Genomic DNA, 901,442 nt, shown 5'->3' on the forward strand with positions numbered 1-901,442 from the left:
GCAGGTGCGGTCCCCCCACCCGTACAACGGTCCCGTCGACGGTCGCGGTGACGCCGACTGCGGGAGAGGAGGTGAAGTCCGAGCTGCGGGGCACGTCGAGGTGACGGTCGGCGGCGGCGCGGACGATGGCCTTGGCGAGCGGGTGTTCACTGTCGGCCTCCGCGGCGGCGGCCAGGGCGAGCACCCGGTCGGTGTCGTTGCCTTCGACGACTGAGACCTCGGAGACGGTCGGTTCGCCCTTGGTGAGGGTGCCTGTCTTGTCGAACAGCACGGTGTCGACGGTGCGCATGCTCTCCAGCGCGAGCCTGTCCTTCACGAGTACGCCACCGCGTGCGGCGCGTTCGGTGGCGATGGAGACGACCAAGGGGATTGCGAGACCGAGTGCGTGGGGGCAAGCGATGACGAGCACCGTGATGGTGCGGATGACGGCATCATCGGGAAGCCCAACGAGCGTCCACACGATCGCCGTGATCACGCCAGCGCCGAGAGCGAACCAGAACAGCCAGCCTGCCGCCGTGTCGGCAAGGCGCTGCGCGCGCGAGGACGAGCTCTGTGCTTCGGTGACCAGGCGTTGGATGCCGGCGAGAGTGGTGTCGTCACCGGTGGCGGTAATCTCCACGCGCAGCCCGGAGTCGGTCGCCACAGTTCCGGCCGTGACCTGGTCATCGATACCGCGCGTCACGGTGCGGGACTCGCCGGTGACCATTGACTCGTCCATCGACGCGCGACCGTCGACGATGCGACCGTCGGCGGGGACGCTGCCCCCGGGGCGAACGATGACGACATCACCGACGACGAGTTCGGCAGGCGAGACCGTCACGACCTGGTCACCTTCGACGCGTTCTGCTTCGTCGGGCAGGAGCGCGGCCAGGGAGTCGAGAGCGGACGTGGTCTGCGCGAGGGACCGCATCTCGATCCAGTGCCCGAGCAGCATGATCACGATGAGGAGCGCGAGCTCCCACCAGAAGTCGAGCTCGTGGTGCAGCAGGCCGAGGCTCGCACCCCAAGAGGCGATGAACGCAACGGTGATGGCGAGTCCGATGAGGAGCATCATCCCGGGCTTGCGGTCGCGGATTTCGCTGACAGCACCGACGAGGAACGGCTTTCCACCCCAGATGTACATCACTGTTCCCAGTACCGGGGACACCCAGGCCAGGCCGGGAATGTCGGGGAGGGTGTAGCCGAGGATCATCGCGAACATGCCCGACAGCGCGACGGTGGGGACGGCGAGGATCAGCATGATCCAGAACAGGCGACGGAACTGTCCGACGTGGTCGCCATGCCCCGCATGACCCCCGTGTCCACCGTGAGCGTCGTGTCCACCATGTGCGTCATGGCCGGCATGCTCGCCGTGACCCTGGTGGCCCATCGGCGCGCCGCTTCCGTGCGGTGCAGTATCGGGACCGTCGTGGTGCACGGCGGTGTCGTGGTGAGGGGTGTGGACGGGGGGGTCTTCTGTGGCCGCGGCGGGGACCGATGGGGTGTGCCCGTGCGCTGCGTGTTCGTGGGTGTGATCAGCGTCGTCGCTGTGTGGCTGGCTCATGAGGCTATCCTCCTCGGAAACGATGAAGCTGTGCGGGGCGATCCGTGTGCCGCCCCGCACAGGTGAAGCGATGTCAGGCTGCGGTCACGTACTTGGCGGGGTCAGCGTCGAACAGGGGGCCGCAGGCGGCGCAGCAGAAGTAATAGCGGGTGCCCTCGTAGTCGCGGTAGAGGCCAGCGGCTTCAGCGTCCGCTTTCACGACGGTGCTGCCGACCATCACGGGGCATTCGGCGAGCTGTTCGGCGGACGGCGCGAGGAGGTCCTTGCGTCCGTCGGCTGGGACAGAGCCGTGGCTGTTGTGGCTGCAGCAGGATCCGGAATCAGACATGTGTGTTCCTCTTTCGTGATTTCAGTGGGTTCCGACGGTTGCGTTCCGCGTCGCATGATCACGCGGTGCGGGCGCGGCGGTCGGGGATGGGTCCGCCGCCTGGCTGCGGAACGTGCGCAGGCGGAGGCTGTTGCCGACGACGAAGACGCTGGAGAACGCCATCGCGGCGCCGGCGAGCATGGGATTGAGCAGACCGAGGGCTGCCAGCGGGATGGCGGCGACGTTGTAGGCGAAGGCCCAGAACAGGTTGCCCTTGATCGTGCCGAGCGTCTTCCGAGACAGACGGATCGCGTCGGCCGCGCTGCGCAGATCGCCGCGGACGAGCGTGATGTCGCTGGCCTCGATCGCCACATCGGTGCCCGTGCCCATGGCCAACCCCAGGTCTGCCTGGGCGAGCGCGGCCGCATCGTTGACGCCGTCTCCGACCATCGCCACGACCTTGCCCTCGCGCTGCAGCCTGGTGACCACGTCGACCTTGTCTTTCGGGAGCACTTCGGCGATGACCTCATCGATGCCGACCTCAGACGCGATCTGCTCGGCCACGGCACGGTTATCTCCGGTGAGGAGCACCGGTGTCAGTCCCAGCGCCTTCAGCTGCCTGATGGCTTCGGTGCTGGTCGGCTTGATGGTGTCCGCGACGATGAGCACACCGCGTGCTTCCCCGTCCCACCCCACGGCGACCGCGGTCTTGCCCTGACGCTCTGCTTCGCTCTTCGCGGCGGCGAGATTCTCGGGAAGGCGCTGGGACCAGTCCTCGAGAAGCGACTCGCGGCCGACAAGGACGGCGTGCCCGTCGACGATGCCCTGCACTCCCTTGCCCTCGATGTTCGCGAAACCCTCGGGTGTCGGAAGCGTGCCGACCTCTTGGACTGCGGCTTTGGCGATGGCCTGCGCGATGGGATGCTCGGAGGCGTCCTCCACCGCACCCGCCAGGCGCAGCAGCTCGCCGCGGTCGACGCCGTCAGCGGTGAACACGCCGGTGAGCGTCATCCGCCCTGTGGTCACCGTCCCGGTCTTATCCAGAACGACGGTGTCCACCCGTCGCGTCGACTCGAGAACTTCCGGACCCTTGATGAGGATGCCCATCTGCGCGCCGCGGCCCGTGCCCACCAGCAGTGCGGTGGGCGTGGCAAGGCCCAGGGCGCACGGGCAGGCGATGATCAGCACCGCGACCGCGGCGGTGAACGCCGCCGCGGCAGGGAATCCCGCGCCGAGCCAAGCGCCCAGCGTGGCGATGGCGATCGCGATGACAATGGGCACGAAGATACCCGACACCCGGTCGGCGAGGCGCTGCACCTCGGCCTTGCCCGATTGGGCGTCCTCGACGAGCTTCGCCATCTGCGCCAACTGGGTGTCCGACCCGACCCTCGTCGCCCGGATGACGAGCCGGCCACCGGCATTGACCGTCGCCCCCGTGACGGAGTCTCCTTCGCCGACCTCGACCGGCACGGATTCACCGGTGAGCATGGACGCGTCGACCGCGGAGGTGCCGGAGACGATCACACCATCGGTGGCGATCTTCTCGCCGGGCCGTACGACGAACTCGTCGCCCTCTCGCAGGTCCGCGATGGGAATGCGGGTCTCGGCGCCGGCGCGAAGCACAGCAACATCCTTCGCTCCCAGCTCCAACAGCGCGCGCAGGGCGGCGCCCGCCTGCCGTTTCGCCTTCTTCTCGAAGTAGCGTCCGGCGAGGATGAACATCGTCACCGCGGCACCCACTTCGAGGTAGATGTTCGCCGCCCCGTCCGACGGTGCCACGGTGAGCTCGAACGGGTGGGTCATCCCGGGGACGCCGGCCGTGCCGAAGAACAGCGCGTAGAGCGACCACAGTAAGGCGGCTATCGTCCCCATCGAGATGAGCGTGTCCATGGTCGCCGCACCGTGCCGGAGATTCGTCCACGCTGCCTTGTGGAAAGGCCAGGCCGCCCAAACGATGACGGGGCCGGCCAGGGCGAGTGAGAGCCACTGCCAGTAAGTGAACTGCAATGCGGGGATCATCGACATCGCAATCACAGGAAGGGTCAGCACGATGGAAGCGATCAAACGGTTCCGCAGGCTCACCAGCTCCCTATCCGGAGCGTCCTCACCGTCGACTACCGCGGACGGCTCCGGTGAGGGAAGGGCGGCCGTGTAGCCGGTCTTCTCCACCTCGGCGATCAGCAGCGCCGGGTCGAACCCGTTCGGTGCGGTGACCTTCGCCTTCTCCGTCGCATAGTTCACGGTGGCGGTGACACCGTCCAGCTTGTTGAGCTTCTTCTCGATGCGCATCGCGCACGACGCGCAGGTCATCCCGCCGATCTCCAGCTCCACGCTGGACGCGGCTGCTGACTGCGTATCCGTCATGATGTCTCCTCGATCCTTCTTGCAACTCGATGCGCACTGAGCGGGTCAGTGCCCGTCGTGCTCGGCGTCGTCTTCGGTGTCCGCCTGGTCGCCGGTGGCGGGGGTCGCCTCGAGTACGAACTGTGCGGTGTGGACCTGTCCGTCGACCTGGAAGTCCAGGTACAGCAGGTAGCGGCCGGTGGTGGGTGTCTCGGCGGTGAATTCCACCTCGGGGCCGGCCAGATCGCCCGGCTGTGGTTCCTCGCCGCGCGCGTGCACATGCAGATACGCCAGGTCGCCATCGCGCAGGGCAACGAGGTGGCCGAACGCACCGAGGTACGGCTCCAGCACCGTGACGGGTTCCCCGTCCCGAGAGACCTTGACAGTCAGTTCGCTTCCAGTTCCGGCGACCAGGTCGCCGCTGACGGTCACGTCGAAGCCGTCGACCGTGTCGCTTGTCTTGACGGCGACCTCGGGCTCCGGTGTCAGCTGCCCCGCCACATCGACGGTGCGGGAGAGCGTGGCGCTCACCCCCTCAGAGGTGAAGTCCGCATACAGCCGGTACGTTCCCGCGGTATCCCAGGACCATGGCAGCGACCAGACCCCGGTCCTCGGGTCGAGTTCGGGGTGCACGTGACGGTATTCACGCCCGTCGTTGCGGACCACGATCAGGTGCAACTGCTTATCGTGGGCCTCGTCGAAATCGGTGATCGGGACACCTGAGGGATCGCGGATGTCGAAGGAGAGTTCACCGTCCGTCTCGACGTTCGCCGGCGCCTGTACGGGGCTCATTGTGAATCCCGATGCCGCGCTCATCACTCCACTCACCCCCATCTCCTGATCGTCTTTCGTGCCAGCAGCATCCTCGGGCGCTTGCGCGTCATGCGAGGAATGCCCGGCGTCCGCCCATGCGGTCACCGTGCTGTCGGGCACGAGTGCGCCCGCGGCGGCGAAGGCGGCGCCGAAGACAACGACAAGGCCCGCGCCGTAGAGGCCGAGGCGGCCCGGGGCGTTCATGAGAGTCGGACCGCCTCGTACCCGGCCTCATCGACGGCCGCGAGCACGGCCGCGTCATCCACTGCGGAACTCGTCGTGACGAGAAGCCGGCCGGTCTGCGCACTCACTTCGATGTTCTCGACGCCGGGGACCTGGCTGACCTCGCCGCGAACAGCGACCTCGCAGTGGCCGCAGCTCATCCCGCTCACCTGGTACTCGCTCGTGCTCATGATGGCTTCCTTCCCTCGATTCGGAATACCCCGGTAGGGTACTGGTATGCCTAACCATATACCCACCCAGGGTATTCCGGTCAAGGGGGTGAAGGGAGCTTCTCATGGATAAGACCAGCTCGGATGTGCTCATCGTCGGCGCGGGCGCCGCGGGTCATTCTGCGGCGGTCACGTTGCGGCGCAGCGGTTTCGACGGGTCGATCCGGATCGTGCATGCGGAGCCGTTCGCCCCGTACAACCGCACGCTGGTGACCAAGGGCATCCTTCGTGGCCTGCTCACCCCGGAGCAATCCGCGCTGCCTGCCTTGGACTCGATCGATGTCGAGACGATCCCCGGCAGCGCTGTCGGGATGGAAGAGCGGGGCATCTTGCTGCACGATGGCAGACGGCTGATATTCGCAACGGCTGTCGTGGCGACCGGCGCCGCCCCGCGTCCCCTGCAGGCGACAGGCGTCAGCGAGGGGGTCTTCACGCTGCACAGCGCGTCCGACGCGCTACGCATCCGAGGGCATGCGGGTCCGACGTTCGAAAGGCGGGTTGTCACTGTCCTCGGTGCCGGGCTGGTCGGAGCAGAAGCAGCAAGCTACCTTGTGAGCGCTGGTGCCAGAGTGCATCTCGTCGCGCGCTCCGAAATCCCCTTGGCGCACAGCCTCGGGTTGCCGATCGCCACCCGGCTCCGCGATCTGCACGCTGCGCACACGGAGTTCCATCCAGGCCGGACAGTGCGCTCCATCTCGGCTTCCGGAAGCGGGGGTGACGTACTCCTCGATGATGGGACATCTGTATCGTCAGACGTGATCGTCCTCGCCCACGGAACAGTTCCGGCTGTCTCATGGATCCGCTCAGACGGTGCCGCGATCGAGGTCGATGACCGGCTCCGTGCCAGGACGATCCCGGCAGTGTATGCGGCCGGTGGGGTCGCCGCTCATGTCGGTCCCGACGGTTCGCTCTATCGTATGGATCATTGGGATGATGCGGTGGCACAAGGGGCTCACGCCGCCCGAGCGCTGCTTCATGATCTGCACGGCGGGGACGATCCTGGCCCGTACCGGCACGTTTCCGGGTTCACGGTGAATGTGCACGGCGTCACGCTGAGTGGAGCGGGCGTCGTCTTGCCGCAGGCGACCGCGGAAACGACGTCATCGGCCGGCGGCGGCCTCGTCTCGACCTTCAGGACCGCCGACGGCAAGAGGGCGGGTGCTGTCGGGTGGTCAGCGGCAAGGGAAATCCTGGCGGTCAAGCACGACCTGGCAGGCGGCTTCTGAGTGTGCACAGGATCGATGTCGGGCACACAGGCGGCGGTGCTAGCGTCGTGAGGAACAGGAAGGATCGAGGATGCAGGTGACGGTTCGCGCCACAAGCCCGCAGTTGTCGCTGCGCACCCTGCTGATGCTCGGCACCGCGGCCGTCCTGATCATCGTCGGCCTCCTGGGCATGCACACCTTCACCGCGGAACCTGCCGGGCACGGCTCCTCGGGCGTCGCCCATTCCGCATCGACAGTCGCTCACGTTCCGGACGCCACGGCGAGCCTCGACGACGGTGGTGCCGCTGCCTGCGACGGGCCGTGCCACGTGACCACCGGACAAGGGCAGGGTCACGACGACATGGTCACCGCCTGCGTACTCGCGTTGCTGGCCGGCCTTCTGCTCCTCGTCCCACCGACGTTTGCCCGACGCTCCGGCATCTCCCTTCGCGAGGTGACCAGCTGGTTGCGGTGGGAAGCGACCGATGCCCTCCCTCGTGGCCCCTCGTTGACGGTTCTTTCGATCAGTCGAACTTGAGTATTCGCACGCCGACCCAACTGTGGGCGGCCCTGCGGCGCCCGTTGGCGCCGCCGCTTCAGCGAACTCTCATACGACTTACGAAGGAACGACCATGAACAAGAAGATCCCCCTCGCACTCAGCACCGGCGCTCTCACCCTCGCCCTGGTACTGACCGGCTGCGCCGACACCGGCACCGCGCCGTCCGGTACCAGCAGCTCACCGTCCGCGTCGACGTCCTCGTCGGCCTCAACCGAGGCTGACGAGATGTTCGTCACGATGATGATCCCTCATCATGAGCAGGCCATCGAGATGTCGGACATTCTGCTGGCCAAGGACGGCGCGGACCCGCGGGTGGTCGAGCTCGCCGAACAGATCAAGGCGGCGCAGGGCCCGGAGATCGACAAGATGCTCGGGTGGCTCGAGGACTGGGGTGTGGAGTACGACCCCGATTCGATGGGCGGCATGGACCACGGCTCCATGGGCGGCGACGACAGCATGATGTCCGAAGAGGACATGACCATGTTGGAAGACGCCGACGCGACCGAGGCCAGCCGTTTGTTCCTCGAGCAGATGATCGTGCACCACGAAGGCGCCGTCGACATGGCACAGACGGCGCTTGACGACGCGCAGAACCCGGACGTCCTCGAGCTCGCGCAACAGGTGATCGATGACCAGACGGCGGAGATCGCCACGATGAAGGACCTCCTCGGAGAACTGTAGAACCACGCGGGGCGGGCCGATTCCCGAACGACCCGCCCTGCGTTTCCCGCGCGATCGCCCCGCGCGAAGACCGACCCCGCGGCGCGCTCCCTGCTGCCCGCGTCACAAGCCTGGCCACCCTCCTGGCCGCTACCCGGAAACCATCATGAAACGATCATTTCTTCTCGCCGCCGCAACCATCCCCGTGCTGACGCTCGTCATTACGGGCTGTACTGCCGCGCAGTCCGACGAGCCCGATGCGACACCCCGCATCGACCACATCCACGGCATCGCCGAAGACCCCCGCGGTGACGATCTGCTCGTCGCCACGCACAACGGCATCTTCACCGTCACACCGGACGGGAACGTCTCCGGACCCGTCGGCGGCCATGACTTCGATGCCATGGGATTCACTGTCACCGGCGACACCCTGTTCGCCTCCGGACACCCCGGAGAGCAAACCCCGGCCGAGCTGGGATCCCCGAACCTCGGCATCATCCGTAGCGATGACTATGGCCTCAACTGGTCGCCCATCGCCCTGAACGGAACAACCGACTTCCACGTCCTCACCGCCAGCCCCGACGGAACCCTGTACGGCATCGCTTCCAGCCAAATCGACCTGCTCTCCAGCACCGACAACGGAACGAACTGGACCACCCATGCCCCTCTAGCGGCAGCCGACCTCGCCGCCACAGAGTCCGGGCTCTATGCCGCCACCGAAGAAGGACTGCTCGTCAGCACCGACGGTGGCGACACCTTCACCCCCGTCCCCGAATCACCCCTGCTCTACGCCCTCGTAGCACGCACAGACGGCACACTCGTCGGCGCCGGCACCGACGGGGTCCTCTGGGCCCAAGATCAGAACGGGACGTGGCAGCAGCTGGGGCCACTCGACGGAGCCGTTCAAGCCCTCAGCACCATCGATGACCGCATCATCCTCGTCGATGACCGAGGCATCGTTGGTGTCACTGTCGACGGCTTCACCGTCCTCAGCCCGGCCCGGTAACCGCAGCCCACTCACGAATCCACCATGAACGAACACAAGAATCCGTTCCGGAACTTCGTCTTCTTCATCACCGCGGCAACGATCGCCGTCGTCCTCCTCGCCTTCGCCACCTACCTCGCGATTGGAGCGATCCTCTGATGTCGCCGGACGCACGATTCGATCCGCTCCGCCTGTCCGCGCTCAGCCATCGTTCCGCACCGAGCAGGCCGCCACCTCGCCCGTCGCGTGCGTACCGACTGCACCGCCGACTTGTGCGGTTAGGGATTGTGCTCCTGGCAGCCGGACCCGCGCTCGTCCTGATCCATCTGAGCACCGATACACAATACGGAAGCCACAATGGCACTTGGTGGACGTACACGGTGGCGAGCTACGACGTCGCCATCATCACCACGATCATCGGGGTAGCACTGGTCTGGCGATCGCCGCCGGCCTCCGATGAACGGCGTGAATGACTGGCCGAATCGCGGCGTCAAGAGACAGGGACATCCCAACGTCTCATGACCTTGTCGATCTCGACGAGGCCGGCGAAGCGGGCAACGTCGCGTCCACCCATGACGCGGTTCCGAGCGAGCTTCGCCGGGAACTGCTTCAGGGGAGGGATCTCGGTCTCGTGTTGCGGCGAGGGTCTGGCGTTGAGCCTGGACGGTCGCCGCTAGCGCACGCCGGAACGGAGCCACTGATCGTGTAGCAGTTGGCTCATCGCCACGCGTGGTGTCAGGTCACCGTGTCGAGCTCCACGCCGTAGTCATCGGCGTTCTGCGTTATCGGCACGAATATCGAATCATCCCCGGCGTACTCAGCGAGCTCCGGCGGGCAATCGAGATCGCCGATCGAGAGCGCACGTTCAGGTGGCAAGAGATGGGCTTGTTCGAAGCCCTTGCCCGAGGGTCGACGATTCGGTAGCCGTCAGCGAGACTGGCGGAGATCGAGGCCGAGGGCAGACTCGGACCGCAGATCATCGGCCCCTCGATTGCGGGGCATCCAGCTCAAGAAGGGCGGTATCCATGACCGACGCATCCACTCCCCCAAGCGACACCGTCAACGATCTGACCAACCCACCCGTGCCGCCGGGAGCCTTGTTGCTGGAGCTCGTGCCGGTTCCGGTCACCGACATCGAACGAGCAAAGACCTTCTACCGAGACCAGCTCGGCTTTCGGCTCGACGTCGACATCAACCCAGAGCCCGGCGTCCGCATCGTCCAGCTCACGCCACCGGGTTCGGCATGCTCGATCACCCTGGCCGAGGGCCTGCCCACGCTCGACATGCCTCCGGGGACCCTGCGAGGGCTGCACCTGGTGGTCGCCGACATCGAGGCATCTCGTGCCGAACTGGTCGAGCGCGGCGTCGAGATCAGCGAGGTCGAGGACCTCGGCGGAGTGTTCTACGCCTTCTTCGCCGACCCCGACGGCAACACCTGGTGCCTGCAGCACATGCCCTGGCGATAGCTACGACGCCGGCGAGGGCGCCGGGGTCGGTTTGATGCGGCGGGTCGGCACACGCAGGAGGACGAGCGCGACAAGGTAGATGCCGCCGACGACGATCGCGATGTCGGCGACGTTGCCGATGAACAGATCGAAGTAGCCGATGAAGTCGATGACGCCACCGCGTGCCAGGCGGTCAGCGGCATGACTGATCGCACCGCCGAGGACCAGGCCCAGCCCGATTGCCCACCAGAGCGATCCCACCCGCCACAGGTAGACCGTGATGGCGACCGCGGCGGCAGCGGCGAGGAGTCCGAGCAGCCAGGTGAAGTCGGTGCCGAGGGAGAACGCGGCGCCACGGTTGACGGTGAGTTGGAACTCGAGAACCGGTGGCAGGACGTCCTTCGATTCTCCGCCCGAGAGCGCAGAGGCGGCCCAGATCTTGGTCCATTGGTCGACGGCGACGACGACCGCTGCGATGGCCAGCCCGGCGAGGAAGGACCAGCGCACTCCCGAGCGTCGGTTCGTGGTCGGTGACGTCACTGTGCAGTTCCCTCTTCGTGCGATAGCTCGTGCCGGGCCGGTTTTCGGTTACCGGCTTCACCAGACTATTCGCTGGGCTATGGCCGAGAGGTCAGGGCTTCGACGCCAGTCACACTTTCACGGGGAACGTCGCCAAGATGACCACACCGATGACAGCGAGAGTCAGGCCCAGAATGAAGAAGGTGCGCCGGCGCCATTCGGCGCGCTGGTTCTGGGACAGCGCCGCGAAGAACAGCACGAGCGCGAAGAGCACGGTGAGCAGAGCGTAGTTGTCTCCGCGCTGGTTGTTCACGAGTGCTTCGTCGAACTTGGCGTCCGCGCGCGCGTGCAGGTCTTCCGCTTCCTCGGTCCCCGGCGGAATGTACTCCTCCCTGGCGAGGGGCCCCTGGGATACGCGCCCCTCCGCCGTCCAGGCGTCGAACGCGATCCGGAACTCGTCCGTGAAGCGTTCCTCGATGAAGGTGACGAGTTCCTGGTCGTCGTCTGCGGTGGCGAGCACCCATTCGGTGTAGATGGTCAGATCGTATTGGCGCGCCGCTTGGGCCCTGCTTTCGGCGGAGGCGGCCTGGACACGTGCGCTGGACGCTTGGCTGAAGGCGATAGACATCTCACCGCCCCATTTCGACGCCTCGAATCCGCACCATGCGGTGATGACCGCGGTTATGGACAGCAGCACCACCGTGGCCACCTCCAACCACCGGCCGGGATGAGTGACTTTCTCGGTGGCGTCCATGCGCGCCGTCTTTTAGGGCAGCACGATCTCGAATGCCGGGTCTCCGGGGGTCAGTACGCCGAGCAACTGCTTCAGGACGCCGAGGTCGCCGCGCACGTCCAGGCCCTCGGCGTCGAGGTCTCCGCCGGCGAGGCGGATGAGCCGCTCCTTGGTGAGGGTGAGATGCAGTGCGGCATCTGTGGCGGGTTCGCGCTCGACGTAGACGAGCACGCCGTTGCGGAGCGTGACGTGGAACGAGCGGTCGAGATCACTGAGTGTGATGTCGAATCCGAGGTCGAGGTCCCAGGCGCGCGGGCCGTCGACGGTGATCGCGACGGCATCGAACAGCTGTTCCGGGGTGAGCTGCGCTCGGATGGCTGGGGCGTTGGTCACGGTCGGGGTACCGAAGTTTCCCTCGCGCAGTTCGGTCGCCCCGGAGAGGAAGAAGTTGCGCCAGGTGCCGTTCTCAGCGCCGTAGCCGAGCTGCTCGAGGGTGTCGGCGTAGAGCGCCTTCGCTTCCGCATTGTTCTCCTCGGTGAAGACCGCGTGGTCGAGCAGTGTGGCCGCCCAGCGGAAGTCTCCCGAGTCGAAGGCGGCGCGGGCGAGCTCGAGGACCCGGTCGATGCCTCCGATCGCGTCGACGTAGCGCTTCGCCTGCTCCTTCGGCGCGTGCGGCCAGAGCCGAGCCGGGTTCCCGTCGAACCAGCCCATGTACCGCTGGTAGATGGCCTTTACGTTGTGGCTGACCGAGCCGTAGTAGCCGCGGGCGTGCCAGGCGTTCTCGAGCGCGGGCGGCAGCTGGATCGCCTCGGCGATCTCGGCGCCCTGCATGCCCTGGTTCAGCATCCGCAGCGTCTGGTCGTGCAGGTACCCGTACAGGTCCCGCTGCAGACCGAGGAACTCACGGATCTCCGCGTTGCCCCAGGTCGGCCAGTGGTGCGAGGTGAACACGACTTCGGCGTCGTCGCCGTAACGCTCGATGGCCTCGGTGAGGTACTGCGACCACACGTGCGGATCCCGCACGACCGCGCCCCGCAGGGTGAGCAGGTTGTGCAGCGTGTGCGTGGCGTTCTCCGCCATGCACAGCGCCCGGTACTTCGGGAAGTAGAAGTGCATCTCGCTGGGCGCCTCGGTGCCCGGCGCCATCTGGAATTCGATCTCCAGCCCGTCGACGGTGTGGGTCTGCCCCGTCTCGGTGATCTCCAGCGTCGGCGCGAGCAGGGTCGCCTCCCCGGTCGACGTCGTCTGTCCGAGACCGGCGCCGACTGCCCCCTGCGGGCCGCGTGCGAGTGCCGCGCCGTACATGTACCCGGCGCGCCGGCCCATCGCGGTGCCCGCGTAGACGTTCTCTGCCACCGCGTGCTCGACCATGCCCGCGGGGACGATGATCTCGACCCCCGCGTCGACGTCGGCCTGTGAGACGATGCCCTGCACGCCGCCGAAGTGGTCGATGTGAGAGTGGGTGTGGATGACAGCGGTGATCTTGCGGTCACCGCGGTGACGCCGGTAGAGCGCCATCGCCGCGGCTGCGGTCTCCTTCGAGATCAGCGGGTCGATCACGATCACGCCGGTGTCGCCCTCGACGAATGACATCACCGACAGGTCGAGCCCGCGGATCTGGTACAGGCCGGGCACGACCTCGAACAGGCCGTGCTTGGCGACCAGCGTGCTCTGGCGCCACAGGCTCGGGTTCACCGTCTCCGGAGCATCACCCTGCAAGAAGTCATAGGTGGACGCGTCCCAGATGATATCGCCGGCGGCGTTGCGGATCGCAGGCTCGTCTAGCGTGCCGATGAATCCTCGCTCGGCCGCCGCGAGATCCCGCTCATCGTCGAACGGGAGCCGTGCCTGCAGCTCTGCCTGCTGTTGCCGGATGGTCTCTGATGCGTCGCGCTGACCCATGATGGTGCTCCCGTCTCCGAAGAACAGTTCACGACGAGTCTTGCGGTCACGAAAGACGGTGACAACCACCTTTCGTCTGAACCTTGTGCCGGCCGCTGTCACGCGGCATCCTGAGGTATCGGATCACCGCGGGCCCCCGCGGGTGTCCGGTTCTGGGGACGAGGCTGGGGAGGCCTCACGCGGGATGCCTCATGGGTGGCGACTCCCTCGGTCGCACGTGCGGCATCCCGCACACCCGGACGGACGCTGGCTGATACCGTCGGCGCATGCCCCGACGTATGGCGGACCCTGAGTTTCGACAGCAGCAGTGGGACGATCGCTATGCGCTGCACATCGCGCCGGTCAACGAGTACGTCGACGAACTGCGTGAGGTCGGCCGCGGGTGGGCGCCGTACGTCGCGCCCCTTCATGGTGGAGTCGAAGCGCGGGTGCTGAGCATTCTTCGCGATCCAGGGCCCGCGACGCAGGACGGCAAGGGTTCGGGCTTCATCTGCGTCGAGAACAACGACGGCAGCGCCGAGCTTCAGGCGGTCCTGCTCGAGCAAGCAGCGCTATCTCCGTACGAGCTGCTGCCGTGGAATGCGTACCCCTGGTACATCAACCGCGCCCCGAAGGCGGCTGAGCTGGATGCCGGCGTCCAGACGATCCTGCACCTGCTGGAACTCGCGCCGAGGCTGAAGGTCGTGCTACTCCAGGGTGGTGATGCGGATCACGCCTGGCGCCGGTTGCTTAGGCAGTCCCCTGAGATCGAGCGTGAGCGGGGTCTCACCGTCGTTCGGACGTTTCACCCTTCGCCGCAGGCTCTCTTCGTGCGGGATCTCGAGGAGAGAGCTGCACGCGTAAAGCGACGAGCCGACGCGTTCGTCGAGGTGGCAGGTCTGCTCGAGCCCGTGCGATCGACGCCATGACGGGCACGGGGAGCTCGCCACGCGAGCGCTGATGACCGTCCGGTAACGATGGTCATCAGCGCCTTTCGCGTCTCGCACTGAGAACCGAAGGTGTCAGTAGGCGCTGATACGGTCAGCGTCGACATCAACCTGCTCGGAGAGGCATCCCTTGAACATCACAGCACCCAAGCTCGGCGCGACCATCGCACTTCTGGCACTCCTCGGCATCAGCGCCGTGGGGTGCGCATCTCCCGAACCGTCCAGCTCGTCGTCTGGCGGCGAGTCCTCCTCGTCCGAGACCGAGCAGGTCCAGGAGGAGGAAGCTCCGGAGCCGGTGAGTCTGGAGGGCTCCTGGAAGCAGAACAACTCCAACTCCGAGGACGCGTGGCAGGAGGCCACGATCACCGGTGACACGATCGAGGTCCACTGGGTCGCCGACGGCGGTGACACGAAGTCGCTGTACTGGGCCGGCACCGTCGAGGTCCCGGCAGAGGGCGACTCGTTCACCTTCGATTCGGCGAACGACACGTCCAAGACCGAGTCCTCGATCATGGCATCGAGCGACGCGACCAAGACGTTCACGTACGAGAACGACGAGCTCAGCTACGAGGTCACCGCGATGGGCACCACGATGACCGTGCGCCTCAGCCGCGAGTAAGCACTTCGCTCACTAGTCGGCACAGCCCCCACGCTCTCGGAGCGAATGGGGGCTGTTCTGTTGCAGTTGGTGGCTCGTTCCAGGCGAGTCCCGACGGACACATGGTGTCGCGAATCTTCAAGCACGCTGGTTCTCGCGCCCCGTAACGTCGAAGCCATGACAGGAAGAGGACACCGTTGAGCGCGTTGATGGGCGAAGAGATCAGGACCGCGGAGGTCAGTGGCGACATGAGGACGGCAAGAGGAACGTTCGAGGTGTCGCTCGAGCCCGCGGAGCACGATCAGGCGGGCATCCGCCGAATGGTCATCACCAAGACATGGCGGGGTGACCTTGCCGGGCAGGGGGCCGGGACGATGCTCGCAGCTGGCGATCCGGCAACCGGAAAGGCGGGCTATGTCGCCGTGGAAACCGTTGACGGCGAGCTCGACGGGTTGCGCGGAGGCTTCGCGTTCCAGCAGTTCGGAACGATGACGGCACCCGACCAACAGCTGCGCTACGAGATCGTGCCCGGCTCGGGAACCGCGGACCTGGCAGGAATCACCGGAACGCTCGACCTCGAGATCATCGACGGGAACACCGCTACCTGTTGACCTACGCGCTGAGCTGACAGCACGGGTGAAGCGCAAGCGGCTCGCCTGTTGAAGGTGTCTCAGGCCTGACTGAGATTGCTCGCGGCTTCAGTCTGCTGGTCAGGCGCGGCGGCGTCGAAGACGCGCGTTCTGATGACCTGGTCGACGCCGACGAGGCCGGCGAGCTTCACTACATCGCGGCCGCCCATGATGCGGTTCAACATGAACTGCGGCGGGAAGAGGTCCAGCAGCGGGTTCTCACCGTCGAACGACCGCGAGGTCCTGGCGGCGAAGATGCGCGTGGTGTCGAGAGCTCTGAAGCTGTCGATCGAGAGGATGGACGTTCGGGGATCGGGCCAGATCAACCGGTCCAGAGGCTTCGCACCGGTCCAGTGCTGCTTGATGCGCTTCATCACTCCGACCGAGGCGTTCGTCGCGCCGACATACGCCTGGCGGTACTCGTCGAGCACCATGACGTAGAGGCCGGGCACCCCATCCCACTTCGTGAGATCGGTGACCTCGGTCATGCCCGGTTGGCTGGTGATTGCCGCCTGCAGCGCGGCATCGAACTCGGCAGTGTCGAGGGAGGCGAAGTGCGCCATGTTGAGGTCGTAGTTCGCCAGTGCCAGCTCCTGGAGGAACGAGCACCATGCGTCTGTGTAGATGCGGTGGTCGGGGTCCTCGTATCTGTCGTCGATCGCGTCCCAGAGATACGGGTCCTCCTCGCGGTACCAGCGTTGCAGGGAGGAGCGCTTGTTGATCCGGGCGTAGGTCTCGCGCGACATGCGGAGGCCGAGCTCGCGGCTGCCGCGGACCTTGAGTCCGAAGTGCACGGCGCTTTCGACCGGACTGGTGCCTGCTCGGCGACCACGCTGCGACGAGACGGCGACCCCCCAGATCTTCCGGGCTGGTCGCGGATGCCACCGGTGCCAGAAGAGCACGTGACCGGAGTCGACGAGCATCTGCAGGGACGCGTTCGCGTCGGCGCCGATGTCGACGTTAAAGATCCGCGCAGGGTCGAACTCGAGATGCTCGCCCTCGGGGATGATGCTCTGCTGGTTCAGCTCCCACGGATCAGCATCGAGCACTAGGTAGCCGGAGTCAGTCAGCTCTCGTCGCAGCTGTGCAGCGTGCTCGGTCGACGGCGCCCAGACGAGTGTCTCGCGCGGAGTAGCGGTGATCTCGAGTTCCACGATGGCGTTCAGCCCTCGGGGCGCCACGCGGCGGCCTCGGCGGCCATCGCGGCTCGAGCAGCCGAGAGCCGGGGGAGCCTGCCGGGGTTCTTGTCCAAGTTGATCGGTGGTGTGAGGCGCACGATGACGCTGGTCTCGACGTCGCCGAGCGGGACCCGCATGTCCGCTGGCGCCGGCCAGACAGAGAGCTGGAGGCGCGCGTGCATCCACTCGTTGAGGCGTGCGTCGCCGCCGTCGGCAAGGGCGTAGTTCGCGAAGCGCTCCGGCTTCGCGAGGTTGCGCGGGACCGCATGCAGATCGAGGAAGTCGCGCAGGAGGGCGGCGAACGACCGCCGGACCGTGGACCCGCCGGTGCGGGGCTTGGACTTCGGGTTCGTGGCGAAGTGACCGTTCAGGTCGCGCGAGACCAGGCTCTCCTCGGCCTTGCCGACGTACAGGGGATGATCCGGAGCCGGCTCAAGCTGGAGATCCCGCCAGGCCTGCTCGTCGCCGTAGATGGCGTACAGTCCGGGACGGGCGGGGACGAGTTGCGCGGCCTCCATGATCGCCCAGCGCTCTCCGGTGAGCGCGGCGACGGCAGGATTGGTGAGGTCGTGCAGGGAGTCAGCGCTCACGCCGAGGTCCTGCCGAAGTGCGCACGAACCTCGTCGGCCTGCTCGGGGGTCAGCTCCCAGCGCTGGTTCTTCAAGTGGTCGGGGTAGCGCTCGCGCAGATAGCGGCGCACAGTGATGCCGGGCCGATCACCGTCGTTGTGACCGAGTTCGCGGCCGAGCTCGGCGGGGGTGATGACGTCGTGCGATGCGCTCATGAGGTCATCATGCACGATGCCCTCGTTGACCGCATTCCCACGGATTGTCCTCGAAGGTCGGCAGTGTCCCGGGTTGTTCTCAGTGCTGCAGGCCATCTTCTCGCTGAGGTGCGGAGGAGCCAGCAAGACCATACCGATCGAGGTGCACACCGCGAAGCTCGGGGAAGGCATCGGAGACGCGCTTCGGTGGCGCGGGAGTCCGCGGCACCTTCGGGGCGGGGGTGTGCTGAGCCGCACTCTGCAAGCTGGACCGAACCATGTGCGAGGTGAACTGTCGCGGCCGCATCATCAGCCGGCCGTTCCATGCGGGACCGAGATCGATGAGGTGATGGTCGGAGGAGACGATCACGTCCGCGTCGACGGCGGGGTCCTTCGCGAGGGCGAGGATGTTATTGTCCTCGTGATTCCCGATGGCATAGTCGCGGACGACCGGGTCCACGATCGCGCCTCCGGAGTCGTCGCAGGCCTCGGCGACGAACTCGATGTACTTGGCCGTGGTTCGTTCAGACTGCCCGGAGGCGATCATCAGGCGGTGGACGTTCCGCAGGATGTGCGGCGAGGTGAACAAACGCACCTGCTGATCGAACGCGAGCGAGAGAGCGTCGGATGCCGCCGAAGGGGAGGGGAGCTTGTCGGGGAGCAGCATTCCGGTGCCGCTACGGATGTGGTCGAGGTAGACGTTGATGTCGTAGACGACCGCGATCCGAGGGCGCTCCCGCTGGCTGTTCATGAGGTTCCCAAGTCCTCGATGAGCTTGAGCGTTTCCTCGGTCGTGTAGACCTTGCCGCCGCGCTCTTCGAGCATCTCGGCGTGCAGATCGTTCATCTGCTGGACGCGGAGCTTCTTCTTGAACTCCTTCATGGCGACGCGCAGGAATTCGCTGCGGTTGCCGCCGCCGAACGCATCGGCGAGCTCCTGGAGCAAAGGGACGTCCGTCTCTTCGACGGCGAAACTGATCGGTCGTGCAGCCATTCGAGGCCTCCAAGCGTGTTAGTAATGCATTAGTAATGGTACGTCGAGAGGTCGACATCGACAAGAGTGGTCTCGAATCCCGCACGCAGTTCGCGGGATATCGGCCACCATTGCGATTCGGCTTAGATGCTGGCTGATATGTTCGGCGGCATGGCCCGCAAAATCGTGCATCAGCTCGTCGACGACATCGACGGAGAAGTCCTGGAAGTCGGATCCGGCGAGGCGGTGACCTTCTCCCTGAACGGCACCGCGTACGAGATCGATCTGTCCGAGAAGAACGCAGCAGCGTTGCGAGAGGCCTTTGAGCCGTGGATCGCGGCAGCCCGCCGGGTGTCCGCCGGCGGTACTCGCGGAGGCCGTGGGCGCCGGAACTCGCAGGGCGCCGCCAAGCGCGACCTCTCGGCAATCCGCGCGTGGGCGAAGGAGAACGGTCACCAGGTCTCCGACCGCGGCCGCGTCCCCGACGCGGTGCAGCAGGCGTACGACGCCGCGCACTGAGGCCGCCGTGGGAGAGGCGCGCGGGTTCGAGCAGGGGACGAACTGGAAGGCGAAGAACGCCGCGAGTATCCGTCTGCGCGTCGGCGACGGAAAGAAGCACCCGGTTCGTTCCTCTGATGGCGCCCCGCGGCTTACGTCTGAGGAGCAGCGGCGAGCGGACGTCCTGCGTGAGCAGGAGCGTGAACGCATCGCGAAAGAGCGCCAGGCGCGCGCGGGGCGCGCACGTGGGCAACGGCGTGAGGCCGGGCTCGACGCACGCCATGCTGAGCGCGATCACACACCAAAGGGGTGGGTGCCGGCGAACCGGCGAGGGTACGTCGATCCGCTCTCGCAGGCAGCTGATCCACGGCCGACGGCGCCGCTCAAGAAGAAGAAGTTCCGTCGCGGCCGCCGCGAGCTACAGTAGCTGAATCTCAGCGGTACTGACGAGCCTGCGCCGCGAGAATCGCTTCGCGCATCACGTCGCCGAGTTCGGCGACGATGATCTCGATGCCGGCGTCGCGGATGGAAGCCGTCAGCCACGCGCCCGGGCGATGCAGGTAGCTGGCCGCCGCCTCGTCAGCCACGGCGAGGATGAGCCGGGTCGCACCGAGCTTCTGACCGGCCCAGGCGAGTTTGAACGCGTCGGTGGCGAGCTTGCGGGGCTGCGCACCCTTGAGTGCGCCGATACGGGCGTAGGCCTCCACGAGGACCATGCGGTCTGGGGTCGCCCGTCGATCTCCATGTGGGCGTCATCGATCGCGATCCGAGCGGGAGTGAGCGCGACGCCCAGCTGCTCGGCGACGGCCGCGACGATCGCGCGCTCCGCCATGCGCTGCTCCGCCATGCGCTGCTCGGCCGAGTCGGAGGCGTGCGGGGTGGCGGATGACGGACTCATTCCGCGGCCACCAGGTCCGCGCACCCGATGGCGAACTTCGACGTATAGTCGACATGGCCACAGGCACTGCTTTCTGCAGCCTGGAGCTGGTCGCTCGAGACGGGCGCTTTGCCTGCAGCGGCGTGGAGAGCGTTCACTGCTGCGAGCATCTGCTCGCGTTCATAGAGAACCCATCCGAGCTCCGTGTTGCCGTCCTCGAGCTGGACAAATTCCTGGCGCCGATAGCGCGTCTGCTGAGCACGCGTGAGCGTAGTGCGAAGGTATTCGAGGTCTTGAGACCAGGTACGGGCGGTCATGACACCCTCCTTTCGGGTCTCTACGCCAAGCCGAGGCCTAGGGTCTTCGCGAACGACTCGAGCGTCACGGTGAGTCCAGGCGAGCTGAGTTCGATGTCCGCGGTCGGGCTCACCGGCAGGGCGTCTTCGGCGCGCTCCCACAGCGCCGCGGCGCGAGCCTCGGGGAGCTGCGGACGCTGCGCGATGGTGCGGGGGCGGTAGAAGACGCCGTCGACGTCGGGATATGCCTGGTGGATGGCGCGGGCCCACGGCCGGGACAGCGACCGATCGCCAGTGTTGATCTGATCGTTCCCGCCGACGTCCGTGACCCAGGTGCTGTCGATAAGGTCGAGGAGTGTGATCTCGCGGGTGGTCGCGAACAGCACGAACCGAGGCTGCGTGCCCCCGGTCCCTCCCGCTCCGACGCCACCGCGTTCGATGACGCCTCGGTCGCTGAAGCACTCTGATAGGCAAACGAGCAGGAGGCTCTGAACTGCCGTCTCCGGTGGAACCGTGATCTGGGGCGTGACGTAGGTCACGGCGTGGTTCGGATGGTGACCCACGGGATCGGGGTGGTGATCGAATCGGCTCCCCGTGGGCCCGAAGTGGCGGAGCTCGTGCCACCGGGCAGGGTGAGCGCCGCCGGCGTCGTAGATGCGTCCGAAGATCGTGCCGGCCGGCAGCGTACGGACAGCGCTCGGGGGGAGAGGATGCGGGAACTTCGATGCGTCGGGGGCAGGAAGCGCGCTCATCGGATCGAGAACGCCTGCTCGGCCAGCGCCGCGACAGGTTCTGCGGGCTTGCCGGCTGCGAGCCACTGGGCAGGAGTCAGCTCGCCGTCTCCCAGGTCGGGGTGAGCGTGAGTGAGGAAGTACTCCACGGCCACGGGGTTCGCCCCTTCGGGCAGCGCTCGGCTCACCGTTCCCCAGCCCGGGAGCTCACCGTGGTCGGTGAACTGGAACGTCGGGAACCGCAGGCCGCGGCCGGGGCCCGGGATCGCGAAGAGAGTCCCCTCGCCGTGGCGCTGGCGCACTCGGCCTTCGGTCACGTCGAGCAGTTCTGCGACGCGCTTAGTCGGCAGCGCCTCAGCGAGGATGTCCTGCTGGCGGAGGGCCGTGAGCACGCTGGGGCGCTCTTCGACAGGCAGCGCGTTCTCCGGCTCAACGAGCGAGCCGGCTGCGCGCAGTGCGTCCAGCTCAGCCTCCGTCAGCGACGAGTGCCCAGGCTCTTCCTCGAGCCGGAGCGCCTTGTTCACGCCCTGCAGGATGCTGATGAGGTGAGCGCGCCGACCGCTGGAGCCCAGCACGTTCAGCTCGTGCGCGAGCTCCTCGGCCTCGTGGTCCGTGAATTCCACAGGACCGACGATCTTGATGGTGATCTCGCGACCTTCGTCCGACCGAGTCGCCGTGAGGTATGCGCGTCGATCGCTGCGGAGGGGGTGTGCGGTTGCGTTCGACATCATCGGATCCTAACGGTCATTAGCGAGTATAGCTTGCGTAAGCGGCGGGGGGTCACTGTTGATGCAGAACCTCAGCGATCAGGTCGACATCGTCGTAGTCGGCGCGGCCGGGGCAGGCGCCCGTGACCTAGCTATCGACGTCCCGCGTCGATGTGTTCAGAGCGACGTGACCACGTAGCTGCGTGGGCCGGCGTGCGCGCAACGTGAGCTGCCCCGCGAAATAAACAAAGTAAATACGATTCGGCTCATCGAGTTCAGCATCGAGCCGGGTTCATCATCATCCAGGCCGCTGGCGGTCCAATGACACACTTAGCTCCATCGGCGTCCGCTGAGGTCTCATTCCCGTGATTAGAAGGGCAGAGAGGTCAGATTTGTGCCACGCCCGGAGACGAGTTCTGGGCGGATGAGCACAGGGCTCAGCGGAATGCTCCTACGGAGCTGGGGCGCTCGCTAAGCCCCCAGCAACCGGTTCGGGGCAGCGCGATCTGCGCCTCGAAGTGGAGAGCGCATGAGGCCAGTCGCTTCCGGGCTGCTCGCATCATCCCGCGGAGGGTGACGATCCGCCGGTCCATCAGCTGCGAACGACGGCGCCATCGCCTTGATCAGCGCGGTGCTTGTACCGTCGTCTTCCGCCGCGGATCTCGTTGAGTGGAAGTGGGCTGAACGCGAGGCCCGCGAGGTCGAGCACTCCTGCGTTGCAGGCAAACGTGTCCCGATCGAGACTGACCACGGTCCTGCCGTCCTCGCGCTCAAACTTACCGTAAACGTGCATATGGCCGTGCATGTGCAAGCGGGGGAGCGCAGCATCAGATACACGTTGCACACGCTCTCTCTGTGCAGCAGATACGGCCAACGCCTCGGGAGGAAAATCATGCGGATTGTTCGTGAGCAGCCGCTGCACCTCCGGTACCGCGATCGCTGGAGACTCGTGCGTGAGCATAAGGTCGGCCGGGCCGCCGGCAATCGCGGCGGCTTCCATCGGTTCCGTGATGAGTTCATCCTCGAACCAGTCCTTGCCCGCAGTTCGAAACGCCTTGTCGACGCTGGACGCGCCGCCGAGCGATAGCACCTCGCGTCCCGCGATCTGAAAACGGAACGGCCGGGGGATGAGCCACACGACGTCACTGACCCTGATCGCCATACCGGAGGCGCTTTCCTGCGCCGGGGTGATGTGGTTCCACTCTTCGTGGTTGCCAGGCGTGACCAGCACGCGCTCGATGCCTGTGCGCTTCGCCCAATAATCGACCGGGCCAGTCCCGGGCTGAGCATGCTCGAAACCGTAATCTCCGAGTTGAAGGATGGTGCGCAGCGATGGGTCATGCCGACGCATCGCGGGCAGCAGCGTTTGAATCCATCCAGCATTGCCGTGGAGGTCGCCCACGACCCACACGCGCTCATCCGGCAGGTCGAAGCTGTCGGCTGTCTCATGGATCTGCATCCATCCATCATGCCCGTGAGTGCCGACTCGGACATGGCGTCGACAACTCAACGTGGAGAATGCGAAACGGCCGAGATCAGTGGGCGCCGAGCGACCATATTGTGGTCATGTTCTGGCCACCCCTGCTGCCCAGCGAAATGCCGGTGTCCCGTTAGTGACCACGAACCGGCCTGTAAAGGACCAGCTGAAGCCCGTTTTTCGGACTGCCACTAGCGACTATGTAGTGTGGGCACCGTCGGACCACTATATGGACACGAGGCGGTCACCGGCCACCCACTGCACAGTGCTAGTCGCCGATGCTCCGTTCTTGGTGATCGGGCGCGGAAAGCTCCGCCTCTTCGAAGAGTGCGGGGAACCGCAGTCGCAGCGGGCGAGGCTTGGGGGAGGTCTCCTGATTCTCACCGGTGTTAGCCTGCGGCCGCGCCGATCGCGGTTGCTCGACGTCGTGCGGACGGTAGTCGGGAACCGTGACCTCCGTTTCTGGTTCCTCTGGGTCCGCGATCCGTGGCTGAGTTTCTCGGAGTTCCGACAGTCCCATTGTGCCCGGGACTGCGGGTAGCTCGGTGGGAGCGTGCGCACCGGAATTCTCGTGTTCGCTTGTCATCGCGTCGGCGTTTGACAGGGCTGTAGCCACCAGGCGTTGCGCGGCGCGATTTGCCTCCTGTGTCGCCTCGTCCAGAGCGATCATCATGCGTTTCTTGGGCGACAGTCGGCGTTCAACAGTCGTGTGTTGTGGCACGGACAATGTCACCGCGCTGTTGCGAGCGAAAGCGGTCTCAACAGCGTCCCTCTCGAAGGCCGTGCCGAGTGTGGTGCAGCGGCGTCGATCACTCGGCGTTGGATCGGCTGGGGTTCGGTCCGGATTCTCGCGAAGCATGCCGTACGAAATGCCACGGCCCTTCTTGCCGCGCTGTTCGATCTGAACGCCTCGGGTTCTACCGACTTCGACGAAGCTGTCCCAGTCGACAACGGCTGGATCGGCGAGCGTGTTCTCGATGCTCGCCCTCAGCACGGTGAGACTAAAAGGTTGCTTGTTGCGGGGCGCACCGAACTCATCCGCGAGGTCGCATTCTGTTTCCCAGATGATGTGCCGCTGCCATTCGCGAAGCTCACTGTCCGCGGTCGACCCGGCGCGGCGAAGACCGCTCGGCTCGCCCCGCTCGAAGCGCTCGTTCGCGTCGCTGAAGGCCTGCTTGAGGTCCGCTCGCTGCTCGAAGCCGCGCTGTTCAAGAACACGCTCATGTGCCTCGACAAGGCGTGCGTGCGTGACGACTGAACTGTTGAGACTGCGGCCGGTTTTGGTCTCGATGGAGTTCGCGACGAGGTGGTTGTGCACACAGCCTGTTCGCCCGTCTCGTTGTGTTACAACGAGCACCTGTCGGCCGGGGAACCTCTCTTCTGCGAGTGCTGTCCCGAGCTTCTGAGCCGTCAGCCAGTCGTCTGGCTCTTCGGGGTCCAACTCGTCCTTCGCGAAAGACTGGATGACGTGATACGCCTGGACGAACGCGCCAGGCTTGTCCTTACCCCACTTCTTGCGGACGTCGCGCATCTGCTGCTTCGCGACCGATACCAGCATGCCGCCCACGCCGGACGCCATGACGTACCGCTCGCCATCTTGCTCGGGCTTGTCATCGAGCGCATAGTTGATCAGCGCATCGGCCGACCGCGTCGAGCTCGCCACCACAACAGGCATAACTACACCGTCCCGCGCGGCGGCAGGCCATGGTCCACGAGGCGTGCGATGCGCTTCTCGATATCGTCGGGAACATCGCGTAGCTCAGCCACCGTAAGGAGAGCCTCCGAGACCTCCCCAGCGGTCACCGGGTCGCCGATATTCAGCCGCTTCGCGATCTGATTGAGGTTGCCGCCGATATGCGCGATGTGATTGCGAATCGGACCGAGCTCGTACCCGAGCCGATCGGAGATGTCGGCCAGGCCCCAGTCGGTCACGTTCGGGCCCTGGCGCTCGATAGCCAGCGCCCTCGCTTCCACCTCGGCGGCACCCTCACGGTCAGTAATGAGCAGGCGCAGAGCTTCGGAGAAGGAGACCTCTTCGAGGTCGCGTCCGGAGGACTTGGCCAAAGCTCGCCGCACGTCGTCGACGGCTCGTTCCTCGTCGTCGCTGAACCTCAGTGTGCGGCGCTTCGCAAAGTTGACGACCCTCTTCCTCGGACGACGCGGCGTCGCTTCGCTCGCCTTGCCGGTCCTCGTCATCAGGTCGTCCCCTTCGCTCGGTTCTTTGTGCAGTCTGGGCCTTTGCTTCCCCGCTCCGCGAGGGTGGTCCCAGACTACACAAATAACGGCAAGCAGTTTATCCGTCAGACATATCGCTGCGCTCCTGTCCTTGGATACTCCTTGGTCAGGCCTCCGGCCCGACACCCGGATGAAGGCTCCCGCCTCCACGCACAGGTCGTGGCGCCACCTTCCGAAACGGAGAAACCCCATCAGCGCCTCTTCGAGGGCAGATGGGGTTTCTCTACTCGCCGCGACCGCACGGGGCCGCGGGCGACGCAACGCTCAGGCGGCTGGCTGCTTGACCGCCGTCGGCGTGCTTGAAGTCGTCGCGACCAGGGCCGGAGAAGCCGCCTGCGGCGGTCTCTCAGCTGCCTGAGCAGGAACCTGACGATCACTGCCGACTGGTTGCGTCGTAGGCTGCTCCTCAATTGATAGCAGGACGGTGACAGCCTCGATGAGGCGAGCAGCGCGCTTGGCCTCGTCCTTATCGGACGTGACCTCGTAGCGGCCGTGCTTGCCATCACGAATGATGGGTGGTTCAGGCTGGACGTCGAGAAGCTCGTACAGCTGCTCGACGGCGTCACAGCGTGCGAACGCCGCGACCTTGATCGCGTCGTTCACGTTCTTGTCGTAGGCGTCCTGCTCGGCCTGCAGCGCGGCGATCTGCGCAGCTCGGAGCTGACTACGGGTCCTTCGCATGGTGTTCTCCTAACGGTGCGGTGTAGTGGTCAGCCCCGATCAACGGGGCTCGGTCTTAGGTGGGGCTACGGTCTCCTCGCCCCTACCCGGAGGTGCAAAGGGATCGCTGCCGACGTACTGGTCCAGGTCAGCAACGCTGATACCGAGAGCCGTGAGTTCGTCCGCGAGTCGTGAGGTCAGCGCTCGGGACCGCTGCAACGGCGTGTCCCACTCGGAGCGCCAGCCGGCAGTGCAGCCGGGCGTCCGGCAAGTGATAGGGAAGCCCGAGCTCGCAGCGGATCCGTGGTCGGTGGCGCATGAGGCGGTGGCCCCGTTCGCCATGAACCTAGCGATCCACGCTCGAACGTCTTCAGCGACGAACTCGCGGGTCAGTTTCACGCTCGCAAGATCCGCATCGGAGATGGCGGAATCCGGAGGCACCAGAACCCAAGTCTTGGAACGCTTGGTGGTCGGGTCCGGCTTGATCTCGTCGATCTGCCACCCTGCCTTTCGAAGATCCGGAGCCACTCGCCGGAGCTTGCCACTCATGCCACGAGGCTCGGGCCAATAGCGATCGTCCGAGGGTCTGCGCAAGAGCTCGTGAAGGGCCTTGCCGGTACCCGTCCAGCGACGTTTGATCGTCTCGGTGATCGCCACCAGGAACTGGTCGGTGCTCACGATGTCCTCGGCGACAGAATCTTGCGCCCGCCGGTAACGGCTCAGAGTGTCTGACCCCGTTGCATGATCAAGAGCGGCCAAGATCTCGGCGAAGTCCGCCATCCGAGGCTTGTTGCCGAGTTTCACGACGGGCAGCTGCTGCAAGGTCAGAACAACAAGGTCCAACAATGCACCCACCATCGAGGCGTAGCTCGCGTTCCAAGCGGAGTTCAACTCGCGTTCTGAGCGACGCCTGTCTGCGGGGATCACCTCAAGATCTCCCCAGACGCATCGCTCGGCGAGGTCGCCGTTGAGAACGCCGATATCGATACTGGTGAATCCCAGGACGCCCTGCACCTGCATGATGCGCACGTCGTCGTCGGTGTACAGCGCGCGGTCGACATCAGCTTCACCGGTCACGAATCGGCACAAGCCGTCCGACAACCAACGCGGCATCGACGACATATTGTCGAAGACCACGCCGCGCGAGTGAGCCCCGGCGTGAAGCAGCCGGTCCGCATCGTTCGGTGGGCGCCTCACCGGCGCGGTGGTCGGATCGAACAGGGAGAAGAGCCGTCGTGCACTACTGGTCTTGGCGGTTCCCTGTTCACCGAGCAGAGCCAAGGCCGGGCACGGAAGACCGACAAGGATCGTCGCAGCGACGAGCCAGCCGATGATCAAGCCGCGGTCCGAGGCCGGCAGATTGACGAACTCCCACAATGCGTCGAGGTTTCCGCCGCGCGCAGGGACGGGCAAAGGGGCGGTCACGGCGGTGCGGCGAAACAGCACGGGAAGGTCATCGTCGCCGTCGAGGATCTCCCAGCCGGCTGCCGTCACGCGGATGACCTGCTCACTGCGATCGCCGATGTCGATGAAGATCTCGTCGTCGCTGGGGCGCGCCGTGCGCAGGTGCAGCTTGATGGGCTCGAAACTCTCCTCCGCCTCGTACTCAAGCGCGCTCATCGCCTCAGTCAACGCGTTCTGCGAGGCTGTGCGAGCGGTCCGACGCCGGTACATGCCGCCGAGTTCCTTGCGGACGGAGCGTCTGCTGCCGAGGAGAGGAATCGCTACGTGACCGCCCTTGCGAACACCGAAAGGCTTGCCATCGGTATCGACGTGAAGGTCGTAGTGATCGAGGGCCAACTCAACGAGCTGCTGCGCGGTGGACCGCTTCCCGAGCGCCTCGGGGATATCGCGGTCTTCAGGTACGCTGGTGGTAGTCAAATGCAGGATCTCCTTTCAGATCCGCCATGGGGTCGCCGAGTTGCAGCTCGGTGGCCCTTTTTGTTTCTTCCGTATGGGTAGTGCTCGCTCAGGGTTCGAGCGTGATGTCGATCTTGTGGTTGCGGTCCCTTCGTATCCGCGCCTGCACCCTGCCGTGCGCGTGTTGAGCACCAGCAGGCCGCTTCGGGGGCGAGGCAAGAGCAGGCACGCTCCCGGGAGCCGAGGAAGATCGGTAGTGCGGAAGTCACCCCCGCACTTCTCCTGCGCGGACTGCACCTATTTCGCCTCCGAGGTGCCAATAGAGAAGTGATGGGGTTCCGTCCGCATCTCCGCTCCCGTGCGCGGGTTATCTAGGCGACGGCGGGGCGCGCCACGTGCGGAACACCACGCGGAACGTGTCGGTCCCGACAGTTGCCTCGAAGTTCCGCACGGTTTCCGCGCGCAATGGGTCCGGCGAGGACGCATCACATCGCCGGCTCGAGCTGCTCCTCGATCCAACGGTCGACATCGGCCTGACGCCAGCGAACAGCGGCGCCGATCTTCACGGCCCGGGGGAGCGGCTCACCGAGCGACCGCTTGCGGTAGATAGTCGACACAGACATGCCGGTCTGGGCGGAGAGATCGTGAACGTCGAGGAGGGTGTTCGTCGTCTGTGTCATGCGGAGTCCTTTGATAGCGAGTACCAGAAATTTGTAACTTGTGAGGTACCGTAACACAAGCTACATGATTCTGGTAACTTGTAAGCATGGAATCAATGGCATACGCGGAAGCGGTGGGCGGATTTCTTGCCGCCTACCGGCGGCGGCACGGGATTACCCTTGAGGCGATCGCGACCGTTGGACGCGATTACGGAGCAACGTGGAGCCTGTCTAGCGTCCAGGCGATTGAGCGGGGCAAGGCTGCGCCGACGGTTCCGACGCTTCTCACGCTCGCACTCGCACTTGGAAAGCTCTCTGGTGAGCCGCTTCGACTCGCCGACCTTCTTGGGGCTGCGGAGTTGCTGGAACGGCCGTACGAGCTCCGTGAGGATCAGCCCGTGCGGCGGGAGTGGGTCAACCGCGTACTGTCGGGCGCACCGATCGCGCTCGAGGATGGCGACTATGCGCACGTGGGCGCCGCGCCGATAGGTGGGGATCACGAGTGGGACGAGGAACTCGAGATGGCGGCCCTTGAGCATATGAGGGTGCACGGCAGGAAGTCCGAGTCGTATGACCAGGTGGATGCACAGTGGGGGGCCATGACGGAGGTGCCCGACCGTGACACGCGTCAGAGCGCTCGTCGGCCTAGTGTGAGCCTTGCAGAGTCTCGGGCGGCAAAGAAGCTTGGGATACGCCCACCTCTGCTTCAGCAGTACGCGGCGCGACTCTGGGGCCATTCCCTTGAAGTCGAGGCCCTGCTCCGTGCCGGCGAGGACAGCACGCCGCAGGCGCGTGGGCGCGTCACGCGTGTGCTCATTGACGAACTCCGCGCATCCACCGACGGTGAAGTCTGATGGCCAGACCTCGAATGGCGATCGGAACCTACGGCACCATCCACGTGGCCGAGGTTCAGCCGGGGAAGTGGCGTGCCCGCACGCGGTATCGTTTCGCGGACGGCAAATCCCGCCAGATCGAGAAGCACGCGCCGAGCAAGGCCAAGGCGACGGCCGCGCTGAGGCATGCGCTGACCACGATCGAGGCCGACCGCGGTGGCGAGCTGAAACCGGCAACGCACCTCCGCGCCCTCGGCCAGAGGTTCTTGGAGTCCCGGCGTGAGTTGGGGCGCTCAGAAGGCACGCTGGAGACCTACGGCTATGCAGTCACCGCTCATATCGCGCCCCGGATCGGCGACCTCTCAGTCGCCGAGGCCACACCTGAACGGCTGCAGAAGTTCCTTAACGCCGTTGAGAAGGAAGCCGGCCCGGGGGCAGCAAAGAACTGCCGATCGGCGCTGAGTGGCATGCTCGGCCTAGCGGTGCGGAACGGGGCTTTGTCGCACAACCCCGTGCGTGAGCTCGAGCGCGTCACCCAAAGGAAGAAGAAGGGCAGCACCGCAATCCCGTTGGACGAACTGCCGATGTTTCTCCAGCGCGTCCGTGAGGACGAGAAGCTCAACGAGTGGGACACGGTGGATCTGATCACGTTCATGCTCGCGTCAGGGTGGCGAGTGGCCGAGGTGTGCGCGCTCGAAGCGAGCGCTATCGACTTCGCCGCCGGCACAGCTTCCGTTGTCGCGCAGAATGTGCGTGTGAAGGGGCGGGGAATTGTGCGGCAGGAGTTCGCGAAGACCGACAAGTCCGCGCGTACCACCCACTTGCCGGAAGCGACCATGCTCCTCCTTCACAAGCGGCACGAGAGGCTGCGCGCCGATACCAACCTCATCTTCCCGACTCCGCTGATGCGCCCTCGCGATCCCTCGAACACGCAGCGGGAGCTTCGAGACCGTCGCGACGGCCTGGGGTACCCGGGATTGTCAACGCACGCGTTCCGAAAGTCGGTAGCCACGATTCTTGACAAGGCTGGACTGTCCGCGACAGAGATCGCCGACTACCTCGGACACGAGAACCCGAGCATGACCCAGGACGTGTACATGAACACCATCAAGGGCTCCACCAAAGCTGCAGGCATCATGGGCCAGAAGCTGGACGGGCTGATCTAATCCGGTGCGAGAAGCAGCCCGGGGCGGAGTGAGGAGAGGGCTTCCGCTCTACCCGATCGTAGTGTCCGTGGCTGCGGATACGATCCATCGATGACTGATGAGCAGCCGCCGGCGCCTGATCCTGCGAGCGGGCTGAATCTTGCGGACGAGCTGAACCGTGACTTCTATTCGCATTCACCATCGCAGTACCTGCGAACTCGAATCGCGTTGCTCGTCGCCCTCGGCGACGCCGATGCCGCCTTGCATCCCGCGCTCGTTGGAGGTGTCCGTGCGTGGGGTATGGGCGTCGAGCTAGAGGTGCCACTAGACGACGAAGAGATCGACGGATTCGCTGTGGTCGAGTCGATCTCGATCATGTACCTCGCGGCGGAGGCACTCCTGCGGTTGTACTTCGCGCACGTGGAACCGGAGCCTTGTCCGCCGCTGAAGCTCTCGTCGTTGACGAGCTTCGCGAAGTTCAAGCAGATGGCGGGCGACTTGTTGACCAGCCCTCCGCGCAATGAGCTATTGCGCGAGGTATTCCGCGGCAGGCTCGATGCGCCTGCTGAGGTATCCGCGGAGGCATGGACAGAGGACGCTGACGTCCTTCGATTTCTCTTGACTCGGGCAGCCGCGCTGCTCGCCCGCGAGGCTAACGTGTACAACTCGACGAAGCACGGGCTTGCAGTGCAACCTCGGAAATCCGGGCTGCGCCTCGGTAGCGAGGAGGACCCGAATGGCGTGATCATCGACCACCACGGACCGTCCATCCGGTTCCTCAGCAAGGGTCCTAGCGCCGAAGAGGGGGTGCAACAGTGGCGAGAGACGATCCAGTTCGCGTTCCCTTCCATCAACCTCGCAGTTGCATCCGCTTTCGCCGACGAGATCGACGCGATCCACGCGGTGGCGAAGGCGCGCTTGACTGGTGAACAGGGCTCAGTGACGATTCGTCAGCGAGCGTTGATTGACCACCTTCGTGCCGTGCCCTTCGCTAGCAACTACACGGGGCTTCTATCTCTGGGGATGCATCGAGACTTTGGGGTCAGGATTGGGCGCTAGTTGCGTTCGGGCGACGCTGCTGCCTGAGCCTGATAGTGCGGAGTTTGTGCGGAGTCCACGACTGAAAACCCCAGAGCCTGCCCGGAGGGAGGCAGTCGCTGACGCGGAAAAACCCTGATAAGCGCATAAAAGAACCCCCGCGATGTAGAAGCTACGCGAGGGTTCCAGTGGCTCCGACCGGCATCGATCCGGTGACCTTTCGATTTTCAGTCGAACGCTCTACCAACTGAGCTACAGAGCCGCGCGGCGATGATGCTGCCGCGTCCTAGACGAAGAGCCCTCTCCGAAGAAAGAGCTCGTCGCACGGAGCGACCCTGACGGGACTTGAACCCGCGACCTCCGCCGTGACAGGGCGGCACGCTAACCAACTGCGCTACAGGGCCATACTGGTGTTTTCAATTGTATCGGATGGAGTGACCCCAACGGGATTCGAACCCGTGCTACCGCCGTGAAAGGGCGGCGTCCTAGGCCGCTAAACGATGGGGCCGAGTCAGTCCCGGGGGACTTCCTTGCCGACGCTCAAGCATAAGGGATCATCCGGGCAAATCGCGAATCGAGCCCGGAACCCGCTTCCCCCGGGCGTGTTCGAGCGGGACCATGGAGGGGCCGGGGATGCTGTTCACGCCGCTCCAGGAGTCTGGTGCTGGTGTGAAAGTTGTTGTTACTGTGGCATCTGTGAAACCGGCGGAAGGGGCCGTGTGAACGAGAAGACCACGCAGGATGCGGCACTCGCGGCATCCGCGGACTGCGGGTGTGCGCCCACCCCGACGGAGCGCCGTGCCCTCTTCGGTGACGGCATCAGCCGCCGCGGCGCTCTCGGACTCGGCGCGCTCAGCGTCGTCGCCCTCAGCGCGTTCGGCATCTCGTCTGGAGTCACGGCCGCCCACGCCGCGTCGTACCCGAGCTGGGACGACGTGCAGAAGGCCAAGCAGAACGAGGCCTCCAAAGCCGCAGAGGTGAAGCGCATCGAGGGACTGATCCAGTCACTCACGCAGAAGGTCTCCGAGACGCAGGCCGCCGCCGAGGTCGCCTCGACCGAGTTCTACAACGCGCAGCAGGCCTACTTCGCCGCGATCGCGGAGGCCGACTCGCTGCAGGAGAAGGCGGACGCGCAGGCCGCCGTCGCCGACGAGTCCGCCCGCAAGGCCGGTCAGGTCGCCGCGCAGCTCTACCGCAACGGCGGTGACGACACCTCGCTGGAGCTGTTCTTCGCGGGCTCCGCAGCCAACGCCGACGAGCTCCTCGCCCGCCTCGGCTCGATGGACAAGCTCCTCGAGTACAACCAGACCGTCTACAACGACGCGGTCGCCGCGCGGAACTCTGCCCAGTCGCTCAGCGATCAGGCGGTCGTCGCCCGGGACGAGCGCGACCGGCTCCAGAAGATCGCCGAGGAGAAGATGGTCGCGGCGCAGCAGGCCGCCGACGCCGCCCAGGCCGCTCTCGACGAGCAGTCGGCGAACCTCGCCACGATGCAGGCGCAGCTCGCCGCGCTGAAGGACACCACCGCGACCACCGTCGCCGGCTACCAGAAGGGCGTCGAGGAGCGCGAGAAGGAGCGTAAGCGCCGCGAGGCCGCCGAAGCCGCCGCGAATGCCGGCGGCAACAGCGGCGGCGGCGGGACCCCGGGAAGCGGCGGCTGGGTGCGTCCGCATGGCGGTTACCGCAGCTCCGGCTACGGCCCGCGCTCCCAGCAGTGCAACGCCAACGGCTGCTCGTCGAGCTGGCACTACGGCGTCGACCTCGCGAACGGCTGCGGCGCGGCGATCTACGCGGCGCACTCGGGCACTGTCGATGCCGCGTTCTACAACGGCGGGTACGGCAACTACGTCCGGATCCAGCACGGCGGCGGCATCGCGACCGGCTACGCGCACATCAAGCCCGGCGGCTTCGCGGTCCGGAACGGCCAGTGGGTGCGCGCCGGCCAGGTCATCGCGTATGCGGGCAACACCGGCGGCTCCTTCGGCTGCCACCTGCACTTCGAGGTCTACATCAACGGCCGCTACACGAACCCCATCGACTTCATGGCGAGCAAGGGCATCTCCGTCTGACGGACGGCTGGATAGCGGAAGACCCCCGGACGCATGGCGTCCGGGGGTCTTCGCTTCGACAGGCTCAGCGAACCAGAGAAGGTCGGCGACCGAGAGAGGTCGGCGACCCAGAGAAGGTCGGCGACCGAGATAGGTCAGCGCCCCAGAGAGGTCGGCGACCCAGATGGGTCCGGTCAGTGGCCCTGCTCGCCGAAGCGGACGATGGCCTCGTCGAGAATGCGCTGCGCCTCGGCGGCGTTGCCCCACTCGTCGACCTTGACCCACTTGTTGGGCTCGAGGTCCTTGTAGTGCTCGAAGAAGTGCGCGATCTCCTTCTTCGTGTACTCCGGCACGTCGTCGATGTCCTGGATGTGGGCCCAGCGCGGGTCCTTGGAGAGCACGGCGACGAGCTTGTCGTCTCCGCCGGCCTCGTCGCTCATCTTCAGTACGGCGACCGGGCGGACCTCGACGACGACGCCGGGGTAGATCTGGTGGTCGAGGAGCACCAGCACGTCGAGCGGGTCGCCGTCCTCGCCGAGCGTGTTGTCGAAGTAGCCGTAGTCGGCCGGGTAGCCGAAGGTCGTGTAGAGCACGCGGTCGAGGTGCACTCGCCCGGTCTCGTGGTCGACCTCGTACTTCACGCGGCTGCCGCGCGGGATCTCGATGACGGCGTCGTGTGCGCCCATGCGTGTGCTCCTCAGGAAGATCGGTTGGATGCCGCGGACCAGCCTACTCGGGGGCCGCGGATCCGACCGTGACGGAGGAGGCGGTGCCCTAGCGTGGAGGGATGCCTTCCCTCGACCCCGCCGTCGCCGAGATCCGCCTCGCCGTGCGCACCGCGCTCGCCGACCTGCCCGAGGGCTCGACCGTCGTCGTCGCGGTGTCCGGCGGTGCCGACTCGCTCGCACTGGCGGCGGCCACCGCGTTCGAGGCCGCGAAAGTCGGGGTGCGTGCGACCGCGGTGACGGTCGACCACGGTCTGCAGCAGGGGTCCGCCGAGGTCGCCGCCGAGACGGGACGCATCGCCGGACGGCTCGGATTGGAGGCGCTCGTCCTCCGCGTCGAGGTCGACGGCGACGGGGGTCCGGAGGCGGCCGCGCGGGATGCGCGCTACCGCGTGCTCCGGGACGCGGCGGGCGAGATCGGCGCGCGGGCGGTCCTGCTCGGACACACCCTCGACGACCAGGCCGAGACGGTCCTGCTCGGACTCGCCCGCGGCTCCGGGGCGACGAGCCTGCAGGGCATGGCGCCGGACCGGGAGGACGACGACGGCCTCCGGTGGCTGCGTCCGCTGCTCCGCGTGCGCCGCGAGACCACCCGTGCGTTCTGCGGCGCGGCGGAGCTGCAGCCGTGGGAAGACCCGCACAACACCGACGACCGCTACACGCGGGTGCGGGTGCGTCGCCACGTGCTCCCGGTGCTGGAGACGCAGCTCGGCCCGGGTATCGCCGAGGCGTTGGCGCGCACCGCCGAGCAGCTCCGGGAGGACGCGGAGGCGTTCGACGAGATGATCCACGAGACGATCGAGGACATCGTCGAGCACGCCGAGGCCGGGATCTCCGTGAGCGTCGCCGCGCTCGCCGCCAACCCGGCCGCGCTGCGCAACCGCATCATCCGGCTCGTGGTCGACAGCGAGTTCGGGGCGAGCCTGAGCCGCGCGCAGACGATCGAGGTCGCCCGCCTCGTGACCGACTGGTCGGGTCAGGGCCCGATCGATCTGCCGGGGTGCGCCGCCGTGCGTCAGGGCGGCCGGATCGTGTTCACCGCCGCGACCCGCTGAATCGCAGGCCGCGGCGGCGTCGCGTTCTACTTCTTGCCGCCGAAGAGGCCGCCGAGGATGCCTCCGAGGTCGATGCCGCCGCCGGAGCCGCTCTTACCGCCGCCGAGGAGGCCACCCAGCACGTCACCCAACCCGCCGCCGGAGCCCGAGTCGCCGCCGCCGAGGATGCCGCCGATGACGTCGCCGATCCCGCCGGAGCCCTCCGCGCCCGCGTCCGCCTTCGCCGTCTTGTCCTTGGTCGCGTTGGCGATGAGACCCATCACGATCGGCGCGAGGATGGGGAGGAGCTTCCCGAAGTCGATGCCCGGGGTCGCCTTCGACTCCGTCAGCTCCTTCGTGACCTCCTTCTCCTTCCCGCCGAGGATGTGGGAGACGATCTTCTCGCCGTCTTCCTGGTCGATGTCGTCGACCGTCGCCGGGCTCGACGCACCGCGGTGCTTGCCGAGGGCCTTCTCGATGGCCGCCGATCCCTCGGAACTCTCCGCGTTCTTGGCCAGCCCGCCGAGCAGCACGGCGCCGCCCTGCTCGACCGCGACCTTGGCCTCGTCGCGCGACACTCCGAGCTTCTGCGCGATGTCGTCGAGGGGGACCTGGCTGAGGATGTCGTGAGTCGCCATGGGGATCTCCTTCCGTCGGGGCGTGCGCCCGCGTCACCGTCAGAGTAGTGCGGCGTCGTCCTGCGGGGGAGGGTACGCGCCCGCGACCGGAGCACACGGTCACGTCACCTAAAATCGATCCATGCGCGCCGCGGAGATCCAGGACGACCTTGCACAGATCCTCGTCACCGAGGAGGAGATCCACGCCAAGCTCGACGAGCTCGCGGCGCAGGTCGCGAAGGATTACGAGGGCAAGGACCTCATCCTCGTCGGCGTGCTGAAGGGCGCGGTCATGGTCATGGCGGACTTCGCGCGAGCGCTGCCGTTCCACGCGCCGATGGACTGGATGGCGGTGTCGAGCTACGGCGCCAGCACGAAGTCGAGCGGTGTCGTGCAGATCCGGAAGGACCTCGACACCGACCTGCACGGCAAGCACGTGCTCATCGTCGAGGACATCATCGACTCCGGCCTCACCCTGAGCTGGCTGCTGGAGAACTTCGAGTCCCGCGGTGCGGAGTCGATCGAGGTCCTGGCGCTGCTGCGCAAGCCGGAGGCCGCGAAGGTCGAGATCGACTGCAAGTACGTCGGCTTCGACATCCCCGTGGAATTCGTCGTCGGCTACGGACTCGACTACGCGGAGCGCTACCGCAACCTCCGCGACGTCGCCGTGCTGGCACCGCACGTCTACAGCTGACGCTTCGACAGGCTCAGCGACCCAGGCGGGCTCAGAAGCCGGGCGGGGTCAGCGACCCGGGTGGGCTCAGCCACCGAGGCGGCAGCGCCGACAGCGTTGCGCCGTGGGTGAACGCACAGCGGCCCCCTAGCACGGAGGCGATACGCTGATCCGACCATGGATGTGAAGAAGCTCACCCGCAATCCGCTGATCTACGTCGCTCTGATCGGCGTGCTGCTCTTCGGCGGATTCCTGCTGATCTCGAACCTCGGTGCGCCGAAGCAGATCACGACGCAGGAGGGGCTCGAGCTGCTCTCCGGCAAGACCGTGACCGAGGTCGTCACCACCGACGGCGATCAGCGCGTAGACATGACGCTGTCGAAGCCGTTCGAGGGCTCCGAGAACGTCCAGTTCTACTACGTCGAGGCCCGCGCCGACGAGGTGGTCTCCGCGATCGATGCGGCCGCGCCGAAGGACGGCTTCAACGACGCCGTGCCGCGCGCGACCTGGTTCGACGGCTTCCTCTCCCTGCTGCTTCCCCTCGTGCTGCTCGGCCTGCTGTTCTGGTGGCTCCTGTCGTCCATGCAGGGCGGCGGCGGCAAGGTCATGCAGTTCGGCAAGTCCAAGGCCAAGCTCGTCAACAAGGAGACCCCGACGGTCACCTTCGCCGACGTCGCCGGTGCCGACGAGGCCATCGAGGAGCTCCACGAGATCAAGGAGTTCCTGCAGGACCCGGCGAAGTTCCAGGCCATCGGCGCCCGCATCCCGAAGGGCGTGCTGCTGTACGGCCCTCCCGGAACCGGAAAGACCCTCCTCGCCCGTGCCGTCGCCGGCGAGGCCGGTGCCCCGTTCTACTCCATCTCCGGATCCGACTTCGTCGAGATGTTCGTCGGCGTCGGTGCCTCCCGCGTGCGCGACCTGTTCAGCCAGGCCAAGGAGAACGCCCCGGCGATCATCTTCATCGACGAGATCGACGCCGTCGGCCGTCACCGCGGCGCCGGCATGGGCGGCGGCAACGACGAGCGCGAGCAGACGCTGAACCAGATGCTCGTCGAGATGGACGGCTTCGACCCGAACGCGAACGTCATCGTGATCGCGGCCACCAACCGTCCCGACATCCTCGACCCCGCGCTGCTGCGCCCCGGCCGCTTCGACCGTCAGATCGGTGTCGACGCCCCCGACCTCAAGGGCCGCCAGAAGATCCTCGAGGTGCACAGCAAGGGCAAGCCGCTGTCGAAAAACGTCGACCTCGAGGTCGTCGCCCGCAAGACCCCCGGCTTCACCGGTGCCGATTTGGCGAACGTGCTCAACGAGGCCGCGCTGCTCACGGCCCGCTCGAACGCGCAGCTCATCGACAACCGTGCCCTCGACGAGGCCATCGACCGCGTGATCGCCGGTCCGCAGCGTCGCACTCGCGTGATGAAGGACAAGGAGAAGCTCATCACGGCGTATCACGAGGGCGGACACGCGCTCGCGGCGGCGGCGATGAACTACACCGACCCCGTGACGAAGATCACGATCCTGCCCCGCGGCAAGGCGCTCGGCTACACGATGGTGCTGCCGCTGGACGACAAGTACTCGGTGACCCGCAACGAGCTGCAGGACCAGCTCACCTACGCCATGGGCGGTCGCGTCGCCGAGGAGCTCGTCTTCCACGACCCCACCACCGGTGCGTCCAACGACATCGAGAAGGCGACCTCGATCGCCCGAAAGATGGTCATCGAGTACGGCATGACGACGCAGGTCGGTCCGGTCAAGCTCGGCACCGAGGGCGGCGACATGTTCGTCGCGCGCGACATGGGCCGTGGCCGCGAGTACTCCGAGAAGGTCGCGGAGCGTGTCGATGCCGAGGTGCGGGCGCTCATCGAGCAGGCGCACAACGAGGCGTACGCGGTGCTCAGCGAGAACCGGGACATCCTCGACCGTCTCGCCCTCGCGCTCCTCGAGGAGGAGACCCTCGACCATAACCGCATCGCGGAGATCTTCACCGAGGTGAAGAAGCTCCCCGAGCGTCCGCTGTGGCTGTCCAGCGAGGACCGCCCGGTCTCGGAGCGGCCGCCGATCGAGGTCCCGAAGAAGGACGTCTCGCTCGCCGCCTCCGTCGAGGCGCCGACGGCCCCGCCGCGTCCGCAGCAGGGCTCCGCCGGAGCGGGCAACCCTCGTCCCGCGACGGCGTGACGTGACCGTCGACAAGGGGCGCGTCGAACGGCTCACCAGGGAACTCCTGGAGGCGATCGGCGAGGACCCCGATCGTCCGGGGATCAAGCAGACGCCCTCCCGGATGGCCGAGCTCTACGCGGAGTTCTTCGCGGGGGTGGGCGAGGATCCCGCCGAACCGCTCGCCCACACGATCAGCGTCACCCGCGGGCCGGCGCCGGACACCCTGCCGTCCGGTGCCGTGCTGCTGCGCGACATCCGCTTCCGCTCGGTGTGCGAGCACCACCTCCTGCCCTTCGCGGGACACGCGCACATCGCCTACCTTCCGGGCGAGCAGGTCGTCGGTCTCGGTGCGCTCGTGCGCGTCGTGGAGATCCTCGCCGCGCGGCCGCAGGTGCAGGAGCGGCTGGGGGAGCAGATCGCCGACACGATCGCCGAGAACCTCGACGCGCGCGGCGTGCTCGTCGTTCTCGATGCCAGCCACGGCTGCGTGACGATGCGGGGCGGACGGCAGACCGAAGCCTCGACCCTGACCATCGCAGCGCGCGGGGTCTACACGGATCCCGTGGCACGCGCGGAGTTGGTGACCCTGATCGGCATGACCGTGCCGGGGGCCGGGACGTCGCGCGCATGACCGGCATCTGGGGCATCGTCAACGTCACCCCCGACTCGTTCAGCGACGGCGGGCGGTACCTCGACGCGGACCGCGCGGTCGCCCACGGCCTCCGTCTGCGCGCGGAAGGAGCGTCCGTCCTCGACGTCGGGGGCGAGTCGACCCGGCCGGGCGCGGAGCGCGTCGGGGTGGACGAGGAGCAGCGCCGCGTCCTCCCGGTCGTCGAACAGCTCGCCGCGGCCGGTGCCGTCGTCAGCATCGACACCCTCAACGCGTCGACCGCCGTGGCGGCCGTCCGCGCAGGGGCGCGCATCGTCAACGACGTCTCCGGCGGACTCGCCGACCCCGACATGCGCGCCGCGGTGGCGGAGTCGGGTGCCGACTTCGCGATCGGGCACTGGCGGGGCTTCTCCGCCGACATGTATGCGAACGCCGACTACCGGCGCGTCGCCCGAGAGGTGGCCGGCGAGCTGCGCGAGCGCATCGGGGAGGCGGCCGCCGCCGGGATCGCGCCCTCCCGCCTGATCGTCGACCCCGGTATCGGGTTCGCCAAGGCCGGTGCCCAGAACTGGGACGTGCTGAGGGGCCTCGACGAGATCGTGGGCCTCGGTTTCCGCGTGCTGGTCGGGACGTCGCGCAAGCGCTTCCTCGCCGACGTGCTGCAGGAGGCGGCCCCGGGCGGTGACGGCGTCTCCGAGGAGCGCCGGGACCTGGCGACCGCGGTGACGAGTGCGCTCGCGATGCGCGCCGGCGCCTGGGCGGTGCGCGTGCACGACGTCGCGGCCACCCGCGACGCCCTCGCGATCACCCGCGCCTGGGAAGGCTGAGTGCGAGGTCGGAGCGTCGCCGTACCCTAGAGGCATGGACTTCCTCGACGAGATCGTGCTGACAGGGCTGACCGTGTTCGGCCACCACGGCGTCTACCCGCACGAGCGGGAGAACGGGCAGGAGTTCACGGTCGACCTCCGGTTGCGGCTCTCCCTCGAACAGGCCGCCGCGTCCGACGAAGTGGCCGACACCGTGCACTATGGCGAGCTCGCGGAGCGGGTGGCCGCCGTCGTCGCGGGGGAGCCGGTGAACCTCATCGAGACCCTGGCCGAGCGGATCGCGGACGTCGCCCTCGGCGACCGCCGCGTGCAGCAGGTGACCGTGACGGTGCACAAGCCGCAGGCACCGATCGCCCTGACCTTCGACGACGTGGCCGTGACGGTGCATCGGACGCGGGCTCCGGAGTCGCTGGAGGACATCACCACATGAGCCGCAACCTCACCCGCCCGCCGGAGGTGCCGGGCCCCCGAGCTCCGCGCCCCGAGACGGTGGCGGTCGTCGCGCTCGGCGCCAACCTCGGAGACCGCGAGGACACGATCCGCGCCGCGGCCGCGCGCATCGGGCGGCTCCCGCTCGTCTCGGACGTGCGCCTGTCGCGCCTGTTCGAGACGGTGGCGCTGCGCGTGGACGGCCCCGATCCGGACGCCCCCGGGTATGTGAACGCGGTGGCTCTGGTGACCACCCGGCTCGCTCCCGAGATCCTGCTCGGCATGCTGCACGCCATCGAGGACGAGAACGGCCGCGTGCGCGGCGAGCGGTGGGGCGACCGCACCCTCGACCTCGACCTCATCGCCTACGGCGACGTCGTCTCGGACGACCCCCGGATCCAGCTGCCCCATCCGCGGGCGGCGGAGCGGCTGTTCGTCCTGGAGCCGTGGCTCGACATCGACCCCGACGCCGAGCTCGTGGGGCGCGGCCGGGTCGCCGATCTGGCGGCGGACCTTCGCGCGCGAGGCGAGGGATGAAGCGCACCTCCGCCGGACTTCTCGCCGTCCTCGCGCTCGTCGGCGCCGGGGCCGGCTTCATCCTCGACCAGATGCTCACGGCGACGGGGCGGGCCACGTTCACGCCGTCCCTCTTCCTCCCGGTGCTGCTCGTCCTCATCGCGGGCGCATCGCTCGGGGTGGCCTGGCCGGTGCGGCGCAGCGTCCGCTCCGGGGTGCGCATCGACCCGTTCCGTGCCCTCCGGGCCGCGACCCTCGCGCGGGCGTCCAGTCTGCTGGGGGCGATCCTGGCGGGCTTCGGGGCAGGACTGCTGGCCTTCCTCCTCACGCGCCCCATCGATCCCCCGATAGGGTCGACTGTGGCCATGGTGGCGCTGATCGCGAGTGCGGTCGTGCTCGTCATCGCCGCTCTCGTAGCCGAACAGTTCTGCACCCTGCCGAAGGATCCTGATGACTCAGAACCCAGAGACCGCGCCCCTGAACCCGGCGGAGGGCACTGACCTCGGCGCCCTCGACCAGGGCACCTACACGGGCCTGCGCACGGCGCGCAACGAGGCCCGCCTCGAGCTCGACGGCACCTGGCACCAGATCTCGCCGCGCTACGTGGTGTCGCAGATCGTGCAGAACGTCATCTTCCTGGCGATCGTCGTGGCGGCGGCCGTCGTGCTGAACATCGTGCTCGAACAGGACTGGGTGTGGATCCCGGCCGGGGTCATCATCCTCATCACGCTCGTGACGCTGGTCATCCTCCCGCGGCAGGCGCGAGCGATCGGCTACATGCTGCGGGCGGACGACATCGTGTTCCGCAAGGGCATCCTGTGGCAGCGCATGATCGCGGTGCCGTATGGCCGCATGCAGCTCGTCGACATCACCCAGGGGCCGCTCGACCGGGCGTTCGGCATCTCCCAGCTCAAGATGGTCACCGCCGCGGCGACCACCGGTGTGCAGATCCCCGGCCTCACCCAGGCGGCGGCCGAGGCGCTGCGCGACACGCTCATCCAGGTCGCCGAGACCCGCCGGACCGGCCTGTGAGCGAGTCGCAGCTCCCCACCGCCGCGCCGGGGCAGACCTCCGCGGGCACACCGTCGACGCACCTCGCGGACGGTGAATGGCACCGGATGCATCCGCTCACGCCGCTCTTCAAGGGCGGCCTGGCGCTCATCATCGTGGGTGGCATCGTGATCGCGAACATGCGCGACCGGGTCATCGCCTGGCTCGTCGGGCAGTTCGCGCCCGAGGAAGCGCACTACGACGACTACACCGGCGGCGACCCGGTGGACTGGGTGCTCGCGAACAACTTCGCGCTCATCGCGCTGCTGGGTGTCCTGGCGCTCGTCGTGGTGCTCGTGGCGATCTTCTGGTTCGTCTGGCGCTTCCAGCAGTTCCGCATCACCGGCGACCATGTCGAGGTGCGCAAGGGCATCATCTTCCGTTCCCATCGCCGTGCTCCCCTCGACCGCGTGCAGGGTGTGAACCTCACGCGGCCGTTCCCGGCACGCATCATCGGGCTCGCGAAGCTCGAGGTCGTCGGCGCGGGCACCGACGCGAACGTCGCGCTCGAGTACCTGGCGACGCCGCGCGCCGAAGGCGTGCGCGCCGAGATCCTGCGCCTGGCCTCCGGGGCTCGTGCCGCGCGGCACGCGGCGTCGGATCCGCAGGGCGCAGCGACGCCGGGCGGGACCGCTCCGGCTTCCACCCGGGCGCAGCTCGTCGGCTCGATGAACGAGGGCGTCAACGGCCTGCTCGCCGGTGTGGACCTGCAGGACGTCGTCCCCGAGAGCGTCGTCAAGATCCCGGCCGGCCGGCTGATCGGCTCGCAGCTCATCTCCGGGCTGCTGTGGCTGGTCTTCTTCGGCGTGATCTTCGCGATCGCGATCGGGAGCACCCTCATCGGCATCCTCGTCGACGGCGATCCCGACGGCGGGATCGTCCTCCTCGGCATCGGTCTCGGCATGGGCGTCCCCATGGTCATCGCCGTGGTCGGTATCACGTGGGCGCAGATCTCCAAGTCGCTGCGCTACTCCATCGCGCCCACCCCCGACGGCGTGCGCATCACCTACGGGCTGCTCACCACCGTCACCGAGACCCTGCCGCCCGGCCGCATCTTCGCGGTCGAGGTGTCGCAGTCCCTGCTCTGGCGGCCGTTCGGCTGGTGGACCATCAAGATCAACCGGATGAGCGGCAAGAGTGCCGCGCAGCAGTCGTCGAGCAGCGGTCAGCAGTTCAACGTCGTGCTTCCGGTCGGCAAGCGCGCGGACGTGGAGCGGGTGCTGTCGCTCGTGCTGCCCGACGTGCCGGCTGAGAGCATCCCCGCGCTGTGGGACCAGGGCGTCGTCGGTCCGACTGACGCCGACCCCTACCGGACGATGCCGCGCCGGGCCTGGTGGCGGCGACCGTTCTCCTGGAAGCGCCACGGCTATACGGTGACGACGGACGGCCTGCTCCTGCGCCGCGGCGTCGTGTGGCGCAAGCTCGCGGTCTTCCCGCTCGCGCGTCTCCAGGGCGTGTCGCTGAGCCAGGGGCCTATCGACCGGGCCCAGGGGGTCTCCGGTGCACAGGTGCATACCGTGCCCGGGCCGATCACCGGCCTCCTCTCGGGGCTCGAGCGCGCCGACGCCCTTGCGCTGCTCAACGAGGTCAGCGTCGCCGCGGCCGAGGCGGCGTCCCGCGACCACACCCACCGCTGGAGCGAGCACGCCGCGGCCGGAACTCCGGTCGCACCGCCCGCTCCGCCGGTGTTCGGCGGTCCTGCGACGCCGACGTCTCCCGCGTTCGGAGGGGCGGCATCCGCTCCGTCCGCTCCGCCGGCTCCGCCCGCTCCGCCCGCGGGCGTTCCGGGGCCGGCGACGCCGCCGCCTCCGGTCCCGCCCGTCCGGACGCCTCCGGTGACGCCGCCGCCGGCGCCTCCGGTCACGGCGCCTCCGGTCGCTCCGCCCTCCGTTCCACCGGTGGCGCCGCCACCGCCGCAGACGGCGGCCCCGTCCGCCCCGCCGGCGTCGCCCGGCTCGGTCGTGCCTCCGACGCCACCGATCCCGCCGGCGCGACCGGACGCGCCGCGCGAGGAGTGAGCGTGGTGCGTGACGGCCGTCTCGGCGTCGGCATCGTCGGCGCGGGGCGTGTGGGCCCTGTTGTCGGCGCCGCGTTGGCCGGAGCCGGACATGCGATCGTCGGGATCACGAGCGGATCGGACGACGAACGTGCGTCCGCGGTTCTCCCGGGCGTCCCGGTGCTGGACACCCAGGAGGTCGTGCGGCGCGCCGAACTGGTGGTCCTCGCGGTCCCCTCCGCCGAGCTTCCGGCCCTCGTCTCGGGCATCGCGGAGCTGGGCGGGTGGCAGATCGGCCAGCTCGTCCTGCACACCGATCCGGCGCAGGGCATCGAGGTCCTGCGCCCGGCGGCGGAGCGCGGTGCCATCCCGTTGGCGGTGCATCCGGCGATCACGTTCACCGGGACCTCGATCGATCTCCGACAGCTGCAGGCGGGATTCGCGGCGGTCACCGCTCCCGCCGCCGTGCTCCCGATCGCCCAGGCGCTGGCTGTGGAGATGGGGTGCGAACCGGTCGTCATCGCCGAGGCCGACCGTCCCGCCTATGCCGATGCGATCGCCACGGCCACGGAGTTCTCCCGCTCGATCATCGGCCAGTCGACCTCGCGGCTCCGTGAGATCGGCGTCGAGAATCCGGGCGGGTTCCTCTCCGCGCTGGTGCAGTCGACCGTCGAGCGGGCGCTGCGCGACGCCTCGGAACCGCCGCCACTCGTCTGATCGGGTGCGGGCGTGTGATCGTGCGCGCAGCGCCGCCAGCCGACCGCTTCCCGGCTCAGCGTCCTCCGGAGAAGCCGCCGCCGCCACCGCCACCGGAGAATCCGCCGCCGAACGAACCGCCGCTGCTGGATGATGTGCCGGTGGACGGTGCGGAGTACGTCGCCGCCGCCGTGGAGGAACTCATGAACGCCACGAGCGAGGTGCGAAGCGCGACGGATGCGGGGTCGCCGATCCAGGATGGGCCGTGCGTCTCCCGGCTGTATGCCGTCTCGAGCACGCGGCCCCACTCATCCTCCATGCCGAACAGCATCGCGTAGGGGAGGAGGCGCTCGTAGATGTGGATGACGTCCACGCCCTCGTCGGTACGTCGTTCCGCCCCGGTGTAGGACTGCAGCATCCGCAGCCGGTCCTCCTCGGCGACGCGGATGAACTCGCGCACCCCCTGCAGGTGTTCGTACGCCTGTGCTCCCTCCGGAGTCAGGACCGTGTGCCGCGAGAAGGTGAAGAAGCTGGAGGCCGCGACGAGGAGGGCTCCGACGGAGATGGCCAGAAGCGCGGGGCCGGCGGACAACCGTCCGGATGCGACGGCGACGACGGCGACGACGAGACCGGCGACGGCGAGGGCGATCGCCACGGACTGCAGGATGACGGCCGCGCGGCTGCGCACCCTGGTCGTCAGGCCCCGGCGGGCGGCCTCTTCGCGTCCGTTCGTCGTCAGCGCCGTCATCCGCGTTGCGAATGCCTCACTCTCGGCCGGCAGGTCCACGACGCCGTCCGCACCCGCGTGGAGGAAGAGCGCGTCGAGCGCAGCCTGATCGAGGGGACTCGGCGCGCTGCCGTGGGGCCGTCGTCGAAGCCGTGGTGCTCCGGTCGACGTCCCGTCCTCGATGCGCAGCGCGCCGCGGACGGCGAGGTGCACGATCTCGGCAGGGATCACGTTCTCGGCTCCGGGCAGGATCGCGGCGGCGAGGAGGGGCGGCTGGTCGTCGGGGACGTCGTACTGCGCCACGATGATCCCGGTGGCGCGACGCCGACGTCGTGCAGCGCCCACGGCGACTGCCCATCCGACCGCGGACAGACCCACGGCGCCGGCGGCAGCGACGGCAGGCCCGAGATCGGCGACCGCGTCGGGCATGCGGGCAGCGGGCTGAGTCACTGAGCCGGGATCGAAGCCGACGGCCACCGTCACACCGTCCGCGGCGGGCAGAGGCCCGGCTTCGACGTGGAAGGAAGCGGCTTCTCCGTCCGCTATCGGTCCCTCCAGGTCGCAGGGCTCGGTGGATCCGGAGGGGCCGATGTAGCACTTCGTCGCGCCGGTGAGATGGGCGGTCAGCACGGCGTCGAACCGGATGTCGGCCTGGAACGCCTCGATCGGTTGCGTGCTGTCGAGCGGGAGGAGATCCCAGTAGAACTCGTCTGCGGCGTGGGTGCCGGACGGGTCGGGTGCGCTCCCGACGATGATGTCGCGCATCTCGTACTCGATGACGTAGGTGGTGAGGCCGTGGACGAAGTCGTCGTCGCCGGTGAGGATGAAGAGCGTCCCGTCATCCTCGTCGGTCTCATACGGGACGGCGGCTCCGTCCTCATCGGTGACCGCGAGCACCCGGGTGTCGATGTCAGCGTTCTTGTATGCCGTCGCCAGGCCGCGCACGATGCCGCGGTTCTGGTCGGCGTCGGGGAATCGCGCGACGAGCGTCTCCCTCACCTGCATGTGGGCCCGGCCGTCATCGTCGAGCCCGACGTCGTACACCGCGTCCCACGAGGCGTAGGAGAGCTCGTCCACATCGGCGGCGGAGACGACGGTGGTCGCGGTCGCCGGGGTCGCCGCGACGGCGACTTCCGGCGCGAGGACAGGGACGGTGGCGAGAGCGACGACGGCGCTCGCACGGAGGATCCGAGTGGGGGCCATGCTTCGAGGCTACCCAGCACGCCGCGGGGCGAGGACGTCCCGCGCCATCTCGGTAAACTGGGGAGGACTTGCAAGGAGCCCCGCACATGACTGATGCGCCCGCCGCGCCCGAAACGGCTTCGGCCGCCCCTTCCACCGAAGAGGACATCCACGAGCAGAAGGCCGTCCGCCTCGCCAAGCGCGAGCGTCTGATCGAGAAGCGCTCGGACGCCGGCGGCGGCGCCTTCCCTGTCGCGGTGCCGGTGACGCACAGCATCCCCGCGCTGCGTGCGGAGTACGGCGACCTCGAGCCCGGCGCCGAGACCGGCGTGGTCGTCGGCGTCGCGGGGCGCGTGGTGTTCAGCCGCAACACCGGCAAGCTCTGCTTCGCCACGCTCCAGGCCGGCGACGGCACCCGCATCCAGGCGATGATCTCCCTTGCCAATGTCGGCGAGGAGTCGCTCGCCGACTGGAAGGAGTACGTCGACCTCGGTGACCATGTCTTCGTGCACGGCGAGGTCATCTCCAGCCGCCGCGGTGAGCTGTCGATCATGGCGGACGACTGGACCATCGCGTCGAAGGCGATCCTGCCGCTTCCCAACGCCTACGCCGAGCTCAGCGAAGAGGGGCGTGTGCGCAGCCGCTACCTCGACCTGATCGTGCGGGAGCAGGCGCGGACGACCGTGCGTGCGCGCGCGGCGGTGAACGCGAGCCTGCGGGCGACCTTCGCCGCCCACGGGTACCTCGAAGTGGAGACGCCGATGCTGCAGGTGCAGCACGGCGGTGCATCCGCCCGCCCCTTCGTCACCCACTCCAATGCGTTCGACACCGAGCTCTACCTCCGCATCGCGCCGGAGCTGTACCTGAAGCGCGCGGTCGTGGGCGGGATCGAGCGGGTGTTCGAGATCAACCGGAACTTCCGCAACGAGGGCGCCGACTCGACGCACAGCCCGGAGTTCGCGATGCTCGAGGCCTACCAGGCCTACGGCGACTACAACCAGATGGCGGCCCTCACGCAGGAACTCGTCCAGCAGGCCGCGGTCGCCGTCGCCGGGTCGACCACGGTCACCTGGGTGGACGGCACCGAGTACGACCTGGGCGGCGAGTGGGACCGCATCTCGATGTACGAGTCCCTTTCCGCCGCCTCCGGACGGACGGTCACGCCCGCGGACTCCGTCGACGACCTGATCGCCTTCGCTGAGGCGAACGGGGTCGACGTGCCGCCTCAGGCCACGCACGGGAAGCTCGTCGAGGAGCTCTGGGAGCACTTCGTGAAGGGTGACCTCGTGCGGCCGACCTTCGTCATGGACTTCCCCGTCGACACGTCTCCCCTCGTGCGCGAACACCGGTCCGTCGAGGGCGTCGTGGAGAAGTGGGACCTCTACATCCGGGGCTTCGAGCTGGCGACCGGCTACTCCGAGCTCGTGGACCCCGTCATCCAGCGCGAACGCTTCGTCGAGCAGGCGAAGCTCGCCGCGCGAGGCGATGTCGAGGCCATGCCGATCGACGAGGAGTTCCTGCGGGCTCTCGAGCACGGCATGCCGCCGTCCGGGGGCATGGGGATGGGCATCGATCGACTCCTGATGGCGATCACCGGCCTCGGGATCCGCGAGACCATCCTCTTCCCGCTGGTCAAGTAGAAGCGAGGCGCTCACGCTCCACGCCGCCCGTGGAACGCCCACTCCGGCAGAACGGCGCCGCACATCATGGTGTCCAGCAGCAGCGCGAGGCTGTACCCGGGATCGATCTCCCTCGCCATGTCGAGGTAGCGCCCTGCGTGCGTGGCCCGGCCGAGCGCCCAGGAGAGCCAGGCCGCGACCGTGAGCGGGCCGGGGCGTGCTGCCCGCGGTGCCAGGGCGGTGGCGTGTCGGACGGCGTGCAGCGCCGCGCGGAGGCGCTCCCCGTCCGGCGCCGGGCCGCGGCCGAGGAACACTCGTCCGATGTCGTCGGGCACCGGCGCGCCGGAGGCGGCGAAAGCCAGCTGCGCCTCCATGGTGCGAATGCCCCGACGGTGATCGGTGGCCCACTGGGCGATCGCCACATCGCGCACCGGCGGACGTCCGAGACACCACACGAGCGCTGCGGTGTCGAACGGCCGCAGACTGTCGTGGTGATGGACCACTGACTCGAGGAAGGCGGGGATGTCGTCGAGGAGCGCGCACGCCGAGATCACCTCCGGCTCTGCGGAACGAGAGGGGTCGGCCTGCCCTGGCGCGAGGGCGGCGTCGAGCCCGCGCAGGATGCGCGCCATCTGGTCCTCCTCCGCGGCGGAGACCGGCGGGAGCCCCGCGCCGGAGAACTGATCGCCGGAGACGTCGCCGAGGGAGGAGGCATCCGGCGGCGGAACGATGTCCGACAAGGGATGCAGCGTCGGATCCTCGTCGTCATACCGGGCCCATCCCTCGGGCGTCACACACAGGGCCTCGACGGTACGCAGCCCCGCTTCCTCGGCACATCCGAGAAGGGTGTCCACCGTCACAGCCTGAGGGAGGACGAGGCCATCGGGCGTCGTCTGGGGTGGTTCATCGGTGTACACGACGACGGCCAGCGCATCCGTACCGGGGACGCGGCCGAGCAACTCGACGGCCGCGGCGGCGTACTGCAGGGGAGGAACGGCGGCGTCGGGCAGATCGAGGCGCATCGCCCCGTCGCTGCGGCTGCCGTGGAACGGGAGGAGGGCGATGCTCTCGTGCGGCGTGAACCCTGCGAGGGCGGGCACGATGCCGAGGAACTGGGCGGAGTCGGAGGCGCGGAGCACGGTTGTCATGAGGAGAGGTTCGCGTGCCCCCGTCTCCGTCGGAGCGGGTCCGGCGCGATGTGGACGAGATTCCTGTGAAGCGGCGCCTGTGCACGAGTAGTCGCTCGCGTACGATGGAGGCATGGACAACTTCTGGCTCGCCGCGGCATGGTCGCTCCTGCCGACGGTCGGCGTCAGCATCGTCTTCTTCGTCGTTCTCCGCGGCATCCTCCGGTTCGACCGCACGGAGCGGAAGGTCCACGCGCAGATCGAGGCCGAGGAACGCGCCGCGCGCGGACTGCCTCCGCGGGCCTGAGTCCGCCCCATCCGCTACTGTGAAGCGAGCGCGCCGGGTCCGGCGCGACCCGGGGTGACGACGATCCCCGGTGTGGGTGAGGGGGCGTGATGACCGCGGAGTCCTGGGGCTGGTGGGTCGCCGCCTTCGTGCTGGTGCTCGACATCATCATCCGCGTCACCGCGATCATCGTCATCCCGCGCAACCGCCGGCCCACCGCGGCGATGGCCTGGCTCCTCGCCGTGTTCTTCATCCCGGTGGTCGGCGTCTTCCTGTTCCTGCTGATCGGCAACCCCCGCCTGCCGCGTGCGCGGCGCCGCAAGCAGGAGCAGATCAACGAGTACATCGCGGAGACCAGCGAGCACCTCCACTTCGGGACGCTCCGGCCGAACGCCCCCGCCTGGTTCGGGCCGATCGTGCAGATGAATCAGCGCCTCGGCGCTCTGCCGCTCTCCGGCGACAACGGCGCGCACCTCATCTCCGACTACCAGGAATCACTGGACGAGATGGCGGAGGCGATCCGCACGGCGCAGGACTACGTGCACGTCGAGTTCTACATCCTGCAGTCCGACGACTCGACGGACAACTTCTTCCGCGCCCTCGAAGAGGTGGCTGCTCGGGGTGTGGCCGTGCGCGTGCTCCTCGACCACTGGGCGAACCGCGGCAAGCCGCGCTACCGCCAGACCATCGCCCGTCTCAACGAGATGGGCGCCGAGTGGCATCTGATGCTCCCGGTGCAGCCACTCAAGGGCAAGATGCAGCGCCCTGATCTGCGCAATCACCGCAAGCTGCTCGTCGTGGACGGCAACATCGCCTTCCTGGGATCGCAGAACATCACCGACTCCACCTACAACCTGCCGAAGAACATCCGACGCGGTCTGCACTGGGTCGATCTGATGGTGAGGCTCGACGGACCGGTGGTCTTGAGCGTCAACGCGATCTTCCTCAGCGACTGGTACAGCGAGACCGATGTCGTGCTGGAGGAGATCGACATCTCTCACGCCAACATCGGATCGGGGGACCTGGACTGCCAGGTGGTGCCGTCCGGTCCCGGCTTCGAGGTCGAGAACAACCTGCGCCTGTTCCTCGCGCTCCTCTACGCGGCGAAGAAGCAGATCATGATCGTCAGCCCGTACTTCGTCCCGGACGAGGCTCTGCTGCTGGCGGTCACCGCGGCCGTGGACCGCGGTGTCGAGGTGCAGCTGTTCGTCTCTGAGGAGGGCGACCAGGCGATGGTCTACCACGCCCAGCGGAGCTACTACGAAGCGCTGCTGCGCGCGGGGGTGCGGATCTGGATGTACCGGAAGCCCTACATCCTCCACACGAAGAGCCTCACGATCGACGATGAGGTGGCCGTCATCGGGTCGAGCAACATGGACATGCGCTCGTTCGGCCTGAACCTCGAGGTCTCGATGCTCGTCCGCGGCCAGGAGTTCGTCGCCGAGATGCGCGAGGTCGAGGACAAGTACCGGTCGTTGAGCCGGGAGCTGACCCTCGAGGAATGGATGCAGCAGCCCCTGCGCTCCACCGTGCTCGACAACCTGGCACGGCTGACCTCCGCGCTGCAGTGACCGCGCATTTCGTCAAGCCCCATTTCGGGCGGGGGAACCCGCCGCTAGCCTGAGGGCATGACTCCCCGCAGGCTTGTGATCGCCGTGTCCTCCGCGCTCGCCGCCGCTCTCGTCCTCGCCGGCTGCACGGTCGGTCCCGGCGGAGCGGCACCGCACTCGACGTCCGACCCGTCCAGCGGTCCCGGGAGTGCGGGGAGCAGCGACGACCAGGACGACATGGACGCGACGCTCCTCGACGACGGACGGATGTTCGCCATCGTGAGCTGGGGATCCTCGACGTGCCTGCCCCAGGTCGACGACATCACCGCCGAGGGACAGCGGGTCTCGGTCACCCTCGTCGAGCCGGACGCCGATGGTGCGACGGAACAGGCCTGCACGGCCGACCTCGCACCGCGCGCGAGCCTGGGCGCGCTGCCCGAGGGGGTCGACCCGACGAAGGACATCACTCTCGTCGTGACGTACGGGGACCTGCTCGACGAGATCGACGTCGATGCCGATCCCGACGCCACGGCGACACCGGGATCGTCGACCGAGTATCAGCCTTCGGCCGGCTGGTTCGACGACGGTGGGCTCGTCCTCCTGACCTGGGGATCCTCCAGCTGTGCTCCGGTCGTCGAGTCCGTCGAGGCCGACGGGTCCACGGGGACCGTCACGTTCGTCACCGACGAGAACCAGGTGTGCACCATGGACATGGCGCCGCGGGGCACGGTGATCGAGTTCGCCGAGGACGAGGTCGATGATGATGGTCCGTTCCAGCTGACCTTGGTCGGCGGCGGTCTGGAGGGCACTGTCGACGTGCGCTGAGGAGGCGACTCCTCAGAGGATGTGCACCGGGTGCCCGGTGGGCAGAGCCAGCAGGAGTGCGCCGGGGTCGGCACGGCAGGTGACGCGCACGGCCTCGCCGAACTCGTCGCCGTCGAGCTCGATGGGCGTGGGGGCGGGCGCCGCAGCTTCGGCGCGGGCGCCCCGGAAGTAATGGACGGACGCGTCCGTGCCACGGCGCTCGAGCACGAGCCGTCCGGCACGGAACCGGCGCAGCACGGAGTTGTCCCACCAGATCTTGCGCCAGACGCCGAGCCAGCCGAGGACGCCGGTCGGCTGGATGACCGCGACGTCGAGGGTCGCGTCGGTGATCGACGCGTCGGGGATCAGGGAGATGCCGGCCGGAAGGGTGCCGCAGTTCGCGAACAGGATGCTGTGCACCTTCGTGGAGTGCAGGCGCCCTGTGCCGATCTGGTAGACCGCGCGGAAGGGCTTCGCGCGGGGGAGTGACCGGGCGGCGCCGTCGACGTAGGCGATCCAGCCGACGGACTTCTTCAGATCGGCACGGGTGTTCGCGATCATGTCGGCGTCCAGGCCGATGCCGGCGAGCACGACGAACGCATGCTCCTCCTCGCCGCCGTCCTCCCTGGTCATCCGGGCCCAGCCGATGTCGATGGGGTGGTGGAAGTCGCCGAGGGCGGCACGGATCATCTCCGCGGGGTCGGCCAGCGGGAGACCGAGGTTGCGCGCGAGAAGGTTCCCGGTGCCGCTCGGGAGGATCGCGAGTGGCACGCCCGTATTGGCGATGGCTTCGGCGACCGCCCGCACCGTGCCGTCGCCGCCGGCCACGAGCACGACGTCCACCCCGCGCGCGAGCGCTTCCGCCGTCGCTCCCTGCCCCGCGTCCTCCACGGTCGTGGGGTAGAAGGCGGGGTGGTCCCATCCGGCCTCGCGGGACAGGTCGCGGACCTGGGCGCGCAGACGCTTCCCGTCGATCTTCACCGGGTTGTACACGAGCGCCGCCTGCTTCCGAACGGGAGGACTCGTGGTCATGGCGCTACTCTAGACCGGCATCGTCCGAGGAGAGCAGCACGGGTGGAGGGATACCCGGCAGCCCGGTCCCCGGGCGCACACCTCGTAGACTTGCGGCATGATCGACCTCGCACTCCTCCGCGACAACCCGGAGATCGTCCGCCGTTCGCAGGCTGCCCGTGGCAATGACCAGAGCACCGTCGACGTCGCACTCGAGGCCGACCGATCGCGCCGCGCCGCGCTCGCCGCGTTCGAGGAGCTGCGCGCCGAGCAGAACGCGTTCGGCAAGCAGGTGGCGAAGGCGCCCAAGGAGGAGAAGGCGGCCCTCGTCGCGCAGGCCAAAGACCTCGCGGACCGCGTCAAGCAGGCCCAGCACGCGGCGAACGAAGCGGCCGAGGCCGCTGCCACGGCACTCGCGCGGATCGAGAACGTCGTGATCGACGGCGTCCCGGCCGGCGGCGAGGAGGACTTCGTCGAGCTCCGTCGCGTGGGCGAGGTCCCGGCGTTCGACTTCGAGCCGCGCGACCACCTCGAGCTCGGTGAGCTTCTCGGCGCCATCGACATGGAGCGGGGGGCCAAGGTCTCCGGTGCGCGCTTCTACTTCCTGCGCGGGATCGGTGCCCGACTCGAGATCGCGCTCATGAACCTCGCTCTCGACAAGGCGTTGCAGAACGGCTTCGTCCCCCTCATCACGCCCACCCTCGTGCGCCCTGAGATCATGCAGGGCACGGGGTTCCTGGGGGAGCACGCCGATGAGGTGTACCACCTCGACAAGGACGACGACCTCTACCTCGTCGGCACCAGCGAGGTCGCTCTCGCCGGGTATCACAAGGACGAGATCGTGGACCTCGCAAGCGGGGCCCTCCGTTATGCCGGATGGTCCACGTGCTACCGCCGGGAAGCCGGCTCGCACGGCAAGGACACCCGGGGCATCATCCGCGTGCATCAGTTCAACAAGCTGGAGATGTTCGTCTACACCACGGCTGAGGACGCCGAGGCCGAGCACCTGCGCCTCGTCGCGCTGCAGGAGGAGATGCTGACCTCGCTCGGCCTCGCGTACCGGGTGATCGACGTCGCCGCGGGAGACCTCGGGTCGAGCGCGGCGCGGAAGTACGACATCGAGGCCTGGGTGCCCACACAGGGCGCGTTCCGCGAGCTGACCTCCACCTCGAACTGCACGACCTTCCAGGCGCGTCGTCTGGACGTGCGCTACCGCCCTGCCGTGGAGGAGGGCGGTACGGCGCCGAAGACCCAGCACGTCGCGACCCTCAACGGCACGCTCGCGACGACGCGCTGGATCGTCGCCCTGCTCGAGACGCACCAGCAGGCGGACGGCTCGGTGCGGGTTCCGGAGGTCCTGCGCCCCTACCTCGGCGGACTCGAGGTGATCCGCCCGCTCGCCGACGAGCAGAGCACCCGGTGACGGCGCCCTGGCTGGTCGGCCTCGACGTCGACGGGACCATCCTCCTGCAGGACGAGACGATGAGCCCCGGTGTTCCTGAGGCCGTCGCCCGCGTCCGCGACGCGGGACACGTGGTGACCATCGCGACCGGTCGCAGCTGGATGGCGACCCGTCGCTACGTGGAGGAGCTCGGCCTCACCGCCGAGTACGTGGTGTGCTCCAACGGCGCCGTCACGATGCGCCGCGACGGGGACGACTGGGAGCGCTGGCACGTCGAGACCTTCGACCCGACACCCGTGCTGGCGCTGTTGCGGGACCGGCTCCCGGACGCGCGGTACATGGTGGAGCTCGGCTCGGGGCAGCGGCTGTTCACCGAGCAGCTCGACGACTGGACGCTCGACGGCGGCCGTCAGGTCGACTTCGAGGAGCTCGGGGCCCTCCCCGTCTCCCGGATCGTCGTCGTTTCACCCGGGCACGACGAGGACGACTTCCACCGGCTCGTCGCCGATGCCGGGCTCAACGAGGTCTCGTACGCGATCGGCTGGACGGCCTGGCTGGACATCGCTCCGCAGGGCGTCGACAAGGGCACGGCCCTGGAACGCGTGCGCGACGAGCTCGGTCTCGACGCCGCGCGCGTGCTCGTCGCCGGAGACGGACGCAACGACATCGGCATGTTCGGCTGGGCGCGCAGCGGCGGCGGGCGCGCGGTGGCCATGGGACAGGCGCCGGTCGAGGTGAAGGACGCCGCGGGGGAGATCACCGCCGACGTCGAGCAGGGAGGGCTCGCCAGCGCCCTGGACACGCTTCCAGCGCCCGCCCAGGTCGACGCCGGAGAATAGAACTCGGCTAGACTCGCGCCTGGTCGACAGATGCTTCTGTCGGGAGGGTTGTCCGAGCGGCCGATGGAGCTGGTCTTGAAAACCAGTGGGCAGAGATGTCTCGTGGGTTCGAATCCCACACCCTCCGCTTCCTGAGCGCGGTACCCCCGCCGCGCTGAATCCGAAAGGGCCCGAGTGAGCGACAACACCCGCCGCCGCCGCACCGTCGCGCGACATGGTCAGCTGCGTTCGCCCGGCGCCGTCAGCCAGCTCCTCCGGCTTCTCGCGATCAGCATGGCGGTGGTCCTCGTCAGCGGTATCGGCGTCGCGGCCTACTTCTACCTCGATTTCTCCAGCACCGTCTCGGCGAACGCCGTCGACCTCGACGGGCAGGAAGACGTGCCGCCGGACATCGGAGAGTACAAGGGCGGCTTCAACCTCGTCCTCACCGGCGTCGACACGTGCGAGGACGACTACAAGCAGTACTTCGGCGATCGGTGCACCGGCGGGGATGCCGAGGGCACCCTCAACGACGTGAATCTGCTCGTGCACGTCTCGGAGGAGCCGCGGCGGATCACGGTCGTCAGCTTCCCGCGCGACCTGATGATCCCCATCCCGTCCTGTGAGGACGAGGACGGCAACGCCACCGCCGCGATGAGCAAGCAGCCCCTGAACGTCGCCTACACCGACGGCGGACTGAACTGCGTCGTCCGCACGATATCGGCCCTCACGGACCAGGAGGTGCAGTTCGCCGCCTCCGTGACGTTCGGCGGCGTCATCGAGATCACCAACGCGATCGGCGGCGTCGACGTCTGCCTCGCCAACCCGATCCGCGACCGCTACACGGGTCTCGACATGGCAGCCGGCACGCACACCGTCCAGGGGCTCGAGGCTCTGCAGTTCCTCCGCACCCGTCACGGCGTCGGCGACGGCAGCGACCTGGGCCGCATCGGCAACCAGCAGCAGTACATGTCGAGCCTCGCCCGCAAGCTCATCAGCGGCGAGGTGCTGGGCAACGTGCCGGTGATGCTGAAGCTCGCCAACACGGGCATCCAGAACCTGGAGACGAGCACGTCGCTCGCCGATCCGATGACGATGGTGAAGATCGCTCTCGCCGTGAAGTCGGTGCCGTTCGAGGACATCGTGTTCGTGCAGTACCCGACCCTGGAGGACTGGGACGACCCGAACAAGGTCGTGCCGAACGACGAGGCCGCCGCGGCGCTCTGGGACGCGATCGAGGCCAACGCCCAGCTGCAGATCACGCACGAGAACACCAGCAACGACGGTGTCGTCGTGCAGGAGCCGACGACACCCACCGAGCCCGCCGAGCCCACCACCCCGACGCAGGAGGCGACGCCGACCCCGACGACCGCTCCGGACGTCGTGGCGCTGCCCGATTCGATCAAGGGCAACTCCGCCGCGCAGCAGACGTGCTCGAACGGCAACGTGCGCTGATCAGCGCTCAGGCGCTCCGCGGGCGGTAGACCGTCGGCGGGTGCGTCGTCGCCACGAGGGCGCGAAGCTCCGAGAGCTCGGCAGGCGCCGCGCCGAGCGCCCGCGCCTGCACGAGGACGTTGCCGAGGGCCGTCGCCTCGACGGGGCCGGCCAGGACGGGAACCCCGGTGCGGTCCGCCGTCGCCTGGCACAGGAGCCGGTTGAGGGACCCGCCCCCGACGAGGTGGATGACGTCGACGGAGTGCCCGGCGAGACCGCCCGCCGTCCGGACGGCGTCGGCGAACGCGGTGGCGATGCTCTCCACGACGAGCCGGACGAACGCGGGACGCGAGGCGGGGACGGTGGTGCCGCGGGAACGCAGGAGATCGCTGATACGCGCAGGCATATCGCCAGGGGCCGAGAGCGCGGGGTCGTTCGCATCGAACACCCCCGACGGCGGCGCCGCGGCAGCAGCTTCGGCGAGCAGCCCCGACAGGTCGATGGGCGCTCCGTCCTCGTCTTCCCAGGCTCGCACGGTCTCGCTGAGGAGCCAGAGTCCGGTCACGTTGTGGAGGACGCGGAAGCGGTCGTCCACGCCGCGTTCGTTGGTGAAGTTGGCGTCCCTCGCCGCCGCCGTGAGGATCGGCTCGACCCGCTCGACCCCGACCAGCCCCCAGGTGCCGCAGGAGATGTACGCGGCACGGGGTGAGGTCATCGGGACGGCGACCACCGCCGAGGCGGTGTCGTGCGAACCCACGGCGATCACCGGCAGATCCGCGCCGATGCGCTCCGCGACCTCGGGGCGCAGCCGACCGATGACCGTGCCGGGGTCGACGAGGTCCGGTAGGAGGGAGGCGTCGATGCCGAGGCGGGTCGCGAGCGCCCGGTCCCAGGTGCCGGACTCCACATCCAGCAGCCCCGTCGTCGAGGCGTTGGTCCGTTCGGCGACGCGGGCGCCGGTGAGGAGGAAGGCGAGGAGGTCCGGGATGAGGAGCGCGGTGTCGGCGTCGTGCCTGAGTTCGTCCGCCCGGAGCTGGTAGAGCGTGTTGAACGGGAGGAACTGCAGGCCGTTGCGCGCGTGGAGGTCGTCGAACGGGACGAGGGCGTGCACCTCGGCCACTCCTCGAGCGGTGCGATCGTCACGGTAGTGGAACGGCTCCGCGAGCAGCTCTCCGGCGCGGAGGAGGCCGTAGTCGACGGCCCACGAGTCGATCCCGATCGACTCGATCCCCGGTTCCCGGCTGACCGCTTCGGCCAGGCCGTCGAGCACATGGGCGACGAGCGCGTCGAAGTCCCAGTGCAGACCGTCGGCGCGGGCGACCGGGCCGTTCGGGAAGCGGGAGACCGGCTCGAGCTCCAGGACGCCCGGCCCCACCCGGCCGATCATCACGCGGCCGCTCGTGGCGCCGAGATCCACCGCCGCGACCGCACGAACGTGTCGTGCGGCCGCGGGCGAGTGGTCGTCGGTCATCGCAGGAACGCCGCGGCGACGCCGGAATCGACGGGGATGTGCAGACCGGTGGTCCGGCTCAGCTCGGGACCGGTCAACACGAAGACGGCGTCCGCGACGTTCTCGGGGACGACCTCGCGCTTGAGGATGGTGCGGTTGGCGTAGAACTGGCCCAGGTCTTCTTCCTTGACGCCGTAGGTGGCCGCCCGGTTCGCTCCCCACCCGGAGGCGAAGATGCCGGAACCGCGGACCACGCCGTCGGGGTTGATCCCGTTGACCCGGATGCCGTGCTCGCCGAGTTCCACCGCGAGCAGTCGCACCTGGTGCGCCTGGTCGGCCTTCGTCGCCGAGTACGCGATGTTGTTCGGACCGGCGAAGACGGAGTTCTTGGAGGAGATGTAGATGATGTCGCCGCCGAGTCCCTGATCGATGAGCACCCGGGCTGCCGCCTTCGAGACGAGGAACGAGCCCTTCGCCATCACGTCGTGCTGGAGATCCCAGTCCTTCTCGGTCGTCTCCAACAGCGGCTTCGACAGCGAGAGACCCGCGTTGTTCACGACGAGGTCGAGGCCGCCGAACGCGAGCACCGCCTCGTCGATCGCCGCCTGCACCGCGTCGGCGTCGGCGACATCGGCGGCCACGCCGATGGCGACGTCCTCGTTCCCGAGCTCGGCGGCCGCGGCTCTGGCCTTGTCCAGGTCGAGGTCGGCGATGACGACGCAGGCGCCCTCCGCGGCGAGGCGCGTCGCGATGGCCTTGCCGATCCCGCTCGCGGCACCGGTGACGAGGGCGATGCGGCCCTGGTGGGACTTCGGCTTCGGCATCCGCTGCAGCTTCGCCTCCTCCAGCGCCCAGTACTCGATGCGGAACTTCTCCGCGTCGGAGATGGGGGTGTAGGCCGACAAGGCCTCGGCACCGCGCATGACGTTGATCGCGTTGATGTAGAACTCTCCGGCGACCCGTGCGGTCTGCTTGTTCGCTCCGTACGAGAACATCCCGACGCCGGGCACGAGGACGATGAGTGGATCCGCACCTCGGATCGCGGGGGATTCGGCGGTCGCGTAGGCGTCGTAGTAGGCCTGGTAGTCGGCGCGGTAGGCGGCGTGGAGCTCCCGCAGGCGTTCCGTCTGCTCCTCCAGGGTCGCGGTGGTGGGCAGGTCGAGGAGGAGCGGCTTGACCTTGGTGCGCAGGAAGTGGTCGGGGCAGCTCGTGCCGAGAGCGGCGAGGGCCGGAGCCTTCTCGGAGGCCAGGAAGTCGAGGACCACGTCGCTGTCCGTGAAGTGGCCGACCATCGGCTTGTCCGTCGACGCGAGCCCGCGGATGGTGCCGGCGAGGGCGGCCGCGCGTGCGCGGCGCTTCGGCCCCGGCAGGGCCTCGAAGCCCGATCGCGTGCCGCCGAACGGTGTGGGGGAGCCGTGCTCCGCGATGTGGGCGGCGGCGGTGTCGATCATCCACCGGGAGTTCGCCTCCGCCTCCTCCGAGGTGTCGCCCCACGCCGTGATGCCGTGGCCGCCGAGGATCGTGCCGATGGCCTGCGGGTTCTCCGCCTTGATCTGCGCGATGTCCAGTCCGAGCTGGAAGCCGGGGCGGCGCCACGGCACCCAGACGACCCGATCGCCGAAGATCGTCGTCGTGAGCTCCTCGCCGTCGGCCGCGGTGGCGATCGCGATGCCCGAGTCGGGGTGGAGGTGATCCACGTGCGGGGCGTCGACCAGGCCGTGCATCGCGGTGTCGATCGAGGGGGCGGCGCCGCCCTTGCCGTGCAAGCAGTAGTCGAACGCGGCGACCATCTCGTCCTCCCGCTCGACCCCCGGATAGACGTCGACGAGCGCGCGCATACGGTCGAGGCGGAGGACCGCGAGGCCGGCCTCGGTCAGGGTGCCGAGGTCACCGCCGGAGCCCTTCACCCAGAGGAGCTCGACCGGCTGCCCCGTCACCGGGTCGATCTCGGTGCCCTTGGCGGAGGTGTTGCCGCCCGCGTAGTTCGTGTTCTTCGGGTCGGCGCCCAGGCGGTTGCTCCGCGCGATCAGTTCGGCGGCGGTGGGGTTCGTCATGTGAGTCCTCGGTTCGTGAGTGAAGATGCCCGGTCGACGCCGGAGAGTCAGGGGAGTTGCAGGATCCGAGCCGCGAACCGATCGATCGTCGCGGCGAAGGCGGATTCCTCGGGGCGATTGAGGTGGCCGTGGGTGGTGCCCGGCTCGACGACTACTTCGACCTCGACGCCGGCAGCGGCGAGGGAGCGGGCGAACGCCTCGCCGGATACTCGGAGCTCGTCGGTCTCGTCGTTGACCATGATGGTGGGCGGGAAGGAGGAGAGTGCTGCGGGCTCTGCGGTGCCGGGGACGGCATAGACGTCCGCCGTGTCGGGGTCGCTCCCGAGGTAGTTCTCGTACATGCCGCGCACGAAATCGGGGGTGAACACGTCCGCGGAGGGATCTCCGTCGAGCAGGGCACGCAGCTCCGGGTCGGGAGCGGCCTGCACCGCTTGCAGGGTCGGGTACGCGAGGACGGCGAGTGCGGGCACGGCGCCGCCCTCGTGCGCGAGGCGGAGCGCCGCGCCGGTGGCGAGATTGCCGCCTGCGCTGGCTCCGCCGATCGCCCAACCTCGCGACGCGACGTCCGACATGGCGGCCCAGCGGAACGCGGAGACCATCTCCTCGTGCGCGACGGGGTAGTGCACGCCGCCGCGCCTCTCCGCGCCGAGGCGTGCGCTCCACTCGGCTGTCATCGGGGCGAGGGCGTAGTCCACGCTCATGACCGCGATTCCGCGATCTGCGAACGCCCGTGCGACGGCGTCGGCCTCCGGCATGTCGATGTCCCCGCCCGCGAATCCGCCGCCGTGAGCCCACACCAAGCCGTGGCCGCTCGGCGACTCCGGGGAGTAGACGCGCACGCGCAGCGGCCCGTGCGGCCCGTCGAAGACGTGATCGTGGATGTCGTGCGCGCTCATACGCTCAGGCTCCCCAGCCCGCCTGCACGCCACCCACGCGCTCCTCCGCGATCTGCTGCCCGTACCCGGAGGCCGCGTACGCCGCCATCGGGTCCGCGGGCAGCCCGCGCTCCTCTCGCCACGCGGCCAGGGCCGGGCGGACGTCGGTGGAGAAGGCGTCCATGAAGACGGCGTTCGCCGCGAGCACGTCGCCGCTGCGCTGGGCGGTCGCCAGCGCTTCGCGGTCGACGAGCAGGGCGCGCGCGGTCATCTCCTGCACATTCAGGACGGAGCGGATCTGCCCGGGGATCTTGTCCTCGATGTTGTGGCACTGGTCCAGCATGAAGGCCACGTCGGGGTTGTTCAGCCCGCCGCCCCGGATCACCTCGAACAGGATCCGGAACAGCTGGAACGGGTCGGCGGCACCCACGATGAGGTCGTCGTCCGCATAGAAGCGGGAGTTGAAGTCGAACGAGCCGAGCTTGCCGAGGCGCAGGAGCTGCATCACGATGAACTCGATGTTGGTGCCCGGCGCATGGTGGCCGGTGTCGAGGCAGACCATCGCCTTGTCGCCGAGGGCGGTCACCTGCACGTAGGACGTCCCCCAGTCCGGGACGTCGGTGTGGTAGAACGCCGGCTCGAAGAATTTGTACTCGAGCACGAGGCGCTGGTGGTCGCCGAGACGCGCGTAGATCTGCTGCAACGAGTCGTGAAGGCGATCCTGGCGTCCACGCAGGTCGGCCTGACCCGGGTAGTTAGACCCCTCGGCCAGCCAGATCTTCAGGTCGCGGCTGCCGGTGGCGTCCATGACGTCGATGCAGGCCAGGTGGTGGTCGATGGCCTTGCGCCGCACGGCCGCATCCTCGTGGGTGAGGGCGCCGAACTTGTAGTCGTCGTCTTGGAAGGTGTTGGAGTTCACGGTGCCGAGGGCGACGCCGTGGTCCTCGGCATGCCGGCGCAGATCGTCGAACGAGTCGACCAGATCCCACGGGATATGCAGCGCCACGGTGGGGGCGAGCCCGGTGTGGGCGTGGACCTGCGCGGCGTCGGCGATCTTCTCGTACGGGTCACGGGGCGTGCCGGGAGTGCTGAACACCTTGAACCGGGTCCCGGAGTTGCCGAACGCCCAGCTGGGCAGCTCGATGCTCTGCTTCTCGAGCGCGGCGAGGATGTCGGGGGTGAGGATGCTCACGATGCACGGCCTTCGTTGTCGGTGGCGGGTGTGGCGCTCTCGCCGGCGGCGGCGAGCTGGTCTTCGAGGTGGAACACCTCGGTGAGAGGGGTGGCGGCCTGATCGGGACGGCCGTCGAGGCCGAGGAAGAAGGGGGCCATCTCGGCCTCCCAGCGTGCGGCGACGGGGGAGGCGGCGAGGTACGCCTGCGCAGCCGCGTCGTCATCGGTCTCGTAGTAGCCGAAGAGCACGCCGCCGCTTCCGAGGAAGAGGCTGTAGTCGCGTCGTCCGGCGGCCGCGATCTCGCGGAGCATCTCCGGGCGTACCGGTGTGTGACGGGCGAGGTACTCGGGCAGCAGCTCGGGCTTCACCTGGAGCTGGAAGGCGACGCGGGTCATGCGATTCCTCTCGGGGTCCGGCCGGCGCCCGCAGGGAGCGCCGGCCGGAGGGCGACTCAGAAGTCGAAGTCGCCGATGTTGTCGGCGTCGAACACGAACGGGTCGCCCAGCAGGACGACGCCGTCGGCGCCGACGGTGTACTCGCCGAGGTCGCCGGCCTCGAAGGTGTCGCCCTCTTCGCCGGTGATGTCGCCGGCGATCAGGGCCTGGGCGGCGTAAGCGGCCAGGTAGCCGAGGTCGGCCGGGTTCCACAGCGCGAAGGCGGTGACGGTGCCGTCCTCCACGTACTCGCGCATCTGGTTGGGGGTGCCGAGTCCGGTCAGCGCGACCTGGCCCTTGAAGTCGGACGTCGACAGGTAGCGCGCCGCAGCGGCGATGCCGACCGTGGTGGGCGAGACGATGCCCTTGAGGTCCGGGTGGGTCTGCAGCAGCGCGGCCGTCTTGTCGAACGACGTCTGGTCGTCGTCGTCGCCGTAGACCGTCTCGACGATCGTGATGTCGGGGTACTCGCTGGCGACGTACTCCTCCATCAGCTCGATCCAGGCGTTCTGGTTCGTGGCGTTGGCCGACGCGGAGAGGATGGCGATCTCCCCGGCGCCGCCGATCTGCTCGGCGATGAGGTCGATCTGCACCTTCGCGATGCCCTCGGAGTCGGCCTGGTTGATGAACAGGTCGCGGCAGTCGGTGTTGGTGTCGGAGTCGAAGGTGACGACCTTGACGCCGGCGTCCCTGGCCTCGTTCAGCGCGTCGCAGATGGCCTGCGGGTCGTTGGCCGAGACGACGAGGGCGCCGACACCCTGCTGCGTGGCCGTGTTGATGTAGCTGACCTGGGCGTCGGGCGTGGCCTCGGCAGGGCCGACCTCGGAGAACGTGCCGCCGAACTCCTCGACGGCTTTCTTACCGCCCTCGCTGGACGTGTCGAAGTACGGGTTGCCGAGGTTCTTGGGCAAGAAGGTGATCGAGGCGTCCGCCCCGTCGCCGCCGCCGTCTCCTCCGCCGTCGGTGGAGCCGGCGCAGCCGGTCAGTGCGACCGCCGCCGCCACCGCGAGGGCGGCGAAGGCGGTGACACGCTTGCGTGCAAACGTCATTGTTCGTTCCTTTCGTCGGGAGATGCCGCGGGCGCGGCGTCCATCGGTGCCTTCGTCGCTGTGGCGGCACCGGCGGGGGGTCTGCCCGGTCGGCGGCGTGCCTTCTGCAGCCAGGCCAGGAAGCTTGCGGCCACCACCGAGATCACGAGGAGCGTGCCGGTGATGATGTTGATGACGTCGGAGGTGACGTTCACCAGGCGGAGTGCACTCGCGAGCGCCCCGATGAGGAAGGCGGCGGCGATGACGCCGTAGATCTTGCCGCGACCGCCGAACACCGACACCCCGCCGAGCACGACGGCCGCGATGACCTGGAGCTCGAGGCCGGTGGCGTTGTCGCCGCGGGCGCTGCCGTAGCGGAGCGTATAGAAGATGCCGGCGAACGCGGCGACCGCTCCGGACAGCACGAACAGGATGAGCTTCGTGCGCTCGACGTGCACACCGGAGAAGTGCGCCGCGTCCTTCGACAGACCGATCGCGTACACCCCGCGGCCGAACGGCGTGAAGTGCAGCAGGACCGAGAAGACCGCGACGAGCAGGAGGAACGGGATCGTGATGACGGGGATCGGGGTGCCCGCGATCTTCGCCTTGGCGAGAGCCGTCCAGAACTCCGGGAAGTCGGTGACGGCGGCCGTGCCCAGCAGCCCGACGGCGAGGCCGCGGAAGAGGGCGAGCGTGCCGATCGTGACGGCGAGCGAGGGTAGTCCGACGACGGTCACGAGGAAGCCGTTGAACGCTCCGCCGACCACGCCCACGACGAGGGCGGCGAGCGCGGCGAGCTCGAACGGGAGCCCCGCCTGCACCAGCGCGCCGGTGACGACGCTGGACAGCCCGACCATGCTGCCCACCGAGAGGTCGATCTCGCCGGTGATCATGATGAGGGTCATCGGCAGGGCGATCAGGAGGATCGGCGCGATGTCGAGCAGCAGGTACGTCAGCGTGATGGGCTGTCCGAACCCGCGGATACTGGAGGCCGAGACGACCGCGACGAGCAGGAGCAGGCCGACGATCGCGGCTTCGCGCGTGAGCAGGAGCCGGCGCCACAGGGGCTTGTCGTAGTCGCGGATGACGCGGGTGGTCGCGGTGGCGGTCGCGGTGGTCATGATTCGTCCCTCGCCTCGATGAGCCGCCGTCTCTGCCGCACCGCGAGCACGCGGTCGAGCACGATGGCGCCGATGATGAGCAGGCCGACGACGGCACGCTGCCAGAAGTCGGGGATGCCGAGGATCGGCAGTGCGCGGTTGATGGTCAGCAGCAGCACGGCGCCGATCGCGGCGCCCCACACCGAGCCGATGCCGCCGGTGATCGCGACGCCGCCGATGACGGCCGCGCCCACCGCGTCCAGCTCCCATCCCGCTCCCGCCTGGGAGTTGATGGTGCCGTACCGGGCCGCGTAGAAGACGCCGGCGAGTCCGGCGAGAGCTCCCGACAGGACGAACGCGGTGAGCACGCGGCGGGTGACGCGCAGGCCGTAGAGCTCGGCCGCCGCGGGGTCGGAGCCGATCGCGTAGAACTCCCGGCCGCCGCGGGTGTTCTTCATGTACCAGGCGGCGATGGCGAGTACGAGGACCGCGACGATCGCGAGGATCGGGATGCCGAGGAGCTGCCCTGTGCCGAGGGCGAGGAAGTCGCGCGGCATGTCGGAGGCGTTCACGCGGTCGCTGCCGGTCCACAGCACGTTGATGCCGCGGTAGGCGTAGAGGGTGCCGAGGGTGATCACCATCGCCGGCACCTTGGCGTACGCGACGAGCGCGCCGTTGACGAGGCCGAGGAGGGCGCCGAGCACCACGGCGGCGACCACGACCAGGACGATCGGGATGCCGGGGATGTCGATGAAGAGCCGACCGGTCAGGTACGCGGTCAGACCCATCACGGAACCCACGGACAGGTCGACGTTGCGCGTGATGAGGACGATGGCCTGTCCTACCGCGACGAGCACGAGGATCGACGGCGTCAGCAGCAGGTCACGCCAGCCGTCGGCGCTGAACAGGAACTTCGGGTTGTTGAGGGTCGCGGCGGTGACCACGAGCACGAGGGCGAGGAGGATGCCGAACTCGCGGGCCCTGCCGAGACCGGAGATGCGCTTGGTGAGCGCGGAGACGGGGATGGCGGTGGTCACGAGCTGAGCTCCGATGCGTGCGTCGCGGCGAACATGACGTTCTCGGAGGTGGCCTCCGAGCGGGGGATCTCGGCCGTGATGCGACCCTCGCGCATCACGAGCACCCGGTCGGCCATGCCGAGTACCTCGGGCAGCTCGGACGAGATCATGAGGATGCCCATGCCCTGACCGGCGAGCTGGGACAGCAGGCGGTGCACCTCGGACTTGGTGCCGACGTCGATGCCGCGGGTGGGCTCGTCGATGAGCAGCACCTGCGGCTGCGTGGCGAGCCACTTCGCGAGGACGACCTTCTGCTGGTTGCCGCCGGAGAGCGTCGCGGCGACGGTGTCCAGGGCGTGCGTCTTCACCTCGAGCCGCGAGGCCCACTCCCGAGCGGCGCGGTTCTCCATCGCGGTGGTGAGCAGGCCGAGGAGGGCGAGACGCCGGCGGATCGCGAGGGTGATGTTCCCGCCGACGCCGGCTTCGATGACGAGGCCCTGCTTCCGGCGGTCCTCGGGGACGAGGGCGAGACCGGCGCGCATCGCGTCCACCGGACGGCGGGCGCGGATGCGGCGGCCCTTCATGCGCACGCTGCCCTCGCGGTACCCGTCCACGCCGAAGACCGCGCGGGCGACCTCGCTGCGCCCGGCGCCGACGAGGCCGGCGAGCCCGACGATCTCGCCCGCACGGACGGAGAACGAGATGTCGTGGAAGAGGCCGGGGCTCGTGAGCCCCTCGACCTCGAGCAGCGGCTCGCCGATCGTCGCCTCCTGCTTCGGGAACAGCTCGGACACCTCGCGGCCGACCATCTGGTGCACGAGTTCGTCGACCGTAGTGTCGGCGATGGCGGAGGTCGCGATGTACGCGCCGTCCCGCATGACCGTCACGGTGTCGCAGAGCGCGAACACCTCGTCGAACCGGTGTGAGATGAAGATGAGGCCGCGTCCCTCATCGCGCAGGCTCCGGGCGATCGCGAACAGCCGCTCCACCTCCACGCCGGAGAGCGCCGCGGTGGGCTCGTCCATGATGAGCAGCGTGGCGTCGAGGGAGACCGCCTTGGCGATCTCGATGACCTGCTGATCGGCGATCGACAGGCCCTCGGCGGGGCGGTCGGGGTCGATGGTGACGCCGAGGCGGGTGAAGAGGCGCTCGACCTCGTGGCGCATGGCCTTGCGGTCGATCCGCCCGAACCGCCCGGTCGGCTGGCGCCCCATGAAGATGTTCTCGGTGACGGAGAGATCGGGGAAGAGCGTCGGCTCCTGGTAGATGACCGCGACGCCGGCGGCCTTCGACTGCGCGGTCGAGGTGAAGTCGACCTCCTCGCCGCGGAGGCGGAAGACCCCGCCGTCGCGCTGATAGAGGCCGGCGACGATCTTCACGAGCGTGGACTTGCCGGCCCCGTTCTCGCCGACGAGCGCGTGGATGGAGCCGGGGTGGACGGCGATGGTGCCGGAGCGCAGGGCGATCACCGACCCGAACGCCTTCTGGACGTCGGCGAGCTCGAGCACGGGCGCCGTCGTGGGTGAGGACATCATTTCTCTCTCCATTGAGGGAATGAATCGTTTCAAACCCTGATGCAGATGAGACTAGGGGCTGTGTTGACGCGTGTCAATACGACATGAGAGTCTGAGGCGATCCCCGCGGATGAGTCGTTTCAGCGGCGGGAACCGGAGGGAGGGCGCGATGGCCGTCAGCGTGCGGGAGGTCGCCGAGGACGCGGGTGTCTCCGTCGGGACCGTATCGAACGTGCTCAACCGGCCGGAGAAGGTGGCCGCGGAGACCGTCGCGCGTGTGCAGGCATCCATCGACCGTCTCGGGTTCGTGCGCAACGATGCGGCGCGGCAGCTCCGTGCGGGGCGCAGCCGGACGATCGGCCTCGTCGTGCTCGACATCCGCAACCCGTTCTTCGCCGAGGTCATCCGCGGAGCCGAGGAGCGCGCCGACCAGCACGGACTCTCCGTCCTCGTCGCCAACAGCGACGAGAAGCAGGAGCGGGAGGCGATGCACCTCGATCTCTTCGAGGAGCAGCGGGTGACCGGCGTGCTCGTCACTCCCGTGGCGGAGTCCCTGCCGCGGTTGGTGCGGATGCACGAGCGCGGGACGCACGCGGTGCTCGTCGACCGGGAATCGCAGGATGAGCGGTTCGCCTCGGTCGCCGTCGACGACGTCGAGGGCGGACGCATCGCGACCGAGCACTTGCTGGCGGTCGGCCGTCGCCGGATCGCCTTCGTCGGCGGCCCGGTCGCGCTGCGCCAGGTCTCCGACCGCCTGAGCGGCGCGCAGGCCGCGGCGGCCGCGGCGGGGATCGGGCTGGAGTTCATCCCGACCTCCGCGCTCACCGTCGAGGAGGGGCGCCGGGCCGGCGCCCAGATCCTCGACCGTGCCCCGGGGGATCGGCCGGACGCGGTCTTCGCGGCGAACGACCTCCTGGCCCTGGGCCTCCTGCAGAGCCTGGTGATGACCGGTGACGCCCGGGTCCCCGAGGACATCGCACTCGTGGGCTACGACGACATCGACTTCGCCGCGGCCGCCGTGATCCCGCTCAGCTCGGTGCGGCAGCCGGCCGCCCTCATCGGCTCGACCGCCGTCGACCTGCTGCTGCGGGGACAGGACGAGGTGGCACCGGCGCCGGAGCACGTGCTGTTCCGGCCGGAGCTCGTCGCCCGCCGCTCGACGACCGGGGAGTGACCGCGATCAGGCCGGCGTCGGGGTGATGCGTTGCGCGCTCGCACCCCGCATGATGCGGGCGACGGCGGTGATGAGGAAGAGCTGCCCGGTGATCCCCTCGGCGATGGCCACCGCCTGCACGCCCGGTCCGACGGGGACGAGGTTCCCGTAGCCCGTCGTGGTCAGTGCCGTGAACGAGAAGAAGAGCTGATTGCCGAGCGAGTCGTTCGCCGCATCCCCGAACAGCGGGGTCGGCAGCAGCAGCGACAGCAGGTTGTAGACGAAGGCGAAGAACATGCCGACGAGGATGTACGCGGTCACCGCGGCCAGGAGCGCCTCGACGTCGAGGCCTCGGCGGGTGACCTGGTGCGCGATGATGGCCCACGGCGCGACCAGCAGCGCGATCATGGAGGCGGCGGAGAGGGCGACGGCGAGGGCGGGGCTGTCCGTGGCGAAGAACGCCGCGAGAAGGGCGGCCAGGCCCGCGGCCGAGAGCACGACCCACGACACCCGCTGCACGAGGGCGTGCGCCCTGGTCACGCGGAACACGATCGCGACCGTGACCAGCATCGCCAGGAACGCCCAGGGGCTGGGGACCGTGCCGGGCTGGGCCGCACACAGCCCGTACGACACGATGAGGAGGGCGAGCACCGCGGCATAGCCCAGGGCGCCGCGCCTCGGGTCGGCCGGGGCGGCGAACCCCGCGCGGACGTGCGCTCCCGATGGCTCGGACATGGCGACTCCTCTCGCGTCCGCGGGGCCGGACCCTCGCAACGTGCGGCCAGTATCGCAGGGCGATCGGGCCGCTCCGGGGATCATCCGACACCGGCGGTTCGTGACCACGCGCCGGACCCGTTATGATGGTGGGGTGCATCCGTGCTCTCGAGCCGGATGCCTGGAGACGTCGCATAGTCCGGCCTAGTGCACCACCCTGCTAAGGTGGAGTCCCCTTACGGGGACCAGGGGTTCAAATCCCCTCGTCTCCGCACAGAGAAGCCCCGACGAGTCCGCTCGCCGGGGCTTTCGTGTTCTCGCGTGCGGGCGGGCCCTCCTCACGCCTTCGCCCCCGGCGCCCAGGTCGGGTCGGGGGAGAGCGCGGCTGAGATCTTCCGGCTGGCTGCGCCGAGCTGCCGGGCCTGCGCCGGGGTCAGGGTGTCGAAGACGACGCGGCGGATGAGGGCCTGGTGTGCGGGGGTCGACTCCTCGACCTTCCGGTGGCCCGCGCCGGTGAGGATGCCGAGGGTGAAGCGCCCGTCCTCCGCATCGACCTCGCGCCGGATCCAGCCTTTCGCCTCCAGGCGGGTGACCGCACGGGAGAGCCGGGACAGTGTGCTGTTCGCGTAGCCGGCGAGGACACTGAGGCGGAGCGTGCGCTCCGGTGCAGCGTCGAGGGCGTACAGGATGCCGTGCTCGAAGTGGGTCAGTCCGCTGTCGTGCTGCAGCTGCGCGTCGAGGGCCGCGGGGAGCCGTTCGAGGAGCGTCGCGAGCGCCGACCAGACGTCCATCTCGTCGGCGTTCAAGGGGGCGCGGGAGGATGGCGACATTCCTCCACCGTAGCGGTCGATCCGTGCTCTTTGCTTGCTTGGGAAAGTAAGTGGAGACTAGGATGACTTGCTCAGGCAAGTGAAGCGGGTGGTCCGCGGAAGTGAGAGGGAGACGGATGGAACTGGGGCTGCGCGGCAAGAGGGCGTTCATCAGCGGATCGAGCCAGGGGATCGGATACGCGGTCGCGTCCACTCTCGCCGCCGAGGGGGTCGATGTCGTGATCAACGGTCGTGACGAGGGACGGGTCGACGCGGCGGTGCGCGTGCTGGCCCTCGCGCACCCGGAGGTGACCGTGTCCGGGATCGCCGCGGACTTCACCGACCCGTCGCAGGTGGCGCGGCTGACGGAGCAGCTCGGCGACGTCGACATCCTCGTCAACAACGTCGGTCTTTTCGGACTCGCCGACTTCGCCGACATCACCGACGAGGACTGGGCGCGCTACTTCGAGGTGAACGTGATGAGCGGCGTGCGTCTCTCACGCTCTCTCCTGCCGGGGATGCGGGAACGGGGCTGGGGGCGCATCGTCTTCGTCAGCAGCGAGTCCGGCGTCAACGTCCCGGCCGACATGGTGCACTACGGCGTGACGAAGGCGGCGATGATCGCCCTGGGCAACGGGTTGGCCAAGCTCACCCGCGGCACCGGCGTGACGGTCAACACCGTCCTGGGTGGCCCGACCTACTCGGAGGGCGTCGCGGCGAGCGTCGCCGCCGTCGCAGCAGCCCAGTCCGTCTCCGTGGACGTGATGAAAGAGGCGATCATCGGACAGAACACGACCACACTCCTGGAGCGCTTCCTCGATCCGACCGAGGTCGCGGACCTCGTCGTCTACCTCTCCAGCGTCCGGGCCTCCGCGACGAACGGCGCCGCGCTGCGGGCGGATGGGGGCGTGCTGACGGCGATGCTCTGACCCGAGCGCGTCACTCGCCGGGGCCCATGGCTTCCGGTATGCTCGCGGGCATGCCTAGACCCACCCAGACGCCGCAGCGCGAGGCCTTCGGCTCGCGGAACGTGTTCATCCTCTCGGCGATCGGCTCGGCCGTGGGTCTCGGGAACATCTGGCGCTTCCCCTACGTCGCCTACGAGGGCGGCGGCGGTGCGTTCCTCATTCCGTACCTGTGCGCGCTGCTGACCGCCGGTATCCCGCTGCTGTTCCTCGACTACGCGATCGGCCACCGGTTCCGGGGCTCCGCGCCCCTCGCGTTCCGGCGTCTGCACCGGGCCGCCGAACCGCTCGGCTGGTGGCAGGTGCTGATCTGCGTCGTCATCGCGGTGTACTACGCGGTGATCGTCGCGTGGGCGGGCATGTACACGTGGTTCTCCGCGCAGTTGACCTGGGGCGCGGGCAACGAGAACGACTTCTTCTTCGTCGACTTCCTGCAGTCCGCCGACGTCGCGGAGGTCGGCCTGTCCGGCGAGTTCGTGCCGCAGGTGGGCCTACCGCTGATCGCGGTGTGGCTGATCGTCATCATCATCATGGCGCTCGGCGTCAAGCGCGGCATCGGTCGCGCCAACATGATCCTGATGCCGCTGCTCACCCTCATGTTCGCGGTGCTCGTCGTGCAGGCCCTCTTCCTCCCTGGCGCCTTGGACGGCCTCAACGCGTTCTTCACGCCGAACTGGGAAGCTCTCGCCGACCCGGCCGTGTGGGCCTCCGCCTACGGGCACATCTTCTTCTCGCTGTCCGTCGCGTTCGGGATCATGGTGACGTACGCGTCCTACCTCAAGCGCAAGACCGACCTCACCGGGTCCGGTCTCGTGGTCGCGTTCGCCAACTCCGGCTTCGAGATCCTCGCCGGCATCGGCGTGTTCGCCGCCCTCGGGTTCATGGCTCAGGCGCAGAGCACGGATGTCTCCGGTGTCGCCACCTCGGGTATCGGTCTCGCGTTCGTCGCGTTCCCCACGATCGTGTCGCAGGCGACCGGCGGCTCGATCATCGGCGTGCTGTTCTTCGGCGCCCTCGTCTTCGCCGGGATCACCTCGATGATCTCGATTTTGGAGGTGATCGTCGCGGCGCTGCAGGACAAGCTCGGCTGGGCGCGGGTGCGCACCACCCTCGTCGTCTCGATCCCGCTGGCCATCATCTCCGCCGCCCTGTTCTCCACCACCACCGCGCTGTCGGTCCTCGACACGACCGACGCCTTCGTCAACGCCTTCGGCATCATGGCGGTCGCTCTCGTCGCGGTGATCGTCGTGGCCTGGGTGCTGCACAAGCTGCCGCAGCTGCAGGACCACCTGAACCGCCGTTCGAGCTTCCGCGTCGGCCTGCTCTGGCGCCTGCTCGTGGGTGTCCTCGCACCGCTCGTGCTCGGGTACCTGCTGATCACGGAACTCCTGACGAAGATCGCCGAGCCGTACAGCGGCTACCCCGGCTGGTTCCTCGGCGTGTTCGGCTGGGGCATGGTCATCGCGCTGGTGATCGGGGGAGTGTTGCTGTCGCTGGTGCCGTGGAGCAGGCGCTCCCGTGCCAAGGACGACGTCGGGTACGACGACTTCCTGGACCAGGAGGAGTACGCCGCCGACCCCGAGACGACGAGCATCGCCGTCCCGGCGGCGCAGACGAAGGGAGCGGGCGCATGACCACCACCGCGATCGTCATGATGATCATCGCCATGGTCACGGTGTGGGGCGGTCTCATCGCCGCCGTGGTGAACCTCGCCCGTCACCCCGAGGTGGAGGACACGGAGCCCGCAGTCCCGACCGAGCTCTGAGCACCGACCCGATCGCATCGGGTCGGAACGGTCGGGTGCGCGGATGGACAGCGGCCAGACGATGAGGGGGAAAGGAGGGCCCCCGTGATCGGCACGCTCAACGCCCTGGTCGACCTCGTCGAGGCGGACCACGGCCAGGAGATCGACGTCGCTGCGTTCGCCCGTGCGCATGGCACCACCGAGTACCACCTGCGCCGGATGTTCTCGGCGCTCGCCGGGATGCCGTTGACCGAGTACGTGCGGCGTCGTCGGATGACGCTCGCCGGCGCGGAGCTCGCCGCCGGCGCGCCGAGTCTGCTCGATGTCGCCGTTCGGCACGGCTACGGCTCGACCGAGGCGTTCGCCCGGGCGTTCCGCGCCGTGCACGGCATCGGGCCGGCGGACGCGCGTCGGCACGGGGGTCCTCTCCGCACACAACCCACGCTCCGGTTCCGCCTGAGCGTCGAAGGGAGCACCCCGATGGATGTCACCATCACCCACCGTCCCGCATTCGTCCTCGCCGGGCATGCCGCGGAGGTCCCGCTGATCCACGTCGGCGTCAATCCGCACATCCAGGCGCACATCGCCGCGATCCCGCCCGAGGAGCACGCCCGCCTCAAGGCGCTCGGGAACGAGGAGCCCGCGGGCATCCTCGCCGTGACCGCCGACATCGACCCGGACGCCCCGGAGGGGACGCCGTTGACCTACCTGCACGGGGTGGCCGTGCGCGACGACACCGCAGTCCCCGACGACCTCGACGCTCTGCGCGTGGCGGAGGGTGCCTGGGCCGTGTTCGGCGCGAGCGGCCCGTTCCCGGAGACCCTGCAGAATCTGTGGGCGGCGACGGCGACCGAGTGGTTCCCGTCGAACCCGTGGCGGCTGCGACCCGGGCCCTCGATCGTCCGCTATCGCGAGTTCACCGGCGACACGGCCTCCTGCGAGCTCTGGCTCCCCGTCGAGCAGAGCTGACCGTGCATCGGGTCGGGCCCGAGCGGCTCGACCCGATGTCGGTGCCCGGTGGCACACTGACCGCACGACGTACCGAGAGGCGGGCCATGGCGGCGATCGATCCCAAGAAGACCCTCGACGCGTATCAGGCGAAGCGGGGCGCCTTCCGTGTCCTCGAGGTGCCGCCGCTGACCTATCTGATGGTCGACGGCGCCGGAGATCCGAACACCGCTCCGGCCTTCTTCGACGCGGTCGCGGCGCTCTACCCGCTGGCGTACACCCTCAAGTTCGCCAGTCGCGCCGAGCTCGGCATCGATCAGGTCGTGATGCCCCTGGAAGGCCTGTGGCATGCGCCGGACATGGCGTCGTTCACCACCCGGCGCGACAAGTCGACCTGGCTCTGGACGCTCATGATCATGGTGGGCGACCACGTCACTCCTGCCCTGTTCGACCGCGCGGTCGAGACGGTCGCGGCGAAGAGCGCGAAGAAGGGGGAAGAGCTCCCGGCACTGGCTGCCGTCCGGCGGGAGGTGCTGGACGAGGGCCTCTGCGTGCAGACGTTGCACATCGGGCCGTTCGACGATGAAGGCCCGGTGCTCGAGGAGCTGCACGAGCGCTTCGTTCCGGAGAACGGTTTGCGGATGCGCGGGCGGCACCACGAGATCTACCTCAGCGACCGTCGTCGCGCAGCCCCGGAGAAGCTGCGCACCATCCTGCGGCAGCCGGTGGAGCGGATCACCTGAGCGCTTTCGCACCGGGCGTCCGGAAAGCAACCCCCTGATTCCGGCGGTCCGCGGCGGATACTCTTCGAGGATGAGCACCGTCAAGCATGCGGCACGCGTGGCGAAGGACTCCACCGCGTTCCGGCGGACCGCCCGCGCAGGATTCGTGGTCCTCGGCATCATCCACATCATCATCGGCGCGATCGCCATCACGATCGCGGCCGGCGGGTCGGGGGACGCCGACCAGGACGGCGCGATGGAGCAGGTGCGCAACAACCCGATCGGCGGACTGCTGCTCCTCGCGATCGCCGTCGGCCTTCTCGCGCTCGCCGTGTGGCAGGTGGCGAGCGGGTTCCTCGCCGCCGACCCCGCGGAGACGAAGAAGTGGGGCAAGCGCCTCAAGCTCTTCGGCATCTCCGGGACGTACCTCGTGATCGCCGGCCTCGCGCTCATCTACGCCGTGGGGGGGCGCGCGGAGTCCTCCGACGCCTCGAAGACCCTGAGCCAGGTGGTCTTGTCCGCGCCCGGCGGGGTGGCGCTGCTCGTGGTGATCGGTCTCAGCGTCATCGGCGTCGGCGTCGGCTTCATCATCGGCGGGATCATGCGCTCCTTCCGCAAGCTCATCGACGTGCCGACCGGAGCCGCCCGCGCCGGGGTGATGGCCCTCGGCATCGTGGGCTACATCGGCAAGGGCATCGCGGTGGGGGTCACCGGGGTGCTTTTCGTGGTGGCCGCCGTGACGCAGGACCCGGAACGCGCCGCTGGTCTGGACGCCGCTCTGCACAGCCTCCTCAGCCTGCCGTTCGGGCGGCTCATCCTCGGTGCCGTCGGCGTCGGCTTCGCCCTGTACGGGGCCTTCTGCATCGCCCGTGCCCGTCTCGCCCGCATGTCCTAGTCCTTCCGCGCTTCCGCCGGGCACGACGTCGGAGATCGTTGCCGACACGCCGCTCGATGGTCGGGCAGCCCGGCGTGTCACGCCCCGTCTCCGAAGCTGTGCCCGTCCGGAGCCGGGCCCCGGTCAGCCGGAAGATGGGAGACTGGAACGATGAGCGCTTCTCCCGGAGTCGACGTGATCGCCCCGCTGACCGAGACCGAGGTGGAGCGGATCCGCGAGGACTTCCCGATCCTGCACACGCGCGTCCACGGCCACCCGCTGGCGTACCTCGACTCGGGGGCGACGTCGCAGCGTCCGGAGTCCGTGCTCGACGCCGAACGCCGCTTCGCCACCACCATGAACGCGGCCGTCCACCGCGGCGCCCACACGCTGGCCGCCGAGGCGACCGAGCTCTTCGAAGACGCCCGCAGCACCCTCGCCCGGTTCGTGGGCGCCGATGACGACGAGATCGTCTGGACCTCGAACGCCACCGAAGCGGTCAACCTCGTCGCCTACTCGCTCTCCAACGCCTCCCTCGGCCGGGGTGGTGCTGCGGCCGAGCCTCTCCGGCTCCGCGAAGGGGACGAGATCGTCACTACCGAGATGGAGCACCACGCCAACCTCATCCCCTGGCAGGAGCTCGCCGCGCGCACCGGGGCAACGCTCCGGGTCATCCCGCTCGACGACGACGGGGCCCTCCGTATGGATGCGGCCGCGGAGATCATCTCGGAGCGCACGAAGCTCGTGGCCTTCACCCACGTGTCGAACGTGCTGGGCGTGATCAATCCGATCGAGACCCTCGTCGCGCTGGCCAGGGAGGTCGGCGCCCTCACCCTGCTCGACGCCTGCCAGTCGGCTCCGCACCTCCCGCTGGACCTGCACGCGCTCGGCGTCGACTTCGCGGTCCTCTCCGGCCACAAGATGCTCGGCCCCACCGGCATCGGCGCGCTCTACGGTCGTCGCGAGGTCCTCACCGCGATGCCACCGTTCCTCACGGGCGGCTCCATGATCACGACGGTGACCACGACCGCGGCCGAGTACCTGCCGCCGCCGCAGCGCTTCGAAGCGGGCACGCAGCGGGTGTCCCAGGCGATCGCGCTCGCCGCCGCGGTCGACTACCTCTCCGCGGTCGGGATGGATCGCATCGCCGCGCACGAGGCCGCGTTCGGGCAGCGTCTCGTCGAAGGGCTCGGCGCGATCGACGGCGTGCGCGTCCTGGGCGCGGGCATCGAGTTGCCGCGGGTCGGTCTCGCGAGCTTCGACGTGGCCGGCATCCACTCGCACGACGTCGGGCAGTTCCTCGACGACCAGGGCATCGCGGTGCGCGTCGGTCACCACTGCGCCCAGCCGTTGCACCGTCGGCTCGGCGTGACCTCATCGACGAGGGCGAGCACCTATCTGTACACCACCGCGTCCGAGGTGGACGCTGTCATCGAGGCGGTCGCCGGGGCGATCGCGTTCTTCGGGAGGGGCGCATGAGCGACCTGCAGAGCCTGTACCAGGAGCTGATCCTCGACCACTCGCGCACGCCGCACGGCTTCGGCCTCCGCGAGGAGATCCCCGCGCAATCGCATCAGCTCAACCCGACCTGCGGCGACGAGATCACGCTGCAGGTGCATCGAGGCGCCGACGGCGGCGTGGAGGCGATCGCGTGGGAGGGACACGGGTGCGCCATCTCCCAGGCCTCCGCGTCCCTGCTCGCCGAGCTCGCCGAGGGCCTCACCGTGGACGAGCTCGAGGTGCGCATCGCTGCCTTCCGCGAGGCGATGCGCTCCCGCGGCACGATCGAGCCGGACGAGGAACTGCTCGGCGATGCCGCGGCGCTCGGGGGAGTCTCGCGGTACGTGGCGCGCGTGAAGTGCGCCATGCTCGCCTGGGTGGCGGCGGAGGACGCGCTCACGCGCCTCTGACCGCGTTCGCCTCCCTCCTCGCCGGGAATAGCATCCGGCGGCAGGCGTTGGCCCGAGCATGACAACTCTCGGAATCATCGGAGCAGGCAACATCGGCAGCCAGGTCGCGCGTGTGGCGGTGGCCAACGGCTATGACGTCGTGATCGCGAACTCGAGAGGGCCGGAGACCCTGGCCGATCTCGTCGCAGAGCTCGGGCCGCGCGCGAAGGCGGCGACGGCGGAGGAGGCGGCCGCCGCGGCGGACGTGGCCGTGGTGACGGTGCCGCTGCACGCGATCGATCAGCTTCCCGCCGCGCAGCTCGCCGGGAAGATCGTGCTCGACACGAACAACTACTACTTCGAGCGCGACGGGCACATCGAGGCCCTCGACAAGGGCGAGACCACCACGTCCGAGCTCGTGCAGGCGCAGCTCCCGGACTCGAAGATCGCCAAGGCGTTCAACCACATCTACGCCGCGGAGATCACCACCGACGGGACCCCGGCCGGTACGCCGAACCGTCGCGCGCTGGCCACGGCCGGGGACGACGCGGAGGCCGTGGCCTTCGTCACCCGCTTCTACGACGAGGCCGGTTTCGACACGGTCAACGTCGGCCCGCTCAGCGAGTCGTGGCGGGTCGAGCGCGACCGCCCGGCATACGTCATCCGGCAGAACGCGGAAGAGCTGACGGCCAACGTCGCGCGGGCGAACCGTCTGCCCTGACCCTGGCGCGCGCCCCGGTCTGGGATACCAAACTTGGCCAATCCCGGGCCGGGGTGCGACAATGCCCGGATGGCGGGGGCTGTGGGGGTAGGCGGGGAACTCGAGTCGGTCAGGGTCACGAGGATCCTCCGAGACGACATCGTGCTGGGGCGGCGCGCGCCCGGTTCCCGGCTGGTGGAGCGGGATATCGCCGCCGAGCTGAACGTGTCCCGACTCCCGGTGCGGGAAGCCATCCGCACGCTGGTCGCGGAGGGCGTGGTCGTCGCACGGCCCCGGACGTGGGCCGTGGTGCGGGAGTTCACCCATGACGACATCCGCAACTTCGCGGAGGTGCGCGAGGCGATCGAGACCCTCATCTTCGTGTTCGCGGCCGAGCGTCACGATGCGCAAGGGCTCGCCCGGCTGAGCGAGGTGTACGAGCGCGAAGTCGCCGCGGCCCGGGCCGGCGACGCGGAGACCGCCCGGACGGCGGCCGCGGCGTTCCATGAGGTCGCCGTCGACCTGGCGGGGAACGAGATGCTCGGCGAGCTCATCGCCGTGTTCCTGACGCGCTTGCGCTGGCTGTTCGGACAGCACGACGATCTGGAGGCGATGGCGGAGGAGCACCGCGTCATCCTCGAGGCCGTCCGTGCGCGCGATGTCGAGGCGCTGCGGCGGATCGTCCCCGCGCACCTGGCGAGCGGGCACTCCGCGGCCGAACGGCGGCTGGCGCAGACGGCGACCACCTGAGGCATCCGTCGGGAGAACGACCCCCGGACGCGCCGCGAGCGGTTGTATCCTTGTCCGGTCGGAGTCGGTCCGGTCTGTTCGCGCTGTCCTGGGGAGCGAGATGCGAAGTCTTGCTGTCGTCGTCGGGGGGATCCTCCTGCTCGGAGGTGCTGCACTCCTGGTGGTGGCCGATCAGGAGCGCGCCGCCGGTGTCGCCGCCGTGAAGGCGGAGATCGCGCGGATCGAGCAGGTGCTCGCGGAGTCGCAGGCCGAGAACCTCGAACTGGCGGAGCGTCTCACCGCCCTGAGGTCGCGCATCGCGGAGCAGGACGCCGAGCTGAACGACACGACGGGCTTCCTCCCGTGAGGCGCCGGGTGCTCGCGGTGACGGTGTCGGCGGCCGTGCTCGTCGCGGCGGCCGCCGTCGCGCGCTCCGACGCGCTGGACCAGGAGCGCGCCGAGGCGGTGGCCGAGCTCTCCGTACTGGCCGACCGGTCATACGACGCCGCACAGCGCACCGACCACCTGTCCGGCGCCGTGGCCCGGGCCGAGCAGGACGCTGAGGATCGGGCCTCCGTCCTGGCGGTGCGGCCGGCATTCCTGGAGGAGCTCTCGACGCTGGCCGCCGTCCTCCAGGGCGCGGACGGCAAGGTCGACACGGCGGCGCATCTCGCGTCCGCCCGGTCCGCGCAGGAGACCGTGCGCGCCGAGCGCCATGACCCGGACACCGTGGTCGCGGCGACCGCGACGGTGGAGGCGCTCACGCAGAAGGTCGGCACCGAGGTCGCCGGGTGGCAGGCGTCGCAGAGTGCCGGTCCCGGCGGGCCCGCATGGACGTCGAGCGGGCCGGACGGCTACGCGCGGGTGCGGGCCGCCCTCGACAGGGTCGGCGGCGGGGGCGTCGGCTTGTACGAGTCGTCGTCCTGTGCGGGCGGCACAGCCCCGGCCTGCGCCAACAGCAACGGGTACATCAAGTACCGCGCCGACATCACCGGCTGGAGTGACGGACGCCTGAACTGGGCGATGGCGCATGAGCTGGCTCACATCTACCAGTTCCGGGTCTGGGGCACCCTCACCTCCTCGGGCGCGTACGGGGCGATGTTCGGCGGCGATCCGGAGTTCCTCGCCAACTGCATGGCTGTCGTCCGCGGCTTCCCCGGGGCGGTGGGTTGCTCCGGGGAGCAGCAGGCCTGGGCCTCCGGAATCTGGGTCGGCGTCGTCGGCTGAGCCTCGGCCCGATGCCGCCTGCCGATGTCGGACGTCTGCGGCAAGCTGATCCGGAGCGATTCCGGCCGAGACTGCGCGGCATCCATACCGGTACGCTCGAGAGAAGGAGGTGCCGGTGGGACGGACTGCGGATGCCATCGCCGAAGGCGTCGCGATCGCGACGGCCGCTGCGCGCCTCGCCGTGAAGAATCACATCCTCATCGGCACCATCGCCGAGGACGGCATCTTCGACCTCGACAAGTACGTCGAGGATGCGAGGGCTGCTCTCGAGGCGATGGCCGAGGAGTCGGAGGAGGCCGCCGCCACGGTCACGGCCTTGCGCAAGCGCGCCCGCGGTCGACATTCCGACCCGGTCGGCACGCACGACTACCGCGACCGCGATGTGCGCAATCTCCGGCGGCGGGCGAAGCAGTCGCTCGGCGTCGCGCAGCGTCTGCGCGAGATGATGGACGACCGGCCGCAACTCGAGAGCATCGTCGAGGAGGCGCGCGCGGCGGCCTGGGCCGACGTGCGGCACAACCTCGACCGCCGGCTGCGCGTCGAGGGCATGCGACCGGACCAGGATCCCGACTACGCGCGCATGCGCGAGGCGCGGATGCAGGCGCTGCGACTGGTCGATCTCCAGGCACTCTCCTCGGAGCAGCGCGCCAAGGAGAAGCGGCGGAAGAAGCAGGAGAAGGCGGCCGCGAAGGCGGACTGAGGCCTCGTTTCGCTTTCCGGTCTCGTCTGTTGTAGGCTGGTCGTCGGCCCGCTGAGCGGTAAAGCACCGCGGGTCCTGCGCCTCTAGCTCAATGGATAGAGCATCTGACTACGGATCAGAAGGTTGGGGGTTCGAGTCCCTCGAGGCGCACACTGTGTTGAGACAGTACGGAACCCCCGTCGCGGAAGCGGCGGGGGTTTTCGCTGTTCCGGGGTGAGTGCTCCGGTCAGAGCAGGCTGGTGATCGCCGGGTCGCGCTCGGCGAGGTCGGCCGCCGTGGCCATGATGGCGGTGCGCATCGCGGCCACCGCGACCGCGGGGGTGACGTCGGAGCGGTGGGCGAGGCTGATCGTCCGGGACATCGCCGGGTGGGCGAGGCGCGCCGACCGCAGGGCGGGGCGTTCGTACAGCACCATCGCCGGGACCACCGCGACCCCGACGCCTCGTTCCACGAAGCGGAGCACCGCATCCATCTCCGCACCCTCCAGCGCGAGGGTCGGGGTGAGGTCGGCGGCGCGGAAGGCGGCGTCCATCGCGGCGCGCAGCTCGTAGCTCTCATCGAACTGGATGAGCGGGAGGGTCGCGAGGTGCGCGAGGCTCACGGATGGGCCGTGGGTGACCGGAGGTGCGGCCGCCGACGAGATCACCACGAGCTCCTCCGCGAGCAGCGGGATGTGCGTGAGACTGACTCCTGCGGGCACGGGCCCCTCGGACTGGGTGACGAGGGCGATGTCGACGGCACCGACGGCGAGCTGCTCGACGAGCAGCCGGGAGCCTCCTTCGGTGAGGTGCAGGTCGATGCCGGGGTGGGCGGCATGGAACGAGCTGAGGGCTTCCGCGACGAGGCTGATGCAGAGGGTGGGTGGGGCGCCGAGGCGCACGCGGCCGCGACGGAGTCCGGCGAGCTCGGCCACCTCGTCGCGGATGGCGTCGGCTTCGGCGAGCATGCGCTGCGCGCGGGGGAGGACCGTCTCACCGGCGGCGGTCAGGGCGATGTGGCCGCGGGCGCGATGGAACAGCTCGGCGCCCAGCTCCCGCTCGAGGGTCGAGATCTGACGGCTCAGCGAGGGCTGCGCGAGGTGGAGGTGCTCGGACGCGCGGGTGAAATGGCCGAGGCGGGCGACTTCGACGAACCCGCGGAGCTGCTCGAGGTTCATATCCATAGCGTACCCGCATGGTTTCCAGACGAACTATGCATTGGAGTTATTAGGATCGCCTAACTAGCGTCGAGAGCATGAATGCACCCGAACGACAGATCTCCACCACGGTCCTCGTGATCGGCACCGGAGGCTCCGGGCTCCGCGCCGCGATCGAGGTCGCCGAGCACGGCGTCGACGTGCTCGCCGTCGGCAAGCGCCCGCGGCAGGACGCCCACACGTCGCTCGCGGCCGGTGGCATCAACGCGGCGCTCGGCACGATGGACGCCGAGGACAGCTGGCAGCAACACGCGGCGGACACGATCAAGGAGAGCTACCTCCTCGCCAACCCCCACACGGTCCAGATCGTCACCCAGGGCGCCGAGCGCGGTATCCGCGACCTCGAGCGCTGGGGCATGGACTTCGCCCGTGAAGGCGACGGCCGCATCTCGCAGCGCTTCTTCGGCGCGCACACCTACCGCCGCACCGCCTTCGCCGGCGACTACACGGGCCTCGAGATCCAGCGGACGCTGGTCGCCCGCGCCGAGCAGCTCGACGTGCCCATCCTCGACAACGTCTACATCACCCGCCTCCTCGTGCGCGACAACGTCGTCTTCGGCGCCTACGGCTTCGATCAGGCCGACGGCACGCGCTACCTCATCCATGCGGACGCCGTGATCCTCGCCGCCGGCGGACACAACCGCATCTGGCGCCGCACGTCGTCGCGCCGCGACGAGAACACCGGAGACTCCTTCCGGCTCGCCGTCGAGGCGGGGGCGCGACTTCGCGACCCCGAGCTGGTGCAGTTCCATCCGTCCGGCATCATCGAGCCCGAGAACGCCGCCGGCACGCTCATCTCCGAGGCCGCGCGCGGGGAGGGCGGCATCCTCCGCAACGCACTCGGCGAGCGGTTCATGGCGAAGTACGACCCCGAGCGGATGGAGCTGTCGACGCGGGATCGGGTCGCGCTCGCTGCCTACACCGAGATCCAGGAAGGACGCGGCACCGCGAACGGCGGCGTCTGGCTCGACGTGTCGCACCTGCCCCGCGAGACCATCATGACCCGGCTTCCGCGCGTCTATCAGACGATGATGGAGCTGCAGATGCTCGACATCACGGCGGACCCGATCGAGATCGCGCCGACCGCGCACTACTCGATGGGCGGCGTGTGGGTGCGGCCGGACGACCACCAGACCGACGTCGAGGGGCTGTACGCGATCGGGGAGGCATCGAGCGGACTCCACGGCGCGAACCGTCTGGGCGGGAACTCCCTCATCGAGCTGCTCGTCTACGGCCGGATCGTCGGTCAGGCCGCCATGGCCCACGCCGCGGGGCTCGACGCCCAGCGCCGGTCGGCCGATGCGGTCGCCGCCGCTCGTGCCGAGATCGACGACCTCCTGGCCGCGGAGGGGCGCGAGAACGTGCGGGCGCTGCAGCGCGCCATCCGCAACCTCATGACGGAGTACGCGGGCGTCGTGCGGTCGGAGGAAGGGTTGAAGGCGGGCCTCGCCGACCTCGACATGATCGAGGGGCGGATGGAGGACATCGGCATCCACCCGGACATCGCCGGATTCCAGGACCTCGCGCACGCCTTCGATCTCAAGGCCTCCGCGCTCGCCGCCCGGGCCACGCTGGAGGCGGCGCGGGAGCGTCGGGAGACGCGGGGATGCCACAACCGCAGCGACTTCCCGGACACCGATCCCACGCTGCAGGTGAACCTCGTGTGGTCGCCGACCGCCGGCGTGACCCGCGAGGAGATCCCCGCCGTCCCCGACGAGATCGCCGAGCTCATGCGCGACGTCGACACGACGGGCAAGCTCGTCGAGTAGATCCCCGAGACCCCGCTTTCGCGTCGAGACCCCGCCCTGCAGATGTCTGCAGGGCGGGGTCTCGGCGGTAGTGCGGGGTCTCGGGGAGGGGGTCAGTCGACGCCGAGGCCGACGGCCTCGTGATCCGGCTCCGGGTCGTCGCGCTTCGGGGCCTTCGGCTCCTCGCCGGGGGCCTTCTCGGTGCTGGGCTCCTCCAGCTCCTCGGTGCTCGGGACCTCGGCCGGGTCCGCGTCTTCGGGGGAGTCCGCCTGCTCCGGCGTCGTCGCCTCACCCTCCGTGGTGTCGGAGGCCGGGGTCGGGGTCGGGGTCTGCGCCTCGGGCGAGAGGTCGTCGTTCGCGGTCGGTTCGGGAGTGCTGTCGGTCATGATCGTCCCTTTCTGCGATGTCGTGCTCTCAGCCTGCCTCCGCCTCTCCGGGAGATGAAGGGCCTTGACGCGGACCCGCCGGCCGCGCGGTTAATCGCGGTGAACCGGAATCCCGAACTCGGCGTAGCCTGGAGGGGTGACTGCGTACGTCTCGGCCTTCGACCTCTTCTCCATCGGCGTCGGCCCGTCCAGCTCGCACACCGTCGGACCCATGCGCGCCGCGCTCGACTTCGCGCGACAGCTCTCCGCCTCCGGCGAGCTCGACCGTGTCGGTCGCGTCGAGTGCACGCTGTACGGCTCGCTCGGCGCCACCGGGATCGGCCACGGCACCCCGGATGCGGTCGTCGCGGGGCTCCGCGGTCTCGCTCCCGAGACGTGCGATCCGGCGGCCGTCCGTGCGGCGTGGTCGGCGTATCCGGAGGGGGAGCCGCTGCGGATCGACGGCGCCCATGCGGTGCCGTTCCAGAAGGACGACATCGTGTTCGCGCCGCGGACCCGTCTCCCCGGGCATCCGAACGCCATGACGCTCATCGCCCGTGAGACCGACGGGACCACACTGTTCGAGCAGACGTACTACTCGATCGGCGGAGGCTTTATCCGGCGCGAGGGGGAGGAGGCGCACCTCTCGACCGGTGCCTTCCTGCATCCCTATACCGATGCCGCCTCGCTGCTCGCGGTGTGCGATGACCTCGGCCTGTCCATCGCGGAGGTCGCTCGCCGCAATGAGACGGCGCTGCGGAGCGAGGAGGAGGTCGCCGCCGGCCTCGATGCGATCTGGGACGCGATGGCGGGCTGCGTGGACGCCGGACTCCACGCCGAGGGCGTCCTTCCGGGCATGCTGCAGGTGAAGCGCCGTGCGGGCACGATCCGCGCGCAGCTCGAGGCGGTCGAAGCCGACGGGCACCGGGAGCTCCCCGGCGAGTGGCTCGGGGCTTTCGCGCTCGCGGTGAACGAGGAGAACGCGGCTGGTGGCCGCGTCGTGACGGCACCCACCAATGGCGCGGCCGGAATCCTCCCCGCGGTGGCGATGTACTGGTGGCGCTTCCTCGCGGACTCGGGCCTCGGTGCCGGGAACGCGGTGACGCCGTACGGCGAGCTCGTCGGCAGTGCGCTGCTCGGGTTCGACGGCGCCCCGCCGTCCCCTCCGGCGCTCGACGGGGCGGATGAGGAGATCGCGGAGGCGAACCGCCGCCGGGGAATACGCAGGTTCCTGCTGACGGCTACCGCCCTCGGGTCGCTGTTCAAGGCCAACGCCTCGATCTCCGGCGCCGAAGGCGGGTGTCAGGCCGAGGTCGGTTCCGCCTGCGCGATGGCCGCAGGCGGGCTCACCGCGGTGATGGGCGGCACGAACCGGCAGATCGAGAACGCCGCGGAGATCGCGATGGAGCACCACCTCGGCCTCACGTGCGACCCGATCGGCGGGCTCGTGCAGATCCCGTGCATCGAGCGCAACGCCATCGCCGCCTCGACGGCCGTCACCGCCGCCCGCCTGGCGCTCCGCGGTGACGGGAGCCACTACGTCTCGCTGGATGCCGTCGTCGAGACGATGCGGCAGACGGGCCTCGACATGTCGACGAAGTACAAGGAGACGAGCGAGGGCGGTCTGGCGGTGAACGTCATCGAGTGCTGACCTCGCCGACCCACCCCCTTTCGCGCGCCCCGGCCCGTTGCGTGCGCACGGAGGGGGGTGGCAGGCACACAGAGGGGTGGCTCGACGGTGGAGGGGAGGTCGGGGAGTGGGGGCTCCGCCCGGCCGCCTGGGAGACCTCGAGATCGTGAACCACTGGCGCTCGTTCCTCGGGCAGCCGCAGCGGTATCTCCGGCATCTGCTCGGCGAGTGAGGATCCGCGGAGCCGTAGGCTGACGGGCATGACCGAGCAGAAGGCGCCGAGACGACGCGGGCGCCCGCGTGGCGGCACCGACTCCCGCGAGCGCATCGTGTCCGCGGCCGTCGACGAGTTCGGCGCGCAGGGGTACGACGGCGCCACGGTGCGGTCGATCGCCGCCCGCGCCGGGGTCGACTCCGCGCTCGTCCACCACTACTTCGGCACCAAGGCCGACCTCTTCGCCGAGGCCGCCGGAATACCGCTGCGCCCCGACCTCGACGTCCCCGAGATCCTTGCGGGGCCGAAGGACGAAGCGGGGACGCGGCTCGTCCGCTATGTGCTCGACGCGTTCGAGAAGCCCGACGTGCGCCGCCGCGGTGTGCTGCTCCTGCGGACGGCGATCGGGAGCAGACTGACGACGCCCCTGCTCGCCGGCTTCCTCTCCCGCGAACTGCTCTCCCGTGTGGCGCGCCGCCTCGATGTGCCCGATGCCGACCTCCGCGCCGCCCTCGTGGCGTCGCAGATCGCCGGCATGCTCATCGGCCGCTACGTCCTGCAGCTCCCCGCGCTCGCCGGCGCCTCCGTCGACGAGCTCGTGGGCCGCGTCGGCCCCACCGTCCAGCGCTACCTCTTCGACTGACCCTCACCGCGGCGGGCACACATTCGGAGATCTCGGCCGCCGCGCCGGACGGCGCGGGCCGGCGACGGCGTGTCGATCCGGAGCTCCGGAGCTGTGCCCACCCGAGAGCCGTTGACGCCCGACGAGGCGAGGCGCATAATTCATCGCATGATGAATAATGCGGCCGTCGAGATCACGCAGCTGCGCGTGCGGCGTGGGGCCGTGTCCGTGTTCGACGGCATCGATCTCGCCGTGCCGCGTGGCCAGATCACGGGTCTCCTCGGCGCCTCGGGGTGCGGCAAGACCACGCTCATGCGGTCGATCGTCGGTGTGCAGCGGATCGCCTCCGGTGATGTGACTGTCCTCGGCGAGCCGGGCGGGTCCCGCCCGCTCCGGCACCGCGTCGCATACGGCACGCAGGGCGCCTCGGTCTACGGCGATCTCAGCGTGCGGCAGAATCTCGCCTACTTCGCGTCACTCCTGAAAGCGCCGAAGGGCGATGTCGACCGGGTCATCCAGGAGGTGGGCCTCGGCGCGCAGGCGGGGCAACTCGTCGATGCGCTGAGCGGCGGCCAGGCGACGCGGGTGTCTCTCGCGGTGGCACTGATCGGCTCCCCGGAACTGATCGTGCTGGACGAGCCGACGGTCGGTCTCGACCCCGTGTTGCGGGCGGAACTCTGGACCCTGTTCCGCCGCCTGGCCGATCGGGGCGTCACGCTCATCGTGTCCAGTCACGTGATGGACGAGGCGGTGCGCTGCGACCGACTGCTGCTGATGCGGGAGGGGAGGATCATCGCCGACACGACGCCGTCCGTACTGCTCGCCGACACCGGAACGACCGACGCCGAGGCCGCGTTCCTTGCGCTGATCGAACGCGACAGGGCCGCCGGCACCGCGACCACCAGGCGCGCACGCCGAGAAGCGCACGAGCGCCAGGAGGAGGACGGGACATGAGCGGCCGACGGCTGTTCGCGACCGCCGGCCGTGTGCTCACGCAGCTCCGACACGACCCGCGGTCGATCGCCCTGATGCTCATCGCCCCGAGCCTGCTCGTCGGTCTCTTCGCCTGGCTGTTCAGCGAGCAGGACGGTGTGTTCGATCAATTCGGAGGTGCCATCCTGGCGCTGTTCCCGTTCATCGTGATGTTCCTCATCACGTCGATCACCACCTTGCGCGAACGCCGTTCCGGCACGCTCGAACGGCTGATGACCACGCCGCTCGAGAAGGCCGACTTCATCCTCGGGTATGCGCTCGCGTTCGGGCTGATGGCCGTGCTGCAGGCGGTGATCACGGTGTCGTTCGCGGTCGGGGTGTGCGGGCTCGACGTGGACGGGCCGCTGTGGCAGCTGGGTCTCGTCGCGGTGGTCGACGCACTGCTCGGCACAGCCCTCGGCCTCCTGGCGAGCGCGTTCGCCCAGACCGAATTCCAGGCCGTGCAGTTCATGCCGTTGCTGGTGTTCCCGCAGATCATCCTCGGCGGGTTGTTCATGCCGCGCGACCAGATGCCCGACGTGCTGTACGCCATCTCCGACTGGCTGCCGCTCAGCTACGCGATCGACACGATCAACGCCGTCACGGCGGGGGACGAAGAGTGGGACGTGTTCGGTCCGCTGCTCATCGTCGTGGCCTTCGCGGTCGGCGCTCTGGTGCTCGCCGCCCTCACGCTGCGGCGGCGTACACGCTGAGCCGGAGTCCTGGCCCAGGTCAGCGCGCGGCGCGGTTCTTGGTGTGCTTCGTCGGCACGGCGGCCCAGGGGTCCTCGGGCCAGGGGTGCCGGGGGTAGCGGCCGCGCATCTCGGCGCGCACCTGCGCATAGGGGCCCGACCAGAACGAGGCGAGGTCGTCCGTGACCGCGAGCGGCCGCCCCGCCGGGGACAGCAGATGGAAGAGGACGGGGACGCGGCCGTCCACCAGTCGGGGAGTCTCCGCCCACCCGAAGCACTCCTGCAGCTTCACCGCCACGACGGGCCGTGCGGTCGCGTCGCCGTCGGGCTCCGGGTAGGTGATGCGTACCCGGGAGCCGCTGGGCACGTCGAGCCGCTCCGGGGCGAGCGTCTCGAGGTGCACGGCCTCGGGCCAGGGCAGCAGACGACGCAGCGCCGATGACAGATCCAGCCGACTCGCGGGCGTGCCGGAGGCGAGAGCGTCGAGCTCCGGTGCCAGCCACACATCGAGCGATTCGAGCAGACCCGCGTCCGACACATCGGGCCAGGGGTCTCCGAGTTCACGTCGCAGCAGTGCGAGTCGGCGCCGCAGGGCCTCCGCGCCGTCGGACCACGTGAACATGCCGAGGCCATCGCGTCGGAGTGCTCGGCCCACGGCATCCCGGCCTTCCGAGGCCGACGGGCGCACCGGCACCGATGAGCGCACGATCGCCCCGATCCGGCGTTCGCGGCGGGCCTGTACACGGCCTCCGACGTACTCGGCCTCGACGCGGTCGCTCATCAGGGGGCCTGCCGCGCGCTCCACCTGCTCCTCGGTGAGGGCCGCTGCGGCGCGGATGACCGCACCGGAGCCGGCTGCCGTCCGGGACGAGGTTCGGGCGACGTCGGCCACGGCGAGCCATTCCGACGCGGCCGGAGCGCCGCTGACACCGGCCCGGCTGCCGGACGCCAGCAGGAAGGTCGCTCCCGATCCCGAGTGCTCGACGCGGCGGGCGACACGCTCGGGGAAGGCCAGCGCGATCACGAGCCCGACGCCGTCGAGACCCGCGCGCGTGTCGGGCGTCATGTCGACGAGGCGTTCCAGACGACGCGCGTCCTCTCGCCAGCGCCGGGCCTCGGCAGTGCCCCCTCCGCGCAACGTGACGAGAGCGCGGGCGACGTCGGCGTCCGGGGTGCGCTGATCGCCACCCAGGAGCGCCACGACCTCGGCGGCGAGCCGGCTCCCCACCGCGGGGCTGCCGTCACGCAGCGCTCTGGCCAACCGCGGATCGGTGGGGATTCGTGCCAGGGCACGGCCCTCTGCCGTGGCGCGCCCGTCGTCGTCGATCGCTCCGACACCGCGGAGCACCGTGACAGCATCGGCCAGGCTGTCGGCTCGCAGCGGTTCGATCATGCGCAGGTCGGCACCGCCCGGGGCGCCCCAGCAGGCGAGCAGGAGGGCGGCGTCGGTGAGGTCGGCCGTGGCGATCTCCGGGGATGGCCGCGCGGGAGCGGCAGCATAGGTGCGCTCGTCCACACAGCGGATCACGGTGCCGGGGCCCTGCCGGGTGGCGCGTCCGGCACGCTGCACACAGGAGGAACGGGAGGCGGCGGTGGTGACCAGGCCCGTCATTCCGCGCGCGGCGTCGCGCTGCGGCTGCCGTGCCAGACAGCTGTCCACGACCAGCCGCACACCCGGCACTGTGAGAGAAGACTCGGCGAGCGAGGTGGCGACGATGATGCGGGGCGGGGCCTCCGGCGCACGACCACGGATCACGGCGTCCTGCTCCGCTGACGGGATCCGGCCGTGCAGCTCTCGCACATCGAAGGTGCTGTTCCGGTCCCGGACGCGTCGAGCGATCTCCGACACCTCGCGCGCGCCGGGGGCGAATACGAGCACATCCGCTTCGGGATCATCCCGGACGAGCTCGGCGGTGGCGGTGGCGGTGACACTCGCGACGTGGTCGAGGAAGCCACGGGTGACTCCGCGTTCGTCGAGGCGGGGCGCGGAACTCGGTGCCCAGCGCTCGGTGAGGGGGAAGGCCGGGACGTCGTGGTCGATGATCGGCGCGGGAGCCTCCTCGGTGCCGATGACCGCAGCGATCCGGTCGGCGTCGAGGGTGGCGGACATGGCGATGACGACGAGGTCATCTCGCAGCTCGCGAACCTCGGAGAGCAGGCCGATGAGGAGATCGGTCTCGAGGGCCCGTTCGTGCACTTCGTCGATGATGACCGCGCTCACGCCGTCAAGTCCGGGGTCGTCCAGCATCCGTCGCAGGAGCACGCCGGCGGTGACGAACTCGACCCTCGTGTCCGGCCCGACAGTGCGCTCGCCGCGGACGGTGAAGCCCACCCGGGATCCGAGCGGGGAGCCATCGAGGTGTGCGAGTCGGCGGGCGGCGGCACGCGCGGCGACCCGGCGGGGTTGGGTGACGATCACGCGGCCGGTGCGGCGTGAGGCGAGCAGCGGCGGGACGAGGGTGGTCTTGCCCGTGCCCGGCGGCGCGGTCACGACCACGGATCCGCTCGTGTCGAGGGCGGCGGAGAGCTCGTCGAGGGCGCCCGCGAAAGACAGACCGCCGCCGATGGCGGTGAGGTCGAAGGCAGCGCGGGTCACCCGTCCAGTCTGCCCGGTCGATCGACGCCCGGAGCCGTTCACAACTCAGGAGATGCGGGGGGATTCGGAGCGCAGAGAGGGATCGCCGCGTCCGTGCCCGCCGATCTCCTGAGTTGTGAACCGGCGGAGGTGGTGCCCGACGACAGTACAGCGGATGCCGCGACCGAGTCGGTCGCGGCATCCGCTGTTATGTGCTGCTACTCCGCGTCGGGAGCCGGGGGAGCGGGCGGCGGCGGGGTGGTCGGTGCGGGTGTGCGCGGCGCGGGGGCCGGTGCGGACGCTTCGGCGACTCCCGCCCCGAAGCCGCGGCCGACGGCCTGTCCCTGGATGATGCCGGCGAGATCGAGGCCGGTCGCGGAGTGCACGCTGTCGAAGACCGAACGCAGGGCTTTCGCGCTGTCGGCACCGACGACGTTGGACGCGCCGTCCTCGCCGGATCCGCCGACGATCGAGACGCTGCCGATGGCGGCGTAGCCCTTCGCGAACTCCGACATGATCGACGGCAGCACCTCCAGCACGCGCTGCGAGAGGAAGGCATCCTGGTTGGAGGCGATGGCCTTGGCCTCGGCCTCGACAGCGGCGGCACGGGCTTCACCCTCGGCGCGGATCGCCTCGGCCTCGGCGTTGGCGCGCAGCCGACGAGCCTCGGCCTCCGCCTCCGCCTGGGCGCGCAGCGCGTCGGCGTCACCGGTGGCCTTCGCGATCGCGGCCGCCGCCTCACCGTCGGCGCGCGCCTTGTCGGCCTGTGCCTGCTGCTCGGCGATGCGGGTGCGCGCCTCGGCCTGCTTGACCTGCTCGATCGCCGCCGCCTCGGCCGCCCGCTCACGCGTGTACAGCTCGGCCTGCGCGCGGGTCTCCGCCTCGTACCGCTGCGCGTCCGCGACGCGCTTGACGTCGGCGTCGAGCTGCGCCTGCTTGTTCTCGGCCTGCTGCTGGAGCACGGCCTGCTCGGCCTGGGCGCGGGCGAGCTGCTCGGCCTGCTCCGCTTCGGCGCGTGCGCGGCCGATGCCCGCGTTGGCGTTGGCGGTGTTGGTGTCGAGGGCGGTCTGCTCGACGAGGTTCGCCTCCTGGTTGGCGATGTTCTTCTGGTTGATCGCGCGGTCGGCGTTGGTCTGCGAGATCTCCGCGGCCTGGCGCTTCGCCTGGATCTCCGGGGCACCGAGGGACTGGATGTAGCCGACCTTGTCGGTGATGCCCTTGATCTGGAAGGAGTCGAGGATGAGGCCCTGTTCGGCGAGCTCCTGGGAGACGTCGGCGGCGATCTGGTCGGAGAACTTCTTGCGCTCCCGCATGAGCTCCACGACGGAGAGCGTCGCGACGATGCCGCGCAGGGCGCCCTCGAGCTGCTCGGTGGTGAACTGCTCGATGGCCTTGTCCTGGGAGGCGAAGCGCTCGGCGGCCCGGCGCACCAGCAGCGGGTCGGAGCCGATCTTGACGATGGCGACGCCGTCGACGTTGAGCGTCACGTTGTCGAGCGACTGGGCCTCGGCGTTGAGCGACACCTGCCGTGAGCGGAGGGAGATGATCTCGTGGCGCTGGGTGATCGGGTTGACGAGCGACTTCCCATTCACGATGACTGTGACGGGCGATTCCGACATCTCCGAGCTGCTCGTGCCGTCGGCGCCGATCACGGCACGCTGCACCTTCTGCTTGCGTCCGGAGATGACGAGCGCTTCGTCGGCGCGAGCCACCTTAATCCAGCTGCGGGCGAACAGCAGCAGGATCAGCAGGACGACGATCGCGGCGACGACCGCGATCCCGATGACGATGAGGATGCCGACGATTCCGGCGATCTCCATGGATGACCTCCCTGGTTCCCCCCGAGGGGGCGGTCCGATATGCCCACGGTCGATGTGGGCGTGCGCAACCCACCCTGCCAGAAAAGAGACGCCCGCCACCGCGTCGGGCGCCATCATGCCGGTATCGGTGGGCGTTCCTCCCGTCGCCCTGCCTGTGGAGGAGGGGAGCGGTCAGCGGGTGCGGAGCTTCTCCGCGAGGTCGCGCAGCAGACGCAGCTCCTCGTCGTCGAGGCGTGACATCCGGTCGGCGATCGACCGGCCGTGCACGGTCGCGAGCGCACGGAAGGCCCGGGCGCCCTCGTCCGTCGCGCGGATCAGGGCGCCGCGGCCGTCGTCCGGGTCGGCGCACTTCGCGACCAGTCCCCGCGTCACCATCCGGTCGACGAGGCGGGAGACGCTCGGCTGACTGATGAGCATGTTGGCGGTGATGTCGCGCAGGCGGGCGGTCATCTCCGGCGAGCGCGTGACGGTGAGCAGCACGTCGTACTCGGCCTGCGTGATGTCGCTGGTGTCGAAGTCGGCCGCCATCTCGGTGAACAGTTCGTGCTGCGCGCGGAAGAGGCTTTCCCAGGCCTCCAGCGCGAGCTTCCGATCGGTCATCCTCACAGAGTACCGGGCGCAGTAAAGGGCCGGTCGGAGAGGCTCCCGACCGGCCCTTGTCCCTTGCACCAAGAGTGTCCTGCAATCACATGCGGTGGATGCCACAGCAAACATTCACCGTGTGATCACTGTATAACGGCGAGGTAACGAATGCAACGGTTTGATCACGATGATTCGGGCGGATACTGGAAGGGACGGTATCGAGAGCCCCCGCCTCCGCACCGCGCGGCAGACCTCTCGACGCCAGGAAGAAGATGCTCATGAAAGCTCTCCGCTACGTCGAGATCGGCAAGCCCCCGGTGGTCGTCGACATCCCGATTCCGAAGCCCGGTCCCGGACAGGTCCTCCTCAAGGTCACCGCGGGCGGTGTCTGCCATTCCGACGACTACGTCATGGGGCTTCCCGAGAAGGACTACCACGAGCAGGGTTACCCGCTGCCGCTGACGCTCGGCCACGAAGGCGCCGGCATCGTGCACGAGATCGGCGAGGGCGTCGACTCGACGCTCAAGGTCGGGGATGCCGTGGCCGTCTATGGTCCGTGGGGTTGTGGTCGCTGCCACAACTGCTCGATGGGCAAGGAGAACTACTGCACGAATGCCGCCGCCGAGGGCATCCGTCCTCCGGGGCTGGGCAGCCAGGGCTCGATGGCCGAGTACATGATCGTCGACGACGCACGTCACCTCGTGCCGCTCGGTGACCTCGACCCCGTGCAGAACGTCTCGCTGACCGACGCGGGCCTCACCCCCTACCACGCGATCAAGAACTCGCTTCCGAAGCTCGGCGCCGGCACGGTCGCCGTCGTGATCGGTACTGGTGGTCTCGGCCACGTCGGCATCCAGATCCTCAAGGCCATCTCGGGTGCCACGGTCATCGCCCTCGACGTGAACGACGAGAAGCTGAAGCTCGCCACCGAGGTCGGCGCGGATCACGTGCTGATCAGCGACGCGTCGGCGGCCGAGAAGATCCGCGAGCTCACCGGCGGTCTCGGCGCGAACGCCGTGTTCGACTTCGTCGGCGCGAACCCGACGATCGCCCTGGCGCAGAGCGTTGCCGCACTCGAGGCCGACATCACGATCGTGGGTATCGGCGGGGGCAGCATGACGCTCGGCTTCGGCTCGATCGCCTATGACGCGGCCGTGCGCATCCCCTACTGGGGCTCCCGCGCCGAGCTGATCGAGGTGCTGGACCTCGCCCGCGCCGGCAAGATCCACGTCCAGACCGAGAGCTACACGCTCGACGACGGTCCGAAGGCGTACGAGGACCTCGCGTCGAACAGCATCCGCGGACGCGCCGTCATCGTCCCCTGACATCGGCCTCGAACGCCCGGGAGGGATCGCCCTCCCGGGCGTTCGTCGTTTCGGTGCGGCTTCAGCTGCAGCGTCGCCGGTCGGCGAGGAGGGCGAGCGCCGCATCGATCGCGCTCGCCGCCGCGTCGGGGGCCACGCGCACGAGGGCGAAGGCGGAGACCACCAGGCCCGTGCAGGCGTCCGCCAGGGTGTCGACCTCCGTTCCCGCGAGCTCGGGGAGAGCGGCCCCGACGCCGCGGGCGAACGCCTCTCGGAGCTCCCCGCGATAGGACGCCACGACCCGGGCGACCGCGTCGTCAGTGCCGATGGGGGCGGCGGCGGTGTTGACCAGCAGGCAGCCGCTCGTCGCCGGGAGGCTCCCCGCGGTCAGCAGCGCCGCACGCAGTCCGCCGAGATAGGTCTCCAGCGCCTCCGGCGCCACGGTCTCGCCCGTCAACGGGGCGAGGCGCGGACGGATGACCTCGTCCAGGTAGCTCTCGACGGCGGCGTCGAAGAGTCCTCGTTTGGAACCGAAGGCGTGATAGATGCTGGAGCGGCTGAGGCCGGTCGCGCGCTCGAGCTCCGGCAGCGGCGCGCTCTCGAAGCCGCGCTCCCAGAACACGCCGCGTGCCGCGCGGACCGCTTCCGCGGTGTCGAAGGTCTGTGTGCGCCCCATCCACCCTGCTCCTGCTCTTTTGTGAATCGCTTGATCCAGTATATATTGGAACGACCGATACAGAATGCGCGGCCCCGCCGCGTCGAAGGGGGACTGCCATGGTCATCGCCGGACTCGTGCTCGCAGGCATCGCCGCGCTCGTGCACGTCTACATCTTCTGGCTGGAGTCGTTCGCCTGGACCAGTGCGCGCGCTCGCCGCACGTTCGGCACCGGCACGGCGGAGGAGGCCGCGCGACAGAAGGAGCTCGCCTTCAACCAGGGCTTCTACAACCTGTTCCTCGCGATCGCCGTCCTCCTCGGCATCGTCCTCTTCGCCACGGGAGCGACGGCCGTCGGCGCGACCCTGGTCTTCACCGGCGCCGGATCGATGGTCGCCGCGAGCCTCGTGCTGCTGCTGTCGAGCCCCGACAAGGCGTCCGCCGCCCTGAAGCAGGGCGCCATCCCGGCGCTCGGCGTCATCGCGCTCGCCATCGGCCTCCTCGTCTGAGTCCGGCCGCAGCACCCCCCCCAGATCCTCACGAAGGAGAGAAATGTCCCACGCCATCAGCACCCAGATCCAGCTCGCCCGCCGCCCCGAGGGGTGGCCGACCCACGACGACTTCCGCACCGTCGAGGTCGAGCTGAGCGATCCGGCGCCGGGGGAGGTGCGCGTGGCGAACGAGTTCGTCTCCGTCGACCCCTATATGCGCGGGCGGATGAACGACGTCCGCAGCTACGTCGCTCCCTACGCCCTCGACGAGGTCATCGCGGGTGGCGCCATCGGCCGGGTCGTCGCCTCTGCGGCGGACGACCTCCCCGTCGGCACCGTCGTGCTGCATCAGCACGGCTGGAGCGATGTCGTGCAGGCGGACGCGTCGACCTTCCGGGCCGTGCCCGAGGTGCCCGGCATGCCGCTGTCGCTGCGCCTGCACATCCTCGGCATGACCGGCCTCACCGCGTACGTCGGGCTCACCGCGATCGCCGGACTCGCCCCGGGCGACACCGTCTTCGTCTCCGGCGCCGCCGGTGCCGTCGGCACGGCTGTCGGTCAGATCGCCAAGCTCCTCGGCGCGGGCCGCGTGATCGGCTCGGCGGGCTCGCGCGAGAAGGTCGCCCTGCTGACCGAGAAGTACGGCTACGACGCGGCGTTCAACTACAAGGACGGCCCGGTGCGCGAGCAGCTCGCCGCCCTCGCGCCCGAGGGCGTGGACGTGTTCTTCGACAACGTCGGCGGCGACCACCTCGAAGCCGCGCTCGACGTGATGAACGACGGCGGCCGGATCGCCCTGTGCGGCGCCATCACGAGCTACAACACGACCGAGCGCGTGCCCGGGCCCGACAACATGGCGAACATCATCACGCGCGGTCTCCGTCTCCAGGGCTTCACCCTGGCGAACTACCTGCACCTGTCGCCGGAGTTCAGCGAGAAGATGACCCGCTGGTTCGCAGAAGGGCGGATCGCCTACGACGAGACCATCGTCGACGGCATCGAGAACACGGTCGACGCGTTCCTCGACATGATGCGCGGAGCCAACACGGGGAAGATGCTCGTGCGCGTCACGCCCTCCGCCTGACGTCCGGAGCGGGCCGCCCGCGCATTTGAGATATATTGCTTGAGACGTAGAACTTCACTCTCCATGACCCCCACTGGAGGCAGTGTGACACTCTCTGGCGGCCCCCTCGAACGCCGGTCGATGAGCGACGAGGCTTTCGTGCGCCTGCAGGATGCGATCATCAGCGGCGAACTCCAGCCCGGCGAGCGCCTGCGCGACTACGAGCTCGCCGAACGCCTCGGCACCTCGAAGACGCCGATCCGCCATGCCCTCGACCGCCTGGCCGACAACGGCCTCGTCGAGATGCAGCGCAACCGATACACCCGCGTGGCCCCGATCGATCTGGAACGGGTGCGCAACGCCGTCGACCTGTTCGGCGACATCTGGATCGGCTCGGTTCGTCACGTCATGCCGGTGATCCAGGACGACGATGTGGCCTATCTCGTGGAGCTCGCCGACGACATGGCGGCGTCGGTGCAGGCGCGGGACATCATCGCGTTCGGCGCGGCGCTCCGCAGCGCGGCGACGGGTTTCGCCCGGATCGAGGGCAACGCCACGCGCGCCAACTCCATCGAGCGCCTCGGCCCGCAGATCCGCCGGTTCACCCAGCACGCGAAGGACGCCGTGGACTGGTCCGCCGTCGAGGAGTTCGTCGGCGCGATCCGCGAGGCGACGTCGGAGCGCGACGCGGTCAAGACCCGTGCGGTGCTGGTGACCTTCTTCGACGAGACGCTCCCGGCGATCATCGATCGGGCCGAGCAGTCGGGACTGGCCGAGATCTCGGAGTGATCCTGCGCTGACGAACGAGGGCGACCGCACACCGCGGTCGCCCTCGTCGCGTCCCGGGGCTACGGCGTAAGGCGATGGACGTCGCGCGGGAACAGCGTCACCTCGCGGACGTTGGCCGCCTCGACCAGTCGGCCCACCCAGCGCTCCAGTCCGATCGCGAAGCCGCCGTGCGGAGGCATCCCGTGCGCGAACGCCTCCAGGTAGCCGGCGTACCTCGAGGGCGATTCGCCCCGCGCCTCGATCGCGGCGACGACCTCGCTGTGTCGATGCAGCCGCTGTCCGCCGGTCACGAGCTCCAGACCCCGGAACAGGAGGTCGAAGCTGTTGCTCCACTCCGTGTCGTCGGGCTGCGGGTGCGTGTAGAACGGACGCTTGCGCATCGGATACCCCTCGACGGCCAGCATGTCGCTGCCGAACTCCTCCTTCGCCCACGCCCCGAGCGCCCGCTCGTGCGCCGGGGAGAGGTCGGGCTCGTCGGCCGGAGCCCCGACCCGGCGCAGCGCGTCGCGGAAGTGCACGACGGGGATGTCCTCGGGGATGACGGGGAGCGTCGCGTCGAGCAGCGCGAGCTCTTCCGCTGCGTCGGCGCGGATGCCGTCGAGCATGCCTCGCAGCACGTGGCCGAGGAGTCGCAGGACGTCGCGGTGGTCGCGGATGAACCCGAGCTCGACGTCCAGCGACACGTACTCCGACAGATGCCGCACGGTGTCGTGGGGCTCGGCCCGGAAGACCGGCCCCACCTCGTAGACGCGTTCGAACACGCCGACGAGCTGCTGCTTGTAGAACTGCGGGCTCTGCGCGAGGTACCCGGTCCTGCCGAAGTAGTCCACGGGGAACACGTTCGCCCCCGACTCGGTCACGGTGTCGACGATCTTCGGGGTCTGCACCTCGGTGAAGTCCGCAGCGTCGAGCACCCGGCGGAACGCCCGCACGCTCGCCGCGGCGATCTGCCAGGTCGCGCGGCGTGCGGGGTGGCGCCAGGTCACCGCCGCGTGGTCGAGCAGAGTCGGAAGGCTCGTCTCGAGCGTCGGGCGCCACAGCTCAACGACCGGCGGTGCAGCCGGCTCCGACAGGCTCTCGATCTGCGGGTCGACGATCTCGACGCCGCCGGGGGCCTGCGGGTTCGCGGCGACGGTCCCCGTCACGCGGACCACCGTCTCCTCCGGAGGGAGGCCGTCCGTCGGAAGCTCGGCGGCACGGACGACGACCTGGGCGAGGCCCGAACGGTCGCGGATGATCAGGAACGCGACGGTGGCGAGTTCCCTCCGTCGATGGACGTGACCGAGCAGCATGACACGGCGGCCGGGGGTGGCCTCGGCGAGCTCCGCGGCGAGAGTGCGGGCGGGGTCGGGTGATCTCATTTCTCCTCCAGGTTGTGGGAGCCCTGGAGGTGTGGGCGGGGGCCAGATCGCGGTGCCACCACACCTTCGCCGGTGAGAAGCCGGCCTCTCGTCGGTACGCCGGACGCGCGGGGACCGCCTGCACGGAGGCCGGGGGTCGTCACGCCCCGGCGGTCGCCGCGTCCAGTCTAGGGGCGTTCTCGGCAGATCCACAGAATCGCTCGGGCACCGTCTCGTACCCTGGATTATCCAAGGGGAGTACTCCGACACGGTCGGGTCGTCATTACGGATGCGTCTGCATCCCGGCCCACCGGTCCCGCTCGGCGGGATGGGGAAGACTTTGGCGCTGTTCCGTCACGCCCGAGTCTGGAGTACCCGTTGGAAATCACCCCTTTGATCTGGGTCATCACGATCGCGGTCACCATCGCGTTCTTCGTGTACGAGTTCTTCGCGCACGTCCGCAAGCCGCACGAGCCGAGCATCGGCGAATCCGCGCGCTGGTCGATCTTCTACATCAGCCTCGCGCTGCTCTTCGGCGTGGGCATCGGCATGGTGTCCGGCTGGACCTACGGCGGCGAGTACTTCGCCGGCTACCTCACCGAGAAGGCGCTGTCGATCGACAACCTCTTCGTGTTCCTCATCGTGATGACGGGCTTCGCGGTGCCGAAGATCTATCAGCAGAAGGTGCTGATGATCGGCATCGTGATCGCGCTGATCCTCCGCGGCGTCTTCATCGCCGTCGGTGCGACCCTCATCGAGAACTTCTCCTGGATCTTCTACGTCTTCGGCGCGCTGCTGCTCTTCCTCGCGTACCGCCAGGCCTTCAGCAGCCACGAGAGCAACCCCGCGAACGGCCGCTTCATGACGTTCGTCCGTCGCCACCTCCCCGTCAGCGAGGAGTACAACGGCGACAAGCTCACGGTCGTCCAGAAGGGCAAGCGCTACGTCACGCCGATGCTGCTGACGATCATCGCGATCGGCTTCATCGACCTCGTCTTCGCCGTCGACTCCATCCCCGCCATCTACGGCCTCACCGACCAGGCGTACATCGTCTTCACCGCGAACGCGTTCGCCCTGATGGGTCTGCGCCAGCTGTACTTCCTCATCGGCGGGCTGCTGGAGCGCCTGGTGTACCTGGCTCAGGGCCTCGCCGTCATCCTCGCGTTCATCGGCGTGAAGCTCGTGCTGCACGCCCTGCACGTCAACGAGGTGCCGTTCATCAACGGCGGTGAGCCGATGCTGTGGGCGCCCGAGATCCCGATCTGGTTCTCGCTGCTCTTCATCGCCGCGACCATCGCGGTCGCCACCGTCGCGAGCCTGATGAAGACGCGCCGGCACCGCAACGCCGTCTCGTCCTCGACCGATTCCACCCCCACCATCGACAAGGAGCACTCTTGAGCGCGCAGCGCTGTTCTGACTCTTCGGACTCTGACAGTACGAGCACCCGGTTCATCCCGGGTGCTCACCCCGCCACCGAGGAGGTCGCCCGCTGATGGGCGATCTGCTCTGGAACATCGCCCTCGTCCTGCTCTTCGTGCTGATCGGCGGTGTCTTCGCTGCGACGGAGATGGCCCTGGTCACGCTGCGTGAGAGCCAGCTCAACGCGATCGCCGCTCGCGGCCGTCGGGGAGCGAAGGTCGCCGCCCTGGCCCGCAATCCCAACACTTTCCTCTCGGCGGTGCAGATCGGCGTGACCGTGGCGGGCTTCGCGTCCGCCGCCTACGGAGCGACCTCGATCGCGCCGTCCGTCGCGCCGTTGCTGGAGGACTGGGGCGTCGCGCCTCCGCTCGCGATGACGCTGGCCACGATCGTGCTGACGCTGATCATCGCGTACCTGTCGCTCGTGCTCGGCGAGCTCGTGCCGAAGAGGCTGGCGATCCAGCGCAACGCGCAGTTCGCGTACGCGGTCGCGCCGGCCCTGAACGGCTTCGCGACCGTCATGCGCCCGGTGATCTGGCTGCTGTCGGTCTCGACGAACGCGCTCGTCCGCGTGCTCGGCGGCGACCCGCACAAGACGAGCGACGAGCTCACCGACGAGGAGGTGCGCGACATCGTGGCGACCCACCAGGGCCTGCCCGACGACGAGCGCCGCATCCTCGACGACGTGCTCTCGCTGCGGGGACGCCAGGTGAGCGAGGTCATGCGCCCGCGACCGGAGGTCGTGGCGCTCGACGAGGCTGCCACGGTCGGGTCGGCGATGGAGCAGGTCCGCGAGCTGCCCTTCTCCCGGTACCCCGTGTCCCAGACGTCGATCGACGACATCACCGGCTTCGTGCACGTGCGTGACCTCTTCGAGGCTGCCGCGGATGACCCGGAGCGCCCGCTGCAGGGGCTCGTCCGCGACATCCCGTACATCCCGTCCACGGCGGGGGTGTTGCCCACCCTCACCCGGATGCGGGCCGAGGGACACCACATCGCCGTCGTCGTGGACGAGTACGGGGGCACCGACGGTCTCGTGACTCTGGAGGACCTCGTGGAGGAGGTCGTCGGCGAGATCTTCGACGAGTACGACGCCGAGGTCTTCCTCTCCGCCGACGACGGACTGGACGGGCGCCTCAACCTGCAGGACTTCGAGGAGGCGACGGGGCTCGCGATGCCCCGGGGGTCTTCGGACACGATCGCCGGATTCGTCACCGAGCAGCTCGGCCGTCTCGCCGTGGTCGGCGACACCGTCGAGGTGCCGGGCGCGACCATCCAGGTGGTGGAGATCGATCGCCGCCGCATCGCACGCGTGCGCGTCTCGATGCTCACCGATCCGGGTGCCGAGCGGGGCGTCGAAGACTGACGGACCGCCGGGTGGCGGGGCGCGTCAGTCGCGCGCTCCGCTGCCCAGCTCGCGAAGCCCATCGCTGAGGACCTCGGTCAGGAGCTGGGCGTAGCGGCCGTCCGGATCGAGGTCCGGGTCGAACACGGTGATGCTCGCCCCGATCGCCTGCGGGGCGAGGGCGCGCAGGAGTGCGGTGAGCTCCGCGGCACCGAGGCCGCCCGGGTCCGGGCTGTCGACGGCGGGCATCACCGAGGGGTCGAGCACGTCGACGTCGAGCTGCAGCCAGTAGCGACCGTCGGCGGCCGCGGCGGTCTCGGCGGCGACCGCGTCGGCTCCTCGTGCCAGGACGTCGGCCGCCGGCGTGACGCGCGCGAGGAGGCCGCGGACCTCCGCCTGCTCCTCGTCGTCGGCGCGATGCCCGATGTGGGCCGTGCGGGCGGGGGAGAAGTACGGCGCGAGTCCGTCGATGTCGGCGATCGCCGGCCAATGCACGCCGACGGCGCCCGCCAGCGCTTCGCCGGCCACGCTCGCGCACTCGTCGCTGTTGCCCGGGTGGCGGAAATCGGTGTGCCCGTCGATGTGCACGAGCCCCGCGCCTCCACGGCGCTTCACGGCGATCCCGGCGCCGATGAGGATGCCGCAGTCGCCGCCGATCACGAGCGGGGCGCGGCCCTCGTCGAGGACCTCCCCGATGCGCGCCGCCAGGCGGAGGGAGTGGTCGACGAAAGCGGCCTCGTTGCGTACTCGCCCCGCGGGCCGCGTGGCGTCGTCGTCCACGTAGCGGCCGGCGAGCACGATGCCGCCGTCGCTCGCGCCCTGACCGGTGAAACGCCGGAACAGCCCCGCCTCCCGGAACGCGTCCGGTGCCTTCGCGGAGCCGGGCACGCTGCCGGGCTCCGGTGGGCGCAGACCGAGGTTGCTGGGGGCCGACAGCAGAGTGATCATGCGCTCATCCTGCCCCCGGCGTCCGACATCGCCTCGGCTCAGCGGATGGCGTAGACGGCGCTCCCCACGATCACCGCGATGACGGTCGTCCAGCCGATGATCGCGACGGCCTGCCACACGAGGATGCGCCCCTTGCCGATGCCGGACGCGGCGAGCATGGTAGCGGTGAAGTGCGTCGGCAGCAGCAGCGGTCCCAGCAGGCTCACCCCGGGGACGCCGTAGCGCTCGAACGCGCGCTGGAACTTCTCGCGGCGCGCGGAGCCGCGTCCGGTCTCCACCGGGACGCCGTCGGCCTCCAGGCTCGTGCCGCCGCCCACCGTCACCGGCCGCTTCGCCCGCGAGCGGTCCACGATGGCCCGACGGGCGCCCGCGCTGGCGAGCACCAGGATCGCGACGCAGAGGAAGTTGCCGACCATCGCGGCGACGGCCGCGACCACGGGCGGGATGCCGCCGAGGATGCCGATGCTCGCGGCGCCCTCGCCTTCGACGAACGGCACCGCTCCGGCGAGGGCGACGATGAGGGGCTGGACGAGGTCGGGGACCTGGGCGACGAGGTTCTGGAAGGTCTCGATGAGGTTCATGGGGGAAGCTCCGGGTGTCGGTGCAGACGGTCTCTCCGTCGCGATGACCCCAGTCCAGTCGATGGCGCCCCGCGGTGGCAGTGCCGCCGCGTCACCGCTCTCCGTGCGGTTCGCCCCCGGATCCCGTGACATGTGTCACGCCTCTATCGTGGGGAGCGTGAGCAGTCCTTCCCCCGCTTTCCCCGATCCCGGTCCCGGTGCCCGCCAGCTCGCGCGGGGCATCACCGCCACCTGGTGGTACACGGTCGGCGGGGTGATCTTCATCGAGCTCATGCTGGTGGCCGCCTGGCTGGGCATCGCCGTGGCACTGGATCGCTCGGGCGTCGCGCTGCTCGTCGTGGGGGTCGGCGGGGTGCTCTGGGCGGCGTCGACCGTCCTGCTGCTGGTCGACTACCGTCATCGCGTCGACGCGGGCCCGGCGGTGGGCTGGGTGCGGTTGGCCGTGCCGACCGTCGTCGCCCTGATCTACGGCGGCGCGGCGGGGGCTCTGGTCGGCAGCTGGCAGCTCGCCGCGATGCCCGTGGTACAGGTCTTCGTGCTGGTGAGCTGGCCCCGCGGGATCCGGGTGCGTGTGGCCGTGGCGGCGACGGTCGCGCTCGTCGCTCTCGCGCTGCTCGACTCGACCACCCCCCTCGGTTCCGGGGTCCCGGTGTGGGTGCCGGTGCTCTACGGAGTCATGCTCCCCGGGATGACCGTGAGCTCGCTGTGGTGGTGGGACGTGCTCGTGGCCCTGGACCGGGCGCGCGCCTCGGAGGCGCGATTGGCGGCGACGCAGGAGCGCCTGCGCGTGGCGACCGACGTGCACGACCTCCAGGGGCATCATCTCCAGGTGATCGCTTTGCAGCTCGAACTGGCGGAGCGCTTGCTGCCCACCGATCCGCAGGCGGGGATGGAGCAGCTCCGCGCCGCCAGGGCGAGCGTCGACGACGCGCGGCAGGGCACCAGAGACCTCGCCACGCGATTCCGCTCGGTGCCCCTCGGCGACGAACTGGCGAACGCCCGGGATCTGCTCACGGCCGCAGGGCTCATCGTGGAGGCGCGGATCCACCCGGATGCGGACGCGGCACCCGCGGCCGACCTCGGTCCGGTGATCCGGGAGACGACCACGAACGTCCTGCGACACGGACGCGGTGGTCACGCGCGCCTGATCCTCGACCGGACGGCGGACGCCTGGCGGTACGAGGTCGCCAACGACGCGGCACCCACGGCCGAGGACGGGGCGGTCGGCTCCGGGCTCGAGGGTATCCGCCGGCGGATCGGCGAGGCGGGCGGCACGTTCGAGCAGCGGCGCGATGCCGACGAGTTCGTCGTGACGGTCACCGTGCCCGCGGGGGCGGAGATCGTCCGATGATCCGGGTGCTGCTCGCCGACGACGAGGGCATGATCCGCTCCGCGCTCGCCGCCCTGCTGCGTCTCGAGGCAGACATCGACGTCGTCGCGGAGTGCGCGGACGGCGAGGAGGCCGTCGCCGCCGCCGTCCGGCTCGAACCCGACGTGTGCCTGCTCGATCTGGAGATGCCCGGACTCGACGGCGTGCAGGTCGCGGAGAGGCTCAACCGCACGATCGCGACCCGCTGCATCGTCGTCACCCGGCACGCGCGTCCAGGGGTGCTCCGGCGGGCGCTCGCCTCCGGCGTCTCCGGGTTCGTGCCCAAGTCGCGAGGTGCGGACGAGCTCGCCGCGATCATCCGCCGCGTCGCGGCCGGCGCCCGGTACGTCGATCCGGAGATCGCGGCGGATGCGCTGAGCGACGAGCGGTCGCCGCTCACCGATCGGGAGCTGGACGTGCTCCGCGCCGGGCGTCGAGGGGAGACCACAGGACAGATCGCGCGGGCGCTCGCGCTGGCGCCGGGGACGGTGCGCAACCACATCTCCGTCATCCTCGGGAAGCTCTCGGTGAGCACCCGTCAGCAGGCCGTGCTCGTCGCTGAGGAGCGCGGCTGGATCTGACCGTCGTCACGCGTCCGTTCCGAGGGTCGCGGCCTGCGAGAATGGAGGCGCCGAGTCCCGAGCCGAGGAGCACACGTGCCGTTCATCTCCACCCGCGGCGGTATGCAGCCGCAGTCGTTCAGCGAGACGCTGCTGGAGGGCCTGGCGCCCGACGGCGGCCTGGCCGTCCCCGACGTCATGCCCGAGGTCGACGGCGAGACGCTCGAGCGCTGGCGTGCCCTGACCTATCCGCAGCTCGCGACCGAGGTGCTCGGCCTCTTCGCGACCGACATCCCGCGGGAGGACCTCGCCCGGATGACGGCGGCGGCGTACGCGGACTTCCCGGACGGCGTCGTCCCGCTGCGTCGCGTGGACGACGACCTCACGCTGGTCGGCCTCTCCGAGGGCCCGACGCTGGCGTTCAAGGACATGGCCATGCAGTTCCTCGGGCAGGTGCTGGAGTACACGCTCGAGCGCCAGGGCTCGGTCCTCAACATCCTCGGCGCGACCTCGGGTGACACCGGCTCGGCCGCGGAGCACGCCCTGCGCGGCAAGGAGCGTGTCGCGGTGTTCATGCTCTCGCCGCAGGGCCGGATGAGCGCGTTCCAGCGGGCGCAGATGTTCTCGCTCGACGACGCGAACGTGCACAACATCGCGGTGGAGGGCGTCTTCGACGACTGCCAGAACCTCGTGAAGAAGCTCGCCGGCGACCTCGACTTCAAGCGCGCTCAGCACCTGGGGGCCGTGAACTCGATCAACCTCGCCCGCATCACCGCGCAGACCGTCTACTACTTCTGGGCATGGCTGCGCGCGACCGACGCCGGCGGGTGGACCGAGGTGTCGTTCACCGTCCCCTCGGGGAACTTCGGCAACATCCTCTCCGGGTTCTTCGCGAAGCAGATGGGACTGCCGATCCGGCGCCTCGTCCTGGCCGCGAACGAGAACAACGTGCTCGACGAGTTCTTCCGCACGGGGGTGTACCGCCCGCGTAGCGCTGCGCAGACGCTGGCGACCTCGAGCCCGTCGATGGACATCTCGAAGGCGTCGAACCTCGAGCGCTTCATCTTCGAGCTCGTCGACCGCGACCCGGCGCGAGTGGTCGGCGCGTGGGACGACCTGGAGGCGCAGGGATTCTTCGACTTCTCGGCCGAGCAGCCGCGCTTCACCGAGGAGTTCGGCATCGTGAGCGGCACCTCGACGCACGAGGACCGGCTCGCGACCATCCGCGACGTGTACGAGGCCTCCGGCGAGGTGATCGACCCGCACACCGCCGACGGCGTGAAGGTCGCGCGGGAGTATGTCGAGCCCGGAGTGCCGATGCTGGTGCTGGAGACGGCCAAGCCGGAGAAGTTCGCCGAGACGATCCACGAGGCCATCGGGGTCGAGCTGGCGTACGCCCCCGAGCTCCGCGCCATGCTCGACGCCCCCCAGCGCGTGACCGAGATGCCCGACGACGAGCACGCTCTCCGTGCCTTCATCGAGGAGAACGCCCTTCACTGACCCGCGAGACCCCGCTTTCGCGCCGAAACCCCCTGTCCCGGACGCCGGAGACAGGGGGTTTCGACGTGAACCCGAGGTCTCGGCGACAAGAGAGGGAAATGCGGGGGTGGGCAGTGTGCACAGAGGGAGGGCGGATTGAGGCGGAGTGCACATGTCGGGGAGGAGAGGGGGTGAGTACCGTGGCGGGCAACCCGTATCCTCCTCCCGAAGGACTCCCCATGGCACGCACGGCGCACGCAGACGACTTCGCGCTCTCCCGAGTGACTCCAGAGGCCCGCAAGCCCTGGTTCGGAATCGCCGTCCAGCGATTCGGACAGGTCTCCGCCCTCTCGCAGTTCCTCCTCGGCGCGACCCTCGGTTACAGCATGACCTTCGGCGAGGCCGTCCTCGCCTTCCTGTTCGGCTCGCTCATCCTCGAGGTGATCATGTGCGTGGTCGGCTTCATCGGCCAGCGCGAGGGCCTGAACACCGCGCTCCTCGCCCGCTGGACGGGCTTCGGCGAGATCGGCGCGTCGCTCGTCGGCCTCGCGATCGGCATCAGCCTCATCGGCTGGTTCGGCATCCAGTCCGCCATCTCGGCGCAGTCGCTCGACGCCCTCATGCCCGGTGCCCTGCCGGTCTGGGCGTGGAGCCTCATCTTCGGCCTCGCCGTCACCGCGATCGTCGCCTTCGGCTTCGTCGGGATGCAGTGGCTCGCGAACATCACCGTGCCGCTGTTCCTGATCCTCGTCGGCTGGTCCGTCATCTCCGAGCTCACCCGCCACGACATCGGCGAGCTGCTCACCGGCCCGGCGCCCGGCCCGACCATGAGCGTCTGGGCGGGCACCGGCATCGTCGCCGGCGGTCTCATCGTCGGCGCGATCATCACGGGCGACATGACCCGCTTCAACCGCTCGCGGGCCGACGTCGTCAAGCAGACCGTGCTCGGCGTCTCCCTCGGCGAGTTCGTGATCGGCCTCGCCGGCGTGCTTCTCGCCCACGCGGCGGCGACCGGCGACATCGTCGCGATCGTCACCTCGTCCGTCGGGTTCGTCGGCCTGTTCATCGTGCTGACCGGCACGCTGAAGATCAACGACTGGAACCTGTACTCCTCCACGCTCGGCCTGGTGAACTTCATCTCCACGGCCTTCGGCAAGAACCTGCACCGCGTCACCACCACGATCGTCCTCGGCGTCGTCGGATCGGTGCTGGCGGCCGTCGGCATCCTCGGACAGTTCACCGAGTTCCTCGTCGTGCTCAGCGTCGCGTTCCCGCCGATCGCCGGGATCATGGTCGCCGAGTACTACGTGGTGCGCCGCTGGCGTCCTGAGCTCGACGCGACCCGCGAGACCGGAACCCTGCCCGGCACCGCGCCCCGCATCGTCCCGGCCACGATCGTCGTCTGGCTGGTCTCCTCGCTGGTCGGCTACTTCGTGACCTGGGGCATCCCCTCGCTGCTCAGCCTCTTCCTGTCGATGGTGCTCTACATCGTCGCCGGCAAGCTCGGCTGGGTGCGCGGCGTCGGCGTCGCGACCACCCGACAGGCGAACCCCGTCGACAGCGCCCCCGCCGCGGTCTGAGCAGACCCGCCGGACACGAACCACCTCCACGAAAGCGAGCATCATGCACATCGGCATCGACGTCGGCGGCACCAACACCGACGCCGTCCTCATGGACGGCACCCGCACCCTGGCCGGGGTCAAGCATTCCACGACCCCGGACGTGACGAGCGGGATCGTCCAGGCCATCGAAGACCTCCGTGCGGGGCACTCCTTCGAGGGTGGCGACATCGACGCGGTGATGATCGGCACGACGCACTTCATCAACGCGCTCGTGCAGGCGAGCCGGCTGGCTCCGGTCGCGGCGCTCCGGCTGGGTCTGCCCGCGACGCGCGCGCTGCCGCCGCTGATCGACTGGCCGGAGGTTCTCGTCGCGGCCACCCAGGCGCGCAGCTACCTCGCGCACGGCGGCTACGAGTTCGACGGCCGCCCGATCTCGCCGCTCGACCCGGACGAGATCCGCGCGCACGCCGAGGACATGAAGGCGCACGGCATCCGCTCGGTCGCCATCTCGTCGGTGTTCAGCCCGGTCAACCACGACCTTGAAGTGCGGGCGGCCGAGATCGTCGCCTCGGTGCTGGGGGAGGACGCCGCCATCTCGCTGTCGCACGAGATCGGCCGCATCGGACTGCTGGAGCGCGAGAACGCGACGATCATCAACGCCGCCCTCCGTGAGCTCGCGTCGGAGATCGTCGACGGGCTCACCTCGGCGGTCCGCGCGCAGGGCATCGAGGCGCCGATCTTCCTCAGCCAGAACGACGGCACGCTCATGGACGAGGACTACGTGCGCCGGTACCCGGTCGCGACCTTCGCCTCCGGCCCCACCAACTCGATGCGCGGGGCGGCGGCCACCAGCGGCCTCGTCGACTGCGCCGTCATCGACGTGGGCGGCACCACGGCCGACATCGGCCTGCTCATCAACGGCTTCCCCCGGGAGACGGCGAACGAGGTGAAGGTCGCCGGCATCCGCACGAACTTCCGCATGCCGGACGTGCTCTCCCTCGGCATCGGCGGTGGCAGCATCGTCGACGAGGAGACGGCCGAGGTGGGCCCGGCCTCGGTCGGCTACCGGCTGACGACGGAGGCGCTGGTATTCGGGGGCTCGACCCTCACGGCCACCGACATCGCGGTCGCCGCCGGTCGTGCGCAGGTGGGGGACCCCGCCAAGGTCGCGCACCTCGACCCCGCGTTCGTGGAGCGCGTGCTCGCCCGCATCGCGGAGCGCGTCGCGGAGGCGGTGGACCGGATGCGCACGTCGCCCGAGCCCATCGCGGTCGTGGCCGTGGGCGGCGGGTCCATCCTGCTGCCCGACGAGCTGCCCCTGTTCGGCACCGTGCATCGGCCGGAGAACTACGCGGTCGCCAACGCCATCGGCGCCTCGATCGCGCAGGTCGGTGGCGAGATCGACAAGGTCTACGCGATCGAGCCCGGCCGTCGCGATGAGACGATCGCCGAGGTGCGCGCGGAGGCCGTCGACAAGGCCATCGCGGCCGGTGCCAAGCCCGCGACCGTGTCGATCATCGACTTCGACGAGGTCCCCATCCCGTATCTTCCCGGCAACGCCACGCGCATCCGCGTGAAGGCCGTCGGCGACCTCGACATGGGGGCCTGACATGAGCACGACGATCACCGCCGCCGACATCGACGGTCTCGCCCGCGGTGCGGCCGTGCTCGGCACCGGCGGGGGCGGCGACCCGTACATCGGCGCCCTCCTCGCCCGCCAGGCCCTCGCCTCGGGAGACGTCACGGTCGTGGCGCTCGACGAGGTGCCGGACGACGCCCTCGTGCTGTTCGTCGCGATGATGGGCGCGCCCACCGTCATGGTGGAGAAGCTGCCGAGCCTCGCGGAGGTCATCGAGCCGGTCAAGGCGCTCGGCATCCATCTCGGCCGCCCGGTCACGCACATCGCCTGCGCCGAGGTCGGCGGCGTGAACTCGACGATCCCGATCGCCGCCGCCGCAGCGCTCGGGCTGCCCCTCGTCGACGCGGACGGCATGGGACGCGCATTCCCCGAACTGCAGATGGTGCTCCCGACGCTGTACGGCGTGACGGCCTCGCCGCTCGCCTTCAGCGACGAGAAGGGGAACACGGGCGTGCTGCAGACCGCCGACAACTCCTGGACCGAGCGCATCGCGCGCGTCGCGTGCGTCGAGATGGGCTGCTCCGTCATGATCTCCGGCTTCTCGATGTCGGGTGCCGCCGCACGCCAGTCGCTGGTGGCCGGGTCGCTGTCCCGGTGCATCGACATCGGTCAGCGGATCGCGGAGGCCCGCGAGGCGAAGACCGACCCGGTCGCCGCCGTCGTGGAGCTCCTCGGCGGTCGCGAGCTGTTCGGTGGCAAGGTCGCCGACGTGAACCGGGCCACGACGACCGGCTTCGCCCGTGGCCGGGCACGGATCGACGGAGACGGGGGCACCTCGCTCACGTTGCAGTTCCAGAACGAGCACCTCGTCGCGGAGGCGGACAGGCAGGTGCTGGCGACCACCCCCGACCTCATCATGGTCCTCGACGGCGAGTCGGGGGAGCCCGTCACGACCGAGGGGCTGCGCTACGGCCAGCGCGTCCGCGTGATCGCCGCTCCCGCTGACGAGCGTTGGCACTCGGACGCGGCTCTCGCGATGGTCGGCCCCGGGTACTTCGGCTACGACATCCCGGCGCACCGGTTCGACGGCACGGTCTCCGCCGGAGACGCCGCGGCAGGGGCCGCCGCATGAGCTGGGAGCTGACCGCGGCGGACCTGCCCGACCTCGCTCGCGGCGCGACGCTGCTCGGCACCGGCGGCGGGGGCGACCCCTACATCGGCAAGATGCTGGTCGAGCGGGTGCTCGGCGCCGGAGCGATCACGATCCTCGATCCGGACGACCTCGCCGACGACCTCTTCGTCATCCCGACCGCGCAGATGGGGGCGCCGACCGTGATGGTCGAGAAGATCCCCGCCGGCACCGAGCCCACGCTCGCGCTGCGCACCCTGGAGGATCACCTGGGACGCCGGGCCGATGCCACCATGCCGATCGAGTGCGGGGGGATCAACTCGATGATCCCGCTCATCGTCGCCGCGGAGACCGGTCTTCCGGTCGTCGACGCGGACGGCATGGGCCGGGCCTTCCCCGAGCTGTCGATGGAGACCTTCGCGGTCTACGGCGTGCACGGCTCGCCGCTCGCCCTCGCCGGAGAGCGCGGGGAGCGCGTCGTCATCGACACCGGGGACGACGATCGTCAGATGGAGTGGCTCGCCCGCGGTATAACGATCCGGCTGGGTGGCGTCGGTCACATCGCCGAGTACGCCATGAGCGGGGCCGACGTGCGGCGCACGGCGGTGCCGCGCACCATCTCGATGGCCCTCGCCCTGGGCCGGGCGATCCGCCTCGCCAGGGAGGAGCACCGCTCGCCGTTCGAGGCGATCGCCGCGACGCTCGCGACCACGCTCTACCCGCATGTGCGCGAGCTCTGCGTCGGGAAGGTGGTGGATGTCGAACGACGGACCACCGAGGGTTTCGCGAAGGGGCGGGCGGTCATCGCTCCGCTCGGCGCCGCGGAGGACGACACGTTCGAGATCGCGTTCCAGAACGAGAACCTCACCGCGCGGCGGGGTGGACGGCTCGTCGCGATCGTTCCCGATCTCATCTGCGTCGTCGATCACGAGACCGCCGAACCCATCACCACGGAGGGACTCCGCTACGGTCAGCGCGTCCGGGTGCTCGGCATCTCGACGCCGGCGATGATGCGCACCCCCGAGGCTCTGGCCGCCTTCGGGCCCTCCGCCTTCGGCCTGACCGAGGAGTTCGCTCCCGTCGAGGGGATGGCCGCGTCCTAGGCTGGATCCCATGAGGCTGGAGCGGGACGACCTGGAGGCGCTCGCCCGCGGGTACGCCCTGCTCGGCTCCGGCGGCGGCGGGTCCACGACGATGCTCGAACTCATCCTCGGCACCACCGCGCCCTGGCCCCTCGACATCGCGCCGGTGGACGCGCTGGACCCCGCCACGCCCTGTCTCGGCGTGGCCTTCGTCGGGTCGACGATGCTGCTCGGCGAGCGGATGCCCGGTGCCGCGCCCTTCGCCCCGCTGCTGCGGGCGGTGGAGAGATGGCTCGGGCATCCCGTCCCGGCGGTGTGCTCGCTCGAGGGCGGAGGGATGAACGGCCTCGCGCCGCTCACCCTGGCCGGATCGCACACCGTGGTGGACGCCGACTGCACGGGGCGTGCGGTGCCGGGACTCGATCAGATGTCGCTGTTCGTCGACCGTGTCCCGGGACTGGTCTTCGCGTGCGAGACCGGGGCTGACGGGGTGGCGCTCGTGGAGGCGACGAGGGCGATCGATGCCGAGCGCGTGGTGCGTTCGGCCATCATCCAGGCCGGAGGCGTCGGCTGCGCCGTTCTCGCCGGCTTCACCGTCGGCGACCTGCGCGAGCACGCCATCGCCGACCACCTCGCCCGCGCGCTCGCCCTCGGCCGCAGCTTCCTGGCGCACCGGGCGGCACCGCTGCCGGTCCTCGCCGAGGTGCTCGGCGGGACGCTGCTCGCCGAGGGTCGCATCGTGGCCGGTGCGTCCTCCGGCACCGATCCGCACGTGAACGCGGTCGAGATCGCCGGACTCGGCGGAGCGGTGCACCGGATCGTCACCCGTTCCGAGACGTTGGCGGTGCTCACCGACGGCCTGCTGGTGGCCGCGGCGCCCGAGATCATCGTCCTCCTGGACGCCGTGTCGCGCGAGATCCTCGAGGTCACCGAACTCGCACCGGGGCGCACCGTGGCGGCCCTGGTCCTTCCCGCCCCCGAGTGGTGGAACGCCCGCCCCGAGCGCCGGGCGCGGGTGGTGCCCTCCGCCTACGGCCTCGTCGATCTGGACGCGGCGTGAGCGGGGCGCTGGCGCTGCCGGCACTGCTGGCCCAGGAGGAGAACGGTGCTCTCCGCCACGTCGCAGGCCCTCGGGATGTGGCGTGGGATGCGGTGGTGGTGGAAGCCGGCGAGTCCGACCTGCCCGACGAGGGCACCGGCCGGCTCGCGATCCTCGCCGCCGGGGCGCCGATCGCCACCTGGCAGCAGGACGCGATGCTGCGCCGGGTCCGCGACCGCGGGTTCACCGGACTCGCGCTCCCCGGCGCCGCCGGCGTCGACCCCGGGGCGCTCCGCCTCGCGGACCGGATCGGTCTCGCTCTCCTCGACGTCGAGAGGCCGGTCCAGCTCGCCCGCGCCTGCTGGATGCTCATCGAGGCCAGGGACGCCCTCACGCTCACGCGGGTGCGCAAGGTCGCGCAGTCCTTCGAGTACGCCGCCGACGACCTCGGTGACCTGCTCGGACACCTCGCGGCGAACCTCGGTCTCGGCGTCGCCCTCGTCGACGCCGCGGGAGTGCTCCGGGAGGCCGGCGGACACCTGGATGCCGCGCTGCATGCGGCGATCCGCTTCGATGCGTGGAGCGACAGTGCCAGGGCGGGGGAGGGCGCGGCCGCCTCGGTGCGGGTGGACAGCCCCGGCCGGTCCGGTCTGCGTCTCGTCCTGTTCGGCCACGGCTTCGGAGAGGCGCAGCTGCGGTCGCTCCTGGTCGCCGCGGAGGTCGCCATGCCCGCGGTGGCCGCCCGCATCCTCATCGACGAGATCGCGGCCGTCAACGACGTCGCCGCGTCGTCGGGGCTGCTGCGGGACTTCGTCGAGCTCCGTGGAGCCGCCGACGCCGACGTGGAACGGCGCATGGCGGAGCGGGGGTGGCGCACCGGCGGGCATCACCTCGGCTTCCGTATGGTGGCGCGCAGCCGGGTGGAGCCGCTCGCACTCCTCCGTGCGATCAGGCCCGGGCTCAGCGCGATCGACGCTGAGGCGCACGCGACGACGGCGGGTCGGGGCCTCAGCGGCTGGCTCTCGTTCGCCGAGGCCCCGGGGCCCGACCGCATCGAGCGGGCCGTGACGGCACTGCGCGACCTTCACCTCGCGGCACTGCGCGACTTCGCGGTGGCGACCGGGGTGGGCTCGGCGCAGACCGGGCCGGAAGGACTGGCGGCGACGCTGGACGAAGCCGGCGACGCCGCACGGATCGCTGCGGCCCGGTCGGCGACCGGATGGTTCGTCCGCGTCGACAGCCTCGGGCTCGAGCAACTCCTGCTCGCCTGGACCGGCAACGACACCTTCGTCCCGGCCGCGCAGTCGCTGCTCGCCCCTCTGGCCGAGGGGAGCGGCGAGCTGCTCAGGACTCTGTCGGCGTACCTCGACCACGAGTCCGGCATCGCGGCCACCGCGGCCGCACTCGGGCTGCACCGCAACACGGTCGCCGTGCGGATCCGACGGGTCCAGGAGCTCCTCGGGATCGACATGAGCGACCCCGAGGCGCGGCTGGCACTGCATCTCGCGTGCCGCGCGGTGCTGCCGCGCTGAGTCCGGCGCTCACGGCCCGGTGATCACTCCGGGTCGCCGTGCAGCATCCAAGCGATCCCGAAGCGGTCGACGAGCATGCCGAACGTCCCGCCCCACGGCGGCACATCGAGCGGCATCGTGATCGTGGCGCCCTCGGAGAGCCGGTCCCACACCTGTCGGGTGGCCTCCTCGGTGTTGCCGCTCAGCGACACGGAGACGCCCTGCGGCTTCTCGTAGGTCATGCCCGCCGGGGTGTCGGAGGCCATGAGCACCAGCCCGTCGGGGGTCGTGAGCTGCGCATGCATCACGAGATCCTTCTGGCTCGGATCCTGCACCATGTCGGGGAAGTCGCCGAAGACCGTGATGTCGAGGTCTCCGCCGAGGACTCCCCGGTAGAACTCCATGGCCTCGCGGGCCTCGGTGCGGAAGGACAGGTACGGATTGAGGTTCGCCATGCGTGCTCCTGGTCGCTCGACTGCTGGAAGACCCCCGCCCCTCCTCAGTCTGCGCGCGCCGGCACCGCCTCGGCAAGCCATTCTGCGAACGTCTGCGTCCCGCGTACCGCGTCTGGTCCCGGCAGCGCCTTCCCCGCGCGCATCCCCGCCATCTGCGGACCGGGCACGTTCAGCGCCGGGATCCACCCGCGGTACCCGATGCGTCGCGCGTACGCCCGCACCATGTCGGCGAGCTGCTCTTCGCGCGGGCCGGCGAGATCAGGCACGCGACCCCGCGCGTCCCCGGTCGCGAGCGTGACGAGCTGTTCCGCGACCTCGCGGGCCGCCACCGGCTGCGTGCGCGCACGCGGGGCGAGATGCAGCGGCCCCGCCTTCGCGCGCGCGAACATCTGCGCGGCGAACTCGTGGAACTGGGTGGCGCGGAGGATCGTCGAGGGGACGGCGGACGCGGAGACCAGCTTCTCCTGGGCCACTTTGCCCGCGTAGTAGTCGTAGGGGATCCGGTCGATGCCGACGATGGAGAGTAGGACGACGTGTCCCACCCCGGCGTCCGCGGCGGCGGTGAGGAGGTTCCCGGTGGCGGCCGTGAAGAACTCGATCGCCGTGCTCGCCTTCAGGGTCTCGACGCTCACGACATCGATCACGGTATCGGCTCCGGTCAGCGCCGCCTCCAGCCCGCGCCCGCTGACCAGGTCGACGCCGTGCGAACGACTGAGCACGACGGCCTCATGACCGGCGCTCCGGACGGCCTCCACGGTGGGCGTGCCGACGACGCCGGTCCCTCCTGCGACGACGATCCTCATGCGTCGATCCTCACTCCCGATCCAGCCCGAACGTGCGCTTCACGAGCGCCTGCACATCACGGTCGAGACCGTCGATGCGGGCGTTGACGCCGTCGATGCGCGTGCCGACCGCGTCGAACCGGGTGTTGACCGCGTCGAAGCGCGCGGTCATCTCGTTGCGCAGGCCGCCGAGCTGACCGGTCATCTCGTTGCGCAGGCCGCCGATCTCGCTGCGCAGGACGCGGATGAACAGCGTCGAGAAGACCGTCAGCATGCCCATCATCAGCGCCGTGAACGCGCCGATCATGGTCCAGACCTGTGCACCGTCCATGGTTTCCATCCCCTCATCGTGGCACCGGATCCTTCAGCCTGCCAGCATCCTGGCGGACGCCACGCCCGGCGACTCGCGCTCTGTGGAGACACCGGGAATCGCGGGGATCGGGGAGGAAGGGCCGGGAGAGGATCCCTCCTCACCCGGCCCTCGGTCAGTCGCCCTTCACGTTGACGAGCTGGCGCAGCGTGTGCCGGATCCGCACCAGGCTCGCCGCATCCTCCATCACACGATCGATGGGCTTGTAGGCCTGGGGGATCTCATCGATGAAGGCGTCGGTGTCCCGGAACTCGATTCCGGCCATCGCCTCCCGCAGCTGCGCGTGCGTGAACGTCTTCCGCGCCGCGGACCGCGAGTACTCCCGCCCGGCTCCGTGCGGCGAGGAGTTCAGCGACAGGGGATCGCCGAGTCCCTCCACCACGTACGATGCCGTGCCCATCGACCCGGGGATGAGTCCGGGCCGACCCGCGTCCGCCTGGATCGCGCCCTTGCGGGACACCCAGACGCGCTTTCCGAAGTGCATCTCCGACTCCGTGAAGTTGTGATGGCAGTTGATCCGCTCCTCCTCCTCGACCGGGGCGCCGAGGAACTCGGAGAGCTGCCGGATGACGCGGTCCATCATCTCCTCACGGTTCAGCAGCGCGAAGTGCTGTGCCCACCGGAGCTCGCGGATGTAGCGCGTGAACTCCGGCGTGCCCTCGACGAGGTAGGCCAGATCGGGGTCGGGCAGGTCGATCCACCATTGCTTCGCCAGCCGCTGCGCGACCGCGATGTGGTGCCCGGCGATCCTGTTGCCCACGCCACGGGACCCGGAATGCAGGAACAGCCAGACCCGGTCGAGCTCGTCCACCGACACCTCGATGAAATGGTTCCCCGAGCCGAGCGTGCCGAGCTGGAGCCGCCAGTTCTTCGCGTAGCCCTCGGGGTCGAACTCGGCCGCACGTGCTCGCTCCTCCAGCTCGGCGATGCGCGGTGCGGCCGTCGCCACGACCTTGTTGTTGTAGCGCCCGGCGGACAGCGGGATCGCGCGCTCGATCTGCTCCCGGAGCCCGACGAGGTCGCGCCCGTCGAGGTCGTCCTTCGTGAACGGCGTGCGGACGGCGATCATGCCGCAGCCGATGTCGACGCCGACGGCCGCGGGGATGATCGCGCCGAGCGTCGGGATGACAGACCCAACGGTCGCGCCCTTGCCGAGGTGCGCATCCGGCATCAGCGCCAGGTGCGGGTGGATGAACGGCATGCGTGAGGTGGTGCGGGCCTGATCGAGGGTCTTCTCATCGATCAGGGACGCCCACGACAGCAGCCGCGCGGAGAGCCTCTCCATGATTCCTTTCCTTGTGGTGGTGTCCGGCCACAGGTCAGGGAGTCTTCCGACGGAAAACGCCCCGGACCTGACGGTGCGGGGCGTTGCGAGAGCGGATGCTGTCACACGGCGCGCGCCGGAGGGTACGACTCGTCGCGGTCATTGCACTTCGGCTGAAGCGGCAATGCCACGTTCTGGGGAAGATTCCGCGGGGCGGTCATCCGTCGTCTCCTCGGCTGGTGTGCGGCGCCGGTCGGCACAGCCTTGCCACCCTAGGCGGCGACACGCCCGGGCGTCAAGCGTCCTTCGGCGGGTTGTACATGAACTCGAGCCGGATGCCGTCGGCATCCTCGACGAAGGAGGCGTAGTACCGCTCGCTGTACCGCGGATACTCCTTCGGCTCGCGCACCGCGGTCCAGCCGGCGTCGAGAGCGAGGTCGTGGAGTCGGTCGACCTCGGCGCGCGACGGCACCGCGAAGGCCATGTGCTGCCAGCCGACGCGGCCGTGGCGGTGAGGGGTGGAGTCGTCGTCCCACGTGTAGAGGATGATCTCGGTCTCGTCGCCGGTGTGCCAGGAGATCGAGTGATCGTCCTCCCCACCGAGCTCGTAGCCGAGCGCGGTGAGCACGGGATGGAACTGCGCGCGTCCGCGCTCGAGGTCGGCGACGGTGATGCCCAGGTGATCGAGGAGAGCCATGCGCCCAGTCTGTCAGCGCAGCGGTCGCCTGTCAGTGCGGAGCGTGGTATTCGGCTTCGCCGCGCTTCCAGTAGCCCTTCACGACGGCGTTCGCGCTGTCCACGCCCCAGCGTGCGAGCAGGGCACGGCCGGGCTTCACGATGGACTGCTCGGCGGCGATGAAGACGAACGGGTCGTCTCCCACGACATCTTCCGCGGTCAGCGCGTCGAGGAAGGCGATCAGCGCGGAGCCGGCCGGCGCCTCGCCGCGGTGCAGCCACTCGACCGGCACCGGAGCGTCGATCTCGACCTCGCGACCTGCCGACACCGTCTCGATGACGATGCGTGCGGGGGCGCCCTCGGGGATGAGGGCGGCGAAGCGGCGGATCGCGGGGATGGCGGTCTCGTCGCCGACGAGGAGCCAGGATCCCGGCTCGCCGGTGAGGACGGCGGCGCCGCGTGGCCCGCCGACGCCGATGGTCGACCCGAGCGGGGCGTTCGCGGCCCACGGGGCGGCCACGCCCTGATCGCCGTGCACGGCGAACTCCACGTCGAGCCAGTCGTCACCCCAGGCGAGGGGCGTGTACTCGCGGCTCGGGGAGGCCCGCAGCTCCTCCACCGAGTCCACCGGGCCGCTCGGGAAGAAGAGCCGCATGTGGTCGTCGGAGCCAGGGGAGTCGAAGCCGACGAGGTCGGGCCCGGACAGGCGGACGCGCACGAAATCGGGAGCGAGCCATTCGCGGGCGCTCAGCGTGACGTTGCGGAAGCGCAGCTCGAGGCCGCGACGCTCGATCGAGAAACCGGATTTCGTATCGCTCATAAAGTAAGGCTAACCTAAAAACCGACGTGGTCGGCTCGCCCGCCCGTCGGACCGGCGCCCCACGAGGGCGCGCACATCCCCGCAGAACAGGAGTCTCTCCATGTCCGTGCCCAGAACCCTCACCGCCACGAGCGTCGCTCTCGTCGGCCTGCTCGCCCTCTCCGGCTGCGCGTCCGGCGGCGAAGCCGAACCCGAAGAGACGACGGCGGGATCGGGGACCGTGACCATCGAGGACAACACCGGCACGCACGAGATCACCACGCCGCCGGCCTCGGTCGTCGCTCTGGACAACCGGACCTTCCAGACCCTCTCCGACTGGGGCATCGAGCTCTCCGCCGGTGCGGTCTCGCTCATGCCGGAGACCGTCTCCTACGTGAAGGACGAGGACGTCGTCGACATCGGCCTGCACACGGAACCCGATCTCGAGGCCATCGTGGCGGCCGACCCCGACCTCATCATCAGCGGGCAGCGGTTCACGCAGCACAACGAGGCCATCGCGGAGCTCGTCCCTGACGCCACGATCATCGACCTGGAGCCGCGGGACGGCGAGCCGTTCGACGAGGAGCTCAAGCGGCAGACCACCGCCCTGGGCGAGATCTTCGGCAAGCAGGACGAGGCCCAGAAGCTCGTCGAGGAGTTCGACGCTGCTGTGGACCGCGCGAAGGCGGCCTACGACGACGCCGACACCGTCATGGCGGTGAACACCTCGGGCGGACAGATCGGCTACCTCGCTCCGACCGTCGGACGCTCGCTGGGACCGATCTACGACATGCTCGGCCTCACGCCGGCACTGCAGGTCGACGACGCGACCGACGACCACCAGGGCGACGAGATCTCGGTCGAGGCGATCGCCGCCTCGAACCCCGACTGGATCCTCGTGCTCGACCGCGATGCCGTGTTCGCCGCGGAGACGCCGGACTACGTGCAGGCAGCGGAGATCATCGAGAGCTCCGAGGCGCTCGCCGGCGTGACCGCCGTGAAGGACGACCAGATCGTCTACATGCCCACGGACACCTACCTCAACGAGAGCATCCAGACGTACACGACGTTCCTCAACGACCTCGCCGACGCGCTCGAGAAGAGCGCCGACAAGTAAGGGCTGTGCGGCGGCGTCCCGGCCGGGGCGCCGCCGCCGGCATCCCCCATGACCTCTCCTCTCCTCACATCGACACCGCGATCGTCCGCACGGCTGTTCGATCCGAAGCTGCTCGTCGGCATCCTCGTCGTGGCGGTGCTTCTGGCGATCTCGCTCTTCACGGGTGTGTACGACATCGCCGGCGCGGACGACGGCGCGCAGATGTTCCAGATCACCCGCGTCCCCCGGACCATCGCGCTCGTGCTCGCCGGCGCGGCCATGGCGATGGCCGGCCTCGTGATGCAGCTCCTCACGCAGAACCGCTTCGTCGAGCCGACCACCACCGGGACGACGGAATGGGCAGGGCTCGGGCTCCTCATCGTGATGGTGCTCGTACCGCAGCCCTCCCTTCCGCTGCGCATGGCCGGGGCCGTGCTCGCCGCGTTCGTCGGCACGATGGTGTTCTTCGCGTTCCTCCGCCGGGTCGCGTTGAAGTCGTCGCTGATCGTGCCCATCGTCGGCATCATGCTGGGTGCGGTGGTCGGCGCGATCACGACCTACTTCGCCCTCGTCACGAACTCGCTGCAGATCATCGGCGTCTGGTTCGCGGGCAGTTTCACGTCGGTCATGCGCGGCCAGTATGAGATGCTGTGGATCGTCGCGATCATCGGCGTCATCGTCTTCCTCGTGGCCGACCGGCTGACCATCGCCGGGCTGGGGGAGGAGATCGCCACCAACGTCGGGGTGAACTACAACCGGATGATCCTGCTCGGCACCGCGCTGATCGCGGTGACGACCGGCGTGGTGACCGTCGTCGTCGGCAACCTCCCCTTCCTGGGGCTCATCGTCCCCAATATCGTCTCGATGGTCCGCGGTGACGACCTGCGCAGCAACCTGCCGTGGGTGTGCCTGCTCGGCATCGCCATCGTCACGGTCTGCGACATCATCGGGAGGACGATCATCATGCCGTTCGAGGTGCCGGTGTCGCTGATCCTCGGTGTCGTCGGCGCGGTCGTGTTCGTGCTCCTCCTCCTTCGGCAGCGTCGTCGTGGCTGAAGCGACGATGACGGCGACCGAGGCCACGGGGACGACGCGGTCGGCCGGGGCGTTCACGACCCCACGGGCGCGCCGCCGCTACATCGTCGTGCTGGTGGTGCTCGGCGTGATCGCCCTCGGTTCCGCCTTCGGTCTCCTCGCCTGGGACAACCCGCTCCCCGTCGGCACCCCCGGCTTCTGGCGCATCGCGCAGCACCGCGCGACCGCCGTGGTCGTGATGGCGCTCGTCGCCGTCGCCCAGGCCGTCGCCACGGTGAGCTTCCAGACGGTCACGAACAACCGGATCATCACTCCCTCGATCATGGGCTTCGAGTCGTTGTACCGCGTCGTCCAGACCACGACCGTGTACCTCTTCGGGGTCGCGGGGCTGGTGGCGATCCAGGGCGTCGGCCAGTTCGCCCTCCAGGTGCTCATCATGGTCGGGCTCGCCGTCGTCCTCTACGGGTGGCTGCTGTCCGGGCGATACGGCAACCTCCAGATCATGCTGCTCGTGGGCATCGTGATCGGGGGAGGCCTCGGGGCGATCGCCACCTTCATGCAGCGGCTGCTCACCCCCAGCGAGTTCGATGTGCTCGCCGCCCGGCTGTTCGGCAACGTCTCCAACGCCGACCCCTCGTACCTCCCGCTCGCGGTCCCGCTCGTGATCGCGGCGTCCGCCCTGCTGTGGCTGCGGTCCCGGCGGTTGAACGTGCTCGCGCTCGGTCCCGATACCGCGCGATCGCTGGGGCTCGACCACCGCAGGGAGCAGTTCCTGGTCCTGACGCTCGTCGCGGTGCTGATGGCCACCTCCACCGCCCTGGTCGGACCGATGACCTTCCTGGGCTTCCTCGTGGCGACGCTCGCCTACCAGTTCGCCGACACGCACGACCATCGGCTGATCTTCCCGGTCGCCGTCCTCACCGCGTTCTCGATCCTGGCGGGGGCGTACTTCGTCATGAAGAACGTCTTCTACGCGCAGGGCATGGTGTCGATCCTCATCGAGATCGTGGGTGGCACCGTGTTCCTCATCGTCATCCTCCGAAAGGGCAGACTGTGATCGCACTCGACGGCGTCCGCCGTGACTACAGCAGCGAGGTGGCGATCGGCCCCGTCGACCTCCGTATCCCGACCGGCGGCATCACCGCCCTCATCGGGCCGAACGGTGCGGGCAAGTCGACGCTCCTGACCATGATCGGCCGGCTGAACGGGATGGACGCCGGAGCCATCGAGATCGCCGGGCTCGACGTCGCCTCCACGAAGTCGAAGGATCTGGCCAAGGTGGTCTCGATCCTCCGTCAGGAGAACCACTTCGTGACCAGGCTCACCGTGCGCCAGCTCGTGGGCTTCGGCCGCTTCCCGCACTCCCAGGGGCGGTTGACGAGGGCCGACGAGGAGGTCATCAGCCAGGCCATCGACTTCCTCGATCTGGGGACGCTCGAGGGGCGCTACCTCGACGAGCTCTCCGGAGGACAGCGGCAGCGGGCCTACGTGGCCATGGTCCTCGCGCAGGACACGGAGTTCGTGCTGCTGGACGAGCCCCTCAACAACCTCGACATGCGGCACGCCGTGCAGATGATGAAGCACCTGCGGCGGGCGGCGGAGGAGCTCGGGCGCACGATCGTCATCGTGCTGCACGACATCAACTTCGCCGGGCACTACGCCGACCACATCTGCGCCATGAAGGACGGCCGGGTGGTGGAGTTCGGCCCGCCGGCGGAGATCATGACGGACGACGTGCTGAGCCGCGTGTTCGACACCCCGGTACAGGTCGTGGACGGGCCCTCGGGCCCCCTCGCCGTCTACTACTGACGGACGTCAGAGCTCGACGCCGTGGTCCTCGTCGTTCACGCCCGCGTTGTGACCGCGGCGGGACTCGTAGCCGAGGAACCAGCCGAACCACACGATCGCGGCGAGCAGCACGCCCAGCCAGACGTTCTGGAAGATGAGGCCGAGGACGACACCGGCGATCAGCAGGCCGACCGTGACGAAGATGCGCAGGGCGGTACGGGACATGCGCTCAGCATACGTCGGTCGCTGCGATCACAGACCGATCAGCGTCGGCGGTGGTCCTCCGGGGCGAGCCGGGGCCCGCGCCGTGCCTCGGCGACGCCGCTCGCGAAGATGAGCCGGATGACGCGCTGCCGGTGGCCGGCCCAGGGAGCGAGCAGTTCGATCATGCCGGCATCGTCCGTGCGGTGCCCGGTCAGGGCATGCCCGACCTCGTGCGCCAGATGGTAGTCGCCGACACTGACGGCATCGGGGTCGCCCAGCGCGCGGATCCGGGTCTCCGCGGCGGTCCAGACCCCGACTCCGGGCAGGCTCGTGAGCACGCGGTCACGGTCAGCGCCGGTCGTGGCCGCTCGGACGGCAGCGGCGATGCGGTCGCCGCGCTCCGCCGCCCGCACGATGGTCTTCGACTGGGGCGGCTCCACTCCGGCGCGGTGCCACGCCCACGAGGGGATGCGTCGCCACTGCGCCGCCGTGGGGGCGACGGCCATCGGTCGCGGCGTCGGCCCCGGTGCCGGGTCGCCGTAACGCGACACGAGGTACCTCCACGCGCCGAAGGCCTGCATGGAGGTGACCTTCTGCTCGAGGATGCCGCAGGCGAGGGCATCGAAGACCTCGTCCGTCCGTGCGAGCCGGATGCCGGGGTGTCGCCGGGCCGCCTCGGCGATGAGGGGGTGCAGGGAGGGATCGAAGCCGGTCGGGTCGTCGCCGGCGCCGCACAACGCCGGCACGAGGGCGAGAGCGTGCTCCGCGCCCGGACCCCAGGCGGTCGCCTTGACCTCGTTCCCCGACATCCGCAGGGCCAACGTCGACGGACCCTGCGGCGTGCGGACCGCGCGCCAGATGGCGGGGCCGTCGAAGACCGTCGTCGGATCGGTGCCGCCGCGGCGCAGCATACCGACGGTGCGCCGGAGATCGAGCGGGTGCGGCGGGCGGTACGTCGTCTCCCGCGGGGCATCCGCGTGGACGGCGCCCGCCGTCGCGGGGGCGGCGGCGAGGGTCATGCGCCCACCCTACGCGCGGCTCCTGACACCGGCCTCCGGGCTGAGCAGGGGCGGGTCAGAAGCGGTCCGGCGACGGGGTTCCGTGGCCGTAGCGGATGACGACGTCGGCGTGACGGTCGAAGCGGTAGCCGATGCCGCGCACGGTACGGACGATGTCCTCGTAGCGGCCGAGCTTCGCCCGCAGCCGGCGCACGTGCACGTCGATCGTGCGCTCGCCCGGGGTCTCGTCGTCCTGAGCCTGCCAGAGGGCGGCGACGAGCTCGCTGCGCTCGATCGTGCGGCCCTCGCGGAGGACGAGGTACTGCAGCAGCTCGAACTCCTTGTAGGTGAAGGCGGCGGACTCGCCGTCGATGAGCACGCGCTTGCGGGAGATGTCGACGGTGACGCCGGACTCCTCGGGCGTGGTCTCCTCCTCGGCGGCGGCCTTGGTGCGGGCGATCGCGCCGGGCTCCTGCAGGGCGAGACGCACGACGTCGAGGTCTCGGCCGCCGGAGCCGTGCGGTGCGAGGGCGACGGTGGCGTGGGTCTCGGCGCCGGGCGCGAGCTCGGCCAGCGTGCGGCGGAGCGCGTCGACGAGCAGCGGAAGGCTCACACCGGCTTCGGCGGCCTTGATCTCGTCCAGGCCGACGTAGAGGGCGAAGCCGCGGGGCGAGCGGACGGCGGGGAGGTCGGCGCCGGCCGGGGCCAGGGGAGCCGACGACTCGGCGGGTCGGACGGTGCGGTTCGGGGCGGTGACGGCGGGACGCTCGAGAAGGGCGGAGTTCGACATGATGATGGGTCCTCAGGACGTGAGCCCGACGGGAGAGGGCTCGGATGCGTTGCACGAATGACCGGCGGAGCCGGGGAAGCGAGCACGGGTGTGTGCTCGGGACACTGCCCTCGCAGATGGCGAGGAGTCAGGTCAGGCGGGGTGGCTGTTCGTTCAGCGACACATTCGGCAACACATGTCAACGCGACCGGGCATCATCATCCCGGCAGTCCCGTTCGCCTCCTGGGCGGACAAAGGGCGTGCGTTGATGGTCATGGGGGGATTATGTCCGATCGTGACGGGACATGTCAAAACGCCCGGGCGCGTCGCAAGAGGCGTAACGTGACACGGATGACGATCTCGCACACCGTCGGCGGCTTCATCCTGACCGACGAGAAGGACGCATCGCGGTACACCCTCACGCGCGACGGGAAGCTCGTCAGCGTGCTCGACTACCGGGACGACGGCCACACGGTCGCCCTCACCCGGGCCTACACGGTCCCGGCATTCCGCGGGAACGGGTACGCCGGGAAGGTGGTCGAGGGGGCCGTGGCCGACATCGCGGAGCGCGGCGACCGCAAGGTGGACGCCGTCTGCTGGTACGTGGCGGAGTGGTTCGCCGCGCACCCCGAGCAGTCGGGTCTTCTCCGCACGCGCTGACCTTGCGCCTGTATGACGAACTGTTACGGCCGCCGCCTGCGAGGATGAGGGCATGAGACTCGCCGAAGCCCTCGCCGCCCGCGCCGACCTGCAGCGCCGCATCGAGCAGCTGCGGGCGCGCATCGTCGCGAACGCCCGGTACCAGGAGGGCGAGGAGCCCGCCGAGGACGCGACGGCGTTGATCGAGGAGGCGGAGGTCGCGTTGACGCGGCTGCAGAGCCTCATCCGCCGCATCAACGCGACGAACGCCCGGCTCGACCTCGGCCCGGGCGGGACGATGACCGATGCGCTGGCCGCGCGGGACGTGCTGCGCCTGCGCCACGCCGTGCTCACGGACGCGGCGGCCGCGGCTTCGGGCGCGAACGAGCAGTACCTGCGCCAGATGCGCTCCGAGCTGCGGCAGGTGTCGGCGCTGCCCGTCGCCGCGCTGCGTGCGCGGGCGGATGCGGTCGCCCAGGAGCTCCGAGAGCTCGACAACCGGATCCAGCAGGCGAACTGGTCGCACGACCTCGAGGAGGAGAGCGGAAGTCGGTAGTCGCGACGGAGCGGGCACAACCCTCAGCCGGCGGGGCAAGCCGGCCCCTGTGGGCGGAGGGCAGCCCTGATCTCGCATCGCGCAGCCCCGCACGCCGCACAGGTGAAGGTGCACAGCGCATCTCGCATCACCGCGTGCCGGTCGTCGCGACGAGGGTGGGTCAGGGGACCTTCCGCTTCCTCCTCGTGCCTCGGGAGACGGCGCTCCCGGCACGCCTCGGAGGGAATGTCCGAGGGTCTTCGTACCGTGGGGGTATGCGGATCCTGCACACCTCGGACTGGCACATCGGCCGGACGTTCCATGGCAACTCCACCATGGATGCGCTCGCCGAGGTGCTCGCCGCCCTGACCACGCAGGTCAGGGAGCACGAGGTCGACGTCGTGATCGTCGCGGGCGACGTGTTCGACTCCGCCACGCCCTCGGCCGCTGCCTACACGCTGCTGAGCGATGCCCTCGTCGCTCTGCACGAGACGGGCGCACGCGTGGTCGTCACCAGCGGGAATCACGATTCCGCCGCCCGCCTGGGATTCCAGGCTCGGCTCCTGCGCGACGGCATCCACGTGCTCACCGATCCCCTCGCGGTCGGCACCCCCGTCACGATCGACGACGCCCACGGTCCCGTGCACTTCTTCGGGGTCCCGTATCTGGAGCCTGCGATCGTCCGCCAGCACTGGCCGGAGGGCGACGCCGAGGGACGGCAGCTGCGCACGCAGGCGCAGACCATGACGCACGCGATGACCCTCGTCCGCGCGGGCATGCAGAAGCACGCGGGTCGTTCGGTCGTGATCGCCCACTGCTTCGCCGCGGGCGTGGAGCCGACGGAGGGCCTGGAGCGCGAGGTGCGACAGGGCGGCCTCGACGTCGTCCCCCTCCGTGCTTTCGACGGACCCGACTACGTCGCACTGGGTCATATCCACGGTCGTCAGCAGGTCAGCGAGCGGGTGCGATACGCCGGCGCTCCGTTGCACTACAGCTTCGGCGAACAGCACAAGCCGCGCGGCTCCTGGCTCGTCGACCTGGATGCCGACGGCCTTGCGGGCGTCGAGTGGCTGGAGCTGCCGGTTCCGCGGCGACTGGTCACGCTGACCGGCACCTTCGAGGAGATCCTCTCCGCAGAGAGCGTGGCCGCGCACGCCGACGCCTGGGTGTGCGCCGTCTACACCGACGCCGTGCCGCAGACCGAGCCCATGCGACGGCTCCGCGAGGCGTACCCGCACTGTGCCATGGTGCTCCATCAGCCCGCGGTGGTCACGGGCGTGCAGGAGCGCTCGTACGGTGAGCGGCTGCGCTCAGCGGTGACCGATGCCGACCGGATCGAGGCGTTCCTCGAGCATGTCCGGGCCGGCCACGGAGCCACCGAGGTCGAACGCGAGCTGATCCGTGAGGTGCTCGACGACCGGGTCCGCGCGGAAGCCCTCGTCTAGTGCGGCTGCATCGACTGGAGGTCGAGGGGTTCGGGCCCTTCCGGGCGCGGCAGACCGTTGATTTCGACGCCTTCGCTGACGACGGGATCTTCCTCATCGCCGGCCGTACCGGAGCGGGGAAGTCGAGCATCCTCGATGCGGTCTGCTTCGGGCTGTACGGCGGGGTGCCGCGGTACGACGGCGGGGAGAAGAGGCTTCGCAGCGACCACAGTGAACCGGACGACCCCTCCGAGGTGGTCGTCGAGTTCAGCACGCCGTCTGGCCGCTACCGGGTCACGCGTTCGCCGGAGTACCTCCGGCCGGCCCGGCGGGGAGGCGGCCTGACGAAGCAGGCGGCGGCGGTCTCCCTGGAGGAGCTCACGGACGACGGCTGGGTCGGTCGCGCGGCGCGGGCCGTCGACGTGGCGCACGAGCTCGACGACATCCTTCAGCTCAGCCGCGAGCAGTTCCTGCAGGTGATCCTGCTGGCCCAGAACCGGTTCTCGGAGTTCCTGCTCGCGGGCAGCAGGGACCGGCAGGCGCTGCTGCGCCGGCTCTTCGGCACTGAGCGTTTCGAAGACGTGCAGGCGCGGTTCGACGAGCGGCGGCGCCACGCCGAGCAGCGCCTCGGGGCGCGTCTCGCCACGGTGTCCGCCCGGCTGGACGAGGCCGAGCGCCTCGTGGCGGATGCCGACCTCGGGCGCGACGCCGGCGACGCCGACGGCGAGGTCGGACCGGAGGTGCAGGGGGAGGCCGTCACGACGGCCGATCGCCTGGCGGAGCTGGAACGGGCGCAGGCTCGCGCCGCGTACCGGGCCGAACGGCGCGCTGCCGAGCGTCAGGAGGCGGAGAAGCGGTTCGAGGCCGCCGATGCCGTTCTGGCCGCCGCGCGGGAGGATCAGCGTGCCCAGAGCGAGCGCGACCGTGCCCGTGCGGCGATGGCGCGTCTGGACGCCGAGGAGGGAGCCATCGCCGAGGCGAAGGCGGAACTCGCCAGGGCGCGGGCGGCCGAGGTGCTGCGGTCCGCGATCACCGCGGCGGACCGTGCCGTGACGGCGGCTGATGACGCGGTGGCTGCGGAGAAGCGCGCACGCGCGGACTGGGATCAGCTCGGTGTGGAGACCGACGACCTCGATGCGTGGATCGCCGACCGGACACGGGCGTCCGGGGTCTGGGAGCGCGCCGTCGCGCTGGAGGCCGAGGCACCGCGCCGCGCCGCCGAGCGCGTCTCCGCAGCGGAGTCCGTCGCCACCGCCGAGCGCCGGTGCGCCGACGGCGAGGCGGAGCGCGGGGCGCTGCCCGGGAGGATCGCCGCAGTCACCGCCGAGCGGGACGACGCCCGTCGGCTCGGCGACCGGCTCCCCGCCATGGAGAGCGCGCGCGTCGCGGCCGAGCTCCGCCGGGAGGCGGCGGAAGAGGCGGCACGTCTGCAGCAGGAGTGCGCCGCGGCCGACCGGGTCCTCGCCGAGGCGACGTCCGCGCAGGCCGCCGCGCAGTCGGCTCTGGCCGATCTGCGCCAGCGCCGGATCGACGGCATGGCCGGGGAGCTGGCGTCCGCTCTCATCGAGGATCACCCTTGCCCGGTGTGCGGGGCGCGGGAGCATCCGGCGCCGGCAGACCACAGCGCCGCGGTCTCCGTGGAGGACATCGCGGCTGCGGAGACTCGGAGGGACGAGGCGGCGAGCCGCGAGCAGCAGGCGGCGGCGACCTGCACGTCGCTGCAGGTCGAGCTCGCTGCGGCTCTGGCGCGTGCGGACGGACGAGACGTCGAGACGGCGAAGGCCGAGCTCGATGCCGCCGTGGCTGCCGAGAAGGAGGCCCGCGCCGCGGCCGACACCGCGCGGCTGCGCGACGGCGAGCTCGTCGAGCTCGGTGCCCAGCAGAGCGCGCTCGAGGAGCGGCGCGTCCAGGACGAGGCGGCCCTCGCCGAAGCCCGCGAGCAGCTCGCCCTGGTCGTCCAGCGCGACGAGGCCGCCCGTACCGCGATCGACGAGGCGCGAGGGAGCTACGCGTCGGTGGCTGAGCGCATGACGGAGGCCACCGCCCACCTCGCCGTCGCACGCCGCCTCCTCGACGCCGAAGCCGAACGGACGCGGAGGCAGCAGGCGGCGACGGAGGCGGCTGCCGAGAGGGATGCCGCCCTCGACGCCTCCGAATTCTCCGACGTCGAGGCCGCCACCGCGGCGCTGCGTCCGCCGGCGGTGCAGATGGAGCTGGACGAGCGGGTGAGGATGCACGCGGTGCAGCGGGAGAAGGAGCGCGCCCTCCTGTTCGACCTCGAGCTGCGGACGCTGCCCGAGGAGCCCATCGACCTCGCACCGGTCGAGCAGGTTGCACGCGAGGCCAGGTCAGCATGGTCCGCCGCCGTCGACGGAGCCACCAGGGCGGCGGGCGACGCGGTGCGGCTGGCCGGCCTCATCGACGCCGCGAAGGACGAGTACGCCCGCACGGCGGAGGATGCAGCGGCGTTCGAGGTGCTCCAGGCCCTCGCCGACACGATCGCCGGACGAGGGGCGAACACCCGCAAGATGACGTTGGAGACCTTCGTGCTGGCGGCGGAGCTCGAGGAGATCGTCGACGCCGCGAACCGCCGGCTCCACGACATGTCGGAAGGACGCTACCGGCTGCAGCACTCCGATGCGCTGGCTGCGCGCGGTGCGGCGTCCGGGCTGGGCATCGTGGTCGCCGACGCCTTCACCGGGCAGACCCGTCCGCCACAGTCGCTCTCGGGCGGCGAGACCTTCCTCACCTCCCTCGCGCTCGCCCTCGGGCTGGCCGAGGTCGTGACGGCTCGCGCCGGAGGCATCCGCCTGGACACGCTCTTCATCGACGAGGGGTTCGGTTCCCTCGACGGCGACACGCTCGACGTCGCGATGCGCACGCTCGACGAGCTGCGGCAGGGTGGGCGCACGGTCGGTGTCATCAGCCACGTCGAGGCCATGCAGGAGCAGATCCCCGCGCAGCTCACGGTCCGTGCGCTGCCGAACGGACCAAGCGTCATCGAGACGCGCTGAGGTCAGACCCCGTACTCGGCGCGGATCACCTCACGCAGCTCGATGCTGCACCGGGCGATGGCCTCGCGGAAGTCGGCCAGAGCGCCGTCCTCCGCCTGATCGGAGACGGCGCGGAACGCGCGGATCGGCACGCCGAACTGCCCCGCCACCCAGATGTAGGCGTAGGTCTCCATGTCCACCAGCGCCGCACCCATCGGCCGGATCACGGCGGTGACCTCGGCGTCGTTCACGAAGTGGTCACCCGTGGCGATCACGACGCCCTCGCGGCCTGTGGTCACCTGCGGCGGAAGCGAGACGTGCCGTCCGACGACGCCGTCCAGGTCGATCACGTCGTGCTGAACCGCGGTCGCGATCTCGTGCACCGCGTACGCACGCCCCTTCTCGATGGAGCCCGCGGTGCCTACGACGACGACCTCGTCGTAGGTCTTCGCGTCGAGGGCGCGGGTCAGGGCGTACGTCGCCGGCAGCTTTCCGGGGCCGGTGACCAGCCGGTCGAAGCCGGCGAGCTCCTCGGGGAAGGCGGACAGTTCGGACTCGAGGGCGGCGACGAGGAGCTTCACCGCTTCAGTCTCTCAGGTCGCGGCCGGATACCGAGTCCCGGCGCAGTGGCGTGACCCGCACGAAACACGGAAGGGGGATACTGGAGCCGAACCGATGAGCGGAGGACAACGTGTCGTTGCAGAAGCAGATCGCGGAAGACCTGGGCGCCCGGCCCGACATCGATCCCGAAGCGGAGGTGGAGCGTCGCGTCGGCTTCCTCGCGGACTACCTGCGCACGACCGGCGCGAAGGGCTTCGTCCTCGGCATCTCCGGCGGACAGGACTCGACGCTCGCGGGGCGCCTCGCCCAGCTCGCGGTGGAGCGCGTACGTGCGGAGGGCGGGGAGGCGACCTTCCTCGCGGTGCGCCTGCCCTACCGCGTCCAGCACGACGCCGACGATGCGCAGGCGGCCCTGGACTTCATCGCGCCGGACTCGTCGATCGAGGTCAACATCCAGAACGGTGTCGAGGGCGTCGAGAAGGACATCGAGTCCGCCGTTTCCAGCGACATCTCCGACTTCAACCGCGGCAACATCAAGGCCCGCCTCCGCATGGTCACCCAGTATGCGCTCGCCGGGCACGAGGGACTGATCGTCATCGGCACCGACCACGCCGCCGAGGCCGTCACGGGGTTCTACACGAAGTTCGGCGACGGGGCCGCTGACGTTCTCCCGCTGGCCGGTCTCACGAAGCGACAGGGGCGGGCCCTGCTCCAGTTCCTGGACGCTCCGGAGCGCCTGGCCTTCAAGGTCCCCACCGCCGACCTCCTCGACGACCAGCCGGGGCGGACGGACGAGGACGAGCTGGGGCTGACGTACGAGCAGATCGACGATTTCCTCGAGGGCCGGGAGGTCGACCCCGAGGTCGCCGGCCGCATTGAGGCGCGGTACCTCGCGACCCAGCACAAGCGTCATCTCCCGGTGACCCCCGACGACACCTGGTGGCGCTGACCGGAGCCGCGCACGCGGGACCGCCCGCTTTTCGCCGTGTCGGACGCCGCGGATAGTGTCGAAGCAGCCGACAGAACGGGAGAATCGTGCGGATCGACACAGAGGCGCGGCGGGTCATCTGGAGCGCGAGCGACCTCAAGGCGGCCGCCGAGTGCGAGTTCGCGTGGTCCCGCGCGATCGACGCGAAGCTGGGGCGGGTCCCCGCCGTCGAGGAGCCGGAGGATGCGACGCTCCTCCGCGCCGCCCAGCTGGGAGACGTGCACGAGCAGAACGTGCTCGACCGCTACATCCGGGAGCTCGGCGACGAACGGGTGCATCGGATCGCCAAGGTCTCCTCGAGCGATCCTGAGGCCCTCGCGGCCGCCGTCGACGAGACGCTGAGCGCTCTGCGGTCCGACGCGCTGGTCGTCTTCCAGGCGGCCTTCGCCACCGACGAGTTCGTCGGGTTCGCCGACTTCCTCCGCCGCGATGAGGACGGGCGCTGGCGTGTGCAGGACTCGAAGCTCGCGCGCAAGGCCAGGGTGACCGCCCTCATGCAGCTCGCGGCATATGTCGACCAGCTCGACCGGCTCGGCATCCCTCGAGCCGACGAGGTCGACCTCATCCACGGCGACAACAGCGTCAGCACGCACGCGGTCGACGACCTCCTTCCGCTGTTCCGGGTGCGTCGGTCGCGGCTGCGCGCTCTCATCGCGGACCGCGCCGTGGCCGAGGGCGTCGCCGGGGCGCCCCTCGCGTGGGGTGACGACCGCGGCGACCTGCGCGTGGTCGCCTGCGGGCGCTGCGCCACGTGCGAGGAGCAGGTGCTGGCACACCGGGACCTCCTCATGGTCGCCCGCATGCGTCCGGTACAGCGGGCCCGTCTCCGCGCCGCCGGGATCCTCACGATCGACGACCTGGCTGCGGCGACGCAGGCCCCCGAGGGCATGAACGTCGACACGTTCGAGAACCTCCGTGCCCAGGCCCGCGTGCAGCTGCGGGCGGATGCCGAGGGCGCGGCGACGTACGACGTGCACTACGCCGCGGCGATCCACACCCTCCCGGTGCCCAGCCACGGCGACATCTTCTTCGACTTCGAGGGCGATCCGCTGTACACCGAGCCCGCCCCCGACGGCGAGGCGGAGTGGGGCATCGACTACCTGTTCGGCTGGGTCGACAACGCCGACCAGTACACCGCGCTCTGGGCGCACTCGTTCGCGGAGGAACGGCGGGCGCTGGAGACCTTCCTCGACTTCGTGAAGGTGCGTCGAGCCGCCCACCCCGGCATGCACATCTACCACTACGCCCCCTACGAGACCTCGCATCTCGTCGCGATGGCCGCCCGCCACGGTGTGCGCGAGGGCGAGGTGGACCGCCTCCTCCGGGAAGGCGTGTTCGTCGACCTGTACCCGCTGGTGCTGCGCACCGTGCGGGTCGGTTCGCGGTCCTACTCCATCAAGAAGCTCGAGCCCCTCTACATGGGGGAGGACGTGCGCACGAGCGACGTCCAGAAGGGCGACGACTCCATCGTGCAGTACGTCGCCGCGCGGGAGCTCGCGGCGGCGGGGGCGCAGTCCGAGGCCGATGCCGTGTTCGCCGACCTCGCCGACTACAACCGCTACGACTGCGTCTCGACCCGCCGGCTGCGCAACTGGCTCATCGACATCGCCCGCGCGGAGGGCGTCACGCCGGCCCCGCCGGACGATGCGGACGAGGTCATCTACGAGCCGTCTCCGCGCTCGCTCGCTCTGCTCGGCGACGCAGAGCGTGCGGTGGAGGCCGGTGACGACGGGCTCGTGCACCGGATCGCGGCGGCCGCCATCGACTACTTCCCCCGCGAGGCGAAGAGCTTCTGGGTCGCGCACTTCCAGCGGCTGCGGGAGCCGGTCACCATGTGGGACGGCACGCGCGATGTGGTGAAGGTCGATGCCACCCGATCGCGGGTGCGCCGCGACTGGAGCATCGGCGAAGGGCGCCGAGTGCTGTCGCGGGAGCTCGAGATCCGCGGGGAGGTGTCCCCGGGCACGACGCTCGGCCCCGGCGCGCAGCCGTTCGCGCTCTACGACGTCCCGGCCCCGTTCGACACCGACGTCCCGTCGCGGGCCGTGCACGTACCGCACGGGGTCACGGTCGTCGAGGTGCTGGACGACGGGTACCTCGTGATCGAGTCCGCCGTGCAGGGACAGACCTGGGACGACCTCCCCGTCGCGCTGACCCCTGCGGCGCCGCCTCGCGTGGTGTCGCTGCAGCAGGCGATCGACGAGTGGGCGGACGCGGTGCACGCGGCCGCCCCGGACTTCCCTGAGGACGCGGCCACCGACATCCTCCGCCGCCTGCCTCCGCGCACGGTGTCGGGGAACGCGCTTCCGGCCGCAGGCGACGATCCGATCGACGCGATCGTCCGCGGAGTCCTCGACCTCGACCACAGCTACCTTGCGGTGCAGGGGCCTCCGGGCACGGGGAAGACCTACACGGGCTCCCAGGTGATCGCCCGGCTCGTCAACGAGCACGGCTTCCGCATCGGCGTCGTCGCGCAGTCCCACGCGATCATCGAGACGCTCCTGGAGCGCGTGGTCGCCGACGGCGTCGCCCCGGCTCGGGTGGCGAAGTGCCCCAAGGATGCCGATGCCGATCCCGGCTACACGGTGATCCCGAAGACCGGGATGGCCGCCTTCCTCGCCGAGCATGAGAACGAGGGTGCCGTCGTGGGCGGCACCGCGTGGGACTTCAGCAACACGCAGCGGGTCGCGAGGGGAGAGCTCGACCTGCTCGTGATCGACGAGGCCGGACAGTTCTCGCTCGCCTCGACCATCGCGGTGGCCGCCGGTGCGCAGCGGCTCCTGCTCCTCGGCGACCCTCAGCAGCTGCCCCAGGTCAGCCAGGGCGCCCACCCGGAGCCGGTGGACACCTCTGCGCTCGGCTGGGTGATGGACGGCGATCCCGTCGTTCGTCCGGAGTACGGCTACTTCCTCGCCCGTTCCTGGCGGATGCACCCGTATGTCGCTGCTCCGGTGTCGAAGCTCGCCTATGCCGGGAAGCTCGCCTCCGCTCCCGGAACGGAGCGACGCGCAGTGGAGGGCATCGACCCGGGGCTGCACGTGGTGCCCCTGCGGCACCGCGGCAACGCGACTCAGTCGCCGGAGGAAGCCGCAGAGGTGGTGCGTATCGTCGGCGATCTCGTCGGCCGCACCTTCCACGACAACGACGCCGAGGGCACCGTCCGCCCGCTGACGCCGGAGGACATCATCGTGGTGGCGCCGTACAACGCGCAGCGGCAGCTCGTGCACGATGCGCTCGCGGCGGCGGGATTCGGCGGAGTCCCGGTGGGCACCGTCGACAACTTCCAGGGCAAGGAGGCGGTCGTCTCCATCACGACGCTCGCCGCGTCGAGCGGTCGGGATGCCCCGCGCGGCCCGGAGTTCCTGCTGCTGCAGAACCGGCTCAACGTGGCGATCTCCCGCGCGCAGGTCGTGGCCTACCTCATCCACTCGCCGGCGCTGCTCGACGACCTGCCGTATACGCCCGAAGGGGTCGCGAGGCTCAGCGCCTTCGCCCGCCTGGTGGGTGCGGCCGAAGAGGAGGGATCATGATGTCGTACGTCCCCTTGTCCGCTTCCGTCGAGACGCCGACGGTCGATGAGATCCTGCGCGCCGCCGCCGCATGGGCGTGGTTCCCTCGCGGCAGCGAGGACGTCCGCGACGACCTGCTGCTCGTGCGCTACCCGGAGCGGTTCGGGGGCGGCGTCCGCGGCTCCCAGGTGACGTCGACGCGGCCCGCCGCTGAGGTGCTGGACGGGGCACTGGAACGCACCAGAGCCTGGGGCGAGAACGTCTTCACATTCTGGACCAACCCCGCGGACGACCCGGACCTCGAGGACGAGCTCCAGCGCCGCGGTGCGGTGCACGTCGACACTGTCACGGTGTTCGCGCGTCCGACCATCGGAGCCGCGGTCGACGTGCCGCCCGGGGTCACCGCCGAGGTCGTGCGCACGAGGGACCAGCTCCGCGAGGTCGACGCGATCAACGTCCCCGTCTGGGAGCAGCAGCCGCTGGACGAGGACGGTCTGGACGCCGAGTTCGCCGAACTCACCGCTGGCCTATCCACGGGGGAGGGCTTCCGGGTGCTCGGCCGCATCGACGGCCGCGCGGTGAGCACCGGCGGCTGCACGATCGTCGACGGGTTCACCCGCCTGTGGGGAGCCGCGACACTCGAAACCGACCGCGGGCGCGGCGTGTATCGGGCGGTCCTCGCGGAGCGCCTGCGAGAGAGCGCCGCGCGCGGGGCCGCAACGGCGCTCGTCAAGGGCCGCGTCTCGACCTCGGCGCCGATCCTCGCGAGGGCCGGCTTCACGCGTTACGGCGAGGAGCGCGGCTATCGCCTGACCCTCTGAGTCGAGAGCGCGAGCGAGGTCAGACGGTGCCGTAGAGGCGGTCGCCCGCATCGCCGAGGCCGGGCACGATGTAGCCCTTCTCGTCGAGGCGCTCGTCGAGAGCTCCGAGGACGAGGGTCACATCGCGGTCGCCGGCCATCGCCTCGATCGCGGCCACGCCCTCCGGGGTGCCCAGCAGACAGATCGCGGTGACGTCCTTCGCGCCGCGGTCGAACAGGAACTGGATGGCCGCGGCGAGAGAGCCGCCGGTCGCGAGCATCGGGTCGATCGCGAAGCACTGGCGGTCGGAGAGATCGTCCGGAAGCCGCTCTGCGTAGGTGGTGGGCTCGAAGGTCTCCTCGTCGCGGACCATGCCGAGGAACCCGACCTCCGCGGTGGGGAGGAGCTTGACGAGGCCTTCGAGCATGCCGAGACCGGCGCGCAGGATGGGGACGACGATGGGTCGCGGCTCGGAGATCTTCACACCCGTGGTCGTGGTGACCGGCGTCGTGATCTCGATGGGCGTGACCTTCACATTCCGCGTCGCCTCGTACGCGAGGAGCGTCACGAGTTCTTCGGTCAGCTGGCGGAAGACCGGCGACGGGGTGCGCGCGTCGCGCAGCACCGAGAGCTTGTGGGTGATGAGAGGGTGGTCGGCGACGTGAACACGCATGGATACAGGCTAATGCGCGCCGCGTCCGCGCACGACATCGGGTGCCGTAGCGGCCGCCCCGCGCTGCCGTAGGCTCGGGGCATGACCGCCGCCGACCGCCTCGCGATGCAGCGTGCGCTCGAGCTCGCCGCCGAGGCCGCCGCCGCCGCGGAGATCCCCGTCGGTGCCGTCGTGCTCGACGCGGACGGCCTTGTCGTGGCCGAAGGGCGCAACACCCGCGAGGCCACGCACGACCCGACCGGGCACGCCGAGATCGAGGCGATCCGCGCCGCGGCATCGGTCCGCGGGTCGTGGAACCTCGACGGCTGCACACTCGTCGTCACCCTCGAGCCCTGCGTGATGTGCGCCGGCGCGATCCTCCAGGCACGCATCGGCCGCGTGGTCTTCGGCGCGTGGGACGACAAGGCGGGAGCGGCCGGCTCGATGTACGACGTGCTGCGTGACCGCCGCCTGCCGTATCGCGCGGAGGTGATCGGCGGCGTGGACGAGCACGCGTCCATCGCTCTGTTGCGTGCCTTCTTCGAGGACCGTCGCTGAACGCTCAGTCCGAGGACTTGAGGACGAACACGTCCGTCGAGGGCTCCGGATCGATCGCGGGACGGTAGACGTCCGGCTCGATGTAGACGACCCGGGCGACCGGCACGGCGGCGCGGATGCGGGCCTCGATCTCGTCGATGTCGTCGGCGACCTCGCGCAGCGGCTTGTCGGCGTTGAGCGCGATCTTCGCGGCGACCATCAGCTCGTCCGGCCCGAGGTAGAGGGTCTTCATGTGGATGATCTTCTCGATCTCCGGACCGTCGTTGATCGCGTCCACGATGCGGTCGTAATCGGCGGGGGTCGCGCCCTCGCCGACGAGCAGGCTCTTGGTCTCCACGCCCAGCACGATCGCGATGAGCACGAGCAGGACGCCGATCATCACTGTGCCGAGGGCGTCGAACACAGGGTTGCCGGTGAGGAGCGTGAGGCCGACGCCGAGCAGGGCGAAGGTGAGGCCGGTGAGGGCCCCGACGTCTTCCAGGAGGACCACGGGGAGCTCCGGCGCCTTGGACCGCCGGACGAAGGAGAACCAGGACTGGCCTTTCTCGCGGACGACGTTGCTCTCGCGCACGGCGGTCCGCAGCGAGAACGACTCCAGGCCGATCGCGATGAACAGCACGACGAGCGGGAGCCACCACCAGGTCTGGTCGATCTCATGCGGGTGGGTGAGCTTCTCCACGCCCTCGTAGATCGCGAAGAGCCCGCCGACGGAGAAGAGGATGATCGACACGACGAACGCGTAGACGTAGCGTTCGCGGCCGTAGCCGAACGGGTGCGAGCGGTCCGCGTGGCGCTTCGCCTTCCGGCCGCCGAGCATCAGCAGCAGCTGGTTCCCCGAGTCGGCGACGGAGTGGATCGCCTCGGCGAGCATCGAGGCCGAGCCCGAGAGGGCCCACGCGAGGAACTTCGCGAGAGCGATGCCCAGGTTCGCCAGGAACGCCGCGACGATGGCCTTGCTGCCTCCGGATGCACTCATGCGACGAGTCTAGGACGGGAGCCCGAGCGGCACAGGAGCGCCCGCCGTAGGATGACGACATGGCTGATGCGCTCCCGTCTCTCGCGTTCCTCGGTGCCGGATCCATGGGAGGAGCGATCCTCCGCGGTGTGCTCGCCTCGGGGGTCCCTGTGGACGGAGGGATCACGGCCACGAACCGCACGCCGGAGAAGGCGGAGGCGTTCGCGGGCCTGGACGGCGTCACCAGCATCGCGCTGTCCGAGCGGCCGGAGGGCAATGCCGACGCCGTGGCCGGCGCACGAGTGGTCCTGGTCGGGGTGAAGCCGGCGATGGTCCCGGACCTGCTCCGCGAGATCGCGCCGCACCTCAGCCCCGAGACCGTCGTGGTGAGCCTCGCCGCGGGAGTCACGCTGCAGACCTTCGCCGACGTCCTCGGGACGGAGGCCCGCGTCATCCGCTCGATGCCGAACACCCCGTCGACGATCCGCAAGGGGGTCACGGGTCTCGCGGCCGGCGCCGCGGCGACCCCCGACGACGTCGCGCTCGTGCGTCGTCTGTTCGAGACGGTGGGGGCGGTGGTGGAGGTCCCGGAGGCGCAGATCGATGCGCTCTCGACGATCTCGGGCTCCGGTCCCGCCTATGTCTTCCTCCTCATCGAGCAGTTCACCGCAGCCGCGCGGGAGATGGGTTTCGCCGACGCGGACGCCCGGCTGCTGGCCGAGCAGACCTTCATCGGCGCGACCGCGCTGCTGGACTCGACGGGGGAGGACCCCGCCGAGCTGCGCCGCCGGGTGACGAGCCCGAAGGGGACGACGGAGCGCGCGGTCGCCGTGCTCCAGGACGCGCACCTGTCCGACACCTTCGCCGCCGCTGCTGCCGCCGCTCTCGCCCGCGCGAAGGAGCTCGCCGCCGGCGCCTGATCCCCAGCTCGTTCTCGCGCGCCTCCACCCCGCGAGAACAGGCGATCACGCGAGTTCAGGCAGCCACTGCTCTTGGAGCCTGAACGCGCTCGAGTGCCTGTTGCGGCGAGAGGTCGCGGGAGCAGGCATCCACGCGAGAACAGGTGATCACGCGAGTTCAGGCAGCCAGTGCTCCTGGAGCCTGAACGCGCGCGAGTGCCTGTTGCGGCGAGGTGCGGCTAGGCCTCGCTGGCGACCTCGGCGAGCACCTCGGGCCAGCGCCGCTGCAGGGTGCGCCCGCCGAGCACCGTGCCGCCCCAGAGCGCGACCCCACCGAGCACGACGGCGGCCGTGAGGCTCGCCCAGCCCAGCGGCGGGATCCAGATCGACGCGATCGCGAAGCCGAGGGCGGGGCCGCCGAGCAGCAGCGTGATCGGCGACATGATGAGCATCGCGAGGAAGGACTGCGCGCCGCCGGAGGAGCCGCGTCCGAACGGGTTGGCCTCGGGAGCCGGAGCTCGCCCGGGCAGGAACGCGCCCACCCAGGAGCCCGCGCCCGCCGACACCGCCATGAGTCCGAGAGCAGCGCCCAGGCTGCCCGGAAGCAGATCCGGACGTCCGGCCAGCAGACAGGTCACGACGCACAGGAGGATCGTGATCGGCACTGCGACCAGCGCGAACCCGAGCAGGCGTCCGAGGCGGTCGGCGGTCCCGCTCACCCCGGTGAGGATGTGCAGCGCGACGGCGTCGTTGTCGTAGGCGATCGCCATCTGCACGATGCTCCCGGCGAGCAGGGCGTTGATCGCGGGGATGAGGGTGATCGCGGGTGCGAAGCCGGCACTGTCCTGCTGCAGTCCATTCATGAGCGCGAGCCCGAGGAAGATCGCGGGGAGCAGCAGGAGCATCACGATGTTGACGACCTGACGCGGGTCGCGGCGGAAGTAGCGGAGCGTCCGTCCCGCGATGGCACCGACGGGGCCCGCGGGCAGCAGACGGTCGAGCACGCCTCCCGAGCGCACGCGTCCGCCCCCGCTCGACTGCAGCGGCGCGACCAGGCGCGCAGCGAGCATCCGGCGCGCGGCGACCCAGAAGACCGCAAGGGTGGCGGCGGCGACGAGCAGCCGCAGGAGGGCAGTGATGACGTCGCCTTGTGCCACCGCGGCCGGGACGCCGAACACGGCGGCGACCGGCGTCCACGCGGCGATCTCGGCGACCGCGGTGAAGGCGCCGCCGACGTCGCGCACGGTCGACAGTGCCTGCAGCCCGATGTTCAGGAGGAGGCCGGACGAGGCCAGCAGCACCACGCCGAGGGTGAGGACGAGGTCACGCGTCCGCCGACGGGCGAGCCATCCCGCGAGCAGACCGCTCACGACGCGGGCGCCGAGGACGCAGGTCGCGAGGGCCACGGGGACCATGAGCACCGCGACCAGGAGGGCCGGAGCGCTGACCGACCATCCCACGAGCATCAGCAGCAGGGCCAGAGCGGTGCCGATGCCGCCGATCGTCGTCATCCCCGCCACGACGAGACCGGGGAGGAGGGTGCGGGCGGTCACCGGGAGCAGGGCGAAGCGCTCGGGCGCCAGCGAGTCGTCCGCACTGACCAGGATCGACCCGATCCACCACCCGAGCACGATGACGGCGCCGGTGAGCACCATCGCGGTCACGGCGGCGTCCGGAGCGCCCACCCGCAGCGCGATCAGCCCCACGGTCAGCAGTCCCAGCATGCTCAGCGCGATGAGACCCACGATCACGAGGGTCACGATCATCCAGGGGTTGCGGGAGAGCTGATGCCCGAGCTGTCGCAGCCGCAGGCCTACGAGGAGCGCAACCACGCGAGCGTCTCCGTTCCGAGGTCGTGCGCGCCCACGAGGGTGAGGAAGCGCTCCTGCAGCGTGAGCCCGGCGCGCACCTCGTCGAGGGCGCCGTGGGCGAGCAGACGCCCCTCGGCGACGATGGCGACGCGGTCGCACAGCGACTCGACGAGCTCCATGACGTGGCTGGAGAGGACGACCGTGCCGCCGCCGTCCACGAAGGAGCGGAGGATCTGCCGGATCGTCTGCCCGGAGACCGGGTCGACGGCCTCGAGGGGTTCGTCGAGGATCAGCAGCCGGGGCGCGTGGATGAGCGCGCAGGCCAGGCCGATCTTCTTCTTCATGCCGGCCGAGTAGTCGACGACGAGCGTGTCGCGGGCCTCCGTCAGGCCGAGCGCGTCCAGCAGCTCACCGGAGCGGGAGACGACCTCCGCCTCCGGCATCCCGCGCAGCAGGCCGGTGTACCGCAGCAGCTCGGCGCCGCTGAGCCGGTCGAGCATCCGGATGCCGTCGGGAAGCACGCCCATCCGCGCCTTCGCGGCGGCCGGATCCTGCCAGACGTCGGCGCCGAGCACCCAGGCCGTCCCGGCGTCCGGGCGCAGGAGCCCCGTGGTCATGGCGAGCGTCGTCGTCTTGCCCGCACCGTTCGGGCCGAGCAGCCCCAGCATCGAGCCCGCGGGGACGTCCAGCGACAGCGCGTCGACGGCGACCTTCTGCCCGAACTGCTTGCGGAGCCCGCGGAGGGCGAGGACGGGCGGTGCGGGGGCGTGATCGCTCATGCCCCCCATCCCACCACGCCTGCCGCGACCGGCGCATCCGCCGCGGGGAGGACCCGGCTCAGCGGTCGAGGGCGGCGAAGCGCTCGATGTCGCTGTTCGTCCCGGAGACGATGATGAGGTCGTGGTTGGTCACGATCGTGTTGGCCTCCGCGTAGCGGAACGGCTTGCCAGGGCTCTTCACGCCGACGACCGTGACCTTGTACTTCGAGCGCACACCGGATTCGTTCAGGCCGACGCCGCGGATGAACTTCGGCGGGTACATCTTGGCCAGGACGAAGTCGTCGTCGAAGCGGATGAAGTCGAGCATGCGCCCGCTCACGAGGTGCGCGACGCGCTCGCCGGCCTCACGCTCGGGGTAGATGACGTGGTTGGCGCCCACGCGGGCCAGGATCTTGCCGTGCGACTGCGAGACCGCCTTCGCCCAGATCTGCGGCACCTTGAGGTCGACGAGGTTCGCCGTGATGAGCACGGACGCCTCGATCGAGGATCCGACGGCGACGACCGCGACCTGGAAGTCCTGGGCGCCGATCTGGCGGAGGGCGTCGATGTTGCGGGCGTCGGCCTGCACGGTGTGCGTGACGCGGTCCGACCACTTCTGCACGAGCTCGAGGTTGTCGTCGATCGCGAGGACCTCGCGGTCGAGGCGGTCGAGCTCGCCGGCGCAGGCGGCACCGAACCGGCCGAGACCGATGACGAGGACGGGAGCGTCCCCCCGAAGGACTTCAACCAACGATCGGCCTTTCCACGGGCAGTGAGTAGTACTGCGTGCGCGATGTCGCGGCGACTGCCGCAGCGAGAGTCACTGTACCAACGCGGCCCATGAAGATCGTCGCGGCCATGACGTACGAAGCGGAATCCGGAAGCTCCCCGGTGAGGCCCGTCGAGAGCCCGACCGTGCCGAACGCGGAGATGACGTCGAAGAGCACATGGCTGATGTCCGCCTTGGTGATCTGCGCGATCACGATGGTCGACAGGGCCACGATGGTCGCGCCCCAGGCGACGACGCTGAGCGCGACGCGCTGCACGTCGCTGGGGATGCGGCGGCCGAACGCCTCGACGGACTGGCGGCCCTTCGCCTCGGACCAGACGGCGATCGCGAGGACCGCGAGTGTGGTCACCTTGATGCCGCCCGCCGTCGACGCCGACCCGCCGCCGACGAACATGAGCATGCTGGCGGCGAGCAGCGACGAGCCGTTGAGGTCGTCCATCTCGATGACGTTGAAGCCGCCGGAGCGGGTCATCGCGGAGAGGAAGAACGCCTGGAAGGTCGTGTCCGCGGCGTCCATCGACCCGAAGGTCTTGGGGTTGTCGTACTCGAGGATGAGGAAGGCGGCCGCGCCGAGGATGAAGAGCAGCACCGTGGTGACGATGGTCAGCTTCGAGTGCAGCGACCACCGCTTGACGTGCCAGACGTGCTTCGCGAGCGTGTAGATCACCGGGAAGCCGATGCTCCCGAGGAACACGCCGACCATGAGCAGCGACAGCACGAGGTAGTCGTCGGCGAAGACGGCCACTCCGCCGTCGTTCGGGGCGAAGCCGGTGTTGGTGAACGCCATCGCCGAGAAGTACGGGGCTTCCCAGAGCGCGGCGATCGGGTCGACCCCCGCCATCACCAGCGCCGGATACAGGAGGGCCGCGAGGGCCGCTTCGATGAAGAGGGCGGAGAGGGCGACCGTGGTGAGCAGCTGGCCCACCTCGCCGAGGCGCACGGTCTGGCTCTCGTTGACCACGCCGCCGTGCGCCCGGAGCGGGTTCGTGTCGCCCGCCGCCATGAGCTTCGCGCGCAGCCCGAGGCGCTTCGAGATGAGCATCCCCATGAGGGAGGCGAGGGTCAGCACGCCGAGGGCGCCGATGTTGACGCCGATGAACACGACGACGTGCCCGAACGGCGACCAGTGGTTGGCCATGTCGACGGTCGCGAGGCCCGTCACGCAGATCGTGGAGACGGCGGTGAAGAGCGCGTCGCTGAGCGGTGTCACCGTGCCGCTGGCGGACGCGATCGGCAGCGAGAACAGCACCGTGAACACGAGGATCAGCAGCGCGAAGACCGCGATGGCGAACCGGGACGGCGACGAGGTGATGAGGTGCTTGACCCGGCCGGCGGCTCCGGGGAGACCGGTGCGGGGAGACGACGCCGAAACGATGCCCGACATCGCTGCCCCCTTCTTCTGCGCCGTCCGTTCCCCGGCGGCCGCGCGGCGCCTCTCGCCGAGCCTTCGTCATGGTACTCCGTGCCGGGGCGCACTACCCTGATCACATGACGGACATCTTCGACGTGATCGCAGACGGTACGAGGCGCGACATCCTCCAGCTCCTGCTCCGACGCACGTCCGAAGGCGAGTCCGGCACGAGCGTGAGCCAGATCGTGGCCGACCTCGGCATCAGCCAGCCCACGGTCTCCAAGCACCTCAAGGTGCTCCGCGACGCCGAGCTCGTCACCGTCCGCGAAGACGGGCAGCGTCGCTTCTACAGCCTGTCCGTTGCGCCGCTGGAGGCCGTCGACGACTGGCTGGTCCCCTTCCTCGTCGACGCGTTCGGCGATGCCGCCCCGGACATCGCGTACCCCGGCGCCCCGATCCCCGACAGCGCTGCGCACGCGGCCGAGGTCGTCGGGCGTGCGGCCGCGTCCGCCAAGCACGTGGTCACGAACGCGCTGAAGCGCCTCGGCGCCTGATCCCGCGCGCCCCTGCACGGACGGGAACCGCCCCCGACGGCAGGGGGGATGCCGTCGGGGGCGGTGTGCGGACCCCAGATCCGCGCGGACTCGGCAGGTGCCGGCACGGGTCCCGCACCGACAGTGGCAGGGCTGTCTGAGCGATCGGGCAATGCGGGCTATGCGCGGGCTGGACGTCGGTGTGCTGGTTCGAGCAGGGCGGGCGCGCACATCACGGTGTCGGCTGTCTCCGGCAGGATGGGCCCATGACGGACGAGTACCGCGCGCATTTCGACTTCGCGATCACCTTCGCCAACGGCGGCGGATTGCAGGGGCAGGGGTTCCGACTCGATCTGCCGACGAGAGACATGACGGTCGAGGAGATCTCCGGGCTGCTCGTGTCGCACCTCGGTCTGGCACTCGTGGGCGAGGTCGAGCTCCGCGACCTGCAGATCGTCGCCGAGCCGCACCGCGGCAGCCGTGGCGTCGCGGCTCCGGCTCGTGGAGACCGCACCGAACGGGTCGTGGACCTGAGCCACCCGATCGCGGAGGGCATGGTCACCTATCCCGGGCTGCCGGCGCCGACCATCACCCCGCACCTCACCCGCGCGGCCTCGCGCGAGCGCTACGCGCCGGGGACGGAGTTCGCGATGGACGTGATCACGATGATCGGCAACACGGGCACCTATCTCGACGCGCCGTTCCACCGCTATGCGGACGGGGCCGACCTGGCGTCGCTCGACCTCGACACCCTCGTGGACCTGCCCGCCGAGGTCTTCCACCTCCGCGACGCGTGGACGCCCGATCGGCGCGGCATCAAGGCGGCGACGCTCGCGGATCGTGAGCTCCGCGACAGCGCGGTGCTCCTGGACACCGGCTGGAGCCGGCTGTTCGGCACGCCCGCATACGGCACCGGCTCGCCCTTCCTCACCGAGGACGCGGCGCGCTTCCTCGTGGACGCGGGGGTGCGCCTGGTCGGCATCGACGCGCTCAACATCGACGACACGGAGAGCGGCGGGGAGCGGCCGGCGCACAGCATCCTCCTCGCGGCGGGCGTGCATGTCGTCGAGCACCTCACCGCTCTGGATCGCCTCCCCGCGCGCGGGGCGCGGTTCACCGCGGCGCCTCCGGCGATCCACGGGTTCGGGACGTTCCCGGTCCGGGCGTTCGCGACCGTGCCGACATCCCACTGATCACAACAGCCACGCGGGTTTACACGCGTCCCAGCGACCCCATAGAGTGTGCTCATCGAGAAAGGGGTACGTGGGATGCCCGAGGTTCCAGACGTCCGATTCCTGACGGTGGCCGAAGTCGCCGAGCTCATGCGCGTGTCCAAGATGACCGTGTACCGGCTCGTGCACGCCGGTGACCTCCCCGCCATCCGATTCGGACGGAGCTACCGCGTGCCGGAGTCCGCCGTCGCGGAGGCTCTGCAGCGGCCCATCGCCGACGCCGGCTGACGGAGGGCGCGGGGCACCCTTCTGAGTTTGCTAGGATGATCCGAGGCATTTTTCGTGCTCGTACCCGGGTGTCCGATTCCGGCGACACCCAGCCCCTGACTTAGTGAGGTTTCCGTGGGTTCTGTCATCAAGAAGCGCCGCAAGCGCATGGCGAAGAAGAAGCACCGCAAGCTGCTTCGCAAGACTCGCCACCAGCGCCGCAACAAGAAGTAAGCGGCCAGACACCGAGCGCCTGTCTTCGGACGGGCGCTTTGTGTCTCTGCGCGCCGTTCCGCACCGCCGAGAGGATGTCATGAAGTCGATCACCGTCGCCGAACTCGCCGAGCGCTCCGGCACGCCCCTCATCGATGTCCGGGAGGTGAACGAGTTCCAGGCGGGCCATGTTCCCGGCGCCGTGAACATCCCGATGTCGGAGATCGGCAACCGCCTGGACGAGCTCCCCGCCGAGTCGTTCGACGTGATCTGCCAGGCCGGCGGCCGCTCGGCCCGCGTGGTCGAGGCGCTCGAGTCCCGCGGTTACGACGCCACCAACGTCGAGGGCGGTACCGGCGAGTGGATCGCGCAGGGACGCGAGGTCGAGGTCCCGTCGTCGTGACGACGCTGACCCTCATCGGCAAGCCCGACTGCCATCTGTGCGCCGTGGCCTCCGAGGTCGTCGACGCGGTCGTCGCCGAACTGCCGGACGCCGCCGCGGAGCGCATCCAGATCGTCGAGGCGTCGATCCAGGACGACCCCGCCCTGTACGAGCAGTGGTGGGAGAAGATCCCCGTCGTCCTCATCGACGGGCGAATGCATGCGCACTGGCGGGTGTCCCCCGACCGACTGCGCGAGGCGCTGGAAGAAGCCGTCGACGCGGAGGCCCGCGCCGACCAGAAGGAGCTGCGATGACCATCCGCCATGTCGTGACCTGGAAGCTCGCCGCGGAGGACGCGGGGGAGCGACAGGCCCAGGCGGCCGAGGTCGCCCGTCGGCTCAACGCCCTCGACGGCGTCGTGCCGCAGCTGCGCAGCATCTGGGCCGGTGCGAACGACGTCTACCCGGACGCGAACTGGGACGTGACGCTGGTCGCGGACTTCGACTCCGTCGCCGACCTCGAGCAGTACCAGGTGCACCCTGCGCACGAGGAGGTCGCCGGGTACATCCGCTCGGTCGTCTCCGGCCGTGTGGCGGTCGACGCCGAGCTCTGAGCGTCGAGCGTCGTCCCCGCGGCACCGAAACACAAACGTAATGCGGCGCGAGGGGATGTCATTGGTCACGCGACGAGCCGCATGTTTAGATGAACTCCTACCCGTCCGTGGGCTCACCCGCCCCCCGACTCCCAGGAGCCGACATGTCCCGTCGTAACCTCTTCGCCGGCCTCGCGATCGCGGCCACCGCCACCCTCGCACTCGCCGGATGCGCCACCGGCTCCTCCGACGCGGGCAGCGGCGGCGAGTCCGCTGCCGGTGACGACTACGGACTCATCGAGGCGGGCAAGCTGACCGTCTGCTCCGACATCCCCTACCCGCCGTTCGAGTTCGAGGGTGACAACGGTGAGTACACCGGCTTCGACATCGACCTCCTCGGTGCGATCGCCGAGCAGCTCGACCTCGAGCTCTCCGTGCAGGATGTGGGCTTCGATGCGCTGCAGTCCGGCACGACTCTCGCCGCCGGCCAGTGCGACATCGGTGCCTCGGCCATGACGATCACCGACGAGCGCAAGGCCAACATCGACTTCTCGGACCCGTACTACGACTCGCTGCAGTCGCTCCTCGTGCGCACCGACTCGGGGATCAAGTCCATCGACGACCTCGACGGCAAGAACGTCGGCGTTCAGCAGGGCACGACCGGCGAGGCCTACGCCACGGAGAACGCGAAGGGCGCGCAGCTCGTGCAGTACCCGTCCGACGGCGAACTGTGGCCCGCGATGCAGGCCGGGCAGATCGACGCCATCCTGCAGGATCAGCCCGTCAACCTCGAGCACGAGAAGGCCGACTCCGCCTACAAGATCGTCGAGACGTACGAGACCGACGAGTCCTACGGCTTCGCCTTCGCCAAGGGGGAGAAGGACGAACTCCGCGAGGCCGTGAACGAGGCTCTGCAGGAGCTCCGGGACAACGGCGAGTACGACACCATCTACAACGAGTACTTCACGGCCAACTGAGTCGAGAGCTGAGTCGGTCGGGAGGACCTTGACAATGGCGTTGAGGCGCACCACGAAACAGAAGCTGTACCGGTACTCGATCTACGCGGTGCTGCTCGCGATCGTCGTCTGGGCGATCGTCAGCACCGACTGGGCGCGGATCGCGCAGCTCTACTTCAACCCCGAGGTCGCGGCGAAGATGCTCCCGGGCATCATCACCACGGCGCTCGTCAACACCCTGTGGTTCACGGCGGTGGCGTTCGCAGGCGGCTTGCTGCTCGGCATCCTGCTGGCGCTGATGAAGCTCTCGGTGATCGCGCCGTTCCGGTGGATCGCGACGGCGTGGATCGAGCTGTTCCGCGGTCTGCCCGCGATCCTCACGATCTTCGCGATCGCGTTCATCCTGCCGATCGGTCTCGGTGTGCCGGCGACCCGCCTCGGCGGGCCGGTGGTCCTGGGCCTGATCGGTCTGATCCTCGTGGCCTCCGCCTACATGGCAGAGACGATCCGGGCCGGAATCCAGGCAGTCCCGAAGGGACAGACCGAGGCGGCGCGTTCGCTCGGCATGTCGCCCATGAAGACGACCTTCTGGATCGTGGTCCCGCAGGGCTTCCGGATCATCATCCCGCCGCTGACGAACGAGTTCGTGCTGCTGCTGAAGGACACGTCGCTGCTGTTCGTCGCGGGCTCCTTCATCTGGTCGAAGGAGCTCACGAACTTCGCTCGTGACGCAGCGACGCAGAACGCCAACGGAACGCCGCTGATCATGGCGGCGATCCTCTACCTGATCGTGACGATCCCGCTCACGCGTCTCAGCGCGTGGCTCGAGCGTCGGATGGCGAGGACACGATGAGCACCGACCTGATCGACGTGCAGGCCCCGGCGATCGCGATCCAGGACCTGCACAAGAGCTTCGGCGACAACGAGGTGCTCAAGGGCATCGACCTGACGGTGCTCGCCGGCGAGGTCGTCTGCGTGATCGGCCCGTCCGGATCCGGGAAGTCGACGCTGCTCCGCTCGGTGAACCTGTTGGAGGAGCCCACGGGCGGCAAGGTGCTCATCGAGGGCATCGACATCACCGATCCCGACATCGACATCGACCGCGTGCGCACCCGTATCGGGATGGTGTTCCAGAGCTTCAACCTCTTTCCGCACCTCAGCGTGCTCGGCAACCTCACGATCGCGCAGCAGCGGGTGAAGAAGCGCTCGAAGGCGGAAGCCGAGAAGGTGGCCCGCGCCATGCTCGAGCGCGTCGGTCTCGCGGAGAAGGCCGACGCGTACCCCGGGCACCTCTCGGGCGGGCAGCAGCAGCGCGTGGCCATCGCCCGGGCGCTGTGCATGAACCCCGACATGATGCTGTTCGACGAGCCGACGTCGGCCCTCGACCCGGAGCTCGTCGGCGAGGTGCTGCAGGTCATGCGGTCGCTGGCCGACGAGGGCATGACGATGCTCGTCGTCACGCATGAGATGGGCTTCGCGCGCGAGGTCGGTTCGCGGCTGATCTTCATGGACGGCGGACACATCGTCGAGGAGGGCGACCCCCGCGAGGTGCTGGCGAATCCGCAGCACCAGCGCACGAAGGACTTCCTCTCCCGCGTCCTGTAGTTCTCCCCCCGGTGCCGCCGAGACCCCGGGCATTCGCCGAGACCCCCGGCTGCAGACGTCTGCTGCCGGGGGTCTCGACGTGAACCCGGGGTCTCGATCAGCCGCGGGGACGCGCGACCACCGGGACAGGGGTCACCGCGATGCGGACGCGGTCGCCGAACGACGGGTGCACGGCGGGATCGTGCTGCACGCGGACGAGCTCACCCGACTCCGTGCGCACGAGGGTCCGCCGCATGCTGCCGAGGAACGTGCTCTCCTCCACGAGCGCATCGGTGGCGGCGTCCTCCGCGGAGGTGAAGCGGACGTTCTCCGGACGGAGGTATACGTCGACGGGGCCGTCGGCGGGGGTCTGCAAGGGAAGACGCTGCCCCCACACGACGACGTGATCGCCCTCGGCGACCCCGGACACGACGCTGGAGAGGCCCACGAACGCGGCGACCTCGGCGGTCGCAGGGGTCGTGTACAGCTCTTCCGGGGAGCCGATCTGCTCGATGCGACCCGCGTTCATGACCGCGATCCTGTCGGACACCGCGAGGGCCTCCTCCTGATCGTGCGTGACGAACACGGTCGTGATGCCGAGCCGCAGCTGAATGCGCCGGATCTCGTCACGGAGCTGCACGCGCACCTTCGCGTCGAGTGCCGACAGCGGCTCGTCGAGCAGCAGCACCCGAGGCTCCGTGACGAGGGCGCGAGCCAGGGCCACCCGCTGCTGCTGCCCGCCGGAGAGCTGATGCGGGAACCGGTCGGCCAGGTCGGCCAGACCCACGAGGGCGAGCGCGTCGAGGGCCCGTCGCGCCGCCTCGGTCTTGCCGACACCCCGACGACGGAGCCCGAAGGCCGTGTTGTCGACGACGCGGAGGTGCGGGAACAGCGAGTACGACTGGAACACCATCCCGATGTCGCGCCGGTTGGTCGGCACCCGCGAGACATCTCCGCCGCCGAGGAGGACAGTCCCCTCGTCGGCGCCCTCGAGTCCGGCGAGCACGCGGAGCAGGGTGGTCTTCCCGCAGCCGGACGGGCCGAGCAGCGAGACGAACTCCCCGGGAGCGATGTCGAGGTCGACGCCGTGCAGCACCCTCGTGCCGCCGTAGCTCTTCACGATGCCGTGCAGCTCGACCCGCGTGCCCTCGCCGGCCTGGGCGAGCAGCAGGTTGTCCTTGGTGCGCGGGAGCGCGTGATCGAGGGTCATGAGCGGGCCTTTCGCGGACCGCGGGCGACGCGGCCGATGAGCAGGAGCAGGAGGAAGACGAACAGCAGGGCGAGCAGCGTGAAGATCGCGGGCGCGAACGGGTCCTGCTTCTGCACCACGACCATCGCCGTCTGGAAGACCTGCCGGTTGAGGAGGGACGCGATCGTGAACTCCCCGAGCACCACCGCGATGGAGATCAGCGCGGCGGCGAGCAGGCCCTGTCGGAGGTTCGGCGCGAGGACACGGAGCACGACCGTCGTCCACCCCGCCCCGAGCGAGCGTGCTGCCTCGGACAGCGTGCGCAGATCGGCGGCATCGATGGATGCCTGGATCGAGCGGAACGCGAAGGGGAGGACGGTGACGCCGTAGGCGAAGGCGAGGGTCCAGGTGCCGGTGCCGACGGTGCGACCGATCTGCAGGTAGATCGGCGCGAGGCCCACCACGAGGACGATCGCGGGGATCGAGATCGGGAGGAGCGCGACGAACTCGAAGGCCGCCTTCAGTCTGGGCAAGCGCAGGTTCACGAGAATCATCGTGGGGGCCAGGAGGAACAGCACGATCGCCACGGTCACCACTGCGAGGATCAGCGAGTTGCCGAGCCCCGTCCAGATGGGCTTGAGGCTCGCCGACGCCGCGGGGTCGAAGAGGGCGGCCCAGTGCGCGAAGGAGAGGCCGTCCGTGCCGCGCAGCGTGAAGAGGAACGTCGACACGAGAGGCACAGCGAAGAACGCGCCGACCACGATGCCGATCACCGCACGGGTCGCGCGGGACGGGGCGAGGCCATTCATGCCTGCCACCGCGCGGCGCGTCGCTGGATGACCGAGTACAGCGCCATCACGACGCCGACCACGACGATCATGCCGAGGGCGAGAGCGCCCGCGAGATTCTCCCGGCCGAGCAGGGTCTCGCTCGTGAGCGCCGTGCGGATCTGCAGCGGGACGATCTGCGAGCCCTGACTCGCGAGCGCCGCGGCCGTGGCGTAGGAGGAGAACGCGTTCGCGAAGAGCAGCAGCAGGCTCGCGAGGAACGACGGCGCCAGCACCGGGAGGCCGATCCGCAGCCAGAAGCTCGTCCTGCTGCCCCCGAGGGCGAGGTTCGCCTCGACCCACTGCGGCTTCAGGGCGGCGAGGGCGGGGAGGAAGGTGATGACCATGAGCGGCACCTGGAAGTAGATGTACGGGAGGATGAGGCCGGGCAGCTCGTACAGCCACGTGCCCTCGGCGAAGATGTCGATGCCGAACGTGTCGCGGAGGAAGACCGTGACCACGCCCTGGATGCCGATCGTGGCGATGAAGGCGAAGGCGAGCATGACGCCGCCGAACTGCGCGAGGACCCCGGCGGCCGCGTCCACGGAGCGGCGCACGACGCCGTCCGGGTTCATGCCGAGCAGAGCGTAGGAGACGAGGGCGCCCACGACCGCACCGACCGCCGCGGTGAGCAGCGACAGCCCCGCCGAGTTCGCGAAGGTCGTGAGCACCACCGGGTCGCCGAGGGCGGCGACGTTCGTCCAGGTGAAGGCGCCGTCGCCGTCGAAGAACCCGGAGCCGATCGCGAGCACGGTCGGCACGGCGAGGAAGAGCAGCACGTAGGCGGCGAACGGTACGAGCCCCAGCCACGCCACGGACGGCGCCGACCGCCGGGCCCGCGTGTGCGACGCGGGTCCGGCGGTGGTGCCGGGGGCGGACGCCGCGGCGTCCACCCCCGGTGCGACGACGGTGGTCACTGGACCGCCGCTGCCCACTTCTCGCCGAGCAGCGTGCCGGCGTTCTCGGACTGCTCCTCGGTCGGCACGACGGTCTCCTCCGGGGCCTCGGGGAGAGCGGCCGCGAGCTTCTCGTCGATCGTGCCGGCCTCGGTCATCGCCTCCATGCGCACCGGACGGGCGCCGCCCTTCAGCCACAGGTTCTGCACCTCGTCGCTGTAGAGGAACTCCTGCCACAGACGCGCGGCGGCCGGGTTCGGGGCGTCGACGTTGATGGCCTGGTTGTAGTAGCCCGCGTAGCCGGTGCCGTCGAAGACCACGACCTTCCAGTCCGGGTTGTCGGCCGTGTGGGCCGCGTTCAGGTAGTCCCAGTCGAAGACCACGGGGGTCTCGCCGCTGGCGACGGTCGCGGTCGTGACGTCGACCTTGAGGAGGTTCCCTGCCTTCTGCAGGTCGGAGAAGAAGTCGATGCCCGGCTGGAAGTCGTCGAGCGTGCCGTCCGACTGCACCGTCGCCAGGCCCACGGCGGCGAAGGCGGCGCCGGCCTGCGTCGGGTCGCCGTTGATGGCGACGGCACCCTTGTAGTCGGCGGAGAGCAGGTCGGACAGCTCAGCCGGCGCCTCGAACTTCGAGGAGTCGTAGCCGATCGACATGTACCCGCCGTAATCGCCGACGAAGAGGCCGGAGGGCTCCTTCAGCTCCTCGGGGATGTCGTCCCAGGTCTGGACCTTGTACGGAGCGAACGCATCGGTGTTCTGCAGGGCGACGGTGAGGCCGAGGTCGAAGACGTCGGGGGCGGTGTCGAGGCCCTTGTTCGTCTCGGCGGCCTGGATCTCCTCGGCGCTGGAGACGTCGGGCGAGGCCTCGTTGATGGTGATCTCGGGGTACTTCTCCGCGAACAGGTCGAGGATCTCGCCGTAGTTCGCCCAGTCGCGGGGGAGGGCGATGACGTTGAGCTGACCCTCCTCCTTCGCGGCCGCCTCCAGGTCGGCGAAGGAGCCGAAGTCCGCGACGGAGGTCGCGCTCGCCGCGTCCACGGCGTCGTCACCGGCGGCCGGGGCGTCGGTCGCGGAGGCGCAGGAGGTCAGAGCGATGACGGCCGTGGTGGCCAGGGCGATGCCGGCGCCGATGCGTGCGCGGCGGATGGAGCGTGCCATGAGTGTCCTCTCGGTGTCCGGCGCTGTGAGCCGGTGTCGGGTTGCGAGAGGACACTACGAGTCCGAGGTGGCCACGCGGAGCGGCTCCGGTGAACGGTCGGTGTCGGGTGGGTGGCGCGGGAGTGCGCTGCGCATTCAGCGCTGCGGGACGGTGTACTTGAAGCCGCGGTGCGACCCCACGTAGCCGAGCCGCTCGTAGAACCGGTGGGCGTCGGTGCGGGCGGCGTCGGAGGTGAGCTGCACCATGGCCGCACCGAGCGCGGGCGCCGCCGCGTCGCCGACCCAGCGCATGACCGCGGAGCCGATGCCGGACGAGCGCAGGTCGCTGCGCACCCGGACCGCTTCGACGAGCAGCCGCCGGGCGCCGCGGCGTGCCATGCCCGGGATCGACGTGAGCTGAAGGGTGCCGACCACCGCGCCGTCGACCTCGACCACGAGGAGGTCGTTGGAGGGATCGGCCAGGATCTCGCGGAGGCCGCGCTCGTACGCCGGACGGTCCTCGTCGGACGCCACGTCGCCGCGGGCGGCGCTGATCGGATCGTCGGCGAGCAGCGCGATGACGGCGTCGGCATCGGCCTCGGTCGCCCGCCGGAGCACGGCGTCCCCGCTCCTCGACGCGAACGGATGCGGAAGCGGGAGAGCGGCGAGCATGAGCCCAGTCTGCCAGCGGAGGATGCGGGACGGCGCCCGCGGGTCTGGAATCATGGCGGAGTGGATATCGGCAGCCTCCTCGGACTCGAGCAGCTCACCTGGGGGATGCTGATCCTCATCATCGTGGCGGCGTTCAGCGCCGGGTGGATCGACGCGGTCGTCGGCGGCGGAGGGCTGCTGCAGCTCCCGGCGCTCCTCCTCATCCCCGGCATCGCCCCGGTCCAGGCGCTCGCGACGAACAAGCTCGCCTCCGTGTTCGGGACCGCGACCAGCAGCATCACCTACTACCGCCGGGCCAAGCCCGACCTCCGTACGGCCCTGCCGATGGCGGTGATCGCGTTGATCGGCTCGTTCGGGGGCGCGGCGGTCGCCACGGTGCTGCCCCCGGCCGCCTTCAAGCCCATCATCGTGATCGCCCTGCTGGCGGTGGCCCTGTTCACGGCGCTCCGGCCGCAGCTCGGGGCGGCGACGCAGCTGCGCTTCCACGGGCACAAGCACCACATCATGGCCGGGCTCGCCGGGCTTGGTATCGGGTTCTACGACGGGATGATCGGTCCGGGGACGGGCACCTTCCTCGTGATCACCCTCGTCGCGCTGCTGGGCTACGACTTCCTGCAGGCGAGCGCGAAGGCCAAGATCGTGAATCTCGCGACGAACGCGGGGGCGCTGCTCCTCTTCATCCCGCACGGCTCGGTGCTGTGGCTGCTCGGGGGCATCCTCGCGGTCGCGAACGTCGGGGGCAGCTACCTGGGCTCGCGGATGGCCATCTCCCGCGGCACGACGTTCATCCGCGTGGTGTTCCTCGTCGTCGTGGTGGCTCTCATCGCGAAGCTCGGCGTCGACGTGTGGAACGAGAACCTCGCCCCCCTCTTCGCCTGATTTCTCCTTTCTCTCTTCGCCGAGACCCCGGGTACGCGACGAGACCCCGGGCTGCCAGCGGCAGTGTCCCGGGGTCTCGGCGGCAAGACGGGGTCTCGGCGGGTCAGGCCTCGTCCTCGGGGGTGAAGTCCACACCGGCCTCGGCGCGCTGCTCGGGGGTGATCGGCGCGGGAGCGGAGGTGAGGGGATCGAAACCGTTCCCGGACTTCGGGAAGGCGATGACGTCGCGGATCGACTCGGTCTTCGTCAGGTGCTGGAGCACGCGGTCCATGCCGAGCGCGATGCCGCCGTGCGGGGGAGCGCCGAACTTGAACGCGTCGAGGAGGAAGCCGAACTGCTCCTGCGCCACCTCGTCGCTGATGCCCATGACCTCGAAGACCCGCTTCTGGATGTCCTCGCGGTGGATGCGGATGGACCCGCCGCCGAGCTCCGAGCCGTTGCACACGATGTCGTACGCGTAGGCGAGGGCCGAGCCGGGGTCGGTGTCGAACGTGTCCTCGAACTCGGGCTTCGGCCCCGTGAACGCGTGGTGCACGGCCGTCCAGGCACCCGCGCCGACCGCGACGTCTCCGGAGGCGACCGCGTCGGCGGCCGGCTCGAACATGGGGGCGTCGACGACCCAGGTGAAGGCGAACTCGTCCGGGTTCAGGTACCCGAGGCGACGGCCGATCTCGACCCGCGCGGCGCCGAGCAGCGCCCGGCTCTCCTTGGTGGCACCGGCGGCGAAGAACACGCAGTCGCCCGGCTCGGCGCCGACGAACTCCGCCAGGCCCGCCTGCTCGGCCTCGGACAGGTTCTTCGCGGCGGGGCCGCCCAGGGTGCCGTCCTCGTTGAACAGGACGTAGGCGAGACCGCGCGCGCCGCGCTGCTTGGCCCAGTCCTGCCACGCGTCGAGCTGCTTGCGCGGCTGGCTCGCACCGCCGGGCATGCGCACCGCGCCGACGTACTCTGCCTGGAACACGCGGAACGGGGTGTCCTTGAAGTAGTCCGTCGCCTCGACGAGCTCGAGCCCGAAGCGGAGGTCGGGCTTGTCGGAGCCGTACTTCGCCATGGCGTCGGCGTACGTCATCCGCGGCAGCGGGGTCTGCACCTCGACGCCGATCGTCTTCCACATCGCCACGATGAGCGACTCCATGAGGGCGATCACGTCCTCCTGGTCGACGAAGCTCATCTCGATGTCGAGCTGCGTGAACTCGGGCTGACGGTCGGCGCGGAAGTCCTCGTCGCGGTAGCAGCGGGCGATCTGGAAGTACTTCTCCACACCGCCGACCATGAGCAGCTGCTTGAAGAGCTGCGGGGACTGGGGGAGGGCGTACCAGCTGCCCGGGTGTAGACGGGCGGGGACGACGAAGTCGCGGGCGCCCTCCGGCGTGGAACGGGTGAGGGTCGGGGTCTCGACCTCGGTGAAGTCCTCGGCGTGCAACACGTCCCGGATCGCCTTGTAGACGTCGGACCGCAGGCGCAGCGCGGAGGCGGCGGCCGGGCGGCGGAGATCGAGGTAGCGATACTTCAGGCGCGCCTCCTCGCCGACGGTCTCGGTGTCGGCCAGTGCGGTCGAGACCTGGAACGGCAGCGGGGCCGACTCGTTCAGCACCTCGACGTCGGCCGCGATGACCTCGATCTCGCCGGAGGGGAGGTTCGGGTTCGCGTTGCCCTCGGGGCGCCGCGACACCTCGCCGGTGACCTTGAGGACGAACTCGTTGCGCAGCGGGTGGGCGATCTCCTCGTCGCGGATGACGACCTGGGCGATGCCCGACGCGTCCCGCAGATCGATGAAAGCGACGCCTCCGTGGTCACGACGACGATCGACCCACCCGGTGAGGGTGACGGTCTGACCGATGTTCTCGGCGCGCAGGGAGCCTGCGGAGTGGGTGCGCAGCACGGAGGATTCCTCCTGATCCGGGGAAAGATGAACCCGCCCAGTCTACGCGGGCGTCCCGGCCCTTCCCGGCCGGGTCGCCAGCGCGGAGCAGCGGCACCTCAGTAGGATCGCCACGACGAAAGGCGGACCCCCATGCACCTCTCCATCTCGGACGGCAACGGCCTTCCCGACCTGTTCGGCGCGATCTTCTCCGGCACGACGGGACTCATCGCCCTCATCTTCTACATCCTCGTCGTGGTCGGCCTGTGGAAGGTCTTCACGAAGGCGGGATACCCCGGCATCCTCGCGATCATCCCGATCGTCAACGTCGTGTTCCTCGTGAAGATCGCCGGGATGTCGGGCTGGTTCGCCCTGCTCTACCTCGTGCCGATCGCGAACTTCATCCTCGGGGTCATCGTCGCGTTCAAGCTCGGCGCGCGCTTCGGCAAGGGCGGGGTGTTCTCGTTCTTCCTGCTGTTCCTGTTCCCCTACATCGGCTATCTGATCCTCGGGTTCGGCGACTCCCGCTACCGCGAGGTCTGACGTGGCGGCATCACTTCTGCACCTCGTTCGCCACGGTGAGGTGCACAACCCGTCCCGTGTGCTCTACGGACGGTTGCCCGACTATCACCTCAGCACTGCGGGGGAGGAGATGGCCCAGGCGGCGGCGGAGCACGTGGCGGGGCTCGGCGATCCGGTGACCGCGCTGTTCGCGTCGCCGCTCGAGCGTGCGCAGGAGTCGGCCGCCCCGTTCGCGGAGGTGTTCGACCTCGAGCCCGAGACGGACATCCGCCTGATCGAGCCGACGAACGTGTTCGAGGGCACCCGGATGCGGCGGTCGCTCATGAACCCGATGAACTGGTGGCACCTGCGTCAGCCGTCGCTGCCGAGCTGGGGGGAGCCGTACGCCTCGATCGCGGAGCGCATGCTCGGCGTGATGGACGAGGCGTGGACGGCCGCGGCCGAGATCCCGACCGCGGGGGACATCGTGATGGTGTCGCATCAGGCGCCGATCTGGATCACGCACCTCCGCGTCGCCGGCCTCCCGCTGCAGCACGATCCGCGGACCCGCCGTTGCGCCCTGTCGAGTGTGACCTCGTTCGCACGCGTGGGCGACGTCTGGCGCGAGGTCTCGTACGCCGAGCCCGCCGCGACCGCCGGTGCTGTCGACGTCGGGGCCGTCTGATCCCCGTTCGAATCGCCTGAATGGCCCCATCCGGCCCGGAGATGGGACCAATCGGGCGATTCGAAGTCAGAGGGACTGGAGCACCCCCACCGCGGCGAGCTGTCCCGCGGCGGCGGCGAGGAGGACCGAGGCCATCGGGCCGGGGAGGGTCGCGCGATGGGCGAGGTCGCCCGCGGCGAAGACCCCCGGAAGCGACGTCCGTCCGAACTCGTCGATCTCGATGGACCCCGACTCCAGGAGCCGGAGCCCGAGGTCCGCGGCGAAGGGCGCCCGGTGCCGCATCGTGCCGGAGGCCACGAACACCCCCGCGACGTCGAGGTCGCCCTCTGCGCTGCGCACCCGCACCCCGTCTCCGTCTGCGGCGACGGCCTCTACCGGTGCGGAGGCCACCCGCACCCCGAGCTCCTCCAGCGCGGTACGGTCCTCCGCAGCGAACGGCTCTCCCACCGGGACCACCGTGATCTCGCCGACGATACGGCCGAGCAACCCGATCAGATGGGCCGCCCGGGGAGCCGCCCCGAGGATCGCGATCGGCTTCCCGGCGTGCTCGTGTCCGTCGCAGAACGGGCAGCTGAAGACCCGGACGCCCCAGAGCTCGGCGAGACCAGGCACCGGCGGGAGGTCGTCCGCGACGCCGGTCGCCAGGATCACCCGTCGGGCGTCGGCCGCCGATCCGTCGGCGAAGCTCACCGTGAAGCCCGTCTCCGCGTCGCCCGAGATCCGCTGCGCCGCGGCGTCGCGCACCTCGACGTCCGCATAGGCCGCGAGCTCCGTGCGGGCCTGGGCGCGAAGGTCCGCCGGGGCCTTCCCATCGGCGCCGATCATGTTGTGCATGTGCCGCACGGTGCCGTTGCGGTACTCGCCGGAGTCCAGCAGGAGCACGGGCCGGTGCATCCGTCCGAGGGTGAGCGCCGCCTGGAGTCCGGCGGGGCCGGCACCGATCACGATCGCGTCGTACATGGGGGTTCCCTTCTCGCGTCTTGCGTTCGGCACCAGTCTGTGACTTCATGTCAACATGAAGTCAAGCGCCCCGCACCCGTGGTCCGTCGGCGAGGTCGCCGCGCGGTTCGACCTTCCGACGAACGTCCTGCGGCACTGGGAGACGGTCGGACTGCTGCGGCCGCCCCGCGACCCGGCGGGCCGGCGACGGTACGGCGAGGACGAAGTCGTACGCATCGCCGTCATCCAGCGCAGCAAGGCCGCCGGGATGAGCCTCGACCAGATCGCGGTGCTCCTCGACGACGGCAGCGCCGGGCGGCATCAGGTGCTACAGCAGCATCTCGACGACCTCGACCGGCGGATGGAGGAGATGCGGCGATCGCGGGAGATGACAGAGCACGCCATGGGGTGCCGGGCGCACGACATCGCGACCTGTCCGCGATTCCGCGCCGGGGTGGACGACGTGCTCGCGCGCTTCTGACTCCCCCCGGGGGTACCCGGCCGATGCATAGGAAGCTCTGCGTAAACTCGGAGACGTGTCCCGCGCTTCCAGGATTCACCCGATCCGCAACGGCCGCCCCTCCCGTCTTCGGCCCCTCGGCCGCCTGGGCGGAGCCGCGCTCGCTGCGGTGCTCGCCGTCGGTCTGAGCGCCTGCGCTCCCGACGCCGTGAGCGAGTCGTTCCTGAACGGCGAGAACACCGGCTATGTCGCGGCCGACGGCGCGATCGTCGAGATCCCCGTCGCCGAACGCGGCGAGCCGGTCGAGTTCGCCGGGGTCACCGAGCACGGCGAGGACTTCGACAGCGCCGACATCGCCGGGAAGGTCGCGGTCGTGAACTTCTGGTACGCCGGCTGCGCCCCGTGCCGCGTCGAGGCCCCCGACCTGGAGGCCGTCTGGCAGGAGCACCAGGACGCGGACTTGCAGTTCATCGGCATCAACACGCGCGACCAGGCGGACACGGCTGTCGCGTTCGCCGACGAGTTCGGGATCACCTACCCGAGCCTCATCGACGTGGACACCGCCCAGGCCAAGCTCGCCTTCGCGAAGGTCGTGCCGATCTCGGCCACCCCCACCACGCTCGTGCTCGACAAGCAGGGCCGCGTCGCCGCGAAGATCATCGGTCCGATCGACGGCACCTCCGTGCTCTCCACGCTCGTCAAGGACGCGCTGGCGGAGGACTCCTGATGTCCGCGAGGTCGTCGTGAACCCCGACGCGATCATCGGATCCGGAGCCCTCTGGATCGCGGTCCCGGTGGCGATGCTCGCTGGACTCGTCTCGTTCCTCTCGCCGTGTGTGCTCCCGCTCGTTCCGGGGTACCTCGGCTTCCTCGGGGGAGCCGTCACGCCGCGGAGCACCTCGACGACCGGCGGCGGTACCACGCAGACGGCGACGCGCAGCCGCCTCGTCCTCGGCGTGCTGCTGTTCATCCTCGGCTTCACCGTGGTCTTCATCCTCTACACGGTGCTCGGCGGCACCGCCGGCGTGTTCCTGCTCCAGTGGGGCGACCTCATCACCCGCATCCTCGGCGTCGTCATCATCGCGATGGGCCTGGTCTTCCTCGGGCTCTTCGGGTTCGCGCAGAAGGAGCTCCGCTTCCACGTCGACTCGAAGGCCGGCATGGTCGGTGCCCCGCTCCTCGGCGTCGCGCTCGGCATCGGCTGGGCGCCCTGCATGGGTCCCACGCTCGCCGCCATCCTGGCGCTCTCCTTCAACGCCGGCGACCCCGTCCGTGCGGGCTTCCTGGGCCTCGCGTACTCCCTCGGCCTCGGCATCCCGTTCCTGCTCGTGGCCCTCGGCTTCGGCTGGGCGACCAAGGCCATCGGGTTCCTGCGCCGCCACATCCGGGTCGTGAACATCCTCGGCGGCGTGCTGCTGATCCTCCTCGGTGTCCTGATGGTCACCGGCCTGTGGACCGACATCATGTCGCGGCTGACGGCGGTGATCGGCAGTGTCATCCTCCCGCTCTGACCGCTCCGAGACGACCATGACGAAGAACAAGAGTGCCGTGACCAACGACTCCAGCGATCCGCTCCGCCCGTCCGACCACGTCGACGGCGACGACACCATCACCCAGCCGCGGCTCGGCTTCGTCGGCTGGCTGCGGTGGGGGTGGCGTCAGCTCACCTCGATGCGCACGGCGCTCGTCCTGCTGCTCGTCCTGGCGATCGCGGCGATCCCCGGATCGATCTTCCCGCAGCGGATGGCCGACCCGAACGGCGTGACGCAGTGGGAGCGCGACAACCCCGATCTGTTCCCGGTGCTCGACGGGCTCAAGCTCTTCGACGTGTACCTGTCGCCCTGGTTCTCGGCGATCTACCTGCTGCTGTTCACCTCGCTCGTCGGCTGCGTGATCCCGCGCATCAAGCACCACGCCAAGGCGTTGCAGGCCCGCCCGCCGCGCACACCCGCGCGGCTGCGACGTCTGGAGGACTACCGCGCCGTCACCCGCGACACCGTCGCCGACTCCGGCACGCGCACGGGGGACGCCGCCGCGGAGGCCGCCGCCTCGATCGACGTCGCCACGAAGCAGCTCAAGGCACTCGGCTACCGCGTGGAGCGCTACGACCGCGGGCACACGTACTCGGTGTCGGCCGAGCGCGGCTACTGGCGGGAGACGGGCAACCTGCTCTTCCACCTCGCCCTCGTCGGTGTGCTCGTGACGATCGGCGTCGGCGGCGGCTTCGCGTACACGGGCCAGCGCGTGCTCGTCGAGGGGGAGACCTTCGCCAACACGCTGCTCGACTACGACTCCATGAACCGCGGGCGCTTCGTGGCCGACGACTCCTTCGCGCCGTACTCGATGCGGCTGGACTCCTTCGACGTCACGTATCAGCCGTTCGGTGAGCCCGGCTCCGGCCAGGCCGGGAACTTCTCCGCGAACATGACCATCCAGGAGAACGGCGAGGAGCGCGAGGGCGCCGTCAAGGTCAACGAGCCGCTGGGCGTGGCCGACGACGACGTGTTCCTGCTCGGCAACGGGTACGCCCCGACGGTCACCGTGCGCGACCCCGAGGGCAACGTGGTGTTCCACAACAGCACGCCGTTCCTCCCGCAGGACAACAACATGACCTCGCTCGGCGTGCTCAAGGTGCCGGACGGCCTGGCCGAGCAGGTGGGCCTCGTCGGCTTCTTCTACCCGACCACCGGCGTGCTCGACACGGGCGCCTTCTTCTCCGCCTACCCCGACCTCACCAACCCGACGCTCACGCTCGACGTGTACACGGGCGACCTCGGGATCAACGACGGCGTGCCGCGCTCGGTGTACGTGCTCGACACCTCCGACATGACCAAGCTCACCGGACGCAGCACCGACGTCGAGTCGATCGAGCTGTCACCGGGTGAGACCGCGCAGCTGCCGAACGGCCTGGGCTCGGTCACCTTCGACGACGAGTCGCCGGAGGGCGCCACCGACTCCTCGGAGTCCGTCAAGCGCTTCGCCTCCCTGCAGATCCACCGCGACGAGTCCGGGGTGTTCGTGCTCGGGTTCGCACTGCTGGCGCTCGGCGGCCTCATGCTCGCCCTGTTCGTGCCGCGTCGGCGCGTGTGGGTGAAGGCCACCGCGGCGGACGGCGCGGTCGACCTCGAGTACGCGGCCCTGGCCCGAGGGGAAGACCCCACGCTCGCCCGCGCCGTGGATGACCTCCGCGCCGGTCACGCCCGGCTGCTCGACGCCGCGGGCGGCACGACCGCCCGCACCCCTGAAGACGCCGACGAGGACGCCGCGGACGCCGCCGCGGACCCCGCGGCCCCGGCACCCGGAAAGTAGACTGACACCATGCTCGAGCTCAACGTGATCTCGCCGGTCCTGCTCTGGACGGCGATCGCGATCTACGCGGCGGCCTTCGTGGCCTATGCCTTCGATCTCGCGCGTCGCTCGCAGGCGACCGCCGACGCCCACACCGTCCGTGAGGGCGAGCTCGTGGCCGCCGGTCGTTCCGGTGGTGCCGTCTCCGCTCCGCTCGATGCGACCGGAGCCCCGACGGCGGCGCCGCAGCGGTTCGTCATGGCCCGCATCGGCACCTCGCTCACGGTGCTCGGCTTCGTGTTCCACCTCGCGGCGACCCTCACCCGCGGTATCGCCGCGGGACGGGTGCCCTGGGCGAACCTGTACGAGTTCGCTATGGTGGGGACGCTGCTCATCATCGCCGTCTACCTCGTGGTGCTGACCCGCCTCGACCTGCGCTTCCTCGGCACCTTCATCACGGGCCTCGTGGTCGTCCTCCTGGGCCTCGGCGCGACGAACTTCTACGTCGAGGTCTCGCCGCTGATGGACCCGCTGAAGAGCGTGTGGCTCATCATCCACGTGTTCGTCGCCTCGCTCGCGACCGCGTTCTTCGCCCTCGCCTTCGCGCTCTCGGTGATCCAGCTCATGCAGGCGCGACGCGAGCGGCTGCTCGGCGAGGGGGCGGCGAAGACCGGCCCCGGCTTCCTGCGCACCTTCCCGCCGGCGGAGCGGCTGGAGAGCCTGGCGTACCTGTTCACGATCATCGGCTTCATCCTCTGGACCTTCACGCTCATCGCCGGGTCCATCTGGGCGTACTACGCGTGGAGCCGCTTCTGGGGCTTCGACGTGAAGGAGACCTGGACCTTCGTGATCTGGGTGCTCTACGCCGGGTACATCCACGCCAGGGCGACGCGCGGCTGGCGCGGCAACCCCTCGGCCTGGCTCTCGATCGTCGGCTTCACCGCCGTGATCTTCAACTTCACCATCGTCAACGTCTTCTTCAAGGGCCTGCACGCCTACTCCGGCCTGAGCTGAGGCCGCCGAGCACAGCTTCGGAGGTCGCGAGGGACACGCCGCCGGGCGGGGCTGGTCACGGCGTGTCGTCCGCCATCTCCGACGTCGTGCCTGCCGGAGCAGGGCTCAGCCGCCGAGCGGGATGACCTCGGCGTGCTCGACGCCGCCCTCGTACCAGACGAACTCGGCCTCTGTGACGACCTCCGTCGGGACGGGTGTGAGCGGACGGACCTCGGTGGCGGCGAGCTGCTGCCATGTCTCGGGATCCAGCGTCTTGCCGTAGAGCACCGAGAGATGGAAGGTCCAGTCCTCGACGGAGAGCTCGTCGAGGCGGCGGAAGTCCGTCGGCCGGAGCTCCTCCGTCAGCGAGGCGTATGCGTGCACGAGGGCGGGCGTGCGGGCGAGGCGCATGATCATGATCTGCCACGGCGCGGGGAAGACGTCCACGGCGTCGGCGGTGAGCTCGAGAGGACTCTGTTCCGTGGCCCAGGCGCGGATCACGGCTCGCAGCTCCTCCCGACGCTCCGGCTCGAAGAAGCCTCGAAGCGTCACGTGCTCCGTGTGCGGATGCCGCAGCGGCGTGTCCAGACGACCGAGCGCAGCCTCCTGGATCGCCCGGTATTCCACGGCGACGGCACCCGTCGGCCGGAGGACGAGATACTGCTGCCCGTCGAGGCCCGCGAGCTGGTCCGGAGTGTCCATGAACGGTCGGCGCATGGCACGAGGGTACGGGGTATCGCCGTCGTGTCCGGGCACAGTCTCGGAGATCGGACCCGACACGCCGCCGGAGCGGGCTGTCCGGCGGCGTGTCGTGCGTGATCTCCGAAGTTGTGCCCGGGGTCAGGCGGTGACGACGGCGCGCGCCGTGGTCGTGCGGCGGACCGCGACGACCACCGTCGTGGCGACGAGCGAGAGCACGCCCCAGACGACGAGGGCGGCGACGGCGGCCCCGCTCGCCTCCACGAGACCCGCGAAGGCCGGTGCGGTCGGGAGGGCGGCCCCGATGCTCGCGAGCCAGTCGGGCACGGTCGAGATGAGTCCCGTCGCCACGGCGATGACCCCGATCAGTGCGGCGATCCAGCGTCCGACGCCGCCGAACACCGCGACGAGGGCCTGGTTCACCGCGGCGAACACCACCCCGGCGAGGACGGCGGTCCCCGCGAACGCCCACCACTCCGCGAGGTCGTAGTCGGCCACGATCTGCACGATGAGCGAGACGAGCAGACCCTGTGCCGCGCCGATCGCTGCGGCCGGCCAGAACGCGCGGAGGGTGAGGGAGGCGGAGGAGCGTCGTGAGGTGAGGGTGCGCGCCGTGTGGGCACGGAGCACGAGGAAGGACGCGAGACCGCCGAACCACAGCACCACCGCGGTGAGCAGCGGGATCGCGGTGGGGCCGAAGAGCGAGCCCATCGAGGAGTCGGTCGCCACGGGATCGGCGATCACCGACGCCAGCGACGTCGACTCCTCGTCGCTGAAGGACGGGAGGGAGTCGGCCGCGGTGCGCAGTCCGCCCGCGAGATCGCCGGTGCCGGTCGCGAGGGTGTCGAGACCGGTGGCGAGCTCCGTGCTGCCGTCGGCGAGCTGGGTCGCGCCGTCGGCGAGCTGCGTCGCGCCCGACGACAGCGCCCGCGCTCCCGCGGCCGACTGATCCACGCCCTCTGTCGCGAGGCGGTTGAGCCCGCCGGCGAGCTCGGTCGCCCCGGCGCCCGCCTCGCCGAGCTGGGTGGCGAGCGTGGAGAAGGACCCCGGAAGCGCGGCGATTCCGCTCGCGACCTGGGGGCTGTTGAGGATGCCGGAGGCGGTCCCCGCCGACTTCGCCGCTGCCGCCGCCTTCGCGGCGAGGTCGGAGAGCTGCCCGCACTCCGCCGAGTCCGGGTCGGCGGCGCACGCCGTGGCCGCCATCGTCCCGAGACCCTGTGCGACCGTGGCCGAGTCCGTCGCGGCCGACTTCGCCGACGCGCCCGCCGACTGGATGCTACCGGTGAGCTTCTGGACGCCGGCGACCCGGCCCTGCAGCTCAGTCGCCGCGGAGGTGAGTCCCGCGCCGATCGTCCCTGCGCCGGTCGCCGCCTGCCGCGTCTGCCCCGCGATCGTGTCGAGGCCGGACGCGAGCGTCGAGGCCCCGCTGCCCAGCTCTCCGGCACCCGCGGCGAGCTGCGTCGCGCCCTCCGGGAGGGCCGCGGCGCCGGTCGCCGCGTCACGGGCACCCTGCGCCAGCTTCAGGGCCCCGTCCGCCGCATCGCCGATCTGGTCGCCGATGGTGGTGAAGCCGACGAGGATGTTCTCGGTCGTGGCCTCGGACAGGGTGGTGCCGAGCGTCGAGGCCGCCACGTCGGCGATCTGCCCGGTGATGAGGTCGTCCGCCACGAGGCCGTCGTCGGGCGTCGTCACCTGGATCGTCGCCTGCTCCGCGTCCCCGCCGCCGTCCGCGACCGCCTGACCCGCGGAGGTCGCCGCGGCCGAGAAGTCCTCGGGGATCGTGATGACGGCCTGGTAGGTGCCGTCGGCGAGCCCGTCGGCGGCGTCCTCCTCGTTGGAGATGACCCACGTGAGGTTCGAGTCGAGATCGTCCGACCCCTCGACGAGGCCGGACGCGAGCTGTCGCCCGAGGGGAGCGGTCTGGCCGTCGATCTCGACGGGTTCGTCGAGGTTCACGATCGCCGCGGTCATGGAGTCGAGGCGCTCGGTCGGGTTGTAGAGCGCCGCCATGAGGATGCCGCCGATCGCGGCGGGCAGCAGCAGGACGCCGAGGACGGTGAGCCAGGTGATGGGCTTGCGTGAGCGGGCACGCTCGAGGGGGAGGGTCATGCGGGCACCTCGGTCGTTTCTGCGGCGCTCGGGCGGGGCGCGCGCGTGTCGAGTACGTCGGCGGACGGCCATCCGGCGTCCGCGAGGAGGGAGCGGGCCGCGTCGGGGTCGGCGGCCGTGGCGAAGACGGCGAGCTCTCGGCGCGACCTCGCGTCGCGCAGCATCGCGGCGACCTGGTCGCGCTCGCCGCCGCGGAGCCGGTCCGCGCCGTCGATCACCACGAGCTCGGAACGGCCGCGGAGGGCTTCGCGGAGGTCGGCGAGCACCGGGGCGTCGTCACCCGGGAGCACGCAGCCCACGTGGGAACGGACCCAGGCCGCCCGACCGGGGAGCAGGTGCCCGGCGACGCGGAGGCGTCCGTCGGCCGGAGCGATGCGGGCGCCGACCGTGAGCGCGAGGGCCCGCAGCGTCCCGGCGTCCGCGCCGCTCGCGACCAGGGCCGCGCCGGGTGCGAGCCGCAGCGACAGTCCCTCCGTCGCCGCGGGGCCCGCGCCGAGCTCCAGGTCATCGGCTGCGACGAGCGACCCGTCGCCCGGCCACGCCTCGAGGTGCCGTTCGCGTTCCACCGCCTCGCCCTCGATGTCCACCCGGGGGAGGATCCGCTCGAGCCACGACGGGATCTCCCACGCGCGCTCCCCGAGGATCGCCATGAGCGCCGGGATCAGCGTCATGCGCACGAGGAAGGCGTCGAAGGCGATGCCGGCGGCGAGTCCGAGGGCGATGGGCTTGAGGGAGGAGTCGCCCTCCGGCACGAAGGCGACGAACACCGCGAACATGATGAGGCCGGCCGCCGTGACGACCTTCGCCGAACCGGTGAACCCGCTCCGTACCGCGCGCAGAGCTGCGGCCCGTCGGGTGGCGCGGTTCACCGATCCCGCACCCTCGCGGAGGTCGGGATCGTGCACGAAGTCCTCGCGCATCCGCGACACGAGGAACACCTGGTAGTCCATCGCCAGGCCGAAGAGCACGCCCATGAGGATGATCGGCATGAAGCTGATGATCGGGCCGACCTTCGCGACGTGCAGGAGGTCGGCGAACCAGCCCCACTCGAAGACCGCCCCGACGACGCCGAAGGCGGCGACGATCGACAGCAGGTAGCCCGCCGCGGCGGTGATCGGCACCCAGAGGGAGCGGAACACGATGGTGAGGAGGATCAGCGAGAGACCGATCACGAAGATCCCGAACGGCAGCAGAGCCGCCCCGAGCTGATCCGAGATGTCGATGCCGACGGCGGTGAAACCGGTGACCTTGAGGTCGATGCCGAACTCGTCCAGCCACTCGTCGTGGTGGCTGCGGAGCTCGCGCACGAGATCGGCCGTCGCGGGGTCGTCGGGAGCCGTCTCCGGGATGATCTGGACGATGCCGGTGTCGGCGGTCTCGTTCGGCGTCGCGAGGGCGACCTCCTTCACGCCGGGAACCTCGGCCACTGCGTCTCCGAGGTCCTCCATGAGACCGAGCGGATCGGTGGAGGTGACGATGGTGCCGGTGAGGATGAGGGGGCCGTTGAACCCGGGGCCGAACTGCTCGCCGACGAGGTCGTAGTTCTGTCGCGCCTCGGAGTCCTTCGGCAGGACGCCGGCGTTCGGCAGGGCGAGGTCGAGGCTGAGAGCGGGGACGGCGACGATGCCGAGGCCGAGGACGACCGCGAGGGAGACGAGGACGGGGTGCTTCGTCACGCCCTCCACCCACCGACGGCTGCCGCGGGGCTTCGTGACGGCGTCCTTCGCGGGCGCCTTCTTCGGGGCCTTCGCGCGCTTCGGTCGTCCGGCCACGCGGCCCTTGAGGAATCCGAGCAGGGCCGGGGTCAGTGTCACCGCGATCGCCACGGCGACCGCGACGGCCACGGACGCCGCGACGCCCATGGTGGTGAGGAACGGGATGCCCGCGAAGCCCAGGCCGATCAGCGCGATGAGCACGGTGACGCCGGCGAAGACGACCGCCGACCCGGCCGTGCCCACGGCCCGTGCGGCCGACTCCTCGGGTTCCACGCCGTCCCTGACCTGGTCCTGGTGGCGCGCGACGATGAAGAGCGCGTAGTCGATCCCCACCGCGAGTCCGAGCATCAGGGCGAGCAGCGGCGTGGTGGAGGAGACGGTCGCGAAGGCGGTCGCCGTGAAGATCCCGGCCATGGAGATGCCGACACCGAGGATCGCGGTGAGCAGGGGGAGTCCGGCGACCACGAACGACCGGAACGTGACGATGAGCACGAGGAGCGCGATGAGCAGGCCCACCGCCTCGGTGAGGGTGACGCCGGGGATCGAGATCGCGAAGAGGTCGCCGCCGAGAGAGGCCTGCGCACCGTCGGGGAGCTCTGCCGCGAGCTCGCCGACGGTGGAGCGCAGGGCGTCCTTGGTCTCCTCGGAGACGTCGGTGGACTCACCGTCGAACTGCAGGCGCACGATGGCCGCCGTGCCGTCGTCGTTGATCATGCCGTTGACCATCTCGTCGTACGGCGAGGTGGCGGCGAGGACCTCGTCGAGGTCGCCGAGCTCCGACACGGCATCCTCGATCGGCTCGCGGTACTCGTCATCGGTGATCTCGTCGCCGTCGGCGGCCACGACGATGAACTGCGCATTCGTGCCGCTCACCTGCGGGAAGGAGCGGGAGAGCTGCTCGAGGCCGGCCTGGGACTCGGTCCCGGGGATGGAGAACGTGTTGTCGGTGCCGGCGCCGAGGACCACGGCTCCGGCTCCGGCGATGCCGAGGGCGAGGAGCCAGGAGACGAGGACGCGCCACGGGTGACGGAAGGACCAGCGTCCGAGGGACGAGAGGAGTGTGGACACGCGAATCTCCGTGGGGTGCCGGGTGGATACACAGGTGTATCCGATACATAGATGTATCGTAAGGTCATCCGCCATCCGGAGTCTGTGCACCGGGTGTGAATCGTCGAGAGGGAAGGCCAGGAGGTTCCGATGTCGTCACCCGCCACCCGCAGCCGGGAGAACACGAAAGCGCGTCTGCTGGAGGCCGCCGCGCAGGTGTTCGCCGAGGTCGGCCTGGACGGGGCCTCGGTCGAGGCGGTCTGCGAGCGCGCCGGCTTCACGCGCGGGGCGTTCTACTCGAACTTCGACTCGAAGGACGAGCTGTTCCTGACCCTCGCGGCCGGGGTTGCCGACGCGAGGGTGGCAGCCGTGCGGACTCGCGTGGAGCAGATGCGGGCGGACGGCGAGCTCGCCGACGACTGCGACCCGAAGGATCTCGTCCAGCAGATCATGGAGCTCGGCAGCGACGACCGCCTGGGCGTGATGCTCATGAGCGAGATCCGCATCCGCGCCCTCCGCGACCCGCAGTTCGGCGAGGCCTACCTCGCCCAGGAGCGCGAGATGGTGGCGAGCATCGCGCGCATCGTGGAGGACATCGTGGAGGCGGCGGGCACGCTGCGTCTTCGGCTACCCGCGACCGATGCGGCGCGCATGCTCATGATCCTCTGGGAGGGCATGACCGTCCGCGGTGCGATGGCCGGTCGTGACGACGCGGCCCTGCGGCACTCCGGCGGCGAGGAGCTGGGGCGGCTCGTGGAACTCCTCGTCGAGTCCTAGGCGCTGCGGGCTGCAAGCAGCTCGTGGTGGCAGCGGGCCAGTCGGGCCAGCCACCATTCCCGACGCTCGTCCGCGGCGGCGAGCCGGGTGAGCGCTGCCGGGTCGGGGGACAGGCGTCCCACCGGGATCGCGCCGTCCACGGGGCGGAGGTCGGCGACGTCGTCCTGGAACAGGGAGGCCGTGCCCAGACCGCAGTCGTAGTCGAGGGTGGGGAGCGCGGCGGCCAGCGCGGCCCCCTGCGACAGGCCGATCGCGGTGTCCAGGGCGCTGGAGACGACCGCGGGAAGGCCGGCCGCGGTGACGATCTGCAGGGCATGGGTCAGGCCGCCCAGGGGCTGCGCCTTGATGACGACGATGTCCGCCGCGCCCGCGCGGGCGACGGCGAGGGGGTCGCCGGACTTCCGGATGCTCTCGTCCGCGGCGACCGGGATCCCCATGTAGGCGATGCGCCGGCGCAGCTCGACGAGCTCGGGCACGGAGGCGCAGGGCTGCTCGATGTACTCCAGGTCGAAGACGGCGAGGGCGTGCACGGCGTGCTCGGCCTCATCGACGTTCCAGAGGCCGTTCGCGTCGATCCGGATGCGGCCCTCCGGCCCGAGCGTCTCCCGGACAGCGCGGACCCGGGCGACGTCGTCCGCCAGTACCTGTCCCGGCTCGGCGACCTTGACCTTCGCGGTCCGGCATCCGGCGAAACGCCCGAGGACCTCGGGCACGCGGGTGGCGTCGACGGCGGGCACGGTGGCGTTCACGCCGACGCGGTCGCGCAGCGGTGCGGGTTGGGGGGCGTACGCGTAGTCGATCGCGGCCGCCAGCCAGGTCGCGGCCTCGGCGTCGTCGTACTCGACGAACGGGGAGAACTCGGCCCAGCCCTCCGGCCCTTCGAACAGCAGGGCCTCGCGGGTGTCGACGCCGCGGAAGCGGGTCTGCATCGGCAGGGCGACGACGCGGGCGGAATCGAGGAGCTCCGTGACGGCGGGGATCATGACCCCATTGTGCGCCACGACCCTCGACAGGATGTCGCGCGTATATGTGCCGTTGACAATGGTGTGTGACGCACACTACTGTGATCGACATGAACGAGACGCTCGACACGCATCTGCAGGAACTGCGCCGCGGCACCGTGGTGCTCGCCTGCCTGCAGCTGCTGCGCACGTCGGAGTACGGGTATGCGCTGCTCGAGCAGCTCGAGAGTCGGGGCTTCGCCACCGATGCGAACACGCTCTACCCGCTGCTCCGTCGTCTGGAGAAGCAGGAGTACCTCACGAGCGAGTGGAACACCGACGAGGCCCGGCCTCGCAAGTTCTACCGCACCTCGGAAGCCGGGGCCCGGCTCGCCGACACCCTCACCGACGAGTGGCGCGCGCTGACCGCCGCGATCGCCTCTCTCACCCCCGAGGAGAACTGACATGACCCCCACGAGCACGCTCACCGAGCGCTACATCAGCGCCACGATCCGCAGCCTCGCGCCGGAGGCGCAGGGCGAGGTCCGCGCCGAACTCGAAGCGGCCATCGCCGACGCCGTCGACGCGCGGCGGGAACAGGGCGAGAGCCCGGAGGAGGCGGAGCGCGCCGTCCTCACCGACCTCGGCGACCCGGGCATCCTCGCCGCCGGATACGCCGACCGACCGCTCCACCTCATCGGTCCTCGGTACTACCTCACCTGGTGGCGGCTGCTGAAGCTGCTCCTGTTCATCGTGCCGCCGTTCGCCGCGGTGGGCGTCGCGATCGGGCAGCTGATCAACGGCGGCGGACCCGGAGAGGTGATCGGCGCGGTCGTCTCGGTCACGCTGTCGGTGATCGTGCACCTGTGCTTCTGGGTCACGCTCGTCTTCGTCGTGCTGGAGCGCACCGGCGCCGACACCGGCGTGCGCTGGAACGTGGACCAGCTTCCCGAGCCGACGGAGCACGGGGCCGCCCGCGCCGACGTGATCGCCTCGCTCGTGTTCCTCCTCGCCGGCATCGGCGCGATCGTGTGGGACGCGACGCTCGGATTCTTCCCGACCGGCGGCGACCCCATCCCGATCCTGGCGCCCGCGCTCTGGCCGGTGGGCATCGGCATCCTCCTCGCGCTCATGATCGCGGAGGCCGTCCTGGCCGTCGCCGTGTACGCGCGTCGGCGGTGGACCGTCGCCGCGGCCGTCGTGAACACCGTCCTCGCCGTCGCCTTCGCCGTGTGGGCCCTCACCCTGCTCCTGCAGGGCGAGCTCCTCAACCCGGCCTTCCTGGAGTTCGTGTTCACGGACGACGGGGTGGATGCCGACACCATGCGCGTGCTCACGGTGATCACCGGGGTCTGCCTCGTGGCCTTCCCGGCCTGGGACATCGTCGACGGGTGGATGAAGACGGCGCGTGCCCGGGGAATAGGCTGAAGATCGTGACCGATGCCTTCGTCTCCGACCTGTTCGATCCCGCCGAGTGGGAGCTGGCGCCCGGCGCCGAGCACTACACCGACATCACGGCGCACGTGAGCCGCGACGGCGGGGTCGCCCGCATCGCCTTCCACCGGCCGGAGGTGCGCAACGCCTTCCGCCCGCACACGGTCGACGAGCTCTACCGGGCGCTCGACATCGCGCGACAGGACGCGCGTATCGGCGCGGTGCTGCTGACCGGCAACGGACCGAGCCCGAAGGACGGCGGGTGGGCGTTCTGCTCCGGCGGTGATCAGCGCATCCGCGGGCGCGACGGGTACAAGTATGCTTCGACAGGCTCAGCAACCCAGGGGGATGGCACAGCAACCCAGGGGGAAGGAGCCGCCCCCGCTGTCGGGCGGCTGCACATCCTCGAGGTGCAGCGGCTCATTCGGTTCATGCCGAAGGTCGTCATCGCCGTGGTCCCCGGGTGGGCGGCCGGCGGCGGGCACTCGCTGCACGTGGTGTGCGACCTGACCATCGCGTCGGCCGAGCACGCGCGCTTCAAGCAGACGGACGCCGACGTCGGCAGCTTCGATGCCGGGTACGGCTCCGCCTACATGGCCCGGCAGACGGGGCAGAAGTTCGCGCGGGAGGTGTTCTTCCTCGCCGAGGAGTACTCGGCGCAGAGGGCCTACGAGGCGGGCGCCGTGAACCGCGTCGTGCCGCACGCCGAGCTCGAGCGCGAGGCGCTGAAGATGGCGCGCACCGTGCTGACGAAGTCGCCGACCGCGATCCGGATGCTGAAGTTCGCCTTCAACGCCGTCGATGACGGGCTCGTAGGGCAGCAGGTGTTCGCCGGCGAGGCCACGCGTCTCGCCTACGGCACCGACGAGGCGGTGGAGGGGCGGGATTCGTTCCTCGAGAAGCGCGCCCCCGACTGGTCCTCGTTCCCCTGGCACTACTGAGCCGGAGGGACGATCGTGACCGCCCTCATCCCGACCGACGCCGAAGACACCGGGCTCCTGCGGGAGGCGCTGCTCCGGGCTCTCGACGAGGGGCCGGCTCTCGGCTTCGGCATGCTCGCCGATGCTCCGGCGGAGGTGGACGACGGCATCGCCGCGGTCATCGCGACCTCCGGATCCAGCGGCGTCCCGAAGCGGGTGGCGCTGAGCGGCGAGGCCCTGCGGGCGAGTGCGGAGGCCACCGCCGCCCGGATCGGCAGCGGTCGCTGGCTGCTCGCTCTCCCGGCCGGCTACGTCGCGGGGCTGCAGGTGATGGTGCGGTCGATCCTCGCCGGCACCGAGCCGACCCGGATCGAGGGGCGGTTCACCCCGCGGGCGTTCGCCGAGGCCACGCGGAGCATGCGGCACGTCACGACCGCGGGCGTCTTCCCCGCCCTCTACACCTCCCTCGTCCCGGCGCAGATCGCGACGCTGCTCGACGCGAGTACCGAGCCGGGGGTGCTCGCGGCGCTGCAAGCTTACGAAGCCATCCTCGTCGGGGGCCAGGCGCTGCCAGAGCCGCTGCGGGAGCGGGCGGCCGACCTCGGAGTGCGTCTCGTGCGGACCTACGGCTCGACGGAGACCAGCGGCGGCTGCGTGTACGACGGCGTCCCGCTCGACACCGTGAACGTCCGGGCGGTCGACGGCGAGCTGCGGATCGCCGGCCCCATGCTCGCGGAGGGCTATCTGGGCGACCCGGCACTGACCGCGCGCACGTTCGTCAGGGACGAGCACGGCATCCGCTGGTACCGCACCGGCGACCTCGGGCTCCTCGAGGACGGGGTCGTGCGCGTGCACGGTCGCGCGGACAACGTGATCGTGTCGGGCGGCATCAACATCTCGCTCGACCGGGTGGAGCGCATCGTGCGCGCCGTGCCCGGGCTGCATCAGGCCGTGGTCGTGGCGGTGTCGGATGACCGCTGGGGGGAGGCCTCGGTCATCGTCGCGGCGCGCGGGGAGGCCCTGCGGCGCAGCGAGTCCGAGCAGCTCGCCCAGGCCAGGGAGGCGGTGGCCGGCGAGATCGGCGCCCACGCCCGTCCGTCCCGCCTGATCCTCGTGGACGAGCTCGACGTCCTCTCCTCCGGCAAACCCGACCGCGAGGCGATCCGCCGCATGGTCGCCTCCCTCTAGCCCGTCGACCCACCCCTTTCGCGCCGACCCGGCCCCTTCCGGACGGCCGCAAGGGGCCGGGACACACGGAAAGGGGTGGGTCGGCGGGAGTGCCAGACTGAGGGCATGGCCTCGTACACGCATGGACACCACGAATCCGTCCTCCGCTCGCACAGTGTGCGGGACATCGCGAACTCGGCGGCCTACCTTCGACCGCACCTCACGGCAGAAACCCGGCTCCTCGACGTGGGAGCGGGACCCGGGTCGATCACGGTGGACTTCGCGGGTGTGGTCGCGCACGTCACGGCGACCGAGATCGACGATGCTGCGCTGTCCCTCTCCCGCGACCTCGCCGCCGCGCGAGGCGTCACGAACATCGCCTTCTCCGTCGAGGACGTGCACGCGCTGAGCTTCGCCGACGACTCCTTCGACGTCGTGCACGCGCACCAGGTGCTGCAGCACGTCGCCGATCCGGTGCAGGCGCTGCGGGAGATGCGCCGGGTCGCGAAGCCCGGGGGGCTCATCGCCGCCCGCGACGCCGACTACGCGGGCTTCCTGTGGTTCCCGGTGCTCCCGGAAATCGACCGCTGGCTCGCGCTGTACCGCGCCGCCGCCCGGGCGAACGGCGGAGAACCGGATGCCGGCCGCCGCCTCCTGGCCTGGGCGCGGGCGGCGGGCTTCGAGGACGTTTCGGCGACCGCGTCGACCTGGTGCTACGCGACGCCGTCCGAGCGCGCCTGGTGGGGCGGGATGTGGGCCGACCGCATCCTGGAGTCGGCGCTCGCGCGGCAGCTCGTGGACCAGGAGATGGCCTCCGCCGCCGACCTGCAGGAGATCAGCGACGCCTGGAAGCGCTGGTCCGACGACGGCGACGGCTGGTTCCTCGTGCCGCACGGGGAGATCCTCGCCCGCGCCTGACGGATACATCCCGCGACGGATGCCAGTCCCCGCGCGCTCGCGTAGCGTGGGGGAGTGATCCGTCCGCTGTCCCGTACCGGCCTCGTCCTCGACATCGTCGGGGCGGTGCTGCTGTTCGCGCTTCTGACGCCGCTCGGGGTCGTGTTCTATGCGCCCCAACCGGACCTGGCCGGGTCCTCCGCGGTCAACGTCATCGGTCTGATCTCGTCGTCGGTGTTCCTGTTCGGCGGTGTCGCGATCGGACGCCTGGCCCCCGGTCTTGCGCTCGCCGCGGCCTGGGCCGGCGCCATCGTGCAGATGCTCGCCGGGTTCGGGCCGCTGCCGACCGACTTCGCGATCCTCCTCGTGCTGTACGCGACCTCCGCGTGGGGCACCCGCCGCGTGCTCTGGTGGGGGTTCGGATCGGTGATCGTCGGCGGCATCGTCGCCGCGCTGTACATGGTCGTCGTCGGGGGCGTCATGTTCGGCTCCGGCAGCGGATGGGAGCTCGTGACCGGCGGCACCCTGCTCGTCGCGGCCTCCATCATGGCGCTGGGGTTCGCGTGGGTGTGCGGTCTCCTCTGGCGGGTCGTGCTGCGCAACCGGCGCACGCGTTCGGCGCAGCTGCAGGCCGAGGCCCTGGCCGCCGAGGAGCAGGAACGGGTCCGCATTGCGCGGGACATGCATGATGTCGTGGCCCACTCGCTCGCGGTCGTCATCGCCCAGGCTGACGGTGCCCGCTATGCCGCGGCGGTGAAGCCGGAGATCGCGACGGAGGCCCTCGGCACGATCGCGCAGACCGCCCGCGGAGCCCTGAGCGACGTGCGGATGCTCCTCACCCAGCTCCGTCATCGGCAGGGGGACGGTCCGCAGCCGACCCTCGCCGATCTCGAGACGCTGTTCGCCCAGGTGCGCCAGGCCGGCATCGAGCCGCGGGTCACCGTCGACCCCATGCCCCCGGGGGAGCCGCCGGGGGCCATCCAGCTCGCGGTCTACCGGATCCTCCAGGAGGCGCTGACCAACGCGATCCGCCACGGCGACGGCGCGGTGGACGTGCATCTCGCATGGCTCCCCGATCGCGTCGACATCGAGGTCCGCAACACCGTCTCGCCGGAGTCGACGCCGGGGACCCCCGGAGGACACGGCCTCATCGGCATGCGCGAGCGGGCGCAGCTCGTGGGCGGTAGTCTGCAAGCCGAGCGCCGTGGTGCGCAGTTCGTCGTCCAGAGCAGCCTTCCGATCGGAGCCCCGCAGTGATCAGAGTCGTGCTGGTGGACGACCAGGCGCTGTTCCGGGCCGGGATCCGCATGCTCGTGGCCTCCCAGCCGGACCTCGAGGTCGTGGGGGAGGCGGGGAACGGGCAGGAGGCGCTCGCCGTGGTCGCCGCGACCCGGCCCGACGTGGTCCTCATGGACATCCGGATGCCGGTCATGGACGGGCTGACCGCGACCGCCGAGATCCTGTCCCGTCCGGAGCCCCCGCGCATCGTCATGCTCACCACGTTCGACCTCGACGAGGCGGCGGCCCGGGCGATCCGGCAGGGGGCGAGCGGCTTCCTCCTCAAGGACGCCGATCCGGAGTTCCTGCTCGCCGCGATCCGCACCGTGCACGCGGGATCGAGTGTGATCGCGGCCTCGGCGACCCGGGAACTGTTCGAGCACTTCGCGGAGGCTCCGAAGCCCGTGCCGCCGCAGTACGCCGAGCTGACGGAGCGCGAGCGGGAGATCTTCGCGCTCGCCGCCCGGGGACTCTCGAACGCCGAGATCGCCGCGCGGGAGTTCCTCAGCGAGGCCACGGTGAAGACCCACATCAGCCGCATCCTCACGAAGCTCGCGCTCCGCGACCGCGTGCAACTCGTCGTGTTCGCGTTCGAGCACGGCCTCGCCTGACGCCGACCCACCCCCTTCCGTTCGACCCGGCCCCTTGCGGCGGTCCGTAGAGGGGTGGGAGGCACGCAAGGGGGTGGGTCGGGAGGACGCGGGATCATCCTCCCGATGTAGCGGGATGCTCCCGGCGGGCGACGCGGGGGCCGGGGGCGCGGAAATAGCGTCGTGGACATGGAGATCACGACCACCGACCTCGGGCTCGCCGCCCGCGTCCAGCACCTGAAGAAGACCTACGGTTCGGGCGAGGGCACCGTCCGCGCGCTCGACGATGTGAGCGTCGGCATCCGCCGCGGACAGTTCACCGCCATCATGGGTCCGTCCGGATCCGGCAAATCCACCCTCATGCACATCATGGCCGGCCTCGACAGTCCGACGGAGGGGCGGGCGTGGATCGGCGACACCGAGATCACGGGTCTCGGCGACCTCGACCTCACCATCCTGCGCCGCCGCCGCGTCGGGTTCATCTTCCAGGCGTTCAACCTCGTCCCCACGCTCGACGCCCTCGGCAACATCCTGCTGCCGTTCGAGCTCGACGGCCGCCGCCCCAGCGCCATCGAGCGGGCACGGATCGACGGCCTCATCGAGACGCTCGGCCTCGGCAAGCGCCTCGGCCACCGGCCGCACCAGCTCTCGGGCGGACAGCAGCAGCGCGTCGCCATCGCCAGAGCCCTCGCCACCGCCCCCGACCTCGTGTTCGCGGACGAACCCACGGGCAACCTCGACTCCCAGACCGGACGGGAGGTGCTGCGCCTGCTCGCGGCCGCCAGCCGGGAGCACGGCCAGTCCATCGCGATGGTCACGCACGACGTGATCGCGGCCAGCCACGCCGACCGGGTGCTCTACCTCGGCGACGGCCGGATCGTCGCGGACCACCCGCGGCAGACCGCGGAGCAGATCTCGGCCTACATGCTCGCCGCGGAGGTGTCGGCATGACCGCGCTCGCCACGGTCGTCCCGGAGACGCGGACGACCGGACCCCGGCTGGCCTGGCTCCGCGACCGCGGCATGGGCGCGAGCGTCCTCGTCGCGGCGCTGTCCTCGGCGTTCGGCGTCTTCCTCGTCGAGATCACGGCCTACATCGGCGCCGTCCTCCAGGCCGATCCGTTCATCGGCGACAGCGGCACGCTCGCGGTCGTCGTCGCGATCCTGTCGGTGCTGCTCACCGCCGTCGCGATGTACGTGGCCGCGATCGTCACGGCGAACACGTTCTCGACGATCATCGCGGGACGCACCCGGCAGATCGCGCTCATGCGTCTCATCGGGGCGACGGCGCGTGCGCAGCGGGCGGAGGTCGGCCGGCAGGGCCTCGTCGTCGGGCTCCTCGGCGCAGGGCTCGGCCTTCTCGCCGGATTGCTCCTCTCTGCGGCGGCCGTCCAGCTCGGCGGACAGCTCGTCGCCACCTCACCGTCGTCCTTCTCGCTCGCCCAGCCCGCTCTCGCCCTCCCGGCGGTCGGTGTCGCGCTCACCACCTGGGCGGCCGCCTGGGTGGGTTCGCGTCGCGTGCTCGCGGTGACGCCGCTGCAGGCTCTGGGCGGCGCCGTCGAGCGCACCCGTGACGAGGTCTCCGGGCGGAAGGGCCGCCATGTCGGGGCCTGGGTGCTGCTGATCTCCGGCGCGGCTCTGCTCGCCGGCGGCGTCGTCCTCGGACTCGTCACACCGCTCGGTGTCGTGGTCGCGTTCTTCGGCGGCATCCTCTCCTTCACCGGGCTGGCCCTGGGGTCCGTGCTGTTCATGCCGCCGGTGCTCCGGCTCGTGGGGCGCCTCTTCGGCTCGAGCGCGACCGCACGTCTCGCGGCCGAGAACGCCCTGCGGTACCCGGAGCGGTCGTCGCGGATGGCCATCGGCGTCGTCATGGGCGTGACCCTGGTGACCATGTTCGCGGTGGCGCTGGAGTCGTCGAAGCGCCTGATGACCAGCCAGACCACGGAGGAGATCCCGGCCGAGTTTTTCGCGCCGTACGACGCCTTCGCGGCCATCATGATGGTGCTCGTCGCGGTGTCGGCCGTGATCGCGGCCGTCGGCCTCGTCAACCTCCTGACCATCGGCGTCGTGCAGCGGCGCCGCGAGCTCGGACTGCTGCGCTCGATCGGTCTGTCCAACCGCCAGGTGCGCCGCATGGTGCTGCTGGAGGCGACGCACATCACGGTGGCGGCGACCCTCACCGGTCTCGTGCTCGGGGTGCTGTACGGGTGGATCGCGGCGCAGTCGCTGCTCGGCTCCGTGCCCGTCCTTCCGGAGTTCACGCCCGCCGGGTTGATCGCCCCGCAGGTGCCGTGGCTCCCCGTGGTGATCATCGTCGCCGCGACCGCGCTGCTCACGCTCGTGGCCGCCGCGACGCCGACCCGACTGGCGACCAGGGTGGCTCCCGTCGAGGCGCTCGCGGCCGACTGACGGCTCTAGGCTGGACGGATGCCGTCGCCGTTCGATCAGTCCCCGTATCAGGTCCGACTCGACTGGGGGGTGTCCGGGCTCGCCCGTCTCGCCCCGGCCGATGTCGTCGTGGTGATCGACGTCCTCCGGTTCTCCTCGACGGTCGCCGATGCGGTGGCCGCGGGAGCGGAGGTCGAGCTGGCCGGAGCGCTCGACTGGTCGCGGAACGGGGCGGCGGTGGCGGCCGCCGCCCCGACCGGCGCCACGGTGCTGTTGGGAGCGATCCGCAACGCCGGTGCCGTGGCCAGGGCCGTGCAGGTGGAGCAGGAACGCCGCCAGGGTCGCACCTCGGTGGCGCTGATCCCGGCCGGCGAGCTCGATGCCGCGGGCGACCTGCGCGTCGCCGTGGAGGACCAGCTCGGGGCCGGAGCGATCGCCGCGGCGCTCACCGATCTCGGCATCGACCACACGGCCCCGGACGCCGCGGTGGCCGCAGAGGGCTTCCGCTCCCTGCGGCGTGCGCTGAAGCACCTGATCGGGGCGACGGGCTCCGGACGCGAGCTGCAGGCCGGTGTCCCGGCGACGGACCGGATCCGGGCTGCCGGACTGGTGCCGACGAGCACCGCCGACGCGGCCGTCCTGGATGCCGTGGACGCGGTCCCCGTTCTGCGCGACGGGCGGTTCACGCGCTTCGAGTGAGCACGCGATCCGCGTAGGGTCGAGGAATGAGGTTCCTCCCCGCTCTCCTCGTCGATGCCGTCCTCGTCCTCGTCTTCGCCGCCATCGGGCGCGCTTCCCACCAGGAGGACCCGGCAGGGTTCCTCCTCACGGCCTGGCCCTTCCTCGTGGCCCTGCTGCTGGGACACGCCGCCGCGCTGCTGCTCCCCGGACGGCCGCGTCGGCCGTGGTCGCTGCCGTGGGGCGCGGTGGTCTGGGCGGTGACGGTCGTCGCCGGGATGCTGCTGCGGCTGGTCAGCGGCGACACCGCGGAGCTGCCCTTCGTCATCGTGGCGACGCTCGTGCTCGGCGCGTTCCTGCTCGGCTGGCGTGGTCTCGCCGCGCTCGTCCGTCGACGCCGCAGCCCTCGCGAGACCGAGACCGAGAGCGGAACAGGACTTCCCGCGTCTGTCGACTCCGCGGCGGACCCGGACGCAGCCGCGGAGCCTGCTCCGACGGACGCTGACGCGGACGCGGAGGACGCCACGCCTGCCGAGGGGGACACCTCCGCTTCCGAGGAAAGGCCGCATTCCGGCGGCTCCTCCGACTGAAGCGGGAGCGGCGGCCCCGCTCCCTCGGCCCTCAGCGCGGAGCCTGCGCGGCGAGGCGGGCGTCGGTCGTGATCTCGCGACGCGTCCAGGCGAACAGGTGCTGGGCATCGAACGTGCGGGAGCAGCGGGCGCAGGACGTGGCCCGGCTCGGGCGGCGGTGTCGATACGTGACATGACCGGCCGGGCAGCGGCCCACCCACGGAGCGAGCTCGACGGCGGTCTCCCCGCGGTGCGTCGTGCCGCCGACATAGCCCAGGTCGCGGGCCACGCGCTTCCAGGTGGGGCCGTGGGCGGCCTGGTGCCCGGCGAGGGCGTGGGCCACCTCGTGCAGGAGCACCTGATGGATCTCGTCGTCCTCGAAGCGGGCGGCGAGATACCGCGATACGGTGATGCGCTTGCGTGTGTAGTCGCACTGGCCGGCGCGACGCTTGGCATGGTCGAAGTCGAACGACCAGCTGTCGTCGAGATGCAACCGGATCAGTGCCTCGCCCCAGACGCGCACGCGGTCAAGTTCCGCCATGCGCTCAGGCTAAGGCATGCCGCGGACACTCGGGCGCATCGGCGTCAGCCGGCGACGAGCTGTGCCGGACGACGGCGCTCCACGGCCTCGATGGCGAGGAGCACGGTCTCCAGCTCCCGGTCCTCCGCGCCGGACTCGCGCCGCAGGAACAGCGACTGCTTGAAGCTCTCCCGCGCGGTCTCGTAGTCCTCGGCGTCGTAGGCGTTCTTGCCGTGGTGCTGATAGGCGAAAGCGGCGATCGACAGCCAGCGCTGCCCCTCCGCCTCCGCGGCGCAGGTCGCCAGCTCCTGCTCGGCCGCGGCGTATGCGCCCCGGTACTGCAGGATCGTCGCGTGCAGCACACGGGCGCGGAGCACGTCCTTGCGGGTGCCGGCCATCCGGGCCTGCCGCACGGCTTCGTCGGCGAGCGCGAGGGCGTCGTCGAGGCGTCCCAGCACCTTCAGCAGCCAGACCCGCTCCAGCAGGGCGGGAAGGCTGCGCTGCTCCTCGATCTCGGCCAGGCGTGCCGCGCACTCGTCGAGATCGACCTGTTCGCGGAGGCTCTCCTGGTCGTATCCCCGGATCAAACTCATTGCTCTCCTTCCGCGCGTCCCCGCACCTGTCCCCGTCCAGTCTGCCTGCCGCTTCCGCGCTCCTCGGGGCGGCGCGCCACGTCAGCGGAGGAACAGCGAGGCATCGGGTCGCGGGGACGCGACGGCGTCGGCGTCCGTGACGATCCGGGCGCCCTGGAGGAAGGCGCGGGCCTCGTCCCCCTGGGCGATCTTCGCGGGATGCGGACCCGCGGCGAGCATCCGCGGCAGCCACTCCGTCGGGAGAGGGGCGGCGGAGGCCGCCACCACGAGGTTGCCGAAGCGGCGGCCCTTGAGCACCTGGGTGTCGGCGAGGATCCCGATCTCGGGAAGGACCTCGGCGATGGTTGCGGCCTGTCGGCGGGCGAACGCGAGACCGGGACCGTCGGCGACGTTGACGAGCAGGACGCCGCCCGGCGCGAGCAGCGCGGCGAGCTCCCGGTAGAACTCCACGCTCGTGAGGTGAGCGGGCGTCTGCGCGCCCGAGTACACATCCGAGACGACGAGGTCGCAGGCGCTGTGCAGGGCCGCCGGAAGCTTACGGACCCCCTCCCTCGCATCGCCGATGCGCAGCCGGATGGCCGCCCCCTTGGGCAGCGGGAGGTGCTCGCGGACGAGCTGCACCAGCGGGGCCTCCAGCTCGATGACCTGCTGGCGTGACCCGGGGCGGGTCGCGTCGATGTACCGAGGGATGGTGAGGGCCCCGGCGCCGAGGTGCACCGCGGTGAGCGGACCGGGGCGGAGCTGGTCGATCACCGCCCCCATCCGCACGATGTACTCGAAGTGCAGGTGCGTGGGATCGTCGAGGTCGACGTGCGACTGCGGGGTGTCGTCCACGACGAGCTCGAAGCCGCTCGTGAACTCCGAGGGGACGATGCGGGCGAGACCACCGTGGTCGAGGCGGGCCTGCGGGTGCTCGGCGTCCCGTGATCGCGTCCGTCCCATGCTGTCGAGCCTACGCCGCGGGCGCGGTGGTCAGCGCTGGTTGCCCACCGCGCAGGTCTCCTGCTCGAGGGTCTGACCCGACACCTCCGGCGGGAGCGTCGCGCGCGCGTCCGGCGTGGCGCTCGCCTCGGGAGTGGATTCCGTCTCCGGCGTCTCCTGCGTCTCCGGCGCCGTGGGTGCGGGGGTGACCAATTCCACGCCGCGATGGGTCGTCACGTCGCCGGTGAGCTGCAGGGGGCGGCCGGCGCGCACCGCGTCCCACAGCGCGGCCGCGGCCTCCTCGTCCGGCACGACCTTGTCGTCGTCGAACGGGTCGACGACGTTCGGGTACTGCACGAACACGAAGTCGCTGAAGTTCACATCCTTGAGGGCGAGTGCGAGCTGGGCAAGGCGCAGCGGGTCGGCGAGCTCGTCGCTGGGATCGATGTTGTCGGCGATGGCGTTCGTCAGTCGAAGCACCTTGGGGATGTCGGTCAGAGTGTCCTCGCTGAGCACCTTCTTGGCCAGCCGCGACATGTACTGCTGCTGGTTGGAGATGCGCGCGAGGTCGCTCTCGTCCCCCACGCCGTGCCGGGTGCGGATGAACTGGAGGGCCTCCACGCCCGAGACCGTCCGCAGGCCCGCCGGCCAGTCGATGCCGGTGTGACGATCGCGGATGCCGTCGCCGGCGATGCAGACCTCGACGCCGCCGATCGCGTCGGTGACGGCCATGACACCGTCGAAGCTGATCTTGGCGGCGAACTCCACGGGGATGTCACCCAGTTCGCTCACGGTCTTCGCGATGCAGGAGAGGCCGGCGTGCTCGAACAGCGAGTTCATCGATGCCTTCTCCATCGCGGATGCGACGGAGCCGTCCTCACGGGTGCACTCCGGTACGGGGACGCCGAGGTCGCGGGGGAGCGAGACGACGGTCACGTTCCGGGGTGCGGCGGAGACGTGCACGAGGAGGTTCACGTCGTTCCGGCTGAGTCCGTCCGCCTCGGCGCAGCGCTCGTCGAAGAGTGCGGTGGCCTTCGGGCCGCACTCGTCCGTCCCCACGATGAGGAGGCTGAAGGCTTTGTCGTCGGGATACGCGCCGAGGGTGGGCGGGTCGACCTGCGGGGCGCCCTCCAGGGTGACGGCCCCGTCGCCCACGCGGTTGAACACGTCCCAGACGAGGAATCCCGCGACCGCCGCGGTGGAGACGAGGGCGACGGCGAGCCCGATCGCGAGGCCCCGCAGGACCCGAGAGGTCCGGCCGCGCGTCGACGGCGGTGCGTGCCGGGGGAGCGGAGGGCGGTCGGCGTCTGATCCACGGCGGGGCATGCGGGGAGCCTACCCCGGAGGCGTGATGTTACGGGGGTATGACGATTCTGGGAGGAACTTGCAGGGAATTAGTTAGTCGTGAATACTTTTTCCTATCCCCGGTACGCACCCGATGCACACCTGGACTTTCAAAGAGGAGATCCCCCCATGCACAAGCGCATTCTTCCGGCGGTGGCGCTCGGCGCCGCTGCCACGATCGCTCTGGCCGGCTGCGCCGGCGGCAGCGGCGACAACGGCTCGACCAATGGCGAGGGCCAGGAGCTGACGGTCTGGATCATGAAGGGGACCAACCCCGACGCGACCGCCTTCTACGACAAGGTCTCGGACGCCTTCGAGGAGGAGACCGGAGCGAAGGTCACCATCGAGGAGATCCAGTGGGCCGACGCCCACGACCGCTTCGTCACCTCGATCGCCGGTGGCACCACCCCGGACATCGCCGAGACCGGCACCACCTGGACTGCGGAGTTCGCCGACGCCGGCGCGCTCGAGCCGCTCGACGAGTACGTCGACGCCGAGGACGGCCTGCGCGACGACCTCGTCGAGGGCCTCGCCGTCGCCGGTACCTACGAGGACGAGCTGTACGGCATGCCGTGGTACGCGGGTGTCCGCTCCATCGTCTACCGCACCGACGTCTTCGAGGAGCTCGGTCTCGAGGCCCCGAAGACCTGGGACGACATCGTCGCCGCGGGTGAGGCCATCAAGGCCGCCAAGCCCGACATGCTGCCCTTCCCCGTCGCGGGTGACGCCGAGTTCCAGGTCTACCCCTGGGTCTGGGGCGCCGGCGGCGAGATCGCCACGAAGGACGGCGACACCTGGACCAGCGAGCTCGACAGCGCCGAGTCGCAGGCCGGCATCGAGTTCTACACGGGCCTGGCCACCGAGCACGGCTTCTCGTCGGCCGGTGCGACCACGTGGAAGGAGACCGACCTCCGGGACGCCTTCACGCAGGGCAACGTCGCGATGATGCTCTCCGGCTCCTGGACGCCGAACGCCCTCATCGAGGCCAACCCCGAGCTCGAGGGCAAGATCGGCGCCGCCGTGATCCCCGGCCAGGACGGCGGCATCGCTCCGTCCGTGCTCGGCGGCTCGCACCTGTCGGTGTTCAACACCACGAAGAACGCCGACCTCGCGTGGGAGTTCGTCAAGCTCATGACCACCGGTGAGTTCGCCGAGCAGTGGTCCGACGAGACCGGCTACTTCCCGGGCGTCCAGTCCGCGATGGAGGAGGCCCTTGCCTCGACCGACCCGCTCGTCGCTCCGTTCGCCGAGCAGATGGTCGACGGCGGCGCGTCCGTCCCGGTCACGCCGAACTTCGGCGCCGTGCAGGCGAAGAAGACCACCAACGCCATGATCCAGGCCATCCTCAGCGGGCAGAAGGACGTCGCGACCGCGACGAAGGACGCCGCCGCCGAGATGACCGAACTGCTCAACCAGTAAGGAACCATTCCTTCCATGTCGATGGTGCAAGCGCCACTGCCGGCCACGGAGGCGGAGCCCTCCTCCGCCTCCGTGGCCGGCGGCCGGAAGCGTCGCGGTCTCTCGATCGTCACGGCCCGCCCCTGGCTCCTCCTCGCCCCCGGGCTGATCATCCTCGCGGGGCTCATGCTCTGGCCGCTCGTGCAGGTGTTCCTCTACTCGCTGCAGGACTACGGTCTGCGCGAGATCAACACCGGTGAGAGCAACTGGATCGGGCTGGCCAACTACGCCGAGGCGCTCACCAATCCGACCCTGTGGACGGTGGTGCTCCCCAACACGGTCGGCTTCGCGGCCGTCGCGGTGTTCACCACCGTCGCACTCGGAACCCTCGTCGCGCTGCTGCTGGCGCGCCTGGGTACCGTGTGGCGCACCATCGTCTCCAGCTGCATCATGGTCGCGTGGGCGATGCCCGCCGTGACCGGCACGTACGTCTGGACCTTCATCTTCGATGCCGACCGCGGCATCTTCAACAGCGTCCTGCAGGACCTCGGCCTCATCGATGGCCAGGTCAACTGGTTCACCAACCAGTGGTCGTTCTACGCGATCGTGCTGCTGAACGTCGTCCACCACGGCTTCCCGTTCGTGGCCATCACCGTGCTCGCCGGGCTCCTGGGCGTCTCGAAGGAGATGCTCGAGGCGGCGGCGCTCGATGGGGCCGGCGCATGGCGCCGCTTCTGGAAGATCATCTTCCCGACGCTCAAGCCCGTCTTCTCCGTCGTCATCATCCTGTCGACGATCTGGGACTTCAAGGTCTTCGCGCAGGTCTACCTCATGCCCGGCGGCAGCGGCGGCAACCGCCAGGTGCTCAACCTCGGCGTGTGGTCGTACGTGGAGTCGTTCGGTCAGAACCGCTACGGATTCGGCGCCGCGCTGGCCGTGCTGCTGACCCTCGTGCTGATCGGCATCACGATCGTCTACATCCGCTCCCTCATGAAGGAGGACGAGCTGTGAACCCCCGCCCCAGGCTCCGGTCGCGCATCGGACTCGGCATCGGCGTCGCCGCCGTCCTCGTCTTCACCCTGTTCCCCGTCTACTGGATGGTCTCCAGCGCGTTCGACGCCAAGGCATCCAGCGGCGGGCAGTCGCTCCTCCCGCAGGAGTTCACGTGGGACAACTTCGCCTTCGTGCTCACCGAGGGCGGCTTCGGCACGTACCTGCGCAACTCGGCGATCGTCGCCCTCGTCACGGTGCTCGTCAGCGCCATCGTCTGCCTGCTCGCGGCGGTCGCCGTCGCGCGCTTCCGCTTCAAGTTCCGCACCACGGTGCTGATGATGATCCTCGTGGTGCAGATGGTGCCGCTCGAGGCACTCGTCATCCCGCTGTTCCTCCAGGTGAAGAGCCTCGGTCTGCTCAACAGCATCATCGGCCTCATGGTCGTCTACGTGGCGCTGTCGCTCGCGTTCGGCATCTGGATGCTGCGCGGCTTCGTCGCGGCCGTCCCGGTCGAGCTCGAGGAGGCCGCCTACATCGACGGCGCGAGCTGGTGGCGGATGTTCCGCTCGATCCTGCTGCCGCTCGTGATGCCCGGTCTCGTCGCGACGAGCATCTTCAGCTTCATCACGGCGTGGAACGAGTTCATCTTCGCCATGACGATCCTCGGCGCGCAGACCGACCAGTACACGGTCTCGATCGGCCTCAAGTCGTTCTTCGGCCTGTACTCCAACGACTGGGGCAGCATCATGGCCGCCTCGACGATCATCACCGTGCCCGTCATGATCTTCTTCGTCATCGTGCAGCGCCGGCTCTCCGCCGGCATGGTCGCGGGGGCGGTGAAGGGATGACCGACGAGCTCGAGCGCCTCGCGAACGGCGTGCTCTGGCCCGGATTCCTCGGCACCACGGCCCCCGCCTGGCTCGTGGAGGAGCTGCGCGAGGGCCTGGCCGGCGTCGTGTACTTCGGCCAGAACGTCGGCGAGGGACTGCCCGCGCTGAGCGCGCAGATCCTCGACGCCAACCCGGATGCCCTGATCGGTGTGGATGAGGAGGGCGGCAGCGTCACGCGCCTGGAGTCCGGGAGCGGCTCCACCCTCCCCGGTGCCGCGCAGCTCGGCGCCCTCGACGACGTCGTCGCATCGGAGCGGACCGGGTCGGAACTCGCCCGCCGCGTGCGCGCCGTCGGGGCGAACGTCGTGCTCGGTCCGGTCGCCGACGTCAACACCGACCCGCGCAACCCCGTGATCGGCGTGCGCTCGTTCGGGTCCGAGGAGGCGCTGGTGACGCGACACGTCGTCGCCACGGTCGACGGCATCCAGGACGGCGGGGTGGCTGCGTGCGTCAAGCACTTCCCCGGCCATGGCGACACCCACCTCGACTCCCACCACGCACTGCCCGAGATCGCGCTCGACGTCGCCGAGTACGAGCGCGTGCACCTCGAGCCGTTCCGCGCCGCCGTGGAGGCGGGGGTGGACGCGATCATGACCGCGCACATCGTCGTCCCCGCGTGGGGCGCGCAGCCGGCCACCCTCAACCCGCGCGTGCTCGGCATGCTTCGGGAGTGGGGCTTCCGGGGCGTCATCATCACCGACGCGCTGGACATGGCCGCGATCCGCGAGACCGTCGGACTCGGCGGGGGCGCCGCCCTCGCTCTGGCCGCCGGCGCCGACCTGCTGTGCATCGGCAACCCGACCAACCCCGGCGAGGCCGCTCTTCCCGACCAGGACCGGCGCGACTTCCTCGCCGCCCGTGACGGGATCGTCGCCGCGCTGCGGGACGGCTCGCTCTCCCGGGAGCGCGTCGAGGAGGCCGCCGCGCGGGTGTCGGCCCTCGCCACCCGGTTGCGCGCGAGCGCGACCTCGGACGAGGAGGCCGCCGCGTTCGACGCCGCCGAGATCGTCCGTCGGTCCGTGTCGCTCGCCGGCGCCGTCCCCGAGGCCGCGGAGGCCCTGGCGGTGATCGATGCCCGACGTCGCTCGACGCTCGCGGTGGACAGCGCCGCCTCGTACGTCGCGGAGGCGCTCGCGGGCGACGGCATCCGGGTGCGGCTCGACGTGGCCGCACGCCCCGTGGCCGAGCAGGACGCCGTGATCGACGAGGTCGCCGCGGCGACCGGCACGACGGTCGTCCTCGTGGATCGACCGGATGCCGAGCCGGCGCAGCGGGCGCTGATCGAGCGGACCGCGCTCCGAGACCCGGGTGCGGTCGTCGTGAACGTCGGCCTGCCCGTGCAGGAGCCGCTGCCGCTGCCGACCGTCGAGGTCGGCGCCGCCAGCCGGCTCGGCGCCCAGACCGCGCGGGACGCGATCCTCGGCCGGTTCCGGCCACGACAGAGGACGACCGCCACCGGTTGAGACGGGATCAGCGCATGGACGACGACGTTCTGGCCGTGGTGCGGCGCTCCCTCCCCAAGCTCAGCGCGGCGGAGGGACGCGTCGCCGAGAGGATCCTCGGAGACCCCACCCTCGTGGTGGACCTCGCGATCAACGATCTCGCGCAGCTCTGCCAGACCTCGCTGTCGACCGTCGCCCGCTTCGCGCAGTCGCTCGGCTACAGCGGCTACCGGGAGCTGAGGGTCGCCGTGGCGCGGGCGGTCACCCTGGCCCAGGCGCAGCAGGCCCGATTCGGACTCGACTCCACGGCGATCGACCGCGACGACGGCCCGGCCGCGATCGCCGCGAAGCTCGCTGCGCAGGAGATCGACGCGATCGAGAAGACGGCCAGGGCCCTGGATGCGGACGCCCTCGACCGGGTGGCGCGGGCGGTGGTCGTCGCCCGGCACATCGACCTGTTCGGGCAGGCGGCCTCGTCGCTGACGGCGCAGGATCTCCAGCTCAAGCTCTCCCGGATCGGCTGCTCCGTGACCCACTCGGCCGATCCGCATCTCGCGGTCACCGCGGCTGCATTGCGGTCCTCCGCGGATGTGGCGATCGCCTTCTCGCACGGCGGCGAGACGGCCGAGACGGTCCGCGCCCTGGAGGTCGCCCGGGCCGCGGGCGCCCTTGCCGTGGCCGTGACGAGCGCGGCCGACTCCCCGCTCGCGGCCCTCGCCGACGTCGTGCTCCTCAGCCAAGCCCAGGAGTCGCCGTTCCGGATGGCCGCCATGTCGAGCCGGATCGCGCAGCTCGCGCTCATCGACGTGCTCTTCGTGCGCATCGTGCAGCACCGGGGCGAGCACGTCGCGGTGTCCTTGCAGCGCACGCACGATGCGGTCCCGCCACGGCGCGGGCACCCCGCGGACTGAGCCGCCGCCTGCTCAGTCGACGTGGTCGCGCGTGCTGGCGATCGCGCGCGTCGCGATGCGGTGGGCGCGAGCCAGGCTTCCGTGCAGCGTCAGGCCGGTGAGGACGCCGGCGAGGAAGCCGGCGGCGAACGCGTCGCCCGCCCCGATCGTCTCCACGACCGGCGTATCGAGGGCATCGCTCGCGGCACGGTCGGCGCCGTCGAACGCCACGGCGCCGGAGGGGTCGGTCACGACCAGGTACCGCGGCTCGGGGAACAGCGTGCGCAGGTCGTCCGGCGCGCTCGTCCCGAACACGGCCTCGGCGTCGGGGCGGGTGCAGAACAGCACGTCGGCGCGGTGGGCGAGATCGGTGAGGACGGCACGTCCCTCGTCCTCCCGGCCCCGCCACAGCGCGGGGCGCCAGTTCAGATCGAAGCTGACGAGACGACCTGGTCGCGGGGCTGCGACCAGGGCCTCCTGGGCGGCGCGTGCGGAGGGCGAGAGTGCGGGCGTGATGCCGGAGGTGTGCACGAGGGCCGCCGCGGCGAGCAGGTCCACCGCCACGGACGACTCCAGCGACGCCGGCGACAGCGCCGCCGCGGCCGATCCGGCGCGGTAGTAGTGCATTGTCCCCTCCACGGCGCCGTCCGCCCGGGGTGAGAGCTCCTTGACGTAGATCCCCGTCGGTGCGACGGGGTCGACCTCCACGGCCCGATCGTCCACGCCGTGCGCACGGAGCTCGGCGGTGAGGAAGCGTCCGAAGCCGTCGTCGCCGACGCGGGACACGACCGCGGTGCGGATGCCCGCGGAGGCCAGCGCGATGGCGGTGTTCCACTCGGCCCCGGCGAGGGAGCGGTGGAACGTGCGGCAGGTCTCGAGCGGTCCGGCGGTGGCGGCGACGAGGGCGACCAGGCCCTCGCCCAGGCACACGACGCGGGGAGTGGTGTCCGGCACGTTCTGGACATTACCGGATCAGGAGCGGCCCCGCGTCGATACCGGATCGCAACCTCGGACTCTTGGCATCCGCCGGACCGCTGGGTACCTTCGAGGAATCACCGTCTCCGCGGCGACGATGCCCGGAGACGCGCAAGGAAGCGCCCGACAGGGAAGGTCATACACACATGCACCAGTCAGCCATGCCTCGGCGAGGACTCGCCGCCGTCACCGGAGCGACCATCGCCGCTCTCGCACTCGCCGGATGCGTCGCCAGCGAGCGCGGGGACAACGGGTCGGAAGGATCGGGTGACGTCGACGGCACCTTCGTCTTCGCCGCCTCGTCGGATCCCGCGAGCCTCGACCCGGCGTTCGCGCAGGACGGCGAGACCTTCCGCGTCTCCCGCCAGATCTTCGAGGGTCTGGTGGGCACGGAGCCCGGCACGGCCGACCCGGCGCCGCTGCTGGCGGAGTCGTGGGAGTCGTCCGAGGACGGCATGTCCCACACCTTCGCGCTGAAGGAGGGCGTGACCTTCCAGGACGGCACGCCGTTCAACGCCGAGGCCGTCTGCGCCAACTTCGACCGCTGGTACAACTGGACCGGTCTCGCCGCCTCCGAGGCCTTCGGCTACTACTACAACAAGCTCTTCAAGGGCTACGCCTCCAACCCGGAGGACGCGGTCTACAAGTCCTGCACGCCCGACGGCGAGAACTCCGTCACGATCGAGCTGAACAAGCCGTTCGCCGGCTTCATCGCCTCGCTGTCGCTCCCGGCCTTCGGCATGCAGAGCCCCTCGGCCATGCAGGAGTTCGGCGCGGACGAGGTCGGCGGCACCGCCGAGGCCCCGCAGCTGTCCGAGTACGCCATGGGCCACCCGGTCGGCACAGGCCCCTACCAGTTCGAGGAGTGGGCGCCGGGCGAGCAGGTCAAGCTCAAGGCCTACGGCGACTACTGGGGCGAGGCCGGACAGATCGACGAGATCATCTTCCGCACCATCGACGACCCGACGGCGCGTCGCCAGGCGCTCGAGTCGGGCTCCATCGACGGCTACGACCTCGTGGGCCCCGCCGACACGAAGGCCCTGGAGGAGGACGACTTCACCATGGTGTCGCGTCCCCCGTTCACGATCCTCTACCTCGCCTTCAACCAGGCCATCCCGGAGCTGCAGGACCCGAAGGTGCGTGAGGCGCTGTCCTACGCGATCGACAAGGACGCCCTGATCAGCCAGGTCCTCCCCGAGGGCACCGAGAAGGCGACGCAGTTCGTCCCGCCGGTGGTCAACGGCTACAACGACGAGGTCACGACCTACGACTACGACCCGGAGAAGGCCAAGGAGTTGCTCGCGGAGGCCGGCTACGACGAGGCCAACCCGCTGGCGCTGGACTTCAACTACCCGGTCAACGTCTCGCGGCCGTACATGCCGGACCCCGAGCAGATCTACACCGTCCTGTCGTCGCAGCTCTCCGAGGTCGGCGTGGAGACCACCCCGGTCTCCGAGGAGTGGGTCGAGTACCTCGACCGCACCACCGGCACTTCCGACCACGGCATCCACCTGCTGGGCTGGACCGGCGACTACAACGACACCGACAACTTCGTCGGCGTGTTCTTCGGCCAGAAGAGCTCCGAGTGGGGCTTCGACAACCCGGAGCTGTTCCAGGCGCTGACCGAGGCGCGCGGGGTCTCCAACCTCGACGACCAGACGGCGCTCTACGAGGACATCAACGAGATGGTCGCGGAGTTCATCCCCGGTGTCCCGCTCGCGCACCCCGCGCCGACGCTCGCCTTCGACCCGCGCGTCGAGAGCTACCCCGCCAGCCCGGTGAACGACGAGGTCTTCACGGACATCGTCCTCACGAAGTAGGCCTGACCATTTGATATGCCGAGCCCCGGTTCCGCTCTCGCGGGACCGGGGCACGGCGTACCTTCTGATCGACGGAGAACTCTGTGCTGCGCACCATCGGCAGGCGACTGCTGTTCCTCATCCCCACCCTGTTCGGGCTCAGCATCCTGCTGTTCGCCTGGGTCAGGGCCCTCCCCGGCGGCCCCGCTGTCGCCCTCCTCGGCGAGAAGGCCACCCCGGAGGCCATCGCCAGGGTCAACGAGCTCTACGGCTTCAACAAGCCCCTCATCGAGCAGTACTTCATCTGGGTCACCCGGCTGCTGCAGGGCGACTTCGGCACGTCCATCCAGACCAACCGGCCGGTCACGGAGGAGTTCCTCCGCCGCTTCCCCGCGACGATCGAGCTGAGCGTCGCGGCGCTCATCTTCGCGATCGGCGTCGGCATCCCGCTCGGATACTGGGCTGCCCGTCGCCACGGCAAGTTCACCGATCACGCGTCGGTCGTGCTGAGCCTCATCGGCATCACGATCCCGGTCTTCTTCCTGGCCTTCATCCTCAAGTACGTCTTCGCCGTGCAGCTGGGGTGGCTGCCCTCGGACGGTCGGCAGGATCCCCGGATCGATGCCACCCATCCCACGGGGTTCTACGTCTGGGACGGCATCATCACGGGGGAGTTCGACGCCGCGTGGGATGCGATCCTCCATCTGATCCTCCCGGCGCTCGCCCTCGGCACCATCCCGCTCGCGATCATCGTCCGCATCACCAGGGCGAGCGTGCTGGAGGTGCAGAACGCCGACTACGTGCGCACGGGACGGGCGAAGGGCGTGGGCTCGGCGACGCTGCGCAGCCGGTTCATCCTCCGGAACGCCATGCTCCCCGTCATCACGACGATCGGCCTGCAGACCGGACTGCTCATCTCCGGGGCGGTGCTCACCGAGACGGTCTTCGCCTTCCCCGGCATCGGGTCGTTCCTGGCGCGGGCCATCTTCACGCGCGACTTCCCGGTGCTGCAGGGGTTCATCATCTTCATCGCGATCGCCTACGCCCTCATCAACCTGGCCGTGGACGTGTCGTACAGCTTCATCGATCCGAGAGTGAGAGTGCAGTGATGTCCTCCTCCCTCATCCGAAAGGAGGCGCTCGCATGAGCATCGCCCTCCCTCCCGCACAGGGGCCGTCCGCCGAGAGCGGCGGGAGCATCGACACCGTCGCCATCGCCCAGGCCGACCTCAAGGAGAGCGGCGGCGGGTTCTGGCGGGACGTGTTCCGCCGGCTCCGCCGCAATCCGACGGCGTGGATCGGCGCCGTCATCGTGCTCCTCTTCCTCCTCGTCGCGGTGCTCGCGCCGGTCCTCGCCCCGTACCCGGAGACCGCGCTCCCCGGGGCGAAGGAGATCACGCCGACGCACATCCCCGGCCCGGGGGAGCTGCCGCAGTTCCCCCTCGGTCTGGATCGGTTCGGCGGCGACGTGCTGTCCAAGCTCATCTGGGGCGCCCAGGCGTCGCTGCTGATCGGCGTGGTCTCCACCGCGATGGGTCTCGTCGGCGGCATGATCCTCGGGCTCCTCGCCGGCACGTTCGGCGGCTGGGTCGACACCGTCATCATGCGCGTCGTCGACATCATCCTCTCGGTGCCGAACCTCCTGCTGGCGGTGTCGATCGCCGCGATCCTCGGACAGACGCCGTACGCCGTGATGATCGCCATCGGGGCCTCCCAGGTGCCGATCTTCGCGCGCCTGCTGCGGGCGTCCATGCTCCAGCAGCGCTCCAGCGACTACGTGCTCTCGGCGCAGACGCTCGGTCTCGGCCGCGGCCGGATCACGATGTCGCACGTCCTCCCGAACGCGATCGGGCCCGTGATCGTGCAGGGCACCCTGACCCTCGCGACCGCCGTGATCGATGCGGCGGCGCTGTCGTTCCTCGGTCTCGGCGGCGGCGGCCCCGCGACGGCCGAGTGGGGCCGCATGCTCACGTACGCGCAGGCGGAGCTGGCGATCGCCCCGTGGCTGGCGTTCCTCCCCGGCATCTGCATCGCCGTCACCGCGCTCGGCTTCACCCTGCTCGGTGAGGCGCTGCGTGAGGCCATGGACCCGAGGACGAGGGCACGATGAACATCCGCGACGAGGGCGCCGTGCGCGCCGCGAAGGAGAACGGCATGGCGGACGAGCCCCTGCTGTCGGTCGAGGGCCTGGCGGTGGACTTCGCCACCATGGACGGCGTCGTGCACGCCGTCGAGGGCGTCGACCTCGAGATCCGCCCGGGGGAGACCGTGGCGATCGTCGGCGAGTCCGGTTCCGGCAAGTCGACCACCGCGATGGCGATCATCGGGCTGCTCGCGGGCGGGGGGAAGGTGGCCGCCGGCAGCATCAAGCTCGACGGGCGCGACATCTCCCGTGCCTCCGAGAACGAGCTGCGATCGATCCGAGGACGGGACATCGGCCTGGTGCCGCAGGACCCCATGTCGAACCTCAACCCGGTCGCGAAGATCGGCACCCAGGTCGCCGAGACGCTTCTCGCCCACGGCCTCGCCACCCGGCAGAACGTGCAGGCCAAGGTCGTCGAGGCGCTGACCGCCGCCGGTCTTCCTGATCCGGAGCGTCGGGCCAAGCAGTACCCGCACGAGTTCTCCGGCGGCATGCGCCAGCGGGCGCTCATCGCCATCGGGCTGGCGTGCAAGCCGCGGCTGCTCATCGCCGACGAGCCCACCAGCGCCCTGGACGTGACGGTGCAGCAGACCATCCTCGACCAGATCGGCGAGATGACGAGGGAGCTGGGGACGGCCGTGCTCCTCATCACGCACGACCTCGGGCTCGCCGCCGAGCGGGCCGAGCGGGTGATCGTGATGCACCGCGGCAAGGTCGTGGAGCAGGGCCCCGCGCGGCGGATCCTCGAGGACCCGCAGCACCCGTACACCCAGTCGCTGGTGAAGGCGGCGCCGTCGGTGGCGGTGGCGCGGCTGCGCCCCGAGGCCTTCGTCCGCGACGCGTCGACAGGCCCAGCGGGCGCTTCGACAGGCTCAGCGACCCACGAGGGGCCTGGGTCCCTGAGCTCGTCGAAGGGCAACATCGTCGAGATCGAGAACCTCACGAAGGTGTACCCCGTGCGTGGCAAGCACGAGGACTTCGTCGCCGTCGACGACGTCTCGCTCGCGATCCCGCGCGGGGAGACCGTCGCGATCGTGGGGGAGTCCGGATCGGGCAAGACCACGACCGCGCGCATGCTGCTCAAGGTGATCGAGCCCACGAGCGGCCTCATCCGCTACGAGGGCAAGGACATCTCGACGCTGAGCCGTGCGGAGACGAAGGACTTCCGGCAGCGGGTGCAGCCGATCTTCCAGGATCCGTACTCCAGCCTGAACCCCATGTTCACGATCGAGCGCCTGATCGCGGAGCCGCTGGAGTTCTACAAGCGGGGGAGCGGGGCGGACCGGCGCAAGCGCGTGCGACAGCTCCTGGACGACGTCGCGCTGCCGCAGTCGATGCTGCGGCGCTACCCGTCCGAGCTGTCCGGCGGGCAGCGTCAGCGGGTGGCGATCGCGCGGGCCCTGGCCCTCTCGCCGGATCTCATCGTGTGCGACGAGCCCGTGTCGGCACTCGACGTGCTCGTGCAGGACCAGATCCTGCGGCTGCTCGGCGACCTCCAGCGCGAGTACGGGCTGAGCTACCTGTTCATCTCGCACGACCTCGCGGTGGTGCGGCTCATCAGCGACTACGTGTGCGTGATGAAGGACGGGAAGCTCGTGGAGGCCGCGTCGTCGGAGGAGATCTTCACGAACCCCCGTGACCCCTACACGCGCCGCCTCCTCGCCTCGATCCCCGGCAACGAGCTCAACATCGCCTCCTGACCGTCGCCGAGCCGACCTGACCCGAGACCCCGGTTTCGCGTCGAAACCCCGCCCTGCCTTCGCGGCGAGGGCGGGGTTTCGGCGCGCAGGCGGGGTCTCGGCGGTCCCATTACCGCAGCATCGAAGATTGGTCAAGGATTGCGCTTGCCATGTCGCGAGATCGCGTCTATAGTTGGTAGTTGCGCTCGCTTCTCCCTGCCCTCATATGGTGGTCGGCATCTCGTGAGCTTCTGAGCGCACTCCACCTGACGACAAAGGAATCGAGAAGCCCTGCGGGGCTCACGGAGGTTATTCCCTTGGCTGCTGCTCCCAACGCATCCACATCCACCACCACCAAGAACGGACGCGGAGCTTCCCGTCTCTCGTTCGCCAAGATCTCCGACACGCTGACGGTCCCGGACCTTCTCGCCCTGCAGACCGAGTCCTTCGGTTGGCTGGTCGGCAACGACGCCTGGAAGGCGCGCGTGGCCGAGGCCAAGGCCGCCGGTCGCACCGACGTGAACGAGAACAGCGGTCTGGGCGAGATCTTCGAGGAGATCTCCCCGATCGAGGACCTCGGCGAGACGATGCAGCTGTCGTTCACGAACCCGTACCTCGAGCCCGAGAAGTACTCCATCGAGGAGTGCAAGGAGCGTGGCAAGACCTACGCGGCCCCGCTCTACGTCGAGGCCGAGTTCATGAACCACCTCACGGGTGAGATCAAGACCCAGACGGTCTTCATGGGCGACTTCCCGCTGCAGACCGACAAGGGCACGTTCATCATCAACGGCTCCGAGCGCGTCGTCGTCTCGCAGCTCGTGCGCTCGCCGGGTGTCTACTTCGACAAGACCCCCGACAAGACGAGTGACAAGGACATCGTCTCGGCGCGCGTCATCCCGAGCCGCGGTGCCTGGCTCGAGTTCGAGATCGACAAGCGCGACCAGGTCGGCGTCCGCGTCGACCGCAAGCGCAAGCAGTCCGTGACGGTCTTCCTCAAGGCGCTGGGCATGACCAGCGAGGAGATCCTCGCGGAGTTCGCCGGCTACACCTCCATCGAGGAGACGCTCGCGAAGGACACGATCGTCACCAAGGAAGACGCGCTGCGCGACATCTACCGCAAGCTGCGTCCGGGCGAGCAGGTGGCCGCCGAGGCCGCCCGCGCGCTGCTCGACAACTTCTACTTCAACCCGAAGCGCTACGACCTCGCCAAGGTCGGCCGGTACAAGATCAACCACAAGCTGGGTCTCGACACCCCGCTGACGGAGTCGGTGCTGACGGTGCAGGACATCGTCGCCACGATCAAGTACCTCGTGCGTCTGCACGCGGGCACCGAGGAGACGTTCGAGGGCATCCGCGGCGGCAAGAAGACCGAGATCCGCCTCGCGACCGACGACATCGACAACTTCGGCAACCGTCGCATCCGCGCGGTCGGCGAGCTGATCCAGAACCAGGTCCGCACGGGTCTGTCCCGCATGGAGCGCGTCGTCCGCGAGCGCATGACCACGCAGGACATCGAGGCCATCACGCCGCAGACCCTGATCAACGTGCGCCCGGTCGTCGCCGCGATCAAGGAGTTCTTCGGAACCTCGCAGCTGTCGCAGTTCATGGACCAGAACAACCCGCTCGCGGGTCTGACCAACAAGCGCCGTCTGTCGGCTCTGGGCCCCGGTGGTCTGAGCCGCGACCGCGCCGGCGTCGAGGTCCGTGACGTCCACCCCTCGCACTACGGCCGCATGTGCCCGATCGAGACGCCGGAAGGCCCGAACATCGGTCTGATCGGTGCGCTCGCGACCTTCGCGCGCATCAACTCGTTCGGCTTCATCGAGACCCCGTACCGCAAGGTCGTCGACGGTGTCGTGACCGACCAGATCGACTACCTGACCGCCTCCGAGGAGGTCGACTTCAACATCGCGCAGGCCAACGCGCCGCTCGATGCGAAGGGTCGCTTCCGCGAGAGCCACGTGCTCGCGCGCCCCAAGGGCGGCAGCGGTGAGGTGGACCTGTTCCTCCCGGAGGAGATCGGCTACATCGACGTCTCGCCGCGCCAGATGGTCTCGGTCGCGACCTCGCTCGTGCCCTTCCTCGAGCACGACGACGCGCAGCGCGCGCTCATGGGCGCCAACATGCAGCGTCAGGCCGTGCCGCTGCTCCGCAGCGACTCGCCGCTCGTCGGAACCGGTATGGAGGGCTACACGGCCATCGACGCCGGTGACGTGATCACCGCCGAGAAGGCCGGTGTCGTCTCCGAGGTCTCCGCGGACCGCGTCGTCGTCATGCTCGACGAGGGCGGCACGCAGGAGTACCACCTGCGCAAGTTCGACCGTTCGAACCAGGGCACCTCCTACAACCAGAAGGTCGTCGTCTCGGCCGGTGAGCGCGTCGAGGTCGGAGAGGTCATCGCCGATGGCCCCGCCACCGAGAACGGCGAGCTGGCCCTCGGGAAGAACCTCCTCGTCGCGTTCATGACGTGGGAGGGCTACAACTTCGAGGACGCCATCATCCTGAGCCAGGACCTGGTGAAGGACGACACCCTCTCGTCGATCCACATCGAGGAGTACGAGGTCGACGCCCGCGACACGAAGCTCGGCAAGGAGGAGATCACCCGTGATCTCCCCAACGTCAGCCCGGAGCTCCTGAAGGACCTCGACGAGCGCGGCATCATCCGCATCGGCGCCGAGGTCCGCCCCGGCGACATCCTCGTCGGCAAGGTCACGCCGAAGGGTGAGACCGAGCTGTCGGCCGAGGAGCGTCTGCTCCGCGCGATCTTCAACGAGAAGAGCCGCGAGGTCCGCGACACGTCGCTGAAGGTGCCCCACGGTGAGCAGGGCACGATCATCGCGGTCAAGGAGTTCAACGCCGAGGACGGCGACGACGAGCTCGGCTCCGGCGTGAACCGCCGCGTCGTGGTCTACATCGCCCAGAAGCGCAAGATCACCGAGGGCGACAAGCTCGCCGGCCGCCACGGCAACAAGGGTGTCATCGCGAAGATCCTGCCCGTCGAGGACATGCCGTTCCTCGCGGACGGCACCCCGGTGGACATCGTCCTCAACCCGCTCGGCATCCCGGGTCGAATGAACTTCGGCCAGGTCCTCGAGACCCACCTCGGGTGGATCGCGAAGCAGGGCTGGAAGGTCGAGGGCACCCCGGAGTGGGCCGCCAAGCTGCCCCAGCAGGCGTTCGAGGCCGCGCCCGGCACCAAGGTCGCCACCCCGGTGTTCGACGGTGCCAGCGAGGAGGAGATCTCCGGTCTGCTCGACTCGACGCTCCCGACCCGTGACGGCCTCCGCCTGATCGACTCGAGCGGCAAGACGCAGCTGTTCGACGGCCGCTCCGGCGAGCCGTTCCCGGCGCCGATCTCCGTGGGCTACATGTACATCCTGAAGCTCCACCACCTGGTGGACGACAAGATCCACGCCCGCTCCACCGGTCCGTACTCGATGATCACCCAGCAGCCGCTCGGTGGTAAGGCGCAGTTCGGTGGACAGCGCTTCGGTGAGATGGAGGTGTGGGCCCTCGAGGCCTACGGTGCGGCGTACGCCCTCCAGGAGCTCCTCACGATCAAGTCCGACGACATCCTCGGTCGCGTCAAGGTGTACGAGGCCATCGTCAAGGGCGAGAACATCCAGGAGCCCGGCATCCCCGAGTCGTTCAAGGTGCTCATGAAGGAGATGCAGTCGCTCTGCCTGAACGTCGAGGTCCTCTCGGCCGACGGCACACTGGTCAACCTCCGCGACACCGACGACGAGGCGTTCCGCGCCGCAGAGGAACTCGGTATCAACATCTCCAGCCGCTTCGAGGCCGCCTCGATCGACGAGATCTAATCCTTCGACGGGCTCAGCCGTCCCCGCGACGGCTGAGCCGGTCGAAGCCCAGACTTCTCAAAAAGAATTTCCGACACAGGAGAACTAGTGCTCGAGTCCACAACCTTCGATGAGCTTCGCATCGGCCTGGCGACCGCAGACCACATCCGCGCGTGGTCCTACGGCGAGGTCAAGAAGCCCGAAACCATCAACTACCGCACCCTCAAGCCGGAGAAGGACGGTCTCTTCGGAGAGCAGATCTTCGGCCCGTCCCGTGACTGGGAGTGCGCCTGCGGCAAGTACAAGCGCGTCCGCTTCAAGGGCATCGTCTGCGAGCGCTGCGGCGTGGAGGTCACCAAGAGCTCCGTCCGTCGTGAGCGCATGGGTCACATCGAGCTCGCCGCTCCCGTCACCCACATCTGGTACTTCAAGGGCGTGCCCTCGCGCCTCGGCTACCTGCTGGACATGGCGCCGAAGGACCTCGAGAAGGTCATCTACTTCGCCGCGTACATGGTCATCTCGGTCGACGAGGATGCCCGTCACCGCGACCTGGGCACCCAGGAGAACAACATCCGTCTCGAGCTGAAGACGCTCGGCGACCGCCGCGACGCGAAGATCGCGGAGCGCCTGGCGAAGCTGGAGGAGGAGCTCGCGGCCCTCGAGGCCGAGGGTGCCAAGGCCGACGCCAAGAAGAAGGTCAAGGACGCCGCCGAGAAGGAGATGTCGCTCATCCGCAAGGGTGCCGACGAGGCGATCCTGAAGCTGGAGCGCGTGTGGGAGGACTTCCGCACGCTCGAGGTCGGCGCCCTGCGTCCGGAGGACGACGTCTTCCACGAGCTGCAGGACCGCTTCGGCCAGTACTTCGAGGCCTACATGGGTGCCGAGGCGATCCAGCGTCGCCTGGCCGCGTTCGACCTGGCCGCCGAGGCCGAGAGCCTGCACCTGCAGATCTCGGAGGGCAAGGGTCAGCGCAAGATCCGTGCGATCAAGCGCCTCAAGGTCGTGAACTCGTTCCTCGAGACCGGCATGAGCCCGGCCGCGATGGTGCTCGACGTCGTCCCGGTGATCCCGCCGGAGCTGCGTCCGATGGTCCAGCTCGACGGTGGCCGCTTCGCGACCTCCGACCTGAACGACCTGTACCGCCGCGTGATCAACCGCAACAACCGTCTCCGTCGCCTCATCGACCTCGGTGCCCCCGAGATCATCGTCAACAACGAGAAGCGGATGCTGCAGGAGGCCGTCGACGCGCTGTTCGACAACGGCCGCCGCGGTCGCCCCGTCACCGGTACCGGCAACCGCGCCCTGAAGTCCCTGAGCGACATGCTCAAGGGAAAGCAGGGTCGCTTCCGCCAGAACCTGCTCGGCAAGCGCGTCGACTACTCGGGCCGTTCGGTCATCGTCGTCGGCCCGCAGCTCAAGCTGCACCAGTGCGGTCTGCCCAAGCAGATGGCGCTCGAGCTGTTCAAGCCGTTCGTCATCAAGCGCCTGATCGACCTCGGTCACTCGCAGAACATCAAGGCCGCCAAGCGTGCCGTCGAGCGCACCCGTCCCGAGGTCTGGGACGTGCTCGAGGAGATCATCCGCGAGCGTCCGGTGCTGCTGAACCGTGCACCCACCCTGCACCGTCTCGGCATCCAGGCGTTCGAGCCGCAGCTCGTCGAGGGCAAGGCCATCCAGCTGCACCCGCTCGTCTGCGCGGCGTTCAACGCCGACTTCGACGGTGACCAGATGGCTGTCCACCTGCCGCTGTCGGTCGAGGCTCAGGCCGAGGCCCGCGTGCTCATGCTCGCGTCGAACAACATCCTGAAGCCGTCGGACGGCCGTCCGGTGACCCTGCCCTCGCAGGACATGATCATCGGTCTGCACCACCTGACCACGGTCAAGGCCGGTGCCAAGGGCGAGGGCCGTGCGTTCGGCTCCGTCGGCGAGGCGCAGCTCGCGTACGACGAGGGCACGCTCGACCTGCAGGCGAAGGTCCGCATCCGCATCCCGGGTCTGGCCTTCCTCGAGGGCGAGGCTCCCGAGGGCTACGAGAAGCACGGCCTGGTCGACGCTTCGCTGGGGCAGGCGATCTTCAACGACGCGCTCCCGAAGGGCTACCCGTTCGTCCGCGAGCAGGCCGACAAGGGCAAGCTGTCGCAGATCGTCAACAAGCTGGCCGAGGAGTACCCCAAGGTCGAGACGGCCGCCACGCTGGACCGCATCAAGGATGCCGGTTTCTACTGGGCGACCCGTTCGGGTGTGACCGTCGCGCTGAGCGACATCCTCACCCCGCCGAACAAGGCGGAGATCGTCGCGGGCTACGAGAAGCAGGCCGCGAAGGTCCAGTCCCAGTACGAGAAGGGCCTCACGACCGACGCCGAGCGTCGTCAGGAGCTCATCAAGATCTGGACCGAGGCGACCGACGAGGTGCAGGCCGCGATGAAGGCGCACTTCCCGGAGGACAACACCATCAACCGCATGGTGTCCTCCGGCGCCCGTGGTAACTGGCTGCAGATCCGGAACATCGCCGGTATGCGTGGTCTGGTGAACAACCCCAAGGGTGAGATCATCCCGCGTCCGATCATCTCCTCGTACCGCGAGGGTCTGTCGGTGGCGGAGTACTTCATCGCGACGCACGGTACCCGTAAGGGTCTGGCCGACACCGCTCTGCGTACCGCCGACTCGGGTTACCTGACCCGTCGTCTGGTGGACGTCTCGCAGGACGTCATCATCCGCGAAGAGGACTGCGGCACGTCGAAGGGCCTCGAGCTCCCGATCGCCGCTCCGAACTCGCAGGGTGAGCTGGTGCGCGACGCGAACGTCGAGAACTCGGTGTTCGCCCGCACGCTGGCCTCCGACGTGGTGAACGCGTCGGGCGAGGTCCTGGCCGCGGCCGGCGACGACGTGGGCGACGTGCTCATCGACAAGCTGGTCGCCGCGGGCGTCGAGACCATCAAGGTCCGCTCGGTCCTGACCTGCGACTCCGCTGTCGGCGTGTGCGCGCAGTGCTACGGCCGTTCGCTCGCGACCGGCAAGACCGTCGACATCGGCGAGGCCGTCGGCATCATCGCGGCCCAGTCGATCGGTGAGCCCGGTACCCAGCTGACGATGCGTACCTTCCACACCGGTGGTTCGGCGTCGGCGGATGACATCACGCAGGGTCTGCCCCGTGTGCAGGAGCTGTTCGAGGCGCGTACCCCCAAGGGTGCATCGCCGATCGCGGAGGCCGACGGCCGCATCACGATCGACGAGACCGAGAAGGCCAAGAAGGTCATCCTCACGCCCGACAACGGCGACGAGCCCGTCGTCTACCCGGTGCTGAAGCGTGCGACCCTCCTCGTCGAGGACGGCCAGCACGTCTCGGTCGGTCAGCCCCTGCAGGTCGGCACGCTCGACCCCAAGGAGGTCATGCGCGTCATGGGTGCCCGCGAGGTGCAGAAGTACCTCGTCGGCGGCGTCCAGGGCGTCTACCGCTCGCAGGGCGTGCCGATCCACGACAAGCACATCGAGGTCATCGTCCGCCAGATGCTCCGCAAGGTCACCGTCGTCGACCACGCCGACACGACCCTGCTGCCGGGTGAGATGGTCGACCTGAAGCGCTACCAGCAGATCAACCGCGAGGCCGTGGCCGAGGGCAAGCGCCCCGCGTCCGGTCGCCCGGAGCTGATGGGTATCACGAAGGCGTCGCTCGCGACCGAGTCGTGGCTGTCCGCTGCGTCCTTCCAGGAGACGACCCGCGTGCTCACGCAGGCCGCCATGGAGGGCAAGCGCGACCCGCTGGTCGGTCTCAAGGAGAACGTCATCATCGGAAAGCTCATCCCCGCCGGAACCGGTCTCTCGAAGTACCGCGACGTCACGGTCGAGGCCACCGAGGAAGCCAAGAGCGAGCGCTACCCGAACCGGATCTTCGCATCCGACGGCGCGTACGCGGACGGCGACTTCGGCTACGTCGACTTCGACGCGTTCTCGACGGACGACATCACCCCCGGTACCTACAACTGAGGTGTGAGTGAGTGAACGAAGGCCCCGGGGTTCTCCCCGGGGCCTTCGTCGTCCCTCGGCCCGTTCGGGTGTCCACAACTCAGGAGATCCGGGACGGCGGGCCGCCGTGGGCTGCTCGTGACGGCATGGAGGCCCAGGTCTCCTGAGTTATGCACACGGTTCGGCGCTGCTTCGGGGCGCGGGCGGCACGGTAGGGTCGGCGAGTGAGCACTGAGACTTCCCCCGGCGGCGCGGCCGTCGTCATCGGAGACGCCCTGATCGACGAGATCCGGGATGAGGCCGGAGTCCGCGAGTTCGTCGGCGGGGCCGCCCTGAACGTGGCGGTGGGGCTGCGCCGGCTCGGAATCCCTACGACGCTCATCGCGATGGTGGGGGAGGACATCGCCGGCGCGCACATCCGCGAGTATCTGGCCGATCACGGCGTGCGGCTGATCGCGAGCGCGGCGCCGCACGGATCATCGCGGGCGGTCGTGACCCGGGCGGGGAACGGCGAGCCGAGCTACGCCTTCAACCGCGCGGCCCAGGAGCGGACCGTCCGGTACTCGGACGAGGCGAGGGCTGCCATCGCCGGCGCGGACATCGTCGCGGTGAGCTGCTTCCCCTTCGACGTCCCGGCCGAGGTCGAGGCCCTCGCCGCCGCGGTGGAGGGCGCGCGGCTGGCGATCGACCCGAACCCGCGCACCGGCATGCTGTCCGACCGCGAGGAGTTCGTCCGCGGCTTCGAGCGGCTGGCGGCGCGGGCGGATCTGGTGAAGGTCGGCGCCGACGATGCCGCCGTGCTCTACGACGGCGACCTCGACGCCCTGCGCGCGCGGCTCCGGAGCCTCGGCGTCACGGCGGTGCTGGCGACGGCCGGAGCGGACGGCGCCGTGCTCGAGTCGGACGCCGGGTCGGTCTCGGCGCCCATCTCGGCGCTGCCGGGTCGCGTGGTCGACACCGTGGGCGCGGGGGACGCGACGCTGGCCGCCGTCGCCGCCGGACTGGTGGACGGGGCCCCCGAGGCGGCCGACGAGTGGACGGCCCTGCTCACGCGCGCGATGGATGTGGCCGCTGCGACCTGCCGCGCCGAGGGCGGGCTGCTGCGCACACCGGAGTCGCTGGCCGCCGCCGACCGCGGCGTGTACGGAAGCTGACGCCTCGATTTCTCGCGCCCGCATCCGACAGGTATGATTGTTCTTCGTGCCCCCGGTTGGCTGTTCAAGTCGGACGGGTGCGCTCTGGCGAGTTACCCAAGTGGCCAAAGGGATCTGACTGTAAATCAGCCGTCTTCGACTTCGGGGGTTCGAATCCCTCACTCGCCACCACTACGAAACACTCCGCGTGATGACGGCGGAGATAAGGGCCTGCGCGAATCGTCGTGCAGGCCTTTTTCGTTCTCGATGGGTGTCCCTCTAGATCGCCAGCCGCGACAATGCAAGGAAGGATGTCCCGACGACTCCAACTCGGCGTGCTGCTACCAGGCGGGGTTCGGCGACCAACGTGAGCCGATCGTTACGATGATCCGTCCACGCTTGTCGACCTTCCCGCTAGCATTCGATCAATCGGCTGACATCTGGGGCCGTAACACGGCCGAAGGGGAGTCATGACAGATCCGATGCCCGCGCCCGGATGGTATCCGGCGCCGCACGCGAACAATGAGCAGAGATATTGGGATGGCGCCCAGTGGCTCGAGCCGCAGCAGGCTACAGCCACCACGGTTCTCCCACACGCAGAGCATGGTGCGCCGACTGGCTCATCGGAACAGGCGAGCAAGTCCACCGCCCCCTGGGGCATCATCGCGCTCGTCGCGGGCATCGTCGCGTTCTTCACCGGAATTGTTCCCGTAGTCGGAGCCCTGCTCGGTGCCGGCGCGATCACTGTCGCCATCATCGCGCTGCAGAAAAAGCAGTCGAAGGGCCTCGCCATAGCCGGCATCGTGCTCGGGGCGCTCGCGGCGGTCGCCTCCATCGGCGTCGCGGCGGGAATCTCTACGATCTCGCCCGCGTCTGACGATAAGCCCGCGGCTGTGGAGACTGAAGCGCCCGTCGATGGCGCCGCGGATGAAGAGGAAGAAGACCCTGAACCCGCCGCGGAAGTCACGGTGCCGGACGTGGTCGGACTTCCGGTGTCGCAGGCCATAACAGTTCTCGAGGATGCGGGACTCGATGCGCCGCAGCTTTCTTCCTTCGAAGACCCGGAGGCCCTGGTGCTGTCCACGAGTCGTGCTGCAGGGTCTCTTGCGACCGAGAGAGCAGCGATAACCATTACGGTGCAGGAGAAGCCGAAGCTATCCCTATCGCAGCAGAATGCCGTCGACAAAGCTCAGGGCTACCTGCGTCTCGCAGGGTTCTCTCGCACGGGCCTCATCGAGCAACTGGAGTTCGAGGGTTTCAGTACGGAGGACGCCACGTTCGGCGTCGACAATGCCGGCGCCGACTGGAACGCCGAGTGCGCTGAGAAGGCGCAGTCGTACCTCGATCTGACCTCGTTCTCGCGTCAGGGCCTCTACGACCAGCTGGCGTTCGAAGGGTTCCAAGCTGCGGAGATTGAGTTCGCACTCGGTCAAGTGGGTTATTGACACGACACGGAGTGAAGTCTGAGCGACCTCGGCTCCATGCAACGCATACGAAGTCGCAGGGCAGACAAGTGAACGTTGAAGCTCGCAGCGAGAAGCCAACAGCAAGAATCCAACAGCGAGAAGCCCCCGCTCGCGGGGGCTTCTCCCGTTCCCGGCCTCACCTCCGCGCCGAGTTCCTAGACTGGAGCGATGCGACCTCTCACCGAAGCCGACGTCCGGGCCTCGTTCGTGAACGCGGACGCCGATGAGCTGCGCGTCATGGAGATGCCGCACGACTTCCTCCTCGTGGACTGGGACTACCTCGACTTCTTCGCCTGGCGTGACCCGAGTGCCGGCAAGCGCGGCTACGTCCTCATCCCGCACGAGGGGCGCGTGGTCGGCGTGGTGCTGCGGGCATCGGAACCCGGGCGTGGGCGCTCCGGCATGTGCAACATCTGCCACACGATGCAGCCGGGCAACCAGGTGGCGCTGTTCGCGGCGCGACGCACGGGAGAGGCGGGGGAGCGCGGCGACTCGGTCGGCACGTACATCTGCGCCGATCTGTCCTGCCACGAGAACGTGCGCCTGGCGCATCCGCTGGCACCCAACGAGATCCGGGCGGCGGGACAGGTCGACTTCCGGCTCGACGGCACCCGGCGGCGCATGGAGCGGTTCGTCGCTCGCGTCTGGGACGGCTCCTGAGCGCGACTAGCCTGGAGGCATCCGCCTGTGCTCGAAGGAGAAGCCATGAGTGATGCCATCCTGTTCGCCGTCGACGAGGGGATGGCGCGGCTGACGCTGAACCGTCCGACCCGCCTCAACGCCTTCAACGCCGATCTGGCGTACGCCTGGAGGGACGCGACCGTCGAGGCGACGTCGCGGGACGACGTGCAGGCCATCCTCATCGATGCGGCGGGACCGGCGTTCTGCGCGGGCGGTGACGTGATCGACATGGCGACGACCATGGGGTCGTCCGGGGCGGAGATCACCGCGCTGGCGGAAGTGATCAACACCGGGATCCGCGCGCTCACGGAGTCGAGCGTGCCGGTGGTCGCCGCGGCGCACGGGACGACGGCCGGCGGCGGACTCGGCATCCTGCTCGCCACGGACTACGCGGTGGTGGGCTCGCGGTCGCAGCTCGGGAGCCTGTACGCGAACATCGGCCTCACCCCCGACCTCTCCGTGTCTGCGCAGCTCGCGCGGGCCGTGGGTCAGCGCCGTGCCCTCCAGCTCGTGCTGCAGGACCGGCTGCTCACCGCCGCGGAGGCCCTCGACTGGGGCCTGGTGGCCGAGGTCGTGGAGGGCGAGGACGGCAGGACGGAAGCCGACCGGGTCCGTGCGCGAGCCGAGGAGATCGCGCGGTTCTGGCTCGCCGGGGCGGCGGACGCGTACGGGCAGGCCAAGCGGCTGGTGCGGTCGCAGCCGGAGCGCACGTTCGCCGAGCAGCTGAGCGAGGAGGCGCGGTCGATCGGTGCCGCCCTGGAGACCCCGGACGCGCAGGCGCGGGTCGCGGCGTTCGCGGCGGCCTCCGCGAAGAAGGCCGGCTGACCCTTCCTCCCCAGGGCGCGGGCGGTCCCTGATCTCCTTCGCACTCGAGGGAAGCCGGAACAAGCGGGCCCGCGCGTGGCAGGATGAAGGCATCGCCGCTCGACGAGAGGATCCCCATGTCCCATCCGGACACCGCCCGGCTGCAGCCGCAGGGCGACAAGAAGAACATGTCGCTGCTCATCAGGGGCTCGCTGTGGGTCGCGATCGGCGCCCTCATCGCCGCGGCTCTGGTCTGCGTCGTGTGGGTCCTGGTCGGTGATCAGAACGGCCTCATCGGTCGCGCCTTCCTCACGATCCTCCTGCTCGCCGCCTTCGCCGGGATCGCCATCCTCGAGGCGGGCCTCGCGCCGAACCGGCCGGACTGGCTCCAGCTCGCGAGCATGGTCACCTGGGTCGTCGCGCTCCTCGTCGGCCTCGTGAAGATCTGGCTCCCGGAAGACGGGTTCTACTTCGGCGCGGAGCGCTTCTTCCAACTGCTGTTCGTGATCGGGATCCTGCAGCTCGCACTGCTCCATGTGCGGCTCTTCACCCGTGCCGCGCAGCGCCATGTCACGACTTTCACGAAGGTGATCCACATCGTGACGATCGTCTTCCTCGGCGCCCTCGTCGCACTGCTGGTGTTCTTCCTCGCGTTCCCCAACACCTTCGACTACACCGAGCTGTACTGGCGCATCGTCGTCGCCCTCACGATCCTCGTCGCCGTCGGCACGACGCTCATCCCGCTGCTGAACGCCCTGTTTGCGCCGAAGAAGGCTCCTGCCGCCCGGCCCATCGCCTCCGCGCCGTCCTGGCCGACCTACGCCGATGGCATCACGCCCCTCCCGGTCCTTCCGGACGGGAGCCCGGACTGGAATGCGTTCTACACGGGCTACCCCTCGGCGGCTCCCCAGGCCCTGGGTCAGGCGCCCACCGCGGCGTTCCCCGTGGCGACGCCGCCCCTGGCGCCCACGGCTCCGGCCCTTCCCGACTTCGCGGCGCCTCCCGCTCCTGGCCCTGTGCCTCCCGCGCCCGACCTGCCGGCGCCGCCGCAGCCGGCGTCGCCCTCGGCGGCACCTGCGCAGCCGGCGCCGCCGCAGCCCGCTCCGCCCACCCAGAGTGAGCCCCCGGCCTTCCCGCCGCCGCCGCCCGCACCCTCGCACCCGGCGCCGTGATCGACGCTCTCGAGCTCAGCGCGCTGGCGACCGAGATCGCCGAGGAGGCGGGTGCGCTCGCCCGTACCCGACGTCGGGAGGGCGTCCGGCTCGCGGCGACCAAGTCGACGCTCGCCGACATTGTGACCGAGGCGGACCGCGAGGTGGAGGCGCTCATCCGCGAGCGACTGCGCGCGGCCCGGCCGGCGGACGGTTTCCTCGGTGAGGAGTCGGGTGCGGCCGCCGGCGACAGCGGCATCACGTGGGTGGTCGACCCCATCGACGGCACGGTGAACTACGCCTACGGCATCCCGGCGTACAACGTGAGCATCGCGGCCGTCAGCGGTCCTCCGGAGCCGGACGCCTGGGAGGCGCTGGCCGCCGCCGTGCACGCGCCCGCTGTAGGGGAGACCTTCTCGGCCGCTCGCGGGCACGGTGCCTGGTCGGACGGCGTCCGGCTCGCGGTGACCGCGGTGACCGACGCCGGGGCACTCCTGGCGACCGGGTTCGGCTACGACCCGGCGACGCACGACGGCGACCTCGCGACGGTCCGCCGGGTGATGCCCATCGCCCGGGATCTCCGCCGTATGGGATCGGCGGCCCTGGACCTGGCCTACGTGGCGGCGGGCCGACTGGACGGATACTTCGAGCGCGGCCTCAAACCGTGGGATCATGCGGCGGGCGCCCTGCTCGTCCAGGAAGCGGGCGGCCGGGTGAGCCGGATCGACCGGGAATCGCCGCGGCCCTTCCTGATCGCGGGTGGCGTGACCGTGCACGACCGACTCCGGGATATCCTCGATGAGGAGAAACCCTGACCGATCCATGGCTTTCACAGGAGGATCGGGGTAGTGTTTACCCGATCGTTACTTTCACCACCCGAAGGTGAGAGTTGTCATTGCGCCCCCGAGCATCACGAACGACCGAGAGATTAGCTTTGCCCTTCGAGAACCCCCAGGCTGCCGCTGCGCCCACGCGCCGGTCCAGCCGCCCTCGCACTGCGGCCTCCGAGGCCTCGGCGAGCGGGTCGACGGCACCCCTCGCTGACGCGGAGACCGTGATCGCCCTCGCTGCTGTCATCCCGCTCTCCCGTCGCGCCGCACGTCAGCGCCAGGCCGAGGTGCCCCCGGTGCCGGTCGCACCTGAGGAGCCCTTCATCGCAGCGGCTGCGCCCGTCATCGCCGATGTCCCCGCGGTGCCCGTCGTCGCCGAGATCGTCGAGAAGTCAGAGGACACGGTCCCGGTCGAGGACATTGCCCCGGCGTCCGAGCCCTTCGTCGCCGAGGCTGACGCCGAGGGTGACGCGTTCGAGCGCGCCTCCCGCGCCTTCCGCGAGACCGGCTCCATCCCGACGTCGTCGGCATCCCGCCGTTCGGCTTTCGCCGCGAACGCCGCATCGCAGGCTGCGCCGAAGATCGACACCGCCGGCCTCGCCGCCGTCGGTCCTCGCCGCACCCGCCGCATCCGCAAGACCCTCGCCGCCGGTGCCACCGTCGGCGCGATGGGGCTCGCCGGACTCCTGGCCGTGTCCATGACCCTGCCGGCGGAGGCCGTCGCGGCCGCCCAGGGCGGATCGCTCGCCTCGACGTCCCTCGTCACCGCGGCCGCCGCTGACGCGGCAGGCTCGGCGGACGACGAGATCCAGGCCTTCGTCGCGCCGTCCGGCGTGCAGAACGAGCCGCTCTCTCGTGCCGACAACTTCAGCACCGTGTCGCTCGTCGAGGTCGCCGCCGAGCAGGGCATCAACTACTCGGGCGAGATCTTCACCAACGACCCGGATGCCGCCATCCAGTGGCCGTTCCTCGTCGGTGTGGGCATGAGCTACGGCTACGGCATGCGCAGCGGCCGCCTCCACGAGGGCATCGACTTCGTCCCGGGTAACGGTGCGCCCATCCAGGCCATCGCCGACGGCACCGTCCGCATCGCGACCGAGCAGGGTGCCGCCTACGGTGTCACGGTCTACATCGACCACGTCATCGACGGCTCGGTCATCACGAGCCACTACTCGCACATGCAGTACGGCTCGCTGCAGGTCAAGGCGGGCGACAAGGTCAAGGTCGGCGACATCGTCGGCAAGACCGGTAACACCGGCCGCTCCTACGGGGCGCACCTGCACTTCGAGCTCATCGTGAACGGGACGACCATCGACCCGATGCCGTGGCTCAAGAAGAACGCCGGACGCACGTCGCTCACCTCGGAGGAGTGACCGTCTCGATTTCATGAGGACGCCACAGTGATGGTATTCTCGTGTGGTTGCCCCGCGAGGGGCAGCACGCCCCGATAGCTCAGTGGCAGAGCACTTCCATGGTAAGGAAGGGGTCGTCAGTTCAATCCTGACTCGGGGCTCGGAGTTCGCATCTGCGATGCGGATGCCGTGCGGCAGGGTAGCTCAGTTGGTGAGAGCGCACGACTCATAATCGTGAGGTCGCGGGTTCAAGCCCCGCTCCTGCTACAGAATGAAACCCCCGGAACCTTCCGGGGGTTTTGTCGTCTCCGACCTCCGTGCCGGGATACCGTCCTCACCCCGCGCGGAGCGTCCTAGAGTGTGTGACGCGTCGGCCCCACAGTCGGCACCGAGATGGCGGGCATCGAGGGACGAGGTCTGCCGTGTCTGCACCCGATCGCCGTGCGAGCACCGTGTTCCGGGACGCCCGGCGAGCCCTGGAGGACGCCGTCGCGGACGGGCGCGGTCATTGCCTCGGGCTCGAAACGCTCGCGCCGCAGGAGTCCTGGGACGTGCTGGTCGCCGAAGGCTACGGGCGCGCCCTACTGACCGGTGCCCTCGCCGGGGCGCTCGGCGGGCTGCTGCGGCACGGCGTGACCGTCGCCGACGTGCTGAGCTGTCCTGAGGTCCCTCTCGGGGTCGAGCTCGGGCCGCGATCCCTCCGGCTCGTCATGGGGTGGCTCGCGGACGGCGTGGCCGAGATGGACGACGCCGTCGTGTCGCGGACGATGGTGGCGGGCGTCGCCGACGACCTCATCGGCGCCTCCGACGCGGCCCTGTCCGCCGGCGACGCGCACCGGGTGGCTGTGCTGGTCTTCGCGATGGCGGCGGTCGGCACCCACGCCGTCTGGCGTGCGGCGTGACGCGCGCTGTCAGCGCCGAGGGGCGAAGGCGCGGGGTACGGAGGTTTCGACCCGCCCGCGGATGAAGACCATCAGCACGAGGCCCACGACGACCACGACGATGTTCCCCAGAGCCGCGAGCGCCGTCAGCCCACCCTCGGCGGGGTGCAGCGTCTGAAGGAAGATGCTCGGGTCGGTGCTGGCGTGGAGGAGGATCGGGGCCACGATGGTCCGGGTGACGCGGAGGGCGAGATACATGCAGATGCCGAACGCGAAGGTGTAGACGAGCTGGAAGAGGGTCGGGAGCAGATCCTGGCCGGTCAGGAGGTTGCCCGCGTGCAGCCCGGCGAAGATCGCCGCGGAGATCACCGCGACGACGAGCTCGCGCGCTCCCGCGTCCCGCATCATCTTCACGACGAGGCCGCGCGTGAGGACCTCCTCCGCGAAGCCGATGGCGAGGCCGGCGAGCAACCAGGTCGCCACGACATCCACCCCGACGCTGCCGTCCTCGATCGTGAGGAAGCGGAGGACGTTGAACAGCAGGACGGCGACGATCGCGATCCACATCCATCCCGCTCCCCGGATCGGCTGGCGCCCGAACACGGGGCGCCACCACCCGACCGAGGCGATGAACCCGACGAGCAGGAGACCCCCGACGAGGATCGGCAGGACGTCGTAGACGAGGACGCCGGCCGCACTCGCCGGGTCGTCCACCTGCGCGGCCAGCGGGAGGAAGGCCAGCGAGAGCAGCTGATAGAGCCCGTAGTACACGGCGGCGAGTAGGAGGGCGCGCCACCAGCCTCCGCGATCCCAGAAGCGCTGCCAGGCGGAACGGTGCGGTGCGGCGTCGGTCATGGGTGCTCCTCGGTGGGGGGAAGGGGCGGACGGCTCAAGTCTGGTGGTTCCGAGCCGGACCCGACGAAAGCGCCGGACGACACGCCGTGTCAACCCCCTCGGCCCCGGGAGGCCGCCCGCCCAGACTGGCCGTCCGGATCCCCAACGTCAGGAGGCGCCATGTCCGACACGTCGAACAGCCAGGACAACCAGGAGGAGATCGAGGCCATCGGCGTCGACCCCGACTTCGTCACCACCGACCACGACCCCGAGCCCGACGAGCTTCCGGCGACGGGCGGCGGGGAGGACGACGACGACGTCGACGTCGCCGACCTCCCCTAGCGCGGGCTACTTGCCTGTGGGCGCCGAGCCGGTCTCTCCCGGCTCGGCGTCCGCGCGTGCGGCGTCGACCCGCCCTCCGGTGCGGAGCTCCGCCTCCAGACGCTCGGCCTCCTCGCCGCTGATCGCCTCACCGCGGGCCACGAGCCCGGCCTGATCCGACAGCGGGATCTGCTTGAGGAACAGCGACAGGATGAGCGCGAGTGCGATGAAGGGCACGAGGTACCAGAACACCGGGGCGAGCGCGTCCGCGTACGCCGTGACGATGCCGTCGCGCACCTCGTCCGGGAGGCTGTTCAGCGCGGCGGGGTCGATCGTGGACGCGGCCTCGGATGCGGCCTCGGGCGACGCTCCGGCGCCGGCGAACACGCCGAGGAGGTTCTCGGTCAGCCGCGTGGTGAAGATCGTGCCGAACACCGCGGTCCCCAGCGAGGCGCCCACCTCGCGGAAGTAGTTGTTCGTGCTGGTGGCGGTGCCGATCTCGCCCGCCGGGACGGCGTTCTGCACGACGAGCACGACGACCTGCATGATGAGGCCGAGCCCGGCGCCGAAGACGAACAGGAACGCGCAGATCAGCCAGATCGGCGTCTCCGCCGACAGGGTGGTCATGGCGACCATCGCGATGCCGGTGATGATCGTGCCGAGGATCGGGTAGATCTTGTACTTCCCGGTCTTCGAGATCGCGATGCCGGAGAAGATCGAGGTCCCCATGAGGCCCACCATCATCGGGATCATCAGCAGACCCGATGCGGCGGCGGATGTGCCGGAGGACATCTGCAGGAACGTCGGGACGAAGCCGATCGCGGCGAACATGCCGATGCCGAGGACGAGGCCGATGGCGGTGGCGTTCACGAAGATCGGATTGCGGAAGAGGCTGAGCGGGATGATCGGGTCCTGCACCCGGGACTCGGTGATGACGAACGCCGTCGCCGACACCACGAGCCCGGCGCCCCAGGCCCAGGTCGCCAGGGAATCCCAGCCGAACGCCGCGTCGCCGCCGAAGTCGGTGAAGAAGATGAGGCAGGTCGTGGCGGCGGACAGGAAGAGCACGCCGAGGATGTCGATCGGCTTCTCCGCCTTCTTGCTGGGGAGCTTCAGGGCCACGAGGGCGATGAGGAACGCGGCGATGCCGACTGGGATATTGATGTAGAACGCCCACTGCCAGGTCATGTGATCGACGAAGAAGCCGCCGAGGAGCGGTCCGGCGACGGCGGAGAGGCCGAACACCGCACCGAGCGGACCCATGTACTTACCGCGCTCGTTGGCGGGCACGATGTCGGCGATGATCGCCTGCGAGAGGATCATGAGGCCGCCGCCGCCGAGACCCTGGAGGGCGCGGAACACCACGAACATCCAGAAGTCCGACGCGAACGCGCAGCCGACCGAGGCGAGCGTGAACAGCGCGATGGCGACGAGGAACAACGACCGCCGGCCCAGCACGTCGCCGAATTTGCCGTAGATGGGCATGACGATGGTGGTGGCGAGCAGGTAGGCCGTGGTGATCCAGACCTGATGGTCGACGCCGCCGAGCTGGCCGACGATGGTCGGCATCGCGGTCGACACGATGGTCTGGTCGAGGCTCGCGAGCAGCATGCCCGCGATCAGGGCGCTGAAGATGATCCAGATGCGGCGCTTCGTGAGGAGGAAGGGCGCATCCGCGGTGGCGGTGGCGGACATCAGTGGTCTTTCTGTGCAGGGGTGTAGAGGTCGCGCGCGAGGCGCAGCCGGCGGGTGATGAGGTTGGCGAACGGCTCGGTGGAGTGATGGTGCAGCAGCTGCTCCATGCACAACCGCACGAGCGCGCCGACGGAGTGGACGAGCACCTCGGCGCGCAGCTCCGCGTCCGGCTCCGTGTCGAGGCGGCGGGCGACGAGGGCGATGTCGCGGCGCTCGTGCTTCTCCTGCTGCTCGAAGGCGGCCCGCAGCAGCCGCGGCTCCTGCTCGATGACGGCGAACAGCTCCGCGGCGTGCTCGATCGGGTCGAAGAGGGCGAAGCGCTCGACGGTGAGCTGCACGAAGTCGTCCAGGAGATCGCCCTCGCGGTCGAGGAAGGCCGCTTCGAGCTCCTCCTGGCGGGAGTCGATGACGGCGAAGCCGAAGACGGCGTTCTCCTTGCTCTCGAAGTAGTTGAAGAACGTGCGCCGGGAGACCCCGGCGTCGGCGCACAGCTCCTCGACGGTGAAGCCGGCGAAGCCTCGCTCGGTGGTCAAGCGGCGCGCGGCCTCGGTGAGCGCGCGCGTGGTCCGACGCTTGCGCTGCTCCCGCGTGGATTCTGCACTGTTCTCCATAAAGTGCAACTTTGCACTCTGAACCTTGGAGTGCACTGAGAGTCGCCGCCGAGAGGCGAGACGAAATTCATTCGGAGAAGTTTGTGACATTCTGTGCTCCCCGACCGTCTTAGTGGTGTCGTGAGAACACGGCCCGCGCGGGAACCGCGTGGTCACACGGATGAAGGAGCTCGAGATGGCGAACGTGACTGGGGGCACCCAGCCCAAGGCTCAGGTCGTTCCGGCCTCGCAGGGGGCGGCGGGGAAGACCACGATCGAGGATGCGGTGGTCGCGAAGATCGCCGGCATCGCGGCGCGAGAGGTGGACGGGGTCTACGCACTCGGCGGCGGCGCCGCACGCATGATGGGCGCGATCCGCGACGCCCTCAACACGACCGACCTCGCGCAGGGGATCAGCGTCGAGGTGGGCGAGACGCAGGTGGCCGTCGACGTGACGATCGTGGCGGAGTACCCCGTGTCCCTGCAGAAGGTGGCCGACCAGGTGCGGGCCGCGATCCACCGGGCCATGGTGGAGCTGGTGGGCATGGAGGTCGCCGAGGTGAACGTGACCGTCAACGACGTGCACATCCCGTCCGAGGATGACGACGAGGCTCCGGAGGCGCGAGTCCAGTGAACGCCTCGGTGATCGGCGGAGCTGCAGCGACGGTGCTCGCGCTGACCTGGATCGTCTGGGGGTTCTGGGCGTTCCTGCTCGTCACCCTCGCGATGCTCGTCGGCGCGGTCGTCGGCCGCATCGTCGACGGTCGCCTGGACGTGCGGGCGCTCGCCGACGTGGTGCGCGGGCGGCGATCGTCCTCATGAGCGTCGCAGTGACGGACGGGCCGACGACCGTGGCGGGGGCCACGGTCGTCGAGGCCCGGGCGCTGCACCGCCTCGCGGTCGGAATCGTCCGGGACGTCGTGCGGGTCGGTGCCGGAGACGTGAGCGTGCAGCTCGCGGACCGCCGCGGCGACCTGCGCGTGTCCGTGGAGGTTCCGGTCGTGCGCGGGCCCCGCGGCGCCGACACCGTGGGCGCACGGGCGGACGCCGTCCGCGACGCCGTGGTGGGCGGTATGCGGGATCTCGCGGCGCGCCGCGTGGGAGCGGTGGACGTGCGTTTCACCGGAGTTCGACGTGAGGACGGGAGGAAAGTGGCATGACGGCGAACACGACGACGTCGCGGCGACTGCTTCGTCGAGAGGCGAGGGCGACCCGCCGGGGTCCGGCGATCGCGCTCGCGGTCGTCCTCGCGGTGCTCCTCGTCGCTCTGCTGGGCGCGGTGGTCGCCGGGACTCTCGACGCGGGGTTCCGCGCGCAGATCACCGGATGGCTCACGCCCGTCACGGCTTCCGCCGCGGCGCCTGCGGTGATGATCGCCGCCGGGACCGTGCTCGTGGTGGTGGCGCTGCTCCTCCTCGGACTCGCCGTGCTTCCCGGCCGTCGCGCCCGTCGCACGCGGCTCGCCGCGCGGGCGGCGCTCGTGATCGACGACGGGGTGCTCGCCGACGCCATCGCCGACGGCACCGCGCGCCGGATCGGCGTGCCACGCGGCCAGGTGCGCGTGTCCGTGGGACGACGCACGGTGCTGATCCGGGTCACGCCCACGAGCGGGGTCTCGGTGGATGCGGCCGCCGCGCGAGACGCGGCCCTGCGCGTGCTGGACGAGACCGGATTCCGGCTCTCGCCGCGGGTGCAGGTGGCGCGGGATGGAGTGATCGCATGACGTCGGCAGGGACCGTCGCGAACCGGATCATCCTCCTCGGAGGAGCCGCGATGCTTCTGGGCGGGGGCGTCGTCCTCCTCGCTGCGGGACTGCGGAGCGCGGGGACGCTTCCGGCCCCTGCCGAGGATGTACTCGTCCAGGCCGACGGCCTCGTGGCGTGGTCGGGGGCATGGGGTCTCGACATCCCCGGCGCGGGCTTCGTGCCGCTGTGGGCGCTCGTCGGGATCGCCGCCGCGGTGCTGCTCGTCGTCCTCTTCCTCGCGTTCCTTGTCACCCGCAGGCCGCGGCCGGAGCGCACCCTTCTCCGGCTCGTCGGCGATCGCGGCACCACCGCCGTCGACCGGAATGTGGCGGAGCAGCTGCTGGCAACCCCGCTCGCCGACCGAGCGGACGTGCTGGCCGCCCGGGTGATGAGCCGGAAGGTCGGCCGCGAGATCGCTCTCGGCCTCGTGGTGACTCCGCGCCCCGGCGCGGCCCTGGGCCACGTGCTCGCCGCCGCCGACGCCGTCGTGCAGGAGTGGGACGCCGTCACCGGGACGCGGATGCCGGTCGTCGTACACATCGCCGACCGCGGCTGGCGGGAGCTCTTCCGCTCCCGGCAGCGGATGCGCCGTTCGCTCGCGGACACACAGACGACGGCACCGCACGAGCGGAACGCCACACGGACATCGACCCCGACCGTCGGGGTCGTGTGAGGAAAGGAGGCGCCATGAGCGCGGAGGACAAGATCAAGGCCGCAGCCGAGAAGGTCGCAGGCAAGGCCAAGGAGGTCGTCGGCGAGGTCACGAACAACGACAAGCTCGTCGCCGAGGGCAAGGCCGAGCAGGCGAAGGGCGACGTCAGGAACGCGGCCGAGGATGTCAAGGACACGTTCACCAAGTGACGGAAGGGGAGGAGACGCCCGGAGGGGCGTCTCCTCCGCCCGCGCGCGTCGGGTCGCCTCGATCCGATCCGGCGCGGGCTCCGAACGCCTGGGGAACCGTGAACGAGGGGTGGGGGAATGGCAGCCGATCGCTGGGGCGAGGCGCTGGAGCACGCCGGGGACCGTATCGTCGCCGGTCGTGCGATGGACGGCGACGTCGCCGCGTTCGCGGTGCTCGTGCGCAGGTACACGCCGATAATGAGGGCCTACACACAGCGGATGCTCAACGCGTCGGCGGAGGTCGACGACATCGTGCAGGACGCGTTCGTGACGGCATGGCAGCGGTTCGGTGAGCTGGAGGACCCCGCGAAGGTCAAGAGCTGGCTCATGCGGATCGTGAGTCGCAAGGCGGTGGATCGGCTGCGCCTGACGCGGCCCGCCCTCGATGTGGACGAGCTCGATCGTCCGGCACCGCCGCAGACCAGGCCGGACGCGGTCGTCGAGGCGAGAGCGGGCGTGGCGGCCCTCGGCGCGGCTCTGCGCGAACTCCCGGAGGCCCAGCGCGAGTGCTGGGTGCTGCGGGAGCTGGGCGGCTACAGCTACGAGGAGATCGCCGAGGAGCTCGGCATCCCCGTCAGCACGGTGCGCGGACTGCTGTCCCGCGCGCGACGGTTCCTGATCACACGGATGGAGGCGTGGCGATGACCGATCACCACGAGGACGACCCGCTGCGCCGCCTCGGCCTGGAGCCCGCCGATCTGGACGGGCACACCATCGAGGAGCTCGGTGACTACCTGGACGCGGGACGAACTCCGAGGATCCCTGCGATCGAGGAGTCTCCGGGGTGCCAGCTCGCCCTCGACGCCCTGGAGAGACTGCGGGGTCTCGGCACCGCGCTGATGGACGAGGAGGCCGCGTCCGCACCGCCCGTGGACGAGAGGTGGGTGGCCCGGATCCTCAGCGGCATCGCCATGGACGCTCAGGCGGGACGCCGCATCCCCTTCGCCTCCGACGATCCGGACGTGGACCTGGCCATCACGGAAGGCGCCGTGCGCGGACTGGTCCGTGCCGCGGAGGAGGCCGTGCCCGGCGTGCTGGTCGGCCGGTGCCGGCTGGACGGCGACGTCACCGAGCCCGGAGCGCCCGTGCGCGTGGCGATCGATGTGAGCGTGCGCCTCGGCGACCCGCTCCGCCGCGTCGCCGACCGCCTGCGCGCGGAGGTGGAGGACCGGCTGCGTCGTCATACCGACCTGCGGGTCGCGGCGATCGATGTCGCGATCACCGACGTCAGGGAGGGAGCATGATGACCGGCACCGAGCTGTCGAAGGAGGAGCGCGCGGGTCTCGCGCTCCGGATCGAGGCGGCGCTGCGCGCCTGCTCCGGGGTGCGCGGCGTGTACCGATCGGGCTCCCTCGTCTCCAACCTCCTGCGTGCGGGCGCGTCGGCGTGGGGGAACGAGCGCGGAGCCGAACCGATCGTGTCCGTCGCCGCCGGAGCGGAGGGCGTGGCGGTGGAGGCGGCGATCGGCGTCGACGGGCGGGTTCGCAGTGTCGCGACACTGCGGCACGCTCGTGACGCCGTGGACGCGGTGCTGCGTGCGGAGGGCCTGCGCCGTGGCAGCATCACGCTGACCGTCGCCTACGTGCAGAGCGCCGTGGAGCCGGCGCCGGGGGAGCGCCGCCGCCCGTGACGGGGGCCGGCGGCGCTCCTCGCGTCACACCAGCGCGCGGAGGCCCTCGACGAGCGGCGTCGTCGGGCGGCCGATGAGGCGGCGGAGGGTGCCGTCGGTGTCCGCGAGGGCGCCATCGCGGATGCCGGCGTCGAGGGCGACGACGAACCCGGCGGTGCCCTCATCGAGACCGGCCGCTCGGAGCGCCGCGAGCTGCTCGTCCGCCGACAGCGGGACGAACACGACCTCGCGGCCCGTCACCTCGGTCATCGCGGCGGCGAGGTCGGCGTAGGTCCATGCGACGTCCCCGCCGAGCTCGTAGACCGCACCGAGGTGTCCGTCCTCGATGGCGACGGCGGCGGCGGCCTCGGCGTAGTCCTTCCGGCTGGCGGAGGCGACGCGGCCCTCTCCGGTGCCGGCGCTGAGGGTGCCGGTCTCCGCTGCACGAGCGAGGTCGGCGGCATAGTTCTCGGTGTACCAGTTGTTGCGGAGGATCACCGCGGGAAGGCCTGCGGCCGCGATGAGCTCCTCGGTGGCCTTGTGCTCGGGGGCCAGGACGAGGGAGCTCGTGGTGGCCTTCGGGGCGCTCGTGTAGACGAACTTCGACACCCCGGCATCCTTTGCGGCGTCGATGACCGCCCGATGGTGCGCGACGCGCTGGCCCACCTCCGAGCCCGACACGAGCACGACCGTGTCCACGCCGTAGAGCGCCGCCGCGACCGACGCCGGATCGGTGTAGTCGAGACGGACGACGGGCACGCCGAGGTCGGCCCCCTTGGCGAGGTCGCGCGCACCGGCGCGGATCGTCTGCGGGTCGACGCCGCGCGCGAGCAGGGCGGCGACGATGAGGCGGCCGAGGTGACCGGTCGAACCGGTGACGAGGATGGTCATGGGAGTCCTTTCGTAGCTGACTCCCCGGACAACCCTCGCGCCCGTGCCGCGCATTCCTTCCGGTGGGTACCCACTTTTCGGTAAGGTACCCACATGACGGTGAGTTTTGCGCAGATCCGCGATTCGCAGCCTGCTCTCTTCGACCAGGGATGCGGCACGCGCGTCATTCTCGACCACATCATGAGCAAGTGGGGTGTGCTCGTGCTCTCCTGCCTCTCCGACGGCACGCGGCGCTGGGGTGAGCTGCGTCGGGAGGTGGACGGCATCAGCGAGAAGATGCTCGCCTCGACCCTGCGGACCCTCACCGACGACGGCCTGGTGCACCGGGAGTCGCTGCCGACCGTGCCCCCGCACGTCGAGTACAGCCTCACGCCGCTCGGGCGTGACCTCATGGAGCGGATGCTTCCTCTGATGGAGTGGGTCGCGGCGCACGCCGACGGGATGCTCGGTCGCGACTGACCCACGGAATCCTTCGCGTATCTGAACGCGGCGCATGGATTCCGTTGCAGAAACAAAAGGATTGACGGGATACCGCGGCGCGCCGTACTGTTCAGGACATGGCAACGACGCCCATCCACCTCGAACGTCCCGACGGCAAGGGCCTGGCCGCAGGCACCCTCGGCCTGTGGGGCTCCACTGTCATCGGGCTCGCCTCCACGGCCCCCGTCTACTCGCTCGTCGCGACGCTCGGCTTCGTCGTGCTCGCCGTCGGCGCGCAGGCGCCGATCGCCTTCATCATCGCCTTCGTGCCGATGCTCCTGATCGCCTTCGCCTATCGCGAGCTCAACAACGCCGTCCCCGACTGCGGCACCACGTTCACCTGGGGCACCAAGGCCTTCGGGCCGTGGGTGGGCTGGATGGGCGGCTGGGGCGTCGCGGTCGCCGGTATGGTCGTGCTCGCGAACCTCGCCCAGATCGCCTCCGTGTACTTCTGGTCGCTGATCGGGCAGGACCTCGAGAACAACGACTGGCGCGTCGTCGTCGTGGCGGTGCTCTTCATCGCGGCCATGACCTGGGTGAGCTGGCGCGGGGTCGAGATCGGTGAGCGCATCCAGAACGTGCTCCTCGCGATCCAGTACCTCGCGCTGGCGATCTTCATCGTGGCCGCCCTCTGGCAGTTCTTCACGGGCGACGCCCCCGACGCCACCCCGTTCTCGTGGGAGTGGCTGAACCCGTTCGGCTTCACCGACTGGTCGGGCTTCACGGAGGCGATCCTCCTCGCGCTCTTCATCTACTGGGGATGGGACACCTGCCTCGCCCTCAACGAGGAGACGAAGGATCCGAAGCGCATCCCCGGCCGGGCCGCGGTGCTCACCTGCGTCATCCTGCTGGTGACGTACGTCGCGGTGACGATCGCCGCGATGATGTACGCCGGACTCGGCGAGGACGGCACGGGCCTCGGCAACGAGGCCAACGCCGACGACTTCTTCCTGGCCATCAAGGATGGGCTGCTCGGTCCGTTCGGCTGGGTGCTCGTGGTCGCGGTCATCATCTCGGCGATCTCGTCCACCCAGACGACCATCCTCCCGACCGCCCGCGGCACGCTCGCGATGGGCGTGTACCGGGCGCTCCCGGCGAAGTTCAAGGACGTGCACCCGGTCTACAAGACGCCGTCGTTCTCGACCATCGTCATGGGCGTGGTGGCTTCCCTCTACTACGTCGGCATGACCCTGATCAGCGACAACATCCTGCAGGACTCGATCCTCTCGCTGGGCCTCGCGATCGCGTTCTACTACGCCATCACCGGGTTCGCCTGCGTCTGGTACTTCCGCGCCGACCTGCGCCGCTCGACCCGCGACCTGTTCTTCAAGGGCATCTTCCCGCTGCTCGGAGCGCTGCTGCTGACCGGCGCGTTCGTGCAGTCGGCGATCGACATGTGGGACGTCGACTACGGCTACACCGTGCTCTTCGGCATCGGCGGCACGTTCGTGATCGGCATCGGGTCGCTCGCGATCGGCCTCGTCCTGATGTTCCTCTGGTACCTGTTCCCGCGGTCGAAGCGGTTCTTCCGGGGCGAGAGCCTGAACCGGGAGACCGAGGTGATGGTGCCGGAGGAGCCGGGCGCGATGATCCGCTCGGTCGACGGCGGCATCTGAGGCGCAGGGTGCGCGCGCGGCTGTCCTAGGCTGGCCTCGTGCGCATCCGGCTCGACATCGCCTACGACGGCACCCATTTCCGCGGGTGGGCCACGCAGCCCACACTCCGCACGGTCCAGGGGACGCTGGAGGCGGCGCTCGCCCGGATCGTCGGCTCCGACGTGCGGTTCGTCGTCGCCGGGCGGACGGACGCCGGCGTGCACGCGAGCGGACAGGTCGCGCACGTGGATCTCGACGAGGCGCAGTGGGCGCGGATCCAGGCGCGTCACGGCCGTGCAGCGCAGGACCCGGCGGGCAGCATCGCCGCGCGGATGCGTGGTGTGCTCGGCGCCTACCCCGACGTGACGGTCGTGCGCTCCTCCCTCGCTCCCGAGGGCTTCGACGCGCGCTTCTCCGCGGTCTGGCGACGCTATCGCTACCGGCTCGCCGACGACCTGGCCGGATACGACCCGCTGCGACGGCTCGACACCACCACCATCCGGGGCCGGTTGGACGCGGAGGCCATGGACGCCGCCTCCCGGACCCTCATCGGCCTGCACGACTTCGCGGCCTACTGCAAGCCGCGGGAGGAGGCCACCACCATCCGGACGCTGCTCGACTACCGGTGGCAGCGGGATGCGGAGGGCGTGCTCGTGGCCGAGGTGAAGGCGGACGCGTTCTGCCACAGCATGGTGCGGGCCCTCGTCGGCGCCTGCGCGGCGGTGGGGGAGGGGCGCCTCGACGTCGGCGACCTCGTCGTGCTCCGCGATGCCCTCGCGCGGACCAGCGAGTTCAAGGTGCTCGCCGCCCGCGGTCTCACGCTCACCGAGGTCGGGTATCCGGCCGACGAGCTGCTGGCGGCCAGGGCCGCGCAGACCAGGGCCCGACGCGACCGCGAGAGCGACTGATCGCCGGGATCGGGAGCCGGGGCACAGATGGGGCGGGTAGCGTGGGGACGATCATGAAGGTCATCTCCTACAACCTGCGCAAGCACCGCGCCGCCGGCGAGCTCGCGGCGCTCGTCGATGAGCATGATCCCGACATCCTCTGCCTCCAGGAGTGCGACGTCCCGGAGCTTCCGGATCGGATCGGCGGCCTCGTCCTGGCGGATGCGACGCAGGGCAACCGCCTCGGCCTCGCCCTCTTCTACCGGGAGAGCACCTATCGGCTGCAGGGCATCCGCACCCTCGGCCTGAAGAAGTCGCTGCACGACCGGATCGCGAAACCGGCGCACGAGCGCGTCCTCGGCGCCCGCCTGCGTGACATCGACGACGGCGGAGAATTCATCGTGGCGTCCTTCCACGCCGCGCCCCTGACGGCGTTGAACTCACTCCGCCGGCACCAGATCCGCGCCGCGCTCGCCGAGCTCGCGACGCTGGGCGAGGGGCTGCCGCAGCTCATGGTGGGGGACTACAACTACCCCGTGTTCAAGGAGAACCTCGGGCAGGCGGTCCGCGACCAGGGCTACGCCCTGTCCCTCAGCGATGACCACACGTACACCCGCTACCGGGTCTTCCGTGGGCACTACGACTTCGCGACCTCGTCCGGCTTCGAGATCGAACGCATCACCACGCTCCCGCAGCGTTCCAGCGATCACCGCCCGATCCTCGTGACCGTCCGCCCGAACTGACGCCGCCGGTCCGAGCCGGTTTGGGAATGCCGTTCCGGTGGCGTATGCTGACTCTTTGGTGCCCTTCCCTGCCTGCGGGGAAGATGCACATCCGAACGTGAGCCCTCCACTGGCGTGTTCCTCCCCGTCGGGAAGAACCACCCCGGAGTGGGATTCACGAACACCTCCGTTCGACAAGAAAGCAGCACTATCGTGACGCGCACTTACACCCCCAAGGCTGGCGAAGTCCAGCGCGACTGGGTCGTCATCGACGCCACCGACGTCGTTCTCGGCCGTCTCGCTTCGCACGCGGCGACGCTCCTGCGTGGCAAGCACAAGCCGACCTTCGCCAACCACATCGACTCGGGTGACTTCGTCATCATCGTGAACGCCGACAAGGTCGCGCTCACCGGTCAGAAGCTCCAGAAGAAGATGGCGTACCGCCACTCCGGCTACCCGGGTGGCCTCAAGGCCGTCAGCTACGCCGAGCTCCTCGAGAAGAACCCGGTCCGCGCCGTGGAGAAGGCCATCCGTGGCATGCTCCCGAAGAACAGCCTGGGCCGCCAGCAGCTGTCGAAGCTGAAGGTGTACGCCGGTGCCGAGCACCCGCACGCCGCGCAGCAGCCCCAGCCGTACACCCTCGACCAGGTCGCCCAGTAAGCGCCGTACAGACTAAGGACATACTCGTGGCTGACATCCAGGACTCCACCGAAAACCTCCAGAACTTCTCGACGTCGACCCCGGAGACCGACGCGGTCGAGGCGGCTCCCCGCCCCGTGCTGAGCGTCCCCGGCGCCGCTGTCGGCCGTCGCAAGCAGGCCATCGCCCGCGTGCGTCTGGTTCCCGGCTCGGGCACCATCACGGTCAACGGCCGTACGCTCGAGGACTACTTCCCGAACAAGCTGCACCAGCAGCTCATCAACGACCCGTTCACCGCGCTGAACCTCGCCGGTGCCTACGACGTGATCGCCCGCATCTCGGGTGGTGGCGACTCCGGCCAGGCCGGCGCCCTGCGTCTCGGCATCGCGCGTGCCCTCAACGGCATCGACGCGGAGAACAACCGTCCGACCCTGAAGAAGGCCGGCTTCCTCTCGCGCGACGCCCGCGTCAAGGAGCGCAAGAAGGCCGGACTCAAGAAGGCCCGTAAGGCGCCTCAGTACTCGAAGCGTTAAGGTCCACTGCTCCGATGCCGATCTTTGGCACGGACGGCGTGCGAGGACTCGCCAATGGCATCCTCACCGCCGACCTGGCGCTCACCCTGGCCCAGGCGACTGCTGTCGTCCTGGGCCAGGGCCGTACGGCGGAGGCTCGCAAGGCCGAAGGCAAGCGACTCACCGCCGTCGTCGCCCGTGACCCGCGGGTCTCCGGGCACTTCCTGACCGCTGCCGTCGCCGCGGGCCTTGCCTCCTCGGGCGTCGATGTCCTCGAGGCAGGGGTCATCCCCACGCCCGCTCTGGCATTCCTCGTCGCGGATCGCGATGCGGACTTCGGCGTGATGATCTCGGCATCGCACAACGCGGCGCCCGACAACGGGATCAAGATCTTCGCCCGCGGCGGACGCAAGCTCCCCGACGTGGTAGAGCAGCGCATCGAAGAGGCCATGCACGGCGAGATGCTGCGCCCGACCGGCGCCGGCGTCGGTCGCATCGACCGCTTCTCCGACGCGGAGGACCGCTACGTCGTCCATCTGCTCGGCTCGCTGCCGCACCGTCTCGAGGGCGTCCACGTCGTGCTCGACTGCGCCCATGGTGCCGCCTCCGGAGTCTCTCCCGAGACGTTCCGCGACGCCGGCGCGGAGGTCACCGTGATCGGTGCCGACCCCGACGGGTGGAACATCAACGACGGCGTCGGCTCCACGCACCTCGACAACCTCGCCGAAGCCGTCGTCCGGCTCGGCGCCGATGTGGGCATCGCGCACGACGGCGACGCTGATCGCTGTCTCGCGGTCGACGCGCAGGGCAACGTCGTGGACGGCGATCAGATCATGGCGATCCTGGCCCTGTCGATGAAGGAGCGCGGACGCCTCACCGACGACACGCTCGTCGCGACGGTCATGAGCAACCTCGGTCTGCACGTCGCGATGCGCGAGCACGGCATCACGGTGCGCCAGACCGCCGTCGGCGACCGTTACGTGCTCGAGGACATGAACGAGGGCGGGTACGCGCTCGGCGGCGAGCAGTCCGGCCACGTCATCATGAGCGAGTACGCGACCACGGGCGACGGCCTGCTCACCGGACTCCACCTCGTGGCCGAGATGGCGCGGCAGGGCAAGTCCCTCGCCGAGCTCGCCTCGGTCATGACGGTCTACCCACAGCTGCTGATCAACGTCCGCGACGTCGACAAGGATCGCGTCGCCGACGACGAGGTCGTGCAGCAGGCCGTCCGCGACGTGGAGGCCGAACTGGGCGACACCGGGCGCGTGCTGCTGCGCAAGTCCGGGACCGAGCCGCTCGTGCGCGTCATGGTCGAAGCCGCCGACTCCGAGTCGGCCCGCACCTACGCCGAACGTCTCGCGGCGGTCGTGCAGGAGCGCCTCGCGCTCTGAGCCCGTCGTCTCCGAACCGGTCGGTCGCCTCGGCGGCCGGCCGGTTCGTCGTCTCCGGGCCGGGGCGGTCAGCCGCCGAGCTGTTCGATGTACCGCAGCAGCACGCCTTCACGCAGCGCCCACGGCGACACCTCCAGCTCCTCCACATCCAGCGCGCTCATGGCGGCATGCAGCGACACCGCCGCCGCCACGATCTGGAAGGTCCGGTCGGGCGTGATCCCCGGGAGCTCCTGCCGTGCCGAGGCGGGGAGGCGCGCGAGACGCGGGATCCACGACCCGAGGGCGTCGCGGGGGAGCAGCATCCGCTCGATGCCCGACCAGCCGGGGACGGGGTAGCCGACGAGCCGGGCCAGTGAGCGGATCGCCTTGGAGGAGCCCACGACGTGGTCCGGACGGGGGAGGCTGCGGAACCGCGAGGTGACCCCGTCGAGCGTCGTCAGGGCGTGCGCCCGGAGGCGCTCCACGTCGTCCTCACCCGGAGGGTCCTGCGGAAGGAACTGCACGGTCATGCGCCCGGCTCCGAGGGGGACGGACGCGGCGACGTCCGGCACCTCCTCGGCACCGGCGGCGATCTCCAGGGAGCCGCCGCCGATGTCGAGGAGCAGCAGCTGGCCGGCAGACCACCCGAACCAGCGCCGCACGGCGAGAAACGTGAGCGCGGCCTCGGTCTCCCCGTCGAGCACCTGGAGCGGCTGGCCGAGGGCGGCCTCGATGCGGGCGATCACCTCGGCCCCGTTGCGGGCATCGCGGACGGCGCTCGTGGCCGTGGCGAGGAGCGCGTCCACGCGTTCCTCCTCCGCCACCCGGCGCGCCTGCGCGACGGCCGCTTCCAGGGCTTGCACGCCCTGCTCCGCGATCGCCCCGTCCGGTGTGAGGTAGCGCATGAGGCGCAGCACGGTCCGGTCGCTCGTGGTGGCGAGTGGTCGTCCGCCCGGCCGCACATCGGCGGCGAGCATGTGGACGGTGTTGGATCCGATGTCGAGGACTCCCAGGCGCACGGGATGAGGATACTCGCGCGCGGTTACGATGGACGACGTGACCACCGCCGACCCCACGCTGCCGCTGTCGCCGTACCGGGAGATCGGGCGCGCGGAATGGGCGCGTCTCGCCGCCGGACTCGACCAGCCCCTGACCGAGACCGAGGTCGTGGAGCTACGAGGTATCGGCGACCGCCTCGACCTCACCGAGGTCCGCGAGGTCTACCTCCCGCTGAGCCGATTGCTGAGCCTATACGCGAGCGCGACGAAGCAGCTCGGCGCGGCCACCTCGTCGTTCCTCCAGGAGGACGACACGACCACGCCGTTCGTCGTCGGTGTCGCCGGCTCCGTGGCCGTGGGCAAGTCGACCATCGCCCGGCTCCTCCGCGAGCTGATGAGCCGATGGCCGGGGACGCCGCGGGTGGAGCTGGTGACGACGGACGGCTTCCTCTACCCGAATGCCGAGCTCGAGCGTCGCGGTCTCATGGATCGCAAGGGCTTCCCGGAGTCGTACGACCGCCGGGCGCTGATCGAGTTCCTCACGGAGGTCAAGAGCGGAGCCCCTGAGGTGCGGGCGCCGTTCTACTCCCACATGCGCTACGACATCGTCCCCGACGCGCACGTCGTGGTGCGCCGCCCCGATGTCGTCATCGTCGAAGGGCTCAACGTCCTGCAGCCCCCGCCGGCCCCGAACGACGTCGCGGTCAGCGACCTCTTCGACTTCTCGATCTTCGTGGACGCCGACACCACGCACATCGAGAAGTGGTACGTCGACCGGTTCCTCGCTTTGCGGCAGGGAGCCTTCAGCAACCCGTCGTCCTACTTCAACGTGTTCGCGCACCTCACCGACGAGGAGGCGATCACGACCGCACTGGGATATTGGAACGAGATCAACATGCCGAACCTCGTCGAGAACGTGATGCCCACCCGGCACCGCGCGCGGCTGGTCCTGCGGAAGGGCGCGGATCACGACGTGGAGAGCGTGCTCCTGCGCAAGCTCTGAGCCCCTCCTGCAGCCCTCTATTGTTCGGACGACTCGCAAAAAATCCCGCTTACCCTTATCCCCATGTGTGGAATCGTCGGATACGTGGGCCCGCGGCCCAGCCAGGACATCCTTCTCGCCGGCCTCGCCCGGCTCGAGTACCGCGGCTATGACTCCGCGGGCATCGCCGTGATCGATGGCGAGGGAACGCTGGGCATGCGCAAGAAGGCGGGCAAGCTCGCCATGCTGCGCGACTCGCTCGGTGATGCGCCCCTCGCCGACGGCACGACCGGCATCGGGCACACGCGGTGGGCGACGCACGGCGGCCCGACCGACGTCAACGCGCACCCCCACCTCGCCGACGACGACAAGCTCGCGGTGATCCACAACGGCATCATCGAGAACTTCGCGGCTCTGCGCGACGAGCTCCTCGCCGACGGTGTCTCCTTCCGCAGCGAGACCGACACCGAGGTGGCTGCGGCGCTCCTCGGCCGCGAGTACGCCGGCAACGGGGGCGACCTCGCCCTCGCGTTCCGTGCTGTCGTCAACCGCCTCGAGGGCGCCTTCACCCTCCTCGCGATGCACCAGGACCACCCCGGACTCGTCGTCGGCGCTCGCCGCAACTCGCCGCTCGTGATCGGTCTGGGGGAGGGCGAGAACTTCCTCGGTTCCGACGTCGCCGCCTTCGTCGAGCACACCCGCAAGGCCCTTGCGATCGGTCAGGATCAGATCGTGTCGATCACCCCCGACGCGGTGACCGTGACCGACTTCGCTGGCACCCCCGTCACCGCCGAGCCGTTCGACGTGTCGTGGGACGCCGCCGCCGCCGAGAAGGGCGGATGGTCGAGCTTCATGGCCAAGGAGGTCGCCGAGCAGCCGGAGGCCGTCGCCAACACGATCCGCGGCCGCATCCGCGACGGCCAGGTCGTGATCCCGGAGCTCGACGGTCTCGACGACCTGTTCGTCGGCATCAACCGCGTCATCATCACCGCGTGCGGCACGGCCTCGTATGCCGCGCTCGTCGGCAAGTACGCGATCGAGCAGTGGGCCCGGGTGGCGGTCGACGTCGAGCTCGCCCATGAGTTCCGCTACCGCGACCCGGTCATCGGCGCCGACACCCTCGTGGTCTCCATCAGCCAGTCCGGCGAGACCATGGACACCCTGATGGCCGTGAAGTACGCCCGCGAGCGCGGCGCCCGCACGCTGTCGGTCTGCAACACGCAGGGCGCGACGATCCCGCGGGAGTCGGACGCCGTCGTCTACACGCACGCCGGGCCCGAGGTCGCCGTCGCCTCGACCAAGGCGTTCTCCGCCCAGATCACGGCCCTGCTGCTGCTCGGCCTGCACATGGGACGGGTCCGCGGTGTGGTGGCCGACGCCTCGACCGATGTCGAGGAGCTCGCCGCGCTGCCGGAGAAGGTCGCCAAGGTGCTGGAGAGCGAGCACGAGCACGTCACCCAGCTCGCCGGCTGGATGGCCGACACCCGTTCGGTGCTGTTCCTCGGCCGTCACGTGGGCTACCCGATCGCTCTCGAGGGCGCGCTGAAGCTCAAGGAGATCTCCTACATCCACGCCGAGGGCTTCGCCGCGGGCGAGCTCAAGCATGGTCCGATCGCGCTGATCGAGCCGGGGCAGCCGGTGTTCGTGCTCGTGCCGTCGCCGCGGCACTCCGCGCTCGTGCACTCCAAGGTCGTCTCCAACATCCAGGAGATCCGCGCCCGCGGTGCCCGCGTGATCGTGGTGGCCGAGGAAGGTGACGCCGCCGTGCTGCCCTTCGCGGACGAGGTCATCCACATCCCGCTCGCCGGCCCCATGTTCGAGCCGCTGCTGGCCGTCGTCCCGCTGCAGATCTTCGCGATGGCGCTGGCGACCGCGAAGGGCCTCGACGTGGACCAGCCGCGGAACCTCGCGAAGTCCGTCACGGTGGAGTGACCGCCGACCCACCCCCTTCTGTTCGCCCCACCCCTCTGAGTACGCACGCAGAGGGGTGGGGCGTTCGTAGCGGGGTGGGTGGGGAAGCCCGAGTAGGCTGAACGCGTGATCATCGGCACCGGCATCGACCTCGTGGACATCCCGAGGTTCGAGCGCACGATGACCCGGACGCCTCGACTGCGGGAGCGGCTGTTCGCCCCGTCGGAACGTGAACTCCGGCTGCCCTCTCTAGCCGCGCGATATGCTGCGAAGGAAGCGCTGATCAAGGCGCTCGGCGGCTCCGACGGGGTGCACTGGACCGAGATCGAGATCGCCTCCGAGCCCTCAGGGAGACCGCATTTCGTCCTGTCCGGATCCACGGCCGCGGTGGTCGAGGCACGGGGGATCCTGACGCTGCACCTCACCCTCACCCACGATGCCGGCCTCGCCGCCGCGTTCGTCGTCGCCGAAGGAGCCCCGCTGTGACCGTCCCGTTCCGCGAGGCCACGATCGATCTCGATGCGATCGCCGACAACGTCCGGCACTTCCGTCGCCTCACCGGCGTGGAGGTGCTGGCCGTGGTGAAGGCGAACGCGTACGGGCACGGAGCCGCCGCGACCGCCGTGGCCGCGCTCTCCGGCGGTGCGACCCGCCTCGGGGTGGCCGAGATCCCGGAGGCGCTGGAGCTGAGGCGCCAAGGGGTGCACGCGCCGGTGGTGGCGTGGCTGCACGCGCCGGGGGAGCGGTTCCTGGAGGCGGCAGCGGAGGGCGTCGAGATCGGTATCTCGTCGTATGACCAGCTGCAGGCCGTGGCTGCCGCCGCATCCGCGAACCGCCCGGTCGCGGTGCACCTGAAGCTCGAGACGGGGCTGTCACGCAACGGCATCGCTCCGGACGACTGGGCGACGGTGCTCGCCGAGGCCGCCCGCCTGGAGCGGATCGGAAGGGTCAGGGTCGTGGGGCTCTTCAGTCACCTCTCCAACGCCTCGCCGGCCGACGACCGCGCCGCGCTCGCCCGGTTCGAGGAGGGCGTGGCGCAGGCCGCGGCGCTCGGCGTGCGTCCGGAGATCCGCCACATCGCCGCCACCGCCGCCGCCATCGATCTGCCCGAGACACGACTCGACGCCGTGCGTATCGGCATCGGCACCTACGGCCTCTCGCCCTTCGACGACCGCTCCTCCGCGGAGCTGGGCCTGCGCCCGGCCATGACCCTGCGCGGGGCCGTGGCGGCCGTCCGGCGTGTTCCCGCCGGTACCGGGGTCTCCTACGACTACGTGCATCGCACGGACCGCGCGACCACCCTGGCGCTCGTGCCGCTGGGATATGCCGACGGAGTGCCCCGCAGCGCCTCCGGGAGACTGCCCGTGTCGATCGGCGGGCGCCGCTACACCAACGTGGGCCGGATCGCGATGGATCAGTTCGTCGTGGACGTCGGAGACGCCCCGGTCGCGGTAGGCGACGAGGTCACGCTCTTCGGGGATCCGACTCTCGGCGTGCCATCGGCCGCGGACTGGGCGGAGGCCGCCGGCACCATCGGGTACGAGATCGTCACCCGCATCGGTCACCGGGTGCCGCGGAGGACGACGTGAGCCTGGACCCGGCGTTCCTCGGACGACGCCGGATCGCCACGTCCGAAGAGATGGAGCAGCTCGGGCTGCGCATCGGCGAGCAGCTCGAGCCGGGAGACCTGCTCATCCTCACCGGTCCGCTGGGGGCCGGCAAGACCACTTTCACGCGCGGCCTGGCCGAGGGCCTCGGGGTCCGAGGACCCGTGCAGAGCCCGACGTTCGTGATCGCCCGCACCCATCCATCGCTCGTCGGACGCGCCCCCCTCGTGCACGTGGACGCGTATCGCCTCGGCTCCGCGGCCGAGCTCGACGACCTCGACCTGGACCTGGAGCGGTCGGTCGTGGTCGTGGAGTGGGGTCGCGGCATGGCGGAGGAGCTCGCCGACGCCTGGTGGGACATCGAGATCGAACGACCCGTCGGAGCCGGTGAGGACGATGACGACCTCGATCCTTCGGAGCTGGATGCCGATGCGCCGCGCTTCGTCACGATCGCCCGCGAGGAGCGCGCATGACGGCGGGGGAGCCGCTGGTCGCGGTCATCATCGAAGACGACCCCGGTGTCCGTTCGCTCCTGGATGAGGTGTTCCTCGCCGCGGGCTTCCGAACCGTGCAGGCGGGGTCAGGCCCGGACGGTCTCGCAGCCGTGGCGGCGCACCATCCGATCATCACCACGCTGGACATCAACCTCCCGGGCATCGACGGCTTCGAGGTCGCGCGGCGCATCCGTCAGGTCAGCGACACGTTCATCATCATGTTGTCCGCCCTGGCCGACGAGTCGGATGTGGTGCTCGGCCTCACCTCCGGCGCCGACGAGTACCTGGTGAAGCCCTTCCGGCCACGCGAGCTGCGGGCGCGGATCGAGGCGCTCCTCCGCCGCAACCGCTCGTCGGCGGTACCCACGGGGACGCCGGAGGTCGCAAGCGCCCCGTCGCCGCAGTCCGCCGCCCCCGCACCCTCCGTCGCGTCGATCCCCGCTCTTCCGATGGTGGCCGCCGGGGATGCCACCGTGGCCACGTGGCGAGGGCTCGTGCACCGGGACCTCAGTCTCGACCTCGACACGCGCCTCGTGCTCGTCGCCCAGCGCCCCGTCGAGCTCACCCCCACCGAGTTCGACCTGCTCGCGGCGCTCCTCGAGGCCGGCCGCCGGGTCTGCAGCAAAGCCGACCTCGCGCTCGGACTGCGCGGAGCCTCCGGCGACGCCTTCGACCGGGTGAGCGAACCCGACAAGCGGGCGATAGAGACGCACATGGCCAATCTGCGTCGGAAGCTCGGCGACAGCCCCACCGCCCCCCGCTATATCGAGACAGTGCGCGGTGTCGGGTACCGCCTCACGTCCGACGACCGCCCCGCCTGAAAAGAAGGGGTCGAGGCCGCGGCTCCCCCACCGCGGCCCCGGATGCCTGCGAATCCCCACTCGCGCGGCCCCAGCTTCTGCGAATTCCCCAGTCGCAGCGTCGGCTCCCACTCAGAATCGTAGGACGGGAAGGCCTCCTGAAGAGCGAGAAGTGACGATCTTTGAGTAATCTTGCGTGAATGCTGAGGATCGACCGGGAGGCGGACCTTGATGATCCGCACGGTCTCGATCTGGCGGTGGCAGCTGGTGTTCACCGCGAGCATCGTGGCCATCGTGGTGATGGTCGCGGGCTTCAAGCCGCAGACCCTCGCGATCCCGCTGTTCATCGGCGGAATCGGGCTCATCGTCGTCACCACCCTGGTGGCGCTCATGGTCCCGTGGCGACGACTGCCGCGCTCGGCCGTGACGGTCCTCCCGCTGCTCGACGTGCTCGGGGTCGGACTGACGACGAACGTGCCGGATCTCCGGCTCGGCTTCCTCTGGGTCTTTCCGGTGGTCTGGTTGGCGACCTACTTCTCGATGCCCTGGGTGTTCGTCGGCATCGCGCTCAGCGGTGGCTGTCTAGTGTTCTTCGCGGACCGCTCGGGCCCGCCGGAGGACGTGCTGCTGCGGGTGCTCACCGTCGTCATCACCCTGAGCTTCCTGGGTGTGACAGTCCGCATCGGCGCCCAGCGGTCCGGCGCGGCGCGCCGGCTCCTGCAGCGCCGCTCGGAGCAGGTGAACCGGGCGGCGGAGCGGGCCGAGACGAATCAGGAGCGCGTCACGCAGGTGATCGACGCGCTGCGCATCGCGCTCGTGGTGGTCACCTCCGCGGGCCGCATCCTGCAGATGAACGACGCGTACCGCACCCTCTACGGCCGTGACCGCTTCGGGACGGCGCTCCCGTCGGCGTCCGTCGAGTACGACGCCCGGCGTGGGACGGCTCTGACCCCGGAGCGCACGACGCTGGCGCGCGCGGCCGCGGGGGAGTCGATGCGGGAGGAGCGGGTGTGGCTCTACGACGGGGCAGGGCAGTGGCACGCCCTGGCCGTGACCACGCAGCCCATCGCCGGAGCGCGGGAGGGGGAGCGCATCACCCTCGTCGTCATCGACGACGTCACCGCACTCCTGGAGGCCGCCGAGGAGCGGCGGGCGCTGACCGCCGTGATCTCCCACGAGCTGCGCAACCCACTCACCGCGATCATCGGGCACGTCGAGCTCCTCCGCGAGCGCGACGACCTCCCCGGCCGGGTGCCCGCGCAGATCGAGGTCATCGCGGACGCCGGGGAGCGGTTGCAGGATCTCGTCACGAGCATGCAGGCCCAGACAGGACGGGTCTCGCACGATCCGTTCGAGCCGGTGGACCTGCGCGTCGTCGTGGAGGAGTCCGCCGCGTCCTTCGCACCGTTGATGGGAGCCGCGCGGCAGGAGCTCGTGCTCGACGGTGCCGCTCGGATGGTGATCACGGGCGACGCCTTCCGGCTCCGTCAGGTGCTCGACAACCTGCTCGGCAACGCCGTCAAGTACACGCCGGCCCGTGGCCGCATCACGGTGCGGCTGACGGAGTCGGACGGACATGCCGAGGTCACCGTGGCGGACACCGGGATCGGCATCGCCGAGGAGGAGCTGCCGCGGCTGTTCGAGCCCTACTTCCGCGCCGACAGCGCCGTGCGCGGCGGCATCGCCGGCACCGGTCTCGGCATGGGCATCGCGCGGGACATCGTGGTCGCGCACGGCGGCGCCATCCTCGTGGCGAGCGAGGTGGACGTCGGCACCACCGTCACCGTCCGTTTCCCCCGACGAATGAGAGAGGACCCTGTATGACGCCGCTCGTGCCCGTCAGTGTCGACGTCACCACGAGCATGGTGGCCGTGGTGACCGTGCTCACCGCGATCGTCGTCGGTCTCGCCACCCTGGCGCGGCCGAGCAGGGCGACCATCGTCTGGGGCGTCGCCTTCGGCATCGGGATGCTCGGCGCCTACCTCTGGTTGGCCGGCCACCACACCGGCAGCCCCGTGCTCCGTGCGGCCGCCTCCGCGATCGTCGTCTCCTTCGTGCCGCTCGTGTGGATCGGGGTGCGGATGCACTTCGGACGGTCAGCGCCCTGGCTGCCGGTCGTCCTCGCGCTCGTCGGCGTGCCCGCGGCACTGATCCTCACCGCGGGCACCCGCTGGTATCTCCCGGTCTTCCACGTCGTCTTCCTGGCGATGGCGGTATTCGCCGGCCTGCTCGCCTGGGAGCTGCTCCGAGGACAGCCGGCGTCGCGGGACATCGTGCTGCCTCTGGCGCTCGCCGCGTGCGGCTTCGTCGTGGTCGCCGTCGTCAGCGCCGGCTCCGCCCTCGTATCGGGAGGAGTGAGCACGGAGGAACAGCTCAGCGCGCTGCGCGGGATGAACGCGGTGGGGACGATCGTCGTGAGCACGTGCGCGGCCTTCACCCTCGTGCTCCTCGTGCGGGTGGAGAGCGCGACCCCCGGGACGGACGGCGCGGCGGAGCGCGCCAGGGAGCGGCTTCGCAAGGCGGCAGCGCAGAAAGACCCGGCGTGGTCGATCCTCGACATCCGTCTGGATGATCCCACCGACCTCCGCGAGGCGTCGAGCAGTGCCGGCTTCCGCCGCATCGCCGATCGGTTCCACGCGGACATCTGCGAAGCGCTGCCGGCGACGGCCGACGCGGAGCGGGTCGCTGACGACCGCGCGATCGTCATCATCCACGGAAGCGACGAGGCGGTGCGGTTCCACCTGCGGGCGATCCTGGCATCCGTGTCGATCATCGATCTGGAGGCGCCTGCGAGCGGGATCCGCTCCTCCGCCAGCATCGGCTGGGCGACGGCAGCCGTCGCGGGATACGACTACGGCACACTCGTCGCGGCGGCGGCATCCGCGGCGGAACGGGCGCGCGACGCCGGCGGGGATCAGTGGAAGCGGGCGCAGGAGTCGGATCTGACCGCCGTCTGAGCTCGCGTTCCGCGTCAGCCGAACAGCCTCTTCACCGTATCGAGGTGCTCGCGGGTCAGGGCGCCGGCTGTCCGGGGGTCGCGCGCGGCGATCGCATCGCCGATACGTCCGTGCGCGTCCTGGTCGGCGGCGTCGCCGTGATGGCCGCGGATGCGCAGCATGTCGATCATGGCCTGCAGCGAGCGCGGGGCGAAGCCGTCGAACAGCTCTCGCAGCACGGGATTGCCGGAGGCGACGACGACGGCCCGGTGGAAGGCCATGTCCGCCTCGACGTGCGCGCGGATGTCCGTGCGTCGACGGTCGCGTTCGGCGAGCGTGCGCCTCAGCTCGTCCAGGTCGGCCGCGGTCCGGCGCTCCGCAGCGAGCGCCGCGGCCTCGACTTCGATCGCGGTGCGGGCCTCGAGGACCGCGATGATGTCGGCGCGGTCGAGGACGGCATCCCAGGTCGGGGCGGGCTCGACGGCCGTGACGAAGACGCCCGCGCCCTGGCGGGTGGCGAGCACACCGCGCCCGGCCAGGATGCGGATCGCCTCCCTGGTCGTCGACCTTCCGACCCCCAGTTGCGGAGCGAGCGTGGTCTCGCCGGGCAGCTTCCCGCCGACCTCCCATTCGCCGGCTCCGATCCGGGCGAGGAGCAGCTCGGCGGCCTGTTCGGCGAGGGATTCGCGGCGCACGGTCGTCATGGGTCCATTCTCGCAGGTGACTCGACTGCTCTGCTTGTCTGAGGAGTTGTGCTAGGTTCTCCCTATGCGCACATCCGGGTTCCTCCTCCTTCGTCGCCACGACGGGGTCTAGTCAGACCGGCTCCCCGTCGTGGGGGCGCAGGACGCGCCGGTCGCCTTCTCCGCGATCCGAACAGGAACCAGATCATGACCCCTCTCCGCGCCTTCCCGACCCTCGCCACCCCGTCCGGCGCCCTCCCCGACGGCGCTCCGCACTGGAACAGGCAGCGGCCCTCGCAGATGCCCTCGCATCGCTATCGAGACGTGTACTCCCGTGTCGCCGTGCCGCTGCAGACGCGGACCTGGCCGAGCGCGCGACTGACCCAGGCCCCCCTCTGGGTCCCCGTGGATCTCCGGGACGGGAACCAGGCGCTGGCCGAGCCGATGGACCCGGCCCGCAAGCGGCGCTTCTTCGAGCTCATGGTCGCGATGGGCTACAAGGAGATCGAGGTCGGATACCCCTCGGCCTCCCGGACGGACTACGACTTCGTCCGGCTCCTCGCCGAGACCGACCTCGCTCCTGCCGACGTGACGATCGTGGTGTTCACGCCCGCGCGGCGCGACCTGATCGAGCGCACCGTCGAGTCCGTGCGCGGCATCCGGAACCCCGTCGTCATCCACATGTACACCGCCACGGCGCCGACGTGGCGCGATGTCGTCCTCGGCCAGGACAGGGAGGGGCTGAGGGCGCTGATCCTCGCGGGCGGGCAGGACGTGCTCCGCTTGGCGGGAGACCTCGACAACGTCCGCTTCGAGTTCTCTCCCGAGGTGTTCACCCTCACCGAGCCGGACTTCGTCCTCGACGTGTGCGGGGTGATGACGACCCTGTGGGACGCGACCCCCGAGCGTCCCGTGATCCTGAACCTGCCGGCGACCGTCGAGGTCGCGACCCCGAACGTCTACGCGGACCAGATCGAGTACATGCACCGCAACCTCGGGCGTCGCGACGGGGTCATCCTCTCCGTGCATCCGCACAACGACCGCGGCACCGGTATCGCCTGCGCGGAGCTCGCCGTCCTCGCCGGCGCGCAGCGGGTCGAGGGATGCCTCTTCGGCAACGGGGAGCGCACCGGCAACGTCGACCTCGTGACCCTCGCCCTCAACCTCCACGCGCAGGGCGTCGATCCGATGATCGACTTCTCCGACATCGACGAGATCCGCCGGACCGTCGCGCACTGCAACGGCATCGACATCCATGCGCGGCACCCGTATGCCGGCGACCTCGTGCACACCGCCTTCTCGGGCACCCATCAGGACGCCATCCGGAAGGGGTTCGCGGAGCATCGCGCCCGTGCCGCGGAGGAGGGCCGCACCGAGGGTGACATCGAATGGCGCGTGCCGTATCTGCCCATCGACCCGGCGGACCTCGGCCGCAGCTACGACGCCGTGATCCGCGTCAACTCGCAGTCCGGGAAGGGCGGCATCGCGTACCTGCTGGAAGACGCCTATGGGACCGAGCTGCCGCGGCGCCTGCAGATCGACCTCGCTCGTCACGTCCAGCGGCGCACCGAGCAGACGGGACACGAGGTCACGGCCGCGGAGGTGTGGGACATCTTCGACGCCGCCTACCTCGCGAGCGCGGACACGAGACCGCCGAGGCTGCGGGCGGATGCCGACGTCGCGGGAGGGTGCACGACGATCACGCTCCGTGTCGACGGCGTCGAGACGCGGACCCGCCACGACGGCGTCGGTCCGGTGGAGGCGCTGGGTACGGCGCTCGCGCAGATCGGTCTGCCCGTCGAGATCCTGAGTCTGCACCAGACGAGCATCGGAACGGGCCCGGACAGCGACGCGCTCACTCTGATCGAGTACCGCGACGGCGCGCGCTCGGGATGGGCGGCCGGCCGCGACCGCTCCGTGCTGGCGGCGACCCTGCACGCCGTGCGGAACGCGGCGGAGCGCCGCGCCGCGACGACGCCGTCCCGCGAGGTCTAGGGGGTCTGCTTCTCGCGCCCCCGCGCGAGTGCCGCGGAGATCGCATCCGCGGCGCTCGCGTCGGTGTCGGCGGCGGCGGACACGTTCTCGGCCACGACGGCCTCGATGATCTCGGTGCGCTGGATGCGGGTCTCGCGCGGGGCCTTGACGCCGATGCGCACGCTGTCGCCCTTGATGTCGAGCAGCGTGACCTCGATCTCGCCGTCGATGCGCACGCTCTCACCGATCCGCCTCGTCAACACCAGCATTCGTTCAGCCTACTGGTGCGGAGGGGGCGGCCCCCAGCGACGCGGTGGCGGAGTCGCGGACCACGCCGATCGTCTCGATCGTCAGCGATGCGGCCGTCGCCTCGGTGTAGGAGAGGACCGGGAGGCCGTCGGTCTGCGCCGACACGAGCCGCCGCACAGCCGGGCGCAGCGAGGGCGCGCACACGAGCACCGGTTCACCGCCGTCCGTCGGCGTCGCCACGGCCTGCTTGACCGACGCGATCACCGCTTCCATCCGCGGCGGGTCGAAGACGATCTGCGAGCCCTCGTCGCCGGGACGCAGGCTCTCCAGCATGGCCTGTTCCAGCAGCGGCGCGATCATGACGACGCGGAGCGTGCCGTCCTCCGCGAAGCGGGAGGCGATGGCCGGCCCCAGCGCGGCACGGGCGGCCTCGATCAGTCCCTCCGGGTCTGTCGAGACCTTGGCACGCAGCGCGAGCGCCTCGTAGATGCGGCTGAGGTCGTTGATCGGCACACGTTCGGCGAGCAGCCCCTGCAGCACGCGCTGCACCTCCGCGAGCGACAACAGCGCGGGCGTGAGCTCCTCGACCGCCGACGGCGAGACCTGCTTGAGCGCGTCGGTGAGCTGCCGCACGTCCTCGCGGGTGAGCAGCCGGGCGGCGTGCGTCTGGATCACGCTCGACAGGTGCGTGATGATGACGCTCGCCCTGTCGATCACCGTGGCTCCGGCGAACTCCGCGCTGTGCCGCATCTCCATCGGGATCCATTTGCCCTCGAGGCCGAACACCGGGTCCAGGGCAGCGGTCCCCGGCAGGCTGTCCAGGCCCTGCCCGAGAGCCAGCACCGATCCGGTCGGCGCGGTGCCCCGCCCGGTCTCGACGCCGGCGATGCGGATGACGTAGGTCGCCTGGGGGAGTTCGATGCTGTCCCTGGTGCGCACGGGCGGGGTGACCAGACCGAGGTCGAGCGCGATGCGCCGCCGCAGAGCTTTGACCCTCGCGAGGAGATCGTCGGGGCCGCCGGTCACCAGGTCCACGATGTCCGGGGCGAGGAGGATCTCGAGGGGGTGCACCCGCATACGCTCGATGAGCTCCTCGGGCTGGTCCGCGGGCACCGGCGCGGGGGCCTGTGCGGCCTCCGCCTCTTCGCGCTTGCGGGTCGCGGTGATGCGCTGCGCGATGAGGAGCAGCAGGGCGCCGATCACCAGGAAGGGGAGCATCGGCATGTGCGGGATGAGTGACATGACGATGGCCGCGCATCCCGCGATGATGAGGGCGTTGCGCGACTGGCCGAGTTGCGTCGACGCGGCCGATCCCATCTCGGCCTCGGCGGTCGAGCGGGTGACGATCATGCCGGTCGAGACCGCCATGAGCAGGGCGGGGATCTGCGTGACGAGGCCGTCGCCGATCGTGAGCAGGCTGTACGTGCTGACGGCCTGGTCGATCGACATGCCGTGCTGGACGAGGCCGATCGCGATACCGCCGACGAGGTTGATGATGATGATGACGAGTCCGGCGATCGCGTCGCCCTTGACGAACTTCGAGGCGCCGTCCATCGCGCCGTAGAAGTCGGACTCGGCGGCCACCTCCGCCCGGCGCTCCCTGGCCTCGGTGTCGCTGATGAGGCCGGCGTTGAGATCGGCGTCGATGGCCATCTGCTTGCCCGGCATCGCGTCGAGCGTGAACCGGGCGCCCACCTCGGCCACGCGCTCGGCACCCTTGGTCACCACGACGAACTGGATGACGACGAGGATGAGGAAGACCACGGCGCCGATGATGAGCGAGCCGCCCACCGCGATCGCCCCGAACGCCTCGATCACCTGTCCCGCGTACGCCTCACCGAGGACGAGGCGGGTGGAGGCGACGTTCAGCCCCAGCCGGAACAGCGTCGCCACGAGCAGCAGCGACGGGAACACCGAGAAGTCGAGCGGCTTCTTCACGAACATCGACGTCAGCAGGATGACCAGCGCGAACATGATGTTGAGGATGATCAGCACGTCGAGCAGGAACGGCGGCACGGGGACGACGAGCAGCATGATGATGCCGACGACGCCGATCGGCACTCCGAGCGTGATGAGGAGCTTCTTCATACGGTCCTCCGGTAGGGGAGCGAGTGGATGCCGCGGGCGGCGCCTCGGCGCCGCAGCGCGTCGACGAACACGAGGACCCGTGCCACGGCGTTGTAGAGGTCTTCGGGGATCTCCTGACCCAGCTCGCACGCGGCGTGCAGAGCGCGGGCGAGGGTGATGTCGCGGACGAGGGGGACGCCGGACTCGAGCGCCTTCTCACGGATCCGCTCGGCGATGACGCCGCTGCCCTTCGCGACGACCCGCGGGGCGGACGTGCCGGGGTCGTATTCGAGCGCGATGGCGATGTGCGTGGGGTTGACGACCACCACGTCGGAGCCGGCGACCGCGGCGATCATGCGGTTGCGGCTCACCGCGAGCTGACGCGACCGGCGCTGCTGCCGGATGAGCGGGTCGCCCTCGGAGTTCTTGTTCTCGTCGCGCACCTCGCGCTTGGTCATGCGCGTGTGCTTGCGGTTGCGGCGCATCACGACGAACAGGTCGATCGCGGCGAGCACCAGACCCACGGCGATGGCGGTCTGCAGCAGTGCCGCGGTGCCGTCCGCCGCGGTGCCGAGCAGCCGGGAGACCGAATGGGCGCCGCTCGCCGTGAGCACGGGCATGAGCCCGGAGATGACGACCCACAGGGCGAGGGCGATGGCGGCCGTCTTCAGCAGCGCCTTCGCCCCCTCCCACAGCGCCTGCAGGCCGAACACCCGCCGCACTCCGGAGACGAGGTTGAACTGCTCGTAGCGCCCTGACAGCTTCCGCAGGTGCACACCGCCCTGCACCACCGCGCCGAACAGCGTCACGATCGCGACCGCGGCCAGCAGCGCGCCCAGCGTGGGCAGCACCGAGGCGAGTGCCCGCCCCAGGGCGGCGAGGGCGGCTTCCGGAGAGGGCGCCTGCATGAGCCCGGCGAGGGTCACGAGCTGCTCGGTGCCGGCGGCGGTCCCCGCGGCGATGGCGGCGGGCATCATGACGGCGGCGGCGCCGATGCCGAGCCACGCCGTGAGGTCCTGGCTTCGGGAGATCCGGCCCTTCTGCCTGGCCTCCCTGAGGTGCTTCTCGGTGGCCTTCTCGCTGCGTTCGCCGCTGTCCGAGCCGCTCACGGCGTCACCCCCTGCATCATGCGGAAGGCCTGGGTGGCGAGGGCGTCGACGATGCCGGGGAACGCGACGTACACGGCGCCCGCGAGCAGGAGGGTGAGGAGGATCTTGACGGGGAAGCCCATCGCGAAGGCGTTGAGCGCCGGCGCCACGCGCGTGATGAGCCCGAGCCCGACGTCGGCGAGGAAGAGCACGAGGACCAGCGGGCCCGCGATCTGCACGGCGGCCAGCACCATCTGGGACACCCCGTCGACGAGCAGCTCGGTCGGTCCCGCCACACGGAAGATGCCGTCGACCGGAACCGCGTCGAAGCTGCGGGCGAGCCCGGCGAGGATGAGCTGGTAGCCGCCGGAGGCGAAGAGCAGCGTCAGCGCGGTGAGGTGGAAGAGCCGGGTGAACTGCGCGCCGTTGACCATCGCCGCCGGATCGAAGGCCTGGGCGAGCTGGAATCCGCCGAACACGTCGATCAGGCTGCCCGCGGCCTGAACCGCGGAGAAGCACAGCAGCACGAGGAACCCGAGCAGGGCGCCGGTGAGGAGCTGGATCACGAGTGCACCGAGGAACGCGCCCGTGTCGAGGCTCTCGTACCCCGGCGCGACGGCGGCGCCCACCGCGAGCGACAGTCCGATCGAGAGCATCGCCTTCACGCGCACCGGGATCGCGCCGTACGAGAACGGCGGCGCGATCATGATGAACGCCGTGATGCGCACGGCGGCGAGCAGGGTGGCCTCCAGCCACGCGAAGTCGATCGGGATGAACACGGGCTCATCCGCTCAGCAGCGACGGGATGCGGGCGAACATCTCGTTCGTGAAGGCGATGATCTCGGCGATCATCCAGTTCCCCGCGATGAGCAGGGCGATGCCCACCGCGACGATCTTCGGCACGAACGACAGCGTCACCTCCTGCACCTGGGTGATCGACTGCAGCAGCGAGATCGCGAAGCCCACCACGAGCGCGGTGATGAGCATCGGGGCGGCGAGCTTGGCGGCGATCAGCAGGCCCTGGGCGCCGATGTCGAGGACGGCTTCGGGACTCATCCCACACCTCCGTAGCTCTCCAGGAGCGCTTTGATGATGAGCCCCCACCCGTCGACGAGGATGAACAGCAGGATCTTGAACGGCAGCGAGATCATGACCGGCGGGAGCATCATCATGCCCATCGACATCAGCGCCGCCGCCACGACGAGGTCGATCACGAGGAACGGCACGAAGATCACGAAGCCGATGATGAAGGCCGCCCGCAGCTCCGAGATCATGAACGCGGGGATGAGCGTGTACATCGGCACGCTCGCGGCGTCCTCCGGGTTGTCCTGCCCGGCCATCCGGGTCATCAGCGCGAGGTCCTCCTCGCGCGTGTAGTGCAGCATCCACTCGCGCAGCGGAGCCTGCCCGACGTCGACGGCCTGCGTGAACGTGAGCGCGCCGTCGATGTACGGCTGCACGGCGAGCGTGTTGATCTCGGTCAGCACGGGCCACATGATGAACAGCGAGAGGAACAGCGACAGGCCCGCGAGCACCTGGTTCGGCGGGATCGTCGGGAGCGACAGCGCGTTCCTCGTCATGGCGAGCACGACGAAGATCTTCGTGAACGACGTCATCATCAGCAGCAGCGCGGGGGCCACCGACAGCAGCGTGATCCCCAGGAGGGTGAGGATCGAGCCGGACGGGCCGCCGTCGATGCCGTTGATGTCGATCGTCACGCCCTCGCCGTCGTCTGGGGTGACCTCCGCGTGGGCGGCGGTTCCGGTGAGGGCGACGAGGACGACGGCGAGGAGGATCGCGACCGCGACGAGGACGAGCAGCCGCGAGGCGCGACCGCGATCGACGGCACGGGTCGCGGTCATCGTGCGCGCCGGAGGGCCTCGGCGGTCTGCCGCCAGGTGTCGGGGGAGAGGATGGAACCGCGGAGCGGGTCGTTGCGGTGCCGCACGCGGCGACGGAGCTCCGGTGCCGGGCTGACCGCCGGGGGCGTGCTCGTGAGTGCGGCGGCAGCGAGGATGCGGTCGAACTCGGCGTCGTCGGCCGTGCGGGTGGCCGGCGGGCGCCCCTCCTCGGACTCCGCGGGCTCCGGCCGCAGGGGCAGCCGGTCGACCACGCTCACACCGTGCTCGGTGACCCCGAGCACGTAGCGGGCGTCATCGGTCTGCACGACCACGAGCTGCGCCTTGGGGCCGATGCCCTGCCGCCCGAGCACCGTGATCGCCTCGGCGTCGCGGCGCCGCGCCTGGGTCTTCGAGACCCGGCGCTGCAGGAACCAGAGCAGCCCGAGGACGGCGGCGAGCGACAGCCCGACCCGCAGCGCGAGCAGGAGGTCGTCCAGGGTCAGGCCTCGACGTTCTCGAGGATGCGGGTGATCCGCACCGCGTAGTCCTGGTCGACGACGACGACCTCACCGTGCGCGATCGTGCGGCCGTTGAGCTTGACGTCGGCGGGGGCACCCGCGGAGCGATCGAGCTCCACGATGCGACCGGGCTCGAGGTCGAGCACGTCACGGACCGCCATGCGGGTGCGCCCGATCTCGACCGTGAGCTCCATCTCGACACCCGCGATGCGATGCAGGCGGCCGTCGGCTCCGGTCGGACGCGCCGGTCGATGCGTGATGCGGACCGCGAGCCGGCCGATGGTGCGTTCGGTGTGGTCGACGAGGTCGAAGAGCTGGGTCTGCGGGTCGGCGAACACGGCCGAGGCGTCGCCGACCGCGGCCTCGCCGAGCAGCCCGGGCCCGAGGGCGGTCGCGGCGGCCTCGAGCGCATCCAGCAGCCGGTCGGTGAGGGGACGGTCCCCGAGGCCGTCGACGAGGACGTCGGCATCGAGGAGCTGTACGGCGAGTTGAGCGCTCGCCTCGCCCACGAACTGTGCCACGACCGCCTCGCCGGTGTCGCCGGACACCTGGGAGGCGCGGGCGGTGACCGGTGCGGCGGTGGGCAGTCGCGCCGCGAACGCGGCGGCAACGGCGGACTCGTAGGCGGTGGTGCTGATCACGCGGACTCCTGAGCGGGGGCGGTTTCGGGGACGGTGGCGGTCACGACGCAGGCGAGGCGGGCACCGGCGCTCCCGACGGCCGCCGTCGCGACCGTCTGGTCACCGACGGTGAGGAGCATCGGGCGGTCGGCGGCGTGCGGCAGGGGCAGCAGGTCGCCGACCGCGAGGTCGAGCACCTCGCGGGGGAGCACGCTCCGCGGCGCCAGCCGGAGGGCGATCTCGACCGGAGTCGACTCCACCTGGCGGCGCACGAGGCCAGGGGTCTCGGATCGGTCGGCGTCGGAGGCCCGCACCGCGAACCCGGCGAGCACCGAGGCGGGGAGCATGATGCTCGCCGGCACCGTCCGACCGCCGTGGCGCATCGACAGCCGGGCCACGATCACCGGCTCCCCGGCGGCGGCCACCTGCGCGAACTGGGAGCTGTACTGGATGCCGGCGACGGCGACGCCGGCGGGCAGCAGACCGTCGAGGCTGCCGGTGAGGTGATCGATCGCGTCGCCGATCAACGACCGGATCAGGGCCTGCTCGATCGGCGTGAACGTGCGGTCCTCGGCGGTGGTGGTGACCCTGCCGCCGACCATCTGCACGATCCACGACGTCGCGGTCGGGATCGGAACCTGCACGATCAGACGCTCGTCGGAGTCCGGCAGCGCGCACACGATCATGGTCGTCGTCGTGGGCAGCGACTGCGCGTACTCGCCGTACGTGAGCATGCCGACGTGCTCGACGGCGATGGTCGCGCGCACGTGGATCTTGCCGCTGAGCTGGGCCGACCACTGACGGGCGAACGTCTCGAACGCGAGCTCGAGGGTGCGGGCGTGCTCGCGCGACAGCGTCGCCGCGCGTCCGAAGTCGTAGACCTCGACGTCGGCGGTCGCCGTCTCCGCGCGCACTCGCGAGCGCACGCCGTCATCCATCACCACGAACCCGACTATCGGGCGGTGATCGGCGTGCGTTAGGGGCGGGTCAGGGGGAGGTCTGCGCCGCACCCGCAGCCGGGATCAGCGCTCGCACCTCCTCGCTGGCGTCGGAGAGGATGACGATGTCCACGCGGCGGTTCTCCGCGAGTTGCTCGGGGGTGCTTCCGGCGGCCACCGGACGGGTGTCGCCGAAGCCGACGGACTTGAGGTGGGCCGGCGGCAGCCCGGCCGCTTCCACGAGGTAGCGCAGCACCTGGGTGGAGCGTCCGGCGGAGAGCTCCCAGTTGGTGGGGAACGGTGCGACCGATCCGCGGGCGTCGGCGTGCCCCTCCACGGAGATCTCGTTCGGGGCGGAGACGAGGACGGACCCCAGGGCGTCGAGCACCTGCGTCGCGGCCGGGCTGAGATCGGTGCTGTTGGTGGTGAAGAACGTCTCCGCGCTCACGAGCCCGATCGTCAGCCCGCGCTCGTCGATGGTGAACGTGACGTCGGTCTCCAGTCCGCGCTCGGCGAGGACCTGGCGCAACCGCTCGCGCAGCGCGGACAGCTCGTCGAACTCGCGCTCCGCCGCCTCCAGACCCGTGTCCGCGAAGTCCTCGCCCTCATCGTCGATGAGTTCCGGAGGTACGACCACGCCGCTGGTCACGTCGACGTCGTCCGACGGCTCCTGCCCGAAACCCGTCGCGAGCGAGGCGCTGAGGGCCTCGAACTTCTCCTGGTCCACGGTCGACATCGCGAACAGCACGATGAACATGCACATGAGCACCGTCACCATGTCGAGGTAAGACGCCATCCAGCGCTCGTCCGGTCCGCTGTGCTCCGACTCCTGGACACGGCGTCGGGTGCGCACGCTCATGAGAAGAGGTCCTCGTGCGCCTCCGTCTCCGCGGGCTGCTCGCGCCGGCGGGAGCGGCCAGGGGAGCGGTCGGAGACGAGCGCGCTCAGACGTTCGCGGACGTGGGCGGGGGCGGCGCCGGCCTGGACGGCGAGCATGCCCTCCATCAGCACCGTCATGCGCTCCAGCTCCAGCTCACCGAGGCGCTGCAGCCGGCCGCCGATCGGCAGCCAGATGAAGTTCGCCGACAGCAGGCCCCACAGCGTCGCGACGAAGGCCGCGGCGATCATGGGTCCGAGGGTGTCCGGCTTGTCGAGCTTCTCCAGCACATGGGTGAGGCTGACCACGGTGCCGATGATGCCGACGGTGGGGGCGAATCCGCCGAGGGTCATGTAGAAGCGTGAGGCGGTGCGGTTACGGGCGGCGGTCGAGGTGAGCTCGTCCTCGAGGAGCACCCGCAGATCCTCCGCGTCGGTGCCGTCGGCGATGCTCTGCAGGGCCTGCCGCAGGAACGGATCCTTCTCCTCGTCCAGACCCTGCTCCAGCGCGAGCAGGCCCTCGGAGCGCGCCTTCTCCGCATAGCCGACCACGGTGTCGATCGTGCTCTGGGCGGTGCGTCGCTCGCCGCGGAAAGCGCGCGGGAGGGACTTCACGGCGTGCAGGGCGTCGCGCAGCGTGCCGCTGGCGAGGCCGACCGCGATCGTGGCGCCGAAGACGAGCACCATCGGCGCGGGTAGCAGGAGCGACCCGACCGTCGCGCCCTCCAGGTTGATCATGGCGATCAGGGCGCCGAACGCGAGGACGAGCCCGAGGATGAGGGACGGATCCATCAGGAATCCCCCCCCTGCGACGGGAGTGGCGGGTCGGGTGTCCTCGATGCCGGCGGCGACCAGCGCGGCCGCGGTCGCGAGGACGCCGGCGCGGAAGCGGGTGATGCGGGCGATCACGTCGTCCATCGTCTCGATGACGACGAAGGTCGCGCCGTCGACCATCATGATCGTCGTGTCGGGCGTGGCCTGGACACGTTCGATCAGGTCGGGGTTCACCGCGAACCGGGAACGGTTCAGGCGCGTGAGGACGATCATGGGCTCCATCCTGGAAAAAGCTCGCCCCGCCCGAGAGCGGGGAACCGACGGCCCGTCCTGGGCTGTCGGAGAGGACTGTCGGCCGGGCGCTGCGCCGCGTTAGCGCGGGGTCGGGACCAGGTGGGATCTTTCTCACGGCGGGCGCGTCGTCGCCGATAGAGACCAGGGGCGGGGGACGATGAGCAGCGGGCGAAGGGAGCCTTGTGCGGGATCGGAACGTGGAAAAGGCCGCGGCGACGGCGGCCGAGGAGTGCGGCTGCGCGCCGACCGCTGCCGAGCGCGGCGCACTGTGGAACCAGCCGGTGAGCCGGCGCCATGCCTTCGGGATCGGCGCGCTGGGAGTGGTCGCGCTCGCTGCCTTCGGCGTCGGTTCGGGCGTCACCGCCGCGCACGCCGCGTCCTACCCGAGCTGGGACGACGTCCAGCGGGCGAAGAGCAACGAGGCGGCCAAGGCCGGCGAAGTCACCCGTATCCAGGGGCTGATCCAGTCGCTCGAGCGCAAGGTCGCCGAGACGCAGGCGGCCGCGCAGGTCGCGTCGGATGAGTTCTATGAGGCGCAGCAGGCGTACTTCGCGGCGATCACGGAGGCGGAGACGCTGCAGGCTCAGGCCGATGAGCAGGCGGCGCTCGCCGACGAGACCGCGAAGAAGGCCGGTCAGATCGCCGCCCAGCTCTATCGCAGCGGCGGGGACGACACCGCCCTGGAGCTGTTCTTCGCGGGGTCGGGTGCCAACGCCGACGAGCTGCTGTCGCGCCTCGGCACGATGAACAAATTCCTCGAGTACAACCAGACGACCTACGACAACGCCGTCTCGGCGCGCGACACCGCCCAGGCGCTGACGGCTCAGGCCGACGTCGCCCGGGACGAGCGTGACCGCCTGCAGCAGGTCGCCGAGCAGAAGATGGTCGCGGCGCAGCAGGCGGCGGACGCCGCGCAGGCGGCGCTCGACGAGCAGGCGGCGAACCTCGAGACCCTCAAGGCCCAGCTGGCCGCGCTCAAGGACACCACGACGAAGACGGTCGCGGGGTATCAGGCGGGCGTCGAGAAGCGCCGACGGGAAGAGGAAGCCCGCCGCAAGCGCGAGGCCGCTGCGGCGGCCGCGGCTGCCGCAGCGGCCGGCCGCGGGACGAGCGGCGGCGGCGGTGGTGGCGGTGGCGGTGGCTCAGCGGGCAGCGGCGGATGGGTACGTCCGCACGGCGGCGCACGCAGCTCGAGCTACGGCCCGCGCACCCCCATCTGCGGTCCTCAGGGATGTTCGTCGAGCTTCCATTACGGTGCGGATCTCGCCAACGGCTGTGGTGCCGCGATCTACGCCGCCAACTCCGGCACGGTCGACTACGCGGGACCGAACGGGAACTACGGCAACTACATCCGCATCCAGCACGGCGGCGGCATCAGCACCGGGTACGCCCACATCAAGCCGGGCGGCATCAACGTGCGCAGCGGCCAGTGGGTGCGGGCGGGTCAGGTCATCGCGTATGCCGGCGATACCGGCCGTTCGTTCGGCTGCCACCTGCATTTCGAGGTCTACATCAACGGCGGGTACACGAACCCCGTGCGCTTCATGGAGCAGCGCGGCATCTACGTCTGACCCTGCCGAAACCCCGGTTACGCGCCGAGGCCCCGCCGTATCCACGTGAATACGGCGGGGCCTCGACGCGAAGACGGGGTCTCGCGGGGAGGGCTCAGCGCTTCAGGTTCGTGAGCTCCTGCAGCACCTCGTCGCTCGTGGTGATGATGCGGGCGTTCGCCTGGAAGCCGCGCTGAGCGACGATGAGGTTGGTGAACTCCTGCGAGAGGTCGACGTTCGACATCTCGAGTGCGCCACTGATGATGCCCCCGAGACCGCCGGTGCCGGGCTGTCCGAGCTCGGCCTGACCGGAGTTGCCGCTCGGACGGAACTGCGAGGAGCCGACCTTCTCCAGGCCCCCGGGGTTCACGAACCCGGCCAGCGCGATGCGGGCCAGCACCTGGGTGTCGCCGTTGCTGAACGTGCCGACGAGGCTGCCGTCGTTGGTCAGCGCGTAGGAGCTCAGCGTGCCGGCCGGCTTGCCGTTCTGCTCCTTGATCGCGATGTCGCTGACGTCGGCGAAGCCGGTCACACCGGACAGGTCGACGGTGACGCCGCCCGACACGATGCTGCCGGCGCCGTTCTGCACGCCGTCGGTGAAGGTCAGTGCGGTGCTCGCACCCGCCCCGTCGGTGACGTCCCACCCGGTCGCGCTGCGAGTGAACGTCAGGCGCAGGGTGGACGCGGAGCCGTCGGCGCCGTACGTCTTGATGTCGCGCACGAGCGTCTCGCCGACCGCGGCGCCGGAGGGCAGGTTGCCGGTGGCCCGTGCCGTGGTGGTGGCGGCGGCCGGGCTGAGGGCGCCCACGGGGAGGGTGATGTCGCCGATGCCCTGACCGGGGACGATGGCCCCGTTGCGGGCGGTCCAGCCCTGGACGAGGGCCCCGCCGGCGCCGACGAGACGACCGCTCGCATCGAAGGTGAAGCCGCCGTTGCGGGTGTAGAGGGTCTCGCCGCCGGAGCGGACGACGAAGAAGCCGTCGCCCGAGATCATCAGGTCGGTGGGCACGCCGGTCGGCTGCGGGGCGCCTCCGGCGAAGTTGGTGCTGATGCCGGCGACCTGCACACCGAGCCCGACCTGGGCGGGGTTCTGTCCGCCGGTCGCCTGCTGCGGCAGCATCGAGTTGCGCAGGAGCTGCGAGAGGGAGTCCTGGAACTGCACGGAGGACGCCTTGAAGCCGGTCGTGTTGACGTTGGCGATGTTGTTGCCCGTGACGTCGAGCATGGTCTGGTGCGAGCGGAGTCCGGAGATTCCGGAGAACAGCGAACGGAGCATGGTGGTGCCTTTCTGGGGAGCGGGGTCAGGCAGCGGTGCCGGGGACGAGGGAGACGCCGGAGACGGCGTCGAGGGGGATCGACTTCTCGCCGATGGTCACGGTGGGGATGGCACCCGCATACGAGACCGCGGTGACGATGCCCTTCTGGGTGATGCCGTCGGCGTCGACGTACTGGGCCTCCTGCCCGAGGAGGGCGGCGGCGGTCTGCCGCATGCTGAGGGCGAAGCTCTCCGTGCTCGTCGAGGCGAGCGCCGTCAGCTGCTCCATGGATGCCAGCTGCGTGGTCTGCGAGATCATCTCGTTGGTGTTCATCGGCGAGCTCGGATCCTGGTTGGTGAGCTGGGTCACGAGCAGCTTGAGGAACACCTCGGAGTCGAGGGTCTTCTTGCGCTCGGTCGCCGGCGTCGTGCTGCCGGTCTGCACACCGGACGTCGGCGTGGCACCCGGGGGCAGGGTGCCGGTGATGGAGTCGACCGTGGTCATGGAGTCCTCTCTGGTCAGGCGTAGACGTCGATGCCGCCGGTGGGCGCGGCGGGCGGTGCGGGCGGGGGCGGGGATGCGGCCGGCGCCGAGGTCGGGGGACGCGGGACGGGCTGCGGGCGCGGGGTGTCCTGGTCACCGTTCCCGGTCTGGCCGTGCGTCGTCGCGCCGTGCTGAGGCGAGGAGGACGAGCCGTCCCCGGTGCTGAGGCTGAGGGTGGCGTGCGGCGCGGCGACCGCGAGGTCCCGGCGGAGATCGACGAGGAGAGCGCGGAGGGCGTCCCTGCCGATCTCGCTCGGGGCCTGCAGCTCGATGCGGAGGGTGGAGCCGGCGATGTGGGCCCGTACGGTGACGGGACCGAGGTTCTCCGGCGAGACGGTGAGCGTGATCCGGTGGTCGCCGTCGGGGGCTTGGGCCAAGGACAGCACCGGGGCCGCCACCTGGGGGAGCAGGGCCGGGCGGACCGGCGCGGGGACGGTGCTCGGCGGCGCGACGGGGGCGGTGGCCGTGGCGGCGACCGGGCTCGGCGTGGTGGCGGACCCGGCCGCGATCGGGTCGATGCTCGTCGGGCCGGCCGGCGCGGCGGTGACCGGCGCCGGGGGCGAGGGTGTCGGGGGCTGGGAGGAGGTCTCGGGGACGGTCGTGGCCTCGGTCGGGGGCTCGAGCGTGGCCGTCGCTCCGTCCGGCGCCTGGCCGGCGAGGCGGGACATCCGGCCGTCCGACCCCGTGCTCGTCCCGCCGTCGGCGCCGGCGCGCGCACCCGCCGCTGCGTCGACGGACGAGGCGGGCGGGGACGGCACGACCGCTTCGATCGTCGGAGGCGCCGTCGTCGGAGCCGACGACGGGAGAGCGGCTGCCGACCGGACCGCTCCGGCCTCGATCGGCGCGGCGTCCGGCGCCCTGCCGGCCGCCGCGGGCACCGCATCCGCACGAGGAGACGTCGCCGCAGGGGCGGCCGCGTCGATGGCGGGCAGGGTGGGCGCGTCGCTGGCGGACAGGGCGAGCGCGTCGATGCCGGGGCCGGCCGGACCCGCGGGAGACGGAGGAGCCGGGGCGTCCTCTCCGTGCGGCGGCGTCGGGACCGCGGTCGAGTCCGCGTCCGACGGAGCGACAGGCAGCACCGCTGGCGGAGCGATCGCGGACCCGGAGGACGACGGGGCGGGGAGCGGAGGCGGCGTGGTGACGGCACCGCCGGCGGGAACGGCTGCCGTGGTGCCGTCGCTGCCGGTGGCGGCGTCGGCCGCGGTCCCCTCGGGCGACTCGGGGCCGGCCGGCTCCGTCTCCCGCGCGGCATCACGCACGGCATCGGCGAACGTGGCGGCTCCGGGGGCGCCGCGGGGCACCGGGGCTGTGGGGCGCACGGGGCGCACGTCCACAGCCGCGAGGAGGTCGAGGGCGGTCATGCCGGGTTCTCCGTCCGCGATCGGGAGGCGATCTCGTCCAGTTCCGCCTGCTCTGCGCGCAGGTCTGCCGTCCGCACTGCTTCCGCGTGGTCGTCGGCGAGCCGTTCGAGTCCGCGGAGAGTGCGCCGGGCGTCGGCGTGCGCGGACCGCGCCTCGGCGACCGTCTCCTGTTGGAGGTCGGCGAGCGCCGTGAGATCGGCGAGCAGGGCGCGACCGGAGACGCGGGCTGCGGCGAGCGCGGCGAGCGCACGCACGTCCACGGCCTCCGTATCGGTGCCGGCCAGATGTGCGCGCAGGACCCGGTCCCTGGCTTCGGTGTGCTGCGCGTCGATGACCGCGCGCGACAGGCGCTGCGCCGCCGCGCGTTCCTGGATCTCCCGCACCCGCAGGAGACCGGCGAGCGAGAACCCTCTGCTCATGAGACCCCCTCGAAGGCGGAGACCAGGCTTTCCAGCCGCATCCAGGACTCCTCGATCGGACTCGTCTCGTCGAGCGGCTGGGTGAGGAACGCCGAGATGACGCGCTCGTGCGCGATCGCCGCGTCGATGCGGGCGTCGGCACCGGCGTGGTAGGCGCCGATGTCGATGAGATCGTTCGCCCGGCGTCGCGCCGCGAGCACCGCACGGAGGGTGGCGGCGTGGTCGCGGCGCTCCCGGCTCGTGACCTTGCCGGCCACGCGGGAGACGGATCCGAGGACGTCGATCGCGGGGTGATGACCGGCGAGCGCGAGGGCGCGATCCAGCACGACGTGGCCGTCGAGGATCGAGCGGACCGTGTCGGCGATGGGCTCGTTGTGGTCGTCGCCGTCGACGAGCACGGTGTAGATGCCGGTGATGGAGCCGGTGCGGTCGGTGCCGGCGCGCTCCAGCAGCCCGGCGAGGAGGGAGAAGGTGGAGGGCGGGTAGCCGCGGGTGGCCGGCGGCTCGCCCGCGGAGAGCCCGATCTCGCGCTGGGCCATGGCGACCCTGGTCAGCGAGTCCATCATGAGGATGGCGTGTGCGCCCTCGTCACGGAAGGCCTCCGCGATGCGGGTGGCGGTGAAGGCGGCGCGGATGCGGGCCATCGCCGGTTGATCCGAGGTGGAGACGACGACGACGGAGCGCGCGAGTCCCTCCGGGCCCAGGTCGTCCTCGATGAACTCGCGCACCTCGCGGCCGCGCTCGCCGACGAGGGCGATGACGGTGACCTCGGCTTCGGTGCCGCGGGCGATCATCGACAGCAGCGACGACTTCCCGACCCCGGATCCCGCGAACAGGCCGACGCGCTGTCCCCGGCCGACGCTGACCAGCGTGTCGAGCGCACGCACGCCGAGGGGGAGCGGGGTGTCGATGCGGTCGCGCTCCATGATCGAGGGCGTGTCGTGGTCCAGGCTCACGTGCGGCGCTGCGAGGGGGCCCTTGCCGTCGATGGGGCGTCCGAGACCGTCCAGGACCCGGCCGAGCAACGCGGATCCGGTGGGAACCCGAACCGGGCCGCCACGCCCTCGAACCGGGGCGCCGACGGTGAGCCCGGCGACCGGGGCGAGGGGCATGCACCGCAGGCCGTCCTCGCCCGTGGCCACGACCTCGGCGTCGATGCCGTCGAGTGTCAGCACGTCCCCGACGGCGCCGTCGAGGCCCCGGACCTGCACGCTGAGACCGCGCACCTGCGAGACCTCGCCGATCCGTTCCGGACGCGCCGCCTCGAGCACGGCGGCCCAGGAGCTCACGGCGCGCCTTCCAGGACAGCGCGGCGCGCGCGGGCGAGGGCCGTCCCGACCCTGGCGTCGATCAGGCCGTGCTCCAGCTCGGCCACGGCGTCGCCGCGGGCGAGGGTGTCGTCGGCCACCAGTGCCATCTCGGAGATGCCCTCTCCTGCCTCCTCGGCGAGGATGCGGAGGTCTTCCGGGTGCATGCGGAGACGCCGTACGGCGGCTGCATCGGTCGCGCTCAGGGCGCGGCGAGCCGCGGCGGACGCAGACGATCCTGCGTCGCCCAGTTCGGCCGCGAGGATGAGCTCCGCGAGGTCGATCGCGTGCGAGAGCACCTGCGCGGTCGCGGCGGACTCCAGCGCGGTCTCTCGGGCGGTCAGGGACCGGGCCGCGGCGTGCAGCGCGGCGACGGCGGCCGAGACGTCCTCGGCCCGGAGGCGCTCCCGCTCCGCCTGCGCGGCCTCGGCCTCTCGTCGAGCAGCTTCGGCATCGGCCACCCCCGCCCGGAAGCCGGCGGCGTGCCCCTCCGCGTACCCGCGGCGGCGCGCACGCTCCTGCTCGGCCCGGTGGTCGGATCCGCCGAGTCGCGGGAACGCGGCGGGCGCGAACGCGTCAGTAGACATATTCGTCCTCGTCGGCCCGCTGCACGGTGATGTCTCCCGCGGCCTCCAGCGCACGGATCGTCCGGACGATCTCGGCGCGCGCCTCCTCGACCTGGGAGACGCGCACAGGACCCAGCGTCCTGGCCTCCTCGTCGAGGTTCTCGCGGTTGCGCTCGGACACGTTGCGGCGGATGAGGTCGACGATGGGCTGCTGTGCGCCCTTGAGAGCCAGGGCCAGCGAGCGGATGTCCATGCCCCGCAGCACGCGCTGGGTGTCGCGGTCGTCGAGCTTGACGATGTCGGCGAAGGTGAACATGCGCGACCGGATGTCCTCCGCGAGGGCACTGTCGCGGTCCTCGATGCTGGCGAGCAGCGCCTTCTCGATCGTCGCGCCGGAGCGCCCGATGATCTCCACGAGCGGCTCGACTCCGCCGAGCACCTCGGGGCTGTCCCGCGAGGCGAGGCTGCCGGTGCGGGCCTTGAGGGCATCGGCGACGATCGTGATGGCCTCCTGCGAGGCGGTGCCCATGGTGGCGATGGCCTGGGCCACGTCGGTCCTGGCCGGATCGGGCAGCGCGGCGAGGACCGCGGCGGCCTGATCGGCGGGGAGATGGGCGAGCACGAGGGCGACGGTCTGCGGCAGCTCGCCGTCGAGGAGCGTGGCGAGATGGGCGGCATCGGCGGAGGCGAGGAAGTCGAAGGACGCGCTCATCGAGGTCGAGCCGACCCGGCCGAGCACGGCCGCCGCCCGCTCGGAGCCGAACGACGCCTCCAACAGGCCCGCGGCGATGTCGCGTCCGCCGCGCGCCGGCGGGAGGTGCCCGGCGGCGATGCGATGGAACTGCCCGAGTGCCTGCACCGTCGTCTCCGCGTCGAGATCCTGCAGTCCGATGATCTCGGCGGCGACGGCCTCGGCCTCCGCTTCGGAGAGGTGCTTCATGACCTCGACGGCCTGTGCGCGGTCGAGGTTCATCAGGACGATCGCGGCCGTCTGCCGATCGGTCAGTCCGCTCATACCCGCGACCTGTCGTCGATGAGGGTGCGCAGCAGCTCCGCGGTGCGCTGCGGATCCTGGCGGGTGAGGGCGGCGATCTCGGCGCGGCGGCGCTCCAGGCTGATCTGCGCGGGTTCGGGGTCCGGCTCGGGGTCGAGGTCGGGGACCGGCTCGAGGAAGGCGAGCGGTGTGGTCGGCGCCTCCAGCACGGCCGTCGGCGCGTCGGCCGAGAGCGCGGACAACTCGGCGGGGCGGTCGCCGAAGAGCTGATCGAACTCCTCCACACCGCGTGCCTTCCGCCGCGAACGGACGATGAGGGCGGCGATCGCGGCGATGAGGGGGATGGCGATGGCGGCGGCGATGATGACGGTGTTCAGGAGCGCGGCCTGACGGGCGCCCTCTTCGGCCTCCTTCGCCGCCTGCAGCGCGGCCTGGGCGGCCTCGGCATCCGTCTGGCTGAAGGCGACGAGTTCGACGGCGAGCTCGTCGCCGCGGGTGCGGTCGATGCCGGCCGCGGTGGCGACGAGATCGCTGAGCTGGGCGGAGCTGAGGTCTCCGCCCGCGCCGGCGTCCACGGCGACCGACACCGACTGCCGCAGCAGGTTTCCGGCGGGGGTGGAGGTGCTCTCGGTGGCCTTGTTGACGGCGTTGGTGCGCGTCTCCTCCGTGTTCGTGTAGGTGCCGTCGCCGTTCCCGTTCGGAACCGCGATGTTGTCCGGACCGAGCACGCCTGCCTCCGAGGTGGAGCCGTTGCTGTTCTGCTCGCGGACCTCTTCGGTGAGCGGGGGTGTGCCCTCGGCCGGGGTGTAGGTCTCCTCGACGCGTTCGTTCACGGAGCGGTCGATCTCGGCGACCACGGTCACGGTCGCGTTCCCCGGGCCGACCACGGTGTCCAGCATCTGCTGCACGCTCGCGGCCACACGGGCCTCGTAGTCGCTCGCCTGCTGGTCGAGGCCGCCGGTGGCTCCGCCACCCACGGTCGACAGCGTGCGCCCGGTCTGGTCGACGACGGCCACGTTCTCCGGCTTCATGCCGCTGACCGCAGCCGAGGTGAGGTGCACGATCGCCTCGACCTGCTTCTGGTCGAGCGTCGTGCGTCCGGCGGTCTCCACGAACACGGAGGCGGTCGCGTCGACCGTCTCCGACACGAAGACGCTCTCCTCGGGGATCGCGAGCTGCACGGACGCCGCGGAGACGCCGTCGATGGCCGAGATCGTGGCGGCCAGCTCGCCCTCGATCGCGCGCTTGTAGGTGACCGACTGCTGGAACTCGCTCGTGGTGACGCCCATGTCGTCGAGCAGCGAGTATCCGGCGGATCCGGCGCTCGGCAGCCCGGCGGAGGCGGCGGCGAGCCGCTGGTCGTAGACGTCCTTCTCGGGGACGAGCACGGTGGCGCCGCCGTCGGCGAGCTCGTAGGGAACGGAGGCGGAGCGCAGCTGCTCCACGACGGCGTTCGCGTCGGAGGCGTTCAGGCCGGAGAACAGCGGCGTGTAGGTCGGGCGGCTGAGCCAGCTGGACAGGGCGATGATGCCGAGCGCGAGCACGGCGATGCCGATGATGGCGATGGTCCGCTGCGCGAGCGAGAATCCGGCGATCATCCGCCGCATCCGCTGGAACGCCCCGGTCACTGCCGGGGGCATCAGGCCTGCATCCGCATGATCTCGTTGAACGCGTCGACGCCCTTGTTGCGGACGGCGGCGACGAGCTCGAGGGTGACGGCAGCGCGCGAGGAGGCGATCATCGCGGCGTGGATGTCGTCGAGGTCGCCGGTCACGGCGGCGACCTTCAGGGCGTCGGACTCGGACTGCAGCGAGCGCAGCTCGTCGATCGCCCCGGTGACACTGTTCGCGAATGCCGCGTCGTCGCCGGTCTTGGCGCCCGTCACGGGCGAGGTGGTCATGCCGAGGGACGAGGCGACGGCCTCGATGCCGGCCACGGCGCTCACGAGTTCCGTCCGATCTGCAGCGCCGCCTCGTAGGAGTTGCGGGCACGGTCCACGATCGCCGCGCTCGCCTGGTATCCGCGCTGCGCGAGGATCAGCTGGCTCATCTGGTCTCCCAGGTCGATGTCGGGGTAGCGCACGTAGCCGTCGGCGTCGGCGAGCGGATGGTCGGGCTGGTGCACGAGCCGGCCCTCCGCGTCGCCCTGGACGGTGCCGGCGACGTAGACCCCGGGGGACTGGTCGCTGGTCTGCGCCAGGATGTAGCGCGCTCGGAACGCCGCGCCGTCGGTCGGTGTCGCGGTGTTGATGTTGGCGATGTTGTCGCTGATGGCGTCGAGCCACTTCCGGTGCACGGTCAGTCCCGTGCCGGCGATCCCGATGGCGTCGAAGGTCATGACGTCCTCATCGCGGTGCGCATCGAGGAGAACGACCCGTTCACGGCCTGCGTCGCGAACTGGTAGCGCAGCATGGTGTCGATGCTGGAGAGCGTCTCGGTGTCGAGGTTCACGTTGTTGCCGTTCAGCCGTGTCGGCTCGAGCGATGTCCCGACCGTGGCGGACACCTCCCCGTCGCCGGCGGCGATCGAGTCGGCGAGCGCGGCCTCGAACTGCACGCGCTTGGCGTGGTAGTCGGGGGTGTTGATGTTGGCGATGTTGTCGGCGATGGCTCGCTGGCGCAGCGAGAGGCCGTTCAGCGCACTCGTCAGTGCGGTGATGGTCACAGAGTCGAACACGAACCGGCTCCCCGTGTGTGGGCGAAGTGGCCGTTCCCTGGCCGAGTCTTGCGAGCGATCCGTGCTCTCGGGAGACTGTCGGCCGTCCGTGCGGATTCGTTAGGAGGGTCGCTCACCCGTCCACGTCGAGGTACGCGGGGGCATCAGGAGAGCGGGGCGCCGGCACCCGCCGGACGGCACCGAGGTGCTGCCGCAGCCCCTCGAGCTCCGAGCGGGCGCGCTCCATGGCGGCGTGCTGCCGGTCGATCACCGCGCGGGCGCGATCGCCCAGGTGCGGGGGGAGCGGGGAGGACGGCGGCGCCCAGGGGATGATGTCGTGCACCTCGGCGGCTCCCGCCGGCGCGGCGAGGATCCGGTCGGCGTCCGCTTCGAGCCGGTCGAGCAGCGCGGCCCAGTCCTCGTCCGTCATGCGCGGCCCTCCACGACGGCCAGGGCGGCGGCGTGCCAGGCGTCGCGCAGCGGTACGACGAGTTCGCGGCAGGCGTGCGTGCGCTCCGGATCGCGGCCGATGTTGGCGCCGATCAGCGTCTGCGAGAGGAAGACGTACAGCGAGCGCAGCCCGGCGCTGCCGCTCCAGTCGTCGGTGAGGGACGACGACAGCTCGGCGACGATCGCCTGCGCGTGCTGGAGCTGGGTGTTGGCCTCGGTCCAGTCGGCAGCCCGCTGTGCCGTCTCGGCGCGTTCGATGTCGAGCAGGAGCCGGTCGTAGAGCATCGTGACCAGGCGCTCCGGCGAGGCGGACAGGATGGCGTCCTCGCGGTACCGCTGCTGGGCACGCAGAGCGGCGTTCATGCTCACGAGTCCGACCCGGAGCGGCTGCTCGGCAGCGCGTTGATCTGGGAGGCGAGGTACGACGACTGCGACTGCATCTGCGACAGCATGACCTCGAGGCGCGCGTACGTGCGCTCCAGCGACGCCTTGCGCTGCGCGAGGCGCACGTCCCAGCGCTCCATCTGCTCGCCGAGGCTCTTGACCTCGCTCTCCTGACCCGTGATCCGCGAGGTGAGCAGGCCGTCGTACTTGTCCGAGTAGGACGTCGCCGTCTGCTCCACGCGTGCCGCGACCGCGGAGAAGAGCGCGCCGACGGCCGCGGGGTCCTTCGCCAGTGCCTCGGAGAACTTCTCCTCGTCGAACGTGAGCTTGCCGTACATGTCGGTCGAGATGCCGATCGTGGAGGGCGAGACGCCGTCCACGGGGTGCTGCACGGCATCGGCGAGTGCCGTCCGCAGACCGCGGATGGTGCTGTCGCCGGTGAAGACGCCGAGGGTGGTCTTCTCGCCCTGTCCCGCGGCGACCGTCGCCTTCGAGCCGTTGTCGATGCGCGTGAAGATGTCGGTGAGGAGGGCGATGAACTCGCCGGAGGCCTTGGTCCTGGCCTCGCCGTCGACGGCGACGGTGACCGTGACGGGGGTCGTCGAGACGGTGGAGACCGTGACGTCGACGCCCTCGAAGAGATCGGTGAACGTGTTGCCGGACGAGGTGATGACCTGTTCGGCCGCGGTGCCGGCCCAGAGGCGCAGCTGCGCATCCGTGCCCGTGGCGATGACGGCGGCGCCGGGCTCCGCGGACACGTCCGTGGCGGTGCCGGCGGCCACGGCGGCGAGGTCGCCCGCGTAGACGCGGAACCGCCCGGCCTCTCCGGACTCCTCGGCCCGGAGCTGCAGGCGGTAGACGGGGGTGCCGTCGGCATCCTTGCCGGCGGGGACGGCCGTGGCGAGGACACCGGTGTCGGCGTCGTTGATGGCCTGGGCGATGTCCTGCATCGACGTCGAGTCGGCCTGCACCTGGACGCGCTTCCCCGTGGAGTCCTCGAGTGTCAGGACGGGCGGGTCCGCGGGCCAGCGGGTCGCGGATGCGGAGACCACCGTGTGCGCCTGGGCGAGACGGTCGACGACGATGTCGGTCGACACGGGCGCCGCGCCGGTGCGCAGGGCGACCTTCACCGATTCCGACGACGCGCTGCCGGTGAAGCGGTCGAGACCACCGGGTGCTGCGGCCTTCTCGGCGGCGGCGGCGAGGTTCTGCACGGCCGTGTTGAGGGTGCGCAGCTGCGTCATGACGACGTTCTTGTCGTCGATCTTGGCCTTGAGCAGCGTGCGGGGGATGGCGTGCACGTCCATCAGGGCCTTGATGACCTCGGTGGTCTTGAGCCCCGACACGAGGCCGTCGAGCGAGAGCGACATGCGGCTTCCCTTCTGTGTGCGGCGGGGCCCGGGCGACGGCCGAAGCCGTCACCCGGACCCCCGGAGTGATTCCGTGCGGCGGCGCGGATCAGCGCAGCAGCTGGAGCACGCCCTGGTTGGCCTGGTTGGCCTGGGCCAGCATGGCCGTTCCCGCCTGCGACAGGATGTTCGCCGACGTGAACTTGACCATCTCGGACGCCATGTCGGTGTCGCGGATACGGCTCTCGGCGGCGGCGAGGTTCTCGGCCGACACGTTGAGGCTGTTGATGGTCGACTCGAAGCGGTTCTGCAGCGCACCGTAGCCGGCACGTGCGGTCGAGACCGCCTGGATCTGCGTGTCGATGCCCGCCAGAGCCGCACCGTACGATGCCGCGTCGGTCATCGTGGCCGCGAGCGTCTTGATGTCGGCGCCGAGGGTGTCGAAATCGGTCAGGGCGACCGAGATCTGGTCATCGGCGGCGACCGAGCCCGCACCGACCTGGAACGTCAGCGTCGTGCCGCCCGAGAGCAGCTTGATGCCGTTGAAGTTCGTGCTGTCGGCGACCCGGGTGAGCTCGTCACCGAGGGTGTTGATCTCCTTCTGGATCGCCTCGCGCGACTTCGCGTTGTTCGAGTCGTTCGCGCCCTGAGCGGTCAGGTCGCGGACGCGCTGCAGGATGGAGTGCACCTCGGTCAGGGCGCCTTCTGCGGTCTGGATGACCGAGATGCCGTCCTGGGCGTTGCGAGCCGCGACGTTCAGGCCGTTGACCTGCGAACGCAGGCCCTCGGAGATCGCGAGGCCGGCGGCGTCGTCCGCGGCGCGGTTGATGCGCAGACCGCTTGAGAGCTTCTCGAGCGACTTCGACAGGTCGTTCTGCGTGTTGGACAGGTTGCGGTAGGCGTTGAGCGCGCCCACGTTGGTGTTGATCTGCATACCCATGAGGGTTTCCTCCGTGATGTGTTGTGCAGGAGACCATCCGTGGTCTCCTGCCCTCACCTATCGGCGGAGGATGCGGACGCGTTAGGCGGGGGCGGCGGCGCGGAAGACGTCGCCGATCCGGACGCCGGCGGCCTCGGCGATGCGGCCGAAGTACGCATCCCGCGCGGCGGGCGACACCCGGGTGGTGGTCGTGGTCTCCGTGCCGCCCTCGGCGAAGTAGCGGTCGAGGGCGTCGCGGAGCAGGCGCACCGCCTCCGCCCGCTGCTGCGAGACGGCGGAGTGGGTGACGCCGAGTTCCTCGGCGATCTCCTTGACGGGGCGCTCCTCGACGTAGACGGCCACGACGATGCGCCGCATGCGCTCGGGGAGAGCGGTGATGGCGTGTTCGAGCACCTCTCGTCGCTCGCCGACCAGCGCGGACTCCTCGGGGAGAGGGATGTCGGCGACGAGGTCCCGGGTGGCGGGGTCGTCGAGCGGGGCGACCGTGCGAGCAGCGTCGGCGAGGGCCTCCACGACCGCCTCCTTGGGGGAGCCCATGGCGGTGGCGATCTCGGTGGCGGTCGCCGTGCGACCGAGGGCGGCGGTGAGGGTGTCGCGGACGGCGACGGTCTCCTTGATGCGCTTGCGGATGCCGCGGGACGCCCAGTCCATGGCGCGCATCTCGTCGGCGAAGGCGCCGAGGATGCGCCGGCGGGCGTACGCGCCGAACGGGACGCCGAGCGCGGGGTCGTAGGCGTCGGCGGCGGTCACGAGGGCGAGCGCGCCGACGGCGGCGAGCTCTTCGCGGGGGATATGGGTAGCCCGAGCATGGGTGTCTGCAGCGAGGTAGCCGACCAGGGGGAGGTTGGCCTCGACGAGGCGGTTGCGCTCAGCGCGCGACGACATGGGGGATGATCCACCTCTCTGGATGCACTCCGGAAGCTCCATGGCGAGGGGTAGATGGTCATATCACAAGGTCCGGGATATGTCCATGGGGAGCACTAACCGCCGCCAGTCCACATAGTAACCTTAGGGGCGCGGCGGCCGATAGAGATTTATGAACCGTTAACAAGCGGGCCGATCGCACCTGCGTGGGGCGGGGGATCGCTGGGGACAAGGGGATCATGGGAGCCAACGAACTATCGATGCAGCTCTGGCGCGAGCGCGAGCTGCTCGAGATGCTGCTTTTCAAGCTCGACGAGCAACAGCTGCTGCTCGCCGCCGGCCGGTCGCACTGGATCCAGTTCGCGGCCAGGGAGATCGATCAGGTGCTCGACCGCCTGCGCGCCGCGAGCCTGGCCAGGGCCGTCGAGGTCGCCGGTGTCGCTGAGGAGTGGGGGGCTCCTCAGGACGCGACGATCGGCCAGCTCATCGAGCACGCTCCGGACGGGGCCTGGGGTGACGTCTTCACCGACCACATGCGCGCGCTGGTGAAGCTGACGGCGGAGGTCGAGCAGATGCGCGACGCCGCCGCGGAACAGCTCACCGGGGTGCTTCGCGCCACCCAGGAGACGATCGCCGCTCTCGGCCAGGAGAGCGGCGAATACACCACCCGCGGCGACCGCGCCCGCGAGGACGCCGCCCGCATCATCGACACCGAGATGTGACCGAGAGGGATTCATGTCGACCTTCAGTGGACTGACCACCGCCGCCAGCGGCCTCGCCGCCGCGCGGCGGGGCATGGATGTGGTGGGGCAGAACATCGCCAACCAGAAGACCGAGGGGTACACGCGGCAGCGCGTCGAGACCTCCTCCATCGCCGCCGTCGCGCAGACGGGGCGCTTCAGCATGGGCGCGCTCCCCGGACACGGCGTCTCCATCGACGGGGTGTCCCGCCTCGGCGACGCCCTGCTGGACGCCCGGGTCCGCGACACCCTCGGCGCCTCCGGCTACTGGGCCACGCGCGCGCTCGCCGCGACGACCGCCGAGTCGGCGCTCGCGGAGCCGACGGACAAGGGGCTCGCCAACCGGCTGACGAACTTCTGGGCCGGCTGGCAGGACCTCGCCAACACCCCGGACTCCGGTGCCGCGGCCGCGAGCATCCTGGAGTCGGCGAAGGAGCTCGCCGCCCACATCTCCGGTGGCTATCGCACGGTCGCCGCGCAGTGGACGGCCGCCCGGGGGACCGCCGAGCGCACCGTCAGCCAGGTCAACGCCGCGGCCGACCAGATCGCGGTGCTGAACGGCGAGATCCGCGAGGCTCTGGCCTCGGGGCGTTCGGCCAACGAGCTCACCGACCGCCGCAACCTGCTCGCGGAGGACGTGGCCCGGCTCGCCGGCGCGACGGCGACGCTGGAGACGGACGGCACGCTCACGGTGCGCCTCGGCGGCAACGCCCTGGTCGCCGGCGGCGACGCCCGTCACCTCGCGCTGACCGGCTCGGCGACGATCGACGGTGCTCCGCGCGTCGGGGTCGCCTGGGAGTCGGTGCCGGATCTGCCCCTCGTCGTCGACGGCGGAGAGCTCGGCGGCTCGCTCGCGGTGCTCGCCCCCGCGGCGGACGGCGGGATGCTGGCACAGCTCGCCGCCACCTACGACCGGGTGGCGACGGCGCTCGCGGAGTCGCTCAACGCGCAGCACCGCGCCGGTGTGACGGCATCCGGACAGCCGGGTGGCGACTTCTTCACCCTCCCGGCGACCGGCTCCGCCGCGCTCGGGCTGGAGGCGGCCGTCACCACGGCGGCCGAGCTCGCTCTCGCCGCGCCCGGAGCCGGCTCCAAGGACGCGACCAACGCCGACCTCATCTCTCAGATCGGGCAACGCGCGACCTCTCCGGATGCGCTGTGGACCGACCAGGTGACCCGCTTCGGCGTGGCCACCGCGGCCGACGTGCAGCGCGCGAAGGTCTCGGATGCGGCGGCGGTCGGCGCCGTCGGCGCGCAGCAGTCCGTCGCGGCCGTGGACGGCGACGAGGAGACGATCAGCCTCCTCACCTACCAGACCGCCTATCAGGCAGCGGCCCGCGTGCTCACCGCCGTCGATGAGGCCCTCGACGTCCTCATCAACCGCACGGGCGTCGTCGGACGCTGATCGGAGAAGCTCCATGATCTCTCGCGTGACCCAGACCACCATGACGCAGACGGCGATGCGCCAGCTGCAGTCCAACCTCTCCGAGCTCGCCCGGCTGCAGGAGCAGGCGACGTCGCAGAAGGCGTTCGCCGCCCCCTCGGACGACCCGGCCGCGGCCGCCGCCGCCCTCGCCCTGCACGCCGAGCAGCGGCGCACCGAGCAGTACGCGCGCAACATCGACGACGGCCTGGCGTGGGTGACCGCGGCCGACACGGCGATCACCTCCAGCACCTCGCTGCTCTCGCGGGTGCGGGACCTCACCGCGCAGGGGGCCAACGACGGCGCGCTGGACGCCGCGGCGAAGGAGGCCCTCGCCGTCGAGCTGGAGGGCATCCGCGACGAGCTGCTCTCGCAGGCGAACACCCGGCTGCTCGGGCGGTCCGTGTTCGCCGGTACCTCGGACACGGCGGCCTTCGCCGCCGACTACTCGTACAGCGGTGTCGCCGGCTCCGAGGTCACGCGCCGCGTGTCCGATGCGGCGGCCGTCCGCGTCGACACCGACGGGGCGGCGGTGTTCGGCACGGGCGACGACTCGGTGTTCGCCCTCGTCGACCGCATCGTCGCCGACCTCCGCTCCGGCACCAACGTCGGGCCACGGCTCGCGGAGATCGACGACCGCCGCACGGCGATGCTGGGCGTGCAGGGCGCGGTCGGCACCAGACAGGCCCAGATCGAACGCGCCAAGGAGGCGGCAGTGCAGAATTCCGTGTCCCTCGAGTCCCGCCGCGCCGCGGTCGAGGACGTCGACTCGGTCGAGGTGCTCATCCGCCTGCAGGCGCAGGAGCTCGTGTACCGCTCAGCGCTCGCGGTGAACGCGCGCGTGCTGCAGCCGTCGCTGATGGACTTCCTGCGATGACCGCCGCGCTCACCTTCACGGCTCCGCCGCCCGGGCTGGCTCCGCACGTGGACTTCGCCCTCGTGCCCGTCGAGGGCGCGGACGGGCTCTTCGCGATGCGGGCGGTCGAGGACGAGGCCCTGCGGCTCTACCTGATCGACCCGAACACCGTCCTCACGGAGTACGCGCCGACCCTCACGGACGCGCAGGTCGCCGACCTCGCGCTCTCCTCGGCGGACGACGCCTTCGTGCTCGTGGTCGCCCACCCCGCCGCCGAGGGTGTCAGCGTCAACCTGCTGGCGCCGGTCGTCGTGAACCGGGCGACGGGAGCGGCGACGCAGGTCATCCTCGAAGGCCAGGACTACCCCGTGCGGGCGCCGCTGGGCTGACCCGTGCGGGGCCGGGGCGCCGGCCGTGACGGGCGGGGTGACGACTACCCTGGAGAGGTGATCCTCGCCGTCGACACCTCCCTTGGCACCGCCGTCGCCCTCATCGACCCGGATGGGACGCGTCGTGCCGAGGCCGGTACCGCCGATCCGCTGGGCCACGCCGAGGTGATCGGCGACCTCGTGCGCGACGTGCTCCGCGAGGGCGGGTCCGACGGCATCACGCACGTCGTGGCCGGCATGGGGCCCGGCCCGTTCACCGGCTTGCGCATCGGCATCGCGACTGCGCGGGCGTTCGCCCTCGGCCGCGGCGTCCCCGTCGTGCCGGTCCCGAGCCACACGGCGGCCGCTCTCACGATCCAGGCCACCGTGACCGGACCGTTCGCCGTCGTCACCGACGCCCGCCGCCGCGAGGTCGCCGTCACCGTGTTCGACGGGCAGGACGAGGACGGGATCCCGCGCACGATCGCCGACACCGTGCTCGTGCGGGCCGCCGACGCCTACGAGCACCTCGCGGGCCTCCGCCGGGTGGACGTGACGACGCTGTCCGCGGTCGATCTCGCCCGGGTGGGGGCACGGGCGCTCGCCGCCGGCAGGGTCCTCGCCGGCGAGGAGCCGCTCTACCTGCGGCACCCGGACGTCACCCTGCCCGGTGCCCCGAAGAAGGTGGGCGCATGACCCTCCGGGACGCCAGGTCGGCCGACCTCGACGCGATCATGGCCATCGAGGAGCGCTCGTTCCCGACCGACGCGTGGAGCCGGGAGACCATGGCGAGCGAGCTGGCGAGCCCGCACGGCCGCTACCTCGTCGACGAGCAGGGCGGGGCCATCGTCGGCTACGGCGGGGTCAGGGCCCTGCAGGGCGGCGCGGACGCCGACATCCAGACCATCGCCCTCCTCGCCGAGGTCCGGGGACAGGGACGCGGGCGGGCGCTGCTGCGTGCCCTGCTGCGGACGGCCGCGGCCCGGGGCGCGCACGAGGTGTTCCTCGAGGTGCGCGCCGACAACCCGCCGGCCGAGGGGCTGTACCGCGCGGAGGGCTTCGAGGAGATCGGCAGGCGCCCCCGCTACTATCAGCCGGACGACGTCGACGCGATCGTGATGCGTCTGGACCTGCGCCGCCATCCGGCGCCCGCCGATACGCCGGAGGAGGCGACCGCATGAGTGAGCCCCTGGTGCTCGGCATCGAGACGAGCTGCGACGAGACCGGCATCGGTATCGTGCGGGGCCGCACGCTGCTGTCCAACACGATCGCCTCCAGCATGGACGAGCACGCCCGGTACGGCGGCGTCGTGCCGGAGGTCGCCGCCCGCGCACACCTCGAAGCGCTGCAGCCGGCCATCGACGCCGCCCTCGCCGAGGCCGACGTCCGCCTCGCCGACCTCGATGCGGTGGCGGTGACGAGCGGCCCTGGCCTCGCGGGAGCGCTCATGGTCGGCGTGGGGGCGGCGAAGGGACTCGCGGTCGCCCTGGACAAGCCCCTGTACGCGGTCAACCACCTCGTCGGCCACATCGCCGCCGACATCCTCACCCCGGATGCGGCGCCGCTGGAGTACCCGACGATCGCGCTGCTGGTCTCCGGCGGCCACACCTCCCTGCTCCACGTGCGCGACCTCACGACCGATGTCGAGCTGCTCGGCGAGACCGTGGACGACGCCGCGGGCGAGGCCTTCGACAAGGTCGCCCGGCTGCTGTCCCTGCCGTATCCCGGCGGCCCCGAGATCGACCGGGCCGCCGTCGGCGGAGACCCGGGTGCGATCCGCTTCCCGCGCGGGCTCTCCCGTGCCTCCGACCTCGCGAAGCATCGCTACGACTTCTCGTTCTCCGGGCTGAAGACCGCCGTCGCCCGCTGGATCGAGCGCTTCGAGGCCGAGAACGCCGCCGCGGGCACCGACGCGCGCGAGCTGCCGATCGCCGACATCGCCGCGAGCTTCCGGGAGGCCGTCGTCGACGTCCTCGTCACCAAGGCGCTCAACGCGTGCGCCGACCTCGGGGTGCCGCGGCTGCTCCTGGGCGGCGGTGTGATCGCGAACCGTCGGCTCCGCGAGGTGGCGCTGGCCAGGGCCGCCGAGGCCGGGGTCACCGTGCGCATCCCGCCGCTCTCCCTCTGCACGGACAACGGCGCCATGATCGCCGCGCTGGCCGCTGAGCTCATCGCGTCGGGGCGCCCCGCCTCGACGCTCGGCTTCGGCGCCGACTCGACGCTGCCGGTCACCGAGATCCAGGTCGCGGAGGCGGTGCCGGCGTGAGCGGGCTCGCGCGCGGACCGGAGCCGGACGGGGCCACGCCCCGTGCGCGGGTCGAGCGCGCGAGCGGGCAGGTCGAACGTCCGGCGGGGACGGCGCGCCTTCCCGGAGCCCCGCGGGAGGGGTACACGAAGCTCCCCACGGGTCCGGTGGGCATCGAACCGGTGGTCGTCAGCGGACCCGACCTCGACCACGGGGAGGACGAGGGGTGGGAGCCTGCGGTCGAGCCGGCCGTCGTCGACGACACCCGCCTGGCCCCGTGGGCGCTGCTCGCGGCGATCGTCGCTCTCGGCGCATCGTTCTTCGTGGGGTGGGGGATCCCGGTCGCGGTCGTCGCCGTGATCGCCGCGATCATGTCGCTGCGCCGCCCCGTCGAGAACCGCGCGATCGCGCGCTGGGCGCTCGTGCTGGGTCTGTGCGCGACCGTGTACAGCCTGGGATGGCTGGTCTGGGCGGGCATGCAGTTCGAGAGACTCGGCTAGGCGGGGTGGCCATGACGGACGACGACGACGTCGAGGAGCGCAGGGCCCTGCAGCGCAAGGCGTACGGGCCCGGCGGGGCGCTGACCGCCGCGGAGGCCGCCCGGCTGCGCGCGCTCGAGGATTCCCATCGGACACGCTCGGCGGGGCCGCCCGCGTCCGCGTCGATGACCGATCCCGTCCAGGAGACCCGGCCCCCCGGCCCTCCGCCGTCCTCCGGGGCCTCGTCCGGTCCGCACGACGACGAACCTCCGGCCCCCGGCGGCGATTCCGCGATGCCGGAGGAGGAATCCGAGGAGGTCGCGACCGCCCGGACCGACTCCCCGACTCTCCGGGCGGGGCAGGGCCGTCTCCTCGGGACGCGCGTGCTCGCCGCGGTGGTGGTGCTGCTGCTCGGTGTCGGCATCGGCTGGTTGGCCTTCGGCCGGACCGGCGGAGCAGCCGTCGCCCTGAGCTCCACGCAGCAGCAGTGGCAGTCCGAGCTCGTCGCGTCCGGACGGTACGACGCCGGCTCGGTGCGTGCGCTCGCCACGGAGGACGACGCGGTCGTCTGGACGGCGACGCAGAACGGCGGCGCGAGCATCTGCCTGGTCCTCCGGTCGGCGGAGAGCACGACGCCGAGCTGCAATCGGCGCGAGACCGTGCAGGAGGAAGGCCTGTGGGGCGAGGTGACGACGCAGCGCGACGACGACTACACGCGCCAGATCATGGCTCAGCTGATCCTCACGCCTGACGGCGAACCGGCGGTGAGCGTCGACGTCTCGGAGTACGGTATCGGTGACGGCGGCGGCATCACCTATGCGAACGAGGCGGAGACCCGCGCGGCCGCGCGTCTGGTCGAGGAAGGGTTCGACCCGAACTCCATCTGGGTCGTCGGGTACGACGACGATGTCCCCATCTGGACGGCCTCCGCGCAGGATTCGGGGCGGCATTGTCTCGTCTACGACGGATCGACGGCCGACGCTCCGATGGCCTGCGAGGAGACCGAGACGCTGGCGGAGCACGACGGGCGGCTGCGGTTGCAGGTGACGGACGCGACGACCGGGCAGGTGACGACGTACGAGCTGCCGACCAGCGCGGGAGTGCCGTCCTTCACGATCATCCGCGAGGGGAGCGACGCCGGTGCGGGCGGAGACTGACGGAGAGGACGCCGCGGCAGCGGAGCGCCGGGCGCTGGAGCGCGCGGCGTACGGCCGCGACGGCGGGCTCGACGCCGCAGCGGCCCGTCGGCTTCAGGAGCTTCAGGAGGAACATCGTCGCCGGACCCCTTTCGCGCAGGACGAGCCGATGGAATCGCCATCCGTGAGCGATGACGCGCCGGAGTCCGTGACCGCTCGCCCGGCGCCGGAGGACGTGCCGGCCGCAGAGGACACCCCTCCGGCCACCCCGGACGACGTCTCCCGGACGGAGGCGTCGGCCGCGAACCGCCGCGGTCTCGTGCCGGTGCTCGTGGCGTCGGCGGCTCTCCTCGCGGTCGGCGTGGGGGCCGGGTGGGCGCTGTTCGCCCCGCGGTCGGACGCGTTTCGCCTGACGGAGGCGCAGGAGGACCGGCGGATCGCACTCGCCGGTGAGGGCTACGACCCCGGCTCCGTGCGTCCGGTGGCGGAGGCGGAGGGCGCGCTCGCCTGGTTCGCCACGCAGGACGACGGGGCCAGCCGGTGTCTGATCCTCGACGTCGGCACGGACTCCCAGTCGACCTGTCTGGCGGGGGAGGAGGCGGGACCGGGCCTGTACGCCTCGCTCCCCGTCCCGTCCTCCGCAGCGGACGCCGAGGACTCCTTCTCCTTCGACAGCGTGACGGCGGTCATGCTCTTCTCCACCACGGACGAGCCGATGGTGAGCATCCAGCGCTGGGGAGGCAGCTCCACGCTCGTCGCCCAGTTCGGCGAGGCGGAGCGCGCGAGGGCGGAGGAGCTCGTCGGGGACGGCTACGACCTCAACCTCTCCGTCCTCGGGTCCTTCCGCGAGCAGCCGGTCTGGCTCGGCGACCGCAGCACGGAGAGCGGGCCCTCCCAGCGCTGCCTGATCGTCGACGCCGACGGCTCACGCCAGTGCGCCACGATCGACGAAGCGGTGCAGTCCGGGCTCCGCGTACAGCTGCTCGACGTCGACCAGGAGACCGGGGAGCTGCTGTCGGCATCCGTCATCGAGGTGGACTTCACTCGCTGGCAGACGCCCTACCTCACCGTGACCTCGGGCCCGGCCGTGGTCGACGAAGCGACGGGCGAGTCGTACCTGGTGACCACCGGGCCGCCCGGGGATCCGATCCGCGTCGACATCCCGGGCCGGGAGTCGGAGGACTGACCGTCCTCAGTCCGCGGCGGGCACCCGGTCGGCGAGGATCGCGCGGCGCTGATCGCCGAATCGGGCGAGGATCAGGGTCGCCTCGGCATCGCCGCGGAGGGTCAGCTTGCGCCGGAAGGCCGCGGGATCGACGTCCACCCCGCGCTTCTTGATCTCGATGCGGCCGATGCCGTGGGTCTTCAGGGCGGCATTGATCGTCTTCGGCGTGATCGGCAGCGTCTCCCGGACGCGGAAGGACTGCACGAACGGGCTCGTCAGGGCCGCATCGGAGGTGAGGTAGGCGATGCGCGCGTCGAGCATCCCTGCGTCCAGGCTGCGGGCGACGTCGCCGATGAGACGCGCCCGGATGACGGCGCCGTCCGGCTCGTGCAGGAAGGCCCCGAGTGCACGGACGGGAGCGTCCTCGGCGTCTGCGGCGCCGGTGAGCTCGTGCGAGCGCTCGCCGCGGATGACGAGTGCGGAGCGCCGGACTCCTTCCCTCGCCAGCTCGCGCGACCACACCACGAGCTCGACGACGCTCCCGTCTGCGCTGACCCACTGCGTCTCCGCGTCCGTGGGCAGGGCGTCGCGGTCGTGGGCAGGGCCGAGCTTGATCCCGGTGGGGCGCTGCGCGGCGACGGCGAACGCCCAGTCGAGGGACGGCGAGTAGTCGTCGGCGGAGACGCGCCGGGTCTCGCTGTGTCCGGAGGTGCGGCGGGCGGGATCCATCCAGATCGCCTGGCCGGGGACCGGCTCTCCGAGCGCGTCCTCCGCCGTGGCGTGCCGGACCGTGGCGTCGTCGCCGAACGGGGCGAGGTTGTAGGCGGCGAGGGCCGCGGTCACCTCGTCGGCGTCCACCGCATGCACCGCCAGTCCCGCGCCGGCGAACGCGAGGGCGTCGCCGCCGATCCCGCAGCCGAGGTCCGCGACGCTCGTGAGGCCGGCTCGGCGGATCCGCTGGGCGTGGCGGGCGGCCACGCCGAGGCGGGTGGCCTGCTCGAGGCCGGCGCGGGTGAAGAGCATGCGGGCGGCGAAGGGGCCGAACTTCGCCGTGGCCCTGGCGCGCAGGTGCGCCTGCCCGACGACGGCGGAGACGAGGTCGGGGGAGTGTCCCGCAGCCCGCAGCCGGGAGGCGGCGGCTGCGGCCTCCGCGGTGGAGGTGACCGGCCCGAGCGCATCGAGCAGCTCCAGGCCGGCGGGGGTCAGCAGGGCGCGCAGCTCGGACATCTCCACCCTCCCAGCCTACGACGCGCTCGCCGCCCCGACCCGGGTTGGCACTCGCATTGCATGAGTGCCAGCCGACCGCCTACACTGGCATTAGCACTCTCGGGTTGAGAGTGCGAACGAGTCTTTCGTGTCAGCGTCAAGAAAGAAGAGGTAGACCGTGTCGGTTTCCATCAAGCCGCTCGAGGACCGCATCGTCATCAAGCAGGTCGAGGCCGAGCAGACCACCGCGAGTGGCCTGGTCATCCCCGACACCGCCAAGGAGAAGCCCCAGGAGGGCGAGGTCGTGGCGGTCGGCCCCGGCCGTATCGACGACAACGGCAACCGCGTTCCGCTCGACGTCGCCGTCGGCGACCGCGTGCTCTACAGCAAGTACGGCGGCACCGAGGTGAAGTTCGGTGCAGACGAGTTCCTCGTCCTGTCGGCTCGCGACGTCCTGGCGGTCGTCGTCCGCTGATCGCACACCCGGTTCCCTCCGCTCGCCGGACGTGAACCCGGTCCGCAGAGGGCCCGGATGCTTCGGCATCCGGGCCCTCTTCTGCGTCCCGAACGGCGCGTCGCCCGGCGGCGCGGGCATAGGGTTGTGCGGTGACCCCCGAGACGAGCCGCGCCACCCGGACGGCGGGCGTCGCGTACGCCGGGAGCGCCTACCTGCTGTGGGGCGTCCTGCCGCTCTACTTCCTCCTGCTGCAGCCCACCGGTCCGTGGGAGGTCGTGGCCTGGCGGGTGCTGCTCTCCTTCGTCTTCTGTCTCCTGCTGCTCACGGTCACCCGAGGATGGGCCGCCTTCCTCGCGATCGTCCGGAGTCCGCGACTGCTGGGGTGGACGGCCCTGGCCGGCCTCCTCATCTACGTCAACTGGCAGGTGTTCGTCCTCGGCACGCTGAGCGGGAAAGTCGTGGAGACGGCGCTCGGCTACTTCATCAACCCGATCACGACCGTGCTGCTCGGCGTCTTCGTGCTCAAGGAGCGCCTCCGACGGCTGCAGTGGGTGGCCGTCGGCATCGCGGCCGCCGCGGTGGTCGTCATCGTCGTGGCGTACGGCGACGTCCCCTGGATCGCCTTGACGCTGACGGCCTCCTTCGGCCTGTACGGGCTCATCAAGAAGAAGATCGGCCCCGCCGTCGACGCGGTCAGCGGGCTGACGCTCGAGTCGTTCTGGCTGATCCCCATCGCGGTGGTGCAGCTCGTGATCGTGGCGACGACGCCCGTCGGACTCACGATGGGGACGGCGGGCTGGTCGCACGCCGTGCTGCTGGCGTTCGCGGGGGTGGCCACAGCCGTCCCCCTGCTGCTGTTCGCGGCCGGGACACGTCGGGTCGACCTCGCCGTGATCGGCATGCTGCAGTTCCTCACCCCGATCCTGCAGTTCGTGATCGGGGTCGCCGTGCTCCAGGAGCCGATGCCACCGGAGCGCTGGATCGGGTTCGTCCTGGTGTGGATCGCGATCGCGGTCTTCGTCGTCGATCTGCTCCTCGCCGCGCGGCGCGGCCGCCGGGACACCCCCGCCGCGGGGTTCTGATCCCGCCCGCTCGCAGGCGGAAACAGCGGTCCTGGATCGTTAACGCACCGAGATACTTGCCCCTCCTGCGCGCGGGGCGCACGCCCTAGTGTTAGAGCACCCGACTGTGGTCACCATCCACGTTCGTTTACGCAAGGGAGCATCATGAACGCACTGAAGGGCTCGCGCAGCGCGAGGATCTTCGCCGGGATCGCGCTGGTCAGCGCTTCCGCCCTCATCATCGCGGGCTGCAGCAGCACGCCGAACGCGGAGCCGTCGGACGGGGGTGGCGACAAGCCGGCCGCCGACCTGACGCTCAAGCTCGGTTCGCTGCTGCCGGCCACCGGCACGCTCGCGTTCCTGGGCGCGCCGATGGAGGCCGGTGTCCAGCTCGCCGTCAACCAGATCAACGAGGCCGACGCCGGCATCACGATCGACGTCAGCACGGCCGACGAGGGCGACCTCGACAACAAGGCCTACGAGACCTCCATCAACAACCTGCGCAACGACGACATCACCGCCATGATCGGCGCGGCGTCCTCCAGCGTCACCAAGCTGATCCTCGACGGCAACGCGGGCGCGGACATCCTCACCGTGTCCCCGTCGAACACCTCGCCGGACTTCACGGGCATCAATCCGCTGTACTTCCGGACCGCGCCGAGCGACAACCTCCAGGGCGAGGTCCTCGGCAACGAGATCGCCGAGGACGGCCACAAGACGCTGGGCATCATCTACCAGAACGACCCGTACGGCACGGGGCTGTTCGAGGCGATCAAGGCCACCTTCGAGAGCACCGGCGGCGAGGTCGTCGCCGACGCGTCGTACAACCAGGGTGACGGTCAGTTCAACGCGCAGGTCTCGGAGATCGCCGCGGCGAACCCGGACGCGGTCGCGGTCGTCTCCTACGACCAGTTCGCCACCATCGCGCCGCTGCTCGGCAACGCCGGGGTCGACACCGGGTCCCTTTACCTCGTCGACGGCAACCTCAAGGACTGGGGCTCGGATGTCTCGGTCAGCCTCGAGGGCTCGAAGGGCACCCGTGCCGGTGCTGAGCTGCCGCAGGACTTCCTCGACCAGCTGAACGAGGTCTGGACGGCCGAGGGCAACGACCCGATCGACGCCGTGACCTACTCGGCCGAGGCGTACGACGCTGTGGTGCTGATCGCCCTGGCGGCGCTGAAGGCCGGCTCGGTCGAGGGCCCGGACATCGCGGCCGAGATGATCACCGTCTCCGGCGGTGACGGCGACGGCGAGAAGTGCGACAACTTCGCCGATTGCGCCGCGATCATCAACGACGGCGGCACGCCGGACTACGACGGTCTCTCCGGCGAGATCACGTTCGACGAGAACAACGACCCGAAGGGTGCCGCGATCGGCGTCTACGAGTTCGACGCCGAGAACGTCACCTCGCGCATCAAGTAACGCAGCGACGACGAAGGCCCCGGATGCTTCGGCATCCGGGGCCTTCGTCGTACCAGGAACCGGCCTCAGGCGGCGTCGGTGCCGAGGGTGCCCAGGTAGAGGCCGATGACCTTCGGGTCGTTCAACAGCTCCCGGCCGGTGCCCTCGTAGGCATCCTTGCCCTGGTCGAGCACGTATCCGCGGTCGCAGATCTGCAGGCACCGACGGGCGTTCTGCTCGACCATGATCGTCGTGACGCCCGCCTTGTTGATGTCGGAGACGCGGATGAAGGCGTCGTCCTGCCGCACGGGGGAGAGGCCGGCGGACGGCTCGTCGAGCAGCAGCACCGACGGGTCCATCATGAGAGCCCGCGACATGGCGACCATCTGCCGCTCGCCGCCGGAGAGCGAGCCGGCACGCTGCTTCAGACGCTTGCCGATTTCCGCGAAGATGCTGCTGACGAACTCGAGCCGCTCCGCGAAGATCTTCGGGTTCTGGTAGAGACCCATCTCCAGGTTCTCCTGGATGGTGAGCGACGGGAACACGTTGTTCGTCTGCGGCACGAAGGCCACACCGCGGCGCACGAGCTTGTCGGCCTTGAGACCGACGATGCTCTCGCCTTTGACCGTGATGTCGCCTTCGCGGACGTTGACCATGCCGAAGATCGCCTTGAGGAGCGTCGACTTCCCGGCGCCGTTCGGGCCGATGATGCCGATGAGCTCGCCCTGGCGGGCGACGAGGTTCGCGCCGTTGAGGATGTTTACTCCCGGCAGGTAGCCGGCGTGCACGTCCTTCAGCTCGACGACCACGTCGTCGGCCGGGGCGGCGCTTTCGGCGGGGGTTGCGGTGCTCATGCCTTGTCCTCCTCGGCGACGTCCTCGGCCTCGACCTCGGCCTCGACCTCGGTCTCGATCTGCTCGCGGATGCGCTCCGCGTCGGCGTCGGAGATCACCGGGAGACGGCCGGTGACAGCACCGAGGTCCACGTCCTGGTGGGCACCGAGGTAGGCGTCCACCACCGCGGGGTCCTCCATGACGGTCTCCGGCGGTCCCTCGGCCACCACGCGCCCCTCGGCCATCACGACCACCCAGTCGGCGATGTGACGGACCATGTGCATGTCGTGCTCCACGAAGAGCACCGTCATGCCGAGGTCCTTGAGGTCGAGGATGTGATCGAGGAGCGACTGGGTGAGGGCGGGGTTGACCCCGGCCATCGGCTCGTCGAGCATCACCAGGCTCGGGTCGCTCATGAGGGCCCTGGCCATCTCCAGCAGCTTGCGCTGGCCACCGGAGAGCGACGCCGCGAAGTCCTGCTCCTTGGCGTCGAGCTTGAAGCGCACGAGGAGCTCGTGCGCGCGCTGCTCGATCTCCTGCTCCTGCTTGCGCCAGAGGAAGGGGAACAGGCCTGCCCAGAAGCCCTCGCCGCGCTGATCCTTCGCGCCGAGCTTCATGTTCTCCAGCACGGTCAGCAGCGACAGCGACTTCGTGAGCTGGAAGGTGCGCACCTGTCCCATCCGGGCGACCTTGAACGACGGGATGCCGGACAGGTTCTTGCCGTCGTAGGACCACGTGCCGCTGTTGGGCTTGTCGAAGCCGCACAGGAGGTTGAACAGCGTGGTCTTGCCGGCGCCGTTGGGGCCGATGAGCGCCGTGATGGCGCCGCGCGGGATCTCGAGGTGATCGACGTCGACCGCGGTGAGGCCGCCGAAGCGCCGCTGCACGGCGTCCACGACGAGGATCGGGTCGACCTTCTTGACTCCGGGGGCGGCGGGACCCGCGGCGAGGCCGGTGGTCTTCGCGCGGGGAGTGCTCTTCGCGGGCGTGACGGCCGCGTCGTTCTCATTTGACAAAGGTCATCTCCCTCTTGTTCCCCAGGATGCCCTGCGGGCGGAACACGACGATGAGCATCAGCACGATGCCGATGAGGATGTAGCGCACCACGTCGGCCTGAGCGCTCGTCATGGGCAGGTAGCCGGCCGTGGCCATCGCGGGGAGGAGCGCGCCGAGGAAGGCGAACACCACCCAGAACAGCACGGCGCCGAGCGTCGGGCCGAACACCGTGGCCGCGCCGCCGAGGAGCAGGATCGTCCACAGGAAGAAGGTCAGCGACGTCGAGTAGCTGCCGGGGATGACCGCCGAGGGCAGGACGAAGACGATTCCGCCCAGTGCACCGATCACGCCACCCACCACGAGTGCCTGCATCTTGTAGGCGAAGACGTTCTTGCCGAGCGAGCGCACGGCGTCCTCATCCTCGCGGATGCCCTTGAGCACGCGACCCCAGGGGCTGCGCATGAGCGCCCAGACCACGAGGATCGTGAGAGCGAGGGTGAGCAGTCCGAACACCCGCACCCAGAGGTCGTTGGCGTTGTACGTCCACGGGCCGAAGCCGTAGGTCCCCGGGGGGAAGGGGTTCGCGTCGCGGAAGCTCTGGTGGTAGCCGGAGAGACCGCCGGCGGAGTTCGTCCAGTCCTTGAAGAGCTCGGTGACGAACATCAGGCGCACGACCTCCGCGGCCGCGATGGTCGCGATGGCCAGGTAGTCGGCGCGCAGCCGCAGCGTCGGGATGCCCAGCAGCAGGGCGAAGAGCGCGCCGCCGGTGATGCCGACGAGCACGCCCAGCCACCACGGGAATCCGAAGGTGAGGATCGAGATCGCGTAGCCGTAGCCGCCGATCGCCATGAACGCCGCCATGCCGAAGTTGAGCAGACCCGTGTACCCGAAGTGCACCGCGAGGCCCGTGGCCGCGAGCGCGTAGGCGATCGTGGTCGGGCTGAACAGGTAGGAGGCGGTGTTGCCGAAGATGCTTCCGAAGTCCATGCGTCAGCCCAACCTTTCCTTGCGTCCGAGGATGCCCTGCGGTCGCACGAGCAGGATGATGATCAGCGCGACGAGGGCGCTGGCGTACTTGAGGTCGGTCGGCACCCCGAGGAGCGTCGAGACCTCGACCGCGAGGCCGACGATGATCGAGCCGATCAGAGCGCCGATCGCGGAGCCGAGACCGCCGAGCGTGATGGCGCAGAACATCAGCAGCAGCATCTGCATGCCCATGTCCCACTTCACGCCGGGGCGGAAGTACGCCCAGAGGATGCCGGAGATCGCGGCCAGGGTGCCGGCGAGGATCCAGACGACGCGGATGACCTTGTCCACGTCGATGCCGGAGGCGGCGGCGAGCTGCGGGTTGTCCGAGATCGCCCTCGTCGCCTTCCCGATGCGGGTGCGGGTGAGGAAGAACGCGACGCCGAGGATCACGATGATGCTCGTGGCCATGCCGATCATGTCGATGTACGACAGGGAGATCGGACCGAGGCGGATCGGCTCCGGGCTCGCGCCGGGCAGCTGATAGGTGCTGCCGCCGATGATGTACTGCAGGCCGTAGCGCAGGGCCAGCGAGAGGCCGATGCTGACGATCATGAGCTGGACGACGCCCAGTCCGCGCCGACGCAGCGGCTTCCAGATGCCGGCGTCGAGCGCCCAGCCGAGCGCCGCGCCGCCGATGACTGCGGCGATGATGCCGGCCCACAGCGGGAGCTGCCAGAAGGAGGTGACGACGAGGGTGATCACCGCGCCCCACGTCACCATCTCGCCGTGCGCGAAGTTCGACAGCCGGGTCGTGCCGTAGATGAGCGCGGCGCCCATCGAGGCGAGCCCCAGCAGGAGCCCGAAGTTCAGGCCGCCCACCAGGCGCGACAGGAGCTGATCGAGGAAGGAGACGGTCACCCGCTCTCCCTCGCCGAGGAAGAGGTTCACGATCTTCGTCCCGGTGAGCCCGAACTCCAGCTCGAACGAGGCGGTCGTGCCCGAGACGGGCTGGATCCCCTCGGGGAGCTGCGTCGCGTCGACGATCACGCCGTCCGGAAGCGTGGACTCGTCCACCGTGAGGGTGTACGTCTCCTTTTCCGGCACGTACAGGCGCCACTTGCCCTCGGCGTCGGTCTCGGTCTCGGCGTCGAAGCCGTTGCCCTCGATCGTCATCACGACGCCCTCGACGGGCTCGTCGCCGTCGGTGACGACCCCGGCGAAGTAGAAGTCGGTGACCTCCTGCCCGTCGTCCGTGGTCTCGGCGGAGGCCGCTGAGGGAGGGAGCAGGAGCGATGCCGCGAGCGCCATCAGGATTCCGAAGAAGGCGAAGGCCCAAGGGCGCTTTCGCGGTCCGGCGAGTGCTGTGGGTCCCACGCAACCTCCACTGTGAGTGCTGTCTCCGCGGGCTCGGGTCGAACCGCGGGGATGGACGACGCACTTGAGCGTAATGGGCGATCGGCGAATCACCTATCGTCCGGGCCAACGGTCCGGTAACGACAGGGCCCTGGGAATGTTCTCGGGCGTGTCTCGCTTAGAATCTCCATACGGGTCACGCCCGCGCACCGGCCGACGTCGACCCCCCATTCGCACCCGGATCCGCGCCACTCGCGCAGGAGGAGATTCCATGGACCAGCACGATCCCTTCGGCTTCGTCGGACTGACCTACGATGACGTGCTGCTGCTCCCCGGGCACACCGACGTCATCCCCAGTGAGGCCGACACGTCGTCCCGGATCACCCGACGGATCTCCGTCGCGACGCCGCTGCTCTCCAGCGCGATGGACACGGTGACCGAATCCCGCATGGCGATCGCCATGGCCCGGGAGGGCGGCATCGGCATCCTGCACCGCAACCTCTCGATCGCCGACCAGGCCGCGCACGTCGACCGCGTGAAGCGCAGCGAGTCCGGCATGATCACCGACCCCATCACCACGACGCAGGACGCGACGGTGGAGGAGGTCGACGCCCTGTGCGCCAAGTACCGGATCTCCGGCCTCCCGGTCGTGGACGACGAGGGTCGCCTGGTGGGCATCATCACGAACCGCGACATGCGCTTCGTCTCCGGCTTCGAGCGTCAGAGCACGTTCGTCAAGGACGTCATGACGAGGGAGAACCTCGTCACCGCCCCCGTCGGCGTCGCGGCGGGCGAGGTCATCGCGCTGTTCGCGAAGCACCGCGTCGAGAAGCTGCCCCTCATCGACGAGGACGGCAAGCTCGCCGGCCTCATCACCATCAAGGACTTCGACAAGAGCGAGAAGTATCCGCTCGCCACCAAGGACGACCAGGGCCGCCTGCGGGTGGGCGCGGCGATCGGCTTCTTCGGCGACGCGTGGGAGCGCGCCGAGGCCCTCCGCGACGCCGGAGTGGACGTGCTCGTCGTCGACACCGCCAACGGGCAGTCGCAGGGCGTGATCGACCTCGTCAAGCGCCTCAAGGCCGACGAGTCGTTCGCGCACATCGACGTCATCGGCGGCAACGTCGCCACCCGCGAGGGCGCGCAGGCGCTGCTGGACGCGGGCGTGGACGCGGTCAAGGTGGGCGTGGGTCCCGGCTCGATCTGCACGACCCGCGTGGTCGCCGGTGTCGGCGTGCCGCAGGTCACGGCCGTCTACGAGGCATCGCTCGCGGCGCGCCCCGCCGGCGTCCCGGTGATCGCCGACGGCGGCCTGCAGTACTCGGGCGACATCGCGAAGGCGCTCGTCGCCGGTGCTGACGCCGTTATGCTCGGCTCGCTGCTCGCCGGCACCGACGAGTCGCCGGGCGAGATCGTCTTCCAGTCGGGCAAGCAGTTCAAGCAGTACCGCGGGATGGGCTCGCTCGGCGCCATGCAGACGCGCGGCAAGCAGACGTCCTACTCGAAGGACCGCTACTTCCAGGCCGACGTGCCCAGCGACGACAAGCTGATCCCGGAGGGCATCGAGGGCCAGGTGCCCTACCGCGGCCCGCTCTCGGCCGTCGCCTACCAGCTCGTCGGCGGCCTGCGGCAGTCGATGTTCTACGTCGGGGCCCGCACCATCGAGGAGCTCAAGCAGCGCGGCAAGTTCGTGCGCATCACCTCGGCCGGGCTCAAGGAGTCGCACCCGCACGACGTGCAGATCGTCGTCGAGGCGCCGAACTACAAGAAGTGACCGCGACCCCCGCAGGGGGACGCACGAGGGGCCGGATGCGCTGCATCCGGCCCCTCGTCGTTCGCGGTGCGGTCAGCCGCAGCGGTAGGTGACGCCGCCGACGTCCCAGACCCCGGGGCCGAGCTCGGCGCACGTCCCGATCACGCCGGCCAGCACGGTGGCCAGCAGGATGATGCCGATGATCGCGAAGATCGTCAGGACGGCACCGACGATGATGCCGGCGATCGCGATGCCCTTGGGAGCCTTCGCCTTGCCGAGCTGCACGGCGGCGATGATGCTGAGGATGAGGCCGACCGGCGGCAGCAGGAACGCCAGCACGAGGCCGATGATCGACAGCACCCGTCCCGGGGGCGACGTCGGCACGTCCTGCGCGTAGGGGGTGCCGGGCGGGGGAGCGGAGGCGGCGGGATACGGCGAGGGCGTGCCGCCGGGAGGTGGCGGGTTGTACGGCGGCGGGGCGTCGGGCGGCGGTGTATCGGTCATGATCTCTCCTCGGTTCCGGTCGTAGCCCAGAGCGTAGCGACGGCGGGCCGGGCATGCCATCCCCCTTTCGCGGCCCGCGGGCCGCGCGTACGGTGCTGGTATGTGCCGGAACATCGTGCCTCTGAACAACCTCGAGCCCGCGGCCACCGACGAGGAGTGCCGCGAGGCTGCGCTCCAGTTCGTCCGCAAGATCTCCGGGACGACGGCGCCGTCGCGGGCGAACCGTGAGGTCTTCGATCGCGCGGTGGCCGAGATCGCCGTGGCCACGCGGCGGCTGCTCGATGACCTCGTGACCGCGGCGCCGCCCAAGAACCGCGAGGAGCAGGCGGCGAAGAGGCGGGCGCGATCGGCGGAGCGGTACGAGGCGATCCGGCTCTACCAGGAGGAGAAGCGGGCGGCGCGCGCGGGCTGAAGCGCTGCGGGCCGGGGGTGGAGCCCTGTGCCAGAATCGACGTACCCCGCTCGACTTTCCCTGCGGCCCGGTGATGAAGGCACCGCGGTCGCACCGCCGAATCCCCTCGGCAGGGAATCTCCCCAAGGAGAGCTGTACATGGCTGAGGTCCCCCCTCGCATCCTCGTCGTCGACGACGACCACGACGTCGCCCTGCTTGTGAAGACCGTCCTGGAACGGCGCGCGGGCTGCGTCGTCGATCTCGCGGACGACGGCCGGTCGGCGCTCGAGAAGGCCGCGGCGGTGAAACCCGACGTGGTCGTCACCGACATCGAGATGCCGGGACTCGGTGGTCTGGAGCTGCTCGCGGAGCTGCGCCGCGTCATGCCCACCGTGCCGGTCATCGTCATGACGGCGCACGTCTCGGTCGAGTACGCGGTGTCCGCGCTCCGGGCGCAGGCCGACGAGTTCCTCACCAAGCCGCTCGACAACGCCCGGCTCGTGGAGTCGGTCACCCGGCTCGTCGAGGAGTCCCGGCGCCGGAAGGCGGAGGCGAAGACCGGTGAGGTCGTCCTCGCGATCGGAGCGCACCCGGACGACGTCGAGATCGGTGTCGGCGGCATCCTTGCAGCCCATGCCGCCGCCGGCGATCGCATCACCATCCTCACGCTCTCCCGCGGAGCGCGCGGCGGTGATGCCGACAGCCGCCAGCACGAGTCCCTCGCCGCCGCCGAGCAACTGGGTGCCCGGCTGTTCGTGAAAGACCTCGTCGACACCGAGATCTCCGGCGGCGGGTCGACCGTCCGCCTCATCGAGGAGGTCGTGCAGGAGATCCAGCCGACCATCGTCTACACGCACTCGCACCACGACCGTCACCAGGATCACCGCGCGGTGAACGAGGCGACGATCGTCGCGACGCGCCGCGTCGGCACGGTCGCGTGCTACCAGAGCCCCTCCGCGACCATCGACTACCGGCCCACGCGCTTCGTCCGCATCGATCGCTTCCTCGACGACAAGCTGCGGCTGCTGGAGTGCTTCCAGTCCCAGGCCGCCGCGAACCGGGAGTACCTCGCGCCGGAGTTCGTCACGGCCACCGCCCGCTACTGGTCGCGGTTCGGCGGCGGCGTGGCCGTCGAGCCGCTGGAGGTCGTGCGCGAGACCGCCGAGTTCATCGGCGCCCATGAACTGACCCGACGGGAGAGCTGATGACGAAGCGCGTACTGGTCACCGGAGCCGGGGGCCCCGCCGGAGTCGCGGTGATCCGCTCCCTGCTGCGACGGTCCGATCTGACGGTCTTCGCGGCCGACATGGACGGCTGGGCGAGCGGCCTCTACCTCGTTCCGCCGGCGCAGCGTCGTCTGGTTCCCCCGGGGCGGGACGCGGACTTCGTGCCGGCGATCGCGCGGATGGTCGCCGAGGACGGTCTCGACCTCGTGATCTCCACCGTCGACGTGGAGCTGATCGCGCTCGCGGACCGCAGGGACGAGCTGGCCCCGGCCGTCCTCGCCGCGCCGCCCGCCGACACGCTGCACACCGCCCTCGACAAGCTCGCCCTCGCGGAGCGCTGCGCGCCGACCGGTCGTGTGCCGCGCACCGTGCTCGCCGGCCCGGACGCCGCGGAGGTCGCGTGGGAGTTCCCCGTGTTCGCCAAGCCCCGGCAGGGCGCGGGCAGCCGCGGCGTGCGCCTCGTCCCCGACGCGGAGGCGCTCGCCGCCCTCCCCACGGATGAGGGGCTGATCGTGCAGGACTTCCTCCCGGGCGAGGAGTACTCGGTCGATGTGATCGCCGACGCCTCCGGCGGCGTGGTCGCCGCGGTGCCGCGCACCCGTGCCCGCGTGGACTCCGGGGTCGCGATCGCCGGCCGCACGCTCCGCGACCCCGAGCTCGAGGAGACCGCTGCCGCCATCGCGCGGGCGATCGGCCTGGTCGGCGTCGCCAACGTGCAGCTCCGCCGCGATCGCGACGGGCGCGCCGTGCTGCTCGAGGTCAACCCGCGCTTCCCCGGCGCGCTCCCGCTGACGATCGCCGCCGGAGTCGACATCCCCTCGCTCGTCGCCGACCTCTTCCTCGGCCGGGAGATCCCGGTGCAGGTGCCCTTCCGGGAGGTCGCCTCCGTGCGCTTCCTGGAGGACGTGATCGTCGAGGTCGACGACGTGCTCGTGTCGGCGCACGCCGGTCACCAGGAGGAGCTGTGAGTCATCCCGCCATGCGCGGAGACCACCACGTCCACTCCACGTTCTCCGACGACGCGGTCTCCACGCTGGAGGAGAACGTCGGCGCGGCTGCGGCCGTCGGTCTCGACACCGTCCGTCTCGTCGACCACGTGCGGCAGACCACGACCTGGGTGCCGGAGTACCTCGCCGCCGTCCGCCGGCTGGACGTCCCGGACGGATTGACGGTGCTCACCGGCGTCGAGGCGAAGATCCTCGACGCCTCAGGCGCGCTCGACATCCCGGCGCTTCCGGCGGGCATCGACCGGATCCTCATCGCCGATCATCAGTTCCCCGGTGTGGACGGGCCGCTCGGACCCACCGCGGTCCGCGAGCGCATCGCCGCGGGCTGGGCGCCGGCCGACGTCCTCGACCAGTTCGTGGACGCCGTCGTCGCGACCATGCGCCGCCATCCGGGCAACCAGCTCGCGCACTGCTTCTCGATCCTGCCGAAGATCGGTCTCGCGGAGGAGGAGCTCGGGGTCGAGCGCCTCGACGCGTGGGCGCGAGCCGCCGCGGAGACGGACACGCTCGTCGAGGTCAACGAGAAGTGGGTGTGCCCCGGCGCGGAGGCGCTGAACGCCCTGGAGCGCGCGGGCGCCGGCATCGTGGCCTCCACCGACAGCCACGTGGCCGCAGACGTCGGCCGGTACTCCCGCATCGTCCCGCTGCTCACAGGGACGGAAGGACGCTGATGCCCGAACTGACCTGGATCGAGACGGTCGTCGTCGTCATCCTCCTGCTGTGCGTGCTGATCGGCACGCTGCCGGTCGTCAACACCGGTCTGCAGTTCCTCATGCTGCCGCTGCACGCCTTCCGCAATCACTACGGCAAGGCCGCCCCGTACCACCCGAACGTGGCTGTGGTCATCCCGGCGTGGAACGAGGGCCTGGTGATCGGCCCCGCGATCGAGCGGCTGCTCCAGCTCGAGTACCCCGCCGAACGCCTCCGGGTGTTCGTCGTCGACGATGCATCCACGGACGACACCCCGGCGATCGTGCAGCAGAAGGCGGCGACCCACCCGGGGCGGGTCGTCCACCTGCGGCGCGAGAAGGGCGGGGAAGGCAAGGCACACACGCTGAACCACGGCCTCGACGTCGTGCTCGCCGACCCGTGGACCGAAGCGGTGCTCATCATGGACGCCGACGTGATCTTCGCGCGGGACTCCCTGCGCAAGCTCACCCGGCACCTCGCCGACGAGGAGGTCGGAGCCGTCACGGCCTACATCGCGGAGGGCAGCAGGGACCGCAACTACCTCACCCGGTTCATCGCGATCGAGTACGTCATCGGCCAGCTCTCGGCACGGCGCACGCAGAACGTCGGGGGAGCGATCGCCTGCCTCGCCGGGGGCGCCCAGCTGCATTCCCGCGCGAACCTCGAGGCGATCGGCGGACGCATCCCGACGGGCACGCTCGCCGAGGACACCATGACGACCTTCGAGAGTCAGCTCCACGGACGCCGGATGGTGTTCGAGCCGCACGCCGTGGTGCTCGCCGAGGAGCCGCGGACGATCGACAGTCTCTGGAAGCAGCGGCTGCGCTGGGCGCGCGGCAACGTGCAGCTCACCTCGATCTACAAGAGGCTCTGGTTCCGTCCGAGTCGCGACCACAACCTGGGCAGCATCCCCTTCGGGCTGGCCTGGTTCACGATCCTGCTGATGCCGGCGCTCCTGCTCCTCGCCGCCACCGCGATGATCGTCCTCCTGCTCCTGCACAGCGACGTCGCGGAGTTCGTGTTCCGGTTCATGTGGATCGCCGCGGCGGCCATCTACATCTTCTCGATGCTCTACTCCGTCCAGCTCGATCCGCGCATCGGGCGGCAGTCGTGGCGCGAGGCGATCATGTTCCCGGGACTCGGGGCGCTGATCCTCATGGCCCTGGCGCTGTTCCCCTGGGCCCTGGACGGCCTGATCGGCGCGGCCGGGCAGGAGTCGACGGAGCAGACGCGTGTGCTGTGGCTGCTGGCGTTCGCCCTCTGGGGGCCGGTGTCGATGCTCGGCATCTGGCTCGCGCGAGCGGTCGAGCCGCTTCCGGCCGGACGCTTCTTCGCGGGCCTGCTGCTCTACATCTGCGGCTACGGATCGCTGCTGTGCGCGATCACCGCCGACTCGTACCTCAAGGAGTGGCGTCGCGCGGACGCCTCCTGGATCAAGACCGAGAAGATCGGACGGGTCGACTCATGACCGACGCACCATCGCACGACGCCGAGGTGGAGGAGATCGCGGCCGACGCCCGGAAGGAGCGCCGCCTCATCCCGCAGGCGCTCATCTCCCTCGCCGTCGTGGTCGTGATCGTCGTCGTCCGAGAGCTGCTCCTGCGATGACCGGACGACCGCTCGCCCTGGTCGTCGAGGACGCTCCGGATCAGGCGACCCTGCTGGGTCGGTACCTCGATCGCGAGGGCTTCGACGTGTTCGTCGCGTCCGACGCCGAGTCTGCGATCGCCGCCTTCCCGGACATCGACCCCAGGGTCGCCGTCCTGGACCTGCTGCTCCCCGGAATCTCCGGGCAGGCCTGCTGCCGGCTGATCCACGAACGCTTTCCGGAGTGCTTCCTCATCGTCAGCTCGGTGCTGGACGTCGCCGAGTACCCGCCGGCGGACGCGGCCCTGCCGAAGCCGATCACCGGGGCCGACCTGCATCGCGCCGTGGAACGGGTTCCGCGATGAGGGCGACACCGCTGGAGCGCGCCGAGAACCGCTGGTACCGGGTCATCGACAACCCGAACCCGATCGTCAAGCAGATCCCGACGCTCGTCGCCGCCGCGATCGCAGGCGTGATGACCTGGGCCATCCCCAGCCTGCCGTTCACCGATGTCGCCCTCGCCCTGGCCGGCCTCGCGATCGTCCTCGTCGCGACGCTCCACGCCGGAGTGCTCAGCGCGTTGCACATCCGGGAGGGCTGGATCGTGCTCCTGGTCCCGATGGTCGACATCCTGGGGCTGGGGCTCTTCCGCGCCGGGACGGGAGGCGCGGCCTCGCTCTTCAGCTCGCTCGTGCTGCTCCCCGTGATCTGGATCGCGGCGGCGCCAGGAATCCGCTGGGTCTTCGTCGTCGGCGCGTTCACGTCGCTCGCGCTGCTGATCCCCTACGTCATCGAACCGCCGACGAACGCGGTCGTGTGGCTCCGCGGCGTCGTCGGTCCTCTCGTCTTCGCGGCCGTCGCGGCCGTGGTGAACGAGCTCTCCCGGCAACAGCGCCTGCGGGTGCAGCAGGCGGAGGAGCTGGTCACGGAGCGGACCAAGGCGCTGTCCGAGAACGTCTCGATGATCGTGCAGCTGCGACAGAAGGAGCACGAGTACCGCGTGCTGCTCGACTCGTTCGAGGGCCTGTGGGCGTCGATCACCGCGCAGGCCGTGATCGGCACCGATCGCGAGGGGCGCGTCACGGCGTGGAACCCCGGGGCCGTCCGCCTGCTCGGGCTCTCTCACGACGAGGCTCTCGACGACGTGCGTGTCGACCGCTTCTTCTCGTCGTCGGCATTGGCCATGCTGGCCGAGGACACCGCCGCGCGCGAAGGGGATGCGGGGGCGGCGAGCGATCCGACCGCGCGCACCGGCGTCTCGGAGGGCCTCTGTGAGCTCTTCGCCCAGGCGGACGCCGGGCATACCGTCGACGGAGACATCGAGGTCAGGACCGCGGGCGGTACGACGGTACCCGCCCGGGTGACCGTGACGCCGCACAAGGATCCGTCCGGCGCGCAGCAGGGCTACCTGTTCGTGCTCACCGATGAGACGAGAGCCGTCGAGGTCGCGCGCATGAAGGACGAGTTCGTGGGGATGATCTCCCATGAGCTGCGGACGCCGTTGAGCGCGATCATCGGCTTCCTCGACCTGCTGCAGAACGATCCGGGTCAGCCGCTGACCGAGGACCAGCAGGAGTTCGTCGGCATCATCGAGCGCAATGCGAAGCGCCTGCTGAACCTCGTCGGCGACCTGCTCTTCACGGCGCAGGTGGAGTCGGGGCGCTTCCCTTTGGAGCGGGACGAGGCGGACGTCGCGGCGCTCGTGCGTTCGGCCGTGGTGTCGGCGGGACCGCACGCGCAGCGCGAGGGGATCGAGTTGGACCTGCAGGTCGGCGACGAGCCGATCCCGCTGCTCGTCGATCCCGGACGCCTCGGGCAGGCCGTGGACAACCTCCTCTCGAACGCCATCAAGTTCACCCCGCGCGGGGGTCGCGTGACGGCAGCGGTGCATCGTCTCGACGGCGGGGTGCAGGTCGCCATCGCCGACACCGGGGTCGGGATCCCGCAGGACGAGCAGCGCATGCTCTTCACCCGGTTCTTCCGGGCCTCGACGGCCACCCGCAACGCCGTGCCGGGCGTGGGACTGGGTCTCACGATCACGCGGGCGATCGTGCTGGCTCACGGCGGCTCCATGGACGTGACCAGCGAGGAGGGGGTGGGCACCGAGTTCCGGTTCTTCCTCCCGGCGGCACCCAAGACCGAGGTGCTGCAGACCCTCAGCCGCGCGGACTGATAGCCTGGTCGGCTCGCTGTCCGCGGGCGGAAGGACGGCCACGCCTGTGGGGTACATCGACGCATCCGGGATCTCGCTGACGCTTCCCGATGGCAGACCGCTTCTCGACGAGGTGTCGTTCCGTGTCGGGGCGGGCTCGACGAGTGCTCTCATCGGGCCGAACGGGGCGGGGAAGACGACGCTGCTGCGGATCATCCGCGGCGAGCAGCCGGCCGACGACGGGGTGGTGACGATCGACGGCGGCCTCGGCGTCATGGACCAGTTCGTCGGACACGGCGAGCCGGGTCAGACCGTGCACGAGCTGCTCGTGCGGGTGGCTCCCACCCGCCTCCGTGCCGCCGCGCAGGCGCTGGAGGCGGCGGAGAACGCCCTCATCGACCGCGACGAGCACGACACCCAGATGGCCTACGCCTCCGCGATCGCCGAGTACGCGGACGCCGGCGGCTACGAGCACGAGACCGTGTGGGATCAGTGCACCGTGGCGGCGCTCGGCGTGCCGTTCGAGCGGGCGCGCTACCGCGAGCTCACCTCCCTCTCCGGCGGCGAGCAGAAGCGGCTCGCCCTGGAGGCGCTGCTGCGCGGCCCGGACGAGGTGCTCCTGCTCGACGAGCCGGACAACTACCTCGACGTGCCGACCAAGCGGTGGCTCGAGGAGCGGCTGCGCGCCACCGACAAGACCGTGCTGCTGGTCTCGCACGACCGCGAGCTCCTCGCCAGGGCCGCCGATCGGCTGATCACGCTGGAGCCCGGCGCGGCGGGGTCGACCGCCTGGGTGCACGGCGGGAGCTTCGCCACCTACCACCAGGCGCGCACCGACCGGATGGACCGGCTCGACGAGCTGCGCCGGCGGTGGGACGAGCAGCACGAGAAGCTCCGCGTCCTCGTCGCGAACCTCAAGGTCAAGGCGTCCGCCAACGACGGCTTCGCGTCCCGCTACCAGGCGGCGCAGACGCGGCTGCGGAAGTTCGAGGAGGCGGGCCCGCCGGAGGAGCGGCCCCCGGCGCAGGAGTTCGACATGCGCCTCCGCGGGGCCAGGACCGGCAAGCGGGCCGTCGTCGCGGACCGGCTGGAGCTGACCGGCCTCATGCGTCCGTTCGACACCGAGATCTGGTACGGCGACCGCGTCGGCGTGCTCGGCTCCAACGGCTCGGGCAAGTCGCACTTCCTGCGGCTGTTGGCCCGCGGCGGGACCGACCCGGATCCGTCCCTCGGGCACGTGACCGCGGTCGCGGAGGAGCTCAGCCCGGTCGCGCACACCGGTCGCGCGGTGCTCGGCGCCCGCGTCGTTCCAGGACTCTTCGCACAGACCCACGCGCATCCGGAGTTCGTCGGCCGCACCCTGCTCGAGATCCTGCACCGCGGGGACGACCTCCGAGACGGGATACCCCGCGACGCGGCGAGCTCGGCCCTGGACAGGTACGGCCTCGTGCGTCAGGCGCAGCAGCCGTTCGAATCGCTCTCCGGCGGACAGCAGGCGCGGTTCCAGGTGCTCCTGCTCGAGCTGTCCGGCGCGACGCTGCTGCTCCTCGACGAGCCCACCGACAACCTCGACCTCGAGTCGGCCGAGGCGCTGGAGGAGGCGCTCGGGCGCTTCGAGGGCACCGTGGTGGCGGTCACGCACGACCGGTGGTTCGCGCGCTCCTTCGACCGGTTCCTCGTGTTCGGAACGGACGGCGAGGTCTACGAGTCCGACGAGCCGGTGTGGGACGAGCGGCGGGTGGCCCGTGCGCGCTGACCGCCGCGGAGGCCGCCGGGCGCCGGGTAGGCTGGACGGGTGACCATGGAGATCGAGCTCGGCCGAGGAAAGCGCGCGCGTCGCGCGTACACGTTCGACGACATCGCGGTGGTGCCCTCGCGGCGCACGCGCAACCCGGAGGACGTGTCCACCGCGTGGACGATCGACGCCTTCGGCTTCGAGATCCCGGTGCTCGGGGCGCCGATGGACTCGGTCGTCAGCCCGCGCACCGCGATCATGCTCGGACAGCTCGGCGGTCTGGGGGTGCTCGATCTGGAGGGGCTCTGGACCCGCTACGAGGACCCGGAGCCGCTGCTCGCCGAGATCGCGGGCCTCGCGGAGGACCGGGCGACCGTGCGCATGCAGGAGCTCTACTCCGAGCCCATCAAGCCCGAGCTCATCACCCGCCGCCTCGCCGAGATCCGGGAGGCGGGCGTCACCGTCGCCGGCTCCCTCACCCCGCAGCGCACTCAGGAGTTCTACGACACCGTCGCCGCGGCCGGGGTCGACCTGTTCGTCATCCGCGGCACGACCGTCTCCGCGGAGCACGTGTCGAGCGTGGCGGAGCCGCTGAACCTCAAGAAGTTCATCTACGACCTCGACGTGCCGGTGATCGTGGGCGGAGCGGCGACCTACACCGCGGCGCTCCACCTCATGCGCACCGGCGCGGCCGGCGTGCTCGTGGGCTTCGGCGGCGGTGCGGCGTCCACCACCCGTGCCACCCTCGGCATCCACGCGCCCATGGCGACCGCGGTGTCGGATGTGGCCGCGGCTCGCCGTGACTACCTCGACGAGTCCGGCGGGCGCTATGTCCACGTGATCGCCGACGGCGGCGTCGGCACCTCCGGCGACATCGTGAAGGCGCTCGCCATGGGCGCCGACGCGGTCATGCTCGGGGTCGCCCTGGCTCGCGCGACGGACGCTCCCGGCCAGGGGTTCCACTGGGGTCCCGAGGCGCACCACCCCAAGCTCCCGCGTGGACGACGCGTCGAGGTGGGCGGCATCGGCACGCTGGAGGAGATCCTCTACGGCCCCGCTCCGGTCGCCGACGGCACCGCGAACCTCATCGGCGCGCTGCGCAAGTCGATGGCCACCACCGGGTACTCCGACCTCAAGGAGTTCCAGCGGGTGGAGGTCGTGCTGGCTCCGTACGAGGCCTGAGGTCTCCGCATCACCGTGACCGCACCTGCTCCCTTCCCGCCGACCCTCCGTGAGGTCATGCTGCGGGGACGCTGGATCGCGATGCTGCTGCTGTGTCTCGTCGTCGCCGGGGTGTTCGCCTGGCTCGGTCAGTGGCAGCTGGAGCGGGCGATCGAGACCGATCCTCCGGCGCCGGGGGCGACCGAGCAGGTCCGACCGCTCGATGACGTCGTAGTGCCGGGGGAGTACCTCCCCGAGCCCCTGGTCGGGCAGCGCGTGGAGACCGAGGGCGTCTGGGTCCCCGGGGATTTCCTCGTCGTGGGCAGCCGCTTCAACGACGGCGTCGAGGGGTACTGGGTCACCGGTCAGCTCCGCGTCGACGAGCGGGTCTCGCTGGCGGTGGCCATCGGCTGGGCACCGGATCGGGAGGCCGCCGATGCCGCTGTGGAGCGCCTCGAGGCCGACGCGGACGGCAGCGTGGTCCCCGTCGCCGGTCGCATCATCTCGGATGAGGGTCCGTCGGTGCCGCCGCGCACCGATCCGGAGCAGCTGGACCGGATGTCGCCGGCGGCTCTGTTGAGCCGCTGGCACGGCATCGAGCAGCTCGACGTCTACCGTCCGTACCTCGCCTCTACGACCGCGACGGCAGGCCTCGCCGACATCGCCTCCCCGGCGCCCGACGAGCAGTCGCCGGTCAACTGGCTCAACGTGTTCTACGCCGCCGAGTGGGTCATCTTCGCCGGCTTCGCGTTCTACCTCTGGTACCGCCTGGCGAAGGATGCCTGGGAGCGCGAGCTGGAGGAGTTCGAGGACGCCGAGGGGTCCGCGGCCGTCTGACCGCTGTTGCGCATCCGCGCGACGGACGCTGCGCTTCTGCGCGCCGAGACGGCTCCGTGTGAACCTTCGTCAGGGGGTGTCGCGGCCATTCGGTGAGCGCTGGATGACCAATGGGAAAACTCCGTTGAGGATGTCCGAACCGCTCCGTATGCTCGCTCCATGTGCGCACGCTGGGAGTTCCCGATGTGTGCGATGACAGCGTCCTGAGCAGCGCCGGAACACGATCGAGGAGACAGCACCGATGATGTCCGCTCCTGAGCACGGGGAGACCCTGACCCCCGTCTCGCACCGCAGAATCCGAGGGCGCGTGGGCGCCCTCGCCGCGACGTGCGTCGCCGCCCTGAGCCTCGGCTCGCTGGTGGCCGCGCCCGCGTCGGCGAACACCGAGGGCACCGGGGTGGTGATCAACGAGGCCTACCTGTCCGGCGGAAGCGCGGGGGCGGCGTTCACGAACAAGTTCGTGGAGCTGTACAACTCGACGACGGCGCCCGTCACCCTCGACGGCCTGTCGCTGCAGTACCGCTCCGCGGCGGGGACCGGCGCCTTCAACGGCGTCGCGCCGCTGAAGGGCACGATCCCCGCGGGCGGCTACTTCCTCGTGCAGGGGAACAGCAACGGCACCAACGGCGCCGCCCTCCCGACCCCCGACGCCACCACGACGCTGAGCCCGAGCGGCACCAACGGCACGCTGGCCCTCGTCGAGGGCACCGCGGCGGTCACCCTGACCCCCGGCTCGACGGTCGGCGTGGACGGCGTGATCGATCTCCTGGGCTACGGCACTTCGAACACCTTCGAGACGGCGGCCGCCGCCGCACCCTCGAGCAACACCGACGTCCGCTCGCTGAACCGTACCGCGGGTGCCGACAAGGACGACAACAAGGCGGACTTCGCGCTGTCGGCGACGATCACCCCGCAGAACTCCGGTGGCACCGACCCCGGCACCGACCCGGGCGAGGAGCCGGGGACGGAGCCCAAGACCGCCACGATCGCCGAGGTCCAGGGCACCGGCGACGTCTCACCGCTGGCCGGACAGCGCGTCCGCGTCGAGGGTGTCGTCACCGCCGATCACCGCACCGGCGGCTACAAGGGCATCGTGATCCAGACGCAGGGCTCGGGCGGCGAGACCGACGCGACCCCCGGCGCCTCGGATGGCGTGTTCGTGTTCCTGAACGCGCTGGCGCCCACGCTCGAGATCGGCGACCTCGTCTCGGTGACCGGCACCGTGAGCGAGTACTACGGCCAGACCCAGATCGCTCCCGCCGCGGTGGCCGACGTCTCCGTCGTCACCGCCGGTGTGGGCGTGCCCGCCCTCACGCCGCTCCCGGACACCGTGCGCGGTGCCGACCGCGAGCAGTACGAGAACATGTACGTCGCCCCGACAGGCACCTACCGGCTCGCGTCGAGCCACCAGCTCTACAACTACGGGGCGCTGTGGCTGAACGCCGGCGACGACCTCAACGTCAAGAGCACCGAGACCACGCGTCCCGGGGCCGACGCCGCCGCCATCGCGGCCGAGAACCGCGCCAACCGCATCCTGCTGGACGACGCCTGGTCCATCCAGGTGACCAACAACGGCCACCCGGGCCAGCAGCCGTACTTCACGGAGGACACGGTGGTCCGCAACGGCGACACCGTCGACTTCGGGTCCAACGGCTACGTGCTCCAGTGGGGCTTCGACGACTGGCGTCTGCAGCCGGTCGTCCCGATCGACGACGCCTCCCCCGCGGAGCGCAAGGTCACCTTCGAGGCGACCAACCCGCGTCCCGAGAAGGCTCCGGAGGTGGGCGGTGACGCGCAGGTGGCGTCGTTCAACGTCTACAACTACTTCACGACGCTGAAGAGCGAGAACGCCGACGCCCGTGGCGCGGCGAACGCCGCCCAGTTCGCGATCCAGAAGTCCAAGATCGTCTCGGCCATCAACGGCCTCGATGCCGAGATCGTGGCGCTCATGGAGATCGAGAACTCGGTCAAGCTCGGCAAGCCCGTCGACACCGCCCTGAAGGACCTCGTCGCCGGCCTCAACGCCGACGCGGGCTCGGACGTGTGGGACTACGTCCGCACGCCGAAGGCCCTGCAGGACCCGGCGACGACGGACTACATCACCAACGCGATCATCTTCAAGAAGGACGCCGTGAGCACGGTGGGCGACAGCGCCACCGTCACCGACGAGTCGGTGTGGGGCAACGCCCGCGAGCCGATCGCGCAGGCGTTCGACATCGACGGCCGTGTGGTCACCGTCGTCGCCAATCACCTGAAGTCGAAGTCCCCGCCGCAGGGCGCCGGGGCGGAGCCGGCCGACGGCCAGGGCTTCTTCAACGCCGACCGGGTGAAGCAGGCGCAGGCCATCCTCGCCTTCACGGACGAGCTGGCCGAGACCAGCGGCAGCAGCGACATGCTGCTGATCGGCGACTTCAACGCCTACGGGCAGGAAGACCCGATCGACGTGTTCACCTCGCAGGGGTGGAGCGACGTGGCCGCCGACGAGGCCGCAGGACAGTACACGTACACGTTCGACGGGGAGCTCGGCTCGCTCGACCACGTGATCGCGTCGCCCTCGCTCGTCCCGTCGATCACGGGCGCCGGTGTGTGGGGCATCAACTCGCCGGAGTGGAGCGACCGCGGCTATGCGTTCGGCGCCACCGAGGAGGGCACCCCTTACCGGTCCAGCGACCACGACCCGATCCTCGTCGGCGTCTCCTCGGAGATCCCGCCGGTGAACATCGACGTCGTGACGGTGAACGACTTCCACGGCCGTATCGAGGCCGACGGGGCCGCGGCGGGTGCCGCGGTGCTCGCGGGCGCTGTGCAGCAGTTCCGCGCGGCGAACCCGAACACGATCTTCGCCGGAGCCGGCGACCTGATCGGGGCCTCGACGTTCACCTCGTTCATCAACGATGACAACCCCACGATCGACGCGCTCAACGCCGCCGGCCTGGACGTGAGCGCTGCGGGCAACCACGAGTTCGACCAGGGGTGGGAAGACCTGCGCGACCGGGTGCAGGAGCGCGCGGACTGGGAGTACATCTCCTCGAACGTGTTCCTCACCGAGACCGGTGAGCCCGCGCTCGCCCCGGCCTGGGTCAAGGAGCTCGACGGGGTGCGCGTCGGCTTCGTGGGCGCCGTCACCGAAGACCTCGACTCGCTCGTCTCGCCTGAAGGCATCGCGGATCTCGAGGTGCGCAGCATCGTCGACTCCGTGAACGCCGTGGCCGACGACCTGCGCGACGGGGACCCCGCGAACGGCGAGGCGGACGTCGTGATCCTGCTCGTGCACGAGGGTGCGGAGAGCACCGCGCTGTCCGCGATCACCGAGGACTCGCCGCTGGGCGAGATCGTCTACGGAGTCGACGACGACGTGGACGCGATCGTCTCGGCGCACACGCACCTCGCCTACAACCACGTCATCGACGGCCGGCCGGTCGTCTCGGCGGGGCAGTACGGCGAGAACCTCGGCCTCATGAACATCCAGGTCGACCCGAAGACGAAGGAGCTGCTCTCGATCACCAACGAGATCAAGCCCCTCACGTCCGCAGGCAAGCCGCTGTACCCGGCGGTGCCGGAGGTGCAGGCCATCGTCGACAAGGCGAAGGCGGAGGCCGACGTGCTGGGAGCGGTGAAGGTGGGCGACATCACCGCCGACTTCAACCGCGCGCGGCAGACCAACGGCTCGGAGAACCGCGGTGGCGAGTCCACCATCGGCAACTTCGTCGCCGACGTGCAGAAGTGGTCCACGGGTGCGGACATCGCGCTCATGAACCCGGGTGGCATCCGTGCCAACCTGACCTACGCGTCGAGCAACGCCGCCGACCCGAACGGCAACGTCACCTACCGAGAGGCGGCGACCGTCCAGCCGTTCGCGAACACCCTGGTCACGCTGACCCTCACCGGGACGCAGCTGAAGGGCGTGCTGGAGGAGCAGTGGCAGCCGGCCGGATCGGCGCGACCGTTCCTCAAGCTCGGCGTCTCCGAGGGTCTGGTCTACACCTACGACCCGACGGCGGCCGCGGGTTCGCGGATCACCTCGATCACGCTGAACGGCACCGCGATCGACCCGAACGGGGAGTACACGGTGGCGGCGAACTCCTTCCTCGCTGCGGGCGGCGACAACTTCGCCACCTTCAAGGAGGGCGCGGGCAAGCGGGACACCGGCAAGATCGACCTCCAGTCGATGGTCGACTGGTTCGACGCGAACAAGACGGCCTCGCCGGACCTCGCCCAACGTGCGGTCGGCGTGACCGTCAGTCCGGCGGACGCCGACGGCTACCGCGCGGGCGACCAGGTGACGGTCTCGCTCTCCTCGCTGGCTTTCAGCGGTGGCGAGGCGGCACCGGGAGCGGTCACGCTGTCGCTCGGAGACACCCAGCTCGCGGCCGGCACGGTCGACCCGACCATCGTGGACACCACCGACGAGGGCGGCCGCGCCACCCTCACCTTCGCGGTGCCGTCCGGAGTGTTCGGTGAGCAGCAGCTCACGGTCGAGGTCCCGGCGACGGGCACGACGGTGCAGGTGCCGTTCACGATCGCCGGCGAGGAGGAGTTCGCGGGGACCATCGCGCTCGGCTCCTCGAAGGTGGCCGCGGGTAAGAAGCTCGACGTCACCGGCGAGGGCTACCAGCCCGGCGAGACCGTCACGGTGGAGCTCCGGCCGAAGAAGGGGCAGGGCGTCCAGGTGGGCACGGTGCAGGTCCGGCAGGACGGCACGTTCAGCGCCTCGGTGACGGTGCCGAAGAACGCCCAGCCCGGCAAGTACACCGTCGCGGTGGCGCAGGCCGATGGGGACGAGGCCACGGCCACGGTCACCGTCAACCGCGCCGGCGGCATCGGCGGGATCATCAAGGACATCGTCGACTGGCTGTGGGACCTCCTGACCGGATGGTTCTGATGCCGATCGGCGGATGACGAGGCGGAGGCCGTCGGGGAGACCCGGCGGCCTCCGTCGTTCCCGCGGGGTCGGGGCGTCGCCCGCTGCCGACTAGACTGGGGGCATGCCCGAACCGAAAGTCGCCAGCTTTCCGGCGATCCGCGGTGCGCTGAAGTTCTACCAGATCGCGTCGATCATCACGGGAGTCATGCTGCTCCTGCTGCTCGCCGAGATGGTGCTGAAGTACACCCCGATCCACCTCGAGCTCTTCGCCGGAGGATCGGGCGGCCCGCTCTGGTTCGCCGGCGTCATCGCGGGGCCGGACTGCCAGTGGTGGTCGCTGTTCGCGCCGTGGACGAACTCGTGCGAGATGACCTCCCTCGGGGACGGCTTCAACATCTCGCTGTTCATCCTCGTCGCCCACGGCTGGTTCTACGTCGTCTACCTCTTCGCGTGCTTCCGCATGTGGAGCCTGATGCGCTGGCGTTTCCCGCGGTTCATCCTGCTCGCGCTCGGCGGCGTCGTGCCGCTGCTGTCGTTCTTCATGGAGGCGGTCGTCGCCCGTGAAGTCAAGACCTATCTCGCCACCCGGGAGGCCGCCGAGGCCTCCGCGATCGCTCCGGAAGGTGTCCGTTGACCGAACAGTCCGAGACCCAGCAGCGCCCCGCGCTCGTCGTCGACTTCGGCGCCCAGTACGCGCAGCTCATCGCCCGCCGCGTCCGCGAGGCCGGCGTCTACAGCGAGATCGTGCCGCACACCGCCACGGCCGAGGAGATCGCCGCCAAGAACCCCGTCGCGATCATCCTCTCCGGCGGACCTTCGTCGGTGTACGAGGAGGGCGCGCCGAAGCTCGACCCGTCGGTCTTCGACCTCGGCGTCCCCACGCTCGGCATCTGCTACGGCTTCCAGTACATGGCCCAGACCCTCGGCGGGGAGGTCGCGCACACCGGCCTCCGCGAGTACGGCGCCACGGATGCCGTCATCTCCGGCGACGGCGGCACGCTGCTCAGCGGGCAGCCGACCGAGCAGAACGTGTGGATGAGCCACGGCGACCAGGTCGCGAAGGCACCGGAGGGCTTCGAGGTGCTCGCGACGACGGAGGCCACGAAGGTCGCCGCGTTCGCGAACGAGGAGCGCGGCTTCTACGGCGTGCAGTGGCACCCGGAGGTCAAGCACTCCGACCACGGCCAGCGCGTGCTGGAGAACTTCCTCCACAAGGGGGCGGGCCTCGCGTCCGACTGGAACCCCGACAACGTGATCGCCGAGCAGGTCGAGCGCATCCGCGAGCAGGTCGGCGACGCCCGGGTCATCTCCGCGCTGTCCGGCGGCGTGGACTCCGCCGTCTCGACCGCTCTCGTGCACAAGGCCATCGGCGACCAGCTCACCGCCGTCTTCGTCGACCACGGTCTCCTCCGCAAGGGCGAGCGCGAGCAGGTCGAGAAGGACTACGTCGAGTCCACCGGTGTGCGGCTCATCACGGTCGACGCCGCGGAGACCTTCCTCGGCCATCTGAAGGGCGTGACCGACCCCGAGGAGAAGCGCAAGATCATCGGCCGCGAGTTCATTCGCGCGTTCGAGAAGGTGCAGCTCGACCTCGTCGAGGAGGCGAAGGCCGACGGCGGCGCCCCGGTGAAGTTCCTCGTGCAGGGCACGCTCTATCCGGACGTCGTCGAGTCGGGCGGCGGCGCGGGGACCGCGAACATCAAGTCGCACCACAACGTGGGGGGGCTGCCGGACGACCTCGACTTCGAGCTCATCGAGCCGCTGCGGGCCCTCTTCAAGGACGAGGTCCGCGCGATCGGCCGCGAGCTCGGCATCCCCGAGGCGATCGTCGGACGGCAGCCGTTTCCGGGGCCCGGCCTCGGCATCCGGATCATCGGTGAGGTCACCGCTGACCGTCTCGAGATTCTGCGTGAGGCCGACGCCATCGCCCGCGAGGAGCTGACCAAGGCGGGACTCGACCAGGAGATCTGGCAGTGCCCCGTCGTGCTCCTCGCTGACGTGCGCTCGGTGGGCGTGCAGGGCGACGGCCGCACCTACGGTCACCCGATCGTGCTGCGTCCGGTCTCCAGCGAAGACGCCATGACGGCCGACTGGACCCGTCTGCCGTACGACGTACTGTCGAAGATCTCGAACCGCATCACGAACGGCGTCCGCGACGTCAACCGCGTCGTGCTGGACGTCACGTCGAAGCCGCCGGGGACGATCGAGTGGGAGTAGGGGGCACGATGCCCCCGGTCTCGGCACCGGTCCTCCCGGACGCCGAGTATCTGGTGCTGTCCAGTCGCCTGATCCCGGGTCTGGACGGCGGGTACACCATCGCGACGCTCGCGCGCGCCAGGATGCTCGCTGGAGCGGGCGCCGGTGAGGGCCGGGGTCCGCAGCTCCTCACGTTCGACCCGGGAACGCGCGCGGATCACGCCGAGCACCGCCGCGTCTTCGCCGACCGCGGCGCGCTCGCGGACCCGGATCGTCTGCGGAACCTCTTCGACGAGGCCGTCGCCCCGCAGGGCGGAGCCGCCGCCTGGCTGCGGGACGCGGCAGACGATGCGGTGACGGCCGACCCCGATGTGGAGTACCGGGTGCTCGCGGACCCGGAGGGTCGTCCCTTCGTGGCCCTCCCGGTGATCCCCGGCGACCCGGACTGGCACCTCACGGACGAGCCCGTCCCCGTCCACGACGAGAGCGGTGCGGTCGTCGGGGCGCTGCACGGCTTCCGCGGGCTCTACGGCGCCTGGCTCGACCACGTCACGGCGGCGCTGGGCGACCGGCCGATCGTCGTGATCTGCGAATCCCGTCAGCTCGGCGAACTGGTCGCCGACTGGGGGGACCCGCGCGTGCGCATCCTGCACCCCATCCACACCATGCACGTGGAGGCGCCCTACACGCCCGACGCGACCCTCAACACGCTCTGGACGCGCTGGTTCCGGCTGGCCGACCGCTTCGACGCGGTCATCTGGCCGACCGCTACGCAGCGGGACGACGTCGTGGCGCGGTTCGGTGAGGCCGCCAACCATGTCGTGGTGCCGAATCCCATCGCGCCGGTCGAGCGTCGTGACGACCTGCGCGAGGAGGGTCTCGTGGTCGTGCTGGGTCGGCTCGCGGCCGGCAAGCGCATCGACCATTCCATCCGCGCTTTCGTCGAGGCGGACGTGCCGGGCTCCCGGATGGAGATCTGGGGCACGGGAGCGGAGCAGGAGCAGCTGGCGGCACTGATCGCCGAGCTCGACGCCGCGGACCGCGTGCGGCTCTGCGGCTATACCGCGGACCCGGCCACCGTGCTCGATCGTGCGTCCGTCCTGATCACCTCCACCGCGTTCGAAGGACAGCCGCTCGGCATCGTGGAGGCGCTCCTGCACGGCACGCCGGTGGTGTCCTACGACGTGCGGTACGGCATCCGCGATGTCCTCGGCGCGGGCGGTGGCGTTCTCGTCCCCGCGGGAGACATCGCTGCGCTGGGCGCTGCGCTGCGGGAACTGCTGACCGACCCGGAGCGTCTGACGGCGCTGCGTGCCGAGGCGCCGGCCGTCGCTGCGGCGTGGAGTCCGGAGCGGTCGATGGAGGCGCTGGCCGCGACCATCTCAGCCGTCGTGCAGGCTCCGTCACGGCGCCGCTGAAACGCGACCGTCCCGATGGGGCGTCGCGGTACGTCGGGTCCGTAGCGCTCCCGCGCCCCCGGCCCCGACGATGTCGAACAGGGCGCCCGGCGTGGGAGCGGAAAGAACTTTCGCCCCCGATGTCGATCTCCGCCGTTCCCGTTCGACGTCTGTGATGAGAGGGTCGAGACACGGCCCTTCGGAACAAGGAGAACATCATGAAGTTCATGCTCATCATGCGCGCGACCGACGACGCGGTGGCGGCCTATCAGGAGATGCCCTTCGAGCAGGTCGTCGAGGCCATGGGCCGGTACAACGAGTCCATGATGAAGGCGGGCGTCCTCGTCGCGGGCGAGGGGCTGACCGACGCGGCCGAGGGCTTCGTCGTCGACTTCAGCGCCGAGAAGCCGCTCATCACTGACGGCCCCTATGGGGAGACGAAGGAGCTTTTCAACGGCTTCTGGATCATCGAGGTCTCCTCGCGGGAGGAGGCCGCGGAATGGGCGAGCCGGGCGCCGCTCGGACCGGGATCGTTCCTCGAGGTGCGCCGGGTGACCGGGCCGGAGGACTTCCCCGCCGACAACGAGTGGATCGAGAAGGAGGCGGGCTGGCGGGAGGAGCAGGCCCGCCGCGCCGAGCAGGCGTGACGCCGCTCCGCTGATGGACCGCTCACCCGACCCCGTGACGAGCTCGGCCGCCTCCGCGCAGGAGGCGGCCGAGCGGGCCGTCGCGGCGGTGTGGCGCATCGAGTCCGCGCGCATCGTCGGCACACTGACGCGGATGGTCGGCGACTTCGGTCTGGCGGAGGACCTCGCGCAGGAGGCTCTGGTCGCCGCGCTGCGGCAGTGGCCCGTTGAGGGGGTGCCACGCAACGCCGCGGCGTGGCTCACGACCGTGGCGAAGCGGAAGGCGGTGGACGGGTGGCGCCGCCGCGAGCGGCTGGACGACCGCCTCGCTCTGATCGCGCACGACCTCGAACGGGAGAAGGCGCAGGGGCCCGAGCTGCCCTGGGACCCGGATGCCGTGGACGACGATGTGCTGCGCCTCCTCTTCATCGCGTGCCACCCGGTGCTCTCCCGGGAGGCGCAGGTCGCGCTGACGCTGCGGGTCGTGGGTGGTCTGTCGAGTGAGGAGATCGCCCGCGCCTTCCTCGTCCCCACGGCGACCGTGCAGCAACGGATCGTGCGCGCGAAGAAGACGCTGGCGGCCGCGCACGCGCCGTTCGAGTTGCCGCCGCGGGAAGAGCAGCCGGCGCGGCTCGGCGCGGTCCTCGGTGTGCTCTATCTCATCTTCAACGAGGCGCACGCGGCCAGCAGCGGTCCGGAGTGGATGCGGCCGGAGCTGGGCGACGAGGCCATCCGGCTCGCCAGGGTGCTCGCCGCGCTGCAGCCTCGGGAACCGGAGGTTCACGGCCTGCTCGCGCTCCTGGAGCTCACCGCCGCACGCTTCCCGGCGCGGACCGACCGGAACGGGAACCCGGTGCTGCTCGCGGATCAGGACCGTCGGCGGTGGGACCGCAGCCGCATCGCGCGGGGGAGAGCGGCCCTGGCGCGGGCGGACGGGCTCGGCCGTGGACGCGGCCCCTACAGTCTGCAGGCCGCCATCGCCGAATGCCATGCCGTCGCGCCGTCCCTGGAGGAGACCGAGTGGGACCGCATCGTCGTCCTCTACGAGGCGCTCAGCCGGCTCACTCCGTCCCCGGTGGTGGAGCTCAATCGCGCGGCCGCCGTGGCCATGGCGACCGGGCCCGCCTCCGCGCTGCGGATGCTCGATGAACTCGCCGCGTCCGGGGCGCTGCGCGGGTACCACCTGCTCCCGGCCACGCGCGGCGAGCTGCTGCGCCGACTCGGGCGGGAGAGCGAGGCGCGCAGCGAGTTCGCGGCGGCCGCGGGACTGGCCGGCAACGACCGTGAGCGCGAGCTCCTGGAGCGCAAGGCGCGTGGCGCCGCGAGCTGACCGGCCGCGGCACGAAAAGACCCGCCCCTCACGGATGCTCTCGCAGCCGTGAGGGACGGGCGTGGGTGACGCGGAGCGCGTCGAGTGGGGTCTGCGTCAGTCGTTGACCCGCTGGCCGCGGCCGGCGATGAGGCCGTAGATCAGCAGCACGATGATCGAACCGCCGATGGCGAGGAGCCAGGTCCCGAGGTCCCAGAACTCGGTGAGCGGACGGTTGAGGATCAGGCTGCCGAGCCAGCCGCCGAGCAGGGCGCCGACGACGCCGAGCAGCAGGGTGATGAACCATCCGCCACCCTGCTTGCCGGGCAGGATCAGCTTCGCGATGGCTCCGGCGATGAGGCCGAGAAGAAGAAAGCCGAGAAAACTCATGGTCAGCTCCTTGGGTCAGGAGCCCCGGGGTGCCGGGGCTTCGTGACACCTACTGTGCCCGGCCGCGGAATCGCGTGCCAACCCCTTGCGCGCTCCCTCCCGGATATGGCAAGAGGCCCGCCTCCGCAGGGAGACGGGCCTCTGGTCGCGACGGATCGCGTCAGTTGTTGCCGCGGGCGATCGCGATGATCCGGAGGATCTCGACGTAGAGCCAGACGACGGTGACCATGATGCCGAAGCCGCCGAGCCAGCCGTACTTGCGCGGAGCGCCGTTGCGGACGCCCTGCTGGATCTGGTCGAAGTCGAGCACCAGGGAGTACGCCGCCATGATCACGACGAGGACGCCGATGATGAGGCCGAGCGGGATGCCCATGATCTCCTGGCTGAAGAGTCCGAAGGCGTTGGTGTTGACGCCGGTCCACATGAGGACGAGGTTCAGGAGCGAGAAGACCAGGTAGCCGATCATCGCGATCATGAAGATCTTCGTGGCCTTCTTGGACGCGCGGATCTTGCCACTGGCGAAGAGGGCGAGGGTCACGCCGACGACCGAGACGGTCGCGAGCGTCGCCTGGAAGACGATGCCGGGCCAGCGGACCTCGAAGAACGCCGAGATGCCGCCGATGAAGAGCCCCTCGAAGGCCGCGTAGGCGAAGATCAGCGCGGGGCGGACCTTCTTACGCGAGGTGAAGGTGATGACCATCGCCAGCACGAAGCCGCCGAGCGCCCCGAGAGCCCAGGGCAGCACGTTGACGGCGGCGGGGTTGTACGGGTCGTAGCGCGGCACGTCGAGGCCGCCGAGCGTCAGCACCCAGCCGACGACGGCGGTGACGAGGAGGATGCCGAAGAGGCCGGCGGTCTTCCACACGGTGTCCTCGACGGACATCCGGTCGGTCTCGAGGGCTCCCGCGGCGGGAGCGGCGTACATGCCCTCGAGCTGCGCGTTGGCGGCGGCATCCATCGCGCCGTGCTGGAGCGACGCGGCCTGCGCGCCCTGAGCGCCCTGGGGCGCACCCGGGTAGGTCGCGACGTTGCGCGGGTCCTGCTGCTGGAAAGCAGGATTGTTGAAAGCGAAGTTGCTCATCAGGTGGGCCTCACTCCAAAAGGGGGGTCGTAGGTCGCTTTCCTCCACGATACCCGTGAGGCGACACTCCCGGGGTGCCTTACGCTGTGAGCGTGCCCAGCAAATCCCCGCTCGTCATCGGGCACCGCGGTGCCCCGGGCCACCGACCGGAGCACACCCGCTCGTCCTACGAGCTCGCCCTCGCGATGGGGGTCGACGCCGTCGAGCCGGATGTGGTCGCCACCCAGGACGGCGTCCTGGTCGTGCGGCACGAGAACGAGATCTCCGGCACCACGGACGTCGCCGACCACCCCGAGTTCGCCGACCGCCGCACGACGCGGCGCGTGGACGGCGCCGCACTGACCGGCTGGTTCACGGAGGACTTCACCTGGGCCGAACTGTCCACGCTGCGCTGCCGGGAACGGCTGCCGAAGCTCCGGGCGTCCAGCGCCTCCTTCGACGGCACGGAACCCATCCTGCGCCTGCGCGACGTCCTGGACCTCGTACGGGCGGCCGCGCAGGAGCAGGGCCGACCGATCGGCGTCGTGCTCGAGGTGAAGCACGCCACGCATTTCGCGAGCATCGGGCTCGACCTCGCGCCCCTCATCGCGCAGGAGCTGCGGGATGCGGGGTGGGCGGCGGGGGAGCTGCCGCTGATCGTGGAGAGCTTCGAGTCGACCGTGCTCGGACAGCTCCGCGCCGTGGGGGTCGACGCGAGCTTCGTCTACCTCATCGAGGCGGCGGGACAGCCGTACGACCTGCTCGTCGCCGAGGGGTCGAAGGCCCTGAGCTACCCGGAGACCGTGACCCCCGGGAGTCTGGACCGCCTGGTCGGTCGGGTCGACGGGATCAGCGTCGACAAGAAGATGCTCCTGGTGCCGGGCACGGCGCTGGTCGCCGATGCGCACGCCCGCGGCTTGACCGTCTTCACGTGGACCTGCCGCCCGGAGAACGCCTTCCTCGCGGCGCCCTACCGCGGTCCGGGAGGCAAGAGCGCGTTCGGGCACTACGAGGCCGAGTGGGGCGTGATCGCCCGGCAGGGCGTGGACGGCGTCTTCGTCGACCACCCCGATCTCGGCGTGGCGTTCTTCCGCAGCTGACCCGTCGGGTCAGAGCGTGCGGTCGAACGCGCCCTGACGGGTGGAGACGATCTCCTTGCCGAGCGGCATGAGCGACACCGGGACCATCTTGAAGTCGGCGATGCCCATCGGGATGCCGATGATGGTGATGCACAGCGCGAGTCCCGACACGATGTGGCCGAGCGCGAGCCACCACCCCGCGAGGATGACCCAGAGCACGTTCCCGAGGAACGACCCGACGCCGGCCGTCGGCTTGCTGACGACCTCGCGCCCGAACGGCCAGATGGCGTAGGCGGCGATACGGAACGACGCGATGGCCCACGGGATCGTGATGATCGGGATGCACAGCAGCAGGCCGGCCAGCACGTAGCCGAGGAAGAGCGCCCAGCCCGCGAGGATGACCCAGATGATGTTGAGGATCGTGCGCATACAGCGATTGTGTCACCCGCGGCGCGGCGCGGCTGGGCATCAGCCCGGAGGTCCCCCGCGCTCGCGCCCGGCGATGCCAGACTGACCGCATGACCGGAATAGTGGTGGACGACGTCAGCAGGGCGTTCGGGGACGTGCAGGCCGTGCGAGGGGCCACGCTGCGCGCAGAGGCGGGAAGGGTGACGGGCCTGGTGGGCCCGAACGGCGCGGGCAAGACGACGCTGCTCCTCATGCTCGCCTCGCTGCTCGCCCCCGACAGCGGCTCGATCCGCATCGGCGGCATCGACCCCGAAGCCGATCCGCTCGCGGCGCGTCGCGTGCTGGGGTGGATGCCGGACGCCCTCGGCGCCTGGCCCTCGCTCACGGCCCGCGAGACGATCGTGACCACGGCCCGCCTCTACGGGATCGACCGCGCGGACGCGGAGCGGCGGGCGCAGCACCTCCTCGGTCTCGTCGGCCTGGGAGAGCTCGCGGATTCCGCCGCGAAGGTGCTCTCCCGCGGGCAGAAGCAGAAGCTCGGCCTCGCCCGCGCTCTCGTCCACGACCCGCAGGTGCTGCTCCTCGACGAGCCCGCGTCGGGTCTCGACCCCGAGGCCCGCGTGCAGTTGCGGGTGCTGCTGCGCCGCTTCGCGGCCGAAGGACGCACGGTCCTCATCTCCAGCCATGTCCTGTCCGAGCTCGAGGAGGTCGTCGACGACGCCGTCTTCCTCGTGGGCGGGGCGGTCGTGGACGCCGCTCCGGCGCAGAGCGCGGTTCGCGCCTGGCGGGTGCGGCTCGCCGGCGCGACACCCGCACGCCTGAACGCGGACACGTGGCAGGTCGCATCGACCCTCGGACTGGCGCCCGAGTCCCTCGCTGTGGACCGCGGCGCCGTCCTCGTCGGCTTCCCCGGGGAGGATGCCGCCGCCCGGTCGCTGCGTCTCCTCGTGGAGGCGGGACTGCCCGTCGCGGAGTTCGCACCCGCGCAGAGCGATCTGGAGCACACGTTCCTCGCGCTCCGGCACCCGCAGCCGCCCGCGGCGACGACCCCGCCGCCCCCGCCGCCTGCGGCACCCCACGGAACGGAGGCGGGAGCATGAGCCTCGCGAACATCGGCGTCATCGCGCGCCTCGAACTGACCCAGCGGCTGCGGAGCGTCGGCTGGTACGTGCTCCTCGGCGTCTTCGCGCTCGTGCTCCTCGGCGTCACCGGTCTGTCGTTCGCCGTGTACTCCTGGGGAGAGGATGTCGGGGCGGGCGTGTCGTCCATCGTCGTCAACGTGGTCCTGCTGCTCGTCGTGCTCGTCTCTCCCACCCTCAGCGGCAACGCCATCAACGGCGACCGGGAGGCGGCCACGCTCGCGCCGATCCAGGTCACCGCGGCGTCGACCGGCGACATCATGCTGGGCAAGCTGCTCGCGGCGATCGCGACGGGCGGCGCGTTCCTCCTGGTGGCGGTTCCCTTCCTCGCGGCGTCGCTGCTGGCGGGCGGGACCGATCCGATCGTGCTGTTCGTGGCGCTGCTCATCCTCGCCGTCGAGATCATCATCGTCGCCGCGATCGGCGTCGGCCTGAGCGGACTCATCGCCCGCCCGCTCTTCTCCGTCGCGTCCACCTACCTCGTGGTGTCCGCGCTCGTCATCGGCACGATCATCGTCTTCGCGCTCGGCGGTCTGGCCGTGCGCAGCGAGGCGACGAGCTACAGCCGCCCCTACGACAGCAACGGCAACGTGGACTGCGAGAGCTGGGAGGAGTACACGTACGAGGCGCCGCGGTTCGACCTCGTGTGGTGGGCGCTCGCCGCCAACCCGTTCGTTGTGCTCGCCGACGCGACCCCCACCGAGTTCAGCACGGACGGCTACCCGGTCGATCTGTACGGGCAGATCAAGTGGGGCGTCCGCAGCGCGCAGCTCTCGCCGCTGGAGCAGCGCTGGGACGACTGCGATCCGGAGAGCGGTTCGCAGACGGCCGAACAGGTGATCGACGAGACCGTGCCGAGCTGGTTTGTCGGGCTCGGCGTGCAGGTCGTGCTCGCCGGAGCGCTGTTCGCGGGAGCATGGGCTCGCACCCGGACGCCCGCGCGGCGGCTACCGCCCGGCACGCGGATCGCCTGAGCGGCGGGGCCGAGGAAGACGCCACCGACCGTTCACCGGCCGTCCACCGACGGGTCGACGGACGGCCATGCGGCAGCGGTGGTCTGGACGGGTACCCGTCTGCGCTCAGTCGAGCCATCTTCCAGGAGCCCCCATGCCCCGTCTGCACTCCGTGGCGGCCGTCACGGCGGCGTGCGCGCTGAGCGCCGCCGCCCTGATCGCCGCCCCCGTCGCCGCCTCCGGTGCCATCCCTCCCGGCGAGCCCGCGCCGACCGCCGACGCAGGGCTCGTCCTCAACGAGATCGTCTACGACGACGCGGCGACCGGGCTCGCCGACCAGATCGAGATCTACAACGCGGGCTCGGCGAGCGTCGACCTGACCGGCTGGCGGGTCTCGGACGAGAAGCGCGACAGCTTCGGCGCGGCACCGGCCGGGACGGTGCTCGCGCCGGGCGCGTTCCTCGTCCTGGTGAAGGACGTGGACTTCGCCTTCGGGCTGGGCAAGGGGGACGAGGTCGTCCTCCACGACCCGGAGGGGGTCGAGGTCGATTCCTACGCCTACGCGAACACCGCGCCGCTGGCGGTCTGGGCGCGCTGCCCCGACGGGACGGGCGACTGGGCGCATGCCACGGCGGCGACACCGGGCGCGCCCAACGACTGTCAGGTCGCGCCGGTCGCGGGGTCGATCCGCATCAACGAGGTCGACTCGCAGCCGGCCGACTGGGTCGAGTTCCACAACCCGGGGACGGAGGCGCTCGATGTCTCCGGGTACGAGATCCGCGACAACTCCGATGACCACCGGTGGCGCTTCCTGCCGGGCACCACGATCGAACCAGAAGCGTTCCTCGTCGTCGATGAGGGCACGATCGGGCACGTCGACGGCGTGGAGGCGGCGTTCCGCGACCCGATCGGCATCGGCAGCGCCGACCGCATCCGCCTCTTCGACACCGCGGGCACGCTCGTCGACGATACGCAGCCCTGGGAGGGACACGCCGCCATCGACGGGGACTTCGCCGCCGCCACACTCGCGCGCTGCCCGGACGGTACCGGCGCTTTCGTGCTCGCGCACGCGACCCCGGGAGCGGGGAACTCCTGCGTCCTCCCTGATGTCGCGATCAACGAGATCGAGTCCAACGGGGACGCGACCGACTGGGTCGAGGTCGTGAACACCGGCAGCACCACGGTCGACCTGTCCGGCTGGACCGTCATGGACGGCGATCCGGTCGGACACGCCTCGGAGACGACGCCGCTGCCGGCGGGGACGCTGCTGCCTCCGGGCGGATACCGGGTCTTCGATCAGCCCGCCGACTTCGTCTTCGGGCTGGGCAACGGCGACACCGTGACGCTGCGGGACGCGAACGGACTCATGATCGACGAGCACGTCTACTCCGCGCACGCCGACGGCGTCTGGGCACGCTGCGCCGACGGGACGGGCGCGTTCATCGACGCGCCGGCAGCGACGAAGGGCCAGCGCAACGCCTGCGGGAACCCGGTGCGGATCAACGAGGTCGAGTCGGACGGCGGCGCGCCGGACGACTGGATCGAGCTCGTCAACCCGACCGGCGCCTCGCTCGAGATCGGTGGCGTCGTCGTGAAGGACGACGACGACGCCCACGCCTACAGCGTTCCCGTCGGCACGACGATCCCGGCCGGAGGCTTCTTCGTCATCGAGCGTTCGGCCCTCGGCTTCGGGCTGGGCGCGGGCGACGCCGTCCGCCTCTTCGACGGTGAGCTGCTCATCGACGAGACCGCCTGGGGCGAGGGCCACGCGGCGACCTCCTGGGGCCGCTGCCCTGACACCACGGGAGCCTTCGCGGCGACCGCGACGCCGACGAAGGGCGCGCCGAACGTGTGCGCGGGCGAGGTCGCCGTCGGCACCTGGCCGGGGTCGGCCGAAGTGCGGGTGCTCGACGACGTGCCGACGTTCCTCGAGGACAGCTCCGGCCTCGACGTGCAGGAGACCGCGGACGGGGCATTCCTCTGGGCCGTGGACAACGGGGAGGGGCGCATCTGGAAGCTCGAGGCCCACGCGGACGGCTCGGTGGAGAAGGCCGCGGGCTGGGACGAGGGCAAGCGTGTGCGCTTCGCCAAGGACGCCGGGAACCCGGGCGCCGCAGGGCCGGACACCGAAGGCATTACAGTCGACGGGAGGGGCCTGGTCTACGTGGCGTCCGAGCGCGACAACAGCGCCAAGGGCGTGAACCAGAACGTGCTGCTGCAGGTCGATCCGGACGCGGCGGCCGGCGATCTCGTGGCGCAGCGGGAATGGGATCTCACGGCGATGCTCCCGGCGGTCGGCGCGAACCTCGGCATCGAGGCCGTGCAGTGGGTGCCGGACAGTGCGCTGAACGGAAAGCTCTTCGACGACACCACCGGGACCGCCTACGACCCGGCCGTGCATCCGGGACACGGCGACGGCCTCTTCTTCGTCGCGGTGGAGGACAACGGGCACGTCTACGCCTTCGCGCTCGCCGCGGACGGCATGGCCACGCTCGTCTCCGAGATCTCCCCCGGGCTCACCGGTGTCATGGCGCTCGACTGGGATGCCGTCCGCGGCACCCTGTGGGCGGTGTGCGACGACGGCTGCCAGGGCCGCTCCGCCGAGCTCACCTTGAACGGGACCGCCCGGCCCGGGATCGCTCACTACGCGCGGCCCGCCGGCATGCCCGACATCAACAACGAGGGCTTCGCGACGGCTCCCGCGTCGCTCGCGGTCGACGGACAGCGTCCGGTGTGGTGGTTCGCCGATGGCTTCGCCTCGGAGGCGCTGCGCACCGGCACGCTGCCGGGCGGCACAGGCGCCGAGAACCCCGGTGGGGAGAACCCCGGCGGCGAGAACCCTGGTGGGGAGAACCCTGGTGCGGAGAACCCGCCGCTTCCCGGCACGGAGCTCGTGGACGGCAACCGCCACGGCGTCACCGTCGATCCGGCGGTGGCCGCACCGGGGCAGCGGGTCACCGTCACGGTCGGCGCGGATGCCGCGGGAGCGCGGGCGGAGGTCTGGATGTACTCCGTCCCGGTCCGCCTGGCTGCCGGGACGCTTTCGGCGACGGGTGCCCTCACGGTCACCGTTCCGGTGGACGCGCCACTGGGCGCGCACCGCATCGCGGTCTACGCGGCGGATGGGACGCTCCTCGGCTGGGCCGACCTGCGCGTCACCGCCGCGGGCGAGGGGCTGGCCGCGACGGGAGCGGACCTGCCGGTGGCCGCCACCGCGCTCGCGTTGATGCTCCTCACGACCGGGGTCCTCGCGCTGCGCCGTCGGAAGCGCACCGCCTGACCGGGGGAGGGGTGCGGGCGGTCGCCTGCATCCCTTCCCGACGCGGACCGCGATGTCGGTGCCGCCGCCTAGACTCGAGAGGTCATGACCGAAGCCCCTCTCATCGTCCCCGGTTCCGTCGGCCCGCAGTCCTCCGGCGCCCCCGCGCAGGACGACCTCCTCGCCGGCCTCAACCCCCAGCAGCTCGAGGCCGTCACGTATCGCGGCCCCGCCCTGCTCATCGTCGCCGGCGCCGGCTCGGGCAAGACGAGCGTGCTCACGCGTCGCATCGCCTCGCTCCTGCGCAGCCGCGAGGCGTGGCCGAGCCAGATCCTCGCCATCACCTTCACCAACAAGGCCGCCGGCGAGATGCGCGAGCGCGTCGAAGGGCTCATCGGGGACGCCGCGCGCGGCATGTGGATCTCCACGTTCCACTCCGCGTGCGTGCGCATCCTCCGCCGCGAGGCCCAGCAGTTCGGGTTCACCAAGAACTTCACCATCTACGACTCCGGAGACTCCCGCGCCCTCCTCAAGCGGCTGGTCAAGGAGCACGAGGCCGACGCCTACGGGCTCACCCCGGCGGCGGTCCAGGGGCGCATCTCCAAGCTCAAGAACGAGCTCTCCGATGCCGAGTCCTACGCGCGACAGGCCAACATGAGCGACCCGGCCGAGCGCGTCTTCGTCGAGGTCTTCGCCGACTACCAGCGGCAGCTCCAGAAGGCCAACGCCTTCGACTTCGACGACCTCATCGGGCAGACGGTCTACCTGTTCCGGGCGTTCCCGCAGGTCGCCGACACCTACCGCCGCCGCTTCCGGCACATCCTCGTCGACGAGTACCAGGACACCAACCACGCGCAGTACGCGCTCATCCACGAGCTCACCCGTCCGGTGTCCGGCGTCGGCTCGACACCGGAGCCGTATGCCGCCAACGGCATGATGATCTTCGAGCCCGACCCCGAGCCCGCGCCGGGAGCAGGCGAGGCCGGAGCGTCGCTGACGGTGGTCGGCGACTCGGATCAGTCGATCTACGCCTTCCGCGGCGCGGACATCCGCAACATCAGCGAGTTCGAGCGCGATTTCCCGGGGGCGAAGGTCGTGCTCCTGGAGCAGAACTACCGCTCGACGCAGAACATCCTCTCCGCGGCGAACGCCGTCATCGGCAACAACTTCGACCGCAAGGACAAGAAGCTCTGGAGCGACCGCGGCGAGGGCGACAGGATCATCGGCTTCACCGGCTACTCGCAGCACGACGAGGCCCAGTTCGTCGCCGACGAGATCGAGGCCCTGCACCGCAAGGGCATGCCGTACTCGGAGATGGCCGTCTTCTACCGCACGAACTCGCAGTCCCGCGCGCTGGAGGAGATCTTCATCCGCTCGGCCGTGCCGTACAAGATCATGGGCGGCACGAAGTTCTACGAGCGCGCCGAGATCAAGGACGCCTTGGCCTACCTCGTGGCGGTCGCGAACCCCGCCGACGAGATGGCGGTGCGCCGTATCCTCAACAAGCCGCGGCGCGGCATCGGCGACGTCACCGAGACCGCCATCGCCCGTTTCGCCGAGGAGCACGGGATCTCCTTCCGCGATGCCCTGTCGCTGCCCGGTCAGCTCGGCGTCGGCCCGAAGATCCAGGCCGCCATCGCCCAGCTCGACGCCGTGCTCGCCGAGGCGACGGCGATCATGCTCCCGCCGACGGGGGAGGTGCCGCCGCCCACCTCCGTGGCGGACGGGCTCAGCCTGCTGCTCTCCAAGAGCGGCTATCTCGACGCGCTGCGTGCCAGCCGCGACCCGCAGGACGAGGCCCGCGTGGAGAACCTCGACGAGTTCGTGGCCGTGACCCGCGACTTCGCGCGCAACAACCCCGAGGGCACCATCACCGACTTCCTCACCGAGGTCGCGCTGGTCTCCGACGCGGACGACCTCGACGACGAGTCCGGGTCGGTCTCACTCATGACGATGCACACCGCCAAGGGACTGGAGTACGACGCCGTCTTCGTCACCGGCGTCGAGGAGGACCTCATCCCGCACCGCATCTCGGCGGGAGAGCCCGGGGGCCCGCAGGAGGAGCGGCGCCTGTTCTACGTGGGCATCACCCGCGCCCGCAAGCGCCTGCACCTGTCCCTGGCGATGACCCGCGCACAGTTCGGCGAGGTGACGGTCGCCATGCCCAGCCGGTTCCTGCAGGAGATCCCGGCCTCCCTCATCGACTGGCGGCAGTCCCCGGGCGACGTGAACTCCCGCGGGGGCATGCAGTCGCGTGCGTTGAACGCCCGTCGCTCCGGCGGGTCCGGCGACCGCTTCGGCGTGAAGGCCCTGCCCCGCGACTCCCTCAAGCCGCTCTCGACGGCGATGGACAAGATCCCCAACCGCGTCACCGCCAAGATGCGCGACAACGGCGACCTCGAACTCGCCGCCGGAGACCGCATCCGCCACGACGACTTCGGCGAGGGGCGGGTCGACGCCGTCACCGGCGAAGGCGCCAAGCGCATCGCCCATGTCCGGTTCGACACGGCAGGGCAGAAGAAGCTGCTCATCAAGGTCGCCCCGATCCAGAAGCTCTGACGTCGCGGCGGAGAGGGCGGGGAGACACGGTTAGGCTGGCTCCCATGGCCCTCTTCTCCCGCCGCAAGAAGTCCGGCGACGACGCCGTCGCTCCCGCCCCCACCGCCGCTCCGGCCACCGAGAGCGAGGAGGACGCGAGCACGGCGACCGAGGAGTCGGAGGCGTCGACGGCCGAGGCATCGCCCACCGTCGGCATCTCGGTGCAGGCGTTCCGCGGTGTCGGCGCCGAAGCCGGGCCCGAGGTCGCGCTTCCCGATCCGGAGGCCGCGGCGGCAGCCGCAGCGCCCGCTGCCGCGCCGACGCCGCCGAGCCCCACCGCGGAGCCCGCGGCACCGGCGGCCGAGCGGAAGCTCCCGCTCGCTCCCGCGCTCCCGCCCGAGCAGACCGAGACCGTGGCCGGCATGAAGGACAACGTCCTCCTGCGCGAGTCCCTGGCGCAGATCGAGGCAGGGGCCTCGAACGAGCAGCTCCTCGGGGTGCTCCGCCAGGCTCTCCAGGGGCACCTCTACATCCGCGTGAACGGCGATGCCCGCGCGCAGATCAGCGAGGGCAAGCCGCTGGCCGTCGCCGTGGTCCGCGACGGGGAGCGCCAGTTCATGCTGGCGTTCAGCTCGGCGGCCGCCGTCCGGGATTCCGTGCAGCTCGAAGCCGATCCGTCCGCGACCTCCGCTGTCGCCCAGCCGACGACCTCGGTCATGCAGCAGGTCGTCTCCGGCGACTTCGCGGGTCTCATCATCGACAACGCGTCCGCGCCGCACCGTGTGGTGTTCCCCACCGAGCTCCTGCAGAAGACGCTCGAGCAGGCCGACGTAGACATGACCGTGAAGTCCCTGCTCGCGGCGCCGCGGGAGCAGGATTCGCCCGCCAAGGTGGGCGAGGCTCTCGCCACGACGCGCATGTGGGTGGCCGTGAACGACGGATCCGGCACCGGGCAGGTCGGCATCGCCGAGGCGCAGACCGCCGACGGCCGCCGCTTCCTCCAGCTCTTCTCGCACCCGCTGGAGGTCATCGCGCTCGGCCGGGGCGACCGCCCGCTGCCGTTCGAGCCGGACCAGCTCGCGAAGGTGCTGTCGAGCCACTCCGAGATGGCCGGCGTCATCATCGACTCCGCAGGGCCCTCCATGGTGGTGGAGCGCGACGCCCTCGCGCCGGTGCTCGTGCGCGCGGTGCGGATCGAGGACTGACGGCGCGCGCACCGGGATCTGCCGGGGGTTCCGCGGGTCGTGACCGCCCCCTAGGGTCGGAGCATGGCCTCTGAACGCGTGACCCTGACCGTCGCCGACACCGACGGAGAGCGTGAGGTCGCGCTCTCCAGTCCGAACCGGGTCGTCTGGCCCGACCTCGGCATCACCAAAGCCGAGCTCGCCGAGTACGTGCAGCTCGTGTCGGTGCCGTTCCTCGCGGCGAACGGCAACCGGCCGGTGTCGCTGGAGCGCTTCCGGGACGGCGTGGGGACCGCCGGAGGACCGCGGCCGGAGGGCTTCTTCTCGAAGAACCCGCCCAAGGGCACTCCGGACTTCGTCGACGCCGTCACGGTCACGTACAACAGCGGCCGCCGCCATCCTCAGATCGTCCTGAACCGCACGAGCGCGATCGTGTGGGCGGTGCAGATGAACACCATCGTCTTCCATCCCTGGGCGTCGTTGGCGACCGATTCCGACAACCCCGTCGAGCTGCGGATCGACCTCGACCCGCAGCCGGGCACCGGCTTCGCCGAGGCGGTCCCCGCGGCCCACGCCCTGCGGGAGGTGTTGCGGGAGGCCGGCCTGGAGGCGTTCGCGAAGACGAGCGGCAACCGGGGACTGCACGTCTTCGCCCCGATCGAGCCCACCCACGAGTTCCTCGACGTGCGGCATGCCGTGATCGCCGCCGGCCGCGAGCTCGAGCGCCGGATGCCGGACCGGGTCACGACGAACTGGTGGAAGGAGGAGCGCGGCGAGCGCCTCTTCGTCGACTTCAATCAGGCCAACCGCGACCGCACGATGGCCGGCGCGTACAGTCCGCGTGCCCTCCCCGGTGCGACCGTCGCGACGCCCGTGCACTGGGAGGAACTCGACGATCTCGACCCGCGCGCCTTCACCGTGCGCAGCATCCCGCAGCGGCTGGCGGACGTCGGCGACCCGTGGGCCGACATGCAGGCGAGGCCCGGGCGCATCGACACGCTCCTGGAGTGGTGGGAGCGCGACACGGCGAACGGCCTCGGGGAGCTGCCCTTCCCGCCGGAGTTCCCGAAGATGCCGGGCGAGCCGCCGCGCGTGCAGCCGAGCAAGAAGAACGCCGCGAACTGGGACGCCGACGGCAACCCCGTCGACGACTGAGCCGGGCTCAGCTCAGGACGTCGGCGAGGTCGTAGCCCTCGACGGTGTCGAGCTGGTCGTACGTGCAGGAGCGGGCGTCGCGGTCCGGCCGCCACCGCTCGAACTGCACGGTGTGACGGAAGCGCGCGCCCTCGAGCTGGTCGTACCGCACCTCCAGCACCCGCTCGGGACGCAGCCGCACGAACGACACGTCCTTCGACCCGCTGAACCGCGACCGCTCACCCTCACCCGTCACGGCGGCGCCGTCCTCGTCGCGCTCGACCAGCGGAGCGAGCTCCTCCACGAGCTGCTTCCGCTTCGCGTCGCTCCACGCCGCGACGCCGCCGACCTGGCGCAGGGTCCCCTCGGCGTCGTAGAGCCCGACGAGCAGCGAGCCGACCCCGGTGCCGGACTTGTGGATGCGGTAGCCGAGGGCGACGACGTCGGCGGTCCGCGCATGCTTGATCTTGAAGAGGGTGCGCTTCCCCGGCGCGTACGGCTGCGCCAGCGGCTTGGCCACGACGCCGTCCAGCCCCGCGCCCTCGAACTCCTGGAGCCAGCGGACGGCGGCATCCCGATCGCGAGTGGTCCTCGTCAGGTGCAGCGGGTGCTCCACGGACTCCATGAGCGTCTCCAACCGGGCCCGCCGCGTCTCGAACGACTGGTCGCGCAGGTCGTCCTCGCCGGACGCGAGCAGGTCGAACGCGATGAACAGGGCCGGGGTCTCGACGGCGAGCTTCGCGACCCGGGAGGCGGCCGGGTGGATGCGCTGGCTGAGGGCCTCCCAGTCCAGACGCTGCGCGCCGTGCGGACCCGTGGCCACGACGATCTCGCCGTCGAGGAGGCAGGGCACCGGCAGCAGCTGCGGGATCGCGTCGACGAGCTCCGGGAAGTAGCGCGTGAGGGGCTTCGCTCCGCGAGACCCGATCTCGACCGTCTCGCCGTCCCAGGCGATGAGCCCGCGGAATCCGTCCCACTTCGGCTCGTAGAGGAGCCCGCCCGGTGTCTTGTCGGGGTCGGGCACTGTCGCGACGGCCTTGGCGAGCATGGGGGCCGGGATCTCGTAGCGCATGCACCCATCCTGGACCGGGCAGCGAGCGGGGGAAAGAGCCGGGTCAGCCGAACAGGTCGTCGAGTTCCGCGGGCGTGCCGGCGTCGCGGAGCACGGTGTGTGCCGCGTGCCACCCGGCCATGCCGTTGACCGCGGGCCCGGGCGGAGTCGAGGCCGATGCGAGGTAAACGCCCGGCATCGGCGTGCGCCACGGCGCGGGGGAGAGGACGGGGCGGCGCAGGGCCTGACGCATGTCGAAGACGCCGCCGGAGATGTCGCCGCCGATCTCGGCCGGGTTGATCGCCTCGCGGGAGGACGCCGGCACCGCGTGGTGGGCGAGGATCCGGTCGCGGAACCCCGGCGCGAACCGCTCGACCTGCGCGGTGATGAGCTCGGTCGGGTCGAGGTCGGAGCCGTTCGGCACGTGGATGTACGCCCAGAGCACGGCCTTGCCGTGGGGTGCCCTGGTCGGGTCGAAGAGCGACGGCTGGACGGCCAGGACGTAGGGGCGCTCGGACACGCGACCGACGGCGACCGCGTTCTCGCTGTTCCACACCTCGTCCCTCGTCCCGGCCACGTGCACGGTGGGCGCGCTCCGCACGTGCTCGTTCGTCCACGGGATCGGGCCGTCGAGCGCGAAGTCGACTTTGGCCGCCGCGGCGCCGTAACGATACCCACGGAGCGCACGGGCATACGACGCCGGGATGTCCGGGTGGGTGAGGGCGAGCCGGGGGGAGGTGTTGAGCAGGAGCACGTCGCCGCGGCCGGGGTCGCCCCAGTCCAGCGCGGCGAGATCGGCGATGCGGACCCCGGTCTCGATCGAGCCCCCGTGGGCTTCGAGGTCGGCGATGAGGGCGTCGGCGATCACCTGCGAGCCGCCGCGGGGGTACGGCCAGCCGCCGGCGTGGGCGAGCCCGGCCAGCAGCAGGCCGGCCGCGGCCCCCGCGAGCGTGGGCTGCGGAGAGTTCGCGTGCGCGACGACTCCCGCCATGAGCGCGGCCGCCTCGTCGGTGCGGAAGGCGGCGCGCGCCAGGGGAGTGCCCTGATCGAGCATGCGGATGGCGTAGCGCACGGCGGTGATCGGGTCGTGCGGGAGGCGGAGGAGCTGGTTCCCGGTGAAGTCCGTGACGCCGTCGATGTGGGTGCTGAGGGGGCGGAGCCGGCGCCGCCACGCGTCCCCGTCGATGCCGAGCTCGGCCGCGGTGCGCTCGATGTCGCGCCAGGCGATGGCGGCACGGCCCCCGTCCAGCGGATGGGCGAACGAGATCTCGGGGCGGATCCACTCGATCCGCTCGTCGAGTCCGAACGCCTGGAAGAACGGCGAGGCCACCGCCGCAGGGTGGACGGCCGAGCAGACGTCATGACGGAAGCCCGGGAGGGTGGCCTCCTGGGTGCGCAGGCCGCCTCCGACCGTGTCCGCGGCCTCGAGCACCCGCACCCGGTAGCCGGCGCGGGCCAGGGAGACGGCGGCGGCGAGGCCGTTCGGTCCGGATCCGATGATCGTCGCGAGTGCCATGCGGTCAGTCTCGCACGCGAACCCCCGGTCGGCGGAGGGGGTTGCGCCGTGCGATCCTGGAAGGGATGAATGAAGTCCAGGGCCCGACCCCCGCCGGCACCTCCCGTCCGTACCGCTCGCTTTCCGAGGCGCTCCGCGCGCACCGCATCGATCCGGTGAACCATGCGTTCATCACCGAGATCGTCGATTCCGCGGGGGTGACCTCGCTGATCGATCGCGGTCGCTACATCGAGGCGATCCGCCGCGAGGGGGCGGCGCTGCACATCGGCCGCACGTACACCAACGGCTTCACCGAGGACGAGGTCGTGACCGTCGGGTCCACCCGCCTCCGCCTGCAGCCCAGCGAGGGACGCGCGCCCTACTTCTACGTCACGCACCCGAGCGAGTTCGCCCCCCAGACCCCGGTCAAGGCCAAGCGCTCCTCGACGCCGCGCACCCCCGCCGCTCCCCGCACGCCCGCGGCTCCGAAGCCCGTCGAGCGCGACTACGGCGTGTGCGACGTGTGCTTCATGGTGAAGACGCCCGCCGGCGGCTGCGGCTGCGACTGATGCCCGCCGCCTCCGCGTCGCGCGGTGGCGTCACCGTCCGCGAGGCGGAGTGGTCGGGTGACGCGGCCTTCGTCGGTGCCGCGGTGTCGACGTACCTCCGGCAGACCGAGCAGGAGAAGCACGACGTCCTGGGCGATCCGGCGGAACCCGAGGGCGAGATCCCCGAGCGGTACCGGCCGGAGGTCCGTGATCCGGCGACCGCGTACGCCGGAGGACGGGTGCTCGTGGCGGAGCTCGACGAGGCTCCGGTCGGCGTGGTGATCGCTCTTCCGCATGCCGGGTACACCGAGATCAAGCGACTGTGGGCGGATCCGGCGGTCCGCGGCCGCGGCGTCGGCTCCGCGCTGCTCGACGCCGTCCTGGCGGCGGCTGAGGGGACGGTGCGGCTGTCGGTCTGGGACTGGCGCGACGCCGCGATCCGGCTCTACACGTCCCGCGGCTTCCGTCCCGTCGACCCCTGGGACGACCGCGACCGCCTCCTCTGCTTCGAGTCGCGCACTTTGCTGCATCCGGCCGCCGAATCCAGCAAAGTGAGCGATTCGAAGGGCTAGGCGAAAGCGCTCATCCCGGTGATGTCGCGGCCGAGCAGCAGCGCCTGCACCGATTCGGTGCCCTCGTAGGTGTGGATGGCCTCGATGTCGGCCAGGTGCTGCATGACGCCGTTCTCGAGGAGGATGCCGTTGCCGCCGAGGAGATCCCGCGCCGTCGCGGCGATCCGTCGGGCCGCCCGGGTGTTGTGGAACTTCGCGAGCGAGGCCTGCGTCGGCCGCAGCGACCCCGCCTGCTCCAGATCGGCCATCCGGCGGCAGTACAGCTGCATCGCCGTCAGATCCTCGAGCATGTGCGTGAGCCGCTCCTGCACCATCTGGAACTTCGCGAGCGGCTTGCCGAACTGCACGCGCTGCTTCGCGTAGGCCAGCGCCGCCTCGTAGCAGGCCGTCGCGTGGCCCAGCGCCGACCACGCGACCCCGGACCGGGTGGCGTAGAGAACGGTCGAGGCGTCCTTGAAGCTCTTCGTCCCCGGCAGCACCGCGTCCAGCGGCACCCGCACGTCGTCCAGGCGGATGTGGGCCTGATGGATCGCGCGGAGGGAGGCCTTCCCGCGGATCACGGTGCCGGTGTATCCGGGGGTGTCCTGCTCGACGAGGAAGCACCGCACCGCCCCGTGCTCGGCGGCGGACTCGTCCTCGACCCGCGCCCAGACGAAGGTGATCCCGCCCGAGGCGCCGTTGCCGATCCACTTCTTGGCGCCGCGGAGCACCCAGGAGTCCCCGTCGCGGCGGGCCACGGTCTCCAGCGAGACGGAGTCGGAGCCGTGGTCGGGCTCGGTCAAGGCGAAGGACCCGAGCACCGAGCCGTCGGCGAGTGCCGTGAGCCAGCGGTCCTGCTGGGCGGGCGAACCGAAGAGGGCGAGCGTCCGCAGCGCGAGGCCCCCCTGCACGGCGAGGATCGTGCCGAGGGAGCCGTCCCCGCGCGAGATCTCCATGTTGACCAGGCCCGCGGCGAGCGGGGAGAGCCGGGTCAGAGCGGGGTGGTCGACGCCGTCGACGACGAGGTCCATCTCGCCCATGCGGCGTGCGGCGTCGAGCGGGTACTCGGCGCGGTCCCACGCCTCGGCCATCTGCGGGGCGACCTCGTCGACGTACGCCTTCGCGCGGTCCCAGGCCTCCCGGTCGGCGGCGGGGATGTCGGCGAAGACCGCGTAGTAGTCGCTGCCCTGACGTCCGGTGACGTCGTAGGACGAGACGCGCTCGCCGGGGAAGGGGGAGGCTTCAATGCTCATGGGTGCTCCTTCGTGACACCAGGTATCGTACTCCTCGATACTCGGTACCACGACCGCCCCGGTCGGCTCAGTCGAGCTCGGAGCGGAGCCTCCTGGTCACCTCGGCGATCGGCATCGACCGGGGGAAGACCGCCACGACCACGTCGTCCGGAGCGCCCGCGTCGGCGGCCTCGCCCACGCCGTACCGCCGACGCGCATCCGCGAGCGCGGACTGGAGGGTGGACAGCGGCACCTTCTTCCGCCCGCGCAGGAGCTGCCGCAGCACGTGGTTGTGCACCGCCGTCACGAGGGCCGCGAAGCCCACCGCGTCCAGTGGATCCACTCCCGGCAGGGCGCTGCGCAGGTACTCGTCGAACAGCCGCTCGTAGCGGAACACGGTGATGATCTCGCGTTCGCGGAGCACCGGCACCTCCCGCACGATCTGATAGCGCCGTCGCGCGAGCTGAGGGTCGTTCGCGAAGTGCGTGAACACGGACTCCGATGCCGCGCAGACCGCACCCCACGGATCGTCGTGCCCCTCGTCGAGGAACTCCCGGAGCTGCTCCAGCAGGACCTCGTGATCGGCGAAGACCACGTCCTCCTTGCCGCCGAACTGCCGGAAGAAGGTCGACCGGGAGACGCCGGCGGCCTTGGCGATCTGCTCCACGGACGTCTGGTCGAACCCCTGGGCGCTGAAGAGTTCGAGCGCGGCGGCGACGACGCCCCCGGTGCGCAGCTCTGCGGATTCGTGCATGGCGAAATCCTAGACCGCCGTGGGGCTCGCGCCCGAGCGTCCCCGCGGGAGCGCACCGCTACGGCAGTTCCAGGACCCGCGTTTCCGTGAGGGCGCGCGACCGTCCATGCTGATCCTGGTTGTGGTCACGAGGCGTCCGAGGGTCGCCGACTCGCGCGCGAGTCCGATGCCCGATACCGCCGAGCGATCCGTATGAAGAGGTCCAGGGCCTCGGCTTCCGAGCGGAAGCGGAGCGGCGCATGGAAGCGCTCACCGCGCTCATCGGCCTCCCAGACGATCCACTCCTCGCCTTCCCGCTCGATCCAGGCGGACGACTGAGGCCGGCCTGTAGGGCCGAACCAGTTGGCGGTCGCGGTGAGCTTCTCCTCGCGGATGATGCGCTGCGCCTGGGTGGCGGTGAGGTCGCTCACGTGGTCTCCTCCGTCCTGCTCCGAGACTGAGGATCGTACCGGAGGAGTCGGGGCGTCGCCCACGTCCGCGGGCGTCGGAGCGCTCAGCCTGCGGTAGTAGGCTGGGGGACTGGTCGATGTCTCGACATCGAGAGAATCACCAGACCAGACCGCAGCCCAGTGAAGGAAGCACAGTGGATCTGTACGAGTACCAGGCACGAGACGTTTTCGAGAAGTACGGAGTGCCGGTCCTCGCCGGCATCGTCGCGGACACCCCCGAGGAGGTGAAGGCGGCTGCCGAGAAGATCGGCGGTGTCGTGGTCGTCAAGGCCCAGGTCAAGACCGGAGGCCGCGGCAAGGCGGGCGGCGTCAAGGTCGCCAAGACGCCCGACGAGGCGTACGAGGCAGCGAAGGCCATCCTCGGCCTCGACATCAAGGGCCACGTCGTCAAGCGCGTCATGGTCGCGCAGGGTGCGCGCATCGCCGAGGAGTTCTACTTCTCGGTGCTGCTCGACCGCGCCAACCGCTCCTACCTCTCCCTCTGCTCCGTCGAGGGCGGCATGGAGATCGAGCAGCTCGCCGTCGAGAAGCCCGAGGCGCTCGCCCGCGTCGAGGTCAACCCGCTGACCGGCATCGACAAGGAGAAGGCGGTCGAGATCGCCCGCGCCGCGAACTTCCCGGAGGACCTCGTCGAGAAGGTCTCCGACGTGTTCGTGAAGCTCTACGACGTGTACAAGGGTGAGGACGCGACGCTCGTCGAGGTCAACCCGCTCGTCCGCACCGAAGACGGCGACATCATCGCGCTCGACGGCAAGGTCACGCTCGACGACAACGCCTCCGAGATCCGCCACCCCGAGCACGAGGCGCTCGAGGACAAGGACGCCGCCGACCCACTCGAGGCCAAGGCCAAGGCGTCCGGCCTCAACTACGTCAAGCTCGACGGCGAGGTCGGCATCATCGGCAACGGCGCGGGCCTGGTCATGTCGACGCTCGACGTCGTCGCCTACGCCGGTGAGAACCACAACGGCGTCAAGCCCGCCAACTTCCTCGACATCGGCGGCGGCGCCTCGGCCGAGGTCATGGCCGCCGGCCTCGACGTCATCCTCGGCGACCCGCAGGTCAAGAGCGTGTTCGTCAATGTGTTCGGTGGCATCACGGCGTGCGACGCCGTCGCCAACGGCATCAAGGGCGCCCTGGAGACACTGGGTGACACGGCTTCCAAGCCGCTCGTCGTCCGCCTCGACGGCAACCGCGTCGACGAGGGTCGCGCGATCCTCGCCGACTACGCGCACCCGCTTGTCACCCTGGCCGCAACCATGGACGAGGGCGCCGACAAGGCCGCCGAGCTCGCCAACGCCTGAGACTGAAGGACGAGAAGAATGTCGATCTACCTCAACAAGGACTCCAAGGTCATCGTCCAGGGCATCACCGGCGGCGAGGGCACCAAGCACACCGCGCTGATGCTCAAGGCCGGCACCCAGGTCGTCGGCGGCGTCAACGCCCGCAAGGCCGGCACCACGGTCTCGCACACGGACAAGGACGGCAACGCCGTCGAGCTCCCCGTCTTCGGCTCGGTCGCCGAGGCCATGAAGGAGACCGGCGCCGACGTGTCGATCGCCTTCGTCCCCGGCGCCTTCACGAAGGACGCGATGGTCGAGGCCATCGATGCCGAGATCCCGCTGCTCGTCGTCATCACCGAGGGCGTCCCCGTGGGCGACTCGGCCGAGGCCTGGGCCTACGCGCAGAGCAAGGGCAACAAGACCCGCATCATCGGGCCGAACTGCCCCGGCATCATCACGCCCGGTGAGGCGCTCGTCGGCATCACGCCCGCGAACATCACCGGCAAGGGCCCGATCGGCCTCGTGTCGAAGTCCGGCACCCTGACGTACCAGATGATGTTCGAGCTGCGCGACCTGGGCTTCTCGACCGCCATCGGCATCGGCGGCGACCCGGTCATCGGCACCACGCACATCGACGCGCTCGCCGCGTTCGAGGCCGACCCGGAGACCAAGGCGATCGTCATGATCGGCGAGATCGGCGGCGACGCCGAGGAGCGTGCGGCCGAGTACATCAAGGCGAACGTCACCAAGCCCGTCGTCGGCTACGTCGCGGGCTTCACGGCTCCCGAGGGCAAGACCATGGGGCACGCCGGCGCGATCGTCTCCGGGTCCGCCGGTACCGCGCAGGCGAAGAAGGAGGCCCTCGAGGCCGCCGGCGTCAAGGTCGGCAAGACGCCGTCCGAGACCGCCGCTCTCATGCGCGAGATCATCGAGTCGCTCTGATCTGAGCTACGCTTGACCTGAAGGCCCCGGGCTCCACCCCGGGGCCTTCGTCATGCCGCCACACTTTCGAATCGCGCAAATGGCCCCATTCCGTGTCGGAATGGGGCCATTTGCGCGATTCGAAACGGGCTAGATCCCGACGCCGAAGAGGGCCTCGATGGGACCGCGGGCGAAGAAGATGAGGAAGCCGGCGCCGACCACCCACAGCAGCGGGCTGATGGTCCTGGCCTTGCCGGAGAAGGCGTGGATGAGCACCCAGCTCACGAAGCCCGCCCCGATGCCGTTGGCGATCGAGTACGTCAGCGGCATGACGGAGACCGTGAGGAACACCGGCAGCAGCACCCGGAAGTCGCCGAAGTCGATGTGCCGGATCTGCGCCATCATCATGGCACCGACGATGATCAGTGCCGCGGCGGCGATCTCGGTCGGGACGATCGAGGTCAGCGGCGTGAGGAACATCGCGATGAGGAAGACGATGCCCGTCACGACGTTCGCGAGGCCCGTCCTGGCACCCTCCCCGATGCCGGCTCCGGACTCGATGAAGACCGTGCTGGAGGACGACGAGGTCGCACCACCGGCGATCGCTCCGACGCCCTCGACCACCAGCGCCGACTTGATGCGCGGGAAGTCGCCGTTGTCATCGGCGAGGTTCGCCTCCTTCGCCAGGCCCGTCATGGTGCCCATGGCGTCGAAGAAGTTCGTGAAGAGGAGCGTGAAGACGATCATCACGAGCGCGACGAGGCTGACCTTGCCGAGGTCGAACGAGAAGTCGACGGCGCCGATGAGGCTCAGGTCGGGGACGCTGACGGGGGAGCCGTTCAGCGCAGGGACGGTGAGACCCCAGCCGCCGGGGTTGACGACATTGCCCTCATCGTCGACGCCGCGGGCGCCGATGTGCCAGATCGCCTCGACGACGACCGCGAGCACGGTGCCGCCGATGAGGCCGATGAGCATGCCGCCCTTGATGCGGAGCGCGACGAGGATGCCGGTGAGGAGCAGGGTGATCACGAACAGCAGGCTCGGCACGGTCGCGACGGAGCCGTTGACGCCGAGGCCGACGGGCGGTGACGAGGCACCGGTCGCGGTGACGAAGCCGGAGTTCACGAAGCCGATGAAGGCGATGAAGAGGCCGATGCCGACCGTGATCGCGATCTTGAGCTGGAAGGGCACGGCATCGAAGATCGCCTTCCGCAGCCCGGTGGCGGCGAGCAGCACGATCACGACGCCGTTGATCATCACGAGCGCCATCGCCTCGGGCCAGGTGACCTGGCCGACGACGGAGAACGCGACGAAGGCGTTGATGCCGAGACCGGCGGCGAAGCCGAACGGCAGGCGGGTGACGACACCGAAGAGGATCGTCATGATGCCGGCGGTCAGGGCCGTCGCGGCGCCGACGGCGTTGAAGTCGAGCATGTCGCCGGCGACGTCCGGCTTCCCGGACAGGATGATCGGGTTCAAAATCACGATGTAGGCCATCGTGACGAACGTCACGAGGCCTCCACGGATCTCGGTGCCGATCGTCGATCCGCGCTTGCTGATCTCGAAGAAGCGGTCCAGGGTACCGGTGGGTCCGGTGGACGCCGGGGCGGGTGGGGCAGTAGTCATCGGGAAACCTCCGGAGAAACGCTACCGTGTCGTCCGCCTCGCGCGCGCCCACGGGGGCCGAAGGGGAACTCGTCGTAGTCTCGAAGGCGCTATGCAACGCCTCCTCGTCGCGCTCCTCGCCGCCCTCGACGCCGCCATCACGGCTGCCGTCGGTCTGGCCGTGCTGCTGGCGCCGCTGACGCTCCTCTGGACACTCGCTTTCGGCGTGACCGCCGACTGGGGAGCGCTGTGGCCGCTCACCGGAACGCTGTGGCAGTTCGGCCACGGCGTGCCGCTGGAGGTCGTGATCCCCGACGCCCTGCTCGTGACTCTGGCGATCCCCGTGGAGGCAGCGCGCTTCGTCCTCTCGGTCACACCGTTGGCGTTCGTGCTCCTCACCCTGCTCCTCGCCGCTCGCTCCGGGGGCCGGGCCGCTCGGTCCGGGGCCTGGGTGTGGGGATCGCTCTCGGGGACCGTCGTGTTCGCCGTGATCTCGACGGTCGTCGCTCTCACATCGGCGCTCGGCGCCGCGCGGGTCCCGCTGGCTCTCGCCATCCTGCTGCCCCCCGTCGTGTACCTCGTGGGCGCCGTGTGCGGCGCGGTGCGGGTGGCATGGGAGGACGGCGACGGCGGGCTGCTCGACCGCATCCACGACATCCTGGATTCCCGGGAGGACTGGGCGCCGGTGCCCGCCGCGATCGTGCGGGGCGCCGCGTTCGCGCTCGTGGGCGTGACCGGGGCCGCCGCCCTGGCCGTCGCCCTGTCGGTCCTCACGCGGGGCGGAGAGGTCGTCGCGCTGTTCCAGGCGGCGCGGGTCGACGCCCTGGGGGCGACCGTGCTGACCCTCGGGCAGCTCGCATATCTGCCGACCTTCGTGGTGTGGGCGGCCGCGTGGCTGGCCGGCCCTGGGTTCGCGGTCGGGGCCGGGACCGCGGTGTCGCCCGCCGGCACCCAGCTCGGCGTCGTGCCCGGCATCCCGGCGTTCGGTCTGTTGCCGGAGAACTCCTCGTTCTGGATGCTCATCGTCATCCTGATCCCGGTGGCCGCCGGGGCATTCGCCGGGTGGGCCGTGCGCTCGCGGCTCGTATGGGAGGGGACGCCGCTGGGGCTCCTGCAGCGCGTCGTGATCGCGGTCGGAATCGCCGCGGTCTCAGGCGGCGTTGCCGCGCTCGCCGCCGCCTTCGCGAACGGTTCGATGGGCCCGGGCCGACTCGAGGTCGTCGGTCCGGCGATACTGCCGTTCGCCTTGTCTCTGGGGGCGGAGGTCCTCGTCGGGGCGGCGATCCTGTTGCTGTCGCCCCGCAACCGCGACGAGCTCGCGGAGGAGCGCACCGATCGCTGGATCGCGGAGATGTCCGAACGGGCCTCCGAGGAGCACGCTGACGACGACCGCCGCTAGCCGCCTCGGGCCTCCGGCGACGCCGGTCGGAGCGTCATCGGCACGCCGGTAGACTGGGCGCGTGCTCACGGTCGCCGTACTCATCTCGGGCGCCGGCTCGAACCTTCGCGCCCTCCTCGAGGCCGCTCGTCACCCCGATTTCCCGGCGCGTGTCGTCGTCGTCGGGGCGGATCGCGAAGCCGACGGGCTGGCCCATGCCGAGGGGTTCGGCATCCCCAGCTTCACCGTGCCGTGGCACGAACACGAGAGCCGCGAGGCGTGGGGCGAGGAGCTGGGCCGTCAGCTCGCCGTCTGGTCGCCCGACCTCGTGGTGCTCAGCGGCCTCATGCGCCTGCTGCCGTCCTCCCTCGTCGCCGCCTATGCGCCGCGGATCATCAACACCCACCCCGCGTTCCTCCCGGAGTTCCCCGGAGCGCACGGCGTCCGCGACGCGCTCGCCGCGGGCGTCCGCGAGACCGGCGCCAGCGTGATCGTCGTGGACGACGGGGTCGACACCGGGCCCATCCTCGCCCAGGAGCGCGTGCCGATCCGGGCCGACGACACCGAGCACACGCTGCACGAGCGCATCAAGCCGGTCGAGCGCCGGCTCCTCATCGACGTCGTCCGGCGCATCGCTACCGGCGACCTCCCCCTGACCTCCGCCCCCTGACCCCCCCGACGCCCCGCACGAAGGAGCCCATCATGGCCGGCCCCCGCCACGACCCCACGCTCTACCGCGATCGCGACACCGTGCCGATCCGGCGCGCTCTCGTCTCGGTCAGCGACAAGACCGACCTGCTCGTGCTCGCCGCTGCGCTCGCGGAGGCGGGCGTAGAGATCGTCTCGACCGGGTCGACGGCGTCCACCATCCGCGACGCCGGCTTCGAGGTGACGGATGTGGCCGCGGTCACGGGTGTCGCCGAGATGCTCGACGGTCGCGTCAAGACCCTGCATCCGAAGGTGCACGGCGGGCTGCTCGCCGACCTGCGCCTGGAGGATCACGAGCGGCAGCTCGCCGACCTCGACATCGCGCCGTTCGAGCTCGTCGTCGTCAACCTCTACCCGTTCGTGGAGACCGTGGCCTCTGGTGCCGAGGGTGACGACGTGGTGGAGCAGATCGACATCGGCGGCCCCGCCATGGTGCGTGCAGCGGCGAAGAACCACGCCAACGTCGCGATCGTCGTGTCGCCGCAGTCCTACCCGGCGATCGTCGCGGCCGTGGCACAGGGCGGCACGTCTCTCGCCCAGCGGCGGGAGCTCGCGGCGCGGGCGTTCGCGCACACCGCGGCCTACGACACGGCCGTCGCGCAGTGGTTCGCCGAGGGCACGCTCAACGACCCGGGCGACCTTCCGGCGCACCTGACGATCCAGGCCGAGCGGCTCGCGACGCTGCGCTACGGCGAGAACTCCCACCAGCGCGGCGCCATCTATACCCGCGCCGGCGGCCACGGCATCGCTCAGGCCACGCAGCTGCAGGGCAAGGAGATGTCGTACAACAACTACGTCGACGCGGACGCCGCCCTGCGCGCCGCCTACGACATGGTCAAGCCGGCGGTCGCGATCATCAAGCACGCGAACCCGTGCGGGATCGCCACGACCGCGCCGAACGCCCTCGACCCGATCGCCAGCGCGCACCTCCGCGCCCACGAGTGCGACCCCGTGTCGGCGTACGGCGGCGTGATCGCCGCGAACGGCACCGTGACGCTGAAGATGGCCGAGAACCTGAAGGACATCTTCACCGAGGTCATCGTCGCGCCGTCGTTCGAGCCCGCGGCCCTCGAGGTGTTCAAGGCGAAGAAGAACCTGCGCCTGCTGCAACTCCCCGAGGACTGGCAGCAGGAGCGCATGGACGTGCGCCTCGTGTCCGGCGGGCTTCTGCTCCAGGACGCGGACCGCTTCCCGGACGACATCGTCTCCGTCGCCAAGAACTGGGAGCTCGTGTCGGGGGAGCGCCCGAGCGACGAGGAGATGGAGAACCTGATCTTCGCGTGGAAGGCGTGCCGGGCCGTGAAGTCGAACGCGATCGTGCTGGCGAAGGACAACGCGACGGTCGGCGTCGGCATGGGCCAGGTCAACCGCGTCGACTCGTGCCGCCTCGCGGTGGAGCGGGCGGGCGACCGTGCCGCCGGATCCGTCGCTTCGTCCGACGCGTTCTTCCCGTTCGCGGACGGTGCCCAGGTGCTCATCGACGCGGGTGTCACGGCGATCGTGCAGCCCGGCGGCTCCGTGCGGGACGAGGAGGTCGTGGATGCCGCGCGCAAGGCCGGCGTCACGATGTTCTTCACGGGGGAGCGCCACTTCTTCCACTGACCGAGACCCCGGTCTTCTGCCGAGACCCCGGCATGCGCACGTCTGCACGCCGGGGTCTCGGCGCGTAGGCGGGGTCTCGGGGAGAGAACCGCGATGTCCGATTTCCGCCAGCCGTAGCCGCGCGGGGGTGAGAGAGTGGAGGACATGAGCCCCTCCTTCGACGAGCGCTACCGGGCGATCAGCGCTCGGGACACCCGCTTCGACGGGCAGTTCGTCACCGCCGTGCGCTCGACAGGGATCTACTGCCGGCCCAGCTGCCCCGCGCGCACGCCGAAGCCACAGAACGTCACGTTCTATCCGACGAGTGCCGCGGCGCACGAGGCCGGCTACCGCGCGTGCAAGCGGTGCCTGCCGGAGGCCGCCCCAGGGTCGCCCGCGTGGGACGTCCGCGGAGACACGGCCGCGCGGGCCATGCGCCTGATCGCGTCCGGCGTGGTCGAGCGCGAGGGGGTGCCAGGACTCGCGTCGCGACTCGGCTACTCGAGCCGTCATCTCACGCGGCTGCTGACGACCGAGCTCGGCGCCGGACCGCTCGCGCTGGCGAGAGCGCACCGCGCCCACACCGCCCGCATGCTCCTCGTGGGAACCGACATGCCCATCGCCGATGTCGCCTTCGCCGCCGGCTTCCACAGCATCCGCCAGGGCAACGACACGATCCGGGAGGTGTTCGGGCTCACGCCGGGGGAGCTGCGTGCCCGCCGCCGCACGCCCTCCGCGGCCGCCCCCGGAACGATCGATCTCGTCCTGCCGTACCGGGGGCCCCTGGATGCGGCCGGGGTCTTCGCGTGGATGGCCGCGCGAGCCGTGACGGGCGTCGAGGAGGCCACGGCGACGTCGTTCTCCCGTCATCTCCGGATGCCGGGCGGCCCCGCGTGGTTCGAGGTGCGTCAGGAGGAGACGGAGCGCCTGCACCTCCGGGCCCGGGTCGCGCAACTCGGCGACCTCACGCCGCTGGTGGCCATCGCACGCCGCATCTTCGACCTCGACGCCGACCCTCTCGCGGTCGACGAGGCCCTGGCCGCGCACCCGCCCCTCGCGCCCCTGGTCGCGCGGACCCCCGGCATCCGCGTGCCCGGGGCGGCCGATCCGCACGAGATGCTCATCCGCGCGATGATCGGGCAGCAGATCACGGTCGTCGCCGCCCGCACCGCGCTCACCGCGCTCACCGACGCGCTGGGGGAGCGGACCCCCGAGGGCCTGCTGTTCCCGACGATGTCGGCCATCGCGACCCACGGCGCGGAGGTGCTGCGCGGGCCCGCCGCCCGGATCCGCGCCGTCACGGGAGCCGCCGCGGCCCTGGCGGACGGGAGCCTGACCCTCACCGTGGGCGATGACGGCCCGACGCAGCGCGCCGCCCTCCTCGCGATGCCGGGGATCGGACCATGGACCGCCGACTACGTGCGGATGCGGGTGCTCGGCGATCCGGACGTGCTGCTCCCCGGCGACGTCGCTCTCCGTGCCGGTGCTGCCGCGTCCGGGCTGCCCGCCGAACCGAAGACCCTCACCGCCTGGGCGGAGCGCGCCGCACCGTGGCGGAGCTACCTCAGCGCGCACCTGTGGCGTGCCGCCCCGATCCGTCCCGTCGGACCGCGGCGCAGATCCACCGTCCGGCCCGTCCGCGACATCGCATCCGACACCGAGGAGACCTCATGACCGCTCTCATCCAGACCCTCGACACCGCTGACGGTCCCTTCACGATCCTCGCCGACGACCGCCAGCGGGTCCTCGTGTCCGGCTGGACGGACGACGTCGAGGCGATCCTCGGCCGTCTTCCCGCCCGGGTACGCCCCGATGCCGTGCGCGAGGCCGAGACGGACGCGGCGGGCGCCGTCCGCGCGTACTACGCGGGCGACGTCGCGGCGATCGACGGGGTCGCGGTCGCGCAGACCGGCACCGCCCTCCAGCTCGCCGGCTGGGCGGCGCTGCGCACCATCGCACCGGGGGAGCCCCTGACCTACACGGGCTTCGCGACCCGACTCGGCAACCCCCAGGCCGTGCGCGCGGCGGCGTCGATCTGCGCCCGCAACGCCCCGGCCCTGTTCGTGCCCTGCCATCGCGTGCTCCGCACGGACGGCTCCCTCGGCGGCTTCGCCTGGGGGCTGCCCGTGAAGGAGAGCCTTCTGGCGCGCGAACACGCCGCCCGCTGACCTCCCGAGCCGAGGAGCCCGCTCCGGACGGAGCGGGCTCTTCGCCGTCCCGGGAATTCCCCTTGCGCTCAGCTCGTTCACAGGAATAGGCTGATGGGCTGTCGCGCCAACCGGACGACCTCGCCGAGCCCTTGAGGAGGACACCATGACCACGATCGCCACCGCGCGGATCGCCACCCTCGGCTCGACCCCGGCGCGCCCGCTCTCCTAGAGCCTCCGCCCCCCTTCTGCACCGGATGCCGGGCTCCGTGAGCTCGCTCTCGCATCCGTTCCCCCGCTCTTCTCCCCTTCGACTCCTCTGAGAGACATGTCTTCCTCGTCTTCCGCGCAGAACCCGTCCCCCTCCTCCTCCCTCTCCACGCCCGCCGCGCTGTGGCGGCTCAAGCCGTTCGTGAAGCCGGTCATCTGGCGCCTCGCCGGCGGTGCCGCCAGCGCGCTCGCGGCGGCCCTCATCGCGCTGATGATCCCCATCGTGCTCGAGCAGATCATCGGCGGGCCGGTGCAGTCCGGGGCGCTCGACGCGATCGTCTGGGGAGCGCTCGCCGTGTTCGCCCTCGGCCTCGGCGAGGCGCTCATGGTGTGGCTCCGTCGGCAGTTCGTGCTCTTCCCCGCCACGCAGGTGGAGTACCGCATGCGCACCGAGCTCTACTCACGCCTGCAGACGCTCCCCGTCGCGTTCCACGACCGGTGGCAGTCCGGGCAGCTGCTCAGCCGCATGATGCAGGACATCGGCCTGATCCGCCGGTGGCTCGCCTTCGGTCTCGTGCTGCTGGTCGTGAACGTGCTGACGATCCTCATCGGCTCGGTGCTGCTGTTCCGCTGGCACTGGCTGCTGGGCACGATCTTTCTCGTGACGGCGGTCCCGCTGTGGATCCGCGGCTACCTGTTCGAGAAGCGCTACGGCGCCCTCACCCGCCGCAGCCAGGACCAGGCGGGCGACCTCGCCACGAGCGTCGAGGAGAGCGTGCACGGCATCCGCGTGCTCAAGGCGTTCGGCCGCGGCACGCACGCCCTCCGCCGCTTCAGCCGTCAGGCCGAGACGCTGCGCGAGACCGAGATGAGCAAGGCCGGGGCCATCGCCTCGATCTGGTTCTGGCTCGACCTCATGCCGCAGATCGCCTTCGGCCTCAGCCTCATGTCGGGCATCTGGCTCATCTCGCAGGACGCGATCACGTCGGCGGAGCTGTTCGCCTTCTTCGCGATGGCCGTCGTGCTGCGCTGGCCCATCGAGTCGATCGGCTTCCTCTTCTCGTTCATGCTCGACGCGCGTACGGCGACGGACCGCGTCTTCGACATCTTCTCGGAGACGAACACCATCACCGATCCGGAGAACCCGGTGCACATCGAGAACCCGCGTGGCGAGCTCGCGTTCGAGAACGCGCACTTCCGCTACCAGGATGCGGCGGCCGACGAGCGGGACCTGCTCGACGGGATCGACCTCGTGCTGCGGCCGGGCGAGACCATGGCGCTCGTGGGCCTCACCGGCAGTGGCAAGACCACGCTGACGACGCTGCCGACGCGGCTGTACGACGTGACGGGAGGGCGGGTCACGCTCGACGGCGTCGACGTGCGCGACCTCACGCTCGCCGAGCTGCGGGAGCACATCGCGATGGCGTTCGAGGACGCGACGCTCTTCTCGGCCTCGGTCCGCGAGAACGTCCTGCTCGGCCGCGCCGACCTCGACGTGCACAGCCCCGAAGCCGAGCGCGTCCTTCGCGAGGCGCTCGACGTCGCCCAGGCCGCCTTCGTCGACACCCTCCCCGAGGGTGTCGAGACGGTGATCGGCGAGGAGGGACTGAGCCTGTCCGGCGGACAGCGCCAGCGGCTCGCCCTCGCCCGCGCCGTGGCCGCCAACCCCCGGGTGCTCGTCCTCGACGATCCGCTGTCGGCGCTGGACGTCGACACCGAGGCGCTCGTGGAGGAGGCGCTGCGGCACGTGCTCGCCGACACCACCGCGATGATCGTCGCGCACCGTCCGTCCACCGTGGCCCTCGCCGACCGCGTGGCGCTGCTGGAGGACGGCCGGATCACCGCCGTCGGCACGCACACCGAGCTGTTGAAGACGAGTCGGCACTACCGGCACGTCATCTCCAGCCTGGAGGCCGAGGAGGCCGCCCGCACCGGGGCCATCCCGATCATCCGCGACGAGCAGGCCGAGATCCACGAGACCGTGCAGGAAGGCATCCGCGAGGAGGCCGATGACGAGGCGCCCGGAGGCGCCCCCCGATTCGCAGGAGAGGAGGTGCAGCGATGAGCTCCCTCACCGGAACCCAGGACGAGGACCGCTCCCGCCTCACCACGGAGGAGAGCAGGGCGATCCGCCGCCGCTCGCTGCGGCTGCTCGGCTCGCTCGTGCGTCCGCTCAAGCCGCAGATCGTGCTCGCCGCCACGGTGCTCGTGATCTCGACGGCGCTGCAGGTGGCCGGACCGATCCTCATCAGCATCGGCCTCGACCGGGCGCTCCCCGCGGTGCTCGACGACGCCGACTGGATGCCGACGTTCGTCGTCGGTGGGATCTACCTGCTCGCGGGTGCTCTCGCCGCCGTGCTCATCGCCTGGTACGTCATCATCGCGGCCAAGCTGACCCAGGCCGTCCTGCTCGACCTGCGCAAGCGCATCTTCCTGCACACCCAGCGCCTGAGCCTGGAGTTCCACGAGTCGTACACCTCGGGGCGGATCATCTCGCGCCAGACGAGCGACCTGGACTCCATCAAGGAGCTCCTCGACGGCGGCCTGAACGAGCTCGTCTCCGGCGTGCTCTTCGGTGTCTTCACCTTCATCGCCCTGTGCGTGTGGGACTGGCAGTCCGGTCTGATCCTCGCGATCGGCGGCGTGCCGCTGTTCTTCCTCATGCGCTGGTTCTACTCGCGCTCGCAGCTCGTGTACCGAGAGTCCCGGGTGATCAGCGCGAAGGTGATCGTGCAGTTCGTGGAGACCATGACGGGTATCCGCGCGGTCAAGGCATTCCGGAAGGAGCCGCGCAACGACGAGGCCTTCCAGGGCGTGGCCGGCGAGTACCGCGACGTGAACCGCCGCTCGATGCTGCTGTTCGGCACGTTCGAGCCCGGGCTCATGGGCGTCGCGGCGCTCGTGCTCGGCGTGGTCGTGCTGTGGGGCGGCATCCGGGTCTCGGAAGGAGCGCTGACGGTCGGCGTGCTGCTGTCCGCCGTGCTCTACGTGCGCAACTTCTTCGCTCCGATGCAGGAGATCGCGATGTTCCTCAACTCCTACCAGTCCGCCACCGCGGCGCTGGAGAAGGTGTCGGGCGTCCTGGAGGAGGTGCCGACGGTGCCGGACCCCGAGAAGCCGGTGGACCTCTGGGAGTCCCGGGGTCACATCCGCTTCGACGAGGTCACCTTCGCGTACAACGAGGACAAGACGATCCTGCCGAACTTCTCGCTCGACATCCCCGCCGGGCAGACGATCGCGCTGGTCGGGACGACGGGGGCGGGCAAGTCCACGCTGGCCAAGCTCATCTCGCGGTTCTACGACCCGTCCGCGGGGACGGTGACCCTCGACGGCGTCGATCTGCGGTCGCTGCACCCGAAGGACCTCCGCCGCGCGATCGTCATGGTCACGCAGGAGGCGTACCTGTTCAGCGGGACCGTCGCCGACAACATCGCGCTCGGGCGCCCGGACGCGACGCTCGACGAGATCCGCGAGGCGGCGCGGGCGGTGGGCGCCGACGCGTTCATCTCGGCCCTGCCGGACGGGTACGACACCGACGTGAACAAGCGCGGTGGTCGTGTCTCGGCCGGGCAGCGACAGCTCATCTCGTTCGCCCGCGCCTTCCTCGCCGACCCGGCGGTGCTGATCCTCGACGAGGCGACGGCCTCGCTGGACATCCCGTCCGAGCGGCTGATCCAGGACGCGTTGCAGACGCTGCTGGCCGACCGGACGGCGATCATCATCGCGCACCGGCTGTCGACGGTGGCGATCGCGGATCGTGTGCTCGTGATGGAGCACGGCCGGATCATCGAGGACGACACCCCGGCCGCCCTGATCGGCGGCACCGGGAAGTTCGCCCAGCTGCACGCGGCCTGGCAGGAGACGCTCGTCTGACGCGCTGACGCGCTGACGCGACAGCGGCCCCGGCATCCGTCCGGATGCCGGGGCTTCCTCGTCCGGGCGCGCGTGCTCCGCGATCGGTAGCATCGAAGGATGGACCCCTTCCTCCTCGTCGCGGAGTGGTGGTGGCTCGCGCCGACCGCCGCCGCCGGGGTGACCGCGGGCGCGATCGGGGTGCGTCGTCGCAACACCCGCAGCGGCCGCCGACTGGAGTACGACGCCGCCCGGCACGACCTCCGCGAGGCCCAGCAGCGCGCGGTGGTGCGACGGACGGCGCTGAAGGTGGCACGAGCCGACCTCGCGCGGGTCTCCGCCGAGCGGGCCGCGCAACGCGCGAGCGCCGAGCAGGTGGCCGGCGCCCGGCGCATGCTCAAGGAGCGCGAACGCGACGCCAGAGCGGCGGCCGCCGACGTCCGCGCCCGACGCGTCAGGGTGAACGCCGCCCGCGCCGCGATCCCCGCCGGCTCCGCCCCGCGGCCGCTGGAGCGCCTGTACGCGGAGCACGACGCGGTGACGGCGCGATGGATGCGGTACGAGACCGACACCGCGCTGCAGATCACCTATCCCGAGATGACGGACGTGAAGCGCCCGGAGACGGCCGCCTACCTGCGGGCCGCCGGTGCGGCGGTCGAGGCGCGTCGGCAGACGACGGGCCGCGTGACCGCCGCCGAGTACGCGGCCTACCGCGACGCCGTCGCGGAGCTGGAGCGGGCGTTCGAGGCCGCCGAGCACGCGGCGAAGGTCCAGACGGGGGAGGCGCCGCCCACACCGGCCTGGCAGGACGCCGCGCAGGACATGCTGCACCGCTCCGCCGAGGCCATCGATCGGGCGGCGGGTGCCGCCGCGTCCGCGCTGGCCGCGTGGAACAGCCGTCGGGGCAAGGGCACGCCCCCGGACGGCAGTGGTCAGCGCTGAGGAGGATCGAGAGCACGCCGCCCTGCAGGTCCGAGGGCGACGGAGTCTCGATGGGGGAGGGGATTCGAGACCCCGCCGCCGGTCTCAGGAGGGGACGCGGATCTCGGCGATGACCTCGCCGTAGGCCGTCTCCCCGACGGGGGTGAACCCGACGCGGCGGAAGAACGCCTCCGGGCCGTCCTCGCCGGCTTCGTAGATGACGTTGACGTGGTCGACGCCGCGGTTGCGCGCTTCGTCGATGAGGTTCTCGACGGCGAAGCGGCCGATGCCGCGACCCTGGTCGTCCGCGTCGACGTTGATGCGCCACAGCACGGAGCGGAAGTGCTCCTCCGGCGCCTCGTCATCGAAGTTGGCGCTCACGAATCCCACGACCTCGTTGCGGTCCAGGATCACCCGCTGCCAGGAGGTCTGCGGGTTGATGACGGTGGCCGCGATGCCGTACGAGACGGGGGCGAGGAACTGCTCCTGTCCGGGCTTGAGCGACAGGTTGTTCACGGCGACGATCGTCGCGGCGGAGAGTTCGACCATGCGCAGTTCGGACATGCCCCCAGGCTAGCCCCTCCGCTCACCGCATTCACCACTCGGGCGGACTTTTCACGGACCGTTCGTCCGAGGGAGTCTCTTCGGTGGGACCGCCGCTTCGGGGTCCGGGACGCTCAGGTATCTTGGTATCGAGACAAATAGCCCTCGTGAACGGAGAACGTCCCGGTGACCGACGACGCCATCATCTACACCTACACCGACGAGGCACCGGCACTGGCCACCGCCTCCTTCCTGCCGATCATCCAGGCCTACACGGGCCAGGCGGGTATCGAATTCGAGACGCGGGACATCTCTCTGGCCGGCCGCATCCTCGCCGCGTTCCCGCAGAAGCTCACCCCCGAGCAGCAGGTCGGCGACGCGCTGGCGGAGCTGGGCGGCCTCGCCACGCTCCCCGAGGCGAACATCATCAAGCTGCCGAACATCTCCGCGTCGATCCCGCAGCTCAAGGCCGCCATCGCGGAGCTGCAGCAGCAGGGTTACGACGTCCCCGACTTCCCGGACGAGCCCTCGTCGCTGGAGGAGAAGGACATCCGCGCCCGCTACGACCGCATCAAGGGCTCCGCCGTGAACCCCGTCCTGCGCGAGGGCAACAGCGACCGCCGCGCGCCGCTGGCGGTGAAGAACTACGCCAAGAAGCACCCGCACCGCAACAAGCCGTTCGCGGAGGGCTCGAAGACCCGCGTCGCGACCCTGGGCCACGACGACTTCAAGCACAACGAGCGCTCCTGGGTCGCCGCGCACGACGACGTCCTCTCCTTCCGCCACACCGCGAAGGACGGCACCGTCACGGTCCTCAAGGAGGGGCTCAAGGTCCTCCCGCGCGAGATCATCGACGCCACGTTCCTGTCCGCCAAGGAGCTGGACGCGTTCCTCGCGGACACGCTCGCGGAGGCCAAGGCCGACGACGTGCTCTACTCGGTGCACCTCAAGGCCACGATGATGAAGGTCAGCGATCCGATCATCTTCGGTCACGTCGTGAAGGCGTTCTTCAAGGACGTCTTCGACCAGTACGGCACGCAGCTCGCCGAGGCCGGACTCAGCGCGAACGACGGTCTCGGCTCGATCCTCGCGGGGCTGGCGGACGTCGCCGGTGGCGAGGAGATCGCTGCGGCGTTCGACAAGGCCATCGCCGAGGGGCCGCGCCTGTCGTACGTGAACTCCGACAAGGGGATCACCAACCTGCACGTGCCGAGCGATGTCATCGTCGACGCGTCCATGCCCGCTCTCGTCCGCAACGGCGGAAAGCTCTGGGGCAAGGACGGCGAGGAGGCCGACACCATCGCGGTCATCCCCGACTCGTCCTACGCGAGCGTCTACCAGGCCGTGATCGACGATGTGATCGCGAACGGCCCGCTCGACCCCGCCACGATCGGCACCGTGCCGAACGTGGGCCTCATGGCGCAGGCCGCCGAGGAGTACGGCAGCCACGACAAGACGTTCGAGATCGCCGCCGACGGCATCGTCCAGGTGCTCGACAGCGAGGGCACCGTCCTCATCGAGCACGAGGTCGGCGAGGGCGACATCTGGCGCGCGACGCAGACCAAGCACATCCCGGTCATGGACTGGGTCAAGCTCGCGGTCGGCCGTGCCCGCGCGACGGGTGCCCCCGCGGTGTTCTGGCTCGACGCGAACCGCTCGCACGATGCGCAGATCATCGCGAAGGTGCACCAGGGTCTCGCCACGCTCGACACCAAGGGTCTGACGATCACGATCCTCGCGCCGGAGGAGGCCACGCGGTACACGCTCGCCCGCATGCGTCACGGCCTGGACACCATCTCGGTGACCGGCAACGTGCTGCGTGACTACCTCACCGACCTGTTCCCGATCCTCGAGGTCGGCACGAGCGCCAAGATGCTCTCCATCGTGCCGCTGCTCGCCGGCGGCGGACTGTTCGAGACGGGGGCCGGCGGCTCCGCGCCGAAGCACGTGCAGCAGCTGGTCGAGGAGAACTACCTGCGCTGGGACTCGCTGGGCGAGTTCTTCGCGCTGGCGGCCTCCCTCGAGCACTTCGCCGACCGCACGGGTAACGAGAAGGCCCGCGTGCTCGCGGAGACGCTCGACGCCGCGACCGGCACGTTCCTCGAGGAGGACCGCTCGCCCGGCCGTGCGCTCGGCACGATCGACAACCGCGGCAGCCACTTCTACCTCGGCCTGTACTGGGCGCAGGAGCTGGCGAAGCAGACGAAGGACCCAGAGCTCGCCGCCGCCTTCGCGCCCATCGCCGAGAAGCTCGCCGCGAACGAGGAGACGATCGTCTCCGAGCTCAACGCGGTGCAGGGCTCCCCGGTGGAGATCGGCGGCTACTACCGTCCGGACGAGAAGCTCGTCGAGGCGGTCATGCGCCCGTCCACGACGCTCAACGAGATCGTCGACGCCCTGCGCTGAGACGACGAGAAGGGGGCGGATGCTGCGGCATCCGCCCCCTTCTGCTGTCTTCCCCTGCCGGCTTCGCCCGGTGCAGGGCTCCGGATCAGTTGTAGACGGAGACCTCGAGGCCCACGGGGGACCAGTCGTAGACGTACTTGGCGAGGTCGATCGGCAGGTTCACGCAGCCGTGGCTCATCCGGTTGCCGAAGTTGTTGTGCCAGTAGGTGCCGTGGAAGCCGATGTTCGGGGCGAACCACGTGATCCAGGGCACGTCCTCGGTGCAGTACGGCGCCCCCTCGTAGCAGCCCATGTCCTGCATCGCGGTGTGTGCGAACACCTTGAAGTTGCCTGTCGGCGTGGGCGTTCCGGGGAGACCGGTCGACACGGCCCAGGACTGCACCACCTTGTCGTTCTCGAACAGGTAGGCGCGCTGCGTGCTGAGGTTGATCTCGGCGCGGCGGAACAGGTTCGTGGTCTCGAAGGGGGTCTCCGTCACGGAGAGGGCGAAGACGCCGTCTCCCGCGGCGAGCTGCGTCGCGAAGTCGTCGGCGATGCCGTCGGTGTCGCCGAGGGCGCGTCCGGTGGCGCCCTCCTTCTCGGCGCGCAGCACGTTCCCCGCGGAGTCGACGATGTTGGTCGCGTTGACAGGGGCGCGGTCCACCGCGGCGGCGAGCGTGTCGACGGTGGTCTGGATCGCCGCCGGGTCCGCCTCGATCCGCAGCTGACCCTCGTCGTCGACCACCGTCAGCCAGGACGCGGCGACCGCGGGGGAGACCGGGACGGTCCGTTCCTTCCCGACGTAGAAGCCGATGGAGGAGAGCATGGTGTTGAGCGTGGTGGCGGTCGCCGTCGCGTCCTCGTCGGACACCGCGGGCAGGGCCTCCGCCGGGCCGCCGGGGTAGTCGAACGTCGTGCGGCCGTCGCCGACGGCCTCGACGAACGCGGCGTTGAGATCGGCCACGTCTATACCGGTGCCGGGAACGGAGGGCGTCACGGTGTAGGTGCCCTTCGCGGCGTCGAAGACGACTCCGGCGTCGACCGGGTCGACGAAGCTGCCGGGGACGGCGCCGCGGAGAGCTGCGGTGGCGGTCTCCTGGTCGAGCACGATGTCGGCCGACACGGGGTCACCCATCCAGGACCCGAGGTTCCACATCGGGTGGGCGGCGAACGCCGCATCGGCGAGGGCCGTGGCGTCGGCGGTCGCGCCCAGGTCGGCGCCGGTGAGCACGGCGTCATCACCATCGCCCGTGAGGGTGACCTCGGTCTGGGCGAGGTGCGAGCTGATCGCCTCGGCAGCCGCGCCCGGAGTCATCCAGCCGACCGGGATGCCCGCGACGGTGGTGCCGGGGGCGATGAGGATCATCGAGGCGGCGCCGGCGCCGAGCGCGACCACGCCGAGGCCGAGACCGATCCACAGGCCGAGGCGGCGCTTCTTCGGGGCGGGCTCGACGGGAGCCCAGGCCAGGGGCTGCTCGCCGGTCTGCGGCGGGGCCGTGTCGGTCGCCGCCTCCGGCGTCAGGACGCTCGTCGGTGTCGCATCGTCGGGCTGTGCCCCCGTTGCAGCGCCCGGCGTGGAAATCAGATCGGTCACGAACTACACCCCCCGCAGTCTCGACGTGTCCTGTCGTCCATGGTACGGGATGGCTGGTAACGGGGAGGCAACGGTCCTGATAAGGTGCCTCCCCGTTCGCCCGGGGCGGGTGGGGTCAGTCGACGACGGCGAGCCCGTCGATCTCGACGAGCATCTCCTCGCGGGGGAGGCCGGTGAACACCGTGGTGCGCGAGGGCAGGACGCCGCTGGTCGTGTGGGCCTCGACGAAGGCGCCGTAGGCCTCGTTCATGATCGGGAAGTCCTCGCGCTTGGTGAGGTAGACGCGCAGCATCACGACATCGTCGAACGTGGCCCCGGAAGCCTCCACGATGGCCTTGACGTTCTCCAGCGTGCGGGTGGTCTGCGCCGCGACGTCGCCCGGGTACAGGTACTCGTTCGTCTGCGGGTCGACGGGGCCCTGGCCGGAGACCTGGACGATCGGGCCCTTGCGGACGCCCTGCGAGAAGGTGTGCGCGGGGGCGGGGGCGGCGTCGGTGGAAACTCGTGTCTTCGCGGTCATGCCGCCAGCCTAGTAGCCTTGTTAGATGCCTCTACAAATTCCGGATCCCGTCCTCGGCGCCTGGGCGAAGGGGTTCCCGGCGCACGCCGCGGGGCTGCGTCTGTCGGAGGTCGGCGCGGCCGGTCTGCCTCTCTCGGACCTCGGTACTCCGGTGCTCACGGTGCACGCGGACGCGATCGCGCACAACGAGGACACGGTGTTCGGCTGGGCCATGCGCGAGGGCGTCCGCCTCGCCCCGCACGGCAAGACCACGATGGCGCCCGCGCTCTGGCAGCGGCTGCTCGACGCCGGAGCCTGGGGGATCTCGGTCGCGACGCCGTGGCAGGCCCGCGTCGCCGTCGACGCCGGCGTGCCGACGGTGCTCATCGCCAACGGGGTGACGGATGGCGCCGCGGCCCGCGAGCTCGGAGCGATGCTCGCCGCCGACGAGGACCTGCGGATCCTCTGCGGCGCGGATTCCCTCGCCGGTGTCGCGATCCTCGCCGACGCGCTCGCCGATGCCCCGCGGCCGCTGGACGTGCTCGTGGAGCTGGGCGGCGCGCAGGGACGGACGGGGGCGCGGACCGTGGCCGAGGGCGAGCGCATCGCCGCGGCGATCGCGGCCGCCCCTGGTCTCCGCCTGGCCGGGGTGACGGGCTACGAGGGGCCCTTCGGTCCCGATCGCTCCGCGGCCTCGGTCGCCGCGGTCGACGGCTTCCTGGCCACGCTCGTCGAGCTGCACCGCCGACTGGAGTACTCCGACGGCGTCCGCCCCGTGCTCAGCGCGGGGGGCAGCTCCTTCCCCGATCGCGCCGCCGCGGTCCTCGGCGCCGCGGGAGCGGACGCCGAGGTCGTGCTGCGCTCCGGTGCCTTCCAGATCCACGACGACGGCTTCTACTCCCGCATGTCGCCGTTCGGCCCGCTCACGGACACCGCTCCGCTGCGTTCCGCGATGCACGCGTGGTCGCGGGTGGTCTCCCAGCCCGAACCCGGCCTCGCCCTGCTCGACGCCGGGCGGCGGGACGTGCCGTTCGACATCGACCTCCCGGTGCCGCAGTCGGTCGCCGGCGCCGTGACCGCCCTGAACGACCAGCACGCCTTCCTCCGACCCGCCGAGGGGGCGACCGTCGCGGTGGGCGAGGTCGTGCGGCTGGGTCTCTCGCATCCGTGCACCGCGTTCGACAAGTGGCGCGTCGTCGCCGTGATCGACGACCCCGACGCCGAGGACCCCCGGGTGATCGACGCGGTGGCGACATGCTTCTGAGCGCCGAGAAGGCCGCCGCCGGCCTGGTGCGCGTCTATCGGCGGGCGACCGTCGTCGACGGCACCGGCGCGCCGCGCTTCGTCGCGGACGTCGCGGTGGAGGGGGCAAGGGTCGTCACCGTCGTCCGCGACGGCGACGGGACGACGCTCGAGCTGCCGGACGGCGCGGTCGAGGTCGACGCGTCCGGCCTCGTCCTGGCGCCCGGTTTCATCGACATGCACGCGCACAGCGACCTCGCGGTGCTCCAGGGCGCCGCGCACGACGCCAAGATCCGGCAGGGGGTCACGACAGAGGTGCTCGGGCAGGACGGCCTGGGCTACGCGCCGCTGGACGAGGCGACCGCCGCCGTCATCCCCGCCCAGATCGCGGGCTGGAACGGGCGGCCGGCGGAGGTCCCGTGGCGGTCGATGAACGACTTCCTGGAGGCGATAGACGTCGCCGCGGTGGCGAACGCCGCGGTGCTGGTGCCGCAGGGCAACCTCCGGATGATGGTGGTCGGGCACGACGACCGCCGGGCGACCCCTGCCGAGATCGCGGCGATGGCCGACATCCTCGGCCAGGCCCTGGATGCCGGAGCCTTCGGCATGTCGAGCGGCCTGACCTACACCCCGGGGATGTACGCCGACACCGCGGAGCTCGAAGCCCTCTGCCGGGTGGTGGCGGAGCGCGGCGGCTACTGGGCGCCGCACATCCGCAGCTACGGGCGGGCGGCGCTGGACGCGTATCGCGAGGCCATCGAGATCGGCCGCCGCACCGGGTGCCCCGTCCATCTCACCCACGCGACCATGAACTTCGCCCCGAACCGCGGGCGCGCCGCCGAGCTGCTGGCGCTCGTCGACGCGGCGATGGCCGACGGTGTCGACGTGACCCTGGACACCTACCCCTACCTTCCGGGGGCCACGACCCTCTCCGCTCTGCTGCCGAGCAGGCTGGCGGCGACCGGCGACCTGCTCGGCGTCCTGGGGGCCCTCGACGCCGAGGGACGCGAGGCGGTCCGCGTCGAGCTGGAGGAGATCGGCTGCGACGGATTCCACGGCGAGGCGGCGGACTGGTCGGCGATCCAGATCTCCGGGACGGCCCACCCGGATCTCGCCGGGCTCGTCGGCCGGACGATCGCCGACATCGCGGCGGAGACCGGGCAGCGCGCCGTCGATGTCGTGATCGACACGATTCTCGCCGATGCGGGCGCCACGGGTGTGCTCATGCACATCGGCGACGAGGACAACGTCCGGGCCATCATGCGGCACCCGCGGCACTCCGGCGGCAGCGACGGCATCCTCATCGGCGCGCGCCCGCACCCGCGCGGCCGCGGCACGTTCCCGCGCTACCTCGGGCACTACGTCAGGGAGCTGGGGGTGCTGAGCCTCGAGGAGGCCGTCCGTCATCTCTCCGGCAACCCGGCTGCCCGGCTCGGCCTCGACCGCGGCGACGCACCGCGCGGCGTGATCCGCGAGGGCGCCACCGCCGACCTGGTGCTGTTCGACCCGGAGACGATCGCGGCCGGCGCCACCTTCGACGACCCGCACGGTGCGCCGCAGGGCGTGCGCGAGGTGCTCGTCGGCGGCGTGCCGGTCGTCATCGACGGCGACCCCACGGGTGCCGTCGCCGGCCGTGCGCTGCGGATGCCTCCGTCGGCGCCGCGGGCGACGGTGCCGCACATCGCCGCAGAGATCGACTCCCTGGCTCCGGGCTTCCGGTGGACGCCCTCGACCCCGATCCTCGGCGCGCCGGAGCTGGCGGCCGCGGTCGCACGGCTCGGCGGCGCGGGAGGGGACGACACCCTGCCCGCCATCCGCCTTCTGATCGACGAGAAGCTGGGTGCCGCGGCCTCCGCGGCGGGGCGGCAGGGGCCCGAGGCTTTCCGGGTGTCGGTGACGGCCTCCGGGATCGAGATCGCGGGGGCGACGCCGGAGGGGGTCTTCCGCGGCGCGACCACGCTCCGCCAACTCCGCGACCCGGACCACGACCCCGCTCTCCCCGCGACGATCCCGGCAGGGCGCTGGGAGGGCTCTCCCGCCTCCGCCTGGCGCGGCGTGATGCTCGACGTGGCGCGCCACTTCCGCCCCGTGGAGGACGTGCGTCGCCTCGTCGACCTGCTCGCCGATCACCACCTCAGCATCCTGCACCTGCACCTGACGGACGATCAGGGATGGCGCTTCGAGGTGCCCGGCTACCCGCGTCTGACCGAGGTCGGCGCACGGCGCGAGGCCACGCAACGCGGTCACGGACCGGAGGCCACGGTCGAGCCCGGCGTGCACGAGGGCTTCTACACCTCCGCCGAGCTCCGCGACCTCGTGCGGTACGCGGAGGAGCGCTTCGTAACGCTCGTGCCCGAGGTCGAGCTGCCAGGGCACATCCAGGCCGCGCTCGCCGCCTACCCGGAGCTGGGCAACCTCGACGTCGGGGCGCCCCCCACCGGGCCGTGGGAGCGATTCGGCGTGAACGCCCGCACCCTCGCGCCGACCGCGGAGGCGCTGGCCTTCGGTCGTGCCGCCATCGACGCGCTGTGCGACGTGTTCCCGTCCGCATGGATCGGGATCGGCGGCGACGAGGTGCCGGTGACCGAGTGGGCGGAGAGTGCAGCCGCCGCGGCACGCATGCGAGAGCTGGGGCTCGCCACGGCGCACGACGTGCAGCCGTGGTTCACGGCGCACTTCGTGGACCACGTCCGCCGCCGCGGGCGCACCGCGCTGGCCTGGGACGAGGTGCTGGAGGGCGACGTCCCCGAGGGCGTCCGCATCCTCGCCTGGCGCGGGCCGGTCGCCATGCGCGAGGCGCTGCGGCGGGGGATCCCGGTCGTGGGATGTCCGGATCTCGAGGTCTACCTCGACTACCCGCAGTCCGAATCGCCCGAGGAGCCCATCCGCGTCGGGCCCCCGCTGACCATCGAGCGCGCGTACTCCTTCGAGGTCGTCGAGGGCGCGGTCGGCGGGCAGGCGAACGTCTGGACGGAGCACCTGCCGAGCAGGGACCGGGTCGACTTCGCGATGTTCCCGCGCCTCGCCGCGATCGCGGAGCGTCTCTGGGATGGGGGAGAACCCGCACCGTTCGCCGATTTCGCACGGCGGCTGCCCACGCATCTGCGACGCCTCGCCGCCGCGGGGGTGCGGTATCGTCCGCTGGACGGTCCGTCGCCCGAGCAGCGGCGACCGGGGATTCCCGGCAAGCCGATGACGGTGGAGACCAGGGAGGGGGTCGTCGCCGGCCTCGTCGAGCGCCTGCTCCGCCGGGCGGCTGTCGAGGATCCGCGGTCGGCTTGATGTCACGTTTCGGTAACCCTGCCCGCGGAATCGCGCGGGACAGTTGCACAATTCCTGTTCGTAAGGTCTACTAACAAACATGTCCGTTTCGGATGATCAGCGCCCCGCGGCGACGACAGACTTCGTCGCCGCGAACGCGCACGCCTTCGGCCCTGCGCGGCATCTCCGTTCGCGCACCAAGGTGCTCCCCGAGCACGCCCGCGGCCACAACCGCGCGCTCGTGCTGCAGACGCTCTACCACTCGGGGGCGATGAGCCGAGCTGACCTCTCCCGCGAGACGGGCCTCACGCGGGTCACGATCTCCGACCTCGTCGCGGAGTTCATCGCCGACGGCATCGTCGTCGAGATCGGCGTCCGCGAGGCGGTCGGGCCCGGAAAGCCGCCGATCCTCATCGACATCGACCGGGTGGGGCATCAGATCATCGGGCTCGACCTGTCCGGACCGACCGCGTTCGAGGGGGCCGTGCTCAGCCTCGACGGCGACGTCCTGGAGCGGCGGCAGGTGCCGCGTCCGGAGACGCCGGACGGCGACGCGGCGTACGACGCCCTCCGCGGCCTCGCGCAGACCCTCGTCGAGATCGCCACGCAGCCGGTGCTCGGCGTGGGCATCGGCACCCCGGGTGTCGTGCGTCCGGACGGCCTCGTCCTCAGCTCGCCCAACCTCGGCTGGACCGACTTCCCGCTGGAGGCGAAGCTCAGCGCCGACCTCGACCTGCCCGTGCTGGCGCGGAACGACGCCAATGCCGCGGTCCTCGCCGAGTACACGTTCGGCGAGGCGGAAGCCGACTTCATGCTGATCAAGATCGGCCGAGGCGTGGGCGCAGGGCTGATCACCGGCAGCCAGCCGCTCCTCGGCAGCCGTTTCGCCGCAGGGGAGATCGGTCACGTCGTCGTCGGCACGGACGGCGGGCCTCGCTGCGCGTGCGGCAAGATCGGCTGCCTCGAGGCCTGGCTGAGCGTGAGTCGCATGCAGGAGGCGCTCGACGCCGACCCGGCCGCGCGCGAGGAGATCCTCCGCGACTCCGGGACCCGCATGGCGATCGCGATCGCCCCGATCGTCGCCGCCCTGGACCTGTCCGAGGTCGTGCTCTCCGGGCCCGCTGAGCTGCTGGACGGCACGCTCATCGACGCGGCCGTCGAGACGCTCCACGCGCGGACGCTCGAAGGCGTCTTCGAGGACGTCATGGTGCGGCTCACCCGTCAGGACGACATCGTGCTCCGAGGCGCCGCGGTGATGGTGCTCTCGGGGCAGCTGGGGGTGTCGTGACCTCCGCGACCATGACCGGGAACGGCATCCGATGATCGTCCCCGCCTCGGCCGACCGCGCCGGTCGGCCCCTTCGCGTGGGTCTGGACGTCGGCGGCACCAAGATCGACGCCGTCGCCGTTGACCCGGCCGGGACGATCCTCGCCCGCCTGCGTCGCCCGACCGGGTGGGGAGAGGACGCCGTCGTCGACAGCATCGTCTCCACCGTCGCCGCCCTCGCCGAGGAGAGCGGGCTGCCGCTGTCCGCCGTCGCTTCCGCCGGCATCGGCATCCCCGGTCTCGTGGACGCGGAGACCGGCCGTGTGCTCCACGCCGTGAACCTCGGCGTGGAGTCGCTCGACCTCGCGGCGCGCGCCGAGCAGGCGCTGGGCGTCCCCTTCCGGGTGGAGAACGACGTGAAGGCGGCTGCGCTCGGCGCCGCCGTCCTGAGCGACGTCGCCGGCTCGATGGCCTACCTGAACCTCGGCACCGGCGTCGCAGCCGGCATCGTCGTCGACGGCCGCATCTGGCGCGGCGCGCGGGGGACCGCGGGGGAGGTCGGGCACCTCTCGGTCGACCCGCGCGGTCGATTGTGCGGCTGCGGACAGCGCGGCTGCGTGGAGACCTTCTGCGGCGGCGGGGCGCTGGCCAAGGCCTGGGGGCGTCCCGGCGCACTGCCCGTCAAGGACATCGTCGAGGCGGCGGACGCGGGCGATCCGCACGCTCTGGCGCTGCAGGCGGACCTCTTCTTCGGCGCGGCAGCGGCCGTGCGCGTGCTCGTGCTGTCGGCCGACGTCGAGACCGTGGTCATCGGCGGCGGTCTGACCGCGCTGGGCGGTCGTCTCGCGGACGGGATCCGCGCCGCCCTGCACGCGGGCGCCCAGGCGTCACCGTTCCTGAAGTCCCTGCGGCTGGATGAGAGAATCGAACTGCTCCCCGCGGGTTCCCCCGCCGCCGCCTTCGGCGCCGCTCTGGTGGGCGCATCCATTTCTGAGAAGGAGATCGTTCCGCATGGCTGAGGTCGTCATCGTCGAGAATGCCGAGGCCGCCGGCGCCCTGGTCGCCACCGAGATCGTCGAGCTCATCGACCGTCGCCACGACGCCGTCCTGGGGCTCGCGACCGGATCGACGCCGTTGCCCGTCTACCAGGCACTCCGCAGTCGCCTGGCGGGGCGCGACGTCTCGCAGGTGCGCGGCTTCGCGCTCGACGAGTACGTCGGGATCGATCCGTCCCACCCGGAGAGCTACCGATCGGTGATCACGCGCGAGGTGGTCGAGCCGCTCGGCCTCGACCCGGAGCGCATCCACGTGCCGAACGGCGCGGAGGCCACCATCCAGCACGCCGGTGAGGACTACGACGCGGCCATCGCCGCGGCGGGCGGGGTCGACCTGCAGATCCTCGGCATCGGCACCGACGGGCACATCGGGTTCAACGAGCCCGGATCCTCCTTCGCCTCCCGCACCCGGGTGAAGACCCTGACGGAGCAGACCCGCGAGGACAACGCCCGCTTCTTCGACTCGATCGACGATGTCCCGATGCACTGCATCACGCAGGGGCTGGGGACCATCCTGGAAGCGCGCCACCTCGTGCTGCTGGCGTTCGGCGAAGGCAAGGCCGAGGCCGTGGCCGGTGCGGTCGAGGGGCCGGTCACCGCGCTGCTGCCCGGGTCGGCCATCCAGCTGCACCCGCACGCGACCGTCGTCGTCGACGAGGCCGCCGCCTCGAAGCTGCAGCTCGCCGACTACTACCGCTACACGTTCGCGAACAAGCCGGCCTGGCAGGGCATCTGATCCGGGGGCGCTAGCGCGCTCCGGCCGGCCACGCGAGCGGCAGCAGATGCTCGACGCTCAGCGGGGCCAGCGGGAGCGCTGCGGCGTCGTCCGGGGTGATCCAGCGCAGCTCGGCGAGCTCGGCCTGCACCTGCACCGTCGCCGGATCCACCGAGGTCGCGAAGGCATCGGCCACGACGCGGTGACCCGGTTCATTGGCGGCCGCCGACACGAAGCGGCCCAAAGGGCGCAGGTCGGACTCCGCGAGTTCGAGGCCGAGCTCCTCGTGCAGCTCGCGGATGAGGGTCTCGATGGGCGACTCGCCCGGCTCCGGCTTGCCTCCGGGCTGCATGAAGCGGGTCGTGCCGTGCTTGCGGACGACGAGGACCCGCCCTTGCGTATCGACGATCACGGCGGCGCTCACATGGATGTCAGGCATCGGGGGAGAAGACCTTTCCGGGGTTGAGGATGCCGAGCGGGTCGAAGACCGCGGCGATGTCGCGCTGGAGGCGCCACTGATCCTCGCCGAGCTCGTCGGCCAGCCAGCGCCGTTTGAGCACGCCGATGCCGTGCTCGCCGGTGAGGGTTCCGCCCAGCCGGATCGCGGCGCGGAAGAGCTCGTCGGCCGCCGCCCACACCTGCGGCGGGGTCTCCTGGCCCTCGAAGATGAAGTTCGGGTGCAGGTTGCCGTCGCCGGCATGGGCCACCGTCGGGATCACCATGTCGAACTGCCGCTCGATCCGGGCGATCTCGTCGAACATGGCCGGCATCGCGCTCCGCGGTACCGAGACGTCCTCGATGAGCGTGGTCCCGAGGGACGCCATCGCGGCGTGCATCGACCGTCGGATCGCGAGCAGACGATCGCCCTCGACGGGGTCGTGCGAGACCACGGGAACGCCCTCGTGGGCGCTCAGGATCGCGGCGATGGCGTCCGCCTCCGCGCGCGCGGCCGGACCGTCGGTCTGGATCGTCAGCTGTGCGGCGCCCGGGGTCGGCGCGGGGAGGGCGAGCAGGGCGTGGACGGCGGCGAGGCTCGCGGCATCCATGAGCTCCATGATGGCGGGCTGGATCCCCGCGGCGGTCACCGCCGCGGATCCTGCGGCCGCCGCGCGCACGCCGGGGAAGGTCGCCGTCACGGTGCAGGTCTCGCCCGGCACCAGGCGGCGCAGCTTGAGCGTGGCCCCGACGACGACGCCGAGCGTTCCCTCCGACCCCACGACGAGGGCGGTGAGGTCGAGCCCGGTGACGCCCTTCACGCTGCGGTGCCCGAGGTGCAACAGGCGCCCGTCGGCGAGGACGAGGTCGACGCCGAGCACCGCATCGCGGACGACGCCGTACTTCGCGCAGAGCAGTCCGCCGGCTCCGGTCGCGATGTTGCCGCCGACGGTGGAGATGTCGCGACTGGCGGGGTCGGGCGGCCACCAGAGTCCCTGGGCCGCCAGATGCGCGTTGAGGTCGGCGTTGAGGATCCCGGGTTCGACCACGGCGAGGAGGTCGTCCGGCCGCACCTCGAGGACGGCGTCCATACGGCGGAGGGAGAGGACGATCTCTCCATCGCCGGCGTTGGCGGCCCCGGCGAGCCCGGTCCCGGCGCCGCGCACGACGACGGGGGTGCGCGTAGCCGAGGCGATGCGCATGGTCTGCTGCACGTCGTCCACGCTCTCCGCGTGGACGACGGCCAGGGGGAGACCCACCGCGGCATGGCCGGAGCGGTCGGCCGTGGCGTCATGCCTCGCCTGCTCGCTGACGTCCACGCGCGCCCCGAGGGCGTCGCGGAGCAGCGAGACGGCGCTCACGACCGTGCGCTCATGCCAGGGCGCGGCGTCCGCTGAGGACCCCGGCGACGACGGCCACCAGCGCGAAGGCCGTGCCGATGAGGGCCTGGCCCATGGACCACCACGCGATGGTCACGCCGACGTAGATGAAGAGCTCCACGACGGCGCGGAGGAAGGGGTGCACCCGGAGCACGGGACGGGGGGAGAGGAAGAGCGCCCACAGCAGGAGGGCGACGACGGGCGCCCCCACGCCGATCACGATGTTCCACGGCAGCTCCCAGCTGGCGAACCCCCACAGGGCGAGCGAGGCGATCGCTGCGATGAGGACGACCACGCGCACGATGTCGAGGGCCGTGAGGGCCGGACGATCGACGCCGGCGACAGGGGAGGAATCCGGGGTCATGCGTCCAGTCTATTCCGCGACCGGAGCGTCCTCCGCCGGAGCCGGGGCCTCCGCGGCCGGGGCCTCCTCGGCCGGTACGGCCGGTGCAGCTTCGGCGGCCGGTGCAGCTTCGGGGGCCGGTGCGGGCTCCGTCGGCGCCGTTGCAGCAGGCTCCGGCTCAACGGTGTCCGCGGCCTCGTCGACCGGTGGCGCGTTCTCCTCGGGGGTGGTGGGCGCCGTGACCTCATCGACCGGAGGGGCCACCGGTTCGGCCTCGTCGATGACGACCGCCGTCTGCTCGACGGGAGCAGAAGCCGCCGTGCGCTCATCCGCGCCCGCGCCCTGGGGCTCCAGTGCGTAGAGCGTCGTGTCGGACGAGGGGCCCGCCTCGCCGGACGGCAGGTAGTACCGGAACGTCACCGGCACGAGGTCGGCGTTCAAGAACTGGTCCCACGAAGTGCGGAGTTCGAGGGTGCCGGTGCCAGCCTCGCCCAGGACGACGCTGTCGGCGAGTTCGCCAGCGAGAAGGGCCTGCACGATCGCACCCGGGGCGCCTGCGATCGGCACGAAGTAGTACCAGTGCAGATCGTCGCCGAACCAGACGTCGGCGGTGCTCCAGGTGGGCGGGTCCGTGGGGATCGCGGGGCCTACCGGGTCGACGGGGTCCACCGGGTCGACGGGGTCCACCGGGTCGACGGGGTCTACCGGGTCGACGGGGTCTACCGGGTCGACGGGGTCTACCGGGTCGACGGGGTCTACCGGGTCGACGGGGTCTACCGGGTCGACGGGGTCTACCGGGTCCACGGGGTCTACCGGATCCACGGGATCGACGGGCGGCAGCGTGGCCTCGGGGAGCGCGGGGACGACCACGGGGGCGGCGGGAGCCGCGTCGGGTCCGGTCTCCGAAAAGACCGGCGGAGCCGCCTCGTCCTCTGCGGGCGGAGCCGGCGGCTGCTCGACGTCCGGCGTCTCGATCACCACGGGCTCGTCGAGGTCGAGCGACGAGTCCGGCGCGATGTCGGTCGTGATCGACGACGGATCGGTGTCGGAGGCGCTGGGCAGCGAGGTCGCCGGGTTCGAACCGGTGAGGCCGGGGACGATCGCCGCAGCGGCGACCACTCCGGCCACCACGAGGGCGGCGGACCCGGCACCGACGACGGCGCCCATGCCCGTGAAGACGCCACCCGTGCTCGCGCCCGTGCCGCCGGCGGAGCCGGCTCCCGACCCGGCGGCGCCGGAGCCGGCTGCCGCGGCCTGACCGATGCCGCCGTCGCCGACGAAGACCGCACCCGGAATGGTCGACGACATCCCCGCCACTGCCAGGACCGGCGCACCGCCCTGAAGAGCTGCGAGGTACCCGGAGGCGCCGGTGGCACCGAGGACGAGCGGGAGCAGGACGAGTGCGAGGCGCTTGGAGACGTCCTTGGCCTCGGCCGCGACGATCATGCAGCGGGCGCACTCGTCGAGGTGCAGCTCCAGGCGACGGTGGTCGCGGGTCGCGAGGTTGCCGCGCGAGTAGGCACCGAGGTGCTCGATGGTCCACTGGCATTCAGAGCCGGGGCTCGCGCTGCGCAGGTGCGCCTGGATCCAGGCCTCACGCAACCCTTCACGGGCGCGGAAGGCGAGTTGCGAGACCGCGCCCGCCTTCATGCCGAGGAGCGGGGCCACCTCCTGGGGCTTCATCTGCTCGATCTCGGTGTACCAGAGCACTTCCTGCCATCGCGACGGGAGGCTGCGGAAGGCCTGCGCGGTGAGACTGCGGTCGAGGGCCTCGTTCGTGGCGTGCTCGGTGCTGTCCGGGTCGGCCACCGTGTCGAGCTCGTCGATCGCGGTCTCGCGGCGTGCGCGTCCCCACGCAGCGGCGGTGTTGCGGATGCTGGTGAAGAGGTAGGCGCGGAACGAGCCGTTGGGGCCGCCGCCCTTGAGGATCGCCTGGTAGATGCGGGTATAGGACTCCTGCACCAGGTCGTCCGGATCGATCGAGGATGTCACCGATCGGGCGACGGCCATGCCGGACGGGTAGTGCCGTCTCCAGAGTTCCCCGAACGCCCCCTTGTCGCCGGAGCGGACGCGGAGGATCAGATCGGCATCGCCGATGGTCTCGTCTGGTGTGGTGTTCTCTCGGTGCACTGTCATCCATCTGGTCCCGGGGCACACAGCCGTCCCCAGGAGGAGAGACGCGAGAAGGCGTCTTTCATTACGCGGTCAGACCATTCTCTCGCGAAATCGGCATGGTGGCCAGCCCCGGTGCGGACTCGGAGGAGATGCTCGGGAGGGCTCCGCGGTGCCCGGCGCAGACCGCCCGGAAAGTTTTCTGAACTTTTTTCAGAGAACCGCGTAATGAACCGGGCGCCCCTTCGTCTCATCCCGTAGAGACAGCCGAAATGGACTCCACCGGGGGGCGGAGTTCCGGCGCTGGTGCGGGGGGTACTGCACCAGTGGGCGGGTCGGGATCCTCGGGGGAGGAGCTCCCGGCCCCGCCCGCTCGAGCGGGAGGGAAAGGGCCGCCGATCTGGGGAGAACGGCGGCCCTCCACTCCCACCTTGCGAGACGCGCGACGCCGATCTGGGGAATCCGGCGCCGCATCTCGTCCGATCGACCGGAGACCGCAGCGCTGCGCGTCGCGCGCAGCGCTGTCCTCCTAGGCGGGCAGCGCCGGTCCCGACCAGACCCGCGCGACGCGCAGCTCCGCGTCCAGAAGCACGGCATCGCCGAGCAGGCCGGGCCGCAGCGCGCCGAGGTGCGCCTCGCGTCCGATCGCGCGGGCCGGGGTCTCCGTGAGCGCCCGCACGACCTCCGGAAGGGGGACGCCGGCCGCCACCGCCCGCTGCAGGGCGACATCCTGAGTCAGCGTGGAGCCGGCGATAGAGCCGGTGTCGTCCGCGCGGGCCACGCCGTTCTCGACGGTGACCTTCACCGCACCGAGGTCGTACTTGCCGTCGGCGCTCCCGGCCGCGGCCATGGCGTCGGTGATGAGCGCCACCCGACGCGGCGCCGCGTCGAACACGAGCTTGACGACGTGCGGATCGAGATGCACGTCGTCGGCGATGGCCTCCAGGATCACTCGATGATCGGTGGCCGCGGCAAGCACCGGACCGGGGGCGCGGTGGTGGATGCCGGGCATCGCGTTGAACGCGTGGGTCAGCAGCGAGGCGCCGGCTTCGAAGGCGGCGACGGCCATGGCGGCGTCGGCGTCGGTGTGCCCCACCGCTGCCGCGGCCCCCGCCGCGACGATCTGACGGACGGCGTCGATCCCGCCGGGGAGCTCCGGCGCGATGGTGACCTGACGGACGGTGCCTTCTCCGGCCTCCAGCAGACGGGCCACGTCGGCCGCGACGGGGTGCCGCAGCAGCGAGGGCTCATGGGCGCCGTGGTGACCGGGGTCGAGGAACGGCCCCTCCAGGTGCGAGCCGAGCACGTCCGCATCGGTCCTGGTCAGGGCGGCGATCAGGGCGACACTGCGGGCGAGGTCGTCGATCGTGCCGGTGACGAGCGAGATGACGGCCCTGGTGGTGCCGTGCTCGCGGTGCAGATCCCGTCCGGTCCGGATCGCGTCCACACCGTCGTCGTACGCCGCGCCCGCTCCGCCATGACCGTGGATGTCGACGAAGCCCGGCGTGAGCAGCGCGCCCGCGCCCGCCACCGCCGCGCCGTCCACGACCTCGGTCGCGGGCTCCCAGTCCGTTCCGGTGCCGCGGGACGCCACGACGCCGTCCTCGATGCGCACCCAGCCGTCCTCGACGATCTCCCCGCGGTCGACGAGGCGGACGGAGTGGATGACCAGGGAACCGGTCGCGGAGGAGAGGGTCTTCAACGGGCGCTCCAGGGGATATCGGGGGCGGGGTGGAAATCGACCCCCTCAGCCTTCCACAGCGGCGCGAGGGCGCCGACCCGGGCGCGGAACGACTCCCACGTGCGGCCCACGCCCTCGCGCGGCGACCAGGCGATCTCGGCCTGCGCGGCGGCACGGGGGAACACGAGCTGCTCCACCTCGTCGAGTGTGCGGGTGGTCTCGGACCACAGCGGCGCCTCGATCCCCAGGATCGCCTCGTCCGGCACGGCGAGCACGGCGGTCGGCTCCCACTCGTACGCGCGACGGACGTCGATGATCGCGGCCCAGGTGAGGCCGAGCGGGAATTCGGCGGTGTACTTCATGTCGAGGTATGTCGCATCCGCCGCCGACATGATCAGGGCTCCGCCGCGCTCGACGAAGTGCGCGGCCTCCTCGGCATGCGTGCCCGTCGGCGTCGTCATGCCCCAGTACTGGCCGATCGTGCCGCGGGCGATGCCGGCTGCCGACCCCATCTCGTGCCACGCGACCGGGGTCTTGCCCTCCTCGACGACGATCGCCGTCGCGCGCTCCGCGAAGAGGTCGAAGTCGGCCTGGGGCGTGCCGAGGGACTCGTCGCCCCCGATGTGGATGTAGGGCCCCGGGGTCATCTCGGCGAGCTCGCGGACGACGTCGCGGACGAACCGGTACGTCTCCTCCTCGTGGATGCGCACGCTGGAGTGCCCGACGCCCCAGCCCAGGTAGGGCTCTCCGGCCACGGGGAGCGGCTGGCCGAGCTGCTCGGACTGGGTGACCAGCGCGTCGTTCAGGACCGGGGCCTCGACCAACTCCGGGTAAGCCACGCCGATCGCGTGGGTGTGGCCGGGAAGGTCGACCTCAGGGATCACGATCATGTGGCGTGCGGCCGCGTACGCCACGATCTCGCGGTAGTCGTCCTTGGTGTAGAAGCCGCCGGGGGCGCCGTCGGCCGCGGTGGCGGCGGCCCGCTCGGTGAGCAGCGGCCACGAGTCGATGTGCACGCGCCAGCCCTGGTCGTCGGTGAGGTGCAGGTGCAGGTGGTTGAACTTCAGCGCGCTCGTGCTGTCGATGAACCGCTTCACGTCCTCGACGCCGAAGAAGTGCCGCGCCACGTCGAGCATCACGCCGCGGCGGGCGAAGCGCGGGGCGTCCGCGATGTCGGCGCGGAGCAGCGCCCAGCCCGCGTCGTCTTCCCGAAGCAGCTGCAGCAGCGTCTGGACCCCGTAGAAGAGCCCCGCCTCGTCGGCGCCGATGAGGATGGCGCGGTCGCCGACCTCGAGCGTGTAGCCCTCCGGCGCGGACGACGCCGCGTCGACGAAGAGCTCGATCTCGGCGGGGCCGGAGTCCACCTCGGTGAGGCGGAGGCCGGTGCGGCGTTCGACGGCGTCGATCAGCTGTCCGGCGGCGGGGGAGGAGCCGAGCACGCGCGTCGTCGCGGCGAGCGGCAGACGTCCCTCCCTGGCCTTCGCGGACACCGGAGCGGGAACGAGGGGCAGATCAAGAGGTAGGACCATGAACAAAACCTAGCCGTCGGATCGCCGCAAGGGAACAGGGGGATCGAAACGATTCTGCGGACGGCGGGCACGGTGCCCGAAACGGCCGCGTGCGCGGGGTCGCGCATCGGCTATGCTCGTAACCGTCGCGACTGGCGTCTGGGTGGACAACCACCGGGGAGCGACTGACCACGGAATTCGACCGCGCGCCTGGGCCGATAGGAACACCCTTTTCGAATCCGTCGTCAAAAGGAGCACGTCATGACCGACCGTTACTTCAACGCCCCGCTTTCCGAGGTCGACCCGGAGATCGCCGAGGTCCTCGATCGCGAGCTGAAGCGCCAGCAGACCTTCCTCGAGATGATCGCCTCGGAGAACTTCGTCCCCGTGTCGGTCCTGCAGTCGCAGGGCTCGGTGCTCACCAACAAGTACGCCGAGGGCTACCCCGGCCGCCGCTACTACGGCGGCTGCGAGGAGGTCGACGTCGCGGAGGAGCTCGCGATCTCCCGCGCCAAGAGCCTGTTCGGCGCGGAGTTCGCGAACGTCCAGCCGCACTCCGGTGCGTCCGCGAACGCCGCTGTGCTGCACGCGATCGCCCGCCCCGGCGACACCCTGCTCGGCCTCTCGCTCGACCAGGGCGGCCACCTCACGCACGGCATGAAGATCAACTTCTCCGGGCGCCTGTACGACATCGTGGCCTACGGGGTCGACGCCGAGACCTCGACGATCGACATGGACGAGGTCCGCCGCCTCGCGATCGAGCACAAGCCCAAGGTCATCATCGCCGGGTGGTCCGCCTACCCGCGCACGATGGACTTCGCTGCCTTCCGCGCCATCGCCGACGAGGTGGGCGCGATCCTCTGGGTCGACATGGCGCACTTCGCCGGCCTCGTCGCCGCCGGCCTGCACCCCAACCCGGTGCCGCACGCGCACGTCGTGTCCTCCACGGTGCACAAGACCATCGGCGGCCCCCGCTCGGGCTTCATCCTCACCAACGACGCCGACCTCGCCAAGAAGATCAACACCGCGGTCTTCCCCGGTCAGCAGGGCGGTCCGCTCATGCACGTGATCGCGGCGAAGGCGACCGCGTTCAAGCTCGCCGGCACGCCGGAGTTCAAGGAGCGCCAGGAGCGCGTGCTGCGCGGGGCGAAGCTCATCGCCGAGCGCCTGTCGCAGCAGGACGTGAAGGACGCCGGCATCGCCGTGCGCTCGGGCGGGACGGACGTGCACCTCGTGCTCGTCGACCTCCGCGACGCCGAGATCGACGGCAAGCAGGCGGAGGACCTCCTGCACGACATCCACATCACCGTGAACCGCAACGCCGTGCCGAACGACCCGCGTCCGCCGATGGTGACCTCGGGTCTCCGCATCGGCACGCCGGCGCTCGCGACCCGCGGCTTCGGCGACGCCGAGTTCACCGAGGTGGCCGACATCATCGCCCTCGCGCTGCTCCCGGGTGCCGACATCGAGGCGCTCCGCGCTCGCGTGGACGCGCTCGCCGCGGCCTTCCCGCTCTACCCGGACCTGCAGCAGTGACCGCGGTCGTCCTCGACGGCAAGGCGGCGGCGGCCGAGATCCGTGCCGAGCTGACGGAGCGGGTCGCCGCGCTGAAGGAGAAGGGCGTCACCCCCGGCATCGCCACGGTGCTGGTGGGAGCCGACCCCGCCTCGCAGCTCTACGTGGGCATGAAGCACCGGCAGTCGGAGGCGATCGGGATGAACTCGATCCAGCGCGAGCTGCCGGCTGATGCCACCCAGGCCGACGTCGAGGCGCTGATCGACGAGCTCAACGCCGATCCCGCCTGCCACGGGTACATCGTGCAGCTGCCGCTGCCGAAGCACCTCGACACCGACGCGATCCTGGAGCGGATCGATCCGGCGAAGGACGCGGACGGGCTGCACCCGACCAACCTCGGGCGCCTCGTCCTCAACGTCAACGCGCCGATCCACACGCCGCTGCCGTGCACCCCGCGCGGTGTCATCGAGCTGCTGCTGCGCAACGACTACGACCTCAAGGGCAAGCACGTCGTGGTCGTCGGTCGCGGTGTCACGATCGGGCGCTCGATCGGGCTGCTGCTGACCCGTCGCGACCTCAACGCCACGGTCACGCTGACGCACACCGGCACGGTCGACATGCCGCGCTACCTGCGAGAGGCCGATGTGATCGTCGCGGCCGCGGGGGTCAAGCACCTCATCCGCGCCGAGGACGTCAAGCCCGGAGCCGCGGTGCTGGATGTGGGCGTCACCCGCGAGACCGATCCGGAGACCGGCAAGAACCTCGTGTTCGGTGACGTCGCTCCCGAGGTCGCCGAGGTCGCCGGGTACCTGTCGCCGAATCCGGGAGGGGTGGGGCCGATGACGGTCGCCCTGCTCATGACCAACGTCGTCGAGGCGGCCGAGCGGACGGTCTGACCTCCCCACCACGTCGCAGATTCACACGAACGCCGCAGGGATCCCCGGGATCCCTGCGGCGTTCGTGCGATTCTGCGGACTCAGACCTGGCCGTGCAGCGAGCTCTCCACGCCGCTGATCCGGGCCTGCTCGTCGAAGCGGATCGTCGCGGTGCCCGAGGCGTCGGTCACCGTGGCGCCGGAGAAGGACTCATCCGTCCAGGCGAGGGTCCACCCGGCGAGACGAGCGAGGTCCCAGACCGCCGTGCGGGCGTCGGGAAGGGGCGTCTGCGCGAGGGTGCGGGGGAGGGCCACCACCGTGTCGGCGACCGTGAGCGGGGCGAGCGGGGCGTCGAGCAGGAACACCGCGCGGGTGCCGCCGTCGACGGGGGCCGAGTAGTACGGGGAGCGTCCGGTGAGCTCCACCGCCACGCCGCCGATCGTGTGCGCCGCGCGGGCGATCCACTCCGCGTCGCCCGGGGCATCGGCCGGGAACGGGACCTCCGGGGCGGTGAGCTCGGCGATCCCGTGCTGCTCGCCGTACGCGCGGAGCTGCGCCGCGACGCCCTGGGGGTCGCCCTGGGGGTGCGCCCACGCCCACAGCAGCGAGCGCGGGCCCGGGGCGATCGTGGCGATGAGGTGCGCGCGCGTCACGAGCTGCCGGGTCGGGTCGTCGTTCGCGGTGAAGGTCAGGGTCCCCGCCGCGAGGTCGGCGTCCCACCGGTGCTCGCCGAGAGCATCGGCGGCCGCGGAGAGGGCGTCCTGGCGGAGCGCGGTGAAGAGGGCGGCACGGTCGGCGAGGGGCTGCAGCGGGGGGAAGGTCATGCCCACAGTCTCGCCGGGATTGCTATGAATCCGCCACTCCCGCGCGCTCCGGGACGGCCGCCGCGGGCCGCCCCATCCGCCACACCGAGGGGACGAGCAGGGTGATCAGGGCGATCGCCGCATAGAGGACCGCGGAGGTGGTGAGCACGGTGGCCGGCTCCGCGTGCGTGACGAGCCAGCCGTACACGAGCGTGCCGATGGGCATCACGACGAAGCTGCCGAGCATGTCGTAGCTCGCGACCCGCGAGAGCTTCTCCCCGGGGATGTTCTCCATCATCGCGAGGTTCCAGCCGGTCGCGAAGACCTCGGCCCCGGCCCCGGCGACGAACGCGGCCATCGCGAGCAGGACCACGGCCGGGTGCACGCCGAGGAGGGTGAGCGGCAGGGCGAACGCCGCCATCCCGATCATCCCGTAGCGCAGAGGCCGGCGGAGCGGGAACCACATCAGCAGCAGGGTCATCACGAGGACCCCTGCACCCTCTGCGCTCACGACCCACCCCCAGCCGGAGATGCCGAGGCGATCGTCGTTCTTCGCGATGTACGGGCCGACGACGCCCCAGGCGCCGACGTGGATCGCGTTCATGATCATGAAGGCGAGCACGATGGTCCACAGCCAGGAGCGGCTCCAGAACTCGTGCCATCCCACCCGGAGGTCGTGGAACATCGTGGTGCCGCCGGAGGCCGCGGGGGGCGGGAGCTTCACGAGCGCGAGGACCGGGATCGCGAGCAGCCAGCCCGCCGCCTGCACGACCATGGCCCACGCGGGTCCCGCGGTGGCCACCAGGACCCCGGCGATGACCGGGCCGCCGATCGTGACGGCCGAGCGGACGAACGACAGCATCGCGTTCGCCTGCTGGAGGTGCGCGGGGGTGGTCAGCTGCGGGATGATGCCCTGCATCGCGGGGAGCACGAACGCGGACGAGGCGCCGTTGATCGCGGAGAGCACGGCGAGGAGCGGGACCGTGGCCGTGCCGGTGAACAGGAGAGCGGCCATGGCTCCGACCGACAGGATGTCCACGACGTAGCACGACTGGATGATGAGGGCGCGGGGGAGGCGATCGGCGACGACGCCCCCGAACAGGACGAACACGATGTTGCTGATCGTGAAGGCCGCGAGCACGATCGAGAGCGACCGGGCGTCGTTGTCGATCTCGAGCACCGCGAAGGCCAGGGCGATGGCCGACATCGAGCCCGTGACGAGCGTCAGGGCGCGCGCGAGGAAGAACCACCGGAAGTTGCGGTCCTGCATCGCCGCCAGTCTGTGCACCGGCTCATCCTTCCCGCCCGCTTCGAATCGCGCAAATGGCCCCATTCCGGCCGCGGATGGAGCCAGGTGCGCGACTCGAAGTCAGTAGCTGGGGCGGCCGGAGGCGTCGGAGCGGGGGACGAAGCGGGCGGCGAGGGCCTCGGAGGCGCGGGCGAGGAGGGCGACGTCGGCGCCGACGGCCACGAAGTCCGCACCCGCCGCGAGATACGCGTCGGCGGCGGAGGGGTCGAAGGCGTTCACGCCCACGGGCTTCCCTGCGGCGTGGACCGCGGCGAACACCGACTCGACGGCGGCGACCACGTCCGGATGCGTCTGCTGTCCGAGCAGGCCCATCGACGCGGACAGGTCGGAGGGCCCGACGAACACCGCGTCCACCCCGTCGACCGCGGCGATGTCGGCGGCGGCCTCGACCCCCGCGGCCGTCTCGATCTGCACCGTCAGCGACACGTGCTGCGCGGATTCCTGCAGGTAGCGGTCGACGCGGTTCCAGCGGGCGCTGCGGGCGAGGGCGCTGCCGACCCCGCGGACGCCCTCGGGGGGATAGCGGGTCGCGGCCACGGCGGCCCTGGCCTCGTCGGCGGACGACACCATCGGCACGATGAGGTTCTGCGCGCCGAGGTCGAGGACCTGCTTGATCGCGACCGCATCGTTGAAGGGCACCCGGACGAGCGGGGCGACAGGATAGGCCGCGACCGCCTGGAGCTGGGTCAGCACGGACTCAAGCGTGTTCGCCGAGTGCTCCATGTCGATGAGCAGCCAATCCAGTCCGGAGCCCGCGGCGACCTCGGCGAGCAGCGGGCTGCCGGAGCACACCCACATCCCCACGAAGGGACGATCGGACGCGGCGAGCTGCGCGCGGAAGGACGGATCTAGACGAAGCGGCATGTGATGGTCCCCATCGGTCCGTAGTCGCACAGCACCTCGTCGCCGCGCGACACCCACATCGGGCGTGTGAACGATCCTGCCAGGATGATCTCGCCCGCCTCCAGACGCGCGCCGTGCTGATGGAACTTGTTCGCGAGCCACGCCACTCCGGTGGCCGGATGCCCGAGCACCCCGGCGGCGACGCCGGTCTCCTCGATCTCCCCGTTGCGGGACAGCACGCCGGGCACCCAGCGCAGGTCGATCTCGTCCGGGCGCTTGCGCACCGTCCCCAGCACCATCGCCCCGTAGGCGGCGTTGTCGCTGATGGTGTCGACGATCGTGCGGCCCTCGAGCTCGATGTGCGAGTTCAGCACCTCGAGGGCCGGCACGGCGTAGTCGATCGCGGCGAGGGCGTCCTCCAGCGTGCAGTCGGGGCCCTCCAGTGGTTCCTTGAGCACGAACGCGAGCTCGACCTCGATGCGGACATTGGAGAAGTGATCCGTGGGGATCTCCGCGCCGGACTCGTACACGGTGTCGTCGAACATGACGCCGTAGTCGGGCTCGGTGATCCCCGTCGCCTGCTGCATGGCCTTCGAGGTCAGGCCGATCTTGCGCCCGACCAGCCGGCGGCCGGCCGCGACCTGCGAATCCCGCCACACGCCCTGGATGGCGTAGGAGTCCTCCACGGTCGCCTCGGGGTACCGCGCCGTGATGCGCGGGATCACCCCGTGCGTGCGGTCGGCCTCCGCGAGCTCCGCGGCGATCTGCGCGATGGTCTCCTCAGACAGCATGAGCGTCTCCTAGAGCTGGTGGCCGAGCTTGTACTCGCCCTGCTTGTACTCCGGCATCGACTTTTCGCCCTCATCCGCGCGGGTGTAGGAGAAACCGTCGGCGCCGATCGTCACGGCCATCTCGCTGGAGTCCGTGCGGGCGACGACGGGCTGCGGGTTGCCGTCGAGGTCGAGCACGAGCGAGGCATCGGTATACCAGGAGGGCACCACCGGGGTGCCCCACCAGTCGCGGCGCTGGTTGTCGTGCACGTCCCAGGTGACGACCGGGTTGTCCGGGTCGCCCGTGTAGTAGTCCTGCGTGTAGATCTCGACGCGGTGGCCGTCCGGGTCGCGCAGGTAGAGGTAGAACGCGTTGGAGACGCCGTGCCGGCCGGGGCCGCGCTCGATGGCGTCGGAGCGGCGCAGCGCCCCGAGCTTGTCGCAGATCGCGAGGATGTTGTGCTTCTCGTGCGTCGCGAAGGCGACGTGGTGCATGCGCGGACCGTCGCCGCCCGTCGCCGCGGTGTCGTGCACGGTGGGCTTGCGGCGCATCCACGCGGCGTACACGGTGCCCTCGTCGTCCTGGATGTCCTCCGTCACGCGAAAGCCGAGGTCCTGGTAGTGGCGCACCGCGCGCGGCACGTCGGGGGTGACCTGGTTGAAGTGGTCGAGGCGCACGAGCTCGCCGGGGGTGTGCAGGTCGTACCGCCACGACAGGCGCTCCACGTGCTCGGTGGCGTAGAAGAACTCGTACGGGAAGCCGAGCGGGTCGACGACGCGCACGGAGTCGCCGATGCCCTTCACGAAGCCGTTCTCCTGACGACGGACGTCGCAGCCGAGCTCCGTGTAGAACTCCACGGCGCGGTCGAGGTCCTCCGCGGCGCGCACCCGGTACGAGAACGCGGCGACCGCGGCGATCGGCCCCTGACGCAGCACGAGGTTGTGGTGGATGAACTCCTCGGTCGAGCGCAGGTAGATCGCCTCGTCGTCCTCCTCGGTCACGTACAGGCCCAGGATGTCGACGTAGAACTGCCGCGAGGCGGCCAGATCGGTCACGACGAGCTCCATGTACGCGCAGCGCAGGATGTCCGGCGGCGTGCTCCGGGGCGTCGCGACGGGGTTGTCGCTCTGGATCGGGGCCTCCTGGCTCACGTAGTAGCCGGAGGAGGTGAGGGTCTTGGCGGTCTTGTCGGTCATGTCAGCGTCCTTGCTTGTGTCCGGCGGGCGTCAGTTCTTGCCGAACGTCGGGTTGTGCGGGGTCGAGGCGAGCGTGATGTGCACGCTCTGCTGGTCGGTGTAGAAGTCGATGGAGCGGTAGCCGCCCTCGTGGCCCAGGCCCGACGCCTTCACGCCGCCGAACGGCGTGCGGAGGTCACGGACGTTGTTGCTGTTCAGCCACACCATGCCGGCCTCGACGGACTGCGCGAACGTGTGGGCGCGCTTGAGGTCGTTCGTCCAGATGTAGGCGGCGAGGCCGTACTTCGTGTTGTTCGCGAGCGCCAGCGCCTCCTCGTCGGAGTCGAACGGGGTGATCGCGACGACCGGGCCGAAGATCTCCTCCTGGAAGATGCGGGCGTCGGGGGCGACGTCGGCGAACACTGTCGGGGCGACGAAGTTCCCCTCCTCGAAGCCCTCGGGACGACCGCCACCGGCGACCAGGCGGCCCTCGGTCTTGCCGATCTCGACGTAGGACATCACCTTGTCGTAGTGCTCGGGGTGCACGAGCGCGCCGACCTCGGTCTCGGGGTCGTGCGGGTAGCCGACCTTGACGCGCTGCGCCTGCGCGGCATAGCGCTCCACGAACTCGTCGTAGATCGAGCGCTCCACGATGATGCGGGACCCGGCGGTGCAGCGCTCGCCGTTGAGGGAGAAGACGCCGAAGATGGTGGCGTCGACGGCGGCCTCCAGGTCGGCGTCTGCGAAGACCACGGCGGGCGACTTGCCGCCGAGCTCCATTGACAGGCCCTTGAGGAACGGCGCGGCGTTGCCGAAGATGATCTGCCCCGTGCGGCTCTCGCCGGTGAAGGAGATGAGCGGCACGTCAGGGTGCTTCACCAGCGCGTCGCCGGCGTCTTCGCCGAGGCCGTTGACGAGGTTGAAGACGCCCTGCGGGAGCCCCGCCTCCTCGAAGATGCCCGCCCACAGCGAGGCGGAGAGGGGCGTGAACTCGGCCGGCTTGAGGACGACCGTGTTGCCGGTCGCGAGCGCGGGGCCGAGCTTCCAGGACTCGAGCATGAACGGCGTGTTCCACGGGGTGATGAGCCCGGCGACGCCGATCGGCTTGCGGTTGACGTAGTTCATCTGCTTGCCCGGCACCTTGAAGGCGTCGTCGGCCTGGGCGACGATCAGGTCGGCGAAGAAGCGGAAGTTCTCGGCGGCGCGGCGGGCCTGACCGAGGGCCTGCGTGATCGGCAGGCCGGAGTCGTAGGACTCCAGCTCCGCGAGGCGGGCGTCGCGCGACTCGACGATGTCGGCGATCCTGTGCAGCACGCGCGAGCGCTCGCGGGGGAGCATGCGCGGCCAGGGACCTTCGTCGAAGGCGCGCTTGGCCGCGGCGACGGCCCGCTCGATGTCGGCCTTCTTGCCGGCGGCGGCCGTCGTGTAGGTCTGGTTCGTCACCGGGTCGAGCACGTCGAACGTGTCGCCGTCGATCGAGTCGACGAAGGCGCCGTCGATGTAGTGCTGGATGTGGTCGGGCAGGTCGGCGGGGATGCGGGAGTCGGTCATGATGCTTCTCCTTCGGCGGGGACGGAACGGGTGTGCAGGGCGTCGAGGAACGCGTCCCTCGTGCGCCACCGGTGGTTGCGGGCGGCGAGCTCGATCTCCAGCGGCTCGGCGCCGTCGCGGATCAGCTCGAGGATCTGGGCGTGCTCGTCGACCGAGTGGTGGGCGCGGCCGGGCACGTAGGCGAAGGTCGAGTCGCGGATGCCGGACAGCCGGGCCCAGCCGCGGTGCACGAGGTCGAGCAGGTGCGGGTTGGGGCACGGCTCGAACAGCACGGAGTGGAACTGCCGGTTGAGCTCGGTGAACGTGTGCGGGTCGAAATGGTCGAGCAGGCGGCTCATGCGCTCGTTGACCTCCGCGGCCTGCGCGAGCGCGTCGGCGTCGAGCAGGGGAGCGGAGAGCGCGGTGGCCGCCCCTTCGACGAGTCCGAGTGTCTGCATGGTGTGCGCGTATTCGCCCTCGTCCACGAGGGTCACGCGGGCGCCGACGTTGCGCTCGAAGGTCACGAGCCCCTCGGCCTCCAGGCGGCGGATCGCCTCGCGCACCGGGACCACGCTCATCCCCAGCTCCTCGGCGATCGGACCGAGGACCAGGCGGTAGCCGGGACCGTAGGTGTGCGCCGAGATGCGCGCGCGGATCCAGGCGTACGCCTGCTCCGACTTGCTGGCGCTCTCGACCGTGCTCACTTCCGCTCCGCTCCGGTGCCTGTCGCCTGCTCGTAGCGGGCGCGCCACTCGGCGTTCATCGGGAAGAGGCCGTCGACCGGGTGCCCGGCGGCGACCTGCTCGGCGATCCAGGCGTCCTCGATCTCCTGGGCCACGGCGTCGGCGGCGACCTCGGCGGCGAGAGCCGGGGGGACCACGATCACGCCGTCGCTGTCGCCGACGATGATGTCGCCGGGCTGCACGGTGGCACCGCCGCACGAGATCGTCACATCGACGTCCCACGGCACGTGCTTGCGGCCGAGCACGGAGGGGTGCGCGCCCTGCGAGAAGACCGGGAGTCCGATCTCGGCGACCGCCTGGAAGTCGCGCACACCGCCGTCGGTGACCACGCCCGCCGCGCCGCGGGTCTGCGCGCGCAGGGCGAGGATGTCGCCGAGCGTGCCGGTGGTCGCGTCGCCGCGGGCCTCGATGACGATGATCTCGCCTTCGGCGACCGCGTCGAACGCGCGCTTCTGGGCGTTGTACCCACCGCCGTGGGTGCGGAAGAGGTCTTCGCGGAACGGCACGAAGCGGAGGGTCTTCGCGGTGCCGACGATCTTCGTGCCCGGGAGGTTGGCGGAGACCCCGTCGATGAAGCAGGAGTGGTGTCCGCGCTTGCGCAGCTGTGCCGAGAGGCCGGCGGTGGGGGCTTCGAGGAGCTGCGCGCGGAGCTCCGGGGTGAGCGTGGGCGCCGTGTCCTCGACGGGCAGGCCGGCGAGCTCGCGGGAGCCCCAGGCCTCGGAGCGCTGGAGGTCGTCGACCGCGGGGAGCGAGCCGAGGTCGCCGTCGAAGGGGACATCCCCCTGCGTGACGGTCGTGACCAGACGGCCGGACGTGGGGGCGCCGGGGGTGTCCGGGGCGTCGACCTCGATCTCGACCACGTCGCCGGGGACGATGACCGACGAGCCCGCGGGGGTGCCGGTCAGGATCACGTCGCCGGTCTCCAGCGTGAAGTGCTGGGAGAGGTCGGCGACGAGCTGGGCCAGCGGGAAGATGAGCCCGGCGGTGGTGTCGTCCTGGCGGAGCTCGCCGTTCACCCAGGCGCGCACGCGGAGGGCCGCCGGGTCGACCGTGCGGGCGTCGATCAGCTCCGGACCGAGCGGGGTGTACCCGTCGCCGCCCTTGGAGCGGACGTTGGAGCCCTTGTCGTTGGCGCGCAGATCGTAGAGACCGAGGTCGTTCGCGGCGGTCACCCACTGCACGTGATCCCAGGCGTCGGCGAGGGCGACCCGGCGGGCCGGGGCGCCGATGATCAGCGCGATCTCCCCCTCGAACGCGAGCAGCTCGGTGCCGGCGGGGCGCTCGACGGTGCCGCCGGAGACCCCGACCGAACTGGCCGGCTTGAAGAAATAGGAGGGGTGGGCGGGGCGTCGACCGCGCTGGTCGGCCCGCGAGGCGTAGCTCAGGTGGATCGCGATGATCTTCCCCGGGCGGGCGATGGTGTCCGTCACGGATGCGCCTCCTCGCGCTCGTCAGGACGCGTTGTGCGTCGTATCCGAAATCATATATCATCGTCTCACCCCTCGGCAAGCAGATCGGATTCACGTCCGGGCGCGCCGTGACAACGCGGTCACAAGCACAAAGGAGACACCCCATGAGCGGGCAGTCACAGGGTGGGTTCACGCCCACCGGAACCATCGCGACGCCGGCCGACCGGCGTCGTGTCGTCTTCGCCACCGTCGTCGGGACCACCGTCGAGTGGTACGACTTCTTCATCTACGCCACGGCGGTCGGGCTCGTCTTCGGACAGCTCTTCTTCGCGCCGCTCGGCGCCAACAGCGCTCTCGTCGGCTTCGCCACGGTCGGTGTGAGCTTCCTCTTCCGGCCCCTCGGCGCGTTCCTCGCCGGCCACTACGGCGACAAGCTCGGCCGCAAGGCCGTGCTGATGTGGACGCTGATCCTCATGGGGGCTGCGACCGCCCTGATCGGTCTGCTCCCCACCTACGAGACCATCGGCGTGATGGCGCCGATCCTCCTCGTGCTGCTGCGCATCGTGCAGGGCATCTCGGCCGGCGGCGAGTGGGGCGGCGCGGTGCTGATGGCCGTCGAGCACGCCCCGCGCAAGAAGCGCGGCATCTTCGGCGCCTCCCCGCAGATCGGCGTGCCGCTCGGCCTGCTGCTGGCGTCGGGCGTCATGGCGCTGATGACCGCGATCGCTCCGGGGGACCAGTTCCTCGCCTGGGGTTGGCGTGTACCGTTCCTGCTGAGCGTCGTGCTGATCCTCGTGGGCTACTACGTCCGCCGTCGCGTGGAGGAGAGCCCGGTGTTCGCCGAGCTCGCCGAGCGCAAGGAGAAGGCGAAGATGCCGATCGTGCAGCTCTTCCGCAAGCACCTGCTGCTCGTCATCATCGCCGCCCTCGTCTTCGCCGGGAACAACGCGGTGGGCTACATGACCACCGGCGGCTACATCCAGGGCTATGCCACGAACCCCGAGGGGCCCATCGGCCTCGAGCGCGGGCCCGTGCTGTGGGCGGTCACCGGATCGGCCGTCACCTGGCTGCTCACCACGCTGCTGGCAGGCTGGGTGTCCGACCGCATCGGCCGTCGCACGACCTACCTCATCGGCTGGGTGCTCCAGCTCGTCGGCGTGTTCACGCTGTTCCCGCTCGTCAACACGGGTGACGTGGGGCTGCTGTTCGCGGGTCTCGCGATCCTCACGATCGGCCTGGGCTTCACCTACGGGCCGCAGGCGGCGCTGTACACCGAGCTGTTCCCCGCGAGCATCCGGTTCTCCGGTGTCTCCATCTCGTACGCGATCGGCGCGATCGCCGGTGGCGCCTTCGCGCCCGCGATCGCGACGTTCATCGTCGATCAGACAGGCTCCACCGAGGCGGTCACCTGGTACCTCGCGGGCATGACCCTCCTCGGCCTCGTCGCCACGCTCCTGCTGCGCGACCGCTCGGGCATCCCGCTCGGTCCGGACCATGAGGAGGAGCAGTCGGTCAGCCCGATCCGCGGGCTCGCGAAGGTCTGACCCCCCCTGCCACGAGAGCGCACGTCCCGTCCCGGGGCGTGCGCTCTCGGGCGTTCCGGCTCAGCCGTCGAGGGCTTCGCGGATGAGGGCGGCGGAACGCTGGAGTCGCGCGGCGATCTCCCCGTCGTCCAGGTCGGTGGCCACGTGCACGACCGCGATCGCGGCGGGACGCTGGCCGCGCAGACGCAGCGGGACGGCGACGGACTGCACCGTGGGGATGACCTCGTCGTGACTGGTCGCGTACCCGCGTGCGGCGGCGGTGTCGACGTCGGCGCGCAGGGCGGGGGAGATGCCGACGGGCACCTCCGCGCCGTCGAGCTGCGCGAGGATCGCCTTCCCGGGGGCGCCGACCGTGACGGAGTGCCGGGCGCCGGGCCGCTGCGCGACGCTGGCGACGGCGTGCCGCGGCTCGACGCTGGCGAGGGTGATGCACTCGGCCCCGTCGAGGACGGCGAGGAAGCAGGTCATGCCGAGCTCGTTCGCGATGGCGGTGAGCTCCGGCAGGGCCTCGGCCTGGAGGTCGTGGGCGACGCCGGCGGCGAGGGCGGCCATGCGGGCGCCGAGGCTCACGGCGCCGCTCGCGTCGCGGGTGACGAGACCGTGATCCTCGAGGGTGCGGAGGAGGCGGTAGGCGATGGACCGGTGCACCTCGAGGCGTCCGGCGATGTCGTCGATGGTGAGGGCGGCGCGGGCGTCGGCGAGCACCTCGAGGATGCGGATGCCGCGGCTCAATGTCTGAGAGGCGGGGGCGACGGGGCGCTCGGGCATGGCTCTCCTTGCGGTGCGCGAGGCACCGGTCTAGGCTGTGTTCAATAGTAGAACACTGTGTTCGAATATAGAACACGGTGTTCCTGGACGCAACACCCGACGAAGACGTCCGGAAGGAATCGACGACGATGCAGTTCCACCACCACGGCTATGTGTCCGGAGACCCGCGCGTGCAGGACGCCGCCGGCACCGGGATCGACCGCCCCGCCGCCCTGCCCGACGAGGTCGACGTCCTCATCGTCGGCTCCGGGCCCGCGGGCATGCTGCTCGCGGCACAGATGTCGCAGTACCCCGACATCACGACCCGCATCATCGAGAAGCGCGAGGGTCGCCTCGTCCTCGGACAGGCCGACGGCATCCAGCCCCGCAGCGTGGAGACCTTCCAGGCCTTCGGCTTCGCCGAGCGCATCATCGCCGAGGCCTACAACATCGGCTGGATGAACTTCTGGGGCCCCGACCCCGAGCACCCCGATCGGATCGTGCGGACCACCCGCACCGCCGACTACGCCTACGACATCTGCGAGTTCCCGCACCTCATCGTCAACCAGGCCCGCGTGCTCGACTACTTCGCCGAAGCGGCGGCCGACGGCCCCGGACGGATCGTGCCGGACTACGGCGTCGAATTCCTCGGGCTCACCGTGCACGAGGAGGGCGAGTACCCGGTCGAGGTGCGCGTCCGCCATGTCGGCGAGGCCGACGAACGCGCCATCCGGGCGAAGTACGTGGTGGGCTGCGACGGCGCCAGGAGCGGCGTGCGTCAGGCGATCGGACGCACGCACGTCGGCGCGAGCGCCGCGCACGCCTGGGGCGTCATGGACGTGCTCGTCAACACCGACTTCCCGGACTGGCGCACCAAGTGCGCGATCAACTCGAAGGCCGGCAACATCCTGCACATCCCGCGGGAGGGCGGCTACCTCAGCCGCATGTACATCGACCTCGGCGAGGTCGCGGCGGACGACGACCACCGCGTGCGGCAGACGCCCATCGAGGAGATCATCCGGCGCGCCAACGCGATCCTCCACCCCTACACGCTCGATGTGAAGCAGGTGGCCTGGCACAGCGTCTACGAGGTCGGCCACCGCGTGACCGACGGCTTCGACGACGTGGACCCCGGCGCCGACCGCAGCCCGCGCGTCTTCCTCACCGGCGACGCCTGCCACACCCACAGCGCCAAGGCCGGCCAGGGCATGAACGTGTCGATGCAGGACGGGTTCAACCTCGGCTGGAAGCTCGGTTCCGTGCTGAGCGGCCGTGCGCCCGAGGCGCTGCTCGCCACGTACGGCGCCGAGCGTCGTCCCGTCGCGCAGCAGCTCATCGACTTCGACCGCGAGTGGTCCAGCCTCATGGCGCGCAAGCCCGAGGAGATCTCCGACCCGAACGAGCTGGCCACATACTACCTGGCGACGGCCGAGTTCCCGTCCGGGTTCATGACCCAGTACACGTCCTCCATGATCACCGGCACCGACGCCCACCAGGCGCTCGCGGTCGGGTACCCGCTGGGCAAGCGCTTCAAGTCGGCGGAGGTCGTCCGGGTCGGGGACGGCAACGTCGTCCACCTCGGACACCACGCGAAGGCCGACGGCCGGTGGCGGGTCTACGCGTTCGGCGACCGGACCGGCGAGGCGCTCGCCGCGTGGGCGGAGGAGGCGGCGCCCGTGTTCGCACGGTTCACCCCGGCTGACGCCGACGCCGACGCCGTGTTCGACGTGAAGGCCGTGTACCAGCAGCCCTTCGAGGAGGTCGAGGTCACGACGACGCCCGAGCTCTTCCAGCCGAAGACCGGCCCGCTCGGACTCACCGACTGGGAGAAGGTCTACGCCGCGGGCCCGAGCAAGTGGTGCGGAACGGACATCTTCGAGGCGCGGGAGCTGTCCCGCGACGGCGTCGTGATCGTCGTGCGCCCGGACCAGTACGTCGCCGCGATCCTCCCGCTCGACGGCGTGGACGAGCTGGCGGGCTTCCTGGACGGGGCGCTGCTTCCCGTGCGCTGAACCTCGGCATGACACGTGTCATGCCGAGGAGATGACACCGCCCTCCGGACGGCCGCCCGCTCCGGCGCGAGGCTGGAGGCATGAACGAGACATCCGTGCAGGAGGCGGCACCGCGCGTCGCGTCGTCCTCCGCGTCCCCCGCCGTCGATGACAGACCCGTGGCGCTGGAGCTGATCGACGTGCGCAAGCACTTCGGCAGCGGCGAGCGCCGCGTGCCGGCCGTCGACGGTGTCGACCTCTCCGTCCGGCGCGGCGAGGTGGTCGCCCTGCTCGGCCCCAACGGCGCGGGCAAGACCACCACGCTCGACATGCTCCTCGGGCTCACCGCCCCCAGCAGCGGGACCGTGCGCGTGCTCGGGGCGGCTCCGGAACGGGCCACCGCGAACGGGGCCATCGGGGCCGTGCTGCAGACCGGGGGCCTGCTCGGCGACCTCACCGTCGGCGAGACCGTGCGGCTGATCGCCTCGCTGTACGGGCGGGAAGCCCTCGCACGCGTGCCGGAGGTGATGCGCCGTGCCGACCTCGCCGGTCTCGCGCGCCGCCGGGTGTCCAAGTGCTCGGGCGGCGAGCAGCAGCGCGTGAAGTTCGCGCTCGCGATGATCTCCGATCCCGACATCCTCGTGCTCGACGAGCCGACCGCCGGCATGGACGTCACCGCGCGGCGCCACTTCTGGGACGTGATGCGCGCCGACGCGGACGCCGGGCGCACGATCGTGTTCGCCACGCACTATCTGGAGGAGGCGGAGCAGTTCGCCCGCCGCACGGTGGTCATGCATCGGGGCACCGTCGTCGCGGACGCGCCCACCGCCCTGCTCCGTGCGAGCCTCGGTGAGCGCACGGTCTCCGCCACCGTGCCCGCCGTGTCGGACGCGCTGGTCGCGGCCTTGACCGCCGCGGAGGGCGTGACGGGCGTGCGCATCGACGGGGACCGCCTCAGCCTCCGCGCCACCGACTCCGACGCCGCCGCCCGCCTGCTGCTCGACGGGGGAGCGCATGACCTGGAGATCGCCGCCGCCACGCTCGAGACCGCCTTCACCGCCCTCACGGAGGACTGACATGACCACGACAGTCTCGCCCACCATGCTGCGCATCGAGGGGCTGCGCCAACTGCGCAACCCCTACACGCTCGCCTTCACCCTCGCCATGCCCGTGGCCATGTACCTGCTCTTCGGTGCGGGCATGGGGTACGGCACGCTCTCCGCCGGCAACGGCAACGTCTCCTTCTACGTGATGGTCTCGATGGCGGCATACGGCACCGCGGTGGCGATGAGCTCGCTCACCTCGCTCGCGGCCACCGAGGCCAAGCAGGGGTGGGGAAGGCAGCTCGCGATGACGCCGCTGACGACCACCGGCTACGCCCTGACGAAGCTGCTCACCGCCGTGTCGTTCGCGGCGCTCGCCCTCGTCGCGGTGTTCGTCGCCGGGCTGCTCACCGGCGCGGAGGCGGAGGGCGCCTGGCGCTGGGTCGTGACCGCCGCCCTCATCCTCGGCATCGGCCTCATGTTCGGCCTCTACGGGCTCGGGGTCGGCCTGTTCTTCGGCTCCGACTCCGCCGCCGCGCTCGCGTCCATCTCGATGACTTTCTTCGCCTTCTTCGGCAACGTGTTCATGCCGCTCGACGGCGTCATGCTCGACATCGCCCGGTTCACCCCGTTGTACGGCTTCGTCGCCCTGAGCCGGTGGCCGCTCACGGAGGGCGTGCTGACGACGGGGCAGACGGATGAGCTGTGGATGCTGCTCCTCAACGTCGCGGTCTGGCTCGTCGTCTTCGCGGTGCTGGTGACGATGGGCGTGCGGCGCTCGCGGTCACGGCGGTGAGCGCCCCGGCACGACAGTAGGTTGGACGGATGACGATGCAGGAGGGCCGGGAGGCGGACGTCCGATCCGGGACGGGCAAGGACCCCTGGGCACGGTTCGGCTGGCTGATGGCCGTCGTCTGGCTCGTGTTCCTGATCTACCCGGTCCTCGCGCTGCTCGCCTCCGCCGCTCCGCCGGCGTGGGTCGTCACGGGATGGGTGGCGCTGATCGCGTTCATCGTCCTCTATGTGACGGGGTTCCTGCACGGCATGCGCGGCGGAGGTGGCCTCGGTCGCACCCCCTCGCGGCGGCAGTGGATCACGTTCGCCGCGCTCATCGCCTGCGCGCTCGTCACGATCCCGGCCGTGGGCGGGTCGGCGCTGAGCTTCCTGCCGTTCATCATGTCGTTCGCCTCGTACGGACTGACCCGTGCCTGGCACTGGATCACGACCATCGCCGCGCTCGTGGTGGCGGCCGGCTGCGTCTTCCTCATCCCCGACAACCTCTCCTACCTGTCCGTCCTCGCGATCGTCACCCTCCTCGGCGTCGTGAACACGGTCTCGACCTGGCTCATCGTGCGCTCGGCGGAGGCGGAGCAGCTGGGCAGGGAGCTGGCGACCAGCGAGGGGCGGGAAGCCGTGGCGCGCGACGTGCACGACCTCATCGGCCACTCGCTGACGGTCGTCGGACTCAAGGCACAGCTCGTGCGGCGGCTGATGGACTCCGACCCGGAGCGCGCCAAGGCCGAGCTCGCCGACATCGAACGTCTGACCGCGGAGGCCATCGCGGGAGTGCGGCAGACCGTCGCGGGTGCGCGGGCGACGACCCTCGTCGAGCAGCTCGCGTCGACCGAGGATTCGCTGCGCGCCGCGGACATCGCGCTCGTCGTGGACGGGACCCCGGACGCCCTCTCGCCGGTCCAGGCGATCACGGCGAGCTGGATCCTCCGCGAGGCGACGACCAACACGTTGCGGCACTCCGGTGCCGCGGCCGTCCGTGTGCGCATCGCTCCGGGCGTGCTCACCGTGGAGGACGACGGTGTCGGGCTCGCGTCCGCGACCGGGCATCGCGAGGGCAACGGCATCCGGGGGATGCGGGAGCGCGCGGCGGCGGCCGGCGCCGGGTTCACCATGCGGCCCGGCGAGGTGGCGGGCACGCGGGTGGAGGTGACGTGGTGACGGCGGCCCCGATGGTTCCGATCCGGCTGCTCATCGCCGACGACCAGGCTCTCGTGCGCGGGGCGCTCGGGGCCCTGCTCGACCTGGAGCCGGATCTCGAGGTGCAGGGCCTGGCGGCGGACGGCGCGGAGGCGCTGCGCCTGGCGGAGGACCTGCAGCCGGACGTGTGTCTGATGGACATCCAGATGCCGGGCGTGGACGGCGTCGAGGCGACGAAACAGATCCGCGCGGCCAGTCCGCAGACGCGCGTGCTCGTGGTGACCACGTTCGCGCGACCCGGATACCTGCGCGCGGCACTCGACGCCGGGGCGAGCGGGTTCGTGGTGAAGGACACCCCGGCCGAGGAACTCGCCGCGGCCGTACGCCGCGTGCACGCCGGACTCCGGGTGCTCGATCCGAAACTCGCCGAGGAGAGCCTGTTCGAGGGAGCCAACCCGCTGAGCGACCGGGAGCGGCAGGTGCTGCGGCTGGCCGCCGATGGACGATCCGCAGCGGCCATCGCGGCGGAGGTGTTCCTATCGGCGGGCACCGTGCGCAACCACCTCTCCGCCGCGATCGGCAAGACCGGTGCCGAGAACCGGGCGCAGGCGGTGCGGATCGCGTCCGACAAGGGCTGGCTCTGACTCCTCTGGCGGGTGTCGGAGGCCGCGCGTACTGTGAGGGCCGTCGGGTGACGGAGCCCGACAGGAGGAGTGCGTGATGGACTGGAAGATCGAGCTCATCTTCGTCCCGGTCAGCGATGTCGACCGGGCGAAGGACTTCTACGTGAAGATCGGTTTCCACGCCGACCATGATCAGGTGCCGTACGAGGGGCTGCGCTTCGTGCAGATGACCCCGCCGGGATCGGCCTGCTCGATCGCCTTCGGCACGGGGCTGACCAGCGGCTTGGAGCCGGGGCAGCAGAACACCATCCAGGTGGTCGTCCCCGACGCCGACGAAGCTCTCGCGCACCTGCGCGGCCTCGGCGTGGAGGCGGAGGGTGTGGACGAGCAGGACTGGGGCCGTTTCGTGCGTTTCGACGACCCGGACGGCAACACCTGGACCCTGCAGGAGCTCCCGGACTACAGCGCCCAGGGCTGACGGGTCCGGGTCCGGGGCTGGGGCTGGGGGTCGTGTGCGGTCATGGATGCACGACCGGGTGACGGATGCACGACCGAGGGTCCGGATCGGTCGAGCATCCGTCCCGAGGTGGTGCGGGCGGTCCGGGATCAGGGAGCCCGGAGGTCAGGGGAGGCGGGTGGCTCCGCCGGAGACGACGAGGCCGCCGGAGGACGGGATCGCGACGCGGAGTTCGCTCGGGCGACCGACGTGGGCGCCCTGATGGATGCGGACGGTGTCGCCGGGATAGCCCTGGGCGCGGAGATAGGCGCCGACGGAAGCGGCCGCGGACCCTGTCGCCGGATCCTCCGTGATGCGCCCCACGGGGAAGAGGTTGCGGGCCTGGATCTCGGCCGGATCGTCGGCGTGCAGCACCGTCACCGTGCCGTGCCACCCCTGTGCGCGCATGAGGGCCGCCACGTCGGCGGGGGAGAAGCGGAACTGGTGGAAGAGCTCCCGGTCGGCGACGAAGACGATCGGATGCCAGTTGCCCGCGAACGCCTCGCGGACCGGGAAGCGCGGGTCGACATCGCCCGGCTCCATCCCCAGCAGAGCGAGGAGGCGGTCACGCACGACGGGGTCGAGGTCGCGCACCTCCGGATCGACGCTCGTGAACGACACCGTGACCCGGCCGTCGGCGTCCGCGAAGGACTCCATGGACACGTCTCCGGCCGCGGTCTCGAACACGACCGCCCCCGGACCCTGCCGCTCGGCGAGGGCCACCGCGGTCGCGACCGTCGCATGCCCGCAGAACGGCACCTCCGCAGCCGGCGACCAGTAGCGCACGCGGAAGCGGGCGCCGTCCGCCGCGGCCTCCTGTACGAACGCGGTCTCGGAGTAGCCGACCTCGGCCGCGATCCGCTGCATGTCCGCCTCATCGAGCCCGTCGGCGTCGAAGACGACCCCCGCGGGGTTGCCGCCGTCCGGCGTCGCGGCGAAGGCGCTGTAGCGCAGGACCTCGGGAGCATCCGTCATTCCGGGAGCCTATCGGCCCGCGCGGTCAGGAGTTCACGCGGATGATCTCCTGCTGGTACGGCGCGATCACGTCGCCGGAGATCCGGAGGTCGAGGACGAGGAAGCGCCGGGTCGCCGGGTCCTCCTCGGCCCAGGTGGAAAGACGCTCCAGGTCGTCGAGCGTCCGCACGACGACGCCCTCCGCACCGACCGCGGCCCCGAACGCGGCGAAGTCGACCTCGGGGATGCGCATCGGTCCCTCGGCCAGGCCCTTCAGTCCGTAGAGGTTGACCTCGGCGCCGTACGCGGCATCGTTCCAGACCACGGCCATGCCGCGTCCGCCCGCTGCCCGCACGGCCGATTCGAGGTCGGCGATCGCCATGAGCCCGCCGCCGTCGCCGGAGGTGAGCACGATGGTCGCGTCACGACGGGCGAGGGCGGCGCCGACCACGCTGGGCCAGCCCTGTCCGATCGACTGGAACGCGGTGCCGATCATCATCATCCGGTCGGGCGCGGCGACCGGCCAGTACATGTTCGCCCAGCCGATGAAGTGCCCGCCGTCCGAGACCACGACGCGGTCTTCGGGGAGGAGGTCGGCGATCCGGCGCGCGGCGGAACGCGGGTCGAGGCGGCCGTCCGGCGCGAGCTCGTCTCCGGGCTCGTACGCGCGGGCCGCGGCGACGTCGACCGTCTCCCTCCAGGGTCGGGCGGGCACAACTGCGGAGTCCGCGCCCGACACGCCGCCGGAGCCGGGGGCGGCCTCGGCGAGTCCGACGGCATCTCCGAAGTCGTGCCCGGAGGAGAGGCGGGCGACGAGGGCCTCGGCGGCGAGGCGGGCGTCGGCGCGCACGAAGCCGCCGACGTGGGCGTGCGTCGCGGCCGGAGTGGTGTCGATCTGGTACACCCGGGTGCCCGGGGCGAACAGCTCGCCGAAGCGCATCGTGAACTGGTTGAGGCTCGCGCCGAAGACCACCGCGACGTCGGCGGTCCGCACGAGCTCCATCGCCCCCTCGGCGCCGAAGCCGCCCGTCACGCCGAGGTCGTACCGGGCGTCCGGGAAGATGCCGCGGCCGAGGGCAGAGGAGGCGGTGAGGGCCCCGGTCTGCGCGGCGAGGGCGCCGAGAGCCTCGCCCGCGCCGGCCAGCCACGCTCCGCGCCCGGCGAGGAGGAACGGGCGCTCGGCGTCGCGCAGGGCGGCGGCGATCTCATCCAGCATGCCCTCGGCGAAGTCCCCGCGCGGGGCGAGCGGCGCGGGGAGCCGGGGAGCCGGGGCCGCCGGCACCGCACCGGCCTCGAGGGCGGCCACGTCGTAGGGGATGGCGAGCACGACGGGCACGCGATAGGTGAGGGCGTGCTCGACGGCGATGACGGTGGTCGCGGCGGCATCGGTCCGCCCGACGGTGTAGGTGCGCGCGCCCACCGCCGAGGCCAGAGCGATCTGGTCCACGTCCCACGGCCGCGGCCCCGATGTGGGCTCGTCACCGACGACGAGGACGAGCGGCACGTGCGCCTGCACGGCCTCGGCCAGCGCCGTGATCGTGTTCGTGAAGCCGGCGCCGTAGGTGGAGGTGCCCGCGGCGATGCGGCCGGAGGCGCGGAAGTGCGCGTCGGCGGCGACGACCGCGCCCTGCTCGTGACGGACGGCGGTGAAGGTGGCGTCGGTCTGCGTCTCGAGGGCGTCGAGGAAGTAGGCGTTGCCGTTGCCCATGACGCCGAAGACGGCATCGACGTGCTGGGCGAGGGTGAGGGCGACGTGCGCGGAGACGGAGGGCATGGAGAAGCCTTTCGAGACAGGGACGGAGAAGGGGGATCCGTATGTGTCTCGCCCTCGCGGCGATGCGAGGTGCTTCGTGCCTCTTTTTCAGGCACCGGCGGGGCCGGACCTGCTCAGTCTAGCGGCGGCTCGGACGGAGCGGATGCGCGAGAATGGACCGATGACGGATGCATCGATCGAGCGCGAGACGCTCACGTGGGACGGCTTCGGCGCGGCGACGCGCGATCTGGCGCGGAACATCATCGCGACGGGCTTCGAGCCGGAGGTCGTGGTGGCGATCGCGCGCGGCGGCCTGCTCCCGGCCGGCGCCATCGCGTACGGACTCGGCGTGAAGAACTGCGGCGCCATCAACGTCGAGTTCTACACCGGCATCGGCACCGTGCTGGACGCCCCGGAGGTGCTGCCGCCCGAACTCGACATGGCCTACCTCGACGGTCGCCGCGTCCTGCTCGTGGACGATGTCGCCGACTCCGGTCGCACGCTGGCGCTCGCGGTGCAGCTGCTGCAGGAGAAGGGCGCCGACGTCCGCTCGGTCACGATCTACACGAAGCCCTCGACGATCATCCAGCCGGACTTCGCGTGGAAGGACACCGACCTCTGGATCGACTTCCCCTGGTCGTTCCGCGGCACGGTGCGTCAGGAGGACGAGGGACTCCCGCCCACGGCCTGATCAGGAGTCGTCCGCCGCACCGCGCCGCAGCGCCAGGAGGGTCTGGATCGTGTCGGCCTCCGCAGCGCTCTTGTCCGGACGGTAGCCCTTGACCCGGGCGAACCGGAGGGCGAGGCCGCCGGGGTAGCGCGGGGACCGCTGCACACCGTCGATCGCGATCTCGACCACGAGCTCCGGCCGGAGGAAAACCGTCGACGCGGAGCGACGGGTCTCGTGCGCCGGGAACTCGTCGGTCTGCCACTGCAGCAGCGCGTCGGTGAGGCCCTTGAACGTCTTCCCCACCATCACGAACCCGCCGGGGTCGCCGAAGTCGCCGTCCGGATCCCGGGCACCGAGGTGCAGGTTCGACAGCCAGCCGCGCCGTCGCCCCGACCCCCACTCGGCGCCGAGCACGACGAGGTCGAACGTGAGGACCGGCTTCACCTTCACCCAGGACTTGCCGCGACGGCCGGCGGCGTACGGCGCATCCACGGCCTTCACGAGCACGCCTTCATGACCGGCCGCCAGGGCTTCGCGGGACAGGCGCTCGGCCTCCTCCGCGCTGTCGGTCACGATGCCGGGCATACGCCACTCGCCGGCGATCTCGGCCAGGACCTCCTGACGCACCGACAGTGGCTCGTCCAGTAGGTCGTGGCCGTCCACGTGCAGGACGTCGAAGAACCAGGGTCGCAGGGCGAGCTCGCGCGCGGCATCCGCGCCGAACCGGGACATCGTCTCCTGGAACGGCCGGGGACCGCCGTCCTCGTCGAGCGCCAGGGTCTCGCCGTCGAGGATGACCTCCTGCGCGGGAAGACCGCGGACGACCTCGACGATCTCGGGCAGCCGGTGGGTGACGTCTGCGAGGCTCCGTGTGTAGATGCCGACCTCATCGCCGCGGCGGTGCACCTGGATCCGCGCGCCGTCGAGCTTGTACTCGACCGAGGCGCGTCCGGTGATCTCCAGGGCGGCCGTGGGCGTCGGCGCCGTGGCCGCGAGCATGGGGAGCACGGGGCGTCCCACCCGGAGCCCGACCTCGTCGAGCGCTCCTTCGGCACCGGTGAGCGCGAGCAGCGCCGTCTCACCGAGGTCGCCGGAGAGCATGGCGGCCCGTCGCACCGTGGCAGGCGGGGCCTCGGCGGCGCGGGCGATCGCGTCGAGGAGCACGCCGCTCAACGCGCCGGTGCGGAGCTCCCCGAGCATCGCCCTGGTCAGGAAGTCCCATTCGGGAGCGGTGGCCCGGGCGGCGAGGTCGTGCAGCAGCTCGCTGCGCACGCCGGCCGAACCGGAGCCCGAGGTGTGCGCCAGTGTGTCGAAGACATGGTCGACCTCCGCGATGGTCAGGGTCGAGGTCGCGCTGTGCTCGATCGCGAGATTCGTCAGCCCCCGCCAGCCCACGCCGAGGCGTCCCTGGCGCGGCGCGGCGAGGAGCAGGCCCACGAGAGGTGCGATGTCGTCGGCGTCGGCCCGGCGGAGCAGCGCCGCGATCGCCTCGATCTTGGCCAGGCGAGACGAGGTCGCGGCGACCTGGTCGGTGGTGGTGACGAGCTCCGAGAGCAGCATGCGGGCATCCTCCCACCGGGGTCGGACACCGCACGAGACGGTTGACAGCGACGACAGGGCCGTGACGTCAGCGCCCGCTGAACTCCGGCTTCCGCTTCTCCTGGAACGCGGCGAAGCCCTCGCGGTAGTCCTCGGTGTCGCACAGGGCGGCCTGCGCCGCGTTCTCGACGTCAATGGACTCCCACAGGGTGAGGCGTTCGTCGCGGATGCGGGCGACGAGCTCCTTGCTCGCCCGGAAGGCGGCCGTGGCGCCGTGGGCGGCCTTCCCCGCAGCGGCCGTCGTGGCGGCGAGCACCTCGTCGTCCGGGAACACCTGGGAGAAGAGCCCCGAGCGCACGGCTTCCGTGCCGCTCATGAGCCGGCCCGTGTAGATGAGGTCGAGGGTCTTGTGCGCGCCGAGCCGGTCGAGGAACAGCGCGTGCCCGCCGGAGTCGAGGGTCGCCCCGAGGGCGGCGAACGGCGAGCCGATCTTCGCCGATTCCGCGACGTAGACGACATCCGTCGCGATGAGCAGCCCGAGGCCCACGCCGAGACAGGCGCCGTGGGCGACGGCGAAGGTCGGCGCCGGGAAGCGGGACATCCGCTGCAGCAGCGGTGTCACCCGCCCGCCGAGGTAGCCGAGCACGTCGTCGTCGCGCGGATCGACGGCGGAGATGTCCCGCCCGGCGCAGAATGCCCGCCCTTCACCGCGGAGCAGCAGCGCCCGCACCCCGGCGGCCTCGGCCTCCCGGTACGCGGCGTCGAGCTCCGCGAGGGCGGCCTCGTCCAGGGCATTGAGCTTCGCGGGGGCGTCGAGCACCACGGTGGCGACGTCGTCGGCGATGGCGAGATCGATCATCAGGACTCCTCAGACGTCGTAGTCCACGACCACGCGGTCGCTGGTGGGATGGGACTGGCAGGTGAGCACGTAGCCGCGCTCCAGCTCGTCGGGCTCCAGGGCGTAGTTCTCGGTCATCGTGACGCTGCCCTCGAGCACGCGCGCGCGGCAGGTGCCGCAGACGCCGCCCGCGCACGCGAACGGCGCGTCCGGCCGCACCCGCAGCGCGGCGTTCAGCACCGACTCGCGCGCCGCGACCGGGCTCTCCACCGTGGACGAGACGCCGTCGAGGTTCACCTCGATCCGCACCGTCTTCTCGCCCGAGCGCACTGTGACCGGCCGAGCGGCCCGCACCGGCTCGTCGCCGGTCGTGAACAGCTCGAAGCGCACGTGTTCGCGGGGCACGCCCACGTCGGCCAGCACCTCCCGGCAGAGGTCGACGAGCGCGAGCGGTCCGCACAGGAACCACTCGTCCACGTCGGCCGGGTCGATCAGCGCGTCGAGGATCGTCCGCAGCTTGGGCTCGTCGATGCGGCCGGAGAGCACCGGCGCGGTCCGCTGCTCGCGGGACAGCACGTGGTGCAGCGTGAGCCTCGTCGGGTAGCGGTCCTTGAGGTCGGCGAGGTCCTCCAGGAACATCACGTCCAGCGTCGACCGGTTCGTGTAGAGGAGCGTGAACCGCGAGGTCTGCGAGCGGGAGAGCACGGTGTGCGCGAGAGCCATCAGCGGGGTGATCCCGGAGCCGGCCGCGATGCCGACGACGTGCTTCTCGTCCAGATCGTCGAGACCGGAGGTGAACGTGCCCTGGGGGCTCATGACGTCGATGCGGAAGCCCGGGCGCAGGCCGGTCTGGGCCCACGTGGAGAACATCCCGCCCTCGTCGCGCTTCACGGCGACGCTCAGGCGGGTGGGCGCCCCGTCGGTGCGATGCTCGGGCGCCCGGCACAGCGAGTAGGAGCGCCGCACCTCCACGCCGTCCAGCGTCGTGCGCAGCGCCACGTACTGCCCGGGGAGGTGGTCGTAGTCGTCGGCGAGCTCCGCGGGCACCGTGAAGGTCACCTCGACGGCGTCCTCGGTGAGCGGACGGACGTCCTCGACCTCGAGCGTGTGGAACCGGGCACGGCTCCGCGCCCGGGAGGCGGAGGCGGGAGAGGACGCCGGCGTCGTCGTCGGGGCCGGGGAGAACAGCGACATCAGTGCACCTTGAAGTGATCGAAGGGTTCCAGGCATGCCCGGCACTCGTACAGCGCCTTGCACGAGGTCGACCCGAAGCGGGAGACCTCCCTGGTGTCGAGCGAGCCGCATCGGGGGCAGCGCACGCTCAGGGCGAGCCGGATCGGACCAGCGGGTACGGCCGCGCGGCCGCTGGGCGGCGCGATCCCGTACGCGCGGAGCTTCTGCTTCCCGGCGTCACTCATCCAGTCGGTGGTCCACGCGGGGGAGAGCACGAGCCGCACCTCGACGTCCGCGAAGCCGGCGGCCGTGAGCGCGAGGACCACGTCGTCGCGGATCGTGTCCATGGCCGGGCACCCGCTGTAGGTCGGCGTGATGTCGACGATCACGCGCTCGCCGCGGAGCTCGACCGCCCGCAGCACGCCGAGGTCCTCGATCGTGAGCACCGGCACCTCCGGGTCCGGCACGGCGGCGGCGATCCGCCACGCCTCGGCCGTCGTGTCGGCGGTGGTCCGGCTCACCATGACGCCCCCGGGTGTCGTCGCGCCAGGACCTGCATCTCGGCGAGGAGGTGGCCGAAGGGGGTCGCGTGCGCGCCGTTCCGGCCGCCCGCCGACGACGCCGAGACCTCCGGAACCGCGAGCCCGGCCTCGGCGAACACGGTGGCGATGACCGCGTCGAACGGGGCCCGGAGGCTCGACGGCCGCACGGCGACGTCGCCGAGTCGATCGATCAGCGGCTCGTCGCGGAACAGCTCGTCGACGTACGGCCACACGTCCGTGAGGGCACGGATCATCCGCCGCCGGGACTCCTCCGTGCCGCCCGCCAGGCGCAGCACCCACTGCACGGCGTGGTCACGGTGGTAGTCGACCTCCTTCAGCGCCTTCTCCGCGATCGCGGCGAACGTGGGCTCGGTGCTCGCGCGGAGGGCGGCGTAGAGCTCCACCAGGTAGACCGAGGCGACGAGCTGGCGCGCGATGGTCTGCGCGAAGTCGCCGTTCGGCTGCTCCACGATCCAGGCGCTGCGGAACTCCGGCTCGTCGCGGAAGTACGCGAGGTCGTCCTCGGAACGGCCGTCCCACGTGCCTGCGAAGTGCAGGAAGGAGCGCGCGTGTCCGAGGAGGTCGAGGGCGATGTTGCCGAGCGCCACGTCCTCCTCGAGCTCGGGGGCCCGGGAGATCCAGGCGCCGAGCTGCTGCGACAGGATGAGGGCGTCGTCGCCGAGCCACAGGGCGTACTCGGCGATGTCGGCGCTCGCCGCGGTCGTGCCCGCGCCGGCGAGCTCTTCGCTGAGCCGCAGCTCGTCGACGGAGACGTCGCCATGCGCCTCCCCGTGGACGGCGCCGGCTCCCTGAGCGGAGCCGGGGGCCTGAGCGGAGCCGGGGGCCTGAGCGGAGCTGGGGCCCTGAGCCTGTCGAAGGGTCACAGGTGCGGCACCCCCTCGGAGGCGGTGTAGTACACCGCGTGCCGGTAGTTCTTGCCGGCGGGACTCTCGAAGTACGCCCCCTTGGCATCGGGGTCGCTCGTGGTGATCGCCTCGGCGGGGACCGCCCAGATCGACACGCCCTCGCCCCGGCGGGTGTAGAGGTCGCGCGCGTTGCGGATGGCCATGTCGGCGTCGGGGGCGTGCAGCGAGCCGACGTGCACGTGGCTCAGCCCGCGGTTCGCCCGCACGAAGATCTCCCACAGGGGCCAGACCTCGCGGCCCTGGGTCCCTGAGCTCGTCGAAGGGTCGGCCCCGGGGGTCGCCATCACGCCACCGCCCCTTCAGGGGTCAGGCGGGAACGCTGCTTGCGGGCGTACTCCGCGGCGGCCTCCCGCACCCACGCGCCCTCGTCGTGCGCCGTGCGGCGGCGCTCCAGACGCTCGGCGTTGCAGGGGCCGTTGCCGCGCAGCACCTGGAAGAACTCGTCCCAGTCGATCTCGCCCATCTCGTAGCGACCGGTCTCCTCGTCGAACCGCAGGTCCGGGTCGGGGAGGGTGACGCCGAGGATCTCGGCCTGGGGCACGAGCATGCCGACGAACCGCTGACGCAGCTCGTCGTTGGAGAAGCGCTTGATCTTCCACGCCATCGACTGGGCGGAGTTGGGGGACTGGTCGTCGGGCGGCCCGAACATCGCCAGGCTCGGCCAGTACCAGCGGTCCACCGCGTCCTGCGCCATCTGCCGCTGCTCGTCGGTGCCGCGCATGAGCGAGAGCAGGATCTCGAACCCCTGGCGCTGGTGGAACGACTCCTCCTTGCAGATGCGCACCATCGCGCGCCCGTAGGGGCCGTAGGAGGCGCGGCACAGCGGCACCTGGTTGCAGATCGCGGCGCCGTCGACGAGCCAGCCGATCGCGCCCATGTCGGCCCAGGTCGGGGTGGGGTAGTTGAAGATCGACGAGTACTTCGCCTTGCCGGAGATGAGCTGGTCCATCATCTCGTCGCGGGTGATGCCGAGGGTCTGCGCGGCGGAGTAGAGGTAGAGGCCGTGCCCGGCCTCGTCCTGCACCTTCGCCATGAGGATCGCCTTGCGCTTGAGGCTCGGCGCGCGGGTGATCCAGTTGCCCTCGGGCTGCATGCCGATGATCTCGGAGTGCGCGTGCTGGGAGATCTGCCGGATGAGCGTCTTGCGATAGGCCTCGGGCATCCAGTCGCGCGGCTCGATGCGCTGCTCGTTCGCGATCAGCTCGTCGAACAGGCGTTCCTCGTCGGAGGTCTCGCCGTCCACGAGGGACAGGTCTGCGGGACTGGTCATCGTCGACTCCTCGGGCTCCGGTCCTTCTTTACTGACCGATCGTTAGGTAATTCTGACACACCCGACGGCCCGATTCAACAGGGCGTGTCAACGGGAGCGCGAGATCAGTGCCAGCAGCGCGCGGCCGTAAGCCTCCGCCGGATCCGGGTGCTCGAAACGCAGGGGAGCACCGGCGAGCTCGATCTCGACGCGGAACGTGTCAGGGAGGCGGGTGAGGGTGCGGAACGTCCCGCGGAGGAGGTCGCGCAGCTGGTCCTCGCGCGGCAGCCACACCGCATCGGCGAGGGTCACGGCGTCGAGCGCCCACTCCGTCGTGCCGTTGAAGGCGAGGTCCGTGCCGGACGGCGTCTGCCTCGCCTCGATGGTCATCGCGCTCACCGTGAAGACGTCGGCCTCCGCCTCCAGCTCCACCTCGTCGGGCAGATCGAGCTGGAACCGGTCACCCTCCGCGGGCTTCCAGGTCAGACCGGCATCGCGGAGCGCGACGGCGAGTTCGCGGGTGATCATTCCTCCACGCTACGGCCTTCCCACCGGTCATCCACCGAGAGCGGGCGGCGGTCGGAGTCCTGTCCGAGGTCTGCGGCAGAGTGGAGGGCATGACCTCTCCGACCGCCGTCCCCCTCCGCGAGGCCGCCCGCGCCGCCCTCGGCGAACTCGTCGGTCGTCCCGACGTCGACTTCCACGACGGCCAGTTCGAGGCGATCGAGGCACTGGTGGAGGGGCGTCGCCGCGCGCTCGTGGTGCAGCGCACCGGGTGGGGGAAGTCGGCGGTGTACTTCGTCGCGACCCTGCTCCGCCGCCGGCAGGGAGCCGGCCCCACCGTGCTCGTCTCCCCGCTGCTGGCGCTCATGCGCGACCAGATCGCCGCGGCCGAGCGTGCGGGCGTGCGCGCCGTGGCGATCAACTCGACGAACGCCCACGAGTGGGCAGAGGTGCAGGAGCGGCTCGCCGGAGACGACGTCGACGTGCTGCTCGTCTCGCCGGAGCGGCTGAACAACCCGGCCTTCCGAGAGGAGCAGCTGCCCGCGCTGGTGGCGCGGCTCGGCATGCTCGTCGTCGACGAGGCGCACTGCATCAGCGACTGGGGGCACGACTTCCGCCCGGACTACCGCCGACTGCGCGACCTCATCGCGCAGATGCCCGCCTATGTGCCGGTGCTGGCGACGACCGCGACGGCGAACTCCCGCGTGGTGGCAGACGTGGCCGAGCAGCTCGGGGCGCTGCCTGGCGGTGCGGGCGAAGCGGAGACGGTGCCCGTGCTCACGATCCGCGGGCCCCTCGCCCGCACCTCGCTGCGGCTCGGGGTGCTCCGCCTCAAGGACTCGGCGAGCCGCCTGGCCTGGCTGCTCAGCCACCTCGACGACCTCCCCGGCAGCGGAATCATCTACACGCTGACGGTGGCGGCGGCGGTCGACACCGCGCGGTTCCTGCGCGATCACGGCCATGACGTGCGCGCCTACACGGGGCAGACCGACGCCGAGGAGCGTGCGGAGTCGGAGGGCATGCTCAAGCGCAACGAGGTGAAGGCCCTCGTCGCGACCAGCGCCCTCGGCATGGGGTTCGACAAGCCGGACCTCGGATTCGTCGTGCACCTCGGAGCCCCGTCCTCGCCCGTCGCGTACTACCAGCAGGTGGGACGAGCGGGGCGTGCCAGCGAGAGCGCCGACGTGCTCCTGCTCCCCGGTGTCGAAGACCGTGAGATCTGGCACTACTTCGCGACCGCGTCGATGCCGGATCGGGAGCGTGCCGAACGGGTGATCGCGGCGCTCGGCGACAGCCCGATCTCGACGCCGGCGCTGGAGGCCCTCGTCGACATCCGCCGCACGCCCCTCGAGCTGCTGCTGAAGGTGCTCGACGTGGATGGTGCCGTGCGTCGCGTGCAGGGTGGGTGGGTCGCGACGGGACAGCCGTGGACGTACGACGCCGAACGCTACGAGCGCATCGCCGCCGAGCGGGTCGCGGAGCAGGAGCACATGCTGGAGTACGAGCGCACGGACGGCTGTCGCATGGCCTTCCTGCAACGGGCTCTCGACGACGACACCGCGGCCCCCTGCGGCCGGTGCGACAACTGTGCGGGCGTGTGGTTCCCGGCGGAGGTCGCGCAGACGGCGAGCGTGCAGGCGGCGGCCTCCCTCGACCGGGTCGGCGTGCCGGTCGAGCCGCGTCGCGCGTGGCCGACAGGGGCCGACCGCCTCGATGTGCCGGTGCGCGGCCGCATCCCCGCGGGGGAGCAGGCCGATGAGGGGCGTGCCCTCGCCCGGCTCACCGACCTCGGGTGGGGTGGCACGCTGCGCGAGATCTTCGCCGCGGGTGCCGCGGACGCGCCGATCAGCCCGGCGCTGCTGCAGGCCTGCGTGCGCGTGCTCGCCGGGTGGGACTGGGCGGAGCGACCGGTGGCCGTGGTCGCGATGCCGTCGCGGTCGCATCCGCAGCTCGTCGACTCCCTCGCCCGCGGGCTGTCCGAGATCGGGCGGCTGCCGTACCTCGGCGCGCTGGAGTGGCGCGGCGGAGGGCCGTCGGGGCAGGCGGGCGGGAACAGCGTGTTCCGGCTCGCGGGGGTGTGGGACCGGTTCGACGCGGCGCAGCTCGAGGTGCCCGCCGGTCCGGTGCTGCTCGTCGACGACCTCATCGACAGTCGCTGGACCCTGACGGTCGCGGCGCGCGCGGTGCGGCAGGCCGGGGCCACGGCCGTGCTGCCGTTCGCGCTCGGCCTGCGCGGCTGACCGCCGCCGTCAGTCCTCGGCGGGGGCCACGGGCGGTGGCCAGGTCGTCGCGCCGAGTTCGCGGGAGATGTTCCGTGCCGTCTCGCGGAGCGCGTGCACGACGGTGTCGGATGCCGGTGCCTCCGCGGTCGGCAGCACGACGGCCACCGCGGCGACGATCGTGTTCGAGGCGTCGGCGATCGGCGCCGCGAGGGACGATTCGCCGAGGACGGCCTCATCGCTCTCCGCCGCCGTCCCACGCTCCGCGATCCCCGGCAGCTCGAGGGTCAGCCGGGCGACGTCGGTGACCGTGTCGCCGGTGAGGCTGCGCAGGGGCTCGGCGAACACGCTCTCCTGGAAGCCCTGGTCGTACGCGAGGAGCACCTTCCCCATCGCGGAGGCGTGGGCGGGGACCGCCATCCCCGTCTCCAGCATCTGAGGGCTGTCGTCGGGGCGGAGGTTGTGATGGATGACGAGGACGTCCGTGAGGTGCGGGGCGCCGAGGCGCACGGACATCCCGGTGCGTCGCGCCAGTTCCTGCGTCCAGCGCATCGCCCGCGCCCGCACGTCCAGGGTGTCGAGGTACACGTTGCTCAGCCGCAACAGGGTGGGGCCGAGCATGTACCGCTGTCCGCCGCGCTCCTTCGCGACGAGGCCGTGCGCGCGCAGCGACTTCACGAGGCCGTGCACGGTCGACGGCGGCAGGCTCAGGGCCGCGGAGAGGTCCGTGATGCCGAGGTGGCGGGCGCCCTGGAGCAGGTCGAGGATCTTCGCCGCGCGGTCGATCGCCTGGATCATGCGCGTCCTCCTTCCGGTCGTCGTCGAGCCGGGTTTCCGGTCGCCGGATCGATCTTGACAACCCGGCAGGCTCCGAGCATATTCGACATTGACGAATCCTTTTCGGATTTCCGCTCGAGACTCACGCCGCATCAAAGGAGATCGCAGGATGAAGAAGCTCATCAACGCCCCGGAGGACGTCCTCGTCGAGTCCCTGAAGGGCGTCGCCGCCGCGCACCCCGAACTCTCGGTCGACCTGGAGAACCACGTCATCACCCGGGCGACACCGAAGGCGCAGGGCAAGGTGGCCGTCGTCTCCGGCGGCGGATCCGGCCATGAGCCCCTGCACGGCGGCTACGTCGGCACCGGCATGCTCGACGCGGCCGTCGCCGGCGAGGTCTTCACCTCGCCCACCCCCGACCGTGTGCAGGTCGCCACCCAGGCGGTCGACCGCGGCGCCGGCGTTCTGCACATCGTCAAGAACTACACGGGCGACGTGCTGAACTTCGAGATGGCGGCCGAACTCGCCGCCATGGAAGGGATCGAGGTGGGCACGGTCGTCGTGGACGACGACGTGGCCGTGCAGGACTCGCTCTACACCGCGGGGCGCCGAGGCGTCGGCCTCACGGTCCTGCTGGAGAAGCTCGTGGGGGCAGCCGCGGAGGAGGGCCGCGACCTCGCGGCCGTGGTCGACCTCGCGAAGCGCATCAACGGTCAGGGGCGCTCCATGGGCATGGCCCTCACCAGCTGCACGGTCCCCGCCGCGGGCAAGCCCACGTTCGACCTCCCCGACGACCAGATGGAGATCGGCATCGGCATCCACGGAGAGCCGGGCCGACACCGTGAGCCGCTCGCCCCCGCGTCGGAGATCGCCCGGCAGCTCGTCGAGCCGATCCTCGGCGACCTCGATGCGGCAGGACCCGCGATCGTGATGCTCAACGGCATGGGCGCCACGCCCCTGATCGAGCTCTACCTCATGTACGGCGAGGTCGCCGCGATGCTGGAGAAGTCCGGCGTGCAGATCGCGCGGAACCTGGTGGGCAACTACATCACCTCCCTCGACATGGCCGGGTGCTCCGTCACGGTGCTGAAGGCCGACGACGAGCTGCTGCGCCTGTGGGACGCCCCGGTGAACACCCCCGGCCTGCGGTGGGGCGCGTGATGGCGGCCGTCGGCACCGACGTCCTCGTCGACTGGATCTCCCGGTACCGCGAGGCCGTCACCGCGCAGCGCGACTGGCTCACGGAACTGGACTCCGCGATCGGGGACGCCGACCACGGCGCGAACATGGCGCGGGGCTTCACGGCGGTCGGGGAGAAGCTCGCGGCGACGACGCCCGCGACGATCGACGAGTTGCTCAAGACCGTCGGCATGACGCTGGTGAGCTCGGTGGGCGGCGCGAGCGGCCCCCTCTACGGCACGTTCTTCCTGCGCATGGGGATGTCGGCCGGTGCGGTGACGACACTGGACGGACCGGCGCTCGCCGCCGCGCTCCGGGCGGGGCTCGAGGGCATCGTCGCGCGGGGCAAGCCCGAGGCCGGCGACAAGACGATGTTCGACGCGATGGCCCCCGCGGTCGACGCTTTCGATGCCGCCCTCGCCGGCGGAGCGGACGCGGCGGCGGCGGCCAGGGCGGCTGCGGACGCCGCGGCCGCCGGTCGTGACGCCACAGTGCCCCTCGTCGCCCGGAAGGGCAGAGCGAGCTACCTCGGTGAGCGCAGCGCCGGTCACCTCGACCCCGGTGCCGCCTCGACCGCGCTCCTGTTCGAGGCGCTCGCGGCGGCCCTCGCGGACGCCGGATGATCGGGATCGTCGCCGTCTCCCACAGTGCCCGGCTCGGGGAGGCGGCACTCGAACTCGCCCTGCAGATGGTGCCGGGCGGCGGCGTGCAGGTCCGCGTGGCGGCCGGCGCTGGCGTGGACGCGAACGGCGCGCCGATCCTGGGGACGGACGCCGTCGCGGTCTCGGCGGCGATCGACGAGCTCGCCGGCGAGGTCGACGGCGTGCTCGTGCTCATGGACCTCGGTTCGGCCGTGCTGAGCGCCGAGCTCGCGCTGGAACTGCGCAGCAGCGACGTGCCGGTGCGGCTCGCGCCCGCGCCGTTCGTCGAGGGGCTCCTCGCCGCGGTCGTGGCCGCGGCGGCCGGGGGCGACCTCGATGCGGTCGCCGCTGAAGCCGCGTCGGCCCTCGCCGCGAAGACAGGTCAGCTCGGCCCGACGGACGATGCGACGGCAGAAGACACCGAGACGTCGCCCGCGGAGCCCGCTCCTGACGGGTCGGAGCCGGCCGGGGAGACGGTGTCCCGTCGTGTGCGGGTGCGCAACCCTCTCGGCATCCACGCCCGGCCCGCCGCCCTGATCGCGGAATCGGCGGCGGGCGCGGACGTGCGCCTGCGGCGGCTGCCGGACGGCCCGGAAGCCGCGGCCGGGAGCCTGACCCGGCTGCTCGCACTCGGAGCACGTCAGGGGACCGAGGTCGAGCTCACGGGTCGGGGAGCCGACGCGGAGGCGGCGATCGACCGCCTGGTGTCGCTCTTCCAGGGCGGGTTCGGCGAGGGCGTCGAGACGGACGAGGGCGCCGCCGGCAGCCCCGGAACCGCGCCCGCGCGCGCCACCGCCGGCGACGACCAGGCGGGAGCCCGGGCCGACCACGAGTCGGCGCCGACGCCGGAGATCGTCTCCGGATCCGTGCTGCAGGGCCGCGGCGTCAGCCCGGGACGTGTGGCCGCGAGGGCGGTGTCCCTCGCGCCGGCACTCCCGGAACCGGATGCCGAGACCGTCGTCCCGCCGGAGGGTCGGGAGGCGGAGGTCTCCACGATCGAGTGGGCGGCGGTCGCCGTCGCCGATCAGCTGCGCTCGCGCGCCGAACGGGCCCGCGGAGAGGCGCGGGCGATCCTGGACGCGTCCCGGCTCCTCGCCTCGGACCCGGAGCTCGTCGCCGAAGCCACCGCCCTCGTGCGCGCACAGGGGCGGACGGCGGCGCGGGCGGTCTGGGAGACGTCCGCGGCGCATGAGGCGGCGCTCGCGGCGCTCGGCGGAAGGATGGCGGAACGCGCCGCCGACATCCGTGACGTCCGCGATCGCATGATCGCCGAGATCCTCCGGGCGGACATGCCAGGCGTCCCCGAACGAGACGAGCCGTTCGTGCTCGTCGCGACCGACCTCGCTCCCGCCGACACGGCAGCGCTGGACGGCGGGAGCTGCGTCGCTCTCGTGACCGCGGACGGCGGACCCACGTCGCACACGGCGATCATCGCGCGGGCGCTGGGGCTCCCGGCCGTGGTCGGAGTGCCAGGGGCGACCGGCATCCCCGAGGGGGCCATGCTCCTCGTCGACGGGGATCGCGGCACGATCCACGTCGACCCGGACGAGGCGGAGATCGCCGAGGCGCGGGCCGCGGCGGTCGTGGTGACCTTCGACGGACGGGGCCGTCTCGCGGACGGGTCCCGCGTACCGCTCCTGGCCAACGTCGGAGGGGCCGTGGACGCCGGGAGCGCGGCCGCTGCGCACGCCGAGGGGGTCGGACTCTTCCGCACCGAGTTCTGCTTCCTCGACCGGACGGAGGCGCCGAGCATCGAGGAGCAGGTCGAGGCGTACCGCGGGGTGCTGCGGGCGTTCCCCGGGCGGAAGGTCGTCGTGCGCACGCTGGATGCGGGGAGCGACAAGCCCTTGCCGTTCGCGAACGACGACGACGAGGACAACCCGGCGCTCGGCGTCCGGGGTCTGCGCCTCTCCCGTCGCCGGCCCGCCCTGCTCGACGACCAGCTGCACGCGCTGGCCAGGGCCGCCGATACGGAGTCCGCCGAGGTGGAGGTCATGGCCCCGATGGTCGCCACGGTCGACGAGGCGGCGGACTTCGCCGCACGGTGCCGTGCCGCGGGCCTGGACAGAGCGGGGATCATGATCGAGACCCCGGCGGCGGCGCTGCTGGCCGCCGAGCTGTTCGAGGTCGTGGACTTCGTGAGTCTCGGGACCAACGACCTCGCGCAGTACACCCTGGCTGCGGACCGGCTGTCCAGTGCGCTCGCCGATCTCAACGATCCCTGGCAGCCGGCGGTGCTGCGGCTGATCGGGACGGTCGGGGCAGCGGGACGGGCGGCGGGCAAGCCGGTCGGGATCTGCGGGGAGGCGGCCGGTGACCCGGCACTCGCCCCCGTGCTCGTGGGGCTCGGCGCGACCTCGCTGTCGATGACGCCTCGCGCACTCGGGCGGGTGGCGGCCGCGCTCGACGCGGCGGGCCCGGACGAGTGCCGTCGGGCGGCTGACGGTGCGAGCCGCGCAGCGACCGCTGCAGAGGCACGGCAGGCAGCAGCTCTCGTGCTCGGCGGAGGCGGCGCCGGCTGAGCCGCACGGCTCTTCCGGCTGCGATCGGCATGGCTTGTATGCCTTCCGTGGCATGACTATTGTCTCGTTCGCATATCGACCGTGGGCGGGCGGGCTTTGGGCGTCTCCCGACCGCTACTCTTCCGTCAGGGGGCGCCGTGTTCACGGCGCACATGATCATGCGGAGGGTTCATGTCGGCGACGGTGCACGGCGGATGGAAGCTGCGAGGAGCGGCGCTCCTCGCGGCTGTGGTGGCGGGAGTGCTGGTGGTGCTCCCGGGGTGCGCGGCGACGCCCGAGGCGACACCCACGGCGACCGCATCACGGGCGCCGGAGACCCCGACGCCCACTCCCGATCCCTATTCCGGGCCCCTCCTCTTCGTCGGGGACGAGCTCGACGCGTTCGCCCTCACGCCCGCCGAGGTCGCCGATCTTCTTCCCTCCGCGCCTCCGGCGACGGAGGTCGAGGACACGCTGCTGCAGTATTCCGACGGCGGCGGCCCGGAGTTCACGCCGGCGGTCTGCGTGCTGCTGATCATGGAAGCCTCCATGGGCAGCATCGGCGCGCGAACCGTGCCGTGGGTGAACGCGGACGACACGGGCATGAGCGGGAAGCAGGAGATCCTGCAGTTCCCGTCGGAAGACATCGCCGGGTCGCGCATGGACGACCTGGTCGACACCGTCGAGCAGTGCGCGCAGTTCGATGCGCAGGGGGCGGGGACCTTCGCCGCCGTCGCGGCGCCGGAGACGGACGGCGTCCGGGCCTTCGCCGGAACCCTGGAGATGGGCTCGGGGCAGAGCGCCTGGCGGGCCCACCACGGCTTCGCCGCGGTGGGGAACATCATCGTGCACCTGTGGCAGCCGGCCAGGGACGGTTCGGAGTTCGACGCCGAGCGTGCGGCGCTGCTCCTGCGTGACCGCGCGGGGGAGGCGAAGACCGCCTTCGTGGAGAAGCTGACCGCCACGCCGCCCGCGACGCCGACGCCGGAGACGGCCGACCCCGCAGCCCCGTGGAGCGAATGGGAGATGACCGCGATGGGCGTCGGACCGCTCCAGCTGGGTATGTCTCGCGAGGAGGCGCTGGCGGCGGTCCCGGGGACGACCGCGCAGGCCGCCGGCGGGACGGACACGCTGGTGCGCCTCACGAGCGGGGACGACGCGAGCACGCTCCTGCTGCAGTTCACGGACGATGGCACGACGCTCGCGGGGATCACCGCCGGCATCGCGAACGTGCAGGGCGACGTCGAGCCGGACGGTGCCGACCTGCCCGCGACGGGCGGAGTCCGCATCGGCGCGCCGGTGACGGAGGCGACTGCCGCATTCCCGGAGGGCACCTTCATCCGCATCGTCTCGTCGGGGGAGTACTTCTACCAGTCAGCGACGCGGGACGGGGGCATCATCCGCTTCCGCGCCGATCGGGATGCGGCGGACCCCGCGGCCGTCATCACCGGGGTGACCGTGGAGGACGCGACCCTCTGGCCGCCGCTCACGATCAGGTGAACCGTCGACCGTCGTCCCGACCTCCTTGCGTTACTGACCGATCGTTCAGTTAGTATGGGCGGACGGGACGCGGTGGTCCCGTCCCAGCACGACGAGGAGGTCGGCGATGACGGAGGCGACGGATACGGCGGAGGCTGTGCGGCCGAACCGGGCCATGATGGAACGCGACCGGGCCTCGGCGATGCTCGGGCTCGTGGTCGAACGCGACGACCCGGGATACGCGGTCGTGTCCATGCGCGTCCGTGAGGACATGACCAACGGCTTCCAGATCACCCACGGTGGCCTCGTGTTCGCGCTCGCCGACACCGCCTTCGCGATCGCCTGCAACGAGGACGATCGGGTGACGGTGGCTGCCGGTGCCGACATCTCGTTCCTCAAGCCCACCGTCGCGGGGCAGACGCTCACCGCGACGGCCGTCCGCCGCACCCGCACCGGTCGCTCCGGCCTCTACGACGTGACGGTCGTGGACGAGCAGGGCGACGCCGTCGCCGAGTTCCGCGGCCGCTCCCGCACCACCTCCCGCACCTTCTGATCCCACCCGTTCCGAGGAGTCCCCGTGTCGACGATGACCGCCCCCGCCTCCGCCCTCCGCCCGCCGACGACTGAGGAGCTCGATCCCGAGGAGCGGCTGAGCCGTGCCGAGATCGAGCAGCTCCAGCTCGAGCGCCTGCAGTGGACCGTGCAGCACGCCTACCGCAACGTGCCGCTCTACACGCGGAAGTTCGACGACGTGGGCGTGCATCCCGACGACATCCGCACGCTCGACGACGTGCACCGGCTGCCCTTCACCACCAAGGACGACCTGCGCGAGACGTACCCGTTCGGGATGTTCGCGGTGCCGATGGCCGACGTCGCCCGCATCCACGCGTCCAGCGGCACCACGGGCCGCCCGACCGTCGTCGGCTACACGCGCGGCGACCTCGACCGCTGGGGGACGCTGGTGGCCCGGTCGCTCCGCGCCAGCGGCATCCGGCGCGGCATGAAGGTGCACAACGCCTACGGGTACGGCCTGTTCACCGGCGGGCTCGGGGCGCATGCCGGCATCGAGGCCCTGGGTGCCACCGTGATCCCGATGTCGGGCGGACAGACCGCCCGCCAAGTGCAGCTCATCCGCGACTTCGAGCCGGACGCGATCCTGTGCACCCCGAGCTACCTGCTCACGATCGCCGACGCGATGGCGGCGCAGGGCATCGACCCGCGGTCCACCTCGCTCCAGGTGGCGGTGCTCGGCGCGGAGCCCTGGACCAATGAGATGCGGCACGAGCTGGAGCAGCGGCTCGGCATCGACGCCCTCGACATCTTCGGGCTCAGCGAGGTCATGGGGCCGGGCGTCGGCAACGAGTGCCTCGAGACCAAGGACGGCCCGCACCTGTGGGAGGACCACTTCCTGCCGGAGGTGATCGACGGCGACAGCCTGCAGGCTCTGCCGGACGGCGAACGGGGCGAGCTCGTCTTCACCTCGCTCACCAAGGAGGCGTTCCCCGTCATCCGCTACCGCACGCGCGACATCACCCGCCTTCTCCCCGGCACGGCGCGTCCGGGTATGCGGCGGATGGAGAAGGTCACCGGGCGCAACGACGACATGATCATCCTGCGCGGCGTCAACCTCTTCCCGACGCAGATCGAGGAGCTGGTGCTCGGGATCGAGCAGCTCACGCCGCACTTCATCCTGGAGCTGACGAAGGAGGGCCGGATGGACGCCCTCACGGTGCGCATCGAGCGCCACCCCGACCTGTCCGTGGAGACGTGCGAGGCGGCGGCGCAGGTGCTGGTGCAGCGCATCAAGGTGTTCATCGGCTCGTCGGTCGCCGTCCGGCTGGAGGAGCCCGGGGCGCTGCCGCGCAGCGAGGGCAAGTACAAGCGCGTCTACGACCTGCGCTGACACGCGGGGGTCTCGCACCCGTCTTCCGCGGTGCGCGGCGCGGGCGGTGCGAGACTGAGGGGGATGTCCGAGATGCAGACCACGCGGCGCGGCCGCCCCGGGTACGACCAGCAGGGGATCCTCGCCGTCGCGGTGGCCGCCTTCAACGAGCACGGCTACGACGCGACCTCGATCGGGATGCTCGCCGAGCGCCTCGGGCTGTCGAAGTCGGCGATCTACCATCACTTCGGGTCGAAGGACGAGATGCTCGACCGGGCCCTCGACAGTGCTCTCGGCGGCCTCGAAGCCGTGGTCGACGCGCCCCTTCCGGAGGGTGAGGGAGCCGCCGATGCGGTCGCCCGCCTGGAGCACGTGCTCCGCGGCGCCGTCCACGTGCTCGTGGACCAGCTCCCCGCCGTGACGCTGCTGCTGCGCGTGCGCGGGAACACGGACGTCGAGCGCCGCGCCCTCACCCGGCGGCGGGCGTTCGACCGCCGCATCACGGCCCTCGTCGCGGAGGCGCAGGCCGAGGGGGCCCTGCGCTCCGACATCGACGCGGCCGTCGTCGCCCGCCTGACGTTCGGCATGATCAACTCCATCGTCGAGTGGTACCGCCCCGGTGGTCGCGAGGGCGCCGACCGTCTCGCCGACGACGTCGTCGCGATCGCCCTCGACGGCCTCCGCCACCCCTGACTCGCGAGACCCCGTCTTCGCGCCGAGGCCCCGCCGTCTCCGCGTGGGAAGGGCGGGGCCTCGACGAGAACCCGGGGTCTCGGGGTCAGGCGGGGGTGAGCTCCTTCGCGACGAGGGTCAGGACGTCGTAGGTCGCGACGAGCTCGTCGTCCTGGTTCTTCAGGACCGCGTCCCAGCGCACCTCGCCGTACTCGTCGGTCTCCCGCGGCGTGATCTGCTTGGCGGTGAGCTCGACGCGGATCTCGTCGCCAGGGGAGACCGGCGTCACGAAGCGCAGGTTCTCCAGCCCGGAGTTCGCGAGCACGGGCCCGGGAGCCGGGTCGACGAAGAGCCCCGCCGCCCACGACACCAGCAGGTAGCCGTGGGCCACGCGTCCGGGGAAGAAGGGGTTCGCCGCCGCCGACGCCTCGTCCATGTGCGCGTAGAACGTGTCGCCCGTGAACGCCGCGAACGTCTCGATGTCGTCGAGGGTGACGGTGCGCGAGGGACTGACGACCTGATCCCCGATGCGCAGCTCCGCCAGCGACTTGCGGAAGGGGTGCACGCCGTCGCCGGTGTCGAACGGACGGGCCGAGGCCCCCTGGTGCCAGACCCCGGTGAGCGCGGTCATCATCTCCGGGGAGCCCTGCACCGCGGTGCGCTGCATGTGGTGCAGCACCGCCCGGATGCCGCCGAGCTCCTCTCCGCCGCCGGCGCGACCGGGACCGCCGTGCACGAGGTTCGGGAGCGGCGAGCCGTGGCCCGTCGAGCTGCGGGCGTCGTCGCGGTCGAGGAAGAGCACGCGCCCGTTGTACGCGGCGATCCCCGTGGCCAGCGTCGTCGCGACCTCCGGGTCGTGCGTCGCGACACTCGTCACGAGCGAGCCGCCGCCCCGGGCCACGAGCGCCGCCGCCTCGTCCAGCGTGCGGTAGCCGAGGATGCTGGAGACGGGGCCGAACGCCTCGATCTCGTTCACGGCGGGGCTGGTCGCATCGGCGAAGCGCAGGAGCATCGGCGCCACGAACGCGCCGTCCTCCGCGGGGCCCTCGCTGCCGTCCGCACGGCGGACCGTCGGCGTCTCGGGGGAGCCGATCACGAGCTCGCCGCCGCCCTCGCGGAGCCGCGTCACCTGCCGGAGCACCTCGTCGCGCTGGGCCGTCGAGGCGAGCGGTCCCATCGTCACGCCCTCGGCGCGCGGGTCGCCCACGACGATCCGCGCGGCGAGCCGGTCGCGCACCGCGGCGATCACGTCGTCCACCGCCTCCTCGGGCACGATCGCCCGCCGGATCGCGGTGCACTTCTGTCCGGCCTTGGACGTCATCTCCGCGACGAGCTGCTTCACGTAGGCGTCGAACTCCGGGGTGCCGGAGGTCGCATCCGTGCCGAGCACCGAGGCGTTGATCGAGTCGGTCTCGCTGGTGAAGCGGACTCCGCCGGTCTGCACCGCGTCGTGCGCCCGCAGCCGCTCCGCCGTCGACGCGGAACCGGTGAACGCGACGAGGTCGCCCAGCCGGAGGTGCTCGAAGAGGTCGGGGACGCTGCCGGACACGAGCTGCAGCGACCCCTCGGGCAGCAGCCCGGACTCGACCATCACCCGCACCATGGCCTCGGTGAGGTAGCCGGTGGGGGTGGCGGGCTTCACGACCGTGGGGACACCGGCGAGGAAGGCCGGCGCGAACTTCTCCAGCGAGCCCCAGACGGGGAAGTTGAAGGCGTTGATCTGCACCGCCACCCCGGGCAGCCGGGTGTAGATGTGCCGACCGAGGAAGGAGCCGTCCCGCGACAGGTTCTCCACGGCGCCGTCGACGTAGACCTTCGCGTTCGGCAGCTCGCGGCGGCCCTTGCTGGAGTACGCGAAGAGCACGCCGATGCCGCCGTCGATGTCGACCCAGGAGTCCTGCGCGGTGGCGCCGGTGCGGCTGGAGAGCGCGTACAGCTCCTCCTTGCGGGCGGTCAGCGCGAGCGCGAGCTGCTTGAGCAGGACGGCGCGCTGGTGGAACGTGAGCTCGCCGAGCGCCGCCTGACCGGTGGTGCGGGCGAAGTCGAGCGCCGCACCGAGGTCGAGACCGGCGGTGGAGACGCGGGCCACCGTCTCCCCGGTCGAGGCGTCGCGCACCGCGGTGGCGTCCGCGTCGGAGGCGGGCGTCCACCAGGAGCCCTGCACGTAGCTGGGGAGGATCTCGGTCATGGGGGTTCCCTTCATCAGTCGTCCCATTCGTAGAAGCCGCGTCCGCTCTTGCGGCCGAGGTGCCCCTCCGCGACGAGGCGACGCAGCAGGGCCGGGGGTTCGAAGCGCGGGCCGAGCTGTGCCGCGAGGTACTCGGCGATGCCGAGCCGGACGTCCAGCCCGACGATGTCGGTGAGCCGGAGCGGCCCCACCGGATGCTTGTAGCCCAGGGTCATGGCCGCGTCGATGTCGGCCGCGGAGGCGACGCCGTCCTCGAGCATCCGGATCGCCTCGAGGCCGAGGGCGACGCCCAGCCGCGACGATGCGAAACCCGGGGCGTCGGCGACGACGATGGGCGTCTTGCCCAGCGCGCGGACCCAGGAGGCCGCGTCCGCGACGAGAGTCTCCGCGGTCGCGCCGCCACGGACCACCTCCACCAGGGTCGAGGCGGGCACCGGGTTGAAGAAGTGCATCCCGAGGAAGCGCTCGGGGCGGTCGAGCACCGCGGCGAGCTCGTCGATCGAGATGGACGAGGTGTTGGACGCCAGCGCCGCATCGTCCGCGAGGTGCTGCTCGACACGGGTGAGCGCCTCGATCTTGAGCGACAGCTCCTCCGGGACGGCCTCGATGACGAGGGTGCAGTCCGCGAACAGGGCGGCGTCGGTCCCGGTCGCGAACCGCGCCCGGTAGACCTCGGCCGTCTCGATCGCCGTGCCGCGGGCGAGCGAGGCGTCGATCGACCCGTGCACGCGGGCGGCAGCGGCCGCGGCGGCGGCGTCGTCCCGCTCGACCACGGTCACAGGCGATCCGGCGAGGAGGAAGGCGTGGGCGATACCAGCGCCCATGCGTCCGCCACCCAGCACGCCGACGCGGGCCGGGACTGCGGCCTCGGGGGAGGAGGGCGTGCTCATCGGTCTCTCCGTTCCAGGAAGGCGGTCATGCGACGGTGCTTCTCCGGGCTCTCGAACAGCGCGGCCTGCTCCTCGAGGTCGACCGCGGGGTGCTGGTCGCGCGGCGCCCGGAACACCCGCTTGGTCGCGATGGTCGCCGCAGGGTCGTTGCGGGCGATGCGGTCGGCGACCGCATGGGCGGCGGCGAGGAGGTCTGCGGGTTCGTGCAGCGAGGAGACGAGCCCGATGCGGAGGGCCTCCTCGGCGTGCACGGTGCGTCCCGTGAGCAGCAGTTCGATGGCACGGGCGTCGCCCACGATCTCCTTGAGCCGCCAGCTCGCTCCGGCGGCGGCGAGGATGCCCAGGCCGGTCTCCGGGTTGCCGATCTTCAGGGTCGGCGTCGCGAGGCGGATGTCGGCGGCATACGCGAGTTCCGCGCCACCGCCGAGCGCGTAGCCGTCGATCGCGGCGATCACGGGCATCGGCAGCTCCGCGACGCGGACGAACGCGTGGGCGTTGATGCCGCGACGGGCGTCGTCGGCGCGACGGTCCCGAAGCTCGGCGATGTCGGCGCCCGCCGCGAACACCCCGTCGGCGCCGGTGAGGATGAGCGTGCGCGGCGTCTCCTCCAGCTCGGCGCACAGCGCGTGCAGGGCGTCGATCGTGGCCTGGTCGATCGCGTTGCGCTTGTGCGGACGGTTCAGGGTCGCGACGACGCGGTCCGCGGTGCGGGTGACGAGCAGCGGCTCGTCCGTGCCCCTCACACCTTCTCCAGGATCACGGCCGCGCCCTGGCCGACGCCGACGCACATCGTGGCGAGGCCGTAACGGGAGTCCTCGCGCTCCATGCGTCCCATCAGCGTCACGAGCAGGCGCGAGCCGGACGAGCCGAGCGGGTGGCCGAGAGCGATGGCGCCGCCGTCGGCGTTCACGCGGTCCTCGTCGAGGCCGAGCCGCCGGATGCAGGCGAGCGACTGCGAGGCGAACGCCTCGTTGAGCTCCACGGCGCCGATGGCGTCGAGGGAGAGCCCCGAGCGGCGCAGCGCCTTCTCCGTCGCGGGGACCGGTCCGAGTCCCATGATCTCCGGAGCCAGGGCGGCCGAGGTGCCGACGACGATCCGCGCGCGGGGCGTCAGGCCGTGGCGCTCGACGGCTTCGGCGCTCGCCACGAGCACGGCCGAGGCGCCGTCGTTGAGGGCGCTGGAGTTGCCGGCCGTGACGACCTCTCCGCCGGCCACGACGGGACGGAGGCGCGCGAGCACCTCGAGGGTGGTATCCGGGCGCGGGCCCTCGTCGACGAGCACCTCGCCGTCGCGGACCGGGACGCCGACGATCTCCGGGGCGAAGCGGCCGGCGGCGATCGCGGCGGCGGCGCGCTGCTGCGAGCGGACGGCGAAGGCGTCGGCCTCGGCGCGCGTGACGCCGTCGACGCGGGCCACCTCCTCCGCCGTCTCCGGCATCGTGAAGGTGGCCTTGTCCCGCGCGATGAGGTGCGGGTTCGGGAAGCGCCAGCCGATCGAGGTGTCGAACGCGGCTCCGGGCTTCGCCCACGCCTTCTCCGGCTTGGCCTGCACCCAGGGGGCGCGGGTCATCGACTCGACGCCCCCGGCGACGAGGAGATCGGCGTCGCCCGCGCGGATCGCCTGCGCGGCCATGGTGACGGCGGACATCCCGGAGGCGCACAGGCGGTTGACCGTGATGCCCGGCACGGTGTCGGGGAGACCGGCGAGGAGCACGGCCATCCGGGCGACGTTCCGGTTGTCCTCTCCGGCCTGGTTGGCGGCGCCGAGGATGACCTCGTCCAGCTCCGTACGCGCCGGGTCGAGCCCGGCGCGACGCACGGCCTCGCCGACGACGAGCGCCGCGAGGTCGTCGGGACGGACGGCGGAGAGGGTGCCGCCGTAGCGGCCGACGGGGGTGCGGACGCCTCCGACGAGGTAGGCCTCTGGCATGCGGATCTCCTGACTTCGTCGTCCTGGTGTGGTCCGGGAGCGGCCGGTCGTGAATTACTGACCGATCGTAAGGTAATTATGGCACAGGCATACGGCCGGCCGCGATCCCGGACCAGGAGTCAGACGCTGAGATCCACGCCCTTCGTCTCCTTCACCAGCGAGACGCCGATGAGCGAGATGATCGACGCGACGGCGATGTACACGCCGATCGTCCACGCGGCGTGGAACTGGTTCAGCAGCGCCTCCGCGATCATCGGTGCGAACGCGCCGCCGAGGATGGCCCCGAGGGCGTAGCCGATCGAGACGCCCGAGTAGCGCACGTTCGCGGGGAACATCTCGGCGTACAGCGCCGCCTGCGGGCCGTACGAGAGTCCGAGCGCGAACGTCATGACGAACAGGGCCACGAAGTACCAGACGATGTTCGCGGTGTCGATGAGGAACCACATCGGGATGGCCCACACGGCGAGGGCGACGTACCCGATCTGGAACGTGCGGATGCGGCCGAGGCGGTCGGACAGCGCACCGCCCCACAGTGTGAAGATCAGCCAGCCGAACGAGGCAAGCGTGGTCGCCAGCAGCACCGGCGGGCGCTCCATGCCGAGACCCGTCACCGCGTACGTCGCGAAGAAGGCGATCAGCAGGTAGCCCGCGGCGTTGTTGGCGATGAAGATGACGGCCGTGAGGACGACCTGCTTCGTGTGCGCCCGGAAGAGCTGCCCGAGGGGCGCCGACGCCTCCTTGCGACGGCGACGGAGGTCTTCGAACACGGGGCTCTCGTCGACCGCGCGACGGATGACGTAGCCGACCGCGATGAGCACGATCGAGAGCAGGAACGGGATGCGCCAGCCCCACTCGAGGAAGGCCTCGGGGGACATCGAGCTCGTGAGCGCCCAGAGGGTGAAGGTGGCGAGGATCATGCCGACCGGCACGCCGATCTGCGGGAACGCGCCGAAGAGGCCGCGTCGCGCCGTCGGGGCGTGCTCGACGGCCATGAGCGCCGCGCCGCCCCATTCGCCGCCGGCCGAGAAGCCCTGCAGGATGCGCAGGAGGATCAGGAGGATCGGGGCGGCGACGCCGATGGCGGCGTACGTCGGCAGCAGGCCGATGAGGGAGGTGGACAGCCCCATCATCACGAGGGTGAAGACGAGCATCTTCTTCCGGCCGAGCTTGTCGCCGAGGTGTCCGGCGACGATCGCGCCGAGCGGGCGGAACAGGAACGAGATGCCGATGGTCGCGAAGGAGAGCACCTGGGCGAGCCCGGGACTCGACTCCGCGATGGGGGCGAGGAAGAGCGGGGCGAGCACGAGGCCCGCCGCCTGGGCGTAGATGAAGAAGTCGTACCATTCGATCGACGTCCCCACGAGGGTGCCGGCGAGGACGCGCCGCTCCTCGGCGGGCATCCTTCCGGTCGACGAGGCGGCTGCGGTGGCTGAGGTCATGCGAACTCCGTTGTTCTGCGAGGGGGGAGCGCCGACGCGGGTACGTCGGCGATGACTTACCGAATGATCGGTCAGTAATCGCCGAGCGTAGCGTATCGGCGCTCCGCCCACGAGGGTTCGCCGGCCGGGTCGACCTCAGACCCGCCCGAAGGCGCGGAGCGGATGCTCGATGAGCTCCACCACGCGGCGGAGGAATCCGGCCGCATACCCGCCGTCGCAGACCCGGTGGTCGAACACGAGCGAGAGCTGGACGATGCGACGCGGCACGATCACCCCGTCCACGACCCAGGGGCGCTCGATGATCCGGCCGATGCCGAGGATCGCGACGTCGGGGTGGTTGATGATCGCCGCGGAGCCGTCGACGCCGAGCCCGCCGTAGTTGTTGAGGGTGAAGGTCGATCCGCGGAGGCGCTCGGGCGGCAGCGTGCCGGTGCGCGCGGTGGCCGCGAGCTCGCGCAGGGCGACATCGAGGTCGGTGACCGTGAGCCGGTGCGCGTGCGGGACGACCGGGACGAGGAGACCGCGTTCGGTGTCGGCCGCGACGCCGAGGTTCACGCCCTCGAACGAGATCAGCTCGGAGCCGTCGTCGCTGAGCCGGGAGGCGAGCACCGGGTAGTCCTCCAGTGCCAGCAGCACGAAGCGCGCGAGCAGCGCCGTGATCGACGGGGCCTTCGCGCCCTCGGGAGCCATCTGCCCGCGGAGATTCCAGAGCTCGGTGGCGTCGACGTCGACCCACACGGTGGCCTCGGGGATCTCCGAGCGGCTGCGGGCGAGCCGGGCGCTCACGGTGCGGCGCAGCGGGGACAGGCGCTCGCGACTGCGAACCGGGAGGCCGTCGATCTCGCCGGTGGGAGCGGTCGCGGAGGTCGGCGTCGGGGCCGCGGCGACGCCGTCCACCGCGTGGTCCACGGCGGCGCGCAGCACGTCGGCGCGCGTGATCGCCCCGTCCGCTCCGGTGGGGGAGATCGTGTGCACGTCGAGGCCCAGGTCGCGGGCGAGGCGCCGCACGAGCGGCGACCGGACGGCGACCGGCGCGGGTCGCGCGGGCTCGCGGGAGGCCGGTGCGGGCGACTCCGGAGCGGTAGGGGCGGGGGCCGCCGGTGCGGGCGCTGTCGAGGCGGGTGCCGGTGTGGGGCGTGGTGCCGCGGGGCGACGTCGCCGACCCGTCGAGGCGGACGCGGAGGTGCCGTATCCGATGAGGACGTTGCCCGACCCCGCACGCTCCTCCTGCCGGTACGCCTCGTGCTCGGGCTGCGCGGCGGGGGCCTGCCGCGCGGACGCGGTCTCCTCGCTGCTGGGGTCGGCGACCTCCAGCACCGGGGCGCCGACGTCGATGGTGTCGCCGGGCGTGCCGTGCAGCGCCGTCACGACACCCGCGAACGGCGAGGGCAGTTCGACGACGCTCTTCGCGGTCTCGACCTCGGCGATGGCCTGATCGGTCGCGATCGTGTCGCCGACGGCCACCAGCCACTGCACGAGGCCGGCCTCGGTGAGTCCTTCGCCGAGGTCGGGGAGGCGGAACACGCGGGTTGCGGTCTTCACCGGGGTGCTCATACGTCGTCCTCCCAGTGCAACGTGTCGATCGCGTCGAGCACCCGATCGACGTCCGGCAGGTACCAGTGCTCGAACTTCGGCGGCGCGTACGGGGTATCGAACCCGGTCACCCGCCGCACGGGGGCTTCCAGGTACTCGAAGCAGCGCTCGAACACCCGGGCCTGGATCTCGGAGGCGACGCTGACGAATCCCGGGGCCTCGGCGATGACGACCGCGCGTCCCGTGGACCGCACCGCCGCGGTGACCGTCTCGTCGTCGAAGGGGGAGAGGGAGCGCACGTCGACCACCTGCACGCTGCGCCCTTCGCCCGCGGCGACCTCCGCCGCCTCCAGCGCGAGCGGCACGGAGGCTCCGTACGCGAGGAGGGTCACGTCGGAGCCCTCCCTGGCGATGCGCGCCGCGCCGATCTCCGCCGTCACCGCGGTGTCGACCTCGCCCTTCGACCAGTAGAGCTTCTTGGGCTCGAGGAAGACCACCGGGTCCGGCGAGGCGATGGCTGCCCGGAGCAGTGAGTAGGCGTCCTGCGGGGTGGACGGGCTCACGACGGTGAGGCCGGGCGTGTGCGCGTAGTACGCCTCGGACGAGTCGCAGTGGTGCTCGACGCCCCCGATGCCGCCGCCGAACGGGATGCGGATCACGAGCGGCATGCGCATCCCGCCGCGGGTGCGGTTGCCGAGCTTCGCGACATGGCTCACGATCTGCTCGAACGCGGGGAGGGCGAAGGCGTCGAACTGCATCTCGACGACGGGGCGCATCCCGTTCATCGCCATGCCGACGGCGGTGCCGATGATGCCGGACTCCGCGAGCGGGGTGTCGAAGCAGCGGTCCTCGCCGAAGCGGGCGGTGAGTCCGTCGGTGATGCGGAAGACGCCGCCCAGGGCTCCGACGTCCTCTCCGAACACGACCACGTCAGAGTCCGCGGCGAGGGCGTCGGCGAGGGCGCGGTTGAGGGCGGCGGCCATGGTCATGGTCGTCGTGGTGGCGGCGTCCGTCGCGACCGGCGTCTCGTGCTCGGCGATGGTCATCGGGGGCCTCCGGTCGTCATCGTCTCGGCGGGGTGGGAGCGGGCGATCTCGTCGCGGAGGAGCCGCCATTGCTCCTCACGCTGCGGCGAGCGGGTCGCGGTCACGAAGCGGAAGAGGTCTTCCGGGTCGAGCTCCGCATCGGTGTTCAGGGCGGTGCGCATGGCGGCGGCGATCTCCTCCGCGCCCGCGGCGAAGCGCGACTCTGCCTCGTCGTCCAGAGCGCCGGTCGCGGTGAGGTGCGCGCGCAGGCGGAGCAGCGGATCGCGGGCGAGCCAGGCCTGCACCTCCTCGCGTTGGCGGTAGCGGGTGTCGTCGTCGGCGTTGGTGTGCGCCTGCATGCGGTAGGTGTGCGCCTCGACGAGGGAGGGGCCGCCACCGGCGCGGGCGCGGTCCACGGCCTCCGTGAGCACCGCGAGGACCGCGGCCACGTCGTTGCCGTCGACGCGCTGCCCCGGCATGCCGTAGCCGACCGCCTTGTGGGCGAGGGAGGGGGCGGCGGTCTGCCGGGAGAGGGGGACCGAGATCGCGAACTCGTTGTTCTGGACGAAGAACACGACGGGCACGTGGAACACCGCCGCGAAGTTCATCGCCTCGTGGAAGTCGCCCTCGCTCGTCGCGCCGTCGCCGCAGAGCGCGAGCACCACGGTGTCCTCGCCGCGGTGCTTCGCCGCCTGCGCGAAGCCGACCGCATGCAGGAGTTGAGTCGCGAGCGGGGTGGCCTGCGGGGCGACGCGGTGCGCGCGCACGTCGTAGCCCGAGTGCCAGTCACCCTTGAGGAGCACCATCGCCTCCGCAGGCGCGACGCCGCGGGCGATCACGGCGACCGAGTCGCGGTAGGTGGGGAAGAGCCAGTCGGTGTCGCCGAGTGCCATCGCCGCGGCCACCTGGCAGGCCTCCTGGCCGTGCGACGACGGGTAGACCGCGAGGCGGCCCTGGCGCACGAGCGCGCCGGCCTGATCGTTGATGCGACGGCCTTCGACGAGGCCGCGGTAGGCCGCCAGCAGGACGTCGGCGGCGGGGAGCGCGTAGGCCTCGTCGGGGAGGGTGGTCCCGTCCTCGGCGATCAGTCGTACCGCGGTGTCTCGCGGGAGCATGTCGTGGGGGTGCATCCGTCCGCCTTCCTTGCCGAACTCGATGAGGACAGCATGCCGCGCGTGCGACAGTCATCCAAGATCCGTCGAGGGATCGTGGACGATTGCTCGAGACATGCCACAATGGCTTCCGAAATGTCAGGATTTCCCGGACGGGAGGGGGGTGCCATGGCGGCGCTGGACGAGACGGATCGCGCGATCCTCGCGGAGCTGCGGCGGGATGCGCGGGCGTCCATGACCGCGATCGCCGAGGCGGTGCATATCTCCCGCGCGGGGGCGCATGCCCGCATCAAGCGCCTCACCGATGCCGGAGTGATCACCGGCTACACCGTGCGCACCGACCCCGTGCTGCTGGGGCATCACGCGAGCGCGTACGTGACCCTCGCGATCGAACAGGCCACGTGGCAGGAGGTGAGCGCGCGGCTCCGGGCGATCCCGGAGATCGAGCACATGGCGCTCGTCGGCGGCGACTTCGACGTGCTGCTGCTGGTGCGCGCCAATGACGCCCGCGACCTGCGCCGCATCGTGCTGGAGGACATCCAGGCGATCCCGTCGATCCGCTCGACACGGACGATCCTGATCTTCGAGGACTTCGACCGGGCGTGACGGTCGTCTCCCGTGACGGGGTCGTTGGGGTGCGGCGGTGGTGTGGAGAGGTGATTGCGCGTCTCTTCGCGTGCAGGAGGAGTCCTTCGCGCGTACTGGAATATCGCTCTGAGCAGGGGTAATCCGGCCTCGCAATGTCGGTGGCCCTCTGTTGAATCGTCGTATGGAAAGCACCCCGGCAGCGGTTCTCGACGACACGGTCGTCGCTCTCGACGCCGTGCTGCAGTCCGGCACCGTAGGCGCTCTCGATGCCGGGGCGATGATGGACCTGCTGCGGGTCGCGGGTGAGATCCAGCGACGCGTGGAGGCCGTGATCGTCGACGCGGTGGCGAGCGTCGATCCGCGTCCGGCGGGGTCCGGGGAACCGGCGTTCTGCGGACGGTTCGGCTGCCGCTCGATGAACGAGCTGCTGCAGCGTGTGCTCCGCACCGACGGCGCGTCCGCCGCGCGCCTGGTGAAGGCTGCGCGGTTGGTGCGACGCGAGGTCGATCTCTCCTCCGGGGAGTGGCTGCCGGCGCGGTGGCCGGCGCTGCGTGAAGCGCTCCTCGACGCGGCGATCGGCGTGACCGGGCTGCTGGCCGCGACCGGGCCGATCGAGCAGGCCGGCCCTCGCGTGCGCCTCGCCGACCGCTGGGAGGCCGACGCGTATCTCGCGGAGGTCGCTCGGGGTGAGGAGAGCGACGACGAGAACAGTGAGGATGACGAGAACGAGCCCGGTCCGGCGCCGACGCCCGAGGAGCTGCGGGTGCGGGCGCAGCTCATCGTGCAGTACCTCGACCCCGACGGCGCGGAGCCCGCGGAAGACATCGCGTTGCGCGCTCGCGGTCTGGTGCTGGGGCGCGCCAAGGACGGTGTGATCCCGGTCCGGGGCGCACTGCTGCCCGAGGTCGCGGGGCAGCTGCAGCGGATCTGGGACGCGTACCTGAACCCGAAGGTCGACGGGCCGCCGCTTCCCGGCGTGCACTTCGTGCCGTCCGCGGAACTCGCGGATGCTGAGTGGCGGCACACCGCGGTGTCTCCGGACGACGATGTGCTCCCGTCCGGCGACCCCGGCGGGATGGCCGACGGGCGCACGCGGGCACAGAAGCAGTACGACGCGCTCGCGGCGGCCCTGGGGATCGCGGCCCGGCACGACGACATGCCACGGCTGGGCGGTGGGGCCCCGACACTCGTGGTCACGGTCGGCGCCGAGGACTATGCCACGGGGCGCGGCTGGGCGCGGGTCGAGGGCGTCGAGACGCCGGTGTCGACGCGGGTGACCGCACACACGGCGTGCGGAGGGACGGTCCAGCGGGTCGTGCTGGGGGCAGGCGGGAGGATCGTCGGGCTCGGGTCGAGCGACCGGATCTTCACCCCGGCGCAGCGCCGGGCGATCGGCGTGCGGGACGGCGAGTGCCTCATCCCCGGGTGTCACGTCCCCGCCGCCTGGTGCGAGATCCACCACGTCACGGAGCACGCGCACGGGGGCCCGACGCACACCGACAACGGGGTCGCGCTGTGCTGGCATCACCACCGCACTCTGGACACCTCGGGGTGGCAGATCCGCATGCGCGGGGGAGTGCCGCAGGTGCGAGGGCCGGCGTGGTGGGATCCGCGGCGACGATGGCGCATGCCGCGCCCGGTGCTTCGCGGCTTCACGGACCGGACGGGGGCCGATTCGCTCACAGGGGCCCGATTCGCTCACGCGGGACCGGCGCGGGAGCGCATCCTTCGCGCGGGGACATCTCCGGCGCGCTCCGCGACAAGTGCGGCGGGAAAGGCCGACCGAGAATGAGAAGAAGACCGGCGTCCGCGCCGTGACCCGCTCGAAGGAGAGACACCGATGTCCGATTCCGCCGTTCCCGTAGCCGTCGACCACGGACCAGCCGATTCCGCGGCCTCCGCCGCTGCGGCGCTGCTCGACCGCATCCAGGCCCCGCAGGGCGAGGGGCGCGAGATCCCCGACGCCGCGACGCGGGAGGTCATCGGACGCGCGCCCGTGGCCACGGTCTCCGACCTCGACGACGCCATCGCCCGCGCGAAGGCCGCGCAGCCCGCGTGGGAGGCGCTCGGACACGAGAAGCGGAGCGCGCTCCTCCTCGCCGCGGCCGACGCCATCGACGCGAACGCCGAGGGGCTCGCCTATCTTCTGTCGCGGGAGCAGGGGAAGCCGCTGAACGGCCCCAACGCGCGGTTCGAGCTCGGCGCCTGCTCGGCCTGGCTGCGCACCAACGCCACCACCGTCCTGGAGCCGCAGGTCCTCGTCGACGACGAGACGCTGCACGCCGAGCTCGTGTACAAAGCGGCCGGCGTGGTCGGCGCCATCGGGCCGTGGAACTGGCCGCTCATGATCACCATCTGGCAGATCGGGCCGTCGCTGCGCATGGGCAACACGGTCGTCGCGAAGCCCAGCGAATACACCCCGCTGAGCGTCCTGGCGATGCTCGCCGTGATGAACGACGTGCTGCCCGCCGACGTCCTCATCGGCGTGTCCGGCGACCGCGAGGTGGGGGCGCGCCTCTCCTCGCACCCCGACATCGCCAAGATCATGTTCACCGGCTCCACCGCGACCGGGCGCCGCATCATCGAGAGCTCCGCGGGCAACCTCGCCCGCCTCACGCTCGAACTGGGCGGCAACGACGCGGGCATCGTGCTCCCCGGCACGGACCCTTCCGCGATCGCGGAAGACCTCTTCTGGGGGGCGTTCATCAACACCGGACAGACCTGCGCCGCCATGAAGCGCCTCTACGTGCACGACTCCGTGTACGACGAGGTCGTGGACGCGCTCGCCGCCATCGCCGCGCAGGTGCCGATGGGGAACGGGCTCGACGAGGGCAACGTGCTCGGGCCGCTGCAGAACCGCCCGCAGTTCGACATCGTCAGTCGCCTCGTCGACGATGCGCGGAGCCGCGGCGCCCGGATCGTCACCGGTGGAGAGCCGGCCGCCGACCTCGGCGAGCTGTTCTACCGGCCCACCATCGTCGCCGACATCGACAACGACGCGGCGCTCGTGCAGGAGGAGCAGTTCGGTCCCGCGCTCCCCGTCATCCGGTACAGCGACGTCGACGAGGCCTTCGCGCTCGCGAACGCCCTCGACGTGGGTCTCGGCGCGTCGGTGTGGGCGAGCGACCCGGAGGAGGCCCGCGCCGTCGCGGCGCGCATGCAGTCCGGCACGGTGTGGATCAACTCGCACGGCGGGCTGCACCCGATGGTGCCGTTCGGCGGCGTGAAGAGCTCGGGCTACGGGCTGGAGTTCGGCGTCGAGGGGCTCAAGTCCGTCGCCGTGACCCAGGTCGTCTCCGGACCCGGCCGGAAGGCGTGAGCGTGACCGCGGCGAACAACGGTGCGGTGCGCTCCGCGATCGTCGTCGGGGCCGGTACGTCGGGCGCCATCGTCGCGCGGCGTCTCACCGACGCCGGTGTCGCGGTGACGCTCGTCGAGGCGGGCGGCTACGACACGAACCCGGCCATCCACGACCCCTCGCGGGCGGGCGAGCTGTGGCACTCCGCCGAGGACTGGGACTTCTTCACCGTGCCGCAGCCGCACGCGGCCGGTCGTCGGCTGCATCTTCCTCGCGGCAAGGTCACCGGTGGGTCGCACGCGCTGAACGCCATGATCTGGGTGCGCGGCGCGGCCTCCGACTACGACGCGTGGGAGGCGGCCGGCGCGACCGCATGGGGCTGGGCCGAGGTCGAGCCGATCTACGACGCGATCGAGAACGACCTGCTGCCCGTGACCGATGACTACGCGCTCGCGCCCATCCAGGCCTCGATCATCGACGCCGCCGTGGAGGAGGGGCTGCCGCGCAACCCGAACTACAACGGGGGCACGCTCGACGGGGTCTCCCAGGAGCAGGTCACGATCAAGGACGGACGGCGCGTCAACACCTGGACCGTGTACGCGCAGCCCGTCGCCGACCGGATGACGATCCTCACCGGCCGCGCGGTCCACTCCGTGATCGTGCGCGATGGTCGTGCGGTCGGTATCCGGCTGGGGGAGGGCGACGAGACCGAGGAGGTGTTCGCGGACGAGGTCATCCTCTCGGCGGGCGCACTCGGCACTCCTGTCATCCTGCTCCGCTCGGGCATCGGTCCCGCCGACGAGCTGAGTGCGCTCGGCATCCCCGTCGTGCTCGACGCCCCCGCTGTGGGCAAGAACCTGCACGACCACCTCCTGTCGCCGGTCGTCTTCGCGACCGAGAAGAAGCCCGTCGGCCCGCCGCAGCCGGGGGTCTCCGTCACGCAGAGCCATCTGTTCTGGCGCAGCCGCGACGGCCTCGCGCAGCCGGACACGCAGCCCATCCACTTCTCCGTCCCGATGTGGGGAGAGCTCGAGCCGAAGGGCACCGACGGGTTCACGCTCATGGCGGGCCTGGTGACGCCGTACAGCCGCGGCGAGCTGCGCCTCACCGGTCCCGGCCTCGACGACCTGCCGCACATCGACCTGGCGGCGCTGGAGGATCAACGAGACGCCGACGCCCTCGCGGCCTCCGTGCGCCAGTGCCGCCGGATCGGCACGCAGCCCGCGCTCGCCGAGGAGTGGGGAGCGGTCGAGGTCTACCCCGGGCCGGACGTGGCGGACGACGACGTGGAGGAGTGGGTGCGCCGCACGGCCATCACCTATCACCACCAGGTCGGCACCTGTCGCATGGGCTCCGACCCGGAGTCGGTGGTCGACCCGCAGCTCCGGGTGCGCGGGATCGAGGGGCTCCGGGTGATCGACGCCTCGGTCATGCCGACCGTGCCCACCGGCAACACCAACGCGCCCGCGGCCATGATCGGCGAACGCGGCGCGCGGTTCCTCCTCGCGGACTGAGGGAGGGCGGCGAGGGGACGCGGGGCGGTCACGGCATCTGTCGTGATCGCCCCGCGCTCCTGGGTGTCAGCGCGTGAGCAGCGTCACCGCCACGAGCGCGAGGGCGACGAGACCGAACCCGGTCGCGAACACCGTCAGCGCGAGCGGGAGTCCGCCGCCGGGCAGCGGCCCGCGCGCCCGGGCGGTGAGCACCGCGGTCGTCCGGCGCTGCCGATGGCGAGCGGCGATCCAGAGCAGCGCCGCCGTGCCGACGCCCAGCACGCCCGGGACGAGGCCCCACCCCTCGGCGCCGGTCGGCAGCACGAGGGGGAACACCCGCAGCGACAGCAGCGAGCCGACCGCGATCGCGAGGGCCGTGCGCCGCCAGGCCAGCTCCGTGCGCTCCGGCTGCAGCCCGGGATCGTACAGATCGGGCGCCGAGGTGTCGGGCGCGGGAGTATCGGGGGCGGTCATCGGCAGGGCTCCGTCAGCGCCACAGCACCCCGGCGAGGACGAGCAGCCCCGTCGTCACGACGACCACGGCGAGCACCACCGCCGACAGCGCGCCCGGCAGGGGCCGTCCCTGTCGGAGGGCGCGTTCGGCCCGCATCCACTCGAACCAGGCGAGCGGGGCCACGGCCGTGCCGGCGATCATCAGCAGCAGCGAGGCGGCCAGCCGGAAGCCGGGGTGCAGGTCGAGGCCGAGGACCTCGAGCGCGACGCCACCCGCGATCAGCGCCAGTCCGGTCCGGGTCCAGGCCAGGAACGTGCGCTCGTTGGCGAGGGAGAACCGGGGATCGGGCTCGTCCCCGACCCGGTAGACGGAGGCGGGGAAGCGGCGCATGCGCCCATCGTACGGCGCGTCGTGTTCAGCGCTCGTGCACCGTGCGCCCGGCGAACCATGTCGAGACGACCTCGGTGTGCACGATCTCCTCCGCCGGTCCGCCGATCGCATCCCGTTCCAGGATCACGAAGTCGGCCGACTTGCCGGGGGTCAGGGACCCGGTCTCGGCGCCGAGCCCCATCGCCGTCGCGGCGTTGATCGTGAAGACCTCCAGCGCCTCCTCGGCCGAGATCGCCTGCTCCGGCCACAGCGTGCCGGGGGCGCGGCCGAGCGGATCGGCGCGTGTCACGAGCCCCTGCAGGCCCTCGAGCGTGTTCGGCGACTCGCTCACCGGCCAGTCCGAGCCGCCGGCCACGAGGGCCCCGGCGTCGAGGAGCGCGCGGTTGGGCTGCGAGTGCTCGGCACGCTCTCCCAGCACGTCCGCGAGCGCCTGGGGGATGACGCCCGGGTACCAGATGAACGGGGAGATGTCGGCGGAGACGTCCAGCGCCGCGAGTCGGGGGATGTCGCTCTCCGCGAGGAACTGCCCATGCGCGATCTGCACCGGCGTCGTGAATCCGTCCGCGCGCAGGCGCTCGGCGGCGTCCAGCACGAGGCGTGCCGACCCGTCGCCGGTGCAGTGCACCTTGGCCCCGAGACCGCGCGCCGCGACGGCCCGGAGCCAGTCGGTGAGCTCGTCGAGGGTCATGGTCGTCTCGCCGTGGAAGTGCGCGCCGTGCACCGGATCCGCCGGATACGGGTCGAGGAACGAGGCGGTGCGGGCGGGCGGCACGCCGTCGAGGAAGATCTTCACGAAGTCGGGACGGTGGTGCGGCGTGCGGAAATCCTCGCCGCGGTCGAGCAGGGGAGCGCCGATGGGGTCGAACCCGAAGATCTCGTCGTTGATGAGGAGCGAGGAGACCACCCAGGCGTGCAGCTCGTCGGCGCGGTCGAGTCCGGCGAGCGCGGCGAGGATGTCGACGGAGACCCCGGCGTCCTGGAACGCCGTGATCCCAAAGGAGTTCAGCAGCTCGATGCCGCGGCGAGACGCGGCGGCGTGCTGCTCCGGCGTGAGTCCGCCGCTGCGGTCGTACGCCTCCTGCACCGGGATGCCGGCGGCTTCCAGGAGCACGCCGGTGGGCGTGCCGTCGTCGGGGTCGAGCAGCGTCACCCCGGAGGTCGGGATGCTGTCCGCCGTGATGCCGGCCAGCTCCAGGGCCCGGGTGCTGGCCCAGCGGTTGTGGCGGGAGTCCTCCATGAGCGCCACCGGCCGTCCGCCCGCTGCCTCGTCCAGCCGGCGCCGCGTGGCGGTGTTCGCCAGCGTCGGGAGCAGGGTCGTGGCCACGGCGCCGCCGACGATCCACGCGTCCTCGGGCAGGGTCTGTGCCTTCTCCCGCACCCGGTCCAGGATCTCGTCGAGCGTGAGCGAGGGGGCGAGCGACAGTTCGAACAGCTCGGTCCGTCCGGCGAGCGCGTGGTGGTTGTGCACGTCGACGAACCCGGGGTAGACCGCCGCGTCGCCGACCTCGACCAGCCGCGTGCGACGGCCGCGGAACGCCTCCACGTCGGCGCGGTCGCCGACGGCGAGGATCCGTCCGTCTCGTACGGCGAAGGCCTCGGCACGCGGGCGGGCGCGGTCCGACGTGCGGATCACGGAACCGGTGACGATGAGGTCGGCGACGTCGGTCATGTCAGGCGTCTCCGAAGGTCGCGGGCTCGAGCGACGGGGTGTGGTGGGTGGTCGACAGCAGGCGGCCGTGTGCGCCGAACGTGAAGTGCGTGGGCACCTCACCGCTCTCGTCCAGCCCGAACAGCACGCCGTGGGAGCGGATCGCGTTCACGTCGCGGTGGTCGGCGATCGTGACCGAGGCGCACGGGATCACCTTCTCGCGCCACGCGAAGACGTAGATCCCGGGGCGCACCTCCCACACGCTGTTCTCGTCGGTGTCGGCGAGCCCGCGCTCGGGACCGGCCAGGCACTGCCACGAGTACCAGCGCGGGGAGAGGTACACGTGCTCGTAGGCGTGCTCCTCGCTGTAGACCCACTCCACCCGACGGCCGATGAGCGTGATCGTGGGGGCGGCCTCGGCGCCGGTGACGTCGGCGCCCTCGATGGTGCCGGGGGCGAAGTGGTGCTGCACGCGGGTGCGGCCCTGCTCGGGCGCGGGGAGGATCTCGGAGATCACCGCGAGGGAGCGTCCGTGCCGCAGGTCGAGGACGAGCGAGACGGCCTCGTTCGGGAGGTAGCGGTGGTGGAACTGCACGAAGTAGAGCTCGTCGTCGACCTCGAACGCCTCGTAGTCGTCGGTGTCGGACGCGGCCTCCGTGGGGTCCTCGGCGCCGGGCTGGTACTCCCAGGCGACCGTCGAGTCGTCGAAGCGGTGGACGATGCGGGTGCCGCGGTCGTCGACGACGGCGATCTCGCGACCGCTCAGGGCGGTGCTGTGCGGGGCCTTGTTGGCGTCGAAGCCGGGGGCGAGTCCTTCCAACGGCAGCCAGGTGGAGGTGTCGGCGGGGTTGAGGGTCGTCATGGGATTTCCTTCCTTCGGAGAACGGGGTCGGCGCGGGCGTCAGCGGTCGCTGAACCGCTCCAGGTCGGTCGCGAGACCGTCGTAGACGGCGGGCTTCGCGCGGCGGAGGTAGGCGGCGTAGACGATGCCGCCGATCAGCGCGAGCACGAGCAGGAGCGGCATCAGACGGATCGCGAGCTCCTCGGAGCCGGCGACGATGTTGAAGTTCACGATCGCCAGGATCGAGATGGCCGCGATGCCGAGGAAGCCGATGCCTGGAGCGATGAACGTGCTCCACCACCGAGGGTCGTTCCGGCGCCGGAAGTACACGACGATCGAGATCGCCGCGAGTCCCTGCAGGATCAGCACGCTGAGGGTGCCGAAGCCGAGCATCGCGGGCACGAGTGTGACGATGGGATCGGCACCGGCGAGGGCGAACAGGATCGCCACGATCGCCGCGAAGCCGGCCTGCACGATGCCCGCGAGCTGCGGGGCGCCGTTCGGGCGGGTGCGGGCGAGGGCCTGCGGGAGGATCTTCGCGCGTCCCAGCGAGTACAGGTAGCGGGTGGCGGAGTTGTGGAACGCGAGCATCGCCGCGAACAGGCTCACCAGGAGCAGCACCATCATCACGGTCGTGAGCGGGCCGCCCAGGTACTGCTGCGAGAGCGAGAAGATGAGGTCGCCCGTGGGCAGGTGCTCCAGCGCGGTGGCCTGCGCCTGTGCGACGCCGGTCGCGCTCACCACGGCCCAGGTCGTGACGCCGAGGATCACGCCGATCGCGATGATCGAGGTGTAGGTCGCCCGCGGGATGGTGCGCAGCGGCTGCTTGGCCTCCTCGCTGAAGAGCGCGGTGGCCTCGAACCCGAGGAAGCCGGTCGCCGCGAGCAGCAGCCCGATGGGCAGCGAGCCGGAGAACACGGCCTCCGGGCTGAACGCCGCCACGTCGTAGCCGGTCTGCACGAGCACGGAGACGTCGAACACGACGAGCATGAGCACCTCGAGCACGAGGCACACGCCGAGGACCTTCGAGCTGAAGTCGACGCCGATCCGGGCGAGAACGAAGCACACGACGATCGACAGCAGACCCCAGACGAGCCAGTGCACGTCCAGACCGGTGAGGTCGCGGATGATCGTCTGCATGAAGAAGCCGCTGGTGCCGATCGTGCCGACGACGAAGAAGTTGTAGCCGAGCGTCGCGATGAGGCCCGCGACGAGTCCGCCGGTGCGGCCGAGGCCCTTCACGACGAAGGCGTAGAAGCCTCCGGCGTTCACCAGCTGCTTCGACATCTGGGCGTAGCCGATCGCGAACAGCAGCAGGATGGCCGCGACGAGGAAGAACGCCATCGGGGTGCCGCCGCCGTTGCCCAGCGCGATGGCGAGCGAGGCGACGACGACGATCCCGGTCAGCGGCGCGACGGCGGCCAGGACGAGGAAGACGATGCCGGCGACGCCGAGGGCGCCGGGGCGGAGGGAGGTGTGGTGCGGCGTCGTGGGTGCGGAGGTCTGCTCTGCCACGTCGGCTCCTTTGCTCGGGTGACGGCCGTGTGGACACGGCATCGACGACGAGGGGAATCGTCGATAGAGCGAGTCTGCTCGCCGCCCCGTTCCGACGCTTGACCGTGAGCGAAGGACGATGGTGCCACCGCGCACACCCCGGCGTCGAGCGTGCGGGCCCTCCGCACCGCGGAGCAGGATGACCGGGACGACACCGCTGTCTCGTCGGCGCCGCGCGGCGCCGGGCCGCGGTCGGAGGATGCGATGGACCTGCAGCTCGACGGCACGACGGCCCTCGTCACGGGGGCTGCCTCCGGCATCGGTCGTGCCGTCGCCCGGGCGCTCGCCGCCGAGGGGGTGCGGGTCGCGCTGCTCGACCGGGACGCCGCCGCGCTCCGGGACGCGGCGGGGGAGGCCGGCATCGATCCGGTGCTGCTCGCCGCCGACGTCACGGACGAACAGCAGGTGGCCGCCGCCGTCGACGCCGGTGTCCGCGCGCTGGGCGGTCTCGACGCGGTGGTCTGCTGTGCCGGGATCTCCGGCCCGGTCGGGACGCCGATCGAGGAGACCCCCCTGGAGGTGTGGAACCGCGTCCTCGCCGTCAACGTCACCGGCGCGTTCCTCGTGCTCAAGCACGCGATGCCGGCGCTCCGGGAGTCCGCCGCCGGATCCGTCGTGCTGCTCGCGAGCGACTCGGCTGTCGTGGCCTCCCCGGGCATGGCCCCCTACGCCGCGTCGAAGGCGGCGCTCGTCCAGTTCGGAAGGGCGCTCTCGGTCGACCTCGCCGGCACCGGGGTGCGCGTGAACGCGGTGTCACCGTCCATCGTCGACACGCCGATGAGCCGGGGCGACCTCGGCGCCGCGGCGTTCGACGAGCCCGCCTTCCCCGTGCAGAGCGCCGACGAGGTCGCCGCGCACGTCGCCTACCTCCTCTCCCCGCGGAGCCGGGCGGTCAACGGCACCACCCTCCTCAGCGACTTCGGGTACACCGCCCGGTCGGGATTCCCCGCCTGACGCGCCCGCGTCCGGCCCCACCGCGCACGCGCGCAGAACACACAGGAGCACACATGGCAACCGTGGTCGGATCGAGCGTCTCCGGACGCGTCGTCGTCATCACCGGAGGCGGCACGGGCATCGGCGCGGCGGTCGCGGAACGTTTCGCGGCCGAAGGGGCGCACGTCGTCGTGGTGGGTCGCCGGCCGGAGCCGTTGCACGAGGTCGAGCGGGCCGTCGGGGCGCTGCCGATCGTCGCGGATGCGGCGGACACCGCGTCGGCGCAGGCCGCGATCGCCGAGATCCTCGCGCGGTTCGGCCGCATCGACGTCCTCGTCGCGAACGCCGGAGGACACGGGTTCTCCCCGGTCGCCGAGACCGACGACGCGAGCTGGGACGCCGCGATCCGTGCCAACCTCACGACCGCGTTCGTGATGGCGCGGGAAGCGCTGCCGGCGCTGATCGAGGCCAAGGGGCAGGTGGTGATCGTCTCCTCGCTGGCCGGGCTCTTCGCGGGGCCGTCGGTGGCCGGATACACGGTCGGCAAGCACGCCCTCATCGGCCTCACCCGGACGCTCGCGCGCGACTACGGGCGCCACGGCGTGCGCGTCAACGCGATCTGCCCCGGGTGGGTGCAGACGCCGATGGCCGACGAGGAGATGGACGAGTTCGCGGCGCACGCCGGTCTCGGCTCCCGGGAGGAGGGCTACGCGACGGTCACCGCCGACGTGCCGCTGCGCCGCCCGGCGCGGCCCGCTGAGATCGCCTCCGTCGTGCGGTTCCTCGGGTCGGGGGAGTCGTCCTACATCACCGGCGCCGTGATCGTGGCGGACGGCGGGTCGCACGTGGTCGACGTGCCGACCATCGCCTTCGACCACGCCGGGATGTAGCGCCGGGTCAGGGGCGGTGGCCGTCGCCCCGAGATCAGTTGATCCGGAGCTCGAAGCCGTCGTCGGTCGGGACCACGGCGACGTGCGTGAGGTCGTCGACGTGTGCGGTCGGGGCGTGGGCTCCCGCGTGCGGACCGATGCCGATCACGCGCATGCCCGCGGCGTGGGCGGCCTGGATGCCGGCGCCGGAGTCCTCGAACACGACGCAGTCCGCGGGGTCGATGCCGAGGGTGCGGGCGGCGAGGAGGAAGCCCTCCGGATCGGGCTTCGAGGCGGAGACGTTCTCCGCCGTGACGGCGAGCTCGGGGACCGTGAGCCCGGCCTGGCCCATCCGCGCGGTCATGAGCGCGACGTTGGCCGAGGTGACCACCGCGTGCGGGAACGGCTCCAGCGCGGCGAGCAGGTCCTCGGCGCCCGGGATGCCGATCACACCGTCCACGTCGGAGGCCTCGGTCGCGAGCATGACCTCGTTCTCACGGAGGTTGATGGCGTGGTCGCGCTCGGGGAGCAGGATCGCCATGCTCTGGTGACCCTGGCGCCCGTGGACGGTGCGCAGGACGGTCTCGGGGTCGATCCCGTGCGGCTCCGCCCAGGCGAGCCAGAGGCGCTCCACGACGGCGGTCGAGTCGACGAGGGTCCCGTCCATGTCGAGGAGGGCGGCGCGGGCATGGAGGATCTCGGTCACTCCCTCAGGCTAACCCCCACGCCGCCGACCCACCCCCTTTCGCGCGCCCCGGCCCCTTGCGAACGCGCGCAAGGGGCCGGGAGGAACGCAACGGGGTGGGTCGACGGGGAGTCAGCCCCCGAGGTAGGCGCGGTGGAGGAGGGCGGGGTCGTCTTGGAGGGCCTGCGGCGCGCCCTGGAACGACACACGGCCGCCAGCGACGACGACCGCCTCCTGCGCGAGACCGAGGGCGAGCTGCGTGAACTGCTCCACCAGCAGCACCGCCACCCCGGACTCCGCGATCGACGACACGATCGGCATCAGGCGCAGGAACACCACCGGCGCGAGGCCCAGGGACATCTCGTCGATGAGCAGCACCCGGGGCTTCGCTGCGAACGCCCGTGCCAGCACCACCATCTGCTGCTCCCCACCCGACAGCAGTGCCGTGGGGGAGTCGATGCGCTTCTCCAGCTCCGGGAACTGCGCCAGCACGGCCTCGATCTCCCCGGCGGTGCGTGCCGTGAGGGAGAGGTTCTCGCGCACGGTGAGCGACGGGAACACGGCCCGCCCCTGCTCGATGTGCACGATGCCGCGCCGGGCCCGCGCCACGCGGGAGAGCCGGTCGATCGGATCCCCGTCCAGCAGGATCGACCCGGACGAGTGCGGCGTCACGCCGGACACCGCCTCGATCAGGCTCGTCTTGCCCGCCCCGTTGGGGCCGACCAGGGCCAGGACCTCGCCGCCGGCGACCCGCAGCGAGACGTCCGAGATGACCGGCCCGGCGCCGCGGCTCACCGTGACGCCGTCGAGCACCAGTGCGCTCATTTCAGCAGCTCCGTCTCTCCCATGTACGCCTTGACGACGTCGGGGTTCGCGAGGACCTCCGCCTGCGGGCCGCTCGCCAGGACGCGGCCGAAGTCGAGGACCGTGAGGGTCGGGCACACCGAGCGGACGAGGTCCAGGTCGTGCTCGATGATGATGAGGGCCACGCCGTAGCGCCCGGGGAGCTCGCGCAGGCGAGCCGCGAGTGCCAGATGCTCCTCGTGCGAGAGGCCGGCGGCTGGCTCGTCGAGGATGAGCAGTCGCGGGCGGGCGGCGACGTTCGCCGCGACCTCCACGAGCCGCCGGGTGCCGACGTCGACGCTCGAGAGGCGCGCCCGGGCCGGCGGGCACCCGAAGAACGCGAGGACCTCGTCGATGTCCGCCGCGGCGAGCCGCCGTCTGGCCACGAAGCGCACGTAGCCGCCCACGGTCAGCGCCGGAGGGACGCGGTCCTGCTGGAAGGTCCGTCGCAGTCCGAGTCGCGCACGCCGGGTGGGGGAGAGCCCGGCGAGGTCGCGGTCGCCGAGGAGCACGCGGCCCTCGTGCTGGGGGAGGAAGCCGCTGATGGCGTCGACGAAGGTCGACTTCCCGGCGCCGTTCGGACCGATGAGTCCCATGATCGAGGCGGCGGGCACCGTGAACGAGACGTCGTCGAGGGCCTTGAGCGCCCCGAACTGCACGGTCAGACCGTCGACCGTGAGCACCGGGGCGCCGTCGAGGGCGGCCTCGTCGACGGTGGCCGTCGTGGTCGTGGTGATCGCCGCCGCATCGGTTCCCGCGTCAGGCGGGAGCGCCGTGAGCTTCGCGCTGGCCGTGCGCCGGTCGGCCCGTCGGTACAGGAGGTTGCGGATGCCCTGGCCGAGGTTCGTGCCGCTCGTGAGCGCCTGCACCCCCAGCACGCCGAACACGACGAAGCCCCAGTCCTGCGGCACGCCCCACCGCTTGAGCAGCTCCGGCACGAGCACCCACAGGAGTCCGCCGAAGATGGCCATGTCGATGAGGTGCGCGCCGGACATGATAGCCAGCACGTACAGGGCGAGGGACTGCAGCGGCGTGAAGCTCGAGGCGAAGGGGAGCTGCACCTGTCCGGCGAGCAGTCCGCCGGAGATGCCGCCGAGGGCCGCCGACACCGCGAACGCCGTGAGCTTCGCGGTGCGCACGCTCTGCCCGGCCGCGGCCGTGCCCCGCTCGGAGAACGCGACGGCCTTCCAGCTCGCGCCCCACCGGCCGCGCTGCAGGAAGAACACCGCCAGGCCGCAGACGGCGAGCACGACGATGGAGAGGAAGAAGAACTCCCGGTCGCTCCCGAACAGTGCCGGGCGCTCGATCGCGATGCCGTCCGCGGAGCCGGGGAACTGGATCTGCACGAGCGTGACGTCGGCCGCCGCGGCGAAGCCGAGCGTCACCACCGCGAGGTTCACCCCGCGCAGCCGCAGGGCGGGGAGCCCGACGAGGATGCCCACGAGACCGGCCGCGACGCCACCGAGCACGAGCCAGACGAGGAAGCCGCCCGGCGCCTGCATCACGTTCAGCAGCGAGACGATCCACGCGCCGACCGCGGCGAACGTGAGCTGGCAGAGGGCGATCATGCCGGCCGAGCCGGTGACGATGCCGAGTCCGAGGATCGCGATCGCGGCCGTGACGGCGCTGATCGCGAGGAAGACGAAGTAGCCGGGAAGGGCGGCGCTGAGGAGCGCACCCACGCCGATGCCGACCAGGGCGACGGCGAACGGCCAGGTGATCCGGAACCAGGGGCGGTCAGCGAGCGGCATCCCACACCTCCTTGCGTTGCGTCCACAGCAGCAGGACGACGATGAACAGGAACGGCAGGAAGTTGCGCACGAGCGCCACTTCGTCGATCTGCGCGACGAGTCCGCCGAGGACGCCGAGGAGCAGGCCGCCGACGACGGCGAGGTCGAGCCGGCGGAAGCCGCCGAGGAGCGCGGCCGCCGCAGCGGGGACGATGAGCATGGACAGGCTCGTGGCATCGTTCGACTGCGAGGGTGCGACGATGATGATCGCGATGGCGCTGATGATCCCGGTGACGAACCAGACGGCGATCGACAGCGGCCGGGAGCGGATGCCGAGCAGCTCCGCCGTGGTCGGCCGCTCCGACAGCGCGCGCAGCTGGGTGCCGACCCGGGTGCGGCGCAGCACGATGCGCACGGCGACGGCGGTGACGACGGCCATCGCCACCGTCGCGACGGTGACCTGGCTGATCACCACGCCGCCGAAGGAGAACGCGGGGCCGGCGATGATCGGGGTGAACGGCTGCGGCTTGTTGCCGAACAGGATGAACGACAGCGAGATGAGCAGCAGGAGCGGGCCGACCGTCATGGCCGAGCGGGTCGTCGTCGAGGCCTCCGACAGCCAGGTCGCGGCGATGAACCCGATCGCCGCGGCGAGTAGGCCCGCGACGAGGACCCCGAGGATCGAGCCCAGCCAGATGGGCAGCCCGATCTCACGGACGAACCACACGGCGGTGAAGGCCCCGAACATGCCGGTCGCGGCCTGGGCGAAGTTCACCACGCGCACGAGGCGCGACATGAGGGTGAGGCAGACGCCGAGGACGGCGTAGAGGCCGCCGGCGGCGAGACCGGCGATGGCGCCTTGGAGCATCAGGCGTCCTTTCTGGTGAGGGGCCCTTCGACAGGCTCAGGGACCCAGATGTGGGTCGCTGAGCCTGTCGAAGCGCGGGAAACCCGGGTGGGTCGCCGAGCCTGTCGGGGTGGGTCGCTGAGCCTGTCGAAGCGCAGGGACCCGGGGTGGGTCGCTGAGCCTGTCGAAGCGCGGGACTATTCGCCGATCCGGAGCCAGTCGTCGGCGACCTTCTCCCAGGCGTTCGTGCCCGACTTCAGGATGATCGGCCAGCCCGCGGTGTTCTGCGTGCCGAAGGCGTAGGGCGTGCCCACCATCGGGTTCTCGATCGGGTCCATGCCCTTCAGTGCCTCGGAGACGCTCTCCCGGGTGATGTCGCCGTCGATGCTTTTCAGCACCTCGATGAAGTACGTCGCCGCGAGGTAGCCGCCCTGGCTGAACGAGGTGAGGGGGATGTCGTTCTCCTCCATCAGCGCCCGCCAGTCCGCGTTGATGTCGCTGTCGTCCGTGAACGGGTAGAACTCGGCGGGGACGTAGATGCCGGCGCCCGCGTCGTCGATCGCGTCGGCGAAGTTCTCGCTGTAGACGCTCGTGAGGTAGAGCCAGGTCACGTCGTCCCAGCCCTGGGCGTTCGCGGCCTTGACCTGTCCGATCGCGTCGGGCTCGACGGGGTTGATCGCGAGGGCCTTGCAGCCCTGGTCGCGCGCCTTGACGATGTAGGGCGTGTAGTCGGAGGCGCCGTACGGCACGGTGTCGTCGACGTACTTCGGCTCCTTGCCCGTGATCTCGGTCCACTTGTCGATCGCGGCCTGGTAGGTCGGGCGGGTGGAGCCGGCGATCTCCAGCAGGATGCAGATGTCGTCGAGTCCGAGCACCTCGGAGCCGTACTGCAGCGTGAGGGTCATGTCGTTGAACGGGCCGACGTTCGCCGGCGAGATGTTCTCGCTGTCGAAGCAGCCCGTGTCGACGCCGATGCCGGGCACCGAGAGGATGCCCTCCTGCTCGTAGTACTTCGCGTTGATCTCGCACTCGATGAGGCTCGCGGAGCCCACGAGTGCGACGGCTTCGTCGCTGCCAACGATCTCCCGCGCCGAGGCGGTGGCCGTGGCGGGGTCGCCCTTGTCGTCGAGCATCTTGTACTCGATCTTCCGGCCGTCCAGGCCGCCATCCTCGTTGAACGCGTCGAAGACGGCGGCGGCCGCCTGCGACGCTTCCGGGAACGTCGCCGGGCCGCTGATCGTGTTCACGGAGCCGACGACGATGGGGGCGCCGTCGCCCCCGGCTCCGTCGCCACCGGCGCAGCCGGCGAGAGCGAGGGCGGCCACGGCGATGACCGCCGCGGTGCCGGATGCTCGTCTGTTCATGTGCTTCTGCCTCTCCTGTTCGGGTCGTGCTGTCAGCTCGAAGGCTGGGTATCGGTGCTCGTCGACGGCGCGCGCAGGGCGCGGTTCACGAGCTCCGTGTCGGTGAACTGCTCGAAGGCGACGATCTCGCCGCCCGCCACGCGCCAGACGTGGGCCACCCGGGCGGCGAAGAACCGCCCGGTGCGCTTGTAGGTGCCGGAGTAGGTGCCGATGCCGACCACGACGTCGCCGCCGTCGACGACCTCGTCGATCGCGACGGTGTAGTCGTCCCACTCCTCCTGGATGCGGCCGAAGACGTTCTCGGCGACCGCGTCCGGGCCGATGTAGGTCCCGGCATAGGGGAATCCGGCGGCCTCCGTCCACTCGATGTCGGCGGCGAAGGGCGCGAGCATGCCGTCCAGGTCGCCCCGGTCGTTCGCGGCGTAGTGCTCGCGGATCAGGTCTGCGTTACTCATGTGCTCTCTTTCGTTCCGGGTCCCGGAGCCTGTCGAGGGTGGGTCCCGGAGCCTGTCGAGGGTGGGTCCCTGAGCCTGTCGAAGGTGGGTCCCTGAGCCTGTCGAAGGGGGGTCCCTGAGCCTGTCGAAGGGGGGTCCCTGAGCCTGTCGAAGGGTCAGACGGGCTGCGCGTCGGGGTAGGCGACGGCGCCCAGGGGGTAGATGTGTCCGCCGGCGCGGGAGTGCTCGGACTCGCCGTCGCCGTTGAGTCCGAGGAAGATCCCCGTCGTCATGAGCTGGTAGCCGAGGTCGTGGAGCCAGACGCTCGCCACCGCGATGCGGAACTCGCGGAAGCAGAACAGGTAGAGGCCGTCCGCGAACTTCCACACCGTGGAGAGGTCCATGTCGCCGTGACCGCGCTGGACGCCCTCGAGGCACTGCCACGCGTAGCGCTGGCTGGACACGTAGACGTGCTCGTACAGGTGGTGGGGGCTGTAGCGGTAGATGTTCCGCTTGCCGATGAGGTCGCGGCTCGGACCGGGGACCTCTCCGGTGGCGGGGCCGGCGTCGGTGGTCGCGGCCCAGAAGTCCTGTCCGACCTGCGGGGTGCCCTCGACGGCCTCCGCCGCGATGCGGGAGCGGATGACGGTGGCGCGGTGGGTCGTGGTGGAGAACACGACGGTGAGGGCTTCACGCTCGCGGGTCTCGAAGGGGATGTTCACGAAGACGACGTCGTCGCGCACGCGGACCGCGTCATACGGGTCGCGTCCCGAGGAGCTCAGTCCCTCCCAGGTCACGGAGTCCTCGTCGAAGCGGAGCGCGAGCGTGGTGTCGTCGTCGAGGGTGAGCATGAGCGCGGTTCCGGCGAGCGTCGTGTTCGGCAGGCGGAACGTGTCGATGCCCGCGGCGAAGTCGTCGTACGTGCGCCATTCGTCCAGAGCGGGGTCGGTGGAGATGTCGGTCATGAGGGTCCTGACGTCGCACACGGCGGGGCCTCGTCGCCCCGGGCACCGCGTCGTCGCGATGCGCTTGCCTCATGCTCCGGCCGGCCCGGGGGAGCCCTCAAGCGCGCGGAGTCCATCCCGCGCCGAGAGTCAACCGGCGTGCCCTCCCGGGCAAGCCCGCCCCCGCGGATGCCCCGTACCGGTCCCGTCCCCGCGGCAGCCCCGCCTTCCGGTCACGTCCGCGGATCCGCCCCCGGCCCTCCGTGCGGGATCAGAAGCGCCCCTGCCGGACGCGTTTGGGGTGCGTTCCTGATCCCGCACGTGCGTCCCGCCTGCGGCCGCCCCGGCGCGGGACGGAAAACGCCCCTCCCGGACGCGTGTGCGGCCCGTTCCTGATCCCCCACGCGGGGGTCAGCCGTGTCCTCTGGCGCGCGGGAGTCGCGCCCTTCCGCGCACGGCGTGCCTTTCATCGGAGCGGGATCGAAAACGTCCCTGCCGGACGCGGGTGGAGTGCGTTCCTGATCCCGCACCGGCGTCCCGCGTGCGGCCGCCCCGGTGCGGGACGGGAAACGCCCCTGCCGGACGCGTATGAGGCCCGTTCCTGATCCCGCACCCGAACGCGGTGTACCTCTGGTGCACGGGAGTCGTGTTCTTCCGTGCAGGGCGTGCCGCTCGTCGGTGCGGGGTCGAAACTGCACCTGCCAAGGGCGTCTGGGGTGCGTTCTTGATCCCGCGCGCGGGGCGGGGGACGGTGCGGGATAAGGAACGTGCGCGGGGCGGGCGCTGGCGGGGCGGTTTTGATCCCGCGCGCGACGGGGAGGACAGGAACGACGGGGTCAGTGGGTGGCGCGGTACTCGCTGGGGGAGACGCCGAACGCGGTCTTGAACGCACGGCTGAAATGTGCCGCGTCGACGAAGCCCCAGCGGGCGGCGATCGCGGCGACGGGGCGGTCGGCGAGCATCGGGTCGAGGAGGTCGCGACGGCACTGCTCCAGGCGGCGGGTGCGGATCCACGTCGACACGGTCACCCCCTGTTCCTGGAACAGTCCGTGCAGGTGGCGGGTGGAGATGAAGTGCGCCGCGGCGATGGAGGCCGGACCGAGGTCCGTGGAGGCGAGGTTGCGGTCGATATGCGCACGGATCCGCTGCATGAGGGCGCGGTGCGGGTCGGCGGAGGCCTGGTCGAGACCGAGCTCCCGCGTGAACACGGTGGTCACGAGGTCGAGGGCGCTGTGCGCGAGCCGGGCTCCCGTCGTGCCGGCGAGCTCGTCGAGGTTGCCGGCGAGCTGCGTCAGGTACGGCACGACCATGCCGCCCAGCCCCTCCTGCCCGGAGATGCGGACGGCCGTGAGCTGCCCGATCATGTCCGCGGGCAGGCTGATGAGGTGCTTCGGGAACATGACCACCATGGTGCGGAAGTCCTGATCGAAGACGAGGGAGTACGGCCGATCGGTGTCGTAGACGGCGAGGTCGCCCGGCTGCAGCACGGCCTCGCGGTCGTCCTGGATGAGCAGCCCGGTCCCGGCGAGCATCAGGCTCACCTTGAAGTACGAGCGGTCGCCGCGGGCGATGAGCTCGGTCGTGCGTTCGACGACGTGCGAGGTCGCGCGGATGTCGTTGACGTGGACCTCGTCGACGGCCGCGCCCCGGATCACGCCGCGGAACTGGTCGGCGCCCGCGGAGGACACCTGCAGGGGCACGAAGGACTCGGAGACGGCGGCGCGGAACTCGCTGATGTTGCGCGCGACCAGGGTCGACACCGATTCGGCGGGGGTGGTGAGGGCACCGTTCATGACTGATCACCTCGGGCTGGTGGGAACGACGACGTTGTATACGATCCGTTCCGCGATGCTACCACCGGCGACGGCCGCGCGGGGTGCCGTCTAGGATGTGGTCCGTGAACGGCGGGATGATGTCGACGGTGGGGCAGCGGATCCGGCACGTGCTCCGTCAGGTGCGTGGACCCGCCACCTCGGACGCGGTGTTCGAAGCGACGGCGCTGATCGTCGGCGCGGCGTTCCTCCTGGTGGGATTCCTCGTGGCCCTGCCGGTGTTCTGGGGGCACCAGCTCTCGATCAGCGGCACCGGCTCGATCGGCATGTTCGCGGCGTACGGCGGTGCGATCGCGGCCGCGCTCGCCTTCGCCCTGGGGCGCCTCGCCGTGCGGGCTCCGGAGGTCGACCCCTCGGTCGCGAGGGACGGATTCGCCGTCCCCGGCGACCGGCTCCGCTGGTATGACCTCGCCGCCATCGCCTTCGCGCACGCCGCCATCGCCTACCTCGGCTGGCTCGGCATCGCGCAGCTGCTGGAGCAGAGCTTCGTCGACGCCCCGGTCTTCCCGTTCCCCGGGGCGATCCTCGTCGCGGTGGCCTTCGCGCTCACGGGGTATGTCGCCTTCCTCAGCGCCGTCGCTCTGACGCCGACCGTGCTGTCGCTGGTCCTGGCGGTGTTCCTCGTCGTCGGGGCGTTCGCGGCGATGCTGGCGTCGAGCGACGTGCACTGGTGGCGCGACAACCTGTCGGCGCTGGGCATGAGCAGCAACAGCGCCTCGGTGGCCTTCAACGTGACCCTCATCATCGCGGGGATCATGGTGACGACCATCTCCCGCTATGCGACCGCGGGGCTGCCCGTCGACGACCCGGTCGACCGCCGCGGCCGGACGATCGTGCGCGGGGGCCTCATCCTCATGGGGATCTTCCTCGCGTGCGTGGGCATCTTCCCGGTCGACGAGTTCTTCGGCCTGCACAACACGGTCGCGACGGGCATGGCGGTGGTGTTCGCGGTGATCGTCGTCGGCCTGCCGTGGTTCGTGCGCAGCATCCCGCGGGTGTTCGTGGGGCTCGGCTGGGCGTACGTGCTGGTCATCGTGCTGCTGGGGGCGTTCTTCGCGGTCGGCTACTACAACCTCACGGCGGTCGAGCTCATCGCGGCCGTGCTGATCTTCAGCTGGATCATCGTGTTCCTGCGCACCGCCGGCACGATGGGAGCCTCCGCGACGCGCGCGGACGCCCGTGCGACCCCGGAGTCGGCGCTCGACTGACGGGGCGAGGCGTCGTCAGTCGCGCAGGAGGCGCGTCGCCTGACGCGTGCGCTGCAGGGCGTCGACGGTCTCGGCGTACCGGCGCTTGGCGACGCCGATGAACAGGCAGTCCACGAGGGCGAGCTGCGCGATCCGGCTCACCATCGCCCCGGCGCGGAAGGTCGACTCGCGCACCTCGGTGAACAGCGCGTGGTCGGCGACCTGGGCGAGGGGGGAGTCCTTGACGGAGGTGACGGCCACCGTCGTCGCGCCGTTGGCGACGGCGGCTTCGAGGAACCGCACCGTCTCGATGGTCGACCCGGCGTGCGAGAACCCGATAGCGACGGTCGTGCCCACGGGGAGCACGGCGGCGGCGATCGCCTCGTGGGGGTCGGAGAGGACGTGGGCGTTGCGGCCGACGCGGAGCAGCTTGTGCGCGAGGTCCTCCGCGACGAACTGGCTGGCGCCGATGCCGTAGAGGAGGATCCGGTCGGCGCCGTCGATGGCCGCGACCGCCGCCGCCAGCACGGCGAAGTCGAGCTGACCGACGGTCTCCTCGATCGCGAGGAGTTCCAGGGCGGCGAGCTTGGAGACGGCCTCCTCCAGGGAGTCCTCGTCGGAGATCTCGGAGCCGTAGGCGCCGCGGGCGGAGAACTGGGCGGCCTCCTTGCCGAGCTCGGTGGCCAGGGCCATGCGCAGCGGGGCGTATCCGGTGAAGCCGATCGCCCGGCAGAACCGGACGACGGACGCGACCGAGGTGCGGCACTCCGTCGCGAGCTCGCTGATCGTCTTGTCGATCACGAGGCTCGGGTTCTCCCGCACGGCGGCCGCGACACGGGCCAGCGACGGGGGCAGGGTCGCAGCGGCGGCTTCGATCGTCGACTGGATGCTCACGGTATCCTCCGGAACGGCGGAACGGGATGGTAAATTCTTTTCAGCGAGTCTACGTGTTGTGTAGTCGCTTTTCTTTCTTTCCGCCGGATCCGAGGAGTGCCGATGAGCGAGACGATCGCCACCGTCGATCTCGGCAAGTCCCGCTGCCGCCTCGTCGTGCACGGCGCGGCGGCCGGGGAGCGCTCCGGGCTCGGAGCCCCGGGCCTCGCCGCGGCGGGCGGAGTGGAGGCGGCGCTCACCGCGATTCTCCCGCTGCTCGACGATGTCGAGCGCATCGACACGCTCGGCGTGGGGGCGGCCGGCGCCTGGTTCGCCCCGGAGGCGGCCGCGGAACTCGCCGCCGCGCTCGCCGCACGGACCGGCGCACGCGTGGCGGTGGCGTCGGACGTGGTCACCGCCCATGCGGGCGCTCTCGACGGCGCGGCCGGCGTGCTGCTCATCGCCGGCACCGGAGCCGTGGCGCTGGGCGTCGACCCCTCCGGTGCGCGTCTGGTCGACGGCTGGGGCCCCGAGCTGGGCGACTTCGGCAGCGGATCCTGGCTCGGCCGGGAGGCGTTGCGTGCCGTGCTCCGTGCCCACGACGGGCTGGCCGCCCCCACCGCTCTCACCGCGGCGCTCGCCGCCCCCGTCGGCCCGCCCTCGGCCGTGCAGGCCTGGCTCGCCGCCGACGGAGCCCTCGCCCGCCGCCTCGCGACCCTCGCGCCCCTCGTGCTCGCCGCGGCCGCAGACGACGACCCCGTCGCCGGCGGGATCGTGGACGAGGCCGTCCGGCTCCTCGCGGCGACGACCGCTGCGGCCGCCGGCGCGACAGCGGTCGTCGTGCTGCACGGCGGCCTCACCGACCACGACGGCTTCCGCGCCGCCCTGACCCGCGCCCTGGAGACGAGCGGCCACCGCGTCGTCCCCGCGCGCGGCGGCGCCATGGACGGGGCCCTGCTGCTGACCCGTCGCCTCGACCTCCCCCATGAAAGGTTCGTGCACCGTGCCGAATGACCCCCGTCTGACCACCCTCCTCGCCGAGCTCGCGGGCCTCGACACCGAGGCCTCCACCACCGAGCGCGGCGACCTCGACCTGCTGAGCACGACCGAGCTCGTCGAGCGCATGAACGCCGAGGACCGGCGCGTGCCCGAGGCCGTGGCCGGTCGCACGGCGGAGATCGCGGCGGCGGTGGACGGCATCACGGAGCGGTTCCGACGCGGCGGTCGCCTCATCTACATCGGTGCGGGCACGGCCGGACGCATCGGCGTGCTGGACGCGAGCGAGTGCCCGCCCACCTTCGGCACCGACCCGTCGATGGTCGTGGGGCTCATCGCGGGCGGGGAGACGGCCATCCGCTCGGCGGTGGAGAACGCGGAGGACGACGACGAGGCCGCGGCCCTCGCTCTGCGCGACCTCGACCTCACCGATCTGGACACGGTGGTGGGGATCTCGGCATCCGGCCGCACTCCGTACGTCATCGGCGGGCTGCGGTACGCCAGGGGCCTCGGCGCGCTCACGGTGGCGATCGCCTCGAACGCCGGGTCGGCGATCGGCGCGGAGGCCGAGATCGCGATCGAGGTCGTCACGGGGCCGGAGTTCATCTCGGGCTCCACGCGGCTGAAGTCCGGCACGGCGCAGAAGCTCGTCGTGAACATGCTGACGACGCTCTCGATGATCAAGCTCGGCAAGACGTACCGCGGGGTCATGGTCGACCTGCTGGCGACGAACGAGAAGCTGCACGCCCGCTCGATCCGCACGGTGTCGCAGCTCGCGGGCGTGGACGTCGACGCCGCGTCCGCAGCGCTGGAGGCCGCGGACGGTTCCGTCAAGCTCGCGCTGCTCCTGCTCGCGACCGGTGCCTCCGCCGAGACCGCGGCGGCCGCACTGGCGGACGCCGACGGCATCCTCCGCGACGCGATCGCCGCCCTCACCTGAGTCGGTCGTCGCCCTCCCCGTGGTGCGGGATGTGAAGCGCTCCTGCCCGGAACGATCGGGGCACGTTTTCGCACCCGCGACGGGCTGCCCACTAGCGTGAGGGCATGCCCCTCGCTCTCGTCACCGGCGCCGCGCGCGCGAACAGCATCGCCGCCGGCATCGTCCCGCGGCTCCGTGCCGACGGCTGGACCGTCGTCACGAGCGACCTCGACGACGCCGATCACCCGGCCGACCTCTCCACCGCGGACGGACCGGAGCGGCTGATCGCCGAGGTCGCGGAGGCGCACGGCCCGATCTCCGCGCTCGTCCTCAGCCACGCGCATGACGTCGAGTCCGGCGTGCTCGACACCACGGCGGAGAGCTTCGACCGGCACGTCGCCGTGAACGCGCGGGCGAGCCTGCTCCTCATCGCGGCCTTCGCCCGCCAGGCCGAGGACGGCGGCGCGATCGTGGCTCTCACGAGCGATCACGTCACCGGGAACCTGCCGTACGGGGCGTCCAAGGGCGCGCTCGACCGGCTCGTGATCTCCGCCGCGCGCGAGCTCGGTCCGCGCGGCATCTCCGCCAACGTCCTGAACCCCGGCCCCATCGACACCGGCTGGATGGACGACGGGACGCGCACCGGCCTCGCCGGGATGACGCCGCTCGGGCGCCTCGGCACGCCGGGCGACATCGCCGCCGTCGTCTCGTTCCTCGTCTCGGACGAGGGGCGCTGGATCTCCGGGCAGCTCCTCCAGGCCGACGGGGCCTTCTCCGCCCGCTACTGATCACGGGGCGGAGCGGCCCCGGTGCTCTCAGTGGCCGCAGGCGCAGGAGTCGCCGCCGCAGCAGGAGGCCGTCGCCGTCGCTCCGCCGTGCGCCTGGGAGGACTCCGGCACGTCCATGGCCGGGTTCTGGTCGAGGAAGCCGTAGGGCTTGAACCAGAATCCCGCGTAGTCCACGGGCATGATCGGCCAGTCCTCCGGGCGGGGGAAGTGCGTGAGCCCGAAGGTGTGCCAGAGCACCATGTCCTCGCCGTCGATCCGGCGATCATCGGCCGTGTACTCCGGGAGGCCGGCGCCGCCCTGGTGCGCGTTGGGATAGCGCCCGGCCGGCCAGATCCGGCCGTGCTCGTATCGCGTCGCCCAGAGGTGCTTCGTGGCGAAGGCCGCGCGGGCAGCGACGGACGACGCGGGGTCGGCCATCAGCAGGGCGGTCGGCTCCGGCACGAGGTGGTAGGCGGTCGGGCGGCCGACGTGGTTCGTCTGCGAGGCGCTCTGCACCTCCCACACCCGGGCGACCGAGGAGTCGGCCTCGCGTTGGGCGGCGTGCTCGGTCTCCAGCACCGTCTCCGACCAGGTGAACGCGTTGCCGAACGGGTTGTCCGACCCCATCGGCACCCGCTGCGCGTCCACCTCCACGAGGCGATTGTCCTGGCCGTCGATCGCCACGTCGAGGCGCGCGCAGAACAGGTGCTGGTGGACCGGGGCGAAGACGCCGGGGGCGAGTTCGGTCGCGTGCTTCTGGCGGACGCCCGGCTCTCCGGCACCGGCGAACACGATGCCCGTGGCCTTGGCGACGACCTCGATCGAGCCGTCCAGACCGAAGTTCCAGTAGAAGCCGTAGTCGTAGTTGCCGATGGTGGAGAAGTACGAGACGACGAAGCGCCGCGAGCGCCGCACGTCGGAGCGCCCGGAGAGGTCGGTGTGCTTCCAGAGGATGCCGAAGTCCTCCTCGTGCATGCAGATCACGTTCGGGATGCGCACCGGGTGCCCGTGGTCGTCGGCGACGTATCCGTCGAGATACCGGATCACGCCGAGGCAGTCGCAGCCGAGCTCCAGGTGGTTGGCGTTCTTGCCGAGGAGGTACTCGCCCGCGTCGAAGTAGCTGATCCAGAAGCGGCCGGGGGCGGTGTCGCCGTAGGGCACGACCATCTCCGGCACGCTCGCCCGGTGCAGGACGGAGCGCCCCTGGAACGACACGTCGTGCAGCACGAGGCCCTCGCGGGCGTTGAAGCCCACGCGCATCGACCAGCCCTCCCACTCGACGAGCGAGCCGGACACGCCGAAGCTCGGCCCCTCCGGCTGGGTGATCTCGATGGGCTTCAGCGTCGTCCGTGCCGCGCCCTGCACCTCCGGGTAGTAGTTGCCGTGTCCGGCCGGGACCGGCACGTCGCCCTCGTCCTCGACGCGGATCACGCTGTCCGAGGTGAGGTCGATGTGCACGATCAGCCCCTCGACGGGGTGCGCCCACGGGGAATCCTGCTCGTCGTATCGGAGGAAGGTGAGGGACCGGATCACGCGGCGGCCCACCTCGTCGGCCCGGCCCGTGTAGCCCGGGGCCAGGGGGGAGCAGAAGGCGAGGGCCATGTGGTCCGCCAGGCCGCGGCGGCGCATGGCCGCCTGCCATTCCGGGGACGCCTTGGCGATGGCCTCGGCCCGCTCGTACTCCTCGAAGAGGTACTGCGGCTGGCCGTAGGGCGGGGCGTCGTTGGGCACCCGCTCCTGGCGCACGACCTCGCCGCGGGTGATCGAGACGATCACCTCGGTCGCGACGCCGGTGGCGATGTCGAGCAGTGTCACGTCGACCCGGCGGTCGATGGGGGCGCCAGGGCGCCAGGCCGCGAGCTCCTCCTTCGTGGCTTCGTCGGGGAGCAGCATCGGCACGCGGGTGGTCGCCGTCAGCAGGCCGGCTGCGTCGAGCACCGCGCGGGCGGCGGCGATCTCGGCGCCGGTGAGCGGATCGAGCGGATGCGGAGCGGCGATGGGCTCGAGGGAGACGGGCTGGGGGGAGTGCGGGGACATCGTTGACCTCACTATTTTCGAGCGAACGCTCAAGAAACGGGTTGGCACGATGATACGACGGCGTGCACGGGTGCACAACCGTGCGTGTGGGCGATGTCGGGGTCAGCGTCGCCAGGGGGCGAGGATGCTGTCGAGGACTGCGAAGTGCGCCGCCGGCGTCTGCGGCTCGGTGACCTCGACGACCTGCTGGCCGTAGGTGATCGAGCGCAGGAGGGCGAGGAGGTCGCCGGTGGGGGTGTCGGGGCGCAGCTCCCCGTCGGTCGCCGCCTCGTCCAGGGCCTCCCGGATGCTGTCCTGCCATGTCGCGAGGGTCGGCGCTCCGGCGTCAGGAGTCGGTGCGAGAGTGGCCAGGCGTCCCCAGAAGCCGACGACCACGTGCGCCTCGGTGCGGGTGCGCTCGTCGACGGGGAGCACCTCGCCCATCAGGGCCCGCAGGCGGGCGAGGCCGCGCAGCCCGTCCGTCGCGGCGGCGATGCGCTCGTCGGTGCGACGGGTGACCTCGGCCGCCGCGGCGCGGACGACGTCGTCGAAGCCGTCGAAGTAGTGCCACAGGGAGCCGGTCGCGACGCCGAGCTCCTTCGCGACCGCCCGCGAGGACACGCTCTCATGACCGTCCCTGGCGGCGACGACGAGCAGCGCGTCGGCGATCTGGCGGCGACGCTCATCATGGTCGACGATGCGGGGCACGTGCTCATTGTGTCGCATCGCGACGGGGTCTCGCTTTTTTGAGCGATCGATCAATATACTTCGGCTGTGGACCTCCTGCTCCCGGCAGCATCGTGGCTGATGGCGGCGGCGGCGCTCGTGTCGGCCGGCGCCTGCCTCGCTGCCCGGCGCGCTGTGCCGTGGCAGGGGCGCCAGGCCGCGGTGGTGATGGCGGTGGGGATGCTGCTGGTGGCGACGGGGATCACAGGAGCGCTGGGTGCGCTGCTGCTCGGTGCCCTGATGCTCGTGTCCGGCATGATCGGCACGATGGGCGTCCGCGGGGCGGCATCGGCGGCCGGCTGCTGCCACCGCGCGCTCGGGGCGCTCGTGATGGCGATCTGCGCCTTCCACAGTGCCGCCGGAGCGGGGGGCCAGGGCGTGACGCCAGCGGGACACGCGGGGCACGGCCTCGGCGGTGCGCTCGGCGCGCTCCTCGTGCTCGGCACGGTCGCCGTCGTCGGGTGGACGCTCGCCGCGGCCTTGCGTCCGACGGGGCATCGGGGGCGCACCGCCCGGCTGCTCGCGGTGGAATCCTGGGCGATGGCGATCGGGGTCGTCGCGATGGGCATCGCGGGCTGACCGTGCGGTGCGACGCCCGACCTCACTCCCGCGCGGCGGGGCGGACGAACGCCCAGGCGGCGATCGCCGCGACGGCGGCGGCCAGGGTCATGGTGACCGCCATCGTGACGGCGTTCGTGCCCCCGATCCCGGCGGCTACCGGGGCGAGCACCGGGCCGAACAGGAACGAGGACATGCCGAGCAGGGCGGACGCCGTCCCCGCCCTGGCGCCGTGATGCGCGAGGGCGAGTGTCTGGCCGTTCGGGCCGCCGAGGCCCGCACACAGCATGAATCCGACGAGTGCCGCCACCACGCCCGCCACCCCCGTCCCGCTGAGTGCCAGGACGAGGAAGGTCGTGGTCGCGACGAGCGTCGCCGTGACCCCGCCGAGGTAGACGCGGAGGGGGCCGAACCGGCGCACGACCAGGCGGCTCGACTGGCTGCCGACGATGCTCGCGAGGGCGCCGGCGGCGAAGGCGAGACTGAAGCTCTGCGGGCTGAGGCCGAACTCGTCCTGCAGCACGAACGACGACATCGAGAGATAGGTGAAGAACGCCACGCCTGCACCGGCGGAGGCGCACAGGACCGCGGCGAAGAGCCGGTCGCCCAGCACGGCGCCGGCGTGCGCTCGCAGCACGCGGAGGCCTCCGCCGTGGCGCGCCTCCGGTCGCAGCGTCTCCGGCAGGAGGAAGACGACCACGAGCAGCAGGATGACGCCGATCCCGGCCAGCACCCCGAAGATCCCGCGCCAGTCCATGATGCGGGCGAGCTGGCCGCCCACCACCGGCGCGATGATCGGCGCGGTGCCCGAGACGAGGAACAGCAGCGAGAGCATACGGGAGAGCTCGACCCCCTCGAACTGGTCGCGGGCGATCGCCAGGCAGATCACGATGCCCGCTGATCCCGCCAGCCCCTGCAGGAAGCGGGCGACGAGCAGCAGCTCGATGGTCGGAGCGACCGCGCAGACCGCGGAGAGCACCGCGAACGCCGCGACGCCGATCAGCAGCGGCAGCCGCCTGCCCAGCCGGTCGCTGAGAGGGCCGGCGACGAGCTGCCCCAGGCCGAGGCCGATCATGCACGCCGACATGGTCACCTGCGCCAGGGCCTCGGTCGTGCCGAGCGAGGCCGCGAGCTGGGGGAGCTGCGGCAGGTAGAGGTCCATCGACAGCGGACCGAAGGCTTCCAGCATGCCCAGCACCAGCATCGCCCGCAGAGTGCCCATGCGGGGCCGCGGGGCGTCAGCGGCGAACGGAAGACTCATCCCTCGAGGCGCAGCACGCGGCGCAGCCAGCTCTCCCGCGCGGCCACTGCGGCCCGGGAGACCTCGGCATCGGGGGAGAACCCCGAGAAACCGTGGTAGCCGCCGGCCCAGACGTGCAGTTCAGCCTGCCCGCCCGTGGCCCAGATCCGCAGCGCGTAGTCGACGGCCTCGTCGCGGAAGGTCTCGGCGGCGCCCACCTCGATGAACGCCGGAGCGAGTCCCGACAGATCCGTGGCCCGGGCCGGTGCCGTGTACGGCGACACGCGGTCGGTGAACCGGTCGGCTCCGGCGATCGCGTCCCACGCGGTGTCGTTGTTGTTCCGATCCCAGGCGCCGAAGCCGTCGTACTGGCGGCTCGACGGGGTCTCGTTGCGGTCGTCGAGCATCGGGCAGCCGAGGAGCTGCCCGGCCAGCCGGGGCCCGCCGCGGTCACGGGAGAGCAGCGCGACCGCCGCCGAGAGCCCGCCCCCGGCGCTCTGCCCGGAGGCGATGATGCGGGAGGTGTCGATGCCGAGCTCGTCGGCGTGGGCGACCATCCACTCCAGCGCCGCGTAGCAGTCCTCCGCCTGCGCCGGTCCGGGGTGCTCGGGGGCGAGGCGGTACTCGACCGCGACGCCGACGACGCCGTGCCGCTCGGCGAGGTCGATGAGCTCGGCGGTGCCGAAGAAGCGCGTGCCGAGCACCATGCCGCCGCCGTGGATCGACAGCACCGCCGGAGCCGGGGCTGTGGGCGCCTGCGCCGGGCGCACGACGGTGATCTCGAGCTCCGGAGCACCGACGGGGCCGGGGATGACCCGGTCCTCCCAGGTCACGGCGCGACCCTCGGCCTGCACGGCCATCGGCGGGATGATCGTCGCGAAGTGGTCGCGGTTGGCGTGGATCGTGTCGGCGCGCAGCGGGATGACCTCCACGAGGTCGACGAAGGCGTCGAGTCCGGCGACGAGCTCCGGGTCGTAGGGCACCGGTTCGGGCGCGCTCATGCGGCGGCCCGCCAGATCCGTCGCAGCCAGGAGTCGCGCGCGGCGAGGGCGGCGCGGGTGATCTCGGCCTCCGGCATGTACATGTCGAAGCCGTGGGCGCCGCCGCCCCAGACGTGCAGCTCGGCCTGTCCGCCGGTCTCCCAGATCCGGAGGGCGTACATGGTGTCCTCGTCGCGGAACATCTCCGCCTCGCCGACCTCGATGTAGGCGGGAGGGAGGCCGGAGACGTCCGTCGCGCGGCTCGGCGCGGCGTAGGCCGGGGCCTCGGTGCTGAACGCGAGGTCCTCGCCGAGGACGCACGACCAGGCGAGGAGGTTCATGTCGCGCTGCCAGGTGCCGATGCCGTCGTACTGCCGACTGGAGATCGTGGTGTTGGTGTTGTCGATCATGGGGCACAGCAGCAGCTGCCCGGCCATGACCGGGCCCCGCCGATCGCGCGCCAGCAGGGCGACGGCCGCGGTGAGACCGCCGCCCGCGCTACCGCCGCCCACGACGATGCGCGCGGGGTCGATGCCGAGCTCCGCGGCGTGGGCGTGCGTCCACACGAAGGCCGCGTAGCAGTCCTCCACGCCCGCGGGGTACGGGTCCTCCGGCGCGAGGCGGTACTCGACGTTCACGGCCACGACGCCGTGCTCCGCGACGATGTCGACGACCCGAGCCGTCTCCCACGAGCGGTGGCCGACGATCATGCCGCCGCCGTGGATGTTCACGAAGCCCGGGAGCGTCGAGGTCTCGGAACCCGCGGGGCGGAAGATCGTGACCTCGACGTCCGGGGCTCCGGGCGGGCCGGGGATCACACGGTCCTCCCAGGTGATGTCCCGGCCGGCGATCACGGTGTCGTTGTCCGGGAACATCCGGTCGACGCCGTCGCGCGGCAGGGTCTCGCGCGTGAGGGCGGGCTGCGGGTTCTTCGCGATCTCGTCGAGCACGGCCTGCACGTCGGGATCGAAGGGGACGGGGATGGTCATGGTTCTCCTCGGGTGGGACGGCGTCAGGGGCCCTCGGGGTCGACGACCCCGCGGTCGGTCCAGAAGGGCTCGACGAGACGGCGCAGCTCGGCGGCGCCGATGCGGTCGACGAGCGCGGCCGCGTCGAGGTTCGCCCGCAGCTGCGCGACGCGGGAGGCGCCGAACAGGGTGGTCGTCAGGGCGGGATGGGTGAGGGTGAAGGCGATGCCGAGCTGGGCCGGGGTCACGCCGAGGTCCTCCGCGACCGCGGTGAACGCGGGGACGTCGGCGACGATCCGCTCGCGGATGCCGCCGGGGTCGCGCCCGATCTGCCGGCCGCCGTTCACCGTCCCGGCGAGGATCCCGCCCTCCAGGCAGTCCGAGGCCTGCAGCGTGAGGCCCTGCTCCCAGAGGCGTGCGAAGGGCTCGCCGTCCGGGATCGACCGCCGCGAGACGCTGTACTTGAGCTGCGCGATCTGCGGGCCGGGCACGCCTTCCGCGGCGGCGAGGTCGATCAGGGCCTGGATGCTCCCCGCCGACCAGTTGTTCACGCCCCACGCGCGGATGAGGCCGGCATCGGCGAGGGCGGCGAGGTCGAGCACGAGGTCGCGCAGGTCGAGGTCGTCGCGGCGCAGGTCGCCGAGGATCACGAGGTCGGCGTGCTCGGTGCCCACCCGCATCAGGGCGTTCTCGAGCTGCGGGCGGAAGCCGTCGGCGCCGAAGGCCTCCAGCCAGAGCTTCGACGACAGCAGCCACTCCTCCCGGCGCAACCCCGCCGCGCGCACCATCGCCGAGAAGATCACGTCGGTGAAGACGGGCGGGGCGCTGGGTGCGGAGTACACGCCCACGTCGAAGAGGTTCACGCCGCGGTCGGTGGCCTCGCGGAGGAGTGCGACCGCGTCGGCGAAGTCCATGCGGTCGTAGGTATGCCACGAGCCGAGGGAGAACAGCGAGGCGTGCAGGCCGCTGCGGCCGATCTCGCGCACGGGGAGGGGAGTGGTCATGATGCTCCTCAGAGGCTCGGGTCGATGACGGCCTTGACCTCATCGAGGTGGTGCATGTGGGCGATCTTCGCGGAGGCGCCGGCGAGCCCGACCGGGGCGCTGAACAGGTCGTCCCAGGGGAAGCGGTCGGCGAACGCCGTGAAGAAGTCGATCGCGCGGGCGTAGTCGGAGATGTCGCCGTTGAGAGAGCCGACCACCGTGAGCTCCTTGCCCATGATCGTGCTGAGGGCGAAGCCGTCTCCGGCGGGGCCGGTCGAGCCGACGATCGCGACGGTGCCGCGGTGGGCGGCCATGCCGACGGCGTCCGGTCCGACGCTCGGTGCGCCCGCGAAGTCGAATACGTGGTCCGCTCCCTGGCCTCCGGTGAGCGCCAGGACCTGGTCGACGACGGGCCCGTCGCGGAAGTCGACGACGGCGTCGGCGCCGACGCGGGCGGCGAGCTCCAGGCGGGCCGCGGGAGCACCGACGGTGATGACCTGCCCGGCACCCGCGATCTTCGCGACTGCCGTGGCGAAGATGCCGAGGGCGCCGGAGCCCTGCACCACCACGCGGGAGCCGGGGCGGATGCGGCCGGCCCGCTCGAACGCGCGGAGGACGGTCTTCGCGGCGCAGCCCGCCATGGAGGCCCAGGTGTCCTTCACCGCCGCCGGGAGCAGGAGCTTGGCGGCACCCGGGGTGACGTACGCGTACTCGGAGAGCCCCGCCGTCGCGAACGGCGGCACGTCGGCGCGCTGGAGGAAGCCGTAGCCGCGGCGGGAGCAGGCGACCGGTTCCCGCAGCACGACGCAGCCGTGGCACTCGCCGCAGGTGGACTCCGACCAGCCGATCCGGTCGCCGGGGGAGAGCGGGCGGCCGAGCGCGTCGCGGGTGTCGGGTCCGGTGGCCACGATCTCGCCGACCATCTCGTGGCCGAGGACCATGGGCAGCATTCCGGGGAACGACATCTTCCCCGCCCAGATCTCGATGTCCGTGCCGCACAGCGTGGTGCAGGCGATGCGGACGAGGGCGGCGCCGGGTTCGATCTCGGCGGGCAGCGGGAGGTCCTGCAGGGTGAGCGGCTCGCCGTGCGCGGTGAGCACCGCGGCGCGGGTGGTGGTGGGGAGGGTCATGGTTCTCCAGTCGCGGGGCGGGTGGCGGGATCGAAGACGGTCCTCCGCGGAGCCCGGGAGGGGCGGAATCGATCCTGCACGGAGGGGGACGGGGTCAGACGAGGAGCTGGCCGCCGTCGACGGGGACCGAGACCCCGGTGATGTGGCTGGCGGCCTCGCTCGCGAGGAACAGCACGAGCGGGGTGACCTGGTCGACCTCGGCGATGGTGCCGAGCGGGATGCGCGACTCCCACGCGGCGCGGGCGTCCGGGTTGGAGGCGAAGTCGGCGGTCAGGGGCGTGAGCACGGGGCCGGGGGCGACGGCGTTGACCCGCACCCCGGAGTCGGCGAGTTCGATGGCCGCCGTCCGGGTGAGCGCGTCGACCGCGGCCTTCGTGGCCTCGTAGTGCCCGAGGCCGGGTGTGGGCTGCCGGGCGCCGATCGAGGAGATGTTGACGATGGTCCCGTGGCCGGCCGCGGCGAACAGCCTGCCGAAGACCCGCAGCATGAGGAACGTGCCGCGGACGTTGACGCGCAGGGCCGCATCGACCGCGTCGACCGCGACCTCCTGGAGTGTTCCCCCGCCGGCGACGACACCGGCGTTGTTGACGAGGACGTCGAGTCCGCCGGCCTCGCGGATCCGTTCGGCTGCCGCCTGCACCGACGCTTCGTCGCCGATGTCGAGGGGGAGGGCGGTGGCGCCGATCTCGGCGGCGACGGCTGCGGCGGCGACGTCGTCCACGTCGCCGATGAACACCTCGTCGCCCGCTGCGCGGAAGGCGGTGGCGATCCCGCGGCCGAGTCCGGACGCGCCTCCGGTGACCAGGATGCGACGGGGGGAAGCGGTCATGTTCGTCCTCACTGACGGGTGTTCTGACGGGATGAGTCCGTTATATTCTACAAACATAGAAAAACGCAACCCCGTGCCCAGAGCCGGCGAAGGAGCCCCCATGCCCGATGCGACATCCCCCCGCAAGCCGCTGTCTCCGGGAGGGGCGACGGTGCCGCCGCTCGCCCTCGGATCGTGGAACACCTGGGATCGCATGGAGTTCGACGACGCCGTGCAGCTGATCCACCGGGCGGTCGAGCTCGATGCCGGATTCTTCGACGTGGCGTACTACAACATGGGGCCGCACGCCGAGAACTCCCGGACCGACATCCTCTTCGGAGAGGCCTTCCAGGCGAGCGGGGTGGACCGTGCCGCGGTCGTGCTGTGCGGCAAGCTCTGGCTGTGGGACTGGCCGAATCAGGGCTTCCGTGGGCAGATCGAGGAGTCGCTGGAGCGGGCGGGCCTCGACCGCTTCGACACCCTCGTGGTGGGGGACTACCTCGACGCCCCGGACATGCCGCGGCTCGTCGCCGACGTGAACGCTCTCCTCGCGGACGGCCTGGTCGACTCGTGGGGGATCAACAACTGGCGGATCGCGGACACCAGGGCGGCGCTGGCCGAGGCGGACACTCAGGGGCTGATCGGCCCCTCGTTCGCGCAGCTCAAGTACGGCATCGCCCGACGGGCCATGGCGGAGGGTGACGCGTACGGCCCGCTGTTCGCCGACGGAACCCTCGCGCTGCAGGCCTCGGACGTGTTCGAGGGCGGAATCCTCGCCACCGGACGGATGCCTCAGCGCAAGATCGGTGCCGATGTCGGAGGTATCCGCGAGCGGATCCTCGCCGTGTACCCCGAGGTCGCACGGGTCGCGGGGGAGTTCGGGGTCACCCCGGCCGCCCTCGGCATCGCCTTCTGTCTGGCGAACCCCGCGACGGCCACCGTGCTCTTCGGTGCCTCCCGCGTCGCGCAGCTCGAGGAGAACCACGCCGCCCTCGCCCTCGCCCGCGACCACGGAGCCGAGGTCCGCGTCGCCCTCGCCGACTGCCGCGTCGACCACGCCGTCCGCCCCGACGGCACCTGGTGACCCCGTACCTCCGACGCCCCGCCTCCCCCCCGCCACCCCCCCCGCCTCCCCACCCCCTCCCGGCCGTCCGGGATCACTTCCGCACCTCTCACACGCCCCGCAGGCACGTTCCTGATCCCGCCTCGCGCGGCCCCCGCGTCCCACTCGCCGCGCGGGATCACTTCCGCACCTCGCGCGCGCCCCGCGCGCACATTTCTGATCCCGCGCGGCGTGACTCTCTGCGCGCCGATTCGAAACCCCGCCGCGTGGGGAGGGCGTGCGGCCGGTTCTGATCCGGCTTCTGGCGGCGGCGGTATGTCAGTCGCCGGGCCCGCCGCTCGTGGGCAAGCGAACCGCTCTTCGGTGCCCCGGATCAGAAGTGCTCCTCGCCTCAGTGTGGGATCGGAAGTGCTCCCGCGCATGCGCCGGATCAGAAGTGCTCGTCCGGCCCGCGTGGGAGGTGCGTTCTTGATCCCGGGAAGGTGGGTGTGGTGTCCCTCGGGAGCGGCGGCATAGTACGTCCGCGCCGTCACTCGCTCCAGCGCGGGATGAAAAGGGTGCCTGGAAGGCGACGCGGAGGGCGTTTCTGATCCGGCTGGCGGGGTGGGCGCAGTGGCGGGATCAGAAACGGGCCCTGTGGGGAGGGCAGAGGTGCGGAAGTGATCCCGGCACCGGCACCGGCACCGGCACCGGCACCGGCACCCGCGAGGCGGGGGTGTGCGCGGGGGAGCAAGGCGCGTGCGCGCTGAGGCATCGGTCCGCGCGGCTGGGGTCGAAAACACGCTTGCGCTCTTTTTCCACGCATGTAGACTAACCAGCACGACACATCGAAGTGGCGTCGGTCCCGGTCTCCGGTCAGCGGCTCTTCGAACCTTCTTCACCACCCCCTGCACCCGAGAGAAGGAACCATGAAACGAATGCCCCTCGCGGTCGCCGCCGCCGTCGCCGCGACCCTCGCGCTCGCCGGCTGCAGCGGCGGCGGAACGCCCTCGCCGTCCGAGGGCGGTGGCGCCGAAGGCCCCGACGCCCTCAACATCGGCAACTTCCTCGACGTCACCTCGTGGGACCCGTCCCTCGCCGACATCGGCTTCGACGGCCCCTACCTGTCCGCGGTGTACGACGCCCTCATCGCCCTCGACAGCGACGGCACCCCGATCCCGTCGCTCGCGACGAAGTGGACCGTGGCCGACGACGACCTCAGCATCGACCTCGACATCCGCACCGACGCCGTGTTCAGCGACGGCACCCCGGTCGACGCCGACGCCGTCGTCGCGAGCCTCGAGTACCTCAAGGCCGGCGCCCGGTCCGGTGAGGCCTACGTCAACGCGGAGGGGTTCGAGAAGGTCGACGACGACACCGTCCGCATCGCCCTCACGCAGCGCGACGACACGATCCTCTACCTGATGGGCCTCGGCCGCAGCTACGTCATGCCCCCGGCCTCCATCGAGGCGGGCACGCTCGGCAGCGATCCGGTCGGCTCCGGCCCCTATGTGCTCGACAGCGACACCAGCGTCGCGGGCGCCGAGTACCACTTCACCAAGACCGAGGACCACTGGGACGCGAAGACATATCCGTTCGCCGAGCTCTCGATCTACCCGATCACCGACGCGACCGCCCGCCACAACGCGATGCTCAGCGGGCAGATCAACGTGCAGTACGGCGACGTGGCCAACCTCGACCAGGCCGAGCAGCAGGGCTGGAACACGGCCCAGCGGGTCTCCGGGTGGGCGGGCCTCGTCATCACCGACCACACCGGCGCGAAGAGCGAGCCCCTCGGCAAGCTCGAGGTACGCCAGGCGCTGAACTACGCGTTCGACGGTGCGGCCGTCCTCGCGGCGGTCGGCAGCGGTGCGGGCGTGGCCACCAACCAGGTCTTCCCGGACGGCGGCGACATCAACGACCCCGAGCTCAACGACGCCTACGCGTTCAACATGGACAAGGCGAAGGAGCTCCTGGCCGACGCCGGCTACCCGGACGGCTTCGACATCTCGATGCCGATGTCCCCGATCTTCGAGATGTGGAAACCGTCGGCCGAGCAGGCCCTCAACGAGCTCGGCATCACCGTCACCTGGGACAACATGCAGATGCCGGACTACCAGCTCAACGCACCGAACTACCCGATGTTCATCTCCTTCCTCGCGATGGACGGCAACGACGTGGCCACCGTCTCTCGCCAGCTGACGAGCGTGCAGTGGTTCAACCCGGAGCCCGACTACGCGAAGAACGAGGTCATCGCCCCGCTCGTCGAGAAGGTGCAGACGGAGCGCGGCGACGCGCAGACCGCCGCCATCAAGGAGCTCAACGAGGCCCTCGTCGACCAGGCCTGGTGGTCGGTCTGGTACCAGGCGAACAACATCTACTACACGGCGCCCGGCATCCAGCTGCAGCCCGTCGTGGGGATGATGTTCCCGACGCTGCGGTACATCACGCAGGGCTGAACGCCCGCCGGGGCGGTCGCCATGCGGCCGCCCCGGCACCCCTTCCCCTCCTCCTCACCCTCGAGAGGCCCCCATGCTCCTCTTCACGGCGAAGCGGGTGCTGTCCGGCATCCTCCTGCTCGTCGCGGTCTCGATCGGCACGTTCTTCCTCGCCCACCTCGCGATCAGCGACCCGACCGCCTCGCTCCTCGGGACCACGGCGAGTCCTGCGCAGCAGGAGGCGCTGGCGGCGAAGATCGGTCTCGACCGCCCCCTGATCGTGCAGTTCTGGGACTGGTTCTCCCACGCCGTGCTGCTCGACTTCGGCGTCTCGTGGCGCAACTTCCAGCCGGTCGGCGCGCAGCTCGCGGTCAAGGTCCCCGTCACGCTCTCCGTGGTGACCCTCGCGACCCTCATCACCGCGGTCATCGGCGTCGCGTTCGGCATGATCACCGGACTCCGCCCCGGCACCTGGTTCGACCGGATCATCAAGGGGATCTCCGTCGTCCTCTTCGCGCTCCCCGGGTTCTGGGTGAGCCTGGTCCTCGTCATGTGGCTGGCCGTGCAGCTCAAGTGGTTCCCGGCCGTGGGGTACGTCCCGCCGACACAGTCCGTCGACGGGTGGCTGCGCTCGATCACGCTGCCGGCGATCTCCCTCGCCCTGGGCGGCATCGTCGCCGTCTCGGAGCAGCTGCGCAATGCCGTGATCGCCCAGAGCCGCCAGGACTGGGTGCGCACCCTCCGCAGTCGCGGCCTGTCCGCCGCCCGGGTGAACCTGCACATCCTCCGCAACGCCTCGCCCGCCGCGCTCACGGTGATCGCCCTGATGTTCGTGGGCCTGCTCTCCGGGGCGATCGTGGTGGAGCAGATCTTCAGCCTCCCCGGTCTGGGGCAGCTCACGAACCAGTCGTCGCAGAACGGCGACATCCCCATGCTGCTCGGGATCACGGTGGTCTCCATCGTCTTCGTCGTCCTCATCAACCTCCTGCTCGACCTCGTCCTCGGCTGGATCAACCCGAAGGTGCGCGTCGCATGACCACGACTGACATCCGCGTCGCCTTCGACCGGGCCGCCCAGAAGCGCCGGTCGAGCCTGTTCCGACGCTTCCTCCGTCACCCCGGCGGCTACATTCCGCTCGCGATCTTCGTGCTCATCGTGCTCGTCGGGGTGTTCGCGCCGCTGCTGGCGCCGATGGACCCGAACCTCGTCGACCTCGCAGCCGCGAAGGCCCCGCCCTCGCCGGAGCACCTCCTCGGCGGCGACTCCACCGGGCGCGACATCCTCAGCCGCCTCATCTACGGGACGAGGACGACGCTGTGGGGTGCGCTCATCACGATCGTCACGGCGCTCGTCATCGGCGTCCCGTCGGGTGTCGCGGCCGGGTACTTCGGCGGCGTCTTCGACCGGGTCGCGACCTGGATCAGCGACGCCCTCCAGTCGATCCCCGGGATGATCATCCTCCTCGTGGTCGCCGCCGGCAGTCGCAACAACTTCGAGCTGCTGATGGTCACCGTCGGCGTCTTCATGGTGCCGGGCTACTTCCGCATCGCGCGGTCGCAGACGCTCGCCGTCCGCGGCGAGGCGTACATCGATGCCGCCCGCGTGTCGGGGCTGTCGGACGCGCGCATCATCTTCCGCCACGTCATCACGGCCGTCTACCCGCCGGTCATCATCCAGACCGCGCTCACGGCGGGCATCGCCATGGGCATGCAGGCGGGGCTCCAGTTCCTCGGCATCGGCGACTCGAACGTGCCGAGCTGGGGCGCGATGATGCTCGAGGGCTTCCGGCTCATGCTCACGTACCCGCTCATGCTGCTGTGGCCCTCCGCCGCGCTCGGTCTCACGATCGCGGTCCTCGCGATCATGGGCTCCACGCTCGCCGAGCTCGTGCAGGTGCGCACGCCGCGGGCGGCCCGACGGCGGCGGCGCGGTGTGCTCGAGACCGCGGACGAGGTCGCCGCGGCTCCCGCCACGGGCAGCGTGCGTCATGAGGCTCCGGCGTCGGCCCTCCGCGTCGAGAACCTGCACGTCGTGCACGCGACACCGACAGGGGAGACCGAGGTCGTGCACGGAGTGACCCTCGACGTCGCGCCAGGGGAGGTCGTCGGGATCGTCGGCGAGTCCGGGTCGGGCAAGTCGCAGACCGTGTTCTCGGTGCTCGACCTGCTCCCCGCGACCGGCCGGGCGACCGCCGACGCGATCTGGGTCGGCGGCGCGGAGGTCACCCACGCGACGCCGAAGGAGCGCCAGGCCCTGCTCGGGCGCACCATCGGCTATGTGCCGCAGGAGCCGATGAGCAATCTCGACCCGTCGTACACGATCGGGCACCAGCTCATCGAGCCGCTGCGCCGGACGCACGGGCTGGGGAAGGCCGCCGCCCGGCAGCGCGCGCGGGAGGTGCTCCTGCGGGTCGGGCTGTCCGACCCCGATCGCGTGATGCGCAGCTACCCGCATCAGGTGTCCGGCGGCATGGCGCAGCGCGTGCTCATCGCCGGCGCGATCGCCGGTCGGCCGTCGCTCCTCGTCGCCGACGAGCCCACCACCGCCCTCGACGTCACCGTGCAGGCCGAGGTCCTCGAACTGCTGCGGGAGCTGCAGGCCGAGTACGGCATGGCGCTGCTCATCGTGACGCACAACTTCGGCGTCGTCGCCGACATCTGCGACCGCGTGATCGTCATGCGCGGCGGCGACATCGTGGAGTCGGGGCCCGTGGACGACCTCTTCGCCGCGCCCACCCAGGAGTACACGCGCGAGCTCATCGCCGCGTCGCTCGACGAAGCCGAGGGCCGCGCCGCGCTCGACGGCCGGCGGACGGAGGTCCCCGCATGAACACCGCTCCGGTGAACCCCCTGCTGCAGGTGGACGACCTCGTGGTCGAGTACGGCCGGGGTCGGCACGCCTTCCGCGCGCTGCACGGCGTCTCCCTCGACATCGCCCCCGGTGAGTGCCTCGGCCTCGTCGGCGAGTCCGGATCGGGCAAATCGACCCTCGGCAAGGCCATCCTCGGCCTCGCCCCGGTGACGGCGGGGCGCATCCGCTTCGACGGCCGGGACATCGGCCGCCTCGGCGGCCGGGCCCGACGGGCGCTCGCCGACGACGTGCAGGTCGTGTTCCAGGACCCGTACGGCTCCCTCAATCCGGCACTGACCATCGGCGACATCCTCGCCGAGCCGTTGCTGACGACGGGCATCGGGGCGAAGGCGGCCGACGCGCGCGTGCGCGACATGCTCGACCGCGTGCGCCTGCCCGCCACGAGCATGGACCGGTACCCGAGCGAGTTCTCCGGCGGGCAGCGGCAGCGCATCGCGATCGCCCGCGCCCTGGTCCGCGGTCCGCGGCTGATCGTGTGCGACGAGCCGGTCAGCGCGCTCGATCTCACCACGCAGGCCACCATCCTCGACCTCTTCATCGAGCTGCAGCGCGACACCGGTGTGGCCTACCTGTTCGTGTCGCACGACCTCGGCGTCGTCCGGCGGGTCTGCCACCGGGTCGCGGTGATGTACCGGGGCGAGATCGTGGAGATCGGTGACGGGGAGCAGGTCACCCGCGCGCCACGCCACCCGTACGCCGAACGGCTGCGGCTGGCCTCGCCCGTCGCCGACCCAGCGTCCCAGCGGGAACGCCGGGCGCAGTGGCTCGCTCTGCGGGAGGTGCCCGATGCGGCGGTACGGTAGCTCCAGGCCGGAACTCGCCACACCCCGGACTCGGCCGGAAGGACGCCATGCCGAAGATCATCGACCACGACCAGCGGCGACGGGACATCGTCGAGGTGGCCAAGAGCATCATCCTGAAGGGTGGGTTCGAGGCGGCGACCATGCGCAGCATCGCCGCGGAGGCGGGCTTCGCGAACGGTGCGCTGAAGCACTACTTCCCCGGGAAGGAGAGCATCGTCGCGGCGACGTTCGAGACGATCCTGCAGCAGATGTCCGAGGGCGTGGAGGCCGCCGGGCAGGAACCGGTGGCGGCGGACGACGCGCTGCGCGGCTTCCTGCAGGCCACCGTGCCGCGCGACCCGGAGCAGATCGCCGCGGGCCGGGTGCTCCTGGCGCTGTGGGAGTACGCGATGGCGAACGAGTCGCTGGCCGAGCTCTACCGCGGACACCTGGGCTCCTGGCGAGCCTCGCTCATCGCGCGCATGGAGGCGGCCCGCGACGAGGGGTCGATCCGCGATCAGGACTACGGCCCGCTGGCGGACGAGTACATCTCCGCGGCGGTCGGTGCGACGGTCATCAACCTCATGTACCCGGACGGCGACCGCATCGCCGACTACGAGAACTACATCGACCGGTTCCTCGCGCGGCTGCGCTGAGGGCGAGGGGCCGGTCCCGAGAGGACGGCCCGTCATGACCCTTCCCCCGGAACGACCCGTGGTGTTCCTGCACGGCCTCGCCTCGCGCGGCACGCAGGACTGGCCGGACAGTGAGTGGACGGCGGTGCTCGGCGATCGGCCGCGCCGGGTCCTCGATCTGCCGGCGCACGGCGACGCCCCCGGGCTCGGAGTCGTGCCGACCGCCGCGGTGCTCGACGCGCTCGCCGCAGCGATCGGCCCGGACGAGGTCGACCTCGTCGGCTACTCGCTCGGGGCCCGGCTCGCCTGGGACCTCGCCCGGCACCCGGGTGTCGCGGTGCGGCGTCTCGTGCTCGGCGGCCTCAGCGCGGGGGAGCCCTTCGCGCTCGTCGGCCTCTCCGCCGCGCGAGCCGCCATCGCCGGTGGACCGTCTCCCGTCGATCCGCTGACCGGGATGATCGTGCACATGGTGGGCCTGCCCGGCAACCGCCCGGACGATCTGCTCGACCTCATCGAGGGGCTCGCGACCGAGCCGTTCGCGCCCGAAGCCGGAGCGCCGACGATGCCGGTGCTGCTCCTGGGTGGCGAGGACGACCCGATGGCCGCGGGCATCGACGAGCTCGCCGCGCGGCTGCCGGACGTCCGGGTGCGGCGCGTCCCCGGCGATCACCTCGCGGCACTGCACACCGCCGCGTTCCGCGACGCCGTACGCGGGTTCCTCGCGGACTGACCCGCCGGTCCGACGCCCGGCGTCCTCCTGTCCTTTATTTCCCACGTTCGTAGACATACCGAAAGGCATCCGCCATGACCGACACCCCCACCCCCGACGCCGCCCGCATCCTCGACATCGCCACCGGCTACATGGCCGCGAAGCAGCTCTTCCAGGCCAGCCGCATCGGGCTGTTCGCCGCCGTCGCCGCGGGCGCCGACACGGCCGCGGCGATCGCCGAGCGCTGCGGGGTGAGCGAGCGGATCGCCCGGCTGCTCGCCGACGCCCTCGCCGCGAAGGGTCTCCTCGTCCGGACGGAGGGGCGCTACGCCCTGGCTCCGGACGCCTCCGCCTACCTCACGGGGGAGGGCGCGGTCATCGACCTCGCTCCGTTCCTCACGTTCCTCGACGAGATCAGCTACCCGCACTGGCTGCAGTTCGCGCACACGGTCGACACGACCGAGCCCGGCGATCTGCAGATGGACGACGCGCGGTGGGGCACGTTCATGGCCGGCGTCATGACGTACAACCGCCTGCACGCGCAGGAGTTTGGCCGGCTCGTCGAGCTCGCCGGCGCGACGAAGGCCCTCGACTTCGGTGGTCTGTCCGCCGAGTTCGCCCTCGCCGTCATGGCGCGCAACCCCGAGCTGCATACGACGTTCGTCTACGCCCCGGGATTCGAGGACGGCGTGGCCGAGGCGGTCGAGGCGGCGGGCGTCGCCGACCGGGCTGCCGTCGAGGTGGGGGACACGGCGACTGCGGCCCCCGAGGGCGCCTACGACGCGGTGTTCGCCAACCACGTCATCCACCGCTTCTCCGCGGAGGAGAACGCGCAGATCTTCCGCCGGCTCCGTGCCGCAGCGGTCGAGGGGGCGACGCTGACCGTGCTCGACTTCTTCCTCGACGACGAGGACGAGCAGCGCGCGCTGGACGCCCTGCACGCGGGGGAGTACCTCGTGATCGACGGCACCGTCGTGTACCCGGAGTCGCAGGTCCGTGGCTGGCTGACGGACGCCGGCTGGGCGGTGCGCGATACCGTCGCCCTGCCGGGGAGCCCGCGCGTGCTCCTGGCCACCGCGGTCTGACGACCGCGGTTCGAGACTGGTCCGAGGGGGATCAGAGGCGGGCGGCATGCGTGAACATGCCGCCCGCCGTTTTCGTGGCTCGGGTGGTCAGTCGCGCGCGAACACCGTGCGGCCGTCGACGATGGTGCGCTCGACCCGAAGGTCGGCGAACGGGCGACCCGGGGTGCACGGATCCTCATCGAGCACCGTGATGTCGGCGACCTTGCCGGGCTCGAGGGTGCCCTTCCAGCTCGCGGCGCCGTCCTGGATCGCGGCGTCGGCCGTCATCGTGCGCAGCAGCCGGCGCCGGGTCGCGGCGTCGTCCGCCCGGCCGTCGGCGGCGAGGAGGGCGAGGGAGGCATCGAGGCTGGGGCGCCAGTCCGGCGTGGCGATCGGGGCGTCGCTGGTCACGGTGGTCAGCGCCCCGGAGGAGAGCATCTCGGCCAGCGGCCACGCCGCGGCGACGCGGGCCTCGCCGAGCTGCACGGCCGCCCAGGAGTGCGTGTGCGCGGCGATGAGGGGCTGCACGGCGAAGCCGACGCCGAGGCGTTCCGCACGGCGGATCTGCGCGGGGGTCGCGAGGTCGCCGTGCACGATGTGGTGGGGTGCCGGCGGCGGGGGTGTCCGGCCGTGCCGTTCCAGTGCGGTGAGGAACTCCTCGATCGAGCGGTCGCCGGTGGCGTGCACCGCGATCTGGAGACCCCGACCCGCGGCCAGCGCGATCATCCGCTGGAAGGCGCTGAGCGGATCGGCATCGCCGCGCGTGAGCAGATGCCCGGTCGTCCCGTCGGGGTAGGGGGCCGACGTCCAGGCGGTGGCCATCGGCGGGATGCCGTCGGCGAAGATCTTCACGCCGGGGATCGCGAGCCAGCGGGGGTCGGTCGACGGGGGCGGCACCGGGAGTCCGGCGGCGAAGTCCTCCAGGGAGCTCTCGCCGTCGATCGTCCCGAACAGGCGCAGCAGCGTGACGCGCGAGGTCTGCGCGCCCTCCCGGTGCAGCTGCACGTATGCGTCGAGCATGTCGGTGCCGAAGCAGCCGGTCTCGCCGTCGTCCTCCCCGGGGCCTATGCCCGGCTCCGTGTAGCTGGTGATGCCGAACTCCGCGAGCAGTGCCCAGGCCCGGCGCAGGGCCGCGTGTCGTTCGTCGGCCGTGGCCACGAGGCGGCCGGTGGGCTGCTCCTCGGGCGGGGTGTCGGAGAAGAAGAGGTGCGGCCAGCGCGCGCCCAGCCAGGCGGCGTGGAGGTGGGCGTCGTTGAGGCCGGGGATCGCGGTGCGACCGTCCAGCTGCACGATCTCGCGGGCCGGGAGGGCTTCGGCGGCGGCGTCCGTGGCGACGATCACCCCGTCCCGGACGGCGATCGCGGTGGCGACGGAATCGGTGGCGTCGACGGTGTGGATGCGGCCGCCGCGGAGAAGGAGGTCGGCGTCGTCGCGGAGGAGTGCGCTGCTCATTATTCCACCAGTGTAGACGTAAAACTCTCGCGCACGGGAGGCCACGCGTCGGCCGATTCGGCGCGTGGTTCCGCGGCTTGTACCCTGGAGTCATCCCCCGAACACCCCGGCAACCTCGTGCGCGCCGGCGACCTCGGCGCGCGCTCACACATGCAAGGACGCAGATGAACGATTCCGCGGCACACCGCGACGAATGGACGGCGAGCGAAGAGCTGGCGGAGCGGATGATCCCGCTCATCGGGGCTCTCAAGCGCGAGCGCGACGTGGTCACCTCGTTGCACGGGCATCGCCTGCTCGGCCTCTCGGCCACCGGCCTCGTCGAGGTGCACGAGCGCGTGGCCCAGCTCGGACACGAGCGCCTGGCGGTCGAGGACAGCCTGGCGGTGCTCGAGGGCATCCACGCCCTGGCCCCCGGAGCCTCGTCGATCGACGTGGCCCGCCTCGTGGAAGGGCACGCCTCGAGTGGACGCCCGCTCGGGGAGTACCTGGCCGAGACCCTGGCCCCGGCCGTCGGCGCGGTCCCGGCACCGCCGACCGACGTCGTGCTCTACGGCTTCGGGCGCATCGGCCGCCTGCTGGCACGCATCCTCATCGCGCACACCGGCGGGGGCAGCGGACTCCGGCTCCGCGCCATCGTCGTGCGCCGCGGCTCCGAGAACGACCTCGTCAAGCGCGCGTCTCTGCTGCTGCGCGACTCGGTGCATGGCCGCTTCGCGGGCTCGGTCACGGTGGACGAGGACGCCGAGCAGATCATCGCCAACGGCACGCGCATCCAGGTCATCTACTCCGACGACCCGGCGGCCGTCGATTACACGGCCTACGGCATCGACGACGCGATCGTCGTCGACAACACCGGCCGCTGGCGTGACGAGGCCGGACTCTCCCAGCACCTCCGCGCGAAGGGCGTCGCCCGCGTGCTGCTGACCGCCCCCGGCAAGGGCCCGCTGAAGAACATCGTGCAGGGCATCAACGACGACACGATCACCGAGGAAGACCGCATCGTCTCCGCGGCGTCGTGCACGACCAACGCCATCACCCCGGTGCTCGCCGCGATCGACGAGGCCTACGGCGTCGTGAAGGGTCACGTCGAGACCGTGCACTCGTTCACGAACGACCAGAACCTCATCGACAACTTCCACAAGGGTGACCGCCGCGGTCGCTCCGCCGTGCTGAACATGGTCATCACCGAGACCGGGGCGGCGAAGGCCGTGGCCAAGGCTCTGCCGCAGCTCGAGGGCAAGCTCACGGGCAGCGCGATCCGCGTCCCCACGCCGGACGTCTCGCTCGCGGTGCTGCACCTCACACTGGAGCGCCCCGCCACCAAGGACCAGGTCAACGACTACCTGCGCCGGGTCTCGCTGCACTCGAAGCTCCGGCAGCAGATCGACTACGTGGAGAGCCCGGAGGTGGTCTCCACGGACTTCGTCGGCTCGCACCGCGCGGGCATCGTCGATGGCCTGGCCACGATCGCCGACGAGGACACCCTCATCCTTTACGTCTGGTACGACAACGAGTTCGGCTACTCCTGCCAGGTGATCCGGGTGCTGGAGACCATGGCGGGGTCGCACCCGGTCGTGCTCCCCGCCCGCCGCGAAGTCACCCTCTGACCCCTCCCGTCCACCCACCCCCTTCCGCCCAGCCCGGCCCCCTGCGTGCGCATGCAACGGGCCGGGGCAGGCGAAAGGGGGTGGGTCGCGGCATGATGAGGGGTATGAAGACCTCACGATGGCGGGAGGAGCGGCTGCGGTTCCAAGGGCTCACGGCGCCGGAGCCGGACGTGGCGGGGGCGGCGGCGCGGCTTCTCGCGACGCAGAGCCAGGACTTCACGGCCGGACGGTGGGCGCTGGCCCTGCGGACGAAAGGCGACGTACGGCTTCGTGACGTCGACGCCGCGTTCGACCGTGGGGACCTCGTCCGGGCCTGGGCCATGCGGGGGACGCTGCACACGATCCCCGCGCGCGACCTCGGCTGGGTGCTGGAGGTCACGGCCGCACGACAGCTGCAGCAGGCGGCCTCCCGGCAGCGGCAGCTCGGCATCGACGACGACATGATCGACACGGTCGTCCGGGAGCTCACGCCGCGGCTCCGTGACGGCGGCCTCACCCGGGGCGAGATCTTCCCGGTGCTCGAGGGCATCGGCATCGACCCCTCAGGGCAGCGCGGCATCCACCTGCTGTTCGCGCTGACGGTCTCCGGCGTGCTCGTGCAGGGGCCGGTCGTGCCGCGGGAGGGCATCACGCGGGAGCAGCGGTTCGTGCTCGCGGCGGACCACATCCGCGATCACGCCCACCCGGAGGACCCGCTGGCCGAGCTGTTCGTCCGCTACGTCGAGGGACACGGGCCCGCCGGGGTCGCGGACTTCGCGAGGTGGTCGGGGCTGACGCTCGGGCGGTCCAGGGAGGCGGCGGAGCGCGCGGCGACACGGGTGACCGAGGCCGACGACGGGGTCTTCGTCGGCCGCACCCCGCCCCGGCGCGCGGCAGGCCGTCCGGCCGTGTTCGCCCTCGGAGCCTTCGACGAGTACTACATCTCCTACGCCGACCGCACCGTCGTCTGTGACCCCGAGTACCTCGCCGCCGTCGGACCGGGGAAGAACGGGATGGTCCGGGCGACCGTCGTGGAGCACGGCCGCGTGATCGGCTGCTGGACGCACGCCGCCGCCGCCCACACCACCCCTCCGGAGCTCTTCACTGCACCCGAGGATCCCGCCGCCGTCGCCTCCGCACTCGCCCGCTTCGCCGCGTTCCTCGCCTGACCTCGCGTCGACCCACCCCCTTCCGCGCGTCCCGGCCCCTTACGGCCGCGCGTAACGGGCCGGGGTGGACGCAAGGGGGTGGGTCGACGTCACTCGCTGGCGTGGCGACCGAGGAAGTTGTAGACCTCGTTGTCGTCCACGCCGGGGAACATGCCGCGGGGGAGCGGCGAGAACATGTGGGTGTGCACGCGGGCGCTCGGCCACGCCCGACCCTTCCAGCGCTCAGTGAGCTCGGCCGACGGGCGACGGCAGCACGCCTCGTCGGGGCAGGTCGACACGGCCCTGTCGTTCGTCTCGCGTCCCCGCCACCACCGGGCGTCGTCGAACGGCACGCCGACCGTGACGGAGAACTCGCCCTCGCTCGACGACCCGGTCTGCGTGGAGCACCAGAACGTGCCGGACGGGGTGTCCGTGTACTGGTGGTGCTCGACGGTGCGGTTCTGCTCCGTGAAGGCGGAGCGGGCCTGGAACTTCCGGCACACCCGCTGTCCCTCCACCGCTCCCGTCACGTCCATCGGCAGCGGCAGGTCGTCGTTCTCGTAGACGCGCGTGATGGCTCCGGTCGAGTCGACGCGCAGGAAGTGCAGCGACATGCCGAGGTGCTGCGTGAGCAGGTTGGTCATGCGCATACCGGCGGCCTCGTGCGTCACGCCGAACCCGTCGCGGAAGTCCTCCACCGCGAGGTTGCGGTCCTTCTTCGCCTGCTGCAGGAAGGCCACCGCGGCGGTCTCCGGCATCAGGCAGCACGCGGCGAAGTAGTTGATCTCCAGGCGCTGCTGCAGGAAGTCGGCGTAGTCGGTCGGCGGCGTGTGCCCGAGCAGGCGGTGCGCCATGGCCTGCAGCGCCATGGACCGCAGGCCGTGTCCGCCGGGGATGGACGCCGGGGGCAGGTAGATGCGGCCGTTCTCGAGGTCGGTGACCGAGCGCGTCGAGTGCGGCAGATCGTTGACGTAGATGAGCTCGAAGCCGAGCTTCTCAGCCATGATGCTCACGGTGCGGTGGGTCAGGGCGCCCTGCGAATGGCCGGCCGCCTTGAGCTGCTTCTCCGCGAGCTTCTCGATGTCCGGGAGGTAGTTGTTCTGCGCGCGCATCCGCAGGCGCAGCTCCGTGTTGGCGCGACGGGCCTCCTCAGGGGTCGCGATGGCCTCGCGCTCGCGGCGCTGCAGCTCGCGGTGCAGCCCGAGGATGGACTCGATGGTCTCGTCGCTCATGCCCTTCGTGACCCGGACGGGCGACACCCCGAGTTGACGGAAGACCGGACTCTCCTGCGCCCGCTCCAGCTCGATCTCCAGGGCCGCGCGTCGGTTCGGCGGCTCGCCGGAGATGAGGTCGGTCACCTCCGTGCCGGTGGCCTGCGCGATCGCCTGGAGGAGGGAGAGCTTGGGCTCGCGCTTGCCGTTCTCGATGAGGCTGAGCTGGGAGCCGGCGACCCCGACGACGGCTCCCAGCTCGTCGAGCGTGTAGCCCTTCTCCAGGCGGCGGTGCCGGATGCGGTGGCCGAGGGTCGTGAGGTGGATGCCGGAGGACGCCATAGTTTGAGTCTAGCGAAAGAAGCGTGATTCTTATCGCTCGATTTGGCCGAAAGTCCGCGCCGAGGGCGAAGAAGATGGAAGCAACGCCCCACACTTCGAAGGAGCAGTCATGGCCATGGCCGAAGTCCTCACCCCTCGCACGTCCCCTGTCGCCCCGACGCGCACGTTCGGCACCGCCCCCTCCTACGACACCCCTGCGATGGCGGAACTCGTGGCCTGGGTCGAAGAGATCCGCGCGCTCACGCAGCCGGACGCCGTGCACTGGGTGGACGGCTCGCGCGCTGAGAACGACTGGCTGCTGCGCGGACTCGTCGACGAGGGCAAGCTCATCAAGCTGAACCCCGAGTGGCGTCCCGGCTCGTACCTGGCGCGCTCGCACCCCAGCGACGTCGCCCGTACCGAGGCCCGCACCTTCATCGCCTCGGAGCGCGAGGAGGACGCCGGCCCCACCAACAACTGGGCCGACCCCGCCGAGATGCACACGAAGATGGACGAGATCTTCGAGGGCTCGATGCGCGGTCGCACGATGTACGTCGTGCCGTTCTCGATGGGTCGCGTCGGCGGCCCCCTCTCGCACATCGGCGTGCAGATCACCGACAGCGCCTACGCGGTCGCGTCGATCGGCATCATGACCCGCGTGGGCGACGAGGTCACCCGCCAGATCGCCGAGGGCGCGCCCTGGGTCAAGACCGTGCACTCCGTCGGCGCTCCGCTGGAGCCGGGCGAGCCGGACGTCGAGTGGCCCTGCAACGACGACAAGTACATCGTGCATTTCCCCGAGACGCTCGAGGTGTACTCGTACGGATCGGGCTACGGCGGCAACGCGATCCTCGCAAAGAAGTGCTTCGCGCTGCGCATCGCGTCGGTGATCGCCCGGGACGAGGGCTGGCTCGCCGAGCACATGCTCCTCATCCGCGTGATCGATCCGCAGGGCAAGGCGTACCACGTGGCCGCCGCGTTCCCGTCGGCCTGCGGCAAGACCAACCTCGCGATGCTGCGTCCGACGATCCCGGGCTGGAAGGTCGAGACCCTCGGCGACGACATCGCCTGGATCCGCCCCGGCGAGGACGGACGACTCTGGGCGATCAACCCGGAGGCCGGCTTCTTCGGCGTCGCGCCCGGCACCGGAGAGTCGACCAACGTCACCGCGGTCGAGACGCTGTGGGGCAACACGATCTTCACCAACGTCGCGCTCCGTCCCGATGGTGACGTGTGGTGGGAGGGCCTGACCGACGAGGCGCCTGCGAACCTGATCGACTGGGAGGGCAACGACTGGACGCCCGACTCCGGTCGTCCCGCGGCGCACCCCAACTCGCGCTTCACCGTGTCGGCGGCCCAGTGCCCGCAGATCTCCGAGGACTGGGAGGAGGCCGTGCCGCTCGACGTCATCCTGTTCGGCGGACGCCGCGCGAGCAACGTGCCGCTCGTCGTCGAGGCCACCGACTGGACCCACGGCGTGTTCCTGGGCTCGAACATCTCCTCCGAGCGCACGGCGGCGGCCGAGGGCACGGTCGGCGAGCTGCGCCGCGACCCCTTCGCGATGCTGCCGTTCTGCGGCTACAACATGGCCGACTACTTCGGTCACTGGCTGAAGGTCGGCAGCGGCCTGCGCTTCGACCGTGCACCGCGCATCTTCCAGGTGAACTGGTTCCGTCGCGGAGCGGACGGCCGGTTCCTCTGGCCCGGGTTCGGCGACAACTCCCGCGTCGTCGACTGGATCATCCGCCGGGTGGCCGGTGACGTGCCGGCGGTGGACAGCCCCATCGGACGCCTGCCGCGCGTGGAGGACCTCAACCTCGACGGGCTCGACATCCCCGCGGAAGACCTCGACGAGCTCTTCTCGGTCGACCCCGAGGCGTGGAAGGCCGAGGCCGACCTCACGGAGGAGTTCTACGACACCTTCGGCGACCGGGTGCCCGCGGCCCTCCGCACGGAGCTCGCGTCGCTGCGCTACCGCCTCGCGAAGGCGTAGCCCCCAGACCGGTGCCGGTTCGGGGGAGCCGGCACCCTCGGCCTCCGGGTCGAGACAGACCCGCGAAGGCGGGGCATCAGAGACGAACCCATGGCTGAGTGGTCTCCGACGCCCCGCCTTCGTGGCACCCACTTCCGCCGAGACCCCGGTTTCGCGTCGAGACCCCGCCCCGCATACGTGCGGAAGGCGGGGTCTCGGCGGAAACGCGGGGTCTCAGCGGCGGACAGGGGGTAGGGGGAGGGGAGTAGGGGGGGAGGGGGGAGAGGGGGTCAGGCGAGGAGCTGGTGGCGGGCGAGGTCGCGATAGAGCGGGGTCGACTCCACGAGCTCGGCGTGCGTGCCCTGTCCGACGACCACGCCGTCCTGCAGCACCACGATGAGGTCGCTGTCGACGACGGTGGACAGACGGTGCGCGATCACGACGAGCGTGCGGTCGGTGGCGACCGCGTCGATGGCCTCGCGCATGCGCTGCTCGTTCACGCCGTCGAGCGACGAGGTCGACTCGTCCAGCAGGAGGATCGGGGCGTCCGTGAGGAGTGCCCGGGCGATCGCGAGCCGCTGCCGTTCGCCCCCGGAGAGCATCACGCCGTCCTCGCCGACCGGAGCGTCGACCCCGAGGGGGTTCCGCTCCAGCACGTCGCCGAGGTTCACGGCGCGGAGCACGCGCTCGCAGTCCGCATCGGTGGCGCCGGGGGAAGCGAGACGCAGGTTCTCGGCGAGGGTGCCGGCGAGGGTGGGGGCGTCCTGCTCGACGTAGCCGAAGTGCGCGCGCAGCTCGTCGCGCGCGTAGGTGCGGGTGTCGTGTCCCTTCAGGCGGATGGAGCCGCCCGTCGGGTCGTAGAAGCGCTCGATGAGGGAGAGGATGGTGCTCTTCCCCGCCCCGCTGGGACCGACCAGCGCCACCCGTGCCCCGCGCGGGACCGCGAACGACACCCCGCGGAGCACCTCGTGGTCCTGCGGGTCGACGGCGGCCTCGGTCTGCTCCAGGTGCGCATCGGCGAGCAGGGTCTGCGCCTCCCTCGCGGCGGCACGGCGGGCGGCGACGACGTTCTCCGGGTAGCGGAACCGCACGTCGCGGAACTCCAGGGCGGGGGCGTCCGCACCGGGCTCCTCGTCACGGGGCAGTGCGGCGGCGGTGGCGGCGTCGTCCTGGGTCTCGGTGGGCAGGTCGAGGACCTCCTGGATGCGGCCGAGCGCGCCGAGGGCCTGGTTGACGGAGGTGATCGCGCCGAACGTCGAGGCGAGGGGCATCACCAGCAGGAAGAGGAACATCACGAACGAGATGAGGGCCGCGATCGAGATGGCTCCGGCGGCGACGCGGAAGCCGCCGACGCCGAGCACGACGAGGAGGGAGAGCTGGAGGGCGATGCCGGCGACCGGCACCACGAGCGAGGAGATCTTCGCGATCCGCACGCCGATGCCATAGGCCTCAGAGGCCCGCTCCGTCACCGCCGCGGTCTCCCGCTCGGTCGCGCCCGAGGCCCGGATGGTGCGGATGGACCCGACGGCCCGCTCGACGCCCGAGGCCAGCTCGCCGACCTTCTCCTGCTGGGCGGTGGACGCCGTGCGGATCCGGCCGCTGAGGGCGACGACGACCACGACGGAGACGCCGATCACCACGACGATGAGCAGCAGCAGCACGGGGTCGATGAGCAGCATCGCGATCAGCGCCCCGGCGAAGAGGACGACGTTGCCGACCGCGTCGGCGAGCCCCTGCGTGAGGACGGCATAGAGGAGCGTGGTGTCGGTGCCCACACGGGAGACGAGGTCGCCGGTGCGCCGTGCGTCGAACTCGGACGTCGGCAGGTGAAGGATGCGGGCGATGAGCTTGCGGCGGCTGGAGTAGACGACCGCGGTGCCGGTGCGCTGCAGCAGGTAGTGCTGGAACCCCGAGATGATCGACGACACGATCACGAAACCGACGAGCAGCCACACGAGCACGCCGATCGTGCCGTCGGATTGCACGGCCTCGATGACCTGGCCCACGAGGAGGGGCTGCACGAGCGAGGTCGCGGCGCCGAACACGCTGAGGACGGCGACGACGACGAGGGTGCGCTTGTGCTCGAAGAGGAAGGGGAGGAGCTGGCGGAAGGTGGCGCGGGGCCCGTCGGCCGGTGCGCCCCGTCCGCGTCGGCGTGCTGTCGCCGTGCGGGACATGGGGGACCTCGATCTGGAGATGGTACTTCGACCGTACTCGGGGGACGGCCGTTTCCTATGGGGCGGCTGTATGGGCTCAGGTGCGCCCGAAGCGCCGATGTGCCGCCTGTTTGGTGACGCCGAGGGCGCTCGCGATCGCCTGCCACGAGTAGCCGCTCGTGCGGGCGCGACGGACCTGGGACTCTTCGGCGCGCGCGAGCTCCTTGCGCAACGCGGCCAGGCGGTGAAGCTCGGCGAGGGGTCCGCCGCCCTCGGCCGCGGCGATGGTGGTCGGTTGAGACATGGGGACCTCCTTCGCGTCAATATTCGTTGACGCGGCGGGCCCGCGTCAAGAAGTGTTGACGAGCACGTTGTCCACAGCACGGCCTTGCCCGCATGTGGAGCGCATGCGATGCTGACAGGATGGCTCGCATGCTGCAAGTGAGGAACCTGCCGGATGAGGTTCACGCTCGGCTCAAAGAGCGTGCCGCGGCGGAACGCATGAGCCTGTCGGACTACGTCGCGCGCGAGCTGGAGGACCTCGTCCGGTACCGCAGCAATGCGGAAGTCCTGGAGGCATCGCGGGCACGGGCGCGCGCCGCCGGTGTCTCCCTGACGCGCGAGAGCATCCTCGCCGCCCGTGATCGTGAACGGGACGGGCGCAGGTGAGCGTGTCGTCCGAGGCGGTCGTGCTCGACGCCTCGGCGGCGATCGAGGCCCTGCTCGGCGAGGAGGTCTGGACGCACGGCGAGGAGTTCCATGCACACGCGGGTCTCGACATCGAGGTCCTGTCCGTGCTGCGCCGGCTCACGATGCGGTCGTCGATGCCGGCACACGCTGCCCGCGAGGCCCTCGATGCGTTCGGGGCGTTGCAGATCACCCGCCATCCGCTGCGTCGTCTCATCCCACGGATCTGGTCGCTGCGCGAGGACGTCTCCGCGTACGACGCCGGTTATGTCGCGCTCGCCGAGGCCCTCGACGTCCCTCTGCTCACGGCCGATCACCGGCTGGCGAAGACGGCGGCCCGGTACTGCGACGTCGTGGTGCTGTGAGCACCCGGCCAGGCGAGAACACCCCACCCGCTCCGAGACTAGGGTGAGCGGATGCCGGAGAAGTGGATACTGTTCGACGTCGGCGGCGTGCTCGAGGTCGTCGACGATGACGCCTGGCAGGACCAGTGGTGGGCGCGCTGGTGCCGTGAGGCTGACATCACGCCCCAGGAAGCGGATGAGCGCCTGGCGGCTGCGGCACTCCCGAGGATCGACCTCGAAGCGGGAGTGGCTGAGGCGTTCTGGGAGGGACTCGGGGCGGTGCTGCGTCTCGACAGTGACCGCCAGGCGCAGATGCGTGCGGAGTTCTGGGATTCCTACTGCGGTCATGCCGACTCGGAGCTGATCGCGCACGCCGCGACGCTGCGGGGAAGGGCGAGGGTGGCGATCCTCTCGAACTCGGCGGATGGCGCGCGCGAGGAGGAGGAACGGCGCTACGGGTTCTCTGCGGTGTTCGATCCCATCTGTTACAGCCACGAGCTGGGAGTGGCGAAACCCGACGCCCGGGCGTACCGCAGCGCGCTCCAACGGATGGATGCGGCCCCGGAGGATGTCCTCTTCATCGATGACCACGTGGAGGCCGTCCGCGGCGCCCGTGAGATCGGAATGTCAGCGCTCCTCCACCGGAGCACCCCGCAGACCGTAGCCGCGATCGAGCAGTTCCTCCGGGCCTGAGCGCACCATGACAGCGAACGGCGCCCGTGTCCGAGGACACGGGCGCCGTTCGTCGTTCGGTCGGCCTCTAGAGCTCGACGGCGGAGGCGAGGCCGAGGTCGTCCTCGTAGTCGTGGTCCTTCGTCTCCGGGGTGAAGATGAGTGCGATGAAGGTCAGCACCGCCATCGACGAGAGGTACAGCCCCACGAGCCAGGGCTCGCCGCCGACGGCCGCCCACAAGGCCACCGCGATGAACGGCGCCACGGCCGCACCGAGGATCGACGACACGTTGTACGCGATCGCCGAGCCCGAGTAGCGAACGTTCGTCGGGAAGAGCTCCGGCAGGAGGGCGCCCATCGGGCCGAACGTCGTACCCATGAGCATGAAGCCGAACACGAGGAAGGCCTGGGTGAGAGCGCCGGTGAACTTCGGGTCCGCCTGCGGGAGCAGGAAGATGTTGAACGACAGGCCGAAGACGACGATGAGTCCGGTGACCCACAGCAGCAGCTTGCGGCGCCCGATGGCGTCGGCGATCGGCCCGGACAGCAGCGTGAAGATGCCGAAGAACACGACGCCGATGATCTGCATGAGCACGAAGTCCGTGTAGCCGAAGCCGAGGCCCGGATAGAACTGCGCTGCGAACGCGCTCGGGTCGAAGTCCTTTCCCGTCGCCTCCGCGGCAGCACGGGCGGCGGCCGAGGCGGTCTCCAGGTCGGCGGCCTTCGTGCCGTAGGTGAGCGTGAAGTTCGTCATCAGGTAGAACAGCACGTACGTCGCCAGCATGATGAACGTGCCGAGGATGAGCTGCTTCCAGTGGTGCCGGAACACGGTCGCGAGCGGGAGCTTGCGGATGGCCCCGGTCTTCTCCGCCTTCTTGAACGTGTCCGACTCGACGAGACGGAGCCGCACCCACAGGCCGATGATGACCATGACGGCGGAGAACAGGAACGGCACGCGCCAGCCCCAGGAGAGGAAGGCCTCGGACTTCAGCGCCGGGTCCTCGGGGTGGGGGAGCGCGAAGTTGATGGCGAGGAAGATGCCGTTCGCGATGATGAACCCGAGCGGCGCGCCGAGCTGCGGGAACGAGCCGTACCAGGCGCGCTTGCCCTTCGGGGCGTTCTCGGTGGCCACCAGCGCCGCGCCCGACCACTCGCCGCCCAGCGCGAAGCCCTGAGCGAGACGGAGGATCAGCAGGAGCAGCGGGGCGACCCAGCCGATCTGCTGGAAGGTGGGCAGGAGACCGATCACGAAGGTCGCGATGCCCATGGTGAGGAGCGATGCGACGAGGGTGGCCTTGCGCCCGAACTTGTCGCCGAAGTGACCGAAGACGACGGCGCCGATCGGGCGGGCGACCATCGCCGCGCCGAAGACGGCGAACGACGACAGCAGCGACGCGGTGTCGTTCGTGCTGGGGAAGAAGAGCGTGGGGAAGACGAGCACGGCTGCCGTCGCATAGACGTAGAAGTCGTAGAACTCGATGGTGGTGCCGACGAGGCTCGCGGTGATGACGCGCGAGCGGGGGTTCGCGGGGGTGGTGGCGGTGCTCAAGGGGTCTCCGATCCTCCGCCGGTATACCAGCGGACTCGGGCGAGTCTACGCCTTCCTGGGAGTTCGCTGGACGTTCATGACGGGACGGTGCCGAGCGCGTCTGTGCCGCCGCGTAGAGTCGGGGGAGACCGGCCGGAGGGGGACCATGACCACGCGGATGCTGCTCCTCGCCGACACGCACGTCCCGAAGCGCGCGAAGCGGCTGCCGGACGCGGTGCTCCGGGCGATCGACGAGGCCGACGTCGTCGTGCACGCGGGGGACTGGGTCGATCTCGCCACCGTCGAGCTGCTCCAGGCCCGCGCGCGCGTGCTCCACGGCGTGCACGGCAACAACGACGGCCCCGAGATCCGCCGGGTGCTGCCGGAGATCGCGCGGTTCACCGTGGAGGACACCGCCGTCGCCGTCATCCACGAGACGGGCGCCGCGACGGGGCGGGAGAAGCGGATGGATCTGGCCTTCCCTGACACCGACCTGCTGGTCTTCGGGCACTCGCACATCCCGTGGGACACCGTGACGCCGAACGGACTGCGGCTGCTCAACCCGGGCTCTCCCACCGACCGGCGCCGGCAGCCGGTGCACACGATGATGCACGTCGTCGTCGACGGACGCGATGTCGAGGCGACCCTGGTGCCGGTCCGATGACCGACGACGGAGCCGATGTCCCGATCGCCTACCGGGCACCGATGCGCTCCCGCGACGACGCCGTCGCCCCGGGGGTCGCCGTCGAGCGCGCGCTCGCCGGAGGTGTGTGCGGCATGGGCGGGCGGCTCGACAGCCCGCCTCGCTCACTGACCACGGCGCTCGCGGCCGTCGACGCCCGTCATGGCGAGCGGGCGGCGCGGCGGCTGGAGCGCTTCGCGGCGCTTCCGACGGGAACCCTCGTCTGGACGCGGGACGTCGACGGGTACTTCTGGCTCGGGACGCTGACGGGGCCGTGGCGCTACGACGAGGATCCGGCGGCGGTGGCGGCAGACCTCGTGCACGTGCGCGACTGCACCTGGACGTCGACCCCGGTGGCGCCCCCCGATGTCCCGCCGGGCGTCACGGCCACGTTCGCCCGCGGGGGACGCAACGGCCAGCGCATCCGCACGGCCGGGGTCGGGGAGCAGTCAGCCGCACTCTGGGAGCGCAGCCTCCGCTGATCCGCGCCTCAGCGCCAGATCGCGGCGATGGCCGCGTTGACCGCGGTGAGGATGCCCACGAGCCAGAAGACCGCGGGCGGCACCACCTGGTCGCGCTTCTGGCGCGCCGTGCCGATCCCGAGCAGGGCGCCGATGGCGAGGAGGATGACGAGCTTCGTGCCGATCTTGGCGTAGTTCATCTCGACGCCCTCGGGAAGGCCCCACGGGGCGGCGAGGGCGAGGCCGGCGACTGCGGCGATCGTCATGCCGATGGTCATCAGACGCGTGAACACCCGCTTGCCGCCGAACGCCTGCGCCGCCCAGGCCCCGAAGAGCACGGCGAAGCCGATGAGGTGGACGAAGAGCACGATGTGGCGCAGGGTCTCCATGCCCTCACCGTACGAGAGTGCGGTGTTCCGCGCCACCAAGGCACGCCTGACCTCGCGCCCGCGATCGGGCGCGAGGCGAAGGGAGTCAGCCGCGCAGCTCGCGGATCACGAGGGCGGTGCGCAGTGCGGCGTCCGCGGCCTCCGCGCCCTTGTCCTCCTTCGAGCCCTGCAGGCCCGCGCGGTCCAGCCCCTGCTTCTCGTCGTCGAGCGTGAGCAGCCCGAACCCGACCGGCTTGCCGGCATCGAGGGAGACGCGGGTGAGTCCGTCGGTCGCCGCCGCCGAGACGTACTCGAAGTGCGGCGTGCCGCCACGGATGATGACCCCGAGGGCGACCACCGCGTCCGCACCGCCGGCGAAGGCGGCCTGTGCGGCCACGGCGAGCTCGAACGAACCGGGCACTCGCACGAGCCGATGCGTCGCCCCCGCCTCGTCGAGCACCCGCTGGGCGCCGGCGATCAGGCCGTTCGAGATCACCTCATGCCAGGTGCCGGCGATCACGACGATCTCCAGCCCCCGCCCGTCGATGTTCCCCGTCTTCGGTGCTCCGGCGCCGCTCATTCCTCGTCCTTTCCTGCCGCGAGGGCCTCGGCGAGCTCTGCTTCGCCGATGATGTGGCCCATGCGGTCGCGCTTGGTCTCCAGGTACTGGTGGTTGTTCGGGCCCACGCCCACGATCAGCGGCACCTGCTCGACGACGTCGAGGCCGAGCTCGCGCAGCTTGTTCACCTTGTCGGTGTTGTTGGTGAGCAGCCGGACCTTCGAGACGCCCAGGTCGGTGAGGATCCCGGCCGCCGCGGCGTAGTCGCGGGCGTCCGCCGGGAGCCCCAGTGCCAGGTTCGCGTCGACGGTGTCCAGGCCGTCCTCCTGCAGGCTGTAGGCCCGCAGCTTGTTGATGAGCCCGATGCCGCGCCCCTCGTGCCCCCGCATGTAGATGACGATCCCGCCCTCGCGGTCGATCGCGTCCAGCGCGGCATCGAGCTGCGGCCCGCACTCGCACTTCTGGGAGCCGAACGCCTCGCCGGTGAGGCACTCGGAGTGCACGCGCACGAGGGCGGTCTCGGTCGGCTCGCCTGACACGACCGCGATGTGGTCGGTGCCGGTGACGCGGTCCTTGTAGGCAAGGAAGCGGAACGTGCCGTGGTCGGTGGGCACGGTGGCGTCGGCACGGAGGCTCACGCGGCGTCCGCGCTGGGCGGCCGGTGTGGCTCCGTCTGGGTCGATCTCGTTGAGGTGCGCGATGAGCTGCTCGATCGTGATGACCGGCACGCCGTCGCGGGCGCCCAGTTCGAGAAGCCCGGGAAGCCGCATCATGCTGCCGTCCTCGGCGACGACCTCCGCGATCGCGCCGACGGGCCGGAGGCCGGCGAGCTTCATGAGCTCGACCGCGGCCTCGGTGTGACCGCTGCGCTCGCGCACACCGCCGTCGACGGCCCGGAGCGGCAGCACGTGGCCGGGACGGATGATGCTCGTCGCCGTCGAGGACGGATCGGCGAGGACGTTGAGGGTGTGCGCGCGGTCGCTCGCGCTGATCCCCGTCGTCACCCCTTCCGCGGCGTCGACGCTCACGGTGTAGGCGGTGGAGCGGGCGTCTTCACTGGCCGCGACCATCGGCGGGAGGTTGAGGCTGTCCGCGAGGTCGGTGGGCATCGGCGCGCAGATGAAGCCGGACGACCAGCGCACCGTCCACGCCACCCATTCGGGGGTGGCGAGCTCGGCGGAGAGGACGACGTCCCCCTCGTTCTCGCGGTTCTCGTCGTCGGCCACGAGCACGGGCCGGCCGGCGCGCAGCGCCTCCAGGGCTTCGGGGATGGTTGCCAGGCTCATCGCGAGCCCCCTTCCGGTGCGGCGCGGAAGGCGAGCAGCCGCTCGACGTGCCGCGCGAGGATGTCGGTCTCGAGGTTCACGCGGTCGCCGACCGCGCGGGTGCCGAGGGTGGTCGCCGCCAGGGTCTCCGGGATGAGCGACACCTCGAACCAGTGCCCGCCCCGGGTCCCCGCGCCCTCCTGGGTCCCTGAGCCCTCCCGGGTCCCCGCGCCCTCCTGGGTCCCTGAGCCTGTCGAAGGGGTCGAAGGGTCCGAAGGGCTCACCGCGCTCACCGTCAGGGAGGTGCCGTCGACCGAGATGGAGCCCTTGTCGACGACGAGTGGCGCGAGGTCGTCCGGAAGGCTGATGCGGAGCACGCTCCACTGCGCGCCCGGGCGCACCTCGAGCACGACACCGGTGCCGTCGACGTGGCCCTGCACGATGTGCCCGCCGAGCCGGGCGCCCACGGGCATCGCCTTCTCGATGTTGACCCTGGTCCCGACGGTCGCCGTGCCGAGGGCCGCGACGTCGAGCGTCTGCTTCATGACGTCGGCGTCGAAGGTCTCGGCGGTGGAGCCGACGACGGTCAGGCAGACGCCGGAGACCGCGATCGACTCCCCGTGCACGGCGTCGGCGGCCGCCTTCGGGGCGCGGACGGTGAGCCGCCAGCCGTCGCCCGACTCGGCGATGGCGGTGACCTCGCCGATCTCCTCGATGATTCCGGTGAACATCAGAGGCTTCCCTTCTCCGGGCCGGTGTGGTCCGGGTCGTCCGCGTCCGCAGGATGCGCGATCGCGAGCAGGTCTACGCCCAACGGCAGCCATTCGTCCACGACGAGGCGGCGCGCCTCGTCGATCGAGCGGACGCCGATGTCGGACACGGCCAGGCGGCTCCCGCCCAGGAGGACCGGGGCGACGTAGGCGAGCACACGGTCCGCGAGTCCGGCGGCGAGGAACGCGCTGGCGAGCGTCGGGCCGCCTTCCACGAACAGTGTCTGGATGCCGCGCGCGTGCAGCGCGGCGAGGACGGCCGACAGGTCGTGCGTGTCGAAGAACACCGGCGTGTGCGGATGACGGTGCACCGCCGCATCCGCAGGGGTGGGCCGCGCGCCGATCACGACCGGGACGGGCTGATGCGGAAGGAGCTCGTCCCCGGCGCGGGCGGTGAGCGCGGGGTCGTCGGCGAGCACGGTGCCGGTGCCGACCGCGATGGCGTCGGCCTCGGCGCGTCGTCGGTGCACATCGGCACGCGCCTCGGGACCGGTGATCCACTGGCTGGTGCCGTCGTCCGCCGCAGCCCTGCCATCGAGGCTCTGCGCCCACTTCACGGTGACGTGCGGACGGCCGCGCCGCGCCGCGAAGAGCCAGTCGCCGATCAGCGTGCGCGCCTCCGCGGCCCGTTCGCCGGACTCGACGCTCACGCCCGCGGCGCGCAGCCGCTCCGCGCCGCCGCCGGAGACCTCACCCGGGTCGTCGAGGGCGTAGACGACCCGTGCCACCCCGGCCTCGATGAGCGCGAGCGCGCAGGGACCGGTGCGACCGGTGTGGTTGCAGGGTTCGAGGGTGACGACCGCGGTCGCGCCGCGTGCGGCGCCGGGGGCGAGCTTCGACAGCGCGTCGACCTCGGCGTGCGGAGTGCCGGAGCCCCGGTGCCAGCCCTCGGCCAGCACCTCGCCGTCGGGGGAGAGGAGCACGGCGCCCACCTGCGGGTTGACTCCGCGGGGGCCACGGGTCGCGAGGGCGAGCGCGCGATCCATCGCGCGGCGCTCTGTCGCGGTCACTGCCATCCGTCGTCCTCTCTGCGGCCTCGGGGTCGCTGCAGGGTGGCGGAACGGACGCACGCGCGTGCGCCTCGTGCTGCCTCCCTTCCGGACTAGCGAGGTGTCCCTCGCATCACCGTCGGTTCCGGAATTCCACCGGATCGGCATCCCGATCACTCGGAACGCTCGCGGACTGTCACCGCCGGTTCGGATTCCCACCGACCCCGGAGCACGTTGCTGCTCTGAGTGTACTCAACGCGTCCGCGCCCGTTTCATTCCGTGGCAGGGGCCGTTCCCGGCTTCTCACTTGAGCAGGCGGGAGAGCCGCCGGTCGGCGAGCACCTTGCCGCCGGTCTGACAGGTGGGGCAGTACTCCAGGGAGCGGTCGGCGAAGAAGACGCTGCGCACCCCATCGCCGCAGACCGGACACGCCTCGCCCCGGCGGGCGTGCACCCGCATGCCGCGGCGCTTGGCGTCCTTGAGATCAGCCGGAGGTTTGCCCGCGGCGGCCGCGACGGCCTCGGCGAGGGTCTCCTGCATCGCCGCGAACAGGCGGTCGATCTCGGCGTCGTCCAGCGTGCCGGCGATCGCGTACGGCGACATGCGGGCCGCGTGCAGGATCTCGTCCGAGTAGGCGTTGCCGATGCCCGCGATCACGCCCTGGTCGCGCAGCAGACCCTTGATCTGCATCCGTCGGTCGTCCAGCAGTGCGGCGAAGGCGTCGCGGGTGAAGGACGGATCGAGCGGGTCGGGGCCGAGCCGGGCGATGCCGGGCACCTCGGCGGGGTCGCGGACCACGTACAGGGCCAGCGACTTCTTCGTCCCGGCCTCGGTCAGGTCGAAGCCGCTGCCGTCGTCGAGGGCGATCCGCAGCGCGATGGGCGACTTGCCCGGCTTGAGGAGCGTGGTCGGCAGGGTGTCGTACCAGCGCAGCCATCCGGCCTTCGCCAGGTGGAAGACGAGGTGCAGCTCGGACCCGCAGGAGAGCACCACGAACTTGCCGCGGCGCTCCGCCCCGGTGATCGCCGCGCCTTCCAGTGCCGAGATCGGCGGGTCGTAGGTCTTCAGCGCGGCGATCGCGGCCACGGAGGCACGGGTGATCGTGCGTCCGGTGGTGCGCTCGCCGAGGAACGCGACGAGTCCTTCGACCTCCGGCATCTCAGGCATGCAGCCATCCTGTCACCGGGGTCCGACGCTGTCACGCGTGGGACGTGCGGTCAGAGCATCGGCCACTCGACCGGCGTCCGGTCGTCGTCGCGCAGCAGCCCGGCGAGCCAGCCGTCGTCCCGTCCGCGCTGGCTGGTGAGTCCCTGACGCATGGTGCCCTCGAAGCGGAAGCCGAGGGCGCGGGCGGCGCGGGCGGAGGGGACGTTGCCCACGACGGCCTGCCAGCGGATGCGGGCGAGGCCGAGCTCCGCGAAGCCCCAGTCGAGCACGGCCCGCGCGGCCTCGACGAGGTAGCCGCGGCCGCGGGCGTCCGCGACGACCCAGTAGCCGAGCTCGGCATGGCCCCCGGCCGGATGCTCCCCGATGTGGTGGAGTCCGACCATGCCCACGAGGACGTCGTCGGCGTAGACACCCCAGACGGTCTGCGAGCCGTCCTCCCACCACTGCTCGACGAGGGCGACGAAGTCCTCCGCGTCCTGCCGGAAGTAGGGGGAGGGCACCGTCGTCCACCGCGCGATCTCGGGGTCCTGGCACGCCTCGGTGATCGCGTCGACATCCGCCTCCGTCGGGGCGTGGAGGACGAGTCGTGCGGTGGTGAGGGTGACCCGAAGCATCCCTCCAGCCTAAAACGCTCGACCCGGCCCCTTCGGTTCGCCCCGGCCCCTTCCGCGCGTCCGTAACGGGGTGGGAGGCACGGAAAGGGGTGGGATGCAGGGAAGCCGACCGCAGTGTCCGTGGGCGCGATTAGGCTTGTCCGGTGACTGTTCCGGGGATTCTGCGCGCCTTGGAAGAGGCGTCTCTGTATCGTGACGCTCTCGCCTGGGCGCACACCGACGCCGACCTCGGCCTGGTCGACGGGCTCGACGCGCCCGTGCTCGCCGGTCTGCTCGCCAAGCGTGCGGCGGCCGGCCACCCGGCGGCGCTGCTGGCCGTGGTGCCCACGGGGCGCCGGGCGGAATCGGTCGCGCAGGCCCTGGAGACGTACGTCCCGGACGCCGAGGTGCTCACCTTCCCCGCCTGGGAGACGCTGCCGCACGAGCGCCTCAGCCCCAGCCCGGACACGGTCGGCCTGCGACTGCAGACCCTGCGCCGCATCGCCGAATGGTCAGGGGAGCGTCCCCTCGTGGTCGTGGCCTCGGTGCGCGCCGCGCTCCAGCCCATCGCCGGGAACCTCGGCGACATCGTGCCACTGGAGCTGGCGGTGGGCAGCCGCGGCAATGAGCTCGACCACGTCGCCGAGCAGCTCGTCGAACGGGCATACTCCCGCGTCGACATGGTGTCGCGACGGGGCGAGTTCGCCGTCCGCGGCGGCATCCTCGACGTCTTCCCGCCCACGTCCGAGCACCCGTACCGCGTGGAGTTCTTCGGCGACGAGATCGATCAGATCCGCGCGTTCTCCGTGGCGGACCAGCGTTCCCTCCCGGGCGACGTGCCGCGCGTCGACCTGCCGCCCAGCCGCGAGCTCCTGCTCACGGCCGAGGTGCGGGAGCGCGCCAGGGCGCTCATCGGGGGCTTCCCGGCCATCAGCGGCATGCTCGAGAAGATGGCCGAGGGCATCCCGGTCGAGGGCATGGAGTCGCTGCTGCCCGCGGTCGCCTACCCCCTCAAGTCGCTCGTCGAGTATCTGCCCGAAGGCAGTGCCACCGCCGTCATCGACCCGGAGCGCTCGACCGCCCGCGCCCTCACCCTCGGCGAGACGAACCGCGAGTTCCTCGACGCCGCCTGGAGCGCGGCGACCTCCGGTGCCTCGGCCCCCATCGACCTCGGCGCCGGCGACTTCCTCACCATCGCCGACCTGCGCGAGGTCGTCCGCGACCGCGGTGGCGTCTGGTGGCGGCTGAGTCCGTTCGGGATCGGCGATGCGACAGCGGAGAGCGTCGAGGCGGCCACCGTCATCCCGTCGTTCCACGGCAACGTCGACGGCGCCATCGCCTTCGTCGACGCGAAGGTCGCCGACGGCTGGCGCGTGGTCGTCCTCGCGACCGGTCACGGCCTCGTCGACCGCGCCCGCGACGTGCTCTCCGACCGCGGCATCGCGGCGCGGGTCGTCGAGACCATCGCGGACGCGCCGGACCCGGGGGTCGCGACGCTCACCGTGGGCGGCGTCGAGGCCGGCTTCCAGGTGCCGGAGGCGAAGCTCGCCGTCCTCACCGACAACGAGTTCTACGGCCGCACCATCGGCGGCGACCAGCGCGTCGTCAAGAAGCTCGCCTCCCGTCGGAAGAACGTCGTCGATCCGCTGCAGCTCAAGCAGGGCGACTTCGTCGTGCATGCCACGCACGGCATCGGCCGCTTCGTCGAGATGACCCAGCGCGAGGTCTCCACCGGGGGCCGCAACGCCGCGAAGTCCGTCCGCGACTACCTCGTGCTGGAGTATGCGCCGTCGAAGCGCGGCTACCCCGGCGACAAGCTGTTCGTCCCCACCGACCAGCTCGATCTCCTGTCGAAGTACGTCGGCGGCGAGGCCCCGACGCTGTCGAAGATGGGCGGCAGCGATTGGGCGCAGGCCAAGGGCAAGGCGCGCAAGGCGGTCCGCGACATCGCCGTCGAGCTCGTCAAGCTCTACTCCGCCCGGATGAGCGCCAAGGGGTACGCCTTCGGCCCGGACACCCCCTGGCAGCGCGAGCTGGAGGAGGCGTTCCCGTTCGCGGAGACCCAGGACCAGCTGCAGACCATCGACGAGATCAAGGCCGACATGGAGCGGCCCATCCCGATGGATCGGCTGCTCTCCGGCGACGTCGGCTTCGGCAAGACCGAGGTCGCGGTCCGCGCGGCTTTCAAGGCGATCCAGGACGGCAAGCAGGTGGCGATGCTCGTCCCGACCACCCTGCTCGTCAAGCAGCACCTCGAGACGTTCACGGAGCGCTTCGCCGGGTTCCCGGTCAAGGTGCGGCCGCTGTCGCGGTTCCAGACCGACAAGGAGGCGCGGCTCACGCTGCAGGGCCTGCTCGACGGCTCGGTGGACATGGTGATCGGCACGCACCGCATCCTCACGGAGCAGGTGCTGTTCAAGGATCTCGGCCTCATGATCATCGACGAGGAGCAGCGCTTCGGCGTCGAGCACAAGGACGCGCTGAAGAAGATGAAGACCAACGTCGACATCCTCGCCATGAGCGCCACCCCGATCCCGCGCACGCTGGAGATGGCGGTCACCGGCATCCGCGAGATGTCGACGCTCGCCACGCCCCCGGAGGACCGGCACCCGATCCTCTCGTTCGTCGGACCCCGCAGCGACAAGCAGATCGCCGCCGCCATCCGCCGCGAGATCCTCCGCGAGGGGCAGGTCTTCTTCGTGCACAACCGCGTGCAGTCGATCCAGCGGGTCGCGGCCGAGCTCGCCGAGCTGGTCCCGGAGGCGCGGATCGCCGTGGCGCACGGGCAGATGGGGGAGCACGCGCTGGAGCAGGTCGTCGACGACTTCTGGGAGCGCAAGTTCGACGTCCTCGTCTCGACCACGATCATCGAGACCGGCCTCGACATCTCCAACGCGAACACGATCATCATCGACCGCGCCGACAAGTACGGGCTGAGCCAGCTGCACCAGCTCCGCGGACGCGTGGGCCGCGGACGCGAGCGCGCCTACGCGTACTTCCTCTACGACGACATGAAGCCGCTGAGCGAGACCGCGGCCGATCGGCTGCAGACCATCGCGGTCAACAACGACCTCGGCTCCGGAATGCAGGTCGCCCTCAAGGACCTCGAGCTGCGCGGTGCCGGAAACCTCCTCGGCGCCGAGCAGGCCGGGCACATCGCCGGAGTCGGCTTCGACCTGTATCTGCGCATGATCGGCGAGGCCGTCGCGACCTTCCGCGGCGAGGAGGTCGAGACCGGACAGGAGCTCCGCCTCGAGCTGCCGCTCGACGCCCGCATCCCCGAGGACTACATCGACAGCGAGCGCCTCCGGCTCGAGGCGTACCAGAAGCTCTCCGCCGCCTCGGCCGCGACCGCGAAGGACGACGCCATCGACCTCGTGGTGGAGGAGCTCGTCGACCGGTACGGCACGCCGCCGGAGGAGGTCACCGGACTCGTGTCGATCGCGCGACTGCGGCGCCGGGCGGCCAGGGCCGGGCTCACCGACGTCGTGGCCATGGGGTCGAACCTGCGCCTCGCGCCCGCCCGCCTCGAGGACTCCATCAAGGTCCGGCTGCAGCGGCTGTATCCGAAGGCGAAGCTCGTCTCCGGCGGGGAGGCGCTGGTCGTGCCGATGCCCACGGTGCCCGCGGCGGTCGGCGTGGGCGTGGAGCCGCTTCCCGACGCGGAGCTGCTCGCCTGGGTCGACCAGCTGTTCACCGCCATCTTCCCCGAGCCCGCCAAGCCCGAGTGACCCGGCCCTCGGCGGTGGCGTCCGCCTCCGCCGTGCACAACTCCGGAGTCGGCGTACGACACGCCGTCGGGAGCGGCTCGGGGCCGGCGTGTCGGTGATGATCTCCGAAGTCGTGCACGCCGCAGACGCCGCGGGCTAGTCTGGCCGCATGTTGTACGAGCACCTCGGGGCTCGCCCCCGCATCCACGACACCGCCGTCGTCGCTCCCACCGCCGTCATCTCCGGCGACGTGGAGCTCGGACCGGGCTGCCAGGTGCTGCACGGCGCCGTCATCACCGCGGAGGGCGGCCCGATCACCCTCGGCGCGCACGTCATCGTGATGGAGAACGCGCTGATCAGGGCGACTGCGGCCAACGCCGTCCACATCGGGGCGCACACCCTCGTCGGGACACTGGCCAGCATCGCCGGGGCGACCGTGGGCGAGGAGGTGTTCTTCGCGTCCGGAGCCCGGATCTTCAACGGGGCGCTCGTCGGGGATCGCTGCGAGGTGCGGGTCAACGCCATCGTGCATCGCCGGGCCGTGCTGCCGTCGGGGACGGTGGTGCCGATCGGGTGGGTCGCGGTTGGCGATCCGGTGCAGCTGCTCTCACCCGACCGGGACGCCGAGATCGCGGCCGCACAGCCCGAGCTCGACTTCCCCGGACACGTCTTCGGCGTCGATCGGGACACTCCCGACCTCATGGTGCAGCTCACGGAGCGCTACGGCAGCTCCCTCGCGCGGCACGCCGACGACCGCCAGGTCTGACCCCGTCCTTCGAATCGCCCGAATAGTCGCATCTCGGCCGGATTTGGGACCATTCAGGCGATTCGAACGGGTCAGATGACGCCCTGGGCGAGCATCGCCGCGGCGACGCGCTCGAAGCCGGCGATGTTGGCACCGGCCACGTAGTCGCCCGGGACGCCGTGGCGCTCGGCGGCCTCGAAGGCGGCGTGGTGGATGTCGCCCATGATCTCGCGCAGCTTGTTCTCGCTGTCGCCGAAGCTCCAGCGCTGCCGCGAGGCGTTCTGGCTCATCTCCAGCGCCGAGGTCGCGACACCGCCGGCGTTCGCGGCCTTGCCAGGGGCGAACAGCACGCCCGCCTTCTGGAAGGCCTCGACGGCCTCGGGCACGCACGGCATGTTGGCGCCCTCGGACACGGCGCGCACGCCGTTCGCGATCAGGGCCTCCGCATCGGCGAGGCTGACCTCGTTCTGGGTGGCGGAGGGCACCGCGATGTCGACGGGCACCTCCCACACGCTGCCGCTCTCCACGAAGCGGGCGCTCGGGCGGCGGTTCGCGTACTCGACGATGCGGGCGCGCTCGACCTCCTTGAGCTGACGCAGCAGGTCGAGGTCGATGCCCGCGTCGTCGACGACGTAGCCGGAGGAGTCGGAGGCCGTGACCGCGGTCGCGCCGAGCTGCGCGGCCTTCTGGATCGCGTAGATCGCCACGTTGCCGGAGCCCGAGATGCCGACGCGCTTGCCGTCGAGGGAGTCGCCGTGCACGCCGAGCATCTCCTGCGCGAAGAACACCGCGCCGTAGCCCGTGGCCTCCGTCCGCACCTCGGCGCCGCCCCATCCGGTGCCCTTGCCCGTGAACATGCCGGACTCGTGGCGGTTGGTGACCTTGCGGTACTGGCCGAAGAGGTAGCCGATCTCGCGGCCGCCGACGCCGATGTCGCCTGCAGGGACGTCGGTGTGCTCGCCGAGGTGCCGGTAGAGCTCGTTCATGAACGACTGGCAGAAGCGCATGACCTCGGCGTCGGACTTGCCGTGCGGGTCGAAGTCGGAGCCGCCCTTGCCGCCGCCGATGCCCTGGCCGGTGAGCGCGTTCTTGAAGATCTGCTCGAAGCCGAGGAACTTGATGATCGAGAGGTTGACCGACGGGTGGAACCGCAGGCCGCCCTTGTACGGACCGAGCACGGAGGAGAACTGGATGCGGTACCCGCGGTTGACCTGCAGCTTCCCGGCGTCGTCGACCCACGGCACGCGGAACATGATCTGCCGTTCCGGCTCGACCAGGCGCTCCAGGATCCCGCCGTCCACGTATTCCGGGTGGCGCTCCAGGACGGGTGCGATCGAGTGCAGCACCTCGTGGACGGCCTGGTGGAACTCCGGCTCGTGCGGGCTGCGTGCCAGCACCGTGTCGAAGACGGGCTGCACGGAGTCGGCGAGCGGGTGGAAGTCGGTGGGGGTGGTGACGGTCACGCGGGAGGGCTTTCTGATGGGGGATGGGGTGCGGGCGATCGTGTCGCGCGCGAAAGCAGAGCCGGGTGAGGCGGAGGTTTCACTCTAGCGTCGGCGACGAGGGCCTCCGCACACGCGGCAGGAGGGCTCGGGTCACCCGGTGTTCTGCAGGCCGGCGGCGACCCCGCTGACGGACAGGAGGAGCAGGCGCTGCTGTTCGGCGTCGGCTCCCGATCCCTCCGGCTGCTCCGGCGCCGACCGGAGCGCGCGGAGCGCCCGCAGCTGCAGGAGGGAGAGGGCGTCGACGTACGGGCTGCGCAGCTGGACCGCCCGCTGCAGAACGGGCTTGTTCTCCAGCAGCCCCTCGCCTCCCGTGAGGCGGATGACCCAGCGACGGGTGAGGGCGAGCTCGTCGAGCACCAGGGCGGCGAGGTCGTCGCGGTCGCCGAGGGCGAGGTACTGCCGGGCGATGCGCTCGTCGGTCTTGGCGAGGCTCATCGCGACGTTGTCGACCAGAGTGCGCAGCAGCGGCCACTCGCGGTAGGCCTCCGTGAGCAGTTCCTCGTCGCCGACGGCCTCGAGCGCGGTGCCGAGTCCGAACCAGCCGGCGAGGTTGATCCGGGCCTGCGTCCACGCGAACACCCAGGGGATGGCCCTGAGGTCTTCCAGCGACTCCACCGAGAGGCCGCGGCGGGCGGGACGCGACCCGAGCGCGAGCAGACCGATCTCCTCCATCGGGGTCACGGTCGCGAACCACGGGGCGAAGCCCTCGGCCTTGACGAGCGCGAAGAACCGCTCGCGGGAGGCGGCGTCCATCGTCGCGGCGACGTCGGCGTAGCGGGCGGCCGCGCGGCTCGTGCGCTCCTCGACCGTGGGGGAGGAGGCCAGCAGCGTCGCGGCGGCGACCTGGTCGATGTGCCGCATCGCGATCGCGGGCTCGCCGTAGCGGGCGAAGATGACCTCGCCCTGCTCGGTGAGCTTGAACCGACCGTCGACGGAGTGCGGGGGCTGCGCGAGGATCGCGGAGTTGGCGGGGCCGCCGCCACGGCCGAGCGCCCCGCCGCGGCCGTGGAAGAGGGTCAGCTCGATGCCGGACTCCTGCGCCCAGCGGGCGATCTTCTCCTGCGCCGTGTACAGCGCGAGGTTCGCGGCGACGGGCCCGACGTCCTTGGAGGAGTCGGAGTAGCCGAGCATGACCTCCAGCCGGTTGCCGGTCGCGGCCATCCGCTCGCGGAACTCCGGGAAGGTGACGGCCTCGGCGAGGATCCCCGGGGCCGCCTGGAGGTCGGCGAAGGTCTCGAACAGCGGCACGACGTCGAGCACCGGGGCGTCGTCGCCGAGCGCGTGACGGGCCAGCTCGTACACGTTCGCGAGGTCGGAGGCCGCCTGCGTGAAGGAGACGACGTAGCGACCCGCGGCGCGCAGTCCGCGGTCGCGCTGGATGTCCGCGATCGCGCGGAACACCTCCAGCACCTCCTCGGTCTGCGTGCTGATCGGACCGCCGGCCTCGAGCTCGGCCAGGGCCTTCGCGTGCACCTGGGAGTGCTGACGGACTTCGAGCTCCGTGAGGTGGAAGCCGTAGGTCTCGACCTGCCAGATCAGATGCTGCACGCCGCCGAACGCGTGGCGTCGGGCTCCGGCGGCGACGAGGGAGGACTGCACGGCGCGCAGCTCCGCGAGCAGCTCCTCCGGACCCGTGTACCCCTCCTCGTCACCACGCCGTGTGGCCGCCACGCGGCGGGCCATGACGAGGACGACCCGGCGGTGCGGCTCGTCAGGGGAGCGGGCCGCCAGCTCGTCGGCGACCGTCGGCTCCGCGTCGGCGAAACGCTCCCAGAGCGCGGTGACCTCGGCGCTGGGCGGGGTGTCGTCCGCGGCGAGCGTGAGCGTGCGGCCGATCCGGTCGAGCGCCCGCTCGAGGCCGCGGAGCACGTGGTCGGAGGCGATCTGCGAGGCCTCACGGGTCACCGCGGCTGTGACGAACGGGTTGCCGTCGCGGTCGCCGCCGACCCAGGAGCCGATCCGTACGAACGCCGGGACGACCGGGGCGCTGGCACCGGACTCCTCGCCGCGGAGGGCGTCGTCGATCCGGCGGTAGACGTGGGGGACCGTGGTGAACAGCGTCTCGTCGAAGACGCCCATGACGGTGCGGACCTCGTCGGTCGGGGAGGGCTTCTGCGCGCGCAGCGGCGCCGTGCGCCACAGGGTGTCGATCTCCTCGAGCATCCGGCGGCGGGCGCGGTGCTCCTCGGAGCCGCCTGCGCTCGCCGCGTCGTGCTGGGTGAGCAGCTCGGAGAGGCGGCGGATGCTCGACGAGACCGCGCGGCGCCGGGCCTCGGTCGGGTGGGCCGTGAAGACGGGGTGGAAGCGCAGACCGTCCAGACGACGGCGGGCCTCGTCGTCGCCGACCTCCTCGCGCAGCCGGGCGTACGCCCCCGCGACCGTGTCCGTCGCCAGGGCCCCTGAGCCCGTCGAAGGGCCTGAGCCCACCTGTGTCCCTGAGCCCACCTGGGTCCCTGAGCCCACCTGGGTCCCTGAGCCCACCTGGGTCCCTGAGCCTGTCGAAGGGGCCTGCCCCGCCCGCTCCCGGAGCACGCGCACCCGCTGGTGCTCCTCGGCGAGGTTCACGAGGTGGAAGTAGCAGGTGAACGCGCGGGCGACCTCGTCGGCACGGGCGATCGTGAAGGAGTCGGCGATCGCCGCGGCGCGGTCGAACGCGTCGGAGCTGTGGTCCTCGTAGGCCTGGATCGTCGCGAGGCGCAGGCGCTCGACGTCCTCGAAGAGGTCGTCGCCGCCGGCCTCACGGAGCACCTGGCCGAGGAGCTGGCCCAGCATCCGCACGTCGGAGCGCATGGCATCGGGAATGCCGCGACCGGCTTCGAAACGACCGATCACGCGGATGGCCTCGGTGGGCGTCGGCTCGGAGAAAGCGGGGGAATCGGGGGTCACCCTCCGAGAGTAGCCGGGTGGATCGGGGTGTCCTGCACGCATGACGACCGTGTGACGCCGCGGCCTACGATGGACGGGATGCGCATCACAGCGAACCCCCTCCGCGGGCAGCAGTTCCCCGCCGTCCTCCTGCTCGTGGCCGCCGGCCTGGGCCTCCTCTTCGCGAACCTGCCCACGCACGACGCGATCGCCGGGCTGCTGGACACGCACCTCGCCGTCCCGGGGACGGCGCTGGACCTCTCGATCGCGCACTGGGTGTCGGACGGACTGCTCGCGATCTTCTTCCTCGTCGTGGCGATCGAGCTGCGGCACGAGCTCACCCACGGCGAGCTCGACTCCCCGCGGAAGGCCGTGCAGCCCGCCATCGCGGCCACCGGCGGCGTGCTCGTGCCGATCCTCGTGTACCTGCTGATCGCGGGAGGGCCGGAGACGGCGTCCGGCTGGCCGATCCCGACCGCCACCGATATCGCCTTCGCGCTCGGCGTGCTGGCGATGTTCGGACGAGGACTCCCGTCCCGGGTGCGGGTGTTCCTGCTGGCCCTCGCGATCCTCGACGACATCATCGGCATCATCTTCATCGCGGTGCTCTTCGCGCACGACGTGCAGTGGCTCCTGTTCGGGCTCGCGATCGTCGGGGTGGCGGTGTTCTGGCTGCTGAGCCGCCTGCTGCACGCCACCGGACACACGCTCGTCGCGGTCGCGATGGCCGTCGTCGGCGTCATCACGTGGGGCCTCGTCGCCTCGTCCGGCATCCACGCGACCATCGCCGGCGTAATGCTCGGCCTCGTCATGGCGCCGGTACCCGCCGGACGCACCCGGCATGCGCTGGAGCCGACCGTGAACGGCGCGATCCTGCCGCTCTTCGCCTTCGTGGCGGCCTTCGTCGTCATCCCCGCCGTCTCGCCGACGGCCCTCTCCCCGGCCTTCTGGGCGATCGTGGTGGCCCTTCCGGTGGGGAAGATCATCGGCATCTCCCTGTTCGGCTGGCTCGCCATGCGCATCCGTCCGAAGGGGGCCGACCCGGCCCTGCCGTTCGCGGACATCCTCGCCGCCGGTGCCCTGGGCGGCATCGGATTCACCGTCTCGCTCCTGCTCGCGAACCTCGCGTTCGAGGGCGACGCGGTCATCCGCGACCAGGCGATCCTCGGCGTCCTCGTGGGGTCGCTCCTCGCGCTGATCCTCTCCGGCATCGTCGTCACCCTGCGCGCCCGGTGGTACCGTCGCGCTGCGCCCATCCCCGCCTGAGCCGGAGTCCGGAGGAAGCATGACCAGCGAGCAGCGAGGCCCCGAGGACATCGACGATCCGCTGCGCGCGGCCGCGGAGACCATGCGTGCGGTGCGGGAACGGTGCGTGTGGTCGCAGCGCATCACGCACCGCGACCTCGTGCCGTACCTCATCGAGGAATCGCACGAGGTGATCGACGCGGTCGAGGACGGCTCGCGCGCCGACCTCCGCGAGGAGCTGGGCGATCTGCTGTGGCAGGTGCTGTTCCATGCCGCGATCGCGGCACAGGACCCGGACGACCCGTTCGACATCGACGACGTCGCCCGCACGCTCACCGAGAAGATGGTGCGGCGGCATCCGCACGTGTTCGGCGACGAGGTCGCGGAGACGCCGGAGGAGGTGCTCGTGCACTGGAACGCCGCCAAAGCGGCGGAGAAGCGCACCCGCCGCAGCGTGCTCGACGGGATCCCGCGCGCGATGCCCGCCCTCGCCCGGGCCCAGAAGATGTCGGGTCGTGCCGCCGGCGCCGGCGTGGTGCCCGCGCAGCTGACCGCCCTGCGCCCGTCCTCAGAGGAGGAGCTCGGCGATGCCCTCCTCGCCCTCGTGGACACCGCTCGGGCCGAGGGCTGGGACGCGGAGCGCGCCCTCCGGGAACGGCTGACGCGCCTGGAGGACGAGGTCCGCGCCGCCGAGGCCGGTTGATCGGACACGGACACCGCCGCCGACCTGGGAAGATGGACGGGTGGCTACCGTGAACGCGCCGCGCGGCATGCGCGACTTCCTCCCCGCCGACAAGGCCCGCCGTGAGCGGGTGCTCTCCGTCATCCGCGACCGCTATCGCGCGCACGGATTCGACGAGATCGAGACCCCCGTGGTCGAGGAGTACGACCGGCTGCATGCCGGCATCGGCGGCGACAACGAGAAGCTGTCGTTCAACATCCTGCGCCGCGGCCTGGATGCGGAGGCCGTCCGCGCCGCCGCCGACGACCCCGCGGAGCTCTCCGACCTCGGCCTGCGCTACGACCTGACGGTGCCGCTCGCCCGCTTCTACGCGAGCAACAGGGGACAGCTCCCCGGCGTCTTCCGGTCCATCCAGATCGGTCCCGTCTGGCGGGCCGAGCGTCCGCAGAAGGGGCGCTACCGCCAGTTCGTCCAGTGCGACATCGACATCATCGGCGACGCGTCCGCGCGCGCCGAGGCCGAGCTGCTGGCCGCGTCGCTCGACGCCGTCGACGCCCTGGGCCTGGAGGGCGCGAGCGTGCGGATCAACGACCGCCGCGTGCTGGAATCGATGCTGGAGCACTTCGGGTTCACCGAGGACGAGCGCCCGCAGGTGCTGATCACGATCGACAAGCTCGACAAGATCGGGCCGGAGGGTGTGGCCGCCGAGCTCCGCGAGCGCGGGGCCACGACGACCGCGGTCGACGCGTTCCAGGCCTTCCTCGGTCGTCCGCAGACGCTCGAGTACCACCCGTTCGGTGACCGCCAGATCCGCAAGGCGCTCCCGGACGGCGCGCCGGACGAGCTCGTCGCCCACCTCGTCGGCATCGGCGAGGCGGTCGCGGCGGGGCGCGGGCAGGACGACATCCCGCTCGTGTTCGACCCGTTCCTGGTCCGCGGCATGGGCTACTACACCGGGACGATCTTCGAGCTCGCGCACCCGTCGGTGACGTATTCGCTCGGTGGCGGAGGACGGTACGACGGCATGATCGGCCGGTTCCTCCAGCAGGACGTGCCGGCGGTGGGCTTCTCCCTCGGGTTCGAGCGCCTGGTCGACCTCGTCTCGACGGACCCGGCCACCGCGGCGCAGGCGATCGTGCTGGTCCACGACGCGGCCGTCCCCGTGGCGGAGCTCGTGGCGCACAAGACGGCCCTCGTCGCGAAGGGCGCGCGGGTGCGACTCGAGCAGCGCACGAAGAACCTCAAGGCGCTGCTGGAACGGTCGGCGGCGGACGGGTACACCCACTTCGCGAGCGTGCGCCCCGGAGACGACGAGCTCGAGGTCAAGACGCTGGCCTGAGTCACCCCCGTCGGGACGGGGCGTTCACCGGGCGTTCACGGCGGTCCGCTGGAATCGCGCCGTGCGTCGTCTGCCCCTGCTGACCCTGGTCGCGCTCGCCGCCGCGCTCGTCGTGGGTGCACGCACGGTCCTCGACCGGCAGGCCGCCGTCGCGCGTCGGCGCATCGGAAAGCCGCTGGGGCAGCAGTCTCTCGACGCCGACCGTGTCTGGCGCCCGGGGCTCGAGGGCGAGCCGCTCGACCTCCTGCTGCTGGGCGACTCCCTCGCTGCCGGCCTGGGAGCGGCACGGCGGAAGGAGACCCTCGGGGCACGGCTCGCGAAGGCGACGGCACGCCGACTCGGGCGTCCCGTGCGGCTGCGCACCGCCGCGGTCGTGGGCGCGGAGTCGCGGGATCTCGACGGGCAGCTCTCCCGCCTCCCCGCGGACTATCGCCCTGACGTCGCCGTGGTCGTGGTCGGCGGCAACGACGTCACCCATCGCCTCCCGGCAGCGGAGTCGGCCCGCCACCTGCGCGAGGCCATCGTCCGCCTGCAGGCTCGCGGCGCCCGCGTCGTCGTCGGCACCTGCCCCGACCTCGGTGCCCTGCGCGCGGTGCCGCAGCCGCTGCGCCGCATCGCCTCCGGTCTGTCCCGACGGCTGGCGGAGGCGCAGGCGGAGGCCGCGCACCGGGAAGGAGCGGAGACGGTGGACCTGCGGCGGGCTGTCGGCCCGATGTTCTTCGACGAGCCGGAGGAGATGTTCAGCCTCGACCGCTTCCACCCGAGCGCCCTCGGCTACCGCCGCACCGCGGAGGCGCTGCTGCCGGCCGTCGAGCGGGCCGCCCTGGTCGCGCTCAGCTCCCGGCGGTCTCCGGCGTCGCGCTGAACGAGGCCGCCCACTCTGCGACTCGTCGTGCGCTCTCCTCGTCGGAGAGGTCCTCCACGCGGGTCATGATCGACCAGCGGACGCCGAACGGGTCGCGGATGCTGGCGTAGCGGTCGCCGGAGACGAACAGGGACGGCGCCTCGCGGACGGTCGCCCCCGCCGCGACGGCGCGCGCGACCACGGCGTCCACGTCCGGCACATACAGGCCCATCGAGTAGCAGTCATCGTCGCCGGAAGGCGCGGGCACGAGGTGGTACTCGGGGCTGGGCTCGCCGAGCTGGAGCCGTCCGAGCCCGAAGTCGAGGTCGGCATGCGCGACGACACCGCCGAACTCCGTCACGTCGACCACGCGGGCGCCGAAGACGTCCCGGTAGAACTCGACGGCGCGGGCGGCGTCGGGGATCGCGAGGAAGGGGGTGAGCGAGGTCGCGCTGTGCGGGCGGCCGTCGGTGGTGTGTGCGCCGGTCACGCCGGCCGGAGGTGTCTGATCGGTCATGCGGCCACGGTAGGCGGGGGAGGGCACCCGCCGCTTGAAGATCCGCGACACGTCGCCGACGCCGCGTCGGTGGCGCGTTCTACGCTGGGGCGATGGTCGACCGGACGCGCGGAGTGCTCTATCCCGCACGGCTGCCCTCGTTCCATCGGCTGCCGCCGCCCGCAGAGGCCGCCGCGCTCGTCGCCTGGTTCTGGATCCCGGAGTGGAGCCTTCCGGAGGGCGAGGTGTCCCGGCAGGAGATCGTCTCGTATCCGGCCGTCAACCTCGTCGTCGCCCCGGAGGGCGTGTCGATCTCAGGCGCCACGACCCGCGCGTCGACCAGGGAGCTGCGGGGGTCGGGGTGGGCTGTCGGCGCTCTGCTCCGCCCTGCCGCGGTCCCTGCCCTCACGGACGACCCTCCGGCCCTGATCGACGCGGAGCGGGCCTTCGACGCCCCCGATCTGCACGCGGCGGTGACGACGGCGATGCGGACCGCGCCCGAACGCCGGGAGCGCGCCGTCGCGGTCTTCTCCGCATGGCTGTCGCAGCGCGTCGGCCCGGTCGGCGCGGCGGGGCGGCAGGCCAACGCGATGCTCGACGTGCTGCTGGGGGAGGGGGCGGCGCTGACGCCGGAGGAAGCGGCGACCCGACTCGCGCTCTCGGTGCGCACGCTGCAGCGGCTCACGCACCGCACCGTCGGGCTCTCGCCGGGCGCGATCATCCGCCGCCGCCGGCTGCAGGAGGCGGCGCAGCGTCTCCGCGAGGAGCCGGAGACGGACCTGACGGCGCTCGCCGCCGCGCTGGGATACGCCGACCACGCCCATCTCACGCGCGACTTCGCGGCCGTCCTCGGCCTGCCGCCGCGCGACTATCGCACCAGGGTCTCCGGCTGAGGCGATCAGCCGCGCTGCTGCTGCCGCCGCACTCGCCGCACCCGCAGCGCCCGCCCCGCGATCCCGAGCAGCACGACACCCACGCCGACGAGCGAGGCGAGGGCGGGAAGCGTGCTCACCAGTGCGAGACAGCCGAGGGCTCCGCCCACCTGCAGCGCTCGGGGGTATCGTCGGGCCGCGCCGTGCTGGCGGAACGCGGCGGCGTTCGCGATGAGGTAGTACAGCAGCACGCCGAAGGACGAGAACCCGATCACCTCGCGGAGATCCCCGACGAGCACGAGCGCGATCACGATCACGGCGATGGCGACCTCGGCGCGGCGCGGTACTTGATGGCGCTCGTCGATGCGGGCGAGGAACCGCGGCAGGTCCCCCTCTCGCGCCATGGCGAGTGTCGTGCGGCCGATGCCGGTGAGCAGAGCGAGCAGGGCGCCGAGGGAGGCGGCGGCCGCGGCGACCCGCACGACGGGGACGAACGCCGACCAGCCGGCGGCGGTGAGGACGTCGGCCAGGGGCGCGGCGGCCCCCCGCGCGTCGCCACCGAGGACGAGGAGCACCACGACGCCGACGAGCGCGTAGACGACGACGGCGCCGCCGAGGGCGAGCACGATCGCGCGGGGGATCGTGCGCGCGGGATCCACCACCTCCTCACCCATCGTGGCGATCCGGGCGTAGCCGGCGAAGGCGAAGAACAGCAGTCCGGCGCCCTGGAGCACGCCGTACACGGTCGTGTCGGGGAGCGGCGCAGGGGAGGCGGTTGGCGCGGCGCCGAGGCCGACCGCGACCACGACCGAGAGCCCGAGCAGCGAGCAGGCCACGAGGATGCGGGTCGCCAGCGCCGTCCGCGTCACCCCCAGGCAGTTCACGACCGCGAGCGCGGCGACGGCGATCACGGCGACCGGGGCCTGCCACCCCGCGGGAGCGGCGTAGGCGGCGAAGGTCATGGCCATGGCGGCGCAGCTCGCGATCTTGCCGATCACGAAGCTCCAGCCGGCGACGAAGCCCCACCACGGTCCGATCTCCGCTCGCGCATAGGCGTACGTGCCTCCTGCCACGGGGTGCACGGCCGCGAGCTGTGCCGAGGCGGTGGCGTTGGCGTAGGCGACCGCGGCGGCGATTCCGAGGGCGAGGAGGATCCCCATGCCGGCGACCTCGACGGCCGGTCCCCAGACCGCGAACACGCCGGCACCGATCATCGAGCCGAGGCCGATGGCGACGGCGTCCGGCAGCGTCAGGCGGCGGGCGAGGGGCATCCGGTCATCGTCCCACGCCGGGGTGAACGGCCGGTGACGTGTCAGCCGCGGGACGCGGTGACGCGCTTCTTCTCGCGGATGTAGACCTCGCGGCGCACCTTCGCCACGACGTCTCCGTCGCGATCGGTGATGACCGTCTCGAACCACTCGAGCACCTTCGCGCCGCCGTGGGCGCGCTGCCGCAGCTCCTCCGCCTTCTCCCGCGTCACCTCGAACTCCGCGGTCAGCACCCCGCGCCCCGGCTTGAGGAACTCGATCTCGCCACGGGTGTCCCACACGACGTAGTCCCGCCCGAGCTGATGCATGACGAGCATGAAGAAGTACGGGTCGGTCATCGCCGACATCGATCCGCCGAACGCCGTCTTGACGTAGTTGCGGGTGAGGAGGTTCACGTGCAGCTCCACGGTCGCGTGGGTCCAGTCGTCGCTGAACCGGCGGACGCGGATGCCGCTGCACAGGTTGGGGATCCAGAGGCTCATGCCGAGGGCGAGGCGGCGGGGCGTGATGCGCATGAGGTCAGTGTGGAGGATGCGCCGAGTCCCCGCGAAGACGTCTGGAGGGTTGGCACAGTTGTTCTAGTTCACATAGAATAACTAGCGAAGGGAGGTGCCATGCTCATCCGCGTCGATGTCGACAGCCCACACGCGCTCTACGACCAGGTCGCCGCCTCGGTGCGCGCCGACATCCTCTCCGGTGCTCTCGCCCCCGGCGATCGTCTGCCGGCCGCCCGCGACGTGGCCGCCGCGCTCGACATCAATCAGCACACCGTCCTGCACGCCTACCAGCGCCTCCGCGACGAGGGCCTGGTCGACCTCCGGCGGGGGAGGGGCGCCGTGATCGCCGCCTCCGCCGCGCCGCTCGCCGAACTCTCTCACGAGATCGATGGGCTGATCCGGCGGGCGGCGGCCCTGGGCGTCTCCGCCGAGACCCTCGCCGGCATCGTCCGCACGCACCGCGCAGAAGCCGAACCTCCCACCCCCGCCGCGACCCCCCAGGAGGCCTCCCATGACGACGCCTGACCCCACCCGCACCCCTCCGGCCACCCTGCGCCGCGCGCGACGGGCCTTCGTCCTCGTGGCGCTCGTCCTCCCGGTGCTCATCGTCGCGATCTCCGCTCTCGTGCTCACGGCCTGGCTGCCGTCGTTCCCCACCGACGTCGCGATCCACTGGGGCGTCGACGGGGCGGACGGTTTCGGCCCGGCCGCCACCTACCTCTGGGTGCTCCTCGGCGTCGGTCTCGGGATCCCGGTGCTCCTGACCGTCACGACACTGGTCGCCGTCGGGGCGCACTGGGGCGCGACCGCCCGTCTGCTCGGAGCGACCGCGGCCGGCATGTCGGCGTTCGCGGGCGTGATCTGCCTGGGCTCCCTCGCGATCCAGCGCGACCTCCCGCCCTCCGGAGAGGTCCCGGGCATCGCGGGAGTGATGGCACTGGCCTGGGCGGCTCTCCTCGGCGTGGGCGCGATGGCGTGGTTCGTGCAGCCGCGCGTGCAGTCGGTGCCCGGCGCCGCTCTCGAGCCCCGCCACGACGTGCGGGTCGGCGACGGCGAGCGGGTCGTCTGGGTGGGCACCACGACCATGCCCACCGGTGCCCTCGTCTTCCTCCTGCTCGTGCTGCTCGGGCTCGTGGCGCTCGCCGTGGCGATGCTCCTCACGGGCACCCCGCTGGCCTGGGTCTCGGGTCTGGTCGCCCTCGTCGTCGGGTTCGCGCTGGCGGCGACCGCCTCGTTCCGGGTGCGCGTCACGCCGGACGGCATCGACGCCCGTGCCGTGATCGGGTGGCCTCGGAAGACCATCCCGGTGGCAGAGATCGCGTCGGCCAGGGCCGTGCGCATGTCGCCCTTCGGCGAGTTCGGCGGCTGGGGGTGGCGTCTCGCTCCCGACGGCCGCAGCGGGATCGTGATGCGCCAGGGGTCGGCGATCGAGGTGCATCGCCGCGACCACGGACCGTTCGTCATCACGATCGACGGGGCGGAGGAGGCGGCCGCACTCCTGCAGGCCTACGTGGACCGATCCGCGGGGTCGGCCGCCGCCGGGGAGACCGGGCGGGTGGCGCCATGACCGTCCTGACGACGCCGACCCGCGTGCCCTGGCGCGCGGTCCTCATCTTCACCCTCACGGCCTGCGGGCTCGCGGCTCTCGTCTGCCTGCCCCTCTGGCTCGGCGACGGCCTCGCCGAACCCTTCGCGGGAGCGCTCCTCCCCGTGATGATGTTCACGCCCGCGGCCGCGGTGCTCGTCGTCATGCTCACCACGGGCGTACCGAGGAAGGGCGACCGGGCGCGCTTCCTCGGGCTGTGGCCGCTGCGGCCCGCGAAGCGCGTCGTCGGGCTGCTGGTCACGGCCTGGCTCGTGCCGCCGGTGCTCGTCGCCCTCGGCGTCCTCCTCGCGGCCGCTTTCGGGTGGGTGCGGCTCGACCTCACCTTCTCGGCCTTCGCGGATCAGCTCGCCCAGGCGCTTCCCCCGGGGACGCCGGTGCCGCCGGTCGGCGTGGTCGTGTTCGCACAGCTCGCCGCGATCCCGGTCGGGGCGCTGGTGAACAGCGTGCTCGCCTTCGGCGAGGAGCTCGGCTGGCGCGGCTGGCTGCTCCCGGCGCTGCGCCCGCTCGGCACCTGGCCAGCGCTCCTGCTCAGCGGGGCGATCTGGGGACTGTGGCACAGCCCCGTCATCCTCCTCGGCTACAACTTCGGCCGGACGGACGTCACCGGCGTGCTGTTCATGATCGGCGGCTGCGTGGCGTGGGGTGTGCTGTTCGGCTGGCTGCGGCTGCGCTCCGGCTCGCTGTGGCCGGCGGTCGCCGCGCACGGGGCCCTGAACGCCGCCGCGGGCCTGGTCGTGATCGTCGCCGCGGTACAGCCCGACCTCGCCCTCGCCGGAGCGCTCGGTGTCGCGGGCTGGATCGTCGCCGCCGTCGTGGCCCTCGTCCTCGTGCTCACGGGGCAGTTCCGCCGACAGCCGGGGCTCGCCGTGCCGCGCACCCCGCCCACCCCGCCGACGCTTGACGGCCGGCCGGCGCCGGGGGTTGGCTGAGCACATGGAATCCACTCCCGCCGCCTGGGCCCGCGCCGACACCTTCCTCGCCGACATGCTCGTGGGCACGGATCCGGCTTTGGAGCACGCGCTCGAAGCGCAGCGGGCGGCGGGGCTGCCCGAGATCGAGGTCGCCCCGGTCGCGGGGAAGCTGCTGAACCTCCTCGTACGGATGAGCGGCGCGCGCCGCGTGCTGGAGATCGGGACCCTCGGCGGCTACTCGACGATCTGGATGGCCCGCGCCGTCGGTCCCGAGGGGCAGGTGATGACGATCGAGGCGGAGGCCGACAACGCCGCCGTCGCCCGCGCGAGCATCGATGCCGCCGGGGTGGGGGACCGGGTCGACATCCGCGTCGGACGAGGAGCCGATGTGCTTCCGACCCTCGTCGGCGGCTTCGACCTCGTCTTCATCGACGCCGACAAGGAGTCGAACACCGTGTACCTGGACTGGGCCGCGAAGCTGGGTCGCCCGGGCACCGTTGTCGTGCTCGACAACATCGGCCGCGACGGCGAGATCGTCCGCGACGACTCGACGGACCCCAAGGTGAACGGCACCCGCGCGGGGCTGCGGATGCTCGGGGAGGACCCGCGCTTCGACGCCACGGCGCTGCAGACGGTCGGGATCAAGGGATGGGACGGCATCGCGCTCGCCCTCGTCGTCTGACTCCGGCGCCCCGCCCCGCCGGGGATAGACTGGGCGCGGATCGACGACGCTCCACACACCCTTCCATCCTGAGCAAGGAGCACATCAGTGGCACTGATCGAGGCTGTAGGCGCACGCGAGATTCTCGACTCGCGCGGAAACCCGACCGTCGAGGTGGAGGTGCTCCTCGACGACGGCATCGTGCAGCGCGCCGCCGTCCCCTCCGGTGCCTCGACCGGCGCCTTCGAGGCGTACGAGCTGCGGGACGGCGACAAGAGCCGCTACGGCGGCAAGGGCGTGCTCAAAGCCGTCGAGGCGGTCATCGACGAGCTCGGCCCGGCCATCGAGGGCGTGGAGGCGAGCGAGCAGCGCATCGTCGACGAGATCCTCATCGAGGTCGACGGCACGGACAACAAGAAGCGCGTCGGCGCCAACGCCATCCTCGGCGTGAGCCTCGCGGTCGCGAAGGCCGCCGCGGACTCCGCCGACCTGCCGCTGTTCCGCTACCTCGGCGGTCCGAACGCGCACGTGCTGCCCGTCCCGCTGTTCAACGTCATCAACGGCGGAGAGCACGCTGACAACGGCATCGACATGCAGGAGTTCTTCCTCGCCCCGATCGGCGCGGAGACCTACTCCGAGGCGCTGCGCTGGGGCGTGGAGACCTACCACGTGCTGCGCGCGGAGCTGAAGGCCGCCGGCTACGCGACGGGTCTCGGCGACGAGGGCGGCTTCGCCCCCGACCTGCCCAGCAACCGCGAAGGCCTCGACTTCCTCGTCAAGGCGATCGAGAAGGCCGGCTTCACGCCCGGCACCGACATCGCGCTCGGCCTCGACGTCGCCGCCACCGAGTTCTTCAACGACGGCGTCTACCGCCTCGACAACAAGGACTGGGACGCCGAGGCGCTCACCGAGTACTACGTCGGGCTCGTCAACGACTTCCCGATCGTCACGATCGAGGACGCGCTCGCCGAGGACGACTGGGACAACTGGAAGCACCTCACCGAGGCGCTGGGGTCGAAGGTCCAGCTGGTCGGTGACGACCTGTTCGTCACCAACCCGCAGCGTCTCGCCGACGGCATCACGCGCGGCGTCGCCAACTCGCTCCTGGTGAAGGTCAACCAGATCGGCACGCTCACCGAGACGTTCGACGCGGTCAGCCTCGCGCAGCGTTCGGGCTACACGGCGATGCTCTCGCACCGTTCGGGTGAGACCGAGGACACGACGATCGCCGACCTCGTGGTCGCCACGAATGCCGGCCAGATCAAGGCGGGTGCCCCGGCGCGCAGCGAGCGCGTCGCGAAGTACAACCAGCTGCTGCGCATCGAGGAGGAGCTGGGCGACGCCGCGGTCTTCGCCGGGCGTTCCGCCTTCCCGCGCTACCAGGGCTGAGCACCCGCGACAGCAATGACGCCGCATCCGCGGCAGGACCGCGCCGCCCGGATGGCGACAGAGACGAAGGAGGAGCCGTGGCACGACGACCGGCTCCTCCTTCGCCGTCTCCCGGGCCTGCGACAGCGCGCCGCGCCGCCTCGACATCGCGGCAGCCGCGGGGTGGTGCGACGGCCGCCCCTCGCGTGGACGTGCGCGAGTGGGCATCGGGCATCCGGCTCTCCGCCTTCTCGGTGATCATGCTCTCCCTCGTCGTGCTGGGAGCCTGGGTGCTCGTGCCCACGCTCGGCACCTTCATCGACCAGCGGCAGAAGATCGCGGCGCTGGAGCAGTCGGTGCAGGTGAGCGAGGACGAGATCGCGGCGCTGACCGCGGAGCGTGAACGGTGGGAAGACCCTGCGTACATCACCACGCAGGCCCGCGAGCGCCTCTACTACGTGAAGCCGGGCGAGGTCGTGTACCTCATCGACAATGACCTCGATCCGTCCACCCTCCCGCGCGAGCAGGATCCGGTGAGCGACACCCTCGAGGAGAAGCCCGCCGACTGGATGCCGCAGCTGCTGCGCACCCTCGTCTCCGCGGGCTTGAGCGACACGGCCGCCGCCCCCGGCTGAACGCTCGTTCCGAGCATCCTCCCGGCCGGCTCCCCTACGCTGGTGGGGTGACCAACCCGCCGTTCCCCGCGCCCACTTCCGCCGAGCTCGCCGTCGTGTCGACCCAGCTCGGACGACCCGCACGCGGCGTCGTCGGCATCGCGGCGCGCTGCCGCTGTGGCAACCCCACGGTGGTGGCCACCACTCCGCGGCTGCCGGACGGGACGCCGTTCCCCACGTTCTACTACCTCACGCATCCGGCGGCGACCGCGGCGATGTCGACGCTCGAAGCGAACCAGGTCATGCCCGAGCTCGCGGCGCTGCTCGCGGAGGACGAGGCCGTGGCCGCGGCGTATCGGTCCGCCCACGAGGCGTACCTCGCGGACCGCGCGCAGTTCGGCGAGGTGCCCGAGATCGACGGGATCTCCGCCGGGGGCATGCCGACGCGAGTGAAGTGCCTGCACGCCCTCGCTGGGCACGCCCTGGCGGCGGGTGCCGGCGTGAACCCGATCGGTGACGCAGCTCTCGCTCGCAGCTCCTGGTCGCCCGAGGTCTGCCGCTGCGAGGAGCCCGGAGCCGCCCTCCGCGACGATCCGGCACGCTCGGCATGACGCGGCGACGGATGCTGCGCGGCGCCGTCGCCCTCGTGGCGGTGGCGGCATCCGTCCTGCTCCTCGGGTCGACTGCGACCCCGACCCCGACGCCGCCGCCGGTCGCCGACGACCCCGCGGACCCGGTCCGTGCGGCGGAGTATTGGCTGGACGGTGCAGGGATCAGGGACGCATGGCAGACGACGCGCGGAGAAGGCGTCACCATCGCCGTCATCGACACCGGCATCGGCAAGGTCCCGGAGGTGTTCGGGGACGCGGTGGTCGGCGGGACCGACGTCTCCGGTGCCGGCACCCCGGACGGCCGCACGCCGCTGGGCGCGGTGGACGGCAACCACGGATCCTGGGTGGCTTCCCTCGCGGCGGGGCGCGGCAAGGCTGACGGCACGGGCATGATCGGCGTCGCGCCGGAGGCCGACCTGCTGTCGGTCTCGGTGGGCTTCGGCGCCGCGGCAGCCGTGCCGTTCACCGAGCAGGTGGCGAAGGGCATCCGATGGGCGGTCGATCACGGTGCCGACATCATCAACCTGTCGTTCACGACGAACACCCTCGACTGGGACGAGAGCTGGGACGACGCGTTCCTGTACGCCTTCGAGCACGATGTCGTCGTGGTCGTCGCCGCCGGCAACCGGGGGAGTGGCACGAACATCATCGGAGCGCCCGCCACGATCCCCGGCGTGCTCACGGTCGGCGGTGTCGACCAGACCGGAACGGCCAGCATCGAGGCATCGACGCAGGGCATCACCATCGGGATCTCGGCGCCGAGCGAGGGGCTGCTCGGGGTGTCGGCGGACGGCGAGGTCGTCTCGTGGAGCGGAACCAGCGGTGCGGCTCCGATCGTGGCAGGTGTCGCGGCGCTGATCCGCTCGGCGCATCCCGACATCTCGGCGAACGACGTCATCAACCGCATCATCAAGACGGCCATGCCGGTGGCCGACGCACAGAAGCCGCGAGACCCGCTCTACGGCTTCGGGCTCGTGGACGCGGACGCGGCGATCTCGGCGAACATCCCCTCCGTGAGCGAGAACCCGATGGGAGATCTGGCGGAATGGGTGCGGCTGTTCCGTCGTGCAGACAGCGTGCCCACGCCGGAACCGTCTCTCGGCCCGGTGGAGATCCCGCCGCTGCCGGACGCCGACGCCCCGACCGAGGCCGGTTCACCGCTGCTTCCCAGCGCCGATTCCCTGCGCTACGGTACCCTGCCGCTCATCGCCCTCACCGTCCCTGGTATCCTGGTAGCGCTTGGCGTCACCGCAGCTGCCCGGCGCATCCGATCGGCGCGCGTTCCCGTACGCCACAATCCCGACTCCGAGGAGTAGTTCTTCTGTGCCTCAGAACAGCACTGTGCCCAAGATCCTGATCGTCGGCGGAGGGTACGCAGGTTTCTACACTGCGTGGAAGCTCGAGAAGCATCTGCGCAAGGGCGAGGCCGACGTGACCATGGTCGACCCGCTGCCGTACATGACGTACCAGCCGTTCCTCCCCGAGGTCGCCGCGGGCTCCATCGAGGCCCGTCACTCGGTGGTCGCGCACCGCCGTCACCTCAAGCGCACCCACGTGCTCACCGCCAAGGTGACCAACATCAACCACGCGCAGAAGGTCGCCACCATCACGCCGCCCGTCGGCGAGCCGTACGAGTTCGCGTACGACCAGATCGTCGTCACCGCGGGCGCCGTCTCGCGCACGTTCCCGATCCCCGGCATCGCCGACAACGCCATCGGGCTCAAGACGATCGAAGAGGCCGTCGCCATCCGTGACAAGGTCATGTCGAACTTCGACAAGGCTGCCTCCCTCCCCGCCGGTCCCGAGCGCGACCGCCTGCTGACCGTCGTCGTCGTCGGCGGCGGCTTCGCCGGCATCGAGGTCTTCGCGGAGCTCCGCTCCCTCGCGTCCTCGCTGGTGAGCAAGTACCCGCAGCTGTCCTTCGAGGACACCCACTTCCACCTCATCGAGGCCATGGGGCGGATCATGCCCGAGGTCTCGTTGAAGACGAGCGAGTGGGTGCTGAAAGACCTCGCCAAGCGCGGGGCCAACGTCCACCTCGACACCCAGGTCAAGGGTGCCATCGACGGCAACGTCGAGCTCTCCACCGGCGAGGTCATCCCGACGGACGTCATCGTGTGGACCGCCGGTGTCATGGCCAACCCGACCGTCGTGCGCGGCGGTGATCTGCCGGTGGAGGAGCGCGGTCGCATCCAGACCCGCGCAGACCTTCGCGTCGGCACGCCTGAGGCGTTCGTCGAGGGGGCCTGGGCCGCGGGTGACGTGTCGGCCGTTCCCGACCTCTCGGGCGGCGGCGTCGGTGGCTTCTGCGTCCCGAACGCGCAGCACGCCGTGCGCCAGGCGAAGCTCCTGGCCAAGAACGTCGTCGCCGTGCTCCGCGGCGAGGACCCCAAGGAGTACTTCCACAAGAACCTCGGCGCTGTCGCAGGTCTCGGCCTGTACAACGGAGTCTTCCAGTCCGGCAAGATCGCGCTGAAGGGCTTCATCGCCTGGCTCGCGCACCGTGGCTACCACGGTCTCGCCATGCCGACGTGGGAGCGCAAGTGGCGCGTGCTCTGGGGCTGGTGGAACAACCTGTGGCTGGGCCGCGACCTCGTGAACCTGCAGACGGTGCAGAACCCGCGGTACGTCTTCGAGGAGTTCGCCGCTCGCCCGCGTCCCGCGGCACCTGCGGACGCGGCCCCCGCGTCGGCCGCTCCGGCCGCGAAGGCGCCGGCCGCCGAGAAGCCGGCTGCTGCGCCTGCGGCGGAGACGCCGGCGGAGATCAAGAAGCCGGCGGCCAAGAAGCCGGCGGCCAAGAAGGCTCCGGCCGCCAAGAAGGCTCCGGCCGCATCGGCGGATGACTCGGTGGAGACCGCCGCGGTGAAGTGACCGCACGGTTCTGAGAGGAGGGCCCCGAGCGCACGAGCGCCGGGGCCTTCTCCGTTCCCGGCCGTAGCGCGAGTTGGCGACGTAACATCTCACATTGTACGCTCGCAGAGTGCTCGGGAGGGGCGTTTACCACGCAACCCCGGACGACGCTGGGAGGAGGTCCGGTGAGCGCGCAGGGGGGAGAGCCGCCGACGGTCAGTGTGTCGATCCGGGCGGCTTCGGGCCAGGAGAGGCGCGCAGAGCAGCTCGCGGAACAACTCGACGGTGCTTTCGTCCGCATCTGCCGAACGGGGGCGGATGCCGGAGCCTTCGCCGAGGCGTGGCAGCCGTGGACCCGACGGGCGACCCACCACATGGTCCTGGACGCCGCAGTGCGCCCGCACCCGCGTCTCGTCGCGCAGGTGCACGAAGCCGTGGGAGGACGGCCCAGGGCCGCCCTGCGGTTCTTCACCCCCGGAGACGGCTATGCCTCGCACGCCCTCCGGCTGGCGGCTTTCGCCGGCTATCCGTGGCTCCTGCCGCCCGGACCCGATCCGACGTCGATCGCCGTGGTGCTGCCGATTCCCGAGGCGGCGGAGTTCGCCCGTTCCGTCCCGGCGGGCGACGACACTCCTGAGGGCGTGCTGCTCCAGCGGTTCGCGGAGGAGCGAGGACTCGCCCTGCTCGCGAGCACAGCCGATCTCGTGCAACGCGACGGGCCGGGGGCGCACGCTCCGGCCACCGCCTTCCTGCCCGCCGCGGTCGCCCCCGCGGAGTGGTGGCGACAGGACACGCTCCAGGCGCCACCGCTGATCCCTGTGGTGCATCTGCGAGACGGGCAGCCGCTGTCGTACGAGGCTGTGCCGGGTACGTCGGACGGCTGGCGGCTTCGTCCGCGCCGAGATGTGCCGACACCGCACGCCCGCCGGTTCGCGCGGGTGATGCACGAACGGCTTCTGGGCACGGAGGTCGCTCGCAGCCACCTCCGGGCGGCGGCTGTACTCCTCGGCGTGGCGGGAGTGCTGCGCGACCAGCTCCTCCTCGCAGCGGCGTGGGGGCGGCCGTCCGAGGGGTTCGGCGCGGCCGTAGCCCGGGAATCGGCGGCGACCCTCGCACTCGGGACGCTGGCGGAGGCCGTTCCGGCAGCGCGTCGTCCGGACGGTGCGGCGGAGCTCCGGGAGACGTTCGAGGCGCTGTACGAGGAGATGACCGCCATCCTCCGCGGATCGCCCCGGCCGGAGCGTGGAGCCGATCCATAGGCCGCCTCACTAGCGTGTGGAGGGCAAGGGGAGTACTCCCGTCTGCAGCGACGTCGTCATGACGGGCATGTCATCGTGCCCCGGCCCGCTGGCCCGCGAGGGTGGAGGAGACCTTGGCGCCCGCATCGCGGGCTGCCCGGAACCTTGCGTCGACCGACGTCGCGGAGAACGGCGGCCCGTCCCACGAACGGACCCCCATGTCGAAACTCTCCCGCCTGATCCGCCTGGCCACCGACGCCCTCGATGCGAAGGGTGCGAGCCCCGCCGCGAGGGGCGGGGAGGGCTCCCGTTCCTCGACGGATTGGAGCGGGATGATCCGTGGCGCCGTGGATGCCGTCCGTGGCCCCGGTGCCGAGGGGCCGCGCCCGAACACCCCGTCTCCCGCCTCGTCGTCGGCCGGCGGCCCTGCCGCGGGGCGACCGTCGACCTCGTACGCGCCGCCGCCTGCCCCCGGTTCCGGTGGTCGGCCGGACACCTCCGCGGCGGACCGTGCGGCCATCGCCCGGTACGACTACCTCCTGCAGACGGCGGACCCGCACCGCGTCGAGCAGATCCATCGCGAGGCCTTCGCCCGTCTCACGCCGTCGCAGCGGGAGCAGGTCGAGGCCCGCATGCGAGCCGAGCTCCCCGCCGAAGAGCGACCGCGCTCCTCCTCCGCGGACGACCTCGCCCGCGCGGCGGGCCGCGCCGAGGCGATGCAGCCGGGCCGTCTGCGCGGCCTCCTCTCCCGGGTCCGGGGCGCCGGCGCGGGTGGGGCCGCGGTCGCCGCCGGCGGTGCGGCGGTCGGCCTGCTGGGTGTGGTGGCCGGCGGGGCCGTCCTGAGCACCGTGGCGGCACCCCTCCTGGAACAGGCTGCAGGCCTCGGGGTGGACTTCGACGCATGGGCGCAGGGCATCGACATCGACGCCCTCGCCTCCGGCGTCGACGTCGATGCGCTGGCCGGTGGCGCCGACGAGATGCTCGGCTCGGCCGGCGAGGCCGTCTCGGGACTCGGCGAGACGGCGACCGGCTGGGGAGAGCGGCTCGGCGATCTCGGCATCCCGGGGATCGGCGACATCCTCGGCCGCTGACGGGTGCCCCCGCTGGGACTCGAACCCAGACTGAAGCGATTTTAAGTCGCCTGCCTCTGCCATTGGGCTACGGGGGCCGCGCCGCCAGCCTATCGTCGGCGGGGTCGTGACCCGGGCGGGGCTCAGGCCGTAGGGTGGGGGAGTGCTCGACCTCACCGACGAACTGAGCCCCGTCCCGGGTGGCCCTGTGGTCGCCCCCGAATGGGAGGACCCGGGCCGCTACTGGCCGCGCTTGTCGGCCGCGACCGGGCATCTTCCGGCCCCGGTCGCCGTCATCGATCGGGAGGCGCTGCGCTACAACGCCATGGATCTGCTCGTCCGTGCCGGCGGTCTGCCGATCCGGGTGGCGTCGAAATCGGTGCGGGTGCGTGCCGTCCTCGATGCCGTGCTGCGCCTCCCCGGATTCCGCGGCATCCTCGCCTTCACGCTCGAGGAAGCCCTCTGGCTCGCCGAGACGCACGACGACATCGTGCTGGGCTATCCGACCGTGGACCGGGCCGCCCTCGAACGGCTCTGCGCCGACGAAGAGGCCGCTCAGCGCATCACCCTCATGATCGACGACCCCGTGCACCTCGACCTCGTCGACAGCGTGGTGGCCCCCTCGGCGCGCCCGGAGCTCCGGGTGGCGATCGACGTCGACGCGTCCTGGCGATCGCCGCTGCTCGGGCACATCGGCGTCCGCCGGTCGGCTCTCTTCTCCGCAGGCGAGGTCGCGGCGTTCGCGCGGAAGGTCGTGGCACGCCCCGGCTTCCGCCTCGTGGGATTGCAGATGTATGACGCCCAGATCGCCGGACAGGGTGACGCCGGCCCCGATGGGCCGCTGATCCGCCGCGTTCAGGCCCGCTCGCGCGACGAGCTGCGGGAGCGGCGGGCGCAGATCGTCGCCGCGGTCGGTGCGGTGACGTCCCTCGAGTTCCTCAACGGCGGGGGTACCGGCTCCCTCGAGTTCAGCGGCAGCGACGAGTCCCTCACCGAGGCCAGCGCGGGCAGCGGCCTGCTCGGAGGGCACCTGTTCGACGGGTACCGATCCTTCCACCCGGCGCCGGCTGCGGCTTTCGCCTTCGACGTCGTGCGCCGTCCTGCGGCCGACATCGCCACGGTGCTGGGCGGCGGCTGGATCGCCTCCGGGCCCGCGGTCGCCTCGCGACAGCCGCACCCGGTATGGCCGGCGAACCTCCGCACGCTTCCGCGGGAGGCGGCAGGCGAGGTGCAGACGCCGCTGCGAGGACCGAGCGCCGCGACGCTCGGCGTCGGCGATCGCGTCTGGTTCCGTCATGCGAAGAGCGGCGAACCGGCCGAGCGCATCGCCGCCTACCATCTCGTGTCCGGCGACGAGGTCATCGACGAGCTGCCGACGTACCGCGGCGAGGGGAAGGCGTTCCTGTGACGAGAATCGGCGGCACCTGGCAGAACTGGGGCCGGTCGGCGTCGGTGCGCCCGGTCCGAGTCGAGCGGCCGCGCAGTCCTGAGGGCGTGCAACGTGCCGTGCGGGCAGCGGTGCGACAGGGACTCACGGTCAAAGCGGTCGGCGCCGGTCACAGCTTCACCGGGATCGCCGTCGCTCCCGGTGTCCTCCTGGAGCTCGACGACCTGCAGGGACTCGTATCCGCGGACGCAGCGAGCGGGCGCGTCACGCTCCTCGCCGGCACCCGGCTGCACCGCATCCCCGGGCTGCTGGCGCGCTACGGACTCGCGATGGAGAACCTCGGCGACATCGACCGGCAGTCCATCGCCGGGGCGATCTCCACGGGCACCCATGGGACCGGCGCGGGCTTCGGCGGGCTCGCCACGCAGGTGGTCGGCGTGACTCTGATCACCGCGGACGGCGAGTTCCTCCGCATCGACGAAGCCCACAGCCCCGAGCTGCTGCCCGCGGTCGCCGTGGGGCTGGGAGCGCTCGGCATCATCGTCGAGGTGACGTTGCAGTGCGTGCCGACGTTCGTGATGCATGCGATCGACGAACCCGTGCCGATGGAGGAGGTCCTCTCCACGATCGATGAGCGCGTCGCCGCGGCCGATCACTTCGAGTTCTACTGGTTCCCGCACACCGACGTCGCGCTGACCAAGCGCCAAACGCGTCTGCCGGAGTCGACGCGACGCCGGCCCCTTCCTCCCGTGGGCCGATGGGTGGACGAGACGCTGCTCGCGAACGGCGTGTATCGCGTCGTCTGTGCGGCGGGACAGGCTGTTCCGGCGATCACGCCTCCGTTCAACCGGCTCGCGGTACGACTCACCGGGGACCGCGAGTACACCGACCTGTCGAACCGCGTGCTCACCCAGAGCAGGACGGTGCGATTCCGTGAGATGGAGTACGCGCTCCCGGCGGCGGACGTCGTGCCCGCGTTCCGCGCTCTCCAGGACCTCATCGACCAGCGCGGCTGGCGGATCGAGTTCCCGGTGGAGGTGCGGTTCGCGGCGGCAGACGACCGCTGGCTCTCGACCGCGTACGGTCGCGAGACCGCCTACATCGCGGTCCACCGGTACTGGCGGGCGGACCCGACCGCCTACTTCGGCGCGGTGGAGGAGATCATGAGCGCGCACGGCGGTCGCCCGCATTGGGGGAAGCTGCACACGCTCACGCACGAGACGCTGCGGGAGCGGTATCCGCGCTTCGAGGACTTCGTGGCACTGCGCGACCGCCTCGATCCGGACCGCCGATTCTCAAACCGTCACCTGGAACGCGTGCTCGGGCGCTGATCGAGTGGGGCCGGAGACTCTCGTCCCCAGTCCACGTGCAGGCACCGCGTCTAGGATGAGAGAAATACGGGAAAGGGTGGGGCACTGATGGAATGGCTCGTGCCGGTACTGATCGTCGTCGGGGTGATCCTGCTCGTCGGCGTGTATCTCTGGGCGACGTACAACTCGCTGGTGCAGCTGAACGTCCGTGTGGACGAAGCCTGGAGCGGCATCACCGTCCAGCTCAAGCGCCGGGCCGACCTCATCCCGAATCTCATCGAGACGGTCAAGGGCTACGCCTCGCACGAGAAGGCGGTGTTCGAGAACGTCACCCGCGCCCGCGCCGAGACTCTCTCCGCCGGCAGTCCCGGCGAGGCGGGGATCGCCGAGGGGCACCTGCAGCAGGCCCTGCGCAGCCTCTTCGCGGTGGCCGAGGCCTACCCGCAGCTGCAGGCCAGCCAGAACTTCCTCCAGCTTCAGCAGGCCGTCGTCGACACCGAGGACAAGATCCAGGCCGCGCGGCGCTTCTACAACGGCGGCGTCCGCGAGCTCAACACCAAGATCAAGGTGTTCCCCAACAACCTCTTCGCCAAGGGGCTCGGCTTCACCGAGCGCGAGTTCTTCGAGGTCGCCGACAGCGGCGCCATCTCCGAGCCTCCGCGCGTGCAGTTCTGATCCTCGCCCTCACCACACGGTGAGGGCGAGTTCGTCTGCGGTGATGTCCACGCCACCGCGCACGCTCCACGCGGTGCTGCGGTAGGTGGCCGTGCGCGCGTCGCCGTCCTGGCCGGTGCCGGTCACGGTCGCCTCGAGGATGCCGTCGTCCGCGGCGAACGCGGTCGGGGTGAGCACCACCGCAGGGAACCGTTCGACACGGAACGCGATGTCGGAGATCTCTCGGAACTCCGTCCCCCACGGGATCCGGATGCCGCAGTCGTCGGGGACCGCGGTGCCGTCGGCGGTGCAGGTCTTCAGGTAGGCCTCGAGCTGGGTCTGCGCGGCCTCCGTCGCCTCCGGCCGGAGCTCGGCGGTCACGCTCGCGGTCGCGTCATCCCCGGGGAGCACGACGGCGTCGGTCGTGCCGGTCAGCAGGGTCCGAGGCGCGGCCGTCACGGGGTACACGCCGGGGAGCAGCGCGGCGTCTTCGTCCACCGGGAGGACTGCACCGCCGACCTGCACAGCCGTCCCGATCGTGGTCGTGGTGCGGAGGGCGCCGAGGCCGGAGCCATCGACGGCCCACCCGCCGCTGCCCGGCGTCAGCCGGAGGTCCGCCTCGTGCTCGTCCCCGTCGAGCCGGAAGCGCACCGTCGCGGACGCGCCACCGTCTCCCTCGCGGACATCGGTGACCTCGGCATCCTGGATGGTCGACGACGCTCCGGCGAACGCGGTGAGGGCGGCGTCGGACACCGCGGTCCCGGTCGCCGCGACCGCCTCGGGATCGCCCGACTCCAGTGCGTGGAGATAGGCCAGCGTTGCTTCCTCCGCCGTGGGCGAGCGGAGCGCGGACAGCCCGAACCACACCGCCCCCGCGACAGCGACGGCTACGATGGCACCGCCCACGAGCCACCAGCGATGACGGCTCACGCGACGCCCTCCCGGACGTGGACATGACGACGCACCGTGTCCGGGGCGGTGGAGGCGAGTGCGGTGTGGACGGCCGCGGTCGCATCGCCCCATCCGGAGACCGACACCTGTTCGAGACCCTGCCACTGCGCGGCGCGCAGGAGCTCCGCCGCGATAGCCTCGGCGTCACCGGGACGCGCCTGCGGCTCCCACCATGCCGACTGCACCTGCAGCGTGGACGTGCCGCGGTCGGCCTTGAGGTCGACCCGTGCCACGATCCGGTCGCCGACGAGGACGGGCAGCGAGTAGTAGCCGTACCGGCGCTTCGCCGCCGGCACGTAGATCTCGATACGGTAATCGAGCTCGAACGCCCGCAGCGCACGTTCCCGGAACCACACCACGGGATCGAACGGGGTCAACAGGGCGGCGGTCTCGACCCGGCGCGGAAGAACCGCGTCGCGATGCCGCCAGGCGGGCAGGGGCCGGCCGCCGCGTTCCCAGCCGCGGACGGTCACGGGTTGCACTTCGCCGGCGTCGACGAGCTCGGCGATCGCCCCGGTCACGGCGGCACGGTCGCGGAGGCGGTAATAGTCGGCCAGGTCGGCCGCCGTCCCGACGCCGCTGGACCGCGCGGCGCGTCGGACGAGCTCGCGGACGGCGTCCTCGCGCGGGATCTGGCGGGACCGGATGCGCTCGGGGATGACCTGCTCGGCGAGGGCGTAGGTGCGCTCGAACCCCCGGCGTCCGCTCACAGCGACGTCGCCCGTGCGCCACAGGTGCTCGAGGGCGAGCTTGACCTCGTCCCAGTCCCACCAGGTGCCGCGCTCGCGCGGGGCGTCGGCACGGAGATCGACCGGACGGAGCGGTCCCCGCGCACGGAGCTCGTCCTGCACCCACTGCACCGTCCGGGCATTCGTGCGGAGCCAGGAGTCCTCCGCGGACCAGCGCCGCCGGAAGTCGTCCATGCGGAACCGCCACAGGGGCCAGTCCTCGACGGGGATGAAGGTCGCCTCGTGAGCGAGGTACTCCACATAGTGGGTCGTGCGCGACAGGAAGAGGCGGTCGAGGAGTGCGGGATCGTAGGCGCCGAGCCGGGAGAACAGCGGGACGTAGTGCGACCGGGCGAACACGTTGACCGAGTCGATCTGCAGCACGCCGAGCCGGTCCATCACCCGGTGCAGATGGCGACCGGAGACGGTGGCCGGGCGCGCGCGGGTGAAGCCCTGCGCGGCGAGGGCGATCCGTCGTGCCTGGGCAGGACTGAGGGTGTCGGTCACGCCGCCAGCGTATCCCCGCTCTCCGACATCGTCCTGGCGCGCAGGATGCGTCGAACGGCATACGGCATGACCGTAGACTGAGGCGATGAGCGAGGACCAGCGACCCCGGCTGCGCGATCTGTTCCGTCCGCGCCCCGTGGTGACCGATCGGACCGTGACCACCGAAGCCGACGAGGCGGTGCCGCTGCCCCTGCGCATCACGGCCAGCTACGCCTGGCGCCTGCTGCTCATCGCCGCGGCGGCCGGCGTCTTCATCTGGCTGGTGATGCTGCTCAAGCTCCTCGTCATCCCGCTGATGGTGGGCATCCTCATCACCGCCCTGCTGTGGCCGGCGTTCTCCTGGATGCTGCGTCACGGATTCCCGCGCTGGCTCGCGATCGCTGTCTCCCTCATCGGCACGATCGCCATCGTCACGGGGCTGATGTGGCTCGTGGTCTGGCAGGTGCGCGCCCAGCTCCCGGACGTGCAGCAGCGCACGACCGAGGCCTTCGACCAGTTCCAGGTGTGGCTGCACGACGGTCCGCTGAACCTGTCGGACACGCAGATCGCGAACTACCTACAGCAGGGCCTCGACTTCATCAGCGAGCAGGCGCAGGTCCTCTGGACGGGGGCCCTCGCGATCGGGACGACCGTCGGGCACGTCGCCACCGGCGCGCTGCTGTCGCTGTTCATCCTCATCTGCCTCCTCGCCGACGGCGCCGGCATCTGGCGCTGGACGCTGCGGATCTTCCCCCGGAAGGCCCGTCCCGCCGTCGACGGCGCCGCGCGCAACGGCTGGACGACGATCGTCAACTACGCCAGGACGCAGTTGTTCGTGGCGACGATCGACGCGATCGGCATCGGCCTCGGCGCGTTCCTGCTCCAGGTGCCGCTCGCGCTGCCCGTCGCGGTCCTCGTGTTCCTCGGCTCGTTCATCCCCATCGTCGGTGCGGTCGTGACCGGTGCCGTGGCCGTCTTCCTCGCGCTCGTCTACAACGGGCCGTGGATCGCCCTCTGGATGCTCGTCGTCGTCCTCGCCGTCCAGCAGATCGAGGGCCACATCCTGCAGCCGATCATGATGGGCTCCGCCGTCAAGGTGCACCCCCTCGCCGTCGTCCTCGTGGTCGCGGGCGGCGCGATGATCGCGGGCATCCCGGGTGCCCTGTTCGCCGTCCCGCTGGCCGCGTTCGTGAACGTGGCGGCGGTGACCATCAGCTCGGGATCCTGGCGCACCGGCGTCGGGCCGAGCGGAGACCTGATCTGGAGCACAGTTCCGCGCGAGCGGAGACGGAGGAATCGATGAGCGCAGTCCCCAGCCTGACCGAGTTCCAGGACGCGGCTCGAAGTCTGGCTGAGGTGATCTCGCACACCCCGACGCTGCCCTCCCGGGCGCTGTCCGACGCGCTCGGTGCCCCGGTGCTGCTGAAGATGGAGAACCTGCAGCGCACGGGCTCCTTCAAGATCCGCGGCGCGGCGTACCGGCTCTCCCGGCTCAGCGCGGAGGAGCGCTCCCGTGGCGTCGTGGCGGCCTCGGCCGGGAACCACGCGCAGGGCGTCGCTCTGGCCGCCCAGGCGCTCGGCATCCCCGCGACGATCTTCATGCCGCTCGGGGTCCCCGTGCCGAAGCTCCTCGCCACCCGCGGCTACGGGGCCGAGGTGGTGCTCGAGGGGGAGACGGTCGCCACGTCGCTGCGCCTGGCCGCCGAGTTCGCGGAGCGCACCGGCGCCGTGCTCATCCACCCGTTCGACCACCGCGACATCGTGATCGGGCAGGGCACCCTCGGTCTGGAGCTGCTGGAGGATGCGCCCGAGATCGACACCGTCGTCCTCGGCATCGGCGGCGGAGGACTGATCGCCGGGGTCGCCGCCGCGGTCAAGGCCAAGGCCGCCGAGCTCGGACGGACGATCCGCGTGATCGGCGTCCAGGCGGAGAACGCGGCCGCGGTGCCGCCGTCGCTCGCGGCCGGGGAGCCGGTCGACATCGTCACGCGCCCCACCATCGCCGACGGCATCCTCGTCGCGCGCCCGGGAGCTGTGCCGTTCGAGATCATCAAGGACCTCGTCGACGAGGTGGTGACCGTCTCGGACGACGACCTCGCGCGCGCCATGCTCGTCCTCCTGGAGCAGGCCAAGGTCGTCGTGGAGCCCGCCGGTGCGGCGGGCGTCGCCGCGATCCTCTCCGGACGTGTGTCGGCGACCGGCACGACGATGGCCGTGCTGTCGGGCGGCAACATCGACCCTCTCCTGCTGCAGCGCGTGGTGTCGCACGGCCTCGCCGCCTCCGGCCGGTACTTGACGATCCGCATCCCGCTTCCCGACCGTCCCGGCCAGCTCGCCCGCGTGTCCGAGCTCATCGCGGAGGCGGGAGCGAACGTCATCGAGGCGATGCACACGCGTCACGGCCACGGACTGCAGATCAGCGAGGTCATCCTCGAGCTCAGCGTCGAGACCCGCGGCGCGGACCACTCGGCCCACACGCTCGACACTCTCCGTCGCGCCGGCTTCGCACCCATCGTCGTCCAGGACTGACCCCCGGACGCGCGACACCCCCTCGACCGTGGCGGTCGAGGGGGTGTCTCGTGGTGGCGGGCGTCAGCCCGTGTAGGTCTCCACCTTCACGATCTCGACGCTGATCGAGCGGCCGTTCGGCGCCTCGTACGACGAGGACTCGCCGACCTTGAGGCCCAGGATCGCCTGGCCCAGCGGGCTGGCCTCGCTGTAGACGTCGAGGTCGCTGCCGGCGGCGGCGATCTCACGGCTGCCGAGGAGGAAGACCTCCTCGCCGCCCGCGACGATCGCGGTCACGACGGTGCCCGGCTCGACGATGCCCCGGCTGGCAGGGGCCTCGCCGACCTTGGCGGTCTTCAGCAGCGCCTCCAGGGTGCGGATGCGCGCCTCCTGCTTCCCCTGCTCGTCCTTCGCCGCGTGGTAGCCGCCGTTCTCCTTGAGGTCGCCCTCCTCGCGGGCCGCCTCGATGCGCTTGGCGATCTCGTCGCGACCGACGGTGGAGAGGTGTTCCAGCTCGGCGACGAGCCGGTCGTAGGCTTCCTGCGTGAGGAAGGGGACCTGAGCATCGGTGGACATGACGAAGCTCCTTCTATCGGGATCCCGCCGAGATACCGCGGGGGATATGCCAAGACGCCCCGGCACGGTGCCGGGGCGTCGTCTGTCTGGCATCAGTCTAGGCGACCCAGCAGGTGTTCACCAAACCTGTCGTGGCCTCCGCGACGGTCGGGATGCGCTCCGCCCGGGTGAGCGCATGGGCATCTCCCGCCGGGATCTCCACGATCTTCCAGCCCACGACGCCGAACTCCTCGTCGAGGGCCTCGAGCACGCACACGACGTCCTTGCCCTGGACGCCTGTCACCTGGAAGCGCACGTCGACGGCGTGCTCGTCCACGAGCTCGAAGCCCAGATCATCGGCGTCGACCGCGCTCAGCGACTGGCCCACGATGGACCACGCGAGGGCGGCGAGGAGGAGGAGCGCGACGGCCCCGGCGAGGAACCATGGCCACCGACGGCGGCGGGTGCGGCCATAGCGTTCGTCGAGCTGGAGGGCGGTCGTCACAGGTGGGGTCTTCCGGTCGTTAGGCTGGTGATACCAGGTTATGCGACCTGCGTACGAAAGGCCGATTCATGCGCTTCCTCTCCGAGACCCCGATGCCGACACCGTCGATGACGGTGGCTCCGGAGTCGGTCACGCCGGGCTTCGCCGGCTTCGCGGTGATCGTCATCGTGCTCGTCGCCGTGATCCTGCTGATCTGGGACATGAACCGCCGGATCCGCCGCGTGCGGTACCGGGAAGAGGTCCGCGAGGAGCTCGATGCGGAGGAGGCCGCCCGCGCCGCCGAGAACGCCGCGGACGACGGCCGCACCGCACCGGGCGCACCGGAAGCGCCCGACGAGGAGCCGCGCGAGCGCTGACCCCCGCTCAGGGCGCGCCGAGCGACGGCGACAGCGGGTGCAGGGCGATCAGCAGGCACGCGGTCCAGTGGCACAGGAAGGCGAGGACCGTGCACACGTGGAAGATCTCGTGGAAGCCGAAGTGGCCCGGCCAGGGGTTCGGCTTCTTCAGCGCGTAGACGATGGCGCCGCCCGTGTAGAGCAGACCGCCGACGATCACGAGCACCATCATGGCGACGTTGGCTTTGAGCAGGTCGACGATGTACATCACCGCGGCCCAGCCGAGCAGCAGATACAGCGCGACGTAGAGCCAGCGCGGCGCGTGGATCCAGAACACCCGGAAGAGGATGCCGACCAGGGCACCGCTCCAGACCAGGGTCAGCAACAGCACGCCCTTCTCCGGCGGCAGCGCCAGGGTCGCGAGCGGGGTGTACGTGCCGGCGATGAGCAGCAGGATGTTGGCGTGGTCGATCCGCTTGAGGATGCCCTTCACCCGGGGCCGCCAGTTGAAGCGGTGGTACACGGCGGAGTTGCCGAACAGCAGCAGCGAGGTGGCCATGAAGACCGCCGCCGCCCACTTCGCCGCCGCCCCCTGGGACACGGCGATGAGGACGATGCCCGCGGCGATCGCGACGGGGAAGGTGCCGGCGTGGATCCACCCGCGCCAGGTCGGTTTGATCTCGGCCGCCGCGTCGACGGCCGCCGCTTCGAGCAGCGGCAGCTTCGGGAGGTCGGCGCCGGTCTGGTCGGAAGTGCTCACGAGCTCACTCTAAGCGGGAGCGCATGCCCGTCCCCGTACATGTCCCCAGGTTCTGCACCGGCGCGGAAGGGCGGGGCAGGGTAGCGTAGGTGGGTGATGTCACGCGAGAGCCCGGGGCGGGGACCGCTGTACCGGCTGTACACCAGCCGGCTGCGTCGCCACCTCGATCCGGCCTCCGTTCCGCACCACGTCGCCATGATGATCGACGGCAACCGCCGGTGGGCGCGGCAGCTCGGGTTCGACACCCCGGCCGAAGGGCACCGTGCAGGCGCCGCCAAGATGCAGGAGTTCCTCGGCTGGTGCGACGAACTCGGAGTGCGTGTGGTCTCGCTCTACCTCCTCTCCAGCGACAACCTCCGCAAACGGGACTCGGCCGAGCTCGCCGACCTCATCGAGATCATCGCGGAGCTCGCCGAGGCGCTGTCGCAGAAGGGGAACTGGCGGGTCAAACACGTCGGCCGCTCCGACATCCTCCCGGCGGAGCTGGCGCGTGTGCTCGCCGATGCGGAGGAGCGCACGAAGGACCACACGGGTCTGCACGTGAACCTCGCGGTCGGGTACGGCGGCCGGAACGAGATCGTGGACGCGGTGCGCAGCATCATCACCGCACACGAGGCGTCCGGCGGCACGCTGGAGGACCTCGCGGCGCAGCTCACTCCGGAGATGATCGGGGAGCACCTCTACACGGGCGGCCAGCCGGATCCCGACCTCGTGATCCGCACGAGCGGCGAGCAGCGGCTCAGCGACTTCCTGCTGTGGCAGAGCGCGCACAGCGAGTTCTACTTCGTCGAGGCGCTGGGGCCGGACCTCCGTCAGGTCGACTTCCTCCGTGCGATCCGCGACTACGCCGACCGCGACCGCCGCTTCGGACGCTGATCCGAGGGGCGCGGGCGCGTGTCACAATGACGCAGTGAGCACTTTCGACGACTACCTCGGCACCTTCGACGCGGAGCCAGGCTATCTGAACTGGGCGGCTTTCGGTCCCGTGTCGCCCTCCGTCCGGGCCGAGGTCTTCGCGGACGCGGACCTCCTCGGGAACGGCCGGCCGTCGTCGCTGACGCTCGTGGGGGAGCGGATCGGGCAGGCGCAGGAGGTCGTCGCCGAGCTCCTCGGAGCCGATGCCGCGGACGTCACGTTGCAACCGTCGTCGACCCACGGCCTCATGCAGGCGCTCTACGGGATCCCCGGCACGGTCGTCGCGAGCACGGCGGAGTTCCCGAGCGTGAGCCTCACCCTGGAGCGCGCCGCGGCCGCGTCACAGCACGCGGTCACGCCCCGCTGGATCACGCCCGACGACGGACGGGTCACCCCCGACGCCGTCGCTGCCGTCCTCGACGACGATGTCGTGGCGCTCGCCGTCAGCCACGTCGACTTCCGCACCGGCTATCGGGCCGACCTCGCCGCGCTGCGGGACGTCCTCGGCCCCGACCGCCTCCTCATCGTCGATGCCGTGCAGTCCGTCGGCGTGGTCGACGCGGACTACAGCGTCGCCGACGTCGTCGTCGGACATGGCTACAAATGGCTGCGCGCGGGCCGGGGCACCGGGTTCGCCTGGTTCTCGCCGTACGCACGGGAGCGCATCGCGCCGGTGCTCTCCGGCATCACCGGGACGGCGGCGAGCGGGCTGGTCGTCGACGAGCTGCCCGCCCCGGCACCGGACGCGCGGGCCTACACGATCAGCATGCCGGACACGCTCGCCGCCGGCCGGCTCGCGATCGGCGCTCGGGACGTCAGGGACGCCGGGGTCGCGGCGATCGAGGAGCGGGTGGCCGCGCATGTGGACGCGGTCATCGCCACGGCCGACCACCACGGGATCGCCGTCGTCTCCCCACGCGAGCGCACCGAACGCGCCGGGATCGTCGCACTCGCACCGGAGGAACCGGCGCGGCTCGCCGCGGCTCTCGCCAACGCCGGTCTCGTCGTCACCGCTCGGGGCGGATCCATCCGCATCGCGCCGCACGCCGGAACCGACGCCGAGACCCTCGGCCTGCTCGACGAGGCGCTCGGGGCGTTCGGCAGGGAATCGTTCATCGTCCCGTAACGAATCGCTGGCGTGTCGAGTCCGTGGAAAACCCTCGGGCGGCCGTACCTTCAAGGCATCGGGCAAGGCGCCCGGTCGGGTCGGCCTCAGGTTCGCGACTCGTGACCCCCTGGTCGACTCGTTCGAATAGCCGGGAATCCCCGGGTCGGGAGTGGGTCGTGACCACACGTACAGCGCAGCAGTCCACCAGCACCGCGCAGCAGTCCACCCGTCAGACGCCGAGTCAGGCCGCGGCCGCAGAACCGGATCAGGATCTGCGCACCTACGTCCTCGACACCTCGGTCCTGCTGAGCGATCCGCAGGCGCTCTTCCGGTTCGCGGAGCATTCCGTGGTGCTCCCGGTCGTCGTCATCACCGAACTCGAGGGCAAACGGCACGACCCGGAGATCGGGTACTTCGCCCGCCAGGCGCTGCGGCACCTCGACGATCTGCGCGTCGAGCACGGCCGACTCGACTTCCCGGTGGAGGTCGGCGAGGGGGGCACTCTCCGCGTCGAGCTCGGCAACGCCGACCTCTCGGTGCTCCCGGCCGGTATCCGCCTCAGCGACAACGACAGCCGCATCCTCTCCGTCGCGATGCACCTCGCGCAAGACGGCCAGGCCGTGACCATCGTGTCGAAGGACCTGCCGATGCGGGTGAAGGCGGCGTCCGTCGGGCTGCGTGCCGAGGAGTACCTCGCGGAGCAGGCCGTGGACTCGGGCTGGACCGGCATCGCCACTGTCGATCTCTCCGGCGACGACATCAGCGACCTCTACGAGAGCGAGGTCGGACTCAGCGAGGATGTGCACGGGCTTCCTGTCAACACCGGCCTGATCATCCACTCCGAGCGCGGGTCCGCACTGGGTCGGGTCACCGGTGTCGGCGAGTTCCGGCTCGTCCGCGGTGACCGGGATATCTTCGGCATGCACGGGCGCTCCGCCGAGCAGCGCATCGCGATCGACCTGCTCCTCGACCCGGAGGTGGGCATCGTGTCCCTGGGCGGGCGCGCGGGTACCGGCAAGTCGGCGCTCGCGCTGTGCGCGGGGCTGGAGGCCGTGCTGGAGCGCCAGCAGCAGAAGAAGATCATCGTCTTCCGTCCGCTGTTCGCCGTGGGTGGCCAGGAGCTCGGCTACCTCCCGGGCGACCAGGGCGAGAAGATGAACCCCTGGGGTCAGGCGGTGTACGACACGCTCGGCTCCGTGGTCTCGGGGAATGTCATCGACGAGGTGGTCGAGCGCGGGCTCCTGGAGGTGATGCCCCTCACCCACATCCGCGGACGGTCCCTGCACGACGCCTTCGTGATCGTGGACGAGGCGCAGTCCCTGGAGCGGAACGTGCTGCTCACGGTGCTCAGCCGGATGGGCCAGAACTCCCGCGTGATCCTCACCCACGACGTCGGGCAGCGCGACAACCTCCGCGTCGGCAGGCACGACGGCATCGCGAGCGTCATCGAGACCCTCAAGGGACACGGCCTCTTCGGTCACGTCACCCTGGCCCGCTCGGAGCGCTCCGCCATCGCCGCCCTCGTCACCGACCTCCTGGAGGGTGGCGAACTCAGCTGACCCGTCACCGGCACGATCCGGAGCCGGAGACGACGGATGCCGCGAGGGCCGAAGCCCCCGCGGCATCCGTGTCAGGCGTGAATCAGCCCGGGTGGGTCATCGACAGGAGGTCGAGCTTCTCGTCGAGCTGCTCGAGGGTGAGCTCGCCGCGCTCGACGTAGCCGAGGTCGATCACGGCGTCGCGCACCGTGATGCCCTTGGCCACCGAGTGCTTCGCGATCTTCGCTGCGGCCTCGTAGCCGATCAGCTTGTTCAGCGGCGTCACGATCGACGGGCTCATGCCCGCGAAGGCGGCGGCGCGGTCGAGGTTCGCCTGCAGGCCGTCAATGGTCTTATCGGCGAGCACCCGGGAGGCGTTCGACAGCAGGCGGATGGACTCGAGCAGCGCGGTGCCCATGACCGGGATGGCGACGTTCAGCTCGAACGAGCCGGAGGCCCCGGCCCAGGCGACGGTCGCGTCGTTGCCGATGACGCGCGCGCACACCATCAGCACGGCCTCGGGAACGACGGGGTTGACCTTGCCCGGCATGATCGACGACCCGGGCTGCAGGTCGGGGATGTGCAGCTCGCCGAGACCGGTGTTGGGGCCGGACCCCATCCAGCGCAGGTCGTTGTTGATCTTCGTCAGCGAGACCGCGATGGTGCGCAGCGCGCCGGAGGCCTCGACGAGACCATCCCGGTTCGCCTGCGCCTCGAAGTGGTCCTTCGCCTCGGTGATGGGCAGCTCGGTCTCGGCCGCGAGCAGCTCGATGACCTTCTGCGGGAAGCCGAGCGGCGTGTTGATACCGGTGCCGACAGCGGTGCCGCCCAGCGGCACCTCGGCCACGCGGGGGAGCGCCGACTGCACGCGCTCGATGCCCAGGCGGATCTGACGGGCGTACCCGCCGAACTCCTGGCCGAGCGTGACGGGCGTCGCGTCCATGAGGTGCGTGCGGCCGGACTTGACCGCGTCCTTCCAGAGCTCCGCCTTGGCCTCGAGCGCGACGGCGAGGTGGTCGAGCGCCGGGATCAGGGTGTCGATCAGCGCCTGGGTGACCGCGATGTGCACCGAGGTGGGGAACACGTCGTTCGACGACTGCGAGGCGTTCACGTGGTCGTTGGGGTGCACGGTCGAGCCGAGGATGCGGCTCGCGAGCGTCGCCAGGACCTCGTTCATGTTCATGTTCGACGAGGTGCCGGAGCCGGTCTGATAGGTGTCGACGGGGAACTCGCCGTCGTGGCTGCCTGCGGCGACCTGGTCGGCGGCCTGGGCGATCGCGTCGGCGATGGCGCCGTCGAGCGTGCCGAGCTCCTTGTTCGCCAGCGCGGCGGCCTTCTTGATGCGCGCGAGTGCGGCGATCTGCGTGGACTCCAGGCCCTTGCCGGAGATCGGGAAGTTCTCCACGGCGCGCTGCGTCTGCGCCCCGTAGAGCGCGTTCACGGGCACTCGCACCTCACCCATGGTGTCGTGTTCGATGCGGTACTCGGTGTCGGTCATTCCGAACCCTCCTTGGTTGCGGGGTCGATCCCCTCGGCTTCGATGCCGACCGTGATGACGGGCGCTGCCTCACCCTCGGCCAGACGGTAGTTGGCGCCGACGATGCCGAGACGGCCTTCGGCGACGGCGTTGCTGATGATCTCGGACGACTGCAGCAGGTCGTTGACGGTGTTGCGCAGGTGCTCGCGTCCGACGAGCTCCGCATCGATGTCGGCCACCGTGCCGCCGCCGCTCTCCGCGAGGACCTTGCGCGCGGCAGGGACGATCGGCGCGATGAGCTTCCAGATGTGCGGGGGGAGCGGGTCGGCATCGATGGCGGTGCCGTCGATGGCGGCGCGCACCGCACCGCAGGAGTCGTGTGCGAGCACCACGATGAGCGGCACCTCGAGAACGGCGACCGCGTACTCCAGGCTCGCCACGATGGACTCGCCGATCACCTGTCCGGCGTTGCGCACCACGAAGAGGTCACCGAGGCCGAGGTCGAAGATGATCTCCGCGGCGAGGCGGGAGTCCGAGCAGCCGAACAGCGTCGCGACGGGGTGCTGGGCCGCGGTGAGGTCCTTGCGGCGGTCGACGTTCTGGTTCGGGTGCTGGGGCTCGTCGCGGACGAAGCGACGGTTGCCGTCCTGCATCTGCTTCCAGGCGGCGGCGGGGGTCAGCGGGTGGGTCATCGAGCCTCCGAGACGGTGCGGATCTGGGGGATGAGCGACTCCGCGAGCTCCGCGGTGGAGTCCGCGGAGCGGGAGCCGTAGAGGAGCACGTAGTCGTCGCCGGCCTGGGTGCCGAGGGCATAGGTGACGTTCGCGTCGGCGCCGGCGGAGCCGGGTCGATAGACGTCCCACTCCCGGCCGCCGATACGCACGGTGTCGGTCGGGGCGACGCCGTTCAGCCTCTGCGGGGCCCACGAGGCGTCGGCGTCGAAGGCCTGGGCGAGCTTGATGAACCCGCGCTCGTCCTGTGCCGCGGGGGCGAGGGTGACCTCCCAGACCACGGGGGCTCCGCTCTGCAGTTCGGCGGCGTTCACCCGCCAGAAGTCGTCCGTCTCGGGGACGATCGCCGGGCTGCCCATGGACGACTCGACGTCCGCGGCGATGGCGGCCACGTCGATCGGCTTCGCGGCGACCGGCTCGCCCCGGGGGACGAGCGCGATGATGACGACGACCACCGCGAGGGTCACCACGAGCGCGGCGACGAGGTTGCGGACCGTCTGGCTCGACCGGTAGGCCTTGCTCGACGCGGCCTTGCGTGCCGCGGTCTCGTCCGGCGTCTCCGGTCGACCGAGGTCGGCATTGATCGCTGGACCCTTGCTCATGACGCGTCGCTCTCGTCGGTGGTGGCGGTGCGCGCGGCTTCGAGGCGACGCTTCGCGCCGAGCAGCCACTCCTCGCAGCGGGCGGCCAGAGCCTCACCGCGCTCCCAGAGTGCCAGCGAGTGCTCGAGGGTCGGTGCCCCCTGCTCGAGCTCGGCGACGACCCGCACGAGTTCGTCACGGGCGGCCTCGAACGACAGCGTGTCCACAGGGGTGTCGTTCACGGCGCTCACTCCTCCATCCTACGTCGTGCCCCGGACGCCGCCTGCTCAGGCGCCTTCCGCGATCTCGCCCTCCGAGCGCACCGCGAGCGACCCGCGATCCACCGTGAGGGTCAGGGCGCTTCCCGCGGGTGCATCGGACGCATCGCGGAGGATCACGCCGCCTTCGAGGTGGGCGATCGCATAGCCGCGGGCCAGAGTGGCGGCCGGGGAGAGAGCGCGCAGCGAGGCTCGCAGTTCGCTCGTCCGCCGGCCGGCGTCGTCGAGCTGCCTGGTCACCGCGTCGCGGCCGCGGGCGAGGAGCAGGAAGGTCTCCTGGGCGCGCGTGTCGATGATCGGATCGGGGGAGCGCAGCACCGGACGGGATCGCAGCTGCTCGAGCTGGGCGATGTCGTGCGTGAGGCGCTGGGTGAGGCGGGTGGTGGCCCGGGACCGGAGCTGCGCGATGAGCGCGCGCTGCTCCCCGACATCGGGGACGACGCGCTTGGCGGCATCGGTCGGCGTCGACGCGCGCAGGTCGGCGACGTCGTCGAGGAGAGGGTGGTCGTTCTCATGGCCGATGGCGCTGACCACGGGTGTGGAGACCGCGGCGACCGCCCGGACGAGACGCTCGTCGCTGAAGCCGAGGAGGGTCTGCGGGTCGCCGCCGCCGCGCGCGATGATGATGACGTCGACCTCGGGGTCTGCGTCCAAGCGGGCGAGAGCCGCCAGCGTGTCCGGCACGCAGCGATCGCCCTGCACCGCGGCGTACGCGGTCTTGAACCGCACCTGCGGCCAGCGCAGCTCAGCGTTGCGGTGCACGTCCTTCTCGGCGTCGGAGCGCTCGCCGGTGATGAGTCCGATGACGTGGGGGAGGAACGGCAGGCGTTTCTTGCGGGCGGGATCGAAGAGGCCCTCCTGTCGGAGCTGGACCCGCAGCCGCTCCAGGCGCTCGAGCTGGTCACCGAGCCCGACGTGCTTCATGGCCGAGACCGCGAAGCTGAAGTCCCCGGAGCGGACGAAGTAGTCGGCCTTCACGGCGGCGACCACATGATCGCCCACGCCCAGGTCGGCGGGGAGACGGCCGCGCACGCTCGACCAGACGCGGATGGAGATCTGCGCGTCGGAGCGGGTGTCCTTGAGACGGGCGAAGACGTTGCCGGCGCGGACGTTCCAGGAGGTGATCTCGCCCTCGACCCACACCGTGTTCCACCGTGCGACGAAGTCGCGGATGGTGGCGTTCAGCCGAGCGACCGAGGTCGGCGCCTGCGCGGTGGAGTCGCGGGGGGCGACGGCATCCGCCGGCGGGGTTTCACCCGGTCCCGTCGTCGCTTCGAAGACTGTCATCTGCTCCCGTTCCTGCTCGCGCGCTCACCGGCCCCGTCCAGCCGGGCGACGGTAGAATCGAGGGGTGACTTCGACTGCCGTTCATCTTCCCGCTCCTCGCATCCCACGAGTGCGCGCCGCGGCCGGGCGGCTTCAGGATAACCCGGTGCCCGGACACAAGCGCGTCCTGCTCGCCGCCCCCCGCGGCTACTGTGCTGGGGTGGACCGTGCGGTGGTCGCTGTGGAGAAGGCGCTGGAGCGCTACGGCGCCCCGGTCTATGTGCGAAAGCAGATCGTGCACAACATCCACGTCGTGACGGAGCTCGAGGCCAAGGGCGCGATCTTCGTGGAGGAGGTCGACGAGGTGCCGGAGGGCGCGCACGTCGTCTTCAGTGCGCACGGCGTCTCCCCGGCGGTCGTGAACGCCGCCTCCGACCGCGGTCTGCATGCGATCGACGCCACCTGCCCGCTCGTCACCAAGGTCCACCGCGAGGCCGTGCGCTTCGCGCGGGACGACTTCGAGATCCTGCTCATCGGCCACGACGGACATGAGGAGGTCGAGGGCACCGCAGGCGAGGCTCCCGATCACGTCACGGTCGTCAACTCTCCGGAAGAAGCCGACACCGTGCAGGTGAAGGACCCGTCCAAGGTGGTGTGGCTGTCGCAGACGACGCTCTCCGTCGACGAGACGATGGAGACGGTGAACCGACTGCGCACCCGCTTCCCCGAGCTGCACAATCCCCCGTCCGACGACATCTGCTATGCGACGCAGAACCGGCAGGTCGCGATCAAGAAGGTCGCGCAGGGCGCTGATCTCGTCATCGTGGTCGGCTCTGCCAACTCCTCCAACAGCGTGCGTCTCGTCGAGGTCGCCCTCGAGTACGGAGCCAAGGCCGCGTACCGCGTGGACTACGCCGAGGAGATCCGCCAGGAGTGGCTCGACGGCGTGGAGACGGTGGGCGTCACCAGCGGCGCGTCCGTCCCGGAGGTTCTCGTGCGCGAGGTGCTCGACGCGATCGGCGACGCCGGGTACCGCGACGTGGAAGAGGTCAAGACGGCGGAGGAGGACCTCATGTTCTCCCTGCCGAAGGAGCTCCGTCAGGACGCCTCGGGTCAGCGCGACGCGCGTGCCCTCGGCGGCCGCGCCTCCGCTGGAGGGGGTGCGTAGCGGTGAACGCCGCGGAGGCGGAGCCGACCCTCATCGGGTCCGTGCAACGCGCGCTCCGCCTGGTCGACATCGTCGCCAACTCCCCGCGGCCGCTTCCGGCCAAGATGCTCTCGTCGATCACGGGGCTCACCCCGGGAACGACCTACAACCTCGTCCGCACGCTCGTGCACGAGGGGTACCTCAGTGCCGAACCGGACGGGCTCGTGCTGGGCGGACGCTTCCCCGCGTTCCAGCAGGAGATCGACTCTCGCGGGGTGTTCCTGGCTCGGGTGCGCGCCGCTCTGCGCGCGGTCACCGAGGACGTGGGCGCCACGGCCTACCTCTCCCGGTATGCGGACGGGGAGATGCATCTCGTCGACATCGTGGACGCCGTGCGGAATCCGCGCATCGAGCTCTGGGTCGGGCTGCACGCCAGCGCTCACGCGACCGCTCTCGGCAAGCAGATCCTCGCGGCGCTCTCCGAGGAGGATCGCCTGGACTACCTCTCCCGGCACCGGCTTGAGGAGCTCACGCCTCGGACGATCAGCGATCGCCGGACGCTTCTCACCCAGCTCGAGCAGACACCGGGGTGGGCGATAGACCGGGAGGAGTATGCGATCGGAGCCACCTGTGTCGCGGTTCCGGTCGTCGCCCCCGGGGTGACCGCGTCGCTGGCCGTCTCCCTGCCCGCAGACCGGGCGGTGGTCAACCGCCGTCTCGTGTCGAACCTGCAGCGCACGGCGCGGCGGCTCTCCCTGCAGCTCGGGGCGGATGCCCTGGACACCGACGGTCCGGACGCCGAGTTCACCATCTGAATTCGTGGCCCTGGTGTGGGCATCGCGGGTTCCCTATGATCGAAGGCGTAGTGGCTGACAACGCCCTACTGATCGCCTACGGCGTCCCCAGCGCCGGCGACCAACGGGATGAGGAGCGTCCCCAGCGCTCCACGTCCGCGGCCCCGAGAAGTCCCCACTTCTCCGGGGCCGCTATCGGTTGGGGACCCGGTTTCCCTGAACGGGTGGGCTGAGCCTCGGCAGATACGATGGCGGGATGACCGACCAGCGCCCTCGATACGGGGAACTCGCCACACCAGAGGAGCAGCGGCTGGCCGCGGGCCTGCCCCCGGTGGCGGAGGTGATCGCCCCGGCCGCTCCGGCGCCGTCTTCGCCTCCCGCGTCGGCCGCCGCGAGTCCCGCACGCCCTCATCCGGTGGATCGGTTCGCGACGATCGCGCTGCTCGCCTACGGCCTCGTGAACGTCGTCGTCACCGGCCTGTCCTACCTCGACATCGTCCCCGTGATGAATCAGACCATGGGGATGCTGGGCATCGAGGGCGAGTTCACCAACTACGCCGCGGGCCGCACGTGGGGCACGATCGCGGCCGTCGTGCTGGCGGTCGGCTGGTGCGTCACGGCAGCCCTGTCGATCCGTCGCCTGCGTCGTGGCCGCCTCACCTGGTGGCTCCCGCTCGTCGGAGCCGTCATCACGCTGGGCATCGCCTCGTTCTGCCTCGTCGTGCCGATGATGGGCGACCCGGCCTTCATCGCCTACCTCGACCAGGCGACCGGGGTGCGTTGACCCCGAGCACGCAGACGAAAGGGGCCCGGCATGATGCCGGGCCCCTTTCGCGTGTCTGGTGGTGTCAGCTCTTCGACTGGCCGTACGAGCCGAGCTGGCGGGTGGACTCGACCACGCGGGCGGCCATGGCCGACTCCGCGATCTTGCCCCAGGCGCGCGGGTCGTACTGCTTCTTGTTGCCGACCTCGCCGTCGACCTTCAGCACGCCGTCGTAGTTCTTGAACATGTAATCGGCGATGGCACGCGTGTAGGCGTACTGGGTGTCGGTGTCGATGTTCATCTTGATGACACCGTTGGCGACCGCGAGGGCGATCTCCTCATCGGTGGAGCCGGAGCCGCCATGGAAGACGAGGTCGAGCGGCTTCTCGCCGGTGTTGTACTTCGCGGCGACCTCGGCCTGGATCTCGCCGAGCAGCTCCGGACGCAGCTTCACGCCGCCCGGCTTGTACACGCCGTGGACGTTGCCGAAGGTGAGCGCGGCGATGTAGCGGCCCTGCTCGCCGAGGCCCAGCGCCTGCACGGCCTGGTCCACGTCGGCGAACGTCGTGTAGAGCGCCTCGTTCGAGCCCTCGTGCTGCACCCCGTCCTCCTCGCCGCCGACGACGCCGATCTCGACCTCGAGGATGGCGTTGATGGCCTTCATGCGGGGGAGCAGCTCCTTGGCGATCTCGATGTTCTCCGCGAGCGGCACGGCCGAGCCGTCCCACATGTGGGACTGGAAGATCGGGTTGCGGCCGGCCTTGACCTCTTCCTCCGAGGCGGCGATGAGCGGCTCGACGAAGCCCGCGAGAGCCTCCTTCGGGCAGTGGTCCGTGTGCAGGGCGACGGTGACCGGGTAGTTCTTGGCGACCTCGGTGGCGTAGCGGGCGAAGGCGAGGGCGCCGGTCGCGCGGGCCTTGACCGTGTGACCGGCGAAGTAGTCGGCGCCACCGGTGGTGACCTGGATGATGCCGTCGGAGCCGGCCTCGGTCAGGCCCTGGAGGACGGCGTTGATCGTCTGCGAGCTGGAGACGTTGAACGCGGGGTACGCGAAGCCGCCTGCCTTCGCGCGGTCGAGCATGTCGGCGTACTGATCCGGGGTGGCGACGGGCATGAGAACTCCTGCGGTAGGTGAAGCCGGGACAGCTGCCACTCTATCGGGGCGGGTGTCCGGCTTCGGCAGGAGGAGTCGCGCGTCGGTGGTCGCCGTCCTTCGGTGGTGTTAAGAACCGCGATTTCTTCCTCGCGTGCGGGCGGAAAACGAGCCGAACGATCCCCTGCTCGCGGATAGGCTGGGGATCATGGTGAGTCTGACTGCCGACCTGAGCCCGCTGCGTCCCGACCGTAACCTCGCGATGGAGTTGGTGCGCGCGACCGAGGCGGCGGCGATCCGTGCCGTTCCGTTCATCGGTCGCGGTGCGAAGGAGGCCGCCGACGGCGCCGCCGTCGACGCCATGCGGGCGTTCCTCGGGACGGTCGACTTCCAGGGACGCGTGGTGATCGGCGAGGGCGAGAAGGACAACGCCCCGATGCTGTTCAACGGCGAGGTCGTCGGGACCGGACGGGGGCCGCTCTGCGACATCGCGGTGGACCCGATCGACGGCACGTCGCTGACCGCGGCCGGCCGGCAGAACGCGCTCTCCGTGATCGCCGTGTCCGACCGTGACACGATGCTCGACGCCTCCAGCGTCTTCTACATGGACAAGCTCGTCACGGGGCCTGCGGGCGTCGGCGTGGTCGACATCCGCCTGCCCATCGGCGAGAACATCCGCAAGCTCGCCGGCGCGCTGGACAAGCCCGTCGACGAGATCGTCGTCTCGGTGCTCAACCGTCCGCGGCACGAGCAACTCATCCAGGAGATCCGGGACGCCGGGGCCGGAACCCGTCTCATGAGCGACGGCGATGTCGCCGGCGGGATCAACGCCGCACGCCACGACGCCCGCACCGACATGTGCGTGGGCGTCGGCGGCAGCCCGGAGGGCATCGTCACCGCGTGCGCGATCAAGGCTCTCGGCGGCCACATCCAGGGTCGGCTCTGGCCCCGCGACGACGACGAGCGTCAGCGTGGCATCGACGCAGGTCTCGACATGGACAAGGTCTATGAGGCGGACGACCTCGTGCAGGGCAACAACACGATCTTCGTCGCGACGGGTGTCACGGACGGCCAGCTCGTCGCCGGTGTGCGCCGCGAGCGCGGTTACGTCTATACCGAGAGCGTGGTCCTGCGGGGCGCCTCCGGAACCCTCCGGCGGATCGCGTCCGAGCACCTCGTCTCGAAGTGGCTGTGACGGCTCTCCTGCCGGCATGATCGCGGGCAGGAATCTCGCCATCGTTACCGACCCGGTATCGCCTCCTCCACGGGTCGGCCCCGGTCCGGCCGGCTGCCGTGTCACAATTGTCACTGGGTTTGTCGCCGTCGACGGAGCCGCCAGGCACCGCAGGCACAGGAGGGCGAACGCATGACAACGCAGCACACGAGCGGCTCGAAGAGCGCCGCGCCGACCAAGATCATCACGACGAACACCGGACGCATCCTCCGGGTGAGCGCCGATGCGGAGGCGGCAGCCGTAGCCCCGCCGGCACCGGTCGCGCAGCCGGCCGTCGATCCGGCTCGCCGCGCCGACGTGCTGTTCCGCGTCCGTCGCGCCGAGGGGCACGAGGTGAGTGCCTGGTGGATGATCGGCGCCTTCCTCGCCACGAGCGGCCTCGTCATCGTGCTGCTCAGCGGCGTGCCCGGCGTCGCCTGACGCACGCACGGTCGGAACATCCGGTCGCTCTCGTCGTCACTGCTCCCGGTCGTGGAGCGCGGCGGCGTGGTCCAGTCGCGCGCGGACCTCGCCGACGTCGGCCTGCATCGCGTCGGCGGCCTCTTCGGCTTCGGTCGGGGCCAGAAGCTCCGGAGCGGTGAAGCGCCGCCCGTCCGCGGTGATCGGCGACGCCGGTGCCAGGGCCTCCGCATCGACGCCGGGGAACTGCCGGGCGGTCACGAGCACCCGCGACTCCAGGGACCCGGCGAAGCGGTTGTAGCTGTCGACCGTGCGCTCGATCGCCCGCCGCAGGTCGTCGGCGTGGCCCGCGAGGGTGCCGAGGCGCTCGTACAGCTGCGTGCCGAGCGCCAGCAGACTCCTGGCCTCGGTGGACACCTCTTGCTGGGTCCATGTGTAGGCGACCGTCTTGAGAACCGCCCAGAGGTTGACGGGGGAGGCGAGGGCCACGCGGCGGCTGAAGGCGTAGTCGAGCAACGTGGGGTCCTCGTCGATGGCTGCCGCCAGCAGCGACTCGCTCGGCAGGAAGCAGATGACGAACTCGGGGCTCGCGTCGAGGCCCGACCAGTAGGCCTTCTTGGCGAGGGCGTCGACGTGGGCGCGGACGGCGCGGACGTGCTTCTGCATGTGGGCGCGACGCTGGGATTCGTGGGTATCGCCGAGGGGGAGCGCCGAGGCCTCGAGGTAGGCGTCGAGGGGAACCTTCGCGTCGACGGCGATCGACGTGCCGCCCGGAAGGCTGACGACCATGTCCGGGCGCCCTTGGCCGCGGTCGGAGGTGATCGTCGCCTGGAGATCGAAGTCGACGTGTCTGGTCAGCCCCGCCGCCTCGACGACGCGCCGCAGCTGCGTCTCGCCCCAGACACCGCGCGTGGACGTGGAGCGCAGCGCGCCCGCCAGTGACTCGGTCGTCGCGCGGAGCGCCTCATCCGACTCCTGGGCGCGCCGAAGCTGCTCGGCGAGCGTGCCGAACTGTGCCTGCCGCTCGCTCTCGATCGCGGCGACCTTGGACTGCATCTGCTGAAGACTCTCGCGGACCGGCGCCAGAGCCTGCAGCACGGCGTTCTGCTGCTGGACGCGGTGTGCCTCCGCCCGCTGCTCGGAGCGGGCGTGCTCTACCGCGTCCCGATAGAGGTCGTACTGGCGATCGCGGTCGTCTCGCGCGGCCGCGAGCTCCGCCTGCGTGCGTGCGATGTCGGCGGCGCTGCGTGCGGCTCGCAGGAACCAGCCGAGAGCGACGCCCGCGGCGAGGGCCACGAGCAGGAGAACGATCGACAGGGCATCCATGGCTCCATGATGCCGGGGGCGACCGACATCGCCGGGAGGAAGCCTGGTGCGTCAGGCGACGGCGCGCTCCAGTGCCGGCACGGCGGGCTCGGTCACGCGGAGGCCGAGGGCGTCGGCGAGCCCGAAGACATCCGCGGCTCCGGCTCGCGCGGCCGCGTCCACGATGATCTGGGCACAGGCGAGGGCATCCGCCAGCGCGTCGTGATGCGAGAACTCCGCGTATCCTGCCGCCGCGGCGGCGAGAGGCAGACGGTAGGAGTCGAGCTGGTAGGTCTTCCGTGCCACCTGGAGGCTGCACAGCGACCGGTACGGCGGGCAGATCTGACCGGTGACCTCGGTCGCCCGCCGCAGGACGTTGAGGTCGAAGCCGGCGTTGTGGGCCACGAGCACATCGGCACCCGCGAAGCCGCACAGACGGTCGAACTGATCGACCCACGTCGCCGCCGACAGCACGTGCTCGGGGCGGATGCCGTGGATGCGGACGTTCCACTCCTGGAACTCGTCATGGCCGGGCGGAGGCTGGATCAGCCAGTTCGCGGTGGCGACGACCTCCCCGTCCCGCACCCGCACGAGTCCCACGGAACACGCGGAGGCCGGGCTGGAGTTCGCGGTCTCGAAGTCGATCGCAGTGAAGTCCAGTGGCACGTCCTCACTCTCTCCCGGGCCTCCGACGTCGCTGTGCAGGCTCGCCGTATGCTGGCCACATGGCGGACGAACTCGCGAGATCCTTCGGCGCGGCGGCCGGAAGCTACGAGGCCGGACGGCCCGAGTACCCCTTCGAGGCCGTCGCCTGGATGCTGGAGCCGATGGCGGACGGTGCGCGTCGGGTCGCCGATGTCGGCGCCGGTACCGGCAAGCTCACGCGGGCGCTCGTCGCGGCTGCCGACGCCGAGGTGGTGGCGATCGATCCGGACCCCGCGATGCTCGCGGCCCTTCGCGACGCCGTTCCCGGGGTGCCCACGTTCGTCGGGACCGCTGAGGAGCTGCCGCTTCCGGACGCGAGCGTGGATGCCGTCGTGTTGGGCCAGGCGTGGCACTGGGTCGAGCCGGTCGCCGCCTCGGCGGAGGTCGGTCGCGCGATGCGCCCGGGCGGTGTGCTCGGGCTCATCTGGAACCTCCGCGACGAGCGCGTCGACTGGGTGCGCCGGCTCACCGACATCATGCACGGCAGCAACGCCGAGATCATGCTCGCCGCGGGCGACCCCGTGGTGGCGGAGCCCTTCGGCGCTCTGGCGCAGGAGCGCTGGGAGTGGTCGCGCCCCATGACGCGGGAGCTCCTGCACCGCATGGCCGCGTCCCGCAGTGCCGTGATCACCGCCGACGAGGCCGAGAAGGCGCGGATCCGCCGCGAGATGGACGCCCTGTTCGACGAGCTCGGCCTGCACGGGGACGGTGTGATCGAGGTGCCCTATGTGACGAGGGCCTTCCGCGCGGTGCGCGACTGAACAGGCGTCCGCGCCGCATCAGGCACTTTTAACGCTCTGCCGCCTGATCCCGCGTGGGGGCCTGCCCGCGCGGGGGTGAGGCGGGGGAGAGCGGCGCAGGTAGACTCATACCCCGTGGCTCTCACTATCGGAATCGTCGGCCTGCCCAACGTCGGCAAGTCCACCCTCTTCAACGCTCTCACCAAGAACGACGTGCTCGCGGCGAACTACCCGTTCGCGACGATCGAGCCGAACGTCGGCGTGGTGAACCTTCCCGACCCGCGGCTCCAGAAGCTCGCGGAGATCTTCGGAAGCGAGCGCATCCTTCCCGCCGCCGTGTCGTTCGTGGACATCGCCGGCATCGTCCGAGGGGCGAGCGAGGGGGAGGGGCTGGGCAACCAGTTCCTCGCGAACATCCGCGAGGCCGACGCGATCGCCCAGGTGGTGCGCGGGTTCTCCGACGACGACGTGGTGCACGTGGACGGTGCCGTGAACCCGGCGTCGGACATGGAGACCATCAACGCGGAGCTCATGCTCGCCGACCTGCAGACCGTCGAGAAGGCCATCACGCGGTATGAGAAGGAGGTGCGGGGCAAGAAGATCGACCCGTCGGTCCTCGAAGCCGCGAAGGCCGCCAAGGACGCCCTGGAGCGCGGGATCCTCCTGTCCACGAGCGGCCTCGACCTCGAGCCGATCCGCGAGCTCGGGCTCCTGACCGTCAAGCCCGTCATCTTCGTCTTCAACGTCGACGAGTCCGTGCTGACCGACGACGCCCGCAAGGCCGAGCTCGCCGCTCTCGTCGCCCCGGCGCAGGCGATCTTCCTCGACGCGAAGATCGAGTCCGAGCTCAAGGACCTCGACCCCGAGGACGCCGCCGAGCTCCTCGCCTCGACGGGACAGGACGAGTCGGGCCTCGACCAGCTCGCCCGCATCGGCTTCGACACGCTCGGTCTGCAGACCTACCTCACCGCCGGCCCCAAGGAGGCCCGCGCCTGGACCATCCCCAAGGGATCGAAGGCCCCGCAGGCCGCCGGCGTCATCCACACCGACTTCGAGAAGGGCTTCATCAAGGCCGAGATCGTGTCGTTCGACGACCTCGTGGAGACCGGTTCCGTGCAGGAGGCCCGCGCGAAGGGCAAGGCGCGACTCGAGGGCAAGGACTACGTCATGCAGGACGGCGACGTCGTGGAGTTCCGCTTCAACAACTGAGGCGTACCCTCGCGCACTGTCCGTCGACGCCGAGTGCCAACACGCGAATCCCGTTCCCACCGGGACGGATCACGTACTCCCTCTTCGTTGATCTCCGTGACCATGTGATCGTCACGCGTCACGCGGATCTTCCGATTGCAGCGCCGCAGCGTCGAGCAGTTGGGTCAAAGTCTCGAACGTGATCAGGGGAGATTCCCCCTCCCACTCCTGCGCCGATGCATATGTCTGTATTCCTTCCACGACGACCAACGAGAGGTCGGCGTCGCGATGAAGTGCCTTCTCGACCCACTTTCGCTTCTTCCCCAGCGTGGTACGCCAGCTGTGGCTATCGGGTCCGAGCTTCTCTGCGATGTTCCGAATCCGACCCATCGAGAAGATGGATTTGCATTCCAACACGAAGACACCGTCGTCGCGCGTCGCGAGCACATCGATCTGGCCGGGGATCCTCTCGTTGCACCGGAGGCGCTCCTTGCCCCACTGTGTCGTCCACGTGCCCTTGTCATCCACCGAGCCGGCTCGAAACCCATGGGAGCGGAGCAGGCTCACGACCTTGTCCTCGAAAGGCTGCGAGATGACGTGTTCGCGGAGCGTGGTCTGCTGAATAGCAGCCAGGAGCCACGGTGCGAGGGAGTCCGCGAGCAGGTAGCAGCTCGTCCAGCAGACACCGGCGGAGTTGATCACCGGGTACGCGGCAACCTCGTCCTCTCGACTGATGAGGAGTGAAGTGATCTCCGCGTGCCCCAGCACGATCGACTCTCCGGTTTCGGAGTAGACCTGCGTGGAGAACTGCTCGGATAGGGGTGCGATATCCGGTTCGAACGGTGCCAGACGGATGATCAGCGACAGTCGGAGATACAGCGCCAACCAGATCGGACGTGCCTCGCCGGACGCCGGCAGCCGCGACAGATGAGGGAAATCCTCGGTGGAGAAGAGCTCTCCAGGGTCGGACTGCAGCGAGAGGATCTCAGCCACCGCGCGGATGCTGCCGTGCACGTCGTTCATCAGGGAGAGCGCGTCGGCGGTCGTGGGAAGGCTTGCTCCGCTGATCAGTATTGTGACGGTCTGGTCAGGGTCGGAGGACTGCCAGATCGGAGCGAGATCCGTCATGTCCGCTTCGTGACTGAGCCAGCAGGCCGACACCAGGTTCGCGACATCGACGAGAGCCCTGGAGCTTCCCTTGTCCGGCATCCTCTGCAGGAGCTCCAACGCTCGCTTCACGAATGGGCGGGCAGGCTCGGTCGGCTCCCTGAGCGAGTTCCACACGGCGAGCAGCACGACAGAGGCCCAACCCGAGTCGATCGAGGCGGCGAGCTCTGCCGCTCTTCCTCTGAGGAGGTCGACGTCGACCGTCTCATCTTCTCGCCTCCTCTCGAGCACCCGCGAAAGCTCCTCGGCGTCGCGGCGTGCGCGCTCTCCGATGAAACGGACCTCGCTCCTCATCGGGCTCCAATCCGCATCGCTATGCCTCGGGATATGGCCCACCCTACGGGTTCTGCAAGCCCGAGCGCGAGGAACCCGCTAGCGCCGCACACCTGCGTCCGGCCCGTGGCGGTCCTCGAACTCGCGGAGGGCGCGCCTCGCGCGGCGCGTCTCGACGATCCCGACGATGATCCCCGCCGCGAACACGATGATGCTGAGAACGCGCCACAACCCGGCGGGCGCATCGAGGAGGAACGCGACCGTCCAGCCCACCGCCATCACCGAGGAGAACACGATCGCGTAGACGCCCCAGTTCCGCCGCCGTTCCAGTGCCATGCGCTGCTGGATGAGCGACGGCTCAGGTCCGCCCGCGGGCTCGCTCATACCCGGAGCGAGGTACCCGCGCCGCTCGCGGCCGGAACCGGGACCGCAGCGCCGGAGCGGGTGCGGAACCACAGGGTGAGCTCGAACAGGGCGCGCTCCATGGTGGAGGTGTCCGCGCCGTCGACGAGGTCGTCGAAGGAGTCGCGGAAGCCCGTGGGGGCGGCGGTGCTCCCCGTACGGAACGACCGGTAGCCCATCGACCAGTCGGAGAAGAGCCGGGCGGTGATCGGCGTCTCCAGCAGGATGCGCATCGCGCGGTGTCGTGGATCGTCGGCGATCGAGTCGACGAGTCGGCGCACGGCCTCGACCGGTCCTTCGAGGATCTGGAGGAAGCGCCCGTCGCGGAAGAGGAGGAGGCCCGTGATGTCGCGCGCCGCGTTCGACCGGCGGCACTGCTCGAGGAGCTGCTCCAGAGCGGTCTCACGGAACGGCTGTGCCGCCGTGCTGGTGTAGACGAGGCGGAGCAGCCCGTCGGCCCTGGCCGCCGTCACCCCTGCACCAGCTCCGGGGTGCCGAGGGCGGCGTCGCCCTCCGAGGGGCCGGCGTGGGCGACGACGTCCGTGGTCGCGTCGCTCAACGTGGCGTGCAGACCGAGCGGCTGCGCGGACGCGGAGAACGCGGCGAAGCGGCCGTCGGGCTGACGGTCGACGTAGCCGAGGAAGTCTCCGCCGCGGCTTCCGACATGGAAGCCGTCCTCGACGCACGCCCAAAGGACATCCGATGCGGGGTGGGGGGAATCAGGCACGGCTCCACCCTACGGCGGGCGGCCGACATCGCCTCGGGCCTTGCGCTGACCCGCCTCGATATGGCACACGCACCGAACGCCGCCTCAGTCGCCGGCGCGCGGTCGTCCCGGCTCCCGCCAGCGCGGCGGCACCGGGGCCGGGGTGAGCGGCTCGACGCGGTCCGGCGTCGGCAGGCTCGACGGAACGCCGGCATGCAGGACGAGCTCCTCGCCGGCGTGCCGGATCGTCACCGGTTCGCCGGCGCTCAGCCGGTAGGTCGTCTCCGCCGGCGTGATGTCGACGTGCAGGATGCACCCGTGCAGCCGCACCCCGAACGCGAGACGGGTCACACCGTCCGGGAGCTGGGGCCGGAAGGACAGGCCGTCGTCTCCGTCCCGCATGCCTCCGTAGCCGGCCGTGACTCCCGTCCAGATGCCGGCGAGGGCCGCGATGTGCAGTCCCTCGTCCGTATTGCCGTGGAGGTCGTCCAGGTCGAGGGCCGCGAGCTCCGCGAGGTACGCCGATGCCAGCTCGAGATGACCCACCTCGGCGGCGATCACGGCCTGCGCGGCCGCGGAGAGCGAGGAGTCGCGCACGGTGAGGGCGTCGTAGTAGGCGAATGCCCGCGCCTTCTCCTCCCAGGTGAACTCCTCGTGAGAGGTGTAGAGCGCCAGAACGAGGTCGGCCTGCTTCAGCACCTGCTTGCGATAGAGGTCGAAGTAGGGGAAGTGACTGTGCAGCGGATACTCGTCGGGGCCGGTGGCGTCGAAGTCCCAGCGGGCGTGCGCGGTGAACCCCGCCGACTGGGAGTGCACCTGCCGCTCCTTGTCGTAGAGGACGGTCATGGCATCGGCAGCGGACTCCCACTCGGCGATCTCCTCGTCGTCCGCACCGAGATGGGCGGCGACGTCCGGGTGTCGTCGCGCGGCCGCCGCCGCGCCGCGGAGGTTCCGGCGCGCGGAGAGGTTGGTGTAGACGTTGTCGTCGACCACGGCGGTGTACTCGTCCGGACCGGTGACACCATCGATGTGGAAGCCGCCGGTCTCGTCCCACCGCCCGAGGGCCGCCCACAGACGAGCCGTCTCGACGAGGATCTCGGTTCCCGCCTCCCTCTCGAAGTCGCGGTCGCCCGTCGTGCGGACGTAGTGCATCACGGCGCCCGCGACGGCGGCGTTGATGTGGAAGGCGGCCGTACTCGCGGGCCAGTATCCGGAGCTCTCGCGTCCGTCGATCGTGCGCCAGGCGAAGGACGCGCCGCGCAGGCCGAGCGTGCGCGCCCGCTCCCTGGCGTGATCCAGCGTCGCATGCCGCCAGCGCAGTGCCTGGAGCGCGGCATCGGGAGCGGTCGAGGTGAGCACGGGGAGCACGAACGCCTCGAAGTCCCAGAACGTGTGGCCCTCGTAGCCGGAACCGGTCAGGCCCTTGCCCGGTACAGAGCGGGATTCGGCTCTCGCCGATGCCTGGAAAACCTGGAACAAAGCGAAGCGGACGGCCTGCTGCAGCCGCGCATCGCCGTCGATACGGACGTCGCCGCACTCCCAGTACCGATCGAGGACGGCACGCTGTCCCGCCACGAGCGCGTCCCACCCCAGGCGAGCCGCTTCCTCCACGGCCTCCTCCGCGCGGTCACGCAGCGTCTGCGGTGCGAGGGATGCCGACCACTCGTGTCCGACGAGTTTGACGACCTCGAGCTCCTCGCCGGGGGCGAGGTCGACGCGGATGCGGGTCCGCGACAAGTCGTCGTCGACCTCGGTCGTCACCTCCGGAGCGCCCTGCCCGGAAGCCTGCACGAGATGGTCCGTGCTCACCGCCACATGCAGACCGCTGCGGCGGGTGCGGTGCAGCAGCGTGCTCCGTGCGCCGCGCTCCGATGCCGCGACGGTCTCCAGCGGACGGGCGAGGAGTTCCTGCACCCGCGGATCGTCATGGGTCACGGGAAGCGGCTCGTTCGCGAGCACCTCGGACAGCACGGTGATCGCGAGCGGGGCGTCGAGCGCTTGCACCCGGTAGCGCACGGCGGCCAACGACCGGTGCTCGAGAGAGACCAGACGGGTCGTGGCGATGTGCACCCGACGCCCCTCCGCGGACTCCCAGTCGACCTCCCGGTGCAGCGTACCTTCGCGAAGGTCGAGGCGGCGGGCGTGGGCGTGGACCGTCCCATGCTCGACGTCGAACGGCTCGTCGCCGACCAGCAGGCGGATGAGCTGCCCGTTCGGCACGTTGATCACCGTCTGGCCGGTCTCGGGGTACCCGTAGCCGTCCTCGGCATGCGGCATCGGATGTTCCTCGAACACGCCGTTGAGGTAGCTGCCGGCGACACCCCGCGGATCGCCCTCATCGAGATTGCCCCGCCAGCCGATGTGGCCGTTGGAGAGACCGAAGACGGACTCCTCCTGCGCGAGATGGGCCGCGTCGACGCTCTCGATGCCGACCGCCCACGGCTCGACCGTGAAGCGCGCCGTCATCGGCGCGCCCCAGCCCCGAGGCTTCTGTCCGAGGAGGAGCTGAGGATGCCGAGGAGCATGGAGTTCCCTTCTGCCGGAGACCGTGTACCTCGACGGTATCCGCGCCGATGCACCGGCACGAGGGAGTTGCGCCGCGTCGACCCGGTCAGGTAGGCGGTCGGCGACGCGAGCGGCGCCAGGGCGCGAGCACCGCGCCGAGGAGGCCGACGACCGCTGCGGTCCGCCACCCCGGGTGCACCCGCAGCCAGGTGCTGACGCTGCCGCGTCCGCGGTGCGGCAGCCCGCCGCGCTGCTCGGTGTCGCGGAGCGGACCGACGAGGTTCCCGAACTGCGCCGGAGCGGCGACGGCTGTGTGCATCATCCGCGGCCCGAACCGGCCGAGGGCGGCATCGAGCACGCCCGGCATGACACGCTGGACCCCGGTGAGCAGCAGGGCGCCGCCACCGACGTGGATGGTGCGCGCGGGGTGCGCGGCGGCATGGAGGATCGCTCGTGCCACGGACCGCGGACGGTAATGCGGATGCGGCCCGCTCGGCCGAAACGCCATCCGGCTGCGGGCATGACGGTAGATCGGCGTGTCGATGACGGCGGGTCGGACCACCGTGATCGTGACCGGCGCGCGCTCGGCACGCAGTTCACGGCGCAGCGCGTCGATCGCTCCTTCCAGCGCGTGCTTGGAGGCGGCATACGCGCCGTGCCACGGCATCGCCACCACGGCCTCGGCCGAGCTCACGACGATGATCGTCCCTCCCGAGCGCCGGAGCGCCGGCAGCGCCGCCTGGACGCCGTTGAGCTGTCCGATGACGTTGATGTCGAAGACGCGACGGAACTCCTCCGGCGAGGTGTCGGCGACCGGGGCGTAGAGGAGCACACCCGCGTTGCCGACCCAGGTGTCGATCCGGCCGAACGCGTGCGTGATCTGGTCGACCGCGTCCTGCACCGCCCGGCGGTCGGAGACGTCGCACACGATCCCGCGGACGTCCCCGCCTTCCGCGGCGATCTCCTCGACCGTCTCGGTCAGCGCCTGCCCACCGCGGGCGAGCAGGACGACGGATGCCCCCGCTCGCGCGAAGCCGAGGGCCGCCTCCCGGCCGATGCCGCGGGAGCCGCCGGTGACGACGACCACCTGGGCGTCGAGGGGCGGCCGCCGTGCGCGTATGCGCGGCGACCGCCCCTTCCGCGAGAACGATGGCGGCATCTCACTCCTTGTGGAGCGCGTCCTGCGCGGCGCCGGCCACCTTCTCCACGACGTTCGGCAGCTCGGTCGTGCCGTAGAAGCGCGCGTCGGGGTGGGTGGGCGGAGGCATCTCGGCCGTGGTCGTGGGGCCCTCGTGGTAGCTGAACTCGCCGTATCCGTCCGGCGTCGGTCCGGATGCCCACGTTCCCTCCGCGGCGGCAGGGCCGTCGCTGAAGTTGAGGTACTGGTACGACACGTCGCGGTGCTCCTTGGACAGCGGGAAGTTGCTGGGCACGGGCAGCTTCTCGGCGCCCTCGGCCTTGAGCTCCTCCGCGGCGGCGAGCCACTGGTTCTGGTGCATGGTGTCGCGCGCCAGCAGGAAGCTCAGCAGATCGCGCACGCCATGGTCGTCGGTCATGTGGTAAAGCCGGGCGACCTGCACCCTGCCCTGCATCTCGGCGTTCGCATTGGCCATGAAGTCGGCGAGGAGGTTGCCGCTCGCGGTGATGTACGAGCCCTGCCACGGGTTGCCGTTGCTGTCCACCGGGCGGGCGCCGGCACCGGCGACGATGCCCTGCTGCACGTCCGTGCCGCCGACGATCGCCGCGACCGTCGGGTCGTCCTGCACGGCATCCTCCGTGATGCCGAGCGGGGACTTCTCGAGGAGCTGCGCGATCATGACCGCGAGCATCTCGACGTGGCCCATCTCCTCGGCCCCGATGCCGAAGACCAGGTCGCGGTACTTGCCGGGGATGTGCATGTTCCACGCCTGGAACTGGTACTGCAGGGCGACGGTGATCTCGCCGTACTGCCCGCCGAGGACCTCCTGCAGCTTGCGGGCGTACACGGCGTCCGGGGCCTCGGGCGTCGCGGAGAATTGGAGCTCCTGTCGATGGAAGAACATATCGAGCCTCTCTCTTCTGGGGATGGGCTGGCCATGCAACGCCCGGTCGGCCGATCCACTCAGGGCCTTTCCAAACCCGGAGTCGCCTGGGACAATCACACTCGGCACGTGAGGTGCCGCGCCGGTGTTAGCCGGTCGGCGGCAGCGCCGTCAACCCCCGCCCTCCTCGGCGTCCCCCCGGGCATGCTGAGGGCATGGGGGATCAGACGGCAGCCGCGGACGACGCGATCGGCGCGTTCCTCGAAGCCCGTCGGGACGAGATGGTCGACCGACTCTCCGCCTGGGTCGAGATCCCTTCCGTGTCGGCGGACCCCGAGCGTCGCATCGACGGCGTGCGGTCGGCCCATTGGATAGCCGCCGAACTGCGGGACGCGGGCTTCACGACGACGCGGCTCCCTGCGGGCGATGCGGTGACCGTGTTCGCCGAGCGGGAGGGCGCGCCCGGGGCGCCCACCGTGCTCGTCTACACCCACCACGACGTCCGTCACGCCAAGCCGGAGGAGTGGAGCGAGACGGCGCCGTTCATGCCGGTGCTCCGAGAAGGACGGCTCTACGGGCGCGGGGCGTCGGACGCGAAGGGTCAGGCGCTCGCGCACGTCTGGGCCCAGCGGGCGCTCGCCGCCGTGGACGGCCCCGATGCGGGGGTGCATCTCAAGCTGCTCGTCGACGGTGAGGAGGAGATCGGCTCCCCGCACCTCAAGAACCTCCTGGAGGCCGACCCCGATCGGTTCGCGTGCGACCTCGTGGTCTTCTCGGACACACTGCAGTGGGAGGTCGACTCCCCGGCTCCGGTGACCTCGATGCGCGGGACGCTGACCGCGACGCTCACGGTGCAGGGGCCCGACCGGGACGTGCACAGCGGCGCCGCCTCCGGCGTGACCGTGAATCCGGCCCTCGTCCTGTCCCGGGTGCTCGCGCAGCTGCACGACGAGGACGGAGGCATCGCGATCCCCGGCTTCCATGACGGCGTGGCCCCGCTCAGCGACGAGCGGGCCGCGGAGCTCGACGCGCTGCCGTTCGACCCGGACGACTGGACGCGGCGTACCGAGACCAGGGTCATCGTGGGGGAGAAGGGGTTCACCCCGAAGGAGCGCCTGTGGGTGCGCCCGGCCATCGAGGTGATCTCGCTGCTCGCCGGTGACCCGGAGGGTATCGAGCGCTCCGTCATCCCGCGGGAGGCCAGGGCCTCGCTGAGCATCCGGACCGTCGCCAACCAGCGCAACCATGACGTCGCTGACGCGCTCCGCGCCTTCATCGCCGACGTCATGCCCCGGGAGGCGACGTACCGTCTGGAGCTCGACGAGGACATCGCACAGGAGCCGTATGTCTCTCCTCCGGGGCCGTATCGGGATGCGCTGGAGCGCGCTCTCGCCCTCGGGCACGGCCGGCCGATCCAGGGGCGGATGGGCAATGCCGGGGGAGGACCGGCCGAGCTGCTGTCCCGGGAACTCGACGCCCCGGTCGTCTTCCTCGGAACGGGGCTGGCCGAGGACCACTGGCATGCGAGCGACGAGAGCATCGATCTGCGCATGCTCGTCCGCGGCGCCGCGACCCTCGCGCATCTGTGGCGCGAGCTCGCCGCCGCCTCATGACTCCGCCGGGGGATGCGAGGAGGAGGCTCGTCCCCCGGCGGGCTACGCTGGACGCAGGCGCCACCGCCCGGTGCCCGGTCGCAGGAGCCCGGCGCGGACGACGCCTGCGAACCTGACACCGACGGCTTGAGGAGAACGACGCCGATGACCGACACCCAGACCTTCGAGCCCGAGGGCCGCGCCATCCCGTTCGTCGACGAGGGCGACGGGCCGGTCAAGCTCGTGCTCATCCAGGAGCGTGGCCTGGCCGCCGACGTGCTCGGTGTGGTCGGTCACTACCTGGCCGAGGAGGCCGGATTCCACGTCGTGCGGATCGGCCATCGCGCGGATGACGCCGACACGTCGATCGAGGACCGCGTCGCGGACGCGCTCGCCGTCATCGACCACATCGGCCTCGGCGACACGTGGATCGGCGGACACGGCTTCGGCGGCACGATCGCGCGGTCGTTCGCGGTGGCTCATCCGGAGCGCGTGAACGGTCTCGCACTCCTCGGCGTGGAAGAGGTGGAGACGCCCCTCGCCCCGGTGATCCCGGTGCTGCTGATCCAGGGGACGGCCGACGAGGTCACCCCGCCCGCGAACGCCGAGAGCCTGCGCGCCACGGCTCCGGAGCGCGCCAGCATCAAGGTCGTCGAGGGCGGGGATCACCTCTTCCCGATGACGCACCCCATCGAGACGGCCGTCGTGCTCGAGGAGTACCTGGACTGGGACTGAGGGTGACGCCGCGGGTCAGAGGTCGCTGAAGTCGTTCGCGGGGACCATGATCTGCGTGACGGTGTCGCCGTCGAGCACGAACATCGTGTAGATGATCCCGGTGGAGCCCGGGCGGGTCAGGGACTCGGTGTCCGGGACCTCGCGCCCGCCGAGCCCGAGCTCGCTCGCGGTCTCCGGGTCCTCCGCATCCGTCAGCGCCCAGGCATCGGCGGCGCGGAGCTCGGCGCGGGTGCTGCCGACGCGGAATCCGTCCTCGGTGGCGATCGGGAGGCCCGCGACCTCGGCGGCGGTGACGGAGACGCTGGCCGGGGCCTCGCCCGTGCTGTCGGCCAGGACGCGCAGCCCCTCCCAGTCGTACGCCTCCAGCGTGGAGGCCTCGCCGGGGAAGATCTCCACGCCCTCCGGCTCGGGAAGCTCGCCGGTGACCTCCTGGAGGAGCTCGAGGAGGGCGGCGGAATCCGTGTAGTCAGCGCTCCGCTCTTCCGAGCCGGTGACCGTCAGACCGTCCAGCGACACGACGATGTGCGCGGAGGCGGTCTCTGTCGGCGTCGGCGATGCGCTGGTGGTCTCCGAGGGACGAGGGGACGCGGACGGCTCGGCTGAGGTCGCCGGAGCGCAGGCCGTCACGGCGAGCGCGGTGGCGGCGAGGGCGAGAAGGAGGGAAGAGGGTCGTCGCATGGTCCCGATGCTAGAGCGCTCGGGGCCGCCGCCGAAGGTGGCGCGGTTCTCGTTACCGGACCGTGCTCGGAGACGGACGGACGCCGCGGCCGAGGCGGCCGCGGCGTCCGAAGTCTGAGGTCTCAGGCGACCTGAGGGAGCACGGCGAAGGACACGGAGCCCTCGTCGTCCACGCCCGCGTCGAGGACCTTGTCGTCGAGCGCGGAGGCGGCGGCCTCGTCGAGGAACAGGCGCGTGCCCGAAAGCTCGACGACCTGGTCGGCGGGCTCCGGATCGGCGGTCACGGCGACGGCGAGACGGGCCGCGCCCGTGTCGTCCTGCGCCTCGGCGGTGTGGATGCGCAGCCCGGCGGCCGGCGCGTCGTTCTGCCGACTCACGAGGGTCGACACGATGGCGGTGGCGTTGTCGGTGAGGGTGAGCACGAGCTCTCCTTTCCGGTTGGGGCATGACGCGGTCGCGACATGTCCCGGCTACGATTCCCCATCGCCCCGGATCCCCTCGACCCCCTTGCGCAGACGGGGGCGCTGCCCTTAACCTCGCAGCCGCTTGCGGAGGAACACCTGGGCGGTGCCGTCGCCCTGCGGCACCCGTTCGTGCTCCTCGTAGCCGCAGGACTCGTACAGCCGGATGTTCGCTTCGCTGAGGCTTCCGGTGAAGAGCTCGGCCTCGCGGGCGTCGGAGGCCTGCTCCGCCGCCTCGAGGAGCTTCCGGCCGATGCCCTCGCCCTGCATGTCGGGAGCGATCGCGATCCGTCCGATCAGGAGCAGGTCGTCGTCCTCGACGAACCGGATGGCTCCGACCAGGCGGCCGTCGATCCGGGCACCCAGGCCGCGCTCTGAGGTGAGCTCGGCCTCCATCTCGGCGAGCGTCTGGGTCAGGGGCGGCATGTCGACGCTCCCGTAGATCGCCGCCTCCGACACGAAGGCCGCCCGCTGGATCGTGAGCACCTCGCCGGCATCCGCCGCGGTCAGAGGGGCGACGACCACCTCGGGTCGATCCTCCTGTGCTGCTGCTGTTCCCACTGTTCCGCCTCTCTCGATGGCCCTGTCGCCTTCCTCACGTTCAGGGGTGCGACCGGCGGGTGTCAACCCCCTCGGAACGGGCCGCGCTGCGGGCTACCGTGCCGGGAGGAGGTCACACCATGGCAGACACGAAGACCAAGAAGTCCGGCAGCTCCAGCAGCAAGAACGGGGCGGCGAAGGCGGGCGTCAAGACCACCCGCCAGCAGAACGCGGAGAAGGGGTTCACGGCATCCCCGACCCTCGCGGCGAACCTGCAGGCCGTGCTCGTCGATCTGCTCGAACTCTCGCTGCAGGGCAAGCAGGCGCACTGGAACGTCGTCGGACGCAACTTCCGCGACACCCACCGTCAGCTCGACGAGATCATCGAGGACGCCCGGACGTTCAGCGACACCATCGCGGAGCGCATGCGCGCGCTGCACGCCGTCCCCGACGGCCGCAGCGCCACGATCGCGAAGACGACCACGCTGCCGGAGTTCCCCACCGGCGAGGTGTCCACGACGAAGACCATCGACCTCGTCACCGCGCGCCTCGAGGCCGCGGTCGGGACGATGCGCGACGTGCACGACGCCGTCGACGAAGAGGACCCGACGTCCGCCGATCTGCTGCATGCCGTCATCGAGCGGCTGGAGCAGTTCGCCTGGATGGTGAGCGCGGAGAACCGCAGCCCTGCCGGTCGCTGATCGACCCGCTGTCGGACCGCCGCCCTCGTCGCGCTCACGCCGCCGGGGGCGGCGGTCCGTCGTGTGACCGCGCCCGGGATCGGGCGCGCCGCAGCAGGCCGGGCAGCGCCATCCACAGTCCGACGACGAGCACGAGGGACGCGATGAGCGCGACGATCCCGGCGGTCCGGCTGACCGTGAAGTCGACGATGAGGGTCGTGACGCCGATCGTGAGGGCGCCGATCACGAACAGATCGATCTTCACCAACCGCGCCGCCGTCCGGACGAGCTCGGGCTTCAGCCGGCTGCCGAACAGAGCCCGGTGGATGCCGACGGGGGCGAGGGCGAGGATCGTCGCGAGAGCGGCGAGGGCCACGAGCACGACGTACAGGTCGCGCTGGAACTCGTCCATATCGGTGAAGCGCGGCTGGAACGCGACCGCCAGAAGGAAGCCGGTGAGGATCTGCGTGCCGGTCTGCATGACCCGCAGCTCCTGCAGCAGCTCCTCCCAGTTGCGGTCCGCGCGCTCATTCGGGGTCTCGTCGCGACCGTCATCGCGGTCGTCGCGCTCGTCCGCGTCGCCACGGGGTTCTGCTCTCATGGCGATAGTCTCGTGGGCACGATCCGCCGCTGTCCAGGACCTTGCGCGGCCCGGCGGACAGGCCTCAGGAAAGGACCCCGGATGACGCTGCCCCCGATCGACGAATGGTGGCCGGAGCTGTCCGACGAGGCGCGCCGAGCGGTCATCGGCAGCGGCTCGCGGCACCTCGACGAGGACGTCCGCGAGGAGATCCGGGAGATCACCGGAGCGGTGGTCGGGATGATCGAGTCGCTGTCCGACGACGACCTCGCGTACGCCCGAGACCACGCGCCCGCGGAGGAGTGAGGCGTCAGCCCTCCGGCCGCTCGGCCGTCTCCTCGCGCAGCCGCGGCTCCGTGCGGCGCTCCGGACGCACGCCGTGCTTGTCGGCGTAGAACGCGCGGATCCGGTCCATGTCGGCGGCCACGTCTCCCGTGAGGTCGATCGTCGGCCCGAGGCCGGTCGTCATGGTGTGGCGGTCGACGAAGCCGAGGGTGACCGGCATGCCGGTGGCACGCGCGATCCGGTAGAAGCCGCTCTTCCAGTACTCGTTGCCGCCGCGGGTGCCGTCGGGGGTGACGACGAGGCCGAACACGGTCCCGGCGTGCACCTGCTCCACGACCTCGCCGACGATGCGCGCCGGATCCGCCCGGTCGACGGCGATGCCGCCGAGGCCGCGCATGATCGGGCCGCGCCAGCCGCGGAACAGGCTCTTCTTACCCAGCCAGTGGACCTCGATGCCCAGCCGCCAGGCGATCGCGAGCATGAGCACGAAGTCCCAGTTCGAGGTGTGCGGGGCGCCGATCAGGACGGTCGGACGCGTGGGGGCGGCGTCGGCGACGAGGGTCCACCGGCTGACGGCCCAGTACACGCGGGCGAGGAATCGTCGGAGCATCCGTCCAGATTAAGGGGAGCGGCCTATCGATCGCCTGGCGGGCCGGCCGCGGAGGCGTGCGTGAGCGCCGCGGCGAGTGCGGGATCCAGCCCGGGGACGTCCTCGACGGGGACGGCGAGCGCGAGCAGTGCCCTGCTGAAGTAGTTGCGCGCCGCCGCCGCCAGGGTGATGTCCACGATCTGCCGGTCGCTGAACCCGGCCTCGCGCAGCTCCTGCGTCTCCGCATCGGTCATCGCCGACGGATCGGTCGACAGGCGTGCGGCGAAGCGGATCACGACCTGCTCCTGCTCCGTGAAACCGCTGTCGTCTCCGGCGGCGAAGGCGGCGAGTCCTTCCTCGTCGACGACTCCGGCGCGGAGGGAGCGGCGGCCGTGGGCGAGCAGACAGTGCGCGGATCCGATGGCCCGCGCCGCCCCGAGGGTCGCGGCCTCGTACACGCGGACGCCGATCGACGGGACGACCGCACGGACGAGCGCCTCGAACGCGGCGTGGGCCTCGGGGTTCACGGCCATGGCCCTGGTGTGTGCGAACACGATGCCGTCGTCGGCGAGGTCGCTCTCGTACATCGCGGCGACGTGGCCGGTCGCGGTGGCCCGCTCGGGAGGATGGATGATCATGGCGCCTCCTCGGCTCCGGGGGCGCGGCGAGGGTGCGCACCCCCTCGCCGGGAACGATACGCCGCTCCCGGGTCGCAGAGAAGAGCGTGCGGCGCCCGGTGCTCCTGGCAGGCGTACGATCGAGGGATGACCGAATCGAAGCAGGAGAACACCGGGCAGGACGCGCCGCTCGGGCTGCAGCCGCTGCCGGGTGCGATCGAGCTGCTCGACGGCGATGCCGCCGGCTACTGCAGCAACGGCGTCTGCCACATCCCCGCCCCCAAGGAGCGGTGAGCCGCAGACGCCGTCGGTGTCTCTGCGCGGTCAGTGACCGCCGTGCGCCGCATCGCCGATGTCGTCGGCGGGCTTACGCACCAGCGGGCTGAGCGCGACCGCCGCGAGCGAGATGATCGCCGCGATGAGGAACGCCGTCCGCGCACCGGGGGCACCCGCCACCGCCCGCGACAGGCCCTCGTCCTCCCCGGCGTGCAGGATGGCCGAGTACGTGACCGTGAGCAGCGCGACGCCGGCCGCGCCGCCGACCTGCTGCAGCGTGTTCAGCACCGCGGAGCCGTGCGAGTACAGCGAGCGGTGCAGCGACCCCAGCGACGAGGAGAACAGCGGCGTGAACGACATCGCGAGGCCGACCGACATGGCCGCCTGCACGACGATCAGCAGCCACCACACGGTGTGCTCGCCGACCGTCGAGTAGAAGAAGAGCGAGGCCGAGACGAGGATCGTGCCGGGGATGAGCAGCGGTCGGGTGCCCTTCGCGTCGTACACGCGACCCATGATCGGTCCGAGGAGGCCCATCAGCACCGAACCGGGGAGCAGGATGAGGCCCGACTCCAGAGCGCTGAGTCCGGCGACGTTCTGCAGGTACTGCGGCAGCAGCGTGAGCGTGCCGAACATCGACAGGGCCAGGATCGTCATGATGATGACGGCCAGCGAGAAGTTCGCCGAACGGAACACGCGCAGGTCGAGCAGCGCGTCGTCCACCCGCTGCAGCACGAGCTGGCGCCAGACGAAGAGGGCGAGCGAGACGGCGCCGACGACCAGGGCGATGACACCGGTCGTGCCGCCCGCACCGCCTTCGCCGCCGAACTGGCTGAGGCCGAAGACGATGCCGCCGAAACCCAGCGCCGCGAGCGGGATGGACAGCACGTCGAGCGGAGCCTTGCGGGTCTCGCCGAGGTTCGTCATCCACTTCGCACCCATGCCGAGCGAGATCAGGGCGATGGGCAGCACGATCGCGAACAGCGCGCGCCAGTTGAACGCGTCGAGCACGGCGCCCGCGAGCGTCGGGCCGATGGCGGGCGCGAGCGAGATGACGAGGCCGACGCGGCCCATCATGCGGCCGCGCGACTGCGCCGGCACGACGTTCATGATCGTCGTCATCAGCAGCGGCATCATGATGCCGGTGCCCGCCGCCTGGATCACGCGGCCCGCGAGCAGCACGGAGAAGCCGGGCGCCACGAGCGCCACGAGCGTGCCGAGCGAGAAGGCCGTCATCGCGGCGATGAAGACCTGCCGCGTCGTGAAGCGCTGCAGGATGAAGCCGGTGGTCGGGATGACCACCGCCATGGTGAGCATGAACGCGCTCGTCAGCCACTGTCCGAGCTCGGGCGGGATGCCGAGATCGGTGTTCAGGTGCGGGATCGCGATGCCCATCGTCGTCTCGTTGAGGATGGCGACGAAGGCGGCGACGAGCAGCAGCCAGATGACCCGCATGTCCTTGCGGGGGATGCCCCCGCTCGATGCGGGGGGCGTCGTGATGGAGCCGGTATCGACGGCAGACATGGGCGGCCTCCAGGGCATCGGAGAGAAGAGGGAGGTGCGAGAGTTCGCGAGAGTCATTCAGCGTAACGGGTCGGGCGGACATTTCATTCCGAAATCTGGGATATCGCTGAACGCCGCGGGAACGGAGCCCGTGTCCTCGGGGGTGAGTACGCTGGCGCCATGAGCATGGGCGGGATGGGCGGTGGTCCGCGGGGCGGTTTCCGCGGCGTGGACGAGGACGCCCAGCGTCGGCTCAATGCGGAGGCTCCGAAGATCGACGGCCTCGGCACCAGGGTCGTCGCCCTGTTCAGCGCCTACCGGTGGCGCATCCTCTTCACCGGTGTCCTCGTGGTCCTGGGGGCCGGCATCGCGGTCATCCCGCCGCTCCTCGTGCAGCGCATCTTCGACGACGCGCTGTTCCCCGTCGACGGCGGCGGCCCCCACCTCTCGCTGCTCGGCGTGCTCGTCGGCGCGATGGTCGGCCTCTTCCTCTTCTCGGCGGTCCTCGGAGTCGCACAGACCTGGCTCACGGCGACGGTCGGCAACAGCGTCACGGGCGATCTCCGGGTGCGGCTGTTCGAGCACCTGCAGGCCATGGAGCTCGGCTTCTTCACCCGCACGAAGACCGGCGTGATCCAGTCCCGGCTGCAGAACGACGTCGGCGGCGTCTCCGGCGTGCTGACGAACACGGTCACCAGCATCCTCGGCAACGCCGTCACGGTGATCGCCTCGCTCGTGGCGATGATCCTCATCGACTGGCGCCTCACCCTCATCGCCGTCGTGCTCATGCCGTTCCTCGTGCTCGTGCAGCGACGCGTGGGACAGGTGCGGGCACGCATCGCGGGGGAGACCCAGGAGTCGCTGTCCGAGCTGACCTCGATCACCCAGGAGACCCTGAGCGTCTCGGGCATGCTGCTGTCCAAGGCGTTCAACCGCCAGCGCACCGAGTCCGAGCGCTACCAGCAGGAGAACCGCAACCAGGTGCGCCTCCAGGTGCGCCGAGCAATGAGCGGTCAGGGCTTCTTCGCGGTCGTCCAGGTCATCATGGCGAGCGTCCCCGCCGTCATCTACCTCGTCTCCGGATACCTCATCGCGGGCGGGACGGGAGCGATCACCGCGGGGACGATCGTGGCCTTCACGACGGTCCAGGCGCGGCTGCTCATGCCGCTGATGGGGCTCATGCGGGTCTCGCTCGACCTGCAGACCTCGTCCGCGCTGTTCGCCCGCATCTTCGAGTACCTCGACCTCGTCCCCGAGATCACCGACGCCCCCGATGCGATCGCCGTGGCGCAGGCGCCGGGTCCGCGCGGACGCATCGAGTTCCAGGACGTCGTGTTCCGGTATCCGGATGCCGCGGCCGATTCGCGTCCCACGCTGCACGGGGTCTCCTTCGTGGCCGAGCCCGGGCAGCACGTCGCCTTCGTCGGCCCCTCCGGCGCGGGCAAGACCACGATCCTCTACCTCGCGCCTCGACTGTACGAGGCCAAGGGCGGCGCGGTGCTGTTCGCGGGGGCGGACGTGCGCACCCTCACGCAGGAGTCGATCATCGACGATGTGGGCATCGTCTCCCAGGAGACCTACCTGTTCCACGCGACGATCCGGGAGAACCTCCGCTACGCGAAGCCCGATGCGACGGACGAGGAGCTGGTCGCCGCCTGCACCGCGGCCAACATCCACCACATCATCGCGGGCTTCGAGAAGGGCTACGACACGGTCGTGGGGGAGCGCGGGTACCGGCTCTCCGGTGGCGAGAAGCAGCGCATCGCCATCGCGCGCGTGCTGCTGAAGGACCCGCCGGTGCTCCTGCTCGACGAGGCGACCTCCGCCCTGGACACCGTGTCCGAGCGCGTGGTGCAGGAGGCCCTCGACGAGGCGGCGAAGGGGCGCACCACCCTGTCGATCGCGCACCGCCTGTCGACGGTCATGGGGGCGGACGTCATCCATGTGCTGGAGGCCGGGCGCATCGTGGAGTCCGGCACCCACGCCGAGCTCCTCGCGCAGGGCGGCCTCTACGCCGAGCTGGCGGCGCAGCAGGTGGCCGCGTCGCGCGTGCTGGACGCCGAGATGGAAGCGCAGGCCGAGGAGGAGGCCGCGATCCGCGGGGGCGTCGGAGAAGGCGTCGACGCTGGTCTCGCCGCGCGCCGTGCCGACCGTGAGCCGGAGGACTCCGCCGCAGCCGATGCCGTCGTGGCGCTGACGACGGGCGTCCCGCTGCCGACGGCATCGAGTGCCGATGCGCGGCCGCGCCCGACCGACGGGTGACGACCGCGAGGCTCAGTGGACGGAGAGCCCGCCGTCGATGAACAGCGACTGGCCGGTGACGTAGGCCGAGCCCGGGCCCGCGAGGAAGACCGCGGCCGCCGCGAAGTCCTCCGGGAGGCCGTTGCGTCCGATCATCGTCCGGGCCGCGAGGGCCGCGATCGTGGCGGAGTCCTCCTGCAGGCGGGCGTTCAGGGGCGTGAGGACGAATCCGGGGACGAGGGTGTTGCTCGTCACCCCGGTACCGCCCCAGGCCTCGGCCTCCGAGCGCATGAGCGACTCGACCGCGCCCTTGGAGGCGCCGTAGACCCCGCTGCCCACGAATGCCCGGTGCGCCTGCTGCGAGCTGATGTGGATCAGTCGCCCGTAGCCGCGCGCCGCCATGCCCTGCGCCCAGCGCTGACCGAGGAGGAACGGGGCGAGCGCGTTGACGGTCATCGTGGCGTCCCAGTCCGCCTCGGTGATCTCGGCGTAGGGCGGACGGATGTTGATGCCGGCGGAGTTGACGAGGATGTCCGGCTCGCCGAAGGGGACGGCTGCGGCCTCCGCGACCGCATGGATGCCCCCGCGCGTGCTCAGATCGCCGACCACGCCCGCGGCCCGGCACCCCTGCGCGGTCAGCTCCTCGACGGTCTCGGCGATGCGCTCCGCGCCGCGGGCGACGATCACCGTGGCCGCGCCGGCCCGGGCGAGCGCCGTCGCTATGCCGCGACCGATGCCCGAGCTGCCGCCGGTCACGACCGCGGTGCGGCCGTCGAGTGCGAAGAGCGAGGAGAGGTAGTCGGTCATGCGGGGGTCCTTTCGGCGGGGCTCACCACGCGAGGGCGTCGGCGAGGGTGGGGTCGGGGCGGGCGTCGGCGAACTCGGGAAGGGCACGCAGCTCGGCCAGGAACGCGGAGACGTCCGCCGCATAGGCGGGATCGGGGTGGGTGTCCGCGATCTCCCGGAGCGGAGCGACGTCCATCGCGAGGATGAGGTCGAGCCGTGCGGTCACGGCGGCATGCGCGCCCGCCTCCTGCAGGACGCGGATCCCGCCGCGGAGCGCAGCGAGGTAGTCGCGGAGCACGGGGAGCTGCGCCTTGCTCTGGGTGATCGAGGTGCCGTCCGCTCGGACGCGCCAGCGCGCCACGACGTCGGGCAGCACATCGAAGGTGCGCGCCCGGGTGTACATCGTCTGCGCGACGACCTGGTCCTCGTAGGCCACACCTTCCGGGAATCTCAGGTCGGACCACATCTCCGTGCGGCTCACCTTGGACCACGCGACGATGTTCGACACCGCCTGCGGGTGCTCTGCGAGGGTGGTGCCGAGGCGGGCCGGAGAGGTCGCCGCGGCCACCCAGGGCTGTACGCGGCCGGGCACGTATCCTCGCCCCTGGGGACGCAGCCGCACGTAGGCGCCGGCGGCGAAGTCGCTCTCCGTGCGCTCGAGCGTGCCCACGAGCGTCGCCAGCGCGTCCGGCATCAGCTCGTCATCCGCGTCGAGGAAACCGGTGAAGGGCGTGTCGACCCGTGCGAGGCCGACATTGCGCGCGGCGCCGAGCCCGACGGAGGCCTCATGCCGGATCACGGTGAAGCGGGCGTCCCTCGCGGCGGCGTCGGCGAAGATCGCTCCCGTGTCGTCGGTGGAGCCGTCGTCGATGAGGAGGGCACGCCACCGCTCGTCCGTCTGCGCGCGGAGGGAGTCGAGGGCGGCGGGGGCGAACGCGGCGATGTCGCGTCCTGGCACGATCAGCGTCACGATCGGGGTGGGGGCGGTCACTCCGCCGAGTCTAGAGCCGTCCGTCAGCCGCGGACGGCGGCGACCGCCTCCGCGAGCAGTGCGGCGAGGCGCTCGGGAGCATCCGCCGGGAGGGCCGTGCGCCCGAAGGTGAACCGCACGGCCGTCTGAGCGACCTCGGGGGCGATGCCGCACGCGAGCAGCACGGGGGAGGGCTCGTCGCTGCCGGCCGCGCAGGCGGAGCCGCTGGACGAGATCACCCCGCGGCGCTCCAGCTCCAGCAGCACCGCCTCGCCGCTCACGCCGGAGATCGTGAAGCTCGCCGTCGCGGGCAGACGCTGCGTGGAATGCCCCGTCAGCGCGGCCACGGGCACACGTCGCTGCACCTCGACGATGAAACGCGTCGTCGTGGCCGCCACCCTGGTCGCCGTGTCTTCGCGCTCCCGCTCGGCGAGCTCCAACGCCGTCGCCAGGCCCACCGCTCCCGCGACGTCGACGGTGCCGGACCGCCGTCCACGCTCCTGAGCGCCGCCGTGCAGGAGCGGTTCCAGAGGGAGGCGTCCGCGGACGACGAGCGCCCCGGTCCCTTTGGGAGCGCCGAGCTTGTGCCCGGCGATCGATACGGCGTCGGCATCCAGATCATGCAGGGGCAGCCAGCCGGCCGACTGCACGGCGTCGACATGGAGGGGCACGCGGCGGGCGCGGACGACCTCGCGGAGCGCGGCGATGTCCTGGACGGTGCCGATCTCGTTGTTCGCGTGCCCGACGGACACGATGGCCGTGTCGTCGGTGAGCACCGTGTCGAGGGCGTCCGGCCCGATCCGCCCGGTCCCGTCCACCGCGGGCATCGCCACCGTCACCCCGTGGAAGCGCGCGAGGTACGCCGCCGACTCCCGGATCGACTCGTGCTCGATGGGGGACACCACGACGCGCCGCCGCCCGGAGGCGAGCGCTGCCAGCGTGATCCCCTTCACGGCGAGGTTGTTCGCCTCCGTGCCGCCGCCGGTGAAGACGACATCGCCCGCCCGCACCCCGAAGACGCGGGCGACCCTGGCGCGGGCATCCTCCAGCGCGCGCGCTGCCGTCTCGCCCGCGGTGTGGTGGCTGGCGGGGTTGCCGAACACCTCGGTGAGGAAGGGTTCCATGGCCGCCCGTACCTCGGGGCGTACCGGCGAGGTCGCGGCGTGATCGAGGTACAGCACGAGACTCAACCGATCCGGAGGTCGAGTCCGAGGTCCAGCGCCCGCGCGGAGTGCGTGAGGGCTCCGACCGAGATCACGTCCACCCCGGTGTCGGCGATGGCGCGGACGGTGGTCAGGTCGACGCCGCCCGAGGCCTCCACGGTGGCGCGCTCGCCGATGAGGGCCACGCCGGCGCGCAGATCGTCGAGGGAGAAGTTGTCCAGCAGCACGGTGTGCGCACCGCCGTCGAGCACCGCCGGGATCTGGTCGAGACGGTCGACCTCGACGACCACGTGGGCGGTGTGCGGCAGCCGCGAGAGTGCCTCGCGAAGAGCCGTCGCGAGGTCGAGCCCGGACCGCTGGAGCACCGCGAGGTGGTTGTCCTTCGCCATGACCGCGTCGGAGAGGGAGTACCGGTGGTTCCGGCCGCCGCCTGACACCACGGCGTGCCGTTCGAACGCCCGCAGTCCTGGCGTCGTCTTGCGGGTGTCTGCGATGCGCGCCCGCGTCCCCTCCACTTCGCGGACATAGGCGGCGGTGAGGGTCGCGATGCCCGACATCCGCTGCACGAAGTTCAGGGCGACACGCTCGGCGGTGAGGAGCGTGCGGGCCGGCCCTGTCACGGTGGCCAGCACGTCGGAGGCGGTGAAGGCATCGCCGTCGCCCACGTGCAGGTCGACGACGACATCGGGATCGGTGAGGAGGAACGCGGTGGCGAAGACCTCACCGCCGCTGAAGATCCCGTCCTCGCGGGCGACGAGGTCGGCCGTGGCCGTCGTCTCCGCGGGGAGCAGGGTGATGCTGGTGAGGTCGCCCCACGGGGCGTCCTCCTCGAGTGCGGCTCCGACGACGCGGTGCAGGGTGGCGCGGGTGAGCATCAGGCGGTCTCCAGGATCGGTGCGTGTTCCGCCTTCGGCTCGGCGGGGACGGGGTCGTCGCGGTGGTGGGCGCCGACCGAGACGGGGCGGGCAAGGGCAGCACGGATGGTGGCGTCGGCGACCTGCAGCAGGTTCCGGTCCTCGTGCGCGCGGGCGTCGGAGGGGGGAGGCGTCTCGACGGCCCATCCGCGCACGATCCCGAGCGCGCGCTGCAGGCCCGATCCGGTCCGGTGCAGGCCGACCTCGTCCCACAGCAACCGCTGCAGCCCGGCGCGGTCGAACGGGGGGAGAGGCTCCGGTGCGACATCCGCGTCTGCCGAGTCGGTCGGCGACGGACGCGGGGTGATGTCGACGGCAGTGGCCCACGATCCGTCCAGGGCGGCGGCGGCCCTGGCACCGAACACGGCGCCTTCGAGGAGCGAGTTGGAGGCGAGCCGATTGGCTCCGTGCACCCCCGTGCGGGCGGTCTCACCGACGGCGTAGAGCCCCGGGATCGTGGTCCGTCCGTGGCGATCGGTGACGACGCCGCCCATGAGGTAGTGGGCGGCGGGCGTCACCGGCAGCGGCTCCCTGGACCAGTCGAAACCGCGAGCACGTGTCACCCGGTCGATGGTGGGAAAGCGGCGGGCGAGCGCGTCCGCCCCCAGCGCCGTCGCATCGAGGTGCACGGGCGCCCCCTGCCGGGCGGCCTGTCGGGCGATGGCTCGCGCGACGACATCCCTCGGCGCGAGCTCCCCGTCCGGGTGGCTGTCGAACACGAACCGTCGCCCTTCGTGGTCGCGGAGCACGGCACCCTCGCCGCGGATGGCTTCGGAGAGCAGGAAGACCGGGGTGCCGGGAAGCGCGGTCGGGTGGAACTGCACGAACTCCAGGTCGGCGACGGCGGCGCCGGCGCGCAGGGCCGCCGCGATGCCATCGCCGGTCGCCTCCGCCGGGTTGGTCGTGTGCGCGTAGAGCTGCCCCGCCCCGCCCGTCGCGAGGATCACGGCGTCGGCCCGGATCTCGGCCGTGTCCCCGTCGCGGAGGACCGTGATCCCACGGACCCGGTCCTCCTCGACGACGAGGTCGAGGAGCATCGTCCCCTCGCAGACGGCGATGGACGCACGGCGAACGGCGGCGCATAGCGCGGCGGAGATCGCGGCGCCGGTGGCATCGCCTCCGGCGTGCAGGATGCGGGCATGAGTATGCGCCGCCTCGCGCCCGCGGGCGAGAGCGCCGCCCGGAGTCCGGTCGAAGGCGACGCCGCGGGCGAGGAGCTCGGCGGTCCGGGCCGCGCCGTCCGCCACGAGCGCGTCGACCGCGGCCGGATCGCACAGACCCCCTCCGGCGCTGATCGTGTCGGCGGCGTGCGTGGCCGGTCCATCTCCCGGCCCGTAGCTGCCGGCCACACCGCCCTGCGCGAGAGGCGTGCATCCGCCCCCGAGGTCGCCCTTCGTCACGACTGTCACCGTGTGCCCGGCCTCGTGAGCGTGCAGCGCGGCGGTGAGGCCGGCGATGCCGGAGCCGACGACGACGACGTTCATCGTGCCCCGGCGGCCACCGGCGGCTTGGCGGCCAGCATCCGCTCGAGCGCGAGGCGAGCCGGGTCGGCGACATCGGGGGAGACCGTGATGCGGTTCGGTGTGCGGCCGGCGACCAGCTCCTCCAGGACCCACGCGAGGTAGCCCGGGTGGATGCGGTACATGGTCGAGCACGGGCAGACGACCGGGTCGAGGCAGAAGATCCGGTGCTGCGGGTACTGCGCGGCCAGGCGGCGCACGAGGTTGATCTCGGTACCGACGGCGAAGGTCGTCGGCTCCGTCGCCTCGGCGATGGCGCGGCGGATGTACTCGGTGGAGCCCGCCTCGTCGGCCGCGTCGACGACCTCCATCGGGCACTCCGGGTGCACGATCACGCGGACTCCCGGGTGCTCGGCCCGAGCCTGGTCGATCTGCGCCACGGTGAAGCGCCGGTGCACGGAGCAGAACCCGTGCCAGAGGATCACCTGCGCGTCGACGAGCTCCTCCGCGGTGGAGCCGCCCAGCGCTCGCCGCGGGTTCCACATCGGCATCCGGTCGAGGGGCACCCCCATGGCCTTCGCGGTGTTGCGTCCCAGATGCTGATCGGGGAAGAAGAGCACCCGGCGGCCGCGGGCGAACGCCCACTCCAGTACCGTGGCGGCGTTGGACGAGGTGCACACGATGCCGCCGTGTCGCCCGACGAAGCCCTTGATCGCCGCCGAGGAGTTCATGTAGGTGACGGGGATCACCGGCACGCGGCCGTCGGCGTCTGGGGTGTCGAGGTCGCCCAGCACGTCGGCGAGCTGCTCCCAGCACTCCTCGACCTGGTCGATGTCGGCCATATCCGCCATCGAGCACCCCGCGGCGAGGTTCGGCAGGATCACCGCCTGGTCGGGCTGGGAGAGGAGGTCGGCGGTCTCGGCCATGAAGTGCACACCGCAGAAGACGATCGCCTCCGCATCCGGCCGCATCGTGGCGGCGGTGGCGAGCTGGAACGAGTCGCCCACCTCGTCCGCATGGGCCACCACCTCCTCGCGCTGATAGAAGTGCCCGAGGATCACCACCCTGTCTCCGAGCGTGGCCTTCGCCGCCTCGATGCGTCGGTGGAGCTCCGCCTCGCCGGCCTCGCGGTAGGCCCCGGGGAGCTCTCCCTGCCGGGGAGCCCCGGTGGGGATGACATCACCCATGGAGGAGCCGGGTCCGTAGCCGGGGCGTGTGTCGAAGTCCCAGGGTCCGACGGCGAGGTCGGTCGTGCAGGTGGCGTCGGTGGAGACCCCGCCGACGATGGCCTGGATCGCGTGGTCGACGGACGGGTCCGCAGGGGGGACCGCGGGCGTCGGGACGAAGGTGATGCTCATCGGGTTCTCGTTTCCTCGGGGCGGAGCGGACCGCGGTCGGCCAGCTCGAGATCGGTGTCGTCGCGGTACAGGCGGGCCGGGCGATGACTGCCCGTCCGGAAGCGGTCGGTGCGGGTCAGGTTGCCGGCGGACTCGACCTGCCGCCGGAAGTTCGCGGGGTCGAGCGCGCGCCCCAGGATCGACTCGTAGGCTTCCCGGAGCTCGGCGAGCGTGAACTCGGCGGGCAGGAAGCCCTGGGCCACACGGCTGTATCCGACCTTGTTCCGCAGGCGCCAGAGCGCGTACTCGATGATCTCGCGATGATCGAAGGCGAGCGCCGGCAGGTCGTCGGCAGCGAACCATTCCACGTTCTCCGGCGCGCGGCCCGAGGCCCGGTGCGCGGTGATCTGGGCCTCGACGTCGTCCTGGCGGAGCAGGGCCCAGTACACGATCGAGACGACCCGCGTGGGGGAGCGGTCGACGGCGCCGAAGGCGTAGAGCTGCTCCAGGTAGGTGGGGGCGAGGCCGGTCGTCTCGGCGAGCGTGCGGGCCGCGGCATCGACCGGCGACTCCTCGGGGGTGAGCCACCCGCCGGGGAGCGCCCACCGCTCCGCGAACGGCTCGCGGGTGCGGCGGACGAGGGGGAGCGCGAGCACGGGCGGACCATCGTCACCGCGGCGCAGCGTGAGCATCACCGTCGAGACGGCGACGCGGATGTCCGCACTTCGAGTCATAGGCACCTTAACCTCCGGATTCGATCTTAGTGTCATCGGGACCTTTAGTGCGCGCAGATGACGAACGAACGCGTCGAGTCCGAAACGTTATCTCCTCCCCGCGGGAAGGCTTGTCCCCCCGGGGTGGGTTTGTTAGGTTACTGTCCTAACAAACCCCTTCGAGAGTGGCCACCGGCCGCCTCCCGGGGTTCCCGTGAACCCCGCCCGGGGTTCGGCTCCAACCGGAGAATCCCTCCTGCAGTGCAGCACCGAGAGGAAATGAAGAATGATCCGTAACGGAAAGCGCAAGATCGCGCTCACGGCGGTCGCGGGGGCCTCGGTCCTCGTCCTGGGCCTGACGGCCTGCGGCGGCGGCGGTAGCGATGACGGAGGCGGCGACGCGTCCAGCGACCGCGCCCTCCGCGTCTGGGCCGGCAGCACGACGCCGATCACCACGAATTACAACCCCTTCGCCCCGAACGTGCTCCATGGCGCACTCGGCCCGATCTACGAGCCCCTGTTCTTCTACAACAAGACCAAGGACGAGGAGCCCATCGGCCTCATCGGCGAGTCCTTCGAGTACAACGAGGACGGCACGCAGATCACGGTGAAGATCAAGCCCGACCTGAAGTGGAGCGACGGCGAGCCGCTCACGGCCGCGGACGTGGCCTTCACCTTCCTGTACGAGGCGAACAACCCCGAGGGCAATCAGCTGGTCTCCGCGGAGGCCACCGACGACACCACGGTCGTTCTCACCTACGGCATCGCGCAGTACACCACGGAGTTCCAGCGGATGGGCTCGAGCTACATCCTCCCCGAGCACATCTGGAAGGACGTCGACGACTTCGCGAACTTCACGAACGAGGAGCCGGTCGGGTCGGGCCCGTACGTCGTGGACAAGACCACGAGCGAGTCCTACACGCTGGTCGCCAACGAGAACTACCGCGGTGCCGACGAGCTGGCCATCAAGAAGGTCCAGTACATCGCGGTCGACAACAACCAGACCGCGCAGGATCTCGTGACGGCGGGCGAGCTCGACTGGACCGGCATGTTCATCCCGAACCCGGATGACGCGACCGCCAACGGCAAGATCGAGTGGATCAACACTCCGCAGGACCCGACGGTGCTCTACACGTGCTCGAACGCCGAGCTCGGCTGCACGGGTCCGCAGACGGACGTGGCCGTCCGGCAGGCGCTGAACGTCGCCGTCGACCGGGCCACCATCAAGGACAAGGCGTTCGTCGGTCTCACCGCCGACGTCTCGCCCGCCTACACGCTGCTCCCGCGCGATGAGAAGTGGCTCACGGACGACGCGTACGAGGTCAGCCCGCAGGAGGCCAATGTCGAGGAGGCCGCGTCCATCCTCGAGGCCGCCGGCTACACCAAGGGCTCGTCGGGCATCTACGAGAAGGACGGCGCTCCCGTCGAGCTCAGCCTGATCTCGGTCGACGGCTGGACGGACTACAACGACGCCGCGAAGCTCATCGCCGAGCAGGCCGAGGCCGCGGGCATCAAGATCACCGCGTCGACCGTGCAGTGGCAGGAGTTCGTCGACGCCCGCCAGTCCGGCGAGTTCCAGCTGATCGTCGGCGGCGTGGTCGGCACGACCATCGCCGACCCGTTCCAGATCTACCGCGACTGGTTCGGCGGCACCGAGGTGCAGTCCACCAGCCCGGTCGGCACCGAGATCCCCCCGGGGCGCTGGAACTTCAGCCGCTACAACAACCCCACCGTCGATGCGGCCATCCAGCAGGCCATCAGCACCGAGGACGAGGCCGAGCGCAAGGAGCTCTACGCCACCATCCAGGACGCGATCGTCAACGACGTGCCCTACATCCCGCTCGTGATCAACGCCACGCAGACCTTCTACAACACGAAGGACTACACCGGCTGGCCGACCGAGGAGAACCTCTACGCGTTCCCGCCGTCCTGGGGCGCCATCGCTGCCGGATACGTGCTGACGCAGATCAAGCCCGCCGGCTGAGTGACGAGAGGAGCAGGGGAAGCAGGAAGTCAGGACGAGTGACATGAAGTTCTATGCACGAAGGATCGGGTTCTACGCGTTCACGCTGTGGGCTGCGATCTCCATCAACTTCCTGCTTCCCCGGCTCATGCCGGGGGATCCCGCCGACATCATGATCGCCAAGATGCAGCGGGCCGGCGGAGAGGTCTCCGAGACCACCATCCGCAACATCAAGCTCCTGCTCGGCGGCGACGATGCGTCCCTCTGGGAGCAGTACCTCGCCTACTGGGGACGCATGCTCCGAGGCGATCTCGGGGTGTCGGTGACCAAGTTCCCCACCCCGGTGGCCGAGCTGATCGCCGGCGCCCTGCCCTGGACGCTGGTGCTCGTCGGCACCGCGACGGTCATCTCCTTCCTGCTCGGCGTCGTGCTCGGCGCCTGGGCCGGGTGGAAGCGCGGTACCTGGGTCGACCACCTGATCCCGGCAACCACCGTGCTGCAGTCCATCCCGTACTTCTGGCTCGCGCTCGTCCTGATCGCCGTCTTCGCGGTCGGGCTCGGCTGGTTCCCGATGTTCGGCGGCTACGACGTCTTCGACTTCCCGGAGGGCCCGGAACCGACGTGGGCGTTCTTCACCGACGCCGTGGCGCACTCGCTCCTTCCCGCGATCACGATCGTGATCAGCTCCGTGGGGGGCTGGATGTTCGGCATGCGCAACATGATGGTCTCCACGCTCGCCGAGGACTACGTCCTCACCGCTGAGGCCAAGGGACTGCGGCCGCGGCGCATCATGACGACGTACGCGGCCCGCAACGCGGCCATCCCGTCGATCGCGGGCTTCTCGATCACCCTCGGGTTCGTCGTGGCCGGCTCCATCGTCATGGAGCAGGTTTTCACCTACCCGGGCGTCGGCAAGCTCATGTTCCAGGCCGTCACCAACAACGACTACGCGCTGATGCAGGGACTGTTCCTCGTGATCACCCTCACGGTGCTCGTCGCCAACTTCTTCATGGACCTCGTCTATGGCTTCATCGACCCGAGGGCTCGCCAGAATGTCTGACACGAAGAACCCGCTCCTCGTGGAGGAGCCTCCCACCGTCGCCCCCGAGGGCACCGTCGCCCTGGCCACGCAGCGTCAGGAGCGCCGGCGCCGCCGGATCCTGCCCAGCACGTCGCCGAAGTTCATCGTCGGGTCCGTCCTCGTGCTCGCCATCGTGCTCTTCGCGATCATCGCGCCGTTCTTCACGCAGAACCCGCGCAGCACCGACAACCCCGCCCTCGCCGCGCCCTCGGCGGAGCACTGGCTGGGCACGACCAAGCTCGGCAACGACGTGCTCGCTCAGCTCGCCGTCGGGGCGCAGGGGTCGCTGCTCATCGGCGTCACGGCCGGCGGCATCGCCATCGTGCTCTCGCTCCTCTTCGGTGTCCTGGCCGGGTACCTCGGCGGCTGGCGGGAGGACGTCCTCGCTCTCCTGACGAACGTCATGATCGTGATCCCCGGACTGCCGCTGGTCATGGTGATCGCGTCGTTCGTGCCGCAGCGCAGCTGGCAGCTCGTGGCCTTCGTCCTGGGCATCACCTCCTGGGCCGGAGCGGCGTACGTGCTGCGGCTGCAGACCCGCTCGCTCCGCACCCGCGATTACGTGTACGCGTCGAAGGTGGCGGGGGAGAAGTCCCTCCGGGTGATCCTCGTCGAGATCATGCCGAACCTGCTCCCGCTGCTGACCGCGCAGTTCCTCTTCGCGATCATCTTCGCCATCCTCGGCGAGGCGGGGCTGTCGTATCTCGGTCTCGGTCCGAACTCCTCGATCACCTGGGGCTCGATCCTCAACGACGCCCAGTCCGGTCAGGCCCTCGGTCGCGGTGCCTGGTGGTGGTTCGTGCCGCCGGGCATCATGATCGCGATCCTCGGCGCGGGACTCGCGCTGATCAACTTCGCCATCGACGAGGTCATCAACCCGAAGCTGCGCAACGCGCCCGATGCGGCCCGTCGTCTGCGCAAGGCCGCGAAGGAGAAGGGGGTCACCGCATGAGCGACGCCGTGCTCACCGCCAGGAACGTCTCGATCGAGTACGAGGTCGACCCGCCCGTCAAAGCCGTCCGCGACGTCTCGCTGACGCTCCACCGCGGCGAGATCCTCGGACTCGCGGGGGAGTCGGGCTGCGGCAAGACGACCCTCGCGTACGGGATGAACCGGCTGCTCAAGGCGCCGGCGCTGATGACCGACGGCGAGATCGTGTTCCACGACCGCGACGGCCACGACATCGACGTCGTCGGACTCGACGGGGACGGGCTGCGCGCTTTCCGCTGGGACAAGATCTCGATGGTCTTCCAGGGGGCGATGAACTCCCTCAACCCCGTCATCTCGGTCCGCGCGCAGATCTTCGACATCTTCGACACCCACCGCCCCGGAATGTCGAAGAAGGCCAAGCAGGAGCGCGCGGAGGAGCTGCTCACGCTCGTCGGCGTCGACCCCGGCCGGCTGACGAGCTTCCCGCACGAGCTCTCCGGCGGCATGCGCCAGCGCATGATGATCGCGATGGCGCTCGCGCTCGACCCGCAGGTCATGATCATGGACGAGCCCACCACGGCGCTCGACGTGGTCGTGCAGCGCGGCATCATCCGGGAGATCATGCGCCTGCGCGAGAAGCTCGGCTTCGCCGTCATCTTCATCACGCACGATCTGCCCATGCTGATCGAGATCAGCGACCGCATCGCGGTCATGCTGCAGGGCCGGATCGTCGAGCAGGGCACCGCGGCCGAGATCTACCGCAACCCGCAGCACGAGTACACCCAGCGGCTGCTGTCGAGCTTCCCGTCCCTCACGGGCGAGCGGGGCGACTTCGTCCGCAGCGGCAGCGTGAACCAGGAGGTCATCGGATGAGCGTGGACGGGACGAGGCGCGGCGGCACCCTCGAGGCGAGGAACCTCGTGAAGGACTTCCACCTGCGCTCGGGGTTCCGCACCAGCGTGCTGCACGCGGTGAAGGACGTGTCGTTCACGCTGGAGGCCGGGCGGACCACGGCGCTCGTCGGCGAGTCCGGGTCGGGCAAGTCGACCATCGCCCGGATGCTGATGAAGCTGGAGACGCCGACCTCGGGAAGCATCCTCCTCGACGGCGAGGAGTCCGGCACGCGGGGGTCGGCCCTCGAGCGCTACCGGTCGGACGTGCAGATGGTCTTCCAAGACCCGTTCGCCTCACTCAACCCGTTCCACACGATCGTGCACCACCTGGAGCGTCCGATCCGGTTGCACCACCCCAAGCTCGACAGCCGCGAGGTGCGGGCGCGGGCGATCGAGCTGCTGGAGCGCGTGCGGCTCACTCCGGGCGAGAGCTTCGCGGAACGGCGCCCGCACGAGCTCTCCGGCGGACAGCGGCAGCGTGTGGCGATCGCGCGGGCCCTGGCCCCCGGCGCCCGGTTCATCGTGGCCGACGAGCCGGTGTCGATGCTCGACGTGTCGATCCGGCTCGGCGTGCTCAACCTGCTCGCCGAGCTGCAGCGCGAGGAGAACCTCGGCGTCCTCTACATCACGCACGACCTCGCGACCGCGCGGCACTTCTCCGACGACATCATGGTCCTCTTCCAGGGCGACGTCGTGGAGCGGGGAACGGCCGACGAGGTGATCCTGAACCCGCAGCACGAGTACACCAGGACGCTTCTGGCGGCGGCCCCCGAACCGGAGAACCTCGGCAGGCTCCGTGACGAGGTCAGAGCGGAGCTCGCGCTGGGCTCCTGAGCGGGCGGGGGAGACCGCTAGACTGAACCCACAATCGAAGACAGGCCGAACGACCGACGCGGGAGAGCCCCGGCGCACGCAGCCGGGCACCGAAGGAGCAAGCCTCCCCGCCAATCTCTCAGGTACGCGTACCGCGGAGGTCCGGCCGCTCTGAAAAGCGATCCCGAGCACCGGGGGATCCGCCGACGGTGAAAGCCCAGCGCTCGCGCGGGCGAAGCTCTCAGGCCCATGACAGAGGGGGAGTTCCCAGGGACGACGTCGTCGTCCCGCCCGACCCAGCCCGGGAGAACTCCATGTCCGACCCCCGCTACACCCCGTTGCGCGAGCGCCATGAGGCGCTCGGCGCTTCCTTCACCGATTTCGGCGGCTGGCAGATGCCTGTTCGCTACACGTCCGACCTCGCCGAGCACCACGCGGTGCGCCAGGCGGCGGGCATCTTCGACATCTCGCACATGGCCGAGTTCACGGTCCGCGGCACCGGCGCGGCGGCCTTCCTCGACTACGCCCTCGCCGGGCGGCTGTCGGCTCTCGCGGTCGGCAAGGCGAAGTACTCCCTGCTGCTGACGCCCGAGGGCGGCATCGTCGACGATGTGATCGTCTACCGCCTGGCCGACGACGACTTCCTCATCATCTCCAACGCGGGCAACCGCGACGCGGTGCGTCAGGCACTCACCGCGCGGGTCGCGGACGCGGACGCGGGCCCCGTGGAGGTCGCCGACGTCTCGGACGACTACGCGCTGATCGCCGTGCAGGGCCCGCGGGCCGAGGAGATCCTCGCCGCGACGGCGGGCATCGCCGACGTCAGCGTCCCCTGGGCGGAGCAGAAGTACTACGCGTGGGCGACCGCGTCGTTCGCCGGGGAGCCGCTGCTCCTCGCCCGCACCGGCTACACCGGGGAGGACGGCTTCGAGCTCCTCGTCCCGGCCGCCCACGCGACCGCACTGTGGGACGCCGTCCTCGACGCCGGCGCGCCGCACGGGCTCGTCCCCGCCGGCCTCGCCGCGCGCGACACCCTCCGCCTGGAGGCGGGCATGCCGCTCTACGGGCATGAGCTCAGCCTCGACACCGCACCCGCCCAGGCCGGCCTCGGCCGGGTCGTGGTCGCCGCGAAGGAGCGTTTCGTCGGCAAGGACGCACCGGCGCCGGCCGACGACGCCCGCATCCTCGTCGGCCTGACGGCGGAGGGGCGGCGCGCCGGCCGCGCCGGCTATGCGGTCGTCGACGCCGACGGCTCTCCGATCGGCGAGATCACCAGCGGCGCCCTGAGCCCGACGCTCGGCCATCCCATCGCGATGGCGTACGTCGACCCTTCTTCCGCGGAAGAGGGAACCGCAGTATTCCTTGATGTGCGGGGGACCCGTATCCCCGCGACCGTGACCGCCCTGCCTTTCTACCGGAGGACAAAATGACCGACCTCAGCGCACTCCGCTACACCGACGAGCACGAATGGATCGCCGGTGACGGCGACACCGTCACCATCGGCATCACCGACTACGCCGCCGAGAAGCTGGGGGACGTCGTCTTCGTCGAGCTCCCCGCCGTCGGTACCGAGCTGACCGCCGGCTCCGTCGTCGGCGAGATCGAGTCCACCAAGTCGGTCGGGGAGCTCTACGCCCCGGTCGCCGGCACGGTCGTCGAGATCAACGACGCCGTCGTTGACGACCCCTCGCTCGTCAACGCCGAGCCTTTCGAGGGCGGCTGGCTGCTCAAGGTGTCCGTCGCCCCCGATGCGCTGGACGGACTGCTGGACCGCGACGCCTACGTCGCACTCACGGAGGGCTGATCCGGAAGTGGTTGCATTCGCCGATCGTCACATCGGACCGACCGAGGCCGCCCAGCGCACGATGCTCGACGCGCTGGGTCTCGGCTCCGTCGACAGCGGGACGCTGAGCCCGGTCGAGGAACTCATGCGTCAGGCCGTCCCCGCCTCGATCTACACGGGACCGGAGGACGCGGTCGCCGACTCCCGCATCCCGGTCGCCGCGTCGGAGACGGAGGCGCTGGCCGAACTGCGTGCCCTCGCCGCGCGGAACACGGTGAACCGCTCGATGATCGGCCTCGGATACTACGGCACCGTCACGCCGCAGGTCATCCAGCGCAACGTCCTCGAGAACCCGTCCTGGTACACGGCCTACACGCCGTACCAGCCCGAGATCTCGCAGGGGCGCCTCGAAGCGCTGATCAACTTCCAGACGATGGTGTCCGAGCTCACCGGCCTCACCACCGCGAACGCGTCGATGCTCGACGAGTCCACCGCGGTCGTGGAGGCGATGCTGCTCGCGCGCCGGGCCTCGAAGACCTCCTCGAACGTCTTCGCGGTGGACGCGGATGCGCTGCCGCAGACGAAGGCCATGCTCGCGTCCCGGGCCGAGGCGCTCGGCATCGAGCTCGTCACGGTCGACTTCGCGGCGGGGGAGGAGCTCCCCGCCGAGCTCTTCGGCGTTTTCGTGCAGTATCCGGGGGCTTCGGGCCGCGTATGGGATCCGTCCGCGGTGTTCGACGCCGCGCACGTCGCCGGCGCGCTCGCCGTCGCGGCCGCCGACCTGCTCGCGCTGACGCTCCTCAACGCGCCCGGCACCCTCGGGGCCGACGTGGCCGTGGGCACGACGCAGCGCTTCGGCGTGCCGATGGGCTTCGGCGGCCCGCACGCCGGCTACATGGCCGTGCGCGCAGGCCTGGAGCGGCAGCTGCCCGGACGCCTCGTCGGCGTCTCCGTCGACGCCGAAGGCAAGCCGGCCTACCGTCTCTCGCTGCAGACCCGCGAGCAGCACATCCGCCGCGAGAAGGCGACGTCGAACATCTGCACCGCCCAGGTGCTCCTCGCCGTGATGGCGTCGATGTACGCGGTCTATCACGGCCCGGACGGGCTTCGCGAGATCGCCCGCGACGTCGCCGCCAAGGCGGCCCTGCTGCGCGACTGGCTCGTCGAGGCCGGCGCCGAGGTCGTCCATGAGCACTTCTTCGACACGCTGACCGTGCGCGTCCCGGGCCGGGCGGCGGAGTACGCCGACCAGGCGCGAGGCGGCTACGGCATCCTCCTGCGGGTCGCCGACGCCGACACGATCGGCATCGCGGTCGACGAGACGACCACGGTGGCCGAGCTGCACCAGGTCGCGCAGGTCTTCGGAGGGAAGCAGGAGCGCGCCTTCGGCTTCGGCCTCGGCGACGCGGACGCGCTGCCGGACGCCCTCCGCCGCGAAGACGAGTACCTCACGCACCCGGTGTTCCACAGCCACCGCAGCGAGACCGCCATGATGCGGTATCTGAAGAGCCTGTCCGACCGGGACTACGCCCTCGACCGCGGCATGATCCCGCTCGGCTCGTGCACGATGAAGCTCAACGCCGCCACGGAGATGGCCGCCATCACGTGGCCGGAGTTCGCGGGAATCCACCCGTTCGCCCCGGAGGCCGACGTCCGCGGCTACCTGGAGCTCATCGATCAGCTCGAGGGCTGGCTCGCCGAGATCACCGGGTACGACGCGGTGTCGCTGCAGCCGAACGCCGGCTCGCAGGGGGAGCTGGCGGGCCTCCTCGCGATCCGCGGCTACCACCGCGCGAACGGCGACGACCACCGCATCGTGTGCCTCATCCCGTCCTCCGCCCACGGCACGAACGCGGCCTCCGCTGTGCTCGCCGGCATGAAGGTCGTCGTGGTGGCGAGCGACGCGCTCGGCAACGTCGACCTGGACGACCTCCGCGCGAAGATCGCCCAGCACGCTGACGACCTGGCGGCGCTGATGATCACGTACCCGTCCACGCACGGCGTCTACGAGGAGCAGGTCGTGGAGATCACCGGGGCGGTGCACGCGGCCGGCGGTCAGGTGTACGTCGACGGCGCGAACCTCAACGCGCTCCTCGGCTACGCGCGATTCGGCGACCTCGGCGGCGACGTCTCGCACCTCAACCTGCACAAGACCTTCGCCATCCCGCACGGCGGCGGTGGCCCGGGCATCGGTCCGGTCGCGGCGAAGGCGCACCTCGCGCCGTACCTGCCGTCGCACCCGCTCGCGCAGCGCGCCGAGCACTTCGGCGGCCACACGTTCGAGGGTGCGGTGATCTCCGCGGCCCCGTACGGCTCTGCGGGCATCCTCCCGATCTCGTGGGCGTACGTGCGCATGATGGGCGCCGAGGGCCTCCGGCGCGCGACCGCCGCGGCGGTCCTCTCTGCGAACTACATCGCCGAGCGCCTCGGTGGCCACTTCCCCGTGCTGTACACGGGGGAGAACGGACGGGTCGCGCATGAGTGCATCCTCGACCTGCGTCCGCTCAAGGAGGCCACCGGCATCTCCGTCGACGACGTCGCCAAGCGCCTGATCGACTACGGGTTCCACGCGCCGACCATGTCGTTCCCGGTCGCCGGCACCCTCATGGTGGAGCCCACCGAGTCGGAGGACCTCGACGAGATCGAGCGCTTCATCGAGGCCATGATCATGATCAAGGCCGAGGCGGACGCCGTCGCCGCGGGGCGCTGGCCTGCGGACGACAACCCGCTCGTGCACGCCCCGCACACCGCCGTCTCGCTCATCGCGGGGGAGTGGGCGCACGCCTACACCCGCGAGGAGGCCGCCTATCCGGTGCGCTCGCTGGTGGCGGCGAAGTACTGGCCGCCTGTCCGCCGGATCGATCAGGCGTACGGCGACCGCAACCTCGTCTGCGCCTGCCCGCCGATCGAGGCCTTCGCCTGACACGGACCCGCACGACGAACGGCGTCGCGCCCGCCTCCCGGCGGCGCGGCGCCGTTCGCGTTACGCCATGTTTCCGTCATGTGACAGATGGTCACCACTCAGTAACAGTTCGTTAGCCGAACGTCCTGGACTCGCGACCCCCGGGTTACGCTCAGGTATCCCTGCGCGCTCGATGATGAGCCGCGCAGAATTCCCACGTCCACAGGAGGACAAAAGTGAAGCGCAACAAGATCGCCCTCGCGGGCAGCGCACTGTTCGTGATCGGCGCCCTGACCCTGGCAGGCTGCGCCAGCGGCGGCGGCAACACGAGTGACGGAGGAAGCGACGCGAACGCGGATGCCGACGCCATCATCACCACGAACGGCTCCGAGCCGGAGAACCCGCTCATCCCGACCAACACCAACGAGGTCGGCGGCGGCAAGATCCTCGACGAGATTTTCGCCGGACTCGTCTACTACGACGCCGAGGGCAAGCCGGTCAACGACATGGCCGAGGAGATCGTCACCGACGACCCTCAGCACCTCACGATCAAGCTGAAGAAGGGGCAGACCTTCACCAACGGTGAGGAGGTCACGGCCGACAACTTCATCAAGGCGTGGAACGAGGGTGCGAAGGCATCGAACGCCCACCTGTCCGGCTACTTCTTCGAGGACATCGAGGGCTTCAGCTACGAGGAGGACACCGAGCTCACCGGTCTCGAGCAGGTCGACGACTACACGTTCACCATCGCGCTGAACAAGCCCGCCTCGGACTTCGCTCTGCGCCTGGGGTACTCGGCGTACTACCCGCTGCCCGATGTCGCGTTCGAGGACATGGACGCCTTCGGACAGAACCCCATCGGCAACGGCCCGTACATGATCGACGGTGACGACGCCTGGCAGCACGACGTGCAGATCGACCTGGTCCGCAACGACGACTACGAGGGTGGACGCCAGGCGAAGAACGGCGGCCTGACCATCAAGTTCTACGCGACCCAGGAGTCCGCGTACGCTGACCTCCTCGGAAACGAGGTCGACGTGATCGATGCGATCCCGACCAACTCGCTTCCGGTGTTCACGGACGAGCTCGGCGACCGCGCGGTGAACCAGCCTTCCGCCGTCTTCCAGTCCTTCACGATCGGCCAGTTCCTCCCGCACTTCAGCGGCGAAGAGGGCAAGCTGCGTCGTCAGGCGATCTCGATGGCCATCAACCGGGAGGAGATCACCGAGACGATCTTCTCGGGAACGCGCACCCCGGCTGCCGACTTCACGTCGCCGGTGATCGCAGGCTGGTCGGAGGACGTCCCCGGCAACGAGGTTCTGGACTACGACCCGGAGAAGGCGAAGGAACTCTGGGCAGAGGCCGACGCCATCTCGCCGTGGGAGGGTGACTTCAAGATCGCCTACAACGCCGACGGCGGACACGACGCGTGGGTCGATGCGGTCAGCAACAGCATCAAGAACACGCTCGGTATCGAGGCGTCCGGCGACCCGTACCCGACCTTCCAGGACCTGCGCACCAAGGTGAACGACCGCACCATCACCACGGCGGCGCGCTCCGGCTGGCAGGCGGACTACCCGGGCCTGTACAACTTCCTCGGCCCGCTCTACGCGACCGGCGCCAGCTCTAACGACGGCGACTACACGAGCCCGGAGTTCGATGAGCTCATCAAGGCCGGTATCAGCAACCCTGACCCGGACGCTCAGCTCGAGGACTTCACCAAGGCCCAGGAGGTCCTGTTCGAGGATCTTCCGGCGATCCCGCTCTGGTACTCGAACGTGACCGGTGGCTACAGCGAGAACGTCGACAACGTGACGTTCGGCTGGAACTCGGTTCCGCTCTACTACGAGATCACGAAGGCCGGCGAGTAAGTCTGACGGCACTTCACCTGTGAGGCGGTGGCGATCTTCGTCACCGCCTCACAGGCTGTGTTCGGCTCGCTTTCTTTGCCCCTCAGAGAAGGGACAAGCGGATGCTCGGTTACATTCTGAGACGTCTTCTGCAGGTGATCCCGGTCTTCTTCGGAGCCACCCTGCTCATCTATTTCCTGGTGTTCGCCATGCCCGGCGACCCCATCCTCGCCCTCTTCGGCGACAAGACCCCGAATCCGGCTGTCATCGAGCAGCTCCGTGAGCAGTACCACCTGAACGACCCGTTCCTCGTCCAGTACTGGTACTACATCACCGGGGTGTTCCAGGGCGACCTCGGGACGACCTACTCCGGTCGTCCGGTGTCGACGGTCCTGGCGGCGACCTTGCCCGTGACGGGACGCCTGGCCGTCATGGCCATCGGAATCGAGTTCGTGCTCGCCATCGTCATCGGCACGATCTCCGCTCTGCGGAAGGGCAAGTTCTTCGACAACGTCTCCCTCATGGTGGCGCTCGTCGCGATCGCCATCCCGATCTTCGTGGTCGCCTTCCTGGCACAGTACTTCCTCGCCATCCGACTCGGGTGGTTCAAGCCCACGGTCGGAGCGGACAACGACTGGGGCGGACTCTGGCTCCCTGCCCTCGTGCTCGGGTTCAGCCTCTACGCCGTGAGTATGCGGCTGATGCGGAGCTCCGTCATCGACACCCTCAATCAGGACTGGGTGCGTACTGCGTACGGCAAGGGGCTCTCGCGGAATCGCGTGCTCCCCGTCCACGTGCTGCGAAACTCCCTCATTCCCGTCATCACCAACTCGGCCACCAACTTCGGCGTCCTTCTCGTGGGGGCCACCGTCACGGAGGGCATCTTCAACGTGCCGGGTGTCGGCAACACCCTCTTCGAAGCGATCCGACGGGGGGAGGGCCCGACGGTCGTCTCGTTCGTCACGGTCTTCGTCATCCTGTACGTCTTGGTGAACCTGCTCATCGACCTGCTCTATGGTCTGCTCGACCCAAGGATTCGATATGTCTGATCCCACGACCCAGAAACACTTCGTAGCCCCTGTCGAGACGGAGTCCATCAACGTCGATGCCGTCCGAATTTCCGACAAGCCGAGCAATCTCTGGCGCGATGCGTGGCGCGACGTGCGCCGCCGTCCGCTCTTCTGGTTCTCGGTGGTTTTGGCGTTGGTGTTCCTTCTCATGGCCCTCTGGCCGACGCTGTTCACGTCGACCCCGCCGAACAGCGACTGCCAGCTCTCCAACAGCAACGGAGGCCCGACGGAAGGCCACCCGCTCGGATTCACATTCCAAGGGTGCGACATCTACGCGCGGATCGTGTGGGGATCGCAGACTTCGCTGGCGGTGGGCCTCATCGCCACCGTGATCTCCTCGATCCTCGGACTCATCATGGGAGCCCTGGCAGGTTTCTACGGCGGCTGGCTGGACTCGGTCCTGTCCCGCGTCGGCGACATCTTCTTCGCGATCCCCTACATCCTCGCCGCCGTGGTCGTGATGACGGTGCTGAAGGACGCGCGCTCGGTCTGGACGCTGGCTCTCGCCATCGGCGGGTTCGCGTGGGCCTCGACGGCGCGAGTCGTCAGGGCGGAGATCCTCCGCGTGCGGCAGGCGGACTTCGTCATGGCCTCTCGGGCACTGGGGCAATCGAAGTTCCGAGTGCTCCTTAGCCATGTCGTTCCGAACGCGATCGCACCTCTGCTGGTCGTGTCGACGCTCGGCCTGGCGGCGGCGATCGTCGCGGAGTCGACATTGTCGTTCCTCGGGGTCGGGCTCGGCAGCGAGGTCATGTCGTGGGGTAATGACATCGCCAGGGCACAGGCTTCGCTCCGCGTCGCTCCGATGTCCCTCATCTATCCGGCGCTCGCGCTCACCCTCGCGGTGCTCGCGTTCGTCACCCTGGGCGAGCTCATCCGAGACGCCCTCGACCCGAAGGCGAGGGCTCGCCGATGAGCGACCGCACCACCCCACAGATGCCGCTGCTGAGCGTGCGCGACCTCACCGTCGCGTTCCGCACGCAGGGCGGGATGCGCGAGGTCCTGCACGGGATCACGTTCGATGTGATGCCCGGTGAGACGGTCGCCATCGTCGGCGAGTCAGGCTCGGGCAAGTCGACCACGGCGACCGCCATCGTCGACCTGCTTCCGGGCACGGGAACGATCACGGGCGGGTCCATCACGCTGGAGGGACGCCCGCTGACCGGGCTGAGCCGGCGCGACATGGAGGCGGTGCGCGGTCGAGACATCGGCTTCGTCCCGCAGGACCCGATGTCGAGCCTGAACCCCGTGTGGAGCATCGGCTTCCAGGTGAAGGAGGCCGTCCGCGCGAACGGCGTCGCCCAGGGGCGCGCCGCGGCGAAGGCGCGGACGATCGAGGTGCTGCAGCAGGCCGGGCTGGCGGATGCCGAGCGTCGCCTCCACCAGTATCCGCACCAGTTCTCCGGCGGAATGCGCCAGCGGGCGCTGATCGGGATCGGCCTCGCCGCCGACCCGAAGCTCCTCATCGCCGACGAGCCGACCTCGGCTCTCGACGTGACGGTGCAGCGGGTCATCCTCGACCACATGGCGTCGCTCACGCGCGACAAGGGCACCTCGGTGCTGCTGATCACGCACGACCTGGGACTCGCGGCCGAACGCGCCGAGAAGATCATCGTCATGAACGGCGGCAACATCGTCGAGGCGGGCCCCAGCCGGCAGATCCTGGAGAACCCGCAGCACCCGTACACGAAGCGACTGGTCGCCGCGGCGCCCAGCGTCGCCTCGCAGCGGATCCAGGCGGTTGTGGAGGACCGGGGCATCGAGACCCTCGACGACCTGGCCGACATCCCGCCGACGGTCCGTGTGGCCGGCCTGACCAAGGACTACAAGATCCGGCAGGGCAACTTCCGCAGCGAGGCGTTCCGGGCGGTGGACGACGTGTCGTTCGAGATCCCGCGCGGAAAGACGCTGGCGCTCGTCGGCGAGTCGGGTTCGGGGAAGTCCACGGTCGCGAAGATGGTGCTCAAGCTGGAGGAGCCGACGAGCGGGACGATCGAGATCGACGGGCAGGACGTGTCCCACCTGTCGAACGCGCAGTCGTTCGGACTCCGCCGGCGCATGCAGCCGGTGTTCCAGGATCCCTACGGATCCCTGGATCCGCTGCGGAACATCGGCAACACCATCGCGGAGCCGCTGCAGATACACGGCGTCGGCGACCGGGCCTCGCATCGGGCTCGCGTGGAAGAGCTCCTGGAGCAGGTCGCCCTGCCGCAGGCGCTGGCCACGCGCTACCCGAACGAGCTCTCCGGCGGACAGCGGCAGCGCGTGGCGATCGCGCGTGCGCTGGCGCTCAAGCCCGACATCATCGTCCTCGACGAGGCGGTGTCGGCACTCGACGTGCTCGTGCAGGACCAGATCCTGCAGCTGCTCGCCGAACTCCAGTCGGAGCTGAACCTGACGTACCTCTTCATCACGCATGACCTCGCGGTCGTCCGGGTCTCCAGCGACCTGGTCTGCGTCATGGAGAAGGGCAAGGTCGTCGAGCAGGGGACGGTCGACGAGATCTTCGCGAACCCGCAGGAGGAGTACACGGATCGTCTGCTGCAGGCGATCCCCGGTGCCTCGATCCCGCTCGGCGGCCTCTGAGGTGGCATCTCCCGGACACCCCGAGGGCGCACGGACCTACCGTGCGCCCTCGGGCACCGTCGTCTTCGTCCTCAGCATCCTGCTGGTGCTGTTCCTGCTCGGGGACACCGTCGTCAACGGCAGCATCGTGCAGGCGCTTCTCGTGGCGCCCTGGCTGCTGCTCGGTCTGTGGATCGTGTACGAGACCGCTTTCGTCTCCTTCGTCCGCGTGGATCAGGAGGGGGCCGTGGTGCAGAACCTGCTGCGTCGCACGACCGTCGGCTGGGCGCGTGTGCAGGACATCGACATGCGCTGGCAGCTCGAGTTCACGCTGGACGACGGCCGCAGCCTCAGCTGCTGGGGCGGACCGGCCAAGGCGCGCCCGCCCCGTCCGTCCCGCGAGGAGGACGCTGAGGTGAAGGTGCCGTCGGCTCTGCGGGTGCTCACGAGCATCCGCGACCTGTGGAGCGCGGCACCCTCGACGGCGGACGCCCCGATCCGACGCAGTTGGGACGGCCCGGCCCTCATCGCCCTCGCCGTCATCGTGCTGTGGGCCGTCGCGGCGCTCGTCGTCGTCAACCTCGGCTGAGCGCGCCTCAGCCGGGAAGACCGAACAGGGCGGGCCAGGTCGCCGCGGCCCAGGGATAGCCGACGAACGCCGCCGCGTCGATGAGGAAGTGCGCCACCAGGAACGGCAGCAGCCGACCGGTGCGGTGGTAGAGCCACCCGAAGAGCAGTCCCATCGCGAGGTTGCCGATGAAGGCGCCGGGCCCCTGATAGAGGTGGTACGTCGCACGGAGCACCGACGTCGAGACGATGATCGTCCACGGCGACCACCCGAGCTCCCGCAGGCGGGCGAACAGGTATCCGAGCACGACGAACTCCTCCTGGAGCGACGCGCGTGCGGCGGCGAGCAGGAGGATCGGCACGGTCCACCAGTGCGCGTCCAGACCCGCGGGGTTCACGGCCACGAACAGTCCGAGCGCCCGGCCGCCGAGGTAGAGCGCCAGGCCCGGCACGCCGATCGCGAGGACGAGGAGCACGCCCCGGCCGACGTCGCCGGCCACGCGGGTACCGTCGAGGCCGAGGCGCTCCAGGTGCGGGCGACGGCGCTGCCACAGCAGGAAGCAGACGAGGAGCACCGGTACCAGGGCGAAGCCGATGGACAGCACCTGATAGATGAGGTCGAACACCTCCCGGTCGCTGCGGGAGGGGTTGAGGGTGGCGGTCTGATCCGCGAGGGGCGTGTCGTCGGTGAGCCGATAGGCGAGCTGCACGATCGCGTAGATCGCGGACTGGCCCAGACCCAGGGCGAGCACGATGGCGATCTCCCACCACAGGCGCGCTCGACCCTCACGCGGCTCGTCGCGCCGGATGGGCGCGGTCGACGGCGTCTGCGGCACCGGGGGAGTCGGGTCGGGGAGGCTCACGGGACGATGGTACGACGTGCGTTCAGGAACCCGATCCGCGCGTACGTTATCCTGGAACGTCGGCTTCCCGGCGCAACCCCACACTCTTTGAGGACCCTTGTATGGCGCACGCCCTCCGCTCTGACCTCCGCAACGTCGCAATCGTCGCCCACGTCGACCACGGCAAGACCACGCTCGTCGACGCGATGCTCCGCCAGACGGGCTCCTTCGGCGAACACTCGCACGTGGAGGAGCGCGCGATGGACTCCAACGATCTGGAGCGCGAGAAGGGCATCACGATCCTCGCCAAGAACACGGCGATCACCTACAAGGGCAAGCACGCCGGCGGCAAGGAGATCACGATCAACGTGATCGACACCCCCGGCCACGCCGACTTCGGCGGCGAGGTCGAGCGCGGCCTGTCGATGGTCGACGGCGTCGTGCTGCTCGTGGACGCGAGCGAGGGCCCGCTGCCGCAGACCCGCTTCGTGCTGCGCAAGGCGCTCGAGGCCAAGCTCCCCGTCATCCTCCTGGTCAACAAGACCGACCGTCCGGACGCCCGGATCGCCGAGGTCGAGGAGGAGGCGCACGACCTCCTGCTGGGTCTGGCCTCCGACCTCGTCGACGACGTGCCCGATCTCGACGTCGACGCGCTGCTCGACGTGCCCGTGGTCTACGCCTCCGGCCGCGCCGGCGCCGCGTCGCAGAACCGTCCCGCCGACGGCTCGCTGCCCGACAACGACGACCTCGAGCCGCTGTTCGAGGCCATCCTCGAGCACGTCCCGGCCCCGGCCTACGACGACGAGGCCCCGCTGCAGGCCTGGGTCACGAACCTGGACTCCAGCCCCTTCCTCGGTCGCCTCGCCCTGCTGCGCGTCTTCAACGGCACGCTCAAGAAGGGCCAGACGGTCGCCTGGGTCCGCTCCGACGGCTCGACCAGCAATGCCCGGATCACCGAGCTGCTGAAGACCCGCGCCCTGGAGCGCTACCCGGCCGAATCCGCCGGCCCCGGAGACATCGTCGCCATCGCCGGCTTCGAGGACATCACCATCGGCGAGACCATCGCCGACCCCGAGGACATCCGTCCGCTGCCGGCCATCACGGTCGACGACCCCGCGATCTCCATGACGATCGGCACCAACACCTCGCCGCTCATGGGCAAGGTCAAGGGGCACAAGCTCACCGCACGCATGGTGAAGGACCGCCTCGACCGCGAGCTCATCGGCAACGTGTCGCTCAAGGTCGTCGACATCGGGCGTCCCGACGCCTGGGAGGTGCAGGGTCGCGGTGAGCTGGCCCTCGCCATCCTCGTCGAGAACATGCGCCGCGAGGGCTTCGAGCTCACGGTCGGCAAGCCGCAGGTGGTCACCAAGAAGATCGACGGCAAGGTCTACGAGCCGTTCGAGCACCTGACCATCGACACGCCGGAGGAGCACCTCGGCGCGATCACCCAGCTCCTCGCGAACCGCAAGGGCCGCATGGAGAACATGACCAACCACGGCACCGGCTGGGTGCGCATGGAGTTCGTCGTGCCCTCGCGTGGTCTCATCGGCTTCCGCAGCGAGTTCCTCACGACGACCCGCGGCACGGGTATCGCCAACGCGATCTCGCACGGCTACGAGCCGTGGGCGGGGCAGATCACCACGCGCCAGAACGGCTCGATCGTGGCCGACCGCTCGGGTGTCGTCACCCCCTTCGCGATGATCGCGCTCCAGGAGCGCATGTCGTTCTTCGTGCAGCCGACCGAAGAGGTCTACGAGGGCATGGTCATCGGCGAGAACTCGCGCGCCGACGACATGGACGTCAACATCACCAAGGAGAAGAAGCTCACCAACATGCGTTCCTCCACGGCCGACAACTTCGAGTCGATGACGCCGCCGCGCATCCTCACGCTGGAGGAGAGCCTGGAGTTCGCGCGCGACGACGAATGCGTCGAGGTGACTCCGGAGAAGGTCCGCATCCGCAAGGTGATCCTCGACCAGACCGTCCGCGGTCGCGAGGCCTCGCGTCTCAAGCGTCAGGACGCGAACGCCTGATCGCACCGCACTCCTTTCGAGAGGGCCCCACGCCGCCGCCTGGCCGCGTGGGGCCCTCTCTCATGAAAATCCCAGGTGAGGGCTAGTTTTCGTTCAGGTTGATGACGCAGACTCGTTGACTTGCGCCCGGGGCGAGCTCCCGATGAGTCCCCGATATGGGCGTACGACGACCCGAAAGTCAAAGCCTTGCTTCAGAAGACCCGTGCGCTTCGGCGCGCCTCCGACGCGGCAGCCGCTCGCGCCACCGTCACCCGTACACCCCTCATCGCCCTCGGCGCCGCCACGGTCGCGCTCGTCGGCATCACCCTCAGCGTGGGCCTCGCCTCCGCCCCGGCGGCCGGAGCGGAGCGCTCCGACGCCACCTCCGCCGTCACGAGCCACGACCTCGGCACCGAGCCCCTCACCCGTATCGCCGATCAGGCCGTCATGACGGTCTCGAACGCGACCGATGCGGTCGCCGCGGCGAAGAGCCTGTCAACGGAGGTCGCCGAGTCGGGCCTCGACGTGGGCGCGGCGGCGTCCGTGGACACCACCGCTCTCGAGGACGACCTGGAGACCCTCGCCGACCGATCCACCCTCCCGCTGGTCCTCATCACGGTGACGACCGCGCAGGCCGAGGCGGAGACCGACAAGGTCGTGACCGCGACGGCAGAGCTCCAGCAGGCCTACACCGCCGCGCAGGAGAAGAAGGCGGCAGAGGACGCTGCGCGCGCCGCCGAGGAGAAGGCGGCGGCCGCAGCGGCCGCGCTCGCCTCCGCGAACACGCCGGACGGGGCTCGGGCCACCGCACAGCAGATGATGGCCGACCGCTACGGCTGGGGTGGCGACCAGTTCTCCTGCCTGAACTCGCTGTGGAACAAGGAGTCCGGCTGGAACTACCAGGCGTACAACAACGACGGGGGAGCGACCGGCATCCCGCAGGCGCTGCCCGGCAGCAAGATGGCCTCGGCGGGTGCCGACTGGCAGACGAACGCCGCCACCCAGATCGCCTGGGGCCTGCAGTACATCGCCGACGCCTACGGCACCCCGTGCAGCGCCTGGGGACACTCCCAGGCCATGAACTGGTACTGAGCCGCAGAGCGGGCCCCCTCGCGAACGATTGCCCCTAGCCGTCACCCGACACGGACGCTACCGTGACAGGGAGACGGCTGGGGGCGTCGCGATTTCCGAGGAGGAATGGTGCTCGACCCCACCGTCTGGCTCGACGTCCCGCAGGAGGTCTCCACGGGCACGCTTCCCGGATGGGAGCGGGTGGACGAGCTCGTGCGGGAGGCGCACGCCCGGTACGCGGACGAGGTGTCCGGGGAGGTGGCGGACTACATCCCCGTCCTCGCCGCGGTCGATCCGGAGCTGTTCGGGCTCGCGGTGATCGAGGTGGGCGGCGGCATCCACGACGCCGGAGACGCGCTGCACGCGTTCTCCATCCAGTCGATCTCGAAGATGTTCGTCTACGCGCTGGCGATCCAGGAGCACGGCCACGAGCGGGTCCGCGAGATCGTGGGCGTCAACAACACCGGCCTCGCCTTCAACTCGGTGGTGGCGCTGGAGCTCAACGACGGGCATCCGCGCAACCCGATGGTCAACGCCGGGGCGATCGCGACCACGGCGCTGATGCCCGGCGCCACGGCGGTGGAGCAGTGGGAGCGCGTCCGCGAGGGGCTGTCCGCGTTCGCCGGACGACCGCTGAGCCTGGACGGCGAGGTCTACGCCTCCGAGGCCGGGTCGAACGAGCGCAACCGCGCACTCGGATGGCTGCTGCGCAGCTACAGACGACTGGCCGGCGATCCGGACGAGATCGTCGACGTCTACACCCGTCAGTGCGCGCTCAGCGTGACCGCGCACGACCTCGCCGTCATGGGGGCCACGCTCGCCGACGGCGGGGTCAACCCCGTGACGGGAGAGCGGGTGGTCTCCGCGGACGTCTGCCGTGACACGCTCGCCGTCGTCGCGGCGAGCGGGCTGTACGAGCGGTCCGGGGACTGGCTGTTCGAGATCGGCCTTCCGGCCAAGTCGGGCGTCTCGGGCGGCCTCGTCGCCGTCTCTCCCGGCAAGGGCGCCGTCGCCGGCTTCTCGCCCCGGCTGGACGAGGCGGGCAACTCGATCCGGTCGCAGATGGCGATCGGCCACCTGTCGCGGTCGCTGGGGCTGAACCTCTTCGCCTCCGCGCCCGCGCCCGCGCATGCCGGCGAGGCGCGTGTCTCGTCAGCCTCGGAAGGAGAGCGCTCATGACCCGCACGGCCCCCGCCCCCGCGAAGACGTCCTGGCTGCCGATGGTCAGCCTGTTCCTCGCACAGGTGCTCATGTCCTTCAACGTCGCAGCGCTGCCGATCTCCCTCGGCGGCATGGTGAGCGACTTCGGCGTCCCGCCGACCGTCGCGAGCACGACGATCGTGATGTACGGCCTCGCCGTCGCGGCGCTCGTGATGACCGGGGCCAAGCTCGGGCAGCGCGTCGGCTGGGTGCTGATCTTCCGCGTCGTCGTCGCGCTCTTCGCGGGGTCGGCCGTGATGATGCTCCTCGCCCCGACCGTCTGGTGGGCCATCGCCGGGCAGGCTGTGGCGGGAGCGGCCGCGGCGATCATCGTCCCCTCGATCGTGGCTCTGATCGCCGAGAACTACCGGGGCCCGCAGCAGGCCACGGCCATCGGCGCGATCGGCTCGGCACGCGCGATCTCCGGCGTCAGCGCCTTCCTCATCGGAGGGACGCTCGGGACGCTCGTCGGGTGGCGTCCGCTCTTCGTCATCGTGCTGGCGATCGCCGTCGCGGTCTTCGCGCTGAGCTTCACGCTGCGCGGCGATCGCGGCGATGCGGCGATCCGCATCGATCTCGTCGCGGCGCTCCTCATCGGCGCGGCGATCGTGCTGCTGACCCTCGGATTCAACAACCTGAACAGCTGGGGAGCGCTCGCGGCGGCGCCGTCCGCCCCGTTCTCCATCCTCGGGCTCTCGCCGGCACCGATCTTCATCGTGTCGGGGATCATCCTGGGCCAGGGGTTCTTCCTGTGGACCCGGCGGCGGATGGCCGAGGGGAAGGTGCCGCTCATCGACCTGAGCGTGCTGGGGTCGTCCCGGGAGCGCGCCGCGGTGTACGCCATGTTCATCGTCGTGGCGCTGGAAGCCTGCGTGAACTTCACGGTGCCGCTGTACATCCAGATCGTCCAGGGGCGGACGCCGTTCGACACCGCCCTCGCGATGATGCCGTTCAACCTCACGGTGTTCGTGACGGCGACGCTCGTCGTCCGGTTCTACACGCGCTACCCGCCGCGCACGATCGGCGTCTTCGGGTTCATCCTCACCACGGCGGCGCTGGTCTGGCTCTCGGTCGTCGTGACCAACAACTGGGAGACGGTGCCGACCATCGCCGGACTCATCGTGTTCGGCATCGGCCAGGGAGCCCTCGTCACGCTGGTGTTCAACGTGCTCGTGACCGCGGCACCGCCGGAGCTCGCCGGCGACGTGGGATCGTTGCGCGGCACCACGCAGAACCTCGCCTCCGCGGTCGGGACGGCGCTCGCCGGGGCGCTGCTGGTCTCGCTGCTCGCGCTCAACGTCGGACGCGCGGTCGTGGAGCATCCGGAACTGCCGCCGTCGCTGGTGTCGCAGATCGACCTGAACGAGGTGAACTTCGTCAGCAACGACGAGCTGCGTGCGGTCCTGGACACCACGGACGCGACGCCGGAACAGGTCGACGCCGCGGTCGCCGTGAACGAGGAGTCGCGCCTGCGCACGCTCAAGCTCGGCCTGCTGATCCTCGCCGCGGTGAGCGCGCTCGCGATCCTGCCGGCGTCGCGCCTGCCGAACTACCGTCCGCACGAGATCCCGGATCCCTCGCCGGCCGGGCCGGGGGAGTGATCCTCAGCGGAGCTCGGAGATGAGCACGGCGCTCGTCCCGGGCGCGATGGCCTCGAACACGTGCGCCGCGTCGCCGGCATACGTCAGGTAGTCGCCCGGGTTCAGCACCACGGCATCCTCGGGCGGGCCGACCCGCGCCTGCCCGGCGATGAGGATCACGTGCTCGATCGTGCCCGCATGGTGGGGGTCCGAGCGGCGGGGGTCGCCGGGCTCCGCCTGGATGAGGTACACGTCGCGCCGGGCGCCCGGAGGGCTCGCCGAGAGGAGTGTGGCGCTGTAGGCGGCGGCAGCGGAGGGCACCCCCGCGAGGTCGTCGGCGCGGATGAGGGTGGGGGCGTTGGCCTGCTGGTCGACGAGCACCGCGAACGGGACACCGAGCGCGACGCCCAGCGCCCACAGCGTCTCCACGCTCGGATTGCCTGCGCCGCTCTCGAGCTGGGAGACCGTGGCCTTGGAGATGCCGGCCCGGCGGGCGAGCTCCGAGACGGACAGGTTCGCCGTCTCGCGCTCGCGGCGGAGCGTGCGGGCGATGCGGGTGCGGAGATCCTCCATGCGTTCATCATGGCAAACGATCGTTCGCTTGACTATGCCGAGCGCCATGTTCAGAATGATGATCGTGTGTTCAGTGAAGCGAACGGATGGCTGTCGATGACCGCTGGACGTGAGGTGTGGCGTGAGTCCCTCGGCGTCGTGCTCGCCACGAGTGCCTATGGCATCTCCTTCGGTGCGCTCGCCGTGGCCGCGGGCCTCGACGTGTGGCAGGCGTGCGTGCTCAGCCTCCTCATGTTCACCGGCGGATCCCAGTTCGCCTTCGTGGGCGTCTTCGCCGCCGGCGGCTTGGCCGCGCTGCCGTCGGCGATCGCGTCGGCCGCCCTCCTCGGCGTGCGCAACGTCGCCTACGGCATGCGCATGTCGCCGGTCGTCGGCGGGGGACCGGCGCGACGGGCCGTCGCCGCGCACTTCACCATCGACGAGTCCACGGCGGTGGCGATCGCGCAGGACGATCCGCGCCTGCGCCGGGTGGGCTTCTGGGTCACCGGGGTCGGCATCTTCCTGGGCTGGAACCTCACCACTCTCATCGGCGCGCTGGTCGGCGACGTGCTCGGCGACCCGAAGGCGTGGGGCCTGGATGCCGCGGCGGCCGCAGCGTTCCTCGCCCTGCTGTGGCCGCGACTGCGCCGGCGGCAGGCGGTCGCCGTCGGGATCGCGGCGGCCGTGATCGCGGCCGCCCTGACCCCGTTCCTCCTGCCGGGACTCCCCGTGCTGGTCGCCGCGCTCGTCGCGATCGTCGTCGGGTGGTTCAACTGGCTGGAGGCACCGCGAGCCGCAGAGGTCGGCGACGGGGAGGTCGGCGCATGAGTCTCTGGAGCGCCATCCTCCTCGCCGCCCTGATCTGCCTCGCACTGAAGGCCGTGGGCTACCTCGTGCCGCCGAAGGTGCTCGAAGCCCCGCGCCCCGCCCGTATCTCCGATCTCCTCACCGTCGCGCTGCTCGCCGCCCTCGTCGCGGTGCAGTCGCTCGGCGACGGGCAGGCCATCACCGTCGACGCGCGTGTCCCCGCCCTGCTCGTCGCGGCGGGACTCCTCTGGCTGCGGCAGTCGTTCCTCGTGGTGGTGGCAGCCGCCGCCCTCGTCGCCGCGCTGCTGCGGCTGGGGGGTCTCGCCGCCTGACACGTCGTTTCGCCGGACAGTGCCCGGGTAGGATCGGGGGGTGCGCGGGAAGTGGTTGTCGAGGGTGCTGTCCTGGGTGGCTGCTGCCCTGGTGGGTGGGGTCTACGGCGTGGCCGGGACCATCGCGCACAGCGTCATGTGGGGGCCGATCCCGATCGGCCTGATCGTCGCCGCCATCGCCTGCGCCGCGATCCTCATCGCCGTGCGGGCGCTCACCCATGACCGGGGCGCCGCCGTCGCCGCCGGACTCGGGATGCTGGGCATGATCGTGCTCATCTCGGGCGTCGGTCCCGGTGGCTCCGTCGTCGTGCAGGACACCCTCGCCGGGCGCATCTGGACCTATCTCGCCGCCGGCATCGTGCTGCTCGTCATCGCGTGGCCGTCGTTCTCCCGGCAGCCGGTCCGCCCCGCCACGCCGTCCTCGGAGGAACCCGAGGTCCACGGGTCGTAGACTGAGGGGGTGACGTATGTGATCGCCCTCCCGTGCGTCGATGTCAAGGATCGCGCCTGCATCGACGAGTGCCCCGTTGACTGCATCTACGAGGGCGAACGGTCGCTCTACATCCACCCGGATGAGTGCGTGGACTGCGGAGCGTGCGAGCCGGTGTGCCCCGTCGAGGCGATCTACTACGAGGACGACCTCCCAGACGAGTGGCAGGACTACTACAAGGCCAACGTCGAGTTCTTCGACGAGATCGGCTCGCCCGGAGGCGCCGCCAAGGTCGGCGTCTACCCGTTCGACCACCCGATCATCGCCGCGCTCCCGCCGCAGGGCGAGTAGGCCCGCTCCGTGAGCGTCCGCGACCTCGCCGACTACCCGTGGGACGCCGTGGTCCCGTATCGCGAGCGCGCCGCCCGGCACCCTGGCGGGCTCGTCGATCTCTCCGTCGGCTCGCCGGTCGATCCCACGCCGGAGATCGTCCGTCAGGCCCTCGCCGAGGCGACCGACGCCCACGCCTATCCGCAGACCGTCGGCACCCCCGCGCTCCGGGAGGCGATCGTCGACTGGTACGCCCGCCGCCGCGGCGTCCCGGACCTCCGGGTCGACAACGTGCTGCCGACGATCGGCTCCAAGGAGCTCGTCGCGCTGCTGCCCACGCTGCTGGGTCTCGGCGCCGGAGACATCGTGGTGCACCCCCGCGTCGCCTACCCGACGTACGACGTCGGCGCGCGGGTCGCCGGGGCGACGCCTGTCGCGGCCGACGACCCGGCGGAATGGCCGGAGGGCGCGCGGCTCATCTGGATCAACACCCCGGGCAACCCGGACGGTCGCACGTGGACCGTCGACGAGCTCTCCGTGGCTGTGCAGCGGGCGCGTGAGCTGGGGGCCGTGCTGGCCAGCGACGAGTGCTACGCCGAACTGGGATGGGACGGTCCGTGGACCGAGGAGCCCATCCCGTCGGTGCTCGACCCGAGGGTGACCGGTGGCACGCGGGCGAATCTGCTCAGCGTGTACTCGCTGAGCAAGCAGTCCAACCTCGCGGGTTATCGGGCGGCCTTCGTCGCAGGCTGCGCCCGCGTGGTCGGTGAGCTCCTCGCCGCACGCAAGCACCTCGGCCTCATGCCGCCCGCGCCGGTGCAGCAGGCGATGATCGTCGCCCTCGGTGACGATGCACACGTCGCGGCGCAGAAGGAGCTCTACCGTGAGCGGCGGGCGCTGCTGCTGCCCGCCGTCGAGGCTGCCGGCTTCCGCATCGACGGCTCGGAGGCGGGGCTGTACATCTGGGCGACCGAGGGACGCGACGCCTGGGAGTCGATGGCGCGCCTCGCCGACCTCGGGATCCTCGCGGGCCCCGGGCACTTCTACGGTGCCTCCTCACCCGAGCACGTGCGGTTGTCGCTCACGGCGCCGACCGACCGCGTGGCCGAGGCGGCTCAGCGCCTGCGCGGAGCGGTTCTGTAGGAACCCTCCCTGTTGCGCCGATCTCTTTGGCCGTTGTCACAGTAGGCCTGCGCGACGACTAGGCTGTAAAGGCGATTCGGTCGGCACCCGGCCAGGCGCTCGGCGCCCGAGAGATCGCCAGTTCCGGCTTGATCAAGAACTTGCTGACGCCCGCGACGCCGGGGCGATCAGACAGAAGGAGGAGGTCCGCGTGAGCGCTGCGGCAGACCAGACGGCGAAGCTGACGATCGGCGAGACTACCGCCGAATTCCCCCTGGTGCGCGGTACCGCGGGCCACGACAGTATCGACTTCTCGACGCTGACCCGTCAGACCGGCTACACCGGTCTCGACTACGGCTTCGTCAACACCGCCTCCACGAAGTCGGACATCACGTTCATCGACGGAGACAAGGGCATCCTGCGCTACCGCGGCTACCCGATCGAGCAGCTCGCCGGCAGCACCAGCTACCTCGAGGTCGCGTGGCTGCTCATCTACGGCGAGCTGCCGTCCGCCGGCGAGCTGGCGGAGTTCGACGAGAAGATCCGCCGCCACACGCTGCTGCACGAGGACCTCAAGCGCTTCTTCTCGGCGCTGCCGCACACCGCGCATCCCATGTCGGTGCTGTCCTCCGCCGTCGCGGCCCTGTCGACGTACTACGAGGGCCAGACCGACCCGCACAACCCCGAGCACGTCGAGCTGAACACCATCCGCATGCTCGCCAAGCTTCCGGTCATCGCCGCCTACGCGCACAAGAAGAGCGTCGGCCAGGCGTTCCTCTACCCGGACAACTCGCTCGGCTTCGTGGAGAACTTCCTGAAGCTGAACTTCGGCGTGAACTCCGAGCCTTACGAGATCAACCCGACCATGGTGAAGGCCCTCGAACTGCTGCTCATCCTGCACGAGGACCACGAGCAGAACGCCTCGACCTCCACCGTCCGCCTGGTCGGCTCCACGGGAGCCAACCAGTTCGCCTCCGTCTCGGCCGGCATCCAGGCGCTCTCGGGTCCGCTGCACGGCGGCGCGAACGAGGCTGTGCTGACCATGCTCGGCCAGATCCGCGACTCGGGCCAGAGCGTCTCCCGGTTCGTCGAGCGGGTGAAGAACAAGGAAGAGGGCGTGAAGCTGATGGGCTTCGGGCACCGGGTCTACAAGAACTACGACCCGCGCGCCAAGCTCGTCAAGGAGGCCGCGGACGAGGTGCTGAGCTCGCTCGGCGTCACCGACCCGCTCCTGGACCTCGCGAAGGAGCTCGAGGAGATCGCCCTCGCGGACGACTACTTCCGTGAGCGGCGCCTGTACCCGAACGTCGACTTCTACACGGGCGTGATCTACAAGGCGATGGGCTTCCCCACGCGGATGTTCACGGTCCTGTTCGCGATCGGCCGCCTGCCCGGCTGGCTCGCCCAGTGGCGCGAGCTCCAGCTCGACCCGCAGACGAAGATCGGCCGTCCGCAGCAGCTCTACACCGGGTCGCCGGAGCGCGCCTTCCCGACGCGCTGAGCGCGGGCGTCGCAGACGCCGAAGGCCCCCTCGCACCGGAGTGCGAGGGGGCCTTCGTCGTCGTCAGGCGCGAGCCGGGATCAGCGTCCCTGGCCGCCGCGCGCGCCCTGGCGGCCCTGACCGCCCTGGCGCTGCGCACCCGGCGCGCCCTGGCCCGCAGAGCGCGGACGGCGACGACGGCGGGAGGGCGGGGTGGTCGCGGTGCTCTTCTCGCCGCCCGCGGGCCGCTGCTTCGCAGAGCGCTGCTGCTGCGGCTGCGGGGGAGCGGGGCGCACGTGCGGCGCCCGCTCGGGGACGAGCTCGGTCACGGCGTCGGCGGTGAGGTTCTCCAGCGGTGCCGTGATGGCGGCCTTGCGCAGGAGATCCTTCACGTCGCGGCGCTGCTCGGGCAGGACCACGGTGACGACCGTGCCCGCCGCCCCGGCCCGCGCCGTGCGGCCCGAGCGGTGCAGGTAGGCCTTGTGCTCGACGGGCGGGTCGACGTGGACGACGAGGTCGACGTTGTCGACGTGCACACCGCGAGCGGCGACATCGGTCGCGACGAGCACGCGGACGCCCCCGTCCGCCGGGTCGGTGGAGAAGGCGCCGAGGTTGCGCTCCCTGGCGTTCTGGGACAGGTTGCCGTGCAGATCCACGGCCGGGATCCCGGCGGCGGTGAGCTGCTTGGCGAGCTTCTTCGCCTGGTGCTTGGTGCGCGTGAAGAGGATGCGACGGCCGGTGCCCGAGGCGAGGTCGCGCACCAGCACGGTCTTGTTCTCGGGGGAGTCGACGACGAGCACCCGGTGGGTCATCTCGCCGACGGGCACGCTCGCCTCGTCGACCTCGTGGCTGACGGCGTTCGTGAGGAACCGGCGGGCGAGGGTGTCGATGCCGCGGTCCAGCGTGGCGCTGAAGAGCAGGCGCTGACCGTCGGCGGGGGTCGCCGAGAGGATGCGGGTGACGCCGGGGAGGAACCCGAGGTCGGCCATGTGGTCGGCCTCGTCGAGCACGGTGACCTCGATCGCGCTGAGGCGCACGACCTGCTGCTTCATGAGGTCTTCCAGGCGGCCGGGGCAGGCGACGACGATATCGACGCCGCCCTGCAGCGCCTGCTCCTGCGGACGCTGGCTGACGCCGCCGAACACGGTGGTGACCCGGAGGCCGACGGCCTCCGCGAGCGGGGCGACGGTCGCCGCGATCTGGGTGGCGAGCTCGCGGGTGGGGGCGAGCACGAGGCCGCGGGGCAGGCCGGACCGGCGCTTGTGGCCGGAGGCCGCCAGGCGGGCGACGAGCGGGAGCGCGAAGGCGATGGTCTTGCCACTGCCCGTCCGTCCGCGACCGAGGAGGTCACGGCCGGCGAGCGAGTCGGGCAGGGTGTCACGCTGGATCGCGAACGCCTCGGTCTTTCCGGAGGCGGCGAGAACGGTGGCGAGCTCGGCGGGGACGCCGAGATCGAGGAAGGAAGGCATGCAGAGAACTCCGTCAGCGCACGAGAACGGCGCGGGATAGTGGGGTGAGGTGGGCGAAGACGCAGCGAGTGCGCGTCCGTTCGCCGTGCGAATGGCCAGTTCGGGCTGGAGAGGGGAGCGCGGGCGCTCGCTTCGGTCCTCGGAGACCCCTAGACGACGACGATGCTGACCGGCCGGCGGCGCGGGCAACGGAGCCAGTCTACCAGCGGAGACCGGTCGAAGGCTGCAGGCGGGCTGTCAGGCGTGGAGCGCCTCGTTGAGCGTGACGCCGACGCCGGCGCGGCGGACCGCCTCGACGGCACCCGTGAGCGAGTTACGACGGAAGAGCAGGCCGTCCTGACCTGAGAGGTCGGCGCCCTTGACGGTCTTGCGGCCGCCATCGGCCGTCGCAGGACCGTCGGCGAGCACGATCTTCGTCCCGGCGGTGACGTAGAGCCCGGCCTCCACGACGCAGTCGTCGCCGAGGGAGATGCCGATGCCGGCGTTCGCGCCGAGAAGTGTGCGGGCGCCGATCGACACGCGATGCGACCCGCCGCCGGAGAGCGTGCCCATGATCGAGGCGCCGCCGCCGATGTCGCTGCCGTCGCCGACCACCACGCCCTGCGAGATGCGACCCTCGACCATCGAGGCGCCGAGGGTGCCCGCATTGAAGTTGACGAAGCCCTCGTGCATGACCGTGGTGCCGGGCGCGAGGTGAGCGCCGAGCCGCACGCGCGAGGCGTCGGCGATGCGCACTCCGGCGGGCTGCACGTAGTCGGTGAGACGAGGGAACTTGTCCAGGCCCTGGATCTGGATCCCGGCGCGCTGGAGCTGCGGACGCAGGCGCGCGGCGTCGGCGGGGAGCAGCGGGCCGGCATTGGTCCAGGCGACGTTCGGCAGGTGACCGAAGATGCCGTCGAGGTTGAGGGCGTTCGGCTGCACGAGCAGGTGCGACAGCGCGTGCAGGCGCAGATAGGCGTCCGCGGTGGAGATCGGGGCCGCGTCCAGGTCGATCGTGAGCTCGATCACCGCGAGGGTGACGTCGCGGCGCTCGTCCGGTCCGGTCTGTGCGTCGAGTGCTGTGCGCGCGGCGGCGACCTCGGCGTCGGACGGCGCGGACGAGCGGACCTCCGGGTACCACGCGTCGAGGACCGTGCCGTCGCTCGCGGTGGTCGTCAGGCCGAGTCCCGAGACAGATCGTGCGTCGCTCATGCCTCCACGGTATCGCGCCGACGACGGTGTCCCGTCCCGCATGACGGGCATCAGTAGGCTGGGGGCATGGTGCTCGATCTGACCGCGTCCTCCGCCGACATCACCCGCGCGATCTGCGACGTCCCGAGTGTCTCCGGCGACGAGAAGACACTGGCCGACCTGATCGAGGAGGCCGTGTCCGGTCTGCCGCACCTGGAGGTCATCCGGCACGGCAACACGGTCGTCGCCCGCACGGATCTCGGTCGGGCGCAGCGCGTCGCGATCGCCGGGCACATCGACACCGTGCCCCTCAACGACAACCTGCCCACGCGCGACATCGAGATCGACGGCGTGCCGTATCTGTGGGGTCGCGGCACCGTCGACATGAAAGCGGGGGTCGCGGTGCAGCTCAAGCTGGCCGCCGAGCTCACCGACCCCGCGATCGACGTGACCTGGATGTGGTACGACAACGAGGAGGTCGCGGCCTCCCTGAACGGCCTCGGGCTTCTCGCCGCAGCGCGTCCCGACCTGTTCCAGGCCGATTTCGCCATCCTCGGGGAGCCCTCGAACGGCCAGGTCGAGGGGGGATGCAACGGCACGCTGCGGGCGATCGTGCGGACCACGGGCGTCCGCGCGCACAGCGCCAGAGCCTGGATCGGCGAGAACGCGATCCATCGCGCGGCGCCCATCCTCACCCGGCTGTCCGAGTACCGAGCGCGCGAGGTGATGGTCGAGGGACTTCTCTATCGGGAGGGCCTCAGTGCGGTCCGCATCGCGGGAGGAGTCGCGGGCAACGTCATCCCGGACGCCTGCGAGGTCGAGGTCAACTACCGCTTCGCGCCGAGCAAGTCCGCGGCCGACGCCGAGGCTCACGTCCGAGCGGTGCTCGCCGGATTCGACGTCGAGATCACGGATGCCGCCGAAGGTGCCCGCCCCGGCCTGGACGCGGACATCGCGCGCCGGTTCGTCGCGGCTGTCGGCGCGGAGCCGCAGCCGAAGTACGGCTGGACCGACGTGGCGCGGTTCTCGGCCCTCGGCATCCCGGCCGTGAACTACGGGCCGGGCGACCCGCATCTCGCCCATCACGACGAGGAGCGTGTGCCGCTCGCCCAGATCGACGCCGTCGAGCGGGGTCTGCGCGCATGGCTGACGTCGCACTGACGCTCGCACGGCGCTGGGCGCGGATACCGCTGGCTCTGCGCATCGGCATCGTCTACGTCCTCGCACGGGTCGTGACGACCGGATTCCTCATCGCAGCGGCCGCCCTGTCCACGGTGTTCTCGCGCTTCGGCGGCGACGCCGGGCTCGTGGACTTCGTCCTCGCGTGGGATGCGCAGTGGTACTGGCAGGTGGCGGTGCACGGCTATCCCGCCGACCTCCCGCTGACCGATGACGGGCAGGTGGCCGAGAACGCGTGGGCCTTCATGCCCGTGTTCGCGTACGCCGCCAAGGCGTTGGGCTTCGTGCTCGGCTCCTGGGGCGCGGGCGCTCTCGTGCTCTCGCTCGGAGCCGGCTACCTTGCCTGTCTCGCCCTGCATCGTCTGCTCCGCGACCGCATCGGGAACGCAGCGGCGCTGTGGGCCGTCGTCTTCTTCGCGTCCGGGCCGCTGGCCGCGCTGTTCCAGGTCGGCTACGCGGAGACGCTCTTCCTGCTGCTGCTCTTCCTCGCGCTGGATGCGACGATCCGGCGGAACTACACCTGGCTGTACGTGCTCATCCCGGTGCTGGGGTTCACCCGCCCCGGCGTGCTCGCCTTCGCCCTGTACCTCGGTCTGCACGGCATCCTCCGCTGGCGGCATCGCCGCACCGATCCGCTGGGCGCCAGGGAGATCGTGCACATCGTCGCCCTCGGCGCGCTCGCGACGGCCACCGGGTTCGCCTGGCAGCTGATCGCCGGTGTCGTGACCGGTGACCCCGGCGCCTACCTCGCCACCGAACTCGCCTGGCGACGACACTGGATCGCCGGGGGAGTCGAGGGCTTCGTGCCCTTCGAGGGGTGGGTGCAGGCGTCGCACTTCTGGTTCGAGCTGTGGGGTCTGCCACCGGCCTGGGGACCGGTCGCCCTCGTCGTCCTCGTCGTCGCGGCGGGCGCGGCGCTGATGCTGTCCCCGCAGGTGCGCGCGCTCGGCCCGGACCTCCGTCTCTGGAGCGCGAGCTACCTGCTCTATCTGCTCGCAGTGTTCTTCCCGCAGTCGAGCACCTTCCGCCTGCTGCTGCCGCTCAGCCCGGCGTGGGGTGCGGTCGCGGTGCCCCGGTCACGAACCTGGCGCCTGGGGGTGCTGGCACTGTGCCTGGTCGGCCAGTGGGTGTGGATCTACCACGTGTATGCCCTCGGCAGTACGTTCTGGCAGGTGCCCTGACGACGCGGGGGAGCGGATTGTGTCCCCGTGACGTCCACGGCGCGGTCGCACCCGATAAACTCGTCCCATACCACCGGAGGAAAGGGAGCCACGATGGCAGCGATGAAGCCGAGGACCGGAGACGGACCCATGGAGGCCGTGAAAGAGGGACGACTCATCATCGTGCGTGTTCCGCTCGAAGGAGGAGGCCGCCTGGTCGTCTCCGTGAACGACGCCGAGGCCAAGGAGCTTCACGACGTGCTCGGTGCCGTCGTGGCCCCGGCCTGATCGAACCCGGTCCGCTGAAGCGCGACCGCAGAGGGCGAGGGATCGCGGATCCCTCGCCCTCTTGTCGTGTGGAGGTGCCGCTCAGGCGCGGTCGTCGAGGCGGATCAGCTGCAGCAGGCCCTCGCCCGCGGGCGAGACCGTGGCCAGCACCGCCGACGATTCCTGCGTCTCCTGGACGAGCGATCGATAGGCGGAGGTGATGTCGTCGCGCTGGACCGGGTCGGCCACGCGGCCCCCGGCGAGGATGCGGGGCACGAGCACCAGGCCACCGGTACGAGCGAGACGGAGTCCGTGCGAGACGTACTCGATGACGTTCTCGGGGTCGGCGTCGACGAGGACGATGTCGTACGACGCCTCGTTCATGCGGGGGAGCACGTCGATCGCGCGTCCGGCGATGAACCGCGCGCGGGTGGCGGGCACCTTCGCGTCCGCGAACGCCTGACGGGCGGCGGCGAGGTGCTCGGGCTCGTTGTCGATCGAGGTCAGCACCGCGTTCGGTGCCCCGCGCAGCAGCCAGAGTCCGGAGACGCCGGCGCCGGTTCCGATCTCGACGATGGAGCGGGCGGTGCCCGCGGCGGCGAGCACCGCGATCTGCGAACCGACGACGGCGCTGATGGGGGCCGCCCCGAGCTCCACGGCGTGGGTGCGAGCGCGGGCGATGGTCTCCGGCTCGACGATGGACTCGCGAAGGAAGCGCGCGTTGGCGTCGTGCTCGCTCATGACCTGCCTCTCCCTGCGTGCATGGCTGATGTGTCCAGGGTATTCGCTCACCGCGCGCAGAGCCCGCAGGCGCGGCGGTAGCCTGGTCACATGACGTTCGGCCTCACCTTCGAGAAGCTGCTGCTCATCGGCCTGATCGCAGTGCTGATCATCGGCCCCGAGCGTCTGCCGCGTGCCGCGGAGGCCTTCGCGAGCATCGTGCGCAGGGCCGGCGAGTACATCCGCGACACGAAGTCCCGCGTCCGCGAGGAAATGGGTCCGGAACTCGACGACGTGGACTGGCGCAAGCTGGACCCGCGGCAGTACGACCCCCGGCGCATCATCCGCGACGCGCTCCTGGAGGAGCCGGAGCCCGCGACCCCCGCGCAGGCGACGGCGACGATCGCGGAGCCGGTGGCCCCGCGCACCGCGCCGCCGACCTTCAGCGCCGAGAACCGCCCGCCGTTCGACACCGAGGCGACCTGAGTCGTCGGTTCAGGAGATCCGGGTCCGCAGCATCGTCAGCTCCTCGTCGCTGAACAGCGAGCGCGGGATCGCGGTGGCGACCGAGGCATCGCGCACCTTGAAGATCACGGCGTCCCTGCCGACACGGAGGCTCTGGAACGTGCGGTACGGGATCTCGGAGCGGCGGCGATCGCTTCCCAGCTGCAGCCTGTCCTCGTCCAGCGCGACCCAGACCACGCTCTCGACCGGCATCGCGGCACGGACGGCCTTGCGGGCGCTCGAGGTGGTCAGGATCACCGCGTAGGCACCCAGTGCCACCGTCACGGCGGGCAGCCAGGCGACGATCGTGCTGACCTCCGCTCCGCGGGAGAGGAGGTCGTTGAGCGTGAAGACGGAGAGGACCAGTCCGGCTGCCAGTGCGACCCACATCACGATCGCGACGGGCCTGGTCAGGGAGTAGACGGTGGCGTCACGCGCCATCCGCCGCAGCAGGCTCTCATCCACGGTCACAGATCGGTGCGGCATCCGTCCATCCTCCCCTTCGGTCTCAGGCGATCGACATCGGCAGCGAGCGTCCGGCGAGGCCACGGCCCCGTCGGGCGAGGCCGGCGGCCATCGTGCGGATCGCCTGGGCGGCGGCGTCGTCGGGCGCGGAGGTGACGACCGGGACGCCCACGTCCCCGCCCTGACGGAGCGCCGGGCTGAGCGGGATGGAGGCGAGCAGGGGGACCGGCGCGTCGGGCTCGGACAGGGCCTCCGCGACCGCCGCTCCGCCACCCGCGCCGAACAGGTCGATGACCGTGCCGTCGGGGAGGGTGTACGCGGACATGTTCTCGATCACGCCGATCACGCGCTGACCGGTCTGACGGGCGACGAGTCCGCTGCGGATGGCCACGTCGGAGGCCGCCGCTTGGGGAGTGGTGACCACGAGCACTTCGGCGTGGGGGAGGAGCTGCCCGATCGAGATCGCGATGTCACCGGTGCCCGGTGGCATGTCGATGAGCAGGACGTCGAGGTCGCCGAAGAAGACGTCGGTGAGGAACTGCGAGACCGTGCGGTGCAGCATCGGTCCGCGCCAGGCCACGACGGACTCCCCGTCGCGCAGGAACATCCCGATCGAGATGGTCTTCACCCCGTGTGCCACCGGCGGCAGCATCAGGTCGTCGATGCGCGTCGGCTGCGTGCCGGCGGGGATACCCAGCAGCCCGGGGATCGAGAAGCCGTGCACGTCCGCATCCACCAGGCCGACGGCGAGACCCCGGTCGGCGAGAGCGACCGCGAGGTTCGCGGTGACCGTCGACTTGCCGACGCCGCCCTTGCCGCTGGAGACGAGGATCACGCGGGTGAGGGAGTCGGGGCCGAAGGGCATGTGCCGGGCGGGGCGTCCCGCCCGGAGCCGTTCGGTGAGGGCCTTGCGCTCGGCCGGGGTCATCACGCCCACCTCGACCTCGACGTCCGTGACCCCGGGGACCGCGGCCGCGGCACCGCGCACGTCGCGCTCGATGCGGTCGGCGGCGGGGCACCCGACGATCGTCAGCACGATGCTCACGCGCGCGACCCCGTCCTCGACCGAGATGTCGCGCACCATGTCGAGGTCGCCGATCGGCTGCCGCAGCTCCGGATCGGTCACCGCCGCCACCGCGGCCCTGACGCTCTCGGCCGCGGTCATGAGGCGGTGCCGCCCGCGGGCTTCTCCTCGGCGTCGCCCAGCTCGGCCAGCAGGGCCCGGAGCTCCTGCCGGAGCACGTCGCGGGTGACCACCTGCGCGTTGCGCTCCTCCAGCGACATCCGCAGCGCGACGATCTCGCGGGCGAGGTACTCGGTGTCGGCGAGGTTGCGCTCGGCGCGCTGCCGGTCCTGCTCGATCTGCACGCGGTCGCGGTCGTCCTGGCGGTTCTGCGCGAGGAGGATCAGCGGCGCGGCGTATGAGGCCTGCAGCGACAGCATGAGGGTGAGCGCGGTGAAGCCTAGCGCGGCGTCGTCGAAGCGCACCTCGCGGGGCATCAGCGTGTTCCAGCCGATCCAGAGGATGCAGAAGAGGCTGAGGATGACGAGGAACGCCGGGGTGCCCATGGCGCGGGCGACCCACTCCGTGAAGCGACCGAAGCGGTCGCGCGAGGTCGACCGGGGGCGGGTGCTCGTCCGTCCTGGCGCGTCGAGGCGGGCGGCCCGCTCCTTGCGCGCCATCAGCGCGCCTCCGTCACGGGCGGTGTCACATCGTCGCTGTCGTGGGTGCGCCAGTCGTCCGGCAGCAGGTAGTCGAGCACGTCGTCGATGCTGATCGCGCCGACGAGGCGGTGGGCTGCGTCGATCACGGGCAGCGAGACGAGGTCGTAGCTGGCGAGCATGCGGGCGACCTCGGCGGCGGAGGCGGTGACGGGCACCGGCTCGAGGCTGTCGTCGAGGATGGCGCCGAGCCGCTCGTGCGGCGGATAGCGCAGCATCCGCTGGAAGTGCACGAGGCCGAGCAGCCGGCCGGTCGGCGTCTCGAACGGCGGGAGCGTGACGAAGACGGCCGCGGCGAGAGCCGGATGCAGCTCGTGGCGGCGGATGAGCGCCAGTGCCTCGGCGACCGTGGCGTCGGCGGAGAGGATGATCGGCTCCGGGGTCATCAGACCGCCCGCCGTGTCGGGACCGTAGCGCAGCAGCATCCGTACGTCCTCGGCTCTCTCCGGCTCCATCCGCTGGAGCAACTGCTCCAGCTGGGTGGGCGGGAGCTGGGCGAGGAGATCGGCGGCGTCGTCCGGCTCCATCTGATCGAGGATGTCGGCTGCCCGCTCCTCGCCGAGGCGGTCGAGGATGTGCACCTGCTCGTCCTCGGGCATCTCCTCGAGGGCGTCGGCGAGGCGGTCGTCGGAGAGCTCCTCCGCGACCTCGATCATCCGCTGCTGGGGGAGGTCGAGGAGCGTGTTGGCGAGGTCGGCGGCGTGCAGCTCGGAGTAGGAGGCGACGAGCTGCTCGGCGGACTGCGATTCGCCCGGTGCGTGCTCCTCGGTGACCTCGCTCCAGGCGGCGAACGTCGTCGGGCCCTTGGCGAACGGCGACGCACCGGTCTTCGGCCGGCGCAGGAAGAGCTGGCTGATCGCCCACTCGCCGAGGCGGTTGGGCTCGATCGCGACGTCCTCGATGACGGCGGTGCCGCTTCCGTCCGTGAGGCTCACGCGTCGGCCGAGCATCTCGGCGAGGACGCGTACCTCGCCGGCGCGCGGCGAGAAGCGACGGACGTTGATGAGGCCCGTGGTGATGACCTGACCGGACCGGATCGACGTGACCCGGCCGATCGAGAGGAACACGTGGCGGCGGCCGGGGATCTCCACGACCAGTCCGATCACGCGCGGGGCCGCGGTACTTCGATACACGACGACGACGTCCCGGACCTTGCCGAGCCGGTCGCCGACGGGATCGAAGACGGCACACCCTGCCAGGCGCGCGGCGAAAACCCGTTGTGTGCTCACTCGACCAGCGTAGCCCGCGCCGTGCCGGGACGGCGGTCGCGGCGGTCGCTCGGCCGGACGCGGGGCACGACGTGGAAGAATAGCCGGATGAGCATGCTGAATCGCCCCGCGAGCGGCACGGACACCGGTGAGATCGTCGCCTCCATGCGCGACTACGAGAGCGCGCAGAAGGCGGTGTCGAAACTGATCGCCGGAGAGGTCCCCGCGCGCGACATCGCGATCGTCGGTCAGAGCGTGCGGACGGTCGAGCGGGTGACCGGACGGCTCGGCTATGCCGCGGCGGCACGGTCGGGAGCGATCAACGGCATCCTCATCGGCCTGTTCCTCTCGGCGATCCTCGTCCTCGGCAATCCTGAGGTGCCGATCCAGCTGTTCGTCGGCTTCGTCCTCATCGGCGTCGCAGTGGGCATGCTGCTGAGCCTCATCACCTACGCGATCGTGCGTCGCCGTCGGGACTTCGCGAGCGTGACGCAGTTCGCCGCGGATCACTACGAGGTGACCGTGCAGCCCGGTTCGCTGGCGAAGGCTCGCCAGGTCCTCGGTGCGCAGCGTGTCGCCCCGGTGCGTCCGCCGGTGAACCTGGACGAGCCGCCGAAGTACGGCGAGCGGATCCCGCCCGGTCCTCCCCAGCCCTCGCCTGAGCCTGCACCCGAGCCTGAGGCTGATCCTGCCCCGGCGCCTCAGCCTCAGCCTGCACCGGCTCCCGAGCCCGCGCCCGAGCCGGGACTTCCGCCGCGACCCGCCGACCCGGAGACCGGCACCCCCGGATCGGTGCGGTGACCGCGGAGCCCACGCCGGTCCGCATCGAGGTCGCACTGCCGACCGGTACGACGACGGTGTCCGCCGACTGGACACCGGGCATCCGTGACGACGTCGTCCTGATCGCCCACGGGGCCGGAGCCGGGAAGGACCACCCCTTCCTCGTCGGGTACGACCGCGCACTCGTGGCGCTCGGGTACGCGACGCTGCGTTTCAGCTTCCCGTACGCCGAGCAGGGACGCCGCATGCCCGGTCCGGCCGCGCACGCCGTCGCGACGTGGGACGCCGTGGTCGCCGACGCCCGCGTACGAGCGCCACGAGCCGCCGTGTGGGCCACCGGGAAGTCCTATGGCGGGCGCATGGCGTCCCTGGCCGCGGCGGAGGGACTCGTCGTGGAGGGCCTCGTCTACCTCGGCTACCCGCTCCATCCGCCCGGCCGCCCGGACAAGCCCCGGGTCGCCCATCTGCCGTCGATCACCGTCCCGCAACTCTTCATCGAGGGCACGGCGGACCCGTTCATTCAGCCGATCGCCCAGCTCGACGACGCCGTCGCCGGCTGTCAGGACGCCAGGGTGCACTGGATCGAGGGCGGCGGGCACTCCTTCGAGGTCAAGGGGAACCGGCGCCCGCCGGCCGAGGTCGGCGCGGACATCGCGCCCGTGGTCGACGCCTTCGTCGCAGCACGACGGGGCTGATCCTCCTCCGAATCGGGAGAACCGGGGGAACCGCGTAATGAACGGCCGGCTCCCGCATCTCTTCCGTGGGAGGCGGCCGCAGGTCTTCGGGGGGAGACGCGGCGCCGGCACGGGCACCATGCCGGGGGCGGCTCCAGGGATCCTCGGGGGAGGGCCCCTGGTCGACCTTCGTCTCCGCAGAGGGGGAACGGGCCGCCGGTCTGGGGAGAGCGGCGGCCCTCCGTCCTCCCCAGCCTCGGCTCAGCGGCTCCGGTCAGAGCTCAGCGCTGCAGACGGGCCATCCAGGCCTCGACCTCATCGGCCGTGCGGGGGATGTCCGCGGAGAGGTTGACCGGGCCGTCCTCGGTCATCAGGATGTCGTCCTCGATGCGGACGCCGATGCCGCGCAGCTCGGCGGGTACCGTGAGGTCGTCGATCTGGAAGTACAGTCCCGGTTCGATCGTGAAGACCATGCCCGGCGTGAGGATGCCGTCGTAGTACATCTCGCGGCGCGCCTGAGCGCAGTCGTGCACGTCGATGCCGAGGTGATGCGACGTGCCGTGCACCATGTAGCGCCGGTGCTGGCCGCCCGCGTCCGCGTCGAGGGCCTCCTCGGCGGTGACGGGGAGCAGGCCCCATTCCGCGGTGCGGGCGGCGATCACGGACATGGCCGCCGCGTGGACGTCGCGGAAGCGGACGCCGACCTTGGCCGCGGCGAGGGCGGCGTCGGCCGCCTCGCGCACCGTCTCGTAGACGCGGCGCTGCACCTCTGTGAACGTCCCGGACACCGGCAGGGTACGGGTGATGTCGGCGGTGTACAGGCTGTCGGCCTCCACGCCGGCGTCGACGAGGATGAGGTCTCCGGGGATGACGGTGCCGTCGTTGCGCGTCCAGTGCAGGTAGCAGGCGTGCGGCCCGGACGCGGCGATCGTGTCGTACCCCTCGCCGTTGCCGTCCTCGCGGGCGCGCCGGTGGAAGACTCCCTCGACGACGCGCTCGCCTCGGGCGTGCGCGACGGCGGCCGGGAGCTCGCGGATGATGTCGTCGAAGCCCCGCGCGGTGATCTCCACGGCCCGCCGCATCTCGGCGATCTCGAAGTCGTCCTTGATGAGTCGCAGCTCCGAGACGAAACGGGTGAGGGACTCATCCTCCTCGAGGACGAGCTCGCCGTCGACCGGGGCGAACTCGTGCAGGTGGGCCGTGGCCACCTGCAGGTCGGCGGCGACGCCGGCCAGCGACGGACGCGGACCGATCCAGAACTCGCCCACGGTGGCGTCGGCATAGAACTCCGTCGTCGTGCGGTCGGCGCGCTCGCGGAAGTACAGCGTGACGTCGTGCCCGTCGTGCGTCGGCTCGAAGACGAGCACCGAGTCCGGCTCCGCGTCGGACCCCCAGCCGGTGAGGTGCGCGAAGGCGGAGTGCGCGCGGAAGACGTAGTCGGTGTCGTTGCTGCGCTGCTTGAGCGAGCCGGCGGGGATCACGAGCCGCTTGCCGGGGAAAGCGGCCGAGACGGCGGCCCGGCGGCGCTCGGCGTACGCGGCCTGGGCGCGCGGCGCGGGCAGGGTATCCGGACGCTCGGCCCATCCGGTGGAGATGGTGTCGAGGAACCCCTGCGGGAACGGCTGCTTGCGGTTGGTCGAGCTGTTCTCGACGGTGGCTTCGACGGTCTCGTCAGCGATCGTGTCGTTTTCTCCGGTGCTCATCCGTCCAGTCTCTCACCTGGACGCGCCAGGCGCGGATCAGCCGGTCGGCTCGAGCTGCACGATGAGGGCGCGATGATCGCTCCCGCCGGCATCCTCGAGGACGGCGGAACCCGTGGGTCGCCAGTTGGGGGAGGCCATCACGTGGTCGATGGGGGCGCCGGCGAGGGCAGGGAACGAGCTCGGCCAGGTTCCGGACATCCCGTTCCCGGTCCGGGAGGCGGCGTCGCGGCAGTACCCCATGTCGCCGCCGTCGATGCCGAGGGAGGCCATGTGATCCACGGTGGCGTTGAAGTCGCCGGCGAGGATGAAGTCACCCGCGGGGCACTGGTCGGCGATCCACTGCAGATCACTCTGCCACTGCTGCATCTCCTCCATGCGCGGCGCGACCGCGTGCACGGCGACGATCGTCGGACCGTCGCCGTCGATCGGCATCAGCACGGCGCTGGGCACGGATCCGGTGTTGTTGCTCCCGTCCTTCGACGACTCGATGACGGAGTACTCGCCGAGCTCGGGGGCCACCAGGACCGTCGTCTGCCACGATTGCGGGCCGTCCTCCACGTCCGGGCGGAACTGCACGTGATGCACCCACATCGGATGCCCCTGCTCGCGGAGCATGAGCGCGATCCGCTCGCCGACCTCCTCGGTGGTCTCGGGCAGCGCCACCACGTCGGCCTCCTGCTCCAGGATCTCCTGGGCGATCTGCTCGGCGGAGACGGCCTCACCCGCGGTGTTCCAGGTGAGCACCCGCAGGCTCGTGTCGGTCCGCTCGGGAATGGCGGCCACGCCGAACCCCCGCGTCGCTCCGATCACCCCGGTCGCGGCGGCGCCGAGCAGGGCGACGATCAGGACGGACGCCGCGAAGCCGCGCAGCGGCCGGGCGAGCAGGAGCAGCAGCGCCAGCACCGCGATGATCAGGAACCCGCCGAGCACGAGGCCGCGGGCGGCCACGAGCTGCGCGAACGGGTACGTCTGCTCGAGGTTGAAGAACTGCGGCCACACCACGACCGCCGCCGCGATCGCGAAGAGCACGGTGAGCAGGATCCCCAGGAGTCGAAACATCCCCTTCAGCCTAGAAGCGTCGCCTGTGAAGTCCCTGCCTCGCGGCCGGCCCGACGCCGCGATCGGGGTCCGGGAATCCGCGCCACGCGCGTCGGCGCTCGGTACGCTCGGAGGATGCCCGTTCCGCCCGCCGGTCCCGCCGATCTGCACCTGCACTCCAATCACTCCGATGGCACCGAGGCGCCGGGCGAGGTCATGAGACAGGCGCATCGACACGGCGTGCGGACCGCCGCGCTCACGGACCACGACCGCACCACCGGCTGGACGGAGGCCGGGGAAGCCGCCGTCGCCCTCGGTATGACCTTCCTTCCCGGGATGGAGCTCTCCGCCAAGCACGAGTGGCGCAGCGTGCACGTGCTCGGCTATCTCTTCGATCCGGACGACGCGGCGCTGCGGGCCGAGACCGACCGGATCCGGAACGACCGCATCGGAAGAGCGGAGCGCATCGTCCGAAACATCGGCCGCGACTATGACCTGCATTGGGACGACGTCCTGGCCCAGACCACGCTCGACGCGACCGTCGGCCGCCCGCACATCGCCGACGCGCTGGTGGCGCGCGGCATCGTGCGTGATCGGGGCGAGGCCTTCGACGGCATCCTCCACCCGCGGGAGGGCTACTACGAGCCGCACTACGCTCCGGACCCGCTGACGGCCGTGCGACTGATCACTCAGGCGGGAGGTGTGGCGATCATCGCCCATCCGGTCACGGCCGGCCGGGACCGGATGATGCCGGTGCCGTACATCGAGCGTCTGATCGACGCGGGGTTGGCCGGGTTCGAGGTGGATCACCGGGAGAACACGACCGCCGGCAAGAAGCTGCTGCGCGAGCTGGCGGAACGACACGACCTCATCGTCACCGGGTCCAGCGATTACCACGGCACCGGAAAACCGAACGTTCCGGGAGAGAACACCACGGCGGAGGACATGGTCGCCCGGATCATCGATCGCGCCTCCGGCTCCGGTCCGCGGCGTCCCTGACCCCGGCGGACTGTCGGCGGTCTCCCGGCGTTCTGTCGAGACGGACCGATACGGTCCGAGGCATGCAACGTCCCACCTCCCTGGAGCGCCGCGTCGACGCGACCGCTCGCCGACTCCTCCGCGCGGTGCCGACCACGGGCTTCCGCGCCGGACTCGCCGAGTTCGTCGTGTTCGTGCTGAAACAGGCATGGGCGTGCGTGTTCGGAGCGGCCCTGCTGGTGGTGATCGTCGCGGCCCGCCTCTGGTATCCCGACGACGCGGCACTGGCCCGCAACGATGCGCTGACGATCGCGGCCGTCCTGATCCAGGTGGCGATGCTCGTGTTCCGCCTCGAGAGCGGACGTGAACTCTGGGTGATCGTGCTCTTCCACATCACCGGCACCGCGATGGAGCTGTTCAAGACCGACGTCGGCTCCTGGGCGTACGCGGCGGACGGCATCCTCCGTATCGGCGGTGTCCCGCTGTTCAGCGGTTTCATGTACGCGGCCGTCGGCTCCTACATGGTGCGCGTGTATCGGCTGTTCGACCTCGGGTTCACCCGCTACCCCCGCCGGTGGTTGACGGCTGTGCTGGCCGCCGCGATCTACGTCAACTTCTTCACCCACCACTGGTGGTGGGATGCGCGCTGGGTGCTCTTGGCAGGGGTCATCGTGCTGTGGCTGCCCACGATCATGCATGCCCGCGTATGGCGCCGCACCATCCGGCTGCCGCTCCTGGCCGTCTTCGCCGGAGTGGCGGTGTTCATCTATCTGGCCGAGAACATCGGCACCTGGGCGGGTGCCTGGGCGTATCCCGACCAGGCGGATGTGTGGCAGCCCGTGTCCCTGAGCAAACTCAGTTCGTGGTTCCTGCTGATGATCATCTCGGTCGTACTCGTCGCCTGGGTCTACCCGCCGCAGGTCCCGGCTGCACTCCTGGAGAACGAAGGGCGCCGCACGGAAGACCGTGCGGCGCCCCTCGGACGATGATGATGCGGATCAGGCGCCCGTGACGGGTGCCGCTCCGGTGCCGGAGCCGCCGCGACGACGGCGGCGACGACGCGCCGGAGCGGGCTTGCCATCGTGGTGCTCCTTGCCGGCGCCGTCGTGCGTGCCGGCGCCCTCGGCGCCGCGGTCGGCGGCCTGCGCGGTCGAGCCCTCGGCGGACCCTCCCTCGCTCGCCCCTTCGGCGAAGGTCGAGCCGACGGGCGTGGAACCCGTGCGGCGGCGGCGACGGCGGCGCGTGCCGCCCTCCCCGGTCCCTTCAGCGGCGGCGTCGGCAGCGCGCTCCGGGCGACGGGAGCGCTCGGTCTTGACCGCCTCCTTCTTCGGCGCGCTCACGAGCCGGCCCTTCGTCCCCTCGGGGATGTCGAGGTCGGTGTAGAGGTGCGGGCTCGAGGAGTAGGTCTCGATGGGCTCGGGCTGGCCGAACTCGAGGGCACGGTTGATGAGGGCCCACTTGTGCAGGTCCTCCCAGTCGACGAAGGTGACGGCGATGCCGGTCTTCCCCGCGCGTCCGGTGCGTCCCGCGCGGTGCAGGTACGTCTTCTCCTCGTCGGGGATCGTGTGGTTGATGACGTGCGTGACGTCATCCACGTCGATGCCGCGCGCGGCGACATCGGTCGCCACGAGAACGTCCTTCTTGCCGGCCTTGAACGCGGCCATGGAGCGCTCGCGCTGATCCTGGCCCATGTCGCCGTGCACGCCGCCCACGTTGAAGCCGCGGTCGGTGAGCTCGTCGACGAGGCGCTGCGCCGCACGTTTCGTCCGCGTGAAGATCACGGTCTTGCCGCGCCCCTCGGCCTGCAGGATGCGGGCGATGACCTCGTCCTTGTCGAGCGAGTGTGCGCGGTAGACGAGGTGCTTGATGTTCGCCTGCGTCAGACCCTCGTCCGGGTCGTTGGCGCGGATGTGGATGGGGTTGGTCATGAACCGCCGCGCGAGCGCGACGATCGGACCGGGCATGGTCGCGGAGAAGAGCTGGGTGTGCCGCACCGCCGGCACCTTCTGGAAGATCTTCTCGATGTCCGCCAGGAAGCCGAGGTCGAGCATCTTGTCGGCCTCATCGAGCACGACCTCGGTCGCGTTCGAGAGATCGAGCAGGCGCTGGCCGGCGAGGTCGATGAGACGACCCGGCGTGCCGACGACGATCTGCGCGCCGGCCTTGAGCTGGTCGATCTGCCCCTCATAGGCCTTGCCGCCGTAGATGGCGACGACGCTCGTGGAGCGGTTGCTCGTGAGGAGGTCGATGTCCTCGTAGACCTGCACCGCGAGCTCACGGGTGGGGACGACGATGAGGGCCTTGACGCCCGGCTCCGGGTCCTTCCCGAGTCGCTGCACGACCGGGATGCCGAAGCCGAAGGTCTTGCCCGTACCGGTCTTGGCCTGCCCGATGATGTCCTGGCCGGGGAGGCCGAGGGGGATGGTCTGCTCCTGGATCGGGAAGGCATCGACGATGCCCTTCGCTGCCAGTGCGTCGACGATGTCCTGGTCGATGCCGAGTTCGGCGAAACTTGTCACTGTGTTCAGATGCCTGTCCGGCGACCTCGCGATCGCCTCGTAAACGGAGCCACGCCGTCTCGTGTGCCACAGGCGCGGGGCCCCGCTCCGACGGCGGGGACACGCCCAGCCTACCGGAGGGGCGGCTCCGGACAGGGAGGACGCCGTCGCCCGAGTATTGTGAACGACGTGGCCGACTCGGGAGGAACACCTCGTGGTTAAGTGGTTCTGGCAGCGCGACGCCGCGCCGCGACGCACCCTGGCGCTGCGCAGCCGGGGCGAGCAGAGCGATGCGACGCGCGTCGACTTCGCGGAGCTGGCGCCTGAGCTCGACCGGTTCCTCGGCCAGGCGGCCTACCTCCAGCTCGGCTACTTCGAGACGCTGACGCGGCTCATCCGCGCGACTCCCGAGCTGGCCGAGAAGGAGTCGCTGTCGCGGGCCGCCGGTGCCGCGCTCACCAAGCACCGGGGCATCGTCGACATCATCGCGGCACGTGGCCAGGACCCGACGCAGCTCATGCTCCCGTTCCGCGAGCACCTGGACGCGTTCCGGCGCAAGACCATCGGGGCGCGCCCGCGCGAGACCCTGCTCGCGGTCTACATCACGGCAGGCATGCTCGACGACTTCTACCTCGCGCTCGCCTCGAGCTACGGCGAGACGGGGCGGCGGGTCGCCGAGATCCTGCGCGAGGACGACGCGCGCCACGAGATCGTCGCGATCATCCAGGAGACGATCGAGAGCGACGAGGAGTGGCGCTCGCTGCTGTCCATGTGGGCACGACGCCTCGTCGGGGACACGATCCTCGTCTGCCGTGCGGCGCTGCGGCCGGAGCTCCTCGCCGTGGAGGAGGCCCGCATCGAGCCGGTGTACACCGAGCTCATGGGAGCGCACGCCCGCCGCATGGATGCGATGGGCCTCGCGTCCTAGGTCAGATACCGAGCGCGGCTCGCCTCTGCGCGTCGCCGCGTCGACGCCCTGCGGTGAGGGCCGCGGTCGCCAGGGCCGCGACCACCGCCGCGCCGAGGATGCTCGCGAGCCACAGCCAGGGGCTGTCCTCGCCCACGCCGGCCCATTGCAGGCTCGTGTAGACGATCGCCGAGACGGCCGTCGCGATCGCCGGGGCGAGGGCGACGCCGCGCAGCTCGCGACCGCCGATCAGGAAGTGCGCGGCGATCCCGAGCACGCAGGCGCCGACGAGGGCGAGGAGGATGTACATGCGCGGGTCAGGCGACGAAGCCCACGCGACGCGACTCCTCGGTGCCCAGCTCGATGTAGGCGAGGTTCGCGGTCGGCACGATGTAGGAGTTGCCCTTCACATCGGCGAAGCTCAGGTGCGAGGCGCTCTGCTCGAGTGCCGCGGAGACCTGGGTGCGGACCTCGTCCGCCGTGGCAGCGGTGTCGAAGCTCAGCTCGCGGCCGGTGTTGATGATGCCGATGCGGATTTCCACGGATGCTCCTTGCAGGTCGTCGGACTCGCCAACTCTATCGCGCAGCCGGCGGCGGAGACCGGCGACGGCGGCCGTTTCGCCCTGAGCGCACAACCCGCGACGAGCGTCGCCTTCGACGTCGATGTCCGCGCCTCCCGATAGCGTGGAGGGATGTTGTCGGATGCCGCCCAGCGAGCCGTGATCACGGCGCCGCCGACCGCGTCCGGCGTCGTGATCGGTGCCCCCGGCACCGGTAAGACGCGCACGCTCGTCGACCGGGTCGTGCAGCTCCTCGAGGTCGAGGGGCTGCGGCCGGAGGAGGTGCTGGCGCTCACCCCGAGCCGGCAGGCGGCCACCGCGCTGCGCGACCGCATCGGCGTGCGCATCGGCCAGGCGACGCCGGGGCCACTGGCCCGCTCGCTCGGGTCGTTCGCGTTCCAGCTGGTCCGCGGGGCGATGGTCCGCGAAGGGGCCGAGCCGCCGGCGCTGCTCACCGGCGCCGACCAGGATCGCATCATCGCCGAGCTGCTGGCGGGCGACGTCGAAGACGGCCGGATCTCCTGGCCCCCGGCGCTCAGCGAGCCGGTCCGCGCCTCGAAGGGCTTCCGCTCCGAACTCCGCGCCTTCCTCGCGGAGTGCACGGAGCTGGGGGCGAGCCCGGCGGAACTGCGTGCCACCGGCGATGCGGTCTGGACAGCGGCCGCCGACTTCGTGGAGGAGTACCGCACCGTGCTCGACGCCTTGCGGTCCGCCCACCGCGACGCCGCCGACCTCCTCGGTGAGGCGGCGGGGATCCTCCGTACGGCGGACGCCGCGACGCTCGGAGCGCTGGCACCACTGCGCGTGGTGCTCATCGACGACGCCCAGGAGCTGACGCGCGGCGGGATCGGCGTGGTGCGCGCGCTCCTCGACCGCGGCATCGCCGTGCAGGCCTTCGGCGACCCCGACATCTCCTCCGGTGCCTTTCGCGGGGCCAGTCCCGAGCTGTTCGCGCAGCTCACCGGCGCGCTCGGCGCCGTGCACGTGCTCGACGGCGCGCACCGCCAGCGTCCCCTGCTGACCGCGCTGACGCGCACGGTGACGCAGGCGATCGGGGTGTCCGGACGGGTCGAGCACCGGCGGGCGCCGGCACCGGCGGCGGAGGACGACGAGGCCGAGGTGTCGACGTTCCTCGCCCCGTCCCCCTACGAGGAGTTCGACCGGATCGCCGGGGTCATGCGCGACTGGCATCTCCGGGCCGGAATCCCCTGGGAGCGGATGGCGGTCATCGCCCATGACACCCGTCAGGTCACAGCCCTCGAGACCGAGCTCGCCGCGCGCGAGATCCCGACGAGGGCCGCGGGGGTGCAGCGCCCGCTCGGCAGCGAGGGGATCGTGCGCGACATCGTCGGCATCGTGCGGCTCGCGTTGACCCCGGACGAAGAGCGCACGGTGCAGGCCTGGGAGGAGGCGCTGCGCACACCCTTCGGTGGCATGGACGCGATCGCGCTCCGTCGGCTGCGCGCGCGGCTCCGCCACCTCGAACTCGGCCAGGGCGGGTCGACTCCGGCGCGCGAGCTCCTGCGCGCGGCGATGTCGGCACCGGCCACCCTCACCCTCATCGATGCACCGGAGTCACGGACTGCCGAGCGCTTCGCCGAGACCGTAGCGGGCGTCGCCCGTGCCGCGGCGGAGGGAGAGACGATCCATGACCTCCTGTGGCGCATCTGGGAGCAGGCCAGGGCCGTCGACGGGCGGCGGCTGCACGTCGCGTGGCGGGAGATCTCGCTGCTGCCCACCGGCGCCGAGACGGCACGGTCGCTCGACGCCCTCGTGGCCCTCTTCGACGCGGCCAAGCGCTTCGTCGAGCGCACCCCGAACGAGCGCCCCGAGGTCTTCGTGCGCGACATCCTCGACAGCGAGGTGCCGGAAGACACGCTGTCGTCGCCCGAGCGGCCGGGCACGGTCACGCTGCTCACGCCGGCCACCGCGCTCGGGACGGAGTTCGACGCCGTGGTCGTCGCCGGGGTCCAGGACGGCGTCTGGCCCAACGTGCGACTGCGCGGCGGGCTCCTGCAGACCTGGCGGCTGGCGGACGCGCTGACCGCGGCTCGCTCCGGCCTGCCGGCCGAGGTGCCGGACGTCCTCGACCGGCGTCGCGCCGCGCTCCACGACGAGCTGCGGCTGTTCGTACGGGCGATCTCGCGCGCCCGCCACCGGCTGCTCATCACCGCCGTCGACGACGACGATCTGACGCCCAGCGCCTTCTTCGGCTTCCTTCCCGCGCCGCAGCCGTCCGAGCGCCATCCCTCCGCAGAGCACCCCCTCACTTTGCGTGGGCTGGTCGCGCGGTACCGCCGGGTGCTCACCACGGCCCACTCCGAACCGGCGCAGCGCGAGGCCGCCGCCCAGCTCGCCGTCCTGGCGAGGGAGGGGGTGCCGGGAGCGCATCCGCACGACTGGTACGGGGTCACGGCGCCGTCGACGGCCGCGCCGCTGCGCGATCTCGCCGCGAGCGGAGCACGGGTGTCGCCCTCGGCCGTGGAGTCGTACGAGGAGTGCGGGCTCAACTGGGTCGTCTCGGCCCTCGGAGGCGATACGGTCATGCCGCCGACGGCCGGTATCGGCACGATCGTCCACGAGGCGATGGAGCGCGTACCGGACGGCGACCTCGAGCGCATGCGCGAGATCGTCGAGGAGCACTGGCCGGAGCTCGACTTCGAGACGGCGTGGATCGGTCGCAAGGAGCGTCGTCGCGCCGACCTGTTCATCGACCGGTTGCACAGCTATCTCGGCGAGGTGAGGCGAGACGGCGGTCGCATCCTCGGCAGCGAGGTGGAGTTCCGGTTCGCCGTCGACGTGTCCGGCGAGACCGCCGAGCCCACCGTGCACCCGGTGGGAGAGGACCGCGGTCACCGTGCCATCGTGCACGGCTACATCGACCGGGTCGAGGCGTACCCGCCCGGGGCGGGCGAGCACGGCCCGGCCCGAGGACGCGGCTGGCAGTCGATGTCCGGCGGGCCGGAGGGGACCACGGTGGTCGTCGACCTCAAGACCGGCAAGACCGATCCGGAGTCGGACGGCGGCGTGGTCGATCATGCCCAGCTCGCGGCCTATCAGATCGCGGTGCAGGAGGGCCTCGTGCCGGGGGCCGCGCCGGGCTCGCTCGGGGGCGCACGTCTCGTCATCGTCTCGAAGACGCTGGCCAAGAGCGACTACCGCGTCGCGCACCAGCACGCGCTGGACGCCGAGGCGCGGTCGCAGTTCCTGAACCGGGTCGCCGAGGTCGCCCGCGGCATGTCGGCGGCGAGCTTCACGGCTCAGGTCGAGGCGCACTGCGCGGACACGCAGCGCCGGGTGCATCCCTGCCGGATCCACACCGTGCCGGCGGTGAGCGCATGACCGCAGGAACCCCGGACGCCGTGCTCTCGGCGACCGACATCGCCGCCGCGCTCGGACTCCCGACCCCGACGCCCGCCCAGCAGCAGGTGATCGAGGCTCCCCTCGAGCCCGCCCTCGTCGTCGCCGGAGCCGGCAGCGGCAAGACGGAGACCATGTCGGCCCGGGTGGTCTGGCTCGTCGCGAACGGGCTCGTCCGCCGGGACGAAGTCCTCGGACTCACGTTCACCCGCAAGGCGGCGGGGGAGCTGGCGGAGCGCATCGGCGCCCGCCTCGCGGTCGTCGACGAATACGGTCGGCGGGGTCTGCTCCCGCATCTCCCGGAGATCGTCGCCGGAGAGGCGCTGCGCCGCGTGGCGGAGGCCGCGCCGGGGCGGCAGCGTGAACTCGTGCGCGCCCACGTCCTCGATGACCTCGCGCGGCACTACGGCACGGGCGGGCAGCCCGGTGCGGTCCGCACGGCCGAGGACCTCCTCATCCGTCCTCGCGTATCGACCTACAACGCCTTCGCGGACGGCATCGTCCGCGAGCACGCCGCGCGCATCGGCCGGGACCCCGATGTGGCGATGCTCAGCCAGGCGGCGTCCTGGATGCTGGCGCGCGAGGTCGTGCTCCGCAGCGACCTGCCGGAGCTGGAGGAGGTCGACTACGCCCTGGGAACGGTCATCGACGCCGTGCAGCGGCTCGCCGGCGAGGCCCTCGATCACCGGGTCGACCTCGCGGAGGCGGAGCGCCTCGCCGCGGCGCAGGCCGCGGCGTTCGAGCCCTACCGCTCCCACGCCGACGTCGAGAAGGCGGCGGTCAACCTCCGGAGTCTGTCGACCCTGACCCGTCTCGTCCGGGACTACATCGCCGAGAAGGACCGGCGCGGAGTGCTCGACTTCGCCGACCAGGTTTCCGGCGCGTTCGACATCGTCGAGTCGGCTCCGGACGTCCGCGCCGAGCTCCGCGAGCAGCACCGGGTCGTGCTGTTGGACGAGTATCAGGACACCTCCGTGATCCAGACCCGCTTCCTCGCCGAGTTGTTCCGCGACACGGCCGTGATGGCCGTCGGCGATCCGCATCAGTCGATCTACGGCTGGCGGGGGGCCAGCGCCGACAACCTCTACGCGTTCCCCCGGTCCTTCTCGAGCACGGGCGACGTGCGCACCTACAGCCTCATGACGAGCTGGCGCAACGATCGGAGCATCCTCGACATCGCCAACCGCGTCCTCGAGCCGCTGCAACGCCCCGGACTCGACGTCCCGCCGCTGGAGCCGCGGCCGGGCGCGGGGGAGGGCACGGTCGCCGTGCGCTACCCGTTCACCGTCGACGACGAGGCCGCCGAGGTCGCGGCCTGGTTCGCCGAGCGCCGCGCCGCCCATGACGAGACCTCGACGTCCCCGCACACCGGCGCGATCCTGTTCCGGTCCAAGCGCCACATGCAGACCTTCGCCGGCGCGCTCGCCGCGCGGGGGATTCCGCACCGCATCCTCGGACTGGGCGGACTGCTCGCCACGCCCGAGGTCGTGGACGTGGTCTCGACGCTGCGGGTGGTGCACGATCCGACGGCCGGCTCGGCGCTGATCCGGCTCCTCACCGGCCCCCGCTTCGGGGTCGGGGTGGCGGACATGGCCGCGCTCTACGAGCTGGGACGGGCGATCGCGGAGCGCGACACCGCCCTCATGCCCCTCCCCGAGGAGGTGCGGGCGCGGCTGCGCTCGTCCCGTGGCGCCGACGAGGCCGTCTCCATCGTGGACGCGGTGGACATCGTACGCGCGGTGCGCGACGACTATCGCCTGCTGGAGGGCATCACCCCGGAGGGGCGCGCCCGGATCCGGTCCGCGGGGGAGATGCTGGAACGCCTTCGTCGCGCATCGTCCCAGCCCATCCCGGAGCTCATCCGACTCATCGAGCTGGAGCTGCGGTTGGACATCGAGCTCGCCGCCAACGAGACCCGAGGACCTGCGCGGGTCGCAGCCACACAGTTGCGGGCGTTCGCCGACGAGGTGCGGGCGTTCCTCGCCGCCGACGAACGCGGCACCATCGGCAGCCTGCTGGCCTGGCTCGACAAGGCGGAGAGCACCGACGAGCTCATGCCCCGTCCGGAGCCGCCGGAGGCCGGCGTCGTGCAGCTGCTCACGATTCACGGGTCGAAGGGCCTGGAGTGGGATGCCGTCGCCGTCGTGCGCCTCGTCGTCGACGAGCTGCCGGCGCGGGTGTCCGACACCTCCGGGTGGTTCGGGTTCGGCGTGGTGCCCTTCGCGCTGCGCGGAGACCGCGACGCGCTTCCGCGCTTCGTCTGGGATCCGGAGGAGGCGATGGAGGGCGAGACCGACCCCGGCAAGCGGCAGAAGCTCGCCCAGGCGTCGCTGTCGGGCGGCGCGACGAAGGCGAACCCGCACGGCGGCGCGCTCAAGCGGTTCAAGGACGCCTACCGTGAGTACCAGCGGCAGGAGGAGCGCCGTCTCGCCTACGTGGCGATCACCCGAGCGAAGAGCGACCTGCTGCTCAGCGGGGCGCACTGGGCGGGTCAGAAGGCACCACGCACCCCGAGTCCGTACCTGCTGGAGGCCATCGACGTCCTCGGGCTCGACGAGATCCCGCCGGTCGATCCGGACGAGAACCCGTACGACGGCCCCGGGGCCACGCTGCACTGGCCGCTCGATCCGCTCGGAGGACGGCGCGGGGTGGTCGGTGCCGCGGCCGCAGTCGTCGAAGAGGCCCTCCAGGACGACGCCGTCGTGCCGACGGAGGAACTGCGTCGGCTGCTGGAGGAGCGCGCGGCCCGCCAACGCGGGACGGACGCGCAAGCCCCGACCCGGGTTCCCGCGTCGCGGTTCAAGGACTACGTCACCGACTACACCGGCACCCTGTCCTCGCTCGTGCGTCCGATGCCGGAGCGTCCGTACCGTCAGACCCGTCTGGGGACCCTGTTCCACGCGTGGGTCGAGCAGCGCTCAGAACTCGTCGGTGTGGGAACCCGGGTCGACGAGGCGCTCTGGGAGATCGACGAGGACGAGCCCGAGGGCGACAGCGCCCCGGGCGCTTCCGCATCCGGGGCTGCGGCGGACGCCGCCGACCTCGCTGCGCTGCAGGAGACATTCGAGCGGAGCGAGTGGGGACCGTTGCAGCCGCTCGCCGTGGAGATCGAGATCGACTTCGCGCTGGGAGCCGGCCTTCCGGGGCTGCACTCAGGCGCGGACGCGCACATCGTCATCTGCAAGCTCGACGCGGTGTACCGACGCGCCGACCGCGGCGGACGGATCGAGATCGTGGACTGGAAGACCGGGCGGGCGCCACGGACGCCACAGGAGCGCGAGGAGCGGATGCTGCAGCTCGCCCTCTATCGGCTCGCGTACCATCGGCGCTTCGGCGTTCCGCTGGAGGAGATCGACGTGGCGCTGTACTACGTGGCCGATGACCTCGTCATCCGCGGGGATCGCGTCTACTCCGAGGAGGAGCTCTTCCAGCGCTGGAGCGCCGCCCGCGCCGCGCGCTGAGCCTCTTCGGAGTCGTCGTCGTCCGCGGCCGGGGACGAGGCGAAGGCGGAGGACTCGCTTCGTCCGCCCCCTCGCGTCTCGGCGAACGCGTGTGCGACGCCGGAGAGGTCCTCGGTCTCGATGCTCGCCACCGCGGCGCGGTGCTCCGCGTCGGGTTGCGACGGTGCACCCCCAGGCACATCCAGGTCGGCCGACACGTCGGCCGGCGCGTCGCGGTCCGCGTCGTCCGTCTCCGCCACCCAGAGCTCTTCGGGGTTGTAGGCGTCGGTCTGCATCGAGGTGTCCACCTCCGGAGCGGCCGCCACCGGCACGCGGTCGAGCGCGTCCATCGCGGAGTCGACGTCCGAGCGACGATCGCCGGGCACGCCGAGGTCGTCATGGCGCAGGCCGTCGGCCAGAGCCTCGAGCAGAGCCGCGGCATCCTCCACGATGTCCTCGCGCCGCAAGGCGTCGCCGTGGACGAGCCAGCGCGCGAACTCCAGTTCGGCGAGCAGGCGCGCGCGAACCTCGAGCCCGGCGTCGGGAGTGCGGTCCATGGTGCGGGCGTAGGCGCCGTGCACGTCGGCCGCCGCGTCGGGAGCCGCGGACAGCCAGGAGAGATCGAGTGCCGGATCGCCGACCGCGAGACCGTGCCAGCCGATCACGCCGGTGACCTCGGGGCCGCGCTCGGGGTGGTCGTCGAAGAGGAAGGACGTCGCCTGCGCGCCGCCGAGGACGACCGTCGACTCGAAGCGCCAGAGGTCGTCGTCGGCGACGGCATCCCGCCACCTCACCGTGAGGCGGGCGGGGACGCGTCCGGTGGCGGCTGCGGTGTCGACGAGCCGCTCCAGTTCGGCGCGGCTCTCCTCGGCGCTGCGCATCACGAGTCCGGCGCCGCGGACGACCGACGTCGGCAGCCCGTGCACGGCGGCGATCGCGGCTCCCATGGATTCCGCCGCGCCGCGTCCGGCTGGCACCATCGACGCCTCGATCTGGAAGCCGGGGAGCAGCTCGGTCACGAGCGCGCGCCCTTCGCCCACCCTGGTCTCGCCGATGTAGCCGGGGGCGCGGAACGGCAGCATGGCACGCGCGCCGTCGGTGAGGGCGCGCAGCGCCAGGGCCTCTGCCGCCAGCTCCCGCGCCGCGTCGTCGTCGTCCGCCACGCGGATCGCGAGTTCCCGGCCGTCGGCGAGGGAGGCGACGGCGGAGTCGAAGCGCCCGTCGCCGTCCGCGGTGAGCGCCCGGGTGCCCGTGACCTCCGCGCCGGGAAGTGCGGCCGTCACCGCCGCGGCTAGAGTGAATGGAGAGCGTCCCATGCCCCCAGGGTAGGTCGGCTCAGGGGCGGTCCCGCCTCCGCCACGCCCGTGAAAGGGGGAGTCGATGAGCATTCCGCGCCCGTTCTTCGACCGCGCCGCCGAACTCCGCGAGGAGGAGGGCGTGCTCGAGCGTCTGCGCGACGACGCGGGCTCGCGCGTCGTCGTCGTCCGGGAGGGACGTGTGCGTGTGGCGGCCTCCGCGCTGCTGCGCGTCTCCGCGGACGAGGTCGCGGACGGGACATGGGCGCTGCTCGGCCGGGATGCCGACGGCACGGCGCTCCTGCTCGCCGCGCTGCCGCCGGAGACCGATGCCCTCGACACCGCGCCCGACGAGATCTGGCTCGGGCTCCGCGACCTCGGCGGGCGCCTGGACGCGGCGGAGTCCGAGGTCCTGGTCGCCGCCGTCGCCCTGGCCGGCTGGCTCCGCGACGCCCCGTTCTGCCCCACCTGCGGCGGAGGGACGGAGCTGCGCAACGCGGGCTGGTCTCGGCGGTGCCTGGTGTGCGGGCGCGAGCACTTCCCGCGGACCGATCCTGCCGTGATCGTCGCCGTCGAGAGCGCGGACGGCGAGCGGCTGCTGCTCGGCGCCAACGCCAACTGGGGCGGACGCATGTACTCCTGCTTCGCGGGTTTCACCGAGGCGGGGGAGTCCCTCGAAGCCACCGTGCACCGGGAGATCGAGGAGGAGTCCGGCGTGCGGCTGTCGGCCCTCCGCTATGTCTCCTCGCAGCCGTGGCCGTTCCCGCGGTCGCTCATGGTCGGCTTCCGTGCCGTCGTGGAGGACGAATCGGCGGCCAGGGCCGACGGTGAGGAGATCATCGACGTGCGCTGGTTCACACGGGCGGAGATCGGTTCCGCGCTCGCCGGGGACGGCCCCGTCGGGCTGCCGGGGCCCGCGTCGATCGCGCGCGCTCTCATCGTCGACTGGTTCGAGGATCGCCCGTGAGCGCACTCGATGCCCTCGACGAGCGGCAGCGAGCGGCCGCATCGGTGCTGCGAGGACCGGTGGCGGTGCTCGCGGGGGCCGGTACGGGCAAGACCAGGGTCATCACCCACCGCATCGCGCACGGGGTGGACACCGGTGCCTATTCTCCGTCGCGCGTGATGGCGGTGACCTTCACCGCGAAGGCCGCCGGCGAGCTCCGCGGTCGCCTCCGTGCCCTGGGGATCGAGGGTGTCGCCGCTCGCACCTTCCATGCCGCCGCTCTCGCGCAGCTCAACTTCTTCTGGCCCACGTTGGCGGGGGCTCCCGCGCCGTCGATCATCGACAACAAGGTGCGCATGCTCGGCCAGGCCGCCGACGCCATCCGCCTGCGTCCTCGAACGGCGACCCTGCGTGACATCGCGTCGGAGATCGAGTGGCGGAAGGTGTCGATGATCTCGATCGACCGGTACGCCGAGCTCGGACGCCCGGTCAGCGGGGTCGACCCCACGCAGCTCGTGGAGTTGATGCGCGGCTACGAGGCGCTCAAGGACGAGCGTCACCAACTGGACTTCGAGGACGTGCTGCTCGCGTGCGCGGGGATGCTGGAGACCGAGCCGCGCGTCGCAGCCGCCGTCCACGAGCAGTACCGGCACTTCACCGTCGACGAGTTCCAGGACGTGTCGCCGCTGCAGAACCGGCTTCTGGAGCTGTGGCTCGGGGATCGTCACGACATCTGTGTCGTCGGTGATGCCAGCCAGACGATCTACTCCTTCGCCGGAGCCGACCAGCGGTTCCTGCTCGAGTTCGAACGGCGGCATCCGGACGCGACCGTCGTACGACTGGAGACCAACTATCGGTCGCAGGCTCCCATCCTGACGGCGGCCAACGCGCTGATGCGCGGTCGCCCCGGGGCGCTGGAGCTGATCCCTGCCCGGGAGCAGTTCACCGCCGAGCCGCCGACGATCACGGCCTACGACTCGGAGGCCGAGGAGGCCGCAGGCATCGCGGCCGGCGTCGCCGCCCGCATCGCCGACGGCGCCTCGCCGGCCGAGATCGCCGTGCTGTACCGGGCCCACGCGCAGTCCGCGGTGCTGCAGCAGGCCCTCGCCGCCGAGGGGATCGCCACCTCGGTGCTCGGCGGCACGCGGTTCTTCGCCATGCCGGAGGTGCGTCAGGCGATCCTCGCGCTCCGAGCTGCCGCCGTCGCGCCGACCGAGCACGGATTCCTGCCCGGGGTGCGACGCGTGCTTCGGGAGCTGGGGCTGACCGAGGAGCCGCCGACGGCCGGGGGAGCGCAGCGCGACGGCTGGGAAGCGCGTCGCGCCATCCTGCGGCTTGCCGAGGAAGCGGGTCCGGAGACGACGCTCCGGTCGTTCAGCGACGAGCTCATGGCCCGTGCCAAGGATCAGCACGAGCCGACCATGCGGACGGTGACCCTCTCGACCCTGCATGCGGCGAAGGGCCTCGAGTGGCCGCACGTCTATCTCGCCGGGTGGGCGGAGGGGTCTCTCCCCATCTCGTACGCGACGACGTTCGAGGCCGTCGATGAGGAGCGACGCCTCGCGTATGTCGGGATCACGCGGGCTGCGCGCACGCTGGAGCTCTCGTGGGCGCGGTCGGCAGGGCGCGGCGAACGGGCGCCGTCCCGGTTCCTGGCGGAGATGGGGACGACGGGTCGCGGCACAGGCATTCTGCGCGAAACCGCACCGAGCGCCACACGATCGCGCCGTCCGCGCTGATCCTGGCGATGCGCGCCGGATCGGCCGCGGCCAGGAGGTGCGCCGCGACGGCACCGGCCGACGCCACCCTGGCGAGCGTGATGCGCCCGGGGTCGCGGCCCACGAGCTGAGCATGGATCAGCGGCCAGGCAGGGTCGCGCGCCGTGTCCTCGGCATCCCGGCAGCTCAGACACGGGGTGAGCCCGGGCGAGACGAGCGGTCCCACCGTGATGCGCGACGGCTCGATGGCGATCGGCAGATGCGAACGGTCGGTCCGGAGGAACGGCGCGAACTGCACGGCCGCGGCCGCGCCGGGGACGAGGAGGACGGCGACCGTGGTCGAGGCCGGTGCCTCGTCCGATGCGAGCGGGACCCCCTCGTCGGCCAGCGTCTCGCACAGCCGCCCCTCGGCGCGGGTGTCGGTGAGCCCGAGCGCGGAGACCCGGGCGGCGCGCGGGCGGACGGGCTCGTCCTGCAAGGCCGGTTCGAGGACGGCCAGTAGTCGGCGGGCGTCCTCCCGCGGTGCGCCCGCGCGATGGGCGACGACGTCGAAGGCGCTGCGCCGGAATCCTCGACGCATGCGGCTGAGGAGCCGTTCGACCCACGGCGCGGACGCGGGGATGCGGATGGCGGGGTCGTCGCCCACCTGGAGGGTCGTTCCGTCTCGCCAGAGCAGCGGCAGCGCGGGGTCGAGACGGGTCAGGGTCGTCGGGGTGAGCGGCACCTCTCGATTCTGCGGATCACCGAGGGAGCGCAGGTCGATTCGAGGGATCGGTGGAGAAGTCGGCGTTCCGCCCGAGGTCGGGGAGAAAGAGTGATCGTGCTCCCCGGCTCGGCTGAGAAGGACTCAGACCGGACGCCCGCCTTCCGGATCGTCGCCGTCGGGCGCCGCGTCGTCGCCTTCGGCGGGCGTCTGTTCTGAGAAGTCGTCGCCGTCCAGCAGGCGGGCAAGGGCCTCGTCGAACTCGTCGGCCTCCGGCTGCTCGCCGCGCTCAGCGGCCTGCAGGCGGGCGATCAGCGCTGTCGGGTCGTCGATGTCCTCTGCGGTGGGCATGAGGTCCGGGTAGTCCCACAGGGAGTCCCGGGCCGCGACACCGACCGCGTCGGTGACCGCACGCCACATGGCCGAGGCTTCACGGATGCGCCGTGGTCGGATCTTGAGCCCGACCAGCGCGCCCAGGGCATCCTCGGCAGGACCGCCGACCGCCCGCCGACGCCGTGCCGCCTCGGCGATCCTGCCGCCGTCCGGCAGCCGGGAGGTGGCGTCCGCGGTGACGACGTCGACCCACCCGTCGATCGTCGCGATGAGGTTCTCCAGCCGGGCGAGGGCTTCGCGCTGCGCCTCGGTCTGCGTGGGCAGCAGGGCGCCGCCCTCGATCGCCGCACGCAGCTCCTCGGGGTTCGAGGGGTCGAGGCGGCTCGCCACATCCTCCAGAGCGTCGACGTCGACCGTGACGCCCCGGGCGAAGTCGGTGATCTGCGCCATCACATGCAGGTGCAGCCACTTGGCGTGCCGGTACAGGCGGGCGTAGGCGAGCTCGCGTGTCGCCACGTAGAGGGCGATCTGATCCTGGGGGATCTCGAGCCCCTCCCCGAAAGCGGTGAGGTTCTGCGGGATCACGGCGGCCGTGCCCGCCGGCAGCACGGGGATGCCGACATCGCCGCCGGACACGACCTCGAGGGAGAGGTTGCCGAGCACCTGCCCGAACTGGGCGGCGAACACCGAGCCGCCCAGGCCGCGCATCAGGCGTCCCGCACCCTGCACCACGCCGCGCATCTCCTCCGGCACCTGGGTGTCGAGGGCAGCCGTCAGCGCGTCGGCGATGCTGGTGGACACGGGGTCCGCGATCTCCTTCCACACCGGGAGCGTCTTCTCGACCCATTCGCCGCGGGTCATCGCCACCGGCGGGTCCGCGAGCTCGGAGATGGTGGTCGCCTCGCCCAGCCAGAGGCCGGCGAGAGCGAACGAGTCGGCGAGGGAGGACCGCGAGCCGTCTCCGATGCCCTGGCCCTCGCGGTTCGCGATGTGCAGGGCCTGCCGCAGTGAGTTCTCCCACGGGTCGCCGCCGAAGGCGCCCTGGAGTTGCGCCATGATCGTCTGCATCATCGCCGGGTCGAAGGTGAAGCCGTCCATTCCCTGGAACGCGTCGCGCAGCGCCTCGGGGTCGATGTCTCCGCCGCCCTGGTTCGAGAGCATCCGTCGCAGGAACTCCTGGAAGTCCTCCGGGTTCGGTTCGTTGTCTGCCATGTCGCTCGCCCTCTCAGCACGTCTGAAGCCGTGGCATCTACGCTAGTCACAGGTTTCAGTGCGCGACCCCGAAGCGGGCAGATCGCTGTACGCCGCTCGCGAACGACGGAGGATTGCTGTGGAACGACCGCGCGCAGGGAAGCTCGGACTCGGTGTCTGGGCACTGGTGGTCGCGCTCGCCGCGCTCGCCGTCCTCACCTTCCTGCCGTCGCCGTATGTGATCCAGCGTCCCGGCCCCGTGTACGACACCCTCGGCACGGCGAAGAACGCCGACGGCGAGCAGGTCCCGCTCATCAGCGTCGACGGGACCGAGACGTACGAGACGGGCGGGACGCTCGACCTGACGACCGTCCAGGTTGTCGGCAACCGGGAACGGACGCCGAGCTGGTTCGAGCTCGCCCTCGCGTGGATGGACGCGTCGCGGGCCGTCGTGCCGCTGGACGCGGTGTTCCCCGAAGGCGTGACCACCGAGCAGCGGGACGAGCGGAACGCGATGCTCATGGTCGACTCGCAGCACGAGGCCACGGCCGCCGCGCTGAACGAGCTCGGCTACGACACCGGAGCCGAGGTCGTGGTGGTGGACGCCGTCGAAGGGTCGCCGGCCGACGGCCTGCTGCAGGCGGATGACGTGATCACCGCGATCGACGGCACGCCCGTCACCTCGGCGACTGCACTCCGCGAAGCCATCCAGGAGGCCGGCGGCGATCCGGTGGCACTCACGGTGCGCCGTGACGGCGACGAGCAGACGGTCGAGATCACGCCGGAGGAGCAGACCCAGGAAGGCACGACGTCGTGGCTCATCGGCATCACCCTGCGCACCGACTACGACTTCGAGGTCGACGTCACGATCCAGCTCGACAACGTCGGCGGCCCCAGCGCGGGGATGATGTTCGCCCTCGGGATCATCGACACCCTGACGCCGGGCGAGCTGAACGGCGGCAAGGAGGTCGCGGGCACCGGGACGATCGATGCCGAGGGGACCGTCGGCCCGATCGGCGGCATCCGCCAGAAGCTCTACGGTGCTCGCGACGCCGGTGCGGACTACTTCCTCGCGCCGGAGGCCAACTGCGATGAGGTCGTGGGGCACGTGCCGGACGGCCTGCAGGTCATCCGCACTGCGACCCTCGACGAATCGCTCGCGGCGCTGGAGGTCATCGCCGAGGACGGCGACGTCGACGCCCTGCCGACCTGCGACGTCCCGGCCACCTGAGCCGGCGCGGGTCGTGACCCCGCCGTGACCGGTGTGACAGCCCCCCCACAGCGAGCGGTGCCTAGGATGGAGGGGTGACCTCGACCCCAGCCCAGCCCCCGGCCACGCCTCGAACCTCCCGACGCATCCTCGGAATCTCCCTGGTGATCATCGCCGCGCTCATCGCGGCGTTCTTCGTCTTCGCGTCGCTCTACACCGAATTCCTCTGGTTCGACCAGGTCGGGTTCACCGGCGTGCTCACCACGCAGTGGATCGCGACGGCGGTGATGTTCGTCATCGGCTTCCTCGGCATGGCGGTTCCGCTGTTCGTCGTCATCCAGCTCGCCTACCGGCTGCGTCCGGTCTACGTCCGGCTGAGCTCGCAGCTCGACCGCTACCAGGAGGTCATCGAGCCGCTGCGCCGCCTCGCGATGTGGGGCATGCCCATCTTCTTCGGCCTCTTCGCGGGGTTCGCGGCGGCCGGCAACTGGAAGACCGTGTGGCTCTGGGCCAACGGCGTCGCGACCGGTGAGGTCGACCCGCAGTTCAATGTCGACACCGGGTTCTACATGTTCGCGATGCCGTTCTACTCGATCCTCCTCGCGTTCGTCTCGGCGGTCCTGCTGCTGAGCCTTCTCGTCACTGCGCTCGTGTCCTACCTCTACGGCTCCGTGCGCATCGGCCAGGGCGAGCTGCGCATCTCGAAGCCGGCCCGCATCCAGCTCGCGGTCATCGCGGGCCTGTACCTGCTCGTGCAGGCGGCGAGCCTGTGGCTGGACCGCTACAAGACCCTCGTCGAGCCGGACGACCGGATCACCGGTGCCGCCTACACGGGCGCCAACGCGACCATCCCCGGCCTCGGCATCCTCGCGATCATCGCCGCCGTCGTGGCCATCCTCTTCTTCGTCACGGCCGTCATCGGCCGCTGGCGCTTCCCGCTCGCGGCGACCGCGCTGCTGATCGTGGCCTCGCTCGTCATCGGCATCGGCTACCCCTGGGTGGTCACCACCTTCCAGGTGAAGCCGAACCAGAACGCCTATCAGGCCGAGTACTACCAGCGGAACATCGACGGCACGAAGGAGGCCTACGGCGTCGCCGACCTGGAGACCACGGCTTTCGAGGCCGAGACCGACGCCGAGGCGGGGCAGCTCCGCGCCGACGCCGAGACCACTGCATCGATCCGCATCATGGACCCGAAGGTCATCCCGCCGACGGTCCGCCAGCTCGAGCAGTATCGCGGCTACTACCAGTTCCAGACCAACATGGACGTCGACCGCTACGAGATCGACGGGGTGAAGCAGGACACGGTCGTCTCCGTCCGCGACCTCGACATGTCGGGTCTCGGCGACGGCGACAACTGGAACAACCGGGTCGCGGTCTACACGCACGGCTACGGCCTCGTCGCCGCGGCGGGCAACCAGCGCACGACCGACGGCGAGCCCGTCTTCCTCGAGCGCGGCATCCCCACCTCGGGCTTCCTGTCCGAGCAGGGTGACTTCGAGCCGCGGGTCTACTTCGGCGAGAACTCCCCGGAGTACTCCATCGTCGGCGCCCCGGAGGGGGCCGACCCGGTCGAGATCGACTACCCGCGGGGCAAGGACGGCTCGAGCGAGACGAAGACGACGTTCTCCGGGAACGGCGGGCCGAAGATCGGCGACAGCTTCACCAAGCTGCTCTATGCGCTCAAGTTCCAGTCGGAGCAGATCCTGTTCTCGAACCTCGTCAACGAGGACTCGCAGATCCTCTACGACCGCGACCCGACGACGCGCGTGCAGAAGGTCGCGCCGTACCTCGAGCTCGACAGCGACCCGTACCCGAGCGTCGTGGACGGCCGCATCGTCTGGATCGTGGACGGCTACACGACGAGCTCGACCTACCCGTACTCGACGAGCGTGAGCCTGTCCGACGCGATCGCCGACTCGAACGTCCCGACGCCGTCGCTCGCGATCGACGACATCAACTACATCCGCAACTCGGTCAAGGCCACGGTCGACGCCTACGACGGCTCGGTCACGCTGTACGCCTGGGACGAGGAGGACCCGGTCCTGAAGACCTGGCAGAAGGTCTACCCGTCCACCCTCAAGCCGATCAGCGAGATGTCCGGCGAGCTCATGAGCCACGTCCGGTACCCGACCGATCTGTTCAAGGTGCAGCGCGACATCCTCGGCATCTACCACGTCGACAAGGCCGGCTCGTTCGCCCAGCAGGACAATCGCTGGCAGACGCCGAACGACCCGCGCAGCGACGCGATGCTGCAGCCGCCGTATTACCTGACCATGCAGATGCCGGGTCAGGACGAACCGCGGTTCTCGATGTTCTCCACGTTCATCCCCGCCTCCCAGGGCGCGGGCGGCAGTCGTGACGTGCTGATGGGCTACCTCGCCGTCGACTCGGATGCCGGCGCCGAGAAGGGCGTGAAGGCCGAGGGGTACGGGCAGCTGCGCATGCTCGAGATCGACACCGACACCACGGTGCCCGGCCCCGGTCAGGTGCAGAACACCTACAACTCCGACACGGCCGTGGTCCCGCAGCTCAACCTGCTCCAGCAGGGGGAGTCCGAGGTCATCTACGGCAACCTGCTGACCCTGCCCGTCGGTGGCGGTCTGCTCTACGTCCAGCCGGTGTACGTGCAGTCGTCCGAGGGGACGCAGCTGCCGCGTCTGCAGAAGGTGCTCGTCGCCTTCGGTGACCGGGTGGCCTTCGAGAACACGCTCACGGAGGCGCTGGACACGCTGTTCGGCGGCGACTCCGGCGCGACCGGTGGTGACGACGAGGTCGAACCCACCGATCCGGGCACGACCGATCCCGACACCGGGGAGACGCCGACCACGCCGACGCCGACGGATGAGCAGGCCGATGCTCTGGCGAAGGCGCAGCAGGCGCTGCTCGACCGCCAGGCGGCTCTCGCCGAGGGCGACCTGGAGAAGTTCGGCGAGGCGGACAAGCGCCTCACCGCGGCCGTCGAGAAGCTCCTGGAGCTGGAGGCCGCCGCGGGAGAGTGATCCTCCCCACGCACACGAAAGGGCACCCCCACGGGGTGCCCTTTCGCATTCCCGGCACCCATGCGCCGGAAGCCGGTCCGCCGCATCAGGCACTCGCGCGGAATCAGGCGACACCCGGCACGTGAGCCTGATTCCGCGCGGGTGCCTGCGTCCGCGTGCGGCGCGCCAGGACAGGCGGTCTCGCGGTAGCAGGCGGGCCCGCGAGGTCAGGCGACCTCTGGGCAGGAAGCCTGATCTGGCGCGAGTGCCTGAGTAGGCGGAGGGTTTTCTCCGGGACGGACCGTCGCGCGCGGAGGGGATGGCATGGGAGGGTGGAGGGAAACAGGGAGGGTGCCGTGGCTGAGCGCATCGTTGTGGGAGTGGTGGACACGTCGGCGGGACGACGGGCACTGGAGTGGGCGGCGCACCGCGCGCGGTCGCGGAAGGCCTCTCTGCTCCTCGCGAGCGTCGTCGGGGGAGCGGTCGGCGCCGTCGGGGAGGGCCCTGTGGTGGACGCCGCGATCGCGGCGGCGCGGAGTCTGCTGGAGGAGCACGCGGAGACGCTGAAGGATCAGGGCCTGGACGTCGACCTCGTCGTGCTCCGCGGCGACCCTGTCCGTCAGCTCGTGTCGACCACCGCGGGCGCGAACCTCCTCGTGATCGGAAGCGACTTCCGTCCGGATGACGCGGACAGCCCTCGGCGCGGCGCCCATGGGCTGCGCATCGTCGCCGACTCCTCCTGCCCCGTCGTGGTGATCCCCGACATCGAGACGAGCGACCGTCGCGGTGTCGTCGTCGGGGTGGACGGGTCTCCGATCTCGGAGGCTGCCGTCGCTTTCGCCGCTGCCGAGGCCGACCGTCTCGGCGAGCCCCTCGTCGCGGTGACGGTATGGACTCCCGTCCCCCTCCCGCGCGGAGCGAGGTCGTATCCCGAGCAGTACCTCTCCTCTATGCAGGAGCTGTCCGAGGAGACCCTCGCCGTCGCTCTCGGCGGATTGCGCTCGACCTATCCGGATCTCGAGATCGAGCCCCGGGTCGAACGCGGATACCCGTCCGAGGTCATCAACCGCGCCGCCGCCACCGCGAGCCTCGCCGTCGTCGGCTCGCACGGACGGGGGGCGGTCGCCCGTTTCCTGCTCGGCTCCATCAGCCACGAGGTGCTCGCGGCGCTCGTGGCGCCCACCGCCGTCGTGCGCTGACCGGGGGCCGCAGGCCTAGAGCGGGCTTGTCAGCACCTCGTGGAGCACGCGTCGGCTGTCGTCGCCGCCCGGCCCTGACCCGTCGGAGAGAGTCACCAGGGCCTTCCAGAGTGCCCAGCCGCGAGCCCGTCGCCAGGTCGCGGCGTCCAGGTCGACGGCGTCGCGGAACGCGTCGCGCGCGTCCCCGTCGAAGTACGTCCATGCCATGACGAGGTCGCAGGCGGGATCGCCGACGCCGCAGGTGCCGAAGTCGATCATCGCCGACAGGCGGCCGTCGCTGACGAGCAGGTTGCCCACGGCGACGTCGCCGTGGAACCAGACCGGCGAGGACTCCCACGCGCTGCTCGTCGCATCGAGCCAGACGCTCCGGCAGAGTCCCGCGTCCACGGTGCCGTCCAGCCGCTGGAGCGCGGCGTGGACCTCATCGCTGTAGACGCTCGGATGCGAACCGCGGAAGAACGAGTGCCGCCCGGCCGCCGAACCCGCGTCCACGGGCAGGGACCTCACGGTGCGGAGAACTGTCCCGAGATCGGCGGCGAGGCGAACGCGATCGAGCCCCCCGGCGCGCTCGACGGTGTCGCCGTCGAGCCACCGGCGGATCGACCACGGAAACGGGTAGCCCCGGCCGGGTTCCCCCAGCGCTACGACGGAGGGAACGGCGACGGGAAGCCTTCCGTCGAGGAACTCGAGCGCTCTGCTCTCCTTCTGCACGGCCGCGGCGTAGCCCTCGGCACGAGGAAGTCGCACCGACAACTCGTCACCGAGACGGAACGTCCGGTTGTCCCATCCCTGACGCGCCACGGCGCGGACGGGCAGGTGCGCCCAGCGGGGGAACTGCTCCGCGACGAGGTCGGCGACGAGCAGCTCATCGATGTCGACCGGTCGGTTCACCCCTCGATACTCGCAGAGGTCGGCTCCCGTCTCATGCGAAAGGCCCTCCGGCCTGGGATCACTCCCGGCCGGAGGGCCTTTCCTTTGTTGCGGGGACAGGATTTGAACCTGCGACCTCCGGGTTATGAGCCCGGCGAGCTACCGAACTGCTCCACCCCGCGGCACAAGAGATAACTTATCACGGATCCGGGGAGGCGTCGAATCGAGCGCGGCGCCGGCGGGTGCGAGAGGATGGCGTCATGTCTGAGAACACCGCCGTGCCCGTCGCCGTGTGCCAGTTCGCCCCCACCGATTCGCGCGAGCACAACAGGGAACGGATCGCGGAGCTGGCGACGGAGGCCGCACGGCTCGGGGCGAAGCTGATCGTGTTCCCTGAGTACTCGAGCTACTTCGTCGATCCGATGGACGAACGCCTCGCGGCCCATGCGGAGGATCTCGACGGCGAGTTCGTGACCGGACTGATCGGTCTGGCCGCGGAGCTCGCTGTCGTCATCGTCGCGGGCGTCACGGAGAAGGCCTCGGACGAGGGGCGCGTGCGCAACACGGTCGTCGCCGTGCGCGGCGACGGCATCCTCGCGGTCTACCGCAAGCAGCACCTCTACGACGCTTTCGGGCAGACCGAGTCGGACTGGGTGGAGCCGGGAGACATCGGCGAGCCCGCGGTGTTCGAGGTCGGCGGACTGCGCTTCGGACTGATGACCTGCTACGACCTGCGGTTCCCCGAGGTGTCGCGGCTTCTCGCGGTCGCCGGCGCCGATGCGCTCGTGGTGCCGGCGGAGTGGGTGCGCGGACCGCTCAAGGAGCAGCACTGGACCACTCTGCTCGCGGCGCGCGCCATCGAGAACACGGTGTTCGTGATCGCCGCGGACCACCCGGCGCCGATCGGCGTGGGGCACTCACGCATCGTCGACCCGCAGGGGGTCGTCCGCGCGGGCATCGGGCCGGAGCCGGGAGTGGCCCTCGGGGTGGTCGACGGCGCGGCGATCGCCCGCGTCCGTGCGACCAATCCCTCGCTGCGGGCCCGTCGCTACGCTGTGGTGCCGCGCTGACCGGACCCGCTCACGTGTTCAGGCCGGCGAGGCGCGCCGCCGCCTCCTCGAGGACATCGATGCGCTTGCATGCAGCGAAACGCACGAGCCCCGCATACGCCGGACGCTGCGCGGGGGACACGAAGGCGGTCAGCGGGATCGCCACGACGCCGGCACGGTCCGGGAGGGCACGGCAGAAGGCCGCCGCATCGGCGCCGCCGAGGGCCGTCGCATCGGCCACCGTGAAGTAGCCGCCCTGCGGTGCGTGGACCGTGAAGCCGGCTGCGCGGAGCCCGTCGCCGAGGATCCCGTGCTTGCGGGCGAGCACGGCGGCCGCGTCCGTGAAGAACGCGTCGTCGAGGCGGAGCCCGACGGCGACGGCGGGCTGGAACGGGGCGCCGTTGACGTAGGTGAGGTACTGCTTGACGGTCAGGACGGCCGTGATGAGCGCGGCGGGACCGTGGACCCAGCCGATCTTCCACCCCGTGGTCGAGAAGGTCTTCCCCGCCGACGAGATCGTGAGGGTCCGCTCCGCGGCACCGGGCACGGTGGCGATCGGGACGTGCGGGGTGTGGAAGGTGAGGTGCTCGTAGACCTCGTCCGTGACGATCACGGCGTCGTGCCGCGCCGCCAAACGCACCACCTCACGGCGCACCTCCTCGTCGAAGACGGCTCCGGTGGGGTTGTGCGGGTCGTTGACGAGGATGATCCTGGTCCGGTCCGTGACGGCCTCCGCGAGCTGATCCAGGTCGGGCTGGAAATCGGGCGCGCGCAGCGGCACCGTCCGCAGGCGAGCACCCGCGAGCGCCACCGCCGCGGCGTACGAGTCGTAGTAGGGCTCGAAGACGACGACCTCGTCGTCCGGCCCGTCGATGAGGGCGAGCAGGGTCGCGGTGAGGGCCTCGGTGGCCCCGGCCGTCACGATGACCTCGGAGTCCGGGTCGACCGTCAGACCGTAGAAGCGCTGCTGATGCTCCGCGATGGCCAGAAGCAGATCGGGGAACCCGCGTCCCGGCGGGTACTGGTTGAGGCCGCCGGCGATCGCGTCGCAGGCGGCGGTGAGCACCGCCTCCGGGCCGTCCTCGTCGGGGAAGCCCTGGCCCAGATTGATCGAGCCGGTTCGGGCCGCCGCGGCGGACATCTCTGCGAAGATGGTGGGCGCGACGGAACCGTCCGCGTCGAGCAGACCGGCACCGGCCGCCGTGCGACGCCATGCGCCGGGGATGACACTCATGAAGAACAGGCTAAGGCCATAGCTGAAACTCAAGCTCGGCATAAGGAACGCACAGGGATGCGGGGCATCCTGGAGGAGCGTTGAAGGAGCACACCATGAACCAGGACAACCCGCAGGACCGCCCGGCACCGGCGTCGGACGACGCCGTGTCGGCCGCACAGAACCCCCAGACCCCGGAGACCGCGTCCGGTGCGTCGTCGCAGGCCGCCGACGGTACCCCCGTGGCCCCGGCTGCTTCCGCACCGGCCGCCCCGCAGGGACATCACATGCCGCCGACGTTCGCGTCGCACGCCGCCGGCGCCCCGACCGTGGCCCCCGTGCCGCACGGGCTGGCCGCGCCCGGACCGACCGCGGCCGGCGTCCCCGGCGCCGCATTCGGCGTCCCGGCGCAGGACACCCGCCCGCTCGACGGCACGGTGCCGCCGGCTGAGCCGGCCCCCGCCGCCACGAAGGAGAAGTCGCGCGGCGGCACCCGCGTCGCGGCGTTCATCGTCGCGGCCGCCCTCGTCGGCGGCGTCGCCGGCTTCGGTGGCGGCGCGCTGCTCACCGGGTTGCAGGACTCGCCGTCCTCCGGGTCGGCGCAGGGACCGCAGACCGTCACGGTGAACAACCCCGGCTCGGTCAACGAGACCACCGCGGTCGCGACCGAGGCTCTTCCCTCTGTCGTGACCATCGAAGTCGCCGGCTCCCAGGAGGCCGGCAGCGGCTCGGGCGTCATCATCAGCAAGGACGGCTACGTCCTCACCAACACGCACGTCGTCACGCTCGGCGGGGCGGCGGCGGACCCGACGATCCGGGTCACGACCTCCGATGGCCGCATCTACGAGGCGACCGTGGTCGGCACCGACCCCATCTACGATCTCGCGGTGATCAAGCTCACCGACGCCGAGGGCCTGACCCCGATCAAGTTCGCAGACTCGTCGAAGCTGAACGTCGGCGACACCGCCGTAGCTCTCGGCGCCCCGCTGGGACTGGCGAACTCGGTCACCACCGGCATCGTGAGCGCACTGAACCGCAGCATCCAGATCGCCTCCTCCGCTCTGCCGGACTCCTCGTCCGAGGACGCCCCGCAGGAGCAGGCGCCGGAGGACGGCCAGGGCGAGGGGCCGTTCCAGTTCGATCTCCCCGGCAACAGCGGGCAGCAGGCCACCGAGTCGATCTCGATCGCGGTGATCCAGACGGACGCGGCGATCAACCACGGCAACTCGGGTGGGGCCCTCGTCAACAGCAAAGGCGAGCTGATCGGCATCAACGTCGCGATCGCGAGCTCGGGCAGCTCCGAGGAGTCGGGCTCGATCGGCATCGGCTTCGCCATCCCGTCGAACATCGCCGAGCGCGTCGCGGACGAGATCATCGCCGACGGCGCGGCCACCCACGGCCTGCTGGGCGCATCGGTCCGTGATGCCTCCGGCGTCGAGGGCGCGACCGAGGCCGGTGCGTACATCGCCGAGGTCACCGACGGGGGTGCGGCCGCGGCTGCCGGCCTCCAGGCCGGCGACGTCGTGACGAGCTTCAACGGGGTGCCCATCACGAGCGCGACCGACCTGACCGCGCAGGTGCGCGCGGCGGCGGCCGACAGCAAGGCCGACGTGACCTACGTCCGCAACGGCAAGCAGAGTGAGATCGAGGTGACGCTCGGCACGCTCGCCGGCTGATCCCGACGGTCAGAGAAGGACGCCACCCGCGCGATAGGCTCGCCGGGTGGCGTCCTTCTCTTTCGGCACCGGCAACGCGGCCAAGCTGCTCCGGATCCCGCTGTACGCCCTCGGTCGTCTCGGCACCCTCGTCGTGCCGCGCGGTCGGCGCTGGGTCTTCGGATGCGGCGCCGGCGTCGGCGACGGTGCTCTGGCTTTGCAGCGGTATGCGGCAGGGGAGGGGCATGACACCCTCTGGCTGACCGGATCGGCGCGCGAAGCGGCCGACGCCGAGGCCCTCGGCCTGCGGACCGTCCCGCGGGGCGGGCTCCGCGGATGGTGGGCGACCGCGCGCGCCGGCGTGCTGATCGTGACGCACGGCCTCGGCGACGTGAACCGCTACGGCAGCGGTGGCGCCTTCGTCGTGCAGCTCTGGCACGGCATCCCGCTCAAGCGCATCGGCCTCGACTCGCCGGCCACGACGCAGGTGCCCGCCGTCCCCGGCGCCCCGATCCTCCGGCGCCTCGTCGGGCTGCTGTACCGCGGCGCCGCGCGGCGGATCCGCGTGCTCCCCGCCGCCTCGCACCGGGCCAGGGCGCGCCTCGAGTCCGCGTTCGGGCTGAGCGACGACCGGGTCGTGGTCACGGGGGAGCCGCGCGTCGATGTGCTCTCCCTCGGCACGCCCCAGGAACGCCGCGCGCATGCACGGGCCCTGCTCGTGGAGGCCGTGGGCGCGATCGGCGACGCCCGACGACTGGTCCTCTACGCGCCGACGTGGCGGGACGGCGCCCCCGACCCCTCCGTGCCGACGGCCGAGGAATGGATGCAGATCATCCGGGTGCTGGAGGAGCACGACGCCGTCCTCCTCGTGCGTTCGCATCCGCTCGGTGACGGCAGCTACACGCCGCCGCTGCCGACGGCGCGAGTGCGCGCGCTGCCCAGCACGGTCGTCAGCGACGTCACTCCGGTGCTGGCCGCGGTCGACGTCCTCATCACCGACTACTCCTCGCTCGCCTACGACGTGGGACTCCTGGACATGCCGGTCGTCTTCCTCGCACCCGATGTGAGGGAGTACGCCCGCACCCGCGGCTTCTACGGGCGCTTCGAGGAGGTCGCCGCTTCAGGCGTCGCGACGGGATGGGAGGCGGCGCTCGTCCGGCTGGCGTCGCTTCTCGGCGACCCCGCCGCGTTCGACGAGGCTGCCCGACGTTCCGCTACGCTCAGCGCGGAGATGCACGCGTTCCGTGATGGTCGGAACACTCGTCGGGTATACCGGACGATCCGCGCGCGGGGGATCCCCGCGCCGAAGGGAGCAGCATGACGACGGCCCGCATCGATGACACGGCACAGGCGCTGGTCATCGCAGGGACCGGGCAGCGTCCGGAGAGTGCCGAGCTCGCCGGACCGCGGGCGCGGGTGGAGGCCCGCGTCACCGGCGGGGGGAAGACCTGGAAGGCGACGTTCGCGCTCCGCGCATCCCGGTGGGGTGGCCCGGAGCTGCCCCTGCCATCAGGCGAGTACGAGCTGCGCATCGGCGGCGCCGATCTGTCGGAGCTGCGTCTCGCGCCGGTCGTGCTCCCGGGAGTGCGGATCGCCGTCGATGGTGCGGTCGTCCGCATCGCGGCACCCGTCGATCCCGTGTATGACACGGCAGAAGGGCGCTCGACGCTCGAGGAGCGTTATGTGGCGCAGACCGGCGGGACAGAGAACGCCGTCTTCTTCGAGAGCTTCTACGGCCGAAGCGTCGGGTGCAACCCCCGCGCCATCGATCGGGAGCTGGCGCGGCGTGCTCCGCAGGTGCGCCGGTACTGGAGCGTCGCCGATCTCTCGGTCGAGGTGCCGGACGGCGCGATAGCGGTCATCGAGGGCAGCCCGGAATGGTGGCGCGCCCGCGGTGCTGCACGACTGCTCATCGTGAACGACTGGCTGCGCCGTCGCTTCGCGCGCAAGCCCGGACAGAAGGTGCTGCAGACCTGGCACGGCACGCCCCTCAAGCGTCTGGCGCTGCACCGCCCGGGGTTCGCCCCCCGGCGGATGGCGGCGGTGGTCAAGGAGTCCCGGCGGTGGGACGTGCTGCTGGCGCAGAACACCTACTCCGCGCGCATCCTCCGCAAGGCCTACGCGTTCTTCGGGCGGCCGATCTGGGTCGACGGCTACCCGCGCAATGATGCGCTGCGCACCGGGGATCCGGTCGCCGTGCGCGCGGCGCTCGGCATCGGCGCCGACGAACGCGTGCTGCTCTACGCCCCGACGTGGCGTGACGACCGTGCGGAGATGGTCGACTTCGTCGATCCGGAACTCCTGGCGCGGCAGACGAACGCCGTCGTGCTCGTGCGCGGTCACTCGCGCACGCTGGGGGAGGGCAGGGACCGTGCCGGCGCGCGGGTGATCGACGTGACGGGATACCCCGAGACGTCGCAGCTCCTGCTCGCCGCCGACGCCCTCGTCACGGACTACTCCTCCGTCATGTTCGACTTCTCGGTGACCGGCAAGCCGATGTACTTCCTCGTGCCCGACCTCGACCACTATCGCGGTCAGCTCCGCGGGTTCTACTTCGATCTCGCGGAACGCGCGCCGGGCCCGCTGGTCCGTACGCAGGACGAGCTCGTGGCCGCGCTGGACGACCAGGGGCACCGGGAACGGTACGCGGAACGCTATGCCGCGTGGCAGCGGCAGTTCAACGCGCTCGACGACGGCCGGGCCGCGCAGCGGGTGGTCGACCGGATCCTCGACCTCGGATTCGTCACCCCGTAGCCGTCCGCGTTCAGGGCAGGGGAGTGTTCCGCGTGCCGAGCCGCGATGCGTCCACCGTGTCGCCGGCTCCGCGCAGCACGCCGCCGAGGAAGCCGAGGCCCCACGAGAGGTGCATCGTGGGCAGCACGAGGAGCGTCCACAGGCGTTGCCGCAGGCCACCCCCGCCCGGCGAGAGAGCCACGCCGACCACGAGCAGGACGTAGAGCGCGAGCGGGACGTAGACCAGGCCAGAGGCGATGAGCGAGGCGGTGCCGGACACCGCGCCGGTGAGCTGCAGGATGCCGAGGACGACGGCGAGCACGACGAACAGCAGGAGCACCGGCGGGGCGAAGTAGCGCAGACCGTTGCGGCGGCCGAAGCGGCGCACCAGCTCCCCTCGCCAGGCACCGGTCGCGCGGAACTGTCTGGCCAGTCGCAGCCAGCTCTCCCGCGGCCAGTAGGTCACCGACAGCTCGGGATCGAACCACACCCGGTGGCCGGCCTGACGGATGCGCAGGTTCAGCTCCCAGTCCTCGCCGCGGCGGATCGTCTCGTCGAACAAGCCGACCTCATCGAGGACCTCCCGCCGCATCACGCCGAGGTAGGCGGATTCCGCCTCGCCCTCGACGCGGCCGCCGTGATACGCGCCGCCGCCCAGGCCGACGGGGGAGTTGTACAACCGGGCGACGGCCTTCTGGAAGGGAGTCCGACCCTCGGCGTGCATCACGCCGCCGACGTTGGCCGCCCCCGTGCGCTGCAGCGTCTGCACGGCACGGGCCGCGTAGCCGGGGGCGAGCTCGGAGTGCGCATCGACCCGGATGACGGTGGGGTAGCGGCTGGCCCGGATCGCGGCGTTGAGTCCGACCGGGATGTGCGCGGCGGGGTTGTCCACGAGGCGTATCCGGTCGTCGGCAGCGGCCAGTCGGCGGGCGAGGGCCGTGGTGCCGTCCGACGACGGTCCCAGCGCGAGGACGAGCTCGGCCGGAACCCCGACCTCCTGAGCGAGCACCGACGCGACCGCGTGCTCCAGGTAGGCGCGTTCGTTGAGCACCGGCATCACGAAGGACACCCCGGTGACGGGGGCGGGGGATCCGTTGGCTGGCACACGTCGATCATGTCACGCCGCTCCTGCCCCGCTCTCCCAGGCAGAGCGCGGTCGTCGCGGCTCAGCGGGGGCCGCGAGCGGACGAACTATCCTGGAGGGATGGGTGCACTGTCTGACGCGAAGAAGGCCTACCGTCTCCTGCGGCGGGCGCTCGCTTCGCGCTCCGCGGTGCAGCGTGTCCGCCGCCGGCTGGCGGATCAGGCGCCGTACCCGGCAGATCACTTCCGGGTCGCCGTGTACTTCGCCGACGGTGCGGTCAACATGTACCAGATGCGGCAGTGGTACCGCCCGCTGGGCGCGCTCGCCGAGCGGTGGCCCGTGGTGGTCCTCGCGCGCCAGGCGACCGGCGCGGAGAAGCTGCTGGAGGAGGACGGCCCGCCCGTCGCGTTCGTGCCGAAGGTGCGCGACCTCGAGCGATTCCTCGCCACACAGGACATCCGGGTGGTCCTCTACGTGAATCAGAACACCCGTAACTTCCAGATGTTCCGGTACGGCCGTCGCTGGCATGTGTTCATCAACCACGGCGAGTCCGACAAGATGTACATGACCACGAATCAGTACAAGGCCTATGACTACGCCTTCGTCGCCGGTCAGGCGGCCAGGGATCGGCTGTCGCGGACGCTGTGGGACTACGACGTGGAGAGCCGGACCATCGAGATCGGACGCCCCCAGGCGGACCACTACTCCGGCTCGCTCCCGTATACGCCGGACGACCGTCTCGTCGTCCTCTACGCCCCGACGTGGGAAGGCGATCGTCCCAGCGCGCATTACGGCTCCATCGCCTCGCACGGCGAGCGCCTGGTGGCGCGACTGCTCGCGACGGGCGAGCACCGGGTCATCTACCGCCCGCACCCGCGCAGCGGTGTCGTCGACGAGGCCTACGGGGCGGCGCATCGCCGCATCGTCGCGGCCATCGCCGCCGCGAACGCCGCCGACCCGACCGCGCAGCACGTGTACGACGACGGCCCCGAGCTCGGCTGGCAGCTCGCCGCCGCCGACGTCGCCGTCGTGGACATCTCGGCCATGGTGTACGACCGCCTCGCGGCGGGAAAGCCGCTCATGATCACGCGCCCGGTCGACGAAGAGGCCGCCGTCGACACCACCGGCTACCTCTCCGACTGCGAATGGCTGTCCGCGGAGGCGGCGGACGACATCGTCGCCGAGGTCGAGCGCGTACGGGAGGACGAAGCGGCCGTCGCGCGCCTGCAGATGTGGGTGCGCCACTACTTCGGTGACACGACCCCCGGCGTGGCGACGCAGAAGTTCCACGCCGCCGTCGACCGGCTCATGGGGGAGTGGGAGCGGTGGCGCGACCGGGAGATCGGTGCCGTCCGCGGTGATGCGGACGATGACGACGACGAGGCCGACGACGAGGACGCATGAGCAGCGACTTCCCGCGCTCCGCTGCGCTCCTACCACGTCTCGAGGTCGTCGACGCGACCGGCTCGACGAACGCCGACCTCCGGGGAAACGCGGACGACGCCGACGCCTGGCCGCACCTCTCGGTCCTCCTGACCCGGCACCAGACGGCCGGACGGGGGCGGCTGGATCGCCGGTGGATCGCCCCGGCGGGTTCGGCGCTCGCGGTGAGCGTCCTCCTCCGCGATCTGCCTGCCGAGCCGGCAGCGCGAGGCTGGATCCCGCTCGCCGCCGGGGCGGCCATGGCCGAGGCCGTCGCCGCACAGCTTCCTGAGGCCACCGTCGTCCTCAAGTGGCCGAACGACGTCCTCGTCGACGGCCGGAAGATCTGCGGCATCCTCGCCGAGGCGACGCCGACGGCCGTGATCGTCGGGGCGGGCGTCAACACCGCCATGACCGCGACCCAGCTTCCGGTTCCCACGGCCACCTCCTTCGCGGTACAGGGGGTCGTCGTCGACGAGGACGAGCTGCTCCGTTCCTACGTGTCGGCGCTCGACGGCCACCTCCGCGCGCTCGCCGCGGCGGACGACGCGACCGCGAGCGGTCTGCATGCGGCGGTGACCGCGCGGTGCGCGACGGTCGGACAAGCCGTGCGCGTCTCGCTCCCCGCCGGGTCCCTGCTCGAGGGCGTGGCCGTCGGCATCGACGACGAGGGGCGTCTGCTCGTCGCGGCGGAGGGGACGGTGCACGCGGTCTCCGCGGGTGACGTCGTGCACGTCCGGCCCGCGTGACGCGGGGACACGCCGTCCCGCGGACGGTGTTGTCGGCGATCGCGGGCACAATGGGGGTGTGACCCAGCCCGTGACGCTCGGCGGACGCCCGCTGATGCCGCCGCCCGGCACTCCCGCCGAGGAGCTGCTCATCGCGCGCTTCCGCGGCCACGCTCGCCGGCTCTTCTGGTCGGCGCTCGTGCTCATCGCCGCCTTCGGGGCCACCGCCTACTTCTACGGCAACCTTCCGGCCGGGTTCGAGGACTGGATGCTGCTCGCCGCCGCCGGAGTCGTCGTCCTCATCGCCGTCGTGATCCCCTTCATCGTCTGGTACTCGCGGACGACGACGATCACGACCCGACGTGTCATCGCAGCCCAGGGCTTGGGCGCGCGCAACCGCCGCGAGATGTCGCATGCCCGCGGCTATACGATCGGTGTCCGCCGGGGTCCGCTGCAGCGGATGTGGGGCTGCGGGACCATCACGCTCTCGAACGGCGTGGACGCACCGCTCCGTCTCGTGAACGTCCCGAACGTCACCCTCGTGCACGAGACGCTCGCAGATCAGATCGAGGTCGGGCAGATCCTCGCCCATCGCGACGCGCAGGCGAGCGGCGACGAGATCGCCTGAGCGCGAACTCACGGCCGCCTCGCGGCCCGTTCGCTTCGCCGTTCCCCGGACCGGTGAGCGTGCGGAAGAATGGGCATGACGAATGGAGGCGGCACATGGCGCTGCGTGTGGGCGTGATCGGCGGAGGACAGCTGGCACGGATGATGATCGCTCCGGCGGTCGAGCTCGGTCTCGAACTGCGGGTGCTCGCCGAGGAGGAGGGCATGGCCGCGGGCCTGGCCGCCACAGCGGTCGGCGACTACCGGGACCTCGACACCGTGCGCGCCTTCGCCGCCGACGTCGACGTGCTCACCTTCGACCACGAGCATGTGCCGCAGGAAGTGCTCCGCGCCCTCGTCGCCGAGGGGATCGCGGTGCATCCCGGACCGGATGCCCTCCAGTTCGCCCAGGACAAGCTCGTCATGCGCGCCCGCTTGGCGGAGCTCGGCGTGCCGCAGCCGGAGTGGGCGCCGGTCCGTTCCGCCGATGACCTGCAGCGCTTCCTCGACGAGCACGACGGTGCCGCGGTGGTCAAGACGCCGCGGGGCGGGTACGACGGCAAGGGCGTGCGGGTCGTGCGCTCCGGTGCTGAGGCGCAGGACTGGCTCGATGCGCTCGAGGGCTCCGACGCCCTGCTCGCCGAGGAGCTCGTCCCCTTCGTCCGTGAGCTCGCCCAGCAGGTCGCGCGCCGACCTGGAGGAGAGATGATCCCGTATCCGGTCGTAGAGACCGTGCAACGCGATGGCGTCTGCGCCGAGGTGATCGCCCCGGCGCCCGCGGCGACCGAGCGTCTCGCCGAGGTCGCCGAGGACATCGGTCGTCGCATCGCGGAGGGTCTCGGCGTGACCGGGATGCTCGCGGTCGAGCTCTTCGAGACGGACGACGAGCGCATCCTCGTGAACGAGCTCGCGATGCGTCCGCACAACAGCGGGCACTGGAGCCAGGACGGCGCCGTCACCGGGCAGTTCGAGCAGCACCTGCGTGCCGTGGCGGACCTGCCGCTGGGGGACACTCGACCTCGTGCGTCCTGGGCGGTCATGGTGAACATCCTCGGAGGGCCCGCAGAGGGCACGCTGGGGGACCGTTTCGAGGCGGCGATGGCCGCGCACCCGGACGCCAAGATCCACACGTACGGCAAGGCACCGCGCCCCGGTCGTAAGGTGGGCCACGTCAACGTCGCCGGGGACGATCTCGACGACGCGGTGTACGTGGCCAGGGCCGCCGCGGCCGCTTTCGTCTGAGTATTCCCGCGGCGGCGCACGGGAAAAGACGTGTGCCGCTCGGGTGTTCTCCCAGCGCGAGACCGTAGCCTGATCTGGTGACCGAGCCACTGCACTCCTCCGCCGTCCCTCTGGTCGGCGTCGTCATGGGATCCGACTCCGACTGGCGCGTCATGAGCGACGCGTCCCAGGCGCTCACCGATTTCGGGATCCCGCACGAGGTCGAGGTCGTCTCGGCCCACCGCACGCCGGACAAGCTCATGTCCTATGCGCGGGAAGCCCGGGCTCGCGGCCTGCGTGTCATCATCGCGGGCGCCGGTGGTGCCGCCCACCTTCCGGGCATGCTCGCGTCGATGACGGCACTTCCCGTCGTCGGGGTCCCGGTGCCGCTCGCATACCTGGACGGTATGGACTCGCTGCTGTCGATCGTGCAGATGCCCGCGGGTATCCCGGTCGCGACGGTGTCGATCGGCGGCGCACGCAACGCGGGTCTGCTCGCGGCCCGGATCCTCGGTGCCGCGGACGACGAGCTGGCCGACCGTGTCGAGGCGTACGCCGCCGACCTCGAGGCCCAGGTAGAGGAGAAGAACGATCGGCTGAAGGGCTCGCTGTGACCCTTGCGCCCCCGCGCGCGACGCGACGTCCGCTCATCGAGACGCGGCCGCTGCGACACCCGGATACGGCCGATGCCGGGCTCATGTCGAAACGCGCCTGGTGGCTCGTCGGTCTCAACTTCCTGCTGCCGGGGTCCGCGCAGGTCCTGGCGGGTAATCGACGGTTGGGGAGATTCGGGCTCGGCGTCACCCTGACGACGTGGTTCCTGGCCCTCGTCGCCGTCGGGCTCGTGCTGTTCGCCCGCCCCGTCTTCCTCTGGCTCACGATCGGTGGCGGGTTCGTATCGGCGGCGCTGCTCACACTCGTGCAGGTGCTGCTCGTGGGAGTCGTGGTCCTCTGGATCGTCCTCACGTTCGACACGCTCCGCCTCGTCCGCCTGGTCAGGGTCCCCGCGCCGTCGCGGTTCCTCGTGCCGGTCGTCGCGCTCGTCCTGCTGGGGCTCGTCGGAGGCGTCATGGGCTACGCGGCCACCGCGGTGGGCTCTGTGCGCGGCAGTGTCGGGGCGATCTTCGGGCAGAGCGGCCCGAGCCTCCCGCCCAGCGACGGCTACTACAACATCCTGCTGCTCGGCGCGGACAGCGGAGACGGCCGTGACTCGATGCGTTTCGACAGCATCTCCGTCGTCTCGGTCAACGCCGAGACCGGAGCAGTGACCATCACCGGAATCCCGCGTGAGCTCCCGCATGCGCCGTTCAGCGACGGCAGCCCGATGCAAGAGCTCTATCCCGAGGGCTTCCAGGGCCACGGGTCGTCCACCTGCGGCTGGAACGGGTGGATGAACCATGTCCGCAACGCCGCGGAGGTTTGCCGGGAGGACAAGGGGACCGGGCTTTATCCGGACGCGGAGGCCACGGGCTCGGCGCCGGGTATCGAGGCGACCAAGGATGCGGCGGAGGGCGTGCTCGGCATCGAGATCCCGTACTACGTCTTCGTCGACATGCACGGCTTCGCCGACCTCGTGGATGCCCTCGGCGGCGTCGACATCACCGTCACGGAGCGCCTGCCCAAGGGCGGCCCGCCGGAGGGCTGGTCCGGCACGGACGTGAACGAATGGGCGATCGGCTGGATCGAGCCCGGGCAGCAGCACATGGACGGCGACACGGCTCAGTGGTACGCCCGCTCGCGGTACACGACCAGCGACTGGGACCGCATGAAGCGGCAGCGCGAACTGCAGGAGGCGATCCTCGCCCAGTTCACTCCGCAGACCGTCCTCACCCGATTCAACGAGGTGGCCGCTGCGGGCACGGCACTCATCAGCACCGATCTTCCGCAGGGCAAGCTGCCGGAGTTCTTCGACCTCATGCTGAAGGCCAAGGAGCAGCCGGTCCAGACCGTCGAGCTGACACCCGAGAACGGCGTCGACGAGTTCGACCCGAACTACGACTTCATCCACGAGCTCATGCAGCAGAAGCTGCACCCGCCGACGGAGACCCCGGTTCCGGCTCCCTGAGACAGCGGGGAACGACGCAGCCCACGGGCGATGTTCCCGGGAACATCGCCCGTGGGCCGTCCGGTGCATGACCGGATTCGCCAGACGACGGTGATCGGAGGGGGAGGGATCACCGTCGTCCAGCCGGCCACCGCGCAAGGCGGCGACCTGGCTCAGGCGCGCATGCGGCGCGCGACTCAGGCGCGCTTGCGACGCGCGGCTCCGACGGCGACGAGAGCACCACCGGCGACCAGAGCGACTGCTCCGCCGCCGATGATCCACGGCGACACCGATCCACCGGTGAGGGCGAGCTCCGTGCCGCCGGTGAGCGGGAGCTCGGTCCCGGCGGGCGCGGCGGTGCCGGGATCGTGGTCGCAGCTGGAAGCGGCGGCGTTCCCGTGAGACACCGTCACCGTCGCGGTGTAGGCCCGGGAACCGGCGAAGTCGAGGGCGTAGGCCCCCTGCCCGTCGGAGGGCGGGCGGAACGTGACCCTCAGGCTGCCGTCGGATGCGGCGGTGTTGCCCGAGATGGCGGCGGCGCCGGCGTTCTGCCCCGAGACGGACACTCCGACGGTCTCCGAGGGCTCGAAGTACCCGGCGCCGAAGGCGACGGTCGAGACCTCACAGGTGTCGATGATCGCGTCGCCCACCTTCGCACCCGGAGGCGAGGGGTAGGAGTCGCTCGGTGCCGCAGAGGCGACGGTCGGCGCGGCCAAGATGAGCGCGCCAGCGGTAAGGCTGATGGCAGCCAGTTTCTTCAGCATGATTTCTCCCCAGAATTTCACGCGGAATCGCCTCCGGACACACCCCTGCGTCCGACTGCGCGGAGTCCTCTGCCCCCACGGCAGGTTCACGGACCCCGGTTATTCCCCAGTGAGATGACAGTACCTCATCCGTCGGCGATTGTCACGAGCCGCACTGCAGGGTGTCGCGGGTCAGCTTCGGGGCGACGATCAACGGGGTGTGCTGCACCTCGGTGAGGCGCGCTCCGGCGCCCTCGCCCTGGAACTCCACGGTGATCGTGGTGGAGGCGCCGGGGGCGAGGAGCACCTCGTGCTGCACGACGGAGCGATCGCCGATGGTCGTCGTCTGCACGCCCTCCTCCTTGCCGTCCCGGTCGATATGCGACGGCAGGGCACGGTCCGGACCGTAGACGGCGATCAGGGTGCGCACGCTGCCGGCCGGCACGCCGTAGATGCCGTCGCCGGTGACGTACGGAGGCAGAGAAGTGGCGGCGTCGGCGGGGGCCGTGTTCGACCAGGTGACGCGCACCTGGGTCGTCGGCACCCCCGCGCAGGTCCCCACCGCCGTCGCGATCGAGGCGCGGGTGTAGTAGTCCATCTTCCCGCCGGTCCCGTCGTTGATCAGGACGCCGACCACCGCGGCGTCCTCGTCGTCCTGCGGCATGGCGCCGCCGAGCGCGCTGGCGGCGAGGAGCGACTCCTCCGACTCGTGCGCGCTCCAGATCCGGATGCGGCCTTCGCCGGCGGCGTCGGCGAGAGCGCGGACGAGGGCCTGCGGCTCCGCGTGGGACAGAGCGGCCGAGAACAGCCCGCCGGCGGCCTGGGCGAAGATCGCGTCCTGAGCCGCGGGATCGGGGATCGCCGCGTAGATCTCCGAGAGGAGCAGATCGGTCACGGTGTCCGCAGTCGCCGTGAAGGGTCCGAAGGAGAGATCCCCGGTGGCTCGCATGAGGTGTGCGGCGACCACGGCGTCCACCGCGATAACCCCGTCGACCTTCCCCCCGTAGCGCCCCTCCCACCGGGCGGCGATGGTCTGTCCCGCTTCACGGAAGTCGGGGATGCTGGTGATGTTCTGCAGATAGCGGCCGGGGCGGTCCTCGAAGAGCGCGACGGTGCTGTCGCTGACCGGCAGCGCCGTGTCCAGCGGGGGGAAGTCGCGCGTCGACGCCTGCCGCTGCAGCGTGACCTTGCCGTTCTCCGCGCGCAGGAGCGCGATCGAGCCGATGATGCCGCCCGATGACCGCAGCTCTGCGTTGTTCTGCATCGCGAGGACGTAGGTGCGGGGGCCATCGCCGCCGAGCATGGTCGGCAGCAGGACGGAGGCGCCGTGCAGCGCACCGACCGCCGTGGCGGCCTGGGTGACGGCGCCGCGCATCTCCCGCACCGCGTCAGCGAGCGGCGGAAGGGTGGCGTCGGCGTCGATGCGGCGGGCCCGCTCCTCCGCCACGGTCAACGCCGCGCTCGCGGTGCCGAGCGGCTTCTCGACGGCCGCGAAGGGAGCGAGGTCGATCGCCCCGCCTGCGAAGCCGAGGCTCGTGAGGTCGACGTCGTCGGCGACGTCGAGCAGCGGACCGAGGGCGTCCCTGGAGACGTCGTCGGCGATCTCGGCGACCTCGCTCACCGCGCGGAAGTTCGGGCCGATCCAGGGCAGCACAGCGAACGCCTGCCAGATCGGGTCTCCCGTCAGCGATCGGGCCGACTCCGCGTTGCGGGAGATGCGGGCGGCGACCGGGGCTGCCCCATCGAGATCGCCCTCGGCGATGGACTGCTTGAGCTGACTGGTCGCTTTCGATATCTGCTGGAGGTTGTCGACCGCGCCGATGCCGCGCACCGTGACCCAGCCCAGTGCGAGGACGAGGAACACGAGGACGAGGCCGACGGTCCACCCGACCCATCGGCGGCGGACGGGAAGGCGACCATCGCTCACCCTGGCATTCAAGCACGGCGAGGCTGCCCGCCGCGCTCCCGATGCTGTGGGAACGCTGAGTAGCGGTGTGGACAGGTGATGCGCTCCCGGGGTCGTCGGCATCCCGCGGTTAGCCTGATCGCATGGGTGCTCGACTGCGTGTTGTTCTGGATCAGCTCGTGCACGTCGTCGACCCCGATCAGGCGGCGGCGTCGCGAGATCTCGCCGCCGGTCTCGTCCAGACGGCCCCACCGAACTGCACGGTCGACGCGATCGTGCCGTCGGGGGCGGACGTCGACCTGCGCGGCATCGGAGAGGTGCGCACCCTCGCGGTCGGCCGCCGTGAGCTCGCCGCGTCCTGGCAGCTCGGTATCGCCCCTGGCGTCGGCGGCGGCCTCATCCACGCACCCACGCTGCTCGCTCCGCTGGTGCGTCATGACCGCGTGCACGACAACGACCAGACGACCGTCACGCTGTGGGATCTGCGGGCCTGGGAGGCGCCGTCCCAACTGTCCAGGGGCGCCGTCGCCTGGCAGCGCGGGATGCTCCGACGTGCCGTGAAACATGCGGATGCCGTGGTCGTCCCCTCGCATTCGATGGCGCAGCGGCTGTCCGGCCTCGTGAAGCTCGGCGACCGCATCCGCGTCATCGCCGGCGCTCCACCCCAGGGTCTCGTCCTCCCGGCGGACGCCACGTCGCGACGCGACGCACTCGGCCTGCCGTCGGAGTACCTCGTCCTGTCCGGCCCGCAGGACACCCTGGCCGCCGGTTTCCGCGGGGCGGTCGCGGCCGGTCTCGACGCCGTGGTGATCGGAGCGGCGGAAGGCACGGAACCGCGTATCGCCGAGATCGCCGCCGCCGCCGGACTGCCCGAGCGCCGTGCGCACGTCCGAGGGACCCTCGAGGTGTCGGACCGCGCCGCCGTCGTCGCCGGGGCTCGCGTCTTCGTCTCCACCGACGCCGTCACCGGATGGCCCTGGCGCGCTGTGGAAGCGATGTCGCTGGGCGTCCCCGTCGTGGCCGTTGAGTCCGGGTGTCATCACGACGTCCTCGCCGACGGGGGAGCGGTGGTCGCCGAGGAGGCGCTGCCGGAGGCGATCGAGGACGCGGCGGGCGCCGGAAGGGAGCGCCTGCGCGTGCTCGCCGCCGACCGGTCGCGGGCCTTCTCCTGGGCGAGTGCCGCGGAGCGGGTGTGGAGTCTGCACGCAGACCTCTGATCACCTGAACGCCAGCTTCGCATCCACGCGACACGCCGGGAGCTGATCGCGTTTCCGTGGCAACAGTGGCATCATCCCGCAACTTCCGTCACACTGGTCACATGTCTCGACGTGCCCCACGCTCTCGAAACACCACGAAGGTCACCCGCCTTCTCACCTGTTTCCTCGCTGCCTCCGCCCTGGTGATCGGCACGGTGGTCCCCGCCACCGCCGCCTCCGCCGCTGTGACGTCCGCCGTCGGCGGTTCCGTGAGCAGGGTCGTCGGCGACCCCGCGGCCGCCGGGATCGTGAAATCATCGCTGGTCGGGTTCACACCCGGCAACATCATCAGTGACGCCGTCTTCACCGACAGCGGCACCATGACCGAGGCGCAGATCCAGAGCTTCTTCAACAGCAAGGTCTCGAAGTGCCAGAGCGGATACGTCTGCCTGAAGGACTTCAAGATCACGTCGGTCACCCGCCCTGCCGATGCGTACTGCGATGGATACACCGGTGCGAAGAACGAGTCGGCAGCTCGCATCATCTACCGCGTCGCCAAGGCCTGCGACATCAACCCGCGGGTCCTCATCGTCATGCTCCAGAAGGAACAGGGCCTCGTGACGCACACCTGGCCCAGCGCATGGCGTTACAACATCGCGCTCGGCCAGGGGTGCCCGGACACGGCACCGTGCGATCCGAACTTCGTGGGATTCTTCCACCAGATCTACGGCGCTGCGCGTCAGATGCAGATCTACATGGAGGGGAAGTGGTTCCAGTGGTATGCCCCCGGCAAGACCTGGAACATCCTCTACAACCCGAACAAGTCGTGCGGTTCCTCGCCCGTCTACATCGCCAACGCGGCGACGGCGGCGCTGTACTACTACACGCCGTACCAGCCGAACGCGGCAGCACTCCGCGCCGGCTACGGCACGGGTGACAGCTGCTCCGCCTACGGCAACCGGAACTTCTACAACTACTTCACCGACTGGTTCGGCGCCACGAAGTACACCGTCTCCGGAGCGATCCTGACGGCCTGGAACGCCCAGGGCGGAGCGACCGGGCGGTACGGGCAGCCCACCGGCAACGCCGTGTACGTGTCGGCCAACGGGGGCGGCTACGTGCAGCAGTTCGCCAAGGGCACGATCTGGAAGCCGGCCTCCTCTTCGCACGCGTACCCGATGAGCAGTGGACCCTTCCGCACGAACTACCTCGCCGCCGGCGGCGAGAAGGGCTCGTGGGGTTGGCCTACCGGGAATGCGGTGTGCCAGCTGGCGGACGGCGGTTGCAAGATGGTGTTCCAGAAGGGCACCGTGTACTACTCGGCGGCGACCGCTTCCATGCTCGTGCCCACCGCTTTCGCCGCCCTCTACGAGACCCTGGGTGCCGAGTCGAGCCGCTTCGGCTACCCGACCAAGGCCGCTGTCGCCGGGCCGGATGCCGGATTCGAGCAGACGTTCCAGAACGGCGTGATCGCCTACTCGCCGGCGACGCGTCTCGTCGAGGTCAGCGGCTCCTTCCTGACGTTCTGGCGAGCAGCCGGCGGAGTCAAGAGCGTCTACGGGTATCCGAAGACCGCCGTGCTGGCCGTCACCGCGAACGGCGGCGGGCAGGTGCAGGAGTACACCAAGGGCAAGATCTGGTCCTCGTCCGCCGGCACCTTCGGCATGAAGACCGGTGGGATGCTCACCGACTATCTCGCTGCCCAGGGGGAAGCCGGCGAGTGGGGCTGGCCGATCTCGGCACAGAACTGCTCGACGACGGCCGGTGGGTGCGCGATGTCGTTCCAGAAGGGCGTCGTGGGGTGGTCTTCGGCCACGGGCTCGGTCATGGTGAGTGCGAAGGTCGGCGCGGAGTGGACGCGGTACGGGGGCGCGGCGCGTCTGGGTTACCCGTCCGGCAAGGCGACGGTCGTGAGCGCGAACGGTGGCGGTACGGTGCAGGCGTTCACGAAGGGGAAGGTGTTCGATTCCCCGGCGGGGACGTTCGGTATCGGTGCGGGTGTGTTCCTGCGCAACTACGAGGCTGCCGGCGGTCCGCAGGGGGCGGCGTGGGGGTGGCCGACGTCGACCGTGGACTGCACGCTCGCCGGTGGCGGGTGCGCGATGTCGTTCCAGAAGGGCGTCGTGGGGTGGTCTTCGGCCACGGGCTCGGTCATGGTGAGTGCGAAGGTCGGCGCGGAGTGGACGCGGTACGGGGGCGCGGCGCGTCTGGGTTACCCGTCCGGCAAGGCGACGGTCGTGAGCGCGAACGGTGGCGGCACGGTGCAGGCGTTCACGAAGGGGAAGGTGTTCGATTCCCCGGCGGGGACGTTCGGTATCGGTTCCGGCGTGTTCCTGCGCAACTACGAGGCTGCCGGCGGTCCGCAGGGGGCGGCGTGGGGGTGGCCGACGTCGACCGTGGACTGCACGCTCGCCGGTGGCGGGTGCGCGATGTCGTTCCAGAAGGGCGTCGTGGGGTGGTCTTCGGCCACGGGCTCGGTCATGGTGAGTGCGAAGGTCGGCGCGGAGTGGACGCGGTACGGGGGCGCGGCGCGTCTGGGTTACCCGTCCGGCAAGGCGACGGTCGTGAGCGCGAACGGTGGCGGCACGGTGCAGGCGTTCACCAGGGGGAAGGTGTTCGATTCCCCGGCGGGGACGTTCGGTATCGGTTCCGGCGTGTTCCTGCGCAACTACGAGGCTGCCGGCGGTCCGCAGGGGGCGGCGTGGGGGTGGCCGACGTCGACCGTGGACTGCACGCTCGCCGGTGGCGGGTGCGCGATGTCGTTCCAGAAGGGCGTCGTGGGGTGGTCCTCGGCCACGGGCTCGGTGCTCGTCCCGGTCGGGCCGATCCTGACCGAATGGACCCGGCTGGGCGGCGCAGAGAGCGCTCTGGGATACCCCAAGGCGTCGGCGACGGTGTCCGGCACCATCACCACGCAGCTCTTCCAGAAGGGCGAGATCTCCTACGACACCCGGACCGGCAAGGTCACGGTGAAGTAGCGCGCCGCCGTTCCTCTCAGCGTCCGTGTCATAAGATACTCAAGCCTGCGGTGCGCTCCGTCACCGCGACCGAATGAGTGGGCCCGTGACTGAAACCCGAGATCTTTTCGCCGCCGTCCCGCGTTCCGAATTCGACGTCCCCGGCACCAGCCGGGGTCTGATCGACGTCGTGCGCTGGCGCTACCTGCTGAACCTGCTCGTGCGCACCGGCGTCACCACGCGCTACCGCAACTCGGTGCTGGGGTGGACGTGGTCCTACGTGCGTCCCGCCGCCCAGTTCCTGGTGTTCTGGGTGGTCCTGGGGCTGTTCATGAACCTGGACCGCGGCATCCCGAACTACGCGATCTACCTCTTCTCGGGGATCGTCATCATCAACCTCTTCTCCGAAGCGTTCAAGAACGCCACCACGTCGATCGTGGGCAACGCACCGCTGGTCCGCAAGGTGTTCCTCCCGCGGCAGCTCTTCGCGGTATCCGCCGTCATCGTCGCCTTCGTGCACTTCCTCCCGCAGGTCGGCCTTCTGCTGATCGTGTGTCTCCTCCTCGGATGGATCACGCACATCTCCCTCCTCTCCGTCCTCGCGATCTTCGCCGGCATGGTCATCGTGATGGTGTTCGCGCTCGGCCTCGGGCTGTTCTTCGGCGCGATCAACGTCCGCTTCCGCGACGCCGAGAACATCGTCGAGCTCCTGCTGCTCCTGGCGACGTGGGCCTCGCCCGTGCTGTATGCCTGGACACAGGTGCAGGATGCCGTGGTCGACAAACTGGGATGGCCGCAGTGGCTGGTCGAGGTCTACATGCTGAATCCCATCACCCAGGGCGTGGAGCTCTTCCACTACGCCTTCTGGCGTCCGGTCACGTCGACGGCCTTCGAACTCCCGCCGGGGCTGGCCTGGAACACGCTGTGGACGTTCCTCATCGCGATCGGCACACTGCTCGTCGGACAACTCGTCTTCCGGCGTCTCGAGGGAAGGTTCGCGCAGGATCTATGAGCGCACAGACGGTCACCAAGCCCAGCATCATCATCGACGGCGTGCGCAAGCGCTTCACGCTCAACCACGCGTTCTCCCTCAAGGACACCGTCGTGTCCTGGATCAAGCGTCGCAAGCTCTCGAGCGAGTTCGAGGCGCTCAAGGGCCTTGATCTCGTCATCGGCGAAGGGGAATCGGTCGCGATCCTCGGCTTCAACGGGTCCGGCAAGTCCACCCTGCTCAAGCTCATCTCCGGCGTCATGGAGCCGGACTCCGGTCAGGTGCTCACCCGCGGTCGCGTCGCCGGTCTCATCGAGGTCGGGGCCGGATTCCATCCGGAACTCTCTGGTCGGGAGAACGTCTTCCTCAACGCCGCGATCCTCGGCATGCGCCGGCGGGAGATCGAGGAACGCTACGACGAGATCGTCGCCTTCAGTGAGATCGAGCAGTTCATCGACCAGGAGGTCAAGCACTACTCCTCCGGGATGTTCATGCGCCTCGCCTTCTCCGTCGCCATCCACGTCGAACTCGACGTCCTGCTGGTGGACGAGATCCTGTCGGTGGGGGACGCCCCGTTCCGGGAGAAGTGCCGGCTGAAGTTCGAAGAACTCATCGCTGCGGGGAAGACCCTCGTCGTCGTCAGCCATGACATGGAGATGGTGCGCGAATTGTGCACGCGCGGAATCGTCATCAACAAGGGTGAGGTCGCGTACGACGGCGACATCGAGGGCGCGATCGCGCTGGTGGGGGCGTGACCGCCTGGATCGAGCAGGCGCCGGCCCTGCTCGTCGCCCTCGCCCTGCTCGTCGTCCCTGGCCTTCCGGTGGCCCTCTGCGTCCGCGGGGTGAGCAGCGTCGTGAGGCTCGGCCTCGCCATCGGTGTCTCGCTCGGCATCGTCGCGGCCGCCTCGCTGGTCGCTCCGGTGCTGGGGTTTTCGTGGGGTCTGCTTCCGGTCGGTCTCGTCACCGCGCCGGTGTGGATCGTCGCGGCGGTTCTGCGGTTCTTCGACCGGGCGGAACCGGGCGACGTCCGGACCCGCAGCCGGGGAACGTGGATCGCGATCGGCGTCGCGTTCCTGGGGTGGATGGTCATCCTGCTGGCCGGGATCGGTCGACCGGACCACCCGTCCCAGCTCTACGACGGCCTGTTCCATCTGAACGCCGTCGAGTTCATCGCAGCCACGGGTGACGCGTCCCCGCTGCACATGACGATGGCGACGCCGAGCCTGGAGACCTCGTTCTACCCGACCCTCTGGCATGCGCTGGTGAGCCTCGTCCTCCCGGCCGCCGGCAGCGTGGTCGCGGCCACGAACGTCACGACGCTCGCCGTCGTCGCGCTCGTGTGGCCGGTCGCTCTCGCCACCCTCACGGCTGTCGCCTTTCCCCAGCACGCCCGCGCAGCGCTGTGGGCGCCGCTTCTGGGATTCGGGATCAGCGTCTTCCCCCTGGGATTCCTCAACTGGGGAGTGCTGTATCCCAACCTGCTCGGCACGGCCCTGATCCCGGTTCTCCTCGCCGCCGTGCTGCTCGCCTTCGCACCCGCTGCCGGCTGGACGCGCCGCACCCTCCGCATCCTCATCGTCCTGGCGATCGTGGGCAGCACCGGATTCGCGCACCCGTCCGCTCTGCTGGGGGCCGTGGCTCTTCTGGTGCCGTACCTGCTCTGGAGAGCATGGCGGCTCGCGGTCTCCGGTGGGCGGCGGACGCGCGTGCTGCTCGGCGTCGCTGTGGTGATCGGCCTGATCGCATTGACCGTGGTCTGGCTCGAGGCGAACGTGACGACCCACGAGTGGCTGCCCCGGCTCACGATCTCGCAGGCGCTCGGCGAAGTCGCTTTCCTCAACCCGGTGAACCGCAGCACCGGACTGCTGCTCGGGCCTCTCGCCGCGCTCGGCATCTGGCGGCTCGCGAAAGAGCGGATGTGGTGGGTCCTGTGGTCTTATGCCGTCAGCGTCGGACTGTATCTCGTCGCATCCTGGCTCCCCGTCCTGTGGCTGCGCAGCGCCGTCGTCGGCCTCTGGTACGACGACACCACGCGCGTGGCCGCGCTGCTCGCGATGTGGGGGATCCCTTTCGCGGCGATCGGCGCGACCGTCGTGGGGGACTGGCTCGCCGGCCTCTGGCGTGCGCGCCGACGGGCTCTGGCGCTCGCGATCATGGCGGTCGTCGCCCTGGCCGCCGCCACGCACCTGCTGGCGATACGCAACGACCTGGGATACATGCGCGATGTGAGCTTCCGTTTCGATGCGCAGTCGCAGGGGCTCTCACCCGACGAGGCGCAGCTGTTCGAGCGCGCCGCGGAAGAACTCCCGGAGGGCAGCCTGGTGATCGGCGACCCGCTGACGGGAGCCGGACTGCTGTTCGCATACACCGGTGACGACGTGGTCTTCCCGCACGTGACGGGCCGGTACGGCCGGGACGCCTCGGTGCTGGCGCGGTACTTCGTGGACGGCGGTCCTGAGGTGTGCGATGCCGCCGAGCGGCTGGGCGTCACCCACGCGATGGACTTCGGCGACACCGTCCTGTATCAGAACCACTACACGACGTACGACGGTCTCCACGACCTCGACGATTCGCCGATCCTCACCGAGGTGGATCGGGTGGGGGACGCAGTCCTCTACGAGATCACGGGTTGCGACTAGCGTCCTTCTCGATCTCGGCGGCTTCCAGGAGTGCGATCTTCCGCGCGAGGAGCGTGAGCTGACGCTGCAGGGCGATGTTGCGCCGGTACTGCGAGTACACGAACGCGAGGAACATGACGATCAAGCCGTAGAGGACGAGGTCGGTGCCTCGGCCCACGCCCACGAGGCCGGCCAGCCAGCTCAGCCACTGGGGGAAGAGCACGGACAGGACGGCGACGACGACGAACAGGCCCATGAGAAGCCGCCGGATCGCCAGGTGGCTGTCGGCGCCGGTACGACGCATCATGAAGACGGCGAGGACGATGATCGCCGCGATGAGCAGGAACTGGATCCACATGGTCAGCGCACCACCAGGTCGACGAGGATGTTCACGGAGTTGAGCACGCTCTGGCCCTTCGCCTTCGAGTAGTCGGTGTAGAGCAGTTCCACGGGGTATTCCTTCCACGGCAGATCGGTACGGCCGAGTTCGAGGACGATCTCCGTCGCGTGGGCCATCCGGTCCTGCCGCAGATCGATGTGTTCCGCAGCGTCACGGCGGATGACGCGGAGGCCGTTGTGGGCGTCCGTGAGCTTCAGGCTCGTGGTGAGGTTCGTGACCCACACGGCGGTCTTCAGGATGACCTTCTTCATCCATCCCGGGTTGGTCCGGTCGTCGAGGAAGCGGGAGCCGAACACGATGGCGACATCCTCGTCCCTGGCGAGCTGGAGCATGCCGAGTGCGTCCTCCACTCGGTGCTGGCCGTCCGCGTCGAAGGTCACGATGTAATCGCACTCGGGGTGTGCCAGAGCGAAGTCGATCCCCGTCTGCAGGGCTGCCCCCTGACCGAGATTGACCGGATGCTGCACGAGATGCGCCCCCGCCGCGGCGGCTTCCGCCGCCGAGCCGTCGCTGGATCCGTCGTCGACGCAGACGATGTGGGTGAAGTGGGGCTTGAGGCCCTCGATCACGCCGCCGATGACGCTGGCTTCGTTGTAGAGGGGGATCACGACCCAGGCGCGAGGATCGGCGGGGGAAGGCGCGGGGACGCTCGAGGACATGGTTCTATTGTGTCAGGTGTCGATTCGGGCGCCGGTCCACCGAACAGCAGGGGCAGGATGTCGAGGAGACGACGCGCCGTCATCGCGACACGGCTGTACACGCCGGAGGTGACCGCCGCCAGCTTCCGGATGGAGGCGCTCGCCCATGCACTGGCCGCCGACACGGATGTCACCGTGCTGAGCACGAAGCCGCCGCGGGACACGGTGATCGCCGATGCCCCTGGCGTGGTCGTGCGTCGCGCGCCGGTGCTCAGAGACCGCAGCGGAGCCATCCGCGGGTATGTCCCGTACCTGTCCTTCGACGTCCCCCTCTTCTTCCGGCTGCTGGTCCGACGCACCGACGTGATCGTCGCGGAGGCGCCGCCGACCACCGGGTTCGCGGCCGCGATCGCCGCCTTCCTCACCCGACGCCCGCTGGTCTACTACCCGGGCGACGTGTGGACCGATGCGGTCGCGTCGATGGACGCCCCCGGCCCGGTGGTGGCGGTCATGCGGTTCGTCGAGCGCTTCGTCCTGCGCCGCGCGGCACGATCGCTGGCGGTCTCCACGGAGGTCGCCGATCGGCTCGCCGCGATCGGTGGGCGACCGGAGCGTGTCGTGACGGTGGGCAACGGGATCGACACCGCGGTATTCCGTCCCGACGTCGTCCCGCACGAAGCGGAGCGGCCCTACTTCGTCTACACCGGCACGATGTCGGAGTGGCAGCAGCCCGACGTCTTCATCCGTGCGCTCGCTCTGCTCCCGGACGAGGACGTCGAACTCCGGTTCTTCGGACAGGGCGCCGTGGAGGCAGAGCTGAAGGAACTCGCTGCACGGCTCGCGCCGGGCCGGGTGCACTTCGGGGGACTCGTCGGCCCCGCGACCTCGGCCTCGTGGATCCGCGGAGCCGTCGGGGCGCTGGTGAGCATCGTCCCCGGCATCGGCTATGACTTCGCCCGACCGACCAAGACGTATGCCGCGGCCGCGGTCGGGACCCCCGTGCTCTTCACGGGCGCGGAGACCGGCGGCGAGGTCGTGCGTGCGGGGGGTCTCGGCGAAGCCGTCGCTTTCGACCCGGAGGAGGTGGCCGCGGCCATGCGGCGGCTGCTCTCCGAGTGGGCATCGGGCGGGACCGAGCGCACCAGGGCGGATCGGGCCGCATGGGCGGCGGACAACGCCTCGCTCGCCACCGTCGGCGCCCGCGCCGCGGAGGTCGTTCGCGGCGCGCGTCGAGGTTCACGGAGCAACGCCAAGTAGAATCTCGTCAGTGCTGCCTCATCGCGCAGCGTGCAAGGAGCCCCGTGACTGAAACCTCCCGCGTGCGGATCGTCGATTCCGCCGATGTGTCCGCCGACGCCGTCATCGGCGACGGATCCTCCATCTGGCACCTCGCCCAGGTCCGCGAACAGGCCCGCCTCGGCGAGAACTGCATCGTCGGCCGCGGCGCGTACATCGGTACCGGCGTGGAGATGGGGGACAACTGCAAGGTGCAGAACTACGCCCTCGTCTACGAACCCGCCAAGCTCGGCGACGGTGTCTTCATCGGCCCCGCCGTCGTGCTCACCAACGACACCTACCCCCGCGCGATCAACGCCGACGGCAGCCTGAAGAGCGCTCACGACTGGGAGCCGGTCGGGGTCACCATCGAGCGCGGCGCGTCGATCGGCGCCCGCGCGACCTGCGTCGCTCCGGTGACGATCGGCGCCTGGGCGACGGTCGCGGCCGGCGCCGTGGTCGTCAAGGACGTCCCGGCGCACGCCCTCGTCGCCGGCGTCCCTGCCCGGCGCATCGGCTGGGTCGGCGAGGCGGGCGTCCCGCTCACCCGCGGCGAGGACGAGAACACCTGGGTGTGCCCCGCGACCGGGGCGCGCTTCATCGAGACCGACGGAACACTGACCAAGGAGACCGTGTGAGCGAGTTCATTCCCCCCGCCAAGCCCCTCATCGGCGACGAAGAGCGCGAGGCCGTCGATCGCGTCCTCCGCAGCGGCATGGTCGCGCAGGGCCCGGAGGTCGCCGCCTTCGAGCAGGAGTTCTCGGCGCACTTCGTGCCCGGCCGCCCGTCCGTGGCGGTCAACTCGGGAACTGCGGGCCTGCACCTCGGTCTGCTCGCCGCCGGCGTCGGCCCGGGCGACGAGGTCATCGTGCCGTCCTTCACGTTCGCCGCGACCGGCAACTCGGTCGCGCTCACCGGGGGGACCCCGGTCTTCGTCGACATCGAGCCGGACACCTTCTCCCTTGACCCCGAGGCGGTCGCCGCCGCGATCACGCCGAAGACCAAGGGCATCCTCCCCGTGCACCTCTACGGGCACCCGGCTCGCATGCGCGAGCTCGAGGCCCTGGCCGCCGAGCGCGGCGTCGCCCTGTACGAGGACGCGGCGCAGGCGCACGGCGCGTCGCTCGACGGTCGTCCGGTCGGCTCGTTCGGCGAGTTCGCCATGTTCAGCCTCTACCCGACGAAGAACATGACCAGTGGCGAGGGCGGCATGGTGACCACGGCGACCGACGAGATCGCCCGTCAGGTCAAGCTGCTGCGCAACCAGGGCATGGAGCGGCAGTACGAGAACGAGATCGTGGGCTTCAACGCCCGGATGACCGACATCCACGCCGCGATCGGTCGTGTGCAGCTGACCAAGGTGGACGGCTGGACGAAGACCCGGCAGCAGAATGCTGCCTTCCTCGACGCGAACCTGCAGGGCGTCGTCGTCCCGCCGGTCGCCGAGGGCGCCGTGCACGTGTACCACCAGTACACGATCCGCGTCCCCGAGGATCGTGACGGCTTCGTCGCGGCGCTGAAGAACGAGCACAACGTCGGCGCCGGCGTGTACTACCCGATCCCGAACCACCGCCTCCCGTCCCTGACGCACTTCGCGCCCGGCCTCGACCTGCCCGAGACGGAGCGCGCCGCGCGTGAGGTCGCTTCGCTGCCGGTGCACCCGTCGCTCAGCCAGGACGACCTCGAGCGCATCGTCGCCGCCGTGAACGCCGTCGCGAAGGCCGGTGCCTGATGGCAGACCTGCGCGCAGGTCTCCTCGGCGTGGGGATGATGGGCCGTCACCACGCCCGCGTGCTGCGCGAGCTGGACGGTGTCGAGCTCGCCGCCATCGCCGACCCGGGCGGGGACCCGCACGGTGTGGCCGGTGACCTGGAGATCCTGCCGGACATCGACGCGCTCATCGACGCCGGCATCGACATCGCCGTGGTCGCCGTTCCCACGCGATTCCACGAGGACGCGGCGCTCAAGCTCGCGGCCGCTGGCGTGCACACCCTCGTCGAGAAGCCGATCGCGCACACGGTGGACGCCGGCCAGCGCATGGTCGATGCCTTCGCCGCCGCCGGCCTGGTCGGAGCGGTCGGCCACATCGAGCGCTTCAACCCGGCGGTGCAGGAGCTGCGCCGCCGGATCGAGGCGGGCGAGCTCGGCGCCGTGTACCAGGTGGTCACGCGCCGACAGGGCCCCTTCCCCTCCCGGATCGCGGACGTCGGGGTGGCGAAGGACCTCGCCTCCCACGACGTCGACCTCACCGCCTGGGTCGTGCAGAGCGACTACGAGCGTGTGTTCGCCCAGACCGCCTTCAAGAGCGGTCGCGAGCACGAGGACATGATCACCATCACCGGCCGCACGGCGAACGGCGTGATCGTGAACAACATCGTCAACTGGCTGAGCCCGATGAAGGAGCGCGTCACGGTCGTCACGGGGGAGAAGGGCGCGTTCGTCGCCGACACCTCCACCGGCGACCTCACCTTCTACGCCAACGGCACGATCCCCCTCGAATGGGAGTCCGTGTCCTCCTTCCGCGGGGTCTCCGAAGGAGACGTCACGCGCTACGCGTTCGCCAAGCGCGAGCCGCTGCGCGTCGAGCATGAGGCCTTCCGCGATGCCGTGCTCGGGCAGCAGACCGACGTCGTCACCATGGAGCAGGGACTACGGACGCTGGCCGTGGTCGAGGCGGCCCTCGAGTCATCGCGGACCGCCGAGTCCCGGACCCTCTGACGTCCGGCGGGGTCGGCAAGCGCGGGTGGCAGGCCGGCCCCGGACGGACCTCTCACCGCTGCGCTGCCGGCCTCTCGGCGAGCGCGCGCGCGTAGACCTCGCGGTAGGCATCCCGCCGTGCCTCGGGGGAGAATCGCCGGGCCGCGTCCGCAGCGATCCGCGTCCGGCTCCACCGATCGGGATCATCACGGAGGTCGAGGATCGCGTCGGCGACGGCTTGGGGAGTGCGGGGGCGCACCAGGCGAGAGGCTTCACGCGGGAGGAACTCCTCGTGCCCGCCGGTTCCCGTGGCCACGACCGGCAACCCGTGGGCCAGGCCCTCCGCGATGGCCACGCCGAACGTCTCGGTCTCGACCGGCAGGACGAAGATGTCTGCGGCGAGCAGTTCCGAGGACAGCTCGGCGGGCGAAAGCTGACCCGCGAGGCGCACATGGCCTCCGACCCCCTCCTCCGCGGCTATCGCGCGCACGTCTGCCTCGAGAGGGCCGCTTCCCACCCACACCAGCTCGGCGTCGATCCCGAGTGCCCTCAGCAGCGCCAGGGCTCTGACGGCGATGTCCGGTCCCTTCCGGGCGACGAGTCCGCCCACGGCGATCAGTCGCATCCGGGCGGGGATCGCCCGGTCGGTCACGGCATCGACCGGGGTCATGACCTCGTTCCCGATGACGGTCGACGGGCGACGACGGTGCTGGTCGATCACCCGCCCGAGCGCGGCGCTGACGGCGACGGTCTCGGTGGGTCGAGCGAAGAGCGTCTTCAGCAGGCGGAGAGATACCGCGCTGCGCACGGAGGCGGGTGGTGTGACGAGCGCGGAATAGTGCTCGGTATGGACCCACGGCTGCCTGACGCGGACGAAGCGAGCGGGGATCAAGGCGGGCAACGCCATCGTGTGCAGCACGTCGTGGGTGTGCAGCAAGGCCTTCAGCGCGCGCACCGCACCGGGGAACGTCGCCGGCTGCGCGAAGGAGAAGGGCACGCGCACGATCCGCATGCTCTCGGCCTCATCGACCGGCGATCCGGCCTGGGCCGGCGGGCACAGGTGCAGCACCGTGACATCCTGCTCCCGGCGCAGCAGTTCCACGTCGCGAAGGTTGAAGATTCCCACGCCCTCGGCGCCGGGAGCGGGGAACCAGGGGGTGACGACGAGGACGCGCCGGCGGCGACCGAGGTCCGTGCCGCTCACGAGACGGGGGCCTCGACGCCGGCGAGGTCGGCAGCGACGGTGCGTGCACGCGCCGCCCAGGTGTGCTGGTGTCGCACCTCCTGCGCGCGCGCTGTGGCGGCGCGGAGTGCGTCGGGCGACGCGGACAACTCGTCGAGGAGAGCGGTGAGCGCGTCGGCGGTGTACGGGATCGCCCACCCGATGCCGTTCTCCTCGACGAAGTCACCTGCCAGGGTTCCGGCGGTCGCGACGATGGGCTTCCCGTGTCCGAGGTACTCGTACAGCTTCAGCGGGGCGGCGAACTCGCGGTACTCGATCGGCTCCATCAGCAGCGAGCCGATGTGCGCGTCCGCGTACAGCGGCTCCAGCTCGGCGCCCGAGCGGTGCACCACGCGGGTTCGCGGTCCCAGGACGTCCGAGTACCGATGCTTGTTGGCCGCCCACTCCGTCTCCCGCGTGCAGATCGTCAAGGTGGCCTCTGCGCTCGCCTCGACGCCGCGGACGGTCTGCTCCATCCGGTAATAGTCGTTCGTCCCGCCGACGTAGAACAGTCCGAGCCCGGCGGCGGGGGCGACGCTGTCGATGGCCTCCGAAGCCGGCGGGAGGGAGGCCGCCTGGGGGCGGTTGGCGATCGGCAGGTACTCGGCCATGCGCATCGAGGGCAGGTAGATGCGATCGACCGCCGAGCGGTAACCGCGCAGGTCAGCCCGGTACCGCCAGCGCAGGACGGACGCATACGGCTGACCGACGCGCTTCGCGTACTCCTCGAACTGCCAGTAGATGTCCCGGTAGAACAGTCCGACCGGGATGCCCGCGCGGCGGCACGCACGGAGGAAGGCGATGTCGCGCGTCAGGCTGGTCGCGGGGGTCACCGGTTCGCCGAGGCCGGTGGGCGTGGTCGCGGCCTCGGAGTAGACGAAATCGAAACGTCGGCCGTCGCGGATCGCGGTGCGCAGTTCCCGCATCCGATCGCGGCGCTCGGCGTGTGTGCCCGAGACCTCATGGACGTCGTACCCGATCTCCTCGAACGCGCGGCGCAAGCGCACCGGACGGATGCCACTGGCGCTCACCGCGTCCGGGTTCAGCCGGAACGGCACATGGAAGATCATCGCGGGGCGTGCGGTCACTGTCTCGATCCTTCAGTCCTGCGGGACGATCGCCTGGATCGCCCGGTGCCAGATGTCGTTCTGCGGCTCGGCGGAGAGCTCGGCTGCGGACGCGTGCGACCGAGCCTTGAAACCCTCGACCTCCTCGGGGGTGAGTGCATCGAGCGCGGCGGTCAAGGACGCCGGTTCGAAGTCTGCGGTCACGATCCCCAGGTCGTGGTGTCGGAGGATCTCGACCATCGACGGCGTCGGGCCGATGACCAGCGCGAGCCGTGCCTGCACGTAGTCGAAGAACTTGTTCGGCAGTGCGAGCTCGTTGTTGGTGTTCGTCGGTGGCAGCACATGGATGCCGACGTCGTAGTCGTTGAGCGTCTCGATGAGCTCCGCGGACGGCACGGGAGGGAGGATCCGGATCCTGTCGCCCAGCTCGTCGGCGAGGGCCGTGAGGCTCCGGTAATAATCGGTACCCTGCCCGACCAGGTAGAGATCCAGCGTCGCACCGGAGGTCGACTGGGCCACCGCCCTCATCATGTTCTCGATCCGGCGACTCGGCTGGCTCCCGCCGGAATGGACGAGGCGCAGCGGACGGGACACCGGCGTCGGCGCGAGGTCGTGCAGCCTGGTGGCGTTGAGGACCACGCCGCCGTCGATGCCGAACTCGTCGCGATAGCGATCGGCGATCGTGCGGCTCACGGTGGTGGCGGACGGGATCTGAGCCGCCCACCGCTGCAGCTGCCACCGGTAGTAGGGCTGACGCAGCTTCCGCCAGGCGGCGCTGTTGTCGTGAAGCCCGAGCCAGTACTCGTGGAGATCCAGGTGGATCCGCTCCGGGGCGGTCAGGGCGAGTGCGAGGCCGACGGTGTCGAGGTCGTTGGCGAGCACGGCGTCGAACGACTGCCGACGGAGGAGCCGTCGCGCGCGGTGGACCGCCGGCGTGGTCCAGTAGGCGCTGCGGTAGAGGTGGGCACGGATGAGCAGAGCACGCAGCAGCACCGCCCACCGCGGTTCGGCCTCGGCCAGCTCGACGTGGGCGACGCTGGAGGCGGGGGCGGGGCCGTAGCCGCAGGACACGACGTCGGCGGTCTCGGACAGACGCGCGATCTGCTTCAGTACACGTGCATCCGACGCCACCTTCGACAGCGACAGGACGAGGACGCGGGGGCGGCCGGCGGTCATGCGTTCCCTCCGCCCGCGAGCCCGGCGAGCCGAGCCTGCACCTCGAAGTCGGCCACCGACGCGACCACCTCGTCGAAGGTCCCGACGCCGCCGACGACGCCGTTCTCGAGGTACAGCACCTGGTCGTAATCACGGATCGTGGCCAGGCGGTGGGCGATCGTCATGAAGGTCACCTCTCCCTGCAGGGCACGCATGGCTTCCATGACCCTCCCCTCCGTTGCCGTGTCGAGCGCGCTCGTGGCCTCGTCCAGAACGAGGACGAGCGGATCGGCGTAGAGCGCCCGTGCGATTCCCAGGCGCTGCTGCTGTCCGCCCGAGATCGCGAGCCCACGCTCGCCGATACGGGCGTGGATGCCGCCTGGGCGGGAGAGCAGCTCGTCGAGCTGCGCCTGTTCGAGCACCTTCCGCACCTGATCCTCGTCGAAATCGTCCGTCCACGTGAGGGCGACGTTCTGGGCGATGGAGGCGTCGAAGAGGGCGACCTTCTGAGGGACGTAGCCGACGCGAGAGCGCCACTGCGTCAGGACGTCATCGAGCGGCACGTCGTCGATCGAGATCAGCCCGCCGGTGGGCCGACTCAATCCGAGCGTTATGTCGATGAGTGTCGACTTCCCGGCTCCGGACGGCCCGACGACCGCGAAGCGGGATCCGAACGGCACGGTCAGCGAGACGTCCTGCAGGACGGCGCGCTCGGAGCCGGGGTACCGGAAGGTCACGTCGCGCAGCCGGAGCTCGCGCGGGTCGTCCGGCAGCGGGACCTCGACGCGCGCGACGGACCGCGCCGCCGGCGTGGGCTGCGCCTCTTCGTCGGCGACGCGCGACAGCTCGCGGATCACGTCCTTGGCGTAGACCTCATTGGCGGATGCCGCGTTGAAACTCGTCTGGATGCCGTTCATGGCGGGGATCATGCGGAATCCCGTCGCAGCGAAGAGGGAGATGGAGACCACTGCCGCGTCGATGCCTCCGAGCAGGAAGCTGGTGCCGCCGATCAGCAGGAAGCCGCCGATCAGCGCCGCCTCGAACGAGTACTTCGGCACGATCCCGAGGAAGGAGATGTTGGCGCGCGCGGTCGTCGCGCGGCGACGGAGGCGAGTGACCTCGGCGCCCACCTCATCGAGCTTTCCGCGGAGGGTGACCTCCTTGAGCGCCTCCATCATCTCGGTCATGACCGTCGCCACCCGATAGCCGTACTTCCGGTTGTGCTGGCCGGCGAGGCGGGTGCGGGCGGTGACGACCTTGAGCATCACCAGGGAGATCAGCGACAGGTAAACCACGGCGATCAACGCGGTGAGCGGCTGCGACAGGACCAGAACGCCGAGGACGGAGACGAACGTCAGCGCGTTGCCGGGGACCTGGGAGAGGGGGAGGATGAATCCGAGGTTGGTGTTGGCCATCGAACCGTCGACGATCCGCGTGATCTCCGCGGTGCTGAGGGAGGACCGGTCCTGCCAGCTGCGCCGCGTGAAGGCGCGGAACAGACGGTTACCGACCTCCAGTTCGTACCGTGCGAAGCGCCGGGTGGCGAACCAGTGCAGGATTACGGCGAGCACGCCCTTGAGGATGAAGAGGGCGCAGACGACGACGACCACCCACACGGTCGCGGCTTCCGGGATCTCGCCGATCAGTGGCAGGACGATGGGTTTGCCGCTGGCCAGCGGCGTCACGGACAGGACGATCAGCCCGAGCGCGAGGGTGTCGAGGATCGCCAATGCCGCGGTGAAGATCGAGTACCAGGTGTAGAAGGGCTTCGCCCCTCGCGGCAGCACTTCGAAAAGCGCGACCAGTGTGTGCCACAGGCTCTTCACCCGGCGTCCTCCAATGCTGATCCCGCCGGGTGATCGTGTGGCCGGCGGCGAACGGCGCCGCACCCGAATGGCGGCGCCTCCGTCCCGGCGCATCTCCTGCTCCGGGGTTCACGGCCTCTTCCAGGCCTCTGTCAGAATAGCCGTATGCCTTTCGTTTCGACTGTGAGCCGCGTGCGCGCCGAAGGTGCCGCGGGAGCGACCCGGTGACGGCCGATCCGCGTCAGGGCCGCGCGCTGCTGTTGTCCTACTCCGACATCGAGACCGATCCGCGAGTGCGCCGTCAGGTCGATTGGCTGATCTCGGACGGATGGGAGGTCGAGACGCTCGGCCTCGGCGGGCATCCGTCGCCCCAGGTCGTCGAACACCACGTGCTCGGACCCGCTCCGCGCTGGACCACCACGCGATGGGGAACCCTTGTCGCGCAGTTCCTGTTGACCGCGCCGGCGCGATTCCGTGCGACGGTGACCAGCCGCATCCCCGAGGAGCTCCGCGCGCGTGTGCGGAGCGGGCGCTACGGACTCATCGTCTTCAACGAGTACGAGTTCACCCCTTGGGTTGACGACCGCCGCGATTTCACCCCCGAGGCTCTCGCCGGAAGCCTGCATCTGGATCTGCACGAGTACCGGCGGACCGACCGTCGCCGCGACACGATCGGCGGGCGGCTCACGGCCGGGCACTACCGCTGGGTGCGCCGGCACATCGGGGATGCGGCGTTCACCAGCCGGACCGTCGTGTGCGCGCCCATCGGAGAGCTCTACGCCGAGGAGTTCGGCTTCCCCGCACCGGCGGTGGTGCAGAACGCGCCGCCTTTCGTCGCGCAGGAGCCGTCGCCGGTGGACGAGGGCGAGATCCGCATGCTCTTCCACGGCATGCCCAGCATGCACCGAGGGTTCACCGAGATCCTCGACGCGATGCGCACGCTCCCGCCACGCTTCTCGATGACGTTCATGATCATGCCCAACGCCTTCATGCACGGCTGGTTGCGCGATCAGATCGCCGCGCACCCGGCCAGGGACCGCCTCCACATCGTGCCGCCGGCCCCGATGCGGGAGATCGCCGAGCGAGTCAACGAATACGATATGGAGATCATCTTCTATCGGCCTCGGGAGAAGAACCTCGAGTTCGCGCTGCCGAACAAGTTCTTCGAGTCCATCCAGGGCCGCCTCGCGATCGTCGTCGCGGACGGGCGGACGATGGCGCCCATCGTCCGCGAGTGGCAGAACGGGGTGGTGGTGACCAGCGGGTACGAGGGCGACGACCTCGCCTCCGCGCTGCAGGGTCTCACCGCGGCGGACGTCGAGCAGATGAAGCGCGGTTCGCATGCCGCCGCAGAGCGGCTGAACGCCGCGGCCGAAGGACGCAGCTTCCTCGGCGCACTCTAGGTCATGCCCGGGGCCCCGGTGCGGGCGGGGGAGCGGGGGCGTTTAGACTTGTGTCCCGTGAAGATCGTCAGCGTCGTCGGGGCCCGCCCGCAGTTCGTCAAGCTCGCCCCCATCCACAAGGCCGCGAAGGCGGCCGGTGTCGAGCACGTCATCGTGCACACCGGTCAGCACTACGACCCGATGCTGTCCGATGTGTTCTTCGAAGACCTCGGGATCGGCGCCCCGGACGTCCACCTGGGCGTCGGCAGCGGGTCCCATGGCGTGCAGACCGGCGCGATGCTCGCGGCGCTCGACGCCGTCTTCGATGAGCACCGCCCGGACTGGGTGCTGGTCTACGGTGACACCAACTCCACCGTGGCCGCCGCCCTCAGTGCCGTGAAGATGCACATCCCGGTCGCGCATCTCGAGGCGGGTCTGCGCAGCTTCAACCGCCGCATGCCTGAAGAGCACAACCGTGTGATGACCGACCACGCCGCCGACATCCTCCTCGCGCCGACCCAGGTGGCCGTCGACCACCTCGCCGACGAGGGGCTGGCCGAGCGCACCGTTCTCGTCGGTGACGTGATGACCGATGTCCTCTTCGAGGTGCGAGACGAGGTCTCCGGGCGCCCGTCCGCGCTGCTCGAAGAGCTGGGCCTCACCGCCGGCGGGTACTACGTCGCCACGATCCACCGCGCCGAGAACACCGACGACCCGTCCCGTCTCGCCGAGGTCGCCACCTCCCTGGCGGGCCTCGACAAGCCGGTCGTGCTCCTCGCGCACCCGCGCGTGGTCGCCAAGGCCGCCGCGCACGGCATCGAGCTCACCCAGGGAACGCTCATCGCGCACGCGCCGCTCGCCTATCCCGACCTCATCGCCGCCGCGCTGTCCAGCGCGGGCGTCGTCACCGACTCCGGGGGGCTGCAGAAGGAGGCGTTCCTGCTGGGCGTCCCGTGCACGACGGTGCGAACCGAGACGGAGTGGGTGGAGACGGTGCAGCTCGGCTGGAACGTCCTCGCCAACACCGCCGAGGAGATCGCCGCCGGGGTCACCCGTCCTCGTCCCGCCGACACCGACGAGGCGCCGTACGGCGACGGACATGCGGCGGAGCGGGTGGTGTCCGAGCTGCTCCGCGCCGCGGGGACCACCGACGGCGCGTGACCGCCCCCGCCCCCGTGCTGCGCGAGCGCCGCGGCTTCCGCACCGATGTGCAGGGGCTGCGGGCGATCGCGGTCGGGCTGGTGCTCGTCTACCATGCGGGCATCCCGGTCGTCACCGGGGGGTATGTCGGCGTCGACGTGTTCTTCGTCATCTCCGGCTTCCTCATCTCCAGTCACCTGCTGGAATCGCTGGAACGACACGGGCGCATCCGCTTCGCGGACTTCTATGCCCGTCGTATCCGGCGGATCCTGCCGGCCTCGCTCACCGTGGCGCTGCTGACCGCGATCGCCGCGATCGCCTTCGTGCCGCCGCTCGCACTGGAGCGCGTGCTCCGCGACGCCCTCGCCACGATCCTCTATGTGCCGAACGTGTGGTTCGCGATCCAGAACACCGACTACCTCGCCGACCACTCGCCCTCGCCGTATCAGCACTACTGGTCGCTGGGAGTGGAGGAGCAGTTCTACCTTTTCTGGCCGCTGATCCTGCTCGCGCTGTTCGTCTTGTTGCGCCGGCGTATGGGGATGGTCGTCGCCGCGATCGCCGCGCTCGGCGTCGCGAGTCTCGTCGCCGGTATCGTGCTCACCCCCGTCAACCAACCGGCCGCCTTCTTCCTGCTCCCCACGCGAGCGTGGGAGCTGCTGATCGGCGCACTGGTCGGTGCCATCCTCCTGCACGGCGCGTTCCGTGTGCCGGCCTGGCTCGGCGCCGTCGGCGGATGGGCCGGCATCGCCCTGGTCCTGGCCAGCGCCGTGCTGTACGACGACGCCACGGTCTTTCCCGGCACGGCGGCGATCGTGCCGACCGTCGGCACGGCCCTCGTCATCCTCTTCGGCGCCCGTTCTCCGGCGTGGGGCCCCACGTGGGTGCTCTCTCTGAGGCCGATGCAGTTCATCGGTCTCATCTCGTACTCGCTGTACCTCGTGCACTGGCCGCTGCTGATCGTCACGCAGTCCGCGGTGGGGGAGGAACACCCCTTGCGCCTGCTGGTGAAGATCGGCCTCGGCATCGTGCTGGCAGTGCCTCTCGCGTGGCTGCTCTTCCGCTTCGTCGAGACGCCGCTCCGGGCACCCGGCTGGCTCACCCGCCGACGCCCGCGGTTCACGCTGCTCGGTACGCTCGCCCTCACCCTCGTCCTCGCCGCAGGCCTGACGGGAGCGGCGCACTGGGCCGCCGCACGCGACGTCGGCACCGGTGAGGCCGTGGCCGCGGCTCCGGATTTCCCGACGGATCCGCCCCGGGGCACCGGTTTCGTGCCCCGGAACATGACGCCGTCGCTCGCCGACGTGGCGGCGGATCTGCCCGTCCTCTATGCCGACGGTTGCCATCACAGCGTGTCCCAGGAGGAGGTGCAAGACTGCACCTACGGGGACGGCGAGACGTCCGTCGCGGTCTTCGGCGACTCCCACGCAGCCCAGTGGTTCCCCGCGGTCTCCGAGATCGCCGAGGAGCACGGGGGCATCGCGCTCTCGTCGTACACGAAGTCCTCGTGTCCCGCCGTCTCCACCACGGTGCTGGACAAGGACGTGCCGTACACCTCCTGCGACCGCTGGCGTGAGGCAGTCCTGGAGCACTTGGAGGAGGCCCCTCCGGCGCTGGTCGTGATCTCCAGCTACGCGCACTACGATCTCGCCGACGCCTCCGACGCCCAGGCACGCACGCAGGAGTGGGAGGCAGGCATGCGCACGACCGTCGAACGCCTCCGCGCCGCCGGTTCCGAAGTGCTCGTCATCGCAGACACCCCGCGATTCGAGTCGCCGCCCGCCACGTGCATCTCCGCGGACGTCCTGGACACCACCCGGTGCGACGGCGCGCGCGACGAGGTCCTCGACGCTGCGTTCACCGCCGCGGAGAAGCGTTCCGTCACGGCGGCGGGCGGCGTGTACGTCGACCTCACCGACTATGTGTGCGACGACAGCGTGTGCCCCGTGATCATCGACGACCTGCTCGTCTACCGCGATGTGAACCATCTGACCACGGCCTTCGTGTCGTACCTCGCCCCTGCCCTCGAGGAGCCGTTCCTCGCCGCACTCGGCGCCCGGGGCTGAAGGCGGGGCGGTGCGCCGCTCCTGGCGCCCGTCCAGCCGGTGCCCCCGTAGACTAGGCGTCATGCGTATCGCCGTCGTGGCCCTCGGAAAGATCGGGCTTCCCCTCGCCGTCCAGTTCGCCTCCTCCGGTCACGATGTGATCGGCGTCGATGTCAACCAGAAGGCGGTCGACATCATCAACGCCGGGCAGGAGCCGTTCCCCGGTGAGGCCCACCTGGCGGAGAAGCTGCAGGAGCTCGTCCCCTCCGGCCGTCTGCGCGCCACGACCGATTACGCCGAGGCGATCCCGGGAGCCGACGCCGTCGTCCTCGTCGCGCCCGTGTTCGTGAACGACGAGACGTGGGAGCCGGACTTCCAGTACATGGACTCGGCGACGCGATCGCTCGCCGAGCACCTCACGCCCGGCACCCTGGTGTCGTACGAGACGACGCTGCCCGTGGGGACGACCCGGAACCGGTGGAAGCCCATGCTCGAGGAGGGCTCCGGGCTGACGGAGGGCACGGACTTCTTCCTCGCGTACTCGCCGGAGCGCGTGCTCACCGGGCGGGTCTTCGCCGACCTGCGCAAGTACCCGAAGCTCATCGGCGCCTTGTCCGACGAGGGGAACCGTCGCGCCCGCGAGTTCTACGAGTCCGTCCTGCAGTTCGACGAGCGTCCCGATCTCCCTCGCCCGAACGGTGTGTGGGACCTCGGCACGACCGAGGCCTCCGAGATGGCGAAGCTCGCCGAGACCACGTATCGCGACGTGAACATCGGCCTGGCCAACCAGTTCGGCCTGTTCGCCGCAGAACACGGGATCGATGTCTATAAAGTCATCGAGGCCTGCAACTCGCAGCCGTACAGCCACATCCACCGCCCGGGCATCGCCGTCGGCGGACACTGCATCCCGGTCTACCCCCGTCTGTATCTCTCCACCGACCCCGACGCCGACATCGTGCGGGTGGCGCGCCAGCTCAACGCCTCCATGCCGGAGCGCCTGGTGGCGCAGGCGGAAGGCATCCTCGGTGACCTGAGCGGTCTGCGGGCGGTCGTGCTCGGGGCCGCCTATCGCGGCGGCGTCAAGGAGACGGCCTTCTCCGGTGTGTTCCCGACCGTCGAGGCGCTGCGCGCCCGCGGAGCCGAGGTCGTCGTGCACGACCCGCTGTACACCGACGAGGAACTGCGTCGACTCGGGTTCGAGCCGTACGACCTCGGCGGACCGGTCGATCTCGCCATCCTCCAGACGGACCACGCCGACTATCGTGAGCTCAGCCCGGCCCAGCTGCCGGGAGTGAAGCTCCTCGTGGACGGTCGCGCGGCCACGGACGCCGCGCTGTGGTCCGGGACGCCGCGCCTCGTGGTGGGGACGGCAGCCTGATGGATCTCCTCGTCGTCGGGTCGGGTTTCTTCGGCCTCACCATCGCCGAGCGCGCCGCGGAAGCGGGCCGCAAGGTGACAGTCATCGACCGCCGCTCGCACATCGGCGGCAACGCCTACAGCGAGGCGGAACCCGAGACCGGGATCGAGGTGCATCGCTACGGCGCGCACCTGTTCCACACGTCGAACGCGACGGTGTGGGAGTACGTCAACCGCTTCACCTCGTTCACGAACTACGTGCACCGTGTCTACACGACCCACAAGGGCGTCGTGTTCCCGATGCCGGTGAACCTCGGGACGATCAACCAGTTCTTCCAGGCCGCGTACACGCCGGATCAGGCCCGTGCGCTCGTCAAGGAGCAGGCGGGCGAGTTCGATGCGAAGTCCGCGACGAACTTCGAGGAGAAGGGCATCGCGCTCGTCGGGCGCCCGCTGTTCGAGGCGTTCTTCCGCGACTACACCGCGAAGCAGTGGCAGACCGACCCGCAGAAGCTCTCCGGCGACATCATCAGCCGGCTCCCGGTGCGCTACACGTACGACAACCGCTACTTCAACGACACGTGGGAGGGGCTGCCCACCGACGGCTACACCGCGTGGCTCGAGCGCATGGCCGACCACCCCAACATCGAGGTGAAGCTGGACGTCGACTACTTCGACGAGTCCCAGGCGCTGAACAAGAGGGCCACCGTCGGGCAGGTCCCGGTGGTCTACACCGGCCCCGTCGACCGCTACTTCGACTATGCCGAGGGCGCGCTGAGCTGGCGTACGCTCGACTTCGAGCAGGAGGTGCTCGACGTCCGCGACTTCCAGGGCACGAGCGTCATGAACTACCCGGACATGGACGTGCCGTACACGCGCATCCACGAGTTCAAGCACTTCCACCCGGAGCGCAAGGACGTCTACGAGTCCGACAAGACCGTCATCATGCGGGAGTTCTCCCGCTTCGCCGAGCGCACCGACGAGCCCTACTACCCGGTGAACACCCCGGCCGACCGCGAGGGCCTGTTGGCCTACCGCGAGCTCGCGAAGGGGGAGAAGGACGTCCACTTCGGCGGTCGCCTGGGCACGTACCAGTACCTCGACATGCACATGGCCATCGGGTCGGCGCTGTCGCTCTGGAACAACACTCTCTCCTAGACTCGGAATCGTGAGTCACGCTGCTGTCGGGGCGCCCGGGACGCCCCGGCGCTATCTGCATTCGCTGTGGCTGCTGTCGGCCCGTGACCTCAAGGTCCGGTACGCGACGAGCTTCCTCGGCTACGTGTGGTCTGTTCTCGACCCGCTGGTGATGAGCGCGATCTACTGGTTCGTGTTCACCCAGGTGTTCCGTCGCGACGTGGGGGAGCAGCCGTACATCATCTTCCTCATCAGCGCGCTGCTGCCGTGGGTGTGGTTCAACAGCTCCGTGTCGGACTTCACGCGGGCGTTCAAGAAGGACGCCCGTCTCGTCCGCTCGACATCCATCCCGCGCTCCATCTGGGTGAACCGCATCGTGCTCAGCAAGGGCATGGAGTTCCTGTTCTCACTGCCGGTGCTGGTGCTGTTCATCGTGGTCAACCTCCTGTTCGAGAGCCATCCCGACCAGGTGGTGCAGATCGGCTGGGGCGTGCTCTGGGTGCCGGTGGCGATCCTCATGCAGACGGTGCTGCTCGTCGGCCTCGGCCTGCTGGTCGCGCCGCTGTGCGTGCTCTACACGGACCTCGAGCGCACCACGGCGCTCATCCTCCGGGCGATGTTCTACGCCACCCCGATCATCTACAACGTCACGGACCTGCCCGGTGTCTTCCAGACGCTCGGCGCCTTCAATCCGCTCGCCGGGATCTTCATGCTGTATCGCATGCCGTTCTTCCCGGACCAGTGGAACCCGTTCACGCTCACGGTCAGCGCCGTGATGTGCCTGCTCATCCTCGCGCTCGGCGTCTGGGCGTTCCGGCGTCTCGAGCGCCCCGTGTTGAAGGAGCTGTGATGGACGCCGCGATCGACGTGCGGGGCCTCGGTGTGCGCTTCCGCCGCAACCGTCGGGGACAGCGCAGCTTCAAGGACCTGTTCGCCGGAGCGTCCCGTCGCTCGCGTCCCGGAGAGTTCTGGGCGCTCCGCGACGTCTCGTTCACCGTGCAACCGGGCGAATCGATCGGCGTGGTCGGGCGGAACGGTCAGGGCAAGTCGACGCTGCTCCGCCTCGTGGCTGGCGTGCTGCTGCCCGATGAGGGCTCTGTCAGCGTCAACGGCGGGGTCGCCCCGCTCATCGAGATCACCGGTGGTTTCGTCGGCGATCTGACGGTCAGGGAGAACGTCCGGCTGACGGCAGGACTGCACGGCATGTCGAAGGACGAGGTCGCCCGCCGATACGACGACATCATCGCGTTCGCCGAGCTCGCCGGGTTCGAGGAGACGCCGTACAAGCACCTCTCCAACGGAATGAAGGTGCGTCTGGCGTTCTCCGTCGTCTCCCAGCTCGACGAGCCCATCCTGCTCGTCGACGAGGTGCTCGCGGTCGGCGACAAGGCCTTCAGGGAGAAGTGCTACAAGCGCATCGACGAACTGCTCTCGGACGGCCGCACGCTGTTCTTCGTCAGTCACAACGAGCGCGACCTGCGCCGGTTCTGCACCAGAGGGCTTTATCTGGACCGGGGCACGCTCGCTCTGGACGCCCCGATCACGGATGTCCTGGACCGCTACAACGCGGACTACTCCGTCTGAGCCGACGCGCCGACCCGGCGGGGTGTCAGAGGCCGACGAGATCGCGCAGGTCTGCCGCGGCAGCGCGCGCGCTGTCGATGGCCGCTGACACACCGGAGCCGTCCTCGACCGCCGAGCGCAGCGCCGTGAGCTGCTGCGCGTAGGTCTCCACGCCGGAGCGCCAGGAGTCCTGGATGGACGACGGCGGCAGGGCGTCGCCCAGGCGCTGTGCGTCGTCGATCAGCGAGTCGACGACCGGGATGGCGTCCTCGGTGCTCGCACCCGTGACGATGTCGAGGCCGGGCTCGACGGCGCTCAACCAACCGGACACCTTGTCCCGGAAGACCTCGAGCGTCGGGTCATCGACCGGCGGTGCGGACGTCATCGGCGTCGCCCCGTCCGGGGGAGTCTCCGATGAGCCGACAGGCGGTGTCCCGGACCCCTCTGGGCCCGGCATCCCACCGCGGAAGACGGCGAAGAACAGGACCAGCGCGACGACGGCCAGTGCGGCGACGCTCAGCCCGACGATCAGCCACACCCGACCGGTGCGCTGGGGCGCCGGGGGAAGCGGGGCCCACCGCACCTCGGGCTGGGGCTCGTCCATGTCAGGCCTCCAGAGGGCTCATCGGCTCCCAGGTGCGATCGCGACCGATGCGGCCACCGTCCCTGAGCCCGCGGAACAGATTGCTCGTGCCGCGGACGGTGCGCTCGACGAAGACCAGCCGGATCAGCTCCTTGAAGAAGGTCGCGGTCGTCCCGAGGCCGAACAGCACGGGGTTGTAGACGCCGTGCACGCGGTAGTACTGCTTGATGAAGGCACGGTTGCGCATGATGTAGTAGCGGTAGGCATTGCTCGAGGCGTTCATGTGGCGGATGCCCATGTCCCACTGCCGGATCTCGCGCGTGCGGCGGAGCACGAACTCATCGACGATGACCGCCGTGGTCAGGCGAGAGGCCAGCCACCCGTACATCTGGTCGTCCCAGTAGATGAAGAAGCGCGGGTCGGGGAGGCCGATCTGCTGCACGATCGAGCGGTGGATGAACATCCCCTCGAAGCAGCCGCTGTTCATCTCTTTGTAGCCGGAGGAGTCGAAGCCTGCCGGGGCGAACGGGATCGGGATGCCCATGCGCTCCGCGATGCGGTACTGCCAGTAGAACTCGCTGCCGTCGTAGTCGTAGCGCCGTCCCTGGATGCTCTTGAATCGCGGCGCCCAGGCGCCCATCCGGGCGAGACCGTCCGGGAGCACCTCGACGTCGTCGTCCATCATCCAGATCCACTGGGCGCCGAGATCGTACGCCGTGCGCATGCCCTCGCTGAAACCGCCGGAGCCGCCGGTGTTGACGTCGAGACGGCGATAGACGAGGTCGGTGCCGATGTCGTCGCGGAAGGACTCGACGACGTCGGTCGTATCGTCCGAGGAGGCGTTGTCGATCACGATCACGTGGCCCGGCTTCGGGTCCATCGCGGTGATGCTGGTGAGCAGGCCGGTCAGCAGATGCGAGCGGTTGTACGTGACGATGACGATCGCGGCGGAGGAGGGATCGAAGGCAGGGGCGTCGGTGGTCATGCCTTCTCCTCGAAGACCTGCTGCCAGGATTCGGCGGAGACCAGGTCCGGCAGAGCGGCGCGGTACTGGCGCTGGAGCTCCGGCCACCGTCGTCGCAGCTCGGCGTGCAGACGCACGGACTCGCGCAGCATGCGGCGGTACTTGGCGCGGTCGCGCGTGTAGATGTTCTTCCCTGAGCCGTCGGCGGCGCTCACGAGAGCGCTGTCATACAGCGGGAGGCGCCACCAGTGCGCGTCGCCCTTCCCGAACTCCACCTCCGGCTGAGCGACGTTCGCCGGGTCGGGCCGGTGCACCCAGTGCGAGAGCAGTGTCTTCAGCGTGAAGATCCGCAGTCGCAAGCCGGTCGGGCTGTCGAACTCGTTCTTCGGCAGCCGCTTGTAGACCTGGCGGCCGTGGCGGGAATGCAGCACCCGGGCAGGGTCGCGATGGATCACCGTCTCCGGGTACTCGGCGGCAAGGGCGCGCGCGGCCGGCATCGCCGTGGCCAGGTTGCGGCGCATGTGGCCGGGTCCGGAGAGCACGTCGCGCAGAGCCCGGTTGCGCAGCGCCACCGGGTAGTACTGCATCATCATGAGGTGCTTCAGATCCACGCGGCGGCTGTGCACGATGAGGCGGCCGCCTCGCGGTGCTCCGGAATGCAGGAGCCCGGCGACGATCCGGTTGCGGGCGTGGAAGTAGGCCTGCCAGTCGATCGAGTCGTCCTTGTTCACCCAGGAGACGTGCCAGAGCGCCACACCGGGCATCGATACGGTCGGGAAGCCCGCCTCGCCGGCGCGGAGGCAGAACTCCGCGTCGTCCCACTTGATGAACGCAGGGAGGGAGAGTCCCACCTTGCGGACCGCGTCGAGGGGGATGAGGCACATCCACCACCCGTTGTAGTCGGCGTCCATCCGCATGTGCAGCAGCGGCGACTGGCGCAGGTTGGCGACACCGAAGTCGTGCGGCATCTTCTCCTGGTAGAGGTTGCGCCACATGAAGGGGCCCTCGTCGACGACCTCCGCCCAGCCGTGCAGCTTGGGGCGGTCGAGGAGGTCGAACATGTGTCCGCCGACGAGCATGGGCGTGGTGGCGAACTGACCGAAGATGATGGAGCGCCGCAGCGACTCCGGCTCGATGCGGACGTCGTCGTCCAGCAGCTGCACGAAGTCGCTCTCGGGGCGCTGCAGGGACTCGTGCATCGCACGGGCGAAGCCGCCCGATCCGCCGAGGTTGCCCTGGCGGATGACCTGCAGGGTCTCGCCCAGACGCTCGGCGACCTCGGCGTAACCGTCCTGGTCAGCGACGAGCTGCGTGCCCTGGTCGACGAGGAAGATGCGGTCGACGAACTCCAGCGCATCAGGAGAGGAGGCGAGTGCCCTCAGGGTCTCGACGCAGTAGTCGGGCTTGTTGTATGTCGTGATGCCGAGAGAGGCCTTCCCGGTGCGGGTGGGAGCCTGCTCGGTGGTCCACTCCGCGCCCTCGAGCACGGCGGGCTTCTCGTCGGCCACGATGTCGAACCAGATCCACCCGCCGTCGCTGTACTGGGTGAGGTCGAGGTCGAACGACGTCGTGGCCTCGCCGGTCACCTCCCGGGTGGCCACGCGCTGGCGCACACCGCCGCCGTTGGAGCGGTAGACGAGGATGGTCGCCGGCCCCGTGGTCCGTACGGTGAGCTGCACCTCGCGGACGCTCGTCCAGTGCTGCCAGTACGACGCGGGGAACGCGTTGAAGTAGGTGCCGAGGGAGACGCGCCGACCGGCCACGATCCGGGCGCGATGCCGTCCCAGGATGTTGCCGAGATGCGCGCGGCTGGAGACCCGGACCGGTTCCTCCTCGATCACCGACCACGTTTCCGGATCCGCATACAGCGGGAGCAGATCGGGGTCGCGATCGAGCGGGAAGACGACGTTCTGAAGGACGTGGGCCACAGGGAGGTTCTCCGTTGTTGATGCCGCGGCCGCTGCCGGAGGGCAGCGCGGGACTCGACGAGCAGTGAGTAGCCTACCGGTGGTCGCCTTCGGATCTGCGGAGAGCCGATCCCCTGCGCTCGGCGTGGCTGGCTAGACTGACCGCGATGAAGGTACTGATCACCGGCGGGGCCGGCTACATCGGATCGACCGTGGCGACGGCGTGCATCGAGGCCGGGATCCAGGTCGTGGTGCTCGACGATCTGTCCACCGGGCTGGCGGCTTTCGGCGAGGGACGCAACCTCTACGTCGGCGACATCGCCGACGCCGCCGTCCTCGACCGGCTGCTGACGGACCACCCCGACATCGATGCCGTCGTGCACTGCGCCGCCCGTATCGTCGTGCCCGAGTCCGTCGCCGATCCGCTCGGCTACTACGACAGCAACGTCGGCAAGACGATCACGCTCCTCCGCCGCCTCCGGGACGCCGGGATCGGGCGCATCGTGTTCAGCTCCTCCGCCTCGATCTACGCGGGGGAGACGGGGGACGGGGTCGACGAGAGCGGGCGGCTCGCCCCCTCGAGCCCCTATGCGACCACCAAGGCGATGGTCGAGCAGATCCTCGCCGACGCCGCAGCGGCCGGCGACTTCCGCGCCATCGCGCTCCGCTACTTCAACCCGATCGGCGCCGACCCGCAGCTGCGGACCGGACTGCAGAACCCGACTCCGTCGCACGCGCTCGGCAAGATCATGCAGGCGCGGGCGGCGGGGGAGCCGTTCACGATCACCGGCACCGACTGGGCGACCCGCGACGGATCGGGCCTGCGGGACTACATCCACGTCTGGGACCTCGCGCTCGCGCACGTCGCGGCGGTGACCCGGTTCGACGATGTCGCGACGCCGGAGCAGCCGTATCAGGTGATCAACCTGGGCACCGGCGACGGTGTCACGGTCCGCGAGCTGGTACGGGCCTTCGAGAGGGTGACCGGGGACCCGCTGCCCGTCGTGGAGACCGATCGCCGGCCCGGGGACCAGGCCGGCGCCTTCGCGATCGTGGAGCGGGCGCGCGAGGTGCTGGGGTGGCGTGCGGAGCGCTCCGTCGACGACGGCGTCCGCGACGCCCTCGCCTGGGCGCAGAAGCTCCCCACCGTCCGCTGACGGCGCGCCGTCACTCCTGCGGGCGCAGTGTGGGGATGGCGCCGGTGTGCGCGGCGTCGATGTTCTCGCGCCACGAGCGGGACTGCCCGGCGCGCAGGGCGCACAGGGCGAGCATGAACCACCCGGCGCCGACGAGGGTGAAGCTCTCGAACATCGAGTCCACCGCGAGCGTCACGAGCGTGATCGGCGTCCAGGCGTAGACGACGGAGCGGCGGACGCTCGCGACCAGCCAGGAGCGGATCAGCGCGATGCCGCCGAGCAGGAGGAACAGCACCAACCCTGCCGCGCCGAGCTGCAGCAGCACGTCGAAGAAGGCGTTCAGTGCGCTCTGATGCCGGTCGTCGAGCTGGAAGTTGATGAACGTGAACGGATACTCTCCTCGGGCCCAGTCGCCGAACCAACCCCATCCGGTGATGGGCTTGACGGCCACGAAGTCGAGGATCATGTTCCACAGCTCGGCCCGCATGGAGAAGTCGGATCCGGCGTCCAGCAGCGCGATGATCTGGTGACGCAGGGCGAACGCGACGGTGAGTGCGAGGGCGACCAGGACGCCCAACGTCCATTGCACGAGGTTCCGACGGGCCGGGGCGGTATGGCGGACGATGGTGAGCGCGACCGTGACGATTCCGACGGCGACGGCCAGCACGAGCACCGTCGGCGAGGACGACAGGAAGGCCAGCCCGCCGGCGAGGGCGACGGAGACCACCGCGAGAGGCGGATCCACGGATTGGGTGCGCCACTCGATCACGAAGGTGATCAGGGCGAGCACGGCGATGAAGCCGAGCATGTTCCGGCTGCCGAACAGCCCCTGGACCGGGCCGCCGGAGGCGAGATTGCCCTGGATGTCCAGGAAGGAGAATGGGAGGTCGAGGAGCACGCCCGAGAGGATCTCCACGCCGAGGGAGATGCCGAGTAGGACGCGGAGGGTGTCGCCCAGCGCGCGGACGGTCTGCAGCGTGTCGCGGATGTGTCCGATGGTGATCGCGAGGAATGCGTAGCCGAAGAGCGAGAGCCAGCCCAGGATTGTGTCGGAGCGGTCGGTCGTCCACACCAGGCTCACGAGCGCCCAGGCGAGGAAGGCCAGCAGCGAGGACGGCGCGATGCGCAGCGGGGACAGCTCCTCTCTCCGCACCCAGAGGATCGCGGCGCCGAGCAGGCACAGGGCCGTGATGATGGTGGCGAGGGTGACGGCCGACGTCATCCGTCCGATCGCGAACGAGCCGAACACGGCGGTCAGTGCCGCCAGCGTGAACGCCCGCGCCATCTCCGCCGAGCCGAGGAGCCGGGCGAGCGGGTGTGCCGCCGTCACGGCACCCGCCGCGGCGTCGCGCCGCGTTCGAAGACGAGATCCCGCTCGCCGACGCCCACCAGCGGCACCGACTTGAGCTTGAACGACAGCAACACCAGGAGCAGCCACCCCCACAGCATGATGGGGGTCGACTCGGTGAGCCCCTGCACCAGCAGCACGATGGTGAACAGGCTGGGCAGCAGCGTGAGCGGGGAGTAGGGGCGCCGCGCGTCGAGGTCCCACCGGGGGCGGTCGACGGCGAAGAACCAGGAGCGCCACAGCAGGCTACCGTACGCCACGGCCATCAGCACGAGGCCGACGATGCCGAGCTGCAGCAGCACGTCCAGCCACATGTTGTGGGCGTGGAACACGGTGATCCCATGGTCGACGATCCAGCCGTCGAAAGCCGGGTCCGTGGGCACCCACGGGCTGGAGAAGCCGTTGCCGATGACGGGGTGCTCGCCGACCCGTTCGAGCACCGCCGCCCAGATCTTGTCGGAGCGGCCGGTGAGGTCGGCGCTGCGGCCGAGGAGACCGAGGAGGGGCTCGCGCAGCAGCCACACGGCGAGACCGCCGAGGACCGTGGAGCCGATCGCGACGACGTAGATCCGAGTGCGCGCGGTCGGCGAGGCCGCTCGACGCATCAGCAGGGCGACGACGAGGACCACGGCGGCCGCGGCGGCGCACACGAGCGCGGTCGCCGACGCGGTGCGGACGAGGAAGTATGCCGCGAGGAGCATCCACAGCGCGAGCGTGGTCCGCCAGCGGGCTCGAGCGGCGAAGAGCACGCCGAAGGTGATCAGCGCGAACAGTGACACGATGCCGAGCAGGTTCGCGTTGCCCAGGATGCCCTGGATGCGTCCGCCGTCGAAGAGGTTGTCGCGGACCCAGTACCACTGGGGGTCGATCTTCCCGTCGGGGATGTCCGCGAAGTTCGGCAGCAGGGGACCATGGAGGACCAGCGACACCCACAGCTCGAGGGCGAGGGAGAGGCCGAGGATCCATTTGAAGGCGGACGACAGGGCGCGCACGATCTCGTGCCAGGTCAGCACGTGTGCGATGAACAGACCGTTCACCGTGACCGCCGCCAGGAGCACACCCGTGGCGACGGTGGGGACGCGCCACTGCGACCAGGCGACCGAGAGGAGGGCGAGTGCCGTGTAGCCGATGGCCGCCCACGGCAGCCGACGCCAGCGGAACGACTGCGGGCGCTTCCTGGCGAGCATCGGGACGCCGATCGCGAGGGTGGCTGCGCTGAAGAGGGCGAGCACGATCGCCGCCCCGATCTCGCCGACGAGGTTGTACACCGCCGAATGCGCGAAGGCCACGAACAGGACGGCGATGACGTATCCGCGCAGCAGGAGATGCCCCGTGGACTCGCGCTCTGGCGCGGTGGGCGGGGCTGCCACCGGGTGCTTGGTGTACTGGGCCATCGCGACTCAGGCTACCTCGACGGGCCCGGATCCGACCTGTCCGTGGCGCCGGGCTCTACGCTGGGGGCATGCTGCGCAGCCTCACCAACGTGCCCCGCGACTACGCCTGGGGATCGTCCTCCCTCCTCGCCGAGCTCGAAGGCCGCACCCCGACGGGCGCGCCGGAGGCCGAGGTGTGGTTCGGCGATCACCCCGGCGATCCCGCCGACCTCGCGGACGGCGGGACGCTGGACGAGGTGACCGGGGGCTCGCTGCCGTACCTGCTGAAGCTCCTCGCCGCCGCGCGGCCCTTGTCGATCCAGGTGCACCCGACCAGGGAGCAGGCGGAGGAGGGCTGGGCGCGGGAGAGCGCGCTGCCGTTGGACGACCCGCGGCGGAACTACCGCGACGCCAACCACAAGCCGGAGCTCATCGTCGCCCTGAGTGACCGCTTCGAGTCGCTCAGCGGCCTGCGTCCGGTCGCGGACACCCTGCGAATTCTCGACTCCCTCGACGACGTCCCCGGCGTGCGGGCCCTGCGGGAGCGGCTCTCGGGCGAGGGCGACCCGCTCGGGGACGCGATCGGCTGGCTGCTCGGAGGGCAGGCGCAGGGCCACGTCGACGAGATCATCTCCGCCGTCGTCGGCGCCGCCGCCGGGGAGGCGGGGGAGGAGGAGCCGGCTCTGCGGGCCGTGGCCGCGATCGCCGAGACCTCGCCGGGCGACCCGGGGGTCGTCGTCGCCCTGCTCATGAACCACGTGGTACTGCGCCGCGGCGAAGGCGTCTTCCTGCGGGCCGGACTGCTGCACGCATACCTTTCCGGCCTCGGCGTGGAGATCATGGCGGCGAGCGACAACGTGCTCCGCGGTGGTCTGACCCCCAAGCGCATCGATGTCCCCGAGCTGCTCGCCGTGCTGGACACCACCCCCGGCGAGGTCCCGGTGCTGCGGCAGACGGGCGACGAAGCCGTGACGACGTACCCGGTTCCCGTGCCCGACTTCGCCCTCCGACGGGTCCGGATCGATGGCGCGGCGGTCACCCTGGACGTCTCCGGCCCGACCATGGTGCTGGCCACGGCCGGCTCCGTCCACGTGACCGCGGAGTCCGGCGCGGAGACCGCCGTCCCGGTCGGCACGGCGGCGTTCGCCGACGCCGACGAGCGCTCCCTCACGCTCTCCGGTGCGGGTGAGGCCTTCGTCGCGACCCCCGGCCGCTGAGACGTCATCCCCGGGGCCGCGACACGCCGAGGAACGTCCAAGAACCTTCAAGAATCGCTTGAGGGTTTACGATCCGCGACTTGACCCGAGCGAATGACACGGGTGTAATTAGGTGAGCACGGCCCGCCAGGGGGGCGGTTTCTGAAGGGTTGGAGGTCGAGATGACGGGTTACCGTTCCGATGTGCCGGAGAACTGGTTCGTCGATCCAGTCAACCTCGGTGTCCCCGGGGTCCGCCGGTCCGACCAGGACGACGACAACGCCCTCGCCTGGCAGAGCGATGCGCTCTGCTCGCAGACCGACCCCGAGGCGTTCTTCCCGGAGAAGGGCGGCTCGACGCGGGACGCCAAGCGCATCTGCACGGCGTGCGACGTCCGTGGCGAGTGCCTCGAGTACGCGCTGGCCAACGACGAGCGCTTCGGCATCTGGGGCGGTCTCTCCGAGCGCGAGCGGCGCAAGCTCAAGCGTCGCGCCAGCTGACCCGACTTCGCGGCGCGGCTTCCCGGGCGCGCCGGGAGCGGTGCGCATCCCGGCGTGACGCCCCGCATAGGCTGACCACGTCATGCCAGCCCGAGTTCATGCCCTCATCGTCGCGCGCCCCGGCCCCTCCGCCCGCGCCCAGCTCCTCCGCACGCTCGACGCCGTGCGCTCGCAGACGCTCCCGCCCGCGGCCGTCACACTGATCATCTGCGGCGACGCCACCACCGCACGGGAGAGCGAAGCCGTCGCCGCCACCGTCGAGGGCATCATCGAGGCGCGCGCGTCGACCTCGTTCGCCGAGGCCCTCGATCTGGCGCGCCCGCGCGTCCTCGACGGATCGGCGATCTGGATCCTCGCGCAGGACACCGCCCCGCACCCGCGTGCGCTGGAGCGTCTCACCGGCATGCTGGAGCGGTCGCCGTCCGCCGCGATCATCGCGCCGAAACTCGTCGCCACCGACAATGAGCGCGAGATCGTCTCCTTGGGCGTGAGCATGACCACGTTCGGCCGCTCGGTCGAGCTGGCGGCGGGGGAGTTGGACCAGGGCCAGCACGACCGGATGGACGACGCCCTCGGCGCCGACATCCGGGGCCTGCTCATTCGCGGAGAGGTGCGCGAGGCGCTTCGCCCCGATCCTGCCCTCGGGGGTGCGGACGAAGGCCTCGACCTCGGCGTGCGGGCGCGACTCGGAGGCGGCCGTGTCGTCCTCGCTCCGGCTGCGAGGGTCTCCGCCGCTCCGGACGGCCCTGCGGCGCTCCCGGCGGGACGGGCGCGCCGTGCCTTCGTCACCCGCCTCGCCCAGCTGCATCGCCGCCTCGCCTATGCGCCTGCCGCCGCCGTGCCGCTGCACTGGCTGACGTTCCTGCCGCTCGCGCTGTGGCGTTCCCTCACCCATCTCATCGGCAAGCGGCCGGAGGCCGTGTTCCCGGAGTGGGGGGCTGCTCTCCTCGCGATGGTCCGTTTCGGCGCCGTCGCCCGATCGCGCGCCCGGATCCGTTCGTTCCGATCCTCCACCTGGGCGAGCATCGCCCCGCTGCGCGTCACCCCCGCACAACTGCGTCGCCGGCTCGACGACGGGCACGGCAGCGAGCATGGTGCCGTCAGCGAGCTCCGCTTCTTCTCCGGGGGCGGAGCCTGGGCGGTGCTGGCCGCGCTGGTGGTGAGCATCGCCTCCTTCACGAGTCTCCTGGCCTGGCCGGCGCTGGGAGGCGGTGGACTCCTGCCCTTGCGTGAGACCGTCGGCGCGTTGTGGCAGGACGCGGCATGGGGTCTGCGCGGGATCGGCGTCGATCTCGTCGGACCGGCGGACCCGTTCGCTGCGATCATCGCCGTCCTGGGGTCGCTGTGGCCGGGCGCGCCGTCCTTCGCGATGGTGCTGCTGTGGATCCTCGCGCTGCCGCTCGCCGTCCTCGGCGGATGGTTCGCCGCGACCCGGGTCACCGATCGGGCCGGACTGCGCATCTTCGCCGGCATCGCGTGGGCGCTCGCGCCGACTTTCCTCACCGCGCTCGTGGACGGGCGGCCTTCTGCCGTGCTCGTCCACCTGCTGCTCCCGTGGCTGTTCCACTCGGCGGTGGTCGCCCACCGATCCTGGGGCGCGGCCGGCAGTGCGTCCCTGCTCCTGGCGGCGGTCGTCGCCTGTGCACCGGTCCTGGCTCCGGCCCTCGCGCTGCTGTGGGTCGTGGCTCTGGGGATCGTGCTCGGCACGGCGCAGTTCCGAGGTGCGGGTCGCCTGCTCTGGCTTCCCCTGCCCACCGCGGTGCTGTTCGCTCCGCTGATCTTCTGGCAGCTCGCCCACGGCAGCGCGCTCGGTCTGCTCGCCGATCCCGGCCTGACGTGGCTGGGGCCGCAGGCGTCGGCCGACGCCGCCGGACGCCTGGCGATCGCCGGGGGCTTCCCGACGAACGATCTGGCGGGCTGGGCGAGCGTCGTCCCCGGAACCTGGGCGGCGCTGCTCTGCGCACCGCTCGCGCTGCTCGCGCTGGGGTCCGCCGTCTCCCCTCGATGGCGGGCGGGCATCACCCTGCTGGTCGTCGCGCTCAGCGGACTGGCAACCGCCTTTCTCGCCGTCGGGATCAGCGTCGCCGCCGCGGGGGGCACCCCGGTGCCGATCTGGCCCGGCACCGGTCTGAGCCTCGCCTGGATCGGCGTCGTGGGTGCCGCGACGATCACGCTCGACACGGCGATCACGCTGCCGCGCCTGCGCGTCGCCGCCACAGGGGTGGCCGCCCTCGCCCTCGTGGCGTGCGCTGTCCCTGCTCTCACCGCCTTCCACACCGACCGCTCCGCACTGACGAACGGCCCCGAGTCCACCCTTCCCGCCTATGTGCGAGCCCAGGCGGCAGGGGACCGGCCGATCTCCACTCTCATCCTCACGCCCCAGAACGACGGCGGTCTCGCTGTCGTCGTGGTGCGCGGTCCCAGCGAGACCCTCGGCTCGCAGACCACGATGCTCTCGACGGCGATCGAACCGCAGGGGACCGACATCGCGACTCTCGCCGTCGACCTCATCTCCGCCCGCGACTTCGACGCGCCGGCGGAACTGCTCGCGCAGGGGATCAGCTACGTCCTCCTCGCGGAGGCGCCGGGCGAGGGGGATCGCGCACGCACACTGCGCACGGCGTCCGTAGCCGCGATCGACCAACGGGCCGGCCTCGTGCAGGCCGGGTCGACGGATCGAGGAGTCCTCTGGCGCCTCGAGGGCGAGCCGGCGGCGTCGGCATCGCTGAGCGCGACCCAGGAGGGCACCGCCCGGCTCGTCGTGACGGTGCAGCTCCTGGTCCTGCTCGCCGCGCTGCTCCTGTCCATCCCGACGCGCGCGTCGCGTCGGGCGGCGAGGGCGCAGTCGCGGATCGTCGGCAGGGCGCCGGAGGAGCCGCTGGTGCTCCCGCGGCATGCGGAGGACACCGTGCCAGACGCGGCCGACGTGCCGCCGGTCGGCACCGTCGAGGATCCGCAGGACGAGCCCGCGCTGGCCGACGAGGCGCTCGCCCCGATCGCCGACGCGCACCCGACCGACGAAGACCATGACGACGTGCCGGACGGCGCTCCGACCGAGGACCGTGCGTCCGCCGAGAGCCGAGGAAGCACCGGCACCGAGGAGGACCACCGATGACCGGCAACCGTGCGTTCCGCGTCGCCGCGACCAGTGCGCGCGTCGTCACCGGAGTCGTGGTCGCCGCGGCCTGTGTGCTGGGCGTCGCGACCGCCGTGCACGCCCCCTGGCCGACAGTGACGCACGAGCCGGCACAGCAGCAGGTGACTCCGCTCCCGGGGGACAGCGTCCTGGTGTGCGCGGGCGATTTCCGCGCTCTCGGTCGCAACACGGCCGCCCCGTCGGAGATGCGCCGGGCGGCGACTCCTGAACTCACGGCAGGGGGCACGAGCGGTGTCCCGTCGCAGGCGGGGCTCGCCGTCCCGGATCTGGTGGACGGACAGGAGGTGCCCGTGCTCACCGGCGCCGTGGAGGGACGCACGGCGCCGCTCATCGCGGGAGCCGAGTCGTCCACCCTCGCCGCGGACGACCTCGCCGGCTTCGCAGCATCGCCCTGCGGGATCCCGCGGCTGGAGTCGTGGCTCGTCGGAGGGTCGGTGGGCACCGGAGCAGAGGATGTAGTTCTCCTCGCCAACGCGTCCGACGTCCCCGCGACCGTGACCCTCGCGGTCTACGGATCGGCGCGTGGCGGTCGTACGGTCATCGTCCCTCCGCGTACGCAGACGGCGCTGCCGCTGACCTCCATCGCCGCTGGCAACGACATCCCCGTCGTCAAGGTGAGCGCGGTCGGGGCACCGGTCCGCGCCGTCCTGCAGTCCGCGCTGATGCAGGTGCTCGACCCGGTGGGGGCCGACCAGCAGGAAGCGGTGCCCGGGCCCCAGCAGCGCGTCGTGCTCCCGGGCGTGCAGGCGTTCGCCGCGACGGGGGACCAGGGAGACATGACGGTGCTGCGACTGCTTGCTCCCGGCGCGGACGCGGTCGCCCAGGTCCGCGTGACCGCCGAGGGCGGCGGTGCCGGTCTGGACGAGTTCACGGTGCCGCTGACCGCGGACGAGCCGGCCCAGGTCTCGCTCAGCGGCCTCGAGCCCGGGACGTACACCGTGGAGATCGAGGCCGACGCCCCGGTCATCGCGGGAGCCCGTCAGCAGGACGGCTTCGGAGCGGATTCCGACTTCGCGTGGGTCACCCCCGCCCCCGAGATCGATGCGGAGGTCGCGTTCGCGGTGCCGTCCGGTCCGTCTCCGCGACTCCAGCTGGCCAACTCGTCCGACGAGGACACCACCGTCGCGCTCTCGTCCGTCGACGGGGGGTCGCCGCAGGAGATCGTCATCCCGGCGGGGGAGACCCGCGGCATCGACGTCGCGCCCGACACGACCTATCTGCTCCGTCCCTCCGGCGAGGTGCACGCCGCCGTCACGATGACCGCGCCCGGCGCCGTGGCCGTGCTTCCGGTCCCGCCGTCCCCTGGCGTCGAGACGTCGATCACCGTCTACCCCTGACGAGCCGGATCAGTGGTCGTGGCCGAGATCCCACGGCTCCCGGCCCACGTACTCGGCCGCCGCGCGGAAGACAGCGCTCTCGATCGCCATCCGTCGATGCGCGGCGTCGTCGTGACCGGGCGGAAGAAGGCGTTCGATGGGGATGCGGAAGAGGACGATCCTCCGCTGCTCACGGTCGAGATGCCAGCGCGGCACCTCGCCGTCGGCGTCGTACGACGGCAGCGCACCGATCTCGAACCGGACGTCCTGGAGCTCCGGCCACGTCCCGCGGAGGAACTCGACCGCGGTGCCGACGGTGAGATCGAAGCGATCGATGCGCCCATCCAAAGGGGCGAGCGGAGGCTTGACGACCTCGCTTCGCCCGAGGCGGCCGTGTCGGCCGTGCCTGGCACCGCGGCGAGCGGCGGAGGCGGGGACGGAACGGCGACGGGGCATGTCGAAAAGTCTAGGCGCAGCGGCCGCTTCCGGCGCGGCACCGCCGCCGCGGTCGGATGGAGTCGTACGCTGACGGGGATGGACGGACGACTGTGCTCGAAGGTCGGCTGCGCGCGCGAGGCCGTGGCCACCCTCACGTATGACTACGGCGACCAGATGGCCGCACTCGGCCCGCTCGGCGCGGCGAACGATCCGCAGGCGCACGACCTCTGCGCGCCGCACGCCGACCGGCTCTCGGTCCCCGCGGGATGGCTCGTCGTCCGCCACGAGGCGCTGCGCGCATGAGCGCGGACCGCCCCTGACCGGCGAGGCCGTCAGACGCTGAGACGGCGACCGGTCAGGCGCTCCGCGCGCCGGTCCGCGTTGGCGAGCGCGCGGCGTTCGCGCTCGCGCCGGAGAACGGTGACACCGACCAGGACGAGCTCGGGCGGCGCAGCCGGTAGGGGGGAGATGAAGGGCGCGGCCTCGGTGAGCAGATCGCGGGCTACCCGCTCCCGCGCAGCCGGGAGCATGCGGGGAGCGCTCACGAGGAACTGCGAGATGCGCCGGGCGAGTCGGTCCGGCAGGCGCGCCACATCGGCCGCCTGTGCCCACGCCGTCAGCTGCGGAGGCAGCACCGGTGCGAGCGTGACCAGCTTCGGAGTGCGCACCCGCTGGCTGTACGTGCCGGCGACGAGGTCGCCCAGCCGCTGGGATCGAGCCGTGAAGGCGCCGACGAGCACGGCGAGGCCGCCGAAGGTGAGGTAGATCTCCAGGACGCCGAGCAGCGCGCGGATGAACGCGTGGCGGAATCCGGCGGCTCCGCCGTCCATCCGCACGATCCTGCCGCCGACGGCGAGTTTTCCGAGGCTCCGTCCCTTCAGCGCCACCTCCATCGTGATCGGCAGGATCACGAAGCTGATGACGAGGGAAGCCACGAGGGCGATGCGGTCGGTCGCCGGGTCGAGCACGCCGATGTCGAGGAGCCAGATGCGCAGGAGGATCGACCCGACGAAGACGGCATAGCCGAGCAACATGTCGATGACGGCCCCGGCCGCCCGAAGGAGGAACCCCACGGGCTGGACGTCGATCGCGACCGCCTCCCCGGAGAGCACTTCGTCGGAGACGTCGATCTGCGCGGACATGAGTACAGTAAATCAGGTGGATGCCGATGCCCTCACCGATGCGCGCCGGTCCGAATGGGAACGGTTGGACACCCTCAGTCGCGCCCGTCTGGACGGCGCCGGTGTCGATGAGCTCATCGTGCGGTACCGCGCCGCCTCGGCCGATCTCGCGGAGCTCAAGACGTCGGTCGGGGAGTCGCCGCAAGGCGCCTACCTCTCCACGATCCTCGTGCGCGCGCGGCTCCGGCTCACGGGTGCTGCCGACAGCATCCTCACGCAGACGTCGCGGTTCTTCCGTCTCCAACTGCCCGCAGCCCTCTACCGGCTGCGGTGGACGACCCTCGTCATCGCTCTCGCCTTCGTGGCCGTCGCCGTCGGCACCGCGGCCTGGATCGCGAGCGACCCCGCCCTCGTCGCCACTCTCGGGCCGCCCGACGCCCTTCAGCAGTACGCCGACGAGAGCTTCACGGGGTACTACACCGAGAACCCGGCAGCAGTGTTCATGGGCATGGTCTGGACGAACAACGCCTGGATCGCGATGCAGTGCGTGCTGTTCGGGGTGACCGGCATCTGGCCCGTCTACATGCTCGTGCAGAACGCCATGGGGCTGGGCACGTCCGGTGCGGTCATGGCGGTCCACGACAAGGCCGACCTCATGGTCCTGTACATCCTTCCGCACGGCATGCTCGAGATGACGTGCATCTTCGTCGCTGCGGCCGCCGGTCTGCACATGTTCTGGGCCTGGGTCGCCCCGGGCCACCGCACGCGCGGCGAGGCGCTCGCGGAGGAGGGCAGGGCGCTGGCCACCGTCGCCCTCGGTCTCGTGTTCGCGCTCTTCCTCTCCGGACTCGTCGAGGGTTTCGTCACCGGATGGGCCCTGCCCTGGCCGGTCAAGATCGGCATCGGTGCCGCGGCCCTCGCGGTCTTCCTCATCTACATGCTCGTGATCGGCCGACGCGCTTCTCGTCGCGGCGAGACCGGTGATCTCGTGGAGTACGAGTCCGGCACGCCGCGGCTCGTCGCCGGGTGAGGGTCGGCGTCCGCGGTCAGAGCCGCCCCGCCGCCTTGAGCTCGAGGTAGCGGTCGGCGATCCGCGGCGGGAGGTCTTCGGGGTCCGCGGCGATGGCCTCGCCGCCGGCCCGACGGATCGCGTCCGCGACGTTCTCGGCGTCCCGGAGCGTGCGCTCGGCGGCGGCGGCGAGATAGACGTCCTCGCGTGATCCTCGGGCGCGGGCCAGCGCGGCGATGCCGTCATCGGTCACCGACCCGACGAGCACCGTCGTCGCGCGCGAGGCGTCAGGGAAGGCCCCGAGGAAGCCCCGGGCGGACTCGGCCGCGTCCTGAGCGGTGAGCACGACGACGAGGGACGGCCGCGTCGTCAGCGTGCGCACCGCCGCGAAGGCCGCATGCCAGTCCGTGTCGACGAGGCGGGCGTGCACCGGAGCCATCGCATCGGTGAGCGCGGGCAGGAGCGCGGCGCCGTCCACTCCGGTCACCCGTGCCCGGGTGACCCGGTCGTGCATGAGGAGGTGGACGTGATCCCCCGCCCGTGCGGCGAGCGCCGACAGCAGGAGCGCCGCCTCCAACGCCGCATCGAGCCGCGTGCCGTCACCGACCCTGGCGGCAGCCGTGCGCCCGGTGTCGACGATGAGGACCACATGCCGGTCCCGCTCGGGACGCCACGTGCGGAGCATCGTCGTGCCCGCCCGCGCCGTCGCCCGCCAGTCGATGGAGCGCACGTCGTCGCCGCGGACGTACTCGCGCAGCGAGTCGAACTCGGTGCCCTGGCCGCGGACCTGGATGCTCGTGTTGCCGTCGAGCTCGCGCAGGCGCGCCAACCGGGAGGGCAGATGCTTGCGCGAGGTGAAGGCGGGGAGCACGCGGATCGCGCCGCGGACGGGGTGCTGCGCCTGTCGGCCGGCGAGCCGCAGGGGCCCTCGGGAACGGAGCGCGACGAAGGCACTGACGAGCTCGCCCCGGCGCCGCGGACGCAGGGGGATGTCCACCCGCCGTCGTTCGCCGGGCGGGACGCGCAGGTGCTGCCGCTCGGATGGCGCTCCCGCGGTGGGCTGCCAGGCGTCGCGGAGGAGGACGTCGAGCATCCGCGTCCCCCGGTTCTGCACCGCCACGCTGACCGGGATCAACTCGCCGAGGCGCGCGCGCGACGGGACACGACGGGTGACGGTCGCCGCGCGCGGGTCGCCTGCGAAGACGAGATCGACGGCGACGAGGAGGACGCAGAGACCGATCCACCCGCCCAGGACGGCGTAGGGTGGGAAGCCCGCCAGTCCGGCGAGGACCAGCGGCACGATGCCGACGGCGAGGGCGACGGCGAGACGGCCCGTGACGAACACCTAGATCGGCACCCGGGTCTGCTGGACCACCGACGTCAGCACGGCGTCCGCGGACACGCCCTCCATCTGGGCGTCGGGGCGGAGCTGCAGGCGATGCCGCCACACCGGGACGAGCATCGTCTGGACGTGGTCCGGGGTCACAGCGGTGGAGGCGTTCAGCCACGCCCAGGCCTTCGCCGCGGCGAGGAGGCCGGTCGAGGCGCGCGGGCTGGCGCCGAGCTCCACGGATGGCGACTGCCGGGTCGCCCGGGCCAGATCGACCACATAGCCGAGGACGTCGTCGGTCACGTCCACCCGGGCTGCGGCGCGCTGGGCGGCGCGGATCTCGTCGGCGCCGATCACCGCCTCCACTCCCGTGAGTTCGCGCGGGGAGAAGCCTTGCGCATGGCGCCGGAGCACGGCCACCTCGGCATCGCGTTCCGGCATGCCGACCACGAGCTTCATCAGGAAGCGGTCGAGCTGGGCCTCCGGCAGCGAATACGTCCCCTCGTGCTCGATCGGGTTCTGCGTCGCGGCGACGAGGAAGGGGTCGGGCAGCGCGCGGCTCACGCCGTCCGCCGAGACCTGGCGTTCCTCCATCGCCTCCAGGAGCGCCGCCTGGGTCTTCGGCGGAGTGCGGTTGATCTCGTCCGCCAGCAGGATGTGGGTGAAGACCGGTCCCGCGCGGAAGTCGAACTCCCCGGTCCGGGCGTCATAGACGAGAGACCCTGTGACGTCACCCGGCATCAGGTCGGGCGTGAACTGTACCCGCTTGGTGTCGAGGCCCAATGCGCGTGCGAACGAGCGCACGACGAGGGTCTTCGCCACCCCCGGCACCCCTTCCAGCAGCACGTGGCCGCGGGCCAGGAGCGACACCAGCAGGCCGGTGACCGTGCCGGCCTGGCCCACCACCGCTTTGTCGACCTCGGTGCGGACGCGGTGCATGGCCTGCCGCAGTGCGGCGTCGTCGGCGGGACTGTTCTCGTCGGTCACGGGGTCTCCTCGGCTTCGGTCGTGAAAGGGATGCGGGGTGGACGGATGCTCATGAGCGGCTTCCCGGGGACTGTGTGCTCGTCTCCACGGCTGTCTCCAGCTCGTCCAGGCGTCGGGCGAGGGCGACGAGCGCGGCGTCATCGCCGGGCGGCGGCCCCGCCAGAAGGCTCTGCAGTGTGCCGCGGGGGATCCGGAGGCGATCGGCGGCGGCGTCGGCGATCTCGTCGGCGTCCGCATGCACGGCCAGCCCGAGACGTCGCGCGAGTCGTCTTCGGGTGCCTTCTCGGAGCGCTTCGGCGGCGTGCGGGGCGTCGGCGGCCCTGGCGGTGAGGCGGGCGCGTCCGTGCATGGTCTCCGACGCACGCACGGTGACGGGGAGCGTCTCGGCGACGAGCGGACCGAATCGCCGGCCTCGGGCGACTGCGACGGCGAGGCCGGCGGTGAGCAGCAGCAGGATCGCCGGCGTGACCCATTCGGGGGTGAGCGTGCCGAGGGTGTCGGGGGAGGAGGTCTCGATATCGGTGTCTTCGAAGGAAGGCACGTACCAGACGACCCGGTCGGTCTGCCCGAGCAGGGCGAGGGCGAGCGCGGCGTTGCCGTCTTCGGCGAGAGCCGCGTTGCTGAACAGCTTCACTCCCTCGACGACCGCGCGGTATCCGTTCCTCTCGTCGACGAGGACGGCCGCGGCGCCGTCTTCGCCGAAGCAGCCGGTGACGCCGTCGGCGGGGGTGAAGAGCCGATCGGGGCGGATGTCGCCGACCTCGGCGAAGGCGGGCATGGCGCACCCGGCTGATCGCGGCGACGCCGGGCCGGAGGCGTTCTCACCGATGGCGAGCTCGCTCAGCAGGTGCGTCCCGGTGGAGAGGAAGACGACACGGTCGGCCGGGGCGAGGAGATCCGCCAGCGCGTCGTCCGAGAGGGTGTAGGGGTTGGTCAAGACGAGGGTGCTGTCCGCGTCGAGAGCGGCGACGGCTGCGGCCCGGGAGCGGACGACCTCCACCTCGACCCCCTGATCCCGCAGGATCTCGGCCAGGGCGAGAGCGCCGGTTCCCGAGCGGCTCTCCGGATCGAGGGTGCCGCGCGCGCCGGGTCCGCTCGCTGCGAGCTGGGAGGCCGCGAGGGCGACCGTGATCACGAGTGCCGCGACGAGGAGCCATCCGAGGACGGAGGCGGTGCGACGCCGCGGACGCTCGGCGGTGCCGCCGGCGGCGAGGTCGGGTGCGGTCGTCGTCATGCGGGCACCTCCTCGGGGCGGCGGGCACGGAGGCGCTCGTCGGTCGCCGCGAGGTGCCGGTAGTCGTCCTCGGTGGCCGGGTGCCGGAGATAGCGCACATCGTCGAAGCATGCGGCGGCGTGCCGGAGGGCGTCCGCCTCATCGGCGAACACCGCGCTCGCGGAGCGGGCGAGCGATTGTGCGGTCGCGCCGGGCGCCGGATCGATGAGGTCGCGCTCGAGCAGGTTGCGGGCGATCGCGCGATACCGGAGCACGACGGCGGTGTCCCAGTCCTGCTGGCGTGCGCTGCGCTCGGCATCGGCGCGGAGCTGAGCGGCGCTGCGATCGTCGGCGGCGCCGAGCAGGTCTCCCTGGGGGCGGCGGACCGCTCGCGACCGTCGGGGTCGTCCCCAGACGATCAGCGCGGTGACGAGGGCCGCGGCGATGAGGACCGTGACGACGATGAGTGCGGTCGGGCCGACGTTCGCCCCGTTGTCCCCGCTGAAGAGGTCGGTGAGGAATCGCATCACATCGCGGGCGAGCAGATCGAACCAGGTCGGCTTGGCGTCCGCGTACCGCGGGTTGGACAGCTCCTCCTCGGCCCAGCGTCGTGCCTCGTCCCCGTCCGGGACGAAGACGTCGTCGAAGCGCCGCATCATGGCTGCGGGGTGCCGCCCGGAGCCGTCCATCCGCCTCCCGCCTCGGCGGGGGGTGAGGCCGGAGGCGCCGGTGCGGGCGGGGGCGGCGGAGCGAAAGCGGGGGGAGCGGCCGGCGCCGTCTGCGCGCCGGGCGCGGGCGGCGGCGCGTACCCGGGGGGACCGTCAGCCGCGGGACCGTACCCGGGGGTGCCGTATCCGGGGGCACCGTATGCCTGCGTCATCATGACGTGCTCCGGCACCTGGCGCGGCGGGGGAGCACTGGTGACTGCTCGCGAGGGATCGACCGCGAACGGATCGCCGAGCTGCTCCTCGGGGACGCCGAAGTCGCGGCGCTCGACATGGGAGAGGAGGGCCTGGTCCAGACCCTCGTAGCGCATCCGGCAGTCGAGGTAGACGAGCACGCCGCCGGTGCTCTGCACGACGATGGCGATCGCCTGCAGGATCAGCAGGAGAACCTGCGGGGCGAGGAGGGCGAAGACGTACCCGACCACCGCGCTCGGCTCACTGGCGCCGGTCGGCGCGATGACGGTGCCGAGGAACGAGGAGAGCATGGCGGTCGGGAAGCTGACCACCTGCATCGCCAGGCCCATGATCAGGCTGATGAGGAACGTCACGCCGAATGCGACCCAGAAGCGGCCGCGGGTCAGGCGCCAGGACCGCACGAACGCCTCGCGGAAGCGGGCGCGCTCCAGCACGAGGATCGAGGGCACGAGCAGCAGCTTGGTCGACAGCCACACCGTGAGCGGGATCGCGGCCAGGCCCAGGAGGACCACGACGAGCACGACGATGCCGATCATCTCCGGGGTGCCGCCGAGGCCGCCGGCGATGAGCGCGCCGATGACACCCGCGACGATCGCGAGGCCGCCGAAGAGGGCGACCACCGAGAGGGACGCGAAACCCGCGAGCCGCCAGAACGCCGGGGCCATCCGGCGCCACAGCATGCGCAGCGTGGCCTTGACGCCGACCGTGGCGTAGCCGACCTCGGCGGCCACGACGCCCTGCATGATCGCGGTGAACGCGATGGACGCGAGCCCGACGAGGAGTCCGGCGAGGAGGTTGATGGCGATCGTGCCGGCGAACACGGCCTCGAAGTCGGGGGAGGAGGGGGAGACCGTCTCCAACCGGGAGAACGTCGTGAACAGGACGACGCCCATCACCCCGGCCGTGGCGATGACCACGATGAGCTGGATGACGACGGCGAACCCGAACAGGACCTTGGGGTTGTGCCGCAGCGCCGCGAAGGCCTTGCCCAGCAGCATGCCGAAGGTCAGCGGGTGAAGGGGGATGATGCCCTTCCGGGGAGCTGGGGTCCACGTCTGGCCGCTCACGGGCCTCCCTCCGTCGTGCGCTCCCATCGTGTCATATCCTCGCGCTGAGGCGCAGACCTGCGGAGGGCGGGACTCGGTGCCATAAGGTAACAGTTATGACCTCACGCATCCTTGTGGTCGACGACGACACCGCGCTCGCCGAGATGATCGGCATCGTGCTGCGCACGGAGGGATTCGAGCCGGTGTTCTGCGCGGACGGCGCGCGCGCCGTCGACGAGTGGCGCGCGCAGCGTCCCGACCTGGTGCTCCTCGACCTGATGCTCCCCGGTATGGACGGCATCGAGATCTGCACGCGGATCCGCGCCGAGTCGGGGGTGCCGATCATCATGCTGACGGCACGCAGCGACACGGCAGACGTGGTGCGCGGTCTCGAGGTCGGGGCCGACGACTACATGGTCAAGCCGTTCAATCCCAAGGAGCTCGTGGCGCGCATCCGCACCCGGCTGCGGCCGACGCCGCAGGCCTCCAGCGAGCAGCTGCGGATCGGCGACCTCACCGTCGACGTGGACGCGCACGAGGTGCGCCGCGGGACGACGCCGATCGCCCTCACGCCGCTGGAGTTCCAGCTCCTCGTGGCCCTCGCCTCCAAGCCCCAGCAGGTGTTCTCCCGGGAGATGCTCCTCGAGCAGGTCTGGGGCTACCACTACAAGGCCGACACCCGGCTCGTGAACGTGCACGTGCAGCGCCTGCGGGCGAAGGTGGAACTCGACCCGGACAACCCCAAGATCGTCATGACGGTCCGCGGCGTCGGCTACCGCGCCGGCAGCGTCACCTAGGGACCCCATGGCCGCGACGACAGCGACCACGGCCGTCGCCGTCCTCCGCGACTGGCGCGGTTGGCCGGACGTGCTGGCGGCGCTGTGGCGACGGTCGCTCCGGTTCCGCACCCTCGCGATCACCCTGGTCGCCACGTCGTTGGCGATCTTCATCACGTGCGTCACGATGGCGCTCGTCATCCAGAACGACCTCTTCGTGTCCCGGAAGAACGTCGCGCTGGAGGACGCACGGCGAGCGGTGGACCAGGCGCAGTCGCTCCTGGACGTGGCGGAGGTGGGCGACGATCCCGCCGCTCTGACCGATCTGTGGAACGGCATCCCCGACACCCTCTCCCGGACGTCGAGTGCCGACCTGCTCGCCGGCTTCAAGATCCAGGACGGCTCGGGGGCGGTCCGGCTCAACGGCTTCACCGCCGGGCTCACGCCGGATCTGCTGAGCCCCGAGCTGCAGGCCAGGGTTCGCGAGTTCGACGACCGGCAGGCCTGGCAGTCCGTCGCCCTGCCCACGGAGGACGGCGGCGTGGTGCCGGGCATCGTCGTGGGGCAGCAGCTCCAGGTGCCGCAGGCCGGATCCTTCGAGATCTACTTCGCCTACGACCTCGCCGACGCCGACCAGACCCTCGTCTTCGTGCAGCGCACCCTGTGGATCGCCGGGATCGGGCTGGTGGCCATCGTCGCGGCCATCTCCTGGATCGTGCTGCGGACGGTGTCCACTCCGATCGTCCAGGCAGCGGAGACGAGCGCACGGCTCGCGGCGGGCGATCTCGGGGTGCGGCTGGAGGTGCACGGCGAGGACGAGCTCGCGACCCTCGGCCGCTCCTTCAATGCGATGGCCGACAGCATCGAGGCGCAGATCAAGGAGCTCGGCGAGCTGTCCATGGTCCAGCAGCGCTTCGTGTCCGACGTGTCGCACGAGCTCAGGACCCCGCTGACGACGATCCGCCTCGCCGCCGACATGCTCAACGACCAGCGCGACGAGTTCGACCCCACGACCGCACGCACCGCCGAGCTCCTGCACGCGCAGGTGCAGCGGTTCGACACGCTGCTGGCCGACCTGCTGGAGATCAGCCGCTACGACGCGGGGTCCGTGCAGCTCGAGCTGGAGGCGACGAGTCTCGCGCAGCTCGCCGAGGACGTCATCGAGCAGATGCGGCCGCTCGCGGAAGGACACGGCACGGAGGTCCGCCTGGTGGCGCCGGGGGGTTACTCGCCGGTGGACATGGACCCGCGCCGCGTGCGGCGGGTGCTGCGCAATCTCATCGGCAACGCGATCGAGCATGGAGAGGGACGCCCGGTCGTCGTCACGGTGGACAGCAACCAGCATGCGGTGGCGGCGGGTGTCCGCGACTTCGGGCTCGGCATGGACCCCGGGGACGCGGAACGGGTGTTCGATCGTTTCTGGCGGGCCGATCCGTCGCGTCAGCGCACCATCGGCGGCACGGGGCTCGGTCTGTCGATCGCCCTCGGCGACGCCACACTCCACGGCGGGACCCTGGCGGTCTGGTCGGAGCTCGGCGTCGGCTCGCACTTCGTGCTCACCATCCCGCGCCACGACGGAGTGCTGGACGGTCCGAGCCCGATCCCGGTGGAGCCGCAGGAGCCGCTCGCCGAACTCGGCGATGCCACGCAGCCGATCTCCATCGCCGAGGCGTACTCCGATCTGCTCGACGGGAAGGATCAGTCATGAGCACGCGCATGAGGAGTCGATTCGTCCGTGGCGCCGCACTGGCGTTGGTCGCGCTCCTGCTTCCCGCGTGCGCCGGGCTGCCGACGAGCGGAGACGTCGCCGTCGGACTGGAGCTGGGGGAGTCGCCTGACGACGTCGATGTGCTCCCGGTGGCCTCCGGTCCCGTGGCGGGGGCGGGGCCGGAAGAGATCGTGGAGGGGTTCCTCGAAGCCGGCATCACCACCTCAGACAACTGGGCGACGGCCCGGGAGTTCCTGGCACCGCCGCTGCAGCGCAGCTGGCGGCCTTCGGCGGGGGTTTCCATCGACGCCGGGCCGGAAGCCCGCACGTTCACCTCCGACCTCGCCGACGACCAGGTCGAAGACGCCGAGGAGGCCGAGGTCCAGGTCCTGCTCGAGCTGGTCGCGAGCGTCGACGACTCCGGGGCGTACAGCGGCGCCCCCGGCGATTCGAGCGTGCCGTTCGCTCTCGCCCGTGGCGAGGACGGCGAGTGGCGGATCACCGAGGCACCGGACGGCGTGGTGATCGACCAGAGCAGGTTCCCGAACGTGTTCGAGGGATACTCGCTGCAATGGTTCGATGCGCGCTGGTCGCGGCTGGTCCCGGACATGCGATGGTTCCCGCGGCGCCAGAGTCCGGCGACGACCGTCACGCAGGCACTCGTCAGCGGGACGCCGGCGGAGTGGCTCGATCCGGCTGTGCAGACGGCTTTCCCCGCAGACGTCCAGCTGGCCCAGGACGCGGTGCTGATCACGGGGCAGGCGGCGGAGGTGGCGTTGACGCGCCCCGCGGCGAGCCTGGACGACACCACCCTGGCCCGGATGCGCACACAGCTGCAAGCCACTCTGAAGGCCGCGGGGGTGAACGTCACCCAGGTGCGTTTCAGCGTCGACGGCCGAGCGCTCGATGCGGGGGTCGTCGACGTCGTGGGCACCACGCCGGAGCCGGGGACGCTCGTGCTGAAGGACGGCAGGTTCGGTCGCATCGTCGGCGACGAGATCGCGTCGATCCCCGGGATCAGTGCGCAGATCCAGGCCGTTCCGCAGCCGATCTCGGCGATCGACGTGGCCGCGGACGATGCGACCGCCGCGTTGCAGCTGGACGACGGCCACGTGTACCTGGTGACCGAGGATGCCCGCAACGAGCTGGACGCGCGCCCGGGTCTCGTGCAGCCGTCCCTCGATCCCTATGGCTACGTGTGGTCGGTGCCCACGGGAGCGCCGCAGGCACTGCTCGCGGTCGGCCCGGACGTCGTCGGGCACGAGGTCGCCGGCGCGTGGCCGAACGCGTCGGCCATCTCCGACATCCGGGTCGCCGCGGACGGCGCCAGGGTCGCGGCGGTGGTGCGCGTCGGCGGCCAGCTCTGGGTCGTCGTCGCGGCGATCGTCCGGGACGGCGCCGGGGTGCCCACAGAGCTCGGTGAGGTACGACAGCTCATCCAGCTCACCGAGCCGTCGACCGGGCTCGTCTGGCTGGGACCCGATCGGCTTGCCGTGCTCACGGACTCCACGACGCCCCGGTTGATCGTGCAGCCGGTCGGCGGACCGGCATCGGCGGAGAGCGCGCCCAGCGATGCCGCGTCCATCGCCGGTGCCAGGACTCCTGCGGGCGTGCGCATCCTGGACACCACGGGGCAGTTGTTCGCGCACGCCGGTTCGGCGTGGCGGGAGATCGCCGAAGAGGTATCCGTCCTCGCCACACGCGCCGGCGAATGACCCTTCCTGCACGGAACGGGATCCCGCTCGATCGATCTCACCGCTGCCACGGGATGACACGCGAGCACGTTTCCGGCGGCAGGATCTCCGCATGGGGATCACGACACGGATCGGCGCGCTCGCCGCGGAGACCGGGGCGTTGCTGCTCGCGGCGAGCTGCGCGGGGTGCGAGCATCCCGGTACCGTGCTGTGCGACTCCTGCCTGGGCGCGCTCGCTCCCGTGCCGCGGGAGGTGCGTACCCCGGACGGGCTGCGGGTCCGAGCCGCCCTGGTCTTGGACGGCCCGGCCGCTTCCTGCATCCGGCGGCTGAAGGGAGCGGGGCAGACCGTGCTGGCCCGGCCGCTGGGCGCCGCACTCGCCGCTGTGCTCCTGCCCGCCCTCGTGCCGGGGGCGTGGGTGATCCCCGTCCCCACTTCGCGGGCCGCGTTCCGCCGGCGCGGCTACCGCGTGCCCGAGCTCCTGGTGCGGCGCGCGGGCGTGGAGCCGCAACGCGTCCTCGCCGTCACCCGTCGCGTGCGGGATCAGCGGGAGCTGCCTGCTGCGGCGAGGTCCGACAACGTCCGCGGGGCGATGCGCGCGCGCCGACAGGGGCACGGTGCGCCTGCGGTCCTGGTGGACGACGTGGTGACGACGGGGGCCACGCTCGACGAGTCCACGCGAGCGCTCACCGCCGTCGGATTCGTCGTCGTCGGGGCCGTCGCGCTCGCCGCCACGCCGTCGCCGACCGAATCCGGATGAGGTTCATCGGAGACTCACCGGAGACACAGGGTCTCAGGCCGTGACATCCGGCGCGGGTCGGACTACGGTGGGGTGTCACAAGGCGACCACGGTCCGCCCTTGGCCGGGTGGACCGGGACAAGGAGGCAGCAATGGAAACGAGCATCGTGGGCGTCGGAGTGGGCATCACCGATCGCTTCCGCACCGTCGTCGAAGAGAAGATCGCCAAGATCCAGACACTCGCCGCCAAGGCGCAACGACTGGAGGTGAAGGTCACGCACCGGGTCTACCGCAACGGGCGCATCCCGGACGAGACGGTCGAGCTGACGCTGGTCGGCAAGGGCCCGGTGGTCCGTGCCGAGGCCGTCGACGGCGACAAGTTCGTGGCGCTCGACCTCGCGATCGACAAGATGACGGAGCAGCTGCGCCGCGCGAAAGAGAAGCGCGTCGACGGACGACAGCATCCGCGCGGCCCGCACTTCGAGAAGGGCAGCGGTTCGCTCGAGGGCATCGACGTGCAGCCCGCCTCCGCTGAGGTGCTGCACGCGGTCGCGACCGGCAGCATCCCGGTGCAGAGCGAGGAGGAGGAGGACTACTCGCCTGTCGTCATCCGCACGAAGAGCTTCGAGGCGGAGTGGATGACGGTGGAGGAGGCCGTCGACCGGATGGAGCTCGTCGGGCACGACTTCTTCCTCTTCGTCGATGCGCGCACCGACCACCCGAGCGTGGTCTACCGCCGCAAGGGCTGGGACTACGGAGTCATCGCTCTGAGCACGCAGGCTCCGCCCGCCGAGGCGCTCGCCTCCTGATACGACCGAGAACGGCCCGACCCCCGCGGGGGTCGGGCCGTTCTCGTGCGGGGACCGGACGGCGTCAGTCGAAGATGCCGTCGAGGATGCTGCCGATGACGAGCCCGCCGAGGATGCCGGAGGCGAGATCGCCGCCACCCATCCCGCCGCCGCGGCGCGGACCGCCGCCCCAGCCGCCGCCGCCCCAGTCCTGATCCTGCGGGCGGGACGAGTCGATGTCCCGCTGCGCGAGCTGGAGGGCCTCCGCGGCGAGGTGCGCGACCCGGCGGGCCTGGGCGAGCGCCGCCTCGCGAGTCTCTTCGGCAGGAAGCAGGGCCGGGAGATCGACGCGGAGTCGTTCCGCCTCGGCGAGACGGGTACGCGCATCGGCGCCGATCCATCCGCGATGTCCGGCGATGAGCCCGCGGGCGACGCCCAGCTGGCGGTCGGCGTCGTCGATCGCGTGCTGGACCTGCGCGATGCTCGGCAGCGGATTCTCGGCGCGATGCCGGGCCGTGGCGATCGCCTCGTCGAGACCGGCGTTGGCCTCGCGCAGACGCGAGAGCTCGGCGAACGGGTCGTTGGGCTGGCCCGAGGGGGTGAGCGCGGCCAGGGCCGCCTGCAGTCGGGCGACGGCCTCCGCCACGGCGGGCGTGGAGGGAGCGGTCCGGGCGGCGATGAGGTCGTTGCGGGAGTCGGCGATGACCTCGGCCAGGGTCGACTCGGCGCGCAGGGCCTCGATCTCGAAGTCCTCCACCGCGTCGAGCAGGGCAGCGGCGCGACGCGTCGCCTCGGTGGCCGTCTCCAGCGCGAGGTTCGCCTCCTCGTTCTGCTTCGCGGCGCGGCGACGCTCCGAGATGTCGGCGCTGTGGGTGGCGAAACGGATCAGCTGCTCCGCCTCGGCCGCACTGGCGGTGATCTGATGCATGGCGGAGTCGGAGTAGCGCGCGGACAGCCGGGACACCGTCTCGTCCGTCTGCGGGATGCGGGCGCTCAGCGCCTCGGCGTCCGCGCGGACCTGGGCGATGATCTCGGGCGCGCGCCGCACCTTCGCGACGGACTCCGCGAGCACGGTGGTCTTCTCGTCGAGGAGGTCCTGGGCCCAGTCGCAGAGCTGCAGGATGCGCGCGTTCCGCGTGCGCAGCTCCTCGTCGGTGTCCGGGATCTCGTCGTGGTTGAGCTGGTGGAGCTGGAAGGCCTCGCGCAGGTGCGTGCGCACCGACAGCAGCGCGGCCTTGAGGTCGGCGGTCAGGGACTCGCCGAGCTCGGCCTCCGCGAAGACGAGCTCGTCGGAGGTGGTGCGGATGCGCTCGTCGGCGGCGACGAGTGCCTGTTCCGCACGCCGGGCGAGGTCTGCGTCCTGTGCGGCGAGTTCTTCCTGTTCGCGTTTGCGTCTGCCCCAAAATCCAGCCATGTGCCGATCCTAGTTTCCCGGGCGCGTGCGCGGGCTGAGCATCCGCTCCAGGCGAACGGCCGGCACCGCGGGCTGGTGCTTCAGGCAGGGAGGGCGACGGGATCGCCGCCGGCGACGGGTGAGGGCGCCGCCTTCGCGGGGCGTCCTCGCTTGGGGCGTTCGGTGGTCAGCTCCAGGGCCATCTCGGGATGGGGGTGTTGCGCGAGTCGGGCCTCCGCCTGGTCGAGCCACCGGAGTTCGGCCTCCGCGGCGCAGACGAGCGAGTCGAGGACGAGCGACCACGCGAGATCCTCGGGGCTGCCCGCCGCGAGCCCGGGGGAGGGCGTGCGGCGCAGCTCCTCCAGCCGCTGCTGCGAGGCGTCCCGCTGGCGGCGGAGGATGGTCGCGGCGTCCACTCCGGGCAACGTCGCGGCGACCGCGAGCTTCACGGCGAGCTCCTCGCGCGTCGCCGGAGCGCGGAGCACCGGAGCGGCGAGCCAGCGCGCCGCTTCGGCCGAGCCCGCTGCGGTGATGCGCCAGTAGACGTGGCCGTGCTCGTCGGCCTCCCCGCGCTGGACCAGCCCGTCGCGCTCGAGCCGCTCCAGGGTGTTGTAGATCTGGCCGACGTTGAGCGGCCAGGTCGATCCGGTCCGGCGGTCGAACTCGTGGCGCAGCTGGTAGCCGTAGCAGGGGCCCTGATCGAGGATGGCGAGCAGGCTCTGGCGTACGGACATGACCGGTCTCCTGAAAGCTGGCGGATGGAAAGCAGTGCCGAGTATATGCATACCGGGCAACTTCCCGGACGCGGCGCGGCGGACCCATGCAGGCGACGTGGAGGTCACAGGCCGGTAACATGGCAAAGTATGCCTGGCGCTCGCCTCACGGCGGCCGGCGAATGACCCAATGACAGGGAGATGACATCCGTGGCGAATCCTCTTGAGAAGCTGCTGCGCGCAGGTGAGGGGCGGATCATCCGCCGTCTGAACCAGGTGGTGAAGGCGGTGAACGCCCTCGAGGAGGACATCTCCCAGCTCACGGACGACGAGCTGCGCAACGAGACCGCCGAGCTGCGTGCCCGCTACGAGAAGGGCGAGACGCTCGACCAGCTCATGCCAGAGGCCTTCGCCGCGGTGCGCGAGGCCGCCAAACGGACGCTCGGCATGCGCGCCTACGACGTGCAGATCATGGGTGGCGCCGCCCTGCACCTCGGGAACATCGCCGAGATGAAGACCGGTGAGGGCAAGACCCTCGTCGCCACCTTCCCCGCGTACCTGAACGCGATCGCCGGCGAGGGCGTGCACGTCATCACCGTGAACGACTTCCTCGCGAGCTACCAGGCAGAGCTCATGGGCCGTGTCTACCGCGCCCTCGGCATGACGACGGGCATCATCGTGTCCGGTCAGACGCCCGCCGTGCGCCGCGAGCAGTACGCGGCCGACATCACCTACGGCACGAACAACGAGTTCGGCTTCGACTACCTCCGCGACAACATGGCCTGGCGCAAGGAGGACCTCGTCCAGCGCGAGCACTTCTTCGCGATCGTCGACGAGGTGGACTCCATCCTCATCGACGAGGCGCGCACGCCGCTCATCATCTCCGGGCCGTCCTCCGGCGAGGCGAACCGCTGGTTCGCGGAGTTCGCCAAGATCGCTCGCACGCTCGTCGCCGGCGAGGACTACGAGGTCGACGAGAAGAAGCGCACCGTCGGCGTCCTGGAGCCGGGCATCGAGAAGGTCGAGGACTACCTCGGCATCGACAACCTCTACGAGTCCGCCAACACGCCGCTCATCTCGTTCCTGAACAACTCGATCAAGGCGCTCGCGCTGTTCAAGAAGGACACCGACTACGTCGTGATGAACGACGAGGTCATGATCGTCGACGAGCACACCGGGCGCATCCTCGTGGGACGCCGCTACAACGAGGGCATCCACCAGGCGATCGAGGCGAAGGAGGGGGTGCCGGTCAAGGCCGAGAACCAGACCCTCGCCACCGTCACGCTGCAGAACTACTTCCGCCTCTACGACAAGCTCGCCGGCATGACCGGTACCGCCGAGACCGAGGCCGCCGAGTTCATGTCGACGTACAAGCTCGGCGTCATCCCGATCCCGACCAACAAGCCGATGATCCGCAAGGACCAGCCGGACCTGGTGTACAAGAACGAAGCCGCGAAGTTCGCGCAGGTCGTCGAGGACATCGCGGAGCGCCACGCGAGCGGGCAGCCGGTGCTCGTCGGCACCACCAGCGTCGAGAAGAGCGAGTACCTGTCGCGCCTGCTCGCCAAGAAGGGCGTCAAGCACGAGGTCCTGAACGCGAAGAACCACGCCCGTGAGGCGGAGATCGTCGCCCGCGCCGGCCGCCTCGGCGCCGTGACGGTCGCGACGAACATGGCCGGACGAGGCACCGACATCATGCTCGGCGGAAACGCCGAGTTCCTCGCGGTGCAGGAGCTCAAGGCGAAGGGACTCGACCCGGTGGAGACGCCGGAGGAGTACGAGGTCGCGTGGGACGAGACCTACGAGACCATGAAGAAGGTGGTCGAGGAGGAGGCCGAGAAGGTCATCGAAGCCGGCGGCCTCTACGTGCTCGGCACCGAGCGCCACGAGTCGCGCCGCATCGACAACCAGCTGCGCGGTCGGTCCGGTCGCCAGGGCGACCCCGGCGAGAGCCGCTTCTACCTGAGCCTCACCGACGACCTCATGCGGCTGTTCCAGTCCGGCGCCGCCGAGGCGATCCTCGCCCGCACGAACTTCCCTGACGACGTGCCGATCGAGTCGGGTCTCGTGTCCCGGGCGATCCGCAGCGCGCAGTCGCAGGTCGAGGCCCGCAACGCCGAGATGCGCAAGAACGTCCTCAAGTACGACGACGTCCTCAACCGTCAGCGCGAGGCGATCTATGCCGACCGCCGCCACATCCTCCAGGGCGACGACATCGCCGATCGGGTGCAGCACTTCATCGAGGACGCGATCAGCGGCGTCGTGAAGGACCACACCGGCGAGGGCCACAACGAGAGCTGGGACTTCGACGCCCTCTGGACCGAGCTGAAGACCCTGTACCCGGTGAGCGTCACGATCGACGAGGTCGTGTCGGAGGCCGCAGGACGCAAGGGCGGCATCACCGCCGAGGGCCTGACGCGCGAGCTGCTCTCGGATGCGAAGATCGCCTACGAGAAGCGCGAGGAGTCGCTGGGCGAGGCCGCGACCCGCGAGCTCGAGCGTCGCGTCGTCCTGCAGGTGCTCGACCGCCGCTGGCGCGACCACCTGTACGAGATGGACTACCTCAAGGACGGCATCGGCCTCCGGGCGATGGCGCAGCGCGATCCGCTCATCGAGTACCAGCGCGAGGGCTACGCGATGTTCCAGTCGATGATGGGCCAGATCAAGGAGGAGTCGGTCGGCTACCTCTACAACCTCGAGGTCGAGGTCCGTCGCGCCGGCGACGCCGAGACGGCGGAGGTCGAGGCCAAGGGGCTCGCCACCGACGGGGGAGAGCAGCGCCTGGAGTACTCGGCGGCGAACGACGCCGGCGAGGTCGAGGTCCGCAACGACCGCGGGCAGGTGCAGCAGGCCGCGACCGACCGGATGCGCCAGGCTGCGGCTCGGGCGCAGGCTCCGCAGCAGGCCGAGCCGGAGGACGCCCCGCGCGGCGCCTTCGGGCAGCGCACGGAGGCGGCCGCCCCGGCGGCGGGCAACCGCGAGCAGCGGCGCGCGCAGAGCAAGAAGAAGAAGTAGGCCTTCGGGTGACGAGGAGGGCCAGTCCGTGCGGATTGGCCCTCCTGTCGTCCCTGTAGGCTTGATCGATGACACCATCGCGCACCTTCGACCAGTCGTCGAAGCTCAAGAACGTCCTGTACGAGATCCGCGGAAACGCCCTCGTCGAGGCGGCGCGATTGGAAGCAGAGGGCCACCGGATCCTCAAGCTCAACACCGGCAATCCCGCGATCTTCGGCTTCGACGCCCCGCATCAGATCGTGCACGACATGCTCGCCGCGCTCCCCACGGCCCACGGGTACAGCGACAGCAAGGGCATCATCTCCGCCCGGCGTGCCGTGGTGAGCAGGTACGAGGAGATCGACGGGTTCCCCCGTTTCGATCCCGATGACGTGTACCTCGGCAACGGGGTCTCCGAGCTCATCACCATGACCATGCAGGCGCTGCTGGACGAGGGGGACGAGGTCCTCATCCCCGCGCCCGACTACCCGCTGTGGACGGCCATGACCAGCCTCGCGGGTGGCACGCCCGTCCATTACCTCTGCGACGAGGACGCGGGCTGGCAGCCCGACCTCGAGGACATCCGGTCGAAGATCACGCCGCGGACCAAGGCGCTCGTGATCATCAACCCGAACAACCCCACCGGCGTGGTCTACTCCCGGCAGGTGCTGGAGGGCCTCGTGCAGATCGCGCGCGAGCACCAGCTCCTCATCCTCTCCGACGAGATCTACGACCGCATCCTGTTCGACGACGCGGTGCACATCCCGACGGCGACCCTGGCCCCCGACCTGCTCTGCCTCACGTTCAACGGGCTCTCCAAGACCTACCGCGTGGCCGGCTACCGGTCCGGTTGGATGGTCGTCACGGGCCCGCAGGACCACGCCAAGGGCTTCATCGAGGGCATCACGCTGCTGGCCTCGACCCGGCTCTGCCCGAACGTCCCGGCGCAGCACGCCGTCCAGGCGGCGCTGTCCGGCGTGCAGTCGATCGACGCCCTGATCGCCCCGACCGGGCGGCTGCACGAGCAGCGCGACATCGCCTGGGAGGGGCTGGAGGCCATCCCCGGTGTGTCCTGCGTGAAGCCTCAGGGCGCCCTCTACGCGTTCCCCCGACTGGACCCGAACGTGCACGAGATCCGCGACGACGCCAAGCTCGTCTACGATCTGCTGGTGTCCGAGCACATCCTGCTCGTGCAGGGGACGGGCTTCAACTGGCCGACGCCGGATCACCTGCGCCTCGTGACCCTGCCAGAGCCGCGAGTGCTGAGCGAAGCCGTCGAGCGCCTCGGGAACTTCCTGTCGAGCTACCGGCAGTAGTCTCCCCGGAGACGGAGCGGTCGAGGTCGGCCGCGAGCCGGCGCACGGCGGCGACCAGCGCCGACCGCGGCGCGACATCGGAGATCGGCCGGGCATGCAGGAGAGCCGCATCGACGGCACGGCGGTCCAGCGGGAGGAAGGCGATATCGGTGAGCCCGGCGAACCGCTCCAGCGTGCGTCGGATCTGACTTCGGGCGTCGAGGCCGAGCGGCCCGGGACGGACCTGGTTCACGACGACCGTCACCGGCGTCTGGCCGACCAGACGCCGCAGCTCTGCATGGTCCCGCAGGAAGCGGCTGACCCCCAGCGGGTCCGCCAGGGCCACGGCCACGACCCGGTCCGCCTCGCTCAACGTCGCGACGGTCGCGGCGTGTCGCCGCGGGCCGACCACGTCGTACATCGCCTCCTCGTCCGTGTCGACGGCGGCCGAGACGTCCACCACGGTCTCTTCCGCCCACCTCCGGCAGACCGACAGCGTCGCCCGCATCCGCGCGTCGGAGAGCTCGGGCCAGCGGCTCGGACGGTTGAGGCCCGCCAGCACGTCGACCTCGGCGCCGCCTGCGGCGAGCCGGGCGGACAGGCGGGTCAGTTCGGCCGGATCGAGCGCACCGGCCTCGGCGCGACGGCAGGCTGCCGCGAGCCCTGGGGCGTCGTCGTCCATCCCGAGGAGCAGAGCCAGAGAGGGCGCCACGGTGTCGGCGTCGATCAGCGCCGTCCGGCGCCCGCGCCGCGCGAGTTCCACGGCGAGCTGAACGGCGATCGTGGAGCGTCCTGGCGCTCCGTGCGAGCCCCAGATGGCCGTGAGGCGGGACGCCGCCCTCGGCGGGCCCGTGACAGGGTGCCGCACGTCGGTGGAGAGCGCTGCAGCGATCTCCCATCCCGGAGCATCCGTGCGCAGGGGCGGGGCCAGGCCCATCCGCATGACCGCCCGGCTGTCCGTGCCTCCGAGGGTGACGATGCGGACGCCGGCGCGATCGCACGCCGAAAGGAGTTCGGGGGTCAGCACAGCCCTGGTCGCGGGGGCGACGACAGCCTCCACGTCCGGTCGCAGACGGGCGATGATCGCGGAAGCGGACGCGGATGGGAGGCTGAGGGCGGAGACGCCCTCCCATTCGAGTTCGGCGACCAGCTCGTCGGCTCGAGGCTGGGTCACGGCGAGGAGGACGACGCTCACGACCCGGCTCCGACCGGGACGACGGAGAGCGCGGCGCCACCGGTGACCGCGGCGAGGACCGCAGCGACGTCGCTCCGATCGATCACGATCTCCAGCTCCGCCGCATTCTCCGCCAGCAGTCCCTCCGGCTCGAGGACAGCGCGGACGACGACGTCCCCCACGAGGATGCGGGGTTCATCGTACGAGCGTCCGTCCTCGCGCAGCGGTGCCTGCCAGATCTCCACCTCGGTTCCCGCCGCGACGTCCTCCGGGAGACCCACGCTGCTCTCGACGACGACCGTGGTGGTGCGACTGTCCGAGGCCGCGGTCATCGCCGTCCTTGGCACCAGCTCGCCCTCCGTCAGCGTTCGGACGGCGACCTGTCCCGCAGGGAGCTGATCCGGCCGGAGGTACTCGTCGGACACCGCGCCGAGCGCCACATCGACCGTCTCGAAATCGGCGGCACGGAGGACCTCCCCGCGAGCGATCGTGCGTCGTGCCTGGAGCACCGGGACCGCCTGGTCGGACGAGGTGAGGACGAACCAGACGCCGGCGATCGATGCGAGGACGAGCACGATACCCACCGCGAAGCGGGCATCACCGCGGAAGCGACGAGGGGAGCGGGAGAGCGGGGCCATGGCGATATGGTCACAGACGCAGGGTTCTGGGCCGTCGAGTTATCCACAGGCTCGCGCCTGCCCGTACGGCGCGCGCCGTGGGCACCCAGAATGAGGGCATGACACCCCCGCACCCGCACACCCCCCGGTTCCTCGCGCCAGCGCAGGTGGCAGAGCTGCTGAGCATCGACGTGGACGAGGTCATCGCGCTCGTCCACGCCGGTCATCTTCGCGGTGCCCCCCTGGGCGCTCCCGCGCGCTGGCGCATCGAGGAGCCGAGCATCGAGGAGTACCTGGCCGCGCAGACGGAGGAGGCGCGCCGGATGGCCCTGTGGCGGCAGTCGCAGGCCGCGAGCTTCCCCGAGCTGTGGGGCTCCTCCGCGGCGCGGCACCGCTGAGCGTCAGAGCGTCGCCGTCCCCTGCACCCGGATCGCCGCCAGCGCCGCGTACGGCACCATCCTGAATCCTCGGACGGCGTCGGCCCGACGAGCTGCGCCGCTGTCGTGCTCGGCGAGGTCGAGGTGATCGGCGGCGGCGCGATCGATGGTCCCGTGGAGGTCGTCCCCGACAAGGAGACGGAGGTGCACCGGGAGGCGACGACGCGCGAGGTCGCGGAGAGCGAAACCCAGCGACATCCGCTCGCGGAGCGTCGGCGCTCCCTGGCTCTCGTCGACGAGGCTGCTCAGCATCGAGCCATGGTCGACGGTGAGCCCGAGGACCGACGTCATCGGGATCAGCAGCATGGAGCTCGGCACGCGCGCGCCCTGGGGCACCCGGGAGACGGCGGCGAGCCAGTCCACTCCCAAGGACCGCAGCCCGACGGGGACACGGGCGCCGTCGGCGAGGTGGAGCGTCGTGTCGGTGCGCTCGTCGCACAGATGACGCAATCGTGCGCGCAGATCGAGCCGGGCGATGCGGAGCCGCTCGGATTCGGCGTCGCGGGCGGCGCGTTCCGCCTCCCACTCCGCGGCGAGCTGTCCTTCCAAGTCGTCGAAGAGGGATTCCCAGTGCACCCGACCGAGCGTAGGGGCGGGCGTCGCCTCCTCCGAGTTATCCACATCCCTGCCGAGACCGCACTCCTTCCGGCCCGTGCTGCGGTCGTCTACGGGTTGTCCACAGACCTGGGCCGGTGGAGCCCGTGCCGCACCGGGAACGTGTTCTACTGACGGCTCGCCGACCCCTTCGAAGGGAGATCGAGATGATGCTGGCCGAGTACTTCGGACCGCAGCCCACCCCGGCCGATGAGCTTCCGGACCCCGCACTTCTCGTGCGGAGCCTCACCCAGGGCGCGCTCGAGGCTCTCGCGGGGGTGCGGGAGGTGGACCAGCTCGCCCGGTGGTTCAGCGAGGAGGCCTACCGCAGCGTGGTCGTCCGGGCCAACCTCGCCGCCCGTGCGCGCAGCGCTCGTGGTGTCGCGCCGACGCGGCCCACCTTCGTCATCCGCACTGTGCGGGTGACCCACCCGCGGGACGGCATCGTGGAGGCTGTCGTGGTGGTGGCGGGACCGGGGCGCACGCGCGCGGTGGCCCTCCGGCTGGAAGGGCTCGACCACCGGTGGCGCGCGACGTCGCTCGCCATCCTCTGAGGCGGGGGAGCCTAGGCTGGTGAGGTGTCAACCCTCAGTGATCTCGCCCAGGCCCAGGGCCTTCTGACCGACGACGACGTGGAGTGGCTGCACCGGCTCGCCGGTGACGGACAGCTCCTCGCGGACCTCGCCTCCGCCGACATCGTCCTGTGGATCCAGACGGACGACGGATCGTTCGTCGCCGTCGCGCACGCACGACCGAGCGGCGCGGCGACGCTGTTCTACCGCGACATCGTCGGGGAGCGGGTGCGTCCGCAGTGGCGCACGCAGGTGCAGGGTGCCTTCGAGTCGGCGGAGATCGTGGACTCCTCCTCACCCGACTGGTTCGAGGAGACACCGACCAGGGTCCGCGCCGTCCCGATCGTCATCGAGCGTCGGGGTGAGGACAAGGCTCCTCGCGTGATCGGCGTGGTCACACGGCACACCAACCTCGGGGAGGTGCGCACGCCGTCGCGTCAGCAGATCACCTTCGACGAGTGTGCCAACGACCTGTTCCGCATGATCGCGGACGGCAGCTTCCCGGACCCGGCAGCCCCCACGTCACCGCGCCGTGGCGCTCCCCGGGCGTCCGACGGGCTGATCCGGATCGACGTGGACGGCATCACGACCTTCGCCAGCCCCAACGCCCTGTCCGCGTTCAATCGGATGGGCTTCGACGACGAGTTGGAGGGGGAGTCCCTTGCCGAGGTGACCACCCGGCTCGTGCCGCCCTCCCGGCAGGTCGACGAGTCGCTGCCCGTGGTGGTGACCGGTCGGGCGCCTTGGCGGACGGACATCGAGGCGCGTGGCGTGACGGTCTCGCTCCGCGCCATCCCCCTGAAGGATCACGGCACACGCATCGGGGCCATCGTGCTCTGCCGCGACGTCTCGGAGCTGCGCCACCAGGAGCAGGAACTCATCACCAAGGACGCGACGATCCGGGAGATCCACCACCGCGTCAAGAACAACCTGCAGACCGTGGCCTCCCTGCTCCGGATCCAGGCCCGACGCACGCACTCCGACGAGGCGCGGGATGCTCTCACGCAGGCCATGCGCCGTGTGGACGCGATCGCGGTCGTGCACGATACCCTCGCCCAGGGGCTGACGCAGAAAGTCGACTTCGACGAGGTCTTCCATCGCGTGCTCAAGCTCGTCGCCGAAGTGGCGTCGGCTCCCAACACGCGCGCCCGCACCCAGTCGACGGGACACTTCGGCGTGCTCCCGAGCGAGTACGCCACTCCGTTGGCCCTGGCCCTGACGGAGGTCGTGACCAATGCGGTGGAGCACGGCCTCGCCGGGCAGGAGGGTGTCGTGACCATCGACGCCAAGCGCACCGAGGACAACCTCCGCGTGACGGTCCGCGACACGGGCCACGGGCTCCCGGAGGGCCGGATCGGTCAGGGCCTGGGCACCCAGATCATCCGCACCCTGATCCAGGGCGAGCTCGGCGGCACGATCGACTGGCGGGGGAGTGAGGGCGAGGGGACCGAGGTGGTCATCGACATCCCGCTGCGCTGGCTCGAGCGCTGACGCTCTGCCCGGAACATGCAGAAGCGGCCTGAGACGATGTCTCAGGCCGCTTCGCGAATCTCAGGAGGCGCGACGGGCGCGTGCGGCGCGACGCTTGAGCGCGCGGCGCTCGTCTTCGGACAGGCCGCCCCAGACGCCCGAGTCCTGGCTGGTCTCCAGGGCGTACTGCAGGCAGATCTCGGTGACCGTGCACGTCGCGCAGACGGTCTTGGCCTTCTCGATCTGATCGACGGCCGGGCCGGTGTTCCCGACGGGGAAGAACAGTTCGGGGTCGACGGTCAGGCAGGCGGCCTTGTCACGCCAGTCCATGGGGGCTCCTCGGTGTGGATTTCATGAGATGTCGCGATGCGACCTCTCGATTCGGGCGACGGTTCGGGTTCCGCTACCCTGTTGAGATACGGGCGGATGCCCGCTGATTGTGATGCGAACGCGAACGTTCGCCCCACGCCGCTGTGGGAGCACATGACTTTCTCTATTCTGTTACATGAATACCCTGAAATCAAGGGTTTTCTCGTCATTCGATCCCCGGGAGGACACCCGTGCGCGCACCGGGAATCGCCCGCGCCGCCGCCGCCGTGCTGGCGGTGGAAGCCGTCGCCCTGCTCGTCTTCGCCGTGATCGAGCTGGCCGGACTCGGGGCCGGGGACGCCGCGTCGCTGCCGACGGCCATCGCTCTCATCGTCCTGACGCTGATCGGCGCCGCCGCGCTCGCGGCCTTCGCGTTCGGCACTCGCGCCGGACGCTCCTGGGCGCGATCGGGCGGGGTGGTGTTCCAGGTCCTCGCGATCGCCCTGGCGCTCGGCGCCCTCACGCTGCCGCCCATCCCGTGGGCCTTCGTGCTCGGACTCGGCATCCCGGCTGTCGCGGGCTTCGCGCTCCTCATAGCGAGCGCGCGCCGGGAGGGGACCCGACGCGAAGCGGAGTGAGTCCGCGCCGCCCTGTCAGGCGTCGATGCCGAGCTGCTTGCGCAGCCGCGCGACGTGGCCCGTGGCCTTCACGTTGTACTGCGCGCTCGTGATGACGCCGTCCTCGTCGAGGACGAACGTCGAGCGGATCACGCCTTCGACGACCTTGCCGTAGTTCATCTTCTCGCCCCAGGCGCCGTACGCCTCGTGCACCGCGTGGTCGGGGTCGCTGAGCAGCGGGAACGTGAGGCCGTCGCGGTCGCGGAAGGCGGCGAGCTTCGCCGGCTCGTCCCGCGAGACGCCGACGACCTGATACCCGGCGCCCTGCAGCGACGAGATGCTGTCGCGGAAGTCGCAGGCCTCCGTCGTGCACCCCGGCGTCATGGCGGCCGGGTAGAAGTACAGCACCGTCTTCGTGCCGCGCAGATCGGCCAGGCGGACGGTGTTCCCGTCCTGGTCGAGCAGGGAGAAGTCGGGGGCGGCGGTTCCGGTTTCCAGGCGTTCGGTCACGGCCCCAGCTTATCGTCCGGGGGGCTGCTCCGCCTTGTCGGCGAAGGTCTGCAGGAGGCGCTGCAGCGAGTCGAGGCGAGCGCGTCCGGTCTCGCTCAGCTCGCCGCGGTCCGCCGCCTCGATGAGGGCGCAGTCGGGAGCGTCGGGGAGGTGGGTGCAGCCGCGGGGGCAGTCCTCCGCGATGACGGCGAGCTCGGTGAAGGCGGCGAGGATGTTCGCGGGGTCGACGTGCCCGAGGCCGAAGGAGCGGACACCGGGGGTGTCGATTACCCAGCCGGAGCCGTCGGCGCTCTCGTAGCGCAGCGAGACGGTGGAGGAGGAGGTGTGACGCCCGCGGCCGGTGACCTGGTTCACGTGTCCGGTGGCGCGGCCCGCGGTGGGCACCAGGGCGTTCACCAGCGTCGACTTGCCGACACCGGAGTGTCCGACGAACACCGTCGAGTGGCCGATGAGTGCGGCGCCGATCTCGTCGACCGGCATCTCGTCCTGTGCGCTCGTGAACACACGGAGGTCGAGGCCCTCGAAGTGCGCGAGGAAGGGGGCGGGGTCGGCGAGATCGGTCTTCGTCACGACGAGGAGCGGGCGGATACCGGCGTCCAGGGCCGCGACGAGATAGCGATCGACGAGCCGGGCACGCGGCTCCGGGTCGGCGGCGGCCACGACGACGAGCATCTGGTCCGCGTTCGCGACGATCACCCGCTCGACCTCGTCGGTGTCGTCGGCGCTGCGGCGGAGGAGCGAGGTGCGCTCGACGATTCCCACGATCCGGCCGAGCGTGCCCTCGTCGCCCGAGGTGTCGCCGACGACGCGGGCCCGGTCGCCCGTGACGATCGGCGTGCGCCGCAGCTCTCGCGCGCGGGCGGCGGTGATCGTACGCTCCTGCGCGGTGTCCTCGTCGAGGAGCACGGAGTACCGGCCACGGTCGACGCCCAGGACGCGGCCGATCTGCGCGTCCTCGTGCGCGGGGCGTCGCTTGGTGCGGGGACGGTTGGCCTTCGGGTTCGGCCGGGTGCGGATGCTGCTCTCGTCGTAGTCCTCGAAGTCGTCTTCGAGGTCGTCGGCGTCGTTCAGCCAGCTCACCCGTCAGCCTCGCAGCATCCGCTCCCAGAGCATGGTGAACTCCGGGAGGGTCTTGGCGGTGGTGCCGATGTCATCGATGATCACGTCGGGGACGCGGAGGCCGATCAGCGCGCCGGTCGTCGCCATCCGGTGATCGTGGTGCGCGGCCCAGGTACCGCCCCGGAGCGGGCCGGGAACGATGCGGATGCCGTCGGGGAGCTCCTCGGCGGTCCCGCCGAGCGCGCGCAGGTTCCCGACGAGCGCCGCGATCCGGTCGGTCTCGTGGAGGCGGATGTGGCCGATGCCGCGGATGGTCGTGGGGCCGTCGGCGAAGGCCGCGAGACCGACGAGGGTCGGCGTCAGCTCGCTGGCGGCGGAGAGATCGAGATCCAGTCCGCGGATTCCGGACCCTGCCCGCACGGTGAGCACCCCGCCGTGACGGCTGACGTGCGCACCCGCCGCCTGCAGGATCTCGGGGAGCAGCGCTCCGGGCTGGGTCGAGTGCGCCGGCCAGCCGGTGATCGCGACGGAGCCTCCGGCGACGAGGGCCGCCGCGAGGAACGGGGCGGCGTTGGAGAGATCCGGCTCGATCGGGATCTCCTTGGCACGGGGGACTCCGGCCTCCACCAGCCATTCGCCCACGGCGGGACGCTCGATGCGGATGCCGCGGCGGCTCAGCGCCTCGATGGTCATGTCGATGTGCGGCAGGCTCGGCAGCCGCTCGCCCGTGTGCACGAGGTGCAGGCCGACGTCGAAACGCGGGGCCGCGAGCAGCAGCCCGGACACGAACTGGCTGGAGGCCGACGCGTCGATCTCCACGCGACCGCCGCGGATGTGGCCGTGGCCGCGGATGGTGAACGGGAGGGCCCAGGTGCCCTCGTCGTCGATGTCGACGCCGAGGTCGCGCAGGGCGCTGATGAGCCCGCCCATGGGCCGGTGCAGGGCCGTCTCGTGCGCGGTGAGGTGGACGTCCTGCTCCGCGAGGCCGGCCAGCGGCGCGATGAAGCGCATGACGGTCCCGGCCTGGCCGCAGTCGATCGTCGTGCCGCCGCGGAGCTTGCCCGGCGTGATCACGAGATCGGGACCGAACTCATGACCGGCGTCGACCTCCTCGATGCCGACGCCGAGTGCGCGGAGGGCCTCCACCATGCGCTGCGAATCGTCGGAGTGCAGCGGCGCGATCAGGCGGCCGGGGCCGTCCGCGATCGCCGCGATGAGGAGCTCGCGGTTCGTGAGGGACTTGGAGCCGGGGATCGTGAGCTCGGCGTGCACCGGGCCGTCGATCGTGGGCGCGGGGTAGGCGCCCTGCACACGGGTGGGGGAATACCTTTTGGCGCTCATCGGTTCTCACCTTAGTAAACGCAACGCCGTCCTCGTGAGAGGCGGCACCCGTGCGAAGGGAAGAGGATGCCTGCGACGCTGGAACGCGAGGTGATCGACCTCAGCCGCCTAGACTGGCCGGTGATGGACGACACCGCAACCGCAGCCACCGTCGGCGACCCTCGGCGCGAGTTCGAGGAGCAGGCGCTCCCCTTCATGGACCAGCTCTACGCCGCCGCGATGCGCATGACGCGCAATCCCGCTGACGCCGCCGATCTCGTGCAGGAGACCTTCGTCAAGGCCTACGGCTCGTGGTCGACCTTCGCGCAGGGCACGAACCTCAAGGCGTGGCTGTACCGCATCCTCACCAACACGTACATCAACATCTACCGCAAACGGCAGCGCGAGCCGTTCCAGGGCACCATCGACGAGCTCGAGGACTGGCAGCTCGGCGGCGCGGAGTCGACGACGGCGTCGCACAGCCGGTCGGCGGAGGCGGAGGCCATCGACCGCATGCCGGCGTCGGTCGTGAAGGACGCGCTGCAGGCGGTTCCGGAGGACTTCCGGCTCGCGGTGTACCTCGCCGACGTCGAGGGCTTCGCGTACCAGGAGATCGCCGACATCATGAAGACCCCCATCGGCACCGTGATGAGCCGTCTGCACCGTGGCAGGCGGATGCTGCGGGAGCTGCTGGCCGACTACGCCGCGGAGCGGGGAATCGCCGCGGCTGACCCGAGGAGCAAGAAATGAGCGACTGCGGCTGCGACAAGGCCCGTCAGGATCTGGAGGAGTACCTCCGCAACGAGGTGTGCAAGACCGAGCACGCCGAGATCCGCGAGCACCTGGAGAACTGCCCGGCATGCCGGGACGAGGCTCTGGTGGCGACGACCCTCACCGAGGTCATCGCCCGCGCCTGCAAGGAGACCGCTCCGGAGGAGCTGCGGGACCAGGTGTTCGCCCGGCTCCGCGAGGTCCAGGCCGCGCAGCACTGAGCGTCCCCCGGGCGCGGAGCGTCGGAGACCGCCCGTAGGCTGTGTGCATGGCCCTCATCGATGCACGCGGGATCCCCGCTGACCAGACGTCCGTCGACCGCCTCGCGGAGGACGGCCTCGACTATCGGGTCTTGGATACGACGGACGCCACGCGCGTGGCCGCCTTCCAGCGCGCGATGGCCCGCGGGTTCCTCGGTGCCGACCCCTCGGAGACGGCTCGCGAGGAAGGTGTCGGCACCCTGAAGAGCCGGCGAAACATCGGCGTCTACGAGACCGACGCCCCGGCCGACCGCCTCCCGGTGGCGACCATCGACTCCTGGGTGACACCGCTGACGATCCCCGGCAGCGAGATCGGGATGTGGGCGATCAGCGGGGTCACCGTGGCCGGCACGCATCGCCGCCGTGGCATCGCGCGCGCCCTGCTGGAGGGCGAGCTGCGCGCCGCCGTCGATGCCGGCCTCCCCGTCGCGGGCCTCACGGTGTCCGAGGCGACCATCTACGGGCGGTACGGCTTCGGCTCCGCCGTCCCCGTGGCGCGGTTCACCGTGGACGTGCGCCGCGCCGGCTGGGCGGGCCCCGTCCCGGCCGGCCGCGTGGAGTACCTCGAGCGCGAGGAGCTCGCCGAGGCCCTGGCGGAGGCGCACGAGCGCGCCCGTACCGCGCGGTCCGGCCAGGTGCCGGGGTGGGCGGCCCGCTGGGCGGGCATCAGCGGGCTCGCGAGCACCGACACCGACCGGGACCGGGTGCGCGGCATCCGCTATCGCGACGAGTCCGGTCAGGTGCGCGGCGTGATGGCCTTCCACCTCACCGAGCGCGGTGGCACGTTCCGGTTCGCGTTGCACGTGCGCCTGCTCGTCGCCGAGACGGCGGAGGCGACGGCTGCGCTGTGGCGGTTCGCGCTGCAGCACGACCTCGTCGACGAGGTGACCGCCGATCTCCGACCGCTCGACGACGCCCTGCCGTGGCTGGTCGCGGACCCGCGCGGCGTCACCCAGGAGGTGCACGACCACGGCTGGCTTCGCGTCCTGGACGTCCCCGCCGCGCTCACGGCCCGGACCTACGCCGCGCCCCTGGACACCGTGCTCCGCATCGAGGACGCCCTGGGATTTGCCGCGGGCACCTGGCGGCTCCGCGTCGACGCGCAGGGGCACGCGGACATCGAGGACGCTCCGGGCGCCGAGGCGGACCTCGTCCTCGACGTCTCCGCGCTCTCGTCGATCTACGCCGGCAGCATCCGCGTCGCCGCGCTGCATGGAGCAGGCCGGATCACGGGCCCGGTCGACGCCGTCGAGGCACTGGACCGTGCGTTCGTCGCCTTCCCGGCGCCGTCCCTCGACATCTGGTACTGACCCGCGGAACGGAGAAGGGCGCCCCGGCCGAAGCCGGGGCGCCCTTCGTCGTCACAGAGGCGGTCAGCCCAGGGTGACCGCCGCGCGGATGAGCGCGGCCTGCTCGGTCGCGTGCACCTTGGACGAGCCCGTCGCCGGCGAGGCCGACGCCGGACGCGAGACCGGGCGGAAGGAGCGGTCGCCGGGGACGTCGGCGAAGGCCAGAGCGAGGAACGGCCAGGCGCCCTGGTTCTCCGGCTCCTCCTGCACCCACACGAGCTCGGCGTTCGGGTACGAGTCGGTGATCTTCTTCAGCGCGTCGATGGGCGTCGGGTAGAGCTGCTCCAGACGCACCAGGGCGATCTCCGGGTTCGGGTTCTTCTCCAGCTCGGCGCGGAGGTCCCAATGCACCTTGCCGCTGTGCACGAGCACGCGCTTCACGGCGGAACGGTCGAGACCCCGGTCGTCGTCGAGGACCGGCTCGAAGCGGCCCCCGGTGAACGCCTCCACCGGGCTCGTCGCGCCGCGCAGGCGCAGCATCGCCTTCGGCGTGAACACGATCAGCGGCTTGCGCGGACGGGCGTAGGCCTGACGGCGCAGCAGGTGGAAGTGCGACGCCGGGGTCGACGGGCGCGCCACGATCATGTTGTCCTGCGCGCACAGCTGCAGGAACCGCTCGATGCGCGCGGAGGAGTGGTCCGGTCCCTGGCCCTCGTAGCCGTGGGGGAGCAGGAGCGTGACGCTGGACTGCTGACCCCACTTCTGCTCCGCGGCGGAGATGTACTCGTCGATGACCGACTGGGCGCCGTTGACGAAGTCGCCGAACTGCGCCTCCCACAGCACCAGGGCCTCGGGAGCCTCCACGGAGTAGCCGTACTCGAAGCCGAGCGCGGCGTACTCGCTGAGGAGGGAGTCGTAGACGAAGAAGCGGCCCTGCGCGTCGGACAGGTTCGACAGCGGCAGCCACTCCTGGCCGTTCGCACGGTCGTGGAGCGCGGCGTGCCGCTGCACGAAGGTCCCGCGTCGCGAGTCCTGGCCGGCGAGGCGCACCGGGGTGCCCTCCACCAGGAGCGAGCCGAAGGCGAGCAGCTCGCCGAAGCCCCAGTCGATGTTCCCGTTGCGGCTCATGTCGAGGCGCTTCTCCAGCAGCTGCTGGATCTTCGGGTGCACCGTGAAGCCCTCGGGCTTGTTCACGAACGCGTCGCCGATGAGGCGGATGACCTCGGCCGGCACACCGGTGACCTCGGGGGCTCCGACCTGGTCCTCGACCTGCGGGGCCTCTTCCGGGGCGATCGGGGTCGTGCCGGTCTCGGCGGCGTGCGTCTCGGCGAAGGCGATCTCCAGACGGTTCTGGAAGTCGGCCTTGGCCTCGTCGTACTCCTCCTCGGTGATGTCGCCGCGACCGACGAGGGACTCCGTGTACAGGCGGCGGACGGAGCGCTTCGCCTGGATGAGGTCGGTCATCAGCGGCTGCGTCATCGAGGGGTCATCGCCCTCGTTGTGGCCGCGACGGCGGTAGCAGACGAGGTCGATCACGACGTCGCGGTGGAAGCGCTCGCGGTACTCGAACGCGAGCTGCGCGACGTGGATGACGGCCTCGGGGTCGTCGCCGTTCACGTGGAAGACCGGCGCCTGGATCGTCTTGGCGACGTCGGTGGCGTAGACCGAGGTGCGGGCGTCGCTCGGCGTCGTGGTGAAGCCGACCTGGTTGTTGACGACCACGTGGATCGTTCCGCCCGTGCGGTAGCCGCGCAGCTGCGACATCTGCAGGGTCTCGACGACGACGCCCTGGCCGGCGAAGGCCGCGTCGCCGTGGACGAGGATGGGCAGCCAGGCGAAGGTGCCGATGGGCTTGCGGTCCTGCTTGGCGCGGACGATGCCCTCCAGCACGCCGTCGACCGTCTCCAGGTGGGAGGGGTTGGCGGCGAGGTACACGGGCAGCGCGGAGCCGTCGTCGGCGACGAACGTGCCCTCGGTACCCAGGTGGTACTTCACGTCGCCCGAGCCGCGCTGGTTGCCGGGCGTCTGCGTGCCTTCGAACTCGCGGAAGACCTGGCCGTACGTCTTGCCGGCGATGTTGGTGAGCACGTTCAGGCGGCCGCGGTGGGCCATGCCGATCGCGGCGCCCTCCAGCCCGGCCGTGGCCGCGCCCTGGAGGATCTCGTCGAGGAGCGGGATCAGCGACTCGCCGCCCTCGAGCGAGAAGCGCTTCTGGCCGACGAACTTCGTCTGCAGGAAGGTCTCGAAGGCCTCGGCCTCGTTGAGCTTGCGCAGCACGCGCAGCTGCTCGTCGTGGCCGGGCTTCTGGTACTTGACCTCGACCTTCTCCTGGAACCAGCGGCGCTGCTCCGGGTCCTGGATGTGCATGTACTCGATGCCGAGAGTGCGGCAGTACGAGTCGCGCAGCACCCCGAGGATGTCGCGGAGCTTGGCGACGCGGCGCCCGCCGAACCCGCCGGTGACGAACTCGCGGTCGAGGTCCCAGAACGTCAGGCCGTGGCTCTCGATCTCCAGGTCCGGGTGCGAACGCTGACGGTACTCGAGCGGGTCGATGTCGGCCATGAGGTGGCCGCGCACACGGAAGGAGTTGATGAGCTCCTGCACGCGGGACTGCTTGTCCACGCGCTCGGCGAGGTCGACCGCGATGTCCGGGTTCCAGCGGATCGGCGCGTACGGGATGCGCAGCGCCGCGAAGATGTCGTCGTAGAAGCCGCGCTGGCCGATCAGCAGCTCGTGCACCTTCTTCAGGAACTCGCCGGATCCGGCGCCCTGGATGACGCGGTGGTCGTACGTGCTCGTGAGGGTGATGGTCTTGCCGATCGCCAGCTCGTTGAGCGTCTTGTCGCTCGCGCCCTGGAACTCCGCGGGGTACTCGAGAGCACCGGCGCCGATGATGCAGCCCTGGCCCTTCATGAGACGCGGGACCGAGTGCACCGTGCCGATGCCGCCCGGGTTGGTGAGCGAGACCGTCGTGCCCTGGAAGTCGGCGGCGGTGAGCTTGTTGGCGCGGGCGCGGGTGACGAGATCCTCATAGGCGGCGAGGTACTCGGTGAAGGTCATGGTGTCGGCACGCTTGATGCTCGGGACCATGAGAGCGCGGGTGCCGTCCGGCTTGGGCAGGTCGATCGCGATGCCGAGGTTGACGTGCGCCGGGGCCACGACGGAGGGCTTGCCATCGATCTCGGCGTAGAAGACGTTCTGGCTGCGGAACTCGTCGAGGGTGCGGATGAGGGCCCAGCCGATGAGGTGGGTGAAGCTGACCTTGCCGCCGCGGGTGCGGGCCATGTGGTTGTTGATGACGATGCGGTTGTCGATCATCAGCTTGGCCGGGACCGTGCGGACGCTCGTCGCGGTGGGGACGGTGAGCGATTCGTCCATGTTCGCGGCGAGGGTCTTCGGCAGACCGCGCAGCGGGGTGACCTTGTCCTCCTCGGAGGGCGGCTGCGTCTCCTTGGACTCCTGCTTCGGCTTCGGCGCCTGGGCGGGGATCGGCGCGGCGGCCGCCGGCTTCGCCGTGGTGCGGGCGACGGGCTGTGCACCGATCACGGGGATGGGAGCGGTCACGGGGTGCGCCGGGGCCGCGGTCGCGGCGGGAGCGCCTCCGGCTGCGGTGGTCTCGGAGTGGTACTTCTCCAGAATGGGCCACCACTCCTTGTCGACCGAGTCGCGGTTCTCCTTGAACTGCTCGTAGAGCTCTTCGACGAGCCAGGAATTGGCTCCGAACCCCCCGTCGCCACCGACGCCGGTCACCTGGTTCGACACGCTCTATCGCCCTCTTTCATCGCTGAAGATCTCCGATGCGGACGCACGACGCAGGATGCGCTCGGGCCCGCACACTCTCGACCACCAAGCCTAACCTGTTTCGACCGCAGAGACGTCGAAGAGACCGACCCGTGCCGCGCCGATCTGGGTACCGTGGAGACATGGAGTTCTCAGGTGCGCAGCCGACCGTCGATCTGACCTACTCGGACGTCTTCCTGGTGCCGCGCCGTTCGGCCGTCACCAGTCGCCTCCAGGTCGATCTCGCTCCGCACGACGGCACCCCGGCGACGCTGCCGCTCGTCGCCGCGAACATGAACTCGGTGACCGGGCCGCGGATCGCCGCCGTGCTCGCTCGCCGCGGGGCGCTGGGCGTGCTGCCGCAGGACCTCCCGCTCCAGGAGCTCGACGCCGCGATCCGCGACGTGAAGGGGCAGCCGGTGCTCTGGGACACGCCGCTCGTGCTGCCCCCGGAGGCGACCGTCGCCGACGCCCTCCGCCTGCTCCCCGCCGCCCCCGGCCACGGGATCGTCGTCGCCTCCGGTGCGGCACCGATCCCCGTCGACCGCATCGTCGGCGTGCTCCCGGCCACCCGTCTCGCGACCGCGCTGCCCGACGCGCAGCTCGGCGACCTCGTGCACCGGGGGACGCCGTCGATCGACGCGGACGACATCGGCTCCGAACGGCACGCTTTCGACGTCATCACCGAGGCGGACGTCGAAGTGGTCACGGTCATCCACCACGGCCACCTCGTCGGGACGCTGAGCGCCCGCAGCGCCCTCCGCGCCACGCTGTACCGGCCGGCCGTGGACGCCGACGGGCGCCTCGCCGTCGCCGCGGCGGTCGGCATCAACGGCGACGTCGGGGCGAAAGCGAAGGCGCTCGCGGCGGCCGGGGTGGACGTGCTCGTCGTCGACACCGCGCACGGCCACCAGGAGGGCATGCTCCGGGCGCTGCAGGAGGTCGCGTCCCTCGGGCTCGGGCTCCCCATCGTCGCGGGGAACATCGTCACCGCGGACGGCGTGCGGGATCTCGTCGACGCGGGCGCCTCGATCCTCAAGGTCGGCGTCGGGCCGGGGGCGATGTGCACGACACGGATGATGACGGCGGTCGGTCGTCCCCAGTTCTCCGCGGTGCTGGAGACCGCGCAGGCCGCCGCGGAGGCCGGAGCCCATGTCTGGGCCGACGGCGGGGTGCGCTACCCCCGCGACGTCGCCCTCGCGCTCGCGGCCGGTGCCGCCTCCGTCATGGTCGGCTCCTGGTTCGCCGGGACGATCGAGGCCCCGGGCGAGCTCCAGCGCGACACGGACGGTCGTCTGTTCAAGGAGTCGTGGGGGATGGCCTCGACCAAGGCCGTGCAGGCGCGGTTCGGTCGGCTCGACGCCTACGAGCGGGCGCGCAAGGAGCTGTTCGCCGAGGGCATCTCCTCCTCCAAGATCTACCTCGACCCGCTGCGCCCGGGAGTCGAGGACCTGCTCGACATGATCACATCGGGCGTGCGGTCGTCCTTCACCTACGCCGGGGCCGCGACCGTGCCCGAGTTCCACGAGCGCGCCGTCGTCGGATTGCAGTCGGCGGCCGGCTACGAGGAGGGCAAGGCGCTGCCGGTCAGCTGGTGATCACCTGCCGCGACCACAGTCCGCTTCTGTAGAATCGAGCGCACTATGGACGACCCTCCCAGTTGCCGAACATCGCCCCACCGTCCCGTTCTCTCCCCGGAGAGGAAGATCTGATGGACTACATCATGTTGGGCGTGGGGCTTCTGCTCACGGTCGGCACCGGCCTCTTCGTCGCGAGCGAGTTCGCCCTCGTGAACCTCGACCGCGCGGATCTGGAAGCGCGGCAGGCGCGAGGCGAGTCCCGCCTCTCCCTGACGATCAGCGCCCTGCGGCACACCTCGACGCATCTCTCCTCCGCGCAACTCGGCATCACGCTGACCACGCTGCTGACCGGATACACGATGGAGCCGGCGCTGTCGAACCTCCTGCGTCCCACGCTGGTCGCCTGGAACATCCCGGAAGCCGCCGTCGCTCCCATCGCGACCGTGGTGGCGATGTTCGTCGCGACGGTGCTCTCGATGATCCTCGGCGAGCTCGTCCCGAAGAACTTCGCGCTGGCGCTGCCCCTGGCCACGGCGAAGCTCGTCGTGCCCTTCCAGATCGCCTTCACGACGGTGTTCAAGCCGGCGGTGGTCGTGCTGAACGGCAGCGCCAACGGGGTGCTGCGCAGCATGGGCATCGAGCCCAAGGAGGAGCTCTCCGGCGCGCGCAGCGCGGAGGAGCTGTCGTCGCTCGTGCGACGGTCGGCGAGCGCCGGAGTGCTGGAGGCCGACACCGCCACGCTGCTGGACCGCACGCTCACGTTCTCGCGGCTCACCGCGGCCGACGTCATGACGGCGCGCCCGAGCATGCACGCGATCGCCGCCGGCGACTCCGTGGACGACGTGATCCAACTCGCCCGGCGCACCGGCCACAGCCGCTTCCCGGTGTTCGACGAGGACCTCGACGACATCACCGGCGTCGTGCACCTCAAGGCCGCCATCTCGGTGCCGCGGGAACGTCGCGCCGAGGTGCCCGTCGGGGCCCTCGCGACCGACCCGCTCCGCGTGCCGGAGACCGCCCATGTCGACGCGCTCATCTCCGACCTCCGCGGTCGCGGCTACCAGCTCGCGGTCGTCGTCGACGAGTACGGCGGGACGGCGGGCATCGTGACGCTGGAGGACCTCGTGGAGGAGCTCGTCGGCGAGGTGTCCGACGAGCACGACCGGACGAGGGCCGGCATCATCCGCAACCGCGACGGGGTGACCTTCCCCGGCGAGCTGCGCCCGGACGAGCTGCGCAGCCGTGCGGGCGTCGAGGTGCCGGAGGGTGATGTCTACGACACGGTCGGCGGCTACGTCATGAGCGTCCTCGAGCGGGTGCCGGTCGTCGGGGACGAGGTGCCCCTGGAGAGCGGCACGCTGCAGGTCGTCCGCATGGACGGCCGCCGGGTGGATCGGGTGCGCTACGTCCCGAGACCGGATGCCGTCATCATCGAGGGGGTGTCCCTGTGAGCGATTGGGGAGGCCTCGCCTGGCTCGTCGTCCTGCTGGCGGCGAACGCGTTCTTCGTCGGCGCCGAGTTCGCGGTGATCTCGGCGCGGCGCTCGCAGATCGAGCCGAAGGCCGAGCGTGGCTCGCGCCCGGCCAAGACGGCGCTGTACGCCATGGAGCACGCGACGCTCATGCTCGCGACCTCGCAGCTCGGCATCACGATCTGCTCGCTGCTCATCCTGAACGTCTCCGAGCCCGCCATCCACCACCTGCTCGCCGTGCCGCTGCACGCGCTGGGCTGGTCGGACGGCGCGGTGGACGTCGTGTCGTTCACGATCGCACTGCTCATCGTGTCGTTCCTGCACGTCGTGTTCGGCGAGATGGTGCCGAAGAACCTCGCGTTCTCGATTCCGGACCGGGCCGTGCTGCTGCTGGCGACGCCGCTGGTGTGGGTGTCGAAGGTGTTCATGCCGGTGATCTGGCTGCTGAACGCGGCGGCGAACGGCGTGCTGCGCCTCTTCCGGGTGGAGCCGAAGAACGAGGCGGCGTCGACGTTCACACTCGACGAGGTGGCGACCATCGTCAACCAGTCGCGCCGTGAGGGCGTGCTCATGGACACCGCCGGTACGGTGACGGCCGCGGTGGAGTTCACCGACAAGAAGGCGCGCGACGTGGCCGTTCCGCTGAGCGACCTCGTCACGCTGCCGCAGACGACCACGCCCGACGACATCGAGAAGGCGGTGGCCCGCTACGGGTTCTCGCGCTACGTGATCGTCGACGACGAGGACGTCCCGATCGGCTACGTCCACCTCAAGGACATCCTGCGGGCCTCGGAGGGCCCGGATGCCGAGGCCAAGGTGCTCGAGCCGATCCCCGGCAAGCGCATCCACCACATGGTGCCCGTGCAGGAGGACACCGATCTGGAGGACGCCCTCGCCGTCATGCGCCGGGCCGGTCGCCACCTCGCCAAGGTCCGCGACGCCCGGGGGGAGACCACCGCCGTGCTGTTCCTGGAGGACATCCTCGAGGAGCTCGTCGGCGAGGTGCAGGACGCGACCCGTCGCGTCCGCGGCCACTGACATCCGGAGACGCGAAGGCCGCCGGCTCCCTCGGGGACCGGCGGCCTTCGTCGTGGGTGTCAGCGCCAGTGCGCGCGTTCGTACTGCGGCGGCCAGGCGACCGTATCGCCCAGCTCGTGCGCGGCCCGGAGCGCGAAGTGCGGGTCGCGCAGCCACTCCCGTCCGGCGAAGATCGCGTCGGCCGCCCCGTCGGCGAGCACCTGCTCGGCCTGGGCGGCGGCGGTGATGAGGCCCACGGCCGACACCGGGATCCGCCCGCCCTGGCGGACCGTCTCGGCCAGCGGGACCTGGTAGCCGGGGGAGACGCTGATGCGCTGGTGCGCGACGAGGCCGCCGCTGGAGACGTCGATGAGGTCGGCGCCGCGCGCGGTAGCCCAGCCGCCGACCGTCGCGGCCTCCTCGGGCGTGAACCCGCCCTCTGCGTGATCCGTCGCCGAGATGCGGACGAACAGCGGCACGTCGTCGCCGGCCGCCTCGCGCACCGCGTCCACGACGCGCAGCAGCAGCCGGGCCCGGTTCTCCAGCGAGCCGCCGTACTCGTCCTCGCGGAGGTTCGACAGCGGCGACAGGAACTGGTGCAGGAGGTAGCCGTGGGCTCCGTGGATCTCGATGACGTCGAAGCCCGCCTCGAGCGCCCGACGGGTCGCCGCGGCGAACCCGTCGACCACGCGGTCGATGCCGTCCGCGTCCAGCGCGACCGGCGCGGCGAACCCCTCGTAGGCGACCGCGGACGGGGCGGTTGTCGTCCATCCGCCCGCGGCGGTGGGGACCGAGCCGCGCTCGTCGGCCCAGGGCCACCAGGTCGAGGCCTTCCGCCCGGCGTGCGCGAGCTGGATGCCCGCGGCGGCCCCGCGGTCGTGGATCGCGCGGACGATCGGGGCGAGGGCGTCGCGCTGCGCGTCGTCCCACAGCCCGAGGTCGCGAGGGGAGATGCGCCCCTCCGGCACGACGGCCGTGGCCTCGGCCACGATGAGCCCGGCGCCGCCCGAGGCGAACTGCGCGAGGTGGGTGTGGTGCCACTCCTGCGCCACGCCGTCGACGGCGCTGTACATGCACATGGGGGAGACCCAGAGGCGGTTGCGGAACGTGGTGGACCGGATGGTCAGCGGGGAGAAGAGAAGACTCACCGTTCGACGGTACCGCCGACGCGGACGGGACAGGGCCGTCGGGCTAACGTGGAGTCATGAGCGACGTGCGCGAGTGGTCCCGCAGCGACGCGGCGCGGTTCTTCCGCGCGCCGACCGCCGAGGATGACAAGTACTCGCGGGGCGTCGTGGGCATCCGCACCGGATCCGCCGCCTACCCCGGCGCCGCGGTGCTGGGCGTCGAGGCCGCCTGGCGCACCGGTGCCGGATTCGTCCGCTATGTCGGCGCGCCGTCGGCGGTGGCGGCGGTGCTCGCCCGACGCCCGGAGACCGTCGGCGGGCCGGATGCCGGACGCACGCGGATCGGCGCCTGGGTGATCGGCTCCGGGACCGATCCGGACGACCGGAACGTGGCGGAGGCGCAGGCGCTGCGGGATATCGTCGGCGGCGACGTCCCCGTGGTCATCGACGCCGGAGCGCTCGATCTGGCGCCGAGCGCCCGCGCCCCGTTCGTCGCCACTCCGCACGGCCGGGAGTTCGCGCGGCTGCGCGAGCGCGTCGGCATCGACGGGGCCGGGGACGATCTCGGCGACGTCCGCGACGTGTCCGCCGCGATCGACGGCGTGGTGCTGCGCAAGGGCGCACGCACCCTGCTCGCCGCACCTGACGGCACGCTCATCGCCGTCGAGGCGGGGACCGGCTGGCTCGCGACGGCCGGGACGGGGGACGTGCTGGCGGGGATCGTCGCCGCCGTGATCGCCGCGAATCCGGACAGCCCGCTCGTCGAGTCCGCCGCGGCGGCCGTCTGGCTGCACGGGCACGCCGCCCGCCTCGCCGCCGCGGCGACCGCGGGCGAGAGCGGTCATCCGATCGTGGCGCTCGACGTCGCGGAGGCGCTGCCCCGCGCGGTCGCGGACCTCCTGTCGTGAGGACCACGGTCCGGGGGAGCCTGGTCGCGCTGTGGATCGCCTTCCTCCTCGTCCACCTCCTGACCGCAGGGCTGGGCTGGGTCTACCCGAGCCAGCCCATGGGGGACGTCGTGCTGGTCTACGAGCCCTGGGCGACGGCGGCGTGGAGCGGCGGGGAGATCGTGGGCGTCACGGAGTCCTGGGTGTATCCGCAGCTCGCGCTCCTGCCGATGATGCTCGCGGCCGTGCTCGCCGCCCCGTTCCTCCCGCTGCTCGGCGTCTCGGGCGCCTACCTCATCGGGTGGGCGCTGCTGGTCACGGTGCTCGACGCCGTCGCCTTCGCCGTGCTCGTCGGGCGCGGACACGTGCGGGCGCGGCGCACCGCCGCATGGTTCTGGTGCGCGGCGCTGCTGCTCCTCGGACCCATCGCGCTGTACCGCATCGATGCCGTCACCGTGCCGATCGCCGTCGTGGCCGGTCTCTGGCTGGTGACCCGCCCGACCATCGCCGCGGCGCTGCTGACCATCGGCGCCTGGATCAAGATCTGGCCCGGTGCGCTGCTCCTCGCGGCGGTCGTGGCCGCGAGGGCGCGGCTGCGGATGCTCCTGGCCGCCGCGGGCGTCACGGCCGGTGTGGTGGTGGTGCTCCTGCTGCTCGGCGCTGACACCGAGATCCTCGGCTTCCTCACCGCGCAGACCGGCCGGGGACTCCAGATCGAGGCGGTCGCCGCGACCCCGTTCCTCTGGATGGCCGTGACAGGGGCCGCCCGCATCGAGTACAGCTACGACATCCTCACCTTCCAGATCGTCGCGCCGGGCGCGGAGGCCCTCGCGACGATCCTCACCCCGCTCCTGGTGCTCGCCGCCGCCGTCGTCACCGTCGTCGGTGGGGTCAAGGCCGCCCGCGGCGCGTCGTTCGCGCGACTCTTCCCGCCGCTGGCCCTGCTCCTGGTGACGGTGCTCATCGCCCTGAACAAGGTCGGCTCGCCGCAGTTCCAGACCTGGTTGCTCGCACCGGTGATCCTGTGGCTCGTGCTCGACCGCCGCCGGGCGCGCACCGCCGCCGCCCTCGTGCTCGCGCTGTGCCTGCTCACATGTCTCGTGTATCCCCTGAGCTACGACGGGCTGCTGCGGGCCGAAGCCGCCCCCGTGCTGCTGCTCACGATGCGCAACGCTCTGCTCGTCGTCCTCGCCGCCGTGAGCGCCGTCGCGCTCGCGCGGGTCCCCGCCGTCCGTCGTCCTCGAACCCAGGAGTGAACCCATGCTGATCGCCTTCTCCGTCGCCCCCAGCGGCACGCCCGCCGACGGTGCCGAGCGCACCGATGCCTCCGTGCACGACGCGGTCGCCGCGGCCGTGCGCGTCGTCCGCGCGTCGGGCCTCCCGCACCGCACGACGAGCATGTTCACCGAGATCGAGGGGCCCGACTGGGACACCGTCATGGACGTGGTCAAGCGCGCGACCGAGGCGGTCCTGCCGTTCGGCTCCCGGGTGTCGCTCGTCCTCAAGGCGGACATCCGCCCCGGGTACACGGGAGAGCTCGACGCCAAGGTCGAGCGTCTGGAGGCGGCGATCGAGGAGTCCGGCGACCGGTAAGCTGAACCGGTGAATCCCTCGACACCTTCGAGGGGTGCGGCGAAGTGGGCGCTCCTCTCCCTCGCCATCGGCAGTTTCGGCATCGGCATGACCGAGTTCGTCGTCATGGGCCTGCTGCCGAACATCGCCGCCGACCTCCTCCCGTCCGTCTGGGCGTCGAGCCAGGAGGAGGCGCTGAGCCAGGCCGGCTGGCTGATCTCGCTGTACGCACTCGGCGTGGTCATCGGCGCCCCGACCATCGCCGGCTTCGTCGCCCGCTATCCGCGGCATCGGGTGATGATCGTGCTCGCCCTCGCGCTGACCGTCTTCAACGCGCTCACCGTGGTGCTGCCGACGTTCGAGCTCGTCGGGGTCTCGCGCTTCCTCGCCGGACTCCCGCACGGCGCCTACTTCGGCATCGGCGCGCTGGTCGCCGCCGATGTGATGGGGCCGGGCAACCGTGCCAAGGGCGTCGCGTTCATCCTCACCGGGCTCACGGTCGCCAATGTCGTCGGCGTGCCGCTGGGCACCTTCCTCGGCCAGGAGTGGGGCTGGCGCGCGGCCTTCGCGGTCGTCGCGCTCGTCTTCGCGCTCGCCACCGTCTTCATCGCGCTGTTCGTGCCCGCGCACCCGGGGAACCCCGGACGCACGATGCGGGCGGAGCTCGGGGTGTTCCGCATCGGTCAGGTCTGGTTCACGCTCGGCGTCGGGGCGATCGGCTTCGGCGGGTTCTTCGCCGTCTACAGCTACATCGCCCCGCTCGTTACGGAGGTGGCCGGATCGCCGGACTGGGTCGTGCCGATCGTGCTCGTGCTGATGGGGCTCGGCATGACGGGCGGGAACCTCGTCGGCGGTCATCTCGCGGACATCGACCTCCGCCGGACGCTGCTGCTGGGCCTCGCCGCGATGGCCGTCGTGTTCGCTCTCCTCGCGGTGCTCTCGTTCTGGATCGTGAGCCTGAGCCTCGTCGTCGTCCTCGTCGGTTTCGTCTCCTCCGTGCTCAGCCCGACGATCCAGACGCGGTTGATGGACGTGGCCGGCGACAACCAGTCCATCGCGGCGGCCATGAACCACTCCGCTCTGAACATCGGCAACAGCCTCGGTGCCTTCCTCGGGGGCATCGTGATCGCGATCGGCTGGGGCTTCACGGCACCGGCGTGGACCGGGGCGGTGCTCGCGGTGGCCGGACTCCTCATCGCTCTGGTGTCGTACCGCGTGGAGGCACGGCGGGTCGCGCAGACGCCGGTCCTCGCGTCGTAGAGTGACGGGGTGACCGCTCCCGACGACGACCTCCCGCTCGCCGGAACCGTCGTGCTGCTGCGCCCGAGCCCCGGTGGCTTCGAGGTGCTGCTGCTGCGCCGTCCGTCGCGGGGCTCCTTCGCGGACGCCTGGGTGTTCCCCGGGGGGAAGGTCGAGCCGGAGGATCGGCGGGCGGGCGCGGCGGAGATCGACGACGCACGCCGGGCCGCCGCCCGGGAGACCGCGGAGGAGGTCGGACTCGTCGTCGACGACCTGGTGCCTCTGTCGGAGTGGCACCCGCCCGCGGAGGCACCCGTGCGGATCCGCACCTGGTTCTTCCTCGCCCTCGCCCCGGATGCCGAGCCGTCACCGGCGGCCGACGAGGTCGTCGAGCTCGCCTGGGTGTCACCGGACACGGCCTTCGAGCGGCACGCGACGGGGGAATGGCGGCTCTTCCCGCCCACCTGGGTCACGCTGCACCGGCTCTCCGCCTTCACCGACGTCGAGGCCGCGCTGGCGTCCGGCGGAGCGGTCGAGCTGTTCCAGACGGAGGTGCGCGACGGGGGCGGGGCGTTCGGCTGGGCGCAGGGGACTCTTCACGCCCACACCCTGCCGTGGCGGTTCGACCCGGCCTGACGCGGTTCAGGCGTCGAGCAGGCGCCGCAGGTGCGTGCCGACGGCCTCGGTCTCGATGAGGAACCCGTCGTGGCCGAAGTCGCTCGTGAGCACCACCGCCTCGCCGTCGAGCACGTTCCGGATGCTCCGGGCGATCCGCTGCTGACCGTCGACGGGGAAGAGGCGGTCGCTGTCGATGCCGAGGACGAGGGTCGTCGCGGCCACCGCCTTCAGGGCCTCCTCCACGCCGCCGCGGCCGCGGCCGACGTCGTGCGAGTTCATGGCCTCGACGAGGGTGATGTAGCTGTTGGCGTCGAAGCGGCGCGTGAACTTGTTCCCGTGGAAGTCGAGGTAGGACTCGACGGCGAAGCGTCCGCCGTGACCGAGCGGCGACACGTCCGACTGCCAGGAGCGCTGGAACCGCTGGTTGAGCTCGATCGGGCTGCGGTAGTTCAGCAGCGCCATGCGGCGGGCGAGGGCCAGGCCACGGTGCGGGCCGTCGCCGTCCGCGAGGTCGTAGTACTCGCCGCCCTGGAACCGCGGGTCCATGCGGATGGTCTCGAGCTGCACGGTGTTGAGCGCGATCTGGTCGGCCGTGGTGACCGGGGGCGAGGAGAGCACGGCGAGGCGCTGCACCCGGTCGGGCTGCGAAACCGCCCATTCCAGGGCATGCATGCCACCCATCGAGCCGCCGATCACCGCTGCCCAGGTGTCGATGCCCAGTGCGTCGGCCAGGCGCACCTGCGCCGCCACCTGGTCGCGGATCGTCAGGTACGGGAAGCGCGACGCCCACTCGTAGCCGTCCGGCGCGATGCTCGCGGGGCCGGTCGATCCCTGGCAGCCGCCGAGCATGTTCGGCGCGATCACGAACCACTCGTCGGTGTCGAGCGGCGCACCGGGGCCGACGACGTCCTCCCACCAGCCGGCGGTCGGGTGGCCGGCACCGGCGTCTCCGCGCACGTGGCTGTCCCCGGTGAGGGCATGCAGGACGAGCACGGCGTTGTCGCGTGCGGCGTTGAGCTCCCCCCAGCTCTCGTACGCGAGGCGGATGCCGGGGAGCTGGGCTCCGCTCTCCGTATCGAAGGCGCCGAACGCGGCGAACCGGCGGCCGCCGACGGGGTCGCCGTCGCGCCAGGCGCCGGTGGCCGGTGGCCGGGCACGGAGCAGCCGGACGTCGGCCTCCGTCACCGGTGCCGACGGCACCGTGTCCTCGGAGGTCGTCTGCCAGTCCATGTCTCCATTCTCGCCTGGCCGGTCGGTCCCGGCCCGCAGGTTACGACACCGGGAACGACGAAGGCCCCGGACCGTGCGGTCCGGGGCCTTCGCGGAGAGGGGGCTCAGGCGCGCGCGGCCTCGGAGACGGCGCGGGCGGCGGCGAGCGCCTGGTCGAGATCGGCCTTGAGGTCCTCGATGTTCTCGAGTCCCACGGACAGGCGCACGAGGCCGGGGGTCACACCCGCGGTGAGCTGCTGCTCGGGCGTGAGCTGGGCGTGCGTCGTGGAGGCCGGGTGGATGACGAGCGAGCGCACGTCGCCGATGTTGGCGAGGTGGCTGAACAGGGAGAGGCTGTTGACGAACTCGCGTCCGGCCTCGACACCGCCCTTGAGCTCGAACGACAGCACGGCGCCGACACCCTTCGGGGCGTACTCGTTCGCCTTGGCGTACCAGGGCGAGGACGGCAGGCCGGAATAGTTGACCGCGGCCACGTCGTCGCGGCTGTCCAGCCACTCGGCGATCTCCTGGGCGTTCTGCACGTGGCGCTCGATGCGCAGCGACAGCGTCTCGACACCCTGGATGAGGTTCCACGCGCTCTGCGGGGCGATGGCCGAGCCGAGGTCGCGGAGCAGCTGCACCCGGGCCTTGATGATGTAGGCGAGCGGGTCGCCGACCGCGGCCGTGTAGCTGGCGCCGTGGTACGACGGGTCCGGCTCGGTGAGTCCGGGGAACTTCTCGACGTTCTCCGACCACGCGAACGAACCGCCGTCGATCACGACGCCGCCGATCGTGGTGCCGTGGCCGCCGAGGAACTTCGTGATCGAGTGGACGACGATGTCGGCGCCGTGCTCGAACGGGCGGATGAGGTACGGGGTCGCGATCGTGTTGTCGACGATCAGCGGGACGCCGTTCTCGTGCGCGATGTCGGCGACCGTGCGGATGTCGAGAACGTTGATCTGCGGGTTGCCGATGGTCTCCGCGAAGAACAGCTTCGTGTTCGGGCGGACGGCGCGACGCCACTCCTCCGGGTCGTCCTGGTTCTCGACGAAGGTGACCTCGATGCCGAGCTTGGCGAGGGTGTACTTGAAGAGGTTGTACGTGCCGCCGTAGATCGAGCTCGACGCGACGAAGTGGTCACCGGCCTGCGCGATGTTGAGGATCGCGAAGGTGGAGGCGGCCTGACCGCTGGAGAGGACGAGGGCGCCGGTGCCCCCTTCGAGCGCGGCGAGGCGCTGCTCCAGGACGTCCTGGGTCGGGTTCTGGATGCGGGTGTAGATGTTGCCGAACTCGGCGAGCGCGAAGAGGTTCGCGGCGTGGTCGGCGCTGTCGAACACGTAGGACGTGGTCTGGTAGATCGGCGTCGCCCTGGCCTTGGTGACCGGGTCGGGGGCGGCGCCCGAGTGGATCTGCTTGGTCTCGAAACGCCAGGTCTCGGGTGCGGACATGTGTTCCCCCTGGAACGGTCGGAAGGTCGGATGGGCTGGTGCCCTTGCAGCGAGAGTACGGAATATCGCGCCGTGTCAACAACGACCGGGAAATGTGACGTAACACGGCGAGGGGGCTGCGAACGGGCGGAACCCGCGCGGACATCGTACGGTGGAGGACATGGCCAACAGACGTGCAGTGGTGACAGGTGCGAGTTCCGGGATCGGTCAGGCGACGGTGCGGGTGCTGCGGTCTCGGGGGTGGGACGTCGTCGGCGTCGCCCGCCGTGCGGACCGGCTCGCCGCCCTGTCCGCCGAGACCGGGGCGTCGACGATCGCCTGTGACCTGACCGATGACGCGGCGGTGGCGGCGCTCCTCGGGGAGATCGAGCGCACCGGACCCGTGCACGCCCTCGTCCAGGTCGCCGGTGGCGCGCGGGGGACCGACCGCGTCGAGGACGCCGCGCTCGCCGACTGGCAGTGGATGTACGACGCGAACGTCCTCGCGACCCAGCGCCTCGTCGCCGGACTGCTGCCGCTGCTCCGTCGCACCGCGGACGTGGACGGACACGCCGACCTCCTGTTCGTGACCTCGACGGCCGCGCAGACCGCCTACCCGGGCGGCGCAGGCTACAACGCGGCGAAGGCGGCCGAGGCGATGCTCGTCCGCGCGCTGCGTCAGGAGCTGAACGGCGAGCCGCTCCGCGTGGCCGAGGTCGCTCCGGGGATGGTGCACACGGAGGAGTTCACGCTGAACCGGCTCGGGGGCGACGCCGTCGCCGCGGAGGCCGTGTACTCCGGGGTCGAGGCGCCCCTTCGCGCCGAGGACGTGGCGGACGTGATCGCCTATGCTCTGGACGCTCCCGCCCACGTGAACCTCGACCTCGTCACGATGCGGCCCGTCGCCCAGTCGGCGCAGCACCTGCTCGCGCGAGGCCCGCTGCGGGTCCGGCCCGTCGAGTGAGCGGAGGACGCACCCTCGCGGAGCTCGCCGACGAGGGACTGATCGACGCGGGATGGGCGGAGGCGCTGGCCCCGGTGCAGGACACCATCACGGCGCTCGGGGAGCGGCTGCGCGCCGAGCAGGCGGCCGGTCACGGATATCTCCCCGCGGGGCCGAACGTGCTGCGCGCCTTCCAGCGTCCACTCGCCGACGTGCGTGTGCTCATCACGGGCCAGGACCCCTATCCGACCCCCGGGCACCCGATCGGGCTGTCGTTCGCCGTGGACCGCGATGTGCGGCCCCTGCCGCGGAGCCTGACGAACATCTACAAGGAGCGGGAGGCCGACCTCGGCCTCCCGCCCGCACCGCACGGAGACCTCACCGCGTGGAGCGATCAGGGCGTGCTGCTGCTCAACCGCGTCCTGACGGTGCGCCCCGGAGCGGCCGCCTCCCACCGCGGCTGGGGATGGGAGCAGGTGACGGAGCTCGCGATCCGCACCCTCGTGGCCCGGGAGCAGCCGCTCGTCGCGATCCTCTGGGGGCGTGACGCGGCGAACCTCCAGCCCCTTCTCGGCGACACCCCCGTGATCGCCTCGGCGCATCCGTCCCCTCTCTCCGCGAGCCGTGGCTTCTTCGGCTCCCGGCCCTTCTCCCGCGCGAACGCGCTCCTGGAGGGACTCGGCAGTGCTCCGGTGGATTGGAGGGTGGAGGGCGAGGCGTCCGGCTCTCTAAGCTGAGCGCATGCAGTTCGAGCCGGGGGACCGCCGCCGCGTTCTCCCGCGTCATCTGCGACCGGCGACCGCGCCGGACACGTTCTCCTACGTCATCAGACCGGCACGCGCGGCCGATCTGCCGCACGTGCGGGAGATCTACAACCACTTCGTCAGCAATTCGGCCGTCACCCTGGACGAGCGCCGCAGCAGCATCCCGTATTGGCGGGACAAGTTCACCCTGCTGGAGCGGCTCGGGCTGCCCTTCCTCGTGGCGGTGTCGCCCTCCGGCGCCATCCTCGGGTATGCGCTCGCGCAGCCGTGGGCGGGCAAGAACGCCTACCGGTACACGGTCGAGGACTCGATCTACCTCGGTCCCGGCGCGGCCGGCAAGGGCCTCGGGTCGGCCCTTCTGCAGGCGCTGATCGCGGCGTGCGAGCAGCGGGGGCTCCGGGAGATGGTCGCCGTCATCAGCGACCAGGGTGCGGAGGCCTCGATCCGGCTGCACGAGAAGCTGGGCTTCGTGGAGGCCGGTCGTATGGGGCGCGTCGGCCACAAGTTCGGCCGCGACCTCGGCACCGTCTACCTGCGCCGCGTGCTGCGCCCGTTCCGCCCTCGCCGTCGCCTCTCGCTCTTCCCGCGCTGACCCCTCGCCCCACCCCTTTGCGTGCCTCCCACCCCGTTGCGAGCGCACGCAAAGGGCCGGGGCGGCCGTAAAGGGGTGGGTCGGCGATCAGGCGTCGGGGATGACGGGGATCGCGGAGAGGAGGGTGCGGGTGTAGTCCGCGGTCGGGTGCAGGAGCACGTCGCGCGTCGGACCGCGCTCGACGATGCGGCCGTCCTTCATGACGACGACCGTGTCGCAGAGGTTCTGCACCACGCCGATGTCGTGCGACACGAGCAGCAGCGTGAGCTCGTCCGCGACTCGGAGTTCCGCGAGCAGCTCGAGGATCTGTGCGCGCACCGTGACGTCCAGCGCCGACAGCGGCTCGTCGCCCACGAGGATCCGCGGACGATGGACGAGCGCACGGGCGAGAGCGATCCGTTGCCGCTGCCCCCCGGAGAACTCGTGCGGATAGCGGTCGCCCATCTCGGGGTCCAGGCCGACCCGGGCCATGACCTCGCGCACCCGTGCCCGATGGTCGCCGTCGATGCCGAGGGCCCACAACGGCTCCCGCACGATCTGCCCCGGGGTCATCCGGGGGTCGAGGGAGGCGTAGGGATCCTGGAAGACGAGACCCGTCTGCCGACGCAACCAGTGCAGGGATCGCGCGGAGGCCCCGGCGTCGACGATCCGGCCGTCGACCGACACGGTGCCCGCGGTCGGTCGGTCCAGGCCCAGCAGGAGTCGCACGAGTGTCGACTTCCCCGAGCCGGACTCGCCGATGATCCCCAGGGAGGCGCCCTCGGGCACGTCGAGGTCGGTCGGCTGGAGCGCCGTCTGCCGCCGCGTCCGCTCGAACGCCGTCCGCTTCGGCACGACGAAGTCCCGTCGCAGCCCGCGCGCTTCGATGAGGCTCATGCCGCTCCTCCCTCGGGCCGCCACAGCGTCGCGGTCGCGTCCCGCAGCAGCCCCTGCGTGACAGGAGAGGTCGGCGCGGTCAGCAGCCGCGACACCGGTGCGCTCTCGACGACGCGACCGTGCTCCAGCACGACGCCCTCGGTCGCCACCTGGGACAGCACCGCGAGGTCGTGCGTGATGAACAGGAGCGACATGCCCTCGTCGGCGACGAGTCCGAGCAGCAGCGACAGGATCTCGGCCTGGATCGTCACGTCGAGGGCCGTCGTGGGCTCGTCCGCGATCAGCAGCCGCGGACGGCAGGCGAGGGCCATGGCGATCGCGACGCGCTGCCGCTGGCCGCCGGAGAGCTGGTGCGGATACCGGTCGACGATGGTCTCCGGGTCGGGGAGTCGCACGCGGGCGGCTTCCGCGATCGCCCGCTCGCGGGCCTCGCGCCGGCCCAGGCCTTCGTGGATGCGGATGGACTCCGCGATCTGGCGGCCGACCGTCCGGATCGGGTTGAGCGCCGTCCGGGGCTCCTGGAACACGATGCCGATGTCGTCACCGCGCAGCCGGGCGAGCTCACGGTCCGGCATCCCGATCAGCTCAGTGCCGTCCCACCGGATGCTCCCGTGCGCCGTCGCGCCCTCCGGCAGCAGCCCGAGCACGGCGAGCGCCGTGAGGGACTTGCCGGAGCCGGACTCGCCGATCACCCCGAGCCGGGTGCCGTCGGGGACCTGGAGCGAGACGCCGTCGACCACCCGGCGTCCGTCGATCTCGATGACGAGATCCTCGACCGTCAGACTCATGCGACCACCGCCGGTGTGTGCGTCTCGGCGGCACGGTGCCGCAGGGTGGGGTCCGTGGCTTCGCGGAGCCCGTCGCCGAGCAGGTTGAGGGCGAGCACGGTCAAAGTGATCGTGAGCCCGGGCCAGATCACGGTGAGAGGGTGCACGCCGATGTAGCGCTGGAGATCCGCGAGCAGCAGCCCCCAGCTCGGTTCCACGACCGAGGCTCCGAAGCCGAGGTACGACAGGCCGGCCTCCGCGAGGACGGCGACGGCCATCGACCACGAGAGCTGCACGATGAACACCGGAGCCACGTTCGGGAGGAGGTGACGGACGAGGCTCTGCGCGGGGGTGAGGCCGGACGCGCGCGCGGCGAGCACGAAGTCGCTCTGCTGCACGCGACGCAGCTCCGGCCGCGTGACCCGCGCGATGTTCACGCCGAACCCGATCCCCACCGCCCAGATCACGACCCAGAGCGATCCGCCCCACACCGACGAGATCATCATCGCGATCAGCAGCACGGGGAAGGCGATGAGGATGTCGACGAACACGGCGACCGTCTCCCGCACGAGCCGGGTGGTCAGGGCGCCGAGGGTGGCGAGGGCGATCCCCACCACAGTGGCCACGAGTCCCGCGCCCACGCTCACGAACACGGTGGTCCGCGCGCCCGCCATGAGCAGGCTCAGGATGTCGCGTCCGGTGTCGTCCGTCCCGAGCAGGTGCGGCCAGCCCGGCGGCAGCCAGCGGTCGCCGATGTTCGAGGCCCGCGGGTCGAACGGCGTCCAGAAGAGGGACACGACGGCCGCCAGGGCGACGATGGCGATGACGATCAGTCCGAAGCGGCCGGTCGAGGTCCGCCAGAGCCGAGGGAACCAGCGCGCGCTCATGCGGCCTCCCGCTGTCGAGGGTCGATCGCCCGGTGCAGCAGATCCACGAGGAAACCGACCACCAGCACGAAGCCGGTCAGCACGAGCAGCTCGCTCTGCACCTTGACGAGGTCGCGGGTGCCGACGTCTGTCACGAGCATGCGGCCGATGCCCGGAAGCGTGAACAGCTGCTCGATCACCACCGAGCCGACGATGATCCCGGCGACCTGGAGGCCGAGCACCGTGATGATGGAGAGCCCGACCGCCGGGATGCCGTGCTGGATGAGGGCGCGGGTCTTCGTCAGACCCTTGGCGGCCGCGGTGCGGACGAAGTCCTGTCCGGCCGCCTGCAGGGTCGCGCTGCGCACGAAGCGCATGAGCATGGCGCCCTCGACGATGCCGATCGTGAGGGCGGGCAGCAGCAGCGCCTCGATCGCTCTGCCCGGTGTCGACCACCCGGTGCGGGGGAAGCCCTGGGGCGGCAGCCAGCCGAGCCACACGGAGAACACGACGATCAGCATCATGCCCGCCCAGACGACGGGGACGGCCGCGAGAGCCTGCGCGCCCACGCTGAGCGCCGTGCCGTCGCGGTGGCCGCGACGCAGGGCGGCGAGGATCCCGAACGGCACGGCGATGAGCACGGCGATCACCAGCGACATGATCCCGAGCGGAACCGTGACCTGTGCCTTCAGCAGCAGCTCCTCGCCGACGGAGGCGCCGGACAGCAGCGACGTGCCCAGGTCGCCGCGGAGGATGCCGCCGATCCAGTCGGCGTACTGCGCGAGCAGAGGCTGGTTCAGCCCCAGCGACTCCCGCAGCGCCTCGACCTCGGCGGGGGAGGCCTGGGTGCCGGCGATGAGCTGGGCCACGTCGCCGGGGAAGACGCGCAGGGTGAGGAAGATGAGCGCGCTCGACACGAGGAGCCCTGCGATCAGCAGGGCTCCTCGGACGAGCGCGTAACGCAGCACGGAGCGTCGACCGTCGTCAGCTCGCGGCGGAGACGGTCACACCCGCGAGGTTGATGCGCGAGTTGATCGAGTCCTCCGGGAAGCCGCTGACGACCGGATTCACGGCGGTGATGGTCTGACCGTTGTAGAGCCAGTCCGCCGCGTGGTCCTCGGACACGATCCGGGCCGCCTCGGCGAGGAGCTTCGCGGAGGCCTCGGGATCGACCTCGGCCAGCGCCTGCGTGTAGAGGTCCTGCACCTCGGCGTTGTCGTAGCCGAAGTAGTAGTCCGGGTTGGCGAAGTTGCCGAAGTCCCGCGGCTCGACGTGCAGGACGAAGCTGAGGTCGTAGTCCTTGTTGGTGTACACGTCCTCGAGCCAGGTCGGGAACTCCACGGAATCGACCTCGAGGTTCACGCCCACCTTGTCGAAGTCCGAGATGAGCACCTTCGGGACGGTGGTGCCGTAGAACGACGGGATCGTCAGCGTGAGGTCGAGGTCCTCCTGGCCGGCCTCGGCGAGCAGCTCCTTGGCCCGCTCGGGGTCGTAGGAGATGACGTCGGAGAGGTCCTCGTAGCCGGGGTCGAGCTCGGGGATGGGGCCGTACAACGGCGTGCCGGCGCCGACGGCCTCGATGAGCGCCTCGTGGTCGATCGCCAGGCGCAGGGCCTCGCGCACCCGGACGTCGTCCAGCGGCGCCTTCTTGTTGTTGAAGGCGAGCGTGGCCTTGTCGGTCGTGCGGCCCGTCGTGAGGCTGAAGTCACCCGAGTCCTCGAGCTGCGGAGCCAGGTTCGGGTCGACGGCGGTGAGGACGTCCACGTCGCCGGCGAGCGCCGCGTTCACGCCAGCCGTGAAGTCGGGGATGTACTGGAACTCGACCTCGGCGACGCCGGCCGGCTCGCCCCAGTAGTCGTCGTTGCGGGCGAAGGTGATCGTGCTGCCCTTGTTCCAGCGGGTAAGGGTGAACGGTCCCGTGCCGTTCTCCGCGGTCTTCAGATCGGTGGTGTCGCCCTTCTTGAAGACGAGGCCGGCCGGACCGGTGAGGGCGAAGAGAAAGTTCTGGTTCGGCTCCGACAACACGATCTCGACGGTCGTGTCGTCCGGAGCGGAGATCGAGGAGACGGACGCGAACTCCGCGTTGCCCTGCACGGTCTCGTCGGTGCGGACGGTCTCGTAGGAGGAGACGACGTCGGCCGCCGTCAGGGGCGAGCCGTCGTGGAAGGTGATCCCGTCGTTGAGGGTGAAGGTGTAGGTGAGGCCATCGTCCGACACCTCGTAGTCCGAGGCGAGCCGCTCCACGACCTCGTTGTCCTGCGTGCGGCTGACCAGTCCCTCGTAGATGTTGTCGATGAGGATCTGCTCCAGCGCGGCACCGCTGGTGTGGCGGATGTCGAGGTTGGTGGGCTCGAGCACGAGACCGACGTGCAGGGTGGCGTCGGGGTCGGGTTCGCCGCCCGCCGACGGTGCAGGGTCGGCGGAGCCGGAGCAGGCGCTGAGGATCACGGCGGTGGCCGCGAGGGCGGAGATCAGCGCGAGGCGTCGATGACGTCGGAACATGGGTGTTTCCTCTCGGTGCGGCAGGTGCTGTGTGCCGGTGGGACGAGCCTAGGGTCGGGCGGGATGCGGCGCGGCGGCCGTGGAACGGAACGTCATATTCCGGCGGCGGCCGCGGAGCCGACGAGAGCGGCGAGGTCTCGGGGCGCGGTCTCCTGCACGTTGTGCGTGGCGTCCATCGCGACGACCCGCGCCTCCGGGAGGCGGCGCTGGAATTCCTCTGCGTCGGCAGCGCTCACGAAGCCGCGCTCGGCGCGGACGAGCGTGACGGGCGCAGTGACCGCCGCCAGGTCGTCCCAGCCGGTCTCATGCAGGACCGACGGCGCCGTCGCCGTGCCGGGGTCGTGGGCGGCCAGAGCGGTGGCGGCGAGGTGGGCGAAGTGGTGCTTCCACTCGACGCGGCCGTCCGCGCGGACACGGGTGTTGAGGAAGACGCCGCGCTCGGTCTCGGGGCGAGTGCCGCCGAACCCCAGGGCCATCGCCTTGTCGACGAGCTCGTCGCGGGTCGCGAAGTCCGTGGGCCCGGCGTAGAACTCCCGGAGCGCCGCGGGGCCGGCGGACACGTCGATCCCGGGAGTGATGTCGACGACGATCAGAGCGGCCACGAGGTCGGGCCGCGCCGCGGCGACGGCGGCGCCGGTGAGACCGCCGAGCGACTGTCCCACCAGGATCTGCGGCGCGGAGACCCACGCGTCCAGAGCGGCGACGACGTCGGCGGCGAGGGTGCGGGGGGAGTAGTCCGCGTCGTCGCGCCAGGAGGAGTCGCCGTGGCCGGCGAGGTCGATCGCCAGGAGCGGCTGCCCCAGCGCCAGCGCCGTCGTGTCCCAGGTGTGAGCGTTCAGACCGGCGCCGTGCAGCAGAGTGATGCGCGGCGGCTCGGACCCGAAGTGCAGCCCGCTCACGACGCGACCCTCGGGGAGGGGGAGCGTCAGGCGCTCCACGGTCGGAAGCGGCACGCCGAGCGCGTCGGCCTGCGCGGGAAGATAGGAGAACTCGCTGGTGTCGATCGCCACGCGGCTATTCTGCGCCCCGATTCGACCTCGCAGGAAATGTCGGAGCAAAGTGACAAGATGAACGATGATACGGCAGCGCGATATGCAGAGGAATTGCGCTCGAAAGTTCGCAGTCTGCATTTCGGCGAGGGCGGTCGCGCACCGTCTCCCGCGCCCGGCGCCGAATATCATGGAGGTATGACCGAACAGCGCGTGCACCTGTCCAAGACGGAGCCTGCGGCGCACCAGGCCCTCGACGCCTTCTCGAAGACGGTCGGCGCGATCTGCGCCGAGAACGGGATCGACGATCGCCTGAAGGAGATCGTCATGATCCACTGCTCGCAGCTGAACGGCTGCAGCTATTGCACGCGGGTGCACGTGGACCGGGCGGTCGCCGCAGGGCTGGATGTCGACACGATCAGCCAGATCTCGGTGTGGCGCGAGAGCGGTGTGTTCAGCGATCGGGAGCGTGCCGCGCTCGAACTGGCGGAAGCCTTCACGTTCATCGCGGAGGACGGCATCTCGGACGAGGTCTACGACCTGGTGGGGAGCGTGTTCACCGAGAAGGAGTACGCCGCGTTGAGCTGGGCGTGCGTGTCGATCAACGCCTTCAACCGCATCGTCATCGCCGGGCGCTACCCGGTGCCCCCGCGCGGCCCCCAGGCGGGCGCGTGACGATCCTCGACGTCGAGGGCGTCACGAACGTCCGGGACGTCGGCGGGATCCCCGCGGAGGGTGGACGCATCCGCCCCGGCGTCCTGCTGCGCTCCGGCCAGCTCTCCACGGCGACCACGAACGGCGCGGCGTTCCTGCGGGCGACGGTGCGTCACATCGTCGACCTCCGCGACGGGGAGGAGGTCGCCGCGGAACCGAGCGAGATCGAGGGCCCGGAGACGACTCACCTGCCTTTGTTCCTCGGGTCCGTGCGCTCCTTCTTCGAATCCGACACGAGCCTCGACGACCTGTACCTGCATCTCCTGGAGGAGAGTGGGGAGCGCCTGGTCGCCGCTGTCCGGGTGATCGCCGCGGGGGAGCCGACCCTGGTGCACTGCACGGTGGGTAAGGACCGCACGGGTGTGACGGTCGCGTTGGCGCTCTCGGCGGTCGGCGCCGATCGGGATGCCGTCATCGCCGACTACGCACTCACCGAGTCGCAGCTGCCGGCCGAACGGTCGCGGCGCATCGCCGCGTATCTGCGGTCGCAGCACCCCGAGGCGGTGCACGCGGTGGATCTCGCGACCCGCTCTCCCGCCGAGGTGATGCGTCGCCTGCTGGCCCAGGTGGACGAGCGCTGGGGGTCGGCGGCCGGCTACCTGCGCGCGAACGGCATGACCGAGAGGGAGCTCACCGCGCTGCGCGAGGCCCTCGTCGAGCCGGTGACGGAAGAGCGCGTCGTCGAAGGTTAGGCAAGCCTTCGCTTGGTGTACGATGGGATCACGATGGACACCACGCTCGACACCCGAGGCACACGTGCGGCTCGCCGCGCGGCGCGCCGTCGCGCACACCACCTGGTGACCGCCGACGAGCACTCGCTGCTCGACCTCGAGGCGTTCCTCGCGACCCTCCCGCTGTGCGCGTCCGGTCGCATCTTCATCGAGGTTCCCGACGCCTCCGACATCGGCGTGATCCACGCGCCCGGTCGCATGACGGTCACCTGGCTCGCCCGCTCCGCGCGCTCCGGAGCCCCGGGAAGCGGTCGCGGCTGCGCGCCCGGACAGGCCCTGGCCCGAGCCACCTGCGCATGGGCCGACGAGATGCTCGTGGACGACGAGGTCGAGACGCACGTCACGCTGCTCGGGGGTTACCTCGGCACCGCCGACATCGTCGAGCACCTCACCGACCGTCTCGGCGTGGCCGTGAACCGGATCCGCGTGCCGGAGCGCTTCGGACTGCTTCCCGTCGAGGGCTGAGTCAGCGGGGGCGGCGCACGTAGTTGCCGTCTTCCAGCCCCGCTTCGATCTCGAAGCGGTTCCGCAGGGGGTCGCGTCCCGCGAACAGATAGAGCACCGGCATCAGGAAGCCGTAGCGCAGCCACTGCTGCTTGTGCACGGCCTCGTGGCGCAGCACCGCGTCGGTGGGCCGCGCGTCACCGGTGAGGAAGCACCCGCCCACGCAGACGCCGCCGCGGTGGAAGGTCCATCGGGGCATGCCCCGGAACACCCAGAGTCCGCCGCGCCGTTCGATCGGACCGGTGCTCCACAGCGCGCCCCAGATCCAGCCGACGGCGGTTCCCCAGAGGTAGCCCAGGCGGCTGATCGGGGAGCGCAGCAGGAAGGAGGGGATGCGGCGGTCCGCCCGGCGTCCGCGGGCGAGGCGCTCCGCCGCGACCGGCTCCCAGTCGGGTGCCGGGCTCACGCGACGGCTCCGACGAGGCGCAGGATCGCGCCGAGGTCGTCGACGGCGTCGGCCGGCGTGCGAGGGGCGAAGCCCGCGATGGTCGCCCCGGCGAGGGGGACGCGGCTCCGGAGCTCGCGGATCGCCGTGCTCAGGGACGCGGGGGTCACGCCGAAGGGCACGGCGGCGGAGACTCCGGTGAACGACGCCGGATCGAGGACGTCGATGTCGATGTGCACCCACACCCGCTGCGCCCCCGTGGCCTGCACGGCGTCGGCCAGCGCCGCCGGGTCGTCCAGATCGGCCACCCCGAGATTCCGGAGGCGGTCCCATTCGTCGGTCTCGGACTCGTCGAGGTTCCGGACACCCACGGTGACGACGCGATCGCGGGGGATGCCGGGGGACAGGGCGAGCTGCGGTTCTCCCTCACCGAGGACCGCACGCAGCGCCATGCCGGAGAAGGCCCCGGACGGCGAGGTGTCCGGCGTGTGCAGATCGCCGTGCGCATCGCACCAGACCACGGCGAGGTCGTCGGTTCCGCCGGGGAGCGTGTCGAGTGCGGCGACGGTGATGCTGCAGTCGCCGCCGATCAGCACGGTTCCGGCTTCGAGATGTCCGGCGACGAGATCCCGCGTACGTGTGAGGGCGCTGAGCCGCCGGACGCCCGTGCCCAGCGCCTCGCCGGCTTCGACCGGAACGTCGAGGACCGTCGTCGCCGCACGCGGGAGATCGCCTGCGATCGCCGACGCGCCGTCGACGAGGAGCATCGCGCGCGCGGCGGGCGAACCCTGCCACTGCGGCACGACCAGGAAACGCACCATGGGAGACCTCCCGGAGACGGAACCGCGGATGCCCGGGCGTGCGCCCGGGCATCCGCGTCGGTGTCAGTTGCCTTCGAGCGCCTGGCGCGGCGCGGTGCCGCCGGCCTTCAGCTCGGCGAGGCGCGCCTCGACCTCGGTCAGCTCGCCGAGATCCTCGAGGCTCTCGAACTGGGCGTCGAGGCTCGACGCGGCCAGCTCCGCCTTGCCCTGGGCGAGAGCCTCCTGGCGGCGGACCTTGTCCTCGAACCGGCCGAGCTCGCTGGTGGGGTCGAGCACGTTGATGGAGCTGACCGCGTCCTGCACCTTGGTCTGCGCCTCGGCGACCTTGGCGCGGGCGAGGAGCTCGCTGCGCTTGTTCTTCAGCTCGTTGAGCTTGTCCTTCATGCCGTTCAGGCCGCTCTTGAGCTTGTCGACGATCTCCGTCTGGGCCGCGATCTGCGGTTCGGCGCTCGTCGCCTCCCGCTCGGCGCTGATCTGGCGCTGCAGGGCGATCTTCGCGAGGTTGTCGAACTTGTCGGCGTCGGCGGTGTTGCCCGCGCCGCGCATCTCGTCGGCCTTGCGGCTGGCGGCGAGGGCCTTGTTGCCCCATTCGTTGGCCGCCTGCACGTCTTCCTCGTGGTCGCGCTCCAGCAGCCGCAGGTTGCCGATGGTCTCCGCGATGGCGGACTCGGCGTCGGCGATGCTGTTGGTGTAGTCGCGGACGAGCTGGTCGAGCATCTTCTGCGGGTCCTCCGCAGAGTCCAGGAGGGCATTGATGTTCGCGCGGACGAGGGTGGAGATCCGTCCGAAGATGGACTGCTTGGTCATGCGTGGTTCCTTTCAGAGGGGCGTCTTCGAGAGCTTGGCGTATGTGTCTGTGCGGGGGATCAGAAGCGTCGACCTCCGGAGCGTCCGCGTCCGCCGCCGCGGGACCCGCCTCCGCCGAAGCCGGAGCTGCGGAAGCCGCCCGAGGAGCGCCAGCCGCTGCTGCGCCGTGACGAGCCGCCGCCCCCGCCGCCGGCGAGGAGTCCGCCGATGATCCCGCCGAGGATGTCCCCGCCGATGCCGGAGCCGCCGGAACGGGACCCGGAGCCGCCGAAGACTCCGCCCCAGCCGTCGTCCGCGTAGGCGCCGGGGGAGTACGCGCGCAGATCGGCCTGTGCGGCGGATGCGGCCTCGCGCGCGAGACCGAGCGCCCGCTGGGCCTCGGCCAGGGCGTTCTCGACATCCGACGTGCGCAGGGTGAGGGCCTGGGTCAACGCGGCGTCGGCGGCCGCCAGGCGCGTGCGGGCGGTGGAGCCCACGGTGCCGCGGCGTGTCTCGATGAACTCCCGGGCAGCCCGGATCTCGGAGGTCGCCTGGGCGAGGGTCTGCTCCAGGAGCTGCTGGGCCCTTCGGGCGCGCTCCACGGCTTCGTGTCCGTGCGCGATCGCCTCGTCGATCTGCGCGTTCGCCGCCGTGAGGGCGTCGAGGGCCCGCTGCGGGTTGCGTGGCGTGGCGACGAGGTCGGCCTGCGCCCTCTGCAGCTGCGCGGTCACCGCCTGGGACGCACTCGCCAGGGCACCGGTCAGGTCGGGCAGTTGTGCCGCCGCAGCCACATCGCCCTGGAGCTCGGTGACGAGCGCCTGCGCCTGCGCCTCGATGCCGGACAGCTCGGTGCCGAGCGCCGTGATCGCCTGGATCAGCTGCGCCGCCTGCGCCACCGCCTGCTCGGCCGTGCGGATCGCGAACGCCGCCTCACCGGAGCGTCCGCTCGTCAGTGCCTGTGCCGCGGCATCGATCGCTCGATCGGCCAAGGACGCGCGCTCCTGCGCCTGTGCCGGATTGTCCGCAATGGTGCTCAGGGCGGCCCGGTCGTAGGTCGCGGCGAGAGCGGCGAGGGCGGGAGCGGCCGAGGCGAGGAGCGGCGTCAGATCGGCGCGCTCTCGTCGTACCCGCTCCAGCTCCTGCGGTGCGTTCTGCTCGAGCTGGCGCAGCTTGTCGAAGGCCTCGGTGTTGTCGTCGAGGATCTCGTCGATCTCGTCGGCCAGCCGGATGATACGGATGTGCCAGGCGCGCCGGTCGTGGACGGAGTCCTCGATCTCATCGTCGAGCTTCTGCCGGAGATCGAACGCCTCGGCGATCTTCGCCTTCGCCTCGTCGACGGCGCGGGAGAACTCCGCGGTCGCGCCCTCGCCGTACTGCGCCACGGCGAATCCCAGCTCCTCCCGACTCGAGGTGATCGCGTCGTCGGCGCGGACGAGTGCGACGCCGGCCTGCTGCTCGACCTGGGCATCGGTGAGCGTGGAGAACGGGTCGGCGGGATCCGGGGTCTCCGGCATGGCGCCCCGCTCGCGGATGGCTGCGTTGCGGCGTGCGCGTCGGACCAGAGCGACGATGAGCCAGATGAGCAGGGCGGCCGCGATCACCCCGACGACGATCAGCGTGACGCGGAGCGCTCCGGCACCGCCGTCCCCCTGGATCTCGTCGGCGGCCAGCGTGATCGCGCCGACCCAGTCGCCGTCGCCGGCGAGCGGGGCGATGGCGTCTTCGATGGCGGCGAGCTGCGCGTCGCTCAACGGCCCGGAGGAGTCCGCGGAGATGTAGAGGCTGCGCCCCTCGACGGCGATCGCGAGGAGGTACTGATCAGGGCCGAGCCGGTTGTCGTTCGCGACCTGGTCGGCCCAGGCGACGCTGTCGCTCGGGTCGGTGAAGTCGTCGACGAGGACGACGAAGAGATCGGCGGAGGAGTTGTCGGTGAGCTCCTGCAGGCGCGACTCGACCTGTTCCTCCTCGACGGGGGAGAGGACGTCGGCCTGGTCGGTGACGTACCCGGAGTCGAGCGTGAGCGGATCGGTCGCGGACGCCGCCGAGGCGGACAGCGCGCCCGTCGCGACCGCGAGGGCGAGAGCGCCCAGCGCCAGCCACCGTTTCGTCATCGTGTTCCCTCCGACCGGCAGCCGAGCCCCATGTGTCGAGTCTATGCACTGGGTCCGACACGCGACAGCACTCGCGCGCCTCTCGGCGTTCGCCCTCAGCGGAGACACATACGCTGGAAGGCATGGACGACAGGTACGGATCGGACGTGCTGGCGACGGGCTGGCGCGAGCGCGGCGTGAAGCCGGTGCCGCAGGTGCCCGCGGAGGTCGATCTCGTGGTCGAGGTCGCGGCGGACGGATTCTGCGGTGCGGTGACCAAGGTGCAGGGCGGTGCGGTGGAGCTCGAGGACCGCGTCGGGCGACGGCGGCTGTTCCCCCTCGGCGGCGGCTTCCTCATCGACGGGGCACCGGTCCGCCTCACGGTGCCGGCGGCATCCGCGCAGGGACCCCGCCGCACCGCCTCCGGCTCCTTCGCGGTGGCGGATCAGCGGGCGCGGACGGCGCTGCCCAGCCGGATCCTCGTCGAAGGACGGCACGACGCCGAGCTCGTCGAGAAGGTGTGGGGTGCCGACCTGCGCGTCGAGGGCGTCGTCGTCGAGTACCTCCAGGGCGTGGACCTGCTGGACGACCTCCTCGCGGCGGAGCCGCCGAGCGCACGCCGGCGGTACGGCGTCCTCGTCGACCACCTCGTCCCCGGGTCGAAGGAGTCCCGCATAGCCGAGGCGGTGGCCCGCGGACCGCACGGCCGGCACGTCCGCATCGTCGGCCACCCGTTCGTCGACGTCTGGCAGTGCGTGACCCCTCGGGCCCTCGGCATCGCGGCGTGGCCCGAGATCCCGCGCGGCATCGACTGGAAGACGGGCATCTGCCGCGCCTTCGGCTGGCCGCACGAGACGCAGGCCGACACCGCCAGGGCCTGGCAGCACATCCTGTCGAAGGTCACGACCTACCGCGACCTGGAGCCCGCGCTCCTGGGCCGGGTGGAAGAGCTGATCGACTTCGTCACCGAGCCCGCGGGCTGACCGCGTCCGGCGGTGGCGGCGCCGGCGACTACCCTGGATCCATGCCCGAACCGCGTACCTTCCGCGACGAGCCGGTGTCCTTCGTGCGTCGGAGCGGCCGGATGTCCGAGGCGCAGGAGCGCGCCTTCACCGATCTCGCCCCGCGCTATCTGCTGGATGTCCCGCGCGCGGTGGCGTGGACCTCCGTGCACCCCGAGGCGCGGTTCGACGTCGTCGCCGAGTACGGCCGGGAGGCGGACCTCTTCGTCGAGATCGGCTCCGGCCAGGGGCATGCCATCGTCGCCGCCGCGTCGAACCGGCCGCGCGACGACTTCCTCGCCGTCGAGGTCTTCCGCGCGGGCCTCGCCCGGACCATGCTCGACGCCGACCGTGCGGGTGTACAGAACCTCCGCGTCGTGGAGGCCAACGCGCCGGAGGTGCTCTCCTCGTACCTGCCGGAGGCCGCGGCGGCCGAGGTGTGGATCTTCTTCCCCGATCCGTGGCACAAGAAGCGCCACACGAAACGTCGTCTGGTGCGGCCCGGATTCGGTGACACGGCGGCCAGGGCGCTGCGCGACGGCGGCCTCCTGCGGCTCGCGACCGACTGGGAGGACTACGCGCTCCAGATGCGGGAGGTGCTGGACGCCGAGCCCCTGTTCGAGCGGGCCTTCGAGGGCGACTGGGCCGAGCGGTTCGACGGTCGGGTCATGACCGCGTTCGAGCGGAAGGGTCTCGCGAAGGGGCGCGACATCCGCGATCTCGTGTACCGCCGACGGGATCGTGCATGACGCAGGCCCCTCCGAGCGCGCCCGTGGGGGTGCGCCTCGTCCCGGCGGCGCTGGTGTGCGCGGCCGCCCCGGCCTTCTTCGTCGTGGCGCTGCCCTGGCTCGGCTGGCTGCTGCTGGCGCTGGGCGTCGGTGCCGCCCTGCTCGTGGAGCGCCGCGGCGAGCCGCTCCCCGGGCCCGACGGATCCCGGCGGCCATCGCTCACGCGGGACCTCTCGCTGATCGCGCTCGGCATGCTCATCGTGAGTGTCATCCCGCTCGCGGCGGAGCTCGACAACCTGGCCATGCTGCGCTTCACCCTCGCGCTCGGCGGTGCGGTGCTCGTGCCGTATCTGATCTCGCGGTTCGCCTTCCGCGACCGGGCGATCCGGTTCCCCTGGCGGACGGGGCAGCGCTGGGGAGTGCTGCACTGGGGCTGGCTCGTCGCGGTGCTGGTGCTCGGCTGGCTGATCCTGCCCTTCTACTTCATCACCAGCGGCGTCTATCAGAACTGGCCCGTGGTGGACACGCCCGATCTCATCGCGCGGCTGTTCGTCGGCGTCGGCGCGGTCGGCATCTGGGATGAGCTGTTCTTCATCTGCACCGTCTTCGCGCTGCTGCGGCGCCATTTCCCCGATGCGCTCGCGAACGCGCTGCAGGCCGTCGTTTTCGTCTCCTTCCTGTGGGAACTCGGGTACCGCGAATGGGGGCCGCTGCTGACCATCCCGTTCGCGCTCCTGCAGGGATTCATCTTCCTCCGGACGCACTCGCTGACCTACGTCGTCACAGTGCACCTCCTCTTCGACGCGGTCGTCTTCGCCGTCCTCGTCCACGCCCACAACCCGGGGCTGCTGCCGATCTTCCTGGTCTGACGGGGTGACTTCCCCGGCGTCAGCGGCCACACTCGATGCATGGCCGAGTGGGTGCTGCATGTCGACATGGATCAGTTCATCGCCGCGGTCGAGGTGCGGCGCCGCCCGGAGCTGGCCGGACGGCCGGTCATCGTCGGGGGCCGCGGCGACCCGACCGAGCGGGCCGTCGTCTCGACGGCGTCGTACGAGGCGCGCGCCTTCGGCATCGGGTCGGGGATGCCGTTGAAGATCGCGGCGCGCAAGGCGCCGGAGGACGCGGTGTTCCTGCCGGTGGATCACGCGGAGTACGAGCGGGCCTCGGACGAGGTGATGGCGGCGCTGCGGACGCTGCCCGACGTGGTGCTGGAGGTGATCGGGTGGGACGAGTGCTTCCTCGGCGTCGTGACCGACGACCCGGAGGGCGTCGCGCGGGCCGCGCAGCGCGCGGTGGAGGAGGCGACGGGTCTGCACTGCTCGGTGGGTATCGGAGACAACAAGGTGCGGGCGAAGATCGCGACGGAGTTCGGCAAGCCGCGAGGCGTGTTCCGGCTGACGGCCGACAACTGGTTCGCCGTGATGGGCGACCGGCCGACCCGTGACCTCTGGGGCGTGGGGCCGAAGGTGCAGAAGCGGCTCGCGGCACACGGCATCGCCACGGTGCGCGAACTCGCGGCGGCGGACGAGGAGACCCTCGTCGCGGAGTTCGGTCCCAAGATGGGGCGGTGGTATCTCGGCCTGGGCTCCGGGCTGGGGCCGCGGATCGTCGACGACACTCCGTGGGTGGCACGGAGCCACAGCCGGGAGACCACGTATCAACAGAACCTCACGACACCTGAGGCGGTGGAGGACGCGCTGCGGGAGCTCGCGGGACACGCGTTCGACGACTGCGCCGCCGAGGGGCGCCCGGTCATGCGGGTGCATCTCAAGGTGCGGTACGCCCCGTTCGAGACGAGGACATTCGGCCGGAAGCTCCCGGCTCCCACGGCTGATCGAGAGGACGTGGTCGCGATGGCGCTCGCCCTCGGCGAGACCCTCGACCCCGCCCGGGAAGTGCGTCTGCTCGGCGTCCGTGCCGAGATGACGATGCCCGACGAACCGGACGGCGTCGAACGCACCCCCGTGCGCGGTCGCATCTGACTCAGTCGCGGACCGTCGCGGCGATCGCGCTCACCTCGATGAGGGTTCCGGGCACGCCGAGGCCCGCCACCCGCGCGGCGGTCACCAGCGGCGGGGCGCCGTCCCTGGCGAGGGTGGCGGCCACGGCACCGTGCGCCGCGCGCAGGTCGGCATCCTGGTGGATGAGGATGGTCCAGCTCACGACGTCGTCGAGCGTCACCCCCGCCGACTCCAGCGCGACCCGGGCGTTGTCGAGAGCTCTAAGCGCCTGCGCCCCCACGTCGGGGGAGACGACGGCGCCGGAGGCGTCGACACCGTTCTGCCCTCCGATGTAGACGGTGGTCGCCCCCGGGGGGATGACGGCGGCGTGACTGAATGCGGGGCTGCGGACGAGGCCGTCCGGCTGCAGGAAGGTGATGTCCATGCGCAGATCATGCCCGAGGGCACCGACATCGCGCACCCGGGTCTCACACGGCATCGGACGGCACGAGCGGTGGCGGGGCCGGGACGCTGGTGACGGTGCCGGTCGTGCCGAGGCCGCCGAGGGCGTCGAAGACCGCGACCACGACGGCGGCACTCACGAGGGCGCCGTGCAGCGGGTGGTGCCAGAACTGCAGTCGCGCGATGAGCCGGTCCCCGCTCACGCTGACCACGAGCGCCCGCACGCCTTCGTGCCGATGCACGCCCTCCGCCGTCCTCGCCGCATCGACGAGCGGCCCGAGCACGCCGTCGATCCCGGTCGTCCCGTCTCGTCGCACCCTGACCTCCACCTCGCTGCGTCGGGCTCCGCGGGTGGAGTCGTTGACGACGGGATCGGAGAGCAGACGTGCGTTGGGGATGTGGAGGGTGCGGCCGTCGACGGTGTGCAGGATCACCGCGCGGGCGTTGAGTTCCGTCACCGTCCCGGCGATCACGGAGTCCAGCGCCTCCACGACGATCTCGTCCCCGATGCGGACCGTCTGCCGCGCCTGCAGCAGCACACCGGCCGCGAAGTTGTCGGCCACGCCGCGGAGGACCAGGATCGCGACGATGCCGAGGATGACGACGATCGCGAGCAGGGGCTGCACGTTCGCGCCCAGCAGGGCGAGCGCGATGCCGAAGCCCAGCAGGAGGATCGCGTAGCCGACGAATTGCGCGGTCGCGGTCCCCACAGCGGTGGAGATGCCGGGAGCACGCCGGAGCAGGGCTGTCGTGCCCCGGCGTGCGAACCGCGAGATGATCCAGGTCGCGAGGGCGACGAGCAGGGCCAGCAGCAGCTGCCACCAGTCGATGTCGGTGGGCAGGAGATCCTGCAGGTCCATGCCGTGGGCTCCTCACGCCGGCGGGGGCCGGTGCGCGGCCTACTGCAGCGCCTTCGCCTTGATGAGGGAGTACTCGTCCGGGGTGATGGTCCCGGCGTCCAGAAGCGCCTTGGCCTTCGCGATCTCCTCGCTCGGACTGCTGCCGGCCACCTGCTGGATGTACGCGTTCGCGGCCTCCTGTGCTCGACGGGCTTCCGCGCTGCTGCGCTCGGCCATGCCGTTGCCCCGGGCGATGAGGTACACGAGCGCCGTGAGGAACGGCACGAAGATCAGGAAGAAGATCCACACGGCCTTCCACCAGCCGCTCAGCTTGTGGTCGCGGAACAGGTCCCCGATGATCGCGAACAGGGCGAAGAGATACGCGGTGAAGGCGAAGATCCACAGGAACCACCAGATGATGTCCCAGAACGATGCCCAAAATCCCATGACTGCTCCTTTCTCGGTGCCGCCGTCTCCGGGGCACGCTCGGAACATACCGGCGGGCGCAGCGCCGGCGCACCGGTTCCGTCCGGAGTTCACCCGGGTGACTCGCCGCGGTGAGACGCCTCCGGCCGGTCGCGCCCGGAGCGTCGGCAGTACGCTTCCCTCGACGGCGGAGGGAGTCCCATGAGCACAGTGCACAGACCACCGTGGCTGCTGAGCACTCTGGACGGCTACCAGCGCCGCTGGATCGTACGCGATGTGCTCGCCGGCCTCTCCGCGGGTGCGGTCGTGGTTCCGCAGGCCATGGCGTACGCGACGATCGCGAATCTCCCGGTGCAGGTCGGCCTCTACACATGCATCGTCCCCATGCTCGTCTACGCCCTCCTCGGTGGCAGCAGGGCGATGAGCGTCTCGACGACATCGACCATCGCGACCCTCACCGCGACGACGCTGGTCTCGGCAGGCGTCGCCGCGGGCGCAGACGACGCGATCGGCGCGCTCATGATGCTGACCCTCCTGGTGGGAGCGGTTCTGCTGTTGGCACGGGCGTGCAGGCTGGGATCCCTCGTCGAGAACATCAGCGGCGCGACCGTGCTCGGGCTGAAGATCGGGGTGGGGGCGACGGTCGCCGTCGGGCAGCTCCCGAAGCTCCTGGGGGAGTCCTTCGACTTCTCCGGCCACGGCTTCATCCGCTCCCTGGTCGCCGTGGGCGAGGCGCTCGACAGCGTCAACATCCCGACGCTCCTCCTCTCGGCGGGGTCCATCGCCACACTCCTGCTCCTCAAACGCTTCGCTCCGCGGGTCCCGGGCACTCTCGTCGTCGTGGCCGCCGGCATGCTGCTCGTGGGGGTCGGAGGGATCGATGATCTCGGTGTCGACCTCATCGCCCCGGTGGCCGGCGGTCTTCCCGTTCCGGGGATCCCGGACCTGTCCGAGGCCGCGGCGCTCGTGCCGGGAGCGCTGGCGATCGCCGTCATGGCCTTCCTCGAGTCCGCCGCGGTCGCACGCAGCCTGCGCCAGGCGACGGAGCCGCAGATCGACAGCGACCAGGAGCTCTTCGCGACCGGCGCGGCGAACACGGTCGGTGCCTTCTTCGCGGCCATGCCCGCGGCGGGAGGGTTCTCGCAGAGCGCCGTCAACCAGGGTGCCGGAGCGCGTTCCCAGCTGGCGACGCTGACCACTGTCGGGCTCGCCGTCCTCGTCGCGTTGTTCCTCGCTCCGGTGCTCAGCCTGCTGCCCGAGGCGACGCTCGCGGCGATGGTCTTCACGGCGGTGGCCGGACTCGTCAACATCCCCGAGCTCGTGCGCTGGGCGCGCATCAGTCGGATGGACTTCTGGGTCGCGACCTCCGTGGCGGCCATCGGTCTCACCGCGGGGCTCCTCCCCGCGGTGGCTGTCGGCGTCGTCGTGACGCTGGTGCTCGTGCTGCGAGAGCTCAACATCCCCCGTGTCCGCGTGGTGGGGAGGCGGGGGAGCGCTCTCGGGCTGGAGCCCGAGCGGGGACTCTACACGGCGAATGCGCTCGCCAATCAGCGGCTCATCGTGCAGACCGTCGCCGCGCAGGTCGAGCCGGTGCGGACGCTCGTGCTCGGACTGCCGCAGCAGGTGGTGATGTCCATCACGGTGCTCGACGCCCTCGAAGCCCTCGATCGGGAGCTGGCGCAGCTCGGCGTGGAGCTCCACCTCGCGGCGGTGCCGGAGGCGGCGGCGGCCGTCGCGGCTCGGACGTCGTGGTACTCCGCCCTGACGGCGGCCGGACGCGTGCACCCCGCGGTCGATGCCGGGCTCCGGGCCGCGGCGGACCGCGAGGAGCGGCCGCGTTCACCCGGGTGAACGCGGCCGATGAGCGGTGACGTGTGGCCACCGCCTGCCTAGGCTGACGGCACGGAAGACCGACGGGGCGATCGAGACAGCGGAAACGAGGCCCGACCGCAGCCGGAACCGGAGAGCGAGGCGGGCATGGCGGCACGCGCCGGAGTGACGTGGCGATGGTCGCGGTTTGGTCTCGGCGTGCTCTACGCGGTGCCCGCGATCGCGGTCGCACCGTTCGATCCTGCTGTCGCGCTGGCTCTGAGCATCGGGGTCCTGCCGGCGGCCGTCGTCGGGCTTCCTGCACGGCGACGAGCGCGCTCGGCGATCCCCGTGCTCGGGACGCTGGTCGCGCTGGGGCTCCTGCTCGGTGCCACGCTCGCGCTCGTACCGGTCCTCGCCGTGCTCGCCGTGGCTGTGCTGGCGGTCCTCGCCAGCATGCTCGCCGCGCGGGAGCGCGCCGGTCAGCTCGCGCTGACCCTGGTCCTGCCCATGGTCGGGATCGGTCTGAGCTTCCCGCTGTCGACGACGACAGTCCTCCTGGCCGGCGCGATCGTCGCCGGCTCGGTGTACGCGTGGCTCATCGCCCTGCTCTGGCCGGAACACGAGGCGGGCGTACGGGCCGCGGCATCGCTGCCGAAGGGGCGAGCCTTGCTGATGTACGGGGCGCTGCTGGGTCTCGCCGCCGCGACGGCGGCCGCCATCGGTTTCGCGACCGGGGTCGAGCACGTCGGCTGGGCGACCGGCGCCGTGCTGCTGGTGATGCGTCCGGTGCGCGGCCAGCTCGTCCTGCGCAGCGTCGGTCGGGCGGCGTCGGTGCTCGTCGGAGCGCTGGTCGCGGCGGGGTTCGCCCTGCTGTCTCCGAGCGGGGCGGCGATCGGGCTCGCAATCGGTATCGTGGTGGGCTGTCTCGGTGCGGTCCAGGAGAGCCGGTGGTACGTCGCGCCGGCGTTCACGACCTTCCTCGTGCTCACGTTGCTGCTGTCGACGTCGTCCGAGCCGCCGACCGCGCGCTTCCTGGAGAGGACGCTCGAGACGCTTCTGGGCGTGGCCCTGGCGCTGTTCTTCGGCGCGCTGATCCCGGCGCTGCTGGCGATCCGGCGGCCGACGCGCGCGAACGTCTCGGAATGAGCGCGACGGGCGCTCCCCTTGCGGGACCGCTCCCACCTTGCAATAGACTGCCCGCGAGGGGGAGCAAGATCGAAATCGGGGGGTTTCGAGTGCTGAACAGTGCGTGGACGGCGGGAACGGGCGAGAGCGCGGCACCCGCTGCAGTGAAGGGTGAGGTTCGTCGGGAGCGCCTGCTCTCACGACTGACAGCCGCGATGGACGGGCCGTGGACGCTCACTCTCGTGAGCGCCCCGGCAGGGTCGGGGAAGACCAGGCTGCTGTCGCAATGGGCTGAGGATCTCCGCGCTCACGCAGACATCGAGCTCGTATGGGTGGCGCTGGAGCGCGGGGAGGCGGATCTGCCGCTCGTCCGCGCGGCCCTGGGCAGGGTCGATGATCGCGGCTTGCAGGAGGCGCTGGCACAGGTGCCGTCCGTGCGGTCGGCGGCCGCCGCGCGGGCGCTCGCCAGAGCCCTCGCCGAAGCGAGGAGGCGCATCGTCATCGTCGTCGACGACGTGCACCGCGTGCAGGATGAGGAGACGGCGCAACTGATCTCGACGTTCGTGCAGAACGCGCCGGGCAACGTGCACGTGGTGCTCTCCGGCCGAGGGACCAGGGCCATTCCGCTGGCGCGACGACGCATCGCAGGGGTGGCCCTCGAGATCGACGCCCGAGCGCTCGCGTTCGACCCGGCCGAGGTCAGGGCGTTCTTCCGCATCCGCGGCATCCGGCTCTCGCAGGGAGAGGTCAGCTCCGTGCTCTCCCGCACCGAGGGGTGGGCGACGGGGCTGCAGCTCATGATGCTCGATGCCGCCGGGGCGCAGACGGTCCTCGCCCATCCGCTGCGGGGGGATGCGCCTGAGGTCGCGGACTACTTCGTGGAGGAGGTGCTCGGAGACCTCGACGGCGAGCTGCGGTCGTTCCTGGAGGCGACCGCGGTCGCGGAGGTCTTCACCGCCGAGCTCGCCGCGGAGCTCTCGGGGGCCGGCGCGGTCACGGCCATGATCGACCGGCTGCTCCGTCTCACCGTGCTCGCCGGCCCTGACACCGCGGAACCGCCCCGCTACCACTATCCGCCGCTGCTGCGGGAGTTCCTCCTCGGCCGGCTTCGGCAGGGCGGAGCGGACCGCGAGGAGCAGCTCCATCGCCGGGCGGCGGACTGGTTCGCGACGCACGATGAGCCGCTGCTCGCGTTGCGGCATGCCGTGCGCGGCGGGGAGACGGCGTGCACGGCGGGAGTCCTGCGGCGCTGCGGCATGCAGCTCGTGCTGGACGGCCGCGCGGACGAGGTGCGGGAGGTGATGGCCGAGCTTCCGACCATCCTGCGGGTGGCGCCGACGGTGCGGATGCTCATCGCAGCGGCGGAGCTGTCGTGCGGAGACCCCTCGGCTGCGGTGATCGTCCCGTCCGTCGGTCGGGGGGAGCCCGACGCCGACCGCCGCTGGCGGCAGGGGATCGAGCTGCACACCGCGCTCCGGCGGGGCGGGATCGCCGAGGCACTGGACGGCGTCGGTGCCGACCTCCGCGATCTCAGCGGCGAAGAGCAGGTCGATGCCTACGTGCTCCTGGAGGCTGCGACGGCGGAACTCTACAGCGGACGGCTCGACCGGGCAGAGGCGACGGCGCGCCTCGCCGGGGATCTCGCCAGGGCGATCGGAGCGCGTGCGGCGGAGCTCCAGGCGGAGGCGGTTCTCGCGACCAGCGTGCTGTTCCGGGGGAGGCTCCGGGACGCAACCGAGGCGGGAGCCGCTCTGGAGCGCCGCTGGCACGAGCTCGACCAACCGGACAACCCCTTCTTCGAAGTGACGCGCGTCTGGCGTTTCTGGGCCCCCTACGAGGGCATGCAGAGCCTGGAGGAGGTGCAGACGTTGCAGACGGCCGCACGGGTGATCGACGACGGCGGGGAGACCGCGATCGCCAGGGGCCTGCAGGGGATGCGCGCACTGTTGGCGGCCGAGCAGGTCGCCGATCCCCGTGACGCGGCCGTGGGGCTTCTCGACACCTTGACGCCGCGGAGTGACCTCCCGCTTCCCCCGCACTGGTACGCCATGATGGGGCCCTTCGCGGTGCACGCCTTCGACCGCTTGGGGGAGCCGACGCTCCGCGACCGGTTCATCGCCGACATGGAGGATGCGCTGGGGGACACGGGAGACGTGCTCGTGCTCCGCGCCATCGCCGCCGTGCGCGACCGCCGTGACGGTATCGCCCGTGGCGCGCTGGCGCCGGTGCTGGAGGGCGCCATCCCCTGTATGCTCCCGGCGTCGATGATCGACGCGTGGCTGGTCGAGGCCGAGCTCGACGTGCACGACGGGGAGCCGGATCGGGCGCAGCTCGCGCTCGCCACCGCGCTCGCCCTCGCGGAGCCGGAGGACCACGTGCGCCGCGTCGCCGAGGCGGGTCCGATCGTGTCGCGGCTGCTCGCGGCCCGGGCGACGGCCGGAGCCCGCACGCACTTCGCGGATCGGGTGCGGGAGCGGCTCGCCGCCGCCGGTGTGCTCGTGGAGGAGGAGCTGACGCAGCGTGAGCGCATCGTGCTGAGCGCCTTGAGCCGCAATGCCACGCTCCGCCAGATCGCCCAGCAGGAGTACATCTCCCCGAACACGGTGAAGACGCATGTGCGCAACATCTACCGCAAGCTCGGGGTCTCGGATCGCGATGGCGTGACAGCGGCCGCCCAGGCCCTCGGTTTGCTCTGAGGGCCTGGGCGGCCGCCGGTCGTCAGTCGCGGGCCATGGCCGCCGCCAGGTGCGCCTCCAGGTCGAGGTAGGCGTCGTCGGCGATGTCGAACACGACCTGTGCGATGTGGCCGCCGCGGAAGTCGAACCCGTAGCCGTACAGGGACGACACCGGGTCGGCGCTGTCCCGCCCGATCGTCAGGCCCTCGCCGCAGAGCGAGAAGTGACCGAGGACCGTGCGGATCTGCTTCTCGTCGACCTTCTCTTCGTCGATGTAGAGCCGCGCGGGTCCGACGCCCTCCCGGTACTCGCCCATGCCCTCCTTGACGAACTCGACCCCGATGATGTGCTTCCCGGAGGTCGGGGCGGGTCCCGAGATGCGGTCCTCCGGCGGGATCCCGAGGAAGTTGTAGACGTAGTGCACCTGGCCGTCCTTGACCACCAGGGCGTGTCCGCCGAACCGGGAGCCGTGCGCGAAGATGACGCCCTCGGTCTCCGGAGTGAACTCGACCTCCGCGGCGATCTTGAAGGAGACGCCGTGGGTGTTCGCCGCCGACCGCTCCGGCACCTCGCTGGTGCCCGGGTAGTAGACGAACCGGCCGGACGGCGGCGCGGGCTGATGGAACTCCATCGCGACGAACGTCTCGAAGTCCTTCGGATTGCCGATGACCTGGAGATCGTTCAGCGGGAGCACCGCGTTCGCCTTCGCCTCCTCCATCCAGAGGGCCTTGAGCTCCTCCAGCTTGTCCGGATGCTCGGCGGCGAGGTTGACGGCCTCGGCGCGATCCACGTCCGTGTGGTACAGCTCCCACTCGTCCTCGTCGAAGTGACCCTTGCCGCTGACCGGACCGTGCACCGTGACCGCCTTCCAGCCGTCGTGCCAGATGCCGCGCTGTCCGAACATCTCGTAGTACTGCGTCTCCTTCGCTGTCGGCGCCTCCGGCGCCGCATCGAACGAGTAGGCCATCGAGACGCCGGAGAGCGGCGTCTGCTCGATGCCGTTGTAGACCTCCGGGAACTCGACGCCGCAGGCCTCGAGGATCGTCGGCACGATGTCGGTGGAGTGGTGGTACTGATGACGCACCTCGCCGCGGGCCTTGATGCCGGCGGGCCAGTGGATCACCAGCGGGTCGCACACGCCGCCCTGGTACGTGTAGCGCTTGAACATCTTGTAGGGCGTCGAGAAGGCAGCCGCCCATCCGGTCGGATAGTGGTTGTAGGTGTCGGGGGAGCCGAGCTTGTCGACGAGGCGGAGGTTCTCGGCCTCGTCGTCCGGGTACCCGCCGAAGATCTTGCCCTCGTTGACGGAGCCGTTCGGGCTGCCCTCGCCGGACGCGCCGTTGTCGGCGCAGTAGATGATGAGGGTGTTGTCGAGCTGCCCCGACTCCTCCAGGTAGTCCACGATGCGGCCGACCTGGGCGTCCGTGTACTCGCTGAAGCCGGCGTAGACCTCCGCCATCCGCGAGAACATCGCCTTCTCCTCGTCGTTCAGCGAGTCCCAGGGACGCACCTCATCGGTCTGGGAGAAGGTCCCCTCCGGCATCGGGTTGAGCGCGGTGAGCTCGGTGCCCTCCGGGACGATGCCCTTCTCGATCATCCGGGCGAGGACCCACTCGCGGTAGGCCTCGTAGCCGTCGTCGAACACGCCTTTGTACTTGTCGATGTACTCCTGCGGCGCGTGATGCGGCGCGTGGTTCGCGCCGGGGCAGAACCACAGGTACCAGGGCTTGTCCGGCTCGGTCTGCTTCACGTCGCGGATCATCGACAGCGCCTGGTCGGCGAGGTCCTTCGACAGGTGGTAGCCGTCCTCGGGGAGGTAGGGCTGGTCGATGTAGTGGTTGTCCTCGGCGAGGGAGGGATACCAGTTGTTGGTCTCCCCGCCGATGAAGCCGTAGAAGCGGTCGTACCCCTGCGCCAGCGGCCAGTGCTTCTTGGACGCGCCGGCCGTCCACTCGTCGATCGGGACGTTGTGGTTCTTGCCCACCCAGAACGTCGACCAGCCGGCGTCACGGAGGACGTGTGCCATCGTGGTGTTCGAGTCGGGGATGTGGGAGTTGTAGCCGGGGAAGCCGGTCGACGACTCCGAGATCGTCGCGAAGCCGTTGAGGTGGTGGTTGCGTCCGGTGAGGAACGTCGAGCGGGTGGGGGAGCACAGCGCCGTCGTGTGCCACTGCGAGTACGTCAGGCCGTTCTGCGCCAGGCGGTCCATGGTCGGCATGTTGATGCGTCCGCCGTACGGGGACCAGGCCGCCATGCCGGTGTCGTCATAGAGGACGACCAGCACGTTGGGTGCTCCCTCGCGGGGCTTCGCCGGGAGGAACGCCTCCCAGTCGGCCTCCGAATCGCGGACGTCGAGTTCGATTCTGCCCTGGAAGTCACGGGCCATGTCCATCTCCTTCATCTCTGCCGAACCGCCTTCCCCGCACAGTACTGCCGGGTCAGGGCCGGGGTCACGGGTCCCGCGATGCGTTCATCCGGGTGATCTCCGTGGCGCGGCAGCGGCGCACTCAGAAGCTGCCGATGCCCTTGCCGATCATGGCTACGCCGATCACGAGCAGCAGCACGGCCATGATGACCGCGTTCTCGGCGGCGAGCCATCCGCGCAGGGCGTCGAGCGGGGCGCGCAGCCGTGCGGCGGCGACGAGGTAGCCGACGACGGGCACGAGCACGGTCGACGCCCCGATCAGGGTGAAGACGGCGATCACGAGGATCGTGGATCCGCCGTCGAGCGCTGCGCCGCCGATGTCGACCCCGGCTCCGGCGGCCAGGAGGAGGTTCTTCGGATTCACCGCCGACAGCAGGAACCCCAGTCCGAGCGCCGTGCCGAACGACATCGTGTCGATCGCCTTCATCCACGACGGCAGGGCCGCCGGTTGCCCCGCTTTCGGGCGCTTGCGCCACTGACCCACCGCCAGCACCAGCAGCAGGAGTCCGAGGACGAGCTGGATGACGCCGCGGATCGGGCGGGAGGCGTCCGGATCCTCCTCGGGGAGCACCGCCGACAGGAGGGTGAAGAGGCCGACCGCCACGACGATGCCCGCGATCCAGCCGAGCAGGAATCCGACGCTCGTGACCCGTGCCTTCGGGGACAGGAGCATGAGGATCGCGGCGATGATCGGCACGGGGCTGATCGCGACGCCCACGGCGAGGGGGAGGATCTCCCCGATGACGGCACCCATTCAGCTGCCCTTCCTGTTCGGAGCCGGCGAAGCGGCATCGGTCGGCGCGAGCTCGGTGATGGCGGCGCGATTGGTCGCGTAGACCGGTTCCCGGTCGAGGATCCCCAGCGACCGGAGGCGGCGGAGCGTGTTCGGCCGGACGCGGCTGAAGGCGAGGGAGATCGACTGCGTGTCCAGCCACTCCCGCAGCGCCTGGAAGGCCTCAGCGCCCGTGACGTCGACGTCGGTGACGGCTTCCATGTCGATGACGACGTGCTGGACGGCGGCCGGGCCGGCGGCGCGGACGGCCTCCTTGACGGCAGCGGAGAACACGGCGCCGTTCGCGAAGAACAGCGGGGCCGCGAGCCGGACGACGATGACCCCCGGTGCCGTGGTCGTGCCCGCAGGAGCGTCCTCCAGGAGGGACTCGCCGGGGTCGCCCGAGGTCTCCAGCACGTCGATGGCGGGGTGGGAGGCACGTTGGGCGAGGTTGATGAGGGCCAGCACGAAGGCTACGACGATCCCCGCGATCGAGCCGACGAACAAGGTCACGAGGAAGCAGACCGCGCCGATGACGAACTCGAACCGGTCCAAGCGCCACAACCGCACGAAGTCGCGGATGCCGAGGAGCGGGATGATCGCGACGCCGACGATGGCCCCGATCGCCGGCGAGGGGATGTCGGCGAGCAGCGCGGTGCCGAAGAGCAGCAGCAGGAGCGTCCCGACGGCGAGCACGAGGGCGGGGAGCTGTGTGCGCGAGCCCGCCTGATCCATCGCCGCGGTGCGCGAGGTCGAGGACCCGACGGCGAAGCTGCCCTGCGCGCCTGCGGCGACGTTCGCGACGCCGAACGCCAGCAGATCCCGGTTGGCGTGGAACGGGTAGCGATGCTTCTCGGCGTAGGAGCGCGACACGAGCAGACCCTCCGCGGTGGTGACGAGGGTCAGGGCGATCGCGGAGGGGACGAGAGCGAGCCACAGCGACCAGTCGATGATCGGCCAGGTGAGCGCGGGAGGGCCGGCGGGGACCTCGCCGAGCACATCCACGCCCCGTCCGTCGAGGCCGGTGAGGACGACCGTGATGGTCGTGGCGACGAGCACGATCAGCGCCCAGGGAACGGCACGGAGGTAGCGCTGCCCGAGGAGCAGCACCGCGACGGAGCAGGCGGCGAGGAGCACGGACCAGCCGTTGAGCGAGGGGAGGCCGGTCACCAGCGCGACGACCTTGTCCACGAACTCGGCTCCGGAGTCGATCTTCACCCCGAGCATCTTCGCGATCTGGCTCACCATGATGTCCAGCGCCAGTCCGCCGACGAATCCGACGAGGATCGGCTTGGAGAGGAAATTCGCCAGGAAGCCGAGCTTGAAGACGGCGAGCAGCACGAACATCCCCCCGCAGAGGATCGCCTGGGCGAGGGCGAGCGTGGCGTAGTCGGCGCTGCCGGCGACGGCCAGACCGCCGATGGAGGAGGCCACGAGCGCCGCGGCGGCGGCATCGGGGGAGGCGACCAGCTGGCGCGACGACACCACGAGCGCGTAGACGACGGTCGGGACGATCAGTGCGTACAGCCCGGCGGTCGCGGGGAGCCCGGCGATCTGCGCGTATCCGATGTTGAGCGGGATGGCGATCGCCAGGAGGGTGACCCCCGCGGTGAGCTCGGTCGCGAGGGTGCGTCGGGTCAGACCTGCGAGCGGACGCGGCATGCGCTCTCCCTTCGTCACCGGTGGTGTCCGGCTTCACGATGGCATCGTCGGACGGCGACGACCAGAGCGGCGGGCAACCTCGCCCTGGTGATTTCGCGGTGCGGTGCCGGCGAAGCGGCGTCAGCGTCGGCGGAACCGGCGCCGGGTCGGCGCCGCGGACGACTCCGGCGTCGGCTCCGGGACGGCCGTGCGGTCGCCGCTGACCCACCGCGCCCAGGTCGCCCCCGGGTCGCCCTCCAGCACGACGGCGCGCACGAGCAGGGTCAGCGGGATCGACAGGATGGCGCCGAGCGGCCCGATCACGAAGGTCCAGAAGATGACGGAGAAGAAGCTCAGCGTGAGGCTCAGGTCGACGGCGTCGCTGACGAACTTGGGTTGGACGAGCACCTGGAGCACGACGTTGACCACGCAGTACACGGCGATGACGCCGAGCAGCAGAGGCCAGCCGCCCACGACGAAGGCGAGGATCGCGGGCGGGATGAGACCGAGCACGAACCCGATGTTCGGGATGAAGTTCGTCACGAAGGCGAGAATCGCCCAGACGACCGGGGCGGGGACGCCCATCCACCACAGCGCGAGGCCGTCGACGACCGCCACGACGGCACCGAACGCGGCGTTCACGACATAGTAGCGACGGACCCCCGTCTGCAGCCGGGCGATGCGCTGCAGGGCGGGGCCGTGCGTGGCGCCGAAGAGGGCAGGAGCCGTGCGATACCGGGCAGCGTCCGCGGCGAGGAAGATGATGTACGCGCAGACGAAGAACAGGGCGGTGGCGACGCCGAGCACCGCGCTGCCCAGACTCCCCGCCACACCGAGCAGGGTCTCGGGGTCGAGGATCGAGGCGGCCGCATCCGCCGCCTCCTGATCCAATCCGAGGGACTGCAGCCAGGCGACGACCTGATCGGCGGCGCGCACGAGGCCGTCCTGGGACGCGAGGTCGCCGACGAGTCGGGCGAACTGGGTGCCGGCGAGCCACAGCAGCGCCGCCATCGCCAGCAGGATCACGTAGGCGAGGACGATCACGGCGGTCGTCCCGATCCAGGCGGGGCGACCGGGGCGCTGGAAGGGACGGCGGATCGGTTCGCAGATCACCACGATGACGATCGCGAGGGCCAGGGGGCCGAAGACCTCGCGCGCCAGCGAGACGCCCGCGAGGACGATCGCGCTCGCCGCCAGGATCAGCAGGGTCCGCAGGGCCGGAGACGGTGTGGGACCGGCGGGTACGGGAGCAGACGGGAGCGAGGTCACGCCGCCAGCGTAACCGCCGAACGCACGCGCGTTCCGCGGCACGCCCGGTCCGGCTGTCGATGAGTGGACGGCTCACCCGACCCGGGTGAGCGCGTGACCGCCCGCTCCCTCGGGGCCGGACAATGAGCGGATGGACGCGCAGAGCGAGGCCCACAGGCCCCATCGGTTCCTCGAGATCGCCACGGTGTCACTGTTGGCGGTGACGGCCGTGCTCACCGCCTGGTGCGGGTTCGAGGCGTCGAAATGGGGTGGCGAGATGTCCATCGCGTTCAGCCAGGCGTCCTCCGCGCGGGTGCAGGCGGCATCGGCGCAGGCGACCGCACAGGCCGCACGTCAGTACGACCTCACCCTCTTCACCGAGTGGGTGCTCGCCGAGGCGGACGGGCGAGACGACCTCGTCGAGTTCGTGGAACAGCGGTTCACCGACGAGTTCGCCGTCGCCTTCGACGCCTGGGTGGCGGACGGCAGGAGCGAACGGGGGCCGTTCGTGATGGACGAGTACGTCCCGCCCGGAGCACGGGAGGCGGAGGAGCTCTCCGCCGGGGCCGACGCGCGCTTCGCCGACGCCCTGCGCAACAACCAGCGGGGCGACGACTACTCCCTCCTGACGGTCCTCTTCGCGCTCGTGCTGTTCTTCGCCGCGCTCTCGCAGAATCAACACGCCCTGTGGCGGCGCACGGTGTTCTTCTCACTCAGCGGCGTCATCGCGGTGACCGGCGTCGTCCTGCTCGCCACCTTCCCGATCAAGATCTGACCCCGAGAGAGCACTTTCATCCGGGTGATTGCGCGCCGGTGCTCTGGAAGGGCGCGCGGACGCGTGGTTTCGTGTTGCCATGTCGCCTCCCGTACGTTCCACGAGGCCGGGACCGGCGATGCGTTTCCGGCCGCCTGCCACGCCCATCGGCGTCGTGCCGCGGGAACGTGTGACCGCGGCGATCGCGGCTGCCATCGATGCCGACGGGGTGACGGTCCTCAGCGCGCCCAGCGGCTATGGGAAGACCACCGCCGTCGCTGCCTGGGCGTCATCGCGCGACGACGTCGCCTGGCTCGCGCTGAGCGCGTCCGACGACGACCCCGCACTGCTGACCGCCGGCGTCCTGAACGCGCTGGCGCTCGCGGCGGAGCGTGCGGGGCGCGTGTTCGCCGCGCCGCGGGACATCGAGGATCCGATGCGCGCCTACCGGCAGATATGCGCGGCGTTCCAGGACGCCGAGCACCCGGTGTACCTCGTCGTCGACGATGCCCACCGTGCCGGGGAGGCCTGGGGCGATGGTCTCCTCGGGATGCTGGCCGACCAGCCTCCGGACGGGCTGCGGCTCCTCCTGGTGGGGACGACCCTGATCGAGGTCACCCTGTCCCGCCATCGCCTGATGCATCCGGGAGCCTTCGTCGGTGTGGACACCCTCCGGTTCTCGGAGGACGAGATCCGGAGTCTGACGCGATCGGCGCCCGGCGCGCTCGATGCGGCCGCGGTGCGCGACGAGACCGGAGGGTGGCCCATCGCGGTGCGGCTGGTCCTCGTCGGCGGCTCCCTGCCGTCGAGCCCGGCGTCGACGGCCTCGTCCTTCCTCGGCGCGTACATCCGTGAGCATGTCCTGGACGCGCTGCCGCCCGCGCTCGCGGACTTCGTCCTCGAGGGAACGGCCTGCGCGGAGCTCACTCCCGACACCGCCGCACAGGTGACGGCGAGGGACGACGCCGCCGACCTCCTGGAGACCTGCGTCCGGCTCGGACTGTTCCTCGACCGGTTCGACGGCCCGGAGGGCCCGACCTACCGCTGGCACCCCGCGTTCGCGCGTCGGTGCGCCGACCTCGCGCGGACGGATGCGGCGCGTTTCGCCACGGTGCACCGCCGGGCCGCTCGTGCTCTGGAGCACACGGATCCGATCGCCGCCGTGACGCATGCGCGGCGCGCCGGGGATCCGGCGGGCGCCAGGGCCATCCTCCTCCGGCACTGGCTGGGCCTCGTGGTCGGCTCCTCGGCCGTCGACGTGGAGCGGACGGCGACGACGCTCCTCCGCGACAACCCGGACGATCCGCACCTGCTGCTCGTACGGGCCGGAGCCAGCGACGTCCTCGGGGACCATCGCGTCGCCCGGGAGCTGTGTCGACGGGCCGAGGCCCTCCTCGATCGCACGCCGGGGCAGGCCGACCCCGCCGTCCTGCTCATCGTCCGCCTGCTGCTCGCCGAGTCGTCCGTCGAGGTGGCGGTGTCCGGTGCGGAGATCCGCGCGCTGCTGGATGCCGAGGACGACAGGATGTACGGCGGCCGGGTGGCGCTCAACCATCTGCTGGGGTGGACCGCGCTGCGCAATCGCGAATCGCCGGACCTCGCGATCGAGTACTTCTCGGCGGCGGCGCGCGAGGCGAGGCAGGCCGGTGATCGGGAGCTCACGTCCCGCGCCGTCGGACATCTCGCCTACGGCCTCGCCACGTCCGGCCGACTCACGGAGGCCGCGGCCGTGCTCGCCGAGGCCGAGAGCACCCGTGAGGCTCTTCCTCCGCGGAACACCTTCGCGCGAGGAAGCGCCGTGGCCGCCGCGGGGTGGGTCGCGTACTGGTCGGGCGAGGCGGAGGAGGCGGTCCGGATCTTCGACGCGGCACGCGAGGAAGCCGCGTCCGGCCGCGATCTGGCCGGGCATGCACGCATGATGGGCGCCTATGCGGCCGCGCTCACGGGAGACCCCGGGATCTGCCGCCGAGCGGCCATCAGCGTGCAGGAGCTCCCCATCGACGTCGTGCAGGGGGTCGCGTGGCCGGCGTTCCGGGAGTCGTCGGTGGCCCTGCTCGAAGAGGCGGTGGGGCGGAGGGAGCGGGCGCTGCGGATCGCGATGAAGTATGCGGGCGGCACCGACCTGCCGCTCGTGGGCGTCGCCCTGTCCGGGATCCTGCGTCGCGCCGAGGAGCACGCTGCGGCGCTGGAGATGCTGCGATCGCTGCGGGGTGCGTCCGAGCTGTCGTACGTCAAAGCCGCCACGCTGATCACCGCGGCCGCGCTCCGGAGGGCGACGGGGCACCAGGAGGACGCGCATGACCTGTGCGAGGCCGCCCTCGCGGTCGCGTCAGCGGAGAACCTCGTCGTGCTCTTCGGTCCGCGTGAGGTCGCGGTGCGCCGGCTGCTGCAGGCGCACGTGCACCACGGCACGCAGTTCGAGGGGTTCATCGAGAGGTGCCTCGCGGTCGACGCGGTCGGCTCTGTGACCGATCGGCTGTCGGAGCGGGAACGCGACGTCTTCCACCAGATGCAGACCTCACGCACACTGCCGGAGATCGCCCAGGAACTGCGCGTCTCGGTGAACACCGTGAAGACGCATCAACGCGCGATCTACCGCAAGCTCGGGGTCTCGTCCCGGCGGGAGGCCGTCCACGCGACCGTGTGAGCAGGCGCGGGCGTCAGGGGCTCCCACCGAGGGTGGCGACGAGGGCGGCGTTCGCGACCGCGGAGGGGATCGCCTGCGTCGCCAGGATCCGGTCCCCGGCGTCCTCGACCTCGCGGATGAAGCGGACGTCCCAGCGCTGTTCGACGAGGATGACGGCGGCGACGGCGCCGGGAGGCACCCACGGGAGGAAATGCCGGACATCGTCGAGGGAGATCAGGCCCGGTGCGTACAGGGGCAGGCCGGCGAGCGAGAAGTCGTCGCCGTCGACCTCCGTGATGCGGTGCCCCTCGACGGCATCGCGGCGCACGACGAGGAAGTCGAGCACGCGCAGCGTGCCGTCCTCGACCTGACGCAGCAGCGGTTCCAGGACGGGCGGTCCCGGGTGTGCGCTGCGCAGCTCGACCACGATGAACGCCACGTCTCCCAGCACCCGGCTCCTCATGGCCACCCTCGATTCGTCGCGTCCTCCGATCGTGACAGCCGCACGGAGATGGAGGCCCGAATCCTCACCCGAAGCGGGTGAGGACCGGCGCGCGGGCGACGATGGCGGTGCCATTCTGGACCGCGGATGAAGGGTGGCGACATGAAGGAGTTCCGATTCGGGCCCGTCGAGTTCTATCTCGTGGGCTTCGACGGTGATCGGCCGGATCCGTCCACGTTCGGCGCACTGACCGACCTGGTGTCGAAGGGCGTGGTGCGCGTGCTGGACCTCGTGCTGGTGACACGGACGGCGGACGGGGATCTCGACATCCTCGAGGTGGAGGAGGACGACGGGGCTGCCGTCCTCGACGGCCTCGAGCCGATCGTCGCCGGGCTCGCGAGCGAGGACGACGTGCGCGCCCTGGCGGAGGTCGTGCCGCCGGGACGGTCGGCGGCGGTCGTGGTCCTGGAGCTCCTGTTCGCGCGGACCCTCGCCCAGGATGTGGCCGCCGCGGGAGGCCAGGTGCTGCGCAGCGAGCGCGTTCCGGCACCCGTCGTGAACGCGGTGATGGACATCCTCGAACAGGAAGGTGAATGACATGCCCTTGCGGAGATTCGGCCGGCCGGGGCTCATCGGTCTCGCCGCGCGGACCGCGGTGGTCGCCGGGACGGCGACCGCGGTGCAGGGAGCCGCCATGCGGCACCAGGAGCGCCGCGCACAGAGCGAGTACGAGCAGCAGCAGTACGAGGCCGCCCAGCAACAGGCCCAGATGGACGATGCGGCCCGCACCGCGGCGGCGCAGTATGCGCCGCCGACGAGCCCGCCGGCCGCGCCGCCCGCAGCGGCGGACGACCTGATCGCCAAGCTGCAGGAGCTCGGATCGCTGAAGGCCTCCGGGGTGCTGACGGACGAGGAGTTCGCCGCCGCGAAGCAGAAGCTGCTGAGCTGAGCGTCGCGACGATCGAGACGAGGCCGCGATGAGCGAGATCGATGACCTGCGGGCACGGCTGCGTGCGCTGGAGCAGGAGAACGAGGCGCTCCGACGCCCCCGACGCCGGATCTCGGCCCGCAGCATCATCGCCGGGATCGCGCTCGTGGTCGCCGTGCTCCTCGCGCCGATCGCGGCGATGGGGACGTGGGCGCGGCTGCAGCTCGTCGACGCGGACCGGTTCGTCGCGACCTTCGCCCCGCTGGCCGAGGATCCGGACGTACAGGACTTCGTCGCCGATCAGGTGACGGCCGCCATCGACGAGCAGGTCGACCTGGATGCGGTGGTCGGCGAGCTCTTCGACGGCCTGCGTGCCCTCGACCTCCCGCCGCGCGCCACCGCCGCCCTCGGGCTGTTGGAAGCGCCGGCCGCCTCCGGCCTGTCGTCCCTGATCGACGGCGTCGTGCACGAGGTCGTGTCCTCGCGGCAGTTCGCCGACATCTGGGCGGAGACGCTGCGCTTCACCCATGAGCGCGCCGTCGCCATCCTGCAGGACGAGCCAGGCACCGCGCTGGACCTCAGCGACGACGGGGTGCTCTCGGTGGACGTGGGGGCGGTCGTCGAACGCGTCAAGGAGGCTCTGGCCGAACGCGGGGCCGGGGTCGCCGACCTCATCCCGGTGGTCGATCGCACCATCCCGGTGGTGCAGACCGACGCGCTGGTGCTGGTCCGCACGGTCTATCAGATCGCGGTGACGGCGGGCTTCTGGCTGCCGTGGGTCGTGCTCGGCCTCGTCGTCCTCGGAGTGCTGCTCGCGGTGAACCGGCCGCGGGCGCTGTTCTGGACGAGCGCCGGGTTCGCCGTCGTCTTCCTCCTCCTCGCCGCCGGGATGGGGATCGGACGCGGGTTCTTCGTCAGCGCCGTCAGTCCGTCGATCATGACGGCCGCGGCGGCCGAGTCCCTCTTCGATCAGCTCACCGCGCTCCTCGGCTCCACCATCGTCGCGCTCGCTCTGGTCGGGGTCCTCATCGCACTCTGGGCGTGGCTCGCCGGATCGAGCCGCAGCGCCCGGACGGTGCGCGGCGTCACGGAGAGCGGGTTCGGGGCGCTTCGCGAGGCAGCCGAGGCACGGGGGATCTCCTCCGGGCGGTTCGGGCGGGCGGTCGACCGCTATCGCGGTGCGATCCTCATCGCCGGGATGGCGATCGGGGTGCTCATCCTCCTGGCGACGCGTCCCGTGACCTTCGGTGCCGTCCTCGGTGTGGCGATCGGCGTGCTCGTGCTCACGATCCTCGTGGAGCTGCTGCGACGGCCAGGCCCCGCCACGGCGCCGGAGGAGCAGGACGCCGCCGTCGTCGAGGACGCGCACGACGCGGAGATCACCCTGCGCGGGTGAGGGCCGCTGTCGGCATGCGCGTGGGGTCGGAAGACTCGGGCCGAAGAGAGCGCGGACGCGCCCTGAACGAAGGAGAGACGATGTCGGAATTCAACGCAGACTTCTCGGGCGAGATCACGCTGGACGTCCGCGACTCCCGTCCCGACTGGTCGCCGTACGAGCTGCGGAAGGCACCGGACGGCGCGCCGAACGTCCTCGTGGTGCTGTACGACGACACCGGGCTCGCCTCCTGGTCGCCGTACGGCGGCCGCATCGCGATGCCGACGATGGACCGTCTGGCCGCCGGGGGTCTCACCTACACGCAGTGGCACACCACGGCGCTGTGCTCCCCGACGCGGTCCACCATGCTCACGGGGCGCAACCACCACGTCAACCGCGCCGGCGTCATCATGGAGGGCACGAACGGCTTCCCCGGCTTCGCGGGGCGGCTCCCCGCGGAGTGCGCCACGATCGGGCAGGTGCTGCAGGAGAACGGGTACAGCACGTTCTGGCTCGGCAAAGACCACAACGTCCCGGAGGAGGACATCGCGCCGGGGGGCAGCCGCTCGATGTGGCCGCTGCAGCTCGGGTTCGACCGCTTCTACGGTTTCCTCGGGGGCGAGACCAACAACTGGTACCCCGACCTCGTGGAGGACAACCACTTCATCGAGCAGCCGTACAGCCCGGAGGAGGGATACCACCTGTCGAAGGACCTCGCCGACCAGGCACTTGCGATGATCCGGAACCAGCAGGCCTCGAACCCCTCGAAGCCGTGGTACATGTGGTTCTGCCCGGGCGCGAACCACGCCCCGCACCACGCGCCGCAGGAGTACATCGACAAGTACAAGGGGGCGTTCGACGACGGCTACGACGCGTATCGCGAGTGGGTGCTCGCCCGCATGATCGAGAAGGGCGTGCTGCCGGAGGGCACGCAGATGACGCCGTTCAACCCGTTGCCGGACGAGGCGGCGAACCCGGCCGACTACGTGCGCCCGTGGGCGGAGCTGAACGACGACGAACGGAGGCTGTTCGCGCGGATGGCCGAGGTCTTCGCCGGCTTCTCCGAGTACACGGATGCCCAGGTCGGTCGGATCGTGGACTATCTGGAGGAGACAGGCCAGCTGGACAACACGATCATCTTCTACTGCGCCGACAACGGCGCTTCGGGGGAGGGATCGCCGGACGGCTCCGTGAACGAGAACAAGTTCTTCAACGGGTACCCCGACGATCTTGCCGAGAACCTCGCGATGATCGACACGCTCGGCTCGGCCGACACCTACAACCACTATCCGACCGGGTGGGCGGCCGCGTTCTCCACGCCGTTCCAGATGTTCAAGCGCTACTCCCAGTACTCCGGGGGCACCTGCGACCCGATGGTCGTCCACTGGCCGAAGGGGATCGCGGCGAAGGGTGAGCTGCGCCACCAGTACCACCACTCGGTGGACGTCGTGGCGACGGTGCTCGACGTGATCGGCATCGCGATGCCGGAGACGTACCGCGGGGTGCCGCAGCGACCGCTCGACGGCGTCTCGATGAAGTCGTCCTTCGACGCGGCGCCGGACGGACCGACGCAGAAGAGCGTGCAGTACTACTCGATGCTCGGCACCAGGGGCATCTGGAAGGATGGCTGGAAGGCCGCGGCCGTGCACGCGCCGCTGAGCGGCAAGGGCCACTTCGACGACGACGTGTGGGAGCTGTACCACGTGGACGAGGACCGCTCCGAGTCGAACGACCTCGCCGGGACGCACCCGGAGAAGCTGCAGGAGCTCATCGCTGCGTGGTTCGCAGAGGCGGAGGCGAACTTCGCCCTTCCGCTCGACGACCGCTCGGCCCGTGACCTGCTGAACGTGGAGCGTCCGCAGGCGGAGCCGCCGCGGGGACGGTATGTGTACTTCCCCGGCACCGCGGCGGTGCCGGAGAGCGTCGCGGTGAACGTCCGAGGGCGCTCCTACAAGATCATCGCCGATGCCGTCCTCGACGAGGGCGCCGAGGGTGTGATCTTCGCGCACGGTTCCCGCTTCGGCGGGCATTCGCTGTTCCTCAAGGACAACAGACTGGTCTACGTGTACAACTTCCTCGGCATCCCGCCGGAGCAGTCGTTCACCTCGGAGGAGCTCACCCCCGGCCCGCACACTCTTGGTGTGGAGTTCGTGCGCGAGGGAGCGGGGGAGCACGGCGAGTCCGTCGGCACGACCACGCTGTACGTCGATGATCGTGCGGTGGCGTCCGGTCCGATGCGGGCGCAGGTCGGGAAGTTCACGCTCTGCGGCGACGGACTCTGCGTCGGGTGGGACAGCGCCGACCCGGTCAGCGCGCAGTACCGCAATCCGTTCCCGTTCACCGGCGGCAAGCTCCTGGGCGTGGCGGTGGACGTGAGCACGGAGCAGTATCTCGATATGGAGCTTGAGGCGGCCGCGATGCTGTCGCGCGAGTGACCGAACGCAGGGGGTGGCGGCCTAGCATGAGGGCATGACGGCGATGATCGAGGTCCCCGGCGGAACGCTCCTCATGGGGTCGGACGAGTTCTACCCGGAGGAAGGCCCCGTCCACGAACGGCGTGTGGAAGCGTTCGCGCTCGATCAGCACCCCGTGACGAACCGCCAGTACGCCGCGTTCGTCGAGGACACCGGCTACATCACGATCGCCGAGCGGCCGATGGACCCCGCCGACTACCCCGGCGTGCATCCGGACGACCTCGTCCCCGGCGCCATGGTGTTCACGCCGACCCGAGGCCCCGTCCACCTGCGCGACTGGCGGCAGTGGTGGCGGTGGGAGCCCGGTGCGTCGTGGCGCCAGCCGTTCGGACCGGCCTCGTCGATCGACGACCGCCTCGATCATCCGGTCGTGCAGGTCGCGTACCCCGATGCCGTCGCCTACGCTTCGTGGGCGGGCCGGCGCCTTCCCACCGAGGCGGAGTGGGAATGGGCGGCGCGCGGTGGCCTCGTCGGCGCCCGCTTCGCCTGGGGGGAGGAGACGAAGCCGGGCGGCACCCTCATGGCGGACACGTGGCAGGGCGCCTTCCCGTACCGGAACGACGGTGCCGACGGGTGGATCGGCACCGCTCCGGTGGCCTCGTTCCCCGTCAACGGCTACGGCCTGCACGACATGATCGGCAACGTGTGGGAGTGGACGGCGGACTACTGGACGCACCGGCACGTGCCGCCGGGAGCCGTGGGCGTGGAGGCGGGGCATCGAGCGAGCCTGCTGTCCTCCGAACCCGGGTCGCCCATCCCGCGCCGCGTTCTCAAGGGGGGATCGCACCTGTGCGCTCCGGAGTACTGCCTCCGCTACCGCCCCGCGGCGCGATCGGCGCAGGCGGAGGACACCGCCATGACCCACATCGGCTTCCGCTGCGCCCTCTGACCGCCCGGAGTTCCCCGACTCAGACGGGGTCGGGGAACAGGGACGCCCAGTCGTCGCGGACGCTCACCACGGTGTACCCGCGGTCGGCGGCTGCGTGGAGGGCCTGCTCCGCTCCCGTGTCGTAGGGCGTGTCGTCGCGGTCGGCGTCGTCGTGATGGATCAGCAGTGCGAGTCCGGGCCGAGGGCCGCCGTGCGCGAAGTCGAGCATCGGCATGTCGCCGTTCGAGTTGCCGGCCGCCAGGAGCGGGCGCCGGCCGATCCGACTCCAGATCCGCACCGGCTTCTCCGGCCCGTCGTCGAAGAAGGCGAGGGCGGAGGAGTAGCGGACGCTGGCATCCTTCTCGTCGTAGGCGAGTCCGAGCGCCGAGCCGATCACGCGCTCGGGAGGGATGCCGTAGTTCGCCTGGGTCATCGGTCGCATGAAGTCGCGCTCGCCGCCCGACACGATGTAGCAGGTGAAGCCGTGGCTCTCGAGATACCGCAGCAGCTCGACCATCGGGCGGTACACCGATTCGGCGTAGGAGCGACCGAGGAGCGGGTGCTGCGCGGTGCGGTAGAACTCCGTGACCGAACGGGCGTAGTCCTCCACGCTCACCCCGTCGGTCAGCCCCAGGAGCGCGTGGATGATGACGCCGAGGTCGGAGTCGTCGCCGGCGTAGTGCTTGTCGATCGCGGTGCCGAGCCAGGCGAGGTCACCGGTGACCGCGGCGCGGTAGGGCTGCCGGTCGGCCAGGGAGGGGTCACGGGTCGCCTCCTCGCGCCAGCGCTCGACGACGTAGTGCAGCTGGGTGGGCATGGGCTTCTCCGACCAGAGAGTGCCGTCGTTGTCGAACACGGCGATGCGTTCGTCGACGGGGACGGGGTCGGGGCCCTCCGTCACGGCGGCGACGAACGCCTCGATCGTGCGCCGCGTGCCGGTGTCCCGCCAGGAAGACAGAGGTGAGGAGTCCATGACCGCGATCCTCCCAGGCGTGGCGTCGGATGCCGAGCGTCCCTCACCCGGAGCGGACGAGTCCCGCTGCAACCGGGCGTGCGGGAATACCCTCGCAGGGTATAGGGTTGTGCCGAAGGAGTACCCCAGGGGGGTATCCCGAGGAAAGGAAGCATGATGAGCACGAGCGAGTACCAGGTCACCGGAATGACGTGCGGCCACTGCGAGATGGCGATCCGCGGCGAGGTGTCGCGCATCCCCGGTATCGAGGGTATCGATGTGAGCGCACAGAGCGGGAAGCTCGTGGTGCGCAGCTCCGCCCCCGTCGACGACGCGGCCGTGCTGGCCGCCGTGGACGAGGCGGGTTACCAGGCGGTCCGGTCCTGATGGACACCCCGTCCGCGACCAGCGTGGAGCTGGAGATCGGCGGCATGACCTGCGCGTCGTGCGCGATGCGGATCGAGAAGAAGCTCAATCGTCTCGACGGCGTCACCGCCACCGTGAACTACGCGACCGAGAAGGCGAGCGTCACGGTGCCCGCGGGCATCGACACCGCCCTGCTCATCGCCGAGGTCGAGAAGACCGGATACACCGCCGTCGTCCCCGCGCCTCCCGCGCCGGAGGGTGCGCAGCCCGACGGCGAGGAGCCGGATCCGGAGCTCACGGCGCTGCGGCAGCGGCTGATCGCCTCCGTCGTGCTCACCGTCCCGGTCATCGCGATGGCGATGATCCCGGCGCTCCAGTTCACGTACTGGCAGTGGCTGTCGCTCGCGCTCGCGGGTCCCGTGATCGTCTGGGCGGCCTGGCCGTTCCACAAGGCGGCGTGGATCAACCTCCGGCACGGTGCGGCCACGATGGACACGCTCATCTCGATGGGCACGATCGCCGCCTTGCTGTGGTCGTTGTACGCGCTGTTCTTCGGCACCGCCGGGATGCCCGGCATGACGCACCCGTTCGAGTTCACCGTCGCGCCCAGTGACGGTGCCGGGAACATCTACCTCGAGGTCGGGGCGGGGGTGACCACGTTCATCCTCGCCGGGCGCTACTTCGAGAAGCGCTCCAAGCGGCAGGCCGGTGCGGCGCTCCGGGCGCTGCTGGAGCTCGGAGCGAAGGAGGTCGCGGTACTCCGGCAGGGCGTCGAGACCCGGATCCCGACGAGCGAGCTCCGGGTCGGGGACGAGTTCGTCGTGCGCCCGGGGGAGAAGATCGCCACCGACGGCGTGGTCGTCAGCGGCACCTCTGCGGTCGACGCCTCGATGCTGACCGGCGAGTCGGTGCCGGTGGAGGTCGGCGAGGGCGATGCCGTCACCGGCGCTACGGTGAACGCCGGAGGACGCCTGGTGGTGCGTGCGACCCGCATCGGCGCAGACACCCAGCTCGCCCAGATGGCGCGGCTCGTGGAGGAGGCGCAGACCGGGAAGGCCGAGGTGCAGCGCCTCGCGGACCGCATCTCCGGAATCTTCGTGCCGATCGTGATCGTGATCGCCCTCGGCACGCTCGTCGCCTGGCTCGCGGCCGGGTTCCCGGCTGCCGCCGCCTTCACCGCCGCCGTCGCGGTGCTCATCATCGCGTGCCCCTGCGCACTGGGCCTGGCCACGCCGACCGCCCTCCTCGTCGGCACCGGTCGCGGTGCCCAGATGGGCATCCTCATCAAGGGGCCCGAGGTGCTGGAGTCGACCCGGAAGGTCGACACGGTCGTGCTCGACAAGACGGGCACCGTCACCTCCGGTCGCATGACGCTGACGGCGGTGCACACCGACGACGGCGTGCAGCGCGAGGAGCTGCTGCGGCTCGCCGGTGCCCTCGAGGACGCTTCCGAGCACCCCATCGCGCAGGCCGTGGCGGCCGCGGCCACCCGGGAGCTCGGCGCCCTGCCGAGCGTCGAGGAGTTCGCGAACGTCGAGGGCAGGGGCGTCCAGGGCATCGTCGACGGCCACGCCGTCGTCGTGGGACGCGCCTCGTTGCTCGCCGACTGGTCGCAGCACCTGTCCGCGGGGCTGGCTGCGGTCAAGGCCGAGGCGGAGGCCCAGGGCAAGACTGCGATCGCGGTGGGCTGGGACGGTCGTGCCCGCGGGGTGCTCGTCGTCGCCGACACGGTCAAGGCCACGAGCGCGGAGGCGGTGGCGCAGCTCCGGGCGCTGGGACTGACGCCTGTCCTGCTCACGGGAGACAACCGTGCGGTGGCCGAGCAGATCGCCCGCGAGGTGGGGATCACCGAGGTGATCGCCGAGGTGCTGCCCCAGGACAAGGTCGACGTGGTGCGCCGGCTCCAGGGCGAAGGAAAGGTCGTCGCGATGGTGGGAGACGGCGTGAACGACGCCGCGGCCCTCGCCCAGGCGGACCTCGGGCTGGCGATGGGGACCGGGACCGACGCGGCGATCGAGGCCAGCGACATCACGCTCGTCCGCGGCGACCTCCGCAGCGCGGCCGACGCGATCCGCCTGTCCCGCCGCACGCTCGGCACGATCAAGGGCAACCTGTTCTGGGCGTTCGCCTACAACGTCGCGGCCATCCCGCTCGCGGCGCTCGGCCTGCTCAACCCCATGCTCGCCGGTGCGGCGATGGCGTTCTCCAGCGTCTTCGTCGTCGGCAACAGCCTCCGCCTGCGGTCCTTCCGCAGCAGGGCGGTGGACACCCCGTGAACGAACGACAGAGGAGTACCGACATGTCCGATTCCCCCGCAGGATCCTGCTGCAGCGTCCCGCGCCAGAGCGGCGTCTCCGCCGAAGGGCGCACCGACCTGCTCGCCGTGCCGGCCGAGGGCATGGCCGAATGCCCGGTGATGGCCGGAACGCCCGTGGTGATCGCGACCGCCGAGGCAGCGGGCCTGTATCGCGACCACGAGGGCACCCGCTACTACTTCTGCTGCGCGGGCTGCGGGCCGGCGTTCGACGCTGATCCCGCGAAGTACACCAGGGCGGCCTGAGCCCCCACCCGTGCGGGGCCGCGACAGATCCGGCCCCGCACGGCATCATCGACGTTGGAGGGAAGACATGAGCACCTCGCATCACGACCATTCCGCGCACGGTCACCCCGGGGGAGCGGGGACCGGGACGCCCGCGGATCACACCGGACACGCGGAGCACGCCGCGCCCGGAGACCACACGGACCACGCGGGACACAGTGCGCACGCCGGGCACGGCGGTCACGCGGGACACGGCGGTCACGGCGACCACGTCGCCCAGTTCCGGCGGCTGTTCTGGATCATGCTCGTCCTGGCCGTGCCGACCGTGCTGCTCTCGGGCATGTTCGCGATGATCGTGGGCTACCCGCTTCCCGACATCCCGGGTCTGGCCTGGGTGTCGCCGGTCCTCGGCACGGTCATGTACGTGTGGGGAGGAAAGCCGTTCCTCACCGGCGCCGTCAGCGAGATCCGTGCCCGGCAGCCCGGCATGATGCTGCTCATCGGGCTCGCGATCACCGTGGCGTTCGTCGCGTCGTGGGGAGCGAGTCTCGGGCTGCTGCATCATGAGCTCGACTTCTGGTGGGAGCTCGCTCTCCTCATCGTGATCATGCTGCTCGGGCACTGGATCGAGATGCGGTCGCTGGCGCAGACCACCTCCGCCCTCGACTCGCTGGCCGCGCTGCTGCCGGACGAGGCCGAGCGCGTCGAGGGCGATCAGGTCGTGCGGGTGGCCCCGTCGGACCTCCGCGTGGGCGATGTCGTGGTGGTGCGCCCCGGCGGGAGCATCCCTGCCGACGGGCGGATCGTCGACGGCCGCGCCTCGATGGACGAGTCCATGGTGACGGGGGAGTCCCGCACCGTCACCCGGACGACCGGCGACGCGGTGACCGCGGGGACCGTCGCCACCGACTCCGGCCTCCGCGTGGAGATCACCGCGACCGGAGACGACACGACGCTCGCGGGCATCCAGCGGCTCGTGACGGAAGCGCAGAACTCCTCGTCCCGCGCACAGCGTCTGGCCGATACGGCCGCCGGCTGGCTGTTCTGGTTCGCGCTCGGTGCTGCCGCGATCACCGCGGTGGTGTGGAGCGCGGTCGGCCTGCCGGACGACGCCGTCATCCGCACGATCACCGTGCTCGTGATCGCCTGCCCGCACGCGTTGGGCCTGGCCATCCCGCTCGTCGTCTCGATCGCGACCGAGCGCGCGGCCCGTGGCGGCGTGCTCGTGAAGGACCGTCTGGCCCTGGAGAGCATGCGCACCGTCGACACTGTGCTGTTCGACAAGACCGGCACGCTGACCAAGGGCGAGCCCGTCGTCTCCGAGGTGTCGGTGGCCGGTGCGGAGACCGCGGAGGAGGTGCTGGCGCTCGCCGCGGCCGCCGAGGCCGACAGCGAGCATCCGCTGGCGAAGGCCATCGTCCGGGCCGCTCGCGACAAGGAGCTCCGCGTGCCGGCGAGCCGCGACTTCTCCTCCTCGCCGGCGGTGGGGGTGACCGCGACGGTGGACGGCGCCGTGATCCGCGTCGGCGGCCCGCACCTGCTCACGGAGGAGGATGCCCACGAGCTCCCCGTCGCGGAAGGGTGGCGTGCGGACGGCGCGATCATCCTGCACGTGTTGCGGGACGGCCGCGTCATCGGGGCGCTCAAGCTCGCGGACGAGGTGCGTCCGGAGTCGCGGGATGCGGTCGATGCGCTGCACGCGCTCGGCGTCCAGGTCGTGATGATCACCGGCGACGCGGAAGCCGTCGCGCACACCGTCGCGGCCGACCTCGGCATCGACCGTGTGTTCGCGGGCGTCCGGCCGGAGGACAAGGCCGCGAAGGTGCAGGAGCTGCAGCATGAGGGCCGCAGGGTCGCGATGGTGGGCGACGGCGTGAACGACGCCCCCGCGCTCGCTCAGGCCGACGTGGGCCTGGCGATCGGCGCCGGAACGGACGTGGCCATCGCCTCCGCCGGGGTGATCCTCGCCGGAGACGACCCGCGCGCCGTGTTGTCGGTGGTCGAGCTCTCCCGCGCCTCGTATCGCAAGATGACGCAGAACCTCTGGTGGGCGGCAGGGTACAACCTGCTCTCCGTCCCGCTGGCCGCGGGTGTGCTCGCTCCGATCGGCTTCGTGCTGCCGATGTCGGTCGGCGCGGTGCTCATGTCGCTGTCGACGATCGTGGTGGCGCTCAACGCGCAGCTGCTCCGGCGGCTCGATCTCCGTCCGGAGGTCGTCACCGCGGGCATCCTGCAGCGCTGAGCGCCACCACGCCGCCGTCTCGGTCCCGGCTCAGTGCCGACGGCCGAGGCGGCGGAGAGCGCGGACGCTCAGGACCACCGTCAGCACCCAGGGTCCCACGACGATGATCGGGTCGAGCCAGGTGTGCCGGAGATCGATCCGTCCCCGTCCGAACCGCGACGCGAGCGGACGATGCTGCGGTTCCGCGAGGACACCGGTCTGCGTGATGGGGTCGTCCGGTCGCCGGGTGAGCAGGGAGCGCGCGTGCGCCGTCACCGCATCGACCCGGTCGCCCAGCACGAGCAGCAGCCAGCGGGTGTTCTTCGTCTCGCTGAACCGGTCGTAGGCCACGCGCCGGATGGCGCCGGACAGGCCGTGCAGCGGCTGGGCGGTGCCCCAGACGGGCGGCAGCATCCCGTGCTCGATGGAGCGCTCGCGGCCGCGGTCGGGGCCCTGACGCTCGGGGAGGTCCCAATGCGCGCCGGTGTCGCCGACATCCTCCAGCTGCTGCCAGGTGCGGCGGTGCTCGGGGGCGAGGTCGGCGCCCCAGCCCGGGATCCGGGCACGCAGCTCCTCGGGGGTCGGTGCGGGGATGGGTCGAGATCCTTCGTACGGCATGGTCATTCCTCTCCGACGACGATGAGCGGCTTGATACAGTCGTCGAGCTTGGACGAGAACACGTGGTAGGCCTCCGCGATGTGCTCCAGCGGGAAGCGATGCGTCAGCAGCTCGGAGGGACGGATGTGCCCCGCCTGGATGTGTTCGAGCAGTCGCGGCCACTGCCTCTTCACGGGAGCCTGGTTGCCGCGCACCGTGAGTCCCTTGTTCATGATGTCGCCGAGGCGCACCGAGGTCACCAGAGGACCGTACGCGCCGAGGATGGACACGGTGCCGCCCTTGCGCGCGCTGTCGATGGCCCAGTTCACCGCGACGGGGGAACCGCCCTGCAGCTTGAGCTTCGCGGCGGTCACATGCTGGACGACGCTGCCGTCCGCCTCCGCGCCGACCGCGTCGATCACCACGTCCGCGCCGAGGTAGCCGGTCGCCTTCTTCAGGGCGAGCACGATGTCACCGGCTTCGTGGAGGTGCATCGTCTCGGCGAAGGCGAAGTCCCGCGCCTTCTCGAGCCGGTAGTCGAGGTGGTCGACGACGATGACCCGTCCTGCGCCGAGGAACCAGGCCGAGCGGGCGGCGGCTAGGCCGACGGGACCGGCGCCGAACACGACCACCGTGTCCCCTTCGGCGATGTCGGCCTGCTGCGCGCCGAAGTAGCCGGTGGAGAACGCGTCGGTCAGCAGCAGCGCGTCTTCGGAGGCGAGCCACTCCGGGATCACCGACGGGCCGACATCCGCGAACGGCACACGCACGCGCTCCGCCTGCCCGCCGTCGTACCCGCCTGTCGTGTGCGAGTAGCCGTAGATCCCCCCGACCGCGGTCGCGTTGGGGTTCACGTTGTGGCAGTTCGAGAAGAGGCCTCGGCGGCAGAAGTAGCACGAGCCGCAGTAGATGTTGAACGGCACCATCACCCGGTCTCCCGCCCGCAGGCTCTCCACCGAGGGGCCGACCTCCTCCACCACCCCGACGATCTCGTGACCGAAGGTGTGCCCGATGCGCGTATCGGGCATCATGCCGTGGAAGAGGTGGAGATCCGACCCGCACACGGCGGCTCTCGTGACCCGGACGATCGCGTCGTTGGGGTGTTGGATCGTCGGGTCAGGTTTCTCCTCGACGCGGATCTTGTACGGTCCGCGGTAGGTCATCGCCTTCATCGGATGCTCCTTCGCTACGTGGAGTGACCGACGCTAGGCGCCGCCTCGAGGATGACTCAGGGCATTGACGGATGGCGCCGGGGAGCGTAGCGGGCCGAGGTCAGGCCCTGGGCGGGGACCCGATCTCCGCGCGTGCCCGGCGGCTGCGGGCCGCGAGCACGAGGCCACCGAGGACCGCGGCGAGGAGGGAGCCGACGAGCACGCCGATCTTCACCTGATCGTCCGCGACGCTGCTGCTGCCGTACGCGAGCTCGCCCACCAGCAGCGAGACCGTGAACCCGATGCCCGCGAGCAGGGACATGCCCGCGAGATCCGGCCAGCGCAGCGACTCATCGAGGCGCAGGGCCGGTACGCGACTCAACAGGAAGGTCGTGAGCAGGATGCCGACGGGCTTACCGAGCACGAGTCCCACGATGATACCGATCGTGATGGGGTCGGTCAGCGCCGAGACGAGGCCGTGCACGCCGCCGATCTCGACCCCGGCCGCGAAGAACGCGAACACCGGGACCGCGACGAGGGTCGCGACGATCCCCCAGCGGTCGGCGAAGTGCGCGGCGAGACCGTCGTAGACCGGGGCGCCGTCGGCGTCCGTCCCGGTCCGCACCCGCGCGCGCTCCGTCGGACGCACCGGCACCATGAAGCCGAGCAGCACGCCGGCGACCGTGGCGTGCACCCCGGACGCATGTACGAACGCCCAGACGGCCAGGGCGAGGGGAAGCAGGATCCACCAGGACCGGATGCCGTTCTGCACAGCGAGTGCGAAGCCCGCGAGGGGGAGGAGCGCCAGGATCAGCCAGGGGAAGCTGATGGCCTCGGTGTAGAAGGTGGCGATGATCGTGATGGCGATGAGGTCGTCGATGATCGCGAGGGTCAGCAGGAACACCCGCAACGCCGGTGGCAGGAAGCGGCCGACGACGGCGAGCACCGCGATCGCGAACGCAATGTCCGTGGCCGTGGGGATCGCCCATCCGCGGAGGACCTCGGCGCCCGACGCGGCGTTGATCGCGACGAAGAACAGGGCGGGGACGATGACACCGCCCACCGCGGCGGCGATCGGAAGCGCGGCACGGCGCGGATCGCGCAGACGCCCGGCGACGAACTCCTCCTTCAGCTCCAGTCCGACGACGAAGAAGAACACCGCGAGGAGACCGTCGGCGGCCCAGGCGCCGACACTGAGCTCGAGGTGCCACTCCGGGATCCCGAAGCGGAAGTCCCTGATGGCCTCGTACCAGGGGGCAGCGGGGGAGTTGGCGAGGATCAGGGCGGCGAGCGTGGCGGTCAGGAGCAGACCGCCGCCGAGCACGTCGCTGCGGGCGGTGGAGCGGATGCCGCGCCAGAGCTCATGCGGCGCGAGACGGAGACGGGCAGGGGACGACGAAGAAGACACAGGGATACCTCACGGCAGATGGATGGGTGGCGCGATGTCGCCGCACCCGTCCGGGCGCGGCCTATCCCCGTGGCGGCGGGCAGCCGGCGATCTCGCCGTGCGAGAGGGTGCCCCAGACGCTCGTCCACCCGTTGGTGCCGGGGTGCAGCACCACGCGCATCCACTCCGTCATCGGCGTCGCGGACGACAGACGGCGCGGGGCGCGCGTCGAACCGGCGATGAGGAGGGAAGGCACGGATCCAGGCTACCGGTCCGGGCGGCGGGCCCGCTGAGCGACCTCCGGGGGAACGAGAAGAGGGACCGTCCGTCTGGACGATCCCTCTTGCTGTACGTGCCCCCGACAGGAGTCGAACCTGCGACCTACGGTACCGGAAACCGGCGCTCTATCCACTGAGCTACGGAGGCGTACCGATCGACAATATCACTCGTCGGGGGTGGTCTCCGACCCACCGGCCTCCGTGACCGGCGCGGCGCGCAGTTCGTCGAGCGCCGCGGCGAGCCTTTCGGCGAGATAGCGGTGGCCGTCGGTGGACGGATGCTTGCGTCCGACTTCCACGTCGATGACGGCGAGATAGTTGTCCTCGGTGATCCAGTCCCGCTCGATCGGGGAGATGTACCACCAACCGCGGGCCGAGGCGAGAGCTGCGAGATCCCGGTCGATCCGTGCGGTCTGCGCGCCCACCGGCAGCTCGTGCGGCGCGGGACCGAGGACCACGATCGCCGCCTCCGGATACAGCGCCGTCAGCGCGTCCCACGCGGCGGTCACGGCCTCGCGGTAGCCGGTCTCGCCCTGCGCCCGGTCGTTGATGGAGCCCTGGATGATGACGAGGTCCGGATCGAGGGTCGGGTCCAGCGCCGCGATGCGGTCGCCGAAGTCGGGGCCGTCGATCCCGGGCTTGAGGTAGCCGCTGCCGCGGACGCCGTCGACGATGGTCGAGCCGTGCAGGAGGTCGGCGAGCACGTACGCGTAGCCGAGCGTGGGGTCGGAGGCGGCCGAACCGTAGGTCCAGGAATCACCGAACACGAGGACGGTCGGCTCGTCGGGGAGCACGAGCGGCGCGGGGGCGATGACCGCGGCGGACTCGTCTCCGGCGGCGGCGCCGACCGGGAGGGATGACGGCGCCGGAACCCAGGGCCGCCAGACTCCGAGAACGCCCGCGGCGACGGCGACGAGGAGGGCGGCGGCGACGCCCGCGATGCGCAGTCGACGAGGGGCGGCGGGGGCGTTCATGGTGTGAGAGTAGATCACGGAGGACGGATCGCAAACTCGGCAGGACACGGGGCGACGGAACGGGCCGGCGCACCCCCGTAAACTGGGGGATCTATGAATCCTGAAACGCTCGCCCACGCCCTCCTCGCCGTCCTCGCCCCCATCGCCGAGGAACGACGTCCGGGCGAGCCGTTCGACCTCTCCGCCGCCGACATCGTGCTGGAGCGCCCGCGCAACCGCGACCACGGCGACTGGGCCTCGAACATCGCCATGCGCCTGGCCAAGCCCTTCGGCACGAACCCGCGCGAGCTCGCCCAGCAGATCGCCGACGGACTGGCCGATGTGGACGGCATCGCGAGCGTGGAGGTCGCGGGCCCCGGCTTCCTCAACATCCGCCTCGACGCGGCGGCCGCCGGTGCGCTCGCGAAGGTCATCGTCGACGCCGGTCCCGCCTACGGGACGAACTCCTCGCAGGAGGGCGTGAGCGTCAACGTGGAGTTCGTCTCGGCGAACCCCACCGGACCGCTGCACATCGCGCACACGCGCTGGGCGGCCCTCGGCGACGCGATCGTCCGCCTGCTCCTCGCGAGCGGCGCCCGTGCGGTGCGCGAGTACTACATCAATGACGCGGGCGTGCAGATGGACCGTTTCGCCGCGTCCGTGCTGGCCGCGGCGAAGGGGGAGCCCACGCCGGAGGGCGGCTACCCGGGGGAGTACATCGCGACGCTCGCCGGTCGCGTTCTCGAGGCCCGTCCCGACCTGCTCGACCTCCCCGAGGAGGACCAGCTCACCGTCGCCCGCGAGCTCGGCTACGAGTACCAGCTCGCCGAGATCAAGAACTCCCTCGAGCGCTTCAACGTGCCGTTCGACGTGTGGTTCTCCGAGCGCACCCTCCACGCGAAGGACGCCTCGGGCACCAGCCTCATCGACCAGGCCGTCGACCGTCTGCGCGAGCAGGGCCACGTGTTCGACGAGGACGGCGCCGTCTGGGTGCGCACCACCGACTTCGGCGACGACAAGGACCGCGTCATCCGCCGCTCGAACGGCGAGTACACCTACTTCGCCGCCGACGCCGCCTACTACCTGAACAAGGGCGACCGCGGCTTCCGCGACAAGATCTACCTGCTCGGCGCCGACCACCACGGCTACGTGCACCGTCTCAAGGCGGTCGCGGGGGCGGCGGGCGACGACCCCGCGAAGAACATCCAGGTGCTGATCGGCCAGATGGTCTCGATCAACGGCGCCCGCCTCAGCAAGCGCGCCGGCAACATCATCGAGATGGACGACCTGCTCGACTGGCTCGGCACGGACGCGCTGCGCTACTCGCTGGAGCGCTCGCCGGCCGACTCGCCGCTCGACCTCGACCCGGAGCTGCTGCAGAAGCGCACGAACGACAACCCGGTGTTCTACGTGCAGTACGCACACGCCCGCACCCACAACGTCGCGCGCAACGCCGCCGACTCCGGCATCGACCGCTCGGTCTTCGCCCCGGAGACCCTCACGCACGAGACCGAGGCAGCGCTGCTGGGCGCGCTCCAGGAGTTCCCGCGCATCGTCGCGTTCGCCGCCGAGGTGCGCGAGCCGCACCGCGTCGCGCGCTACCTGGAGGAGCTCGCCGGGCTGTACCACCGCTGGTACGACAACTGCCGGGTGATCCCGCTCAGCGACGCCCCGGTGGAGGACGTGCACCGCACGCGCCTGTGGCTGAACGACGCCGCCGGCCAGGTCTTCCGCAATGGGCTCGACCTGCTCGGCGTCTCCGCGCCCGAGCGCATGTAGGGAGCGCCATGAGCGACGACAACCCGACCCTCCCGTACCCGAAGCCCTCGGACGAGCACCCGACGCTCGTGGTCCCGGACCCGGCGGACGGTCGCGAGCGGAAGGGGTCAGCGCCGCGGCGGCGCCGGTGGCCGTGGGTCGTCCTCATCGTCGTGGTGGTGGTCGCGGCCCTCGTGGTCGCGGCGGAGCTCGTCGCCCGTGCGGTACTGCCCGGCGTCGTGCGTTCGATCGTCATCGAGCAGCTCGACCTCCCTGCCGACCAGCAGCTGGACGTCGAGACCGAGGGGGTCCTCCTCCCACAGCTGCTCGCCGGTCGTCTCGACACCCTGCGGCTGTCGACGGACGCCGTCACGCTGCAGGGCATCACCGGTGCGGCTGACGTCACGGCGACCGGCGTTCCGCTGCGGGGCGGCGACCTCGACGGCGCCGACGGCACCATCCGCATCGACCAGGAGCAGTTCACCGCTCTGCTCGCCGACTCGGAGCTCCCGGTCGACACCGTGGAGTTCGCGGCACCGAACGCGACCCTCGGAGGCTCGTTCGACGTGCTCGGCACCGCGGTCCCGGTCTCCGTCACCCTCACTCCGGGGGCTGTCGAGGGCGACCTCGAACTCACCCCGGTGGCGGCGAGCATCGGCGGCGTCGACATCGATCTCGACAGCGTCGGGTCGTCGCTCGGCTCCCTCGGTGACGGGATCACGCAGCCGCGGCGGGTGTGCATCGCGGACCAGCTCCCGGCCGGTCTCACGCTGACGGGGGTCGAGATCGTCGACGATCAGGCCGTGATCGACATCGACGTGGACGGGGCGATCGTCACGGATGAGGCGCTCCAGGAGAAGGGGTCCTGCGACCGCTGACCGGACCCCGCTTCAATCGGGCAGGCGCTCCTGCAGCCGTGCGGCGAGCTCCGTCGGCCGCTGCAGGGGGATGCCGTGTCCGCAACCACGGAGGACCTCGAGGGTGCTGCGGGGATGGACACGGTTCAGCAGCGCGGCGGAACGGCGCATGAGCGGCTTCTCGTCGCCTCCGACGAGGACCAGTGCCGAGCCGGGGTGCGTGCTCCACGCGGGCGGCGGCGTGAAACGCAGGTTCTCCTCGACGGCGCGCAGCAGGGTCGTGCGTGAGATGGCGGCGGAGGTCTCCAGATAGCGGGGGAGCAGCGCGTCCGGGATGAACAGCTCGCGCGCCTGCAGACGGGCGAAGCGCTCGTTCCTGGCGAGCCCGGCCGTGAGGCGGAGCAGCGCGAGGGTCGGTCGGATGGCGCGCAGCGGTTCTGCCTGGGCGCTGATGACGACGGCGTCGGCGACGAGGTCCGGGCGTCGTGCCGCGAGCAGGACGGCGAGCTGCGCGCCGAGGGAGAATCCGACGACCGTGGCCGGTCCCGTCTCCCGCTCCAGCAGGGGGACGAGCGCCGCCACCGTCTCCTCGTGCGACGCGTAGTCCTCGGTCGCGCTGCGGCCGTGACCGGGAAGATCAGGGACGATGACCCGCCGCGCAGGATCGAGGTGCGTGCGCAGCGGCTCCCACATCCAGCCGGCGACGCCGCCGCCGTGCAGGAGCAGAAGCGGTGGTGTTCCCGGGGGACCCGATGTCTCGTGATGCATGTCACTCCGTCTCGAAGCTCGCGGCCATGCGGCCGACCGTGTCGATGGCGCTCTTCAGCGTGCCCCGATCGAGCGGTCCCAGCGTTCGGGCCGCGGAGAGCAGTCCGAGGGTGGCGCTGGAGAGCGCGAGGGCGAGGGCTTCGGGCTCCACGTCCGGCACGATACGGCCCTGACGCTGGAGGTCACGGAGCCCGGTGACGACCCGCTCGTGACGTGTCCGGTACCGGGAGGTCGGTTGCGTGGCGACGTGCGCGCCGAGCACTCCCGCATCGTCGAGGAACGCTGCCGTCATGAGCTCGTCGTCGAGCAGCGCGGCCGCCGTGGCGCGGTAGAGGGCGCTGAGCGAGGGCTGCGGTCCTGCGGTGCGGGCGACGGCGTCGGCGATCCGAGCGGTTCCGCGCTGGAGCAGGGCGTCGAGGATGTCGCGCTTCGCGGCGAACTCCAGATAGACGGCGCCTTTGCCGATACCGGCCACGCGGGCGATCGCCGCGACGCTCATCGTGTCGAACCCCTCCGCGAGGACCATCCCCTCCGCCGCGTCGAGGATGCGTGCCCGGCGGTCCGGGACGAGCGGCCTAGGCATCGGAGCCTCGTGCGAACCACTCGCGCAGGGCGGGGATCACGAGGTCGGGACGGTCCCGTTGCACCCAGTGCCCGGCGCCGGGGGCCACGAAGAGCTGCCCGTCCGGCAGGCTCTCCGCGGCCGCCTCGACCCGTCGGAGCGGGACGCCGGAGTCGCGGTCGCCGTGCACGAGGAGGACGGGGACGCGGATCTCGGCGAGTCGATCACGGTAGTCGGTGCGGAGCCGCAGCGGCCGCACCTGGTCGCGCTGCCAGCCGCCGAACGTCTTGAGACCGGAGCCGGTCGCAGCCTCGGCGAGCACCGCGTCGACGAGAGCAGGGGTGCGGGCGTCGGGGGAGCGCACGAGATCCTGAAGGCCTCGCGTCATCGCCTTGCGGTCGCGTGCGTAGACGCGTGTCATCGCACCGAGCAGGCCCGAACGCAGGAGCAGGAACGTCGACAGGTGGGAGAGGGGTCCGAAGGCGCCGTCCGTCAGGCGCGGCATCAGACCATAGCTGCCGAGGAGGGCGGCGGCGTGCGCTCCGTCCGGGCGGTCGAGCAGATGGCCCAGCGCCATCCCCGCGCCCATCGACAGGCCCCCGATGGCGTAGGCGTGCAGCCCGAGGGCATCGACGAGGTCGCCGACATACTGCACCAGGCGCTCTTGCGTCAGCGGTGCATCGAGGTGTGAACTGCGTCCGAAGCCCGGGTGGTCCGGCGCGACGACGCGGTGCCCGGCCGCAGCCAGCGCCGGCCCGACCTCGCCCCAGGAGAGCTCCGCACTGTCGGCCCCGCCGCCGTGCAGCAGCAGCACGGGCGGCTGCATCTCCCCGGACGGGCGCCATTCCAGGATCGAAACCGCCGCGCCGGGAACGGTCACGGTGTGCCGTCGTGGTGCGGACATGCGTCCCCTCTCGTTGTGACCATCGTATCGATTCCGGTCACAACGAGGGCATCACTCCGTGGCGGCGGTGCCGTTCTCCTCGGCCGCCGCACGCTGGGCGTCGCGCAGCTCGGCCGTGGCGATCTTGACGTCGACCTCGGCGCGCTGCAGCCGTCGCTGGACGAACGTCCGCGCGCCGAACCGTTCGTGCAGGCGGTCGCCGCGCTCCTCTTCGGCCGTGACGATGTACGCGCACGCGACGAGGATGACCTGCGTGGAGAGCTGGAGCCAGATCAGGAGGGCGAGGAGGGAAGCGAACGAGGCGAGCAGGGGATTGCTCGTCGCTCCGCCCACGAACAGTCCGGAGAGCTGCTGCAGCACGATGAGGCCGAAGGCACCGAGGAAGGCGCCGCTCCACAGGGAACGGGCGGCCGGCCGGACGCCGGAGAGCAGGAGGAAGGCGCCGACGATCAGGGCGGCATCGAGGATGAAGACCACGAGAAGCGACAGGATCCGGACCGTCCAGGAGAGCAGAGGTGAATCCGACGGCACCCCGAGCAGGTCGCCGATCCAGGTCACCCCGAGCTGACCGATGAACGTGATCCCGGCGGCGAGCACGAACGCGATCCCGATGCCGGCGGCGAGGAGCAGGTTGCGGACGATGACCCATATCCACAGGATGTCCGCCTGGATCGTGCCGGCGATGGTCCGGATGGCCGTGCGGAGCGAGCCGATGGCGCCGAGGGCGGCACCGATCAGGGCGACGAGGGAGATGATGCCGGCGATCGAGAACGACGCCGGAGTCCGGAGGTCCTTCGTGTCGATGACGCCGCCTTCTCCGATGAGCCCGGGCACCGCGGACTGCACGGCGTCGATGATCGCGCGCCAGGCCTCCGGGTTGCCGGAGAGCCAGAGGGCCGCGAGGGAGAAGCCGAGGAGCACGCCCGCGAACACGCTGAACAGGGCGCGATAGGTCACGCTGTCGGCGAGCATCGGACCGCGTCGTTCGGAGTACAGCAGCACCGCCCTCACCGGTCGCCGAGCCAGGGCCCAGGCGATCACCGGGCCCGTGATGCGGGCGACGAGCCCCGGGCGGGCCGGGGCTGCGGAGCGGTTCTCGGAGTCTCGGTTGTCGGTGTCTGCCACGTGCCCACCCTATGAGCCGGGCGGTACCGCTCCCCAGGGGGTTGACGCGGCGTGTCACCATGACCAGGCCGGGACAGAGGGTGCCCTAGAATCGGGGCAACTCGATGTGCGCCTCCGCCCGAGATCCGTCCCACGATTGGTGTTCCGTGCTCGACTCTGCCGCCACGCTCGCTCCGGACTGGCTCGTCGTCCCCGAGGATCCGAACGATCTCGCGCCGGGTGTCTGGCCATCGTCGGCCACGCGCGACGAGGACGGCAGCCTCGTGCTCGCCGGAGTGCCGGCGCCCGAGCTCGCCCGCACCTACGGCACGCCGCTCCTCGTGCTCGACGAGGACGAGGTGCGTCGCCGCGCCCGGGCCTTCCGCGACGCTTTCGACCGCGCCGCCTCCGCGCACGGCACTACCGCGCAGGTGTACTACGCCGGCAAGGCGTTCCTGTGCACGACGGTCGCCCGTTGGGTCGTCGACGAGGGGCTCCGCGTCGACGTGTGCACCGGCGGTGAGCTCGAAGTCGCCCTCGCCGCGGGGGTCGCGCCGGCCTCGCTGGGGTTCCACGGCAACAACAAGTCGGTCGCCGAGCTGGAGCGCGCGGTCGCTCTCGGCGTCGGCACGATCGTCGTCGACAGCGCGATCGAGATCGAGCGCCTCGCCGCCATCACGGCGCGTACGGACACCGTGCAGCGCGTCATGGTCCGGGTCATCAGCGGCGTCCACGCCGAGACCCACGACTTCCTCGCCACGGCCCACGAGGATCAGAAGTTCGGCTTCCCGCTCGCCGAAGCCGAGGTCGCCGTGGCGCGCATCCGCGAGATCCCGGGGCTCGAGTTCGCCGGCCTGCACTGCCACATCGGCTCCCAGATCTTCGGCGTGGCCGGCTTCCGCGAATCCGCGTCGCGCGTGCTCGAACTGCACGCCGCCCTCCTCGAGGACGGACCGGTGCCGCAGCTGAACCTCGGTGGCGGCTTCGGCATCGCCTACACCCGCGTCGACGACCCCACGCCGATCGACGAGCTGGCCGACGGCATCGTGGCGGCGGTCGCCGAGGGCTGCGCGGCGCGGGGCATCGCGGTGCCCGCGCTCTCGTTCGAGCCCGGGCGCGCGATCGTAGGCACGGCGGGTGTGACCCTCTACGAGGTCGGGACGACGAAGGACGTCACGGTCGCCTCGGGAGCGACCAGGCGTTACGTCAGCGTCGACGGCGGGATGAGCGACAACGCCCGCACCGCCCTTTACGGCGCCAGCTACTCCGCCCGCCTCGCCTCGCGGACGGGGACGGCCGAGCCTCAGCTGAGCCGAGTGGTCGGCAAACACTGCGAGTCCGGCGACATCGTCGTCGACCACGAGTACCTCCCCGGAGACGTGACACCGGGCGATCTGCTGGCCGTCCCGGCGACCGGCGCCTACTGCGCCTCGCTCGCGAGCAACTACAACCACGTCCCGCGGCCGCCGATCGTCGCAGTGCGCGAGGGGCGCTCGCGGGTGATCGTCCGCGGCGAGACCGTCCACGACCTGCTGGCCCGCGACGCGGGCATCGACGGGGCGCACGCCCCTGAGGGAGCACGATGACCCACCACCGAAGGAGCATCCATGACTGACTACAGACGACTTCGCGTGGCGCTGCTGGGCGCCGGAGCCGTCGGCTCCCAGGTGGCGGCCCTCCTGCTCCGCCACGGCGACGAGCTGGCCGACCGCGCGGGTGCCGCGCTGGACCTGGCGGGCATCGCGGTGCGCAACCTCGACGCGCCCCGCGACGTCGACCTCCCGAAGGAGCTCTTCACGACCGACGCCGAGTCGCTCATCCTCGGCGCCGACATCGTGATCGAGCTCATCGGCGGCATCGAGCCCGCCCGCACGAACATCCTCCAGGCGATCGGCTCCGGAGCCGACGTGGTCACGGCCAACAAGGCGCTGTTGGCCACCCACGGGCCGGAGCTGTTCGAGGCGGCCGATCGCGTCGGCGCCTCGGTGTACTACGAGGCGGCGGCCGCGGGTGCCATCCCGATCATCCGTCCGCTGCGCGACTCGCTCGCGGGTGACCGCGTCGTGCGGATCATGGGCATCGTCAACGGCACCACGAACTACATCCTCGACCGGATGGACACCGAGGGCGCCGACTTCGCCGACGTGCTGGCGGACGCGCAGCGCCTCGGATACGCGGAGGCCGACCCCACCGCGGACGTCGAAGGCTACGACGCCGCGCAGAAGGCCGCGATCCTCGCCAGCCTCGCCTTCCACACCGCGGTGCCGCTTGATGCGGTGCACCGCGAGGGGATCACCGCCATCACGGCGTCGATGATCGAGGAGGCCCGCGCGGCGGGCTTCGTGATCAAGCTGCTCGCCGTCTGCGAGCGCATCGAGGCCGACGGCGCCGAGTCCATCTCGGTGCGGGTCTACCCGGCTCTCGTGCCGGTCGCACACCCTCTCGCCTCCGTGCACGGCGCCAACAACGCCGTCTTCGTCGAGGCCGAGGCGGCGGGCTCCCTGATGTTCTACGGTGCCGGCGCGGGCGGCATCCAGACGGCCTCGGCCGTGCTCGGCGACGTGGTCTCCGCCGCTCGTCGGCATATCGCCGGCGGCGTCGGCGTGGGCGAGTCGACCCGGGCGAACCTCCCCGTCGTGCCCATCGGCCACGTCACGACGCGGTACCAGATCACCCTCGAGGTCTCCGACGCCCCCGGCGTGCTGGCGACCGTCGCCGGGATCCTCAGCGACGGCGGGGTGTCCGTCGCGACCGTCGTGCAGACCGTCGAGGGGGAGGACGAGCCGACCGCGCGCCTCATCATCGGCACGCACCGCGCGACGGAGCAGGCCCTCAGCGACACGGTGGACGTGCTCGCGGGCAGCGACGTCGTCGCTCGTGTGGTGTCCGTCCTCCGGGTGGAAGGCGAGTGACCACGGTGACGGCCACGGCTCCCGCCCCCGAGGAGCACGGTGCGCGCGTGGGCCGCACGGTCGAGGTGACGGTGCCGGCGACGAGCGCCAACCTGGGCCCCGGCTTCGACACGCTCGGCCTGGCGCTCAGCATCTACGACCGTCTCGAGGTGACGGCGCTTCCCGCAGGGCAGCTCGAGATCGAGGTCTCCGGCTCCGGCGCCGAGGACATCCCGCAGGATGCGTCCAACCTCATCGTCCGGACGATCGCCCACGTGTTCGCCGACGTCGGTCGGTCGATGCCCGGTCTGCGCATCGTGGCCGAGAACGCCGTCCCGCACGGCCGCGGTCTCGGGTCCTCCGGTGCGGCCGTCGCCGCCGGCGTGCTCGCGGCGAAGGGGCTGCTGGCCGGCGACGTCGACATCTCCGACACCGATCTGCTGCGCCTGGCGACCGAGCTGGAGGGCCACCCGGACAACGTGGCGCCCGCACTGTTCGGCGGACTCACGATCGCGTGGATGGGGGAGCGCGGCCCGCAGCACAAGAAGCTCCTCGTGCACCGCGGCGTCTCCCCGCTCGTCCTCGTCCCGGCCTACACGATGTCCACCTCGCAGGCCCGTTCCCTGCAGCCGCCGCACGTCTCCACGGCCGACGCGGTGTTCAACGTGTCCCGGTCGGCGCTGCTCATCGCGGCGCTGATGCAGAGCCCGGAGCTGCTGCTGGACGCGACCGCGGACCGGCTGCACCAGGATTACCGCGCCGGCGCCATGCCCGAGACGCAGCGCCTCGTGCAGGCGCTGCGCGCCGCGGGATTCGCGGCCGTCGTCTCCGGTGCCGGGCCCAGCGTGCTCGTGCTCGCCGACGGTCCCGGCAGTCGGCTGGATGCGGTGGAGGTGGCCAACAGGGTGACCGACACCCCGTGGGAGGCGCTCCTGCTCGCCGTCGACGTCCGTGGTGGTACAGTGGGGGATCGAGCGGAGGGCTCCACGTAGCATTCGTGAATCTGGCCCCATTGCATCTCTTGCAAGACCCGCACGCGAACCCCTGAGGCACAAGTGCCGAGGCTGGCTGACGCCGAGCGTCAGCCCGTGCGATCGTGCGCAGCACCCGTTGTGCGCGTTCACGCTCATTTCCCATGACCTATAAGGGAGTACTCGTGGAGAACCTCTCCGAGACCCAGAACGATCAGGCGGCTCCGACCGCCGACGCCCCCGTCGCCGAGCAGGCGACCGAGTCGGCTCCGGCCAAGAAGCGCGCGCCGCGCCGGGCGAACACCGCCACGGCTGCGGCCAAGGCGGCCAAGGCCGCGGAGGAGTCCGGTTCGGCGGAGGCCCCTGCGGCTGCCGGCGACTCCGCCGAGGCGGCGGAGGCGGCCCCGAAGGCGAAGGCTCCGCGCCGCACGCGGGCGAAGAAGGCGGACGCCGAGGCTCCGGCCGAGGCCGCACCGGCGGAAGCGGCACCGGCTGCCGAGACCACCGAGGCGCCCGCCGAGGCCCCCAAGTCCGCCCGCGGGCGTCGTACGAAGAAGGCGGACGCCGAGGCCCCGCAGGCGAAGACCGAGAAGGCCGAGGCCGCACCGGCCGACAGCACGGCGGAGACCGCCGAGGCGGGCGCTGCTCAGGGCGGCCGCGCCAAGAACGATGCGGCGAAGAGCGAGTCGAAGAACGACAGCGCTGCCGCGAAGAACGAGGCCGAGGCGGACGGTCCGGCGAAGGATGCATCCGGCGAGGCGGACAACGGCGAGGAGCAGGGCGGTCGGGGCCGCAACCGCAACCGCAACCGCAACCGTGGCCGTGGTCAGGGCGGCGGCCAGGAGCAGGCACAGAACGCGCCGGCCGACGACGACCAGTCGGGTAACGGCAACGGCCGCAACCGTCAGCGCAACAAGCGTCGCAGCGGCGGCCAGGTCGACGAGTTCGAGACGGAGATCACCGAGGACGACGTCCTCATCCCGATCGCCGGCATCCTCGACGTGCTCGACAACTACGCCTTCGTGCGCACGACCGGCTACCTCGCCGGCCCCAGCGACGTCTACGTCTCGCTCGGCCAGGTCAAGAAGTACAACCTCCGCAAGGGCGACGCCGTCGTCGGCTCCATCAAGCAGCCGCGCGAGGGCGAGCAGCAGGGCCGCCAGAAGTACAACGCGCTGGTCAAGGTCGACTCGATCAACGGCCTCTCCGTCGACGACGCGGCCACCCGCGTGGAGTTCGGCAAGCTCACCCCGCTCTACCCGCAGGAGCGTCTGCGCCTGGAGACGGCTCCGGAGAAGCTCACGCAGCGGATCATCGACCTCGTCGCGCCGATCGGCAAGGGCCAGCGCGGCCTCATCGTCGCGCCGCCGAAGGCCGGCAAGACGATCGTCCTGCAGCAGATCGCCAACGCGATCGCGCAGAACAACCCCGAGGTCCACCTCATGGTCGTGCTCGTCGACGAGCGCCCCGAAGAGGTCACCGACATGGAGCGCACCGTGAAGGGGGAGGTCATCGCCTCGACCTTCGACCGCCCCGCGGAAGACCACACGACGGTCGCCGAGCTCGCGATCGAGCGGGCCAAGCGCCTCGTCGAGCTGGGCCGCGACGTGGTCGTGCTCCTCGACTCGATCACCCGCCTCGGACGCGCGTACAACCTGGCCGCTCCGGCGTCGGGCCGCGTCCTCACCGGTGGCGTCGACGCGTCCGCGCTCTACCCGCCGAAGCGCTTCTTCGGTGCCGCCCGCAACATCGAGAACGGCGGATCCCTCACGATCCTCGCCACCGCGCTCGTCGAGACCGGCTCCAAGATGGACGAGGTCATCTTCGAGGAGTTCAAGGGCACCGGCAACAGCGAGCTGCGGCTGTCCCGTCAGCTCGCCGACAAGCGCATCTTCCCGGCGGTGGACGTCAACGCGTCCAGCACCCGCCGCGAGGAGATGCTGCTCTCGGCCGACGAGGTCAAGATCACCTGGAAGCTGCGCCGCGCTCTCGCCGGCCTCGACCCGCAGCAGGCCCTGGAGGTCGTGCTCGGCAAGCTCAAGGAGACCCACTCCAACGTGGAGTTCCTCGTGCAGATGCAGAAGTCGATCCCGACGCTGCCCTCGGGCGCCCACGGGCACGACAACAACATCCGCTGAGGTCCGACGTGTTCGAGTCCGTCCAGACTCTGATCGACGAGCATCGCCGGGTCCAGGAGGAGCTCTCCGACCCGGCGGTGCACGCCGACGCGGCGCGCGCCAAGCGCGTCAACCGTCGGTACGCCGAACTGTCGCGCATCGTCGCGGCGCACGAGGCGTGGACGGGGGCCGTCGACGATCTCGAGGCGGCGCGGGAACTGGCCCGTGAGGACGAAGCGTTCGCCGCGGAGATCCCCGCCCTCGAAGAGGGCGTGCAGGCGGCGCAGGAGCGTCTGCGGCGCCTTCTCATCCCGCGCGACCCGGACGACGCCCGCGACGTGATCATGGAGATCAAGGCGGGGGAGGGCGGCGCGGAGTCGGCACTGTTCGCCGCGGATCTGCTGCGCATGTACGTGCAGTACGCCGCGTCGAAGGGGTGGAAGACCGAGCTGCTCGAGCGCAACGAGTCCGACCTCGGCGGCTACAAGGACGTGCAGGTCGCGATCAAGGGCTCGTCGTCCGACCCCGCGCAGGGCGTCTGGGCGCATCTGAAGTACGAGGGCGGCGTGCACCGCGTGCAGCGGGTTCCCGCGACGGAGTCGCAGGGGCGCATCCACACCTCGACGACCGGCGTGCTCGTGTTCCCCGAGGTGGACGAGCCCGAGGAGATCCAGATCGATCAGAACGATCTGAAGATCGACGTGTTCCGCTCATCGGGACCCGGCGGGCAGTCGGTGAACACCACCGACTCCGCTGTCCGCATCACGCACGTGCCCACCGGGATCGTCGTGTCGATGCAGAACGAGAAGTCGCAGCTGCAGAACCGCGAGGCGGCGATGCGGGTGCTCCGGGCCCGACTGCTCGCCAAGCAGCAAGAGGAGCTCGATGCGGCCGCCTCCGACGCGCGCAAGTCGCAGATCCGCGGCATGGACCGCTCGGAGCGCATCCGCACCTACAACTTCCCCGAGAACCGGATCGCGGATCACCGCACCGGGTTCAAGGCGTACAACCTCGATCAGGTCATGGACGGTGCGCTCGACCCCATCATCGAGAGCGCCATCGCCGCCGACGAGGAGGCGCGTCTCGCCGCCGTCGGCTCCGAGGGCTGAGCGGCCGCCGCGACGGCGTCAGGTGCGCGCGGCGTACCGGTGCTCGGGACGCCCGGTCGACCCGTACCGCAACCGCACCTCGACGATGGTCCGCGCGGCGAGAGCGGCGAGGTGCCGTTGCGCCGTGGCGCGGGAGATGCCGACCCGTTCGGCGACCTCCGCGGCGGAGGCCTCGTCGGCCCCGAGCGCCTCGAGCACGCGCTGCTCGGTTGCCGAACGCGACAGGGAGACCGGCTCGCCGCCCCCGTGCAGGATCGCCAGCGCGCGGTCCACGTCCTCCTGCGTGAGCGCACGATCGCCCGCGAGCAGATTGCGGTAGCGGGTGTATCGGTCGAGGAGCCCTGTGAGGGCACGGCGCTCGAAGGGCTTCACGAGGTAGCCGACGGCGCCGGTCCGCAGCGCCCGTCGTACCGTGGGGGCGTCGTCCGCGGCGGAGATGAGGATCGCGTCGACGCCGGCCTCGCGGACGAGCCCGATGCCGTCGCCGTCGGGGAGATAGACGTCGGCGAGCAGGAGATCGGGGCGTGTCGAGCGCACGAGGTCGCGTGCCTCGGCGCAGGACCGCGCGGTCCCGGTCACGGCGTACCCGGGGTGGTCTTCCACGATCGTCCGGTGCAGATCGGCCACCCGGAAGTCGTCGTCGAGGATGAGCGCGCGCAGCGGTTCGGTCATGGGTCCTCCTTCGGGACACGCGGAGCGGGGTCGACGGCATCCCCGAGGCGGGCGGCGAACACCGCGCCGTGGCCGGGACCGCCGGGGTCGATGATCCAGAGCTCGCCTCCGCTGCGGCGGGCGATCTCCGTCGCGAGCGGCAGTCCGATGCCGTGTCCGTGCACGGAGTCCCCGCTCCCGTCGTCGGCGCGCGGCCGGGGATCGGACGGGCGGAGCCCCTCGCCGGAGTCGGCCACCGTGACGACGAGCGCGTCACCGTCGCTCAGCACCGAGACCTCCACCCACCGCGGCTCCCGCGCGCCCGCGACAGCGGCCACGACCGCGTTGTCGACGAGGTTGCCGAGCACGCTGGCCACGTCCTCGGCCCGGCGGACGGTGCCGATCAGCTGGGTCTCGTCTCCGATCCGCAGGGCGACGCCCCGTTCGGCGGCCTCGACGCCCTTCGCTCCGAGGAAGGCGTGCAGGAACGGGTCGCGCACGAGGTCGAGTCCGGTGACGGGGAACGCCACCGGACCGCGGCTCACCAGCTCGTCGAGGAATGCCCTGGCGTCGTCGACACGACCGGCGTCGATGAGGCCCGCGGCCACATGAAGGCGGTTCGCGAACTCGTGGCGCTGGACACGCAGCGCGGAGGTCATCGTCCGGACGGCTTCCAGCCGCTCGGTCAGGGCGATGAGGTCGGTGCGGTCGCGCACGATCAGCACCTCGCCGAGCGCGCGCCCGTCGCGTCGCACCGCACGCGACTCGAGGTACAGCATCCGGTCGCCGACGACGGCCTCCGCACGGTCGCGAGCCCCGGTGGCGGTATCCCGCACGACTGGCGGGAGTGGGAGCGCGTCCACGGTGTGGCCGACCGGATCGTGAAGCCCGAGGAGCCGGTCCGCCGCCGCATTGCTCACGCGCACGACACCGTCCTGATCGACCGCGAGCACGCCGTCGCCAACGCCGTCGAGCACCGCCGTCTGATTCTGCACGAGGGCGACCAGCTCCTCGGGCTGCACGCCGATGGTCAACCGTTCCCAGCGGCGGCGCAGGAGGAGGAAGGTCAAGAGGGCGAGGGCGAGCGCGCCGGCGGCAGTGAGACCGAGAGCGTCGAGTAGGGGAGGCAGGTCGTCGAACACACCCGCGCGCTCGAACCCGACGCTGATCTCGCCGACCGGCGTGCCGGAGTCGTCGCGCACCGGCACCTTCGCGCGGGCGGACTCGCCGAGCGTGCCGGTCTGCCAGTCGACCACCTCGTGGCCCGCCAGCACCGCGGCGAAGGGGGTGCTCACCACCTCGCCGATCCGGGACGGCAGGGGATGAGCAAGACGGATGCCTTCATCGTCCGTGATGACGACGAACAGGGCCCCGGTGCGGGCCATGACGTCCGTGGCGATCTGCTGCAGGTCTCCGTCGCGCAGCGCCTCCGCGTCCGGCTCGTCGTCCGAGGCGGAGACGGCGGCGACCGCCGCCCGCACCTGCGCATCCTCGGCCAGGGTCCTCGCGATGCCGAGCGCGGTCGACTCCGCCTCGGCGCGCAACTGCTCAACCGCGAGGGCGAGGTACACGCCCGTGCACAGCGTCACGACCAGGGCGACGGCCGCGAGGTGGAGCAGCAGCGCGCGGGTCGCGAACCGGACCCGTCTCCGCGGGGCCATCGCCACCTCCTCCCATCGCGCAATATGCGCAGAAGTCACGGTACGCGCACAAGGCGCGGTTATGCGGCATACCGCGCTCCGCGTCCGCGGATTCCCTAGCCTCGTCAGGATCCGTCAGCGATGACGGAGCGACGACGAAGGAGTCACGCATGTTCCACGCATCGACCGCGCTGATCGCTGCCGCCGAGGAGGAGGCACCGACCTACGACGTGGCTTTCGTGCCGCCGGAGGGCGTGCTCGTCATCCTCGGCTTCACGATGGTCCTCGTGTTCATGACGCTGATCATGACCAAGCGCCTCACCCCGATGGTGGCCCTGATCCTGGTGCCGACCGCCTTCGGGCTCTTCGCGGGAGCGGGGCTCGGGCTCGGCGACATGATCCTCGACTCGATCGGCACCATGGCGCCCACGGCGGCGCTGCTGATGTTCGCGATCATGTTCTTCGGCATCATGATCGACGTCGGACTCTTCGACCCTCTCATCCGGCTGATCACGCGGGTGCTCGGTGACGACCCCGCAAAGGTGGTGCTCGGGACGGCGATCCTCGCGGGCGCGGTGTCCCTCGACGGCGACGGCTCGACGACGTTCATCATCACGACCTCCGCGATGCTGCCCATCTACCTGCGCCTCGGTATGAGCCCCGTGGTCCTCACCTGCGTCGCCGGACTCATGAACGGCACGCTCAACATCGTCCCGTGGGGCGGCCCGACCGTGCGCGCCGCGACCGCGCTCGGTGTGCAGCCGACGGAGATCTTCGTGCCGATGCTCCCCGCTCTGGGCGCAGGCATCGTCGTGACGCTCGGCTTCGCCTGGCTCCTCGGCCTGGGGGAGCGGCGGCGCCTGGGGCGGATCGACGCGGACGGCCGGCTCACCGGAGTCGACGGCGGCGTCCTCTCCTCGGTGCCTCGGATCTTCCGCGGCGCCGAGCTCAAGCCGGGCGCGCGCGCCTCGCTGCGCACCGGCAATCTCGTCGTCGTCGCCGGCGGACACGCTCCGGTCGCCGCCGGGAGCGTCGACCCTGCGGACACGGCGATGGCCGACACCATGCTCGACCCGGCCCGGCCGACCCTGCGTCCGCGGCTGATCTGGTTCAACCTCCTCCTGACCGTCGCGGTCATGGTGCTCCTGGTGATCGACATCCTGCCGCTGCCCTACGTGTTCATGGTCGGCGCGGGCATCGCCCTCGTCGTCAACTTCCGCGGCATCAAGGAGCAGGCGGCCGAGATCGTCGCGCACGCCCCGAGCATCGTCGGCGTCGTGTCGATGGTCATCGCGGCCGGCGTCCTCGTGGGAGTCCTCTCCGGCACCGGCATGGTCGACGCCATGGCGACCTGGATCACGAACGTGCTTCCGCCCGCGCTCGGGCCCTTCCTCGCCCCGATCACGGGTGTGCTGTCGATCCCGTTCACCTTCTTCATGTCGAACGACGCCTTCTACTTCGGGATCCTCCCGGTGCTCGCGCAGAGCGCCGCGAACTTCGGCATCGATCCGGTCGAGATGGCCAGGGCCTCGATCACCGGACAGCCGGTGCACCTGCAGAGCCCGCTCGTGCCCGCGATCCTGCTGCTCGTCTCCCTCGCCGGGGTGAACCTCGGAGACCACCACCGCAAGGTGCTGTGGCGCGCGGTCATCGTGTCACTCGTGATGCTGGGGATCGGCATCCTGGTCGGCGCCGTCCCGTTCTTCGTCGCGCAGTGACGAAGAACGCCGGTCGCCGGGCGGCGCGTCAGATGGAGTAGTCCGGGGCGGTCAGCAGGGCTCTGGTGTCCTCACCGGCGCTCCGCTGGCGCGGCTTCGCCGGCACGCCCACGAGCACGCTGTCGGCGGGTGCGTCCTTCGTGACCACGGCGTTGGCACCCACCACCGAGCGGGCGCCGACCGTGACGGGGCCGAGGATCTTCGCCCCCGCGCCCACGGCGACGCCGTCCTGCAGGGTGGGGTGCCGCTTGCCGACGTCCCGTGTCCGACCGCCGAGGGTCACACCGTGGTACATGAGCACGTCATCGCCGATCTCCGCGGTCTCGCCGATCACGACGCCCATGCCGTGGTCGATGAAGAAGCGCCGGCCGATCCGGGCTCCCGGGTGGATCTCGACGCCGGTCAGCCAGCGGGACACCTGTGACCCGGCACGGGCGAGGAGTCGGAAGCGTCGCCGCCACAGCGCGTGGGAGACGCGGTGCGCCCAGACAGCATGCAGGCCGGGGTAGAGCAGAGCCACCTCGATCGCGCTGCGCGCGGCCGGATCGCGAAGGCGCGCGGCGGCGATGTCCTCGCGCATTCGCCCGATCATGCCCATCGACGACCTCAGTCCTCGCGCAGATCCTCGAACAGGGCGGTGGAGAGGTACCGCTCGCCGGTGTCCGGGATGATCACGACGATGGTCTTTCCGGCGTTCTCCGGGCGCGCGGCGACGGTCAGCGCGGCCGAGACGGCGGCGCCGGAGGACATGCCGACCAGCAGTCCCTCCTTCGCGGCGAGCTCTCGGGCCACGCGCAGGGAGTCCTCGAACTCCGCCGTGATGATCTCGTCGAGCACGTCGCGGTCGAGCACATCGGGCACGAAGTTCGGGCCGATGCCCTGGATCTTGTGCGGTCCGGGGTGCCCCTCGGTCAGGACGGGGGAATCCTTGGGCTCCACGGCGATGACCTGGACCTCGGGCTTCGCCGCCTTCAGCGCCTGCCCGGTGCCCGTGACGGTGCCGCCCGTGCCGACGCCGGCGATGAAGATGTCGACTGCGCCGTCGGTGTCCCGGAGGATCTCCTGCGCCGTGGTCTGGCGGTGGATCTGCGGGTTCGCGGCGTTCTCGAACTGGCGGATCCAGACGGCGCCGGGGGTCTCGTCGACGATCCGCTTGACCTCCTCGATGGCCCCCTTCATGCCCTTGGTGGGGTCGGTGAGGACGATCTCCGCGCCGAAGGCCTTGAGCAGCACACGGCGCTCCTTCGACATCGAGGCGGGCATGGTGAGGATGACGCGGTAGCCGCGGGCGGCGCCGACCATGGCGAGGGCGATACCGGTGTTGCCGCTCGTCGACTCCACGATGGTGCCGCCGGGGGAGAGCTCGCCGGCGGCCTCGGCCGCGTTGATCATGGCGATGCCGATGCGGTCCTTCACGCTCGACGCCGGGTTGTAGTACTCGAGCTTCGCGAGCACGGTGGCGCCGAGGCCCTCGGTCACGCGGTTGAGGCGGACGAGCGGGGTGTTCCCGAAAGCGGTGGTGATGTCGGGGTGGATGCCGGACATGGGGGAGCCTTCCTGTGCGGGTGCGCTGCCGCTCCAGCCTAGGCGAGCGCGATGGGGCACGGGGCATTGTGACGGCTGCGCACTCTACGCTGGAGCCATGCCCGATCTCTCCCTCGCCGCCGCCGTGCGCGCCGCCGCGCAGCGTCTCGCCGACGCCGGCGTGCCCGACCCCCTCGTCGACGCGGAGCTGCTCGCCGGGCACGTCCGCGGACAGCGCCGGGGAGAGGTGCAGGCGGCGGTGATCCGCGGTGACCGGCTCGACGATGACGACGCGGCGGCGCTGGACGCCCTCGTCGCCCGCCGCGCGCGCAGGGAGCCGCTGCAGCATCTCACGGGAACGGCACCGTTCCGGCACCTGGAGCTCGCGGTCGGTCCCGGCGTCTTCGTCCCGCGTCCCGAGACGGAGACGGTGGTGCAGTATGCGATCGACGCTCTCCTGGGATCGGGCGATCCTTCCCCGATCGGCGTCGATCTCGGCACCGGGAGCGGTGCGATCGCGCTCGCGATGGCGACCGAGGTGCCGCATGCGCGGGTCTACGCCGCAGAACTCTCTCCGGAGGCGCACGCCTGGGCCCGCCGCAACGTCGAGGGCGTCGAGAACCTCACGCTCGTGCTGTCGGACCTCGCGGAGGCGTTCCCGGAACTGGACGGTACGGCAGCAGTCGTCATCTCGAACCCGCCCTACGTGCCGGCACAGGCGATCCCCCGTGACCCCGAGGTCCGGCTGTTCGACCCCGCCCTCGCGCTCTACGGCGGAGAGGACGGGCTCGATGTCGTCCGGGTGCTCAGCACCAGGGCTCTGCGCCTGCTGAGATCCGGAGGAACCCTCGTGATCGAGCACGGAGAACTGCAGGGCGCTCCGATCCGTGAGCTGCTCGCGGCGGACGGCTGGCGGGCCGCGGCCACCCATCGCGATCTGACGCTGCGCGATCGCGCCACCACCGCCGTTCGTCCCTGATCAGCAGTCGTCGAGCTCGTCCCGAACCCGCCCCGCGTAGAATCGAACCGTCATGTCCCCCATCTTCGACTGCAGCGACGAGGCGCAGCTGCTCGCCGGAATGCGCAATGCGCGTCAGGCGATCGGCCGCGGCGACCTCATCGTCATCCCCACCGACACCGTCTACGGCGTCGCCGCCGACGCCTTCTCGCCGCCCGCGGTGCAGCGTCTCCTGGATGCCAAGGGTCGCGGCCGCAATCAGCCGCCGCCCGTGCTCGTCGGCACGAAGGAGACGCTGACGGCCCTCGCGGAGGCTGTTCCGGAGCCCGTCCAGCGTCTCGTCGACGCGTTCTGGCCCGGGGGACTCACGATCGTGCTGCCGGCGCAGCCCTCGCTGGTGTGGGACCTGGGGGAGACCCAGGGCACGGTCGCCGTCCGCATGCCCGAGGGCCGGGTGGTGCTCGAGCTGTTGGCCGAGACCGGACCGCTCGCGGTGTCCAGCGCCAACCTCACCGGCAAGGCGGCGGCGATCTCCGCGCTCGACGCGGAGAAGATGCTGGGCGACAGTGTCGCGGTGTACCTGGACGACGGCATGAGCAGGAACGGCGTCGCCTCCACGATCGTCGACGCGACCTCTCTCGTGCGCCGCGGCCCCGATACCGAGGAGGGCGTCGTCCGGATCCTGCGGGACGGCGTCGTGACCAGGGAGCAGCTGCGCGAGGTCCTGGGCGACCTGCTCGAGCCGGAGCCGCAGGACGGGGATTCGTGAAGCAGTACCTCTTCACGATCATCGTCACCGCCGCGATCACTTTCGTGCTGACGTGGGCGGTGTGGCGGTTGAGCCTGCGCTTCAAGCTGTATCCCGGCATCCGCGAGCGCGACGTGCACACCACGCCGACGCCCCGCCTCGGCGGCGTTGCGATCTTCCTCGGCATCGTGGCCGCCTTCGCGGTCTCGGCAGCCAACCCCTTCTTCCAGAGCATCTGGACGCCCCCGCAGACCATGTGGTCCATCCTCGCCGCCGCGCTCCTCATCGCCGTGATCGGGGTGATGGACGATCTCTGGGACATCGACTGGATGATCAAGCTCGGCGCGCAGTTCCTCGCCGCAGGCATCATCACGGTCGGCGGCGGTCTGCAGATCCTCTCCCTGCCGTTCGGCGACCTCATCGTGGTGTCGAGCTGGCTGAGCATCACGATCACGATGTTCGCGATCGTGATCGTCATGAACGCCGTGAACTTCATCGACGGGCTGGACGGCCTCGTCGCCGGCGTCTGCCTGATCTCCAACGGGGTCTTCTTCGCCTATTCGTACATCTTCACGCGCGACTCCGGCGCGTCGAGCTACTTCAACCTCTCCACCTTCCTCGCTGCGGTCCTCATCGGCGCGTGCCTCGGATTCCTGCCGTTGAACTGGAGTCCGGCGAAGCTCTTCATGGGCGACTCGGGTGCGCTCGTGATCGGTCTGCTCATGGCGACCTCGGCCATCGCGATCACCGGGCAGATGGATCCGTCCGCCCTGGATCCGGAGCGCCTCGGGCGCTCGCAGCTCATCGGCGCCTTCCTGCCCATCCTGCTTCCGCTGCTCGTCGTGCTCCTGCCGCTGCTCGACTTCGGGCTCGCCGTGCTGCGTCGGATGAGCGCAGGCCGCTCGCCGTTCTCCCCGGACCGGAAGCACCTGCACCACCGGATGCTCGACCTCGGGCACCGCGACCGCGATGCGGTCCTCATCTTCTACGCCTGGACGGCCGTCATCTCCCTCGCCGTCCTCCTGATGTACGTCGGCGCCCGTGAGGACTGGCCTGGCCAGTACCTCCCCGGGGTCGCCTTCGGGGTCGTCGGCATCGCCGCGTGCCTCGTCATCACCCTGAGCCCCACCCGCCGACGCAAGACCGCCGCGGGCGCTGCGCCCGACCCGATCCCCCTGGAGCCCCGATGAGTCCCAGCCCCGTTTCCAGCACCCCGATCCTGCGTCGCACGCTCGTCTGGTCGGCGGTGGCAACCGTCGTGCTGGCTCTCGTCGCCGGCGGGATCGGCTTCGCGGTCGCGCAGGGGGAGGGGCTCGTGAGCGGCCTTCTCGGCGTGCTCCTGGCCGCGCTGTTCCTCGGCATCACCGGGCTGAGCATCCTGATCGCCAACCGGTGGTATGGCGACCCGCTCTACGTGCAGCTCTTCTTCGCGATCGTCCTCGGCGGCTGGCTGCTGAAGCTCGGGGTCTTCGTCGTCGTGATGATCCTGCTCGCCGGACAGCCGTGGATCGAGCCGATGGTGTTCTTCCTGTCGATCGTCGCCGGGGTGCTGATGTCCCTCATCATCGATGTCGTCGTCCTCACCCAGATGCGGCTGCCGAACGTCAGCGACACCACGCTGCCCACCGAGGTGCCGGAGGACCGTGCCCCGGGAGCGGTGAACGACGCCCCGGACGGCCCGGCGGACACCGCCCCGCGGTCTTAGGGCACCCTTGGATTCTGATAGTGTTGAGGAGTGCCCGCCGCTCGCCCGCGAGCGCTTGCGCTGTGTAGCACACCGACCATCGTCGCCCCGGTTCTGACCGGTGCCCCGAAGCTGGAGCCCGCGCTGTTTAATCTTGCTGCGACCCTGACCCCCCGACTCGCGTCCTCGGATGGCGAGTTCCACGGCCCTTCGATCGATGAGTTCTTCCCGGAGATCCTCTTCCACGTCGGACCCATCCCGGTCAACCGGATCCACCTGATCCAGTTGCTCTCGGTGATCGCCGTCGTCCTGATCCTCTGGCTCGGCACCCGCCGTATGAAGGTCGTGCCCGGCCGGTTCCAGAGCCTCGTCGAGATGGGCCTCGGCTTCGTCCGCGGCGGCATCGCCCACGACCTGCTGGGCCGCAAGGACGGCGACCGCTTCCTGCCGATCCTCACCACGATCTTCTTCATGGTGCTGTTCATGAACATCACGGGCATCATCCCGTTCCTGAACATGCCGGGAACGGCGATCATCGCGGTGCCGCTCACGCTCGCCGTGGTCAGTTACGTCACGTTCATCTACGCCGGCATCAAGAAGAGCCCGAAGAACTTCTTCAAGAACGCGCTCTTCCCGTCGGGCGTGCCGTGGCCGGTCTACTTCATCGTCACGCCGATCGAGCTCATCTCGACATTCATCATCCGCCCGGTGACCCTCACCCTGCGACTGCTGATGAACCTCGTCGTCGGTCACATGATCCTGGTCCTCTGCTTCGCGGCGACCCAGTTCTTCTTCTTCACCGCGGGTGGCGGCTGGGCCGCCCTCGGTATCGGAACCCTCGCCTTCGGCGGCGCCTTCACTCTCTTCGAGATCCTGGTCGCCGTCCTGCAGGCCTACGTCTTCACCGTCCTCACCGCGGTCTACATCCAGCTCGCGGTCGCAGAAGAGCACTGAGCGGGCGGGCAACAGCCCACCCACCCAACGAAAGGAAAAACCCGTGGACGCAACTACGGTTCTCGCTGAAATCAACGGCCACCTCGCGGCGGTCGGCTACGGCCTCGCGGCCATCGGCCCGGCCATCGGTGTGGGCATCGTGGTCGGCAAGACCATCGAGGGCGTCGCCCGTCAGCCCGAGCTGGCCGGTCGCCTGCAGGTCCTCATGTGGATCGGTATCGCCTTCACCGAGGCGCTTGCGTTCGTCGGCATCGCCGTCGGATTCATCCCCTTCCCGTAATCCCCACCGACTTCTGAAGGAGACAGGATGCTGAACGCTCTTGTCACGAACCTCGCGGCTGAGGGTGAGGCGGCGAACAACCCGCTGATCCCCGCGTGGTACGACATCATCTGGTCGGGCTTCTGGTTCCTCATCATCCTCGCCGTCGTGTGGAAGGTCGCCCTTCCCCGTCTGACGAAGATGCTCGACGAGCGGTCCGCCGCCATCGAGGGCAACATCGCCAAGGCCGATGAGGCGCAGAAGCAGGCGGAAGCGGCTCTCGAGGAGTACACCCGGCAGCTCGCCGAGGCACGCACCGAGGCCGGTGAGATCCGTGAGGCCGCCCGTGAGGACGGCAAGAAGATCATCGCCGAGGCGAAGGAGACCGCAGCCAGCGAGGCCGCGCGTCTGACCGCCACCGCGCACACGCAGATCGAGGCCGAGCGCCAGACGGCTCTCGTCTCCCTGCGCAGCGAGGTCGGCTCGCTCGCTCTCGACCTCGCCGGCGGCGTGGTCGGCGAGACGCTCTCCGACGACGCTCGCGCGGCCGCCGTGGTCGACCGCTTCCTCGCCGATCTCGAAGCATCCGACCTTCGACAGGCTCAGGTACCGGGCGGGCAGTCGTAATGGGCAGCGCGACCGCTCAGGCACTCGCGGCATCCACTCAGGCGCTTGCCGCAGCGAAGGACATCACCCTCGAGACCGCGCGCGAGCTGTTCGCGGCCGCGCGGGCCGTGGGCGAATCGTCTCAGCTGAGCGGCGCGCTGGCTGACCCCTCGGCTCCGGCCACGGCGCGGCAGAACGTCGTGTCCGCCGTGTTCGGGCAGTACGGCTCCGCGACGCAGGGCATCCTGCGCACCGCGGTCGCCGAGCGCTGGTCGAACGCGTCCGAGCTGATCGACGGCCTCGAAGAGCTCGCGATCCGGGCGGCGACCATCGCCGAGCCCGGCGCCGACATCGAGGGAGAGCTCTTCGGCTTCTCGCGCGTGATCGCGGCGAACCCGGAGCTCGAACTCGCTCTCGGCAGCCGGCTCGGGGGAGAGGACGCGAAGGCCACCCTGGTCGAGCGTCTCCTCGCCGACGCCTCCGCCAGCGCTCCGACGGCCCTCATCGTCACGTCCCTCGTGCGTCAGCCGCGCGAGCGCCGGGTGCGGCAGCTGCTGAGCCGGGCGATGCGCATCGTCTCGAGCCAGCGCGGCCGCCTCGTGGCCACGGTGCACACCGCGACCGAGCTCAGCGACGCCCAGCGCACGCGACTCGGCCAGACGCTCTCGCAGCGATACGGCGGCCAGGTGTCCCTCAACGTCGTCATCGACCCCACCGTCGTCGGAGGCCTGCGCGTGCAGATCGCCGATGACGTCATCGACGGCAGCATCTCCGCACGACTCGCCGACCTTCGCCAGAAGCTCGCGGGCTAACACGACTTCGCGCGGGGAACCGCGCACCCAGATACAAAGGGAAGACAATGGCAGAACTATCGATCAGCCCCGACGTCATCCGTGACGCGCTGAAGGATTTCGCCGCCGCGTACGAGCCCACCGGGGCCGCGGCGACCGAGGTCGGCACCGTCATCGACGCCGCCGACGGCATCGCTCACGTCGAGGGACTTCCCGGCGTCATGGCGAACGAGCTCGTGACCTTCGCCGACGGCACCAAGGGTCTCGCGCTGAACCTCGACGAGCACGAGATCGGCGTCGTCGTCCTCGGCGACTTCACCGGCATCGAGGCCGGCCAGGAAGTCACCCGCACGGGTGAGGTCCTCTCCGTCCCGGTCGGTGACGGCTACCTCGGCCGCGTCGTCGACCCGCTCGGCAACCCGATCGACGGCCTCGGCGCGATCGCGACCGAGGGTGTCCGCGAGCTGGAGCTCCAGGCTCCCGGCGTCATGCAGCGCAAGTCGGTCCACGAGCCCATGCAGACCGGCATCAAGGCCATCGACGCGATGATCCCGGTCGGCCGCGGCCAGCGCCAGCTCATCATCGGCGACCGCCAGACCGGCAAGACGGCCATCGCGATCGACACGATCATCAACCAGAAGGCCAACTGGGAGTCCGGCGACGTCAACAAGCAGGTCCGCTGCATCTACGTCGCCATCGGTCAGAAGGGCTCGACCATCGCTTCGGTGAAGGGCGCGCTCGAGGAGGCCGGCGCTCTGGAGTACACCACCATCGTGGCGGCTCCGGCGTCCGACCCCGCCGGCTTCAAGTACCTCGCTCCGTACACCGGTTCGGCCATCGGCCAGCACTGGATGTACGGCGGCAAGCACGTCCTGATCATCTTCGACGACCTGTCGAAGCAGGCCGAGGCCTACCGTGCCGTGTCGCTGCTGCTCCGCCGCCCGCCGGGCCGCGAGGCCTACCCTGGCGACGTCTTCTACCTGCACTCGCGTCTGCTCGAGCGGTGCGCGAAGCTGTCCGACGAGCTCGGTGCCGGCTCGATGACGGGTCTCCCGATCATCGAGACCAAGGCGAACGACGTCTCGGCGTACATCCCGACCAACGTGATCTCGATCACCGACGGCCAGATCTTCCTCCAGTCCGACCTCTTCAACGCCAACCAGCGTCCCGCGGTCGACGTGGGTATCTCGGTGTCGCGTGTCGGTGGTGACGCCCAGGTGAAGTCGATCAAGAAGGTCTCCGGAACGTTGAAGCTGGAGCTGGCGCAGTACCGCTCGCTCGAGGCGTTCGCGATGTTCGCCTCGGACCTCGACGCCGCGTCGCGCCGTCAGCTCTCGCGCGGTGCCCGTCTGACCGAGCTGCTCAAGCAGCCGCAGTACTCGCCGTACCCGGTGGAGGAGCAGGTCGTCTCGATCTGGGCCGGCACCAACGGCAAGCTCGACTCGATCGAGGTCGAGGACGTGCTCCGCTTCGAGCGCGAGCTGCTCGACTACCTGCGTCGCAACACCAAGGTGCTCGACACGCTTCGGGAGACGAACGTGCTGGACGACGCCACCGTCGCCGAGCTCGACAAGCAGACCGACAACTTCCTCCTGGAGTTCCAGGGCGGCAAGGGCCACGCCATCGGCGCCCCTGGTCACGAGGAGCACGCTGCGGCCGAGGCCGAGGACGTCAACCAGGAGAAGATCGTCAAGGGTCGTCGCGCGTAATCGCGTGAGGTACTGATTCATGGGCGCTCAACTCAGGGTCTACAAGCAGAAGATCTCTTCTGCTCAGACGACCAAGAAGATCACGAAGGCGATGGAACTCATCGCGGCTTCGCGCATCCAGAAGGCGATGGCACGCGTCAAGGCGTCCACCCCCTTCGCGCGGGCCGTGACGAGGGCTGTGTCCGCCGTCGCGACGCACTCGAACGTCGACCACCCGCTCACCCGCGAGCCCGAGACGATCCGCCGCTCCGCGGTCGTGATCTTCTCGTCGGACCGCGGCCTCGCCGGAGCCTTCAACTCGCAGATCCTCCGTGAGGGTCTCGAGGTCGCGGAGCTCCTGCGCGAGCAGGGCAAGGAGCCGGTGTTCTACCTCGTGGGCCGCAAGGCCGTCGGGTACTTCCAGTTCCGTCGTATCGAGGCCGCTGCAGAGTGGACCGGCGACACCGACACCCCCTCATTCCACACGGCGGAGGAGATCTCGCAGACGCTTCTCGAGGCCTTCAACCGTGGGGGAGAGGACGGCGGCGTCGACGAGATCCACCTCGTGTACAACCGCTTCGTCAGCATGATGACGCAGTCGCCGGAGTCCGTGCGCCTGCTGCCGCTGGAGATCGCGGAGGCCGACGACTCGGAGGCGGGCAGCACCGTCTACCCGCTGTACGAGTTCGAGCCCGACGCCGAGACGGTGCTCGACGCGATCCTGCCGGTGTACATCCAGAGCCGCGTCTTCAACGCCCTCCTGCAGTCGTCCGCCGCCAAGCAGGCCGCGACGCAGAAGGCGATGAAGTCGGCCAGCGACAACGCCGACAAGCTCATCACCGACTACACCCGCCTGCGCAACAACGCGCGTCAGGCCGAGATCACCCAGCAGATCGCCGAGATCGTCGGTGGCGCCGACGCTCTCGCATCGAGCTGACAGACCCTCAGGAAAGAGACGAAGAAATGACCACCACCGCCACGGCTGAGCAGCCGGCGACCGCGGTCGTCGGGCGCGTCGCCCGCGTCAACGGTCCGGTTGTCGACATCGAGTTCCCGCACGACTCGATCCCCGACATCTACAACGCGCTGAAGACGACGATCACGATCGGCGAGGAGTCCACCGAGATCACGCTCGAGGTCGCGCAGCACCTCGGCGACGACCTGGTCCGCGCCATCGCCCTGAAGCCGACCGACGGCATCGTCCGCGGTCAGGAGGTGCGTGACACCGGTGAGGCCATCTCGGTCCCCGTCGGTGACATCACCAAGGGCAAGGTCTTCAACGTGATCGGCGAGGTCCTCAACGGCGAGCCCGGTGAGACCATCGAGGTCACGGAGCGCTGGCCCATCCACCGCAAGGCCCCGAACTTCGACCAGCTCGAGTCGAAGACCACGATGTTCGAGACGGGCATCAAGTCGATCGACCTCCTCACCCCGTACGTGCAGGGTGGAAAGATCGGTCTCTTCGGTGGTGCCGGCGTCGGCAAGACCGTCCTCATCCAGGAGATGATCCAGCGCGTCGCGCAGGACCACGGTGGTGTGTCGGTGTTCGCCGGTGTCGGTGAGCGCACCCGTGAGGGCAACGACCTCATCCACGAGATGGAGGAGGCGGGCGTCTTCGACAAGACCGCCCTCGTCTTCGGCCAGATGGACGAGCCGCCGGGGACGCGTCTGCGCGTCGCCCTGTCGGCTCTGACGATGGCGGAGTACTTCCGTGACGTGCAGAAGCAGGACGTGCTGCTCTTCATCGACAACATCTTCCGCTTCACGCAGGCAGGTTCCGAGGTCTCCACGCTGCTGGGCCGCATGCCCTCCGCCGTGGGGTACCAGCCGAACCTCGCCGACGAGATGGGCCTCCTCCAGGAGCGCATCACCTCGACGCGCGGTCACTCGATCACCTCGCTGCAGGCGATCTACGTGCCGGCCGACGACTACACCGACCCGGCTCCGGCCACGACCTTCGCGCACCTCGACGCGACGACCGAGCTCTCGCGTGAGATCGCGTCGAAGGGTCTGTACCCGGCCATCGACCCGCTGACCTCGACGTCCCGCATCATGGACCCCCGCTACTTGGGCGAGGACCACTACCGCGTGGCCACCACGGTCAAGCAGATCCTCCAGAAGAACAAGGAGCTGCAGGAGATCATCGCCATCCTCGGTGTCGACGAGCTCTCCGAGGAAGACAAGATCGTCGTGTCGCGTGCACGTCGCATCCAGCAGTTCCTCTCGCAGAACACCTACATGGCGAAGAAGTTCACGGGCGTCGAGGGCTCGACCGTGCCGCTGAAGGAGACCATCGAGTCGTTCGATGCGATCACCCGCGGTGACTTCGACCACGTCGCCGAGCAGGCCTTCTTCAACGTCGGTGGCATCTCCGACGTGGAGGAGCGCTGGGCGCAGATCCAGAAGGAGAACGCCTGACCATGGCGCTGCACGTCAGCCTCGTCTCCGCCGACGCGGAGGTCTGGACGGGAGAGGCGAGCCTCGTGGTCGCCAAGACCGTCGAGGGCGAGATCGGCTTCATGTCCGGTCACGAGCCGGTGCTGGCCATCCTCGCCGAGGGCCAGGTCCGGATCACCCAGACGGATGGCGCCAAGGTGCTGGCGAACGCGCAGGACGGATTCCTCTCCATGGAGGGCGACGTCTTGACGATCGTGGCCGGCAACGCGGCACTCATCTCCTGACACTCCTGTACATCGCGTCCGCCTCGACACCCTGCCCGGGTGCCGAGGCGGACGCGTCTCTTTTCCCCGAGGTGCCATGAAGATCCTGCTTCCGCCGTCCGAGACCAAGCGCGAGGGCGGTGACGGCGGGCCGCTGGACGTGTCGGCGCTGGCTCTTCCCGGCCTCGCCCCCCAACGGGATGCCGTGATCGACGCCCTCGTCGCTCTCGCGGACGACGAGGACGCCGCCCGGCGGGTGCTCAAGCTCAGCGAGCGGCAGCGGGGAGACGTCGCGCACAACCGGGCCCTGCGGACCTCCTCCACGATGCCCGCGGTGGACCGCTACACCGGGGTGCTGTTCGACGCCCTCGACGCGGCGTCGCTGTCCACCGCGTCTCGGCGCTGGCTGGATGCCCATGTGTGGATCCACAGCGCCCCGTTCGGCCCCGTCGCCGCCTTGGACGGGATTCCGACGTATCGGCTCGCCGCCGGCACGGCGCTGCCCGGAGTGGCGCCGCTCCGCCGCCACTGGGCCGATCCGACGACGGCGGCGATCGCGGCCGACGCCCCGGCGTTCGTCCTCGATCTGCGCAGCGAGGCCTACGCGGCGCTCGGTCCGGTTCCGAGCGCGGTGTCGTCGGCGTACGTGCGGGTCGTCACGGAGCAGGGGAGAGCCCTGAACCACTTCAACAAGAAGAGCAAGGGCCTGCTCGTGCGGGCGCTGGCGGAGGAGCGTCCGCGGCTGGGTTCGCTTCGCGCCCTGCAGCGGTGGGCCCAGGCGCATGACTTCGTGCTCCGGGACGGTGCGGTGCCCGGCGAGGTCGAGCTGGTCGTCGCCGACTGACGGTCGCCCCGAGCCCGGCGAATCGCCTCCGGCGGTCGTTGCTGCCCCCTGAGTGCACCGCTACCATGTCCAATGCGAGGCGGGGAGTCTCGTGGTGGGGGACGAAAGCCGTCTCCCCTGACCAGAGAATGTGAGCCTCATGGGTTACGACGACTACGGAGCGGGCTATCTCGGCCTGCTCTTCGCCTACTTCTTCGTCATTCTGCTGATCGCGGTCGCCGGATACGTCCTGGTGTCGCTCTTCTACATGAAGATCTTCCAGAAGGCCGGAGTCCAGGGGAACTGGCGCGCCTGGGTGCCGGTCTACAACTCCATGATCTTCTTCAAGCTCGGCGACCTGAGCCCGTGGCTGGTCCTCTACGGCATCGCGGGTGCCGCGCTGCTGAGCTGGATCGGCATCGGCTTCCTGTTCTCGCTCGCCCTCGGGGTGCTCTCGGCCATCGCCGCGTGGCGCGTCGGTCTCAAGCTCCAGAAGGACGCCGTCTGGGTCGTCCTCTACGTCTTCCTCGCCGTCGTCTGGCTCGGCATCAACGCCTTCGACAAGTCGCGCTGGAACCCGAACATCCAGCCGGCGTCCTGGGCGGGCAACGGCTTCCTCGGCGACCGCACGGTCTGGGACGGCATCCCCGTCCAGCCCGCCGCGGCCGCGCCGCAGCAGGGCTACGGCGCGCCCCAGGGGTACGGTGCTCCGCAGGGCTACGGCACCCCTCCGCAGGGGTACGCGCCTCCGACGCAGCCGTACACCCCGCCCGCCGCTCCGGGCTACGCACCGCCGGCCGCGCCGACCGCTCCGGCGACGGGAGCGCCGATCCCTCCGGTGCCGCCCACCACTCCGCCGGCTCCGCCCGCGGCTCCGCCCACCACGCCTCCCGCGCCTCCGACGGCTCCGCCCGCGGCGCCTCCGGCTCCGCCGACCACGCCGAACGATCCCACGCAGCCTCCTGCGTGACGACGGTGGAAGAACCCCCGGTCTCCGGACCGGGGGTTCTTCGCGTCCGTGGTGCCGGCACGCCCCGACATGCCGCTAACGTGGAGGCATGGACTCGTCGCACCGGAGGGCCGTTCACTCTCCTCCTTTCGTCCCGCGCCCCGTTCACAGAGACGCCGGTGCGGAGCAGGAGAGCGAGTTCCACTACGATGTGTGAGTATCCTGCGCCCGCCCCATTCGCCGCAGGTCCATCGGAGGCAGTTCGTGGCTGAGACCAAGACGCACACCGTCACGGTTGCGCATCGTCCGTTGCTGCTGTCCTGGGCCGGGGTCACCGACCAGGGGCGACGCCGGGAGACGAATCAGGACGCTCTGCTCGCCGAGTACCCGCTGTTCATCGTCGCGGACGGCATGGGTGGCCACGCCGGTGGCGAGATCGCCAGTCAGAGCACGGTCACCCGACTGCGCGCGGTGGTGGACGCCGACGAGGTCTCTCCGTCTTCGATCGAGAAGGCGCTCGCTCTCGCCGTGGACGACATCGCCGGGCACCCCGACACCACCGATGAGGGCACGGGTACCACGCTCACCGGTGTGTACCTGGAAGAGCGCGACGGCGAACCGCACTGGGTGGCGCTGAACATCGGCGATTCCCGCGTCTACCTCATGCGCGACGATCGGCTGCTGCAGGTCACGACCGATCACTCCGTCGTGCAGGAGCTCATCGCCGCCGGCAAGCTCAGCCCGGAAGAAGCCGAGGGACACCCCTACAGCAACGTGATCACCCGTGCCGTGGGCGCGAGCGAACTCACGGCGCCGGACTACATCACCATCGACGTGCGCCCGGGAGACCGGTTCGTCATCTGCTCCGACGGTCTCACGAAAGAGCTCACGGACTATGGCATCCAGCACTTCCTCCGGGCCCACGCCGACCCGGCCGAGAGCGTCGACGCGATGCTCGCCGCGGCACTCGACAACGGGGGCCGCGACAACGTCACGGTGATCGTCCTGCAGGTCGACGAACCCGACGACTCCTCCTCCCCATCCGACGACTCCGCGGAGTAGCGCCGCGCAGCCTGTGGAGAGGCCGCATCGGCACCGGGGGCGGGATGCACTGGGGGCATGGACCCTTCGCCCCTGCTCCTGCCGTCCGCATCGGCACCGCTCCGCCGCCGCCCGCTTCCCCTCGTCGCCGCGGTCGTCCCCGTGGCGGCCGGCCTCGCGCTCTGGATGACGACGGGGGCGGTGCACGCGCTGTGGTTCGCGGCTCTCGGTCCCCTGATGCTGGGCGCTTCTCTCCTCGACACGGCCCGGGGGCGCCGACGGGAACGGAAGGCCGACGCGCTCAGGGTGAGCACCGCGTGGGCCGACATCGAGGCCGAGTTGCATCGTCGCCACGCGCAGGAGCGGGCGCAGGTTGAGCGCCGTCATCCGGATGCGGCATCCTGCATCCGCGACCGACCGTTGCGGGATGCCCGACCACCGGGCGACGACACCTCGCTCGTGGTGGGACGCGGATCCCGGGCGAGCGGGGTGCGTTGCGAAGGCGGTGACGACGCTCGTGCTCAGTCCTTCCGCCGCCGCTGCGCGGTGTTGGAGGATGCGCCGTGGGTCGTCGCCCTCGGCCGCGGGGTGTGTCTCCGCGGCCGGGAGCCGCTCGTGCAGGCCGCAGCTCGCGCTCTCGTGATCCAGCTCTGCCTGCGCTTCTCGCCGAGCGTGCTGTCCCTCGTCGGCGACGAGGGGTGCGACCGGGCGCTCCGAGCGCTTCCGCATGCGCAGCGGGCGCGACGCGGCGGATTCCGTCTCGCTCTCGCCTCCGGTTCGGCCGGCGGGGCGGGGGCAGGTGCGGATGCCGTGATCTGGACCGTTCCGTCCGGCGCCGAGGTCCCGGAGGGCATCACGACGGTGATCGACATCGAGGAACCGGGCGCGGCCACGCTGCGGACGGCGGACGGCGAGGCCGACCTCGCGGTGGAGTTCCTCTCGTCCGCCCAGGCATCGGCCGCGGCGGAGCTGTGCGGCGCGGGGGACGGGGAGGGACCCGCCGTCACCGCGACAGCCCTGCGAGACCTTCCGCAGCCGCCGGCGGGGCCGGGCCTCCGCGTCGCGCTGGGCACCGGGAGGGATGGCGCGCCCGTGGGAGCCGACATCGTCGAGGACGGTCCGCATGCCATCGTGACGGGGATGACGGGCACGGGCAAGAGCGAGCTCCTCGTCAGCTGGGTCGTCGCGGTCTGCGCGGGACACGCCCCTGACCGGGTGAGCTTCCTCCTCGCGGACTTCAAAGGAGGAACGGCTTTCGACCGGTTGCGCGGTCTGCCGCAGGTGGTCGGTGTCATCACCGACCTCGACGAGACGGAGGCGCGACGCGGGGTCGCCAGCCTCGCCGCCGAGATGCGGCGTCGCGAGGCAGCCCTTGCCGCGATGGGCGCCCGGGACGTGCGCGAGACCGACCTGCCCCGTCTGGTCATCGTCGTCGACGAGTTCGCCGCCTTGCTGCAGGATCACGCGGAGCTGGCGGCGGTCTTCACCGATGTCGCGGCGCGGGGGCGTGCGCTGGGCATGCACCTGATCCTGGGCACCCAGCGTGCCGCCGGCGTCATCCGTGACGCTCTTGCGACGAACTGCCCGCTGCGGATCAGCCTCCGCGTCGCGGAGGCCGCCGACAGCCGAGCGGTGATCGGGACCGTGGGGGCGGCGGATCTGCCCGGAGGCGCGGACGGGCGCGGTCGGGCGCTGCTCCGACGCCCCCAGGACGAGGAGCCCCACCCCGTGCGCACAGCGCTCGCGGACGACGAGCACATCCGTCGCATCGAGGAGCGATGGTCCGGAACGACCCCGTCCGCACCGCCGTGGCACCCGGCCCTCCCCACGTGCCTGCCGCTCGGGACGCTGCGAGCCGGGTCGAGGACGGGCGACAGGAGAACCGAGGAGGGGCCCCTGATCGTGCTCGGACGCGCCGACGACCCCGAACACCAGGCACAGCCGCTGGAGGTCCTGCGTCCGGGGCGCGAGCGCGGCATCGCCGTGCTCGGCGCTCCGGGGACCGGCAGGACGGCAGCGCTGCGCGTGATCGCCGCGCAGTATTCGCAATGCACGTGGTTCCCTGATGACCTCGAGAGCGCCGTCGATCAGCTCCTCGCGTGGACGGAGGGGGACGCCGCTCCGTCCGATGTCGTGCTCGCCGACGACCTCGACGCTCTCCATGCGGCGCTGCCTCTCGAAGACGGTCAGGACTTCGTCCAGCGCTGGGAGCACCTCGTGCGGTCGAAGGTGGCCGTCACCTGGGTACTGGCGGCGAGTCGGGCCGTGGGCCCCCTGGCGCGCGTGTTCGATGCGCTTCCGCGACGGGCGGTGCTCCGGATGCCCACCCGGGTCGAGCACCTCGCCGCCGGTGGCGAGCTGGCGGCCTTCCGACGCGACCGTCCGCCGGGGCGGGCAGTGCTCGAGGAGCGGGAGATGCAGTTCGCGTGGGTCGATACCGAGCGCATGCCCGTGCGGCCGGTGCACACGCTTCGAGAGGGGGTGCCGGCCTGGGCGCCGGCCGGGGAGGTGACGGCGCTGGTCACCCCGGGCGCGGCGTCGGTCGTCGAGACGCTGGCCTCGGCGCACCCGGAGTGGGACGTGCAGGCCGCGGGTCCCGAGACGGGTAGGAACGGCAAGCCGCTCGTGCTCGTCGCCGATGCCGAGAGCTGGCAACGTCACTGGGCGCTGTGGCAGCGGGTGCGGTCGCATGGGGAGGTGCTCATCCGGGCGGAGCGGCCCAGCGAGCTGCGTCAGCTCGTCGGCATCCGCGCTCGCCCGCCGTACGCCCGACCCGACGCCGGACGCGCGTGGTCCGTGATCGGCGACCGCGCACCCCGGCGTGTGGTCATCGATGCTCTGGGGCGTCGCTGACCACCCGACCGCGGTACGCGGGTCCCGTGTCGTCGATGGGCGGTCAGATACCCGCGCCCGGCCGGATGACGCCGACGCGGGAGCCGCCACCGAGCACCGCGAGCGGCAGGGCCTCGGCCAGCGCGGTCACGTCGGCCTCGCTGAGGCCGCCGGCACGCGCCAGCAGAGTCGCGGCGACGATGGTCGACGCGCGAGCGCCGCCGTCCAGCATCTTGAGCGCGACCGTCGTTCCGTTCGGAGCCACCATCACCATGACGCCCTCCGCGCCGCCCTTGGCGAAGACGCCGAGGCGTTCGATCGCGATCGTGTCGGGGCGCCCGGGGCCGTCGATGGTCCAGGGGTTCTCACGTACCGCCTTCACCAGAGAGCCGGCCACGCGGTGCAGTGCGAAGGGGGAGCGCTCGGAAGCGGTTCCGATGCGATGGATGGCACGGGCCAGGCCCGTGAGGGTGAGGGCGTACACCGGGGCGCCGCAGCCGTCGATCGCGGTGTGGGCCATCTTCTCTCCGGTCAGCCGCTCGATGACGTCGCGGATGTGAGCCTGGAGCGGGTGCGCCGGGTCGAGGTAGCCGTCGGTCGGCCAGCCGGTCGCGATGCAGGCGCGGAGCATGGCGGCGTGCTTGCCGGAGCAGTTCATCCGGACGCGCGCCTCCTGGCCGTGCTCCCGCACCATCTCGTCGCGGGTCGCGGAGTCGCTCGGCCACGCGGGAGGACACGCGAGGTCGTCCTCGTTGAGGCCGCCGACGGTGAGCATCTCGCGCACGACCTCGGCGTGCCGGTCGGTTCCGGAATGGCTGGCGGTGGACAGAGCCAGCTGCTCGCCCTCGAGCACCGCGCCCGCCGTGAGGCAGGCGACCGCCTGCAGGGGCTTCAGGCTGGAGCGGGGGAGGATCAACGCCTCCGCGTTCCCATGCCGCGCGACCACCTCGCCCTCGGGCGACAGCACGACAGCCGCCCCGGCATGACGCGACTCGATGAAGCCGCTCCGCTTCACGACGGCGAGTTCGACGGAATCCTGAACGGTGAGAGTCTCCAGCACCCGACAACTCTACCGGCGGGTGCGGCTCGCCTCCGTCGAGCGCAGAGCCCGGGTGTCGGCGCCGCCTGGCAGACTGGGCGCATGCCAGAGCAGACGACTCCCCGGCCCCTCGGCGAGCACCGCTACGTCCTCACCTCCACCTGGACCGGCAACACCGGGTCCGGCACGAGCGGTTACCGCGACTACCGCCGTGACGTCACGATCGAGGTCGAGGGGAAGCCCGAGCTGCTCGCGTCGTCCGACAAGCCCTTCCGCGGCGATCCGTCGCGCTGGAATCCGGAGGACCTCCTGCTGGCCTCGCTCTCGGAGTGCCACCTGCTGTCCTATCTGCACGCGTGCGTGACGGCCGGCGTGGTGGTCGTGTCCTATCGCGACACCGCGAGCGGCGTGATGCGGGAGAACGGCGCCGGCGGCGGGTCCTTCGTCGAGGTGCTGCTGCGACCCGAGGTCGTCGTCGCCGAGCCGTCGATGATCGAGGCGGCCGAGCGGGCGCACGCCCAGGCGAACGAGTGGTGCTTCATCGCCAACTCGGTCAACTTCCCCGTCCGGCACGAGGCGACGGTGACGGCCGCCGGCTGAACGGACCGCTCAGCGGCGCTCGTGCGGGAGCGCCTGCTTGATCTTCTCGATCGTGTTCTGTGCCGGCGCCTCGTTGTAGGTGCCCGCGAGCTCCTGACCGGAGAGGGCGTGGATCGCGGCCATGATCTCGTCGGTCGCGAGTCGGCGCGCGCGGCCGCTCGTCGCCGGTCCGTGCGGAGACAGATCCAGGGGCTCCCCGAAGCGCACGGTGATCCGCTCGGACAGCGTGGGCATCTTGGCGCCGACCGGCATCACCTTGTCGGTGCCGATGAGTCCCACGGGAACGACGGGGGCGCCTGTCTGCAGGGCGAGGAACGCCACGCCCGTGCGGCCCTTGTACAGCCGGCCGTCGGTGGAACGGGTGCCCTCGGGGTACAGCGCGACGGCGAGGCCCTCGTCGAGGAGCTGACGCTGCAGGTCGAGGGCGTCGAGAGCCGCCTGGCCGGCGCCGCGGCGGACCGGGATCGCACCGATCGCCTCGAAGAACGTCTTGGACGCCCAGCCCTTCACGCCGGTGCCCTCGAAGTAGCTCGACTTGGCGAGGAAGTGCACGGGCCGCGGAGCCGCCACCGGGATGGCGATGGAGTCGATGAACGACAGGTGGTTGCTGGCGAAGATCACCGGGCCGGTGGTGGGGACGTGCTCGCGTCCTTCGATGTGCGGCCGGTAGACGAGCCGGGCGAGCGGGGCGATGAGGCTGCGGCCCAGGGCGTAGGTGAAGCCGGCGTGCCGGGGCTTCGGAGAGTCCTCTGAGGGGGTTTCGGGGTCCACGGACTGCTCAGAGCTCATCAGAGCAGGCTACTCCCGGATCCATGCCGACGTGGGAATGAAGACTCGCGCCGCCGCTTCCCAGCGCGAGCAAAGGGCGATGAGGCAGGATGGAAGCTCCCGCCCGCGATCGTGAGGTCTTCCTGTGCGCACCCGTCCGCTGCTCGTCCTGTCCACCGTCGCTGCGGCGACCCTGCTGCTGGCGGGCTGCTCCGGGAACGGCGATCCGCAGAGCACGTCCTCCCCGGACGCCTCCGGGTCGAGCCAGTGCCTCGTGAACGCGAAGGCCGGCGACACCTCGGACGCCATCGAGGTGGACGGCGAGGGCCTCGACGCCAAGATCACGGTTCCCGACGATGCGGAGTTCGCGAACGTCGAGCGGACCGTCGTGTCCGAGGGCGAGGGAGACGACCTCGCGGCGAACGACCTCGTCTCCGTCCAGTACCAGATCGTCGATGCCGCCAGCGGCGACGTGGTCGACTCGTCGGCGCGCGGCGAGGACGGCACGCTCCCCGTGCTCCTCGACCCGAACCAGTCGTCGCTGTTCGTCGCCGCGCTGGAGTGCGAGCCGGTCGGATCCCGCGTCGTCCTCGCCATCCCCGGCAGCGCGCTCGGTGAGGGGCAGAGCAACATCGTCGTCTACGCGGAGGCCGTCGACCGACTCCCCGAGGTCGCGACCGGTGAGCCCGTCGAGCCGACCGCCGGCATGCCCGAGGTCGAGCTCGACGACGACGGCAAGCCGACCGTCACGATCCCGGACGGCGACGCGCCGACCGAGACGAAGGTCTCCGTCCTCAAGCAGGGCGACGGTGCGACGGTCGCGTCCGGCGACCTCGTGGTCGTCCAGTACCTCGGCGTGAAGTGGTCCGACGGCGAGGAGTTCGACTCCAGCTGGAGCCGCGACGCCGCCCCGGCGCAGTTCCAGACCACGGGAGTCGTCGCCGGGTTCCAGAAGGCGCTCGAGGGTCAGAAGGTCGGTTCGCAGGTTCTCGTCGTCATGCCGCCGTCCGATGGCTACGGTGCGAGCGAGGGGCACGAGCTGCAGGACGAGAGCCTCGTGTTCGTCGTCGACATCCTCGCCACGACTCCGGTCCAGCCGCAGCAGTAGCCGCCGTCCCGGACGGCGCCGGCACGTGTCCTAGGCTGGCGTCATGCGTCGCGTCATCATCCTCGGCTCCACCGGTTCCATCGGCACCCAGGCGCTGGATGTGATCCGTGCCAATCCTCGACGCTTCGAGGTCGTCGGTCTCGCCGCCGGGTCGAACGCGGCGATGGTGGCTGAGCAGGCGGCGCAGTTCCAGGTGGAGCACACCGCTCTCGGCGCGGCGGAGGCGGAGCAGTTGGTCCGCGACGTCGAAGCCGATGTGGTGCTGAACGCGATCACAGGCTCGATCGGTCTGGGATCGACGCTGGCTGCGCTGGAGGAGGGGAGGACGCTCGCCCTGGCGAACAAGGAGTCGCTGATCGTCGGCGGCGATCTCGTGCTGGCCGCCGCAGCCCCCGGTCAGATCGTGCCCGTGGACTCCGAGCACTCCGCTCTCGCGCAGGCCCTGCGCTCCGGCACACACGACGAGATCCGTCGGCTGGTGGTCACGGCCTCGGGCGGGCCCTTCCGCGGGAAGTCGCGCGATGAGCTCAGCGCTGTCACGCCGCAGGAAGCGCTCGCGCACCCGACGTGGAACATGGGACGCACGGTCACCACGAACTCCGCCACCCTGGTCAACAAGGGCCTCGAGGTCATCGAGGCGCACCTGCTGTTCGACGTGCCCTACGACGACATCGACGTCGTCGTGCACCCGCAATCGATCGTCCATTCCATGGTGGAGTTCATCGACGGATCCACCATCGCGCAGGCCTCTCCGCCGGACATGCGTCTGCCCATCTCGCTGGGCCTCGACTGGCCAGACCGGGTGGGTGGTGTGGGCCGCCCACTGGACTGGACCACCGCCACGTCGTGGACGTTCGAGCCGCTCGACGACATCGCCTTCCCCGCGGTGACGCTCGCGAAGGCGGTCGGGAGGGCCGGAGGAACCTTCCCCGCGGTCTACAACGCCGCCAACGAGCAGGCCGTGGACGCGTTCCACGAAGGGCGCCTGCCCTTCCTCGGCATCGTCGATACCGTGCAGCGGGTCGTCGACGCGCACGACGCTCCGGACGCGCTGACCGTGGAATCGCTCGCGGCGGCCGAGGACTGGGCGCGGCGGAAGGCCGACCAGCTCATCGCCGCCGCCTGACGCGGCGCGGGCTCAGTCCTCGTCCGGGTACGGCACGGGCCAGCGCGGCTCCGGCACCGGCCAGCCGGCGGCCTTCAACGCACGCCGGGAGAGCTCGCGGGCGGAGTACGGCGTCCGCACTCCGCGGATGTCGCGGTAGTCCTGGTGGCCGGGGCCGGCCCAGAGGATCGCGTCGCCGTCGCCGACGAGTCCGACGGCGGCGACGATCGCGGCCTCCGGCGGGGAGTACTCGTGGATCTCGGCGCCAGGCCGGGCGCGACGGGCGCCCTCGACGAGCGTCGCGCGGATCGACGCCGGGTCCTCGAACCGCGGGTGGTGATCGGTCACGACGAGGATGTCGCTGCCTTCCACCGCGGTGCGGGCCATGTCGAAGCGCTTGCTGGCGTCGCGGTCCCCGTCGGCCCCGAAGAGCATGAGCACCTTGCCGGGAGTCACCCGTCGCACGGCCGCCAGGGTCTTCTCGAAAGCATCAGGCGAGTGGCCGAAGTCGACGAAGACGGCCGGCCCCCGCGCGCCCGAGACGAGCTGCGTGCGCCCTGGCAGATAGGCGTGGATGCCACCGTCGCGCTGCAGGGCTTCGACGATGCGATCCCAGGCATAGCCGCCTTCGAGCAGCATGACGATCGCGAGCGCCGCGTTCGCCGCCATGTGCGGACCGATCACCGGGACGGTCGTGGTGAGCGTGCCGGCCGGTCCCGTCATCGTGAACGTCGTGCCGGTCGTCCGCTCGTCGTCGATGACGACCACCCAGTCGGCCTGCGCCGCAGCATCGGCGTCGGCCGCGATGGAGGGTGTCCCGACGGTGACGACGGGGATCTCGGAGCGTGCGACGACCAGGGCGCCGGAGGAGGAGTCGAGGCAGACGACGCCGCGCACGGCACGGTCGGGGCGGAAGAGAGGCAGCTTCGCCTCGAAGTACTCCTCCATGTCGGCGTAGTCGTCGAGGTGGTCGTGGCTGAGGTTGGTGAACCCCGCGACGTCGAATCGGATGCCGTCGACGCGGTGCCGGGACAGGGCCTGGGCGCTGACCTCGACCGCGACCGCTTCGACCTCGCGCTCGCGCATGAGCGCGAGGAGGGCGTGCATCTCGGAGGCCTCGGGGGTGGTGAGCCGCGAGACGATGACCTCACCCGCGATGTGTCGTTCGGCGGTGGAGGAGAGCCCGGTGACGACGCCCATCTGGTCGAGGATGCCCTCGAGGAGATGCGAGACGCTCGTCTTGCCGTTCGTCCCGGTGGTCGCGAACAGGAGGGGGAGCGGGTCCTCCGCGCCCGTGCCGTACACCCAGGCGCTCAGCGCGCCGAGCACGCCGCGGGGATCGTCGACGATGAGGATCGGGAGGCCGGCGTCCGCGGCGATGTCGGCACCCGCCTGGTCCGTGATCACCGCGACCGCTCCCTTCTCGGCGGCGGTCTTCGCGAACTCCGCGCCGTGGCGGTTCACGCCGCGGATCGCGACGAACGCCTCGCCGGGACGCAGGTCCGCCGTGGCGAGGGTGATGCCACTGAGAGCGACGCCCTCCACGTCGCCACGCACGGAGCGGGCGAACAGGGAGGCGAGTTCGGACAGCTCGCGCCGGGGCGGGTTCGCCGGGCGGAGCACGGGGGGCAGGGTCGGCTGTTGTTCCATCGACATGTCGTCTCCATGTTCTCACGACGGCGGTGTCGGCTCGGGCGGGTCGGTCCGCCGCGCGCCGGAGCCGGGCGCGGCGGACTGAGGGTCAGGCGCGGCGGCGGAACGCCAGCACCGCGACCACGAGCGCCGCGACGCCAGCGAGGAGGCCGCCGGCGCCCAGGGCGATGCCCAGCGCGTCGTCGCCGTCATCAGCAGTCGCGGGCTGCGGCGCGGCGCTCGTGCCGTGACCGTCCGCGGTGCCGTCGGTGACCGTCACGACAGGCGCGGGGGAGTCGAGGTCGTGCGCGTCCTCACCCTTCTCGGCGAGCTGCGTCCACTCGGTCGCGCCGTCCACGCACTGCTGGACCACCGGGAAGGCGAGCGTCTCGGGCGTGTCCTCGTCCAGGCCCACCGACATGCTCACGGCGCCGCGCAGGTCGGTCGGCACAGGGGTGAGGGCGGTGTACGTGACGGCGCTCACGAGACCGTCGTCGCCGCGCTCGACCTGGATGGTCCAGTCGCCGTCGAGCGTCGGGGCGACCGAGGCGAGGCCGTCCGGCATGGTGATGCGCAGGGCCGTGGTGGGCGAGGTGCCGCAGCCGTGCGAGAACGAGAAGGTCAGCACGCCGTGGTCGCCCGCGGCGAGCTCGTCGGGGCTGACGCTGACGTGCGCCCCGGCCATCGCGGGGACGGCGAGGGCGAGGGCCAGTCCGCCGACGATGCCGGTGGCTCCGAGAAGGGTGCGGCGCGGACGACGGGGACGGATGGTGGTGTTCGACATGGGGTCTCCAGATGCTCGTGTGCGGGCGCGCCGGAACAGCGCAGCCCGGAAGGAAGGGCCGTCGAACGGCGACGGCCGGATCAAGGGACGGCTCAGCCGCCGACGAGCAGCGGAGGACCGCGTCGCGAGACCACGGCGGTCGTCGCGACGTCGAGCGGAGGGAGGAGGGCGGAGCGCAGCGGACGCGGGGGTGCCGGAGGCGTGGAGGCGGGCGTCGCCGTGCGTCGGAGGGCGGCCTGGAACCAGCGGGCGATCGTGCGCAGCACGCTCTCGCCATGCCACAGCAGCAGCGTCGTCGGCAGGGCGGCGACGAGGTGGGCCGACAGCATCAGCGCTCCCGGCCCTGGGGCCGGTGACAGCGAGCCGAGTGCGCTCAGGTCGAGGTGGTGGGAGTGGGCGCCGAGGCCGGGGGCGTCTCCGGCGGTGGGGGCGCCCAGAAGCTGGAAGAGCAGGTGGAACGCGCCCTGCGCCAGGATCACGGCCACCGCGACCCGCGCGCGCGACGACCGCTCGCCGACCACGGCGGCGGAGAGGGGCACGAAGAGCGCGGCGACGGTGGCGATGAGCAGCGGGTGCGGGGCGGCGCCGCCGGCGAGCGTGTGGGAGACGGCCGCGAGGAGCGTGGCGATCGCGGACACGGCGGCGGCGCGGAGGAAGCGCAGCTGCCGGGACGTCATCGTGCCAGCCTAGCGACGCTGCGCGAGCCGGGCGGATTCCTAGGCGGCGGGCAGTAGCGTTGGCCTGTGGAATTCCTGCTCTATCTGGGCGGCATCGTGTTCATGCTGATCGGCCTCGGCCTCTCGATCGGTCTGCACGAGGTCGGCCACCTCGTCCCCGCGAAGCTCTTCGGCGTGCGTGTCGGCCAGTACATGATCGGCTTCGGGCCGCGCCTGTGGTCGAAGCGGATCGGCGAGACGGAGTACGGTTTCAAGCTGCTGCCCCTCGGCGGCTTCATCTCGATGTCGGGCATGTATCCGTCATCGAAGGACAGCGGGCCGGCATCCGGGGCGTTCCGCACGCTCATCCAGGACGCGCGCTCAGCCAACGACGAGACGATCGCGGAAGGCGCGGAGGACCGGGTCTTCTACAAGCTGCCGGTGTGGAAGCGCGTGATCGTGATGCTCGGCGGGCCGCTCATGAATCTCCTGCTGGCCGTGGTCATCTTCACCGTCCTCGTCAGCGGGATCGGTGTGCAGCAGGGCACCACGACGGTCGCGGCGGTGAACGAGTGCGTGGTTCCCGCGTCGTCGACGGCGACCGAGTGCGGGGCCGATGATCCGGAGTCTCCGGCCGCTGCGGCCGATGTGCAGCCCGGCGACGTCCTCGTGTCGATCGACGGGAAGCCGGTGTCGACCTTCGCCGAGGCCACCGCCATCGTCCAGGCCTCACCGGGCGATCCCCTCGCCCTCGTCGTGCGCCGGGACGGCTCCGAGCGGACGCTGACCCTCACGCCCATCGCCGCGGAGCGCACCCTCACGGATGCGAGCGGGCAGCCGGTGCTCGACGACGACGGCGATCCCGTCGTGAAGGAGGTCGGCTACGCGGGGATGATCGCGCAGATGGGCTACGTACAGCAGCCGCTGACCGCCGGACCCCAGCTGGCGGCGGACACCGTCGCCCGGGTCGGCTCGCTGATCGTCACGCTGCCGGTGCGGCTGTGGGACGTCGGGGTCTCGCTCGTGACGGGAGGGGAACGCGATCCGAACGGACCGCTGAGCGTCGTCGGCGTCGGGCGTCTCGCGGGCGAGGTGGCCGCGACGGATGCTCCGGTGCTCAACCGGTTCGCCGTGCTGCTCGGCCTTCTCGGCTCGCTCAACGTCGCGCTCTTCGTCTTCAACCTCATCCCGCTGCTGCCGCTCGACGGCGGGCACATCGTCGTCGCGCTGTGGGAGGGGGTCAAGCGGGCGTGGGCGAAGCTCTTCCGGCGGCCGCCGCCGGCGCCGGTCGACGCCACCAAGCTCGTGCCGCTGACCGTCGTCGTCGCGACGCTGCTGATCGCGATGGGCGCGCTCCTACTCGTGGCCGACCTGTTCAACCCGGTCAAGCTCCTGGGCTGAGCGGTCGGAAGCCCGGCCTCAGGCCAGGGCGTGCGCGGCCAGACGCTCCAGCGTGCGGATGCCGTCGCGGGACAGGATCGATTCGAGGTGGCCCTGCACCGATGCGAAGCCGTCGCCGCGAAGCGCGTAGACGTCCCCGGTCACCGGATCGGCGGAGACCTCGGCCGTGCCCACCGTGGTCATTCCGGGGTCGACCCGCGCAGTGAAGGTGTTGTAGAAACCGATCGAGGCGTCCTCGCCGAACACCGGCACGGCCTTCTGCAGCCCTTGGTGCGGAGCGTCGAGAGGCGTCAACGCGATCCCCATCCGGTCCGCCAGGATCTGGTGGCTCAGGCAGACCGCGAGCAACGGCGAATGCGCCTGCAGGCGGGCCGCCACGACCTCGCGCATCCGGGCGATGCGCGGGCTCGCGCCGTCTCGGGGGTCGCCGGGGCCGGGGCCGGCGACGACGAGATCGGCCGTCTCGACCGCCTCGTCGTCCACCGCGTCCCAGGAGGCGATCCTCACGTCGAGCCCGAGGTGCCGCAGCTGGTGCGCGAGCATCGTCGTGAAGCGGTCCTCGGCGTCGACGACGAGGGCGGAGCGGCCGGAGAACGGACCGGTGAAGTCCTCGCCCTGCGGGTTCAGCCAGAACTCGGCGAGGCGGGCGTTGCGCGAGGAGAGCAGCGCGGCGACGTCCGGGTCGTCCGCGAGACGCCGGGGCTCACCGGGGGCGTCGGCGTCGCTCCGCGCCTCGGCCACACGATCCCGGTCGATCGCGCCGATGGCGCCGAGCACGCCCGCGGCCTTGCCGTGGGTCTCGGAGACCTCGCCGTGCGGATCCGAGTGTCGGACGAGGGTCGCGCCGACGGGCACGCTCAGCTCGCCGTCGTGCAGGTACACGGTGCGGATGAGGATGGGCGCGTCGAGGTCGTGCCCGCCGTCGCCGTTGGGGGTGAACAGCGCGGCCACCCCGGAGTAGTAGCCCCGAGGCTTGCGCTCGTGCCGCCGGATCACGGCGCAGGCGTTCTGCATGGGGGAGCCGGTGACGGTCGGGGCGAACATCGTCTCGCGGAGGATGTCCCGCGGGTCCAGCCCGCTCCGGCCGCGCAGCATGTACTCGGTGTGCGTCAGCCGCGACATCTCCTTGAGATGCGGGCCCGTGATGCGTCCGCCGTCGGCGCAGACGGCGCTCATCATCTTGAGCTCCTCGTCGACGACCATGAACAGCTCCTCGGTCTCCTTGGTCGACGTGAGGAAGTCGGTGAGCGTCTCCTTGGTCGCGCCGCCCGCCGGATGCCGGAACGTGCCCGAGATGGGATTCATGGTGACGATGCCACCGCGGGCCACGACGTGCGCCTCGGGGCTCGCGCCGACCGCGATATGACCGGGGGTGACGACCGCGAACGTCCAATACGCGCCGCGCTCGTGGGCGAGGAGCGCTCGGAACCAGGTGAGCGCCGCGGTGCGCTCATCGGTGTCGACGGTCGCGGTGAAGTCGCGGCGGATGACGAAGTTCGCGCCCTCGCCGCGGCCGATCTCGTCGGCGATCACCGTCTCCACGATCGCGGCGTACTCCTCGTCCGCGATGTCGAAGCCCTCGTCACGCAGGGGGACCGGGGACGAGGGGAGCGCGTCGAGCACGGCGGCGGTCGGCAGGTGGAGGTGCTCCGCCACGACGAGGCAGCGCAGCGGGGCGCCGTCGTCCTGAGCCACGAAGCCGCGCTCGCGGACCTGTCGATACGGGACGAGCGCGAACACCTCCCGCGGCTCTCCGTCGACGGTCAGCGGGATGTCGGCGAGCAGCTCGACGTCGGTCACGTCGCCGGTGAGCAGCTCCACGGTGTCCGTGCCGTCCCGGGCGATCAGCACGAAGGACGCGGTGGGATCGGCGCTGAGCTCGTCGAGGCGAGAGAGGGTCATCGATGTCTCCTGTGCGAGGGCTCCGGCTCGGCGCAACGAAAAGACCGCCCCGGAGGCGGTCTGGATTCGAGGGAACGCGAACACACCGCCTAGGAGGCGGGCCACCAGGTGATGTGCGCGATCATTGGGGCGAAACTACCACACCCCGCCCTGCCGGCCGGGCGGCGTGACGTCACCAGAGAGAGCCGCCGGTTCCCGCTTCTTCGTCGTCGAGGCAGTGATCCACGAGCAGACGCACGCCGCGCGCGATCTCCTCGTCGTCCAGGTGCGGAGCGCCAGCCGGCGCGGTGCTGCGGGACCAGGGCAGATGAACGAAGCCGGCGGGCACGGGCGCGGGAACGGCGGAGAGCGCCGTGTACAGCACGTGGTTGCACACGTACGAGCCCGCGGAGAGCGAGAGGCGTGCGGGGAGACCCGCATCGGCGAGCAGGCGCACGAGGCGCTTCACGGGGAGGGTGGCGAATCGGGCGGCCGGACCGTCCGGATCGCTGCGCTGGTCCACCGGCTGCGCGCCGTCGTTGTCGGGGATCCGCGCGTCGATCAGGTTCAGCCCGACCCGCTCGACCGCGATCCGATCGCTTCCGCCGGCGAGACCCGTGCACACGACCGCGTCGGGGGAGTGCTGGGCGATCCGCTCCCGCAGGAGCGCGGCCGATCGGGCGAACGACACCGGCAGCGTCGCGACGACCAGGTCGTGAGGGCCGTCGTATCCGGTGGCGACCGTCTCCACAGCCTCCGTCGAAGGATTGCGGGCCGCGCCGTCGAACGGATCGAAGCCAGTGAGGAGGATGACCGCCATGCCCTCAGCGTAAGCGCCCGCATCCAGCCCTTCTGCATCCTGGCGGCGTAGGCTGGGATCGTGCCAGCAGTGAATCTTGGGATGCCGAAGGTCCCCGAAGTCCTCGCCCCGCGTCGCAAGTCCCGCCAGATCAAGGTGGGCAAGGTGCTCGTCGGCGGCGATGCGCCCGTCAGCGTGCAGTCGATGACGACGACGAAGACGACCGACATCAACGGGACGCTGCAGCAGATCGCGGAGCTCACCGCCTCGGGCTGCGAGATCGTGCGCGTCGCCGTTCCCTCGCAGGACGACGCCGATGTGCTGCACATCATCGCGAAGAAGAGCCAGATCCCGGTCATCGCCGACATCCATTTCCAGCCGAAGTACGTCTTCCAGGCGATCGACGCCGGGTGCGCGGCCGTGCGCGTCAACCCGGGGAACATCCGCAAGTTCGACGACCAGGTCGGCGAGATCGCCAAGGCCGCCAAGGACGCGGGCGTCTCGCTCCGCATTGGCGTGAACGCCGGATCGCTCGACCGTCGCCTGCTCGAGAAGTACGGCAAGGCCACGCCGGAGGCCCTCGTCGAGAGCGCGGTCTGGGAGGCGTCGCTGTTCGAGGAACACGACTTCCACGACTTCAAGATCTCGGTCAAGCACAACGACCCGGTCGTCATGGTCAAGGCCTACCGTCAGCTCGCCGAGCGGGGCGACTGGCCGTTGCACCTCGGCGTGACCGAGGCAGGCCCGGCCTTCCAGGGCACGATCAAGAGCGCGACCGCCTTCGGCATCCTGCTGGGAGAGGGCATCGGCGACACCATCCGCGTGTCACTGTCCGCCCCGCCGGCCGAGGAGGTCAAGGTCGGTCACCAGATCCTCCAGTCCCTCAACCTCCGAGAGCGCAAGCTCGAGATCGTCTCGTGCCCCTCGTGCGGTCGGGCTCAGGTCGACGTGTACACGCTCGCGGAAGACGTCACCGAGGGGCTCAAGGAGATGACGGTGCCGCTGCGCGTCGCGGTCATGGGCTGCGTCGTGAACGGCCCGGGTGAGGCACGCGAGGCCGACCTCGGTGTCGCATCCGGCAACGGCAAGGGCCAGATCTTCGTCAAGGGCGAGGTCATCAAGACCGTCCCGGAGGCCGACATCGTCGCCACCCTCATCGAGGAGGCGAACCGCATCGCCGCCGAGATGGGACCGGACGCTCCGCTCGGCACCGCCCAGGTCGTCACCGCCTGAGCCGAGGAGCGCCATGCCCGACTTCCTCCTGCCCGCACCGGTCCAGGCCATGATCGACGCGATCAACGCCGGAGACACCGAGGCCTTCGTCGCCGCGTTCACGCCGGACGGCTTCGTGAACGATTGGGGCACCGTGAAGACCGGTGCCGACGGCGTGCGCGGCTGGGCGGACAGCGATGCGATCGGCGCCGGGGCGCGGATGGACGTGCTCTCGGCCGCCACGGACGGCGACACGACGCGCATCCGCTTCGGCTGGCGCAGTCGCGTCTTCAACGGCGAGTCCGAGGGGATCTTCGTCGTCGACGGCGACCGGCTCGTCAGCTTCACGATCCCGCCGTCCCACTGACACCCGGTGCCCCGTCGGCTCCGCCGCCCCTTTCCGAGGAGACCCATGACCACGCCCACGATCGTCACCTTCCCGGACGGCACCCTCCGCGGAGACGCCGTCGTGACCCGCGTGGCGGACGACGCGGACGGGACGGTGATCGTCGTCGACGCCACCCCGTTCCACCCCGTCGATCACACCTGGCCCGATCAGCCAGGCGACACCGGCGCGATCTCCGGCGAGGGCGGATCCGTCCGCGTGACCGAGGCGCTCATGGCTGCGGTATCGGACGACGGCGAGTTCGCAGTGGGCAGCGAGATTCCTGTCAAGCGCGGGACCGAGGGGTGGACGTGGCTGGTCGCTCACCGGCTGGAGGGCGCGGCGCCGGCGTGGCTCGCAGAGGGGGCTCGCGTGGTGCTCTCGGTCGACGAGGAGCATCGCGTCGGCCTCAGCCGCGGTCACACCGCGTGCCACCTCGCCTCCCTCGCCCTGGACCTCGCGGTCGCCGACCTCTGGCGCAAGGACCCGGGGGACGATGCGTTGGGAAATCCGGACTTCGAGGGACGCGCGAACCAGTCCAGCCGCATCCACGAGGACGGTGCGGTCGACGAGTACCGCCTGGGTAAGAGTCTGCGCCGTGCGGGCTTCGACACGGAGACGTTCGCGGCCACGCTGGCGGACCGCGAGCAGCGCATCAACGCGCAGCTCGCCGCGTGGGTCTCCGCGGCTGCCGCGAGCCGTATCGAGGTGGACGGGCCGACCATCGTCGACCGACGGCGCTGGCACTGCGACCTCCCCCAGGGCGAGGCCGTGATCCTCTGCGGCGGCACACATGTCCGTTCCCTTGCGGCGTTCGCCGCCATCACGGTGGCTCTGGAGCTGTCCGACCCCCAGCTCCTCGTGATGACGACGACCGCGACTCCCGCCTCCTGAGCCCTCGCCCGGCTCAGGCGTTCGCGCGAGGACAGGCGCCAGCGCCCGGTGTCGCCTGTTGTCGCGTGACTGCCTGTTCCCGCGATGAGGTCAGCGCACGAACCCCGCCTGCACCCGACCACCTGCGAGTTCCAGTTCCTCGCCGACTCGCGCCGCGAACCCTTCGTCCCGGGAGGCGCCGACGACCGGCGCCCCTCGGGCTGACGCTGTGCCGGATCAGGCGATCGCGGCGGCACAGGCTCTCGTACCGGGAAGCGCCTGATCCGGCGTCCTCGCCTGATCCGGCGGAGTCAGACAGCGAGCTCGATCTCGCCCGTCGCGATGTCCACGCGCACGACGTGCAGCGAGACCACGTCCCCGGGTCTCGTGTCGGGGGTCACCGGCGCGGTCGTCGTCACTGCAGGCTCCGCGATCTGGACGGCAGCCCGCTCGCCCCGGAGCTCGATGACCGTCGCCTCGACCGTCTGTCCCACCAGGGGAGTGAGCAGTGCGGCCTCGACGCGGTTCACGGTGTCCGCGTCCAGCTGCGACGCCCGTCGGCCGGAGTCCTGCATGAGCGCGGGGAGGTCTCCGAGCGAGGAACGCACCCACTCCGGCACGGGCTGCCCTGTCGAGACGGCGAGGCAGATGGTGAGGACCCAGCGGTCGACGAGCCGGCGGAGCGGCGCGGTCGCGTGCGCGTAAGGGGCTCCGATCGCGGCCTGCACGGCGTCGGCGGGCGGCTCCCCGTCGAACACGAGGTACCCGGCTCCGCGGAACAGCGACGCGGCGGCTTCCAGCACGGGAAGGGTCATCGGGTCGGAGCGGTCGAGCCCCCGCAGATACTCGCCGTAGGTGCCCGTGATCCACGGGCGCCCGAGCGCCTCCGTCTGGTGGCGGAAGGCCGCGAACGCCGTCTCGTCGGGTTCCGGCATCGTGCGGAGGATACCGACGCCCGCGTCGATCATGAGCGCCGCGGCCGCCATCCCGGTCATGAGCGAGAGCTGCGCGTTCCACTCCTCGACGGGCAGCGGGCTGCGGCGCTCGATCGCATAGGAGCCGTCGTCGGTGCGCACGACCTCCTCGTCCGGGACGTTGAGGCTGGCGCCACCGCGGAGGCGCTCCTGCTCGAGGCGGAGGGCGCCGATCTCCGGCAGCAGGGCCGCGAGACCGCCGTCGCCCCGGTCCAGGGCGTCTTGCGTGGAGACGTAGTCGAGCTGCGCGCGGGACCGGATGAGGGCGCGCTCCAACCGGAAGTCAGTCACGGTGCCCGCGGCATCCAGCGTGAACGTCCACACGAGAGCGGGACGGTTGACATCGGGGAGCAGGGAGGCGCGGTCCTCGCTCAGCACCGGCGGATGCAGAGGGATCGTGCCGTCCGCGGCGTACAGCGTCTGTCCCCGCCGGCGCGCCTCCGCGTCCACGGCGCCTCCCGGTACGACGAACCCGGGCACGTCCGCGATGGCGTACCGCACCCGATAGCCGTCGCCGTCGCGCTCGAGGTGGAAGGCCTGGTCGAGGTCACGGGCGCCCGCCGGGTCGAGGGTCGCGAACGGGATGTCCGTGAGGTCGAGCTCCGGGGTCGTCGCCGACGCCGCTTCCGCCTCCGCGAGCACGTCGGCGGGAAACGCGGTCGGCGTGTCCAGGGCCTCCCGCAGCGCGGAGAGCGCCGCGGCGAGCTCGGTCTGGGCGGCGGAGGGGGCGACATGCGAGCGGCGCTGGGGCATGCCGCCAGCCTAGGTCGAGCACCGGGACGATCCGCTGCAGCCGGCCCGCGTGCCCGCACCGGCCGCTAGCGTGGGGACATGACCACTGCTACCAAGGCCCAGACCCTCGTCGGACTCTATGACGCCCCGGAGATCCTCCGCGTGGTGAACGTGTGGGATGTCGTCTCCGCACGCGCCGTCGCCGCGCTGCCGGAGACGAAGGCGATCGCCACCGCCGGTCACGGCATCGCGGCGTCGTTCGGCTACGACGACGGCGACACCCCGCGCGACGTCATGCTCGACATGGTCGGACGGATCGCGGCGGCCGTGTCCGTTCCCGTCACCGCCGACCTGGACGACGGCTACGGCGACGCGGGGGAGACCACCCGGCTCGCGATCGCGGCCGGCGTCGTCGGCGCGAACGTCGAGGACCGCCTCAAGCCGCTCGACGAATCGGTCGCCGTCGTCGAGGCCATCGTGAAGGCTGCGGAGTCCGAGGGCGTGCCGTTCGCCCTCAACGCCCGCACCGACGCGTTCGTGCGGGCCGGGTCGCGCCCCGTGGAGGAGAGCGTCGCGGACGCGATCCAGCGCGGGCGTGCGTTCCTCGATGCGGGTGCCACTGCGGTGTTCGTCCCCGGCATCCTCGACGCGAACGTCACTCGACAGCTCGTCGAGGGCATCGGAGAGCGCAAGGTCAGCGTGATCGGCATCCCCGGCGCGCTCGCTGCCTCCGAGTACGAGAAGCTCGGCGTGGCCCGCATCTCCTATGGCCCGCTGCCGCAGCGAGTGGCGCTCACGGCCCTGCAGGAGCTCGCCGAGAGCCTCTACGGCGGCGGTGTCGTGCCGCAGGGACTCCCGGCCCTCAACTGAGCGACGAGGCGGGTGACCGCGGCTCACTACACTTGAGCCGTGGTCACTCGTCTTTCGAACTTCTTCCTCCGTACGCTCCGCGAAGATCCTGCCGGTGCCGAGGTCACCAGTCACAAGCTGCTGATCCGCGCCGGGTACATCCGACCGCAGGCGGCGGGCATCTTCGCGTGGCTGCCGCTCGGCCTGCGCGTCAAGGCGAAGATCGAGACCGTCATCCGCGAGGAGATGGCCGCCGCGGGTGCGCAGGAGGTGCACTTCCCCGCGCTGATGCCGCGCGAGGCGTACGAGGCCACCGGGCGCTGGGATGAGTACGGCGATCTGCTGTTCCGCCTCCAGGACCGCAAGGGCGGGGACTACCTGCTCGCGCCGACGCACGAGGAGGCGTTCACGCTGCTCGTGAAGGACCTGTACTCGTCGTACAAGGACCTGCCGCTGACGATCTTCCAGATCCAGGACAAGTACCGCGACGAGGCCCGGCCGCGCGCCGGGCTCCTCCGCGGTCGCGAGTTCACGATGAAGGACGCCTACTCCTTCGACGCCTCCGACGAGGGGCTGGACGCGAGCTACCAGGCGCAGCGGGACGCCTACGAGCGCATCTTCCAGCGGCTGGGCCTCGAGTACGCGATCGTGCAGGCCGACGCGGGGGCCATGGGTGGTTCGCGCAGCGAGGAGTTCCTGCACCCGACCCCCGTGGGCGAGGACACGTTCGTCCGCAGCGCCGGCGGCTACGCGGCCAACGTCGAGGCCTTCGCCACGCCCGTCCCGGCTCCGGTCCCGTTCGACGCCGACGGCGCCCCCGTGATCTTCGACTCTCCGGACACGCCGACCATCGAGACGCTCGTGGCGCACTGCAACCGCGAGCTCGACGGCGAGTACACCGCGGCCGACACGCTCAAGAACGTCGTCCTCGCCCTGAAGCACCTCGACGGCACCCGCGAGCTCGTGATCGTCGGCATCCCCGGCGACCGCGAGGTGGACGAGAAGCGCGCAGAGGTGGCCTTCGCGCCGGCCGAGGTCGAGACCGCCACCGCCGAGGACTTCGAGAACAACCCGCTCCTGGTGAAGGGCTACATCGGTCCGTGGTCACCCACGGGTGCCGTGCTGGGCGAGGAGTCCGCGACCGGCATCCGCTACCTCGTCGACCCCCGCGTGAGTGAGGGCACGAGCTGGATCACCGGTGCGAACATCGACCAGAAGCACGCGCACTCGGTCGTCGCCGGACGCGACTTCGAGGCGGACGGCATCGTGGAGATCGCGAACGTGCGTGCCGGCGACCCGGCGCCCGACGGCTCCGGTCCGGTCGAGCTCGCCCGCGGCATGGAGATCGGTCATGTCTTCCAGCTCGGACGGAAGTACGCGGAGGCGCTCGGCCTCAAGGTCCTCAACGAGAATGGCAAGCTCGTCACGGTCACCATGGGGTCGTACGGCATCGGCGTCACGCGGATCCTGGCGATCATCGCGGAGCTGAACAACGACGACAAGGGCCTGATCTGGCCGGCCTCGGTCGCGCCGTTCGACGTGCAGGTCGTCGCCGCCGGTCGCGACCAGGTCGCCTTCGACGTCGCGGAAGACCTCTCGGTTCAGCTCGAGGCCGCTGGGCTCGACGTGCTGTACGACGACCGTCCGAAGGTGTCGCCGGGGGTCAAGTTCGGCGACGCCGAGCTCGTCGGGGTCCCGAAGATCGTGATCGTCGGTCGCGGTGCCGCCGACGGCCAGGTCGAATTCTGGGACCGTCGCACGGGCGAGCGCGAGGCGGTCTCGGTCGCCGAGGCCGTGGAGCGGCTCTCCGCCACACGCTGACCCGGCGCCCCCGGTCGCTCAGCAGGTGACGCGGCCGTGGTTCATGATGTCGTCGTCCGGGGTGTCTCGGGTCACCAGTGCCTTGAGCGCCCCGGCGGCCATCGCCACCTTGCCCTTCGCCGGTTCCCAGAACTCGGCGACGACCGGGGTCACCGTGAGCAGGGCGATGCCGGGGGTGTCCAGCCCGTCCTCGAACCAGATGTCGAGGGAGGGGGAGTAGAGCTCCTCCATCTTCGCGCGATCGTGGACGATCTCGGCGGTGCCGGCGACGGACACGTAGCGCATGCCCTTGGCGTCGCAGTAGGCGAGACCGACATCGTGGTGACGGCGCGCCTCCTCGACCTTCTCCGTGTCCTCCGCCGTGAAGAACCAGATGGCACCGTCGTCGTCCATCTGCCTGGTCGACATCGGCCGGCTGACGAGGTTCCCGTCCGGGTCGGTGGTGGTGAGCATGGTGAAGTCGATGTCCTCCACGAGCTCTTTGATGCGGGCGAGGGCCTCGGGTCCGGTGATCTCTGTCATGTCGCCATCGTGGCGTCATCGCCGACCGAGGGCACGGGCGTTGACACCGTGTCCTGCCCGTGCTGCGGAGCGCGGCGGTGCGGATCCTCGGCGTTGCGTCCCGCCGGCCGGGTGCCGCGTGGGACGCTGGGGACATGACCGAGGAACCGCTGCCGGCCGCTCTGAGCGACGAGATCAACCATGTGCTGGACGAAGCGGGGGTGTCCTCGGACCGCCGGCTCGTGATGCGGATGCTCCGCACGGCGCTGCTCCTCGGTGAGGACGACACCGACCGCCTCGACCTCAAGATCGCCTCCGCCGCGCTGGCCGAGATGCGCGATGCCTTCCGCCTCTTCGCTCCGTTCCGCGGGGTGCCGAAGGTGACCGTCTTCGGCTCCGCGCGCACCCGCCACGACGACCCGCTGTACCTGCAGGCGCGGGATGTCGCCGCGGCGCTCGCGAGCGACGGCTGGATGGTCGTCACGGGCGCCGGCCCCGGGATCATGCAGGCCGCCGCCGAGGGGGCGGGGCCGGCGCTGTCGCTCGGCGTCTCCATCCGGCTCCCCTTCGAGGAGAAGGCGAACAGCCTCGTCGCGGGAAGCGATCAGGTCGTCGCGATGAAGTACTTCTTCACCCGCAAGCTCATGCTCATCAAGGAATCGAGCGGCTTCATCTGCCTGCCCGGCGGGTTCGGCACGCTCGACGAGATGTTCGAGCTGCTCACCCTGCAGCAGACCGGGAAGGCCGAGCCGACGCCGATCGTGCTGCTCGATGAGAAGGGCGGATCATTCTGGCAGGGCATGCGGCGCTTCGTCGACGAGCACCTCGCCCCGATGGGGGTGATCTCCCCGGGGGACTTCGATCGCGTCGTCATCACCGACTCGGTCGAGGAGGCCCGCGCCGAGATCACCGGGTTCTGGCGCAACTACGACTCGCTGCGGTGGGTGGGGGACACGCTCGTGCTGCGACTCAAGGCCGAGCCGACGGACGCCGAGATCGAGGAGCTCAACACCGCCTTCGCCGCACTCCTGTCGACCGGGCGGATCGAGCGCACGGCTCCCCGGTCCCCGGAGGTCGCCGACGACGACCGGCTCGACCTCCCGCGCCTCGCCTTGCACCTGGACCAGCGTCAGGTGGGCAACCTCTTCCGGCTCATCGCCGCCCTCAACGCGCTCCCGTCCGCGCCGAAGCTCTGACCCCCGCAACAGGCTCCCACGCGGGTTCAGGCTGTTCTCGCGGTGAGCGCCTGCTGTCGCGCGATGGCCTGTCTCCGCGAGGACTGGATGGCCCGGGGGTGCGGCACACGGTATCGTTGTACGGATGTCGCGCGTGCATTCGGGCGCGACGAGAGCTGAATAGGGAGGCCGTCATGGACATCGAACTGAGTCTGCTGCGAGGGATCGAGAAGGAGAAGGCGATCCCGTTCGACGAGCTCGTCTCGATCATCGAGCAGGCGATCCTGACCGCATACTCCAAGCACGTCTCGCCCGACGGTGCCACGCCCGAGGGTGTCCGCGTGCACCTCGACCGCAAGACCGGCCACGTCGCCGTCCTCCAGGTCGTCCGCGACGACGAGGGCGCGATCATCGGCGAAGAGGAGGCGACGCCGGACGACTTCGGGCGCATCGCCGCATTCGCCGCCAAGCAGGTCATCAGCCAGCGCCTCCGGGACATCGCGGACGACGCCGTCCTCGGGGAGTTCAAGGGCAAGGAGGGCGACATCGTCGCCGGCGTGATCCAGCAGGGGCCGAACCCGCGCATGATCCACGTCGACCTCGGCTCCGTCGAGGCGATCCTCCCGCCCGAGGAGCAGGTGCCCGGCGAGGAGTACGCGCACGGGTCCCGGCTGCGCGTCTACGTCACCAGCGTCGCCAAGGGGCTCAAGGGTCCGCAGATCACGGTCTCGCGCACGCATCCCGGGCTCGTCCGCAAGCTGTTCGCGCTCGAGGTGCCGGAGATCGCCGCGGGGCTCGTCGAGATCGTGGCGCTCGCCCGCGAGGCGGGCCACCGGACCAAGATCGCGGTCAAGGCGAACGACCCGGCGATCAACGCCAAGGGCGCGTGCATCGGCGAGATGGGGCGCCGTGTGCGGGCCGTCACGGAGGAGCTGGCGGGGGAGAAGATCGACATCGTCGACTACGACGCCGACCTGCCCACGTTCGTGGCGCACGCGCTGTCGCCCGCCAAGGTCACGAGCTCGTTCGTCCTCGACGCGAGCACCAAGGCCGTCCGTGCCCTCGTGCCGGATTACCAGCTGTCGCTCGCCATCGGCAAGGAGGGTCAGAACGCACGTCTGGCCGCCAAGCTCACCGGCGCCAAGATCGACATCCAGCCGGACAGCGTCCTCGACTGAAACCTGTCCGTCCTCGACGCCACGCCCGGTGGCGGCGAGGACGGACGGAACGCAGGTGTAAGATGGAACCCGTACGAACGTGCGTCGGTTGCCGCACGCGTGCTCCCCGCTCCACTCTGCTCAGGGTGGTTGCCCAGAACGACACCCTCGTCCCCGATGAGCGTGCTGTCCTGCCGGGGCGTGGCGCGTGGGTGCATCCGACACCCGAGTGCATGGAAGCCGCTCTGCGGCGTCGCGCTTTCGGAAGAGCACTGCGTGTGACCACTCAGCTGGATACACGGATCTTCGAACAGCACCCACCAAGAAACAAAGGCTGAACAGCTATGGAAACAAAGTGAACGGCTCGAAATGAGACCCGTCCGCGACTAGTGGTCTGCCCTGTCTGGGCAGACCGACCCAGACAGGAGAATTGTGGCTGGTAAACCACGCGTACATGAGATCGCCGCCGAACTCGGCGTCGACAGCAAGGTCGCACTTGCGAAGCTCAAGGAACTCGGCGAGTTCGTGAAGAGCCCGTCCTCGACGGTCGAGCCCCCGGTGGCGCGCAAGCTGCGTGCCGCGATCGAGGCCGACCCGTCCCTCAAGGCGGCCTCCGAGCCCGCTGCGGCGAAGCCCGCCGCGAAGCCGGCACCGAAGTCCTCGGCGCCCACCCCCGGTCCGAAGCCCGGCCCCAAGCCGGGTCCTGCCGCTCCGGCCGCACCCGCCCCGAGCCCGGCGCCCGCCCCCGCGGCGGAGAAGGCTCCGGCGCCGTCGGCGCCCGCGAAGCCGTCGGCTCCGGCTCCGGCCGCACCGTCCTCGGGTGACGGCAACGCGCCGAAGCCCGGCGCGCCCCGCCCCGGCAACAACCCCTTCTCGTCCGCCCAGGGCATGGGCCAGCGTCCCGCCGGTCCTCGTCCCGGCAACAACCCCTTCGCCTCGGCGCAGGGGATGGGCCAGCGGCCGACCCCCGGGAACATCCCGCGCCCGCAGGCGCCCCGTCCCGGCGCTCCGCGCCCGGGTGCCCCTCGTCCCGGCTCGCCGCGACCCGGTGCACCCCGCGGCGGTCAGGGTGGACGTCCCGGTGCTCCGTTCCAGCAGCGTACGGGCGGCCCCGGTCGTCCCGGCGGTGGTGGCGGTCCCGGTGCAGGTCCCCGTCCCGGCGGTGGTTTCGCCGGCCGTCCCGGTGGCGGCGGTGGCCGTGGCCGCGGTCCCGGCGGTGGTACCGCAGGCGCTTTCGGTAAGGGCGGCGGCAAGAGCAAGCAGCGCAAGTCGCGGCGGGCGAAGCGGCAAGAGTTCGAGATGCGGAGCGCCCCGGTCGTCGGTGGCGTCAACGTCACCCGCGGCAACGGGGAGATCATCCGCATGCGTCGCGGCGCGTCCATCGCGGACTTCGCCGACAAGATCGAGTCCCTGACCGGCTACACCGTGCAGCCGGGCACCCTCGTCACGATCCTCTTCAACCTCGGCGAGATGGCCACGGCCACCGAGTCGCTGGATGAGGCCACGTTCGAGGTCCTCGGTGAGGAGCTGGGCTACAAGGTCCAGATGGTCTCGCCCGAGGACGAGGACAAGGAGCTCCTCGAGGGCTTCGGTCTCGACCTCGAGAAGGAGCTGGAGGAGGAGAGCGAGGACGACCTCGAGATCCGTCCCCCGGTGGTCACCGTCATGGGTCACGTGGACCACGGTAAGACCCGCCTTCTCGACGCGATCCGTCAGACCAACGTCATCGAGGGTGAGGCCGGCGGCATCACCCAGCACATCGGTGCCTACCAGGTCTGGACCGAGCACGAGGGCATCGAGCGGGCGATCACGTTCATCGACACCCCCGGTCACGAGGCGTTCACCGCCATGCGTGCCCGTGGTGCGCAGGTCACCGACCTGGCGATCCTGGTGGTCGCGGCCGACGACGGCATCATGCCGCAGACGGTCGAGGCGCTGAACCACGCTCAGGCGGCGAACGTGCCGATCGTGGTCGCGGTGAACAAGGTCGACAAGCCTGAGGCCAACCCGGCCAAGGTGCGTCAGCAGCTCACCGAGTACGGTCTGGTGGCCGAGGAGTACGGTGGCGACGTCATGTTCGTCGACGTGTCGGCCAGGGCGAACACCGGTATCCAGGAGCTCCTGGACGCGGTGCTGCTCACGGCGGACGCCGGTCTCGACCTGACCGCCAACCCGAACAAGGCCGCTCGCGGTGTCGCCATCGAGGCGAAGCTCGACAAGGGCCGCGGTTCGGTCGCGACGGTGCTGATCCAGTCCGGAACCCTCCGGGTCGGCGATGCGATCGTGGCGGGCACCGCTTATGGCCGCGTCCGCGCGATGATCGACGAGAACGGCGAGATCGTCGAGGCGGCCGCACCGTCTCGTCCGGTCCAGGTGCAGGGTCTGAACTCCGTGCCGCGCGCCGGCGACGTCTTCATCGTGACCGAGGAAGACCGCATGGCCCGTCAGATCGCGGAGAAGCGCGAAGCCGTCGAGCGCAACGCCCAGCTGGCCAAGGCCCGCAAGCGCATCTCGCTCGAGGACTTCACCCGTGCTCTCGAAGAGGGCAAGGTCGAGTCGCTCAACCTCATCATCAAGGGTGACGTCTCCGGTGCCGTCGAGGCGCTGGAGGAGTCGCTCCTCAAGATCGAGGTCGACGACTCGGTGCAGCTGCGCATCATCCACCGCGGTGTCGGTGCGATCACCGAGTCCGACGTGAACCTGGCGACGATCGACAACGCGATCATCGTGGGCTTCAACGTCCGCCCTGACACGAAGGCGCGTGAGCGCGCCCAGCGTGAGGGTGTGGACATCCGCTTCTACTCCGTCATCTACAACGCGATCGAGGAGATCGAGAGCTCGCTCAAGGGCATGCTCAAGCCGGAGTACGAAGAGGTCCAGTCGGGTGTCGCCGAGATCCGCGAGGTGTTCCGCTCCTCGAAGTTCGGCAACATCGCGGGTGTCATCGTCCGGTCCGGGACGATCACGCGGAACGCGAAGGCCCGCGTCATCCGCGACGGCGTCGTCATCGCCGATGGTCTGGCCATCGAGTCGCTGCGCCGGTTCAAGGACGACGTCACCGAGGTGCGGACGGACTACGAGGCCGGTATCGGCCTCGGCAAGTACAACGACATCCAGGTCGGCGACGAGATCGAGACGACCGAGATGGTGGAGAAGCCGCGCGGCTGATCCGCACGACTGCGGCGGCTGCCTCCTCCTCCCGTGACGGGGGAGGGGGCAGCCGCCTCCGCGGTTCGCTGGGAGCCGCGATGCACAGAGGTGGGAGAAGGAACAATGGCTGGTGAACGACAGGCCCGACTCGCGGATCGTATCCGCGTGATCCTCGCCGAGCGCTTGGAGAAGGGGCTGCGCGACCCGCGTCTGGGCTTCGTGACCATCACCGACGTCCGCGTGAGCGGCGATCTGCAGCACGCGTCCGTGTTCTACACGGTGCTCGGCACGGAAGAGGAGCGCCTCGCCAGCGGTGCCGCGCTCACCTCTGCGACCGGCATGCTGCGCAGCGAGGTCGGACGACAGCTCAGCACTCGACTCGTCCCTACGCTCGAGTTCATCCCGGACGCGCTCCCGGAGAACGCCGACCACATCACCGCTCTGCTGCGCGAGGCGCAGGAGCGCGACGCGGAGGTGGCCAAGCTGGCCTCGTCCGCGACCCACGCCGGCGAAGCCGACCCCTACCGGTCGGACGACGACGAGGACTGATCCCGTCTGATACCCTCAGGTCCGCGGCGGGACAACCGGTGGATCTGGGGGGATCGACATCGAGTCTCGGAACGCGCCTGCGGGGTCGTCCGTCGCGCCCGGCGACGTCGAGGCGCTGCTGGACGAGCTTCGGGCTCGGGAGCTCGCGTGCGCCCCGCACGTGGCCGCGCGGCTCGTCGCCGCGCTTCCGGCGGACCCGGCGGCCGTCATGGCGGTGGCGGCCCGCCTCACGCCGGAGCAGCGGCGAGGTCTCGGCCGGCTGCCGTGGCCTCTGCCGTCCGTCGCCGACGCCGTCCCTCTCGGCATGCTGTCGGCCCCGGACCGGCTGCTGCTGCTCACCGTGGCACTGGCGTTCGAGGATGACCTCGATCCGGTCCTCGCGGTGGACGGGCGCGGCGTGGAGGAGGTGCGGGCGAGCGGCGCCGCGCCGCACCTGGTGATCCACGCGGGACGTGTCCGGTTCGCCGACCCCCGGATGGAGACGGGAGTGCACGCGGCCGCCTCTGCGGCTGAGGTCGCGCACACGCACGCGCGCCTGGCCGCGGTCGCCGTCCGGCGGCGAGATCGGGTGGCTGCGGCCTGGCATCGCGCGCGTGGGGGCGCCGTCCGCGATCAACGGTCCGCAGCGGTGCTGACGGCAGGTGCCCGCGCCGCTGCCGCAGAGAGACGCCAGGAACGCGTACTGCTGCTCGCCGCCGAGGCCGCGAAGCACGCGGCCGGCGACATCGGCGAGGAGGCGCGAGTGCTCGCCGGGTGCGCGGCGCTCGCATGCGGTCATGCGGCGGATGCCGAGGAATGGTTGGGAAGCCTCGTCTGCGGTGCCGCCGAGCACCGTCGGGGGCGAGCGCTCGGACCGTTCCTCGTCGCCCGCACGTTCCGGTACGGAGCGGTGCCGGCCGTCGATCCGCAGCGGCTCGCTCCGCTGCGTACGGGGGACGGCGACTCCTGGGCGCGGTTCGCGGCGCTCCTGGCGATCCTGTGCGCGGAGCGCGGCGACCGCAGGGCGGGTCGCCGCTGGCTCGCCGATGTCCGTGATGGGGCCTCGCGCGTCGGCGGGGACGGCGTCCTGCGGGACGCGGTCGAGTCGCTGTGCGGCCTTCTCGCCGGGGAGGTCGCCACGGGTGACGTGCCAGGAACCGGCGGGCTGCTGGGCGCCGTGTCGGGGGCTCTGCACGCCGCGTGCGGCGGCGACATCGACGAGGGCCTGCGGCTGCTGCAGACCGCGGATCTCCCCGGGGTGGGGGAGCGCGATCCGATGATCCCCGGTTTCGAGCACAGCCCACTGGGCCGGGCCTACCGGATCGTCACCGAGGTGCTGCTTCTTGTCTGGCGGGGAGACATCGGTCGCGCCCGGCTGCTGCTGCGGCGGGCAGCGGTCGAGCTCCCCGTCGCGATCCCGTTCGCGGGACTCGGCGTGGTGCTGGCGCGGCGGCTCGATCTCGCGGTCCTCGGCGCTTTCAGCCCGATCGCCAGGGCTCTCACCGCCGTGCTGCCTCCGGCCGCAGACATGGACGTACTGGTGGACCGCGCTGTCGAGGCGTTCCTGAACGGCTCCTTCGAGGCGGCCGCCGGTGCGATCGGGCTGTGGCGGGATCGCGGGGAGCCGCAGGCGCGCTTCGCGGTGCCGGGGGTGGAGGAGGTCGTGCTCGTCCCCGACGCCGGACGGGCGTCACCGGCGGTGCGCCCACCGGAGACGGAGTTCGCCGACGCCCTGCGTCACGCCGTCGCGGCGTCCGGCGACGGTGCCTGGCGCACGGAGCAGGAGACCCTGCGAGAGGCGGCACGACGGCTTCGGTCGCCCTTCGCCCGCGGCCGTGTCGAGATGCTGTTGGGGGTCAGGTCCGGGCTGCACGGGGATCCGATCGCGGCCCGCAGTCACCTCGGGCAGGCCGAGAGGCTGTTCGAGGCCGCCGGGGCGAGCGCGTGGGGGCGTGCCGTCCGCCGGCGTCTGCAGCGGCTGGAGACCGACCCGCACGTCACGGGCGGCGCGTATCTTTTCGTGTGCCGGAGCGCCTGGGCCCAGCGACTGACGTCGCGGGAACTGGAGGTGGCCATGCTCGCCGTCGAAGGCACGGGGAACCGCGCGATCGCGGAGCGCCTGTCGATCTCCGTCCGGACGGTCGAGGTGCACCTGGGACGCGTGTTCGCGAAGCTGGACGTCCGCAATCGCGTCGAGCTGACGGTGCTCGCGCACAGGACCGAACAGTACCTCTGAGGCGCGCTCACCGCGGCAGGGAGAGGCCCTCCCCGTCGGCTTCCGCGAGCCCGTCGGCGATGAGGGAGTCGATCGCACGATCCCGCTGACGCACGTCGGGCCAGTCCGGGAGGACGGCGGTAAGCGGGACTGCGGCGGGGGCGGCGGCGCGCAGGAGCCGGAGCACGGCGCCGCGGGCCTGGCGGTCCGAACCCTCGTACGCGGCCTGTCGTCGTCGCTCATCCCCGGTGTCGGGCCGGCCGGCCGCGAGCCACGCACACCCGTCCGCCAGCGGGCAGCGTTCGCATCGGGGCGCACGGGACGTGCAGATCGTCGCGCCGAGCTCCATAGCCGCGGCGTTGAGGACGGCGGCCTCTGCGGGGTCCGCGGGCAGCAGCGCCGCCATGAGCGCAAGGTCGCGGCGGGACGGGGACCCCGGTTGCGCTCGTCCCTCGACCGCCCTGGCCAGCACGCGCCGGGTGTTGGTGTCGACGACGGGATGACGGTCGCCGTACGCGAACACGGCCACGGCACGGGCGGTGTAGTCGCCGATCCCGGAGAGGGCGAGGAGGGCGTCGACGTCACGCGGCACGACGCCGCCGTGGCGCTCGACCACCTCGACGGCCGCACGGTGCAGCCACAGGGCACGCCGCGGATAGCCGAGGTTCGCCCACTGCTGGACGACGTCCGCAGTGGACGCGGCCGCCATCGCCAGGGGTGTCGGCCAGCGCGCTAGCCACGCGTCGAGGTGCGGGATCACGCGGGTCACGGGCGTCTGCTGCAGCATGAACTCGCTCACCAGGACGCCCCAGGCGCCGAAGGCGGCATGGAAGTCCGGACGGCGCCAGGGAAGGTCGCGCGCCGCGGAGGCGTACCAGCCGAGCAGGGGCGTCATCGTCGCGGGAGACGGTGCGGGCGCGGCCATCCCTCCAGCCTAGGCGAGCGGGCACCGCTCCCTGCCTCGGTAGGCTGGAGGGATGGCGACCCCCGGCATCCTCCTCGTCGACAAGCCCGGCGGGCTGACCAGTCACGACGTCGTCGCCCGTACTCGTCGCGCCTTCGGCACCCGCAAGGTCGGTCACGCCGGTACCCTCGACCCGATGGCCACGGGACTGCTCGTCATCGGCATCGAGGGCGCGACCCGCCTCCTCACCTACATCGTGGGCGCGGACAAGACCTACGAGGCGACCATCCGGCTCGGTGCCGTCACCTCGACGGATGACGCGGAGGGCGAGACCCTCCACCGCGCGGACGAGAGCGCCCTCGCGGCGATCGCGGATGCGGCTGTCGATGCCGGAGTGGCCGCTCTGACGGGCGCGATCTCCCAGGTCCCGAGCGCGGTCTCGGCGATCAAGGTCGACGGCCGCCGCGCCTACGACCGCGTCCGTGCGGGGGAGGAGGTGGTCCTCCAGCCGCGAGACGTCGTCGTGTCCCGGTTCGACGTCATCGCGCGACGTCGCGACGATCACGCGATCGACCTCGATGTCGTCGTGGACTGCTCGTCCGGAACCTACATCCGCTCGCTGGCCCGCGACCTGGGCGCCGCCCTCGGCGTCGGCGGCCACCTGACCGCCCTCCGCCGCACCCGCGTCGGCCCGTTCGACGTGCGCGACGCCGTGACGATCGACGCCCTCGAGGGCGCTCCCGTGCTCACCCCCGGGGAGGCCGCCGGCCGCGTCCTCCCCGTCCTCCGCGTCTCGGCGGAGGAGGCACGCGATCTGCGGCACGGCAAGCGAGTGGCGGGCGCCGCTGCGCGGCTGGACGGCCCGCTCGCGGCCGCCATCGAAGACGACGGCGGCCTGGTGGGGATCGTCGAGAAGCGCGGTGCCGATGTGAAGAGCGCCATGAACATGCCGGAGGCCTCCCGATGATCCTGTGGTTCACGATCGTGCAGATCGTCATCGCCATCGCCGCCGGGCTCTTCTGCCTCGGCGCGGGGTTCGCCGGCCGTCGCCCCAGCGACTTCTCCGTCGGCGCGCTGGCTCTCGTCGAGGTGCTGCTGATCGTGCAGATCGTCGTCGCCATCGTCGCGCCGCTCGCGGGGAACCCGCCCACCGGCGACCTGCTGGAGCTCTGGGTGTACCTCGTCTCGGCGGCCCTGCTTCCGATCGGCGCCGTGCTCTGGGCGCTGATGGAACGCAGCCGGTGGAGCACCGTCGTGCTCGGTGTGGCCGCCCTCGCGATCGCGATCATGCTGTGGCGCATGCAGGTGATCTGGACCGTCCAGGTCGCCTGAGCGCCAGCCGGCGCGGACGCCGGGCGGCTCGCCCGGCTCTAGGATGGAATGCGCTATGAGCTCCACCGCCCCCTCCACTCGGATGACCGGCATCGGTCGTGTCCTGGTGATCGTCTACGCCGTGATGGCGCTGGCGGCCACCGGGCGCAGCTTCGTGCAGATCGTCCGTCGCTTCGACGAGGCCCCGTTGGCCTACAGCCTCTCGGCGCTCGCCGCGGTCGTGTACGTCCTGGCGACGCTCGCGCTCGTCTTCGCGCGTCGTCGCGGCTGGTACACCGCCGCGTGGGTGGCGATCGTCTTCGAGCTCACCGGTGTGCTGGTCGTCGGCGTGCTCAGCCTCGTCCTGCCCGACCTGTTCCAGCACGAGACCGTGTGGTCGCTGTTCGGCCGCGGCTACCTCTTCATCCCCCTGGTCCTCCCGATCTTCGGCATCTGGTGGCTGCGCACGCACCGGCCCGTCGACGCCGCGCGACCGGTCGAGGTCGCCGCGTGATCGTGTTCCGGAGTCCGGACGAGGTGCCGGAGAACTACGGTCCCAGCACCGTCGCCATCGGGAAGTTCGACGGCGTGCACGAGGGGCACCGCGCCGTCATCCGTCGCCTGGAAGAGGCCGCCGCGGCGTCGGGGAGCCGGGCCGTCGCGGTGACGTTCGACCGTAACCCTCTCGCTGTGATCCGCCCCGACCGGTGCCCCGAGAACGTCGTGACCGTCGACCGCAAGCTGGAGCTCCTGGGCGAGCTCGGGCTCGACGCGACGCTCGTGCTGACCTTCGACGAGACGCTCGCGGCCGTCGGTGCGGAGGACTTCGTCGCCGATATCCTCGTCGGCGCGCTGCACGTGTCCACCATCCTCGTGGGCGCCGACTTCCGCTTCGGGCACCGAGGCGCGGGCACCCCCGACCTATTGCGGGAGCTCGGCCCCCGGTACGGCTTCACCGTCGAGGTCGTCGACGACGTCTACCTCCCGGGGTCCAGCCGTCGCGTCTCGTCGAGCTGGATCCGCGAGCTCCTGATGGCCGGTGACGTCGCGGAGGCGACTCGCGCTCTCGGCCGATATCCCGACGTGCGCGGCGTGGTGGTCCACGGCCTGAAGCGCGGACGAGAGCTCGGCTTCCCGACCGCGAACCTCTCCACGATCGTCGATGCGTTCGTGCCGGCGGACGGCGTCTACGCGGGGTGGCTCGTCGACCACGACACGGGCATCCGGCACCCGTCGGCGATCTCGGTGGGCACGAACCCCACCTTCGATGACGTGCTCGTGCGGCAGGTCGAGGCGCATGTGCTGGGGGAGACCGGACTCGATCTCTACGGTCACGACGTGACGGTCGAGTTCGTCGAGCGGCTGCGCGGCATGGTCGCCTTCGAGGGCATCGAGAAGCTGATGACGCAGATGGCCGCCGATGTCACGCAGGCCGCGACCATTCTGGACGTGTCCGCGTAACACGACGGCGCCGTGTTTCCGCGGCCGGTGCTCGCGATGACATAGAATGGGATCAGGCTCCCGCCGGTCCCGCACTCATCGCGTGCTCCGGAGGGAACACCGATCCACAGTCCGCACGGTCCTGGCTCACGCCACACGCGGACGACGAGAACGGCTCGCGGCTCCCCGGAGGCGCCGGAGCCCTTCAGGCTCAGGAGGAGCATGCCGACCACGGCAACCGCCGCCCCGCGGCGTAAGAAGACGTCCCGTCGCGACGACGAGGCACCGCTCATCCCGATCCTCGCGCGCAAGGTGCGCGAGATCGAGGCGAAGTCCCAGCGCGGCAAGCTGGGCCCCACGAACCGCACGAAGTTCCAGGTGATCGCCTTCCTGGTGCGCGAGGAGCGTGCCCGCGTGAAGGCCGATTCCGAGATCACCGACGCGGCCCGCGCCGAGCTGCTCAAGCGCCTCGACGGCGTCGCGACGATCCTCGCGAAGACGGCCGCACGGGACACCTCGCTCATCCAGCTGCTCGAAGCGGACCAGGCCACGTCGCCCGTCGCGAAGCGGATGCGTCGCGACTGGCTGCTCGAGTCCGGCGCGGAGCTCCCGCCGGAGGAGCTCATCATCGCCGACCCGGCGCCCGTGCAGACGCCCGTGGTGCCCGCGGCCATCGCGGAGCGTCAGGTCACCCCGCCCTCGGTGGAGGCCCGTCAGCTCGCCAACCCGTTCCTTGCGCCCGACCTGACCCCGCGACCGGCCAGCACGCCCCGCCGCCGCCTCGACGGCTGGGAGCTCATGGGGCCGCTGTACAAGGCCTTCGAGACCGGCGCGGGCGGTGCCGCGGCCTCGATGGAGCTTCCGCCGGCCCCGGAGTTCGACCACATCTCGCCCAAGGGGCGCGAGGTCATGGTGCACCAGTCCCGTTTCCTCGAGGCTGTGCGCGCCGGGCACCGCAGCTTCCTGCTCGCCGACGAGCCGGGCCTCGGCAAGACGGCGCAGTCGGTGCTCGCGGCCTCGGTCGCCGGCGCCTATCCGCTGCTCGTCGTGGTGCCCAACGTCGTGAAGATGAACTGGGCGCGCGAGGTCGAGCGGTGGACGCCGCAGCGTCGTGCCACGGTCATCCAGGGCGACGGTGACGACATCGACGCCTTCGCCGACGTGTTCATCGTGAACTACGAGATCCTCGACCGTCACATGTCCTGGCTCGCGTCGATCGGCCTGCGCGGCATGGTCGTCGACGAGGCGCACTTCATCAAGAACCTCTCGTCGCAGCGTTCGCAGAACGTGCTGTCGCTCGCGGCACAGGTGCGCGAGCGCACCCCGGGGCACGATCCGCTCATGCTCGCCCTCACGGGTACCCCACTCATCAACGACGTCGAGGACTTCGACGCCATCTGGCGTTTCCTCGGCTGGACGAACGGGGAGAAGCCCGGACCGGAGCTCATGGAGAAGCTCGACGCGACCGGGCTCACGCCGGCGGACAAGGCCTTCTACCCGGAGGCCCGCGACGCGGTGATCTCGATGGGCATCGTGCGGCGCAAGAAGAAGGATGTCGCCGCCGACCTGCCCGACAAGCTGGTCGCCGATCTGCCGGTGCAGCTCGACGACGAGTTCGGTCGCAGCATCCGCCAGGCCGAGCGCGAGCTGGGAGAGCGTCTGGCCGCCCGCTACCGCCGCATCATCGAGGCACGCGGCGACCGCGGTCTCGCGCCCGGAGAGATCGACGACGACATCGTCCGGCTCGTGGCGCAGAACGAGCTCGAGGAGTCGAAGGCCGCCGGTACCGGGGGAGACAACGTCTTCACCATGGTGCGCCGCATCGGTCAGGCGAAGGCCCTCCTCGCGGCCGACTACGCCGCACAGCTGCAGCGGTCGGTCGGCAAGGTCGTGTTCTTCGCGAAGCACATCGACGTCATGGACCAGGCGGAGGCGCACTTCGCCTCGGCCGGCATCCGCGCGGTATCCATTCGCGGTGACCAGACGAACACGGCACGGCAGCAGGCCATCGACGACTTCAACGGCGACCCCGAGGTCGGCATCGCGGTGTGCTCGCTCACGGCGGCCGGCGTCGGGCTCAACCTGCAGGCGGCGTCGAACGTCGTCCTCGCGGAGCTGTCGTGGACGGCGGCCGAGCAGACGCAGGCCATCGACCGCGTGCACCGCATCGGGCAGGACGAGCCGGTCACGGCGTGGCGGATCATCGCCGCCCACACGATCGACACGAAGATCGCGGAGCTCATCGACCAGAAGCAGGGCCTCGCGGCCCGCGCTCTGGACGGCGAGGCGACGGAGGAGACGGGGAGCGAGTCGGTGCAGCTGGCGGCGCTCACGCATCTTCTGCGCGAGGCTCTGGGCGGGCGCTGAGACGCCGTCAAGAACGCGGGTTCTTAACGGCGATTCCGAGGCCTCTTCCTGCCGGAACGCGAAGTTCGGCGTGATCGCTCGCCGCAGCCGTCAAGATCCCCGATTTTCGACGCGCTCGAATGGCCACGTGAGGGGGCGGCGCGCTAGTGTCGATCGCAGGCACTGTCGCCGCACCCCCATCCCTCGACCTCCGAAGGCAGCAGCATGAAGATCGGCATCCTGACGAGCGGCGGCGACTGCCCCGGACTCAACGCGGTCATCCGCGGCATCGTGCTCAAGGGCACCACGACCTACGACCTCGAGTTCGTCGGCATCCGCGACGGATGGCGCGGCGTCGTCGAGGGCGACTTCATGCCCCTGACGCGGCATGAGGTGAAGGGCCTGTCCAAGGTGGGCGGCACCATCCTCGGCACCAGCCGCACCAACCCCTACGAGGGGGAGCGCGGAGGCGCCGACAACATCGCGAAGACTCTCTACGGGCACAAGATCGACGGCATCGTCGCGATCGGCGGCGAAGGCACTCTCGCCGCGGCGGACCGCCTCGCGAAGGACGGCATCAAGGTGCTCGGCGTTCCGAAGACGATCGACAACGACCTCCGTGCCACGGACTATTCGTTCGGCTTCGATACGGCCGTGAACATTGCCACGGACGCCATGGACCGGCTCCGCACCACGGGAGACTCCCACCAGCGCTGCATGGTCGCGGAGGTCATGGGCCGTCACGTCGGCTGGATCGCGCTCCACGCCGGAATGGCCGCGGGCGCGCACGTCATCTGCATCCCCGAGGTGCCGATGTCGCTGGACGAGATCACCGCTCTGGTCACGAGCGCCCACGATCGCGGTCGCGCGCCGCTCGTCGTCGTCTCCGAGGGCTTCAAGCTCGCCGGTATGGACGAGGCCTACAGCGACAAGGGTCTGGATGCGTTCAACCGCCCGCGGCTCGGCGGCATCGGCGACCTGCTCGCCCCCGAGATCGAGCGGATCACGGGCATCGAGACGCGTGCCACGATCCTCGGGCACATCCAGCGCGGCGGTTCGCCGTCGGCGTTCGATCGCGTCCTCGCGACCCGGCTGGGCCTGCACGCCGCAGACGCGATCGTCGACGGCGCCTGGGGGCAGATGGTCGCGATGCAGGGCACCGACATCGTCCGCGTCCCGTTCGCCGATGCTCTCGGTGAGCTGAACACCGTGCCCCGCTACCGCTACGACGAGGCCGCCGCCCTCTTCGGCTGACTTCCGCCCGGCTTCAGGCTCTCGCGCCGCTTCAGGCATCTTGCTGTCTTTCTTGCCTGTTCTCGCGCGAGTGCCTGTGCCCGTCCGCTCGCCTGTTCTCACTGCCTCGCGCGGTGTCAGGCTCTCGCGCGGGTTCAGGCATCGTGCTGTCTTCCATTCCTGTTCTCGCGCGAGGGCCTGGGCTTGCGCTCGGGTCGGCTACCGACCCGTCGCCCGACGGCTTGCGCGATGGAGCCCCTGCGCGAGCGCGGCCAGGACGGTGTCCTCGACATGAGTGTCATCGACCATGACCTGGTGGTAATCGAAGCGCAGGACGGTGTAGCCGCGGAGCGCGAGCCTCGCGTCCGCTGCGAGGTCTCGCCGCCGATCGCCCGCGGCGCTGTGGTGGCGGAAGCCGTCGATCTGGACGGCGAGCCGTTCGCCGATGACACCGTCGAGCGGATGGCCGTCCACCCACACCTGCTGTCGCACGTCGATGCCGATCGCGCGCATCCGTTCGACGAAGACCGTCTCGGGACCGGAGTCCGACCGGCCGCGGACGGTTCGAGCGAGGCGGTCAGCGGCGTGGCACCGCCACCGCACCCGCGCGAGCGTATCCAGCTCCACCGCTCCGTGGCGGATGGCGGACTCCCAGATCGCGCGGGCCTCGACCGGCGGCCGACATCGCGCGACCTGGAAGAGGACATCCAGGACGGGGTCGACCGCCGCTCGCGGATGCACGGGCACAGGCCCCTGCGCACAGTGCACCTCCACGCCGGCGCGATCGAACCGAGAGGCAGTGCGGGGGAGGGCGACATGCACGTTCGTGGGTCCGACATCCCACCATCCGGCGAGAGCCGCAGCGCTCACACAGGTGACTCTCCCGCCGACCGAAGCAGCCGCCCGGCGCCGCGCATCGACATCGGGGACGAGGAGCCACGACCGGCGCACGCGCTCGAGCGTGCCTTCCTGCACCGCGCGACGCATATGGTACTCGGTGAAACCCGCCTCACGTACCCGCGACGAATGCGCCGATCCGCCCTGCTCTCGAACCCAGCCCTCGACCCTCGTGCGTCCCACCCCTCCACCCTGAGCGCTCGCGCCGCACTCTCCATCGCCGCACCCGGGATGGGGAATCAGCTCGCGAAATCCTCGCCCTGTGCAGGATCAGTCGTCGCATGTGGACCCCACAGGCGTCCGCGCGAGACCAGGCAGCGAGAGTCACTCGCGCCTGATGCCGCGCGAGTGCCTGATGCCGTCAGGCGAGGTGGAGGGTGTCCAGGAGCCAGGCGAGCTCGAACGCCCGCTCGCGCCAGGAGTTGTACCGTCCGCTCACGCCGCCGTGCCCGGCGACCATCTCGCACTTGAGCAGCACGTCCTCCGCGCCGGCCTCCCGCAGCCGGGCGACCCACTTGGCGGGCTCCACGTAGAGCACGCGGGTGTCGTTCAGCGAGGTCACCGCGAGGATCCGCGGGTACTCCACGCCGTCGCGCACGTTCTCGTACGGCGTGTACGACTTCATGTACGCGTACACCTCCGGGTCGTGCAGCGGGTCGCCCCACTCGTCCCACTCGATCACCGTGAGGGGGAGCGAGGGGTCGAGGATCGTGGTCAACGCGTCGACGAACGGCACAGCCGCGAGGATCCCGGCGAACAGCTCCGGGGCGAGGTTGGCGACCGCGCCCATCAGCAGACCACCCGCGCTGCCGCCCTCCGCGACGAGCTGGGCCGGGGTCGTGGTGCCCTCGTCGACGAGGTGCCGGGCGCAGGCGACGAAGTCCGTGAAGGTGTTCCGCTTGTGCAGGAGCTTGCCCTCCTCGTACCACTGCCGGCCCATCTCGCCGCCGCCGCGCACGTGCGCCACGGCGAAGACGACCCCGCGGTCCAGCTCCGAGAGCCGGGCGACGGAGAAGCCGGGGTCGATCGAGTGCTCGTACGAGCCGTAGCCGTAGAGGTGGACGGGACGTGCGGTCGCACCGGGCTCTCCGAAGGAGCGCTTCCAGACGAGGGAGATCGGCACGCGCGTGCCGTCCTCCGCGGTGGCCCATTCCCGCCGCTGCCCGTAGTCGGCGGGGTCGTAGTCGCCGAGCACCGTCACCTGCTTGCGGAGGACGAGCTCCCGCGTCGCGAGGTCGAGCTCGTAGACCGTGCCTGGGGTGACGAACGACGTGTAGCCCAGACGCAGGAAGGGGGAGTGCCACTCGGGGTTGCCGCTGACGCCCGCCGAGTAGAGGGGCTCGTCGAACCGCAGCTCCTCCACGGCGTCCGTCGCGTAGTCGAGGAGCCCGACCCGTTCGAGGCCTTCGCTGCGGTACTCGACCGTAGCGAAGTCGCGGAACGCGTCCACGCCGAGCAGTCGTCGTCCCGGCTGATGCGCGACGACGACGCGGCGCTCGCCCTGCGGGTCGTCCGCCGCCACGGAGACGAGCTCGAAGTCGAGGGCGTCGTCGTTGTGCAGGATGAGCAGGCGGTCCTCGCCGTCCACGACCGCGTGCTCGAGCGAGTACTCCACGCCCTCCCGCCGCGGCCACACCGTGCGCGGCTTCGCGGTGATGTCGCCCGCGAGGTCGACGAGGTACTCCTCGCTCGTGATGCTGGACCCCACGCCGATCACGAGGTAGCGACGGCTGCGCGTGATCCCGGCGCCGAGCCAGAACTTCTCGTCGGGCTCGTGGAAGAGCATGATGTCGTCCGACACCGGGGTCCCGAGCCGGTGCAGCCACAGAGTGTCCGGACGCCAGGCGTCGTCGCGGGTCGTGTAGAGGATCCCGGTGCCGTCCGGGGTGAAGAACGCGCCCCCGGTGTTCGGGATCTCGTCGTCGAGGGTGACGCCCCTCTCCAGGTCGCGCACACGTACGGTGTAGAGCTCGTCGCCCTCGAAATCGGTCGACCACAGCAGCTTCGTCGCATCGTCGGAGGTGTCGAACGCGCCGAGCGAGAAGAACTCGTGCCCCTCCGCCTCGGCGTTGCCGTCCAGCAGGACGACCTCGCCGGGCACCGGCACCCCCGGCTCGAGCCGCGGGGGCGTCCAGTCGCCTTCGAGAGCGGCGGCGCGGCAGTGGATGCCGTACTGCGCGCCTTCCTCGGTGCGGCTGTAGTACCACCAGTCTCCGCGTCGCGTCGGCACGGAGAGGTCGGTCTCCTGGACCCGGCCCTTGATCTCCTGGAACAGCGTCTCCCGCAGATCGGCCAGGTGTGCGGTCTCGGCTTCGGTGTGCGCGTTCTCCGCCTCCAGGTGCGCGATGACCTCGGGGGAGTCCTTGGCTCGCAGCCACTCGTACGGGTCGTCGACCGTGTCGCCGTGGTGCGTGCGGAGGGTGGAACGGCGGGCGGCGATCGGGGCATCAGTCACCGTCCCACGCTATCCCAGGTCGAGTTGACCGGCAGGGGGGACGGTGGCAGGATTTACCGGGGCCGGTAAACGGAAGTCAAACCCACGGTGAACTCTTCGTTCGTCACGTCGATCCCGTCGACATCTCCCTCTTCCTCAAGACCGAAAGCGAACGGTGGAAACCGCAGCCCTCATCGTCGTGCTCGTCATCGCGCTGGCACTCTTCTTCGATTTCACGAACGGGTTTCACGACACCGCGAACGCGATGGCGACGCCCATCGCGACCGGAGCGCTCAAGCCCAAGACCGCGGTGCTCCTGGCCGCCCTGCTGAACCTCGTCGGCGCCTTCCTGTCGACGGAGGTGTCCAAGACCATCTCCGGCGGCATCATCCAGGAGGATGCCATCATCGCCGCAGGGGCGGAGTTGTTCCTCTCGCTGATCTTCGCCGGACTCATCGGCGCGATCACCTGGAACATGCTGACCTGGCTGCTCGGCCTCCCGTCCAGCTCCTCCCACGCCCTCTTCGGTGGTCTGATCGGTGCGACGCTCGTGGGCGCCGGCCTCGGCGGCATCGATTTCGGCGCCGTTCTGTCGAAGATCGTCCTCCCCGCTCTCATCGCCCCGATCACCGCCGGGATCATCGCGTACGTCGCGACGAAGATCGCCTACTCGATCACCCGGCGCTACGACGGCAAGCCCGACGGGCGCGACGGCTTCCGCTGGGGTCAGATCTTCACTTCGTCCCTCGTCGCGCTCGCCCACGGCACCAACGACGCACAGAAGACGATGGGCGTCATCACCCTCGCGATGATCACGATCGGCTGGCAGTCCGGTGCGCACCACGAGCCCGAGCTCTGGGTCATCGTCGCCTGTGCGTTCACGATCGCCCTCGGCACGTATCTCGGCGGCTGGCGCATCATCCGTACGCTGGGCAAGGGCCTGACCGACGTGAAGCCGGCTCAGGGCTTCGCGGCCGAGAGCTCCACGGCGGCCACGATCCTCGCCTCCAGCGCCCTCGGCTTCGCCCTCTCCACCACGCAGGTGGCCTCGGGATCGGTCATCGGATCGGGTCTCGGTCGCCGCGGCTCGACGGTCCGCTGGCGGACGGCCGGTCGCATCGGCGTCGGCTGGCTGCTGACCCTGCCCGCGGCCGGAGGGGTCGGCGCCCTGGCGGCGCTGCTCGTCGTCTGGCTCGGTCCCTGGGGTGTGGCCATCGATGCCGTGCTCGCCGTGGTGATCATCCTCGGGCTGTACATGCGTTCCCGGCGCAACGCCGTCACCCCGGCCAACGCCATGAGCGACGTCGCCGAGTCCCACCTCGCGGTCGAGGTCCCGGATACACCGCCGCCCACGCGTCGCCAGCAGCGCATCGCCCAGGCGAAGGCGGAGGCGAAGGCCCGCGCCGAGGCCAAGGAGAAGGCGAAGGCCGAGGCCAAGGACAAGGCGAAGAAGAAGGCCAAGGCCAAGGCCGACGCGAAGGCAGCGAAGACCGGCAGCGTCTCCTCGTCCGACGCGTCGCAGAACGGGGACTCGGCATGAACGTCACGATCGACTGGATCGCCTTTCTGCAGGTGTTCGCTGCCGCGCTCATCGGCGCCGCTGCCATCGTCACCTTCTACGCCCTGGGGCTGCGTCTGCTCGTGCGCAGCGGACGGGCGCCCGTGGTCAGCCCCGCGGAGTTCACCGATGCCATCACGGTGATCTCCGAGAAGGAGCTCAAGCGGGCCGCGAAGCAGGCGGCGAAGGCAGCGAGGAAGAGCCCGCTCACCGAAGGGCAGAAGACCCTCGCCCTCGTGGGCGCCTACGGCTGCTTCGTGCTCTGCGGGGCCGCGGTCATCGCCGGCATCCTGCTCATCGTCGTCGGCCACTGAGCGTCCGGCGCGCCAAGAGGGAGCGTCGGCGCCCGCCCCTAGGCTGAGGGCATGTCCGCACTCAACGGAACGCCCCCGGTCTTCGGCCGGTACGCCCCCGCGTCCCATGTCCTGATCCATGTCAGTGACCCGCACTTCCTGGCCGGCGGTGCCGCGCTGGGGGGACGGTACGACGTCGAGCGCACGTTCGCGCGGACGCTCGAGGCGATCCGCGCCGTGCATCCCGCTCCCGCCGCCATCGTGATCACCGGGGACCTCGCCGACCTCGGCGAGCCGGATGCGTACCGCCGGCTCCGGGCCGCGATCGAGCCGGTCGCCGCCGAGCTCGGCGCTCCCGTGGTCTGGGTCGCGGGCAACCACGACGAGCGCCCGGCGCTGCGCGAAGCGCTCCTCGACGGCGAGCCCACCGAAGAGCCGGTCACCGGGGTCTGGGATATCGACGGGCTGCGGCTCGTGGCCCTCGACACGAGCGTCCCGGGATGGCACCACGGCGACCTCGACCCGGCGCAGCTCGCGTGGCTGGCCGACGTCCTCGCGGAGCCCGCGCCGCACGGCACGATCCTGGCTATGCATCACCCGCCGCTGCCCAGCCATCTGCCGCTGTTCGACATCCTCGAGCTCCGTCATCAGGACGAGCTCGCCGCCGTCATCCGCGGCACCGACGTGCGCGGCATCCTCGCCGGCCACCTGCATTACTCCGCACACGGTCTTTTCGCCGGTGTCCCGGTGAGCGTGGCATCCGCCACCTGCTACACGATGAACGTCGCCCGTCCGGCGGCGGAGGTGAACGGCATGGACGCCGCCCAGGCGTTCCAGCTCGTGCACGTGCGGCCGGAGACCCTCACGCACACGGTCGTCCCCGTGGTCGACGCGCCGACCGACGACTACTTCTCGGAGGAGTGGATCGCGCGGATGGCGGCGCTGGCCCCGGAGGAGCGCCTGGAGGTGTTCTCCCGGAAAACCCCGCAGGGACCGGCGTAGACTGGTCGCATCCCCCACTTTTCCGTTCGCCACGACCCACGAGGATGTGACATGGCTTCTGCCGCGCCCGCCCATACCCGCACCGAGACCGATTCGCTGGGGAGCATGGAGATTCCCGCCGACGCGTACTGGGGGATCCACACCGCCCGCGCCGATGCGAACTTCCCGATCACGAAGCGCCCCATCTCGGTCTATCCCGAACTGGTGATCGCCCTCGCGATGGTGAAGCAGGCCAGCGCCAGGGCCAACAAGGAGATCGGCGTCCTCGACGCCGAGCGGGCCGACCTCATCGACCGCGCGGCGCAGCGCGTCATCGACGGCGAGTTCCACGACCAGTTCACGGTCGGCGTCATCCAGGGCGGCGCCGGCACGTCGACGAACATGAACGCGAACGAGGTCATCACCAACATCGCGCTGGAGATGGCCGGACGCGAGAAGGGCGACTACGCCTTCCTCTCTCCGATCGACCACACGAACCGCAGCCAGTCGACCAACGACGTCTACCCGACCGCGGTCAAGATCGGCCTCTCGCTGACGCTGCGTTCGCTGCTCGACGAGCTGGACGCCCTGCGCGTGGCGTTCCTCGGCAAGGCGGGGGAGTTCCACGACATCCTCAAGGTCGGCCGCACCCAGCTCCAGGACGCCGTGCCCATGACGCTCGGCCAGGAGTTCCACGGCTTCGCCACGACCCTGGGCGAGGACCACAGCCGCCTCACCGAGAACGCCTCGCTCATGTTCGAGATCAACATGGGCGCGACCGCGATCGGCACCGGCATCACGACCCACCCCGACTATGCGCCCGCCGTGCTGAAGCACCTGCGCGAGATCACCGGACTCGACCTGGAGACGGCCACCGACCTCGTCGAGTCCACGAGCGACACGGGCGCCTTCATGTCGTTCTCCTCATCGCTCAAGCGGAACGCCATCAAGCTCTCGAAGATCTGCAACGACCTGCGCCTGCTGTCGTCGGGTCCGCAGGCGGGCCTCGGCGAGATCAACCTGCCCGCACGGCAGGCCGGCTCCAGCATCATGCCGGGCAAGGTCAACCCGGTGATCCCGGAGGTCGTGAACCAGGTGGCGTTCGCGGTCGTCGGCGCCGACATGACCGTGACCATGGCCGTCGAGGGCGGTCAGCTCCAGCTCAACGCCTTCGAGCCCGTCATCGCGCACTCGATCTTCCAGTCGATCACCTGGATGCGTCAGGCCATGTGGACGCTGCGCGTGAACTGTGTCGAGGGCATCACCGCCAACCGTGACCGTCTGGGCGCGATGGTCGGCGCGTCGGTCGGCGTCATCACGGCGCTCACGCCCTTCATCGGCTACGCGGCGGCCGCCGCCCTGGCCAAGACGGCCCTGCTGACCAACCGCAACGTCGCCGACCTGGTGGTCGAGGCCGGACTCATGTCGCGCGACGAGGTCACCAAGCAGCTCTCTCCCGCCCGTCTCTCGGGTCTGGAGGCGGTCACGGCGGCCATCCCGATCGTCACCCCGGACGACCTCATCCAGATCTGAGCGTCGGCCGGATATGCGAAGGGGACGGGAGCTCGAAGCTCCCGTCCCCTTCGCGTATCCGGGTCAGTCGAGGATGCGGCAGTGCGTCGTGAGCTCGCCGATCCCGTCGATGCCGACCGTGACGGTCGAGCGGTCGCGGAGGAAGATCTGCGGGTCGCGCGAGTAGCCGGCACCGCCGGGGCTGCCCGTGGAGATCAGGGTGCCGGGGAGCAGGGTGAGCGACTGGGAGAGGTGGGCGATGAGCTTCGCCACCGAGCGCACCATCTGGTCGGTGCTGGCGTCCTGCACGGTGTGTCCGTCCACGACGGTCCAGATGTGGAGGTCCTGCGGGTCGGCGATCTCGTCGGCGGTCACCGCGAACGGCCCGGTGGGGGTGAAGCCGTCGAACGACTTGCAGCGGGACCACTGCGCCTCGGAGAACTGGATGTTCCGCGCGGTGATGTCGTTGACCACCGTGTAGCCCCACACGTGCGTCAGGGCATCGGCTTCCGGGACGTCCTTCGCGGGGGTGCCGATGAGCACGCCCAGCTCGGCCTCGTAGTCGACGGCCTCGCTGAGACTCCGGGGCCAGGACGTGATCTGGTCGTGACCGGTCAGCGAGTTCGGCCACAGCGTGAACACGGTCGGTGCGGCGTCGGTCTTGAGTCCGAGCTCGCTGGAGTGCGCGGCGTAGTTGAGGCCGACGGCGAGCACGGCCGGCGGCGCGATCACGGCGGAGGCGAACCCCCAGCCGGTCAGCGGGTGGCGCGGGGCCGTGCCGTCGCGCAGGGCGGCGCGGAGCTCGTCGAGTCCGGCGTCTCCTCGCTCGATCAGCTGCTGCAGGGTGGCAGGCGCGTCGGACAGGAGATCGGAGACGAGGATGGCGTCCGAGTCCTCCACCACGGCGAGAACCGCCTGGGAGGAGTCTGGACGGCGCAGGTGAGCGAACCGCATGGTTCTACGCTACCGGGTGCGTGCGGCCGGTCGGGTGGAGGAAGCCCCCAGAGCCCGGCGCGGATGCTTGTGCCCCATAAGCTTTGAGCATGACCTTCGGAGGACCGTCCGACCCCCAGCAGCCCGCCCGGTACACGCCGCCGTCCGCGCCGCCCGCGCAGCCGAGTGCGTACTCCGCCGCGCAGTACGCGCAGTCGCCGTATCTGCCGCCGTCGTTCGGACAGCAGCCCGGCTATGCGTCGGCCCTCGCGCAGCCGACGCCCTACACGCCGCCGGCTCCCGTCGCGCCGTCGCCCGCGGAGTCGCTGCCGGCTCTCCCGGTGCCGAACAAGAAGGGCCGGACGATCTCGCTGTGGCTGTTCGGCTTCCTCGGGTTCCTCCTCCTGGCGCTCATCGGCTACTTCGGCTGGGCGCTCGGACCGACCGCGTCGGTGATCGGGCTCGTCCTGGCGTTGATCCCGCTCACGATCGTCTTCCTCGGGGTGCGCATGATCGACCGGTGGGAGCCGGAGCCCAAGCGTCTCGTGGCGTTCGCCATCGCCTGGGGTGCCGTGGCCGCGGTCGGCCTCACGCTCCTCGTCGACATCGGCCTCACGATGCTGTTCGACATCCGCTCCGAGGAGTTCTCCGCGGTGGTCCAGGCTCCCATCGTCGAGGAGTTCTGGAAGGGCCTCGGGGTCTTCCTCATCTTCCTGCTCGCGCGGCGCTCCTTCGACGGTCCGGTGGACGGCGTCGTGTACGGGGCGCTCGTCGGCGCGGGCTTCGCGTTCACCGAGAACATCCAGTACTTCGCCATCAGCCTGATCGAGGGCGGCGGAGAGCAGCTCGGCGTGACCTTCATCGTGCGCGCGGTGCTGTCGCCGTTCGCCCACGCGATGTTCACCTCGCTGACCGGGTTCGCGATCGGCCTCGTGGCTCGCCGGCACGCTTCCGCGGGAGCGGCCGCCGGCGCGGGCCTGCTCGGCATGGTCGGGGCGATCCTCCTGCACGGCCTGTGGAACGGCTCGGCCACCTTCGCCGACTTCTTCGGGCTCTACTTCACCCTGCAGGTGCCGCTGTTCATCGGCTTCATCCTCGGGATCGTCGCGCTGCGGCGAGAGGAGGCGCGGCTCACGCGGGCGCGCCTGGCCGAGTACGCGGCCGCCGGCTGGTTCACGCCGGAGGAGGTCACGATGCTCGCCACGCCCGCCGGGCGCAAGGTCGGGCTGGCGTGGGCGGCGCAGCTGCGCGGCGACCGCCGGCCGCTGATGCGTGAGTTCATCAAGGACGCGACGGCGCTGGCGGCTGTCCGCCAGCGGGCGATCACCGGTCGCGACCCGCTCGCGGTCGAGGACGAGCGTGCCCTGCTGATCCGGACGAGGGCGGCACGAGCCGCGCTGCTGGCCTACTGAGCGGCACGCCCGGAGACAGACTCAGCGCCCGGTGCTGCGGCGATGCCTGCATGTCTCCCGGGCGCTGAGTTGATCTGCCACCAGGGTGCACCCGGCCCCGGGGATGTGTCAAGGGTCTCCGTGACGGGCAGCCACGGCGGCTCGACGAGGTGTTCGCTGTGAGCAGGTGCGGTCGCGTTGACCGGGCGCGCGACGGTCGGGTTGGATGGAGCCATGACTGATCGCACAAAGCCCGAGTTCGACGCCCCGACCGGCCCTGCCCCCGCAGAACTGGTCATCCGCGACATCATCGAGGGTGACGGTGCCGAGGCCAAGCCCGGCGACACCGTGACCGTCCACTACGCCGGCGTGGAGTTCGAGTCCGGCGAGGAGTTCGACTCGTCGTGGGGTCGCGGCGAGACCATCCAGTTCCCGCTTCGCGGCCTGATCCAGGGCTGGCAGGACGGCATCCCCGGCATGAAGGTCGGCGGTCGTCGCGAGCTGATCATCCCGCCGCACCTCGCCTACGGCCCGGCCGGGGGAGGACACTTCCTCTCCGGCAAGACGCTGATCTTCATCATCGATCTCGTCGCCGTCGGCTGACATCCTCGTTCGGAAGCGCCCCGCCCCCTGTGGTGTGGGGCGCTTTCGACGTCTCCGGACTTTCTGCTCGACACGGGAATACATGCGAGTGAATGTATGTTGTGGGAAGGGTGCCGCGGACGATCGCGGTGCCATCCCTTCGCCGCCGCCGCGGCCGACGTCTCCTGAGGAGCAACCATGAGCAGCATCGACATCCCCGGTTACCGCCCCGGCACCTGGGTCCTGGACCCGTCCCACAGCGAGGTGACCTTCAGCGTCCGCCACATGATGATCTCGAAGGTGCGCGGCACCTTCGGCGTGAAGAGCGCGACGCTCGTGGCCCCGGAGAACCCCCTCGACGCCAAGGTCGAAGCCTCGGTCGACGTGACCTCCGTCGACACGAAGGACGAGGGCCGTGACCAGCACCTCCGCTCCGCCGACTTCTTCGACACCGAGAACTTCCCGACCATGGACTTCGTCTCGACCGGCGCGCGCGTCGAGGGCGGCGACTTCCTCGTGGACGGCGACCTCACCATCCGCGGCATCACCAAGCCCGTCACCTTCGAGCTCGACTTCGGCGGCTTCGGCAGCGACCCGTGGGGCAACTACAAGGCCGGTGCCTCCGCCAAGACGGTCATCAACCGCGAGGACTTCGGCCTCACCTGGAACGCCGCGCTGGAGACCGGCGGTGTGCTCGTCGGCAAGGACGTCACGATCACGCTCGACCTCCAGGGTGCGCTGCAGCAGGACTGACGCGCGCAGACCTCTCCGAACCCCGGGCCCGTCAGGGCTCGGGGTTCTCTGCGTCGTAGGCGCGGAACCGCGGGTGCCGACGGGCGAGGAGGGCGACGAGGACGATCACGAGGATGCCGCCGAGCAGCGGGGGGAACCACAGCGACGTCAGCGTCGCGAGCGTCCCGGCGTAGAGGGCGCCGACGCGGGGGCCGCCGGTCACCACGACGACGAAGAGCCCCTGCAGGCGTCCGCGCATGGCGTCGGGCACCGCGGCCTGCATCATGGTGTTCCGATAGATCGAGCTGATGTTGTCCGAGGCGCCGGAGAGCGCGAGCGCCACGCAGGCGGCGACGATGAGCAGGACGTGCGGCCGGTCCTCACCGGCGGGCGTCGCGGAGAGCGCGCCGATCAGGAGGACGACGCCGAACAGGGCGATCGCGGCGCCGTAGGCCTCGATGGCACGGGCGATCCCACGACCGTGCCACCGGTACTGCACTACGCGGCCGGAGAACAGGCTCGAGGAGAAGGTGCCGACGGCGACCGCGGCCGTGAGGATACCGGTCGTGAACGCGCCGCCGCCGAGGATCACGGTGCCCAGCGCCGGGAAGAGCACGAGGGGCTGCCCGAAGGTCATCGCGATGATGTCCATGACGTACTGCATCCGGATGTTGCCCGCCCGTCGGAGGAAGCGCCAGCCGTCGACGAGTGAGGCGAAGCCGGGGCGCACGGTGTCGCCTTCGGGGCGCAGGGCGGGGAGGGTCCACAGTCCGAGGAACATCGACAGCATGAGCACGACGTCGATCGTGTACGTCCAGCCGTACCCGGTGAGGGCCACGAGGAGTCCGGCCAGCGCGGGGCCGGCCATGACCGTGAGTCCGAAGGCGACGCCGTTGAGCGCGGACGCGGCGGCGAGCATGCGGCGGGGGATGAGCCGGGGGACGATCGCCGTCCGGGTGGCCATGCCGACGGAGTTCGCCGCCGAATTCACGATGCTCAGCGCGTACAGCCACCAGATCGTCTCCGTCCCCGTCCACGTGAGCGCGGCGAGGAGCGCGGTGGAGGCGAACGTCACGGTGGCCGCGATCAGCGCGACCCGCCGGCGGTCGAACGCGTCGGCGAGCATGCCGCCGTACAGACCGGCGAGGATCATCGGGAGAAGGCCGGCGACGGCGATCATCGAGACGGCGAACGTGCTCTCGGTCAGTTCGAACACGTGCAGCATCACGGTCACGATGGTGAGCTGACCGCCGATGCCGGCGAGCGTCGAGCCGATCCACATCCGGGCGAAGGCCGGGCTCGCCTTCAGCGGGGTGAGGTCGATCAGATGGCCGCGTCGGGAGCTCACAGGGCGATCTTCTTCTGCACATTCCGAGCCTAGTTGACCGGTGGACCCCGGTCCGGACCCCGTGTCCCGCCGTGGTCGTTCGGGCTGGTAGACTCGTCAGGTTGCCGTTCGATCGGCCGCGGATAAAGAGAGCTCACGCATCAGGCGTCGGGCGCCGCGCAACAAGCAGAGAGGGGATCGAATCTATGGCACTGGAAGCAGACGTCAAGAAGGCGATCATCGAAGAGTACGCGACGCACCCCGGTGACACCGGATCCCCCGAGGTGCAGGCCGCGATGCTGACGCAGCGCATCAAGGACCTCACCGAGCACCTGAAGGAGCACAAGCACGACCACCACTCGCGTCGTGGTCTGTTCCTGCTCGTGGGTCAGCGCCGTCGTCTGCTCGGCTACCTCCAGAGCGTCGACATCGAGCGGTACCGCTCGCTGATCGCACGCCTTGGTCTTCGCCGATAAGGCACCACGGACCCAGCGTTCAATCGCGCAGAACATTCTTGAGAAGGCCGCCCCACGGTGTGGGGCGGCCTTCGTCATGTCCGGGATGACGCGTCGCGGAGCCTGTCAGGCGGGCGTCCGGACCAGATCGGGGTGGTGGATGGCCGCCACGTCGGGGTGCGCGCGCAGTCGCGACTTCATGGCGTTCTCGCCGTAGGTCGCGTGGATCGGATTGCTCGGGTCCTCGGTGATTCCGGTGGCCTCGGCGGCGAGGTCGGCGGGGAGCTCGAGCAACGGCAGCTGCTGGTCGAGGGCGGGGTTGAAGAAGAACGGGATCGAGATGCGCTCCTCGGGCGCCCGCGGCGAGATCACCCGATGGTTCGTCGCCTTGAGGTAGCCGCCGGTGGCGTACTCGAGCAGCTCGCCGATGTTGACGACGAAGGCGCCGGGCACCGGGGGAGCCGACACCCACTCGCCGTCACGCTCGACCTGGAGCCCGCCCTTGCCGGGCTCGACCCAGAGCAGCGTCAGTACCCCGGAGTCCTTGTGCGCGCCGACGCCCTGCTGCGGTTCCGGCTCGTTCGTGCCCGGGTACCGCACGATCTTGATCAGGGTCGACGGATCGCGGAACGTCTCGTCGAAGTAGGTCTCCTCGGCCCCGAGAGTGAGGGCCCAGGCGCGCAGGAGCTTGCGGGCGATCTCCGTCAGGGCGTCGTGCCACTCGGTGACGACCTGCTTCAGCTCGGGCTGGGCGGCCGGCCAGAGGTTGGGGCCGATGAGGCGGTTGAAGGCGGGGCCGCCGTCCACCGGCTCGCGCTCGGGGCCGATGTCGATCTGCTCGCGCCAGTCGACCTTGCCCTGCGTCCGTTCCCCGCCGATCCGGGTGTAGCCGCGGAAGTGCGGGCTGTTGACGTTCTCGATCGCGAGCTTGTCCTCCTCCGGCAGGGCGAAGAAGTCGAGGGCCGCCTGGTGCAGCCGCGCCTCGAGTTCCGGTGAGATCCCAGTGCCGGTGAGATAGAAGAAGCCGACGTCGTGAGTGGCCGCGCGGAGGTCGTCGCGGAAGCGCGCCGCGGCCTCGGGGCCGTCGTCGAGCTGGGACAGGTCGAGGATGGGGAGCGAGAGTTCAGCCATGGACCGAGGCTATGTCGGGGATGTGGCCGGAGGACGCTCTGTTGCACTCCATTACCTCCGGCGGTGGTGTCGGGGCGGCGCCGGTCGCGGTGCTAGAGTCTCGGTGGTAAGGGATGCCTTACCTCAGTCGTCAGTCAGAGAGTGTCTCCCGTGCTCGCCACCTTCCTCATCGGACTCCGCGAGGGTCTCGAAGCCGCGCTCGTCGTCGGCATCCTCGTCGCCTACCTCCGCCGTCTCGGTCGGCGGGACGCGCTGCCCAAGATGTGGGCCGGGGTCGGTCTCGCGATCGCCCTCGCTCTGGGCATCGGCGCGATCCTGACCTTCGGAGCCTACGAACTGACGTTCCAGGCCCAGGAGCTGATCGGCGGCGGGTTGTCCCTCGTCGCGGTGGCGATGGTGACGTGGATGATCTTCTGGATGCAGCGCGCCGGCCGCACCATGAAGGCGACTCTGGAGGGCGGCATCGATCGCGCGCTGACGGTGGGTGGTCTCTGGGCGCTCATCGCGATCGGCTTCGTCTCCGTCGCCCGCGAGGGGATCGAGACCACGCTGCTGCTGTGGTCGATGGTGCAGTCCTTCGGCGACGCCCCCTCGGCCCTCGTCGGCGCGCTCCTGGGACTCTCCGTGGCCGTCGTGCTCGGCTGGCTCATCTCCCGCGGGGCGCTGCGCCTGGACCTGCGGCGCTTCTTCGCCTGGACGGGCGGCTTCCTCGTGATCGTCGCGGCAGGCGTCCTCGCCTACGCGCTGATGGATCTGCAGGAGGCCGGCGCGCTTCCCGGCCCGTTCACCGCCGCCGCTCCGCTCGACCCGGTCACCGGCGCCGTCGCCGTGGGCGCGGCCGGCTTCCCGTTCGGCTGGGCGTTCGACGTGTCGGCGGCGATCGCTCCCGGCGGCGCCCTGGCCTCCGTCCTGCAGGCCACGGTCGGCTTCATGCCCGCCATGACGTGGCTGCAGGTGCTCGCCTGGGGCCTCTACCTCCTCGTCGTGGGCGGGCTCTACCTCCGCGGCCTTCGCTCGGCACGCCCTTCGACGCGCGGTGCCTCCGCCGCCACCCCGACGTCCTCCCTCACACAGCAAGGAGCAGCATGATCACCTCGCACCGGGTCCTCGCCGCGGCAGCCGCCGCGGGTACCGCCGTCCTCCTCCTCAGCGGCTGCGTCGCGAAGAGCGATAGCCAGGCGACGGCGGCGTTCGACGTCTCGTCCACCGCCACGGACTGCGCCGTCTCCGCGTCCACCGCGAAGAGCGGGACGCTGACGTTCGATGTGAAGAACGACACCGACCAGGTCTCCGAGTTCTACCTGCTGGCGGAGGACGGACTGCGGATCGTCGGCGAAGTCGAGAACATTGCCCCGGCCGCGTCCCGCACCCTCACGGTGGTCGCCCAGCCGGGCGAGTACTTCACGCTCTGCAAGCCGGGCATGGTCGGCGACGGTGTCGGTCGGGCGGCGTTCACGGTGACCGGAGACCGCGTGGCGGTGGACGGCCCCGACGCCGAGCAGAAGCAGAAGGCCGTCGATCTCTACGGGGCGTTCGTGAAGGATCAGGTCGGGCAGCTCGTGCCGGCCGTGGAAGACCTCGTGGCCGCCTATGAGTCCGGCGACGACGAGACCGCCCGCACGCTCTTCCCCCAGACGAGGGCGTTCTACGAGCGCATCGAGCCCGTCGCCGAGGCGCTCGGAGACCTCGACCCGCGGATCGACTACCGAGAGGTCGATGCGGTGGCGGAGGGCCTGGACTGGACCGGATTCCACCGCATCGAGAAGGACCTCTGGGTGCCGGCGAAGGACGCGCTGAACGCCGACGGAGAGACCCCGGCATGGCAGGACTGGACGCCGTCCACGCCCGCGGAGCGCGCCGATTACGGCGACCTGCTCCTGGCCGACGTGCAGGAGCTGTACGACTACGTGCACTCGGACGACTTCACCACCGCGTTGGACGACCAGGGGATCGGCGGCATCTCGAACGGCGCGATCGCACTGCTCGACGAGGTGGCCACCGGCAAGATCTCCGGTGAGGAGGACTGGTGGTCCGGCACGGATCTCTTCGACTTCGCCGCGAACGTCGAGGGATCCAAGATGGCCTTCTCACTTGTGCAGGACTTCGCCGCGGCGCAGGGCGACGACGGTGAGGCCCTCGTCTCCGAGATCGAGACCGGATACACCGCCCTCGAGGAGTCCCTCGCCGCGCACGGCTCGCTCACGAAGGGTTTCGTCGGCTACGGCGAGCTGACCGAAGCGGACAAGCGGGAGTTCACCGACCTCATCAACGCACTCGCCGAGCCGCTCTCGCAGCTCACCGGCACGGTGCTCGACTGACGGCGGCACACGGAGGAGCGCGGACGTGAACGAGTCGGAATCCGTCGCCCGGGAGGCGCCGGCGGCCCCGCCGTCGGAGCCCTCCGGCGGCGGTCTCAGCCGCCGCGGGCTGCTCGGGCTGGCCGTCGGCGGTGGTGTCGCCGGCCTGGCCGTCGGGCTGGGGGCCGGGACGGCCGGAGGCATGGCGCTCGGGCGTGCGCGTGCCGCCGAGGACGCCGAGTCGCGGTACGAGTTCTTCGGCGCGCACCAGGCCGGCATCACGACGCCGGTGCAGGACCACCTGCACTTCGCGAGCTTCGACATGATGCCCCGCACCGATCGGGACGACCTCATCTCCCTGTTGCAGGACTGGTCGTACGCCGCGGCGCGGATGACGCAGGGGCTGGAGGTGAGTGCGAGCGGCGCGGTGAACGGTCCCGCCGAAGCGCCCCCGGATGACACGGGGGAGGCGCTGGGGCTCCCCGCCGCGGGCCTGACCCTCACGTTCGGGTTCGGTCCGGGGCTGTTCGAGAACGAGGACGGCGATCGCTACGGTCTCGCCGCGCGGCGTCCGTCCGGCCTCGAACGGCTCCCCGCCTTCCTCGGGGACAACCTCGATCCGGCGGCGTCGCACGGCGACCTGTGCATCCAGGCCTGTGCCGACGACCCCCAGGTCGCCGTGCACGCGATCCGCAACCTCAGCCGCATCGCGTTCGGGCGGGCCCGCCTGCGCTGGTCGCAGCTCGGATTCGGCAAGACCTCGCGCACGACGGCAAGCCAGGCCACGCCCCGGAACCTCTTCGGCTTCAAGGACGGCACGGCCAACATCCTCGCCGACGACACCGCGGCGCTCGCCGAGCACGTCTGGGTCGCCGAAGGTGACGAGCCGTCCTGGATGGCCGGCGGTTCGTATCTGGTCGCCCGGAAGATCGCCATGCTCATCGAGACCTGGGACCGGGTGCGCCTCTCCGAGCAGGACACGATCATCGGACGGGACAAGGGGGTCGGGGCGCCGCTCTCCGGTGGCGACGAGTTCACGGCGCCCGACTTCCGCGGGACGAAGATCGATGCGAACAGTCACGTCCGGCTCGCGCATCCGGAGCAGAACGACGGCATCCGCATCCTGCGCCGCGGCTACAACTACGTCGACGGCAACAACGCCCTCGGACGACTCGACGCCGGGCTGTTCTTCCTGTCCTACCAGCGTGATCGCGCCCAGTTCATCAGCCTGCAACGCCGGCTGTCGACCGATCGTCTCAACGAGTACATCCGTCACGTGGGCTCAGGCATCTGGGCCATCCCCCCGGGAGCGCAACCGGGCTCGTACGTGGGGGCGGAGCTGTTCGCCTGAGCACTCAGCCGGCGGCGACGTCTTCGAGGACGGCGACGGCGTCCGCAGCGAACGCATCCGCTCCGGCGTGATCGTGAGCGGTCACCGTCACCACCGCGTCGTCGAGGAAGAGCAGCAGCTGGCCGTGGGCCCCGTGCAGCCGCCACGCTCGTCCCGGACCCTGCCAGCCCGCGAGCGCATAGCGGTCGTAGCCCGGGTTGACGCCCGCGATGACGCCGTCCTCGTGCATGGCGTCGATCCACTCCGGGGCGACGAGTCGACGTCCCTGCCAGGAGCCACGATCGCGGATGAGCAGCCCCAGGCGCGCGACCTCCTCGGTGCGGAGCGGCAGGCCACCCCCCGCCTCGATGCGGCCGTTCGGGCAGCGGGACCACGCCACGTCCTCGATGCCGAGCGGGGCGAACAGGCGGGTCGAGAGGTAGTCGCCGACATCGCCCACCCGGGTCGCGAGGGCGGTCATGGCGGTGTAGGTGCTCGCGTTGGAGTACTGGAACACGCGGCCGCGTGATGGCCGTCGCAGGAACTCCCGGGCCAGATCCGGCCAGTCCGTCATCAGCGTCTCGGACCACGGCAGGTCGATGCCGCTCGACATCGACAGCAGGTGACGCAGGGTGATGTGAGCGACACCCTCGCCGAGTTCGTGGTCCGGCAGGAGGGTGGCGACGGTGTCGTCCAGGCGGATCAGTCCGTCGTCGGCGGCGAGCGCGGCGGCCAGCACGCAGACGCCCTTCGCGATCGAGTGCACGTCCTCCCGGACATCGGGTGTCCAGCGGTGACCCGCGGTGTCGTCGCCGATGCGCACGTGAAGCCCGTGCGCATCGAACCCCTGGGAGTCGGCGATGGCGACGAGCCGGTCCCGGACCTCGGATGCGGGGTGGGTGGCTGTCATCGCGGACGCCGGGATCCGGTCGGATCGTTCCGGCGGCCTTCCCGCGAGGCGAGCTCGGGGTCGGCGAACAGCCACCGCGGCCGCGGCTCCACGAGCGGACGGAACACCCGCCGCACGGGCTTGGTCGCGAGCAGCAGCGCGAGGACCACCGACAGCGCCGTGACCGCAGGGAGCCAGAACCAGGTCGGCTCGAGGTCGCGCAGCACGCCGCTCTCGCGGAACGGGTAGAGCACGAAGGAGTGCAGGAGGTAGACGTACATCGTGTACTGGCCGAACGTGGTCCACCAGTACGCTCCGCGCGGGATGAGGGCGAAGAAGGCGGCGCACAGCACGACTGCCAGCAGCATGAGCAGGATGCGGATGCCGCCGGCCCACCACTGATCGCCGACGAGGTCGACGTAGGAGTCTTCGTAGAACAGCCAGTGCCGCAGGTCGACTGCCTGCCACAGCGGCAGCCAGTTCCACGCCGCCCATCCGGCCGCGCCGAGGACGACGAGCGCGAGGACGCGGCTCCACCACGGGCGGACGTCGAGGAGGCGGAGGCGGTCGACGACGTTCCGCTCCCGGAGCCACCAGCCCAGGGTGAAGAACGGCAGCAGCCCCAGGGTCCGGGAGAGCGAGAACGTGCTGTCGACGTTCGGCAGGTAGCCGGCGCCGATGGAGATCACGATCGTCCACAGCAGCGGCCAACGCAGCAGCGCGAGGTAGGGGAGGACGAGACGGAAGATCCCGAGCGCGAGCAGGAACCAGAGCGTCCAGCTGGGCTGGGTCGGATTCGGGGTGCTCTCTCCCTCCACGAGCCACTTCGTGAGCGTCCAGAGCGCCTCGAAGATGACGTAGGGCAGGATGATGTCGGTGATGACGCGGGCCATCTGCGTCCGGGTGGGGGAGCCCGACTTGGAGAAGTAGCCCGAGATGATGGCGAACGCCGGCATGTGGAACGCGTAGAGCGCCAGATAGAAGGCGAAGGCGATGTCCGAGTCGTAGCTGAGGCGCTGGATGGCATGACCCAACACCACGAGGACGATGCAGGCGTATCGCGCGTTGTCCCAGAAGGGCACGCGTCGGCGTTTGCGGGCGACCGGCCCTGTGTGGGGCCCCGTCGTCCCGACTCCGGTGGTGCTCATTCTCCGAGGCTACCGGCCGGGAATAAAGTTGCCCTGCACGCGTTGACCCAATTACATTCAAATGAATAGAACCGGATGTCGAGCATCCGATTCGGAGAACACGGAGCAATCATGAGCGAGCAGTCAGGCGCGCAGGCGATGCAGTTCGGCATCATGTCGGTCAGCGACATCACCCGCGACCCCACCACGGGAGTCACCCCCAGCGAGCAGGAGCGGATCAAGGCGACGCTGGCCATCGCCACCCACGCCGAGGAGGTGGGCCTCGACGTCTTCGCCATCGGCGAGCACCACAACCCGCCGTTCTGGTCGTCGAGCCCCACGACGTTCCTCGCCGCGCTCGCCGCCCAGACGGAACGCCTCATCGTCTCGACCTCGACCACGCTGATCACGACGAACGACCCGGTGCGCATCGCCGAGGAGTACGCGATGCTGCAGCACGTCTCGGACGGCCGCATGGACCTCATGCTGGGCCGCGGCAACACCGGCCCGGTGTACCCGTGGTTCGGGCAGGACATCCGTCAGGGCCTTCCGCTCGCGATCGAGAACTACGCGCTGCTGCACAAGCTGTGGCGTGAGGACGTCGTCGACTGGGAGGGCAAGTTCCGCACCCCGCTGCAGGGCTTCACCTCGACACCCCGTCCGCTCGACGGCATCGCCCCGTTCGTGTGGCACGGCTCCATCCGCACCCCGGAGATCGCGGAGCAGGCCGCCTACTACGGCGACGGCTTCTTCGCGAACAACATCTTCTGGCCGAAGGAGCACTACCAGCGGCTCATCGAGCTGTACCGTCAGCGCTTCGAGCACTACGGGCACGGCACGCGGGAGCAGGCGATCGTCGGTCTCGGCGGCCAGGTGTTCATGGCCGCCAAGTCGCAGGACGCGGTGAACCAGTTCCGCCCGTACTTCGACAACGCCCCGGTCTACGGTCACGGCCCCAGCATGGAGGACTTCACCGAAATGACCCCGCTGACGGTGGGATCGCCGCAGCAGGTGATCGACCGGTACGCGGCGATGCGCGAGCACTACGGCGACTACCAGCGCCAGCTGTTCCTCATCGACCACGCGGGTCTGCCGTTGAAGACGGTCCTCGAGCAGCTCGACATCCTCGGCTCCGAGGTCGTGCCGGTGCTCCGCAAGGAGCTCGCGAAGGACCGCCCGTCCACGGTGCCCGACGCGCCGACCCACGCCGCGCGCGTGCAGGCGACGTACGGCGACGGGCCCACGCGGCAGGCGCGCCCCGGTGCGAACCGCGGAGACAACCTCACCGGGGACTCGCCCTACCAGGACACGCCGGCGCCCGCGGGTGCCGCCTTCGGACTCGGCCGGAAGGAGGCCTGACATGACCTCGCGTCGCATCGCCGTCGTCTCGGCGGGGCTGTCGAACCCGTCGTCCACCCGGATGCTCGCCGACCGGCTGGCCGCGGAGACCGTGAAGGCGCTCGCGGAGCGCGACATCGAGGCCACCGTCGACGTGATCGAGCTGCGCGACCATGCGCACGACATCACGAACAACATGCTCACCGGCTTCGCGCCCCCCGCACTCGAGACGGCGATCAACACCGTCGTCTCGGCCGACGCGCTGATCGCGGTCACCCCGATCTTCTCGACGAGCTACTCCGGGCTGTTCAAGTCGTTCATCGACGTGCTCGACCCGGACGCGCTCACCGGCAAGCCGGTGCTGATCGGGGCGAACGCGGGGACACCGCGGCACTCGCTCGCGATCGACTACGCGATCCGACCGCTGTTCGCCTACCTGCATGCCGAGGCCGTCTCGACGGGCGTCTTCGCGGCGTCGAGCGACTGGGGCGGCGCGGGGGACGACGTCGCGCCGCTGGCGAAGCGGGTCGAGAAGGGGGCGAGGGAACTCGCCGAGGCCGTCGCGCGCCGGGATGCCGCCGCGGTCGTCGACCCGTACGACCCCGCCACCTACCTGGGTGAGGGACGCTCCTTCGGTCACATGCTCGGCGGTCTCGCCGGAGAGTGACCCGAACGGCGGCCTGACAGCGACGTGCCCCGTGCCTTCCGGCGCGGGGCACGTCCGTGTCTGCGGAGGGGGATGCGGGAGCAGGAGACCGGCTCCCGCATCCTCGCGGTCAACCGCTCTTGCGTCGGAACTCGCGCCGCGTCTGCGGGGCGTGGGCGGCGTGCACGGCGGAATCGCCGTCGAGGTGAGCCTCGCCCTGTCGGTGGTGCGCGTTCTTCTTCTCGAGCGCTTCCTTGAATTTGCGCTTCATGTCCTCGGAGGAGGAGCCGGCGCCTTCTTCGGTGCTCATGCTCCCGAGCCTAGAGCACGGCCGGACGGGCGGCGAGGGTCACCGCTCCCGCCTCCGTGTGAGTCGGTCGAGCCCGAGCCCCAGGGCGACGGCGAGTGCCACCGACACCGGGACGGCGACGAGAGGGCCCCCGGGGAGTACTGCGGCGACCATCGCTCCGACGGCGGCCTGGTAGCCCGCCCACCCGAGCGCGGCCAGGGTCACGAGTGCCAGGTAGCGAGGGGGATGGATGCGGGAGGCGCCCGCCACGAGGTTGACGGCGAGCCGGGCGAACGGCACGAAGCGCGCGGTGAACAGCACCGTGGCCGTGCCGTGGTCCAGCCGATGGCGTGCCCAGGCGAGGGCCTGCCGGACGCGGTGCCCTCGCATCCAGCCCCAGCGCTCGGTGCCGACGACACGACCGATCAGATAGCAACAGGCGTCGCCGAGCACCGCTGCCCCCGCAGCGCAGAGCACCACCATCCAGAGCGCGGGCGTTCCGGTGGTCACCGCCACGGCGCCGAGGGCGGTCACGGCGATCTCCCCGGGGATGATGACGAAGAACGCGTCGCCGAGCACGAGCAGGCTCATCGCGGCCAGGCTCCAGGGGCTGGCGAGGACGTCAGCGAGCAGGTCTGTCGACACGGGCGTCACTCTGCCCCGGGGCGGTGAACGGGAACCAACGCGCGGATAGCCGGTGACCCGTGATCCAGCATCCGGTGAACATCCGGTGCCCGACGCCGATTCCCCTCGGCGGGGACGGGGATCGCCGCCATCCTGAGGGTGTGAGAGTCGCGATCGTCACCGAGTCCTTCCTTCCGCACATGAACGGTGTGACCGGATCCGTGATGCAGATCCTCCGTCACCTGGAGCGCCGAGGGCATGAGTCCTGTGTGCTCGCTCCGGCCGCGATCGGAATCCCGGCGGAGCTGCACGGCGCGCCCGTCACGGCGATTCCCAGCGTCCCGCTCCCGGGGTACCGGGACGTCCGCGTGGGCGCGGCGACCACTCGGAGGATCGGCGCGGAGCTCCACCGCTTCCGTCCCGACGTCGTCCACCTCGCGTCGCCGTTCGCGCTCGGGTGGCGGGGCCTGCTCGCTGCACAACGCGGGGGTGTCGGAACGGTCGCGGCATACCAGACCGACGTGGCCGCGTACACGGAGAGGTATCGCGTCGCGGTGACGACAGGGATCGCCCATGCCCACATCGCCCGACTGCACCGGAGGGCGACACTCACGCTCGCGCCGTCCACCGAGTCGGCACAGCAGCTGAGTCGGCTCGGCATCGACCGCATCCGGTCCTGGGGGCGGGGTGTGGACGCCGAGCTCTTCCACCCTTCGCGGCGCAGCGACGTGCTCCGGGCGGAGTGGGGAGCCGAGATCGTCATCGGCTACGTCGGACGCCTCGCCCCCGAGAAGCAGGTGGAGGATCTCGCCGCACTGCACGGCATCCCCGGCACGCGTCTCGTCATCGTCGGAGACGGTCCCCGGCGGGAGCGGTTGCAGGAGCAGCTTCCCGACGCCCTCTTCCTCGGGCGGCTCGACGGGGAGGCGCTCGCCGCGGCGCTGGCCTCCTTCGACGTCTTCGTGCATCCGGGGGAGAGCGAGACCTTCGGGCAGACGCTCCAGGAGGCCCATGCGAGCGGTGTCCCCGTGGTCGCCACAGGCAGAGGAGGCCCGCTCGATCTCGTCCGACCCGGCGTCGACGGATGGCTGTACCGACCAGGAGACCTCGCAGACCTCCGCCGTCGCGTGACCGATCTCGCCGGAGACGAGCGCCGGCGTCGGGCGTTCGGGGAGGCGGGCTGGAGCGCGGTGCAGGGCCGGAGCTGGGCGCACCTCGGCGATCAGCTCCTGGATCACTTCGAGGAGGCGCGGACGCTGCACGCCGTGGACCGTCGGCTGCGCGCTCGCCGCCTCGTCCGGCCGGAGCCGGCCCCGCCCGCCCCCTCGCGCCGCTGGCGACGGATCGTCGCCCTCGGCGACTCGGTGACCGAGGGGCTCTGCGATCCCGGACCCGACGGGGCGCTCCGCGGGTGGGCGGACCGGCTCGCGCTGCTCCTCGCCGCGCGGGGAGGCCTCCACTACGCGAACCTCGCGATCCGGTCGAAGCGGGTGTCCGACGTGTGCGGACCGCAGCTGGAGCGGGCGCGCGAACTCCGCCCCGACCTGGTCACCGTCCTGGTGGGTGCCAACGATCTCGTGAGGCACCGCGTCGACGTGCCCGCGCTCGCCGCGAGTCTGGAGACCGCGGTGCGGCGGCTGCGCGCGACCGGTGCCGACGTGATCCTGGTCACGCCGTTCCTGCCGGCCCGTCGCGCGGCGGCGCTGTACACGCGGCGCTTCTCCGCCTTCGCCACGGCGCTCGCCGGTGTCGCGGCGCGGACCGGTGCGATCCTCATCGACACCGATCTGCTCCCGGCGCTGGGGGAGCGACAGCACTGGGGCGAGGACCTCGTGCATCTCGGCAGTCGGGGCCACCGGGTGCTCGCCTATCGCGTCGCGGAGGTGCTCGGGGTGCCGCACGCCGACGCGCTGGGAGCGCTGGATGCGGCGTTGCACGAGAACGAGCCGATCGGACGCGCGGCCTGGTGGCGGCAGTACGCGCTCCCATGGGTGTGGCGACGACTCCACGGCCGCGCGGCGGGGGACGGGCGTCGGGCCAAGCACGACGACTACGTCTACCTCGGACGCTCCACCGTGCGGCAGGACGCGAGCGTGGTCTGACCGACGGGGCCTCAGCGTCGTCCCATCCCGAGGTAGGTCCAGCCGGCAGCCCGCCACGCGTCGGCATCCAGACAGTTCCGCCCGTCGATCACGATGCGGCCCCGCACGAGCCCGCCGGCGTGCTGGGGACGGAGCTCCCGGCGGTACTCGTCCCACTCCGTGACGACGACGACCGCATCCGCGTCCCGCAGGGCCTCGTCCCTGGACGAGGCGTACCCGAGCTGCGGATGCCGTTCGCGGGCGTTCTCGATCGCCGCGGGATCCGTCACCACGACATCGGCCCCCAGTCCCCGCAGCCGCACGGCGACCTCCAGGGCGGGAGAGTCGCGGACGTCGTCGCTGAAGGGCTTGAAGGCCGCACCGAGGACGGCGATCCTCCGCCCGAAGACGAGGCCGCCGAGCGCATCCACCACGAGGCGCACCGCCCGATCCCGTCGGCGGAGGTTGATGGCGTCCACCTCGTGCAGGAACCCGACGGCCTCCCCGCGTCCGAGCTCCTCGGCGCGCGCCGCGAACGCGCGGATGTCCTTGGGCAGGCAGCCGCCCCCGAACCCGATTCCCGAGCCGAGGTAGCGACGGCCGATGCGCGAGTCGTGTCCGAGTGCTTCGGCGAGGAGGGTGACGTCCGCTCCGGCCGCCTCGGCGATCTCGGCCATGGCGTTGATGAACGAGATCTTCGTCGCGAGGAACGCGTTGGCGGCGCCCTTCACGAGCTCCGCGGTGGCCAGGTCGGTGACGAGGAAGGGCGCGCCCGCGTCGATCGCCGCGGCGTACACGCGGCGGAGCAGGTCGACGGCGGCGGCGCCCTGCGGGGTGTCTTCGACGCCGGCCACCAGACGGTCGGGGTGGAGGGTGTCGTGGACGGCCCAGCCCTCCCGGAGGAACTCGGGGTTCCAGGCGAGCGTCGCGCCGGTCTCCGCGATCCGACGGGCGAGACGGGCTGCGGTGCCCACGGGGACCGTCGACTTCCCGGCCACCACCGCCCCCGGTCGCAGGTGGGGGAGCAGCCCGTCGATCGCCGCGTCGACGAAGCGGAGGTCGGCCGCGGGCCCGGAGGCGGACTGCGGGGTACCGACCGCGAGGAAGTGCACGTCCGCCCCGGCAGCGGCCGCCGGATCAGCGGCGAAGCGCAACCGCCCTGACCGCACCCCGTCCTCGAGGAGCTCGGCGAGGCCAGGCTCGAAGAAGGGCGCGGCACCCGCGGTGAGGTCGGCGACCTTGCCCTCGTCCACGTCGATCCCCACGACATCGTGACCGAGCGAGGCCATCGCCGCAGCGTGCACCGCTCCCAGATACCCGCATCCGATCACTGACATCCGCATGCGCCCAGCACAGCCGAGCCGTCTCTCGCTCCGGCGCACGCACGGTGAACGCCGGGTGACGGTCGGGTGTCGGGACCGCGCCGCGCGCGGAACCCTCGGGTCTTGACGGACACGCTGGTAGTGTGGTCGAGGGTGACTCCGGTCACCCGACAATTTCACATCGACTCATGGAGCGATCGGCGGAGAAGCTGGTCCCCTGTGGTGGGTTCCTCGGCGCACGTCGGGTGGCTTTCTACTGGTGGCCAGCGCAGGCGAGATTCGCGGGAATGCCCGCGCGCCCGAACCCTTCCGTTCCGCTCCTTTGAACACGCTCGCGCGTCACACGGATTCGCGAGTCTAAACAAAGAAGGAGAGACCTCTTGGAAGGTCCTGAAATCACCGCCACCGAGGCCGTTCTCGACAACGGCCGCTTCGGCACCCGCACCATCCGCTTCGAGACCGGCCGCCTCGCGCAGCAGGCTCAGGGCGCCGTCGCCGCCTACCTGGACGGCGAGACCATGCTCCTGTCGGCCACGAGCGCGGGCAAGCACCCGCGAGAGGGCTTCGACTTCTTCCCGCTGACGGTCGACGTCGAGGAGCGTTCCTACGCCGCCGGCAAGATCCCCGGCTCGTTCTTCCGTCGCGAGGGTCGTCCCTCGACCGAGGCGATCCTGGTCTGCCGTCTGATCGACCGTCCGCTGCGCCCGTCGTTCGTCGACGGCCTGCGCAACGAGGTCCAGATCGTCATCACGGTCCTCTCGATCGCGCCGGGCGAGTTCTACGACGCCCTCGCGATCAACGCCGCGTCCGCGTCCACCCAGATCTCGGGTCTGCCGTTCTCGGGTCCCGTCGCCGGTGTGCGCCTCGCGTTCATCCCCGGTCACGGTCAGCACGAGGACCAGTGGGTCGCGTTCCCGACCGCCGAGCAGGTCTCCGAGGCCGTGTTCGATCTTATCGTCGCCGGCCGCGTGGTCACCAAGGCCGACGGCTCCGAGGACGTCGCGATCATGATGGTCGAGGCCGAGGCGACCGAGGGCAGCTGGAACCTGATCAAGGCCGGTGCCACCAAGCCCGACGAGACCATCGTGGCCCAGGGCCTCGAGGCCTCGAAGCCGTTCATCGCCCAGCTCGTCAAGGCCCAGGCCGAGCTCGCCGCCACCGCGTCGAAGGAGCCGGGCGTCTACCCGGTCTTCCCCGCGTACAGCGACGAGGTCTACGACTTCGTGTCCGAGCGCGCGTTCGCCGAGCTGAGCGACGTCTACCAGATCGCCGACAAGACCGAGCGCCAGAACGCCGACGACGCGATCAAGGACCGCGTCAAGGCCGAGCTCATCGAGGCCACCGAGGCGGGTTCGCTCCCGGCCGCGGCCCCGCTGGAGTTCTCCGCGGCGTACAAGTCCGTCACGAAGAAGATCGTCCGTGGTCGCATCCTCACCGAGGGCACCCGCATCGACGGCCGCGGGCTGGCGGACATCCGTCCGCTCGACGCCGAGGTGCAGGTCATCCCGCGCGTGCACGGCTCCGCGATCTTCCAGCGCGGCGAGACCCAGATCATGGGTGTCACCACGCTGAACATGCTCAAGATGGAGCAGCAGATCGACTCGCTGTCGCCCACGACCAGCAAGCGCTACATGCACCACTACAACTTCCCGCCCTACTCGACCGGTGAGACCGGCCGCGTGGGTTCGCCGAAGCGTCGCGAGATCGGGCACGGCTTCCTCGCCGAGCGCGCACTGGTGCCGGTTCTGCCGAGCCGCGAGGAGTTCCCGTACGCGATCCGTCAGGTGTCCGAGGCGCTGAGCTCCAACGGCTCCACCTCGATGGGCTCCGTCTGCGCGTCGACCCTCTCGCTCCTCAACGCGGGTGTGCCGCTGCGCGCCCCCGTCGCCGGCATCGCGATGGGCCTCGTCTCCGACGAGGTCAACGGGGAGACCCGGTACGCGGCGCTGACCGACATCCTGGGTGCGGAGGACGCGCTCGGCGACATGGACTTCAAGGTCGCCGGCACGAGCGAGTTCGTCACCGCCATCCAGCTCGACACGAAGCTCGACGGCATCCCGTCGTCGGTGCTCGCGGGCGCGCTGACCCAGGCCAAGGACGCTCGTCTGACGATCCTCAACGTCCTGAACGCCGCGATCGACGCTCCCGACGAGATGGCACCCACCGCGCCGCGCGTCATCAGCGTCCAGATCCCGGTCGACAAGATCGGCGAGCTGATCGGCCCGAAGGGCAAGACGATCAACGCGATCCAGGACGAGACCGGCGCGCAGATCTCCATCGAGGAGGACGGCACCGTCTACATCGGCGCGACCGACGGCCCCTCGGCCGAGGCCGCCCGTGCCCAGGTCAACGCGATCGCCAACCCGACCAACCCGGAGGTCGGCGAGCAGTTCCTCGGCACCGTCGTGAAGATCGCCACCTTCGGCGCCTTCATCTCGCTGCTGCCGGGCAAGGACGGTCTGCTGCACGTCACCGAGGTGCGCAAGCTCGCCGGTGGCAAGCGTGTGGAGAACGTCGAGGACGTGCTCTCCGTCGGCCAGAAGATCCTCGTGAAGATCACGAAGATCGACGATCGCGGCAAGCTGTCGCTCGAGCCCGTGCTCGACGATGCGCCCGCTGCGGACGAGGCTCCGGCCGAGGACGCCGCCGAGTAAGACACGGATGACACGGAACCCGGGTCTCTCCGTCGGAGAGGCCCGGGTTCCGTCGTCTGTGCCGTGATCGAAACGTTATGGGAAGTTTGCGCGCCGTTCCCCGGATTGGTCGGGACGTTCGCGCACGTCGCATACCCTCGAAGTACGCACCGGGGGGTGCCAGCGAAGCAGTGATGTCGATCGGCTCCGGCCGATCACGGCGGGGGTGAGAGTATGCGGTTGTTCAGCGTAGGCGCAGGAACACCTGCTGAACGCGCCCCGCAGGAGCACGAGGACCACCCCTCCGCTCCCATCCCCATCGTCGGACCCGGCGTGGGGGAGTCCATCCGCGCCGCCCTCGGCGAGACCGGGTACGAGACGTTCCCGCTCATGCTCGGCGCCGCGGAGTTCGGATGGAACGTCGATCTCGAGACGAGCCACGGCATCCTCGACCGCTACGTGGAGTTCGGCGGCAACGCCATCCATACCGCGGACGGGTTCTCCGGCGGGCGGAGCGAGCACATCCTCGGGCAGTGGCTGCGGTCGCGGGGCCAGCGCGAGCGCGTCGTCCTGAGCGTGCGCATCGGAGCCCACGCCGACAACCCCGGCCTGGGATCGGTCAACCTCGTCCGTGCCGTCGAGGGGTCGCTGACCCGGCTCGGCGTCGAGCGCATCGACGTGCTGTACCTGGACGCCACGCTGGATGCGACGACCAACCTCGAGGACACCCTGGCCACGGTCGAGTGGCTCGTCGAGGCGGGGAAGATCGGGGCGCTCGGCGCGTACGGCTTCACGCCGGAGAGGCTCGTCGAGGCGCGGATCCTCGCGTCGGCGGGATATCCGCGCATCACGGTGATCGACACGCCGTACAACCTCGTCCGCCGGCAGCCGTTCGAGGGGGACCTGCGGCTCGTCGCCGGCGCGCAGAACCTCGCCGTGACGCCGTCCCACGCTCTGGAGCACGGATTCCTGTCCGGCCGTCACCGGACGAAGGCCCTCGCATCGCGCGGCGTCCGCGGCGAGCAGCTGCGGGGTCACCTCAACCGCCGCGGGACCAAGGTGCTGCGTGCGCTGGATCAGGTCGCGGCGGAGCTCGCCGTGCCTGTCGCGGCCGTGTCCATCGCATGGCTGCTCGCACAGCGCACGGTCGCCGCGCCGATCGTGAACACGTTCGCGACCGACCACGTCGACGAGCTGATGCAGGGCGCGGGGGTCACGCTGTCCCGGGTGCAGGTCGCCGACCTCACCCGCGCGGGCGCCTGAGCTCGCGGCGCCCGTGACATAGGGTGGAAGAGGAAGACCGGCGGATGCTGGCGATGAGGCGAGCGAGCGAGTTGTGACGCACTACATATATCTGGTCAGACACGGTGAACATCAGGATGCCGAGCACGGCCTCGCCGACGGACCCCTCTCCCCGCGCGGTCAGCGGCAGGCGGAGCTCATCGCGGACCGCCTGTCCGGCCTCCCGCTCGACGCCGTCTGGCACTCGCCGCTCCTGAGGGCCGCGGAGACGGCGAGAGCGATCGCCGGCCGACTCCCGTCCGTGGATCCGGAGCCCTCCGCTCTGCTCTTCGACTGCGTGCCGACGGGGATGACGGAGGAGACGCCGGCGGTGTTCGAGCCCTTCTTCGGCTCCGTGACCGAGGCGGAGATCGAGGCGGGCCGCGCGCAGATGTCGGATGCCGTCAACGAGTTCCTCGTGCGGAAGACCGGCGACGTGCACGAGGTGCTCATCACCCACAACTTCGTGATCTCGTGGTTCGTGCGTGAGGTCCTCGCCGCACCGGACTGGCGCTGGATGACCCTGAACCAGTCGCACTGCGGGTTGACGGTGATCGCACAGAAGCAGGGACGGCCGTGGACCCTGCTCACGCACAACGACACCGGCCATCTACCGATGGAGCTGCGGACGGGGATCCCGGACGCGCTGCTGGTCTGATCGACGCCTCCGCGCGCCGCGTCTCCCGGCCGGCGCCCGGAAATAGACTGGACGTATGACCACGAAGGTAGCCCTCGTCGGCGGGACCGGAAAGCTCGGAACGATCATCGGCGCCGTGATCGCTGAGCTGGACGGCTTCGAGGTGAGCCGCGTCCTGACGTCGGCGAGTGACCTCTCGGAGCTCGCAGGCGCCGACCTCGTGATCGACGCCTCCACGCCGCAGGTCAGCATCGACGTGGTGCGCACGGCCGTGGAGCACGGGCTGAACGTCCTCGTCGCCACCTCCGGCTGGTCGGCGGAGCGGATCGCCCTCGTCCGTCCGCTCGTCGAGGCCGCCGACACCGGAGCGGTGTTCATCCCGAACTTCTCCCTCGGCTCCGTTCTCGGCTCGGCCCTCGCGGCGGCCGCCGCGCCCTACTTCGGCTCGGCGGAGATCGTCGAGGCGCACCGCGATACGAAGGTGGACTCGCCCAGCGGGACAGCCGTCCGCACGGCGGAGCTCATCGCCGCCGCGCGTGCGACCCAGGGTCCGGTGAGTGCGCCGCATGCAGACCAGCGCGCGCGGGGACAGCAGGTGGGCAGCGTGCCCATCCACTCGCTCCGCCGTCCCGGGGTGATCGCCAAGCAGGAGGTGATCCTCTCCGGACCGGGGGAGTCGCTGACCTTCACGCATGACACCACCGACCCGGCCCTGGCGTATGCGCCGGGGATCCGCCTGGCCGTGCCCTATGCGGCCACCGCCACCGGCGTCGTGGTGGGCCTGGAGAACATGCTCGACATCGGCATCCGCTCGTGATGTCCCGGATCGGGGTCGGGCTGATGGCCGCGGCCCTCCTGCTCTACCTCGTCGTGGCCGGCTGGCTCGCCGTCATGTTCCTCGCCGTGGGGACGCCGGTCTCCATCGGGATGGGCATCACGCTCCTCGTGCTCGCACCCGTGGGCGGGTGGGCGCTGGTGCGCGAGATGCTCTTCGGCTTCGGCGCCGACCGGCTGGGGCGCCTGCTCGACGCTGAGGGCGGCATGCCGCCCGTGGAGACCGAGCTCACGCCCAGCGGACGCATCGCCCGCAAGGATGCCGATGCGCTCGTCGCGCGCTACACGGCGGAGGCGGAGGCGGCGCCCGCAGACTGGCGGGCGCGCTATCGCCTCGGCGTCGTGCAGGATGCGGCGGGACGCCGCAAGGACGCCAGAGCGAGCATCCGACAGGCGATCAGCCTCTCCCGCGCCTGACGTCCACGCGGCTCAGGCGAGCGTCGCCTCGAGCGTGATCTCGATCCCCGCGAGAGCCTGGGACACCGGGCATCCGGTCTTCGCCCCCTCGGCGATCTCCTGGAACTTCTCCGCGGTCAGACCCGGCACCGTCGCGTTGACGTTGAGGTGGCTGCCGGTGATGCCGACGCCCGGCTTGAAGGTGACCGAGGCGCTGGTGTCGACGCGCTCCGGTGCGGTGCCGTTCTCGGCGAGCGCGTGCGAGAGCGCCATGCTGAAGCAGGAGGCATGGGCCGCGGCGATGAGCTCCTCCGGCGTCGTGGTCGTGTCGCTGCCCTCGCTGCGGGACTTCCAGTCGATCGGGAACGTCCCCAGATGTGAGGAGGAGAAGGCGACCGTGCCGGAACCCTCCGTGAGCGATCCGGTCCAGGTGGCGGCGGCTTCACTGGTGACGGGCATGGTTCCTCCGGTTCTGACGCCACCGGGGGAGCGGCGTCGCTTGGTCGCCAGCCTACCGAGCGACCGGGCCTTCGGGAACCGGCGTCAGGCGGCGCGGCGCGGTCGTCCGGTGAGCCCGACGCGCTGCAGCAGGAGGTAGAGCTGGCATCCGAGGCACAGTCCGAACACGGCGTTGAGGAAGGCGGCGAGGAACGCCGCGGCGGTGGCGATCGGAAGGGCCCACGGCACCCCGGCGAGGTGGAGCAGGAGGCCGAGTCCCACGACGACGAGACCCACGCCCTGAGCGAACCGCGGGGGACGGGGATCCTCCAGCTCTGCGGGCGGCGCGAGGCGCGGACGGACGAGGCGGCGGTAGAGGACGCCCCAGGGCGCGGTGGTGGGAGAGACGACGCCCCAGAGGAACAGGAGCGCGATCAGCGTGGCCAGAAGGAAGCCAGGGTCGAGCACGCGCGCGACGGGCCCTGCGGCGGAGACCGCCCAGCCGCCTCCTCCGATGAACGCGAACTCCGAGGACGCCGTGAGCGCGAACCAGCGATCGGGGGTCCGCGCGGTGGAGATCCCGATGAGGGCCAGGAACGTCGCGATGGCGAGCAGGAGCGCGGTGATCCCGGCGGCGAAGCGGGGCCCGCGCGGATCGATTCCGGGGGGAGCGGTCATCATCTGCTCCAGACGGGGTCTGAGACGGCGGCGACGGCGTGGGTCAGGCTCTCCCGAGCGGGTATGCCCGCGAACCGGGCCCTGACGCGCCCGGTGGCATCGAGCACGAAGGTGGTCGGTGTCTGCAGCACACGGTAGCGCGCCGAGAGATCCGGGCGGTGCGTGAGATCGATCTCGATGTGCGCGAGGCCGGCGTCCGCGGACGCATAGGAGCCGAGAAGACGACGCACCTGGGGGCAGCGGGCGCATGTCTCCGTGCTGAACTGCACGAGCGTCGCCGTGGCCCCCAGCGCCGCGCCCTCCGCATCAGCGGGATCGAACCGCAGGTCGCCGCCGTCGCGGCGGCGGCCCTCTCTCCCGCGGAGCACGAGCCCGACCACGGTGGCGAGCACCAGCAGCGCGGCCAGAGCGGCGAGAGCGAGCGCGGGGGACATCCCTCGAGGCTAGATCCGCGGCCGCGGGAGCGTCGCGATGTTTCGTTACGTGACGTGCGGATCGCGTGACGACCACCGCCCCCGCCGGGAGCGAGGCGGGTATCCTGACAACCATGAGCGCCGCTGTCCCGACTCCGTACGAAGACCTGCTCCGCGACGTGCTCGAGACGGGCACGCACAAGAGCGATCGCACCGGGACCGGGACCACGAGCGTGTTCGGGCGGCAGATCCGCTTCGATCTCGCGCAGGGCTTCCCCCTCATCACCACGAAGCGCGTGCACTTCAAGTCCATCGCGTACGAGCTGCTCTGGTTCCTGCGCGGCGACTCCAACGTCCGCTGGCTGCAGGAGAACGGCGTCTCGATCTGGGACGAGTGGGCGGACGAGGAGGGCGACCTCGGCCCGGTGTACGGCGTCCAGTGGCGGTCCTGGCCGACTCCCGACGGCGGCAGCATCGATCAGCTGACCGAGGTCATCGAGCAGATCCGGCGCTCACCCGACTCGCGGCGCCTGCTCGTCTCGGCCTGGAATCCCGCGGACATCCCGGACATGGCCCTCGCACCGTGCCACGCACTGTTCCAGTTCTACGTCGCCGACGGAAAGCTCTCGTGCCAGCTCTACCAGCGCAGCGCGGACATGTTCCTCGGCGTCCCCTTCAACATCGCCTCCTACGCGCTGCTGACGATGATGATCGCGCAGCAGGTGGGGCTGGAGCCGGGCGACTTCGTGTGGACCGGCGGGGACTGCCACGTCTACGACAACCACGTCGAGCAGGTGCGCGAGCAGCTCACACGAGAGGCCTACCCGTACCCGACGCTGCGGTTCGCGCGGAAGCCGGACTCGATCTTCGACTATCGGTTCGACGACTTCGTCGTCGAGGACTACCAGCACCACGCACCGATCAGGGCGGCGGTGGCGGTATGACCTGGGTGGGGCTCATCTGGGCGGAGGCCGCCGGAGGCGTGATCGGCGCCGAGGGCGGCATGCCCTGGTACGTGCCGGAGGATCTGGCGCACTTCAAGGAGACCACCCAGGGCGCGCCGGTCGTCATGGGGCGCAAGACCTGGGACTCGCTGCCCGAGCGATTCCGTCCCCTGCCCGGTCGCGACAACATCGTCGTGACCCGCCAGCAGGACTGGACGGCGGAGGGCGCCCGCCGTGCGGCCACGGTGTCCGAGGCCGTGCGCGGCCAGGAGAAGGTGTGGATCATCGGCGGTGCGGAGATCTTCCGTCAGGTGATCGCCGACGCCGACCGGCTCGAGGTCACCGAGCTCGACCTCACGGTCGACGGCGACACGTTCGCTCCGCCGAAGACCGGGTGGCGCGTGGTGGACGAGGGGGACTGGCAGACGTCCCGCACCGGCGTCCGGTATCGCTTCCTGAGGTACGAGCGCTGATGCCCACCGCACTGATCACCGGAGCCAGCGCGGGGCTGGGCGCCGAGTTCGCCCGTCAGCTGGCACGTCGACGCGCCGACCTCGTCCTCGTGGCCCGCTCGGAGGAACCGCTCTCGGCTCTCGCGGGGGAGTTGCGCGGCGAGTGGGGAGTGGCCGTCGAGGTGCTCCCGGCCGATCTGTCCGAGGAGGCCGGCGTCGAGCTCGTCGCGGCTCGGCTCCGTGATCGGGACGACCCGATCGACCTGCTTGTGAACAACGCCGGGTTCGGATTGCCGTTGCAGTTCGCCGACAACGACATCGAGGACGAGGTGCGGCATCTGCGTGTGCACGTCGAGGCCTCCATGCGCCTGATGCACGCGGCCCTGCAGACCATGCGGGGGCGGGGCGGTCGGATCATCAACGTCGCCTCGGTGGCCGGTTTCATCTCGCGGTCGACGTACTCCGCCTGCAAGGCCTGGCTCATCGACTTCAGCCGGTGGGCGAACACCGCGTACGGCCCGGACGGCGTGAGCGTCACGGCACTCTGCCCCGGTTTCACGCACACGTCCTTCCATGAGCGGATGGGTCTCGCGGTCGGCGAGGAGGGCGTGCCGACCTTCCTGTGGCTCGATGCCCGAGACGTCGTGCGCGAGGGGCTCCGCGACGCGGCGCGCGGTAAGGCCGTGTCCATCCCCTCGCTGCGTTACAAGGCCGTCGTCGCCGTGACGAAGGTGCTGCCCCGATCCCTCACTGCGGCTGTCGCGCGTCGGGGCCGGGTCTGACGCTTCCGGTCAGCGGAATCGACCGAGGCGGATCCCTGCGAGAGCGATCGCGGCGATCGTCTCCCCGTCGGTGATCCGACCGTCGGCGATCATCCGGAGGACGTCCCCGAACGCGACCCACTCGACGGTGTCGATGCCCTCTTCCGCGCGGCTGTCGACCGCGTCGTCGATGCGCTCGATCTCCCGCGCCAGGAAGACGTGCTCCGTGGCCTCCGCGATGCCGTCGAGCGCGTGCGTGCTGCCGAGGTGCTCCCACCGGTGCGCACGGTACCCGGACTCCTCCCGGAGCTCCCGTTCCGCGGCGGCACGCGGGTCCTCGCCGTCGGTACCGCCGGCAGGGACCTCGACGGACGGTCCCACCGTGTAGCGGTCGACGGTCACCAGGCACACGCGGTCCTCGGCGTCCATCGCGACGATGAACACCGCGGGGTTCTTGACCGTCATCACGCCGTAGACGCCCGGGCCGCCCGGCCCGGTGACGTCGTCCTCACGGACGCGGATCCAGGCGTTCTCGTAGGTCGTGCGCGAGGCGTGCGTGATCCAACCCATGGTGCGAGCCTATGGCCGACAGGGGAGGAGCACGCGGACGCGTCCGCGACAGCGGCATCCGACCCGATACGCTGGACGCATGACGCACTCGGGCAACCCCTTCGGACAGGTTCTCGTCGCGCTCGTCACTCCGATGACGGCCGACGGCGAAGTCGACTGGCCCGCCGTCGAGAAGCACATCGATGACGTGATCACCGCAGGCGCGGACGGCATCGTCGTGACGGGAACGACCGGCGAGACCTCGACCCTGACGGACCCGGAGAAGCTCAAGCTCGTCGAGGTCGGCAAGTCCGTCTCCGCGGGCCGCGCGAAGATCATCACCGGCGGCGGATCGAACGAGACCGCGCACGCCATCGAGCTGTACAAGGCCAGCGAGAAGGCCGGTGCCGACGGCATCATGATCGTCACGCCGTACTACAACAAGCCGACGCAGGCGGGTATCCTCACGCACTTCCGGCTCGTCGCCGATGCGACCGACCTGCCGGTCATCCTGTACGACATCCCCGGGCGGACCGGTGTCCCGATCAAGTACGAGACGATCCTCCGGCTCGCGAAGCACCCGAACATCCTCGCGGTGAAGGACGCCAAGGGCGACTTCTCCGAGGTGAGCCGTGTGCTCAACCAGACCGACCTCATGTACTTCTCCGGTGACGACGCGAACGTGCTGCCGCATCTGTCGATCGGGGCGACCGGCCTCATCGGCGTGACCGCGAACGTCGCCGCCGCTCCGTACCGGACCATCATCGATGCGGTGAACCGGGGCGACCTCGCCACGGCGACGGCCGAGCACAAGCGACTGGAGCCGCTGGTCAGGGCCGTCATGACGCACGTTCCCGGCACGGTCGCCGCGAAGTACATCCTGCACGGGTTGGGTCGCATCTCCAGCCCGCGTGTCCGCCTTCCCCTCGTCGGTCCGGAGGAGTGGGAGGCCGCCCTCATCGAGGACGAGCTCGATCTCGTCAGCGGCGTGCCGGGGGCGGACTTCTCGAACTTCCGGCCCGACCGCAACGCGGCCGCGGGCGGCGCCCTGCCGAAGGTGCACGGCACGACGCGCTGAGCCGCGTCACCATGAACGAACGGACGCGTGGAGTGTCCGACTGAGGAGACAGCATGTCCATTCCCCTGGCCGAACCGTCCGCTCTCGACGAAGGGACGCTCCGGGTCATCCCGATCGGCGGCCTGGGGGAGATCGGTCGCAACATGACCGTGTTCGAGTACGCGGGCAAGATCCTCATCGTGGACTGCGGGGTGCTCTTCCCGGAGGAGCACCAGCCCGGCGTCGACCTCATCCTCCCCGACTTCGAGCCGATCCGTGACCGTCTCGACGACATCGTGGGCGTGGTGCTGACGCACGGGCACGAAGACCACATCGGGGCCGTTCCGTACCTGCTGCGGCTGAAGAGCGACATCCCGCTGATCGGCTCCGGACTCACGCTCGCCCTCGTCGAGGCGAAGCTGAAGGAGCACCGCATCAAGGCCTTCACCTTGACCGTGAAGGAAGGTCAGCAGGAGAAGGTCGGGCCGTTCGACCTCGAGTTCGTCGCGGTGAACCACTCCATCCCGGACGCGCTGGCGGTCGCGATCCGCACCCCCGCCGGCATGGCCCTCGCCACCGGCGACTTCAAGATGGACCAGTTGCCCCTGGACGGCCGCATCACCGATCTGCGCGCATTCTCACGCCTGGGGGAGGAGGGGGTCGACCTCTTCCTCGTCGACTCCACCAACGCCGACGTCCCCGGCTTCACGCCCACGGAGCGCTCCATCGGCCCGGTCCTCGACCAGGTCATCGGCAAGGCTCCGCGCCGCGTGATCGTGGCCAGCTTCTCCAGCCACGTGCACCGCGTGCAGCAGGTCATCGACGCCGCACACGCGCACGGACGTCGGGTGGCGTTCCTCGGCCGCAGCATGGTCCGCAACATGACGATCGCGGAGCAGCTCGGCTACCTCAAGGTGCCGGCGGGCGTGCTGATCGACTTCAAGAAGGCACGCGACCTCCCGGACGAGCAGATCGTCTACATGTCGACCGGTTCGCAGGGCGAGCCGATGGCCGTGCTGAGCCGGATGGCCAACATGGACCACGCCATCGAGGTGAGCGAGGGCGACACCGTGATCCTGGCGTCGAGCCTCATCCCGGGCAACGAGAACGCCGTCTACCGCGTCATCGACGGGCTCACGAAGCTGGGCGCCAACGTCGTGCACAAGGCCAACGCGCGCGTGCACGTGTCGGGGCACGCCGCGGCCGGCGAGCTGCTCTACTGCTACAACATCCTCAAGCCGAAGAACGTCCTCCCTGTCCACGGGGAGTACCGGCACCTGATCGCCAACGCCAAGCTCGCCCAGGACACCGGGATCCCCGAGCAGAACACGATCATCGCCTCCAACGGCACCGTGATCGACCTGAAAGACGGAGTCGCCCGCGTGGCCGGGCAGCTCGACCTCGGGTTCGTCTACGTCGACGGCTCGACCGTCGGCGAGATCACCGACGCCGACCTCAAGGACCGCCGCATCCTCGGTGAGGAGGGGTTCATCTCGGTCATCGTCGTGGTGGACGCCGCCACCGGGCGCATCATCTCCGGTCCGGAGATCCATGCCCGCGGTGTGGCCGAGGACGACGCGGTCTTCGACGACGTCGCTCCGAAGATCGTCGCCGCCCTGAAGGAGGCGTCCGGCAACGGCGTGCGCGACACGCACGCGCTGTCGCAGGTGGTGCGTCGCACGATCGGCCGCTGGGTGAACCAGAAGCTGCGTCGTCGTCCGATGATCGTCCCTCTCGTCATCGAGGCCTGACCCTCGGATCGCGGCGCGCCCTCGCGCGCCGTGATCGTCGATTTCCGCGTGGTGACGCGGAGATGTCGGTCTCGGGTCGTACCGTGGAGGCATGGCCAGGAGCAGCACCAAGACCGAGCGCGCCTCGACGAGCGCCCCGTCGCGCCCCAAGCGGCAGGCGGCTCCGAAGGCGCAGCCCGCTCCGAAGAAGTACATCGACGAGGCGGACAAGCCGCCCGTCGCCGCGCGCGCCTGGAACGGGCTCGCGCACGGCGTCGGCGGACTCTTCCGGGCCTTCGGGCCGGAGACGCTGCAGAAGGACGACCGCAGAGACGGCTTCCCGTTCCTGCTGGTGATCCTGGCGGCGCTCGGCGCCGTCAACGAGTGGTTCTTCATCGGCAACGAGGTCGCGGCGAACATCAGCGCCTACTCGGTGGGGCTCTTCGTCGGTCGGGTGGCCTTCATCATGCCGGTGCTGCTGCTCCTCCTGGCGGGATGGCTCTTCCGGCACCCGTCGTCCGTGCATGACAACGGACGCATCGGCATCGGCTTCGGGATGTTCGTGCTCGCTCTGGCGGGCATCTTCCACGTCGCCGGCCCTCGCCCCCACCCGAATCAGGGCATGCCCGCGCTGAGCGAGTCGGGTGGTCTGCTCGGATGGCTCGTGGGTCAGCCCCTGACGTACCTGACCGACATCCCGGCCTACATCATCCTCGGGCTGCTCGCCGCCCTGAGCATCCTCATCCTCACGAAGACCCCGCCGAACCGCATCGGTGCGCGCCTGGGAGACCTCTACGCGTGGATGTTCGACGCCGAGCGCCCGCAGAAGCCGGCGAAGGACGCTGCGGACGCGGTCGACGAGGCGGACAAGGTCGACGATCCGGACGTCCTGCCCTGGTGGCGGCGCAACAAGACCGGTCGCGAGGAAGACCCCGACGAGGGGACTCTCGCCTCGGACGACATCACCGCGCTGTTGTCCACGACCGAGGCCACCCCGGCGTACGACCAGGCCGTGACGGTGGCGAACCCGTACGACGCGGCGACCGAAGTGCTCAGCGACGTGCGCTCGGTGACCGACGCGCTGGCGGAGCAGCAGACGACCGCGCTGCTGGACGATGAGTCCGACACCGGCGAGATGCCGGAGCTCCCCGGACTCGACGGCTTCGGCACGGAGGGCCCGGGCGACCGCGGCCCGCAGGCGCCGGTGGCCCCGTACATCCTTCCGTCGCCGGGCGTGCTGTCCGAGGGTCCGCCCTCGGTCGCGCGGTCCGAGGCGAACGACCGCATCGTCGAGCAGATCACGAGCGTCCTCGACCAGTTCAAGGTCGACGCCAAGGTCACCGGGTTCTCCCGCGGCCCGACGGTCACGCAGTACGAGGTCGAGGTCGGCCACGGCGTCAAGGTCGAGAAGATCCTCCAGCTCAGCAACAACTTCGCCTACGCGGTCGCCTCCAACGACGTCCGCATCCTCTCGCCGATCCCCGGCAAGAGCGCGATCGGCATCGAGATCCCGAACACCGACCGCGAGACGGTCGCCCTCGGCGACGTGCTGCGTTCCGTGGCCGCGCAGAAGAGCACGCATCCGCTCACCATCGGCGTCGGCAAGGACGTCGGCGGCAACTTCGTCGTCGCCAACCTCGCGAAGATGCCGCACCTCCTGGTGGCGGGCTCGACGGGGTCCGGAAAGTCCAGCTTCGTGAACTCGATGATCACGAGCCTCCTCATGCGGGCGCGCCCGTCCGACGTGCGCATGGTCCTCATCGACCCGAAGCGTGTCGAGCTGACGAGCTACGCCGGTGTCCCGCACCTGATCACTCCCATCATCACGAACCCGAAGAAGGCCGCCGAGGCGCTGCAGTGGGTCGTGAAGGAGATGGACATGCGGTACGACGACCTCGCGTCGTTCGGCTTCCGCCACATCGACGACTTCAACCGCGCCGTGCGTGCGGGGGAGGTGGAGGTGCCTCCGGGCAGCGAACGGGTTCTCAAGCCGTACCCGTACCTCCTCGTCGTCGTCGACGAGCTCGCGGACCTCATGATGGTCGCCCCGCGCGACGTCGAGGACTCGATCGTCCGCATCACGCAGCTCGCTCGCGCCTCCGGTATCCACCTGGTGCTCGCCACGCAGCGCCCGAGCGTCGACGTCGTCACGGGCCTCATCAAGGCGAACGTGCCGTCCCGTCTCGCGTTCGCGGTCACGAGCGTCACCGACAGCCGCGTGATCCTCGACAGCCCCGGCGCCGACAAGCTCATCGGCCAGGGTGACGCGCTCTTCTCGCCCATGGGCTCGTCGAAGCCGTTCCGACTGCAGGGTGCGTGGGTCGACGAGAAGGAGATCGACGCGGTCGTCAAGCACGTCACGCGTCAGGCGCGTCCCGAGTACCGTGCCGACGTCCAGGAGGCGATGGAGCCGGCGAAGAAGAAGGAGGTCGACGAGGACATCGGCGACGACCTCGAGCTCCTGCTCGCGGCGGCCGAGCTCATCGTCTCCTCGCAGTTCGGATCCACGTCGATGCTGCAGCGCAAGCTGCGGGTCGGCTTCGCCAAGGCCGGACGCCTGATGGATCTCCTCGAGTCGCGTGAAGTCGTCGGCCCCTCGGAGGGCTCGAAGGCGCGCGATGTGCTCGCGACCCCCGAGCAGTTGCCGCAGGTCATGGCGAAGCTCCGCGGCGAAGACGTTCCGTCGGCTCCGGCGGCTCCGGCTGCGCCCGCCGCCGCGGCGGTGCCGCCGGCCGAACGGGATCCGTTGGAGGCGCAGTACGACGGCCTGCCGGTCGTCGAAGCGGAGGGCGACGAAGACGCCTGGGGCCTGACGGGACGCGACTGATGGCGATCCCTCGGCAGCTCCCCAACGCCATCACAGTGGCGCGCATCCCGCTCGCCGTGGTGTTCTTCGTCCTCCTGCTCGTCGGCGGGACGTACGGCCTCGTCGATCTCACCGTGCGCTGGATCGCTGCCGTCCTCTTCATCGTCGCCATCTCGACCGACTGGGTCGACGGCTACCTCGCACGTCGCTACGACATCGTCAGCGACTTCGGCAAGCTCTGGGACCCGATCGCGGACAAGCTCCTCACCGGCGCCGGATTCGTCGGGTTGGCGATCCTGGGCGAGGTCTCCTGGTGGATCGTCGTGATCATCCTCGTCCGCGAGTGGGGGATCACCATCCACCGTCTGGTCGTCGCGAGCGAGCACGTTGTCGCAGCCGCCTGGATGGGCAAGATCAAGACGGCCTTCCAGGGCGTCGCCCTCGGCTGGGCTCTCCTGCCGCTGCACGTGTTCATCGGGCTCGGCCCGTGGACGGTCGTGACGACCGTCCTCATGGTCATCGTGCTCGTGCTCACCGTCGTCAGCGGGATCGACTACATCGTCGCGCAGGTGCGCGGCGCGCGTCAGAGCCGATGAGCGGCACGACGCCAGCCGAGGCTCTGGACGCTCTGCGTGAGCGAGGCTGGACCCTCGGTGTGGCGGAGTCGCTCACCGGCGGTGCGGTGTGCGCGGCGCTCGTCGCGGTTCCCGGCGCCTCCGCGGTGCTCCTCGGCGGCGTCGTCGCCTACGCCACGCCCGTCAAGCACACGCTGCTCGGCGTCGACACCGACCTGCTGGAGCGATACGGGCCGGTGCACCCGGAGGTCGCGAGGCAGATGGCTGCCGGAGTGCGCGACGCCGTCGCGGTGGATGGTCTCCCCGCCGATGTCGGGGTGTCCACCACGGGGATCGCGGGCCCGGAGTCCCCGGATGGGCAGCCCGTGGGTACCGTCCACATCGGCGTGGTCACCCCGACGGTGAGTCGGACCCGACCGTTCCACTTCGAGGGAGACCGCGACGCGGTGCGAGCACAGACGGTCGCGGCGGTCCTCGATGTGCTGGCCGCTGCGCTGCGGGAATAGCGACCCCCCGCGTCATGTTGATATGGATGTGCTCACATTCAAACCACAGAGTGCAAGGGTAGATTCTGTGCAAGCCAGGAGGACTAGACTGGCCGTCTCTTCGAGGGAGACCTCGATTCACGAACTGCGGAGGAGGTTCCGATGATTCTTGTACGACAGGAGATCGGCGACGTGCTGAGGGACTTCCGTCTGCAGAAGGGGCGGACGCTCCGGCAGGTCGCGAGCAAGGCATCCGTCGCTCTCGGTTACCTCAGTGAGGTCGAGCGCGGACAGAAGGAGGCATCGAGCGAGATCCTCGCCTCGGTGGCAGAGGCGCTCGACGTCCCCATCTCCACGATCATGCGCGAGGTCGGGGACCGCATCTCGGTGCTCGAAGGCATCCAGGTCTTCCCGGACGTCGTTCCGGACGACCTGGTCGCCTCCGTGGAGCCCGAGCTCTCGCTCCGCTGACACTCGGAGAGCACCCTTATGCGACGCAGTGAGTTCCTGCGCGCCGTCGACGCCGAGTTCCATGCCCGAGCCTCTTCTTTGGTGAACGACCTCGTGCTCTCCGGCATGGGGGGACGAACGGCACTCGAGGCTCTCGAAGCCGGCGTACCTCCGCGCGACATCTGGCTCGCGCTCTGCGCCGACATGGATGTCCCGGAATCCCGTCGCCACGGCGTGGGGCGTCTGGAGCCGCGCGGCCGATGACGGCGGCTTCCCGGGTGTGCGGAAGTCCGACACGCCGGACCGGCGTGTTGTCGAAAATCTGTTCGAACCGGGCGTAGTCTTCTGCACAAGTGGTCAGACGGTTCTGATCCCCACGATCCGTGGCTCCTCGACGCAATGTCGGAGGTCCGCCGTACCGTGAGGTCCAGGCTGAAACGCCATACGCCTTGTCGGAGAGTTCCTTCCGCCGGAAGAGCCGCGACAGCCTACAGGCGGCAGCACACGCGCAGAAGGAGCACACCATGCCATCACCCGCCGACCGCGAGAAGTCCCTCGAGACTGCCCTCGCCCAGATCGACCGCCAGTTCGGAAAGGGCTCGGTCATGCGACTGGGCAGCGATGAGCGTGCCCCTGTGGCCGTCATCCCCACCGGCTCCATCGCCCTCGACGTCGCCCTCGGCGTGGGAGGTCTGCCGCGTGGCCGCATCGTCGAGATCTACGGCCCGGAGTCCTCGGGTAAGACGACGCTGACGCTGCACGCCATCGCCAACGCCCAGCGGGCCGGCGGTATCGCGGCATTCATCGACGCGGAGCACGCGCTCGACCCCGACTACGCCGCGAAGCTCGGCGTCGACATCGATGCCCTTCTCGTCTCGCAGCCCGACACGGGTGAGCAGGCTCTCGAGATCGCCGACATGCTCGTGCGCTCCGGTGCCATCGACCTCATCGTCGTCGACTCGGTGGCGGCCCTGGTGCCGCGCGCGGAGATCGAGGGCGAGATGGGTGACTCCCACGTGGGCCTCCAGGCCCGCCTCATGTCGCAGGCGCTGCGGAAGCTCACCGGTGGTCTGAACCAGACGAACACGACGATGATCTTCATCAACCAGCTGCGCGAGAAGATCGGCGTGTTCTTCGGCTCCCCGGAGACCACGGCCGGTGGTAAGGCGCTGAAGTTCTACGCCTCCGTGCGTATGGACATCCGCCGCATCGAGACGCTCAAGGACGGCACGGACGCTGTGGGTAACCGCACCCGCGTCAAGATCGTCAAGAACAAGATGGCCCCGCCCTTCAAGCAGGCGGAGTTCGACATCCTCTACGGCGTCGGCATCTCCCGCGAGGGCAGCCTGATCGACTTCGGCGTCGAGCACGGCATCGTCAAGAAGTCGGGATCGTGGTACACCTACGACGGCGATCAGCTCGGCCAGGGCAAGGAGAACGCGCGGACGTTCCTGCTCAACAACGCCGACATCGCCTTGGCGATCGAGAGTCAGATCAAGCAGAAGCTCGGTATCGGCGGCCCGGCCGCGGCTCCGGGTTCTGATGAGCTGGCCGAGCGTCGCCCGGCCTGATGAGTGACCAGCGTGGGGGCGATTCCGAGCGGATCGCCCCCATCATCCCTCTCTTCGGCGGACCCGCGCGTGCGGAGCGTCCGGCCGAAGGCGGTGCGGACGAGTCGTCATCCGCACCGCCTGCGCGGTCGGGGCCGCCAGCGGACGCGGCGGGACTCTGGCGCTCGACGTGGCACGAGCCCTCGTCGGCAGGGTCCCCGTCGGTCGACGACGGTTCTCCCAGCGCGCGGCACCCCGCCCGGGGTGCCGCGGCGCGGGCCGCTTCCCGGGGCGGGAAGACGACCACGTTGCGCGCCGTCGGCGATACGTCCCGATCGACCGGAGGGGGAGAGGGCGCGGAGAACGGCCCCTCGGCGGCGGAGATCCGAGTGACGGCGGAGGAGTCTTTGGTGCGGAAGCTCCGCACGCGGTCGCTGTCCGTCTCCGAGGCCCGGCTGGTGTTGAGAGGACACGGGCTCGCGACGGACGCCATCGAAGACGTGATCGACGACTTCGTACGGCGCGGATACCTGGACGACGCCGTGCTCGCCGAGCTCCTCGTCACGTCCGGCGTCGAACGCAAGGGCCAGGGGAGGGTCGCGTTGTCTCGAGCGCTCGCGCAGCGGGGTATTCCTCGTGAGGTCATCGACGCCGCGCTCGACGAGCTGCCCGACGACGATGCGGAGCGGGCACTGGAGTTCGCCCGGACCAAAGCGCGTTCGATGGGACGCCTCGACCCCGACGCGGCGCTCCGACGGTTGGTCGGACAGCTGTCGCGCCGCGGGTACGGGGGATCGGTCGCCATGAACGCGGCGAAGACGGCACTGCGGGAAGCCTCGTTCGGCGGTGGCGTCTCCGGCGTCCGGTTCGTGGATTCCGACTGACGGTCCGCACGCGATCGGCTCTCGGTGACGCTCGTACAATGGGAGCATCATGACTATCCCCCGCAGTGAACCGACGATCATCAGCGCGTCGTCGGCGGCCGTCGACGATGACGGGCGCCAGCGATCCTACGAAGTGCGCACCTTCGGCTGCCAGATGAACGTCCACGACTCCGAGCGTCTGTCCGGATCCCTGGAGAGCGCCGGCTACATCCGCGCCGAGGCCGGAGCCGAGGCCGACGTGGTGATCATCAACACCTGCGCCGTCCGGGACAACGCCGCCGGGAAGCTCTACGGCACTCTCGGGCATCTGGCCGCCGTCAAGCGACGTAAGGCCGGGATGCAGATCGCCGTCGGTGGCTGCCTCGCGCAGATGGACAAGCAGGCCGTGCTCGACAAGGCTCCCTGGGTCGACGTGGTGTTCGGGACGCACAACATGGGGTCCTTGCCCGGTCTCCTGGAGCGCGCGCGCCACAACGGCGATGCCGAACTCGAGATCCTCGAGTCCCTCGAGGTCTTCCCGTCGACGCTTCCCACCAAGCGCGACTCGGCGCACAGCGGCTGGGTGTCGATCTCCGTCGGCTGCAACAACACCTGCACCTTCTGCATCGTCCCGAGCCTCCGGGGCAAGGAGAAGGACCGTCGGCCGGGCGACATCCTCAACGAGATCCGCCTGCTGGTGGAGGACGGCGCCATCGAGGTGACGCTCCTCGGGCAGAACGTGAACTCGTACGGGGTGGAGTTCGGGGATCGTCAGGCGTTCGGCAAGCTCCTCCGCGCCGCCGGCGAGATCGAGGGACTCGAGCGCATCCGTTTCACGAGCCCGCATCCCGCCGCCTTCACGGACGACGTGATCGACGCGATGGCGGAGACGCCCGCCGTCATGCCGCAGCTCCACATGCCGCTGCAGTCCGGGAGCGACCGGATCCTCAAGGCGATGCGCCGCTCCTACCGCAGCGAGCGCTTCCTGGGCATCCTGGACCGCGTCCGCGAGCGCATCCCGCACGCGGCCATCACGACCGACATCATCGTCGGCTTCCCCGGCGAGACGGAGGAGGACTTCGAGGACACGATGCGCGTCGTCGAACAGTCGCGCTTCTCCGGAGCCTTCACCTTCCAGTACTCGATCCGCGAAGGCACCCCGGCGGCCACGATGCCCGACCAGGTACCCAAGGACGTCGTGCAGGCCCGCTACGACCGGCTGATCGCGCTCCAGGAGCGCATCTCGCTCGAGGAGAACCAGAAGCAGGTCGGCCGGGAGGTCGAGGTTCTCGTGTCCACGGGCGAAGGCAAGAAGGACACGGAGACGCGTCGCCTGACCGGGCGGGCGCAGGACAACCGGCTCGTGCACTTCGAGGTCACTCCCGGGTCGGAGCTGCCGCGGCCGGGTGATGTCGTCACGGTGACGGTGACGCACGCCGCGCCGTTCCACCTCCTCGCCGACGATCCGACGGGTGCCCCGCTCCGCATCCGCCGGACGCGTGGTGGCGATGCGTGGGATCGGGGACAGGCCGAGTCGTGCGCCGTGCCGGTACCGAGCGACGGCGCTCCGCGCGCCGTCTCCCTCGGCCTGCCGACCCTCCGCGTCGGAGTGTGACCGCGCCTCGGCTCTGGGCCGTCGTCGGTGCGACCGGCACGGGGAAGAGCGATCTGGCGCTCGATCTCGCTGGGGAGCTCCGGCGTCGCGGCAACCCGGCGGAGATCGTCAACGCCGACGCCATGCAGCTCTACCGCGGCATGGACATCGGTACCGCAAAGCTGTCGGTCGCCGAACGTCGCGGCATTCCGCACCACCTCTTCGACGTGCGAGAGGTGACGCAGGACGCCGCCGTGGCCTGGTATCAGCCGCTCGCGCGTAACGCCGTGCAGCGGATCCACGCGGCGGGAGGAGACGCGATCCTCGTCGGTGGATCTGGGCTCTACGTGTCGAGCGTCGTCTACGAGTTCCACTTCCCGCCCCGAGACCCCGCCATCCGCGAGCGTCTCGAGCAGGAGCTCGATCGCGAGGGCGTCGAGTCCCTGCTTCAGCGGTTGCGTGCGCGCGATCCGGAAGCCGCGGCCCGAGTGGACCCGCGCAACGGGAGACGCGTGATCCGCGCGCTCGAGATCATCGAGCAGGGGAGCGCGACGCATGGTGCCGCTCTCCCGGCGACCCCGACGCTCTGGCACCCGCACACGCGTCTGATCGGCCTGCACGTGGATCGGGCCGAACTCGTCGCCCGTCTCGATGCGCGCGTGCGTCGGATGTGGGAGCACGGCCTGGTGGCAGAGGTCGCCGGGCTGCGGGACCGCGGTCTGGAGCGGGGGACGACAGCCCCGCGGGCGATCGGATACGCGCAGGCGCTCGCACAGCTGGACGGACGCTCCACCGCCGAGGAGGCGATCGCCGAGACGCAGGCACTCACGCGGCGCTACGCACGACGGCAGGTGTCGTGGTTCAAGCGCTACCCGGAGCTGGAGTGGGTGACGCCACCCGTGGCCGTCGCCGACCTGCTGGGGGACTGACCGCGATGTCGGCGGCCCGTGCGAGCATGCGCGTATGGCCACTCACTACTTCACCGCGTCCAGCCTGGACGGCTTCATCGCCACTGCCGAGCATTCCCTGGACTGGCTGCTGAGCCAGGACATCGACATGGACGGTCCGATGGCGTACCCCGGCTTTGAGAAGAGCATCGGTGCGCTGGTGATGGGGGCATCCACGTTCGAGTGGGTCATGCGCCATGAGGAGGGCCGCTGGACGTACACGCAGCCCACGTGGGTGCTGTCGCATCGTGATCTCGCGGTGCCGGAGGGGGCTGATGTCCGCGTGACGAGTGCCGACATCCTCGACGTCCACAGCGCGATGCTCGACGCGGCGGGTGGCAAGGATCTGTGGGTGGTCGGCGGGGGAGACCTCGCCGGGCAGTTCGCCGACGCGGGGCTGCTGGACGAGTTCTGGGTGCAGTACGCACCGGTGACACTCGGGAGCGGCGCCCCGCTGTTGCCGCGGCGACTCGATCTGGAACTGATCGAGGTGGCCCGCAACCGCAGCTTCCTCTGCGGGCGCTATCGCGTCGCACGGCCGGTCGCAGGGGCGTCGGCTCCCTAGACTGGTCCCATGGTCGCATTCACCAAGGGGCACGGTACCGGCAACGACTTCATCATCATCGCCGACCCCGAAGGGCAGCTGGAGTTGACGGCGGAGCAGATCGCCGTGCTCTGCGATCGTCACTTCGGCATCGGCGCGGACGGCGTGCTGCGCGTCGTGCGCTCATCCGCGATCCCGGAGGGTGCAACGGCCCTGGCGGAAGAGCCGGATGCCGAGTGGTTCATGGACTACCGCAACGCGGACGGTTCCGTGGCCGAGATGTGCGGCAACGGGATCCGCGTCTTCGCTCACTACCTCGTCCGCTCCGGTCTTGCGTCGATCGAGCCCGGCAGCACGCTTCCGATCGGCACCAGAGCGGGCGTCCGTGACGTCACACGCAGCGTGAGCGGCTATCAGGTCGACCTCGGCGCGTGGAAGCTGTCGGGAGACGACCCGCTGGTGCGCGCGGACGGGCTGACCGTCACCCGTCCGGGACTGGGTATCGACGTCGGGAACCCGCACGTCGTGGTGGCGCTTGCCTCGGACGCGGAGCTCGGACTGCTGGAACTCACCCGCACGCCCGAGCTGGAGCCGGCCCCGCCCGCGGGAGCCAACGTCGAGTTCGTGGTGCCCGGCGAGCCCCTCGTGCGCGACGGCATCGGGCACGTGCGGATGCGCGTCTTCGAGCGCGGCGTCGGCGAGACGCTGAGCTGCGGGACGGGCGTCGCCGCCACGGCTCTCGCTGTGCGCTACTGGGCCGGCGCTCAGGCCCCCGACAACTGGCAGGTCGAGGTTCCCGGCGGCACGCTCGGCGTCCGCATGTTCCCCGCCGAAGACGGGGAGCACGTCGCACTGTCCGGGCCCGCGCAGCTCGTCTATCAGGGTGAGGTCGACCTCGTCTGAGGTCGCGGGGCGGACCTCTCAGACGAGGTCGATGGGCTCCGTCGGCGGTGTTCCGTGCTTGCGCACCTTGAGGATGCGGTACCCCTTGCCGGTCGCCGTCCGGAAGACGCTGTAACCGGGCTGGAAGGTCGCCGCGATCCAGCGCTGCAGGGAGTCGGCGCCGAGGTTCCGCTGCACGACGAGCCATGCATCGCTGCGCTCGTCGAGCCTCGGGATCCACTTCTCCAGCAGACCGTGCAGCTCGTTCTTCCCCACCCGGATCGGGGGATTGGATCTGATCGTGCGGAAGGTCACGTCGGCGGGAACATCTTCGGGCAGTGTGGCGTTGACATTGGTGAGGCCGAGGGCTGCGGCGTTGCGACGCACGAGGTCCAGAGCCCGCTCGTTCACATCGACCGCCCAGACGGTCGCGTGCGGTGCGGCCAGCGCCATCGACAGGGAGATGGGACCCCACCCGCTGCCGAGGTCGAGAAGATGACCTCCGGGAGGAACGGGAGGCATGTTGGCGAGAAGCACTGCGGTGCCGGCGTCGAGTCGATCCGGGCTGAAGACACCACCCGCGGTGGTCACTTCGAGCTCACGTCCTGCCAGGGATACGCGGATCTTGCGCAGGTTCTCGGGGCTAGCCGGGGCCGCAGTGAAGTAGTGGTCGGACCCCATACGGTGAGCGTACCGGACGGCGCGGGCTAAGGTTAAGGCTCGCGAGGAAACCAGAGACAGGAACGGATGACGGAGACGAAGACACCCTCCACCGACGACCAGACGGTCGACCGCGTGCTGGCGAACGCAGAGAAGCGCTCGGAGGTGCGGATGTTCGGCGCCGCACAGGCGCTCCAGGACGAAGCGACGGCCGCGCACTCGACGGCAGACGGCGACCAGTGGGACCTCGAGGATCGGCACGCGCTGCGGCGTGTGGGCGGTCTGTCGACGGAGCTCGAAGACGTCACCGAGGTCGAGTACCGTCAGCTGCGCCTCGAGAACGTCGTGCTCGTCGGCGTGTACCCGCAAGGGGCCCAGGAGGACGCGGAGAACTCGTTGCGGGAGCTCGCCGCCCTTGCGGAGACCGCCGGCGCCGTCGTGCTCGACGGCGTGCTGCAGCGCCGTCCGCACCCGGACGCCGCCACCTACCTCGGACGCGGCAAAGCGCAGGAGCTGAAGGACATCGTCGCCGCCGTCGGCGCCGACACCGTCATCGCCGACACCGAGCTGGCCCCCAGCCAGCGACGTGCGCTCGAAGACGTCGTGAAGGTCAAGGTCATCGACCGGACCACCGTGATCCTCGACATCTTCAGCCAGCACGCCAAGAGCCGAGAGGGCAAGGCTCAGGTCGAGCTCGCGCAGCTCGAGTACCTGCTGCCGCGCCTGCGCGGTTGGGGTGAGTCGATGAGCCGACAGGCCGGTGGACAGGTCGGCGCCGGAGGCGCGGGCATGGGCTCGCGCGGTCCCGGTGAGACGAAGATCGAGCTCGACCGCCGACGCATCCGGACGAAGATGGCGCTCCTGCGCAAGCAGATCCGCGACTTCGCGCCCGCGCGCGAGGCGAAGCGGGCCGAACGCAAGCGCAACACCATCCCCTCCGTCGCCATCGCCGGATACACGAACGCCGGGAAGTCGAGTCTGCTCAACGCGCTGACGAGCGCGGGCGTGCTCGTGGAGAACGCGCTGTTCGCGACCCTCGATGCGACCGTCCGTCGGTCCGAGACCGAAGACGGCCGCGTGTACACGCTCACCGACACGGTCGGATTCGTGCGGAACCTGCCGCATCAGCTCGTCGAAGCCTTCCGCTCCACGCTGGAGGAGGTCGGTGACGCGGACGTCGTGCTGCATGTGGTCGACGGCTCGCACCCCGACCCGGCCGGCCAGCTGCAGACGGTGCGCGACGTGATGGGCGATGTCGGCGTGCGAGACATGCCCGAGATCGTCGTCTTCAACAAGGCCGACCTCATCCCCGAGGACGAGCGGCTCGTGCTGCGCGGCCTGGAGCCGCAGGCGCACTTCGTCTCGTCACGGTCCGGCGAGGGCATCGTCGAGCTCCGCGCGGCGATCGAGGAGGCGCTGCCGAAACCGGCCGTCGAGCTCCACGCCGTGATCCCGTACGACCGCGGTGACCTCGTCGCGGCGATCCACGAGACCGGGATGCTGCTGTCCGTCGAGCACCAGGAGGCAGGGACCGCGGTGCACGCGCACGTGTCCGAGCGTCTCGCGGCCGACCTCGCGCCCTACGTCGTCAGCGACTGACGGCGGAGGCTCAGCGAGCGAGGAAGCGCGCCTCGACGGTCGCCGTGAGGACGATGTCCTGCGGCTCGTACTCCATGGCCGGCGCGGAGTCGGCCGCGAAGGCGACGGCGCCGCGTGCTTTCCCCAGCGGAGCGCCGGGTGCAGGTGTCGAGGACAGCAGGCCGGTGTCGGCGATCTCCAGGGGCGTCACCTCAGCGAGGCCGAGCGCGGCGGCGTAGGCCTCGGCTCTCGTCACGGCCACATGGACGGCCTGCGTGGCGACCTCTCGTTCCACGCGAACGCGGGTCTCGGGGGTGAGGTGCCAGTCGACACCGCCGACCTCGACGCCATCCCAGGCGGAGATGTCGGAGATCCAGACAGACAGTTCCGACGCCTCGGCGAAGGTCGCGGTGAGGTCGATGCTCGCGTAGTAGACCGGGGCGAGACGTTTGCCGTCGGCGTTCCAGGGGCGCTCGGCGCGCACGGAGAGCCGCGTGCTGCTCCAGTCGAGGGCGGAGCCGGCGTCCACGCGTCCCACGATGCTGCTGCGGACCGGCTCGGCCAGGCGCATGACGTGATCGACGACGGTCGCGCGCTCCGGACCCTCGGCGCGCACCGAGACGCGGACGGTCGCCCGTTCCGGCGCCAGGCGGGCTTCGTGTTCGCCGCGGACGGTGACTGTCACATCGCTCATGGGGCGACTCTACGCGACGGGCACGGCGGCGGGGAATGGCGGCGGAGGCGCAGACGTTGTAGTCTGTGATGCTCGGGCGTTCGTCGTCCGAGGCTGACAATTCCACAGCGTGACAGCGGCTCCTTCGAGAGAAGGACCACGGGGCTGATCGGTTTCGACAGCGCCTGTGAATCCACGAGAAGCGGGCCGAGGATGCAGAGTTATCTCGTAAACGCTCTCTGCAAAACAATAGTTGCCGAAACCAAGCGCAACGACTTCGCCCTCGCTGCCTAAGCGAGCCCGATAGTCCGTCAGACCGTATGTGATTCCGATACGGATCCTGGCGTCATCTAGGAATCTTGCTGCGTGACGGCGTCTGGACGTCTCGTGGGACTCTTCCCAGGCTGGGCTCGTCGACTTAGGTGTCTGTGACAAAGGTCGGAGCCGAGCAGAACGCTTCCACAGACTGCGCCCGGAGAAGGCGTGGAGACTCAGCGTTGGACGGGGGTTCGATTCCCCCCAGCTCCACCATGTCGCTGTCACACAGAACGAGGCCCGCCTCCCTAGTGATCACTAGGGAGGCGGGCCCTTTTTGCGTTGTGGATAACTCGTCAGGCGGCGAGCCCTGCCCACACTTTGCCCACATCTGCTGCGGTCGCTCGTTCGTCGAGCCGGTTCGCGACGTCGTCGAGGTCGTCGTCGAACAGGTCGGCGTACGTGTCGAGGGTCATCGCCGCGGACTTGTGTCCGAGCATCCGCTGCACGGCCTTGACGTGGGCGCCCGAGCTGATGGCGAGCGACGCTGCTGTGTGGCGTAGGTCGTGCGGCGTTAGCCTCTCCAGGCGGGCTTCCTCGGTCGCGCGCGCGAACCAAGAGCCGGCGCCCTCGCTCGTCTTCGCGCGCCGCAGGAAGTTGCCGCTTGCGTCGGCGAACACGAGGTCGCTCTTCGACTTGCCCGCACACTGTCGTTCGAGGGCGTCGACGAGGAACCCGGGGAACGGAACCGTGCGCTTCTCCCACGACTTCGGTGCGCCGATCTCGATCACCCCGTCGACCTCGACCGCGGCTCGGTTCACGTGCACTCGCCGGCGGAGCATGTTGATGTCGGAGACTCGGAGCCCGATCGCTTCGCTCCATCGCAGCCCGCAGTACGCGAGGACGAGGGTGAGCGTGGCGAGGGTGTGGTCGTGCGTCGCGGCTGCGAGGCGCACGACCTCCGCGTCGGTGAGGTAGCGGCGCTCCTTGGCTGAGACCTTCTTCGGCAGGTTTCTCGCGCCGCGGGCCGGGTTCTTCGAGATCCGGCGATCGCGCACCGCGACGTCGAGGATGCCGGCGAGCACGCCGAGCGCGCGGAGCACCACAGTCGCGGATCGCGGGCCGGTGGTGTTCCGGCGGATCCTCTGCCGATCGGTGATGGCCGTGCCCGCACTCATCTCGGAGATCCATGCTTCGACCGCTGAGGGCTTGATGTCGCCGACGGGCGTCTCGCCCCATCGCGGCTTCACGTGCACGTTCCAGGACGTCTCGAGCGAGTGGTACGACGAGGGCTTGAGGCCCTTCTTGGTGAGCAGCCAGGCGTCGCCCAGCGCGCCGACGTTGACGCGTGAGTCTTTCGGGTCGAAGTACTCACCGGTGGCTTTTGAGACCGTGACCGAGGCGAGGAACAGCTCCGCCTCCTTCTTGGTCCGGAAGCCGCGCTTGTCGGTCTGTGCCCTGTTCGGCTTCCGATAGCGCACCCTGTATCGGCGACCCTGAGCGGTGTCGTAGGGCGTGATCGAGCCGGCCACTAGTTCCCGCCCTTGTCGCGAACCGCATACCAACGTCGAGCGATTGACTCGACCCGCATGACTTCGCCGCGTACCCAGCCGCGGGACTGAGCCGCCTTGAAAACCCGCCACCACATTCGACCGTAGGTCGCGGCCTGCTCCGTCGATGCGGAACCGTCGACAGGCGCGATCGGGGGGAAGCCATCGGGCACGCGTGAGCGGACTCGGCCGGAGGTGCTGAGCCCGGCTGCACGGCGAGCCATGTTCAACCAGGCCTCCTCGTCGGCCTCGGCAGCAGCCGCGGCCGTGGCGATCTCCGCATCAGTCACGACACGAGTGACTGACTTCAGCGCCATGCCGCGGGGCGGGGCGACATCGATGGCAGCGATCACGGCGAACGCCGCACGACCGTCACCCCCAGGAACAACTACGCGTGCGCCCACAGCGGGAGGCGTCGCGAGCGTCCACTCGTACGCATACGCGTGGTCTGCGTTCGGGGGAGTGACGGACGCGAGTTCGCGAAACGAGACACTCACGATGCGTCGGCTGGGCTTACGGGTGAACCACCCCATCAGGCGACCTCGATGCGCTCGTGCCACTGGCCGGCACCCATCTTCGCGTCGACGTAGGTCGTGTCGCCGACGCGCAGCAGCAGCCCCTGGTATGCGAGCACGATGCTCTTCATCACTCCGAGCTCGACAGCGATTCCTGCAGCGCGACCGTGGTGGACTCGCTCGAGGTACCGGTAGGTGTTGAGGTCGATGAGGCGTAGCGCTGCCCATTCCTCCGCACGTCGCTCCTGCTTCGCGTTTACGGGGCCGAACTTCGACGGCACGTCGCCCCAGAGCGCATGTGCGAGCTCGTGTGCAAGGACGCTGCGGTGGTGTCGTGCATGCATGCCAGGGCGCAGGTAGATCACGTGCTTTGCGTGGACATATTGTCCATCGCGGTCGGCGGGAAGCTCGCGGTACTCGATGCGGACGCCGAGGGTGTCGGCGAAGTCGAGGAGTCTCTGATCGGTGGGGGTCATTGCTCGTCCGTGGGCTCGGTCTCTGCGGGGCGCGCGACGGCGCTCAGTTCCTCATCCTCTTCGAGGGCTGGGACATTTGGTCGCAGCGGTGTGACATTGCTGCTGGCTCCATGCTGCTCGGGATCGAAGGGTACGGCGACCTCGATGGAGTCGTGCTCTTCGATCCGGCGCACGATCTCCGTTGCTAGCTCGAGGTCGCTGTACATCCGCAGGAGCGACTTGCGGGTGACCTGCCCGCCTGCGATCTGGAACACCTGCGCGCGCTCCTGCGGCCGCGGGGTGGCCGAGTAGGCGGCGACGACTCGGTGGGCCTCGTCACGGTCGAGTGGGAAGTGGGCGGCGAGAACGTTGATCTTCGCGGGGGAGGGCTTCGTCTCGCCGGCCAGCCACCGGGTGATGGTGGAGAGCGGGATTCCTGAGCGTCGCGCGATGTCTGCCGGGGGGAGTCCGCCGGTGATCCGACGGAGGTACTCGGGCCAGGTCTGCAACTTGTTCACGAGGGGCGACGTTAGCAGACCCATTGCATGCATGCAATGACTTTTGGGTGAACTTCCGCGTTATTCTGCGGAACTAGCAGCAGACTCGCAGATTCGATGCAACACCGAACTTGCGTTCTGCCGTGCAAAGGCGCAACATCACTTGCATGCAAACACCACATGCAAGCCAGGGCGACCCGGTCCTCGCTCTTAACCGGCAGAAGCTCGACGAGCTGCGGCGGGCGCACGGCATCGACACCGAGGCCGAGCTCGCGCGGGCCATTGGCGTCGCCCCGTCGACGCTGTGGCGCGTGTCGCAGGGGGAGGTGCAGCCGTCCCCGGTGTTCGTCGCTCGCGTGATGCTGGCGTTCCCGACTGCGCGCATGGACGACCTGTTCACCGCCCGTCGGGCCGAGCCGGCGGTCGCGTGATGGGCGCCGTCACGCCTATCAAGCGGCCCGTTGCCACGATCACGCCGCGGTATCTGTCGCCCGAGCAGGTGTGCGATCTCGTCCCGGGGATGACGGTCGCCAACCTCAAGGACCTGCGCGCCTCCGGCAAGGGCCCGCGCTACAGCAAGCCGACCGGCGAACGCGGACACATCACCCTCTACCGCGAGGACGACGTCGTCGCGTGGGTCGAGGCCGCGTTCATGACGACGCGAGAGCAGTCATGACTTCCGGGCCGTGGGGATCCGGGACGCCCTCTGGGGATGGGGCATCGGCGGGTCGGGGCTCTGCTGGGGAGCAGCCCCGACCCGACCGCATCGGCTCCGCCCGCGTGGTCATCGGCATGGCCGCGCTGAACCTCACGATCCTCTGCGTGGTGCTGGCCTGCGTCGCCGGCGTCGCGAACGGACTTCTCGTCCTCGCCACGATCTTCGCCGCGGTGTTCGCGTGGGCCGCCGGCGCATTCTCCAGGAGCTTCTGGACCTGACACACCGCGCACCGCCGCCTCACCTTCATCCACCACTCAGGAGTCACCATGTCCACCACTGTTGTTCGCGTCGATCCCAAGACACTCCTCGTCGGACCCAACATCCGCAAGGAGGTCACGCTCCGCCCGGAGTTCGTCGCCTCCATCCGCGAGCACGGCGTGCTCGTCCCGATCCTCGCGCAGGAGTCGCCTGACGGCCTCGAAGTCGTCGACGGCCAGATGCGCACCCTCGCCGCCATCGACGCTGAGCTGGCCGACGTGCCCGTGTTCGTGCAGCCGCCGGCTGCCGACGACGCCGCGCGCATCGTCGAGCAGATCGTGGTCAACGAGGACCGCACCGGGCTCACCGCGCCCGACCATGTCGCCGCGATCGCACAGCTCGCCCTCGACTTCAAGATGTCTGCCGCCGAGATCTCGAAGCGCACCGGCGCGAGCAAGGAAGCGGTCGCCGCGGTGATCACCACTTCGAAGTCGAAGGCCGCGACCGCTGCGATCGGCCGTGAGGGTGTCACGCTCGAGCTCGCTGCGAAGATGGCGGAGGCCGAGCTGACGGAGGCTGAGGTGCAGCGCGTTGTGGGCCAGGCCTACAACAAGGACTACGCGGTGCAGCAGATCGTCGCAGAACGGGAGCGAGCCGCCGAGATCGCGCGGCTCACCGAGAAGCTGCAGGCTGACGGTGTCGCCGTCGTCTCGAAGCCTTCTCTCCACGAGTACCAGCCGAAGGAGAAGAACAAGCACCGGTACCTCGGCGACCTCGTCGACGCCGCCACCGGCAAGAAAATCAGCACCGCGAAGCACAAGAGCTGCCCGGGACACGCCGTGTTCGTCGGCGTCCGCGGCTACAGCGGCGCCGTCGAGGCGCACTACCTCTGCACCGACCCCTCGAAGCATGGCCACCGCGACGCGAACAAGGCGGCACCGGTGAAGCTCACCGACGCGGAGCGCGCCCGCAAGGAGATCGAGAAGCAGCGCACCGCCGCTTGGCCGACGGCGACCGAGGTTCGCCTCGAGTGGGTGCGCGAGCAGCTGCTCACGCGACGCACCGCGCCGGCCGGGTGGGAGGTGCTTGCCGTGCACGACCTCGCGCAGCGTCACCCGCGCACCTGGCAGTCGGGCGCGCGTCCTGCGCTCGCGCTCCTGCAGCGCCCCGCCGCCGACAACGACTGGGGTACCGAGAGCACCATCGCCGCCTGGGCGGGGGAGAAGCCGATCAACGGATGGCGTGCAGCGCTCGCGATGGTCATCGCTCGCCATGAGGAGGAGCTGACAGCGAGGGGCGCCTGGTCGAAGGCGTCCGCGACCTACCTGCAGATGCTCGCCAGATGGGGCTACCAACTCAGTGAGGTCGAGCAGGGCGTGGTCGACGACGCGGCCGCCGTCGAGACGAAGGCCGCAGCGTGA

The 901,442-nt window shown here is 70.7% G+C and carries 852 protein-coding genes, 12 tRNA genes, 1 other RNA gene, 1 pseudogene and 4 riboswitches (2 of these 870 running past the window's edge); of the genes and pseudogenes, 507 read left to right on the forward strand and 359 right to left on the reverse strand.

All coding sequences use genetic code 11. The annotated features are described in order from the left end of the window. The 5 genes from C6C15_RS02885 to C6C15_RS02910 all read right to left on the reverse strand — a co-directional run. A protein-coding gene (locus tag C6C15_RS02885; RefSeq protein WP_371511043.1) for a heavy metal translocating P-type ATPase crosses the window boundary here: on the reverse strand, nucleotides 1-1,543 show its 5' portion. Its footprint begins 701 nt before the window's first position; only the first 1,543 of its 2,244 coding nucleotides appear in the window; the start codon lies at nucleotides 1,541-1,543; the stop codon falls past the left edge of the window. A 73-nt stretch (nucleotides 1,544-1,616) separates the two neighbouring features. Further along, on the reverse strand, nucleotides 1,617-1,871 hold the full coding sequence (locus C6C15_RS02895) for a YHS domain-containing protein (protein ID WP_029266198.1): 255 nt from the start codon (nucleotides 1,869-1,871) through the stop codon (nucleotides 1,617-1,619). A gap of 21 nt (nucleotides 1,872-1,892) precedes the next feature. Continuing rightward, entirely contained in the window at nucleotides 1,893-4,214 is a 2,322-nt protein-coding gene (locus C6C15_RS02900; protein ID WP_029266196.1) for a heavy metal translocating P-type ATPase, read from the reverse strand. A gap of 45 nt (nucleotides 4,215-4,259) precedes the next feature. Beyond that, complete coding sequence (locus C6C15_RS02905; protein WP_029266194.1) at nucleotides 4,260-5,210, reverse strand: hypothetical protein; 951 nt, start codon at nucleotides 5,208-5,210, stop codon at nucleotides 4,260-4,262. After that, nucleotides 5,207-5,419 carry a heavy-metal-associated domain-containing protein gene (locus C6C15_RS02910; RefSeq protein ID WP_029266192.1) on the reverse strand — a complete coding sequence of 71 codons (213 nt, stop codon included), beginning with the start codon at nucleotides 5,417-5,419 and terminating at the stop codon, nucleotides 5,207-5,209. The genes C6C15_RS02905 and C6C15_RS02910 overlap by 4 nt, the downstream gene beginning before the upstream one ends. Before the next feature lie 104 nt (nucleotides 5,420-5,523). Here C6C15_RS02910 and C6C15_RS02915 point away from each other — a divergent pair, with 104 nt between their 5' ends. The 5 genes from C6C15_RS02915 to C6C15_RS02935 all read left to right on the forward strand — a co-directional run bounded on the left by C6C15_RS02915 (nucleotide 5,524) and on the right by C6C15_RS02935 (nucleotide 10,334). Further along, entirely contained in the window at nucleotides 5,524-6,684 is a 1,161-nt protein-coding gene (locus C6C15_RS02915) for an FAD-dependent oxidoreductase (RefSeq protein ID WP_105949240.1), read from the forward strand. 70 nt (nucleotides 6,685-6,754) lie between these two features. Next, nucleotides 6,755-7,201 (forward strand): DUF6153 family protein, encoded by a 447-nt coding sequence (locus C6C15_RS02920; protein WP_029266188.1) that lies wholly within the window; start codon nucleotides 6,755-6,757, stop codon nucleotides 7,199-7,201. 94 nt (nucleotides 7,202-7,295) lie between these two features. Beyond that, nucleotides 7,296-7,904: a DUF305 domain-containing protein gene (locus C6C15_RS02925; RefSeq protein WP_029266186.1), complete on the forward strand. Its 609-nt coding sequence runs from the start codon at nucleotides 7,296-7,298 to the stop codon at nucleotides 7,902-7,904. 184 nt (nucleotides 7,905-8,088) lie between these two features. Further along, nucleotides 8,089-8,889, forward strand: a complete 801-nt coding sequence (locus C6C15_RS02930) for a F510_1955 family glycosylhydrolase (RefSeq protein ID WP_232089174.1) — start codon at nucleotides 8,089-8,091, stop codon at nucleotides 8,887-8,889. A gap of 1,004 nt (nucleotides 8,890-9,893) precedes the next feature. After that, on the forward strand, nucleotides 9,894-10,334 hold the full coding sequence (locus C6C15_RS02935; protein WP_036331298.1) for a VOC family protein: 441 nt from the start codon (nucleotides 9,894-9,896) through the stop codon (nucleotides 10,332-10,334). On the opposite strand, the gene lspA is transcribed toward C6C15_RS02935, so the two are convergent. The 3 genes from lspA to C6C15_RS02950 all read right to left on the reverse strand — a co-directional run bounded on the left by lspA (nucleotide 10,335) and on the right by C6C15_RS02950 (nucleotide 13,467). Further along, a complete protein-coding gene (lspA, locus tag C6C15_RS02940) occupies nucleotides 10,335-10,853 on the reverse strand; it encodes a signal peptidase II (RefSeq protein WP_081859717.1) in 519 nt (172 codons plus the stop codon). It abuts the gene before it with no gap. A 109-nt stretch (nucleotides 10,854-10,962) separates the two neighbouring features. Then, on the reverse strand, nucleotides 10,963-11,586 hold the full coding sequence (locus C6C15_RS02945; RefSeq protein WP_051667916.1) for a hypothetical protein: 624 nt from the start codon (nucleotides 11,584-11,586) through the stop codon (nucleotides 10,963-10,965). Nucleotides 11,587-11,598: 12 nt separating this feature from the next. Beyond that, complete coding sequence (locus tag C6C15_RS02950; RefSeq protein WP_036331343.1) at nucleotides 11,599-13,467, reverse strand: alkyl/aryl-sulfatase; 1,869 nt, start codon at nucleotides 13,465-13,467, stop codon at nucleotides 11,599-11,601. 278 nt (nucleotides 13,468-13,745) lie between these two features. Here C6C15_RS02950 and C6C15_RS02955 point away from each other — a divergent pair, with 278 nt between their 5' ends. The 3 genes from C6C15_RS02955 to C6C15_RS02965 all read left to right on the forward strand — a co-directional run bounded on the left by C6C15_RS02955 (nucleotide 13,746) and on the right by C6C15_RS02965 (nucleotide 15,602). After that, complete coding sequence (locus C6C15_RS02955) at nucleotides 13,746-14,375, forward strand: uracil-DNA glycosylase (protein ID WP_199787686.1); 630 nt, start codon at nucleotides 13,746-13,748, stop codon at nucleotides 14,373-14,375. A gap of 148 nt (nucleotides 14,376-14,523) precedes the next feature. Then, nucleotides 14,524-15,012, forward strand: a complete 489-nt coding sequence (locus C6C15_RS02960) for a hypothetical protein (protein WP_029266170.1) — start codon at nucleotides 14,524-14,526, stop codon at nucleotides 15,010-15,012. Nucleotides 15,013-15,200: 188 nt separating this feature from the next. Then, entirely contained in the window at nucleotides 15,201-15,602 is a 402-nt protein-coding gene (locus C6C15_RS02965; protein WP_197971866.1) for a DUF3224 domain-containing protein, read from the forward strand. 59 nt (nucleotides 15,603-15,661) lie between these two features. On the opposite strand, the gene C6C15_RS02970 is transcribed toward C6C15_RS02965, so the two are convergent. From C6C15_RS02970 to C6C15_RS02990, 5 genes are all read right to left on the reverse strand, one after another. Continuing rightward, nucleotides 15,662-16,801: a hypothetical protein gene (locus C6C15_RS02970; RefSeq protein ID WP_062635485.1), complete on the reverse strand. Its 1,140-nt coding sequence runs from the start codon at nucleotides 16,799-16,801 to the stop codon at nucleotides 15,662-15,664. Next, a complete protein-coding gene (locus tag C6C15_RS02975; protein ID WP_029266166.1) occupies nucleotides 16,783-17,388 on the reverse strand; it encodes a GIY-YIG nuclease family protein in 606 nt (201 codons plus the stop codon). Before C6C15_RS02975 ends, C6C15_RS02970 begins: the two co-directional genes overlap by 19 nt. Then, complete coding sequence (locus tag C6C15_RS02980; protein WP_071327683.1) at nucleotides 17,385-17,582, reverse strand: hypothetical protein; 198 nt, start codon at nucleotides 17,580-17,582, stop codon at nucleotides 17,385-17,387. The genes C6C15_RS02975 and C6C15_RS02980 overlap by 4 nt, the downstream gene beginning before the upstream one ends. Nucleotides 17,583-17,661: 79 nt before the next feature. After that, nucleotides 17,662-18,312 (reverse strand): hypothetical protein, encoded by a 651-nt coding sequence (locus tag C6C15_RS02985; RefSeq protein WP_029266162.1) that lies wholly within the window; start codon nucleotides 18,310-18,312, stop codon nucleotides 17,662-17,664. Continuing rightward, complete coding sequence (locus C6C15_RS02990) at nucleotides 18,309-18,554, reverse strand: hypothetical protein (protein ID WP_029266161.1); 246 nt, start codon at nucleotides 18,552-18,554, stop codon at nucleotides 18,309-18,311. Before C6C15_RS02990 ends, C6C15_RS02985 begins: the two co-directional genes overlap by 4 nt. Before the next feature lie 150 nt (nucleotides 18,555-18,704). Between C6C15_RS02990 and C6C15_RS02995 the strand changes: the two genes are divergently transcribed. After that, nucleotides 18,705-19,052, forward strand: a complete 348-nt coding sequence (locus tag C6C15_RS02995) for a histone-like nucleoid-structuring protein Lsr2 (protein ID WP_029266159.1) — start codon at nucleotides 18,705-18,707, stop codon at nucleotides 19,050-19,052. A gap of 413 nt (nucleotides 19,053-19,465) precedes the next feature. Here C6C15_RS02995 and C6C15_RS03000 read toward each other — a convergent pair whose 3' ends face one another. Beyond that, on the reverse strand, nucleotides 19,466-19,747 hold the full coding sequence (locus tag C6C15_RS03000; protein ID WP_029266155.1) for a hypothetical protein: 282 nt from the start codon (nucleotides 19,745-19,747) through the stop codon (nucleotides 19,466-19,468). A 29-nt stretch (nucleotides 19,748-19,776) separates the two neighbouring features. On the opposite strand from C6C15_RS03000, the gene C6C15_RS17020 reads away from it, so the two are divergent. Beyond that, a complete protein-coding gene (locus C6C15_RS17020) occupies nucleotides 19,777-19,920 on the forward strand; it encodes a hypothetical protein (protein WP_156040315.1) in 144 nt (47 codons plus the stop codon). Between the two features lie 5 nt (nucleotides 19,921-19,925). Here C6C15_RS17020 and C6C15_RS03005 read toward each other — a convergent pair whose 3' ends face one another. The 9 genes from C6C15_RS03005 to C6C15_RS03045 all read right to left on the reverse strand — a co-directional run bounded on the left by C6C15_RS03005 (nucleotide 19,926) and on the right by C6C15_RS03045 (nucleotide 28,554). Then, nucleotides 19,926-20,225, reverse strand: coding sequence for a hypothetical protein (locus C6C15_RS03005; RefSeq protein ID WP_029266153.1), 300 nt, complete (start codon nucleotides 20,223-20,225; stop codon nucleotides 19,926-19,928). 20 nt (nucleotides 20,226-20,245) lie between these two features. Further along, on the reverse strand, nucleotides 20,246-20,590 hold the full coding sequence (locus tag C6C15_RS17025) for a hypothetical protein (protein ID WP_143049226.1): 345 nt from the start codon (nucleotides 20,588-20,590) through the stop codon (nucleotides 20,246-20,248). A 362-nt stretch (nucleotides 20,591-20,952) separates the two neighbouring features. Further along, on the reverse strand, nucleotides 20,953-21,558 hold the full coding sequence (locus C6C15_RS03015) for a hypothetical protein (protein ID WP_143049225.1): 606 nt from the start codon (nucleotides 21,556-21,558) through the stop codon (nucleotides 20,953-20,955). 676 nt (nucleotides 21,559-22,234) lie between these two features. Then, on the reverse strand, nucleotides 22,235-23,101 hold the full coding sequence (locus C6C15_RS03020; protein ID WP_051667912.1) for a metallophosphoesterase family protein: 867 nt from the start codon (nucleotides 23,099-23,101) through the stop codon (nucleotides 22,235-22,237). 286 nt (nucleotides 23,102-23,387) lie between these two features. Further along, complete coding sequence (locus tag C6C15_RS03025) at nucleotides 23,388-24,794, reverse strand: relaxase/mobilization nuclease domain-containing protein (protein WP_029266145.1); 1,407 nt, start codon at nucleotides 24,792-24,794, stop codon at nucleotides 23,388-23,390. Nucleotides 24,795-24,796: 2 nt separating this feature from the next. Beyond that, the gene (gene mobC / locus C6C15_RS03030; RefSeq protein ID WP_029266142.1) at nucleotides 24,797-25,315 is read right to left on the reverse strand and encodes a plasmid mobilization relaxosome protein MobC; all 519 of its coding nucleotides are present in this window, start codon (nucleotides 25,313-25,315) and stop codon (nucleotides 24,797-24,799) included. Between the two features lie 303 nt (nucleotides 25,316-25,618). After that, nucleotides 25,619-26,035, reverse strand: a complete 417-nt coding sequence (locus C6C15_RS03035) for a hypothetical protein (RefSeq protein ID WP_029266140.1) — start codon at nucleotides 26,033-26,035, stop codon at nucleotides 25,619-25,621. A gap of 39 nt (nucleotides 26,036-26,074) precedes the next feature. Then, the gene (locus tag C6C15_RS03040) at nucleotides 26,075-27,895 is read right to left on the reverse strand and encodes a hypothetical protein (RefSeq protein ID WP_051667911.1); all 1,821 of its coding nucleotides are present in this window, start codon (nucleotides 27,893-27,895) and stop codon (nucleotides 26,075-26,077) included. Between the two features lie 464 nt (nucleotides 27,896-28,359). Beyond that, nucleotides 28,360-28,554, reverse strand: coding sequence for a helix-turn-helix transcriptional regulator (locus tag C6C15_RS03045; RefSeq protein ID WP_062635491.1), 195 nt, complete (start codon nucleotides 28,552-28,554; stop codon nucleotides 28,360-28,362). Between the two features lie 95 nt (nucleotides 28,555-28,649). Between C6C15_RS03045 and C6C15_RS03050 the strand changes: the two genes are divergently transcribed. From C6C15_RS03050 to C6C15_RS03060, 3 genes are all read left to right on the forward strand, one after another. After that, nucleotides 28,650-29,387: a helix-turn-helix domain-containing protein gene (locus tag C6C15_RS03050; protein WP_062635493.1), complete on the forward strand. Its 738-nt coding sequence runs from the start codon at nucleotides 28,650-28,652 to the stop codon at nucleotides 29,385-29,387. Nucleotides 29,388-29,401: 14 nt separating this feature from the next. Continuing rightward, nucleotides 29,402-30,532 (forward strand): site-specific integrase, encoded by a 1,131-nt coding sequence (locus tag C6C15_RS03055; RefSeq protein ID WP_062635495.1) that lies wholly within the window; start codon nucleotides 29,402-29,404, stop codon nucleotides 30,530-30,532. A gap of 90 nt (nucleotides 30,533-30,622) precedes the next feature. Further along, nucleotides 30,623-31,570: a hypothetical protein gene (locus tag C6C15_RS03060; protein WP_029266130.1), complete on the forward strand. Its 948-nt coding sequence runs from the start codon at nucleotides 30,623-30,625 to the stop codon at nucleotides 31,568-31,570. A gap of 168 nt (nucleotides 31,571-31,738) precedes the next feature. Here C6C15_RS03060 and C6C15_RS03065 read toward each other — a convergent pair. The 3 genes from C6C15_RS03065 to C6C15_RS03075 all read right to left on the reverse strand — a co-directional run bounded on the left by C6C15_RS03065 (nucleotide 31,739) and on the right by C6C15_RS03075 (nucleotide 32,057). Then, nucleotides 31,739-31,811 (reverse strand) — tRNA-Phe (locus C6C15_RS03065). 68 nt (nucleotides 31,812-31,879) lie between these two features. Then, a tRNA-Asp gene (locus C6C15_RS03070) sits at nucleotides 31,880-31,953 on the reverse strand. A 31-nt stretch (nucleotides 31,954-31,984) separates the two neighbouring features. Then, nucleotides 31,985-32,057, reverse strand: a tRNA-Glu gene (locus tag C6C15_RS03075). 211 nt (nucleotides 32,058-32,268) lie between these two features. Here C6C15_RS03075 and C6C15_RS03080 point away from each other — a divergent pair. Further along, nucleotides 32,269-33,618, forward strand: a complete 1,350-nt coding sequence (locus C6C15_RS03080) for a M23 family metallopeptidase (RefSeq protein WP_105949242.1) — start codon at nucleotides 32,269-32,271, stop codon at nucleotides 33,616-33,618. Nucleotides 33,619-33,791: 173 nt separating this feature from the next. On the opposite strand, the gene ppa is transcribed toward C6C15_RS03080, so the two are convergent. Then, nucleotides 33,792-34,283 carry an inorganic diphosphatase gene (ppa, locus tag C6C15_RS03085; protein ID WP_025104593.1) on the reverse strand — a complete coding sequence of 164 codons (492 nt, stop codon included), beginning with the start codon at nucleotides 34,281-34,283 and terminating at the stop codon, nucleotides 33,792-33,794. A 101-nt stretch (nucleotides 34,284-34,384) separates the two neighbouring features. Between ppa and tilS the strand changes: the two genes are divergently transcribed. After that, a complete protein-coding gene (gene tilS, locus C6C15_RS03090; RefSeq protein ID WP_105949243.1) occupies nucleotides 34,385-35,377 on the forward strand; it encodes a tRNA lysidine(34) synthetase TilS in 993 nt (330 codons plus the stop codon). Nucleotides 35,378-35,403: 26 nt separating this feature from the next. Here tilS and C6C15_RS03095 read toward each other — a convergent pair whose 3' ends face one another. Beyond that, nucleotides 35,404-35,994, reverse strand: coding sequence for a DUF937 domain-containing protein (locus C6C15_RS03095; RefSeq protein ID WP_060921546.1), 591 nt, complete (start codon nucleotides 35,992-35,994; stop codon nucleotides 35,404-35,406). A gap of 121 nt (nucleotides 35,995-36,115) precedes the next feature. On the opposite strand from C6C15_RS03095, the gene hpt reads away from it, so the two are divergent. The 10 genes from hpt to C6C15_RS03145 all read left to right on the forward strand — a co-directional run bounded on the left by hpt (nucleotide 36,116) and on the right by C6C15_RS03145 (nucleotide 44,951). Beyond that, complete coding sequence (gene hpt / locus C6C15_RS03100) at nucleotides 36,116-36,667, forward strand: hypoxanthine phosphoribosyltransferase (RefSeq protein ID WP_017204674.1); 552 nt, start codon at nucleotides 36,116-36,118, stop codon at nucleotides 36,665-36,667. A gap of 156 nt (nucleotides 36,668-36,823) precedes the next feature. Beyond that, nucleotides 36,824-38,824: an ATP-dependent zinc metalloprotease FtsH gene (gene ftsH, locus C6C15_RS03105; protein ID WP_025104589.1), complete on the forward strand. Its 2,001-nt coding sequence runs from the start codon at nucleotides 36,824-36,826 to the stop codon at nucleotides 38,822-38,824. A gap of 1 nt (nucleotide 38,825) precedes the next feature. Continuing rightward, the gene (folE, locus tag C6C15_RS03110) at nucleotides 38,826-39,437 is read left to right on the forward strand and encodes a GTP cyclohydrolase I (protein ID WP_025104588.1); all 612 of its coding nucleotides are present in this window, start codon (nucleotides 38,826-38,828) and stop codon (nucleotides 39,435-39,437) included. Further along, a complete protein-coding gene (gene folP, locus C6C15_RS03115; RefSeq protein WP_060921545.1) occupies nucleotides 39,434-40,243 on the forward strand; it encodes a dihydropteroate synthase in 810 nt (269 codons plus the stop codon). Before folE ends, folP begins: the two co-directional genes overlap by 4 nt. Nucleotides 40,244-40,277: 34 nt before the next feature. Further along, nucleotides 40,278-40,673 (forward strand): dihydroneopterin aldolase, encoded by a 396-nt coding sequence (folB, locus tag C6C15_RS03120; RefSeq protein ID WP_060921544.1) that lies wholly within the window; start codon nucleotides 40,278-40,280, stop codon nucleotides 40,671-40,673. Beyond that, the gene (folK, locus tag C6C15_RS03125) at nucleotides 40,670-41,209 is read left to right on the forward strand and encodes a 2-amino-4-hydroxy-6-hydroxymethyldihydropteridine diphosphokinase (protein ID WP_105949244.1); all 540 of its coding nucleotides are present in this window, start codon (nucleotides 40,670-40,672) and stop codon (nucleotides 41,207-41,209) included. The genes folB and folK overlap by 4 nt, the downstream gene beginning before the upstream one ends. Beyond that, nucleotides 41,206-41,688 carry a DUF3180 domain-containing protein gene (locus C6C15_RS03130; protein ID WP_025104584.1) on the forward strand — a complete coding sequence of 161 codons (483 nt, stop codon included), beginning with the start codon at nucleotides 41,206-41,208 and terminating at the stop codon, nucleotides 41,686-41,688. Before folK ends, C6C15_RS03130 begins: the two co-directional genes overlap by 4 nt. Next, the gene (locus tag C6C15_RS03135) at nucleotides 41,639-42,220 is read left to right on the forward strand and encodes a PH domain-containing protein (RefSeq protein ID WP_060921542.1); all 582 of its coding nucleotides are present in this window, start codon (nucleotides 41,639-41,641) and stop codon (nucleotides 42,218-42,220) included. The genes C6C15_RS03130 and C6C15_RS03135 overlap by 50 nt, the downstream gene beginning before the upstream one ends. Beyond that, nucleotides 42,217-44,256, forward strand: coding sequence for a PH domain-containing protein (locus tag C6C15_RS03140; RefSeq protein WP_234024211.1), 2,040 nt, complete (start codon nucleotides 42,217-42,219; stop codon nucleotides 44,254-44,256). Before C6C15_RS03135 ends, C6C15_RS03140 begins: the two co-directional genes overlap by 4 nt. Before the next feature lie 2 nt (nucleotides 44,257-44,258). Continuing rightward, nucleotides 44,259-44,951: a DUF2520 domain-containing protein gene (locus C6C15_RS03145; RefSeq protein WP_060921443.1), complete on the forward strand. Its 693-nt coding sequence runs from the start codon at nucleotides 44,259-44,261 to the stop codon at nucleotides 44,949-44,951. A gap of 55 nt (nucleotides 44,952-45,006) precedes the next feature. On the opposite strand, the gene C6C15_RS03150 is transcribed toward C6C15_RS03145, so the two are convergent. Beyond that, entirely contained in the window at nucleotides 45,007-46,860 is a 1,854-nt protein-coding gene (locus tag C6C15_RS03150; protein ID WP_105949245.1) for a DUF2207 domain-containing protein, read from the reverse strand. A gap of 86 nt (nucleotides 46,861-46,946) precedes the next feature. Here C6C15_RS03150 and lysS point away from each other — a divergent pair, with 86 nt between their 5' ends. Then, the gene (gene lysS, locus C6C15_RS03155; RefSeq protein WP_105949246.1) at nucleotides 46,947-48,479 is read left to right on the forward strand and encodes a lysine--tRNA ligase; all 1,533 of its coding nucleotides are present in this window, start codon (nucleotides 46,947-46,949) and stop codon (nucleotides 48,477-48,479) included. Between the two features lie 11 nt (nucleotides 48,480-48,490). Here the strand turns inward: lysS and C6C15_RS03160 are convergent, their stop codons facing one another. After that, nucleotides 48,491-49,606, reverse strand: a complete 1,116-nt coding sequence (locus C6C15_RS03160; RefSeq protein ID WP_105949247.1) for a DUF4192 family protein — start codon at nucleotides 49,604-49,606, stop codon at nucleotides 48,491-48,493. A gap of 112 nt (nucleotides 49,607-49,718) precedes the next feature. On the opposite strand from C6C15_RS03160, the gene C6C15_RS17195 reads away from it, so the two are divergent. The 3 genes from C6C15_RS17195 to C6C15_RS03170 all read left to right on the forward strand — a co-directional run bounded on the left by C6C15_RS17195 (nucleotide 49,719) and on the right by C6C15_RS03170 (nucleotide 52,246). Beyond that, entirely contained in the window at nucleotides 49,719-49,892 is a 174-nt protein-coding gene (locus tag C6C15_RS17195; RefSeq protein WP_167627854.1) for a hypothetical protein, read from the forward strand. An 89-nt stretch (nucleotides 49,893-49,981) separates the two neighbouring features. Then, the gene (gene cls / locus C6C15_RS03165; protein ID WP_060921411.1) at nucleotides 49,982-51,442 is read left to right on the forward strand and encodes a cardiolipin synthase; all 1,461 of its coding nucleotides are present in this window, start codon (nucleotides 49,982-49,984) and stop codon (nucleotides 51,440-51,442) included. A 57-nt stretch (nucleotides 51,443-51,499) separates the two neighbouring features. Beyond that, the gene (locus C6C15_RS03170; RefSeq protein WP_060921412.1) at nucleotides 51,500-52,246 is read left to right on the forward strand and encodes a hypothetical protein; all 747 of its coding nucleotides are present in this window, start codon (nucleotides 51,500-51,502) and stop codon (nucleotides 52,244-52,246) included. Between the two features lie 12 nt (nucleotides 52,247-52,258). Here C6C15_RS03170 and C6C15_RS03175 read toward each other — a convergent pair whose 3' ends face one another. After that, the gene (locus C6C15_RS03175; protein WP_105949248.1) at nucleotides 52,259-53,257 is read right to left on the reverse strand and encodes a diacylglycerol/lipid kinase family protein; all 999 of its coding nucleotides are present in this window, start codon (nucleotides 53,255-53,257) and stop codon (nucleotides 52,259-52,261) included. A gap of 97 nt (nucleotides 53,258-53,354) precedes the next feature. On the opposite strand from C6C15_RS03175, the gene serS reads away from it, so the two are divergent. The 4 genes from serS (at nucleotide 53,355) to C6C15_RS03195 (ending at nucleotide 56,911) form a co-directional block, all read left to right on the forward strand. Then, nucleotides 53,355-54,659 (forward strand): serine--tRNA ligase, encoded by a 1,305-nt coding sequence (gene serS / locus C6C15_RS03180; protein WP_060921414.1) that lies wholly within the window; start codon nucleotides 53,355-53,357, stop codon nucleotides 54,657-54,659. Then, nucleotides 54,656-55,477, forward strand: coding sequence for an HAD family hydrolase (locus tag C6C15_RS03185; RefSeq protein WP_060921415.1), 822 nt, complete (start codon nucleotides 54,656-54,658; stop codon nucleotides 55,475-55,477). Before serS ends, C6C15_RS03185 begins: the two co-directional genes overlap by 4 nt. Nucleotides 55,478-55,519: 42 nt before the next feature. Continuing rightward, nucleotides 55,520-55,604, forward strand: a tRNA-Ser gene (locus C6C15_RS03190). Nucleotides 55,605-55,651: 47 nt separating this feature from the next. Then, on the forward strand, nucleotides 55,652-56,911 hold the full coding sequence (locus C6C15_RS03195) for an LCP family protein (RefSeq protein WP_060921416.1): 1,260 nt from the start codon (nucleotides 55,652-55,654) through the stop codon (nucleotides 56,909-56,911). A gap of 7 nt (nucleotides 56,912-56,918) precedes the next feature. On the opposite strand, the gene C6C15_RS03200 is transcribed toward C6C15_RS03195, so the two are convergent. Genes C6C15_RS03200 through C6C15_RS03240 form a run of 9 tightly spaced genes read right to left on the reverse strand, consistent with a single transcriptional unit; the run spans nucleotide 56,919 to nucleotide 67,556 of the window. Then, the gene (locus C6C15_RS03200; protein WP_105949249.1) at nucleotides 56,919-58,361 is read right to left on the reverse strand and encodes a rhamnulokinase; all 1,443 of its coding nucleotides are present in this window, start codon (nucleotides 58,359-58,361) and stop codon (nucleotides 56,919-56,921) included. Beyond that, entirely contained in the window at nucleotides 58,358-60,394 is a 2,037-nt protein-coding gene (locus tag C6C15_RS03205) for a bifunctional aldolase/short-chain dehydrogenase (RefSeq protein ID WP_105949250.1), read from the reverse strand. The genes C6C15_RS03200 and C6C15_RS03205 overlap by 4 nt, the downstream gene beginning before the upstream one ends. A gap of 47 nt (nucleotides 60,395-60,441) precedes the next feature. Beyond that, entirely contained in the window at nucleotides 60,442-61,290 is an 849-nt protein-coding gene (locus C6C15_RS03210) for an alpha/beta hydrolase fold domain-containing protein (protein ID WP_060921419.1), read from the reverse strand. A gap of 4 nt (nucleotides 61,291-61,294) precedes the next feature. Further along, nucleotides 61,295-62,461 (reverse strand): L-rhamnose isomerase, encoded by a 1,167-nt coding sequence (gene rhaI, locus C6C15_RS03215; RefSeq protein WP_105949251.1) that lies wholly within the window; start codon nucleotides 62,459-62,461, stop codon nucleotides 61,295-61,297. Next, on the reverse strand, nucleotides 62,458-62,838 hold the full coding sequence (locus C6C15_RS03220) for an L-rhamnose mutarotase (RefSeq protein ID WP_105949252.1): 381 nt from the start codon (nucleotides 62,836-62,838) through the stop codon (nucleotides 62,458-62,460). The genes rhaI and C6C15_RS03220 overlap by 4 nt, the downstream gene beginning before the upstream one ends. 56 nt (nucleotides 62,839-62,894) lie before the next feature. Next, a complete protein-coding gene (gene rhaS, locus C6C15_RS03225; RefSeq protein WP_025104566.1) occupies nucleotides 62,895-63,926 on the reverse strand; it encodes a rhamnose ABC transporter substrate-binding protein in 1,032 nt (343 codons plus the stop codon). Continuing rightward, nucleotides 63,923-65,026, reverse strand: coding sequence for an ABC transporter permease (locus C6C15_RS03230; RefSeq protein WP_105949253.1), 1,104 nt, complete (start codon nucleotides 65,024-65,026; stop codon nucleotides 63,923-63,925). Before C6C15_RS03230 ends, rhaS begins: the two co-directional genes overlap by 4 nt. Continuing rightward, entirely contained in the window at nucleotides 65,023-66,042 is a 1,020-nt protein-coding gene (locus C6C15_RS03235; RefSeq protein ID WP_234024212.1) for an ABC transporter permease, read from the reverse strand. Before C6C15_RS03235 ends, C6C15_RS03230 begins: the two co-directional genes overlap by 4 nt. Continuing rightward, nucleotides 66,039-67,556, reverse strand: a complete 1,518-nt coding sequence (locus C6C15_RS03240; protein WP_105949254.1) for a sugar ABC transporter ATP-binding protein — start codon at nucleotides 67,554-67,556, stop codon at nucleotides 66,039-66,041. The genes C6C15_RS03235 and C6C15_RS03240 overlap by 4 nt, the downstream gene beginning before the upstream one ends. Nucleotides 67,557-67,704: 148 nt before the next feature. On the opposite strand from C6C15_RS03240, the gene C6C15_RS03245 reads away from it, so the two are divergent. After that, nucleotides 67,705-68,709, forward strand: coding sequence for a LacI family DNA-binding transcriptional regulator (locus C6C15_RS03245; RefSeq protein ID WP_025104562.1), 1,005 nt, complete (start codon nucleotides 67,705-67,707; stop codon nucleotides 68,707-68,709). 6 nt (nucleotides 68,710-68,715) lie between these two features. Here C6C15_RS03245 and C6C15_RS03250 read toward each other — a convergent pair whose 3' ends face one another. Continuing rightward, on the reverse strand, nucleotides 68,716-69,423 hold the full coding sequence (locus C6C15_RS03250) for a potassium channel family protein (RefSeq protein ID WP_105949255.1): 708 nt from the start codon (nucleotides 69,421-69,423) through the stop codon (nucleotides 68,716-68,718). A gap of 162 nt (nucleotides 69,424-69,585) precedes the next feature. Between C6C15_RS03250 and C6C15_RS03255 the strand changes: the two genes are divergently transcribed. Next, nucleotides 69,586-69,674, forward strand: a tRNA-Ser gene (locus C6C15_RS03255). A gap of 66 nt (nucleotides 69,675-69,740) precedes the next feature. Here the strand turns inward: C6C15_RS03255 and C6C15_RS03260 are convergent. Beyond that, the gene (locus C6C15_RS03260; RefSeq protein ID WP_105949256.1) at nucleotides 69,741-70,232 is read right to left on the reverse strand and encodes a MarR family winged helix-turn-helix transcriptional regulator; all 492 of its coding nucleotides are present in this window, start codon (nucleotides 70,230-70,232) and stop codon (nucleotides 69,741-69,743) included. A gap of 116 nt (nucleotides 70,233-70,348) precedes the next feature. Between C6C15_RS03260 and C6C15_RS03265 the strand changes: the two genes are divergently transcribed. The 14 genes from C6C15_RS03265 to C6C15_RS03330 all read left to right on the forward strand — a co-directional run bounded on the left by C6C15_RS03265 (nucleotide 70,349) and on the right by C6C15_RS03330 (nucleotide 80,859). Beyond that, on the forward strand, nucleotides 70,349-71,140 hold the full coding sequence (locus C6C15_RS03265) for an SDR family NAD(P)-dependent oxidoreductase (RefSeq protein WP_105949257.1): 792 nt from the start codon (nucleotides 70,349-70,351) through the stop codon (nucleotides 71,138-71,140). A gap of 50 nt (nucleotides 71,141-71,190) precedes the next feature. After that, complete coding sequence (locus tag C6C15_RS03270) at nucleotides 71,191-72,810, forward strand: sodium-dependent transporter (protein ID WP_234024213.1); 1,620 nt, start codon at nucleotides 71,191-71,193, stop codon at nucleotides 72,808-72,810. Further along, nucleotides 72,807-72,941 carry a methionine/alanine import family NSS transporter small subunit gene (locus C6C15_RS03275; protein WP_075251602.1) on the forward strand — a complete coding sequence of 45 codons (135 nt, stop codon included), beginning with the start codon at nucleotides 72,807-72,809 and terminating at the stop codon, nucleotides 72,939-72,941. The genes C6C15_RS03270 and C6C15_RS03275 overlap by 4 nt, the downstream gene beginning before the upstream one ends. A gap of 84 nt (nucleotides 72,942-73,025) precedes the next feature. Continuing rightward, nucleotides 73,026-73,889, forward strand: coding sequence for an AraC family transcriptional regulator (locus C6C15_RS03280; protein WP_105949259.1), 864 nt, complete (start codon nucleotides 73,026-73,028; stop codon nucleotides 73,887-73,889). 86 nt (nucleotides 73,890-73,975) lie between these two features. Beyond that, nucleotides 73,976-74,611: a GyrI-like domain-containing protein gene (locus C6C15_RS03285; protein ID WP_105949260.1), complete on the forward strand. Its 636-nt coding sequence runs from the start codon at nucleotides 73,976-73,978 to the stop codon at nucleotides 74,609-74,611. A 70-nt stretch (nucleotides 74,612-74,681) separates the two neighbouring features. Next, nucleotides 74,682-75,485, forward strand: coding sequence for a DUF1206 domain-containing protein (locus C6C15_RS03290; RefSeq protein WP_105949261.1), 804 nt, complete (start codon nucleotides 74,682-74,684; stop codon nucleotides 75,483-75,485). 150 nt (nucleotides 75,486-75,635) lie between these two features. Then, on the forward strand, nucleotides 75,636-76,943 hold the full coding sequence (locus C6C15_RS03295; RefSeq protein WP_105949262.1) for a cysteine desulfurase: 1,308 nt from the start codon (nucleotides 75,636-75,638) through the stop codon (nucleotides 76,941-76,943). After that, nucleotides 76,940-77,374, forward strand: a complete 435-nt coding sequence (sufU, locus tag C6C15_RS03300; RefSeq protein WP_060921432.1) for a Fe-S cluster assembly sulfur transfer protein SufU — start codon at nucleotides 76,940-76,942, stop codon at nucleotides 77,372-77,374. The genes C6C15_RS03295 and sufU overlap by 4 nt, the downstream gene beginning before the upstream one ends. Before the next feature lie 58 nt (nucleotides 77,375-77,432). Beyond that, entirely contained in the window at nucleotides 77,433-78,074 is a 642-nt protein-coding gene (locus C6C15_RS03305; protein WP_060921433.1) for an NADPH-dependent F420 reductase, read from the forward strand. 69 nt (nucleotides 78,075-78,143) lie between these two features. Then, nucleotides 78,144-78,803, forward strand: a complete 660-nt coding sequence (locus C6C15_RS03310; protein ID WP_060921434.1) for a GntR family transcriptional regulator — start codon at nucleotides 78,144-78,146, stop codon at nucleotides 78,801-78,803. A 100-nt stretch (nucleotides 78,804-78,903) separates the two neighbouring features. Next, nucleotides 78,904-79,149: a hypothetical protein gene (locus C6C15_RS03315; RefSeq protein ID WP_025104550.1), complete on the forward strand. Its 246-nt coding sequence runs from the start codon at nucleotides 78,904-78,906 to the stop codon at nucleotides 79,147-79,149. Nucleotides 79,150-79,157: 8 nt separating this feature from the next. Further along, a complete protein-coding gene (locus tag C6C15_RS03320) occupies nucleotides 79,158-80,009 on the forward strand; it encodes a hypothetical protein (protein ID WP_231919575.1) in 852 nt (283 codons plus the stop codon). A gap of 115 nt (nucleotides 80,010-80,124) precedes the next feature. Further along, nucleotides 80,125-80,709: an asparagine synthase gene (locus C6C15_RS03325; protein ID WP_082749961.1), complete on the forward strand. Its 585-nt coding sequence runs from the start codon at nucleotides 80,125-80,127 to the stop codon at nucleotides 80,707-80,709. Between the two features lie 77 nt (nucleotides 80,710-80,786). Beyond that, nucleotides 80,787-80,859 (forward strand) — tRNA-Arg (locus tag C6C15_RS03330). A gap of 76 nt (nucleotides 80,860-80,935) precedes the next feature. On the opposite strand, the gene C6C15_RS03335 is transcribed toward C6C15_RS03330, so the two are convergent. Further along, complete coding sequence (locus C6C15_RS03335) at nucleotides 80,936-81,871, reverse strand: LysR family transcriptional regulator (RefSeq protein ID WP_186326287.1); 936 nt, start codon at nucleotides 81,869-81,871, stop codon at nucleotides 80,936-80,938. A 71-nt stretch (nucleotides 81,872-81,942) separates the two neighbouring features. Here C6C15_RS03335 and C6C15_RS03340 point away from each other — a divergent pair, with 71 nt between their 5' ends. Further along, entirely contained in the window at nucleotides 81,943-83,673 is a 1,731-nt protein-coding gene (locus C6C15_RS03340; RefSeq protein ID WP_105949264.1) for an L-aspartate oxidase, read from the forward strand. A 92-nt stretch (nucleotides 83,674-83,765) separates the two neighbouring features. Here C6C15_RS03340 and C6C15_RS17030 read toward each other — a convergent pair whose 3' ends face one another. Continuing rightward, a complete protein-coding gene (locus C6C15_RS17030) occupies nucleotides 83,766-84,038 on the reverse strand; it encodes a hypothetical protein (RefSeq protein ID WP_062635578.1) in 273 nt (90 codons plus the stop codon). Between the two features lie 136 nt (nucleotides 84,039-84,174). Here C6C15_RS17030 and C6C15_RS03350 point away from each other — a divergent pair, with 136 nt between their 5' ends. The 4 genes from C6C15_RS03350 (at nucleotide 84,175) to C6C15_RS03370 (ending at nucleotide 88,168) form a co-directional block, all read left to right on the forward strand. Further along, nucleotides 84,175-85,668 (forward strand): L-serine ammonia-lyase, iron-sulfur-dependent, subunit alpha, encoded by a 1,494-nt coding sequence (locus C6C15_RS03350; protein ID WP_105949265.1) that lies wholly within the window; start codon nucleotides 84,175-84,177, stop codon nucleotides 85,666-85,668. 239 nt (nucleotides 85,669-85,907) lie between these two features. Continuing rightward, nucleotides 85,908-86,504 (forward strand): TetR/AcrR family transcriptional regulator, encoded by a 597-nt coding sequence (locus C6C15_RS03360; protein WP_060921444.1) that lies wholly within the window; start codon nucleotides 85,908-85,910, stop codon nucleotides 86,502-86,504. Between the two features lie 147 nt (nucleotides 86,505-86,651). Continuing rightward, nucleotides 86,652-87,437, forward strand: a complete 786-nt coding sequence (locus C6C15_RS03365) for an ABC transporter ATP-binding protein (protein ID WP_199787687.1) — start codon at nucleotides 86,652-86,654, stop codon at nucleotides 87,435-87,437. After that, a complete protein-coding gene (locus C6C15_RS03370) occupies nucleotides 87,434-88,168 on the forward strand; it encodes an ABC transporter permease (protein ID WP_105949266.1) in 735 nt (244 codons plus the stop codon). Before C6C15_RS03365 ends, C6C15_RS03370 begins: the two co-directional genes overlap by 4 nt. Nucleotides 88,169-88,187: 19 nt before the next feature. On the opposite strand, the gene hrpB is transcribed toward C6C15_RS03370, so the two are convergent. The 3 genes from hrpB to C6C15_RS03385 form a co-directional block, all read right to left on the reverse strand. Then, the gene (gene hrpB / locus C6C15_RS03375; RefSeq protein ID WP_105949267.1) at nucleotides 88,188-90,743 is read right to left on the reverse strand and encodes an ATP-dependent helicase HrpB; all 2,556 of its coding nucleotides are present in this window, start codon (nucleotides 90,741-90,743) and stop codon (nucleotides 88,188-88,190) included. Between the two features lie 197 nt (nucleotides 90,744-90,940). After that, nucleotides 90,941-92,542 carry an SPFH domain-containing protein gene (locus tag C6C15_RS03380; protein ID WP_083371007.1) on the reverse strand — a complete coding sequence of 534 codons (1,602 nt, stop codon included), beginning with the start codon at nucleotides 92,540-92,542 and terminating at the stop codon, nucleotides 90,941-90,943. 171 nt (nucleotides 92,543-92,713) lie between these two features. After that, complete coding sequence (locus C6C15_RS03385) at nucleotides 92,714-93,142, reverse strand: MarR family winged helix-turn-helix transcriptional regulator (RefSeq protein WP_105949268.1); 429 nt, start codon at nucleotides 93,140-93,142, stop codon at nucleotides 92,714-92,716. Nucleotides 93,143-93,402: 260 nt separating this feature from the next. On the opposite strand from C6C15_RS03385, the gene C6C15_RS03390 reads away from it, so the two are divergent. Continuing rightward, nucleotides 93,403-94,449, forward strand: coding sequence for an NAD(P)-dependent alcohol dehydrogenase (locus C6C15_RS03390; RefSeq protein ID WP_105950743.1), 1,047 nt, complete (start codon nucleotides 93,403-93,405; stop codon nucleotides 94,447-94,449). 61 nt (nucleotides 94,450-94,510) lie between these two features. Here C6C15_RS03390 and C6C15_RS03395 read toward each other — a convergent pair whose 3' ends face one another. Continuing rightward, nucleotides 94,511-95,104, reverse strand: coding sequence for a TetR/AcrR family transcriptional regulator (locus C6C15_RS03395; protein WP_060921376.1), 594 nt, complete (start codon nucleotides 95,102-95,104; stop codon nucleotides 94,511-94,513). A 98-nt stretch (nucleotides 95,105-95,202) separates the two neighbouring features. Between C6C15_RS03395 and C6C15_RS03400 the strand changes: the two genes are divergently transcribed. From C6C15_RS03400 to C6C15_RS03410, 3 genes are all read left to right on the forward strand, one after another. Beyond that, complete coding sequence (locus tag C6C15_RS03400) at nucleotides 95,203-95,592, forward strand: DUF1304 domain-containing protein (protein ID WP_105949269.1); 390 nt, start codon at nucleotides 95,203-95,205, stop codon at nucleotides 95,590-95,592. A 43-nt stretch (nucleotides 95,593-95,635) separates the two neighbouring features. Further along, entirely contained in the window at nucleotides 95,636-96,658 is a 1,023-nt protein-coding gene (locus C6C15_RS03405; protein WP_105949270.1) for an NADP-dependent oxidoreductase, read from the forward strand. Between the two features lie 120 nt (nucleotides 96,659-96,778). Beyond that, a complete protein-coding gene (locus C6C15_RS03410) occupies nucleotides 96,779-97,426 on the forward strand; it encodes a GntR family transcriptional regulator (RefSeq protein WP_060921379.1) in 648 nt (215 codons plus the stop codon). A 59-nt stretch (nucleotides 97,427-97,485) separates the two neighbouring features. Here the strand turns inward: C6C15_RS03410 and aspS (C6C15_RS03415) are convergent, their stop codons facing one another. Next, nucleotides 97,486-98,787, reverse strand: a complete 1,302-nt coding sequence (aspS, locus tag C6C15_RS03415) for an aspartate--tRNA(Asn) ligase (RefSeq protein ID WP_105949271.1) — start codon at nucleotides 98,785-98,787, stop codon at nucleotides 97,486-97,488. Nucleotides 98,788-99,144: 357 nt separating this feature from the next. On the opposite strand from aspS (C6C15_RS03415), the gene C6C15_RS03420 reads away from it, so the two are divergent. Beyond that, on the forward strand, nucleotides 99,145-100,164 hold the full coding sequence (locus C6C15_RS03420; protein ID WP_060921381.1) for a TerC family protein: 1,020 nt from the start codon (nucleotides 99,145-99,147) through the stop codon (nucleotides 100,162-100,164). A gap of 94 nt (nucleotides 100,165-100,258) precedes the next feature. Then, on the forward strand, nucleotides 100,259-101,551 hold the full coding sequence (locus C6C15_RS03425) for a hemolysin family protein (protein WP_060921382.1): 1,293 nt from the start codon (nucleotides 100,259-100,261) through the stop codon (nucleotides 101,549-101,551). 24 nt (nucleotides 101,552-101,575) lie between these two features. Here the strand turns inward: C6C15_RS03425 and C6C15_RS03430 are convergent, their stop codons facing one another. Together C6C15_RS03430 and C6C15_RS03435 are read right to left on the reverse strand one after the other, a co-directional pair. Continuing rightward, the gene (locus C6C15_RS03430) at nucleotides 101,576-102,478 is read right to left on the reverse strand and encodes an arginase family protein (RefSeq protein ID WP_082749957.1); all 903 of its coding nucleotides are present in this window, start codon (nucleotides 102,476-102,478) and stop codon (nucleotides 101,576-101,578) included. A gap of 38 nt (nucleotides 102,479-102,516) precedes the next feature. Beyond that, nucleotides 102,517-103,059, reverse strand: a complete 543-nt coding sequence (locus C6C15_RS03435) for a hypothetical protein (protein ID WP_060921383.1) — start codon at nucleotides 103,057-103,059, stop codon at nucleotides 102,517-102,519. Between the two features lie 157 nt (nucleotides 103,060-103,216). Between C6C15_RS03435 and C6C15_RS03440 the strand changes: the two genes are divergently transcribed. The 9 genes from C6C15_RS03440 to C6C15_RS03480 all read left to right on the forward strand — a co-directional run bounded on the left by C6C15_RS03440 (nucleotide 103,217) and on the right by C6C15_RS03480 (nucleotide 114,390). Then, entirely contained in the window at nucleotides 103,217-104,410 is a 1,194-nt protein-coding gene (locus C6C15_RS03440) for a sensor histidine kinase (protein WP_231919576.1), read from the forward strand. Next, nucleotides 104,407-105,009, forward strand: coding sequence for a response regulator transcription factor (locus C6C15_RS03445; RefSeq protein ID WP_025104505.1), 603 nt, complete (start codon nucleotides 104,407-104,409; stop codon nucleotides 105,007-105,009). Before C6C15_RS03440 ends, C6C15_RS03445 begins: the two co-directional genes overlap by 4 nt. Nucleotides 105,010-105,084: 75 nt before the next feature. Then, the gene (gene thrC, locus C6C15_RS03450; protein WP_060921384.1) at nucleotides 105,085-106,488 is read left to right on the forward strand and encodes a threonine synthase; all 1,404 of its coding nucleotides are present in this window, start codon (nucleotides 105,085-105,087) and stop codon (nucleotides 106,486-106,488) included. A gap of 218 nt (nucleotides 106,489-106,706) precedes the next feature. Beyond that, nucleotides 106,707-108,047, forward strand: coding sequence for a purine-cytosine permease family protein (locus tag C6C15_RS03455; protein ID WP_060921385.1), 1,341 nt, complete (start codon nucleotides 106,707-106,709; stop codon nucleotides 108,045-108,047). Nucleotides 108,048-108,090: 43 nt separating this feature from the next. Beyond that, nucleotides 108,091-109,638: a hydantoinase/oxoprolinase N-terminal domain-containing protein gene (locus tag C6C15_RS03460; RefSeq protein ID WP_105949272.1), complete on the forward strand. Its 1,548-nt coding sequence runs from the start codon at nucleotides 108,091-108,093 to the stop codon at nucleotides 109,636-109,638. Between the two features lies 1 nt (nucleotide 109,639). Continuing rightward, complete coding sequence (locus C6C15_RS03465; protein WP_105949273.1) at nucleotides 109,640-110,740, forward strand: DUF917 domain-containing protein; 1,101 nt, start codon at nucleotides 109,640-109,642, stop codon at nucleotides 110,738-110,740. Continuing rightward, nucleotides 110,737-111,840 carry a DUF917 domain-containing protein gene (locus C6C15_RS03470; RefSeq protein WP_105949274.1) on the forward strand — a complete coding sequence of 368 codons (1,104 nt, stop codon included), beginning with the start codon at nucleotides 110,737-110,739 and terminating at the stop codon, nucleotides 111,838-111,840. The genes C6C15_RS03465 and C6C15_RS03470 overlap by 4 nt, the downstream gene beginning before the upstream one ends. Nucleotides 111,841-111,850: 10 nt before the next feature. Beyond that, nucleotides 111,851-112,879 (forward strand): S-methyl thiohydantoin desulfurase domain-containing protein, encoded by a 1,029-nt coding sequence (locus C6C15_RS03475; protein ID WP_105949275.1) that lies wholly within the window; start codon nucleotides 111,851-111,853, stop codon nucleotides 112,877-112,879. Further along, nucleotides 112,876-114,390, forward strand: coding sequence for a helix-turn-helix domain-containing protein (locus tag C6C15_RS03480; protein ID WP_105949276.1), 1,515 nt, complete (start codon nucleotides 112,876-112,878; stop codon nucleotides 114,388-114,390). Before C6C15_RS03475 ends, C6C15_RS03480 begins: the two co-directional genes overlap by 4 nt. Nucleotides 114,391-114,413: 23 nt before the next feature. Here C6C15_RS03480 and C6C15_RS03485 read toward each other — a convergent pair whose 3' ends face one another. The 6 genes from C6C15_RS03485 to C6C15_RS03510 form a co-directional block, all read right to left on the reverse strand. After that, a complete protein-coding gene (locus C6C15_RS03485; RefSeq protein WP_105949277.1) occupies nucleotides 114,414-114,824 on the reverse strand; it encodes a VOC family protein in 411 nt (136 codons plus the stop codon). 44 nt (nucleotides 114,825-114,868) lie between these two features. Continuing rightward, complete coding sequence (locus tag C6C15_RS03490) at nucleotides 114,869-115,627, reverse strand: SDR family oxidoreductase (protein ID WP_105949278.1); 759 nt, start codon at nucleotides 115,625-115,627, stop codon at nucleotides 114,869-114,871. 10 nt (nucleotides 115,628-115,637) lie between these two features. After that, nucleotides 115,638-115,946: a hypothetical protein gene (locus tag C6C15_RS03495; protein ID WP_105949279.1), complete on the reverse strand. Its 309-nt coding sequence runs from the start codon at nucleotides 115,944-115,946 to the stop codon at nucleotides 115,638-115,640. Between the two features lie 145 nt (nucleotides 115,947-116,091). Then, nucleotides 116,092-117,261, reverse strand: coding sequence for an RtcB family protein (locus C6C15_RS03500; RefSeq protein WP_105949280.1), 1,170 nt, complete (start codon nucleotides 117,259-117,261; stop codon nucleotides 116,092-116,094). A 274-nt stretch (nucleotides 117,262-117,535) separates the two neighbouring features. Further along, nucleotides 117,536-117,937: a VOC family protein gene (locus C6C15_RS03505; protein ID WP_025104493.1), complete on the reverse strand. Its 402-nt coding sequence runs from the start codon at nucleotides 117,935-117,937 to the stop codon at nucleotides 117,536-117,538. Between the two features lie 31 nt (nucleotides 117,938-117,968). Next, nucleotides 117,969-118,736 carry a siderophore-interacting protein gene (locus C6C15_RS03510; protein ID WP_105949281.1) on the reverse strand — a complete coding sequence of 256 codons (768 nt, stop codon included), beginning with the start codon at nucleotides 118,734-118,736 and terminating at the stop codon, nucleotides 117,969-117,971. Nucleotides 118,737-118,836: 100 nt separating this feature from the next. Between C6C15_RS03510 and C6C15_RS03515 the strand changes: the two genes are divergently transcribed. From C6C15_RS03515 to C6C15_RS03530, 4 genes are read left to right on the forward strand one after another with little or no spacing between them, the layout of a single operon-like run. Continuing rightward, on the forward strand, nucleotides 118,837-119,832 hold the full coding sequence (locus C6C15_RS03515) for a siderophore ABC transporter substrate-binding protein (protein ID WP_105949282.1): 996 nt from the start codon (nucleotides 118,837-118,839) through the stop codon (nucleotides 119,830-119,832). 48 nt (nucleotides 119,833-119,880) lie between these two features. After that, the gene (locus tag C6C15_RS03520; RefSeq protein WP_060921397.1) at nucleotides 119,881-120,867 is read left to right on the forward strand and encodes an ABC transporter permease; all 987 of its coding nucleotides are present in this window, start codon (nucleotides 119,881-119,883) and stop codon (nucleotides 120,865-120,867) included. 7 nt (nucleotides 120,868-120,874) lie between these two features. After that, entirely contained in the window at nucleotides 120,875-121,903 is a 1,029-nt protein-coding gene (locus C6C15_RS03525) for an iron chelate uptake ABC transporter family permease subunit (RefSeq protein ID WP_105949283.1), read from the forward strand. After that, nucleotides 121,900-122,655, forward strand: a complete 756-nt coding sequence (locus C6C15_RS03530) for an iron ABC transporter ATP-binding protein (RefSeq protein ID WP_025104488.1) — start codon at nucleotides 121,900-121,902, stop codon at nucleotides 122,653-122,655. The genes C6C15_RS03525 and C6C15_RS03530 overlap by 4 nt, the downstream gene beginning before the upstream one ends. Before the next feature lie 6 nt (nucleotides 122,656-122,661). Here C6C15_RS03530 and C6C15_RS03535 read toward each other — a convergent pair whose 3' ends face one another. From C6C15_RS03535 to C6C15_RS03545, 3 genes are read right to left on the reverse strand one after another with little or no spacing between them, the layout of a single operon-like run. Then, on the reverse strand, nucleotides 122,662-122,859 hold the full coding sequence (locus tag C6C15_RS03535; RefSeq protein WP_025104487.1) for a hypothetical protein: 198 nt from the start codon (nucleotides 122,857-122,859) through the stop codon (nucleotides 122,662-122,664). Between the two features lie 38 nt (nucleotides 122,860-122,897). Continuing rightward, complete coding sequence (locus tag C6C15_RS03540) at nucleotides 122,898-123,857, reverse strand: DNA-3-methyladenine glycosylase family protein (protein ID WP_105949284.1); 960 nt, start codon at nucleotides 123,855-123,857, stop codon at nucleotides 122,898-122,900. A 55-nt stretch (nucleotides 123,858-123,912) separates the two neighbouring features. Continuing rightward, the gene (locus C6C15_RS03545; RefSeq protein ID WP_060921402.1) at nucleotides 123,913-124,626 is read right to left on the reverse strand and encodes a winged helix-turn-helix domain-containing protein; all 714 of its coding nucleotides are present in this window, start codon (nucleotides 124,624-124,626) and stop codon (nucleotides 123,913-123,915) included. A gap of 330 nt (nucleotides 124,627-124,956) precedes the next feature. Here C6C15_RS03545 and C6C15_RS03550 point away from each other — a divergent pair, with 330 nt between their 5' ends. The 4 genes from C6C15_RS03550 (at nucleotide 124,957) to C6C15_RS03565 (ending at nucleotide 130,217) form a co-directional block, all read left to right on the forward strand. Then, the gene (locus C6C15_RS03550; RefSeq protein ID WP_025104484.1) at nucleotides 124,957-125,265 is read left to right on the forward strand and encodes a GNAT family N-acetyltransferase; all 309 of its coding nucleotides are present in this window, start codon (nucleotides 124,957-124,959) and stop codon (nucleotides 125,263-125,265) included. A 52-nt stretch (nucleotides 125,266-125,317) separates the two neighbouring features. Then, nucleotides 125,318-125,800 carry a DIP1984 family protein gene (locus C6C15_RS03555; RefSeq protein WP_105949285.1) on the forward strand — a complete coding sequence of 161 codons (483 nt, stop codon included), beginning with the start codon at nucleotides 125,318-125,320 and terminating at the stop codon, nucleotides 125,798-125,800. A 254-nt stretch (nucleotides 125,801-126,054) separates the two neighbouring features. After that, complete coding sequence (locus C6C15_RS03560) at nucleotides 126,055-127,224, forward strand: exonuclease SbcCD subunit D (RefSeq protein ID WP_105949286.1); 1,170 nt, start codon at nucleotides 126,055-126,057, stop codon at nucleotides 127,222-127,224. Continuing rightward, a complete protein-coding gene (locus C6C15_RS03565; protein WP_105949287.1) occupies nucleotides 127,224-130,217 on the forward strand; it encodes an AAA family ATPase in 2,994 nt (997 codons plus the stop codon). The genes C6C15_RS03560 and C6C15_RS03565 overlap by 1 nt, the downstream gene beginning before the upstream one ends. A 2-nt stretch (nucleotides 130,218-130,219) precedes the next feature. Here the strand turns inward: C6C15_RS03565 and C6C15_RS03570 are convergent, their stop codons facing one another. Beyond that, nucleotides 130,220-130,777, reverse strand: coding sequence for a phosphorylase family protein (locus C6C15_RS03570; RefSeq protein ID WP_060921693.1), 558 nt, complete (start codon nucleotides 130,775-130,777; stop codon nucleotides 130,220-130,222). Between the two features lie 110 nt (nucleotides 130,778-130,887). Here C6C15_RS03570 and nadE point away from each other — a divergent pair, with 110 nt between their 5' ends. The 3 genes from nadE to C6C15_RS03585 all read left to right on the forward strand — a co-directional run bounded on the left by nadE (nucleotide 130,888) and on the right by C6C15_RS03585 (nucleotide 136,075). Beyond that, nucleotides 130,888-131,706, forward strand: a complete 819-nt coding sequence (gene nadE / locus C6C15_RS03575) for an ammonia-dependent NAD(+) synthetase (protein WP_025104479.1) — start codon at nucleotides 130,888-130,890, stop codon at nucleotides 131,704-131,706. A gap of 86 nt (nucleotides 131,707-131,792) precedes the next feature. Further along, complete coding sequence (locus tag C6C15_RS03580) at nucleotides 131,793-135,275, forward strand: TM0106 family RecB-like putative nuclease (RefSeq protein ID WP_105949288.1); 3,483 nt, start codon at nucleotides 131,793-131,795, stop codon at nucleotides 135,273-135,275. Continuing rightward, on the forward strand, nucleotides 135,272-136,075 hold the full coding sequence (locus tag C6C15_RS03585; RefSeq protein ID WP_234024214.1) for a GNAT family N-acetyltransferase: 804 nt from the start codon (nucleotides 135,272-135,274) through the stop codon (nucleotides 136,073-136,075). Before C6C15_RS03580 ends, C6C15_RS03585 begins: the two co-directional genes overlap by 4 nt. 19 nt (nucleotides 136,076-136,094) lie before the next feature. On the opposite strand, the gene upp is transcribed toward C6C15_RS03585, so the two are convergent. After that, entirely contained in the window at nucleotides 136,095-136,727 is a 633-nt protein-coding gene (gene upp / locus C6C15_RS03590; protein WP_025104476.1) for a uracil phosphoribosyltransferase, read from the reverse strand. A gap of 81 nt (nucleotides 136,728-136,808) precedes the next feature. Here upp and C6C15_RS03595 point away from each other — a divergent pair, with 81 nt between their 5' ends. After that, a complete protein-coding gene (locus C6C15_RS03595) occupies nucleotides 136,809-137,264 on the forward strand; it encodes a nucleoside deaminase (RefSeq protein ID WP_105949289.1) in 456 nt (151 codons plus the stop codon). Between the two features lie 4 nt (nucleotides 137,265-137,268). Here C6C15_RS03595 and C6C15_RS03600 read toward each other — a convergent pair whose 3' ends face one another. Beyond that, entirely contained in the window at nucleotides 137,269-138,240 is a 972-nt protein-coding gene (locus C6C15_RS03600) for a cation diffusion facilitator family transporter (RefSeq protein ID WP_060921696.1), read from the reverse strand. 59 nt (nucleotides 138,241-138,299) lie between these two features. Between C6C15_RS03600 and proC the strand changes: the two genes are divergently transcribed. After that, nucleotides 138,300-139,139 (forward strand): pyrroline-5-carboxylate reductase, encoded by an 840-nt coding sequence (gene proC / locus C6C15_RS03605; RefSeq protein WP_105949290.1) that lies wholly within the window; start codon nucleotides 138,300-138,302, stop codon nucleotides 139,137-139,139. A 218-nt stretch (nucleotides 139,140-139,357) separates the two neighbouring features. Here the strand turns inward: proC and C6C15_RS03610 are convergent, their stop codons facing one another. Genes C6C15_RS03610 through C6C15_RS03625 form a run of 4 tightly spaced genes read right to left on the reverse strand, consistent with a single transcriptional unit; the run spans nucleotide 139,358 to nucleotide 143,861 of the window. After that, nucleotides 139,358-140,950 carry a hypothetical protein gene (locus tag C6C15_RS03610; protein ID WP_105949291.1) on the reverse strand — a complete coding sequence of 531 codons (1,593 nt, stop codon included), beginning with the start codon at nucleotides 140,948-140,950 and terminating at the stop codon, nucleotides 139,358-139,360. Beyond that, the gene (locus C6C15_RS03615; protein WP_105949292.1) at nucleotides 140,932-141,708 is read right to left on the reverse strand and encodes an ABC transporter ATP-binding protein; all 777 of its coding nucleotides are present in this window, start codon (nucleotides 141,706-141,708) and stop codon (nucleotides 140,932-140,934) included. The genes C6C15_RS03610 and C6C15_RS03615 overlap by 19 nt, the downstream gene beginning before the upstream one ends. 58 nt (nucleotides 141,709-141,766) lie before the next feature. Beyond that, nucleotides 141,767-142,438 (reverse strand): potassium channel family protein, encoded by a 672-nt coding sequence (locus C6C15_RS03620; protein WP_025104470.1) that lies wholly within the window; start codon nucleotides 142,436-142,438, stop codon nucleotides 141,767-141,769. Then, nucleotides 142,431-143,861 (reverse strand): TrkH family potassium uptake protein, encoded by a 1,431-nt coding sequence (locus C6C15_RS03625; RefSeq protein WP_025104469.1) that lies wholly within the window; start codon nucleotides 143,859-143,861, stop codon nucleotides 142,431-142,433. Before C6C15_RS03625 ends, C6C15_RS03620 begins: the two co-directional genes overlap by 8 nt. 104 nt (nucleotides 143,862-143,965) lie before the next feature. On the opposite strand from C6C15_RS03625, the gene C6C15_RS03630 reads away from it, so the two are divergent. The 10 genes from C6C15_RS03630 (at nucleotide 143,966) to C6C15_RS03675 (ending at nucleotide 149,548) form a co-directional block, all read left to right on the forward strand. After that, a complete protein-coding gene (locus tag C6C15_RS03630) occupies nucleotides 143,966-144,382 on the forward strand; it encodes an ArsR/SmtB family transcription factor (protein ID WP_060921700.1) in 417 nt (138 codons plus the stop codon). A gap of 245 nt (nucleotides 144,383-144,627) precedes the next feature. Then, entirely contained in the window at nucleotides 144,628-145,554 is a 927-nt protein-coding gene (locus C6C15_RS03635; RefSeq protein WP_105949293.1) for a cyclase family protein, read from the forward strand. Nucleotides 145,555-145,629: 75 nt separating this feature from the next. Then, nucleotides 145,630-145,821, forward strand: coding sequence for a helix-turn-helix domain-containing protein (locus C6C15_RS03640; RefSeq protein ID WP_025104463.1), 192 nt, complete (start codon nucleotides 145,630-145,632; stop codon nucleotides 145,819-145,821). Between the two features lie 114 nt (nucleotides 145,822-145,935). After that, complete coding sequence (locus C6C15_RS03645; protein WP_003792170.1) at nucleotides 145,936-146,034, forward strand: 30S ribosomal protein bS22; 99 nt, start codon at nucleotides 145,936-145,938, stop codon at nucleotides 146,032-146,034. 79 nt (nucleotides 146,035-146,113) lie between these two features. Further along, nucleotides 146,114-146,416: a rhodanese-like domain-containing protein gene (locus tag C6C15_RS03650; protein WP_060921702.1), complete on the forward strand. Its 303-nt coding sequence runs from the start codon at nucleotides 146,114-146,116 to the stop codon at nucleotides 146,414-146,416. Continuing rightward, nucleotides 146,413-146,709, forward strand: coding sequence for a glutaredoxin family protein (locus C6C15_RS03655; protein WP_060921703.1), 297 nt, complete (start codon nucleotides 146,413-146,415; stop codon nucleotides 146,707-146,709). Before C6C15_RS03650 ends, C6C15_RS03655 begins: the two co-directional genes overlap by 4 nt. Next, on the forward strand, nucleotides 146,706-147,008 hold the full coding sequence (locus tag C6C15_RS03660) for a Dabb family protein (RefSeq protein WP_025104460.1): 303 nt from the start codon (nucleotides 146,706-146,708) through the stop codon (nucleotides 147,006-147,008). Before C6C15_RS03655 ends, C6C15_RS03660 begins: the two co-directional genes overlap by 4 nt. 143 nt (nucleotides 147,009-147,151) lie before the next feature. Then, nucleotides 147,152-147,964 (forward strand): basic amino acid ABC transporter substrate-binding protein, encoded by an 813-nt coding sequence (locus C6C15_RS03665; RefSeq protein WP_105949294.1) that lies wholly within the window; start codon nucleotides 147,152-147,154, stop codon nucleotides 147,962-147,964. Nucleotides 147,965-147,998: 34 nt separating this feature from the next. Further along, a complete protein-coding gene (locus C6C15_RS03670; RefSeq protein WP_060921705.1) occupies nucleotides 147,999-148,796 on the forward strand; it encodes an amino acid ABC transporter permease in 798 nt (265 codons plus the stop codon). Beyond that, the gene (locus C6C15_RS03675) at nucleotides 148,793-149,548 is read left to right on the forward strand and encodes an amino acid ABC transporter ATP-binding protein (RefSeq protein WP_060921706.1); all 756 of its coding nucleotides are present in this window, start codon (nucleotides 148,793-148,795) and stop codon (nucleotides 149,546-149,548) included. Before C6C15_RS03670 ends, C6C15_RS03675 begins: the two co-directional genes overlap by 4 nt. Nucleotides 149,549-149,645: 97 nt before the next feature. Here the strand turns inward: C6C15_RS03675 and C6C15_RS03680 are convergent, their stop codons facing one another. The 5 genes from C6C15_RS03680 to C6C15_RS03700 form a co-directional block, all read right to left on the reverse strand. Continuing rightward, on the reverse strand, nucleotides 149,646-150,737 hold the full coding sequence (locus C6C15_RS03680) for an ABC transporter ATP-binding protein (protein ID WP_105949295.1): 1,092 nt from the start codon (nucleotides 150,735-150,737) through the stop codon (nucleotides 149,646-149,648). Beyond that, on the reverse strand, nucleotides 150,734-151,525 hold the full coding sequence (locus C6C15_RS03685; RefSeq protein ID WP_105949296.1) for an ABC transporter permease: 792 nt from the start codon (nucleotides 151,523-151,525) through the stop codon (nucleotides 150,734-150,736). The genes C6C15_RS03680 and C6C15_RS03685 overlap by 4 nt, the downstream gene beginning before the upstream one ends. Beyond that, nucleotides 151,522-152,460 (reverse strand): ABC transporter permease, encoded by a 939-nt coding sequence (locus C6C15_RS03690; RefSeq protein WP_435873136.1) that lies wholly within the window; start codon nucleotides 152,458-152,460, stop codon nucleotides 151,522-151,524. Before C6C15_RS03690 ends, C6C15_RS03685 begins: the two co-directional genes overlap by 4 nt. Continuing rightward, entirely contained in the window at nucleotides 152,457-153,596 is a 1,140-nt protein-coding gene (locus C6C15_RS03695; RefSeq protein ID WP_060921710.1) for an ABC transporter substrate-binding protein, read from the reverse strand. Before C6C15_RS03695 ends, C6C15_RS03690 begins: the two co-directional genes overlap by 4 nt. A gap of 135 nt (nucleotides 153,597-153,731) precedes the next feature. Beyond that, nucleotides 153,732-154,247 (reverse strand): GNAT family N-acetyltransferase, encoded by a 516-nt coding sequence (locus tag C6C15_RS03700; RefSeq protein ID WP_105950745.1) that lies wholly within the window; start codon nucleotides 154,245-154,247, stop codon nucleotides 153,732-153,734. 105 nt (nucleotides 154,248-154,352) lie between these two features. Between C6C15_RS03700 and C6C15_RS03705 the strand changes: the two genes are divergently transcribed. Then, nucleotides 154,353-155,126, forward strand: coding sequence for a sulfite exporter TauE/SafE family protein (locus C6C15_RS03705; RefSeq protein ID WP_060921721.1), 774 nt, complete (start codon nucleotides 154,353-154,355; stop codon nucleotides 155,124-155,126). A gap of 103 nt (nucleotides 155,127-155,229) precedes the next feature. On the opposite strand, the gene aspS (C6C15_RS03710) is transcribed toward C6C15_RS03705, so the two are convergent. After that, nucleotides 155,230-157,008, reverse strand: coding sequence for an aspartate--tRNA ligase (gene aspS / locus C6C15_RS03710; protein ID WP_025104450.1), 1,779 nt, complete (start codon nucleotides 157,006-157,008; stop codon nucleotides 155,230-155,232). A 132-nt stretch (nucleotides 157,009-157,140) separates the two neighbouring features. Here aspS (C6C15_RS03710) and C6C15_RS03715 point away from each other — a divergent pair, with 132 nt between their 5' ends. Together C6C15_RS03715 and C6C15_RS03720 are read left to right on the forward strand one after the other, a co-directional pair. Beyond that, nucleotides 157,141-157,530, forward strand: a complete 390-nt coding sequence (locus C6C15_RS03715; RefSeq protein WP_025104449.1) for a DUF5684 domain-containing protein — start codon at nucleotides 157,141-157,143, stop codon at nucleotides 157,528-157,530. A gap of 1 nt (nucleotide 157,531) precedes the next feature. Beyond that, the gene (locus C6C15_RS03720) at nucleotides 157,532-158,173 is read left to right on the forward strand and encodes a histidine phosphatase family protein (RefSeq protein WP_105949298.1); all 642 of its coding nucleotides are present in this window, start codon (nucleotides 157,532-157,534) and stop codon (nucleotides 158,171-158,173) included. Between the two features lie 66 nt (nucleotides 158,174-158,239). Here the strand turns inward: C6C15_RS03720 and C6C15_RS03725 are convergent, their stop codons facing one another. Next, nucleotides 158,240-159,133 (reverse strand): NAD(P)/FAD-dependent oxidoreductase, encoded by an 894-nt coding sequence (locus C6C15_RS03725; protein ID WP_105949299.1) that lies wholly within the window; start codon nucleotides 159,131-159,133, stop codon nucleotides 158,240-158,242. Between the two features lie 55 nt (nucleotides 159,134-159,188). On the opposite strand from C6C15_RS03725, the gene C6C15_RS03730 reads away from it, so the two are divergent. Genes C6C15_RS03730 through ccsB form a run of 5 tightly spaced genes read left to right on the forward strand, consistent with a single transcriptional unit; the run spans nucleotide 159,189 to nucleotide 163,874 of the window. Continuing rightward, a complete protein-coding gene (locus tag C6C15_RS03730) occupies nucleotides 159,189-159,593 on the forward strand; it encodes a MerR family transcriptional regulator (RefSeq protein ID WP_105949300.1) in 405 nt (134 codons plus the stop codon). Between the two features lie 55 nt (nucleotides 159,594-159,648). Then, nucleotides 159,649-160,299, forward strand: coding sequence for a TlpA family protein disulfide reductase (locus tag C6C15_RS03735; RefSeq protein WP_105949301.1), 651 nt, complete (start codon nucleotides 159,649-159,651; stop codon nucleotides 160,297-160,299). Between the two features lie 16 nt (nucleotides 160,300-160,315). Beyond that, nucleotides 160,316-161,083: a cytochrome c biogenesis CcdA family protein gene (locus C6C15_RS03740; protein WP_105949302.1), complete on the forward strand. Its 768-nt coding sequence runs from the start codon at nucleotides 160,316-160,318 to the stop codon at nucleotides 161,081-161,083. Between the two features lie 16 nt (nucleotides 161,084-161,099). After that, nucleotides 161,100-162,881 (forward strand): cytochrome c biogenesis protein ResB, encoded by a 1,782-nt coding sequence (gene resB, locus C6C15_RS03745; protein WP_105949303.1) that lies wholly within the window; start codon nucleotides 161,100-161,102, stop codon nucleotides 162,879-162,881. Nucleotides 162,882-162,890: 9 nt separating this feature from the next. After that, nucleotides 162,891-163,874, forward strand: coding sequence for a c-type cytochrome biogenesis protein CcsB (gene ccsB, locus C6C15_RS03750; RefSeq protein WP_105949304.1), 984 nt, complete (start codon nucleotides 162,891-162,893; stop codon nucleotides 163,872-163,874). 105 nt (nucleotides 163,875-163,979) lie between these two features. Here ccsB and C6C15_RS03755 read toward each other — a convergent pair whose 3' ends face one another. From C6C15_RS03755 to C6C15_RS03765, 3 genes are all read right to left on the reverse strand, one after another. Continuing rightward, complete coding sequence (locus C6C15_RS03755; protein WP_234024215.1) at nucleotides 163,980-164,570, reverse strand: 2'-5' RNA ligase family protein; 591 nt, start codon at nucleotides 164,568-164,570, stop codon at nucleotides 163,980-163,982. Between the two features lie 123 nt (nucleotides 164,571-164,693). Then, nucleotides 164,694-166,661: a YhgE/Pip family protein gene (locus tag C6C15_RS03760; protein ID WP_105949305.1), complete on the reverse strand. Its 1,968-nt coding sequence runs from the start codon at nucleotides 166,659-166,661 to the stop codon at nucleotides 164,694-164,696. Beyond that, nucleotides 166,658-169,444 (reverse strand): MMPL family transporter, encoded by a 2,787-nt coding sequence (locus C6C15_RS03765; protein WP_105949306.1) that lies wholly within the window; start codon nucleotides 169,442-169,444, stop codon nucleotides 166,658-166,660. Before C6C15_RS03765 ends, C6C15_RS03760 begins: the two co-directional genes overlap by 4 nt. Before the next feature lie 129 nt (nucleotides 169,445-169,573). Between C6C15_RS03765 and C6C15_RS03770 the strand changes: the two genes are divergently transcribed. Beyond that, on the forward strand, nucleotides 169,574-170,200 hold the full coding sequence (locus C6C15_RS03770) for a TetR/AcrR family transcriptional regulator (RefSeq protein WP_025104438.1): 627 nt from the start codon (nucleotides 169,574-169,576) through the stop codon (nucleotides 170,198-170,200). Here the strand turns inward: C6C15_RS03770 and C6C15_RS03775 are convergent. Beyond that, nucleotides 170,197-171,183: an o-succinylbenzoate synthase gene (locus C6C15_RS03775; protein WP_105949307.1), complete on the reverse strand. Its 987-nt coding sequence runs from the start codon at nucleotides 171,181-171,183 to the stop codon at nucleotides 170,197-170,199. The genes C6C15_RS03770 and C6C15_RS03775 overlap by 4 nt on opposite strands. Nucleotides 171,184-171,272: 89 nt before the next feature. Here C6C15_RS03775 and C6C15_RS03780 point away from each other — a divergent pair, with 89 nt between their 5' ends. The 11 genes from C6C15_RS03780 to C6C15_RS03830 all read left to right on the forward strand — a co-directional run bounded on the left by C6C15_RS03780 (nucleotide 171,273) and on the right by C6C15_RS03830 (nucleotide 181,082). Next, nucleotides 171,273-171,605 (forward strand): PadR family transcriptional regulator, encoded by a 333-nt coding sequence (locus tag C6C15_RS03780; protein ID WP_105950747.1) that lies wholly within the window; start codon nucleotides 171,273-171,275, stop codon nucleotides 171,603-171,605. Nucleotide 171,606: 1 nt separating this feature from the next. Continuing rightward, nucleotides 171,607-172,569 (forward strand): permease prefix domain 1-containing protein, encoded by a 963-nt coding sequence (locus tag C6C15_RS03785; RefSeq protein WP_105949308.1) that lies wholly within the window; start codon nucleotides 171,607-171,609, stop codon nucleotides 172,567-172,569. A gap of 5 nt (nucleotides 172,570-172,574) precedes the next feature. Beyond that, nucleotides 172,575-173,516: a 1,4-dihydroxy-2-naphthoyl-CoA synthase gene (locus C6C15_RS03790; RefSeq protein WP_105949309.1), complete on the forward strand. Its 942-nt coding sequence runs from the start codon at nucleotides 172,575-172,577 to the stop codon at nucleotides 173,514-173,516. Between the two features lie 15 nt (nucleotides 173,517-173,531). Beyond that, the gene (locus C6C15_RS03795) at nucleotides 173,532-174,683 is read left to right on the forward strand and encodes an AMP-binding protein (RefSeq protein WP_199787688.1); all 1,152 of its coding nucleotides are present in this window, start codon (nucleotides 173,532-173,534) and stop codon (nucleotides 174,681-174,683) included. A gap of 105 nt (nucleotides 174,684-174,788) precedes the next feature. Then, the gene (locus C6C15_RS03800) at nucleotides 174,789-175,580 is read left to right on the forward strand and encodes a class I SAM-dependent methyltransferase (RefSeq protein WP_105949310.1); all 792 of its coding nucleotides are present in this window, start codon (nucleotides 174,789-174,791) and stop codon (nucleotides 175,578-175,580) included. Nucleotides 175,581-175,634: 54 nt separating this feature from the next. Next, nucleotides 175,635-176,816, forward strand: coding sequence for a sensor histidine kinase (locus C6C15_RS03805; RefSeq protein ID WP_105949311.1), 1,182 nt, complete (start codon nucleotides 175,635-175,637; stop codon nucleotides 176,814-176,816). After that, entirely contained in the window at nucleotides 176,813-177,448 is a 636-nt protein-coding gene (locus C6C15_RS03810) for a response regulator (protein ID WP_060922342.1), read from the forward strand. The genes C6C15_RS03805 and C6C15_RS03810 overlap by 4 nt, the downstream gene beginning before the upstream one ends. A 168-nt stretch (nucleotides 177,449-177,616) precedes the next feature. Further along, the gene (locus C6C15_RS03815) at nucleotides 177,617-178,378 is read left to right on the forward strand and encodes an ABC transporter ATP-binding protein (RefSeq protein ID WP_105950749.1); all 762 of its coding nucleotides are present in this window, start codon (nucleotides 177,617-177,619) and stop codon (nucleotides 178,376-178,378) included. Continuing rightward, the gene (locus tag C6C15_RS03820; protein WP_105949312.1) at nucleotides 178,375-179,835 is read left to right on the forward strand and encodes an ABC transporter permease; all 1,461 of its coding nucleotides are present in this window, start codon (nucleotides 178,375-178,377) and stop codon (nucleotides 179,833-179,835) included. Before C6C15_RS03815 ends, C6C15_RS03820 begins: the two co-directional genes overlap by 4 nt. 18 nt (nucleotides 179,836-179,853) lie before the next feature. Beyond that, on the forward strand, nucleotides 179,854-180,513 hold the full coding sequence (locus C6C15_RS03825; protein ID WP_105949313.1) for a 2-phosphosulfolactate phosphatase: 660 nt from the start codon (nucleotides 179,854-179,856) through the stop codon (nucleotides 180,511-180,513). A 26-nt stretch (nucleotides 180,514-180,539) separates the two neighbouring features. After that, nucleotides 180,540-181,082 carry a DUF3054 domain-containing protein gene (locus tag C6C15_RS03830; protein ID WP_105949314.1) on the forward strand — a complete coding sequence of 181 codons (543 nt, stop codon included), beginning with the start codon at nucleotides 180,540-180,542 and terminating at the stop codon, nucleotides 181,080-181,082. A 31-nt stretch (nucleotides 181,083-181,113) separates the two neighbouring features. On the opposite strand, the gene C6C15_RS03835 is transcribed toward C6C15_RS03830, so the two are convergent. From C6C15_RS03835 to C6C15_RS03850, 4 genes are all read right to left on the reverse strand, one after another. Further along, nucleotides 181,114-181,602, reverse strand: coding sequence for a SprT-like domain-containing protein (locus C6C15_RS03835; protein WP_060922339.1), 489 nt, complete (start codon nucleotides 181,600-181,602; stop codon nucleotides 181,114-181,116). Between the two features lie 44 nt (nucleotides 181,603-181,646). Further along, nucleotides 181,647-182,174 (reverse strand): hypothetical protein, encoded by a 528-nt coding sequence (locus C6C15_RS03840; protein WP_105949315.1) that lies wholly within the window; start codon nucleotides 182,172-182,174, stop codon nucleotides 181,647-181,649. An 81-nt stretch (nucleotides 182,175-182,255) separates the two neighbouring features. Next, nucleotides 182,256-183,116 carry a spermidine synthase gene (locus tag C6C15_RS03845; RefSeq protein WP_105949316.1) on the reverse strand — a complete coding sequence of 287 codons (861 nt, stop codon included), beginning with the start codon at nucleotides 183,114-183,116 and terminating at the stop codon, nucleotides 182,256-182,258. A gap of 30 nt (nucleotides 183,117-183,146) precedes the next feature. Next, entirely contained in the window at nucleotides 183,147-184,421 is a 1,275-nt protein-coding gene (locus C6C15_RS03850; protein WP_105949317.1) for an LCP family protein, read from the reverse strand. Between the two features lie 147 nt (nucleotides 184,422-184,568). Between C6C15_RS03850 and C6C15_RS03855 the strand changes: the two genes are divergently transcribed. The 5 genes from C6C15_RS03855 to C6C15_RS03875 are packed head-to-tail and all read left to right on the forward strand — an operon-like array spanning nucleotide 184,569 to nucleotide 190,073. Further along, nucleotides 184,569-185,858 carry a sugar ABC transporter substrate-binding protein gene (locus tag C6C15_RS03855; protein ID WP_105949318.1) on the forward strand — a complete coding sequence of 430 codons (1,290 nt, stop codon included), beginning with the start codon at nucleotides 184,569-184,571 and terminating at the stop codon, nucleotides 185,856-185,858. 15 nt (nucleotides 185,859-185,873) lie between these two features. Beyond that, complete coding sequence (locus C6C15_RS03860) at nucleotides 185,874-186,848, forward strand: carbohydrate ABC transporter permease (protein ID WP_105949319.1); 975 nt, start codon at nucleotides 185,874-185,876, stop codon at nucleotides 186,846-186,848. Continuing rightward, nucleotides 186,845-187,678, forward strand: a complete 834-nt coding sequence (locus C6C15_RS03865) for a carbohydrate ABC transporter permease (RefSeq protein ID WP_025104419.1) — start codon at nucleotides 186,845-186,847, stop codon at nucleotides 187,676-187,678. The genes C6C15_RS03860 and C6C15_RS03865 overlap by 4 nt, the downstream gene beginning before the upstream one ends. Then, nucleotides 187,675-189,183: a glycoside hydrolase family 3 protein gene (locus tag C6C15_RS03870; protein ID WP_105949320.1), complete on the forward strand. Its 1,509-nt coding sequence runs from the start codon at nucleotides 187,675-187,677 to the stop codon at nucleotides 189,181-189,183. Before C6C15_RS03865 ends, C6C15_RS03870 begins: the two co-directional genes overlap by 4 nt. Before the next feature lie 14 nt (nucleotides 189,184-189,197). Further along, on the forward strand, nucleotides 189,198-190,073 hold the full coding sequence (locus tag C6C15_RS03875; protein ID WP_025104417.1) for a MurR/RpiR family transcriptional regulator: 876 nt from the start codon (nucleotides 189,198-189,200) through the stop codon (nucleotides 190,071-190,073). Between the two features lie 12 nt (nucleotides 190,074-190,085). Here C6C15_RS03875 and C6C15_RS03880 read toward each other — a convergent pair whose 3' ends face one another. Next, entirely contained in the window at nucleotides 190,086-191,006 is a 921-nt protein-coding gene (locus tag C6C15_RS03880; RefSeq protein ID WP_060922595.1) for a sugar kinase, read from the reverse strand. A 167-nt stretch (nucleotides 191,007-191,173) separates the two neighbouring features. Here C6C15_RS03880 and C6C15_RS03885 point away from each other — a divergent pair, with 167 nt between their 5' ends. The 17 genes from C6C15_RS03885 (at nucleotide 191,174) to C6C15_RS03965 (ending at nucleotide 212,729) form a co-directional block, all read left to right on the forward strand. After that, entirely contained in the window at nucleotides 191,174-192,847 is a 1,674-nt protein-coding gene (locus C6C15_RS03885; RefSeq protein ID WP_105949321.1) for an ABC transporter substrate-binding protein, read from the forward strand. A gap of 83 nt (nucleotides 192,848-192,930) precedes the next feature. Further along, the gene (locus tag C6C15_RS03890) at nucleotides 192,931-193,935 is read left to right on the forward strand and encodes an ABC transporter permease (RefSeq protein WP_060922593.1); all 1,005 of its coding nucleotides are present in this window, start codon (nucleotides 192,931-192,933) and stop codon (nucleotides 193,933-193,935) included. Between the two features lie 34 nt (nucleotides 193,936-193,969). Further along, a complete protein-coding gene (locus C6C15_RS03895) occupies nucleotides 193,970-194,935 on the forward strand; it encodes an ABC transporter permease (protein ID WP_025104413.1) in 966 nt (321 codons plus the stop codon). Next, on the forward strand, nucleotides 194,932-196,668 hold the full coding sequence (locus tag C6C15_RS03900; protein ID WP_105949322.1) for an ABC transporter ATP-binding protein: 1,737 nt from the start codon (nucleotides 194,932-194,934) through the stop codon (nucleotides 196,666-196,668). Before C6C15_RS03895 ends, C6C15_RS03900 begins: the two co-directional genes overlap by 4 nt. Nucleotides 196,669-196,964: 296 nt before the next feature. Next, complete coding sequence (gene rpoB, locus C6C15_RS03905) at nucleotides 196,965-200,468, forward strand: DNA-directed RNA polymerase subunit beta (RefSeq protein WP_101847272.1); 3,504 nt, start codon at nucleotides 196,965-196,967, stop codon at nucleotides 200,466-200,468. An 87-nt stretch (nucleotides 200,469-200,555) separates the two neighbouring features. Then, complete coding sequence (gene rpoC / locus C6C15_RS03910; protein ID WP_060922591.1) at nucleotides 200,556-204,431, forward strand: DNA-directed RNA polymerase subunit beta'; 3,876 nt, start codon at nucleotides 200,556-200,558, stop codon at nucleotides 204,429-204,431. A 203-nt stretch (nucleotides 204,432-204,634) separates the two neighbouring features. After that, complete coding sequence (locus C6C15_RS03915) at nucleotides 204,635-205,564, forward strand: PfkB family carbohydrate kinase (RefSeq protein WP_105949323.1); 930 nt, start codon at nucleotides 204,635-204,637, stop codon at nucleotides 205,562-205,564. Between the two features lie 86 nt (nucleotides 205,565-205,650). Beyond that, nucleotides 205,651-205,735 (forward strand) — tRNA-Tyr (locus C6C15_RS03920). Nucleotides 205,736-206,013: 278 nt separating this feature from the next. Next, nucleotides 206,014-206,988, forward strand: coding sequence for an Ltp family lipoprotein (locus tag C6C15_RS03925; RefSeq protein WP_105949324.1), 975 nt, complete (start codon nucleotides 206,014-206,016; stop codon nucleotides 206,986-206,988). A 189-nt stretch (nucleotides 206,989-207,177) separates the two neighbouring features. Beyond that, entirely contained in the window at nucleotides 207,178-207,669 is a 492-nt protein-coding gene (locus C6C15_RS03930; protein ID WP_060922589.1) for an FBP domain-containing protein, read from the forward strand. A gap of 45 nt (nucleotides 207,670-207,714) precedes the next feature. Further along, nucleotides 207,715-208,515, forward strand: coding sequence for an enoyl-CoA hydratase/isomerase family protein (locus C6C15_RS03935; protein ID WP_085603754.1), 801 nt, complete (start codon nucleotides 207,715-207,717; stop codon nucleotides 208,513-208,515). A 116-nt stretch (nucleotides 208,516-208,631) separates the two neighbouring features. Continuing rightward, nucleotides 208,632-209,666, forward strand: coding sequence for a hypothetical protein (locus C6C15_RS03940; protein WP_105949325.1), 1,035 nt, complete (start codon nucleotides 208,632-208,634; stop codon nucleotides 209,664-209,666). Further along, the gene (locus tag C6C15_RS03945) at nucleotides 209,666-210,460 is read left to right on the forward strand and encodes an inositol monophosphatase family protein (RefSeq protein ID WP_105950750.1); all 795 of its coding nucleotides are present in this window, start codon (nucleotides 209,666-209,668) and stop codon (nucleotides 210,458-210,460) included. Before C6C15_RS03940 ends, C6C15_RS03945 begins: the two co-directional genes overlap by 1 nt. 119 nt (nucleotides 210,461-210,579) lie before the next feature. Further along, a complete protein-coding gene (locus C6C15_RS03950) occupies nucleotides 210,580-211,848 on the forward strand; it encodes a M23 family metallopeptidase (RefSeq protein WP_105949326.1) in 1,269 nt (422 codons plus the stop codon). A gap of 68 nt (nucleotides 211,849-211,916) precedes the next feature. Further along, nucleotides 211,917-211,988: transfer RNA gene (locus tag C6C15_RS03955), tRNA-Thr, on the forward strand. A gap of 32 nt (nucleotides 211,989-212,020) precedes the next feature. After that, nucleotides 212,021-212,094 (forward strand) — tRNA-Met (locus C6C15_RS03960). 155 nt (nucleotides 212,095-212,249) lie between these two features. After that, a complete protein-coding gene (locus C6C15_RS03965) occupies nucleotides 212,250-212,729 on the forward strand; it encodes a hypothetical protein (RefSeq protein ID WP_105949327.1) in 480 nt (159 codons plus the stop codon). A gap of 9 nt (nucleotides 212,730-212,738) precedes the next feature. Here C6C15_RS03965 and C6C15_RS03970 read toward each other — a convergent pair whose 3' ends face one another. Further along, nucleotides 212,739-213,563, reverse strand: a complete 825-nt coding sequence (locus tag C6C15_RS03970; RefSeq protein ID WP_105949328.1) for a CPBP family intramembrane glutamic endopeptidase — start codon at nucleotides 213,561-213,563, stop codon at nucleotides 212,739-212,741. A gap of 159 nt (nucleotides 213,564-213,722) precedes the next feature. On the opposite strand from C6C15_RS03970, the gene C6C15_RS17035 reads away from it, so the two are divergent. Next, nucleotides 213,723-213,884 carry a hypothetical protein gene (locus tag C6C15_RS17035; RefSeq protein ID WP_157524002.1) on the forward strand — a complete coding sequence of 54 codons (162 nt, stop codon included), beginning with the start codon at nucleotides 213,723-213,725 and terminating at the stop codon, nucleotides 213,882-213,884. A 6-nt stretch (nucleotides 213,885-213,890) separates the two neighbouring features. Here the strand turns inward: C6C15_RS17035 and C6C15_RS03975 are convergent, their stop codons facing one another. Together C6C15_RS03975 and C6C15_RS03980 are read right to left on the reverse strand one after the other, a co-directional pair. Beyond that, nucleotides 213,891-215,558 carry an MDR family MFS transporter gene (locus C6C15_RS03975; RefSeq protein WP_234024216.1) on the reverse strand — a complete coding sequence of 556 codons (1,668 nt, stop codon included), beginning with the start codon at nucleotides 215,556-215,558 and terminating at the stop codon, nucleotides 213,891-213,893. Continuing rightward, nucleotides 215,558-216,169, reverse strand: coding sequence for a TetR family transcriptional regulator (locus C6C15_RS03980; RefSeq protein ID WP_105949329.1), 612 nt, complete (start codon nucleotides 216,167-216,169; stop codon nucleotides 215,558-215,560). The genes C6C15_RS03975 and C6C15_RS03980 overlap by 1 nt, the downstream gene beginning before the upstream one ends. A 175-nt stretch (nucleotides 216,170-216,344) precedes the next feature. Between C6C15_RS03980 and C6C15_RS03985 the strand changes: the two genes are divergently transcribed. The 9 genes from C6C15_RS03985 to C6C15_RS04025 all read left to right on the forward strand — a co-directional run bounded on the left by C6C15_RS03985 (nucleotide 216,345) and on the right by C6C15_RS04025 (nucleotide 220,423). Next, the gene (locus C6C15_RS03985; RefSeq protein ID WP_025104399.1) at nucleotides 216,345-216,782 is read left to right on the forward strand and encodes an Asp23/Gls24 family envelope stress response protein; all 438 of its coding nucleotides are present in this window, start codon (nucleotides 216,345-216,347) and stop codon (nucleotides 216,780-216,782) included. Further along, the gene (locus C6C15_RS03990) at nucleotides 216,779-216,970 is read left to right on the forward strand and encodes a DUF2273 domain-containing protein (protein WP_025104398.1); all 192 of its coding nucleotides are present in this window, start codon (nucleotides 216,779-216,781) and stop codon (nucleotides 216,968-216,970) included. The genes C6C15_RS03985 and C6C15_RS03990 overlap by 4 nt, the downstream gene beginning before the upstream one ends. Further along, on the forward strand, nucleotides 216,967-217,308 hold the full coding sequence (locus tag C6C15_RS03995; protein ID WP_158698517.1) for a hypothetical protein: 342 nt from the start codon (nucleotides 216,967-216,969) through the stop codon (nucleotides 217,306-217,308). Before C6C15_RS03990 ends, C6C15_RS03995 begins: the two co-directional genes overlap by 4 nt. Further along, complete coding sequence (locus C6C15_RS04000; protein ID WP_105949331.1) at nucleotides 217,305-217,871, forward strand: hypothetical protein; 567 nt, start codon at nucleotides 217,305-217,307, stop codon at nucleotides 217,869-217,871. The genes C6C15_RS03995 and C6C15_RS04000 overlap by 4 nt, the downstream gene beginning before the upstream one ends. Continuing rightward, nucleotides 217,868-218,566: a hypothetical protein gene (locus C6C15_RS04005; RefSeq protein ID WP_105949332.1), complete on the forward strand. Its 699-nt coding sequence runs from the start codon at nucleotides 217,868-217,870 to the stop codon at nucleotides 218,564-218,566. The genes C6C15_RS04000 and C6C15_RS04005 overlap by 4 nt, the downstream gene beginning before the upstream one ends. Before the next feature lie 14 nt (nucleotides 218,567-218,580). Then, nucleotides 218,581-218,754 carry a CsbD family protein gene (locus C6C15_RS04010; protein ID WP_025104394.1) on the forward strand — a complete coding sequence of 58 codons (174 nt, stop codon included), beginning with the start codon at nucleotides 218,581-218,583 and terminating at the stop codon, nucleotides 218,752-218,754. A gap of 117 nt (nucleotides 218,755-218,871) precedes the next feature. After that, nucleotides 218,872-219,438 carry an RNA polymerase sigma factor gene (locus tag C6C15_RS04015; RefSeq protein ID WP_105949333.1) on the forward strand — a complete coding sequence of 189 codons (567 nt, stop codon included), beginning with the start codon at nucleotides 218,872-218,874 and terminating at the stop codon, nucleotides 219,436-219,438. After that, complete coding sequence (locus tag C6C15_RS04020; RefSeq protein ID WP_105950751.1) at nucleotides 219,435-220,037, forward strand: Asp23/Gls24 family envelope stress response protein; 603 nt, start codon at nucleotides 219,435-219,437, stop codon at nucleotides 220,035-220,037. The genes C6C15_RS04015 and C6C15_RS04020 overlap by 4 nt, the downstream gene beginning before the upstream one ends. Further along, nucleotides 220,034-220,423, forward strand: coding sequence for a hypothetical protein (locus C6C15_RS04025; RefSeq protein WP_231919581.1), 390 nt, complete (start codon nucleotides 220,034-220,036; stop codon nucleotides 220,421-220,423). Before C6C15_RS04020 ends, C6C15_RS04025 begins: the two co-directional genes overlap by 4 nt. Before the next feature lie 24 nt (nucleotides 220,424-220,447). On the opposite strand, the gene C6C15_RS04030 is transcribed toward C6C15_RS04025, so the two are convergent. Beyond that, the gene (locus tag C6C15_RS04030; protein WP_105949334.1) at nucleotides 220,448-221,293 is read right to left on the reverse strand and encodes an SDR family oxidoreductase; all 846 of its coding nucleotides are present in this window, start codon (nucleotides 221,291-221,293) and stop codon (nucleotides 220,448-220,450) included. A gap of 93 nt (nucleotides 221,294-221,386) precedes the next feature. On the opposite strand from C6C15_RS04030, the gene C6C15_RS04035 reads away from it, so the two are divergent. The 7 genes from C6C15_RS04035 to glmM all read left to right on the forward strand — a co-directional run bounded on the left by C6C15_RS04035 (nucleotide 221,387) and on the right by glmM (nucleotide 227,522). Then, entirely contained in the window at nucleotides 221,387-221,752 is a 366-nt protein-coding gene (locus tag C6C15_RS04035) for a winged helix-turn-helix transcriptional regulator (protein WP_025104389.1), read from the forward strand. Between the two features lie 98 nt (nucleotides 221,753-221,850). Beyond that, nucleotides 221,851-223,389, forward strand: coding sequence for an APC family permease (locus tag C6C15_RS04040; protein ID WP_060922145.1), 1,539 nt, complete (start codon nucleotides 221,851-221,853; stop codon nucleotides 223,387-223,389). Between the two features lie 38 nt (nucleotides 223,390-223,427). Next, nucleotides 223,428-224,276, forward strand: coding sequence for a tRNA pseudouridine(38-40) synthase TruA (gene truA / locus C6C15_RS04045; protein WP_105949335.1), 849 nt, complete (start codon nucleotides 223,428-223,430; stop codon nucleotides 224,274-224,276). Nucleotides 224,277-224,329: 53 nt separating this feature from the next. After that, the gene (locus C6C15_RS04050) at nucleotides 224,330-224,998 is read left to right on the forward strand and encodes an endonuclease/exonuclease/phosphatase family protein (RefSeq protein ID WP_060922143.1); all 669 of its coding nucleotides are present in this window, start codon (nucleotides 224,330-224,332) and stop codon (nucleotides 224,996-224,998) included. 192 nt (nucleotides 224,999-225,190) lie between these two features. Beyond that, the gene (rplM, locus tag C6C15_RS04055) at nucleotides 225,191-225,637 is read left to right on the forward strand and encodes a 50S ribosomal protein L13 (RefSeq protein ID WP_025104385.1); all 447 of its coding nucleotides are present in this window, start codon (nucleotides 225,191-225,193) and stop codon (nucleotides 225,635-225,637) included. A gap of 26 nt (nucleotides 225,638-225,663) precedes the next feature. Next, nucleotides 225,664-226,149, forward strand: a complete 486-nt coding sequence (gene rpsI, locus C6C15_RS04060; protein WP_025104384.1) for a 30S ribosomal protein S9 — start codon at nucleotides 225,664-225,666, stop codon at nucleotides 226,147-226,149. A 14-nt stretch (nucleotides 226,150-226,163) separates the two neighbouring features. Beyond that, entirely contained in the window at nucleotides 226,164-227,522 is a 1,359-nt protein-coding gene (gene glmM / locus C6C15_RS04065; RefSeq protein WP_105949336.1) for a phosphoglucosamine mutase, read from the forward strand. A 68-nt stretch (nucleotides 227,523-227,590) separates the two neighbouring features. Here the strand turns inward: glmM and C6C15_RS04070 are convergent, their stop codons facing one another. Then, nucleotides 227,591-228,520 carry a Ppx/GppA phosphatase family protein gene (locus C6C15_RS04070; RefSeq protein WP_105949337.1) on the reverse strand — a complete coding sequence of 310 codons (930 nt, stop codon included), beginning with the start codon at nucleotides 228,518-228,520 and terminating at the stop codon, nucleotides 227,591-227,593. Between the two features lie 28 nt (nucleotides 228,521-228,548). Between C6C15_RS04070 and coaA the strand changes: the two genes are divergently transcribed. The 8 genes from coaA to C6C15_RS04110 all read left to right on the forward strand — a co-directional run bounded on the left by coaA (nucleotide 228,549) and on the right by C6C15_RS04110 (nucleotide 237,250). After that, complete coding sequence (coaA, locus tag C6C15_RS04075; protein ID WP_060922141.1) at nucleotides 228,549-229,502, forward strand: type I pantothenate kinase; 954 nt, start codon at nucleotides 228,549-228,551, stop codon at nucleotides 229,500-229,502. Nucleotides 229,503-229,565: 63 nt separating this feature from the next. Continuing rightward, nucleotides 229,566-231,413: a glutamine--fructose-6-phosphate transaminase (isomerizing) gene (gene glmS, locus C6C15_RS04080; protein ID WP_105949338.1), complete on the forward strand. Its 1,848-nt coding sequence runs from the start codon at nucleotides 229,566-229,568 to the stop codon at nucleotides 231,411-231,413. A 105-nt stretch (nucleotides 231,414-231,518) separates the two neighbouring features. Next, on the forward strand, nucleotides 231,519-231,878 hold the full coding sequence (locus tag C6C15_RS04085; RefSeq protein WP_060922139.1) for a holo-ACP synthase: 360 nt from the start codon (nucleotides 231,519-231,521) through the stop codon (nucleotides 231,876-231,878). Continuing rightward, the gene (alr, locus tag C6C15_RS04090; protein ID WP_105949339.1) at nucleotides 231,875-232,981 is read left to right on the forward strand and encodes an alanine racemase; all 1,107 of its coding nucleotides are present in this window, start codon (nucleotides 231,875-231,877) and stop codon (nucleotides 232,979-232,981) included. The genes C6C15_RS04085 and alr overlap by 4 nt, the downstream gene beginning before the upstream one ends. Then, on the forward strand, nucleotides 232,978-233,472 hold the full coding sequence (gene tsaE / locus C6C15_RS04095) for a tRNA (adenosine(37)-N6)-threonylcarbamoyltransferase complex ATPase subunit type 1 TsaE (RefSeq protein ID WP_370670653.1): 495 nt from the start codon (nucleotides 232,978-232,980) through the stop codon (nucleotides 233,470-233,472). The genes alr and tsaE overlap by 4 nt, the downstream gene beginning before the upstream one ends. Continuing rightward, complete coding sequence (locus C6C15_RS04100; RefSeq protein WP_105949340.1) at nucleotides 233,469-234,314, forward strand: response regulator transcription factor; 846 nt, start codon at nucleotides 233,469-233,471, stop codon at nucleotides 234,312-234,314. The genes tsaE and C6C15_RS04100 overlap by 4 nt, the downstream gene beginning before the upstream one ends. Before the next feature lie 210 nt (nucleotides 234,315-234,524). Continuing rightward, nucleotides 234,525-236,117 carry a sensor histidine kinase gene (locus tag C6C15_RS04105; protein WP_105949341.1) on the forward strand — a complete coding sequence of 531 codons (1,593 nt, stop codon included), beginning with the start codon at nucleotides 234,525-234,527 and terminating at the stop codon, nucleotides 236,115-236,117. Further along, on the forward strand, nucleotides 236,114-237,250 hold the full coding sequence (locus C6C15_RS04110) for a hypothetical protein (protein WP_060922135.1): 1,137 nt from the start codon (nucleotides 236,114-236,116) through the stop codon (nucleotides 237,248-237,250). The genes C6C15_RS04105 and C6C15_RS04110 overlap by 4 nt, the downstream gene beginning before the upstream one ends. A 14-nt stretch (nucleotides 237,251-237,264) precedes the next feature. Here C6C15_RS04110 and C6C15_RS04115 read toward each other — a convergent pair whose 3' ends face one another. Then, nucleotides 237,265-237,933 carry a FadR/GntR family transcriptional regulator gene (locus tag C6C15_RS04115; protein WP_060922134.1) on the reverse strand — a complete coding sequence of 223 codons (669 nt, stop codon included), beginning with the start codon at nucleotides 237,931-237,933 and terminating at the stop codon, nucleotides 237,265-237,267. A gap of 186 nt (nucleotides 237,934-238,119) precedes the next feature. On the opposite strand from C6C15_RS04115, the gene C6C15_RS04120 reads away from it, so the two are divergent. Then, nucleotides 238,120-239,907: a 2-isopropylmalate synthase gene (locus C6C15_RS04120; protein ID WP_105949342.1), complete on the forward strand. Its 1,788-nt coding sequence runs from the start codon at nucleotides 238,120-238,122 to the stop codon at nucleotides 239,905-239,907. On the opposite strand, the gene csrA is transcribed toward C6C15_RS04120, so the two are convergent. The 12 genes and pseudogenes from csrA to C6C15_RS17315 all read right to left on the reverse strand — a co-directional run. Beyond that, a complete protein-coding gene (gene csrA, locus C6C15_RS17430; RefSeq protein ID WP_060922132.1) occupies nucleotides 239,904-240,155 on the reverse strand; it encodes a carbon storage regulator CsrA in 252 nt (83 codons plus the stop codon). The genes C6C15_RS04120 and csrA overlap by 4 nt on opposite strands. A gap of 4 nt (nucleotides 240,156-240,159) precedes the next feature. Further along, on the reverse strand, nucleotides 240,160-242,223 hold the full coding sequence (locus tag C6C15_RS04130) for a flagellar biosynthesis protein FlhA (RefSeq protein WP_060922131.1): 2,064 nt from the start codon (nucleotides 242,221-242,223) through the stop codon (nucleotides 240,160-240,162). Beyond that, nucleotides 242,220-243,311, reverse strand: a complete 1,092-nt coding sequence (locus tag C6C15_RS04135; protein ID WP_060922130.1) for an EscU/YscU/HrcU family type III secretion system export apparatus switch protein — start codon at nucleotides 243,309-243,311, stop codon at nucleotides 242,220-242,222. The genes C6C15_RS04130 and C6C15_RS04135 overlap by 4 nt, the downstream gene beginning before the upstream one ends. Next, nucleotides 243,308-244,069 carry a flagellar biosynthetic protein FliR gene (locus C6C15_RS04140; RefSeq protein WP_060922129.1) on the reverse strand — a complete coding sequence of 254 codons (762 nt, stop codon included), beginning with the start codon at nucleotides 244,067-244,069 and terminating at the stop codon, nucleotides 243,308-243,310. Before C6C15_RS04140 ends, C6C15_RS04135 begins: the two co-directional genes overlap by 4 nt. 4 nt (nucleotides 244,070-244,073) lie before the next feature. After that, nucleotides 244,074-244,346: a flagellar biosynthesis protein FliQ gene (gene fliQ / locus C6C15_RS04145; RefSeq protein ID WP_025104366.1), complete on the reverse strand. Its 273-nt coding sequence runs from the start codon at nucleotides 244,344-244,346 to the stop codon at nucleotides 244,074-244,076. Beyond that, nucleotides 244,343-245,152 (reverse strand): flagellar type III secretion system pore protein FliP, encoded by an 810-nt coding sequence (fliP, locus tag C6C15_RS04150; RefSeq protein ID WP_060922128.1) that lies wholly within the window; start codon nucleotides 245,150-245,152, stop codon nucleotides 244,343-244,345. Before fliP ends, fliQ begins: the two co-directional genes overlap by 4 nt. Beyond that, nucleotides 245,149-245,634: a FliO/MopB family protein gene (locus C6C15_RS04155; protein ID WP_324970205.1), complete on the reverse strand. Its 486-nt coding sequence runs from the start codon at nucleotides 245,632-245,634 to the stop codon at nucleotides 245,149-245,151. Before C6C15_RS04155 ends, fliP begins: the two co-directional genes overlap by 4 nt. Next, the gene (gene fliN / locus C6C15_RS04160) at nucleotides 245,631-246,290 is read right to left on the reverse strand and encodes a flagellar motor switch protein FliN (protein ID WP_060922126.1); all 660 of its coding nucleotides are present in this window, start codon (nucleotides 246,288-246,290) and stop codon (nucleotides 245,631-245,633) included. The genes C6C15_RS04155 and fliN overlap by 4 nt, the downstream gene beginning before the upstream one ends. After that, nucleotides 246,287-247,207: a flagellar motor switch protein FliM gene (locus C6C15_RS04165; protein ID WP_231919689.1), complete on the reverse strand. Its 921-nt coding sequence runs from the start codon at nucleotides 247,205-247,207 to the stop codon at nucleotides 246,287-246,289. Before C6C15_RS04165 ends, fliN begins: the two co-directional genes overlap by 4 nt. Nucleotides 247,208-247,256: 49 nt before the next feature. After that, nucleotides 247,257-248,066 (reverse strand): OmpA/MotB family protein, encoded by an 810-nt coding sequence (locus C6C15_RS04170; protein ID WP_060923590.1) that lies wholly within the window; start codon nucleotides 248,064-248,066, stop codon nucleotides 247,257-247,259. After that, complete coding sequence (locus C6C15_RS04175) at nucleotides 248,063-248,875, reverse strand: motility protein A (RefSeq protein WP_071327503.1); 813 nt, start codon at nucleotides 248,873-248,875, stop codon at nucleotides 248,063-248,065. The genes C6C15_RS04170 and C6C15_RS04175 overlap by 4 nt, the downstream gene beginning before the upstream one ends. Nucleotides 248,876-248,968: 93 nt before the next feature. After that, nucleotides 248,969-249,139 (reverse strand): annotated as a pseudogene (locus C6C15_RS17315) (flagellar FlbD family protein); the annotation flags it as partial. Nucleotides 249,140-249,348: 209 nt separating this feature from the next. Between C6C15_RS17315 and C6C15_RS04180 the strand changes: the two are divergent. Further along, complete coding sequence (locus C6C15_RS04180) at nucleotides 249,349-250,722, forward strand: M23 family metallopeptidase (RefSeq protein WP_234024217.1); 1,374 nt, start codon at nucleotides 249,349-249,351, stop codon at nucleotides 250,720-250,722. A 94-nt stretch (nucleotides 250,723-250,816) separates the two neighbouring features. Here the strand turns inward: C6C15_RS04180 and C6C15_RS04185 are convergent, their stop codons facing one another. The 16 genes from C6C15_RS04185 to C6C15_RS04260 all read right to left on the reverse strand — a co-directional run bounded on the left by C6C15_RS04185 (nucleotide 250,817) and on the right by C6C15_RS04260 (nucleotide 263,809). Next, a complete protein-coding gene (locus tag C6C15_RS04185) occupies nucleotides 250,817-251,977 on the reverse strand; it encodes a flagellar hook protein FlgE (RefSeq protein ID WP_060923655.1) in 1,161 nt (386 codons plus the stop codon). 25 nt (nucleotides 251,978-252,002) lie between these two features. Next, nucleotides 252,003-252,461 (reverse strand): flagellar hook assembly protein FlgD, encoded by a 459-nt coding sequence (locus C6C15_RS04190; RefSeq protein WP_060923654.1) that lies wholly within the window; start codon nucleotides 252,459-252,461, stop codon nucleotides 252,003-252,005. Nucleotides 252,462-252,475: 14 nt separating this feature from the next. Beyond that, nucleotides 252,476-253,861 carry a flagellar hook-length control protein FliK gene (locus C6C15_RS04195; RefSeq protein ID WP_105949346.1) on the reverse strand — a complete coding sequence of 462 codons (1,386 nt, stop codon included), beginning with the start codon at nucleotides 253,859-253,861 and terminating at the stop codon, nucleotides 252,476-252,478. Further along, nucleotides 253,858-254,280 (reverse strand): hypothetical protein, encoded by a 423-nt coding sequence (locus C6C15_RS04200; RefSeq protein ID WP_060923648.1) that lies wholly within the window; start codon nucleotides 254,278-254,280, stop codon nucleotides 253,858-253,860. The genes C6C15_RS04195 and C6C15_RS04200 overlap by 4 nt, the downstream gene beginning before the upstream one ends. Beyond that, entirely contained in the window at nucleotides 254,277-255,569 is a 1,293-nt protein-coding gene (locus C6C15_RS04205) for a FliI/YscN family ATPase (protein ID WP_105949347.1), read from the reverse strand. The genes C6C15_RS04200 and C6C15_RS04205 overlap by 4 nt, the downstream gene beginning before the upstream one ends. Beyond that, the gene (locus C6C15_RS04210) at nucleotides 255,566-256,174 is read right to left on the reverse strand and encodes a FliH/SctL family protein (protein WP_105949348.1); all 609 of its coding nucleotides are present in this window, start codon (nucleotides 256,172-256,174) and stop codon (nucleotides 255,566-255,568) included. Before C6C15_RS04210 ends, C6C15_RS04205 begins: the two co-directional genes overlap by 4 nt. Continuing rightward, complete coding sequence (gene fliG / locus C6C15_RS04215) at nucleotides 256,164-257,168, reverse strand: flagellar motor switch protein FliG (RefSeq protein ID WP_060923209.1); 1,005 nt, start codon at nucleotides 257,166-257,168, stop codon at nucleotides 256,164-256,166. Before fliG ends, C6C15_RS04210 begins: the two co-directional genes overlap by 11 nt. After that, nucleotides 257,165-258,787, reverse strand: coding sequence for a flagellar basal-body MS-ring/collar protein FliF (gene fliF, locus C6C15_RS04220; RefSeq protein WP_105949349.1), 1,623 nt, complete (start codon nucleotides 258,785-258,787; stop codon nucleotides 257,165-257,167). Before fliF ends, fliG begins: the two co-directional genes overlap by 4 nt. Further along, the gene (gene fliE / locus C6C15_RS04225; RefSeq protein WP_060923210.1) at nucleotides 258,787-259,047 is read right to left on the reverse strand and encodes a flagellar hook-basal body complex protein FliE; all 261 of its coding nucleotides are present in this window, start codon (nucleotides 259,045-259,047) and stop codon (nucleotides 258,787-258,789) included. The genes fliF and fliE overlap by 1 nt, the downstream gene beginning before the upstream one ends. A 41-nt stretch (nucleotides 259,048-259,088) precedes the next feature. Further along, nucleotides 259,089-259,484, reverse strand: a complete 396-nt coding sequence (locus tag C6C15_RS04230; RefSeq protein WP_060923207.1) for a flagellar basal body rod protein FlgC — start codon at nucleotides 259,482-259,484, stop codon at nucleotides 259,089-259,091. Continuing rightward, nucleotides 259,481-259,822: a flagellar basal body rod protein FlgB gene (flgB, locus tag C6C15_RS04235; protein WP_060923206.1), complete on the reverse strand. Its 342-nt coding sequence runs from the start codon at nucleotides 259,820-259,822 to the stop codon at nucleotides 259,481-259,483. Before flgB ends, C6C15_RS04230 begins: the two co-directional genes overlap by 4 nt. Nucleotides 259,823-259,934: 112 nt before the next feature. Then, nucleotides 259,935-260,231: a hypothetical protein gene (locus C6C15_RS04240; protein ID WP_105949350.1), complete on the reverse strand. Its 297-nt coding sequence runs from the start codon at nucleotides 260,229-260,231 to the stop codon at nucleotides 259,935-259,937. After that, nucleotides 260,228-260,614: a flagellar export chaperone FliS gene (gene fliS / locus C6C15_RS04245; protein ID WP_060923204.1), complete on the reverse strand. Its 387-nt coding sequence runs from the start codon at nucleotides 260,612-260,614 to the stop codon at nucleotides 260,228-260,230. The genes C6C15_RS04240 and fliS overlap by 4 nt, the downstream gene beginning before the upstream one ends. A 2-nt stretch (nucleotides 260,615-260,616) precedes the next feature. Further along, complete coding sequence (fliD, locus tag C6C15_RS04250) at nucleotides 260,617-262,005, reverse strand: flagellar filament capping protein FliD (RefSeq protein WP_105949351.1); 1,389 nt, start codon at nucleotides 262,003-262,005, stop codon at nucleotides 260,617-260,619. Between the two features lie 88 nt (nucleotides 262,006-262,093). Further along, nucleotides 262,094-262,924: a flagellin N-terminal helical domain-containing protein gene (locus C6C15_RS04255; protein ID WP_071327492.1), complete on the reverse strand. Its 831-nt coding sequence runs from the start codon at nucleotides 262,922-262,924 to the stop codon at nucleotides 262,094-262,096. A gap of 81 nt (nucleotides 262,925-263,005) precedes the next feature. Beyond that, nucleotides 263,006-263,809: a sigma-70 family RNA polymerase sigma factor gene (locus tag C6C15_RS04260; RefSeq protein ID WP_060923201.1), complete on the reverse strand. Its 804-nt coding sequence runs from the start codon at nucleotides 263,807-263,809 to the stop codon at nucleotides 263,006-263,008. A gap of 218 nt (nucleotides 263,810-264,027) precedes the next feature. Here C6C15_RS04260 and flgN point away from each other — a divergent pair, with 218 nt between their 5' ends. From flgN to C6C15_RS04310, 10 genes are read left to right on the forward strand one after another with little or no spacing between them, the layout of a single operon-like run. Further along, nucleotides 264,028-264,510: a flagellar export chaperone FlgN gene (gene flgN, locus C6C15_RS04265; protein ID WP_105949352.1), complete on the forward strand. Its 483-nt coding sequence runs from the start codon at nucleotides 264,028-264,030 to the stop codon at nucleotides 264,508-264,510. A gap of 13 nt (nucleotides 264,511-264,523) precedes the next feature. After that, nucleotides 264,524-265,933: a flagellar hook-associated protein FlgK gene (gene flgK, locus C6C15_RS04270; RefSeq protein ID WP_105949353.1), complete on the forward strand. Its 1,410-nt coding sequence runs from the start codon at nucleotides 264,524-264,526 to the stop codon at nucleotides 265,931-265,933. 25 nt (nucleotides 265,934-265,958) lie between these two features. Further along, complete coding sequence (flgL, locus tag C6C15_RS04275; RefSeq protein ID WP_306304914.1) at nucleotides 265,959-266,828, forward strand: flagellar hook-associated protein FlgL; 870 nt, start codon at nucleotides 265,959-265,961, stop codon at nucleotides 266,826-266,828. Next, complete coding sequence (locus tag C6C15_RS04280; RefSeq protein ID WP_105949354.1) at nucleotides 266,825-267,196, forward strand: flagellar assembly protein FliW; 372 nt, start codon at nucleotides 266,825-266,827, stop codon at nucleotides 267,194-267,196. Before flgL ends, C6C15_RS04280 begins: the two co-directional genes overlap by 4 nt. A gap of 57 nt (nucleotides 267,197-267,253) precedes the next feature. Beyond that, entirely contained in the window at nucleotides 267,254-267,871 is a 618-nt protein-coding gene (gene tsaB / locus C6C15_RS04285) for a tRNA (adenosine(37)-N6)-threonylcarbamoyltransferase complex dimerization subunit type 1 TsaB (protein WP_105949355.1), read from the forward strand. Further along, nucleotides 267,868-268,356, forward strand: a complete 489-nt coding sequence (rimI, locus tag C6C15_RS04290; protein WP_060923327.1) for a ribosomal protein S18-alanine N-acetyltransferase — start codon at nucleotides 267,868-267,870, stop codon at nucleotides 268,354-268,356. The genes tsaB and rimI overlap by 4 nt, the downstream gene beginning before the upstream one ends. Then, a complete protein-coding gene (gene tsaD / locus C6C15_RS04295) occupies nucleotides 268,353-269,441 on the forward strand; it encodes a tRNA (adenosine(37)-N6)-threonylcarbamoyltransferase complex transferase subunit TsaD (protein ID WP_105949356.1) in 1,089 nt (362 codons plus the stop codon). The genes rimI and tsaD overlap by 4 nt, the downstream gene beginning before the upstream one ends. After that, nucleotides 269,438-269,920: a hypothetical protein gene (locus C6C15_RS04300; RefSeq protein ID WP_060923329.1), complete on the forward strand. Its 483-nt coding sequence runs from the start codon at nucleotides 269,438-269,440 to the stop codon at nucleotides 269,918-269,920. The genes tsaD and C6C15_RS04300 overlap by 4 nt, the downstream gene beginning before the upstream one ends. Before the next feature lie 11 nt (nucleotides 269,921-269,931). After that, entirely contained in the window at nucleotides 269,932-271,056 is a 1,125-nt protein-coding gene (locus C6C15_RS04305; RefSeq protein ID WP_105949357.1) for a hypothetical protein, read from the forward strand. Then, nucleotides 271,040-272,221 carry a hypothetical protein gene (locus C6C15_RS04310; protein WP_105949358.1) on the forward strand — a complete coding sequence of 394 codons (1,182 nt, stop codon included), beginning with the start codon at nucleotides 271,040-271,042 and terminating at the stop codon, nucleotides 272,219-272,221. Before C6C15_RS04305 ends, C6C15_RS04310 begins: the two co-directional genes overlap by 17 nt. A gap of 6 nt (nucleotides 272,222-272,227) precedes the next feature. On the opposite strand, the gene C6C15_RS04315 is transcribed toward C6C15_RS04310, so the two are convergent. Further along, on the reverse strand, nucleotides 272,228-273,433 hold the full coding sequence (locus C6C15_RS04315; RefSeq protein WP_105949359.1) for a THUMP-like domain-containing protein: 1,206 nt from the start codon (nucleotides 273,431-273,433) through the stop codon (nucleotides 272,228-272,230). Nucleotides 273,434-273,584: 151 nt separating this feature from the next. Between C6C15_RS04315 and groES the strand changes: the two genes are divergently transcribed. From groES to C6C15_RS04330, 3 genes are all read left to right on the forward strand, one after another. Then, nucleotides 273,585-273,881, forward strand: coding sequence for a co-chaperone GroES (groES, locus tag C6C15_RS04320; protein WP_017203655.1), 297 nt, complete (start codon nucleotides 273,585-273,587; stop codon nucleotides 273,879-273,881). Between the two features lie 131 nt (nucleotides 273,882-274,012). Next, nucleotides 274,013-274,945 carry an EamA family transporter RarD gene (rarD, locus tag C6C15_RS04325; protein ID WP_060923112.1) on the forward strand — a complete coding sequence of 311 codons (933 nt, stop codon included), beginning with the start codon at nucleotides 274,013-274,015 and terminating at the stop codon, nucleotides 274,943-274,945. 144 nt (nucleotides 274,946-275,089) lie between these two features. Then, the gene (locus C6C15_RS04330) at nucleotides 275,090-276,346 is read left to right on the forward strand and encodes an ABC transporter substrate-binding protein (RefSeq protein WP_060923111.1); all 1,257 of its coding nucleotides are present in this window, start codon (nucleotides 275,090-275,092) and stop codon (nucleotides 276,344-276,346) included. Between the two features lie 65 nt (nucleotides 276,347-276,411). Here the strand turns inward: C6C15_RS04330 and C6C15_RS04335 are convergent, their stop codons facing one another. The 4 genes from C6C15_RS04335 to C6C15_RS04350 are packed head-to-tail and all read right to left on the reverse strand — an operon-like array spanning nucleotide 276,412 to nucleotide 280,431. Next, nucleotides 276,412-277,179 (reverse strand): ABC transporter ATP-binding protein, encoded by a 768-nt coding sequence (locus C6C15_RS04335; protein ID WP_105949360.1) that lies wholly within the window; start codon nucleotides 277,177-277,179, stop codon nucleotides 276,412-276,414. Then, on the reverse strand, nucleotides 277,176-278,174 hold the full coding sequence (locus C6C15_RS04340) for an ABC transporter ATP-binding protein (RefSeq protein ID WP_105949361.1): 999 nt from the start codon (nucleotides 278,172-278,174) through the stop codon (nucleotides 277,176-277,178). The genes C6C15_RS04335 and C6C15_RS04340 overlap by 4 nt, the downstream gene beginning before the upstream one ends. Then, complete coding sequence (locus C6C15_RS04345) at nucleotides 278,164-279,141, reverse strand: branched-chain amino acid ABC transporter permease (RefSeq protein ID WP_025103732.1); 978 nt, start codon at nucleotides 279,139-279,141, stop codon at nucleotides 278,164-278,166. The genes C6C15_RS04340 and C6C15_RS04345 overlap by 11 nt, the downstream gene beginning before the upstream one ends. Nucleotides 279,142-279,144: 3 nt before the next feature. After that, nucleotides 279,145-280,431, reverse strand: coding sequence for a branched-chain amino acid ABC transporter permease (locus C6C15_RS04350; protein ID WP_060923108.1), 1,287 nt, complete (start codon nucleotides 280,429-280,431; stop codon nucleotides 279,145-279,147). Between the two features lie 316 nt (nucleotides 280,432-280,747). Here C6C15_RS04350 and guaB point away from each other — a divergent pair, with 316 nt between their 5' ends. Then, nucleotides 280,748-282,250, forward strand: coding sequence for an IMP dehydrogenase (gene guaB, locus C6C15_RS04355; RefSeq protein ID WP_105949362.1), 1,503 nt, complete (start codon nucleotides 280,748-280,750; stop codon nucleotides 282,248-282,250). Nucleotides 282,251-282,322: 72 nt separating this feature from the next. Here the strand turns inward: guaB and C6C15_RS04360 are convergent, their stop codons facing one another. Next, nucleotides 282,323-282,733: a hypothetical protein gene (locus C6C15_RS04360; RefSeq protein WP_105949363.1), complete on the reverse strand. Its 411-nt coding sequence runs from the start codon at nucleotides 282,731-282,733 to the stop codon at nucleotides 282,323-282,325. A 100-nt stretch (nucleotides 282,734-282,833) separates the two neighbouring features. Between C6C15_RS04360 and C6C15_RS04365 the strand changes: the two genes are divergently transcribed. The 17 genes from C6C15_RS04365 (at nucleotide 282,834) to C6C15_RS04440 (ending at nucleotide 303,933) form a co-directional block, all read left to right on the forward strand. Beyond that, nucleotides 282,834-283,145 (forward strand): DUF2277 domain-containing protein, encoded by a 312-nt coding sequence (locus C6C15_RS04365; RefSeq protein ID WP_060923105.1) that lies wholly within the window; start codon nucleotides 282,834-282,836, stop codon nucleotides 283,143-283,145. Nucleotides 283,146-283,283: 138 nt separating this feature from the next. After that, nucleotides 283,284-284,330: a response regulator gene (locus tag C6C15_RS04370; protein ID WP_105949364.1), complete on the forward strand. Its 1,047-nt coding sequence runs from the start codon at nucleotides 283,284-283,286 to the stop codon at nucleotides 284,328-284,330. Next, entirely contained in the window at nucleotides 284,330-285,319 is a 990-nt protein-coding gene (locus tag C6C15_RS04375) for an ATP-grasp domain-containing protein (protein ID WP_105949365.1), read from the forward strand. Before C6C15_RS04370 ends, C6C15_RS04375 begins: the two co-directional genes overlap by 1 nt. Beyond that, nucleotides 285,316-286,029, forward strand: coding sequence for a PHP domain-containing protein (locus C6C15_RS04380; protein ID WP_199787689.1), 714 nt, complete (start codon nucleotides 285,316-285,318; stop codon nucleotides 286,027-286,029). Before C6C15_RS04375 ends, C6C15_RS04380 begins: the two co-directional genes overlap by 4 nt. Beyond that, nucleotides 286,029-287,516, forward strand: a complete 1,488-nt coding sequence (locus tag C6C15_RS04385) for a glycosyltransferase family 2 protein (RefSeq protein WP_060922047.1) — start codon at nucleotides 286,029-286,031, stop codon at nucleotides 287,514-287,516. The genes C6C15_RS04380 and C6C15_RS04385 overlap by 1 nt, the downstream gene beginning before the upstream one ends. After that, complete coding sequence (locus tag C6C15_RS17040; RefSeq protein ID WP_157524008.1) at nucleotides 287,513-287,656, forward strand: hypothetical protein; 144 nt, start codon at nucleotides 287,513-287,515, stop codon at nucleotides 287,654-287,656. The genes C6C15_RS04385 and C6C15_RS17040 overlap by 4 nt, the downstream gene beginning before the upstream one ends. Beyond that, on the forward strand, nucleotides 287,653-288,000 hold the full coding sequence (locus tag C6C15_RS04390) for a response regulator (protein ID WP_105949367.1): 348 nt from the start codon (nucleotides 287,653-287,655) through the stop codon (nucleotides 287,998-288,000). The genes C6C15_RS17040 and C6C15_RS04390 overlap by 4 nt, the downstream gene beginning before the upstream one ends. Then, nucleotides 287,997-289,808, forward strand: coding sequence for a PAS domain-containing sensor histidine kinase (locus C6C15_RS04395; protein WP_105949368.1), 1,812 nt, complete (start codon nucleotides 287,997-287,999; stop codon nucleotides 289,806-289,808). Before C6C15_RS04390 ends, C6C15_RS04395 begins: the two co-directional genes overlap by 4 nt. Nucleotides 289,809-289,854: 46 nt before the next feature. Then, nucleotides 289,855-291,543: an ABC-F family ATP-binding cassette domain-containing protein gene (locus C6C15_RS04400; RefSeq protein WP_105949369.1), complete on the forward strand. Its 1,689-nt coding sequence runs from the start codon at nucleotides 289,855-289,857 to the stop codon at nucleotides 291,541-291,543. Between the two features lie 45 nt (nucleotides 291,544-291,588). Further along, nucleotides 291,589-292,704, forward strand: a complete 1,116-nt coding sequence (locus tag C6C15_RS04405; protein WP_025103746.1) for a GuaB3 family IMP dehydrogenase-related protein — start codon at nucleotides 291,589-291,591, stop codon at nucleotides 292,702-292,704. A 57-nt stretch (nucleotides 292,705-292,761) separates the two neighbouring features. Beyond that, nucleotides 292,762-293,520 carry an SURF1 family protein gene (locus C6C15_RS04410; protein ID WP_105950753.1) on the forward strand — a complete coding sequence of 253 codons (759 nt, stop codon included), beginning with the start codon at nucleotides 292,762-292,764 and terminating at the stop codon, nucleotides 293,518-293,520. A gap of 241 nt (nucleotides 293,521-293,761) precedes the next feature. After that, complete coding sequence (locus tag C6C15_RS04415) at nucleotides 293,762-298,402, forward strand: ExeM/NucH family extracellular endonuclease (RefSeq protein WP_105949370.1); 4,641 nt, start codon at nucleotides 293,762-293,764, stop codon at nucleotides 298,400-298,402. A 103-nt stretch (nucleotides 298,403-298,505) separates the two neighbouring features. After that, nucleotides 298,506-299,018, forward strand: coding sequence for a DUF3817 domain-containing protein (locus tag C6C15_RS04420; protein ID WP_060922041.1), 513 nt, complete (start codon nucleotides 298,506-298,508; stop codon nucleotides 299,016-299,018). Continuing rightward, the gene (guaA, locus tag C6C15_RS04425; protein WP_060922040.1) at nucleotides 299,015-300,601 is read left to right on the forward strand and encodes a glutamine-hydrolyzing GMP synthase; all 1,587 of its coding nucleotides are present in this window, start codon (nucleotides 299,015-299,017) and stop codon (nucleotides 300,599-300,601) included. The genes C6C15_RS04420 and guaA overlap by 4 nt, the downstream gene beginning before the upstream one ends. An 8-nt stretch (nucleotides 300,602-300,609) precedes the next feature. After that, the gene (locus C6C15_RS04430) at nucleotides 300,610-301,998 is read left to right on the forward strand and encodes a glycosyltransferase (RefSeq protein ID WP_105949371.1); all 1,389 of its coding nucleotides are present in this window, start codon (nucleotides 300,610-300,612) and stop codon (nucleotides 301,996-301,998) included. Between the two features lie 197 nt (nucleotides 301,999-302,195). Continuing rightward, the gene (locus C6C15_RS04435; RefSeq protein WP_060922038.1) at nucleotides 302,196-302,624 is read left to right on the forward strand and encodes a YciI family protein; all 429 of its coding nucleotides are present in this window, start codon (nucleotides 302,196-302,198) and stop codon (nucleotides 302,622-302,624) included. A gap of 13 nt (nucleotides 302,625-302,637) precedes the next feature. Then, nucleotides 302,638-303,933 carry an RNA polymerase sigma factor gene (locus C6C15_RS04440; RefSeq protein WP_105949372.1) on the forward strand — a complete coding sequence of 432 codons (1,296 nt, stop codon included), beginning with the start codon at nucleotides 302,638-302,640 and terminating at the stop codon, nucleotides 303,931-303,933. A gap of 96 nt (nucleotides 303,934-304,029) precedes the next feature. Here C6C15_RS04440 and C6C15_RS04445 read toward each other — a convergent pair whose 3' ends face one another. Then, nucleotides 304,030-304,302 carry a GlsB/YeaQ/YmgE family stress response membrane protein gene (locus tag C6C15_RS04445; protein WP_025103755.1) on the reverse strand — a complete coding sequence of 91 codons (273 nt, stop codon included), beginning with the start codon at nucleotides 304,300-304,302 and terminating at the stop codon, nucleotides 304,030-304,032. 160 nt (nucleotides 304,303-304,462) lie between these two features. After that, nucleotides 304,463-305,383 (reverse strand): Bax inhibitor-1/YccA family protein, encoded by a 921-nt coding sequence (locus tag C6C15_RS04450; protein WP_025103756.1) that lies wholly within the window; start codon nucleotides 305,381-305,383, stop codon nucleotides 304,463-304,465. Between the two features lie 92 nt (nucleotides 305,384-305,475). On the opposite strand from C6C15_RS04450, the gene C6C15_RS04455 reads away from it, so the two are divergent. Further along, nucleotides 305,476-306,462, forward strand: a complete 987-nt coding sequence (locus C6C15_RS04455) for a glycerophosphodiester phosphodiesterase family protein (protein WP_105950754.1) — start codon at nucleotides 305,476-305,478, stop codon at nucleotides 306,460-306,462. Between the two features lie 9 nt (nucleotides 306,463-306,471). On the opposite strand, the gene C6C15_RS04460 is transcribed toward C6C15_RS04455, so the two are convergent. After that, nucleotides 306,472-306,870: a YccF domain-containing protein gene (locus tag C6C15_RS04460; protein ID WP_060922036.1), complete on the reverse strand. Its 399-nt coding sequence runs from the start codon at nucleotides 306,868-306,870 to the stop codon at nucleotides 306,472-306,474. Between the two features lie 89 nt (nucleotides 306,871-306,959). On the opposite strand from C6C15_RS04460, the gene C6C15_RS04465 reads away from it, so the two are divergent. The 6 genes from C6C15_RS04465 to ligD all read left to right on the forward strand — a co-directional run bounded on the left by C6C15_RS04465 (nucleotide 306,960) and on the right by ligD (nucleotide 317,077). Continuing rightward, the gene (locus tag C6C15_RS04465; RefSeq protein WP_105949373.1) at nucleotides 306,960-307,949 is read left to right on the forward strand and encodes an ABC transporter ATP-binding protein; all 990 of its coding nucleotides are present in this window, start codon (nucleotides 306,960-306,962) and stop codon (nucleotides 307,947-307,949) included. Next, nucleotides 307,946-308,962, forward strand: coding sequence for an ABC transporter permease (locus tag C6C15_RS04470; protein WP_105949374.1), 1,017 nt, complete (start codon nucleotides 307,946-307,948; stop codon nucleotides 308,960-308,962). Before C6C15_RS04465 ends, C6C15_RS04470 begins: the two co-directional genes overlap by 4 nt. A gap of 133 nt (nucleotides 308,963-309,095) precedes the next feature. Further along, nucleotides 309,096-312,221: a lamin tail domain-containing protein gene (locus tag C6C15_RS04475; RefSeq protein WP_105949375.1), complete on the forward strand. Its 3,126-nt coding sequence runs from the start codon at nucleotides 309,096-309,098 to the stop codon at nucleotides 312,219-312,221. A gap of 84 nt (nucleotides 312,222-312,305) precedes the next feature. Further along, nucleotides 312,306-314,759 carry an ATP-dependent helicase gene (locus tag C6C15_RS04480; RefSeq protein WP_060922033.1) on the forward strand — a complete coding sequence of 818 codons (2,454 nt, stop codon included), beginning with the start codon at nucleotides 312,306-312,308 and terminating at the stop codon, nucleotides 314,757-314,759. A 44-nt stretch (nucleotides 314,760-314,803) separates the two neighbouring features. Beyond that, the gene (locus C6C15_RS04485) at nucleotides 314,804-315,943 is read left to right on the forward strand and encodes an SseB family protein (RefSeq protein ID WP_083371020.1); all 1,140 of its coding nucleotides are present in this window, start codon (nucleotides 314,804-314,806) and stop codon (nucleotides 315,941-315,943) included. 63 nt (nucleotides 315,944-316,006) lie between these two features. Further along, on the forward strand, nucleotides 316,007-317,077 hold the full coding sequence (gene ligD / locus C6C15_RS04490) for a non-homologous end-joining DNA ligase (RefSeq protein ID WP_060923016.1): 1,071 nt from the start codon (nucleotides 316,007-316,009) through the stop codon (nucleotides 317,075-317,077). 7 nt (nucleotides 317,078-317,084) lie between these two features. Here ligD and C6C15_RS04495 read toward each other — a convergent pair whose 3' ends face one another. After that, a complete protein-coding gene (locus tag C6C15_RS04495; protein ID WP_060923017.1) occupies nucleotides 317,085-318,128 on the reverse strand; it encodes an ATP-dependent DNA ligase in 1,044 nt (347 codons plus the stop codon). Between the two features lie 43 nt (nucleotides 318,129-318,171). Next, on the reverse strand, nucleotides 318,172-319,623 hold the full coding sequence (locus C6C15_RS04500) for a phytoene desaturase family protein (protein ID WP_105949376.1): 1,452 nt from the start codon (nucleotides 319,621-319,623) through the stop codon (nucleotides 318,172-318,174). Between the two features lie 65 nt (nucleotides 319,624-319,688). On the opposite strand from C6C15_RS04500, the gene C6C15_RS04505 reads away from it, so the two are divergent. Further along, nucleotides 319,689-320,171, forward strand: coding sequence for a hypothetical protein (locus C6C15_RS04505; RefSeq protein ID WP_105949377.1), 483 nt, complete (start codon nucleotides 319,689-319,691; stop codon nucleotides 320,169-320,171). Next, entirely contained in the window at nucleotides 320,171-320,722 is a 552-nt protein-coding gene (locus tag C6C15_RS04510) for a GNAT family N-acetyltransferase (protein WP_105949378.1), read from the forward strand. The genes C6C15_RS04505 and C6C15_RS04510 overlap by 1 nt, the downstream gene beginning before the upstream one ends. On the opposite strand, the gene C6C15_RS04515 is transcribed toward C6C15_RS04510, so the two are convergent. The 3 genes from C6C15_RS04515 to C6C15_RS04525 form a co-directional block, all read right to left on the reverse strand. Next, a complete protein-coding gene (locus C6C15_RS04515; protein WP_105949379.1) occupies nucleotides 320,719-321,954 on the reverse strand; it encodes an acyl-CoA dehydrogenase family protein in 1,236 nt (411 codons plus the stop codon). The genes C6C15_RS04510 and C6C15_RS04515 overlap by 4 nt on opposite strands. Nucleotides 321,955-322,021: 67 nt before the next feature. Next, the gene (locus C6C15_RS04520) at nucleotides 322,022-322,687 is read right to left on the reverse strand and encodes a TetR/AcrR family transcriptional regulator (protein WP_060923022.1); all 666 of its coding nucleotides are present in this window, start codon (nucleotides 322,685-322,687) and stop codon (nucleotides 322,022-322,024) included. A gap of 125 nt (nucleotides 322,688-322,812) precedes the next feature. Then, nucleotides 322,813-323,097 carry a hypothetical protein gene (locus tag C6C15_RS04525; protein WP_060923023.1) on the reverse strand — a complete coding sequence of 95 codons (285 nt, stop codon included), beginning with the start codon at nucleotides 323,095-323,097 and terminating at the stop codon, nucleotides 322,813-322,815. A gap of 173 nt (nucleotides 323,098-323,270) precedes the next feature. Between C6C15_RS04525 and sucC the strand changes: the two genes are divergently transcribed. Both sucC and sucD read left to right on the forward strand, forming a co-directional pair. Further along, nucleotides 323,271-324,437 carry an ADP-forming succinate--CoA ligase subunit beta gene (sucC, locus tag C6C15_RS04530; RefSeq protein ID WP_025103777.1) on the forward strand — a complete coding sequence of 389 codons (1,167 nt, stop codon included), beginning with the start codon at nucleotides 323,271-323,273 and terminating at the stop codon, nucleotides 324,435-324,437. 18 nt (nucleotides 324,438-324,455) lie between these two features. Next, nucleotides 324,456-325,358, forward strand: a complete 903-nt coding sequence (gene sucD / locus C6C15_RS04535) for a succinate--CoA ligase subunit alpha (protein ID WP_105949380.1) — start codon at nucleotides 324,456-324,458, stop codon at nucleotides 325,356-325,358. 129 nt (nucleotides 325,359-325,487) lie between these two features. On the opposite strand, the gene C6C15_RS04540 is transcribed toward sucD, so the two are convergent. After that, nucleotides 325,488-326,963, reverse strand: a complete 1,476-nt coding sequence (locus tag C6C15_RS04540; RefSeq protein WP_105949381.1) for an NCS2 family permease — start codon at nucleotides 326,961-326,963, stop codon at nucleotides 325,488-325,490. Nucleotides 326,964-327,054: 91 nt separating this feature from the next. Here C6C15_RS04540 and C6C15_RS04545 point away from each other — a divergent pair, with 91 nt between their 5' ends. From C6C15_RS04545 to C6C15_RS04580, 8 genes are all read left to right on the forward strand, one after another. Continuing rightward, nucleotides 327,055-328,341, forward strand: coding sequence for a cell division protein PerM (locus C6C15_RS04545; protein ID WP_083371021.1), 1,287 nt, complete (start codon nucleotides 327,055-327,057; stop codon nucleotides 328,339-328,341). Nucleotides 328,342-328,402: 61 nt separating this feature from the next. Next, the gene (gene purN / locus C6C15_RS04550) at nucleotides 328,403-328,990 is read left to right on the forward strand and encodes a phosphoribosylglycinamide formyltransferase (RefSeq protein WP_105949382.1); all 588 of its coding nucleotides are present in this window, start codon (nucleotides 328,403-328,405) and stop codon (nucleotides 328,988-328,990) included. Between the two features lie 32 nt (nucleotides 328,991-329,022). Then, nucleotides 329,023-330,630 carry a bifunctional phosphoribosylaminoimidazolecarboxamide formyltransferase/IMP cyclohydrolase gene (gene purH, locus C6C15_RS04555; protein WP_060923212.1) on the forward strand — a complete coding sequence of 536 codons (1,608 nt, stop codon included), beginning with the start codon at nucleotides 329,023-329,025 and terminating at the stop codon, nucleotides 330,628-330,630. Between the two features lie 144 nt (nucleotides 330,631-330,774). Next, nucleotides 330,775-332,283 (forward strand): DNA-3-methyladenine glycosylase 2 family protein, encoded by a 1,509-nt coding sequence (locus C6C15_RS04560; RefSeq protein ID WP_105949383.1) that lies wholly within the window; start codon nucleotides 330,775-330,777, stop codon nucleotides 332,281-332,283. After that, on the forward strand, nucleotides 332,280-332,777 hold the full coding sequence (locus tag C6C15_RS04565) for a methylated-DNA--[protein]-cysteine S-methyltransferase (protein ID WP_105949384.1): 498 nt from the start codon (nucleotides 332,280-332,282) through the stop codon (nucleotides 332,775-332,777). The genes C6C15_RS04560 and C6C15_RS04565 overlap by 4 nt, the downstream gene beginning before the upstream one ends. 307 nt (nucleotides 332,778-333,084) lie before the next feature. Then, on the forward strand, nucleotides 333,085-335,031 hold the full coding sequence (locus C6C15_RS04570; protein WP_060923215.1) for an ABC transporter ATP-binding protein: 1,947 nt from the start codon (nucleotides 333,085-333,087) through the stop codon (nucleotides 335,029-335,031). Then, the gene (locus C6C15_RS04575) at nucleotides 335,028-336,839 is read left to right on the forward strand and encodes an ABC transporter ATP-binding protein (protein WP_060923216.1); all 1,812 of its coding nucleotides are present in this window, start codon (nucleotides 335,028-335,030) and stop codon (nucleotides 336,837-336,839) included. The genes C6C15_RS04570 and C6C15_RS04575 overlap by 4 nt, the downstream gene beginning before the upstream one ends. A gap of 99 nt (nucleotides 336,840-336,938) precedes the next feature. Next, nucleotides 336,939-337,760 carry a hypothetical protein gene (locus C6C15_RS04580; protein ID WP_083371022.1) on the forward strand — a complete coding sequence of 274 codons (822 nt, stop codon included), beginning with the start codon at nucleotides 336,939-336,941 and terminating at the stop codon, nucleotides 337,758-337,760. 84 nt (nucleotides 337,761-337,844) lie between these two features. On the opposite strand, the gene C6C15_RS04585 is transcribed toward C6C15_RS04580, so the two are convergent. After that, nucleotides 337,845-338,303, reverse strand: a complete 459-nt coding sequence (locus tag C6C15_RS04585) for a GNAT family N-acetyltransferase (RefSeq protein ID WP_060922841.1) — start codon at nucleotides 338,301-338,303, stop codon at nucleotides 337,845-337,847. Nucleotides 338,304-338,468: 165 nt separating this feature from the next. Between C6C15_RS04585 and C6C15_RS04590 the strand changes: the two genes are divergently transcribed. Continuing rightward, on the forward strand, nucleotides 338,469-340,688 hold the full coding sequence (locus C6C15_RS04590; protein WP_060922842.1) for an NADP-dependent isocitrate dehydrogenase: 2,220 nt from the start codon (nucleotides 338,469-338,471) through the stop codon (nucleotides 340,686-340,688). A gap of 85 nt (nucleotides 340,689-340,773) precedes the next feature. Here C6C15_RS04590 and C6C15_RS04595 read toward each other — a convergent pair whose 3' ends face one another. Next, nucleotides 340,774-342,261, reverse strand: coding sequence for a L,D-transpeptidase family protein (locus C6C15_RS04595; protein WP_231919584.1), 1,488 nt, complete (start codon nucleotides 342,259-342,261; stop codon nucleotides 340,774-340,776). Nucleotides 342,262-342,376: 115 nt separating this feature from the next. Then, complete coding sequence (locus C6C15_RS04600; protein ID WP_025103791.1) at nucleotides 342,377-342,781, reverse strand: RidA family protein; 405 nt, start codon at nucleotides 342,779-342,781, stop codon at nucleotides 342,377-342,379. A 25-nt stretch (nucleotides 342,782-342,806) separates the two neighbouring features. Between C6C15_RS04600 and C6C15_RS04605 the strand changes: the two genes are divergently transcribed. From C6C15_RS04605 to nagB, 5 genes are all read left to right on the forward strand, one after another. Continuing rightward, the gene (locus tag C6C15_RS04605; RefSeq protein ID WP_105949385.1) at nucleotides 342,807-344,024 is read left to right on the forward strand and encodes an alanine racemase; all 1,218 of its coding nucleotides are present in this window, start codon (nucleotides 342,807-342,809) and stop codon (nucleotides 344,022-344,024) included. After that, entirely contained in the window at nucleotides 344,015-347,284 is a 3,270-nt protein-coding gene (locus C6C15_RS04610; RefSeq protein ID WP_105949386.1) for a family 20 glycosylhydrolase, read from the forward strand. The genes C6C15_RS04605 and C6C15_RS04610 overlap by 10 nt, the downstream gene beginning before the upstream one ends. A gap of 79 nt (nucleotides 347,285-347,363) precedes the next feature. Continuing rightward, nucleotides 347,364-348,551, forward strand: a complete 1,188-nt coding sequence (locus C6C15_RS04615) for an ROK family transcriptional regulator (protein WP_060922844.1) — start codon at nucleotides 347,364-347,366, stop codon at nucleotides 348,549-348,551. A gap of 31 nt (nucleotides 348,552-348,582) precedes the next feature. Beyond that, a complete protein-coding gene (locus tag C6C15_RS04620; protein ID WP_105949387.1) occupies nucleotides 348,583-349,548 on the forward strand; it encodes an ROK family protein in 966 nt (321 codons plus the stop codon). Beyond that, nucleotides 349,541-350,320 carry a glucosamine-6-phosphate deaminase gene (gene nagB / locus C6C15_RS04625; protein WP_105949388.1) on the forward strand — a complete coding sequence of 260 codons (780 nt, stop codon included), beginning with the start codon at nucleotides 349,541-349,543 and terminating at the stop codon, nucleotides 350,318-350,320. Before C6C15_RS04620 ends, nagB begins: the two co-directional genes overlap by 8 nt. A gap of 10 nt (nucleotides 350,321-350,330) precedes the next feature. Here nagB and C6C15_RS04630 read toward each other — a convergent pair whose 3' ends face one another. The 6 genes from C6C15_RS04630 to C6C15_RS04655 all read right to left on the reverse strand — a co-directional run bounded on the left by C6C15_RS04630 (nucleotide 350,331) and on the right by C6C15_RS04655 (nucleotide 357,778). Next, complete coding sequence (locus C6C15_RS04630; protein ID WP_105949389.1) at nucleotides 350,331-350,738, reverse strand: NUDIX hydrolase; 408 nt, start codon at nucleotides 350,736-350,738, stop codon at nucleotides 350,331-350,333. Next, nucleotides 350,731-352,095 carry an FAD-binding oxidoreductase gene (locus C6C15_RS04635; RefSeq protein WP_105949390.1) on the reverse strand — a complete coding sequence of 455 codons (1,365 nt, stop codon included), beginning with the start codon at nucleotides 352,093-352,095 and terminating at the stop codon, nucleotides 350,731-350,733. The genes C6C15_RS04630 and C6C15_RS04635 overlap by 8 nt, the downstream gene beginning before the upstream one ends. Before the next feature lie 10 nt (nucleotides 352,096-352,105). After that, the gene (locus C6C15_RS04640; RefSeq protein WP_060922849.1) at nucleotides 352,106-352,477 is read right to left on the reverse strand and encodes a YrdB family protein; all 372 of its coding nucleotides are present in this window, start codon (nucleotides 352,475-352,477) and stop codon (nucleotides 352,106-352,108) included. 9 nt (nucleotides 352,478-352,486) lie between these two features. Beyond that, a complete protein-coding gene (locus C6C15_RS04645; RefSeq protein ID WP_105949391.1) occupies nucleotides 352,487-354,592 on the reverse strand; it encodes a sigma-70 family RNA polymerase sigma factor in 2,106 nt (701 codons plus the stop codon). Nucleotides 354,593-355,097: 505 nt separating this feature from the next. Further along, a complete protein-coding gene (locus C6C15_RS04650) occupies nucleotides 355,098-356,270 on the reverse strand; it encodes an N-acetylglucosamine-6-phosphate deacetylase (protein WP_105949392.1) in 1,173 nt (390 codons plus the stop codon). After that, nucleotides 356,267-357,778, reverse strand: a complete 1,512-nt coding sequence (locus C6C15_RS04655) for a family 20 glycosylhydrolase (RefSeq protein WP_105949393.1) — start codon at nucleotides 357,776-357,778, stop codon at nucleotides 356,267-356,269. The genes C6C15_RS04650 and C6C15_RS04655 overlap by 4 nt, the downstream gene beginning before the upstream one ends. A 117-nt stretch (nucleotides 357,779-357,895) precedes the next feature. Beyond that, nucleotides 357,896-357,980: riboswitch (ZMP/ZTP riboswitch) on the forward strand. Between the two features lie 38 nt (nucleotides 357,981-358,018). On the opposite strand from C6C15_RS04655, the gene glyA reads away from it, so the two are divergent. Then, nucleotides 358,019-359,293, forward strand: a complete 1,275-nt coding sequence (glyA, locus tag C6C15_RS04660; RefSeq protein WP_025103803.1) for a serine hydroxymethyltransferase — start codon at nucleotides 358,019-358,021, stop codon at nucleotides 359,291-359,293. Then, nucleotides 359,290-360,168: a bifunctional methylenetetrahydrofolate dehydrogenase/methenyltetrahydrofolate cyclohydrolase gene (locus tag C6C15_RS04665; protein ID WP_025103804.1), complete on the forward strand. Its 879-nt coding sequence runs from the start codon at nucleotides 359,290-359,292 to the stop codon at nucleotides 360,166-360,168. The genes glyA and C6C15_RS04665 overlap by 4 nt, the downstream gene beginning before the upstream one ends. An 80-nt stretch (nucleotides 360,169-360,248) precedes the next feature. Here the strand turns inward: C6C15_RS04665 and C6C15_RS04670 are convergent, their stop codons facing one another. The 8 genes from C6C15_RS04670 to C6C15_RS04705 all read right to left on the reverse strand — a co-directional run bounded on the left by C6C15_RS04670 (nucleotide 360,249) and on the right by C6C15_RS04705 (nucleotide 368,751). After that, the gene (locus C6C15_RS04670) at nucleotides 360,249-360,971 is read right to left on the reverse strand and encodes a DUF6882 domain-containing protein (RefSeq protein WP_105949394.1); all 723 of its coding nucleotides are present in this window, start codon (nucleotides 360,969-360,971) and stop codon (nucleotides 360,249-360,251) included. Nucleotides 360,972-360,993: 22 nt separating this feature from the next. Then, on the reverse strand, nucleotides 360,994-362,238 hold the full coding sequence (locus tag C6C15_RS04675; RefSeq protein ID WP_158698519.1) for an MFS transporter: 1,245 nt from the start codon (nucleotides 362,236-362,238) through the stop codon (nucleotides 360,994-360,996). An 81-nt stretch (nucleotides 362,239-362,319) separates the two neighbouring features. Continuing rightward, a complete protein-coding gene (locus C6C15_RS04680) occupies nucleotides 362,320-363,123 on the reverse strand; it encodes an HpcH/HpaI aldolase family protein (RefSeq protein ID WP_060922856.1) in 804 nt (267 codons plus the stop codon). After that, entirely contained in the window at nucleotides 363,108-363,893 is a 786-nt protein-coding gene (locus C6C15_RS04685) for a fumarylacetoacetate hydrolase family protein (protein WP_060922855.1), read from the reverse strand. The genes C6C15_RS04680 and C6C15_RS04685 overlap by 16 nt, the downstream gene beginning before the upstream one ends. Before the next feature lie 9 nt (nucleotides 363,894-363,902). After that, nucleotides 363,903-365,069 carry a 3,4-dihydroxyphenylacetate 2,3-dioxygenase gene (gene hpaD, locus C6C15_RS04690; protein WP_105949396.1) on the reverse strand — a complete coding sequence of 389 codons (1,167 nt, stop codon included), beginning with the start codon at nucleotides 365,067-365,069 and terminating at the stop codon, nucleotides 363,903-363,905. Nucleotides 365,070-365,099: 30 nt separating this feature from the next. Next, nucleotides 365,100-366,599: a 5-carboxymethyl-2-hydroxymuconate semialdehyde dehydrogenase gene (gene hpaE, locus C6C15_RS04695; RefSeq protein WP_025103810.1), complete on the reverse strand. Its 1,500-nt coding sequence runs from the start codon at nucleotides 366,597-366,599 to the stop codon at nucleotides 365,100-365,102. After that, the gene (locus tag C6C15_RS04700) at nucleotides 366,596-367,282 is read right to left on the reverse strand and encodes a GntR family transcriptional regulator (RefSeq protein WP_105949397.1); all 687 of its coding nucleotides are present in this window, start codon (nucleotides 367,280-367,282) and stop codon (nucleotides 366,596-366,598) included. Before C6C15_RS04700 ends, hpaE begins: the two co-directional genes overlap by 4 nt. Further along, nucleotides 367,279-368,751: a fumarylacetoacetate hydrolase family protein gene (locus C6C15_RS04705; RefSeq protein ID WP_105949398.1), complete on the reverse strand. Its 1,473-nt coding sequence runs from the start codon at nucleotides 368,749-368,751 to the stop codon at nucleotides 367,279-367,281. Before C6C15_RS04705 ends, C6C15_RS04700 begins: the two co-directional genes overlap by 4 nt. Before the next feature lie 143 nt (nucleotides 368,752-368,894). Between C6C15_RS04705 and C6C15_RS04710 the strand changes: the two genes are divergently transcribed. After that, entirely contained in the window at nucleotides 368,895-370,274 is a 1,380-nt protein-coding gene (locus C6C15_RS04710) for an MFS transporter (RefSeq protein ID WP_105949399.1), read from the forward strand. Between the two features lie 60 nt (nucleotides 370,275-370,334). Here the strand turns inward: C6C15_RS04710 and C6C15_RS04715 are convergent, their stop codons facing one another. Continuing rightward, nucleotides 370,335-371,042 (reverse strand): IclR family transcriptional regulator, encoded by a 708-nt coding sequence (locus C6C15_RS04715; RefSeq protein WP_105949400.1) that lies wholly within the window; start codon nucleotides 371,040-371,042, stop codon nucleotides 370,335-370,337. 128 nt (nucleotides 371,043-371,170) lie between these two features. Between C6C15_RS04715 and C6C15_RS04720 the strand changes: the two genes are divergently transcribed. The 6 genes from C6C15_RS04720 to C6C15_RS04745 all read left to right on the forward strand — a co-directional run bounded on the left by C6C15_RS04720 (nucleotide 371,171) and on the right by C6C15_RS04745 (nucleotide 377,088). Beyond that, the gene (locus C6C15_RS04720) at nucleotides 371,171-373,033 is read left to right on the forward strand and encodes an FAD-dependent monooxygenase (RefSeq protein WP_105950755.1); all 1,863 of its coding nucleotides are present in this window, start codon (nucleotides 371,171-371,173) and stop codon (nucleotides 373,031-373,033) included. Nucleotides 373,034-373,113: 80 nt separating this feature from the next. Then, nucleotides 373,114-374,088, forward strand: a complete 975-nt coding sequence (locus C6C15_RS04725; RefSeq protein ID WP_082750169.1) for an ABC transporter ATP-binding protein — start codon at nucleotides 373,114-373,116, stop codon at nucleotides 374,086-374,088. A 1-nt stretch (nucleotide 374,089) separates the two neighbouring features. After that, on the forward strand, nucleotides 374,090-374,851 hold the full coding sequence (locus tag C6C15_RS04730) for an ABC transporter permease (protein WP_105949401.1): 762 nt from the start codon (nucleotides 374,090-374,092) through the stop codon (nucleotides 374,849-374,851). A gap of 29 nt (nucleotides 374,852-374,880) precedes the next feature. Further along, nucleotides 374,881-376,008 (forward strand): sensor histidine kinase, encoded by a 1,128-nt coding sequence (locus C6C15_RS04735; RefSeq protein ID WP_105949402.1) that lies wholly within the window; start codon nucleotides 374,881-374,883, stop codon nucleotides 376,006-376,008. A gap of 11 nt (nucleotides 376,009-376,019) precedes the next feature. Then, nucleotides 376,020-376,631, forward strand: coding sequence for a response regulator transcription factor (locus tag C6C15_RS04740; RefSeq protein WP_083371087.1), 612 nt, complete (start codon nucleotides 376,020-376,022; stop codon nucleotides 376,629-376,631). Between the two features lie 76 nt (nucleotides 376,632-376,707). Continuing rightward, nucleotides 376,708-377,088, forward strand: a complete 381-nt coding sequence (locus C6C15_RS04745; protein WP_025103820.1) for a VOC family protein — start codon at nucleotides 376,708-376,710, stop codon at nucleotides 377,086-377,088. Nucleotides 377,089-377,232: 144 nt separating this feature from the next. Here the strand turns inward: C6C15_RS04745 and C6C15_RS04750 are convergent, their stop codons facing one another. Beyond that, the gene (locus tag C6C15_RS04750; RefSeq protein WP_105949403.1) at nucleotides 377,233-378,081 is read right to left on the reverse strand and encodes a PhzF family phenazine biosynthesis protein; all 849 of its coding nucleotides are present in this window, start codon (nucleotides 378,079-378,081) and stop codon (nucleotides 377,233-377,235) included. 25 nt (nucleotides 378,082-378,106) lie between these two features. Further along, nucleotides 378,107-379,834: a thiamine pyrophosphate-binding protein gene (locus C6C15_RS04755; RefSeq protein ID WP_105949404.1), complete on the reverse strand. Its 1,728-nt coding sequence runs from the start codon at nucleotides 379,832-379,834 to the stop codon at nucleotides 378,107-378,109. A 160-nt stretch (nucleotides 379,835-379,994) separates the two neighbouring features. Here C6C15_RS04755 and C6C15_RS04760 point away from each other — a divergent pair, with 160 nt between their 5' ends. After that, entirely contained in the window at nucleotides 379,995-380,504 is a 510-nt protein-coding gene (locus C6C15_RS04760; protein WP_060923485.1) for a phosphoribosyltransferase, read from the forward strand. Here the strand turns inward: C6C15_RS04760 and C6C15_RS04765 are convergent, their stop codons facing one another. The 8 genes from C6C15_RS04765 to C6C15_RS04800 form a co-directional block, all read right to left on the reverse strand. After that, on the reverse strand, nucleotides 380,505-382,043 hold the full coding sequence (locus C6C15_RS04765; protein WP_105949405.1) for an ATP-dependent DNA ligase: 1,539 nt from the start codon (nucleotides 382,041-382,043) through the stop codon (nucleotides 380,505-380,507). A gap of 67 nt (nucleotides 382,044-382,110) precedes the next feature. Beyond that, complete coding sequence (locus tag C6C15_RS04770; RefSeq protein ID WP_105949406.1) at nucleotides 382,111-382,881, reverse strand: enoyl-CoA hydratase/isomerase family protein; 771 nt, start codon at nucleotides 382,879-382,881, stop codon at nucleotides 382,111-382,113. Between the two features lie 9 nt (nucleotides 382,882-382,890). Then, complete coding sequence (gene paaE / locus C6C15_RS04775) at nucleotides 382,891-384,054, reverse strand: 1,2-phenylacetyl-CoA epoxidase subunit PaaE (RefSeq protein ID WP_105949407.1); 1,164 nt, start codon at nucleotides 384,052-384,054, stop codon at nucleotides 382,891-382,893. After that, nucleotides 384,054-384,557: a 1,2-phenylacetyl-CoA epoxidase subunit PaaD gene (gene paaD / locus C6C15_RS04780; RefSeq protein WP_060923481.1), complete on the reverse strand. Its 504-nt coding sequence runs from the start codon at nucleotides 384,555-384,557 to the stop codon at nucleotides 384,054-384,056. The genes paaE and paaD overlap by 1 nt, the downstream gene beginning before the upstream one ends. Further along, nucleotides 384,551-385,333 (reverse strand): 1,2-phenylacetyl-CoA epoxidase subunit PaaC, encoded by a 783-nt coding sequence (gene paaC, locus C6C15_RS04785; protein WP_105950756.1) that lies wholly within the window; start codon nucleotides 385,331-385,333, stop codon nucleotides 384,551-384,553. The genes paaD and paaC overlap by 7 nt, the downstream gene beginning before the upstream one ends. Nucleotides 385,334-385,455: 122 nt before the next feature. After that, entirely contained in the window at nucleotides 385,456-385,785 is a 330-nt protein-coding gene (gene paaB, locus C6C15_RS04790) for a 1,2-phenylacetyl-CoA epoxidase subunit PaaB (protein WP_025103829.1), read from the reverse strand. Next, entirely contained in the window at nucleotides 385,785-386,771 is a 987-nt protein-coding gene (gene paaA, locus C6C15_RS04795) for a 1,2-phenylacetyl-CoA epoxidase subunit PaaA (RefSeq protein ID WP_060923571.1), read from the reverse strand. The genes paaB and paaA overlap by 1 nt, the downstream gene beginning before the upstream one ends. An 87-nt stretch (nucleotides 386,772-386,858) precedes the next feature. Beyond that, on the reverse strand, nucleotides 386,859-387,278 hold the full coding sequence (locus C6C15_RS04800) for a pilus assembly protein CpaE (protein ID WP_105949408.1): 420 nt from the start codon (nucleotides 387,276-387,278) through the stop codon (nucleotides 386,859-386,861). A gap of 89 nt (nucleotides 387,279-387,367) precedes the next feature. Between C6C15_RS04800 and C6C15_RS04805 the strand changes: the two genes are divergently transcribed. Further along, nucleotides 387,368-389,494, forward strand: a complete 2,127-nt coding sequence (locus C6C15_RS04805) for a RecQ family ATP-dependent DNA helicase (RefSeq protein WP_105949409.1) — start codon at nucleotides 387,368-387,370, stop codon at nucleotides 389,492-389,494. A 9-nt stretch (nucleotides 389,495-389,503) separates the two neighbouring features. Here the strand turns inward: C6C15_RS04805 and C6C15_RS04810 are convergent, their stop codons facing one another. After that, entirely contained in the window at nucleotides 389,504-390,271 is a 768-nt protein-coding gene (locus tag C6C15_RS04810) for an IclR family transcriptional regulator (RefSeq protein ID WP_105949410.1), read from the reverse strand. 148 nt (nucleotides 390,272-390,419) lie between these two features. Here C6C15_RS04810 and dhaK point away from each other — a divergent pair, with 148 nt between their 5' ends. From dhaK to C6C15_RS04845, 7 genes are all read left to right on the forward strand, one after another. Beyond that, a complete protein-coding gene (gene dhaK, locus C6C15_RS04815) occupies nucleotides 390,420-391,412 on the forward strand; it encodes a dihydroxyacetone kinase subunit DhaK (RefSeq protein ID WP_060923637.1) in 993 nt (330 codons plus the stop codon). Then, nucleotides 391,412-392,053: a dihydroxyacetone kinase subunit DhaL gene (dhaL, locus tag C6C15_RS04820; protein ID WP_083371088.1), complete on the forward strand. Its 642-nt coding sequence runs from the start codon at nucleotides 391,412-391,414 to the stop codon at nucleotides 392,051-392,053. Before dhaK ends, dhaL begins: the two co-directional genes overlap by 1 nt. Continuing rightward, nucleotides 392,050-394,593: a phosphoenolpyruvate--protein phosphotransferase gene (ptsP, locus tag C6C15_RS04825; protein ID WP_105949411.1), complete on the forward strand. Its 2,544-nt coding sequence runs from the start codon at nucleotides 392,050-392,052 to the stop codon at nucleotides 394,591-394,593. The genes dhaL and ptsP overlap by 4 nt, the downstream gene beginning before the upstream one ends. 171 nt (nucleotides 394,594-394,764) lie before the next feature. Beyond that, nucleotides 394,765-396,072, forward strand: coding sequence for a sensor domain-containing protein (locus tag C6C15_RS04830; RefSeq protein WP_105949412.1), 1,308 nt, complete (start codon nucleotides 394,765-394,767; stop codon nucleotides 396,070-396,072). 106 nt (nucleotides 396,073-396,178) lie between these two features. Next, the gene (paaI, locus tag C6C15_RS04835; protein ID WP_105949413.1) at nucleotides 396,179-396,604 is read left to right on the forward strand and encodes a hydroxyphenylacetyl-CoA thioesterase PaaI; all 426 of its coding nucleotides are present in this window, start codon (nucleotides 396,179-396,181) and stop codon (nucleotides 396,602-396,604) included. Between the two features lie 33 nt (nucleotides 396,605-396,637). Next, a complete protein-coding gene (gene paaK / locus C6C15_RS04840) occupies nucleotides 396,638-397,954 on the forward strand; it encodes a phenylacetate--CoA ligase PaaK (RefSeq protein WP_105950757.1) in 1,317 nt (438 codons plus the stop codon). A gap of 63 nt (nucleotides 397,955-398,017) precedes the next feature. Then, entirely contained in the window at nucleotides 398,018-398,626 is a 609-nt protein-coding gene (locus tag C6C15_RS04845) for a TetR/AcrR family transcriptional regulator (protein WP_060923116.1), read from the forward strand. A gap of 85 nt (nucleotides 398,627-398,711) precedes the next feature. On the opposite strand, the gene paaZ is transcribed toward C6C15_RS04845, so the two are convergent. From paaZ to C6C15_RS04885, 8 genes are all read right to left on the reverse strand, one after another. Further along, nucleotides 398,712-400,793, reverse strand: a complete 2,082-nt coding sequence (paaZ, locus tag C6C15_RS04850; protein WP_105949414.1) for a phenylacetic acid degradation bifunctional protein PaaZ — start codon at nucleotides 400,791-400,793, stop codon at nucleotides 398,712-398,714. 14 nt (nucleotides 400,794-400,807) lie between these two features. Further along, nucleotides 400,808-401,683, reverse strand: coding sequence for a 3-hydroxyacyl-CoA dehydrogenase family protein (locus tag C6C15_RS04855; protein ID WP_105949415.1), 876 nt, complete (start codon nucleotides 401,681-401,683; stop codon nucleotides 400,808-400,810). After that, entirely contained in the window at nucleotides 401,680-402,426 is a 747-nt protein-coding gene (locus C6C15_RS04860) for an enoyl-CoA hydratase/isomerase family protein (RefSeq protein WP_199787690.1), read from the reverse strand. The genes C6C15_RS04855 and C6C15_RS04860 overlap by 4 nt, the downstream gene beginning before the upstream one ends. Then, complete coding sequence (locus tag C6C15_RS04865; protein WP_105949416.1) at nucleotides 402,423-403,613, reverse strand: thiolase family protein; 1,191 nt, start codon at nucleotides 403,611-403,613, stop codon at nucleotides 402,423-402,425. Before C6C15_RS04865 ends, C6C15_RS04860 begins: the two co-directional genes overlap by 4 nt. Nucleotides 403,614-403,732: 119 nt before the next feature. Next, on the reverse strand, nucleotides 403,733-405,052 hold the full coding sequence (locus C6C15_RS04870) for an MFS transporter (RefSeq protein ID WP_105949417.1): 1,320 nt from the start codon (nucleotides 405,050-405,052) through the stop codon (nucleotides 403,733-403,735). A gap of 135 nt (nucleotides 405,053-405,187) precedes the next feature. Further along, the gene (locus C6C15_RS04875; protein WP_105949418.1) at nucleotides 405,188-406,606 is read right to left on the reverse strand and encodes a dihydrolipoamide acetyltransferase family protein; all 1,419 of its coding nucleotides are present in this window, start codon (nucleotides 406,604-406,606) and stop codon (nucleotides 405,188-405,190) included. Further along, the gene (locus tag C6C15_RS04880; RefSeq protein WP_105949419.1) at nucleotides 406,603-407,631 is read right to left on the reverse strand and encodes an alpha-ketoacid dehydrogenase subunit beta; all 1,029 of its coding nucleotides are present in this window, start codon (nucleotides 407,629-407,631) and stop codon (nucleotides 406,603-406,605) included. The genes C6C15_RS04875 and C6C15_RS04880 overlap by 4 nt, the downstream gene beginning before the upstream one ends. Then, nucleotides 407,628-408,740 (reverse strand): thiamine pyrophosphate-dependent enzyme, encoded by a 1,113-nt coding sequence (locus tag C6C15_RS04885; RefSeq protein ID WP_105949420.1) that lies wholly within the window; start codon nucleotides 408,738-408,740, stop codon nucleotides 407,628-407,630. Before C6C15_RS04885 ends, C6C15_RS04880 begins: the two co-directional genes overlap by 4 nt. A gap of 150 nt (nucleotides 408,741-408,890) precedes the next feature. On the opposite strand from C6C15_RS04885, the gene C6C15_RS04890 reads away from it, so the two are divergent. From C6C15_RS04890 to C6C15_RS04905, 4 genes are all read left to right on the forward strand, one after another. Continuing rightward, complete coding sequence (locus C6C15_RS04890; RefSeq protein ID WP_071327392.1) at nucleotides 408,891-409,328, forward strand: Lrp/AsnC family transcriptional regulator; 438 nt, start codon at nucleotides 408,891-408,893, stop codon at nucleotides 409,326-409,328. 163 nt (nucleotides 409,329-409,491) lie between these two features. Beyond that, nucleotides 409,492-411,102 (forward strand): HNH endonuclease signature motif containing protein, encoded by a 1,611-nt coding sequence (locus C6C15_RS04895; RefSeq protein ID WP_105949421.1) that lies wholly within the window; start codon nucleotides 409,492-409,494, stop codon nucleotides 411,100-411,102. 48 nt (nucleotides 411,103-411,150) lie between these two features. Then, nucleotides 411,151-412,629, forward strand: coding sequence for an aldehyde dehydrogenase family protein (locus tag C6C15_RS04900; protein WP_234024218.1), 1,479 nt, complete (start codon nucleotides 411,151-411,153; stop codon nucleotides 412,627-412,629). Between the two features lie 26 nt (nucleotides 412,630-412,655). Continuing rightward, complete coding sequence (locus tag C6C15_RS04905) at nucleotides 412,656-414,122, forward strand: GMC family oxidoreductase (RefSeq protein ID WP_431866896.1); 1,467 nt, start codon at nucleotides 412,656-412,658, stop codon at nucleotides 414,120-414,122. Nucleotides 414,123-414,188: 66 nt separating this feature from the next. On the opposite strand, the gene C6C15_RS04910 is transcribed toward C6C15_RS04905, so the two are convergent. The 5 genes from C6C15_RS04910 to C6C15_RS04930 are packed head-to-tail and all read right to left on the reverse strand — an operon-like array spanning nucleotide 414,189 to nucleotide 418,949. Beyond that, nucleotides 414,189-414,575 (reverse strand): DUF202 domain-containing protein, encoded by a 387-nt coding sequence (locus C6C15_RS04910; RefSeq protein ID WP_105949423.1) that lies wholly within the window; start codon nucleotides 414,573-414,575, stop codon nucleotides 414,189-414,191. Between the two features lie 13 nt (nucleotides 414,576-414,588). Next, nucleotides 414,589-414,945, reverse strand: coding sequence for a YidH family protein (locus C6C15_RS04915; RefSeq protein ID WP_025103854.1), 357 nt, complete (start codon nucleotides 414,943-414,945; stop codon nucleotides 414,589-414,591). Between the two features lie 25 nt (nucleotides 414,946-414,970). Next, nucleotides 414,971-416,614 carry an amidohydrolase gene (locus tag C6C15_RS04920; RefSeq protein WP_105949424.1) on the reverse strand — a complete coding sequence of 548 codons (1,644 nt, stop codon included), beginning with the start codon at nucleotides 416,612-416,614 and terminating at the stop codon, nucleotides 414,971-414,973. A 1-nt stretch (nucleotide 416,615) separates the two neighbouring features. Beyond that, nucleotides 416,616-417,455, reverse strand: coding sequence for a molybdenum cofactor biosynthesis F family protein (locus C6C15_RS04925; RefSeq protein ID WP_105949425.1), 840 nt, complete (start codon nucleotides 417,453-417,455; stop codon nucleotides 416,616-416,618). 39 nt (nucleotides 417,456-417,494) lie between these two features. Further along, a complete protein-coding gene (locus C6C15_RS04930; protein WP_105949426.1) occupies nucleotides 417,495-418,949 on the reverse strand; it encodes an APC family permease in 1,455 nt (484 codons plus the stop codon). A 243-nt stretch (nucleotides 418,950-419,192) separates the two neighbouring features. On the opposite strand from C6C15_RS04930, the gene C6C15_RS04935 reads away from it, so the two are divergent. Both C6C15_RS04935 and C6C15_RS04940 read left to right on the forward strand, forming a co-directional pair. Next, a complete protein-coding gene (locus C6C15_RS04935) occupies nucleotides 419,193-419,942 on the forward strand; it encodes an SDR family NAD(P)-dependent oxidoreductase (protein WP_105950760.1) in 750 nt (249 codons plus the stop codon). 53 nt (nucleotides 419,943-419,995) lie between these two features. Then, nucleotides 419,996-420,811 (forward strand): SDR family NAD(P)-dependent oxidoreductase, encoded by an 816-nt coding sequence (locus C6C15_RS04940; protein ID WP_060922471.1) that lies wholly within the window; start codon nucleotides 419,996-419,998, stop codon nucleotides 420,809-420,811. A gap of 34 nt (nucleotides 420,812-420,845) precedes the next feature. Here C6C15_RS04940 and C6C15_RS04945 read toward each other — a convergent pair whose 3' ends face one another. From C6C15_RS04945 to C6C15_RS04980, 8 genes are all read right to left on the reverse strand, one after another. Next, nucleotides 420,846-421,496 carry an HAD-IA family hydrolase gene (locus C6C15_RS04945; RefSeq protein ID WP_082750076.1) on the reverse strand — a complete coding sequence of 217 codons (651 nt, stop codon included), beginning with the start codon at nucleotides 421,494-421,496 and terminating at the stop codon, nucleotides 420,846-420,848. 111 nt (nucleotides 421,497-421,607) lie between these two features. After that, nucleotides 421,608-422,300 (reverse strand): ABC transporter ATP-binding protein, encoded by a 693-nt coding sequence (locus C6C15_RS04950; protein ID WP_071327384.1) that lies wholly within the window; start codon nucleotides 422,298-422,300, stop codon nucleotides 421,608-421,610. Continuing rightward, entirely contained in the window at nucleotides 422,297-424,069 is a 1,773-nt protein-coding gene (locus tag C6C15_RS04955) for a branched-chain amino acid ABC transporter ATP-binding protein/permease (protein WP_060922469.1), read from the reverse strand. The genes C6C15_RS04950 and C6C15_RS04955 overlap by 4 nt, the downstream gene beginning before the upstream one ends. Further along, entirely contained in the window at nucleotides 424,056-424,916 is an 861-nt protein-coding gene (locus C6C15_RS04960) for an ABC transporter permease subunit (RefSeq protein WP_101846949.1), read from the reverse strand. The genes C6C15_RS04955 and C6C15_RS04960 overlap by 14 nt, the downstream gene beginning before the upstream one ends. 176 nt (nucleotides 424,917-425,092) lie before the next feature. Further along, nucleotides 425,093-426,259 (reverse strand): ABC transporter substrate-binding protein, encoded by a 1,167-nt coding sequence (locus tag C6C15_RS04965; protein WP_060922467.1) that lies wholly within the window; start codon nucleotides 426,257-426,259, stop codon nucleotides 425,093-425,095. Between the two features lie 32 nt (nucleotides 426,260-426,291). Continuing rightward, the gene (locus C6C15_RS04970; RefSeq protein ID WP_025103867.1) at nucleotides 426,292-426,714 is read right to left on the reverse strand and encodes a nuclear transport factor 2 family protein; all 423 of its coding nucleotides are present in this window, start codon (nucleotides 426,712-426,714) and stop codon (nucleotides 426,292-426,294) included. Nucleotides 426,715-426,869: 155 nt separating this feature from the next. Continuing rightward, nucleotides 426,870-427,658 (reverse strand): MoaF C-terminal domain-containing protein, encoded by a 789-nt coding sequence (locus tag C6C15_RS04975; RefSeq protein ID WP_105949427.1) that lies wholly within the window; start codon nucleotides 427,656-427,658, stop codon nucleotides 426,870-426,872. An 815-nt stretch (nucleotides 427,659-428,473) separates the two neighbouring features. After that, entirely contained in the window at nucleotides 428,474-429,430 is a 957-nt protein-coding gene (locus tag C6C15_RS04980) for a helix-turn-helix domain-containing protein (RefSeq protein ID WP_025103869.1), read from the reverse strand. A 104-nt stretch (nucleotides 429,431-429,534) separates the two neighbouring features. Between C6C15_RS04980 and C6C15_RS04985 the strand changes: the two genes are divergently transcribed. Next, nucleotides 429,535-430,677, forward strand: coding sequence for a DUF998 domain-containing protein (locus C6C15_RS04985; protein WP_234024219.1), 1,143 nt, complete (start codon nucleotides 429,535-429,537; stop codon nucleotides 430,675-430,677). Between the two features lie 15 nt (nucleotides 430,678-430,692). Here C6C15_RS04985 and C6C15_RS04990 read toward each other — a convergent pair whose 3' ends face one another. Beyond that, complete coding sequence (locus tag C6C15_RS04990) at nucleotides 430,693-431,550, reverse strand: MurR/RpiR family transcriptional regulator (RefSeq protein WP_105949428.1); 858 nt, start codon at nucleotides 431,548-431,550, stop codon at nucleotides 430,693-430,695. A 102-nt stretch (nucleotides 431,551-431,652) separates the two neighbouring features. On the opposite strand from C6C15_RS04990, the gene C6C15_RS04995 reads away from it, so the two are divergent. The 3 genes from C6C15_RS04995 to C6C15_RS05005 all read left to right on the forward strand — a co-directional run bounded on the left by C6C15_RS04995 (nucleotide 431,653) and on the right by C6C15_RS05005 (nucleotide 434,232). After that, a complete protein-coding gene (locus tag C6C15_RS04995; protein WP_105949429.1) occupies nucleotides 431,653-432,543 on the forward strand; it encodes a BadF/BadG/BcrA/BcrD ATPase family protein in 891 nt (296 codons plus the stop codon). Then, nucleotides 432,533-433,465, forward strand: a complete 933-nt coding sequence (gene murQ / locus C6C15_RS05000; protein ID WP_105949430.1) for an N-acetylmuramic acid 6-phosphate etherase — start codon at nucleotides 432,533-432,535, stop codon at nucleotides 433,463-433,465. Before C6C15_RS04995 ends, murQ begins: the two co-directional genes overlap by 11 nt. A 104-nt stretch (nucleotides 433,466-433,569) precedes the next feature. Next, the gene (locus C6C15_RS05005; protein WP_105949431.1) at nucleotides 433,570-434,232 is read left to right on the forward strand and encodes an SDR family oxidoreductase; all 663 of its coding nucleotides are present in this window, start codon (nucleotides 433,570-433,572) and stop codon (nucleotides 434,230-434,232) included. A gap of 27 nt (nucleotides 434,233-434,259) precedes the next feature. Here the strand turns inward: C6C15_RS05005 and C6C15_RS05010 are convergent, their stop codons facing one another. Beyond that, nucleotides 434,260-436,248: a primary-amine oxidase gene (locus C6C15_RS05010; protein ID WP_105949432.1), complete on the reverse strand. Its 1,989-nt coding sequence runs from the start codon at nucleotides 436,246-436,248 to the stop codon at nucleotides 434,260-434,262. Nucleotides 436,249-436,350: 102 nt separating this feature from the next. Further along, a complete protein-coding gene (locus tag C6C15_RS05015) occupies nucleotides 436,351-436,935 on the reverse strand; it encodes a TetR/AcrR family transcriptional regulator (RefSeq protein ID WP_105950761.1) in 585 nt (194 codons plus the stop codon). A gap of 66 nt (nucleotides 436,936-437,001) precedes the next feature. On the opposite strand from C6C15_RS05015, the gene C6C15_RS05020 reads away from it, so the two are divergent. Next, the gene (locus tag C6C15_RS05020) at nucleotides 437,002-437,532 is read left to right on the forward strand and encodes a hypothetical protein (protein ID WP_105949433.1); all 531 of its coding nucleotides are present in this window, start codon (nucleotides 437,002-437,004) and stop codon (nucleotides 437,530-437,532) included. 22 nt (nucleotides 437,533-437,554) lie between these two features. Here C6C15_RS05020 and C6C15_RS05025 read toward each other — a convergent pair whose 3' ends face one another. From C6C15_RS05025 to C6C15_RS05050, 6 genes are all read right to left on the reverse strand, one after another. Beyond that, nucleotides 437,555-438,772 carry a multidrug effflux MFS transporter gene (locus tag C6C15_RS05025; protein WP_231919587.1) on the reverse strand — a complete coding sequence of 406 codons (1,218 nt, stop codon included), beginning with the start codon at nucleotides 438,770-438,772 and terminating at the stop codon, nucleotides 437,555-437,557. Continuing rightward, nucleotides 438,769-439,752, reverse strand: coding sequence for an alpha/beta hydrolase (locus C6C15_RS05030; protein ID WP_105949434.1), 984 nt, complete (start codon nucleotides 439,750-439,752; stop codon nucleotides 438,769-438,771). The genes C6C15_RS05025 and C6C15_RS05030 overlap by 4 nt, the downstream gene beginning before the upstream one ends. Then, complete coding sequence (locus C6C15_RS05035; RefSeq protein ID WP_105949435.1) at nucleotides 439,749-440,720, reverse strand: alpha/beta hydrolase; 972 nt, start codon at nucleotides 440,718-440,720, stop codon at nucleotides 439,749-439,751. Before C6C15_RS05035 ends, C6C15_RS05030 begins: the two co-directional genes overlap by 4 nt. A 23-nt stretch (nucleotides 440,721-440,743) precedes the next feature. Beyond that, on the reverse strand, nucleotides 440,744-441,703 hold the full coding sequence (locus tag C6C15_RS05040; RefSeq protein ID WP_105949436.1) for an aldo/keto reductase: 960 nt from the start codon (nucleotides 441,701-441,703) through the stop codon (nucleotides 440,744-440,746). Nucleotides 441,704-441,711: 8 nt separating this feature from the next. After that, nucleotides 441,712-442,812, reverse strand: coding sequence for a zinc-binding dehydrogenase (locus C6C15_RS05045; protein WP_105949437.1), 1,101 nt, complete (start codon nucleotides 442,810-442,812; stop codon nucleotides 441,712-441,714). A 94-nt stretch (nucleotides 442,813-442,906) separates the two neighbouring features. Further along, on the reverse strand, nucleotides 442,907-443,641 hold the full coding sequence (locus C6C15_RS05050) for an SDR family NAD(P)-dependent oxidoreductase (RefSeq protein ID WP_105949438.1): 735 nt from the start codon (nucleotides 443,639-443,641) through the stop codon (nucleotides 442,907-442,909). Nucleotides 443,642-443,741: 100 nt separating this feature from the next. On the opposite strand from C6C15_RS05050, the gene C6C15_RS05055 reads away from it, so the two are divergent. The 8 genes from C6C15_RS05055 (at nucleotide 443,742) to C6C15_RS05090 (ending at nucleotide 453,182) form a co-directional block, all read left to right on the forward strand. Then, nucleotides 443,742-444,704 (forward strand): aldo/keto reductase, encoded by a 963-nt coding sequence (locus C6C15_RS05055; protein WP_105949439.1) that lies wholly within the window; start codon nucleotides 443,742-443,744, stop codon nucleotides 444,702-444,704. A gap of 887 nt (nucleotides 444,705-445,591) precedes the next feature. Beyond that, nucleotides 445,592-447,121 carry an ABC transporter substrate-binding protein gene (locus C6C15_RS05060; protein WP_231919588.1) on the forward strand — a complete coding sequence of 510 codons (1,530 nt, stop codon included), beginning with the start codon at nucleotides 445,592-445,594 and terminating at the stop codon, nucleotides 447,119-447,121. A 73-nt stretch (nucleotides 447,122-447,194) separates the two neighbouring features. Next, a complete protein-coding gene (locus tag C6C15_RS05065) occupies nucleotides 447,195-448,136 on the forward strand; it encodes an ABC transporter permease (RefSeq protein ID WP_060922410.1) in 942 nt (313 codons plus the stop codon). After that, the gene (locus C6C15_RS05070) at nucleotides 448,133-449,929 is read left to right on the forward strand and encodes a dipeptide/oligopeptide/nickel ABC transporter permease/ATP-binding protein (protein ID WP_105949440.1); all 1,797 of its coding nucleotides are present in this window, start codon (nucleotides 448,133-448,135) and stop codon (nucleotides 449,927-449,929) included. Before C6C15_RS05065 ends, C6C15_RS05070 begins: the two co-directional genes overlap by 4 nt. Beyond that, the gene (locus C6C15_RS05075) at nucleotides 449,926-450,774 is read left to right on the forward strand and encodes an ATP-binding cassette domain-containing protein (protein WP_060922412.1); all 849 of its coding nucleotides are present in this window, start codon (nucleotides 449,926-449,928) and stop codon (nucleotides 450,772-450,774) included. The genes C6C15_RS05070 and C6C15_RS05075 overlap by 4 nt, the downstream gene beginning before the upstream one ends. Nucleotides 450,775-450,821: 47 nt before the next feature. Further along, nucleotides 450,822-451,409: a TetR/AcrR family transcriptional regulator gene (locus C6C15_RS05080; RefSeq protein WP_025103887.1), complete on the forward strand. Its 588-nt coding sequence runs from the start codon at nucleotides 450,822-450,824 to the stop codon at nucleotides 451,407-451,409. Nucleotides 451,410-451,443: 34 nt separating this feature from the next. Continuing rightward, complete coding sequence (locus C6C15_RS05085) at nucleotides 451,444-452,118, forward strand: alpha/beta fold hydrolase (protein ID WP_105949441.1); 675 nt, start codon at nucleotides 451,444-451,446, stop codon at nucleotides 452,116-452,118. Between the two features lie 74 nt (nucleotides 452,119-452,192). Then, nucleotides 452,193-453,182: a methyltransferase family protein gene (locus C6C15_RS05090; protein ID WP_105949442.1), complete on the forward strand. Its 990-nt coding sequence runs from the start codon at nucleotides 452,193-452,195 to the stop codon at nucleotides 453,180-453,182. An 87-nt stretch (nucleotides 453,183-453,269) separates the two neighbouring features. Here the strand turns inward: C6C15_RS05090 and C6C15_RS05095 are convergent, their stop codons facing one another. Beyond that, complete coding sequence (locus C6C15_RS05095; RefSeq protein ID WP_105949443.1) at nucleotides 453,270-454,613, reverse strand: amidohydrolase; 1,344 nt, start codon at nucleotides 454,611-454,613, stop codon at nucleotides 453,270-453,272. Between the two features lie 164 nt (nucleotides 454,614-454,777). Between C6C15_RS05095 and C6C15_RS05100 the strand changes: the two genes are divergently transcribed. Beyond that, nucleotides 454,778-456,220 carry a glyceraldehyde-3-phosphate dehydrogenase gene (locus C6C15_RS05100; RefSeq protein ID WP_105949444.1) on the forward strand — a complete coding sequence of 481 codons (1,443 nt, stop codon included), beginning with the start codon at nucleotides 454,778-454,780 and terminating at the stop codon, nucleotides 456,218-456,220. A 104-nt stretch (nucleotides 456,221-456,324) separates the two neighbouring features. After that, entirely contained in the window at nucleotides 456,325-457,368 is a 1,044-nt protein-coding gene (locus tag C6C15_RS05105; RefSeq protein ID WP_105949445.1) for a winged helix DNA-binding domain-containing protein, read from the forward strand. An 89-nt stretch (nucleotides 457,369-457,457) separates the two neighbouring features. Here the strand turns inward: C6C15_RS05105 and C6C15_RS05110 are convergent, their stop codons facing one another. Continuing rightward, entirely contained in the window at nucleotides 457,458-458,900 is a 1,443-nt protein-coding gene (locus C6C15_RS05110) for an XRE family transcriptional regulator (RefSeq protein WP_105949446.1), read from the reverse strand. A 109-nt stretch (nucleotides 458,901-459,009) separates the two neighbouring features. On the opposite strand from C6C15_RS05110, the gene C6C15_RS05115 reads away from it, so the two are divergent. After that, nucleotides 459,010-460,872 carry a phosphoenolpyruvate carboxykinase (GTP) gene (locus C6C15_RS05115; protein WP_199787691.1) on the forward strand — a complete coding sequence of 621 codons (1,863 nt, stop codon included), beginning with the start codon at nucleotides 459,010-459,012 and terminating at the stop codon, nucleotides 460,870-460,872. 269 nt (nucleotides 460,873-461,141) lie between these two features. Here the strand turns inward: C6C15_RS05115 and C6C15_RS05120 are convergent, their stop codons facing one another. Together C6C15_RS05120 and C6C15_RS05125 are read right to left on the reverse strand one after the other, a co-directional pair. Beyond that, a complete protein-coding gene (locus tag C6C15_RS05120) occupies nucleotides 461,142-463,028 on the reverse strand; it encodes an ABC transporter ATP-binding protein (RefSeq protein WP_060923461.1) in 1,887 nt (628 codons plus the stop codon). 76 nt (nucleotides 463,029-463,104) lie between these two features. Then, the gene (locus tag C6C15_RS05125) at nucleotides 463,105-463,311 is read right to left on the reverse strand and encodes a transcriptional regulator (RefSeq protein ID WP_105949447.1); all 207 of its coding nucleotides are present in this window, start codon (nucleotides 463,309-463,311) and stop codon (nucleotides 463,105-463,107) included. Between the two features lie 119 nt (nucleotides 463,312-463,430). On the opposite strand from C6C15_RS05125, the gene C6C15_RS05130 reads away from it, so the two are divergent. Genes C6C15_RS05130 through C6C15_RS05140 form a run of 3 tightly spaced genes read left to right on the forward strand, consistent with a single transcriptional unit; the run spans nucleotide 463,431 to nucleotide 464,731 of the window. Next, a complete protein-coding gene (locus tag C6C15_RS05130; RefSeq protein WP_136050761.1) occupies nucleotides 463,431-463,676 on the forward strand; it encodes a FitA-like ribbon-helix-helix domain-containing protein in 246 nt (81 codons plus the stop codon). After that, nucleotides 463,673-464,059, forward strand: a complete 387-nt coding sequence (locus tag C6C15_RS05135; RefSeq protein WP_158698520.1) for a type II toxin-antitoxin system VapC family toxin — start codon at nucleotides 463,673-463,675, stop codon at nucleotides 464,057-464,059. Before C6C15_RS05130 ends, C6C15_RS05135 begins: the two co-directional genes overlap by 4 nt. Before the next feature lie 51 nt (nucleotides 464,060-464,110). Beyond that, nucleotides 464,111-464,731 (forward strand): HAD family hydrolase, encoded by a 621-nt coding sequence (locus tag C6C15_RS05140; protein WP_234024220.1) that lies wholly within the window; start codon nucleotides 464,111-464,113, stop codon nucleotides 464,729-464,731. A gap of 67 nt (nucleotides 464,732-464,798) precedes the next feature. Here the strand turns inward: C6C15_RS05140 and C6C15_RS05145 are convergent, their stop codons facing one another. Next, on the reverse strand, nucleotides 464,799-466,259 hold the full coding sequence (locus C6C15_RS05145) for an MFS transporter (RefSeq protein WP_060923458.1): 1,461 nt from the start codon (nucleotides 466,257-466,259) through the stop codon (nucleotides 464,799-464,801). Between the two features lie 145 nt (nucleotides 466,260-466,404). On the opposite strand from C6C15_RS05145, the gene C6C15_RS05150 reads away from it, so the two are divergent. Beyond that, nucleotides 466,405-466,902 (forward strand): metallophosphoesterase family protein, encoded by a 498-nt coding sequence (locus C6C15_RS05150; protein ID WP_105949450.1) that lies wholly within the window; start codon nucleotides 466,405-466,407, stop codon nucleotides 466,900-466,902. Further along, nucleotides 466,899-467,402, forward strand: coding sequence for a GAF domain-containing protein (locus C6C15_RS05155; RefSeq protein WP_105949451.1), 504 nt, complete (start codon nucleotides 466,899-466,901; stop codon nucleotides 467,400-467,402). The genes C6C15_RS05150 and C6C15_RS05155 overlap by 4 nt, the downstream gene beginning before the upstream one ends. A gap of 8 nt (nucleotides 467,403-467,410) precedes the next feature. On the opposite strand, the gene C6C15_RS05160 is transcribed toward C6C15_RS05155, so the two are convergent. The 7 genes from C6C15_RS05160 to C6C15_RS05190 all read right to left on the reverse strand — a co-directional run bounded on the left by C6C15_RS05160 (nucleotide 467,411) and on the right by C6C15_RS05190 (nucleotide 473,113). After that, nucleotides 467,411-467,770, reverse strand: coding sequence for a hypothetical protein (locus C6C15_RS05160; protein ID WP_025103902.1), 360 nt, complete (start codon nucleotides 467,768-467,770; stop codon nucleotides 467,411-467,413). A gap of 85 nt (nucleotides 467,771-467,855) precedes the next feature. Continuing rightward, nucleotides 467,856-468,329 carry a 6,7-dimethyl-8-ribityllumazine synthase gene (ribH, locus tag C6C15_RS05165; RefSeq protein WP_105949452.1) on the reverse strand — a complete coding sequence of 158 codons (474 nt, stop codon included), beginning with the start codon at nucleotides 468,327-468,329 and terminating at the stop codon, nucleotides 467,856-467,858. After that, a complete protein-coding gene (ribA, locus tag C6C15_RS05170; RefSeq protein WP_025103904.1) occupies nucleotides 468,326-469,594 on the reverse strand; it encodes a GTP cyclohydrolase II in 1,269 nt (422 codons plus the stop codon). Before ribA ends, ribH begins: the two co-directional genes overlap by 4 nt. Next, the gene (locus C6C15_RS05175; protein ID WP_105949453.1) at nucleotides 469,591-470,304 is read right to left on the reverse strand and encodes a riboflavin synthase; all 714 of its coding nucleotides are present in this window, start codon (nucleotides 470,302-470,304) and stop codon (nucleotides 469,591-469,593) included. Before C6C15_RS05175 ends, ribA begins: the two co-directional genes overlap by 4 nt. Next, complete coding sequence (gene ribD / locus C6C15_RS05180; RefSeq protein WP_105949454.1) at nucleotides 470,304-471,359, reverse strand: bifunctional diaminohydroxyphosphoribosylaminopyrimidine deaminase/5-amino-6-(5-phosphoribosylamino)uracil reductase RibD; 1,056 nt, start codon at nucleotides 471,357-471,359, stop codon at nucleotides 470,304-470,306. Before ribD ends, C6C15_RS05175 begins: the two co-directional genes overlap by 1 nt. Before the next feature lie 64 nt (nucleotides 471,360-471,423). Next, nucleotides 471,424-471,568, reverse strand: a riboswitch (FMN riboswitch). Nucleotides 471,569-471,635: 67 nt separating this feature from the next. After that, complete coding sequence (locus C6C15_RS05185; protein ID WP_105949455.1) at nucleotides 471,636-472,499, reverse strand: Fpg/Nei family DNA glycosylase; 864 nt, start codon at nucleotides 472,497-472,499, stop codon at nucleotides 471,636-471,638. 50 nt (nucleotides 472,500-472,549) lie between these two features. Further along, on the reverse strand, nucleotides 472,550-473,113 hold the full coding sequence (locus C6C15_RS05190; RefSeq protein ID WP_105949456.1) for a GNAT family N-acetyltransferase: 564 nt from the start codon (nucleotides 473,111-473,113) through the stop codon (nucleotides 472,550-472,552). Between the two features lie 143 nt (nucleotides 473,114-473,256). Between C6C15_RS05190 and mfd the strand changes: the two genes are divergently transcribed. Together mfd and C6C15_RS05200 are read left to right on the forward strand one after the other, a co-directional pair. Beyond that, a complete protein-coding gene (gene mfd, locus C6C15_RS05195; protein WP_199787692.1) occupies nucleotides 473,257-476,823 on the forward strand; it encodes a transcription-repair coupling factor in 3,567 nt (1,188 codons plus the stop codon). 148 nt (nucleotides 476,824-476,971) lie between these two features. Beyond that, nucleotides 476,972-477,568, forward strand: coding sequence for a gamma carbonic anhydrase family protein (locus tag C6C15_RS05200; protein WP_105949457.1), 597 nt, complete (start codon nucleotides 476,972-476,974; stop codon nucleotides 477,566-477,568). A gap of 71 nt (nucleotides 477,569-477,639) precedes the next feature. On the opposite strand, the gene gdhA is transcribed toward C6C15_RS05200, so the two are convergent. Continuing rightward, nucleotides 477,640-479,010 carry an NADP-specific glutamate dehydrogenase gene (gene gdhA / locus C6C15_RS05205; RefSeq protein ID WP_105949458.1) on the reverse strand — a complete coding sequence of 457 codons (1,371 nt, stop codon included), beginning with the start codon at nucleotides 479,008-479,010 and terminating at the stop codon, nucleotides 477,640-477,642. A gap of 132 nt (nucleotides 479,011-479,142) precedes the next feature. Further along, on the reverse strand, nucleotides 479,143-481,842 hold the full coding sequence (locus tag C6C15_RS05210) for a phosphoenolpyruvate carboxylase (protein WP_442789451.1): 2,700 nt from the start codon (nucleotides 481,840-481,842) through the stop codon (nucleotides 479,143-479,145). Between the two features lie 174 nt (nucleotides 481,843-482,016). Between C6C15_RS05210 and nhaA (C6C15_RS05215) the strand changes: the two genes are divergently transcribed. From nhaA (C6C15_RS05215) to C6C15_RS05230, 4 genes are all read left to right on the forward strand, one after another. Next, nucleotides 482,017-483,183 (forward strand): Na+/H+ antiporter NhaA, encoded by a 1,167-nt coding sequence (gene nhaA / locus C6C15_RS05215; RefSeq protein ID WP_105949460.1) that lies wholly within the window; start codon nucleotides 482,017-482,019, stop codon nucleotides 483,181-483,183. A 19-nt stretch (nucleotides 483,184-483,202) separates the two neighbouring features. Beyond that, nucleotides 483,203-483,865, forward strand: a complete 663-nt coding sequence (locus tag C6C15_RS05220; RefSeq protein ID WP_105949461.1) for a MazG family protein — start codon at nucleotides 483,203-483,205, stop codon at nucleotides 483,863-483,865. A 67-nt stretch (nucleotides 483,866-483,932) separates the two neighbouring features. Next, on the forward strand, nucleotides 483,933-485,183 hold the full coding sequence (hisS, locus tag C6C15_RS05225) for a histidine--tRNA ligase (RefSeq protein WP_234024235.1): 1,251 nt from the start codon (nucleotides 483,933-483,935) through the stop codon (nucleotides 485,181-485,183). A 61-nt stretch (nucleotides 485,184-485,244) separates the two neighbouring features. Beyond that, nucleotides 485,245-486,048, forward strand: coding sequence for an SGNH/GDSL hydrolase family protein (locus C6C15_RS05230; protein ID WP_231919590.1), 804 nt, complete (start codon nucleotides 485,245-485,247; stop codon nucleotides 486,046-486,048). On the opposite strand, the gene C6C15_RS05235 is transcribed toward C6C15_RS05230, so the two are convergent. Next, on the reverse strand, nucleotides 486,017-486,544 hold the full coding sequence (locus C6C15_RS05235; protein ID WP_060921975.1) for a VOC family protein: 528 nt from the start codon (nucleotides 486,542-486,544) through the stop codon (nucleotides 486,017-486,019). The two genes, C6C15_RS05230 and C6C15_RS05235, sit on opposite strands and share 32 nt — an antisense overlap. Nucleotides 486,545-486,636: 92 nt before the next feature. Between C6C15_RS05235 and C6C15_RS05240 the strand changes: the two genes are divergently transcribed. After that, nucleotides 486,637-487,416, forward strand: a complete 780-nt coding sequence (locus tag C6C15_RS05240) for an AraC family transcriptional regulator (protein ID WP_105949463.1) — start codon at nucleotides 486,637-486,639, stop codon at nucleotides 487,414-487,416. A 5-nt stretch (nucleotides 487,417-487,421) separates the two neighbouring features. On the opposite strand, the gene C6C15_RS05245 is transcribed toward C6C15_RS05240, so the two are convergent. Both C6C15_RS05245 and C6C15_RS05250 read right to left on the reverse strand, forming a co-directional pair. Next, entirely contained in the window at nucleotides 487,422-488,666 is a 1,245-nt protein-coding gene (locus C6C15_RS05245; RefSeq protein ID WP_105949464.1) for an APC family permease, read from the reverse strand. Nucleotides 488,667-488,707: 41 nt separating this feature from the next. Further along, on the reverse strand, nucleotides 488,708-489,178 hold the full coding sequence (locus C6C15_RS05250) for a PaaI family thioesterase (RefSeq protein WP_105949465.1): 471 nt from the start codon (nucleotides 489,176-489,178) through the stop codon (nucleotides 488,708-488,710). Between the two features lie 99 nt (nucleotides 489,179-489,277). Between C6C15_RS05250 and C6C15_RS05255 the strand changes: the two genes are divergently transcribed. The 11 genes from C6C15_RS05255 to C6C15_RS05305 all read left to right on the forward strand — a co-directional run bounded on the left by C6C15_RS05255 (nucleotide 489,278) and on the right by C6C15_RS05305 (nucleotide 500,110). After that, nucleotides 489,278-489,685, forward strand: a complete 408-nt coding sequence (locus C6C15_RS05255) for a GntR family transcriptional regulator (protein ID WP_105949466.1) — start codon at nucleotides 489,278-489,280, stop codon at nucleotides 489,683-489,685. Continuing rightward, nucleotides 489,672-490,727, forward strand: a complete 1,056-nt coding sequence (locus C6C15_RS05260) for a hypothetical protein (protein ID WP_105949467.1) — start codon at nucleotides 489,672-489,674, stop codon at nucleotides 490,725-490,727. The genes C6C15_RS05255 and C6C15_RS05260 overlap by 14 nt, the downstream gene beginning before the upstream one ends. After that, the gene (locus C6C15_RS05265) at nucleotides 490,724-491,695 is read left to right on the forward strand and encodes a CPBP family intramembrane glutamic endopeptidase (RefSeq protein ID WP_105949468.1); all 972 of its coding nucleotides are present in this window, start codon (nucleotides 490,724-490,726) and stop codon (nucleotides 491,693-491,695) included. Before C6C15_RS05260 ends, C6C15_RS05265 begins: the two co-directional genes overlap by 4 nt. A 4-nt stretch (nucleotides 491,696-491,699) precedes the next feature. After that, nucleotides 491,700-492,359, forward strand: a complete 660-nt coding sequence (locus C6C15_RS05270; protein WP_105949469.1) for an O-methyltransferase — start codon at nucleotides 491,700-491,702, stop codon at nucleotides 492,357-492,359. 87 nt (nucleotides 492,360-492,446) lie between these two features. Continuing rightward, a complete protein-coding gene (gene eno, locus C6C15_RS05275) occupies nucleotides 492,447-493,727 on the forward strand; it encodes a phosphopyruvate hydratase (protein ID WP_105949470.1) in 1,281 nt (426 codons plus the stop codon). A 77-nt stretch (nucleotides 493,728-493,804) separates the two neighbouring features. Further along, entirely contained in the window at nucleotides 493,805-494,341 is a 537-nt protein-coding gene (locus C6C15_RS05280) for an FtsB family cell division protein (protein WP_199787694.1), read from the forward strand. Nucleotides 494,342-494,388: 47 nt separating this feature from the next. Further along, nucleotides 494,389-494,931, forward strand: a complete 543-nt coding sequence (locus tag C6C15_RS05285; protein WP_060921983.1) for a DUF501 domain-containing protein — start codon at nucleotides 494,389-494,391, stop codon at nucleotides 494,929-494,931. Next, complete coding sequence (locus tag C6C15_RS05290) at nucleotides 494,928-496,247, forward strand: S8 family peptidase (RefSeq protein ID WP_060921984.1); 1,320 nt, start codon at nucleotides 494,928-494,930, stop codon at nucleotides 496,245-496,247. Before C6C15_RS05285 ends, C6C15_RS05290 begins: the two co-directional genes overlap by 4 nt. 25 nt (nucleotides 496,248-496,272) lie before the next feature. Beyond that, entirely contained in the window at nucleotides 496,273-497,802 is a 1,530-nt protein-coding gene (locus C6C15_RS05295) for an NAD(P)/FAD-dependent oxidoreductase (RefSeq protein ID WP_234024221.1), read from the forward strand. A gap of 164 nt (nucleotides 497,803-497,966) precedes the next feature. Continuing rightward, a complete protein-coding gene (locus tag C6C15_RS05300; RefSeq protein ID WP_105949472.1) occupies nucleotides 497,967-499,040 on the forward strand; it encodes a hypothetical protein in 1,074 nt (357 codons plus the stop codon). 197 nt (nucleotides 499,041-499,237) lie between these two features. Continuing rightward, entirely contained in the window at nucleotides 499,238-500,110 is an 873-nt protein-coding gene (locus C6C15_RS05305) for a cation-transporting ATPase (protein WP_105949473.1), read from the forward strand. 4 nt (nucleotides 500,111-500,114) lie between these two features. Here the strand turns inward: C6C15_RS05305 and C6C15_RS05310 are convergent. Beyond that, nucleotides 500,115-500,187: transfer RNA gene (locus C6C15_RS05310), tRNA-Leu, on the reverse strand. Between the two features lie 65 nt (nucleotides 500,188-500,252). On the opposite strand from C6C15_RS05310, the gene C6C15_RS05315 reads away from it, so the two are divergent. From C6C15_RS05315 to C6C15_RS05325, 3 genes are all read left to right on the forward strand, one after another. Next, nucleotides 500,253-501,497: an alanine racemase gene (locus C6C15_RS05315; RefSeq protein WP_105949474.1), complete on the forward strand. Its 1,245-nt coding sequence runs from the start codon at nucleotides 500,253-500,255 to the stop codon at nucleotides 501,495-501,497. After that, a complete protein-coding gene (locus tag C6C15_RS05320) occupies nucleotides 501,494-502,807 on the forward strand; it encodes a D-arabinono-1,4-lactone oxidase (protein WP_105949475.1) in 1,314 nt (437 codons plus the stop codon). Before C6C15_RS05315 ends, C6C15_RS05320 begins: the two co-directional genes overlap by 4 nt. An 87-nt stretch (nucleotides 502,808-502,894) precedes the next feature. After that, the gene (locus tag C6C15_RS05325) at nucleotides 502,895-503,461 is read left to right on the forward strand and encodes a LemA family protein (protein WP_060923320.1); all 567 of its coding nucleotides are present in this window, start codon (nucleotides 502,895-502,897) and stop codon (nucleotides 503,459-503,461) included. A 9-nt stretch (nucleotides 503,462-503,470) separates the two neighbouring features. On the opposite strand, the gene C6C15_RS05330 is transcribed toward C6C15_RS05325, so the two are convergent. Then, nucleotides 503,471-504,370, reverse strand: a complete 900-nt coding sequence (locus C6C15_RS05330) for a hypothetical protein (protein WP_105949476.1) — start codon at nucleotides 504,368-504,370, stop codon at nucleotides 503,471-503,473. Further along, nucleotides 504,367-505,626, reverse strand: a complete 1,260-nt coding sequence (locus C6C15_RS05335; RefSeq protein WP_105949477.1) for a winged helix-turn-helix domain-containing protein — start codon at nucleotides 505,624-505,626, stop codon at nucleotides 504,367-504,369. The genes C6C15_RS05330 and C6C15_RS05335 overlap by 4 nt, the downstream gene beginning before the upstream one ends. 85 nt (nucleotides 505,627-505,711) lie before the next feature. Between C6C15_RS05335 and C6C15_RS05340 the strand changes: the two genes are divergently transcribed. After that, a complete protein-coding gene (locus C6C15_RS05340; RefSeq protein WP_025103936.1) occupies nucleotides 505,712-506,908 on the forward strand; it encodes an AI-2E family transporter in 1,197 nt (398 codons plus the stop codon). Beyond that, complete coding sequence (gene ilvA / locus C6C15_RS05345; RefSeq protein WP_025103937.1) at nucleotides 506,905-508,134, forward strand: threonine ammonia-lyase; 1,230 nt, start codon at nucleotides 506,905-506,907, stop codon at nucleotides 508,132-508,134. Before C6C15_RS05340 ends, ilvA begins: the two co-directional genes overlap by 4 nt. Before the next feature lie 63 nt (nucleotides 508,135-508,197). On the opposite strand, the gene greA is transcribed toward ilvA, so the two are convergent. Both greA and C6C15_RS05355 read right to left on the reverse strand, forming a co-directional pair. Continuing rightward, nucleotides 508,198-508,689, reverse strand: a complete 492-nt coding sequence (gene greA, locus C6C15_RS05350) for a transcription elongation factor GreA (RefSeq protein ID WP_025103938.1) — start codon at nucleotides 508,687-508,689, stop codon at nucleotides 508,198-508,200. Nucleotides 508,690-508,786: 97 nt separating this feature from the next. Next, nucleotides 508,787-509,173 (reverse strand): DUF4307 domain-containing protein, encoded by a 387-nt coding sequence (locus tag C6C15_RS05355; protein WP_060922683.1) that lies wholly within the window; start codon nucleotides 509,171-509,173, stop codon nucleotides 508,787-508,789. A 68-nt stretch (nucleotides 509,174-509,241) separates the two neighbouring features. Between C6C15_RS05355 and C6C15_RS05360 the strand changes: the two genes are divergently transcribed. After that, nucleotides 509,242-509,529, forward strand: coding sequence for a hypothetical protein (locus tag C6C15_RS05360; protein ID WP_234024222.1), 288 nt, complete (start codon nucleotides 509,242-509,244; stop codon nucleotides 509,527-509,529). A gap of 7 nt (nucleotides 509,530-509,536) precedes the next feature. Here C6C15_RS05360 and trhA read toward each other — a convergent pair whose 3' ends face one another. Further along, complete coding sequence (trhA, locus tag C6C15_RS05365) at nucleotides 509,537-510,268, reverse strand: PAQR family membrane homeostasis protein TrhA (protein ID WP_105949478.1); 732 nt, start codon at nucleotides 510,266-510,268, stop codon at nucleotides 509,537-509,539. Nucleotides 510,269-510,364: 96 nt separating this feature from the next. Between trhA and C6C15_RS05370 the strand changes: the two genes are divergently transcribed. From C6C15_RS05370 to C6C15_RS05380, 3 genes are all read left to right on the forward strand, one after another. Continuing rightward, complete coding sequence (locus C6C15_RS05370; protein WP_060922686.1) at nucleotides 510,365-511,144, forward strand: isoprenyl transferase; 780 nt, start codon at nucleotides 510,365-510,367, stop codon at nucleotides 511,142-511,144. Between the two features lie 34 nt (nucleotides 511,145-511,178). Next, complete coding sequence (locus C6C15_RS05375) at nucleotides 511,179-512,309, forward strand: aminotransferase class V-fold PLP-dependent enzyme (RefSeq protein WP_105949479.1); 1,131 nt, start codon at nucleotides 511,179-511,181, stop codon at nucleotides 512,307-512,309. A 158-nt stretch (nucleotides 512,310-512,467) separates the two neighbouring features. Next, on the forward strand, nucleotides 512,468-513,850 hold the full coding sequence (locus tag C6C15_RS05380) for a PhoH family protein (RefSeq protein ID WP_105949480.1): 1,383 nt from the start codon (nucleotides 512,468-512,470) through the stop codon (nucleotides 513,848-513,850). A gap of 82 nt (nucleotides 513,851-513,932) precedes the next feature. Here the strand turns inward: C6C15_RS05380 and C6C15_RS05385 are convergent, their stop codons facing one another. From C6C15_RS05385 to xseA, 5 genes are read right to left on the reverse strand one after another with little or no spacing between them, the layout of a single operon-like run. Next, nucleotides 513,933-515,327 (reverse strand): class II fumarate hydratase, encoded by a 1,395-nt coding sequence (locus C6C15_RS05385; RefSeq protein WP_062633568.1) that lies wholly within the window; start codon nucleotides 515,325-515,327, stop codon nucleotides 513,933-513,935. Further along, on the reverse strand, nucleotides 515,324-515,998 hold the full coding sequence (locus tag C6C15_RS05390; RefSeq protein ID WP_025103947.1) for a carbonic anhydrase: 675 nt from the start codon (nucleotides 515,996-515,998) through the stop codon (nucleotides 515,324-515,326). Before C6C15_RS05390 ends, C6C15_RS05385 begins: the two co-directional genes overlap by 4 nt. Next, on the reverse strand, nucleotides 515,995-516,639 hold the full coding sequence (locus tag C6C15_RS05395) for a DUF4245 family protein (protein WP_060922690.1): 645 nt from the start codon (nucleotides 516,637-516,639) through the stop codon (nucleotides 515,995-515,997). The genes C6C15_RS05390 and C6C15_RS05395 overlap by 4 nt, the downstream gene beginning before the upstream one ends. Further along, nucleotides 516,636-516,869 carry an exodeoxyribonuclease VII small subunit gene (locus C6C15_RS05400; protein ID WP_060922691.1) on the reverse strand — a complete coding sequence of 78 codons (234 nt, stop codon included), beginning with the start codon at nucleotides 516,867-516,869 and terminating at the stop codon, nucleotides 516,636-516,638. Before C6C15_RS05400 ends, C6C15_RS05395 begins: the two co-directional genes overlap by 4 nt. Before the next feature lie 36 nt (nucleotides 516,870-516,905). Further along, complete coding sequence (xseA, locus tag C6C15_RS05405; protein WP_105949481.1) at nucleotides 516,906-518,183, reverse strand: exodeoxyribonuclease VII large subunit; 1,278 nt, start codon at nucleotides 518,181-518,183, stop codon at nucleotides 516,906-516,908. Between the two features lie 100 nt (nucleotides 518,184-518,283). Between xseA and C6C15_RS05410 the strand changes: the two genes are divergently transcribed. From C6C15_RS05410 to C6C15_RS05420, 3 genes are all read left to right on the forward strand, one after another. Beyond that, nucleotides 518,284-519,330, forward strand: a complete 1,047-nt coding sequence (locus C6C15_RS05410) for a 4-hydroxy-3-methylbut-2-enyl diphosphate reductase (RefSeq protein ID WP_167627867.1) — start codon at nucleotides 518,284-518,286, stop codon at nucleotides 519,328-519,330. A 2-nt stretch (nucleotides 519,331-519,332) separates the two neighbouring features. Continuing rightward, nucleotides 519,333-520,124: an IclR family transcriptional regulator gene (locus C6C15_RS05415; RefSeq protein WP_105949482.1), complete on the forward strand. Its 792-nt coding sequence runs from the start codon at nucleotides 519,333-519,335 to the stop codon at nucleotides 520,122-520,124. 235 nt (nucleotides 520,125-520,359) lie between these two features. Further along, nucleotides 520,360-520,887 (forward strand): DUF6264 family protein, encoded by a 528-nt coding sequence (locus C6C15_RS05420; protein ID WP_105949483.1) that lies wholly within the window; start codon nucleotides 520,360-520,362, stop codon nucleotides 520,885-520,887. Between the two features lie 64 nt (nucleotides 520,888-520,951). Here C6C15_RS05420 and fbaA read toward each other — a convergent pair whose 3' ends face one another. After that, nucleotides 520,952-521,980: a class II fructose-bisphosphate aldolase gene (gene fbaA / locus C6C15_RS05425; RefSeq protein ID WP_105949484.1), complete on the reverse strand. Its 1,029-nt coding sequence runs from the start codon at nucleotides 521,978-521,980 to the stop codon at nucleotides 520,952-520,954. Nucleotides 521,981-522,167: 187 nt separating this feature from the next. Here fbaA and glpX point away from each other — a divergent pair, with 187 nt between their 5' ends. After that, nucleotides 522,168-523,154, forward strand: a complete 987-nt coding sequence (gene glpX / locus C6C15_RS05430; protein WP_060922697.1) for a class II fructose-bisphosphatase — start codon at nucleotides 522,168-522,170, stop codon at nucleotides 523,152-523,154. Between the two features lie 171 nt (nucleotides 523,155-523,325). Further along, a complete protein-coding gene (locus C6C15_RS05435) occupies nucleotides 523,326-523,613 on the forward strand; it encodes a hypothetical protein (protein ID WP_060922698.1) in 288 nt (95 codons plus the stop codon). A gap of 36 nt (nucleotides 523,614-523,649) precedes the next feature. Here C6C15_RS05435 and rmuC read toward each other — a convergent pair whose 3' ends face one another. Together rmuC and C6C15_RS05445 are read right to left on the reverse strand one after the other, a co-directional pair. Then, nucleotides 523,650-524,918, reverse strand: coding sequence for a DNA recombination protein RmuC (gene rmuC, locus C6C15_RS05440; RefSeq protein ID WP_105949485.1), 1,269 nt, complete (start codon nucleotides 524,916-524,918; stop codon nucleotides 523,650-523,652). A 51-nt stretch (nucleotides 524,919-524,969) separates the two neighbouring features. Further along, nucleotides 524,970-525,563: an exonuclease domain-containing protein gene (locus tag C6C15_RS05445; RefSeq protein ID WP_083371038.1), complete on the reverse strand. Its 594-nt coding sequence runs from the start codon at nucleotides 525,561-525,563 to the stop codon at nucleotides 524,970-524,972. A 59-nt stretch (nucleotides 525,564-525,622) separates the two neighbouring features. On the opposite strand from C6C15_RS05445, the gene C6C15_RS05450 reads away from it, so the two are divergent. Both C6C15_RS05450 and ychF read left to right on the forward strand, forming a co-directional pair. Then, a complete protein-coding gene (locus C6C15_RS05450) occupies nucleotides 525,623-526,363 on the forward strand; it encodes a class I SAM-dependent methyltransferase (RefSeq protein ID WP_105949486.1) in 741 nt (246 codons plus the stop codon). Between the two features lie 114 nt (nucleotides 526,364-526,477). Next, nucleotides 526,478-527,551 carry a redox-regulated ATPase YchF gene (ychF, locus tag C6C15_RS05455; protein WP_062766410.1) on the forward strand — a complete coding sequence of 358 codons (1,074 nt, stop codon included), beginning with the start codon at nucleotides 526,478-526,480 and terminating at the stop codon, nucleotides 527,549-527,551. 111 nt (nucleotides 527,552-527,662) lie between these two features. Here ychF and C6C15_RS05460 read toward each other — a convergent pair whose 3' ends face one another. From C6C15_RS05460 to C6C15_RS05490, 7 genes are all read right to left on the reverse strand, one after another. Beyond that, nucleotides 527,663-528,991, reverse strand: coding sequence for an NERD domain-containing protein (locus C6C15_RS05460; protein WP_105949487.1), 1,329 nt, complete (start codon nucleotides 528,989-528,991; stop codon nucleotides 527,663-527,665). A gap of 78 nt (nucleotides 528,992-529,069) precedes the next feature. Then, on the reverse strand, nucleotides 529,070-529,354 hold the full coding sequence (locus C6C15_RS05465) for a hypothetical protein (protein ID WP_105949488.1): 285 nt from the start codon (nucleotides 529,352-529,354) through the stop codon (nucleotides 529,070-529,072). Next, on the reverse strand, nucleotides 529,351-529,845 hold the full coding sequence (locus C6C15_RS05470) for a BLUF domain-containing protein (protein ID WP_060923505.1): 495 nt from the start codon (nucleotides 529,843-529,845) through the stop codon (nucleotides 529,351-529,353). Before C6C15_RS05470 ends, C6C15_RS05465 begins: the two co-directional genes overlap by 4 nt. Beyond that, on the reverse strand, nucleotides 529,842-530,099 hold the full coding sequence (locus C6C15_RS05475; protein WP_199787695.1) for a hypothetical protein: 258 nt from the start codon (nucleotides 530,097-530,099) through the stop codon (nucleotides 529,842-529,844). Before C6C15_RS05475 ends, C6C15_RS05470 begins: the two co-directional genes overlap by 4 nt. 84 nt (nucleotides 530,100-530,183) lie before the next feature. After that, nucleotides 530,184-532,544, reverse strand: a complete 2,361-nt coding sequence (locus C6C15_RS05480; RefSeq protein WP_105949489.1) for a glycoside hydrolase family 65 protein — start codon at nucleotides 532,542-532,544, stop codon at nucleotides 530,184-530,186. Nucleotides 532,545-532,689: 145 nt separating this feature from the next. Beyond that, nucleotides 532,690-533,742 carry an SDR family oxidoreductase gene (locus C6C15_RS05485; RefSeq protein WP_105949490.1) on the reverse strand — a complete coding sequence of 351 codons (1,053 nt, stop codon included), beginning with the start codon at nucleotides 533,740-533,742 and terminating at the stop codon, nucleotides 532,690-532,692. 1 nt (nucleotide 533,743) lies between these two features. After that, on the reverse strand, nucleotides 533,744-534,625 hold the full coding sequence (locus C6C15_RS05490; protein ID WP_060921366.1) for a manganese catalase family protein: 882 nt from the start codon (nucleotides 534,623-534,625) through the stop codon (nucleotides 533,744-533,746). 194 nt (nucleotides 534,626-534,819) lie between these two features. Between C6C15_RS05490 and C6C15_RS05495 the strand changes: the two genes are divergently transcribed. Both C6C15_RS05495 and C6C15_RS05500 read left to right on the forward strand, forming a co-directional pair. Further along, entirely contained in the window at nucleotides 534,820-536,217 is a 1,398-nt protein-coding gene (locus C6C15_RS05495) for a M20/M25/M40 family metallo-hydrolase (protein WP_105949491.1), read from the forward strand. A 144-nt stretch (nucleotides 536,218-536,361) separates the two neighbouring features. Next, complete coding sequence (locus C6C15_RS05500) at nucleotides 536,362-536,931, forward strand: alpha/beta fold hydrolase (RefSeq protein WP_060921364.1); 570 nt, start codon at nucleotides 536,362-536,364, stop codon at nucleotides 536,929-536,931. Nucleotides 536,932-536,946: 15 nt separating this feature from the next. On the opposite strand, the gene C6C15_RS05505 is transcribed toward C6C15_RS05500, so the two are convergent. From C6C15_RS05505 to C6C15_RS05515, 3 genes are all read right to left on the reverse strand, one after another. Beyond that, complete coding sequence (locus C6C15_RS05505) at nucleotides 536,947-537,609, reverse strand: hypothetical protein (RefSeq protein ID WP_105949492.1); 663 nt, start codon at nucleotides 537,607-537,609, stop codon at nucleotides 536,947-536,949. A gap of 122 nt (nucleotides 537,610-537,731) precedes the next feature. Continuing rightward, the gene (locus C6C15_RS05510; RefSeq protein ID WP_060921362.1) at nucleotides 537,732-538,031 is read right to left on the reverse strand and encodes a hypothetical protein; all 300 of its coding nucleotides are present in this window, start codon (nucleotides 538,029-538,031) and stop codon (nucleotides 537,732-537,734) included. Nucleotides 538,032-538,139: 108 nt separating this feature from the next. Beyond that, nucleotides 538,140-538,595 (reverse strand): GNAT family N-acetyltransferase, encoded by a 456-nt coding sequence (locus C6C15_RS05515; RefSeq protein ID WP_105949493.1) that lies wholly within the window; start codon nucleotides 538,593-538,595, stop codon nucleotides 538,140-538,142. A 155-nt stretch (nucleotides 538,596-538,750) separates the two neighbouring features. Here C6C15_RS05515 and C6C15_RS05520 point away from each other — a divergent pair, with 155 nt between their 5' ends. Then, nucleotides 538,751-539,311 carry a Dps family protein gene (locus tag C6C15_RS05520; protein ID WP_105949494.1) on the forward strand — a complete coding sequence of 187 codons (561 nt, stop codon included), beginning with the start codon at nucleotides 538,751-538,753 and terminating at the stop codon, nucleotides 539,309-539,311. Between the two features lie 34 nt (nucleotides 539,312-539,345). Here C6C15_RS05520 and C6C15_RS05525 read toward each other — a convergent pair whose 3' ends face one another. Next, the gene (locus tag C6C15_RS05525) at nucleotides 539,346-539,891 is read right to left on the reverse strand and encodes a DUF6328 family protein (RefSeq protein ID WP_105949495.1); all 546 of its coding nucleotides are present in this window, start codon (nucleotides 539,889-539,891) and stop codon (nucleotides 539,346-539,348) included. A gap of 81 nt (nucleotides 539,892-539,972) precedes the next feature. On the opposite strand from C6C15_RS05525, the gene C6C15_RS05530 reads away from it, so the two are divergent. Then, nucleotides 539,973-540,176, forward strand: a complete 204-nt coding sequence (locus tag C6C15_RS05530) for a hypothetical protein (protein ID WP_025102919.1) — start codon at nucleotides 539,973-539,975, stop codon at nucleotides 540,174-540,176. 4 nt (nucleotides 540,177-540,180) lie between these two features. Here the strand turns inward: C6C15_RS05530 and C6C15_RS05535 are convergent, their stop codons facing one another. Beyond that, nucleotides 540,181-540,765: a 1-acyl-sn-glycerol-3-phosphate acyltransferase gene (locus C6C15_RS05535; RefSeq protein WP_060921358.1), complete on the reverse strand. Its 585-nt coding sequence runs from the start codon at nucleotides 540,763-540,765 to the stop codon at nucleotides 540,181-540,183. Between the two features lie 23 nt (nucleotides 540,766-540,788). Further along, complete coding sequence (locus tag C6C15_RS05540; RefSeq protein ID WP_105949496.1) at nucleotides 540,789-541,382, reverse strand: carboxymuconolactone decarboxylase family protein; 594 nt, start codon at nucleotides 541,380-541,382, stop codon at nucleotides 540,789-540,791. Between the two features lie 126 nt (nucleotides 541,383-541,508). Here C6C15_RS05540 and C6C15_RS17205 point away from each other — a divergent pair, with 126 nt between their 5' ends. Then, a complete protein-coding gene (locus tag C6C15_RS17205; protein WP_167627859.1) occupies nucleotides 541,509-541,655 on the forward strand; it encodes a hypothetical protein in 147 nt (48 codons plus the stop codon). A gap of 30 nt (nucleotides 541,656-541,685) precedes the next feature. On the opposite strand, the gene C6C15_RS05545 is transcribed toward C6C15_RS17205, so the two are convergent. Next, entirely contained in the window at nucleotides 541,686-543,161 is a 1,476-nt protein-coding gene (locus C6C15_RS05545; RefSeq protein ID WP_105949497.1) for an MDR family MFS transporter, read from the reverse strand. A 165-nt stretch (nucleotides 543,162-543,326) separates the two neighbouring features. On the opposite strand from C6C15_RS05545, the gene C6C15_RS05550 reads away from it, so the two are divergent. Continuing rightward, nucleotides 543,327-545,402, forward strand: a complete 2,076-nt coding sequence (locus C6C15_RS05550) for an ABC transporter ATP-binding protein (RefSeq protein WP_105950766.1) — start codon at nucleotides 543,327-543,329, stop codon at nucleotides 545,400-545,402. Nucleotides 545,403-545,414: 12 nt separating this feature from the next. On the opposite strand, the gene C6C15_RS05555 is transcribed toward C6C15_RS05550, so the two are convergent. From C6C15_RS05555 to C6C15_RS05585, 7 genes are read right to left on the reverse strand one after another with little or no spacing between them, the layout of a single operon-like run. Further along, nucleotides 545,415-546,188: an SDR family NAD(P)-dependent oxidoreductase gene (locus C6C15_RS05555; protein WP_105949498.1), complete on the reverse strand. Its 774-nt coding sequence runs from the start codon at nucleotides 546,186-546,188 to the stop codon at nucleotides 545,415-545,417. Nucleotides 546,189-546,210: 22 nt separating this feature from the next. Then, the gene (locus C6C15_RS05560) at nucleotides 546,211-547,158 is read right to left on the reverse strand and encodes a glycosyltransferase family 2 protein (protein WP_105949499.1); all 948 of its coding nucleotides are present in this window, start codon (nucleotides 547,156-547,158) and stop codon (nucleotides 546,211-546,213) included. Nucleotides 547,159-547,181: 23 nt separating this feature from the next. Next, nucleotides 547,182-548,318: a cysteine desulfurase family protein gene (locus C6C15_RS05565; protein ID WP_105949500.1), complete on the reverse strand. Its 1,137-nt coding sequence runs from the start codon at nucleotides 548,316-548,318 to the stop codon at nucleotides 547,182-547,184. Between the two features lie 5 nt (nucleotides 548,319-548,323). Then, complete coding sequence (nadC, locus tag C6C15_RS05570; protein WP_105949501.1) at nucleotides 548,324-549,175, reverse strand: carboxylating nicotinate-nucleotide diphosphorylase; 852 nt, start codon at nucleotides 549,173-549,175, stop codon at nucleotides 548,324-548,326. After that, nucleotides 549,175-550,698: an L-aspartate oxidase gene (gene nadB / locus C6C15_RS05575; protein ID WP_105949502.1), complete on the reverse strand. Its 1,524-nt coding sequence runs from the start codon at nucleotides 550,696-550,698 to the stop codon at nucleotides 549,175-549,177. Before nadB ends, nadC begins: the two co-directional genes overlap by 1 nt. Beyond that, a complete protein-coding gene (nadA, locus tag C6C15_RS05580; RefSeq protein ID WP_060923236.1) occupies nucleotides 550,695-552,032 on the reverse strand; it encodes a quinolinate synthase NadA in 1,338 nt (445 codons plus the stop codon). The genes nadB and nadA overlap by 4 nt, the downstream gene beginning before the upstream one ends. Further along, nucleotides 552,029-552,745, reverse strand: a complete 717-nt coding sequence (locus C6C15_RS05585; protein WP_105949503.1) for an NUDIX hydrolase — start codon at nucleotides 552,743-552,745, stop codon at nucleotides 552,029-552,031. Before C6C15_RS05585 ends, nadA begins: the two co-directional genes overlap by 4 nt. A gap of 265 nt (nucleotides 552,746-553,010) precedes the next feature. Between C6C15_RS05585 and C6C15_RS05590 the strand changes: the two genes are divergently transcribed. The 13 genes from C6C15_RS05590 to C6C15_RS05650 all read left to right on the forward strand — a co-directional run bounded on the left by C6C15_RS05590 (nucleotide 553,011) and on the right by C6C15_RS05650 (nucleotide 569,163). After that, nucleotides 553,011-554,708 carry an ABC transporter substrate-binding protein gene (locus C6C15_RS05590; RefSeq protein WP_060923234.1) on the forward strand — a complete coding sequence of 566 codons (1,698 nt, stop codon included), beginning with the start codon at nucleotides 553,011-553,013 and terminating at the stop codon, nucleotides 554,706-554,708. Nucleotides 554,709-554,751: 43 nt separating this feature from the next. Further along, the gene (locus C6C15_RS05595) at nucleotides 554,752-555,747 is read left to right on the forward strand and encodes an ABC transporter permease (RefSeq protein WP_060923233.1); all 996 of its coding nucleotides are present in this window, start codon (nucleotides 554,752-554,754) and stop codon (nucleotides 555,745-555,747) included. Continuing rightward, nucleotides 555,740-556,720: an ABC transporter permease gene (locus C6C15_RS05600; RefSeq protein WP_060923232.1), complete on the forward strand. Its 981-nt coding sequence runs from the start codon at nucleotides 555,740-555,742 to the stop codon at nucleotides 556,718-556,720. Before C6C15_RS05595 ends, C6C15_RS05600 begins: the two co-directional genes overlap by 8 nt. Next, a complete protein-coding gene (locus C6C15_RS05605) occupies nucleotides 556,717-557,571 on the forward strand; it encodes an ABC transporter ATP-binding protein (RefSeq protein ID WP_105949504.1) in 855 nt (284 codons plus the stop codon). Before C6C15_RS05600 ends, C6C15_RS05605 begins: the two co-directional genes overlap by 4 nt. Continuing rightward, nucleotides 557,568-558,425, forward strand: a complete 858-nt coding sequence (locus C6C15_RS05610) for an ABC transporter ATP-binding protein (RefSeq protein ID WP_105949505.1) — start codon at nucleotides 557,568-557,570, stop codon at nucleotides 558,423-558,425. The genes C6C15_RS05605 and C6C15_RS05610 overlap by 4 nt, the downstream gene beginning before the upstream one ends. Nucleotides 558,426-558,474: 49 nt before the next feature. After that, nucleotides 558,475-558,569: riboswitch (glycine riboswitch) on the forward strand. A 1-nt stretch (nucleotide 558,570) separates the two neighbouring features. After that, nucleotides 558,571-558,667: riboswitch (glycine riboswitch) on the forward strand. Between the two features lie 51 nt (nucleotides 558,668-558,718). Then, nucleotides 558,719-559,834: a glycine cleavage system aminomethyltransferase GcvT gene (gcvT, locus tag C6C15_RS05615; protein WP_105949506.1), complete on the forward strand. Its 1,116-nt coding sequence runs from the start codon at nucleotides 558,719-558,721 to the stop codon at nucleotides 559,832-559,834. After that, nucleotides 559,831-560,208 carry a glycine cleavage system protein GcvH gene (gene gcvH, locus C6C15_RS05620; RefSeq protein WP_105949507.1) on the forward strand — a complete coding sequence of 126 codons (378 nt, stop codon included), beginning with the start codon at nucleotides 559,831-559,833 and terminating at the stop codon, nucleotides 560,206-560,208. Before gcvT ends, gcvH begins: the two co-directional genes overlap by 4 nt. A gap of 61 nt (nucleotides 560,209-560,269) precedes the next feature. Beyond that, nucleotides 560,270-563,110, forward strand: coding sequence for an aminomethyl-transferring glycine dehydrogenase (gcvP, locus tag C6C15_RS05625; protein ID WP_234024237.1), 2,841 nt, complete (start codon nucleotides 560,270-560,272; stop codon nucleotides 563,108-563,110). Between the two features lie 215 nt (nucleotides 563,111-563,325). Then, the gene (locus C6C15_RS05630) at nucleotides 563,326-564,960 is read left to right on the forward strand and encodes a peptide ABC transporter substrate-binding protein (RefSeq protein WP_105949509.1); all 1,635 of its coding nucleotides are present in this window, start codon (nucleotides 563,326-563,328) and stop codon (nucleotides 564,958-564,960) included. Nucleotides 564,961-565,061: 101 nt separating this feature from the next. After that, nucleotides 565,062-565,988, forward strand: coding sequence for an ABC transporter permease (locus C6C15_RS05635; RefSeq protein ID WP_105949510.1), 927 nt, complete (start codon nucleotides 565,062-565,064; stop codon nucleotides 565,986-565,988). Then, nucleotides 565,981-566,925 carry an ABC transporter permease gene (locus tag C6C15_RS05640; protein WP_060922737.1) on the forward strand — a complete coding sequence of 315 codons (945 nt, stop codon included), beginning with the start codon at nucleotides 565,981-565,983 and terminating at the stop codon, nucleotides 566,923-566,925. Before C6C15_RS05635 ends, C6C15_RS05640 begins: the two co-directional genes overlap by 8 nt. Then, on the forward strand, nucleotides 566,922-568,595 hold the full coding sequence (locus C6C15_RS05645; RefSeq protein WP_105949511.1) for a dipeptide ABC transporter ATP-binding protein: 1,674 nt from the start codon (nucleotides 566,922-566,924) through the stop codon (nucleotides 568,593-568,595). The genes C6C15_RS05640 and C6C15_RS05645 overlap by 4 nt, the downstream gene beginning before the upstream one ends. Before the next feature lies 1 nt (nucleotide 568,596). Further along, nucleotides 568,597-569,163, forward strand: coding sequence for a hypothetical protein (locus tag C6C15_RS05650; RefSeq protein WP_105949512.1), 567 nt, complete (start codon nucleotides 568,597-568,599; stop codon nucleotides 569,161-569,163). Between the two features lie 7 nt (nucleotides 569,164-569,170). Here the strand turns inward: C6C15_RS05650 and C6C15_RS05655 are convergent, their stop codons facing one another. Then, the gene (locus C6C15_RS05655) at nucleotides 569,171-569,977 is read right to left on the reverse strand and encodes a CPBP family intramembrane glutamic endopeptidase (protein WP_199787708.1); all 807 of its coding nucleotides are present in this window, start codon (nucleotides 569,975-569,977) and stop codon (nucleotides 569,171-569,173) included. A gap of 128 nt (nucleotides 569,978-570,105) precedes the next feature. Between C6C15_RS05655 and typA the strand changes: the two genes are divergently transcribed. The 4 genes from typA (at nucleotide 570,106) to C6C15_RS05675 (ending at nucleotide 575,870) form a co-directional block, all read left to right on the forward strand. After that, nucleotides 570,106-572,019, forward strand: a complete 1,914-nt coding sequence (gene typA / locus C6C15_RS05660; RefSeq protein ID WP_025102945.1) for a translational GTPase TypA — start codon at nucleotides 570,106-570,108, stop codon at nucleotides 572,017-572,019. A gap of 186 nt (nucleotides 572,020-572,205) precedes the next feature. Then, nucleotides 572,206-573,090 carry a phospholipase gene (locus C6C15_RS05665; protein ID WP_199787696.1) on the forward strand — a complete coding sequence of 295 codons (885 nt, stop codon included), beginning with the start codon at nucleotides 572,206-572,208 and terminating at the stop codon, nucleotides 573,088-573,090. A 105-nt stretch (nucleotides 573,091-573,195) separates the two neighbouring features. After that, nucleotides 573,196-574,248, forward strand: a complete 1,053-nt coding sequence (gene glsA / locus C6C15_RS05670) for a glutaminase A (RefSeq protein ID WP_105949513.1) — start codon at nucleotides 573,196-573,198, stop codon at nucleotides 574,246-574,248. Further along, nucleotides 574,245-575,870 (forward strand): MFS transporter, encoded by a 1,626-nt coding sequence (locus C6C15_RS05675; RefSeq protein WP_105949514.1) that lies wholly within the window; start codon nucleotides 574,245-574,247, stop codon nucleotides 575,868-575,870. Before glsA ends, C6C15_RS05675 begins: the two co-directional genes overlap by 4 nt. 3 nt (nucleotides 575,871-575,873) lie before the next feature. Here the strand turns inward: C6C15_RS05675 and C6C15_RS05680 are convergent, their stop codons facing one another. Further along, nucleotides 575,874-576,422, reverse strand: a complete 549-nt coding sequence (locus tag C6C15_RS05680; RefSeq protein ID WP_105949515.1) for a helix-turn-helix domain-containing protein — start codon at nucleotides 576,420-576,422, stop codon at nucleotides 575,874-575,876. Between the two features lie 96 nt (nucleotides 576,423-576,518). Between C6C15_RS05680 and C6C15_RS05685 the strand changes: the two genes are divergently transcribed. From C6C15_RS05685 to C6C15_RS05710, 6 genes are all read left to right on the forward strand, one after another. After that, nucleotides 576,519-577,229, forward strand: coding sequence for an AzlC family ABC transporter permease (locus C6C15_RS05685; protein WP_105950769.1), 711 nt, complete (start codon nucleotides 576,519-576,521; stop codon nucleotides 577,227-577,229). Continuing rightward, nucleotides 577,226-577,540: an AzlD domain-containing protein gene (locus tag C6C15_RS05690; protein WP_060922742.1), complete on the forward strand. Its 315-nt coding sequence runs from the start codon at nucleotides 577,226-577,228 to the stop codon at nucleotides 577,538-577,540. The genes C6C15_RS05685 and C6C15_RS05690 overlap by 4 nt, the downstream gene beginning before the upstream one ends. A 40-nt stretch (nucleotides 577,541-577,580) precedes the next feature. Then, a complete protein-coding gene (locus tag C6C15_RS05695) occupies nucleotides 577,581-577,991 on the forward strand; it encodes a hypothetical protein (protein ID WP_060922743.1) in 411 nt (136 codons plus the stop codon). 9 nt (nucleotides 577,992-578,000) lie between these two features. Beyond that, nucleotides 578,001-578,321 carry a ferredoxin gene (gene fdxA / locus C6C15_RS05700; protein ID WP_017203330.1) on the forward strand — a complete coding sequence of 107 codons (321 nt, stop codon included), beginning with the start codon at nucleotides 578,001-578,003 and terminating at the stop codon, nucleotides 578,319-578,321. A gap of 9 nt (nucleotides 578,322-578,330) precedes the next feature. Beyond that, a complete protein-coding gene (gene dapC, locus C6C15_RS05705) occupies nucleotides 578,331-579,443 on the forward strand; it encodes a succinyldiaminopimelate transaminase (protein ID WP_105949516.1) in 1,113 nt (370 codons plus the stop codon). A gap of 190 nt (nucleotides 579,444-579,633) precedes the next feature. Next, the gene (locus tag C6C15_RS05710; RefSeq protein WP_105949517.1) at nucleotides 579,634-580,923 is read left to right on the forward strand and encodes a citrate synthase; all 1,290 of its coding nucleotides are present in this window, start codon (nucleotides 579,634-579,636) and stop codon (nucleotides 580,921-580,923) included. Between the two features lie 80 nt (nucleotides 580,924-581,003). Here the strand turns inward: C6C15_RS05710 and C6C15_RS05715 are convergent, their stop codons facing one another. Both C6C15_RS05715 and dapD read right to left on the reverse strand, forming a co-directional pair. Next, nucleotides 581,004-582,371 carry a DEAD/DEAH box helicase gene (locus C6C15_RS05715; RefSeq protein WP_062766414.1) on the reverse strand — a complete coding sequence of 456 codons (1,368 nt, stop codon included), beginning with the start codon at nucleotides 582,369-582,371 and terminating at the stop codon, nucleotides 581,004-581,006. Nucleotides 582,372-582,608: 237 nt separating this feature from the next. Beyond that, nucleotides 582,609-583,562, reverse strand: a complete 954-nt coding sequence (dapD, locus tag C6C15_RS05720; RefSeq protein WP_105949518.1) for a 2,3,4,5-tetrahydropyridine-2,6-dicarboxylate N-succinyltransferase — start codon at nucleotides 583,560-583,562, stop codon at nucleotides 582,609-582,611. 66 nt (nucleotides 583,563-583,628) lie between these two features. Between dapD and dapE the strand changes: the two genes are divergently transcribed. The 3 genes from dapE (at nucleotide 583,629) to C6C15_RS05735 (ending at nucleotide 586,168) form a co-directional block, all read left to right on the forward strand. Beyond that, nucleotides 583,629-584,702: a succinyl-diaminopimelate desuccinylase gene (gene dapE / locus C6C15_RS05725; RefSeq protein WP_060923139.1), complete on the forward strand. Its 1,074-nt coding sequence runs from the start codon at nucleotides 583,629-583,631 to the stop codon at nucleotides 584,700-584,702. Continuing rightward, nucleotides 584,684-585,901: a hypothetical protein gene (locus C6C15_RS05730; protein ID WP_105949519.1), complete on the forward strand. Its 1,218-nt coding sequence runs from the start codon at nucleotides 584,684-584,686 to the stop codon at nucleotides 585,899-585,901. Before dapE ends, C6C15_RS05730 begins: the two co-directional genes overlap by 19 nt. A gap of 93 nt (nucleotides 585,902-585,994) precedes the next feature. Beyond that, nucleotides 585,995-586,168 (forward strand): DUF3117 domain-containing protein, encoded by a 174-nt coding sequence (locus tag C6C15_RS05735; protein ID WP_071328210.1) that lies wholly within the window; start codon nucleotides 585,995-585,997, stop codon nucleotides 586,166-586,168. An 81-nt stretch (nucleotides 586,169-586,249) separates the two neighbouring features. Here the strand turns inward: C6C15_RS05735 and C6C15_RS05740 are convergent, their stop codons facing one another. Beyond that, on the reverse strand, nucleotides 586,250-586,888 hold the full coding sequence (locus C6C15_RS05740) for an O-methyltransferase (protein WP_060923137.1): 639 nt from the start codon (nucleotides 586,886-586,888) through the stop codon (nucleotides 586,250-586,252). Between the two features lie 90 nt (nucleotides 586,889-586,978). Between C6C15_RS05740 and C6C15_RS05745 the strand changes: the two genes are divergently transcribed. Next, nucleotides 586,979-587,353: a twin-arginine translocase TatA/TatE family subunit gene (locus C6C15_RS05745; protein WP_105949520.1), complete on the forward strand. Its 375-nt coding sequence runs from the start codon at nucleotides 586,979-586,981 to the stop codon at nucleotides 587,351-587,353. 9 nt (nucleotides 587,354-587,362) lie between these two features. Here C6C15_RS05745 and C6C15_RS05750 read toward each other — a convergent pair whose 3' ends face one another. From C6C15_RS05750 to C6C15_RS05765, 4 genes are read right to left on the reverse strand one after another with little or no spacing between them, the layout of a single operon-like run. Beyond that, nucleotides 587,363-587,857: a YcxB family protein gene (locus tag C6C15_RS05750; protein WP_060923135.1), complete on the reverse strand. Its 495-nt coding sequence runs from the start codon at nucleotides 587,855-587,857 to the stop codon at nucleotides 587,363-587,365. A 22-nt stretch (nucleotides 587,858-587,879) separates the two neighbouring features. Next, a complete protein-coding gene (locus C6C15_RS05755) occupies nucleotides 587,880-589,001 on the reverse strand; it encodes an Mrp/NBP35 family ATP-binding protein (RefSeq protein ID WP_105949521.1) in 1,122 nt (373 codons plus the stop codon). Continuing rightward, a complete protein-coding gene (locus tag C6C15_RS05760) occupies nucleotides 588,998-589,519 on the reverse strand; it encodes a DUF1003 domain-containing protein (RefSeq protein ID WP_025102963.1) in 522 nt (173 codons plus the stop codon). Before C6C15_RS05760 ends, C6C15_RS05755 begins: the two co-directional genes overlap by 4 nt. Next, nucleotides 589,519-590,787, reverse strand: a complete 1,269-nt coding sequence (locus tag C6C15_RS05765) for a magnesium transporter MgtE N-terminal domain-containing protein (protein WP_060923132.1) — start codon at nucleotides 590,785-590,787, stop codon at nucleotides 589,519-589,521. Before C6C15_RS05765 ends, C6C15_RS05760 begins: the two co-directional genes overlap by 1 nt. 87 nt (nucleotides 590,788-590,874) lie before the next feature. Here C6C15_RS05765 and C6C15_RS05770 point away from each other — a divergent pair, with 87 nt between their 5' ends. Both C6C15_RS05770 and C6C15_RS05775 read left to right on the forward strand, forming a co-directional pair. Beyond that, entirely contained in the window at nucleotides 590,875-591,567 is a 693-nt protein-coding gene (locus C6C15_RS05770; RefSeq protein WP_060923131.1) for a general stress protein, read from the forward strand. Beyond that, nucleotides 591,564-592,241, forward strand: a complete 678-nt coding sequence (locus C6C15_RS05775; protein ID WP_105949522.1) for an alpha/beta hydrolase family protein — start codon at nucleotides 591,564-591,566, stop codon at nucleotides 592,239-592,241. The genes C6C15_RS05770 and C6C15_RS05775 overlap by 4 nt, the downstream gene beginning before the upstream one ends. Before the next feature lie 260 nt (nucleotides 592,242-592,501). Here the strand turns inward: C6C15_RS05775 and C6C15_RS05780 are convergent, their stop codons facing one another. Together C6C15_RS05780 and C6C15_RS05785 are read right to left on the reverse strand one after the other, a co-directional pair. Beyond that, nucleotides 592,502-593,923: an aminopeptidase P family protein gene (locus C6C15_RS05780; RefSeq protein WP_105949523.1), complete on the reverse strand. Its 1,422-nt coding sequence runs from the start codon at nucleotides 593,921-593,923 to the stop codon at nucleotides 592,502-592,504. A 36-nt stretch (nucleotides 593,924-593,959) separates the two neighbouring features. After that, entirely contained in the window at nucleotides 593,960-594,982 is a 1,023-nt protein-coding gene (locus C6C15_RS05785; protein WP_105949524.1) for an endonuclease/exonuclease/phosphatase family protein, read from the reverse strand. 114 nt (nucleotides 594,983-595,096) lie between these two features. Here C6C15_RS05785 and C6C15_RS05790 point away from each other — a divergent pair, with 114 nt between their 5' ends. After that, entirely contained in the window at nucleotides 595,097-595,960 is an 864-nt protein-coding gene (locus tag C6C15_RS05790) for a PHP domain-containing protein (protein WP_105949525.1), read from the forward strand. 62 nt (nucleotides 595,961-596,022) lie between these two features. Next, the gene (locus C6C15_RS05795) at nucleotides 596,023-596,928 is read left to right on the forward strand and encodes a DUF817 domain-containing protein (RefSeq protein WP_060923608.1); all 906 of its coding nucleotides are present in this window, start codon (nucleotides 596,023-596,025) and stop codon (nucleotides 596,926-596,928) included. A gap of 9 nt (nucleotides 596,929-596,937) precedes the next feature. Here the strand turns inward: C6C15_RS05795 and C6C15_RS05800 are convergent, their stop codons facing one another. Next, nucleotides 596,938-598,458, reverse strand: coding sequence for a DEAD/DEAH box helicase (locus tag C6C15_RS05800; RefSeq protein ID WP_083371047.1), 1,521 nt, complete (start codon nucleotides 598,456-598,458; stop codon nucleotides 596,938-596,940). Between the two features lie 193 nt (nucleotides 598,459-598,651). Here C6C15_RS05800 and C6C15_RS05805 point away from each other — a divergent pair, with 193 nt between their 5' ends. Next, nucleotides 598,652-599,365 (forward strand): ferritin-like fold-containing protein, encoded by a 714-nt coding sequence (locus tag C6C15_RS05805; RefSeq protein WP_060923156.1) that lies wholly within the window; start codon nucleotides 598,652-598,654, stop codon nucleotides 599,363-599,365. Nucleotide 599,366: 1 nt separating this feature from the next. On the opposite strand, the gene C6C15_RS05810 is transcribed toward C6C15_RS05805, so the two are convergent. Together C6C15_RS05810 and C6C15_RS05815 are read right to left on the reverse strand one after the other, a co-directional pair. Further along, nucleotides 599,367-599,654: a hypothetical protein gene (locus tag C6C15_RS05810; RefSeq protein ID WP_060923155.1), complete on the reverse strand. Its 288-nt coding sequence runs from the start codon at nucleotides 599,652-599,654 to the stop codon at nucleotides 599,367-599,369. A 7-nt stretch (nucleotides 599,655-599,661) separates the two neighbouring features. After that, on the reverse strand, nucleotides 599,662-599,886 hold the full coding sequence (locus C6C15_RS05815; RefSeq protein ID WP_025102974.1) for a DUF3107 domain-containing protein: 225 nt from the start codon (nucleotides 599,884-599,886) through the stop codon (nucleotides 599,662-599,664). 150 nt (nucleotides 599,887-600,036) lie between these two features. Between C6C15_RS05815 and C6C15_RS05820 the strand changes: the two genes are divergently transcribed. Both C6C15_RS05820 and C6C15_RS05825 read left to right on the forward strand, forming a co-directional pair. Continuing rightward, a complete protein-coding gene (locus C6C15_RS05820) occupies nucleotides 600,037-603,246 on the forward strand; it encodes an ATP-dependent helicase (RefSeq protein ID WP_105949526.1) in 3,210 nt (1,069 codons plus the stop codon). Beyond that, on the forward strand, nucleotides 603,243-606,725 hold the full coding sequence (locus C6C15_RS05825) for an ATP-dependent DNA helicase (RefSeq protein WP_105949527.1): 3,483 nt from the start codon (nucleotides 603,243-603,245) through the stop codon (nucleotides 606,723-606,725). Before C6C15_RS05820 ends, C6C15_RS05825 begins: the two co-directional genes overlap by 4 nt. On the opposite strand, the gene C6C15_RS05830 is transcribed toward C6C15_RS05825, so the two are convergent. Further along, entirely contained in the window at nucleotides 606,671-607,987 is a 1,317-nt protein-coding gene (locus C6C15_RS05830; RefSeq protein WP_105949528.1) for a hypothetical protein, read from the reverse strand. The genes C6C15_RS05825 and C6C15_RS05830 overlap by 55 nt on opposite strands. Before the next feature lie 97 nt (nucleotides 607,988-608,084). Here C6C15_RS05830 and nudC point away from each other — a divergent pair, with 97 nt between their 5' ends. Both nudC and C6C15_RS05840 read left to right on the forward strand, forming a co-directional pair. Beyond that, on the forward strand, nucleotides 608,085-608,966 hold the full coding sequence (gene nudC / locus C6C15_RS05835) for an NAD(+) diphosphatase (RefSeq protein ID WP_105949529.1): 882 nt from the start codon (nucleotides 608,085-608,087) through the stop codon (nucleotides 608,964-608,966). Next, complete coding sequence (locus C6C15_RS05840; RefSeq protein WP_105949530.1) at nucleotides 608,963-610,684, forward strand: ATP-dependent helicase; 1,722 nt, start codon at nucleotides 608,963-608,965, stop codon at nucleotides 610,682-610,684. Before nudC ends, C6C15_RS05840 begins: the two co-directional genes overlap by 4 nt. Before the next feature lie 826 nt (nucleotides 610,685-611,510). On the opposite strand, the gene C6C15_RS05850 is transcribed toward C6C15_RS05840, so the two are convergent. Further along, entirely contained in the window at nucleotides 611,511-612,911 is a 1,401-nt protein-coding gene (locus C6C15_RS05850) for a zinc-dependent metalloprotease (protein WP_105949532.1), read from the reverse strand. Between the two features lie 118 nt (nucleotides 612,912-613,029). On the opposite strand from C6C15_RS05850, the gene C6C15_RS05855 reads away from it, so the two are divergent. From C6C15_RS05855 to C6C15_RS05865, 3 genes are all read left to right on the forward strand, one after another. Beyond that, on the forward strand, nucleotides 613,030-614,121 hold the full coding sequence (locus tag C6C15_RS05855; protein ID WP_082750132.1) for a YlbL family protein: 1,092 nt from the start codon (nucleotides 613,030-613,032) through the stop codon (nucleotides 614,119-614,121). Nucleotides 614,122-614,195: 74 nt separating this feature from the next. Continuing rightward, the gene (locus tag C6C15_RS05860) at nucleotides 614,196-617,102 is read left to right on the forward strand and encodes a UPF0182 family membrane protein (RefSeq protein WP_105949533.1); all 2,907 of its coding nucleotides are present in this window, start codon (nucleotides 614,196-614,198) and stop codon (nucleotides 617,100-617,102) included. Between the two features lie 335 nt (nucleotides 617,103-617,437). After that, nucleotides 617,438-618,280 carry a universal stress protein gene (locus C6C15_RS05865; RefSeq protein ID WP_060922960.1) on the forward strand — a complete coding sequence of 281 codons (843 nt, stop codon included), beginning with the start codon at nucleotides 617,438-617,440 and terminating at the stop codon, nucleotides 618,278-618,280. Between the two features lie 15 nt (nucleotides 618,281-618,295). Here C6C15_RS05865 and C6C15_RS05870 read toward each other — a convergent pair whose 3' ends face one another. Together C6C15_RS05870 and C6C15_RS05875 are read right to left on the reverse strand one after the other, a co-directional pair. Continuing rightward, nucleotides 618,296-619,171 carry an aminoglycoside phosphotransferase family protein gene (locus tag C6C15_RS05870; RefSeq protein ID WP_105949534.1) on the reverse strand — a complete coding sequence of 292 codons (876 nt, stop codon included), beginning with the start codon at nucleotides 619,169-619,171 and terminating at the stop codon, nucleotides 618,296-618,298. A gap of 87 nt (nucleotides 619,172-619,258) precedes the next feature. Further along, a tRNA-Met gene (locus C6C15_RS05875) sits at nucleotides 619,259-619,332 on the reverse strand. A gap of 78 nt (nucleotides 619,333-619,410) precedes the next feature. Between C6C15_RS05875 and C6C15_RS05880 the strand changes: the two genes are divergently transcribed. Further along, the gene (locus C6C15_RS05880; RefSeq protein WP_105949535.1) at nucleotides 619,411-620,220 is read left to right on the forward strand and encodes a carbon-nitrogen hydrolase family protein; all 810 of its coding nucleotides are present in this window, start codon (nucleotides 619,411-619,413) and stop codon (nucleotides 620,218-620,220) included. A gap of 10 nt (nucleotides 620,221-620,230) precedes the next feature. On the opposite strand, the gene C6C15_RS05885 is transcribed toward C6C15_RS05880, so the two are convergent. Beyond that, nucleotides 620,231-621,433 (reverse strand): aminotransferase class I/II-fold pyridoxal phosphate-dependent enzyme, encoded by a 1,203-nt coding sequence (locus C6C15_RS05885; RefSeq protein WP_105949536.1) that lies wholly within the window; start codon nucleotides 621,431-621,433, stop codon nucleotides 620,231-620,233. 95 nt (nucleotides 621,434-621,528) lie between these two features. Here C6C15_RS05885 and C6C15_RS05890 point away from each other — a divergent pair, with 95 nt between their 5' ends. From C6C15_RS05890 to C6C15_RS05900, 3 genes are read left to right on the forward strand one after another with little or no spacing between them, the layout of a single operon-like run. Continuing rightward, entirely contained in the window at nucleotides 621,529-623,088 is a 1,560-nt protein-coding gene (locus tag C6C15_RS05890) for a S1C family serine protease (protein WP_105950771.1), read from the forward strand. A gap of 46 nt (nucleotides 623,089-623,134) precedes the next feature. Next, complete coding sequence (locus tag C6C15_RS05895; protein WP_105949537.1) at nucleotides 623,135-624,388, forward strand: CDP-glycerol glycerophosphotransferase family protein; 1,254 nt, start codon at nucleotides 623,135-623,137, stop codon at nucleotides 624,386-624,388. After that, nucleotides 624,385-625,821, forward strand: a complete 1,437-nt coding sequence (locus tag C6C15_RS05900; RefSeq protein WP_105949538.1) for a CDP-glycerol glycerophosphotransferase family protein — start codon at nucleotides 624,385-624,387, stop codon at nucleotides 625,819-625,821. The genes C6C15_RS05895 and C6C15_RS05900 overlap by 4 nt, the downstream gene beginning before the upstream one ends. Nucleotides 625,822-625,831: 10 nt before the next feature. Here C6C15_RS05900 and C6C15_RS05905 read toward each other — a convergent pair whose 3' ends face one another. Then, nucleotides 625,832-626,857: a glycosyltransferase gene (locus C6C15_RS05905; RefSeq protein ID WP_105950772.1), complete on the reverse strand. Its 1,026-nt coding sequence runs from the start codon at nucleotides 626,855-626,857 to the stop codon at nucleotides 625,832-625,834. Nucleotides 626,858-627,004: 147 nt separating this feature from the next. On the opposite strand from C6C15_RS05905, the gene C6C15_RS05910 reads away from it, so the two are divergent. The 6 genes from C6C15_RS05910 (at nucleotide 627,005) to C6C15_RS05935 (ending at nucleotide 632,926) form a co-directional block, all read left to right on the forward strand. Continuing rightward, the gene (locus C6C15_RS05910) at nucleotides 627,005-628,288 is read left to right on the forward strand and encodes a CDP-glycerol glycerophosphotransferase family protein (RefSeq protein WP_105949539.1); all 1,284 of its coding nucleotides are present in this window, start codon (nucleotides 627,005-627,007) and stop codon (nucleotides 628,286-628,288) included. Continuing rightward, nucleotides 628,285-629,055 (forward strand): biotin--[acetyl-CoA-carboxylase] ligase, encoded by a 771-nt coding sequence (locus C6C15_RS05915; RefSeq protein WP_060922785.1) that lies wholly within the window; start codon nucleotides 628,285-628,287, stop codon nucleotides 629,053-629,055. The genes C6C15_RS05910 and C6C15_RS05915 overlap by 4 nt, the downstream gene beginning before the upstream one ends. A 94-nt stretch (nucleotides 629,056-629,149) precedes the next feature. Continuing rightward, entirely contained in the window at nucleotides 629,150-629,662 is a 513-nt protein-coding gene (locus tag C6C15_RS05920) for a PH domain-containing protein (RefSeq protein ID WP_105950773.1), read from the forward strand. A gap of 95 nt (nucleotides 629,663-629,757) precedes the next feature. Beyond that, nucleotides 629,758-630,882 (forward strand): 5-(carboxyamino)imidazole ribonucleotide synthase, encoded by a 1,125-nt coding sequence (locus C6C15_RS05925; RefSeq protein WP_060922787.1) that lies wholly within the window; start codon nucleotides 629,758-629,760, stop codon nucleotides 630,880-630,882. A 125-nt stretch (nucleotides 630,883-631,007) separates the two neighbouring features. Further along, the gene (gene purE / locus C6C15_RS05930) at nucleotides 631,008-631,475 is read left to right on the forward strand and encodes a 5-(carboxyamino)imidazole ribonucleotide mutase (RefSeq protein WP_060922793.1); all 468 of its coding nucleotides are present in this window, start codon (nucleotides 631,008-631,010) and stop codon (nucleotides 631,473-631,475) included. Continuing rightward, nucleotides 631,472-632,926 (forward strand): LCP family protein, encoded by a 1,455-nt coding sequence (locus tag C6C15_RS05935; protein WP_105949540.1) that lies wholly within the window; start codon nucleotides 631,472-631,474, stop codon nucleotides 632,924-632,926. The genes purE and C6C15_RS05935 overlap by 4 nt, the downstream gene beginning before the upstream one ends. A gap of 176 nt (nucleotides 632,927-633,102) precedes the next feature. Here the strand turns inward: C6C15_RS05935 and C6C15_RS05940 are convergent, their stop codons facing one another. Then, a complete protein-coding gene (locus tag C6C15_RS05940; RefSeq protein ID WP_060922789.1) occupies nucleotides 633,103-633,669 on the reverse strand; it encodes a hypothetical protein in 567 nt (188 codons plus the stop codon). A gap of 142 nt (nucleotides 633,670-633,811) precedes the next feature. Then, the gene (locus C6C15_RS05945; RefSeq protein WP_105949541.1) at nucleotides 633,812-635,575 is read right to left on the reverse strand and encodes a DUF4012 domain-containing protein; all 1,764 of its coding nucleotides are present in this window, start codon (nucleotides 635,573-635,575) and stop codon (nucleotides 633,812-633,814) included. A 122-nt stretch (nucleotides 635,576-635,697) separates the two neighbouring features. Between C6C15_RS05945 and C6C15_RS05950 the strand changes: the two genes are divergently transcribed. The 5 genes from C6C15_RS05950 (at nucleotide 635,698) to C6C15_RS05970 (ending at nucleotide 643,339) form a co-directional block, all read left to right on the forward strand. Continuing rightward, nucleotides 635,698-636,771, forward strand: a complete 1,074-nt coding sequence (locus tag C6C15_RS05950) for a glycosyltransferase (RefSeq protein WP_060922791.1) — start codon at nucleotides 635,698-635,700, stop codon at nucleotides 636,769-636,771. 101 nt (nucleotides 636,772-636,872) lie between these two features. Continuing rightward, nucleotides 636,873-639,728 (forward strand): LGFP repeat-containing protein, encoded by a 2,856-nt coding sequence (locus C6C15_RS05955; protein ID WP_105949542.1) that lies wholly within the window; start codon nucleotides 636,873-636,875, stop codon nucleotides 639,726-639,728. An 85-nt stretch (nucleotides 639,729-639,813) separates the two neighbouring features. After that, entirely contained in the window at nucleotides 639,814-640,719 is a 906-nt protein-coding gene (locus C6C15_RS05960) for an ABC transporter permease (protein ID WP_231919597.1), read from the forward strand. After that, nucleotides 640,716-641,453 (forward strand): ABC transporter ATP-binding protein, encoded by a 738-nt coding sequence (locus tag C6C15_RS05965; RefSeq protein WP_060923406.1) that lies wholly within the window; start codon nucleotides 640,716-640,718, stop codon nucleotides 641,451-641,453. Before C6C15_RS05960 ends, C6C15_RS05965 begins: the two co-directional genes overlap by 4 nt. Then, nucleotides 641,450-643,339, forward strand: coding sequence for a DUF6541 family protein (locus tag C6C15_RS05970; RefSeq protein WP_105949543.1), 1,890 nt, complete (start codon nucleotides 641,450-641,452; stop codon nucleotides 643,337-643,339). The genes C6C15_RS05965 and C6C15_RS05970 overlap by 4 nt, the downstream gene beginning before the upstream one ends. Here the strand turns inward: C6C15_RS05970 and C6C15_RS05975 are convergent. Further along, complete coding sequence (locus tag C6C15_RS05975; RefSeq protein WP_060923404.1) at nucleotides 643,323-643,676, reverse strand: DUF2304 domain-containing protein; 354 nt, start codon at nucleotides 643,674-643,676, stop codon at nucleotides 643,323-643,325. The two genes, C6C15_RS05970 and C6C15_RS05975, sit on opposite strands and share 17 nt — an antisense overlap. A gap of 2 nt (nucleotides 643,677-643,678) precedes the next feature. Next, nucleotides 643,679-644,377, reverse strand: a complete 699-nt coding sequence (locus tag C6C15_RS05980) for a glycosyltransferase family 2 protein (RefSeq protein ID WP_060923403.1) — start codon at nucleotides 644,375-644,377, stop codon at nucleotides 643,679-643,681. Between the two features lie 57 nt (nucleotides 644,378-644,434). On the opposite strand from C6C15_RS05980, the gene C6C15_RS05985 reads away from it, so the two are divergent. Genes C6C15_RS05985 through C6C15_RS06000 form a run of 4 tightly spaced genes read left to right on the forward strand, consistent with a single transcriptional unit; the run spans nucleotide 644,435 to nucleotide 648,349 of the window. Beyond that, nucleotides 644,435-645,613, forward strand: a complete 1,179-nt coding sequence (locus C6C15_RS05985; RefSeq protein WP_060923402.1) for a glycosyltransferase family 4 protein — start codon at nucleotides 644,435-644,437, stop codon at nucleotides 645,611-645,613. A gap of 44 nt (nucleotides 645,614-645,657) precedes the next feature. Beyond that, nucleotides 645,658-646,269, forward strand: coding sequence for an acyltransferase (locus tag C6C15_RS05990; RefSeq protein WP_231919598.1), 612 nt, complete (start codon nucleotides 645,658-645,660; stop codon nucleotides 646,267-646,269). Next, on the forward strand, nucleotides 646,266-647,363 hold the full coding sequence (locus C6C15_RS05995) for a DegT/DnrJ/EryC1/StrS family aminotransferase (RefSeq protein WP_060921748.1): 1,098 nt from the start codon (nucleotides 646,266-646,268) through the stop codon (nucleotides 647,361-647,363). Before C6C15_RS05990 ends, C6C15_RS05995 begins: the two co-directional genes overlap by 4 nt. Next, nucleotides 647,363-648,349 (forward strand): Gfo/Idh/MocA family protein, encoded by a 987-nt coding sequence (locus C6C15_RS06000; protein WP_060921747.1) that lies wholly within the window; start codon nucleotides 647,363-647,365, stop codon nucleotides 648,347-648,349. The genes C6C15_RS05995 and C6C15_RS06000 overlap by 1 nt, the downstream gene beginning before the upstream one ends. Nucleotides 648,350-648,401: 52 nt before the next feature. Here C6C15_RS06000 and C6C15_RS06005 read toward each other — a convergent pair whose 3' ends face one another. From C6C15_RS06005 to C6C15_RS06020, 4 genes are read right to left on the reverse strand one after another with little or no spacing between them, the layout of a single operon-like run. Next, nucleotides 648,402-649,532 (reverse strand): glycosyltransferase, encoded by a 1,131-nt coding sequence (locus tag C6C15_RS06005; RefSeq protein ID WP_105949545.1) that lies wholly within the window; start codon nucleotides 649,530-649,532, stop codon nucleotides 648,402-648,404. Continuing rightward, a complete protein-coding gene (locus C6C15_RS06010) occupies nucleotides 649,529-650,638 on the reverse strand; it encodes a glycosyltransferase family protein (RefSeq protein ID WP_158698521.1) in 1,110 nt (369 codons plus the stop codon). Before C6C15_RS06010 ends, C6C15_RS06005 begins: the two co-directional genes overlap by 4 nt. A gap of 12 nt (nucleotides 650,639-650,650) precedes the next feature. Further along, nucleotides 650,651-651,793, reverse strand: coding sequence for a glycosyltransferase (locus tag C6C15_RS06015; RefSeq protein ID WP_105949547.1), 1,143 nt, complete (start codon nucleotides 651,791-651,793; stop codon nucleotides 650,651-650,653). Further along, a complete protein-coding gene (locus C6C15_RS06020; RefSeq protein ID WP_060921743.1) occupies nucleotides 651,790-653,598 on the reverse strand; it encodes an ABC transporter ATP-binding protein in 1,809 nt (602 codons plus the stop codon). Before C6C15_RS06020 ends, C6C15_RS06015 begins: the two co-directional genes overlap by 4 nt. 203 nt (nucleotides 653,599-653,801) lie before the next feature. Here C6C15_RS06020 and C6C15_RS06025 point away from each other — a divergent pair, with 203 nt between their 5' ends. From C6C15_RS06025 to C6C15_RS06055, 7 genes are all read left to right on the forward strand, one after another. Beyond that, nucleotides 653,802-654,980 carry a hypothetical protein gene (locus C6C15_RS06025; RefSeq protein ID WP_105949548.1) on the forward strand — a complete coding sequence of 393 codons (1,179 nt, stop codon included), beginning with the start codon at nucleotides 653,802-653,804 and terminating at the stop codon, nucleotides 654,978-654,980. Nucleotides 654,981-655,037: 57 nt separating this feature from the next. After that, on the forward strand, nucleotides 655,038-656,120 hold the full coding sequence (gene wecB / locus C6C15_RS06030; RefSeq protein WP_060921741.1) for a non-hydrolyzing UDP-N-acetylglucosamine 2-epimerase: 1,083 nt from the start codon (nucleotides 655,038-655,040) through the stop codon (nucleotides 656,118-656,120). Further along, entirely contained in the window at nucleotides 656,117-658,165 is a 2,049-nt protein-coding gene (locus C6C15_RS06035) for an acyltransferase family protein (protein ID WP_105949549.1), read from the forward strand. Before wecB ends, C6C15_RS06035 begins: the two co-directional genes overlap by 4 nt. Before the next feature lie 61 nt (nucleotides 658,166-658,226). After that, nucleotides 658,227-659,522 carry a nucleotide sugar dehydrogenase gene (locus C6C15_RS06040; protein ID WP_105949550.1) on the forward strand — a complete coding sequence of 432 codons (1,296 nt, stop codon included), beginning with the start codon at nucleotides 658,227-658,229 and terminating at the stop codon, nucleotides 659,520-659,522. Beyond that, nucleotides 659,522-660,658 (forward strand): UDP-galactopyranose mutase, encoded by a 1,137-nt coding sequence (gene glf, locus C6C15_RS06045; protein WP_060921751.1) that lies wholly within the window; start codon nucleotides 659,522-659,524, stop codon nucleotides 660,656-660,658. The genes C6C15_RS06040 and glf overlap by 1 nt, the downstream gene beginning before the upstream one ends. Nucleotides 660,659-660,668: 10 nt before the next feature. Next, entirely contained in the window at nucleotides 660,669-661,487 is an 819-nt protein-coding gene (locus tag C6C15_RS06050) for an ABC transporter permease (protein WP_060921738.1), read from the forward strand. Beyond that, the gene (locus C6C15_RS06055; protein ID WP_105949551.1) at nucleotides 661,487-662,221 is read left to right on the forward strand and encodes an ABC transporter ATP-binding protein; all 735 of its coding nucleotides are present in this window, start codon (nucleotides 661,487-661,489) and stop codon (nucleotides 662,219-662,221) included. The genes C6C15_RS06050 and C6C15_RS06055 overlap by 1 nt, the downstream gene beginning before the upstream one ends. 25 nt (nucleotides 662,222-662,246) lie before the next feature. Here the strand turns inward: C6C15_RS06055 and C6C15_RS06060 are convergent, their stop codons facing one another. The 3 genes from C6C15_RS06060 to C6C15_RS06070 are packed head-to-tail and all read right to left on the reverse strand — an operon-like array spanning nucleotide 662,247 to nucleotide 665,675. Next, the gene (locus C6C15_RS06060; protein ID WP_060921736.1) at nucleotides 662,247-662,804 is read right to left on the reverse strand and encodes a hypothetical protein; all 558 of its coding nucleotides are present in this window, start codon (nucleotides 662,802-662,804) and stop codon (nucleotides 662,247-662,249) included. A 1-nt stretch (nucleotide 662,805) separates the two neighbouring features. Continuing rightward, entirely contained in the window at nucleotides 662,806-663,768 is a 963-nt protein-coding gene (locus C6C15_RS06065; protein WP_060921735.1) for a glycosyltransferase, read from the reverse strand. Then, nucleotides 663,765-665,675 carry a glycosyltransferase gene (locus tag C6C15_RS06070; RefSeq protein ID WP_105949552.1) on the reverse strand — a complete coding sequence of 637 codons (1,911 nt, stop codon included), beginning with the start codon at nucleotides 665,673-665,675 and terminating at the stop codon, nucleotides 663,765-663,767. The genes C6C15_RS06065 and C6C15_RS06070 overlap by 4 nt, the downstream gene beginning before the upstream one ends. 146 nt (nucleotides 665,676-665,821) lie before the next feature. On the opposite strand from C6C15_RS06070, the gene galE reads away from it, so the two are divergent. Continuing rightward, entirely contained in the window at nucleotides 665,822-666,811 is a 990-nt protein-coding gene (gene galE / locus C6C15_RS06075; RefSeq protein WP_060921733.1) for a UDP-glucose 4-epimerase GalE, read from the forward strand. 10 nt (nucleotides 666,812-666,821) lie between these two features. On the opposite strand, the gene C6C15_RS06080 is transcribed toward galE, so the two are convergent. Both C6C15_RS06080 and C6C15_RS06085 read right to left on the reverse strand, forming a co-directional pair. Further along, on the reverse strand, nucleotides 666,822-668,120 hold the full coding sequence (locus C6C15_RS06080) for an O-antigen ligase family protein (protein ID WP_105949553.1): 1,299 nt from the start codon (nucleotides 668,118-668,120) through the stop codon (nucleotides 666,822-666,824). Continuing rightward, nucleotides 668,117-669,532 carry an O-antigen ligase family protein gene (locus C6C15_RS06085; protein ID WP_105949554.1) on the reverse strand — a complete coding sequence of 472 codons (1,416 nt, stop codon included), beginning with the start codon at nucleotides 669,530-669,532 and terminating at the stop codon, nucleotides 668,117-668,119. The genes C6C15_RS06080 and C6C15_RS06085 overlap by 4 nt, the downstream gene beginning before the upstream one ends. Nucleotides 669,533-669,600: 68 nt before the next feature. On the opposite strand from C6C15_RS06085, the gene manA reads away from it, so the two are divergent. From manA to C6C15_RS06105, 4 genes are all read left to right on the forward strand, one after another. Continuing rightward, entirely contained in the window at nucleotides 669,601-670,728 is a 1,128-nt protein-coding gene (manA, locus tag C6C15_RS06090) for a mannose-6-phosphate isomerase, class I (protein ID WP_105949555.1), read from the forward strand. A 161-nt stretch (nucleotides 670,729-670,889) separates the two neighbouring features. After that, on the forward strand, nucleotides 670,890-671,207 hold the full coding sequence (locus tag C6C15_RS06095) for a WhiB family transcriptional regulator (protein ID WP_060921730.1): 318 nt from the start codon (nucleotides 670,890-670,892) through the stop codon (nucleotides 671,205-671,207). 82 nt (nucleotides 671,208-671,289) lie between these two features. After that, nucleotides 671,290-674,322 (forward strand): glycosyltransferase, encoded by a 3,033-nt coding sequence (locus tag C6C15_RS06100; protein WP_105949556.1) that lies wholly within the window; start codon nucleotides 671,290-671,292, stop codon nucleotides 674,320-674,322. After that, nucleotides 674,319-675,701 (forward strand): DUF5719 family protein, encoded by a 1,383-nt coding sequence (locus tag C6C15_RS06105; protein WP_105949557.1) that lies wholly within the window; start codon nucleotides 674,319-674,321, stop codon nucleotides 675,699-675,701. The genes C6C15_RS06100 and C6C15_RS06105 overlap by 4 nt, the downstream gene beginning before the upstream one ends. A 9-nt stretch (nucleotides 675,702-675,710) precedes the next feature. On the opposite strand, the gene C6C15_RS06110 is transcribed toward C6C15_RS06105, so the two are convergent. Beyond that, a complete protein-coding gene (locus C6C15_RS06110; protein ID WP_234024223.1) occupies nucleotides 675,711-676,136 on the reverse strand; it encodes a hypothetical protein in 426 nt (141 codons plus the stop codon). Between the two features lie 78 nt (nucleotides 676,137-676,214). Here C6C15_RS06110 and C6C15_RS06115 point away from each other — a divergent pair, with 78 nt between their 5' ends. After that, nucleotides 676,215-676,421, forward strand: coding sequence for a DUF3499 family protein (locus C6C15_RS06115; protein ID WP_025103036.1), 207 nt, complete (start codon nucleotides 676,215-676,217; stop codon nucleotides 676,419-676,421). Nucleotides 676,422-676,450: 29 nt separating this feature from the next. Here C6C15_RS06115 and C6C15_RS06120 read toward each other — a convergent pair whose 3' ends face one another. Beyond that, entirely contained in the window at nucleotides 676,451-677,260 is an 810-nt protein-coding gene (locus tag C6C15_RS06120) for an RDD family protein (protein ID WP_105949558.1), read from the reverse strand. Nucleotides 677,261-677,276: 16 nt separating this feature from the next. Here C6C15_RS06120 and C6C15_RS06125 point away from each other — a divergent pair, with 16 nt between their 5' ends. Further along, the gene (locus C6C15_RS06125) at nucleotides 677,277-678,269 is read left to right on the forward strand and encodes a stage II sporulation protein M (RefSeq protein ID WP_105949559.1); all 993 of its coding nucleotides are present in this window, start codon (nucleotides 677,277-677,279) and stop codon (nucleotides 678,267-678,269) included. Between the two features lie 16 nt (nucleotides 678,270-678,285). Here C6C15_RS06125 and C6C15_RS06130 read toward each other — a convergent pair whose 3' ends face one another. From C6C15_RS06130 to C6C15_RS06150, 5 genes are all read right to left on the reverse strand, one after another. Then, complete coding sequence (locus C6C15_RS06130; RefSeq protein ID WP_060921726.1) at nucleotides 678,286-679,593, reverse strand: DUF58 domain-containing protein; 1,308 nt, start codon at nucleotides 679,591-679,593, stop codon at nucleotides 678,286-678,288. Continuing rightward, the gene (locus C6C15_RS06135) at nucleotides 679,594-680,517 is read right to left on the reverse strand and encodes an AAA family ATPase (RefSeq protein WP_231919692.1); all 924 of its coding nucleotides are present in this window, start codon (nucleotides 680,515-680,517) and stop codon (nucleotides 679,594-679,596) included. A 97-nt stretch (nucleotides 680,518-680,614) separates the two neighbouring features. Continuing rightward, on the reverse strand, nucleotides 680,615-681,799 hold the full coding sequence (locus C6C15_RS06140; RefSeq protein WP_105949560.1) for a DUF4350 domain-containing protein: 1,185 nt from the start codon (nucleotides 681,797-681,799) through the stop codon (nucleotides 680,615-680,617). Beyond that, nucleotides 681,796-682,467 (reverse strand): DUF4129 domain-containing protein, encoded by a 672-nt coding sequence (locus tag C6C15_RS06145; protein WP_105949561.1) that lies wholly within the window; start codon nucleotides 682,465-682,467, stop codon nucleotides 681,796-681,798. The genes C6C15_RS06140 and C6C15_RS06145 overlap by 4 nt, the downstream gene beginning before the upstream one ends. Then, a complete protein-coding gene (locus C6C15_RS06150) occupies nucleotides 682,434-683,765 on the reverse strand; it encodes a glycerophosphoryl diester phosphodiesterase membrane domain-containing protein (protein WP_234024224.1) in 1,332 nt (443 codons plus the stop codon). Before C6C15_RS06150 ends, C6C15_RS06145 begins: the two co-directional genes overlap by 34 nt. Before the next feature lie 95 nt (nucleotides 683,766-683,860). Between C6C15_RS06150 and mtrA the strand changes: the two genes are divergently transcribed. The 5 genes from mtrA to hpf all read left to right on the forward strand — a co-directional run bounded on the left by mtrA (nucleotide 683,861) and on the right by hpf (nucleotide 689,470). Continuing rightward, nucleotides 683,861-684,541: an MtrAB system response regulator MtrA gene (gene mtrA / locus C6C15_RS06155; protein WP_025103044.1), complete on the forward strand. Its 681-nt coding sequence runs from the start codon at nucleotides 683,861-683,863 to the stop codon at nucleotides 684,539-684,541. A gap of 7 nt (nucleotides 684,542-684,548) precedes the next feature. After that, the gene (mtrB, locus tag C6C15_RS06160; RefSeq protein ID WP_071328285.1) at nucleotides 684,549-686,228 is read left to right on the forward strand and encodes an MtrAB system histidine kinase MtrB; all 1,680 of its coding nucleotides are present in this window, start codon (nucleotides 684,549-684,551) and stop codon (nucleotides 686,226-686,228) included. Beyond that, nucleotides 686,225-687,943, forward strand: a complete 1,719-nt coding sequence (locus tag C6C15_RS06165) for an LpqB family beta-propeller domain-containing protein (protein ID WP_105949562.1) — start codon at nucleotides 686,225-686,227, stop codon at nucleotides 687,941-687,943. The genes mtrB and C6C15_RS06165 overlap by 4 nt, the downstream gene beginning before the upstream one ends. A gap of 91 nt (nucleotides 687,944-688,034) precedes the next feature. Continuing rightward, on the forward strand, nucleotides 688,035-688,682 hold the full coding sequence (locus C6C15_RS06170; protein ID WP_060923276.1) for a ComF family protein: 648 nt from the start codon (nucleotides 688,035-688,037) through the stop codon (nucleotides 688,680-688,682). 131 nt (nucleotides 688,683-688,813) lie between these two features. Then, nucleotides 688,814-689,470 carry a ribosome hibernation-promoting factor, HPF/YfiA family gene (hpf, locus tag C6C15_RS06175; protein WP_105949563.1) on the forward strand — a complete coding sequence of 219 codons (657 nt, stop codon included), beginning with the start codon at nucleotides 688,814-688,816 and terminating at the stop codon, nucleotides 689,468-689,470. 64 nt (nucleotides 689,471-689,534) lie between these two features. Here the strand turns inward: hpf and C6C15_RS06180 are convergent, their stop codons facing one another. Beyond that, the gene (locus tag C6C15_RS06180; RefSeq protein WP_105949564.1) at nucleotides 689,535-690,863 is read right to left on the reverse strand and encodes a hypothetical protein; all 1,329 of its coding nucleotides are present in this window, start codon (nucleotides 690,861-690,863) and stop codon (nucleotides 689,535-689,537) included. A gap of 80 nt (nucleotides 690,864-690,943) precedes the next feature. After that, nucleotides 690,944-691,576, reverse strand: a complete 633-nt coding sequence (locus C6C15_RS06185) for a PadR family transcriptional regulator (RefSeq protein ID WP_083371053.1) — start codon at nucleotides 691,574-691,576, stop codon at nucleotides 690,944-690,946. A 189-nt stretch (nucleotides 691,577-691,765) separates the two neighbouring features. Here C6C15_RS06185 and secA point away from each other — a divergent pair, with 189 nt between their 5' ends. Together secA and C6C15_RS06195 are read left to right on the forward strand one after the other, a co-directional pair. Next, nucleotides 691,766-694,570, forward strand: a complete 2,805-nt coding sequence (gene secA, locus C6C15_RS06190) for a preprotein translocase subunit SecA (RefSeq protein ID WP_105950774.1) — start codon at nucleotides 691,766-691,768, stop codon at nucleotides 694,568-694,570. A gap of 68 nt (nucleotides 694,571-694,638) precedes the next feature. Beyond that, nucleotides 694,639-695,865 carry a pyridoxal phosphate-dependent aminotransferase gene (locus C6C15_RS06195; RefSeq protein WP_060923649.1) on the forward strand — a complete coding sequence of 409 codons (1,227 nt, stop codon included), beginning with the start codon at nucleotides 694,639-694,641 and terminating at the stop codon, nucleotides 695,863-695,865. Here the strand turns inward: C6C15_RS06195 and C6C15_RS06200 are convergent. Beyond that, nucleotides 695,756-697,039, reverse strand: a complete 1,284-nt coding sequence (locus tag C6C15_RS06200) for an AAA family ATPase (RefSeq protein WP_105949565.1) — start codon at nucleotides 697,037-697,039, stop codon at nucleotides 695,756-695,758. The two genes, C6C15_RS06195 and C6C15_RS06200, sit on opposite strands and share 110 nt — an antisense overlap. Beyond that, nucleotides 697,036-697,656 carry an SAF domain-containing protein gene (locus C6C15_RS06205; RefSeq protein ID WP_060923182.1) on the reverse strand — a complete coding sequence of 207 codons (621 nt, stop codon included), beginning with the start codon at nucleotides 697,654-697,656 and terminating at the stop codon, nucleotides 697,036-697,038. Before C6C15_RS06205 ends, C6C15_RS06200 begins: the two co-directional genes overlap by 4 nt. A gap of 98 nt (nucleotides 697,657-697,754) precedes the next feature. Here C6C15_RS06205 and C6C15_RS06210 point away from each other — a divergent pair, with 98 nt between their 5' ends. Next, entirely contained in the window at nucleotides 697,755-698,033 is a 279-nt protein-coding gene (locus tag C6C15_RS06210) for a helix-turn-helix domain-containing protein (RefSeq protein ID WP_060923181.1), read from the forward strand. 3 nt (nucleotides 698,034-698,036) lie between these two features. Here C6C15_RS06210 and C6C15_RS06215 read toward each other — a convergent pair whose 3' ends face one another. Continuing rightward, nucleotides 698,037-698,648 carry a hypothetical protein gene (locus C6C15_RS06215; protein WP_060923180.1) on the reverse strand — a complete coding sequence of 204 codons (612 nt, stop codon included), beginning with the start codon at nucleotides 698,646-698,648 and terminating at the stop codon, nucleotides 698,037-698,039. Nucleotides 698,649-698,833: 185 nt separating this feature from the next. Here C6C15_RS06215 and C6C15_RS06220 point away from each other — a divergent pair, with 185 nt between their 5' ends. Both C6C15_RS06220 and C6C15_RS06225 read left to right on the forward strand, forming a co-directional pair. Beyond that, the gene (locus C6C15_RS06220) at nucleotides 698,834-699,220 is read left to right on the forward strand and encodes an Rv3235 family protein (RefSeq protein WP_105949566.1); all 387 of its coding nucleotides are present in this window, start codon (nucleotides 698,834-698,836) and stop codon (nucleotides 699,218-699,220) included. Nucleotides 699,221-699,244: 24 nt separating this feature from the next. Continuing rightward, a complete protein-coding gene (locus tag C6C15_RS06225) occupies nucleotides 699,245-700,729 on the forward strand; it encodes a sensor histidine kinase (RefSeq protein ID WP_060923178.1) in 1,485 nt (494 codons plus the stop codon). Nucleotides 700,730-700,789: 60 nt separating this feature from the next. On the opposite strand, the gene C6C15_RS06230 is transcribed toward C6C15_RS06225, so the two are convergent. Beyond that, a complete protein-coding gene (locus tag C6C15_RS06230; RefSeq protein ID WP_017203224.1) occupies nucleotides 700,790-701,038 on the reverse strand; it encodes a WhiB family transcriptional regulator in 249 nt (82 codons plus the stop codon). A gap of 230 nt (nucleotides 701,039-701,268) precedes the next feature. On the opposite strand from C6C15_RS06230, the gene C6C15_RS06235 reads away from it, so the two are divergent. Continuing rightward, the gene (locus C6C15_RS06235; protein ID WP_105949567.1) at nucleotides 701,269-701,655 is read left to right on the forward strand and encodes a hypothetical protein; all 387 of its coding nucleotides are present in this window, start codon (nucleotides 701,269-701,271) and stop codon (nucleotides 701,653-701,655) included. A gap of 15 nt (nucleotides 701,656-701,670) precedes the next feature. Here C6C15_RS06235 and bcp read toward each other — a convergent pair whose 3' ends face one another. From bcp to aroA, 3 genes are read right to left on the reverse strand one after another with little or no spacing between them, the layout of a single operon-like run. Then, nucleotides 701,671-702,144, reverse strand: coding sequence for a thioredoxin-dependent thiol peroxidase (bcp, locus tag C6C15_RS06240; RefSeq protein WP_105949568.1), 474 nt, complete (start codon nucleotides 702,142-702,144; stop codon nucleotides 701,671-701,673). Nucleotides 702,145-702,153: 9 nt separating this feature from the next. Then, on the reverse strand, nucleotides 702,154-703,224 hold the full coding sequence (gene rsgA / locus C6C15_RS06245) for a ribosome small subunit-dependent GTPase A (protein WP_060923175.1): 1,071 nt from the start codon (nucleotides 703,222-703,224) through the stop codon (nucleotides 702,154-702,156). A gap of 3 nt (nucleotides 703,225-703,227) precedes the next feature. Continuing rightward, a complete protein-coding gene (gene aroA / locus C6C15_RS06250; RefSeq protein ID WP_105949569.1) occupies nucleotides 703,228-704,544 on the reverse strand; it encodes a 3-phosphoshikimate 1-carboxyvinyltransferase in 1,317 nt (438 codons plus the stop codon). Between the two features lie 123 nt (nucleotides 704,545-704,667). Here aroA and C6C15_RS06255 point away from each other — a divergent pair, with 123 nt between their 5' ends. Genes C6C15_RS06255 through C6C15_RS06265 form a run of 3 tightly spaced genes read left to right on the forward strand, consistent with a single transcriptional unit; the run spans nucleotide 704,668 to nucleotide 706,864 of the window. Continuing rightward, complete coding sequence (locus C6C15_RS06255) at nucleotides 704,668-705,273, forward strand: sigma-70 family RNA polymerase sigma factor (protein ID WP_200839056.1); 606 nt, start codon at nucleotides 704,668-704,670, stop codon at nucleotides 705,271-705,273. Then, nucleotides 705,270-705,515: a zf-HC2 domain-containing protein gene (locus C6C15_RS06260; RefSeq protein ID WP_025103064.1), complete on the forward strand. Its 246-nt coding sequence runs from the start codon at nucleotides 705,270-705,272 to the stop codon at nucleotides 705,513-705,515. The genes C6C15_RS06255 and C6C15_RS06260 overlap by 4 nt, the downstream gene beginning before the upstream one ends. A gap of 47 nt (nucleotides 705,516-705,562) precedes the next feature. After that, entirely contained in the window at nucleotides 705,563-706,864 is a 1,302-nt protein-coding gene (locus C6C15_RS06265; RefSeq protein WP_105949570.1) for a GNAT family N-acetyltransferase, read from the forward strand. A 63-nt stretch (nucleotides 706,865-706,927) separates the two neighbouring features. Here the strand turns inward: C6C15_RS06265 and C6C15_RS06270 are convergent, their stop codons facing one another. Next, on the reverse strand, nucleotides 706,928-710,605 hold the full coding sequence (locus C6C15_RS06270) for a multifunctional oxoglutarate decarboxylase/oxoglutarate dehydrogenase thiamine pyrophosphate-binding subunit/dihydrolipoyllysine-residue succinyltransferase subunit (RefSeq protein ID WP_060923229.1): 3,678 nt from the start codon (nucleotides 710,603-710,605) through the stop codon (nucleotides 706,928-706,930). A 161-nt stretch (nucleotides 710,606-710,766) separates the two neighbouring features. Between C6C15_RS06270 and C6C15_RS06275 the strand changes: the two genes are divergently transcribed. The 3 genes from C6C15_RS06275 to C6C15_RS06285 all read left to right on the forward strand — a co-directional run bounded on the left by C6C15_RS06275 (nucleotide 710,767) and on the right by C6C15_RS06285 (nucleotide 714,712). Next, nucleotides 710,767-712,221 (forward strand): GuaB1 family IMP dehydrogenase-related protein, encoded by a 1,455-nt coding sequence (locus C6C15_RS06275; RefSeq protein ID WP_060923228.1) that lies wholly within the window; start codon nucleotides 710,767-710,769, stop codon nucleotides 712,219-712,221. A 113-nt stretch (nucleotides 712,222-712,334) separates the two neighbouring features. Then, complete coding sequence (locus C6C15_RS06280) at nucleotides 712,335-713,654, forward strand: hemolysin family protein (protein WP_060923227.1); 1,320 nt, start codon at nucleotides 712,335-712,337, stop codon at nucleotides 713,652-713,654. Beyond that, nucleotides 713,651-714,712: a hemolysin family protein gene (locus C6C15_RS06285; protein ID WP_025103069.1), complete on the forward strand. Its 1,062-nt coding sequence runs from the start codon at nucleotides 713,651-713,653 to the stop codon at nucleotides 714,710-714,712. The genes C6C15_RS06280 and C6C15_RS06285 overlap by 4 nt, the downstream gene beginning before the upstream one ends. Before the next feature lie 59 nt (nucleotides 714,713-714,771). Here C6C15_RS06285 and C6C15_RS06290 read toward each other — a convergent pair whose 3' ends face one another. Next, complete coding sequence (locus tag C6C15_RS06290; protein WP_083371055.1) at nucleotides 714,772-715,839, reverse strand: NADH:flavin oxidoreductase/NADH oxidase; 1,068 nt, start codon at nucleotides 715,837-715,839, stop codon at nucleotides 714,772-714,774. A gap of 56 nt (nucleotides 715,840-715,895) precedes the next feature. On the opposite strand from C6C15_RS06290, the gene C6C15_RS06295 reads away from it, so the two are divergent. The 5 genes from C6C15_RS06295 to C6C15_RS06315 are packed head-to-tail and all read left to right on the forward strand — an operon-like array spanning nucleotide 715,896 to nucleotide 720,152. Beyond that, nucleotides 715,896-716,726, forward strand: coding sequence for an ADP-dependent NAD(P)H-hydrate dehydratase (locus C6C15_RS06295; protein ID WP_105949571.1), 831 nt, complete (start codon nucleotides 715,896-715,898; stop codon nucleotides 716,724-716,726). Beyond that, the gene (locus C6C15_RS06300; RefSeq protein WP_060923550.1) at nucleotides 716,723-717,961 is read left to right on the forward strand and encodes a DUF2029 domain-containing protein; all 1,239 of its coding nucleotides are present in this window, start codon (nucleotides 716,723-716,725) and stop codon (nucleotides 717,959-717,961) included. The genes C6C15_RS06295 and C6C15_RS06300 overlap by 4 nt, the downstream gene beginning before the upstream one ends. 4 nt (nucleotides 717,962-717,965) lie before the next feature. Beyond that, nucleotides 717,966-718,298, forward strand: coding sequence for a thiamine-binding protein (locus C6C15_RS06305; protein WP_105949572.1), 333 nt, complete (start codon nucleotides 717,966-717,968; stop codon nucleotides 718,296-718,298). A 9-nt stretch (nucleotides 718,299-718,307) separates the two neighbouring features. Further along, a complete protein-coding gene (locus C6C15_RS06310; protein WP_025103074.1) occupies nucleotides 718,308-719,537 on the forward strand; it encodes an MFS transporter in 1,230 nt (409 codons plus the stop codon). Nucleotides 719,538-719,546: 9 nt separating this feature from the next. After that, on the forward strand, nucleotides 719,547-720,152 hold the full coding sequence (locus tag C6C15_RS06315; RefSeq protein ID WP_060923548.1) for an NUDIX domain-containing protein: 606 nt from the start codon (nucleotides 719,547-719,549) through the stop codon (nucleotides 720,150-720,152). 6 nt (nucleotides 720,153-720,158) lie between these two features. Here C6C15_RS06315 and metX read toward each other — a convergent pair whose 3' ends face one another. Then, nucleotides 720,159-721,364: a homoserine O-acetyltransferase MetX gene (metX, locus tag C6C15_RS06320; protein WP_083371057.1), complete on the reverse strand. Its 1,206-nt coding sequence runs from the start codon at nucleotides 721,362-721,364 to the stop codon at nucleotides 720,159-720,161. 104 nt (nucleotides 721,365-721,468) lie between these two features. Continuing rightward, a complete protein-coding gene (locus C6C15_RS06325) occupies nucleotides 721,469-722,791 on the reverse strand; it encodes a bifunctional o-acetylhomoserine/o-acetylserine sulfhydrylase (protein ID WP_025103077.1) in 1,323 nt (440 codons plus the stop codon). A gap of 160 nt (nucleotides 722,792-722,951) precedes the next feature. On the opposite strand from C6C15_RS06325, the gene C6C15_RS06330 reads away from it, so the two are divergent. From C6C15_RS06330 to C6C15_RS06340, 3 genes are read left to right on the forward strand one after another with little or no spacing between them, the layout of a single operon-like run. Next, nucleotides 722,952-723,734, forward strand: coding sequence for an SDR family oxidoreductase (locus C6C15_RS06330; RefSeq protein WP_199787697.1), 783 nt, complete (start codon nucleotides 722,952-722,954; stop codon nucleotides 723,732-723,734). Beyond that, on the forward strand, nucleotides 723,731-724,450 hold the full coding sequence (locus tag C6C15_RS06335) for a uracil-DNA glycosylase (protein ID WP_025103079.1): 720 nt from the start codon (nucleotides 723,731-723,733) through the stop codon (nucleotides 724,448-724,450). Before C6C15_RS06330 ends, C6C15_RS06335 begins: the two co-directional genes overlap by 4 nt. Before the next feature lie 4 nt (nucleotides 724,451-724,454). Further along, nucleotides 724,455-725,069 carry a GNAT family N-acetyltransferase gene (locus C6C15_RS06340; protein ID WP_105949574.1) on the forward strand — a complete coding sequence of 205 codons (615 nt, stop codon included), beginning with the start codon at nucleotides 724,455-724,457 and terminating at the stop codon, nucleotides 725,067-725,069. Nucleotides 725,070-725,156: 87 nt separating this feature from the next. On the opposite strand, the gene C6C15_RS06345 is transcribed toward C6C15_RS06340, so the two are convergent. The 6 genes from C6C15_RS06345 to C6C15_RS06370 form a co-directional block, all read right to left on the reverse strand. Next, complete coding sequence (locus tag C6C15_RS06345) at nucleotides 725,157-725,945, reverse strand: ABC transporter ATP-binding protein (protein WP_105949575.1); 789 nt, start codon at nucleotides 725,943-725,945, stop codon at nucleotides 725,157-725,159. Next, complete coding sequence (locus C6C15_RS06350) at nucleotides 725,942-726,733, reverse strand: ATP-binding cassette domain-containing protein (protein WP_105949576.1); 792 nt, start codon at nucleotides 726,731-726,733, stop codon at nucleotides 725,942-725,944. The genes C6C15_RS06345 and C6C15_RS06350 overlap by 4 nt, the downstream gene beginning before the upstream one ends. After that, complete coding sequence (locus C6C15_RS06355) at nucleotides 726,730-727,599, reverse strand: ABC transporter permease (RefSeq protein ID WP_105949577.1); 870 nt, start codon at nucleotides 727,597-727,599, stop codon at nucleotides 726,730-726,732. The genes C6C15_RS06350 and C6C15_RS06355 overlap by 4 nt, the downstream gene beginning before the upstream one ends. Further along, nucleotides 727,596-728,546 carry an ABC transporter permease gene (locus C6C15_RS06360; RefSeq protein WP_071328318.1) on the reverse strand — a complete coding sequence of 317 codons (951 nt, stop codon included), beginning with the start codon at nucleotides 728,544-728,546 and terminating at the stop codon, nucleotides 727,596-727,598. Before C6C15_RS06360 ends, C6C15_RS06355 begins: the two co-directional genes overlap by 4 nt. Before the next feature lie 16 nt (nucleotides 728,547-728,562). Further along, the gene (locus tag C6C15_RS06365; protein ID WP_060922984.1) at nucleotides 728,563-730,080 is read right to left on the reverse strand and encodes an ABC transporter substrate-binding protein; all 1,518 of its coding nucleotides are present in this window, start codon (nucleotides 730,078-730,080) and stop codon (nucleotides 728,563-728,565) included. A 92-nt stretch (nucleotides 730,081-730,172) separates the two neighbouring features. Further along, nucleotides 730,173-731,090, reverse strand: coding sequence for an alpha/beta fold hydrolase (locus tag C6C15_RS06370; RefSeq protein ID WP_060922983.1), 918 nt, complete (start codon nucleotides 731,088-731,090; stop codon nucleotides 730,173-730,175). 177 nt (nucleotides 731,091-731,267) lie between these two features. Here C6C15_RS06370 and C6C15_RS06375 point away from each other — a divergent pair, with 177 nt between their 5' ends. Genes C6C15_RS06375 through C6C15_RS06385 form a run of 3 tightly spaced genes read left to right on the forward strand, consistent with a single transcriptional unit; the run spans nucleotide 731,268 to nucleotide 732,979 of the window. Further along, complete coding sequence (locus C6C15_RS06375; protein WP_105949579.1) at nucleotides 731,268-731,744, forward strand: carboxymuconolactone decarboxylase family protein; 477 nt, start codon at nucleotides 731,268-731,270, stop codon at nucleotides 731,742-731,744. Continuing rightward, entirely contained in the window at nucleotides 731,741-732,475 is a 735-nt protein-coding gene (locus C6C15_RS06380; RefSeq protein WP_105949580.1) for a tyrosine-protein phosphatase, read from the forward strand. The genes C6C15_RS06375 and C6C15_RS06380 overlap by 4 nt, the downstream gene beginning before the upstream one ends. 33 nt (nucleotides 732,476-732,508) lie before the next feature. Continuing rightward, a complete protein-coding gene (locus C6C15_RS06385; RefSeq protein WP_060922980.1) occupies nucleotides 732,509-732,979 on the forward strand; it encodes an SIP domain-containing protein in 471 nt (156 codons plus the stop codon). Nucleotide 732,980: 1 nt separating this feature from the next. On the opposite strand, the gene C6C15_RS06390 is transcribed toward C6C15_RS06385, so the two are convergent. The 4 genes from C6C15_RS06390 to C6C15_RS06405 all read right to left on the reverse strand — a co-directional run bounded on the left by C6C15_RS06390 (nucleotide 732,981) and on the right by C6C15_RS06405 (nucleotide 737,121). Continuing rightward, nucleotides 732,981-733,424, reverse strand: coding sequence for a Fe-S oxidoreductase (locus C6C15_RS06390; protein WP_105949581.1), 444 nt, complete (start codon nucleotides 733,422-733,424; stop codon nucleotides 732,981-732,983). Further along, nucleotides 733,421-734,224: an arginase family protein gene (locus tag C6C15_RS06395; RefSeq protein WP_105949582.1), complete on the reverse strand. Its 804-nt coding sequence runs from the start codon at nucleotides 734,222-734,224 to the stop codon at nucleotides 733,421-733,423. Before C6C15_RS06395 ends, C6C15_RS06390 begins: the two co-directional genes overlap by 4 nt. Nucleotides 734,225-734,287: 63 nt before the next feature. Next, nucleotides 734,288-735,031: a PspA/IM30 family protein gene (locus tag C6C15_RS06400; RefSeq protein WP_025103092.1), complete on the reverse strand. Its 744-nt coding sequence runs from the start codon at nucleotides 735,029-735,031 to the stop codon at nucleotides 734,288-734,290. 59 nt (nucleotides 735,032-735,090) lie between these two features. Continuing rightward, complete coding sequence (locus C6C15_RS06405; RefSeq protein WP_105949583.1) at nucleotides 735,091-737,121, reverse strand: TPM domain-containing protein; 2,031 nt, start codon at nucleotides 737,119-737,121, stop codon at nucleotides 735,091-735,093. Nucleotides 737,122-737,243: 122 nt separating this feature from the next. On the opposite strand from C6C15_RS06405, the gene C6C15_RS06410 reads away from it, so the two are divergent. Genes C6C15_RS06410 through C6C15_RS06425 form a run of 4 tightly spaced genes read left to right on the forward strand, consistent with a single transcriptional unit; the run spans nucleotide 737,244 to nucleotide 740,814 of the window. Continuing rightward, a complete protein-coding gene (locus C6C15_RS06410) occupies nucleotides 737,244-738,083 on the forward strand; it encodes a DUF3097 domain-containing protein (protein ID WP_105949584.1) in 840 nt (279 codons plus the stop codon). Nucleotides 738,084-738,124: 41 nt separating this feature from the next. Next, entirely contained in the window at nucleotides 738,125-738,850 is a 726-nt protein-coding gene (gene trmB / locus C6C15_RS06415; protein ID WP_105949585.1) for a tRNA (guanosine(46)-N7)-methyltransferase TrmB, read from the forward strand. Next, nucleotides 738,847-739,698: a CPBP family intramembrane glutamic endopeptidase gene (locus C6C15_RS06420; protein WP_105949586.1), complete on the forward strand. Its 852-nt coding sequence runs from the start codon at nucleotides 738,847-738,849 to the stop codon at nucleotides 739,696-739,698. Before trmB ends, C6C15_RS06420 begins: the two co-directional genes overlap by 4 nt. 39 nt (nucleotides 739,699-739,737) lie before the next feature. After that, nucleotides 739,738-740,814 carry a DNA polymerase IV gene (locus C6C15_RS06425; RefSeq protein WP_105949587.1) on the forward strand — a complete coding sequence of 359 codons (1,077 nt, stop codon included), beginning with the start codon at nucleotides 739,738-739,740 and terminating at the stop codon, nucleotides 740,812-740,814. A gap of 1 nt (nucleotide 740,815) precedes the next feature. On the opposite strand, the gene C6C15_RS06430 is transcribed toward C6C15_RS06425, so the two are convergent. From C6C15_RS06430 to C6C15_RS06440, 3 genes are read right to left on the reverse strand one after another with little or no spacing between them, the layout of a single operon-like run. Continuing rightward, nucleotides 740,816-741,217 carry a RidA family protein gene (locus tag C6C15_RS06430; RefSeq protein WP_105950775.1) on the reverse strand — a complete coding sequence of 134 codons (402 nt, stop codon included), beginning with the start codon at nucleotides 741,215-741,217 and terminating at the stop codon, nucleotides 740,816-740,818. A gap of 43 nt (nucleotides 741,218-741,260) precedes the next feature. After that, a complete protein-coding gene (locus C6C15_RS06435; RefSeq protein ID WP_060923043.1) occupies nucleotides 741,261-742,094 on the reverse strand; it encodes a mechanosensitive ion channel family protein in 834 nt (277 codons plus the stop codon). Between the two features lie 39 nt (nucleotides 742,095-742,133). Next, nucleotides 742,134-742,520 (reverse strand): SHOCT domain-containing protein, encoded by a 387-nt coding sequence (locus C6C15_RS06440; RefSeq protein WP_025103101.1) that lies wholly within the window; start codon nucleotides 742,518-742,520, stop codon nucleotides 742,134-742,136. Between the two features lie 180 nt (nucleotides 742,521-742,700). Here C6C15_RS06440 and C6C15_RS06445 point away from each other — a divergent pair, with 180 nt between their 5' ends. The 3 genes from C6C15_RS06445 to C6C15_RS06455 all read left to right on the forward strand — a co-directional run bounded on the left by C6C15_RS06445 (nucleotide 742,701) and on the right by C6C15_RS06455 (nucleotide 748,132). Further along, nucleotides 742,701-744,350 (forward strand): SulP family inorganic anion transporter, encoded by a 1,650-nt coding sequence (locus tag C6C15_RS06445; protein ID WP_234024225.1) that lies wholly within the window; start codon nucleotides 742,701-742,703, stop codon nucleotides 744,348-744,350. Nucleotides 744,351-744,476: 126 nt separating this feature from the next. After that, on the forward strand, nucleotides 744,477-745,457 hold the full coding sequence (locus C6C15_RS06450; protein WP_105949588.1) for an FUSC family protein: 981 nt from the start codon (nucleotides 744,477-744,479) through the stop codon (nucleotides 745,455-745,457). Then, complete coding sequence (locus C6C15_RS06455) at nucleotides 745,454-748,132, forward strand: LuxR C-terminal-related transcriptional regulator (protein WP_105949589.1); 2,679 nt, start codon at nucleotides 745,454-745,456, stop codon at nucleotides 748,130-748,132. The genes C6C15_RS06450 and C6C15_RS06455 overlap by 4 nt, the downstream gene beginning before the upstream one ends. Nucleotides 748,133-748,154: 22 nt before the next feature. Here C6C15_RS06455 and C6C15_RS06460 read toward each other — a convergent pair whose 3' ends face one another. The 4 genes from C6C15_RS06460 to C6C15_RS06475 form a co-directional block, all read right to left on the reverse strand. Continuing rightward, entirely contained in the window at nucleotides 748,155-750,497 is a 2,343-nt protein-coding gene (locus C6C15_RS06460) for an arylsulfatase (RefSeq protein ID WP_105949590.1), read from the reverse strand. Nucleotides 750,498-750,618: 121 nt separating this feature from the next. Next, nucleotides 750,619-751,290, reverse strand: coding sequence for a GAP family protein (locus C6C15_RS06465; RefSeq protein WP_105949591.1), 672 nt, complete (start codon nucleotides 751,288-751,290; stop codon nucleotides 750,619-750,621). Then, entirely contained in the window at nucleotides 751,291-752,970 is a 1,680-nt protein-coding gene (locus C6C15_RS06470) for a SulP family inorganic anion transporter (RefSeq protein WP_105949592.1), read from the reverse strand. 120 nt (nucleotides 752,971-753,090) lie between these two features. Further along, on the reverse strand, nucleotides 753,091-754,218 hold the full coding sequence (locus C6C15_RS06475; protein WP_105950777.1) for an AI-2E family transporter: 1,128 nt from the start codon (nucleotides 754,216-754,218) through the stop codon (nucleotides 753,091-753,093). Between the two features lie 130 nt (nucleotides 754,219-754,348). On the opposite strand from C6C15_RS06475, the gene C6C15_RS06480 reads away from it, so the two are divergent. Both C6C15_RS06480 and C6C15_RS06485 read left to right on the forward strand, forming a co-directional pair. Then, entirely contained in the window at nucleotides 754,349-754,972 is a 624-nt protein-coding gene (locus tag C6C15_RS06480; RefSeq protein WP_105949593.1) for a hypothetical protein, read from the forward strand. A 118-nt stretch (nucleotides 754,973-755,090) separates the two neighbouring features. Next, nucleotides 755,091-757,598 (forward strand): LuxR C-terminal-related transcriptional regulator, encoded by a 2,508-nt coding sequence (locus tag C6C15_RS06485; RefSeq protein WP_234024226.1) that lies wholly within the window; start codon nucleotides 755,091-755,093, stop codon nucleotides 757,596-757,598. Between the two features lie 13 nt (nucleotides 757,599-757,611). Here C6C15_RS06485 and C6C15_RS06490 read toward each other — a convergent pair whose 3' ends face one another. Beyond that, nucleotides 757,612-758,040 (reverse strand): DUF6325 family protein, encoded by a 429-nt coding sequence (locus C6C15_RS06490; protein WP_144880914.1) that lies wholly within the window; start codon nucleotides 758,038-758,040, stop codon nucleotides 757,612-757,614. A 141-nt stretch (nucleotides 758,041-758,181) separates the two neighbouring features. On the opposite strand from C6C15_RS06490, the gene C6C15_RS06495 reads away from it, so the two are divergent. From C6C15_RS06495 to C6C15_RS06515, 5 genes are all read left to right on the forward strand, one after another. After that, nucleotides 758,182-758,616: a DUF6325 family protein gene (locus tag C6C15_RS06495; protein WP_105950779.1), complete on the forward strand. Its 435-nt coding sequence runs from the start codon at nucleotides 758,182-758,184 to the stop codon at nucleotides 758,614-758,616. A 1-nt stretch (nucleotide 758,617) separates the two neighbouring features. Beyond that, nucleotides 758,618-758,968 carry an SHOCT domain-containing protein gene (locus C6C15_RS06500; RefSeq protein ID WP_060921624.1) on the forward strand — a complete coding sequence of 117 codons (351 nt, stop codon included), beginning with the start codon at nucleotides 758,618-758,620 and terminating at the stop codon, nucleotides 758,966-758,968. A gap of 28 nt (nucleotides 758,969-758,996) precedes the next feature. Beyond that, complete coding sequence (locus C6C15_RS06505) at nucleotides 758,997-760,343, forward strand: hypothetical protein (RefSeq protein ID WP_060921623.1); 1,347 nt, start codon at nucleotides 758,997-758,999, stop codon at nucleotides 760,341-760,343. 80 nt (nucleotides 760,344-760,423) lie between these two features. Then, a complete protein-coding gene (locus C6C15_RS06510; RefSeq protein ID WP_105949595.1) occupies nucleotides 760,424-762,757 on the forward strand; it encodes an arylsulfatase in 2,334 nt (777 codons plus the stop codon). Nucleotides 762,758-762,800: 43 nt separating this feature from the next. Continuing rightward, on the forward strand, nucleotides 762,801-763,685 hold the full coding sequence (locus C6C15_RS06515) for a formylglycine-generating enzyme family protein (RefSeq protein WP_435873133.1): 885 nt from the start codon (nucleotides 762,801-762,803) through the stop codon (nucleotides 763,683-763,685). A gap of 19 nt (nucleotides 763,686-763,704) precedes the next feature. Here C6C15_RS06515 and C6C15_RS06520 read toward each other — a convergent pair whose 3' ends face one another. Next, nucleotides 763,705-764,637, reverse strand: a complete 933-nt coding sequence (locus C6C15_RS06520; RefSeq protein ID WP_060921620.1) for an HAD family hydrolase — start codon at nucleotides 764,635-764,637, stop codon at nucleotides 763,705-763,707. Between the two features lie 156 nt (nucleotides 764,638-764,793). On the opposite strand from C6C15_RS06520, the gene C6C15_RS06525 reads away from it, so the two are divergent. The 4 genes from C6C15_RS06525 (at nucleotide 764,794) to C6C15_RS06540 (ending at nucleotide 769,763) form a co-directional block, all read left to right on the forward strand. Next, nucleotides 764,794-765,003, forward strand: coding sequence for a heavy-metal-associated domain-containing protein (locus tag C6C15_RS06525; protein ID WP_060921631.1), 210 nt, complete (start codon nucleotides 764,794-764,796; stop codon nucleotides 765,001-765,003). Next, entirely contained in the window at nucleotides 765,003-767,258 is a 2,256-nt protein-coding gene (locus C6C15_RS06530; RefSeq protein ID WP_105949597.1) for a heavy metal translocating P-type ATPase, read from the forward strand. Before C6C15_RS06525 ends, C6C15_RS06530 begins: the two co-directional genes overlap by 1 nt. Before the next feature lie 23 nt (nucleotides 767,259-767,281). Beyond that, nucleotides 767,282-767,542, forward strand: a complete 261-nt coding sequence (locus C6C15_RS06535; protein WP_025103119.1) for a YHS domain-containing protein — start codon at nucleotides 767,282-767,284, stop codon at nucleotides 767,540-767,542. Nucleotides 767,543-767,609: 67 nt separating this feature from the next. Continuing rightward, nucleotides 767,610-769,763 carry a heavy metal translocating P-type ATPase gene (locus tag C6C15_RS06540; RefSeq protein ID WP_105949598.1) on the forward strand — a complete coding sequence of 718 codons (2,154 nt, stop codon included), beginning with the start codon at nucleotides 767,610-767,612 and terminating at the stop codon, nucleotides 769,761-769,763. A gap of 30 nt (nucleotides 769,764-769,793) precedes the next feature. Here C6C15_RS06540 and C6C15_RS06545 read toward each other — a convergent pair whose 3' ends face one another. The 6 genes from C6C15_RS06545 to C6C15_RS06565 all read right to left on the reverse strand — a co-directional run bounded on the left by C6C15_RS06545 (nucleotide 769,794) and on the right by C6C15_RS06565 (nucleotide 774,129). Beyond that, a complete protein-coding gene (locus tag C6C15_RS06545; RefSeq protein ID WP_060921617.1) occupies nucleotides 769,794-770,360 on the reverse strand; it encodes a hypothetical protein in 567 nt (188 codons plus the stop codon). Between the two features lie 2 nt (nucleotides 770,361-770,362). Next, a complete protein-coding gene (locus C6C15_RS06550; RefSeq protein ID WP_105949599.1) occupies nucleotides 770,363-771,511 on the reverse strand; it encodes a zinc-dependent alcohol dehydrogenase in 1,149 nt (382 codons plus the stop codon). 100 nt (nucleotides 771,512-771,611) lie between these two features. Then, the gene (gene nhaA / locus C6C15_RS06555) at nucleotides 771,612-772,898 is read right to left on the reverse strand and encodes a Na+/H+ antiporter NhaA (RefSeq protein WP_105949600.1); all 1,287 of its coding nucleotides are present in this window, start codon (nucleotides 772,896-772,898) and stop codon (nucleotides 771,612-771,614) included. A 61-nt stretch (nucleotides 772,899-772,959) separates the two neighbouring features. Next, complete coding sequence (locus tag C6C15_RS17210; RefSeq protein WP_167627861.1) at nucleotides 772,960-773,133, reverse strand: hypothetical protein; 174 nt, start codon at nucleotides 773,131-773,133, stop codon at nucleotides 772,960-772,962. Nucleotides 773,134-773,230: 97 nt separating this feature from the next. Beyond that, nucleotides 773,231-773,303, reverse strand: a tRNA-Arg gene (locus C6C15_RS06560). Between the two features lie 16 nt (nucleotides 773,304-773,319). Further along, the gene (locus C6C15_RS06565) at nucleotides 773,320-774,129 is read right to left on the reverse strand and encodes an SGNH/GDSL hydrolase family protein (RefSeq protein WP_105950780.1); all 810 of its coding nucleotides are present in this window, start codon (nucleotides 774,127-774,129) and stop codon (nucleotides 773,320-773,322) included. Between the two features lie 93 nt (nucleotides 774,130-774,222). On the opposite strand from C6C15_RS06565, the gene argS reads away from it, so the two are divergent. After that, entirely contained in the window at nucleotides 774,223-775,887 is a 1,665-nt protein-coding gene (gene argS, locus C6C15_RS06570; protein WP_060922230.1) for an arginine--tRNA ligase, read from the forward strand. A gap of 8 nt (nucleotides 775,888-775,895) precedes the next feature. After that, nucleotides 775,896-776,744: an LmeA family phospholipid-binding protein gene (locus tag C6C15_RS06575; protein WP_060922231.1), complete on the forward strand. Its 849-nt coding sequence runs from the start codon at nucleotides 775,896-775,898 to the stop codon at nucleotides 776,742-776,744. Between the two features lie 12 nt (nucleotides 776,745-776,756). Here the strand turns inward: C6C15_RS06575 and C6C15_RS06580 are convergent, their stop codons facing one another. The 4 genes from C6C15_RS06580 to C6C15_RS06595 are packed head-to-tail and all read right to left on the reverse strand — an operon-like array spanning nucleotide 776,757 to nucleotide 780,082. After that, a complete protein-coding gene (locus C6C15_RS06580) occupies nucleotides 776,757-777,491 on the reverse strand; it encodes an alpha/beta fold hydrolase (RefSeq protein WP_105949601.1) in 735 nt (244 codons plus the stop codon). A 1-nt stretch (nucleotide 777,492) separates the two neighbouring features. Then, nucleotides 777,493-778,074: a TetR/AcrR family transcriptional regulator gene (locus C6C15_RS06585; protein ID WP_105949602.1), complete on the reverse strand. Its 582-nt coding sequence runs from the start codon at nucleotides 778,072-778,074 to the stop codon at nucleotides 777,493-777,495. Further along, entirely contained in the window at nucleotides 778,067-778,957 is an 891-nt protein-coding gene (locus C6C15_RS06590) for an alpha/beta fold hydrolase (protein WP_105949603.1), read from the reverse strand. The genes C6C15_RS06585 and C6C15_RS06590 overlap by 8 nt, the downstream gene beginning before the upstream one ends. A 51-nt stretch (nucleotides 778,958-779,008) precedes the next feature. Beyond that, nucleotides 779,009-780,082: a YihY/virulence factor BrkB family protein gene (locus tag C6C15_RS06595; RefSeq protein WP_199787698.1), complete on the reverse strand. Its 1,074-nt coding sequence runs from the start codon at nucleotides 780,080-780,082 to the stop codon at nucleotides 779,009-779,011. A 146-nt stretch (nucleotides 780,083-780,228) separates the two neighbouring features. Here C6C15_RS06595 and lysA point away from each other — a divergent pair, with 146 nt between their 5' ends. The 5 genes from lysA to prfA all read left to right on the forward strand — a co-directional run bounded on the left by lysA (nucleotide 780,229) and on the right by prfA (nucleotide 787,149). Further along, nucleotides 780,229-781,647, forward strand: coding sequence for a diaminopimelate decarboxylase (gene lysA / locus C6C15_RS06600; protein ID WP_234024227.1), 1,419 nt, complete (start codon nucleotides 780,229-780,231; stop codon nucleotides 781,645-781,647). A gap of 21 nt (nucleotides 781,648-781,668) precedes the next feature. Beyond that, entirely contained in the window at nucleotides 781,669-782,973 is a 1,305-nt protein-coding gene (locus tag C6C15_RS06605; RefSeq protein ID WP_105949605.1) for a homoserine dehydrogenase, read from the forward strand. Between the two features lie 5 nt (nucleotides 782,974-782,978). After that, complete coding sequence (thrB, locus tag C6C15_RS06610) at nucleotides 782,979-783,944, forward strand: homoserine kinase (protein ID WP_234024239.1); 966 nt, start codon at nucleotides 782,979-782,981, stop codon at nucleotides 783,942-783,944. Nucleotides 783,945-784,087: 143 nt separating this feature from the next. After that, nucleotides 784,088-786,061 carry a transcription termination factor Rho gene (rho, locus tag C6C15_RS06615; protein WP_105949606.1) on the forward strand — a complete coding sequence of 658 codons (1,974 nt, stop codon included), beginning with the start codon at nucleotides 784,088-784,090 and terminating at the stop codon, nucleotides 786,059-786,061. 8 nt (nucleotides 786,062-786,069) lie between these two features. Then, the gene (gene prfA / locus C6C15_RS06620; protein ID WP_071328361.1) at nucleotides 786,070-787,149 is read left to right on the forward strand and encodes a peptide chain release factor 1; all 1,080 of its coding nucleotides are present in this window, start codon (nucleotides 786,070-786,072) and stop codon (nucleotides 787,147-787,149) included. An 18-nt stretch (nucleotides 787,150-787,167) separates the two neighbouring features. Here prfA and C6C15_RS06625 read toward each other — a convergent pair whose 3' ends face one another. Continuing rightward, nucleotides 787,168-787,821, reverse strand: coding sequence for a response regulator (locus C6C15_RS06625; protein ID WP_105949607.1), 654 nt, complete (start codon nucleotides 787,819-787,821; stop codon nucleotides 787,168-787,170). Beyond that, complete coding sequence (locus C6C15_RS06630; RefSeq protein WP_105949608.1) at nucleotides 787,818-789,461, reverse strand: sensor histidine kinase; 1,644 nt, start codon at nucleotides 789,459-789,461, stop codon at nucleotides 787,818-787,820. The genes C6C15_RS06625 and C6C15_RS06630 overlap by 4 nt, the downstream gene beginning before the upstream one ends. 149 nt (nucleotides 789,462-789,610) lie before the next feature. Between C6C15_RS06630 and C6C15_RS06635 the strand changes: the two genes are divergently transcribed. After that, nucleotides 789,611-791,158 (forward strand): CitMHS family transporter, encoded by a 1,548-nt coding sequence (locus C6C15_RS06635; RefSeq protein WP_105949609.1) that lies wholly within the window; start codon nucleotides 789,611-789,613, stop codon nucleotides 791,156-791,158. Nucleotides 791,159-791,186: 28 nt separating this feature from the next. On the opposite strand, the gene epsC is transcribed toward C6C15_RS06635, so the two are convergent. Continuing rightward, nucleotides 791,187-791,756: a serine O-acetyltransferase EpsC gene (epsC, locus tag C6C15_RS06640; protein WP_060922512.1), complete on the reverse strand. Its 570-nt coding sequence runs from the start codon at nucleotides 791,754-791,756 to the stop codon at nucleotides 791,187-791,189. An 8-nt stretch (nucleotides 791,757-791,764) separates the two neighbouring features. Then, nucleotides 791,765-792,703 carry a cysteine synthase A gene (cysK, locus tag C6C15_RS06645; RefSeq protein ID WP_105949610.1) on the reverse strand — a complete coding sequence of 313 codons (939 nt, stop codon included), beginning with the start codon at nucleotides 792,701-792,703 and terminating at the stop codon, nucleotides 791,765-791,767. Nucleotides 792,704-792,800: 97 nt separating this feature from the next. Between cysK and prmC the strand changes: the two genes are divergently transcribed. The 16 genes from prmC to C6C15_RS06725 all read left to right on the forward strand — a co-directional run bounded on the left by prmC (nucleotide 792,801) and on the right by C6C15_RS06725 (nucleotide 808,696). Then, nucleotides 792,801-793,661 (forward strand): peptide chain release factor N(5)-glutamine methyltransferase, encoded by an 861-nt coding sequence (gene prmC / locus C6C15_RS06650; protein WP_060922510.1) that lies wholly within the window; start codon nucleotides 792,801-792,803, stop codon nucleotides 793,659-793,661. A gap of 52 nt (nucleotides 793,662-793,713) precedes the next feature. Next, on the forward strand, nucleotides 793,714-794,409 hold the full coding sequence (locus C6C15_RS06655) for an L-threonylcarbamoyladenylate synthase (protein ID WP_105949611.1): 696 nt from the start codon (nucleotides 793,714-793,716) through the stop codon (nucleotides 794,407-794,409). Further along, nucleotides 794,406-795,578 carry an MraY family glycosyltransferase gene (locus C6C15_RS06660; RefSeq protein ID WP_071328370.1) on the forward strand — a complete coding sequence of 391 codons (1,173 nt, stop codon included), beginning with the start codon at nucleotides 794,406-794,408 and terminating at the stop codon, nucleotides 795,576-795,578. Before C6C15_RS06655 ends, C6C15_RS06660 begins: the two co-directional genes overlap by 4 nt. Next, nucleotides 795,575-796,093, forward strand: coding sequence for a hypothetical protein (locus tag C6C15_RS06665; RefSeq protein WP_105949612.1), 519 nt, complete (start codon nucleotides 795,575-795,577; stop codon nucleotides 796,091-796,093). The genes C6C15_RS06660 and C6C15_RS06665 overlap by 4 nt, the downstream gene beginning before the upstream one ends. A 144-nt stretch (nucleotides 796,094-796,237) precedes the next feature. Beyond that, nucleotides 796,238-797,026 (forward strand): F0F1 ATP synthase subunit A, encoded by a 789-nt coding sequence (atpB, locus tag C6C15_RS06670; RefSeq protein WP_036292497.1) that lies wholly within the window; start codon nucleotides 796,238-796,240, stop codon nucleotides 797,024-797,026. A 43-nt stretch (nucleotides 797,027-797,069) separates the two neighbouring features. Then, the gene (gene atpE, locus C6C15_RS06675; protein ID WP_025103147.1) at nucleotides 797,070-797,306 is read left to right on the forward strand and encodes an ATP synthase F0 subunit C; all 237 of its coding nucleotides are present in this window, start codon (nucleotides 797,070-797,072) and stop codon (nucleotides 797,304-797,306) included. Between the two features lie 27 nt (nucleotides 797,307-797,333). Continuing rightward, on the forward strand, nucleotides 797,334-797,912 hold the full coding sequence (locus tag C6C15_RS06680) for a F0F1 ATP synthase subunit B (protein ID WP_060922506.1): 579 nt from the start codon (nucleotides 797,334-797,336) through the stop codon (nucleotides 797,910-797,912). Then, nucleotides 797,912-798,703: a F0F1 ATP synthase subunit delta gene (locus tag C6C15_RS06685; RefSeq protein WP_105949613.1), complete on the forward strand. Its 792-nt coding sequence runs from the start codon at nucleotides 797,912-797,914 to the stop codon at nucleotides 798,701-798,703. Before C6C15_RS06680 ends, C6C15_RS06685 begins: the two co-directional genes overlap by 1 nt. A 47-nt stretch (nucleotides 798,704-798,750) precedes the next feature. Beyond that, a complete protein-coding gene (atpA, locus tag C6C15_RS06690; protein ID WP_062634989.1) occupies nucleotides 798,751-800,391 on the forward strand; it encodes a F0F1 ATP synthase subunit alpha in 1,641 nt (546 codons plus the stop codon). Nucleotides 800,392-800,410: 19 nt separating this feature from the next. Beyond that, nucleotides 800,411-801,307, forward strand: a complete 897-nt coding sequence (locus C6C15_RS06695; protein ID WP_025103151.1) for a F0F1 ATP synthase subunit gamma — start codon at nucleotides 800,411-800,413, stop codon at nucleotides 801,305-801,307. Nucleotides 801,308-801,333: 26 nt separating this feature from the next. Then, nucleotides 801,334-802,788, forward strand: coding sequence for a F0F1 ATP synthase subunit beta (gene atpD / locus C6C15_RS06700; RefSeq protein WP_025103152.1), 1,455 nt, complete (start codon nucleotides 801,334-801,336; stop codon nucleotides 802,786-802,788). Between the two features lie 2 nt (nucleotides 802,789-802,790). Next, entirely contained in the window at nucleotides 802,791-803,051 is a 261-nt protein-coding gene (locus tag C6C15_RS06705; RefSeq protein WP_025103153.1) for a F0F1 ATP synthase subunit epsilon, read from the forward strand. A 76-nt stretch (nucleotides 803,052-803,127) separates the two neighbouring features. After that, the gene (locus tag C6C15_RS06710; protein WP_105949614.1) at nucleotides 803,128-803,874 is read left to right on the forward strand and encodes a YaaA family protein; all 747 of its coding nucleotides are present in this window, start codon (nucleotides 803,128-803,130) and stop codon (nucleotides 803,872-803,874) included. A 139-nt stretch (nucleotides 803,875-804,013) separates the two neighbouring features. Further along, on the forward strand, nucleotides 804,014-804,823 hold the full coding sequence (locus tag C6C15_RS06715; RefSeq protein WP_105949615.1) for a DUF4794 domain-containing protein: 810 nt from the start codon (nucleotides 804,014-804,016) through the stop codon (nucleotides 804,821-804,823). A gap of 243 nt (nucleotides 804,824-805,066) precedes the next feature. Next, the gene (locus C6C15_RS06720; protein WP_105949616.1) at nucleotides 805,067-805,864 is read left to right on the forward strand and encodes a PP2C family protein-serine/threonine phosphatase; all 798 of its coding nucleotides are present in this window, start codon (nucleotides 805,067-805,069) and stop codon (nucleotides 805,862-805,864) included. A 57-nt stretch (nucleotides 805,865-805,921) separates the two neighbouring features. Continuing rightward, nucleotides 805,922-808,696: an FtsK/SpoIIIE domain-containing protein gene (locus C6C15_RS06725; RefSeq protein WP_105949617.1), complete on the forward strand. Its 2,775-nt coding sequence runs from the start codon at nucleotides 805,922-805,924 to the stop codon at nucleotides 808,694-808,696. A 43-nt stretch (nucleotides 808,697-808,739) separates the two neighbouring features. Here C6C15_RS06725 and C6C15_RS06730 read toward each other — a convergent pair whose 3' ends face one another. Continuing rightward, on the reverse strand, nucleotides 808,740-809,735 hold the full coding sequence (locus tag C6C15_RS06730) for an asparaginase (RefSeq protein WP_105949618.1): 996 nt from the start codon (nucleotides 809,733-809,735) through the stop codon (nucleotides 808,740-808,742). Nucleotides 809,736-809,816: 81 nt separating this feature from the next. On the opposite strand from C6C15_RS06730, the gene C6C15_RS06735 reads away from it, so the two are divergent. Then, on the forward strand, nucleotides 809,817-810,314 hold the full coding sequence (locus C6C15_RS06735) for an OsmC family protein (RefSeq protein ID WP_105949619.1): 498 nt from the start codon (nucleotides 809,817-809,819) through the stop codon (nucleotides 810,312-810,314). Between the two features lie 9 nt (nucleotides 810,315-810,323). Here the strand turns inward: C6C15_RS06735 and C6C15_RS06740 are convergent, their stop codons facing one another. Next, nucleotides 810,324-811,103 carry a lysophospholipid acyltransferase family protein gene (locus C6C15_RS06740; RefSeq protein ID WP_060922108.1) on the reverse strand — a complete coding sequence of 260 codons (780 nt, stop codon included), beginning with the start codon at nucleotides 811,101-811,103 and terminating at the stop codon, nucleotides 810,324-810,326. A 124-nt stretch (nucleotides 811,104-811,227) separates the two neighbouring features. Here C6C15_RS06740 and C6C15_RS06745 point away from each other — a divergent pair, with 124 nt between their 5' ends. Further along, the gene (locus C6C15_RS06745; RefSeq protein WP_060922109.1) at nucleotides 811,228-812,190 is read left to right on the forward strand and encodes an FKBP-type peptidyl-prolyl cis-trans isomerase; all 963 of its coding nucleotides are present in this window, start codon (nucleotides 811,228-811,230) and stop codon (nucleotides 812,188-812,190) included. Nucleotides 812,191-812,233: 43 nt separating this feature from the next. Continuing rightward, on the forward strand, nucleotides 812,234-813,316 hold the full coding sequence (gene dxr / locus C6C15_RS06750; RefSeq protein WP_105949620.1) for a 1-deoxy-D-xylulose-5-phosphate reductoisomerase: 1,083 nt from the start codon (nucleotides 812,234-812,236) through the stop codon (nucleotides 813,314-813,316). Nucleotides 813,317-813,328: 12 nt separating this feature from the next. Here the strand turns inward: dxr and C6C15_RS06755 are convergent, their stop codons facing one another. From C6C15_RS06755 to C6C15_RS06765, 3 genes are all read right to left on the reverse strand, one after another. Next, the gene (locus C6C15_RS06755) at nucleotides 813,329-814,945 is read right to left on the reverse strand and encodes a Mur ligase family protein (protein ID WP_186326327.1); all 1,617 of its coding nucleotides are present in this window, start codon (nucleotides 814,943-814,945) and stop codon (nucleotides 813,329-813,331) included. Between the two features lie 91 nt (nucleotides 814,946-815,036). Then, nucleotides 815,037-815,711, reverse strand: a complete 675-nt coding sequence (locus C6C15_RS06760) for a YcnI family copper-binding membrane protein (RefSeq protein ID WP_105949621.1) — start codon at nucleotides 815,709-815,711, stop codon at nucleotides 815,037-815,039. 92 nt (nucleotides 815,712-815,803) lie between these two features. Further along, nucleotides 815,804-816,388: a hypothetical protein gene (locus C6C15_RS06765; RefSeq protein ID WP_105949622.1), complete on the reverse strand. Its 585-nt coding sequence runs from the start codon at nucleotides 816,386-816,388 to the stop codon at nucleotides 815,804-815,806. A gap of 66 nt (nucleotides 816,389-816,454) precedes the next feature. Here C6C15_RS06765 and C6C15_RS06770 point away from each other — a divergent pair, with 66 nt between their 5' ends. Beyond that, entirely contained in the window at nucleotides 816,455-817,768 is a 1,314-nt protein-coding gene (locus C6C15_RS06770) for a M50 family metallopeptidase (RefSeq protein WP_105949623.1), read from the forward strand. Nucleotides 817,769-817,786: 18 nt separating this feature from the next. Here the strand turns inward: C6C15_RS06770 and C6C15_RS06775 are convergent, their stop codons facing one another. Both C6C15_RS06775 and C6C15_RS06780 read right to left on the reverse strand, forming a co-directional pair. Next, nucleotides 817,787-819,670, reverse strand: coding sequence for a chorismate-binding protein (locus tag C6C15_RS06775; RefSeq protein WP_105949624.1), 1,884 nt, complete (start codon nucleotides 819,668-819,670; stop codon nucleotides 817,787-817,789). A gap of 172 nt (nucleotides 819,671-819,842) precedes the next feature. After that, on the reverse strand, nucleotides 819,843-820,469 hold the full coding sequence (locus C6C15_RS06780) for a pyroglutamyl-peptidase I family protein (RefSeq protein ID WP_060922114.1): 627 nt from the start codon (nucleotides 820,467-820,469) through the stop codon (nucleotides 819,843-819,845). Between the two features lie 81 nt (nucleotides 820,470-820,550). Here C6C15_RS06780 and ispG point away from each other — a divergent pair, with 81 nt between their 5' ends. From ispG to C6C15_RS06795, 3 genes are read left to right on the forward strand one after another with little or no spacing between them, the layout of a single operon-like run. Continuing rightward, nucleotides 820,551-821,681 (forward strand): flavodoxin-dependent (E)-4-hydroxy-3-methylbut-2-enyl-diphosphate synthase, encoded by a 1,131-nt coding sequence (gene ispG, locus C6C15_RS06785; RefSeq protein ID WP_025103167.1) that lies wholly within the window; start codon nucleotides 820,551-820,553, stop codon nucleotides 821,679-821,681. A 13-nt stretch (nucleotides 821,682-821,694) separates the two neighbouring features. Continuing rightward, nucleotides 821,695-822,027 carry a nuclear transport factor 2 family protein gene (locus C6C15_RS06790; RefSeq protein ID WP_105949625.1) on the forward strand — a complete coding sequence of 111 codons (333 nt, stop codon included), beginning with the start codon at nucleotides 821,695-821,697 and terminating at the stop codon, nucleotides 822,025-822,027. Nucleotides 822,028-822,072: 45 nt separating this feature from the next. After that, nucleotides 822,073-822,939, forward strand: coding sequence for a hypothetical protein (locus C6C15_RS06795; RefSeq protein WP_060922116.1), 867 nt, complete (start codon nucleotides 822,073-822,075; stop codon nucleotides 822,937-822,939). Between the two features lie 290 nt (nucleotides 822,940-823,229). On the opposite strand, the gene C6C15_RS06800 is transcribed toward C6C15_RS06795, so the two are convergent. After that, nucleotides 823,230-824,645 carry an RNB domain-containing ribonuclease gene (locus C6C15_RS06800; protein WP_105949626.1) on the reverse strand — a complete coding sequence of 472 codons (1,416 nt, stop codon included), beginning with the start codon at nucleotides 824,643-824,645 and terminating at the stop codon, nucleotides 823,230-823,232. A 78-nt stretch (nucleotides 824,646-824,723) separates the two neighbouring features. Between C6C15_RS06800 and C6C15_RS06805 the strand changes: the two genes are divergently transcribed. After that, entirely contained in the window at nucleotides 824,724-825,494 is a 771-nt protein-coding gene (locus C6C15_RS06805) for an isocitrate lyase/PEP mutase family protein (protein WP_105949627.1), read from the forward strand. 39 nt (nucleotides 825,495-825,533) lie between these two features. After that, entirely contained in the window at nucleotides 825,534-827,294 is a 1,761-nt protein-coding gene (locus tag C6C15_RS06810; protein WP_105949628.1) for a proline--tRNA ligase, read from the forward strand. Nucleotides 827,295-827,312: 18 nt separating this feature from the next. Here C6C15_RS06810 and C6C15_RS06815 read toward each other — a convergent pair whose 3' ends face one another. Further along, complete coding sequence (locus C6C15_RS06815) at nucleotides 827,313-827,816, reverse strand: pyridoxamine 5'-phosphate oxidase family protein (protein WP_105949629.1); 504 nt, start codon at nucleotides 827,814-827,816, stop codon at nucleotides 827,313-827,315. 134 nt (nucleotides 827,817-827,950) lie between these two features. Between C6C15_RS06815 and C6C15_RS06820 the strand changes: the two genes are divergently transcribed. The 6 genes from C6C15_RS06820 (at nucleotide 827,951) to C6C15_RS06845 (ending at nucleotide 836,041) form a co-directional block, all read left to right on the forward strand. Next, nucleotides 827,951-828,991, forward strand: coding sequence for a TIGR00730 family Rossman fold protein (locus C6C15_RS06820; protein WP_105949630.1), 1,041 nt, complete (start codon nucleotides 827,951-827,953; stop codon nucleotides 828,989-828,991). A gap of 173 nt (nucleotides 828,992-829,164) precedes the next feature. Further along, a complete protein-coding gene (gene nusA, locus C6C15_RS06825) occupies nucleotides 829,165-830,148 on the forward strand; it encodes a transcription termination factor NusA (RefSeq protein WP_062634952.1) in 984 nt (327 codons plus the stop codon). 62 nt (nucleotides 830,149-830,210) lie between these two features. After that, nucleotides 830,211-830,465, forward strand: a complete 255-nt coding sequence (locus C6C15_RS06830; protein ID WP_082750046.1) for a YlxR family protein — start codon at nucleotides 830,211-830,213, stop codon at nucleotides 830,463-830,465. 94 nt (nucleotides 830,466-830,559) lie between these two features. Further along, complete coding sequence (infB, locus tag C6C15_RS06835; protein ID WP_083371063.1) at nucleotides 830,560-833,295, forward strand: translation initiation factor IF-2; 2,736 nt, start codon at nucleotides 830,560-830,562, stop codon at nucleotides 833,293-833,295. A gap of 105 nt (nucleotides 833,296-833,400) precedes the next feature. Next, nucleotides 833,401-833,826 (forward strand): 30S ribosome-binding factor RbfA, encoded by a 426-nt coding sequence (gene rbfA, locus C6C15_RS06840; protein ID WP_060923633.1) that lies wholly within the window; start codon nucleotides 833,401-833,403, stop codon nucleotides 833,824-833,826. Between the two features lie 160 nt (nucleotides 833,827-833,986). Then, nucleotides 833,987-836,041, forward strand: coding sequence for a helix-turn-helix domain-containing protein (locus tag C6C15_RS06845; protein WP_105949631.1), 2,055 nt, complete (start codon nucleotides 833,987-833,989; stop codon nucleotides 836,039-836,041). A 7-nt stretch (nucleotides 836,042-836,048) separates the two neighbouring features. On the opposite strand, the gene C6C15_RS06850 is transcribed toward C6C15_RS06845, so the two are convergent. Continuing rightward, the gene (locus tag C6C15_RS06850) at nucleotides 836,049-836,945 is read right to left on the reverse strand and encodes an A/G-specific adenine glycosylase (RefSeq protein WP_231919605.1); all 897 of its coding nucleotides are present in this window, start codon (nucleotides 836,943-836,945) and stop codon (nucleotides 836,049-836,051) included. Nucleotides 836,946-836,997: 52 nt separating this feature from the next. Here C6C15_RS06850 and truB point away from each other — a divergent pair, with 52 nt between their 5' ends. From truB to C6C15_RS06880, 6 genes are all read left to right on the forward strand, one after another. Then, nucleotides 836,998-837,891 carry a tRNA pseudouridine(55) synthase TruB gene (gene truB / locus C6C15_RS06855; RefSeq protein WP_105949632.1) on the forward strand — a complete coding sequence of 298 codons (894 nt, stop codon included), beginning with the start codon at nucleotides 836,998-837,000 and terminating at the stop codon, nucleotides 837,889-837,891. Beyond that, entirely contained in the window at nucleotides 837,888-838,256 is a 369-nt protein-coding gene (locus tag C6C15_RS06860; protein ID WP_060922650.1) for a hypothetical protein, read from the forward strand. Before truB ends, C6C15_RS06860 begins: the two co-directional genes overlap by 4 nt. A 55-nt stretch (nucleotides 838,257-838,311) precedes the next feature. Further along, entirely contained in the window at nucleotides 838,312-838,749 is a 438-nt protein-coding gene (locus C6C15_RS06865) for a hypothetical protein (RefSeq protein ID WP_234024228.1), read from the forward strand. After that, on the forward strand, nucleotides 838,746-839,696 hold the full coding sequence (locus C6C15_RS06870) for a bifunctional riboflavin kinase/FAD synthetase (protein WP_105949634.1): 951 nt from the start codon (nucleotides 838,746-838,748) through the stop codon (nucleotides 839,694-839,696). The genes C6C15_RS06865 and C6C15_RS06870 overlap by 4 nt, the downstream gene beginning before the upstream one ends. Nucleotides 839,697-839,897: 201 nt before the next feature. After that, entirely contained in the window at nucleotides 839,898-842,042 is a 2,145-nt protein-coding gene (locus tag C6C15_RS06875; RefSeq protein ID WP_060922647.1) for a DEAD/DEAH box helicase, read from the forward strand. A gap of 204 nt (nucleotides 842,043-842,246) precedes the next feature. Beyond that, nucleotides 842,247-843,275, forward strand: a complete 1,029-nt coding sequence (locus tag C6C15_RS06880; RefSeq protein ID WP_025103187.1) for a 6-phosphofructokinase — start codon at nucleotides 842,247-842,249, stop codon at nucleotides 843,273-843,275. A 198-nt stretch (nucleotides 843,276-843,473) separates the two neighbouring features. On the opposite strand, the gene C6C15_RS06885 is transcribed toward C6C15_RS06880, so the two are convergent. After that, nucleotides 843,474-844,124, reverse strand: a complete 651-nt coding sequence (locus C6C15_RS06885) for an endonuclease domain-containing protein (protein WP_234024229.1) — start codon at nucleotides 844,122-844,124, stop codon at nucleotides 843,474-843,476. A gap of 388 nt (nucleotides 844,125-844,512) precedes the next feature. Beyond that, complete coding sequence (locus C6C15_RS06890; RefSeq protein WP_105949636.1) at nucleotides 844,513-846,606, reverse strand: S9 family peptidase; 2,094 nt, start codon at nucleotides 846,604-846,606, stop codon at nucleotides 844,513-844,515. Between the two features lie 154 nt (nucleotides 846,607-846,760). On the opposite strand from C6C15_RS06890, the gene C6C15_RS06895 reads away from it, so the two are divergent. Genes C6C15_RS06895 through C6C15_RS06910 form a run of 4 tightly spaced genes read left to right on the forward strand, consistent with a single transcriptional unit; the run spans nucleotide 846,761 to nucleotide 850,950 of the window. Further along, complete coding sequence (locus tag C6C15_RS06895) at nucleotides 846,761-848,125, forward strand: inorganic phosphate transporter (RefSeq protein ID WP_060922644.1); 1,365 nt, start codon at nucleotides 846,761-846,763, stop codon at nucleotides 848,123-848,125. Continuing rightward, entirely contained in the window at nucleotides 848,122-848,457 is a 336-nt protein-coding gene (locus C6C15_RS06900; RefSeq protein WP_025103191.1) for a hypothetical protein, read from the forward strand. Before C6C15_RS06895 ends, C6C15_RS06900 begins: the two co-directional genes overlap by 4 nt. 51 nt (nucleotides 848,458-848,508) lie before the next feature. Continuing rightward, a complete protein-coding gene (locus C6C15_RS06905; RefSeq protein WP_060922643.1) occupies nucleotides 848,509-849,438 on the forward strand; it encodes a phosphodiesterase in 930 nt (309 codons plus the stop codon). 51 nt (nucleotides 849,439-849,489) lie between these two features. Beyond that, nucleotides 849,490-850,950, forward strand: coding sequence for an aspartate ammonia-lyase (locus tag C6C15_RS06910; protein ID WP_025103193.1), 1,461 nt, complete (start codon nucleotides 849,490-849,492; stop codon nucleotides 850,948-850,950). A gap of 63 nt (nucleotides 850,951-851,013) precedes the next feature. Here C6C15_RS06910 and C6C15_RS06915 read toward each other — a convergent pair whose 3' ends face one another. Next, complete coding sequence (locus C6C15_RS06915; RefSeq protein ID WP_105949637.1) at nucleotides 851,014-851,883, reverse strand: fumarylacetoacetate hydrolase family protein; 870 nt, start codon at nucleotides 851,881-851,883, stop codon at nucleotides 851,014-851,016. A gap of 89 nt (nucleotides 851,884-851,972) precedes the next feature. Here C6C15_RS06915 and C6C15_RS06920 point away from each other — a divergent pair, with 89 nt between their 5' ends. The 3 genes from C6C15_RS06920 (at nucleotide 851,973) to C6C15_RS06930 (ending at nucleotide 854,588) form a co-directional block, all read left to right on the forward strand. After that, nucleotides 851,973-853,274: a PrsW family intramembrane metalloprotease gene (locus C6C15_RS06920; RefSeq protein WP_105949638.1), complete on the forward strand. Its 1,302-nt coding sequence runs from the start codon at nucleotides 851,973-851,975 to the stop codon at nucleotides 853,272-853,274. A 213-nt stretch (nucleotides 853,275-853,487) separates the two neighbouring features. Further along, complete coding sequence (locus C6C15_RS06925; RefSeq protein ID WP_025103196.1) at nucleotides 853,488-853,856, forward strand: FKBP-type peptidyl-prolyl cis-trans isomerase; 369 nt, start codon at nucleotides 853,488-853,490, stop codon at nucleotides 853,854-853,856. Nucleotides 853,857-854,033: 177 nt separating this feature from the next. After that, nucleotides 854,034-854,588: a YceI family protein gene (locus C6C15_RS06930; protein ID WP_025103197.1), complete on the forward strand. Its 555-nt coding sequence runs from the start codon at nucleotides 854,034-854,036 to the stop codon at nucleotides 854,586-854,588. A gap of 31 nt (nucleotides 854,589-854,619) precedes the next feature. Here C6C15_RS06930 and C6C15_RS06935 read toward each other — a convergent pair whose 3' ends face one another. After that, complete coding sequence (locus C6C15_RS06935) at nucleotides 854,620-855,915, reverse strand: MFS transporter (RefSeq protein WP_105949639.1); 1,296 nt, start codon at nucleotides 855,913-855,915, stop codon at nucleotides 854,620-854,622. Nucleotides 855,916-856,100: 185 nt separating this feature from the next. On the opposite strand from C6C15_RS06935, the gene rpsO reads away from it, so the two are divergent. Continuing rightward, nucleotides 856,101-856,370, forward strand: coding sequence for a 30S ribosomal protein S15 (gene rpsO / locus C6C15_RS06940; RefSeq protein ID WP_017203073.1), 270 nt, complete (start codon nucleotides 856,101-856,103; stop codon nucleotides 856,368-856,370). A gap of 105 nt (nucleotides 856,371-856,475) precedes the next feature. Here the strand turns inward: rpsO and C6C15_RS06945 are convergent, their stop codons facing one another. Continuing rightward, nucleotides 856,476-857,480 (reverse strand): isopenicillin N synthase family dioxygenase, encoded by a 1,005-nt coding sequence (locus C6C15_RS06945; protein ID WP_105949640.1) that lies wholly within the window; start codon nucleotides 857,478-857,480, stop codon nucleotides 856,476-856,478. A 150-nt stretch (nucleotides 857,481-857,630) separates the two neighbouring features. Here C6C15_RS06945 and efeU point away from each other — a divergent pair, with 150 nt between their 5' ends. The 3 genes from efeU to efeB are packed head-to-tail and all read left to right on the forward strand — an operon-like array spanning nucleotide 857,631 to nucleotide 861,128. Beyond that, nucleotides 857,631-858,569 carry an iron uptake transporter permease EfeU gene (gene efeU / locus C6C15_RS06950; RefSeq protein WP_105949641.1) on the forward strand — a complete coding sequence of 313 codons (939 nt, stop codon included), beginning with the start codon at nucleotides 857,631-857,633 and terminating at the stop codon, nucleotides 858,567-858,569. Continuing rightward, the gene (efeO, locus tag C6C15_RS06955; protein WP_105949642.1) at nucleotides 858,566-859,798 is read left to right on the forward strand and encodes an iron uptake system protein EfeO; all 1,233 of its coding nucleotides are present in this window, start codon (nucleotides 858,566-858,568) and stop codon (nucleotides 859,796-859,798) included. The genes efeU and efeO overlap by 4 nt, the downstream gene beginning before the upstream one ends. 25 nt (nucleotides 859,799-859,823) lie before the next feature. Then, on the forward strand, nucleotides 859,824-861,128 hold the full coding sequence (gene efeB / locus C6C15_RS06960) for an iron uptake transporter deferrochelatase/peroxidase subunit (protein WP_105949643.1): 1,305 nt from the start codon (nucleotides 859,824-859,826) through the stop codon (nucleotides 861,126-861,128). Between the two features lie 4 nt (nucleotides 861,129-861,132). Here efeB and C6C15_RS06965 read toward each other — a convergent pair whose 3' ends face one another. Together C6C15_RS06965 and C6C15_RS06970 are read right to left on the reverse strand one after the other, a co-directional pair. Next, nucleotides 861,133-862,017 (reverse strand): serine hydrolase domain-containing protein, encoded by an 885-nt coding sequence (locus C6C15_RS06965; RefSeq protein ID WP_105949644.1) that lies wholly within the window; start codon nucleotides 862,015-862,017, stop codon nucleotides 861,133-861,135. Then, nucleotides 862,014-863,144 (reverse strand): acyltransferase family protein, encoded by a 1,131-nt coding sequence (locus C6C15_RS06970; RefSeq protein ID WP_105949645.1) that lies wholly within the window; start codon nucleotides 863,142-863,144, stop codon nucleotides 862,014-862,016. Before C6C15_RS06970 ends, C6C15_RS06965 begins: the two co-directional genes overlap by 4 nt. 111 nt (nucleotides 863,145-863,255) lie before the next feature. Between C6C15_RS06970 and C6C15_RS06975 the strand changes: the two genes are divergently transcribed. Both C6C15_RS06975 and C6C15_RS06980 read left to right on the forward strand, forming a co-directional pair. Further along, nucleotides 863,256-864,482 (forward strand): LLM class flavin-dependent oxidoreductase, encoded by a 1,227-nt coding sequence (locus tag C6C15_RS06975; RefSeq protein ID WP_025103205.1) that lies wholly within the window; start codon nucleotides 863,256-863,258, stop codon nucleotides 864,480-864,482. Between the two features lies 1 nt (nucleotide 864,483). Next, nucleotides 864,484-865,128, forward strand: coding sequence for an FMN reductase (locus C6C15_RS06980; RefSeq protein ID WP_105949646.1), 645 nt, complete (start codon nucleotides 864,484-864,486; stop codon nucleotides 865,126-865,128). A gap of 109 nt (nucleotides 865,129-865,237) precedes the next feature. Here the strand turns inward: C6C15_RS06980 and C6C15_RS06985 are convergent, their stop codons facing one another. Further along, the gene (locus C6C15_RS06985; RefSeq protein WP_025103207.1) at nucleotides 865,238-865,417 is read right to left on the reverse strand and encodes a DUF5302 domain-containing protein; all 180 of its coding nucleotides are present in this window, start codon (nucleotides 865,415-865,417) and stop codon (nucleotides 865,238-865,240) included. Between the two features lie 39 nt (nucleotides 865,418-865,456). After that, entirely contained in the window at nucleotides 865,457-866,041 is a 585-nt protein-coding gene (locus C6C15_RS06990; RefSeq protein WP_105949647.1) for a DedA family protein, read from the reverse strand. Between the two features lie 140 nt (nucleotides 866,042-866,181). Between C6C15_RS06990 and C6C15_RS06995 the strand changes: the two genes are divergently transcribed. Continuing rightward, nucleotides 866,182-868,122, forward strand: a complete 1,941-nt coding sequence (locus tag C6C15_RS06995) for a GDSL-type esterase/lipase family protein (protein WP_105950784.1) — start codon at nucleotides 866,182-866,184, stop codon at nucleotides 868,120-868,122. Between the two features lie 11 nt (nucleotides 868,123-868,133). On the opposite strand, the gene C6C15_RS07000 is transcribed toward C6C15_RS06995, so the two are convergent. Further along, nucleotides 868,134-869,444 (reverse strand): UDP-glucose dehydrogenase family protein, encoded by a 1,311-nt coding sequence (locus C6C15_RS07000; RefSeq protein WP_105949648.1) that lies wholly within the window; start codon nucleotides 869,442-869,444, stop codon nucleotides 868,134-868,136. A gap of 359 nt (nucleotides 869,445-869,803) precedes the next feature. On the opposite strand from C6C15_RS07000, the gene C6C15_RS07005 reads away from it, so the two are divergent. The 5 genes from C6C15_RS07005 (at nucleotide 869,804) to C6C15_RS07025 (ending at nucleotide 875,225) form a co-directional block, all read left to right on the forward strand. After that, nucleotides 869,804-872,077 carry a polyribonucleotide nucleotidyltransferase gene (locus C6C15_RS07005; protein ID WP_060921087.1) on the forward strand — a complete coding sequence of 758 codons (2,274 nt, stop codon included), beginning with the start codon at nucleotides 869,804-869,806 and terminating at the stop codon, nucleotides 872,075-872,077. 213 nt (nucleotides 872,078-872,290) lie between these two features. Next, the gene (locus C6C15_RS07010) at nucleotides 872,291-873,319 is read left to right on the forward strand and encodes an aldo/keto reductase (RefSeq protein WP_234024230.1); all 1,029 of its coding nucleotides are present in this window, start codon (nucleotides 872,291-872,293) and stop codon (nucleotides 873,317-873,319) included. Between the two features lie 73 nt (nucleotides 873,320-873,392). Beyond that, nucleotides 873,393-873,995 (forward strand): histidine phosphatase family protein, encoded by a 603-nt coding sequence (locus C6C15_RS07015; RefSeq protein WP_025103212.1) that lies wholly within the window; start codon nucleotides 873,393-873,395, stop codon nucleotides 873,993-873,995. A 55-nt stretch (nucleotides 873,996-874,050) separates the two neighbouring features. Next, nucleotides 874,051-874,791, forward strand: coding sequence for a 4-hydroxy-tetrahydrodipicolinate reductase (gene dapB / locus C6C15_RS07020; RefSeq protein WP_105949649.1), 741 nt, complete (start codon nucleotides 874,051-874,053; stop codon nucleotides 874,789-874,791). After that, a complete protein-coding gene (locus C6C15_RS07025) occupies nucleotides 874,791-875,225 on the forward strand; it encodes a hypothetical protein (protein WP_105949650.1) in 435 nt (144 codons plus the stop codon). The genes dapB and C6C15_RS07025 overlap by 1 nt, the downstream gene beginning before the upstream one ends. Before the next feature lie 12 nt (nucleotides 875,226-875,237). Here the strand turns inward: C6C15_RS07025 and C6C15_RS07030 are convergent, their stop codons facing one another. The 3 genes from C6C15_RS07030 to C6C15_RS07040 form a co-directional block, all read right to left on the reverse strand. Next, nucleotides 875,238-875,663, reverse strand: a complete 426-nt coding sequence (locus C6C15_RS07030) for an OsmC family peroxiredoxin (RefSeq protein WP_060921083.1) — start codon at nucleotides 875,661-875,663, stop codon at nucleotides 875,238-875,240. 84 nt (nucleotides 875,664-875,747) lie between these two features. After that, nucleotides 875,748-876,320, reverse strand: a complete 573-nt coding sequence (locus tag C6C15_RS07035) for a DUF4395 family protein (RefSeq protein ID WP_105949651.1) — start codon at nucleotides 876,318-876,320, stop codon at nucleotides 875,748-875,750. Continuing rightward, nucleotides 876,320-876,754 (reverse strand): TlpA family protein disulfide reductase, encoded by a 435-nt coding sequence (locus C6C15_RS07040; RefSeq protein WP_105949652.1) that lies wholly within the window; start codon nucleotides 876,752-876,754, stop codon nucleotides 876,320-876,322. Before C6C15_RS07040 ends, C6C15_RS07035 begins: the two co-directional genes overlap by 1 nt. 113 nt (nucleotides 876,755-876,867) lie before the next feature. Here C6C15_RS07040 and C6C15_RS07045 point away from each other — a divergent pair, with 113 nt between their 5' ends. From C6C15_RS07045 to C6C15_RS07055, 3 genes are read left to right on the forward strand one after another with little or no spacing between them, the layout of a single operon-like run. Beyond that, entirely contained in the window at nucleotides 876,868-877,677 is an 810-nt protein-coding gene (locus C6C15_RS07045; RefSeq protein WP_060921080.1) for a thymidylate synthase, read from the forward strand. Further along, complete coding sequence (locus C6C15_RS07050; protein WP_105949653.1) at nucleotides 877,674-878,150, forward strand: dihydrofolate reductase; 477 nt, start codon at nucleotides 877,674-877,676, stop codon at nucleotides 878,148-878,150. Before C6C15_RS07045 ends, C6C15_RS07050 begins: the two co-directional genes overlap by 4 nt. Further along, nucleotides 878,150-878,911: an SDR family NAD(P)-dependent oxidoreductase gene (locus tag C6C15_RS07055; protein ID WP_105949654.1), complete on the forward strand. Its 762-nt coding sequence runs from the start codon at nucleotides 878,150-878,152 to the stop codon at nucleotides 878,909-878,911. The genes C6C15_RS07050 and C6C15_RS07055 overlap by 1 nt, the downstream gene beginning before the upstream one ends. Before the next feature lie 9 nt (nucleotides 878,912-878,920). On the opposite strand, the gene C6C15_RS07060 is transcribed toward C6C15_RS07055, so the two are convergent. Then, nucleotides 878,921-879,460 (reverse strand): NUDIX domain-containing protein, encoded by a 540-nt coding sequence (locus tag C6C15_RS07060; protein WP_105949655.1) that lies wholly within the window; start codon nucleotides 879,458-879,460, stop codon nucleotides 878,921-878,923. A 79-nt stretch (nucleotides 879,461-879,539) separates the two neighbouring features. Between C6C15_RS07060 and dapA the strand changes: the two genes are divergently transcribed. From dapA to dapF, 13 genes are all read left to right on the forward strand, one after another. Beyond that, nucleotides 879,540-880,517, forward strand: a complete 978-nt coding sequence (dapA, locus tag C6C15_RS07065) for a 4-hydroxy-tetrahydrodipicolinate synthase (protein WP_025103222.1) — start codon at nucleotides 879,540-879,542, stop codon at nucleotides 880,515-880,517. A 53-nt stretch (nucleotides 880,518-880,570) separates the two neighbouring features. Continuing rightward, complete coding sequence (locus C6C15_RS07070; protein ID WP_105949656.1) at nucleotides 880,571-882,247, forward strand: ribonuclease J; 1,677 nt, start codon at nucleotides 880,571-880,573, stop codon at nucleotides 882,245-882,247. Between the two features lie 91 nt (nucleotides 882,248-882,338). Continuing rightward, nucleotides 882,339-885,053, forward strand: coding sequence for an FtsK/SpoIIIE family DNA translocase (locus C6C15_RS07075; RefSeq protein ID WP_105949657.1), 2,715 nt, complete (start codon nucleotides 882,339-882,341; stop codon nucleotides 885,051-885,053). Next, on the forward strand, nucleotides 885,053-885,628 hold the full coding sequence (gene pgsA, locus C6C15_RS07080; protein ID WP_105949658.1) for a CDP-diacylglycerol--glycerol-3-phosphate 3-phosphatidyltransferase: 576 nt from the start codon (nucleotides 885,053-885,055) through the stop codon (nucleotides 885,626-885,628). Before C6C15_RS07075 ends, pgsA begins: the two co-directional genes overlap by 1 nt. Then, nucleotides 885,625-886,113 (forward strand): CinA family protein, encoded by a 489-nt coding sequence (locus C6C15_RS07085; RefSeq protein ID WP_105949659.1) that lies wholly within the window; start codon nucleotides 885,625-885,627, stop codon nucleotides 886,111-886,113. The genes pgsA and C6C15_RS07085 overlap by 4 nt, the downstream gene beginning before the upstream one ends. A gap of 141 nt (nucleotides 886,114-886,254) precedes the next feature. Then, entirely contained in the window at nucleotides 886,255-886,563 is a 309-nt protein-coding gene (locus C6C15_RS07090) for a helix-turn-helix domain-containing protein (protein WP_025103227.1), read from the forward strand. An 18-nt stretch (nucleotides 886,564-886,581) separates the two neighbouring features. Then, nucleotides 886,582-886,806 (forward strand): DUF3046 domain-containing protein, encoded by a 225-nt coding sequence (locus C6C15_RS07095; RefSeq protein WP_060921072.1) that lies wholly within the window; start codon nucleotides 886,582-886,584, stop codon nucleotides 886,804-886,806. A 260-nt stretch (nucleotides 886,807-887,066) separates the two neighbouring features. After that, a complete protein-coding gene (gene recA / locus C6C15_RS07100; protein WP_060921071.1) occupies nucleotides 887,067-888,113 on the forward strand; it encodes a recombinase RecA in 1,047 nt (348 codons plus the stop codon). 389 nt (nucleotides 888,114-888,502) lie between these two features. After that, on the forward strand, nucleotides 888,503-888,976 hold the full coding sequence (locus tag C6C15_RS17320) for a regulatory protein RecX (RefSeq protein ID WP_231919607.1): 474 nt from the start codon (nucleotides 888,503-888,505) through the stop codon (nucleotides 888,974-888,976). 49 nt (nucleotides 888,977-889,025) lie between these two features. Continuing rightward, nucleotides 889,026-890,570 carry a tRNA (N6-isopentenyl adenosine(37)-C2)-methylthiotransferase MiaB gene (miaB, locus tag C6C15_RS07110; RefSeq protein ID WP_105949661.1) on the forward strand — a complete coding sequence of 515 codons (1,545 nt, stop codon included), beginning with the start codon at nucleotides 889,026-889,028 and terminating at the stop codon, nucleotides 890,568-890,570. Continuing rightward, nucleotides 890,567-891,478 (forward strand): tRNA (adenosine(37)-N6)-dimethylallyltransferase MiaA, encoded by a 912-nt coding sequence (gene miaA, locus C6C15_RS07115; protein WP_105949662.1) that lies wholly within the window; start codon nucleotides 890,567-890,569, stop codon nucleotides 891,476-891,478. Before miaB ends, miaA begins: the two co-directional genes overlap by 4 nt. Before the next feature lie 34 nt (nucleotides 891,479-891,512). After that, entirely contained in the window at nucleotides 891,513-892,061 is a 549-nt protein-coding gene (locus tag C6C15_RS07120; RefSeq protein ID WP_105949663.1) for a dihydrofolate reductase family protein, read from the forward strand. Between the two features lie 9 nt (nucleotides 892,062-892,070). Then, a complete protein-coding gene (gene dapF, locus C6C15_RS07125; RefSeq protein ID WP_105949664.1) occupies nucleotides 892,071-892,943 on the forward strand; it encodes a diaminopimelate epimerase in 873 nt (290 codons plus the stop codon). An 18-nt stretch (nucleotides 892,944-892,961) separates the two neighbouring features. Here dapF and C6C15_RS07130 read toward each other — a convergent pair whose 3' ends face one another. Next, entirely contained in the window at nucleotides 892,962-893,603 is a 642-nt protein-coding gene (locus tag C6C15_RS07130; RefSeq protein WP_105949665.1) for a class I SAM-dependent methyltransferase, read from the reverse strand. 66 nt (nucleotides 893,604-893,669) lie between these two features. Here C6C15_RS07130 and hflX point away from each other — a divergent pair, with 66 nt between their 5' ends. Further along, nucleotides 893,670-895,181: a GTPase HflX gene (gene hflX / locus C6C15_RS07135; RefSeq protein ID WP_060921064.1), complete on the forward strand. Its 1,512-nt coding sequence runs from the start codon at nucleotides 893,670-893,672 to the stop codon at nucleotides 895,179-895,181. A gap of 10 nt (nucleotides 895,182-895,191) precedes the next feature. Here the strand turns inward: hflX and C6C15_RS07140 are convergent, their stop codons facing one another. After that, the gene (locus C6C15_RS07140) at nucleotides 895,192-895,854 is read right to left on the reverse strand and encodes an SIMPL domain-containing protein (protein WP_105949666.1); all 663 of its coding nucleotides are present in this window, start codon (nucleotides 895,852-895,854) and stop codon (nucleotides 895,192-895,194) included. A 140-nt stretch (nucleotides 895,855-895,994) separates the two neighbouring features. Here C6C15_RS07140 and ssrA point away from each other — a divergent pair. Next, nucleotides 895,995-896,364: a transfer-messenger RNA gene (gene ssrA, locus C6C15_RS07145) on the forward strand. Nucleotides 896,365-896,444: 80 nt separating this feature from the next. Here the strand turns inward: ssrA and C6C15_RS07150 are convergent. The 4 genes from C6C15_RS07150 to C6C15_RS07165 form a co-directional block, all read right to left on the reverse strand. Continuing rightward, nucleotides 896,445-897,620: a tyrosine-type recombinase/integrase gene (locus C6C15_RS07150; protein ID WP_105949667.1), complete on the reverse strand. Its 1,176-nt coding sequence runs from the start codon at nucleotides 897,618-897,620 to the stop codon at nucleotides 896,445-896,447. Then, nucleotides 897,620-897,991 (reverse strand): hypothetical protein, encoded by a 372-nt coding sequence (locus C6C15_RS07155; RefSeq protein ID WP_158698523.1) that lies wholly within the window; start codon nucleotides 897,989-897,991, stop codon nucleotides 897,620-897,622. The genes C6C15_RS07150 and C6C15_RS07155 overlap by 1 nt, the downstream gene beginning before the upstream one ends. Nucleotides 897,992-898,170: 179 nt before the next feature. Next, nucleotides 898,171-898,629 (reverse strand): ImmA/IrrE family metallo-endopeptidase, encoded by a 459-nt coding sequence (locus C6C15_RS07160; RefSeq protein WP_105949669.1) that lies wholly within the window; start codon nucleotides 898,627-898,629, stop codon nucleotides 898,171-898,173. Then, nucleotides 898,626-899,126, reverse strand: a complete 501-nt coding sequence (locus C6C15_RS07165; protein ID WP_158698524.1) for a helix-turn-helix domain-containing protein — start codon at nucleotides 899,124-899,126, stop codon at nucleotides 898,626-898,628. The genes C6C15_RS07160 and C6C15_RS07165 overlap by 4 nt, the downstream gene beginning before the upstream one ends. Nucleotides 899,127-899,272: 146 nt before the next feature. On the opposite strand from C6C15_RS07165, the gene C6C15_RS07170 reads away from it, so the two are divergent. After that, nucleotides 899,273-899,536 carry a helix-turn-helix transcriptional regulator gene (locus C6C15_RS07170; RefSeq protein WP_158698525.1) on the forward strand — a complete coding sequence of 88 codons (264 nt, stop codon included), beginning with the start codon at nucleotides 899,273-899,275 and terminating at the stop codon, nucleotides 899,534-899,536. After that, nucleotides 899,536-899,781, forward strand: a complete 246-nt coding sequence (locus C6C15_RS07175; protein WP_105949672.1) for a helix-turn-helix transcriptional regulator — start codon at nucleotides 899,536-899,538, stop codon at nucleotides 899,779-899,781. Before C6C15_RS07170 ends, C6C15_RS07175 begins: the two co-directional genes overlap by 1 nt. 104 nt (nucleotides 899,782-899,885) lie before the next feature. Then, nucleotides 899,886-900,041, forward strand: coding sequence for a hypothetical protein (locus tag C6C15_RS17045; RefSeq protein WP_158698526.1), 156 nt, complete (start codon nucleotides 899,886-899,888; stop codon nucleotides 900,039-900,041). A gap of 48 nt (nucleotides 900,042-900,089) precedes the next feature. Further along, nucleotides 900,090-901,442 (forward strand): ParB/RepB/Spo0J family partition protein, encoded by a 1,353-nt coding sequence (locus tag C6C15_RS07180; protein ID WP_105949673.1) that lies wholly within the window; start codon nucleotides 900,090-900,092, stop codon nucleotides 901,440-901,442. Continuing rightward, nucleotides 901,439-901,442, forward strand: partial view of a hypothetical protein gene (locus C6C15_RS07185; protein WP_105949674.1) — the 5' portion only. 194 nt of this gene lie beyond the right edge of the window; only the first 4 of its 198 coding nucleotides appear in the window; it begins with the start codon at nucleotides 901,439-901,441; its stop codon lies beyond the right edge, outside the window. Before C6C15_RS07180 ends, C6C15_RS07185 begins: the two co-directional genes overlap by 4 nt.

This window comes from Microbacterium sp. str. 'China', from assembly GCF_002993305.1.
Taxonomy (GTDB): domain Bacteria; phylum Actinomycetota; class Actinomycetes; order Actinomycetales; family Microbacteriaceae; genus Microbacterium; species Microbacterium paraoxydans.

Bases quoted from the DNA above. Each gene is read 5' to 3' on its own strand.
- C6C15_RS02895 (WP_029266198.1), bottom strand. From the start codon at position 1,871: ATGTCTGATTCCGGATCCTGCTGCAGCCACAACAGCCACGGCTCTGTC.
- C6C15_RS02900 (WP_029266196.1), bottom strand. From the start codon at position 4,214: ATGACGGATACGCAGTCAGCAGCCGCGTCCAGCGTGGAGCTGGAGATC.
- C6C15_RS02905 (WP_029266194.1), bottom strand. From the start codon at position 5,210: ATGAACGCCCCGGGCCGCCTCGGCCTCTACGGCGCGGGCCTTGTCGTT.
- C6C15_RS02910 (WP_029266192.1), bottom strand. From the start codon at position 5,419: ATGAGCACGAGCGAGTACCAGGTGAGCGGGATGAGCTGCGGCCACTGC.
- C6C15_RS02915 (WP_105949240.1), top strand. From the start codon at position 5,524: ATGGATAAGACCAGCTCGGATGTGCTCATCGTCGGCGCGGGCGCCGCG.
- C6C15_RS02920 (WP_029266188.1), top strand. From the start codon at position 6,755: ATGCAGGTGACGGTTCGCGCCACAAGCCCGCAGTTGTCGCTGCGCACC.
- C6C15_RS02925 (WP_029266186.1), top strand. From the start codon at position 7,296: ATGAACAAGAAGATCCCCCTCGCACTCAGCACCGGCGCTCTCACCCTC.
- C6C15_RS02935 (WP_036331298.1), top strand. From the start codon at position 9,894: ATGACCGACGCATCCACTCCCCCAAGCGACACCGTCAACGATCTGACC.
- C6C15_RS02945 (WP_051667916.1), bottom strand. From the start codon at position 11,586: ATGGACGCCACCGAGAAAGTCACTCATCCCGGCCGGTGGTTGGAGGTG.
- C6C15_RS02950 (WP_036331343.1), bottom strand. From the start codon at position 13,467: ATGGGTCAGCGCGACGCATCAGAGACCATCCGGCAACAGCAGGCAGAG.
- C6C15_RS02955 (WP_199787686.1), top strand. From the start codon at position 13,746: ATGGCGGACCCTGAGTTTCGACAGCAGCAGTGGGACGATCGCTATGCG.
- C6C15_RS02965 (WP_197971866.1), top strand. From the start codon at position 15,201: ATGGGCGAAGAGATCAGGACCGCGGAGGTCAGTGGCGACATGAGGACG.
- C6C15_RS02980 (WP_071327683.1), bottom strand. From the start codon at position 17,582: ATGAGCGCATCGCACGACGTCATCACCCCCGCCGAGCTCGGCCGCGAA.
- C6C15_RS02985 (WP_029266162.1), bottom strand. From the start codon at position 18,312: ATGAACAGCCAGCGGGAGCGCCCTCGGATCGCGGTCGTCTACGACATC.
- C6C15_RS02990 (WP_029266161.1), bottom strand. From the start codon at position 18,554: ATGGCTGCACGACCGATCAGTTTCGCCGTCGAAGAGACGGACGTCCCT.
- C6C15_RS02995 (WP_029266159.1), top strand. From the start codon at position 18,705: ATGGCCCGCAAAATCGTGCATCAGCTCGTCGACGACATCGACGGAGAA.
- C6C15_RS03000 (WP_029266155.1), bottom strand. From the start codon at position 19,747: ATGGTCCTCGTGGAGGCCTACGCCCGTATCGGCGCACTCAAGGGTGCG.
- C6C15_RS03005 (WP_029266153.1), bottom strand. From the start codon at position 20,225: ATGACCGCCCGTACCTGGTCTCAAGACCTCGAATACCTTCGCACTACG.
- C6C15_RS03020 (WP_051667912.1), bottom strand. From the start codon at position 23,101: ATGCAGATCCATGAGACAGCCGACAGCTTCGACCTGCCGGATGAGCGC.
- C6C15_RS03025 (WP_029266145.1), bottom strand. From the start codon at position 24,794: ATGCCTGTTGTGGTGGCGAGCTCGACGCGGTCGGCCGATGCGCTGATC.
- mobC (WP_029266142.1), bottom strand. From the start codon at position 25,315: ATGACGAGGACCGGCAAGGCGAGCGAAGCGACGCCGCGTCGTCCGAGG.
- C6C15_RS03035 (WP_029266140.1), bottom strand. From the start codon at position 26,035: ATGCGAAGGACCCGTAGTCAGCTCCGAGCTGCGCAGATCGCCGCGCTG.
- C6C15_RS03045 (WP_062635491.1), bottom strand. From the start codon at position 28,554: ATGACACAGACGACGAACACCCTCCTCGACGTTCACGATCTCTCCGCC.
- C6C15_RS03050 (WP_062635493.1), top strand. From the start codon at position 28,650: ATGGCATACGCGGAAGCGGTGGGCGGATTTCTTGCCGCCTACCGGCGG.
- C6C15_RS03055 (WP_062635495.1), top strand. From the start codon at position 29,402: ATGGCGATCGGAACCTACGGCACCATCCACGTGGCCGAGGTTCAGCCG.
- C6C15_RS03060 (WP_029266130.1), top strand. From the start codon at position 30,623: ATGACTGATGAGCAGCCGCCGGCGCCTGATCCTGCGAGCGGGCTGAAT.
- ppa (WP_025104593.1), bottom strand. From the start codon at position 34,283: ATGGGCGCACACGACGCCGTCATCGAGATCCCGCGCGGCAGCCGCGTG.
- tilS (WP_105949243.1), top strand. From the start codon at position 34,385: ATGCCTTCCCTCGACCCCGCCGTCGCCGAGATCCGCCTCGCCGTGCGC.
- C6C15_RS03095 (WP_060921546.1), bottom strand. From the start codon at position 35,994: ATGGCGACTCACGACATCCTCAGCCAGGTCCCCCTCGACGACATCGCG.
- hpt (WP_017204674.1), top strand. From the start codon at position 36,116: ATGCGCGCCGCGGAGATCCAGGACGACCTTGCACAGATCCTCGTCACC.
- ftsH (WP_025104589.1), top strand. From the start codon at position 36,824: ATGGATGTGAAGAAGCTCACCCGCAATCCGCTGATCTACGTCGCTCTG.
- folP (WP_060921545.1), top strand. From the start codon at position 39,434: ATGACCGGCATCTGGGGCATCGTCAACGTCACCCCCGACTCGTTCAGC.
- folB (WP_060921544.1), top strand. From the start codon at position 40,278: ATGGACTTCCTCGACGAGATCGTGCTGACAGGGCTGACCGTGTTCGGC.
- folK (WP_105949244.1), top strand. From the start codon at position 40,670: ATGAGCCGCAACCTCACCCGCCCGCCGGAGGTGCCGGGCCCCCGAGCT.
- C6C15_RS03130 (WP_025104584.1), top strand. From the start codon at position 41,206: ATGAAGCGCACCTCCGCCGGACTTCTCGCCGTCCTCGCGCTCGTCGGC.
- C6C15_RS03135 (WP_060921542.1), top strand. From the start codon at position 41,639: ATGACTCAGAACCCAGAGACCGCGCCCCTGAACCCGGCGGAGGGCACT.
- C6C15_RS03150 (WP_105949245.1), bottom strand. From the start codon at position 46,860: ATGGCCCCCACTCGGATCCTCCGTGCGAGCGCCGTCGTCGCTCTCGCC.
- lysS (WP_105949246.1), top strand. From the start codon at position 46,947: ATGACTGATGCGCCCGCCGCGCCCGAAACGGCTTCGGCCGCCCCTTCC.
- C6C15_RS03160 (WP_105949247.1), bottom strand. From the start codon at position 49,606: ATGACAACCGTGCTCCGCGCCTCCGACTCCGCCCAGTTCCTCGGCATC.
- C6C15_RS17195 (WP_167627854.1), top strand. From the start codon at position 49,719: ATGGACAACTTCTGGCTCGCCGCGGCATGGTCGCTCCTGCCGACGGTC.
- cls (WP_060921411.1), top strand. From the start codon at position 49,982: ATGACCGCGGAGTCCTGGGGCTGGTGGGTCGCCGCCTTCGTGCTGGTG.
- C6C15_RS03170 (WP_060921412.1), top strand. From the start codon at position 51,500: ATGACTCCCCGCAGGCTTGTGATCGCCGTGTCCTCCGCGCTCGCCGCC.
- C6C15_RS03175 (WP_105949248.1), bottom strand. From the start codon at position 53,257: ATGACCACGAGTCCTCCCGTTCGGAAGCAGGCGGCGCTCGTGTACAAC.
- serS (WP_060921414.1), top strand. From the start codon at position 53,355: ATGATCGACCTCGCACTCCTCCGCGACAACCCGGAGATCGTCCGCCGT.
- C6C15_RS03200 (WP_105949249.1), bottom strand. From the start codon at position 58,361: ATGACCGACGACCACTCGCCCGCGGCCGCACGACACGTTCGTGCGGTC.
- C6C15_RS03205 (WP_105949250.1), bottom strand. From the start codon at position 60,394: ATGACGAACCCCACCGCCGCCGAACTGATCGCGCGGAGCAACCGCCTG.
- C6C15_RS03210 (WP_060921419.1), bottom strand. From the start codon at position 61,290: ATGAGCGCGCACGACATCCACGATCACGTCTTCGACGGGCCGCACGGG.
- C6C15_RS03220 (WP_105949252.1), bottom strand. From the start codon at position 62,838: ATGACCCGCGTCGCCTTCCAGCTCCAGGTGAAGCCCGAGCTGCTGCCC.
- rhaS (WP_025104566.1), bottom strand. From the start codon at position 63,926: ATGACGTTTGCACGCAAGCGTGTCACCGCCTTCGCCGCCCTCGCGGTG.
- C6C15_RS03230 (WP_105949253.1), bottom strand. From the start codon at position 65,026: ATGACCACCGCGACCGCCACCGCGACCACCCGCGTCATCCGCGACTAC.
- C6C15_RS03240 (WP_105949254.1), bottom strand. From the start codon at position 67,556: ATGATGTCCTCACCCACGACGGCGCCCGTGCTCGAGCTCGCCGACGTC.
- C6C15_RS03245 (WP_025104562.1), top strand. From the start codon at position 67,705: ATGGCCGTCAGCGTGCGGGAGGTCGCCGAGGACGCGGGTGTCTCCGTC.
- C6C15_RS03250 (WP_105949255.1), bottom strand. From the start codon at position 69,423: ATGTCCGAGCCATCGGGAGCGCACGTCCGCGCGGGGTTCGCCGCCCCG.
- C6C15_RS03260 (WP_105949256.1), bottom strand. From the start codon at position 70,232: ATGTCGCCATCCTCCCGCGCCCCCTTGAACGCCGACGAGATGGACGTC.
- C6C15_RS03265 (WP_105949257.1), top strand. From the start codon at position 70,349: ATGGAACTGGGGCTGCGCGGCAAGAGGGCGTTCATCAGCGGATCGAGC.
- C6C15_RS03270 (WP_234024213.1), top strand. From the start codon at position 71,191: ATGCCTAGACCCACCCAGACGCCGCAGCGCGAGGCCTTCGGCTCGCGG.
- C6C15_RS03275 (WP_075251602.1), top strand. From the start codon at position 72,807: ATGACCACCACCGCGATCGTCATGATGATCATCGCCATGGTCACGGTG.
- C6C15_RS03285 (WP_105949260.1), top strand. From the start codon at position 73,976: ATGGCGGCGATCGATCCCAAGAAGACCCTCGACGCGTATCAGGCGAAG.
- C6C15_RS03290 (WP_105949261.1), top strand. From the start codon at position 74,682: ATGAGCACCGTCAAGCATGCGGCACGCGTGGCGAAGGACTCCACCGCG.
- C6C15_RS03295 (WP_105949262.1), top strand. From the start codon at position 75,636: ATGAGCGCTTCTCCCGGAGTCGACGTGATCGCCCCGCTGACCGAGACC.
- sufU (WP_060921432.1), top strand. From the start codon at position 76,940: ATGAGCGACCTGCAGAGCCTGTACCAGGAGCTGATCCTCGACCACTCG.
- C6C15_RS03305 (WP_060921433.1), top strand. From the start codon at position 77,433: ATGACAACTCTCGGAATCATCGGAGCAGGCAACATCGGCAGCCAGGTC.
- C6C15_RS03310 (WP_060921434.1), top strand. From the start codon at position 78,144: ATGGCGGGGGCTGTGGGGGTAGGCGGGGAACTCGAGTCGGTCAGGGTC.
- C6C15_RS03315 (WP_025104550.1), top strand. From the start codon at position 78,904: ATGCGAAGTCTTGCTGTCGTCGTCGGGGGGATCCTCCTGCTCGGAGGT.
- C6C15_RS03335 (WP_186326287.1), bottom strand. From the start codon at position 81,871: ATGGATATGAACCTCGAGCAGCTCCGCGGGTTCGTCGAAGTCGCCCGC.
- C6C15_RS03340 (WP_105949264.1), top strand. From the start codon at position 81,943: ATGAATGCACCCGAACGACAGATCTCCACCACGGTCCTCGTGATCGGC.
- C6C15_RS17030 (WP_062635578.1), bottom strand. From the start codon at position 84,038: ATGACCGACAGCACTCCCGAACCGACCGCGAACGACGACCTCTCGCCC.
- C6C15_RS03360 (WP_060921444.1), top strand. From the start codon at position 85,908: ATGACCGAGCAGAAGGCGCCGAGACGACGCGGGCGCCCGCGTGGCGGC.
- C6C15_RS03365 (WP_199787687.1), top strand. From the start codon at position 86,652: ATGATGAATAATGCGGCCGTCGAGATCACGCAGCTGCGCGTGCGGCGT.
- C6C15_RS03370 (WP_105949266.1), top strand. From the start codon at position 87,434: ATGAGCGGCCGACGGCTGTTCGCGACCGCCGGCCGTGTGCTCACGCAG.
- C6C15_RS03380 (WP_083371007.1), bottom strand. From the start codon at position 92,542: ATGGAGATCGCCGGAATCGTCGGCATCCTCATCGTCATCGGGATCGCG.
- C6C15_RS03385 (WP_105949268.1), bottom strand. From the start codon at position 93,142: ATGACCGATCGGAAGCTCGCGCTGGAGGCCTGGGAAAGCCTCTTCCGC.
- C6C15_RS03390 (WP_105950743.1), top strand. From the start codon at position 93,403: ATGAAAGCTCTCCGCTACGTCGAGATCGGCAAGCCCCCGGTGGTCGTC.
- C6C15_RS03395 (WP_060921376.1), bottom strand. From the start codon at position 95,104: ATGGGGCGCACACAGACCTTCGACACCGCGGAAGCGGTCCGCGCGGCA.
- C6C15_RS03400 (WP_105949269.1), top strand. From the start codon at position 95,203: ATGGTCATCGCCGGACTCGTGCTCGCAGGCATCGCCGCGCTCGTGCAC.
- C6C15_RS03405 (WP_105949270.1), top strand. From the start codon at position 95,636: ATGTCCCACGCCATCAGCACCCAGATCCAGCTCGCCCGCCGCCCCGAG.
- C6C15_RS03410 (WP_060921379.1), top strand. From the start codon at position 96,779: ATGAGCGACGAGGCTTTCGTGCGCCTGCAGGATGCGATCATCAGCGGC.
- aspS (WP_105949271.1), bottom strand. From the start codon at position 98,787: ATGAGATCACCCGACCCCGCCCGCACTCTCGCCGCGGAGCTCGCCGAG.
- C6C15_RS03425 (WP_060921382.1), top strand. From the start codon at position 100,259: ATGGGCGATCTGCTCTGGAACATCGCCCTCGTCCTGCTCTTCGTGCTG.
- C6C15_RS03430 (WP_082749957.1), bottom strand. From the start codon at position 102,478: ATGATCACTCTGCTGTCGGCCCCCAGCAACCTCGGTCTGCGCCCACCG.
- C6C15_RS03435 (WP_060921383.1), bottom strand. From the start codon at position 103,059: ATGAACCTCATCGAGACCTTCCAGAACCTCGTCGCCCAGGTCCCCGAC.
- C6C15_RS03445 (WP_025104505.1), top strand. From the start codon at position 104,407: ATGATCCGGGTGCTGCTCGCCGACGACGAGGGCATGATCCGCTCCGCG.
- C6C15_RS03455 (WP_060921385.1), top strand. From the start codon at position 106,707: ATGGCACGCACGGCGCACGCAGACGACTTCGCGCTCTCCCGAGTGACT.
- C6C15_RS03460 (WP_105949272.1), top strand. From the start codon at position 108,091: ATGCACATCGGCATCGACGTCGGCGGCACCAACACCGACGCCGTCCTC.
- C6C15_RS03465 (WP_105949273.1), top strand. From the start codon at position 109,640: ATGAGCACGACGATCACCGCCGCCGACATCGACGGTCTCGCCCGCGGT.
- C6C15_RS03470 (WP_105949274.1), top strand. From the start codon at position 110,737: ATGAGCTGGGAGCTGACCGCGGCGGACCTGCCCGACCTCGCTCGCGGC.
- C6C15_RS03475 (WP_105949275.1), top strand. From the start codon at position 111,851: ATGAGGCTGGAGCGGGACGACCTGGAGGCGCTCGCCCGCGGGTACGCC.
- C6C15_RS03485 (WP_105949277.1), bottom strand. From the start codon at position 114,824: ATGGCGAACCTCAATCCGTACCTGTCCTTCCGCACCGAGGCCCGCGAG.
- C6C15_RS03490 (WP_105949278.1), bottom strand. From the start codon at position 115,627: ATGAGGATCGTCGTCGCAGGAGGGACCGGCGTCGTCGGCACGCCCACC.
- C6C15_RS03495 (WP_105949279.1), bottom strand. From the start codon at position 115,946: ATGGAAACCATGGACGGTGCACAGGTCTGGACCATGATCGGCGCGTTC.
- C6C15_RS03500 (WP_105949280.1), bottom strand. From the start codon at position 117,261: ATGGAGAGGCTCTCCGCGCGGCTGCTGTCGTGGGCGTCCCTGATCGAT.
- C6C15_RS03505 (WP_025104493.1), bottom strand. From the start codon at position 117,937: ATGGCTCTCCTCGATCACCTGGGCATCACCGTCGCCGACCTCGAGCGC.
- C6C15_RS03510 (WP_105949281.1), bottom strand. From the start codon at position 118,736: ATGAGCGATACGAAATCCGGTTTCTCGATCGAGCGTCGCGGCCTCGAG.
- C6C15_RS03515 (WP_105949282.1), top strand. From the start codon at position 118,837: ATGTCCGTGCCCAGAACCCTCACCGCCACGAGCGTCGCTCTCGTCGGC.
- C6C15_RS03520 (WP_060921397.1), top strand. From the start codon at position 119,881: ATGACCTCTCCTCTCCTCACATCGACACCGCGATCGTCCGCACGGCTG.
- C6C15_RS03525 (WP_105949283.1), top strand. From the start codon at position 120,875: ATGACGGCGACCGAGGCCACGGGGACGACGCGGTCGGCCGGGGCGTTC.
- C6C15_RS03535 (WP_025104487.1), bottom strand. From the start codon at position 122,859: ATGTCCCGTACCGCCCTGCGCATCTTCGTCACGGTCGGCCTGCTGATC.
- C6C15_RS03540 (WP_105949284.1), bottom strand. From the start codon at position 123,857: ATGACCCTCGCCGCCGCCCCCGCGACGGCGGGCGCCGTCCACGCGGAT.
- C6C15_RS03545 (WP_060921402.1), bottom strand. From the start codon at position 124,626: ATGTCGAACTCCGCCCTTCTCGAGCGTCCCGCCGTCACCGCCCCGAAC.
- C6C15_RS03550 (WP_025104484.1), top strand. From the start codon at position 124,957: ATGACGATCTCGCACACCGTCGGCGGCTTCATCCTGACCGACGAGAAG.
- C6C15_RS03555 (WP_105949285.1), top strand. From the start codon at position 125,318: ATGAGACTCGCCGAAGCCCTCGCCGCCCGCGCCGACCTGCAGCGCCGC.
- C6C15_RS03560 (WP_105949286.1), top strand. From the start codon at position 126,055: ATGCGGATCCTGCACACCTCGGACTGGCACATCGGCCGGACGTTCCAT.
- C6C15_RS03585 (WP_234024214.1), top strand. From the start codon at position 135,272: ATGATGTCGTACGTCCCCTTGTCCGCTTCCGTCGAGACGCCGACGGTC.
- upp (WP_025104476.1), bottom strand. From the start codon at position 136,727: ATGCGTGTTCACGTCGCCGACCACCCTCTCATCACCCACAAGCTCTCG.
- C6C15_RS03595 (WP_105949289.1), top strand. From the start codon at position 136,809: ATGACCGCCGCCGACCGCCTCGCGATGCAGCGTGCGCTCGAGCTCGCC.
- C6C15_RS03600 (WP_060921696.1), bottom strand. From the start codon at position 138,240: ATGAGTGCATCCGGAGGCAGCAAGGCCATCGTCGCGGCGTTCCTGGCG.
- proC (WP_105949290.1), top strand. From the start codon at position 138,300: ATGGCTGATGCGCTCCCGTCTCTCGCGTTCCTCGGTGCCGGATCCATG.
- C6C15_RS03615 (WP_105949292.1), bottom strand. From the start codon at position 141,708: ATGAGCGATCACGCCCCCGCACCGCCCGTCCTCGCCCTCCGCGGGCTC.
- C6C15_RS03625 (WP_025104469.1), bottom strand. From the start codon at position 143,861: ATGTCGGGCATCGTTTCGGCGTCGTCTCCCCGCACCGGTCTCCCCGGA.
- C6C15_RS03630 (WP_060921700.1), top strand. From the start codon at position 143,966: ATGACGGACATCTTCGACGTGATCGCAGACGGTACGAGGCGCGACATC.
- C6C15_RS03635 (WP_105949293.1), top strand. From the start codon at position 144,628: ATGACGGACGAGTACCGCGCGCATTTCGACTTCGCGATCACCTTCGCC.
- C6C15_RS03640 (WP_025104463.1), top strand. From the start codon at position 145,630: ATGCCCGAGGTTCCAGACGTCCGATTCCTGACGGTGGCCGAAGTCGCC.
- C6C15_RS03650 (WP_060921702.1), top strand. From the start codon at position 146,114: ATGAAGTCGATCACCGTCGCCGAACTCGCCGAGCGCTCCGGCACGCCC.
- C6C15_RS03660 (WP_025104460.1), top strand. From the start codon at position 146,706: ATGACCATCCGCCATGTCGTGACCTGGAAGCTCGCCGCGGAGGACGCG.
- C6C15_RS03665 (WP_105949294.1), top strand. From the start codon at position 147,152: ATGTCCCGTCGTAACCTCTTCGCCGGCCTCGCGATCGCGGCCACCGCC.
- C6C15_RS03670 (WP_060921705.1), top strand. From the start codon at position 147,999: ATGGCGTTGAGGCGCACCACGAAACAGAAGCTGTACCGGTACTCGATC.
- C6C15_RS03675 (WP_060921706.1), top strand. From the start codon at position 148,793: ATGAGCACCGACCTGATCGACGTGCAGGCCCCGGCGATCGCGATCCAG.
- C6C15_RS03680 (WP_105949295.1), bottom strand. From the start codon at position 150,737: ATGACCCTCGATCACGCGCTCCCGCGCACCAAGGACAACCTGCTGCTC.
- C6C15_RS03685 (WP_105949296.1), bottom strand. From the start codon at position 151,525: ATGAATGGCCTCGCCCCGTCCCGCGCGACCCGTGCGGTGATCGGCATC.
- C6C15_RS03695 (WP_060921710.1), bottom strand. From the start codon at position 153,596: ATGGCACGCTCCATCCGCCGCGCACGCATCGGCGCCGGCATCGCCCTG.
- C6C15_RS03700 (WP_105950745.1), bottom strand. From the start codon at position 154,247: ATGCTCGCCGCTCTCCCGCTTCCGCATCCGTTCGCGTCGAGGAGCGGG.
- C6C15_RS03705 (WP_060921721.1), top strand. From the start codon at position 154,353: ATGCTGATCCTCATCATCGTGGCGGCGTTCAGCGCCGGGTGGATCGAC.
- C6C15_RS03715 (WP_025104449.1), top strand. From the start codon at position 157,141: ATGCACCTCTCCATCTCGGACGGCAACGGCCTTCCCGACCTGTTCGGC.
- C6C15_RS03725 (WP_105949299.1), bottom strand. From the start codon at position 159,133: ATGTACGACGCGATCGTGATCGGTGCCGGCCCCGCCGGACTCCAGGCG.
- C6C15_RS03730 (WP_105949300.1), top strand. From the start codon at position 159,189: ATGAAGTCAAGCGCCCCGCACCCGTGGTCCGTCGGCGAGGTCGCCGCG.
- resB (WP_105949303.1), top strand. From the start codon at position 161,100: ATGACGAAGAACAAGAGTGCCGTGACCAACGACTCCAGCGATCCGCTC.
- ccsB (WP_105949304.1), top strand. From the start codon at position 162,891: ATGCTCGAGCTCAACGTGATCTCGCCGGTCCTGCTCTGGACGGCGATC.
- C6C15_RS03755 (WP_234024215.1), bottom strand. From the start codon at position 164,570: ATGCGCCGACCGTTCATGGACACTCCGGACCAGCTCGCGGGCCTCGAC.
- C6C15_RS03760 (WP_105949305.1), bottom strand. From the start codon at position 166,661: ATGACCCTCCCCCTCGAGCGTGCCCGCTCACGCAAGCCCATCACCTGG.
- C6C15_RS03770 (WP_025104438.1), top strand. From the start codon at position 169,574: ATGTCGTCACCCGCCACCCGCAGCCGGGAGAACACGAAAGCGCGTCTG.
- C6C15_RS03775 (WP_105949307.1), bottom strand. From the start codon at position 171,183: ATGATCCCCGCCGTCACGGAGCTCCTCGATTCCGCCCGCGTCGTCGCC.
- C6C15_RS03780 (WP_105950747.1), top strand. From the start codon at position 171,273: ATGAACGAGACGCTCGACACGCATCTGCAGGAACTGCGCCGCGGCACC.
- C6C15_RS03785 (WP_105949308.1), top strand. From the start codon at position 171,607: ATGACCCCCACGAGCACGCTCACCGAGCGCTACATCAGCGCCACGATC.
- C6C15_RS03800 (WP_105949310.1), top strand. From the start codon at position 174,789: ATGGCCTCGTACACGCATGGACACCACGAATCCGTCCTCCGCTCGCAC.
- C6C15_RS03815 (WP_105950749.1), top strand. From the start codon at position 177,617: ATGGAGATCACGACCACCGACCTCGGGCTCGCCGCCCGCGTCCAGCAC.
- C6C15_RS03820 (WP_105949312.1), top strand. From the start codon at position 178,375: ATGACCGCGCTCGCCACGGTCGTCCCGGAGACGCGGACGACCGGACCC.
- C6C15_RS03825 (WP_105949313.1), top strand. From the start codon at position 179,854: ATGCCGTCGCCGTTCGATCAGTCCCCGTATCAGGTCCGACTCGACTGG.
- C6C15_RS03830 (WP_105949314.1), top strand. From the start codon at position 180,540: ATGAGGTTCCTCCCCGCTCTCCTCGTCGATGCCGTCCTCGTCCTCGTC.
- C6C15_RS03835 (WP_060922339.1), bottom strand. From the start codon at position 181,602: ATGGCGGAACTTGACCGCGTGCGCGTCTGGGGCGAGGCACTGATCCGG.
- C6C15_RS03840 (WP_105949315.1), bottom strand. From the start codon at position 182,174: ATGAGTTTGATCCGGGGATACGACCAGGAGAGCCTCCGCGAACAGGTC.
- C6C15_RS03845 (WP_105949316.1), bottom strand. From the start codon at position 183,116: ATGGGACGGACGCGATCACGGGACGCCGAGCACCCGCAGGCCCGCCTC.
- C6C15_RS03850 (WP_105949317.1), bottom strand. From the start codon at position 184,421: ATGCCCCGCCGTGGATCAGACGCCGACCGCCCTCCGCTCCCCCGGCAC.
- C6C15_RS03855 (WP_105949318.1), top strand. From the start codon at position 184,569: ATGCACAAGCGCATTCTTCCGGCGGTGGCGCTCGGCGCCGCTGCCACG.
- C6C15_RS03860 (WP_105949319.1), top strand. From the start codon at position 185,874: ATGTCGATGGTGCAAGCGCCACTGCCGGCCACGGAGGCGGAGCCCTCC.
- C6C15_RS03870 (WP_105949320.1), top strand. From the start codon at position 187,675: ATGACCGACGAGCTCGAGCGCCTCGCGAACGGCGTGCTCTGGCCCGGA.
- C6C15_RS03875 (WP_025104417.1), top strand. From the start codon at position 189,198: ATGGACGACGACGTTCTGGCCGTGGTGCGGCGCTCCCTCCCCAAGCTC.
- C6C15_RS03885 (WP_105949321.1), top strand. From the start codon at position 191,174: ATGCACCAGTCAGCCATGCCTCGGCGAGGACTCGCCGCCGTCACCGGA.
- C6C15_RS03895 (WP_025104413.1), top strand. From the start codon at position 193,970: ATGAGCATCGCCCTCCCTCCCGCACAGGGGCCGTCCGCCGAGAGCGGC.
- C6C15_RS03900 (WP_105949322.1), top strand. From the start codon at position 194,932: ATGAACATCCGCGACGAGGGCGCCGTGCGCGCCGCGAAGGAGAACGGC.
- C6C15_RS03925 (WP_105949324.1), top strand. From the start codon at position 206,014: ATGACAGATCCGATGCCCGCGCCCGGATGGTATCCGGCGCCGCACGCG.
- C6C15_RS03930 (WP_060922589.1), top strand. From the start codon at position 207,178: ATGCGACCTCTCACCGAAGCCGACGTCCGGGCCTCGTTCGTGAACGCG.
- C6C15_RS03935 (WP_085603754.1), top strand. From the start codon at position 207,715: ATGAGTGATGCCATCCTGTTCGCCGTCGACGAGGGGATGGCGCGGCTG.
- C6C15_RS03940 (WP_105949325.1), top strand. From the start codon at position 208,632: ATGTCCCATCCGGACACCGCCCGGCTGCAGCCGCAGGGCGACAAGAAG.
- C6C15_RS03970 (WP_105949328.1), bottom strand. From the start codon at position 213,563: ATGACCGACGCCGCACCGCACCGTTCCGCCTGGCAGCGCTTCTGGGAT.
- C6C15_RS17035 (WP_157524002.1), top strand. From the start codon at position 213,723: ATGTCCGACACGTCGAACAGCCAGGACAACCAGGAGGAGATCGAGGCC.
- C6C15_RS03975 (WP_234024216.1), bottom strand. From the start codon at position 215,558: ATGTCCGCCACCGCCACCGCGGATGCGCCCTTCCTCCTCACGAAGCGC.
- C6C15_RS03980 (WP_105949329.1), bottom strand. From the start codon at position 216,169: ATGGAGAACAGTGCAGAATCCACGCGGGAGCAGCGCAAGCGTCGGACC.
- C6C15_RS03985 (WP_025104399.1), top strand. From the start codon at position 216,345: ATGGCGAACGTGACTGGGGGCACCCAGCCCAAGGCTCAGGTCGTTCCG.
- C6C15_RS03995 (WP_158698517.1), top strand. From the start codon at position 216,967: ATGAGCGTCGCAGTGACGGACGGGCCGACGACCGTGGCGGGGGCCACG.
- C6C15_RS04000 (WP_105949331.1), top strand. From the start codon at position 217,305: ATGACGGCGAACACGACGACGTCGCGGCGACTGCTTCGTCGAGAGGCG.
- C6C15_RS04005 (WP_105949332.1), top strand. From the start codon at position 217,868: ATGACGTCGGCAGGGACCGTCGCGAACCGGATCATCCTCCTCGGAGGA.
- C6C15_RS04010 (WP_025104394.1), top strand. From the start codon at position 218,581: ATGAGCGCGGAGGACAAGATCAAGGCCGCAGCCGAGAAGGTCGCAGGC.
- C6C15_RS04015 (WP_105949333.1), top strand. From the start codon at position 218,872: ATGGCAGCCGATCGCTGGGGCGAGGCGCTGGAGCACGCCGGGGACCGT.
- C6C15_RS04020 (WP_105950751.1), top strand. From the start codon at position 219,435: ATGACCGATCACCACGAGGACGACCCGCTGCGCCGCCTCGGCCTGGAG.
- C6C15_RS04025 (WP_231919581.1), top strand. From the start codon at position 220,034: ATGATGACCGGCACCGAGCTGTCGAAGGAGGAGCGCGCGGGTCTCGCG.
- C6C15_RS04030 (WP_105949334.1), bottom strand. From the start codon at position 221,293: ATGACCATCCTCGTCACCGGTTCGACCGGTCACCTCGGCCGCCTCATC.
- C6C15_RS04035 (WP_025104389.1), top strand. From the start codon at position 221,387: ATGACGGTGAGTTTTGCGCAGATCCGCGATTCGCAGCCTGCTCTCTTC.
- C6C15_RS04040 (WP_060922145.1), top strand. From the start codon at position 221,851: ATGGCAACGACGCCCATCCACCTCGAACGTCCCGACGGCAAGGGCCTG.
- C6C15_RS04050 (WP_060922143.1), top strand. From the start codon at position 224,330: ATGAAGGTCATCTCCTACAACCTGCGCAAGCACCGCGCCGCCGGCGAG.
- glmM (WP_105949336.1), top strand. From the start codon at position 226,164: ATGCCGATCTTTGGCACGGACGGCGTGCGAGGACTCGCCAATGGCATC.
- coaA (WP_060922141.1), top strand. From the start codon at position 228,549: ATGGACGACGTGACCACCGCCGACCCCACGCTGCCGCTGTCGCCGTAC.
- glmS (WP_105949338.1), top strand. From the start codon at position 229,566: ATGTGTGGAATCGTCGGATACGTGGGCCCGCGGCCCAGCCAGGACATC.
- C6C15_RS04100 (WP_105949340.1), top strand. From the start codon at position 233,469: ATGACGGCGGGGGAGCCGCTGGTCGCGGTCATCATCGAAGACGACCCC.
- C6C15_RS04105 (WP_105949341.1), top strand. From the start codon at position 234,525: ATGATCCGCACGGTCTCGATCTGGCGGTGGCAGCTGGTGTTCACCGCG.
- C6C15_RS04110 (WP_060922135.1), top strand. From the start codon at position 236,114: ATGACGCCGCTCGTGCCCGTCAGTGTCGACGTCACCACGAGCATGGTG.
- C6C15_RS04115 (WP_060922134.1), bottom strand. From the start codon at position 237,933: ATGACGACCGTGCGCCGCGAATCCCTCGCCGAACAGGCCGCCGAGCTG.
- C6C15_RS04120 (WP_105949342.1), top strand. From the start codon at position 238,120: ATGACCCCTCTCCGCGCCTTCCCGACCCTCGCCACCCCGTCCGGCGCC.
- csrA (WP_060922132.1), bottom strand. From the start codon at position 240,155: ATGCTGGTGTTGACGAGGCGGATCGGTGAGAGCGTGCGCATCGACGGC.
- C6C15_RS04130 (WP_060922131.1), bottom strand. From the start codon at position 242,223: ATGAAGAAGCTCCTCATCACGCTCGGAGTGCCGATCGGCGTCGTCGGC.
- fliQ (WP_025104366.1), bottom strand. From the start codon at position 244,346: ATGAGTCCCGAAGCCGTCCTCGACATCGGCGCCCAGGGCCTGCTGATC.
- fliP (WP_060922128.1), bottom strand. From the start codon at position 245,152: ATGACCGCGACCCGTGCCGTCGATCGCGGTCGCGCCTCGCGGCTGCTC.
- C6C15_RS04165 (WP_231919689.1), bottom strand. From the start codon at position 247,207: ATGGATGACGGCGTGCGCTCGCGAGTGCGCGCGGAGACGGCGACCGCC.
- C6C15_RS04170 (WP_060923590.1), bottom strand. From the start codon at position 248,066: ATGAGCGTGCGCACCCGACGCCGTGTCCAGGAGTCGGAGCACAGCGGA.
- C6C15_RS04175 (WP_071327503.1), bottom strand. From the start codon at position 248,875: ATGGATCCGTCCCTCATCCTCGGGCTCGTCCTCGCGTTCGGCGCCCTG.
- C6C15_RS04185 (WP_060923655.1), bottom strand. From the start codon at position 251,977: ATGCTCCGTTCGCTGTTCTCCGGAATCTCCGGACTCCGCTCGCACCAG.
- C6C15_RS04190 (WP_060923654.1), bottom strand. From the start codon at position 252,461: ATGACCACGGTCGACTCCATCACCGGCACCCTGCCCCCGGGTGCCACG.
- C6C15_RS04195 (WP_105949346.1), bottom strand. From the start codon at position 253,861: ATGACCGCCCTCGACCTCCTCGCGGCTGTGGACGTGCGCCCCGTGCGC.
- C6C15_RS04200 (WP_060923648.1), bottom strand. From the start codon at position 254,280: ATGAGCAGAGGGTTCTCGCTCGCCGGTCTCCTGCGGGTGCGGGAGATC.
- C6C15_RS04210 (WP_105949348.1), bottom strand. From the start codon at position 256,174: ATGTCTACTGACGCGTTCGCGCCCGCCGCGTTCCCGCGACTCGGCGGA.
- fliG (WP_060923209.1), bottom strand. From the start codon at position 257,168: ATGAGCGGACTGACCGATCGGCAGACGGCCGCGATCGTCCTGATGAAC.
- fliF (WP_105949349.1), bottom strand. From the start codon at position 258,787: ATGCCCCCGGCAGTGACCGGGGCGTTCCAGCGGATGCGGCGGATGATC.
- fliE (WP_060923210.1), bottom strand. From the start codon at position 259,047: ATGACCACCTCGCCCGTGACGGGCGCCAAGACCGGCGACGACGCGGCA.
- C6C15_RS04230 (WP_060923207.1), bottom strand. From the start codon at position 259,484: ATGACCTTCGACGCCATCGGGATCGCCGGCACGGGACTGACCGTGCAC.
- C6C15_RS04240 (WP_105949350.1), bottom strand. From the start codon at position 260,231: ATGACGGACGAGGACTGGGCCGCGCTGCTCGACCGGCTCGAAGCGGAC.
- fliS (WP_060923204.1), bottom strand. From the start codon at position 260,614: ATGAACGCCGCTCTGCGTGCCCAGCAGCGGTACCGCGAGGACGCCATC.
- fliD (WP_105949351.1), bottom strand. From the start codon at position 262,005: ATGTCGCTCTCGCTCGACGGCCTCGTGTCGGGGCTCAAGACCACCGAG.
- C6C15_RS04255 (WP_071327492.1), bottom strand. From the start codon at position 262,924: ATGGGTATGCAGATCAACACCAACGTGGGCGCGCTCAACGCCTACCGC.
- C6C15_RS04260 (WP_060923201.1), bottom strand. From the start codon at position 263,809: ATGTCGTCGCGCGCTGAGCGCAACCGCCTCGTCGAGGCCAACCTCCCC.
- flgN (WP_105949352.1), top strand. From the start codon at position 264,028: ATGGGAGCCAACGAACTATCGATGCAGCTCTGGCGCGAGCGCGAGCTG.
- flgK (WP_105949353.1), top strand. From the start codon at position 264,524: ATGTCGACCTTCAGTGGACTGACCACCGCCGCCAGCGGCCTCGCCGCC.
- C6C15_RS04280 (WP_105949354.1), top strand. From the start codon at position 266,825: ATGACCGCCGCGCTCACCTTCACGGCTCCGCCGCCCGGGCTGGCTCCG.
- rimI (WP_060923327.1), top strand. From the start codon at position 267,868: ATGACCCTCCGGGACGCCAGGTCGGCCGACCTCGACGCGATCATGGCC.
- tsaD (WP_105949356.1), top strand. From the start codon at position 268,353: ATGAGTGAGCCCCTGGTGCTCGGCATCGAGACGAGCTGCGACGAGACC.
- C6C15_RS04305 (WP_105949357.1), top strand. From the start codon at position 269,932: ATGACGGACGACGACGACGTCGAGGAGCGCAGGGCCCTGCAGCGCAAG.
- C6C15_RS04330 (WP_060923111.1), top strand. From the start codon at position 275,090: ATGAACGCACTGAAGGGCTCGCGCAGCGCGAGGATCTTCGCCGGGATC.
- C6C15_RS04335 (WP_105949360.1), bottom strand. From the start codon at position 277,179: ATGAGCACCGCAACCCCCGCCGAAAGCGCCGCCCCGGCCGACGACGTG.
- C6C15_RS04345 (WP_025103732.1), bottom strand. From the start codon at position 279,141: ATGGACTTCGGAAGCATCTTCGGCAACACCGCCTCCTACCTGTTCAGC.
- C6C15_RS04350 (WP_060923108.1), bottom strand. From the start codon at position 280,431: ATGGCGCTCGCGGCATCGCTCCTGCTCCCTCCCTCAGCGGCCTCCGCC.
- guaB (WP_105949362.1), top strand. From the start codon at position 280,748: ATGGACCAGCACGATCCCTTCGGCTTCGTCGGACTGACCTACGATGAC.
- C6C15_RS04360 (WP_105949363.1), bottom strand. From the start codon at position 282,733: ATGACCGATACACCGCCGCCCGACGCCCCGCCGCCGTACAACCCGCCA.
- C6C15_RS04365 (WP_060923105.1), top strand. From the start codon at position 282,834: ATGTGCCGGAACATCGTGCCTCTGAACAACCTCGAGCCCGCGGCCACC.
- C6C15_RS04370 (WP_105949364.1), top strand. From the start codon at position 283,284: ATGGCTGAGGTCCCCCCTCGCATCCTCGTCGTCGACGACGACCACGAC.
- C6C15_RS04375 (WP_105949365.1), top strand. From the start codon at position 284,330: ATGACGAAGCGCGTACTGGTCACCGGAGCCGGGGGCCCCGCCGGAGTC.
- C6C15_RS04385 (WP_060922047.1), top strand. From the start codon at position 286,029: ATGCCCGAACTGACCTGGATCGAGACGGTCGTCGTCGTCATCCTCCTG.
- C6C15_RS17040 (WP_157524008.1), top strand. From the start codon at position 287,513: ATGACCGACGCACCATCGCACGACGCCGAGGTGGAGGAGATCGCGGCC.
- C6C15_RS04390 (WP_105949367.1), top strand. From the start codon at position 287,653: ATGACCGGACGACCGCTCGCCCTGGTCGTCGAGGACGCTCCGGATCAG.
- C6C15_RS04395 (WP_105949368.1), top strand. From the start codon at position 287,997: ATGAGGGCGACACCGCTGGAGCGCGCCGAGAACCGCTGGTACCGGGTC.
- C6C15_RS04405 (WP_025103746.1), top strand. From the start codon at position 291,589: ATGGAGATCGAGCTCGGCCGAGGAAAGCGCGCGCGTCGCGCGTACACG.
- C6C15_RS04410 (WP_105950753.1), top strand. From the start codon at position 292,762: ATGCTGCGGGGACGCTGGATCGCGATGCTGCTGCTGTGTCTCGTCGTC.
- C6C15_RS04415 (WP_105949370.1), top strand. From the start codon at position 293,762: ATGATGTCCGCTCCTGAGCACGGGGAGACCCTGACCCCCGTCTCGCAC.
- C6C15_RS04420 (WP_060922041.1), top strand. From the start codon at position 298,506: ATGCCCGAACCGAAAGTCGCCAGCTTTCCGGCGATCCGCGGTGCGCTG.
- C6C15_RS04430 (WP_105949371.1), top strand. From the start codon at position 300,610: ATGCCCCCGGTCTCGGCACCGGTCCTCCCGGACGCCGAGTATCTGGTG.
- C6C15_RS04435 (WP_060922038.1), top strand. From the start codon at position 302,196: ATGAAGTTCATGCTCATCATGCGCGCGACCGACGACGCGGTGGCGGCC.
- C6C15_RS04440 (WP_105949372.1), top strand. From the start codon at position 302,638: ATGGACCGCTCACCCGACCCCGTGACGAGCTCGGCCGCCTCCGCGCAG.
- C6C15_RS04445 (WP_025103755.1), bottom strand. From the start codon at position 304,302: ATGAGTTTTCTCGGCTTTCTTCTTCTCGGCCTCATCGCCGGAGCCATC.
- C6C15_RS04450 (WP_025103756.1), bottom strand. From the start codon at position 305,383: ATGAGCAACTTCGCTTTCAACAATCCTGCTTTCCAGCAGCAGGACCCG.
- C6C15_RS04460 (WP_060922036.1), bottom strand. From the start codon at position 306,870: ATGCGCACGATCCTCAACATCATCTGGGTCATCCTCGCGGGCTGGGCG.
- C6C15_RS04465 (WP_105949373.1), top strand. From the start codon at position 306,960: ATGACCGGAATAGTGGTGGACGACGTCAGCAGGGCGTTCGGGGACGTG.
- C6C15_RS04470 (WP_105949374.1), top strand. From the start codon at position 307,946: ATGAGCCTCGCGAACATCGGCGTCATCGCGCGCCTCGAACTGACCCAG.
- C6C15_RS04475 (WP_105949375.1), top strand. From the start codon at position 309,096: ATGCCCCGTCTGCACTCCGTGGCGGCCGTCACGGCGGCGTGCGCGCTG.
- C6C15_RS04480 (WP_060922033.1), top strand. From the start codon at position 312,306: ATGACCGAAGCCCCTCTCATCGTCCCCGGTTCCGTCGGCCCGCAGTCC.
- C6C15_RS04485 (WP_083371020.1), top strand. From the start codon at position 314,804: ATGGCCCTCTTCTCCCGCCGCAAGAAGTCCGGCGACGACGCCGTCGCT.
- ligD (WP_060923016.1), top strand. From the start codon at position 316,007: ATGGCCTCTGAACGCGTGACCCTGACCGTCGCCGACACCGACGGAGAG.
- C6C15_RS04495 (WP_060923017.1), bottom strand. From the start codon at position 318,128: ATGCGCTACGAGATCCCGGCCCCCATGCTCGCCAAGGCCGTCGCGACA.
- C6C15_RS04500 (WP_105949376.1), bottom strand. From the start codon at position 319,623: ATGGCACTCGCGACGATCATCGGATCCGGACCGAACGGCCTCGCCGCC.
- C6C15_RS04505 (WP_105949377.1), top strand. From the start codon at position 319,689: ATGAATGAAGTCCAGGGCCCGACCCCCGCCGGCACCTCCCGTCCGTAC.
- C6C15_RS04510 (WP_105949378.1), top strand. From the start codon at position 320,171: ATGCCCGCCGCCTCCGCGTCGCGCGGTGGCGTCACCGTCCGCGAGGCG.
- C6C15_RS04515 (WP_105949379.1), bottom strand. From the start codon at position 321,954: ATGAGCATTGAAGCCTCCCCCTTCCCCGGCGAGCGCGTCTCGTCCTAC.
- C6C15_RS04520 (WP_060923022.1), bottom strand. From the start codon at position 322,687: ATGCACGAATCCGCAGAGCTGCGCACCGGGGGCGTCGTCGCCGCCGCG.
- sucD (WP_105949380.1), top strand. From the start codon at position 324,456: ATGTCGATCTACCTCAACAAGGACTCCAAGGTCATCGTCCAGGGCATC.
- C6C15_RS04540 (WP_105949381.1), bottom strand. From the start codon at position 326,963: ATGACTACTGCCCCACCCGCCCCGGCGTCCACCGGACCCACCGGTACC.
- C6C15_RS04545 (WP_083371021.1), top strand. From the start codon at position 327,055: ATGCAACGCCTCCTCGTCGCGCTCCTCGCCGCCCTCGACGCCGCCATC.
- purH (WP_060923212.1), top strand. From the start codon at position 329,023: ATGGCCGGCCCCCGCCACGACCCCACGCTCTACCGCGATCGCGACACC.
- C6C15_RS04560 (WP_105949383.1), top strand. From the start codon at position 330,775: ATGAGCCCCTCCTTCGACGAGCGCTACCGGGCGATCAGCGCTCGGGAC.
- C6C15_RS04565 (WP_105949384.1), top strand. From the start codon at position 332,280: ATGACCGCTCTCATCCAGACCCTCGACACCGCTGACGGTCCCTTCACG.
- C6C15_RS04570 (WP_060923215.1), top strand. From the start codon at position 333,085: ATGTCTTCCTCGTCTTCCGCGCAGAACCCGTCCCCCTCCTCCTCCCTC.
- C6C15_RS04575 (WP_060923216.1), top strand. From the start codon at position 335,028: ATGAGCTCCCTCACCGGAACCCAGGACGAGGACCGCTCCCGCCTCACC.
- C6C15_RS04580 (WP_083371022.1), top strand. From the start codon at position 336,939: ATGGACCCCTTCCTCCTCGTCGCGGAGTGGTGGTGGCTCGCGCCGACC.
- C6C15_RS04585 (WP_060922841.1), bottom strand. From the start codon at position 338,303: ATGTCCGAACTGCGCATGGTCGAACTCTCCGCCGCGACGATCGTCGCC.
- C6C15_RS04600 (WP_025103791.1), bottom strand. From the start codon at position 342,781: ATGACCGCGAAGACACGAGTTTCCACCGACGCCGCCCCCGCCCCCGCG.
- C6C15_RS04605 (WP_105949385.1), top strand. From the start codon at position 342,807: ATGCCTCTACAAATTCCGGATCCCGTCCTCGGCGCCTGGGCGAAGGGG.
- C6C15_RS04610 (WP_105949386.1), top strand. From the start codon at position 344,015: ATGCTTCTGAGCGCCGAGAAGGCCGCCGCCGGCCTGGTGCGCGTCTAT.
- C6C15_RS04615 (WP_060922844.1), top strand. From the start codon at position 347,364: ATGTCCGTTTCGGATGATCAGCGCCCCGCGGCGACGACAGACTTCGTC.
- C6C15_RS04620 (WP_105949387.1), top strand. From the start codon at position 348,583: ATGATCGTCCCCGCCTCGGCCGACCGCGCCGGTCGGCCCCTTCGCGTG.
- nagB (WP_105949388.1), top strand. From the start codon at position 349,541: ATGGCTGAGGTCGTCATCGTCGAGAATGCCGAGGCCGCCGGCGCCCTG.
- C6C15_RS04630 (WP_105949389.1), bottom strand. From the start codon at position 350,738: ATGCCTGACATCCATGTGAGCGCCGCCGTGATCGTCGATACGCAAGGG.
- C6C15_RS04640 (WP_060922849.1), bottom strand. From the start codon at position 352,477: ATGACCCCGGATTCCTCCCCTGTCGCCGGCGTCGATCGTCCGGCCCTC.
- C6C15_RS04645 (WP_105949391.1), bottom strand. From the start codon at position 354,592: ATGACAGTGCACCGAGAGAACACCACACCAGACGAGACCATCGGCGAT.
- C6C15_RS04655 (WP_105949393.1), bottom strand. From the start codon at position 357,778: ATGGTCCTACCTCTTGATCTGCCCCTCGTTCCCGCTCCGGTGTCCGCG.
- glyA (WP_025103803.1), top strand. From the start codon at position 358,019: ATGACCGACCGTTACTTCAACGCCCCGCTTTCCGAGGTCGACCCGGAG.
- C6C15_RS04670 (WP_105949394.1), bottom strand. From the start codon at position 360,971: ATGACCTTCCCCCCGCTGCAGCCCCTCGCCGACCGTGCCGCCCTCTTC.
- C6C15_RS04680 (WP_060922856.1), bottom strand. From the start codon at position 363,123: ATGCCGCTTCGTCTAGATCCGTCCTTCCGCGCGCAGCTCGCCGCGTCC.
- C6C15_RS04685 (WP_060922855.1), bottom strand. From the start codon at position 363,893: ATGCTGTCTGAGGAGACCATCGCGCAGATCGCCGCGGAGCTCGCGGAG.
- hpaD (WP_105949396.1), bottom strand. From the start codon at position 365,069: ATGACCGACAAGACCGCCAAGACCCTCACCTCCTCCGGCTACTACGTG.
- hpaE (WP_025103810.1), bottom strand. From the start codon at position 366,599: ATGACCGACTCCCGCATCCCCGCCGACCTGCCCGACCACATCCAGCAC.
- C6C15_RS04710 (WP_105949399.1), top strand. From the start codon at position 368,895: ATGAGCGGGCAGTCACAGGGTGGGTTCACGCCCACCGGAACCATCGCG.
- C6C15_RS04715 (WP_105949400.1), bottom strand. From the start codon at position 371,042: ATGCCCGAGCGCCCCGTCGCCCCCGCCTCTCAGACATTGAGCCGCGGC.
- C6C15_RS04720 (WP_105950755.1), top strand. From the start codon at position 371,171: ATGCAGTTCCACCACCACGGCTATGTGTCCGGAGACCCGCGCGTGCAG.
- C6C15_RS04725 (WP_082750169.1), top strand. From the start codon at position 373,114: ATGAACGAGACATCCGTGCAGGAGGCGGCACCGCGCGTCGCGTCGTCC.
- C6C15_RS04730 (WP_105949401.1), top strand. From the start codon at position 374,090: ATGACCACGACAGTCTCGCCCACCATGCTGCGCATCGAGGGGCTGCGC.
- C6C15_RS04735 (WP_105949402.1), top strand. From the start codon at position 374,881: ATGACGATGCAGGAGGGCCGGGAGGCGGACGTCCGATCCGGGACGGGC.
- C6C15_RS04740 (WP_083371087.1), top strand. From the start codon at position 376,020: ATGGTTCCGATCCGGCTGCTCATCGCCGACGACCAGGCTCTCGTGCGC.
- C6C15_RS04745 (WP_025103820.1), top strand. From the start codon at position 376,708: ATGGACTGGAAGATCGAGCTCATCTTCGTCCCGGTCAGCGATGTCGAC.
- C6C15_RS04750 (WP_105949403.1), bottom strand. From the start codon at position 378,081: ATGACGGATGCTCCCGAGGTCCTGCGCTACAGCGCCTTCGCCGCGACG.
- C6C15_RS04755 (WP_105949404.1), bottom strand. From the start codon at position 379,834: ATGCCCTCCGTCTCCGCGCACGTCGCCCTCACCCTCGCCCAGCACGTC.
- C6C15_RS04760 (WP_060923485.1), top strand. From the start codon at position 379,995: ATGACGGATGCATCGATCGAGCGCGAGACGCTCACGTGGGACGGCTTC.
- C6C15_RS04765 (WP_105949405.1), bottom strand. From the start codon at position 382,043: ATGCTGCTCTCGGAGCTCGTCACCACCACCGACCAGGTCGCCGCGACC.
- C6C15_RS04770 (WP_105949406.1), bottom strand. From the start codon at position 382,881: ATGATCGATCTCGCCATCGCCGACGACGTCGCCACCGTGGTGCTCGAC.
- paaE (WP_105949407.1), bottom strand. From the start codon at position 384,054: ATGTCGCTGTTCTCCCCGGCCCCGACGACGACGCCGGCGTCCTCTCCC.
- paaD (WP_060923481.1), bottom strand. From the start codon at position 384,557: ATGGTGAGCCGGACCACCGCCGACACGACGGCCGAGGCGTGGCGGATC.
- paaB (WP_025103829.1), bottom strand. From the start codon at position 385,785: ATGGCGACCCCCGGGGCCGACCCTTCGACGAGCTCAGGGACCCAGGGC.
- paaA (WP_060923571.1), bottom strand. From the start codon at position 386,771: ATGACCAGTCCCGCAGACCTGTCCCTCGTGGACGGCGAGACCTCCGAC.
- C6C15_RS04800 (WP_105949408.1), bottom strand. From the start codon at position 387,278: ATGATCACCCGCGAACTCGCCGTCGCGCTCCGCGATGCCGGTCTGACC.
- C6C15_RS04805 (WP_105949409.1), top strand. From the start codon at position 387,368: ATGACCTCTCCGACCGCCGTCCCCCTCCGCGAGGCCGCCCGCGCCGCC.
- C6C15_RS04810 (WP_105949410.1), bottom strand. From the start codon at position 390,271: ATGATCCAGGCGATCGACCGCGCGGCGAAGATCCTCGACCTGCTCCAG.
- dhaK (WP_060923637.1), top strand. From the start codon at position 390,420: ATGAAGAAGCTCATCAACGCCCCGGAGGACGTCCTCGTCGAGTCCCTG.
- dhaL (WP_083371088.1), top strand. From the start codon at position 391,412: ATGGCGGCCGTCGGCACCGACGTCCTCGTCGACTGGATCTCCCGGTAC.
- ptsP (WP_105949411.1), top strand. From the start codon at position 392,050: ATGATCGGGATCGTCGCCGTCTCCCACAGTGCCCGGCTCGGGGAGGCG.
- C6C15_RS04830 (WP_105949412.1), top strand. From the start codon at position 394,765: ATGTCGGCGACGGTGCACGGCGGATGGAAGCTGCGAGGAGCGGCGCTC.
- paaI (WP_105949413.1), top strand. From the start codon at position 396,179: ATGACGGAGGCGACGGATACGGCGGAGGCTGTGCGGCCGAACCGGGCC.
- paaK (WP_105950757.1), top strand. From the start codon at position 396,638: ATGACCGCCCCCGCCTCCGCCCTCCGCCCGCCGACGACTGAGGAGCTC.
- C6C15_RS04845 (WP_060923116.1), top strand. From the start codon at position 398,018: ATGTCCGAGATGCAGACCACGCGGCGCGGCCGCCCCGGGTACGACCAG.
- paaZ (WP_105949414.1), bottom strand. From the start codon at position 400,793: ATGACCGAGATCCTCCCCAGCTACGTGCAGGGCTCCTGGTGGACGCCC.
- C6C15_RS04855 (WP_105949415.1), bottom strand. From the start codon at position 401,683: ATGAGCACGCCCTCCTCCCCCGAGGCCGCAGTCCCGGCCCGCGTCGGC.
- C6C15_RS04865 (WP_105949416.1), bottom strand. From the start codon at position 403,613: ATGCCAGAGGCCTACCTCGTCGGAGGCGTCCGCACCCCCGTCGGCCGC.
- C6C15_RS04870 (WP_105949417.1), bottom strand. From the start codon at position 405,052: ATGACCTCAGCCACCGCAGCCGCCTCGTCGACCGGAAGGATGCCCGCC.
- C6C15_RS04875 (WP_105949418.1), bottom strand. From the start codon at position 406,606: ATGAGCACCCCGGTGAAGACCGCAACCCGCGTGTTCCGCCTCCCCGAC.
- C6C15_RS04880 (WP_105949419.1), bottom strand. From the start codon at position 407,631: ATGACCATCGCCGAGCACGAGACGCCGGTCGCGACGGACGCCGCCACC.
- C6C15_RS04885 (WP_105949420.1), bottom strand. From the start codon at position 408,740: ATGCACCCCCACGACATGCTCCCGCGAGACACCGCGGTACGACTGATC.
- C6C15_RS04890 (WP_071327392.1), top strand. From the start codon at position 408,891: ATGGCGGCGCTGGACGAGACGGATCGCGCGATCCTCGCGGAGCTGCGG.
- C6C15_RS04895 (WP_105949421.1), top strand. From the start codon at position 409,492: ATGGAAAGCACCCCGGCAGCGGTTCTCGACGACACGGTCGTCGCTCTC.
- C6C15_RS04900 (WP_234024218.1), top strand. From the start codon at position 411,151: ATGTCCGATTCCGCCGTTCCCGTAGCCGTCGACCACGGACCAGCCGAT.
- C6C15_RS04910 (WP_105949423.1), bottom strand. From the start codon at position 414,575: ATGACCGCCCCCGATACTCCCGCGCCCGACACCTCGGCGCCCGATCTG.
- C6C15_RS04915 (WP_025103854.1), bottom strand. From the start codon at position 414,945: ATGCGCCGCTTCCCCGCCTCCGTCTACCGGGTCGGGGACGAGCCCGAT.
- C6C15_RS04920 (WP_105949424.1), bottom strand. From the start codon at position 416,614: ATGACCGACGTCGCCGACCTCATCGTCACCGGTTCCGTGATCCGCACG.
- C6C15_RS04925 (WP_105949425.1), bottom strand. From the start codon at position 417,455: ATGACGACCCTCAACCCCGCCGACACCTCCACCTGGCTGCCGTTGGAA.
- C6C15_RS04935 (WP_105950760.1), top strand. From the start codon at position 419,193: ATGGACCTGCAGCTCGACGGCACGACGGCCCTCGTCACGGGGGCTGCC.
- C6C15_RS04940 (WP_060922471.1), top strand. From the start codon at position 419,996: ATGGCAACCGTGGTCGGATCGAGCGTCTCCGGACGCGTCGTCGTCATC.
- C6C15_RS04950 (WP_071327384.1), bottom strand. From the start codon at position 422,300: ATGAGCGCACTGGTGCTCGACGGCGTCACGGTGAGCCGCGGCGCCGGG.
- C6C15_RS04955 (WP_060922469.1), bottom strand. From the start codon at position 424,069: ATGCCGCTCGCTGACCGCCCCTGGTTCCGGATCACCTGGCCGTTCGCC.
- C6C15_RS04960 (WP_101846949.1), bottom strand. From the start codon at position 424,916: ATGCTCCAAGGCGCCATCGCCGGTCTCGCCGCCGGCGGCCTCTACGCC.
- C6C15_RS04965 (WP_060922467.1), bottom strand. From the start codon at position 426,259: ATGAACAGACGAGCATCCGGCACCGCGGCGGTCATCGCCGTGGCCGCC.
- C6C15_RS04970 (WP_025103867.1), bottom strand. From the start codon at position 426,714: ATGAGTAACGCAGACCTGATCCGCGAGCACTACGCCGCGAACGACCGG.
- C6C15_RS04975 (WP_105949427.1), bottom strand. From the start codon at position 427,658: ATGACCGACATCTCCACCGACCCCGCTCTGGACGAATGGCGCACGTAC.
- C6C15_RS04980 (WP_025103869.1), bottom strand. From the start codon at position 429,430: ATGAACGGTGCCCTCACCACCCCCGCCGAATCGGTGTCGACCCTGGTC.
- C6C15_RS04995 (WP_105949429.1), top strand. From the start codon at position 431,653: ATGAGCGAGACGATCGCCACCGTCGATCTCGGCAAGTCCCGCTGCCGC.
- C6C15_RS05005 (WP_105949431.1), top strand. From the start codon at position 433,570: ATGCCCCTCGCTCTCGTCACCGGCGCCGCGCGCGCGAACAGCATCGCC.
- C6C15_RS05010 (WP_105949432.1), bottom strand. From the start codon at position 436,248: ATGTCCCCGCACTCCCCCCAGCCCGTCTCCCTCGAGCCCATCGCCGCT.
- C6C15_RS05025 (WP_231919587.1), bottom strand. From the start codon at position 438,772: ATGAGTCTTCCGTTCGCCGCTGACGCCCCGCGGCCCCGCATGGGCACT.
- C6C15_RS05030 (WP_105949434.1), bottom strand. From the start codon at position 439,752: ATGAGCGCGCCCGAACCGGTGCCCTACGACCCGGAGCTCGTCGCCGGA.
- C6C15_RS05035 (WP_105949435.1), bottom strand. From the start codon at position 440,720: ATGACCATCCCCGTCCCCTTCGATCCCGACGTGCAGGCCGTGCTCGAC.
- C6C15_RS05040 (WP_105949436.1), bottom strand. From the start codon at position 441,703: ATGACCACTCCCCTCCCCGTGCGCGAGATCGGCCGCAGCGGCCTGCAC.
- C6C15_RS05045 (WP_105949437.1), bottom strand. From the start codon at position 442,812: ATGACCCTCCCCACCACCACCCGCGCCGCGGTGCTCACCGCGCACGGC.
- C6C15_RS05050 (WP_105949438.1), bottom strand. From the start codon at position 443,641: ATGACCGCTTCCCCCCGTCGCATCCTGGTCACCGGAGGCGCGTCCGGA.
- C6C15_RS05055 (WP_105949439.1), top strand. From the start codon at position 443,742: ATGCCCGATGCGACATCCCCCCGCAAGCCGCTGTCTCCGGGAGGGGCG.
- C6C15_RS05060 (WP_231919588.1), top strand. From the start codon at position 445,592: ATGAAACGAATGCCCCTCGCGGTCGCCGCCGCCGTCGCCGCGACCCTC.
- C6C15_RS05065 (WP_060922410.1), top strand. From the start codon at position 447,195: ATGCTCCTCTTCACGGCGAAGCGGGTGCTGTCCGGCATCCTCCTGCTC.
- C6C15_RS05070 (WP_105949440.1), top strand. From the start codon at position 448,133: ATGACCACGACTGACATCCGCGTCGCCTTCGACCGGGCCGCCCAGAAG.
- C6C15_RS05075 (WP_060922412.1), top strand. From the start codon at position 449,926: ATGAACACCGCTCCGGTGAACCCCCTGCTGCAGGTGGACGACCTCGTG.
- C6C15_RS05080 (WP_025103887.1), top strand. From the start codon at position 450,822: ATGCCGAAGATCATCGACCACGACCAGCGGCGACGGGACATCGTCGAG.
- C6C15_RS05085 (WP_105949441.1), top strand. From the start codon at position 451,444: ATGACCCTTCCCCCGGAACGACCCGTGGTGTTCCTGCACGGCCTCGCC.
- C6C15_RS05090 (WP_105949442.1), top strand. From the start codon at position 452,193: ATGACCGACACCCCCACCCCCGACGCCGCCCGCATCCTCGACATCGCC.
- C6C15_RS05095 (WP_105949443.1), bottom strand. From the start codon at position 454,613: ATGAGCAGCGCACTCCTCCGCGACGACGCCGACCTCCTTCTCCGCGGC.
- C6C15_RS05100 (WP_105949444.1), top strand. From the start codon at position 454,778: ATGAACGATTCCGCGGCACACCGCGACGAATGGACGGCGAGCGAAGAG.
- C6C15_RS05105 (WP_105949445.1), top strand. From the start codon at position 456,325: ATGAAGACCTCACGATGGCGGGAGGAGCGGCTGCGGTTCCAAGGGCTC.
- C6C15_RS05110 (WP_105949446.1), bottom strand. From the start codon at position 458,900: ATGGCGTCCTCCGGCATCCACCTCACGACCCTCGGCCACCGCATCCGG.
- C6C15_RS05115 (WP_199787691.1), top strand. From the start codon at position 459,010: ATGGCCATGGCCGAAGTCCTCACCCCTCGCACGTCCCCTGTCGCCCCG.
- C6C15_RS05120 (WP_060923461.1), bottom strand. From the start codon at position 463,028: ATGTCCCGCACGGCGACAGCACGCCGACGCGGACGGGGCGCACCGGCC.
- C6C15_RS05125 (WP_105949447.1), bottom strand. From the start codon at position 463,311: ATGTCTCAACCGACCACCATCGCCGCGGCCGAGGGCGGCGGACCCCTC.
- C6C15_RS05130 (WP_136050761.1), top strand. From the start codon at position 463,431: ATGGCTCGCATGCTGCAAGTGAGGAACCTGCCGGATGAGGTTCACGCT.
- C6C15_RS05140 (WP_234024220.1), top strand. From the start codon at position 464,111: ATGCCGGAGAAGTGGATACTGTTCGACGTCGGCGGCGTGCTCGAGGTC.
- C6C15_RS05150 (WP_105949450.1), top strand. From the start codon at position 466,405: ATGACCACGCGGATGCTGCTCCTCGCCGACACGCACGTCCCGAAGCGC.
- C6C15_RS05155 (WP_105949451.1), top strand. From the start codon at position 466,899: ATGACCGACGACGGAGCCGATGTCCCGATCGCCTACCGGGCACCGATG.
- C6C15_RS05160 (WP_025103902.1), bottom strand. From the start codon at position 467,770: ATGGAGACCCTGCGCCACATCGTGCTCTTCGTCCACCTCATCGGCTTC.
- ribH (WP_105949452.1), bottom strand. From the start codon at position 468,329: ATGAGCGGCGCCGGAGCACCGAAGACGGGGAACATCGACGGGCGGGGG.
- ribA (WP_025103904.1), bottom strand. From the start codon at position 469,594: ATGAGCCTGGCAACCATCCCCGAAGCCCTGGAGGCGCTGCGCGCCGGC.
- C6C15_RS05175 (WP_105949453.1), bottom strand. From the start codon at position 470,304: ATGTTCACCGGAATCATCGAGGAGATCGGCGAGGTCACCGCCATCGCC.
- ribD (WP_105949454.1), bottom strand. From the start codon at position 471,359: ATGGCAGTGACCGCGACAGAGCGCCGCGCGATGGATCGCGCGCTCGCC.
- C6C15_RS05185 (WP_105949455.1), bottom strand. From the start codon at position 472,499: ATGCCTGAGATGCCGGAGGTCGAAGGACTCGTCGCGTTCCTCGGCGAG.
- C6C15_RS05190 (WP_105949456.1), bottom strand. From the start codon at position 473,113: ATGCTTCGGGTCACCCTCACCACCGCACGACTCGTCCTCCACGCCCCG.
- C6C15_RS05200 (WP_105949457.1), top strand. From the start codon at position 476,972: ATGTTGTACGAGCACCTCGGGGCTCGCCCCCGCATCCACGACACCGCC.
- C6C15_RS05210 (WP_442789451.1), bottom strand. From the start codon at position 481,842: ATGCGCTCCGACGTGCGGATGCTGGGCCAGCTCCTCGGCCAGGTGCTC.
- nhaA (WP_105949460.1), top strand. From the start codon at position 482,017: ATGCGCATCACAGCGAACCCCCTCCGCGGGCAGCAGTTCCCCGCCGTC.
- C6C15_RS05220 (WP_105949461.1), top strand. From the start codon at position 483,203: ATGACCAGCGAGCAGCGAGGCCCCGAGGACATCGACGATCCGCTGCGC.
- hisS (WP_234024235.1), top strand. From the start codon at position 483,933: ATGCGCGACTTCCTCCCCGCCGACAAGGCCCGCCGTGAGCGGGTGCTC.
- C6C15_RS05235 (WP_060921975.1), bottom strand. From the start codon at position 486,544: ATGACCGATCAGACACCTCCGGCCGGCGTGACCGGCGCACACACCACC.
- C6C15_RS05240 (WP_105949463.1), top strand. From the start codon at position 486,637: ATGGTCGACCGGACGCGCGGAGTGCTCTATCCCGCACGGCTGCCCTCG.
- C6C15_RS05245 (WP_105949464.1), bottom strand. From the start codon at position 488,666: ATGCCCCTCGCCCGCCGCCTGACGCTGCCGGACGCCGTCGCCATCGGC.
- C6C15_RS05250 (WP_105949465.1), bottom strand. From the start codon at position 489,178: ATGCGCATCACGCCCCGCCGCCTCGCCCTCGGCATGAGCCTCTGGATC.
- C6C15_RS05255 (WP_105949466.1), top strand. From the start codon at position 489,278: ATGCTCATCCGCGTCGATGTCGACAGCCCACACGCGCTCTACGACCAG.
- C6C15_RS05260 (WP_105949467.1), top strand. From the start codon at position 489,672: ATGACGACGCCTGACCCCACCCGCACCCCTCCGGCCACCCTGCGCCGC.
- C6C15_RS05265 (WP_105949468.1), top strand. From the start codon at position 490,724: ATGACCGTCCTGACGACGCCGACCCGCGTGCCCTGGCGCGCGGTCCTC.
- C6C15_RS05270 (WP_105949469.1), top strand. From the start codon at position 491,700: ATGGAATCCACTCCCGCCGCCTGGGCCCGCGCCGACACCTTCCTCGCC.
- C6C15_RS05290 (WP_060921984.1), top strand. From the start codon at position 494,928: ATGACGCGGCGACGGATGCTGCGCGGCGCCGTCGCCCTCGTGGCGGTG.
- C6C15_RS05305 (WP_105949473.1), top strand. From the start codon at position 499,238: ATGTCGAAACTCTCCCGCCTGATCCGCCTGGCCACCGACGCCCTCGAT.
- C6C15_RS05325 (WP_060923320.1), top strand. From the start codon at position 502,895: ATGGAATGGCTCGTGCCGGTACTGATCGTCGTCGGGGTGATCCTGCTC.
- C6C15_RS05340 (WP_025103936.1), top strand. From the start codon at position 505,712: ATGAGCGAGGACCAGCGACCCCGGCTGCGCGATCTGTTCCGTCCGCGC.
- ilvA (WP_025103937.1), top strand. From the start codon at position 506,905: ATGAGCGCAGTCCCCAGCCTGACCGAGTTCCAGGACGCGGCTCGAAGT.
- greA (WP_025103938.1), bottom strand. From the start codon at position 508,689: ATGTCCACCGATGCTCAGGTCCCCTTCCTCACGCAGGAAGCCTACGAC.
- C6C15_RS05360 (WP_234024222.1), top strand. From the start codon at position 509,242: ATGCGCTTCCTCTCCGAGACCCCGATGCCGACACCGTCGATGACGGTG.
- C6C15_RS05370 (WP_060922686.1), top strand. From the start codon at position 510,365: ATGTCACGCGAGAGCCCGGGGCGGGGACCGCTGTACCGGCTGTACACC.
- C6C15_RS05385 (WP_062633568.1), bottom strand. From the start codon at position 515,327: ATGACCGACACCGAGTACCGCATCGAACACGACACCATGGGTGAGGTG.
- C6C15_RS05390 (WP_025103947.1), bottom strand. From the start codon at position 515,998: ATGACCCACCCGCTGACCCCCGCCGCCGCCTGGAAGCAGATGCAGGAC.
- C6C15_RS05395 (WP_060922690.1), bottom strand. From the start codon at position 516,639: ATGAGCAAGGGTCCAGCGATCAATGCCGACCTCGGTCGACCGGAGACG.
- xseA (WP_105949481.1), bottom strand. From the start codon at position 518,183: ATGACAGTCTTCGAAGCGACGACGGGACCGGGTGAAACCCCGCCGGCG.
- C6C15_RS05420 (WP_105949483.1), top strand. From the start codon at position 520,360: ATGACCGACCAGCGCCCTCGATACGGGGAACTCGCCACACCAGAGGAG.
- fbaA (WP_105949484.1), bottom strand. From the start codon at position 521,980: ATGCCCGTCGCCACCCCGGATCAGTACGCCGACATGCTCGACCGCGCG.
- glpX (WP_060922697.1), top strand. From the start codon at position 522,168: ATGGTGAGTCTGACTGCCGACCTGAGCCCGCTGCGTCCCGACCGTAAC.
- C6C15_RS05435 (WP_060922698.1), top strand. From the start codon at position 523,326: ATGACAACGCAGCACACGAGCGGCTCGAAGAGCGCCGCGCCGACCAAG.
- rmuC (WP_105949485.1), bottom strand. From the start codon at position 524,918: ATGGATGCCCTGTCGATCGTTCTCCTGCTCGTGGCCCTCGCCGCGGGC.
- C6C15_RS05450 (WP_105949486.1), top strand. From the start codon at position 525,623: ATGGCGGACGAACTCGCGAGATCCTTCGGCGCGGCGGCCGGAAGCTAC.
- C6C15_RS05460 (WP_105949487.1), bottom strand. From the start codon at position 528,991: ATGAGGAGCGAGGTCCGTTTCATCGGAGAGCGCGCACGCCGCGACGCC.
- C6C15_RS05465 (WP_105949488.1), bottom strand. From the start codon at position 529,354: ATGAGCGAGCCCGCGGGCGGACCTGAGCCGTCGCTCATCCAGCAGCGC.
- C6C15_RS05480 (WP_105949489.1), bottom strand. From the start codon at position 532,544: ATGACGGCGCGCTTCACGGTCGAGCCGTGGGCGGTCGGCATCGAGAGC.
- C6C15_RS05485 (WP_105949490.1), bottom strand. From the start codon at position 533,742: ATGCCGCCATCGTTCTCGCGGAAGGGGCGGTCGCCGCGCATACGCGCA.
- C6C15_RS05490 (WP_060921366.1), bottom strand. From the start codon at position 534,625: ATGTTCTTCCATCGACAGGAGCTCCAATTCTCCGCGACGCCCGAGGCC.
- C6C15_RS05495 (WP_105949491.1), top strand. From the start codon at position 534,820: ATGGGGGATCAGACGGCAGCCGCGGACGACGCGATCGGCGCGTTCCTC.
- C6C15_RS05500 (WP_060921364.1), top strand. From the start codon at position 536,362: ATGACCGACACCCAGACCTTCGAGCCCGAGGGCCGCGCCATCCCGTTC.
- C6C15_RS05505 (WP_105949492.1), bottom strand. From the start codon at position 537,609: ATGCGACGACCCTCTTCCCTCCTTCTCGCCCTCGCCGCCACCGCGCTC.
- C6C15_RS05520 (WP_105949494.1), top strand. From the start codon at position 538,751: ATGGCAGACACGAAGACCAAGAAGTCCGGCAGCTCCAGCAGCAAGAAC.
- C6C15_RS05525 (WP_105949495.1), bottom strand. From the start codon at position 539,891: ATGAGAGCAGAACCCCGTGGCGACGCGGACGAGCGCGACGACCGCGAT.
- C6C15_RS05530 (WP_025102919.1), top strand. From the start codon at position 539,973: ATGACGCTGCCCCCGATCGACGAATGGTGGCCGGAGCTGTCCGACGAG.
- C6C15_RS05535 (WP_060921358.1), bottom strand. From the start codon at position 540,765: ATGCTCCGACGATTCCTCGCCCGCGTGTACTGGGCCGTCAGCCGGTGG.
- C6C15_RS05540 (WP_105949496.1), bottom strand. From the start codon at position 541,382: ATGATCATCCATCCTCCCGAGCGGGCCACCGCGACCGGCCACGTCGCC.
- C6C15_RS17205 (WP_167627859.1), top strand. From the start codon at position 541,509: ATGACCGAATCGAAGCAGGAGAACACCGGGCAGGACGCGCCGCTCGGG.
- C6C15_RS05545 (WP_105949497.1), bottom strand. From the start codon at position 543,161: ATGTCTGCCGTCGATACCGGCTCCATCACGACGCCCCCCGCATCGAGC.
- C6C15_RS05550 (WP_105950766.1), top strand. From the start codon at position 543,327: ATGGGCGGGATGGGCGGTGGTCCGCGGGGCGGTTTCCGCGGCGTGGAC.
- C6C15_RS05555 (WP_105949498.1), bottom strand. From the start codon at position 546,188: ATGACCGACTACCTCTCCTCGCTCTTCGCACTCGACGGCCGCACCGCG.
- nadC (WP_105949501.1), bottom strand. From the start codon at position 549,175: ATGCTCACCCGCGCCACCCTGCACCGCGTCGTCGGAGCCGCACTCGAG.
- nadB (WP_105949502.1), bottom strand. From the start codon at position 550,698: ATGAACGTCGTCGTCGTCGGCTCCGGCATCGCCGGCCTCACCGCCGCG.
- nadA (WP_060923236.1), bottom strand. From the start codon at position 552,032: ATGAGCATCACCTTCGTCCCGACGCCCGCGGTCCCCCCTGCGGACCCG.
- C6C15_RS05585 (WP_105949503.1), bottom strand. From the start codon at position 552,745: ATGACTCGAAGTGCGGACATCCGCGTCGCCGTCTCGACGGTGATGCTC.
- C6C15_RS05590 (WP_060923234.1), top strand. From the start codon at position 553,011: ATGATCCGTAACGGAAAGCGCAAGATCGCGCTCACGGCGGTCGCGGGG.
- C6C15_RS05595 (WP_060923233.1), top strand. From the start codon at position 554,752: ATGAAGTTCTATGCACGAAGGATCGGGTTCTACGCGTTCACGCTGTGG.
- C6C15_RS05600 (WP_060923232.1), top strand. From the start codon at position 555,740: ATGTCTGACACGAAGAACCCGCTCCTCGTGGAGGAGCCTCCCACCGTC.
- C6C15_RS05605 (WP_105949504.1), top strand. From the start codon at position 556,717: ATGAGCGACGCCGTGCTCACCGCCAGGAACGTCTCGATCGAGTACGAG.
- C6C15_RS05610 (WP_105949505.1), top strand. From the start codon at position 557,568: ATGAGCGTGGACGGGACGAGGCGCGGCGGCACCCTCGAGGCGAGGAAC.
- gcvT (WP_105949506.1), top strand. From the start codon at position 558,719: ATGTCCGACCCCCGCTACACCCCGTTGCGCGAGCGCCATGAGGCGCTC.
- gcvH (WP_105949507.1), top strand. From the start codon at position 559,831: ATGACCGACCTCAGCGCACTCCGCTACACCGACGAGCACGAATGGATC.
- gcvP (WP_234024237.1), top strand. From the start codon at position 560,270: ATGCTCGACGCGCTGGGTCTCGGCTCCGTCGACAGCGGGACGCTGAGC.
- C6C15_RS05635 (WP_105949510.1), top strand. From the start codon at position 565,062: ATGCTCGGTTACATTCTGAGACGTCTTCTGCAGGTGATCCCGGTCTTC.
- C6C15_RS05640 (WP_060922737.1), top strand. From the start codon at position 565,981: ATGTCTGATCCCACGACCCAGAAACACTTCGTAGCCCCTGTCGAGACG.
- C6C15_RS05645 (WP_105949511.1), top strand. From the start codon at position 566,922: ATGAGCGACCGCACCACCCCACAGATGCCGCTGCTGAGCGTGCGCGAC.
- typA (WP_025102945.1), top strand. From the start codon at position 570,106: ATGGCGCACGCCCTCCGCTCTGACCTCCGCAACGTCGCAATCGTCGCC.
- glsA (WP_105949513.1), top strand. From the start codon at position 573,196: ATGGTGCTCGACCCCACCGTCTGGCTCGACGTCCCGCAGGAGGTCTCC.
- C6C15_RS05675 (WP_105949514.1), top strand. From the start codon at position 574,245: ATGACCCGCACGGCCCCCGCCCCCGCGAAGACGTCCTGGCTGCCGATG.
- C6C15_RS05680 (WP_105949515.1), bottom strand. From the start codon at position 576,422: ATGGAGGATCTCCGCACCCGCATCGCCCGCACGCTCCGCCGCGAGCGC.
- C6C15_RS05685 (WP_105950769.1), top strand. From the start codon at position 576,519: ATGACCGCTGGACGTGAGGTGTGGCGTGAGTCCCTCGGCGTCGTGCTC.
- C6C15_RS05690 (WP_060922742.1), top strand. From the start codon at position 577,226: ATGAGTCTCTGGAGCGCCATCCTCCTCGCCGCCCTGATCTGCCTCGCA.
- C6C15_RS05715 (WP_062766414.1), bottom strand. From the start codon at position 582,371: ATGCCTTCCTTCCTCGATCTCGGCGTCCCCGCCGAGCTCGCCACCGTT.
- dapD (WP_105949518.1), bottom strand. From the start codon at position 583,562: ATGAGCGACGCACGATCTGTCTCGGGACTCGGCCTGACGACCACCGCG.
- dapE (WP_060923139.1), top strand. From the start codon at position 583,629: ATGGTGCTCGATCTGACCGCGTCCTCCGCCGACATCACCCGCGCGATC.
- C6C15_RS05730 (WP_105949519.1), top strand. From the start codon at position 584,684: ATGGCTGACGTCGCACTGACGCTCGCACGGCGCTGGGCGCGGATACCG.
- C6C15_RS05735 (WP_071328210.1), top strand. From the start codon at position 585,995: ATGGCAGCGATGAAGCCGAGGACCGGAGACGGACCCATGGAGGCCGTG.
- C6C15_RS05740 (WP_060923137.1), bottom strand. From the start codon at position 586,888: ATGAGCGAGCACGACGCCAACGCGCGCTTCCTTCGCGAGTCCATCGTC.
- C6C15_RS05745 (WP_105949520.1), top strand. From the start codon at position 586,979: ATGACGTTCGGCCTCACCTTCGAGAAGCTGCTGCTCATCGGCCTGATC.
- C6C15_RS05750 (WP_060923135.1), bottom strand. From the start codon at position 587,857: ATGCCGCACCGATCTGTGACCGTGGATGAGAGCCTGCTGCGGCGGATG.
- C6C15_RS05755 (WP_105949521.1), bottom strand. From the start codon at position 589,001: ATGACCGCGGCCGAGAGCGTCAGGGCCGCGGTGGCGGCGGTGACCGAT.
- C6C15_RS05760 (WP_025102963.1), bottom strand. From the start codon at position 589,519: ATGGCGCGCAAGGAGCGGGCCGCCCGCCTCGACGCGCCAGGACGGACG.
- C6C15_RS05770 (WP_060923131.1), top strand. From the start codon at position 590,875: ATGAGCATGCTGAATCGCCCCGCGAGCGGCACGGACACCGGTGAGATC.
- C6C15_RS05780 (WP_105949523.1), bottom strand. From the start codon at position 593,923: ATGAGCACCGGAGAAAACGACACGATCGCTGACGAGACCGTCGAAGCC.
- C6C15_RS05785 (WP_105949524.1), bottom strand. From the start codon at position 594,982: ATGTTTCGACTCCTGGGGATCCTGCTCACCGTGCTCTTCGCGATCGCG.
- C6C15_RS05790 (WP_105949525.1), top strand. From the start codon at position 595,097: ATGCCCGTTCCGCCCGCCGGTCCCGCCGATCTGCACCTGCACTCCAAT.
- C6C15_RS05795 (WP_060923608.1), top strand. From the start codon at position 596,023: ATGCAACGTCCCACCTCCCTGGAGCGCCGCGTCGACGCGACCGCTCGC.
- C6C15_RS05810 (WP_060923155.1), bottom strand. From the start codon at position 599,654: ATGTACATCCTCCTCGCCCTCGTCGGCGCCTGCGTGCTCGGGATCGCC.
- C6C15_RS05820 (WP_105949526.1), top strand. From the start codon at position 600,037: ATGTTGTCGGATGCCGCCCAGCGAGCCGTGATCACGGCGCCGCCGACC.
- C6C15_RS05825 (WP_105949527.1), top strand. From the start codon at position 603,243: ATGACCGCAGGAACCCCGGACGCCGTGCTCTCGGCGACCGACATCGCC.
- nudC (WP_105949529.1), top strand. From the start codon at position 608,085: ATGAGCATTCCGCGCCCGTTCTTCGACCGCGCCGCCGAACTCCGCGAG.
- C6C15_RS05850 (WP_105949532.1), bottom strand. From the start codon at position 612,911: ATGGCAGACAACGAACCGAACCCGGAGGACTTCCAGGAGTTCCTGCGA.
- C6C15_RS05880 (WP_105949535.1), top strand. From the start codon at position 619,411: ATGTCTGAGAACACCGCCGTGCCCGTCGCCGTGTGCCAGTTCGCCCCC.
- C6C15_RS05885 (WP_105949536.1), bottom strand. From the start codon at position 621,433: ATGAGTGTCATCCCCGGCGCATGGCGTCGCACGGCGGCCGGTGCCGGT.
- C6C15_RS05890 (WP_105950771.1), top strand. From the start codon at position 621,529: ATGAACCAGGACAACCCGCAGGACCGCCCGGCACCGGCGTCGGACGAC.
- C6C15_RS05900 (WP_105949538.1), top strand. From the start codon at position 624,385: ATGACGACGGCCCGCATCGATGACACGGCACAGGCGCTGGTCATCGCA.
- C6C15_RS05905 (WP_105950772.1), bottom strand. From the start codon at position 626,857: ATGCCGGTGCTCAACGAACGCGCCTACCTGGAGCACGCGGTCGCGTCG.
- C6C15_RS05910 (WP_105949539.1), top strand. From the start codon at position 627,005: ATGGGTGCACTGTCTGACGCGAAGAAGGCCTACCGTCTCCTGCGGCGG.
- C6C15_RS05915 (WP_060922785.1), top strand. From the start codon at position 628,285: ATGAGCAGCGACTTCCCGCGCTCCGCTGCGCTCCTACCACGTCTCGAG.
- C6C15_RS05920 (WP_105950773.1), top strand. From the start codon at position 629,150: ATGCCGCCGCCCGGCACTCCCGCCGAGGAGCTGCTCATCGCGCGCTTC.
- C6C15_RS05925 (WP_060922787.1), top strand. From the start codon at position 629,758: ATGGCGCTGCGTGTGGGCGTGATCGGCGGAGGACAGCTGGCACGGATG.
- purE (WP_060922793.1), top strand. From the start codon at position 631,008: ATGGGATCCGACTCCGACTGGCGCGTCATGAGCGACGCGTCCCAGGCG.
- C6C15_RS05940 (WP_060922789.1), bottom strand. From the start codon at position 633,669: ATGCTGAAGAAACTGGCTGCCATCAGCCTTACCGCTGGCGCGCTCATC.
- C6C15_RS05950 (WP_060922791.1), top strand. From the start codon at position 635,698: ATGGGTGCTCGACTGCGTGTTGTTCTGGATCAGCTCGTGCACGTCGTC.
- C6C15_RS05955 (WP_105949542.1), top strand. From the start codon at position 636,873: ATGTCTCGACGTGCCCCACGCTCTCGAAACACCACGAAGGTCACCCGC.
- C6C15_RS05965 (WP_060923406.1), top strand. From the start codon at position 640,716: ATGAGCGCACAGACGGTCACCAAGCCCAGCATCATCATCGACGGCGTG.
- C6C15_RS05975 (WP_060923404.1), bottom strand. From the start codon at position 643,676: ATGTGGATCCAGTTCCTGCTCATCGCGGCGATCATCGTCCTCGCCGTC.
- C6C15_RS05980 (WP_060923403.1), bottom strand. From the start codon at position 644,377: ATGTCCTCGAGCGTCCCCGCGCCTTCCCCCGCCGATCCTCGCGCCTGG.
- C6C15_RS05985 (WP_060923402.1), top strand. From the start codon at position 644,435: ATGTCGAGGAGACGACGCGCCGTCATCGCGACACGGCTGTACACGCCG.
- C6C15_RS06000 (WP_060921747.1), top strand. From the start codon at position 647,363: ATGGCAGACCTGCGCGCAGGTCTCCTCGGCGTGGGGATGATGGGCCGT.
- C6C15_RS06015 (WP_105949547.1), bottom strand. From the start codon at position 651,793: ATGACCGCCGGCCGCCCCCGCGTCCTCGTCCTGTCGCTGTCGAAGGTG.
- C6C15_RS06040 (WP_105949550.1), top strand. From the start codon at position 658,227: ATGCGTATCGCCGTCGTGGCCCTCGGAAAGATCGGGCTTCCCCTCGCC.
- glf (WP_060921751.1), top strand. From the start codon at position 659,522: ATGGATCTCCTCGTCGTCGGGTCGGGTTTCTTCGGCCTCACCATCGCC.
- C6C15_RS06055 (WP_105949551.1), top strand. From the start codon at position 661,487: ATGGACGCCGCGATCGACGTGCGGGGCCTCGGTGTGCGCTTCCGCCGC.
- C6C15_RS06060 (WP_060921736.1), bottom strand. From the start codon at position 662,804: ATGGACGAGCCCCAGCCCGAGGTGCGGTGGGCCCCGCTTCCCCCGGCG.
- C6C15_RS06065 (WP_060921735.1), bottom strand. From the start codon at position 663,768: ATGACCACCGACGCCCCTGCCTTCGATCCCTCCTCCGCCGCGATCGTC.
- galE (WP_060921733.1), top strand. From the start codon at position 665,822: ATGAAGGTACTGATCACCGGCGGGGCCGGCTACATCGGATCGACCGTG.
- C6C15_RS06085 (WP_105949554.1), bottom strand. From the start codon at position 669,532: ATGGCCCAGTACACCAAGCACCCGGTGGCAGCCCCGCCCACCGCGCCA.
- manA (WP_105949555.1), top strand. From the start codon at position 669,601: ATGCTGCGCAGCCTCACCAACGTGCCCCGCGACTACGCCTGGGGATCG.
- C6C15_RS06095 (WP_060921730.1), top strand. From the start codon at position 670,890: ATGACGGGTTACCGTTCCGATGTGCCGGAGAACTGGTTCGTCGATCCA.
- C6C15_RS06100 (WP_105949556.1), top strand. From the start codon at position 671,290: ATGCCAGCCCGAGTTCATGCCCTCATCGTCGCGCGCCCCGGCCCCTCC.
- C6C15_RS06105 (WP_105949557.1), top strand. From the start codon at position 674,319: ATGACCGGCAACCGTGCGTTCCGCGTCGCCGCGACCAGTGCGCGCGTC.
- C6C15_RS06110 (WP_234024223.1), bottom strand. From the start codon at position 676,136: ATGCCCCGTCGCCGTTCCGTCCCCGCCTCCGCCGCTCGCCGCGGTGCC.
- C6C15_RS06115 (WP_025103036.1), top strand. From the start codon at position 676,215: ATGGACGGACGACTGTGCTCGAAGGTCGGCTGCGCGCGCGAGGCCGTG.
- C6C15_RS06120 (WP_105949558.1), bottom strand. From the start codon at position 677,260: ATGTCCGCGCAGATCGACGTCTCCGACGAAGTGCTCTCCGGGGAGGCG.
- C6C15_RS06135 (WP_231919692.1), bottom strand. From the start codon at position 680,517: ATGCACCGCGTCCGCACCGAGGTCGACAAAGCGGTGGTGGGCCAGGCC.
- C6C15_RS06140 (WP_105949560.1), bottom strand. From the start codon at position 681,799: ATGACGACGACCGCACCCGACCTCGCCGCCGGCGGCACCGCCGAGCGT.
- C6C15_RS06145 (WP_105949561.1), bottom strand. From the start codon at position 682,467: ATGGACGGCTCCGGGCGGCACCCCGCAGCCATGATGCGGCGCTTCGAC.
- mtrA (WP_025103044.1), top strand. From the start codon at position 683,861: ATGACCTCACGCATCCTTGTGGTCGACGACGACACCGCGCTCGCCGAG.
- mtrB (WP_071328285.1), top strand. From the start codon at position 684,549: ATGGCCGCGACGACAGCGACCACGGCCGTCGCCGTCCTCCGCGACTGG.
- C6C15_RS06165 (WP_105949562.1), top strand. From the start codon at position 686,225: ATGAGCACGCGCATGAGGAGTCGATTCGTCCGTGGCGCCGCACTGGCG.
- C6C15_RS06170 (WP_060923276.1), top strand. From the start codon at position 688,035: ATGGGGATCACGACACGGATCGGCGCGCTCGCCGCGGAGACCGGGGCG.
- hpf (WP_105949563.1), top strand. From the start codon at position 688,814: ATGGAAACGAGCATCGTGGGCGTCGGAGTGGGCATCACCGATCGCTTC.
- C6C15_RS06180 (WP_105949564.1), bottom strand. From the start codon at position 690,863: ATGGCTGGATTTTGGGGCAGACGCAAACGCGAACAGGAAGAACTCGCC.
- C6C15_RS06185 (WP_083371053.1), bottom strand. From the start codon at position 691,576: ATGTCCGTACGCCAGAGCCTGCTCGCCATCCTCGATCAGGGCCCCTGC.
- C6C15_RS06195 (WP_060923649.1), top strand. From the start codon at position 694,639: ATGACACCATCGCGCACCTTCGACCAGTCGTCGAAGCTCAAGAACGTC.
- C6C15_RS06205 (WP_060923182.1), bottom strand. From the start codon at position 697,656: ATGGCCCCGCTCTCCCGCTCCCCTCGTCGCTTCCGCGGTGATGCCCGC.
- C6C15_RS06210 (WP_060923181.1), top strand. From the start codon at position 697,755: ATGACACCCCCGCACCCGCACACCCCCCGGTTCCTCGCGCCAGCGCAG.
- C6C15_RS06220 (WP_105949566.1), top strand. From the start codon at position 698,834: ATGATGCTGGCCGAGTACTTCGGACCGCAGCCCACCCCGGCCGATGAG.
- C6C15_RS06230 (WP_017203224.1), bottom strand. From the start codon at position 701,038: ATGGACTGGCGTGACAAGGCCGCCTGCCTGACCGTCGACCCCGAACTG.
- aroA (WP_105949569.1), bottom strand. From the start codon at position 704,544: ATGAGCGCCAAAAGGTATTCCCCCACCCGTGTGCAGGGCGCCTACCCC.
- C6C15_RS06255 (WP_200839056.1), top strand. From the start codon at position 704,668: ATGGACGACACCGCAACCGCAGCCACCGTCGGCGACCCTCGGCGCGAG.
- C6C15_RS06260 (WP_025103064.1), top strand. From the start codon at position 705,270: ATGAGCGACTGCGGCTGCGACAAGGCCCGTCAGGATCTGGAGGAGTAC.
- C6C15_RS06265 (WP_105949570.1), top strand. From the start codon at position 705,563: ATGGCCCTCATCGATGCACGCGGGATCCCCGCTGACCAGACGTCCGTC.
- C6C15_RS06275 (WP_060923228.1), top strand. From the start codon at position 710,767: ATGGAGTTCTCAGGTGCGCAGCCGACCGTCGATCTGACCTACTCGGAC.
- C6C15_RS06280 (WP_060923227.1), top strand. From the start codon at position 712,335: ATGGACTACATCATGTTGGGCGTGGGGCTTCTGCTCACGGTCGGCACC.
- C6C15_RS06295 (WP_105949571.1), top strand. From the start codon at position 715,896: ATGAGCGACGTGCGCGAGTGGTCCCGCAGCGACGCGGCGCGGTTCTTC.
- C6C15_RS06305 (WP_105949572.1), top strand. From the start codon at position 717,966: ATGCTGATCGCCTTCTCCGTCGCCCCCAGCGGCACGCCCGCCGACGGT.
- metX (WP_083371057.1), bottom strand. From the start codon at position 721,364: ATGGACTGGCAGACGACCTCCGAGGACACGGTGCCGTCGGCACCGGTG.
- C6C15_RS06325 (WP_025103077.1), bottom strand. From the start codon at position 722,791: ATGTCCGCACCCGAGACCTGGCGTTTCGAGACCAAGCAGATCCACTCG.
- C6C15_RS06330 (WP_199787697.1), top strand. From the start codon at position 722,952: ATGGCCAACAGACGTGCAGTGGTGACAGGTGCGAGTTCCGGGATCGGT.
- C6C15_RS06340 (WP_105949574.1), top strand. From the start codon at position 724,455: ATGCAGTTCGAGCCGGGGGACCGCCGCCGCGTTCTCCCGCGTCATCTG.
- C6C15_RS06345 (WP_105949575.1), bottom strand. From the start codon at position 725,945: ATGAGCCTCATCGAAGCGCGCGGGCTGCGACGGGACTTCGTCGTGCCG.
- C6C15_RS06350 (WP_105949576.1), bottom strand. From the start codon at position 726,733: ATGAGTCTGACGGTCGAGGATCTCGTCATCGAGATCGACGGACGCCGG.
- C6C15_RS06355 (WP_105949577.1), bottom strand. From the start codon at position 727,599: ATGAGCGCGCGCTGGTTCCCTCGGCTCTGGCGGACCTCGACCGGCCGC.
- C6C15_RS06365 (WP_060922984.1), bottom strand. From the start codon at position 730,080: ATGTTCCGACGTCATCGACGCCTCGCGCTGATCTCCGCCCTCGCGGCC.
- C6C15_RS06375 (WP_105949579.1), top strand. From the start codon at position 731,268: ATGACCGAACAGCGCGTGCACCTGTCCAAGACGGAGCCTGCGGCGCAC.
- C6C15_RS06385 (WP_060922980.1), top strand. From the start codon at position 732,509: ATGGACACCACGCTCGACACCCGAGGCACACGTGCGGCTCGCCGCGCG.
- C6C15_RS06395 (WP_105949582.1), bottom strand. From the start codon at position 734,224: ATGGTGCGTTTCCTGGTCGTGCCGCAGTGGCAGGGTTCGCCCGCCGCG.
- C6C15_RS06400 (WP_025103092.1), bottom strand. From the start codon at position 735,031: ATGACCAAGCAGTCCATCTTCGGACGGATCTCCACCCTCGTCCGCGCG.
- C6C15_RS06405 (WP_105949583.1), bottom strand. From the start codon at position 737,121: ATGACGAAACGGTGGCTGGCGCTGGGCGCTCTCGCCCTCGCGGTCGCG.
- C6C15_RS06410 (WP_105949584.1), top strand. From the start codon at position 737,244: ATGGACGACAGGTACGGATCGGACGTGCTGGCGACGGGCTGGCGCGAG.
- trmB (WP_105949585.1), top strand. From the start codon at position 738,125: ATGCCCGAACCGCGTACCTTCCGCGACGAGCCGGTGTCCTTCGTGCGT.
- C6C15_RS06420 (WP_105949586.1), top strand. From the start codon at position 738,847: ATGACGCAGGCCCCTCCGAGCGCGCCCGTGGGGGTGCGCCTCGTCCCG.
- C6C15_RS06425 (WP_105949587.1), top strand. From the start codon at position 739,738: ATGGCCGAGTGGGTGCTGCATGTCGACATGGATCAGTTCATCGCCGCG.
- C6C15_RS06430 (WP_105950775.1), bottom strand. From the start codon at position 741,217: ATGGACATCACCTTCCTGCAGCCGGACGGCCTCGTCCGCAGCCCCGCA.
- C6C15_RS06435 (WP_060923043.1), bottom strand. From the start codon at position 742,094: ATGGACCTGCAGGATCTCCTGCCCACCGACATCGACTGGTGGCAGCTG.
- C6C15_RS06440 (WP_025103101.1), bottom strand. From the start codon at position 742,520: ATGGGATTTTGGGCATCGTTCTGGGACATCATCTGGTGGTTCCTGTGG.
- C6C15_RS06445 (WP_234024225.1), top strand. From the start codon at position 742,701: ATGAGCACAGTGCACAGACCACCGTGGCTGCTGAGCACTCTGGACGGC.
- C6C15_RS06450 (WP_105949588.1), top strand. From the start codon at position 744,477: ATGGCGGCACGCGCCGGAGTGACGTGGCGATGGTCGCGGTTTGGTCTC.
- C6C15_RS06455 (WP_105949589.1), top strand. From the start codon at position 745,454: ATGAGCGCGACGGGCGCTCCCCTTGCGGGACCGCTCCCACCTTGCAAT.
- C6C15_RS06460 (WP_105949590.1), bottom strand. From the start codon at position 750,497: ATGGCCCGTGACTTCCAGGGCAGAATCGAACTCGACGTCCGCGATTCG.
- C6C15_RS06465 (WP_105949591.1), bottom strand. From the start codon at position 751,290: ATGGGTGCCGTCATCGGGGAGATCCTCCCCCTCGCCGTGGGCGTCGCG.
- C6C15_RS06470 (WP_105949592.1), bottom strand. From the start codon at position 752,970: ATGCCGCGTCCGCTCGCAGGTCTGACCCGACGCACCCTCGCGACCGAG.
- C6C15_RS06480 (WP_105949593.1), top strand. From the start codon at position 754,349: ATGGACGCGCAGAGCGAGGCCCACAGGCCCCATCGGTTCCTCGAGATC.
- C6C15_RS06485 (WP_234024226.1), top strand. From the start codon at position 755,091: ATGCGTTTCCGGCCGCCTGCCACGCCCATCGGCGTCGTGCCGCGGGAA.
- C6C15_RS06490 (WP_144880914.1), bottom strand. From the start codon at position 758,040: ATGAGGAGCCGGGTGCTGGGAGACGTGGCGTTCATCGTGGTCGAGCTG.
- C6C15_RS06495 (WP_105950779.1), top strand. From the start codon at position 758,182: ATGAAGGAGTTCCGATTCGGGCCCGTCGAGTTCTATCTCGTGGGCTTC.
- C6C15_RS06500 (WP_060921624.1), top strand. From the start codon at position 758,618: ATGCCCTTGCGGAGATTCGGCCGGCCGGGGCTCATCGGTCTCGCCGCG.
- C6C15_RS06505 (WP_060921623.1), top strand. From the start codon at position 758,997: ATGAGCGAGATCGATGACCTGCGGGCACGGCTGCGTGCGCTGGAGCAG.
- C6C15_RS06510 (WP_105949595.1), top strand. From the start codon at position 760,424: ATGTCGGAATTCAACGCAGACTTCTCGGGCGAGATCACGCTGGACGTC.
- C6C15_RS06515 (WP_435873133.1), top strand. From the start codon at position 762,801: ATGATCGAGGTCCCCGGCGGAACGCTCCTCATGGGGTCGGACGAGTTC.
- C6C15_RS06520 (WP_060921620.1), bottom strand. From the start codon at position 764,637: ATGGACTCCTCACCTCTGTCTTCCTGGCGGGACACCGGCACGCGGCGC.
- C6C15_RS06525 (WP_060921631.1), top strand. From the start codon at position 764,794: ATGAGCACGAGCGAGTACCAGGTCACCGGAATGACGTGCGGCCACTGC.
- C6C15_RS06530 (WP_105949597.1), top strand. From the start codon at position 765,003: ATGGACACCCCGTCCGCGACCAGCGTGGAGCTGGAGATCGGCGGCATG.
- C6C15_RS06535 (WP_025103119.1), top strand. From the start codon at position 767,282: ATGTCCGATTCCCCCGCAGGATCCTGCTGCAGCGTCCCGCGCCAGAGC.
- C6C15_RS06540 (WP_105949598.1), top strand. From the start codon at position 767,610: ATGAGCACCTCGCATCACGACCATTCCGCGCACGGTCACCCCGGGGGA.
- C6C15_RS06545 (WP_060921617.1), bottom strand. From the start codon at position 770,360: ATGCCGTACGAAGGATCTCGACCCATCCCCGCACCGACCCCCGAGGAG.
- C6C15_RS06550 (WP_105949599.1), bottom strand. From the start codon at position 771,511: ATGAAGGCGATGACCTACCGCGGACCGTACAAGATCCGCGTCGAGGAG.
- C6C15_RS06565 (WP_105950780.1), bottom strand. From the start codon at position 774,129: ATGAACGCCCCCGCCGCCCCTCGTCGACTGCGCATCGCGGGCGTCGCC.
- argS (WP_060922230.1), top strand. From the start codon at position 774,223: ATGAATCCTGAAACGCTCGCCCACGCCCTCCTCGCCGTCCTCGCCCCC.
- C6C15_RS06575 (WP_060922231.1), top strand. From the start codon at position 775,896: ATGAGCGACGACAACCCGACCCTCCCGTACCCGAAGCCCTCGGACGAG.
- C6C15_RS06580 (WP_105949601.1), bottom strand. From the start codon at position 777,491: ATGCATCACGAGACATCGGGTCCCCCGGGAACACCACCGCTTCTGCTC.
- C6C15_RS06585 (WP_105949602.1), bottom strand. From the start codon at position 778,074: ATGCCTAGGCCGCTCGTCCCGGACCGCCGGGCACGCATCCTCGACGCG.
- C6C15_RS06590 (WP_105949603.1), bottom strand. From the start codon at position 778,957: ATGTCCGCACCACGACGGCACACCGTGACCGTTCCCGGCGCGGCGGTT.
- C6C15_RS06605 (WP_105949605.1), top strand. From the start codon at position 781,669: ATGACTGACTACAGACGACTTCGCGTGGCGCTGCTGGGCGCCGGAGCC.
- rho (WP_105949606.1), top strand. From the start codon at position 784,088: ATGACCTATAAGGGAGTACTCGTGGAGAACCTCTCCGAGACCCAGAAC.
- C6C15_RS06625 (WP_105949607.1), bottom strand. From the start codon at position 787,821: ATGACCGAACCGCTGCGCGCGCTCATCCTCGACGACGACTTCCGGGTG.
- C6C15_RS06630 (WP_105949608.1), bottom strand. From the start codon at position 789,461: ATGGCCCCGCGGAGACGGGTCCGGTTCGCGACCCGCGCGCTGCTGCTC.
- C6C15_RS06635 (WP_105949609.1), top strand. From the start codon at position 789,611: ATGTTCCACGCATCGACCGCGCTGATCGCTGCCGCCGAGGAGGAGGCA.
- epsC (WP_060922512.1), bottom strand. From the start codon at position 791,756: ATGGGCATGATCGGGCGAATGCGCGAGGACATCGCCGCCGCGCGCCTT.
- cysK (WP_105949610.1), bottom strand. From the start codon at position 792,703: ATGTCCGGCATCCACCCCGACATCACCACCGCTTTCGGGAACACCCCG.
- prmC (WP_060922510.1), top strand. From the start codon at position 792,801: ATGCCCGATCTCTCCCTCGCCGCCGCCGTGCGCGCCGCCGCGCAGCGT.
- C6C15_RS06655 (WP_105949611.1), top strand. From the start codon at position 793,714: ATGTCCCCCATCTTCGACTGCAGCGACGAGGCGCAGCTGCTCGCCGGA.
- C6C15_RS06665 (WP_105949612.1), top strand. From the start codon at position 795,575: ATGAGTCCCAGCCCCGTTTCCAGCACCCCGATCCTGCGTCGCACGCTC.
- C6C15_RS06680 (WP_060922506.1), top strand. From the start codon at position 797,334: ATGCTGAACGCTCTTGTCACGAACCTCGCGGCTGAGGGTGAGGCGGCG.
- C6C15_RS06685 (WP_105949613.1), top strand. From the start codon at position 797,912: ATGGGCAGCGCGACCGCTCAGGCACTCGCGGCATCCACTCAGGCGCTT.
- atpA (WP_062634989.1), top strand. From the start codon at position 798,751: ATGGCAGAACTATCGATCAGCCCCGACGTCATCCGTGACGCGCTGAAG.
- C6C15_RS06695 (WP_025103151.1), top strand. From the start codon at position 800,411: ATGGGCGCTCAACTCAGGGTCTACAAGCAGAAGATCTCTTCTGCTCAG.
- atpD (WP_025103152.1), top strand. From the start codon at position 801,334: ATGACCACCACCGCCACGGCTGAGCAGCCGGCGACCGCGGTCGTCGGG.
- C6C15_RS06705 (WP_025103153.1), top strand. From the start codon at position 802,791: ATGGCGCTGCACGTCAGCCTCGTCTCCGCCGACGCGGAGGTCTGGACG.
- C6C15_RS06710 (WP_105949614.1), top strand. From the start codon at position 803,128: ATGAAGATCCTGCTTCCGCCGTCCGAGACCAAGCGCGAGGGCGGTGAC.
- C6C15_RS06715 (WP_105949615.1), top strand. From the start codon at position 804,014: ATGGGTTACGACGACTACGGAGCGGGCTATCTCGGCCTGCTCTTCGCC.
- C6C15_RS06725 (WP_105949617.1), top strand. From the start codon at position 805,922: ATGGACCCTTCGCCCCTGCTCCTGCCGTCCGCATCGGCACCGCTCCGC.
- C6C15_RS06735 (WP_105949619.1), top strand. From the start codon at position 809,817: ATGCCAGAGCAGACGACTCCCCGGCCCCTCGGCGAGCACCGCTACGTC.
- C6C15_RS06740 (WP_060922108.1), bottom strand. From the start codon at position 811,103: ATGAGCTCTGAGCAGTCCGTGGACCCCGAAACCCCCTCAGAGGACTCT.
- dxr (WP_105949620.1), top strand. From the start codon at position 812,234: ATGCGTCGCGTCATCATCCTCGGCTCCACCGGTTCCATCGGCACCCAG.
- C6C15_RS06755 (WP_186326327.1), bottom strand. From the start codon at position 814,945: ATGGAACAACAGCCGACCCTGCCCCCCGTGCTCCGCCCGGCGAACCCG.
- C6C15_RS06760 (WP_105949621.1), bottom strand. From the start codon at position 815,711: ATGTCGAACACCACCATCCGTCCCCGTCGTCCGCGCCGCACCCTTCTC.
- C6C15_RS06765 (WP_105949622.1), bottom strand. From the start codon at position 816,388: ATGACGTCCCGGCAGCTGCGCTTCCTCCGCGCCGCCGCCGTGTCCGCG.
- C6C15_RS06775 (WP_105949624.1), bottom strand. From the start codon at position 819,670: ATGACCCTCTCTCGCCTCGACGAGCTCAGCGCCGATCCCACCGCGTCC.
- C6C15_RS06780 (WP_060922114.1), bottom strand. From the start codon at position 820,469: ATGGCGGTCATCCTCCTCACTGGCTTCGATCCGTTCGACGGCGCGGCC.
- ispG (WP_025103167.1), top strand. From the start codon at position 820,551: ATGCCGAAGGTCCCCGAAGTCCTCGCCCCGCGTCGCAAGTCCCGCCAG.
- C6C15_RS06790 (WP_105949625.1), top strand. From the start codon at position 821,695: ATGCCCGACTTCCTCCTGCCCGCACCGGTCCAGGCCATGATCGACGCG.
- C6C15_RS06795 (WP_060922116.1), top strand. From the start codon at position 822,073: ATGACCACGCCCACGATCGTCACCTTCCCGGACGGCACCCTCCGCGGA.
- C6C15_RS06800 (WP_105949626.1), bottom strand. From the start codon at position 824,645: ATGCCCCAGCGCCGCTCGCATGTCGCCCCCTCCGCCGCCCAGACCGAG.
- C6C15_RS06805 (WP_105949627.1), top strand. From the start codon at position 824,724: ATGACCACTGCTACCAAGGCCCAGACCCTCGTCGGACTCTATGACGCC.
- C6C15_RS06815 (WP_105949629.1), bottom strand. From the start codon at position 827,816: ATGACAGAGATCACCGGACCCGAGGCCCTCGCCCGCATCAAAGAGCTC.
- C6C15_RS06820 (WP_105949630.1), top strand. From the start codon at position 827,951: ATGACCGAGGAACCGCTGCCGGCCGCTCTGAGCGACGAGATCAACCAT.
- nusA (WP_062634952.1), top strand. From the start codon at position 829,165: ATGGACATCGAACTGAGTCTGCTGCGAGGGATCGAGAAGGAGAAGGCG.
- C6C15_RS06830 (WP_082750046.1), top strand. From the start codon at position 830,211: ATGGAACCCGTACGAACGTGCGTCGGTTGCCGCACGCGTGCTCCCCGC.
- rbfA (WP_060923633.1), top strand. From the start codon at position 833,401: ATGGCTGGTGAACGACAGGCCCGACTCGCGGATCGTATCCGCGTGATC.
- C6C15_RS06850 (WP_231919605.1), bottom strand. From the start codon at position 836,945: ATGGCCGCGCCCGCACCGTCTCCCGCGACGATGACGCCCCTGCTCGGC.
- truB (WP_105949632.1), top strand. From the start codon at position 836,998: ATGGCGACCCCCGGCATCCTCCTCGTCGACAAGCCCGGCGGGCTGACC.
- C6C15_RS06860 (WP_060922650.1), top strand. From the start codon at position 837,888: ATGATCCTGTGGTTCACGATCGTGCAGATCGTCATCGCCATCGCCGCC.
- C6C15_RS06865 (WP_234024228.1), top strand. From the start codon at position 838,312: ATGAGCTCCACCGCCCCCTCCACTCGGATGACCGGCATCGGTCGTGTC.
- C6C15_RS06875 (WP_060922647.1), top strand. From the start codon at position 839,898: ATGCCGACCACGGCAACCGCCGCCCCGCGGCGTAAGAAGACGTCCCGT.
- C6C15_RS06880 (WP_025103187.1), top strand. From the start codon at position 842,247: ATGAAGATCGGCATCCTGACGAGCGGCGGCGACTGCCCCGGACTCAAC.
- C6C15_RS06900 (WP_025103191.1), top strand. From the start codon at position 848,122: ATGAACGTCACGATCGACTGGATCGCCTTTCTGCAGGTGTTCGCTGCC.
- C6C15_RS06905 (WP_060922643.1), top strand. From the start codon at position 848,509: ATGTCCGCACTCAACGGAACGCCCCCGGTCTTCGGCCGGTACGCCCCC.
- C6C15_RS06910 (WP_025103193.1), top strand. From the start codon at position 849,490: ATGGCTTCTGCCGCGCCCGCCCATACCCGCACCGAGACCGATTCGCTG.
- C6C15_RS06915 (WP_105949637.1), bottom strand. From the start codon at position 851,883: ATGCGGTTCGCTCACCTGCGCCGTCCAGACTCCTCCCAGGCGGTTCTC.
- C6C15_RS06920 (WP_105949638.1), top strand. From the start codon at position 851,973: ATGACCTTCGGAGGACCGTCCGACCCCCAGCAGCCCGCCCGGTACACG.
- C6C15_RS06925 (WP_025103196.1), top strand. From the start codon at position 853,488: ATGACTGATCGCACAAAGCCCGAGTTCGACGCCCCGACCGGCCCTGCC.
- C6C15_RS06930 (WP_025103197.1), top strand. From the start codon at position 854,034: ATGAGCAGCATCGACATCCCCGGTTACCGCCCCGGCACCTGGGTCCTG.
- rpsO (WP_017203073.1), top strand. From the start codon at position 856,101: ATGGCACTGGAAGCAGACGTCAAGAAGGCGATCATCGAAGAGTACGCG.
- C6C15_RS06945 (WP_105949640.1), bottom strand. From the start codon at position 857,480: ATGGCTGAACTCTCGCTCCCCATCCTCGACCTGTCCCAGCTCGACGAC.
- efeO (WP_105949642.1), top strand. From the start codon at position 858,566: ATGATCACCTCGCACCGGGTCCTCGCCGCGGCAGCCGCCGCGGGTACC.
- C6C15_RS06965 (WP_105949644.1), bottom strand. From the start codon at position 862,017: ATGACAGCCACCCACCCCGCATCCGAGGTCCGGGACCGGCTCGTCGCC.
- C6C15_RS06970 (WP_105949645.1), bottom strand. From the start codon at position 863,144: ATGAGCACCACCGGAGTCGGGACGACGGGGCCCCACACAGGGCCGGTC.
- C6C15_RS06975 (WP_025103205.1), top strand. From the start codon at position 863,256: ATGAGCGAGCAGTCAGGCGCGCAGGCGATGCAGTTCGGCATCATGTCG.
- C6C15_RS06980 (WP_105949646.1), top strand. From the start codon at position 864,484: ATGACCTCGCGTCGCATCGCCGTCGTCTCGGCGGGGCTGTCGAACCCG.
- C6C15_RS06985 (WP_025103207.1), bottom strand. From the start codon at position 865,417: ATGAGCACCGAAGAAGGCGCCGGCTCCTCCTCCGAGGACATGAAGCGC.
- C6C15_RS07000 (WP_105949648.1), bottom strand. From the start codon at position 869,444: ATGCGGATGTCAGTGATCGGATGCGGGTATCTGGGAGCGGTGCACGCT.
- C6C15_RS07010 (WP_234024230.1), top strand. From the start codon at position 872,291: ATGCGGTTGTTCAGCGTAGGCGCAGGAACACCTGCTGAACGCGCCCCG.
- dapB (WP_105949649.1), top strand. From the start codon at position 874,051: ATGACCACGAAGGTAGCCCTCGTCGGCGGGACCGGAAAGCTCGGAACG.
- C6C15_RS07025 (WP_105949650.1), top strand. From the start codon at position 874,791: ATGTCCCGGATCGGGGTCGGGCTGATGGCCGCGGCCCTCCTGCTCTAC.
- C6C15_RS07030 (WP_060921083.1), bottom strand. From the start codon at position 875,663: ATGCCCGTCACCAGTGAAGCCGCCGCCACCTGGACCGGATCGCTCACG.
- C6C15_RS07035 (WP_105949651.1), bottom strand. From the start codon at position 876,320: ATGACCGCTCCCCCCGGAATCGATCCGCGCGGGCCCCGCTTCGCCGCC.
- C6C15_RS07040 (WP_105949652.1), bottom strand. From the start codon at position 876,754: ATGTCCCCCGCGCTCGCTCTCGCCGCTCTGGCCGCGCTGCTGGTGCTC.
- C6C15_RS07045 (WP_060921080.1), top strand. From the start codon at position 876,868: ATGAGCGCCGCTGTCCCGACTCCGTACGAAGACCTGCTCCGCGACGTG.
- C6C15_RS07050 (WP_105949653.1), top strand. From the start codon at position 877,674: ATGACCTGGGTGGGGCTCATCTGGGCGGAGGCCGCCGGAGGCGTGATC.
- C6C15_RS07055 (WP_105949654.1), top strand. From the start codon at position 878,150: ATGCCCACCGCACTGATCACCGGAGCCAGCGCGGGGCTGGGCGCCGAG.
- C6C15_RS07060 (WP_105949655.1), bottom strand. From the start codon at position 879,460: ATGGGTTGGATCACGCACGCCTCGCGCACGACCTACGAGAACGCCTGG.
- dapA (WP_025103222.1), top strand. From the start codon at position 879,540: ATGACGCACTCGGGCAACCCCTTCGGACAGGTTCTCGTCGCGCTCGTC.
- C6C15_RS07070 (WP_105949656.1), top strand. From the start codon at position 880,571: ATGTCCATTCCCCTGGCCGAACCGTCCGCTCTCGACGAAGGGACGCTC.
- C6C15_RS07075 (WP_105949657.1), top strand. From the start codon at position 882,339: ATGGCCAGGAGCAGCACCAAGACCGAGCGCGCCTCGACGAGCGCCCCG.
- pgsA (WP_105949658.1), top strand. From the start codon at position 885,053: ATGGCGATCCCTCGGCAGCTCCCCAACGCCATCACAGTGGCGCGCATC.
- C6C15_RS07085 (WP_105949659.1), top strand. From the start codon at position 885,625: ATGAGCGGCACGACGCCAGCCGAGGCTCTGGACGCTCTGCGTGAGCGA.
- C6C15_RS07090 (WP_025103227.1), top strand. From the start codon at position 886,255: ATGATTCTTGTACGACAGGAGATCGGCGACGTGCTGAGGGACTTCCGT.
- C6C15_RS07095 (WP_060921072.1), top strand. From the start codon at position 886,582: ATGCGACGCAGTGAGTTCCTGCGCGCCGTCGACGCCGAGTTCCATGCC.
- recA (WP_060921071.1), top strand. From the start codon at position 887,067: ATGCCATCACCCGCCGACCGCGAGAAGTCCCTCGAGACTGCCCTCGCC.
- miaB (WP_105949661.1), top strand. From the start codon at position 889,026: ATGACTATCCCCCGCAGTGAACCGACGATCATCAGCGCGTCGTCGGCG.
- C6C15_RS07120 (WP_105949663.1), top strand. From the start codon at position 891,513: ATGGCCACTCACTACTTCACCGCGTCCAGCCTGGACGGCTTCATCGCC.
- dapF (WP_105949664.1), top strand. From the start codon at position 892,071: ATGGTCGCATTCACCAAGGGGCACGGTACCGGCAACGACTTCATCATC.
- C6C15_RS07130 (WP_105949665.1), bottom strand. From the start codon at position 893,603: ATGGGGTCCGACCACTACTTCACTGCGGCCCCGGCTAGCCCCGAGAAC.
- hflX (WP_060921064.1), top strand. From the start codon at position 893,670: ATGACGGAGACGAAGACACCCTCCACCGACGACCAGACGGTCGACCGC.
- C6C15_RS07140 (WP_105949666.1), bottom strand. From the start codon at position 895,854: ATGAGCGATGTGACAGTCACCGTCCGCGGCGAACACGAAGCCCGCCTG.
- C6C15_RS07160 (WP_105949669.1), bottom strand. From the start codon at position 898,629: ATGACCCCCACCGATCAGAGACTCCTCGACTTCGCCGACACCCTCGGC.
- C6C15_RS07170 (WP_158698525.1), top strand. From the start codon at position 899,273: ATGCAAACACCACATGCAAGCCAGGGCGACCCGGTCCTCGCTCTTAAC.
- C6C15_RS07175 (WP_105949672.1), top strand. From the start codon at position 899,536: ATGGGCGCCGTCACGCCTATCAAGCGGCCCGTTGCCACGATCACGCCG.
- C6C15_RS07180 (WP_105949673.1), top strand. From the start codon at position 900,090: ATGTCCACCACTGTTGTTCGCGTCGATCCCAAGACACTCCTCGTCGGA.